Source organism: Pseudomonas sp. S2_F03 (assembly GCF_054668335.1).
This window is the reverse complement of record NZ_CP162759.1, coordinates 1,592,217-2,514,962: the sequence shown is the minus strand read 5'-3', so window position 1 is coordinate 2,514,962 and position 922,746 is coordinate 1,592,217. Positions and strand designations below refer to the sequence as shown.

At 58.9% G+C, this 922,746-nt stretch carries 755 protein-coding genes, 16 tRNA genes, 6 rRNA genes, 1 other RNA gene, 69 pseudogenes and 1 riboswitch (2 of these 848 running past the window's edge); of the genes and pseudogenes, 462 read left to right on the top strand and 385 right to left on the bottom strand.

Annotation, left to right across the window (positions count from 1 at the left end; genetic code table 11):
* The 4 genes from AB4N76_RS11880 to fba form a co-directional block, all read left to right on the top strand.
* Positions 1-758: the 3' portion of a phosphoglycerate kinase gene (locus AB4N76_RS11880; RefSeq protein ID WP_046029806.1), read on the top strand. Its footprint begins 406 nt before the window's first position; 758 of the gene's 1,164 nt are visible here — the last part of the coding sequence; the start codon falls outside the window, past its left edge; it ends in the stop codon at positions 756-758.
* A 34-nt stretch (positions 759-792) separates the two neighbouring features.
* The gene (locus tag AB4N76_RS11875; RefSeq protein WP_046029807.1) at positions 793-1,014 is read left to right on the top strand and encodes a hypothetical protein; all 222 of its coding nucleotides are present in this window, start codon (positions 793-795) and stop codon (positions 1,012-1,014) included.
* A gap of 56 nt (positions 1,015-1,070) precedes the next feature.
* A complete protein-coding gene (locus AB4N76_RS11870) occupies positions 1,071-1,403 on the top strand; it encodes an MliC family protein (RefSeq protein WP_077431129.1) in 333 nt (110 codons plus the stop codon).
* Between the two features lie 264 nt (positions 1,404-1,667).
* Positions 1,668-2,732, top strand: coding sequence for a class II fructose-bisphosphate aldolase (gene fba, locus AB4N76_RS11865; RefSeq protein ID WP_007945427.1), 1,065 nt, complete (start codon positions 1,668-1,670; stop codon positions 2,730-2,732).
* 102 nt (positions 2,733-2,834) lie between these two features.
* On the opposite strand, the gene AB4N76_RS11860 is transcribed toward fba, so the two are convergent.
* Together AB4N76_RS11860 and AB4N76_RS11855 are read right to left on the bottom strand one after the other, a co-directional pair.
* Positions 2,835-3,194 carry a hypothetical protein gene (locus AB4N76_RS11860; RefSeq protein ID WP_460164482.1) on the bottom strand — a complete coding sequence of 120 codons (360 nt, stop codon included), beginning with the start codon at positions 3,192-3,194 and terminating at the stop codon, positions 2,835-2,837.
* Between the two features lie 295 nt (positions 3,195-3,489).
* Positions 3,490-4,178 (bottom strand): annotated as a pseudogene (locus AB4N76_RS11855) (transposase).
* Positions 4,179-4,425: 247 nt separating this feature from the next.
* Between AB4N76_RS11855 and AB4N76_RS11850 the strand changes: the two are divergent.
* Positions 4,426-4,617 carry a hypothetical protein gene (locus AB4N76_RS11850; protein WP_460164481.1) on the top strand — a complete coding sequence of 64 codons (192 nt, stop codon included), beginning with the start codon at positions 4,426-4,428 and terminating at the stop codon, positions 4,615-4,617.
* Positions 4,618-4,861: 244 nt separating this feature from the next.
* Positions 4,862-5,278: a carbohydrate-binding module family 20 domain-containing protein gene (locus AB4N76_RS11845; protein WP_460164480.1), complete on the top strand. Its 417-nt coding sequence runs from the start codon at positions 4,862-4,864 to the stop codon at positions 5,276-5,278.
* Between the two features lie 101 nt (positions 5,279-5,379).
* Here AB4N76_RS11845 and AB4N76_RS11840 read toward each other — a convergent pair whose 3' ends face one another.
* Together AB4N76_RS11840 and AB4N76_RS11835 are read right to left on the bottom strand one after the other, a co-directional pair.
* The gene (locus AB4N76_RS11840; protein ID WP_460164609.1) at positions 5,380-5,637 is read right to left on the bottom strand and encodes a fructose-bisphosphate aldolase; all 258 of its coding nucleotides are present in this window, start codon (positions 5,635-5,637) and stop codon (positions 5,380-5,382) included.
* 219 nt (positions 5,638-5,856) lie between these two features.
* Positions 5,857-6,525, bottom strand: a complete 669-nt coding sequence (locus tag AB4N76_RS11835) for a polysaccharide lyase family 7 protein (protein WP_046029815.1) — start codon at positions 6,523-6,525, stop codon at positions 5,857-5,859.
* 319 nt (positions 6,526-6,844) lie between these two features.
* On the opposite strand from AB4N76_RS11835, the pseudogene AB4N76_RS11830 reads away from it, so the two are divergent.
* The 3 genes and pseudogenes from AB4N76_RS11830 (at position 6,845) to AB4N76_RS11820 (ending at position 9,813) form a co-directional block, all read left to right on the top strand.
* Positions 6,845-8,954 (top strand): annotated as a pseudogene (locus AB4N76_RS11830) (putative bifunctional diguanylate cyclase/phosphodiesterase).
* A gap of 45 nt (positions 8,955-8,999) precedes the next feature.
* Positions 9,000-9,491: a M48 metallopeptidase family protein gene (locus AB4N76_RS11825; protein ID WP_046029818.1), complete on the top strand. Its 492-nt coding sequence runs from the start codon at positions 9,000-9,002 to the stop codon at positions 9,489-9,491.
* A 25-nt stretch (positions 9,492-9,516) separates the two neighbouring features.
* Positions 9,517-9,813 carry a winged helix-turn-helix domain-containing protein gene (locus tag AB4N76_RS11820; RefSeq protein WP_046029819.1) on the top strand — a complete coding sequence of 99 codons (297 nt, stop codon included), beginning with the start codon at positions 9,517-9,519 and terminating at the stop codon, positions 9,811-9,813.
* Between the two features lie 173 nt (positions 9,814-9,986).
* Here AB4N76_RS11820 and AB4N76_RS11815 read toward each other — a convergent pair.
* A pseudogene (locus tag AB4N76_RS11815) lies at positions 9,987-10,440 on the bottom strand (GNAT family N-acetyltransferase).
* Between the two features lie 256 nt (positions 10,441-10,696).
* Here AB4N76_RS11815 and AB4N76_RS11810 point away from each other — a divergent pair.
* Positions 10,697-11,434, top strand: coding sequence for a substrate-binding periplasmic protein (locus tag AB4N76_RS11810; RefSeq protein WP_046029822.1), 738 nt, complete (start codon positions 10,697-10,699; stop codon positions 11,432-11,434).
* A gap of 152 nt (positions 11,435-11,586) precedes the next feature.
* Here the strand turns inward: AB4N76_RS11810 and yccS are convergent, their stop codons facing one another.
* The 9 genes and pseudogenes from yccS to betI all read right to left on the bottom strand — a co-directional run bounded on the left by yccS (position 11,587) and on the right by betI (position 25,595).
* Positions 11,587-13,770, bottom strand: a complete 2,184-nt coding sequence (gene yccS, locus AB4N76_RS11805; RefSeq protein WP_046029823.1) for a YccS family putative transporter — start codon at positions 13,768-13,770, stop codon at positions 11,587-11,589.
* Between the two features lie 222 nt (positions 13,771-13,992).
* The gene (locus AB4N76_RS11800; protein ID WP_046030057.1) at positions 13,993-15,171 is read right to left on the bottom strand and encodes a BaiN/RdsA family NAD(P)/FAD-dependent oxidoreductase; all 1,179 of its coding nucleotides are present in this window, start codon (positions 15,169-15,171) and stop codon (positions 13,993-13,995) included.
* A gap of 159 nt (positions 15,172-15,330) precedes the next feature.
* Positions 15,331-16,667, bottom strand: a pseudogene (dbpA, locus tag AB4N76_RS11795) (ATP-dependent RNA helicase DbpA).
* 231 nt (positions 16,668-16,898) lie between these two features.
* Positions 16,899-18,328: pseudogene (gene mdtD / locus AB4N76_RS11790) on the bottom strand (multidrug transporter subunit MdtD).
* Between the two features lie 187 nt (positions 18,329-18,515).
* Positions 18,516-19,854 (bottom strand): annotated as a pseudogene (locus tag AB4N76_RS11785) (TldD/PmbA family protein).
* Positions 19,854-21,296: a TldD/PmbA family protein gene (locus tag AB4N76_RS11780; protein ID WP_460164479.1), complete on the bottom strand. Its 1,443-nt coding sequence runs from the start codon at positions 21,294-21,296 to the stop codon at positions 19,854-19,856. The pseudogene AB4N76_RS11785 and the gene AB4N76_RS11780 overlap by 1 nt, the downstream one beginning before the upstream one ends.
* Before the next feature lie 283 nt (positions 21,297-21,579).
* Positions 21,580-23,265 (bottom strand): choline dehydrogenase, encoded by a 1,686-nt coding sequence (betA, locus tag AB4N76_RS11775; protein WP_460164478.1) that lies wholly within the window; start codon positions 23,263-23,265, stop codon positions 21,580-21,582.
* A 155-nt stretch (positions 23,266-23,420) separates the two neighbouring features.
* Positions 23,421-24,893, bottom strand: coding sequence for a betaine-aldehyde dehydrogenase (gene betB, locus AB4N76_RS11770; protein WP_046029834.1), 1,473 nt, complete (start codon positions 24,891-24,893; stop codon positions 23,421-23,423).
* 108 nt (positions 24,894-25,001) lie between these two features.
* The gene (gene betI / locus AB4N76_RS11765; protein WP_046029836.1) at positions 25,002-25,595 is read right to left on the bottom strand and encodes a transcriptional regulator BetI; all 594 of its coding nucleotides are present in this window, start codon (positions 25,593-25,595) and stop codon (positions 25,002-25,004) included.
* A gap of 379 nt (positions 25,596-25,974) precedes the next feature.
* Between betI and AB4N76_RS11760 the strand changes: the two genes are divergently transcribed.
* Positions 25,975-27,915: a BCCT family transporter gene (locus AB4N76_RS11760; RefSeq protein ID WP_223523092.1), complete on the top strand. Its 1,941-nt coding sequence runs from the start codon at positions 25,975-25,977 to the stop codon at positions 27,913-27,915.
* A 199-nt stretch (positions 27,916-28,114) separates the two neighbouring features.
* Here AB4N76_RS11760 and choV read toward each other — a convergent pair whose 3' ends face one another.
* The 3 genes from choV to AB4N76_RS11745 form a co-directional block, all read right to left on the bottom strand.
* Entirely contained in the window at positions 28,115-29,293 is a 1,179-nt protein-coding gene (gene choV, locus AB4N76_RS11755; protein WP_046029840.1) for a choline ABC transporter ATP-binding protein, read from the bottom strand.
* Complete coding sequence (choW, locus tag AB4N76_RS11750; protein WP_046030058.1) at positions 29,290-30,135, bottom strand: choline ABC transporter permease subunit; 846 nt, start codon at positions 30,133-30,135, stop codon at positions 29,290-29,292. The genes choV and choW overlap by 4 nt, the downstream gene beginning before the upstream one ends.
* Positions 30,136-30,212: 77 nt before the next feature.
* Positions 30,213-31,160, bottom strand: coding sequence for a choline ABC transporter substrate-binding protein (locus AB4N76_RS11745; protein ID WP_046029842.1), 948 nt, complete (start codon positions 31,158-31,160; stop codon positions 30,213-30,215).
* Positions 31,161-31,595: 435 nt separating this feature from the next.
* Between AB4N76_RS11745 and AB4N76_RS11740 the strand changes: the two genes are divergently transcribed.
* Positions 31,596-32,972: an L-serine ammonia-lyase gene (locus tag AB4N76_RS11740; RefSeq protein ID WP_460164477.1), complete on the top strand. Its 1,377-nt coding sequence runs from the start codon at positions 31,596-31,598 to the stop codon at positions 32,970-32,972.
* Between the two features lie 512 nt (positions 32,973-33,484).
* Positions 33,485-34,588 carry a choline metabolism transcriptional regulator GbdR gene (gene gbdR, locus AB4N76_RS11735; RefSeq protein WP_046029844.1) on the top strand — a complete coding sequence of 368 codons (1,104 nt, stop codon included), beginning with the start codon at positions 33,485-33,487 and terminating at the stop codon, positions 34,586-34,588.
* Between the two features lie 129 nt (positions 34,589-34,717).
* On the opposite strand, the gene AB4N76_RS11730 is transcribed toward gbdR, so the two are convergent.
* The 6 genes and pseudogenes from AB4N76_RS11730 to choX all read right to left on the bottom strand — a co-directional run bounded on the left by AB4N76_RS11730 (position 34,718) and on the right by choX (position 40,197).
* Entirely contained in the window at positions 34,718-34,981 is a 264-nt protein-coding gene (locus AB4N76_RS11730) for a hypothetical protein (RefSeq protein WP_046029845.1), read from the bottom strand.
* A 378-nt stretch (positions 34,982-35,359) separates the two neighbouring features.
* Positions 35,360-36,521 (bottom strand): annotated as a pseudogene (locus tag AB4N76_RS11725) (gamma-butyrobetaine dioxygenase).
* Between the two features lie 18 nt (positions 36,522-36,539).
* Positions 36,540-37,010 (bottom strand): annotated as a pseudogene (locus tag AB4N76_RS11720) (thioesterase family protein); the annotation flags it as partial.
* Between the two features lie 161 nt (positions 37,011-37,171).
* Positions 37,172-38,135, bottom strand: a pseudogene (locus tag AB4N76_RS11715) (L-carnitine dehydrogenase).
* A gap of 141 nt (positions 38,136-38,276) precedes the next feature.
* A complete protein-coding gene (locus tag AB4N76_RS11710) occupies positions 38,277-39,164 on the bottom strand; it encodes a beta-keto acid cleavage family enzyme (RefSeq protein ID WP_046029853.1) in 888 nt (295 codons plus the stop codon).
* An 88-nt stretch (positions 39,165-39,252) separates the two neighbouring features.
* Positions 39,253-40,197, bottom strand: coding sequence for a choline ABC transporter substrate-binding protein (gene choX / locus AB4N76_RS11705; protein WP_046029855.1), 945 nt, complete (start codon positions 40,195-40,197; stop codon positions 39,253-39,255).
* Positions 40,198-40,405: 208 nt separating this feature from the next.
* Between choX and AB4N76_RS11700 the strand changes: the two are divergent.
* Positions 40,406-41,349: pseudogene (locus AB4N76_RS11700) on the top strand (GlxA family transcriptional regulator).
* A 120-nt stretch (positions 41,350-41,469) separates the two neighbouring features.
* Here the strand turns inward: AB4N76_RS11700 and AB4N76_RS11695 are convergent.
* The 4 genes and pseudogenes from AB4N76_RS11695 to AB4N76_RS11680 form a co-directional block, all read right to left on the bottom strand.
* Positions 41,470-41,886, bottom strand: a complete 417-nt coding sequence (locus tag AB4N76_RS11695; RefSeq protein ID WP_046029859.1) for a DUF3010 family protein — start codon at positions 41,884-41,886, stop codon at positions 41,470-41,472.
* Between the two features lie 32 nt (positions 41,887-41,918).
* Complete coding sequence (locus AB4N76_RS11690; protein ID WP_109785589.1) at positions 41,919-42,242, bottom strand: helix-turn-helix domain-containing protein; 324 nt, start codon at positions 42,240-42,242, stop codon at positions 41,919-41,921.
* Positions 42,226-42,479: pseudogene (locus AB4N76_RS11685) on the bottom strand (type II toxin-antitoxin system RelE family toxin). The gene AB4N76_RS11690 and the pseudogene AB4N76_RS11685 overlap by 17 nt, the downstream one beginning before the upstream one ends.
* Before the next feature lie 212 nt (positions 42,480-42,691).
* On the bottom strand, positions 42,692-43,093 hold the full coding sequence (locus tag AB4N76_RS11680; protein WP_046029862.1) for a lysozyme inhibitor LprI family protein: 402 nt from the start codon (positions 43,091-43,093) through the stop codon (positions 42,692-42,694).
* 234 nt (positions 43,094-43,327) lie between these two features.
* Here AB4N76_RS11680 and AB4N76_RS11675 point away from each other — a divergent pair, with 234 nt between their 5' ends.
* From AB4N76_RS11675 to AB4N76_RS11640, 8 genes and pseudogenes are all read left to right on the top strand, one after another.
* On the top strand, positions 43,328-44,305 hold the full coding sequence (locus AB4N76_RS11675; RefSeq protein WP_460164476.1) for a dipeptidase: 978 nt from the start codon (positions 43,328-43,330) through the stop codon (positions 44,303-44,305).
* A 169-nt stretch (positions 44,306-44,474) separates the two neighbouring features.
* Complete coding sequence (locus AB4N76_RS11670) at positions 44,475-45,005, top strand: DUF5943 domain-containing protein (RefSeq protein WP_007947752.1); 531 nt, start codon at positions 44,475-44,477, stop codon at positions 45,003-45,005.
* A 15-nt stretch (positions 45,006-45,020) separates the two neighbouring features.
* Entirely contained in the window at positions 45,021-47,081 is a 2,061-nt protein-coding gene (dgcA, locus tag AB4N76_RS11665) for a dimethylglycine demethylation protein DgcA (protein ID WP_046052432.1), read from the top strand.
* A 176-nt stretch (positions 47,082-47,257) separates the two neighbouring features.
* Positions 47,258-49,207 carry a dimethylglycine demethylation protein DgcB gene (gene dgcB / locus AB4N76_RS11660; RefSeq protein WP_460164475.1) on the top strand — a complete coding sequence of 650 codons (1,950 nt, stop codon included), beginning with the start codon at positions 47,258-47,260 and terminating at the stop codon, positions 49,205-49,207.
* Positions 49,207-50,427 carry an electron transfer flavoprotein subunit alpha gene (etfA, locus tag AB4N76_RS11655; protein WP_460164474.1) on the top strand — a complete coding sequence of 407 codons (1,221 nt, stop codon included), beginning with the start codon at positions 49,207-49,209 and terminating at the stop codon, positions 50,425-50,427. The genes dgcB and etfA overlap by 1 nt, the downstream gene beginning before the upstream one ends.
* 15 nt (positions 50,428-50,442) lie before the next feature.
* Positions 50,443-51,213, top strand: coding sequence for an electron transfer flavoprotein subunit beta (gene etfB / locus AB4N76_RS11650; protein WP_077431143.1), 771 nt, complete (start codon positions 50,443-50,445; stop codon positions 51,211-51,213).
* A 20-nt stretch (positions 51,214-51,233) separates the two neighbouring features.
* Positions 51,234-51,800: a GNAT family N-acetyltransferase gene (locus tag AB4N76_RS11645; RefSeq protein WP_046029871.1), complete on the top strand. Its 567-nt coding sequence runs from the start codon at positions 51,234-51,236 to the stop codon at positions 51,798-51,800.
* A 130-nt stretch (positions 51,801-51,930) separates the two neighbouring features.
* Positions 51,931-53,119: pseudogene (locus AB4N76_RS11640) on the top strand (retropepsin-like aspartic protease).
* 762 nt (positions 53,120-53,881) lie between these two features.
* On the opposite strand, the gene gbcA reads toward AB4N76_RS11640, so the two are convergent.
* Positions 53,882-55,177 (bottom strand): glycine-betaine demethylase subunit GbcA, encoded by a 1,296-nt coding sequence (gene gbcA / locus AB4N76_RS11635; RefSeq protein ID WP_046029875.1) that lies wholly within the window; start codon positions 55,175-55,177, stop codon positions 53,882-53,884.
* Between the two features lie 282 nt (positions 55,178-55,459).
* On the opposite strand from gbcA, the gene gbcB reads away from it, so the two are divergent.
* A complete protein-coding gene (gene gbcB, locus AB4N76_RS11630; protein ID WP_046029877.1) occupies positions 55,460-56,560 on the top strand; it encodes a glycine-betaine demethylase subunit GbcB in 1,101 nt (366 codons plus the stop codon).
* A gap of 112 nt (positions 56,561-56,672) precedes the next feature.
* Here gbcB and AB4N76_RS11625 read toward each other — a convergent pair whose 3' ends face one another.
* From AB4N76_RS11625 to AB4N76_RS11615, 3 genes are all read right to left on the bottom strand, one after another.
* The gene (locus tag AB4N76_RS11625) at positions 56,673-57,497 is read right to left on the bottom strand and encodes an SDR family oxidoreductase (protein WP_046029879.1); all 825 of its coding nucleotides are present in this window, start codon (positions 57,495-57,497) and stop codon (positions 56,673-56,675) included.
* Positions 57,498-57,777: 280 nt separating this feature from the next.
* Positions 57,778-58,311, bottom strand: coding sequence for an REP-associated tyrosine transposase (locus AB4N76_RS11620; protein ID WP_046029880.1), 534 nt, complete (start codon positions 58,309-58,311; stop codon positions 57,778-57,780).
* Between the two features lie 243 nt (positions 58,312-58,554).
* Positions 58,555-59,595: a threonine aldolase family protein gene (locus tag AB4N76_RS11615; RefSeq protein ID WP_046029882.1), complete on the bottom strand. Its 1,041-nt coding sequence runs from the start codon at positions 59,593-59,595 to the stop codon at positions 58,555-58,557.
* Between the two features lie 133 nt (positions 59,596-59,728).
* Between AB4N76_RS11615 and AB4N76_RS11610 the strand changes: the two genes are divergently transcribed.
* The 8 genes and pseudogenes from AB4N76_RS11610 (at position 59,729) to fdhA (ending at position 69,967) form a co-directional block, all read left to right on the top strand.
* Positions 59,729-60,445, top strand: a complete 717-nt coding sequence (locus tag AB4N76_RS11610; protein WP_077431145.1) for a TraX family protein — start codon at positions 59,729-59,731, stop codon at positions 60,443-60,445.
* A 285-nt stretch (positions 60,446-60,730) separates the two neighbouring features.
* Positions 60,731-61,984: a serine hydroxymethyltransferase gene (gene glyA, locus AB4N76_RS11605; protein WP_046029886.1), complete on the top strand. Its 1,254-nt coding sequence runs from the start codon at positions 60,731-60,733 to the stop codon at positions 61,982-61,984.
* A 23-nt stretch (positions 61,985-62,007) separates the two neighbouring features.
* Positions 62,008-63,258: a sarcosine oxidase subunit beta gene (locus AB4N76_RS11600; protein ID WP_007947735.1), complete on the top strand. Its 1,251-nt coding sequence runs from the start codon at positions 62,008-62,010 to the stop codon at positions 63,256-63,258.
* A gap of 156 nt (positions 63,259-63,414) precedes the next feature.
* On the top strand, positions 63,415-63,744 hold the full coding sequence (locus AB4N76_RS11595; protein ID WP_007947734.1) for a sarcosine oxidase subunit delta: 330 nt from the start codon (positions 63,415-63,417) through the stop codon (positions 63,742-63,744).
* Positions 63,741-66,757, top strand: a pseudogene (locus tag AB4N76_RS11590) (sarcosine oxidase subunit alpha). Before AB4N76_RS11595 ends, AB4N76_RS11590 begins: the two are co-directional and overlap by 4 nt.
* 130 nt (positions 66,758-66,887) lie before the next feature.
* A complete protein-coding gene (locus tag AB4N76_RS11585; RefSeq protein ID WP_046029889.1) occupies positions 66,888-67,520 on the top strand; it encodes a sarcosine oxidase subunit gamma in 633 nt (210 codons plus the stop codon).
* Between the two features lie 185 nt (positions 67,521-67,705).
* Positions 67,706-68,563, top strand: a complete 858-nt coding sequence (gene purU, locus AB4N76_RS11580; RefSeq protein ID WP_046029891.1) for a formyltetrahydrofolate deformylase — start codon at positions 67,706-67,708, stop codon at positions 68,561-68,563.
* A 204-nt stretch (positions 68,564-68,767) separates the two neighbouring features.
* A complete protein-coding gene (gene fdhA / locus AB4N76_RS11575; protein ID WP_007947729.1) occupies positions 68,768-69,967 on the top strand; it encodes a formaldehyde dehydrogenase, glutathione-independent in 1,200 nt (399 codons plus the stop codon).
* 165 nt (positions 69,968-70,132) lie between these two features.
* Here the strand turns inward: fdhA and AB4N76_RS11570 are convergent, their stop codons facing one another.
* From AB4N76_RS11570 to AB4N76_RS11560, 3 genes are read right to left on the bottom strand one after another with little or no spacing between them, the layout of a single operon-like run.
* Positions 70,133-70,807: an anti-sigma factor gene (locus tag AB4N76_RS11570; RefSeq protein WP_046029892.1), complete on the bottom strand. Its 675-nt coding sequence runs from the start codon at positions 70,805-70,807 to the stop codon at positions 70,133-70,135.
* The gene (locus AB4N76_RS11565; protein ID WP_077431148.1) at positions 70,804-71,448 is read right to left on the bottom strand and encodes an RNA polymerase sigma factor; all 645 of its coding nucleotides are present in this window, start codon (positions 71,446-71,448) and stop codon (positions 70,804-70,806) included. Before AB4N76_RS11565 ends, AB4N76_RS11570 begins: the two co-directional genes overlap by 4 nt.
* Before the next feature lie 55 nt (positions 71,449-71,503).
* Positions 71,504-72,094 carry a fasciclin domain-containing protein gene (locus AB4N76_RS11560; RefSeq protein WP_460164473.1) on the bottom strand — a complete coding sequence of 197 codons (591 nt, stop codon included), beginning with the start codon at positions 72,092-72,094 and terminating at the stop codon, positions 71,504-71,506.
* 215 nt (positions 72,095-72,309) lie between these two features.
* Here AB4N76_RS11560 and AB4N76_RS11555 point away from each other — a divergent pair, with 215 nt between their 5' ends.
* Positions 72,310-72,870, top strand: coding sequence for a DUF2780 domain-containing protein (locus AB4N76_RS11555; protein WP_046029896.1), 561 nt, complete (start codon positions 72,310-72,312; stop codon positions 72,868-72,870).
* A 1-nt stretch (position 72,871) separates the two neighbouring features.
* Here the strand turns inward: AB4N76_RS11555 and AB4N76_RS11550 are convergent, their stop codons facing one another.
* Positions 72,872-73,759 carry an acetyltransferase gene (locus AB4N76_RS11550; protein ID WP_046030060.1) on the bottom strand — a complete coding sequence of 296 codons (888 nt, stop codon included), beginning with the start codon at positions 73,757-73,759 and terminating at the stop codon, positions 72,872-72,874.
* A 299-nt stretch (positions 73,760-74,058) separates the two neighbouring features.
* Between AB4N76_RS11550 and rloA2 the strand changes: the two genes are divergently transcribed.
* The 4 genes from rloA2 (at position 74,059) to creD (ending at position 78,199) form a co-directional block, all read left to right on the top strand.
* Entirely contained in the window at positions 74,059-74,562 is a 504-nt protein-coding gene (gene rloA2, locus AB4N76_RS11545; protein ID WP_046029899.1) for a retropepsin-like aspartic peptidase RloA2, read from the top strand.
* A 74-nt stretch (positions 74,563-74,636) separates the two neighbouring features.
* Positions 74,637-75,317, top strand: a complete 681-nt coding sequence (gene creB, locus AB4N76_RS11540) for a two-component system response regulator CreB (RefSeq protein WP_046029900.1) — start codon at positions 74,637-74,639, stop codon at positions 75,315-75,317.
* The gene (creC, locus tag AB4N76_RS11535) at positions 75,317-76,735 is read left to right on the top strand and encodes a two-component system sensor histidine kinase CreC (RefSeq protein ID WP_460164472.1); all 1,419 of its coding nucleotides are present in this window, start codon (positions 75,317-75,319) and stop codon (positions 76,733-76,735) included. The genes creB and creC overlap by 1 nt, the downstream gene beginning before the upstream one ends.
* Positions 76,736-76,828: 93 nt before the next feature.
* Positions 76,829-78,199, top strand: coding sequence for a cell envelope integrity protein CreD (gene creD / locus AB4N76_RS11530; protein ID WP_077431153.1), 1,371 nt, complete (start codon positions 76,829-76,831; stop codon positions 78,197-78,199).
* Between the two features lie 240 nt (positions 78,200-78,439).
* Here creD and AB4N76_RS11525 read toward each other — a convergent pair whose 3' ends face one another.
* The 8 genes from AB4N76_RS11525 to AB4N76_RS11490 form a co-directional block, all read right to left on the bottom strand.
* Positions 78,440-79,069 carry a glutathione S-transferase family protein gene (locus AB4N76_RS11525; protein WP_460164471.1) on the bottom strand — a complete coding sequence of 210 codons (630 nt, stop codon included), beginning with the start codon at positions 79,067-79,069 and terminating at the stop codon, positions 78,440-78,442.
* 88 nt (positions 79,070-79,157) lie between these two features.
* Positions 79,158-79,337 carry a hypothetical protein gene (locus tag AB4N76_RS11520; RefSeq protein WP_046029906.1) on the bottom strand — a complete coding sequence of 60 codons (180 nt, stop codon included), beginning with the start codon at positions 79,335-79,337 and terminating at the stop codon, positions 79,158-79,160.
* Positions 79,334-80,464, bottom strand: coding sequence for a PepSY-associated TM helix domain-containing protein (locus AB4N76_RS11515; RefSeq protein WP_460164470.1), 1,131 nt, complete (start codon positions 80,462-80,464; stop codon positions 79,334-79,336). The genes AB4N76_RS11520 and AB4N76_RS11515 overlap by 4 nt, the downstream gene beginning before the upstream one ends.
* A 73-nt stretch (positions 80,465-80,537) precedes the next feature.
* On the bottom strand, positions 80,538-82,964 hold the full coding sequence (locus AB4N76_RS11510) for a TonB-dependent siderophore receptor (RefSeq protein WP_046029909.1): 2,427 nt from the start codon (positions 82,962-82,964) through the stop codon (positions 80,538-80,540).
* 218 nt (positions 82,965-83,182) lie between these two features.
* The gene (locus AB4N76_RS11505; RefSeq protein WP_077431154.1) at positions 83,183-84,154 is read right to left on the bottom strand and encodes a FecR domain-containing protein; all 972 of its coding nucleotides are present in this window, start codon (positions 84,152-84,154) and stop codon (positions 83,183-83,185) included.
* Positions 84,151-84,669 (bottom strand): RNA polymerase sigma factor, encoded by a 519-nt coding sequence (locus AB4N76_RS11500; RefSeq protein WP_046029913.1) that lies wholly within the window; start codon positions 84,667-84,669, stop codon positions 84,151-84,153. The genes AB4N76_RS11505 and AB4N76_RS11500 overlap by 4 nt, the downstream gene beginning before the upstream one ends.
* Positions 84,670-84,940: 271 nt before the next feature.
* On the bottom strand, positions 84,941-85,648 hold the full coding sequence (locus AB4N76_RS11495) for a 3'-5' exonuclease (protein WP_046029915.1): 708 nt from the start codon (positions 85,646-85,648) through the stop codon (positions 84,941-84,943).
* The gene (locus AB4N76_RS11490) at positions 85,645-87,585 is read right to left on the bottom strand and encodes a putative nucleotidyltransferase substrate binding domain-containing protein (RefSeq protein WP_046029916.1); all 1,941 of its coding nucleotides are present in this window, start codon (positions 87,583-87,585) and stop codon (positions 85,645-85,647) included. Before AB4N76_RS11490 ends, AB4N76_RS11495 begins: the two co-directional genes overlap by 4 nt.
* A 253-nt stretch (positions 87,586-87,838) precedes the next feature.
* On the opposite strand from AB4N76_RS11490, the gene AB4N76_RS11485 reads away from it, so the two are divergent.
* Entirely contained in the window at positions 87,839-88,285 is a 447-nt protein-coding gene (locus AB4N76_RS11485; RefSeq protein ID WP_046029917.1) for a response regulator, read from the top strand.
* A 67-nt stretch (positions 88,286-88,352) separates the two neighbouring features.
* On the opposite strand, the gene AB4N76_RS11480 is transcribed toward AB4N76_RS11485, so the two are convergent.
* The gene (locus AB4N76_RS11480) at positions 88,353-90,530 is read right to left on the bottom strand and encodes a malate synthase G (protein WP_460164469.1); all 2,178 of its coding nucleotides are present in this window, start codon (positions 90,528-90,530) and stop codon (positions 88,353-88,355) included.
* Between the two features lie 558 nt (positions 90,531-91,088).
* Here AB4N76_RS11480 and AB4N76_RS11475 point away from each other — a divergent pair.
* Positions 91,089-91,607: a glycine cleavage system transcriptional repressor gene (locus AB4N76_RS11475; RefSeq protein ID WP_046029919.1), complete on the top strand. Its 519-nt coding sequence runs from the start codon at positions 91,089-91,091 to the stop codon at positions 91,605-91,607.
* A 228-nt stretch (positions 91,608-91,835) separates the two neighbouring features.
* Here AB4N76_RS11475 and rarD read toward each other — a convergent pair whose 3' ends face one another.
* The 5 genes from rarD to AB4N76_RS11450 form a co-directional block, all read right to left on the bottom strand.
* Positions 91,836-92,723 carry an EamA family transporter RarD gene (gene rarD, locus AB4N76_RS11470; protein WP_046029920.1) on the bottom strand — a complete coding sequence of 296 codons (888 nt, stop codon included), beginning with the start codon at positions 92,721-92,723 and terminating at the stop codon, positions 91,836-91,838.
* 200 nt (positions 92,724-92,923) lie between these two features.
* Positions 92,924-93,898 carry a serine/threonine protein kinase gene (locus AB4N76_RS11465; protein ID WP_109785573.1) on the bottom strand — a complete coding sequence of 325 codons (975 nt, stop codon included), beginning with the start codon at positions 93,896-93,898 and terminating at the stop codon, positions 92,924-92,926.
* Between the two features lie 208 nt (positions 93,899-94,106).
* Entirely contained in the window at positions 94,107-96,008 is a 1,902-nt protein-coding gene (locus AB4N76_RS11460; protein ID WP_077431156.1) for a PhoX family protein, read from the bottom strand.
* A gap of 58 nt (positions 96,009-96,066) precedes the next feature.
* Positions 96,067-96,831 (bottom strand): TOBE domain-containing protein, encoded by a 765-nt coding sequence (locus AB4N76_RS11455; protein ID WP_460164468.1) that lies wholly within the window; start codon positions 96,829-96,831, stop codon positions 96,067-96,069.
* 63 nt (positions 96,832-96,894) lie between these two features.
* On the bottom strand, positions 96,895-97,635 hold the full coding sequence (locus AB4N76_RS11450) for a ComF family protein (RefSeq protein ID WP_077431157.1): 741 nt from the start codon (positions 97,633-97,635) through the stop codon (positions 96,895-96,897).
* Positions 97,636-97,726: 91 nt separating this feature from the next.
* Between AB4N76_RS11450 and bioB the strand changes: the two genes are divergently transcribed.
* The 7 genes and pseudogenes from bioB (at position 97,727) to AB4N76_RS11415 (ending at position 104,788) form a co-directional block, all read left to right on the top strand.
* Positions 97,727-98,782, top strand: coding sequence for a biotin synthase BioB (bioB, locus tag AB4N76_RS11445; RefSeq protein WP_046029927.1), 1,056 nt, complete (start codon positions 97,727-97,729; stop codon positions 98,780-98,782).
* A gap of 134 nt (positions 98,783-98,916) precedes the next feature.
* Positions 98,917-100,096: pseudogene (bioF, locus tag AB4N76_RS11440) on the top strand (8-amino-7-oxononanoate synthase).
* Positions 100,089-100,820 carry an alpha/beta fold hydrolase gene (locus AB4N76_RS11435; protein ID WP_046029930.1) on the top strand — a complete coding sequence of 244 codons (732 nt, stop codon included), beginning with the start codon at positions 100,089-100,091 and terminating at the stop codon, positions 100,818-100,820. Before bioF ends, AB4N76_RS11435 begins: the two are co-directional and overlap by 8 nt.
* On the top strand, positions 100,813-101,625 hold the full coding sequence (bioC, locus tag AB4N76_RS11430; protein ID WP_046029931.1) for a malonyl-ACP O-methyltransferase BioC: 813 nt from the start codon (positions 100,813-100,815) through the stop codon (positions 101,623-101,625). Before AB4N76_RS11435 ends, bioC begins: the two co-directional genes overlap by 8 nt.
* On the top strand, positions 101,622-102,302 hold the full coding sequence (bioD, locus tag AB4N76_RS11425; RefSeq protein ID WP_046029933.1) for a dethiobiotin synthase: 681 nt from the start codon (positions 101,622-101,624) through the stop codon (positions 102,300-102,302). The genes bioC and bioD overlap by 4 nt, the downstream gene beginning before the upstream one ends.
* A 106-nt stretch (positions 102,303-102,408) precedes the next feature.
* A complete protein-coding gene (locus AB4N76_RS11420) occupies positions 102,409-102,705 on the top strand; it encodes a pyrroloquinoline quinone biosynthesis protein PqqE (protein ID WP_460164467.1) in 297 nt (98 codons plus the stop codon).
* A gap of 277 nt (positions 102,706-102,982) precedes the next feature.
* Positions 102,983-104,788 carry a phenylacyl-CoA dehydrogenase gene (locus AB4N76_RS11415; RefSeq protein ID WP_046029935.1) on the top strand — a complete coding sequence of 602 codons (1,806 nt, stop codon included), beginning with the start codon at positions 102,983-102,985 and terminating at the stop codon, positions 104,786-104,788.
* Positions 104,789-104,865: 77 nt separating this feature from the next.
* Here the strand turns inward: AB4N76_RS11415 and AB4N76_RS11410 are convergent, their stop codons facing one another.
* On the bottom strand, positions 104,866-106,653 hold the full coding sequence (locus AB4N76_RS11410; RefSeq protein ID WP_046029936.1) for a hypothetical protein: 1,788 nt from the start codon (positions 106,651-106,653) through the stop codon (positions 104,866-104,868).
* A gap of 1,190 nt (positions 106,654-107,843) precedes the next feature.
* Between AB4N76_RS11410 and AB4N76_RS11405 the strand changes: the two genes are divergently transcribed.
* The 4 genes from AB4N76_RS11405 (at position 107,844) to AB4N76_RS11390 (ending at position 115,232) form a co-directional block, all read left to right on the top strand.
* Entirely contained in the window at positions 107,844-109,937 is a 2,094-nt protein-coding gene (locus AB4N76_RS11405) for a cytochrome-c peroxidase (RefSeq protein ID WP_460164608.1), read from the top strand.
* A 152-nt stretch (positions 109,938-110,089) separates the two neighbouring features.
* Complete coding sequence (locus tag AB4N76_RS11400; RefSeq protein ID WP_046029938.1) at positions 110,090-111,379, top strand: GGDEF domain-containing protein; 1,290 nt, start codon at positions 110,090-110,092, stop codon at positions 111,377-111,379.
* A gap of 90 nt (positions 111,380-111,469) precedes the next feature.
* On the top strand, positions 111,470-113,266 hold the full coding sequence (locus AB4N76_RS11395) for an acyl-CoA dehydrogenase C-terminal domain-containing protein (protein WP_046029939.1): 1,797 nt from the start codon (positions 111,470-111,472) through the stop codon (positions 113,264-113,266).
* A 187-nt stretch (positions 113,267-113,453) separates the two neighbouring features.
* Positions 113,454-115,232: an acyl-CoA dehydrogenase C-terminal domain-containing protein gene (locus AB4N76_RS11390; protein ID WP_460164466.1), complete on the top strand. Its 1,779-nt coding sequence runs from the start codon at positions 113,454-113,456 to the stop codon at positions 115,230-115,232.
* Between the two features lie 227 nt (positions 115,233-115,459).
* Here the strand turns inward: AB4N76_RS11390 and AB4N76_RS11385 are convergent, their stop codons facing one another.
* Positions 115,460-116,389 (bottom strand): LysR family transcriptional regulator, encoded by a 930-nt coding sequence (locus AB4N76_RS11385; RefSeq protein WP_109785564.1) that lies wholly within the window; start codon positions 116,387-116,389, stop codon positions 115,460-115,462.
* A 169-nt stretch (positions 116,390-116,558) separates the two neighbouring features.
* On the opposite strand from AB4N76_RS11385, the gene AB4N76_RS11380 reads away from it, so the two are divergent.
* Complete coding sequence (locus tag AB4N76_RS11380) at positions 116,559-117,800, top strand: aspartate aminotransferase family protein (protein ID WP_460164465.1); 1,242 nt, start codon at positions 116,559-116,561, stop codon at positions 117,798-117,800.
* 206 nt (positions 117,801-118,006) lie between these two features.
* A complete protein-coding gene (locus AB4N76_RS11375; protein WP_003228885.1) occupies positions 118,007-118,165 on the top strand; it encodes a YqaE/Pmp3 family membrane protein in 159 nt (52 codons plus the stop codon).
* An 8-nt stretch (positions 118,166-118,173) separates the two neighbouring features.
* Here the strand turns inward: AB4N76_RS11375 and AB4N76_RS11370 are convergent.
* From AB4N76_RS11370 to rpsU, 17 genes and pseudogenes are all read right to left on the bottom strand, one after another.
* Positions 118,174-119,998, bottom strand: a pseudogene (locus tag AB4N76_RS11370) (S9 family peptidase).
* Positions 119,964-121,100, bottom strand: coding sequence for a pyrroloquinoline quinone biosynthesis protein PqqE (gene pqqE, locus AB4N76_RS11365; RefSeq protein WP_408981008.1), 1,137 nt, complete (start codon positions 121,098-121,100; stop codon positions 119,964-119,966). Before pqqE ends, AB4N76_RS11370 begins: the two are co-directional and overlap by 35 nt.
* Positions 121,101-121,107: 7 nt before the next feature.
* Positions 121,108-121,383, bottom strand: a complete 276-nt coding sequence (gene pqqD / locus AB4N76_RS11360) for a pyrroloquinoline quinone biosynthesis peptide chaperone PqqD (protein ID WP_077431161.1) — start codon at positions 121,381-121,383, stop codon at positions 121,108-121,110.
* Positions 121,380-122,132, bottom strand: a complete 753-nt coding sequence (gene pqqC, locus AB4N76_RS11355; protein ID WP_109785560.1) for a pyrroloquinoline-quinone synthase PqqC — start codon at positions 122,130-122,132, stop codon at positions 121,380-121,382. The genes pqqD and pqqC overlap by 4 nt, the downstream gene beginning before the upstream one ends.
* Positions 122,133-122,267: 135 nt before the next feature.
* Positions 122,268-123,179, bottom strand: coding sequence for a pyrroloquinoline quinone biosynthesis protein PqqB (gene pqqB, locus AB4N76_RS11350; RefSeq protein ID WP_046029950.1), 912 nt, complete (start codon positions 123,177-123,179; stop codon positions 122,268-122,270).
* Between the two features lie 75 nt (positions 123,180-123,254).
* A complete protein-coding gene (gene pqqA, locus AB4N76_RS11345; RefSeq protein WP_009045898.1) occupies positions 123,255-123,329 on the bottom strand; it encodes a pyrroloquinoline quinone precursor peptide PqqA in 75 nt (24 codons plus the stop codon).
* Between the two features lie 155 nt (positions 123,330-123,484).
* On the bottom strand, positions 123,485-125,911 hold the full coding sequence (pqqF, locus tag AB4N76_RS11340; protein WP_460164464.1) for a pyrroloquinoline quinone biosynthesis protein PqqF: 2,427 nt from the start codon (positions 125,909-125,911) through the stop codon (positions 123,485-123,487).
* Positions 125,912-125,959: 48 nt separating this feature from the next.
* Positions 125,960-126,755, bottom strand: a pseudogene (locus tag AB4N76_RS11335) (carbon-nitrogen hydrolase family protein).
* A gap of 12 nt (positions 126,756-126,767) precedes the next feature.
* Positions 126,768-128,450: a flavin monoamine oxidase family protein gene (locus AB4N76_RS11330; RefSeq protein WP_046029954.1), complete on the bottom strand. Its 1,683-nt coding sequence runs from the start codon at positions 128,448-128,450 to the stop codon at positions 126,768-126,770.
* A gap of 231 nt (positions 128,451-128,681) precedes the next feature.
* Entirely contained in the window at positions 128,682-129,143 is a 462-nt protein-coding gene (locus AB4N76_RS11325; protein ID WP_046029956.1) for an Lrp/AsnC family transcriptional regulator, read from the bottom strand.
* Positions 129,144-129,317: 174 nt separating this feature from the next.
* Complete coding sequence (locus AB4N76_RS11320) at positions 129,318-129,986, bottom strand: hypothetical protein (RefSeq protein ID WP_046029957.1); 669 nt, start codon at positions 129,984-129,986, stop codon at positions 129,318-129,320.
* Between the two features lie 185 nt (positions 129,987-130,171).
* Positions 130,172-130,462: a DUF3077 domain-containing protein gene (locus tag AB4N76_RS11315; protein WP_109785558.1), complete on the bottom strand. Its 291-nt coding sequence runs from the start codon at positions 130,460-130,462 to the stop codon at positions 130,172-130,174.
* A 403-nt stretch (positions 130,463-130,865) separates the two neighbouring features.
* Positions 130,866-130,942: transfer RNA gene (locus AB4N76_RS11310), tRNA-Ile, on the bottom strand.
* Between the two features lie 15 nt (positions 130,943-130,957).
* Positions 130,958-134,704, bottom strand: coding sequence for a bifunctional diguanylate cyclase/phosphodiesterase (locus AB4N76_RS11305; RefSeq protein WP_046029961.1), 3,747 nt, complete (start codon positions 134,702-134,704; stop codon positions 130,958-130,960).
* A gap of 122 nt (positions 134,705-134,826) precedes the next feature.
* Entirely contained in the window at positions 134,827-136,674 is a 1,848-nt protein-coding gene (gene rpoD, locus AB4N76_RS11300; RefSeq protein ID WP_046029963.1) for an RNA polymerase sigma factor RpoD, read from the bottom strand.
* A 67-nt stretch (positions 136,675-136,741) separates the two neighbouring features.
* On the bottom strand, positions 136,742-138,721 hold the full coding sequence (dnaG, locus tag AB4N76_RS11295; RefSeq protein ID WP_046029966.1) for a DNA primase: 1,980 nt from the start codon (positions 138,719-138,721) through the stop codon (positions 136,742-136,744).
* 482 nt (positions 138,722-139,203) lie between these two features.
* Positions 139,204-139,419, bottom strand: a complete 216-nt coding sequence (gene rpsU / locus AB4N76_RS11290) for a 30S ribosomal protein S21 (protein WP_002551877.1) — start codon at positions 139,417-139,419, stop codon at positions 139,204-139,206.
* Between the two features lie 199 nt (positions 139,420-139,618).
* Here rpsU and tsaD point away from each other — a divergent pair, with 199 nt between their 5' ends.
* Positions 139,619-140,644 (top strand): tRNA (adenosine(37)-N6)-threonylcarbamoyltransferase complex transferase subunit TsaD, encoded by a 1,026-nt coding sequence (gene tsaD / locus AB4N76_RS11285; protein WP_027926719.1) that lies wholly within the window; start codon positions 139,619-139,621, stop codon positions 140,642-140,644.
* A 23-nt stretch (positions 140,645-140,667) separates the two neighbouring features.
* On the opposite strand, the gene plsY is transcribed toward tsaD, so the two are convergent.
* Positions 140,668-141,237 carry a glycerol-3-phosphate 1-O-acyltransferase PlsY gene (gene plsY / locus AB4N76_RS11280; RefSeq protein ID WP_046029970.1) on the bottom strand — a complete coding sequence of 190 codons (570 nt, stop codon included), beginning with the start codon at positions 141,235-141,237 and terminating at the stop codon, positions 140,668-140,670.
* A gap of 74 nt (positions 141,238-141,311) precedes the next feature.
* On the opposite strand from plsY, the gene folB reads away from it, so the two are divergent.
* Together folB and folK (AB4N76_RS11270) are read left to right on the top strand one after the other, a co-directional pair.
* Positions 141,312-141,668: a dihydroneopterin aldolase gene (folB, locus tag AB4N76_RS11275; protein ID WP_077431164.1), complete on the top strand. Its 357-nt coding sequence runs from the start codon at positions 141,312-141,314 to the stop codon at positions 141,666-141,668.
* The gene (folK, locus tag AB4N76_RS11270) at positions 141,659-142,177 is read left to right on the top strand and encodes a 2-amino-4-hydroxy-6-hydroxymethyldihydropteridine diphosphokinase (protein ID WP_077431165.1); all 519 of its coding nucleotides are present in this window, start codon (positions 141,659-141,661) and stop codon (positions 142,175-142,177) included. Before folB ends, folK (AB4N76_RS11270) begins: the two co-directional genes overlap by 10 nt.
* A gap of 81 nt (positions 142,178-142,258) precedes the next feature.
* Here folK (AB4N76_RS11270) and AB4N76_RS11265 read toward each other — a convergent pair whose 3' ends face one another.
* From AB4N76_RS11265 to AB4N76_RS11215, 11 genes and pseudogenes are all read right to left on the bottom strand, one after another.
* Positions 142,259-143,488 carry a multifunctional CCA addition/repair protein gene (locus tag AB4N76_RS11265; protein WP_046029978.1) on the bottom strand — a complete coding sequence of 410 codons (1,230 nt, stop codon included), beginning with the start codon at positions 143,486-143,488 and terminating at the stop codon, positions 142,259-142,261.
* Between the two features lie 63 nt (positions 143,489-143,551).
* Positions 143,552-145,114, bottom strand: coding sequence for a SpoVR family protein (locus tag AB4N76_RS11260; RefSeq protein WP_046029980.1), 1,563 nt, complete (start codon positions 145,112-145,114; stop codon positions 143,552-143,554).
* The gene (locus AB4N76_RS11255) at positions 145,111-146,382 is read right to left on the bottom strand and encodes a YeaH/YhbH family protein (protein ID WP_046029982.1); all 1,272 of its coding nucleotides are present in this window, start codon (positions 146,380-146,382) and stop codon (positions 145,111-145,113) included. The genes AB4N76_RS11260 and AB4N76_RS11255 overlap by 4 nt, the downstream gene beginning before the upstream one ends.
* Before the next feature lie 204 nt (positions 146,383-146,586).
* Entirely contained in the window at positions 146,587-148,509 is a 1,923-nt protein-coding gene (locus AB4N76_RS11250; protein ID WP_046029985.1) for a PrkA family serine protein kinase, read from the bottom strand.
* Positions 148,510-148,805: 296 nt separating this feature from the next.
* The gene (gene glpE / locus AB4N76_RS11245; RefSeq protein WP_008061556.1) at positions 148,806-149,135 is read right to left on the bottom strand and encodes a thiosulfate sulfurtransferase GlpE; all 330 of its coding nucleotides are present in this window, start codon (positions 149,133-149,135) and stop codon (positions 148,806-148,808) included.
* Positions 149,132-150,049, bottom strand: a complete 918-nt coding sequence (locus AB4N76_RS11240) for a symmetrical bis(5'-nucleosyl)-tetraphosphatase (RefSeq protein ID WP_046029989.1) — start codon at positions 150,047-150,049, stop codon at positions 149,132-149,134. Before AB4N76_RS11240 ends, glpE begins: the two co-directional genes overlap by 4 nt.
* Positions 150,049-150,429: a Co2+/Mg2+ efflux protein ApaG gene (gene apaG / locus AB4N76_RS11235; protein WP_046029991.1), complete on the bottom strand. Its 381-nt coding sequence runs from the start codon at positions 150,427-150,429 to the stop codon at positions 150,049-150,051. Before apaG ends, AB4N76_RS11240 begins: the two co-directional genes overlap by 1 nt.
* 123 nt (positions 150,430-150,552) lie before the next feature.
* A complete protein-coding gene (rsmA, locus tag AB4N76_RS11230) occupies positions 150,553-151,371 on the bottom strand; it encodes a 16S rRNA (adenine(1518)-N(6)/adenine(1519)-N(6))-dimethyltransferase RsmA (protein WP_046029992.1) in 819 nt (272 codons plus the stop codon).
* Positions 151,368-152,357: a 4-hydroxythreonine-4-phosphate dehydrogenase PdxA gene (gene pdxA / locus AB4N76_RS11225; protein ID WP_046029996.1), complete on the bottom strand. Its 990-nt coding sequence runs from the start codon at positions 152,355-152,357 to the stop codon at positions 151,368-151,370. The genes rsmA and pdxA overlap by 4 nt, the downstream gene beginning before the upstream one ends.
* Positions 152,354-153,670 carry a peptidylprolyl isomerase SurA gene (gene surA, locus AB4N76_RS11220; RefSeq protein ID WP_046030065.1) on the bottom strand — a complete coding sequence of 439 codons (1,317 nt, stop codon included), beginning with the start codon at positions 153,668-153,670 and terminating at the stop codon, positions 152,354-152,356. The genes pdxA and surA overlap by 4 nt, the downstream gene beginning before the upstream one ends.
* Positions 153,651-156,451: pseudogene (locus AB4N76_RS11215) on the bottom strand (LPS-assembly protein LptD). Before AB4N76_RS11215 ends, surA begins: the two are co-directional and overlap by 20 nt.
* A gap of 129 nt (positions 156,452-156,580) precedes the next feature.
* Here AB4N76_RS11215 and AB4N76_RS11210 point away from each other — a divergent pair.
* The 3 genes from AB4N76_RS11210 to AB4N76_RS11200 are packed head-to-tail and all read left to right on the top strand — an operon-like array spanning position 156,581 to position 159,037.
* The gene (locus tag AB4N76_RS11210) at positions 156,581-157,600 is read left to right on the top strand and encodes an aminoglycoside phosphotransferase family protein (RefSeq protein WP_077431167.1); all 1,020 of its coding nucleotides are present in this window, start codon (positions 156,581-156,583) and stop codon (positions 157,598-157,600) included.
* The gene (murU, locus tag AB4N76_RS11205; protein WP_046030004.1) at positions 157,597-158,268 is read left to right on the top strand and encodes an N-acetylmuramate alpha-1-phosphate uridylyltransferase MurU; all 672 of its coding nucleotides are present in this window, start codon (positions 157,597-157,599) and stop codon (positions 158,266-158,268) included. The genes AB4N76_RS11210 and murU overlap by 4 nt, the downstream gene beginning before the upstream one ends.
* A 1-nt stretch (position 158,269) precedes the next feature.
* Positions 158,270-159,037 (top strand): TerB family tellurite resistance protein, encoded by a 768-nt coding sequence (locus AB4N76_RS11200; protein WP_046030007.1) that lies wholly within the window; start codon positions 158,270-158,272, stop codon positions 159,035-159,037.
* 123 nt (positions 159,038-159,160) lie between these two features.
* On the opposite strand, the gene AB4N76_RS11195 is transcribed toward AB4N76_RS11200, so the two are convergent.
* Positions 159,161-160,153, bottom strand: coding sequence for an alpha/beta hydrolase family protein (locus tag AB4N76_RS11195; protein WP_046030010.1), 993 nt, complete (start codon positions 160,151-160,153; stop codon positions 159,161-159,163).
* A gap of 73 nt (positions 160,154-160,226) precedes the next feature.
* On the opposite strand from AB4N76_RS11195, the gene AB4N76_RS11190 reads away from it, so the two are divergent.
* From AB4N76_RS11190 to trpE, 10 genes are all read left to right on the top strand, one after another.
* A complete protein-coding gene (locus tag AB4N76_RS11190; protein ID WP_046030012.1) occupies positions 160,227-162,623 on the top strand; it encodes a PAS domain-containing sensor histidine kinase in 2,397 nt (798 codons plus the stop codon).
* A 70-nt stretch (positions 162,624-162,693) separates the two neighbouring features.
* Positions 162,694-163,323 (top strand): response regulator, encoded by a 630-nt coding sequence (locus AB4N76_RS11185; protein WP_046030067.1) that lies wholly within the window; start codon positions 162,694-162,696, stop codon positions 163,321-163,323.
* A 323-nt stretch (positions 163,324-163,646) separates the two neighbouring features.
* A complete protein-coding gene (locus AB4N76_RS11180; protein WP_046030013.1) occupies positions 163,647-164,771 on the top strand; it encodes an ABC transporter ATP-binding protein in 1,125 nt (374 codons plus the stop codon).
* A gap of 48 nt (positions 164,772-164,819) precedes the next feature.
* The gene (locus AB4N76_RS11175) at positions 164,820-165,863 is read left to right on the top strand and encodes an ABC transporter substrate-binding protein (RefSeq protein WP_046030014.1); all 1,044 of its coding nucleotides are present in this window, start codon (positions 164,820-164,822) and stop codon (positions 165,861-165,863) included.
* A 171-nt stretch (positions 165,864-166,034) separates the two neighbouring features.
* On the top strand, positions 166,035-167,282 hold the full coding sequence (locus tag AB4N76_RS11170; RefSeq protein WP_046030015.1) for an ABC transporter permease: 1,248 nt from the start codon (positions 166,035-166,037) through the stop codon (positions 167,280-167,282).
* A gap of 12 nt (positions 167,283-167,294) precedes the next feature.
* Positions 167,295-168,119, top strand: coding sequence for an ABC transporter permease (locus AB4N76_RS11165; RefSeq protein WP_027926741.1), 825 nt, complete (start codon positions 167,295-167,297; stop codon positions 168,117-168,119).
* Between the two features lie 221 nt (positions 168,120-168,340).
* The gene (locus tag AB4N76_RS11160; RefSeq protein WP_046030018.1) at positions 168,341-169,489 is read left to right on the top strand and encodes an iron-containing alcohol dehydrogenase; all 1,149 of its coding nucleotides are present in this window, start codon (positions 168,341-168,343) and stop codon (positions 169,487-169,489) included.
* Between the two features lie 116 nt (positions 169,490-169,605).
* Positions 169,606-170,280 (top strand): ribulose-phosphate 3-epimerase, encoded by a 675-nt coding sequence (gene rpe / locus AB4N76_RS11155; RefSeq protein ID WP_046030019.1) that lies wholly within the window; start codon positions 169,606-169,608, stop codon positions 170,278-170,280.
* Positions 170,277-171,095, top strand: a complete 819-nt coding sequence (locus AB4N76_RS11150; protein WP_046030020.1) for a phosphoglycolate phosphatase — start codon at positions 170,277-170,279, stop codon at positions 171,093-171,095. Before rpe ends, AB4N76_RS11150 begins: the two co-directional genes overlap by 4 nt.
* 71 nt (positions 171,096-171,166) lie before the next feature.
* On the top strand, positions 171,167-172,648 hold the full coding sequence (gene trpE / locus AB4N76_RS11145) for an anthranilate synthase component I (protein ID WP_460164463.1): 1,482 nt from the start codon (positions 171,167-171,169) through the stop codon (positions 172,646-172,648).
* A gap of 172 nt (positions 172,649-172,820) precedes the next feature.
* Here the strand turns inward: trpE and estP are convergent, their stop codons facing one another.
* Positions 172,821-174,731: an esterase EstP gene (estP, locus tag AB4N76_RS11140; RefSeq protein ID WP_046030022.1), complete on the bottom strand. Its 1,911-nt coding sequence runs from the start codon at positions 174,729-174,731 to the stop codon at positions 172,821-172,823.
* 408 nt (positions 174,732-175,139) lie between these two features.
* Between estP and AB4N76_RS11135 the strand changes: the two genes are divergently transcribed.
* The 4 genes from AB4N76_RS11135 (at position 175,140) to AB4N76_RS11120 (ending at position 178,473) form a co-directional block, all read left to right on the top strand.
* Positions 175,140-175,733 carry an aminodeoxychorismate/anthranilate synthase component II gene (locus AB4N76_RS11135; RefSeq protein WP_007980194.1) on the top strand — a complete coding sequence of 198 codons (594 nt, stop codon included), beginning with the start codon at positions 175,140-175,142 and terminating at the stop codon, positions 175,731-175,733.
* 9 nt (positions 175,734-175,742) lie between these two features.
* Positions 175,743-176,792 carry an anthranilate phosphoribosyltransferase gene (gene trpD, locus AB4N76_RS11130; protein WP_046030023.1) on the top strand — a complete coding sequence of 350 codons (1,050 nt, stop codon included), beginning with the start codon at positions 175,743-175,745 and terminating at the stop codon, positions 176,790-176,792.
* Positions 176,789-177,625, top strand: coding sequence for an indole-3-glycerol phosphate synthase TrpC (gene trpC, locus AB4N76_RS11125; protein ID WP_077431171.1), 837 nt, complete (start codon positions 176,789-176,791; stop codon positions 177,623-177,625). The genes trpD and trpC overlap by 4 nt, the downstream gene beginning before the upstream one ends.
* Before the next feature lie 146 nt (positions 177,626-177,771).
* Entirely contained in the window at positions 177,772-178,473 is a 702-nt protein-coding gene (locus AB4N76_RS11120) for a lipoate--protein ligase family protein (RefSeq protein WP_460164462.1), read from the top strand.
* Here the strand turns inward: AB4N76_RS11120 and crp are convergent.
* A complete protein-coding gene (crp, locus tag AB4N76_RS11115; RefSeq protein WP_046030029.1) occupies positions 178,470-179,114 on the bottom strand; it encodes a cAMP-activated global transcriptional regulator CRP in 645 nt (214 codons plus the stop codon). The genes AB4N76_RS11120 and crp overlap by 4 nt on opposite strands.
* Before the next feature lie 237 nt (positions 179,115-179,351).
* Here crp and AB4N76_RS11110 point away from each other — a divergent pair, with 237 nt between their 5' ends.
* On the top strand, positions 179,352-179,774 hold the full coding sequence (locus AB4N76_RS11110) for an OsmC family protein (protein ID WP_007941657.1): 423 nt from the start codon (positions 179,352-179,354) through the stop codon (positions 179,772-179,774).
* Positions 179,775-180,011: 237 nt separating this feature from the next.
* Positions 180,012-180,803 carry an adenosylmethionine decarboxylase gene (gene speD / locus AB4N76_RS11105; protein ID WP_046030033.1) on the top strand — a complete coding sequence of 264 codons (792 nt, stop codon included), beginning with the start codon at positions 180,012-180,014 and terminating at the stop codon, positions 180,801-180,803.
* A 136-nt stretch (positions 180,804-180,939) separates the two neighbouring features.
* Here the strand turns inward: speD and coq7 are convergent, their stop codons facing one another.
* The 6 genes from coq7 to hemJ all read right to left on the bottom strand — a co-directional run bounded on the left by coq7 (position 180,940) and on the right by hemJ (position 185,496).
* On the bottom strand, positions 180,940-181,587 hold the full coding sequence (gene coq7 / locus AB4N76_RS11100; protein ID WP_046030035.1) for a 2-polyprenyl-3-methyl-6-methoxy-1,4-benzoquinone monooxygenase: 648 nt from the start codon (positions 181,585-181,587) through the stop codon (positions 180,940-180,942).
* Positions 181,588-181,735: 148 nt separating this feature from the next.
* Complete coding sequence (locus AB4N76_RS11095) at positions 181,736-182,074, bottom strand: histidine triad nucleotide-binding protein (protein ID WP_046030041.1); 339 nt, start codon at positions 182,072-182,074, stop codon at positions 181,736-181,738.
* Between the two features lie 80 nt (positions 182,075-182,154).
* Positions 182,155-182,943, bottom strand: a complete 789-nt coding sequence (locus AB4N76_RS11090) for an SDR family NAD(P)-dependent oxidoreductase (RefSeq protein ID WP_046030042.1) — start codon at positions 182,941-182,943, stop codon at positions 182,155-182,157.
* 61 nt (positions 182,944-183,004) lie between these two features.
* Positions 183,005-183,982, bottom strand: coding sequence for a DUF805 domain-containing protein (locus tag AB4N76_RS11085; protein WP_460164461.1), 978 nt, complete (start codon positions 183,980-183,982; stop codon positions 183,005-183,007).
* Positions 183,983-184,062: 80 nt separating this feature from the next.
* A complete protein-coding gene (locus AB4N76_RS11080) occupies positions 184,063-185,031 on the bottom strand; it encodes an NAD(P)H-dependent flavin oxidoreductase (RefSeq protein WP_077431174.1) in 969 nt (322 codons plus the stop codon).
* 33 nt (positions 185,032-185,064) lie between these two features.
* Positions 185,065-185,496: a protoporphyrinogen oxidase HemJ gene (hemJ, locus tag AB4N76_RS11075; RefSeq protein ID WP_460164460.1), complete on the bottom strand. Its 432-nt coding sequence runs from the start codon at positions 185,494-185,496 to the stop codon at positions 185,065-185,067.
* A 135-nt stretch (positions 185,497-185,631) separates the two neighbouring features.
* Between hemJ and argC the strand changes: the two genes are divergently transcribed.
* Positions 185,632-186,666 carry an N-acetyl-gamma-glutamyl-phosphate reductase gene (argC, locus tag AB4N76_RS11070; RefSeq protein WP_460164459.1) on the top strand — a complete coding sequence of 345 codons (1,035 nt, stop codon included), beginning with the start codon at positions 185,632-185,634 and terminating at the stop codon, positions 186,664-186,666.
* A gap of 168 nt (positions 186,667-186,834) precedes the next feature.
* Entirely contained in the window at positions 186,835-187,185 is a 351-nt protein-coding gene (gene erpA / locus AB4N76_RS11065) for an iron-sulfur cluster insertion protein ErpA (protein ID WP_007947969.1), read from the top strand.
* A gap of 68 nt (positions 187,186-187,253) precedes the next feature.
* Here erpA and AB4N76_RS11060 read toward each other — a convergent pair whose 3' ends face one another.
* Together AB4N76_RS11060 and AB4N76_RS11055 are read right to left on the bottom strand one after the other, a co-directional pair.
* Positions 187,254-188,345: an anhydro-N-acetylmuramic acid kinase gene (locus AB4N76_RS11060; RefSeq protein ID WP_046030051.1), complete on the bottom strand. Its 1,092-nt coding sequence runs from the start codon at positions 188,343-188,345 to the stop codon at positions 187,254-187,256.
* Positions 188,346-188,348: 3 nt separating this feature from the next.
* Positions 188,349-189,760: pseudogene (locus AB4N76_RS11055) on the bottom strand (peptidoglycan DD-metalloendopeptidase family protein).
* Between the two features lie 211 nt (positions 189,761-189,971).
* On the opposite strand from AB4N76_RS11055, the gene tyrS reads away from it, so the two are divergent.
* The 56 genes from tyrS (at position 189,972) to bfr (AB4N76_RS10775) (ending at position 233,534) form a co-directional block, all read left to right on the top strand.
* The gene (gene tyrS / locus AB4N76_RS11050; protein ID WP_046030055.1) at positions 189,972-191,171 is read left to right on the top strand and encodes a tyrosine--tRNA ligase; all 1,200 of its coding nucleotides are present in this window, start codon (positions 189,972-189,974) and stop codon (positions 191,169-191,171) included.
* A gap of 495 nt (positions 191,172-191,666) precedes the next feature.
* Positions 191,667-193,203 (top strand): 16S ribosomal RNA (locus AB4N76_RS11045).
* Between the two features lie 81 nt (positions 193,204-193,284).
* A tRNA-Ile gene (locus tag AB4N76_RS11040) sits at positions 193,285-193,361 on the top strand.
* A gap of 30 nt (positions 193,362-193,391) precedes the next feature.
* Positions 193,392-193,467 (top strand) — tRNA-Ala (locus tag AB4N76_RS11035).
* Between the two features lie 249 nt (positions 193,468-193,716).
* Positions 193,717-196,608 (top strand): 23S ribosomal RNA (locus tag AB4N76_RS11030).
* A 151-nt stretch (positions 196,609-196,759) separates the two neighbouring features.
* A 5S ribosomal RNA gene (rrf, locus tag AB4N76_RS11025) occupies positions 196,760-196,875 on the top strand.
* Together the 16S, 23S and 5S rRNA genes with 2 tRNA genes alongside form the textbook arrangement of a ribosomal RNA operon.
* A gap of 133 nt (positions 196,876-197,008) precedes the next feature.
* Positions 197,009-197,968, top strand: coding sequence for a bifunctional biotin--[acetyl-CoA-carboxylase] ligase/biotin operon repressor BirA (gene birA, locus AB4N76_RS11020; protein ID WP_046033394.1), 960 nt, complete (start codon positions 197,009-197,011; stop codon positions 197,966-197,968).
* Positions 197,958-198,668, top strand: a complete 711-nt coding sequence (locus AB4N76_RS11015) for a type III pantothenate kinase (protein WP_460164458.1) — start codon at positions 197,958-197,960, stop codon at positions 198,666-198,668. The genes birA and AB4N76_RS11015 overlap by 11 nt, the downstream gene beginning before the upstream one ends.
* A gap of 45 nt (positions 198,669-198,713) precedes the next feature.
* Positions 198,714-199,154 carry a hypothetical protein gene (locus AB4N76_RS11010; RefSeq protein WP_046033392.1) on the top strand — a complete coding sequence of 147 codons (441 nt, stop codon included), beginning with the start codon at positions 198,714-198,716 and terminating at the stop codon, positions 199,152-199,154.
* A 144-nt stretch (positions 199,155-199,298) separates the two neighbouring features.
* Positions 199,299-199,384: transfer RNA gene (locus AB4N76_RS11005), tRNA-Tyr, on the top strand.
* Positions 199,385-199,408: 24 nt separating this feature from the next.
* Positions 199,409-199,482 (top strand) — tRNA-Gly (locus tag AB4N76_RS11000).
* Positions 199,483-199,508: 26 nt separating this feature from the next.
* Positions 199,509-199,584: transfer RNA gene (locus AB4N76_RS10995), tRNA-Thr, on the top strand.
* Positions 199,585-199,668: 84 nt separating this feature from the next.
* Positions 199,669-200,862 carry an elongation factor Tu gene (gene tuf, locus AB4N76_RS10990; RefSeq protein WP_027924378.1) on the top strand — a complete coding sequence of 398 codons (1,194 nt, stop codon included), beginning with the start codon at positions 199,669-199,671 and terminating at the stop codon, positions 200,860-200,862.
* A gap of 53 nt (positions 200,863-200,915) precedes the next feature.
* A tRNA-Trp gene (locus AB4N76_RS10985) sits at positions 200,916-200,991 on the top strand.
* A gap of 45 nt (positions 200,992-201,036) precedes the next feature.
* Positions 201,037-201,405, top strand: a complete 369-nt coding sequence (gene secE / locus AB4N76_RS10980; RefSeq protein ID WP_007896620.1) for a preprotein translocase subunit SecE — start codon at positions 201,037-201,039, stop codon at positions 201,403-201,405.
* 9 nt (positions 201,406-201,414) lie between these two features.
* Complete coding sequence (gene nusG, locus AB4N76_RS10975) at positions 201,415-201,948, top strand: transcription termination/antitermination protein NusG (RefSeq protein ID WP_007896622.1); 534 nt, start codon at positions 201,415-201,417, stop codon at positions 201,946-201,948.
* Between the two features lie 117 nt (positions 201,949-202,065).
* The gene (gene rplK / locus AB4N76_RS10970) at positions 202,066-202,497 is read left to right on the top strand and encodes a 50S ribosomal protein L11 (RefSeq protein WP_007933726.1); all 432 of its coding nucleotides are present in this window, start codon (positions 202,066-202,068) and stop codon (positions 202,495-202,497) included.
* Complete coding sequence (rplA, locus tag AB4N76_RS10965; RefSeq protein WP_008041297.1) at positions 202,497-203,192, top strand: 50S ribosomal protein L1; 696 nt, start codon at positions 202,497-202,499, stop codon at positions 203,190-203,192. Before rplK ends, rplA begins: the two co-directional genes overlap by 1 nt.
* A 198-nt stretch (positions 203,193-203,390) precedes the next feature.
* Positions 203,391-203,891, top strand: a complete 501-nt coding sequence (gene rplJ / locus AB4N76_RS10960) for a 50S ribosomal protein L10 (RefSeq protein ID WP_046033385.1) — start codon at positions 203,391-203,393, stop codon at positions 203,889-203,891.
* 75 nt (positions 203,892-203,966) lie between these two features.
* Positions 203,967-204,332 carry a 50S ribosomal protein L7/L12 gene (gene rplL, locus AB4N76_RS10955; RefSeq protein ID WP_046033384.1) on the top strand — a complete coding sequence of 122 codons (366 nt, stop codon included), beginning with the start codon at positions 203,967-203,969 and terminating at the stop codon, positions 204,330-204,332.
* A 220-nt stretch (positions 204,333-204,552) separates the two neighbouring features.
* On the top strand, positions 204,553-208,626 hold the full coding sequence (gene rpoB, locus AB4N76_RS10950; RefSeq protein ID WP_046033383.1) for a DNA-directed RNA polymerase subunit beta: 4,074 nt from the start codon (positions 204,553-204,555) through the stop codon (positions 208,624-208,626).
* A gap of 64 nt (positions 208,627-208,690) precedes the next feature.
* Complete coding sequence (rpoC, locus tag AB4N76_RS10945; RefSeq protein ID WP_046033382.1) at positions 208,691-212,890, top strand: DNA-directed RNA polymerase subunit beta'; 4,200 nt, start codon at positions 208,691-208,693, stop codon at positions 212,888-212,890.
* 216 nt (positions 212,891-213,106) lie between these two features.
* On the top strand, positions 213,107-213,478 hold the full coding sequence (gene rpsL, locus AB4N76_RS10940) for a 30S ribosomal protein S12 (protein ID WP_002555494.1): 372 nt from the start codon (positions 213,107-213,109) through the stop codon (positions 213,476-213,478).
* 117 nt (positions 213,479-213,595) lie between these two features.
* Positions 213,596-214,066, top strand: coding sequence for a 30S ribosomal protein S7 (rpsG, locus tag AB4N76_RS10935; RefSeq protein WP_002555493.1), 471 nt, complete (start codon positions 213,596-213,598; stop codon positions 214,064-214,066).
* 30 nt (positions 214,067-214,096) lie between these two features.
* Positions 214,097-216,202 carry an elongation factor G gene (gene fusA, locus AB4N76_RS10930; RefSeq protein ID WP_046033381.1) on the top strand — a complete coding sequence of 702 codons (2,106 nt, stop codon included), beginning with the start codon at positions 214,097-214,099 and terminating at the stop codon, positions 216,200-216,202.
* Between the two features lie 30 nt (positions 216,203-216,232).
* Positions 216,233-217,426, top strand: a complete 1,194-nt coding sequence (tuf, locus tag AB4N76_RS10925) for an elongation factor Tu (RefSeq protein ID WP_027924378.1) — start codon at positions 216,233-216,235, stop codon at positions 217,424-217,426.
* Positions 217,427-217,582: 156 nt separating this feature from the next.
* Positions 217,583-217,894, top strand: coding sequence for a 30S ribosomal protein S10 (gene rpsJ / locus AB4N76_RS10920; RefSeq protein ID WP_003186070.1), 312 nt, complete (start codon positions 217,583-217,585; stop codon positions 217,892-217,894).
* Positions 217,895-217,974: 80 nt separating this feature from the next.
* Positions 217,975-218,610: a 50S ribosomal protein L3 gene (gene rplC / locus AB4N76_RS10915; protein WP_003186059.1), complete on the top strand. Its 636-nt coding sequence runs from the start codon at positions 217,975-217,977 to the stop codon at positions 218,608-218,610.
* 12 nt (positions 218,611-218,622) lie between these two features.
* Positions 218,623-219,225 carry a 50S ribosomal protein L4 gene (gene rplD, locus AB4N76_RS10910; protein WP_007896707.1) on the top strand — a complete coding sequence of 201 codons (603 nt, stop codon included), beginning with the start codon at positions 218,623-218,625 and terminating at the stop codon, positions 219,223-219,225.
* Positions 219,222-219,521 (top strand): 50S ribosomal protein L23, encoded by a 300-nt coding sequence (gene rplW / locus AB4N76_RS10905; protein ID WP_002555488.1) that lies wholly within the window; start codon positions 219,222-219,224, stop codon positions 219,519-219,521. Before rplD ends, rplW begins: the two co-directional genes overlap by 4 nt.
* Positions 219,522-219,535: 14 nt before the next feature.
* A complete protein-coding gene (rplB, locus tag AB4N76_RS10900; protein ID WP_003176423.1) occupies positions 219,536-220,360 on the top strand; it encodes a 50S ribosomal protein L2 in 825 nt (274 codons plus the stop codon).
* 16 nt (positions 220,361-220,376) lie between these two features.
* Entirely contained in the window at positions 220,377-220,652 is a 276-nt protein-coding gene (rpsS, locus tag AB4N76_RS10895) for a 30S ribosomal protein S19 (RefSeq protein WP_002555486.1), read from the top strand.
* A gap of 11 nt (positions 220,653-220,663) precedes the next feature.
* Positions 220,664-220,996 carry a 50S ribosomal protein L22 gene (rplV, locus tag AB4N76_RS10890; protein ID WP_003103908.1) on the top strand — a complete coding sequence of 111 codons (333 nt, stop codon included), beginning with the start codon at positions 220,664-220,666 and terminating at the stop codon, positions 220,994-220,996.
* 13 nt (positions 220,997-221,009) lie between these two features.
* On the top strand, positions 221,010-221,696 hold the full coding sequence (rpsC, locus tag AB4N76_RS10885; RefSeq protein WP_003176422.1) for a 30S ribosomal protein S3: 687 nt from the start codon (positions 221,010-221,012) through the stop codon (positions 221,694-221,696).
* A gap of 12 nt (positions 221,697-221,708) precedes the next feature.
* Entirely contained in the window at positions 221,709-222,122 is a 414-nt protein-coding gene (gene rplP / locus AB4N76_RS10880) for a 50S ribosomal protein L16 (protein WP_007943783.1), read from the top strand.
* Positions 222,122-222,313: a 50S ribosomal protein L29 gene (gene rpmC / locus AB4N76_RS10875; RefSeq protein ID WP_002555481.1), complete on the top strand. Its 192-nt coding sequence runs from the start codon at positions 222,122-222,124 to the stop codon at positions 222,311-222,313. The genes rplP and rpmC overlap by 1 nt, the downstream gene beginning before the upstream one ends.
* A gap of 2 nt (positions 222,314-222,315) precedes the next feature.
* Positions 222,316-222,582 carry a 30S ribosomal protein S17 gene (gene rpsQ / locus AB4N76_RS10870; RefSeq protein ID WP_003176419.1) on the top strand — a complete coding sequence of 89 codons (267 nt, stop codon included), beginning with the start codon at positions 222,316-222,318 and terminating at the stop codon, positions 222,580-222,582.
* A gap of 23 nt (positions 222,583-222,605) precedes the next feature.
* Positions 222,606-222,974 (top strand): 50S ribosomal protein L14, encoded by a 369-nt coding sequence (gene rplN / locus AB4N76_RS10865; protein ID WP_002555479.1) that lies wholly within the window; start codon positions 222,606-222,608, stop codon positions 222,972-222,974.
* An 11-nt stretch (positions 222,975-222,985) separates the two neighbouring features.
* Entirely contained in the window at positions 222,986-223,300 is a 315-nt protein-coding gene (gene rplX, locus AB4N76_RS10860; RefSeq protein ID WP_003176416.1) for a 50S ribosomal protein L24, read from the top strand.
* 20 nt (positions 223,301-223,320) lie between these two features.
* On the top strand, positions 223,321-223,860 hold the full coding sequence (gene rplE / locus AB4N76_RS10855; protein ID WP_003176415.1) for a 50S ribosomal protein L5: 540 nt from the start codon (positions 223,321-223,323) through the stop codon (positions 223,858-223,860).
* A gap of 13 nt (positions 223,861-223,873) precedes the next feature.
* On the top strand, positions 223,874-224,179 hold the full coding sequence (gene rpsN, locus AB4N76_RS10850) for a 30S ribosomal protein S14 (protein ID WP_003176414.1): 306 nt from the start codon (positions 223,874-223,876) through the stop codon (positions 224,177-224,179).
* A 209-nt stretch (positions 224,180-224,388) separates the two neighbouring features.
* Entirely contained in the window at positions 224,389-224,781 is a 393-nt protein-coding gene (gene rpsH, locus AB4N76_RS10845) for a 30S ribosomal protein S8 (RefSeq protein ID WP_003186040.1), read from the top strand.
* Between the two features lie 12 nt (positions 224,782-224,793).
* On the top strand, positions 224,794-225,327 hold the full coding sequence (gene rplF, locus AB4N76_RS10840) for a 50S ribosomal protein L6 (RefSeq protein WP_003176412.1): 534 nt from the start codon (positions 224,794-224,796) through the stop codon (positions 225,325-225,327).
* A 10-nt stretch (positions 225,328-225,337) separates the two neighbouring features.
* On the top strand, positions 225,338-225,688 hold the full coding sequence (gene rplR, locus AB4N76_RS10835) for a 50S ribosomal protein L18 (protein WP_003186037.1): 351 nt from the start codon (positions 225,338-225,340) through the stop codon (positions 225,686-225,688).
* 3 nt (positions 225,689-225,691) lie between these two features.
* Positions 225,692-226,192, top strand: coding sequence for a 30S ribosomal protein S5 (gene rpsE / locus AB4N76_RS10830; RefSeq protein WP_007943782.1), 501 nt, complete (start codon positions 225,692-225,694; stop codon positions 226,190-226,192).
* 2 nt (positions 226,193-226,194) lie between these two features.
* A complete protein-coding gene (rpmD, locus tag AB4N76_RS10825; protein WP_003176408.1) occupies positions 226,195-226,371 on the top strand; it encodes a 50S ribosomal protein L30 in 177 nt (58 codons plus the stop codon).
* Between the two features lie 3 nt (positions 226,372-226,374).
* Positions 226,375-226,812 (top strand): 50S ribosomal protein L15, encoded by a 438-nt coding sequence (gene rplO / locus AB4N76_RS10820; RefSeq protein WP_007896782.1) that lies wholly within the window; start codon positions 226,375-226,377, stop codon positions 226,810-226,812.
* Positions 226,813-228,141, top strand: a complete 1,329-nt coding sequence (secY, locus tag AB4N76_RS10815; protein ID WP_003228718.1) for a preprotein translocase subunit SecY — start codon at positions 226,813-226,815, stop codon at positions 228,139-228,141.
* Between the two features lie 27 nt (positions 228,142-228,168).
* Positions 228,169-228,285, top strand: coding sequence for a 50S ribosomal protein L36 (gene rpmJ, locus AB4N76_RS10810; protein ID WP_002555468.1), 117 nt, complete (start codon positions 228,169-228,171; stop codon positions 228,283-228,285).
* A 130-nt stretch (positions 228,286-228,415) separates the two neighbouring features.
* The gene (gene rpsM / locus AB4N76_RS10805) at positions 228,416-228,772 is read left to right on the top strand and encodes a 30S ribosomal protein S13 (RefSeq protein ID WP_003186020.1); all 357 of its coding nucleotides are present in this window, start codon (positions 228,416-228,418) and stop codon (positions 228,770-228,772) included.
* A gap of 30 nt (positions 228,773-228,802) precedes the next feature.
* The gene (gene rpsK, locus AB4N76_RS10800) at positions 228,803-229,192 is read left to right on the top strand and encodes a 30S ribosomal protein S11 (RefSeq protein ID WP_002555466.1); all 390 of its coding nucleotides are present in this window, start codon (positions 228,803-228,805) and stop codon (positions 229,190-229,192) included.
* Positions 229,193-229,210: 18 nt separating this feature from the next.
* A complete protein-coding gene (rpsD, locus tag AB4N76_RS10795; protein ID WP_003210056.1) occupies positions 229,211-229,831 on the top strand; it encodes a 30S ribosomal protein S4 in 621 nt (206 codons plus the stop codon).
* 22 nt (positions 229,832-229,853) lie between these two features.
* Entirely contained in the window at positions 229,854-230,855 is a 1,002-nt protein-coding gene (locus AB4N76_RS10790) for a DNA-directed RNA polymerase subunit alpha (protein WP_003186012.1), read from the top strand.
* 42 nt (positions 230,856-230,897) lie between these two features.
* Positions 230,898-231,284, top strand: a complete 387-nt coding sequence (rplQ, locus tag AB4N76_RS10785) for a 50S ribosomal protein L17 (protein WP_003176402.1) — start codon at positions 230,898-230,900, stop codon at positions 231,282-231,284.
* Between the two features lie 181 nt (positions 231,285-231,465).
* Positions 231,466-232,920: a catalase gene (locus tag AB4N76_RS10780; protein ID WP_460164457.1), complete on the top strand. Its 1,455-nt coding sequence runs from the start codon at positions 231,466-231,468 to the stop codon at positions 232,918-232,920.
* 149 nt (positions 232,921-233,069) lie between these two features.
* Entirely contained in the window at positions 233,070-233,534 is a 465-nt protein-coding gene (gene bfr, locus AB4N76_RS10775) for a bacterioferritin (protein WP_046028854.1), read from the top strand.
* 64 nt (positions 233,535-233,598) lie between these two features.
* Here bfr (AB4N76_RS10775) and uvrA read toward each other — a convergent pair whose 3' ends face one another.
* Positions 233,599-236,433: an excinuclease ABC subunit UvrA gene (gene uvrA, locus AB4N76_RS10770; RefSeq protein WP_046028852.1), complete on the bottom strand. Its 2,835-nt coding sequence runs from the start codon at positions 236,431-236,433 to the stop codon at positions 233,599-233,601.
* 191 nt (positions 236,434-236,624) lie between these two features.
* Between uvrA and AB4N76_RS10765 the strand changes: the two genes are divergently transcribed.
* Together AB4N76_RS10765 and AB4N76_RS10760 are read left to right on the top strand one after the other, a co-directional pair.
* Positions 236,625-238,022: an MFS transporter gene (locus tag AB4N76_RS10765; RefSeq protein ID WP_046028849.1), complete on the top strand. Its 1,398-nt coding sequence runs from the start codon at positions 236,625-236,627 to the stop codon at positions 238,020-238,022.
* A gap of 9 nt (positions 238,023-238,031) precedes the next feature.
* Positions 238,032-238,553 carry a single-stranded DNA-binding protein gene (locus tag AB4N76_RS10760; RefSeq protein WP_046028847.1) on the top strand — a complete coding sequence of 174 codons (522 nt, stop codon included), beginning with the start codon at positions 238,032-238,034 and terminating at the stop codon, positions 238,551-238,553.
* 75 nt (positions 238,554-238,628) lie between these two features.
* On the opposite strand, the gene AB4N76_RS10755 is transcribed toward AB4N76_RS10760, so the two are convergent.
* The 11 genes and pseudogenes from AB4N76_RS10755 to AB4N76_RS10705 form a co-directional block, all read right to left on the bottom strand.
* Positions 238,629-240,833, bottom strand: a complete 2,205-nt coding sequence (locus AB4N76_RS10755; protein WP_460164456.1) for an OsmC domain/YcaO domain-containing protein — start codon at positions 240,831-240,833, stop codon at positions 238,629-238,631.
* Between the two features lie 158 nt (positions 240,834-240,991).
* A complete protein-coding gene (locus AB4N76_RS10750) occupies positions 240,992-242,149 on the bottom strand; it encodes a glutathionylspermidine synthase family protein (RefSeq protein ID WP_109787310.1) in 1,158 nt (385 codons plus the stop codon).
* Positions 242,150-242,161: 12 nt separating this feature from the next.
* Positions 242,162-242,881 (bottom strand): DUF1190 domain-containing protein, encoded by a 720-nt coding sequence (locus AB4N76_RS10745; protein ID WP_460164455.1) that lies wholly within the window; start codon positions 242,879-242,881, stop codon positions 242,162-242,164.
* A gap of 19 nt (positions 242,882-242,900) precedes the next feature.
* Positions 242,901-243,329 carry a DUF350 domain-containing protein gene (locus AB4N76_RS10740; protein WP_027924370.1) on the bottom strand — a complete coding sequence of 143 codons (429 nt, stop codon included), beginning with the start codon at positions 243,327-243,329 and terminating at the stop codon, positions 242,901-242,903.
* A 16-nt stretch (positions 243,330-243,345) separates the two neighbouring features.
* Positions 243,346-244,017, bottom strand: a pseudogene (locus AB4N76_RS10735) (DUF2491 family protein); the annotation flags it as partial.
* The gene (locus AB4N76_RS10730; RefSeq protein WP_046028838.1) at positions 244,004-245,038 is read right to left on the bottom strand and encodes an ion channel; all 1,035 of its coding nucleotides are present in this window, start codon (positions 245,036-245,038) and stop codon (positions 244,004-244,006) included. The pseudogene AB4N76_RS10735 and the gene AB4N76_RS10730, both read right to left, overlap by 14 nt.
* Positions 245,039-245,109: 71 nt before the next feature.
* Positions 245,110-245,673 (bottom strand): rhomboid family intramembrane serine protease, encoded by a 564-nt coding sequence (locus AB4N76_RS10725; protein ID WP_046028835.1) that lies wholly within the window; start codon positions 245,671-245,673, stop codon positions 245,110-245,112.
* Positions 245,674-245,829: 156 nt separating this feature from the next.
* On the bottom strand, positions 245,830-246,528 hold the full coding sequence (locus AB4N76_RS10720; RefSeq protein WP_046028833.1) for a PspA/IM30 family protein: 699 nt from the start codon (positions 246,526-246,528) through the stop codon (positions 245,830-245,832).
* A gap of 21 nt (positions 246,529-246,549) precedes the next feature.
* Positions 246,550-247,131, bottom strand: coding sequence for a YjfI family protein (locus tag AB4N76_RS10715; RefSeq protein WP_175648965.1), 582 nt, complete (start codon positions 247,129-247,131; stop codon positions 246,550-246,552).
* A gap of 250 nt (positions 247,132-247,381) precedes the next feature.
* Positions 247,382-248,206, bottom strand: a complete 825-nt coding sequence (locus AB4N76_RS10710; protein WP_046028829.1) for an alpha/beta fold hydrolase — start codon at positions 248,204-248,206, stop codon at positions 247,382-247,384.
* Between the two features lie 42 nt (positions 248,207-248,248).
* Positions 248,249-248,803 (bottom strand): cysteine hydrolase family protein, encoded by a 555-nt coding sequence (locus AB4N76_RS10705; protein WP_046028827.1) that lies wholly within the window; start codon positions 248,801-248,803, stop codon positions 248,249-248,251.
* 102 nt (positions 248,804-248,905) lie between these two features.
* Here AB4N76_RS10705 and AB4N76_RS10700 point away from each other — a divergent pair.
* The 3 genes and pseudogenes from AB4N76_RS10700 (at position 248,906) to AB4N76_RS10690 (ending at position 251,954) form a co-directional block, all read left to right on the top strand.
* Positions 248,906-249,902, top strand: a pseudogene (locus AB4N76_RS10700) (GlxA family transcriptional regulator).
* A 194-nt stretch (positions 249,903-250,096) separates the two neighbouring features.
* Complete coding sequence (locus AB4N76_RS10695; protein WP_046028824.1) at positions 250,097-251,206, top strand: DUF3182 family protein; 1,110 nt, start codon at positions 250,097-250,099, stop codon at positions 251,204-251,206.
* Positions 251,196-251,954: an alpha/beta hydrolase family protein gene (locus tag AB4N76_RS10690; RefSeq protein WP_460164454.1), complete on the top strand. Its 759-nt coding sequence runs from the start codon at positions 251,196-251,198 to the stop codon at positions 251,952-251,954. The genes AB4N76_RS10695 and AB4N76_RS10690 overlap by 11 nt, the downstream gene beginning before the upstream one ends.
* Positions 251,955-252,067: 113 nt before the next feature.
* Here the strand turns inward: AB4N76_RS10690 and AB4N76_RS10685 are convergent, their stop codons facing one another.
* The 3 genes from AB4N76_RS10685 to AB4N76_RS10675 are packed head-to-tail and all read right to left on the bottom strand — an operon-like array spanning position 252,068 to position 255,130.
* A complete protein-coding gene (locus AB4N76_RS10685) occupies positions 252,068-253,054 on the bottom strand; it encodes a lysylphosphatidylglycerol synthase domain-containing protein (protein WP_460164453.1) in 987 nt (328 codons plus the stop codon).
* Positions 253,041-254,336: a cardiolipin synthase ClsB gene (clsB, locus tag AB4N76_RS10680; RefSeq protein WP_046028818.1), complete on the bottom strand. Its 1,296-nt coding sequence runs from the start codon at positions 254,334-254,336 to the stop codon at positions 253,041-253,043. The genes AB4N76_RS10685 and clsB overlap by 14 nt, the downstream gene beginning before the upstream one ends.
* Positions 254,333-255,130, bottom strand: a complete 798-nt coding sequence (locus AB4N76_RS10675) for an endonuclease/exonuclease/phosphatase family protein (protein WP_077431182.1) — start codon at positions 255,128-255,130, stop codon at positions 254,333-254,335. The genes clsB and AB4N76_RS10675 overlap by 4 nt, the downstream gene beginning before the upstream one ends.
* A gap of 330 nt (positions 255,131-255,460) precedes the next feature.
* Here AB4N76_RS10675 and AB4N76_RS10670 point away from each other — a divergent pair, with 330 nt between their 5' ends.
* A complete protein-coding gene (locus AB4N76_RS10670; RefSeq protein WP_109787322.1) occupies positions 255,461-257,584 on the top strand; it encodes a mechanosensitive ion channel family protein in 2,124 nt (707 codons plus the stop codon).
* 115 nt (positions 257,585-257,699) lie between these two features.
* On the opposite strand, the gene AB4N76_RS10665 is transcribed toward AB4N76_RS10670, so the two are convergent.
* Entirely contained in the window at positions 257,700-262,016 is a 4,317-nt protein-coding gene (locus tag AB4N76_RS10665) for an Lhr family helicase (RefSeq protein ID WP_460164452.1), read from the bottom strand.
* A gap of 325 nt (positions 262,017-262,341) precedes the next feature.
* Here AB4N76_RS10665 and AB4N76_RS10660 point away from each other — a divergent pair, with 325 nt between their 5' ends.
* Positions 262,342-263,226: a sugar nucleotide-binding protein gene (locus AB4N76_RS10660; RefSeq protein WP_046028809.1), complete on the top strand. Its 885-nt coding sequence runs from the start codon at positions 262,342-262,344 to the stop codon at positions 263,224-263,226.
* A complete protein-coding gene (locus tag AB4N76_RS10655; RefSeq protein ID WP_046028808.1) occupies positions 263,219-264,148 on the top strand; it encodes an NAD-dependent epimerase/dehydratase family protein in 930 nt (309 codons plus the stop codon). Before AB4N76_RS10660 ends, AB4N76_RS10655 begins: the two co-directional genes overlap by 8 nt.
* A 97-nt stretch (positions 264,149-264,245) precedes the next feature.
* On the opposite strand, the gene AB4N76_RS10650 is transcribed toward AB4N76_RS10655, so the two are convergent.
* The 5 genes from AB4N76_RS10650 to AB4N76_RS10630 form a co-directional block, all read right to left on the bottom strand.
* On the bottom strand, positions 264,246-264,947 hold the full coding sequence (locus AB4N76_RS10650) for an OmpW/AlkL family protein (protein ID WP_046028807.1): 702 nt from the start codon (positions 264,945-264,947) through the stop codon (positions 264,246-264,248).
* Between the two features lie 177 nt (positions 264,948-265,124).
* Positions 265,125-265,643: a DUF3299 domain-containing protein gene (locus tag AB4N76_RS10645; RefSeq protein ID WP_046028806.1), complete on the bottom strand. Its 519-nt coding sequence runs from the start codon at positions 265,641-265,643 to the stop codon at positions 265,125-265,127.
* An 11-nt stretch (positions 265,644-265,654) separates the two neighbouring features.
* Positions 265,655-266,920: an ABC transporter permease gene (locus tag AB4N76_RS10640; RefSeq protein WP_077431186.1), complete on the bottom strand. Its 1,266-nt coding sequence runs from the start codon at positions 266,918-266,920 to the stop codon at positions 265,655-265,657.
* 1 nt (position 266,921) lies between these two features.
* Complete coding sequence (locus AB4N76_RS10635; RefSeq protein WP_027924348.1) at positions 266,922-267,632, bottom strand: ABC transporter ATP-binding protein; 711 nt, start codon at positions 267,630-267,632, stop codon at positions 266,922-266,924.
* A 131-nt stretch (positions 267,633-267,763) separates the two neighbouring features.
* Positions 267,764-268,354 (bottom strand): DUF2796 domain-containing protein, encoded by a 591-nt coding sequence (locus AB4N76_RS10630; RefSeq protein ID WP_460164451.1) that lies wholly within the window; start codon positions 268,352-268,354, stop codon positions 267,764-267,766.
* 134 nt (positions 268,355-268,488) lie between these two features.
* On the opposite strand from AB4N76_RS10630, the gene AB4N76_RS10625 reads away from it, so the two are divergent.
* The gene (locus tag AB4N76_RS10625; protein ID WP_046028799.1) at positions 268,489-268,842 is read left to right on the top strand and encodes a hypothetical protein; all 354 of its coding nucleotides are present in this window, start codon (positions 268,489-268,491) and stop codon (positions 268,840-268,842) included.
* Positions 268,843-268,905: 63 nt separating this feature from the next.
* On the opposite strand, the gene trxA is transcribed toward AB4N76_RS10625, so the two are convergent.
* From trxA to AB4N76_RS10610, 3 genes are read right to left on the bottom strand one after another with little or no spacing between them, the layout of a single operon-like run.
* On the bottom strand, positions 268,906-269,778 hold the full coding sequence (trxA, locus tag AB4N76_RS10620) for a thioredoxin (protein WP_460164450.1): 873 nt from the start codon (positions 269,776-269,778) through the stop codon (positions 268,906-268,908).
* A 39-nt stretch (positions 269,779-269,817) separates the two neighbouring features.
* Positions 269,818-270,474, bottom strand: a complete 657-nt coding sequence (locus tag AB4N76_RS10615; RefSeq protein WP_046028796.1) for a class I SAM-dependent methyltransferase — start codon at positions 270,472-270,474, stop codon at positions 269,818-269,820.
* Positions 270,471-270,935, bottom strand: coding sequence for a YbaY family lipoprotein (locus AB4N76_RS10610; protein WP_046028791.1), 465 nt, complete (start codon positions 270,933-270,935; stop codon positions 270,471-270,473). The genes AB4N76_RS10615 and AB4N76_RS10610 overlap by 4 nt, the downstream gene beginning before the upstream one ends.
* A 127-nt stretch (positions 270,936-271,062) precedes the next feature.
* Between AB4N76_RS10610 and nrdR the strand changes: the two genes are divergently transcribed.
* The 12 genes from nrdR to AB4N76_RS10550 all read left to right on the top strand — a co-directional run bounded on the left by nrdR (position 271,063) and on the right by AB4N76_RS10550 (position 279,911).
* The gene (nrdR, locus tag AB4N76_RS10605; RefSeq protein ID WP_003228656.1) at positions 271,063-271,527 is read left to right on the top strand and encodes a transcriptional regulator NrdR; all 465 of its coding nucleotides are present in this window, start codon (positions 271,063-271,065) and stop codon (positions 271,525-271,527) included.
* Positions 271,524-272,657, top strand: a complete 1,134-nt coding sequence (gene ribD, locus AB4N76_RS10600; protein ID WP_046028789.1) for a bifunctional diaminohydroxyphosphoribosylaminopyrimidine deaminase/5-amino-6-(5-phosphoribosylamino)uracil reductase RibD — start codon at positions 271,524-271,526, stop codon at positions 272,655-272,657. The genes nrdR and ribD overlap by 4 nt, the downstream gene beginning before the upstream one ends.
* 46 nt (positions 272,658-272,703) lie before the next feature.
* Positions 272,704-273,366 carry a riboflavin synthase gene (locus AB4N76_RS10595; protein WP_017341038.1) on the top strand — a complete coding sequence of 221 codons (663 nt, stop codon included), beginning with the start codon at positions 272,704-272,706 and terminating at the stop codon, positions 273,364-273,366.
* A 16-nt stretch (positions 273,367-273,382) separates the two neighbouring features.
* Complete coding sequence (gene ribBA / locus AB4N76_RS10590) at positions 273,383-274,474, top strand: bifunctional 3,4-dihydroxy-2-butanone-4-phosphate synthase/GTP cyclohydrolase II (RefSeq protein WP_007944233.1); 1,092 nt, start codon at positions 273,383-273,385, stop codon at positions 274,472-274,474.
* Between the two features lie 91 nt (positions 274,475-274,565).
* A complete protein-coding gene (gene ribH, locus AB4N76_RS10585; RefSeq protein WP_003185938.1) occupies positions 274,566-275,042 on the top strand; it encodes a 6,7-dimethyl-8-ribityllumazine synthase in 477 nt (158 codons plus the stop codon).
* Positions 275,039-275,539, top strand: a complete 501-nt coding sequence (nusB, locus tag AB4N76_RS10580; RefSeq protein WP_008033741.1) for a transcription antitermination factor NusB — start codon at positions 275,039-275,041, stop codon at positions 275,537-275,539. Before ribH ends, nusB begins: the two co-directional genes overlap by 4 nt.
* A gap of 18 nt (positions 275,540-275,557) precedes the next feature.
* A complete protein-coding gene (gene thiL / locus AB4N76_RS10575) occupies positions 275,558-276,523 on the top strand; it encodes a thiamine-phosphate kinase (protein ID WP_046028783.1) in 966 nt (321 codons plus the stop codon).
* Complete coding sequence (locus tag AB4N76_RS10570) at positions 276,520-277,023, top strand: phosphatidylglycerophosphatase A family protein (RefSeq protein ID WP_077431187.1); 504 nt, start codon at positions 276,520-276,522, stop codon at positions 277,021-277,023. Before thiL ends, AB4N76_RS10570 begins: the two co-directional genes overlap by 4 nt.
* A 21-nt stretch (positions 277,024-277,044) precedes the next feature.
* Positions 277,045-277,776 (top strand): substrate-binding periplasmic protein, encoded by a 732-nt coding sequence (locus AB4N76_RS10565; RefSeq protein WP_460164449.1) that lies wholly within the window; start codon positions 277,045-277,047, stop codon positions 277,774-277,776.
* Between the two features lie 301 nt (positions 277,777-278,077).
* Positions 278,078-278,695, top strand: a complete 618-nt coding sequence (gene ribA, locus AB4N76_RS10560) for a GTP cyclohydrolase II (RefSeq protein WP_046028778.1) — start codon at positions 278,078-278,080, stop codon at positions 278,693-278,695.
* Complete coding sequence (locus AB4N76_RS10555) at positions 278,692-279,111, top strand: hypothetical protein (RefSeq protein WP_046028775.1); 420 nt, start codon at positions 278,692-278,694, stop codon at positions 279,109-279,111. The genes ribA and AB4N76_RS10555 overlap by 4 nt, the downstream gene beginning before the upstream one ends.
* Positions 279,111-279,911 carry a cobalamin-binding protein gene (locus AB4N76_RS10550; RefSeq protein WP_460164448.1) on the top strand — a complete coding sequence of 267 codons (801 nt, stop codon included), beginning with the start codon at positions 279,111-279,113 and terminating at the stop codon, positions 279,909-279,911. Before AB4N76_RS10555 ends, AB4N76_RS10550 begins: the two co-directional genes overlap by 1 nt.
* A gap of 62 nt (positions 279,912-279,973) precedes the next feature.
* Here the strand turns inward: AB4N76_RS10550 and AB4N76_RS10545 are convergent, their stop codons facing one another.
* From AB4N76_RS10545 to AB4N76_RS10530, 4 genes are all read right to left on the bottom strand, one after another.
* Positions 279,974-281,857, bottom strand: a complete 1,884-nt coding sequence (locus AB4N76_RS10545) for a TonB-dependent receptor domain-containing protein (RefSeq protein ID WP_077431190.1) — start codon at positions 281,855-281,857, stop codon at positions 279,974-279,976.
* 187 nt (positions 281,858-282,044) lie between these two features.
* Positions 282,045-283,943, bottom strand: coding sequence for a 1-deoxy-D-xylulose-5-phosphate synthase (gene dxs, locus AB4N76_RS10540; protein ID WP_109787337.1), 1,899 nt, complete (start codon positions 283,941-283,943; stop codon positions 282,045-282,047).
* A gap of 92 nt (positions 283,944-284,035) precedes the next feature.
* Entirely contained in the window at positions 284,036-284,923 is an 888-nt protein-coding gene (gene ispA / locus AB4N76_RS10535) for a (2E,6E)-farnesyl diphosphate synthase (RefSeq protein ID WP_046028769.1), read from the bottom strand.
* Positions 284,920-285,162 carry an exodeoxyribonuclease VII small subunit gene (locus AB4N76_RS10530; protein ID WP_007894317.1) on the bottom strand — a complete coding sequence of 81 codons (243 nt, stop codon included), beginning with the start codon at positions 285,160-285,162 and terminating at the stop codon, positions 284,920-284,922. Before AB4N76_RS10530 ends, ispA begins: the two co-directional genes overlap by 4 nt.
* A gap of 521 nt (positions 285,163-285,683) precedes the next feature.
* Here AB4N76_RS10530 and AB4N76_RS10525 point away from each other — a divergent pair.
* The 6 genes and pseudogenes from AB4N76_RS10525 (at position 285,684) to AB4N76_RS10500 (ending at position 295,872) form a co-directional block, all read left to right on the top strand.
* A complete protein-coding gene (locus AB4N76_RS10525) occupies positions 285,684-286,475 on the top strand; it encodes a YfaP family protein (protein WP_046028768.1) in 792 nt (263 codons plus the stop codon).
* 51 nt (positions 286,476-286,526) lie between these two features.
* Positions 286,527-288,239, top strand: coding sequence for a DUF2138 domain-containing protein (locus AB4N76_RS10520; RefSeq protein WP_046028766.1), 1,713 nt, complete (start codon positions 286,527-286,529; stop codon positions 288,237-288,239).
* Complete coding sequence (locus AB4N76_RS10515; RefSeq protein WP_460164447.1) at positions 288,209-288,874, top strand: DUF1175 domain-containing protein; 666 nt, start codon at positions 288,209-288,211, stop codon at positions 288,872-288,874. Before AB4N76_RS10520 ends, AB4N76_RS10515 begins: the two co-directional genes overlap by 31 nt.
* Positions 288,871-293,436 (top strand): annotated as a pseudogene (locus tag AB4N76_RS10510) (alpha-2-macroglobulin family protein). Before AB4N76_RS10515 ends, AB4N76_RS10510 begins: the two are co-directional and overlap by 4 nt.
* A 1-nt stretch (position 293,437) precedes the next feature.
* A pseudogene (locus tag AB4N76_RS10505) lies at positions 293,438-295,059 on the top strand (DUF2300 domain-containing protein).
* Positions 295,060-295,062: 3 nt separating this feature from the next.
* The gene (locus AB4N76_RS10500) at positions 295,063-295,872 is read left to right on the top strand and encodes a YfaP family protein (protein ID WP_077431195.1); all 810 of its coding nucleotides are present in this window, start codon (positions 295,063-295,065) and stop codon (positions 295,870-295,872) included.
* 322 nt (positions 295,873-296,194) lie between these two features.
* Here the strand turns inward: AB4N76_RS10500 and AB4N76_RS10495 are convergent, their stop codons facing one another.
* Complete coding sequence (locus tag AB4N76_RS10495) at positions 296,195-297,049, bottom strand: HNH endonuclease (protein WP_460164446.1); 855 nt, start codon at positions 297,047-297,049, stop codon at positions 296,195-296,197.
* Positions 297,050-297,213: 164 nt separating this feature from the next.
* Between AB4N76_RS10495 and AB4N76_RS10490 the strand changes: the two genes are divergently transcribed.
* From AB4N76_RS10490 to AB4N76_RS10480, 3 genes are all read left to right on the top strand, one after another.
* Positions 297,214-298,224, top strand: a complete 1,011-nt coding sequence (locus AB4N76_RS10490) for a hypothetical protein (RefSeq protein WP_460164445.1) — start codon at positions 297,214-297,216, stop codon at positions 298,222-298,224.
* Positions 298,225-298,311: 87 nt separating this feature from the next.
* Entirely contained in the window at positions 298,312-299,970 is a 1,659-nt protein-coding gene (locus AB4N76_RS10485) for an AI-2E family transporter (RefSeq protein ID WP_460164444.1), read from the top strand.
* 3 nt (positions 299,971-299,973) lie between these two features.
* Entirely contained in the window at positions 299,974-301,023 is a 1,050-nt protein-coding gene (locus AB4N76_RS10480; protein WP_460164443.1) for a hypothetical protein, read from the top strand.
* Between the two features lie 272 nt (positions 301,024-301,295).
* On the opposite strand, the pseudogene AB4N76_RS10475 reads toward AB4N76_RS10480, so the two are convergent.
* The 16 genes and pseudogenes from AB4N76_RS10475 to exaC all read right to left on the bottom strand — a co-directional run bounded on the left by AB4N76_RS10475 (position 301,296) and on the right by exaC (position 320,312).
* Positions 301,296-303,164 (bottom strand): annotated as a pseudogene (locus AB4N76_RS10475) (DNA/RNA helicase domain-containing protein).
* Positions 303,165-303,188: 24 nt separating this feature from the next.
* Complete coding sequence (locus tag AB4N76_RS10470) at positions 303,189-303,572, bottom strand: nucleotide pyrophosphohydrolase (protein WP_138725938.1); 384 nt, start codon at positions 303,570-303,572, stop codon at positions 303,189-303,191.
* 224 nt (positions 303,573-303,796) lie between these two features.
* A complete protein-coding gene (locus AB4N76_RS10465; protein WP_460164607.1) occupies positions 303,797-303,874 on the bottom strand; it encodes a hypothetical protein in 78 nt (25 codons plus the stop codon).
* A 338-nt stretch (positions 303,875-304,212) separates the two neighbouring features.
* Positions 304,213-305,679, bottom strand: a complete 1,467-nt coding sequence (locus AB4N76_RS10460) for a hypothetical protein (protein ID WP_460164442.1) — start codon at positions 305,677-305,679, stop codon at positions 304,213-304,215.
* A 105-nt stretch (positions 305,680-305,784) separates the two neighbouring features.
* Positions 305,785-307,269, bottom strand: coding sequence for an antiviral reverse transcriptase Drt5 (gene drt5, locus AB4N76_RS10455; RefSeq protein WP_154845992.1), 1,485 nt, complete (start codon positions 307,267-307,269; stop codon positions 305,785-305,787).
* 593 nt (positions 307,270-307,862) lie between these two features.
* Positions 307,863-308,023, bottom strand: a pseudogene (locus tag AB4N76_RS10450) (integrase domain-containing protein); the annotation flags it as partial.
* A 1,046-nt stretch (positions 308,024-309,069) separates the two neighbouring features.
* Complete coding sequence (locus AB4N76_RS10445) at positions 309,070-310,311, bottom strand: tyrosine-type recombinase/integrase (RefSeq protein WP_460164441.1); 1,242 nt, start codon at positions 310,309-310,311, stop codon at positions 309,070-309,072.
* A 544-nt stretch (positions 310,312-310,855) separates the two neighbouring features.
* Positions 310,856-311,602 carry a S24 family peptidase gene (locus AB4N76_RS10440; protein ID WP_460164606.1) on the bottom strand — a complete coding sequence of 249 codons (747 nt, stop codon included), beginning with the start codon at positions 311,600-311,602 and terminating at the stop codon, positions 310,856-310,858.
* 230 nt (positions 311,603-311,832) lie between these two features.
* Positions 311,833-312,360: an inorganic diphosphatase gene (ppa, locus tag AB4N76_RS10435; protein WP_008052339.1), complete on the bottom strand. Its 528-nt coding sequence runs from the start codon at positions 312,358-312,360 to the stop codon at positions 311,833-311,835.
* Between the two features lie 113 nt (positions 312,361-312,473).
* Entirely contained in the window at positions 312,474-313,286 is an 813-nt protein-coding gene (locus AB4N76_RS10430) for a M90 family metallopeptidase (protein WP_046028754.1), read from the bottom strand.
* Positions 313,287-313,292: 6 nt separating this feature from the next.
* Positions 313,293-313,949, bottom strand: coding sequence for a DedA family protein (locus AB4N76_RS10425; RefSeq protein ID WP_046028753.1), 657 nt, complete (start codon positions 313,947-313,949; stop codon positions 313,293-313,295).
* Positions 313,950-314,175: 226 nt separating this feature from the next.
* The gene (locus AB4N76_RS10420) at positions 314,176-314,637 is read right to left on the bottom strand and encodes a GNAT family N-acetyltransferase (RefSeq protein WP_046028751.1); all 462 of its coding nucleotides are present in this window, start codon (positions 314,635-314,637) and stop codon (positions 314,176-314,178) included.
* Between the two features lie 114 nt (positions 314,638-314,751).
* The gene (gene eutC, locus AB4N76_RS10415) at positions 314,752-315,576 is read right to left on the bottom strand and encodes an ethanolamine ammonia-lyase subunit EutC (protein WP_460164440.1); all 825 of its coding nucleotides are present in this window, start codon (positions 315,574-315,576) and stop codon (positions 314,752-314,754) included.
* A gap of 8 nt (positions 315,577-315,584) precedes the next feature.
* A complete protein-coding gene (locus AB4N76_RS10410; protein ID WP_046028748.1) occupies positions 315,585-316,979 on the bottom strand; it encodes an ethanolamine ammonia-lyase subunit EutB in 1,395 nt (464 codons plus the stop codon).
* A 185-nt stretch (positions 316,980-317,164) separates the two neighbouring features.
* Complete coding sequence (eat, locus tag AB4N76_RS10405; RefSeq protein WP_109786355.1) at positions 317,165-318,535, bottom strand: ethanolamine permease; 1,371 nt, start codon at positions 318,533-318,535, stop codon at positions 317,165-317,167.
* Between the two features lie 256 nt (positions 318,536-318,791).
* Positions 318,792-320,312 carry an acetaldehyde dehydrogenase ExaC gene (gene exaC, locus AB4N76_RS10400; RefSeq protein ID WP_046028746.1) on the bottom strand — a complete coding sequence of 507 codons (1,521 nt, stop codon included), beginning with the start codon at positions 320,310-320,312 and terminating at the stop codon, positions 318,792-318,794.
* 423 nt (positions 320,313-320,735) lie between these two features.
* Between exaC and AB4N76_RS10395 the strand changes: the two genes are divergently transcribed.
* From AB4N76_RS10395 to AB4N76_RS10380, 4 genes are all read left to right on the top strand, one after another.
* Positions 320,736-322,649 (top strand): sigma-54-dependent Fis family transcriptional regulator, encoded by a 1,914-nt coding sequence (locus AB4N76_RS10395; RefSeq protein ID WP_460164439.1) that lies wholly within the window; start codon positions 320,736-320,738, stop codon positions 322,647-322,649.
* Between the two features lie 156 nt (positions 322,650-322,805).
* Positions 322,806-324,155: a UDP-N-acetylmuramate:L-alanyl-gamma-D-glutamyl-meso-diaminopimelate ligase gene (mpl, locus tag AB4N76_RS10390; RefSeq protein WP_046028742.1), complete on the top strand. Its 1,350-nt coding sequence runs from the start codon at positions 322,806-322,808 to the stop codon at positions 324,153-324,155.
* The gene (gene ubiX, locus AB4N76_RS10385; protein WP_046028741.1) at positions 324,152-324,784 is read left to right on the top strand and encodes a flavin prenyltransferase UbiX; all 633 of its coding nucleotides are present in this window, start codon (positions 324,152-324,154) and stop codon (positions 324,782-324,784) included. Before mpl ends, ubiX begins: the two co-directional genes overlap by 4 nt.
* Entirely contained in the window at positions 324,777-325,061 is a 285-nt protein-coding gene (locus AB4N76_RS10380; RefSeq protein WP_046028738.1) for a YceK/YidQ family lipoprotein, read from the top strand. Before ubiX ends, AB4N76_RS10380 begins: the two co-directional genes overlap by 8 nt.
* A gap of 51 nt (positions 325,062-325,112) precedes the next feature.
* On the opposite strand, the gene AB4N76_RS10375 is transcribed toward AB4N76_RS10380, so the two are convergent.
* From AB4N76_RS10375 to AB4N76_RS10365, 3 genes and pseudogenes are all read right to left on the bottom strand, one after another.
* The gene (locus AB4N76_RS10375; protein WP_046028737.1) at positions 325,113-325,754 is read right to left on the bottom strand and encodes an oxidoreductase; all 642 of its coding nucleotides are present in this window, start codon (positions 325,752-325,754) and stop codon (positions 325,113-325,115) included.
* Positions 325,755-325,781: 27 nt separating this feature from the next.
* Positions 325,782-327,499: pseudogene (locus tag AB4N76_RS10370) on the bottom strand (C13 family peptidase).
* 101 nt (positions 327,500-327,600) lie between these two features.
* The gene (locus AB4N76_RS10365; protein ID WP_046028734.1) at positions 327,601-328,056 is read right to left on the bottom strand and encodes a MaoC family dehydratase; all 456 of its coding nucleotides are present in this window, start codon (positions 328,054-328,056) and stop codon (positions 327,601-327,603) included.
* A 196-nt stretch (positions 328,057-328,252) separates the two neighbouring features.
* On the opposite strand from AB4N76_RS10365, the gene AB4N76_RS10360 reads away from it, so the two are divergent.
* The 3 genes from AB4N76_RS10360 to AB4N76_RS10350 are packed head-to-tail and all read left to right on the top strand — an operon-like array spanning position 328,253 to position 329,929.
* On the top strand, positions 328,253-328,615 hold the full coding sequence (locus AB4N76_RS10360) for a CidA/LrgA family protein (RefSeq protein ID WP_046028732.1): 363 nt from the start codon (positions 328,253-328,255) through the stop codon (positions 328,613-328,615).
* Entirely contained in the window at positions 328,612-329,328 is a 717-nt protein-coding gene (locus tag AB4N76_RS10355) for an LrgB family protein (RefSeq protein ID WP_046028731.1), read from the top strand. Before AB4N76_RS10360 ends, AB4N76_RS10355 begins: the two co-directional genes overlap by 4 nt.
* A 10-nt stretch (positions 329,329-329,338) precedes the next feature.
* Entirely contained in the window at positions 329,339-329,929 is a 591-nt protein-coding gene (locus AB4N76_RS10350; protein ID WP_046028730.1) for an LON peptidase substrate-binding domain-containing protein, read from the top strand.
* Here AB4N76_RS10350 and AB4N76_RS10345 read toward each other — a convergent pair whose 3' ends face one another.
* Positions 329,930-331,246 carry a bifunctional DedA family/phosphatase PAP2 family protein gene (locus tag AB4N76_RS10345; RefSeq protein ID WP_460164438.1) on the bottom strand — a complete coding sequence of 439 codons (1,317 nt, stop codon included), beginning with the start codon at positions 331,244-331,246 and terminating at the stop codon, positions 329,930-329,932.
* A 108-nt stretch (positions 331,247-331,354) separates the two neighbouring features.
* Positions 331,355-332,053, bottom strand: coding sequence for a DNA-3-methyladenine glycosylase (locus AB4N76_RS10340; protein ID WP_046028729.1), 699 nt, complete (start codon positions 332,051-332,053; stop codon positions 331,355-331,357).
* 189 nt (positions 332,054-332,242) lie between these two features.
* Here AB4N76_RS10340 and AB4N76_RS10335 point away from each other — a divergent pair, with 189 nt between their 5' ends.
* The 13 genes and pseudogenes from AB4N76_RS10335 (at position 332,243) to AB4N76_RS10275 (ending at position 344,822) form a co-directional block, all read left to right on the top strand.
* Positions 332,243-333,514, top strand: coding sequence for a glutamate-5-semialdehyde dehydrogenase (locus AB4N76_RS10335; RefSeq protein ID WP_077431203.1), 1,272 nt, complete (start codon positions 332,243-332,245; stop codon positions 333,512-333,514).
* 64 nt (positions 333,515-333,578) lie between these two features.
* Positions 333,579-334,205: a nicotinate-nucleotide adenylyltransferase gene (nadD, locus tag AB4N76_RS10330; protein ID WP_185752259.1), complete on the top strand. Its 627-nt coding sequence runs from the start codon at positions 333,579-333,581 to the stop codon at positions 334,203-334,205.
* Between the two features lie 72 nt (positions 334,206-334,277).
* Positions 334,278-334,772: a ribosome silencing factor gene (gene rsfS, locus AB4N76_RS10325; protein ID WP_046028725.1), complete on the top strand. Its 495-nt coding sequence runs from the start codon at positions 334,278-334,280 to the stop codon at positions 334,770-334,772.
* Positions 334,773-334,781: 9 nt separating this feature from the next.
* Entirely contained in the window at positions 334,782-335,249 is a 468-nt protein-coding gene (gene rlmH / locus AB4N76_RS10320) for a 23S rRNA (pseudouridine(1915)-N(3))-methyltransferase RlmH (RefSeq protein WP_003185785.1), read from the top strand.
* Positions 335,250-335,259: 10 nt separating this feature from the next.
* Positions 335,260-337,155: a penicillin-binding protein 2 gene (gene mrdA / locus AB4N76_RS10315; protein WP_046028724.1), complete on the top strand. Its 1,896-nt coding sequence runs from the start codon at positions 335,260-335,262 to the stop codon at positions 337,153-337,155.
* Positions 337,156-337,186: 31 nt separating this feature from the next.
* On the top strand, positions 337,187-338,290 hold the full coding sequence (rodA, locus tag AB4N76_RS10310) for a rod shape-determining protein RodA (protein ID WP_046028876.1): 1,104 nt from the start codon (positions 337,187-337,189) through the stop codon (positions 338,288-338,290).
* A gap of 17 nt (positions 338,291-338,307) precedes the next feature.
* The gene (gene mltB / locus AB4N76_RS10305) at positions 338,308-339,318 is read left to right on the top strand and encodes a lytic murein transglycosylase B (RefSeq protein ID WP_046028723.1); all 1,011 of its coding nucleotides are present in this window, start codon (positions 338,308-338,310) and stop codon (positions 339,316-339,318) included.
* Positions 339,318-340,326 (top strand): annotated as a pseudogene (locus AB4N76_RS10300) (septal ring lytic transglycosylase RlpA family protein). Before mltB ends, AB4N76_RS10300 begins: the two are co-directional and overlap by 1 nt.
* A gap of 183 nt (positions 340,327-340,509) precedes the next feature.
* Positions 340,510-341,667 carry a D-alanyl-D-alanine carboxypeptidase family protein gene (locus AB4N76_RS10295; protein WP_046028721.1) on the top strand — a complete coding sequence of 386 codons (1,158 nt, stop codon included), beginning with the start codon at positions 340,510-340,512 and terminating at the stop codon, positions 341,665-341,667.
* Positions 341,668-341,750: 83 nt separating this feature from the next.
* Positions 341,751-342,026, top strand: coding sequence for a DUF493 domain-containing protein (locus AB4N76_RS10290; protein ID WP_046028720.1), 276 nt, complete (start codon positions 341,751-341,753; stop codon positions 342,024-342,026).
* Positions 342,026-342,673 (top strand): lipoyl(octanoyl) transferase LipB, encoded by a 648-nt coding sequence (gene lipB / locus AB4N76_RS10285; RefSeq protein ID WP_046028719.1) that lies wholly within the window; start codon positions 342,026-342,028, stop codon positions 342,671-342,673. Before AB4N76_RS10290 ends, lipB begins: the two co-directional genes overlap by 1 nt.
* 1 nt (position 342,674) lies before the next feature.
* Positions 342,675-343,697 (top strand): lipoyl synthase, encoded by a 1,023-nt coding sequence (gene lipA / locus AB4N76_RS10280; protein WP_460164437.1) that lies wholly within the window; start codon positions 342,675-342,677, stop codon positions 343,695-343,697.
* 174 nt (positions 343,698-343,871) lie between these two features.
* Positions 343,872-344,822, top strand: coding sequence for a S66 peptidase family protein (locus tag AB4N76_RS10275; RefSeq protein WP_460164436.1), 951 nt, complete (start codon positions 343,872-343,874; stop codon positions 344,820-344,822).
* Positions 344,823-344,906: 84 nt separating this feature from the next.
* Here the strand turns inward: AB4N76_RS10275 and AB4N76_RS10270 are convergent, their stop codons facing one another.
* The 6 genes from AB4N76_RS10270 to leuS form a co-directional block, all read right to left on the bottom strand.
* Positions 344,907-345,869 carry an IS110 family transposase gene (locus AB4N76_RS10270; protein WP_046031124.1) on the bottom strand — a complete coding sequence of 321 codons (963 nt, stop codon included), beginning with the start codon at positions 345,867-345,869 and terminating at the stop codon, positions 344,907-344,909.
* Positions 345,870-346,111: 242 nt separating this feature from the next.
* Complete coding sequence (locus AB4N76_RS10265; RefSeq protein WP_046028717.1) at positions 346,112-347,434, bottom strand: lytic murein transglycosylase; 1,323 nt, start codon at positions 347,432-347,434, stop codon at positions 346,112-346,114.
* 61 nt (positions 347,435-347,495) lie between these two features.
* A complete protein-coding gene (gene arfA, locus AB4N76_RS10260) occupies positions 347,496-347,660 on the bottom strand; it encodes an alternative ribosome rescue factor ArfA (protein ID WP_003176285.1) in 165 nt (54 codons plus the stop codon).
* Positions 347,661-347,905: 245 nt separating this feature from the next.
* Positions 347,906-348,943: a DNA polymerase III subunit delta gene (holA, locus tag AB4N76_RS10255; RefSeq protein ID WP_046028716.1), complete on the bottom strand. Its 1,038-nt coding sequence runs from the start codon at positions 348,941-348,943 to the stop codon at positions 347,906-347,908.
* Positions 348,944-348,982: 39 nt separating this feature from the next.
* Complete coding sequence (locus tag AB4N76_RS10250; protein WP_046028715.1) at positions 348,983-349,588, bottom strand: LPS-assembly lipoprotein LptE; 606 nt, start codon at positions 349,586-349,588, stop codon at positions 348,983-348,985.
* An 88-nt stretch (positions 349,589-349,676) separates the two neighbouring features.
* The gene (gene leuS / locus AB4N76_RS10245) at positions 349,677-352,283 is read right to left on the bottom strand and encodes a leucine--tRNA ligase (protein WP_460164435.1); all 2,607 of its coding nucleotides are present in this window, start codon (positions 352,281-352,283) and stop codon (positions 349,677-349,679) included.
* Between the two features lie 280 nt (positions 352,284-352,563).
* On the opposite strand from leuS, the gene AB4N76_RS10240 reads away from it, so the two are divergent.
* Positions 352,564-352,884: a hypothetical protein gene (locus tag AB4N76_RS10240; protein ID WP_046028713.1), complete on the top strand. Its 321-nt coding sequence runs from the start codon at positions 352,564-352,566 to the stop codon at positions 352,882-352,884.
* A gap of 103 nt (positions 352,885-352,987) precedes the next feature.
* Positions 352,988-353,749: a YdcF family protein gene (locus AB4N76_RS10235; RefSeq protein ID WP_046028712.1), complete on the top strand. Its 762-nt coding sequence runs from the start codon at positions 352,988-352,990 to the stop codon at positions 353,747-353,749.
* A 110-nt stretch (positions 353,750-353,859) separates the two neighbouring features.
* Here AB4N76_RS10235 and lnt read toward each other — a convergent pair whose 3' ends face one another.
* The 5 genes from lnt to miaB all read right to left on the bottom strand — a co-directional run bounded on the left by lnt (position 353,860) and on the right by miaB (position 359,263).
* Positions 353,860-355,383 (bottom strand): apolipoprotein N-acyltransferase, encoded by a 1,524-nt coding sequence (gene lnt / locus AB4N76_RS10230; RefSeq protein WP_046028711.1) that lies wholly within the window; start codon positions 355,381-355,383, stop codon positions 353,860-353,862.
* An 8-nt stretch (positions 355,384-355,391) separates the two neighbouring features.
* Positions 355,392-356,231, bottom strand: a complete 840-nt coding sequence (locus AB4N76_RS10225) for an HlyC/CorC family transporter (RefSeq protein ID WP_046028710.1) — start codon at positions 356,229-356,231, stop codon at positions 355,392-355,394.
* Between the two features lie 5 nt (positions 356,232-356,236).
* A complete protein-coding gene (ybeY, locus tag AB4N76_RS10220; protein WP_046028709.1) occupies positions 356,237-356,731 on the bottom strand; it encodes an rRNA maturation RNase YbeY in 495 nt (164 codons plus the stop codon).
* On the bottom strand, positions 356,724-357,728 hold the full coding sequence (locus AB4N76_RS10215; RefSeq protein WP_046028708.1) for a PhoH family protein: 1,005 nt from the start codon (positions 357,726-357,728) through the stop codon (positions 356,724-356,726). Before AB4N76_RS10215 ends, ybeY begins: the two co-directional genes overlap by 8 nt.
* A gap of 206 nt (positions 357,729-357,934) precedes the next feature.
* Positions 357,935-359,263 (bottom strand): tRNA (N6-isopentenyl adenosine(37)-C2)-methylthiotransferase MiaB, encoded by a 1,329-nt coding sequence (miaB, locus tag AB4N76_RS10210; protein WP_460164434.1) that lies wholly within the window; start codon positions 359,261-359,263, stop codon positions 357,935-357,937.
* Positions 359,264-359,397: 134 nt separating this feature from the next.
* Between miaB and AB4N76_RS10205 the strand changes: the two genes are divergently transcribed.
* Positions 359,398-359,727: a DUF1820 family protein gene (locus tag AB4N76_RS10205; protein ID WP_007894425.1), complete on the top strand. Its 330-nt coding sequence runs from the start codon at positions 359,398-359,400 to the stop codon at positions 359,725-359,727.
* Between the two features lie 110 nt (positions 359,728-359,837).
* Here AB4N76_RS10205 and AB4N76_RS10200 read toward each other — a convergent pair whose 3' ends face one another.
* The 4 genes from AB4N76_RS10200 to AB4N76_RS10185 form a co-directional block, all read right to left on the bottom strand.
* Entirely contained in the window at positions 359,838-360,392 is a 555-nt protein-coding gene (locus AB4N76_RS10200) for a tetratricopeptide repeat protein (protein WP_077431210.1), read from the bottom strand.
* Between the two features lie 225 nt (positions 360,393-360,617).
* Positions 360,618-361,901 (bottom strand): glutamate-1-semialdehyde 2,1-aminomutase, encoded by a 1,284-nt coding sequence (hemL, locus tag AB4N76_RS10195; RefSeq protein ID WP_046028706.1) that lies wholly within the window; start codon positions 361,899-361,901, stop codon positions 360,618-360,620.
* 15 nt (positions 361,902-361,916) lie between these two features.
* Positions 361,917-362,540 carry a thiamine phosphate synthase gene (gene thiE / locus AB4N76_RS10190; RefSeq protein ID WP_046028705.1) on the bottom strand — a complete coding sequence of 208 codons (624 nt, stop codon included), beginning with the start codon at positions 362,538-362,540 and terminating at the stop codon, positions 361,917-361,919.
* Positions 362,541-362,572: 32 nt separating this feature from the next.
* A complete protein-coding gene (locus AB4N76_RS10185; RefSeq protein ID WP_046028703.1) occupies positions 362,573-363,370 on the bottom strand; it encodes a hydroxymethylpyrimidine/phosphomethylpyrimidine kinase in 798 nt (265 codons plus the stop codon).
* A 421-nt stretch (positions 363,371-363,791) separates the two neighbouring features.
* On the opposite strand from AB4N76_RS10185, the gene AB4N76_RS10180 reads away from it, so the two are divergent.
* The 4 genes and pseudogenes from AB4N76_RS10180 to AB4N76_RS10165 all read left to right on the top strand — a co-directional run bounded on the left by AB4N76_RS10180 (position 363,792) and on the right by AB4N76_RS10165 (position 370,548).
* Positions 363,792-366,176: a hybrid sensor histidine kinase/response regulator gene (locus AB4N76_RS10180; RefSeq protein ID WP_046028702.1), complete on the top strand. Its 2,385-nt coding sequence runs from the start codon at positions 363,792-363,794 to the stop codon at positions 366,174-366,176.
* 75 nt (positions 366,177-366,251) lie between these two features.
* Positions 366,252-367,902 (top strand): annotated as a pseudogene (locus AB4N76_RS10175) (acyl-CoA dehydrogenase family protein).
* A gap of 177 nt (positions 367,903-368,079) precedes the next feature.
* Positions 368,080-369,579, top strand: a complete 1,500-nt coding sequence (amn, locus tag AB4N76_RS10170; RefSeq protein ID WP_460164433.1) for an AMP nucleosidase — start codon at positions 368,080-368,082, stop codon at positions 369,577-369,579.
* A gap of 333 nt (positions 369,580-369,912) precedes the next feature.
* Entirely contained in the window at positions 369,913-370,548 is a 636-nt protein-coding gene (locus AB4N76_RS10165) for a pseudouridine synthase (protein WP_046028698.1), read from the top strand.
* Here AB4N76_RS10165 and AB4N76_RS10160 read toward each other — a convergent pair.
* Positions 370,543-370,752: a DUF2788 domain-containing protein gene (locus AB4N76_RS10160; protein ID WP_007937369.1), complete on the bottom strand. Its 210-nt coding sequence runs from the start codon at positions 370,750-370,752 to the stop codon at positions 370,543-370,545. The two genes, AB4N76_RS10165 and AB4N76_RS10160, sit on opposite strands and share 6 nt — an antisense overlap.
* Before the next feature lie 206 nt (positions 370,753-370,958).
* Complete coding sequence (locus AB4N76_RS10155; protein WP_030129517.1) at positions 370,959-371,438, bottom strand: Lrp/AsnC family transcriptional regulator; 480 nt, start codon at positions 371,436-371,438, stop codon at positions 370,959-370,961.
* Between the two features lie 435 nt (positions 371,439-371,873).
* Between AB4N76_RS10155 and AB4N76_RS10150 the strand changes: the two genes are divergently transcribed.
* On the top strand, positions 371,874-372,920 hold the full coding sequence (locus AB4N76_RS10150) for a DUF6515 family protein (RefSeq protein WP_046028694.1): 1,047 nt from the start codon (positions 371,874-371,876) through the stop codon (positions 372,918-372,920).
* On the opposite strand, the gene AB4N76_RS10145 is transcribed toward AB4N76_RS10150, so the two are convergent.
* Positions 372,905-373,810: a cation diffusion facilitator family transporter gene (locus AB4N76_RS10145; RefSeq protein ID WP_077431215.1), complete on the bottom strand. Its 906-nt coding sequence runs from the start codon at positions 373,808-373,810 to the stop codon at positions 372,905-372,907. The genes AB4N76_RS10150 and AB4N76_RS10145 overlap by 16 nt on opposite strands.
* A gap of 30 nt (positions 373,811-373,840) precedes the next feature.
* Positions 373,841-374,260, bottom strand: a complete 420-nt coding sequence (locus tag AB4N76_RS10140) for a hypothetical protein (protein WP_046028688.1) — start codon at positions 374,258-374,260, stop codon at positions 373,841-373,843.
* Between the two features lie 110 nt (positions 374,261-374,370).
* Here AB4N76_RS10140 and hrpB point away from each other — a divergent pair, with 110 nt between their 5' ends.
* Entirely contained in the window at positions 374,371-376,887 is a 2,517-nt protein-coding gene (gene hrpB / locus AB4N76_RS10135) for an ATP-dependent helicase HrpB (RefSeq protein WP_460164432.1), read from the top strand.
* Positions 376,888-377,013: 126 nt separating this feature from the next.
* On the opposite strand, the gene AB4N76_RS10130 is transcribed toward hrpB, so the two are convergent.
* Positions 377,014-377,934 (bottom strand): LysR substrate-binding domain-containing protein, encoded by a 921-nt coding sequence (locus tag AB4N76_RS10130; protein ID WP_046028870.1) that lies wholly within the window; start codon positions 377,932-377,934, stop codon positions 377,014-377,016.
* A gap of 225 nt (positions 377,935-378,159) precedes the next feature.
* Between AB4N76_RS10130 and AB4N76_RS10125 the strand changes: the two genes are divergently transcribed.
* From AB4N76_RS10125 to AB4N76_RS10105, 5 genes are all read left to right on the top strand, one after another.
* The gene (locus tag AB4N76_RS10125; RefSeq protein WP_046028686.1) at positions 378,160-379,653 is read left to right on the top strand and encodes an aldehyde dehydrogenase; all 1,494 of its coding nucleotides are present in this window, start codon (positions 378,160-378,162) and stop codon (positions 379,651-379,653) included.
* 31 nt (positions 379,654-379,684) lie between these two features.
* On the top strand, positions 379,685-381,055 hold the full coding sequence (locus tag AB4N76_RS10120) for an aspartate aminotransferase family protein (protein ID WP_109786332.1): 1,371 nt from the start codon (positions 379,685-379,687) through the stop codon (positions 381,053-381,055).
* A 395-nt stretch (positions 381,056-381,450) separates the two neighbouring features.
* Complete coding sequence (locus tag AB4N76_RS10115) at positions 381,451-382,437, top strand: ABC transporter substrate-binding protein (protein ID WP_046028681.1); 987 nt, start codon at positions 381,451-381,453, stop codon at positions 382,435-382,437.
* Positions 382,438-382,446: 9 nt separating this feature from the next.
* Positions 382,447-383,250, top strand: coding sequence for an ABC transporter permease (locus AB4N76_RS10110; RefSeq protein WP_046028679.1), 804 nt, complete (start codon positions 382,447-382,449; stop codon positions 383,248-383,250).
* Entirely contained in the window at positions 383,238-384,074 is an 837-nt protein-coding gene (locus tag AB4N76_RS10105) for an ABC transporter ATP-binding protein (protein WP_077431220.1), read from the top strand. Before AB4N76_RS10110 ends, AB4N76_RS10105 begins: the two co-directional genes overlap by 13 nt.
* 117 nt (positions 384,075-384,191) lie before the next feature.
* Here the strand turns inward: AB4N76_RS10105 and AB4N76_RS10100 are convergent, their stop codons facing one another.
* Positions 384,192-385,268 (bottom strand): endonuclease/exonuclease/phosphatase family protein, encoded by a 1,077-nt coding sequence (locus AB4N76_RS10100; RefSeq protein ID WP_460164431.1) that lies wholly within the window; start codon positions 385,266-385,268, stop codon positions 384,192-384,194.
* A 235-nt stretch (positions 385,269-385,503) separates the two neighbouring features.
* A complete protein-coding gene (locus AB4N76_RS10095) occupies positions 385,504-386,178 on the bottom strand; it encodes a YciC family protein (RefSeq protein ID WP_077431222.1) in 675 nt (224 codons plus the stop codon).
* A gap of 178 nt (positions 386,179-386,356) precedes the next feature.
* Here AB4N76_RS10095 and AB4N76_RS10090 point away from each other — a divergent pair, with 178 nt between their 5' ends.
* The 3 genes from AB4N76_RS10090 (at position 386,357) to AB4N76_RS10080 (ending at position 388,382) form a co-directional block, all read left to right on the top strand.
* Positions 386,357-387,130: a DUF2076 domain-containing protein gene (locus tag AB4N76_RS10090; protein WP_046028675.1), complete on the top strand. Its 774-nt coding sequence runs from the start codon at positions 386,357-386,359 to the stop codon at positions 387,128-387,130.
* Between the two features lie 138 nt (positions 387,131-387,268).
* Entirely contained in the window at positions 387,269-387,748 is a 480-nt protein-coding gene (locus tag AB4N76_RS10085) for a LabA-like NYN domain-containing protein (RefSeq protein ID WP_007946629.1), read from the top strand.
* Positions 387,749-387,770: 22 nt separating this feature from the next.
* Positions 387,771-388,382 (top strand): 3'-5' exonuclease, encoded by a 612-nt coding sequence (locus tag AB4N76_RS10080; protein ID WP_046028672.1) that lies wholly within the window; start codon positions 387,771-387,773, stop codon positions 388,380-388,382.
* A 177-nt stretch (positions 388,383-388,559) separates the two neighbouring features.
* Here AB4N76_RS10080 and AB4N76_RS10075 read toward each other — a convergent pair whose 3' ends face one another.
* Positions 388,560-389,018, bottom strand: a complete 459-nt coding sequence (locus AB4N76_RS10075) for an Lrp/AsnC family transcriptional regulator (RefSeq protein ID WP_046028670.1) — start codon at positions 389,016-389,018, stop codon at positions 388,560-388,562.
* 163 nt (positions 389,019-389,181) lie between these two features.
* On the opposite strand from AB4N76_RS10075, the gene yedA reads away from it, so the two are divergent.
* Both yedA and AB4N76_RS10065 read left to right on the top strand, forming a co-directional pair.
* Complete coding sequence (yedA, locus tag AB4N76_RS10070; protein ID WP_046028668.1) at positions 389,182-390,108, top strand: drug/metabolite exporter YedA; 927 nt, start codon at positions 389,182-389,184, stop codon at positions 390,106-390,108.
* A 78-nt stretch (positions 390,109-390,186) separates the two neighbouring features.
* Positions 390,187-391,521, top strand: a complete 1,335-nt coding sequence (locus tag AB4N76_RS10065; protein WP_460164430.1) for a DEAD/DEAH box helicase — start codon at positions 390,187-390,189, stop codon at positions 391,519-391,521.
* A gap of 123 nt (positions 391,522-391,644) precedes the next feature.
* On the opposite strand, the gene AB4N76_RS10060 is transcribed toward AB4N76_RS10065, so the two are convergent.
* Together AB4N76_RS10060 and AB4N76_RS10055 are read right to left on the bottom strand one after the other, a co-directional pair.
* Positions 391,645-392,886 (bottom strand): TIGR03862 family flavoprotein, encoded by a 1,242-nt coding sequence (locus AB4N76_RS10060; RefSeq protein WP_460164429.1) that lies wholly within the window; start codon positions 392,884-392,886, stop codon positions 391,645-391,647.
* A 298-nt stretch (positions 392,887-393,184) separates the two neighbouring features.
* A complete protein-coding gene (locus AB4N76_RS10055; protein WP_460164428.1) occupies positions 393,185-394,105 on the bottom strand; it encodes a histone deacetylase family protein in 921 nt (306 codons plus the stop codon).
* Between the two features lie 74 nt (positions 394,106-394,179).
* Between AB4N76_RS10055 and AB4N76_RS10050 the strand changes: the two genes are divergently transcribed.
* The 3 genes from AB4N76_RS10050 to AB4N76_RS10040 all read left to right on the top strand — a co-directional run bounded on the left by AB4N76_RS10050 (position 394,180) and on the right by AB4N76_RS10040 (position 396,313).
* On the top strand, positions 394,180-394,749 hold the full coding sequence (locus AB4N76_RS10050; protein WP_046028662.1) for a GNAT family N-acetyltransferase: 570 nt from the start codon (positions 394,180-394,182) through the stop codon (positions 394,747-394,749).
* A 104-nt stretch (positions 394,750-394,853) separates the two neighbouring features.
* A complete protein-coding gene (gene tesB, locus AB4N76_RS10045) occupies positions 394,854-395,723 on the top strand; it encodes an acyl-CoA thioesterase II (protein ID WP_460164427.1) in 870 nt (289 codons plus the stop codon).
* Positions 395,720-396,313 (top strand): HAD family hydrolase, encoded by a 594-nt coding sequence (locus AB4N76_RS10040; RefSeq protein ID WP_223522712.1) that lies wholly within the window; start codon positions 395,720-395,722, stop codon positions 396,311-396,313. Before tesB ends, AB4N76_RS10040 begins: the two co-directional genes overlap by 4 nt.
* 87 nt (positions 396,314-396,400) lie before the next feature.
* On the opposite strand, the gene AB4N76_RS10035 is transcribed toward AB4N76_RS10040, so the two are convergent.
* Positions 396,401-397,360, bottom strand: a complete 960-nt coding sequence (locus tag AB4N76_RS10035; RefSeq protein WP_460164426.1) for an alpha/beta hydrolase — start codon at positions 397,358-397,360, stop codon at positions 396,401-396,403.
* Entirely contained in the window at positions 397,361-398,257 is an 897-nt protein-coding gene (ypfJ, locus tag AB4N76_RS10030; protein WP_077431227.1) for a KPN_02809 family neutral zinc metallopeptidase, read from the bottom strand. It lies immediately after the preceding gene.
* Positions 398,258-398,508: 251 nt separating this feature from the next.
* On the opposite strand from ypfJ, the gene AB4N76_RS10025 reads away from it, so the two are divergent.
* On the top strand, positions 398,509-399,285 hold the full coding sequence (locus tag AB4N76_RS10025; RefSeq protein WP_046028647.1) for an IclR family transcriptional regulator: 777 nt from the start codon (positions 398,509-398,511) through the stop codon (positions 399,283-399,285).
* A gap of 208 nt (positions 399,286-399,493) precedes the next feature.
* The gene (locus AB4N76_RS10020; protein WP_046028645.1) at positions 399,494-400,372 is read left to right on the top strand and encodes a DMT family transporter; all 879 of its coding nucleotides are present in this window, start codon (positions 399,494-399,496) and stop codon (positions 400,370-400,372) included.
* Between the two features lie 129 nt (positions 400,373-400,501).
* Here the strand turns inward: AB4N76_RS10020 and AB4N76_RS10015 are convergent, their stop codons facing one another.
* On the bottom strand, positions 400,502-401,839 hold the full coding sequence (locus tag AB4N76_RS10015; RefSeq protein WP_046028643.1) for an MFS transporter: 1,338 nt from the start codon (positions 401,837-401,839) through the stop codon (positions 400,502-400,504).
* Between the two features lie 385 nt (positions 401,840-402,224).
* On the opposite strand from AB4N76_RS10015, the gene quiC reads away from it, so the two are divergent.
* Both quiC and AB4N76_RS10005 read left to right on the top strand, forming a co-directional pair.
* Positions 402,225-404,126, top strand: a complete 1,902-nt coding sequence (gene quiC / locus AB4N76_RS10010; protein WP_460164425.1) for a 3-dehydroshikimate dehydratase QuiC — start codon at positions 402,225-402,227, stop codon at positions 404,124-404,126.
* Positions 404,127-404,228: 102 nt separating this feature from the next.
* Positions 404,229-404,906, top strand: coding sequence for a TetR/AcrR family transcriptional regulator (locus AB4N76_RS10005; protein WP_046028640.1), 678 nt, complete (start codon positions 404,229-404,231; stop codon positions 404,904-404,906).
* A 25-nt stretch (positions 404,907-404,931) separates the two neighbouring features.
* On the opposite strand, the gene AB4N76_RS10000 is transcribed toward AB4N76_RS10005, so the two are convergent.
* The 3 genes from AB4N76_RS10000 to AB4N76_RS09990 all read right to left on the bottom strand — a co-directional run bounded on the left by AB4N76_RS10000 (position 404,932) and on the right by AB4N76_RS09990 (position 407,283).
* Positions 404,932-405,786 (bottom strand): shikimate dehydrogenase, encoded by an 855-nt coding sequence (locus tag AB4N76_RS10000; protein ID WP_046028866.1) that lies wholly within the window; start codon positions 405,784-405,786, stop codon positions 404,932-404,934.
* 5 nt (positions 405,787-405,791) lie between these two features.
* On the bottom strand, positions 405,792-406,232 hold the full coding sequence (gene aroQ, locus AB4N76_RS09995) for a type II 3-dehydroquinate dehydratase (protein WP_046028638.1): 441 nt from the start codon (positions 406,230-406,232) through the stop codon (positions 405,792-405,794).
* A gap of 139 nt (positions 406,233-406,371) precedes the next feature.
* Positions 406,372-407,283 carry a LysR family transcriptional regulator gene (locus tag AB4N76_RS09990; RefSeq protein ID WP_046028632.1) on the bottom strand — a complete coding sequence of 304 codons (912 nt, stop codon included), beginning with the start codon at positions 407,281-407,283 and terminating at the stop codon, positions 406,372-406,374.
* A 116-nt stretch (positions 407,284-407,399) separates the two neighbouring features.
* On the opposite strand from AB4N76_RS09990, the gene AB4N76_RS09985 reads away from it, so the two are divergent.
* The 3 genes from AB4N76_RS09985 (at position 407,400) to AB4N76_RS09975 (ending at position 408,687) form a co-directional block, all read left to right on the top strand.
* Complete coding sequence (locus tag AB4N76_RS09985; RefSeq protein ID WP_046028630.1) at positions 407,400-407,600, top strand: tautomerase family protein; 201 nt, start codon at positions 407,400-407,402, stop codon at positions 407,598-407,600.
* 215 nt (positions 407,601-407,815) lie between these two features.
* Positions 407,816-408,244, top strand: a complete 429-nt coding sequence (locus AB4N76_RS09980) for a DUF4160 domain-containing protein (protein ID WP_460164424.1) — start codon at positions 407,816-407,818, stop codon at positions 408,242-408,244.
* Entirely contained in the window at positions 408,241-408,687 is a 447-nt protein-coding gene (locus tag AB4N76_RS09975; protein ID WP_046028627.1) for a DUF2442 domain-containing protein, read from the top strand. Before AB4N76_RS09980 ends, AB4N76_RS09975 begins: the two co-directional genes overlap by 4 nt.
* A gap of 51 nt (positions 408,688-408,738) precedes the next feature.
* On the opposite strand, the pseudogene trmA reads toward AB4N76_RS09975, so the two are convergent.
* A pseudogene (gene trmA, locus AB4N76_RS09970) lies at positions 408,739-409,817 on the bottom strand (tRNA (uridine(54)-C5)-methyltransferase TrmA).
* On the bottom strand, positions 409,814-411,109 hold the full coding sequence (locus AB4N76_RS09965) for an NCS2 family permease (RefSeq protein WP_046028625.1): 1,296 nt from the start codon (positions 411,107-411,109) through the stop codon (positions 409,814-409,816). Before AB4N76_RS09965 ends, trmA begins: the two are co-directional and overlap by 4 nt.
* 214 nt (positions 411,110-411,323) lie before the next feature.
* On the opposite strand from AB4N76_RS09965, the gene AB4N76_RS09960 reads away from it, so the two are divergent.
* Entirely contained in the window at positions 411,324-411,779 is a 456-nt protein-coding gene (locus AB4N76_RS09960) for a DUF4879 domain-containing protein (protein WP_460164605.1), read from the top strand.
* A gap of 67 nt (positions 411,780-411,846) precedes the next feature.
* Positions 411,847-412,398: a DJ-1 family glyoxalase III gene (locus tag AB4N76_RS09955; protein ID WP_046028620.1), complete on the top strand. Its 552-nt coding sequence runs from the start codon at positions 411,847-411,849 to the stop codon at positions 412,396-412,398.
* 4 nt (positions 412,399-412,402) lie between these two features.
* Here AB4N76_RS09955 and AB4N76_RS09950 read toward each other — a convergent pair whose 3' ends face one another.
* Complete coding sequence (locus AB4N76_RS09950; protein ID WP_046028617.1) at positions 412,403-413,641, bottom strand: MFS transporter; 1,239 nt, start codon at positions 413,639-413,641, stop codon at positions 412,403-412,405.
* Positions 413,642-414,036: 395 nt separating this feature from the next.
* On the opposite strand from AB4N76_RS09950, the gene AB4N76_RS09945 reads away from it, so the two are divergent.
* The 3 genes from AB4N76_RS09945 to AB4N76_RS09935 all read left to right on the top strand — a co-directional run bounded on the left by AB4N76_RS09945 (position 414,037) and on the right by AB4N76_RS09935 (position 416,739).
* Entirely contained in the window at positions 414,037-415,476 is a 1,440-nt protein-coding gene (locus tag AB4N76_RS09945; protein WP_046028615.1) for a cytochrome ubiquinol oxidase subunit I, read from the top strand.
* Positions 415,477-415,479: 3 nt separating this feature from the next.
* Entirely contained in the window at positions 415,480-416,487 is a 1,008-nt protein-coding gene (cydB, locus tag AB4N76_RS09940) for a cytochrome d ubiquinol oxidase subunit II (protein ID WP_046028614.1), read from the top strand.
* An 84-nt stretch (positions 416,488-416,571) separates the two neighbouring features.
* Positions 416,572-416,739, top strand: a complete 168-nt coding sequence (locus AB4N76_RS09935; RefSeq protein WP_080943018.1) for a DUF2474 domain-containing protein — start codon at positions 416,572-416,574, stop codon at positions 416,737-416,739.
* Between the two features lie 71 nt (positions 416,740-416,810).
* On the opposite strand, the gene AB4N76_RS09930 is transcribed toward AB4N76_RS09935, so the two are convergent.
* Together AB4N76_RS09930 and AB4N76_RS09925 are read right to left on the bottom strand one after the other, a co-directional pair.
* Positions 416,811-417,935, bottom strand: coding sequence for a methyltransferase (locus tag AB4N76_RS09930; RefSeq protein ID WP_046028612.1), 1,125 nt, complete (start codon positions 417,933-417,935; stop codon positions 416,811-416,813).
* A 179-nt stretch (positions 417,936-418,114) separates the two neighbouring features.
* A complete protein-coding gene (locus tag AB4N76_RS09925) occupies positions 418,115-418,825 on the bottom strand; it encodes an autoinducer binding domain-containing protein (protein ID WP_460164423.1) in 711 nt (236 codons plus the stop codon).
* 355 nt (positions 418,826-419,180) lie between these two features.
* Here AB4N76_RS09925 and AB4N76_RS09920 point away from each other — a divergent pair, with 355 nt between their 5' ends.
* A complete protein-coding gene (locus AB4N76_RS09920) occupies positions 419,181-419,957 on the top strand; it encodes a ferredoxin--NADP reductase (protein ID WP_460164422.1) in 777 nt (258 codons plus the stop codon).
* Between the two features lie 46 nt (positions 419,958-420,003).
* On the opposite strand, the gene mscL is transcribed toward AB4N76_RS09920, so the two are convergent.
* Positions 420,004-420,417, bottom strand: coding sequence for a large-conductance mechanosensitive channel protein MscL (mscL, locus tag AB4N76_RS09915; RefSeq protein ID WP_046028605.1), 414 nt, complete (start codon positions 420,415-420,417; stop codon positions 420,004-420,006).
* Positions 420,418-420,702: 285 nt separating this feature from the next.
* On the opposite strand from mscL, the gene katB reads away from it, so the two are divergent.
* From katB to radA, 3 genes are read left to right on the top strand one after another with little or no spacing between them, the layout of a single operon-like run.
* Positions 420,703-422,244: a catalase KatB gene (gene katB, locus AB4N76_RS09910; protein ID WP_077431234.1), complete on the top strand. Its 1,542-nt coding sequence runs from the start codon at positions 420,703-420,705 to the stop codon at positions 422,242-422,244.
* A 59-nt stretch (positions 422,245-422,303) separates the two neighbouring features.
* The gene (locus AB4N76_RS09905; protein ID WP_046028602.1) at positions 422,304-422,846 is read left to right on the top strand and encodes an ankyrin repeat domain-containing protein; all 543 of its coding nucleotides are present in this window, start codon (positions 422,304-422,306) and stop codon (positions 422,844-422,846) included.
* Between the two features lie 45 nt (positions 422,847-422,891).
* The gene (gene radA, locus AB4N76_RS09900) at positions 422,892-424,259 is read left to right on the top strand and encodes a DNA repair protein RadA (RefSeq protein ID WP_046028601.1); all 1,368 of its coding nucleotides are present in this window, start codon (positions 422,892-422,894) and stop codon (positions 424,257-424,259) included.
* Positions 424,260-424,290: 31 nt separating this feature from the next.
* On the opposite strand, the gene AB4N76_RS09895 is transcribed toward radA, so the two are convergent.
* On the bottom strand, positions 424,291-424,659 hold the full coding sequence (locus AB4N76_RS09895) for a PilZ domain-containing protein (RefSeq protein ID WP_046028598.1): 369 nt from the start codon (positions 424,657-424,659) through the stop codon (positions 424,291-424,293).
* A gap of 160 nt (positions 424,660-424,819) precedes the next feature.
* Between AB4N76_RS09895 and AB4N76_RS09890 the strand changes: the two genes are divergently transcribed.
* The 3 genes from AB4N76_RS09890 (at position 424,820) to yjiA (ending at position 428,233) form a co-directional block, all read left to right on the top strand.
* Entirely contained in the window at positions 424,820-426,886 is a 2,067-nt protein-coding gene (locus tag AB4N76_RS09890; RefSeq protein ID WP_046028595.1) for a carbon starvation CstA family protein, read from the top strand.
* Positions 426,887-426,901: 15 nt separating this feature from the next.
* Positions 426,902-427,099, top strand: coding sequence for a YbdD/YjiX family protein (locus AB4N76_RS09885; protein ID WP_003228401.1), 198 nt, complete (start codon positions 426,902-426,904; stop codon positions 427,097-427,099).
* A 162-nt stretch (positions 427,100-427,261) separates the two neighbouring features.
* Complete coding sequence (gene yjiA, locus AB4N76_RS09880; protein ID WP_077431236.1) at positions 427,262-428,233, top strand: GTPase; 972 nt, start codon at positions 427,262-427,264, stop codon at positions 428,231-428,233.
* A gap of 103 nt (positions 428,234-428,336) precedes the next feature.
* On the opposite strand, the gene AB4N76_RS09875 is transcribed toward yjiA, so the two are convergent.
* The 4 genes from AB4N76_RS09875 to AB4N76_RS09860 form a co-directional block, all read right to left on the bottom strand.
* Positions 428,337-428,927, bottom strand: a complete 591-nt coding sequence (locus AB4N76_RS09875; protein WP_460164421.1) for a hypothetical protein — start codon at positions 428,925-428,927, stop codon at positions 428,337-428,339.
* A gap of 79 nt (positions 428,928-429,006) precedes the next feature.
* On the bottom strand, positions 429,007-429,537 hold the full coding sequence (locus AB4N76_RS09870) for a hypothetical protein (protein ID WP_046028590.1): 531 nt from the start codon (positions 429,535-429,537) through the stop codon (positions 429,007-429,009).
* A 217-nt stretch (positions 429,538-429,754) separates the two neighbouring features.
* A complete protein-coding gene (gene glyA / locus AB4N76_RS09865) occupies positions 429,755-431,008 on the bottom strand; it encodes a serine hydroxymethyltransferase (protein WP_046028588.1) in 1,254 nt (417 codons plus the stop codon).
* 249 nt (positions 431,009-431,257) lie between these two features.
* A complete protein-coding gene (locus AB4N76_RS09860; RefSeq protein ID WP_460164420.1) occupies positions 431,258-435,106 on the bottom strand; it encodes a sensor domain-containing protein in 3,849 nt (1,282 codons plus the stop codon).
* Between the two features lie 285 nt (positions 435,107-435,391).
* Here AB4N76_RS09860 and ettA point away from each other — a divergent pair, with 285 nt between their 5' ends.
* Positions 435,392-437,056 (top strand): energy-dependent translational throttle protein EttA, encoded by a 1,665-nt coding sequence (gene ettA, locus AB4N76_RS09855; RefSeq protein ID WP_046028585.1) that lies wholly within the window; start codon positions 435,392-435,394, stop codon positions 437,054-437,056.
* Between the two features lie 368 nt (positions 437,057-437,424).
* Positions 437,425-438,762 carry an NADP-specific glutamate dehydrogenase gene (gene gdhA / locus AB4N76_RS09850; RefSeq protein ID WP_046028584.1) on the top strand — a complete coding sequence of 446 codons (1,338 nt, stop codon included), beginning with the start codon at positions 437,425-437,427 and terminating at the stop codon, positions 438,760-438,762.
* On the opposite strand, the gene AB4N76_RS09845 is transcribed toward gdhA, so the two are convergent.
* The 3 genes from AB4N76_RS09845 to AB4N76_RS09835 all read right to left on the bottom strand — a co-directional run bounded on the left by AB4N76_RS09845 (position 438,759) and on the right by AB4N76_RS09835 (position 441,868).
* Positions 438,759-439,253, bottom strand: a complete 495-nt coding sequence (locus tag AB4N76_RS09845; RefSeq protein WP_460164419.1) for a GreA/GreB family elongation factor — start codon at positions 439,251-439,253, stop codon at positions 438,759-438,761. The two genes, gdhA and AB4N76_RS09845, sit on opposite strands and share 4 nt — an antisense overlap.
* Before the next feature lie 180 nt (positions 439,254-439,433).
* Complete coding sequence (locus AB4N76_RS09840; protein ID WP_109786304.1) at positions 439,434-441,287, bottom strand: Lnb N-terminal periplasmic domain-containing protein; 1,854 nt, start codon at positions 441,285-441,287, stop codon at positions 439,434-439,436.
* A 92-nt stretch (positions 441,288-441,379) separates the two neighbouring features.
* Complete coding sequence (locus tag AB4N76_RS09835; protein ID WP_046028578.1) at positions 441,380-441,868, bottom strand: DUF3015 domain-containing protein; 489 nt, start codon at positions 441,866-441,868, stop codon at positions 441,380-441,382.
* Between the two features lie 280 nt (positions 441,869-442,148).
* Here AB4N76_RS09835 and AB4N76_RS09830 point away from each other — a divergent pair, with 280 nt between their 5' ends.
* Both AB4N76_RS09830 and AB4N76_RS09825 read left to right on the top strand, forming a co-directional pair.
* Positions 442,149-444,587, top strand: coding sequence for a Lon protease family protein (locus AB4N76_RS09830; protein ID WP_046028577.1), 2,439 nt, complete (start codon positions 442,149-442,151; stop codon positions 444,585-444,587).
* 322 nt (positions 444,588-444,909) lie between these two features.
* On the top strand, positions 444,910-445,251 hold the full coding sequence (locus AB4N76_RS09825) for a PA4575 family protein (protein WP_046028575.1): 342 nt from the start codon (positions 444,910-444,912) through the stop codon (positions 445,249-445,251).
* 5 nt (positions 445,252-445,256) lie between these two features.
* On the opposite strand, the pseudogene AB4N76_RS09820 reads toward AB4N76_RS09825, so the two are convergent.
* A pseudogene (locus tag AB4N76_RS09820) lies at positions 445,257-447,085 on the bottom strand (hypothetical protein).
* Positions 447,086-447,255: 170 nt separating this feature from the next.
* On the opposite strand from AB4N76_RS09820, the gene AB4N76_RS09815 reads away from it, so the two are divergent.
* The 3 genes from AB4N76_RS09815 (at position 447,256) to AB4N76_RS09805 (ending at position 449,003) form a co-directional block, all read left to right on the top strand.
* Positions 447,256-447,744 carry a TIGR00645 family protein gene (locus AB4N76_RS09815; protein WP_046028571.1) on the top strand — a complete coding sequence of 163 codons (489 nt, stop codon included), beginning with the start codon at positions 447,256-447,258 and terminating at the stop codon, positions 447,742-447,744.
* A 209-nt stretch (positions 447,745-447,953) separates the two neighbouring features.
* Entirely contained in the window at positions 447,954-448,265 is a 312-nt protein-coding gene (locus AB4N76_RS09810) for a DUF6482 family protein (protein WP_046028569.1), read from the top strand.
* Between the two features lie 120 nt (positions 448,266-448,385).
* On the top strand, positions 448,386-449,003 hold the full coding sequence (locus AB4N76_RS09805; protein ID WP_008028844.1) for an FKBP-type peptidyl-prolyl cis-trans isomerase: 618 nt from the start codon (positions 448,386-448,388) through the stop codon (positions 449,001-449,003).
* Positions 449,004-449,116: 113 nt separating this feature from the next.
* Here the strand turns inward: AB4N76_RS09805 and AB4N76_RS09800 are convergent, their stop codons facing one another.
* The 3 genes from AB4N76_RS09800 to AB4N76_RS09790 all read right to left on the bottom strand — a co-directional run bounded on the left by AB4N76_RS09800 (position 449,117) and on the right by AB4N76_RS09790 (position 451,080).
* Positions 449,117-449,374: a PA4570 family protein gene (locus AB4N76_RS09800; protein WP_046028565.1), complete on the bottom strand. Its 258-nt coding sequence runs from the start codon at positions 449,372-449,374 to the stop codon at positions 449,117-449,119.
* A gap of 204 nt (positions 449,375-449,578) precedes the next feature.
* Entirely contained in the window at positions 449,579-449,920 is a 342-nt protein-coding gene (locus AB4N76_RS09795; RefSeq protein ID WP_046028563.1) for a zinc ribbon domain-containing protein YjdM, read from the bottom strand.
* A gap of 191 nt (positions 449,921-450,111) precedes the next feature.
* The gene (locus AB4N76_RS09790) at positions 450,112-451,080 is read right to left on the bottom strand and encodes a polyprenyl synthetase family protein (protein WP_046028560.1); all 969 of its coding nucleotides are present in this window, start codon (positions 451,078-451,080) and stop codon (positions 450,112-450,114) included.
* 240 nt (positions 451,081-451,320) lie between these two features.
* Between AB4N76_RS09790 and rplU the strand changes: the two genes are divergently transcribed.
* The 5 genes from rplU (at position 451,321) to AB4N76_RS09765 (ending at position 455,159) form a co-directional block, all read left to right on the top strand.
* Positions 451,321-451,635: a 50S ribosomal protein L21 gene (gene rplU, locus AB4N76_RS09785; protein WP_003176051.1), complete on the top strand. Its 315-nt coding sequence runs from the start codon at positions 451,321-451,323 to the stop codon at positions 451,633-451,635.
* A 34-nt stretch (positions 451,636-451,669) separates the two neighbouring features.
* Positions 451,670-451,945, top strand: a complete 276-nt coding sequence (gene rpmA, locus AB4N76_RS09780) for a 50S ribosomal protein L27 (protein WP_007943982.1) — start codon at positions 451,670-451,672, stop codon at positions 451,943-451,945.
* Positions 451,946-452,138: 193 nt separating this feature from the next.
* Positions 452,139-453,362: an Obg family GTPase CgtA gene (cgtA, locus tag AB4N76_RS09775; protein WP_027924200.1), complete on the top strand. Its 1,224-nt coding sequence runs from the start codon at positions 452,139-452,141 to the stop codon at positions 453,360-453,362.
* Between the two features lie 201 nt (positions 453,363-453,563).
* The gene (gene proB, locus AB4N76_RS09770) at positions 453,564-454,682 is read left to right on the top strand and encodes a glutamate 5-kinase (RefSeq protein WP_046028559.1); all 1,119 of its coding nucleotides are present in this window, start codon (positions 453,564-453,566) and stop codon (positions 454,680-454,682) included.
* A 12-nt stretch (positions 454,683-454,694) separates the two neighbouring features.
* A complete protein-coding gene (locus AB4N76_RS09765) occupies positions 454,695-455,159 on the top strand; it encodes a CreA family protein (protein WP_046028557.1) in 465 nt (154 codons plus the stop codon).
* A gap of 178 nt (positions 455,160-455,337) precedes the next feature.
* Here the strand turns inward: AB4N76_RS09765 and rpsT are convergent, their stop codons facing one another.
* Complete coding sequence (rpsT, locus tag AB4N76_RS09760; protein ID WP_007942340.1) at positions 455,338-455,616, bottom strand: 30S ribosomal protein S20; 279 nt, start codon at positions 455,614-455,616, stop codon at positions 455,338-455,340.
* Positions 455,617-455,868: 252 nt separating this feature from the next.
* Here rpsT and murJ point away from each other — a divergent pair.
* The 6 genes and pseudogenes from murJ to ispH all read left to right on the top strand — a co-directional run bounded on the left by murJ (position 455,869) and on the right by ispH (position 463,364).
* Positions 455,869-457,406 (top strand): annotated as a pseudogene (gene murJ, locus AB4N76_RS09755) (murein biosynthesis integral membrane protein MurJ).
* Between the two features lie 128 nt (positions 457,407-457,534).
* Positions 457,535-458,485, top strand: coding sequence for a bifunctional riboflavin kinase/FAD synthetase (gene ribF, locus AB4N76_RS09750; protein ID WP_046028554.1), 951 nt, complete (start codon positions 457,535-457,537; stop codon positions 458,483-458,485).
* Positions 458,486-461,317 (top strand): isoleucine--tRNA ligase, encoded by a 2,832-nt coding sequence (gene ileS / locus AB4N76_RS09745; RefSeq protein WP_460164418.1) that lies wholly within the window; start codon positions 458,486-458,488, stop codon positions 461,315-461,317.
* The gene (lspA, locus tag AB4N76_RS09740) at positions 461,310-461,822 is read left to right on the top strand and encodes a signal peptidase II (RefSeq protein ID WP_046028552.1); all 513 of its coding nucleotides are present in this window, start codon (positions 461,310-461,312) and stop codon (positions 461,820-461,822) included. Before ileS ends, lspA begins: the two co-directional genes overlap by 8 nt.
* Before the next feature lie 7 nt (positions 461,823-461,829).
* Positions 461,830-462,267: an FKBP-type peptidyl-prolyl cis-trans isomerase gene (fkpB, locus tag AB4N76_RS09735; protein WP_175649033.1), complete on the top strand. Its 438-nt coding sequence runs from the start codon at positions 461,830-461,832 to the stop codon at positions 462,265-462,267.
* A gap of 149 nt (positions 462,268-462,416) precedes the next feature.
* The gene (gene ispH, locus AB4N76_RS09730; RefSeq protein WP_046028548.1) at positions 462,417-463,364 is read left to right on the top strand and encodes a 4-hydroxy-3-methylbut-2-enyl diphosphate reductase; all 948 of its coding nucleotides are present in this window, start codon (positions 462,417-462,419) and stop codon (positions 463,362-463,364) included.
* Here ispH and AB4N76_RS09725 read toward each other — a convergent pair.
* Complete coding sequence (locus AB4N76_RS09725; protein WP_077431238.1) at positions 463,333-463,890, bottom strand: GspH/FimT family pseudopilin; 558 nt, start codon at positions 463,888-463,890, stop codon at positions 463,333-463,335. The genes ispH and AB4N76_RS09725 overlap by 32 nt on opposite strands.
* Positions 463,891-464,020: 130 nt before the next feature.
* Between AB4N76_RS09725 and AB4N76_RS09720 the strand changes: the two genes are divergently transcribed.
* From AB4N76_RS09720 to thiO, 7 genes and pseudogenes are all read left to right on the top strand, one after another.
* The gene (locus tag AB4N76_RS09720; protein ID WP_046028544.1) at positions 464,021-464,494 is read left to right on the top strand and encodes a GspH/FimT family pseudopilin; all 474 of its coding nucleotides are present in this window, start codon (positions 464,021-464,023) and stop codon (positions 464,492-464,494) included.
* Positions 464,491-464,940 (top strand): type IV pilus modification protein PilV, encoded by a 450-nt coding sequence (gene pilV / locus AB4N76_RS09715; RefSeq protein WP_046028543.1) that lies wholly within the window; start codon positions 464,491-464,493, stop codon positions 464,938-464,940. Before AB4N76_RS09720 ends, pilV begins: the two co-directional genes overlap by 4 nt.
* Positions 464,937-465,650 (top strand): prepilin-type N-terminal cleavage/methylation domain-containing protein, encoded by a 714-nt coding sequence (locus AB4N76_RS09710; protein ID WP_460164417.1) that lies wholly within the window; start codon positions 464,937-464,939, stop codon positions 465,648-465,650. Before pilV ends, AB4N76_RS09710 begins: the two co-directional genes overlap by 4 nt.
* Positions 465,647-466,117 carry a pilus assembly PilX family protein gene (locus tag AB4N76_RS09705; RefSeq protein WP_460164416.1) on the top strand — a complete coding sequence of 157 codons (471 nt, stop codon included), beginning with the start codon at positions 465,647-465,649 and terminating at the stop codon, positions 466,115-466,117. Before AB4N76_RS09710 ends, AB4N76_RS09705 begins: the two co-directional genes overlap by 4 nt.
* On the top strand, positions 466,104-469,196 hold the full coding sequence (locus tag AB4N76_RS09700; RefSeq protein ID WP_460164415.1) for a pilus assembly protein: 3,093 nt from the start codon (positions 466,104-466,106) through the stop codon (positions 469,194-469,196). The genes AB4N76_RS09705 and AB4N76_RS09700 overlap by 14 nt, the downstream gene beginning before the upstream one ends.
* 14 nt (positions 469,197-469,210) lie before the next feature.
* Positions 469,211-469,612 carry a type IV pilin protein gene (locus AB4N76_RS09695; protein ID WP_046028535.1) on the top strand — a complete coding sequence of 134 codons (402 nt, stop codon included), beginning with the start codon at positions 469,211-469,213 and terminating at the stop codon, positions 469,610-469,612.
* Positions 469,613-469,668: 56 nt separating this feature from the next.
* Positions 469,669-470,768 (top strand): annotated as a pseudogene (thiO, locus tag AB4N76_RS09690) (glycine oxidase ThiO).
* A 21-nt stretch (positions 470,769-470,789) separates the two neighbouring features.
* Here thiO and AB4N76_RS09685 read toward each other — a convergent pair.
* The 4 genes from AB4N76_RS09685 to AB4N76_RS09670 all read right to left on the bottom strand — a co-directional run bounded on the left by AB4N76_RS09685 (position 470,790) and on the right by AB4N76_RS09670 (position 475,089).
* A complete protein-coding gene (locus AB4N76_RS09685) occupies positions 470,790-472,130 on the bottom strand; it encodes a sigma-54-dependent transcriptional regulator (RefSeq protein ID WP_460164414.1) in 1,341 nt (446 codons plus the stop codon).
* Positions 472,131-472,132: 2 nt separating this feature from the next.
* On the bottom strand, positions 472,133-473,722 hold the full coding sequence (locus tag AB4N76_RS09680) for a sensor histidine kinase (protein WP_046028531.1): 1,590 nt from the start codon (positions 473,720-473,722) through the stop codon (positions 472,133-472,135).
* Positions 473,712-473,945 (bottom strand): PP0621 family protein, encoded by a 234-nt coding sequence (locus tag AB4N76_RS09675; protein WP_046028530.1) that lies wholly within the window; start codon positions 473,943-473,945, stop codon positions 473,712-473,714. Before AB4N76_RS09675 ends, AB4N76_RS09680 begins: the two co-directional genes overlap by 11 nt.
* A gap of 121 nt (positions 473,946-474,066) precedes the next feature.
* Positions 474,067-475,089, bottom strand: coding sequence for an outer membrane protein assembly factor BamD (locus tag AB4N76_RS09670; RefSeq protein ID WP_046028529.1), 1,023 nt, complete (start codon positions 475,087-475,089; stop codon positions 474,067-474,069).
* A 151-nt stretch (positions 475,090-475,240) separates the two neighbouring features.
* Between AB4N76_RS09670 and rluD the strand changes: the two genes are divergently transcribed.
* The 8 genes and pseudogenes from rluD (at position 475,241) to AB4N76_RS09630 (ending at position 482,292) form a co-directional block, all read left to right on the top strand.
* Positions 475,241-476,203 carry a 23S rRNA pseudouridine(1911/1915/1917) synthase RluD gene (gene rluD, locus AB4N76_RS09665; RefSeq protein WP_460164413.1) on the top strand — a complete coding sequence of 321 codons (963 nt, stop codon included), beginning with the start codon at positions 475,241-475,243 and terminating at the stop codon, positions 476,201-476,203.
* Positions 476,200-476,920, top strand: a pseudogene (gene pgeF / locus AB4N76_RS09660) (peptidoglycan editing factor PgeF). The gene rluD and the pseudogene pgeF overlap by 4 nt, the downstream one beginning before the upstream one ends.
* Positions 476,921-477,216: 296 nt before the next feature.
* Positions 477,217-479,780: pseudogene (clpB, locus tag AB4N76_RS09655) on the top strand (ATP-dependent chaperone ClpB).
* Positions 479,781-480,078: 298 nt separating this feature from the next.
* Positions 480,079-480,154: transfer RNA gene (locus AB4N76_RS09650), tRNA-Asn, on the top strand.
* Between the two features lie 9 nt (positions 480,155-480,163).
* Positions 480,164-480,240: transfer RNA gene (locus tag AB4N76_RS09645), tRNA-Pro, on the top strand.
* A 5-nt stretch (positions 480,241-480,245) separates the two neighbouring features.
* Positions 480,246-480,321 (top strand) — tRNA-Lys (locus AB4N76_RS09640).
* A gap of 96 nt (positions 480,322-480,417) precedes the next feature.
* Positions 480,418-480,494, top strand: a tRNA-Pro gene (locus AB4N76_RS09635).
* Between the two features lie 172 nt (positions 480,495-480,666).
* Positions 480,667-482,292, top strand: coding sequence for a methyl-accepting chemotaxis protein (locus AB4N76_RS09630; RefSeq protein WP_046028523.1), 1,626 nt, complete (start codon positions 480,667-480,669; stop codon positions 482,290-482,292).
* A 59-nt stretch (positions 482,293-482,351) separates the two neighbouring features.
* Here the strand turns inward: AB4N76_RS09630 and AB4N76_RS09625 are convergent, their stop codons facing one another.
* From AB4N76_RS09625 to AB4N76_RS09605, 5 genes and pseudogenes are all read right to left on the bottom strand, one after another.
* Positions 482,352-482,750, bottom strand: a complete 399-nt coding sequence (locus tag AB4N76_RS09625; RefSeq protein ID WP_460164412.1) for an HvfA family oxazolone/thioamide-modified RiPP metallophore — start codon at positions 482,748-482,750, stop codon at positions 482,352-482,354.
* Positions 482,751-483,077: 327 nt separating this feature from the next.
* Positions 483,078-484,376, bottom strand: a complete 1,299-nt coding sequence (locus AB4N76_RS09620) for an NAD(P)/FAD-dependent oxidoreductase (RefSeq protein WP_046028521.1) — start codon at positions 484,374-484,376, stop codon at positions 483,078-483,080.
* Between the two features lie 60 nt (positions 484,377-484,436).
* Entirely contained in the window at positions 484,437-484,610 is a 174-nt protein-coding gene (locus tag AB4N76_RS09615) for a DUF3094 domain-containing protein (RefSeq protein WP_032830895.1), read from the bottom strand.
* 50 nt (positions 484,611-484,660) lie between these two features.
* A pseudogene (locus AB4N76_RS09610) lies at positions 484,661-485,187 on the bottom strand (MOSC domain-containing protein).
* Positions 485,188-485,811, bottom strand: a pseudogene (locus AB4N76_RS09605) (DUF1780 domain-containing protein); the annotation flags it as partial.
* 129 nt (positions 485,812-485,940) lie between these two features.
* Here AB4N76_RS09605 and AB4N76_RS09600 point away from each other — a divergent pair.
* From AB4N76_RS09600 to AB4N76_RS09590, 3 genes are all read left to right on the top strand, one after another.
* Positions 485,941-486,414, top strand: a complete 474-nt coding sequence (locus tag AB4N76_RS09600; RefSeq protein ID WP_046028864.1) for a hypothetical protein — start codon at positions 485,941-485,943, stop codon at positions 486,412-486,414.
* Entirely contained in the window at positions 486,411-487,100 is a 690-nt protein-coding gene (locus AB4N76_RS09595; protein ID WP_046028517.1) for an energy-coupling factor ABC transporter permease, read from the top strand. Before AB4N76_RS09600 ends, AB4N76_RS09595 begins: the two co-directional genes overlap by 4 nt.
* Before the next feature lie 63 nt (positions 487,101-487,163).
* The gene (locus AB4N76_RS09590; RefSeq protein ID WP_046028516.1) at positions 487,164-487,379 is read left to right on the top strand and encodes a hypothetical protein; all 216 of its coding nucleotides are present in this window, start codon (positions 487,164-487,166) and stop codon (positions 487,377-487,379) included.
* Between the two features lie 3 nt (positions 487,380-487,382).
* On the opposite strand, the gene yacG is transcribed toward AB4N76_RS09590, so the two are convergent.
* The 5 genes and pseudogenes from yacG to pilB form a co-directional block, all read right to left on the bottom strand.
* The gene (yacG, locus tag AB4N76_RS09585) at positions 487,383-487,583 is read right to left on the bottom strand and encodes a DNA gyrase inhibitor YacG (RefSeq protein WP_046028515.1); all 201 of its coding nucleotides are present in this window, start codon (positions 487,581-487,583) and stop codon (positions 487,383-487,385) included.
* Complete coding sequence (gene coaE, locus AB4N76_RS09580) at positions 487,580-488,203, bottom strand: dephospho-CoA kinase (RefSeq protein WP_046028514.1); 624 nt, start codon at positions 488,201-488,203, stop codon at positions 487,580-487,582. The genes yacG and coaE overlap by 4 nt, the downstream gene beginning before the upstream one ends.
* Positions 488,200-489,073: pseudogene (locus AB4N76_RS09575) on the bottom strand (prepilin peptidase). The gene coaE and the pseudogene AB4N76_RS09575 overlap by 4 nt, the downstream one beginning before the upstream one ends.
* Before the next feature lies 1 nt (position 489,074).
* Entirely contained in the window at positions 489,075-490,292 is a 1,218-nt protein-coding gene (locus tag AB4N76_RS09570) for a type II secretion system F family protein (RefSeq protein WP_046028512.1), read from the bottom strand.
* 2 nt (positions 490,293-490,294) lie between these two features.
* Positions 490,295-491,994: pseudogene (pilB, locus tag AB4N76_RS09565) on the bottom strand (type IV-A pilus assembly ATPase PilB).
* A gap of 225 nt (positions 491,995-492,219) precedes the next feature.
* Between pilB and AB4N76_RS09560 the strand changes: the two are divergent.
* Both AB4N76_RS09560 and AB4N76_RS09555 read left to right on the top strand, forming a co-directional pair.
* A complete protein-coding gene (locus tag AB4N76_RS09560) occupies positions 492,220-492,642 on the top strand; it encodes a pilin (protein WP_077431249.1) in 423 nt (140 codons plus the stop codon).
* 309 nt (positions 492,643-492,951) lie between these two features.
* Positions 492,952-493,305, top strand: a complete 354-nt coding sequence (locus AB4N76_RS09555) for a BON domain-containing protein (protein ID WP_077431250.1) — start codon at positions 492,952-492,954, stop codon at positions 493,303-493,305.
* Between the two features lie 277 nt (positions 493,306-493,582).
* Here the strand turns inward: AB4N76_RS09555 and AB4N76_RS09550 are convergent, their stop codons facing one another.
* The 16 genes from AB4N76_RS09550 to dksA form a co-directional block, all read right to left on the bottom strand.
* Positions 493,583-493,843, bottom strand: a complete 261-nt coding sequence (locus AB4N76_RS09550) for a DUF2845 domain-containing protein (RefSeq protein ID WP_460164604.1) — start codon at positions 493,841-493,843, stop codon at positions 493,583-493,585.
* Between the two features lie 35 nt (positions 493,844-493,878).
* Positions 493,879-496,863: a DUF748 domain-containing protein gene (locus AB4N76_RS09545; protein WP_109786280.1), complete on the bottom strand. Its 2,985-nt coding sequence runs from the start codon at positions 496,861-496,863 to the stop codon at positions 493,879-493,881.
* A 60-nt stretch (positions 496,864-496,923) separates the two neighbouring features.
* Complete coding sequence (locus AB4N76_RS09540; RefSeq protein ID WP_046028507.1) at positions 496,924-497,940, bottom strand: class I SAM-dependent rRNA methyltransferase; 1,017 nt, start codon at positions 497,938-497,940, stop codon at positions 496,924-496,926.
* 104 nt (positions 497,941-498,044) lie between these two features.
* Positions 498,045-498,917, bottom strand: coding sequence for an oxygenase MpaB family protein (locus AB4N76_RS09535; RefSeq protein ID WP_046028506.1), 873 nt, complete (start codon positions 498,915-498,917; stop codon positions 498,045-498,047).
* A gap of 63 nt (positions 498,918-498,980) precedes the next feature.
* Positions 498,981-500,918: an acetate--CoA ligase gene (gene acs / locus AB4N76_RS09530; RefSeq protein ID WP_046028505.1), complete on the bottom strand. Its 1,938-nt coding sequence runs from the start codon at positions 500,916-500,918 to the stop codon at positions 498,981-498,983.
* Positions 500,919-501,097: 179 nt separating this feature from the next.
* Positions 501,098-502,762, bottom strand: coding sequence for a glucose-6-phosphate isomerase (gene pgi / locus AB4N76_RS09525; RefSeq protein WP_046028504.1), 1,665 nt, complete (start codon positions 502,760-502,762; stop codon positions 501,098-501,100).
* Between the two features lie 231 nt (positions 502,763-502,993).
* On the bottom strand, positions 502,994-503,374 hold the full coding sequence (gene panD, locus AB4N76_RS09520) for an aspartate 1-decarboxylase (protein WP_003228271.1): 381 nt from the start codon (positions 503,372-503,374) through the stop codon (positions 502,994-502,996).
* A gap of 207 nt (positions 503,375-503,581) precedes the next feature.
* The gene (gene panC / locus AB4N76_RS09515) at positions 503,582-504,442 is read right to left on the bottom strand and encodes a pantoate--beta-alanine ligase (RefSeq protein ID WP_460164411.1); all 861 of its coding nucleotides are present in this window, start codon (positions 504,440-504,442) and stop codon (positions 503,582-503,584) included.
* Entirely contained in the window at positions 504,439-505,239 is an 801-nt protein-coding gene (gene panB, locus AB4N76_RS09510; RefSeq protein WP_046028502.1) for a 3-methyl-2-oxobutanoate hydroxymethyltransferase, read from the bottom strand. The genes panC and panB overlap by 4 nt, the downstream gene beginning before the upstream one ends.
* 365 nt (positions 505,240-505,604) lie before the next feature.
* Entirely contained in the window at positions 505,605-506,090 is a 486-nt protein-coding gene (folK, locus tag AB4N76_RS09505; protein WP_077431256.1) for a 2-amino-4-hydroxy-6-hydroxymethyldihydropteridine diphosphokinase, read from the bottom strand.
* A gap of 4 nt (positions 506,091-506,094) precedes the next feature.
* Positions 506,095-507,495, bottom strand: a complete 1,401-nt coding sequence (locus AB4N76_RS09500; RefSeq protein ID WP_046028499.1) for a polynucleotide adenylyltransferase PcnB — start codon at positions 507,493-507,495, stop codon at positions 506,095-506,097.
* A 924-nt stretch (positions 507,496-508,419) separates the two neighbouring features.
* Positions 508,420-509,856, bottom strand: a complete 1,437-nt coding sequence (locus AB4N76_RS09495; protein ID WP_046028497.1) for a sigma-54-dependent transcriptional regulator — start codon at positions 509,854-509,856, stop codon at positions 508,420-508,422.
* A 22-nt stretch (positions 509,857-509,878) separates the two neighbouring features.
* A complete protein-coding gene (locus AB4N76_RS09490) occupies positions 509,879-512,833 on the bottom strand; it encodes a sensor histidine kinase (RefSeq protein ID WP_175648970.1) in 2,955 nt (984 codons plus the stop codon).
* On the bottom strand, positions 512,817-512,993 hold the full coding sequence (locus AB4N76_RS09485; protein ID WP_003176118.1) for a hypothetical protein: 177 nt from the start codon (positions 512,991-512,993) through the stop codon (positions 512,817-512,819). Before AB4N76_RS09485 ends, AB4N76_RS09490 begins: the two co-directional genes overlap by 17 nt.
* A gap of 77 nt (positions 512,994-513,070) precedes the next feature.
* On the bottom strand, positions 513,071-513,967 hold the full coding sequence (gene gluQRS, locus AB4N76_RS09480; RefSeq protein WP_460164410.1) for a tRNA glutamyl-Q(34) synthetase GluQRS: 897 nt from the start codon (positions 513,965-513,967) through the stop codon (positions 513,071-513,073).
* A gap of 203 nt (positions 513,968-514,170) precedes the next feature.
* Positions 514,171-514,614 (bottom strand): RNA polymerase-binding protein DksA, encoded by a 444-nt coding sequence (gene dksA, locus AB4N76_RS09475; RefSeq protein ID WP_046028491.1) that lies wholly within the window; start codon positions 514,612-514,614, stop codon positions 514,171-514,173.
* Between the two features lie 335 nt (positions 514,615-514,949).
* Here dksA and AB4N76_RS09470 point away from each other — a divergent pair, with 335 nt between their 5' ends.
* Positions 514,950-516,122 carry a pyridoxal phosphate-dependent aminotransferase gene (locus tag AB4N76_RS09470; protein WP_046028490.1) on the top strand — a complete coding sequence of 391 codons (1,173 nt, stop codon included), beginning with the start codon at positions 514,950-514,952 and terminating at the stop codon, positions 516,120-516,122.
* A complete protein-coding gene (gene sfsA / locus AB4N76_RS09465; protein ID WP_046028488.1) occupies positions 516,122-516,835 on the top strand; it encodes a DNA/RNA nuclease SfsA in 714 nt (237 codons plus the stop codon). Before AB4N76_RS09470 ends, sfsA begins: the two co-directional genes overlap by 1 nt.
* Here the strand turns inward: sfsA and AB4N76_RS09460 are convergent.
* Positions 516,832-517,149, bottom strand: a complete 318-nt coding sequence (locus AB4N76_RS09460) for a Rieske (2Fe-2S) protein (protein ID WP_109786269.1) — start codon at positions 517,147-517,149, stop codon at positions 516,832-516,834. The genes sfsA and AB4N76_RS09460 overlap by 4 nt on opposite strands.
* A 165-nt stretch (positions 517,150-517,314) precedes the next feature.
* Between AB4N76_RS09460 and AB4N76_RS09455 the strand changes: the two genes are divergently transcribed.
* From AB4N76_RS09455 to AB4N76_RS09445, 3 genes are read left to right on the top strand one after another with little or no spacing between them, the layout of a single operon-like run.
* Positions 517,315-518,187 (top strand): heme/hemin ABC transporter substrate-binding protein, encoded by an 873-nt coding sequence (locus AB4N76_RS09455; RefSeq protein ID WP_460164409.1) that lies wholly within the window; start codon positions 517,315-517,317, stop codon positions 518,185-518,187.
* Between the two features lie 50 nt (positions 518,188-518,237).
* Entirely contained in the window at positions 518,238-519,221 is a 984-nt protein-coding gene (locus AB4N76_RS09450; protein ID WP_460164603.1) for a FecCD family ABC transporter permease, read from the top strand.
* A complete protein-coding gene (locus AB4N76_RS09445; protein WP_046028470.1) occupies positions 519,221-519,988 on the top strand; it encodes a heme ABC transporter ATP-binding protein in 768 nt (255 codons plus the stop codon). The genes AB4N76_RS09450 and AB4N76_RS09445 overlap by 1 nt, the downstream gene beginning before the upstream one ends.
* A gap of 251 nt (positions 519,989-520,239) precedes the next feature.
* On the opposite strand, the gene AB4N76_RS09440 is transcribed toward AB4N76_RS09445, so the two are convergent.
* The 3 genes from AB4N76_RS09440 to AB4N76_RS09430 all read right to left on the bottom strand — a co-directional run bounded on the left by AB4N76_RS09440 (position 520,240) and on the right by AB4N76_RS09430 (position 522,747).
* Positions 520,240-520,512, bottom strand: coding sequence for a TfoX/Sxy family protein (locus tag AB4N76_RS09440; protein WP_007948654.1), 273 nt, complete (start codon positions 520,510-520,512; stop codon positions 520,240-520,242).
* Positions 520,513-520,755: 243 nt separating this feature from the next.
* Positions 520,756-521,100 carry a pentapeptide repeat-containing protein gene (locus AB4N76_RS09435; RefSeq protein ID WP_046028469.1) on the bottom strand — a complete coding sequence of 115 codons (345 nt, stop codon included), beginning with the start codon at positions 521,098-521,100 and terminating at the stop codon, positions 520,756-520,758.
* A 90-nt stretch (positions 521,101-521,190) separates the two neighbouring features.
* Positions 521,191-522,747 (bottom strand): bifunctional aminoglycoside phosphotransferase/ATP-binding protein, encoded by a 1,557-nt coding sequence (locus tag AB4N76_RS09430; RefSeq protein ID WP_046028468.1) that lies wholly within the window; start codon positions 522,745-522,747, stop codon positions 521,191-521,193.
* A 118-nt stretch (positions 522,748-522,865) separates the two neighbouring features.
* Between AB4N76_RS09430 and mrcB the strand changes: the two genes are divergently transcribed.
* Genes mrcB through AB4N76_RS09415 form a run of 3 tightly spaced genes read left to right on the top strand, consistent with a single transcriptional unit; the run spans position 522,866 to position 526,282 of the window.
* Positions 522,866-525,190 carry a penicillin-binding protein 1B gene (gene mrcB, locus AB4N76_RS09425; RefSeq protein ID WP_460164408.1) on the top strand — a complete coding sequence of 775 codons (2,325 nt, stop codon included), beginning with the start codon at positions 522,866-522,868 and terminating at the stop codon, positions 525,188-525,190.
* 16 nt (positions 525,191-525,206) lie between these two features.
* Positions 525,207-525,947, top strand: coding sequence for a tetratricopeptide repeat protein (locus AB4N76_RS09420; RefSeq protein ID WP_460164407.1), 741 nt, complete (start codon positions 525,207-525,209; stop codon positions 525,945-525,947).
* A complete protein-coding gene (locus AB4N76_RS09415) occupies positions 525,947-526,282 on the top strand; it encodes a YqcC family protein (protein WP_046028462.1) in 336 nt (111 codons plus the stop codon). The genes AB4N76_RS09420 and AB4N76_RS09415 overlap by 1 nt, the downstream gene beginning before the upstream one ends.
* A gap of 122 nt (positions 526,283-526,404) precedes the next feature.
* Here AB4N76_RS09415 and AB4N76_RS09410 read toward each other — a convergent pair whose 3' ends face one another.
* The gene (locus AB4N76_RS09410) at positions 526,405-526,821 is read right to left on the bottom strand and encodes a DUF4124 domain-containing protein (RefSeq protein ID WP_460164406.1); all 417 of its coding nucleotides are present in this window, start codon (positions 526,819-526,821) and stop codon (positions 526,405-526,407) included.
* A gap of 400 nt (positions 526,822-527,221) precedes the next feature.
* On the opposite strand from AB4N76_RS09410, the gene AB4N76_RS09405 reads away from it, so the two are divergent.
* The 14 genes from AB4N76_RS09405 (at position 527,222) to AB4N76_RS09340 (ending at position 542,626) form a co-directional block, all read left to right on the top strand.
* On the top strand, positions 527,222-528,946 hold the full coding sequence (locus tag AB4N76_RS09405) for an acetolactate synthase 3 large subunit (RefSeq protein WP_046028860.1): 1,725 nt from the start codon (positions 527,222-527,224) through the stop codon (positions 528,944-528,946).
* 2 nt (positions 528,947-528,948) lie between these two features.
* A complete protein-coding gene (gene ilvN / locus AB4N76_RS09400) occupies positions 528,949-529,440 on the top strand; it encodes an acetolactate synthase small subunit (protein ID WP_003176102.1) in 492 nt (163 codons plus the stop codon).
* Between the two features lie 48 nt (positions 529,441-529,488).
* Entirely contained in the window at positions 529,489-530,505 is a 1,017-nt protein-coding gene (gene ilvC / locus AB4N76_RS09395) for a ketol-acid reductoisomerase (protein WP_007948647.1), read from the top strand.
* Between the two features lie 146 nt (positions 530,506-530,651).
* Positions 530,652-531,509, top strand: a complete 858-nt coding sequence (pssA, locus tag AB4N76_RS09390; RefSeq protein WP_007948646.1) for a CDP-diacylglycerol--serine O-phosphatidyltransferase — start codon at positions 530,652-530,654, stop codon at positions 531,507-531,509.
* Between the two features lie 63 nt (positions 531,510-531,572).
* On the top strand, positions 531,573-532,586 hold the full coding sequence (gene msrP / locus AB4N76_RS09385; RefSeq protein ID WP_046028456.1) for a protein-methionine-sulfoxide reductase catalytic subunit MsrP: 1,014 nt from the start codon (positions 531,573-531,575) through the stop codon (positions 532,584-532,586).
* The gene (gene msrQ / locus AB4N76_RS09380) at positions 532,586-533,206 is read left to right on the top strand and encodes a protein-methionine-sulfoxide reductase heme-binding subunit MsrQ (RefSeq protein WP_046028455.1); all 621 of its coding nucleotides are present in this window, start codon (positions 532,586-532,588) and stop codon (positions 533,204-533,206) included. The genes msrP and msrQ overlap by 1 nt, the downstream gene beginning before the upstream one ends.
* Before the next feature lie 498 nt (positions 533,207-533,704).
* Positions 533,705-535,241, top strand: a 16S ribosomal RNA gene (locus AB4N76_RS09375).
* An 81-nt stretch (positions 535,242-535,322) separates the two neighbouring features.
* Positions 535,323-535,399 (top strand) — tRNA-Ile (locus AB4N76_RS09370).
* Positions 535,400-535,429: 30 nt separating this feature from the next.
* Positions 535,430-535,505: transfer RNA gene (locus AB4N76_RS09365), tRNA-Ala, on the top strand.
* Positions 535,506-535,754: 249 nt separating this feature from the next.
* Positions 535,755-538,646 (top strand): 23S ribosomal RNA (locus tag AB4N76_RS09360).
* A 151-nt stretch (positions 538,647-538,797) separates the two neighbouring features.
* Positions 538,798-538,913 (top strand): 5S ribosomal RNA (gene rrf, locus AB4N76_RS09355).
* A gap of 147 nt (positions 538,914-539,060) precedes the next feature.
* Entirely contained in the window at positions 539,061-539,720 is a 660-nt protein-coding gene (locus tag AB4N76_RS09350) for a paraquat-inducible protein A (RefSeq protein WP_046030087.1), read from the top strand.
* Positions 539,707-540,330, top strand: coding sequence for a paraquat-inducible protein A (locus tag AB4N76_RS09345; RefSeq protein WP_046030089.1), 624 nt, complete (start codon positions 539,707-539,709; stop codon positions 540,328-540,330). The genes AB4N76_RS09350 and AB4N76_RS09345 overlap by 14 nt, the downstream gene beginning before the upstream one ends.
* Positions 540,323-542,626 carry a PqiB family protein gene (locus tag AB4N76_RS09340; protein WP_077431259.1) on the top strand — a complete coding sequence of 768 codons (2,304 nt, stop codon included), beginning with the start codon at positions 540,323-540,325 and terminating at the stop codon, positions 542,624-542,626. The genes AB4N76_RS09345 and AB4N76_RS09340 overlap by 8 nt, the downstream gene beginning before the upstream one ends.
* Before the next feature lie 71 nt (positions 542,627-542,697).
* Here AB4N76_RS09340 and mksF read toward each other — a convergent pair whose 3' ends face one another.
* Genes mksF through mksB form a run of 3 tightly spaced genes read right to left on the bottom strand, consistent with a single transcriptional unit; the run spans position 542,698 to position 547,515 of the window.
* The gene (gene mksF / locus AB4N76_RS09335) at positions 542,698-545,538 is read right to left on the bottom strand and encodes an Mks condensin complex protein MksF (RefSeq protein ID WP_046030093.1); all 2,841 of its coding nucleotides are present in this window, start codon (positions 545,536-545,538) and stop codon (positions 542,698-542,700) included.
* The gene (gene mksE / locus AB4N76_RS09330; RefSeq protein WP_460164405.1) at positions 545,535-546,248 is read right to left on the bottom strand and encodes an Mks condensin complex protein MksE; all 714 of its coding nucleotides are present in this window, start codon (positions 546,246-546,248) and stop codon (positions 545,535-545,537) included. The genes mksF and mksE overlap by 4 nt, the downstream gene beginning before the upstream one ends.
* The gene (mksB, locus tag AB4N76_RS09325) at positions 546,238-547,515 is read right to left on the bottom strand and encodes an Mks condensin complex protein MksB (protein ID WP_460164404.1); all 1,278 of its coding nucleotides are present in this window, start codon (positions 547,513-547,515) and stop codon (positions 546,238-546,240) included. Before mksB ends, mksE begins: the two co-directional genes overlap by 11 nt.
* Positions 547,516-547,722: 207 nt before the next feature.
* Between mksB and AB4N76_RS09320 the strand changes: the two genes are divergently transcribed.
* Together AB4N76_RS09320 and rimI are read left to right on the top strand one after the other, a co-directional pair.
* Complete coding sequence (locus tag AB4N76_RS09320) at positions 547,723-548,463, top strand: hypothetical protein (protein WP_046030104.1); 741 nt, start codon at positions 547,723-547,725, stop codon at positions 548,461-548,463.
* Positions 548,456-548,908, top strand: a complete 453-nt coding sequence (gene rimI, locus AB4N76_RS09315) for a ribosomal protein S18-alanine N-acetyltransferase (protein WP_046030107.1) — start codon at positions 548,456-548,458, stop codon at positions 548,906-548,908. Before AB4N76_RS09320 ends, rimI begins: the two co-directional genes overlap by 8 nt.
* Before the next feature lie 43 nt (positions 548,909-548,951).
* On the opposite strand, the gene AB4N76_RS09310 is transcribed toward rimI, so the two are convergent.
* The gene (locus tag AB4N76_RS09310; RefSeq protein WP_046030108.1) at positions 548,952-549,356 is read right to left on the bottom strand and encodes a hypothetical protein; all 405 of its coding nucleotides are present in this window, start codon (positions 549,354-549,356) and stop codon (positions 548,952-548,954) included.
* Positions 549,357-549,523: 167 nt separating this feature from the next.
* On the opposite strand from AB4N76_RS09310, the pseudogene can reads away from it, so the two are divergent.
* Positions 549,524-550,167 (top strand): annotated as a pseudogene (gene can, locus AB4N76_RS09305) (carbonate dehydratase).
* A gap of 18 nt (positions 550,168-550,185) precedes the next feature.
* Here the strand turns inward: can and AB4N76_RS09300 are convergent.
* The 4 genes and pseudogenes from AB4N76_RS09300 to AB4N76_RS09285 form a co-directional block, all read right to left on the bottom strand.
* Positions 550,186-550,706: pseudogene (locus tag AB4N76_RS09300) on the bottom strand (SET domain-containing protein-lysine N-methyltransferase).
* Between the two features lie 179 nt (positions 550,707-550,885).
* Positions 550,886-552,058, bottom strand: a complete 1,173-nt coding sequence (locus tag AB4N76_RS09295; protein ID WP_460164403.1) for a hypothetical protein — start codon at positions 552,056-552,058, stop codon at positions 550,886-550,888.
* 185 nt (positions 552,059-552,243) lie between these two features.
* Complete coding sequence (locus tag AB4N76_RS09290; RefSeq protein WP_046030112.1) at positions 552,244-552,564, bottom strand: hypothetical protein; 321 nt, start codon at positions 552,562-552,564, stop codon at positions 552,244-552,246.
* Between the two features lie 215 nt (positions 552,565-552,779).
* A complete protein-coding gene (locus AB4N76_RS09285) occupies positions 552,780-554,243 on the bottom strand; it encodes a short-chain fatty acid transporter (RefSeq protein WP_175648971.1) in 1,464 nt (487 codons plus the stop codon).
* Positions 554,244-554,400: 157 nt separating this feature from the next.
* Between AB4N76_RS09285 and AB4N76_RS09280 the strand changes: the two genes are divergently transcribed.
* The 4 genes and pseudogenes from AB4N76_RS09280 to AB4N76_RS09265 all read left to right on the top strand — a co-directional run bounded on the left by AB4N76_RS09280 (position 554,401) and on the right by AB4N76_RS09265 (position 557,807).
* Entirely contained in the window at positions 554,401-555,714 is a 1,314-nt protein-coding gene (locus AB4N76_RS09280; RefSeq protein WP_077431262.1) for an MFS transporter, read from the top strand.
* Between the two features lie 80 nt (positions 555,715-555,794).
* Positions 555,795-556,571: pseudogene (locus AB4N76_RS09275) on the top strand (PAS domain-containing protein); the annotation flags it as partial.
* Positions 556,551-557,159, top strand: a complete 609-nt coding sequence (locus tag AB4N76_RS09270) for a methyl-accepting chemotaxis protein (RefSeq protein ID WP_460164602.1) — start codon at positions 556,551-556,553, stop codon at positions 557,157-557,159. The pseudogene AB4N76_RS09275 and the gene AB4N76_RS09270, both read left to right, overlap by 21 nt.
* A gap of 51 nt (positions 557,160-557,210) precedes the next feature.
* Positions 557,211-557,807 (top strand): flavin reductase family protein, encoded by a 597-nt coding sequence (locus tag AB4N76_RS09265; protein ID WP_223523496.1) that lies wholly within the window; start codon positions 557,211-557,213, stop codon positions 557,805-557,807.
* An 11-nt stretch (positions 557,808-557,818) separates the two neighbouring features.
* On the opposite strand, the gene AB4N76_RS09260 is transcribed toward AB4N76_RS09265, so the two are convergent.
* Both AB4N76_RS09260 and AB4N76_RS09255 read right to left on the bottom strand, forming a co-directional pair.
* Positions 557,819-558,187: a cupin domain-containing protein gene (locus AB4N76_RS09260; protein ID WP_046030120.1), complete on the bottom strand. Its 369-nt coding sequence runs from the start codon at positions 558,185-558,187 to the stop codon at positions 557,819-557,821.
* Between the two features lie 76 nt (positions 558,188-558,263).
* A complete protein-coding gene (locus AB4N76_RS09255) occupies positions 558,264-559,076 on the bottom strand; it encodes an AraC family transcriptional regulator (protein WP_460164402.1) in 813 nt (270 codons plus the stop codon).
* Positions 559,077-559,241: 165 nt separating this feature from the next.
* Between AB4N76_RS09255 and ddlA the strand changes: the two genes are divergently transcribed.
* Both ddlA and AB4N76_RS09245 read left to right on the top strand, forming a co-directional pair.
* The gene (ddlA, locus tag AB4N76_RS09250; RefSeq protein ID WP_460164401.1) at positions 559,242-560,336 is read left to right on the top strand and encodes a D-alanine--D-alanine ligase; all 1,095 of its coding nucleotides are present in this window, start codon (positions 559,242-559,244) and stop codon (positions 560,334-560,336) included.
* Between the two features lie 135 nt (positions 560,337-560,471).
* Positions 560,472-560,900, top strand: a complete 429-nt coding sequence (locus tag AB4N76_RS09245; RefSeq protein WP_046030123.1) for a TOBE domain-containing protein — start codon at positions 560,472-560,474, stop codon at positions 560,898-560,900.
* A gap of 105 nt (positions 560,901-561,005) precedes the next feature.
* Here the strand turns inward: AB4N76_RS09245 and ggt are convergent.
* Positions 561,006-562,822 (bottom strand): annotated as a pseudogene (ggt, locus tag AB4N76_RS09240) (gamma-glutamyltransferase).
* Positions 562,823-562,986: 164 nt separating this feature from the next.
* On the opposite strand from ggt, the gene AB4N76_RS09235 reads away from it, so the two are divergent.
* Positions 562,987-564,096, top strand: coding sequence for a DUF2817 domain-containing protein (locus tag AB4N76_RS09235; protein WP_077431263.1), 1,110 nt, complete (start codon positions 562,987-562,989; stop codon positions 564,094-564,096).
* An 89-nt stretch (positions 564,097-564,185) separates the two neighbouring features.
* Here AB4N76_RS09235 and AB4N76_RS09230 read toward each other — a convergent pair.
* Both AB4N76_RS09230 and AB4N76_RS09225 read right to left on the bottom strand, forming a co-directional pair.
* Positions 564,186-564,262, bottom strand: a tRNA-Met gene (locus tag AB4N76_RS09230).
* A gap of 116 nt (positions 564,263-564,378) precedes the next feature.
* Positions 564,379-566,433 (bottom strand): methyl-accepting chemotaxis protein, encoded by a 2,055-nt coding sequence (locus tag AB4N76_RS09225; RefSeq protein WP_046030127.1) that lies wholly within the window; start codon positions 566,431-566,433, stop codon positions 564,379-564,381.
* A gap of 332 nt (positions 566,434-566,765) precedes the next feature.
* On the opposite strand from AB4N76_RS09225, the gene AB4N76_RS09220 reads away from it, so the two are divergent.
* Complete coding sequence (locus tag AB4N76_RS09220; RefSeq protein ID WP_046030128.1) at positions 566,766-567,983, top strand: MFS transporter; 1,218 nt, start codon at positions 566,766-566,768, stop codon at positions 567,981-567,983.
* Positions 567,984-568,143: 160 nt separating this feature from the next.
* Here the strand turns inward: AB4N76_RS09220 and AB4N76_RS09215 are convergent, their stop codons facing one another.
* Positions 568,144-568,989, bottom strand: a complete 846-nt coding sequence (locus tag AB4N76_RS09215) for a helix-turn-helix domain-containing protein (RefSeq protein ID WP_460164400.1) — start codon at positions 568,987-568,989, stop codon at positions 568,144-568,146.
* 83 nt (positions 568,990-569,072) lie between these two features.
* Between AB4N76_RS09215 and AB4N76_RS09210 the strand changes: the two genes are divergently transcribed.
* Positions 569,073-569,696: a glutathione S-transferase family protein gene (locus AB4N76_RS09210; protein WP_046030130.1), complete on the top strand. Its 624-nt coding sequence runs from the start codon at positions 569,073-569,075 to the stop codon at positions 569,694-569,696.
* A gap of 169 nt (positions 569,697-569,865) precedes the next feature.
* Complete coding sequence (locus AB4N76_RS09205; protein WP_046030133.1) at positions 569,866-570,771, top strand: DMT family transporter; 906 nt, start codon at positions 569,866-569,868, stop codon at positions 570,769-570,771.
* 172 nt (positions 570,772-570,943) lie between these two features.
* Here the strand turns inward: AB4N76_RS09205 and ychF are convergent, their stop codons facing one another.
* The 8 genes from ychF to AB4N76_RS09165 form a co-directional block, all read right to left on the bottom strand.
* Positions 570,944-572,044: a redox-regulated ATPase YchF gene (gene ychF, locus AB4N76_RS09200; protein WP_007942650.1), complete on the bottom strand. Its 1,101-nt coding sequence runs from the start codon at positions 572,042-572,044 to the stop codon at positions 570,944-570,946.
* Between the two features lie 22 nt (positions 572,045-572,066).
* A complete protein-coding gene (gene pth / locus AB4N76_RS09195; protein WP_046030136.1) occupies positions 572,067-572,651 on the bottom strand; it encodes an aminoacyl-tRNA hydrolase in 585 nt (194 codons plus the stop codon).
* A 168-nt stretch (positions 572,652-572,819) separates the two neighbouring features.
* Positions 572,820-573,419: a 50S ribosomal protein L25/general stress protein Ctc gene (locus AB4N76_RS09190; protein WP_018929567.1), complete on the bottom strand. Its 600-nt coding sequence runs from the start codon at positions 573,417-573,419 to the stop codon at positions 572,820-572,822.
* Between the two features lie 141 nt (positions 573,420-573,560).
* Complete coding sequence (locus AB4N76_RS09185; RefSeq protein WP_003208392.1) at positions 573,561-574,502, bottom strand: ribose-phosphate pyrophosphokinase; 942 nt, start codon at positions 574,500-574,502, stop codon at positions 573,561-573,563.
* Positions 574,503-574,548: 46 nt separating this feature from the next.
* A tRNA-Gln gene (locus AB4N76_RS09180) sits at positions 574,549-574,623 on the bottom strand.
* A 36-nt stretch (positions 574,624-574,659) separates the two neighbouring features.
* On the bottom strand, positions 574,660-575,511 hold the full coding sequence (gene ispE, locus AB4N76_RS09175; protein WP_077432189.1) for a 4-(cytidine 5'-diphospho)-2-C-methyl-D-erythritol kinase: 852 nt from the start codon (positions 575,509-575,511) through the stop codon (positions 574,660-574,662).
* Between the two features lie 2 nt (positions 575,512-575,513).
* Positions 575,514-576,131 carry a lipoprotein insertase outer membrane protein LolB gene (gene lolB / locus AB4N76_RS09170; RefSeq protein ID WP_460164399.1) on the bottom strand — a complete coding sequence of 206 codons (618 nt, stop codon included), beginning with the start codon at positions 576,129-576,131 and terminating at the stop codon, positions 575,514-575,516.
* A 4-nt stretch (positions 576,132-576,135) separates the two neighbouring features.
* Positions 576,136-577,860: a tetratricopeptide repeat protein gene (locus AB4N76_RS09165; protein WP_460164398.1), complete on the bottom strand. Its 1,725-nt coding sequence runs from the start codon at positions 577,858-577,860 to the stop codon at positions 576,136-576,138.
* A gap of 182 nt (positions 577,861-578,042) precedes the next feature.
* Between AB4N76_RS09165 and hemA the strand changes: the two genes are divergently transcribed.
* From hemA to AB4N76_RS09135, 6 genes are all read left to right on the top strand, one after another.
* Entirely contained in the window at positions 578,043-579,332 is a 1,290-nt protein-coding gene (gene hemA, locus AB4N76_RS09160) for a glutamyl-tRNA reductase (RefSeq protein WP_046030145.1), read from the top strand.
* Positions 579,329-580,411, top strand: a complete 1,083-nt coding sequence (gene prfA, locus AB4N76_RS09155) for a peptide chain release factor 1 (protein ID WP_046030148.1) — start codon at positions 579,329-579,331, stop codon at positions 580,409-580,411. Before hemA ends, prfA begins: the two co-directional genes overlap by 4 nt.
* Positions 580,412-581,242 (top strand): peptide chain release factor N(5)-glutamine methyltransferase, encoded by an 831-nt coding sequence (prmC, locus tag AB4N76_RS09150; RefSeq protein ID WP_460164397.1) that lies wholly within the window; start codon positions 580,412-580,414, stop codon positions 581,240-581,242.
* Entirely contained in the window at positions 581,236-581,991 is a 756-nt protein-coding gene (locus AB4N76_RS09145) for a molybdopterin-synthase adenylyltransferase MoeB (RefSeq protein WP_046030153.1), read from the top strand. The genes prmC and AB4N76_RS09145 overlap by 7 nt, the downstream gene beginning before the upstream one ends.
* Positions 581,984-582,775 (top strand): glutamate racemase, encoded by a 792-nt coding sequence (gene murI, locus AB4N76_RS09140; RefSeq protein ID WP_046030156.1) that lies wholly within the window; start codon positions 581,984-581,986, stop codon positions 582,773-582,775. The genes AB4N76_RS09145 and murI overlap by 8 nt, the downstream gene beginning before the upstream one ends.
* A gap of 112 nt (positions 582,776-582,887) precedes the next feature.
* The gene (locus tag AB4N76_RS09135) at positions 582,888-583,406 is read left to right on the top strand and encodes an acyloxyacyl hydrolase (protein ID WP_046030158.1); all 519 of its coding nucleotides are present in this window, start codon (positions 582,888-582,890) and stop codon (positions 583,404-583,406) included.
* A 70-nt stretch (positions 583,407-583,476) separates the two neighbouring features.
* Here the strand turns inward: AB4N76_RS09135 and AB4N76_RS09130 are convergent, their stop codons facing one another.
* The 6 genes and pseudogenes from AB4N76_RS09130 to AB4N76_RS09105 form a co-directional block, all read right to left on the bottom strand.
* Positions 583,477-583,782 (bottom strand): YkgJ family cysteine cluster protein, encoded by a 306-nt coding sequence (locus AB4N76_RS09130; RefSeq protein ID WP_046030160.1) that lies wholly within the window; start codon positions 583,780-583,782, stop codon positions 583,477-583,479.
* Between the two features lie 118 nt (positions 583,783-583,900).
* Positions 583,901-584,683, bottom strand: coding sequence for an SDR family NAD(P)-dependent oxidoreductase (locus AB4N76_RS09125; RefSeq protein ID WP_046030163.1), 783 nt, complete (start codon positions 584,681-584,683; stop codon positions 583,901-583,903).
* A gap of 105 nt (positions 584,684-584,788) precedes the next feature.
* Positions 584,789-586,233, bottom strand: a pseudogene (phrB, locus tag AB4N76_RS09120) (deoxyribodipyrimidine photo-lyase).
* A gap of 20 nt (positions 586,234-586,253) precedes the next feature.
* Entirely contained in the window at positions 586,254-587,195 is a 942-nt protein-coding gene (locus AB4N76_RS09115) for a MerR family transcriptional regulator (protein WP_460164396.1), read from the bottom strand.
* Positions 587,195-588,157, bottom strand: a complete 963-nt coding sequence (locus AB4N76_RS09110; RefSeq protein WP_077431269.1) for a YbgA family protein — start codon at positions 588,155-588,157, stop codon at positions 587,195-587,197. The genes AB4N76_RS09115 and AB4N76_RS09110 overlap by 1 nt, the downstream gene beginning before the upstream one ends.
* Positions 588,158-588,326: 169 nt before the next feature.
* On the bottom strand, positions 588,327-589,313 hold the full coding sequence (locus AB4N76_RS09105; RefSeq protein ID WP_046030179.1) for an NAD(P)/FAD-dependent oxidoreductase: 987 nt from the start codon (positions 589,311-589,313) through the stop codon (positions 588,327-588,329).
* Positions 589,314-589,509: 196 nt separating this feature from the next.
* Here AB4N76_RS09105 and AB4N76_RS09100 point away from each other — a divergent pair, with 196 nt between their 5' ends.
* Positions 589,510-590,412 carry a TIGR01777 family oxidoreductase gene (locus tag AB4N76_RS09100; RefSeq protein WP_460164395.1) on the top strand — a complete coding sequence of 301 codons (903 nt, stop codon included), beginning with the start codon at positions 589,510-589,512 and terminating at the stop codon, positions 590,410-590,412.
* A 13-nt stretch (positions 590,413-590,425) separates the two neighbouring features.
* Positions 590,426-591,448 carry a ferrochelatase gene (gene hemH, locus AB4N76_RS09095; RefSeq protein ID WP_460164394.1) on the top strand — a complete coding sequence of 341 codons (1,023 nt, stop codon included), beginning with the start codon at positions 590,426-590,428 and terminating at the stop codon, positions 591,446-591,448.
* Positions 591,449-591,537: 89 nt separating this feature from the next.
* Here hemH and AB4N76_RS09090 read toward each other — a convergent pair whose 3' ends face one another.
* Together AB4N76_RS09090 and upp are read right to left on the bottom strand one after the other, a co-directional pair.
* Complete coding sequence (locus tag AB4N76_RS09090) at positions 591,538-592,812, bottom strand: uracil-xanthine permease family protein (protein ID WP_109787829.1); 1,275 nt, start codon at positions 592,810-592,812, stop codon at positions 591,538-591,540.
* 2 nt (positions 592,813-592,814) lie between these two features.
* The gene (upp, locus tag AB4N76_RS09085) at positions 592,815-593,453 is read right to left on the bottom strand and encodes a uracil phosphoribosyltransferase (RefSeq protein WP_077431271.1); all 639 of its coding nucleotides are present in this window, start codon (positions 593,451-593,453) and stop codon (positions 592,815-592,817) included.
* 164 nt (positions 593,454-593,617) lie between these two features.
* Between upp and AB4N76_RS09080 the strand changes: the two genes are divergently transcribed.
* The 4 genes from AB4N76_RS09080 (at position 593,618) to AB4N76_RS09065 (ending at position 595,568) form a co-directional block, all read left to right on the top strand.
* On the top strand, positions 593,618-594,175 hold the full coding sequence (locus AB4N76_RS09080) for a hypoxanthine-guanine phosphoribosyltransferase (protein WP_046030190.1): 558 nt from the start codon (positions 593,618-593,620) through the stop codon (positions 594,173-594,175).
* A gap of 3 nt (positions 594,176-594,178) precedes the next feature.
* Positions 594,179-594,652, top strand: coding sequence for a WbuC family cupin fold metalloprotein (locus AB4N76_RS09075; protein WP_046030192.1), 474 nt, complete (start codon positions 594,179-594,181; stop codon positions 594,650-594,652).
* A 79-nt stretch (positions 594,653-594,731) separates the two neighbouring features.
* On the top strand, positions 594,732-595,217 hold the full coding sequence (locus tag AB4N76_RS09070; protein WP_077431273.1) for a hypothetical protein: 486 nt from the start codon (positions 594,732-594,734) through the stop codon (positions 595,215-595,217).
* A 63-nt stretch (positions 595,218-595,280) separates the two neighbouring features.
* On the top strand, positions 595,281-595,568 hold the full coding sequence (locus AB4N76_RS09065; protein ID WP_046030198.1) for a PA4642 family protein: 288 nt from the start codon (positions 595,281-595,283) through the stop codon (positions 595,566-595,568).
* Positions 595,569-595,665: 97 nt separating this feature from the next.
* Here the strand turns inward: AB4N76_RS09065 and mqo are convergent, their stop codons facing one another.
* On the bottom strand, positions 595,666-597,174 hold the full coding sequence (gene mqo, locus AB4N76_RS09060) for a malate dehydrogenase (quinone) (protein ID WP_077431274.1): 1,509 nt from the start codon (positions 597,172-597,174) through the stop codon (positions 595,666-595,668).
* A 737-nt stretch (positions 597,175-597,911) separates the two neighbouring features.
* The gene (locus AB4N76_RS09055) at positions 597,912-598,145 is read right to left on the bottom strand and encodes a hypothetical protein (protein ID WP_460164393.1); all 234 of its coding nucleotides are present in this window, start codon (positions 598,143-598,145) and stop codon (positions 597,912-597,914) included.
* Between the two features lie 205 nt (positions 598,146-598,350).
* Between AB4N76_RS09055 and AB4N76_RS09050 the strand changes: the two genes are divergently transcribed.
* On the top strand, positions 598,351-598,935 hold the full coding sequence (locus AB4N76_RS09050; protein ID WP_046030238.1) for a YajG family lipoprotein: 585 nt from the start codon (positions 598,351-598,353) through the stop codon (positions 598,933-598,935).
* Between the two features lie 182 nt (positions 598,936-599,117).
* Here the strand turns inward: AB4N76_RS09050 and AB4N76_RS09045 are convergent, their stop codons facing one another.
* A complete protein-coding gene (locus AB4N76_RS09045; protein ID WP_046030206.1) occupies positions 599,118-599,324 on the bottom strand; it encodes a hypothetical protein in 207 nt (68 codons plus the stop codon).
* 194 nt (positions 599,325-599,518) lie between these two features.
* Between AB4N76_RS09045 and AB4N76_RS09040 the strand changes: the two genes are divergently transcribed.
* A complete protein-coding gene (locus tag AB4N76_RS09040; protein WP_046030208.1) occupies positions 599,519-599,797 on the top strand; it encodes a hypothetical protein in 279 nt (92 codons plus the stop codon).
* Positions 599,798-599,861: 64 nt separating this feature from the next.
* Here the strand turns inward: AB4N76_RS09040 and AB4N76_RS09035 are convergent, their stop codons facing one another.
* Complete coding sequence (locus tag AB4N76_RS09035) at positions 599,862-601,028, bottom strand: 1-acyl-sn-glycerol-3-phosphate acyltransferase (protein WP_077431275.1); 1,167 nt, start codon at positions 601,026-601,028, stop codon at positions 599,862-599,864.
* Positions 601,029-601,167: 139 nt separating this feature from the next.
* Here AB4N76_RS09035 and AB4N76_RS09030 point away from each other — a divergent pair, with 139 nt between their 5' ends.
* The 3 genes from AB4N76_RS09030 to AB4N76_RS09020 are packed head-to-tail and all read left to right on the top strand — an operon-like array spanning position 601,168 to position 602,279.
* Complete coding sequence (locus AB4N76_RS09030) at positions 601,168-601,350, top strand: CPXCG motif-containing cysteine-rich protein (protein ID WP_077431276.1); 183 nt, start codon at positions 601,168-601,170, stop codon at positions 601,348-601,350.
* A 9-nt stretch (positions 601,351-601,359) separates the two neighbouring features.
* Complete coding sequence (locus AB4N76_RS09025) at positions 601,360-601,620, top strand: putative signal transducing protein (RefSeq protein ID WP_046030221.1); 261 nt, start codon at positions 601,360-601,362, stop codon at positions 601,618-601,620.
* A 35-nt stretch (positions 601,621-601,655) separates the two neighbouring features.
* The gene (locus AB4N76_RS09020) at positions 601,656-602,279 is read left to right on the top strand and encodes an SOS response-associated peptidase (protein ID WP_046030223.1); all 624 of its coding nucleotides are present in this window, start codon (positions 601,656-601,658) and stop codon (positions 602,277-602,279) included.
* Positions 602,280-602,393: 114 nt separating this feature from the next.
* Here the strand turns inward: AB4N76_RS09020 and AB4N76_RS09015 are convergent, their stop codons facing one another.
* Positions 602,394-603,098: a methyl-accepting chemotaxis protein gene (locus AB4N76_RS09015; protein ID WP_407682191.1), complete on the bottom strand. Its 705-nt coding sequence runs from the start codon at positions 603,096-603,098 to the stop codon at positions 602,394-602,396.
* A 198-nt stretch (positions 603,099-603,296) separates the two neighbouring features.
* Positions 603,297-603,356: pseudogene (locus AB4N76_RS09010) on the bottom strand (hypothetical protein); the annotation flags it as partial.
* A 1,393-nt stretch (positions 603,357-604,749) separates the two neighbouring features.
* Here AB4N76_RS09010 and AB4N76_RS09005 point away from each other — a divergent pair.
* Positions 604,750-605,565: a M48 family metallopeptidase gene (locus AB4N76_RS09005; protein ID WP_046030226.1), complete on the top strand. Its 816-nt coding sequence runs from the start codon at positions 604,750-604,752 to the stop codon at positions 605,563-605,565.
* 122 nt (positions 605,566-605,687) lie between these two features.
* Here AB4N76_RS09005 and AB4N76_RS09000 read toward each other — a convergent pair whose 3' ends face one another.
* The 3 genes from AB4N76_RS09000 to AB4N76_RS08990 all read right to left on the bottom strand — a co-directional run bounded on the left by AB4N76_RS09000 (position 605,688) and on the right by AB4N76_RS08990 (position 608,524).
* Positions 605,688-606,269 (bottom strand): TMEM165/GDT1 family protein, encoded by a 582-nt coding sequence (locus AB4N76_RS09000; protein WP_046030240.1) that lies wholly within the window; start codon positions 606,267-606,269, stop codon positions 605,688-605,690.
* A 92-nt stretch (positions 606,270-606,361) separates the two neighbouring features.
* A riboswitch (yybP-ykoY riboswitch) is annotated at positions 606,362-606,486 on the bottom strand.
* A gap of 40 nt (positions 606,487-606,526) precedes the next feature.
* Positions 606,527-607,525, bottom strand: coding sequence for a class I SAM-dependent methyltransferase (locus AB4N76_RS08995; protein WP_109787837.1), 999 nt, complete (start codon positions 607,523-607,525; stop codon positions 606,527-606,529).
* 33 nt (positions 607,526-607,558) lie between these two features.
* Positions 607,559-608,524, bottom strand: coding sequence for a 2-hydroxyacid dehydrogenase (locus AB4N76_RS08990; RefSeq protein ID WP_460164392.1), 966 nt, complete (start codon positions 608,522-608,524; stop codon positions 607,559-607,561).
* Between the two features lie 315 nt (positions 608,525-608,839).
* Between AB4N76_RS08990 and AB4N76_RS08985 the strand changes: the two genes are divergently transcribed.
* The 5 genes and pseudogenes from AB4N76_RS08985 (at position 608,840) to AB4N76_RS08965 (ending at position 618,042) form a co-directional block, all read left to right on the top strand.
* Positions 608,840-609,469 carry a LysE family translocator gene (locus AB4N76_RS08985; RefSeq protein ID WP_046033378.1) on the top strand — a complete coding sequence of 210 codons (630 nt, stop codon included), beginning with the start codon at positions 608,840-608,842 and terminating at the stop codon, positions 609,467-609,469.
* A 162-nt stretch (positions 609,470-609,631) separates the two neighbouring features.
* Positions 609,632-611,314, top strand: a complete 1,683-nt coding sequence (locus tag AB4N76_RS08980) for a fatty acid--CoA ligase (RefSeq protein ID WP_460164391.1) — start codon at positions 609,632-609,634, stop codon at positions 611,312-611,314.
* A gap of 336 nt (positions 611,315-611,650) precedes the next feature.
* Positions 611,651-613,537: a DUF1302 domain-containing protein gene (locus AB4N76_RS08975; protein WP_046033376.1), complete on the top strand. Its 1,887-nt coding sequence runs from the start codon at positions 611,651-611,653 to the stop codon at positions 613,535-613,537.
* Positions 613,538-613,565: 28 nt separating this feature from the next.
* A complete protein-coding gene (locus AB4N76_RS08970; protein ID WP_046033375.1) occupies positions 613,566-614,930 on the top strand; it encodes a DUF1329 domain-containing protein in 1,365 nt (454 codons plus the stop codon).
* Between the two features lie 374 nt (positions 614,931-615,304).
* Positions 615,305-618,042: pseudogene (locus tag AB4N76_RS08965) on the top strand (LuxR C-terminal-related transcriptional regulator).
* Between the two features lie 101 nt (positions 618,043-618,143).
* Here the strand turns inward: AB4N76_RS08965 and AB4N76_RS08960 are convergent.
* On the bottom strand, positions 618,144-625,781 hold the full coding sequence (locus tag AB4N76_RS08960) for a beta strand repeat-containing protein (protein WP_460164390.1): 7,638 nt from the start codon (positions 625,779-625,781) through the stop codon (positions 618,144-618,146).
* A 110-nt stretch (positions 625,782-625,891) separates the two neighbouring features.
* Positions 625,892-626,350, bottom strand: coding sequence for a zinc metalloprotease (locus AB4N76_RS08955; RefSeq protein WP_460164389.1), 459 nt, complete (start codon positions 626,348-626,350; stop codon positions 625,892-625,894).
* Between the two features lie 209 nt (positions 626,351-626,559).
* Here AB4N76_RS08955 and AB4N76_RS08950 point away from each other — a divergent pair, with 209 nt between their 5' ends.
* Entirely contained in the window at positions 626,560-627,204 is a 645-nt protein-coding gene (locus tag AB4N76_RS08950; protein WP_046026720.1) for an MBL fold metallo-hydrolase, read from the top strand.
* Positions 627,205-627,308: 104 nt separating this feature from the next.
* Positions 627,309-628,019, top strand: a complete 711-nt coding sequence (locus AB4N76_RS08945; protein ID WP_046026719.1) for an OmpA family protein — start codon at positions 627,309-627,311, stop codon at positions 628,017-628,019.
* Positions 628,020-628,118: 99 nt separating this feature from the next.
* Here AB4N76_RS08945 and AB4N76_RS08940 read toward each other — a convergent pair whose 3' ends face one another.
* The gene (locus tag AB4N76_RS08940; protein WP_046026718.1) at positions 628,119-628,553 is read right to left on the bottom strand and encodes a Z-ring associated ZapG family protein; all 435 of its coding nucleotides are present in this window, start codon (positions 628,551-628,553) and stop codon (positions 628,119-628,121) included.
* 144 nt (positions 628,554-628,697) lie between these two features.
* On the opposite strand from AB4N76_RS08940, the gene AB4N76_RS08935 reads away from it, so the two are divergent.
* From AB4N76_RS08935 to zapE, 3 genes are all read left to right on the top strand, one after another.
* Positions 628,698-629,327, top strand: a complete 630-nt coding sequence (locus AB4N76_RS08935) for an alpha/beta hydrolase (protein WP_046026717.1) — start codon at positions 628,698-628,700, stop codon at positions 629,325-629,327.
* A 24-nt stretch (positions 629,328-629,351) separates the two neighbouring features.
* On the top strand, positions 629,352-630,707 hold the full coding sequence (locus tag AB4N76_RS08930; RefSeq protein ID WP_046026716.1) for a tryptophan--tRNA ligase: 1,356 nt from the start codon (positions 629,352-629,354) through the stop codon (positions 630,705-630,707).
* 91 nt (positions 630,708-630,798) lie between these two features.
* Positions 630,799-631,893 (top strand): cell division protein ZapE, encoded by a 1,095-nt coding sequence (gene zapE / locus AB4N76_RS08925; RefSeq protein WP_046026715.1) that lies wholly within the window; start codon positions 630,799-630,801, stop codon positions 631,891-631,893.
* A 58-nt stretch (positions 631,894-631,951) separates the two neighbouring features.
* Here the strand turns inward: zapE and AB4N76_RS08920 are convergent, their stop codons facing one another.
* Positions 631,952-632,848: a GlxA family transcriptional regulator gene (locus AB4N76_RS08920; RefSeq protein WP_175649035.1), complete on the bottom strand. Its 897-nt coding sequence runs from the start codon at positions 632,846-632,848 to the stop codon at positions 631,952-631,954.
* A 243-nt stretch (positions 632,849-633,091) separates the two neighbouring features.
* On the opposite strand from AB4N76_RS08920, the gene AB4N76_RS08915 reads away from it, so the two are divergent.
* Positions 633,092-634,228: an acyl-CoA dehydrogenase family protein gene (locus AB4N76_RS08915; RefSeq protein ID WP_109787522.1), complete on the top strand. Its 1,137-nt coding sequence runs from the start codon at positions 633,092-633,094 to the stop codon at positions 634,226-634,228.
* A gap of 122 nt (positions 634,229-634,350) precedes the next feature.
* Here the strand turns inward: AB4N76_RS08915 and AB4N76_RS08910 are convergent, their stop codons facing one another.
* Positions 634,351-635,391 carry an NADP(H)-dependent aldo-keto reductase gene (locus tag AB4N76_RS08910; RefSeq protein ID WP_046026712.1) on the bottom strand — a complete coding sequence of 347 codons (1,041 nt, stop codon included), beginning with the start codon at positions 635,389-635,391 and terminating at the stop codon, positions 634,351-634,353.
* A gap of 245 nt (positions 635,392-635,636) precedes the next feature.
* Between AB4N76_RS08910 and rplM the strand changes: the two genes are divergently transcribed.
* The 7 genes from rplM to AB4N76_RS08875 all read left to right on the top strand — a co-directional run bounded on the left by rplM (position 635,637) and on the right by AB4N76_RS08875 (position 640,525).
* Entirely contained in the window at positions 635,637-636,065 is a 429-nt protein-coding gene (gene rplM / locus AB4N76_RS08905; RefSeq protein WP_007905295.1) for a 50S ribosomal protein L13, read from the top strand.
* Positions 636,066-636,079: 14 nt separating this feature from the next.
* Positions 636,080-636,472 carry a 30S ribosomal protein S9 gene (gene rpsI, locus AB4N76_RS08900; RefSeq protein WP_002555064.1) on the top strand — a complete coding sequence of 131 codons (393 nt, stop codon included), beginning with the start codon at positions 636,080-636,082 and terminating at the stop codon, positions 636,470-636,472.
* A gap of 268 nt (positions 636,473-636,740) precedes the next feature.
* Complete coding sequence (gene petA, locus AB4N76_RS08895) at positions 636,741-637,334, top strand: ubiquinol-cytochrome c reductase iron-sulfur subunit (protein WP_046026711.1); 594 nt, start codon at positions 636,741-636,743, stop codon at positions 637,332-637,334.
* Positions 637,334-638,545, top strand: coding sequence for a cytochrome b (locus AB4N76_RS08890; RefSeq protein ID WP_046026710.1), 1,212 nt, complete (start codon positions 637,334-637,336; stop codon positions 638,543-638,545). The genes petA and AB4N76_RS08890 overlap by 1 nt, the downstream gene beginning before the upstream one ends.
* Positions 638,545-639,327: a cytochrome c1 gene (locus tag AB4N76_RS08885; protein ID WP_046026709.1), complete on the top strand. Its 783-nt coding sequence runs from the start codon at positions 638,545-638,547 to the stop codon at positions 639,325-639,327. Before AB4N76_RS08890 ends, AB4N76_RS08885 begins: the two co-directional genes overlap by 1 nt.
* 150 nt (positions 639,328-639,477) lie before the next feature.
* Positions 639,478-640,095 carry a glutathione S-transferase N-terminal domain-containing protein gene (locus AB4N76_RS08880; RefSeq protein WP_007905304.1) on the top strand — a complete coding sequence of 206 codons (618 nt, stop codon included), beginning with the start codon at positions 639,478-639,480 and terminating at the stop codon, positions 640,093-640,095.
* Positions 640,096-640,111: 16 nt separating this feature from the next.
* Positions 640,112-640,525, top strand: a complete 414-nt coding sequence (locus AB4N76_RS08875) for a ClpXP protease specificity-enhancing factor (protein WP_046026708.1) — start codon at positions 640,112-640,114, stop codon at positions 640,523-640,525.
* Positions 640,526-640,692: 167 nt separating this feature from the next.
* On the opposite strand, the gene AB4N76_RS08870 is transcribed toward AB4N76_RS08875, so the two are convergent.
* The 4 genes from AB4N76_RS08870 to AB4N76_RS08855 form a co-directional block, all read right to left on the bottom strand.
* Positions 640,693-641,271: a BON domain-containing protein gene (locus tag AB4N76_RS08870; RefSeq protein WP_460164388.1), complete on the bottom strand. Its 579-nt coding sequence runs from the start codon at positions 641,269-641,271 to the stop codon at positions 640,693-640,695.
* A complete protein-coding gene (locus AB4N76_RS08865) occupies positions 641,268-641,861 on the bottom strand; it encodes a phosphoheptose isomerase (RefSeq protein ID WP_046026706.1) in 594 nt (197 codons plus the stop codon). Before AB4N76_RS08865 ends, AB4N76_RS08870 begins: the two co-directional genes overlap by 4 nt.
* Positions 641,862-641,965: 104 nt before the next feature.
* Positions 641,966-642,328, bottom strand: a complete 363-nt coding sequence (locus AB4N76_RS08860; RefSeq protein ID WP_046026705.1) for a YraN family protein — start codon at positions 642,326-642,328, stop codon at positions 641,966-641,968.
* Positions 642,328-644,139 carry a penicillin-binding protein activator gene (locus tag AB4N76_RS08855; RefSeq protein WP_046026704.1) on the bottom strand — a complete coding sequence of 604 codons (1,812 nt, stop codon included), beginning with the start codon at positions 644,137-644,139 and terminating at the stop codon, positions 642,328-642,330. Before AB4N76_RS08855 ends, AB4N76_RS08860 begins: the two co-directional genes overlap by 1 nt.
* 176 nt (positions 644,140-644,315) lie before the next feature.
* Here AB4N76_RS08855 and rsmI point away from each other — a divergent pair, with 176 nt between their 5' ends.
* The 18 genes and pseudogenes from rsmI to lpxC all read left to right on the top strand — a co-directional run bounded on the left by rsmI (position 644,316) and on the right by lpxC (position 663,809).
* Entirely contained in the window at positions 644,316-645,221 is a 906-nt protein-coding gene (gene rsmI / locus AB4N76_RS08850; RefSeq protein WP_175648973.1) for a 16S rRNA (cytidine(1402)-2'-O)-methyltransferase, read from the top strand.
* Between the two features lie 75 nt (positions 645,222-645,296).
* Positions 645,297-645,648: RNase P RNA component class A (rnpB, locus tag AB4N76_RS08845), an RNA gene on the top strand.
* Between the two features lie 356 nt (positions 645,649-646,004).
* Complete coding sequence (gene mraZ, locus AB4N76_RS08840; RefSeq protein ID WP_008025967.1) at positions 646,005-646,460, top strand: division/cell wall cluster transcriptional repressor MraZ; 456 nt, start codon at positions 646,005-646,007, stop codon at positions 646,458-646,460.
* Complete coding sequence (gene rsmH / locus AB4N76_RS08835; protein WP_046026703.1) at positions 646,457-647,404, top strand: 16S rRNA (cytosine(1402)-N(4))-methyltransferase RsmH; 948 nt, start codon at positions 646,457-646,459, stop codon at positions 647,402-647,404. The genes mraZ and rsmH overlap by 4 nt, the downstream gene beginning before the upstream one ends.
* The gene (gene ftsL, locus AB4N76_RS08830; protein WP_046026702.1) at positions 647,401-647,694 is read left to right on the top strand and encodes a cell division protein FtsL; all 294 of its coding nucleotides are present in this window, start codon (positions 647,401-647,403) and stop codon (positions 647,692-647,694) included. The genes rsmH and ftsL overlap by 4 nt, the downstream gene beginning before the upstream one ends.
* A complete protein-coding gene (locus AB4N76_RS08825) occupies positions 647,694-649,433 on the top strand; it encodes a peptidoglycan D,D-transpeptidase FtsI family protein (protein ID WP_175649036.1) in 1,740 nt (579 codons plus the stop codon). The genes ftsL and AB4N76_RS08825 overlap by 1 nt, the downstream gene beginning before the upstream one ends.
* Entirely contained in the window at positions 649,433-650,896 is a 1,464-nt protein-coding gene (locus AB4N76_RS08820; protein ID WP_460164387.1) for a UDP-N-acetylmuramoyl-L-alanyl-D-glutamate--2,6-diaminopimelate ligase, read from the top strand. The genes AB4N76_RS08825 and AB4N76_RS08820 overlap by 1 nt, the downstream gene beginning before the upstream one ends.
* Positions 650,889-652,256: a UDP-N-acetylmuramoyl-tripeptide--D-alanyl-D-alanine ligase gene (locus AB4N76_RS08815; protein ID WP_046026699.1), complete on the top strand. Its 1,368-nt coding sequence runs from the start codon at positions 650,889-650,891 to the stop codon at positions 652,254-652,256. The genes AB4N76_RS08820 and AB4N76_RS08815 overlap by 8 nt, the downstream gene beginning before the upstream one ends.
* Entirely contained in the window at positions 652,256-653,338 is a 1,083-nt protein-coding gene (mraY, locus tag AB4N76_RS08810) for a phospho-N-acetylmuramoyl-pentapeptide-transferase (RefSeq protein ID WP_046026697.1), read from the top strand. Before AB4N76_RS08815 ends, mraY begins: the two co-directional genes overlap by 1 nt.
* A gap of 6 nt (positions 653,339-653,344) precedes the next feature.
* Positions 653,345-654,691, top strand: a complete 1,347-nt coding sequence (murD, locus tag AB4N76_RS08805) for a UDP-N-acetylmuramoyl-L-alanine--D-glutamate ligase (protein WP_077431281.1) — start codon at positions 653,345-653,347, stop codon at positions 654,689-654,691.
* Complete coding sequence (ftsW, locus tag AB4N76_RS08800) at positions 654,688-655,905, top strand: putative lipid II flippase FtsW (protein WP_046026695.1); 1,218 nt, start codon at positions 654,688-654,690, stop codon at positions 655,903-655,905. The genes murD and ftsW overlap by 4 nt, the downstream gene beginning before the upstream one ends.
* A complete protein-coding gene (gene murG, locus AB4N76_RS08795; protein ID WP_460164386.1) occupies positions 655,895-656,965 on the top strand; it encodes an undecaprenyldiphospho-muramoylpentapeptide beta-N-acetylglucosaminyltransferase in 1,071 nt (356 codons plus the stop codon). The genes ftsW and murG overlap by 11 nt, the downstream gene beginning before the upstream one ends.
* A pseudogene (gene murC, locus AB4N76_RS08790) lies at positions 656,958-658,382 on the top strand (UDP-N-acetylmuramate--L-alanine ligase); the annotation flags it as partial. The gene murG and the pseudogene murC, both read left to right, overlap by 8 nt.
* A 33-nt stretch (positions 658,383-658,415) precedes the next feature.
* Entirely contained in the window at positions 658,416-659,372 is a 957-nt protein-coding gene (locus AB4N76_RS08785) for a D-alanine--D-alanine ligase (protein ID WP_046026692.1), read from the top strand.
* A gap of 4 nt (positions 659,373-659,376) precedes the next feature.
* Entirely contained in the window at positions 659,377-660,246 is an 870-nt protein-coding gene (locus AB4N76_RS08780; RefSeq protein WP_046026691.1) for a cell division protein FtsQ/DivIB, read from the top strand.
* Between the two features lie 15 nt (positions 660,247-660,261).
* A complete protein-coding gene (ftsA, locus tag AB4N76_RS08775) occupies positions 660,262-661,521 on the top strand; it encodes a cell division protein FtsA (protein ID WP_046026690.1) in 1,260 nt (419 codons plus the stop codon).
* Between the two features lie 71 nt (positions 661,522-661,592).
* Complete coding sequence (ftsZ, locus tag AB4N76_RS08770; protein ID WP_046026689.1) at positions 661,593-662,786, top strand: cell division protein FtsZ; 1,194 nt, start codon at positions 661,593-661,595, stop codon at positions 662,784-662,786.
* A 112-nt stretch (positions 662,787-662,898) separates the two neighbouring features.
* Positions 662,899-663,809 (top strand): annotated as a pseudogene (lpxC, locus tag AB4N76_RS08765) (UDP-3-O-acyl-N-acetylglucosamine deacetylase).
* 205 nt (positions 663,810-664,014) lie between these two features.
* Here lpxC and AB4N76_RS08760 read toward each other — a convergent pair.
* The 6 genes from AB4N76_RS08760 to AB4N76_RS08735 all read right to left on the bottom strand — a co-directional run bounded on the left by AB4N76_RS08760 (position 664,015) and on the right by AB4N76_RS08735 (position 672,527).
* The gene (locus tag AB4N76_RS08760; RefSeq protein WP_460164601.1) at positions 664,015-665,463 is read right to left on the bottom strand and encodes a sensor domain-containing diguanylate cyclase; all 1,449 of its coding nucleotides are present in this window, start codon (positions 665,461-665,463) and stop codon (positions 664,015-664,017) included.
* A gap of 259 nt (positions 665,464-665,722) precedes the next feature.
* Positions 665,723-665,947, bottom strand: a complete 225-nt coding sequence (locus tag AB4N76_RS08755; RefSeq protein WP_046026687.1) for a hypothetical protein — start codon at positions 665,945-665,947, stop codon at positions 665,723-665,725.
* A gap of 280 nt (positions 665,948-666,227) precedes the next feature.
* On the bottom strand, positions 666,228-667,592 hold the full coding sequence (locus tag AB4N76_RS08750) for a heavy metal sensor histidine kinase (protein WP_460164385.1): 1,365 nt from the start codon (positions 667,590-667,592) through the stop codon (positions 666,228-666,230).
* Positions 667,582-668,259, bottom strand: a complete 678-nt coding sequence (locus AB4N76_RS08745) for a heavy metal response regulator transcription factor (protein WP_007916978.1) — start codon at positions 668,257-668,259, stop codon at positions 667,582-667,584. Before AB4N76_RS08745 ends, AB4N76_RS08750 begins: the two co-directional genes overlap by 11 nt.
* A 9-nt stretch (positions 668,260-668,268) precedes the next feature.
* The gene (locus AB4N76_RS08740) at positions 668,269-671,370 is read right to left on the bottom strand and encodes a multidrug efflux RND transporter permease subunit (protein WP_077431283.1); all 3,102 of its coding nucleotides are present in this window, start codon (positions 671,368-671,370) and stop codon (positions 668,269-668,271) included.
* Positions 671,367-672,527 carry an efflux RND transporter periplasmic adaptor subunit gene (locus tag AB4N76_RS08735; protein WP_077431284.1) on the bottom strand — a complete coding sequence of 387 codons (1,161 nt, stop codon included), beginning with the start codon at positions 672,525-672,527 and terminating at the stop codon, positions 671,367-671,369. The genes AB4N76_RS08740 and AB4N76_RS08735 overlap by 4 nt, the downstream gene beginning before the upstream one ends.
* A 370-nt stretch (positions 672,528-672,897) precedes the next feature.
* On the opposite strand from AB4N76_RS08735, the gene AB4N76_RS08730 reads away from it, so the two are divergent.
* Both AB4N76_RS08730 and AB4N76_RS08725 read left to right on the top strand, forming a co-directional pair.
* Positions 672,898-673,155, top strand: coding sequence for a hypothetical protein (locus AB4N76_RS08730; protein WP_007905458.1), 258 nt, complete (start codon positions 672,898-672,900; stop codon positions 673,153-673,155).
* Positions 673,156-673,296: 141 nt separating this feature from the next.
* Positions 673,297-674,435, top strand: a pseudogene (locus AB4N76_RS08725) (transporter substrate-binding domain-containing protein).
* A 67-nt stretch (positions 674,436-674,502) separates the two neighbouring features.
* Here the strand turns inward: AB4N76_RS08725 and AB4N76_RS08720 are convergent.
* The 5 genes from AB4N76_RS08720 to norR all read right to left on the bottom strand — a co-directional run bounded on the left by AB4N76_RS08720 (position 674,503) and on the right by norR (position 678,925).
* Positions 674,503-675,252 (bottom strand): YkgJ family cysteine cluster protein, encoded by a 750-nt coding sequence (locus tag AB4N76_RS08720; RefSeq protein WP_460164384.1) that lies wholly within the window; start codon positions 675,250-675,252, stop codon positions 674,503-674,505.
* Between the two features lie 83 nt (positions 675,253-675,335).
* A complete protein-coding gene (locus AB4N76_RS08715; RefSeq protein WP_046026680.1) occupies positions 675,336-675,662 on the bottom strand; it encodes a hypothetical protein in 327 nt (108 codons plus the stop codon).
* A gap of 42 nt (positions 675,663-675,704) precedes the next feature.
* Positions 675,705-676,163 (bottom strand): GNAT family N-acetyltransferase, encoded by a 459-nt coding sequence (locus AB4N76_RS08710; RefSeq protein ID WP_460164383.1) that lies wholly within the window; start codon positions 676,161-676,163, stop codon positions 675,705-675,707.
* 27 nt (positions 676,164-676,190) lie between these two features.
* Entirely contained in the window at positions 676,191-677,093 is a 903-nt protein-coding gene (locus AB4N76_RS08705) for a chemotaxis protein CheV (protein WP_046026679.1), read from the bottom strand.
* 281 nt (positions 677,094-677,374) lie between these two features.
* Entirely contained in the window at positions 677,375-678,925 is a 1,551-nt protein-coding gene (norR, locus tag AB4N76_RS08700) for a nitric oxide reductase transcriptional regulator NorR (protein WP_460164382.1), read from the bottom strand.
* 148 nt (positions 678,926-679,073) lie between these two features.
* On the opposite strand from norR, the gene hmpA reads away from it, so the two are divergent.
* The 7 genes from hmpA to cyoE all read left to right on the top strand — a co-directional run bounded on the left by hmpA (position 679,074) and on the right by cyoE (position 686,736).
* The gene (hmpA, locus tag AB4N76_RS08695) at positions 679,074-680,255 is read left to right on the top strand and encodes an NO-inducible flavohemoprotein (protein WP_460164381.1); all 1,182 of its coding nucleotides are present in this window, start codon (positions 679,074-679,076) and stop codon (positions 680,253-680,255) included.
* 285 nt (positions 680,256-680,540) lie between these two features.
* The gene (locus AB4N76_RS08690; protein WP_046026676.1) at positions 680,541-681,050 is read left to right on the top strand and encodes a disulfide bond formation protein B; all 510 of its coding nucleotides are present in this window, start codon (positions 680,541-680,543) and stop codon (positions 681,048-681,050) included.
* A gap of 831 nt (positions 681,051-681,881) precedes the next feature.
* Positions 681,882-682,826: a ubiquinol oxidase subunit II gene (cyoA, locus tag AB4N76_RS08685; RefSeq protein ID WP_046026675.1), complete on the top strand. Its 945-nt coding sequence runs from the start codon at positions 681,882-681,884 to the stop codon at positions 682,824-682,826.
* 3 nt (positions 682,827-682,829) lie between these two features.
* Positions 682,830-684,860, top strand: a complete 2,031-nt coding sequence (gene cyoB, locus AB4N76_RS08680; protein WP_046026674.1) for a cytochrome o ubiquinol oxidase subunit I — start codon at positions 682,830-682,832, stop codon at positions 684,858-684,860.
* Between the two features lie 3 nt (positions 684,861-684,863).
* The gene (locus AB4N76_RS08675) at positions 684,864-685,490 is read left to right on the top strand and encodes a cytochrome o ubiquinol oxidase subunit III (RefSeq protein ID WP_046026672.1); all 627 of its coding nucleotides are present in this window, start codon (positions 684,864-684,866) and stop codon (positions 685,488-685,490) included.
* The gene (gene cyoD, locus AB4N76_RS08670) at positions 685,490-685,837 is read left to right on the top strand and encodes a cytochrome o ubiquinol oxidase subunit IV (RefSeq protein WP_046026671.1); all 348 of its coding nucleotides are present in this window, start codon (positions 685,490-685,492) and stop codon (positions 685,835-685,837) included. Before AB4N76_RS08675 ends, cyoD begins: the two co-directional genes overlap by 1 nt.
* 11 nt (positions 685,838-685,848) lie before the next feature.
* Complete coding sequence (gene cyoE, locus AB4N76_RS08665; protein ID WP_460164380.1) at positions 685,849-686,736, top strand: heme o synthase; 888 nt, start codon at positions 685,849-685,851, stop codon at positions 686,734-686,736.
* A 77-nt stretch (positions 686,737-686,813) separates the two neighbouring features.
* On the opposite strand, the pseudogene AB4N76_RS08660 reads toward cyoE, so the two are convergent.
* Positions 686,814-688,222 (bottom strand): annotated as a pseudogene (locus tag AB4N76_RS08660) (aminotransferase-like domain-containing protein).
* 123 nt (positions 688,223-688,345) lie between these two features.
* On the opposite strand from AB4N76_RS08660, the gene AB4N76_RS08655 reads away from it, so the two are divergent.
* A complete protein-coding gene (locus AB4N76_RS08655; protein WP_046026667.1) occupies positions 688,346-688,846 on the top strand; it encodes a RidA family protein in 501 nt (166 codons plus the stop codon).
* A 63-nt stretch (positions 688,847-688,909) separates the two neighbouring features.
* Here the strand turns inward: AB4N76_RS08655 and AB4N76_RS08650 are convergent, their stop codons facing one another.
* The 3 genes from AB4N76_RS08650 to AB4N76_RS08640 form a co-directional block, all read right to left on the bottom strand.
* Complete coding sequence (locus AB4N76_RS08650; RefSeq protein WP_460164379.1) at positions 688,910-689,614, bottom strand: hypothetical protein; 705 nt, start codon at positions 689,612-689,614, stop codon at positions 688,910-688,912.
* Positions 689,615-689,768: 154 nt separating this feature from the next.
* Positions 689,769-691,286, bottom strand: a complete 1,518-nt coding sequence (locus AB4N76_RS08645; protein WP_109787540.1) for a sensor histidine kinase — start codon at positions 691,284-691,286, stop codon at positions 689,769-689,771.
* Positions 691,283-691,999: a response regulator transcription factor gene (locus AB4N76_RS08640; RefSeq protein WP_046026664.1), complete on the bottom strand. Its 717-nt coding sequence runs from the start codon at positions 691,997-691,999 to the stop codon at positions 691,283-691,285. Before AB4N76_RS08640 ends, AB4N76_RS08645 begins: the two co-directional genes overlap by 4 nt.
* Positions 692,000-692,150: 151 nt before the next feature.
* Between AB4N76_RS08640 and msrB the strand changes: the two genes are divergently transcribed.
* The 3 genes and pseudogenes from msrB (at position 692,151) to msrA (ending at position 695,211) form a co-directional block, all read left to right on the top strand.
* A complete protein-coding gene (msrB, locus tag AB4N76_RS08635) occupies positions 692,151-692,669 on the top strand; it encodes a peptide-methionine (R)-S-oxide reductase MsrB (protein ID WP_109787541.1) in 519 nt (172 codons plus the stop codon).
* A 43-nt stretch (positions 692,670-692,712) separates the two neighbouring features.
* A pseudogene (locus tag AB4N76_RS08630) lies at positions 692,713-694,475 on the top strand (cytochrome c biogenesis protein DipZ).
* A 31-nt stretch (positions 694,476-694,506) separates the two neighbouring features.
* The gene (gene msrA / locus AB4N76_RS08625) at positions 694,507-695,211 is read left to right on the top strand and encodes a peptide-methionine (S)-S-oxide reductase MsrA (RefSeq protein ID WP_077431291.1); all 705 of its coding nucleotides are present in this window, start codon (positions 694,507-694,509) and stop codon (positions 695,209-695,211) included.
* Positions 695,212-695,230: 19 nt separating this feature from the next.
* Here the strand turns inward: msrA and AB4N76_RS08620 are convergent, their stop codons facing one another.
* Positions 695,231-696,244 (bottom strand): sensor domain-containing diguanylate cyclase, encoded by a 1,014-nt coding sequence (locus AB4N76_RS08620; protein ID WP_046026660.1) that lies wholly within the window; start codon positions 696,242-696,244, stop codon positions 695,231-695,233.
* A gap of 74 nt (positions 696,245-696,318) precedes the next feature.
* The gene (locus AB4N76_RS08615; RefSeq protein WP_077431292.1) at positions 696,319-697,224 is read right to left on the bottom strand and encodes a LysR family transcriptional regulator; all 906 of its coding nucleotides are present in this window, start codon (positions 697,222-697,224) and stop codon (positions 696,319-696,321) included.
* Between the two features lie 102 nt (positions 697,225-697,326).
* Here AB4N76_RS08615 and AB4N76_RS08610 point away from each other — a divergent pair, with 102 nt between their 5' ends.
* Positions 697,327-698,502, top strand: a complete 1,176-nt coding sequence (locus AB4N76_RS08610) for an aspartate aminotransferase family protein (RefSeq protein ID WP_046026658.1) — start codon at positions 697,327-697,329, stop codon at positions 698,500-698,502.
* Between the two features lie 250 nt (positions 698,503-698,752).
* On the opposite strand, the gene AB4N76_RS08605 is transcribed toward AB4N76_RS08610, so the two are convergent.
* The 7 genes and pseudogenes from AB4N76_RS08605 to AB4N76_RS08575 form a co-directional block, all read right to left on the bottom strand.
* Positions 698,753-699,247 (bottom strand): P-loop NTPase family protein, encoded by a 495-nt coding sequence (locus AB4N76_RS08605; RefSeq protein WP_077431293.1) that lies wholly within the window; start codon positions 699,245-699,247, stop codon positions 698,753-698,755.
* A 14-nt stretch (positions 699,248-699,261) separates the two neighbouring features.
* Positions 699,262-701,184, bottom strand: a complete 1,923-nt coding sequence (locus AB4N76_RS08600; protein ID WP_460164378.1) for an alkaline phosphatase D family protein — start codon at positions 701,182-701,184, stop codon at positions 699,262-699,264.
* Positions 701,185-701,312: 128 nt separating this feature from the next.
* Positions 701,313-701,678: a hypothetical protein gene (locus AB4N76_RS08595; RefSeq protein WP_077431295.1), complete on the bottom strand. Its 366-nt coding sequence runs from the start codon at positions 701,676-701,678 to the stop codon at positions 701,313-701,315.
* 229 nt (positions 701,679-701,907) lie between these two features.
* Positions 701,908-702,129: a formate dehydrogenase subunit delta gene (locus tag AB4N76_RS08590; RefSeq protein ID WP_077431296.1), complete on the bottom strand. Its 222-nt coding sequence runs from the start codon at positions 702,127-702,129 to the stop codon at positions 701,908-701,910.
* Positions 702,126-705,014: pseudogene (fdhF, locus tag AB4N76_RS08585) on the bottom strand (formate dehydrogenase subunit alpha). The gene AB4N76_RS08590 and the pseudogene fdhF overlap by 4 nt, the downstream one beginning before the upstream one ends.
* Positions 705,011-706,543 (bottom strand): formate dehydrogenase beta subunit, encoded by a 1,533-nt coding sequence (locus AB4N76_RS08580; RefSeq protein WP_460164377.1) that lies wholly within the window; start codon positions 706,541-706,543, stop codon positions 705,011-705,013. Before AB4N76_RS08580 ends, fdhF begins: the two are co-directional and overlap by 4 nt.
* Positions 706,540-707,016 (bottom strand): formate dehydrogenase subunit gamma, encoded by a 477-nt coding sequence (locus AB4N76_RS08575; protein ID WP_140668453.1) that lies wholly within the window; start codon positions 707,014-707,016, stop codon positions 706,540-706,542. The genes AB4N76_RS08580 and AB4N76_RS08575 overlap by 4 nt, the downstream gene beginning before the upstream one ends.
* Positions 707,017-707,350: 334 nt before the next feature.
* Here AB4N76_RS08575 and AB4N76_RS08570 point away from each other — a divergent pair, with 334 nt between their 5' ends.
* Positions 707,351-707,719: a PH domain-containing protein gene (locus AB4N76_RS08570; protein WP_460164376.1), complete on the top strand. Its 369-nt coding sequence runs from the start codon at positions 707,351-707,353 to the stop codon at positions 707,717-707,719.
* 162 nt (positions 707,720-707,881) lie between these two features.
* On the opposite strand, the gene AB4N76_RS08565 is transcribed toward AB4N76_RS08570, so the two are convergent.
* The 6 genes and pseudogenes from AB4N76_RS08565 to AB4N76_RS08540 form a co-directional block, all read right to left on the bottom strand.
* Positions 707,882-708,190, bottom strand: coding sequence for a DUF3077 domain-containing protein (locus AB4N76_RS08565; RefSeq protein WP_460164375.1), 309 nt, complete (start codon positions 708,188-708,190; stop codon positions 707,882-707,884).
* 789 nt (positions 708,191-708,979) lie between these two features.
* Complete coding sequence (locus tag AB4N76_RS08560) at positions 708,980-709,729, bottom strand: hypothetical protein (protein WP_460164374.1); 750 nt, start codon at positions 709,727-709,729, stop codon at positions 708,980-708,982.
* A gap of 154 nt (positions 709,730-709,883) precedes the next feature.
* Entirely contained in the window at positions 709,884-710,906 is a 1,023-nt protein-coding gene (locus tag AB4N76_RS08555) for a DUF262 domain-containing protein (RefSeq protein ID WP_460164373.1), read from the bottom strand.
* A 157-nt stretch (positions 710,907-711,063) separates the two neighbouring features.
* Positions 711,064-711,474 (bottom strand): hypothetical protein, encoded by a 411-nt coding sequence (locus AB4N76_RS08550; RefSeq protein WP_460164372.1) that lies wholly within the window; start codon positions 711,472-711,474, stop codon positions 711,064-711,066.
* A 170-nt stretch (positions 711,475-711,644) separates the two neighbouring features.
* Positions 711,645-711,973 (bottom strand): annotated as a pseudogene (locus tag AB4N76_RS08545) (hypothetical protein).
* 149 nt (positions 711,974-712,122) lie between these two features.
* Positions 712,123-712,206, bottom strand: a tRNA-Leu gene (locus tag AB4N76_RS08540).
* A gap of 107 nt (positions 712,207-712,313) precedes the next feature.
* On the opposite strand from AB4N76_RS08540, the gene queA reads away from it, so the two are divergent.
* The 6 genes and pseudogenes from queA to AB4N76_RS08510 all read left to right on the top strand — a co-directional run bounded on the left by queA (position 712,314) and on the right by AB4N76_RS08510 (position 718,398).
* Positions 712,314-713,363: a tRNA preQ1(34) S-adenosylmethionine ribosyltransferase-isomerase QueA gene (gene queA / locus AB4N76_RS08535; protein ID WP_077431307.1), complete on the top strand. Its 1,050-nt coding sequence runs from the start codon at positions 712,314-712,316 to the stop codon at positions 713,361-713,363.
* Positions 713,364-713,377: 14 nt separating this feature from the next.
* The gene (tgt, locus tag AB4N76_RS08530) at positions 713,378-714,493 is read left to right on the top strand and encodes a tRNA guanosine(34) transglycosylase Tgt (RefSeq protein WP_128870527.1); all 1,116 of its coding nucleotides are present in this window, start codon (positions 713,378-713,380) and stop codon (positions 714,491-714,493) included.
* A gap of 43 nt (positions 714,494-714,536) precedes the next feature.
* Positions 714,537-714,872 (top strand): preprotein translocase subunit YajC, encoded by a 336-nt coding sequence (yajC, locus tag AB4N76_RS08525; protein ID WP_007982729.1) that lies wholly within the window; start codon positions 714,537-714,539, stop codon positions 714,870-714,872.
* Positions 714,873-714,936: 64 nt separating this feature from the next.
* Positions 714,937-716,804: pseudogene (secD, locus tag AB4N76_RS08520) on the top strand (protein translocase subunit SecD).
* A 9-nt stretch (positions 716,805-716,813) separates the two neighbouring features.
* Complete coding sequence (secF, locus tag AB4N76_RS08515; protein WP_046026635.1) at positions 716,814-717,728, top strand: protein translocase subunit SecF; 915 nt, start codon at positions 716,814-716,816, stop codon at positions 717,726-717,728.
* Positions 717,729-717,849: 121 nt separating this feature from the next.
* The gene (locus tag AB4N76_RS08510; protein WP_046026633.1) at positions 717,850-718,398 is read left to right on the top strand and encodes a glycine zipper 2TM domain-containing protein; all 549 of its coding nucleotides are present in this window, start codon (positions 717,850-717,852) and stop codon (positions 718,396-718,398) included.
* A gap of 251 nt (positions 718,399-718,649) precedes the next feature.
* On the opposite strand, the gene suhB is transcribed toward AB4N76_RS08510, so the two are convergent.
* A complete protein-coding gene (gene suhB / locus AB4N76_RS08505) occupies positions 718,650-719,468 on the bottom strand; it encodes a type III secretion system regulator SuhB (RefSeq protein WP_109784974.1) in 819 nt (272 codons plus the stop codon).
* 146 nt (positions 719,469-719,614) lie between these two features.
* Here suhB and trmJ point away from each other — a divergent pair, with 146 nt between their 5' ends.
* The 21 genes and pseudogenes from trmJ (at position 719,615) to AB4N76_RS08400 (ending at position 738,580) form a co-directional block, all read left to right on the top strand.
* Positions 719,615-720,385: a tRNA (cytosine(32)/uridine(32)-2'-O)-methyltransferase TrmJ gene (trmJ, locus tag AB4N76_RS08500; RefSeq protein WP_046026630.1), complete on the top strand. Its 771-nt coding sequence runs from the start codon at positions 719,615-719,617 to the stop codon at positions 720,383-720,385.
* Positions 720,386-720,387: 2 nt separating this feature from the next.
* A complete protein-coding gene (gene cysE, locus AB4N76_RS08495; protein WP_460164371.1) occupies positions 720,388-721,164 on the top strand; it encodes a serine O-acetyltransferase in 777 nt (258 codons plus the stop codon).
* 262 nt (positions 721,165-721,426) lie between these two features.
* Positions 721,427-721,918 carry a Fe-S cluster assembly transcriptional regulator IscR gene (gene iscR / locus AB4N76_RS08490; RefSeq protein ID WP_007948177.1) on the top strand — a complete coding sequence of 164 codons (492 nt, stop codon included), beginning with the start codon at positions 721,427-721,429 and terminating at the stop codon, positions 721,916-721,918.
* A 50-nt stretch (positions 721,919-721,968) separates the two neighbouring features.
* On the top strand, positions 721,969-723,183 hold the full coding sequence (locus tag AB4N76_RS08485; RefSeq protein ID WP_046026628.1) for an IscS subfamily cysteine desulfurase: 1,215 nt from the start codon (positions 721,969-721,971) through the stop codon (positions 723,181-723,183).
* A gap of 85 nt (positions 723,184-723,268) precedes the next feature.
* The gene (gene iscU / locus AB4N76_RS08480; RefSeq protein WP_003443374.1) at positions 723,269-723,655 is read left to right on the top strand and encodes a Fe-S cluster assembly scaffold IscU; all 387 of its coding nucleotides are present in this window, start codon (positions 723,269-723,271) and stop codon (positions 723,653-723,655) included.
* A 34-nt stretch (positions 723,656-723,689) separates the two neighbouring features.
* Positions 723,690-724,013 (top strand): iron-sulfur cluster assembly protein IscA, encoded by a 324-nt coding sequence (gene iscA / locus AB4N76_RS08475; protein WP_003227904.1) that lies wholly within the window; start codon positions 723,690-723,692, stop codon positions 724,011-724,013.
* 8 nt (positions 724,014-724,021) lie between these two features.
* Positions 724,022-724,544: pseudogene (gene hscB / locus AB4N76_RS08470) on the top strand (co-chaperone HscB).
* A 51-nt stretch (positions 724,545-724,595) separates the two neighbouring features.
* Entirely contained in the window at positions 724,596-726,458 is a 1,863-nt protein-coding gene (gene hscA / locus AB4N76_RS08465; RefSeq protein WP_077431310.1) for a Fe-S protein assembly chaperone HscA, read from the top strand.
* Between the two features lie 2 nt (positions 726,459-726,460).
* Positions 726,461-726,802 carry an ISC system 2Fe-2S type ferredoxin gene (gene fdx, locus AB4N76_RS08460; protein WP_046026625.1) on the top strand — a complete coding sequence of 114 codons (342 nt, stop codon included), beginning with the start codon at positions 726,461-726,463 and terminating at the stop codon, positions 726,800-726,802.
* 14 nt (positions 726,803-726,816) lie between these two features.
* Positions 726,817-727,017, top strand: coding sequence for a Fe-S cluster assembly protein IscX (gene iscX / locus AB4N76_RS08455; RefSeq protein WP_007903597.1), 201 nt, complete (start codon positions 726,817-726,819; stop codon positions 727,015-727,017).
* Positions 727,018-727,109: 92 nt separating this feature from the next.
* A complete protein-coding gene (gene ndk / locus AB4N76_RS08450) occupies positions 727,110-727,535 on the top strand; it encodes a nucleoside-diphosphate kinase (protein WP_007916882.1) in 426 nt (141 codons plus the stop codon).
* A 28-nt stretch (positions 727,536-727,563) separates the two neighbouring features.
* Positions 727,564-728,706, top strand: a complete 1,143-nt coding sequence (rlmN, locus tag AB4N76_RS08445; protein ID WP_007948172.1) for a dual-specificity RNA methyltransferase RlmN — start codon at positions 727,564-727,566, stop codon at positions 728,704-728,706.
* A 16-nt stretch (positions 728,707-728,722) separates the two neighbouring features.
* Positions 728,723-729,482, top strand: a pseudogene (gene pilW / locus AB4N76_RS08440) (type IV pilus biogenesis/stability protein PilW).
* On the top strand, positions 729,482-730,546 hold the full coding sequence (locus AB4N76_RS08435) for a RodZ domain-containing protein (protein ID WP_460164370.1): 1,065 nt from the start codon (positions 729,482-729,484) through the stop codon (positions 730,544-730,546). The pseudogene pilW and the gene AB4N76_RS08435 overlap by 1 nt, the downstream one beginning before the upstream one ends.
* Positions 730,547-730,549: 3 nt before the next feature.
* Positions 730,550-731,659, top strand: a complete 1,110-nt coding sequence (ispG, locus tag AB4N76_RS08430) for a flavodoxin-dependent (E)-4-hydroxy-3-methylbut-2-enyl-diphosphate synthase (protein ID WP_007944259.1) — start codon at positions 730,550-730,552, stop codon at positions 731,657-731,659.
* Between the two features lie 37 nt (positions 731,660-731,696).
* The gene (gene hisS / locus AB4N76_RS08425; RefSeq protein ID WP_046026621.1) at positions 731,697-732,986 is read left to right on the top strand and encodes a histidine--tRNA ligase; all 1,290 of its coding nucleotides are present in this window, start codon (positions 731,697-731,699) and stop codon (positions 732,984-732,986) included.
* A gap of 41 nt (positions 732,987-733,027) precedes the next feature.
* Complete coding sequence (locus AB4N76_RS08420; protein WP_046026620.1) at positions 733,028-733,669, top strand: tetratricopeptide repeat protein; 642 nt, start codon at positions 733,028-733,030, stop codon at positions 733,667-733,669.
* On the top strand, positions 733,662-734,813 hold the full coding sequence (bamB, locus tag AB4N76_RS08415) for an outer membrane protein assembly factor BamB (protein WP_046026619.1): 1,152 nt from the start codon (positions 733,662-733,664) through the stop codon (positions 734,811-734,813). Before AB4N76_RS08420 ends, bamB begins: the two co-directional genes overlap by 8 nt.
* A 141-nt stretch (positions 734,814-734,954) precedes the next feature.
* A pseudogene (gene der / locus AB4N76_RS08410) lies at positions 734,955-736,425 on the top strand (ribosome biogenesis GTPase Der).
* Positions 736,426-736,651: 226 nt separating this feature from the next.
* A pseudogene (locus AB4N76_RS08405) lies at positions 736,652-737,801 on the top strand (pyridoxal phosphate-dependent aminotransferase).
* Complete coding sequence (locus tag AB4N76_RS08400; RefSeq protein WP_460164369.1) at positions 737,789-738,580, top strand: amidohydrolase; 792 nt, start codon at positions 737,789-737,791, stop codon at positions 738,578-738,580. Before AB4N76_RS08405 ends, AB4N76_RS08400 begins: the two are co-directional and overlap by 13 nt.
* 201 nt (positions 738,581-738,781) lie before the next feature.
* On the opposite strand, the gene leuA is transcribed toward AB4N76_RS08400, so the two are convergent.
* Entirely contained in the window at positions 738,782-740,461 is a 1,680-nt protein-coding gene (gene leuA, locus AB4N76_RS08395; protein WP_046026615.1) for a 2-isopropylmalate synthase, read from the bottom strand.
* Between the two features lie 387 nt (positions 740,462-740,848).
* On the opposite strand from leuA, the gene AB4N76_RS08390 reads away from it, so the two are divergent.
* Complete coding sequence (locus AB4N76_RS08390; RefSeq protein WP_460164368.1) at positions 740,849-741,205, top strand: hypothetical protein; 357 nt, start codon at positions 740,849-740,851, stop codon at positions 741,203-741,205.
* A 125-nt stretch (positions 741,206-741,330) separates the two neighbouring features.
* Here the strand turns inward: AB4N76_RS08390 and AB4N76_RS08385 are convergent, their stop codons facing one another.
* Positions 741,331-742,152: a peptidoglycan DD-metalloendopeptidase family protein gene (locus tag AB4N76_RS08385; protein WP_046026611.1), complete on the bottom strand. Its 822-nt coding sequence runs from the start codon at positions 742,150-742,152 to the stop codon at positions 741,331-741,333.
* Positions 742,153-742,155: 3 nt separating this feature from the next.
* On the bottom strand, positions 742,156-743,535 hold the full coding sequence (gene xseA, locus AB4N76_RS08380) for an exodeoxyribonuclease VII large subunit (protein WP_046026610.1): 1,380 nt from the start codon (positions 743,533-743,535) through the stop codon (positions 742,156-742,158).
* 258 nt (positions 743,536-743,793) lie between these two features.
* Between xseA and AB4N76_RS08375 the strand changes: the two genes are divergently transcribed.
* The 6 genes and pseudogenes from AB4N76_RS08375 (at position 743,794) to tadA (ending at position 750,713) form a co-directional block, all read left to right on the top strand.
* Positions 743,794-744,561, top strand: coding sequence for a sulfite exporter TauE/SafE family protein (locus AB4N76_RS08375; RefSeq protein WP_046026609.1), 768 nt, complete (start codon positions 743,794-743,796; stop codon positions 744,559-744,561).
* Positions 744,562-744,743: 182 nt separating this feature from the next.
* The gene (locus tag AB4N76_RS08370) at positions 744,744-745,322 is read left to right on the top strand and encodes a sugar ABC transporter ATPase (RefSeq protein ID WP_460164367.1); all 579 of its coding nucleotides are present in this window, start codon (positions 744,744-744,746) and stop codon (positions 745,320-745,322) included.
* A gap of 154 nt (positions 745,323-745,476) precedes the next feature.
* Positions 745,477-746,949, top strand: a pseudogene (gene guaB, locus AB4N76_RS08365) (IMP dehydrogenase).
* 99 nt (positions 746,950-747,048) lie between these two features.
* Positions 747,049-748,627: pseudogene (guaA, locus tag AB4N76_RS08360) on the top strand (glutamine-hydrolyzing GMP synthase).
* 211 nt (positions 748,628-748,838) lie between these two features.
* Positions 748,839-750,216 (top strand): annotated as a pseudogene (locus AB4N76_RS08355) (multicopper oxidase family protein).
* Positions 750,216-750,713: a tRNA adenosine(34) deaminase TadA gene (gene tadA / locus AB4N76_RS08350; protein ID WP_460164366.1), complete on the top strand. Its 498-nt coding sequence runs from the start codon at positions 750,216-750,218 to the stop codon at positions 750,711-750,713. The pseudogene AB4N76_RS08355 and the gene tadA overlap by 1 nt, the downstream one beginning before the upstream one ends.
* Positions 750,714-750,828: 115 nt before the next feature.
* Here the strand turns inward: tadA and cmoB are convergent, their stop codons facing one another.
* The 11 genes from cmoB to AB4N76_RS08295 all read right to left on the bottom strand — a co-directional run bounded on the left by cmoB (position 750,829) and on the right by AB4N76_RS08295 (position 764,915).
* A complete protein-coding gene (gene cmoB / locus AB4N76_RS08345; RefSeq protein ID WP_046026602.1) occupies positions 750,829-751,785 on the bottom strand; it encodes a tRNA 5-methoxyuridine(34)/uridine 5-oxyacetic acid(34) synthase CmoB in 957 nt (318 codons plus the stop codon).
* The gene (cmoA, locus tag AB4N76_RS08340; RefSeq protein ID WP_460164365.1) at positions 751,782-752,561 is read right to left on the bottom strand and encodes a carboxy-S-adenosyl-L-methionine synthase CmoA; all 780 of its coding nucleotides are present in this window, start codon (positions 752,559-752,561) and stop codon (positions 751,782-751,784) included. Before cmoA ends, cmoB begins: the two co-directional genes overlap by 4 nt.
* 152 nt (positions 752,562-752,713) lie before the next feature.
* A complete protein-coding gene (locus AB4N76_RS08335) occupies positions 752,714-753,349 on the bottom strand; it encodes a lysoplasmalogenase (protein ID WP_460164364.1) in 636 nt (211 codons plus the stop codon).
* A gap of 2 nt (positions 753,350-753,351) precedes the next feature.
* Positions 753,352-753,744 (bottom strand): protease inhibitor I42 family protein, encoded by a 393-nt coding sequence (locus tag AB4N76_RS08330; RefSeq protein ID WP_046026598.1) that lies wholly within the window; start codon positions 753,742-753,744, stop codon positions 753,352-753,354.
* A 218-nt stretch (positions 753,745-753,962) separates the two neighbouring features.
* The gene (gene lon, locus AB4N76_RS08325; RefSeq protein WP_460164363.1) at positions 753,963-756,380 is read right to left on the bottom strand and encodes an endopeptidase La; all 2,418 of its coding nucleotides are present in this window, start codon (positions 756,378-756,380) and stop codon (positions 753,963-753,965) included.
* A 136-nt stretch (positions 756,381-756,516) separates the two neighbouring features.
* Positions 756,517-757,515 carry a diphosphomevalonate decarboxylase gene (mvaD, locus tag AB4N76_RS08320; RefSeq protein WP_052961847.1) on the bottom strand — a complete coding sequence of 333 codons (999 nt, stop codon included), beginning with the start codon at positions 757,513-757,515 and terminating at the stop codon, positions 756,517-756,519.
* Positions 757,512-758,579 carry a mevalonate kinase family protein gene (locus AB4N76_RS08315; protein ID WP_109784993.1) on the bottom strand — a complete coding sequence of 356 codons (1,068 nt, stop codon included), beginning with the start codon at positions 758,577-758,579 and terminating at the stop codon, positions 757,512-757,514. Before AB4N76_RS08315 ends, mvaD begins: the two co-directional genes overlap by 4 nt.
* 3 nt (positions 758,580-758,582) lie before the next feature.
* A complete protein-coding gene (locus AB4N76_RS08310) occupies positions 758,583-759,809 on the bottom strand; it encodes a hydroxymethylglutaryl-CoA reductase (protein ID WP_077431323.1) in 1,227 nt (408 codons plus the stop codon).
* A 203-nt stretch (positions 759,810-760,012) separates the two neighbouring features.
* A complete protein-coding gene (locus AB4N76_RS08305) occupies positions 760,013-760,390 on the bottom strand; it encodes a DUF6124 family protein (RefSeq protein WP_046026594.1) in 378 nt (125 codons plus the stop codon).
* A 498-nt stretch (positions 760,391-760,888) separates the two neighbouring features.
* Positions 760,889-763,297 (bottom strand): glucose/quinate/shikimate family membrane-bound PQQ-dependent dehydrogenase, encoded by a 2,409-nt coding sequence (locus tag AB4N76_RS08300; protein ID WP_460164362.1) that lies wholly within the window; start codon positions 763,295-763,297, stop codon positions 760,889-760,891.
* Positions 763,298-763,532: 235 nt separating this feature from the next.
* Positions 763,533-764,915 carry a carbohydrate porin gene (locus tag AB4N76_RS08295; protein WP_046026591.1) on the bottom strand — a complete coding sequence of 461 codons (1,383 nt, stop codon included), beginning with the start codon at positions 764,913-764,915 and terminating at the stop codon, positions 763,533-763,535.
* 39 nt (positions 764,916-764,954) lie between these two features.
* Between AB4N76_RS08295 and AB4N76_RS08290 the strand changes: the two genes are divergently transcribed.
* The 3 genes from AB4N76_RS08290 (at position 764,955) to AB4N76_RS08280 (ending at position 766,096) form a co-directional block, all read left to right on the top strand.
* Positions 764,955-765,113 carry a hypothetical protein gene (locus AB4N76_RS08290; RefSeq protein ID WP_158283918.1) on the top strand — a complete coding sequence of 53 codons (159 nt, stop codon included), beginning with the start codon at positions 764,955-764,957 and terminating at the stop codon, positions 765,111-765,113.
* A gap of 93 nt (positions 765,114-765,206) precedes the next feature.
* The gene (locus AB4N76_RS08285) at positions 765,207-765,437 is read left to right on the top strand and encodes a VF530 family protein (RefSeq protein WP_046026590.1); all 231 of its coding nucleotides are present in this window, start codon (positions 765,207-765,209) and stop codon (positions 765,435-765,437) included.
* A gap of 2 nt (positions 765,438-765,439) precedes the next feature.
* Positions 765,440-766,096, top strand: coding sequence for a Pr6Pr family membrane protein (locus tag AB4N76_RS08280; protein WP_046026589.1), 657 nt, complete (start codon positions 765,440-765,442; stop codon positions 766,094-766,096).
* 15 nt (positions 766,097-766,111) lie between these two features.
* Here the strand turns inward: AB4N76_RS08280 and AB4N76_RS08275 are convergent, their stop codons facing one another.
* Both AB4N76_RS08275 and AB4N76_RS08270 read right to left on the bottom strand, forming a co-directional pair.
* Positions 766,112-766,897 (bottom strand): siderophore-interacting protein, encoded by a 786-nt coding sequence (locus AB4N76_RS08275; RefSeq protein ID WP_077431325.1) that lies wholly within the window; start codon positions 766,895-766,897, stop codon positions 766,112-766,114.
* The gene (locus tag AB4N76_RS08270) at positions 766,894-767,472 is read right to left on the bottom strand and encodes a PadR family transcriptional regulator (RefSeq protein WP_046026587.1); all 579 of its coding nucleotides are present in this window, start codon (positions 767,470-767,472) and stop codon (positions 766,894-766,896) included. Before AB4N76_RS08270 ends, AB4N76_RS08275 begins: the two co-directional genes overlap by 4 nt.
* 490 nt (positions 767,473-767,962) lie before the next feature.
* On the opposite strand from AB4N76_RS08270, the gene AB4N76_RS08265 reads away from it, so the two are divergent.
* From AB4N76_RS08265 to AB4N76_RS08235, 7 genes and pseudogenes are all read left to right on the top strand, one after another.
* The gene (locus tag AB4N76_RS08265) at positions 767,963-768,448 is read left to right on the top strand and encodes a CS1 type fimbrial major subunit (protein ID WP_046026586.1); all 486 of its coding nucleotides are present in this window, start codon (positions 767,963-767,965) and stop codon (positions 768,446-768,448) included.
* A 112-nt stretch (positions 768,449-768,560) separates the two neighbouring features.
* Positions 768,561-771,088 (top strand): annotated as a pseudogene (locus AB4N76_RS08260) (TcfC E-set like domain-containing protein).
* 40 nt (positions 771,089-771,128) lie between these two features.
* Positions 771,129-771,869 (top strand): pilus assembly protein, encoded by a 741-nt coding sequence (locus AB4N76_RS08255; protein WP_046026583.1) that lies wholly within the window; start codon positions 771,129-771,131, stop codon positions 771,867-771,869.
* A 9-nt stretch (positions 771,870-771,878) separates the two neighbouring features.
* On the top strand, positions 771,879-772,376 hold the full coding sequence (locus tag AB4N76_RS08250; RefSeq protein ID WP_371916699.1) for a CS1 type fimbrial major subunit: 498 nt from the start codon (positions 771,879-771,881) through the stop codon (positions 772,374-772,376).
* A 352-nt stretch (positions 772,377-772,728) separates the two neighbouring features.
* Complete coding sequence (locus AB4N76_RS08245) at positions 772,729-773,655, top strand: hypothetical protein (RefSeq protein WP_460164361.1); 927 nt, start codon at positions 772,729-772,731, stop codon at positions 773,653-773,655.
* 48 nt (positions 773,656-773,703) lie between these two features.
* The gene (locus tag AB4N76_RS08240) at positions 773,704-774,963 is read left to right on the top strand and encodes a hypothetical protein (protein WP_046026582.1); all 1,260 of its coding nucleotides are present in this window, start codon (positions 773,704-773,706) and stop codon (positions 774,961-774,963) included.
* Positions 774,964-775,002: 39 nt separating this feature from the next.
* On the top strand, positions 775,003-776,220 hold the full coding sequence (locus tag AB4N76_RS08235) for a hypothetical protein (protein ID WP_077431327.1): 1,218 nt from the start codon (positions 775,003-775,005) through the stop codon (positions 776,218-776,220).
* A 48-nt stretch (positions 776,221-776,268) separates the two neighbouring features.
* Here AB4N76_RS08235 and AB4N76_RS08230 read toward each other — a convergent pair whose 3' ends face one another.
* Both AB4N76_RS08230 and AB4N76_RS08225 read right to left on the bottom strand, forming a co-directional pair.
* Complete coding sequence (locus AB4N76_RS08230) at positions 776,269-781,299, bottom strand: NEL-type E3 ubiquitin ligase domain-containing protein (RefSeq protein ID WP_460164360.1); 5,031 nt, start codon at positions 781,297-781,299, stop codon at positions 776,269-776,271.
* 153 nt (positions 781,300-781,452) lie between these two features.
* Positions 781,453-784,568: pseudogene (locus AB4N76_RS08225) on the bottom strand (transglycosylase domain-containing protein).
* A 631-nt stretch (positions 784,569-785,199) separates the two neighbouring features.
* Here AB4N76_RS08225 and AB4N76_RS08220 point away from each other — a divergent pair.
* On the top strand, positions 785,200-786,621 hold the full coding sequence (locus AB4N76_RS08220; RefSeq protein WP_046026578.1) for an amino acid permease: 1,422 nt from the start codon (positions 785,200-785,202) through the stop codon (positions 786,619-786,621).
* Between the two features lie 54 nt (positions 786,622-786,675).
* Here the strand turns inward: AB4N76_RS08220 and AB4N76_RS08215 are convergent, their stop codons facing one another.
* Positions 786,676-787,800, bottom strand: coding sequence for an OpgC family protein (locus AB4N76_RS08215; protein WP_077431330.1), 1,125 nt, complete (start codon positions 787,798-787,800; stop codon positions 786,676-786,678).
* A 226-nt stretch (positions 787,801-788,026) separates the two neighbouring features.
* Between AB4N76_RS08215 and AB4N76_RS08210 the strand changes: the two genes are divergently transcribed.
* Both AB4N76_RS08210 and AB4N76_RS08205 read left to right on the top strand, forming a co-directional pair.
* Positions 788,027-789,532, top strand: a complete 1,506-nt coding sequence (locus AB4N76_RS08210; protein ID WP_046026576.1) for a glucosyltransferase domain-containing protein — start codon at positions 788,027-788,029, stop codon at positions 789,530-789,532.
* Positions 789,533-789,660: 128 nt separating this feature from the next.
* Positions 789,661-790,035 carry a GtrA family protein gene (locus tag AB4N76_RS08205; RefSeq protein WP_460164359.1) on the top strand — a complete coding sequence of 125 codons (375 nt, stop codon included), beginning with the start codon at positions 789,661-789,663 and terminating at the stop codon, positions 790,033-790,035.
* Positions 790,036-790,180: 145 nt separating this feature from the next.
* Here the strand turns inward: AB4N76_RS08205 and AB4N76_RS08200 are convergent, their stop codons facing one another.
* Together AB4N76_RS08200 and AB4N76_RS08195 are read right to left on the bottom strand one after the other, a co-directional pair.
* Positions 790,181-791,800: an FMN-binding glutamate synthase family protein gene (locus AB4N76_RS08200; protein ID WP_460164358.1), complete on the bottom strand. Its 1,620-nt coding sequence runs from the start codon at positions 791,798-791,800 to the stop codon at positions 790,181-790,183.
* Between the two features lie 149 nt (positions 791,801-791,949).
* Positions 791,950-792,750 (bottom strand): helix-turn-helix transcriptional regulator, encoded by an 801-nt coding sequence (locus tag AB4N76_RS08195; protein ID WP_027922800.1) that lies wholly within the window; start codon positions 792,748-792,750, stop codon positions 791,950-791,952.
* Positions 792,751-792,879: 129 nt separating this feature from the next.
* Between AB4N76_RS08195 and AB4N76_RS08190 the strand changes: the two genes are divergently transcribed.
* The 5 genes and pseudogenes from AB4N76_RS08190 to AB4N76_RS08170 all read left to right on the top strand — a co-directional run bounded on the left by AB4N76_RS08190 (position 792,880) and on the right by AB4N76_RS08170 (position 797,009).
* Positions 792,880-793,701 carry a carbon-nitrogen hydrolase family protein gene (locus tag AB4N76_RS08190; RefSeq protein WP_046026572.1) on the top strand — a complete coding sequence of 274 codons (822 nt, stop codon included), beginning with the start codon at positions 792,880-792,882 and terminating at the stop codon, positions 793,699-793,701.
* A 238-nt stretch (positions 793,702-793,939) separates the two neighbouring features.
* Positions 793,940-795,265 (top strand): annotated as a pseudogene (locus AB4N76_RS08185) (APC family permease).
* A 145-nt stretch (positions 795,266-795,410) separates the two neighbouring features.
* Positions 795,411-795,846: pseudogene (locus tag AB4N76_RS08180) on the top strand (NUDIX hydrolase).
* Positions 795,847-795,870: 24 nt separating this feature from the next.
* Positions 795,871-796,509, top strand: coding sequence for a LysE family translocator (locus AB4N76_RS08175; RefSeq protein WP_046026567.1), 639 nt, complete (start codon positions 795,871-795,873; stop codon positions 796,507-796,509).
* A gap of 2 nt (positions 796,510-796,511) precedes the next feature.
* Positions 796,512-797,009 carry a GNAT family N-acetyltransferase gene (locus AB4N76_RS08170; RefSeq protein WP_046026566.1) on the top strand — a complete coding sequence of 166 codons (498 nt, stop codon included), beginning with the start codon at positions 796,512-796,514 and terminating at the stop codon, positions 797,007-797,009.
* Positions 797,010-797,109: 100 nt separating this feature from the next.
* On the opposite strand, the pseudogene metR reads toward AB4N76_RS08170, so the two are convergent.
* Positions 797,110-798,046 (bottom strand): annotated as a pseudogene (metR, locus tag AB4N76_RS08165) (transcriptional regulator MetR).
* 108 nt (positions 798,047-798,154) lie between these two features.
* On the opposite strand from metR, the pseudogene metE reads away from it, so the two are divergent.
* A pseudogene (gene metE / locus AB4N76_RS08160) lies at positions 798,155-800,464 on the top strand (5-methyltetrahydropteroyltriglutamate--homocysteine S-methyltransferase).
* Between the two features lie 2,234 nt (positions 800,465-802,698).
* Here metE and AB4N76_RS08155 read toward each other — a convergent pair.
* Entirely contained in the window at positions 802,699-805,725 is a 3,027-nt protein-coding gene (locus tag AB4N76_RS08155; RefSeq protein ID WP_460164357.1) for a dermonecrotic toxin domain-containing protein, read from the bottom strand.
* Positions 805,726-805,919: 194 nt separating this feature from the next.
* Between AB4N76_RS08155 and AB4N76_RS08150 the strand changes: the two genes are divergently transcribed.
* Positions 805,920-806,963: an alpha/beta fold hydrolase gene (locus AB4N76_RS08150; RefSeq protein ID WP_460164600.1), complete on the top strand. Its 1,044-nt coding sequence runs from the start codon at positions 805,920-805,922 to the stop codon at positions 806,961-806,963.
* A 114-nt stretch (positions 806,964-807,077) separates the two neighbouring features.
* Here the strand turns inward: AB4N76_RS08150 and AB4N76_RS08145 are convergent, their stop codons facing one another.
* Positions 807,078-807,434 carry a DUF6124 family protein gene (locus tag AB4N76_RS08145; protein ID WP_077431339.1) on the bottom strand — a complete coding sequence of 119 codons (357 nt, stop codon included), beginning with the start codon at positions 807,432-807,434 and terminating at the stop codon, positions 807,078-807,080.
* Between the two features lie 544 nt (positions 807,435-807,978).
* Here AB4N76_RS08145 and AB4N76_RS08140 point away from each other — a divergent pair.
* Complete coding sequence (locus AB4N76_RS08140; RefSeq protein ID WP_077431340.1) at positions 807,979-808,644, top strand: DsbA family oxidoreductase; 666 nt, start codon at positions 807,979-807,981, stop codon at positions 808,642-808,644.
* Positions 808,645-808,683: 39 nt separating this feature from the next.
* On the opposite strand, the gene AB4N76_RS08135 is transcribed toward AB4N76_RS08140, so the two are convergent.
* The 11 genes from AB4N76_RS08135 to AB4N76_RS08085 form a co-directional block, all read right to left on the bottom strand.
* Positions 808,684-809,013, bottom strand: a complete 330-nt coding sequence (locus AB4N76_RS08135) for a GlpM family protein (protein ID WP_175649040.1) — start codon at positions 809,011-809,013, stop codon at positions 808,684-808,686.
* 8 nt (positions 809,014-809,021) lie between these two features.
* On the bottom strand, positions 809,022-810,302 hold the full coding sequence (gene aauR, locus AB4N76_RS08130) for a two-component response regulator AauR (RefSeq protein ID WP_460164599.1): 1,281 nt from the start codon (positions 810,300-810,302) through the stop codon (positions 809,022-809,024).
* A gap of 44 nt (positions 810,303-810,346) precedes the next feature.
* Positions 810,347-812,248 carry a two-component sensor histidine kinase AauS gene (gene aauS, locus AB4N76_RS08125; protein WP_077431342.1) on the bottom strand — a complete coding sequence of 634 codons (1,902 nt, stop codon included), beginning with the start codon at positions 812,246-812,248 and terminating at the stop codon, positions 810,347-810,349.
* A gap of 138 nt (positions 812,249-812,386) precedes the next feature.
* On the bottom strand, positions 812,387-813,121 hold the full coding sequence (locus AB4N76_RS08120; RefSeq protein ID WP_046026553.1) for an amino acid ABC transporter ATP-binding protein: 735 nt from the start codon (positions 813,119-813,121) through the stop codon (positions 812,387-812,389).
* Entirely contained in the window at positions 813,118-813,789 is a 672-nt protein-coding gene (locus AB4N76_RS08115) for an amino acid ABC transporter permease (protein WP_046026552.1), read from the bottom strand. The genes AB4N76_RS08120 and AB4N76_RS08115 overlap by 4 nt, the downstream gene beginning before the upstream one ends.
* Positions 813,789-814,535 carry an amino acid ABC transporter permease gene (locus AB4N76_RS08110; RefSeq protein ID WP_046026551.1) on the bottom strand — a complete coding sequence of 249 codons (747 nt, stop codon included), beginning with the start codon at positions 814,533-814,535 and terminating at the stop codon, positions 813,789-813,791. The genes AB4N76_RS08115 and AB4N76_RS08110 overlap by 1 nt, the downstream gene beginning before the upstream one ends.
* Positions 814,536-814,729: 194 nt before the next feature.
* Entirely contained in the window at positions 814,730-815,644 is a 915-nt protein-coding gene (locus tag AB4N76_RS08105) for a glutamate/aspartate ABC transporter substrate-binding protein (protein ID WP_046026732.1), read from the bottom strand.
* A 442-nt stretch (positions 815,645-816,086) separates the two neighbouring features.
* Complete coding sequence (gene glpD, locus AB4N76_RS08100; RefSeq protein WP_046026550.1) at positions 816,087-817,625, bottom strand: glycerol-3-phosphate dehydrogenase; 1,539 nt, start codon at positions 817,623-817,625, stop codon at positions 816,087-816,089.
* A gap of 270 nt (positions 817,626-817,895) precedes the next feature.
* On the bottom strand, positions 817,896-818,651 hold the full coding sequence (locus AB4N76_RS08095; protein WP_007943555.1) for a DeoR family transcriptional regulator: 756 nt from the start codon (positions 818,649-818,651) through the stop codon (positions 817,896-817,898).
* 95 nt (positions 818,652-818,746) lie between these two features.
* Positions 818,747-820,249 (bottom strand): glycerol kinase GlpK, encoded by a 1,503-nt coding sequence (glpK, locus tag AB4N76_RS08090; protein ID WP_046026549.1) that lies wholly within the window; start codon positions 820,247-820,249, stop codon positions 818,747-818,749.
* Positions 820,250-820,324: 75 nt separating this feature from the next.
* Positions 820,325-821,176, bottom strand: coding sequence for an MIP/aquaporin family protein (locus AB4N76_RS08085; RefSeq protein WP_046026548.1), 852 nt, complete (start codon positions 821,174-821,176; stop codon positions 820,325-820,327).
* Positions 821,177-821,547: 371 nt separating this feature from the next.
* On the opposite strand from AB4N76_RS08085, the gene ybaK reads away from it, so the two are divergent.
* On the top strand, positions 821,548-822,018 hold the full coding sequence (gene ybaK, locus AB4N76_RS08080; RefSeq protein WP_046026546.1) for a Cys-tRNA(Pro) deacylase: 471 nt from the start codon (positions 821,548-821,550) through the stop codon (positions 822,016-822,018).
* 106 nt (positions 822,019-822,124) lie between these two features.
* Positions 822,125-822,907, top strand: a complete 783-nt coding sequence (locus tag AB4N76_RS08075; protein WP_460164356.1) for a PhzF family phenazine biosynthesis protein — start codon at positions 822,125-822,127, stop codon at positions 822,905-822,907.
* Between the two features lie 112 nt (positions 822,908-823,019).
* Here AB4N76_RS08075 and AB4N76_RS08070 read toward each other — a convergent pair whose 3' ends face one another.
* A complete protein-coding gene (locus AB4N76_RS08070) occupies positions 823,020-824,129 on the bottom strand; it encodes an ABC transporter ATP-binding protein (protein WP_046026542.1) in 1,110 nt (369 codons plus the stop codon).
* On the bottom strand, positions 824,126-825,046 hold the full coding sequence (argF, locus tag AB4N76_RS08065; protein ID WP_046026541.1) for an ornithine carbamoyltransferase: 921 nt from the start codon (positions 825,044-825,046) through the stop codon (positions 824,126-824,128). Before argF ends, AB4N76_RS08070 begins: the two co-directional genes overlap by 4 nt.
* Positions 825,047-825,453: 407 nt before the next feature.
* Between argF and AB4N76_RS08060 the strand changes: the two genes are divergently transcribed.
* From AB4N76_RS08060 to grxD, 3 genes are all read left to right on the top strand, one after another.
* Positions 825,454-825,744 carry a hypothetical protein gene (locus tag AB4N76_RS08060; protein WP_046026488.1) on the top strand — a complete coding sequence of 97 codons (291 nt, stop codon included), beginning with the start codon at positions 825,454-825,456 and terminating at the stop codon, positions 825,742-825,744.
* A gap of 134 nt (positions 825,745-825,878) precedes the next feature.
* A complete protein-coding gene (locus AB4N76_RS08055; RefSeq protein WP_046026487.1) occupies positions 825,879-827,987 on the top strand; it encodes a molybdopterin oxidoreductase family protein in 2,109 nt (702 codons plus the stop codon).
* Between the two features lie 97 nt (positions 827,988-828,084).
* Positions 828,085-828,426 carry a Grx4 family monothiol glutaredoxin gene (gene grxD, locus AB4N76_RS08050; RefSeq protein WP_007943565.1) on the top strand — a complete coding sequence of 114 codons (342 nt, stop codon included), beginning with the start codon at positions 828,085-828,087 and terminating at the stop codon, positions 828,424-828,426.
* Positions 828,427-828,597: 171 nt separating this feature from the next.
* On the opposite strand, the gene bfr (AB4N76_RS08045) is transcribed toward grxD, so the two are convergent.
* Both bfr (AB4N76_RS08045) and AB4N76_RS08040 read right to left on the bottom strand, forming a co-directional pair.
* Entirely contained in the window at positions 828,598-829,074 is a 477-nt protein-coding gene (gene bfr, locus AB4N76_RS08045) for a bacterioferritin (protein WP_046026484.1), read from the bottom strand.
* Between the two features lie 199 nt (positions 829,075-829,273).
* Positions 829,274-829,492: a bacterioferritin-associated ferredoxin gene (locus AB4N76_RS08040; protein WP_007943567.1), complete on the bottom strand. Its 219-nt coding sequence runs from the start codon at positions 829,490-829,492 to the stop codon at positions 829,274-829,276.
* A gap of 312 nt (positions 829,493-829,804) precedes the next feature.
* Here AB4N76_RS08040 and AB4N76_RS08035 point away from each other — a divergent pair, with 312 nt between their 5' ends.
* Positions 829,805-830,407: a peroxiredoxin gene (locus AB4N76_RS08035; RefSeq protein WP_046026483.1), complete on the top strand. Its 603-nt coding sequence runs from the start codon at positions 829,805-829,807 to the stop codon at positions 830,405-830,407.
* A gap of 73 nt (positions 830,408-830,480) precedes the next feature.
* Here AB4N76_RS08035 and rnt read toward each other — a convergent pair whose 3' ends face one another.
* Both rnt and pyrC read right to left on the bottom strand, forming a co-directional pair.
* Entirely contained in the window at positions 830,481-831,158 is a 678-nt protein-coding gene (gene rnt, locus AB4N76_RS08030) for a ribonuclease T (protein ID WP_046026482.1), read from the bottom strand.
* Positions 831,155-832,201, bottom strand: coding sequence for a dihydroorotase (gene pyrC, locus AB4N76_RS08025; RefSeq protein WP_046026481.1), 1,047 nt, complete (start codon positions 832,199-832,201; stop codon positions 831,155-831,157). The genes rnt and pyrC overlap by 4 nt, the downstream gene beginning before the upstream one ends.
* A 158-nt stretch (positions 832,202-832,359) precedes the next feature.
* Between pyrC and AB4N76_RS08020 the strand changes: the two genes are divergently transcribed.
* Together AB4N76_RS08020 and AB4N76_RS08015 are read left to right on the top strand one after the other, a co-directional pair.
* A complete protein-coding gene (locus AB4N76_RS08020; RefSeq protein WP_046026723.1) occupies positions 832,360-833,265 on the top strand; it encodes a flagellar protein MotY in 906 nt (301 codons plus the stop codon).
* A 129-nt stretch (positions 833,266-833,394) separates the two neighbouring features.
* Positions 833,395-834,612 carry an argininosuccinate synthase gene (locus AB4N76_RS08015; RefSeq protein ID WP_027922848.1) on the top strand — a complete coding sequence of 406 codons (1,218 nt, stop codon included), beginning with the start codon at positions 833,395-833,397 and terminating at the stop codon, positions 834,610-834,612.
* 176 nt (positions 834,613-834,788) lie between these two features.
* Here AB4N76_RS08015 and AB4N76_RS08010 read toward each other — a convergent pair whose 3' ends face one another.
* Positions 834,789-835,337 carry a hypothetical protein gene (locus AB4N76_RS08010; protein ID WP_460164355.1) on the bottom strand — a complete coding sequence of 183 codons (549 nt, stop codon included), beginning with the start codon at positions 835,335-835,337 and terminating at the stop codon, positions 834,789-834,791.
* A 627-nt stretch (positions 835,338-835,964) separates the two neighbouring features.
* Here AB4N76_RS08010 and AB4N76_RS08005 point away from each other — a divergent pair.
* Positions 835,965-836,591 (top strand): response regulator transcription factor, encoded by a 627-nt coding sequence (locus AB4N76_RS08005; protein WP_007943575.1) that lies wholly within the window; start codon positions 835,965-835,967, stop codon positions 836,589-836,591.
* 93 nt (positions 836,592-836,684) lie between these two features.
* Here AB4N76_RS08005 and AB4N76_RS08000 read toward each other — a convergent pair whose 3' ends face one another.
* From AB4N76_RS08000 to metG, 8 genes are all read right to left on the bottom strand, one after another.
* Positions 836,685-836,864: a PA3496 family putative envelope integrity protein gene (locus AB4N76_RS08000; protein WP_007898493.1), complete on the bottom strand. Its 180-nt coding sequence runs from the start codon at positions 836,862-836,864 to the stop codon at positions 836,685-836,687.
* Positions 836,865-836,971: 107 nt separating this feature from the next.
* Entirely contained in the window at positions 836,972-837,610 is a 639-nt protein-coding gene (gene nth, locus AB4N76_RS07995; RefSeq protein WP_046026478.1) for an endonuclease III, read from the bottom strand.
* Positions 837,611-837,639: 29 nt separating this feature from the next.
* Complete coding sequence (locus AB4N76_RS07990; protein ID WP_077431345.1) at positions 837,640-838,149, bottom strand: Rnf-Nqr domain containing protein; 510 nt, start codon at positions 838,147-838,149, stop codon at positions 837,640-837,642.
* The gene (locus tag AB4N76_RS07985; RefSeq protein WP_046026476.1) at positions 838,142-838,753 is read right to left on the bottom strand and encodes an RnfABCDGE type electron transport complex subunit G; all 612 of its coding nucleotides are present in this window, start codon (positions 838,751-838,753) and stop codon (positions 838,142-838,144) included. The genes AB4N76_RS07990 and AB4N76_RS07985 overlap by 8 nt, the downstream gene beginning before the upstream one ends.
* A complete protein-coding gene (locus AB4N76_RS07980; RefSeq protein ID WP_046026475.1) occupies positions 838,750-839,739 on the bottom strand; it encodes an RnfABCDGE type electron transport complex subunit D in 990 nt (329 codons plus the stop codon). Before AB4N76_RS07980 ends, AB4N76_RS07985 begins: the two co-directional genes overlap by 4 nt.
* The gene (gene rsxB / locus AB4N76_RS07975) at positions 839,726-840,943 is read right to left on the bottom strand and encodes an electron transport complex subunit RsxB (protein WP_077431346.1); all 1,218 of its coding nucleotides are present in this window, start codon (positions 840,941-840,943) and stop codon (positions 839,726-839,728) included. Before rsxB ends, AB4N76_RS07980 begins: the two co-directional genes overlap by 14 nt.
* Entirely contained in the window at positions 840,940-841,509 is a 570-nt protein-coding gene (locus AB4N76_RS07970; RefSeq protein ID WP_046026472.1) for an electron transport complex protein RnfA, read from the bottom strand. Before AB4N76_RS07970 ends, rsxB begins: the two co-directional genes overlap by 4 nt.
* Before the next feature lie 144 nt (positions 841,510-841,653).
* The gene (gene metG / locus AB4N76_RS07965; protein WP_077431347.1) at positions 841,654-843,705 is read right to left on the bottom strand and encodes a methionine--tRNA ligase; all 2,052 of its coding nucleotides are present in this window, start codon (positions 843,703-843,705) and stop codon (positions 841,654-841,656) included.
* Between the two features lie 330 nt (positions 843,706-844,035).
* Between metG and apbC the strand changes: the two genes are divergently transcribed.
* Positions 844,036-845,130, top strand: coding sequence for an iron-sulfur cluster carrier protein ApbC (apbC, locus tag AB4N76_RS07960; RefSeq protein WP_460164354.1), 1,095 nt, complete (start codon positions 844,036-844,038; stop codon positions 845,128-845,130).
* 133 nt (positions 845,131-845,263) lie between these two features.
* Here the strand turns inward: apbC and AB4N76_RS07955 are convergent, their stop codons facing one another.
* Entirely contained in the window at positions 845,264-846,022 is a 759-nt protein-coding gene (locus AB4N76_RS07955) for an SDR family oxidoreductase (protein WP_046026469.1), read from the bottom strand.
* Positions 846,023-846,187: 165 nt separating this feature from the next.
* Here AB4N76_RS07955 and AB4N76_RS07950 point away from each other — a divergent pair, with 165 nt between their 5' ends.
* The 4 genes from AB4N76_RS07950 (at position 846,188) to groL (ending at position 849,700) form a co-directional block, all read left to right on the top strand.
* A complete protein-coding gene (locus AB4N76_RS07950) occupies positions 846,188-846,919 on the top strand; it encodes a HugZ family pyridoxamine 5'-phosphate oxidase (protein WP_077431348.1) in 732 nt (243 codons plus the stop codon).
* A 66-nt stretch (positions 846,920-846,985) separates the two neighbouring features.
* Positions 846,986-847,465 carry an FxsA family protein gene (locus tag AB4N76_RS07945; RefSeq protein ID WP_077431349.1) on the top strand — a complete coding sequence of 160 codons (480 nt, stop codon included), beginning with the start codon at positions 846,986-846,988 and terminating at the stop codon, positions 847,463-847,465.
* A gap of 248 nt (positions 847,466-847,713) precedes the next feature.
* Complete coding sequence (locus AB4N76_RS07940; RefSeq protein ID WP_019827816.1) at positions 847,714-848,007, top strand: co-chaperone GroES; 294 nt, start codon at positions 847,714-847,716, stop codon at positions 848,005-848,007.
* Positions 848,008-848,056: 49 nt separating this feature from the next.
* Positions 848,057-849,700, top strand: a complete 1,644-nt coding sequence (gene groL, locus AB4N76_RS07935) for a chaperonin GroEL (RefSeq protein ID WP_046026465.1) — start codon at positions 848,057-848,059, stop codon at positions 849,698-849,700.
* 185 nt (positions 849,701-849,885) lie between these two features.
* Here the strand turns inward: groL and AB4N76_RS07930 are convergent, their stop codons facing one another.
* Entirely contained in the window at positions 849,886-850,629 is a 744-nt protein-coding gene (locus AB4N76_RS07930) for a phosphatase PAP2 family protein (RefSeq protein WP_046026463.1), read from the bottom strand.
* A gap of 54 nt (positions 850,630-850,683) precedes the next feature.
* Positions 850,684-852,633 carry an LTA synthase family protein gene (locus AB4N76_RS07925; RefSeq protein ID WP_046026459.1) on the bottom strand — a complete coding sequence of 650 codons (1,950 nt, stop codon included), beginning with the start codon at positions 852,631-852,633 and terminating at the stop codon, positions 850,684-850,686.
* 204 nt (positions 852,634-852,837) lie between these two features.
* Here AB4N76_RS07925 and colR point away from each other — a divergent pair, with 204 nt between their 5' ends.
* From colR to AB4N76_RS07900, 5 genes are all read left to right on the top strand, one after another.
* Positions 852,838-853,521, top strand: coding sequence for a two-component system response regulator ColR (gene colR / locus AB4N76_RS07920; protein WP_046026458.1), 684 nt, complete (start codon positions 852,838-852,840; stop codon positions 853,519-853,521).
* Complete coding sequence (locus tag AB4N76_RS07915) at positions 853,511-854,794, top strand: sensor histidine kinase (protein WP_046026457.1); 1,284 nt, start codon at positions 853,511-853,513, stop codon at positions 854,792-854,794. The genes colR and AB4N76_RS07915 overlap by 11 nt, the downstream gene beginning before the upstream one ends.
* 161 nt (positions 854,795-854,955) lie before the next feature.
* The gene (locus tag AB4N76_RS07910; protein ID WP_046026456.1) at positions 854,956-855,624 is read left to right on the top strand and encodes a class I SAM-dependent methyltransferase; all 669 of its coding nucleotides are present in this window, start codon (positions 854,956-854,958) and stop codon (positions 855,622-855,624) included.
* A gap of 4 nt (positions 855,625-855,628) precedes the next feature.
* Positions 855,629-856,342 carry a lipopolysaccharide kinase InaA family protein gene (locus tag AB4N76_RS07905; RefSeq protein ID WP_046026455.1) on the top strand — a complete coding sequence of 238 codons (714 nt, stop codon included), beginning with the start codon at positions 855,629-855,631 and terminating at the stop codon, positions 856,340-856,342.
* Between the two features lie 2 nt (positions 856,343-856,344).
* Positions 856,345-856,572, top strand: a complete 228-nt coding sequence (locus AB4N76_RS07900; RefSeq protein WP_077431350.1) for a hypothetical protein — start codon at positions 856,345-856,347, stop codon at positions 856,570-856,572.
* A 197-nt stretch (positions 856,573-856,769) separates the two neighbouring features.
* Here AB4N76_RS07900 and AB4N76_RS07895 read toward each other — a convergent pair whose 3' ends face one another.
* From AB4N76_RS07895 to AB4N76_RS07865, 7 genes are all read right to left on the bottom strand, one after another.
* Entirely contained in the window at positions 856,770-859,805 is a 3,036-nt protein-coding gene (locus tag AB4N76_RS07895; protein WP_258667020.1) for a multidrug efflux RND transporter permease subunit, read from the bottom strand.
* A gap of 13 nt (positions 859,806-859,818) precedes the next feature.
* Positions 859,819-860,967, bottom strand: a complete 1,149-nt coding sequence (locus tag AB4N76_RS07890) for an efflux RND transporter periplasmic adaptor subunit (RefSeq protein WP_046026453.1) — start codon at positions 860,965-860,967, stop codon at positions 859,819-859,821.
* 206 nt (positions 860,968-861,173) lie between these two features.
* Complete coding sequence (locus AB4N76_RS07885) at positions 861,174-862,271, bottom strand: DUF1513 domain-containing protein (protein WP_046026452.1); 1,098 nt, start codon at positions 862,269-862,271, stop codon at positions 861,174-861,176.
* A 14-nt stretch (positions 862,272-862,285) separates the two neighbouring features.
* Positions 862,286-863,350: an imelysin family protein gene (locus AB4N76_RS07880; RefSeq protein ID WP_046026451.1), complete on the bottom strand. Its 1,065-nt coding sequence runs from the start codon at positions 863,348-863,350 to the stop codon at positions 862,286-862,288.
* 27 nt (positions 863,351-863,377) lie between these two features.
* Positions 863,378-864,805 carry a di-heme oxidoreductase family protein gene (locus AB4N76_RS07875; protein ID WP_460164353.1) on the bottom strand — a complete coding sequence of 476 codons (1,428 nt, stop codon included), beginning with the start codon at positions 864,803-864,805 and terminating at the stop codon, positions 863,378-863,380.
* A 276-nt stretch (positions 864,806-865,081) separates the two neighbouring features.
* The gene (locus tag AB4N76_RS07870) at positions 865,082-866,431 is read right to left on the bottom strand and encodes an imelysin family protein (protein WP_046026722.1); all 1,350 of its coding nucleotides are present in this window, start codon (positions 866,429-866,431) and stop codon (positions 865,082-865,084) included.
* A gap of 267 nt (positions 866,432-866,698) precedes the next feature.
* Positions 866,699-868,750, bottom strand: a complete 2,052-nt coding sequence (locus AB4N76_RS07865) for a putative bifunctional diguanylate cyclase/phosphodiesterase (protein ID WP_046026449.1) — start codon at positions 868,748-868,750, stop codon at positions 866,699-866,701.
* Positions 868,751-869,777: 1,027 nt separating this feature from the next.
* Here AB4N76_RS07865 and AB4N76_RS07860 point away from each other — a divergent pair.
* The 3 genes from AB4N76_RS07860 (at position 869,778) to AB4N76_RS07850 (ending at position 871,842) form a co-directional block, all read left to right on the top strand.
* Positions 869,778-870,083 (top strand): IS3 family transposase, encoded by a 306-nt coding sequence (locus tag AB4N76_RS07860; protein ID WP_046033372.1) that lies wholly within the window; start codon positions 869,778-869,780, stop codon positions 870,081-870,083.
* Positions 870,080-870,916, top strand: a complete 837-nt coding sequence (locus tag AB4N76_RS07855) for an IS3 family transposase (protein WP_223525384.1) — start codon at positions 870,080-870,082, stop codon at positions 870,914-870,916. Before AB4N76_RS07860 ends, AB4N76_RS07855 begins: the two co-directional genes overlap by 4 nt.
* Positions 870,917-871,467: 551 nt before the next feature.
* The gene (locus tag AB4N76_RS07850; protein WP_460164352.1) at positions 871,468-871,842 is read left to right on the top strand and encodes a DUF6124 family protein; all 375 of its coding nucleotides are present in this window, start codon (positions 871,468-871,470) and stop codon (positions 871,840-871,842) included.
* A gap of 57 nt (positions 871,843-871,899) precedes the next feature.
* Here AB4N76_RS07850 and AB4N76_RS07845 read toward each other — a convergent pair.
* From AB4N76_RS07845 to AB4N76_RS07835, 3 genes and pseudogenes are all read right to left on the bottom strand, one after another.
* Positions 871,900-872,495 (bottom strand): annotated as a pseudogene (locus AB4N76_RS07845) (superoxide dismutase).
* Positions 872,496-872,671: 176 nt separating this feature from the next.
* On the bottom strand, positions 872,672-873,274 hold the full coding sequence (locus tag AB4N76_RS07840) for a LysE/ArgO family amino acid transporter (RefSeq protein WP_046033234.1): 603 nt from the start codon (positions 873,272-873,274) through the stop codon (positions 872,672-872,674).
* Positions 873,275-873,280: 6 nt separating this feature from the next.
* Positions 873,281-873,682 (bottom strand): ACT domain-containing protein, encoded by a 402-nt coding sequence (locus tag AB4N76_RS07835; RefSeq protein WP_046033235.1) that lies wholly within the window; start codon positions 873,680-873,682, stop codon positions 873,281-873,283.
* A 96-nt stretch (positions 873,683-873,778) separates the two neighbouring features.
* On the opposite strand from AB4N76_RS07835, the gene AB4N76_RS07830 reads away from it, so the two are divergent.
* The 4 genes and pseudogenes from AB4N76_RS07830 (at position 873,779) to AB4N76_RS07815 (ending at position 877,797) form a co-directional block, all read left to right on the top strand.
* Positions 873,779-874,672, top strand: coding sequence for a LysR family transcriptional regulator ArgP (locus AB4N76_RS07830; protein WP_077431356.1), 894 nt, complete (start codon positions 873,779-873,781; stop codon positions 874,670-874,672).
* Positions 874,673-874,726: 54 nt separating this feature from the next.
* A complete protein-coding gene (locus AB4N76_RS07825; RefSeq protein ID WP_077431357.1) occupies positions 874,727-875,719 on the top strand; it encodes an NAD-dependent epimerase/dehydratase family protein in 993 nt (330 codons plus the stop codon).
* Between the two features lie 119 nt (positions 875,720-875,838).
* Positions 875,839-876,718 (top strand): annotated as a pseudogene (locus AB4N76_RS07820) (ATPase).
* Positions 876,719-876,948: 230 nt separating this feature from the next.
* A complete protein-coding gene (locus AB4N76_RS07815) occupies positions 876,949-877,797 on the top strand; it encodes a cache domain-containing protein (protein WP_460164351.1) in 849 nt (282 codons plus the stop codon).
* A 121-nt stretch (positions 877,798-877,918) separates the two neighbouring features.
* Here the strand turns inward: AB4N76_RS07815 and AB4N76_RS07810 are convergent, their stop codons facing one another.
* Positions 877,919-879,436, bottom strand: coding sequence for an MDR family MFS transporter (locus AB4N76_RS07810; protein WP_046033240.1), 1,518 nt, complete (start codon positions 879,434-879,436; stop codon positions 877,919-877,921).
* A 345-nt stretch (positions 879,437-879,781) separates the two neighbouring features.
* Positions 879,782-880,975 (bottom strand): 4-hydroxybenzoate 3-monooxygenase, encoded by a 1,194-nt coding sequence (pobA, locus tag AB4N76_RS07805; RefSeq protein ID WP_460164350.1) that lies wholly within the window; start codon positions 880,973-880,975, stop codon positions 879,782-879,784.
* A 176-nt stretch (positions 880,976-881,151) separates the two neighbouring features.
* On the opposite strand from pobA, the gene AB4N76_RS07800 reads away from it, so the two are divergent.
* Positions 881,152-882,048, top strand: a complete 897-nt coding sequence (locus AB4N76_RS07800) for a helix-turn-helix domain-containing protein (RefSeq protein ID WP_460164349.1) — start codon at positions 881,152-881,154, stop codon at positions 882,046-882,048.
* Between the two features lie 9 nt (positions 882,049-882,057).
* Here AB4N76_RS07800 and AB4N76_RS07795 read toward each other — a convergent pair whose 3' ends face one another.
* A complete protein-coding gene (locus AB4N76_RS07795) occupies positions 882,058-882,234 on the bottom strand; it encodes a hypothetical protein (RefSeq protein WP_175648977.1) in 177 nt (58 codons plus the stop codon).
* A 216-nt stretch (positions 882,235-882,450) separates the two neighbouring features.
* Positions 882,451-883,356: a LysR family transcriptional regulator gene (locus AB4N76_RS07790; RefSeq protein ID WP_218191590.1), complete on the bottom strand. Its 906-nt coding sequence runs from the start codon at positions 883,354-883,356 to the stop codon at positions 882,451-882,453.
* Between the two features lie 210 nt (positions 883,357-883,566).
* Here AB4N76_RS07790 and AB4N76_RS07785 point away from each other — a divergent pair, with 210 nt between their 5' ends.
* A complete protein-coding gene (locus AB4N76_RS07785; RefSeq protein ID WP_077431360.1) occupies positions 883,567-884,454 on the top strand; it encodes an MBL fold metallo-hydrolase in 888 nt (295 codons plus the stop codon).
* Between the two features lie 124 nt (positions 884,455-884,578).
* Positions 884,579-885,193 (top strand): NAD(P)-dependent oxidoreductase, encoded by a 615-nt coding sequence (locus AB4N76_RS07780; RefSeq protein ID WP_077431361.1) that lies wholly within the window; start codon positions 884,579-884,581, stop codon positions 885,191-885,193.
* A gap of 155 nt (positions 885,194-885,348) precedes the next feature.
* On the opposite strand, the gene AB4N76_RS07775 is transcribed toward AB4N76_RS07780, so the two are convergent.
* Positions 885,349-886,230, bottom strand: coding sequence for a LysR substrate-binding domain-containing protein (locus AB4N76_RS07775; protein ID WP_077431362.1), 882 nt, complete (start codon positions 886,228-886,230; stop codon positions 885,349-885,351).
* A gap of 160 nt (positions 886,231-886,390) precedes the next feature.
* On the opposite strand from AB4N76_RS07775, the gene AB4N76_RS07770 reads away from it, so the two are divergent.
* The 6 genes from AB4N76_RS07770 to AB4N76_RS07745 all read left to right on the top strand — a co-directional run bounded on the left by AB4N76_RS07770 (position 886,391) and on the right by AB4N76_RS07745 (position 893,767).
* The gene (locus AB4N76_RS07770) at positions 886,391-888,028 is read left to right on the top strand and encodes a 5-guanidino-2-oxopentanoate decarboxylase (protein ID WP_460164348.1); all 1,638 of its coding nucleotides are present in this window, start codon (positions 886,391-886,393) and stop codon (positions 888,026-888,028) included.
* Complete coding sequence (locus AB4N76_RS07765; protein ID WP_460164347.1) at positions 888,025-889,473, top strand: aldehyde dehydrogenase family protein; 1,449 nt, start codon at positions 888,025-888,027, stop codon at positions 889,471-889,473. The genes AB4N76_RS07770 and AB4N76_RS07765 overlap by 4 nt, the downstream gene beginning before the upstream one ends.
* A gap of 219 nt (positions 889,474-889,692) precedes the next feature.
* Positions 889,693-890,796 (top strand): extracellular solute-binding protein, encoded by a 1,104-nt coding sequence (locus AB4N76_RS07760; protein WP_046033249.1) that lies wholly within the window; start codon positions 889,693-889,695, stop codon positions 890,794-890,796.
* A 143-nt stretch (positions 890,797-890,939) separates the two neighbouring features.
* Complete coding sequence (locus AB4N76_RS07755; protein WP_460164346.1) at positions 890,940-891,848, top strand: ABC transporter permease; 909 nt, start codon at positions 890,940-890,942, stop codon at positions 891,846-891,848.
* Entirely contained in the window at positions 891,845-892,693 is an 849-nt protein-coding gene (locus AB4N76_RS07750; RefSeq protein ID WP_460164345.1) for an ABC transporter permease, read from the top strand. The genes AB4N76_RS07755 and AB4N76_RS07750 overlap by 4 nt, the downstream gene beginning before the upstream one ends.
* Before the next feature lie 18 nt (positions 892,694-892,711).
* On the top strand, positions 892,712-893,767 hold the full coding sequence (locus AB4N76_RS07745) for an ABC transporter ATP-binding protein (RefSeq protein WP_109785050.1): 1,056 nt from the start codon (positions 892,712-892,714) through the stop codon (positions 893,765-893,767).
* Between the two features lie 131 nt (positions 893,768-893,898).
* Here AB4N76_RS07745 and AB4N76_RS07740 read toward each other — a convergent pair.
* Positions 893,899-894,827: pseudogene (locus AB4N76_RS07740) on the bottom strand (AraC family transcriptional regulator).
* Positions 894,828-895,165: 338 nt separating this feature from the next.
* Here AB4N76_RS07740 and AB4N76_RS07735 point away from each other — a divergent pair.
* Both AB4N76_RS07735 and AB4N76_RS07730 read left to right on the top strand, forming a co-directional pair.
* Positions 895,166-895,519, top strand: coding sequence for an antibiotic biosynthesis monooxygenase family protein (locus AB4N76_RS07735; RefSeq protein WP_046033254.1), 354 nt, complete (start codon positions 895,166-895,168; stop codon positions 895,517-895,519).
* Positions 895,520-895,560: 41 nt separating this feature from the next.
* Complete coding sequence (locus tag AB4N76_RS07730) at positions 895,561-895,791, top strand: hypothetical protein (protein ID WP_046033255.1); 231 nt, start codon at positions 895,561-895,563, stop codon at positions 895,789-895,791.
* 1 nt (position 895,792) lies between these two features.
* Here the strand turns inward: AB4N76_RS07730 and AB4N76_RS07725 are convergent, their stop codons facing one another.
* From AB4N76_RS07725 to AB4N76_RS07690, 8 genes are all read right to left on the bottom strand, one after another.
* Positions 895,793-896,428, bottom strand: coding sequence for a flavin reductase family protein (locus tag AB4N76_RS07725; RefSeq protein WP_460164344.1), 636 nt, complete (start codon positions 896,426-896,428; stop codon positions 895,793-895,795).
* A gap of 239 nt (positions 896,429-896,667) precedes the next feature.
* Positions 896,668-897,987: an MFS transporter gene (locus AB4N76_RS07720; protein WP_046033257.1), complete on the bottom strand. Its 1,320-nt coding sequence runs from the start codon at positions 897,985-897,987 to the stop codon at positions 896,668-896,670.
* Positions 897,988-898,298: 311 nt separating this feature from the next.
* The gene (locus AB4N76_RS07715; protein ID WP_046033258.1) at positions 898,299-899,624 is read right to left on the bottom strand and encodes a sigma-54-dependent transcriptional regulator; all 1,326 of its coding nucleotides are present in this window, start codon (positions 899,622-899,624) and stop codon (positions 898,299-898,301) included.
* Positions 899,618-901,384 carry a sensor histidine kinase gene (locus AB4N76_RS07710; RefSeq protein WP_460164343.1) on the bottom strand — a complete coding sequence of 589 codons (1,767 nt, stop codon included), beginning with the start codon at positions 901,382-901,384 and terminating at the stop codon, positions 899,618-899,620. Before AB4N76_RS07710 ends, AB4N76_RS07715 begins: the two co-directional genes overlap by 7 nt.
* 79 nt (positions 901,385-901,463) lie before the next feature.
* A complete protein-coding gene (locus tag AB4N76_RS07705) occupies positions 901,464-904,154 on the bottom strand; it encodes an RHS repeat domain-containing protein (RefSeq protein ID WP_460164342.1) in 2,691 nt (896 codons plus the stop codon).
* Positions 904,155-904,267: 113 nt separating this feature from the next.
* Positions 904,268-907,054, bottom strand: coding sequence for an RHS repeat-associated core domain-containing protein (locus tag AB4N76_RS07700; protein ID WP_460164341.1), 2,787 nt, complete (start codon positions 907,052-907,054; stop codon positions 904,268-904,270).
* Positions 907,054-911,544: a SpvB/TcaC N-terminal domain-containing protein gene (locus tag AB4N76_RS07695; protein WP_460164340.1), complete on the bottom strand. Its 4,491-nt coding sequence runs from the start codon at positions 911,542-911,544 to the stop codon at positions 907,054-907,056. The genes AB4N76_RS07700 and AB4N76_RS07695 overlap by 1 nt, the downstream gene beginning before the upstream one ends.
* A gap of 239 nt (positions 911,545-911,783) precedes the next feature.
* On the bottom strand, positions 911,784-913,307 hold the full coding sequence (locus AB4N76_RS07690; RefSeq protein WP_077431369.1) for a fumarate hydratase: 1,524 nt from the start codon (positions 913,305-913,307) through the stop codon (positions 911,784-911,786).
* 480 nt (positions 913,308-913,787) lie between these two features.
* On the opposite strand from AB4N76_RS07690, the gene AB4N76_RS07685 reads away from it, so the two are divergent.
* The 3 genes from AB4N76_RS07685 to AB4N76_RS07675 are packed head-to-tail and all read left to right on the top strand — an operon-like array spanning position 913,788 to position 916,601.
* Positions 913,788-914,894 (top strand): GGDEF domain-containing protein, encoded by a 1,107-nt coding sequence (locus AB4N76_RS07685; protein ID WP_077432196.1) that lies wholly within the window; start codon positions 913,788-913,790, stop codon positions 914,892-914,894.
* Complete coding sequence (locus AB4N76_RS07680; protein WP_460164339.1) at positions 914,887-915,822, top strand: iron-sulfur-binding ferredoxin reductase; 936 nt, start codon at positions 914,887-914,889, stop codon at positions 915,820-915,822. Before AB4N76_RS07685 ends, AB4N76_RS07680 begins: the two co-directional genes overlap by 8 nt.
* A gap of 29 nt (positions 915,823-915,851) precedes the next feature.
* The gene (locus AB4N76_RS07675) at positions 915,852-916,601 is read left to right on the top strand and encodes an enoyl-CoA hydratase-related protein (RefSeq protein ID WP_460164338.1); all 750 of its coding nucleotides are present in this window, start codon (positions 915,852-915,854) and stop codon (positions 916,599-916,601) included.
* A 171-nt stretch (positions 916,602-916,772) separates the two neighbouring features.
* Here AB4N76_RS07675 and pyk read toward each other — a convergent pair whose 3' ends face one another.
* Entirely contained in the window at positions 916,773-918,263 is a 1,491-nt protein-coding gene (pyk, locus tag AB4N76_RS07670) for a pyruvate kinase (protein WP_460164337.1), read from the bottom strand.
* A gap of 188 nt (positions 918,264-918,451) precedes the next feature.
* Here pyk and AB4N76_RS07665 point away from each other — a divergent pair, with 188 nt between their 5' ends.
* Positions 918,452-918,823 (top strand): tetratricopeptide repeat protein, encoded by a 372-nt coding sequence (locus AB4N76_RS07665; protein ID WP_046033261.1) that lies wholly within the window; start codon positions 918,452-918,454, stop codon positions 918,821-918,823.
* A gap of 241 nt (positions 918,824-919,064) precedes the next feature.
* Complete coding sequence (locus AB4N76_RS07660; protein ID WP_460164336.1) at positions 919,065-919,424, top strand: PilZ domain-containing protein; 360 nt, start codon at positions 919,065-919,067, stop codon at positions 919,422-919,424.
* Between the two features lie 155 nt (positions 919,425-919,579).
* Here AB4N76_RS07660 and AB4N76_RS07655 read toward each other — a convergent pair.
* Positions 919,580-919,711: pseudogene (locus tag AB4N76_RS07655) on the bottom strand (DUF6124 family protein); the annotation flags it as partial.
* 492 nt (positions 919,712-920,203) lie between these two features.
* Between AB4N76_RS07655 and AB4N76_RS07650 the strand changes: the two are divergent.
* Positions 920,204-922,746 carry the 5' portion of a hypothetical protein gene (locus tag AB4N76_RS07650; protein WP_460164335.1) on the top strand. 1,579 nt of this gene lie beyond the right edge of the window, so only the first 2,543 of its 4,122 coding nucleotides appear in the window; it begins with the start codon at positions 920,204-920,206; its stop codon lies off the right edge, out of view.

The following is a 922,746-nucleotide window of genomic DNA, read 5'->3' as shown; positions in this document are numbered from 1 at the left end:
TCGTGATGGACGCCTTCGGCACCGCTCACCGTGCCGAGGGTTCGACCCACGGCGTGGCCAAGTTCGCCAAAGTCGCCGCCGCAGGCCCGTTGCTGGCTGCCGAGCTGGACGCACTGGGCAAAGCCCTCGGCGCCCCGGCCCAGCCAATGGCTGCCATCGTTGCCGGCTCCAAGGTGTCGACCAAGCTCGACGTGCTGAACAGCCTGAGCCAGATCTGCAACCAGTTGATCGTCGGCGGCGGCATTGCCAACACCTTCCTGGCCGCTGCCGGTCACCCGGTCGGCAAGTCCCTGTACGAACCTGACCTGCTGGACACCGCTCGCGAAATCGCCGCCAAAGTCAGCGTGCCGTTGCCGGTGGATGTTGTGGTTGCCAAGGAATTCGCCGAAAGCGCCACCGCGACTGTCAAACTGATCGCCGACGTGGCCGCCGACGACATGATCCTGGACATCGGCCCACAGACTGCGGCGAATTTCGCCGAGCTGCTGAAGTCGTCGAAAACCATCCTGTGGAACGGCCCGGTCGGCGTGTTCGAATTCGACCAGTTCGGTAACGGCACCAAAGTCCTGGCCCAGGCCATCGCCGAAAGCACGGCGTTCTCCATCGCGGGCGGTGGCGACACCCTGGCGGCCATCGATAAATATGGCGTTGCCGAGCAGATCTCCTACATTTCTACCGGCGGTGGCGCATTCCTCGAGTTCGTTGAAGGCAAAGTGCTGCCAGCCGTTGAAGTCCTGGAAAGCCGGGCCAAGGCCTGAGGCCATCCCGTTGACCAGGCAAAGGAGTGGTTACATGGTCAGGTTGTTAACGCTGTTGATCGTCGCGGGTTCATTGGCGGCTTGCGGGAGTAACCCGAAAGCCACGCCGGAGCCCGCGCCGTCCGCGCCGCAAAACGGTTGCTACCAGGCCGATTGGCAAGCGGAAACCAACCCGGTGCTCAACAAGCGTTCCGGGCCGGATGGCCTGGATAAATACGAGACACAGACCCCGGCCAAGGAACATGGTTGCCCTTGACGGGTCTGACACTTTACTCAGGGCTGGCGGCGTGCGCCGTCAGTCGAGGAACATGGATGAAAGGTTTTATCGCCGTTACGGCGCTGGCGTTGCTGGCCGGTTGCGCACAGTTGAACCTGTTCCAGTCGTCCGCCCCTGTGGATAACTGGACCACCTGGACGTGCGACAGCCAGGCCAAAGTGCTGTGGCGCTACACCGACGACAGCCGCAAGGAAGTCGACGTGCGCCTGGGCGGGGCCGATCAGGTCTATCGCCTCAAGCTTGAGCCAGGCGCCGAAGGTTCGCTGTACAGCAACGATATGCTGGCGTTTCACGTAAAAGGTGAGGAAGGCCTGGTGTACTGGGTCGCCACCAATGATTTGATCGGCCGTGGCTGTAAAGCGCAGTAACACGATTGATTTGAAGTGCAGAGATCCAAATGTGGGAGCGGGCTTGCTCGCGAAAGCGGTGGTTCAGCTTGCATAGATGTTGAATGTTGAGCCGCATTCGCGAGCAAGCCCGCTCCCACAAGGGTTCTGTGCAGTTGTTGAGATTTAGGCAACACCCGAATTCGCAGCCCGGGCCTAACCCCCGATCTGCAATAACTTGAATAGCCGCCGCCGCTACGGCAGGCTGGCACGATTAACGACCCTCAACCGGGAGAGACACACACAATGGCACTTATCAGCATGCGCCAGATGCTGGACCACGCAGCCGAGTTCGGCTACGGCGTTCCAGCCTTCAACGTCAACAACCTTGAGCAGATGCGCGCCATCATGGAAGCCGCTGACAAGACTGACTCTCCGGTGATCGTCCAGGCTTCGGCCGGTGCTCGCAAATACGCTGGCGCCCCGTTCCTGCGCCACCTGATCCTGGCGGCGATCGAAGAATTCCCGCACATCCCGGTGTGCATGCACCAGGACCACGGCACCAGCCCTGACGTCTGCCAGCGCTCCATCCAACTGGGCTTCAGCTCGGTGATGATGGACGGTTCCCTGGGCGAAGACGGCAAGACCCCGACCGACTACGACTACAACGTCCGTGTTACCCAACAAACCGTGGCCATGGCTCACGCCTGCGGCGTTTCGGTAGAAGGCGAGCTGGGCTGCCTGGGTTCGCTGGAAACCGGCATGGCCGGTGAAGAAGACGGCATCGGCGCCGAAGGCGTTCTGGATCACAGCCAAATGCTGACCGACCCGGAAGAAGCCGCTGACTTCGTCAAACGCACTCAAGTGGATGCCCTGGCCATCGCCATCGGCACCAGCCACGGCGCGTACAAGTTCACCAAGCCGCCTACCGGCGACGTACTGGCCATCGACCGCATCAAAGAAATCCACAAACGCATCCCGAACACCCACCTGGTGATGCACGGTTCGTCTTCGGTTCCGCAAGAGTGGCTGGCGATCATCAACCAGTACGGCGGCGACATCAAAGAAACCTACGGCGTACCGGTTGAGGAAATCGTCGAAGGCATCAAGCACGGCGTGCGCAAGGTCAACATCGACACCGACCTGCGTTTGGCGTCCACCGGCGCAATGCGTCGCCTGATGGCCACCAACCCGAGCGAATTCGACCCGCGTAAATTCTTCGGCGCGACCGTGACTGCGATGCGTGATGTGTGTATCGACCGTTATAACCAGTTTGGTACTGCTGGTAATGCTTCGAAGATCAAGCCGATCTCGTTGGAAGGGATGTATCAGCGTTATTTGAAGGGGGAGTTGAACGCTAAGGTTAACTAAGACCTTCTGCGTTTGAGTTGCATAAAAAACCCGTCTTTAGACGGGTTTTTATTGAGTTTAATAAATGGCTAAATAGGATAATTAAGTCGGGCTCTTCTGTCGTTATGTTCTGTTGAAGGTGATGTCGTAAGTTTTGCCTACATTCGGCCCCCCACGTGAGACATAAACTTTACCGGTCAAGGTAGTATAGTTTCTGTCGGGCGATGCCAAAGTAATGTTGAGCAGATTGTTTTCTCCGCTTTTTACCTCTGCTCGAAGATTAAAAGATACCGGGGATTCACCCGTTAAGTTTTGATAAGCGAAGGTTCCATCAACGACGAAGTTAAGTCCGTAATACGTCATGCTGGCTCCAGTTACGTTACCCGTCCCTGAGTCTGACGAGGTAATTGTCAGGGTGGCGTCATTGCTCTCGCCGGAATCATATACGCGCCCTTTATAAGTTCCGTTCGGATTGCTGCTCATGATTTTAATCCTCTTGTGTAAGATGTTTAAGGTGGATATATTTATCCGTCCTGTCTTGATTTTTTATATTACGTCGATGAGGTTAGTTTATAAGTTGTTTTTGGTGACCTGTTAGAAATAACAGTTTTTAATACCGTTTTGCTATAGCTGGGTAGAAAAGGCGATCTGAAACAAAAAAAGGCTGGCAAACAAAAAAAGGGGACAGATCTATTTAATGCTAATGCTAGTGCTTGTGAGGAAAGTTGAGTAAGGGGGCGAGTTTGTTTAAAGCGCCCCCGGCTTTAATCTCTTCGAATTACTTGGCGGGCCTCCCTTGTGCCCGTTGTGATATCCGCTGCCCAGTGATGTATTCAATCTCATCCGTGAAGCGAGAACTTTCCGCCAACTGGCCTCTCTGAAGTGCATCTCTTATCAGTCGTAGTTCTGATGGTGGGGAGACATGATTGACAAAAGTGTTATAGCGAACGAGTCGTTCGGCATGTGTCGCGCCTAACGCGTGAAAGAAAGGATCTTCATCCAGCCAGAGACTCTCTGCCTTTTCGTTATTGCGTAAATGCAAGCTCGACCAGGGATAGTCCTGGGCACGCTGAACCATTTGCGCTCTCGCCGGGTTGAGTTCGATGTACCGACTACAGGCCAATAAGTAAGTGTCTGTTTGCACGATGCTGGATTTGTAGCGGCTCTCCCATAGGGTTCCCGAGCGTCCTTCAAGTTTGTTTCGATATCGCGTCATGCGGCCTGCCAGACCTTTCATGAGTTGACCGAGACCCGTTGCGTTTTCCCGGGTGCCAGCAATAGGTGGACATGATTGGTCATCAGGCAAAAAGCGTAAACTTTTACATCCAGTGCTTTTTTGAGTTCTCGCAGGTCAGCGAGATAGCGCTCGAAGTCCTCCGGATGGGCGAACACAACCTGCTTGTTGTGACCTCTTTGTACGACATGATGAGGATAGTGGGGTAATAAGACACGTGCCATTCTGGGCATATAGCCACCTACGTCCTTGTAGTGATGGAGGAAGCTTAGCCGCGAATCGTAAATTATAATTAAATAAAACTGTCCCCATTTCGCAGTCCCCATTTCGAATATGTTACTGCTCTGTTATCGCAAAATTGTATTAGGAACTGTTATTTCTTACAGGTGATTTTCTGGGCTGGGATGGTTATCGTTAGGTGTGAAAGTAGTGAATAAATAAATCCGTCCCCTTTTAAATAAAAAGAGTGGGTATGCCATCATGAAAAAAGTATTGCTTTTAGTGATTGCGCTGGCGACGTCAATGATGTTGCCAGTTTCAAGCTATGCTGCGGAAGATACGTATATCTGTCGCGTTACAAACACTCAGCCTCCTGGGTCAAATACAGTTACAGCTTCTTCGTCAAATGAGGCGGTAGAAAAGGCCAAGAAGCAGCTTGATTCTGTTAAGTAGGCTCAACATATTTCAGTTTTAGATGTGTCCTGCGCTAAAAAACTTGAGTGTTGGTAAGAAAAATCTGTTCTCAATAAAAACCCGCACAAACGTGGGTTTTTTATTACTTGAGCATTGATTTCTGAGCTAAAGGCGTATCAAACCAAGCTGCTATATCCTGGACGAACGGAAAGGGGTCTGATTTATTTTTTTTGTATTTATTTAGTTTGTTAAATGTTCATTGTAGTGATCTAAGGGGTTCATGATGGGCCGAATTCGTTACCTATTTCCGCTGGGCGCTTTCTTATTGGTGATGTCGCCAGTATCCAGTGATGCCCAATCCGTTGTGATGGAGTATTTACTCAGCGTGAAATTTCAGTGTATTAACAGCTACACGGATAAGGGTGAAAGTGTATATGTGGTTGGCGACATCGAGGCATTAGGGCGATGGAAGGTGGGAGAGGCTGTTAAACTCGACCCGCCTCCCGGCCTGACAACGCGCGGCCCAGCTATATGGACCGGCACAGTGCAGTTGAAAGGTACGAAGCCCGATGATGTCGTGAAATGGAAGTGCATCGTTCGCAGCGAAGCAGACCCGACAGCCGTAATAAGGTGGCAGCCCGATCCCGACAATCAGATGAAATTGATTTTCGGGGATATGAAAACCACCGGCTCGTTTTGAGCCTCCCAGCAAAACGGTATGGGCCGTTTAAATAGTAACTTCCAATTCTATTTGGATAAAAACCCGCAGCGTTGCGGGCTTTTTGTTTCCTGAGAATGTGGCTACGGAGCTTTAGGCTTATCAAACCCACGCTGCTCGATCACCCCAAACACGTCAGCGATATCCTGGACCAGAATCCGCGCAATGTTAGTGACGGTGTTGATATCGTTTTCGGCGTAGTCGGGGAGGCTGGTGCAGGCCATCAGGTTCAGGTATTTGAGGACGGCGTTGAGGCGTTCGCTGACGCAGTTATGAAGTTCGCGTAGCACGGTAGGGTGTGTCTGAGGAAATAGGGTATAGGTTCTGGGGCTGCTTCGCAGCCCAGCGGGAGCAAGCTCCTCGCCACGGTCGGAGGCGTCCTGTGAGTTTTTCAGACCCTGTAGCAGCTGCCGAGCCCGCGAGGCTGCGTCCGGCTGCGCAGCAGTCGTAAAACCTGCGAATGCGTTTCTTCAGATGCACCGCGTCAGGCATCTCACGACTGCTATGCAGCCGAACGCAGCCTCGCGGGCTCGGCAGCTGCTACAGGGATAGGCGAGTGGTCATTTATCGTGATCAATATCCAGCTTGCTGAACGTCACTTTGCCGCCCTCGCTGGTGTACCCGGTGTTGTCCTGCACATACACCCCGGCCTTGAAATACAGCGGCTTCACCCGCCACGTCGCGCTGATGTTGGTGTCCCATTGATACCCCGCCGCGCTGATACCCAATGCGCCGCCAGGGCTCAGGTGGATGAGGTAGGAAAACTCCTGATCCAGCTTCACGCCGGTCGCAATGGTAATCACCCGACCTACGTCATCATCCGGGTGCATGCGCACTTTGGCGACGATGTTGCCGGTCGCGGTTTTGGTTTTGTATTGATACTCGACCTTCACCAAGGGCTTCTGGCTTTCATAGGCGTGGATCTGGCCGATGACGATTTTCCCTGAGCTGGGGACCTGATTCACCGCCAGGGTCGCGCGCAACATATTGTCGGCATCCGGGTAATACCAATTGCGCAGGGTGCCGTTGCTGTAGGTTTCGCGAAGTTCGGTTCGTGGATAGATGGCGTTTTCAGTCTTTGAGCCGGTCACCGGGGACCAGAAGAACAACGTGCCGGTGTCGGAGTGGAAGTATTGATCCTTGAAGCCGTCCACCAGTTTTGAGGTTTCAACGGTGTAGGGCGGGCTGCCGACGGGAACGCTGAGGTTCCAGGTTGCGAGATCGATCATAGAAAGCTTCCACAAATTTTTGCTGCACGCACGTGCCAGAAGCTCTAGCACGCGCATCGGGGGGCGGTCTTTATAAGCGTACGAGGCCACTTTGTTAATGCCTGCCCGGCAGAGATTTGGCGTCAACGTCCTGTCGAAAGGCCATCTATCCCGGTTTTCGGGGCTCTCAGGACCGACCGTTAGTCGGCAAATTAACGTGATGGTTAAATGATGGCGCTCTGATGGCTTCTGCTTTTGCGGTTCCCGGTCTAGAGTGCAGGCTAAGTATTTGTCCGGTTTTCACGAGAAACCGGTCTGACGTCCCGACAAGAGAAGCAGCATGGAATGCGCGCAACCCACGCCAACCGACGGCAGCTCAATCCTTTTAATCGTCGATGATTACCCTGAAAACCTGATCAGCATGCGCGCGTTGCTCCAGCGCCAGGACTGGCAGGTCATGACCGCCGCCTCCGGCTTCGAAGCGCTCAGCCTGTTGCTCGAACACGAAGTCGACCTGGTGCTGCTCGATGTGCAGATGCCCGGCATGGACGGTTTTGAAGTGGCGCGCCTGATGCGTGGCAGTCAACGAACCCGCCTCACGCCGATTATCTTCCTGACGGCCAATGAACAATCCCAGGACGCGGTGATCAAGGGCTACGCCAGCGGCGCGGTGGATTACCTGTTCAAACCGTTCGACCCGCAGATTCTCAAACCCAAAGTGCAGGCCTTGCTGGAACACCAGCGCAATCGCCGTGCGTTGCAGCGCTTGAGCCACGACCTGGAAGTCGCTCGCGCCTTTAATGCCTCGGTGCTGGAGAACGCGGCCGAAGGCATTCTGGTGGTGAGTGAGGACGGGGTAATCCGTTTCGCCAACCCGGCCATGTCGCGGCTGCTGAATGCCACGGTGCAGGATCTGCAAGGCAAAGAGTTTCTGGATTTCCTGCAAAAACCGCACATCCCGGTCTGGCTGGATTCCGAGATTTACAGCGGTTACAAGCGTGGCGAAACCTTGCGCCTGCATGACGCGATGCTGCGTACCACGCCCGGTCAACAGGTGCCGGTGGCGCTGTCATGCGCGCCGTTGCCCGCGGAACAACACGCGATGGTGGTGACGGTGCTGGACATGTCGGTGGTGCGTCATCTGCATCAGCAACTGGAGTTCCAGGCCGTTACCGACCCGTTGACCGGCCTGCTCAATCGCCGGGGGTTCTACCAGACCGTGGAAAACCTGTTGCTACGCGGTGAGCGCGCCGACAGCGCTTGGGTGTTGCTGTACCTGGACCTTGACGGGTTCAAACGGGTCAATGATTCCCTCGGCCATGATGCCGGCGACCGCGTGCTGCGCTGGGTGTCCGAGCAGTTGAAGGCGTGCTTGCGCCCCTTCGACATTCTGGCGCGCATGGGCGGCGATGAATTTACCGCGCTGCTGGACCTGGAGTTTCCCGAACAGGCGGCGAAGATTGCCGAGAAGCTCATCGAGCGGGTATCGATCTGTCAGCAGATTGATGGGCTGGACATCGCGTTGGGCGCCAGTATCGGGATTGCGACGTACCCGGATTGCGGGGCCAACCTCGACGGCTTGTTGCGGGCCTCGGACATTGCCATGTACGAAGCCAAGCGAGCGGGCCGTCAGCAGTACCGCTTTTACGATCACGAAATGAACGGCCGCGCGCGTTCGCGGCTGATGCTCGAAGAAAGTGTGCGCACGGCCATCGAAAACCGTGATTTCAACTTGGTCTACCAACCCCAGGTGTCCATCGCCAGCGGGCAACTGCGCGGGTTCGAGGCATTGCTGCGCTGGCATCACCCGAGCGTGGGCGATGTCCCGCCGGGGCTGTTTCTGCCGTTGCTGGAAGAGGCACGGCTGATCAGTCGGTTGGGCAGCTGGATTTATCATCGCGGGGCCGGGCAGCGAAAGGCCTGGGAAACCCTGTTTGCCGACGACCTGGTGCTCGGCGTCAGTTTGAGCAGCACCCAGTTCGGCATGCCCAACCTGGTCACCGAGTTACGCCAGGTGCTGGAACGCCATGGCCTGCAACCGCGTCATCTGGAAGTCGAGGTGACGGAAGAAGCGCTGATGCAAAACCCTGAAGAAACCCGCAAGACCCTGCGTTTGCTGCGCAACCTTGGGGTGCGGGTGGCACTGGATGACTTTGGTTCGGGGGCTTGCTCCTTGACCCATCTGCGCGACCTGGAGCTGGACACACTCAAGTTCGACCGGCACTTGATTGCCCGGTTACCCGAGTCCTCGCGGGATGCAGCGCTGGTGCGCAATGTGATCGACCTGTGCAAGCAATATGGAATGCTGGTGATCGCCGAAGGCGTGGAAACGCTTGCTCAATATCAATGGCTGTGAGTACGTGCAAGGTTTTCTGGTGGCGCGGCCGATGATGTCCGAAGATGTCGGCGACTTTGTGCAGCCGTTCGACTGGAGCGCACTGAACAGTTGAATTCGCTACACTGGCGACCTTTTCGTGATTCGTGTTGCCGCCCCAATGACCGCGTTGAAATACCTCCAGGCCTATCCTGCTGCATTGCAGGATCAAGTGCGCCAGCTGATCGCCGAAGATCGGCTGGGCGACTACCTGAGCAAGCGCTACCCGGAAAAGCACGGTGTGCAGAGTGACAAGGCGCTGTACACCTACGCGCTGGACCTCAAGCAGGAATACCTGCGCAATGCTCCGTCCATCGACAAAGTGCTGTTCGACAACCGTCTGGACCTCACGCATCGTGCCCTGGGCTTGCACACCACCATCTCGCGGGTGCAGGGCGGCAAGCTCAAGGCCAAGAAAGAAATCCGTGTGGCCTCGCTGTTCAAGGAAGCGCCTTCAGAGTTTCTGAAAATGATCGTGGTGCATGAACTGGCGCACTTTAAAGAGTCAGATCACAACAAGGCGTTCTACAAACTGTGTGAACACATGTTGCCGGGGTATCACCAGGTGGAGTTCGACCTGCGTGTGTACCTGACCTGGCGGGACATGCAGTAACCGATCAACTGCCGGGAGTGTTTGAATGGAAGTCAGCAAGACCAAGAGCAGCTTCTACCGCCGGTTATACGTGGCGTACCTGATCGACAGCGGGCTGGCCAGCAGTGTCCCGGCCCTGACCGACGTGACCGGCATGCCCCGGCGCACGGCGCAGGACACGATTGCGGCATTGGCGGACCTGGACATCATTTGCGAGTTCGAGCAGGAAGAGGGCGCGCGCAATCATGCGGGGCGCTATCGGATTCGTGAGTGGGGGGCGATTGATCGGGGATGGATCGAGCGGAATTTGCGGCAGATAAAAGTGGTGCTTGAGTACCCTTGATTTCTGCGGTGCCGCAGGTGACGCCACCGCGGGCAAGCCCGGCTCCCACAGGGATCTACTGAGTGGCATAGAAAGTAGTCACACTTCAGACCCCACAAGGTTCAATTGTGTGGCATAGACAGTGGGCACACTACTGATCCCTGTGGGAGCCGGGCTTGCCCGCGATGAGGCCTTTAAGGTCGACGCATCCCGATGTGTGGAATGTCATCCTCCAGATATTCCTCGCCCGCCACGACAAACCCGTACTTGCCGTAATAGCCCTGCAAATGCGCCTGAGCCGACAGATAAACCGGCGTGCCCGGCCAGTGCTTTTCAGCCTGCTTCAACGCCTGTGCCATCAGTTCGTGCCCGAGCCCGGCGCCACGTGCCGCCGGGGGCAACAATCACCCGGCCGATCACCACATCGCCACCCTGCGTCTGTGGGTCAAGCAATCGCAGGTAACCCACCAGCCGATTCTCGTCCCACGCCATTAAATGGCAGGTGTCACCTTCCAGATCCTGGCCATCGATGTCCTGATAAACGCATTTCTGCTCGACGACAAACACCTCCGTACGCAGTTGCAGAATGGCGTACAACTGCTCTTTGCCCAGATCACTGTGGTGTTTGCAGATCCAATCAATAGTCATCTTCACTTTCCTTGAACATCGTCACGCCGATACTAAGCGTCCTGAAGATGGATGTCTTTATGGTCGGTAAATCTGTGACAAAGGCCAAAATGCCATCATTCATTTCGCTCGGCGTGGTCTTCTTTGTGTAATCTGCGATGACGCGCTGTGCAGTGGCTTCAATGAGCTAATGTTGAGTACCGGGTGCCGGTATAGGGATCTTGGAGTCTGGGCTGAAAAACACGTCGGGCAACCCGCCCGCTAAGGATTTTCTAGCATGCCGCGATTGCATCGAGCTTGTGCTTTGATTGTATTGCTGTTGCTGACACAGGGCGCGGCAGCGGAAAAGCTGCGACTGGTCGCTGATGCCTGGCCACCCTTTACCGATGCCACGCTGGTCAACGGCGGGTTGGCGACGGACATTGTCAGCACCGCGCTGGCCCGGGCCGGCTATGCCAGTGATTTCGAACAGGTGCCTTGGGCGCGAGCCCTGATGGGCGTGGGCGAGGGGCGGTATGACGTATTGGTCAATGCCTGGTACACCAATGAACGCACCAAGCTTGGCCAGTTCTCCGGCGAGTATCTGCTTAATCGCGTGCGCTTTCTGAAGCGCAAAGACGCCCCCATCGAATACAACAACTTGCAGCAACTGCACACTTATCCGATTGCAATCGTGCGCGGGTATGCCTATTCCCCTGAGTTCGATGACGACGCATCGTTGCAGAAAGTCCCGGTGCATAACTTTTCCATGGCGGTGCGCATGGTTGCAGCGGACCGGGTCAAGTTGACGCTTGAAGATGAATTCGTCGCCCGTTATTACCTGGCGCGCGAAACCTCCAAAGTGCGCAATGCCGTGGAGTTTTTGCCCAAACCGTTGAGCGAGAACAGCCTGCACATATTGGTCAGTCTGAAAAACCCGCAACACGAACAGATTGTCGCCAGTTTCGACCGCGAGATTGCCGAGATGAAGGCGGATGGCAGTTATGAGCGCCTGATGAAGCAACATGGGATGTAAGGCTGATCCCAGGTGTCTGGTGTGGCCGATGCCTTCATCGCGGGCAAGTCGAATCGTCGCACCGCCGCTCCCACACTGATCCAGGGTGTTGCAAAGATCTCCTGTGGGAGCCGGGCTTGCCCGCGATGAGGCCGGCCCAGACAACACACAACTTAGTCTTCGCTGGTGTCTTTAATCAAATGCGCCGCCAACGTCCGCAACGGTCCAAGCTGCCGACAAATCAACGCCAATTGCGTCTGCACCAGCCGCTGCCCTTCATCGATTTCATCCGGCATCTGCTCAAGGGTGTTGGCCAGCGCCTCTTCCTCATCACTCTGAATGGCAATCGGCTGTTTGCTTGCCAGGCCTTGGGCGATTTCGTCGATGCTCGCGGCCAGGCTCACTCCGGCGCCGTCGATCAACTGTTCACGCACCTCCGCTGGCAGTGGGGTTTCGCGATGCGCCCCCAGCCCGGACAAATAGCTGAGCAACGTGTGTGACAGCACCAGAAAACGAAAGCCGACATCCGCTTCTTTCCGGAAGTGCCCAGGCTCCATGAGCATGTTGGCCAGCGTCGTCGACAGCGCCGCGTCGGCGTTGTGCGCGTTGCGTCGCGCCAGGCGATACGCCAGGTCGTCACTTTTGCCAGACGCGTATTGCTGCATGATCTGGCGCAGGTAAATGCTGTTGCAGGTGAGGGTGTTGGCCAGCACCTTGTTCAGGCGTCGACCCTGCCAGTCCGGCAGGAACAGGAACACCGCCAGCCCGGCGATCAGGCTGCCGAGCAAGGTATCGAGCAGCCGCGGCAGGAACAGCCCGTAACCGTCGCCGACCTGGTTGAAGCAGAACAGCACCATCAAGGTGATCGCCGCCGTGGCCAAGGTGTAGCGCGTCGTACGGTTGATAAAGAACACCACCCCGGCGGCGATTGCGAAGCACGACTGGATCAACGGATTGGGAAACAGATCGAACAACGCCCAGGCCACCGTCAGGCCGATCGCGGTGCCGATGATCCGTTGGCCGAGTTTGCGGCGGGTGGCGCCGTAGTTCGGCTGACACACGAACAGCGTGGTGAGGATGATCCAGTAGCCCTGGGACGGGTGAATCAGGTGCACCATGCCGTAGCCGATGCTCAACGCGAGGGGCAAACGCAGTGCATGGCGGAACAGCAACGACGTCGGCGTCAGTTGTGTGCGCAAGCGCATCCACACATCTTTGAGGTTGCGCGGCGAACGGTCGAGCAGGCTGCTGTCGGTAGCATCGGCCAGCGCATCGGGGTTGCTCGCGTCGCTGAGCAAACGGTCGAGTGTCGCCAGGTTGGCCGCCAGTGCCCGCAGCGATCGCAACAGGCCTCGCCAGGCCGGGTTGCTCTGGATGCGCAGGTGTTCGATGGAGGCGTTCAGATCGCCCAGGGCTTCGGCGAAACTCGCGTCATAGATGAACGGCTGGCGCATCTGGATCGATTCGGCGAGGGCGCGGCACGCCTTGCCTTGCTGACGTAGCAGGCGCTGGCAGCGGAACAGCACGTCGCTGTGGAAAAAGGCCTCGGCGAGTGCGTTGTAGGGGTAGTGCGAAGAACTGGCGCGCTCGTGGATGTCCTGGGCGAGGAAATACAATTTCAGGTAGCGACTGACTTTCGAGCCCGGCCGCCCATTGCCGACCCGGTGCAGAATGATTTCCTTGGCCGCGTTCAATGCCGCCACCACACGCCCATTCTGCTGGGCCAGTTCCAGGCGCCGCGCTTCCACGTCCATCTGCCGGATCGGCTCGAACAGCGACGACTTGAGCTTCAGGTAAAAACCCAGTTCGCGGAACAACCGCGCCAGGCTCTGCTGCACAGGCTGGTTGGAAAACATCGCCTGCCACAGCACCGACAGCAAACCGTACCAGGCCGCACCGGCTACCAGCAGCACCGGTTCATGCCAGAAATCGGTGACCGCACCACCGCGCTGGTCCACGCCGATCATCGTGTAGACCGAGAGAATCAGCGTCGCCGAGGCAATGGCGCCATAACGTTCGCCGAGGGCGCCGAGCATTGTCAGGCCGAAGCTGGCCAGGGCCAGGGCAATGATGAATATGTAGGGGTAGGGAAACAGCAGTTCGACGGAGAAGGCCGCAACGCTGAAACACACCAGCGTTACGGCCAGCGCGTTGAGGCGGCCCTGCCAACTGTCGTCGGTCTCGGCCAGGGCGCTGGCGATAATCCCCAGGAACAATGGGATCAGCAGGCCCATTTCATCCTGATACCAACAGACCGCCATGCTGCCGGTCAGGGCGATGAACACCCGCACGCTGTAGCTGAATTTATCCAGTGCCCAGAGGCGACGCAGAGACTGACGAAGAGGAGTCGATGACATGAAGTGCGAAGGCCTTCCGAGGCAATGACGCTAAATTGAGCCAGTAATGACGCCGACGCAATGGCGCCGATCACATCTGACAGCAAAATCTGTTCCTTGATACCACACGTGGTCAATGTAGGAGCCGAGCTTGCTCGCGATAGCGGTCTAACGTTCAGCATCATTGTTGAACGTTAATCCGTCATCGCGAGCAAGCTCGGCTCCTACAGGTATTGCGCTGAATCAGGTGTATTGTGCGGCGGCGTAGCCGGAGGCCCACGCCCACTGGAAGTTGAAACCGCCCAGATGCCCGGTGACATCCAGCACTTCACCGATGAAGTACAACCCCGGGCTTTTCAGCGACTCCATGGTTTTGGATGACACTTCGTTCGTGTCGACGCCGCCCAGCGTTACCTCGGCCGTACGATAACCTTCGGTACCGGCCGGCACCACTTTCCAGCTCGCCAGTTTCTCGGCGATGTCGGCAATTTCCGCGTGGGTGTACTGCTTCATCGGTTTGGACACGAACCAGTTGTCCGCCAGCAGGTTGGCCATCTTCTTGGTGAAGATTTCCCCCAGCAGGGTTTTCAGTTCGCTGTTCGCGCGTTCAGCCTGCTGCTGTTGCAGCCAGGCGTGTACGTCGTGGTCCGGCATCAGGTTGATCTCAACCGTGTCGCCGGATTCCCAGAACGAAGAAATCTGCAAAATCGCCGGGCCACTGAGGCCGCGGTGAGTGAACAGGATGTTTTCGCGAAAGCTTTGATCGTTGCAACTGACCAGGCAATCCACCGAGGTACCGGACAATTCGGTGCAAAGCTCTTTGAGCTGATCGGTGATGGTGAACGGCACCAGGCCGGCGCGGGTTGGCAGCAAGTCGTGGCCAAACTGTTTGGCGACTTGATAGCCGAAACCGGTCGCGCCCAGCGTCGGGATCGACAGGCCGCCCGTGGCGATCACCAGGGATTCGCAGGTGATTTGGTCCAGCGTCGTGTCCAGCAGATAACCGCTTTCGAGCTTCTCGATGGTCTGGATCGAGGTGTCCAGGTGCAGGCTCACGCCGACCTGATCGCATTCGTTGAGCAGCATCTCCAGGATGTCGCTGGATTTGTTATCGCAGAACAGTTGGCCGAGCTTCTTCTCGTGGTACGGCACGCCGTGTTTGGCGACCATGCCGATGAAGTCCCACTGGGTGTAGCGCGCCAGTGCAGATTTGCAGAAGTGTTCGTTTTGCGAGAGGAAATTGCCCGGTTCGGTGTACATGTTGGTGAAATTGCAGCGGCCACCGCCCGACATCAGGATTTTTTTGCCGGCCTTGTTTGCATGGTCGAGCAACATCACCTTGCGCCCGCGCCCGGCGGCGGTCAGCGCACACATCAACCCTGCGGCGCCAGCGCCAATGATCACGACTTCGGTAGAGCGCAAAACGGTGTCCTCTTCATGTAACACCACAAAACAAACTGTGGGACCGGCGGTGCGACGATTCGATTTGCCCGCGATGAGGCCTGCACATTCAACATCATTGTTGACTGTTAGTCCGTCATCGCGGGCAAGCCCGGCTCCCACAGGGGTTATTCGTTGTTCTTACAAAATCCGTACGCGCAGCGAGCGGCCCTTGATCTTGCCGTCGTTCAGGCGCTGCAAGGCTTGTTTGGCGATTCCGCGTTCAACGGCCACAAAAGCCTGGAAGTCGAAAATCGCGATCTTGCCGACCTGAGCGCCCGGAATGCCGGCATCACCGGTCAGTGCGCCCAGAATGTCACCCGGACGAACCTTGTCTTTACGGCCGGCGCCGATGCACAGGGTGCTCATCTGCGGCAGCAACGGACCACCGCCCTGGCTGGTGAGGTTGTCCACCAGGTCCCAGGTCAATGGCGTCTGCTGCAAATGTTCGATGGCTTGGGCGCGCTGCGCTTCGGGCGGTGCGACCAGGCTGATCGCGAGGCCTTTTCACCGGCGCGACCGGTACGGCCGACGCGGTGGATGTGGATTTCCGAATCGCGGGCCAGTTCGACGTTGATCACCATGTCCAGCGAGTCGATGTCCAGGCCGCGAGCGGCGACGTCGGTGGCTACCAGTACCGAAGTACTGCGGTTGGCGAACATCGCCAGCACCTGGTCGCGGTCACGCTGTTCCAGATCGCCGTGCAGGCCGACGGCGGAGATGCCTTTGGCGGTCAGGTGATCGACGGTTTCCTGAACCTGTTGCTTGGTGTAGCAGAAGGCTACGCAGGACGCCGGGCGGAAGTGGCCGAGGACCTTGGTCACGACGCTCATGCGCTCTTCCGGGGATATCTCGTAGAAGCGCTGTTCGATCTGTGAGTCGTCGTGGAACGCCTCGGCCTTCACTTGCTGCGGGTTGCGCATGAACTTCGAGGCCAACTGCTTGATGCCCACCGGGTAGGTGGCGGAAAACAGCAGGGTCTGGCGACGCTCCGGCGCCTGCATGATGATCTCTTCGATGGAGTCGTAGAAACCCATGTCGAGCATGCGGTCAGCTTCGTCGAGAATCAGCGTGTTGAGGCCGTGCAATACCAGCGAACCTTTGCGCAGGTGCTGCTGAATGCGCCCCGGCGTGCCGACGATGATGTGCGCGCCATGTTCCAGCGAAGCGATCTGCGGGCCGAGGGACACGCCGCCGCACAGGGTCAGGACCTTGATGTTGTCTTCGGCACGGGCCAGGCGACGGATTTCCTTGGCGACCTGGTCGGCCAGCTCGCGGGTCGGGCACAGGATCAGCGCCTGGCAACCGAAGTAGCGCGGATTGATCGGGTTCAGCAGGCCGATACCGAAGGCGGCGGTCTTGCCGCTGCCGGTCTTGGCCTGGGCGATCAGGTCCATCCCCTTGAGGATCACCGGCAAGCTTTGCGCCTGGATCGGCGTCATCTGGGCATAACCGAGGGAGTCGAGGTTAGCCAGCATGGCGGCGGACAGCGGCAAAGTATTAAAAGCGGTGGCGATGGTGGTCACGGGACTGGCCTGCAAAACAAAATGTCGCGCAGTGTACCAGTCTCGCCCTCTCTACCTGCAAATTCTGGACGAATAGCCTGTAGCAGCTGCCGAGGCACGAGGCTGCGTTGCGTGTCCGCAGGACCGCTATCGGGGGCCGCTTCGCAGCCCAGCGCAGCCTCGTGCCTCGGCAGCTGCTACAAGTCAGTGCTCTATATCGTGCTCGCGGCTGACCATCCGTCGGCCATCTGTTGGTGAGAGCTGGGAAAATATCGTGGCGGCGAGCATTGCCATGATGCCGACGGTCACAAACGTCAGTTGGAACGCGCCCAGAACCGTCTCCACGCCATCGTTGCCGATCTCTGCGGTAAAGCCGCCGAGCAACGCACCGGCGCACGCAACCCCCAGGCTCAGGGACAATTGCGCCACCACCGACAACAGGCTGTTGCCGCTGCTGGCGCTGGCGTCGTCGAGGTCGATCAGGGTCACGGTGTTCATCGCGGTAAATTGCAGCGAGTTGATCGCCCCGAGAATCGCCAGCAGACACAGCAGCAGCCAGTACGGCGTCTGTTCGCTGACCAGGCCCATGCTCGCCAACATGATCCCCAGCGCCAAGGTGTTGCCGGTGAGCACGATGCGATAGCCCCAACGCTCGATCAGCGGTCGCGCGACCCACTTGGCGATCATCGCCGCCGCGGCCAGCGGCAGCATGCTCATCCCGGCCTGTGACGGCGAGTAACCCAGCGCCACTTGCAGCAACAACGGCACGAGGAAGGGCAGGGCGCCGCTGCCGAGCCGGGCGAACAGATTGCCGAGAATGCCGACGGCGAAGGTCCGGGTCTTGAACAGCGACGGCGCGAACAGCGGATTGTCGATATGCCCGGCCCGCAACCAGTACGCCGCCAGGCAGGCCATGCCGCCGAACAACAGCAGCATCACCCGCAAGTGAGGCAGGTGCAGTTCGCCCAGGCCTTCCATGGCGATGGTGATCAAAATCATCGCCGCGCCAAACAGCACAAAGCCCAGGCTATCGAAACGGGTGCGCTCGGAGCCACGCAGGTCCGGGATGAATTTCCACACGGCGTAGCAACCGACCAGCCCGACCGGCAGGTTGATCAGAAAGATCCAGTGCCATGTCAGGTATTGCACCATCCAGCCGCCCATAGTCGGGCCGATCAACGGGCCGAGCAGGCCGGGAATGGTGATGAACCCCATGATCCGCACCAGTTCCGAACGCGGGTAGGCACGCAGTACCACCAGTCGACCGACCGGCAGCATCAGCGCCCCGCCCAGACCCTGAATCACTCGGGCGCCGTTCAGCATGGTCAGGCTGCTGGATAGGGCGCAGAGCAATGAGCCGAGACTGAACAACAGGATCGCGCTGAAGAAGATCTTCTTGGTGCCGAAGCGGTCGGCGATCCAGCCAGAGGCGGGGATCAGCAAGGCGACGGTAAGCATGTAGGCGATGATCACGCCCTGCATGCGCAACGGGTCTTCCGCCAGGTCCCGAGCCATGGCCGGCAGGGCGGTGTTGAGGATGGTCCCGTCGAGGGACTGCATGAAAAAAGCAATGGCGACGACCCACGGGATCCAGCGGGCGGTGACAGCGTCGAGGAAGGTGGGCGGTTGGGCATGGGACCTCTTGCGGGTTTTAGGCGAAACAATCTGCAGAACGGTGAACCCTGTAGCAGCTGGCGGAGCCTGCGTTCGAGGACGAAGTCCTCGCAAATCGGCCACGGTGTTCCGTCTGTAATACCGTGATTGCTGAACCGGCGAGGACTGCGTCCTCGAACGCAGGCTTCGCCAGCTGCTACAGGGTAATTACAGGGTCAGTGTAAGTTTTTTGATTAGGGCCCCCGGCAGCAACGCCGACGCCGTGGCCCGCTGGCTGTAGGTACTCGCCGACAGCAACAACTCGCGTTCCTCGGTCAATGCTTCCAGCTGCGAACCGAGCAAACTGTAGGCGCTGTCATCAAAACGCATGGTGCTCACCGGTGCCTGAATCTCGCCGTTCTCGACCCAGAACGTCGCAAACCGCGTCATCCCGGTCAGGCGCGCCGCCGGTTGATCCGAGTAGTTCAAGTACCAGAGGTTGCTGATGTACAGGCCGGTGCCCAGTTGTTTGAGGATCTCTGCCTCAGGCAGCGTACCCGCCGCCATGTTCAATGCGCTCGGCATCTCACCGCCGCCGGCCCCGTTGGCGGTCAAGCCGTACTCGGCTGCGCTGCAGGGAACTGACCATTTGCGCGCCGGCCTTGCCTTCGACGATCAACCCCAGATCACTGCGTGGGTAACCTTCGCCGGAGAACGCCGGGCTTAACGAACCACTGACTTTTTCATCAATGGACACCTGCGGGCTGAATGCACTGTCCCCCGCATAAAGCTTTTGCAGCGGGCTGGTTTTGCTGGCAATCGACTGCGCCGAAAATCCCCCCCAGCAGAGCATGCCCATGATTTCTTCAAGCGCCGCCGGGGCGAGGTAGGCGCGGTACTGCCCCGGTGCCAACGTACGCAACGGTCGACCGAGAAACGCCAACTGCTCACGCGCCTGCTGGAAGCGCTTGGCGAACCCTTCACTGTTCCAGTCGTGCCCGGCGTAACTGGCTTTCACCGCCTGGCCATTGTCGTGAAACAGGCTGAAATCGAAGTTGAAACTGTTGGCTTGATGCCAGCCAAACGCGCCCGACGAACTGGCGAAGCCACGGCTGATCGGGCCTGCCGCGTAGAAACCCACCAGGTCCAGCCCTTCGGCGGCCTGAGTGATTTCGGCAACTACCTGCTCGGTATCCGGCAGCGGATGATCCTGCACATTCTTGCTCTGCCAGCCGTTGTGGTTGAGCAGCAGGTACGGATCCTGCGGCAGCAATGGCAAGGTTTCGCGCAGCTGTTGCAGGCCTTCGGCCAAACGCTGCACGTCAACGTCCGGGTCGCCGGCCAGTGTGATTTCAAGGTCGGCGTGGCGGCCATCGTTGATCAGTTTGAAACCGAGACTCGCCTGCTGCACCTGCCCGGCCTGCCGCACCTTGGCGTGGTTGAAACGCACAAAGGCCGAGGATTCGGCGGCGTAGCTGAGGGTGAACTGTTCCGGCTCGCGAATCGCCTCGCGCAGCCACTTGACCAATGCCTTGAACGACTCGGCCTGATTGTTTGACGTACTCATCAGGCGTCTCCTCCAAACACATCTACGTTGCTGAACACACAAGCCGGCGAGGCGTGGCCGACGCGGATCACCTGGTTCGGTTCACCTTTGCCGCAGTTGGGTGTGCCCAGGACCTTGAAGGTGCTGGCGTCACCGACGGCGCTGAGGCTTTTCCAGAACTGCGCGGAAATCGCCCGGTAGTTCGGGTTTTTCACCACGCCTTTGAGCTCACCGTTTTCAATCAACTGCGCCCATTCGCAACCGAACTGGAACTTGTTGCGCGCATCGTCGATGGACCACGATCGATTGGTCGACATCATGATGCCGTGTTCGATATTGCCGATCAGTTGCGCCAGCGGTTGATCGCCGGGCTCGATGTTGAGGTTGGCCATGCGGTCGATCGGCGGGCGGTTCCAGCCGCAGGCGCGGCTGTTGGCGACGCCGTCCATGCCCGCGCGAAATTGCGACAGCGCACCGCCCAATGGACGTAGCAGCAAACCTTCCTTGATCAGGAACTGCTTGCTCGCGGCGGTGCCGTCGTCGTCATGGCCGTAGCTGGCGAGCTGCTCGGGGATGTCCGGGTCGAAGGTCACGTTGAGTAGCTTTGAGCCGTATTGCAGATGGCCGAAATCCTCTGTCTTGACGAAGCTGGTGCCGGCGTAATTGCGCTCGTCACCGAGGATGCGGTCCAGTTCCAGCGGGTGACCGATGGATTCGTGGATCTGCAGCATCATCTGGTCGGGCATCAGCAACAGATCACGCGGACCTTGCGGAGTGTTCGGCGCCAGCAGCAATTGCAGCGCCTGATCGGCGACGGTCGGGCCGGCGCCGATCAGGCCGCAACGGCTGATGACATCGGCGCCGCCCTGCTGGCCAAAATTCTCGCGGCCCAGGCTGCGGGTCTGGCTGTCGCTGCCGTCATAGGCGGTGACGTCCAGGCCAGGGTAGACAAAACGCTGGGCCTGACGCAGTTCGGCGCCGGCGCTGTTGAGGTAAATCTGTTCGACGTGGGTGATGCCAATGCTCACCTGCCAGTTCACCAATCGCTCGTCCTTGGGCACGGACGCGGATTCGGCACCGAGCAATTGGTAGCAGTCGCTCAGGGACGGGAAGGGCTGGTCGAGGTTGGGCGAAAAGTAGTCGGCGCGATCACTGGAGACGGGTTGGTCACGCAGGTCGAGCAACGCGTGGGGCTTGAGCCGGCGGGCTTGTTGCTCGGCGCGGTCCAGGGCTGATTGCAGGCCGTGTTGCGACAGATCGTTGGTGGCGGCGTAGGCTTCAACGCCGTTGACCCGCACGGTCAACATTGCCCCTTCGTCACGGCTCAGGCTTGGAGGTTCGGCGACGTTCTTGCGCACCGACAGGTATTGGCCGGACTCGCGCACATAACGCAGCGAAAAAAATTCAGCGCCCGTGCGCAAGGCAGCAAAGCGCTGCTTGAGCTGGGGGTGGAAATCGAACATTCGGGGACCTCCTTGGTATGGAGTGGCGGTGCTGCGGTCGTGCGAGGGGGGAGGTGAAACGTTTGCGTGGCGCTAGATTAGGCCTGCGCGGGGGGTAGGATCAAGCTTGGATCGGTGTAGGAAAATGTTACCGGGAGAGGTGTGGTGTTATGGCGGCCCCCTTCGCGAGCAAGCCCGCTCCCACATTTGACCGCGTCGTTATCTGGCGACTCGGTCAAATGTGGGAGCAGGCTTGCTCGCGAAGGCAGCGCCTCGGTGTAACGGTCTTACTGAGCAGTAGCGCTCACATCACGCAAGGCTTGCCCTTCACCGGCGCTTCGCCCGCCACATAGTAGTTGGCGGTGCTGCGCGGCAACGGCTTGCGGCCACGGATCTTGTCGGCGATTTTCTCGGCCATCATGATCGTCGGCGCGTTCAGGTTGCCGGTGGTGATGATCGGCATGATCGAGGCATCGACCACGCGCAGACCTTGCATGCCATGCACGCGGCCTTCGCCATCGACCACTGCCATCTCGTCGGTGCCCATCTTGCACGAGCAGGACGGGTGGAACGCGGTTTCGGCGTGCTCGCGGATGAACGTGTCCAGTTGCTCGTCGGTCTGCACGTCGATGCCGGGGCTGATTTCGCGGCCACGGAAAGCGTCGAGAGCCGGCTGTTGCATGATTTCACGGGTCAGGCGGATGCCGTCGCGGAATTCTTGCCAGTCTTGCTCGGTGGCCATGTAGTTGAACAGGATGCTCGGGTACTCGCGCGGATCCTTGGACTTGGCCTGGATGCGGCCACGGCTTGGCGAACGCATGGAACCCATGTGCGCCTGGAAACCGTGCTCTTGCACACCGTTGCTGCCGTTGTAGTTAATCGCGACCGGCAGGAAGTGGTACTGGATGTTCGGCCATTCGAATTCCGGACGGGTGCGGATGAAACCGCCGGCTTCGAACTGGTTGCTGGCGCCGATGCCGGTGCCGTTGAACAGCCATTCGGCACCGATGGCTGGCTGGTTGTACCAGAGCAGCGACGGGTACAGCGAAACCGGTTGGGTGCAGGCGTATTGCAGGTACAGCTCAAGGTGATCCTGCAGGTTTTCGCCGACGCCTGGCAGGTCGTGGACCACCGGGATGTCGAGCTTGTTGAGCAGTTCGGCCGGGCCGACGCCGGAGCGTTGCAGAATCTGCGGCGAAGCGATGGCGCCGGAGCACAGCAGCACTTCTTTGCGGGCACGGACTTCAACGCGCTCTTCGGCGGCACCGATCAGGTAACGCACGCCAACGGCACGCTTGCCTTCGAACAGGATCTTGTCAGTCAGGGCGTGGGTGACGATGGACAGGGTCGAACGCTTCTTGGCGACGTCCAGGTAACCGCGAGCGGTGGAGGCACGACGACCTTTCGGCGTCACGGTACGGTCCATCGGGCCGAAGCCTTCTTGCTGGTAGCCGTTCAAGTCTTCAGTGCGCGGGTAGCCGGCTTGCACGCCCGCTTCAACCATGGCGTGGAACAGCGGGTTGTTGCCGGCTTTTGGCGTGGTCACGCTGACCGGGCCATCGCCACCGTGGTAATCGTTCGGGCCGATGTCGCGGGTTTCCGCCTTGCGGAAATACGGCAGGCAGTCGAGGTAGGTCCAGTCTTCCAGCCCTGGCAGTTTCGACCAGCCGTCGTAATCCATTGCGTTGCCGCGGATGTAGCACATGCCGTTGATCAGCGAAGAACCACCCAGGCCCTTGCCGCGACCGCATTCCATCCGGCGACCGTCCATGTAGGGTTCTGGATCGGTTTCGTAGGCCCAGTTGTAGCGACGACCTTGCAGCGGGAACGCCAGGGCGGCCGGCATCTGTGTGCGGAAGTCGAAACGGTAATCCGGGCCGCCGGCTTCGAGCAGCAGGACAGTGACGCCTTCGTCTTCAGTCAGGCGGGTCGCCAGGGTGTTACCGGCCGAACCGGCACCGATGATGATGTAATCGAATTCTTGGGACATTGAATGCACCCTCTTTGAAGTTGGTCAGGTCACCTGTAGCAGCTGCCGAGGAACGAGGCTGCGTTGGGTTGCGCAGCGACCCCTTTGAGGGCGGTCCTGCGGACGCGCAACGCAGCCTCGTTCCTCGGCAGCTGCTACAGGGTTTCAGGTGCGCCTTAGAACACCGAGGCGTAATCGCCCAGTTCGACCTGTACCGATTTGATGCGGGTGAAGTTGTTCAGTGAGCTGATGCCGTTCTCACGGCCAACGCCCGACTGCTTGTAACCGCCGACCGGCATCTTGGCGTCGGATTCGCCCCAGGCGTTGATCCAGCAGATACCGGCTTCCAGTTGATGAATCACGCGGTGAGCGCGGTTCAGGTCCTTGGTGACAACGCCAGCGGCCAGGCCGAAGTCGGTGTCGTTGGCACGACGGATCACTTCTTCTTCGGTTTCGTAAGTCAGGATCGCCATCACCGGGCCGAAGATTTCTTCGCGCACGATGGTCATGTCGTCGGTGCAGTCGGTGAACACGGTCGGGGCCACGAATGCGCCTTTGGCGAATTCGCCTTCGGTCAGACGGCTGCCGCCGCACAGAACGCGAGCGCCTTCTTCTTTACCCTTGGCGATGTAACCCAGCACGCTCTCCATGTGAGCGAAGCTGACCAGCGGGCCGAAGTTGGTGTTTTCGTCTTCCGGGTTGCCAACGCGGATGCGCGCAACGCGTTCAGCGATCTTGGCTTCGAAAGCGGCTTTCAAGTGGCTCGGTACGAACACGCGAGTGCCGTTGGTGCAGACCTGGCCGGAGCTGTAGAAGTTGGCCATCATTGCAGTGTCGGCAGCGCGATCGAGGTCGGCGTCGTCGAAAATGATCAGCGGGGACTTGCCGCCCAGTTCCATGGTCACGTCTTTGAGCGACGAGGCCGAAGCGCTGGCCATGACCTTCTTGCCGGTGTCGGTGCCGCCGGTGAAGGAGATTTTTTCGATACGTGGGTGTTCGGTCAACCAGGTGCCGACTTCACGGCCGCTGCCGGTCAGCACGTTGAATACGCCCGCTGGCAGGCCGGCTTCGGTGTAGATCTCGGCCAGTTTCAGGGTGGTCAGCGAGGTGACTTCGCTTGGTTTGAAGATCATCGCGTTACCGGCCGCCAGGGCAGGTGCGGATTTCCACAGGGCGATCTGGATCGGGTAGTTCCACGCGCCGATCCCGGCCACGACGCCCAGCGGCTCGCGACGGGTGTAGACGAATGAAGTGGTGCGCAGCGGGATCTGCTCGCCTTCGATGGCTGGCACCAGGCCTGCGTAGTATTCCAGCACGTCAGCGCCGGTGACGATGTCGACGTAGCGGGTTTCGGAGTACGACTTGCCGGTGTCCAGGGTTTCCAGGGCGGCCAGCTCATCGTTGCGCTCGCGCAGGATGTCGACGGCACGACGCAGGATGCGCGAACGCTCCATGGCGGTCATCGCGGCCCAGATTTTCTGGCCCTTTTCGGCGCTGACCACAGCGCGCTCGACGTCTGACTGGGTCGCGCGTTGTACTTTTGCGAGGACTTCACCGTTAGCCGGGTTGATGGCTTCGAAAGTGGCGTCGCTGCTGGCGTCACTGTAGCCGCCATCGATGTAGAGTTTTTGCAGTTCGAAACGGGCCATAAAGTCCTCGCAAGTGCATAAGTGGTTGGCGTTGACCACCGGGGCGTGCCGTGAAGCGTTGGCGACGCTGACCAGTGGCGGTTCGGGGGTTGAGCGTTTATGTGTGCTCTAACTCACCCGCTTGGCCAGTTGGGTATCCATGTATTCGTAAGCGATCTGAAGCGCCTGCCCGGTGTCGAAAGCGTCTCCCGACAACGCGCCGCGCAACCACAACCCGTCAATCAGGGCTGCGAGGCCGCGGGCTGCAGTGCGCGCATCATCGAGCGGCAATACGCGGCGGAACTCGCAGCACAGGTTGGAATACAGACGGTGATCGTTGATCCGCTGCAACCTGTGCAAAGACGGCTGGTGCATGCTGGTAGCCCAGAAGGCCAACCAGGTTTTCATTGCCGGGCCATTGACCTGGCTGGCGTCGAAGTTGCCTTCGATGATCACCTGCAGATGCGCCCGTGGGCTGTCATCTGCCAGCGCCTGACGGCGCAAGGTGACGCTCTCGCTGAGGGCGGTCATCAGATACCGCATCGTGGCGGCAATCAGGCCATTCTTGTCCTGAAAATAGTGACTGATGATGCCATTCGAGACACCGGCCAAACGGGCGATCAGCGCAATGCTGGCGTCCCCCATGCCGACTTGATCGACGGCCTGCAACGTGGCTTCGATCAATTGCTGGCGGCGGATGGGTTGCATACCGACCTTGGGCATCTTGCACATCTCCTTAGGCCTTCCGGTGGACGTCAAACGGCTACCGGATTGAGGGCCAGTCTATTTTGTTTTGATTGAACGTTCAATCAACAAAGAATAAGATCTGCGACAAATCGTCGCTGCCTGCGTTTTTTCCTACGTGTAGCTGGCGAAAAAACGACATTCGAAAATGCTCGAAACCTACGCGCTCTGGCGCTCTTGGGGTTTCGGGCTTTTTTCGGGGTGTCTTTATATCACCCACTGGTCGGCTGCCAACTAACCGATTGGTCGGGTATCGCGTTGCCTTGTGTTCTTCTCTCGCACTTGCTGGAGCATCTGTGCCATGAGTTCTGCCTCTCTTATAAAGACCCCACCCGATAAGGTGACGGTCAACGGTTGGGTGTTCTACACCTCTACCGCGTTGATCCTGTTGTTGACCGCCATTCTGATCATCGCCCCGCAAGAGGCCGGCAGATTGCTCGGTATTGCTCAGGCCTGGTTGTCCCGCAGCTTCGGCTGGTACTACATGGTGGTGATCGCCGCTTACCTCGTGTTCGTGGTGGGCCTGGCGTTTTCGTCGTACGGCAAGCTCAAACTGGGCAGCAAGGACGACACCCCGGACTTCAGCTACGGTGCCTGGGCGGGGATGCTGTTCTCGTCGGGTATCGGCATCTCGCTGTTGTACTTCGGTGCGTCCGAGCCGCTGGACCACTACTTCAACCCGCCCGAAGGCGTGGCCGCCAGCAACATGGCCGCGCGTCAGGCTGTTCAACTGACGTTCCTGCACTGGGGCCTGCATGGCTGGGCGATCTACGCACTGGTCGGTCTGGCCGTTGCTTACTTTGCTTACCGTCACAACCAGCCGCTGGCGTTGCGTTCGGCGTTGTATCCGCTGGTGGGCGAGCGTTGGGTCAAAGGCGCGGCCGGTCATGCGGTGGACGGCTTTGGCATGTTCGTGACCCTGCTGGGGCTGGTGACGAACCTGGGGATTGGTTCGTTGCAAGTGTCGTCGGGCCTGGAAAACCTGTTCGGCATGGAGCACAGCAACACCAACCTGCTGATCGTGATCATCGTGATGAGCACCGTGGCGACCATCGCTGCCGTGTCGGGCGTGGAAAACGGCATCCGCCGTCTGTCTAACCTGAACATCGTGCTGTTCAGCGGCCTGCTGATTTTCGTGCTGCTGTTCGGCCCGACATTGCACCTGCTCAACGGTTTTGTGCAGAACGTCGGTGACTACCTGAACGGCGTAGTGCTGAAGACCTTCGACCTCTACGTGTACGAAGGCGACAGTGAAAAGTCCGACCGCTGGCTGGGTCTGTGGACCCTGTTCTACTGGGCGTGGTGGATTTCCTGGGCCCCATTCGTCGGCATGTTCATCGCACGTATTTCCCGTGGTCGCACCGTGCGCGAGCTGGTGGCCGGCGTGCTGCTGATTCCACTGGGTTTCACTCTGGCATGGCTGTCGATCTTCGGTAACTCGGCCCTGGACCTGGTGATGAACCATGGGGCGGTGGAGCTCGGGAAGACGGCGCTCGAACAGCCGTCCATGGCAATCTACCAGTTGCTTGAGCATTACCCGGCGTCGAAAGTGGTGATCGGCGTGTCGATCTTTGTCGGTTTCGTGCTGTTCCTGACCCCGGCGGATTCCGGCGCGGTGATGATGGCCAACCTTTCCTGCAAGGGCGGCAATGTCGACGAAGATGCGCCGCACTGGTTGCGGATCTTCTGGTCGGCGGTGATCACGCTGGTGACCATCGGCTTGCTGTTTGCCGGTAACTTCGAAGCCATGCAAACCATGGTGGTGCTGGCCGGTCTGCCATTCTCGGTGGTGCTGGTGTTCTTCATGTTCGGCTTGCACAAGGCCATGCGCCAGGACGTGCAGATCGAACAGGAGCAAGCGGAGCTGGCTGCACGCGGTCGTCGTGGTTTCACCGAGCGTTTGACTCAGTTGGACCTGCAACCTAGCCAGTCGATCGTTCAGCGCTTCATGGACAAGCACGTCAGCCCGGCATTGGAAGATGCGACGGCGCAACTGCGTACGCAAGGTCTGCAAGTGCAAACCATGCTCGGTAAATCCAAGCGTTGCATGGGCGTTCGGGTCGAGATGGAGGAGGGCAATCCGTTTGTCTACGAAGTCAGCCTGGATGGCTATCTGGCTACGCCAACCGAGTCGGCCCAGTCCGATGAGACACGCCAGCGCTACTACCGCGCCGAGGTGTACCTGCACAACGGCAGCCAGGACTATGACTTGATGGGTTTCACTCAGGATCAGATCACCCGCGACGTGCTCGATCAGTTTGAAAGCCATCGGCAACTCCTTGGCCGGGTTTATAGCTAAGGTGTGAGTGATGCGGTGTTTCAGTCTGAAGCACCGCATGTCCTTCATCGCGGGCAAGCCCGCTCCCACAAGGTATGCACCGCCCATGTGGGAGCGGGCTTGCCCGCGATGGGGCCATCAGACCTGATACGGCATCACCCGATATCCCATAAACAAAAACGCCGCGATCCTCTCGCGGCGTTTTTTTGTGTCTGCTGACTTATCCCAGGTTCTTGCCGAGCAACGCGTGATACAGCTCGCTGTCACCCAGAATCCCGACCACTTTGTTGTTGTCATGCAGCACCAGCTTGTTGCCGGTCTGGTAGCGAATCTGCAGCGCATCGCGCATGCCGATGTTCGAGTCCACCAGCGTCGGCCGACGCCCCAAGCCTTCTACCGCTTGCCCTGGAATCCAGTTTTGCAGGTCAAGGTTCGCGCCGTTCTGGCGAGCGCCCTTGATGGTGTTGCCTTCAGCCAGGTCCAGCCACGAATCGCCACCCGGATCCAGGCACACCGAACCGTTGATGCGCTTGCAGTTGTCCAGCGTGCGCATCAGGCTGCGACCGCACAACACGTTGAGCGGATTGGTGTGAGCCACGAACGTGCGCACGTAATCGTCCGCCGGGTTCAACACGATCTCTTCGGGCTTGCTGTACTGGATGATCCGGCCGTCTTTCATGATTGCAATACGGCTGCCGAGCTTGAGCGCTTCATCGAGGTCGTGACTCACGAACACGATGGTCTTGTGCAACTTGCGTTGCAGTTCCAGCAGTTCGTCTTGCAGTCCCTGGCGGATCAGCGGGTCGAGTGCCGAGAACGGTTCGTCCATCAACAGAATGTCAGCGTCCATCGCCAAGGCGCGGGCCAGGCCAACACGTTGCTGCATACCGCCGGAGAGCTCGTCGGGTTTCTTGTTGCGCCACTGGGTCAGGCCCACCAGCTCCAGCTTGTCGTCTACCAGTTTGCGGCGTTCTTTCTCCGGGCGACCCTGCATTTCCAGACCGAAACTGATGTTCTCGCGCACTGTCAGCCAAGGCATCAGGGCGAATTTCTGGAACACCATCGCAATGCGCTTGGTGCGCATCATTTTCAGTTCTGCCGGGGTGCAGGAAGCAATGTCGATCTGCTTGCCTTCGTGCTCGACGAACAACTTGCCACGGCTGACGGTGTTGAGGCCGTTGATGCAACGCAGCAGGCTGGATTTGCCGGACCCGGACAGGCCCATCAGCACGCAGATTTCGCCTTTCTCGATGTCCAGGCTGGCTTTTTCAACGCCGACGATCTGCCCGGTTTTTTTCAGGATCTGGTCGCGGGTCATGCCTTGGTCGAGAAGCTTGAGCGCCTCGCGCGGGTCTTTGGAGAAGATTACGTCGACGTCTTCAAAGCGAATAATGCTCATGCGTCACCCCCTACTTTAGCGTCGGGTTGTTTGCAGATACGGTCGAGCATGATCGCCAGCAATACGATCGCCAGGCCCGCTTCAAAGCCCAGGGCGATATCGGCAGTGTTCAGTGCGTTGACCACGGGTTTGCCCAGGCCATCGGCGCCCACCAGTGCCGCAATCACCACCATCGACAGCGACAGCATGATGCACTGGGTGATACCGGCCGCGATGCTTGGCATGGCGTGGGGCAGTTCGATCCGTGAGAGCAATTGACGGCGCGAGCAGCCGAAGGCTTTGCCGGCGTCCATCAGTTCTTGCGGGACATCGCGGATGCCCAGGTAGGTCAGGCGGATCGGCGCGGCAATCGCAAACACCACCGTGGAGATCAGGCCTGGCACCACACCCAGCCCGAAGAGGGTCAGGGTAGGAATGAGGTAAACGAAGGTCGGTACGGTCTGCATCAGATCGAGTACCGGACGCATTAAAGTGTAGAACATTGGTTTGTGCGCGGCGACGATGCCCAGCGGCACGCCGATGACCACGCAGACCAGGGTGGCAAACAACACCTGGGCGAGGGTTTCCATGGTTTCCTGCCAGTACCCCAGGTTGAGGATCAGCAGGAAGGAGGCGATGACGAAAACCGTCAGCCCCCACTTGCGTTGAATGAAGTGGGCCAGTAGCGCGATGAGGCCGATCAATGCCAGCGGGTTGAACCAGGTCAGCGCAAACGTCACGCCGTGGATCATTGTTTCCAGTGTCAGGGCGATTGCGTCGAAGGTGCTGGCGCCGTGTTGCGTCAACCATTCGACGAAGCCTGCGATGTACTGGCCTAAAGGTATTTTCTGATCAATCAGCATGGTAGTGAACGTCCGCATGCAAGGAAATAAACAGCCCGGACGGCGTACGCCGCCCGGCATAAACGGTGCTCCCTAATTCAAGGCGTCAGTTTGGCTTTCACGGCCTCCAGGCCAGGTTTACCGTCAATGGTGGTCACGCCAGCGAGCCAGGTATCGAGCACCTGTGGATTCTTTTTAAGCCAGGCCTTTGCGGCCGCGTCAGGCTTCATCTTGTCGTCCAGGATGTTGCCCATCAGTTCACTTTCCATGTCGACGGTGAACTCCAGGTTTTTCAACAGCGTCCCCACGTTGCCGCATTCCTGGGCATAGCCCTTGCGGGTGTTGGTTGCCACGGTGGCGGCACCGAAGTCGGGGCCGAAGAAGTCGTCACCACCGGTCAGGTATTGAATCTTGAAGCGCTTGTTCATCGGGTGCGGTGCCCAGCCGAGGAAGACCACGGCGGTGTCGCGTTTCTGTGCGCGGTCGACCTGGGACAGCATGCCGGCTTCGCTGGACTCGACGACTTTGAAGCCGGCGGTCTTGAGGCCGAAGGCGTCCTTGTCGATCATGCTCTGGATCAGACGGTTACCGTCGTTGCCAGGCTCGATGCCGTAGATCTTGCCGTCGAGCTCTTTCTTGAATTTGGCGATGTCGGCGAAGTCATGCAGACCCTTGTCATACAGGGCTTGAGGTACGGCGAGGGTGTACTTGGCACCCTTGAGGTTGGTGCGCACAGTTTCCACGGTGCCGGCATCGCGGTAGGCCTTGATGTCGTTTTCCATGGTCGGCATCCAGTTACCGAGGAACACGTCCATGTTCTTGCCGTCGGCCAGGGACTTGTAGGTCACGGGCACGGAAATCATGGTGGTCTTGGTCTTGTAGCCGAGAGCGTTGAGCACGACGCTGGTGGTGGCGGTTGTCGCGGTAATGTCGGTCCAGCCGACATCGGAGAAGTTTACGGTGCTGCACTGAGCGGGTTCAGCAGCTTGAGCCAGTAACGGCAGACTCAGCATGGCGGCCAACAACAACGACGGGGAACCTTTCATGGATGGACTCCTTGGTGTTTTTTTTGGCAGTGTTCCGACTGGACCACCGCACTTATAGGTTGCGGTTGGATGGCGTTTTGGAGACAGCTCTACCCCGGCGCCTTGCAATCGAGTCGATACGATCATGTACCACTGAAAATCTGACGCCTACAGGGTGCGTCGTATCCAGTACAGGGATGGTCGCATCCAGTGTCGGTGACGTCGTTTACAGCTTTTTTCAGCCCTCTTTCCCCCTCTGATCCGCAAAAAAACGGCGAAAACGCGACGTAAAAGACACGCGGCGTTAGTGAGCATGAGTGCGTCGGTGTGAGACGTCGAACAACCTGGCAAAAGCTTGATGATGCGGCCATCTCGGCGGATTGCAGCTTGAGCGTAGCAGCTCCGCCACTGGGCGCTTTTGCGTCTGGAGTCGGCACATCCAGGAGTTCGGCAGTCATGGCTATCAGTGTTTTCGACCTGTTCAAAATCGGCATCGGCCCTTCCAGTTCGCACACCGTGGGGCCGATGCGGGCCGCCGCGCTGTTTGTTGAATCGCTGCGTGACAAGCATTTGCTGGAGCAAGTACGGCGTGTCGAAGTCCAGTTGTACGGTTCGCTGTCAGCTACCGGCATTGGTCACGGCAGCGACAACGCGGTGATCATGGGCCTGATGGGCGAGTGGCCGGACGCAATCGACCCGTCGCAAATCGGCATCCGTATCGAAACCCTGCGCGAAACCCACATGTTGCTACTCGATGGTCGCTTGTCGGTGCCCTTCATCTGGGCCCGGGACATGCGCCTGATCGACGAAAACCTGCCGTTCCACCCCAATGCCATGACCCTGATTGTCGAAGGCGATCACGGCGAGTTGCATCGCGACACCTACTATTCCGTCGGCGGTGGTTTTGTCGTGGATGAAACCCAGGCATCCAGTGGCGTGGTCGATCTTGACCGCACCGTGTTGCCGTACGATTTCTCCAGCGCCGCCGAGCTGTTGGAACTGTGCAAAAAGCACGATCTGCGGGTGGCTGAACTGATGATGGCCAACGAGAAAGTGTGGCGCAGTGAAGAAGAAATCCGCGCCGGCCTGATGAAGCTGTGGCGCGCCATGCAAGATTGTGTCGACCAGGGCCTCAAGCACGAAGGTATCCTGCCCGGCGGCCTCAATGTGCGTCGTCGCGCTGCCAAGTTGCACCGCAGCTTGCAGGAGTTGGGTAAACCCAACGTGATCGGCTCGACCTTGAGCGCCATGGAGTGGGTCAACCTGTTCGCCCTGGCGGTCAACGAAGAAAACGCCGCCGGCGGCCGCATGGTCACGGCACCGACCAACGGTGCGGCGGGGATCATTCCGGCGGTATTGCATTACTTCATGAAATTCAGCGAGGCGGTGACCGACGCCAATGTCGTCGACTACTTCCTTGGTGCCGCAGCGGTCGGGATCTTGTGCAAAAAGAACGCTTCGATCTCCGGCGCCGAAGTCGGTTGCCAGGGCGAAGTCGGCTCGGCCTGCGCCATGGCGGCGGCCGGGTTGGCGGAGATTCTCGGCGCTACGCCGGAACAGCTGTGCAACGCTGCCGAGATCGGCCTGGAGCATAACCTCGGCCTGACCTGCGATCCGGTGGGCGGGTTGGTGCAAGTGCCGTGCATCGAGCGCAACGCGATTGCCGCGGTGAAAGCGATCAACGCGGCGCAGATGGCCCTGCGTGGTGATGGTCAGCACTTCATTTCGCTGGACCGGGTGATTCGCACCATGCGTGATACCGGCGCCGATATGCATGACAAATATAAAGAGACTTCGCGCGGTGGGTTGGCGGTGAGCGCGGTTGAGTGCTGAGACCGAGTCGCCTTCATCGCGGGCAAGCCCGGCTCCCACAGGTGAATGCGATCAACTGTGGGAGCGGGCTTGCCCGCGATGGCGTCAGACCAGTCAAAACTGCGCGCTAAGTGAACACCCGCACCCAAACACGCGTTGTTTTGGAGCGTCGCTTATAGATAAGCGGCGTTGCCAAACCCAGGGATCCAAACCGGCCCTGACCGCCCGTCACCCGTGCTTGCGGTGACACTCTCTCGCAGCACATCGCAGCCCTGTTCCCACAAGTGCTACCGATTTGCTCACGCCCAACAGGGCCGAGCGTTTGCCGTCGATAATGGCACTTGTATCCGCCCTTCGCTGCGCAGCTTATATGACATGCCGCGACGTCGTTTTCAGGAGTTATTGAACGCACATTCAAAAATAGGCATGGCAATTGCTCTGTCATTACAAAGCCCGTCTCCCACGCGAGAACGATGGCAATAAAAGAGCCTCCGCCTGAGGCCATCACCCGCTTTGTGTGAGGAGATACCGCGATGACGACGTTCAACTCCGGGGCCCAACCCCAGAACCGTGCGCCTCAATCCATCGGCTTTTTGCTGCTGGACAATTTCACGCTGATTTCTCTGGCCTCTGCCGTAGAACCCCTGCGCATGGCCAACCAATTGTCCGGTCGCGAGCTGTATCGCTGGACCACAATCACCGTCGACGGCGGCCAGGTCTGGGCCAGTGACGGCTTGCAGATCACCCCCGACTGCTCCATGCACAAAGCGCCCGCCCTGGACACCATCATCGTTTGCGGCGGTATCGGTATCCAACGCACTGTCACCCGAGAGCACGTGTCATGGCTGCAAAGCCAGGCGCGTCAGTCGCGTCGTCTTGGCGCCGTCTGCACCGGCAGTTGGGCCCTGGCGTGCGCCGGCCTGCTGGACGGTTTTGATTGCAGCGTGCACTGGGAATGCCTGGCTTCGATGCAGGAAGCGTTCCCGCGTGTGGCCATGAGCACGCGCTTGTTCACCCTGGACCGTAACCGTTTCACCAGCTCCGGCGGCACCGCGCCACTGGACATGATGCTGCACCTGATCAGCCGCGATCACGGGCGTGAACTGTCCGCCGCGATCTCGGAAATGTTTGTCTATGAACGCATCCGCAACGAGCAGGATCACCAGCGCGTGCCGCTCAAGCACATGCTCGGGACCAACCAGCCGAAGTTGCAGGAAATCGTTGCACTGATGGAAGCCAACCTCGAAGAGCCGATCGACCTCGACGAACTGGCGGTGTATGTCGCCGTTTCGCGTCGTCAGCTGGAGCGGTTGTTCCAGAAATACCTGCACTGCTCGCCATCGCGCTACTACCTGAAACTGCGCCTGATCCGTGCCCGGCAGTTGCTCAAGCAAACGCCGATGTCGATCATCGAAGTGGCGTCGGTGTGTGGCTTTGTTTCCACGCCGCACTTCTCCAAGTGCTACCGCGAATACTTCGGCATTCCACCACGTGACGAGCGCGTCGGTTCCAACACCACGCAACAGGTGGCGATGATGCCGCTGCCGCAAGCTCTGGTGTTGTCGCCGTTGTCCGGCCCGTTGTCGGCGCTGAGTCAGGCGCGTAACGAGTCGACGTTTGCCAGTGTGAGGCTCTAAACCGAGGCGCCTTCATCGCGGGCAAGTCGAATCGTCGCACCGCCGGCTCCCACAGGTCATGTGTTGGATCGCCATTTCGCGAACGACACAAACTTTGTGGGAGCTGGGCTTGCCCGCGATGGCGTCCTGTCAGGTTCGATGGTTCTGCTGATACTCCGCCAAGGCTGGCAGCAGTTGCTTGTCGATCGCCTGGCGCACGGCCGGCAGGATGGTCGCGCTGCTGGTGTACATCTGCTTGACCATGGTGCGTAGCGTATTCGCCCGCTCATTGTTCAAACCTCGTACCGCACACTCGCAAGCCTGTTCGGCTGTAGAGCCGCTCGGGACTTGAAAACCCAATGACTTCAGCTGGCCCAACAGATCTTCCTGGTCAATCAAATCGGCGTGCATCATGACGCAATCCTTCTTCAGGGAACGGTGTCTTGGCTCGATTCTCGTAGGGGGATGAAGTGGCGGCAAGGGCGATTTGTCGCAATGGCCGCAATACCTATGAACAGGTCGTTTTCGGCTAACTTGCCCGACTCGGGAGTGGGCACACTGGACCCAGCTCGCTTCACGAAGGTTTGGTCACCCTCGCGCAACGGCTCCTCAACAGTACCCTCCTCAGCTCCGATCTTGTCACGGCTTGATCGGGGTTTTTTTGCCTGTGAATCAGGGATTTGCGCGGTGTTTGTACTGGCACCATCGCGGGCAAGCCTTGCTCCTGCAAGGGCGGGCTTGAACCCATATCCTGTAGGAGCAAGGCTTGCCCGCGATGAACGATGACGCGGTCTAACGTTGCAACACCAGAATGCGCGACAGCAATTCATCCCGGTCGACATAACAACCCTGGAAATGCCGCGCCCCGGTGGCAGGGTCGAACGCGTTGCGGGCGTGGAGGGTGCGGCGATTGTCAAAACACCACAGCTCACCGGGATTGAGCCTTTGCATCAGCCTGAACCGGGGTTCGCGGGTCATCGCAATAAAGCGGCGATAAGCGCGATACAGCTTGGGCATTTGCTCCACCGACGCATCGAACGGCCCGCGCAAAAGTTCGCCATGCGGATTTCCGATACGTGCCCGAGCGCATTCAGCGCGATGATCGGCGCCAGGCAGCGATAGTCGCTGTGACGGTCCTTGTTGCGAAATTCCACGGGGATTTCACACAGGCTCTGGAACGCTTCAGGATCCTCCTGGCGCAAGGCCTCGGCGATGGCGAAACCGTCGACGAAAATACTCTCGCCACCGTCGGCGTCATTGACCAGGCAATGCAGAAATTGCAGCCCCGGTTGCAGCTCCCGTGTCGGCAGATCGCTGTGCAATGGCAGGTTGAAAGCGGTGTAGGCGTTGCTGTCGGCATCGGCCTTGGATTGCACATTGAACAACACGCCGAAATTGCTTTCGCGGATGAACGATATGCGCTGGGCAATTGGCTTCAATGAGCCCGGCTCGGTGGGTACGCCACGAACTTGAGTCAAACCGATGTCGCGCACCGCCAGCAGCCATTGCAGCAGGGCGTCGTTGTCGTTCATCAACGCCTGATACTCGAACACCGGTAACTGCAAATCGTGGTGCCAAAGCCTGGCTTTGGGTTTGCCGGCCTGACGCTCGGCGCGGGACTCATCGTCATAGGCGTGGGCGCGCAACCAGCCAGGGTCGAAGCGGCTGACGTGGCCGTCCTGCCAATCGACGCACAGGCAACCTTGGGCGTCGATGTTCGCCCCGCTGGGCATCAGGTTTTCGGCGACATCAACGATCTCTAGCACTTGCTCGCGGGTCACGGTGTAGACGCATTGCGGGCACGGGCAGTTGTCCCGCAACCATTGGTGATGAAAGGGGCTGACGCGTTCATCGGCCCACTTCACCAGTACACGATCCGCCACGGCCTGCACGCCAGCCAGCGCGCTGATCAACGGATAAGTACGGAAGTCGGCAAAGCAGTGGCGGTGTTCAATGGCGATCTCCTTGTTATTTTTGGGGGTAATGCGATCACTCGGCCAATGTATTCGGGGGTGGGCAATTCTTCCTGGTCGGCGACGATGGCTTGCAGCTTGCTCAGCGACAGTTCGCTGAACGGTGCGGATCGCGGCCCGGCAAGGTCGACGTGAAGCAGCATCTGCTCGTTACCGGCCAGTTCCTTGTCATCGCCCACGAGATGAAGGCTGTGATAGAGGTGCAGGCGTTTGCTGTCGTGGCCAATGATTTGCGTATGCACCTCGACATCGGCGTCGAGCTTCACTTCGTGCAGGTAGTTAAGGTGCAGTTCCAGGGTGAACAGCGAGTGACCGCTGGCGTCGCGGCTGTTGCTGTCGAGCCCCAGGCGGTCCATCAGTGCATCGGTGGCGTAGCTGAAAATCAGCAGGTAGAAGGCATCGCGCAGATGGCCGTTGTAATCGACCCAGTCGGGGATGATGCGGGTTTGGTAGGTGGTCAAGGCAGGCATTGTTTTGGTTCCAACATAAGTGGTGACTGGACTGCCGCCTTCGCGGGCAAGCCCGCTCCCACAGTGATTATTGGTGTGAAGCAGATCTGATTCACCCCGAGATTCCTGTGGGAGCGGGCTTGCCCGCGATGAGGCCGCAACTGCTGGCCTCTTCAGCGGGGTTACTCGCTGAAGGCCATCCCATGCTTCTCTTTGGTGGTCTTCACCGCCTCAAGCACCGCCAGCAGGCAATCATCACGATAGCGCTCCAGCGCCGAAATGCTGTGTTTGCCCAACTGATCGCTAGTGCCATCGACCACGTCATCGATCAATTTGTCGGTCAGTTCCGGCGCAGGCAGGTACGTCCAAGGCAACTGCAACGCCGGGCCGAATTGCGCCATGAAGTGGCGCATCCCGGCATCGCCGCCGGCCAGGGTGTACGTCAGGAAAGTGCCCATGAACGACCAGCGCAGGCCCGCGCCAAAACGAATCGCGTCGTCGATTTCACCGGTGGTCGCCACACCGTCGTTGACCAGGTGCAGCGCCTCTCGCCACAGCGCTTCGAGCAAACGGTCGGCGATGAACCCCGGCACTTCCTTGCGTACATGCAGTGGGCGCATGCCGAGGGATTCATAGACTTTCATCGCCGCTTGCACGGCTTCAGGCGCGGTGTTTTTGCCGCCGACCACTTCCACCAATGGCAGCAGGTAAACCGGGTTGAACGGGTGGCCGACCACGCAGCGTTCCGGGTGTGTTGCACTCTCGTAGAATTCGCTCGGCAACAGGCCCGAAGTGCTGGAGCCGATCAAGGCATGGGCTTGGCCGCCGCGCTGATTTTGCTGTGCAGTTCCAGTTTCAATTCCAGGCGTTCCGGGGCGCTTTCCTGGATGAAATCCGCATCGCGCACGCACTCTTCAATCGTTGCGACAAAGCGCAGGCGATCCTGAGAAGCGCCGGGCGCCAACCCTTGTTTTTCCAGTGCGCCCCAGGCATTGGCGACGCGTTTGCGCAAGGCCGCTTCGGCGCCCGGTGCCGGGTCCCAGGCCACGACGTCAAGGCCGTGGGCGAGGGCGCGCGATACCCAGCCGCTGCCGATGACACCGCTGCCCAGGGCTGCAAAGTTTTGATTTCGGTGATGAAGGTCATGGTGACTTCCTGAAAATATTGAGGACTCTGTGGGAGCGGGCTTGCCCGCGATGTCGGTGTTCCATTTTCAGAACATGAGGCGGATGTACCGGCCTCATCGCGGGCAAGCCCGCTCCCACAGGTGATGTATCTAGAGGTGGGTCAGCCGCGCTTGGTCAGGCCCATCTTCTTGCGGCCTTCCGCCGGGGTCAGCACGCGGGCGCCGAGGCGGCTGAGGATTTCGCCAGCGCGTTCGACCAGTTGGCCGTTGGTCGCCAGCACGCCTTTGTCCAGCCAGATGTTGTCTTCCAGGCCGACCCGCACGTTGCCACCCAGCAGCACCGCTTGCGCCGCCATCGGCATCTGCATGCGACCGATACCGAAGCCGGCCCACACCGCGTTGGCTGGCAGGTTGTCGACCATGGCTTTCATGGTGGTGGTGTCAGCCGGTGCGCCCCACGGGATGCCCAGGCACAGCTGGAACAGCGGGTCGTCGAGCAGGCCTTCCTTGATCAGTTGCTTGGCGAACCACAGGTGACCGGTGTCGAAAATTTCCAGCTCGGCTTTAACGCCCAGCTCTTGAATGCGTTTGGCGCCAGCGCGCAGTTGCGCCGGAGTAGAGACGTAAATGGTGTCGCCGTCGCCGAAATTCAGGGTGCCGCAATCGAGGGTACAAATTTCCGGCAGCAGCTCTTCAACATGCGCCAGGCGGGTCAGCGGGCCGACCAGGTCGGTGTTCGGGCCGAACTCCATCGGGTTCTCGCCAGCGCCGATTTCCAGGTCGCCGCCCATGCCGGCGGTGAGGTTGACGATGATGTCGACATCGGCCTCGCGGATGCGCTCCATCACCTCGCGGTACAGCGCCACGTCGCGGCTGAACTTGCCGGTCTCGGGGTTGCGCACATGGCAGTGAACCACGGTGGCGCCGGCCTTGGCGGCTTCCACGGCGGCTGCGGCGATTTGTTTCGGAGTGACCGGCACGTGTGGGCTTTTGCTGGTCGTGTCGCCAGCACCGGTGAGTGCGCAGGTGATGATGACGTCGTGGTTCATGAGACGGTTCCTTACAGGCAAGATTTCAGACGTGGTGGTCCCGCTCGCAGCCCGGTAGGGCTGCGAATCGGTGGTTTGGATCCAGGGTTTACTTGCTGGTCAGTTGCAGGTTTTCAGCCGCCGGTTTGCCATCGAAGGTAGTTACGCCTTCGAGCCAGCGCTGTTTGTCTTGCGGGTGATCTTTCAGCCATTGCTTGGCCGATTCGAAGGCGTCTTTGTGATCGAGCAGCGGCTGCATCATCCGGCTCTCGTCTTCGGCGGAGTAGGTGAGGTTGCTCAGCAGGCGCCCGATGTTCGGGCATTGTTCGGCGTACTTGGGCGCGGTGACGGTCCAGACCGTGGCCATGCCTTCGTTCGGGCCCAGGGCGTCGTCACTGCCAGTGAGGTAGGTCATCTTCACGTTGACGTTCATCGGGTGCGGCGCCCAGCCGAAGAACACCACGGCCTCGTTGCGGCGCACGGCGCGATCCACCGCCGCGAGCATGCCGGCTTCGCTGGACTCGACCAGCTGGAACTTGCCGAGGCCAAACTGGTTCTTGGCGATCATCGCCTTGATCTGGGTGTTGGCGCCCGAGCCAGGCTCGATGCCGTAGATCTTGCCGCCCAGTTCTTTTTCGAACTTGGCGATGTCGGCGAAGGTTTTCAGGCCCTTGTCGGCGAGGTAGGTCGGTACGGCGAGGGTTGCGCGGGCGTCTTTCAGGCTTGGAGCTTGCAGCACTTTGACCTGGTTGCCATCGACGAACGGGGTGATGGTCTGGGTCATCAGCGGGTTCCAGTAACCGAGGAACAGGTCCAGGCGCTGATCGCGGATCCCGGCGAAGATAATCTGCTGGGACGCGCTGGTTTGTTTGGTGTTGTAGCCGAGGCCATCGAGTAGCACCTGGGTCATGGCGCTGGTGGCAATGACATCAGTCCAGTTCACTACGCCCATGCGCACGTTCTGGCACGAGGCGGGTTCGGCGGCCATGACGCTGGCGCTCAGGAGTGCGGTACCGCTGAGTGCAAGAACACAGCTGCTGATCAGTCGTTTCATCTCAGGTTCCTCGGCAGTTCGTTATTGTGAGTTCCGGTGTCTGATGCGCCGGTGATGCCAAGTTACGCAGCAACACGCCCGTGAAAGCGCACTACGGCGACCAGCTCTTGCACTGCAGCGACCTGTCCTCTTGAATGCCGCCGGCAAGTGGCGTATCAACGTCAACACGCTGCCCGCCCTCTCGCTACATGCCAATCGAGTGCGCTCCATGTCCCAGGATTTCTACTTCTTGTTGATGCCGGGTTTCTCGGCGATTGGATTTATCTCGGCCGTCGAGCCGCTGCGGGTTGCCAATCGCTTCCGTGGCGAGCTGTACCGCTGGCACGTGCTGAGCGCTGACGGCGGTGCGGTTTTGGCCAGCAACGGCATGTCGGTCAACGCCGATGCGGCGTTGGAGCCGCTGAAGAAGGTGCGACGCTCTTGGTGGTCGCCGGCTTCGAGCCGCTGAAATTCGCCACCCCGGCGCTGGAGCACTGGCTGCGACGCCTGGACATTGAAGGCGTGACCCTTGGCGCCATCGACACCGGCAGCTTCATTCTCGCCGAGGCCGGCCTGCTCGAAGGCCATCGCCTGACCCTGCACTGGGAAGCCATCGACGCGTTCAAGGAATCTTATCCACAGCTCAGCGTGACTCAGGAACTGTTCGAGATCGACCGCCGGCGCATCACCTCGGCGGGCGGCACCGCCTCCATCGACCTGATGCTCGACCTCATCGCCCAGGCCCACGGCCCGGAACTGGCGATCCAGGTCAGCGAACAATTCGTGCTCGGCCGCATCCGCCCACGCAAAGACCACCAGCGCATGGAAGTCGCCACGCGCTATGGCATCCGAAACAAGAAGCTTGTTCACGTTATCGGCGAGATGGAACAGCACAGCGAACCGCCACTGAGCACACTGGAACTGGCGGACTCGATCAAAGTCACCCGGCGTCAGCTGGAGCGATTGTTTCGCCTGCATTTGAACGACACGCCAAGCAATTTCTACCTGCGCTTGCGGCTGGAGAAAGCCCGACAGTTATTGCGGCAGACAGACATGAGCGTGTTGGAAGTGAGTATCGCGTGCGGGTTTGAATCGCCGTCGTATTTCACCCGCAGCTATCGGGCGAAGTTTGCGCGGTGCCCACGGGAAGACCGGCGTACCGCCAAGGCATGATCGTTCCCACGCTCTGCGTGGGAACGCCGCCATGGACGCTCTGCGTCCGCTTCGAGATGTGACGCAGAGCGTCACGGGATGCAATACCACGCAGAGCGTGGGAACGATCGGTGGAGGGCGTTACTTCTTCATCAATGCCGAGCAGGCCGCTTTAAACGCTTCATGCTGATACTTGTTCAGCGTGGCCGGCAGTTCGAAGTCGAATTTCTTGTTCTGCGCATTAATCGTCTGTGGCGACAACAACGTCACCTCGCAATTCTCCAGCAGCTGGAAAACGCCCTCGATCTTGAACGTAGTCGGCCCACCGGCGAACTCACCTTTCTTGCTGCGCTTCTTGATCGCGATCCGGTCAATCGAATTCTCGCGCACGAACGAGGCGACCTGTGCCGCAAACACTTTGACGTTGGCGGCTTCGTCGTCATCCTCAAGGGCGATTTTCTTGGTGTTGAGGGCAACATGGCTCAGGGTCGAACCGTCGAGGGAGGCCACGGCGATGATCGCTTCGCTGCCTTTGATTTCGATGCCGCAGATGTTCATTTGAATTCCTTGAGTGGCTGATGGCGTGCAGCTTACAGCTCAAGCTGATCGGCGTTGATACCGAAAGCTGCGGCGATTTTTTCGCGGGTAGCCTTGCGGGGGTTGGCGACAGTTTCCTGCTGCGCAAAGGCCGGTTGGGAGATACCCATGCGTTTGGCCACTTCATCCTGAGTAAGGTTCAGATGTTCACGCCATGCGCGAATCGGCGTCGCGCCATCGACGATACGGCTGACCACTTCATGGGGAATCAGATCGGGCTCAATCTTTTGCGCCACATATTGCGCGTAGGGAATGACCACGAAAGCAGGGTTTCCCTCTGCATCATTGATGATTTGAACGTCAGTAGGTGCGTTCATCACGTTTTTTGACCTCTTGAATACTGACCACTTTGATTGCGCCATCCCAGTCGAACATGACTCGATAGTTACCCACTCGAAGTCGATAGGCATAGTCATGACCAACCAGTGCTTTGACATTGCCTGTATCAGGCATGCCGGTTAGCACCGTGACGGCACACGAACCTGGATCTGGTGAGCGGAATGCAATTTCAGAAGCTGCTTAACGGCCTTTCGAGTCCAGTGAATGCTGTTCATGGGAAAATATAAGTCTTTTATAAGATTTTCGAATCTTTACTTATATTTTTCAGGGCGCCAATAAACGAACCATGTCGGCATGTTGCCTGCCTGATGCGTTCGTTTATCAAGCTAAAGGGTGTTGTAGGTGTGGTGAGCACAGCCTGTAGGAAAGGGCGGTTTGTCAGAACAGTAAGCTGGCGTGAGTGCCAGCTTCCGATAGTCGATCGGCTTTACTCCTGCCCAATCGACTCCAAAAACTCCGACCGCTCGTCACTCATCCGCGCCACGCAATCATTTTGCGCAATGGTGAACGCCTTGCTACCGCTGGTCGCCGGAAACGCCTCAACCGCGCAATCCGCATCTCGGGTCTTCAGCCATTGTTGTTGAGCGGCCTTGAGCTTGGCGTTGATGTCGGACAGTTGTGCCGGGTTCTTGCCGTAGGCCGTTTGCATACGCTCGGTCAGGCCTTGGTAGTTTTCTTTGAGCAGGTCTTCGGCAGTGGTTCGGCTGAAGGCCGAGCATTCGAGGGTCTGGATGTCGTTTTCGACTTTGTCGCAGGGATTGTCGTCGGACTCTTCAGCGGCGTGTACGCCGGTTGCTATCAGTGCCAAAGCCAGGATGATCGATTTCATTGCGCCGCCGCCCCAATCCAGTAGTGCATTCAGTAATGCCGCGAATTCTGGCCCATGCGAAGGCCCTTGAACAGGTGGGCAATCGTGCCGTGCGGCGACCCTTTGTCGCGGATTGACGCTTTCGGCAAACCCCCTGTCGTTTTTGCACCCGGCTACCGAGGCACCGAGGCATATGCTGGCCCCAAAGCGCCGGCACACGATTCGGCGCGTGAATCGCTAATAGGGGACAGCCTGATGAGCCCAGCCGAATTGCACGCCGACAGCATCGTTATCGACGGGCTGATTATTGCCAAGTGGAACCGTGAACTGTTCGAAGACATGCGCAAGGGCGGTCTGACCGCGGCCAACTGCACCGTGTCGGTGTGGGAGGGCTTTCAGGCGACCGTCAACAACATCGCCGCCAGCCAGAAGCTGATTCGCGAGAACAGCGACCTGGTGATCCCGGTCCGCACCACTGCCGACATCCGTAAAGCCAAGGAGCAAGGCAAGACCGGCATCCTGTTCGGCTTCCAGAATGCTCACGCGTTTGAAGACCAGATCGGCTATGTCGAAGTGTTCAAGCAGCTCGGCGTCGGTATTGTGCAGATGTGCTACAACACCCAGAACCTGGTGGGCACCGGCTGCTACGAGCGCGATGGCGGCCTGTCGGGTTTCGGTCGTGAAATCGTCGCCGAGATGAACCGCGTCGGCGTCATGTGCGACCTGTCCCACGTCGGCTCCAAGACGTCGGAAGAAGTCATCCTCGAATCGAAAAAGCCAGTGTGCTACTCGCACTGCCTGCCGTCGGGCCTGAAAATCCACCCGCGCAACAAGTCCGATGAAGAACTGAAGTTCATCGCCGATCACGGCGGTTTCGTTGGCGTGACCATGTTCGCGCCGTTCCTGGCCAAGGGCATCGATTCGACCATCGACGATTACGCCGAAGCCATCGAATACACCATGAACATCGTTGGCGAAGACGCCATCGGCATCGGCACCGATTTCACCCAGGGCCATGGCCAGGAGTTCTTCGAATACCTGACCCATGACAAGGGCTACGCCCGCCGCCTGACCAGCTTCGGCAAGATCATCAACCCGCTGGGCATCCGCACCGTCGGCGAGTTCCCGAACCTGACCGAAACCCTGCTCAAGCGCGGCCACTCCGAGCGCGTGGTGCGCAAGATCATGGGCGAGAACTGGGTGAGCGTCCTCAAGGACGTCTGGGGCGAATAACGCCACTTTTTAAACAACGATCTTTGTAGCAGCTGCCGAGGCACGAGGCTGCGTTGCGGTCCGAAGGACCGCCCTCGAGGGCCGCTTCGCAGCCCAACGCAGCCTCGCAGGCTCGACAGCTGCTACGGCTAGCTATCGCCTCAACACATTGAATTCTGGAGCTTTACCCATGGCTAAAATCGCCCCGCAATTGCCAATCGAAGTCGACAGCGAAACCGGTGTCTGGACCTCCGACGCCCTGCCAATGCTGTACGTACCGCGCCATTTCTTCGTCAACAACCACATGGGCATCGAGGAAGTGCTGGGCGCCGAAGCCTACGCCGAAATCCTCTACAAGGCCGGCTACAAGTCCGCCTGGCACTGGTGTGAAAAAGAAGCTGAATGCCACGGCCTGGAAGGCGTCGCGGTGTTCGAACACTACATGAAACGCCTGTCGCAACGCGGCTGGGGCCTGTTCAAGATCCAGGACATCGACCTCGACAAAGGCACCGCCAGCGTCAAGCTCGAACACTCGGCGTTCGTCTACGTCTACGGCAAGGTCGGGCGCAAGGTCGACTACATGTTCACCGGTTGGTTTGCCGGTGCCATGGATCAGATTCTGCAGGCCCGTGGCAGCAAGATTCGCACGGTTGCCGAGCAAGTCTACGGTGGCTCCGAAGAAGGCCACGACGACGGCCTGTTCACCGTCAAGCCGTTGTAAGTCGAGGAACCCGCCATGGCTTTCGAAGCAATGTTCCAGCCGATCCAGATCGGCAAACTGACCATCCGCAACCGCGTGCTCAGCACCGCGCACGCCGAGGTCTATGCCACCGACGGCGGCATGACCACCGACCGGTACGTCAAGTATTACGAAGAGAAAGCCAAGGGCGGGATCGGCCTGGCGATTTGCGGCGGTTCTTCCAGTGTGGCCATCGACAGCCCGCAAGGCTGGTGGAAGTCGGTCAACCTGGCCGACGACCGGATCATTCCGCATTTCCAGAATCTGGCCGATGCCATGCACAAGCATGGCGCCAAGATCATGATCCAGATTACTCACATGGGTCGTCGTTCCCGTTGGGACGGCGAGCATTGGCCAACCCTGCTGTCGCCGTCGGGCATCCGCGAGCCAGTGCACCGTGCGACCTGCAAAACCATCGAGCCGGAAGAAATCTGGCGGGTGATCGGCAACTACGCCAGCGCCGCCGCGCGTGCCAAGGCCGGTGGCCTGGACGGCGTCGAGCTGTCCGCCGTGCACCAGCATATGATCGACCAGTTCTGGAGCCCGCGGGTCAACAAACGTACCGACGAATGGGGCGGCAGCTTCGAGAACCGCATGCGTTTCGGTCTGGAAGTGATCAAGGCTGTGCGGGCTGAAGTCGGCCCGGATTTCTGCGTCGGCATCCGTCTGTGCGGTGATGAATTCCACCCGGATGGCTTGTCCCACGAGGACATGAAGCAGATCGCCAAGTACTACGACGACACCGGCATGATCGACTTCATCGGCGTGGTGGGTTCGGGTTGCGACACCCACAACACCCTGGCCAACGTTATCCCGAACATGAGTTATCCACCGGAGCCATTCCTGCACTTGGCGGCCGGTATCAAGGAAGTGGTCAAGGCCCCGGTGCTGCACGCGCAGAACATCAAGGACCCGAACCAGGCGACCCGTATTCTGGAGGGCGGCTACGTGGACATGGTCGGCATGACCCGCGCCCACATCGCCGACCCGCACCTGATCGCCAAGATCAAAATGGGTCAGGTCGACCAGATCAAACAGTGCGTCGGTGCCAACTACTGCATCGACCGTCAGTATCAAGGCCTGGATGTGTTGTGCATCCAGAACGCCGCGACCTCCCGTGAATACATGGGCGTACCGCACATCATCGAGAAATCGACCGGTGTGAAGCGCAAGGTTGTGGTGGTCGGTGCCGGCCCTGCCGGGATGGAAGCCGCGCGTGTGTCGGCCGAACGTGGCCACGACGTGACCCTGTTCGAGAAGAAAGAATTCATCGGCGGGCAGATCACCACCGCTTCGAAAGCCCCGCAACGGGACCAGATCGCCGGTATCACCCGTTGGTTCCAGCTTGAGTTAGCGAGGTTGAAAGTTGACCTGCGCCTGGGCGTGGCGGCCGATGCGGCAACCATTCTCGACCTGCGTCCGGATGTGGTGGTACTCGCCGTCGGCGGCCATCCATTCCTGGAGCAAAACGAGCACTGGGGCGCGGCTGAAGGTCTGGTGGTCAGCAGTTGGGACATCCTTGACGGCAAGGTTGCACCGGGCAAGAACGTGCTGGTCTACGACACCATTTGCGAGTTCACCGGGATGTCGACGGCCGACTTCCTCGCCGACAAGGGCAGCCAGGTCGAGATCGTCACCGACGATATCAAGCCGGGTGTGGCCATTGGCGGTACGTCGTTCCCGACTTACTACCGCAGCATGTACCCGAAAGAAGTGATCATGACCGGCGACATGATGCTGGAGAAGGTCTACCGCGAAGGCGACAAGCTGGTGGCGGTACTGGAAAACGAATACACCGGCGCCAAAGAGGAGCGGGTGGTGGACCAGGTTGTTGTCGAAAACGGCGTGCGTCCGGACGAAGAAATCTACTACGCCCTGAAGGAAGGCTCGCGTAACAAAGGCCAGATGGACATCGAAGCCCTGTTCGCGATCAAGCCGCAACCTTCGTTGAGCCAGGCGGGCGACGGCTATTTGCTGTTCCGCATCGGCGACTGCGTGGCCCAGCGCAACACCCACGCGGCGATCTATGACGCGCTGCGGTTGTGCAAGGATTTCTAAGAGCTTGTGGATAGCCCTGTAGGAGCAAGGCTTGCCCGCGATAGCGTCGGAGTTTCCGATGCATCTTTGGCGGTAGAAATACCGCCATCGCGAGCAAGCTCTGCTCCTACAGGGAATCGGGCAAGGCATCCAGGTAGTTTGGCCTGCAAGACCCTGCGGTCTTTGGGAGCTCCACCATGTTGAACACCCTTCTTCCAATCCTGTTGTTCGCAGCCCTGGGCCTTGCTGTCCTCGGCGCGTTGCGGCGGGTGGCTATGTGGCGTCGGGGCCGGGCTTCGAAAGTTGACCTGATCGGCGGCCTGTTCGCCATGCCCAAGCGCTACATGGTCGATTTGCACCATGTCGTCGCGCGGGACAAATACATCGCCAACACCCACGTCGCCACGGCCGGTGGTGCAGTGGCGTCCATTGTGCTGGCGATTCTGGTTCATGGTTTTGGCCTGCATAACCGCATCCTTGGTTATGCGCTGTTACTGATGACGGCTGTGATGTTCGTCGGTGCGATCTTCGTCTACCTGCGTCGGCGCAACCCTCCGGCCCGTTTGTCCAAAGGCCCGTGGATGCGCCTGCCGAAAAGCCTGTTGGCGTTCTCGGCATCGTTCTTCCTGTTGACCCTGCCGGTCGCCGGCATCCTTCCGGAAAACTTCGGTGGTTGGCTGGTCGCTGCGATCCTTGGCGTCGGCGTGTTGTGGGGCGTTTCGGAACTGTTCTTCGGCATGACCTGGGGCGGGCCGATGAAGCACGCCTTCGCTGGTGCGCTGCACCTGGCCTGGCACCGTCGCGCCGAGCGTTTTAATGGCGGCCGTTCCACCGGTTTGAAACCGCTGGACCTGAACGACCCGACCGCGCCGCTGGGCGTGGAAAAACCCAAGGATTTCACCTGGAACCAACTGCTCGGCTTCGACGCCTGCGTGCAGTGCGGTAAATGCGAAGCCGCGTGCCCGGCCTACGCCGCCGGCCAGCCGCTGAACCCGAAAAAACTGATTCAGGACATGGTGGTCGGTCTGGCCGGTGGCACCGATGCCAAGTTCGCCGGTAGCCCGTATCCAGGCAAAGCCATCGGTGAACACGCAGGCAACCCGCATCAACCGATCGTCAACGGTCTGGTGGACGCTGAAACCCTTTGGTCATGCACCACGTGCCGTGCCTGCGTCGAGGAATGCCCGATGATGATCGAGCACGTCGATGCCATCGTCGACATGCGCCGCCATCTGACCCTGGAAAAAGGCGCCACGCCAAACAAGGGCGCCGAAGTCCTGGAAAACCTGATCGCCACCGACAACCCGGGCGGCTTCGCGCCGGGCGGGCGGATGAACTGGGCGGCGGACCTGAACCTCACGCTGATGAGCGAGAAGAAATCCGTCGACGTGCTGTTCTGGGTCGGCGACGGTGCCTTCGACATGCGCAACCAGCGCACCTTGCGCGCCTTCGTCAAAGTGCTGAAAGCGGCGAAAGTCGACTTCGCGGTGCTGGGTCTCGAAGAGCGCGACAGTGGTGACGTAGCCCGACGCCTGGGCGACGAAGCGACCTTCCAGCTATTGGCCAAACGCAATATCCAGACCCTGGCCAAATACAGCTTCAACCGCATCGTCACCTGCGACCCGCACAGCTTCCACGTGCTGAAAAACGAGTACGGCGCGTTCGACGGCAACTACCTGGTGCAGCACCACAGCACCTACATGGCAGAAATCATCGGCGCTGGCGCGTTGAATCTGGGTCAGCACAAAGGCAACAGCGTGACCTATCACGACCCGTGCTACCTCGGTCGCTACAACGGTGAATACGAGGCACCACGTGAAGTACTGCGCGCCCTCGGGATCGAAGTGAAAGAGATGCAACGTTCCGGTTTCCGCTCGCGCTGCTGCGGCGGTGGTGGCGGTGCACCGATCACTGACATTCCTGGCAAGCAACGTATTCCCGACATGCGCATGGAAGACATCCGCGAAACCGGCGCCGAACTGGTGGCCGTGGGTTGTCCACAATGCACTGCGATGCTCGAAGGCGTGGTCGAACCCCGGCCGCTGATCAAGGACATCGCCGAACTGGTGGCGGACGCGTTGCTCGAAGACGCGGCCCCGAGCAAGCCGACCAAACCGGCCCAACGTGAACCTGCGGAGGCCCACTGATGAGCGACATTATCCGCCGCGACCCACGCGCCGAATGGATCGCCCGTAACCGTTTGCACCCGCTGCACGCGGCCATGCAACCGGCGCAACACAGCTGGATGGGGCCGAACGGTGTCATCCGTAAGAATCCTCATGGCATCGGTTTTATCGGTCCCAACGGCATCAAACGCATTGACCGCAGCGGCGCTCAACAGGGCGGGGCGAGCAAACGCTCTGCCGCCGTTGAAGTGCAACTGCCGCTACATCAGGTACCAGCACCTGCGTTCTACATCAGCGTGGTGCCGGACATGGTCGGCGGCCGCTTGAGCAGCCACGACCGCGACTTGCTGGGGCTGGCGCATCAGTTGGCCGGCAAGGACGGCGCGGTACTGGCCGTGGTCTTCGGCGAACACAAAGAGACGACGTTTGCCACCGCGGGCGTCGATCGCTTGCTGGTGCTGGAAGGTGACGAATTCAGCGGTTATGCACCGGAACAACGGGTCCAGGGCTTGCGGGCTGTGGATAACCAGTTCAGCCCGCGTCATTGGCTGTTGCCGGACAGCCGCAGCGGCGGTGGTGAACTGGGTCGACGCTTTGCCGCCGCACTGGGCGAACGCCCGGCCACGCGGGTCTGGCAGGTCAAGGATCAGGAATGCATCGGCCGCGCCGGTGCTGGTTTGCAAGACCTTGCACGCCCGGTTGCGCGGTTGATTCTGGCGGCGGCCGAATGTGCCGAACCGGTCAGTGAAACCCGTCACGAAGCCTTGGCGGTGGAGTTATCCACAGCCGTGGCGCGCAGCCTCTCGCGCATCGAAGATCTGGGCGCGGTGGCGGTGGACCCTGCGGCGATTCCGATGGCCGAAGCCGAGTTCATCTTCTCTGGCGGCAATGGGGTCAAGGACTGGGGACTTTTCCACAGGACGGCCGAGGCGTTGGGCGCTACCGAAGGCGCGTCCCGTGTGGCGGTGGACGATGGCTTCATGGCCCGTGACCGTCAGGTTGGCGCATCCGGCACCTGGGTGACCGCGCGGGTTTACGTGGCCGTGGGGATTTCCGGGGCGATTCAGCACCTGCAAGGCATCGGTGCCTGCGACAAGGTGGTGGCAATCAACCTCGATCCTGGCTGCGACATGATCAAACGGGCCGACCTGTCGGTGATCGGCGAGAGCGCCGAGATTCTTCAAGCCTTGATTGACGCGGTAGAGGCTTACCGCAACGACGCCAAGCGCGATGCGGCTTAAGGGAAGGAAAGGGTTATGAGCACGAAAATCATCAGCCTGGTGTCCATCGGCGCCCACCCGACCTCCGGCCGGCCACGTCGCGCGGAGCAGGATGCGCGGGCGGTGGAGCTGGGCTTGCAACTGGCTGGGGATAACCTGCAAGTGCTGCATGCCGGCGATGTCGCTGAACCTGCACTGCGCGCCTACCTGGGCATGGGGCTGGAACAATTGCATGTGCTTGAGCAGCCTTCAGGTGCCGATGCACTGCCAGCGTTGACCGCCTATTTGCGCGATGCGGGGGCACAAGTCGTGCTGACCGGCAGTCAGGCCGAAACCGGTGAAGGCTCGGGCATGTTGCCGTTTTTGTTGGCGGAAAGCCTCGGCTGGCCATTGGTGGTCGGTTTGGCTCAAGTGGAGTCCATCGATGGCAGTTCTGCGTTGGTGCTTCAGGCTTTGCCCCGTGGCCAGCGCCGTCGATTGAAAGTGCGCCTGCCGTTTCTCGCCACGGTGGATAACGCTGCACCGAAACCTCGGCAGAGTGCCTACGGCCCTGCGCGGCGGGGCGTGTTGCACGCCGATGACGTGGAAGTCGTCGACGATGATTTGCTGGCGGTCGCCACCCTGCAACCGGCCAAGCCACGGCCCAAGCGCTTGAAGGTGATCAAGGCCAAGAGCGGTGCCGATCGCATGAAGGCGGCGACGGCCAAGGCCAGCGGTGGCGGTGGGCAAGTGCTCAAGGGTGTTACGGCGCAAGCGGGGGCTGAAGCCATTCTCAAATTGCTGATTGAAGAAGGTGTGGTCCGCTAGCGGTCCGTTGGGGGAAGTTAATGGCTGTTGAGTTTCGTTTGGCCCGGCGCGGCGATGCGCGGGAGATTGCGCGGTTGTTCCAGATTTCGTCGGAAGGGGCTTCGGATTACATCTGGAGCCAGATAGCAGAGCCCGGCCAGGACCTGCTGGACGTTGGTGCCATCCGCTATGCCCGCGACGATGTGGACTTTTCCTATCAGAATTGCCTGATCGCCGAAGCGAACGGGGAAGTCGTCGGCATGATGCACTGCTATGTGATGCGCCATGATCCGCTGGCGGCTCCGGTGACTGACCCGGTGTTGGCGCCCTACGCCACGATGGAAATCCCTGACACCCTGTACATCTCCAGCCTGGCGCTGCACGAGGGGTGGCGCAACCAGGGCCTGGGCAAGCAGTTCCTCGCTTACGCCTACGACCGGGCCAATCAGTTGGGGCTCAATGGCCTGAGCCTGATCGACTACGCTGCGAACACCGGCGCCCGCCGGTTTTACGAGCGACACGGCTTTCGTATCGTCGACACCTGTCAAATCACGCCCCACCCGATGATTCGGGTCACGGGTGAGGCTTACCTGATGTATCGGCCGTAAGGGCGACCACTCGCCGTACCGCTCGGTGAGCTACAGTTTTGCTGTGCGCTGTCTAAGGGTGCGGCACGGTCTACGGAGCTTTTAGACGTTCAGCGCTTAATCATGAAACCCGTTTTTGAGTGGGTTGACTATGAAGGCGTTGCAGCGTCGTGCGACCTGGTTGCTCTGTGCGGTGATGTGCGTGCCTGCGGGTTTGATGGCGGCGGCCAAGCCCGCGGCTGTCGAGCCACGTCATGCAGCCGATCTGGATTTTTATCAGTGGATGGCGTCGCCGCAAGGGCAAAAAAGCGTCCCTGGCACAGATGCGGCAGCAGTGTGCCAAGGTTGTGGATGCCGAGAGCAATCTCAGTTGTTCAGTGTCCGTTTACGCCCGAATGTTCGAGGCCAAAGTCGCCAATCAACTGCCTGATTACTACCTGGCGATCAAGCACCGCCATGCCCGGGCCATCGCGAATGATCCCGAGCTCAACGTTCTTTTTTCCATGTTTGGCCCTCGATCCATCGCGGCCCTGCGCGCGGTCGGCGACTTTTCCGTGACCAGGAGCCGGCGACACGAGGTCGTGACGCTTTATCCACGCCCCAGCGAGGGTTACGTCACGGACGAAGTGCTGCCCTACATCAGCGTCAAAGCGGCCAACGGTGTCTCGTCGCGTTTCATAGTGGACACCGGTGCGCCACAAACCCGGGTCAACAGCGAAACCGCGAAGCTCATGGGCATCACCTTGCTGACCGACTCCCAATACGGCTACAGCACCTTTTATGGCGAACATGACCTGTCAGCCAAGCTGGGTATTTTCGAGTCCTTGACGATCGGCGGGAGCGAATTCAGGAATGTCCTGGTGTTTGTCAGCGACCGGGATAACTTGCTGGGGCTGGATCTGATCGGCAAGTTGGGGCGCTTGAAGCTCAGCAGAAAGAACCTGGAGCTTAACGCTGCACCTCCCGCGCGATGCGATGCGCCGGTGACCTATGGGCGCATGGACATCAATCAACGACTGACCATTGCCGCACACCTGGATCGCCGGGCGACACTGGCGATTGTCGATACCGGCAATGTTGATTACCTGACGTCGGCCTGGCCCGGGGAGTCTCCTGTCAACGTCGCCGAAAACTCGCGCCATCAGACCTTCAGGGGCGAATTGGATTTGTCCGGCCACACCAGGGTCATCCAGTACAAATACTACCCAGGCTTCACCATTCCGCCGTCGTTGTTGGACGGGCAGTACGTGCCTTCGATTTTGCTCGGCTGGCGGGCATTCAAGGACTACGAGATGGACCTTGACCCCGAATCCGGTCACTCGTGTCTGAATAAAATCTGATTTACCCACAATCCCTGTTGGCGATTCTGTGGATAACGTGTTCGTCCCTCGCTACACCCCACACAAATCAAGCCCTGCAAGCCTCCGTACAAAAAACAACCAGGCTAAGTGCCGGTTTTTTATGGGCTTTTTACGGTGGATAAAGTTATGCGTGCTCCAATACTTGCCCCCAATCTCTGTTGGCGCTTCTGTGGATAAGATGTTCGCTAACCTCTACAGGCCTTATAAACCGGTGCCTGCATACGATTGTTCAAAAAACGAACAATTCATCGATTCTGATCGGTAAACAGCCCGCAAACCGCGATTTATCAAGGTTTTCAGCGGTTTTCCACAGAACGACAGAAGTTGCCCCCAAAGTCTGTTGGCGCTTCTGTGGATAAGGTGTTTGCCATCCTCTGTAAGCCACGTAAAACGTGACCTACAAGCTTTAGATCAAAAAACAACCAGTTGCCGTTCAAAACCCTGCTTCTGGATAAGTCACGGATTTTCTTCAGTTTCTGTGGAGAAAGTTTTCTGTAAAACCACACTTGTCCCCAATAGCTGTGGGTGGAGGTGTGGATAACTTGTTTGCTGAAGGCTGGAAGGCACGCGGGGCATAGTGCTGAACGGAATAGATCATATTTCGTACAGTTCTGAATCGGGGGGATATCGGGGGAGGATGTGTTGTTGGGGGAGGGTGCCATCGCGAGCCGGCTCACTCCTACATTCCCCTGTAGGAGTGAGCCGGCTCCGGGCGGCGTTCCGACGATGCTTTTAGCGCTGTCAGCCTTGTACAGGAACGCCTTTGAGGTACGGCGCAGGCTCGGCCCCCAGGTTGTTCAGCAGGCGTTCGCTGTACCAGTCCACAAAGTTCACCACGCCAAACTCATACGTCTTGGAGTAAGGCCCTGGCTGGTAAGCGGTGGAGTTGATGCCGCGCTGGTTCTCTTCGGCCAGGCGACGGTCCTGGTCGTTGGTGGCGTCCCAGACCTGGCGCATGCGCTCCACGTCATAGTCCACGCCTTCAACGGCATCCTTGTGCACGATCCACTTGGTGGTGACCATGGTTTCCTGAGCGCTGATCGGCCACACCGTGAAGACGATGATGTGGTCGCCCATGCAGTGGTTCCACGAGTGCGGCAGGTGCAAGATGCGCATCGAGCCCAGGTCCGGGTTCTTGATACGGCCCATGAGTTTGGCGCAGCCCTGTTTACCGTCCATGGTCATCGACACGGTGCCCTTGAGCAGTGGCATGCGCACGATGCGGTTACGCAGGCCGAAGCTGGCGTGGGCGTAAGGGATCTTCTCGGCTTCCCAGGCAGCGGCGGAGGCCGCGACGTGGTCCTTGAATGCCTGATCGGCACGTGGGTCGGTGACGTCGTCCCATTCCAACAGGGTTTTCAGCAATTCCGGGTGCGACGCGTTGCAGTGGTAGCACTCACGGTTGTTTTCCAGCACCAGTTTCCAGTTGGCCTTTTCCATCAAGGTGGTGGTAATCGCCACCTTGGTGTTCTCCATGTCGTACGGTTCCATGTAATGGTTCAGCGTCGACAGGAAGTCATCGATGGCTGGCGGGTTCTCCGACAGGCTGATGAAGATGTAGCCACCCGCAGTCTTCACGTTCACCGGCTTGAGGCCGTACTGCTTCATGTCGAAGTCGGCGCCCATCTCGGTGCCGGCGAACAGCAGGCGACCGTCGAGCTCGTAGGTCCACTGGTGGTAGTGGCAAACCAGTTTGGCGACCTTGCCTTTTTCGCTGGTGCACAGGCGTGAACCACGGTGGCGGCAGACGTTGTGAAACGCGTGCACAACGCCTTCGGCGCCGCGAATCACGATGATCGGGTTTTTGCCGATTTGCAGGGTCAGGTAGTTGCCCTTGGTCGGGATCTCGCAGGTCATGCCGGCGATCAACCACTCTTTCTGGAAGATTTCCTGCATGTCGATATCAAACAGCCGCTCGTCAGAGTAAAACGGCTGCGGCAGCGAGAAAGTGCGCTCGCGTTCTTGCAGCATCTGCGCGGTGGCCTTGCGTGCGGGTTCCAGTGGATCGCCCAGGCTCAGGGTAGTGGTGACGTCCATCGTTTAATCCTCAAGGCCATTCTGTGTGGCCGGCGAAAGTGGCTAATCAGGTTTGCTACGCAAGGTGTAATGGTTGTGTCTTGGTATGGGGCGAGTGTGGGGCCGGCGCTGGGCAGAACCTTATCCATGGGCGACATGGCCCAATCTGTTCCCGACGCGCAACCCCCGGTAGATGCAGGCTGGTCGCGATAAGTATGTGAATGTCGCAGATAGGTAAATGGGTGATCGGCGCGTTACGCAGAATCGCCAACATAAGGCCGAGCATCGGCGGTGGAGAACAGCATGTCCAACAGCTTCCTGAATCCGGTAACGACCCAGACCTGGGCCAATGGTCGACACATCGTCCGTTGCGTCAAAGTCATCCAGGAAACCTGGGATGTGCGCACTTTCTGCTTCATGGCCGATCAGCCGATCATGTTCTTCTTTAAACCGGGGCAGTTCGTCACCCTGGAGCTGGAAATCGAAGGCGTGCCGATCATGCGCTCCTACACCATTTCCAGCTCGCCATCGGTGCCTTACAGCTTTTCGGTGACGATCAAGCGTGTGCCGGGCGGCAAGGTCTCGAACTGGCTGCACGATACCCTGCATGAAGGTCAGGAGCTGGCAGTGCACGGGCCGGTCGGGCTGTTCAACGCCATGGACTTCACCGCGCCGAAGGTGCTCTACCTCAGCGGTGGCGTCGGCATCACGCCGGTCATGTCCATGGCGCGCTGGTTCTATGACACCAACGGCAACGTCGACATGGTGTTTATCCACAGCGCCCGCTCGCCCAAGGACATCATTTACCACCGTGAGCTGGAACACATGGCATCGCGGATCGACAACTTCAGCCTGCACCTGATCTGCGAGAAGCACGGCATGGGTGAGCCCTGGGCCGGTTATCGCGGTTACCTCAACCACCGAATGCTTGAGTTGATGGCGCCGGACTTCCTTGAGCGCGAAGTGTTCTGCTGCGGCCCGACGCCGTACATGAGTGCGGTCAAGCGCTTGCTGGAAGCCGCTGGCTTCGATATGTCGCGTTATCACGAAGAGTCCTTCGGCGCGACCCCGCCAGAGGCGCGCGCCGATGCAGTGGAACACGCCGAGCAGGCGGCCGACGCACCGGAACTCGACGTGGCGGATCTGTATCAGGTGGAATTCACCGCGTCCGGCAAAAGCATTCGCGTTGCGCCGGGGGAAACCGTTCACGCGGCGGCTGCCAAGTTGGGGCTGTTGATTCCGAAGGCCTGCGGCATGGGCATTTGCGGGACGTGCAAGGTGATGAAACTGGGTGGCGAGGTCGAAATGGACCACAACGGCGGGATCACCGAAGAAGACGAGGCCGAAGGGTTTATTTTGTCGTGCTGCAGCGTGCCGAAGGGCGACGTGCGTATCGAGTTCTGATTCGCACCCTAAATCCCTGTAGGAGCGAGCCTGCTCGCGATAGCGGTGGATTGGCCAACATTGAAGTTGCGCCAGGTTCCGTCATCGCGAGCAGGCTCGCTCCTACAGGTTTTCAGTCGACGAATAGGTCAGTCATCAACTTGTCGCTGCTGTCAGGCTCGAAGCGGTAGTGTTCAAATTCCGTCACGCCGCTTTCCCGCAATATCTCCTCATCAATCAACAACCGCCCGGTCAGGCTGCGATTTGCGCTGCTCAGGATTACATGGGCGGCATCGGCCATGATCGCCGGCGTGCGCGCATGCTTGAATGATTCCCGTGAGCCAAGTTGGAACTCGATGGCGGCGGTGGCGATCATCGTCTGTGGCCACAGCGAATTGACGCTGATGCCGTAGTTCTTGAACTCCTCGCTCATGCCCAGCGTCAGCATGCTCATGCCGTATTTGGTCACGGTGTAGGGGCTGTATTGGGCGAACCATTTGGTCGCCAAATTCAAGGGCGGTGACAGGTTGAGAATGTGCCCGCCGGTTTTTTTCAGATAGGGCAGGGCGGCCTGGCTGCACAGCAACACGGCGCGGGTGTTGATCTGGTGCATCAGGTCGAAGCGCTTGAGTTCGATGTGCTGGACCCCGGTCAACTTGATGGCGCCCGCATTGTTGATCAGCGCATCGATGCTGCCGAAATGTTCGTTGGCCTGGGCCAGTGCTGCGCGTACCGCGTCTTCCTCGCGCACGTCCACCTGCAAGGCCAGCGCCTTGCCCCCGGCCGCTTCGACTTCCTGCGCCACACTGAAAATCGTACCCGGCAATTTGGAGTGCGGCTCGGCGCTTTTGGCCGCAATTACAATATTGGCCCCGTCACGCGCCGCCCGCAGCGCGATCTCACGACCAATCCCGCGGCTGGCGCCGGTGATGAACAGGGTTTTGCCTTGTAGGGACATGCATACGCTCCTGATTATTGTTATGTGAGCGGATCAAAACGGCTCGCAGACAATGTAGACCAAGAGTTGCGCCACGATCACGGGCACTTTTGTATCGGGAGGGGGCGACAGCGCTTTTTATGTAGCAGCTTGATCGTTCCCACGCTCCGCGTGGGAATGCAGCCCGTGACGCTCCGCGTCGCATTGATGTCCGGTTATGCACCGTGGTGTTGCAGGAACGCGGAGCGTCCCGAGAGTCGTTCCCACGCGGAGCGTGGGAACGATCACTGCGGTCATCGTCTCAGTACCACCGTTGAATCTCAATCAAGCCCTCTTTGCCTGTGTAATCTCGGGCGCTTGAATACCTCCAGTGCTCCGGCAAGTCTACGTACCCGCGCTTCACCGGGTTGTTGTGGATGTAGTCCAGCTTTTGGTGCATCACCGTTTCGCTGTACACCATTTCTGCGTGTGAACCCTCCTGCCAAAGTTGATATACCCGATCCTTCTTATGAGCGCGTTTACAAAAACGCAGGCGTTGCAGCGCACGTTCAGCGCCTTTGCTCTGCAGGTCGTCGATTATTTGCCGGGCGGTAAAGGATTTGAATTGACTGAGACATTTGTTCAAGTCTGGAGCTTCGGCAACAAAGTGCAGATGGTTCTCCAGAACGACATAGCCATACAGTTTTAGATCGTGATGAGTTTGCTGATAGCGCCAGCAATCAAGCAGGTGATCGACGATGTAAGGGCGGATGAACAGCGGCAGCCATTCCATGATCGTGCAGGTCAGGAAGTGCGGTTTGTCGGGTTCGGTGATGGTGTAACGGCTTCGGCCCATGGGTGCATCCTTTGCGCTGGAATGGCTAGGGTGGGCGCGATTTTGTGACGGTACTAGAGGACAGAGCTGCGCAATCAGTGGGAAATTGCGTCACTGCGACACTGATCGTTCCCACGCTCCGCGTGGGAATGCAGCCCGTGACGCTCTGCGTCACAACGCAGGTGAAGCAGGAACGCGGAGCGTCCCAAGAGGCATTCCCACGCGGAGCGTGGGAACGATCATTGCGGCAGACTGGCGTGGTGATCAGCGGGACATGACTTCGCGAATGTCGGCGGCCAGTTCACGGACGCGTTCTTCTTCGGTGTCCCACGAGCACATGAAGCGTGCGCCGCCGTTGCCGATGAAGGTGTAGAAGCGCCAGCCCTTGGCGGTCAAGGCAGCAATTGCAGGTTCAGACAGTTGCAGGAACACGCCGTTGGCCTGTACCGGGAACATCAGTTCCACGCCAGGTATGTCGCTCACCAGTTCGGCCAGCAACTGCGCGCAGTGGTTGGCGTGGCGGGCGTATTTGAGCCAGGCGTCGTTTTCCAGGATCCCGACCCACGGTGCCGACAAAAAGCGCATTTTCGACGCCAGTTGCCCGGCCTGTTTGCAGCGGTAGTCGAAGTCTTCAGCCAGTTTTTCGTTGAAGAACAGAATCGCCTCACCGACCGCCATGCCGTTTTTGGTGCCGCCAAAGCACAGCACGTCAACGCCGGCCTTCCAGGTCAGGTCTGCCGGAGAGCAGCCAAGGAACGCGCAGGCGTTGGAGAAACGCGCACCGTCCATGTGCAGGTTCAGGCCCAGTTCCTTGCAGGTGGCGCTGATGGCGCGGATTTCGTCCGGGGTGTAGACGCTGCCCACTTCCGTCGCCTGGGTCAGGGTCACGACGCGCGGTTTCGGGTAGTGGATGTCCTGGCGCTTGAGGGCCACTTCGCGGATCGATTCCGGGGTCAGCTTGCCGTTTTCGGTGCGGGCGATGAGCAGCTTGGAACCGTTGGAGAAGAATTCCGGTGCGCCGCATTCGTCGGTTTCAACGTGGGCGGTTTCCGAGCAGATCACGCTGTGGTAACTCTGGCACAGCGACGACAGGGCCAACGAGTTGGCGGCGGTGCCGTTGAAGGCGAAGAATACTTCGCAGTCGGTTTCGAACAGTTTGCGGAAATCGTCGGACGCGCGAGCGGTCCATTCATCGTCGCCGTAAGCACGCTGGTGGCCGTGGTTGGCCTGTTCCATGGCCGCCCAGGCTTCAGGGCAGATACCGGAATAGTTGTCGCTGGCGAATTGTTGGCTCTTATCGGTCATGGCCCTGCTTTCCGTGGTCGAGGCGCTTATGGTGAAGCGTCTCGTGGTCAATGATGGTGCGCACTTTACCGAAGATCATCCGGGGAGCACACGCGATGTGTCTGACAGAAAAATACAAAGACGACGGGCAATTATGCACATGAGTCAACGGGATGGGGCACTGGATCTGCTCAAGTGGCTGGCGCTGCTGAGCATGGTGATCGATCACCTGCGATATGTCGGTTACTCCGTCGATTTGCTGTATGTCCCGGGACGGCTGGCGTTTCCGTGGTTTTGTCTGGCGATGGCCGTGAACCTGTCGCGAACCGACGTGGCGACGACGCAAGGTCAATGGCGATATTTCGGCTGGTTGCTGCTGTTCAGTGCGATCAGCGAAATTCCTTACCGAATGTTCATTCCTGATCCCGACACCTTGAACGTGTTGCCCACGCTGGCCCTGGGCCTGTTGGTGGCGCGTGGCTGGCAGCACCAGACGCTGCAATCGCGACTGTTGGCCGCTGCTGCATTGCTGGTGGCGATGCTGTTCTGGCAACGGTTGATGTTCGGCTTCTTCGGTGTGCTATTGCCGTTGGCGATGCTGCTGGTGATCCGGCGGCCCTGGTATTTTGCGCTGTTGCCGGGACTGGTCTGCCTGGCGGCCAACGAATGGCACACGCTGTATTACGCCGCCCGGCTGGGCAACAGCGCGGCCATCCCCGGTATTGTTGCTTGTCTGATTGCGCCATGGTTGGGGCTGGTCCTGTTGCGACACGCAAAAGGCGTAAAACCACCGCCCATGCGCCGCTGGGCGTATGCGCTATATCCCGTGCATTTTTTCCTGCTGCTACTTGTCCGTCAGATCGCTGCCTGACTCCTGTGGGAGCGGGCTTGCCCGCGATGGCGAAGTCAGGTCCAGCAATGATGCCGACTGACACACTGCTATCGCGGGCAAGCCCGCTCCCACAGGGGATTCTTTCAAGTTTGAAGATTGTGTCCGGTCAGGCATTTCGGCTTATGTCGTAAACGCACCTTTGCGTGGCGTCCGTAGGCATTTGACCTGTCTGCGCCGGTCATACCATCGGCATCAAAGGGCACTGCCGTCATGCCAGTGCCTTACCGAGACGAATGGCGCACAGATGCCGCTGGGAGAGACGCGATGTTCAGCAAGCAAGACCAGATCCAGGGTTACGACGATGCACTGCTGGCGGCGATGAATGCCGAGGAGCAACGTCAGGAAGATCACATCGAGCTGATCGCGTCGGAGAACTACACCAGCAAGCGCGTCATGGAAGCGCAAGGCAGCGGCCTGACCAACAAATACGCCGAAGGTTATCCGGGCAAGCGCTACTACGGTGGCTGCGAGCACGTGGACAAGGTTGAAGCCCTGGCCATCGAGCGCGCCAAGCAGTTGTTCGGCGCTGATTACGCCAACGTGCAGCCGCACTCCGGTTCCTCGGCCAACAGCGCCGTGTACCTGGCCTTGATTCAGGCTGGCGACACCATTCTGGGCATGAGCCTGGCCCATGGCGGTCACCTGACCCACGGCGCCAAAGTGTCGTCCTCGGGCAAGCTGTACAACGCCGTGCAGTACGGCATCGACACCAAAACCGGTCTGATTGACTACGACGAAGTCGAGCGTCTGGCCGTCGAGTGCAAGCCGAAGATGATCGTTGCCGGCTTCTCGGCCTACTCCAAGACCCTCGACTTCCCACGCTTCCGTCAGATCGCCGACAAGGTCGGTGCACTGCTGTTCGTCGACATGGCCCACGTCGCTGGTCTGGTCGCCGCCGGTCTGTACCCGAACCCGCTGCCGTACGCCGACGTGGTCACCACCACTACCCACAAGACCCTGCGCGGTCCACGTGGCGGCCTGATCCTGGCCAAGGCCAACGAAGAAATCGAGAAAAAGCTCAACGCCGCAGTATTCCCGGGTGCCCAGGGCGGCCCGCTGATGCACGTCATCGCCGGTAAAGCGGTGTGCTTCAAGGAAGCGCTGGAACCAGGCTTCAAGGTTTACCAGCAACAAGTGATCGACAACGCCCAGGCCATGGCCGGCGTGTTTATCAAACGCGGCTACGATGTAGTGTCCGGCGGCACCGATAACCACCTGTTCCTGGTCAGCCTGATCCGTCAGGGCCTCACCGGCAAAGAGGCGGACGCAGCACTCGGTCGCGCCCACATCACGGTCAACAAGAACGCTGTCCCGAACGATCCACAGTCGCCGTTCGTCACCTCCGGCCTGCGCATTGGCACCCCGGCGGTGACCACGCGCGGCTTCAAGGTGACCCAGTGCGTCACGCTGGCCGGCTGGATTTGCGACATCCTCGACAACCTCGGCGATGCCGATGTCGAGGCCAATGTTGCCCAGCAAGTGTCGGCACTGTGCGCGGACTTCCCGGTTTATCGCTGAGCGCGGTTTTGGAGTAAATGACTATGCAACGCTACTCGGGCTTCGGCCTCTTCAAACACTCCCTCAGCCATCACGAAAACTGGCAGAAAATGTGGCGCACGCCGACCCCTAAAAAGGTCTATGACGTGGTCATCGTCGGCGGTGGCGGGCATGGTCTGGCGACCGCCTACTACCTGGCCAAGGAACACGGCATCACCAACGTGGCCGTGGTCGAAAAGGGCTGGCTGGGTGGCGGTAACACCGCGCGCAACACCACCATCGTTCGCTCCAACTACCTGTGGGACGAGTCGGCGCACCTGTACGAACACGCAATGAAGCTGTGGGAAGGCCTGTCCCAGGACCTGAACTACAACGTGATGTTCTCCCAGCGTGGCGTTTACAACCTGTGCCACACCCTGCAAGACATCCGTGATTCCGAGCGTCGCGTCAGCGCCAACCGCCTCAACGGCGTGGACGGTGAACTGCTCGATGCCAAACAAGTGGCCGACGAGATTCCGTACCTCGACTGCTCGAAAAACACCCGCTACCCGGTGATGGGCGCCACCGTCCAGCGTCGCGGTGGCGTGGCCCGTCACGATGCCGTGGCGTGGGGCTTTGCCCGTGCCGCCGACGCCTTGGGCGTGGACCTGATCCAGCAGACCGAAGTGATCGGTTTCCGCAAGGAAAACGGCGTGTGCATCGGTGTTGAAACCAACAAGGGCTTCATCGGCGCCAAGCGCGTCGGCGTGGTCACCGCCGGTAACTCCGGGCACATGGCCAAACTCGCCGGTTTCCGTCTGCCGATCGAATCCCACCCGCTGCAAGCGCTGGTGTCCGAGCCGATCAAGCCGATTATCGACAGCGTGATCATGTCCAACGCCGTGCACGGTTACATCAGCCAGTCCGACAAGGGCGACCTGGTGATCGGCGCCGGTATCGACGGCTACAACGGCTACGGCCAGCGCGGTTCGTACCCGGTGATCGAACACACCATCCAGGCCATCGTCGAGATGTTCCCGGTCTTGTCCCGCGTACGCATGAACCGTCAGTGGGGCGGCATCGTCGACACCACGCCGGATGCCTGCCCGATCATTTCGAAAACCCCGGTACCGAACATGTTCTTCAACTGCGGTTGGGGCACCGGCGGCTTCAAAGCGACACCTGGCTCGGGCAACGTGTTTGCCGCAAGCCTGGCCAAGGGTGAAATGCACCCATTGGCCGCACCTTTCTCCATCGACCGTTTCCACAACGGTGCGTTGATCGATGAACACGGCGCTGCTGCGGTTGCCCACTAACAAAGGCCCCATGAAAACTACTGCGCTCGGCAATACGGCGTTAAAAACAGGCTCGAAATGCTCACTTAGTAAACTAAGCTCCGCTTTCTCGCCTGTTTTTGCCTTGTCTTGCCTTCGCTCGCTACGTTTTCACGGCGCTTGATAGGAGAAATCCCCATGTTGCATATCTTCTGTCCTCACTGCGGCGAGTTGCGCTCCGAAGAGGAATTTCATGCATCCGGCCAGGCGCACATCCCGCGTCCACTGGACCCGACCACCTGCACCGACGAGGAGTGGGGCGACTACATGTTCTTCCGCGATAACCCTCGCGGTCTGCACCACGAACTGTGGGATCACGTTGCCGGTTGCCGTCAGTACTTCAACGTCACCCGCGACACCGTGACCTACGAGATTCTGGAAACCTACAAGATCGGCACGAAGCCGCAGTTCACCGACAAGACTGAAAGTCCGAAAGCGGCCGCGCAGGCTCTGGGAGCGAAGGTATGAGCCAGATCAATCGCCTGTCCAACGGTGGACGGATCGACCGCAACAAAGTCCTGAGCTTCACCTTCAACGGCCAGAGCTACAAAGGCTTTGAAGGCGACTCGCTGGCCGCAGCCCTGCTGGCCAACGGTGTGGATATCATCGGTCGCAGCTTCAAGTATTCCCGTCCGCGCGGCATCTTCGCTGCCGGCGCCGAAGAGCCGAACGCCGTGCTGCAAATCGGCGCGACCGAAGCTACGCAGATTCCGAACGTGCGCGCCACGCAACAGGCGCTGTACCAGGGCCTGGTCGCCACCAGCACCAACGGTTGGCCGAGCGTGAACAACGACATGATGGGGATTCTCGGCAAGGTCGGCGGCAAGCTGATGCCGCCGGGCTTCTACTACAAAACCTTCATGTACCCGCAATCGTTCTGGATGACTTACGAGAAGTACATTCGTAAGGCCGCCGGTCTTGGCCGCTCGCCGACCGAGAACGATCCGGACACCTACGACTACATGAACCAGCACTGCGACGTGCTGATCGTCGGCGGCGGCCCCGCTGGCCTGGCCGCTGCACTCGCTGCCGCGCGCAGCGGTGCCCGTGTGATCCTCGCTGATGAGCAGGAAGAGTTCGGCGGCAGCCTGCTCGATTCCCGTGAAAGCCTCGACGGCAAGCCTGCTGCCGAATGGATCGCCAGCGTCATCGCCGAGCTCAAGGACACCCCGGACGTGCTGCTGTTGCCGCGCGCCACGGTCAACGGTTACCACGACCATAACTTCCTGACCATTCACGAGCGCCTGACCGATCACCTCGGCGATCGCGCACCGATTGGCCAGGTCCGCCAGCGCATCCACCGTGTTCGCGCCAAGCGTGTCGTTCTCGCGACCGGCGCTCACGAACGTCCACTGGTTTACGGCAACAACGACGTGCCGGGCAACATGCTCGCCGGCGCTGTGTCGACCTACGTACGTCGCTACGGCGTGGCACCGGGCAAAAAACTGGTGCTGTCGACCAACAACGATCACGCCTACCGCGTTGCTCTGGATTGGCTCGACGCCAGCCTGCAAGTGGTGGCCATCGCCGACGCCCGCAGCAACCCGCGTGGCGCACTGGTGGAAGAAGCCCGCGCCAAAGGCATTCGCATCCTCACCGGCAGCGCCGTGATCGAAGCCCGTGGCAGCAAGCACGTGACCGCTGCTCGCGTGGCGGCGATTGATGTGAAAGCTCACGCCGTGACCAGCCCTGGCGAGTGGCTCGATTGCGACATCGTAGCCAGCTCCGGCGGTTACAGCCCGGTGGTTCACCTGGCTTCGCACCTGGGTGGCAAACCGATCTGGCGTGAAGACATTCTCGGTTTCGTACCGGGCGAAGCACCGCAAAAACGCGTGTGCGTCGGTGGCATCAACGGCGTCTACGGCCTTGGCGATTCCCTGGCCGACGGTTTTGAAGGGGGCGCTCGCGCCGCTGCCGAAGCCGGGTTCCAAATGGTCGAAGGCGTACTGCCCAAAGCCCTGAGCCGTCTGGAAGAGCCAACACTGGCGCTGTTCCAGGTGCCGCACGAAAAAAACACCGCACGGGCGCCGAAGCAATTCGTCGACCTGCAAAACGACGTCACCGCTGCCGCCATCGAACTGGCGACCCGCGAAGGTTTCGAGTCGGTTGAACACGTCAAGCGCTACACCGCACTGGGCTTCGGTACGGACCAGGGCAAGCTCGGCAACGTCAACGGCCTGGCCATCGCCGCCCGTTCGCTGAACGTGACCATCCCGCAGATGGGCACCACCATGTTCCGCCCGAACTACACGCCGGTGACTTTTGGCGCCGTGGCCGGTCGTCACTGTGGGCACATCTTCGAACCGGTCCGTCACACCGCGCTGCATCACTGGCACGTGAAAAACGGCGCTGAATTTGAAGATGTCGGTCAGTGGAAACGCCCTGGTACTTCCCGAAAAACGGTGAAGACATTCACGCCGCCGTGAAACGCGAATGCAAAGCCGTGCGCGACAGCGTCGGCCTGCTGGACGCCTCGACCCTGGGCAAAATCGACATTCAGGGCCCGGATTGCCGTGAGTTCCTCAACCGCATCTACACCAACGCCTGGACCAAGCTCGATGTGGGCAAGGCGCGTTACGGCCTGATGTGCAAAGAGGACGGCATGGTCTTCGACGACGGCGTAACCGCTTGTCTCGCCGACAACCATTTCGTGATGACCACCACCACCGGCGGCGCTGCACGCGTGCTGCAATGGCTGGAAATCTACCACCAGACCGAATGGCCGGAGCTGAAGGTGTACTTCACTTCCGTGACGGATCACTGGGCAACCATGACCCTGTCCGGGCCGAACAGCCGCAAGCTGCTCAGCGACGTCACCGACATCGACCTGAGCAACGAAGCGTTCCCGTTCATGACCTGGAAAGAAGGTCTGGTCGGCGGTGTTCCTGCGCGGGTGTTCCGGATTTCGTTTACCGGTGAGCTGTCCTACGAAGTCAACGTACAAGCCGACTACGCCATGGGCGTGCTCGAGAAAATCGTCGAGGCCGGCAAGCAATACAACCTGACGCCGTACGGCACCGAGACCATGCACATCCTGCGGGCCGAGAAGGGCTTCATCATCGTCGGTCAGGACACTGACGGCTCGATGACCCCGGACGACTTGAACATGGGCTGGTGTGTCGGTCGCACCAAACCGTTCTCGTGGATTGGCCAGCGTGGCATGAACCGCGAAGACTGCGTGCGTGATCAACGCAAGCAACTGGTGGGCCTGAAGCCGATCGATCCAACCAAATGGCTGCCGGAAGGTGCGCAACTGGTGTTCAACACCAAGCAGGCGATCCCGATGACCATGGTCGGTCACGTCACCTCCAGCTACTTGCACAACTCCCTCGGCTATTCGTTTGCCATGGGCGTGGTGAAGGGCGGCTTGAAGCGCATCGGTGAGCGAGTGTTCGCACCGCTGGCCGATGGCAGCGTGATCGAGGCGGAAATCGTTTCTTCGGTGTTCTTCGATCCGAAAGGCGATCGCCAGAACGTGTAACACCACAGTCCCCTGTGGGAGCGGGCTTGCCCGCGATGAACGATAACGCGGTGCCACAGGCAGACCGAGTTGCTCCCATCGCGGGCAAGCCACGCTCCCACAGGAAATTGAATTCAGGAACAGGTGCTTTATGACCGCAGCCAATGTTTACCAACAACGCCCGACCACTGGGGCCAAGGCCGAGTCGTCGCTGCATCACGCAGGCCTGCAAAGCCTGGTGGGCAAGGGCCGTAAAAATGCCGGCGTGACCGTGCGTGAGAAAAAACTCCTCGGCCATCTGACTATTCGTGGTGATGGCCATGACGCCGCGTTTGCCGCTGGCGTACACAAGGCGCTGGGCATCGAACTGCCGGGCGCACTGAGCGTCATCATCAAAGGCGAAACCAGCCTGCAATGGATGGGGCCGGATGAGTGGCTGCTGATCGTCCCGACCGGTGAAGAATTCGCCGCCGAGAAAAAATTGCGTGAAGCGCTGGGTGACCTGCACATCGCAATCACCAACGTCAGCGGCGGCCAGCAGATTCTTGAACTGAGCGGCCCGAACGTACGTCAGGTGCTGATGAAATCCACCAGCTACGACGTGCACCCCAACAGCTTCCCGGTGGGCAAGGCTGTCGGCACCGTGTTCGCCAAGTCGCAACTGGTAATCCGTCATACCGCCGAAGACACCTGGGAACTGCTGATCCGTCGCAGTTTCTCGGATTACTGGTGGTTGTGGTTGCAGGATGCGGCGGCCGAATACGGGCTTAGTGTTCAGGCCTGAAGAACGCTGAACTCCCTGTAGCAGCTGCCGCAGGCTGCGTTCGGCGACGAAGTCGTCGTGAAACTTGCGGCAGTATTTTTTCAGACGGATCCGGGATTCAGGGTTTACGACGACTTCGTCGCCGAACGCAGCCTTCGGCAGCTGCTACACGGGCCAGGTTGCCCACAAAAAGGAGTCACCGCACTATGAGCCGCGCCCCAGACACATGGATTCTGACCGCCGACTGCCCAAGCATGCTCGGCACCGTGGACGCGGTGACCCGCTTTCTGTTCGAGCAGGGCTGCTACGTCACCGAACACCATTCCTTTGATGACCGGCTCTCGGGCCGTTTTTTCATTCGTGTGGAGTTTCGCCAGCCCGACGGCTTCGATGAACAGTCGTTTCGCGCAGGTCTTGTCGAGCGCGGTGACGCCTTCGGCATGCTCTTCGAGCTGATACCGCCGCACCATCGACCGAAAGTGGTGATCATGGTCTCCAAGGCCGATCACTGCCTCAACGATTTGCTCTATCGCCAACGCATTGGCCAGTTGTCGATGGACGTGGTCGCCGTGGTCTCCAATCACCCGGACCTCAAGCCGCTGGCCGACTGGCACCAGATTCCGTACTACCACTTCCCGCTGGACCCGAACGACAAGCCGTCACAGGAGCGTCAGGTCTGGCAGGTGATCGAAGAGTCCGGCGCCGAACTGGTGATTCTCGCCCGCTACATGCAGGTGTTGTCCCCGGAGCTGTGCCGCAAGCTCGATGGCAAGGCGATCAACATTCATCACTCCCTGCTGCCCGGTTTCAAAGGCGCCAAGCCTTATCACCAGGCCTACAACAAGGGCGTGAAACTGGTCGGCGCGACGGCGCATTACATCAACAACGACCTGGACGAAGGGCCGATCATTGCCCAGGGCGTGGAGGCTGTTGATCACAGTCATTACCCGGAAGATCTGATCGCCAAGGGGCGGGATATCGAAGGGCTGACCCTGGCCCGGGCCGTGGGTTATCACATTGAGCGGCGGGTGTTTTTGAACGCCAATCGCACCGTCGTTCTTTAGATCGCCATCGCGGGCAAGCCCGCTCCCACAGGGTTTGGGTCGTTCACAAACCTTGGGCCCACCCAGATCCACTGTGGGAGCGGGCTTGCCCGCGATGAGGCCAAAACAGACAACGTAAGACAAACAGCAATAACCCGAGCAATCAACGCGCCGCCGACCCATGGCGACGCGACCGCTACATAAAAACAACAGCGAGGTGAAAGCATGTCTGGCAATCGTGGTGTGGTGTATCTCGGCAATGGCAAAGTCGAAATACAGAAAATCGACTATCCAAAAATGCAGGACCCGCGCGGCAGGAAGATTAATCACGCTGTCATCCTGCGTGTGGTGTCCACCAACATCTGTGGTTCCGACCAGCACATGGTGCGCGGCCGTACCACCGCTCAGACCGGTTTGGTGCTGGGCCACGAAATCACTGGCGAAGTCATCGAGAAGGGCAGCGACGTCGAGAACCTGCAGATCGGCGACCTGGTTTCCGTACCGTTCAACGTGGCTTGCGGGCGCTGCCGTTCCTGCAAGGAAATGCACACCGGTGTCTGCCTCAGCGTTAACCCGGCCCGTCCAGGCGGTGCTTATGGTTATGTCGACATGGGCGACTGGACCGGCGGCCAGGCCGAATACGCGATGGTGCCGTACGCCGACTTCAACTTGTTGAAACTGCCGGATCGCGATCGCGCGATGGAAAAAATCCGCGACCTGACTTGCCTCTCAGACATCCTGCCGACCGGTTACCACGGCGCCGTGACGGCCGGTGTCGGCCCAGGCAGCACCGTGTACATCGCCGGTGCCGGCCCGGTCGGCCTGGCCGCGGCGGCTTCTGCTCGCCTGCTGGGTGCTGCGGTGGTAATCATCGGTGACGTCAACACCGTTCGCCTGGCGCATGCCAAGGCTCAAGGTTTTGAAATCGCCGACCTGTCCCTGGACACCCCGCTGCACGAACAAATCGCTGCATTGCTGGGCGAACCGGAAGTGGATTGCGCCGTCGACGCCGTCGGCTTCGAAGCCCGCGGTCATGGCCATGACGGCGTGAAACACGAGGCTCCGGCCACCGTGCTCAACTCGTTGATGGGCGTCGTGCGTGTTGCTGGCAAGATCGGTATTCCGGGCCTGTACGTGACGGAAGATCCGGGCGCTGTCGATGCCGCCGCAAAAATGGGCAGCCTGAGCATCCGCTTCGGTCTGGGCTGGGCCAAATCCCACAGCTTCCACACTGGCCAGACGCCGGTGATGAAGTACAACCGCCAACTGATGCAGGCGATCATGTGGGACCGTATCCACATTGCCGATATCGTCGGTGTTGAAGTCATCAGCCTGGACGACGCGCCACGTGGTTATGGCGAGTTCGATGCGGGCGTGCCGAAGAAATTTGTGATCGATCCGCACAAACTGTTCAGCGCGGCGTAAGCCTCCACGCAAAACAAAACGGCGACCTTCGGGTCGCCGTTTTTTATGGCTGAGATGATCGTTCCCACGCTCTGCGTGGTAACGCCTCCTGTGACGCTCTGCGTCACGCTTTGGGACGCGGAGCGTCCCGGGCTGCATTCCCCACGCGGAGCGTGGGAACGATCATTAAAGGGCCGCCAACGCTCCTTGATATAGAACGGGTCCCGTTGGTTGCCCCGTCGGCGAACCACCCTTCGGCTCAAGACTGACCGCCAACGCAATCGGTTTGCCAATCAGCGCCTTCTGCACGTCGCTCAGTTCAACCTTGCCTTTACCGCCCGCCGGAATTACCCCAAGGGAAATCGGCTTGCCATCCGCTGGAATCGCCCACAGCTCCAGACTTCGCCCCGGATCAACCGCTGCCAGCGTCAGCGGCTCAACGTTCAAATAATCCTCATGCGCTTCAACCTTCAGCGCAGGCTGCGCGTCGGCAGTCAGCAGCGTGGCGCTGTAGCGCGCACTGTCGCGGTTATAAATCACACCCAACGTCACGGCGATCACCAGCGAGCAAACCGCCGCCGTCACTCGTAACCAGCTCCAGAACTGACGTTTTTCCGGCATGTGCAGCACTTGCGGCTCAATCCGCGCCGTAATTCCCTGCCATACCCGATCTGGCACCGGCTGCTCGGGCAGCGCTTCGGTCAAACTGGCCAGGCTTTCCTGCCACTGCGCTAATTCCGCACGAAGCGCCGCGTCTTCCAGCAACAGCTGTTCGAAACGCCGACGAGCGGCAGAGGGCATCAAGCCAATGGCGTAATCGGCGGCGAGGGCGCGGCGCAGGGTCGGGGTTTGATAGTTCATGATTCAAGGCACCTGCGCAGTCGCTCCATACCGCGGCGGATCCAGGATTTCACCGAGCCCAACGGCGCGGCCAGGTGTTCGGCGAGCTCAGAGCAGGACAACCCCTGAAAGTAAGCCACGGTGATCGATTGACGCTGCATGCCGTCGAGGCTTTCCAGGCAGCGGTTCAAGGCGTTGGCCTCACGGGCACTGCTGAGTTGTTCGTGGGCCGATGGGCTTTCATCCACCAGCGCCTGTTCTTCAAGGTCACTCAACGGCCGGTCGCGGTGTTTGCGCAACTGATCGATCGCCTGATGACGGGTGATGTTGATCATCCAGGTCAGCGGTGCCGACAGATGCGCCTCGTAGCGCGAGGCGTTGTTCCAGATGCGCACGAAGCTTTCCTGCAGCACTTCTTCAGCTAGATCCGGCCGCCCCATGAAACGCAGCGCTACGCCATGCAGCCGTGGGCCGACGCTGCGGTAAAGCGTCTCGAAAGCGCGGCGGTCACCCAGTGAACACTGGGCCAACAACTGCCTGAGCTGATCGGCGTCGGCGGTGGAAATAGCAGTTCTCCAGACAGTCGAGGGTGCGGTGGTGGGCTGCGTGCGGGGCCGGTTGCAGGCAGAGGTTAGTTCACTGCGTGCGGTTGTTCCATTCACGGCCGGACACCTCGAAAGACCCGCCGACCCCGATGGACGGGGTCGGCGGTATGGCTCAGCTTTTCGGCATCAGCACTTTGTCGATGACCTGAATCACGCCGTTGGACTGGTATACGTCGTAGGTGGTGATGTCGGCGACGTCACCTTTTTCATCCTTGATGGTGATGTTGTGCGGGCCGTTCATCGTCGCCCAGAGCTTGCCGCCGGCAACGGTGGTGAGCTCGGTCTTGCCGCCGCCGGCCCTGATCTTCTCGGCGAGGGTCTTCATGTCGAGCGTGCCGGCGACCACGTGGTAGGTCAGGAGTTTGCTCAACGCGGCTTTGTTTTCAGGTTTGAGCAACGTGTCGACCGTCCCGGCGGGCAGCGCGGTGAAGGCCGAGTTGACCGGGGCGAACACGGTAAACGGACCTTTGCCTTTGAGGGTCTCCACTAAGCCTGCGGCTTTCACGGCGGCGACCAGGGTGGTGTGGTCGGCGGAGTTCACCGCGTTATCGATAATGTCCTTGCTCTGCATCATGCTTTGGCCGCCGACGATAACAGAGTGGCTCGTGTCTGCCGCTTGCACGGTGTTCAGGACGAGTCCGCCACCAAGGGCCAGGGTCAGCAGGCTGGCAATCAACGGCGTTTTGATCGATGTGTGTTTCATGGTGATGATCCTCGTGAAGGGAATCGGCCAGGATTGTCTGTCCGTGCTTGATATACGCGGGCGGGGCCAGACTGGATGCAGCGCCGGTGCATTCTTTTTCGACTGTTCGTCAGGGGATCGCCAAGGCTTGGAACAATCCCCCGGGATGCCAGTCCAAACCACAGTTTTTCGCCGCCCATTGCCGGGTGGTTTTCATGGCACATGAGGATGTCTGGATGAAGATTTCACGCGGTTTTGCACTGGCTTCGCTGATGTGTCTGGCGGCCAGTCCGGTCTTTGCTCAGTTCAGCCTGTTCGATGCGGCCAATGCCCTTTCCGGCACGCAGGCCGATGACGCCGCCGCGTCCGCGCCGACTGCGACGACCGCGCAGACGGCCGGTCTGCTGAGTGCCCTCAGCCAGTTAAACGTGACGCCAGAACAAGCCATTGGCGGTGCCGGGGCGATGCTCGGTCTGGCGAAGAATCAATTGAGTTCGACCGACTACTCGGAGTTGTCCAAAAGCGTGCCCGGAATCGACTTACTGTCCGGTGGCGGTGAACTGGGTGTCCTCAGCGGCTTGCTTGGCTCGTCCGGTCAAGCGGCAGGTCTGGGCAACGTCTTGGGCAACGTGAATAACACCAACGACCTGAACAGTGCCTTCAGCGCGTTGGGCATGGACACTGGCATGATCGGCCTGTTTGCCCCCGTGCTTCTGCAATTTTTTGGTCAGCAGGGCGTCGGCGGGTCGTTGCTGACAAACCTGGGCGGGATCTGGGGCGCAGGCACCGGTACCTGATTCAGCGGCGTTCGGCGCGCAAGGCATCGATGCGCTGGTCCTTTTCGATCCAGAGCTGGTTGACCCAGTTCTGGATGGTTTCGCGAAACAGCGGATCGTTTTCGTAATCACCCTGCCACAACGCCGGGTCGAGTTCGCGGGTCTTGATGTCGATGATGACCCTCGGCACGCCACCGCTGATCAAATCCCAGAACCCCGGAATCGTCGGTTGCGGGTACACCACCGTCACATCCAGGATGGCGTCCAGCTGTTCACCCATCGCTGCCAGCACAAACGCCACCCCGCCGGCCTTGGGGCGCAGCAGGTGAGTGAAGGGTGATGGCTGCTGGGCACTTTTTGCTGCGGTATAGCGAGTGCCTTCCAGGTAATTGACCACTGTAACCGGCTGACGCTTGTACAACTCGCATGCCGCTTTGGTGATCTCCAGATCCTTGCCGGCCAGTTCCGGATGCTTGGCCAGGAAGGCCTTGGTGTAGCGCTTCATGAACGGATAATCCAGCGCCCACCACGCCAACCCCAGGAACGGCACCCAGATCAGCTCTTTCTTGAGGAAGAATTTGAAGAACGGCGTGCGGCGATTCAGTGTCTGGATCAATGCCGGGATATCGACCCAGGATTGATGATTGCTGATCACCAGGTAAGAGGTGTCGATGCGCAGGTCATTGCCGCCCCGAATGTCCCATTGCGTGGGGATGCACAGGCGAAAGATCAGCTTGTCGATTTCGGCCCAGGTTTCGGCAATCCACATCACCACCCAGGAGGCGTAATCGCGAAAGCGTCCGGACAGGACCAGTTTGAGCAGGGCAAACACCATCATCGGTCCGATCAGGACCAAGGTGTTGAGCAACAGCAGCAGGGTAACGAAACAGCCGGTGAGCAGGCGGCGCATAAGTAACTCTTGGAATCCTTTGGGCGCGCCATGATAAGCAGCTTCGGGCGACAGGCCAAATCGGCGGTGACGAATGTTTCACGATTGGCCCGATATGCTTGAGCGAAATTGGATCTGCCAAGCTGTTGTGCTGATTGATCCGGCCCCATCGCGAGCAAGCTCGGCTCCCACAAGGTTTCGTTGCGTACCCCCAATCCACTGTAGGAGCCGAGCTTGCTCGCGATGCGATCTCAGGAACGAACGAATTGCTCGCTGACGGTCTAAAATGCCGCTGCCCACTCCTCAAGGAAGCCCATTACGTGAAATCCCTCCTCGCACTGCTTTCCCTTGTGGCCCTGCCAGTCCTGGCCGCCGAGCCGACCCTGTACGGGCGTTACGAATACATCGCGCTGCCGGAAATCGGTGGCGAGGTGCTCAAGGCCAAGATGGACACCGGTGCCCTGACCGCGTCGCTGTCGGCCCGGGACATCGAAACCTTTACCCGTGATGGGGAAGAATGGGTGCGTTTCCGCCTCGCCACCAAGGATGCGAGCAACAAGGTCTACGAACACAAGGTCGCGCGGATCAGCAAAATCAAGACGCGCTCCGAGGAAGAGGACGACACTGACGTGGTCGAGCCCTCCAAGCGCCCGGTGGTCGATCTGGAACTGTGCCTGGGCAACGTCAAGCGCACCGTGGAGGTCAACCTGACTGACCGCAGCAGCTTCAACTACCCTTTGTTGATCGGCGCCAAAGCCTTGCGTGAGTTCGGCGCGGCGGTGAACCCGGCACGCCGTTTTACCGCCGACAAACCCGACTGCTGATTTCAGTTGGTCCGATTGACGTGTCGTGAGCCTTGGGGCACCGTTCGCCCACATCTTTGCCGGGCCAGGACGCCATGCCTCATATCTTGATTGTCGAAGACGAAGCGGCGATTGCCGACACCCTGATTTTCGCGTTGCAGGGTGAGGGCTTCACCACGACCTGGCTGAGCCTTGGCGCGGCAGCGCTGGACCATCAGCGCGCCACGCCGGCCGATTTGATCATTCTCGACATCGGTTTGCCGGACATCAGCGGCTTTGAGACCTGCAAGCAATTGCGCCGTTTCAGCGATGTGCCGGTGATTTTTCTCAGTGCCCGCGATGCCGAAATCGATCGTGTGGTGGGTCTGGAAATCGGTGCCGACGATTACGTGGTTAAACCGTTCAGCCCACGAGAAGTGGCCGCTCGGGTCCGGGCGATTCTAAAACGCATGGCCCCAAGAGCGGTGGCCGAGGTCCCATCGGCGCTGTTCCGCATCGACAGCGAACGGGTGCAAATCAATTACCGTGGCCAAGCGCTGAGCCTGACCCGCCACGAATTCCGCTTGCTGCAATGCCTGCTGGAACAACCCGAGCGGGTGTTCAGCCGCGAGCAATTGCTGGATGCACTGGGCATCGCCGCCGATGCCGGTTACGAGCGCAGTATCGACAGCCACATCAAGAGCGTGCGCGCCAAATTGCGTCTGGTGCGGGCGGACGCCGAGCCGATCCAGACCCATCGCGGCCTCGGCTACAGCTACAGCCCGGGGCACAGCTGATGCCGCTGGGAATCCGGATTTTCCTGGTCTACGTACTGTTCATCGGCCTGACCGGTTATTTCGTGCTCAACACCGTGATGGAGGAAATCCGCCCCGGTGTGCGCCAGTCCACCGAAGAAACCCTGGTCGACACCGCCAACCTGATGGCCGAAATCCTGCGCGATGACTTCAAGGCCGGCACCCTCAACCAGAATCGCTGGCCGCAGCTGCTCAAGGCGTACGGCGAGCGGCAACCGAAGGCGAGCATCTGGGGCTTGCCGAAAAATCAGGTCAACCATCGCATCTACGTCACCGATGCCAAGGGCATTGTGGTGCTGGACTCCAGCGGCATGGCGGTGGGGCAGGATTACTCACGCTGGAACGATGTCTACCTGACCCTGCGCGGCGAATACGGTGCACGCTCCACGCGCAGTGATCCGAACGATGCAACCTCCTCGGTGATGCACGTCGGCGCGCCGATCCGCGACAACGGCCAGATCATCGGCGTAGTCACCGTGGCCAAGCCCAACAGTTCGTTGCAGCCTTATGTCGATCGTACCGAGCGACGATTGCTGGCCTATGGCGCCGGGCTGATCGGTCTCGGCCTGGTGTTTGGTGCGTTGTTGTCGTGGTGGTTGAGCGCAGCGTTGCGACGGTTGACGGCTTATGCACAAGCGGTGAGTGAAGGCCGACGGGTCGAGGTTCCACACTATCGCGGCGGTGAACTGGAGCAACTGGCGACAGCGGTGGAACAGATGCGCACGCAGCTCGAAGGCAAAGCCTATGTCGAGCGTTATGTGCACACCCTGACTCATGAGTTGAAGAGCCCGTTGGCGGCGATTCGCGGTGCGGCGGAATTGCTGCAAGGTGAAATGCCATTGGCCCAGCAGCAGCGGTTCGTCAGCAATATCGACAGTGAAAGTGTGCGGATGCAGCAGTTGATTGAACGGCTGTTGAACCTGGCTCAGGTCGAGCAGCGTCAGGGGCTGGAAGAGCGTGTAGAGGTGTCGCTGGCCGGGTTGGTGGATGAATTGTTGAAGGCCCAGGCGGCGCGGATCGAAGGCAAGCAGTTGCGGGTGGAGCAACGGATTCCGGCTGGTCTTGCTTTGACTGGCGAGCCGTTTTTGTTGCGCCAGGCATTGGCCAATTTGCTGGAGAACGCACTGGATTTCACCCCGGCCAAGGGGCTGCTGCGATTCAGTGCCGAGCCGGTTGGAGAGCAGATCGAGTTCAAACTGTTCAACCAGGCCGAGGCGATTCCCGACTATGCGTTGCCGAGGTTGAGTGAGCGGTTCTACTCATTGCCGCGCCCGGACAGCGGGCGCAAGAGCACCGGGCTCGGTCTCAATTTTGTCGAAGAAGTGGTCAAGTTGCATGGCGGGTCGTTGAGCATCGGCAATGTCGACGGTGGGGTTGAAGTGACGTTGCGCATGGCTTAGGGCCGACCCAGTCTCCACATAATCTCCACATTCCCCCCATAAATCCCCCACACAGCCATCCCAGACTCTCCCCATCCAAACAGGGAGAGTCCCATGAACCGAAGCCTGACCCTAAAACTGGGGGCGATTGCCCTTCTGATTCTGTTGTTACTGATCCCGCTCTTGATGATCAACGGCGTGATCCAGGACCGCCAGCAACTGCGCGACGGTGTGCTCGAAGACATCGCCCGCAGTTCCAGCACCAGCCAACAACTGAGCGGGCCGTTGATGGTGGTGCCCTATCGCAAAGTGGTGCGCACCTGGAAGCTCAACCAGAAAACCAACCAACGCTATCAGGAGGTCGGCCTGGAGCGCGGCCGCCTGTATTTCCTCCCGGAGCGTTTCGAGCTTGATGGCCAGATTCAGACTGAACTGCGCTTGCGGGGTATTTACGAGGCGCGCCTGTTCCATGCGGACAACCACATCAGCGGGCATTTTTCGATTCCGGCGCAATTGGGCATCAAGGAAGACTTTGCTGATTATCAGTTCGACCAGCCGTTTTTGGCGGTGGGCATCAGCGACATTCGCGGCATCGAAAACGCCTTGAAACTGGACCTGAACGGCCAGCCTCTGGACTTCGTACCGGGCAGCCAGGTGGGCTGGCTGGGGGAAGGTGTGCACGTGACGCTGCCGGCGCTGGACACAAAACAAGCCTCTGAACTGGCCTTCGGATTCGACCTGCGTTTGCAGGGCACCGGCCAGTTACAGGTGCTTCCGGTCGGGAAAACCAGCCAGGTGTCTTTGACTGCCAACTGGCCCCATCCAAGTTTTATCGGCAATTTTCTGCCGGCCCAGCGTGAGGTGAACGATCAAGGTTTCACCGCCAACTGGCAGACCTCGTTCTTCTCCACCAACTTGCAGGAAGCGCTGAACAGTTGCGTGTCGGGCGGTGGTTGCGAGGCGTACAACGGGCGCAGCTTCGGCGTGAGTTTCATCGACCCGGTGGATCAGTACCTCAAGAGTGATCGTGCGATCAAATATGCCTTGCTGTTCATCGTGCTGACGTTCGCCGGTTTCTTCCTGTTCGAAGTGTTGAAAAGCCTGGCGGTGCACCCGGTGCAATATGCATTGGTCGGCGTGGCATTGGCCTTCTTCTACCTGTTGCTGCTGTCGCTGTCCGAGCACATCGGTTTTGCGCTGGCGTATCTGTTGTCGTCCGCCTGTTGTGTGTTGTTGATCGGGTTCTATGTTTGCCATGTGCTGCGCAGCGTGCGCCATGGCTTGAGTTTTTCGGCGGGGTTGGCGGCGTTATACGGCGTGCTCTATGTATTGTTGAGTGCCGAGGACTATGCGCTGCTGATGGGCTCGCTGTTGCTGTTCGGGTTGCTGGGCGTGTTCATGGTGCTGACCCGCAAGCTGGACTGGTACGGGATCGGTCAGAAGACGGCCAAGCCACTGGAGTTTGACTTGGGGGCGGTGCAATGAGCCGGTCGATCGGGTTACGGGAGGATCAGCGGGAAGGGGAGGTGTTGGCGACGCTGATTTTTGAGCTGTTTCCATTAGATCAGGTGTGGTGCCATCGTCGGAACGCCGCCCGGAGCCGGCTCACTCCTACAGGGGATCTCCAGTGGACTCAAATTCTGTGTACACCAACGATCAAACTGTAGGAGCGACGGTGCGACGATTCGACCTGCTCGCGATGAGGCCGGAACAGTCAGCGAAGATCTAAACCTTGGGCATCGTCGCGATCATCGAAGGCCGCTGGCTCACTTCGAAATACCACGCCGCCAATTGCGGGTTCGCCTCGCGCCATTCCAGGTCCGGATGGCGCAAGTCGATGTAGCCCAGCGCACAGGCAACGCTGATCGCCGCGACGTCGAAATGGCAGGTCAGCTCGGCAATCGCGTCTTTTTCCAGCAGCGCCAATGCGCGACGAATCTTGTCGCGCTGGGCATCCAGCCACTCGTCCCAGTGTTTCTCCGGGGCGCGCAGGACCCGCTCATAACGCACCATCACCGAGGCGTCCATGATCCCGTCGGCCAGGGAGGCCAGGGTCAGGCGCCGCCAGCGGGCCGAACCTTCGCGCGGGATCAGCGGGTTGCCGACGTGTTGGTGATCGAGGTAATCGAGGATCACCCGGCTGTCATGGATGATGTTGCCGTCGGCCAGGCGCAGGGCCGGGATTTTGCCCAGCGGGTTGTCTTCGTTGAGCGTCAGGTCCGGGTTGACGGGCGTGAGCACGCAATCTTGCAGTGCCACGCGACCGGTCTGACCGGTTTCGTGCAGCAGCACCATGACTTTACGAACGAAGGGCGATAAAGCGTTGTGGTACAGGGTCATGCTGGGGGCGGACATGGCAACGTCTCGGTCTGGGTCAGTGTCGGCCAGCATAGCGCGTTGTTGCGTGAGCTCAAGATGGGAGCGGATTCGCTCCCATAAAAGCTCAGCGGCGTTGCAACAGGCCGCGCAGCGCGAGAAAAGCGGGAACGCCCAGGCCAAGCCAGCTCAACGCGTCCCACACGCCATCGCCCAGCAACGCGGCGAACAGCCCGGCCGCGCTGAGCAGGGCGATGACCGTCGGCGTGCCGAAAACTTTCCAGAAGTTTGATTGCCTGGGCTTCATGCGTTCACCTGCTCGCGTTCGAGAGCGGGTTTTACCGCTTTGCGCCGCACCACCCACAGGTAAACCCCGCTGCCGAGCACGATGATGGTCAGCACATCGAGGGTCGCCCAGAGGATCTTCATCGGCATGCCGCCGTAATCGCCGAAATGCAGGGGTTGTGACATGCCCATGGCGTCCATGTACCACGGCCGTTCCGCCACGGCGGTGACTTGCAGGGTGGTCGCGTCGATCAGCACCGGTGTCAGCAGGTGCGACGTCAGGTGCGTGCTGCCTTTCATGAACACCGCGTAATGGTGTTCGCTGGAAAACCGCGTGCCGGGGAAGGCGATGAAGTCTGGCGCCATGCCCGGTGCAACTTCCTCGGCAATGTCGAGCAGGCGAGTCGCCGGCGCGAGGTGCGTCAGCGGTGGAGCGTCGCGGTACGGGGCGACCATCGCGTTGAGGCTGTCGTTGCGCCAGGCGGCAATCAGCAGGTCGGCACAGGCGCTGATAACGCCCGTCACACCGACGACCAACGCCCAGGTCAGCGTGACCACACCGATCAAATTGTGCAGATCAAGCCAGCGCAGACGAGTGGATTTGTCCTGGCGCACGGTGGCGAACGTCAAGCGACGCATGAACGGCAAATAGAGCACCGTTCCGGAGATGATGGCGACCACAAACATCAGGGCCATGAACGCCAGCAGCAACTTGCCCGGCAGGCCGGCAAACATGTCCACGTGCAGGCGCAGCATCACCATCATGAAGCCGCCGTTGGCCGATGGCGTCTCCAGGGCTTCACCCGTGCGGGCGTCGAGCATGAAGGTGTGCGACGAGTTCGGCTCGGTGCCCGCGGTGGCTGCCATGATGGTCAGCACGGCGTTGGGTTCATCGTCCTCGAAACCGAAATACTGCAACACCTCGCCGGGGCGATGTTTTTCGGCGGCATGAACCAACTGCTGCAGATTCAGGTGCGGGGTGTCCGCCGGCATTTCTTTCAGCTCAGGGGCATCGCCCAGCAAGTGGTCGATCTCGTGGTGGAAGATCAACGGCAAGCCGGTCAGCGCGAGCATCAGCAGGAAGACTGTGCAGATCAGGCTGGTCCAGGTGTGGACAGCCGACCAGCGACGAATTGTTTTACTTTTCATTTCCAGACCTCCAGAAATACCAAAGCCGTCCTGAAGAGGACGGCCTGGCCGTGGGGCATGTCAGGTCAGACGATTACCACTTGTAAGTTGCACTGGCGACGACGCTGCGCTGGTCGCCGTAGTAGCAGTAGAAACTGTCGCACGTGGAGATGTAGTCCTTGTTGAACAGGTTGGTGGCGTTCAGTTGCAGGGACGCGCCTTTGAGGGTGTTGTCCAGGCGGCCGAGGTCGTAATGAACCGCGGCATCGAACACGGTGTAGGCGTCAGCCTTGCCCAGTTCGGTGTTGGCCTGGTCGCCGTAGGTGTTGCCGGTGTAGCGAACACCGCCACCCACGCCGAAACCGTCCAGCACGCCGTTGTGCCAGGTGTAATCAGTCCACAGCGACGCCTGTTGGTTAGGCATCAGTTGCAGGCGATTGCCCTTGAAGTCGCCATCTTGAACTTCGGATTTGGCCAAGGTGTACGCGGCGATCAGCTTGAGGTTTTCGGTCACGTCGGAAACCGCTTCCAGCTCCAGGCCTTTGACTTTGACTTCACCGGTCTGGCTGGTGATCGGCGTACCGGCAACCGTGGTGGTAACCGAGACGTTTTTCTGGGTCAGGTCGTAGATCGCAGCGGTCAACAAGGTGTTGCTGCCCGGTGGTTGGTACTTGATGCCCAGTTCCCACTGTTTGCCTTCGGTGGGTTTGAACGATTCGGTGGACGAGGCCGCAGCACCAGTCGTTGGCTGGAAGGATTCGGCGTACGACAGGTAGGGCACGAAGCCCGAGTCGAACACATAGCTGATCGCCGCGTTGCCGCTGAAATTCTTGTCGCGCTCGGTGTTGGTGGCGTCGCCCTTGTTGAAGAACTTGGTGCCGGTGTGGACCCAGTCCTCACGTCCGCCGAGGGTCAGGCGCCATTGGTCGAGCGCCATTTGATCCTGCACGTAGGCGCCGGTCTGGTAGGTCTTCTGATCGTAATCGTAGAACGCGGTGGAGCGGTCCGGACGCTGGATCGGCAGGCCATGGATCGGGTTGTTGACGTTGATCGGCGGCGCGCTGCCGAAGATCGAGAGGTAGTTGGTGTTGCTGCGCTGGTGATCGAGGCCCAGCAGTACGGTGTGACGCACGTCGCCGGTGGCGAAGTCGGCCTGGAAGTTGTTATCCACGGCGAACTGGCTGATGTCTTCGTCGACACTGGTGGTGGTGCGACCCACATTGCCAGCGTCATCAACCTGGGTGAACGGATACGAGCCAACGGTGACGGCCTGGAACGACAGATCCGTCTTGGTGTAACGCAGGTTCTGCCTGAATTGCCAGACGTCGTTCAAGCGATGCTCGAACGCATAACCTAGCGCGTAGTAGGTGCGGTCGTAATATTCCCAATCCGGATCGCCCAGGTTCTTGTGATGGGAAATGTCGCCGAACGGCATGTCGATTTTAGTGCCTTGCACCGGCAGGAACTGGCTGGTGATGCCGGTATCGTCGCGGGTGAACTGGGTCAGCAAGGTGAACCGGGTGTCGTCGTTGATGTTCCAGGTCAGGCTCGGCGCAATGTTGTAGCGCTTGTTCTCGACGTCGTCGATCTGCGTGTCGCTGTCGCGCACCACACCGCTCAGGCTGTAGAGAAACTCGCCTTCGTCATCGATTTTGCCAGTGCTGGCGAAGTTGATCTGGCGCTGGTTGTAGTTGCCGTATTGCAACTGGATTTCGTGGCTGTCTTCAGCGGTTGGACGGCGGCTGACCATGTCCAGCAGGCCACCCGGAGGGGTCTGGCCGTAAACCGAGGACGCCGGGCCGCGCAGCAGGGCCAGGCGATCGAGGTTCCAGGTTTCCTGTTTCGGGGTGGCGTACGTGCCTTTAGGCAGTGGCAGGCCATCGAGGAACTGGGTCGGTTCAAAACCACGAACGCGCAGCCAGTCGGCACGGGTGTCGCTGCCGTAGCTGCTGGCGGTGATGCCGGGCAGGTAGCGCACGGCGTCATCGAGATTCTGCACATTGCGATCGTCCATCTGCTCGCGGGTGACGACCGAAATCGAGCGCGGTGCTTCGAGCAGCGAGGTGTCGGTTTTGGTGCCGGCGGCGGTGCGAGTCGCCAGGTAGCCGTCTACCGGGCCCCAGGCGCTTTCGGTGTTTTGCGTGCCGATGACGGCAGTTTCCGGCAAAGCCAATGTGCCCTCGGGCGTGGCGACCAGGCTGTAGGTGCCGGCGCTGCTTTGTTCCAGTTGCAGGCCGGTGCCGCGCAAGGCTTCACGCAAGGCAGCGGGAGCGTCGAACTGGCCCTTCACCGGTGCCGAGGTCTTGCCTGCCGCCAGCGATGGGTTCAACGACAGCGCCAGACCGGCCTGACTGGCGATCTGATTCAGGGTGCTGGCCAATGGCGCGGCCGGCAGGTTGTAGGCGCGAACGCTGGAGGCCTGTTCAGCGGCGATCAGCTGGGAGCTGGCCAAAGGGCTGCAAAGGGCTATGGCGACGGCCAGCAAGCTGGGGCGCAACAGGGTGTCTAGCAAACGGGACATACAGCGGCTCCTGAATGGAAATATTTCTCAATTGCTTAGGTGCCGCACGAGAATCGAAAAGTGATAGGGCTGGATGAAAATAATTTTGATTCAGCAATTGATCGTTCCCATGCTCTGCTTGGGAATGCCTCAATGGACGCTCCGGATGTGACGCAGAGCATCACGGGCTGCGTTCCCACGCGGGAGCGTGGGAACGATCACGCAGGGGGACCTGAGCGTCAGGGTTTGGCGTCAACCTTCGCCACCGTCACCCACCAGGACGTGTGCTGTTCGATTTGCACCGGCAAGGTCGGGAGCAGGGCGCTCAGGGCTTTGTCGGTATCGTGCAGCGGGAAGCTGCCGGTGATCCGCAGGTCGGCAATTTCGGGTGCAACGCCTAAATGCCCGCGTCGATAACGACCGAGTTCGCGCACCAGATCTTCCAGGCGGGCGTTGTCGACCACCAGCATGCCGCGAGTCCAGGCATCGGCGCCGGGGTTGACGGCGACAATTGGCCCCAGGCCATCGCTGCGCATCAGCACTTGCTGACCTTCGCGCAGAATCTGTTCCTCGGGATTCGATTGCGGATGCGCCGCCACCGCGGACTTCAACACGCTCAGACGCGTGCCTTGTTCCTCGCGCTTGACCAGGAACAGCGTCCCGAGTGCCCGCATGCTGCCTTCGCGGGTTTCGACGATAAACGGCCGGGCATCGCCATGACCGGTCTCGACGAGGATTTCGCCTTCCTGAAGGATGATCCGCCGCTGCTTTTCATCGAAACGGATGTCCACGGCGCTGTGGGTGTTGAGGTTGATCAGTGTGCCGTCGGCCAGGCGCAGGGTGCGTTGCTCGCCGGTGGCGGTGCGCTGGTCGGCCAGCCAGTAGTCGAGGGGCAGATAGCGATCACCGGCAAACAGCGCCAACCCGATCACTGCGACAACGCTGGCCAAGCCGCTACCCAGTTTTCGAACGCGACGACGAATGCTTTCACGCGATTGCAGCAACGCCGCGCGGGCCGGGCCGTTGGCGACGCTGAAGCGCTGGTCGAGCATGCCCAGTTGGCGCCAGGCGCGGGCATGTTCTTCGTGGGCGGCGTGCCACTGGCTGAACGCTTCGCGCTCCACCGGGTTACCGGAGTCCAGCGATAATTGCCAGGCAATCGCTGCATCCAGCACCTGGGCCGAAACGGGTTTGGAACTGACCAGGCTCATACTGGCTCACCGTACAACGCGATGTAGCACTGACGAATCCCCTGGGCCAGGTATTGCCGGACACGCGGCACCGAGACGCCCAATCGCTCGGCGATTTCGGCATGACCGAGGCCGTCGAGGCGGTTATAGAGAAACGCTGCCCGGGCCTTGCTCGACAGCTGACCCAACAGGCGGTCGATGGCTTTAAGGTCTTCGAGAATCATCTGCTGCTCTTCGACCGACGGTTGTTCGCCTTCGGGGATCAGCATCAGTTCGGCCAGGTAGGCCTGCTCCAGGGCAGCGCGGCGGAAATAGTCGAACAACAGGCCTTTGGCAATCGCTACCAGAAACGCCCGCGGCTCGCGGGGCTCTTTGAGCTCATCGCGGCCCAGCAACCGCACAAAGGTGTCCTGGCTCAGGTCTTCGGCACGTTGCGGGCACGCCACGTTGCGTCGCAGCCACGCCAATAGCCAACCGCGATGGTCGCGATACAACGCACCAACGAGCTCACTTTGGGGGCTTTGAATTGAAGACACGCAGCATCACCGATTGGGAAGTGTTAACTAACGAGAATAGTTCGCGATTGTGGCAGAGGCGGGGAAGGTAAGCAATTGGCGCTGGTCGGGTGGGTGATGACCGTATCTATTCGGCACAGCCTTCTGTAGCAGCTGCCGAAGGCTGCGTCCGGTTGCGCAGCCGCCGCCATTCTGCCGGCAAGCTTGATCGGATGTACTGGGCATTGATGTGACGACCGCTGCGCAGTCGGACGCAGCCTTCGGCAGCTGCTACAGAGGCGTGTGATGGCCGTTAGAAGGAAGGCGCCTGCTGCCGCCGTTTCCACTGACTCAACCGCTGTTGCAGGTTCAACGGGCTATGGATTTGCTGCTGCCGTGCCCGACTGAACAGGATCAGCGCCAACTCAGCGGTAGCCAGCGCATCGGCACTGGCGTTATGCCGCTCGAAGACCTCCAGCTTGAACCAGTCGATCCACTCATCCAGCCCGGCGTCTCGAATGTGAGCTTGGGGGCAAAGCAGCGGGGCGATGTCGGCCACATCCAGAAACGGATGGGTCAGCTTGTAGCCCAAGTGGTCTTTGAGCGCGCGGCCTAGCATGTGCTGATCGAAGGGCGCATGAAACGCCAGCACCGGGCTGTCACCGACGAACTCCATGAATTCGAGCAAGGCCTGCGCCGGGTCACTGCCGGCGGCAATGGCGCTAGGCCCCAGCCCATGAATCAGCACGCTGGGCGCAAGCTTCAGGTTGGCGCATTGCAGCGTGCGTTCGAATTGCTGGCTGAAGTCGATGGCGCCGTCCTCGATCACCACGGCACCGATGGACAACACCCGGTCCTTGTTCAGGTTCAGCCCGGTGGTTTCCAGGTCGAGGACCACCCAGCGTTGCTCGCGCAAGCTGCATTCGCCCAACTCGGGCGCTGCCGGCAACTGTTTGAGACGTTGTTGCCATTCGCCCGTCAGGAGCGGAGTGGCCGGGCGCAACCATGAAAACAGGCTCATAGCTGATACCGCAGGATCAGGCTGCTTTGCAGGCGTTGCGCCTGGCGCAGGGACTCACGCAGGATTCGGCGGTCCAGATGATTGAGGCTGTCCGGGTCAACCCGGTTGGAGTAGGGCAAGTTCTCCCGCGTTTGCAGCTGATGTTGCTGCATGCGGGTTTGCTGAATGAAGTGATACGCCTCTTCATAGGCCGCACCGTCCAGTGGCTGGATGACTTCTTTGGCCACCAGCTGGCGAAAGCGCTCCAGGGTATTGTTGGTCTCGATCCCGTGAGCCAATGCCAACAACCGTGCGCCGTCGACGAAAGGCGTCAGGCCCTGCACCTTCAGGTCCAGCGTGGCTTTTTCACCGTTCTTGCGCGCCAGGACGAACTCACGGAAACGCCCCACCGGCGGACGATTGCGCAAGGCATTCTCGGCCATCATCCTCTGAAACAGTCGGTTATCGCCGACTTGATCGAGAATTGCGCGGCGTAATTGCTCGCACCCTTGCTCGTCGCCCCAGACCACGCGCAAGTCGAAATAGATGCTCGAACCCAGCAGGTTTTCCGGCGTCGCCTCGCGAATAAAAGCTGCAAAGCGCCGCGCCCATTCGGCTCGCGACAAACACAGCTCCGGGTTGCCCGCCATGATGTTGCCCTTGCACAGCGTGAAACCGCAGAGCGCCAGGCTCTGGTTGATCTGGTGGGCAATGGGCAACAGCTTGCCGCGAATCTCTGCCGCGTGCGCCGCGTCCCGAGCCTCGAATAAAATGCCGTTGTCCTGATCGGTGTGCAGCGTCTGCTCGCGACGGCCTTCGCTGCCGAAGCACAACCAGCTGAACGGCACACCGGGGTCGCCTTTTTCGGCCAGGGTCAGTTCGATCACCCGGCACACGGTGTGATCGTTGAGCAAGGTGATGATGTGGGTGATTTGCGTCGAAGAGGCGCCATGAGCCAGCATGCGTTCGACCAATTGACCGATCTCACCGCGCAGCAGCACCAGGTTTTCCACACGCTGGGCACTGCGGATGGTCCGTGCCAGGTGCACCAGGTCCACCCGTTGCAGGGAAAACAGATCGCGTTCCGAAACCACGCCGCACAGGCGATGATCTTTCACCAGGCAGACGTGGGCAATGTGCCGCTCGGTCATGGCGATGGCCGCATCGAAAGCGCTGTGGTCCGGCGTCAGGAAAAACGGCGCTTGGGTCATATGCTGCTCGATGGCTTCATTGAAGTCGTTGGTGCCTTGGGCCACGACATGGCGCAGGTCGCGCAGGGTGAAAATCCCCAGGGGGGCTTTATGCTCGTCGACCACCACGATGCTGCCGACTTGTTGCTCGTGCATCAGCGTCACCGCTTCACGCAGCGGCGTCGCCGGGCCGCAGGTCACCGGGTGGCGCATGGCCAATTCGCCCAGGCGCGTATTCAGCGAGTACTGAGTGCCGAGCGTTTCCACGGCTTTTTGCTGGACCTGCTGGTTGACCTGATCCAGCAAACTGCTGACGCCACGCAGGGCGAAGTCGCGAAAAGTGCTGGAAAGCGCGAACAGTTTGATGAACGCCAGCTTGTTCAGCTGCAGGCAGAAGGTGTCTTCGGCGGCAAGGTGTTCGGTGCGGGTCGCACGCTCACCCAGCAGCGCGGCGAGGGGAAAGCACTCGCCGGTGGTGATTTCGAAGGTGGTTTCGGTGCCACCCTTGGCGGTATGCGGGCGCTCACCGACGACGCGGCCTTGTTTGACAATGTAGAAATGTTCAACCGGGCCATCGGCAGGCTTGATGATGCTGTCGCCGGGGGCATAAAAGCGCAGTTGGCATTGCTCAACCAGGTACGCCAGGTGAGCGTGTTCCATCTGATTGAAGGGCGGGAAACGCTGAAGGAATTGCAACGTGCCCTGGATGTTCTGCAACACCGCGGTTTTCCCTGCCTGTGTGAAGGCGTCCGCTTTACTCATAACCATTACCGCAGTCTTTTTTGAATTGTTGTTGTCGGATGACCCTGCCATGGTCGGCCCCTGCGCGCAGAGTGCCCATTGGACGTAAGTCTAGGTAAACCCCGGCGGCGAAGATTTTTCGGAAGTCCCCTACACAATTCGAGGAAGGACCTATCCTTTCCCCTATTGGAAAAATACCCGACGAAGTGCACATTGAAGGCCTGCTTAGCGATGTCTCACCACTGTGCTAGGGAATTGAAATGAACATCTAGAGAAAACCATGTCCGACCACGATATTTTGAGTGACGCTGAGCGCGAGGCGCTGAGTGCCGTCATGCTGGAACCTGATTTGCCGCCGCAGCGGGTGCTGATCGTCGATGACGACAAGGACGCGCGCGAGTTGCTCTCGGAAATTCTGGCGCTGGATGGCATTCGCTGCCTGACCGCGGCCAGTGGTGAAACGGCACTCAAGATGCTGGAGCAGAAACCATTGATCGGCCTGGTGATTACTGACCTGCGCATGGGCCAGGTTGATGGTTTGGAACTGATTCGCCAGGTGCGCGAGTCTGTACGGGCAGCGATGCCGTTCATCATTGTTTCTGGCGATGCCGATGTGAAGGATGCCATTGCGGCAATGCATTTGAGCGTGGTCGACTTCCTGCTCAAACCCATTGACTCCGCCAAGCTGCTGGAGTTGGTCAAGCATGAGTTGGGGATGGATGTGTAACCTTCGATCTCAAACAAAAAGGCCCTGATCTCTCGATCAGGGCCTTTTTTTGTCAGGTGCCGCTTACTTACAGGCCATTGGCTGCCTTGAACTCGCGACGCCGACGGTGCAGAACCGGCTCGGTGTAGCCGTTCGGCTGCTGGGTGCCTTCGACCACGAGTTCGACCGCCGCCTGGAAGGCGATGTTGCTGTCGAAGTTCGGTGCCAGTGGACGGTACAGCGCGTCATTGGCGTTCTGACGGTCAACCACTGGCGCCATGCGCTTGAGGCTTTCCATCACTTGCTCTTGGGTCACGATACCGTGGCGCAGCCAGTTGGCGATGTGCTGGCTGGAAATACGCAGCGTCGCACGGTCTTCCATCAGGCCGACGTCGTTGATATCCGGCACTTTCGAGCAACCGACACCCTGGTCGATCCAGCGCACTACATAACCGAGAATACCCTGGGAATTGTTGTCCAGTTCGTTCTTGATCTGTTCTGCAGTCCACTGTGGATTGACGGCCAGCGGGATGGTCAGGATGTCGTCCACCGAAGCGCGCGCACGTTTGGCCAGTTCGGCCTGACGGGCGAACACGTCGACCTTGTGGTAGTGCAACGCGTGCAGTGCCGCAGCGGTCGGCGATGGAACCCAGGCGGTGTTGGCGCCGGCCAGCGGGTGAGCGATTTTCTGTTCGAGCATCGCCGCCATCAGGTCGGGCATCGCCCACATGCCTTTGCCGATCTGCGCGCGACCTTGCAGGCCAGTACTCAAACCGATATCGACGTTCCAGTTTTCGTAGGCGCCGATCCACTTCTCGGCCTTCATGTCAGCCTTGCGAACCATCGGCCCGGCTTCCATGGAGGTGTGGATTTCATCGCCCGTGCGGTCGAGGAAACCGGTGTTGATGAACACTACACGCTCGCTCGCCGCCTTGATGCAGGCCTTGAGGTTGACCGTGGTGCGGCGTTCCTCGTCCATGATCCCGACTTTCAACGTGTTGCGCGCCAGACCGAGGACTTCTTCGATACGACCGAACAGCTCGTTGGTGAACGCGGCTTCTTCCGGGCCGTGCATTTTTGGCTTCACGATATAGACCGAGCCAGTCCGGCTGTTCTTGCGCGAGCTGTTGCCGTTGAGGCTGTGAATCGCCGCGAGGCTGGTCACCAGACCGTCGAGAATGCCTTCCGGCACTTCGTTGCCGTCTTTATCGACGATGGCGTCGATGGTCATCAAGTGACCCACGTTACGCACGAACAACAGCGAACGACCGTGCAGGCTCAGTTCCTTGCCATCGACACCGGTGTAGGTGCGGTCGGCGTTCATGGTGCGGGTAAAAGTCTGACCGCCCTTGGCGACTTCTTCCGACAGGTCGCCCTTCATCAGGCCGAGCCAGTTGCGGTAGATCACCACTTTGTCATCGGCATCGACGGCGGCGACGGAGTCTTCGCAGTCCATGATCGTGGTCAGCGCGGCTTCCATCAGGATGTCTTTGACGCCGGCTGCGTCGGTCTGGCCGACCGGGGTGCTGGCATCGACCTGGATTTCGAAGTGCAGACCGTTGTTTTTCAGCAGAATCGCGGTGGGCGCGGCAGCATCGCCGTGGAAACCGATCAGCTGGGCATCGTTACGCAGGCCGGTGTTGCTGCCACCTTTGAGGGCGATCAACAGTTTGCCCTCAACGATCTTGTAACCGGTGGAATCGACATGGGAACCGGCAGCCAATGGCGCGGCGTCGTCGAGGAAGGCGCGGGCGAAGGCAATGACCTTGTCGCCACGAACCTTGTTGTAGCCTTTGCCTTTTTCCGCGCCGTCAGCTTCGCTGATGGCGTCGGTGCCGTAGAGCGCATCGTACAGCGAACCCCAGCGGGCGTTCGAGGCGTTGAGCGCGAAACGGGCATTCATGACCGGGACCACGAGCTGCGGGCCGGCCATGCGGGCGATTTCGTCATCGACGTTTTGCGTCGTTGCCTGGAAATCGGCCGCTTCTGGCAGCAGATAACCGATGTCTTGCAGGAAGGCTTTATAAGCCACGGCATCGTGCGCCTGACCGGCACGGGATTGGTGCCAGCCATCGATACGAGCCTGGAAATCATCGCGTTTGGCGAGTAGGGCTTTGTTCTTCGGCGCCAGGTCATGAATGACCTTGTCGGCACCGGCCCAGAACTTATCGGCGGTGAGGCCGGTACCGGGAATGGCTTCGTTGTTCACGAAGTCGAACAGGACTTTGGCGACCTGCAGGCCACCGACTTGAACGTGTTCAGTCATTGCTTGCCTCACTCTGCTCAGCTATTTCGCTTTTCAGCTCTTCAATTTAACAATGAAGCCTCTGGCCATTTAAACCACAAACCCTTGCGCCAGTACATGCCCTTGCGGACGGCTGGGTTCGGTCCAATCAACGGCTTTGAGGCCTTGCTGACGGGGCTTTCAGGGTTGCGAGTGTGCCTGTGGCAGACATCGATCCAACGTTATGTAGTGCGCGCTGCGGCATACTACATGATGAATTGCGCTTGTGAAAATTAGACTAATTACGTCGTTCTGCGACCCCATGACGCATTGCAGTCACGGTGTGGTGCTGGATGTTCTCAAAAAACCATAAGATTGTTCCAGTTAAATATAAAAAGTTGTACACGATTTGTGGTTTTCAGTTCATTCAGCGGTGCCTTCAATCGCGGGCAAGCCCGCTCCCACAGGGACTGCGCATGACGCTGTGGGAGCGGGCTTGCCCGCGATAAGGTCAGTCGATACACCATTGATTCTGGATCTGGCCAACCCTTGCCTATACTTGGTTTTCCATAACAAAAGTCATGACAAGAGGGCTGCGCCATGGACCACCTCGTACTCACAGTATTCGCTCCGGACAAGCCTGGGCAGGTCGAGCGCATCGCCCAGTGCATTGCCGAACACGGGGGCAACTGGCTGGAAAGCCGCATGTCGCGCATGGCAGGACAGTTCGCCGGGATTCTTCGAGTGGGCGTGCCGGCCGAGGCCTACGATGAACTGGTGGATGCCTTGCAAGCGTTGTCTGCCCAAGGCATTCGTGTACTGATTGCCGAAAGTGGCATCGAGCAGTCCTGCACCTGGAAACCCATTGCGATGGAATTGGTGGGCAATGATCGTCCGGGCATCGTTCGCGACATCACGCGTCTGTTGAGCGAGCAGGGGGTGAACCTGGAACGGCTAGTGACCGAAGTGAGGCCGGCACCGATGAGCAGCGAGCCGTTGTTTCACGCTGAAGCGATTCTCGCGGTGCCGCTGACATTGTCGCTGGACGTGTTGCAGTCGCGCCTGGAAACCCTGGCGGACGATTTGATGGTTGAACTGGTGCTGCGCAGTGAGCCCTGAGCGGGTTATCCGGGAAGGTTATCCAAGTTAAACGTGCACCCACCTGTGGATAACCTGTAGAGACAGCCCGCTAGCCCACGCCGGCCGGGCTTCTTCAGTATCTGATCAAAAAACCATCAGTTTCAACGAGTTGCACACAAACGGCGGGGATCACGCTGTGGATAACCTTGGGAAGGATCGATGCAGGCCACAAGGGCCGTGGCCTGCAGAGGTTTGTGTGTTTTTTGATCAGCTGCGGCGGCGCAAACTTATCCACGCATCGACGCTATAAACCGCAAGACCTGCCCAGATAAAGATGAACGCGACCAGCGTGCTGGATGACAAGTGTTCGCCAAACAGCAGAACGGCTTGCAACAGCACCAGTGTCGGCGCCAGGTATTGGAGAAATCCTAACGTCGTGTAAGGCAAATGCCGTGCGGCGGCGTTGAAACACACCAGCGGCACGAGCGTGACCGGGCCGGCGGCGACCAGCCACCAGGCTTCAGAGGTGGTCCAGAACTCGGGTTGGGCGCTGGCTGCCGTCGGGTTGAACAGCAACCACGCAACAGCAATCGGCACCAGCATCCAGGTTTCCACCACCAGACCGGGCAATGCCTTGACCGGCGCCTGCTTACGGATCAATCCGTAGAACCCGAACGTCAGCGCCAACACCAGCGACACCCAGGGCAGGCTGCCGACTTGCCACACCTGCTGCGCCACGCCAACCGCCGCCAAACCCACGGCCAGCCACTGCATGCGCCGTAGCCGTTCGCCGAGGATCAACATCCCCAGCAACACGTTCACCAGCGGGTTGATGTAGTAACCAAGGCTGGCCTCGAGCATCCGCCCGTTGTTCACCGACCACACGTAGGTCAGCCAGTTGGCCGCAATCAGCGTGCCACTGAGGGCGAGGATCGCCAGGCGTTTGGGGTTGTCTCGCAGTTCGCGCCACCAGCCGGGATGTTTCCAGACCATCAGCAACAAGGCACCGAACAGCGCGGACCACAGCACGCGATGGATGATGATTTCCACGGCGGGTACGTTGGCAATGGCTTTGAAGTAGAGCGGGAAAAGTCCCCAAATGATGTAGGCACTCAGGCCCAGAATGTACCCGCGACGCGGGTTGGCAGCTTGCATGCAGAATCCTTGCTTAGGCAGCTAACGAAGAGGGATTGTAAGGAGATTTGTCTACGAATGTCCTGCCTGAATAGGTTGGGCAATTGTGAACACTCAACCCTGTGGGAGCGAGCTTGCTCGCGATGGCGGCGATTCAATCAGCACATCAGTGACTGATGGATTGCTATCGCGAGCAAGCTCGCACAGGGTTTCTAGGTGGGTCAGAAAAGTTTAAGGGGTTCTTCGTTCAGGGCTGCGAGTTGCTCGCGCAATGCCAGCACCTGGTCGCCCCAATACCGCTCGCTGCCAAACCACGGAAAGCTGTGCGGGAACGCCGGGTCGTCCCAGCGACGGGCGAGCCAGGCGCTGTAGTGCATCAGGCGCAAGGCGCGCAGTGGCTCGATCAACGCCAGTTCCCGAGGATCAAAGTCGTGAAACTCGTTGTAGCCGTCCATCAGTTCCGACAGCTGCCCGAGGCATTCCTGGCGGTCACCGGCCAGCATCATCCAGATGTCTTGCACCGCCGGGCCCATGCGGCAGTCATCGAGGTCGACGATGTGGAACATTTCGTCGCGGCACATCATGTTGCCGGGGTGGCAATCACCGTGCATGCGAATGTTCTGGTGCGGCGTGTTGCTGTAGGCATCTTCCACACGCTTGAGCAGGTCGCGGGCCACCGATTCGTAGGCCGGCAGCAAACTCTTGGGGATGAAATTGCCTTCGAGCAAGGTGGTCAGCGAGTCGTGGCCGAAGTTCTTCACACCCAGCGCTTCACGGTGGTCGAACGGTTTGGTTTTGCCGACGGCGTGCAGGCGACCGAGCAATTGACCCAGGCGATAGAGTTGATCGAGATTTCCCGGCTCCGGCGCGCGGCCACCACGGCGGGGGAACAGGGTGAAACGAAAGCCGTTGTGCTCGTGCAGGCTGGCGCCGTTGTGAATCATCGGTGCGACCACCGGTACGTCGCATTCGGCGAGTTCGAAGGTGAACTGGTGCTCTTCGAGAATCGCTTCGTTGGTCCAGCGCTGCGGACGGTAGAACTTGGCGATCAGCGGTTCGCCATCTTCGATGCCGACCTGATAGACACGGTTCTCGTAACTGTTGAGCGCCAGAATGCGCGCGTCACTGAGAAAGCCAATACTTTCGACGGCATCGAGCACGAGGTCTGGGGTGAGGGTTGCAAACGGGTGGGCCATGCTGACTCCTGCGCGCAGCAGGCTGCCGCGTCCGGCCAAGCATGGTAGCGCAGACGGCGGGGCTTTAGTGGTTGGGGTTGAGATGTGTAGCGTCTGGACCGGCGCCTTCGCGGGCAAGCCCGCTCCCACATTGGCCTGTGGTGCTCACACTATTTGTGACACACCCTCGATCAAGTGTGGGAGCGGGCTTGCTCGCGAAGAGGGCGGATCAGGCGCCGACGATCCCGCCATCTTCCCGGGAAATGGCCATCACTGAAGACCGCGGTTTGCCATTGGACAAATGCTCCGGGAATGTCGAACCGCCGTTTTCCCCCGGATGCTGAATGCCGACAAACAAGGTCTTTTGATCCGGTGAGAAGCTGATCCCGGTGACTTCGCAGCCAATCGGCCCGACCATGAAGCGGCGAATCTCCCCGGTCACCGGGTCGGCACACAGCATCTGGTTGTTGCCCATGCCGGCAAAGTCACCGGCATTGCTCGAATCGCCGTCGGTGAGAATCCACAAGCGTCCAGCTTTGTCGAACCCCAGGCCATCCGGGCTATTGAACATGTTCTGCGGCGTGATGTTCGACGATCCGCCCTTCGGCGTGCCGGCATGAACACCCGGATTGCCGGCGACCACAAACAGGTCCCAGGCAAAGCTATTGGCGGCATGATCGTCGCGGTCGGTGCGCCAGCGCAGGATCTGCCCGTACACGTTCTTCTCACGCGGGTTCGGTCCGCCCACCGGCTGACCGTCCTCTCCGCGTTTGGCGTTGTTGGTCAGGGTGCAATAGACCTGGCCATCCTTGGGGCTTACGACGATCCATTCCGGGCGGTCCATGCGCGTGGCTTTCACCACACTGGCGGCGAGGCGTGCGTGGATCAGCACCTCGGCCTGGCCGGCGAAGCCGCTGCTGGCGTCGATACCGTTTTTGCCGTGGGTCAGCTCGACCCATTCGCCCTGGCCCTTCGGGTGATCGGCATTGCCGTCGCCGGCGTCGAAGCGCGCGACGTACAGCGTGCCGTGATCCAGCAGGTCGCGGTTGGCCTTGGGGTTTTTGTGGTTGATCTTGTCGCGGCTGACGAACTTGTAGATGAACTCGCCGCGTTCGTCGTCGCCCATGTACACCACGGCGCGGCCGTCATGGGTTTCAGCCAGCGCGGCGTTCTCATGCTTGAAGCGGCCCAAGGCCGTGCGCTTGACCGGCGTCGATTGCGGATCGAACGGGTCAATCTCCACCACCCAGCCGTGACGATTGAGTTCGTTCGGGTTTTTCGCCAGGTCGAAACGCGCGTCGTGCGGGTGCCAGTTGATCTCTTTGCTGGTCGCCACCGCGCCGTAGCGTTTCTGCGCGGCGTCGAATTTTTGCTCGGCATTGCTGCTGCCGAAGCAGTCGGTGAAGTTTTCTTCACAGGTCAGGTACGTGCCCCACGGCGTCTTGCCGTTGGCGCAGTTCTGAAAGGTGCCAAGGACATTTTTGCCCTGTGGGTCGGCGCTGGTTTTCAGCAGTTCATGGCCAGCGGCCGGGCCACTCAGTGTGATCGGTGCGTTACCGTGAATGCGTCGGTTGTAGCGCGAGCCCTGGACGAATTGCCATTGGCCGTTCTTGCGCTGCACTTCGATCACCGACACGCCTTCGCAGGCCAGCGCCTTGCGCACTTCTTCGGCCGATTGTGGCATGCCGCCGTGCGCGTAGAGGTAGCGATAGTTGGTGTATTCGTTGTTGATTGCCATCAGCGCCCGGTCTTTCTCACCGGGAAACTCGAACAGGCTCATGCCGTCATTGTTGTCGCCGAACTGGAGTTCCTGCTGTTCGGCCGTGCCATTGCCACTGGGGTCGAAGGCCGGGCCGTTTTTGTGCAGGGGCTGGCCCCAACTGATCAGCACCGAGGATTTGTAACCCGCGGGAAGGGTGATGGCGTCGCTGGTGGCGGCGGGGATGCTGTCAAAGCCCAACAGTTTGCTGGTGCCTGCGCTGACGCTCGCGGCCAGCACGCTACGGCTCAGCAGGTTGCCACCGAGGAACATCGCCGCACCGCAGAGGGCTCCGGCGCTGATGAAACCACGACGGCTGAGGCCGACCATTTTTTCGAGGTCGGTGGATTGGCTTTCTTCTAATAGGCTCACATCAGGCTCCCTGCGGGTTTTTGCAGTCACCTTAATGAGCCTCCGTGACGTTTTTGTTTCAGAGCGGAGTGCCCAACAGGATATTGGACGGCGAACATTGCACCCGTACCGGTTTGTCGATGGCAAGCCCCAGGGTTCTCAAGTGCAGCGGTTCGGCCAGCGCGCACAGCGTATGGCCATTAGGCAGACCGATGCGCACTTCGGTGGGGCCGTCTTCGGCGTCGAGAATTTCTTCGATAATGCCGTTCAAGCAGTTGTTGCCGGGTGTTTCCTGCTGGTCGATGCCCAGCAGGTCCAGCCAACCGGCCTTGATCAATGCGACCACCTCGGTGCCGATTTCCAACTCCAGGCGCAGGGTGCTGTCGTGGGTAATCTGCGCATCAATGTTCAAGCCTTCGGCCAATTCAAGACGGATCAGGTCATTGCGCCCCTGAGCTTCGATCTCCACAACCTTGCCATGCAGTTGATTACGCGCGCTGGTCCTGAGCATCAGGCGGCCGAGCAAGTCCAGATCGCTGGCGTCTTCGGCCGCCTCCAGCACTTGGGCCTGCAGGGCTTGCAGCTTTTGGTAAAGGCGCAACACACGCAGGCCTTCGCTGGAGAGTTTGGCGCCCCCGCCGCCTTTGCCACCGACACTGCGCTCCACCAGCGGCTTCTGCGCCAGGTTGTTCAGTTCGTCGATCGCATCCCATGCGGCCTTGTAGCTCAGGCCCGCACTTTTCGCGGCACGGGTGATCGAGCCTTGTTCGGCGATGTGTTGCAGCAACGCAATGCGCTGCGGACGACGGACAATGTGCTGGGACAACAAGGTTGGCAAGGACATGGCAAGGCGCTTTGGGCTGTGACGATTGGAAAGACGTTGGCCGCTTGGGGCGCGGGAGTCAAGTCAGGCCACGTCGCCAGGTTTGGGTGTTCGGGCCAGGCAGTAGACATCAACCCGTGCGGCGCCAGCCTCCATTAACAACCGGGCGAGGGCTTGCGCCGTCGCACCGGTGGTCAGCACGTCGTCCACCAAGGCCAGATGACGGCCCTTGATGTGCGCGCCGGGTGTCAGGGCGAAGGCATGGCGAAGGTTCTTTTTGCGGGCATCGGCATTCAAATCCTGCTGCGCGCTGGTGTCTTGAATCCGCAACAGCAGCGTTTCGTCGCAAGGGATGTCGAGGTTGGCGCCGAGCCAGCGGGCGAGCATCGCGGCTTGATTGAAGCCCCGTTGACGCAAGCGTTTAGTGGCCAGCGGCACGGGGACGAGCGCGTCAGGTCGATTCAGGTCTTCATCGAAGCGATGTTGCAGGAACTGCGCGAGAAGTTCGCCGAGCAGGCGGCCGAATGGCCACTTTGCCGAGTGCTTGAAGCGTGTGATCAACGTGTCCAGCGGAAAGCTGTAAGTCCAGGGTGTGGCCACTCGCTCGAAGGCGGGCGGGTGTTCCTGGCACTGGCGGCAAGTCAGCCCGGCGCCGGTCAAGGGCAGGGCACAGGTTTGGCAGTGATCGCCAAGCCAGGGCAGTTCCGTTTCGCAGGCCATACAGATCGGGATGTGTTCATCGGCCGGTTCAGCGCAGAGCAAACAGCGCTGGTTGTTTTTTAACCAGATGTAAACCGGCCCTTCGTAACGTGGTTGACAGCGCATGAGTCTTCCTTAAATATGCCGAACATCCGTGTCGCGTCTGTGGGTATTCCGTCCCCAGTCGCTTGCCAAGCATAAAACAAAGGAAACGCCCATGAGCGCCAGCACCACTGCAACCCTGCGTCATGACTGGTCTTTGGCCGAAGTCAAAGCACTCTTCGTTCAGCCATTCAATGACCTGTTGTTCCAGGCGCAGACGGTGCACCGCGCGCATTTCGACGCCAACCGCGTCCAGGTTTCCACGCTGCTGTCGATCAAGACCGGCGCCTGCCCTGAAGATTGCAAATATTGCCCGCAATCCGGTCACTACAACACCGGCCTGGAAAAAGAAAAGTTGATGGAAGTGCAGAAGGTCCTCGAAGAGGCCGCTCGCGCCAAGGCCATCGGGTCGACCCGTTTCTGCATGGGCGCGGCGTGGAAGCATCCGTCGGCCAAAGACATGCCTTACGTGCTGAAGATGGTCGAAGGTGTGAAAGCCCTGGGCCTGGAAACCTGCATGACCCTGGGTCGCCTGGATCAGGACCAGACCGAAGCGCTGGCCAAGGCCGGCCTCGACTACTACAACCACAACCTCGACACCTCGCCGGAGTTCTACGGCAGCATCATCACCACCCGCACCTACGGCGAGCGCCTGCAAACCCTGGCCTACGTGCGTGATTCGGGGATGAAGATTTGCTCGGGCGGCATCCTCGGCATGGGTGAGTCCCTTGATGACCGCGCCAACCTGCTGATCCAGCTGGCCAACCTGCCAGAGCATCCGGAATCGGTGCCGATCAACATGCTGGTGAAAGTCGCCGGGACGCCGCTGGAAAATGCGGAAGACGTCGACCCGTTCGATTTCATCCGCATGCTCGCCGTCGCCCGCATCCTGATGCCGCAATCCCACGTGCGTTTGTCCGCTGGCCGCGAAGCGATGAACGAGCAGATGCAGGCCCTGGCGTTCTTCGCTGGCGCCAACTCGATTTTCTACGGCGAAAAACTGCTGACCACTGCCAACCCGCAAGCCGACAAGGACATGCAACTGTTCTCGCGCCTGGGGATTCTGCCGGAAGCGCGCGAAGAACACGCCGACGAGGTGCATCAAGCCGCCATCGAGCAAGCGCTGGTTGAGCAGAAGAGCAGCGAGCAGTTTTACAACGCAGCTGTTTAAGTCCTTTGCCTTGTAGGAGCAAGGCTTGCCCGCGATGAAAACGCCTCGGTCGGCCTGAATGACTGCGGCGCTCTTATCGCGAGCAAGCTTTGCTCCTACGAGGGCTGTACCCCATTCCTACTCGCGAGGCCTGCATGTCTTTCGATCTCGCCGCACGCCTTGCTGCCCGTCGTGCCGAAAACCTCTACCGCCAGCGCCCGCTACTCGAAAGCCCTCAAGGCCCGGAAGTGGTGGTCGATGGTCAACCGTTGCTCGCGTTCTGTAACAACGACTACTTGGGCCTGGCCAATCACCCGCAAGTGATCGAAGCCTGGCGCGCCGGTGCGGCTCGTTGGGGCGTCGGTGGCGGGGGCGTCGCACTTGGTGATCGGCCACAGCACGCCGCATCACGCGCTGGAGGAGGCCTTGGCTGACCTGACCGGCCGTCCGCGTGCGTTGTTGTTCACCACCGGTTACATGGCCAATCTCGGTGCAGTCACGGCCTTGGTCGGGGCGGGTGATACGGTGCTGGAGGATCGACTCAATCACGCCTCGTTGCTGGATGCCGGTTTGCTGTCCGGCGCGCGCTTCAACCGCTATCTGCACAACGACGCGGTCAGTCTGGCCAAGCGGCTGGAGAAGGCCACCGGTAATACGCTGGTGGTCACCGACGGTGTATTCAGCATGGACGGCGACATCGCCAATCTGCCGGCGCTGGCGCTCGAAGCCAAGGCCAAAGGCGCCTGGCTGATGGTCGATGACGCGCACGGGTTCGGGCCGCTAGGCGCCAATGGCGGTGGGATCGTCGAGCATTTTGGCCTGAGTCAGGAAGAGGTACCGGTTCTGGTCGGCACGTTGGGCAAGGCATTTGGTACGGCCGGGGCCTTTGTTGCTGGCAGTGACGAGTTGATCGAAAGCCTGATCCAGTTCGCCCGACCCTACATTTACACCACCAGCCAGCCACCGGCGCTGGCCTGCGCGACGCTGAAAAGCCTCGAACTGCTGCGCACTGAACACTGGCGGCGTGAGCATCTGAAGGTGCTGATTCGTCAGTTCCGCCAGGGTGCCGAGCAGATTGGCCTGGAACTGATGGACAGTTTCACGCCGATCCAGCCGATCATGATCGGCGATGCCGGGCGTGCGGTACGGCTGTCGCAGATGTTGCGCGAGCGCGGTCTGATGGTGACCGCGATCCGTCCGCCGACCGTGCCGGCTGGCAGCGCCCGCTTGCGGGTGACCCTGACCGCCGCTCATAGCGAGGCACAGGTGCAGCGCTTGTTGAATGGACTGGCCGATTGTTTTGCACTGTTGAAATCGGAGCCAAGCCATGCGTGACCGACTGATTCTGCTGCCCGGATGGGGCCTCGGGATTTCGCCGCTGGAACCCTTGGCGGCAGCCTTGCGTGGGCTGGATGAGCATCTGCGGGTCGAGATCGAGCCGTTGCCGGAACTGGAATCGAGTGATCTTGACGAGTGGCTCGATGAGCTGGATTCGACCGTGCCGCAAGACGCCTGGCTCGCAGGCTGGTCCTTGGGTGGCATGCTCGCGGCGGAGCTGGCGGCGCGTCGAGGCGATCGCTGCTGCGGTTTACTGACGCTGGCGAGCAATCCTTCGTTTGTTGCCCATGAGCAATGGCCGAGCGCGATGCCCGCCGAGACGTTCGAGGCGTTTCTGGCCGGCTGCCAGGCAGATCCACGCCTGACGTTGAAACGGTTTACGTTGCTGTGTGCGCAAGGCGCGCAAGACCCTCGCGGTCTTTCCCGGTTACTGCTCGGTGGTGCGCCGCATTCCACTGCTTCGGTTTTGGCGGCCGGTCTGGAAGTCCTTGCACAACTGGATACTCGCCAGGCTTTGCAGGCATATCGCGGTCCACAATTTCATTTGTTCGCCGGCCTCGACGGCCTGGTTCCGGCCGAAGCCGCAGGGGATTTGCTGACGCTGCTGCCGGATGTCGAAATTGGTCTGATTGAACAGGCCAGTCATGCGTTTCTTCTGGAAGACCCCCACGGTGTGGCGGGGGCGATTCAGGCCTTTTTGCACGAGTCCGGTGATGACTGATTTATCCCTTCCCAATCTGCCCGGCGGTTTGCCTGACAAGCGCCAGGTGGCAGCGTCCTTTTCTCGCGCGGCAGCGAGCTATGACAGCGTGGCCGAATTGCAACGCGATGTTGGTAGCCAGTTGTTGAGTCGCTTGCCGGGTGATTTTGTCCCGGGTCGCTGGCTGGACCTGGGCTGCGGCACCGGTTATTTCAGTCGTGCGTTGAGCGAGCGTTTTCCGGCCGGTCAGGGTGTCGCCCTCGACATTGCCGAAGGCATGCTCAATCACGCGCGGCCATTGGGTGGGGCGACCCATTTCATCGCGGGCGATGCCGAGCGCTTGCCGCTCCAGGATTCGACCTGCGATTTGATCTTCTCCAGTCTTGCCGTGCAGTGGTGCGCTGATTTTGAGTCGGTGCTTCGCGAGGCGCACCGGGTGCTGAAACCAGGGGGTATTTTCGCGTTTGCTAGTCTTTGTGTAGGGACGTTGTTTGAACTGCGTGACAGCTGGCGTCAGGTCGATGGCATGGTCCACGTCAATCGCTTCCGCGAGTTGGGTGTTTATCAGCAGTTGTGTGCTACCAGTGGCTTGAAGACTGTCAGCCTGCAAACGCGTCCTCATGTATTGCATTACCCGGATGTGCGCAGCCTGACCCATGAACTGAAGGCATTGGGTGCGCACAACTTGAACCCAGGGCGGCCGGGTGGTTTGACTGGCCGTGCGCGGATCCTCGGTTTGATCGAGGCGTATGAGCAATTTCGCCAGGCCGAAGGATTGCCGGCGACATACCAAGTGGTCTACGCCGTGTTGGAGAAACCTTTATGAGCGCAGCCTATTTCATCACCGGCACTGACACTGACGTTGGCAAGACCACCGTTGCTGCGGGTTTGTTGCATGCCGCGCGATCCGCGGGCCTGAGCACGGCAGCGGGCAAGCCGGTTGCCTCTGGCTGCGACGTGACGCCCAAGGGGTTGCGTAATGCCGATGCGTTGGCGTTGTTGGCTGAGTGTTCGTTGCCGTTGACGTATGCCCAGGTCAATCCGCTCGCGTTCGAGCCGGCCATCGCCCCACACCTGGCCGCACGGGAGGCCGGCGTGGCATTGACCGTACAGTCGCTGTTGACGCCCATGCGCGAGATTCTCGATATGCAGGCGGATTTCACCCTGATCGAAGGGGCGGGCGGCTGGCGCGTGCCGTTGGCGGATCAGGACAATCTGTCTGACCTGGCGATGGCGCTGGGTTTGCCGGTCATTCTGGTGGTCGGTGTGCGGCTGGGTTGCATCAACCATGCGCTGTTGACGGCCGAGGCGATTGCTCAGGATGGGTTGCAGCTGGCGGGTTGGGTGGCCAATATCATCGATCCGAAAACCTCACGGTTGGAGGAAAACCTCGCCACGCTCGCCGAGCGGATTCCCGCGCCCTGCCTGGGGCGAGTACCGAGGCTCAAGTCGATCACGGCTGAATCCGTGGCGGAACATTTGCAACTGGATCTGCTGGACTAGGTTTTACCTATGACAAGGCACTGTGCCATTAGTGTTTTTGTCGGGCCTTTTGCCATCAGGTCTGGTTCAATGGCCACCATTGATCCCTTGCAGGACGAGTTCTCCCATGGAAATCTCAGGTAACACCGCTTTTTATGCTGGTCTGAGCACTATTCAGACAGGGCAGAACCGCGTCGATCAAGCTTCCGGGCAGATCGTCAGCAACACCATCGAGCGTTCGGTTACCAGCCAGTCCTCCGAGGCTCAGGTTGATCGTCTGCGTTCGGTTGATCGCAGCCAGCAATCTGACCTGGCCAGCAACGTAATCGATCTGGCCCAAGGCAAATTTCAGGTTGAAGCGGGCGCCAAAGTCGCCAAGGCTTCGGACGAAATGCTCGGCACGTTGATCGATACATTCGCTTGATTCCCCGCTGAATCCGCTTCATCGACGCCGCGATTTTTCGCGGCGTTTTTCTGCGTAAGTCCTTCTCGCTCAACTAATCTTTTCTACACGCCGCGGTGTTTATTCAGCGCTCGTACGCTGCTGCGTGTCCGGCAGATCGGTGAGGTGATGACGAACGGCCAAAGATCGACGCTTGACAAGAATTAGGCGTAAACGTATGTTTCAAACAACTGTTTGACCGTCACAACAAATCAACACGGTCGTTCATTCCCGGTTACATCAGCAGAGGTTTATCGCTATGCCTGACTACAAGGCCCCCTTGCGTGATATTCGCTTCGTTCGTGACGAATTGCTCGGCTACGAAGCGCACTATCAGAGCCTTCCGGCTTGCGCAGACGCAACTCCGGACATGGTTGACGCCATTCTCGAAGAAGGCGCCAAGTTTTGTGAGCAGGTACTGGCGCCGCTGAACCGCGTGGGCGACACCGAAGGCTGCACCTGGAGCGAGTCCGGCGTTAAAACGCCGACTGGCTTCAAAGAAGCCTACAAACAATTCGTCGAAGGCGGCTGGCCTAGCCTGGCCCACGACGTAGAGCACGGTGGCCAAGGCCTGCCAGAGTCTCTGGGTCTGGCTGTGAGCGAAATGGTTGGCGAAGCCAACTGGTCGTGGGGCATGTACCCAGGCCTGTCGCACGGCGCGATGAACACCATTTCCGAACACGGCACGCCTGAGCAACAAGACGCGTACCTGACCAAACTGGTTTCCGGTGAGTGGACCGGCACTATGTGCCTGACCGAACCGCATTGCGGCACCGACCTGGGCATGTTGCGCACCAAGGCCGAACCTCAGGCCGACGGTTCCTACAAAGTCTCCGGCACCAAGATCTTCATCTCGGCCGGTGAACACGACATGGCCGACAACATCGTCCACATCGTACTGGCCCGCCTGCCGGATGCACCGGCTGGCACCAAAGGTATCTCGCTGTTCATCGTTCCAAAGTTCATGCCGAACGCAGACGGTTCGATCGGCGCACGCAACGCAGTGAGCTGTGGTTCCCTGGAACACAAGATGGGCATCCACGGTAACGCCACTTGCGTGATGAACTTCGACGCGGCCACCGGTTTCCTGATCGGCCCGGCGAACAAAGGCCTGAACTGCATGTTCACCTTCATGAACACCGCACGCCTGGGCACCGCGCTGCAAGGTCTGGCCCACGCCGAAATCGGCTTCCAGGGCGGCTTGAAATACGCTCGCGATCGTCTGCAAATGCGTTCGCTGACTGGCCCGAAAGCGCCGGACAAGGCTGCCGACCCGATCATCGTTCACCCAGATGTACGTCGCATGCTGTTGACCATGAAGGCATTCGCCGAAGGCAACCGCGCGATGGTTTACTTCACCGCCAAGCAAGTCGACATCGTCAAGTACGGCGTGGATGAAGAAGAGAAGAAGAAAGCCGACGCACTGCTGGCCTTCATGACCCCAATCGCCAAAGCGTTCATGACCGAAGTCGGTTTTGAATCCGCTAACCATGGCGTGCAAATCTACGGCGGCCACGGCTTCATCGCCGAGTGGGGCATGGAGCAGAACGTTCGCGACAGCCGCATTTCGATGCTGTACGAAGGCACCACCGGTATCCAGGCACTCGACCTGCTGGGCCGCAAAGTGTTGATGACGCAAGGCGAGGCCCTGAAAGGCTTCACCAAAATCGTCCACAAGTTCTGCCAGACCAACGAAGGCAACGAAGCGGTTCAAGAGTTCGTCGCACCACTGGCTGCACTGAACAAAGAATGGGGCGAGCTGACCATGAAGGTCGGTATGGCGGCCATGAAGGATCGCGAAGAAGTCGGCGCGGCCTCCGTGGACTACCTGATGTACTCCGGTTACGCCTGCCTGGCCTACTTCTGGGCTGACATGGCGCGTCTGGCTGCCGAGAAACTGGCTGCCGGTACTTCCGAAGAGGCGTTCTACACCGCCAAGCTGCAGACTGCGCGCTTCTACTTCCAGCGCATCCTGCCGCGTACCCGCACTCACGTTGTCACCATGCTGTCGGGCGCTAACAACCTGATGGACATGAAAGAAGAGAACTTCGATCTGGGCTACTAAGGCCTAAACGCAGTCCTTAAAAAAACCGCCGCTCCGAAAGGGGCGGCGGTTTTTTTTGCGTTGAGGTCAGGCCTTGATCACCATGGTGTCGGATCCAGGGGGCCGACGCCAGTCGGGGTGCTCACGCCTTCGCCGTTACGTATGAACGGCAGATGCCAGAAGTCGTTAGGCACCACAGGATCGCCAGGCTTGACGCCTTCCGGAAAGATGAACTCAAACACCGGCGCCACATACTGTCCGGCAATCAGTCCATTGGCGACGGTCAGCCTGCCCGCATTCTGGATGCAACTGTCCACGGCGGTCTGGGATAAGCTCTGCTGTGGAACGCAAAGTGACCGCGCAACGACGCGCAAGGTACGTGTTGGCTGGCTAAGTAGCCCTGCGGGCGATTTGGTCGCACGTAATCTGGCGCGTTGTGGCTGAGGACCCGTGTTCTGTGTGGTAATACCACCCGAGGCTCCCAGGCAACTGGCCGCAAGGCCCAGCGCAGGGTTGCATTCACCCGTCATCTCATAGGGTGTAACCCAGCGATTGGTTTGCACACCTGTCGATGGATTGACATCTATCAGATAGATGTCGACCGGGGTCTTGATATCGGTGGTCGAGGCTTCAAGGAAAATCCGGTCCTGCGTCTCCTGGGCTACTCCGCTGATGGCTGTTGCAGCCGGGTCGGCCGTACCGATGCCAAACTCCCCGATAGCCATGTAGCTGGGCTGCGAACCAGGCTGAGTGTAGATCCCGACATTCGCCTCGATCGTGTGTGCAGAGACGAAGTCCGGGGCTCCCGTTGTGGCTGACTTGAACAAAGTACCGGACCAGCTGATGAAGTCGCCGACTTCGAAGGGGGCCTGTTGAGTCGGATCGGGGTCCGTCGCCGTGCGTGTAGCATCGCTGAATCTCTTCATGACGTACTGGCTGCAATAGACCTGCCCCACCGCTGGCCCTGAGAGTTCCCCACTGGCCGGAGGCGCAACACCGGCCTGGCTGAAATTGCGGCAGTTGTTGGTCGTGGTCGGGGTGACCACTTTTGGCCGGTTTTTCTGTGGGCAGAGCGCATCGTCCCCGGAAATCGTGCGCGGCACGCACATCGGGTAGCCGGTGGCGGCATGGATGGTCGGGTTGGCATCATCGACGGAGAAGCGTGGGTCGGGGCTTTGGGCACGGCCAAAACGTCCGTTCGGGTCGTTGATCTGAATAATCGTGGGTTGCGTCGGGTTCCCGCTGTCAACTTCGAGGTTGCCGTTGGTGTAGTCGATCCGGCTGATGAAACCGTTACCCGCGTTGACTGATTGCTGGGAGACAAAGATCAGCCCGGCAATCTGCTTGTTGGAGACGTTATTGCCTACCACATGGATCTCGAACGAGGGATAGGCCGCCGCTGACTTTCCGAGCGCCAGGGTTCCACCCCTGACGAAGTCGGCCCAGGTCAAGGTGTTGGCCGGCATCTGCATAACGGTGTTGCAAGGGACAACAATCGTGACGCCGTTCAACTGGACAGTCCCTCCGAAGCGGCCCGGGTCGCTGGTACTGGGGCAATTCGAATTGGTGGTGTCCAGGGTCATGTTTTGGATAAAACCGGTAACGTCAAACCCATTAATCGCAGTCGGGTTTGTAAAAATAGGATCGGGCAGTGTGGGTGTCGTGAACGGCGAGGGCAAACCCGGGGGCTTGGCAGTCCCGCCACCACCGCCACCACCACCGCCACCGCCAGCCCCGTTTTTGGCAAATGCATCTCCGCCACCACCAATGGCCAGTGCGACAGCGACGGCACTGGCGAGCAGAACTTGGCGACTGAAGATGCCGTTGAATCGTTTGTGAGGCAGCGGCGGTATGGCGAGCGTTTTTTCGTACAAAGATAAGCTCATGGCTCACTCCAGTATCTTGCAAGACCCATTGCCGGCCAATCGAGATCGTAGATCTGCTAATGCGCTGAATCCTGCGCAAGAAAAACGCAAAGCCGTGAGTGTCGAATTTGGGCTCGATCCAGCGTGATAAGTGCCTGTGTACGGTCGACACTTGCCGTTCGGATGTTTTCACCTGCGTTGCGACGGCCGGTTACGGACGCAAACGCGAGAGACATTTCCTTGAGCCTGAGGCGTACAAAGCAGTTGTCGTGCCTGTTTTGAAACAATTAGACACAAACAATCGCCGGCGCACTCGGAATGCGGGCTGCGCGGCCAAGGATGGTACTGCGCACAACACTACCGAATTAATACCCACCAACATAGGGGGGGATATATACCCAAGTTCGGGAGTGTGTGAGGTGAAGTTTAAGTGTTCGCTGCGTGAGTTAGGTCCTAAGTACTGAATGAGAAATGTTGTCTATATCTACTCCGGACGGAATGATATTGCAAGAAAAAACTATTGAAGTATTAGTCGTGAAGTTTTTGTTTTGATATTAAATAAAAGCCATAGCTCACGCAGTGTAACTTGTACACGCGCGGAGTTTATATTTTATGAATGTTTATCCCCCCTGATGACCTAGGTTGTAAGCGGGTCGTAAATGAATTTAGTTCCCGAGAAGTGTGGTGAGCAATTGCTATGCCAGGCTGGTAAGTAATAATCATGGAAAATATTTTCCTTTATATTCATTGGCTTGTGATTGTTTGTGTAAGCCGGTGTTGGCATGTATTGGGGGATTGCACCCAGTAATGGGGGAAGTTCACCATGTTTGAGGTATGTCTGTAGTCGTTGTTGGTATGTGGTGCCGGGTGTGTTTGCAAGGCATTTCTATTTGTATTGATTTAAATAAAAATATTGATTTTTTTGTTACTGAAATTTTTTGTTACAGCTAGAGTTGGGTTAAGCGCACCCGTCGGTGCGACAGAGCAATGTCTTAATCAAACCTGAGCCAAGAGAGCACTTTGCCAGTTAAGCGTCGCCTTGCCCGAGCCATTTCTAGTGGTGTAACTACTCGTGCAAGCAGCAAAATTTATGGCGATGAGTTCATCTCGCAACAGGATAATCCCGGAGCTTGGCTACTCCGCACTGAATCGAGAATGTCATGATGTTTAAGTACTTGGACCTCTTTCGAATCACCCGTTTAGCCTGTGCGATGGCGGGGGCTCTTTTGACCATCGGTCTACCGGTCGCGAGTGCCTGGGCCGCTGACCCGGTAGCGGTCGATCCGCCCGTACTGGACGTGCCCACTCTGCAATCGCTGCGTGGACTGCTCCCGCCCGACCCGTCGGGAACCGAAGGCGGGCGCAAAGTCGACCTCATGACTGACTACGTGCTCAATCGCTCTGCGGCGGTTCTCTTGGGCAAAGCGCTGTTCTGGGACATGGAGATCGGCAGTGACGGTTCGACGGCTTGTGCCTCCTGCCACTTCCACGCGGGTGTTGATCACCGCACCACCAACCAGATCAACCCCGGTCAGGCGAATACCAACGCGAACGTTTCGTCGATCTTCAACAAGCCGTTCACCGCCTCGGACATTCCAGGCGACGTGCCGAGCTACACCACCAAATCAGGAGGCAAGGGCGGCCCGAATTACCTGCTGAAGAAAGACGACTTTCCGACCCATGTATTGGCTGATCCGATGGATCGCAATTCGGCGATTGTCTATTCGACTGACGATGTGATCGGGTCCCAGGGCGTATTCGACGCCAACTTCGTCAAACCCCATCAGGCACGTTTCGACAAGTGCATTCAGCAACCGGACGGCATCTTCCAGGTAGGTGGCATCAATGTCCGCCGCAGCACCGGGCGCAACGCACCCACGGTGATCAATGCCGCGTTCAACGTGCGTAACTTTTGGGATGGTCGCGCCAATAACGTCTTCAACGGCTTCTCTCCATTTGGCAATCGCGATCCTGACGCCGGGATTTTCGTGACCGGCGATCGCAGTGGCGTGGCGACCAAAGTCAGACTGGCGCTCAAGGATGCTTCCGCCGCTTCGCAAGCGGTAGGGCCTCCCGGCAGTCCGGTGGAAATGTCCTGCGGCGGTCGTACGTTCGCCGACATTGGCCGACGCATGCTCGACACCTTGATGCTCAAGCAGCAGCGGATTTCCTCTACCGATTCGGTACTGGGGCCAGTGTCCGGCGCCCGCCGGCCGACCTACCGTGAGCTGATCAAGAACGCGTTCCAGCCGCGCCTGTGGAATGCCACGCAGCAGGTCTCGCTGGGTGGTGCGCCATACACCCAGATGGAGGCGAACTTCCCGCTGTTCTTCGGGCTGGCGATTCAGATGTATGAGTCCACGCTGATCTCGGACCAGGCGCCGTTGGATGCCTATTTGCAGGGCGATCATACGGCCATGAACGACCAGCAGGTCCAGGGCATGAATCTGTTCCTGGGCAAGGGCAAGTGCATCAGTTGCCATGGTGGCGCGGAGTTGACCAACGCCGGTAGCCGGTTGCTGTTCCATCCTCGGGAACGGATCGAGCGCATGGTGATGGCCGACAACCTGACCACGCTGTATGACAACGGCTTCTACAACACCGGGGTGCGTCCAACGTCGGAAGACCTGGCGCTCGGTGGCTCGGATGCCTGGGGCAATCCATTGTCCTTCACTCGCGAGTACAACACCGTACTCCAGGGCGGCCAGATCCCTGACCCGCTGGAGGTCGATGTGTGCACCTTCGAAGCGCTTTTGAGCCCGGCGATCCCTTGTGATGCGACGCTCAAGCCGAATGTCGGTTTTCGCGACGCGGTCGATGGCGCCTTCAAGACGCCGACCCTGCGTAACATCGCGTTGACCGGACCGTATTTCCACAACGGCAGTCGCGCGACGCTGCGTCAGGTCATGGAGTTCTACAACCGTGGCGGCGACCGGCGTGGTGAGGATGCCAGCAACACCAGTGGCTTCGACCACCCAGCGGTCAATCAGCACAACGGCTCAAACCTCGACCCGGACATGACTCGGCTGAACCTCACCCCGGATGAAGTGGATGCGCTGGTCAAATTCATGGAAGTCGGACTGACCGATCCTCGGGTCGCATGGGAACGGGCGCCGTTTGATCATCCGTCGCTGGTGCTGGCACAGGGCGAAAAGGGTGATGAAAACTCCGTCGGGCAAAAGCCGGCGAGTCCGAAGATCACTACCCGACAAGCGCAGGATGCCGAAATCCAGCTCAAACCGGTCGGTGCTGAAGGTCGCCCAAGTCTGGAGGGGCCGCTGCAACCGTTCAACAACGACCTGTAATCATATTTCCCTTTACGTCACTGGCGGCTGATGCTCGCCAGTGACGCTTTTTTGTAAATACCGCAGTATTTCACTCAGCAAATCGGGGTTTCTGCCGTTACAGTTGGTGGGCACAATGCCATCTATTTGTCGTGACGGTCGGAGCTTTACCCTTGCCGCGTTCTTCCGCTGTGCGTTTCAGCCATTTCCTACCGTCGATACTGCTCTTGCTTGCGGGGCTTGCGGCTGCCTATATCAAGGAATTGAACGTTTTTTTCACCTCGCTGTTCAACGTGCTACCGACTCTTGTGCTGTTGCTCGGCGGTGCGTACTGCGCGGTTTATCGACGTCAGCGTGAGCTGTTTCTGATGGTCACGGTGTACATCGCCTACTTTCTGCTCGACACCCAAACCGACTATTACCGCGACAACGGCAAAGTCCGTGATGACGCAGCAGTGGTTTTCCACCTGTGTTGCCTGTTGCTGCCGCTGATGTTTGGCGTATTCGCTGCCTGGCAGGAACGCACACACTTGTTTCAGGACATGGTGGCGCGCTTTGCTGTGTTGCTGGCCGTCGGCAGTGTGGCGTTGGGGCTGGAGCAAAGTTACCCACAAGCCTTGCTGACATGGCTGTCCGAAATCCGCTGGCCGGCGCTGCATGGCGCCTGGATGAGCCTGATCCAGCTGTCCTATCCGGTGTTCATCGCCTCGTTCTTGCTCCTGAGCTGGCAATACTGGCGTAACCCAAGACCTTTGCATGCGGCTCAACTGGTCGGTTTGCTCGGTTTGTTCTGGGCACTGCCGAAAACCTTCATTCTGCCGTTTACCCTCAACATCATGTGCAGCCAGGTGATGTTGATGATTGCGGCGGCGGTCGCCCACGAAGCCTATCAAATGGCCTTCCGTGATGAACTCACCGGCCTGCCGGGTCGTCGTGCCTTGAACGAGCGGATGCAGCGGCTGGGGCGTAATTACGTGCTGGCGATGAGCGACGTCGATCACTTCAAGAAATTCAACGATACCCATGGTCATGATGTGGGTGACCAGGTGCTGCGCCTGGTGGCCAGCAAACTGTCGAAAATTGGCGGAGGCGGTAGGGCGTATCGCTACGGCGGTGAGGAATTTGCGCTGGTGTTTGCAGGCAAGACGCTCGAAGAGTGCATGCCGCACCTGGAAGTCATTCGTGAATCCATCGCCACCTACAGTATTCAGCTGCGCAATCAGGACAACCGCCCTCAGGACGACCAACAGGGACGTCAGCGCCGCTCGGGCCCCGGCGCGTCCAGTGTGTCGGTCACTGTCAGCATCGGCGTCGCCGAACGCGTGGATCAGCGCACCCCCGAAAAGGTCCTCAAGTCCGCGGACGAAGCGCTCTACAGCGCCAAGGGCGCCGGGCGAAACTGTGTGGTGGCATTCGGTCAGACGCGTCGTGGCGCCGTGCGAATGGACGCCGCTGCGGGTTGAGTGATGATGGCGCATTCAGCGTCTGGACTGTGATTGTTCGGCGTGGTGGGCGGCAGTAGGTTTGAAGCATCTGCTGACGGAGAAACGACCATGCCTGAGTACAAAGCTCCCCTGCGCGACATGCGCTTTCTGATCGACCACGTCTTCGACTTTCACGCCAATTACGCCGCGCTGGGTGCCACTGAGGCCAGTCCGGACATGGTCAACGCGATCCTCGAAGAAGGTGCGAGATTCTGCGAGAACGTGCTTGCGCCATTGAATCGCAGCGGCGACGAAGAGGGCTGCCATTTCGACAATGGCGTGGTGACGACGCCTACAGGCTTCAAGCAAGCTTTCGCACAATACGTTGAAGGGGGCTGGCATGGTCTGGCGGCTGATCCGGCTTACGGCGGGCAAGGCTTGCCAAGTTCCCTGGGCCTGGTCATCAGCGAAATGGTCGGTTCCAGCAACACCTCGTGGGGCATGTACCCGGGCCTGACCCATGGTGCGATGTCAGCGATCCACGCCCACGGCACCGAAGAACAGAAGCAGACCTACCTGAGCAAACTTACCGCTGGCCAGTGGACAGGCACCATGTGCCTGACCGAAGCCCATTGCGGCACCGACCTGGGCATCATCAAGACGCGGGCCGTGCCGTCAACCGATGGCAGCTATGCAATCTCCGGAAGCAAGATTTTCATCTCTGCCGGCGAGCACGACATGAGTGACAACATCATTCATCTGGTGCTGGCGAAACTGCCGGATGCGCCGGCAGGCACCCGAGGCATTTCGCTGTTTATCGTGCCTAAATTCCTGCCCGGTGGCGACGGAGAAGCGGGCGAACGCAACGCTGTTTCCTGCGGCTCTATCGAACACAAAATGGGCATCAAGGCATCGGCCACTTGTGTGCTGAACTTCGATGGCGCCAAAGGCTTCTTGATCGGGGAGCCGAACAAGGGCCTGAACTGCATGTTCACCATGATGAACCACGCACGCCTCGGCACCGGGATGCAGGGGTTGTGTCTGGGGGAGGCGAGCTTTCAGGGCGCCATCAAATACGCCAACGATCGCTTGCAAATGCGCTCGCTGACCGGCCCGAAAGCGCCAGAAAAAGCCGCCGATCCGATCATCGTGCATCCTGACGTGCGCCGGATGTTGCTGACCATGAAAGCCTTCAACGAAGGCAACCGCGCGTTGACTTACTTCACCGCGCAATTGCTGGACGTGGCGCACTTGAGCCCGGATGAAACCGCACGCCAGGACGCCGAAGACCTGTTGGCCTTTTTGACGCCAATCTGCAAAGCCTTCATGACGGACACCGGGCTGGAGGTGACCAACCACGGCATGCAAGTGTTTGGCGGGCACGGCTTCATTCGTGAATGGGGCATGGAGCAATTGGTTCGCGATTGCCGGATTGCGCCGATCTACGAGGGGACCAATGGCATTCAGGCGTTGGACTTGCTCGGGCGAAAAGTGCTCGGCAGTCAGGGCAAGCTGCTGCGTGGCTTCACCAAAATCGTGCACACATTCTGCGCGGCGAACGCTGGGCATCCGCAGCTCGCCAGCTATGTGGCGCAGCTCAACGAGCTGAATCAGCAGTGGGGCGAACTGACCACCAAGGTCGGCATGGCAGCGATGAAGAATGCGGACGAAGTGGGCGCGGCATCAGTGGATTATTTGATGTACAGCGGTTACATCATCCTTGGCTATCTCTGGCTGCGCATGGCACTGGTGGCTCAGGCGCAACTCGATGCGGGTAGCGGTGATGCCGATTATTGTCAGGGCAAGCTGGCGACCAGCGAGTTTTACTTCAAGCGCTTGTTGCCGCGTACGGCGGCTCATCGCGCGGCGATAGAGGCTGGGAGTGATTGCCTGATGAAGCTGCCGGCAGCGCTGTTCGCACTTTAGTCTTTTAAATCCGCCACATTGGAGCCCGCATCATTGCGGGCTTTTTAATGACCCGATAGTCAGTGACTAAACATTACAAAAGGGTCATGGGCTGACCCTATGTGTCGCAAAAGTTGTTGGGTTACACTCGGACCCAACGAAAGCACCACTCCTACGAATCACCTGTTTAGATCTTGCGAGGTTTGCCATGGCTGACTACAAAGCGCCCCTGCGCGATATGCGCTTCGTTCTCAATGAAGTTTTCGAGGTCGCCAAACTCTGGGCCGAGCTGCCTGCGCTGGCCGAGACCGTCGATGCGGAAACCGTCGAAGCCATTCTCGAAGAAGCCGGCAAGGTCACCAGCAAAAGCATCGCGCCGCTGAGCCGTGCGGCTGACGAAGAAGGTTGCCATTGGGCGGACGGTGCGGTCACCACGCCGGCAGGTTTCCCGCAGGCTTATAAGACTTATGCTGAAGGCGGCTGGGTCGGTGTCGGTGGCGATCCTGCCTACGGCGGCATGGGCATGCCCAAAGCCGTGTCGGCTCAGGTCGAAGAAATGGTCAACTCCGCCAGCCTGTCGTTCGGTCTGTACCCGATGCTGACGGCCGGTGCCTGCCTGTCGATCAACGCCCACGCCAGCGACGAGCTGAAAGCTGCGTACCTGCCAAACATGTACTCCGGTGTCTGGGCCGGTTCCATGTGCCTGACCGAGCCGCATGCCGGTACTGACCTGGGAATCATCCGCACCAAGGCCGAGCCTCAGGCCGACGGTTCCTACAAAGTCAGCGGCACCAAGATCTTCATCACCGGCGGTGAGCACGACCTGACCGAGAACATCATCCACCTGGTGCTGGCCAAGCTGCCGGACGCGCCGGCGGGGCCGAAAGGTATTTCGCTGTTCCTGGTGCCGAAGTTCATGGTCAATGCCGATGGCAGCCTGGGTGCGCGCAACCCGGCAAACTGCGGTTCGATCGAACACAAAATGGGCATCCAGGCGTCCGCGACCTGCGTGATGAACTTCGACGAAGCCGTGGGTTACCTGGTCGGTGAGCCGAACAAAGGCCTGGCGGCGATGTTCACCATGATGAACTACGAGCGTCTGGGCGTGGGTATCCAGGGCCTGGCCACCGGCGAGCGCTCTTATCAGAACGCCGTTGAATACGCTCGCGACCGCCTGCAAAGCCGTTCGCCGACCGGCGCGCAAAACAAAGACAAAGTCGCGGACCCGATCATCGTCCACCCGGACGTACGCCGCATGCTGCTGACCATGAAAGCCTCGAACGAAGGTGGCCGTGCGTTCTCGACTTACGTCGCCATGCAACTCGACACCGCCAAGTTCAGCGAAGACGCGACTACCCGCAAACGCGCTGAAGACCTGGTGGCGTTGCTGACGCCAGTGGCCAAGGCATTCCTGACCGACCTGGGTCTGGAAACCACCGTTCACGGCCAACAGGTTTTTGGCGGCCACGGTTACATCCGCGAGTGGGGCCAGGAGCAACTGGTGCGTGACGTTCGTATCACGCAGATCTACGAAGGCACCAACGGCATTCAGGCGCTGGACCTGGTCGGGCGCAAGATCGTCGGCACCGGCGGCGCGTTCTACAACTTGTTTGCTGACGAGATCCGCCACTTCACCGCAACAGCCAGCGCCGATCTGGCAGAGTTCACCAAGCCGCTGAACGATGCGGTAACGACCCTCGACGAGCTGACCGCGTGGTTGCTGGATCGCGCCAAAAACAACCCGAATGAAATCGGTGCGGCGTCGGTCGAGTACCTGCAAACCTTCGGTTATGTGGCATATGCCTACATGTGGGCACTGATGGCCAAGGCTGCGTTGGGCAAAGAAGCGCAGGACGACTTCTACGCGAGCAAGCTGGGTACGGCGCGGTTCTATTTCGCACGCCTGTTGCCACGTATTCACTCGTTGAGCGCGTCGGTGAAAGCCGGTAGCGAGTCCCTGTTCCTGCTGGATGCTGCGCAGTTCTGACAAGGTAACGTCATGTAAGCAATCTCTTACATGACGTGCTGCTGTTTTCCCATAGGCGTAGATTGGATCCACAGTTAATCTACTTCACATGGACGTCGCGCAGGAAGCGCAAAGCAACAACACGGACACGTAGGATTCTGCCAGGACGGCGGAGTGAAATGGATGTCAGGGAAACAGTCTGCAAAGCCCCGCTTCGGCGGGGTTTTCTTTTGCCTGCAGAAAAGTGCTCAGCTCAGTCCGTCCAAGGTCGTCGAGCTATTCAAGCGCTGATCCGGACCGTTCATCACTTCTTCCAGCAGCGTGCGTAACAAGGCCAGTGAGGTCTGTTGCCGCTGTACATCGCGACACACCAATCCGACTTTCAGCGGCACACGTGGCTCGGTCAGTGGTTTCCACAGCAGCTCGTTATTACCGAGTGCCTTTTGCGAACGCCCCGGCAGCACCGTCGCCAGTCGGGTGTGTGGCAGGCTGTCGAGAATCCCCGCCATGTTGTTCAGTTCGGCCTGCACTTGCGGGCGCCTGCCGAGGGCGGCCAGTTGCGTCTGCCAGATCTGTCGCACCTGAAACTCTTCTCCCAGTAGCAGCATCGGCAACTCGGCGGCCTGGCTCATGGAGACTTTCTTGAATTCGCGCAACGGGTGGTCAGCGGGAATGACAAGAGTCAGTTCATCTTCGTACAGCATCACCCCATGCAACCCTGGCTGCCTGGGTGGCAGGTAGCTGATGCCAATGTCCAGTGAACCATTAAGCAGGCGTCGCTCGATTTCCAGCCCGGTCAGTTCGTAGATCTGCACCACCAGATGCGGTTGGGCTTTGCGCACCCGTTCGAGCATTTGCGGCACCAGGCTGGTGTGGACCGTCTGCAACACGCCAATCGCCAGTGTGCGCAGCGCCTGTCCCTTGAAATTGCCCAACGCTTCACGCGCGCGTTGCATGCCGTCAAGTAAAGGCAATGCATGGTTGTACAACGTGTGGGCGGCCAGGGTTGGCAGCAGGCGTTTGCTGCTGCGTTCAAACAGGCTCACATCGAGGTTCTGCTCGAGGTGGCGGATCTGCTGGGATAACGCCGGCTGGGAGATTGAAAGCCGCTCGGCGGCCCGGCCGACATGGCCTTCTTCGTAGACCGCGACGAAATACCGCAGTTGCTTGAAATCCATAAGTAACGCTTATTGAAAATGCTGGAAAATCGAAATAGCTCAAGGCCGTGCCTGCGCCTAGTCTAACCGCATTCACAAGGCTTACAGGGCCGCAAAGCACCATGAATTCTGTTTGCAGCGAGACTGTTTACATAGGTAAGGCAAAAAACCTCAAGCGAGGTTTTTTCGGATGAATTTGTTCAGTTTGCGGCGTAGTCCGCCCAGTCTTGATGATTTGGCGGTCGACACCTTCCAGCCCACCCACCACCACAACCCTTCCAGCGAGTACATGATGCCCAGCGTCGAGCGGCCGAAACAGATTTTCGTCCGTGGTCAGGGTTCCTGGTTATGGGACAGCGAGGATCGTGCTTACCTGGATTTCACTCAAGGTGGTGGGACCAATAGCCTGGGGCACAGTCCTTCGGTATTGGTTCAGGCGATTTCGCAACAGGCTCAATCACTGATCAACCCCGGTTTTGCGCTGCACAACCGCGGCCGGCTCAACCTTGCGGGGCGTTTGTGCACCGCGACTGGCAGCGATCAGGCGTACCTGCTCAACAGTGGCAGCGAAGCCTGTGACGCGGCAATCTCCTTGGCGTGTAAATGGGGCGAGCGTTATCGCGGTGGTGCCTCGCGCATTATCGTTGCCAGCAACAGTTGCCATGGCCGTCATCTGGCAACGATGTCGGCGTCGGACGTGCACCACGTTCCCTTCAATGATCTGGCGGCCATGCACGCGGCGGTCGACGCCCGGACCGTGGCAATCATGCTTGAACCGATCCAGAACGATGCGGGCGTGATCCCGGCCACTGAGCATTACCTCAAGGGTGTGGAACGGCTGTGTCGCGAACTGGGCATTCTGTTGATCTTCGATGAAGTACAAACGGGCATCGGCCGTTGTGGCACTCTGCTCGCCGAACAGTCCTACGGCGTTCGGGCCGATGTCATCGTTCTCGGCAAAGGACTCGGTGGTGGTGTGCCACTGGCGGCGCTGCTGGCACGGGGCAAGGCGTGCTGTGTTGACGTCGGCGACCTGAGCGGCAGCCATCATGGCAATGCCCTGATGACCGCTGCCGGCCTGGCGGTGCTCGACAGTGTGCAGGAAAAAGGTTTTCTCGAGCATGTCGCGCAGACCGGCCAGCATCTGCGCGAAGGACTGCGGCTTTTGTCCCATCGCTATGGCCACGGCGAATTGCGCGGGCAAGGGCTGTTCTGGGGGCTGACGTTGTCCGACGATTCGGCTGACGCTGTCGTCAAAGCCGCGTTGTACGAAGGTTTGCTGCTTGACGCCCCACAACCCGATTGTTTGCGCTTCACCCCGGCCCTCACCGTCAGCAACGCCAACATCGACGAAATGCTCCTGCGCCTGACCCGCGCCTTCTCCCGGGTGCGCACTGCACAGTTGCAGTGCCGAAAAGGGATTGCGGTCTGATCAGACTCGTCCCACACAAACACCAGAACCGTCTCGCGGTAATAACGCATCGCCCCGCGTTTGATCCTTTCGCGTGGGGCGTTTTTTTGTCTGCAAAACCTGGCGAAGTGTCGGCGCTCGGTAATCAGTGCACTGAACCCTGACGCACGACACAGGTCGATTAGGTGTATGGCTCGCGTGAGCCCATTCAAATCAGGAGCTACCCCATGGACTTTATTCGAATCATCATCGCCATTCTGTTGCCGCCATTGGGTGTGTTTCTGCAGGTCGGATTTGGCGGGGCGTTCTGGTTGAACATTCTGCTGACCTTGTGCGGTTATATTCCCGGGATCGTGCACGCGGTGTACATCATCGCCAAGCGCTGAGCCAGGCCTCAAACGCCCTGATCGATTACCCTGCGATAAAACAACCACTCCTGTTCCAGGGCATGGGCCTGATTGCCAGCCTTGCGGAAGCCGTGGCGCTCGTCGGCGTAGTAATGCGCTTCCACCAGGATGCCGTTGTCCTGTAGTGCCTCGACCATGTCCCGGGTCTGTTGCGGCACAACCACGGCGTCCAGTTCACCCTGAAAGAAAATCATCGGTACACGGATGTTGCTCGCATGCAGCAACGGCGTTCGTGCGGCGTAGCGTTTGGCATCCTGCACCGGATCACCGATCAGCCAGTCCAGATAATCGCCTTCGAATTTATGAGTCGCCCGTCCCAATGCCACGGGATCGCTGACGCCGTACAGACTGGCGCCAGCGCGGAAAACGTTCTTGAACGCCAGGGCACACAGGGTGGTGTAACCGCCAGCGCTGCCACCGCGAATGAACGCGTTGTCGCCGTCGATCAACCCGCGTTCGGCGAGGTGGGCGACGACTGCGCAGGCGTCCTCGACGTCCACCTCGCCCCAACTCAAATGCAGCGCTTGGCGATATGCCCGGCCGTAACCGCTGCTGCCCCGATAGTTGAGGTCGGCCACGGCAAAGCCGCGTTGCGCCCAATACTGGATGCGCGGATCGAGCATCGGGTAGCACGCCGAGGTCGGGCCGCCGTGGATGAACACCACCAGCGGTGGTTTCGCCTCCCCGGTCGTGGCCGGGTAGAAGAACCCGTGCGCTTCGCCCGAACCGCTCGGGTAGCGCAGGGTTTGTGGCACGCTGATCTGCTCGACCGGCATGGGTGTGACACCACCGGCCAGTACCTTGACCCGCCGGGTGCTGCGGTCGATGGCGATCACCGCTGCCGAACTGATCGGTGAGGCGGCGATGCAGTAGATGAATTGCTCATCCAGTGCGAGATGGCGGAAGCGGCTGTAGTCACCGGTGAAATCTTCACGGGTGTCACCGCAAAGGCCCAGTCGGCCAAAACCGCCTTCGGTCCAGCTCGCCAAAAAAGTGTTGTCGCGCAGCGGGAGCCAGGTGCACCCCCAATTGCCAGGGTGCTGGCCCATGATCGGCCGCGGCGCTCGGCAGCGGATTCAACCCGTCTGAAGACTCGACCCATGGCTGCCAGTATCCGCCACGGTCGGTCAGACAAAACAGCCGGCCGCTGGTATCGAATCGCGGCTGTTGCAACGACTCCTGAGCGGCGTCGCCGGCCACGCAATGCGGCAGCGCAAAGCCACCATCGCTCTGACGTTCGGCCACCATCAGACGCGTTGCAGTCCAAGGCTGGTCCGGCCGACTCCACTCGATCCACGCCAACCGCTGAGCGTCGGGACTCAACGTCGGCGCAGCGTAGAAGTCCGCGCCTTCGGCCAGTAAGTGACGGGCGCCATCGGCCACATCGATCGCGACCAGACGATGTTGATCGTGGTGCTCTTCGACGGCCAGAACCTGTCCGTTGGCGAATTGCAGGTCGCCATAGCGGCATTTACTCGCGGTCAACGCTTCAGGTGTTTCGCCCTGCAGCGATTGCCGATACAGCTGTTGGTCCGCCTCGTTGACGAAAACGATGCCGTCATCGGTCAGACAAAACCCGCCGCCGCCATATTCGTACACTCGACTGCGCACACTAAAACCCGGCGGGGTCAGGCAATGCGCCTGGCCGTCACGCCAATGCCAGATCCGGCAAGCGGCTTCTTCGGGCCGGTATTCGTTCCAGAACAGACCGTGCTGGCCGACCTGCAGTTCGGCAAAGTCGATCGCGGCCGCGACGGCCCTGGAGGCGCTGAAAGGCTCAGCTTTTTGCGATGAGGCGGGAGTTTCGTTCATTGCGAAAGGCCAATTGTTCGATGGTCTGAGTCGCGTGCTCGGCTTCTTCGCGGGCCTTGAGAATCACGCCATGATGTTGAGACTTGCTGCACACTGGGTCGGCGTTGCTCGCGTCACCGGTGAGCATGAACGCCTGGCAACGGCAGCCGCCGAAGTCCTTTTCTTTTTCATCGCAGGAACGGCACGGCTCGGGCATCCAGTTGTAACCGCGAAAGCGGTTGAAGCCGAAGGAGTCGTACCAGATGTGTTGCATGCTGTGGTCGCGCACGTTTGGAAATTGCACCGGCAGCTGTCGGGCGCCGTGACAGGGCAGGGCGGTGCCGTCCGGGGTGACGGTCAGAAAGATGCTGCCCCAGCCATTCATGCAGGCTTTCGGGCGTTCTTCGTAATAGTCCGGCGTGACGAAAATCAGCTTGCACGGATGCCCTTCGGCTTCCAGCTTGGCGCGGTATTCGTTGGTGATGCGCTCGGCGCGGACCAGCTGTTCCCGGGTCGGCAACAACCCGACGCGATTGAGCTGCGCCCAGCCGTAAAACTGGCAGGTGGCGAGTTCGACGAAGTCCGCCTCCAGGGCGATGCACAGCTCGATGATCCGGTCGATCTTGTCGATGTTGTGCCGATGGGTCACGAAATTCAGCACCATCGGGTAGCCGTGGGCTTTCACCGCGCGGGCCATTTCCAGCTTCTGCGCAAAGGCTTTTTTCGAGCCGGCCAGCAAGTTGTTCACTTGCTCATCGCTGGCCTGGAAACTGATCTGGATATGGTCCAGGCCGGCCTTCTTGAAATCGCTGATTTTCTGCTCGGTCAGGCCGATGCCGGAGGTGATCAGGTTGGTGTAGAAGCCCAACTTGCGTGCCTCGGCGATCAGCTCGGCGAGGTCCTGGCGCACCAGCGGTTCGCCACCGGAAAAGCCCAACTGCGCCGCACCCATCTCCCGCGCTTCGCGAAAGACCTTGATCCACTGCTCGGTGCTCAGCTCCTTGCCTTGTTCGGCGAAGTCCAGCGGGTTGGAGCAGTAGGGGCATTGCAACGGGCAGCGGTAGGTCAGTTCGGCCAGCAGCCACAGCGGCAGGCCGATTTCGGGTGTGGGCGGTACTTGCACCGACGACTCAGGCAAGTTCGATCCAGTGCTGCGCACGGGCAACCTCCATGAATTGCTCGATGTCGTCACCGAGCTCCGGCACGCCGGGGAACTGCAGGTCGAGCTCGGCAATGATTGCCGCAACATCACGCTCGCCATCGATCAAACCGCCAATCAGCGCGGCGCTTTCATTGAGCTTGATCATGCCTTCCGGGTACAGCAGCACATGGCCTTTTTGCGCCGGTTCGTACTGGAAACGGTAGCCGGGACGCCAGGTCGGGGTCTTGCTGCGATCGAAACTCATAAGGTGATTCCTTTATGCCAGACCCGTTGTTCGGTCACGCTGTGATACGGCGGGCGGTTCAGTTCGTAGGCCATGCTCATGGCATCGAGCATGCTCCAAAGGATGTCCAGTTTGAACTGGAGAATTTCCAGCATGCGCTCCTGGCCGGCCCGGGTGGTGTAGTGCTGCAAGGTGATCGCCAGACCGTGTTCCACATCGCGGCGGGCCTGGCCCAGGCGAGTGCGGAAATACTCGTACCCGGCCGGGTCGATCCATGGGTAATGCTGTGGCCAGCTGTCCAGGCGCGATTGATGGATCTGCGGCGCGAACAGTTCAGTCAGCGAGCTGCTGGCGGCTTCCTGCCAACTGGCCCGGCGGGCAAAGTTGACGTAGGCGTCGACGGCAAAACGTACGCCGGGCAGCACCAGTTCATGAGAGCGCAGTTGATCCGGGTCGAGGCCCACAGCCTGGCCCAGACGCAGCCAGGCTTCGATGCCACCGTCTTCGCCGGGGGCGCCATCGTGGTCGAGCAGGCGCTGAATCCACTCGCGACGGATCTCGCGATCCGGGCAGTTGGCGAGGATCGCGGCGTCTTTCAGGGGAATGTTCACCTGATAGTAAAAGCGGTTGGCGACCCAGCCCTGGATCTGCTCGCGAGTCGCCCGGCCTTCATACATCGCCACGTGATAGGGGTGATGGATATGGTAATAGGCGCCTTTGGCGCGCAGGGCGGCCTCGAATTCGGCGGGGGTCATTGCGGTGTCAGTCATTGCGGTTCTCCGGGGAGCAGCCGTGAAATCTTTGGTGTCAGGTCGGACGTCTTCGCGGGCAAGCCCGCTCCCACAGGGGGGGTTGTACGCCACAGAACCCGTGTGGGAGCGGCTTGCCCGCGATGGGGCCATTCGCTACAACACAATACTCATGCCGTCATAAGCCACTTCAACATCCCGCCGAACCAGCTCGGCACGCTCCGGCGAGTCTTCATCAAGAATCGGGTTGGTGTTGTTGATGTGAATAAGCACCTTGCGCTGCTTGGGCAGTTGCTTCAGCACCTCCAGCATGCCGCCGGGGCCGCTCTGCGCCAGGTGGCCCATTTCCCGTCCGGTGCGCGTACCGACGCCGCGACGCTGCATTTCGTCGTCGTCCCACATCGTGCCGTCCACCAACAAGCAATCACTGCTGGCCATGATCTTCAGCAGCGGCGCGTCGACCTTGCCCAGCCCCGGCGCATAGAACAGCTTGCCGCCGGTGTTCAGGTCTTCGACGATCAGACCGATGTTGTCGCCGGGGTGCGGGTCGAAGCGGTGCGGCGAATACGGCGGCGCGGCGCTGCGTAGCGGCAACGGGGTGAATCGCAGGTTTGGGCAGGCCGCGATGGTGAAGCTGCGGTCCAGTTCGATCGGGTTCCAGTCCAGTCCGCCATTCCAGTGGGTCAGCATGGTGAACAGCGGGAATCCGCTGCTCAAATCTTCATGGACCATGTCAGTACACCAGACCTGATGCGGGCAACCTTCGCGCAGGCTGAGCAGGCCGGTGGTGTGGTCGATCTGGCTGTCCATCAGGATGATGGCGCTGATGCCGGTATCACGCAGGGCGCGGCCCGGTTGCAACGGGGCGAAGCTTTGAAGCTGGGCGCGGATGTCCGGTGACGCGTTGCACAACACCCAGTTCACGCCATCATCGGAAATTGCGATAGACGACTGGGTTCGCGCCTTGGCGTTCAGGCTGCCATTGCGAAAACCGGCGCAGTTCACGCAATTGCAATTCCACTGGGGAAAACCACCCCCCGCGGCGGAACCTAGAATCTGGACAAACATGGCCGCTCCATCATTCGAAAACTGAAAATAAAAACGCCTCGGCGAGCCGAGGCGTTGCACTGCGCTACAAAAAGATTAGCGGCTTGCGAAGTACATGGTGACTTCAAAGCCGATACGCAGGTCGGTGTAAGCAGGTTTGGACCAGGACATGGGAGCATTCCTTCAGGTGATGGGACAGTTCAGATCTATACATATAGTCCACCTCCAGTCGGAGATGTTCAGATAGTTAGGTAGCTATGTTACTTAAAATTTCAAAGTAATTGGCTGCCAATGTGTGAGAAAGCTAATTGCAGCCTTGGTAATGATCATTTTGTCGCTTGCCAAAGCGGGTTCGGGCAAGGCGCGCTGGCCAGGGCGCGCCAGCCACCCTGCGCCTGATTCAGCCGCTGTGCCGCAGCCAGCAATGAACGGTGGTCAATCGTCAAAATGGCCTGGGCCAGTTGCTTCAGATAATCCGACGAATGGCCGGCTAATTTACTCTGCCAGAGTAGTTCCGCTGCCTGGACGGTGGGCAGTGCGGCGCTATCAAACTGATCGGCCAAGGCCTGGCGCTGAGCGATGAAAGTGGCGTCGTCGAGGCTTTGAATCATCGAAGTGAAGCCGTTCAGAAACGCCTGGATATGTTCCAGCACGTCCACTGGCGCAACGCTGGGCGATTGCACGCCGAACAGGATCCCGGTTTGCCCATGAATCTGTCGCAGGGCGCTGAACACCGCATAGCCGAGTTGCAACTCCACCCGCAGGCGCTGGTAGAACGGTGTCTGAGCCAGATGCGCGAGCAAGCGCCAGGCGGCTTCGTCGGCGATGTCCTGAGTCGGTGTCGGACAGAAGAGCAGCAACGCGTGTTCGCTGGCGCCGGTATCGACGGTCGTCCAAAGATGCCGGGCGCTGATCGAGGGCGGCGGTGTCAGTTGATTGTCCGCGGTGCCGGGAATACGGCTCAAGGCCAGGCCCATCGCGGCTTGTGTCTGGGTGGACAGGCCAACCGCCAGGCCGTCCCAGCGCGCGCTCGACCAGAGTTGCTGGAGGTCGTCTGAGTCGGCGGTGCGCTCAAGACACTCGTCGGGCAGCGCCTTCAGCAACTGCCGAATCGGTATCAGCGCAGCGCTTGCCGGTTGTTCTTGTGGGACAACGACCTCAGGTTCGGTCAGCACTTTCAGCGCGTGTTCGAGGACAGTCGGCATCGGCTCCTGGAGTCCGGTCATTTTCAGCAGCCATTCATTGCCCGATGCAGTGAAGGAAAAGTCGACGCCGGCCTGACGCGCATCCTCACGTAATGACTGCAGGCGATTTTCCAGGCTCGATTGAAGGCTGGGCAGCGGTTTGAAATCGAGGCGCCAGCGCAGAAATATCGCCCCTTCATCGCTGTTGTCCGCCAAGGCCTGACTGAATTGCTTCGGCGAGTTTTCACGACGACTGCGCGAACGGTCCTGGGCAAACGTGCGCAGGCCTCGGTGTTTGCTGGTCTGACCGCGAATCAACCCGGCATTGGAGGTGGGTGCTTCGTCGCGCAAAAACGGATTTGGCGTCGGCAATTGCCAAGCGCCGCTGAAGTTATCCACAGCGCCGATTTTTTTCAGGAGGTCTTTAAGCGCTGCAACCCCCTGCTCGGACAGCCCGGTTTCGAGCTGCTCGCTGTCCCGTTGGGCCAATGGCAAGGCAGCGCCGACTTGCTGCTGGCGTTGCAGCAAGGCGGCGTATTCTTCGCGCAAGTCGGTCCAGTCTTGATGGGCGGCAAAAAAGCCCAGCCAGTCGAGAAGCTTCTGGCGAATCACACTCGCCGATTGCGCCGTAGCGAGTTCAATGTGCAGCAACGCTTGCCCCGCGAACTGATACAGCGGCGCGGCTTTCAGGCTGTCCGCCAGCCCCTGCTCTTGCAGCGTCGACATCAGACCGCCAGGTTTCGCGGCATTCAGCCAGTGACACAGAAAGGCCAGCGCTTCACGCGATGAGTCGGGCAATGCTTCGAACGCGAACAGAAGATCCAGGCGACGCTCGCCAGCCTGTTGATAAGTGTTCTGCGATGCGTTCATCAGCGCGCCGGGCGTTTGTTGTGCGACCTTGTCCCCGACGGGAATCTCGGCGCCAAAACGCTGAGCTATCTCGCGTAATTCATCGAGACTCTGCGGCCCGGCGAGGCTCAGTGTCAGTTGCCCGGTCTGATAAAACCGTTGATGAAAATCCTTCAAGGCCTGCTGAAACTCAGGGAGCTCCACCGGCAGGCTATCGCGATTTCCGGCATGGAAACCGCGCAAGGGATGGGTCGACGTCAACCCATCGAGCAGCGTCAATTGCCGTTGCGCCGCCGCGTTCTGTGACCAGGCCACAAACTCGGCTTGCAACACTTCGCGCTCGCGCAACTGATCGTCCGGATTCATACGTGGATGGGCGAGCATGTCTGACAGACGCTCCAGCCCGCCGAGAAATGCCTGAGGCGGCAGTTCGAAAAAGAAGTCGGTCGTGCGTTCGCTGGTTCGTGCGTTGACCTGCCCGCCGTGACGTTGCACATAGGCCATCAGCCCTTGGCCCGCAGGAAAGCGCTCAGTCCCCAGAAACAGCAAATGCTCCAGAAAATGCGCCAGGCCGGGCCAGGCCAGCGGCACATCGTGACTGCCCGCCGCAACCCGGAGTGCCGCCGCGCAGCGCTTCAAATTCGGGGCATGACGCAGCGTCACCCGCAAGCCGTTGGCCAGGGTTTCAGTGTGGGGGCGAGGGTGATTCAGCGCAGGCATGAGCACTTCCAGAACAGAGAAGCGCTAATGCTAGCGGATTACAGGGGCTCAGCGCTTGTTAAGGTCGCCGTAAAGCTCGGGACGGCGGTCCAGCAAGTAGCGATTGGCGGCGCGAGAGTCGGTCATCAACTGCCGATCCAGCTCGCCGACGATCAGCGCTTCATCGAGGCCAGCCTGGGCGATGCGGCTGCCATCCGGCGCGGCGATGCTGCTCTGGCCGCAGTAGTGGATGTCGCCTTCATGGCCGCAGTAATTGGCGTAGGCCACATAGCACTGGTTTTCGAAAGCACGGGCGCGGACGGTGACGTCGGCGACGAAGTCGAAGGGAATCATGTTTGCCGTCGGCACCAGGATCAGCTCGGCACCGGCCAGCGCCAGGCGTCGAGCGTTTTCCGGAAACTCCATGTCGTAGCAAATCAGGAAGCCCAGCTTCCAGCCATTGAGCTCAATCACTGGAAAGTCATCTTCGCCAGCACTGAACATCGAGTGATCGAGGTCGCCGAACAAGTGAGTCTTGCGGTAGTTGCACAACCGCTCGCCCTGGGCGTCGATCAACTGCACGGCGTTGTAGATCTGCCCGTCTTCGGTGCGCTCCGGGTAGCCATATAAAATGGCGATCCCGGCAGAACTTGGCAATGCGCGCAATGTGTTGCGCCGATTCACCGTTGTGCACCTCCGCGAGGACGCTGACGGCGTCGACGCCGATGTTGTAGCCGGTCAGGAACATCTCCGGCACTACCAACAAATCGGCGCCTTTCGCTTCCTGGGCCAATTGCTGTAGACGTTGCAGATTGCCGGCGACGTCCAGGGGCAGCGGTGGACATTGGTAAAGGGCTACGCGCATTTCGGATTCCTCTTACTCGGGCAGGGCGATCGGTCCGATCTCGTTGAACACATCACCTGGACCCGGGTTCTCGGCGTGAGTTTCACCGCCGAAATGTTTCATGATGCCCCACACCGCGTTGAGCGAGGTCTGCACCGCGCCTTCAACCCAGGCCGGCGTCCACGAAACGTCGTCGCCAGCGATGAAAATCCCGCGTTGCTCGGCTGGCATCTCGTCTTGCATGAAATGCGCGTACATGCGCTGGTTATAGCGATAGTGGCCGGGCAGGGCGCCTTTGAAGGCCCCGAGGAAATGCGGGTCGGCTTCCCAGGATACGGTGATCGGATCGCCGATGATGCGCGCGGCGATGTCGACTTTCGGGTAGATCTTTTTCAACGCGTCCAGCGCCAGCTTCACGCGTTTTTCCACCGGCTGCGGCAACATTTTCAGTGCGTCGCTCATCCACGAGTACGACAGGCAAATCACCCCCGGCTTATCGTCGCCGTTATCGAACAGGTAGGTGCCACGGGTCAGGCGATCGGTGAGCGTCATGCTCATCAAGTCGCGGCCGGTTTCCGGGTCCTTGTCCTTCCAGAACGGGCGGTCGACCATCACGAACGTCTTCGACGATTGCATGTAGCGCGTGCGATCCAGCGCCATCCACATTTTTTGCGAGAACAGGCTTTCGTCGCATTCGATCTGGGTGGTCAGCAGCCAGCTCTGGCAAGTGGTCAGCACCGCGGCGTATTCGCGGGTATCACCCCAGTTGTCGGTGACGGCGAAACGGCCACCCGGTGCATGGGCAATCTTCTTCACGCCGGTACGCGGTGCTCCGTTGTGCAGGGAGCTGAGGCTGGTGCCTTCAGGCCAGTGCACGCAACGTTCCGGCACATGGCGCCAGATACCCTGTGGCACCTGTTCCACCCCACCGACCACCAAGTGCTGATGATCGTCGCAGTTGGTCATCACCACGCGGAAGATTTCCAGCATCGAGTTGGGGAAATCCGAGTCCCAGCCGCCGGTGCCGAAACCGACCTGGCCGAACACTTCGCGGTGATGGAACGACAGCTTGGCGAACGCTTTGGAGGTGGCGACGAAGTCGTAGAAGGTGCGGTCGTCCCACAGCGGGACGAGGGTGTTCCACAGTTCCTTGAGGCGTGGCACGTCGCGGTCGCGGATCGCTTGCTGGATATCGGAGAACTGCGAGCCGGCTTCCAGGGCGTCGGCCCAGGCGTCAGCTACTTCCTGGAACAGTGCAGGAAGATCTGCCAGTTTTTGTGCGTAATGGGTTTTGCCTTCCAGATCGATCACGGTGCTGCCCGACGCGGGTGTCAGCGGGTTCGGGAAGGGTTTGGTCTCAAGACCGAGCTTGTCGACGTAGTGATAGAACGCGGTGGACGAGACCGGAAAACGCATGCCACCGAGCTCGGCAATAATGCCTTCAGCACCATTGAACGCTTGGGAACGCAGGCGCCCGCCCATTTTCGAGGCTTCGTAGACGACGGGTTTGAGGCCCAGTTTCATCAATTCGTAAGCCGCCACCAAGCCGGCGATACCAGCACCGACAATCGCTACTTCGGCACCGTGGTTGTGCGCAGGAATGCTGCCCAGACCCGCCGGGTGTTCGATCCAGTCGTCGAAGGCGAAAGGAAAGTCCGGGCCGAAAATGGTGACTGGTTTTTTACCGTCTGCAGGATGGCGATTGTTCTTGTTCATGGCTGACCTTGCTGGCGACCCGACGCGGGATGCGCGTCTGAGTATAGGAAAAGATGGCAGCCATTCTAGTGAGCGTAGAACACGTTAATAAGACGCAATATGTCGTCGATTTGCCATTTTAATGGTCAATATGACGTGGCGTTTAATCAGAGTGACAATTCGATCCCCTGTAGGCGCGAGCGTGCTCGCGATGGCGTCAGCTCAGGCGCCCATGAAACCTGAGTTGGAATGTCAAACCGGCTGCCCCCGATCAATCTTGCTGCTCAGAATGATCGAAGTCGTCGTCTTCTCCACCCCATCCACACTGCCGATCTGATCCAGCAACTGATCCAGCTGCTCTGGCGAGTCGGTACGCAACCACGCCACATAATCAAATTCGCCACTTACCGCACACAACTGCTGAACCTGAGCCATCGCACTGAGCCGGCGCAGCACTTCCTTGCCAGAGCGCGGTTGCACGGTAATCCCGACATACGCCTGCAATCCGCCATCGACCACGCGCTGACCGAGGCGCACGCCATAACCGGTGATGACTTTGGCCTTTTCCAGGCGCGCCAGTCGCGACGTGACGGTCGTGCGCGCGATGCCCAATTGCCGGGCCAGCATGGCCACGCTCTCGCGGGCGTTGATCTGCAAGGCTGCGATCAATTGGCGGTCGATTTCATCAAGCACGGGCGGGCGGATGTCAGGCAAGGGGTGGCTCCAGTGGCACGGTTCAATGGCTGAGCATGTTACAGACTCGTTCGGCGGGGCGCTTGTGGTCGATATTCGAACTGGGGCTATGTGATTGCTAGACATTGCCCAAGTGACGGCTGAATCACGGGCGTGAAAAAGCCGCGCATTAGCGCGGCTTTTCTGTTTGGCCGCTCAGCAGCCAGGAGTCGGCAGTTCGGAGCCGATGGTAATCGCGGTAACCTGCACAGCCTGGAAGCTTTGCTGCGCCTGCGCGTCGAAATCTCTCTCACAGTTAAAACGAGTATCGGTGACAAAATCTTCGCCCTTGACCTTGGTCATGCTGGCCTGCCACTGGTTAGAGGCTTTCAGCGCTTGATCGCTGACCAGCACAACTTCCAGCAACACCTGACGGAAGTCCACAGCTCGCGGGCCGTCCCATAGCGCAAAAACCGACGGATCGGCAGCGTTGCCGCACATGGTCAGGCAGTCCGCGTAGAAATTCAGGTCCCCAGCCGCTTGTTGAAAGTTTCCGAAGGTCAGGGGCTTGTTGGCGGCCGGTGCGAACGATTCACCGATGAAGGATTTCAAGTCGGCTTGGCAGGTCGGCGAAAGCTCCATGCGCAGTTCACTTATTGTGCCGCCACCGGCAGTCGCCGTAATTTGGCAACCTTGAACCTCATAAGAGTGATGATCGCCCGAACTCTCACGTGCGACGCCGGCAACCGATTCGAAGTGACGCAGATTAGTGCCCAACATTTTTCCATTAAAAACATCGGCAACGCTGGCTTTCGCTTGGGCAATCGCAGGGCTGCCTGCAACAATCAGTGCTGTGAACAGGCTGGTAAAAATGGCTTTCTTCATCCGCAAATTCCTTTTGTCTCGATTGAGTCGAACGTGCCCTTCGACGATGAGGCGCGAACATACACAACGTTGATAGTGATTGGCCAGTAGTGAGTGCCAGGTCGCGTATCGGCGAATGCGTCACGACACTCGTGACGATGAGCTGAAGGTCTCGAATACTCGGGGCATAATCCTGTTGAGTGCTGTTACTCGGATTCCGTCGCGGTCCGCGCAGGTCGCGGTGTCAGCACTTTCACCACATCATCAATTACCGCCTTGCTCATCGCCGTCAGATAATGCGCGGCCCAAGCGTGGTGGTCGGTGTCCTTTGTGTAGGCGGCATCCTCGGCAAATGCCTTGGCGAGGAATAGCAGATTGGAGGCCTGTGCCAATGCTTCGACGATGGGGACACCGGGCCTGACGTTGAATAACGCCTGATCCGAGCAGTATATGAACGGAGTGAAGCCAATGGTTTTTAGTTCTGATTGGTTGTTCATGGTCAACTTCCTTGATTTGAGGAGATGCCAATTTCGTTTCCAAGCGAATGGGTGGCAGCTGTGCGCAGGTTGGAAAACCGGGAATCAAGGAACCGGCACGCCCTAAGACGTCCCGCGCACAGCCGCCATAACTCAGGTTGCAGATAAGCTGCTGCAATCGTAATCAGGGGCGCTGTTACGTTTTGATTCGACGGGTTTCCAAGCCCGATCACTGCATTGGCAGTGACGTCCGGAGAGTATCCCGTCGAACAAAAGCGCAACAAGGCAGCAAAGTGCCCATCACAAGATAATCAGATGTTGCCTACAACCTTGGCGGGCGTCATCTGATAGCTGCGACATACAACTTAAAGAAAACCAGCTCGTCGCATACGAAAAAGCCGCGCATTAGCGCGGCTTTTTTGTTTGGTGGGCCCACACGGACTTGAACCGTGGACCAAAGGATTATGAGTCCTCTGCTCTAACCAACTGAGCTATAGGCCCTCAGTAGGTCGCGGATTATAGCGACGGTTTCTCGGCTGTGCTATCCGAAAAATCGGATACGGCTATACGAAGAAACGTCGCGGCAAATTCGTCGGGGGGCAGAGGCAGGCTGACGATGTAGCCCTGGATCTGTTCACAGCCTTCGGCAGTGAGGAATTCCTGTTGGGCCACGGTCTCGACGCCTTCGGCAATGACGGTAAATTGCATGCTGCGGCCCAGCGCGATGATCGCGCGAACGATCGCCGCATCGTGCGGATCGTCAGGCAGGCCGCGGACGAACGACTGATCGATCTTGAGAATATCCAGCGGCAAGCGCTTGAGGTAGCTCAGCGACGAATAGCCCGTACCGAAGTCATCGATGGCCAACTGAACACCCAGTTGTTTGAGTTGGTGCAGCACCGCCAGCGCTTCTTCGGCCTGGCTCATGATGAAGTTTTCGGTAATCTCCAGTTGCAGAAAACCCGGCGCGAGATGGCTGTCCTTGAGCAGTTGTTCGATCCGCCCCAACAGGTTCGGTTGGCGCAGTTGGGCGCCTGCGAGGTTGACCGAGAGCGGGCCGAGGCATTCATACACCTGATTCCACTCTTGCATCTGCCGGCAAGCCGTCTCGAGTACCCAGTCGCCGATTTGCAGAATCATGCCGTTTTCTTCGGCCAGGGGAATGAAGTGTTCCGGCGGCACGGTACCGAAGGTCGGGTGATGCCAGCGAATCAGCGCTTCGGCGCCGACCAGTCGATGGTCGGCGAGGCTGATTTTCGGTTGGTAATGCAGGAACAGTTCGTTGCGCTCGATGGCGCGCCGCAGCTCATGTTCCAGCGCCACGCGTTCGCTGGCCTGTGCGGTGAGGTCGCGGGTGTAGCTTTCAACCCGGTTACGCCCCTTGGCCTTGGAGCGGTACATCGCCGCGTCGGCGTTTTTGACCAGCGTGGCGACGTCCCAGCCGTCGTTGGGGTACAGGCTGGTGCCAATACTGGCGCTGATGAAAAACTCATGCTCCCCGGCCTGGAAGGGCGCGGAGAAACAGTTGAGCAGCTTGGTCGCAATATTGTCGGCATCGCTGGATTGCTGAAGGCCCGGTAGCAGAATGATGAATTCGTCACCGCCAAGGCGCGCAACGGTATCGATATCGCGCAACTGCTCTTTGAGGCGCACGGCGATGCCTTTGAGCAGCAGGTCACCGACCGGGTGGCCGAGGCTGTCGTTGATGTGCTTGAAGCGGTCCAGGTCGAGGAACAGCACTGCGCCCTGGCCGCCGTTTTCCTTCTGCGAGTTGAGTGCGGTTTGTAGTCGGCTTTCGAACAGCGTGCGGTTTGGCAGGCCGGTCAATGGGTCGTGATGCGCCTGGTAGTCGAGTTTGGCCTGGGCGTGTTTGAGGCTGGAAATATCGGCAAATACCGCCACAAAGTGGGTGATGAATTTTTCCCGGTTGCGCACAGCGCTGATGGTCAGCCAGCTCGGATAGAGTTCGCCGTTCTTGCGGCGGTTGGAAATCTCGCCTTGCCAATGACCTTCGGCTGTCAACTGATGCCACATCGCGGCATAGAATGCGCTGTCGTGGAGGCCCGAAGCGAGCAGGCGAGGGGTGTGGCCCAGTGCTTCGCTCTCGCTGTAGCCGGTAATCTCGGTAAAGGCACGGTTGACCGCGCTGATGTGCTGTTGGGTGTCGGTGATCAACACACCTTCGGCTGTGCTTTCGAATACGGTGGCGGCCTGTTGCAGCTTTTCCTGCATGAGGTGCCGCTCGGTAATATCCCGGGCAATGGTCAGCATGCAATCTTCATCGCCGATCGGCAGCGGACGGCTCGATACCTCGCAGAGGCGGATCTGCCCGTCGCTGCGGCGGATGTGGCAGCTGAAGTCGCGGACGAAGCCATCGCGGTGCAGCAGGTCGAGCATTTGCTTGCGTTCGTTGAGGTTGACCCATATCCCCAGGTCCAGGGCCGACCGGTCCACGGACATTGCGCTGTTGAAACCGGTAATGCGGCTGAATCCTTCATTGACCTCCAGCAGTAACCCGTCGCTCTGGCGCGACAGCAACAAACCGTCTGGGGAAGCATGAAAGGCCTTGGCGAATTTCTCTTCGGAGGTTTGCAGTTGTTGCTGGGTTTCTTTTAGCTGGCTGATGTCACGCACCACCACTACGAGGGCGGGAGTGGTATCGAGATCAAAGGGTTCGGCGGAAATCAGGCCGGTAAACACGTGGCCATTACTGCGACGAAAGGGCATTTCCAGGTTGCGGATACTGCCGGCCTGCAGACGTTGCAGCAGGCCGGGACCCACACCGGGTATGCCCCAGATGTTCAGGTCGGTGGCGGTCTGGCCTATGACCTCTTCGGCCTTGAGACCAATCTGTTCTTCGAACGCTTTGTTGACCTCTAGCAGACAACCGTCACTAAGCCGCGCGATCACCAGGATGTCCGGGCACTGCTGGAATACCGAGGCGAATTTTTGCTCGGAAAGGCTTAGCGCCTCTTCAGTGCGCTTGGCATCACTGATGTCGATCATCAACCCGCGCAACACCGGCTCATGGCCGTGCTCGATCAGGCTGACGATGTCGCGCACCCACAGGCAGCGGCCATCGGCGGTGATGACCCGGTAATCAACGCTGTGATCGCGCCCGGCCAGCACTTCGTGATCGCAGTAGGTTTGAGCCCGTGTCAGGTCCGCAGGGTGGATGATATTGCGCCAGAACCCCGGAATCAGCCAATGGGACAGGGGATATCCCAGCAGGTCTTCAGCGTGTGGCGACACGTAGCTGTAGGTGTAATCGCTGATCCGTGCTTCCCAGGCGATGGCCGACAGACTCTCGACCAGCCCGCGATAGTGGTACTCGCTGCTGCGCAGTTCCTGTTCGAGGTCGACCCGGCGTGCAATTTCAGAGCTCAGTCGACGGTTGATCCGAATGACCACGGCCAGCATGACCATCAGAAACAGCAGCCCCGGCAGGCCGTAAGCCAACAGATCCGACCAAAAGCTTCGGTGATCCAGGACATTGCCCACCCAGCGTTCCTGAATGGCGCTGATTTCACTCGGGCTCATGTCCGCCAGCACTTTATCCAGAATGCCGACCAGCACCTTGTTGTTGGGGGGCACGGCCATTGCCAGTTGATAGCGATACGGGGTTTCGCCGCTGACATATAACCCTTCGAGCTTGAGCTGACGAAGGCTCCAGACACTGGAAGCGAGGTCGCCCACCACGGCGTCTACTTCATCGGTGGCCAGCGCCTGCAAGGCCGAACTCACATTGGACATCGGCACCAGATTCAGGTCTGGGTGGTGGGTGCGCAGCAGTTCATGCGGCGCATAGTTTTCTACTACGGCAATCTTTAGCCCGTACAGGTCTTCGAGCTTGTGCGGTTGGGCACCGCCGACATGGGCCAGGATGACAATCGGAAAATCGAGGTAGGGGCGCGTAAACGACAGGTATGACTGGCGTTCCGGGGTCGACATGATGCCCGGTAACACATCTAGCTTGCCTTGCTTGGCCTGTTCCAGCACGACCGTCCAACTGACCGGCTCGATGGGCGTGAGCTTGATGGCCAGCCGTTGGCGGATCACGTTGATGTAGTCCGCCGCCAGGCCTTGATAGCGGCCCTGTTCGTCGCGGAACTCAAACGGTGGCCATGAAGCGTCCACACCCAGGCGTAAATCCGGGTGTGCGGCCAGCCAGCTACGTTCGTCGTCGGTCAGAGTCAGCGCGCCAGCCGTTGCGGTCCAGGTCATCAGCGACAGCAAAAAAAGCACGGTCGGCAGTCTGGGCATAACGGTCTCGTTATGGCTCGGGGGAATGTTTCGAGTGTAGACGGGCTAAGCGGTGGGGGGGATGTGCGGGGGATTTAATCTGCATAAAGCAAAACCCCCGGCCTGGGCCGGGGGTTCTGTTGTTACTCGTCGAGGAAGGAGCGCAAATGCTCGCTTCTCGTCGGGTGGCGCAGCTTGCGCAGTGCCTTGGCTTCGATCTGACGAATCCGTTCACGGGTCACGTCGAACTGCTTACCAACTTCCTCAAGGGTGTGGTCGGTATTCATGTCGATACCGAAGCGCATGCGTAGAACCTTGGCTTCACGTGCAGTGAGGCCGGACAGCACTTCGCGAGTCGCTTCTTTAAGGCTCTCAACAGTGGCGACATCGATTGGCGACTGCATGGTCGAGTCTTCGATGAAGTCACCCAGATGGGAGTCTTCGTCATCACCGATCGGGGTTTCCATGGAGATCGGCTCTTTAGCGATCTTCAATACCTTGCGGATCTTGTCCTCAGGCATTTCCATGCGTTCGCCCAGCTCTTCCGGAGTCGGTTCGCGACCCATTTCCTGCAACATCTGACGGGAAATACGGTTGAGCTTGTTGATCGTCTCGATCATGTGCACCGGAATACGGATGGTGCGGGCCTGGTCGGCGATCGAGCGAGTGATCGCCTGACGGATCCACCAGGTGGCATAAGTCGAGAATTTGTAGCCGCGGCGGTATTCGAACTTGTCTACCGCTTTCATCAAGCCGATGTTGCCTTCCTGGATCAGATCGAGGAATTGCAGGCCACGGTTGGTGTACTTCTTGGCGATGGAGATCACCAGACGCAAGTTCGCTTCGACCATCTCTTTCTTCGCGCGGCGGGCCTTGGCCTCACCGATCGACATGCGACGGTTGATGTCCTTGATCTCGGCGATCGTCAAACCGGTTTCGGTTTCCAGCGCGGTCAGCTTCTGCTGGCAACGAATGATGTCCGGTTGCAGGCGACCAATGGCTTCAGCGTATTTGCTCTTGCCTTTGGCCAGTGCATCGGTCCAGCTTTCGTCAACTTCATTGCCCGGGAACTGGCGCAGGAAGTCGGCACGCGGCATGCGGGCATCACGAACGCAAAGTTGCATGATCGCGCGCTCTTGCTGACGCAGACGATCCAGGGCACTGCGAACACGCTCGACCAGGCCTTCGAATTGCTTCGGAACCAGTTTGATCGGCATGAACAGCTCAGCCAGGGCCAACAGCTCGGCGATTGCCAGCTTATTGCCACGACCGTGCTTTTTCAGCGCCTTGCGGGTGATTTCCATCTGATCGGAGACAGCGCCAAAACGCTGTGCAGCGATGATCGGATCCGGGCCGCTTTCGGCTTCTTCTTCGTCATCCGTTGCTTCGGCGTCATCGTCGTCGGTGTCGTCGGCAGCGGGAGCGGCTTTCGGATCGATCGGCGGTGGCACTTCTGCAGCAGGCGGTGCGATGCCGTCGTCCGGGTCGATATAACCGCTCAGGACGTCGGACAGGCGGCCACCTTCGGTGGTGACGCGAGTGTATTCGGAGAGAATATGGTCAACCGTGCCAGGGAAGTGCGCAATTGCGCCCATCACTTCGCGGATGCCCTCTTCAATACGTTTGGCGATTTCGATTTCGCCTTCACGTGTGAGGAGCTCTACCGTACCCATTTCACGCATGTACATGCGCACTGGGTCGGTGGTGCGACCAATGTCGGTCTCGACCGCTGCCAACGCTGCTGCTGCCTCTTCGGCCGCGGCTTCGTCGGTATCGGCGTCGGCCAGCATAAGGGAATCCTTATCTGGCGCAACCTCGAATACGTTGATCCCCATGTCATTGATCATGCGGATGATGTCTTCCACCTGTTCCGGATCTGAAATATCCTCCGGCAGGTGGTCGTTGACCTCCGCGTAAGTCAGGTAACCCTGCTCACGACCAAGTGTGATCAACTCTTTGATACGAGACTGCTGTTGCGCTTTTCCGGACATAACACCCTATCCACTGAAGGTCTTGGCGGGCAAAAAACAAGCCGAGGATTATACCTGAGCTATGACCTCACGCGCCAGTTGAGGTCGGGTTTGATACAGCCATATTGCGTTTTAATAGGTCGCGCATCTGATTTGCTATCTGATTTGCTTCCTCCGCGGTCAATCCTGGCTGCCTTGCTTTCCTGATTAGTACTTCCAGGCTATCCGTGTGTTGAGCGGCTGATAGCCTAGTAATGGTGTCTAAAAACTGTTGTTCAAGGTTGTCACCTGCAATCAGCCATTCCTTTTCCGCCAATGCCTTGAGCAAACGCCCCTGCTCAGTCCCGTGCCAGCGGGCCATAAGCTGAATTGAGTTTAGCTTAGGATTTTTTTGCACCGCTTCGATCAGTGCGACCAGCAGCTGTGCGTAGGTATTGCTCTCATTGGCGAAATGGTCGGCGGTTTCTACCCGGCCGGCCAAGTCTGGATGATGAATGAGGGTTCGAAGTGCGATCAGCGTTGGGGCTTCCACGGCAATTGGAGTGCGCGGGGCGCTCGGTTGATCACGATCGCCACCGCGTTTGCCATTTTTGTCCCAGGGTTTCTTGTCCCACTTCTTGCCGCCAGCGCCGGGTTTTTTCGGCGTCCACTCCTGCTGCGGCACGTACATCTCTTGTGACTGCGGCTGATGGTAGTCGCTGTAATCGGGCATGGCGTCGTAATCGATGCCTGGATCGTATGCCGGTGGCGCTTCCTGCGGGGCGCTTTGCGCCAGTTGGCTGACGGCTTCACCGCTAAGCCCGGTGATTTCGCTCAGACGCTGGCGCATCAGGATGCGCAGGTTGGCACCCGGTACCTTGTCGATCAGCGGCGCGGCGAGGGTGGCCATGTGGGCCTTTCCTTCCAGCGAGCGCGGGTCCGACTCCTCGGTCAACTGCTGGAAGAAATAATCCGCCAGTGGCTGGGCGTGCTGGTTGATTCGCGCACGGAAGGCATCCGTACCTTCGGAGCGAACCAATGTATCCGGGTCTTCGCCTTCCGGCAGGAACAGAAAGCGTGCGCGCCGCCCGTCTTGCAGGCAGGGCAGTGTCGCTTCCAGTGCTCGCCAGGCGGCATTACGGCCAGCCTGATCGCCGTCGAAACAGAACAGCACGTTGGGCACGACGCGAAACAGACGCTTCAAGTGCTCTTCGCTGGTGGCAGTGCCCAGGGTCGCGACGGCATTGCGCAGGCCTTGCTGGGCGAGGGCGATGACGTCCATATAGCCTTCGACGACGATGATTTCGTCGAGGTTGCGGTTGTTTTTGCGTGCTTCATAAAGACCGTAGAGTTCCTGGCCTTTATGGAAGACCGGTGTTTCCGGTGAGTTCAGGTATTTCGGTTTGTCGTCGCCCAGTACCCTGCCGCCGAAAGCGATGATGCGCCCACGGCTGTCGCGAATCGGGAACATCACGCGATCGCGGAAGCGGTCATAGCGTTTGCCGGTTTCGGCGTTCTCGATCAGCAGTCCGGCGTCGACCATGGCTTTTTGTTGCAGGGTATCGCTGCTCAAGTGCTTGAACAGGTTGTCCCAGCCCGGCGGGGCAAAGCCGAGGCCGAAGTCGCGGGCAATCTCGCCGGTCAGTCCGCGGCCCTTCAAGTAATCCACCGCGGCTTTGCGTGACGGATGGCTTTTCAGCGCCTGACGGTAAAAGTCGGCGGCAGCGGTGAGCAGCGGATACAGCGGCGAATCGGTTGGTTGCCGCGGTTTGTGCGCCCGACCGCTTTCTTCACGGGGGATTTCCATGCCGGCGGCTTTGGCCAGTTCTTCGACGGCCTGGACGAAATCCAGGTTGTCGTGGTCCATGATGAAGCCGAGGGCGTTACCGCCAGCACCGCAGCCGAAGCAGTAATAGAACTGTTTGTCGGGGCTGACGCTGAAAGACGGGGTTTTCTCTTTGTGGAACGGGCAGCAAGCAGTGTGGTTCTTGCCGGCCTTTTTCAATTGCAGGCGCGAGCTGACCACATCGACGATGTCGGTGCGGTTCAGAAGGTCGTCAATGAAGCTCTGGGGAATTAGCCCGGCCATGGCGTTCTCGTCATCTGCGCTGAAATGGACCCATAACGAAGGGCGGCCGAACGCGGGTCGTTGTTTGAGGCGCGCAAAAAGTGCGGCTCGACCGGTGTCGTCTGCGTAATCGCTATCGGGGAGTGTATCTGCCGAAAATCCACTGACGTTAATACCAATCAGTAATCGACTGTTTGAAAGTGTTGCGCTGAATCCGCTGCGGCCTGTCGATGGCCTCGGATAGCTCAATAAGCGGGCACGCAAGCAGGTGCCTTGGGCTGATCGTCGTGAGAGGAATCAGTGGGTGTGCTCGTCAGTAGCCTTGGAAGGCTCGTCAGAAAAGACGTGCACCGCTGGCAAAAGAGCCAGGTCTGACGCTGTAAAGCAGGTTTGTCTTGGTCGCGTCTGCGGCTTCGACATTGAAGCATCAAGCGTTTTACGCAAATGCCATTAGCCCGGCTGAGAGCCGGGCTTGGCAGAAGCTTGCTACGATCGTCTGTGTATTAGTACAGACGAACGGCGCGGCGCTGTTCGCGCTGAACTTTCTTCGCGTGACGCTTAACAGCGGCTGCTGCTTTGCGCTTACGCTCGGAAGTTGGCTTCTCGTAAAATTCGCGGCTACGAACTTCAGCCAGTACACCGGCTTTTTCGCAGGAGCGCTTGAAACGACGCAGAGCTACGTCGAAGGGTTCGTTCTCTTTTACTTTGACGGCTGGCATCCAGAGCTACCTTCATTCATTACCGGGGTCAACATCCTCGCGGCAAAAGAGCACTTGAAGACGTCGGTTTTTAAGGGTTGCGGATGTTAACTCCTCATCGCTCGGAATGCAAAGCCTCTGATCGAAAACCGCTGGTCGGGGCATCACGCGGCGACTATTATGCGCGCCTTCGAATTCAGCCTAAACAAGGCGCAAACCCATGCTAGTACTGGGATTAGAAACCTCCTGCGACGAAACCGGCGTCGCATTATATGACAGTGAACGCGGGCTGTTGGCCGACGCACTGTTCAGTCAGATCGACTTGCACCGCGCCTATGGTGGTGTGGTGCCGGAGCTGGCCTCGCGCGATCACGTGAAACGGATGCTGCCCTTGATTCGTCAGGTGTTGGCCGAAGCTGACTGTGTGCCGACCGAGATCGACGCGATCGCTTACACCGCGGGTCCTGGCCTGGTTGGGGCCTTGTTGGTGGGGGCTTCCTGCGCTCAGGCGCTGGCTTTTGCCTGGGGTATTCCGGCCTTGGGTGTGCACCACATGGAAGGCCACTTGCTGGCGCCTATGCTGGAGACGCAACCGCCCGAATTCCCGTTCGTCGCTTTGTTGGTGTCCGGTGGTCATACGCAGTTGGTTCAGGTCGACGGGATCGGTCAGTACACGCTTTTGGGCGAGACGCTGGATGATGCCGCCGGTGAGGCTTTTGACAAGACCGCGAAGATGATGGGGCTCAATTATCCGGGCGGCCCGGAAATCGCGCGCCTGGCCGAGCAAGGCGTTGCGGGGCGATTCACGTTTCCGCGTCCGATGTGCGACCGCCCGGGCCTGGCATTCAGTTTCAGTGGCTTGAAAACCTTCGCCCTGAACACCTGGCAGCAAAGCGTCAGCGCCGGGGACGACAGCGAGCAAGCCCGTTGCGACATCTCTCTGGCGTTCCAGCAGGCCGTGGTGGAGACTTTGACCATCAAGTGCAAGCGAGCCCTGAAGCAAGCGGGCATGAAGCGCCTGGTGATTGCCGGGGGCGTCAGCGCCAACAAGGCCCTGCGCACCTCGCTGGAGAAAATGCTCGGCGACATGAAGGGTGATGTGTTTTATGCCCGCCCGGAGTTCTGCACCGACAATGGCGCGATGATCGCGTTTGCCGGTTGCCAGCGCTTGCAGGCCGGCCAGCATGAATCTTTGGCGATCAGCGTGCAGGCGCGTTGGCCGATGGAGCAATTGTCGGCGCTTTGATGAGCCGCGCTCACGTCCGGTATTTAAAAATGCCGTTCGCGCCCGGCAAACAGGTCGCGTAGATTGCCGCGATGACGCCAGACAATCAGCCCGGTGAGCACGCTCATGGGCAGCAACGCCGCCGGTTCTTGCCAGGCAAGCAGCGGTAGCGTCAGGGGTGTGGCGATCAGGGCGGCGAGTGAGCTGGTGCGGGTCAGGTAGAATGTCAGCAGCCAGGCGCAGACCGCCAGCAACGCGGCGGGCGGGTATAGCCCCAGTAACATGCCGGCCGCGGTGGCGACACCTTTGCCACCGCGAAAGCGAAAGTACACTGGAAACAGATGGCCGATGACGGCGCAGATGCCGATCCAGGCTTGTTCTTGCAGCGAAAGACCGGCAAGAGCGGCGATCAGCACGGGCAGCAAGCCTTTGCAGAGGTCGCCGAGCAGGGTCAGGACGGCGAGTTTCTTGCCGGCCAGGCGCAACATGTTGGTGGCGCCGGCATTGCCTGAGCCACTCATTCGCGGATCGGGACTCCCGGTCAGGCGGCTGAGCAAAATGGCGAAGGACAGCGAGCCGAGCAGGTAGGCGAGGATCGCCAATAACCAAAACATGCTAACTATTCCGGGCGAGGACGCCCTGATTCTAACGGCGCATTGCGCCCTTGTCGTGCAGCGGAGAAAAGTGCTTGGACAGAGTGTTTATCGAGGGCCTGGAAGTCGACACCGTGATCGGTGCCTACGACTGGGAGCGAGGCATCCGACAGTGCCTGCGTCTTGATCTGAGCTTCGCCTGGGACAATCGCCCGGCCGCCGCCGGTGACGACCTGACCCTGGCGCTCGATTACGCCAGTGTGTCGTCGCGCATCCAGGCGTTTGCCGAGCAGGCGCAATACCAACTGGTCGAGACTTTTGCCGAGCGTCTGGTTGAAGTGCTGATGAACGAATTCAAGATCACCTGGATGCGCCTCAAGCTGACCAAGCCTGGCGCTGTCCCGGCGGCCACCGGTGGTGTGGGCGTGGAGATCGAGCGCGGATGTCGCTGACTCAGGTGTACCTCGGGCTCGGTAGCAATATCGAGCGTGAAACCCATTTGCAGGCAGGTCTGGATGCCCTTGCGGAGTTTCTGGTGGATATCCGCTGTTCGGCGGTGTTCGAAAGTCAGCCAGTGGGCATCAAGAGCGGGCCGTTCTTCAATTTCGTGGTGTCGGCTTACACCGATCTGCCGCTGATGGAGCTCGACCGTCGATTGAAATTCATCGAGGCGGACAACGGTCGCTACGCACCGGACCGCAAGGGATTGCCGCTGGATATCGACGTCCTGCTGTTCGGTGATCTGGTGGGTAATTTTGATGGTTTGATCCTGCCGCGAGCCGAAATTTTGAAGAACGCTTTCGTGCTGTGGCCGTTATCGCTGATTGCGCCTGATCGCGTGCATCCGGGTGTAGGAAAGAGCTTTGCGACCTTGTGGGGCGAGGCGCAGATTGATCAAGTGTTGGCGCCGGTTGCGTTTGAGTGGCGTGGCGAGCAGCTAACACCTTCGAATTTGCTGTGATTTGACTGACATCATCGCGGGCAAGCCCGCTCCCACAAGGGTTGCATCGTACCTGTGGGAGCGGGCTTGCCCGCGATAGCTTCAGACAGACGCCGCTTCTTTGTAGGCCTTCAGCGCCTTCAGTCGTTCACGCTTGATCGCTTCACCCAACTCAGGCCCTTTGAAGCCCTTCTCCAGCAGCGGCTGGACCGCCACGCTTCTGGCTGCCGTCGCCGCACCGCGCAAATAATCCGCCTGTGGATAAGTTCTCTGTTCCAGACCTTTGCGTCCGCGTGCATCCATCTCGCACGCGTGGATAAATTCTTCGAACCGCTGAGGTCGTCGGTAGACGTCAAAACTCTGTAGCAAATCCAGCAGCGTCGAAGGCTTCAGCTCCAGGGCGCGATGACCATGGGTATGATATTCGCCCACCAGCAGTGCCAGTTCCTGGCAATCTCTCGGTGCCTTGAACCGTTCGTTGACCGCTTTGATCAGCTTCAAACCCCTGTGTTCATGGGCAATGTGCCGGGGCCAGTCTTCTTCGGGTGTCAGTCCTTTGCCCAGGTCATGCAGCAGGCAGGCCCAGCGCACGGTCAGCGGTTGTTTGTGATGCGCCGCTTGCTCGAGCACGCTCAGCGTATGCACCCCGGTGTCGATTTCCGGGTGATGAGCCTCGGGCTGGGGGACGCCAAACAACGCGTCAACTTCAGGCATCAGCACCTTGAGAGCGCCGCACCCGCGCAGCACTTCGATGAACACTTGCGGCTGATCTTCCATCAATGCGCGGGAAATTTCTTTCCAGCTGCGTTCGGCGGTCAGCGCTTCCAGTTCGCCCGATTCGCTGAGCTGGCGCATCAACTCCATGGTCTCGGGCGCGACGTTGAAACCTAGCGGCGCATAGCGTGCTGCAAAGCGGGCGACGCGCAGGACACGGAGCGGATCTTCGGCGAACGCGGGGGAAACGTGACGAAGAAGGCGGGCTTCCAGATCGCGCTGGCCATGGTAGGGGTCGGTCAGGTTTTGCTGATCGTCCTCGGCCATGGCGTTAATCGTCAGGTCGCGACGGATCAGGTCTTCTTCGAGGGTGACTTCGGGACTGGCGTGAAAGGTGAAACCGCCATATCCGCGTCCACTCTTGCGTTCGGTACGGGCAAGGGCATATTCCTCACCGCTTTTAGGGTGAAGAAATACCGGGAAATCCGCCCCGACCGGGCGAAATCCCTTGGCGAGCATCTCTTCAGTGGTGGCGCCCACCACGACCCAGTCGATATCGGTGACAGGTTTGCCGAGCAGGCGATCACGTACGGCACCGCCGACTTTATAAATCTGCATAAAAAACCTCCGTTAGCTCGACAGAATAACCGTTGCGTCGAACTTTCGGAGGCTCAAACCCGCTCAAAGATGAATGACGGCCAAGTCCAGCCGGCCGTAATCCCCTTCGCTATGCTCGTTTCTGGGTGGAACGTGATGGGTTTTCATCACCTGATCGCCTTGCAAGGTTTCCAGGTGGATATCAAAACCCCACAGGCGGTGCAGGTGCTTGAGCACTTCCTCGGTGGACTCGCCCAGCGGTTTGCGGTCGTGTTGCTGGTGACGCAGGGTCAGGGAGCGGTCGCCGCGCCGGTCAATGCTGTAAATCTGCACGTTGGGTTCGCGATTGCCCAGGTTGTACTGCGCCGCCAGGGTTTCACGGATGATGCGGTAGCCTTCTTCATCGTGAATCGCTGGTACGAGCAGGTCGTCCTTTTGATCGTCATCGAGAATGCTGAACAGTTTCAGGTCGCGGATCACTTTCGGTGACAGGTACTGAAGGATAAAACTCTCATCCTTGAAGCTGCTCATGGCGAACTTGATGGTTGACAGCCAGTCGGTGCCGGCAATTTCCGGGAACCAGTGGCGATCTTCATCGGTGGGTTCCTCGCACATCCGCCGGATGTCCCGGTACATGGCAAACCCGAGGGTGTAAGGGTTGATTCCGCTGTAGTAAGGGCTGTCAAAGCCGGGTTGAAACACAACGCTGGTGTGGGATGTCAGGAACTCCATCATGAAGCCGTCGGTGACCAGGCCTTCGTCGTACAGGTCGTTCATCAACGTGTAGTGCCAGAACGTGGCCCAGCCTTCGTTCATCACCTGGGTCTGGCGCTGAGGGTAAAAATACTGAGCGATCTTGCGCACGATCCGCACGATTTCCCGCTGCCAAGGCTCCAGTAGCGGTGCGTGTTTTTCGATGAAGTACAGGATATTTTCCTGAGGTTCGGCGGGGAAGCGTGCATTGTCCTTGTCGCTGTACTTGTCTGCGCCTTTTGGAATCGTGCGCCACAAATCATTGATCTGTTTCTGCAAATGCTCTTCCCGATCCTTTTGCCGGCGCCGTTCTTCTTCAGCGGAAATCGGGTAGGGGCGTTTGTAGCGGTCGACACCGTAGTTCATCAGTGCGTGGCAGGAGTCCAGCAAGTCCTCCACCGCGTCGATGCCGTGGCGCTCCTCGCACTGCATGATGTACTGCTTGGCAAACACCAGGTAATCAATGATCGAGCTGGCGTCGGTCCAGGTGCGGAACAGGTAATTGCCTTTGAAAAAGCTGTTATGCCCATAGCAGGCATGTGCCACGACGAGCGCCTGCATGCAGATGGTGTTTTCTTCCATCAGGTAAGCGATGCAAGGGTCTGAGTTGATCACGATCTCGTAGGCCAGTCCCATCTGCCCGCGACTGTAGGACTTTTCCGTGCTGAGGAAGTGTTTGCCGTAGGACCAATGGTGATACCCCAGTGGCATACCGACAGAGGCGTAGGCGTCCATCATCTGCTCGGCGGTGATGACTTCGATCTGGTTGGGGTACGTATCGAGTGCATAGCGAGCTGCCAGGCGACTGATTTCGCGGTCGTAGGCCTGGATCAGCTCGAACGTCCATTCGGAGCCGGTGGAAATGGGTTGGCGCTTCTGCTCTTTGGCGGTCATGTCACTAACCTGCGCTGGAAGAGTTCACGGAAGACCGGGTAGATATCCCCGGCCGAGACCAGTTGCTGCTGGGCGAAAGTGTCAGAAAAGGCTTCGGCTATGCGCTCGTACTCGAACCACAGGGCCTGATGTTCGCGCGGGGTGATCTCAACGTAAGTGTAGTACTGCACGAATGGCATTATCTGGTTGATCAGAATGTCACGGCAGATCGGCGAATCGTCATTCCAGTTGTCGCCGTCCGAAGCCTGGGCGGCATAAATGTTCCACTCGTTGCTCGGATAACGCTCGGCCATGATCTCCTGCATCAGTTTCAAGGCACTGGACACGATGGTGCCGCCGGTTTCGCGCGAGTAGAAGAACTCTTCTTCATCCACTTCGCGGGCACTGGTGTGGTGGCGGATGAACACGACGTCGATCTTGTCGTAGTTACGCTTGAGAAACAGGTACAGCAGGATAAAGAAGCGCTTGGCGATGTCCTTGGTCGCCTGCGTCATGGAGCCGGAGACGTCCATCAGGCAGAACATCACCGCTTTGGAGCTGGGATTGGGCTGCTTGATGAGCAGGTTGTACTTGAGGTCGAACGTATCGAGGAACGGGATGCGATGAATGCGCGCACTGAGTTTTTCGATTTCTTCTTCGATTTTCTGGATATCGCCGAAGTTGTCCGGTTCCTCCAGCTTCAGGCGCAGAAGTTCTTCTTTGGCTTCACGCAGTTTCGCCCGGCTGCTGCCGGACAGTGCAATGCGCCGTGCGTGGGCCGAACGCAGGGTGCGGATGATGTTGATGCGCGACGGGTTGCCTTCGTTGCTGATGCCTGCACGCACCGTTTTGAACGTGTCGGTGCCGGTCAGGTTGCGTTTGACCAGATTCGGCAATTCGAGGTCTTCGAACATGAACTCGAGGAATTCTTCCTGGGTGATCTGGAAGACGAATTCGTCCATCCCTTCACCCGAGTTGCCAGCCTTGCCGGGGCCTCTGCCACCGCCACCTCCGGGTGGGCGGGCGATGTGCTCGCCGCTGGTGAACTCCTTGTTGCCTGGATGTACGACGGTTTGTTTGCCGCCGCGACCGTGATGAAGCACCGGTTCGTCGATGTCCCGACCGGGAATGCTGATCTGTTCGCCGTGTTCCATGTCGGTAATGGACCGCCGGCTGACCGCCTCTTCGACAGCCTTTTTGATGTGGTCACGGTAACGCCGCAGAAACCGCTGACGGTTCACCGTGCTCTTGTTCTTGCCATTGAGACGTCGGTCGATCACATAGCTCATGACTGCTCCTTAGAAGCTGTCCTGAAAGGGGCGAGCGGTGGTGCAGCATCGAACCGAGAGCCAAGGGATATGCGACGCTCCCCCAAGCGCTGTGGATGCTGCTTGAACTCGCTACCGACTTTCGAACACCTTCCAGAGGCTTGTGTAACAGAAAATGCATGCACAGGCCTCTGGCTGACGACAACCGGTCTGACCGGCAGCGGGTTATTGTGATTTTCTGACCCGCAGGTACCACTCGGACAGCAGTCGGACCTGTTTGTCGGTGTAACCGCGCTCGACCATCCGTGTGACGAAGTCGTTGTGCTTCTGCTGGTCCTCTTTGCTGGCCTTGGCGTTGAAGCTGATGACCGGCAGGAGGTCCTCGGTGTTGGAGAACATTTTCTTCTCGATGACCACCCGCAGTTTTTCGTAGCTGAGCCAGGTCGGGTTCTTGCCGTTGTTGTTGGCCCGGGCGCGCAGCACGAAGTTGACGATTTCGTTGCGGAAATCCTTCGGATTGCTGATGCCGGCCGGTTTCTCGATTTTCTCCAACTCTTCGTTCAGGGCGACACGATTGAGGATTTCGCCGGTTTCCGGGTCGCGGTATTCCTGGTCCTGGATCCAGAAGTCGGCGTACAGCACGTAGCGATCGAAGATGTTCTGGCCGTACTCGCTATACGATTCGAGGTAAGCGGTCTGGATTTCCTTGCCGATGAACTCGATGTAACGCGGTGCCAGGTACTCCTTGAGGAAGCGCAGGTAGCGCTCGCGGGTTTCAGCCTGGAACTGTTCCTGTTCGATCTGTTGTTCCAGCACGTACAGCAAATGCACCGGGTTGGCGGCGATTTCGTGCGGATCGAAGTTGAAGACCTTCGACAGGATCTTGAACGCGAAGCGGGTCGAAAGGCCGTTCATGCCTTCGTCGACACCGGCGTTGTCGCGGTATTCCTGGATCGACTTGGCCTTCGGATCGGTGTCCTTGAGGTTTTCACCGTCGTACACGCGCATCTTGGAGTAGATGTTCGAGTTTTCCGGCTCCTTGAGGCGCGAGAGCACGGTGAACTGGGCAAGCATCTTCAAGGTGTCGGGCGCGCAATGGGCCTTGGCCAGCGAACTATTGAACAGCAGCTTGTCGTAGATCTTCACTTCGTCGCTGACCCGCAGGCAGTACGGCACTTTGACGATGTAGATCCGGTCGATAAACGCTTCGTTGTTCTTGTTGTTGCGGAAGGTGTGCCATTCCGATTCGTTGGAGTGGGCCAGCAGGATCCCGGTAAACGGGATCGCGCCGAGGCCTTCGGTACTGTTGTAGTTACCTTCCTGGGTGGCGGTCAGCAATGGGTGCAGCACCTTGATCGGCGCCTTGAACATTTCGACGAATTCCATCAGCCCCTGGTTGGCGCGGCACAGGGCGCCCGAGTAGCTGTAAGCATCGGCGTCGTTCTGTGGATATTCTTCCAGTTTGCGGATATCGACCTTGCCCACCAGGGCCGAGATGTCCTGGTTGTTCTCGTCACCCGGCTCGGTCTTGGCCACGGCGATCTGATTGAGGATCGACGGATAGAGTTTCACCACCCGGAACTGGCTGATGTCGCCGCCGAATTCGGCCAGGCGCTTGGTGGCCCATGGTGACATGATGGTGTTGAGGTAGCGCCGCGGGATGCCGAAGTCTTCTTCGAGGATCGCGCCATCTTCGGTGGCGTTGAACAGACCCAGTGGCGACTCGAATACCGGTGAGCCCTTGATTGCGTAGAAGGGCACTTTTTCGATCAGTTGTTTCAGCTTCTCGGCCAGGGATGACTTACCGCCACCGACGGGGCCAAGCAAGTAGAGGATCTGTTTCTTTTCTTCCAGGCCCTGAGCGGCATGACGGAAATACGACACGATCTGGTCGATGCATTCTTCCATCCCGTGGAAGTCTTCAAAGGCCGGATAGCGACGGATCACTTTGTTGGAAAAGATTCGCGACAGTCTCGAGTTGGTCGAGGTGTCGAGCAGCTCCGGTTCTCCGATGGCCAGCAGCAGACGCTCGGCGGCGGAAACGTAGGCGCTGCGGTCCTTTTTGCACAGCTCAAGATACTCTTGCAGTGAGAGTTCTTCCTGGCGTGTGGACTCGAAGCGTTGTTGGAAGTGGCTAAAGATACTCATGACGTCACCTCGCTCGATACGTGGAGCCGACGCCGGATCACTCAGTCGATGCTGGCAGCAACCGAACAGGCGGTTGCTGTTTACTCCCCAGAACTCTTTCGGTGCTGACTACGCCGAAAGCTACTCCCGATGACCCGCGCGCCGGTGTACCGGCTCTCCCCTGTTTTGGATGGCCTGCGCTTAAGGATAGTTGGGAATTCGGGAGGTAAAGGCGAGATACGTAATAAGTTATGCCAGACCGTTCGTCTGCCATCGCGCGAGCCCGCGGGGGACGGGGGCTCGCACGTTACAAAAAATTATTCCGAGGTGCCTTGCGCTGTTTCTGCAGGATAGGTTGTGCGCCACAGCTCAAAACCGCCATCCATGCTGTAGACGTCCGAGAATCCCTGGCTAATCAGGTAGGCCGCGGCGCCCTGGCTGGAATTGCCGTGGTAGCAGACCACGACGGTGGGGGCGTCCAGGTCTGCGCCCTGGATAAAGGCATGCAGGGAATGGTTGTCCAGATGCTTCGAACCGCTGATATGCAGCGCGGCGAAGGTAGCAGGGTCGCGAACATCGACCACCACCGCGCCTTGTTCACGCAGGGCCTGAGCCTGCTCTGGGGGGATACGTTTGAATTCGCTCATGGCGGGCTCCTGTGGCTCGTCGGTAACGCAGTCTGGCGCGGGGCGCTGGCTGGCGATTGTTCGGTAGTGATTGGGGCGATTGGTGGAGTGCTATGGCCCTGGTCGTCGCATTTGCATTGCAGGCGCTCGCCGGTGTCGACATTCATCAGCGTCATGGCGCCACCCCACACACAACCGGTATCGAGGGCAAAGATCCCCGGCTCGTCACACTGGCCTTCGAGTGCAGCCCAATGACCGAAAATGATCTTCAGGTCTTTGGTCTTGCGCTCTTTGTAAGTGAACCAGGGCTTATAGCCCGGTAGTGCAGTGTCGGCGCCTTCCTTGCTCTTGAGGTCGAGTTTGCCCTCGCGAGTGCAGAAACGCATGCGGGTGAAATAGTTGGTGATGACACGCAGGCGGGCTACACCCTTGAGGTCGTTGTCCCATTTCACCGGTTCGTTGCCGTACATGCCGTCGAGGTACGGCGCGATACGGTTGTCGTCGTGCAGCGCCTCTTCAACTTCGGCGGCGTATTTCAGGGCTTTGCGCAACGACCACTGGGGCGGGATGCCGGCATGAACCAGTGCGATGTCGCGCAGTTCGTCGTAGTGCATGAGCTTTTGCTGGCGCAGCCATTCCAGCAGTTCCGCGCGATCAGGCGCTTCGAGTATCTCGCGCAGGGTATCGTTTTTCTTCAGGCGTTCGATGTTGCGCCCGGCGGCCAGCAGGTGCAGGTCATGGTTGCCCAGTACGCACACCAGCGATTCACGAATGCCATAGAGAAAGCGCAAGGTTGCCAACGACTGCGGACCGCGGTTGACCAGGTCGCCCACCAGCCAGAGGCGATCCTTGGCCGGATCGAAAGCCACTCGCTCAAGCAGGCATTGCAGGGGCTCGAGGCAGCCTTGCAAGTCACCCACGGCGTACGTTGCCATTAGTGCAAGGCTCCGGGCACCGCCAGGCGGAATGGAGCGATGATGGCGTCGAAATGCTTACCGTCGTCGGCAATCATCTGATAGGTGCCTTGCATGGTGCCGACTTTGGTCGTCATGACCGTGCCGCTGCTGTAGGTGTGGTTTTCGCCGACCTGGATCAGCGGTTGCAAGCCTACGACACCCGCACCCTTGACCTCTTCGACATGCCCGTCACCATCGGTGATCACCCAATGCCGCGACAGCAGTTTGGCCGGTAACTCGCCGTTGTTGTGCACGGTAATGGTGTACGCAAAGGCAAAGCGGCTTTGCTCGGGTTGCGATTGTTCTGCCAGATAGCGGGTGACGACGCTGACGTCGACCTGATAACGAGGATCGGACATGCAAGAGGCCTTAAAAACGAAGCGGGACGCGGGGCTTAGCTGATGGAGTTCAGTCTAGGCCAAGTATCGGGTAGTAAACCAGACATCGCGTCTGGCGTCCTACCCGATAACGCTCGTCACCTGTCAGTCGGCGGCGGGTTTGTTCAGGACTTGTTCGCTGAGCTTGTCGGCCAGGCGCACGAAAGCGGCCAGGTCGAGCTGCTCGGGACGCAGGCTGCCATCGACGCCAGCCGCTTCGATCTCGGCATTGCTCAGGAGCAACTTGAGGGTGTTGCGCAGGGTCTTGCGGCGCTGGTTGAACGCTTCGCGAACGACACGTTCCAGCAGTTTGTGGTCTTTGGCCGGATGCGGCAGTACCGCGTGTGGCACCAGGCGCACAATGGCCGAATCAACTTTTGGCGGCGGATTGAATGCGCCCGGTCCGACGTTGAACAGATGCTCAACCCGGCAGTGGTACTGAACCATGATCGACAGGCGGCCCCAGTCACCGCCACCAGGACCCGCCGCCATGCGCTCGACCACTTCTTTTTGTAGCATGAAGTGCATGTCGCGGATCAGGCTGGCGTTGTGCAACAGGTGAAAAATCAGCGGTGTAGAGATGTTGTACGGCAGGTTGCCGACCACGCGCAGACTGCCCGGCGCGGCATTCAGGCTGTTGAAGTCGAACTTCAGGGCGTCGCCCTGGTGCAGGCTGAAGTTGCTCCTGCCGGCGAACTGCTGATTGAGGATCGGGACCAGGTCCTTGTCCAGTTCCACTACGTCCAGCTGGGCGCCGCTGTTGAGCAGGCCCTGAGTCAGCGCACCCTGGCCCGGGCCGATTTCCAATACGCGGTCTTCGGTTTTGGCATGGATGGAGCGCAGGATGCGGTCGATAACACCGGCATCGTGCAGGAAGTTCTGGCCAAAGCGTTTGCGCGCCTTGTGTTGGTAATGCTCGGTCATAAACGGGTCTCGGCCATCTGGTAGGCGGTTTCCAGGGCGACTTGCAGGCTGCCGGTGTCGATTCTGCCACTGCCGGCCAGATCCAGGGCGGTGCCGTGGTCGACTGACGTGCGGATGATCGGCAAGCCGAGGGTCACGTTGACTGCCGCGCCGAAGCCTTTGTATTTCAGCACAGGCAGCCCCTGGTCGTGGTACATCGCCAGCACCGCGTCGCAGTGCTCCAGATATTTGGGGGTAAACAGAGTGTCGGCGGGCAGGGGGCCGCGAAGGTCCATGCCTTCACCGCGCAGGCGCTCTAATGTAGGTTCGATGATGTCGATTTCTTCATGGCCCAGGTGTCCGCCTTCGCCGGCATGCGGGTTAAGCCCGCAGACCAGGATGCGTGGCTGGGCGATGCCGAATTTGTCTTGCAGGTCGGCATGCAGGATTCGTGTGACCCGCTCCAGACGCTCCGGTGTGATTGCATCGGCAATCTCGCGAAGGGGCAGGTGAGTGGTGACCAGTGCCACACGCAATCCGCGGGTGGCAAGCATCATCACCACTTGGGCGGTGTGGGTCAGGTCAGCGAGAAACTCCGTGTGCCCGGAAAAGGCAATGCCGGATTCGTTGATCACGCCCTTGTGCACGGGGGCGGTGATCATGCCGGCGAAATGCCCGTCCAGGCAGCCTTGGCCCGCACGGGTCAGGGTTTCCAGGACGAAAGCGGCATTGGCTTTGTCCAGTTGGCCGGCGGTGACCGGTGCATTGAGCGGTGTATCCCAGACATACAGGCTGTTGGCGGGTGCGGGTACATCCGGCCAACTGTCCGGGGTGACCGGCAATACATCGACAACCACACCCAGCTGCGCGGCCCGCTCAAGGAGCAGGTCGCGGCTGGTAATGGCAATCAGGGGGTGTGGCTGGGCTTGCGAGGCGAGCAGCAGGCACAGGTCAGGGCCTATGCCGGCCGGTTCGCCGGGTGTCAGCGCGAAACGCTTGGGTTTCACTGCGCTGCCTGGTCTGCACCAGGAAGTTTGATCTCTACGTACGCTTCGTCACGGATCTGACGCAGCCAGGTTTGCAGCTCTTCGTCGTATTTGCGGTTACGCAGTACGGTCATCGCCTGTTGCTCACGAGCCTGGGCAGTGCTGTCAGTGGCGCGACGGCCAAGGACTTCCAGAACGTGCCAGCCGTATTGGGTCTGGAATGGCTTGGACAACTGACCTTGCGGGGTCTTGGCCATCACTTCGCGGAATTCCGGTACCAGTGCGTTCGGGTCAACCCAGTTCAGGTCACCGCCGTTGAGGGCGGAACCCGGGTCTTCCGAATAGCTCTTGGCCAGTTCGCTGAAGTCTTCACCTGATTCAATACGAGCGTAGAGCGATTCAACCAAGGCCTTGGTTTTAGCTTCATCGCGGATCGGACTTGGTTTGACCAGGATGTGGCGCACGTGCACTTCGTCGCGTACCTGGGTCTGGCCGCCACGCTTTTCGAGGATCTTCAGGATGATGAAGCCGCCCGGTGTGCGCATCGGTTGTGTGACTTCGCCAACGGACATCGAGCTCAGCATGCGATCGAACGGAGGGGGCAATTGAGCGGCTTTACGCCAGCCCATGTCGCCGCCTTCCAGTGCGGTTTCGCTGGCGGATTTGGCGATTGCCAACTGACTGAAGTCAGCGCCTTGCTTGAGCTGCTGGTAAATCGAATCGGCCTGCTTGGCGGCATTCTGAATCGCATCGGAGTTGGCGCTTTCCGGTGTCGGGATCAGGATGTTGGCCAGGCGGAACTCTTCGGACAGTTGCATCTTGCCGAGGTCGGACGCGAGGAAGTTCTTCACTTCCTGTTCCGACACCTGGATGCGTTCGGCCACACGACGCTGACGCACACGGCTGATGACCATTTCACGGCGAATCTGTTCACGGGCGTCGTCGTAAGACAGGCCGTCATGAGTCAGGGCCGCGCGGAATTGATCCACCGACATGTTATTGCGCTGGGCAATGGTGCCAACCGCCTGGTTCAGTTCTTCATCGGTAATGCGGATACCCGAGCGTTCGCCGATCTGCAGTTGCAGGTTTTCGACGATCAGACGCTCAAGCACCTGCTGCTCCAGCACGCTGGCTGGTGGCACGGCAGTGCCGCGCTTGGCAATGGTTTGCTGAACTTCACGGACGCGTTGGTCCAGTTGGCTCTGCATGACCACGTCGTTGTCGACGATGGCCACCACTTTGTCGATGGACTGTACGGCAGCGTTGGCCGCAGTACCCAGGAACAGCGCGCCCAGCAAGAGCGGGCGCAGACAATCAGAAAGCTTGGTCTTCACGTTCACGATAACCTTGGATGCCTTTGTCGAGGAAACTCTCTACTTTGGAGCCAGTGAGGCCGCCGAGTCCCTTCAGAACAATTTGGAGGAAGACGCCGTGGTCGCCTTTTTCGTTTTGTGGAGCCTGCTGACTGAACTCGTCATAGGAAACCCAGTAACGGTTGATCAGGCGCAGTTTCCAGCAGCAGTTGTCGTACTCGAAACCACCGAAGGCTTCCAGGGTACGGTCACGGTTGTAGTCATACTGCCAGCGGCTGATGGCGTTCCATTGAGGAACGATCGGCCAGATAACCGAAAAGTCGTGCTGCTCGATCTTGTAGTAGTCCTTCACGTAGCCAGGCTGGCCAGGGGTGCCGTAGTCACCACCACCCACGGACCACTTACCGGTGTTCTGGTCATAACGGACCTGGTCATTGCGATAGCGATAGCCGGCGTTGATGACTTTGTTCGGGTTGTCCTCAGGCTGGTAGTGGAACATCGCGCTGCCCGAGCGAGGGCTGCGGCTGTCCGGGTCCCAGTTGTAGTCGGCCGTGGTGCGCCAATCGCGGTTCCAGCGGTATTCGTATTCCAGCGCGTAAGGCGAAACATTGGAATGCGCATCGTCGCGGGTTTTTGCATCGATACCCGGCAACTGGACTTCGCGGTCCTTGAAGTACAAGGCCTGGCCTACACTGACGCGTTGACGTTCGAAACCGTCATCTTCGATCCAGCGGTTGGTGACGCCCAGCGACAGTTTGTTCTCGTCGCCGACACGGTCGGAACCGGAGAAGCGGTTGTCACGGAACAGCGATGCATAGTTGAAGGTGTATTCGCCGGTGTCGAAAACAGGAATGTCTTCCTGGTCCACTTCTGGCACATAGAGGTAGTACAGACGCGGTTCAAGGGTCTGGCGATAGTTCTTGCCGAACCATTGGGTGTTGCGATCGAAGTACAGGCCGCTGTCGATGCTGGCAATCGGCACGCCACGGTTTTGATTGCTGTCGAAGGTACCGTTGAGTTGGTCCTGTTCCGGGGTCTGTGCAGCAATCTGCGATTTGCCGATGCTGTCGAGGTCCAGTTGGTACTGCGTGTACTGGTATTTGAGCTTGGGCGTCAGGAAACCATACGTCGAGCTCATTGGCAGGCTGATGGCGGGTGCCAGGTTCAGGCGGTCGCCAGTGGCACGTGCCAGGCCTTGAACGTTGGTGTCCAGGCGCGGCGACTCGTTCCCGTCTTCGTCGGTGAACGTGCCGTTTTTCAGGTCGCGATCAAATCGCACGACTTCTGTTTCGTAGTCGAAATCAAGCCCGCCTGGATGAGTAGGCAATGAACCATTAAAGGTGATCTGCGGCAAACGATCATACGGCGTGATGTTGGAAACGGTCGCCAGCTCATAGGCCTGGGCGTTGATGCGAGCGATGTAGCTGTCGCCACGGTAGGTGACCGAACCTTGTTGATTCACGTAGTCGGCGCTTTTTACACCGATCTGGTCAGTCTGCAGATCCTGGAAGTAATACGGATCGCTGATCTTGGTGTAATCGACCTGCGTGAGCACTCGCGAGTCGAGACCACCCTTGTGCTGCCAGTTATACATGTAGCGGTCTTTCTGGTAGTCGGTCTGCTTGCTGCGCTCGGTATCTTCGTCGTTGAGGTACGCAGCACCGAACTGACCTTCGCTGGACTTGGTGAGGTAACGGAATTCGCCCTCCATCAACAAGCCATGCTTTTCCATGTAGCGCGGGTACAACGTGGCATCGTAGTTGGGTGCCAGGTTGAAGTAATACGGTGTGACCAGCATGAAGCCGGTATCGCTGCCGGTACCGATGGTCGGCGGCAGGAAGCCCGACTGGCGACGGTCGTCGATCGGGAAGTAGATGTACGGCGTGTACAGGACTGGAATGTCCTTGACCCGCAATGTCACGTTGGTCGCGGTGCCGAAGCCGGTCGCCGGGTTCAGGGTGATGTTGTTACCCTTCAACTGCCAGGCGTTGCTGTTCGGTTCGCAGGTGGTGTACGTACCATCCTTGAGGCGGATGATCGCGTTTTCCGCACGTTTGGCGTACAGCGCGTTACCGCGGATGCGGGATTTGTGCATCACGTATTCGGCGTTGTCGACCTTGGCTTCACCGGTGTCGAGTTGCACATCGGCGTGGTCGCCGACGATCAGCGCGCCGTTGTCGCGAATACGCACGTCGCCATTGAGTTCGGCGCGGCTCTCGGCCTGATACAGGCTGGCCTCGTCGGACTCGACCTGCATGCTGCCCTGACGCAACACGACGTCTCCGGCCAGCGTGCCGACTTGATCTTCGGTGTTGTAGCGTGAGGCTTTGGCACCGATAAAGGTCGGCGCGTCACTTTTATTCGTCTTGTCATTCATGCCAGGACGAATCGGTTCGATATAGGAACCAGAGCAGTAAGGACCGGTTTCGGCCAATTGCGCGGCAGTGAGATTTTCGCGTGGCACCCAGTCGAGGTGGCTGTAATCTTCACTGCGCGACTTCATGCCGCGGCCTTTGGCCTCGGTAACGAGTGCGGGCTTGGCGCCGGTATCTTCGCTGGAGCCGTTCTCGGCTGCGGCTTCGCCAGTGGCGGAAACTGCGCTGCCCTCATGGATGGGACGCGGTGGCAATGCCGCCGCCGGCGATTTTGGCGCACAGTCCCAGGAGCCCGAAGCAGAGACTGAGCAGTCATACTGTTCCGCGGCGACCACGAATGAAGTGGCTAGGGGTTGCAGGGCCAGCAGACTGCCGGTAACCAACAACGGAAATTTTTTACGAAACGCGGGGGGGATTTCAATGCCATCTTATTAGTCCGGGCTTCCTGCGTGCCATCTGCCCGCGGTGTGGGCCGCACGCCTCTCGATGGTCTGAAAAAGATGCTGGATAATAAAGCATGACCCGCTTGACGGCTAGCGCCGTCGGAGACCCTGCAATGCCTGACCAAGATGTACGTTTGCAACACCTGAAAGTTTGGCTCGATGAGCAGTTGGCGATTCTCTTTGCAGAACAAGGTTGGGGCGTCGTACCCCCGGCCACACTGACTGCGGCCAGTAGTGACGCGAGTTTTCGGCGCTATTTTCGCTGGGAAGGCGAGGGCAAAAGCTTCATCGTGATGGACGCTCCGCCGCCCCAGGAAAACTGCAAACCCTTCGTGGATATCGCTTTTTTGCTGGCGAAATCCGGAATAAATGTGCCGAAAATTTATGCCGAAGACCTTGAGCGCGGTTTTCTTTTACTCAATGACCTGGGCAACAAGACTTACCTGGACGTGATCGACAGCGAAAACGCCGACGATATGTTCAACGACGCCCTGCAAGCGTTGTTGGCTTTTCAGCAGTTGCCGATGGTGGCGCCGTTGCCGAGTTACGACGTCGCGCTGCTGCGTCGCGAGCTGGAGTTGTTCCCTGACTGGTACGTCAAACACGAACTGGGCATCGAGTTCGATGCTGCGCAGAAAGTGCTGTGGCAGCAGGTCAGCGATCTGCTGATCGACAGCGCTCTGGCACAGCCCAAAGTCCTGGTGCACCGCGACTACATGCCACGCAACCTGATGCTCAGCGAACCGAACCCGGGTGTGCTGGATTTCCAGGACGCGGTGTATGGTCCCGTGACCTACGACGTGACCTGCCTGTTCAAGGACGCCTTCCTCAGCTGGCCTGAAGAGCGTGTGCGCGGCTGGCTTGAAAATTACTGGCAGCAAGCCGCTGCGCTCGACATTCCGGTTCAACCGGACTTCGAGGATTTCCTGCGTGCCAGCGACCTGATGGGCGTGCAACGTCACTTGAAAGTCATCGGCATCTTCGCCCGCATTTGCCATCGTGACGGCAAGCCGCGCTACCTGGCCGACGTGCCGCGCTTCTTTGCTTATATAGAGGCGGTGATCGCCCGCCGTCCTGAACTGGCGGAGCTGGATGTACTGCTCGCCAGTCTGCGCGCCGGAGTCCATGCATGAAGGCAATGATTCTGGCCGCAGGCAAAGGCGAGCGCATGCGCCCGCTGACCCTGACCACTCCCAAGCCGCTGGTTCGCGCTGGCGGCGTGCCGCTGATCGAGTATCACCTGCGCGCCCTGGCGGCAGCCGGTTTTACCGAGATCGTGATCAACCATGCCTGGCTCGGTCAGCAGATCGAAGATTATCTGGGCGACGGTTCGCGCTACGGCGTCAGCATTGCGTACTCGCCCGAAGGTGAGCCGCTGGAAACCGGTGGCGGGATTTTCCGGGCACTGCCGTTGCTGGGTGACGATGCTTTTGTGGTGGTCAACGGTGACATCTGGACCGACTACGATTTCAGCGTGCTGCACCAGCCCATTGCCGGGCTGGCTCACCTGGTATTGGCAAACAACCCGGCCCATCACCCGGTCGGCGATTTCACGTTGGCCGACGGGCACGTGAGCGATGGCCAACCGGGCGCAGCAACCCTGACTTACAGCGGCATCGCAGTGCTGCATCCGCAGTTGTTCGAGGGGTGTTCGGACGGGGCTTTCAAGCTCGCACCACTGTTGCGCAAAGCCATGGCCGAGGGGCAAGTCAGCGGTGACCGGCTCAAAGGCCTGTGGGTGGATGTCGGCACGCACGAACGCCTGGCCGAAGTTGAAACACTGATAGAAGCGAGCCGCTGAGATGTTGTGGCCAGGGACTCTGATCGGAGCCGGAGCTGGTTTTGCCATAGCCAGCATTCCGGGGGCCATGCTCGGTGCCTTGTTGGGGCAGGCGCTGGATCGGCGCTTGCACCTGCAAAGCGTTGGGCATTTGCTGGAAAAGCTCGGCGGTCGTCCGATGCTGCGCAACGATGAACTGCTGTTCGTGTTGTTGGGTCGGTTGGCCAAGAGCGATGGTCGGGTGGTGGAGGGTCACATCCAGCAGGCTCGCCAAGAGATGCGCTCTTTGGACATGTCTGATTCGGCGCAGCGGCGTGCCATTGCCGCGTTCAATCGGGGCAAGTCGGGGAATGACCGGTTACGCGGCTATCTGCGGCGCCTGAGTGCTCAGCCTCATGCGGCAGAAGGTGTCTTGCGCGCCTGTTGGCGGATGGTCTGGGCCGATGGCCGGGCCGGTCACCGCGAGCGCGAGCTGATTGCCCAGTGGGGGAAGTGGCTGGGCTGGACGCCGCACCAGGTTCAGGCGCTGGCGACCGATTATGAGCCGCACAAACGGCCACAGGTCAGCAACGCCATTACCTACCAGGATGCGTTGCGGCTTTTGGGCGTGTCGACCACCAGTGAGCCAGCGCAGATCAAGCGCGCGTATCGGCGCCTGCTCAGTCGTCATCACCCGGACAAGATTGCGGGCAGCGGGGCGACGGCATTGCAGGTTCGCGAGGCAACGGACAAGACGCGTGATCTGCACACGGCTTACACGTTGATTCGTGAGCGGCGGGATTTTCGTTAGCAGGAAAGAGGTCTGTCACCGGTGATGCCGCGATCGCGGGCAAGCCACGCTACCACAATGAACCTGTGTTCGCAGGTTGAAATGTGGGAGTGAGCCTGCCCGCGAATCGGGCGATGCGGTCTGTCAGTCCGCCGCGTTCTGCGGATTCAACCAGCCGCGCACCCGGCGCACCAATTGCTCTTGCTCCGCCTTGGCATCGCCGGGCAATGCCTTGAGCGAAACCTGGCTGAACGCCGATGCCTTCAAACGCTTGCTGGCCTGCAAACGCTCCAGCGCTGCGTTGCGATCCGCTGCTTTGTCCTTATAGAACAGATCAGCCGTCGGCAGCTTCAACGTCGGCGTCAATTCGGCCAGCTCAGGCTTCGCCGCAACCGGCGTCTGGGCGGCGACCATCACAAATTTTTCCACTTGCGAGGGCTGCTTCTCACTCAAGTAGCGCGCGGCCCAGTAAGCGCCCGTACCATGGCCCAGCACGACAATGCTGCGGGCGCTTTGTTGTTCGGCATAGGCAATGGCGGCGTCGATACGCGCGAAGATTCGTTCGGCGTCGGCCTTGGCTTGCTCCTCGCTGGTTTCGGCGATGGCCTTGTCCGCCACGTCTGCTTCACCGCCAGCAGCCTGCTCGATCGGGGCTGCGGTGGTGGAGTCTTTGCTGACGGCTTCCGGCGCTTTAGGTGCCGGCGCGACTTCGACGATGCGAGGTGCAATGGCGTCGCTTTGCAAGTCGGGCAAGGTGATACTCAGGCTGCTCCATTGGGCGTTGGGCAATTGACGGCGCAATGGGCCGATTGCTTGAGGCCAGTCAACTGTTTCGCCGGCGCCAGGGATGATAATCACTGCGCCCTTGGGCTCGGCGGTATTGGCCGGCTTCCACAAGGCGAGAAAATTGTCGGTGCCGGCTTGCAGTTGTTGCTGTTCCTGAGCAGGGATTTTTCGCTCAAGTGCTGTCGCTTCTTCCTGACTACGCTCAAGTAATGGCTGGCGTTCGACCGGTTTTTCTTCTGCGGGTTTTTCTTCAACGACAGGCGCCGGGTCGGCGGCCTCGACAGAAAAGGCACAAGGCAGGATCAGCGACAGGCACAATGCTGGCAGTGCCAGGCGGTAGACAGGGGGCATCGGATATTCCAGGCCAGAAGTGATTCCGGCAGCCTAATGGGTTAGTCAGTGTTTGTCAGTGTGTGAGACTTCGATGATGCGTTTTCGCTGCCTGTGGGTTATCGGCTGTTTATGGTTTCCCTTGATGGGGTGGGCGGGGTCTGCACCACCGACCCATGTCGCACGGCTATCACCTGTGCAACAGCAATGGCTGGCCACCCATGATGAATTGCGGGTCGGCGTGGTGTTGCAGGCGCCGTATGCTCAATATGATCGGCGCTTGCAACGGCTGTCCGGGGTTAACGTCGAGTTGATGAAGTGGCTGGCCCAGGCCCTCAATGTTGAGCTGCGCTGGCGCAATTTTCCTGATGTCGCACAACTGGAAGACGCCGCGCGCGAGGGGGAAGTCGACATCGCGGTAGGGTTGACTCAAACCCCGGCCGGTTTGCGGCTTTGGCAATTTACCGACCCGTACATGCGGGTGCCGCAACTGGTGGTCAGCGATCAGAAAGGCACCGGTGTCGTGGAGTTGGAGAAGCTCGACAGCCAGACCCGCGTAGCGGTGCGCATGCCCAGCGCGACCGCCGATTATCTGCGCAGCAATTACCCGCATCTGAATCTGCAAGGCGTACCGATCGAGCGCCAGGCGCTGCAATTGTTGCTGAGTCAGCAGGCCGGCTACGCGGTGGTCGATGAAGCACAGCTGGGGCGTTTGATTGCTGAACCCGAATTCGCCGGGCTGGTCGTGGTGGGCGATATCGGCTTGCCGCAATTGCTGCGAGTGGCCACTCGCCGGGATTGGCCTGAGCTGGCCGGCATCGTCGAAAGTGCGCTGCGGGCAATCCCGGCAAAAGACCTGGAGCAACTGCACAACCAATGGCTGCAGCCCAAGTATCCAAGGTTCTCCGAGTCCCCGGGTTTCTGGCAAAACCTCTGTCTGCTGCTCGCCGTGGTGATGCTGAGCAGCATGGCCGCGGTGATCTGGCAGCGGCGCCAACAACACAGCCTGGAGCAGCGCCTGTTGGCCGCGCGCGAAGACATTGCCCTGCGTGAGGCCAGCGAAGAAGCGCTGCGCCTGACGCAGTTTTCCATCGATCAGAGCACCGTCGGTATTCTCTGGGTCAATTGGGACAGCCATGTGCGTTACACCAACCGCGCCGCAGAAACCATGCTCGGCTACCCACCGGGCGGGATCATTGATCGGCCGCTGATCGACTTCGAGCCTGGTTTGCACATGGATCGCTGGCTGAACTTATGGAAGCGCGCACGGGCCAGCGAGGATGGACCGCAAAGTTTCGAAACCCAGTGCGTGCGGGCCGATGGCAGCATTTTACCGACGGATGTTTCGTTGAGCTTTATGCGCTTCCGTGATGGCGAATACCTGGTGGTCTACCTCAATGACGTCACCGAGCGTCGTCGGGCATTGGCCGCGTTGCAGGAAAGCGAGGCACGGTTGCAGGGGATCGCTGCCAACGTTCCCGGGCTGGTCTTTCGCCTGGAGCGCGCGCTGGTGACGGGGCAAATCGACTTTGCCTACATCAGTGAAGGCAGTGAAAGCCTGGTAGGGTACTCGCCGGCTACCCTGGCCCATCGCGACAAAGGCTTGCGCAGCCTGGTGCACCCGGACGACAAGGCGAGCTATCACCAGACTCAGGACCTTGCGCTCGATACTGACAGCGACTGGTCGTGGCAAGGACGGATCCTGACCCGTTCGGGTGAACAGCGTTGGGCCGAAATCAAAGCCATCACCCGTCGGCTCGAAGACGGCACCTATGTCTGGGACGGTATCGTCTGGGACATTAGCGAGAGCAAGCGTATTGAGCTGGAACTCGCCAGCTCCCGCGAGCAGTTGCGCGAGTTGTCCGCCCATCTGGAGAGCGTGCGCGAAGAGGAAAAGGCCCGTATCGCCAGGGAAGTCCACGACGAACTGGGTCAGATGCTGACCGTGCTCAAACTGGAAACGTCCATGTGCGAATTGGCATACGCCCAACTCGACCCGGGTCTGAACGAACGCTTGAACAGCATGAAGCGCTTGATCGCCCAGCTGTTCCAATTGGTGCGCGACGTGGCCACGGCGCTGCGACCACCGATCCTGGATGCCGGGATCGCGTCTGCCATCGAATGGCAGGCCCGGCGTTTCGAGGCGCGCACACAGATCCCTTGTTTGGTGCAGGTGCCGGACAATCTGCCACTGCTCAGCGATGCGAGGGCAATTGGTTTGTTCCGGATCCTTCAGGAGGCCCTGACCAATGTCATGCGTCATGCCCAGGCGCATACTGTCGAACTGTCATTGTCGCTGGACGGCAACGAGTTGTGTCTGACGGTCAGCGATGATGGCGTAGGATTTGTCGCCGCGACCGGCAGGCCGACCTCCTTCGGGATTGTCGGCATGCGTGAGCGGGTGTTGATCATGGGCGGGCAGTTGTCGCTTGAAAGTGAACCGGGTGAAGGCACCACCCTGAGTGTGCGCGTGCCGGTGGATGAAGTTTGAAGAATAGGTGTTGGTTGTATTGACGCCTTCGCGAGCCTGCTCGCGAATGATCTTGAATCTGGAGAAGACTGTGATCCGTGTACTGGTAGCTGAAGACCACACCATCGTTCGCGAAGGCATCAAGCAATTGATTGGCCTGGCCAAGGACTTGCTGGTGGTGGGGGAGGCGAGCAATGGCGAACAGTTGCTCGAGACCTTGCGGCATGTGCCCTGCGAGGTGGTATTGCTGGATATCTCCATGCCGGGCGTCAATGGCCTGGAAGCGATTCCGCGCATTCGTGCACTGAACAATCCGCCCGCCATCCTGGTGCTGTCGATGCACGACGAAGCACAAATGGCCGCCCGGGCGTTGAAGGTCGGCGCTGCGGGGTATGCGACCAAGGACAGCGATCCGGCCCTGCTGCTGACGGCGATCCGCAAAGTGGCGGCGGGCGGGCGCTATATCGATCCGGACCTCGCCGACCGCATGGTGTTCGAAGTCGGCCTGACCGATTCACGGCCATTGCATTCATTGCTTTCAGAGCGCGAGTTTTCGGTGTTCGAACGTCTTGCCCAAGGCGTTAACGTCAATGACATCGCCCAGCAATTGGCACTGAGCAACAAAACCATCAGCACCCACAAGGCGCGGCTGATGCAGAAGCTCAACATCACGTCCCTGGCGGAACTGGTGAAGTACGCGATGGAACACAAACTCCTCTAAACCCCGCCGCGAACCCTTTAGGAGCAAGGCTTGCCCGCGATGGCGTCCTTGAAATCGTCATCGCGAGCAAGCTTTGCTCCTGCAAGACAAACGCGGTGGCATATCCATTTACGACACCCCGCCAACCTGCTTTTGCCAGTCCTTGCGGCTTGTAGCCGACCGCTTGCCGCTGCGTTTGCCAAAACGCGCCATCCTTGTAGGGCAATCCCTACCCCGAGCCTTCCGTCCGGCTGAGGCGATTCTCTCCTGCACCCCGATTTGCGTGGTCGGCAGGGTCCACTAGGCTTAGTCCCACAGCAGTCATCAATAACAAAGGTGTGGGTATGAGCCAGGTCGATTCAAGCGCAGGGGCCAGCGATATTCTGGTCAGCTTTCGTGGAGTGCAAAAAAGCTACGACGGCGAGAACCTGATCGTCAAAGACCTCAACCTGGACATTCGCAAAGGCGAATTCCTCACCTTGCTCGGGCCGTCCGGCTCCGGCAAGACCACCAGCCTGATGATGCTCGCCGGTTTCGAAACCCCGACCGCGGGCGAAATCCTGTTGGCCGGGCGCGCCATCAATAACGTGCCGCCGCACAAGCGCGACATTGGCATGGTGTTCCAGAACTACGCATTGTTCCCGCACATGACGGTCGCCGAGAACCTCGCGTTCCCGTTGACCGTGCGCGGTCTGAACAAGAGCGATGTCAGCGACAAGGTCAAGCGCGTCCTGAGCATGGTGCAACTCGACGCCTTTGCTCAACGTTATCCGGCCCAACTGTCCGGCGGTCAGCAACAGCGTGTGGCGTTGGCCCGTGCGTTGGTGTTCGAGCCGCAACTGGTGCTGATGGACGAACCGCTCGGCGCACTCGATAAGCAACTGCGCGAACACATGCAGATGGAGATCAAGCACCTGCATCAACGCCTCGGTGTGACCGTGGTCTACGTGACTCACGACCAGGGCGAAGCCCTGACGATGTCTGACCGGGTTGCGGTGTTCCATCAAGGTGAAATTCAACAGATCGCACCGCCGCGTACGCTTTACGAAGAACCGAAAAACACCTTCGTCGCCAACTTCATCGGCGAGAACAACCGCCTCAACGGCCGCTTGCATAGCCAGACCGGCGACCGCTGCATCGTTGAACTGGGTCGCGGCGAGAAGGTTGAAGCGCTGGCGGTCAACGTCGGCAAGACCGGCGAACCCGTCACCCTGTCGATTCGCCCCGAGCGTATCAGCCTCAATGGTTCCAGCGAGTCATGCGTCAACCGCTTCTCAGGGAGGGTGGCGGAATTCATCTATCTGGGCGACCACGTCCGGGTTCGCCTGGAAGTCTGCGGCAAGACTGACTTCTTCGTGAAACAACCGATTGCCGAGCTCGATCCCGCGCTGGCTGTCGGCGACGTGGTACCGCTTGGCTGGCAGGTCGAACACGTTCGCGCGCTCGACCCACTTTTAGAGGCGAACTGATCGCCCCGGCTTCAACAACACCAACCCTGCACGTGGAGAGAACAATAAATGTTGAGATCCCTGAAATTCACCGCTCTGGCACTGGGCATGATGGGGGCGGCAAGCGCAATGGCTGCCGGCCCGGACCTGACCGTGGTGTCCTTTGGCGGGGCGAACAAGGCTGCGCAGGTCAAAGCCTTCTACGCACCGTGGGAAGCGGCAGGCAACGGCAAGATCGTGGCGGGCGAGTACAACGGTGAAATGGCCAAGGTCAAAGCCATGGTCGACACCAAGAGCGTGTCCTGGGACCTGGTCGAAGTTGAATCGCCAGAACTGTCCCGTGGTTGCGACGAAGACATGTTCGAGCAGCTGGATCCGAAGTTGTTCGGCAAAACCGAAGACTACGTCAAAGGCGCCATCCAGCCATGCGGCGTAGGCTTCTTCGTGTGGTCGACCGTGCTGGCCTACAACGCCGACAAACTGGCTTCCGCGCCAACCAGCTGGGTGGATTTCTGGGACACCAAGAAATTCCCGGGCAAACGTGGCCTGCGTAAAGGCGCCAAGTACACCCTGGAATTCGCTCTGATGGCCGACGGCGTTGCGCCGAAAGACGTCTACAAAGTGCTGGCCGGCAAAGATGGTCAGGACCGCGCGTTCAAGAAGCTCGATGAACTCAAGCCAAGCATCCAGTGGTGGGAAGCTGGCGCACAACCGCCGCAGTACCTCGCCTCCGGTGACGTGGTCATGAGTTCGGCCTACAACGGCCGGATCGCTGCCGTACAGAAAGAAAGCAATCTGAAAGTCGTGTGGAATGGCGGCATCTACGACTTCGACGCGTGGGCGATTCCAAAAGGCCTGGACAAGGCACGCGCTGAAGCGGCGAAGAAGTTCATCGCTTTCTCGGTGATGCCACAGCAGCAGAAGACCTACTCGGAAAACATCGCTTACGGCCCGGCCAATACCCAAGCCGTTCCGTTGCTGTCCAAGGATGTCCTGAAAGACATGCCGACCACCCCGGAAAACATCGCCAACCAGGTGCAGATCGACGTCAGCTTCTGGGCTGACAACGGCGAGCAACTGGAGCAGCGCTTCAACTCCTGGGCTGCGAAGTAAGCACAACCCTGTGGTTTGAACACCGCAATCCTTGTGGGAGCGAGCTTGCTCGCGATAGCAGTGGGGCAGTCAACATCGATGTCGGATGGAATGCCCCCATCGCGAGCAAGCTCGCTCCCACAGGTTGTTTGTATGCCTCTGCAACGATAAAAAAGATTTCCGGAGTACGCCATGGCCACCGCCATTCCCCTGAACGCGGGCACTGACCCCACCTTGAAGCAGCGACTCAAGCACGCCGAGCGGGTCAACCGCTGGAAAGCCCAGGCCTTGATCGCGCCCCTGGTGCTGTTTCTGTTGCTGGTGTTCCTGGTGCCAATCGTGGCGCTGCTCTACAAAAGCGTGGGCAACCCGGAAGTGGTCGGCGGCATGCCGCGCACCGTGTCGGCCATCGCCAGCTGGGACGGCCGAGGCTTGCCCGCTGAACCAGTTTACAAAGCGGCCAGCGAAGACCTCGCCGAAGCCCGCAAGAATCAAACCCTGGGCGATTTGTCCAAGCGCCTGAACATGGAATTGGCCGGCTATCGCAGCCTGCTGACCAAAACGGCTCGCGCCTTGCCGTTCGCCACCGAACCGACCTCCTATAAAGAAGCGCTGGAAGGTCTCGACGAGCGTTGGGGTGATCCAGCCTACTGGCAGGCGGTACGCCGCAACGTCAGCAGCATTACGCCTTACTACTTGCTGGCGGCTGTCGATCATCGCATTGACGACCTCGGCGAAATTGCCCCGGCCACCCCTGACCAGGCGATCTACCTCGACATTTTCGCCCGGACCTTCTGGATGGGGCTGATCATCACGGCCATTTGCCTGGTATTGGCGTACCCACTGGCCTACCTGCTGGCGAACCTGCCTTCGCGTCAAAGCAACCTGTTGATGATTCTGGTGCTGCTGCCGTTCTGGACCTCGATCCTGGTGCGTGTTGCGGCATGGATCGTGTTGTTGCAATCGGGCGGCCTGATTAACAGCGGCCTAATGGCTATGGGCATCATCGATAAACCGCTGGAGCTGGTGTTCAACCGTGTCGGCGTCTACATCTCGATGGTGCACATTCTGCTGCCGTTCATGATCCTGCCGATCTACAGCGTGATGAAAGGCATCTCGCCCACCTACATGCGTGCCGCGATTTCCCTCGGCTGCCATCCGTTTGCAAGCTTCTGGCGGGTGTACTTCCCGCAGACCTATGCCGGTGTCGGCGCCGGTTGCCTGTTGGTGTTCATCCTCGCCATCGGCTACTACATCACCCCGGCATTGCTGGGCAGCCCGAACGATCAGATGGTCAGCTACTTCGTCGCCTTCTACACCAACACCAGCATCAACTGGGGCATGGCGACCGCACTCGGCGGCCTGCTGCTCCTGGCGACGGTGGTGCTTTATCTGATTTACAGCTGGCTGGTGGGCGCCAGCCGCCTGCGCCTGAGCTAAGGGGAGAACGAAATGCTGAGTCCTTATATGTCGCCCGTCGAGCGGGTGTGGTTCTACAGTTTGCGGATTCTCTGCGGCTTGATTCTGTTGTTCCTGATTCTGCCGGTGCTGGTGATCATTCCGCTGTCGTTCAACTCAGGCAGTTTCCTGGTGTACCCGCTGCAAGGCTTTTCGCTGCACTGGTATCAGGACTTCTTCGCCTCGGCCGAATGGATGCGCGCACTGAAGAACAGCATCATTGTTGCCCCGGCGGCGACGGTGCTGGCGATGGTCTTCGGCACACTCGCGGCGATTGGCCTGACACGCGGCGATTTTCCTGGCAAGGCGCTGGTCATGGCACTGGTGATTTCGCCGATGGTGGTGCCGGTGGTGATCATTGGCGTGGCGAGTTACCTGTTCTTTGCCCCGCTCGGATTGGGCAATAGCTTCTTCTCGCTGATCGTGGTGCACGCGGTGTTGGGTGTGCCGTTTGTGATTATCACCGTGTCGGCGACGTTGCAGGGCTTCAACCATAACCTGGTGCGTGCCGCTGCAAGCCTTGGTGCATCGCCGCTGACTGCGTTTCGCCGGGTGACGTTGCCGCTAATTGCGCCGGGCGTGATCTCCGGTGCGCTGTTTGCCTTCGCAACCTCGTTCGATGAAGTGGTGGTGACGTTGTTCCTCGCCGGTCCCGAGCAAGCCACCCTGCCACGGCAGATGTTCAGCGGGATCCGCGAAAACCTCAGCCCGACCATCGCCGCCGCCGCGACGCTGTTGATCGCCTTCTCGGTGATCCTGCTGCTGACCCTGGAATGGCTGCGTGGGCGTAGCGAGAAACTGCGCACCGCCCAGGTCTAAAGCCCTGCACCATCCCCTGTGGGAGCGAGCTTGCTCGCGATAGCGCCCTGACATTCAACACTAAGGTTGACTGACACGCCGCCATCGCGAGCAAGCTCGCTCCCACAGTTGTTTTGGGGTGTTTTCGGGATCGTTGGTCATTCACGAGCTGAATAGCAGACAAACCCCAATCCCCAGCTACTATTGTGCCCAGCTCCCCTACCTATAAGAGGCTGCGCACGATGAGTCTTTCCTCTTTCAAAATCGCTCACAAACTGATCACCGGCGCAGGTGCCATCGAGCAGCTCGCCGCTGAACTGACGCGTCTTGATGTCGATAACCCGCTGATTGTCACTGATGCGGCGCTGGTCAAGTCCGGCACGGTCGAACTGGCGCTGGCACAGCTGGGGGACCGGACCTACGAGATATTTGATCGGGTGCTGCCAGACCCGGAAATCGCCATCGTCGAAGACTGCATGCGGGTGTATCGCGACGGCGGGCATGACGGCTTGATCGGTCTGGGCGGCGGCAGTGCCATCGACATTGCCAAGAGCGTGGCGGCGTATGCCGGTTACCACGGCGCGCTGGAAGATTTGTTCGGCATCGACCAGGTGCCGCGCAAAGGGCCGCCGCTGATCGCGATCCCGACCACCGCCGGCACCGGCTCTGAAGTCACCAACGTGGCGATCCTTTCCGACAAGGTCGCGCAGCTGAAAAAAGGTATCGTCAGCGACTATCTGTTACCGGACGTGGCGCTGGTCAGCCCGCAAATGACCCTGACTTGCCCGCGCGGTGTCACCGCTGCCAGCGGCGTCGATGCGCTGGTGCATGCCATTGAATCCTACCTGTCCGTCAACGCTTCGCCGATCACCGACGCCCTCGCCATCGGCGCCATCAAGCTGATCGCCAAGGCGCTGCCCAAGGCCTATGCCAATCCGTCCAACCTGCAAGCCCGCGAAGACATGGCCACCGCCAGCCTGATGGCGGGCATGGCGTTCGGCAATGCCGGGGTCGGCGCGGTGCATGCGTTGGCGTATCCGCTGGGCGGACGTTTCAACATCGCCCACGGCGTCAGCAACGCCTTGCTGCTGCCCTATGTCATGACCTGGAACAAGATGGCCTGCGTCGAACGCATGCAGGATATTGCCGAGGCCATGGGGGTGAAGACCGCTCATCTGAGTGCCAACGAAGCGGCAGATAAAGCCGTGGAGGCGATGACCGGGTTGTGCGCTGCGGTGGAAATTCCGCAAGGGCTGCGCAGCTTCGGCGTTCCCGAAGACGCCATCCCGGCGATGGCCGCAGAAGCGGCGGGGATCGAGCGCCTGATGCGCAACAATCCGCGCAAATTGAGCGCCGTCGATATCGAGAAAATCTATCGGGCGGCGTACTAGAGCTCCTCGTGACTTATTGATCGAAGGCAGCCCCAATCATCGCGGTCACAGTGCGCGCGCCAAAGTATGAGGTATACAATGCGCGCCATCGTGATTCTGCTCAAAAAAGGTGCGTCATGCAGCCCTTCGTCATTGCTCCGTCGATTCTCTCCGCCGACTTCGCCCGCCTGGGTGAAGAAGTGGACAACGTCCTGGCCGCCGGCGCCGACTTCGTGCACTTCGATGTCATGGACAACCACTACGTACCGAACCTGACCATTGGCCCGATGGTGTGCGCTGCGTTGCGCAAATACGGCGTGACCGCGCCGATCGACGCGCACCTGATGGTCAGCCCGGTGGACCGTATCGTCGGTGACTTCATCGAAGCCGGCGCGACTTACATCACCTTCCACCCGGAAGCCTCGCAGCACGTCGACCGCTCGCTGCAATTGATCCGCGAGGGCGGCTGCAAGTCGGGCCTGGTGTTCAACCCGGCGACCCCGCTCGACGTGCTCAAGTACGTGATGGACAAGGTCGACATGATCTTGCTGATGAGCGTCAACCCGGGCTTCGGCGGGCAGAAGTTCATTCCCGGCACCCTCGACAAACTGCGTGAAGCACGGGCGTTGATCGATGCCTCCGGGCGTGACATTCGCCTGGAAATCGACGGCGGCGTGAACGTGAACAACATTCGTGAAATCGCGGCGGCGGGGGCTGACACCTTCGTCGCCGGTTCGGCAATTTTCAACGCGCCGAACTATCAGGAAGTGATCGAGAAGATGCGCGCCGAGCTGGCGTTGGCTCGCCCATGAGTGGTTTTGAGCAGCTGTTCCCGGGGCGTCTGCCGCGGCTGGTGATGTTCGATCTGGATGGCACGCTGATCGATTCGGTCCCGGACCTCGCAGCGGCTGTGGATCACATGCTGCTCAAGCTGGGCCGCAAGCCTGCCGGCATCGAGTCGGTCCGTGAATGGGTCGGTAACGGCGCGCCGGTATTGGTGCGTCGTGCATTGGCGGGTGGCATCGAGCATGCGGCCGTCGATGACGTCGAGGCCGAACACGCGCTGGAAATTTTTATGCAGGCTTATGGCGCAAGCCATGAACTGACCGTGGTCTATCCCGGTGTGCGCGACACCTTGAAGTGGCTGCACAAGCAGGGTGTCGAGATGGCGCTGATCACCAACAAGCCGGAGCGTTTCGTCGCGCCGCTGCTGGATCAGATGAAAATCGGCCGCTACTTCAAATGGATCATCGGCGGCGATACCCTGCCGCAGAAGAAACCCGATCCGGCCGCGCTGTTTTTCGTAATGAAAATGGCCAACATTCCGGCTTCGCAATCCTTGTTCGTCGGCGATTCGCGCAGCGATGTGCAGGCGGCAAAAGCGGCGGGGGTCAAGTGTGTGGCGCTCAGTTATGGCTACAACCATGGCCGGCCGATTGCCGAGGAATCGCCAGCGCTGGTCATCGACGATCTGCGCAAGCTAATTCCCGGTTGCCTGGATCCGGCCGCTGAGATAACGTTGCTCGACGCTGTTCAACCCCCTGCTGGAAACGCCATCGTGGTGGTCACTCGCAAACTCTGGATGAAAGTCATCAAGGCCCTGGCCCGCTGGCGTTGGCGCGCCTGACTTGTTCCTGGCCGGCATACCGGCGCGTTTGCATACCTGACTGTTAGACCCTCAAGCCACGAGGCTACCCCATGATCCGCGAAGAATTCCTGCGTTTGGCCGCTGCCGGCTACAACCGCATCCCGCTTGCCTGCGAAACCCTGGCTGACTTCGACACGCCGCTGTCGATCTACCTGAAACTGGCCGACGAGCCGAACTCCTACCTGCTGGAATCGGTTCAGGGCGGGGAGAAGTGGGGCCGTTATTCGATTATCGGCCTGCCATGCCGCACCGTGCTGCGGGTGCATGACCATCATGTCAGTGTGACCGTCGACGGTGTCGAGACCGAAAGCCACGACGTTGAAGACCCGCTGGCGTTCGTCGAAACCTTCAAGGCCCGTTACAACGTGCCGACCATCGCTGGTCTGCCACGTTTCAACGGCGGTCTGGTGGGCTATTTCGGTTATGACTGCGTGCGGTATGTGGAGAAGCGTCTGGGCAAATGCCCGAACCCGGATCCACTGGGCGTGCCGGACATTCTGCTGATGGTCTCCGATGCGGTGGTGGTGTTCGACAACCTCGCCGGCAAGATGCACGCGATTGTGCTCGCCGATCCGTCGCAGGCCGGTGCGTTCGGGCAAGGCCAGGAGCGTCTGGAAGAGCTGCTGGAAAAACTCCGTCAGCCGATCACGCCGCGCCGTGGCCTGGATTTCAGCAAGCAACAGTCGGCTGATCCGGTGTTCCGTTCGAGCTTCACCCAGGACGATTACGAAAAAGCTGTCGACACCATCAAGGAATACATCCTGGCCGGTGACTGCATGCAGGTCGTACCGTCCCAGCGCATGTCGATTGACTTCAAGGCAGCACCTATCGATCTGTACCGGGCGTTGCGCTGCTTCAACCCGACGCCTTACATGTACTTCTTCAACTTCGGCGACTTCCATGTCGTTGGCAGTTCCCCGGAAGTGCTGGTGCGGGTCGAAGACAACCTGATCACCGTGCGCCCGATTGCCGGTACCCGTCCACGCGGGGCCAACGAAGAGGCCGATCTGGCGCTGGAAAAAGACCTGCTGTCGGACGACAAGGAGATCGCCGAGCACCTGATGCTGATCGACTTGGGTCGTAACGACACCGGTCGGGTTTCGGAAGTCGGTTCGGTGAAACTCACCGAGAAGATGGTCATTGAGCGTTATTCCAACGTGATGCACATCGTGTCCAACGTTACCGGGCAGTTGAAGGCCGGGCTGACGGCGATGGACGCGCTGCGGGCGATTCTGCCGGCCGGTACGTTGTCGGGTGCACCGAAGATTCGCGCGATGGAGATCATCGATGAGCTGGAACCGGTGAAGCGCGGTGTCTACGGCGGCGCGGTCGGTTACTTTGCCTGGAACGGCAACATGGACACGGCGATTGCGATCCGTACCGCCGTGATCAAGAACGGCGAACTGCACGTGCAGGCCGGTGGCGGCATCGTCGCCGACTCGGTCCCGGCGCTGGAATGGGAAGAAACCCTGAACAAACGCCGCGCAATGTTCCGTGCCGTAGCTTTGGCAGAACAGACCCCGGACGCCTGAGTTCACGCAATACCCCCTGTAGGAGCGAGCCTGCTCGCGATGACGGACTGACATTCACTATTGATGTCGACTGACACTCCGCTATCGCGAGCCGGCTCGCTCCCACATTGGATTTGCGGGCATAAAAAAACGCGGCGCCTGTGAGGGCGCCGCGTTTTTTATGACCTGCGATTTAGAAGTCCAGCGCAACACCCACGTTGATGCCTTGTTGAGTGAAGTCGTCATCCTTGCGAATGACGTAGCTGGCGCGCAGTGCCAGGTCCTTGGTGAGGTTGTGGCTCACACCCAGGTTCACACGGTTCAGGTTGGTTTGCGGGGTGTAGCCTTCCAGCGTGAACTGATTGTTCGGCAGGCTGTTGAGGTGAATGGACACGTCCTGGGCGTCGTCGTTGTACTCACGCTCGTGAGCCACTTCGCCAAACACCTGGGTTTGTGGCGTGATCTGGTATTTGCCCTGCAAACCGATACCCAGGCGCCGGGAGATGCTTTCTTGATCGGCAAAGGTCAGCGCTGTGGCATCAGCGCCGTCTTCCGAGTAACCGTCGACCTTCACCTTGGCGAAATCAGCGCTGACAAAGGGCGACAGGTGCCAAGGACTGCTGGCTTGCTGCGCAATGTCATAACCGATGCGAGCGCTGAAGGCTTCGACGTAGCCACTGGTATCGCCTTTTTCACCGCGTTTATTGGCACCCAACTGGAATTTACGCTTGAGGCTGTCGTAATCCAGATGCCCGGCGGTCAACGCTGCGTCAGCCCATACGCGGTTTTCCTGGTACTGGGCGAATGCCGTGCCCATATACGTGTTGAGCTTGTAGTCGGAGTCGCTCGCACCGGCTTCGAGTTTCTGGTCATAGAAACCGGCGGCCACGCCGACGCGCCAGGCATCGTTGAGGCGGTAGCTGCCACCGATGTTCAGGTTGTAACCGTTACCGTCGGCGCTGACGACACTGTCCTGCCCGTCAAAGTCCTGATGCTGGCCACCGCCGGCAACAATGGCGCGCCATTGGCCGACGCCTTGCCAGTTTTCCCAATCGGCCAGCCATTGGTTGCGCAGTTCATCCTGATGCGCACGCAAGGTGCCTTGGGCCATTTGCGGCAATAGCGTCAGTTCCCACGGCGCCGCCAACAGCGAGTACGCGTAATCGGCAATCAGGCGCTGCCCGGTTTCGGTGGGGTGCACCGCGTCGTTGTAGATCAGCTTGGTCGGATCGGGTGTGGCGCTGTTGATGCCGTAACGGGCGTTTTCAGTGCAGCTGTTGCCGCTGAAGCAGGTGGCGCTCAGGTTCTGGTCGGTGGCCAGGCCAAATTGCGCCGGGTTGGCGAACGTCTCTTTGAGCAGTACCGGAATGTTGAGCGGGATGATTTCAGCATTGATGTTCTGCAGTCGGCTGACCAGTTCGGTGTTGAACTGGGCGCTGAGCTGAGACGTGAATGCTTGCAGCGGGGAACCGTTGAATGCAGGGGTGAAGCCGATGTCGGGCAGCAGCCAGACCATGACGTAGCGGGCGCCGGCGCCTTGCAGCGTCTGCACGCTGTCGGCCAGTCGGTCGGCGGCGGCACTGGCTTGGGGCAGGCTGGTAACGCGACCTTGCAGGAAGTCGTTACCGCCACCCGACAGGTAATACAGTGCGTTCGGGTCGGCACGGAAGTTGTTCGACGGCAAGTATCCGGCACGGACACGAGCCCCCGTGTCGGACGTGGTGGTGATCGAATCGAGAATCTGATCGGTGCGATAACCGCCGACGGCCCAGTTATTACCATCGGGCTGGCCGTTGCTGGCGCGGACCGCCGAGTTCGATGAAGCGGTCTGGTCCGCCGAGAACCCGAGTTTTCCACCCAGTATCTGCGTGGAGTTGAGTGAGCGGACTTCGCCGCTGCCATCCAGATAAACCGGCCCCGTCCGGTTGGTAAAGCGTTGTGTCGCCCCGGCAGGTCCGCCGGTGTCGGCAAAGGTCCCGGCGTCGTTGAGGCTGTCGCCGAAGACGACGAAACTGGTGTATGGATTCGGCGCGGCGTACGCCTGGGCGCAGGCCATTGCGAGCAAGCATCCTGCGAGCGGTACAAACAACGTCTGTTTGATCATGAGCAAGTCCGTTTATTTATTGTTTTAGGTGAACGAAACGACAGTACCAAAAACTTCCGGCCTTTTGCCATCCGTCGCGAAGCCTTTGATAGTTTCGCAAGCAGCAGCCCCGGCCATATTGCACGCTCTGCCCAGCTAAGTTACTGTGCCGAGACGTATGAATGAGACCTTCCCCGTGTTGATCATCAGTAAACTCCTGGATCAAGTCATCAAGGCACACGCCCGCTGGCGTTGGCGCGCCTGAATTCTTTTGCCGGCCCCGCCGGACCTGTACCGCTTTGCCTTCTACCCGTTTGAAATGCCGCTTTGCTGGCGCTACTCCAGCACCTGATAAAGCGCAACGCCCTGCGGGTCGATCATTCGAAGGCCATCTTTAAAGTCAGTGAATTCAAGAGGTTCAAAAACGCCATGTTGCTGATGATCGATAACTACGACTCCTTTACTTACAACGTTGTGCAGTACCTCGGTGAGCTTGGCTCCCAGGTCAAGGTTGTGCGCAACGATGAGCTGACCATCGCTGAAATCGAAGCCCTCAACCCCGAGCGCATCGTGGTGTCCCCCGGTCCTTGCACCCCGACTGAAGCCGGTATCTCGATCGAAGCGATCAAGCATTTCGCCGGCAAACTGCCTATCCTGGGCGTCTGCCTCGGCCACCAGTCCATCGGCCAGGCCTTTGGTGGTGATGTGGTCCGCGCCCGTCAAGTCATGCACGGTAAGACTAGCCCGGTATTCCACGAGGACAAGGGCGTATTCGCAGGGCTGAATCGCCCATTGACCGTGACCCGTTATCACTCGCTGATCGTCAAGCGCGAAACCCTGCCCGATTGCCTGGAGTTGACGGCATGGACGCAGCTTGAAGACGGTTCGGTCGACGAGATCATGGGGTTGCGCCACAAGACACTGAACATCGAAGGCGTGCAGTTCCACCCTGAGTCGATCCTCACCGAACAGGGCCACGAATTGTTCGCTAACTTCCTCAAACAAACCGGCGGCACGCGCTAAGGACTTTTCATGAATATCAAGACAGCCCTGGGCCGTATCGTCGATCACCTCGACCTCAGCACCGATGAGATGCGCGATGTGATGCGCGAAATCATGACCGGCCAATGCACCGACGCACAGATTGGCGCGTTCATGATGGCCATGCGCATGAAGAGCGAAAGCATCGACGAAATCGTCGGCGCCGTGTCGGTCATGCGCGAGCTGGCGGACAAGGTCGAACTCAAGACCCTCGACGGTGTGGTTGATGTGGTCGGTACCGGCGGTGACGGTGCGAATATCTTCAACGTGTCGACCGCTTCCTCCTTCGTTGTTGCAGCGGCGGGTTGCACCGTGGCCAAGCACGGTAACCGTGCGGTGTCGGGCAAAAGCGGCAGCGCCGATTTGCTGGAAGCGGCGGGCATCTACCTGAACCTGACGCCGGTGCAGGTGGCACGTTGCATCGACAACGTCGGCATCGGTTTCATGTTCGCCCAGACTCACCACCGTGCCATGAAGTACGCCGCCGGTCCGCGCAAGGATCTTGGCCTGCGTACCTTGTTCAACATGCTCGGCCCGCTTACGAATCCGGCCGGTGTGAAGCATCAGGTGGTGGGCGTGTTCAACCAGGCGTTGTGCCGGCCATTGGCTGAAGTCCTGCAGCGACTGGGCAGCAAGCATGTGCTGGTGGTGCACTCGAAGGATGGCCTGGACGAATTCAGTCTGGCAGCGCCGACCTTTGTGGCCGAATTGAAGAATGACCAGATCACCGAGTATTGGGTCGAGCCGGAAGACCTCGGCATGAAGAGCCAGAGCCTGCATGGGCTGGCCGTCGATAGCCCGGATGCTTCGCTGGAGCTGATTCGCGATGCCTTGGGCAAACGCAAAACCGAAAGCGGTCAGAAAGCTGCCGAAATGATCATGCTCAATGCCGGTGCCGCGTTGTATGCCGCTGACCATGCAACCAGTTTGAAAGAAGGCGTTGCCCTGGCGCACGATGCGCTGCACACAGGCCTCGCTCGCGAGAAGCTGGAGGAGTTGGGTGCATTTACCGCGGTATTCAAAGTGGAGAATGAAGGATGAGTGTACCGACGGTTCTGGAAAACATTCTGGCGCGCAAGGTCCAGGAAGTCGCCGAGCGCAGCGCTCGTGTGAGCCTGGCCGAGCTGGAAAGTCTGGCCAAGGCGGCCGATGCACCCCGTGGTTTTGCCAAGGCGATGTTGGCGCAAGCCAAGCTCAAGCAGCCAGCGGTGATTGCCGAAATCAAGAAAGCCTCGCCGAGCAAGGGCGTGATCCGCGAGAACTTCGTTCCTGCCGACATCGCCAAAAGCTACGAGAAGGGCGGCGCGACGTGTTTGTCGGTGCTGACCGATATCGATTTTTTCCAAGGCGCCGATGCCTACCTGCAACAGGCCCGGGCCGCGTGCAAACTGCCGGTGATCCGCAAGGACTTCATGATCGATCCTTACCAGATCGTCGAAGCCCGGGCGCTGGGTGCCGACTGCGTGCTGTTGATCGTCTCCGCGCTGGATAACGTGAAGATGGCCGAGTTGGCGGCCGTGGCCAAAAGCGTCAATCTCGATGTGCTGGTGGAAGTCCACGATGGCGACGAGCTGGAGCGGGCCTTGAAAACCCTCGACACCCCACTGGTCGGCATCAACAACCGCAACCTGCACACCTTCGATGTCAGCCTGGAAACCACCCTCGACTTGTTGCCGCGTATCCCGCGTGATCGCCTGGTCATCACCGAGAGCGGCATTCTCAACCGTGCCGATGTCGAACTGATGGAAATCAGCGACGTCTACGCCTTCCTGGTCGGCGAAGCGTTCATGCGCGCCGAAAGCCCGGGGACCGAGCTGCAACGTCTGTTCTTCCCGGAGCGTGGTATCGCGGTGAGTGGTTCTACACTCGACTGATTACACGCAGACCGAGTCGACCCCATCGCCGAGCAGGCTCGGCTCCTACAGGAGAACCCATGTAGAAGCCGAGCTTGTCTCCGGGCGGCGTTCCGACGATGGCGGCATAAGTACCACCACAGACTTCATGTCCAACGGAATACCTTATGACCTCAATCCTCTCTCTGACCGTCGAAACCGGCCTGCAAGCCGAACAGGATCTGTTGGCCTCGGTCTGCGCCGGCGACGCCGAGTTCGGCCTGCTGTTCTGGCAGCCGAGTGATCGGGCGCTGGTCATGCCGCGCCGTTTGAATCGCTTGCCCGGTTTCGAGACTGCGTGTGAAGTGTCCGCAGCAGCCGGTTGGCCGGTTCTTCTGCGTGAAACCGGCGGTGAGCCGGTGCCGCAATCGGCGTCCACTATCAACATTGCCCTGGTCTACGCGCCACCCCGCAGTGAAGGTGACCAGAACCGGATTGAAACCGCTTATCGCCGACTCTGCGATCCGATCTGTCAGTTACTGGAAGAGTTGGGCGGCAAGTCGTCCCTTGGCGAAATCGACGGCGCGTTCTGCGATGGCCGTTTCAACGTCAACCTCGACGGTCGCAAAATGGTCGGCACCGCTCAACGCTGGCGCCAGAGCAAGGGCGGTACGCGTCCGGTCGGTCTGGTTCACGGTGCTTTGTTGCTGGAAAACGAGCGCGAATCGATGGTCGCGGCGGTCAACCGCTTCAATGAAGCCTGCGGTCTGGAGCAACGGGTTCGCGCCGAAAGCCATATCGCCTTGCATGAGAAGTTCGCCGCGCCCGATGCACTCGGGCGGCTCGACACGCTGTATCGCCAGTTGCTGGCAGAGATGTTCGAAGGTTAACGCGTGCCGAAGACCACCATGGTCTTGCCTTTGACGTCCACCAGGTTGCGCTCTTCCAGATCCTTGAGCACGCGGCCGACCATTTCTCGCGAACAGCCGACAATCCGCCCGATTTCCTGGCGGGTCACTTTGATCTGCATGCCATCCGGGTGAGTCATCGCGTCCGGCTGTTTGCACAGCTCCAGCAGGCAACGGGCGACGCGCCCAGTGACGTCGAAGAACGCCAGGTCACCGACCTTTTTCGTGGTGTTGCGCAGACGCTGTGCGATTTGTCCGCTAAGCACGTAAAGAATGTCGGGATCTTGCTGGGACAGCTCGCGGAATTTCGCGTAGCTGATTTCCGCGACTTCGCATTCAATCTTGGCGCGTACCCAGGCGCTGCGCTGCTGTTCCAGGCCAGCCTGTTCAAACAGGCCCAGCTCACCAAAAAAGTCCCCGGCGTTCAGGTAGGCGATGATCATTTCACGACCATCGTCATCCTCAATCAGGATCGTGACAGAGCCTTTGATGATGAAGAACAACGTTTCCGAGCGATCACCCGCACAAATGATGTTGCTCTTGGCCGCATAGCGCCGACGCTGACAATGCATCAACAGCTTGTCGAGGTTCTTGATTTTGGGTGTTGGGGCAATAGCAACCATGGTTGTATCCCGAAAAGACTTCACGGTGTGTTTTGGTTTTTTTATGAGTCGCTGACAATGGTCAATGCAAAGCTGGCCATGCGCCAGTGAATTGGCGTCAGCTTAACAGACACTTCCTGCAACATTCGAACATTTACCTACGGCGTCGACACTTGCGTCCCAGGAAGGCGAAACGCTGTCAAACCAGGGCCCTGTGCTAAGCTGGCGACCCTTTTTTTAGACAGTGGAGTCTTGGCGATGAAGGCACGCATCCAATGGGCTGGCGAAGCCATGTTCCTCGGTGAATCCGGCAGCGGTCATGTCGTGGTCATGGACGGTCCGCCCGATGCCGGCGGTCGTAACCTGGGTGTCCGGCCGATGGAAATGCTCCTGCTGGGTGTCGGCGGTTGCAGTAACTTCGACGTGGTGAGCATCCTCAAGAAGTCCCGCCAGGCCGTCGAAAGCTGTGAAGCCTTCCTCGAAGCCGAGCGTGCCACCGAAGACCCGAAGGTCTTCACCAAGATTCACATGCACTTCGTGGTCAAGGGCCGTGGGCTGAAAGAAGCCCAGGTCAAACGCGCTATTGAGCTGTCGGCTGAGAAGTATTGCTCGGCTTCGATCATGCTCGGCGCGGCAGGCGTGGCGATTACCCACGACTACGAGATCATCGAACTCGGTTGAGTCGACATTCAACTATCATAAAAGCGGTGCAGACTCTGGCGAACCCAAGCTGACGTCTGCATAATGCGCCACTTTTTCAGGGTCGTGGCCTGTCAACCGACAGGCCGCAGTCCCGAACAGACAACCAAAATCGCCATCGCGAAGAGGTGTTAACCGTCCTACGCAGGTGCGTCGTTCGCATCTGACGGGCATGCTTGATCACGCGGCCGGGCCGCAATACATAGAGAGTTTTTAACGGTGAAAAGCAAACTCAAGCTCCACGGGTTCAATAACCTGACAAAGACCTTGAGCTTCAACATCTATGACATCTGCTACGCGGAAACCCCGCAAGACCAACAGGCCTACGTTGAGTACATCAATAAAGAGTACAACGCGAAACGCCTGACGCAGATCCTCACGGAAGTTGTCGATATCATTGGTGCCAACATCCTGAACATCGCCAGTCAGGACTACGAACCACAGGGTGCCAGCGTCACAATTCTGATCTCTGAAGAGCCGGTGACCCCGACCGACAGCCAGATCGAAGAGTCCCCGGGCCCACTGCCTGAAATTATCCTGGCCCACCTCGACAAGAGCCACATCACGGTGCACACCTACCCGGAAATCCATCCGGTCAGCGGTATTGCAACTTTCCGTGTGGACATCGATGTGTCGACTTGCGGGGTCATTTCACCGCTTAAAGCGCTCAACTTCCTGATTCACCAGTTCGATTCGGACATCGTGACCGTGGACTATCGTGTGCGCGGCTTTACCCGCGATGTTGAAGGCAAGAAGCACTTCATCGATCACGAGATCAACTCGATCCAGAACTACCTGTCCGACGACACTTACGACGCGTACCAGATGACCGACGTAAACGTGTACCAGGAAAACCTGTTCCACACCAAAATGCTGCTGAAGAATTTCGAACTGGATAACTACCTGTTCGGTGACGCCACCAACAACCTGTCTTCCGAGCAACGTGCTCAGGTGACTGACCGTGTGAAACACGAAATGCTAGAGATCTTCTACGCACGCAACATGGCGTAAGATTTACGGGCAAAAAAAGGCGACTCCCTCACGGCAGTCGCCTTTTTTATGTCTGTCGCAAAACCTTTGCAGGAGCATGGCTTGCCCGCGATAGCGTCCTCGAGATCGCCATCGCGGGCAAGCCATGCTCCTACGGTCAGATCCGATAAGTACTCTTGGTCATCACTTTGGCCAACAGGCTCATCCCGAACTTCACCGGTGCCGGGAAGCGGAAGCCGCCAGCATCCAGTGCGCTTTCCGCATGATGTTCTTCATCAATGCGCATCTGCTCGAGAATCGCCCGGGATTTTTCATCTCCTGCCGGCAATTGCTCAAGGTGTTCGTTCAAGTGTTTGCACACTTGATGTTCGGTGGCGGCAACGAACCCGAGGCTGACTTTGTCGCTGATCAACCCGGCAACTGCGCCAATCCCGAACGACATGCCGTAAAACAGCGGATTAAGAATGCTGGTATGGCTGCCCAATTGATGGATGCGTTGCTCGCACCAGACCAGATGGTCGATTTCTTCTTCGGCTGCATGTTCCATGGCCTCGCGCACATGCGGCAGCTTGGCGGTCAGGGCTTGACCTTGGTACAACGCCTGGGCACAGACTTCACCGGTATGGTTGATGCGCATCAGGCCGGCCACGTGCCGGGTGTCTTCATCGCTCATCTGCGCATCGGGCTGGACGATGGCTGGCGACGGACGGTAAGGCTGGCCACTGAAGGGCAGCAGGGTGCGCATGGCGGCATCGGCTTGCAGCAGAAGACGGTCAATCGGCGAATAGTGACGTTGGGTAGTCATGCTGACCTCCGGGAAAATCTCGGCGGCCAGTTTAACCCAATCGGCCGGGGGAAGGTTTGCGCTGGGTCATTGTGCTGCAGTTGTTGTGACAGTGCTGTGATGCCGTTGTGGGAGCGGCGGTGCGCCACGCCCACAGGATCAATTGCAATCAGCCCGGCGGCCAATGCATCTGGCGCTGACCCAGCACGTGCATATGAATGTGATAGACGGTTTGCCCACCTTCTTCATTGCAGTTCATGACAACGCGGAAGCCTTTTTCACAGCCCAATTCCAGGGCCAGGCGTTGGGCGGTGAACAGAATATGTCCAGCCAGTGCCTTGTCGTCCTCGGTGAGGTCGTTAAGGGTGCGCACCGGTTTTTTCGGGATCACCAGAAAATGCACCGGTGCCTGTGGGGCGATGTCGTGGAAGGCCAGTACCTGGTCGTCCTCGTAGATGATCCTGGCCGGGATTTCCCGGTTGATGATCTTGGTGAACAGAGTATCCACAGCTGTTTTCTCCGTTGTTTTGGCTGGCCCGAGTGTACTCATGGGGAATGCCCTCGCCCAGTGTTTTACCGTAGGACCCTTCAGCGGGGGCAGTAAGCCTTGTTGATCATGCCGACGATTGTCCTGTTCAACCAGCGAGAACCGAGCCGTGGCAGAAAGGCGCGCCAACGGTTTCCTCGGCCCGGGATAATGATCGCGCGATCTTTTTCCAGGGCCCGTACGGTGTACAGCGCCACTTCTTCAGGGCTCATCAGCATTTTGTTATCGATCAGTTTGCCGGTGTCCAGTTGCGCGGTACGGAAAAAACCGGTGCGCGTCGGGCCGGGGCAGAGCACCGAGACCTTGACCGCGCATTTTTTCAGCTCGACGCGCAGACCTTCGGAAAAATGCAGCACATACGCCTTGCTGGCGTAGTAAGTGCTCATCCAGGGGCCGGGGATAAATGCGGCGACCGAGGCCACATTGAGGATCTGCCCGCCACCCTGCAAGGCCATGCTGTTTCCGATGGCATGGCACAGGCGGGTGAGCGCCAGGATGTTCACTTCGATCAGGTCCTGCTCGGTCATCCAGTCTTGAGCCAGAAAGGGACCGCAGGTACCCATGCCCGCACAATTGACCAGCAAATCGATTTGTCGGTCACCTTCCTCCAGTTCCAGCAGAAACCCTGACAGCCGGAGCGGCTCGCCGAGGTCGCAGGCACGGAAAAGCACTTCCACGCCAAAACGTTGAGTCAGTTCAATCGCAATACTTTCCAGCTGATCACGCTGTCGGGCCACCAGAATCAGGCTGCGGCCACGCCGGGCCAGCGCTTCGGCCATCGCCAGGCCGATGCCGCTGGAAGCGCCGGTGATCAGAGCGTAACGGGTCATGCAGTTCTCCATCGCAACAGCTCCGCGCCGCGACGCAGGTGTCACGGGCGGGGAGCGCTGTTTATTCTTTCGCAGAGTCTACAGGGGCCGGGGCTTCTTCGGCTTCATCGTCTGCAGAATCTGGTGCAGGTTCAGCAGCTTCGGCTGGCTCGACGTCGATTTCTTCGGTGGTCACCGCGCCGCTGTCATAGCTGCTTTGAGTGGAGCTTTCATATTCTTCCTGAATCGCGCTGAAACCGCCGGCCAGTGCCCCAACGAAGACGATGGCGATAAACACGATCCACAACGAAGCCAGTGCTTTGACCGCTGTGCTGTTGGGCGGCGGCGGTGGGCCATAGCGATTGGCGATGTTGGTGCCGGGTGCGACCATGATCACGATCGGGAAGAAGCTACCCACGAACGGGACGAGGTTGAGTAACCAGAGCCAGCCCGACCAGCCAATGTCGTGCAGGCGCTGCACGCTGATCTGAATGCTGACCACGGCCACTGCGATAAACAGGATCAGCGCCACCAGGCCACCGACAATCAGGCCCGCCGTCGAGTCTGCACTAATAAGGGCGATGGCGAAAACGGCCAGCACCGAGCCTACCGCAAGCATGACCAGGGTCAGGACCATCGTCCACGCAAGATAACGCAAGCGGCCGATGCGGCCTTCGACGCTGAATGGCTTGAGCGTGGCGAACACGGGTTCGGTTTCGCCGACAGTCGCGCGGGGCGGCGCGTACGGGGATTCCGGGTCCGTCGGGGCAGGTTGAATGCTGGCTGGAGCGTGATGCTGGACGTCGGCCAGGTTCAACTCGACCGCGGGCTCGGCTTCGACTCGGGCGTCGATACCGGTTTTCGTCAGCGCTTGAAGGTAGGTTTTTGCGTCGGCTTGCGACAAGCCTTGTTTAAGCGTCACCGTCTGGCCATTGAACAGTCTTTCGACGGCAGCGACCTCGCTTTTGTACAGCGCGGCGAGGTTGAGTTTTGCGGTGGTGAGGTCAACACCTGGCAGCAGAGCGCCGTTGAATGTGATCTTGAAACGGTTTTCGCTCATTGCGAGGCATCCTTGTCGCGAGTGTTTGAATTAGGAATCGAGTGTAAGGCCAGCCGGTAGGGGCTGGCCAAACTTTCATTTTAGCGTGGCCAGCGCTTGGGCAACGACGCGGCCAGTGCCAATGCCTTGCGGTATTCGTCGTCCAGCCGTGCGACCAGTTGGTCGACGCTCGGCAGGTCATCGATTTCCCCGACCCCCTGACCTGCAGACCACACGGTTTTCCAGGCCTTGGCTTCATCGCTGATGGGTTTCAGTTTGGAACCGAAGTTCACCTCCCCCTTGTTTTGCAGGGCGGCCATGTCGAAGCCCGCCGCTTCAAGGCTTTGACGCATGAAGCTCGCCGGTACACCCGAGACGGCTGGAGTATGGACGATGTCCGCCGCCCGGGACGTCAGTAGCATCTCTTTGTAGGCGTCAGGTGCATGACTTTCAGTGGTACCGATAAATCGCGTACCGAAGTAGGCCAAATCCGCCCCCAGCAATTGCGCGGCGAGAATCTCGTGGCCATGGTTCAGGCAGCCGGCCAGCAGCAGGGTCTTGTCGAAGAACTGGCGGATCTCGGCGATCAGCGAAAACGGGCTCCAGGTCCCGGCGTGTCCACCGGCACCCGCGGCCACGGCAATCAAGCCGTCCACGCCGGCTTCGGCGGCTTTTTCCGCATGACGGCGAGTCGTCACGTCGTGAAACACCAGGCCGCCGTAGCTGTGTACAGCGTCGACCACTTCTTTCACGGCGCCCAGGCTTGTGATCACGATCGGCACTTTGTGCTCGATGCAGATCTGCAGATCCGCTTGCAGGCGCGGGTTGCTGTTGTGGACGATCAGGTTGACCGCATAGGGTGCCGGGTTTTCCATTGCCGCCAACCCGGCTTCGATCTCTTCCAGCCAGGCCTTGAAGCCGCTGCTTTCGCGCTGGTTCAACGCGGGAAAGCTCCCCACCACGCCATTTCGGCAACAAGCGAGCACCAGTTGCGGGTTGGAAATCAGGAACATCGGCGCAGCCACCACAGGCAGACGCAGACGTTGATCGAGCAGAGCGGGCAGCGACATTGGAAGTACCCCGGTGAATGATGTTTGTTGAGATTAGAACGGCCGAACCACGACCAGAATTACGATTGTCAGCAATATCAGAACCGGGACTTCATTGAGCCAGCGATAAAAGACATGGCTTCGGGTGTTTTCGCCACGGGCAAAACGTTTCACCTGCGCGCCGCACATGTGGTGGTAACCGATCAGAAAAACCACCAACGCCAACTTGGCGTGCATCCAGCCACCCTGGCTGAAATAGGCGCTGGGGTTGAGGCTGATCAACCAGCCGCCGAAAATCAGCGTAGCGATCATCGACGGGCCCATGATGCCCCGGTACAGCTTGCGCTCCATGACGCTGAAGCGTTCCTTGCTGACGGTGTCTTCGCTCTGCGCGTGATAGACGAACAGGCGTGGCAGGTAAAACAGCCCTGCAAACCAGCAAACGATGCTGACGATGTGAAGCGCTTTGAGCCACAGATAAAGCATTTTTAGTTATTCCAGGATTCACGGTAGCCGGAATAGTAGAGGCTTGAGCGTCCGCACGTCACCTTGACGGTTGTCGCAGACGCGCGCGGCCCCTATTATCGACGGCTTTCCAGTGGGTTCGTTGAGGGCAGGTTTATGGTCAAGGTCGGTATCGTCGGCGGCACGGGTTACACCGGTGTCGAACTGCTGCGTCTGTTGGCACAGCATCCGCAAGCTGAAGTGGTTGTCATCACTTCCCGATCCGAGGCTGGCCTGGCCGTCGCCGACATGTACCCGAACCTGCGAGGTCACTACGACGGCCTGGCGTTCAGTGTTCCGGACATCAAGACCCTGGGTGCCTGTGATGTGGTGTTCTTTGCAACGCCTCACGGTGTAGCCCATGCCCTGGCGGGTGAGTTGCTGGCGGCCGGGACCAAGGTCATCGACCTGTCGGCGGATTTCCGCCTGCAAGATGCCGCAGAATGGGCCAAGTGGTACGGCCAGCCGCACGGTGCGCCAGATTTGCTGGACGAAGCGGTCTACGGCCTGCCGGAAGTCAATCGCGAACAAATCAAGAAGGCTCGCCTGATTGCAGTGCCGGGTTGCTACCCGACCGCTACGCAATTGGGTTTCCTGCCGTTGCTCGAAGCCGGTCTGGCGGATACCGCTCACCTGATTGCTGACTGCAAATCCGGCGTCAGCGGTGCCGGGCGTGGCGCCTCTGTAGGATCGCTGTACTCCGAGACGTCGGAAAGCATGAAAGCCTACTCAGTCAAAGGTCACCGTCACTTGCCGGAAATCCGCCAAGGGCTGCGTCGCGCGGCGGGCAAGGACGTCGGTCTGACGTTCGTTCCGCACCTGACGCCAATGATTCGCGGCATTCACTCGACGCTTTACGCGACCGTCGTGGATCGCTCGGTGGATCTGCAAGCGTTGTTTGAAAAGCGCTATGCCAACGAACCGTTCGTCGACGTAATGCCGGCCGGCAGCCATCCGGAAACCCGCAGCGTGCGCGGCGCCAACGTGTGCCGAATTGCGGTGCATCGTCCACAGGATGGTGATCTGGTGGTGGTATTGTCGGTGATCGACAACCTGGTCAAAGGTGCGTCGGGTCAGGCGGTGCAGAACATGAACATCCTGTTCGGTCTGGATGAGCGTCTGGGCCTGTCCCACGCCGGCATGTTGCCGTAACGCTTTATCTTGCGCAGCAAAAAGGCCCGTCTGACGGGCCTTTTTGCATTCCGGGCGAGCAATGGGTTCGATTGATATACCGTAACAATAGTTGACCGCTTTTCTAGGAGAAGCGGATAATGCGCGTCATCACGCAATATGACGGCGTAACGCCGGGAGATAGTCAGCATGAGCGTCGAATCCTTCACCCCCACGGCTTTGCAATTCACCCACGGTGCCGCGCACAAAGTGAAGAGCCTGGTCGATGAAGAGGGGAATGATCGCTTGAAACTGCGCGTATTCGTTACGGGCGGCGGTTGTTCAGGTTTTCAGTACGGCTTTACCTTCGATGAAGAAGTGGCCGATGACGACACCATCGTCGAGCGCGAAGGCGTGAGTCTGGTCGTAGACCCGATGAGCTTCCAGTACCTGGCCGGTGCCGAGGTGGATTATCAGGAAGGTCTGGAAGGCTCGCGCTTCGTGATCAAGAACCCGAACGCCAGCACGACTTGTGGCTGTGGGTCTTCGTTCTCGATCTGATTGCACCTGCACACAATGCAAAACGCCGCAGAACCTGATGGGTTGTGCGGCGTTTTGCTTTCTGGCGTTTACGCCGGGTAAATGGCTCCCAGAACGCGCAGGCCTCGAGCGCCAGTGACGCTAGGGCGATTGGCGGCGATGCCTTCGAGGCAGCAATGGGCCAGCCAGGCGAAGGCCATGGCTTCGACCCAGTCCGGGTCCACGCCGTAAGCGGCGGTGCTGCTGACTTTGGCGTTGGGCAACAGGTTGGCCAAGCGCTTCATCAGCGTGGTGTTGTGCGCGCCGCCGCCGCAGACCAGCAGTTCTTGAGTGTCCGCCTGGGCGTGTTGCAGTGACTCGATGATCGTCAGCGCGGTCAGTTCGAGCAGGGTTGCTTGCACGTCTTCGGCGGCAAAAGTCGGTAGCTTCGAGAGGTGTTGTGTCAGCCATGGCAGGTTGAACACTTCGCGGCCGGTGCTTTTCGGGCCTTTGGTCACGAAGAAGGGATCACTGAGCAGCTCATTCAGCAGTGACGGTTCGACTTTGCCGTTGGCGGCCCATTGGCCATCCCTATCAAAGTTGTCGCCGCGCTGCTGGTGAATCCATGCATCCAGCAATACGTTACCCGGACCGCAGTCGAAACCCGCAACGGGTTTGCCGGGTTCGATCAGGCTGAGGTTGCTGAATCCACCAATATTCAATACGGCGCGATTGCCGGCGCGTTCTTCAAACAAGGCTTCGTGGAATGCCGGGACTAGCGGCGCGCCTTGTCCACCTGCGGCCACGTCGCGACTGCGGAAGTCGCTGACTACGGTAATGCCTGTCAACTCGGTCAGCAGGGCAGGGTTGCCGATTTGCACGGTGAAGCCGCGTGCCGGTTCGTGGCGAATGGTCTGGCCATGGCTGCCAATCGCACGAATGTCTTCGGGCTTAAGGTGTTGTTGATCAAGGAGGGTTTGTACACCCTGGGCAGCCAGTTTTACCCAGTTTTGTTGGGTGATGGCTGAACGGGCTATCTCGTCCGGGCCGCTGGCGCACAAGCCGAGCAGCTCGGTGCGCAGGGTTTCGGGCATCGGAATGTAGTGCGTGGCGATCAATCTGATCGCCGGGGCTTGCTCGATCAGCGCGATGTCCAGGCCATCAAGGCTGGTCCCGGACATCACACCTATATAGAGAGCCATGGCTTAACGCTTGCTCGAAGCCAGCAGAGTGGCTTTTTCCTGTTCCATGCGCGCCATCAGTGGCTGGCTTTGGGCGAGGAAGCGTGCGCGTTCCGCCTTGGCAATCGGATCGGCCATTGGCAGTTTCTGGCCCAGTGGATCGACGTGCACGCCATTGACCTGGAATTCGTAGTGCAAATGCGGGCCAGTGGAGAGGCCGGTGGTGCCGATATAGCCAATCACCTGGCCCTGTTTCACCGTGCCGCCAGTCTTCACACCTTTGGCGAAGCCTTGCATGTGGCCGTAGAGCGTGGTGTAGGTATTGCCATGTTGGAGGACCACGGTATTGCCGTAGCCGCCGCGGCGACCCGCCAGCAATACTTTGCCGTCGCCAGCCGCCTTGATTGGCGTGCCGCGTGGTGCTGCGTAATCGACGCCTTTGTGGGCGCGAATCTTGTTCAGGATCGGGTGCTTGCGCCCCATGGAGAATTTCGAGCTGATGCGGGCAAAGTCGACCGGGGTGCGGATGAACGCTTTGCGCATGCTGTTGCCGTCAGCGGTGTAGTAGCTGCTGTTGCCTTGTTTGTTGATGTAACGCACGGCGGTGTAAGTCTTGCCGCGGTTGGTGAAACGTGCGGAAAGGATCGGGCCATTGCCGACAGCCTTGCCGTTGACGACTTTCTGTTCGTAGATCACATCGAACTCGTCACCCTGGCGAATATCCTGGGCGAAGTCGACGTCGTATCCAAATACACTGGCCATATCCATCGTCAGGCTGTGGGACAAACCGGCGCGAGCGGCGGATTGCGACAGCGAACTGTTGATCACGCCATGAACATAGGCGGAACGCGTGGTGGGTTTTGCAGTGATGCGGTTGAACGCATAACCCTTGTCATGCCTGGTCAGGGTGATGCTTTCGAGGTCGCTGAGTTTGCTGTGCAGGCTGGTCAGTTGGCCTTCGGGGGTCAGTTCGAACTCGAGCTTCTGGCCGTGTTTGAGTTGGCTGAATTGCTTGGCTTGTTTGTCGCTGGCCAGGACATCGTGCACCGAGGTGGCTGGGAGGCCGACTTTCTCAAACAGGGTGGAGAGCGTATCGCCTTTGGAGACAATCACTTCCCTGTGGTTCGCAGACTTCTTTTCTTCGACTGCGGGCGCGGCCTGCGCGGTTTCCTGTGGTTCTTCAGCGCTGTTATCGATCTGCGCAAAGGGGAGGTTACTGGCTCATTTGTGGCTTGAGCGGCGTCAGCAGCGTCTTGATCTTGTGACAGTTGTTCAGCAGGGCTTTCCAGTTCGAGACTCAGGGTGGTCTTTTTTGCTTCAACATCACTGGAAGGAAATACCAGAAGCGCCAGGCTCAGGAGAGCGGCGATGCCGCTTGCTGCGAGCAGGTGGGTCTTCGGGTAAAGCGGCGGCGCTTTAGACGATTCTTGGGTCATAAGTAATTTTGACTTTGAAAAAGATGAATTGGAAAAGATGAATGACATGATGAAGATGAAATAACTGTATAAAATATAACCAAATCATCTCTGAAGCAAGTCCGCGGACACTCTGCCAGCGGATTGGCGTCATTGCGCCGGCCAAACTTTGTATTTGACGCGTGATCTTGTATGGTTGGTCCCCTTTGAATTCGAGCCTTGCGGGTCTGTTATGAAGTCGGTTGAAGAGCAGCTAGCGCTGATTAAACGTGGTGCAGAAGAACTGTTGGTCGAGTCCGAGCTGATCGAAAAGCTCAAGCGTGGCCAGCCGCTACGTATTAAGGCAGGCTTCGATCCGACTGCACCGGATTTGCACCTGGGTCATACCGTGCTTATTAATAAGCTGCGCCAGTTCCAGGAGCTGGGGCATCAGGTGATCTTCCTTATAGGTGACTTCACCGGGATGATCGGTGATCCGAGCGGCAAGAGCGCGACGCGTCCGCCGCTCACCCGTGAGCAGGTTCTCGAGAATGCCGAGACCTACAAGACTCAGGTCTTCAAGATTCTTGATCCGGCGAAGACCGAAGTTGCGTTCAACTCCACCTGGATGGACCAGATGGGGCCGGCGGACTTCATTCGCCTGACGTCGCAGTACACCGTTGCCCGCATGCTCGAGCGCGACGATTTCGATAAGCGCTACACAACTAATCAGCCAATCGCCATTCACGAGTTCCTTTATCCGCTGGTTCAGGGTTATGACTCGGTCGCTTTGCGCGCGGATATTGAGCTGGGCGGCACTGATCAGAAGTTCAACCTGTTGATGGGGCGTGAGCTGCAGCGTGGTTATGGTCAGGATCCTCAGTGCATTCTGACGATGCCGTTGCTCGAAGGGCTGGATGGCGTGAAGAAGATGTCCAAGTCCTTGGGCAACTACGTCGGTATTCAGGAAGCGCCGGGTGTCATGTATAGCAAGCTGGTTTCGATTCCGGATGCGTTGATGTGGCGCTATTTCGAATTGCTCAGCTTCCGCTCCATGGATGAGATCAATGCATTCCGTGCTGATGTCGAGGCTGGCGCGAACCCGCGCGACATCAAGATCAAGCTGGCCGAAGAAATCGTTGCGCGGTTCCATGGTGAAGAGGCTGCGGCCAATGCTCACCGCGGGGCGGGCAATCGTATGAAAGAGGGCGAGCTTCCGGATGATCTGCCAGAGATCGAGCTGACTGCTGCCGAAGATATGCCGATTGCGGCTGTCCTTAATAAGGCCGGGCTGGTGAAGAACTCGGCAGTGGCGCGTGACCTGTTGGGTTCCGGCGGTGTGCGTATTGATGGTGAGGTGGTCGATCGCACCTTTATATACGTACTGGGCGCGACGCACGTTTGTCAGGCCGGCAAGAAGGCATTTGCGCGTATTACGCTCAAATCCGAATAAAGCCGAAATCAGTGCTTGACGGCAGATTCAGGATGTCTATAATTCGCCCCACTTCCGGCGCAGTCGAAACGGAAAACTCCTTGGTAAACAAAGAGTTACGCAGTTTTCGGCAGTGAGTGGCTTCAGTTCATCGAAGTCCGAAAGGAGTTGAAAAAGAGGTGTTGACAGCAGCGTGTAACGCTGTAGAATTCGCCTCCCGCTACCGAGTGATCGGAAGCGCAAGTGGTTGAAGTTACAAAGGAAACTTTGAAAACTTCTGAAAATAACCGCTTGACAGCAACAGAGGCTGCTGTAGAATGCGCGCCTCGGTTGAGACGAAAGATCTTAACCAACCGCTCTTTAACAACTGAATCAAGCAATTCGTGTGGGTGCTTGTGGAGTCAGACTGATAGTCAACAAGATTATCAGCATCACAAGTTACTCCGCGAGAAATCAAAGATGTAACCAACGATTGCTGAGCCAAGTTTAGGGTTTCTTAAAAACCCAAAGATGTTTGAACTGAAGAGTTTGATCATGGCTCAGATTGAACGCTGGCGGCAGGCCTAACACATGCAAGTCGAGCGGTAGAGAGAAGCTTGCTTCTCTTGAGAGCGGCGGACGGGTGAGTAATGCCTAGGAATCTGCCTGGTAGTGGGGGATAACGTTCGGAAACGGACGCTAATACCGCATACGTCCTACGGGAGAAAGCAGGGGACCTTCGGGCCTTGCGCTATCAGATGAGCCTAGGTCGGATTAGCTAGTTGGTGAGGTAATGGCTCACCAAGGCGACGATCCGTAACTGGTCTGAGAGGATGATCAGTCACACTGGAACTGAGACACGGTCCAGACTCCTACGGGAGGCAGCAGTGGGGAATATTGGACAATGGGCGAAAGCCTGATCCAGCCATGCCGCGTGTGTGAAGAAGGTCTTCGGATTGTAAAGCACTTTAAGTTGGGAGGAAGGGTTGTAACCTAATACGTTGCAATTTTGACGTTACCGACAGAATAAGCACCGGCTAACTCTGTGCCAGCAGCCGCGGTAATACAGAGGGTGCAAGCGTTAATCGGAATTACTGGGCGTAAAGCGCGCGTAGGTGGTTCGTTAAGTTGGATGTGAAATCCCCGGGCTCAACCTGGGAACTGCATTCAAAACTGTCGAGCTAGAGTATGGTAGAGGGTGGTGGAATTTCCTGTGTAGCGGTGAAATGCGTAGATATAGGAAGGAACACCAGTGGCGAAGGCGACCACCTGGACTGATACTGACACTGAGGTGCGAAAGCGTGGGGAGCAAACAGGATTAGATACCCTGGTAGTCCACGCCGTAAACGATGTCAACTAGCCGTTGGGAGCCTTGAGCTCTTAGTGGCGCAGCTAACGCATTAAGTTGACCGCCTGGGGAGTACGGCCGCAAGGTTAAAACTCAAATGAATTGACGGGGGCCCGCACAAGCGGTGGAGCATGTGGTTTAATTCGAAGCAACGCGAAGAACCTTACCAGGCCTTGACATCCAATGAACTTTCCAGAGATGGATCGGTGCCTTCGGGAACATTGAGACAGGTGCTGCATGGCTGTCGTCAGCTCGTGTCGTGAGATGTTGGGTTAAGTCCCGTAACGAGCGCAACCCTTGTCCTTAGTTACCAGCACGTTATGGTGGGCACTCTAAGGAGACTGCCGGTGACAAACCGGAGGAAGGTGGGGATGACGTCAAGTCATCATGGCCCTTACGGCCTGGGCTACACACGTGCTACAATGGTCGGTACAGAGGGTTGCCAAGCCGCGAGGTGGAGCTAATCCCAGAAAACCGATCGTAGTCCGGATCGCAGTCTGCAACTCGACTGCGTGAAGTCGGAATCGCTAGTAATCGCGAATCAGAATGTCGCGGTGAATACGTTCCCGGGCCTTGTACACACCGCCCGTCACACCATGGGAGTGGGTTGCACCAGAAGTAGCTAGTCTAACCTTCGGGAGGACGGTTACCACGGTGTGATTCATGACTGGGGTGAAGTCGTAACAAGGTAGCCGTAGGGGAACCTGCGGCTGGATCACCTCCTTAATCGACGACATCAGCTGCTCCATAAGTTCCCACACGAATTGCTTGATTCATTGAAGAAGACGAAAGAAGCAGCCCGAAATTGGGTCTGTAGCTCAGTTGGTTAGAGCGCACCCCTGATAAGGGTGAGGTCGGCAGTTCGAATCTGCCCAGACCCACCAATTTTGTGTGGGAAACGCCTGTAGAAATACGGGGCCATAGCTCAGCTGGGAGAGCGCCTGCCTTGCACGCAGGAGGTCAACGGTTCGATCCCGTTTGGCTCCACCACTACTGCTTCTGAAGTTTGAAAGCTTAGAAATGAGCATTCCATCGTTGAGATGGTGAATGTTGATTTCTAGTCTTTGACTAGTTCGTTCTTTAAAAATTTGGGTATGTGATAGAAAGATAGACTGAACGTTACTTTCACTGGTAACGGATCAGGCTAAGGTAAAATTTGTGAGTTGCTCTTAATTGAGTATTATCGAATTTTCGGCGAATGTCGTCTTCACAGTATAACCAGATTGCTTGGGGTTATATGGTCAAGTGAAGAAGCGCATACGGTGGATGCCTTGGCAGTCAGAGGCGATGAAAGACGTGGTAGCCTGCGAAAAGCTTCGGGGAGTCGGCAAACAGACTTTGATCCGGAGATGTCTGAATGGGGGAACCCAGCCATCATAAGATGGTTATCTTGTACTGAATACATAGGTGCAAGAGGCGAACCAGGGGAACTGAAACATCTAAGTACCCTGAGGAAAAGAAATCAACCGAGATTCCCTTAGTAGTGGCGAGCGAACGGGGACTAGCCCTTAAGTGGCTTTGAGATTAGCGGAACGCTCTGGAAAGTGCGGCCATAGTGGGTGATAGCCCTGTACGCGAAAATCTCTTGGTCATGAAATCGAGTAGGACGGAGCACGAGAAACTTTGTCTGAATATGGGGGGACCATCCTCCAAGGCTAAATACTACTGACTGACCGATAGTGAACTAGTACCGTGAGGGAAAGGCGAAAAGAACCCCGGAGAGGGGGAGTGAAATAGATCCTGAAACCGTATGCGTACAAGCAGTGGGAGCCCACTTTGTTGGGTGACTGCGTACCTTTTGTATAATGGGTCAGCGACTTATTTTCAGTGGCGAGCTTAACCGAATAGGGGAGGCGTAGCGAAAGCGAGTCTTAATAGGGCGTCTAGTCGCTGGGAATAGACCCGAAACCGGGCGATCTATCCATGGGCAGGTTGAAGGTTGGGTAACACTAACTGGAGGACCGAACCGACTACCGTTGAAAAGTTAGCGGATGACCTGTGGATCGGAGTGAAAGGCTAATCAAGCTCGGAGATAGCTGGTTCTCCTCGAAAGCTATTTAGGTAGCGCCTCATGTATCACTGTAGGGGGTAGAGCACTGTTTCGGCTAGGGGGTCATCCCGACTTACCAAACCGATGCAAACTCCGAATACCTACAAGTGCCGAGCATGGGAGACACACGGCGGGTGCTAACGTCCGTCGTGAAAAGGGAAACAACCCAGACCGTCAGCTAAGGTCCCAAAGTTATGGTTAAGTGGGAAACGATGTGGGAAGGCTTAGACAGCTAGGAGGTTGGCTTAGAAGCAGCCACCCTTTAAAGAAAGCGTAATAGCTCACTAGTCGAGTCGGCCTGCGCGGAAGATGTAACGGGGCTCAAACCATACACCGAAGCTACGGGTATCACTTAGGTGATGCGGTAGAGGAGCGTTCTGTAAGCCTGTGAAGGTGAGTTGAGAAGCTTGCTGGAGGTATCAGAAGTGCGAATGCTGACATGAGTAACGACAATGGGTGTGAAAACACCCACGCCGAAAGACCAAGGTTTCCTGCGCAACGTTAATCGACGCAGGGTTAGTCGGTCCCTAAGGCGAGGCTGAAAAGCGTAGTCGATGGAAAACAGGTTAATATTCCTGTACTTCTGGTTATTGCGATGGAGGGACGGAGAAGGCTAGGCCAGCTTGGCGTTGGTTGTCCAAGTTTAAGGTGGTAGGCTGGAATCTTAGGTAAATCCGGGATTCTAAGGCCGAGAGCTGATGACGAGTGTACTTTTAGTACACGAAGTGGTTGATGCCATGCTTCCAAGAAAAGCTTCTAAGCTTCAGGTAACCAGGAACCGTACCCCAAACCGACACAGGTGGTTGGGTAGAGAATACCAAGGCGCTTGAGAGAACTCGGGTGAAGGAACTAGGCAAAATGGCACCGTAACTTCGGGAGAAGGTGCGCCGGTGAGGGTGAAGCATTTACTGCGTAAGCCCATGCCGGTCGAAGATACCAGGCCGCTGCGACTGTTTATTAAAAACACAGCACTCTGCAAACACGAAAGTGGACGTATAGGGTGTGACGCCTGCCCGGTGCCGGAAGGTTAATTGATGGGGTTAGCTAACGCGAAGCTCTTGATCGAAGCCCCGGTAAACGGCGGCCGTAACTATAACGGTCCTAAGGTAGCGAAATTCCTTGTCGGGTAAGTTCCGACCTGCACGAATGGCGTAACGATGGCGGCGCTGTCTCCACCCGAGACTCAGTGAAATTGAAATCGCTGTGAAGATGCAGTGTATCCGCGGCTAGACGGAAAGACCCCGTGAACCTTTACTATAGCTTTGCACTGGACTTTGAATTTGCTTGTGTAGGATAGGTGGGAGGCTTTGAAGCGTGGACGCCAGTTCGCGTGGAGCCAACCTTGAAATACCACCCTGGCAACTTTGAGGTTCTAACTCAGGTCCGTTATCCGGATCGAGGACAGTGTATGGTGGGTAGTTTGACTGGGGCGGTCTCCTCCTAAAGAGTAACGGAGGAGTACGAAGGTGCGCTCAGACCGGTCGGAAATCGGTCGTAGAGTATAAAGGCAAAAGCGCGCTTGACTGCGAGACAGACACGTCGAGCAGGTACGAAAGTAGGTCTTAGTGATCCGGTGGTTCTGTATGGAAGGGCCATCGCTCAACGGATAAAAGGTACTCCGGGGATAACAGGCTGATACCGCCCAAGAGTTCATATCGACGGCGGTGTTTGGCACCTCGATGTCGGCTCATCACATCCTGGGGCTGAAGCCGGTCCCAAGGGTATGGCTGTTCGCCATTTAAAGTGGTACGCGAGCTGGGTTTAGAACGTCGTGAGACAGTTCGGTCCCTATCTGCCGTGGACGTTTGAGATTTGAGAGGGGCTGCTCCTAGTACGAGAGGACCGGAGTGGACGAACCTCTGGTGTTCCGGTTGTCACGCCAGTGGCATTGCCGGGTAGCTATGTTCGGAATAGATAACCGCTGAAAGCATCTAAGCGGGAAACTAGCCTCAAGATGAGATCTCACTGGGACCTTGAGTCCCCTGAAGGGCCGTCGAAGACTACGACGTTGATAGGTTGGGTGTGTAAGCGCTGTGAGGCGTTGAGCTAACCAATACTAATTGCCCGTGAGGCTTGACCATATAACACCCAAGCAATTTGCGTCGAAAGGCCAGATTGCGGTGTGTGAAGACGAAACGAACCGAAAGTTCGAGATACTCACAAAACACCCAACTATCGCATACCCAATTTGCTGAAGCGCGGCCAGCTGGCCACGACTCGGTACCCGAATTTCTTGACGACCATAGAGCATTGGAACCACCTGATCCCATCCCGAACTCAGCAGTGAAACGATGCATCGCCGATGGTAGTGTGGGGTTTCCCCATGTGAGAGTAGGTCATCGTCAAGATTAAATTCCGAAACCCCAATTGCGAAAGCAGTTGGGGTTTTGTTTTGTCTGCAGAAAACCAGGCCTGTCGGGTTTCTATGCAACGGCTCGGGGCATGGCTATCATGCGGGCCTCATTGTGAGGCGAAACTTACATGCTGACGTTGTTAAAGCTTCTTAAAGATGGCCGGTTCCATTCGGGTGAGGCTCTGGGTGTCGCGCTGGGCATTAGTCGTAGTGCTGTGTGGAAGCAGCTTCAGCATCTAGAAGCTGAGCTCGGCTTGTCTATTCATAAAGTGCGCGGCCGCGGATATCAGCTGGCCGCGCCGTTGACGCTGCTCGATCCTGTCGCCATAAAAGAGCGTGCACCTGATTGTGGCTGGCCCATTTTTGTCTTCGATTCAATAGACTCCACCAATGCTGAGGCTTTACGAGCTATTGAGTGTGGTCGGGCCGCGCCATTGTTATTGCTTGCCGAGCGCCAGACCGCTGGGCGTGGGCGGCGAGGGCGCAAATGGGTCAGTCCTTTCGCAGAAAACATCTATTGCAGTTTGGTGTTGCGCATAGAGGGTGGAATGCGACAACTGGAGGGATTGAGCCTCGTTGTCGGTCTCGCGGTCATGCACACCTTGCGTGCGCTCGGTGTTTCTGGCGTTGGATTAAAATGGCCCAACGATTTATTGGTTGATCAGAAAAAAATCGCCGGGATATTGCTTGAGTTGGTCGGTGATCCCGCGGATGTGTGTCACGTGGTGATCGGTGTTGGCATCAACGTCAACATGCAGATCACTGATGAGGTTGACCAGTTGTGGACATCGATGCGCCTGGAGTCGGGCAGGGTGATTGATCGTAATCACCTGGTTTCGGAGTTGTGTTCGCAGCTCCAGGCGTATTTGGCTCGGCACCAGCGCGATGGGTTCTCCTCTATTCAGTCTGAGTGGGAGCAAAATCACCTATGGCAAGGGCGGCCAGTCTCATTGATAGCCGGCACGAGCCAGATAGAGGGGGAAGTGTTGGGTATCGACAGTCAAGGGGCTTTGCGCTTGAAAGTGAATGGCGTTGAAAAAGTCTTTAGTGGTGGTGAGCTCAGTTTGAGGTTGCGTGATGATTCTTGAGCTCGACTGTGGAAATAGTTTTATAAAGTGGCGTGTGCTTCGCGCAGGTGTCAGTCGAGTGTTCAGTGAGGGCGTAGTCGATTCAGATGACGCTTTGCTGGAAGGGCTGCGCAATCTTGATGGGCTAGCCCTTACGCACTGCCGGTTGGTGAGTGTTAGAACGGCGGAAGAAACCAGTGCGTTGAACTATCTATTGACGCAAGCTTTTGGTGTGTCTGTGGTATGTGCTTCGCCTGCTCGCCAAGTGGCTGGGGTGCGCAATGGCTATGACGAGTATGAGCGGTTGGGGCTGGATCGCTGGCTGGCAATGCTTGGAGGGTTTCATCTGGCTTCTGGTGCGTGTCTGGTGCTTGATTTCGGTACGGCTGTGACTGCTGACTTCGTTGCTGGGGATGGAGAGCATCTTGGTGGTTTTATTTGCCCAGGGATGCCTTTGATGCGCCATCAGCTACGAACACATACTCGCAAGATTAGGTATGGGGATCTGGCTGCCGAGCGGGCCCTTGAGAGTCTCGCTCCTGGTCGCACGACAGTGGAGGCGGTTGAGCGAGGCTGTTCTCTTATGCTGAGGGGGGTTTGTCCTGACTCAACTGGAGATGGCGCGCAGTTATTGGGGGAGGACTTTGTGGTGTTCCTCACCGGGGGGATGCGGCTCTTGTCGCCGGAATCGTGCCCGAGGCCAGGCTGGTTCCAGACCTGATTTTTGTAGGTTTAGCGATGGCATGTCCATTGTCTTGAGGTTTTTATGCGTTGGTTGTTCCTGTTGCTGCTTGTTCTCAACGTCGTCTATTACATTTGGCATCAGCAAGAAGCCCCTCTGCGGGCAAAAGATGTAACGCCTTTGAGTTTGTACCGAGGGTCTCAGCAGGATATTCGCTTGTTGAGCGAAGCAGCTGATGCGACTCATGACAAAGAAAAATCCACAGTGGCTAGCGGAAGCTGTCTCTATTTGGGTGGCTTTTCTCGTCAGGAGTCACTGTTGTTGGTTGGGCGGCGACTTGGTGAGATGGGTGTGAGGTTTCAGTCCTTGCAGAAAGATCCCGTTGAGTCGTCCGGTTACTGGGTGCTTGTATTACCCGAAAGCCAGCGTTTGCTGGATGGTTTGCAGCTGCAAAACCTTTCTAAAGAATTCAATGAGTTAAAACATAAAATAATGCCGTGCGAGGGGGTTGCGCCTGCTGAATAGTTTGAATAGAATGGCGCCCGCTTCGCAGTGAAGACCTTTAACGGTCGGTGGTGTGATAGCAGTGTCAACGCAGCTAAGCTCAGGTTTTTAATGAGAAAAATGCTTGACAGAAGGCTGGCATGATGTAGAATGCCGGCTCGCTTAGGAGGGGGTTCCCGAGCGGCCAAAGGGATCAGACTGTAAATCTGACGTCTACGACTTCGAAGGTTCGAATCCTTCCCCCTCCACCATTTTTAGCGAGAGCTGCAAGCTCCGCGGGTATAGTTTAGTGGTAGAACCTCAGCCTTCCAAGCTGATGATGCGGGTTCGATTCCCGCTACCCGCTCCAAGTTTGCAGGTCCTGCAAAGTGTTACGCTCTTGTAGCTCAGTTGGTAGAGCACACCCTTGGTAAGGGTGAGGTCAGCGGTTCAAATCCGCTCAAGAGCTCCATATAACAAGGCAGATATGAAAATATCTGCCTTTGTTTTAATGGCTGATATTGTTCGCTTAATTCTTCTGCTGAGGGTTGTTTCGATGGCTAAGGAAAAGTTCGATCGTTCTCTGCCGCACGTCAACGTTGGTACCATTGGTCACGTTGACCACGGTAAAACCACTCTGACTGCTGCTCTGACTCGTGTTTGCTCCGAGGTTTTCGGTTCGGCTATCGTTGATTTCGATAAGATCGACAGCGCGCCAGAAGAAAAAGCTCGCGGTATCACCATCAACACCGCGCACGTTGAGTACAACTCGAAGATCCGTCACTACGCTCACGTTGACTGCCCAGGTCACGCTGACTATGTGAAGAACATGATCACCGGTGCTGCTCAAATGGACGGCGCTATCCTGGTTTGCTCGGCCGCTGATGGTCCGATGCCACAAACCCGTGAGCACATCCTGCTGTCCCGTCAGGTAGGTGTTCCGTACATCGTGGTTTTCCTGAACAAGGCTGACCTGGTAGACGACGCTGAGCTGCTGGAACTGGTTGAGATGGAAGTTCGCGACCTGCTGTCCACCTACGACTTCCCGGGCGATGACACTCCAATCATCATCGGTTCGGCTCGTATGGCGCTGGAAGGCAAAGACGACAACGAAATGGGCACTACTGCCGTTCGTAAACTGGTTGAAACTCTGGATAGCTACATCCCAGAACCGGTTCGTCTGACCGACAAGCCGTTCCTGATGCCAATCGAAGACGTATTCTCGATCTCCGGTCGCGGTACTGTTGTGACTGGTCGTATCGAGCGCGGTATCGTTCGCGTTCAGGATCCACTGGAAATTGTTGGTCTGCGTGACACCACCGTCACCACTTGCACTGGCGTTGAAATGTTCCGCAAACTGCTCGACGAAGGTCGTGCTGGCGAGAACTGCGGCGTTCTGCTGCGTGGCACCAAGCGTGACGACGTTGAGCGTGGTCAGGTTCTGGTTAAGCCGGGTTCGGTTAAGCCGCACACCAAGTTCACCGCAGAAGTTTATGTTCTGAGCAAGGAGGAAGGCGGTCGTCATACTCCGTTCTTCAAAGGCTACCGTCCACAGTTCTACTTCCGTACTACTGACGTGACTGGTAACTGCGAGCTGCCAGAAGGCGTTGAAATGGTAATGCCAGGTGACAACATTCAGATGACTGTTACCCTGATCAAAACCATCGCGATGGAAGATGGTCTGCGTTTCGCTATCCGTGAAGGCGGTCGTACCGTCGGCGCTGGCGTCGTAGCCAAAATCATCGAGTAAATTGTTGTAATGTCTTTTTCGGGCCGGCATAATGGTCGGCCTGATTTTGTTTTAGGTCAGTAGCTCAATTGGCAGAGCGACGGTCTCCAAAACCGTAGGTTGGGGGTTCGATTCCCTCCTGACCTGCCAGATTCACTTGGTGTGTCTGGCTTTCTTTTCACAGGATCTTCATAGATGACTCCTAAAGCTGAAGCTCAAGGCTCTCGCTTCGATCTACTTAAGTGGCTTGTAGTAGTCGCCTTGGTGGTTGTTGGCGTTGTTGGCAATCAGTATTACTCTGCTTCGCCGATCCTGTACCGCGTACTCGCATTGCTTGTCATTGCTGCTGTAGCTGCCTTTGTAGGCCTGCAGACCGTGAAGGGCAAGTCTTTCTTTGTACTGGTTAAGGAAGCTCGCACCGAGATTCGTAAAGTCGTATGGCCAACTCGCCAAGAAACCACGCAGACCACGCTTATAGTTGTGGCTGTTGTGCTGGTTATGGCGTTGCTGTTGTGGGGGCTTGATTCCCTGCTCGGCTGGCTTGTTTCCTTGATTGTCGGCTAAGGGTGTCCCGTGGCTAAGCGTTGGTACGTTGTGCATGCTTACTCCGGTTACGAGAAGCATGTCATGCGCTCGTTGGTCGAGCGCGTAAAGCTGGCTGGCATGGAAGATGGCTTTGGCGAAATTCTGGTTCCCACTGAAGAAGTGGTTGAAATGCGTAATGGCCAGAAGCGCAAAAGTGAACGCAAGTTCTTCCCTGGTTATGTGCTGGTACAGATGGATATGAACGAGGGTACTTGGCACTTGGTCAAGGATACTCCTCGTGTGATGGGCTTCATCGGCGGTACTGCTGACAAGCCTGCACCGATTACAGATAAAGAGGCGGAAGCAATTCTGCGTCGTGTTGCTGATGGTAGCGACAAGCCGAAGCCGAAGACGTTGTTCGAGCCGGGTGAGTCGGTGCGTGTCAACGACGGGCCGTTTGCCGATTTTACCGGTACGGTTGAAGAGGTTAACTACGAAAAGAGCCGGATCCAAGTGGCAGTGCTCATTTTCGGTCGCTCTACTCCGGTAGAGCTAGAGTTCAGCCAGGTCGAAAAGGTCTAGCTGATCAAGCATCCCAACCCCGCAGCCCCAGGCTGTGGGGTTTTGTCGTCACTGGGATAAACGCGCAAGTAACCGGGGAGCCTTTCGAGGCGTTTGAACCCGTAATTGGAGTGCCTCATGGCCAAGAAGATTACCGCTTACATCAAGCTGCAAGTGAAGGCCGCTCAGGCTAACCCAAGCCCACCTGTTGGTCCTGCTTTGGGTCAGCACGGCGTGAACATCATGGAATTCTGCAAGGCTTTCAACGCCCGTACCCAGGGTCTTGAACCAGGTCTGCCGACTCCAGTGATCATCACTGTCTACAGCGACCGTAGCTTCACTTTCGAAACCAAGTCCACCCCTGCTTCGGTTCTGCTGAAGAAGGCTGCTGGTCTGACTAGCGGTTCCGCTCGTCCGAACACCGTTAAGGTTGGCACCGTGACCCGTGCTCAGCTGGAAGAAATCGCGAAAACCAAAAACGCGGATCTGACTGCAGCTGATATGGAAGCAGCCGTGCGTACTATCGCCGGTTCTGCTCGTAGCATGGGCCTTAACGTGGAGGGTGTGTAATGGCTAAGCTGACCAAGCGTCAAAAGGCTATCGCCGGCAAAATCGAAGCAGGCAAGTCCTACAACTTTGTAGACGCTGCTGCCCTGCTGGCTGAGCTGTCGACTGTCAAGTTCAGCGAGTCGTTCGACGTTGCTGTGAACCTGGGCGTTGACCCGCGTAAATCTGACCAGGTTGTTCGTAGCGCTACTGTGCTGCCACACGGCACTGGCAAGACCGTTCGCGTTGCTGTGTTCACCCAGGGGCCTGCTGCTGAGGCCGCTTTGGCTGCCGGCGCTGACCGTGTAGGTATGGACGACCTGGCTGCCGAAATGAAAGGCGGCGACCTGAACTATGACGTAGTTATCGCATCCCCGGATGCAATGCGCGTTGTTGGTCAGTTGGGTCAGATCCTCGGCCCGCGCGGCCTGATGCCTAACCCTAAAGTTGGCACCGTAACTCCAGACGTAGCTACCGCGGTTAAAAACGCCAAGGCTGGTCAGGTTCGTTATCGCACCGACAAAAACGGCATCATCCACACTTCCGTTGGCAAGATTGGCTTCGACGCCGTCAAGCTGAAGGAAAACGTTGAAGCCCTGATCGCTGATCTGAAGCGTATCAAGCCAGCTTCTTCGAAAGGTATTTACGTCAAGCGCGTTACCCTGAGCACTACCATGGGCCCAGGTCTGGTTATCGACCAAAGCTCGCTCGACGCGTAAGACACAGGTTGGCGCAAGCGATTGCGCCAATTGAAAGATTGGGGTCCCTGCCTGGCGGGGGCTATCCAAGACCGTAGGCGACGCAAGTCTTAAACCTCAAGCCTACGCAGATGGTGCTCCCGGTTCCTTACCGAATCAGACACCAAAACGACATCCGGCTCCGGTTGGATGAAACGGTAACAAGCAGGAGTTAAACCCGTGGCAATTAAACTCGAAGACAAGAAGGCCATCGTCGCTGAAGTCAACGAGGCTGCCAAAGTCGCTCTGTCCGCTGTCGTGGCTGATGCCCGTGGCGTAACAGTAGGCGCAATGACCGGACTCCGTAAAGAGGCTCGTGAAGCTGGCGTTTACGTACGTGTCGTACGTAACACCCTGCTCAAGCGCGCTGTTGCTGACACTGAATACAGTGTTCTCAACGACGTGTTCACCGGCCCGACCTTGATTGCGTTCTCCAAAGAACATCCGGGCGCTGCTGCTCGTATCTTCAAAGAGTTCGCCAAAGGTCAGGACAAGTTCGAGATCAAGGCAGCTGCGTTCGAGGGCAAGTTCCTCGCAGCTAATCAGATCGACGTACTGGCAACCCTGCCGACCCGTGACGAAGCAATTTCTCAGCTGATGAGCGTGATTCAAGGCGCTACCAGCAAATTGGCTCGTACTCTGGCGGCAGTTCGCGACCAAAAAGAAGCAGCTGCAGCCTAAGGCTCGTCTCCTTCTCGCGTTTTTTGTTTATTTCGATGGTCGCGTAGGCCGTCCCCAATATCAGGAATTAGATTCATGTCTATCTCTCAGAACGATATCCTTGAAGCAGTTAGCAACATGTCCGTAATGGAAGTTGTTGAGCTGATCAAAGCTTTCGAAGAAAAATTCGGTGTTACCGCTGCTGCTGCATCGGCTGGTCCAGCTGCTGCTGCCGCTGTTGTTGAAGAGCAAACTGAATTCAACGTCATGCTGACCGAAGCTGGCGAGAAGAAAGTAAACGTGATCAAGGCAGTACGTGAACTGACCGGTCTGGGCCTGAAAGAAGCCAAGGCTGTAGTTGACGGCGCTCCTGCCATGGTTCTGGAAGCTGTTTCGAAAGACGCAGCTGACAAAGCCAAAGCTACTTTGGAAGAAGCAGGCGCTAAAGTCGAGCTGAAGTAAGCATCGACTTTGCTCCTCCAGCCCGAGCGTTAAGCGAAAGGCTGATGGCTGGTGGCTCTTGCCACCGGCCTTTTTCCGTTATTTGCAGCCGACTGGGTCGGTGCTGATAACGAGCTGTAACCACCCGATGTGGTGGCGCAAACCATGGGGTTTGCACGATTTTCTGGCTGCTCCCGTCGGGAGGGGCCAAACAAGCAGGTGACCAAGCTGGGGAACGCTGATGGCTTACTCATATACTGAGAAAAAACGTATCCGCAAGGACTTTAGCAAGTTGCCGGACGTCATGGATGTGCCGTACCTCCTGGCCATCCAGCTGGATTCGTATCGTGAATTCTTGCAAGCGGGAGCGACTAAAGATCAGTTCCGCGACGTGGGCCTGCATGCGGCCTTCAAATCCGTTTTCCCGATCATCAGCTACTCCGGCAATGCTGCGCTGGAGTACGTCGGTTATCGCCTGGGCGAACCGGCATTTGATGTCAAAGAATGCGTATTGCGCGGTGTAACTTACGCCGTACCTTTGCGGGTAAAAGTGCGCCTGATCATTTTCGACAAAGAATCGTCGAATAAAGCGATCAAGGACATTAAAGAGCAAGAAGTCTACATGGGTGAAATCCCCCTGATGACTGAGAACGGTACCTTTGTAATCAACGGTACCGAGCGTGTAATCGTTTCCCAGCTGCACCGTTCCCCGGGCGTGTTTTTCGACCACGACCGTGGCAAGACGCACAGCTCCGGCAAACTGCTGTACTCCGCGCGCATCATTCCTTACCGCGGTTCGTGGTTGGACTTCGAGTTCGATCCGAAAGACTGCGTGTTCGTGCGTATCGACCGTCGTCGCAAGCTGCCTGCATCGGTATTGCTGCGCGCGCTCGGCTATACCACTGAAGAAGTGCTCGACGCGTTCTACACCACCAACGTTTTTCACCTGAGCGGCGAAACCCTCAGTCTGGAACTGATTGCTTCGCGTCTGCGTGGTGAAATCGCTGTTCTTGATATTCAGGACGAGAAGGGCAAGGTCATCGTTGAGGCTGGTCGCCGTATTACTGCGCGCCACATCAACCAGATCGAAAAAGCCGGTCTCAAGACCCTGGAAGTGCCTCTGGACTACGTCCTGGGTCGCACTACCGCCAAGGCCATCGTGCATCCGGCAACCGGCGAAATCCTGGCAGAGTGCAACACCGAGCTGAACACCGAGATCCTGGCCAAAATCGCCAAGGCTCAGGTTGTTCGCATCGAAACTCTGTACACCAACGATATCGACTGCGGTCCGTTCGTCTCCGACACACTGAAGATCGACTCCACCAGCAACCAATTGGAAGCGCTGGTCGAGATCTATCGCATGATGCGTCCAGGCGAGCCGCCAACCAAGGATGCTGCCGAGACTCTGTTCAACAACCTGTTCTTCAGCCCTGAGCGTTATGACCTGTCTGCGGTCGGCCGGATGAAGTTCAACCGTCGTATCGGTCGTACCGAGATCGAAGGTTCGGGCGTGTTGTGCAAAGAAGACATCGTCGCGGTCCTGAAGACTCTGGTCGACATCCGTAACGGTAAAGGCATCGTCGATGACATCGACCACCTGGGTAACCGTCGTGTTCGCTGCGTAGGCGAAATGGCCGAGAACCAGTTCCGCGTTGGCCTGGTACGTGTTGAGCGTGCGGTCAAAGAGCGTCTGTCGATGGCTGAAAGCGAAGGCCTGATGCCGCAAGACCTGATCAACGCCAAGCCAGTGGCTGCCGCGGTGAAAGAGTTCTTCGGTTCCAGCCAGCTGTCCCAGTTCATGGACCAGAACAACCCGCTGTCCGAGATCACCCACAAGCGTCGTGTGTCTGCACTCGGCCCTGGCGGTTTGACTCGTGAGCGCGCAGGCTTTGAAGTTCGTGACGTACACCCGACTCACTACGGTCGTGTATGCCCGATTGAAACGCCGGAAGGTCCGAACATCGGTCTGATCAACTCCCTGGCCGCTTATGCGCGCACCAACCAGTACGGCTTCCTCGAGAGCCCGTACCGTGTGGTGAAAGATGCTCTGGTCACCGACGAGATCGTGTTCCTGTCCGCCATCGAAGAAGCTGATCACGTGATCGCTCAGGCTTCGGCCACGATGAACGACAAGAAAGTCCTGATCGACGAACTGGTAGCTGTTCGTCACTTGAACGAGTTCACCGTCAAGGCGCCGGAAGACGTCACCTTGATGGACGTATCGCCGAAGCAGGTAGTTTCGGTTGCAGCGTCGCTGATCCCGTTCCTCGAGCACGACGACGCCAACCGTGCGTTGATGGGTTCGAACATGCAGCGTCAAGCTGTACCAACCCTGCGCGCTGACAAGCCGCTGGTCGGTACCGGCATGGAGCGTAACGTAGCCCGTGACTCCGGCGTTTGCGTCGTGGCTCGTCGTGGCGGCGTTATCGATTCCGTCGACGCCAGCCGTATCGTGGTTCGTGTTGCTGATGACGAAGTTGAAACCGGTGAAGCTGGTGTCGACATCTACAACCTGACCAAGTACACCCGCTCCAACCAGAACACCTGCATCAACCAGCGTCCGCTGGTGCGTAAAGGTGATCGGGTTCAGCGCAGCGACATCATGGCCGACGGTCCGTCCACCGATATGGGTGAGCTGGCTCTGGGTCAGAACATGCGCATCGCGTTCATGGCATGGAACGGCTTCAACTTCGAAGACTCCATCTGCCTGTCCGAGCGTGTGGTTCAGGAAGATCGCTTCACCACGATCCACATTCAGGAACTGACCTGTGTGGCACGTGACACCAAGCTTGGGCCAGAGGAAATCACTGCAGACATCCCGAACGTGGGTGAAGCTGCACTGAACAAGCTGGACGAAGCCGGTATCGTTTACGTAGGTGCTGAAGTTGGCGCAGGCGACATTCTGGTCGGTAAGGTCACTCCGAAAGGCGAGACCCAACTGACGCCGGAAGAGAAGCTGTTGCGTGCCATCTTCGGTGAAAAAGCCAGCGACGTTAAAGACACCTCCCTGCGCGTGCCTACCGGCACCAAGGGTACTGTCATCGACGTACAGGTCTTCACCCGCGACGGCGTTGAGCGTGACGCTCGTGCACTGTCGATCGAGAAGACGCAACTCGACGAGATCCGCAAGGACCTGAACGAAGAGTTCCGTATCGTTGAAGGCGCCACTTTCGAACGTCTGCGTTCCGCTCTGGTTGGCCACAAAGCCGAAGGCGGTGCCGGTCTGAAGAAAGGTCAGGAAATCACCGACGAAGTCCTCGACGGTCTTGAGCATGGTCAGTGGTTCAAACTGCGCATGGCTGAAGATGCTCTGAACGAGCAGCTCGAGAAGGCTCAGGCCTATATCGTTGATCGCCGCCGTCTGCTGGACGACAAGTTCGAAGACAAGAAGCGCAAACTGCAGCAGGGCGATGACCTGGCTCCAGGCGTGCTGAAAATCGTCAAGGTTTACCTGGCAATCCGTCGTCGCATCCAGCCGGGCGACAAGATGGCCGGTCGTCACGGTAACAAAGGTGTGGTCTCCGTGATCATGCCGGTTGAAGACATGCCGCACGATGCCAATGGCACCCCGGTCGACGTCGTCCTCAACCCGTTGGGCGTACCTTCGCGTATGAACGTTGGTCAGATCCTTGAAACCCACCTGGGCCTCGCAGCCAAAGGTCTGGGCGAGAAGATCAACCGGATGATCGAAGAGCAGCGCAAGGTTGCTGAGCTTCGCACCTTCCTGGACGAGATCTACAACCAGATCGGCGGTCGTAACGAAGATCTGGATAGCTTCTCCGATCAGGAAATCCTGGATCTGGCGAAGAACCTGCGTGGCGGCGTTCCAATGGCCACTCCAGTGTTCGACGGCGCCAAGGAAAGCGAAATCAAGGCCATGCTGAAACTGGCAGACCTGCCAGAAAGCGGCCAGATGCAGCTGACCGACGGCCGTACCGGCAACAAGTTCGAGCGCCCGGTTACTGTTGGCTACATGTACATGCTGAAGCTGAACCACTTGGTAGACGACAAGATGCACGCTCGTTCTACCGGTTCGTACAGCCTGGTTACCCAGCAGCCGCTGGGTGGTAAGGCGCAGTTCGGTGGTCAGCGTTTCGGGGAGATGGAGGTCTGGGCACTGGAAGCATACGGTGCCGCTTACACTCTGCAAGAAATGCTCACAGTGAAGTCGGACGATGTGAACGGCCGTACCAAGATGTACAAAAACATCGTGGATGGCGATCACCGTATGGAGCCGGGCATGCCCGAGTCCTTCAACGTGTTGATCAAGGAAATTCGTTCCCTCGGCATCGATATCGATCTGGAAACCGAATAACACGTGACGCGAATCGAGAGCGGGGCAGGATTGCCCGCTCTCTGCTCCGCCAGGAGGAAAGGCCTTGAAAGACCTACTGAATTTGCTGAAAAACCAGGGTCAAGTCGAAGAGTTCGACGCCATCCGTATTGGATTGGCATCGCCTGAGATGATCCGTTCGTGGTCGTTCGGTGAAGTTAAAAAGCCGGAAACCATCAACTACCGTACGTTCAAACCTGAGCGTGACGGCCTGTTCTGTGCCAAGATCTTTGGCCCGGTAAAGGATTACGAGTGCCTGTGCGGTAAGTACAAGCGCTTGAAGCACCGTGGTGTTATCTGTGAGAAGTGCGGCGTTGAAGTCGCGCTGGCTAAAGTTCGTCGTGAGCGCATGGCGCACATCGAACTGGCCTCGCCAGTTGCCCACATCTGGTTCCTGAAATCGCTGCCGTCGCGTATCGGTTTGCTGATGGACATGACCCTGCGTGATATCGAACGCGTTCTCTACTTCGAGAGCTATGTCGTTATCGATCCAGGCATGACCACCCTTGAAAAGGGTCAGCTGCTGAACGATGAGCAGTACTTCGAAGCGCTGGAAGAGTTCGGCGACGATTTCGATGCCCGCATGGGTGCCGAAGCTGTCCGTGAACTGCTGCACGCTATCGACCTGGAACACGAGATTGGCCGTCTGCGTGAAGAAATTCCGCAAACCAACTCCGAAACCAAAATCAAGAAGCTGTCCAAGCGTCTGAAGTTGATGGAAGCCTTCCAGGGTTCCGGCAACCTTCCAGAATGGATGGTGCTGACCGTTCTGCCGGTTCTGCCGCCAGATCTGCGTCCACTGGTCCCGCTGGATGGCGGTCGCTTCGCGACTTCCGACCTCAACGATCTGTATCGTCGAGTGATCAACCGTAACAACCGCTTGAAGCGCCTGCTCGATCTGTCCGCTCCGGACATCATCGTGCGCAACGAAAAGCGTATGTTGCAGGAAGCCGTCGACGCACTGCTCGACAACGGTCGTCGTGGCCGCGCTATCACCGGTTCCAACAAGCGTCCTCTGAAATCCCTGGCTGACATGATCAAGGGTAAGCAAGGTCGTTTCCGTCAGAACTTGCTCGGTAAGCGTGTTGACTACTCCGGTCGTTCGGTAATTACCGTAGGTCCGACCCTGCGTCTGCACCAGTGCGGTCTGCCGAAGAAAATGGCTCTCGAGCTGTTCAAGCCGTTCATTTTCGGCAAGCTGGAAATGCGTGGTCTCGCGACCACCATCAAGGCTGCCAAGAAGATGGTCGAGCGCGAGCTGCCGGAAGTTTGGGACGTTCTCGCCGAAGTGATTCGCGAACACCCGGTACTCCTCAACCGTGCACCGACCCTTCACCGTCTGGGTATCCAGGCGTTTGAACCGGTACTGATCGAAGGTAAGGCTATCCAGCTGCACCCGCTGGTCTGCGCCGCGTACAACGCCGACTTCGACGGCGACCAAATGGCCGTGCACGTACCGCTGACACTGGAAGCCCAGTTGGAAGCGCGCGCGTTGATGATGTCGACCAACAACATTCTGTCGCCAGCCAACGGTGAGCCAATCATCGTTCCGTCGCAGGACGTTGTATTGGGTCTGTACTACATGACTCGTGAAGCGATCAACGCCAAGGGCGAAGGTCGTGTGTTCGCGGATCTGCAAGAAGTTGACCGTGTGTTCCGTGCCGGCGAAGCCGCACTGCACGCCAAGGTCAAAGTGCGGATCAACGAAACCGTCAACGACCGTGATGGTGGCAGCGTGAGCAACACCCGTATCGTCGACACTACTGTCGGTCGTGCGCTGTTGTTCCAGGTTGTGCCAAAAGGTCTGTCGTACGACGTCGTCAACCTGCCGATGAAGAAAAAGGCGATCTCCAAGCTGATCAACCAGTGCTACCGCGTGGTTGGTTTGAAAGAGACCGTGATCTTCGCCGACCAGTTGATGTACACCGGTTTTGCTTACTCGACCATTTCCGGCGTTTCCATCGGTGTAAACGACTTCGTTATCCCGGATGAGAAAGCCCGCATCATCAGTGCAGCTACCGATGAAGTGAAAGAGATCGAAAGTCAGTACGCCTCCGGCCTGGTAACCCAGGGCGAGAAGTACAACAAAGTGATCGACCTTTGGTCCAAGGCGAACGACGAAGTTTCCAAGGCGATGATGGCCAACCTCTCGAAAGAGAAAGTCATCGACCGTCATGGTGTCGAAGTCGACCAGGAATCGTTCAACTCGATGTACATGATGGCCGACTCGGGCGCACGGGGTTCTGCTGCGCAGATCCGTCAGCTCGCCGGTATGCGTGGCCTGATGGCCAAGCCGGATGGCTCCATCATTGAAACGCCGATTACTGCGAACTTCCGTGAAGGTTTGAGCGTACTCCAGTACTTCATCTCCACTCACGGTGCTCGTAAAGGTTTGGCGGATACCGCGTTGAAAACTGCGAACTCCGGTTACCTGACTCGTCGTCTGGTAGACGTAGCGCAGGATCTGGTTGTGACCGAGATCGACTGCGGCACCGAGCATGGCCTGGTAATGACTCCGCACATTGAAGGCGGTGACGTTGTTGAGCCGCTGGGTGAGCGCGTATTGGGTCGTGTCATTGCCCGTGACGTGTTCAAGCCGGGTACTGAAGAAGTTATCGTTCCTGCCGGTACGCTGGTAGACGAGAAGTGGGTCGAGTTCATCGAGCTGAACAGCATCGACGAAGTGATCGTGCGTTCGCCGATCAGCTGCGAAACCCGCTATGGCATTTGCGCCAAGTGCTACGGCCGTGACTTGGCTCGTGGTCACCAGGTGAACATCGGTGAAGCGGTCGGCGTTATCGCTGCCCAGTCCATTGGTGAGCCAGGTACCCAGCTGACCATGCGTACGTTCCACATCGGTGGTGCGGCAAGCCGGACCTCCGCTGCTGACAGCGTTCAGGTGAAGAATGGCGGTACCGTCCGTCTGCATAACCTGAAGCACGTTGAGCGAGTGGATGGTTGCCTGGTTGCTGTGTCCCGTTCCGGTGAGCTGGCGATCGCTGACGACTTCGGTCGTGAGCGTGAGCGTTACAAGCTGCCGTACGGTGCTGTGATTTCGGTTAAAGAAGGTGACAAGGTCGACGCTGGCGCAATCGTGGCCAAGTGGGATCCGCACACTCACCCAATCGTTACCGAAATGAAAGGTACCGTGACCTACGTGGGCATGGAAGAAGGCATCACGATCAAGCGTCAGACTGACGAATTGACCGGTATGACCAACATTGAAGTACTCGACGCCAAAGACCGTCCAGCTGCCGGTAAAGATATCCGTCCTGCTGTGAAGATGGTTGATGACAACGGCAAGGATCTCTTGCTGCCGGGTACCGACGTAATTGCTCAGTACTTCCTGCCTGCTAACGCCTTGGTCGGTGTAGCGGACGGTGCGAAAATCGCGATCGGTGACGTTATCGCTCGTATTCCGCAAGAGACTTCGAAGACCCGTGACATCACCGGTGGTCTGCCGCGTGTTGCCGACTTGTTCGAAGCTCGTCGTCCGAAAGAAGCCTCGATTCTGGCTGAAGTCAGCGGCACCATCGCGTTCGGTAAAGAGACCAAAGGCAAGCGCCGTCTGGTCATTACCCCGAACGACGGTAGCGATCCGTACGAAGAGCTGATTCCGAAGTGGCGTCACCTGAACGTCTTCGAAGGCGAACAGGTAAACCGCGGCGAAGTTATCTCCGACGGCCCGAGCGATCCACACGACATCCTGCGTCTGCTGGGTGTGAGTGCGCTGGCCAAGTACATCGTGAACGAGATCCAGGACGTTTACCGTCTGCAAGGCGTGAAGATCAACGACAAGCACATCGAGACCATCCTGCGTCAGATGCTGCGTAAAGTTGAAATCGCTGAATCCGGCGATTCCAGTTTCATCAAGGGCGACCAGATGGAATTGACTCATGTTCTGGTAGAGAACGAGCGTCTGGCTGGCGACGAGAAATTCGTTTCCAAGTTCACTCGCGTACTGTTGGGTATCACCAAGGCGTCGTTGTCCACCGAATCGTTCATCTCGGCGGCTTCCTTCCAGGAAACCACTCGAGTACTGACCGAAGCGGCAGTCACCGGCAAGCGCGATTACCTGCGCGGCCTGAAAGAAAACGTAGTCGTGGGTCGCCTGATCCCGGCGGGTACCGGTCTGGCTTATCACAGCGAGCGTAAGCGCCGTCGTGATGCTGACAAACCGTTGCGCGTAAGCGCCAGTGAAGTGGAAGCTGCACTGACCGAAGCGCTGAACTCGAGCGGTAACTGAGTTCTGCGATAAATGAGCGTAAGGCCCTGGTCGCTCCGTTCATCGAATCGAGACAATTTGTCGAGGTTCGATGGGCGGGGAGGTCGGGGCCTTGCCTTGACTGGGGGCAAGATCCTCTTTAGACTCTTGTACCCCTAAATTTGGCGGGAATTCGTTCCTGCCATTTTGCTTTTCTTGCAAGACAATAGCGTCGCAAGACAACAGTGGAGCTAGTAGATGGCAACTATCAACCAGCTGGTACGTCAGCCGCGTAAGCGTATCGTCGAGAAATCCGACGTGCCTGCGCTGCAGAACTGCCCGCAACGTCGTGGCGTATGCACCCGTGTGTATACCACCACGCCGAAAAAACCTAACTCGGCACTGCGTAAAGTATGCCGTGTGCGCCTGACCAACGGTTTCGAGGTTTCCTCGTACATCGGCGGTGAAGGCCACAACCTGCAAGAGCACAGCGTGGTACTGATCCGCGGCGGTCGTGTAAAAGACTTGCCAGGTGTTCGTTACCACACCGTACGCGGTTCTTTGGATACTTCCGGCGTTAAAGGTCGTAACCAGGGTCGTTCGAAGTACGGTACCAAGAAGCCTAAGTAGTAGCGGCTTTTGTAAGAACTGATTTTCTATTTTTCTGAGTCGATAAGAGTAAGGTCGGAGGCGTCCCGTAAGGGCACCGATTCCGAGCGAACCTGAAGACCGTTTGAGGGCTTATCCATGCCAAGAAGACGCGTAGCAGCCAAGCGCGAAGTGCTTGACGATCCAAAATACGGCAGCCAGATCCTGGCCAAGTTCATGAACCACGTGATGGAAAGCGGCAAGAAAGCCGTTGCCGAGCGTATCGTTTATGGCGCGCTGGAAAAAGTTAAAGAACGCAAGAACAGCGATCCCCTGGAAATCTTCGAGAAAGCTCTCGACGCCATCGCTCCGCTGGTCGAAGTAAAGTCGCGCCGTGTAGGCGGTGCTACTTACCAGGTTCCGGTCGAAGTTCGTCCGTCCCGTCGTAACGCTCTGGCAATGCGCTGGTTGGTAGACTTCGCACGCAAGCGCGGCGAGAAGTCTATGGCTCTGCGTTTGGCTGGCGAACTGCTGGACGCCGCTGAAGGCAAAGGTGCTGCAGTTAAGAAGCGTGAAGACGTGCACCGTATGGCTGAAGCCAACAAGGCTTTCTCGCACTACCGCTTCTAATTTTAGCGTCACTAATTTTGCGAGGGCTTTATGGCTCGTACTACACCGATTAACCGCTACCGTAACATTGGTATCGTTGCTCACGTGGATGCTGGTAAGACCACCACCACCGAGCGCGTCCTTTTTTACACTGGCAAAAGCCACAAGATGGGCGAGGTGCATGACGGCGCCGCGACCACCGACTGGATGGTTCAGGAGCAGGAGCGTGGTATTACCATTACTTCTGCTGCTATTACCGCGTTCTGGCAGGGTTCCGAGAAGCAGCACAAGGACCAATACCGCTTTAACGTCATCGACACCCCGGGCCACGTTGACTTCACTATTGAAGTTGAGCGTTCCCTGCGTGTTCTCGACGGCGCGGTAGTTGTGTTCTGCGGCACCTCGGGTGTTGAGCCTCAGTCGGAAACCGTATGGCGTCAAGCCAACAAGTACGGCGTTCCACGTCTTGTTTACGTAAACAAGATGGACCGTGCTGGTGCGAACTTCCTGCGCGTGATCGGTCAGATCAAGCAGCGTCTGGGTCACACTCCGGTGCCAATCCAGTTGGCCATCGGTTCCGAAGACAACTTCCAGGGTCAGATCGATCTGATGTCCATGGAAGCTGTTTACTGGAATGACGCTGACAAAGGCATGACTCCACGTCGCGAGCCAATCCCTGCTGAACTGCAGGAACTGGCTAACGAGTGGCGCGGCAACATGATTGAAGCTGCAGCCGAAGCCAGCGAAGAGCTGATGAACAAGTACCTCGAAGGTGAAGAACTCACCAACGCGGAAATCAAGGCCGCTCTGCGTCAGCGTACTATCGCTGGTGAGATCGTTCTGGCTGTTTGCGGTTCTTCCTTCAAGAACAAGGGTGTTCCCCTGGTTCTCGACGCCGTTATCGACTACCTGCCGGCTCCTACCGACATTCCTGCCATCAAGGGTACTGACCCGGATGACGAGACTCGGGAAATGGAGCGTCACGCAGACGACAGCGAGCCGTTCTCGGCTCTGGCGTTCAAGATCGCTACCGACCCATTCGTGGGTACCTTGACCTTTGTTCGAGTTTACTCGGGCGTGTTGGCCTCCGGCGACGGCGTGATCAACTCGGTTAAAGGCAAGAAAGAGCGCGTGGGTCGTATGGTGCAAATGCACGCAAACGCCCGTGAAGAAATCAAGGAAGTGCGCGCTGGTGACATCGCGGCCTTGATCGGCATGAAGGACGTCACCACTGGTGAGACTTTGTGCAACGCTGACAAGCCAATCATCCTGGTTCGCATGGACTTCCCGGAGCCGGTTATTTCGGTTGCCGTAGAGCCTAAGACCAAGGATGACCAGGAAAAAATGGGTATCGCTCTGGGCAAGCTTGCTCAGGAAGATCCATCTTTCCGCGTCAAAACCGATGAAGAGACTGGTCAAACGATCATCTCTGGCATGGGCGAACTGCACCTGGACATCCTGGTTGACCGGATGCGCCGTGAGTTCAACGTCGAAGCCAACATTGGTAAGCCTCAGGTTTCCTATCGTGAGCGCATCACGAAGAACTGTGAAATCGAAGGCAAATTCGTTCGTCAATCCGGCGGTCGTGGCCAGTTCGGCCATTGCTGGATTCGTTTTGCTCCTGCTGACGAAGGTCAGGAAGGTCTGCAATTCGTGAACGAAGTCGTGGGTGGTGTGGTTCCTAAGGAATACATCCCGGCGATCCAGAAGGGTATCGAAGAGCAGATGAAGAACGGCGTTGTTGCCGGCTATCCGCTGATCGGCCTGAAGGCTACCGTGTTTGATGGTTCTTACCACGACGTCGACTCCAACGAGATGGCGTTTAAAGTGGCTGCTTCCATGGCGACCAAGCAACTGGCCCAGAAGGGTGGTGGTGAGTTGCTTGAGCCGATCATGGCGGTAGAGGTTGTTACGCCTGAAGACTATATGGGTGACGTGATGGGCGACCTTAACCGTCGTCGCGGCATGATTTTGGGTATGGAAGACACGGTCTCCGGCAAGGTAATTCGCGCCGAAGTTCCGTTGGGCGAGATGTTCGGTTATGCGACCGATGTTCGTTCCATGTCCCAGGGTCGCGCAAGCTACTCTATGGAATTCAAAAAATACAATACGGCTCCGTCGCACATCGTCGAAACCGTTACCAAAAAACAAGGCTGATTCAGTCCTTTAGGCAAGGAGTTAATTGTCGTGGCTAAAGAAAAATTTGATCGTTCCCTACCGCACGTCAACGTTGGCACCATCGGTCACGTTGACCATGGTAAAACCACTCTGACCGCTGCTCTGACTCGCGTTTGCTCCGAAGTTTTCGGTTCGGCAATCGTTGATTTCGACAAGATCGACAGCGCACCAGAAGAAAAAGCTCGCGGTATCACCATCAACACCGCGCACGTTGAGTACAACTCGAAGATCCGTCACTACGCTCACGTTGACTGCCCAGGTCACGCTGACTATGTGAAGAACATGATCACCGGTGCTGCTCAAATGGACGGCGCTATCCTGGTTTGCTCGGCCGCTGATGGTCCGATGCCACAAACCCGTGAGCACATCCTGCTGTCCCGTCAGGTAGGCGTTCCGTACATCGTGGTTTTCCTGAACAAGGCTGACCTGGTAGACGACGCTGAGCTGCTGGAACTGGTTGAGATGGAAGTTCGCGACCTGCTGTCCACCTACGACTTCCCGGGCGATGACACTCCAATCATCATCGGTTCGGCTCGTATGGCGCTGGAAGGCAAAGACGACAACGAAATGGGCACCACTGCCGTTCGTAAACTGGTTGAAACTCTGGACAGCTACATCCCAGAACCAGTTCGTCTGACCGACAAGCCGTTCCTGATGCCAATCGAAGACGTATTCTCGATCTCCGGTCGCGGTACTGTTGTGACTGGTCGTATCGAGCGCGGTATCGTTCGCGTTCAGGATCCACTGGAAATTGTTGGTCTGCGTGACACCACCGTCACCACTTGCACCGGCGTTGAAATGTTCCGCAAACTGCTCGACGAAGGTCGTGCTGGCGAGAACTGCGGCGTTCTGCTGCGTGGCACCAAGCGTGACGACGTTGAGCGTGGTCAGGTTCTGGTTAAGCCGGGTTCGGTTAAGCCGCACACCAAGTTCACCGCAGAAGTTTATGTTCTGAGCAAGGAAGAAGGCGGTCGTCATACTCCGTTCTTCAAAGGCTACCGTCCACAGTTCTACTTCCGTACTACTGACGTGACTGGTAACTGCGAGCTGCCAGAAGGCGTTGAAATGGTAATGCCAGGTGACAACATTCAGATGACTGTTACCCTGATCAAAACCATCGCGATGGAAGATGGTCTGCGTTTTGCTATCCGTGAAGGCGGTCGTACCGTCGGCGCTGGCGTCGTAGCCAAAATCATCGAGTAAGTCTCTTTTAGAGTCGGCTCGATGAGTTGAAAAAGCCTCCGCTTAGCGGGGGCTTTTTTATTGGGTTGACACCTATCTGGGGCGTCTATAGAATTGCGCCTCCTTTTAACGGGCGTATTGCGCTCGGTGGGAATAGCAGCCGGAGTCTGAAATCCAATGCAAAATCAGCAAATCCGTATCAGGTTGAAGGCTTTTGACCATCGCCTGATCGACCAATCCACCCAGGAAATCGTGGAAACCGCGAAACGTACTGGTGCTCAAGTGCGTGGTCCAATTCCACTGCCTACCCGTAAAGAGCGGTTCACCGTTCTGGTCTCCCCGCACGTCAACAAAGACGCGCGTGACCAGTACGAGATCCGTACTCATAAGCGCGTACTGGACATCGTCCAGCCAACGGATAAAACCGTTGATGCTCTTATGAAGCTTGATCTTGCGGCCGGTGTGGAAGTGCAGATCAGCCTCGGCTAAGACTCGGTCTTAGTCGTGTAACGCTCTGAAATGGGCGGCCATAGCGGGTGAAAGCCCCGTACACTCATGAGGTTTACAACATGACTATTGGTGTAGTCGGTCGTAAATGCGGTATGACCCGTATTTTCACCGAAGAAGGTGTCTCCATTCCGGTCACGGTCATTGAGATCGAACCGAATCGCGTCACCCAGTTCAAAACTGAAGAAACCGATGGCTATCGTGCAGTGCAAGTCACTGTCGGCGAGCGTCGTGCTTCGCGTGTTACAGCTGCTCAAGCTGGCCACTTCGCTAAGGCGAACGTTGCCGCTGGTCGTACCGTAATGGAATTCCGCCTTGAAGAAGGCGAGTACCAGGCCGGCGATCTGATCAACGCTGAAATCTTCGCTGCTGGTCAACTGGTTGATGTAACCGGTCAGTCCAAAGGTAAAGGCTTCCAGGGTACGATCAAGCGTTGGAACTTCCGCGGGCAAGATAATACCCACGGTAACTCCGTGTCCCACCGCGTTCCAGGCTCTATCGGCCAGTGCCAGACTCCTGGTCGTGTATTCAAGGGCAAAAAAATGTCCGGTCATATGGGCGCTGAGCGCGTGACCGTGCAGTCCCTCGAAGTAGTGCGCGTGGACGCTGAACGCAATCTGTTGTTGGTCAAGGGCGCTGTTCCTGGCGCTACTGGCGGCAACTTGGTTGTACGTCCAGCAGCCAAGGCTCGCGGTTAAGGGGAAGCTGACATGCAATTAAATGTAAATGACGCTCAAGCGATCGAAGTTTCCGAACTGACATTTGGCGGCGAATTCAACGAGACGCTGGTTCACCAGGCAGTCGTGGCCTACATGGCTGGCGGTCGTCAGGGTTCCAAGCAGCAAAAGACCCGTTCCGACGTTCGTGGTGGCGGTAAGCGCCCATGGCGTCAGAAAGGTACTGGCCGTGCTCGTGCCGGTACTATCCGTAGCCCAATCTGGCGTGGCGGCGGTACCACTTTCGCAGCTCGTCCTCAGGATCACACCCAGAAGCTGAACAAGAAGATGTATCGCGCAGCAATGCGTTCCATCCTTGCTGAGCTGGTGCGTACTGATCGACTGGTAGTGGTTCAGGACTTCGCTGTTGATGCACCGAAGACCAAAGATCTGCTGAACAAACTGACCGGCATGGGCTTGACTGACGTCTTGATCGTGTCTGAAGTCGTTGATCAGAACCTGTACCTGGCTGCTCGTAACCTGCCACACGTTGATGTCCGTGACGTGCAAGGTTCCGATCCAGTTAGTCTGATCGCATACGACAAGGTGTTGATCACCGTGTCGGCCGTGAAGAAATTCGAGGAGCTGCTGGGATGAACCAGGAACGCGTATTTAAAGTTCTGCTTGGCCCGCACGTTTCCGAGAAGGCTACGGTTCTGGCTGACAAGAAAGGCCAGTTCGTTTTCAAGGTTGCAACTGACGCAACCAAGCTGGAAATCAAGAAGGCCGTCGAAAGCCTGTTCAGCGTGAAAGTAGAGCGTGTTACTACCCTGAATGTTCTGGGTAAGAGCAAGCGCACTGCTCGCGGTCTGGGCAAGCGTAATGACTGGAAGAAGGCAGTTATCTCCCTTCAGCCAGGCCAAGATCTCGATTTCAGCAGCAGTGCTGAGTAAGGAAGGGGTGCATCATGGCAATCGTTAAATGCAAACCGACTTCCCCTGGCCGCCGTTTTGTGGTCAAGGTGGTCAACCAGGAGCTGCATAAAGGCGCTCCTCACGCACCGCTGCTCGAGAAAAAATCGAAGACTGGTGGTCGTAACAACAATGGTCGTATTACCACTCGTCACATCGGTGGTGGCCATAAGCAGCATTATCGTCTGGTCGATTTCCGTCGCAACGACAAAGATGGCATCTCTGCCACTGTCGAGCGTATTGAATACGATCCAAACCGTACTGCTCACATCGCTCTGCTGCTGTACGCAGATGGCGAGCGTCGCTACATCATCGCCCCTAAAGGCGTGAGTGCTGGTGACCAGCTGATCGCAGGTGCTCTGGCACCGATCAAGCCGGGCAACGCTTTGCAACTGCGTAACATTCCAGTTGGTAGCACCGTACACGGCATCGAATTGAAGCCAGGTAAAGGCGCCCAAATCGCTCGTTCCGCTGGTGCTTCGGCTCAGCTGATCGCTCGTGAAGGTGTCTACGTGACCCTGCGTCTGCGTTCTGGTGAGATGCGTAAAGTGCTGGCTGAATGCCGCGCGACCCTGGGTGAAGTCTCGAACTCCGAGCACAGCCTGCGTTCGCTGGGTAAAGCTGGTGCCAAACGCTGGCGTGGCGTTCGCCCAACCGTTCGTGGTGTTGCCATGAACCCGGTTGACCACCCACATGGTGGTGGTGAAGGTCGTACCTCTGGTGGTCGTCATCCGGTATCGCCATGGGGCTTCCCGACTAAGGGCGCGAAGACTCGTGGTAATAAGCGTACCGACAAAATGATCGTCCGTCGTCGCAAGTAAATAGAGGGATACGACAGTGCCACGTTCTCTGAAAAAAGGTCCTTTTATCGATCTTCACCTACTGAAGAAGATCGAAGTGGCGGCGGAAAAGAATGATCGCAAACCGGTGAAAACCTGGTCGCGTCGTTCGATGATCCTGCCACAAATGGTCGGTTTGACCATCGCAGTACACAACGGTCGTCAACACGTCCCAGTTCTCGTTAACGAAGACATGGTCGGCCACAAACTGGGCGAGTTCGCCGGTACCCGCACTTATCGTGGGCACGTGGCAGACAAGAAAGCCAAGCGTTAAGGGGTTAGGAAATGGAAGTAGCCGCTAAGTTGTCGGGCGCTCGAATCTCCGCCCAGAAAGCCCGCTTGGTCGCCGACCAGATCCGCGGGAAGAAGGTGGGCGAAGCGCTCAACTTGTTGGCTTTCAGCAGTAAGAAAGCCGCCGAGATCATGAAGAAAGTGCTGGAGTCGGCCGTAGCCAACGCCGAGCATAACGAAGGCGCAGACGTTGATGACCTTAAAGTCAGCACCGTTTTCGTCAACGAAGGGCGTTCGCTGAAGCGCATCATGCCGCGTGCCAAAGGCCGTGCTGATCGCATCGTCAAGCGGTCTTGCCATATCACTGTCAAGGTTGCTGACAAGTAACGGAGTCGAAGAGATGGGTCAGAAAGTACATCCCATTGGCATTCGCCTGGGAATCGTCAAGGAGCACACCTCCGTCTGGTACGCAGACGGTCGGACTTATGCGGACTATTTGTTCGCTGATCTGAAGGTGCGTGAGTATCTCCAAGACAAACTAAAAAGCGCGTCCGTAAGCCGTATCGATATCCATCGTCCGGCTCAGACTGCACGTATCACCATCCACACCGCTCGTCCAGGTATTGTTATCGGGAAGAAAGGTGAAGATGTTGAGAAACTGCGTCAGGACCTGACCAAGCAAATGGGTGTGCCTGTGCACATCAATATCGAAGAGATCCGCAAGCCGGAGCTCGACGGTATGCTGGTTGCGCAGAGCGTAGCTCAGCAGCTGGAGCGTCGCGTAATGTTCCGTCGCGCTATGAAGCGCGCTGTTCAGAACGCCATGCGCATTGGTGCCAAAGGCATCAAAATCCAAGTGAGCGGTCGTCTCGGCGGTGCTGAAATCGCACGTACTGAATGGTATCGCGAAGGTCGTGTGCCACTGCACACCCTGCGTGCCGACATCGACTATGCCAACTACGAAGCTCACACCACTTACGGTGTGATCGGTGTAAAGGTTTGGATCTTCAAAGGCGAAGTAATTGGTGGTCGCCAAGAAGAACTGAAACCACAAGCACCAGCGCCTCGTAAAAAAGCTGCTAAGTAAGGGGTACGCCAAATGTTGCAACCAAAGCGTACGAAGTTCCGCAAGCAGATGACAGGCCACAACCGTGGTCTGGCTCAGCGCGGTAGCAAAGTCAGCTTCGGCGAATATGCGCTGAAGTCTGTAGCTCGTGGTCGTCTCACCGCTCGTCAGATCGAGTCAGCGCGTCGTGCTCTGACCCGTCACGTTAAACGTGGCGGCAAGATCTGGATCCGTGTATTCCCGGACAAGCCTATTTCCAAAAAGCCCCTCGAAGTTCGGATGGGTAAAGGTAAGGGTAGTGTGGAGTACTGGGTTGCCCAGATTCAGCCAGGCAAAGTCCTGTATGAAATCGAGGGTGTTTCTGAAGAGCTGGCGCGTGAGGCTTTTGCCCTGGCTGCTGCAAAGCTGCCGCTCGCCACCGCCTTTGTTAAACGGACGGTGATGTGATGAAAGCGAATGAACTTCGTGAAAAATCCGCACAGCAGCTGAACGAGCAACTGCTCGGCTTGCTGCGCGACCAGTTCAATCTGCGTATGCAGAAAGCAACTGGCCAGTTGGGGCAGTCTCATCTGCTCTCGCAAGTTAAGCGTGACATCGCTCGCGTGAAGACTGTGCTCAACCAGCAGGCAGGTAAGTAATCATGGCTGAAGCCGAAAAAACTGTCCGTACGCTGACTGGCCGTGTTGTCAGCGACAAGATGGACAAAACCATCACCGTACTGATCGAGCGTCGCGTTAAGCACCCGATCTACGGTAAATACGTTAAGCGTTCGACTAAGCTGCACGCGCACGACGAAACCAATCAGTGCCACATCGGCGACAAAGTCACTATTCGTGAAACTCGTCCTTTGGCCAAGACCAAGTCTTGGGCGCTGGTTGATGTTCTCGAACGCGCTGTGGAAGTCTAAGGACTAGGGGTCGGAGAAATTATATGATTCAGACTCAATCCATGCTCGATGTGGCCGATAACAGCGGCGCTCGCCGTGTTATGTGCATCAAGGTGCTGGGTGGCTCCCATCGTCGTTACGCTGGTATCGGTGACATCATCAAAGTTACCGTGAAGGAAGCAATTCCTCGCGGTAAAGTGAAAAAAGGCCAAGTGATGACTGCTGTTGTAGTCCGCACTCGTCACGGCGTACGTCGTGCTGATGGCTCCATTATCCGCTTTGATGGCAACGCTGCTGTTCTTCTGAACAACAAGCAAGAGCCGATCGGCACCCGTATCTTTGGGCCAGTGACCCGTGAACTTCGTACTGAGAAGTTCATGAAGATCGTCTCGCTCGCCCCAGAAGTGCTGTAAGGAGATCCGACATGCAAAAGATTCGTCGTGACGACGAGATCATCGTGATCGCCGGCAAAGACAAAGGTAAGCGCGGTAAGGTGCTTAAGGTTCTCGCTAATAACCGTCTGGTTATTGGCGGTCTGAACCTGGTTAAGCGTCATACCAAGCCTAACCCGATGTCGGGCGTACAAGGCGGTATCGTCGAAAAAGAAGCTCCACTGGACGCTTCTAACGTCGCCATTTTCAACGGCGAAACCAACAAGGCTGACCGCGTTGGTTTCAAAGTAGAAGACGGCAAGAAAATTCGTGTCTTCAAGTCGACCCAAAAAGCGGTTGATGCTTGAACACTGCTAGGTAGAAGACCATGGCACGACTAAAAGAGATTTACTGGAAGGAAATCGCACCGAAACTTAAGGAAGAACTTAAGCTTTCGAACGTGATGGAAGTTCCACGCGTTACAAAAATCACCCTGAACATGGGTCTGGGCGAAGCGGTCGGTGACAAAAAAGTCATCGAGCACGCTGTTGCCGACCTGGAAAAGATCACCGGCCAGAAAGTCGTTGTGACCTACGCTCGGAAATCCATCGCTGGCTTTAAAGTCCGTGAAGGTTGGCCGATCGGCGTCAAAGTGACCCTGCGCCGTGAGCGTATGTACGAGTTCCTGGATCGTCTGCTGTCGATCTCCCTGCCTCGGGTTCGCGACTTCCGCGGCCTGAATGCCAAGTCCTTCGATGGTCGTGGTAACTACAGCATGGGCGTTAAAGAGCAGATCATCTTCCCGGAAATCGACTACGACAAGATCGATGCTCTCCGCGGTCTGGACATTACCCTGACCACCACTGCCAAGAACGATGATGAAGGTCGCGCCCTGTTGCGTGCTTTCAAATTCCCGTTCCGCAACTGATTGGAGTAGGAAAATGGCCAAGATGAGCATGAAAAACCGCGAGCTGAAGCGTCAGCTCACGGTTGCCAAGTACGCCAAAAAGCGTGCAGCACTGAAAGCTATCATCGTTGATCTGAACGCAAGTCCAGAAGCACGCTGGGAAGCTACAGTAGCTCTGCAGAAGCAGCCACGTGACGCAAGCGCCTCGCGCATGCGTAACCGCTGCCGCCTGACCGGTCGTCCACACGGCGTTTACCGCAAGTTCGGCCTCGGCCGTAACAAGCTGCGTGAAGCTGCAATGCGTGGTGACGTACCTGGTCTGGTTAAAGCCAGCTGGTAAGCACTATCAAAGTCTCGGTGTTCGGGTTCGCAAGATCCTGACCGCCGGTGACCTTGAACTTGAATCAAGCCCCTTTTGGGGCTTGATTCATTTGTGGGGTGTGTCTAGAATACCCGGCTCGCCTGAGCCCGTGCTTTTTCCGCATGGATGAGCTCGGCGACACGTAGTAGCCGCAAGGCTAATTTTTTTGTATTAGGAGCGTCTAGCCCATGAGTATGCAGGACCCGTTAGCGGACATGCTAACTCGAATCCGTAATGCCCAGATGGCTGAAAAGTCCGTCGTAAGCATGCCATCTTCTACTTTGAAGGTAGCTGTTGCCAAAGTCCTGAAGGACGAAGGTTACATTGCGGGTTATCAGATCAGCAGCGAAATCAAACCACTGCTGTCCATCGAGCTGAAGTACTTCGAAGGCCGTCCGGTCATCGAGGAAGTGAAGCGCGTTAGCCGTCCAGGCCTGCGTCAGTACAAGTCCGTCGATGATCTGCCAAAAGTTCGTGGCGGTCTCGGTGTGTCTATCGTCTCCACCAACAAAGGTGTGATGACGGATCGTGCTGCGCGCGCTGCCGGTGTCGGCGGCGAAGTTCTTTGCACTGTGTTCTAAGGGGGGATAAGCATGTCACGCGTCGCTAAGAACCCCGTTAAGCTGCCAGCCGGTGTCGAAGTCAAATTCGCAGGCCAACAGCTTTCGGTGAAGGGTGCCAAGGGCACTCTCGAACTGAACATCCATTCGTCCGTTGAGATCGTTGAAGAAGCTGGTGAGCTGCGTTTCGCTGCTCGCAATGGCGATCAACAAACTCGCGCAATGGCTGGTACCACTCGTGCGTTGGTAAACAACATGGTCCAAGGCGTAAGCCAAGGCTTCGAGCGCAAGCTCCAGCTGGTCGGTGTTGGTTACAAAGCGCAAGCAAAAGGCACAGTGCTGAACCTGGCTCTTGGCTTCTCGCACCCAGTGGATTATGAACTGCCGGAAGGCATCACCGCTGAGACTCCTAGCCAGACCGATATCCTGATCAAGGGCATCGATAAGCAGCTGGTAGGTCAAGTGGCCGCCGAGATCCGCGACTTCCGTCCACCAGAGCCGTACAAAGGCAAAGGTGTGCGCTACGCGGACGAAGTCGTCCGTCGTAAAGAAGCCAAGAAGAAGTAGGGCATAGCAAATGACCGACAAAAAAGTTACTCGACTGCGTCGCGCTCGCAAAGCACGCCTGAAAATGCACGAACTCGAAGTCGTGCGTCTCTGCGTGTTCCGCTCGTCGCAGCACATCTACGCCCAGGTCATTTCGGCCGACGGCAACAAAGTCCTGGCATCTGCCTCGACTTTGGATAAAGAACTGCGTGATGGCGCCACTGGCAACATCGACGCGGCCACTAAGGTTGGCCAGCTGGTCGCTACGCGTGCTAAAGCCGCTGGCGTCTCGCAGGTGGCTTTCGACCGCTCTGGCTTCAAGTACCACGGTCGCGTCAAGGCGCTGGCTGATGCTGCTCGTGAAGCTGGGCTGGAGTTCTAAGTTATGTCAAATAACGACCAAAAGCGCGACGAAGGCTACATCGAGAAGCTGGTTCAAGTTAACCGCGTAGCCAAAACCGTTAAAGGCGGCCGTATCTTCACTTTCACCGCGTTGACCGTGGTTGGTGATGGTAAAGGGCGTGTTGGCTTCGGCCGTGGCAAGTCGCGTGAAGTGCCTGCTGCGATCCAGAAGGCAATGGAAGCTGCTCGCCGCAACATGATCCAAGTTGATCTGAACGGCACCACTCTGCAGTACGCAATGAAGTCCGGTCACGGCGCTTCGAAGGTGTACATGCAGCCTGCTTCTGAAGGTACCGGTATCATCGCTGGCGGCGCTATGCGTGCTGTCCTCGAAGTTGCTGGCGTTCAGAACGTTCTGGCCAAGTGCTACGGCTCGACTAACCCGGTAAACGTGGTTCACGCCACTTTCAAAGGTTTGAAAGCTATGCAGTCTCCTGAATCCATTGCCGCCAAGCGTGGCAAAAGCGTCAAGGAGATCTTCTGATCATGGCTACCGTTAAAGTTACGCTGATCAAAAGCATGACCGGCCGTATCCCTAACCACAAACTGTGCGTTAAGGGTCTTGGTCTGCGTCGCATCGGTCACACTGTAGAAGTCCAGGATACTCCCGAGAATCGCGGGATGATCAACAAGGCTTACTACATGCTGCGTGTCGAGGGTTAATCGATGAAACTCAATGATCTGAGTCCAGCGCCGGGTTCCCGTCGCGAAAAGCATCGTCCGGGCCGTGGTATCGGTAGTGGTTTGGGCAAGACCGGTGGCCGTGGCCACAAAGGTCAGTCCTCCCGCTCCGGTGGCACCATTGCTCCAGGCTTTGAAGGCGGTCAACAGCCGCTGCATCGTCGCCTGCCGAAGTTCGGTTTCGTTTCCCTGAAAGCCATGGATCGCGCAGAAGTGCGTTTGTCCGAGCTGGCTAAAGTGGAAGGCGACATCGTCACCGTGCAGTCCCTGAAAGATGCCAACGTGATCAACGTCAACGTACAGCGTGTGAAAATCATGCTGTCCGGCGAAGTTACTCGCGCTGTCACCATCGGAAAGGGAATCGGCGCCACCAAAGGTGCGCGTGCGGCTATCGAAGCAGCTGGCGGCAAGTTCGAGGAATAAATGGCTAAGCAAGGTGCTCTCTCTGCGCTCGGCAAAGGCGGTATGTCTGAACTCTGGGCTCGTCTGCGTTTTCTGTTCCTGGCGATTATCGTCTACCGAATAGGCGCACACATCCCGGTTCCAGGTATCAACCCGGACCGACTCGCGGACCTGTTTCGACAGAATGAGGGGACCATTCTTAGCTTGTTCAACATGTTTTCCGGTGGCGCGCTGGAACGGATGAGCATCTTTGCACTGGGGATCATGCCGTACATTTCGGCATCGATCATCATGCAACTGATGACCGCCGTCAGCCCGCAGCTGGAGCAGTTGAAGAAGGAAGGTGAAGCTGGCCGTCGCAAGATCAGCCAGTACACCCGCTACGGCACTGTCGTCCTCGCTCTCGTTCAGGCAATTGGCATGTCCATTGGTCTGGCGGGGCAGGGCGTTGCGTTCACTGGTGACTTTGGCTTCCATTTCGTCGCGGTATCCACTTTTGTGGCTGGTGCGATGTTCATGATGTGGCTGGGTGAGCAGATTACTGAGCGTGGTGTTGGCAACGGTATCTCGATGTTGATTTTTTCGGGTATCGTCGCCGGTCTTCCGAGAGCGATCGGGCAGTCTTTCGAGTCTGCACGTCAGGGCGATATCAACATCTTCGCCTTGGTTGCCATCGGTTTGCTGGCAGTAGCGATTATCGGTTTCGTGGTGTTCATTGAGCGTGGTCAGCGTCGTATTGCTGTTCACTACGCCAAGCGTCAGCAGGGCCGTAAGGTCTTTGCTGCGCAGACTAGCCACTTGCCGCTGAAGGTGAACATGGCCGGTGTTATTCCGGCCATTTTCGCGAGCAGCATTTTGCTGTTCCCGGCTTCGTTGGGTGCCTGGTTCGGTCAGTCTGAAGGTATGGGCTGGTTGCAGGACATCTCGCAGTCGATCGCTCCTGGTCAGCCGTTGAATATTCTGCTGTTTAGTGCAGGGATTATTTTCTTCTGCTTCTTCTATACGGCGTTGATGTTCAATCCGAAAGACGTAGCGGAAAACCTGAAGAAGTCCGGTGCCTTTATTCCGGGCATCCGTCCAGGTGAGCAGTCTGCGCGCTACATTGATGGCGTTCTGACTCGCTTGACCATGTTCGGTGCTCTTTACATGACGGCCGTGTGCCTGTTGCCCCAGTTCCTGGTGGTTGCAGCAAACGTACCGTTCTACCTTGGCGGGACCTCGTTGCTGATCGTCGTCGTGGTTGTGATGGACTTCATGTCCCAAGTACAATCGCACCTCGTTTCGCACCAGTACGAATCCCTGATGAAGAAAGCCAACCTGAAGGGTTACGGCAGCGGCATGTTGCGCTGAGTACCCATAAGGTTCGAGGAGTTGGTGATGAAAGTTCGTGCATCGGTGAAAAAGCTGTGCCGTAACTGCAAGATTATTCGCCGCGAAGGTGTTGTTCGAGTAATTTGCAGCGCGGAACCGCGTCACAAACAGCGCCAAGGCTGAGTGTGATTGTGCTTCAAGCCCGGTAGCTAGTGCGCTACCGGGTTGATTATTTGTTATTACAGCGATATTATCTCGCGCCCTATTTCTTGGCTTCCGGGGCGTAGGTAGCTGTCAATTGGAGTCCCACTGAATGGCCCGTATTGCAGGCGTTAACATTCCAGATAACAAGCATACTGTTATCTCGCTGACCTACATCTATGGTGTTGGTCGCACTACTGCACAGAAGATCTGTGCAGTGACTGGGGTAAACCCAGCCGCAAAGATCAAAGATCTGAGCGACGAGCAGATTGAACAGCTGCGTGGCGAAGTGGCGAAGTTCACCACTGAAGGTGACCTGCGTCGCGAAATCAACATGAAAATCAAGCGTTTGATGGACCTCGGTTGCTATCGCGGTCTGCGTCATCGTCGTGGTCTTCCAGTACGCGGTCAGCGTACCAAGACTAACGCGCGTACCCGTAAAGGTCCGCGTAAGCCGATCCGCAAGTAATCGCCCCAGCGAATCGACAGGAAATTAATCATGGCTAAACCTGCTGCTCGTCCTCGTAAAAAAGTTAAAAAGACAGTGGTTGATGGCATCGCCCACATCCATGCATCTTTTAACAACACAATCGTGACCATCACCGACCGTCAAGGCAACGCTCTTTCCTGGGCTACCTCCGGTGGTTCGGGTTTCCGCGGTTCCCGCAAGTCCACCCCGTTTGCTGCTCAAGTAGCTGCTGAACGTGCTGGCCAAGCTGCGCTGGAATACGGTCTGAAAAACCTCGACGTTAACGTCAAAGGTCCAGGCCCAGGTCGTGAATCCGCAGTCCGCGCTTTGAACGGCTGTGGCTACAAGATCGCCAGCATCACCGACGTGACGCCAATCCCGCACAACGGGTGCCGTCCGCCGAAGAAGCGCCGCGTGTAATCCAGGAGATTGTAAAGAATGGCTCGTTACATTGGTCCAAAATGCAAACTCGCTCGTCGCGAAGGCACCGATCTCTTTCTGAAGAGCGGCGTGCGCGCGATCGAATCGAAGTGCAACATTGAAGCAGCACCTGGTATCCACGGCCAACGCCGCGGTCGCCAGTCCGATTACGGCACCCAACTGCGTGAAAAGCAGAAGGTCCGTCGTATCTACGGCGTTCTCGAGCGTCAATTCAGCGGCTACTATAAAGAAGCTGCTGGCAAGAAAGGTGCAACCGGTGAAAACCTGCTGCAACTGCTCGAATGCCGTTTGGACAACGTTGTATACCGTATGGGTTTTGGCTCTACTCGTGCCGAATCCCGTCAGCTGGTATCGCACAAATCCGTCAGCGTTAACGGTCAGACCGTAAACGTACCGTCTTACCAGGTTCGTGCTGGTGATGTGGTCGCGATTCGCGAGAAAGCAAAGAACCAACTTCGCATTGTCCAAGCTCTCGATCTGTGTGCCCAACGTGGCCGCGTAGAATGGGTAGAAGTAGACACTGAGAAGAAGTCGGGCGTTTTCAAGAACGTTCCAGCTCGCAGTGATCTGTCCGCCGACATCAACGAAAGCCTGATTGTCGAGCTCTACTCCAAGTAAGGGCTAGAAAATAGGTGCATCCATGCAGATTTCGGTAAATGAGTTCCTGACACCCCGCCACATTGATGTGCAGGTTGTCAGTCCAACCCGCGCCAAGATCACTCTCGAGCCTCTCGAGCGTGGTTTCGGCCACACCCTGGGCAACGCGCTGCGCCGCATCCTGTTGTCCTCAATGCCCGGCTGTGCAGTAGTCGAGGCCGAGATTGACGGTGTACTCCATGAGTACAGCGCCATCGAAGGCGTACAGGAAGACGTAATTGAAATCCTGTTGAACCTTAAAGGTCTGGCTATCAAGCTGCACGGTCGTGACGAAGTTACGCTGACCTTGTCGAAGAAGGGTTCGGGGGTGGTTACCGCTGCCGATATTCAGCTGGATCATGATGTCGAGATCGTTAACCCCGATCACGTAATCGCTAACCTGGCGTCTAACGGCGCCCTGAACATGAAGCTCACCGTAGCTCGTGGTCGTGGTTATGAACCGGCAGACTCGCGTCAGAGCGATGAAGACGAAAGCCGCAGCATCGGTCGCTTGCAGCTTGACTCTTCGTTCAGCCCGGTTCGCCGTATCGCATACGTGGTGGAAAACGCCCGTGTCGAGCAGCGTACTAACCTGGACAAGCTGGTTATTGATCTGGAAACCAACGGTACTCTGGATCCTGAAGAGGCTATCCGCCGCGCTGCAACCATTCTGCAACAGCAGTTGGCTGCGTTCGTCGACCTCAAAGGTGACAGTGAGCCAGTGGTTGTTGAGCAGGAAGACGAGATCGATCCGATCCTGCTTCGCCCGGTTGACGATCTGGAACTGACTGTACGTTCGGCTAACTGCCTTAAGGCGGAAAACATCTACTACATCGGTGACCTGATTCAGCGTACCGAAGTAGAGCTGTTGAAGACTCCGAACCTTGGCAAGAAATCCTTGACTGAAATCAAGGACGTTCTGGCCTCCCGCGGTCTGTCCCTCGGCATGCGCCTCGACAACTGGCCGCCTGCAAGTCTTAAGAAGGACGACAAGGCGACTGCCTGATCGTCGTAATCACCGAACGTCGTGTTTGGTAAGGAATGAACCATGCGTCATCGTAAAAGTGGTCGTCACCTGAGCCGCACTAGCTCGCACCGCAAGGCCATGTTTCAAAACATGGCAGTGTCGCTGTTCGAGCACGAGCTGATCAAAACTACACTGCCGAAAGCTAAAGAACTGCGTCGCGTTGCTGAGCCGCTGATCACTTTGGCCAAGACAGACAGCCTGGCTAACCGCCGTCTGGCTTTCGACCGTACTCGTTCGAAAGCTATCGTTGGTAAGCTCTTCAACGACCTGGGCAAGCGTTACGCTACCCGTGAGGGTGGCTACCTGCGCATCCTCAAGTGCGGCTTCCGCGCTGGCGACAACGCGCCTATGGCGTACGTCGAGTTGGTTGATCGTGCTACTGCTGGCGAAGCTGTATCCGCCGAGTAAGACGTCAGTCTGAAACAAAGAACCGGGCCTAGTGCCCGGTTTTTTGTGTGCGGTCGAAAGTATGTTAGAAATTTTCTATCGATTACAAAATGTTAATGAATTTGTAGGTGTAACGTGGGTGAGCAATACTCCTTTTCAGCCGATTAGCCGGCAGTGAAAGACTGACAAAGGAAGAGATCGCATGAGCCAAAGTAAAACGCTTACCACCGCCAGTGGCGCTCCTGTCGCCGATAACCAGAATTCTCGCACCGCCGGCCCTCGTGGCCCGCTGCTGCTCGACGATTTTCACCTGATCGAGAAGCTCGCCCATTTCAACCGTGAAAACATCCCTGAGCGTCGCGTGCACGCTAAAGGTTCGGGCGCCTACGGAACGTTCACCGTAACGCGTGATATCACCCAATACACCAGCGCTAAACTGTTCGAGTCCGTGGGCAAGCAAACCCCGACGTTCCTGCGGTTTTCCACTGTTGGTGGTGAGCGTGGTTCGGCCGACACTGAGCGCGATCCACGTGGCTTCGCCCTGAAGTTCTATACCGAGGAAGGCAACTGGGACATCGTCGGCAACAACACGCCCGTTTTCTTCATTCGCGATCCTTTGAAATTCCCCGACTTTATTCACACTCAAAAACGCTTGCCGCAAAGCAATCTGAAAAGTGCGCAGATGATGTGGGATTTCTGGTCGCACTCACCCGAGGCGTTGCACCAGGTCACGATCCTGTTCTCGGATCGCGGCATTCCTGACGGTTACCGTCACATGCATGGCTTCGGCAGTCACACCTACAGCCTGATCAACGCCAGCGGCGAGCGGCATTGGGTGAAGTGGCACTACAAGACTCAGCAAGGGATCAAGAACCTCGCTCCGGCAGATGCTGCACGCCTGGCGGGCACTGATCCGGATTACGCCCAGCGTGACCTGTTTGGTGCAATCGAGCGCGGAGACTTCCCCAAATGGCGTGTTTGCATCCAGATTATGTCTGAGGCTCAGGCAGCAGAGCATTACGAGAACCCGTTCGATGTGACCAAGACCTGGTCGCAGAAAGAGTTTCCACTGATTGAAGTAGGCGAATTGGAGCTCAATCGCAATCCGCAGAACTACTTTGCTGAGGTCGAGCAAGCGGCGTTTGGTCCGAGCAACATGGTGCCGGGTGTCGGTCTGTCGCCTGATCGCATGCTGCAAGGTCGCGTATTCGCCTACGCGGATGCTCACCGCTACCGTGTTGGCACCAATCACCAGCAACTGCCGGTGAATGCGCCTCGCAGTCCGGTGAACAGCTACCAGCGTGATGGTTCGATGGCGTTTGGCAGCAACGGCGGTGCAACGCCTAACTATGAGCCGAACAGCTATGTCGCTTCGCCGAAGCAAGCGCCTCATTATGCAGAGCCGCCGTTGGTGCTGAGCGGGGCGGCTGATCGCTACGATCACCGCGAAGATACCGACTACTACAGCCATGCCGGTGCGTTGTTCCGTTTAATGAGCGATGAGCAGAAAAGGCTGCTGGTCAGCAATATTGCCGGCGCAATGGCTGGGGTTTCCAGCGATGTGGTTGACCGTCAATTGCAGCATTTCTACAAAGCCGATCCTGCGTATGGAGAAGCAATCGCAAAGCTGCTCAACGTACAGCTTAACGAAGTCTAAATGAGAAGCAGAACCGCCCTCGATTGGGCGGTTTTTGCGTTATTTAAACCACTTTTCTCAGAATATCTTCGCTTTTATCGCGCAAACGGAGTGACCAATCAGTCGTCGTGGTTCAAACTACAGACTTTCAAGCAGGGAGATGTAGGGCGATGCAAGGCCACCCAGACGTAATCGATTACCTCAACACGTTGCTGACTGGCGAACTGGCGGCACGTGATCAATATTTCGTCCATTCGCGGATGTATGAGGACTGGGGTTTCACCAAGCTCTACGAACGTATCAATCACGAGATGGAAGAAGAGGCGGGGCATGCGGATGCCCTGATGCGCCGTATCCTGATGCTCGAAGGCACGCCGCGCATGCGTCCCGACGACCTTGATGTCGGCACCACCGTGTCGGAGATGCTCGCCGCTGACCTGCGCCTGGAATACAAAGTCCGCGCCGCACTCTGCAAGGGCATCAAGCTCTGCGAGCAGCACAAGGACTATGTCAGCCGCGAGATGCTGCGGATCCAGTTACATGACACCGAAGAAGATCACACCTACTGGCTTGAAAAGCAGATGGGTCTGATCAAGTTGATCGGTCTCGAGAACTACCTGCAATCCCACGCCTGATTGCACCGATATAAAAAAGCCCCTATCACTGAGTCAGTGACAGGGGCTTTTTTTCGAGCCGGATTCAGGCTCGATCACGCTCCAGCAGCGGTTTGAGGTAGAAGCCGGTATGCGACTGCTTCATCTCGGCGACTTCTTCCGGTGTCCCGACGGCAATGATCTGCCCGCCCTTGGAACCGCCCTCCGGCCCCAGGTCCACCAGCCAGTCAGCGGTCTTGATCACGTCGAGGTTATGCTCGATTACCACCACGGTGTTGCCGTGGTCGCGAAGGCGGTGCAGCACATCCAGCAATTGCTGAATGTCCGCGAAGTGCAGACCGGTCGTAGGCTCATCGAGGATATACAGCGTCTTGCCGGTATCGCGCTTGGACAGTTCACGGGACAGTTTCACCCGTTGCGCTTCACCGCCGGACAGTGTGGTCGCCGATTGCCCCAGTTTGATGTACGACAAACCCACATCCATCAGCGTCTGAAGTTTGCGTGCCAGGGCTGGAACCGCATCGAAGAACACCCGGGCTTCCTCGATGGTCATCTCGAGGGTTTCGTGGATGCTCTTGCCCTTGTACTTGATCTCCAGTGTTTCACGGTTGTAGCGCTTGCTTTTGCAGACGTCGCACGGGACATAGATGTCTGGCAGGAAGTGCATTTCCACCTTGATCAAACCGTCGCCCTGGCAGGCCTCGCAACGTCCGCCTTTCACGTTGAAGGAGAAGCGTCCCGGGCCGTAACCCCGTGAACGAGACTCCGGCACACCGGCAAACAGCTCACGAATCGGCGTGAACAGACCGGTGTAAGTCGCCGGGTTGGAGCGTGGTGTACGACCGATTGGGCTTTGGTCGATGTCGACGACCTTATCCAGATGCTCCAGGCCCTTGATGCTGTCGTGAGCGGCAGCTTCAAGCGTTGTTGCGCCGTTGAGCGCCGTTGCGCTCAACGGGAAGAGCGTGTTGTTGATCAGTGTCGATTTGCCAGAGCCCGATACACCGGTCACGCAGGTCAACAGGCCAATCGGAATTTCCAGGTCAACGTCGCGCAAGTTGTTACCGCGAGCGCCCTTGAGCGACAACGACAGTTTCTTGTTACGCGGTGTGCGTTTGGCCGGAACAGCAATCTTCACCCGACCCGACAAGTACTTGCCAGTCAATGAATCCGGGTGAGCCATGACCTCGGCCGGTGTACCTTCGGCGACAATATGGCCACCGTGTACGCCAGCGCCCGGACCGATGTCCACCACGTAGTCGGCCAGGCGAATCGCATCTTCATCGTGCTCGACCACGATCACCGTGTTGCCGATGTCGCGCAGGTGCTTGAGCGTCCCGAGCAACCGATCGTTATCGCGTTGGTGCAGGCCAATCGACGGTTCATCGAGGATGTACAGAACCCCCACCAGGCCGGCACCAATCTGGCTGGCCAGGCGAATCCGCTGGGCCTCGCCGCCGGACAATGTGTCCGCACTGCGATCCAGCGAAAGATAGTCGAGGCCCACGTTCACCAGAAACTGCAGGCGTTCGCGGATTTCCTTGAGGATCTTGTCGGCAATTTCGCCGCGACGGCCTGTCAGCTTCAGAACCTCGAAATACTCGCAGGCATCCCCGATCGGCAGATTGGTCACTGCGGGCAGCGTCTTCTCGCCTACCCACACGTGCCGGGCTTCACGCCGCAGGCGCGTGCCCCGGCAGTCCGGGCACGACTGGGTGCTGAGGAATTTGGCCAGCTCTTCACGCACCGAAGCAGACTCGGTTTCGCGATAGCGGCGCTCAAGGTTCGGCACGATGCCTTCAAACGGATGAGAGCGTTTGACGATGTCGCCACGGTCGTTCAGGTATTTGAAGTCGACGTTTTGCGAGCCGCTACCATGCAGGATGAATTTCTGTTGGTCGGCCGGCAGTTCGTTGAATGGCACTTCCAGGCTGAATTTGTAGTGGGACGCCAACGACCCGAGCATCTGGAAGTAATAGACGTTGCGCCTGTCCCAGCCGCGAATCGCGCCCTCGGCCAGTGTCAGCTCGCCATTCACCAATCGCTTGATGTCGAAAAACTGCTTCACACCCAGGCCGTCGCAGGTCGGGCAAGCGCCGGCCGGGTTGTTGAAGGAGAACAGCTTGGGTTCGAGCTCACTGATGGCGTGGCCGCAAATCGGGCAGGCGAAGCGCGCGGAGAAGATCATTTCTTCACCCGGTTCGTCGTCCATCGGCGCAACCAGCGCAATGCCGTCAGCCAGTTTCAGTGCGGTTTCGAACGATTCGGCCAGGCGCTGTTGCAGATCGGCGCGAACCTTGAAACGGTCGACCACGACATCGATCGAATGCTTCTTCTGTTTATCCAGCTTGGGCAATTCGTCCAGCTCGCAGAGCCGGCCATTGACCCGGGCCCGGACAAAACCCTGGGCGCGCAGTTCTTCGAAGACCGACAGATGCTCGCCTTTGCGCTCGCGGATGACCGGGGCCAGCAACATCAGTTTGCTGCCCTCCGGTTGGGCGAGGACCAGGTCGACCATCTGGCTGACAGTTTGCGCTTCCAGTGGGATGTCGTGATCCGGGCAGCGCGGAATACCCACGCGCGCATACAGCAGACGCAGGTAGTCGTAGATTTCGGTGATGGTGCCGACCGTCGAGCGCGGGTTGTGCGAGGTCGACTTCTGTTCGATGGAAATGGCCGGCGACAAACCTTCGATGGTGTCGACGTCAGGCTTTTCCATCATCGACAAAAACTGCCGGGCATAGGCCGACAGCGATTCGACATAGCGACGCTGGCCTTCGGCGTACAGCGTGTCGAATGCCAGGGACGATTTGCCCGACCCGGACAGGCCGGTGATGACGATCAGCTTGTCCCGTGGCAGGGTCAGGTCGATGTTCTTCAGGTTGTGGGTCCGGGCCCCACGAATCAGGATCTTGTCCAAAGTGGCCTCGCTTGGCGGGCGTCGAAAACGTAGGAGTATACGGCCAAATACTGGATGGATGCACACTATCAAACGAGTGGATGATTGTCTTAGATGAAGAGTCTGTCAGCAGAACGCGTCAAAGCGTCGCGATATACCCTGTCAATCGATGGGACTGGTAGAATCGCGGCCGGTTCACATGAGGTTTTTCCATGCACGATCCCCACAGCGAACGCATGAGTGGCAGTGAGACCCGCGCAGCAAGCGGTCTGGCCCTGGTGTTCGCATTCCGTATGCTTGGCATGTTCATGGTGTTGCCGGTACTGGCGACCTATGGGATGGATCTGGCAGGTGCAACACCGGCCCTCATCGGGTTGGCGATTGGCGCTTACGGCCTGACCCAGGCGATCTTCCAGATTCCTTTCGGCATCATTTCCGACCGCATTGGTCGCCGCCCGGTGATTTACCTGGGGCTGATCGTCTTCGCGCTCGGCAGTGTGCTGGCGGCCAATGCCGATTCGATCTGGGGCGTTATCGCCGGGCGAATCCTGCAGGGCGCGGGGGCGATTTCTGCCGCCGTCATGGCCTTGCTGTCAGACCTGACCCGCGAGCAGCATCGGACCAAAGCCATGGCCATGATCGGCATGACGATCGGTTTGTCGTTCGCGGTCGCCATGGTCGTAGGACCGTTGCTGACCCGTGCCTTCGGCCTGTCCGGATTGTTCCTCGCCACGGGTGGCATGGCGCTGTTCGGTATCGTGATCGTGATGTTCATGGTGCCAAAGTCCACCGGCCCGTTGCAGCACCGAGAGTCGGGTGTCGCGCGTCAGGCGCTGTTACCGACGCTCAAACATCCGGACCTGTTGCGCCTGGACCTGGGCATTTTTGTGTTGCACGCGATGTTGATGTCGAGCTTCGTCGCGTTGCCTTTGGCGCTGGTTGAAAAAGCCGGTTTGCCTAAAGAGCAGCACTGGTGGGTCTACCTGACAGCTCTGCTGATTTCTTTCTTCGCCATGATTCCGTTCATTATCTACGGCGAGAAGAAACGCAAAATGAAACGAGTTTTATTGGGCGCAGTGCTGACGCTGATGCTCACTGAGCTATTCTTCTGGCAGTTTGGCGATAGCCTGCGGGCTCTGGTGATCGGGACGGTGGTGTTTTTCACCGCGTTCAATCTGCTGGAAGCTTCGTTGCCATCGCTGATCAGCAAGGTTTCACCAGCAGGCGGCAAGGGCACGGCGATGGGGGTTTATTCCACCAGTCAGTTCCTCGGTTCGGCACTGGGCGGTATCCTCGGCGGCTGGATGTTTCAGCATGGCGGTTTGTCGGTTGTATTCCTGGGATGTGCCGGGCTGGCTGCACTTTGGTTGGCCTTTGCTGTTACCATGCGTGAACCTCCCTATGTGACGAGCCTGCGCTTGCCGTTGTCGCCCGAAGCGATTCGTGAAGCTGGCCTGATCGAGCGCCTGAAGGCCGTTACTGGGGTTACCGATGCAATTGTCGTTGCCGATGAAGCCGCCATTTACATCAAATTGGACACAGAATTATTGGATCGCAACACGCTTGAGCGTCTGGTGAACAACCCGGCCGCGACAGCGTGCGAAGCCTAGGAGAACGCAATGGCCCGTGGGGTTAACAAAGTCATATTGGTCGGTACTTGCGGCCAGGATCCTGAAGTTCGTTACCTGCCAAATGGCAACGCCGTGACCAACCTGAGTCTGGCGACCAGCGAACAATGGACCGACAAGCAAACCGGTCAGAAGGTCGAGAAGACCGAATGGCACCGTGTGTCGATGTTCGGCAAGGTTGCCGAAATCGCCGGCGAATACCTGCGTAAAGGTTCGCAGGTATACATCGAAGGCAAGCTGCAGACCCGCGAGTGGGAAAAAGACGGTATCAAGCGTTACACCACTGAAATCGTGGTCGACATGCAAGGCACCATGCAACTGCTGGGCGGCCGTCCACAACAGGGCGACCAACAAGGCGGTGGCAACAACTACCAGCAATCCGCTCCGGCCCCACGCCAACAGGCGCCGCGTCCACAGCAGTCGGCGCCACAACAGTCGCGTCCGGCTCCACAGCAAGCCGCACCGCAACCGGCTCCGGATTTCGACAGCTTTGATGACGATATCCCGTTCTGATCCGTAGCTTTTTCAGAACCGTAAACAAAAAAAAGCGAAGCCATTGATCTGGCTTCGCTTTTTTTGTGGGCGCTGTTAACGGGATAACGTGGTCACATTGGCCCGCGCCGAGTGCAGTTTCTTGTAGCTATCGATCAACCGCAGGTGCCTGTCGAGCCCCTCCAGTTTGATGCTGGTCGGCGTCAAGCCATGGAAGCGCACGCTGCCATCCACCGAGCCGATCGCTGCATCCGTGCGCTCGTTGCCAAACATCCGGCGGAAATTGGCCTCGTAGTCTTCCAGTTCCAGGTCTTCGTCCAGCTTCATTTCCAGCACCACATTGATGGCCTGGTAGAACAAGCCGCGCTCAACCGTGTTGTCGTTGTACTGCAGGAACATTTCCACCGCCTCTTTCGCCTCTTCATATTGCTGCAAGGCGAGATAAATCAGCAGCTTCAACTCAAGAATCGTCAGTTGGCCCCACGCCGTGTTGTCGTCAAATTCGATGCCGATCAAGCTGGTGATGTCGGTGTAGTCGTCCAGCTCACTTTCCACCAGACGCTCAACCAGCGATTGCAGTTCTTCTTCGTCCAGACGATGCAGGTTGAGGATATCGGCGCGGAAGAACAGCGCTTTGTTGGTGTTATCCCAGATCAGATCGTCCGCGGGATAGATTTCCGAGTAGTCCGGCACCAGGATGCGGCACGCCTTGGCGCCGATGTGCTCGTAGACCGCCATGTACACTTGCTTGCCCATGCCTTCGAGAATGCCGAACAGGGTCGCGGCTTCCTCGGCATTCGAGTTTTCACCCTGGCCGGAGAAGTCCCACTCCACGAATTCGTAGTCTGATTTGGCACTGAAGAAGCGCCACGACACCACGCCGCTGGAGTCGATGAAGTGCTCGACGAAATTATTCGGCTCCGTTACCGCATGACCTTCAAATGTCGGCTGAGGCAGATCGTTGAGGCCTTCGAAGCTACGGCCCTGCAACAATTCGGTCAGGCTGCGCTCCAGTGCCACTTCCAGGCTTGGGTGCGCGCCGAACGAGGCGAACACACCACCGGTACGCGGGTTCATCAGGGTGACGCACATCACCGGGAATTCGCCGCCCAGGGACGCATCCTTCACCAGCACCGGGAACCCTTGCTCTTCCAGCGCCTGAATCCCGGCGAGAATCCCCGGGTACTTCGCCAACACATCGGCTGGCACATCCGGCAGGGCAAACTCACCTTCGATGATTTCGCGTTTGACCGCGCGTTCGAAGATCTCCGACAGGCACTGCACCTGGGCTTCGGCCAGCGTGTTGCCAGCGCTCATGCCGTTGCTGAGGAACAGGTTTTCAATCAGGTTGGACGGGAAATACACCACCTCGCCGTCCGACTGACGCACGAATGGCAGCGAGCAAATGCCACGCTCTTCATTGCCCGAGTTGGTGTCGATCAGATGGGAACCACGCAGCTCGCCGTCCCGGTTGTAAATCTTCAGGCAGTGTTCGTCGAGAATTTCAGTCGGCAGCGCATCTTTGCGACCAGGCTTGAACCAGCGTTCGTCCGGGTAATGCACAAACGGCGCGTTGGCGATGTCTTCGCCCCAGAACTGGTCGTTGTAAAAGAAGTTGCAGTTGAGTCGCTCGATAAACTCGCCCAGTGCCGACGCCAACGCGCCTTCTTTGGTCGTGCCCTTGCCATTGGTGAAACACATTGGCGAGTGCGCATCGCGGATGTGCAGCGACCACACGTTGGGAACGATATTGCGCCACGAAGCGATTTCAATCTTCATGCCCAGGTCAGCGAGGATGGCCGACATGTTGGCGATGGTCTGCTCCAGCGGCAGGTCCTTGCCGGCAATATAAGTGCTCGCCTCTGAGTTAGAAGCAGGCATCAGCAACGCCTGGGCATCGGCGTCGAGGTTTTCCACTTCTTCGATCACAAACTCAGGCCCGGCTTGCACCACTTTTTTCACGGTGCAACGGTCGATGGAGCGCAGGATGCCCTGGCGGTCCTTGTCGGAGATGTCTGCCGGCAACTCGACCTGAATCTTGAAAATCTGGTTGTAGCGGTTTTCCGGATCAACAATGTTGTTCTGCGACAGGCGGATGTTATCGGTGGGAATACTGCGAGTGTCGCAGTACAACTTCACGAAATAAGCCGCACACAACGCCGACGAAGCCAGAAAGTAATCGAACGGACCCGGTGCCGAGCCATCGCCCTTGTAGCGAATAGGCTGGTCGGCCACCACCGTGAAGTCATCGAACTTTGCTTCAAGCCGAAGGTTGTCGAGAAAGTTGACCTTGATTTCCATGGGGGATTACCAGAATAACGGGCTAGACGAATTGGCCGCCATTATCCGGCTTTTCGGGCGTAAGTCTTGTCGTTGTCTCGTCTTGACCTTGGTTTAGCCCTGTTTTCACACGAACGCCCGATGCACGGCACCGGGGTTTCTTATGCACGACGTATTGCTCAGTCGAGTATCAGGTGCGGCAAAAACCGGCTCGAATCCTTGGTGATCAAACTGTTGTCTTCCCGCACGCCAATACCGGCGGCCTGATCGCCAATCACCCAAGAGCCAATCAGCGTATAGCTGTCGCCAAACTTCGGCAGCGGGGCGAACTCCTGGAGGATAAACGGCGCATCCGTGTAGGGCCCATCTTCTTTGACGATCAGGCCATCGGCCGTTTGCAGCTCGATGTTGGCGCCTTCACGGGAGAAGAACGGTTTGCGCACCCAGCCCTTGGGCACCGCTTTATTCGGATCCGTGTCCAGGTGAGCGGCGAGCAGGTTCGGGTGACCTTTGTTGAACTCCCACAGCAACGGCAGGATGCCCTTGTTGGAGATGATGGATTTCCACGCCGGCTCGAAAAACTGGGTGTCACTCTGGGCAATCGCGGCGCCGAAGGGCTCGTGGAAAATGAATTCCCAGGCATGCAGCTTGAACAAGTGCGGGATCCAGCGATCTTCGAGATCGACGAATCGTCCGTCGCTGGTGAGGCCGATGTCTTCGATATCGATGTGCCGGGATTCTATGCCGACTTTTTCCGCGACCAGTCGCAAATAGTCGGTGGTGCCCTTGTCTTCGACCGAGTGTTTCATCGAGGCGAAATAGAAGGGCTGTTTGAGCTGCAGTTGAGCAAAGGCCTGATGGAGTTTGGTGTCGATGCTATTGAACTGGTCGGCATGCTTGGGCAGCAAGCCGCGTTCGATGCATTGCTCCAGCCAGCCCCATTGAAACGCCGCGGCCTCATACAGGCTGGTCGGCGTGTCGTAGTTGAGCTCCAGCAACTTGGCCGGCCCGGTGCCGTTGTAGGAGAAATCCATGCGCCCATACAGGTGCGGGTGACCTTCAAGCCATGATGTGCGAATCATGTCGTAGAACGCCGACGGAATACTCAGGCGTTCCAGCAACTCCTCGCTCTGAACCACGCGGGCCACCAGGTCCATGCACATCTCATGGATCTCGGTGGTCGGGTCCTCCAGATCGTTTTCGATTTGCTTGAGCGTGAACTGGTAATACGCGCTCTCGTCCCAATAGGGTTCGCCGTCGATGGTGTGGAACAGAAAGCCGAGACCTTCGGCGGTCTGTTTCCAGTCATGACGCTCTGCGCAATGGATCTTCTTCATGGCCCGGTTTCCTTAACTGCTCGACCCGCCGCCCCAGCCACTGCGTGCGCTGGCCTTGCTGCCGAAACCGCCACGCGACGTCGACGAGGCAACGGAAGAAACCGGCTTGCTCGCCGATTTGCTGATGGAGTTGCTGTAGCTGCCGCTGCCGCCGTACTTCGCCTGGTTGGACCGGTTGAACGTCGAACCGTTGGCAATGCGCTGGTTGAGGGTTGAGGAGCCATAGTTGCCGCGATCATCGCGGTAGCGGTAGACCGGTTGGGAGTAATAGCTGTTGCGGTTGTTGCTCAGCATGTTGCCGATCAACAGCCCGGTCAGCAGGCTGCTGGTAGAAAACCCCGAGCCGCCGGTGTTGGCTTCCGAGGCCGGCAGTTGTGCCTTGGCGGCGTCCACCTGGGATTGCGTCACCTGGCCATCAGCGGTCAGCTCGAAGCCGCCCAGCCTGGGGATGAACTTGCCGGCCGAGTCCTGCTGGCACCAGTCGGCGACAAAATCGGCATCGCAATCGGCCTGGTTGTCGTACACCGGGGCAATGCGACGATGCTCGGCCATGGCACTCATGTAGGCATCGGAGCAGACGTCCACCGGGAGTTTTTCATCGGCGCATTGCTGGACGGACTGGAAGTTGTACTTCTTCTGCACCGCGTAGGTTTTTTCCGTTGGCCCGCAACCGGATATCGCCATGGCGACCGATGCGGCCAGCGAGAGCTGAACGTACTTGCTTCGTTTCATCGAAATCTCCGCTGCGCGATCAGTTCTGGGAAGGGGTCATGCACGCGGCGTTGAGCATGCCGACGCTGATGGCCACTGCCGCCACATAAATGCCCGCGGCGATTTCACCTTTTTTGATGCGCTCCGAGGTGCCTTTGAGTACCAGGCTGGTCATCAAGAACGCCAGCAGTTGCACGAAGGCGGCGATGACGGCCCAGACAACGAAGTCGAGCAGACTGATCGAATAGGCAATCACATTGCTGGCCGGGATGGCGAAACCAATGATGGCACCACCGAGGGCGATGGCGGCCGCCACGTTGCCCGAGCGGATCAGTTCGAACTCTTTGTGCGGCGTGATGCGGGTGTAGATGAACTGGAACAGCGCGAACAACACCGCGGCGCCGAGGATGTACGAAACAAACCCGAGCACAGCCGCCGGGTTCAGAGAGATGGAGAGAGCTTCTAGCATGGACGTCTTCCTTGTTAAAAGTGTTCAGGTCGGTGGTGTACAGCGAGACACCCAACGACGTGCTCAAACTGATGGTGCCTTCAGCGTCTTCTTCGACGGAGAACAGCAGAAATTCCCGGCGATCGGTCAGGCCGGTTTCGCGGGCGTACAGCATTGAACGGTGCTCGATGCTGTAGGCGTCCTCCGGATTTTTCAGCTGTTCGCTCAGCGCCACCAATTCGGTCTGGCCATTCTCGGTGCCCCATTCGCGGGTGTATTCGACGCCGTTGTGGGTGTAGGTCGGCAAGCCGATCAGGCTTTGCGGGCCGGCCAGTCGGCGCAATTCCGCCTCGCTGCTGATGGTGATGTAGCTGAGGTAGTTGAACAGGATCACCGACTCGACCTGCCCGGCGATATCGCCGGTGGTGTGCACCTGCAGCCAGTATTCTTCGTCGTTCATGTAGTAGCGCGAGAGCCAGGTAGACTGCCCGAGATCGATGGTGCCGTTGCTCCAGATCTGCTGGGAACCCGGAATCGTCACGGTGGTGTTGCCGTCGAGCAACAATTTCAGGCTGGTGTCGAACATCACGCCTTTGCCCAACCCCAGGCCCAGTGGGCCCGCTGCCGGCAGGGTTTCACTGGCGGTCCATTTCGAATCGGTATTCGCGTTCGGGGCCTCAAGCCCCATCAACTGTTTAAACCATCCCATGGGAGATCTCCTTGAGGCGAGTGGAGGCGATGTAGAAGAGTTCGCCGCCCTCAACGCGTGTCGCGTTGGGCGGGTTGATCGAAGGGTGTTGGGCGCCTTTGGCGCGATAGCCGATGAGAGTGGCGTTATGGCGTTCTTTCATCTGCGCGTACAGGTCACCAAAGGTGGCCTCATACGTTTCGGGCAGTTTCATCAGGTATTGGGTCGCGCCTTCACCCACGCACAGCAACTCATTGATGACCATGGACGAGCCCGGGTCCTGAGAGGCGCGCACCAACATCTCGATGGCCATGCTTGAGGTGCATTCGAGAGTGGGGGCGTAGGCGCTGGCGAGTGCGGCGATTTCGCTTTCATTGAAATGCGCGACCACGTGCCCGATCGGGTTCAGTTGATTGACCGCCAGCACGGTGGCCAGGGTCAAATCGTCTGACGGGGTTCGCACCAGCACGCGCTCGGCACCCGGAACACCGGCGCGCAGTAATAACGCCGCCGAGGACAGGCTGTCACCTTTGATGAAGCTGGCCTTGCCCGGCATGGGGTTTTCTTCAAGGGTGCAATCGCAAATCACGATCAGGTTGTCGTTGGAGGTTTCGTCCTGCAACAACAATTCAATGACCCGTTCGCTGCACGCGCCTTCCCAGCCGATGAGAACCGTATGGCCGACCTTGCCGGTGAAATCGCCTTTGCCCTTCATGCCTTTTCTCCATGCATCGATAACACTGCTGGTGGTTTTGCCAATCGCCGCTGTCAGCAGCGCAATGCCACCGAGCATGACCCAGGTCGCCACGAAAATCCGCCCGGCCGAGGTCTGCGGCGCGAGGTCGCCATAGCCGACGGTCAGCGTGGTGGTGAGATAGAAGTAGGTAAACGTGGCGGGGGTGGTGAGCTGATGTTCGCCCAGCAACACCAGCCCCAGCCAGGCGGTGGTCAGGTGGATGCCCAACGCAATCACCAGGCCCGCCCAGCCGAAACGGTGGAACAGGGACGAGGCATACAGGCGTAATAAAAGGAATATCGACATTTCGTCCCTGACTCTGTGGGGCACGCGTTCCTGGCGAAGTCATCGCCTCGGTGTCGGTGTGCCCGAATGCGTTAACGGGCGGCATTAAACCTGCTGCGTGGCGCAGATAGAAGTACCTTGGCTGCAATAAAACCGGCGAATGCCCCGAACAGATGCCCTTCGAATGAAATGCCCCGACGAGGCAGGAAGCCAAAGACCAATCCGCCATACAACAAGGCAACGAGGCCTGCCGTCATAACGTTGCCCCAGCTCTTCTGGAACCAGGCGCGCGACAGAATGTACGCCCACAGCCCGAAAACCCAACCGCTGGCGCCAATGTGTACGCCGGTAAAACCGAACAGCCAGACCAGCGAGCCGCCCAGCAGAATAATGATGGCGCTGACGGTCATGAACCGATTGAGCCCATCGACGATCACCAGCGTACCCAGTACCAAAAAGGCAATCAGGTTGGCGCTCAGGTGCGAGAAGGACGCGTGCAAAAAAGGTGAAGTGACGATGCCCATCAGTCCATGCACGGTTCTGGGAACCAGGCCGAACGCCATAAGGCTGTAGCCGGTCGCCGCGTTGATCACTTGTAGCGCGACCATGAAGATGGCCAGGCCGGCGATTAGCTTGAAACCCTTCAGGGCATCCATCCTTGACCTCTGCTCGACAAAACTGAAACGCAATTCCCATTGTGGGAGCGAGCTTGCTCGCGATGACGGTATGTCATTCAACATCAATGTTGGCTGACGCTCCGCAATCGCGAGCAAGCTCGCTCCCACAAGGTTTTTGGTGTTGCCCCGACCGCGTTACTCGGCCGATTTCTGCTTCAGGCGTTCCAGGATCGCGTTGGCGCTGCCTTCGTTCGGCGTGATGCCGGCTTCGCGCAGTTTGCGTTCCAGGTCGGTGCCAGTCGAGGCGTCGGCCAGTTGGTCCTGTGCTTCCAGTTCTGCAGCGCGTTGCTGCTGCTTGGCCTGCAAACGGTTCAGGGTGCCGACGGCGGTTTCCAGCTTGCCATTGGCGCCGCCGCTGGCGATGGAGGCGCTGACCTGGGCTTTCTGCACGCTTTCGCGGGCCTTGGCCATGTCCACTTGCTGGCGCAGGCTCTTGATGCGGTTTTCGGCTTTGGTGATGTCTTTACGCATGTTGTCCGCGTAACCGCCGAATTCGGTGGCCTGCTTTTGCTCGACATCGAGTTCGTTGGTCAGGGTCGAAATCGCTTCGGCCACTTCCATCGCCAGGTCTTCGCGGTTGGCCTGGATCGCGGCCATGGCCTTGGATTCCAGGTCCTTGATTTTGGCGTGGTACTCGCTGACGCGGTCGGCCGACAGTTTGTGCTTGGCCATGATGGTGACCAGCTCGCGCTTGGCATTGGCCAGCGCGCTGTCAGCATCGCGAATTTCCTGGTCGAGGATGCGCAGGGCCTGTTGGTCGACGATTGCTTCGCCAACTTCGCTGGCACCGCCACGCAGCGCGGTGAACAGTTTGCTCCAGATGGACTGAGTCATTGGATCTTCCTTTCCTGATAATTACTTGAAGAAGCGTTCGAAGGCTTCGCTGGCACGCTGGACGTTGTCGACCAGGGTTTTCACCTCGGTCACCACGTTGGTCAGGCTGGAGTCGGAACTCAGCGCGCCGAACATGTTGTAAACGACCTGGCCGTTGGGCATGGACTCGATACCGATGGAGGACAGCGGGAACATTTCCCGGCTGCGCAACACGGCGTCGTTGAAGGCCGGCACGTCGTGGATGGATTCAACGTCGACCAGCACGGTATCCACGATGATCTGATCGCCCACCACCGCGATGTAAATCGGCAAGCCACCGAAATCGTTCATTTCCAGCTTGATGCTGGACTCGGAGCCTTGAACAAGGGAAAGGGTGATGTCGTTCGAAACCACTTCGTCGAGGGCCTTCAGGGCGTTGAAGAGGCTATCGATGTTCCAGTTGTTGCCTGCGCTCATGTAATTCTCCGACATGAATGAGCCAGCCAGAATCGGTTGGCGTAGCTGTTGCTCCATCTGCTTGAGCAAGCTTCGGTTTTCGGGAAGCACCCAAGTCTCGTGTTTCACATAACCGGCGGCTGCCAGGCCCGCGCGCATCTGCTTCATGTAGAAGCTCGATGGTTTTTTCGCGGACGGTTTCGAGCGCTCACCCTTGGGGCTCTTTGATGCAGCAGGCTCGACAGGCGAACCTGACGGGGAGCGGCTTTGCATGGCAGTGACTCCGTTGTGAACATCTCACGCGTGAGAAACCCTACGCCCAAAATACAGCGTCATCAATGGCTCACGCGTGAGTTTTTTCGGCCATACGCCAAAAGGCCCGCAGCATGGCGGGCCCTGTGGTATTTCAAAGTATTTCTCAGCCTTTGGCGAAGGCCAGCATGTCCGCGTTCACTTGCTCTTTATGGGTATCCGTCAGCCCATGCGGCGCTCCCGGATACACAATCAGCTCGGCATGCTCGATCAATCGCTTGCTCTCAAGCCCCGCCGCCTGAATCGGCACAATCTGGTCGTCATCGCCGTGGATGATCAAGGTCGGCACATCAAACTTTTTCAGGTCGTCACGGAAATCCGTTTCCGAGAAGGCCTTGATGCTGTCCAGGGTGTTCTTGTGACCGCCCATCATGCCTTGCATCCAGAACGAGTCGATCAACCCTTGCGATGACGTGGCGCCGGGGCGGTTGAAGCCAAAGAATGGCCCGCTGGCAACATCCTTGTAGAGCTGCGACCGGTCGGCGATAGACGCCGCACGGATGCCGTCAAACACTTCAATCGGCAGGCCTTTGGGATTGCTCTCGGTTTTCAGCATCAGCGGCGGTACGGCGGAAATCAGCCCGGCCTTGGCCAGACGGCGTGTGCCGTGGCGACCGATGTAGCGTGCAACTTCACCGCCGCCGGTAGAAAAGCCGAAAAGAATCACGTCCTTCAAATCCAGGTGTTCGATCAACTCGGCCAGGTCATCGGCATAGTGATCCATGTCGTTGCCGTCCCACGGCTGGCTCGATCGGCCATGGCCCCGACGATCATGCGCGATGGCACGGAAACCGTTGTTGGCGAAGTGCAGCATCTGCGATTCCCAACTGTCGGCGCTCAAAGGCCAGCCGTGGCTGAACACCACCGGTTGTCCGCTGCCCCAGTCCTTGTAGTAAAGGGTGTTGCCTTCGCGAGTCGTCAGAGTAGCCATGTCGATGATCTCCAATGAAGTACGTGAATCGGGCGTTTACATTTAGAAGCTGGCGGCGAGGAACTCGTCGGTGGACACTACCTTGGCGTAGGCAAAACCCAGCGCCGACATGAAGGCGGCGTGTACGTGGGCAGCCGGTACGGTCACACCGTTGAACTCCAGGTCCCGGGAGGCGCAGGCGTCGTGGATGACCGTGACAGCGTAGCCGAAGTCATTGGCGGCGCGAGTGATGCCGTCGACGCACATGTGGCTCATGCTGCCGACCACCACCAGCTCCTTGACCCCTTGCTCATCTAGGATCGATTTCAGGTCGGTTTCGCGGAACGAGTTGACGAAGTGCTTGAGGACCACCGGCTCATTGGCCTGGTTGAGGACCTTGGGGTGCAGCTTTGCGCCTTCGGAGCCCGGGGTGAAGAACGGTGCTTCTTCGGAGGTGAATTCGTGGCGGATGTGCACCACCGAATCACCGGCCTCACGAAACGCCTTGAGCAGGCGAACGGCGTTATCGGCAGCGGCGTCGGCGCCGACCAGCGGCCATTTGCCTTGTGGGAAGTAGTCGTTTTGGATATCAACTACGATGAGTGCTTGCTTGGCCATGACTGTTTCCTCGAAGTGCTTGTTGGGTGTGGGATGAAGTATTGGGTTTAGCAGGCCGTCCGAGGATTGGCCGCACCGACAATAGAAGGGGGAAAACTGACAATGGATGCAAAAAGGGCAATCGCCGAGCTGGGCGTGCTGATTTATCCCGGTGCGCAGATGGCGGCGGTGCATGGGCTGACGGATTTGTTCGACGTGGCCAACCGGATCGCCACCGAGCATCAGTCTGCGCAGTTGCCGCTGCTGCGAGTCAGCCATTGGCGGATAGAGGGCGATCAGGCGCCCGTTCGGGTCTACGACAGTCATCCCGCGCCGGACTCGGCCTTGGTGGCTGTGTTGATCCCGCCGTCGATTGCCAGTTTTTACGCAGGCCAGGTGCCACCGGCATTGCTCGACTGGGTTCGCCAGCAACACGCGGGCGGCGCGACGCTCGGTGGCGTCTGCGTAGGCTCCATTCTATTGGCCGAAAGCGGCCTGCTCGACGGCCGCAGCGCCACCACGCACTGGACCTCGGCCAAAGCGCTTCGCGGAGCGTTACCCAGCGATCAAACTCAAGGCTGACACGCCCATCGTCGATGACGGCGACCTGATTACCACGGCCGGACTGATGGCCTGGTCCGAGTTGGGGTTGCGCCTGGTCGACCGTTTGCTGGGGCCGAGTATTGCGACCGGCACGGCGCGGTTTCTGGTGGTGGAACACAGCGACAGTGCCAGCGAATGCGGGAGCAACTTTTCACCGATTCTCAGTCATGGCGATGCGTCGATTCTCAAGGTCCAGCATTGGCTGCAAAGCACCGGCGCGACCGATGTGTCACTGACGGCCATGGCTGAGCGGGCGGGACTGGAAGAGCGCACGTTCCTGCGCCGATTCCGCGCAGCCACCGGGCTCAAGCCAACCGAGTACTGCCAGCACCTGCGGGTCGGCAAGGCCCGGGAGATGCTCGAATTCACCAACGGCACCATCGATCACATCGCCTGGACCGTGGGTTATCAGGACCCCGGTGCGTTTCGCTCGACCTTCAAGAAGATCACCGGGCTGGCGCCGAGCGATTACCGGACACGGTTTGGTGTCTCACCGACGGCAGCAACCCCACGGTAGCCAGATCATTACATAGCCCATGCGCCAGGTTTGAATCGTGCAAAATGCAGGCTGTCGTGCAGAATAAAACAGGCCTGGTGCCATTACCCTTTGCGCAACTATCTGATTTAAAAGTTGTTGGCGGCGCCCGCCGCTTGGCCTGATCTCTGCACCTCTCCCTCTACACTCATCAAGCGCCGATTGAAGGGGGACGCATGACCCCAACAAACCGCAGGAAACTGGTGGTCGCCCATTCCGTGCACCCGGATGCACCCTTGCACGAAGTTGAAACCAATCGTGCACTGGCCCGTTGGCTGGCGCAGATTCTGGGCCTCAAGTACGGGGGCAGTTTCGATCGGGAACTGCACAACGGTCGTGACCTGTATCTGCTACCGACGCAAACCCTGGTCGGCACCGATGCCGCCCGGCAAGTCGGCGTCAAAGGGCCGCAAGATTTGTGGGGCGGTTACGTCGATCACGATTTCATCTGCACCAAAGCCATCAGCCACGGCTTGCTCAATAAAAATGCCTACGCCCCGCCAGGTTGGTCACCGCTGTTTTCCGAGCGCGTGCGCAGCGTGGTGCTGGACGGCCTCAGCGTGTTCTCGTTCGACGATGCGCGACCCGCCGCCGAACACTTGCTCTACAACGGCCCGATCCGCCTCAAGCCTGTACATGCCTGCGCCGGACGTGGCCAGGAGGTGATCGAAAGCCTCGACCAGTTCGACGAAGTCCTCGCCAGGCCCGATGCCAGCAAGTTGTTCACCGAAGGTGTGGTGCTGGAACAGGATCTGGACAACGTGATCACCCACAGCGTCGGCCAGAGTTTCATCGGCGACACCGTGCTGAGTTACTGCGGTGATCAATACTTGACTGAGGATGCTCAGGGCGAGCAGGTGTATGGCGGTTCCAACCTGTTGGTGGTGCCGGGTGACTACGAGGACTTGCTCAAGCTGCCGTTGCCTGACGATGTGCGGTTGGCGATCCGGCAGGCGCAGGTGTTCGACCGCGCTGCGGACGAGGCCTATCCCGGTTTCTATGCCTCACGGCGCAACTACGACATCGCCCAGGGCCTGGACTGTAACGGCCAACAACGCAGCGGCGTGCTGGAACAATCCTGGCGCATGGGCGGCGCCAGCAGCGCGGAAGTGGCGGCGTTGCAGAGCTTCGTCAACGATCCGGGGATGCGCGCGATTCGCGTGTCGTCTGTCGAAACCTACATCGATCAGCCGCTGCCTGCGGACGCCATCGAGGTGTATCGCGGGCCAGCGCAAACCAGTGACTTTCTACTCAAGTACGTAACGGTCAAATCCTATGACGGCTAGAAGCGAAACCATTCAGATCGACATCGACGATGAACAGATGAGCGGGACTTTTCTGAGCCCCAAATCGAAGGTTCCCGGCGTGCTGTTTGTGCACGGGTGGGGTGGCAGCCAGGAACGGGACCTGGAACGGGCCAAAGGCATCGCCGGTCTTGGGTGCGTGTGCCTGACGTTCGACTTGCGCGGCCACACCGGGGGCACCGGTATTCCGCTGACGCGCGTCACCCGCGAAGACAACTTGCGCGACCTGTTGGCGGCGTATGACCGCCTGCTCGCGCACCCGGCGCTCGACACATCGGCCATCGCCGTGGTCGGCACCAGTTATGGCGGTTACCTGGCCTCGATCCTGACGTCATTGCGTCCGGTGCGCTGGCTGGCGCTGCGGGTGCCGGCGCTGTATCGCGACGATCAATGGCACACACCCAAGCGTGACCTGGACAAGACCGATCTGCGCGATTACCGCGCTACGCTGATCCGTCCCGACAGTAACCGCGCGCTGCATGCCTGTTCGCAATTCACCGGTGATGTGCTGCTGGTGGAGTCCGAGACGGACGACTATGTGCCGCACGCAACCATCATGAGTTACCGCGCGGCCTGTCAGCAGACTCACTCGCTGACCCACCGGATTATCGACGGTGCCGATCACGCGTTGAGCGACCCTGTTTCGCAGCAGGCGTACACCTCGATCCTGGTGGACTGGATTACCGAAATGGTGGTGGGCGAACGGTTGAGCATTATTCAGTCCCGCTGAAAAATCTTCGGTGTTTTGGAGACCATCGCGGGCAAGCTCGCTCCCACATTTGGAACGCATTCCCCTGTGGGAGCGAGCTTGCTCGCGATGGCGGCCTTCGACTCACCACATACTCAAGAAGGTTTCTTCGATATCCGCAACGACTTGGCCTTGGCCTCCACCACCAGATACATCACCAGCGTAATCAACAGCGGCAGGATGAAATAGATCGCCCGGTACGCCAGCAACCCGGCCACCAGGCTTCCCCGCGAAACCTCGTGTTGCAGCAGCGCCACGAACACGGCCTCCAGCACGCCAAGCCCCGCCGGAATATGGGTGATGACCCCGGCGATGGCGCTGATCAGCAACACACCCAGCACCAGTGGGTAGTCGAGCTTGCTCGGCAACAAGGTAAAAATCACCGCCGCCATCAACGACCAGTTCAGCGCGCCGAGGGCCAGTTGCAGCACGGCCATGCGCAATGACGGCAGATCAATTTCCAACCCGCGAATGGCCCATTCACGCCGCTTGGAAAACCGGCAGGCCGCCAGATAACCCGCGCTCACAATCAGCAACAACACGCCCACGCCTTGTAATGCGCCACTGCTCAGTTTCCAGCCGGGCGGCATGCGCACCAGTCCGCTGCTGAACACCGCGCCGGCAATCACCATGTAGCCGAACCAGTTGGTCGCCAGGCTCAAACCGAGGATTTTCGCGATGTTGCCCTTGCTCACCCCCAACCGTGAATACAGGCGATAGCGCATGGCGATGCCCCCCACCCATGCACTCAGGTTGAGGTTGAAGGCATAGCTGATGATCCCCACCGGCAGGATCTGTTTCCACGTCAGGTTTTGGCGAATGTAGGTGCGGCCGATCAGGTCGAAACTGGCGTACACCAGAAAACTCAGCAGCGTCAGTCCTGAAGCGATGACCAGCGTTCGCACCTTGAAATCGGCCAGGGTGTTGAACACTTCGTCCCATTCGAGGCGCTCGGCCAGCATCGTCAGCAAGACAATCAGGGCCAGGAAAAACAGCATCGTCAACGGCCGTTTCCAGCGGCTCCAGCGAGACTTGCCGGGGTGCTCGGTGTGACTGCCCGAATGCGCTTCAGCGTGGCTCATGATGATCGCTCCCGGTCGGCTGGGTGAAGGGCTTGAGGCGCGGCTTGTGTGCCGGCAGCCAACCCGCCCAGGCCGGGAAGTGCCGCAGGAAGTGGAACACCAGAAAGCCGACCGTCATGTGCCAGATGCGGCCGCGCGGCGCAGTGTCGACGGACATGGCTTTGCAGTGGTTGTCGCTCAGGTGTTCAAGGCGTTCAAACAACGTGCGATTGAACGCGCGGTCGCGGATCAATACGTTGGCTTCCAGGTTCATCGACAGGCTCAGCGGGTCGAGGTTGCTTGAGCCGACGGTGCTCCAATCCTCATCGACCAACGCGACTTTGCCGTGCAGCGGCCGTTGGCAATACTCATGAATCTGTACACCGGACTTGAGCAAATAGTCGTAGGTCATGCGTGCGGCGAGTTTGGCCACCAGCATGTCTGGTTGACCTTGCAGAATCAGCCGCACGTCGACGCCCCGGCGCGCCGCGTTACGGATCTCGCGCAGCAACCGGTAACCGGGAAAGAAGTAGGCGTTGGCGATCACCACGCGGCGTTTGGCACTGCGCAGCACCCGCCGATACACCTCTTCGATGTCGGTGCTGTGGTCGCCATTGTCGCGGTACACCAGGCGAACCTGGCCGTCATGATCGTCCAGGGCCAGTTCCGATCGCCGTTGCCGACGGCGCTGCCACCAGTATTTGGCCCGGGCCGGGCGACCGCATTGCAACAGCGCGAAGTGATGAATGTCGGCCACCACCGGGCCTTGCACTTCAACGGAATAATCCTGTTTGGCCTCGGGGCCGAAGTCGCCCAAATGGTCGGCGGAAAAGTTGATCCCGCCGATAAAGGCCACCGCGCCGTCGACCACGACAATCTTGCGGTGCAGGCGACGGAACCAGTTGGTGCGAATGCCCAGACGCTTGGGCGCCGGGTCGAATATCTGGATGTGTACGCCGGCCTCGCTCAATGCGGCCAGAAACCCGGTGCTCAATTCGCCACAGCCAAAACCGTCGAGGCTGGCCGTGACCCGCACACCGCGCCGAGCCGCGTCGATCAGCACTTGCTGCATTTCATTGCCGACCTTGTCCTCGAACACGATGAAAGTTTCCAAGAGGATTTCCGTCTTGGCCTGGCGCATGGCCTCGAACACCCTGGGGAAATACTCCTCACCGTTTTCCAGCAACTCGACGCGGTTGTTGCCTTGCCAGCCATAGTCGACATCGACCACGGCGGGCTCTCGGGTTTTCGGGGGAGTGGACACGTGTTCCACGCGGGCTTCTTCCATCGATGGGCTGCTCATAGCTCGATCTCCACCGACAGCGGTGCATGGTCGGAAAGGTGTGACCAGGGACGCGCCGCCAGCACTTGCGGACGGTGGGCCTTGAGGTTGCGCACGTAGATGCGGTCTAGTCGAAGTGCCGGCATTCGCGCAGGAAAACTGCGCGCCGGTTTGCCGTGATGTTCGGCGAACACTTCGCGCAAGCCACAGGGTTTGAGCAACGCATCGGCGCGTTGGCGCCAGTCATTGAAGTCGCCGGCCACGATCACCGCAGCATCGTCCGGCAACTGCGCCAGGCGTCGGCTCAATAGCTTGAGCTGTTCGGTGCGATGGGTCTCGCGCAGCCCCAGGTGCACGCAAATGGCGTGAACCTCCTGACCGTCACCGGGCAGGCGCAACACGCAATGCAGGATGCCGCGGTTTTCATGGCCGCTGATCGAGACGTCGAGGTTGTCATGGCGAATGATCTGGAATTTCGACAGCAGCGCATTGCCGTGATCGCCCGCCGGGTAAACCGCATTGCGGCCATAGGCAAACTGCGGCCACAGGGTGTCGGCGAGGAATTCGTATTGCGGCATCGTCGGCCAATCGCTGTAGCGCCGCGGATGCTGTTCATGGGTGCCGTGGACTTCCTGCAAAAACACCACGTCGGCGGACACGCTGCGCACCGCTTCACGCAACTCCGGGAGGATGAAACGCCGGTTGAGCGCGGTAAACCCTTTGTGCGTGTTGACCGTCAGCACGGTGAAGCTGCGCACGGCGGTGAGGATAGGCGATGGCTCGTCGGCGGCGCCAAGCGGCTCGGAAACGTTCATGGCAGCACGCCTTCGGCCACCGGTTTGCCGGGGACGCTGTAGCGCCAGCCTGAACTACCCACATGAATCGCCGCCATGCCGCCTCCCGCCTGATGGTCTTCGAACAACCCTGTCTTTTGATGACTGCGGGGCGAGCGAGAAAGTTTCGACGGAACTACGGACGGTACAGGCCCACAAAATAACCAACGTGGGGGCGATGTACGGCAGCAATCGGGCTGGCCCCGCATACACCGCCAGGTCTGAAACTTCCTGCCGGTCTACGCTTGTAGGCGCGGCCGAAGGCTGCGATCTTTCGTGTTCATATCGACTCACTAAAAGGAGCACTGCGTTTTGCATCCGTTCAAGACTGCGATATGGCTGGCGCTACTTCTGTTCACCACCAGCGTCGGGCTGCAAGCGGCAGCGCTGCCGGGCATGCCGGCCAGCAGCGCCGCGACGCCACCGGCTCACCCGGAACCGCTGGTCCAGGGCGGTTTGCTGGGGGCCATCAGTTCGAGCATTGATGAGGTCCAGGGCAAACTCGATCTCAACGAAGGCCTGGTCGACGCCTGGCGTCTGCGCGCAGACCGCGCGGCGGATGAAGTGGATCAACTGGTCAATCATCCATCGGCGCGTTCCAGCTGGAGCGTGGCGGGGGATTTCCTGCTGTTGTCCGGCGTGTGGGTGGGCGTCTTTGCGTTGCTCTGGCTGCTCGGCGGGTTGTTGGCCAAGCGACTGAGCGAGCACCGCTTGCTGCTCACACGAGAACGCGGCCAAGCCGTGCTCGGTTATGCATTGCCTTACAGCATTCCGGCGCTGGTCAGCCTGCCGCTGACGATTTTTGTCAGCCACTTCCTGCCCGTGTCAGCCGGGCGGGCGCTGGCGCTGTGTTTCGCCTATGCCACCAGCAGCGGGATCTTTGCCGCCTCGCTGGTCATGACGCTGGTGGTCCTGTTCAACACCGGGCACAAGCGCCGGGCGGTGCAGATCCTTCGTCAATTCAGCCCGCGACCACTGTTTGGCATCGGCTTTCTGGTCGCGATCAGCGATGCCCTGACCAGCCCGCAAATCGCCCACCAACTGGGTGGCAATCTCACCAGCAGCATCGCGGTATTGACCGGGCTGGGGGCGTCGATTTCCTTCGGTTTGCTGGTGATCAAAATGCGTCGTCCAGTCGCGCATCTGATCCGCGTTCTGCCGTTGGCCCAGCGTCAGAGTCAGCCTGCACTGCGCGAGACGCTGCGGATATTTTCCGGCCTGTGGTACTGGCCGATCCTGTTGATGGTGATGGTGTCGATCATGAACCTGGTCAGCATCAGCGATGACAATCAGCAGGTGTTGCGCAGTGCACTGCTCACCACGGTTCTGTTGATCGCGACGGTGTTCCTCAGCACCACGTTGCATCACCTGTTCAAGTCCCGCAGCGAGCAAGCGGTACGGCGCAGCAATGCCTATAAAGAGCGCTTCCTGAGCCTTTCTCACGCCTTGCTGCGGATCGGCATGGCAATTGTGTTCATCGACATCCTGGGACGTATCTGGGGGGTGTCACTCTTCGAGTTCGCGGTGAGCAATTCGGTCGGCCGGGCGATCAGTGATTCGCTGAGCCGCATCGGCTTGATTTTCCTGATGACCTGGATGGTCTGGGTGGTGCTCGACACGGCGATTCAGGAGGCCCTGAAACCACCGGTCAGCAAACGCTCGGCACGCCAACCGAGCACGCGGGTGAAAACCATCCTGCCGCTGCTGCGCAATGCGATCAAAATCCTGCTGGTGGTGATCTGTGCGATCACCACCATGGCCAATCTCGGGATCAATGTCGCGCCGTTTCTGGCCGGCGCCGGGGTGGTGGGGCTGGCCATCGGTTTCGGCTCCCAGCAACTGGTGCAGGATGTGATTACCGGGCTGTTCATCATCATCGAAGACACCCTGTCGATTGGCGATTGGGTGGTGCTCGATTCCGGGCATGCCGGCACGGTCGAAGGCCTGACCATCCGCACCCTGCGTCTGCGTGACGGCAAGGGCTTTGTGCACTCGGTGCCGTTCGGCCAGATCAAGGCGGTGACTAACCAGTCCCGACAGTTTGCTTATGCGTTCTTCTCGGTGCAGTTCACCTACGACACGGATGTCGACAAGGCGATTGAGTTGATTCGCGAGGCCGGGCATTCGATCAGCGACGACCCGTTTCTCAAGTACAACCTGCAAGGACCGCTCGACGTATTCGGGGTCGACAAAATGGACCTCAACGGCGTGGTGCTGACGGCGCAGTTCCGTACGGTGTCGGGCGGGCAGTATGCGGTGAGCCGAGCCTTCAACCAGCGATTGAAAAAGCTTGTGGATAACAGCCCTTGGGTGCATTTCGCGCAGACTTATCCACAGCAGGTTTTTATTCCCCAGCGGCAGGTGGATGAGGGAGAGGGCGGGCTGGCGCCGGAGCATTCGTCGGTGTTGCTGCCGGATCAGCCGCGTACCCAGTAGTACCAGGACAGATCGTTCCCACGCTCTGCGTGGGAATGCCTCACCGGACGCTCCGCGTCCACTCTTGAGACGCAGAGCGTCTCTGGCTGCATTCCCACGCAGAGCGTGGGAACGATCAATGCCGGATCAGTTTGTTGTGCAATTCAGCAGTCGCCTGCTGATCCAGCTCCATCCAGAAATGCTGCTTGCCGGCAATCTCCGCCGCCGCCGGCAATCCATCGCGGTACACCAACCGATTACTCGCCAACGCCGGCACTTTCACGCCCGGTAAAAGCGTGCCTGCCAGGTTCAGCGGGTCAACCCCGCACACCGCGATCAAACTGCCGTCATGCGGCCGTCGGCGTACTTCGCGCAGTAACGGGATCGCCTCGGGCAGCGCAAACTGCTCCCCCGCCAGACCACTGACAAACCGCCCGCCACGTATTTCGCCCCGTGCCTCCAGTCGGTGAAATGTGCGCAGCAATTCGCGCCAACTTGGCAGCCAATCCGCCTCACGCTCCAGCAAGCGCCAGAACACCACGCCATAGCGCCGCAGCAAGGTCATGGCGATGTGTTCCAGGGTTTCGTTGGGTGTGGGCGCCGGGCGTTTGTTATCCACAACCGGCGCGGCAGGCCCGCGTCGCAACAGGGCCCAGCGACCGGCATCGTCCATGCCGCCCACAAACGCTCCGCGCCCGCGTCGGCTGCTGCGATTCTGGCGTTTGCTGGCCGGGGTAATCAGCGCCCGCAACCCGGCGAAGCTGTCAGCGTTCACAAGCCCCGCACCGACCAATTCCTGCAAGGCGATTTCCAGTTCCGAGCGCAACAGGTGCGCTTCATGAATCAACTCATCGAAAAACAGCGCGCCATGTTGGCTGAGCGCTTCATAGACCTTTTGCGTCTTGGGCGACAACTCGCTGACCGGTGTCTGCTCGGTCAAGCTGACCCATAACCCGATCTGGCCGCGCGGCAACAACACAATGGGTGTGCTGCGCAGTGCCGTGCTGGCGCCTTTGTTGCGAGCGGTCAGGCGTGTCCAGACGAGTTTTCCGCTTCGGCACAGGTCATCCAGCCAGCCCGGCGAATAGTCTTTGATACGTCCGGGCAACATATCGCTGTCCCAGGCTGACGCAGCGGCCGGGTAGCCTTCGAACTGACTGATGATCGCCGGCAATACGGCACTGCCCTGGCCTTGAGTCGCCGCCGACAGGTGCTGCCAGTCGAACAGAAAACGCATGAAGTCCTGCAACGCCACCGGCTCGATTTCCCGACGCAGACGCTTGACCGTGTAGCGGTGAATTCGTGCCAGCAGATGCCGTTCGCACCATTGCTCCACACTGGCGCCGGGTGTGAAGCGACCGCGCAATACATAGCCTTCGCGTTCCAGTTGGGCCAAGGCCTGGGTGACTTGATTCACTGTCAATCCAAGCGGTTCGGCAATGGCGTCGAGCGGTAACGGCCCGAAGGCGCTGAGCCGCGCGCGAATCACTTCATGCATCGCTTCGTCGGGCTCCCAGACTTCATCGAAGCCGGGTAGCGCTTGCAGTGCCGGCAACAACGTGGCCTGTGGATAAATCGATTTGAAACAGGTGAGTCGCTCCAGTGCCAGCCACAACGATTGCCCGGCGTTGATCCGCAAAAGGCTGGCGCGACCGCTGTCGGCCAAGGCGTTCAGCCAATCGAGCCAGTGCGGATTGGCCTGCGCTTCCGCGTCGGTGATGCACGCCAGGCTCATCAATGCCTCGTGCATCTCATCGATGCCGGAAGGTGTCGGCCAAGCCTCATCGCGCACCGCTTGAATCGCCTCGGCATCCAGCGCGCCGAGGTCGTCAGTGGATTGCGGGTCGGTCCAGCGACGGTTGAGCACCGCTTGCGTGCGGCGTTCTTCCAGCGGCGCATCGTCGAGAAAAGTGTAGGGCCGGGCGCTGAGGATTTCGGCCGCCAAAGGGGAGGGCGCCGGCAAGTCACGGCTGATCAGCCGCACATCACCGCGTTCCATGCGCCGCAGCAGCGCCAGCCAGCCGTCACTGTCCATCGCCTCGTGCAGGCAATCGTCGAGGGTTTGCTCCACCAGCGGATGGTCGGGAATTTCGCGCTCGCCGGCGAGGTTTTCCACGCAGGCAATCTGGTCGGGGAAGACGCTGGCAATCAAGTCTTCGCTTTTCATCCGCTGGATCTGCGGCGCGACTTTGCGTCCGCCACTGTAGCGCGGCAATGCCAGGGCGACGCCGGCATTCCAGCGCCAGCGCACACCGAACAACGGCGCATCGAGCACTGCTTGAATCAGGATGTGCTCGGCGCTGTTGCTATGCAGGTAGCGCCAGACATCGTCGAGTTCGAAACTGTGGCTGGTGGACAGCGACAGGACAATGGCGTCTTCGCTGGCGGCGGCCTGCAATTCGAAGTTGAAGGTGCGGCAGAAGCGTTTGCGCAGGGCCAGGCCCCAGGCCCGGTTGATGCGGCTGCCGAACGGCGTGTGGATGATCAGTTGTGTACCGCCGGACTCGTCGAAAAACCGCTCCATCAGCAGCGTGTCTTGTGACGGCAGGGCGCCGAGCGTCAGGCGCGCTCGGGCGAGGTAATCCACCAGTTGCCCGGCGCTGTCGAGGTTGAGGCCGAGGGTGTCGGTCAGCCAGTCGAGGGCCGGTTGCAGATGGCCCGGTGTAGCGCCGAGCAGGTCGTCGAGGTGCGCCTGCAAGCGAGCGACGGCAAAGGACAGTTCGGCGCTGCGACCGGGCGCTTCACCGAGCCAGAACGGAATGGTCGGCGGTTGCCCCTGAGCGTCTTCGACCCGGACCTTGCCAGTGTCGACCCGCAGGATCCGGTAGGAGGTATTGCCCAGCTGGAACACATCCCCGGCAATGCTTTCCACCGCAAAGTCTTCGTTGACGCTGCCGATGTTCAGCCCTTGGGGCTCCAGCAAGACGCTGTAGTCGGCGTTGTCCGGAATAGTCCCGCCACTGGTCACAGCGGTCAGTTTGGCACCCCGACGACCGCGTAAAGTACGGGTCACGGCGTCGCGATGCAGGTAAGCGCTGCGGATACCCTGACGACCGTTGTAACCCTCGGCAAGCATGTGCAGCAGCGCCTGATAGTGCTTTTCGTCGAGCCCGGCGTAGGGCGAGGCGTTGCGCAACATCTCCAGCAGCGCCTGTTCCGGCCATTCCTGGCAACTGACCTCGGCAATGATTTGCTGGGCGAGCACGTCCAGCGGTGCCTCGGGGATCTGCAACGTATCGAGTTCACCGCGTCGTACACAATCGAGCAGGGCGGCGCATTCGATCAGGTCGTCGCGAGTGGTGGCAAACAAACGGCCCTTGGGCGTACCGCCGACCTGGTGCCCGGAGCGGCCGACCCGTTGCAGAAGCCCTGAAATCGAGCGCGGCGAGGCGATTTGGCACACCAGGTCTACGTCGCCAATGTCGATGCCCAATTCCAGCGAAGCGGTGGCGATCAGCACTTGCAGGTCGCCGCGCTTGAGCCGTTGTTCGGCGTCCAGGCGAAACTCTTTGGCCAGGCTGCCGTGGTGGGCGGCGACGGCGTCCTTGCCCAGGCGTTCGCTCAGGTGCCGGCTCAAGCGTTCGGCGAGTCGCCGGGTGTTGACGAAAATCAGTGTGGTCCGGTGTTCGCGGGCGAGGGCGGCGAGGCGGTCATAGACCAGCTCCCACACATCATTGGCCATGACCGCCGATAGCGGCACCGGTGGCACTTCGATGTCCAGGTCCCGTGGACGGGCGTGGCCGATGTCGACGATCTCGCAAGGGCGGTCACGGCCCACCAGAAAACGCGACACCGCTTCGATGGGTTTTTGCGTGGCTGACAGACCAATGCGCACCAGCGGATCTGCGCACAGCGCCTGCAATCGCTCAAGGCTCAAGGCCAGGTGGCTGCCGCGTTTACTGGCGGCGATGGCGTGAATTTCATCGACAATGACCGTGCGCGTGGTGCCGAGCATTTGTCGGCCGGAATCGGAGCCGAGCAGCACGTAAAGGGATTCTGGCGTGGTCACCAGAATGTGCGGTGCGGTCTTGCGCATGGCCGAGCGATCTTTTTGCGGTGTATCGCCGGTGCGCACGGCGGTGTTGATCTGCAAGGGGGGCAGGCCCATCACGCGCAGTTGCTCGGTGATCCCGGCGAGCGGGTCTTGCAGGTTGATCTGGATGTCGTTGGACAACGCCTTGAGCGGCGAGACATAGACCACCAGGGTTTCGTCTGGCAGCCCGTCGTCGGTTTCCAGGCCCCGGTGAACCAGGTCGTCGATGACCGCGAGGAAAGCGGTGAGGGTTTTGCCAGATCCGGTGGGCGCGGCGATCAGGGTCGAGCGGCGCTGACGGATCAACGGCCACGCCCGGGCCTGGGCGGCGGTGACCGTCGGGAAGGTGCTGCTGAACCAGGCGCTGACGGCGGGGTGGAAGCCTGCCAGTGCAGCGTCCGTGGGAATGGGCAGATTCATGGGGTAATTTATGCGGGTGGGGTGGTTCAGATGCAAGTACCATTCAAGCCCTTCGCCGAGCCTGAGGGCCTCATCGCGGGCAAGCCCGCTCCCACAGTGGTTTCTGTTGTTCATAAATTTTGTATTCATAGGAGATCCCTGTGGGAGCGGGCTTGCCCGCGAAGGGGCCATCACCGGCGGCACAAATCCCGGGCATCTACACTTTACGGATGACGGTTGCGCACTAAACCCGCAAAATGCAACGATTCCGGCAACTATCAACGGCATTGCCTGCGGGCATTGTCGATAAAGCCATCGTTCCAATCAGACTGGGCCTGCTGACTCTATGCGAATGCGCCTTATGTTACTGGGCGGCGGAAATGCCCTTGGGCAGGCGCTGATTCGCCTCGGTGCGGAGGAAGACATCGGTTTCCTCGCCCCCCGCCCCCCGCAAGACGGCTGGGATGCCGCGAGCCTGACGCAACTGCTCGACGACACCCGCCCGGACGCGTTGATCAATCTCGCCTACTACTTCGACTGGTTTCAGGCAGAGACGGTCAGCGAAGTGCGTCTGGCCGGGCAGGAGCGGTCGATCGAGCGTCTGGCCGAACTGTGCCAGCATCACAACATCGTTCTGCTGCAACCCTCGAGCTATCGTGTGTTTGATGGCTCGCGTGCCACCGCCTACAGCGAAAAAGATGAGCCGGTTCCTCTGGGGCTACGCGGTCAGTCACTGTGGCGCATCGAACAAAGCGTTCGCGCAACCTGTCCACAGCACGTACTGCTGCGTTTTGGCTGGTTGCTCGATGACAGCCCTGACGGCACGCTCGGGCGCTTCCTTGCACGAGCGGAAACGCCTGACGAACTGTTGTTGGCCGACGACCGCCGGGGCAACCCGACTCCGGTCGACGATGCAGCCCGCGTGATCATTTCGGTGCTCAAACAACTCGATTGTGCAGCGCCGCTGTGGGGCACCTATCATTACGCCGGGCATGAGGCGACCACGCCGCTGGCGCTGGGGCAGGCCATCCTGACTGAAGCACGCAGCCTGCATCCGTTGGCCATCGAAGCGCCGACGGCCCAGGCTCACGCCGCACGACCGGACGCCGCCGAAGAGCCACAACACGCGGTGCTGGCCTGCAAGAAAATTTTGCACACGTTCGGGATCAAGCCACGCGCCTGGCGCGCGGCACTTCCGGGCTTACTGGACAGGTTTTATCGCCATGGCTGACGGCCCTGTTTTTATCACCGGCGGCGCCGGTTTTATCGGTTCGCACCTGACCGATGCCTTGCTCGCCAAAGGGCATTCGGTGCGCATTCTCGATGACTTGTCCACCGGCAAACGCAGCAACCTGCCGATGGATAACCCCAACCTGGAATTGATTGTCGGTGATGTCGCCGATGCGTCGCTCGTGGCTCAGGCGATGGTCGGTTGCAGCGCGGTGGCGCACTTGGCGGCAGTGGCCTCGGTGCAAGCGTCGGTGGATGATCCGGTGAAGACTCATCAGAGCAACTTCGTCGGCTCGCTGAATGTCTGCGAAGCCATGCGCCAGGCAGGCGTCAAACGCGTGCTGTTCGCTTCCAGCGCAGCGGTCTACGGCAACAATGGCGAAGGTGAATCGATCGATGAGGACACCCCCAAGGCGCCCTTGACGCCCTACGCGTCGGACAAGTTGGCGAGTGAGCACTACTTCGATTTCTACCGCCGCCAGCATGCGCTGGAACCGGTGATTTTCCGCTTCTTCAACATTTTCGGCCCGCGTCAGGACCCGTCCTCGCCGTATTCCGGGGTGATCAGTATTTTCAGCGAGCGGGCGCAAAATGGCCTGCCGATCACTGTTTTCGGTGACGGCGAGCAGACGCGTGATTTCGTTTACGTCGAGGATCTGGTGGACCTGCTGGTGCAAGCCATCGAAATGCCGCAGGTTGAAGTCGGCGCGGTGAATGTCGGCTGGAACCAGGCGACCAGTCTCAAGCAAATGCTCGAAGCCCTTGAGACGGTGGTGGGCCAGCTGCCCCCCGTGAGCTTTGGCCCGGCACGTTCCGGTGACATCCGTCATTCGCGAGCGAGTAACCGGCGTTTGCTGGAGCGTTTTGTCGTACCCGGGCAAACACCGATGAGTGTTGGATTGGCCCGGTTGCTGGGACGATAGCCAATAGAAAAGGCGCCTGTTAAGGCGCCTTTTTTGTTGCTGATCGTTCCCACGCAGAGCATGGGAGCGATCGATTCACCACCACGTGAATGTACCTTTAGAACTTGTAGCCCAGGCCTACCATGTAGACGAACGGGTCTACATCCACGTCGACCTTGGCCCGAGTGCCCGGCGCAATCCCGTTGTTTTCCACGGTCGCAGTGGTGTCGATGTCGATGTAGCGCACCTGGGCGTTGAGCAAGATGTTGTCGGTGATCATGTAATCGGCGCCGACCTGGAACGCCATGCCCCAGGAGTTATCCGCTTCGAAGTTGCTGAAGCCCTTGGCCTGCGCTTCGCTGCCGACGTGTTCGTCGTAGATCACGGTGTAGTTGATACCGGCGCCGAGGTACGGCTGGAAAGCGGACTTCGGGTCCAGCGGGTAGTACACGACGCTCAAGGTCGGTGGCAGGTGTTTCAGAGTGCCGAGTTTACCGTTGGCCGCTGAGCCCAGGGCAGTGCCTTTGAGTTTCACGTCATGCTCGAACGGAGTGGCCGCCAACAGCTCGATCCCCCAGTGGCTGTCCAGCATGTAGGCAAAGTTCAGGCCCAGTTGCGTGTCGCTGTCCATGGTGGCCTTGCCACCCAGGTTGGTACCGGCCAACGGGCCCTGGTCGACCTTGACGCTGGAGCTGTCGGCTTTAGGGTTGACGGTGATTGCACCGGCACGAATCAGGATATCGCCTGCCTCGAAGGCGTGGGCGAGCGGGGTGGCGAGCGCGAGGGTAATCAGCGAGGCACTGAGCAAAGACTTGTGCATGGGAGGCTCCAAAGGACGTTAAAAATTTTTGATGTCCAATGGTACAAAGCTGCCTGATACGGTCTTTTGATTCAGCTCAATGAAACTGTGATGACCGGGTTTTGTGGTGAATTTGATAGCCCCATCGCGGTCAAGTCGAATCGTCGCACCCTTGTGAGTGACTCAGAATTACCGGATTCATTCGGGCAATTCATACACATAAATCTTGTCCGCTTCCATCTGATACCCGGCATCCGCCAGCTCACTGGTCGACGCCTTGACCTGCATCGCGCCCTCGATCCAGTACGGCTGATACAGCTCATCAAGCTTCACGCCGACTTCGCTTTTTACATGCACGATCTGGTTTGACGGTGGTGGCGGCACATGGATGCAGGCGCCGAAATACGGCACCAGCAAAAACTCGGTGGTACGCCCGTCTTCACCGACTTCCAGCGGCACGATGTAGCCCGGCAGGCGAATGTTCTGGCCATCAAGGCTGTTCACCACCGGCGCATTGGGCATGTCCTGCTTGGCGGCGGGCGCTGACTCGGCAGACAGCGTGCTGCTCATCTGCGACAAGTCGTGCAGCGGCGTCATGTTCGGCACTTCCGGCGCGGCGTCCGGCGGGATCATTTCCGACCAGGTCAGGTCTTTCGGCTCGGCCGCCCACAGGGGCAGGGCGACCAGCATCAGCAGCGCAAGCAAGGCGCGGGGCATGTTCAACGTCCTCATAGTCGGATCGACAGGCCATCGGCCAACGATTGGCGATACGCGCGCCAGGCCGGCACGCTGCCCATCAACAAAGCGGCGATCAGGATGCCACCGAGCAGCGTCCATTCATACTCGCTCGGCCACGCCAGCGGCAGGTACAAACCGTAATTGGCTTGCACGTAACCCTGGGCGGCGGCGATGCACACATACAGCAGCGCCACGCCGGCAATCACCCCGGACAGCGCCAAGGCAAAGGCCTCGAGCACCAGCAAGGTCGCGATGTGCCAAGGCCGGGCGCCGACCGAGCGCAGAATCGCCATCTCGCGGCGACGTTCATTCAGGCTGGTGAGAATCGCCGTGAGCATGCCGATCAACCCGGTCAGCACCACGAACAGTGAAACCACGAACAAGGCTTTTTCCGCCGTGCTCATCAAACTCCACAGCTCTTGAAGCGCCACGCCGGGCAGGATCGCCAGCATCGGTTCACCACGGAATTCGTTGATTTCACGTTGCAACGCAAAGGTCGAAATCTTGCTGTTGAGGCCGAGCATGAACGCGGTGATCGCTTGCGGCGTGAGGTCCATGTTGCGTGCCTGATCGGCACTGATTCGGCCTTTTCCTTGCGCCGGCACGCCGTTGTGCCAGTCGACATGGATCGCCTCCATGCCGCCAAGGCTGATGTGCAACGTGCGGTCCACGGGCGTGCCAGTGCGTTTGAGGATGCCGACCACGGTGAACGGTTTGTCGTCGTGCTTGACCAGGCTGATCACCGCCACGCCGTGGGCCAACACCAGTTTGTCGCCGAGTTTGTAGTGCAGCGCATCCGCGACTTCGGCGCCGAGTACTACTTCAAACGGGTCGGTGGCGAAAGCGCGGCCGTCGGCCAGTTCCAGGTGTTGCTGATGGCCGTACTGGTAATGCTCGAAGTACGCCTCGGTGGTGCCCATCACCCGGTAGCCGCGATGGGAGTCGCCGAGGGACATTGGAATCGCCCACTTCACTTTCGGGTTGTTGGCGAAGTGTTCGAAACTGTCCCAGCGAATATTGTTGGTGGCATTGCCGATGCGAAACACCGAGTAGAGCAACAGGTTCACCGAACCGGAGCGCGCGCCGACGATCAGGTCGGTGCCGCTGATGGTGCTGGCAAAACTGGCTTTGGCTTCGGTGCGCACGCGCTCGACCGCCAACAGCAGGCACACCGACAGGGCGATGGCGAACGCGGTGAGAATCGCGGTGAAGCGCCGGTTAGCCAGACTGGCCATGGCTAGACGAAACAAATACATCTCAGACCTCGGACGGGGTGGCGGCGCGATTGAGCTCGGCCAGCGACAGGTTGCGATCGAACAGCGGCGCGAGGCTCTGGTCGTGGCTGACAAACAACAGGCTCGACCCGGCTTCTCGGCATTCGGCGAACAACAGGCGAATGAAGTTTTCCCGGGCGTCGTAGTCCAGCGCCGACGTCGGCTCATCGGCGATGACCAGTTCCGGCTGGCCGATCAGCGCTCGTGCCGCGGCCACGCGTTGTTGCTGACCGATGGACAGCGAGTCGGCGCGGCGGCTGAGGATGCTTTCATCCTTCAAACCCAAATGGGCGAGGAGGGTGGCCGCGGCCTGATCGACGCTGCCGTGGCGCTGTTTCGCCCGTTCGGCGCGCAATTTGGAGAAGTGGCAGGGCAGTTCGACGTTCTCGCGCACCGACAGGAATGGCAGCAAATTGAATTGCTGGAAGATGTAACCGGTGTGGTCGACGCGGAAGCGGTCGCGGGCGCCGGCACCGAGTTCGGTCAATTCCTGGCCGAGCAGGCGAATGCTGCCGCGATCAGGTTTCTGCACGCCACCGAGCAGGCCCAGCAGAGTGGTTTTGCCACTGCCGCTCGGGCCTTTGAGGAACAGGGTTTCGCCAGGCTCCAGGCGAAACGCCGGGATGTCCAGCAACGGCGGGTGACCGGGCCAGCTGAAGCCCAGGTCGGACAGTTCGATGAGTGCTTGGGTCATAGCGCCGATTTCATGGGTGTTGATGATCTGTAGGTGCATGGCTTGTCCGCGATGAACGATGACGCGGTCTAATCGAAACCTGCGGCGTCTTTATCGCGGGCAAGCCTTGCTCCTACAGGATCGGGGTGGATTCAGAATTTCAGGGGCGCCGTCTTCGCAGTTACTTCGACGCCTTGCTGGCCGCTCGGGCTGATCAGTTGTACCTGAATTTTCTGGGTCGCCGGGAACGTGTTGAAAATAGTTGCCAGGTCGAGGTGCTTCAGTGCGCCCGGAGCTGCGCAGGTGAATTGGTAATGAGCGTGGATCTCGCTGTGGTCGTGATGATGTTCATGACCGTCCTTGTCCGTTTCATCTTCGTCGTGATCATCATCGGCGTCGGGTTTGTCGCCGAACAACGGGCTTTCCAGTTCCTGCATGGCGACTACGCAACCGGCGGCTTTCGGCAGATTGAACAGCGCCAGCGGTTTCTCCAACTGTGCCCGGGCCGCAGCGACCTTGGCTTTATCGGCGTCGGTGATGGCCGCGTGTTCGAAGCCCACCAGGTTCATCGCCGGGCTCTCCAGTTCAAGCTCCAGGGTCTGGCCGTCCAGCGCCGTGTTCAAGCGCGCGACACCATGTTCGTGAGCGCCAAGGCTGCCGTGCTCGTGATCATGCTCCTCGGCGGCGTGGGCGGCGGCCAATGGCAACAAGGCAAACGGCAAAGCGAGCAGCAGACGGTGCATGGTGGGTCTCCGGCAGTAAGATGAATAATTTGTTATGTAATCTTATAACGTAAGCGTGGAGAGTTTGACCGCCTGCTTGGCGTTGCACAAGTCCCATGGGAGCATGCAAGTCAGAAATGTGCAGGAGCAGACTCATGTTGCGAATACGCGGAAGCATCGGCGACTGGCCGGTGGATTTGACGCTGGAGATGGATGACGGTGATTGGGCACGGCTCGGTGCGCAGTTGCAGGTGAGCAAGCCCGAGGCTAGCGCGGCTGCGGCCAAACCACTGAATCAGGATGATGCGCTGTGGCAGATCGCCAAGGACTTGTTGCGCAAGGCCGGACAAATGAGCGGGCCGGAACTGCTCGAACAACTGGAAGGGCTGACCGGTAGTGCGGCGTCGGGCAAACGCCTGTTGGTGCGCTTGCGCCATAGTGCCGATGTGAAGGTGTCGAGCGGCGGGGATACGCCGCTCTACAGCTGGCAAGCGCCAGGTAGGAGCTGAGCTTGCTCGCGAGGGCGAACTTTAGGACGCCATCGCCGGCAAGCCGTGCTCCTACAAGGTGACTTAATACAGCGCGGCAAACAGTTTGCGACGGTACGTAGTCACCAGCGGGTGGTCATTGCCCAGCAGTTCGAACACTTGCAGCAAGGTCTTGTGCGGCAAGCCTTCGCTGTAGCTGCGATTGCGGATGAACAGCTTGAGCAACGCATCCAGGGCCGCTTCGTACTGCTGGCGAGCCAATTGCTGAACCGCCAGCTGATACACGGCTTCATCATCCAGCGGGTTTTTCGCCAGCCGTGCTTTCAGGTCCGCCGCATCCGGCAGGTCCTTGGCCTGGCCGAGAAACTGGATCTGCGCCTTGGCGCCGGCCAGGGCCGCTTTGTGTTCATCGCTCTTGACCGCGTCGAGCACGGTTTGCGCTTCACCCAACTCGCCACGCTCGGTGAGGCAGCGGGCGTAGAGGATCAGTGCTTTGGCATTGGTGTTGTCTTCGCCCAGCAGCACTTTGAGCACGGCTTCGGCGTCGGCGAAACGACTGTCATCGAACAACGCCTGAGCCTGCTCGAACGGGTCGGTGGCGGCCGGAGGCGGCATTTGTACGTGAGGCTCAAGCATCGTGCGCACGGCGGATTCCGGTTGCGCACCGGCAAAACCGTCAACCGGTTGGCCATCCTTGAACAGCACCACGGTCGGCAGGCTGCGAATACCGAAACGGGCAACGATGTCTTGTTCCAGGTCGCAGTTGACCTTGGCCAGCAGCAACTCGCCCCGATAGCTTTCGGCGATGGTCTGCAGCATCGGCATCAGCACTTTGCAGGGCGCACACCATTCGGCCCAGAAATCCACCAGCACCGGTTTGTGGAAGGAGTTCTCGATCACCGACTGGTCGAAATCGGCAGTCGTGGCGTCGAAGATGTACGGCGTTTCCTGACTCATGGGGGATCTCGTAAAAGCGTGAATGGGGCAACTATAAGGCTAGGCACGCCGCGCGTGGTAGAGGCTCACATGCCGAAACTCTTCGGGTTCGGCCAGATCCGGCAGGGTCATCGCTTCCAGCATTTCGATGCGTTGATACAACGGGTGGCGAAAATCCCTGACACGCGAGTCGGCCACCAGCGCCTCATTGCCGCGCGTTAAAAACTCATCGAGCAAGGGCAAATTCGCCCGGTCGTACAGCACGTCCGCTACCAGAATCAGATCGAACCGGTCGGCCTCGGCGAAAAAATCTGCCGAATAGTTGAGCTGTACGTCATTGAGTTCGGCATTCGCCCGGCACGCGGCAATGGCCAGCGGATCGAGATCACAGGCCACAACTTCGAGGGCGCCGGCTTTCACCGCGGCAATTCCCGCGATACCCGAACCCGCGCCGAAGTCCAGTACCCGCTTGCCTTTGACCCACTCGGGGAATTCGACGAGATAGCGCGCCACCGCCAGGCCGCTGGCCCAGCAGAAACTCCAGTACGGCGGCTCATGCAGAATCCGTCGGGTTTCTTCAGGGCTGAACGCACGGTCCATGTTGTCGCCGTCGATCAGCCAGAGCTTCAGGTCGGTATCGGGCAATGCAACAGGGACAAGCTGCGCATCACCCAGCAGTTCACCCAAGGCCTGTTGCAGGTCGAGCGGTGCAATCATGGTGCTTTGACAAATTGCAGCTGACCCAGTGCCTGTGTCGTTGGCTGCGAAATGACCTGCGACGGCAGATGCAAAATCAGCTGGCCGGACTGGCTGGCGCGGCCGCGCAGTTCAACGCGGGCACCGCTCGGGAAGGAGTCCGGGTTGAAGCGTAAATGAAACGGCAACACTTGATTGGTGCCGATCAGGCTGGAACTGGCGAGCAATTGCTGCGGGCGATCTTTCTCGTCGATCACCAGCAACGCCAGTTCGACTTCGGCGCCGGCCGGCACGCCTTGCAGGGTGCCGCTCAACTCGCGTTGATACGCCGGCAGCGGTCCGAGGTTGGCCGACTCCTGCGCTTTTTTCTGCGCAGCTTGCGGTGCCGGGCCGGGTGTCGGTGGCTGGGGCTTGGGCGCATCGCTGCCGCAGGCCACCAGCAGGCTGAAAAGACTGAGCAAAACGAGCGGTCTTAAGGACATTTATGGCTCCAGCAAGATGAAATCCATGGATCAAGCGCTATAGCCGACTGTATACCGCAAACCCTATGGCTTGTCTTGCCACCGGGATGCGCTACCATGGCCCTCCCTTTTTTTGTTGCCTGCCACCATGCACTGTCCCTTCTGCGGTGCCAACGACACCAAGGTCATCGACTCGCGTCTGGTCGCCGAGGGCGAACAGGTGCGCCGCCGGCGTGAATGCCTGGCCTGCGGCGAGCGTTTCACGACGTTTGAGACCGCCGAACTGGTGTTGCCGCGCCTGATCAAAACCGACGGCAGTCGCCAGCCGTTCGACGAAGAAAAACTGCGTGCCGGTATGCAGCGCGCGCTGGAGAAGCGCCCGGTGAGTGTCGAGCGCCTCGAATCGTCGCTGGTGCACATCAAACACAAACTGCGCGCCACTGGCGAACGCGAGGTCAAATCCCTCGTGGTCGGTGAACTGGTGATGGCCGAGCTGCAAAAGCTCGACGAAGTCGCCTATATCCGCTTCGCTTCGGTGTATCGCCGCTTCCAGGACCTCAACGAGTTCCGCGAAGAGATCGATCGCCTGGCCCGTGAGCCGGTGAAAGAATGAGCACACCCGCCGAACTCGCCATCCTCGACGCCCATTACATGGCCCGCGCGCTGGAACTGGCGCGCAAAGGTCATTACACGACGCATCCCAACCCGCGGGTCGGCTGTGTGATTGTGCGTGACGGGCAGATTGTCGGTGAAGGCTGGCATGAGCGCGCCGGTGAGCCTCACGCCGAAGTCCACGCCTTGCGCGCCGCCGGTGAATTGGCCCGGGGCGCCACGGCCTACGTGACACTTGAGCCTTGCAGCCATCACGGCCGCACGCCGCCCTGCGCCGATGCGCTGGTGACTGCCGGGGTTGCCCGTGTGGTCGCGGCGATGCAGGACCCGAACCCGGACGTCGCCGGTCGCGGTCTGCAACGTCTGGCCCAAGCCGGTATCGCCGCCGAAAGCGGCGTGCTGGAAGGCGAAGCGCGCAAGCTCAACGAAGGCTTCCTTAAGCGCATGGAACACGGCTTGCCGTTCGTGCGGGTCAAGTTGGCCATGAGCCTGGACGGTCGCACCGCGATGGAAAGCGGCGAGAGCCAGTGGATCACCGGTCCCGCCGCGCGTTCCGCGGTGCAGCGGCTGCGTGCCCAGGCCAGCGTGGTGCTGACCGGCGCCGACACGGTACTGGCGGACAACGCCCGTCTGACCGTGCGCGCTGACGAGTTGGGCCTGGATGCGCAGCAAACCGCGTTGGCCATGAGCCGTCCGCCGCTGCGCGTATTGATCGATGGTCGCCTGCGGGTGCCGCTGGATGCGCCGTTCTTCAAGGCCGGCCCGGCGCTGGTCGCCACCTGCGTGGCAGTGGAAGAACAGTACGCCAACGGCCCGGAATGCCTGATCGTGCCCGGCTACGATGGTCAGGTCGATCTGCGGCAATTGCTGGTCGAGCTCGCCGCCCGTGGCGTCAATGAGGTGTTGGTCGAAGCCGGCCCGCGCCTGGCGGGCGCATTCGCTCAGCAAGGCCTGGTGGATGAGTTCCAGATTTTCATCGCCGGCAAGTTTCTGGGTTCTTCGGCGCGACCGCTGCTCGACTGGCCGCTCGCGCAAATGAAGGATGCGCCCGAGCTTAAAATCACCGAAATTCGCGCGGTTGGCGATGACTGGCGGGTCACAGCCATTCCTTCGCCAGCCGCGAGCGTATAATTCCTGGCCGCAGCCTAGCGACGGCTTTGTTCTCGAGGAGGACTCCATGTTTACCGGCATTATCGAATCCATCGGCAGTATTCGTGCATTGACCCCAAAAGGCGGAGATGTGCGGGTCCACGTAGAAACCGGCAAGCTCGACCTGAGCGACGTCAAGCTGGGTGACAGCATCGCGGTCAACGGCGTGTGCCTGACGGCGGTTGAACTGCCGGGCAACGGCTTTGCCGCCGACGTCAGCCGCGAAACCCTCGACTGCACCGCCATGAACGACCTTAAAAGCGGCAGCCCGGTGAACCTGGAAAAAGCCCTGACCCCGACCACTCGCCTCGGCGGGCATCTGGTCAGCGGTCACGTCGATGGCGTGGGTGAAGTGGTTGCCCGCACCGAAAACGCGCGTGCCGTGGAATTCCGCATCCGTGCGCCGAAAGAACTGGCCAAGTACATCGCCCATAAAGGCTCGATCACCGTCGACGGCACCAGCCTGACCGTGAACGCGGTCGATGGCGCCGAATTTATGCTGACGATCATCCCGCATACCCTGAGCGAAACCATCATGGCGTCGTACCAGCCAGGTCGCCGGGTGAATCTGGAAGTCGACTTGCTGGCACGTTACCTGGAGCGTCTGTTGCTGGGTGACAAGGCCGCAGAACCGACTTCCAGTAACATTACCGAAAGCTTTCTGGCCGCCAACGGCTACCTCAAATCCTGACTCAAGGGGGTGCCTTGTGGCGCTCAATAGCATCGAAGAACTGGTTGAAGACATCCGCCAAGGCAAGATGGTCATCCTCATGGATGACGAAGACCGCGAGAACGAAGGCGACCTGATCATGGCCGCCGAGTGCTGCAAGCCCGAGCACATCAACTTCATGGCCAAGCACGCCCGTGGCTTGATCTGCATGCCGATGAGCCGCGAGCGTTGCGAGCTGCTCAAGCTGCCGCTGATGGCGCCACGCAATGGTTCCGGTTTCGGCACCAAGTTCACCGTCTCCATCGAAGCCGCCGAAGGCGTGACCACCGGCATCTCCGCTGCCGATCGTGCGCGCACCGTGCAAGCCGCTGCCGCCAAAGACGCCAAGGCTGAAGACATCGTCAGCCCGGGTCACATCTTCCCGCTGATGGCCCAGGCCGGCGGCACCCTCGCTCGCGCAGGCCACACTGAAGCGGCCTGTGACCTGGCGCGCATGGCCGGTTTCGAGCCGAGCGGCGTGATCTGCGAAGTGATGAACGACGACGGCACCATGTCCCGTCGTGCTGAACTGGAAGCGTTCGCCGCTGAACACGACATCAAGATCGGCACCATCGCTGACCTGATCCACTACCGGATGATCCACGAACGTACCGTTCAGCGGATTGCCGAGCAGCCACTGGACAGCGAACTGGGCCAATTCAACCTGGTGACCTATCGTGATTCCGTGGAAGGCGACGTGCACATGGCACTGACCCTGGGCACTGTCTGCGCCGAAGAGCCAACGCTGGTTCGGGTGCACAACATGGACCCGCTGCGCGACCTGTTGATGGTCAAGCAACCGGGCCGCTGGAGCCTGCGCGCCGCCATGGCCGCGGTTGCCGAGGCTGGCAGCGGCGTGGTGCTGTTGCTCGGTCACCCGCTGGATGGCGACGTGTTGCTGGCGCACATCCGCGAAACCGCTGACCAGGCGGCGGTGAAAAAACCGACCACCTACAGCATCGTCGGTGCCGGTTCGCAGATCCTTCGGGACTTGGGCGTGCGCAAAATGCGTCTGATGAGTGCGCCAATGAAATTTAATGCGATATCCGGTTTCGATCTGGAAGTTGTAGAATACGTGCCCTCCGAATAATGACCGGTTATTTCCAGTCCTTGATTCGCGGTTAACACATCACTGAGGGACGCGTAGAAAACGCGTCCCGGCTCTTTAAGAGATCTAACGAATGACCCTGAAGACCATCGAAGGTACCTTCATCGCCCCTAAAGGCCGCTACGCTTTGGTAGTGGGCCGTTTCAACAGCTTCGTCGTTGAAAGTCTGGTCAGCGGTGCAGTGGATGCCCTGGTTCGCCACGGCGTAAGCGAAAGCGACATCACCATCATCCGCGCTCCTGGCGCCTTCGAAATTCCGCTGGTTGCGCAGAAAGTCGCTCAGAAGGGCGAATACGCGGCAATCATCGCCCTGGGCGCGGTCATTCGTGGCGGTACTCCGCACTTCGAATACGTGGCGGGCGAATGCACCAAGGGCCTGGCCCAGGTGTCCATGGAATTTGGCGTTCCAGTCGCGTTCGGCGTGCTGACCGTTGATTCCATCGAACAAGCCATCGAACGTTCCGGCACCAAAGCCGGTAACAAAGGTGCCGAAGCTGCCCTGTCCGCTCTGGAAATGGTCAGCCTGCTGGCGCAGTTGGAGGCCAAGTGATTAGCGACGAAAGCGATCGTTTCAACCCGCGCGATCCAAAGCCTGCGGATGCCGGCAAGCCATCGAAAAGCGTCAAGCGTCGCGAAGCCCGTCAGCTCGCAACTCAGGCGCTGTACCAATGGCACATGGCCAAGCAGTCGTTGAACGAGATCGAAGCGCAGTTTCGGGTCGATAACGATTTCAGTGATGTCGACGGTGCCTACTTCCGTGAAATCCTCCACGGGGTTCCGGCACAGAAGGACAAGATCGATGCGGCGCTCAAGCCTTGCCTCGACCTGACCATCGAAGAACTGGACCCGGTTGAACTGGCGGTATTGCGCCTGTCCACCTGGGAACTGCTTGAGCGCGTCGACGTGCCGTACCGCGTTGTGATCAACGAAGGTATCGAACTGGCAAAAGTCTTCGGTTCCACCGACGGCCACAAGTTCGTCAACGGTGTACTCGACAAGCTGGCCCCACGTCTGCGTGAAGCTGAAGTCAAGGCGTTCAAGCGCTAATTAGCGCTTGGGTCTGCGATGGGCGAGTTTGAGCTGATCCGCAATTTTTTCGCCGCCGCGCCTTGTGCGCAGGGCGGCGAAGGCGTTGCCCTTGGAATCGGCGATGACTGCGCCTTGCTGGCTGTTCCCCCCGGGGAGCAGTTGGCGATTTCTACCGATACGCTGGTGGCCGGTGTACATTTCGCCGACGCTTGCGATCCGTTTCTGCTCGGTCAGCGCTCGCTGGCCGTAGCGGTCAGCGATCTGGCCGCCATGGGCGCCACCCCCGTTGCCTTTACCCTTGCCCTGACCTTGCCGACGGTGACCGCCGATTGGCTGCAAGCCTATGCCCGTGGTTTGAACCTGATGGCGCAAGGCTGCGGCGTGGCGCTGGTGGGCGGCGATACCACCCGTGGGCCGCTGAGCCTGACCATGACCGTGTTTGGCCGTGTGCCGGTCGGTCAGGCGCTGACCCGCAGTGGCGCGAAGCCAGGCGATTTGTTGTGCGTCGGTGGCGAGTTGGGCAATGCGGCCGGGGCACTTCCTCTGGTGCTTGGCCAGCGGATGACCGAGACGGCCATTGCCGAGCCATTGCTGGCGCATTACTGGGCGCCACAACCGCAACTCGCGTTGGGCCAGGCGTTGCGTGGCAAGGCGACATCGGCGCTCGATATCTCCGACGGCTTGCTCGCCGATTGCGGGCATATTGCGCTCGCCTCGCAGGTCGGCATTCAGGTCGAGCGTAGTAAGTTGCCTTTGTCGAAGGCATTGGTCGCCTTCCTCGGCCAGTCCGATGCTGAAATGGCTGCCCTGAGTGGCGGCGACGATTACGTGCTGGCCTTTACCCTGCCGTCCGTCGAATTGCCTGCCTTGCTGACCGATGGCTGGCCAATCCATGTGATCGGGCGCGTTGTGTCGGGGCAGGGCGTGCAACTGCTGGACGCCGCAGGACAAGACATCACCCCGCAAACCCGGGGCTATCAACATTTTCGGGAGACACCGTGACAGATCATCCCAAACAGGTCCCGGCGGAGTTCGTACCGCCATCGGTCTGGCGCAATCCCTGGCACTTCCTGGCGTTCGGCTTCGGCTCGGGCACCCTGCCAAAAGCACCGGGCACCTGGGGTTCGTTGGTTGCGCTACCTTTTATTCCGTTGTGGCAAATGATGCCCGATTGGGGTTACTGGCTGATGCTCGGCATCACCATGCTGTTCGGCTTCTGGCTGTGCGGCAAAGTGGCCGACGATTTGCGAGTGCACGACCACGAGGGCATCGTCTGGGACGAAATGGTCGGGATGTGGATCACCCTGTGGCTGGTACCGGAAGGGTGGTACTGGTTGCTGGCGGGTTTCCTGATGTTTCGTTTCTTCGACATTCTCAAGCCCTGGCCGATTCGCTGGATCGACCGGCATGTGCATGGCGGCGTCGGGATCATGCTCGACGACGTGTTGGCAGGTGTATTTGCGTGGTTGGCGATGCAAGGGCTGGTATGGGTGTTCGCCTGACGGGCGGAGCGAGGGATCAGGATGGCTCGACGCGGGTTGGCAGTGATGGTTTTTGCCCTGTTTTGCTCGCTTGCGCAGGCGGGGGACGAGCCGCCGACCGTGATTCACCTGGCCAGCGAAGAATGGGAAGACTACACCGCTGCTGACGGGCATGGCCTTGGCTGGGACGTGTTGCGGGCTATCTTCGAGCCGGCCGGGGTCACGCTGGACATCCGCATTGAACCTTATACCCGCGCCGTGGGCCTGGCCCAGCGCGGTGACGTGGATGCCTGTGTCGGCGCGTATCACAATGACGTCAGCGACCTGCTATATCCGCGCTGGAATTACGATACCGATCACATCTATGCCCTGGGCCTGGCCAGTCATCCGGTACCGACCCCGCAGACCCTCGGCAACTATCGACTGGCCTGGGTCCGCGGTTACGAGTACCAGAATTACCTGCCCAACGTGCGTCGCTATAACGAGGTCATTCGGCGCACCGGCATTTTGTCGATGCTGATTCACGACCGCGCCGACTTTTACATCGATGCGCTGACCGAGATCGATTACGTCCTCAAGCGGGCCAAAGATCCCTCCCTGTTCCGTCGCACGCCTATCGCAGAATTGCCGCTTTACCTGTGCTTCGCCAATACGCCCAGGGCTCGTACGTTGATGGAATTGTTTGACCAGCGCATGGATTCGCTGGTGAAAAGCGGTAAGTTGAAGCCGATCTTCGAGCGCTGGAAACAGCCTTATCCGTTTGACGGGAACTGAACACATGTAGCAGCTGGCGAAGCCTGCGTTCGGCGGCGCAGCCGTCGTAAATTCAGGTGGCGCGGTGTATCAGACTGATCGAGTGTGCAGGTTTCACGACGGCTGCGCCGCCGAACGCAGGCTGCGCCGCCGAACGCAGGCTTCGCCAGCTGCTACAGGGGATCTGCATGCCGGGCGTCAGGTGTCTGAGATCTAACATTTTGATCGTTATGTCCCATAATTCAGCCTAAGCGTCTGTAGGAACCTGCTGTTACAATGCCGCGTCTGCGAATCTCCAGTAATTATGATCAGGAGCACACCGGTGCCTGTCGTTTTTGTCGCCGCTTCCAAGCTGCCAACGCCTTTTGCGCAATTCACCATGCATGGCTTTCTCGATGAAGCCACTGGCCGCGAGCATGTCGTGCTGAGCCTGGGTGATTTCGCCGACGGTGCCCCGGTACTCGGCCGGCTGCACTCCGAATGCCTGACGGGCGATGCCTTGTTCAGCCAGCGTTGCGACTGCGGTTCGCAACTTGAAGCCGCCTTGCAGGCCATCGCCCGTGAAGGCCGTGGCGTATTGCTGTATTTGCGCCAGGAAGGCCGTGGCATTGGCCTGCTGAACAAGATCCGCGCCTATGAGTTGCAGGACGGCGGTGCCGACACCGTTGAAGCCAACGAGCGTCTGGGCTTTGCTGCCGACCAGCGCGACTACGCCATGTGCCTGCCGATGCTTGAGCACCTGGGGGTGAAGTCCGTGCGCCTGATGACCAACAACCCACGCAAGGTCAAAGCCTTGACCGACATGGGCATCGTGGTTGCCGAGCGCGTGCCGCTGCACACCGGCCATAACCCGCACAACAAACTTTACCTGGCCACCAAGGCCAGCAAGCTCGACCACATGATGGGCAACGAGCATCAGGGCGAGGCGGATCGGGCGTGACCCGCGGTCAGGTTCGGCGTCGACTGTCGTTCAATTGGTGGCAATACCTGGCGCTGGCCTTGTTGCCGCTGTTCGTGATCAACGGTGTGTTTGGCCAGGGCGAGGCCATCCTGCCGGTGCTGGCGATGCCATTGTTCATCGCCGGTGTCGCCTCGATGTTTGTCAGCCTGAAGTTTTTCGGTGGCTACAAGCACGCGCTGATCGCCACTCAAAAAGCCCTCGACACCCCTGAAGAGCCCGCTGCCTGGATCGCCCTGGCCGCCAAGCGGCGTACCGCGTTCCTGGCGGCTGCATTGCCCGCCTGGATTGGCGCGCTGGCGGTATTCGTCGGCCTCGAAGCCGTGCCATTGGTGTTGCTGGCACTGTCGACCACGGTGTTGTTCTACCTCTACCGTATTCCGCGTCAACTCGGCTGATGTTGCGCTATTGGCTGGCGGTTTTGCTGCTGGCCGTCAGCGGTTCGGCGGCTGCCGTCGAACGAGTCGTCAGTCTGGCGCCGTCCCTCTCTGAAATCGTTGTCGAACTGGGATCAGCCGACCTGCTGGTCGGTGTCCTGGATGCCGGTGAGCGTCCCGCTGAACTCAAAGACCTGCCTTCGGTGGGCCGCTACGGTCAGTTGGACATGGAGCGCTTGCTCAGTCTCAAACCCGATTTGCTGTTGCTCTGGCCGGGCAGCGTTGGCCCGGCCCAGCGCGAGCAGCTCAAGCGATTGAACATCCCCACCTACGTCGCCGAACCGCATTCGCTGGAACTACTGACGGCGCAGATTGAAGCCATTGCCATGCAACTGGGCCGCCCGGAACGTGGACGTTCATTGGCTACCGATTTGCACCAGCGGCTGGAAGCATTGCGTCTGCGCTATCGGCGAGACACGCCACTGCGGGTGTTCTATCAGGTGTGGGACCGGCCGTTGTACACCGTTGGTGGCGGTCAGATCATCAGCGATGCGCTGGCGGTCTGCGGCGCCCGCAACGTGTTTGCCGACCTGACATTGCCGGCACCGCAGGTCAGTGTCGAAGCGGTGTTGCAGCGTGATCCCGAGGTGATTCTGGCCAGTGATCAGGCGCAGTTGGACGCGTGGAAGGCGTGGTCGCAGGTCGCGGCGGTGAAGCAGGGGCAATTGTTGCTGGTAACGGACAAAGGCCTGGAGCGGCCGAGCGGACAAATGATCGAAGCGACGGCCAAGCTGTGCCAGTTGATCGCACCATCACGCTGATCGTTCCCGCGTTCTGCGTTGATCGTTCCCACGCGGAGCGTGGGAACGATCAGGTGATCAGGTTAAATTGCCGGTGTCCAGGTCACCCCGAACATCAATGCCCGACCTTCTTCGCGGTACCCATACTGATTGCTGTCGTGGCTGTACAAGGCCCGGCTGTAGCCTTTGTCCAGCAGGTTATCGACCTTCAGCTCAAGCTTGATCTCACGATCGAGTTCCCAACTGCTGCGCAATCCGAGCAACGCATACCCACCCAACGGCTGCTCATTGTTCAAGTCGTCGTAGCTGCTGCTGACGGCTTGCCAACTGGCACCGAGACCGAGGCGATCAAACTGTCGATCCAGGTCCAGACTCAACGTCCGTCGTGCCCGGCGAGCCAAGGTGTGGCCGGTGTCGCGGTCGCGAGGGTCGATGATTGCGACGCCAAGGTTGCTCTGCCAGCCGAACAACTCCTGTTTCAACGCAGCTTCAAACCCGTTGATCCGTGCTGAAGCGACGTTCTCTGGCCGAGAGTTGCTGCCGAAAATAATCGCGTCTTCGAGATCCGTGCGGTATAGCGACGCTTCCAGGCGACTCGTTTCAGTCAACTGGCTGCGCCATTGCAGTTCATAGCTTTTCGACGTTTCAGGTTTCAGGTCCGGGTTGCTGAAATCCGGGTAGTACAAGTCATTGAACGTCGGCGCACGAAAGCCTTCGCTGTAGCTCAGCAGTACGTCGTTATCCGGGTTCAGCGGCAAAGTGAAGGTGCCGCTCCAGCTGTTCTGACTCCCAAACTGCTGGTTCTCGTCGTGGCGCAGGCCCAGCTCAGTGGAAAAACTGTCCGCACGGTAGTGATGCTGGAAAAATGCCGCGCGGTTCCAGCGACTGTCTTCATCGAAGGCCGTGCTGCTGTTGACCCGGTCTTCGTACCAGTCGCCGCCCAGGAGCAGGTTATTACGGTCGTTGAGCGTCAGGTCGTTCTGCCAGTTCACCGAGTCGCGGTAGGTGTTGAATACGCTGCGTTCATCGCTGAGCTTGTCTGAGGTTTTCTCGCGGTTTTCGCTATGGCCGAATTCGAGGCGGGTTTTCCAGGCGTCGTTGACCCGTGCATCGACGTAACTGCTGACGCTGCTCACATCGAAATCGCTGGAAGGCTGCTGCTGGACCGACTCGAAAGTGGTGGTGTCGAAACGGCCAAACGGGTTGTCGAACTCGCTTTTGCCCCGGTTATCCAAGACGTTGGCGCCGATTTCGAGATCGTCGGTGAGCGCGTGGCTCACGCTGAAACTGACCGATTGATTGCGGTACTCATCGTGATCGCCATCACTGGGAAACGACTGCTGCGTGCGATTGATCCCGGCGGTTTCATTGAGGCTGGCACCGAGATTGAAGCGGGTTTTCTCATCGCCGCCGGACAGCCCGAGGCTGCGTTCCCAGGTCTGGTAACTGCCAAATCCCACGTGCATCCGCGGTTGCAGGCCTTGCTCGTCACCACGGCGGGTGAAGATCTGAATCACCCCGCCGATAGCGTCGCTGCCATAAATCACCGAACGGGAGCCGCGCAGCACTTCCACGCGCTCGACCTGTTCGATGTTGATGTGCTGCAGGTTGCTGTCGCCCGACGTCGAATTGCCGATGCGCTGACCGTCCACCAGCACCAGACTTTGCGCCGACTGAGTGCCGCGAATGTAAACCCCCGGCAGACTGCCGCGCCCGCCGGTTTGCGCAACTTGCACACCCGGCACCCGGCTGAGCAGGTCGGTGATGCTGTTCGGCTGCAGGCGGTCGATGTCTTCGCGGGTGAATACCGTGTTGGCGGCGCTGCTGTCGTTGCGCGCTTCAACCTGACGGTTGGCAGTGATCAGAACGTCCGGCAGCTTCAGGGCTTGATCGCGTTCGAAGGTATCGGCCAGCAACTGGCCGGCCGGCAGCAGGGTCAGCGTCAGGGCGAGGGGGGAGAGTTTCATTGGCAATCCGTTGGCTCGTTCTAGCGAACACAATTTTGATAGGTCCACAAAACACTGTGGGAGCGGCGGTGCGGCGATCCGACTTGCCCGCGAAGGCGTCGGCACAATCAACATTGAAGTTGGATGTGCCGGCCATTTCGCGGGCAAGTCGGATCGCCGCACAGCTGCTCCCACAGGGAGAGTGTATTTAGCGGTTCAGCAGTTGCAGGCGTTCGCGGATCGAAGCTTCGATCCCAGCCTCGTCCAGCCCGCACTCGGCCAGCATCTGCGCAGGCTTGGCGTGTTCGACGTAGAGGTCCGGCAAGCCCAGGTGCAGCACCGACTTGAGGATGTTCTCGCGCGCCAGGAATTCACTGACCGCGGCACCGGCACCGCCCATGATCGCGTTTTCTTCGATGGTCACCAGCAGCTCATGGCTGGCGGCGATGTCACGAACCAGCGCTTCATCCAGCGGTTTGACGAAACGCATGTCGACCACGGTCGCATCCAGCGTCTCGGCGACTTTCAGCGCCTCGGCCAGTTGCACGCCGAACACCAGCAGGGCGGCTTTGTTGCCCTGACGACGAACGATGCCTTTGCCGATTTCGATCGGTTGCAGGTCCTTCTCGATGGGCGCGTTCGGCCCCGAACCGCGCGGATAGCGCACTGCCGCCGGGCCGTTGTAGAGGTGGCCGGTGGTGAGCATTTTACGCAATTCGTTTTCGTCGCTCGGGGTCATCACCAGCATGCCGGGGATGCAGCGCAGGAACGACAGGTCGAAGCTGCCGGCGTGCGTCGGGCCGTCTTCGCCCACCAGACCGGCGCGGTCGATGGCGAACAGCACGTCGAGGTTTTGCACCGCGACGTCATGGATCAATTGGTCGTAGCCGCGTTGCAGGAAGGTCGAGTAAATCGCCACCACCGGTTTCGCGCCTTCGCAGGCCATGCCGGCGGCGAGGGTTACTGCGTGTTGTTCGGCAATCGCCACGTCGAAGTAGCGCAGGGGGAATCGTTCGCTGAACGCCACCAGGTCCGAGCCTTCTTTCATCGCCGGGGTGATGCCGACCAGGCGTGGATCGGATGCGGCCATGTCGCACAGCCATTCGCCAAAGACCGCCGAATACTTCGGCCCGCCGGCTTTCTTCGGCGCGGCGGCCGGTGCGTCCAGCGGTTCGAGTTTGGTGATGGCGTGGTAGCCGATCGGGTCGACTTCAGCGGGGGCGAAGCCTTTGCCTTTCTTGGTGACGACGTGCAGGAACTGCGGGCCCTTGAGGTCGCGCATGTTGCGCAACGTGGCGATCAGGGTCGGCAGGTCGTGACCATCGATCGGGCCGATGTAGTTCCAGCCCAGCTCTTCAAACAGCGTGCCGGGTACCAGCATGCCTTTTGCGTATTCTTCGGTGCGACGGGCGATTTCCCAGGCGCCCGGCAAGCGCGACAGGACTTTTTTGCTGCCTTCACGCATGCTCGCGTAAGTGCGGCTGGAAAGGATTTTCGCCAGGTAGTTCGACAGCCCGCCGACGTTGCGCGAGATCGACATGTCGTTGTCGTTGAGGATCACCAGCATGTTGGCGTCCACTTCCGGCGCATGGTTCAGCGCCTCGAACGCCATGCCGGCGGTCAACGCGCCGTCGCCAATCACTGCAATCGCCTTGCGATCGCTGTTTTGCAGACGGGCGGCAATCGCCATGCCCAGCGCTGCACTGATCGAGGTGCTGGAGTGGCCGACGCCAAAGGTGTCGTACTCGCTCTCGGAACGACGCGGGAAGGCGGCGACGCCATCCTTCTGGCGCAGGGTGCCCATGCGCTCGCGACGGCCGGTGAGGATTTTGTGCGGATAAGCCTGATGACCCACGTCCCACACCAACCGGTCGTCCGGGGTGTCAAAGACGTAATGCAGCGCGATGGTCAGCTCGATGACGCCCAGGCCGGCGCCGAAATGCCCGCCGGTCTGACCGACCGTGTAGAGCAATTCCAGGCGCAACTCATCGGCCAGGGTTTCCAGCTCGGCTTCGCCTAACCGGCGCAGGCCGTCCGGCGTGTTGGCGCGGTCGAGCAGGGGCGTGGTCGGGCGTTTGCGGGGAATCTCATGAAACGTCGTGGGCATCAGGCGAATCGTTATAGGTATAAAAGATGCGGCAGTTTACCTGATGCTTCGCCCCCTGCCCACGCGTTGGTCTTAACTTGGCCGATACGCTGTCAGCTACGCCGTTCGACGATGTAGCGGGCCAGATCGCGCAAGGGCTCGGCGGCCGCGTCAAACGGTCGCAGCGCGTGCAGGGCCTGGTCGCGCAGTTCCAGCGCGTAGGCCTTGGCCGCGTCAAGGCCGAGCAGCGCCGGGTAGGTCGGCTTGTCGCGAGCGATGTCAGCGCCCTGGCGCTTGCCGAGGGTTTCGGTATCGCTTTCGACGTCGAGAATGTCGTCCTGGACCTGAAACGCCAGGCCGATGGCTTGTGCATACGTTTGCAGCGCTTTGAGTTCGTCCTTCTCGGCGCGGCCGCTGGCCAGGGCGCCGAGTTTGACGCTGACTTCGATCAGCGCGCCGGTCTTGTGCCGGTGCATGTACTCAAGGGCTTTTTGATCGAGCTTGAGGCCAACCGAACCGAGGTCGATGGCTTGACCGCCGACCATGCCCGCCGGGCCTGCCGCGACGGCCAGTGCGCTGACCATCTGCAGGCGGATCTCGGCGTCAGCTTCGTTCAGGTGCGGGGCAAGCAGGGCGCTGAAGGCCAGGCTCTGCAAGCCGTCGCCAGCGAGGATGGCGCAGGCTTCATCGAATTTCTTGTGCGTGGTCGGCTGGCCGCGACGCAGATCGTCATCGTCCATGGCCGGCAAATCGTCGTGCACCAGAGAATACGCGTGGATCAGCTCCACCGCGCAGGCCGCACCGTTGGCTTGCTCGGCCTTGCCACCCAATGCTTCGCAGGCGGCATAGGCCAGCAGCGGGCGCACGCGCTTGCCGCCATTCATCACGCTATAGCGCATGGCTTCATAGAGGCGGGCGAGTTCGGGGCTCGGTGCGTTGAACAGGGTTTCCAGTGCCGCGTTGACACGGGCCTGGCTGGTCGCCGAATACGCTGCAATCATTCTGGCTGATCCGCGTCGAAGGGTTCCTCGGCCAGCTCGCCATCACGCTCGAGCAGCACTTGAACCTTTTGCTCGGCCTGGGCCAGCGCCGCCTGGCAATCGCGAGTCAGACCGATGCCTTGCTCGAAAGCCGTCAGCGAGTCTTCCAGCGACAATTCGCCGTTCTCCAGACGCTCCACCAGCGTTTGCAGGTCAGCGAGAGATTGTTCGAAATCCAGTGCAGCTTTTTTGCGGGCCATGGCGGCTATTTCCGGTTGACGTTAAACCGGCGCGACACTAGCAGACATGGGGGTTATGGGCAAATGAGCAGGGCAGTTCTGCCACAGTGCCGGCGGCAACCGTTTCAACTGCGACGCATCCTTTGTAGCAGCTGGCGAAGCCTGCGTTCGGCTGCGCAGCAGTCGTAAAATAAGCGCTCGCGGAGTATCAGACATACGGTGCAAACAGGATTGACGACTGCTACGCAGCCGAGCCCAGGCTTCGCCAGCTGCTACGTGATTGTGGGACGGCTCAACTTAGCGACTTATTCGGCTCATTTTGTGAGCCGAATAACACCGCTATTCGGCTCACGTCCCTGAAAGTTCGTGATTCGCGCAGCAAACCCATATGTATCCGATTGTTAAAAATCCGCCAAATGGCTACTCTTCGCGCCTTCTACGACCCAATAGTCACGGGTCTTTTTGACGAAACGCAGTATTTGGATCTGTAACGCGCCGAGGATCGGGCGCAAGGTTTCGTTATGCATGGCAGGAGGCGTCACATGCGTTCACTTCTTTTGCTGCTGATAGGGCTGGTCTGCGCGAGCGCGGCCTTGGCCGAGCCTGCGGCCGTGCTGTCGGAGCCGGTCGGTGGCTGGCGCTTCAACGGCCTGCTCGACCGCAGCGAAAATCCTCAAGTCGCCTACCCCACGCCACCCATCGACCGAGGGGTGCAGCGCAATCGCACGATGATTGAAGGCCAACTCAAGGCCTTGGGCACTCAGCGCGGGCCGCACACGTTGGCGGTCAATGGCAATCCTTTGAATCTGTACACCGACGAGCAGGGGCGGTTTGCCCGGCCGTATGCGTTCGGCGCCGGTTCCAACAGCGTCGAAGTGCGCAGTGCCGAAGGTCAGTCGCTCAAGCGCGTTCAATTCTATGAAGCCAACAACCTGCGCACCCCGGCACGGATTCGTGTGGTGTTGGGTTGGGATGATCCGAAAGCCGAACTCGACCTGCACATTGTCACCCCCGACGGTCAGCATGCGTTCTGGGCTCATCCGGCATTGACCAATGGCGGCGGCCTGGACCCGGACGGTGTCGACGGCCCCGGTCCGGAAATGTTCACCATGACCGCGCCGCTGCGTGGCACCTATCTGGTTTACGTGAACTATTGGGGCAACTTCGGCAACGGCGGCTATAACTTCGATGAGACCAGCAACCAGAACGAGGTGATTACCTCGCAGATCAACCTGGTGCTCAACGAAAACACCGTCGACGAAAAACGCGAGACCTTCATCGTGCCCCTGCGGGCCATCGGTGACCTGCTGCTGGTCAAGACTTTCAACTATTAAGCATCCCGCTCCACGGATGAATTGCTGAACTTTGGGAACATGAGCGTAAACATGAGCGAAAAGACTGTTTCCCCGGCCGCTGAAACGCCTGCTGCCAAAACTCCTCGCCGTTGGCCGGCGCTGCTGGTCGGGCTGTGCCTGGTGGCGGGCGTGGCGGGCGGTCTGGGCTGGTTCATGCACAAACCCAAGTTGCCGGTGGCGGCGCTGGCCAGTGACAAACTGGGTATGAGCCGGCCGGACGGCCTGCTCGAAACCCGCTCCTTGAGCCAATTGCCCAAGGACTTGCTGGCGGTGCCGTTCCTCAAGGAAACCCTGACCGAAGATTTCGTCTTCTATTACGAAGCGCATGCCGATCGCCTTGGTTTGATCGGCAGCCTGCGGCGGATCATCTACGAGCATGACCTCAAATTGCAGGACAGCCTGATCGAGCAACTGTTCGATCAACCGGCCGACGTGGCGCTGTGGCGCGGGGCGGATGGCCGGCTCAAGGATTTCCTGTTGGTGATGGATCGCGGCGGTCTGGCCAAGGTGCTGGAACCGCTGGCCAAAGTGGCGCTGGACGATGCGCAACTGACAACACTTGGCGAGGTGAAAGTCGGCACCGACGAGGTGGCGCTGTACCAGCTCACCTACAACAACAGCAAAGCGCTGGTGTTCGCCTCCCATGGCGACAAACTGGTGGTGCTGTCCAATCCCGCCAAACTCTATGACCCGGCCAATGGTCCGAGTGAAGAGCCGGGCAGTGTCTCGACCCTGGCGCTGGCGGCATTGCTCAATGGCGACAAACTGTTCCCGGAGGCGTTCGGCCTGCCACCGCGCGCACCGGAAGTGAAGCAACGCCTGTCGGTCAATTCCAGCGTCCTGGCCATGGGGTATCAGCGCTTCATCCCGAACTTCGCCGGCGTCCGTTTCGACATGGACGACAAGGGCTGGCACAGCTTCCTCGCCCTGGATGAACTGGAGGATCAGCCGGACTTCGACTTCAAGCCGATCTGGCAAGCCATGCCGATGGGCGCCAGTGCCTGCGTGGCTTTGCCGCTCGCCGCCGAACAACAGAAACCGTTGCTGGTGAAACTCGGCGCCGAAGAACCGGTGGCCGAGGCCCTGACCGAACATATGGCCGGCGCGGCGGGCCTGTGCTGGTACGCCGATTCTCGTCTGTATACGCCGTTGCTGGTGGCCAGCCTGAACGACAAGGGCAGCGCTAAACTCGATGCGGACCTGGGCACTTTGTTCGGCTCGATGGTCGGTGCCTTTGAACCCAACGTTGAAGAACACGCCTTCCCGGTGGTCGAGAAACAGACCGACCAAACTCATCAATGGCTGCGTCAGGTCAGCTCCAACTTCGGTCCTTATAAAGCCAAGGAGGCGCAGGACCCGGAAGCGATCTCCGGCAAGGCTTTCATGAAAGTCAGCCTCGCGCGTCACGGCTCGACGCTGCTGTTCTCCCTCGACGACAAACTCGTCGACAAGGCCCTCGGCACCCTCGACAAACGCTTCCCGCCGATGGCTGATGTGGTGCCCAAAGACCTGCTGATGCCGATGTACTTCGGCCCGGATTCCATGGCGCAACTGATGCAACAGGAAACCCTCGACAGCCTGCCGCAAGACATGGAGCCGGTGTTTTACAACGCCGCGCAAACCTACCTGATCCCGAAACTGCGCAAGCTCGGTGGTTATGGCAAGTACGCCCTGACCTTGCCTGAAGGCAGCGAGCCCGACGGCCACTGGCAATGGCTGCCGCTGGAGTGGAAAGCCCTGTGACCGCACTCATCCGAGGCCTCGGCTTGCTGGCGATGTTGCTGGGCAGCCGAGTGTTTGCCAGCGAAGCCGCGCCGCTTGATGTGCAGCAATCCCAGGTGTTCCGCGCCTGGTTCGTGCGCATCGCCCAGGAACAACTGACTCAAGGCCCGAGCCCGCGCTGGTATCAGCAGGACTGTGCCGGGCTGGTGCGCTTCGCGGCCAACGAAGCGCTGAAAGTCCATGACGATAAATGGCTGCGCAGCAACGGCTTGTCCAATCGCTACCTGCCGCCAGAGCTGCAATTGAGCGAGGCCCAGCGCGGCCTCGCCCAGCAATGGCAGCAGGGCGGTGGCAAGGTCGGGCCGTACGTCAACGCGATCAAACTGATTCAGTTCAACAGCCATCTGGTGGGCCGCGACGTAGCGCAAGCCCGGCCCGGCGACCTGATGTTTTTCGATCAGGGCGACGACCAGCACCTGATGATCTGGATGGGCCGCTACATCGCCTATCACACCGGCACCACCACCCCCACTGACAACGGCATGCGTTCGGCAAGCCTGCAGCAACTCATGACATGGAAGGACACCCGATGGATACCCGACGCAGCCAACCCCAACTTCATCGGCGTCTATCGACTGAACTTTCTCTCCCAATGACCGGTGCCCGCATGCTGCGTTTTCTGCCTCTACTGTTGGTCTTAGTGCTGCCTTTTTCGGCGGTCAATGCCGAAGACACCGTCGAGCCGAGCGGCTATACGCCGGTGGCCGGCGAAAGCTTTTTCCTGCTGGCCGACAGCAGTTTCGCCAGTGACGAACAGGCCATGGTGCGTCTCGAAGCGCCGGGCCGCGATTACCGTCGGTTCCGCATGGAGCCTTATGGCGGCGCCGACATTCGCGTGTACCGCATCGACAAACCGCTGGATTTTCTCAAGCGCCAGAAGAACCTGCACCGCGTGGTCAGCGACGGCCAGTTCAAGGGTGAAGGCCTGTCGAATACCCTCGCGTACCTGTGGGACAACTGGTACCGAAAATCCCGTCGCGTGATGCAGCGGGCGTTCTCCTACGAGTCGCGTCAACAGGTCACCGAGGAAGTGCCGGAACTGAAGATGGGCAATGCGATGTCGGCGCCAACGCCCTACGACGCTCAGCCACAATTCGCCCTGATCCCGGGCCTGCCGGTGGTCAGTCAATTCCGCTATCCGCTGTGGCAAGCCAAACCGATCCAGCCACCGACCGGGGTGAACCTGGCCGGCTCTTCCAGTGAGTTCGTCAGCGTTGCACCGGGCAATGTGTACATCCCGTTGGGCAACCTGAAACCGGGTCTGTATCTGGTGGAAGCGTTGATCGGCAAATACCGTGCGACGACCATGGTGTTTGTCTCGAACACCGTGGCCGTGAGCAAGATTGCCGGTGATGAACTGCTGGTCTGGGCCGCGCGCAAACACGAAGGCAGTTCGGTGCCCAAGGTCAATGTACTGTGGACCGATGGCCTCGGCGTAATGAGCAGCGGCGCCACCGATGCCGATGGTTTGCTGCGTCTGAAACACGTCAGTCCCGAGCGTTCGTTCGTGATTGGCGAGGACGAAGAGGGCGGGGTGTTTGTCTCCGAGAACTTCTACTACGACAGCGAAATCTACGACACCAAACTCTATGCATTCACCGACCGGCCGCTGTATCGGCCGGGGATTGAGTGTCGCTGAAAATCGTCGGGCGCGAGTTCAAGAATGCCCGGGATTCAGTGGCGCCGAGCGCTGCCGACGTCAACGTGACCGTTCTCGATGCCACTGGCACGGCGCTGCAATCGCTGGCGCTGAAACTCGATTCCAAGTCCGGCACGCAAGGTCGCTTCCAGTTGCCGGACAACGCGGTGGCGGGCGGTTATGAGCTGCGTTTCAGCTACAAGGATCAGGCTTACAGCAGCGCGTTCCGGGTCGCCGAATACATCAAGCCGCACTTCGAAATCTCGTTGAACCTGGCCAAACAGGATTACCGCACCGGCGAACCGGTCAAGGGCAGCCTGGTGTTGTTGTACCCGGACGGCAAACCGGTGGCCAATGCCAAATTGAGCCTCAGCCTGCGTGCCCAGCAATTGTCGATGGTCGACAACGAGCTGCAATACCTCGGGCAATTCCCGGTTGAGTTGACCAGCACCGAACTGACCACCGACGCCAAGGGCAACGCGACCCTCGACCTGCCGGCCGCCGAGAAGCCGAGCCGCTACATGCTCACCGTTTTCGCCAGCGATGGCGCTGCGTATCGCGTCAAGACCACCAAGGAAATCCTCATCGACCGTGGTGCGGCAAGTTTCAGCCTGAGTGCGCCGCGTCGCTTCAGCGCGGTAGGCGACAAGGTTGCTTTCAGCTACGTCAATGAAGGCGCCAACGAGCAGAGCAACGCGGTGACGCCGAGCAGCTACAGCTGGGTGCGTCTGGAGGACCAGACCACTGGCGAGGGCAAACTCGCGGCCACCGATAAAAGCTTCACTCTGGCCTTCGACCGTCCGGGCACTTACAACCTGACGTTGAAGGATGAGCATGGCCGCGTGATTGGCGCGACCGGTCATTCGGTCACCGGCGACGGCGTCAAAGCCGTGCCGGGCACCGTGGAAATCGTCCTCGATAAACCCGAGTACAAGGCCGGCGACGAAGCCCTGGCATTGATCACGTTCCCGGAGCCGATCAGCGATGCGCTGCTGTCACTGGAGCGCGACAAGGTCGAGGCCACGGCGTTGCTGTCCAAGGGCGGTGACTGGCTGAAGATGGAAAAACTCAGCGACACCCAGTACCGCGCGCGCATCCCGGTGAAGGATAGTTTTGCGCCGAACCTGACCTTCTCCGTGCTGTACACCAAGGGCGGCCAGTACAGCTTCCAGAACGCCGGCATCAAAGTGATTGCACCGCAAATCGACGTGGCCATCGCCACCGATAAAGAGACGTATCAGCCCGGCGATACCGTGTCGGTCGACCTGACCACGCAGTTCGCCGGCAAGCCGATTCCGGCGCACCTGACCGTCAGCGTGGTCGACGAAATGGTCTACGCGCTGCAACCGGAAGTCGCGCCGACCATCGACCAGTTCTTCTATCACCCGCGTCGTAACAACGTGCGCACCAGCGCCAGCCTGTCGTTCATCAGCTACGACGTTGCACTGCCGGGCAGCCCGGGCGCACCGGGCAAAGCCAACCGCAGTGAGCGCGGGGTGAAAGTGCTGGAGCGGCCGCGTCGTGAAGACGTCGATACCGCCGCGTGGCAGCCGGAACTGCTGACCGATGCCAACGGCAAAACCCGCTTCACCTTCAAGATGCCGGACTCGCTGACTCGCTGGCGCATTACCGCCCGGGCCATCGCCGATGACGGTCAGGTCGGGCAGAAGAAACAGTTCGTGCGCTCGGAAAAACCGCTGTACCTGAAGTGGAGCGGCCCGACCAAATTCCGTAGCGGCGACCAGCCTTCGCTCGGTGTTTTCGCCTTCAGCCAGGCAGAAAAGCCGGTCAAGGCTGAGCTGGTGATTCACTTCGCAGGCACCGAACAACGCGTGCCGGTGACGCTGAACAACGGCATCAACTACATCGCACTGCCCGCGTTCGCCTTGGCTAACGGTGAGTGGACCGCTGAGCTGGTACAGGACGGCAAAACCGCCGACGCTTTGGCTGTGCGTCTGACCGCGACCGGCGAAGGTTGGCAGGTCACACAAAGCCAAAGCCTGGACGTGGCCAGTGGCGATACGCCGCTGACATTGCCGGCAGACGCCAGCGACATTCGCCTGCGTCTGGATGACAGCCCGCAAGCGCTGTTCCGTTCGGCGCTGGATGATCTGTTGAGCTACCCGTACGGTGGCGTCGAACAGACGGCCAGCCAGTTGTTGCCGCTGAGCATCGCTTACCCGACCTTGTCGTCGAATCCGCAAATCCGTGATCGCTTGCGTTTGATCATGCAGAACAGCCGTCTGCGTCTGGTGCAAATGGCCGGGCCATCCGCGAGCTTCACCTGGTGGGGCATGGACGGTGAGCCGGATGCGTTCCTGACGGCGTACGCTTACTACGCCGACTGGCACGCCAGCAAGGTGCTGGAATTGAGCCTGCTGCCGGAGCATTGGCAGCGGGTGCTGGAGGTCTATGCCAAGCAGGCCAAGAACACGCCGCTGTTGCAGCGCGCGCTGATCCTGTCGTTCGCCAAACAAATGCAATTGCCGGTGAACACCTTGCTCAGCGGCTTGATGGACGATCTGGCGAAAGCCGGCGAGGGCAATGCCGCCAACCTGATGGAGGGCGGCGAAGACAGCCTCGTCATGAGTGATCCGGATTCGGCGCTGGGCCTGGCCGCAGCACGTACCTTGACCGCCTCGTTGGCCAAGCAGTCGAAGGTCGCTCTGCCGGACGCGTTCAATCGGCAGCTGGCGGCTGCGCAGCAACGGTTGGCGGTCAGTTCCCAGCCATTTGCCGAAGCGCTGAGCCTGTCGCTGCAAGCCTTCGATCAGGCTCACGCGGCAGCACTGTTGCAACGTTTGCTGCCACAGCAATCGACGCTGGAGCGCGCCCTGGCGCTGACCTGGTTGCAACGCAGCATCGAGCAGGCTTCGCCGACCATCGCCCTGGCACCGGGCGAAGGCTGGAAGAAAAACTACGGTGATACCGGTGAGATGTACTGGACGTGGCAGGGGCGCTACGCCTGTGCCGGCGGTGTTGTCGTTGAGTGGGGAGCAAGAGCGTCCCTTGCGTGCCGCGCTGAGCTTCCAGACCAGGCAACCTGCGGTTGATCCGATGGCCGTGACCATCACCCGTCGCCTGTCGCGTCTGGTGCCGGGTGACGAAGCCTTCACCTTCAAACTCGAAGCGGTCGGCTCCCAGCCGTTGTCCAGCGACAGTCTGTACCTGGACGAAGTCATCGTTACCAGCAAAGCCGCCAAACCGCTGCGGTACGGCATGGTCGAAGTGCCGTTGCCGCCGGGCGCCGATGTCGAGCGCACGACGTGGGGCATCAAGCTGATGGGCAAGGCGGGTACCGAACCGACTTCGCTGGAAAAAGCACGTTTTGAACCGGGGCAAATGGCCTATGCCATTCCGGTGGATGCCTTGAGCGGTGAGTTGCGCCTGCGGCATCTGGTGCGTTTCTCGCAGAAAGGCCAGTTCAACCTTCCGCCGGTACGTTTCACTCAGGTCTATGCGCCGCAACACCAAGCGCAGGAACAGAAGCCGGCCCTGGGTCAGGTCACGGTCAACTGACATGATCCGGCCTCTGGTCTGGGTGCTGCTGTGTTTGACTCTGCGCTGGCGACAGCGCAGGACGGAACCATTACGGCTGGGCTTTAACGGTGAATTGCTGTCGCTGAGCCGGACTCAGGTGATCGCCCGCGAGCCCATGCCCGCTGATTTTCCAGGCGCCGCTGGGCAGTCTGTGGAAGTTGTTCGTTTATGGTTGGCTGGTGGATACCGACGCCCATGAATCGCCTTATGAGTGTCGCGGCCAGTCGAAGGACGAAGTTTATTGCTGCACGGCCGGCGGAAAAATTGAGCGCGATCAGGCGTTGGTCAAATCCTGCGGCTTGTACTTTGAGCCGGCGCGTCTGGGCATTGTTTCTGCTGATTGGCGCCAGTATTGGCAAAACCGACAAGCACCGGAGTGGCTGCTGGACTTGCCATCGTTAAAGCCTTCCACGCGAGTTTCCGTCGCTGAATTGCTCAAGGTGCTGGCGGTGATGCCGGCGCAGGATCAGGCGCGGCGAGTGTTGCTGGACGTGGTGGTCAATGCCGCTGATGGCAATGTCGTGGGCGAACTCGGGGGCCGCTTGCGGGCGAAAACCTGGAGCTGGTTGGGCGATCAGGACCCGTCGTCGCGTCAGGGCGGGTTTGCCGGCTGGACCGCTGCTGGCGCACCGATCTGGGCCGGTGGGCGCGGGACCAGTCAAATGGTGCTGCGCCATTACGGTCAGGCGTTGTCGTCGGTGTTGCCGGTTGATTGGCCCCTGGAGGCGGGGCGCTGCGTTGAAGTCGGGCTATTTTCTCGCTACCCGATCGGGCGTGTTCTGGCGGGAGATCGTGTTGTTGATTCGGGGCCATTGCAGGGCGACTATCGCGTTGAATTCAGCAACGGCAACCAACTCGATATTCACAGCGACGGCGAACTGTTTCTGCTCAAGGACAAGCTCGTCGCCCGTCTGGATCGTGAAGAGTACGTCGCTCGTGTCCTTCAGCGTGAAGCCAAACCGGAACCCGTCGAAGCCGCCAAAGCCCTGGCCATCGCCATCCGCACTTACCTGCTGCAAAACGCCAGCCGCAGCGGCGACTGCCTGAGCATCGACGACAGCAGCAGTCGTCAACGCGTCGCCCCGCGCCCGGCCACCGCCGAGTCGCGGCACATCGCCGCCTGGACCAGCGATCTGGTGCTGGCCGGCAGCACCGTCACCTACCACTCCGACCAACCCGGTCCGGACAAACTCTCCTGGACACACGCCGTCGAACAAGCCAACGCCGGCCAACGCTTCGACGCCATTTTGCTGCACGCCTACCCACGCGCCAGTCTCAGCCGCTGGGACAACCCCGTCGCCTCCTGCGAAGCGCTGCCCGCCGCGCAAGACTGGCTGCAAAAGCAGCGTCGCGGCTGGCGCCTGCGCCTCGAAAGCGAAGTCGGCTACAACGAAGTCAGCACCTTCGCCGTTCTGTCGCCTGGCCTTCGGCCGGCCCTATGTCGACCGCGAACGCCAGCGCATTTACGTGCGCGGCGTGCTGTCGCTGCAAGACCGCCTCGACCTGACTCACGAATACCTGCACCTGGCCTTCGAAGCACACCCCAACGGCCAGGATGAAACCTACATCGAAGGGCTCGCCCGCCACCTCTTGCTGGAATAGGCCATGAAACTCCGTTATCCACAGGTCCTCCTGTTCCTTTGTTCTTTTGGCGTACTGCCGACGATTTTCGCGGCCGCCGTCAACCTTGACACTCCCGTCGGAGGTTGGCGCACAGGCGCGGTTGAAGGCGAAGGCGAAAACTTCCGCCAGGCCGTTAACTATCCCGCTTCATCGGTGAACACCCCTGTAGGCCAGGCCAACACCGCGCGCATCAGCGGCCAGATCAAAGCCACGCCCAAGTCTGCGGAGCCTGGCCGATTGATCGTCAATGGCGTGAGCATGCCGCTGAAAATCGACCCGACGGGCCGCTTCGATCGCCCGTTCTCGTTTCCGAACGGCAGCAACAGCGTTGAAGTGCGCAGCCCTGATGGGCAGCAGCGGCATCGCACGCAGTTTCTCAATGCCAGTGGTGGTGCCACGCCGGCCAAGTTGCGGGTGTTGTTGTCGTGGGACAGTGACGGCACAGACCTCGACTTGCACCTCATCACCCCGGATGGCGCCCACATCTGGTACGGCGACCGAGTCGCACCCAACGGCGCGGCACTCGATATCGACGTAACCACCGGCTACGGCCCGGAGATCTTTGCCATGCCGGCACCGATCAAGGGGCAGTATTTGGTGTATGTGAATTATTTTGGCGGTGGGTATAGCAGCGATGAGGAAGGACAGGAGGATGCGGTTCAGCCGCTGACGACGGCGCAGGTGACGGTGATTACCGAGGAGGGCACGCCGAGCGAGAAGATGGAGACGTTTGTGGTGCCGATGCGGGCGGTGGGGGAGTTGACGTTGGTGAAGTCGTTTAGTTATCCGTGATTCTGAATTGGGCAGCAGCGTGCTGCCTAATTGCGCGAAGGTGGTCTTCTTAAAATGCAGGCATTAAAAAGCCGGCTTGTGGTTAGCTTTTTATTGATCTATGTTTTTGAAAAACAATGATTTAGGTGTTTTGGAAAGCGCTCTGATCCCCCATTTGTTCCCCCACTTTTTTGTGGTTTTTGCACGGCACTTGACCGGCTTATTTTGCGCTCTGAAGCTTCATTAAAAAGCTCATTCGTCTGAAAGGCAGCAAGCGATTGATGACGCTGATAGGAATGTGAAATGTTTGAGTTGTGGCATTTACCATTCTGGTTTGCCGTTGCTAGCTTACGCTTTGTTTTAGACTGGCTTGGTAGCGCTCCTTGACCTCGGCCACACTCAGCCACTTACGGCGTGAGTGCACCACGCGATGACAATTGGCACATAGCAACGCCAGGTCAGTGAGCTTGGTTTTATCGCCAGGCTGGAGCGTGTGCAGTGGCTTAGTGTGGTGAACGTCGATAATGCCTTCGACGTCCGGGCCATAGGTTTTGCTGAAGTTGAAGCCACAGGCTTCGCACTGGAGAACACCGTGTTTCTTGAGGACTTCGTCCTTTTTGCGTTTGACGAGTTTTTTATCCCTTTCCCGTACACGGTGTACTCGGGTTAGCACTTTGCCTTCCTCTGCTTCGAAGAAGCCCGGATCTTCCTCTGCGCTTAAATCTATTGGTGTAGTCGTGATGGTCTCGACGTTGGCGTTGATGGCTGCCACGACTTCGGCGAGACGCTTGGGGTTGTTAGCGAATTCCAGCCATACCAACTTTTCGTCCTTGTTGCCTTTTGCAAGACCTGTACGACCGGTGTTGGTGTAGCTGGGATCCCAACGACGGAAATTGTTGAGCTTCATGCAAACACCATTGGTGTTGCGAAAACTCTGGTTCTTGCTCACGCCGGTGGCGTTGCCGATGAGATTGAGGTTCTGTGATAAGGCTCGGACTTCCGGATGGTTTACGCCGGGTAAACCATTGCGGTGGAGGAGGTACAGGTCCAGGGCAAGGACGAGTTCATCGCGGCTCCAAGCGGGGTTGGATTGATTATTAGCAGGTGAAGGGGGCATGGCGGGGGCTATCCGTAAGGTTCCCGTTTCGCTGTAGGAAGCAGCGCAATATACCGTCAGAATATTCTCTTCTGGTGGCATTTGGGAATCATACGGCGTTCGAATGACCTTCGCTGGTGGGGGCAGTGCGGCGCTCGCCGGATGTGTCAGTAAGAATTGAGATGTCATTGTCTTGGAAACCCCACCCAGATTTCAGATTCATCCGGAAGCTTTATTGTAAGGCCTTTGCGAATGATGGCTTAATAATGTCTTTTGCCCTCGGGGACGAGTCAATCATGCATTTCGTGTCGCGGATCTGCTTCAACCGGAACGGCTGGACTCGCTCCGATGGCAGCGCCAATGGCCTGGAGAGCGGGACGTTTTATGCCGAACACGGGTATGGCCACGAGGAGTGGTTGTTTCGCTTCGAATGGCAGATTGATGGCTGGCAGTACGGCTTCCTGCAGGGTGTCAACAACAGCCGGGCGCGGTTCCAGGTCGGGGAGTTGTGCGATGTCACTCTGTTCAGTCTTGAGCCCGAGGGGCGTCGCTTCGTGGCCACCATTCAAGATCTGGAATGCCTGACCCCGACTCAGTCGCAGGATGCCTTCGAGGTTTTCCAGACCAGGGGCTGGTTCGCTCGGATGCAGGCGGATGTCGAAGCAGTCGAGGGCATTGCGTCGGTTGGGTTGGTGCCTCAGGAGTGGCTCAACGTGCGCTTTCGTTCGGCTAACGTGCAGTGGTTCCCGCAAGGCAGCTATGCCTCTGCGGATGACTATGTCCACAACCTCAAACGCTACCAGATGAACACTTATCCCAAGAATGTCCTGGTGCCGGTACCGATGCCTGACCGGGTGTGGCGCAAGGGCAGGGAAGACGCCTTGAACCAGGCCCGTTACTGGCGCAGCGGAACCGCGGGGCGCGAGTGCACACCTGAGCATGCGCGCATGCAAAAGGTACTACTCGACGCGTTGAAACATGAGTTTCCCTTGGCCCGGGTGGTGTGTGAAGAGAACTTCGTCGACGTTCTGGTGGAGACGTCGGAGGAACGCATTCTTTATGAGATTAAATCAGACCTCCGCGCCCGCACGGTGATCCGCCTGGCTATCGGCCAGTTGCTGGAGTACGGGTTCCACCGGACTTTCACAGATGGGCGCTCATTGCGACTGGTCATCGTCGGGCGCAGCGAACCTGACCCGGAGGATGCGGCGTATTTGGATGGGCTGTGCAACCGCTTTGGTTTGCCTCTGGCGTATCGAGTGCTGAGCCTGTCCTGAGCAAGTGCGGTCACGCGCCTTTGTGCCGTCGTCCGTAAATAGCCCACCCCCACCCTGCATTCACCTGTATTCGACAAGGACAGCAGTATGACAAGCCGACCGACTATCGAAGTCGATTCACTGCTCAAGGCAAATCTGGACGCGCTGCTGGGATCGGTGGTTGATGAGGACCAGCGCAGTCTGCAGCCGCTCGAGCGGCCCTGTTCCGAGCGTCAGGTCCAGAAGGACCAGCGCTTGCAGGAGCTGTTGAGCCGCTGCCGTGAGGAGGCATTGCAACAGATCGTGGGCCCGTTTGGCCTAACGCCGGCGATGTTCTCGGATATCAAGGGTGGCAATGTCACCACCCAGCACAATGCCAGTCAGGACCTCTACGCAAAGGAGTCGGAGCGCTACAACCGCAAGGAGGACTATGACTACGCCACGGCGAAGAGGCAGAAGCTCAAAGAGGCGTTTGAAAGTGGTCAGATGAATTCTCAGACGTTCACCAACACGTACACAGGTGAAACGGCACCGACCAAGCGGGTCGCTGAAAACGGCAAGTTGAAGATGAATGCCGAGCTTGATCACACCATCCCGCTCAAGCAAGCGCACAAGGAAGGTGCATGGATGGTGTCCCAGAATCGGCGCAAGAAACTGGCCTCTGAGAAGGACAATCTCAACTTCACAACCTTTGAAAACAACCGTGCAAAAAGCGACACCGCGGCCGAAGAGGCGCTGTCGGCGCACAATGGCTACGACGAATCCGTTACCCAGCCGATTATCGACAAGGCCCGCGAGTCGATCGATGCCCACCTGCCGGGTACCGGTGAGCGCGTGCTGTATCACGGCAAGGAATTGGGCGTCACCGGGGCCAAGGAGTTTGGCAAGACCGGAGTGCGGCGCGCCATGGGCGTACTGTTGTTCGAGTTGGTCAATGGTGCGTTTGTCGAAGTGCACAAGGTGGTGAGCCAGCGGGACAGCGAGGAGACGCTGCTCAACCGGGTGGTCGCAGCCATCGAGCGGGTGCTCAAGCGCGTGCAAGGCAAGTTCAAAGATGCCTTCACGGCGTTCTTCGAGGGTGGTCTGCAGGGGTTTGTGAGCAACCTGCTGACCTTCTTGATCAACAACCTGATCACCACGTCTGCCAAGGTGGTGACTATTATCCGCGAAGGTGTGCAGAAGTTGCTGGAGGCGCTGAAGGTGTTGCTCTGGCCGCCCGAGGGGCTGCCCACTTCGGAGGTGATGCGCGCGGTCACCAAGAGCTTTGCAGGGCTGTTCACTATGGGGGCGGGCATGCTCTGGGAGCAATCGATCAATGCCTTCATCCTGAGTATTCCTATACTGGCGCCGATTGCCGGGATGATTTCGCCGGTGATCACCGGCCTGATGACCGGGTTGGCCACTGCGCTGCTGATGTACGGCATTGATTCGCTAATCGACTGGATGCTTGACAAGGGCACCGACTTCTTCAACGCGCAGATCAATGCACTCGAGGGCAGTGCCGAACTGGTGCAGCGTATGATCGATCAGGTCGAAGCACAGTTCCAGATTTCGCAGCGCTACCGGGAGATGGCGCGCGTCAATGAGCAGATTGCCGGGCAGTTCCATCAGGCCGAACGGGCTGCCCGGGCGTCCGTTGCCCATGCGCAGGCGACCGTACAGGACCAGGATGCCACCCTGGCAGCCTTGTCCCAGTCCATCGAGGCCAAGAAAAAACTCAACGAGCGACTCGGTTCGTTGCTCAAGCAGTACACAAAGGAAACGTGAAGGATGTCCACCGTTATTGCCCAACTTGCCCACATGGTGCCCAGCGATGACCTGCTTGAGCAGATTGATGTGGGTGAAGTGTTTGAAAAGTTTCACAGCACCTTCAAGCGACTGGGCGACTTCAAGAAGATCCGCGACGAACATGAGCAGCGCAGTTTCCTGGGGCGGCTGTTCAATCGCAGTGAACTGAAGAACGCGCAACTGGATGCTCAGGAAGTGCAGGCGGAGTTTTCCAAGACCCTGGCCCAACTGATGGTCATCAGTTCCTTGCAGTCCCAGCAGTTGACCAAACAGCAACAGCTGCTGAGCCAGCAACAAGCCGACCTAAAGGCCAAGGCCGACGAGTTGGCCCAGCACAATCATCGTCTGGAACAACACCAGGCAGTGATTCGGCATCAGGCCTCGGGCCTTCGTAATTACGTGACAGAGTTGCTCAAGGTGCAAGGGCTGACCGATGAGCAAGGCCATATGCTGATTGAGATCGCAGAGGAGGTGACTTCGACCCGGGACAAGCTGTTCGCTGACTTCGATGGCCGTATGCTTGAAATACACAGCGCTCTGGACAACCAGTGCGAGCAGTCGCGGATACAGCTGGAACAGCATTGGGCTCGGGCCGAGCAACAGCAGGTCGAATTGCGCAGCGAGGTCAACTCACAGCTTGAGCAACATCAGCAGACATTGCAGCAACAAGTGCTTGCCAGCGTTGAAGCGCAGCGGTTCGATGCCGAATGCCAGTTGGCGGTGCTTCGCTCGGCGATTACTCAACAGAACCAGGAGTTGGAAGCACAGCGCGCAGAGCGGGCCAAGGATGCCGGCCGTTTCCATGCGATGCTGGAAAACCTGCGCAATGAACAGTTGAAGATTGAAGGGACCCTGCGCCGCAAGCTGCTGGCAGGCCTATATGGGGTCGGGTTGGTTAGTGTGGTTGGCATCCTATGTGCGTATCAGCTGTCCAGGCCAGTGATAGCACCGGTGTCGACCGTGGTTGAAAAGCAGAGTGCGGTTTCAACAGGGGCGACGGCAGTGGCTGGGGATCAGAAGGCCATCCAGTAGGGCCAAGCCTCAGCGATCGAGGCATGGACCCACAAGGCAGCCGTATGATGGCGGCTAGTGGTTGGGCTCGGATGCGTCAGTTAGCTTCATTCACACCAGCGGGTGCTGATCGGCTGGTGCGTTGCCCTTGATGGTCCACTCAGACAGTGGCTACGGCCTTTTCATATCCGCTAACTGGTGCTTTAGTCACGGCCCCCAGATAGGTGGCTCCCGAGCAGCAACTAGCTTTGATGGTGTGCTCGGTTGTAGTGCGGCCCAATGCTACTGATCGATCAGTCGTTGCTGTACTCGGCTAGTCGGCTTGCAAAGTATTGCGCGGTCTCTAGATCGGTACAGTGCAGGTAGCAGCCTTTCATCCCACGGGTCATCAGTGTTCGATACGTGTTTTTGATGATCAGGTCTGTCTCCTGATGCGCTAGAGCAGGTTGCTCCTTCATCAATTTTTTCCAGCCACGAATCGATTTGTCGTGCTTGTCTCGCTCATGCGGCGACGTCACCACCTGCCCATCACGCACGACCAAATCCGGTCCGATAATCACTCCAATATAATCCACTTCCAGCCCTTGGCAGGTGTGGATGCAACCGACCTGTTCAATGGAGTTTTCAGCGATGATCCACAAGCTGCCATCCTGATCCAGATTCCATTGGCGTGCGTAGTCATCGCCGATAACGATGTCAGCGGCCTTGGAGTCTTTCTTGCTGAGCCAAGGCCAGCAGTAACCCGCGACAACGCGAGCCTTGTTTCCGTGGTTTTTTTGCTCGATAGCCGCGTGCATCGCCTGAGGGGAGTCGAACACCTTGAACTCATATTCGCTGGTATCGAGCAGCGGGTTGGCTGTCGCGTGAATCCCCAGTACGTCATCCAACCACGCCAGGTAACCATCAGAACCACTGCAACGGAACTGGGAAGATAGTATGTATTCCTCCACGGTTGCGCCTTTGGCTTTGGCAAAGGCGCGGATAGCCTGCTTGCTACCAATGTCGTTCAAGGTCACGCGCTGGTCTTCGTCGATGAAAAAATCGAGCATTTTGCTGATTCGATCAGCTCCTTTATCTGGTTTTCACCCAGGTTTCCATAAAGCCCGCTTTTCTCATTGAGCCTGTGGGCTTCGTCAACGATGAGCGCGCCATACGTATTGGGCTCGGTATCGATGAAGGCTCCCGAACCGGAAAAAAGTTGGAGAAGTGGCTACGTTTGACGGTGCCAACCAACTTGCTCTCGTACACCTTGCGTGGCGCAGCATTTTTTGAGACGTACTTGCTCAACAGCTTCAAGGCGGTGAGCCTCACCAGCAAGTTGATCGCCAATACTGTTTTCCGGTACCCGGACCACCTTCGATGATCAGCACCTTCGGCGCTTCAATAGAGGCCTCACTTGCCGCAGCAAGTGCCGACTCGAAGATTGCCTTTTGATCATCAATCAGTACGAACTCAGGCTTGCCTTTCATTAGCCCGCTCAGCGCCTCAGCCAGAGCTTTGGACGGGCGAATCTTCCCGTTGGCGAGTTCGTAAAGCACCTCCTTGTTGTCGCCATGAATGATGTGCTTCTTGAGGAAACTTCGCAGCTTTGCAAGCTCTTCGGGGCCTTTGAGGAACAGGGGGGCTTTGCTGGTATAGGCTTCGTAGTGAGCAGAGTCGATGACGCCATCACTGACATAGTTATGGAGGTAGGCACAGGGGCGTACTTCGATGCTTTTGTCGTAGACGGCTTCGTTGAAGCCCTGCAGCAGCGCGGCGTACGACCAGACCTGGTAGGACGGATGAATGGTTTCGACAAGACCTCCACCCAGCGCCGTTTTGACAATCGCATCCTTGGTGGTTGCGCTGGCCTTGCTCCATTGCTTAAGTTCGATCAATACCGCGTTTTTAGCCTGATTCTCATCGCGGCCTGTTAGCAAAAAGTCGATTCGTTTCGATGACTGAGGAATATGCAGTTCAATCGCCAGGCCGGCGCTGTTGGGCAGGCCGTCGTCTCGAAGCACCTTGGCCATATAAGTCAGTGAACCCTGCCAGGATCTAATCTCCGAAGCGCCAACCTTCTTGCCGGTGGCTTCTTTGAAGTGCCTGAGGATCACCTCTTCAATATCGTCGTTATCGCTGTCTTTGAGGAATTGCTGTTTGGTCGCAGCGTAAACGATCACGAATGGTCCTTAGAGCCCAATGGGTCAGAGTTGGTCGTACTTTTTGCTGGTGCTTTTAGCTTTGTCGACAGGGTATTTCTGCCCGTTCAGGGCGAGCTTGCTTGTCACCGCTTCGTTGAGATCGACGCCGAGCACACTGGCCAAGCGGACCAAGTACATGAGCACGTCAGCCAGTTCGTCCTTCACGGCTTGAGCGGTTTCGGGACGCTTTGCTGCACCCGTTGAGTCGGCCTCGCTCATCCATTGGAAAATTTCGCAGAGTTCACCTACCTCGCCTGTAAGAGCCAAGAGGAGGTTCTTGGGTGAGTGAAACTGCTGCCAATCGCGATCATCTGCAAAGCGGTGAAGCGATGCGGCAAGACTTTCCACGTCAATCAGCTGTTCGGGTGTGCCATCTGCCTTGCTCACAGACTCGCCTCTCGTTTGCCAACAGAAACGTGACCGAACAGCCACGCCAGAAATCTAGAGATGGATTGTAAGAGTTTTCCTTTTTCGCGGCAGTTTTTTCGTAAGAACACCACAAACCACAGCCCTGAAGATGGGTGGTACGTTCAGCTAAACGATACAAGCAAGCAGTTCCGCAGCAATAATGCTTCGTAATGAGTCAACGACAGAGCCGGTGCGCTCCCAATTCACTCGATTCCGGTTTTTTTTAGGAAGACGAAAAGCACGGAGTCGAATACCGCAACCTTGATGTTCAGTTCGACCAAAGCGGTAAGGCCATCGATAGATTTTCGATAGTCGACAGGCTTGGATACAGATAAAATTTTTCAACTTTTGCATCGGTTCGCGTCAAGACGAGCTGGCTCCGGAGGGGGCGGGAGCAGCGCATCCTTGTTTTGGTTCCTTTGGCGTTCTTAGTCATCGCCTATCACGATATCGCTTTGAAGTTTTTCTCACTTAGCCATAACGGCAACCCGCGACAGTCAAGTGCATCGCCTAATGGGACTCAAGCACCTTGAGCTAACAGGCGCTGATATCCTTTTGTGGGTTGGTCATATCACCGTCTTTTAGCACCTTCGCCATGTATGTCAGCTTGTCTGGGCTCTCAAGCCTTTGATGCCGAGTCTTTAGTAGATGCATCAATTAGAACTATATGTTTAGAACCGGATAGACCGTTTTTTGTCAGTATGCGTCTAACTTTATCTGCTTCAGCTAAATTAAAATACAGGATTGCCATGATCGGCGGATGCTTTGCTCGAGAGGCATCACTATAGATTTTTGCTTGGTTTTTTAAGTTTTTTTCCATGTGCGAGTTTTTAGCTAGTTTAAATTCTATTATGGATTTGTCACCGCTTCCATAAGAGACTAGAAAGTCTGCTGGTCCTCGACCATTATTAACTTCGGCGTCCGAGCTAAATTTAGAAGCGAACCAGGTTAGTTTGAACATAATCTGCAAATCGCTTTCTCTTGATATCGGGATCCCCTTTACATAAAAAAGGCGATATCCGTCTTGCTTTTCAATCACGTGTTTCAAAAATTGAACCCGTTGCATTCCTGCTTCATAGCTGTTCGGTTCTGAGTCATAAAACGAAGTTTTATCTAGCAGGTCTATAAGTTGGCGCAGTTGCTCTTGGAATAGTTTTTGAGCAGTGAGTACCTTTTCTAGACTTGAAGTGCTGGCGGCTTCTTTATTTGACTCTCTAATTCCGACATACACGTCCATTAAATTGGGGTACTGATGTATGGTCTTTTCAAAAGCGATTGCTTGCTCTTCTTTTGTCGGGTCGGCAGGCATAACCTTTGTTAGGTATAAGTTTATCTGGTCCCTAATTTGATCGTTAGGGACGCAAGAAACTACGTGACTAAAATCTTCTAGAAAACCCTTGTGGGAAATCCATGCTTCATCTTTTGTGAGTATGTCAATTGGTGTTAGTAGTACGTACTCTCTTCCGTATTTTGGTAGTATATATTGCTTTGATTTCCATGTTTCTGTTTGGTAGTTGAACTCGGCCTTTGGGATAGTGAATTTTTGTGTTTTCTCTGGCGGTATATTTTCTATAGCGAACTTTTGTGTGTATTCTGCTAGGAAGCCGTGAATTAAGTTGCACGTGAAGTCGCTAATTTGATCTTTGCCTACTCCGTGTTTTACTAGCGTCAGCTTTCCGAGGTGGGTAGATCCAGAGGTTTCACTTCCAAAGTCAGAAAAAACATCTCTAAAGTTGTTTTGAAGTGATTTTGCAAATGATGGGCCGAGTCCGCGGCCACTATTTCCAGTCTTGCTGAACCCAAACCAGTTCTCTTTAACCTCAGGGAATAGGTACCATGCCTTTATTAAACCTGAAGGCAGTTGCAAGACGGATTTTTTCTTTAGAAAAAGCATGTACTTTATTATTTCGGAGTGAAGCTTTTTTAATGTTTCGTCTTCGCTATTGAATAGTAGGAATGGGTCGACAAATAAAGGCAAGTCGTTTATTAGTGAGATGTTAAACGCACCATGGGTTTCTATTTGCTTTGGTAATACGTCAAAGAAATCTGAAAAGTAAATTCGAAGCTGGCGCTTGGCATTTTCCATGTGTGGATTCCTTAGTTAGCTCGCGATGGTTTGCTTGCTTTTTGTCCGGGAGTAGCCATTAGCAACGAAGAGATTTTCCAGTGGGTTTGGATGATGGTGGTTTCCTCAGAATTTTTTTGCACAGCCGGCAATTAAAAAATTCATTGGTGAGCCTTTGGAGAAGTAATCAAGCGCATAATTTCTTTCTCCAGGTTTCAGTGATCTGCTACCTATGGCAGATGCCCAGGAAAGCCAGTCGGACTGACCCGTTTTCAGAAATTCGCCGCGAATTTGTTTGAAACCGAACCCCTGCTCTGGGATTTCAAGTACTTTGGCTCGCGCGATTTTAAAGTCTTGTGAAAGTTCATATAGTTTAATCAAAAGTTCGCCGTAGCAACCATGCCCCATTAGATGGTCTTCGACAATGCACGTCAGCCAAAATAGCTGATACTCTAAGAAAAAGGCTTCTTGATTTAAGTAGTCCAATAGTATTGCGGATAGGTCGGGCTTTTCTGAAATTGTTCCGCAAACAGCATATATATGCTTTGCGAGGTTGGGGAAGCGGCGTAACAGAGCTGGGATATGCTCAAGGATACTATTGCTATGCGATCTTAAGAAGCTGAGGATAAGGTCTGCGTCAGACTCTTCTAGCGCTTCGTCTTTTAAGAGACCGAGCAAGGCGTTAACTTGGTCGTTGGTAAGGGTTGATTCGATTTCTGTTTCTACTTCCACGAGCTCAACAGATGATGCTGTATGCACCTCTTTGATTTCTTCAACAATCTCTATAAGGGACTCTCGAAGTTTAGTGAGTGTTTCCTCCACCCCACTAAGGTTTTTTTCAAAGTACGTCTTGCTGGGGTTGATGTTTAAGCCATACTGCCCGAGGAGCTGTTGAATTCGAGTGAAATCTTGCCACAGAACCTCAGGATTATCATGAAAAAGTGTGAAGTCATCCATGAACCGAACTAGGCAGCTTGATTTGATTTGGCCTGTTAAATCTACCAGCTTGAGGAACTCGTTACCCATCATTTTACTAGGGTAAATTCCTTGTGGAAGGAAGTCTACGCTTCTGCCTGCATTTATTTCACGAAAAAATTGCCCGAGTGCGCTGGCATCAACATCAGATACATTCGGTGCGGCAGCAAACCAATGACAGATATCGTGGTGATATAAACTATTGAAATATGACGCTATGTCAAATTGTAGATTGTGTTTGTATTTTTTACCGTTTTCGGACAGGCTTTGCGTATATTCCGTGTAGGCTGTATGGACCGAAATTTGCGTGCCACTTTTGAAACGGTATCCAAAGCTTCTTCTTTGGGGGCTAACCTCGGGTCGAAAAATAGCACGGTTACGATATGCAATATCGTACAAAAAATATTCGGCTACGGGATCAAGCTTGGATGTGCGACGAAGATGCCCATGGGGTTTCGTGGCATATACACGTTGCTGTGATAAGAAGTTGTCTGATTTATTTTTCTCATCCAGAATTTTCTGATAGATATATTCGTTGATTTCGTTTTCGTGCTGCGTCACCATCAATATATTGGTTTTTAGAGGGAACAGTGTCGCCCCAAAATCTGTTGTTATAAAGTCAGAAGTGGCGCTCATCGAGTTCTCTAATCTCATTGGTTAGGATTGGTGAAATAACAGGTTATATTCTGTTTCCCCCACACTCAGCTACGATTTGAGGCATTTTTCCATTTTATGAATTCCTCCAAAAAGAGGAGGACGGCTCAAGAGCGTTGTTGTTTTCATCGGTACTGCGCTCGGAATGACCTTAAGGTCCGGCTGAGACGGAGTGCTCGACTTTTTTGCTATCGGATCCAACAATAGCTTAAAGCCATCAGTAGGTCTAGCGCCTGCCGCTGGGCGTTATGGAGCTCATCTAGACACACGATGAACGTCCTAATGTGACACGAGGTCAGCGCCACAGTGGCGGATCTGGTCATTGGATAGATATTTCAGGCATGTTGCTCTCGTCTAAGAGATTGAGTTCCCGATTTTTTCTTAGGCAGGTAGTGATCAACGTTCGGTCGAACGTGCCCTCGCTCATAGCTGATTCGTAAGCGCGCTGATCGAACAAATCCGGGACCAAGGTTGCTATACCTGTCCTGGTATTGGAGCCAACTAGCGAGTGATCCGCTCATAGCGTTGGTGCGCATAAGCCGCGCGTAGTTCGTGGCAGCTGTTGAGGTTACGCATATGGATTGCCGGTTTATCTGTTGCGCATTGTTGAAGCCTGGCTCATCGCCCAACCTATACCGGCACACAAAAGCTTGCCTGCGATCACTGTGTGCTTTGACCGTGCCGTAATGCCGCCGTCAAACAGATCGCGCAACGCCTGCGGCCTGCCATAGCTCAATTACCGGCCATAGCCAAAATTCCGCCCATCCCGTCTGCCTACCAATGCCATGATCAATCTCCTCTCGAAGCCAAAACCTTTGAAACCTTCCCCACGTCATCCCGCCACGAATGTTGAGTGTTATCAGGGATCAAGGCCCCTGCGACCTGTGAGGGTTGTCCACTAACGCGGGACTGGCGGCTCTTTACGACCGGGAGCTTGGGCATCTCATGATCTGGCCTCCTGAGCACTTCCGCGGAAGTGGGCGGGTGGAGGCTGCGCTGGCTGACGAGACCAAAGCCGCGAGATCCTGAGTCAGGTGAAGGCAGTGAAGCGATGACCGGGCGTGCCTGACTGTCAGTCAGGTGCAGTCCATTCCGTGGGCTGCGGCACCATCATCTGCATCGCTGTTGCTGGTGACTTCGGTGTTTGTCACGCCGATTGTCACGAGGGGGAATGCCGCAAAGCCTTGTACGAGTTGGGCTGCAGCAGTGGTAGGAGCGCCCGTCTCTTTCCGGGAGAAAGAGACGGGCGCAGGCTGGCGCAATGAAATGGCCAAGCGGATAGGTTGCTGCAGGGCAGCTATGAAAGGGGAGGAGTTGCCGCAGTGGGCACACTGGTAAAAGTAGGCATCCATCACATCGCTGTGACCGTGCAAGCCGCCGGACGCTAATCGCACTTTGGGAGAACCACCACGGTGTGGCGTAGCCTTAAAGGTTCTGGCTACCTGGGTTGCTGTCAACGACAGCCCTTGCCCGATCTTTTCTACGCCTGTGGATAATTCGGGTCAAGGCTCGAATTTATGGAGATTCTGCGGCTGTGGATGAAATTATCCACCGGTGGAAATCAGTGGTTTTCCACAGACAGTTTGCGTGAGCTTTAGATTTTTTAAGTGAGGTCCCGTCAAGTAGGGAGGCTACGCATCCCTGCTTGACGGGACCCGGGCTTTAAAGTCGGTAACCAGAGAACTCGTGGCCCTACACCAATGTTGGTTGCGCCGAAGTTGCGGAAATGTCGCCTTGATACGTGGGCCTCAAGGTTCGACGCATTCAGAGGTCGCCGCCTCATCATTCCCCCGAGGATTCGCGTTGAGCCTCATCCGCGACTTCAGGTGTGGATGTAGCGTATATGGCCCATGCGTTCATCAGCTCCCGTCGCTTATCAAAAAAGTCTGATCGAGAGTACGCGCTTTCCGTTTCCCCGCGCTCGTCATGGGCCAGCGCGAGCTCGCAGATCTCTCTTGGGAAAGGCGTCTTTTCACCTGCCCAGTCCCGGAAGGTGGAGCGGAAACCGTGACGAGTGATGTGCTCATAACCCAGTGTATGTAGCAGATTTCGAATGCCATTAGCGTGCATCACGCCGCTTTGGCCGTGGCCGGGGAAAACGTAGGGACTTCTGGTGTTGATTTTCGGAAGGCCCTTCAAAAGTGAAACCACTTCTGGAGCCAGGGGGATCGCGAACGCTTGCCGGGTTTTCATGCGCTCATCAGGCAGAGACCATCGACCCGACTCCAAGTCAAACTCATCCCAGCGTGCGAATCGGACCATATGCGAGCGAGCGCCGGTTAGGATCAGTAACCGAGCCGCGACAGACGCGTGGCTGGGGTCTTTGCGCAAGGCTTCCATGAGCTTCGGCAGGTCCTGCCATTTCAGCGCAGGATGATGCTGGCGTTTGCGAGCTTTCTTCTTCTCATGCCGGCTGAGCAGGTTTTCCAGATGGCCGCGCCAGCGTGCCGGATTCTCTCCAGTCCTGAGACCTTGGGCACTGGCGGCATCCAGGATTTGTTCGATTTGCCCACGTACTTCGTCAGCTGTCCGCGTTTTGGTTGCCCATAGTGGTTGCAGTGCTTTGATCAGGTGTTTGGTCTCGACCTGGTCGGCTGACAACTTCCCTATCGTAGGGAAAGCATAGAGTTCGAGTTTCCTCAGCCAGCCTTTGCGCCATTTCTCCGACCAGCTCGAACCGTGGGCATCTCGATAGTCGGTGGCCAATTTCTCAAAGATAATTAGCTGCGCCAGTTCTCGACGTTCAGCTTCCCGTTGAGCGGCTTGTTCAGCCTGTCGTTTTGCGAGGGGGTCAGTGCCCTTGAGGATCTGGACTTTGTTTTCATAGGCGGCCGCGCGGGCCTTTTTTAGATCGAGCTGGGGGTAGCCACCCAATCCCATTTCTCGTCGTTTGCCGTGTAACTGAAACCGCAGCACCCAGTTTTTTCGCCCCGTAGTTTTGACGATAAGGCGCAGTCCCTCGCCGTCTTCGTAGGTGCCTGGTTCGGTCACATTTTCGACATACTTTGCGGTCAGCTTACCCATCTTTTCTGTCCTCTGGTCCCCCACTTGATCCCCCACTTGGCTGTGGAAGACGATGGATGAAAAAGGAAGTCACAGGAACAAAAATAGGCTGAAACCCTTGATCTAGCAAGGCTATCGCGGTTTTCTGTAGATGAGGATGGCTTTCAAAAAGACATTAAAAAAGCCGGCTTGTGGCCGGCTTCTCGGGGACTGGCTTGGATCATTTTTGGTAAACCGCGCCAGCCTTCAAAACGTACACCCGGATCTTGCGTCCGGCTGTGGGACTCTGGCGAGAAAATCATCTGCCGTGTCGGTGCGATCAGAGCCGCGGGGCGGGTTGATGCGCAAATGTGGGGCGCAGCATACTGATTTTTTGAGGGAATTCCCAGTGTGGTGTGCGGGGTAGAGCGATTGCGGTGATGTGTAGCAGCTGGCGAAGCCTGCGTTCGGCTGCGAAGCAGTCGTCAATCCGATACCCGCGGTGTACTGAAACATCGGGGTGAATGGTTGTACGACTGCTGCGCAGTCGAACGCAGGCTTCGCCAGCTGCTACAGGGGTGAGTGCTCAAAGGAACGGCACCGACGGCCTACGTTTGTTAAGTGTCGACCACCAAAACACCCACCCCAGCACCCTGATGTTCTGCTTATCAATCTGCTCCGCGCTGAAAATCTCATCCGGGTGCTCGGTTTTGTTGTAGCTGCGCAATCGCAGCGCATTCCCGGGCATGCGGTGCAGGTATTTGATGCGCAGCATCCCGTCATGGTCGAGGGCGTAAATTTCCCCATCAATCACCTTGGTCAACCCACGGTCGATGGCGAGGGTGGAGCCGTCCTCAATCCTCGCGCCCATGCTATTACCGAGCATGTGAATGCCGATCGCGTCAGCATGGTTGATTTCCAGGGAGTCGAGGTGGCTTTTGGGCAGGCGGATAAATTGGCCGGTGTCTTCCACGATGTGGGTTTTGTGAGACCCCGGGGCGATGGGTGATTCTTTGTAGAGGGGCAGTTCGACGTCGCTCGGCTCGATGACCGTGTAGATACCACGAATCGCCTGGGCGTCGAAGGTGTTGCCTGACTCGTCGAGCAGGCGCAGGTGTTTGGAGTCTTGTGGACCCTCACCGGTCTTGAGCCAGTCGCTGTTGACCGACAGCAGTCTGGACACCTCTTCCATGCGGTAGGCGGGCACGCCGCGGGTGTACCAGTTGTGGATGTTTTGCGCTTCCGTGTCGAAGAAAGCGGCAAATCCTGTCGTCGTTATGTTCGCTTTTTCGAGGAGCGCTTTAAACCGTGGGCCGCTAGTGTTCTTTTTCATAAACACGAGTCTACGGGCGCAGGGTGGGCGTTTGAATAAACGAACCGTTCAAATTTCGAGGGAAATTTACGACCGGATGTAAGACGTATTTTGAACAAATTAAACAAGAAAAAACCGTGACGAGCGCGAGATAAACGTCCTGTTTAAAAACCACTTTGTGAGCGCGCACAAAAAACCCCGGATCAACCGGGGTTTTTTCTAGTCGTCAGTGGCGCAAGGCCAAAGGCGTCTTAGCCTTTGTAGGCTGCAACCGACTTGGTGATCGCGTCACGAGCGGCGTCTGCGCCAGCCCAGCCTTCGATCTTCACCCACTTGCCTTTTTCGAGATCTTTGTAGTTCGCGAAGAAGTGCTCGATCTGCTGGATCAGCAGCGGCGGCAGATCGGTGTATTCCTTCACATCGACGTACAGCTGGGACAGCTTGTCGTGCGGAACTGCGATGACTTTGGCATCGCCGCCGCCGTCGTCGGTCATGTTCAGGATGCCAACCGGACGGGCGCGGATTACCGAACCTGGAGCAACCGGGTAAGGGGTCACGACCAGCACGTCGAGGGGATCGCCGTCGTCAGCCAGGGTGTTCGGGATGTAACCGTAGTTGGCCGGGTAGAACATTGGGGTGGCCATGAAACGGTCAACGAACAGGCAATCGCTGTCTTTGTCGATTTCGTATTTGATCGGCGCGTGGTTGGCCGGAATCTCGATCGCGACATAGATGTCGTTCGGCAGGTCTTTGCCAGCCGGAATCTTGCTGTAGCTCATTGGGCGTTGCCCCCGTTAGTTGACCAGAAATACTTGGCCGGATTGACCAAAAAGTGGCGGCGATTATAGGCATATTCCGCCGATGACGCTATGTACCAGAGGTCGTGTAGACCTTAGTCGTGGTCCCGGTAGACCGGATCTTCAGCCAGAAGTTGCCGTAACCGGCTCAGCGGATCCTGCCGGTAGAAAAGCTTCAGTTGTTCATACACCTGTGGATAAGTCTCGTGCAGCAAATCCGGGGCGCTGAAGAAGTATTCACTGGTGACGGCAAAAAACTCGGCGGGGTTTTCTGCCGCGTACGGGTCGATGGCGGTTTCGGCATCCGGGTTGCGCTCCAGTTGCCGGTCGAGGTCATTGTAGGCCTCTTGCATCACCTTGGCCCATTCGCTGACCCGCATGTCGGGGTGCAGCGGCGGCAGGCCGTTGGCGACGCCGTTGAGCATGTCGAGTTTGTGCGCCAGTTCGTGGATCACCAGGTTGTAGCCTTCCCAGCCACCACTGGCCATTACGCCAGGCCAGGCGAGAATGATCGGCCCTTGCTGCCACGCCTCGCCACTGTGTTCGCCGTCCCACTCATGCTCCACGCCGCTGGCATCGCGATGGCGCTGGGGGCTGAGGAAGTCATCGGGGTAGAGGATGATTTCGTGAAAACCCTGATACCAGTTCAAGTCGCCCAGATTCAGCAGCGGCAATTGCGCCTGCGCTGCCAGCAACAGGCGTTGCTCCTGGTGCAGTTCGACGCCGGGCAGGGCGGTCAGGTGTTTGTCTTCGAGGAACAGCACGCAGGCTTCGCGCAGCCATTGGTCTTCAACGGGGCTGATGCCATCGAGAAAGCTCAGGTGCTGGCGCACCCGCTGCCACATGTCGTCGGCAATCGGGTGCTTGGCCAAGGTGCGCTGGCGGCGCCAGGCGCTAAGCGACCACATCGCAGTTCAGCGCGATTGGGCTTTGGACGCGGCGTTGGCGAGGCGGCTGCGGACCATGCCGATGATCATTGGAACCAGCGACAGCAGGATGATGCCCACCACCAGCAGCGACAGGTTTTTCTTGATGAACGGTACGTTGCCGAAGAAGTAACCGAGGGTCACCAGGCCGCCGACCCACAGGATCGTGCCGAAGACGCTGAAGAAAAAGAAACGCGGGTAAGGCATTTTCCCGACACCGGCGACGAACGGTGCAAACGTGCGGATGATCGGCAGGAAGCGCGCCATCGTTACGGTTTTGCCGCCGTGCTTGTCATAGAAATCGTGGGTTTGTTGCAGGTAATCGCGGCGGAAAATTTTCGAGTTCGGGTTACTGAACAGTTTTTCGCCTGCCGTTCGACCGATGAGGTAGTTGGTGCTGTCACCGAGAATCGCCGCCAGCATCAACAGGCCTCCCAGCAATACAGGGTCCATGCCGCCACCGGCTGCAACAGCACCCGCGATAAATAGCAGAGAGTCGCCTGGCAAGAACGGCATCACCACCAGACCGGTTTCACAGAAAATCACCAAAAAGAGAATGGCGTAGATCCAGGCCCCGTAGTTGGTCACCAGCATGTCGAGGTAAACGTCGAGATGCAGCACGATGTCGATCGGGTTGAAATCCATATAAAGCACCTGTGGTGATGGCCCGGCTCTGCAGGCCTGTGCGGATGACTTGGTATTTAGACTACTGGTAGATGTAGTTTTTCTTACAAGCCGGAAAGGTCGCGATTATACGGACTGAAAAGTGAAAAGAGCGTTCAGTTTGTAGCGAGGGATGTCGCGGGGGGATGGATGGTTGATGCGGATTTTTGTGGGAGCCAGGGAGGGCTCCCACAGTCGATCGGTGCGGTCAGAGTTCGTCGCTGATCGGCAGCACGTAGTTCTTGAACTCGGTGTCTTCCTTGAATCCGATGGATTCATAGGTTTTGCGCGCGACTTCGTTGTGGCTGCTGGTGGAAACACGCATGCGTACGGCATTGGTTTCCTTGGCCATCTTCTTCGCGGTGCGGATCAGGTTATCGGCCACCAACTGGCGGCGGGCATCTTCGGCGACATAGATGTCGTTGAGGATCCACACGCGTTTAAGCGAAAGGGACGAGAAACTCGGATACAGCTGGCAGAAACCCATCAGTTTGTTGCTGTCGTCATCAGACAGCGCGAGATAAATCACCGATTCCTTGCGACGCAGGCGCTTTTCGAGAAAGGCACGCGACGAGTCCGGGTAAGGCAGGGATCCATAAAACTCACGATACTTCACGAACAGTGGGGCCAGAAGGTCCAGGTGCTCGAGGGTCGCTTGAATAATCCGCATGGTAGGTCTCGTCTTCAAATGGCTGTCTTACGTTGATGACGGCGATGGGAAACCCGTGGCGGCCGTTCGTCGATCCTGCCTGAAACCGGCGCGCAAACGCAATGCGGAAACGGTTCAGGCTTCAGGCTGGCCCAACAGGAAGTTTCGTTTCAGGTCCGCGCTGGTGTCCGAATCCAAGGTCTGGAGTTGCGCTTCATCCTTTAGATTGACCCCCGACAACTGTCTGCAACAGGCCTCGCGCATCAAATACACCAAGCGGTGAGCGGCCATGCCATAACTCAGCCCTTCGAGCCGGACGTTGGAGATGCAATTGCGAAAAGCATCCGTCAGCCCGACCTTTGGATTGTAGGTGAAATATAACCCCAGGCTGTCTGGCGAGCTGAGTCCAGGGCGTTCGCCGATCAGGATCACCGTCATTTTCGCCCCCATCAGCTCACCGATTTCGTCGGCCACCGCGACGCGGCCCTGTTCCACCAGCATCACCGGCGATACGGACCAGCCTTCGGCCAGCACCTGTTCCTCCAGGCGCTTCAGAAACGGCAGGGTATGGCGATGAACGGCCAGTGCCGACAGCCCATCGGCCACCACAATCACCAGATCGACGCCGCCGGGATTGGCCGCCGCATAATTGCGTAGTGTCTGCGCCGACGGATCACTCAGTTTTCGGCCCAAATCAGGGCGTTGCAAATAGCTGTTTCGGTCTGCGGCGGCGCTGTGCAGCAACACACTGGCGCGTCCGATCTCAGCCAATTGCTTGCTGAGCTCTGCGTGGTCGAATGGCAAATGCACCGCGTCCCGCGCCTGCGCATGGGCGTACTGGAAATCCAGTTGAGCGCTGGTCGGCATGCTCGTGCCAGTGCGGCCCAAGGCAATGCGCGCCGGTGTCAGGCGGCGCAACCCCAGCAGCGGGTTTTGTGGATCAACAGTTGGCTTATCCATAAAAGCACTCATCCCAGTTGCGCCATCGCTTGGCGGAAGGCCGGTGGCAGGCTGTCGCCGAAGTGAATCTTGCCGTCGGCCTGGGTAAAAATGCCCATTTTTGCCAGCCACAGTTCGAATTCCGGTGCTGGTTTCAGTCCCAGCGTCTGGCGGGCGTAGAGGGCATCGTGGAACGAGGTGGTCTGGTAGTTGAGCATGATGTCGTCGGAGCCGGGGATGCCCATGATGAAGTTGATCCCGGCCACACCCAGCAGGGTCAGCAGGGTGTCCATGTCGTCCTGGTCGGCCTCGGCGTGGTTGGTGTAACAGATATCGCAACCCATCGGCACGCCCAACAGCTTGCCGCAGAAGTGGTCTTCGAGGCCGGCACGAATGATCTGTTTGCCGTTGTAGAGGTATTCCGGGCCAATAAATCCTACAACCGTGTTCACCAGGAATGGCTTGAAGTGTCGTGCCACCGCGTAGGCGCGGGTTTCACAGGTTTGCTGGTCGATACCGTGGTGGGCGTTGGCTGACAGCGCGCTGCCCTGGCCAGTTTCGAAATACATCAGGTTTTGGCCCAGTGTTCCGCGATTGAGGCTCAAGCCGGCGTCATAGCCTTCGCGCAAGACGTTCAGGTTGATGCCAAAACTGGCGTTGGCCGCTTCGGTGCCGGCGATCGACTGGAACACCAGGTCCAGCGGAACACCGCGATTGATCGCCTCGATCGATGTGGTGACATGGGTCAGCACGCAGGCCTGAGTCGGGATTTCGTAGCGCTGGATGATCGCGTCGAGCATTTCCAGCATGGCGCAGATAGAGGCGATGCTGTCGGTGGCCGGGTTGATGCCGATCATCGCGTCGCCGTTACCATACAGCAGGCCGTCGAGAATGCTCGCGGCAATACCGGCGGGCTCGTCGGTGGGGTGGTTGGGTTGCAAGCGGGTGGATAACCGGCCACGCAAACCCAGGGTGCCGCGAAACTTCGTGACCACGCGGATCTTCTGTGCCACCAGGACCAGGTCCTGGACGCGCATGATTTTCGACACGGCGGCCACCATTTCCGGCGTCAGGCCGGGGGCGAGTGCACGCAGGCTCAGTTCATCGGCAGCGTCGCTGAGCAGCCAGTCGCGAAAACCGCCGACAGTGAGGTGGCTGACCACGGCGAAGGCGTGTGTGTCGTGAGTGTCGATGATCAGTCGGGTGACTTCATCGGCCTCGTAGGGAATCAGTACTTCCTGCAGGAAATGCGTCAGCGGGATGTCAGCCAGGGCCATCTGCGCAGCGACCCGCTCGCCATCATTGAGCGCAGCGACGCCCGCCAGGAAGTCACCGGAGCGCGCCGGACTGGCCTTGGCCATGACGTCCTTGAGGCTCTCGAAGCGATAGGTCAGAGCGCCGATGGAGTGGGCAAATGCGGCCATGGGACAGTGTCCTCCTGATTCTGAAATGATGACCTGTAGGAGCAAGGCTTGCCCGCGATGGCATCACCGCGGTGTAGCTGTCCGATCGCAGTGATGCCATCGCGGGCAAGCCTTGCTCCTGCAGGGCAGGGTTGTCGACCCCAAATAGGGCAGGCGCCGGGGGATTGGCCCGGCGCCGGTGCATCTCAAATACCTTCGAGCATCGCGTCGGCTGGCGCATCGGCGCGTTGCCTGGCGGTCAATTGGAAATACAGGTAGCCGGCCGCCATGAAGCCGAGAAACACACACCCGATCAGCGTGTTGAACCAGGCCATCGCTACCAGGCACACCACCGCCAGAAACAGCGCAATCCCCGGCACGATCGGATAGCCCGGCGCGCGGAAGGTGCGTTCCAGGTTCGGTTCGGTTTTACGCAGTTTGAACAGGCTCAGCATACTGATGATGTACATCACAATGGCACCGAATACCGACATGGTGATCATCGCCGCCGTCAGGGTCATGCCTTGCAGGTTGACCAGGCCATCGCTGTAAATCGCCGCAATACCGATCACGCCGCCGGCCAAAATGGCCCGGTGCGGGGTCTGGAAACGCGAGAGTTTGGCCAGGCTGCTTGGCAGATAACCGGCACGCGCCAGGGCGAAGAACTGACGGGAGTAACCGAGGATGATCCCGTGGAAGCTCGCCACCAGGCCGAACAGGCCAATCCAGACCAGCATGTGCATCCACGTGGAGTTGTTGCCGACCACGGCTTTCATCGCCTGCGGCAGCGGGTCGTTGATGTTCGACAGTTGGCGCCAGTCGCCGACGCCGCCGGCCATGACCATCACGCCGATGGCCAGGAACACCAGGGTCAGAATGCCGCTGACGTAAGCCTTGGGAATCGTGCGTTTCGGGTCCTTGGCCTCTTCGGCTGCCATTGCCGCACCTTCAATTGCGAGGAAAAACCAGATCGCGAAGGGAATGGCGGCGAAGATGCCGGGAATGGACGCGATCGTGAACTCGTTGGACCCTGACCAGCCATTGAGCACAAAGTTGCTGAAGCTGAAACCCGGCGCCACCACGCCCATGAACACCAGCAGTTCGGCGACCGCCAGCACGGTGACCACCAGTTCGAAGGTCGCAGCGATGCTGACCCCGAGGATGTTCAGGCCCATGAACACGAAATACGCACCAACTGCCGCGATTTTCGGATCAAGTTCCGGGTATTGCACGTTGAGGTAGGCGCCGATGGCCATGGCAATGGCCGGTGGCGCAAAGACGAATTCAATCAGGGTGGCGATGCCGGCGATCAATCCGCCTTTCTCACCAAACGCCCGCCGGCTGTAGGCAAAGGGCCCGCCAGCGTGGGGAATTGCGGTCGTCAGTTCGGTGAAACTGAAGATAAAGCAGGTGTACATCGTCGCCACCATCAGGGCGGTGACGAGAAATCCCAGTGTGCCTGCGGTGCCCCAGCCGTAACTCCAGCCGAAGTATTCGCCGGAAATCACCAGGCCGACGGCAATGCCCCATAGATGCAGGGTGCCGAGTGTGGGTTTGAGCTGTGTAGAAGAAGTCATAAGTCCTCGCTGTCTTTTTTATTGTTTGATCTTTTGGACTTGCGGTACGACGTTTGGGGGGTGGAAGCCTGAATAGCGGGTACGCAAAGCCCGTGCCAGAGCGGCCAGCCTTTTGTTTTGTGTCATTTAAGACGCCATCGCGAGCAAGCTCGCTCCCACAGGATCTCTGGTGGGTTGCAAATCCACTGTGGGAGCGAGCTTGCTCGCGATGGCTGCTTGAAGGGCGACACAGAGATACCTGTGTCGCCCTCGATTTTTAGAAGAAGCCCAGCGGATTGATGTCGTAGCTCACCAGCAGGTTTTTGGTCTGCTGATAGTGATCAAGCATCATCTTGTGGGTTTCACGGCCGACGCCGGACTTTTTGTAGCCACCGAACGCGGCATGCGCCGGGTACAGGTGGTAGCAGTTGGTCCACACACGACCGGCCTTGATGGCGCGGCCCATGCGGTAGGCGCGGTTGATGTCGCGGGTCCAGAGGCCGGCACCCAGGCCGAACTCGGTGTCGTTGGCGATGGCCAGGGCTTCGGCTTCGTCCTTGAAGGTGGTGATGCTCACCACCGGGCCAAAGATTTCTTCCTGGAACACGCGCATTTTGTTGGTGCCCTTGAGCAGGGTCGGCTGGATGTAATACCCGGTCGCCAGGCTGCCCTCGAGTTTTTCTATCTTGCCGCCGGTCAGCAGCTCGGCGCCTTCGCCCTTGGCGATTTCCAGATACGAAAGGATTTTGTCGAATTGCTGCTCGGACGCCTGAGCGCCGACCATGGTGTCGGTGTCCAGCGGGTCGCCACGTTTGATCGACAGCACTTTCTTCATCACGACTTTCATGAAGTCGTCGTAGATCGACTCTTGCACCAGGGCGCGGGACGGGCAGGTGCAGACTTCGCCCTGGTTGAAGAAGGCGAGCACCAGGCCCTCAGCGGCTTTTTCGATGAAGGACGGTTCGGCCTGCATGATGTCTTCGAAGAAGATGTTCGGCGATTTGCCACCCAGCTCCACAGTGGACGGAATGATGTTTTCGGCGGCGCATTTCATGATGTGCGAGCCGACCGGGGTTGAGCCGGTGAAGGCAATCTTGGCAATGCGCTTGCTGGTGGCCAGCGCTTCGCCGGCCTCTTTGCCGAAGCCTTGCACGATGTTCAATACGCCGGGTGGCAGCAGGTCGCCGATCAGCTCGACCAGCACGGTAATGCCCAGCGGAGTCTGCTCGGCAGGCTTGAGCACTACGCAGTTACCGGCGGCCAGGGCCGGGGCGAGTTTCCAGGCGGCCATCAGGATCGGGAAGTTCCACGGGATGATCTGCCCGACCACGCCCAGCGGTTCATGGATGTGATAGGCCACGGTGTTGCCGTCGATCTCGGCGGCGCTGCCTTCCTGAGCGCGGATGCAACCGGCGAAGTAGCGGAAGTGGTCGGCGGCCAGCGGGATGTCGGCGTTCAGGGTTTCCCGTACGGCTTTGCCGTTGTCCCAGGATTCGGTGATTGCCAGCAGTTCCAGGTTTTGCTCGATGCGGTCGGCGATTTTCAGCAGCACCAGCGAGCGCGCCTGGGCGGACGTGGCGCCCCAGGCATCGGCGGCGGCATGAGCAGCGTCCAGGGCCTTGTCGATGTCTTCGGCGGTGGAACGTGGGAATTCGGCAATCGGTTGGCCATTCACTGGCGAGGTGTTGGTGAAGTACTGACCTTTGACAGGCGCGACGAACTCGCCGCCGATGTAGTTACCGTATTTGGCCTTGAACGAAACGATAGCGCCTTCAGTACCGGGGTGAGCGTAACGCATGATGTTGTCTCCTTGGCTTTTGTATTTATAAGAAGAGGCGCATGTGCGCTTGCTTTAAGCGTAGAGCAAGGGTCGGGCCAGCGCCTTGCATGTCAGGCAAATCAAGGCCTTGCGCGGTTTTTGTCGGACAGGCGGGCGGCGCCTGTGACGGTTTCGGTACAGCGTGCGTGACACTTTGTACCGCTAGTGGCACAGCCTGTGACTGACGGGTCTTGCCAGCATTGCAATGCAGGCTAGGCTGGAGGATGCTCGGACTCGCGCACTCTGTAGCAGCTGCCGAAGGCTGCGTCAGAGTGCGAAGCGCTCTCTTGGATTTGGCACTGAAATACGGGATACCGGTTTACGACCGCTTCGCGGCCGGACGCAGCCTTCGGCGGCTGCTACACGGGGGCGAGCCAGACCCTGCGGGGAGAATAATAAGAAATGCACGACAATCATTTGAGTCGCCATGCCCAGCAAGTCTTGACCGTTACCCAGGGCAAATCGCACCTGCGCGGTCCCGGCAGCGATCCGTCCATTGCCCGTTCCTGGCTGCGTTGTCTTGAGGACTATCACCTCGACCCGGCCTTGACCATGGCGCCGACGGTGCTGGAACACGGTCGAGTGCTGGAAAGCCGTGAACGCTTGCAGCAAGTGCTGCACATCGCCGGCAATGAAATGACCAGCCTCCACCAACAGCTTTCCGGCGCTGGCCATGCCGTGTTGCTGACCGACGCCCGTGGCGTGATCCTCAATTGCGTCACCGCGCCCGCCGAGCGCAAGATTTTCGAGCGCGCCGGCCTGTGGCTCGGCGCCGACTGGAGTGAAGCCTGCGAAGGCACCAACGGCATCGGCACCTGCCTGGTGGAACGGCAGTCGCTGACCATCCATCAGGACGAACATTTTCGCGGACGCCATACCGGCCTGACCTGTTCGGCGAGCCCGGTGTTCGATCCCCATGGTGAACTGCTGGCGGTGCTCGACGTATCGTCGGCGCGCCACGATGTCTCCCGGCAAAGCCAGTTTCACACCATGGCCCTGGTCAATCTGTCGGCGAAGATGATCGAAAGCTGCTATTTCCTGCGCTACTTCGACAATCAATGGTTGTTGCGCTTTCATTTGCAGGCCGAATCCGTCGGGCTGTTCAGCGAAGGGCTGCTGGCGTTCGACGGAGAAGGGCGGATCAGTGCAGTCAACCAGAGCGCGCTGAACTTGCTGGGGCATATTCGCGGCGGCTTGCTGGGTAAGCCGGTCGAGGCGTTTTTCGACTGTTCGCTGGATGAGCTGCTCGGCCGCGCGAGTGTCAACGCCAGTGCCAGTTGGCCGTTGCGCACCCGAGACGGGCGAAGTCTGTTTGCCGTTTTGCGCGGGCAGCCACGCAGCATTCCGGTGCCTGTTGTGCAAAACCCGGTACTTGCCGAACGTGCGCCGCTGTCAGGCATCTGTCTCGGTGATACGGCGTTGCAAGAGGATTTTCGCAAGTCACTGAGGGTGTTCGAGCGCGACGTGCCGCTGCTGATCAACGGCGAAACCGGTTCCGGCAAAGAGGCATTCGCCAAAGCCGTGCACCAGGCCAGTCAGCGCTCAGAAAAAGCCTTCGTCGCCCTTAACTGCGCGGCCATTCCTGAAAGCCTGATCGAGAGTGAGTTGTTTGGCTATCGCGGCGGCAGTTTCACCGGCGCGCGCAAGGAAGGCATGCGTGGCAAGTTGCAGCAGGCCGATGGCGGAACACTGTTCCTCGACGAAATCGGCGACATGCCCCTGGCCCTGCAGACCCGGCTATTGAGGGTGTTGGAGGATCGACAGGTGGTGCCGATTGGCGGGGAGCCGGAGGCGGTCAACGTACGAATCATCAGTGCTACGCACCGTAATCTGTTGGAGCGGGTGCAGGACGGCGGCTTCCGTGAGGATTTGTATTACCGGCTCAATGGGCTGGAAGTTGCGTTACCGGCGCTAAGGGATCGCAGTGATAAATCCCAATTGCTCGACTTCTTGCTGGAACAAGAGACGGGCGGTGAAGCGGTGCAGATCGATGCGGCAGCGCGTCAGGCGTTGCTGGGCTTCAACTGGCCGGGGAATGTGCGGCAATTGCGTAACGTGCTGCGCACACTGGCGGCGCTGTGTGAGAACGGGAAGATCGGGTGGGAGGATTTGCCGGCGATGATTCGACAGGCGCGGCCGGCGCCGGTGATGACTGTTGAAGCATCGTCGGATCATCCGCTGGACGATGCCGAACGGGTGGCGTTGTTGAATGCGCTGGAACACACGCGTTGGCACATGACGCATACCGCCGAGCAGTTGGGGGTCAGCCGAAATACGCTTTATAGAAAGCTGCGTAAACACGGCATCGCCCGCTAAATCGCGTCGCCCCCATCGCGGGCAAGCCCACTCCCACAGGATTTTCAGTGACCTGTGGGAGTGGGCTTGCCCGCGATGGCGTCTGTGAGACCGAAACACAAGGTGCGATTTTTCCCTCCCTACGCTAACCTGCGGCCATGTTTTACGAGGTCGACTATGCACATTCATATTCTGGGTATCTGCGGCACCTTCATGGGTTCGATGGCGGTTCTGGCCAAGGAACTGGGCCATCACGTCACCGGCTCCGATGCCAACGTCTATCCGCCGATGAGCACACAGCTTGAAGCTCAAGGCATTGAGTTGACCCAAGGCTACGATCCTTCCCAGCTCGATCCGGCTCCGGATCTGGTGGTGATCGGCAATGCCATGTCACGCGGCAACCCGGCCGTCGAGTACGTACTGAACAAAGGCCTTCCTTACGTTTCCGGCCCGCAGTGGCTGGCCGATCACGTGCTGCAAGGTCGTTGGGTGCTGGCCGTTGCCGGTACTCACGGCAAAACCACCACCAGCAGCATGCTCGCCTGGGTGCTGGAGCACGCGGGCATGAGCCCCGGCTTCCTGATCGGCGGCGTGCCGCAGAATTTCTCGGTGTCGGCGCGTTTGGGCGGTACGCCGTTCTTTGTGATCGAAGCCGACGAATATGACAGCGCATTCTTCGACAAGCGTTCCAAGTTTGTTCACTACCGCCCGCGCACGGCGATCCTGAACAACCTTGAGTTCGATCATGCAGACATCTTCCCCGACCTGCCAGCTATCGAGCGGCAGTTCCACCATCTGGTGCGGACCATTCCAAGCGAAGGCCTGGTGATCCATCCGACCACCGAACCGGCGTTGCAACGTGTCATCGACATGGGCTGCTGGACCCCGGTGCAAACCACCGGCGCGGGCGGCCAATGGCAGGTCAAGTTGCTCAGCGAAGACGGTTCGAAGTTTGAAGTGATGTTCGAAGGCGTCGCCCAAGGTGTGGTCGAGTGGGACATGACCGGCCAGCACAACGTCGCTAACGCATTGGCTACGTTGGCGGCGGCGCGTCACGTCGGCGTGGTGCCATCGATGGGCATTGCTGCATTGAGCGCGTTCAAAAGCGTCAAGCGCCGCATGGAAAAAGTCGCCGAAGTGCGCGGGATCACCATCTACGACGATTTCGCCCACCATCCGACCGCTATCGCCACCACCCTTGATGGCCTGCGCAAACGCATCGGCGACGCGCCGTTGATCGCGATCATCGAGCCGCGCTCCAACTCGATGAAGCTGGGCGCGCACCGAGACGGTTTGCCGGAAAGCGTGGTCGATGCCGATCAAGTGATCTGGTACGCACCCGCCAACCTCGGTTGGGACCTGGCCGGCACCGCCGCGCTGTGCACCGTGCCATCGATTGTCAGCGACTCGCTGGAAGGCATCATTGAGCGCGTGAAAAGCCAGGCGCAGCCCGGTACTCACGTCGTGATCATGAGCAACGGCGGCTTCGGCGGCCTGCACGGCAAACTCGCCGAGGCCCTGCGATGAGCAGTGGTCCGGATCGCGTCACACTGGCCATGACCGGCGCTTCCGGCGCTCAGTACGGTTTGCGTTTGCTCGATTGTCTGATTCGTGAAGACCGCGAAGTGCACTTCCTGATTTCCAAGGCAGCGCAACTGGTGATGGCCACGGAAACCGACGTTACGCTGCCGGCCAAACCGCAGATGATGCAAGCCTTCCTCACGGAGTACACCGGTGCTGCGGCCGGGCAAATCAAGGTCTATGGCAAGGAAGACTGGATGTCGCCGGTGGCTTCGGGCTCCGGCGCGCCTGCGGCAATGGTGGTGGTGCCGTGCTCCACGGGGACGCTGTCGGCCATTGCGACCGGTGCCTGCAACAACCTGATCGAGCGTGCCGCCGATGTGACCCTGAAAGAGCGTCGCCAGTTGATTCTGGTTCCGCGTGAGGCGCCGTATTCAAGCATCCATCTGGAGCACATGCTCAAGCTGTCGAACATGGGCGTGACGATATTGCCGGCCTCGCCAGGCTTCTATCACCAGCCGCAGACGATTGATGACCTGATCGATTTTGTCGTGGCGCGGATTCTCAATCTGTTGAACATCCCGCAAGACATGCTGCCACGCTGGGGCGAACACCATTTGAGCAGCGATGAATAAGCTGCTGATTACTCTGCTGGCATTGCAACTGACGGGCTGCGCCACCGCGCGCACCCTTGATGCGGCCAAACCCGGAGCGCCCCTGGTGTATGCGGGGACGCGTCTGGATTTGTACGCCATGAACGGCGGATGCTGCGCCAAGGACCGCTTTGGTGCAGACGCGCCGAGCTATCCCGGCGTTGACCTGCCGGCCAGCGCGTTGCTCGACACGCTGCTGTTGCCGTTGTCGGTGCTGACGGTGATCGGAGTGAGTTTTCAGGCAACGGGCGGGTTGTAGTTAGAGGCTATTGTGGCGAGGGAGCAAGCTCCCTCGCCACAGATTTGCGGATTATTTACCGAGCTTGCGCAACTCATCCGACTCCACAATCCGCACTCCATCTTGCTCTTCCAGCGCCAACCGCCACATCGCGCGCGCCAGTTGGCAGGCTTCGATGCCGTGGTATTTGCCGGGGATCAGGCGTGACAGCGGGCCGGCGATTTTCTCGCCCAGGCGTGGGGCGACGCGATCGCCCAATAGCAGAGAGGGGCGGCAAATGGTCAGTTGCGGCCAGTCCTGTGCGCGCAATGCGTGTTCCATCTCACCTTTGACCCGGTTGTAGAAAATCGAGGATCTACGATCGGCGCCCAAGGCGCTGATCACGATCAGGTGGCGTGCGCCCATTTCCCGTGCACGCTTGGCAAACGCCACGACCATGTCCAGGTCCACTGCACGAAACGCAGGTTCCGAGCCGGCCTGCTTGATCGTAGTGCCGAGGCAGCAGTAGGCAATATCGACGCGACCGTTCAGCTGTGGAAGAAACACTTCCGGATCGCCGACAGGGTTTTCCAGGTGCGGGTGTTTGGCGAGTGGACGGCGTGAAGGGGCCAAAACCCTTGAGATCGTTGGCTCATTGAGCAAGCGATCCAGCAGATGTTCACCGGTTAACCCGGTAGCTCCGGCAATCAAGACATGCTGAGGCGTCAAGTACATAGTGTTTCTCCCTTGATACTGTTCAGCTTAGTTGCTCTTTGTATCCTTGCTGTCGATAGAGACACTTTGTAGTGCTTTTCGTGCCTGCTGCTTGCGTAACAACTGCCAGTGAGAGAGGACGGTTTTCGGCGCCCAGATCTGCGGCTCGGAGGCTTCGAAGCTGTCGGCCAGTTCGCGCTCGGCGACGGTGGCCTTGGCCAGTTTGAAGGCTTGCTCCAGGTCATCGGTCTGGTTCAATGCCTGGGCGAACAGTGCGTCGCCGAAGTAGGTGAAATTGGCTTCTTCGGCGCAGCCGAAGGACACACGGTCTGCCCGGGACGCGGTCATGATCAGGGTGCGCTCGTCCTTGAGGGCGGGAATGAAACCGCCGGAATAGCAGGACGAAATCACAATGATCTTGTCGCGATTTTTCAGGGTGCAAGCACCGCGGCGAGTTCGTCGGCCGGCAGGTCGGCCAGCTCCATGCGCGGTTGATCGAGCACCAGTTGATGTTCGCTGGTGCCGTGGCTGGTCAGGTAAATGAAAATCAAGTCTTCCGGGCCGCTGCGCTCGGCCAGGGTAGCGGCAGCGCGGCGCAGGTTTTCCCGGGTAGCCATCGGGCGGTCGACGAGGTGGTCGCGGTGATTTACCAGGCGGATTTGCCCGAACGCGCCGAAGCGGCTGCTGAGCATGTTGCTGACGTAATCGGATTCGCGCAGGAACACGCTTTGCTTGCCGTCGCCGCCCAAGGTCAGGGTGTACAACTCGACGGCTGGAGTCGAGGCCGGCACGTTGAGCAGGGCGTCCTCGAGCAAGCGGCCTTGAGCCAGCAAACCGAGCTCCAGGCTGTCAGGCAGCAGCTTGCCGTCGGCGTCACGTACGCGCTGGCCATTGAGCCATGTGCCGCTTTGCACGGTGCCGTCGGTGAGCACCAGCGTGCCGCGTCCCGAGTAACTGTCACTGTCAAATTGACCGGTGTAGAAGCTGCCGTCCGGCAGGTTCAATCGACCTTGGCCGGTGAAGCGCCAATCACTGAACTGGCCGGTGTAATGGCTGCTGTCGGAGCCGATCAACTCGCCCTTGCCGTTCAGGGATCCTTCCTTGAATTGACCGAGCCAGACATCGCCGTCGGCATTTTCGTAGCGGCCCTTGCCGTGCAGTTGATTGTTCTTGAAACCGCCGACATAGATGTCGCCGTCGGCGCTGTTGAAAGTCCCGTTGCCTTCCAGCTGACCGTTGACAAAGTGCCCGGTGAATTGATTGCCGCTGGCGTCGCCGCGCTGGCCTTCCCCGTTGGGTTTGCCGTGGGCGAACTGACCCTGGTACGAGCTGCCGTCATCGAGTTCGAGACGACCGAGCCCTGAATATTGATCGGCCTTGAATTCGCCGCGATAGCTCATGCCGTTTTCTTTGAGCGTGCCTTCACCCTCGCGCCGGCCGAGTTTGAAACCGCCGGTGTAGCTGCTGGCCGGTGTGGTCAGCGAGCCCTGGCCGTCGAACAGGCCCTGATTGAACAGCCCGCGATAGACCTCGCCATTGCTGCCATGCCATTCGCCCTGGCCGTGCCATTGCCCCTTGTCGAACTCGCCGGCGTACCAGCTGCCATTCGGATAGTCGATGCGGCCCTGGCCTTGCAGCAAACCATTGACCAGATCACCGCGATAGCGCCCGCCATCCGGCAGGCGGGCATCCGGGGGCAACAGCGATTCGCCATCGCCGCAAGCAGTGAGCAAAAGGGTCAGGGCAAGGAGTGCAAGTGAGCGCATAGCGGGATCCGGGCAATTAGGCGAGCGAGTATGCCGCAGCTATGTGTCGTATATATAGAGAGGGGTGCGAAACAGCGTGAGCTGCTTCGCATCCGCGAGGGTTACACGAAACAGAGGGACAGGGGTTCTGCGATATAGGCCGGTTTGTCCGAGCCTTCTATCTCAAGGGTGGTGGTGGCCTTGAGCAGCCATTGACCGGGTTTTTTCTCGATGACGTCGGTCAGATCAACTTTGAGGCGCACTTTCGAATTGACCTTGACCGGTTGAATAAAACGCACGCTGTCGAGGCCGTAGTTGACCACCATCTTCACGCCTTCGGGCATGACGAGGATGTCTTCCATCAACTTCGGGATCAGTGACAGCGACAGGAATCCATGTGCGATGGTGCTGCCAAATGGCGTTTGCGCGGCTTTGACCGGGTCGACATGAATAAACTGATAGTCACCTGTGGCTTCTGCGAACAGGTTGATTCGCTCCTGATCGATGGTGAGCCATTCGGAACGTCCGAGTTCCTTGCCGACATAATCTTTGAGCTCTGCAACGGGAACCTGGGGCATTGAGACTCTCCTTGTGTTTCATCGGATTTATAGTTTTTCGGGTGGGGGGATTTGACCTCCCTGCGAACCACTGTAGATCAACATGGCCGATTGCTCCGGTCAACTGACCATGCTTTTGGCGAATGCCGATCCATAGCGTTGACGTGCTTATAATGCGCGGCCCCTTTTTGGGTGGGGCGAGCGCGGGAGATGCCGGATGTTGTTACGTGGCCTGACCTGGCTGGTGCTGTTCCAATTGCTGGGCACAGCCATCAACCACTTGTTTTTACCGGTGCTGCCGGGGCCGATTGTCGGCTTGCTGCTGTTGCTGGTGTATCTGATTTCACGCGGGCAAGTCGGCGAACCGCTGAGCCTGGCGGCCAGCAGCCTGCTGCGGTACTTGCCGTTGCTGCTGGTGCCGCCGGCCGTGGGCGTGATGGTGTACGCCAAGGATATTGCCGCCGATTTCTGGGCCATCGTCGGTGCGTTGGTGTTGTCGCTGCTGCTGTCCATGGCGTTTGCCGGGGTGCTGATGCAACGCATGGTCAAGCGCCATGCCCATCGCGGAGATGACCAATGACCCTTGATTGGCACGGCGCACTCGACTCGGTGATCCATCATCCGCTGTTCGGCATCGGTATTACATTGGGTGCTTATCAACTGGTGCTGGCGGCTTTTGAGAAAACCCGCTGGATCTTTTTGCAGCCGGTGCTGGTCTCCATGCTGGTGGTGATCGGTGTCCTGCTGACCTGCGGCCTGACCTACGCGGAGTACCGCAAGAGCACCGAGATCCTCAGCATCCTGCTCGGACCCGCAACGGTTGCACTGGCCGTGCCGCTGTACCTCAATCTGCGAAGGATTCGGCAGTTGTTCTGGCCGATATTTACTACGCTGGTGATAGGTGGCGTGGTGGCCACGGGCATGGGCGTGTTGCTGGGGTGGTGGTTCGGTGCCGAGCACATGATCCTGATGACCATGGCGCCGAAGTCGGTAACGTCGCCGATTGCCATGCTGGTGGCCGAGCAGATCGGTGGTGTCGCGGCGCTGGCGGCGGTGTTCGTGTTGATCACTGGCGTGATCGGTGCGATCTTCGGCCCTGGTCTGTTGACGCGGCTCGGTGTGCGCAGCCCGGAAGCGCGCGGCATGGCCTTGGGAATGACGGCCCATGCGGTCGGCACTTCGGTAGCCCTGCAGGAAAGTGAAGAGTGCGGCGCCTTTGCGGCGCTGGCGATGAGTCTGATGGGTGTGGCCACGGCGGTGTTCCTGCCGTTGGCGGTGTCGATGGTGGTGTAAGGAAATGTCTATGAACTTACCGCTTTTCCCGCTGAACACGGTGCTGTTTCCTGGCTGCATCCTCGACTTGCAGATCTTCGAAGCGCGCTATCTGGACATGATCGGCCGCTGCATGAAACAGGGCGGCGGCTTCGGTGTGGTGTGCATCCTCGACGGCGAAGAAGTCGGCATCGCGCCGGCAGGGTATGCCTTGGTGGGGTGCGAAGCGCGGATCACCGATTTCAAACAGCAGGACAACGGCTTGCTGGGTATTCGGGTGCAGGGCGGGCGCCGTTTCCAGGTTTTGCGCACCGAGGTTCAGCGTGATCAGTTGACCGTCGCTGAAGTCGAATGGCTGGAAGACGAACCCGAGCAACCCTTGCAGGACGAGGACGCCGACCTGGTTGCGTTGCTCAAGGCCTTGGCCGAACACCCGATGGTCGAGGCCCTGAACATGGGGACCGAGGCAACCGGGCAGCAGTCGCTGGCCAATCAACTGGCGTACCTGCTGCCATTTGCCGAGGTCGACAAGATAGACCTGCTGCAACTCGACGATCCGCAGCAACGGCTGGATGCGATTCAGGCGTTGCTGGATGAGTTGCAGGGTGAGTTGTTCGCCTGATCAGTAGGCATACCGCAACAACGTATGTGGCAAATGCCGCAACACAAAGAACCCGAACAACGCCACCAGTACTGGCAGCACCAGCCACCAGACCTTGGGTGGCATGGCATTGAGTGGCGCCTTGCGCTGAGTCAGCCACAAGCTCGCCGCACACACGGCCGCCGCCAGCATCGCACCCGCCAGTACATCGGTCGGCCAATGCGCGCCCAGATACACCCGTGACAGGGAAATTGCCAGCGCGGGCAAGCAGCCCAGCAGCAACCAGGTCAGGCGCATCCGTGGCGGTTGCCCTCGGCCCGCCAGTACGGCGAGGGTCAGGAACAGCGCGAATGAGCCGGAGGCGTGACCGCTGGGCATGCTGTAACTGGTCAATGGATCACTCAACACTTCCGGGCGCAGGCGGGCGAAAAAGTGTTTGGTTGCGGTGTTGGCCAGCGCGGTGCAGAGCAGGGTGCTGCCGGCGAAAATCGCCTGGCGCCATTGCCGCGCAATCAGCAAAAGGCCGGTCAGCAGCGCGCTGAATACCAGCATGTTGCGAAATTCGCCAATCAGTGTGAAGACGACGGCGACTTCGTCGAGCATCGAGCCGCGGTGTTCCTGCACCAGGGTCATTACGCCTTGATCGAGTGCGGTCAGGTGCGGGTAGCCGATGAACAGTCCCACCAGAATCAGAAAACTCATGCCGGCAATCAGCGTCGTCGCCTGGCGATGGCGGCGCAGACTGCTGGTGACGCTCAAGCCCACCAAGACGGCAATACTGCCTGCGACGATCCCGGCTTCAGGCCAGAAACCTTCCGGCAGTGGCAGGCGAATCGCCGCCCCTGTGGCCCAACCGGGTAGCAAATAGGCAACACTCCAGCCAGCGGCGGCCAACACGCTGACTGCGGCAAAGCGCGGAAACGGCATGTCGAACATCCCGGCGACCATCGGCAGCATCGGTCGCAACGGCCCGATGAAGCGTCCGACCAGCAGGCTGGCGATGCCATAGCGTTGGAAATAGGACTCGGCGCCGGCGATCCACTCGGGGTGATGACGCAACCCCGGCAAACGACGGATATTCTGGTGGAAGTGCCGGCCGACGAAGTACGAAACAATGTCACCCAGCACACCGGCAACGAACCCCAGCAACAGCGTTTCACTCAGTGACAACGCACCGCTCCCGGCCAATACCGCCACAGCAAACAGCAACACTGTGCCGGGTACGATCAGTCCGGCAATTGCCAGACATTCCACAAAAGCCACGATGAACACTGCTGCAGCCAGCCATTGCGGATTAGCCGCCAACCAGCCGGTCACGCTATCGAGCCATGGGCCCATAAAAAACAACTCCATCGAACGTTCAATTGGCCACAGGTGGGCAAATACAATTTAAGCAACACCACAGAATCCCTGTGGGATCTGCTTTGCATCAAGATTTCGCTACTGTCATGGCAGCAAAAAATAATCGCGACCTTCGACCTGTCCCCGGCGCAGGGGGTTGCGAGTGCAATACGGCGCGTAAGCCGCGTCGACAAAGCGGTACATCAAATGCTCATCACGCCCATGAGGGATGCCCAGGCGCGTAGTCTGGATGATGTGGGTGGGCGCCGGGCCGATGTCTTCGACCAGCAGCACGTCGTGGTCGAAGCGCTTGGCGTCCCAGACCGGCACCTTCAAACCCAGTGACTTGCAGAGCAATGTTTGCCCGGCACACAGCTTTTGCGAGGGGCGAGGGCGGCCCTGAGTATCGGGGTTGTTCAGCAGCATTTGCGCCAGACTCGCCGGCCCGCTCAATTCATCGACCCATGGATAGGCCGATTTGATCAGCACCGCGTTGCCGGGGCCTTGGGCGCTGAAGTTCAGGGAATCGCCGCCACGGGCGTAATACATATAGATGTGGCCGCCATCCAGAAACAAAGCCTTACGCTTTTCTGTGTAGCCGAGGGAGGCGTGACTGCCTTTTTCTTCAAAGTAATAGGCTTCGGTTTCGATAATTCGGGCGCTGAGCCACAGGTCGCCGACTCGATGACGGATGACTTTACCGAGTAGATCCTGGGCCAGCGTTTGCGCGTCGCGGTCGAAAAACGCATCCGGGAGCCCGATGGGCCGGCTCGCAGCGGACGCTCGAACAGTCAGGTTGGACATGATGAACGGCGTTTATCAGGGCTGATAGAGCGGTGATGATAACAATTTGCAGCTTAATCACGGCTGAACGTCGGCAAATTGCTCTTGATTTCGACCATCCGCCCGTCACCGCTGTTAGTCGGGGGACGCGACAGCTATAATCTGCCGCTTTACTCTTTACCAAGACCTTAGCAAAGACCACTCCAGACCATGACTGAGTCCGTTCTTGACTACATGACCCGCCTGGGCCGCGCTGCTCGCGAAGCCGCTCGCGTCATCGGCTGTGCCAGCACCGCGCAGAAAAACCGCGCCTTGCAAGCCGCCGCTGATGCGCTGGACGCTGCGCGCGCCGAGTTGACGGCGGCCAATGAACTGGATTTGGCCGCTGGTCGGGCCAATGGTCTTGAGCCGGCCCTGCTGGAGCGTCTGGCGCTGACCCCGGAACGCATCGACGGCATGATCGTCGGTTTGCGCCAGGTAGCTGCATTGCCGGACCCGGTAGGCGCGATCCGCGACATGAGTTTCCGTCCGTCGGGCATCCAGGTTGGAAAAATGCGCGTGCCGCTGGGCGTGATCGGGATCATCTACGAATCCCGTCCCAACGTGACCATCGATGCCGCCAGCCTGTGCCTCAAATCCGGCAATGCAACCATCCTGCGTGGCGGTTCCGAGGCGATCCACTCCAATCGCGCCATCGCCGCCTGCATCCAGCGCGGCTTGGCTGAAGCCGAACTGCCTGGCGCTGTGGTGCAAGTGGTCGAAACCACCGATCGTGCCGCCGTTGGCGCGCTGATTACCATGCCGGAATACGTCGATGTCATCGTGCCCCGTGGTGGCCGTGGCCTGATCGAGCGCGTCAGTCGTGACGCCCGCGTGCCTGTCATCAAGCACCTGGATGGTATTTGCCACGTCTACGTCAGCCCTCACGCTGATCTGGCGAAAGCCCAGCGCATTGCGTTCAACGCCAAGACCTACCGTTATGGCATTTGCGGCGCGATGGAAACGCTATTGGTCGATCAAAGCGTTGCCAAAGATTTCCTGCCATCGATGGCTGCCCAGTTCCGCGAAAAAGGCGTCGAGCTGCGCGGTTGCGAGCGCACGCGGGCGATTATCGATGCTGCGGCGGCGACCGAAGACGACTGGACCACCGAATACCTGGCACCGATTCTGTCGATCCGCGTGGTCGACGGCCTCGATCAGGCCATCGACCACATCAATCGGTACGGCTCCCATCACACCGACTCGATCGTCAGCGAAAACCTCGCTGATACCCGGCGTTTTGTGGCACAAGTCGATTCATCGTCGGTCATGATCAACACGCCGACATGCTTCGCCGATGGCTTTGAATACGGATTGGGTGCCGAGATTGGCATTTCTACTGATAAGCTGCACGCCCGCGGCCCGGTGGGCCTCGAAGGTTTGACGTGCGAGAAGTACATCGTGGTCGGTGATGGCCAGTTGCGCGGCCAGGCGTCGGTCTGACTTGAGCGACCTCGCCCCGACAACCCCAGCCACCGCCGACACGCCTCAACCTCGGCGCATTGGCATGCTGGGCGGCACGTTCGACCCGGTGCACATCGGCCATTTGCGCAGTGCGCTGGAAGTCGCCGAGTCGCTGGCGCTCGATGAGTTGCGTCTGACACCCAGTGCCAGGCCTCCGCATCGTGATACGCCGCAAGTGTCGGCAAAAGACCGTCTGGCGATGGTCGAGTGCGCGGTGGCCGGTGTGGCGCCGTTGGTGGTGGACGCCCGCGAATTGCAGCGGGACAAACCGTCCTACACTATCGATACCCTGGAATTGATGCGTGCCGAACTGGCCGCGCGGGACCAGGTATTTCTACTTCTGGGCTGGGACGCATTTTGCGGCCTGCCCACTTGGCACCGCTGGGAAGAGTTGCTCCAGCATTGCCACATCCTGGTGCTGCAACGCCCGGATGCCGACAGCGAACCGCCGGATGCCTTGCGCAACCTGCTGGCAGCGCGCTCGGTGAGCGACCCGCTGGCCCTCAATGGGCCGAGCGGACAGATTGCATTCGTCTGGCAGACACCGCTCGCGGTATCCGCCACCCAGATCCGTCAACTGCTGGCCAGCGGTAAGTCGGTACGTTTCCTGGTGCCCGACGCGGTCCTGGCCTACATCGATGCGCACGGACTTTACCGTGCGTCGAACTGAAAAGAGGCGCGCTTCAAGGCACGTGACCACGTGTATCGAAGCCCCCGAACATACGAGCAAAACGAGTTTTATATGACTGACAAAGACGTAGCTAAAGTAAAGCGCAAAGGCACATTCAAGAGCGCCCCGCTGCCAGAAGTAGTTCCAACCGGCGCACCACTCGCTGGCGAAGAGCTGGTCAAGGTTGCCGTAGCGGCCCTGGAAGACGTCAAGGCCCAGGACATTCAGGTGATCGACGTTCGTGAAAAGCAGAGCATCACTGACTTCATGATCATCGCTACCGGTACCTCCAACCGCCAGATCGGCGCGATGCTGGACAAGGTCCGCGAAGCGGTCAAGGCTCAGGGCGTCAAGCCGCTGGGTGAAGAAGGCAAGGGTGACAGCGACTGGGTCCTGCTGGACATGGACGATGTCATCGTTCACATGATGACCGCCTCGGCTCGCCAGTTCTACGACCTGGAGCGTCTGTGGTCCGGCGCAGAACAGAGCCGTGCTCTGAACGCGGCTCACCACAGCCCGGAAAACACCCACGAGCATTTCATCAAGCTCAACAAAGACCAGCAATAAGGGCCCGCTGTGCGACTGCGACTGATCGCCGTCGGTTCACGGATGCCCAAGTGGGTGGAAGAAGGCTGGCATGAATATGCCAAGCGTCTTCCGTCCGAGCTGGCGCTGGAACTGGTGGAAATACCGCTCAATACCCGTGGCAAGAACGCCGACGTGGCGCGCTTCATCCGTCAGGAAGGCGAAGCCATGCTGGCCAAAGTCGGGCCGAACGAGCGTATTGTCACTCTCGAAGTCCACGGCAAACCCTGGAGCACTGAGCAGCTGGCGGTCGAACTCGATCGCTGGCGCCTGGACTCGCGCACGGTCAACTTCATGGTCGGCGGCCCCGAAGGGCTGGCGCCGGAAGTCTGTGCCCGAGCCGATCAGCGCTGGTCATTGTCGCCGTTGACGTTGCCGCACCCATTGGTGCGAATTCTGATCGGCGAACAGCTGTACCGTGCCTGGACAGTCCTGTCCGGCCACCCATACCACAAGTAGTTCTGCCCTCATGTCTCAGCCGATTCGCATCAAGGACCACGAAAAAGACGCCCGTCTGGTGCGTGGTCGCGTCGTGTTCGGGGCAATTGCGGTCGTAACGCTGATCTGCGTACTGATTGCGCGGCTGTATTTCCTTCAGGTGATCCAGTACGAGTACCACTCGACCCTCTCGGAAAACAACCGCGTCCATGTGCAGCCGATTCCGCCCACGCGCGGGTTGATCTTCGACCGCAATGGCGTGGTAATCGCCGACAACCGGCCCAGCTTCAGCCTGAGCATGACCCGCGAACGCTCTGGTGAATGGCAACAAGTGCTCGACGTGATCGTCCAGGTGCTGGAGTTGACTCCAGAGGATCGGGTGATCTTCGAGAAGCGCATGCGGCAAGGGCGCCGGCCGTTCGAGCCAGTACCGATCCTGTTCGAGCTGACCGAAGAACAGATCGCCCGTATCGCGGTGAATCAGTTCCGTCTGCCGGGCGTGGAAGTGGTCGCGCAGCTGGTTCGTCACTATCCGCAGGGTGCGCATTTTGCGCACTCGGTAGGTTATATGGGGCGGATCAACGAGAAAGAGCTCAAGTCTCTGGATCCGGTGAGTTACAGCGGCACCCATCAAATTGGCAAAACCGGCATCGAACGCTTCTACGAACCCGAACTGCACGGTCAGGTCGGTTACGAGGAAGTCGAAACCAACGCTCGGGGCCGCGTATTGCGCGTGCTCAAGCGTACCGATCCGATTCCTGGCAAGGACATCGTCCTGAGCCTGGACATCAAATTGCAGGAAGCCGCCGAGACCGCACTTGGCGGACGTCGTGGTGCCGTCGTGGCACTGGACCCGAAAACCGGTGAAGTGCTGGCGATGGTCAGTCAGCCGAGTTTCGATCCGAACCTGTTCGTCACCGGCATCAGCTCCAAGGCCTATTCCGAGCTGCGCGACTCCATCGACCGGCCGCTGTTCAACCGCGTGTTGCGCGGCCTGTACCCGCCGGGTTCGACCATCAAGCCGGCAGTGGCGATTGCCGGTCTGGATTCGGGGGTGGTCACCGCTTCGACCCGAGTCTTCGACCCCGGTTATTACATGCTGCCCAACTACGATCACAAATACCGTAACTGGAACCGTACGGGTGATGGTTACGTGGATCTGGACACGGCAATCATGCGGTCCAACGACACCTACTTCTATGATCTGGCCCACAAGCTGGGGATCGACCGGTTGTCGTCGTACCTGGGCAAATTCGGCATTGGCCAAAAGGTCTCGCTGGACATGTTCGAAGAGTCGCCGGGCCTGATGCCGTCCCGTGAATGGAAACGTGCGACCCGGCGCCAGGCGTGGTTCCCGGGTGAAACCCTGATTCTGGGGATCGGGCAGGGCTACATGCAATCCACGCCATTGCAGCTGGCCCAGGCCACTGCGCTGGTGGCCAACAAAGGCGTGTGGAACCGGCCGCACCTGGCCAAGACGGTTGAGGGCGTGAAGCCCAAGGATGAAAACCCGATGCCGGACATCGTCCTGCGCGATCCGTCCGACTGGACCAAGGTCAACCACGGTATGCAGCAAGTGATGCACGGCGCTCGCGGTACGGCGCGCAAGGCCTCGATCGGCGCGCAATACCGGATCGCCGGCAAAAGTGGTACGGCCCAGGTGGTCGCGATCAAGCAGGGCGAGAAGTACGACCGCTCCAAAGTGCAAGAACGCCACCGTGACCACGCCTTGTTTGTCGGCTTTGCGCCGGCCGACAACCCGCAAATCGTGGTGTCGGTCATGGTCGAGAACGGCGAGTCCGGTTCCGGGGTCGCCGCGCCTGTAGTGCGTCAAGTCATGGATGCCTGGCTCCTGGACCAGGACGGCCATCTGAAAGCCGAGTACGCCAGCCCTATCAGTGCGGAGGCTACGGCCCGTGAAGAATAATTTCGACCGCATGCTCTCCAGCGAGGATGTGATGCGTCGCCGTGCGACGCTGTTGCAGCGCCTGCACATCGATGGCCCGTTGTTGATTCTGCTGCTGACCCTCGCCGCCGGCAGCCTGTTCGTCCTGTATTCGGCCAGCGGAAAAAGCTGGGACCTGCTGGCCAAGCAAGCCACTTCATTCGGCATCGGCCTGGTGTCGATGATCGTCATCGCGCAGTTCGAACCGCGTTTCATGGCGCGTTGGGTGCCGGTCGGTTATGTGCTGGGCGTGCTCTTGCTGGTGGTGGTGGACGTCATGGGCCATAACGCCATGGGGGCTACGCGCTGGATCAACATCCCCGGCGTGATTCGTTTCCAGCCGTCGGAATTCATGAAAATCCTGATGCCGGCCACCATCGCCTGGTATTTGTCCAAGCGCACCTTGCCGCCGCAGCTCAAGCACGTAGCGGTCAGTCTGTTTCTGATTGGCTTGCCGTTCATCCTGATCGTGCGTCAGCCGGACCTTGGTACCTCGCTGCTGATCCTGGCAGGCGGTGCGTTCGTTCTGTTTATGGGTGGTTTGAAATGGCGCTGGATCATCAGCGTGCTGGCGGCGGCCGTGCCGGTGGCCGTGGCGATGTGGTTTTTCATCATGCACGACTACCAGAAGCAGCGAATCCTGACCTTCCTTGACCCGGAGAGCGATCCGCTGGGCACTGGCTGGAACATCATTCAGTCCAAAGCTGCCATCGGTTCCGGTGGCGTGTTTGGCAAGGGCTGGCTGCTGGGCACCCAGTCGCACCTGGACTTCCTGCCGGAAAGCCACACCGACTTCATCATTGCGGTCATGGGTGAAGAGTTCGGGCTGGTCGGCATTTGTGCGCTGCTGCTGATTTACCTGCTGCTGATCGGTCGCGGGTTGGTGATCACCGCCCAGGCCCAGACATTGTTCGGCAAATTGCTTGCGGGCAGTTTGACCATGACGTTTTTTGTTTATGTTTTCGTCAACATCGGTATGGTCAGTGGCCTGTTGCCGGTGGTGGGGGTGCCGTTGCCGTTCATTAGCTACGGAGGAACTTCGCTGGTGACGCTGCTGTCAGCGTTTGGGGTTTTGATGTCGATCCATACCCATCGTAAGTGGATCGCACAGGTTTGAATAAGGTGAAGATTTCAATGCAAGTAATGCGTGGCTGGGCGACTCGATACGCGCCATGGGTCGGCCTGGTAAGCATCCTTGGCATAACGCAGGACGCGTTGGCCGGCGATTACGAAGGTTCACCCCAGGTGGCCGAATTCGTCGGTGAAATGACCCGCGACTACGGTTTCGCTGGCGAACAGCTGATGGGCGTGTTCCGCGAAGCCGAACGCAAGCAGTCGATCCTGGATGCGATCTCCAAGCCCGCCGAACGGGTCAAGCAATGGAACGAATACCGTCCAATGTTCATCACCGACGCGCGCATTGCCCGTGGTGTGGACTTCTGGCGTCAGCACGAAGCAGTGCTGGCGCGTGCCGAGCAGGAATATGGTGTGCCGGCCCAGGTGATTGTCTCGATCATCGGAGTTGAAACCTTTTTCGGCCGTAATACCGGTAATTACCGGGTGATCGACGCGTTATCGACATTGGGTTTCGACTATCCTCCCCGTGCCGAATTCTTCCGCAAGGAATTGCGTGAGTTCTTGCTGCTGGCCCGGGAAGAACAGGTCGATCCGTTGACCCTCAAAGGTTCCTACGCAGGCGCCATGGGCTTGCCGCAGTTCATGCCGAGCAGTTTTCGCGCGTATGCGGTGGATTTCGACGGTGATGGTCACATTAATATCTGGACCAATCCGGACGATGCCATTGGTAGCGTCGCCAGTTACTTCAAGCTTCACGGCTGGGTTGCCGGCGAACCGGTGGTCAGCCGCGCCGATGTACGAGGCGAGCAGGTGGACGAAGGTTTGACCACGGGCATCGAGCCGACTAAAACCGCAGGGGAGTTGCGGGCTCTAGGGTGGTCAAGTCATGATGCGCTGCGCGATGATATGCCGGTCACGGCTTTCCGCCTTGAAGGTGACAATGGCCCCGAGTACTGGATGGGCCTGAAGAATTTTTACGCAATCACGCGTTATAACCGCAGCGTGATGTACGCCATGGCCGTACATCAACTGTCTGAGCAACTGGTCCAAGCACGGGGCGTCAAGTAATGCGGGCATCGCCTATGGATAAACCCCTCAAGCTCATGGCTTTCGCCGCATTGGCGGTGTTGCTCGCCAGTTGCTCGACCAGTCGCGCACCGGCTCAAAAAACGTCGTCCACTGCCGTGCGCTCGACGCCGGGGCTGGACATCAATCGCGCCCACAAAGATGGCGCGCCGTGGTGGGATGTCGACGTATCGCGCATTCCGGATGCCACGCCGACCCTGCACACCGGCCCTTATAAGGCCAACCCCTATACGGTGCTGGGCAAGACCTATTTCCCGTTGCAAGAATCCAAGACATACGTCGCCTCGGGCACGGCGTCCTGGTATGGCACCAAGTTTCACGGCCAGAACACCGCCAATGGCGAGGTCTACGACCTGTACGGCATGAGTGCCGCACACAAGACATTGCCACTGCCGAGTTACGTTCGGGTGACCAACCTGGACAACAACAAGAGCGTGATCCTGCGGGTCAACGACCGTGGGCCGTTCTACTCGGACCGCATCATCGACTTGTCCTATGCCGCGGCCAAAAAGCTCGGTTATGCCGAGATCGGCACTGCGCGGGTCAAGGTCGAGGGCATCGACCCGCAACAGTGGTGGGCACAAAAGGGCCGTCCGGCGCCTTTGATGCTCAACGAACCTAAAGTCGCGCAAAATAGCGCCCCGGTGATTACGGCCTCGGCCGGCACCGTGGAGCAATGGACGCCACCGCCTCAGCAGCACGCCGCGGCCGTCGTGCCCGTTCAGCTTGATGCAAAAAAACGCTTCTGTACCAGCCTCTGGCCAGTATCTGCAGGTGGGCGCGTTCGCCAACCCGGACGCTGCAGAACTCCTGAGATCGAAGCTCAGCGGGATGGTGAGCGCCCCGGTGTTCATCAGCTCGATCGTGCGCAACCAACAGACACTGCATCGGGTGCGCCTGGGGCCGATCGGTTCTCCGGGTGAAATCCAGCAAGTGCAGAACAGTGTGCGCATGGCCAACCTCGGTTCGCCAAGTGTGGTAACAGAGTAAACGTAGGACTTGATTGACGGTTCATCTGCGGTTTTGGGGGGTGAACCAGGTTGTTGGCTCGATACAGAACAAAAGCCCGGCAAGGGTTACAGAGTGAGCAACTGAACACGCGATAACCCGTTAGAAGGTTATTTGATTAGTTTTGCCCCTGGGCAAGTTTCCATTAGCGATTTCGAGAGACGGATGAACATCACCACCTTTGCCAAACGCCTGTTCCTGCTAGTCCCGCTGCTTCTCTCACCTGCCGCTTTCGCGGTCGAGGTGATGCCGTCGCCACCACAACTGGCCGCCAAGGCCTATGTGCTCATGGATGCCAGCAGCGGCAACGTGCTGGTCGAGAACAACGGTGACCAGCGTCTGCCACCGGCCAGCCTGACCAAGCTGATGACCGCGTACATCGCGACCCTGGAAATCCGTCGTGGCCAGATCGGCGAAAACGACCCGGTGACCGTCAGCGAAAACGCCTGGCGTACCGGCGGTTCGCGGATGTTCATCAAGGTGGGTTCGCAGGTCACCGTCAGCGACCTGCTGCACGGCATCATCATTCAGTCGGGTAACGACGCCAGTGTTGCGCTCTCCGAGCACATCGCCGGCAGCGAAGACGCATTCGCTGACGTGATGAACAAAACCGTGGCCGACCTGGGCATGACCAACACCCACTTCATGAACCCGACCGGTCTGCCGAACCCTGAGCACTACTCGTCCGCTCACGACATGGCGGTGCTGGCTCGCGCAATCATTCACGAAGACCCGGCTCACTACGCGATCTACTCGCAGAAGGAGTTCTTCTGGAACGGCATCAAGCAACCTAACCGCAACCTGCTGCTGTGGCGCGACAAGACCGTCGACGGTCTGAAAACCGGCCACACCGATGAAGCCGGCTACTGCATGGTGTCTTCGGCCGTACGTGATGGCATGCGCCTGATCGCGGTGGTGTTCGGCACCAACAGCGAAGTGGCTCGTGCCGCCGAAACCCAGAAGCTGCTGACTTACGGTTTCCGCTTCTTCGAAACCCAGACCTTCTATCAGAAAGGCGCCGAGCTGGCTCAGGCCCCTGTCTGGAAAGGCGCGACCAATCAAGTCAAGGCCGGTCTGGCTGAAGACCTGACCATGACCCTGCCAAAAGGCCAGCTGAAAAAGCTTGCTGCCAGCATGACCATGAACCCGCAACTGGTTGCGCCAATCGCCAAGGGCGACGTGATCGGTAAAGTCGAAGTGAAACTGGACGACAAGGTGGTGCACAGCGCCGATCTGATCGCTCTGGACGCGGTCGAGGAGGGTGGTATCTTCCGCCGCATGTGGGATAGCATCCGTCTATTCTTCTACAGCATGTTCAACTGATAGTGTGCTCCTGCAAGGCCCCGTGCTGATCCGGCGCGGGGTTTTGCTGTCGCCACGGCTTACGCTTACGAGGCCGTTACGCCATGACCGATACCGAAGTAAAGGCACCAAAGATCGAATTTCCCCAAGTTGATTATCCGGTTAAGGTGATCTGCGATACGGGCGTCGGCAACAAAGACAAGATCATCGAAATCGTCAAGAAATACGCGACCATCAACGATGAGCGTGTCGATGAGCGTCAAAGCAGCAACGGCAAATACACCACCATTCAGTTGCACATCGTCGCGACCGACCAGGACCAGCTGTACAACATCAACAGCTATCTGCGGGCGACCGGCTTCGTGCACATGGTGCTGTGATGTCTGGCACGCTGGGCTTTCGTGAGCTCGGCCAGATGGCTTACGAGCCGGTCTGGCATGCCATGCAACGCTTCACCAACGAACGCGGTACCGATGCCGCCGACGAGATCTGGCTGGTCGAGCACCCGCCGGTGTTCACCCAGGGGCAGGCTGGCAAGGCCGAGCATCTGCTGCTTCCCGGGGATATTCCGGTGGTGCAGGTCGATAGGGGCGGTCAGGTGACCTATCACGGCCCTGGCCAACTGGTGGCCTATCTGCTACTGGACGTACGCAAGCTGGGGTTTGGCGTGCGTGACTTGGTCAGCCGCATGGAGCAATGCCTGATCGAGTTACTGGCCAGCTACGGCGTTACTGCCGCCGCCAAGCCGGACGCACCGGGTGTCTACGTCAACGGGGCGAAAATCGCATCTCTGGGTCTACGGATCCGCCACGGTTGTTCCTTTCATGGCCTGGCCCTGAACGTGGACATGAACCTGGAACCGTTTCGACGGATTAATCCCTGCGGCTACGCCGGGCTGGCGATGACCCAGCTGAGCGATCACGCAGGATCGATTGAATTTGCCGAGGTAAGTGCCCGGCTGCGCGCGCAGCTCGTCAAACACCTCGACTATGCTGAGCAGACGACCCTAACGGGCGGAATCGACTGATATGACTACTGATGCAGTGCAAACCATGATCCCGACGCTTGATGTCACTGAGCGTCCGGCCCCGCGTGCCAAGGTTGAAGCCGGCGTCAAGCTGCGCGGCGCCGAGAAGGTTGCACGTATCCCGGTGAAGATCATTCCGACCACCGAACTGCCAAAGAAACCCGACTGGATTCGCGTACGCATCCCGGTTTCCCCGGAAGTCGACCGCATCAAGGCCCTGTTGCGTAAACACAAACTGCACAGCGTGTGCGAAGAAGCGTCCTGCCCGAACCTGGGCGAGTGCTTCTCCGGCGGTACCGCGACGTTCATGATCATGGGCGACATCTGCACCCGTCGCTGCCCGTTCTGCGACGTCGGCCACGGCCGTCCGAAACCACTGGACGTGAACGAGCCGGAAAGCCTGGCCATCGCCATCGCCGACCTGAAACTCAAGTACGTGGTGATCACCTCGGTTGACCGCGACGACCTGCGTGACGGCGGTGCCCAGCACTTCGCCGACTGCATCCGCGAGATCCGCAAGCTGTCGCCGAACGTGCAGCTCGAAACCCTGGTCCCGGATTACCGTGGCCGTATGGACGTGGCGCTGGAAATCACTGCGGCCGAGCCACCGGATGTGTTCAACCACAACCTGGAAACCGTGCCGCGTCTGTACAAGGCTGCGCGTCCGGGTTCGGATTACCAGTGGTCGCTGACCCTGCTGCAGCGTTTCAAGCAAATGATGCCGCACATTCCAACCAAGTCCGGTTTGATGCTGGGCCTGGGCGAAACCGACGAAGAAGTCATCGAAGTCATGGAGCGCATGCGCGAGCACGACATCGACATGCTGACACTGGGTCAATACCTGCAACCGTCTCGCAGCCACTTGCCGGTGCAGCGTTTCGTGCACCCGGACACTTTCGCCTGGTTCGCCGAGGAAGGTTACAAGATGGGCTTCAAGAACGTCGCTTCCGGCCCGCTGGTACGTTCGTCGTACCACGCCGACGAGCAGGCGAAGCTGGTTAAAGCCGAGCTGATGTCGTCCTGATCGGCCGTTAAACATAAAGCGCCCGCAAGGTTTCAACGCCTTGCGGGCGTTTTTTTGCCTTGCCTGCGCCGGCCAGCGCTTTTTTCTTTGCACTCTGCGGGTGACGACCCCTCTTCTGTTTGTCCCCGTACCTGACTACTGTGTGCTGAAGTTTTCACGCAGGGAGATTCATGGATGACCATTCGACCGACCCATACGCTGTATCCGCATAAACCTGTTCCGGCGTTGCCGTCGCAAGGGCTGATCGGCGTCATTGCACCAGCAGGTCCCGCCGGGCTGGACACTGACAAAGCCATTGCCTGGATGCACGCTCGCGGTTATGCGTTGCGGGTGTATCCCGGGGTGTATGAAAAGGACGGTTACCTGGCCGGCAGTGACGAAGTGCGGCTCAATGATTTGCACGCGGCATTCGCCGACACCGAGGTCGACGCGATCATCTGCCTGCGGGGTGGTTACGGCACACCGCGTTTGCTCGACCGCATAGATTTCGAACTGCTGCAAAACAACGCCAAGCCGTTCATCGGCTACAGCGACATCACGGCGCTGCACGTGGCGATCAGCCGTTATGCCGGTTTCGTGACCTTTCATGGCCCGCTGCTCAATGCCGACCTGTTGGGCGACAAGCAAAAACCGACCGAGTCTTCGTTTTTCAACATGCTCCGTGGGCAGGTGAAGGCCGGCAGCGTGTTGGCTCATCCGGCGGCTTACCCGTTGACCACTATCGAGCCCGGCATCGCGCATGGGCGCTTGCTGGGAGGCAACCTGTCGATGATCGCCGCGACCATGGGCACGCCTTACGAGCTGGAGGCCGAGGGCGTCATCCTGTTGATCGAGGACATCAACGAGCCGCTGTATCGCATCGACCGGTTACTGACCCATCTGCGTCTGGCCGGAACGCTGGGCAAGCTGCGCGGGGTGCTGGTGGGAGATATCGCGGGGGTCGAGCCGGCGGCGCTGGAGCGGTTGCTCAAGCAGACGTTCGAGCCGTTGCGGATACCCGTGCTGGCCGGATGGCGCAGTGGGCATTGCGACCCGAACCTGACGCTGCCGATGGGGGCGTTGGTCAAGCTGGATGCGGGGAACAGGGTGTTGGTGTTGGAGCAGGATGTGGTGGTCAGGCGCTAGAGTTTCGTCGCCTGATGGTCAGTCATCGCGAGCAAGCTCGCTCCCACAGGTTTTGTGTCGTTCACAAATCCAATGTGGGAGATTCTATGTTGCAGGGGAACCCTGCAGCCTTAAATTTGGCTGGTATTCGCTCTGGTTTTTCATGAGAGCGAATGCCACCCGGCATAGCTTGCGGGCGAGGATCACCAGGGCTTGGGTTTTTGCCAAGCCTCTGACGAGATAGGACTCATAGTACGGTTTCCAGGTGGCAGACCGACAAGCCGCCATCGCCGCGTTGTGAGCCAGGCGCCGCAGCTCCGTATCGCCTTTTTTGGACAGGTGGCGAGGGCTGTTCTTCTTGCCTGAATCCTTTGCTCGCAAGTCCATCCCCAAAAAAGCAATGAATGCATCGCCGTTGGCGAAGTGACCGCGCATGAATGCGGTCGCCAAGCCCATAGCCGTAAGCTCACCGATCCCCTCAATGGCTTTGCAGCGCTTGATGTTTTCGGTGATGCCTGCCTTTTTGCTGACTTTGTGCAGTAATTTCTGGATGGCTTGCTCCGCTTGTTTGAAGGACTTCAATTGCCGGGCCAATTCATCCTTCAGAAGCGGCTCACCTGACCAACTCAGCGTCATGCCCACACGCACATTGATAAGCTCTGCGCGTCTATGAAGCAGACTTTTCAACACCTTGTAGGCCTGCGGAGGTGGACTCCAGAGGCGCAGTCGATCCTGCTCGCTAGACAGGTAACGCGCGAGCAGGCGCGCATCACAAGGGTCGGTTTTCGCCCGTTGGCCAATGCTTTCGCGGTAGTGGCTCAGACGATAAGCATCCACAACGTAAACCCGGTGTCCCATTTCATGGGCCAGTTCGACCGTGTCCAAGTGGTAAATGCTGGTGGCTTCCAAAGCAATTGAGCTTTGCGCAGGCAGAGCTTTGAGCCAACGCCCAAGAGTCTCTCGGTCGTTGTTGATGTGTTGAGTGGTTTGCATGTCTTCGCGGTAAGCGACGATTTCGGCCTTGGCTACATCGATACCGATTACCGTTGGCGAGGTAAGGATTGTCATGACGAATCCTCGGAGCTAGGGTTTAAGGGCTTGTCGGGGTTTACCCTTGCGCTGGCTTGCCTCTATCGTCGGTTTTACCGATGAATTCCTTATCGGCGCTTCGGGTAGAAGGGGCGGGACGAGAAGTCTCCCACGGTCCGTACTGGCTAGAGTCGGAATCGAGCTTTTAGTCCCGCCCACCCCTTCAAGTCTAAACATACAAGCGAGCTTGCTCGCGAAGGCGGCAGTCGCCATACGGCTGACTAGCGGTTACGCAGTCCTTCCAGCAACTTGTGCGTCGGATACCCATCCGCCGGCCAGCCAAACGACTGCTGTGCACTGCGGATCGCTTTGCGGGTGTTTGCGCCGATAATGCCATCCGGGGTGCCCGCATCGTAGTTCTGGGCACTCAACAGGCTTTGCAGCTCCATGCGCTCGGTACGGCTCAACGGCAAATCATCTTTCGGCCAAGTGCCGCTGATCAGCCCCGCACCATTGAAGCGTTCGGACAACAGACTCACCGCCAACGCATAGGACGACGAGTTGTTGTACTTGAGAATCGCGCGGAAGTTGTCGAGCACCAGAAATGCCGGGCCACGATAACCGGCCGGCAGCAGCAGGGCCGCAGAAAGGTGTTCAGATCCTGGCGGGACCCGAGCGCCAGCGGGCAGCGAAACCCCCAGTTGCATCCACTCGGCGACACTTTTGCGAATCGTGCCATCGGCCAGAACGTAGTTGAAACTGCCTGGCAGTTGCACTTCGAAGCCCCATGGCTGGCCTTTCTGCCAGCCGGAGCTTTGCAGGTAATGCGCGGTCGAGGCGAGGGCGTCGGCGGGGCTGTTCCAGATGTCACGGCGCCCGTCACCATCGAAGTCGACCGCGTGGGTGTTGTAAGTCGTCGGGATGAACTGGGTCTGACCCATGGCGCCGGCCCAGGAACCGAGCATTTTCTCGGGGGTTATATCGCCCTGTTGCAGGATTTGCAGGGCGGCGATCAGTTGATCGTGGGCAAAGCCTGGGCGTCGGCCTTCATACGCCAGCGTCGCCAGGGAGTTGATGACCGACTTGCTGCCCTGGAACTGACCGAAGTTACTCTCCATGCCCCACACCGACACCAGTGCCTGGCGGTCGACGCCATAGCGCTGTTCGATGCTTTGCAGGATGGCCGCGTTTTCGCTGATCAGCGCTTGGCCTTTACGTACTCGCAGCGGAGAAAGGGCGCCGTCGAGGTATTCCCATACCGGGCGGGAAAACTCCGGTTGGCTGCGGTCGGCCCGGATCACGCTCGGGTCGAAGCTGACATTGGCAAAGGCGCGGTCGAACAGATCGGCGCGGATACCGGCGGCCAGTGCATCCTTGCGGAAACCCGCTTGCCATTCGGCGAACGTCTGGGTGGGCTGGATATCGAGGTTTTCACCGGTCGGCAGCACGGGCGGAATGACCGCAGGGGCTGTTGCGACGGGCTGGTTTTGCAGCGGCTGGGCGTCGGCGGCGGTTGGTTTTTCCGCGCAGGCGACAAGCAAAATGAGGCTGGAGGCAGCGATCAATTGGCGAACGGGCCAACGACGGGAAAGACAAAGGGGCATGCACAGGTCCAGGGCAATCGATTCAGGTGCAGACCTTAACATGTAGAAGGGGTGTTCTGCTTTAAGCAGCCAGAAAGTAAGAAGCCTCCCAGCTATTAGACTGGAAGGCTTCGCGGCGGTAGCTGCCTTTGCCCTTGCCGGCTCGTTCCTGACGGCTGCGGAACAGTGGCTGGGCGATGATGGATTTGGCCTTGTTGGGGCCATGCTTTGATGGCTTTTTGCTCATGATGATTTCTCGCAAGTGAGTGGGTTTTGCGGGGCAAATCATCGGCCGAAGTTGGGGTTCTGTCTAGTCCACAAATTCTGTAGGACCTTTCGCCGACCGTATTTGTAGCAGCTGGCGAAGCCTGCGTCCGGCTGCGCAGCAGTCGCCAAATCAAGCAATGAGTTTCTTCAGGATGATAGTGGATTCAGAGTTTACGACTGCTGCGCAGCCGGACGCAGGCTTCGCCAGCTGCTACAAGGGCGTGTTTATTCGGCGGGTAAGGTCAGGCGTTGGCCGGCCATCAGCAGTGACAATCGACTGAGGCTCATCCATGGCGAACCCGCTGCTTGGCCTTTGATTTGCGCATCGATGCGCTGGGCCTCCAGCAGCAGCTGCGCCCAGCGTTGCGCCGAATAGCGTTGCAGGGCCTTGCTCATCAGCGGTCTGCGTTTGTCCCAGACGGGCGGTCGAGCCTGGCTGAAGGCTTTGTCCAGTGGCACACCCTGGCTGTATTGCAGTGACAGGTTAGCCAGCAGGCGCAGTTCCCGGGCCAGCGCCCAGAGGATCACCGGAGGTTCGACACCCTCACCGCGCAGCCCTTCGAGCATGCGCAGGGCGTGGGCCGCTTCGCCGTTGAGGATCGCGTCGGTCAGGCCGAATACGTCGAACCGCGCACTGTCGGCCACGGCAGCCTGTACGGTTTCGACGGTAATTTGCCCACCTTCGGCCATCAATTTCAGCTTTTCGATTTCCTGCGCGGCGGCAAGCAGGTTGCCCTCGACGCGCGCGGCAATCAATTCGACTGCGTCCTGGCTGGCCGACAACCCGGCCTGAGACAGGCGCTGGCGGATCCAGCTCGGCAACTGATTGGCATCCACCGGCCAGATTTGCACGAACTGCGTGTGCTGGCCTTCGATCAGCGCCTTGCCCCACTTGGTCTTCTGAGCACTGCCATCGAGCTTGGGCAGGCTGATCAGCAAAATGGTGTCTTCGGCCGGGCGAGAGCAGTACTCGATGAACGCGGCGGCGCCCTTGTCGCCGGGTTTTCCGGAGGGCAGGCGCAGTTCCAGCAAACGTTTTTCGGCAAACAGCGACATGCTTGCACCGGCTTGCAACAACGTACCCCAATCGAAACTGGCGTCGGCGGCAAAGACCTGACGTTCGTCAAAGCCTTGCTGGCGGGCGGCTGCACGAATGGCGTCGGCAGCCTCCTGACACAGGAGCGGGTCATCGCCGCTGATGATGTAGACCGGCGCGAGGGCACCTTGCAGGTGTTTACCGAGTTGGGCGGGGGCAAGTTTCATAAGAGAGTGCGAACGGGGCGCCGGAGCGCCCCGTAAGTCTTACTGTTTCGGGATGTCGATTGGCGACTGACGCGGAGTTTCCGCTTCAGCCTTCTGTGCGGCTTCCAGTGCCTGTGCTTCGGCCTTGGCCCTGGCTTCGGCAGTCTGTTGCAACTGATCCAGCTGGGTTGGCGAGATCTGTTGCAGGCGCAGCATCATGCGTTGAATCAGTTCTCGGCGGGTATCTACACGGGCTGAGGCGGCTTCCTGATCGGAACCCACCAGGTTGTTGCCGTCGTGCAAAAAGATCTTTTGCACCTGGATTTTGTCGCTCAGCAGTGACAGGTCATGTGCGCCACGAATGTCGTAGTTCAGGACGGTGGTTATTTCATACTCGCCAGTACGGCCGGCACCTGCGTAGCTGAGAATGCGCTGGCTTTCCTGCTCGTCGGTCAGCACCAGTTTGTAAGGCGCGCCGGTGAAGACTTTGACCCCGCTGCTTTCCAGCATCTGACGCAGTTGCACCACGGTTGGGCCGTAGGCATTGCGGGCGCTCACGTCGAGCTCCTTGATCGCCAGTTCGGTGGTGCCGGTGCCGCGCAGCTGAAAACCGCAGGCGCTCAACAGGACCGCAAGGCCCATCACCAGCAGATTGCGTTTGATCATTTTGTTGCTCCCCTTGAAACCATGTGGGCCGGTCAAACGGCCCGAAAGGTTTTACTCGGCGTCGGGCTTGGCCCGGCGCCTGTTCCAATTAGCTGGCGACGATATTGACCAGTTTCCCGGGCACGACGATCACTTTGCGAATAGTCAGGCCGTCGACAAAACGCAGCACGTTTTCATTGGCCCGTGCAGCGGCTTCGACGTCTTCGCGGCTGGCGCTGGCCGGCATTTCGATGTGGCCGCGCAGCTTGCCGTTGACCTGAATCACCAGTTGCAAGCTGTCTTGTACCAACGCGCTGTCATCCACCACCGGCCAACCGGCGTCGATCACAGGGGCAGCGTGGCCCAGTTGACTCCACAGCTCGTGGCTGATGTGCGGCGTGATTGGAGCCAGCAGCAGCGTCACGGTTTCCAGACCTTCGTGAATCAGTGCGCGATCCTGTTCGGTGGTTTGTGCAGCCTTTTCCAGCACGTTCATCAGCGTCATCACTTGGGCGATGGCGGTGTTGAATTTGTGATTCTGGCCGACGTCCTGGCTCGCTTGCTTGATAGCCAGGTGGATCGAGCGGCGAACGGCTTTCTGCTCGTCGTTCAGGCCGGCGATGTCCAGCTTGCCCGGCTGGCCCTGAGTGACGTGCGCTTGAGCCAGGCGCCAGACGCGCTTGAGGAATCGGTGCGAGCCTTCGACGCCGGAGTCAGACCATTCCGCACTCATGTCGGGTGGCGAGGCGAACATCATGAACAGGCGGCAGGTATCTGCGCCGAACTGGTCGATCATCGACTGTGGGTCGACGCCGTTGTTCTTCGACTTGGCCATCTTCTCGGTGCCGCCGATTTCCACCGGGAAGCCGTCAGCTTTCAACTTGGCGCTGATAACCTTGGCCTTGCTGTCACGCTCAAGTTCGACGTCCGCCGGGTTGAACCAGGTGTAAGCGCCGTTGGCTTCGCGACGATAGTAAGTCTCGGCGATCACCATGCCCTGGGTCAGCAGGTTCTTGAACGGCTCGTTGGAGCTCACCAGGCCTTCGTCGCGCATCAGCTTGTGGAAGAAGCGTGCGTAGAGCAGGTGAAGAATCGCGTGTTCTATACCGCCGATGTACTGATCCACCGGCAGCCAGTGGTCAGCCGCGGTTTTTTCTACCAGGCCACCTTCATAGTGTGGCGAGGCGTAGCGGGCGTAGTACCACGAAGACTCGACGAAGGTGTCCATGGTGTCGGTCTCACGCTTGGCAGGCTGGCCGCATTTCGGGCAGCTGCACTCGTAGAACTCGGGCATGCGCGCCAGTGGCGAACCTGCGCCGTCCGGCACGACGTCTTCCGGCAGTACTACAGGCAACTGGTCTTCCGGAACCGGCACATCACCACAGCTGTTGCAGTGGATGATCGGGATCGGGCAGCCCCAGTAGCGCTGGCGGCTGATGCCCCAGTCGCGCAGGCGGAACTGAGTGCGCGAGGCGCCGAGGCTTTTCTTGATCAGCGCCACTTCGATGGCATCGAAGGCGCCTGCGAAGTCCAGACCGTCGAACTCACCGGAGTTGATCAGCGTGCCGTGCTCGCCATAGGCGTCTTGCCATGGGGCAGGGTGGGTGTCGCCAGAGCTTGTGCGCACCACGGACTTGATCGGCAGGTTGTACTTGGTAGCGAACTCGAAATCACGTTCGTCGTGGGCCGGCACAGCCATGACCGCGCCATCGCCGTAATGCATCAACACATAGTTGGCGACCCACACCGGCAGTTTTTCACCGGTCAGCGGGTGCTCGACGAAAAGCGAGGTCGGCAGGCCTTTTTTCTCTTGAGTGGCGACGTCGGCTTCAGCCACGCTGCCGCCCTTGCATTCAGCGATGAACGCTTGCAGCTCAGGGTTGTTCTGTGCGGCCAGGGTCGCCAGGTGGTGTTCGGCAGCCACGGCAACGTAAGTCGCGCCCATCAGGGTGTCCGGACGGGTGGTGAAGACTTTCAGCGCGCCGGTTTCACCGATGGAATCGACGTTGTACGGGAACTGCACTTCCATGCCGCGCGATTTGCCGATCCAGTTGCGCTGCATGGTCTTGACCTGTTCAGGCCAGCCCGGAAGGTCGTCGAGGCTTTCCAGCAGCTCATCCGCGTAAGCGGTGATCTTGAAGTAGTACATCGGGATTTCGCGCTTTTCGATCAGCGCGCCGGAACGCCAGCCGCGACCGTCGATCACCTGCTCGTTGGCCAGAACGGTCTGGTCGACCGGGTCCCAGTTCACGGTGCCGCTTTTCTTGTAAATCACGCCTTTTTCGAACAGACGAGTGAACAGCCATTGTTCCCAGCGGTAGTAATCAGGCTTGCAGGTGGTCACTTCGCGCGACCAGTCCACTGCCAGGCCCAGGCTGCGCAGCTGGTTTTTCATGTAGGCGATGTTTTCGTAGGTCCACTTGGCGGGCGCTACGTTGTTCTTCATCGCGGCGTTTTCCGCCGGCATGCCGAAGGCGTCCCAACCCATGGGTTGCAGAACGTTTTTGCCTTGCATGCGCTGGTAGCGGGAGATCACGTCGCCGATGGTGTAGTTGCGCACGTGCCCCATGTGTAGTTTGCCGCTGGGGTAAGGGAACATCGACAGGCAGTAGAAAGTCTCCTTGCCTGGCTGTTCACTGACTTCAAAGGACTTTTGCTCGTCCCAGAATGACTGGGCGGCGGCTTCGATTTCACGGGGCTGATATTGTTCGTGCATGGCTACTTTTGAACTGAATAGGGGTGGCCTAATCCTCTTCAATGCAACGCTGGACGGTGAACACGCCAAATCGGCGTTTCGGTGCCCAGACGAGCTGGAAGTGGAGTTACAGGAAGCGCCGTAGCATACATGACCGCGCTCTACCGAGGGAAACCCTGATTACTGCCGTGCGTCCTTCAAAAACAGCTGCGAGGGCCGTTGGTCGCGGCGTTCAGCCGGTTTGTCCATGGAAGCTAAGCTCTAAATGGGGAGTAGGTCTTATCTTCCAATGAGGTGAGGGATGGTTGAGTCACAGCAAAAAGTCACAAAACCGGAGTTGTACGAACGACTGATCGATCGTCTGGGAATGGCCCTGGACGCTGCAAAAACTGCTGGCCGGCTGCGCGATGAGCGTCCCTTGGAGCTGGAATTGCGCGGCCTTAGCCCCGCAGAGTTTGAATTGGTCAAAGCCTATCTGGATCGCAGTGAACGTGAAACACACGGATGCTTGTCAGCAGCAGTGAAGCAACTCGATGCACCACGTTCGGCCAAAATCATCTGGCTCAAGGATAAAGTCCCGGGCAAGGACGCGGTAAAGGCCCGGTCCCTGCAATTCAAGTAACGGCTCCACGCCATGAAACGTGGTTTTTAAAGCATAGTCTTCGCGCATTTCTTGTCGCATTGCGTCAACCCACTTAGGCTTCGGGCATCTCAGGAGATGCTCGATGCCTTTTCGTTATTTTGTGAAACAACTTTTGTTGCCTCCCGGCATTCTTTTGCTGTTGCTGGTTCTTGCGTGGTGGTTGCGCCGCTCAAGGCCAAGGCTTGCGGCTGCCTGCTTCGTATTGGGGGCCGGCGGCTTCTGGTTGATGAGCTTGCCGGTGATGGTGGAGTGGAGTGCCAGGGCGCTGGAGCGAAACCCACCGTTGGCGTTCGACGAATGGGCGACCCTGGCGCAGCGCGCGGACGCGATTGTGGTGTTGGGCTCTGGACGTGAACGTGGCGATATTGCCTGGGGGACCGACCAGCCAACCGGCATTGGCCTCGAGCGTGAGCGTTATGCCGCGCGGCTGGCCAAGGCGTCCGGCTTGCCGATTCTGACCAGTGGTGGCCTGCACTACGGTACGCCGCCGACTGAAGCGAAGTTGATGGCGGACTCGCTGCTGGATGATTTCGGCGTGACGGTACGCTGGCAGGAAGGACGCAGCCGCACGACGTGGGAGAACGCGCAGTTCAGTGCCGAGGTGTTATTGCCCCAAGGGATCAAGCGGGTGGTGGTCGTGACTCATGCCTGGCACATGCCGCGATCTGTCTGGAGTTTCCAGAAGGCAGGATTTGAAGTGGTGCCCGCGCCGGTGGGCTTTTTAGGCGTGGACAATGCGCGACCGCTGGGTGGCTGGATGCCGGAATTCAAGTCGATCTGGCAATCCGGTCAATTGCTGAACGAGGCGGTGGGGCAGGTCGGGTATTCGATGTTCTACCGCTGAAGATCAAAGATCGCAGCCTCGTTTCACTCGACAGCTCCTACAGGGGATTGCGTACTCTGTAGGAGCTGTCGAGTGAAACGAGGCTGCGAATTTTTCAGGCGCCGCAATACTTAAACGGTTTTCGCCATCCGGCTGGCAACCAGCGCCCAGCCAAACAACAGCACGCAAACAATGATCAGCGGCCACGAGCGCCATTGCAGGTAAGGCGTCAGGTTGTGCATCGGCACGACTTCGCCGTACAGGATGCCGCGTTCGAACTGCGGGATCTGCGCAGTAATCTGGCCAAACGGGTTGATCAGGCCGGACACGCCATTGTTGGTGGCGCGGATCATCCAGCGGCCCGCCTCAAGCGCGCGCATCTGCGCCATCTGCAAATGTTGCAGCGGGCCGATGGAGGTGCCGAACCAGGTGTCATTGCTGATGGTCAGCAACAAATCGCTGCGAGCCGCGAGGCTGGCGGCGAATTCCGGGTAGACCACTTCGTAGCAGATGAACGGCGCAATCTGATAACCCTTGGCCTGCAGCATCGGCTGATCGGAGGGGCCTCGGGCGAAATCGGACATAGGCAGGTCGAAGAACGCGATCAGCCCGCGCAGCACATCCTGCAACGGCACGTATTCGCCGAACGGCACCAGTTTTTGCTTGAGGTAGGTGCCATCACCTTCGCCAACCACGGTGATGCCGTTGAAGAAGCGCTTCTCATGGCGTACTTCCATGCGCACCGGTACTCCGGTAATCAGCGCGGATTTACGATCGGCGGCGAAACTGCCCATCATGTTCAGGTAGCCTTCGGCGGATGACTTGAGCACCGGAACGGCGGTTTCCGGCCAGATCAGCAGGTCGACGCGTTTGGAGGTAAAGCTCATGTCACGGTACAGCTCCAGTTGCGCGTTAAGCTGCGCCGGGTCCCACTTCATGCTTTGTTCGATATTGCCTTGAATCGCCGCAACGCTCAGCGCCGGACCGGATGGGCTGGTCCAGGCGTGACCTTTGAGCGCAATGCCGACAGCCCAAGGGCCGATCAACAGCAACACACCGGCTGCGATGAAGCCTTTGCGACCCGTCTTGATCAGGCGCGAGGCGTTGTAAATCAGTGCCGCCGTCAACGCAAGGGTGAACGACACCAGCCACATCCCGCCCAGTGGCGCGAGCCCGGCCAACGGGCCATTGAGCTGGCTGTAACCGGAGTAAAGCCACGGGAAACCGGTGAGGAACCAGCCGCGAAACGCTTCCTGACCGACCCACAACGCCGCAAAGGCCAAGGCATCGGCCAGCGGCGCTTCGTTGCGACGCAGCCAGCGCGCCCAGATCCAGGCAGGCAGGGCAAAGAACCAGGCAATCGCCGCGGTGAACGCCAGCATCAGCAAGCCGGCCAGCAATACCGAAGCGCCGCCGAAGTTGTGAATGCTGTAGTAGATCCAGCTGGTACCGGCGCCAAACAGGCCGAAACCGAAACACCAGCCACGGCCCAGCGCCTGACGAGGGTTCAGTTCCCGTAAACCGGCATAGAAGAAACCGACTGCCAGCAACGCCAATGGCCAGATGTCGAACGGCGCCAGCGCCAGGGTGGTGAGTGCACCGGCCGCCACGGCCAGCAGGTTACCGGGCCAGCCGGGGCGGGTTACGCGGAGCATGTCAGTCCTTAACGGGCAATTGGAGTCAGGCGCAGCAAGTGAATTCGACGGCTGTCGGCGTTCAGGATGCGGAAACGATAAGGGCCGATTTCAGTGATTTCGTTGCGCTTTGGCAAGTGCCCGAACGCGCTCATCACCAAACCACCGACGGTATCAAACTCATCGTCGGAGAATTCACTGTCGAAGAACTCGTTGAAGTTCTCGATCGGTGTCAGGGCCTTGATCAGGAAGTCACCGCTGGGCAGCGGCTTGATGTAGCTGTCTTCTTCGACGTCGTGCTCGTCCTCGATGTCGCCGACAATTTGCTCCAGCACGTCTTCGATGGTCACCAGGCCAGCCACACCGCCGTATTCGTCGATGACGATGGCCATGTGGTTGTGGTTGGCACGAAACTCACGCAGCAGCACGTTAAGGCGCTTGGACTCGGGCACGAAGGTGGCCGGGCGCAGCAGGTCCTTGATGTTGAAGCTGTCGCCGTTCTCCCTGAGGATCAATGGCAGCAAGTCCTTGGCCAGCAACACGCCCATCACGTCATCGTGGCTTTCGCCGATCACCGGGTAGCGGGAGTGGGCCGAGTCAACCACGGCAGGCAGGAACTCGCGAGGTGTCTGGGTCGCCTTGATGCTGACCATTTGCGAGCGCGGGACCATGATGTCCCGTACTTGCAGGTCCGCAACCTGGATGGCGCCTTCGACGATGGCCAGCGCTTCGCTGTCCAGCAACTTGTTCTGGTGTGCATCGCGCAGGAGCTCCAGCAGCTCCTGACGGTTTTTCGGCTCGTGGGCAAAAGCCTGGGTGAGCTTACCCAGCCAAGACTTCTGCCCGTTGCTCGATCGATCTTCGCTCATAGCGATTACTCTGAATCCTTTGTTGTAACGATAGGGGATGTTTCGGTTTCGTCGTCCGCATACGGGTCGGGATAGCCCAACTCTGCAAGCAACGTTCGTTCCAGTGCTTCCATTTCTTCGGCTTCGTCGTCATCTATATGGTCGTAACCCAGCAGATGCAAGCAGCCGTGAATGACCAGATGTGCCCAATGGGCCTTGAGTGCCTTGCCTTGCTCGGCGGCTTCGCGCTCGACCACGGCCACGCAGATCACCAGATCGCCCAGCAACGGGATGTCCAGAAACTCGTCGGGCACATCGGCGGGGAACGACAGCACGTTGGTGGCGTAATCCTTTTGCCGCCAGGTGTGATTCAGTTCGCGGCCTTCTTCTTCATCGACCAGGCGAATGGTCATTTCCGAATCGGCAGTGCGCTGGCGCAGGGCCAGTTCGCACCATTGGCGGAACTCGGCTTCGCTGGGGGTGGAGGCTTGTGTCGCTAGTTGCAGATCAAGCTCAAGCATCGCGGCGGTTGTCCTTCGGGGCTTCTTCGGTCACGCGATTTTCGAAGCGCTCGTAGGCTTCGACGATGCGCTGCACCAGTGGATGGCGCACAACGTCCTTGGGCATGAAATGGGTGAAGCTGATGCCCGGCACGTCTTTGAGCACCTCGATCACATGGTGCAGCCCGGACTTGGTGCCTTTCGGCAAGTCGACCTGGGTGATGTCACCGGTGATGACCGCGGTGGACCCAAAGCCGATACGGGTCAGGAACATCTTCATCTGCTCGACGGTGGTGTTCTGGCTTTCGTCGAGGATGATGAAACTGTTGTTCAGCGTGCGACCGCGCATGTAAGCCAGCGGCGCAACTTCGATGACCTGGCGTTCGATCAGCTTGGCGACGTGTTCGAAGCCGAGCATTTCGTAGAGCGCGTCATAGAGCGGGCGCAGGTACGGGTCGATCTTCTGCGACAAGTCGCCGGGCAGGAAGCCAAGCTTTTCGCCCGCTTCAACCGCCGGGCGCACCAGCAGGATGCGGCGAATCTGTTCACGCTCCAGCGCGTCTACCGCGCAGGCAACGGCCAGGTAGGTCTTGCCGGTACCGGCAGGGCCAATGCCGAAATTGATGTCGTTACCGAGAATTTCTTTCACATAGCGCACTTGATTCAAGCCACGAGGGCGAATCATGCCTTTTTTGGTGCGCAGTGCGACGGAGGGTTCGGCAGGGGAGTGGTTATCCAGCTCTTCGACGGCCGATTCCTGCAGGAACAGGTGAACCATGTCCGGCGACAGCTCGGTACCTTTGGTTTCCCGGTACAGGCGGCGCAGGAGGTTTTCCGCGGAGGTGGTGTGTTTGGGCTCGCCGATCAATTCGAACTGGTTTCCGCGATTGCGGATCTCGATGGTCAGGCGCTGTTCGATCAAGCGCAAATGCTCGTCGAATTGCCCGCACAGATTGGCGAAGCGGCGAGCCTCAAAGGGCTCGAGGATGAAACGATGCGGTTCTATGGGTGCGTTCAAGGTCGTATTTAGCCGCCCTGGGGCAATTAAGATGAAATCAAGGATAACGCCAGTGGCCTGGGTGCGAAAGCTCTTAAATATCCCATTTTCAAACACCGCCCCGTAGGAGCAAAGCTTGCTCGCGATGGCTGTCTGGCATTCAACCTTTAAGTTGTCTGACTTGGCGCCATCGCGAGCAAGCTCGGCTCCTACAGGGATGTGTGGTGTTATTGAATGAGAGAGCCCCGCAGCGAGTGCGGTTGTGCGGCGTCAATGTGCACGTCGGCGAACTGTCCGATCAGCGTTGGATTGTCGCAGCGGAAGTTGACGATACGGTTATTCTCGGTCCGGCCTTGCAGCTCGCCGGGGTCTTTTTTCGAATAGTCGGTGACCAGAATCCGCTGGACCGAACCGACCATTTGTCGGCTGATCTCGAAACCTTGCTGGTTCAGGCGATGTTGCAGGGCATTCAGTCGCTCTTTTTCCAGCTCTTCCGGCGTCTCGTCGGCCAGGTCGGCCGCAGGGGTGCCCGGGCGCTGGCTGTAGACGAACGAGTAGGAAAAGTCGAAGCCGACGTCTTCGATCAGCTTCATCGTTTGTTCGAAGTCTTTCTCGGTTTCGCCCGGGAAGCCGACGATGAAGTCCGAACTGATGCAAATGCCCGGCACGGCGGCCCGTAGCTTGCGCAGTTTGGATTTGTATTCCAGCGCGGTGTGGTTGCGCTTCATCGCCGAGAGAATCCGGTCCGAACCCGACTGCACCGGCAGGTGCAGGTGTTTGACCAGTTCCGGCACATCGGCGTGGGCCTGGATCAGGCTGTCGGAGAACTCCAGCGGGTGCGACGTGGTGTAGCGAATCCGGTCGATGCCATCGACTGCGGCCACGACACGAATCAGCTCGGCCAGATCGGCGAGGCGACCGTCATGCGTGGTGCCGCGATAACCGTTGACGTTCTGACCCAGCAGCGTCACTTCGCGTACGCCGTTTTCGGCCAGGTGGATGATCTCGGCAATCACGTCGTCGAACGGGCGGCTGACTTCTTCACCGCGGGTGTACGGCACCACGCAGAACGTGCAGTACTTGCTGCAGCCTTCCATCACCGAGACATAGGCACTCGGGCCGTCGATGCGCGGCTCGGGCAAATGGTCGAATTTTTCGATTTCCGGGAACGAGACGTCGACTTGCGGCAGTTTGGTGGCGCGAGCAGCGTCGATCATTTCCGGCAGGCGGTGCAGGGTTTGCGGGCCGAACACCACGTCGACGTACGGGGCACGATCGCGGATGGCAGCGCCTTCCTGACTGGCCACGCAACCGCCGACGGCGATCACCATTTCAGGGTTGGCGAGTTTCAGTTCACGCCAGCGGCCGAGCTGGGAGTACACCCGGTCCTGGGCGCGTTCGCGAATGGAGCAGGTGTTGAGCAGGATCACGTCGGCATCTTCAGCGCGAGCAGTGACTTCCAGGGCCTGGTGTTCACCCAGCAAGTCGACCATGCGCGAGCTGTCGTACTCGTTCATCTGGCAACCGTGGGTTTCGATGTAAAGCTTCTTGGCCATGGATACAGTCATCACGTGATTCAAAGAACCGCGCATTATAGGGAACATGTCCCAAGGTTCCTACCGTTGTGCGTCCGGTGGCTATGCTATAGTTCGCGCCCTCATTTTTATCCCCGATGTGTTGCCCGCCCGCCATGACCAAACGTGAAGCCCCAATCTACAAGGTGATTTTCCTCAACCAGGGCCAGGTGTACGAAATGTATGCCAAGCAGATCTACCAAAGTGATCTGTGGGGGTTTCTGGAAGTGGAAGAGTTCGTCTTTGGCGAGCGCACGCAAGTGGTCGTCGATCCGAGCGAAGAGAAGCTCAAGGCTCAGTTTGAAGGCGTTGTGCGCAGCTTTGTGCCGATGCATTCGATTGTGCGCATCGATGAGGTAGAGCGTCTGGGTACGCCGAAAATCAGCGAAGCCCGTGGCGCGGTCGGCAATGTCATGCCGTTTCCGATGCCGATGCCTGAGAAGTAGACTTCAAGACCGAGTTGCTCCCATCGCGGGCAAGCCCGCTCCCACAGGATTTTCGGTGACCTGTGGGAGCGGGCTTGCCCGCGATGGGGGTAGAAAGGTTGGTGCAGAAATCAGGGAAGTGGCGAAAACGGCGTACGCCCATCGGCGCTCTGCAATTCCATCAGGTATTTACGGAAAATTTGCCCCAGTACCTGGGTGGCGACTTCCAGCTCTTCGCGCGGCATTTTCTCAGTGACTTCGTCGGCGGTGTCCAGCGCCTCTTCAGCGCCGTTGACCGCCGCCATTTTCAGCAGAATGTAAGCCTGGACGTTATTGGCCGGCACACCTTCGCCATGGAAGAACATGGTGCCGAGTTTGAATTGCGCCTGGGCATGGCCTTGCAGCGAGGCTTTTTCGAAATAGCTGAGGGCTTTATTGAGGTCGCGTGGCGCGTTTTTGCCTTCGTAGTAGAACTCACCCAACTCGTATTGCGCTTGCGCATCCCCTTCATCCGACGCTTTTTGGCAGGCGGCGAGCGCTTGCGTCAGGTCTTGCGGCTGAGTATTGAGGGTGCAGCGACCCATCGCTGGGATTAACAACGAGTTGCCGCCTGCTTGTGCGAGCGCGAGCAGGGGCTGAAGGAGCAACAGGCAGCCCATTGCAAGGGCGCGGCCGGTGCGGTTCATGAGAATCGACTTACCTCTGAAGGGCGCGCGGACCCATCGAGGGGATCCAATAAGCGCGCATTATGAAATAAGCAGGGCCAACCTTACAAAGTCTTTACTCGTTTTTCTGCTGCGTGGGGAATATATCGCCCAATTTGCGGGGGATTATTAGCGCAAGCGTAGGAATAACAGTGCGGATGTAGGTGAAAGCTGACGTCGGCAGTCGCCAACGTCAGCAGCAAAACGTTATTTCAATGCGGCGAATGCACGCTCGGCAGCGTCCAGTGTCAGTTTCAACTCGGTTTCGCCATGAGCGATCGAGGTGAAGCCGGCTTCGAACGCGCTCGGCGCCAGGTAAACCCCGCCTTCGAGCATCAAGTGGAAGAAGCGGCCGAACAGGGCGGCATCGCTCGCCATCACGTCATCGAACGTCACGATATCGTCGGCGCCACTGAAATACAGGCCGAACATGCCACCGGCTTGCGTGGTCACGAACGGAATGCCCGCGGCATCGGCGCGTTGTTGCAGGCCGTCGAGCAGACGCGTGGTGTAGTCGGTCAGTTCGGCATGGAAACCCGGACGGCTGATCAAGCGCAAAGTGGTCAGGCCGGCGGCCATGGCCAGCGGGTTACCCGACAACGTGCCGGCCTGGTACACCGGGCCCAGCGGCGCAATGTGCTGCATGATTTCGCGTTTGCCGCCGAAGCAGCCAACGGGCATGCCGCCACCGATGATTTTGCCGAAGGTGCTCAGGTCCGGCGTTACGCCGTAGTAAGCCTGGGCTCCGCCGAGGGCAACGCGGAAACCAGTCATCACTTCGTCGAAAATCAGCACTACGCCGTGCTTGTCGCACAGTGTCCGCAGGCCTTCGAGGAAGCCTGGCGCTGGCGGTACGCAGTTCATGTTGCCGGCCACTGGCTCAACGATGATGCACGCCACGTCCTGGCCGACTTCGGCGAGCATGGTTTCTACCGCGTTGATGTCGTTGAACGGCAGGGTCAAGGTGTGTTTGGCAAAGGCTGCCGGCACGCCGGCCGAGCTCGGTACGCCTTGGGTCAGCGCGCCAGAGCCGGCCTTGACCAGCAGGCTGTCGGAGTGACCGTGGTAGCAGCCTTCAAACTTGATGATGCTGTCGCGGCCGGTGAAGCCACGGGCCAGACGGATCGCGCTCATGGTCGCTTCGGTGCCGGAGCTGACCATACGCACCATTTCCATCGACGGCACGATCGAGCAGACCAGGTCTGCCATCTCGGTTTCCATCGCGGTCGGGGCGCCATAGGACAAACCGTGTGCCAGTTGTTTGCGCACCGCGTCCAGCACGTCCGGATGGCTATGGCCGAGAATCATCGGCCCCCAGGAGCCGACGTAATCCACATAGCGCTTGTCGTCTTCGTCGGTAACGTAGGCGCCTTCAGCGTGTTTGAAGAACAACGGCGTGCCGCCAACGCTTTTGAAGGCGCGCACCGGCGAGTTCACGCCACCGGGAATGTGTTTCTGGGCATTGGCAAACAGGGTTTCGGAACGAGACATGGTCGGGCTCTCAAATCAGATATTAAATAATTCATTAAAGGCGCGGGCACGGCGTGTCACTTCAGCCGCACTCTCGGCGCCGAACAGGCCGTGGACTACCGCCAGCAGATCAACCCCGTGGGCCACCAACGGGGCGGCGTTTTCCAGGGTGATGCCGCCAATCGCGCAGATTGGCAGGTGCAATGTGCGGCGAGCCTGGTCGAGCAAGTCAAGGCTGCAAGTGGGTGCGCCGGGTTTGGTGTTCGAATTGAAGAAGCGGCCGAAGGCGACGTAGCTCGCACCTTCTTTGGCGGCTTGTTCGGCCAGTTCGAGTTGCGCATGGCAGGTCGAACCGATGATTGCCTTGGAGCCGAGCAAGGCGCGGGTCGGAGACAGCGGACCATCGGTCTGTCCCAGATGCACACCCACGTTCAGGCGGGCAGCGAGTTCGGCGTCGTCGTTGATGATCAACTGGGTCTTGTAGCGATCGCACAGATCGCGCAGTGCTTCGGCTTCACGCAATCGGCGGGCCTCGTCACTGCTTTTGTCGCGGTACTGCAGCAAGGTGACGCCGCCTTCCAGCGCCGCCTCCACGTACGAAAGAAATTTACCGGCCAGCAACTGGCTATCGGTAATGGCGTACAGGCCACGTAGTTTCATCGGACAAGCCTCGGCGCTTTACGCATCAAAAGTTACGAACAGAAATCCAGAGGCAGGCGGCGCGGCACGAACTGGCCTTTGCCCAGTTGCTCCGCATCACGCAGGGTTCGCCATGTGTAGTTAAGCGCGGTCTGCACGGCGCTGGCGAGGTTTTCACCCAGGGCCAGACGACCGGCCAACGCGCTGGCCAGCGTGCAACCGGAACCGTGATAGCTGCCGGGCAAGCGCTGGCAGGTAAAGGTTTCGCGGTGGCCGTCGCGGCTGTAGAGGCGATTGTGGATTTCGTGTTCGTCGCCATGACCGCCCGTGATCAGCAGGTGTTTGACAAATGGCAGCAGTTTTTCTGCGCATTCGTCGGCGCTGCCTTCGGGCAGTTCGGCGAGGATGCGCGCTTCGGGAAGGTTCGGGGTGGCGATGATCGACAAGGGCAGCAGGCGTTCGCGCATGGCGTAGCCAACTTCGTCCTTGCCCAGTCGCCCGCCGCCGCCGGCGCGCAGCACCGGGTCGCAGACGACCGGCAGGTGCGGGTGCGCCTGAAGCAGTTCGACCACAGTGTCGACCATCTCCAGGGAACCGAGCATGCCCAGTTTGACGGCGGCGACTTCGGAGTCGTTGAGCACGGCATTGGCCTGGGCCAACACCCACTCACGGTCGAGGACGCGGAAGTCAGTGACGTTGACCGTGTCTTGCACGGTCAGGGCGGTGACGGCCGGGGCCGCATGGCAACCCTGCGCGAGCAAGGCTTCGATATCTGCCTGCAAGCCGGCGCCACCACTTGGATCGTGGCCGGAGAGACAGAGGACAACGGGGCGAGAGCTGTAGATATTCATGGTGCGCGAGCTTACCACCAGTCGACCAGCGAGTCATGAGACGGACTTGTAGCAGCTGGCGCAGCCTGCGTCCGGCTGCGCAGCAGTCGTAAACCCAGACAACGCGGTCAATCAGACAGACCGCGAATTCAGGTTTAACGACTGCTGCGCAGCCGGACGCAGGCTTCGCCAGCTGCTACAGGAATGTGTAAAACGGCCGATGCATTGATACAACCTGACCAATCAAGCTGGTTTTGCGCAAAATTTGTCGCTGGAACGCCCGTGCTAGAGCCTCTGCGAAAAAAATTCAATGGTGTTCAATGGCCATCAACGGCTATGCTAGAGTGGATCCAAACCAATAACAGGTAATGCCGGTTTTACGTCTACTCAAAGGGAATGAGGGGCTTCCTGAGATAACCGGACAGGCCACGCTGGGGCTTAAATGCGCTATTTGCTGATGTTGCTGCTTTGCTTGCCCCTCATGGCGAGCGCCATCGAGTTCGATGAATCTACCCAGAGCCTTCCTCTGGGCCGAGTCATGCAGGTGTACGAAGACGCGGACGGTCAGGCGACCATCGCCGATGTTCGTGCGCAAGCTGCAGCTGGAAACTTCAAACCCCACGATAAAGCCACCCTTAACGCCGGGTACTCGCGCTCGGTGTTCTGGCTGAAAATCGACCTGCATTACCGTCCGACCAACCCGTCAGTACAACGCACCTGGCTTCTTGAACTGGCCTATCCGCCGCTCGATCACCTTGATCTGTACTTGCCCGATGCCGGCGGTGACTATCGCCTGGCCCGGCAGACGGGCGATGCCTTGCCGTTTGCCACGCGTGAGATCCGCCAGAACAACTACCTGTTCGATTTGAACTTCACACCTGACCAGGCACAAACGGTGTACCTGCGCCTGCAAAGCGAAGGCTCCATCCAGGCACCCGTAACCTTGTGGTCGAGCACCGCTTTTCTCGAACAACAGCCCGTGCGGCTTTACGTGCTGGGGCTGATCTACGGCGTGTTGTTGGGGATGCTGGTTTACAACCTGTTCATCTACCTGAGCGTACGTGACACCAGCTATCTCTATTACATCTTCTACATCGCCTCGTTCGGTCTGTACCAACTGTCGGTCAATGGCGCGGCCGTGGAGTATTTCTGGCCGGACAATCCTTGGTGGGCCAACGCGGCAACACCGTTCTTCATCGGCTGCGCCGGACTGTTCGGCAGTCAGTTTGCTCGAAGCTTCTTGCAGACCGGGTCCTATGGTCGCTGGCTCGATCGCTTGTTGCTGGCCTTGATTGCATTCAGCGCGACGGTGATCGGGTTGTCGTTGATGGCCAGTTATGCCCTGGCCTTGCGCCTGGCCACCGCCCTGGCCTTGTCCTTCACCGTGGTGATTTTTGCCGCCGGGCTGTGTGCCTGGTTGCGCGGCCTGCGTGTGGCGCGGTATTTCATCATTGCCTGGTCGGCGTTTTTGCTCGGTGGCATCGTCAACACGATGATGGTGCTGGGTTATCTCCCCAACGTGTTCCTGACCATGTATTCAAGCCAGATCGGCTCGGCGATTGAAGTTGCACTGCTGTCGCTGGCCCTGGCCGATCGCATCAACGCCATGCGCGAGCAGCAAGCACAAACGCTGTTTGATGCGGGGCAAAAGCTCGAAGTGTTGAACCAGCAATTGGCTCACAGTAACAAGCTCAAGGATGAATTCCTCGCCACCCTGACCCACGAATTGCGCACCCCCATGAACGGCGTGATCGGTTCGCTGGAGCTGATGCAGACCGTCGAGATGGACCCTGAGCTGGAGCAATACCAGCAAACCGCTGCCGGTTCGGCGCGGGACATGATGCGCATGGTCAACGGCATCCTGACGCTGACCGAATTGCAGGCCGGCAAACTCAAGGCCACTCCGGCGGCGTTCAGCCTGCGGGGTGTGGTCGATGGCTTGCGGGCGCAGTTCGAGGGCAACGCATCGAGCAAGTCGCTGGATTTCAAAGTCGACGTCACGCCGGGACTGCCGGATCGCCTGCACGGCGACAGCGCAAAGCTGGCGCAATGCCTGGAATGCCTGCTGGACAACGCCATCAAGTTCACCCGGGTCGGCGGGCTGGCGCTACGGGTGACGGGTAAGCCGGTGGAAAACGGACGCCTGTCGTTGTCGTTTGCGGTGATCGACACGGGCATCGGTTTTACCGACCTGGGGGAGGCGACCATGTACCAGCGTTTCTTCCAGCTCGACGGTTCGATGACCCGCGAATATGGGGGGTTGGGCGTGGGGTTGGCGATTTGTCGGCAACTGGTCGAGTTGCTCGGAGGGCGCCTGACTCACCGCTCCGAACCCGGCAGTGGCAGTCGTTTCCAGTTGGATGTCGACGTAGAAGTGCCTGTCGTGGAACGCCCGGCCGTACCGTCGATGAATCGCGAGGTCCCGGGGTTGCGCTTGCCAAAGGATTGCAACGTGTTGCTGGTGGATGACAACAGCGTCAATCAGCTGGTGATGCGCGGCATGTTGCTCAAGCTCGGGTTCCGGGTGCGTTCGGCCGACAACGGTCTGGCCGCCCTCGACCAGTTGCAGCTTGAAACCTTTGATGCGGTGCTGGTCGATTGTCAGTTGCCACCGCTGGACGGTATCTCCCTGTGCTGCCAGATCCGTGCCTTGCCGGGCTGTGCTCATTTGCCGGTGTTCGTGGTGGCGCTGAGTGTTGATCGTGAGCGCTGCCCGACCGGTGACATGATCGATTACCTGAACAAACCGGTGAAATTCGAGGACTTGCAGGCCGCGCTCTATCGTCGGGTGCTGTGTCCAAGGCAGGGCGAAAGCGCCGACAGTTAGGCGGATATGCCACTTTGTTCAGCCTCGGGGCAGTGCTTAACTGAACCCCTTGGCTGACCCAAAGGAGCCCCCGTCATGAACCTGCATCAGTTCGCCGAAACCCACGAAGTCACCAACCAGCCACCGTCGCTGGACGGCACCAACCTCTACCGCATCGACCTGCCGCTGCAGGAATGGTCGCGGCGGTTCGGGGCCGGTTGGGCCGAGTCGCGGATCGACGCCTATGGCGCACTGGCGGGCGGGCCACTGATGGACGCCGGGTTCCTGGCCAATCAGAACAAACCGGTGTTCGTCAGTCATGACCGTTATGGTCATCGCATCGACCTGGTGGAGTTCCACCCGGCCTACCACCAATTGATGCGCACCGCCGTCGAACACGGGCTGACCTCGTTGCCCTGGGCGCATCCGCAGGCAGGGGGCGCATGTGGCCCGTGCGTCCATGAGTTATCTGCACAGCCAGGCCGAAGCCGGCAGTGGCTGCCCTTTGACCATGACCTTCGCCAGCGTTCCGGCGATGCGCCTGCAACCGGATCTGGCCGATCAATGGCTGCCGAAAATCCTCGCCACCGAATATGACCCGCGCAACGTTGGCATGGCGCACAAGGCCGGTGTGACCATCGGCATGGCCATGACCGAGAAGCAGGGTGGCACTGATGTGCGCGCCAACACCACCAAGGCCTATCCGGTGGGCGCCAGTGGTCCGGGGCAGGCTTACGAGTTGGTGGGGCACAAGTGGTTTTGCTCGGCACCGATGTGCGATGCCTTCCTGACCCTGGCGCAAACGGACAAGGGCCTGACCTGTTTCCTGCTGCCGCGCCACCGGCCGGACGATACGCGCAATCAGTTCTACATCCAGCGCTTGAAGAACAAATTGGGCAACTGCTCCAACGCCTCCAGCGAAGTGGAATTTCGCGGGGCGCTGGCCTGGATGGTCGGCGAAGAAGGGCGGGGTGTTCCGACCATCATTGAAATGGTGGCCATGACCCGCTTCGATTGCATGGTCGGTTCCAGCGCACTGATGCGCCAGGCCCTGACCCAGGCCAGTCACCACTGCGCCCACCGTACAGTCGGTGGCAAGGTGCTCAGTGAACAACCCTTGATGCAAAACGTGCTGGCCGATCTGGCGCTGGAAAGTGAAGCCGCCCTGGCCTTGAGCCTGCGCATGGGCAAGGCACTGGACCATCTGGACGATAGCCAAGAAGCCAAATTCGCCCGGCTGGTTACCGCGGTGGGCAAGTACTGGATCTGCAAACGCGCGCCCGCCATGATCAACGAAGCGGCCGAATGCATGGGCGGCGCCGGCTATGTCGAAGAAAGCATCCTGCCGCGTCTGTACCGAGAGGCGCCGGTCAATTCGACGTGGGAAGGTTCCGGCAACGTGCAGTGCCTGGATGTGCTGCGAGCCTTGTCCAAAGAACCGGGTGTGCTTGATGTGCTGTTCAGTGAACTGGGCGACGGTCATGGCGATAAACGCCTGGCCGCGCACATCCAGCAATTGCAGGCGCAGTTCAAAGACACCAGCGACATTCAATACCGCGCCCGCCAGCTCACCGAAGACATTGCCTTGGGGCTTCAGGCCAAGCTGTTGCTGGAGGCGGGCAATGCGGCGGTCAGTGATGCGTTTATCGTCAGCCGGCTCGGTTCGGCCGGTCGGGTGTATGGCGCGTTGCCACGTGGGCTGGATGTGGAAGCAATCGTCGCCCGGTCGACCCCGCAGGGTTTTTGACCGTTGCAAAACCCTGTGGGAGCGGGCTTGCCCGCGAATGCGGTCTGACATTCAACATTAATGGTGTCTGACACACCGCTATCGCGGGCAAGCCCGCTCCCACAGGTTCTGCCTGTGTCTGACTATTGATGTATTGCCCAAACACGACTGTTCCCGTGAAGCGACGATGCAGGCAAGATGAAGGTCTGCAAGTCAGAACACAGGATGCTGATCGTGACCGAAGCTTTTATTATCGTTCAAACCGCCGAGCAAGCCGTGGACCGGCTTGCGCTCTTGCACAATCGTGCAACCACCGCGTTGAATCAGGCGCTCAAGCGATACCTCAAGGATCGTGTCGAGCCGGACGCCGAGCAGCGGGCGATGTTCCGTTATCCCGAACTGCGTCTGACTTATCACTGCCAGGGCGAAGTCCCGCAGACCACGCGCGCTTACGCCAAGGTTCAACTGCCCGGGACATACAGCGTCACCGTCACCCATCCGGCCGCCTTCCGCAAATACCTGCTGGAACAGCTGGTGCCGTTGATGCACGACTTCACCGTGACCGTGGAAGTCGGTATCAGCCAGCAAAACATTCCATACCCGTACGTGGTCGAGCAAGGCGATGAACTGGCCGGTTCCGGCGTGACCGCTGCCGTGCTGGCGCGGGTGTTCCCGAGTACCGACCTGTCCGCTGCCACCGACGGCATTGCCGATGGCTTGTATGATTGGGAAAACACCGACCCGCTGCCGCTGGCGCTGTTCGACGCCGCGCGGGTGGACTTCTCCCTGCGCCGCCTGGTGCATTACACCGGCAGTGACTGGCGTCATGTGCAGCCCTGGATCCTGCTGACCAACTACCACCGCTACGTTGATCAGTTCATCGTCCATGGCCTGGAGCAATTGCGCAGCGACCCGCGTTTTGTGCGCATGATCTTGCCGGGCAACGTGATCATCGAAAAGAGCATGGACCACGGCGAAGCATCGGCGATTGCCGCCGGTGTGGTGTGGCACCGTTACCAGATGCCGGCCTATCACCTGATCGCCAGCGATGGCCATGGCGTGACGCTGGTGAATATTGGCGTCGGCCCCTCCAACGCCAAGAACATCACCGACCACTTGGCGGTGCTGCGTCCGCATTGCTGGCTGATGATCGGTCACTGCGGCGGCTTGCGTCAGTCGCAGACCATTGGTGACTACGTGCTGGCTCACGCGTACATGCGCCGCGACGGGATTCTGGACCGGGTCGTGCCACCGAACATTCCGATTCCGGCGCTGGCTGAAGTGCAGATGGCATTGCAACAAGCGGCGGCCAACATCACTGGCGAGAAAGGCGATGAACTGAAAAAACGCCTGCGCACCGGCACCGTACTGACTTATGACGACCGTAACTGGGAACTGCGCTGGGCTCAGGAGCGCCTGTTGATCAACCTGTCCCGCGCCGTGGCGGTGGACATGGAAAGTGGCACTATCGCTGCCCAGGGTTATCGCTTGCGGGTGCCGTATGGCACGTTGCTCTGCGTCTCGGACAAGCCGCTGCACAGCGAAATCAAGCTGCCGGGCTCGGCCAACGCCTTCTATGAACGTGCGGTCAGCCAGCACTTGAAGATCGGTATCGAAGCGGTCGATCTGTTGCGCACGGAACTCAATTCGCTGCACTCGCGCAAGCTGCGCAGCTTCGACGAGCCGCCGTTCCGCTAACAGTCATGGTTATTTAGCGGTCAGGGCAGGGCGTGCCATCGATTATTTCCACTGCCGCGCCGGGTCTGCTGTTGCGCAGGGCAAGGCGCGAGGAGCGTGGTTTGGTCATTCCAAATAAGCTCCGAGCAACGCGGCCCTGCGCAACAGCAGGCCCGGCCCTTCGGGTTGTGCCTGAAAGCGGGCCAGGCTGCGTTGCAGGCCTTGGAAAGGGAACAACCATTCCCAGCGGCCTGCGCCTTGCCTGGCCCGCTTTCAGGCGACAACGCGGCGGTGGAAATAATCGATGGCACGCCCTAGCATTAGCAGCCCTGACCGTTAGATGTTTCCTTCCTCATGTCCCGTCCACAACGTCCAGTCGCTCGCCGTCCCGGCGCGAACTCTCAGTCCTCAGCCCCGCGTCGTGTCGCCAAGGCGCCGCCGGCCGAGCCGAAGCTGATCCTGTTCAACAAACCGTTTGATGTGCTGACGCAATTCAGCGACGGCGAAGGGCGGGCGACGCTCAAGGATTACATCGAGATCCCGGGGATTTACCCGGCAGGACGCCTGGACCGCGACAGCGAAGGCTTGTTGCTGCTGACCAACGACGGTCAGTTGCAAGCCCGTATTGCCGATCCGAAACACAAACTGGCCAAGACGTATTGGGTGCAGGTAGAAGGCGAGCCGAGTGCCGAGCAGTTGCAGCGTTTGCGTGACGGCGTCGAACTTAACGACGGGATGACTTTGCCGGCCGAGGCGCGGCAACTGGAAGAACCGGAGCTGTGGCCACGCAACCCGCCGGTGCGCTTTCGCAAGAGTGTGCCGACAAGCTGGCTGGAGCTGGTGATTCGTGAAGGGCGCAATCGTCAGGTGCGGCGCATGACGGCAGCGGTCGGCTTGCCGACATTGCGTCTGGTGCGGGTCAGGATAGGTGACTGGACGATCGAAGGGCTCGATCAGGGCCAGTGGAAGGAAGTGCCGGCGCGTTTATAACGTGCCGGATTCAATCAGGCCGATCACCACGCTTTTGATCACGAACGCGGCCACGCCCAGACCCAGAACAAAGAACAGAATGAACGAGCCAAAGCGCCCGGCCTTGGACTTCTTCGCCAGATCCCAGACGATGAAACCCATGAAAATGATCAGAATGCTGACAAGGCCAGTCATCATCCACTCTTCAAATACTGCAGGATCCATCGAACATCTCCAGCGCGGGCGGGGCTAAAAGGGCGCGGGGAGTATACGCCTCGCTGGCTGCGTACAGTATTGACCTGCGGCGGTGTGTCGCAGCTATTCGTCGCCTGTGCCGGCCCCATCGCGGGCAAGCCATGCTCCTACGGGTTTGCATCTGCCACGAATCCGCACCAGATCTGTAGGAGCAAAGCTTGCTCGCGATAGCGTCTTCAGTTACGCAGATGAGTCAGGGGCAATTCAGTGCTGTTGAGTACCTGGTTCAGCACAAAGCTCGAACGAACGCTGGTGACCCCTTCAATCCGGGTCAGGTGCCCCAGCAGTAACTTCTGATAGTGATCCATATCCGGCACCACCACCTTGAGCTGATAGTCGGCGTCCATCCCAGTCACCAGGCTGCATTCCAGCACTTGCGGCAATGTACGAATCGCCGCTTCGAAGTTCTCGAAGCGTTCCGGGGTGTGCCGGTCCATGCCGATCAGCACGTAAGCCGTCAGGCTCAAACCGAGCATTTTACGGTCCAGCAGGGCGACCTGGCGGGTGATGTAGCCGTCGTCCTCCAGTTGCTTGACCCGGCGCGAGCAAGGCGAGGGGGACAAGCCGATGCGTTCGGCCAGCTCCTGGTTGGAGATGCGCGCATCACGCTGCAATTCCGCCAAAATGCTCAAGTCGTATCGGTCGAGTTTGCTCATCAATGAGGCCTTTGTCGTAACTATTGCGGCAGATTATCTATCCAAGGTTAAAAATTGCGCAAGTGATGTTTATTTGAGCAATCTTCGCAATCCTCTGCCGGCGCCCCAGGCCTATTCTTATCACCAGAATCACTGCTCGGACAAACAGTCCACAGCGGCTCGCCCAATCAGGCCAGCCGCGGCCGCCACCCCCACCGGGGATGTGCCGGCCCCCGAGCTGCACACTGTCCAGAAGACGGGGTGAGGTGAGCCGACGTCATAAGCGTCGAGCACGGACGAAGTTCTCAAAGGGAGGCCGACGGGTCTCCCTTTTCTTTTGCCTGCGATTTCTGCACGGCCCTCAATAAATAAGTTTCGCGACTGATAACCTGTTTCAGAACCGGCCTGAACTTTCCCAGTCTTACGTACAGGCCCTAACCCGTAGTGAGGAAAAGCATGAAGTCGCGCATCTGGCGTTTGGCCGGTGTTGGTTTGTTGTGTGTCGGTGTCACTGCGCAATCGCTGGCCGATGATCAACAAAACCGTGGTCCCGATGGCGGGCAGCATGAGGGCGGCGGTCATCAGGGCAACGGTCAGGGGCATGGCGGTAACAATCAGCCGCACCCGCAGAACAACGACATCATTCGTGGCGACAACAGCCGCCAGTTCGAGCACAACGGTCAGGGTCAAAACAACGGCCAGCGGGAAAATCAGAACCATCCTGCGCCGGACTTCAACAGCCGGGTTCGCTCGCCGCCACCGCCGCCGCAATTGCCAGCGAATGACCTGCCGATTGACCCGCCGATCCACAGCCGCCCCGACTCCGTGCGCCAGACCCAGCCACCGCAGCGTGGTTACTATCAGGATGTGCCTCGGCGTAACGATTACAACCAGCACTGGAATGGCTACACCGGTGCGCCGACCAATGACAATCACTGGCAGGGCGGTCGTCCGCCGGGGCATGGCAATGGCTGGGGACCAGGGCCGCGATACCGTCCGGGTCAGGAAATTGATCGCTTTCCGGACCGCGAATACCGCGTGCCTTACCGTGGCATGGATTACTTCTATTCCGGCGGTTACTGGTATCGCCCGCTGGGGCCGCACTATGTCGTGGTGCAACCGCCGCGCGGGATTCGTGTCAGCTATTTGCCTGACTATGCCGAGCAAGTCTTGATTGGCGGGTCGATGCTGTTTCTGGCGGCCGGCTCGTATTACGCCTATCAGGAGAGCACTCAGGATTACATGGTGGTCGAGCCTCCGGTTGGAGGCCCGCAAGCGCAACAACCGGCCAGCAATAGTTATGACGTGGAGGCGTATCCGGCCAACGGGCAGTCGCCGGAGCAGATCAGTCGAGACGGTTACGAGTGCTACCAATACGCGGTGCAGCAGAGTGGCTTCGACCCGCGAACCGCTACCTACCAACCGGACTCCGCGGTGGTCCAGGCCTACCGACAAGCCGAGGGCAATTGCCTCGGCAGTCGCGGTTATCAGGTCACGTTCTGAGCCTTGGCGGCCAGCACCACTTCCTGCGGGTCGGCGTGCACCAGCACTTCGGCTTTCGGGTAGGCGGCATGAATCGCATCGGCCGCCTGGTCGCTGATGCCGTGGGCGACAGACAGCGTCAAACTTCCCGGCAACTCCAGGTGCAATTGCACGAACCACTGGTTGCCGGAAATCCGCGTGCGCAGGTCATGCGCCCCTAAAACCCCCGGCACACTGCAGGCCAGTTCGAGCATGTGCTGGCTGACTTCGGGCGGCAGTTCTTCATCCATCAACACCGTAAAACTTTCCCGTGCGATCTGAATCGCGCTCCACAGAATGTAGATGGCAATGCCCAGGCCAAACCACGCATCCAGCTGATGCCAGCCAAACCCGGCCAGCACCAGTGCCACCAGAATGCTGCCGTTGAGCAGCAGATCCGAACGATAATGCAGCGAGTCCGCACGCACCGCGTTGGAGCCCGTCGCCTTGACCACCCGGTGTTGAAGCATCAGCAATGCCAGCGTCAGCACCAGGGAAAATACGATCACCCCGATGCTGATCCACGGTGCTTCCACCGGTACGGGATGCTGGAGCCGATCAAAGGCCTGCAGGGCAATCAGCACCGCACTGCCGCCAATGAACAGCGCCTGAGCCATGCCCGCCAGCGACTCTGCCTTGCCATGCCCGTAACGGTGATCGTCATCGGCCGGGCGCAAGGCGTAATGCACCGCCAGCAAGTTGAGCAGCGAGGTGACGCCGTCGAGCGTCGAGTCGGTCAATCCGGCGAGCATGCTCACCGAACCGCTCAACCACCAGGCGATGCCTTTGGCGACGATCAGCGTACAGGCCACCGCCACCGAGGCACGGGTCGCCAGCCGCAGCAGGCGGGCATGTTCGGAGCTGGAATTCATAGGGGCGGCATTTTCCTTTGGGTGAACCGATTACGCGGCGGGTTGCAGGCCGAACATGGCCAGTTGCTGGGCGCTGCCCTTGTGTTGAATCAGGCGTGGGTCGTCCAGCGGAAAGCTGCGGCCCAATTCTGTTTCGAGAATAGTCTGCAACTTGTGATTATCGACCTTGCCGTCGGCGCCGATCGCTTCCTTGAGTTTTTCCGGAGCAACCTGTGCGGTCTTGCCTGGTTCGAAATAGATCGCCCCGGTGGCGAAGTCCACGGCAAAGGCGATCAGGCCGGGGATGATGTAGAACAGCAGGCCCACAGCATCCAGCGCCGCGACAGCCGGGTCGATCTTGCCGTCAATTTGCCCACGGCGATCGGGATAGAAAATCGAGCCGCACGCCGTAACCTGGGTCAGCAGGGTCGCGACCAATACACCGCCAATCAAGCGAAAGGGAACACGCATGGAAAAACTCCTGAGTCATCTGGAAAACGAAGCGTCGTTGTTATGAATTAGGACCGCGACAAACGTCGAGCAGTTCGTCGTTATACTCGCCGCTCTGTTTGGGAGCCAGCATGAATTCTTTGCCGATTGATGAAGTTTTACCCGCCCTGCGTGAAGCCTTGGCGACACGCCACGAAGCCGTGCTCGAAGCACCGCCCGGTGCCGGTAAAACCACGCGCGTGCCCTTGGCCTTGCTCAATGAGCCCTGGCTGGCCGGGCAGACCATCCTGATGCTTGAACCGCGTCGTTTGGCGGCGCGGGCGGCGGCAGAGCGCTTGGCCAGTGAGTTGGGCGAGAAGGTCGGTGAAACCGTCGGCTATCGGATTCGGCTGGACAGCAAAGTCGGGCCCAACACCCGCATCGAAGTGGTCACCGAAGGCATCCTCACGCGACGCCTGCAAGATGACCCGGCGCTGGAAGGCGTGGGTTTGCTGATCTTCGACGAATTCCACGAACGCAGCCTCGACGCTGACCTGGCGTTGGCCCTGAGCCTGAATGGCCGGGAGCTGTTTCGCGACGATCAACCGCTGAAAATCCTCTTGATGTCCGCAACCCTGGAAGGTGAACGCCTGGCCGGGTTGCTGGACGACGCGCCGATCCTGCGCAGTGAAGGGCGCATGTACCCGGTGACGATGTGTTGGGGCCGGCCGTTTCAGCCCGGTGAGTTCATCGAGCCGCGCCTGGTGCAAACCGTCCTCGAGGCCTTGAACGATGAAACCGGCAGCCTTCTGGTGTTCCTGCCGGGGCAAGCGGAAATCCGTCGAGTCCATCAACAATTGGCCGATGCGCTGGGCGACAACACGCCGGTGCTGCTTTGCCCGTTGCACGGCGAACTGGACCTGGCCGCGCAGCGAGCCGCGATCGACCCGGCACCCGCAGGCAAACGCAAAGTGGTGCTGGCGACCAACATCGCCGAGACCAGCCTGACGATCGATGGCGTGCGCGTGGTCATTGATGCCGGGTTGGCGCGAGTGCCGCGTTTCGACCCCGGCAGCGGCATGACTCGCCTCGACACCCAGCGCATTTCCAAAGCCAGTGCCACTCAACGCGCGGGCCGGGCCGGGCGGTTGGAGCCGGGCGTGTGTTATCGCCTGTGGTCGCAGGATCAACACGAACAACTGGCGGCGTATGCCAGTGCGGAAATTCTCTCGGCCGATCTCGCGGGCCTGGCGTTGCAACTGGGACGCTGGGGCGTGACACCGGGTCAGTTGGTTTGGCTGGATGTACCGCCGGCCGCTGCTTATGCACAGGCGCAGGATTTGCTGGATCGTCTGGGCGCGCTGGATGGCGACACATTGACCCGTCACGGTCAGGCCATGGCTGAACTGCCGGCGCATCCGCGCATCGCGCATTTGCTGTTGCGCGGGCAGGCGCTCGGTTTGGCCGACATGGCCTGCGATGTCGCGGCATTGCTCGGCGAGCGCGATATCTTGCGCGGCGCCGGGGCGGATCTGCACAGCCGCTTGGTGCTGTTGTCCGGCGAAGAACGCGCCGCGCGCGGTGCTCAGGGTGGCGTTCAACGGGCCCGGCAACTGGCGCGGCAATATCGTGGTTATTTGCGCGGCAAAGCGTCGGAACCGGTCAGCGATCCCGATCATTCACGCTGGCTCGGCGCGTTGCTGGCGCTGGCCTATCCCGACCGCGTGGCCCAGCAACGACGGGCCGGTGGCGCGGAATATCGCCTGGCCAACGGCCGTGCGGCGCTGTTCGCCGAAGCGGACAGTTTGATGAAGCAACCGTGGCTGGTGGTCGCCGATCTCGGCAGTCGTCAGGGCCAGCGTGAAGAACGAATTTATCTGGCGGCGGATTTCGATCCGGCACTGTTCGACACGGTGCTCGCCGAGCAAGTGCGCAACGTCGATCAACTGGATTGGGACGAGCGCGAAGGCGTGCTGCGCGCCGAGCGTCAGCGCAGGGTGGGCGAGTTGATCCTCAGCCGCGAACCGTTGACCGGCCTTGATGAAACCGCTCGCAGCCAGGCTTTGGTGAACCTGGTGCGGCGCAAAGGCCTGGAGCTGTTGCCATGGACGCCGGAGCTGCGTCAGTGGCAGGCGCGGGTCGCGTTGTTGCGCCAGTTGGACCTTACCGGCAAGGGCGACAGTGAGTGGCCGGATGTCAGCGACGTCGCCCTGCTGAAAAATCTGGAACAGTGGCTGATGCCGTATCTGGGCAAAGTCTCGCGGCTCAGTCACTTCGCCAATCTGGACTTGTCGAGCATCGTCCACAACCTGCTGCCGTGGCCGCTGCCGCAACGGCTGGACGAGCAGGCGCCGCATCATCTGAGCGTACCGTCGGGTTCTTCGATTCGTCTGGATTACAGCGAACAGCCGCCGATTCTGGCGGTGCGTTTGCAGGAACTGTTTGGCCTGGCCGAGACACCGCGCATTGCCGGTGGCCGGCAAGTGGTCAAGCTGCACCTGCTGTCGCCTGCGCGGCGCCCGGTGCAGGTGACGCAGGATTTGGCGAACTTCTGGCGCAGCACCTATGCCGAGGTGAAAAAGGATTTGAAGGGGCGGTATCCGAAGCACTATTGGCCGGACGATCCGCTGGTGGCCGAAGCGACGGCGCGGATCAAACCCCGTAAGTAACGTTTACTCTGATCGTTCCCACGCTCTGCGTGGGAACGCCGCCATGGACGCTCTGCGTCCGCCTTTGTGACGCGGAGCGTCACGGGATCCATTCCCACGCGGAGCGTAGGAACGATCAAATAACGATCAAGGTTTGGTCTGGGCCTTGGCGGTCAATTGCTCCCGGCAATAATCGGCAAACAACTGCGCCGGTTTGGTCAGTTGCCCGCGCTTGAGCCACGCTGCCACCAGCCCTGAGCCGGTGACGTCTTCGACGATGTCCACGCACACCACTTTCTGGCCGTCGTAGGTGCACTCCGAATGCGGCCGCGTGACCAGGATCGAAAAGCCGAACCCTTGGCCGACCATGCCCCGGACCATCTCGATTGACGGTGAGCTGAAGGCAATGTTCGGCGACAGGTTCAATTCTTCGAAGAGGCTGACGAAGTAGGTCCGGCTCGGTTGCACATCCAGCAGAATCATCGGCTCCAGGCACAGATCGCGCAGCGACACTTGCTTGAGCTGGGCAAAGCGATGATCCGCCGGCAGCAGCGCATAAGGTCGCTGCGCCGGCATCAGCGGTTCGGTCTGGATGGTGGCGTCGAGGTCGTGCTCGTACAGGATCGCCAGGTCGAACGTGCCCGACGTCAGGCCTTGTACCAGCTCTTGCTGCTCACCGTCGCGGATGCGGATTTTCACCCCCGGATACAGCGCCGAGAACCCGGCGATCAGTTGCGGCAAGTACAGCGGCGCGACCGTTTCGAAGCAGCCGATATCGATTTGCCCGGCCACCACGTCGTTGTCGGCCAGGGCGTTCTGTTCGAACTCCTTGGCCATGCGCAGCAGCTCCTGAGCCTTGCGGTAGAAGCGCGCACCGCTCGGGGTCAAGGACACGCCCTGGGCGTGATGACGGATCAGCAATTGCACGCCGAAGCTGTCTTCCAGGCCTTTGATGGCCGTGGAGATCGCCGGCTGGGCGATGTACAGCTTGCGCGAGGCCTCGGCGACGCTGCCGCATTCGACGGTGGTGATGAAGTATTTCAGTTGACGCAAGTTGTAGGCAGCCACGGCAAACCTCGGGGTGGATGATCCAGGCATCCAGGCAAATTTCGCGCCGACTGCGTCCGTTCTGACGACGGTGTTGTTGTGCCTGAACAATAACCACATACCGCGCCACGGGGGAGGTTGGCTGCCCAGTTTTTTCATGGTCTGCGAAAACATTTTTACTATTTTTCGTGGACACGGGGCTGGGCCACCATCCAATCACAAGAAAAGCCCCTGGAGCATCTGAACGTGTTCGAGCTTGCATACTGGCAACACAAAGCCGCTGCGCTGCAGTTTCCCGACCGGGCCTTGATCGACGGCAAACTTCGTGCGGCACAGTCCGGCCAGACGTTCGCCGCGATCAACCCCGCCACTGGCCAATGCCTGGCCAACGTCACCGCGTGCGGCGACGAAGAGGTCAACGCTGCGGTCAGCAATGCACGACAGGTGTTCGACGCCGGCACGTGGTCGGCGCGTTCGCCCATTGAGCGCAAGCAAGTGCTGCTGCGCCTGGCTGACCTGATCATGACCCATCGCGAAGAACTGGCACTGCTGGACTCGCTGAACATGGGCAAACCGGTGATGGACGCCTACAACATCGACGTGCCGGGCGCCGCCGGGGTGTTTCGTTGGTACGCGGAAAGCCTCGACAAACTTTACGACCAGATCGCACCCAGTGCGCAGAACGTCCTGGCAACCATTACCCGTGAAGCACTGGGCGTGGTCGCTGCCGTGGTGCCGTGGAATTTCCCGCTGGACATGGCCGCGTGGAAACTCGCGCCGGCCTTGGCCGCTGGCAATTCGGTGATTCTCAAACCCGCCGAGCAATCACCGTTCTCTGCGTTGCGCCTGGCCGAACTGGCGCTCGAAGCAGGCTTGCCGGCAGGCGTGTTGAACGTGCTGCCCGGCCTCGGCGAGCAGACCGGCAAAGCCCTTGGTTTGCACCCGGACGTGGATTGCCTGGTGTTCACCGGTTCCACCGAAGTCGGCAAATACTTCATGCAGTATTCCGCGCAATCGAACCTGAAACAGGTGTGGCTGGAGTGCGGCGGCAAGAGCGCGAACCTGGTGTTCGCCGATTGTCAGGACCTGGACCTGGCCGCCGAGAAAGCCGCGTTCGGGATCTTCTTCAATCAGGGCGAAGTCTGCTCGGCCAACTCGCGATTGCTGGTGGAGCGTTCGATTCATGACGAATTTGTCGAGCGCCTCATGGCGCAGGCCGAACGCTGGCTGCCGGGTGATCCGCTGGACCCGGCGAGCGGCGCCGGGGCGATTGTCGACAGCCGCCAGACCGCGCGCATCATGAAGTTCATCCAGCAAGCCGAACGTCAGGGCGCGACCAAGGTGTGCGGTGGCCGGCAGTCGATCTTCAACGGCTCTGACAACTTCATCCAACCGACGATTTTTACGGGTGTGAGCCCGGACATGCCGCTGTTTCGCGACGAGGTGTTCGGCCCGGTGCTGGCCGTCACGGCGTTCGATGACGAGGCCCACGCCTTGCAACTGGCCAACGACAGCGTCTACGGTCTGGCGGCTTCGCTGTGGACCGATGACCTCAATCGCGCCCACCGTGTGGCGCGGCAATTGCGAGCAGGGACGGTCTCGGTCAACAGCGTCGATGCACTCGACGTGACCGTGCCGTTCGGCGGCGGCAAACAGTCCGGTTTCGGTCGTGACTTGTCGCTGCATTCATTCGATAAATACACCCAGTTGAAAACCACCTGGTTTCAGCTGCGCTCATAACAGCCGCTAATAACAAAACGGAGAACTGGCGATGACATCACCACGTGAAACCCGCGACTACCAGGCCGCCGACGCTGCGCACCACATCCACGCATTCGTCGATCAAAAGGCACTCAATGACGAAGGACCCCGGGTGATGGTGCGTGGCGAGCGCCTGCACCTGTGGGACAACGACGGTCGGCGTTATCTGGACGGCATGTCCGGGTTGTGGTGCACCAACCTCGGTTACGGGCGCAAGGATCTGGCGGCGGCGGCGACTCAGCAGCTTGAGCAGCTGCCGTACTACAACATGTTTTTCCACACCACCCACCCACAGGTCATCGAGCTGTCGGAGCTGCTGTTCAGTCTGCTGCCGGGGCACTACAGCCACGCGATCTACACCAACTCCGGCTCCGAGGCCAACGAGGTGTTGATTCGCACCGTGCGCCGTTACTGGACGATCCTCGGCAAGCCCGAGAAGAAAGTCATGATCGGGCGCTGGAACGGTTACCACGGTTCGACCCTGGCCGCGACGGCGCTCGGTGGCATGAAGTTCATGCACGAAATGGGCGGCATGCTTCCCGACATCGAACACATCGATGAACCGTACTTTTTCGCCCACGAAGGTAACCTGACGCCGGCTGAATTTGGCCTGCGGGCCGCGCAGCAACTGGAAGCGAAGATTCTCGAACTGGGCGCCGACAAGGTCGCAGGTTTCATCGCCGAACCGTTCCAGGGCGCGGGCGGGATGATCTTTCCGCCAGAGAGCTACTGGCCGGAAATCCAGCGCATCTGCCGCAAGTACGACGTGCTGTTGTGCGCCGACGAAGTGATCGGCGGCTTTGGTCGCACCGGCGAATGGTTCGCCCATGAACACTTCGGTTTCGAGCCGGACACCTTGTCCATCGCCAAGGGCCTGACTTCGGGTTACATCCCCATGGGCGGGTTGATTCTGTCGAAGAAAATGGCCCAGGTGCTGGTGGAGCAGGGCGGGGTATTCGCCCACGGCCTGACCTATTCCGGGCACCCGGTGGCGGCGGCGGTGGCGATAGCCAACCTCAAGGCGTTGCGTGATGAGGGCGTGGTGACGCGGGTCAAGGATGACATCGGCCCGTACCTGCAACAGTGCTTGCGCGAGGTGTTCGGCAATCACCCGTTGGTGGGTGATATCCAGGGTGTCGGCATGGTGGCGGCGCTGCAATTGGCCGAGGACAAAACCAGTCGCAAGCGCTTTGCCAACGAGAATGACATCGCCTGGCGTTGCCGCACGATCGGCTTTGAAGAGGGCGTGATTATTCGCTCGACGCTGGGGCGGATGATCATGGCGCCGGCGTTGATTGCCACTCGGGAAGAGGTTGATGAGTTGGTGGGTAAAACCCTGAAAGCGGTGGATCGCACGGCTCAGGAATACGGCCGCCTCTGATATTGCTGGAAGGTCCTGCGGACCTTATCGCGGGCAAGCCCGCTCCCACAGAAATGTGTGTCGGTTGCAAAAATTTGGTACGGCACAGGACCTGTGGGAGCGGGCTTGCCCGCGATAGCTATTGTCCAATCGCTACACTTTTTCAGTCTTGCACCCTCCTTGGGCATCCCCGCCCGCAATGCCCTTTGACCGTGCGCACTACCCAGTTTTTTCATCACTCCCAACGACATATTTCCTGATTTTCCTATTCCCGGCCTTGGGCCAACATCGACTTCGCCAGTCAGCCGAACGCTGCTCACCGAAAGGTCCATCAGAGACCTCAGGTGACAGCTGATGTCCAAGGCCACTGGCCGTACTGCCCATCAAAACTAAATCAACAGCTTTGGGAGTGCTCCATGATCAAGTCCTTGCTTACCCGTTTCGCTCATCCCCTGGCGGTCACCGCCATTGCCGCCACGGTCGCGACCAGTGCCCAGGCCGGCACCCTGTCCATCGGCCATACCACGTGGGTCGGTTACGGCACCCTCTACCTCGCCCAGGACCTGGGCTACTTCAAGGAAAACGGTCTGACCGTTGAATTGCCCGTCGTCGAAGAAGCGTCGATGTACATGGCCGCCCAAGCCTCGGGCGAATTGTCGGGCTCGGCGTCGACCATCGACGAAGTGCTGAAATACCGTCCGCAATTCTGCTTCAAAGCGGTCGCCGCACTGGATGACAGCCATGGTGGCGACGGCGTGCTGGTAGGCAAGGACGTCAAGAGTTTGCAGGAGCTCAAAGGCAAGGCGGTGGCGGTGAACGAAGGGTCGACCTCGCAGTTCTGGTTGTCGTATCTGCTGAAAAAACACGGCATGACCATGAGCGACATCACCGTGCAGAACATGACAGCTGACGACGCCGCGACCGCGTTCATCGCCGGTCGCGTGCCGGCCGCCGTGACCTGGGAGCCGCATCTGTCGATGGTCCGTGACAAGCAGCAAGGCAAGGTGTTGATCGACAGCAGCAGCACGCCGGGCGTGATTGTCGACGTGGTTGCGCTGAACTGCTCGGTCATCGAGAAGCAGCCAGAAGACGTAAAAGCCTTGGTCGCCGGGTTGTACAAAGCGGTGAAATACACCCAGGAACACCCCGAAGAAGCCTACAAAATCATGGCCAAAGGCGTCGGCGGTTACCTCGCCGATCCGAAGGAACTGGCCGCCGCCGCGCAAGGCGTGCGCTTCTACGATCAGGCCATGAGCGAAAAACTGCTCGGCTCGCCAGGCAAGCCGGGCGACAGCGCACCGTTGATCAAACTGGCCAACGAAACCGCCAGTGAATTGCAGGGCAAGCCCTACAACGTCAGCAATGACGACCTGATCGACAACCGTTTCGTCAGCCCGCTGTAGGAGGTTTGCATGTTCAAGCGCAATTCATGGCTGAGCCGCTGCATCACGCCCAAGACTGGCCTGCCGGTGCAGGTCATCTGGAGCGCGAGCGGTCTGGCCTGGGTTCTATTGATCGGTCTGTGGGCCGGGTTGTCTTACGGTGGCGTGGTGCCGGGGATGTTCCTGCCGACGCCGGGCGCGGTGGTTGAGGCCGCCGTGCGCCTGAGTCGCGACGGCACACTCGGTCTGCACGTGTGGGCCAGCCTCGAAGTGGTAGTGGTCGGTTTTGTTGTCTCGTCGCTGGTGGCGGTGCCGCTGGGGTTGTTGATGGGCAGCTTCCGCATCGTTCAGGCCTTCCTTGAACCGATGGTCAATTTCATCCGCTACCTGCCGGTGACCTCGTTCGTGCCGCTGTTCATTTTGTGGATTGGTATCGGCCTGGAGCAACGAGTCTCGGTGATCATCTTTGGTGTGTTCTTCCAGCAACTGGTGATGATCGCGGACGTGTCCAAGGGCATCTCCAAGGACCTGATCAATGCGTCCTATACCCTCGGTTCCAATCGTCGCGATGCGGTGCTGCATGTGATCGCCCCGGCGTCGTTGCCGGGTGTGCTCGACACCTTGCGCGTGACCATGGGCTGGGCCTGGACCTACCTGGTGGTCGCTGAGCTGGTCGCCGCTTCCAGTGGCCTGGGTTACTTGAGCCTCAAAGCCATGCGTGGCTTTCAAGTGGATGTGATTTTCCTGGCAATCGCGATCATCGGCCTGTTGGGCCTGGTCACCGATCAACTGTTTCGTTTCCTACGTCTGAGGATCGCCGCATGGGCTCAGTAAGCGCCGTCAACCCTCGCTTCGTCACACCCTCGGCCGCGCCGGTACAGGCCGCCCCAAGGCTGCAAGTGGACAAGGTCAGCCTGCGCTATCAGAAACCTGACGGTGGCATGTTCACCGCACTGGAGCAGGTGTCGTTCGAGGTGCCGGATCAACAATTCGCCGTGCTGGTCGGGCCTTCGGGCTGCGGCAAGTCGAGTCTGCTGTACCTCACCGCCGGCCTCAACGAGCCCACGGAGGGCGAGATCTACGTCGGTGGCCAGCAAGTTCAGGGGCCGGGCGCGGATCGCGGCATGGTGTTCCAGAGCTACACGTTGTTCCCGTGGCTGACGGTTCGCCAGAACGTCGAGTTCGGTCTCAAACGTCGCGGCATGGCGGCGGCACAGCGCAAGGAAATCGTCGACTACTACGTCAATGAAGTCGGCCTCACCGGGTTTGCCGACAACTACGCCAAGCAGTTGTCCGGCGGCATGATGCAGCGTGTGGCGATTGCCCGGGCGCTGGCCAATGATCCGCAGATCCTGCTGATGGATGAACCGTTCGGCGCGCTCGACAGCCAGACCCGCCTGCAAATGCAGCAGCTGTTGCTGCGGGTTTGGGGTAACAGCAAGAAGACCGTGTTGTTCGTGACCCACGATATCGACGAGGCGGTTCTGCTCGGCGACCGGGTCTACGTGATGGGCGCCAGGCCTGGGCGGATCAAGCAGATTCTCGACGTGCCGATCGAACGCCCACGGACTCTGGACATGGTCATGGAGCGCTCGTTCATCGACATGAAGCGCAAGATCTTCGGGCTGCTGCATGACGATCTGGAAGAGGTTCATTGAACCTGCGCGATCCCTGTGGGAGCGGGCTTGCCCGCGATTGCATTCTGTCAGTTGGCATGTATTTAACCTGACACACCGCTATCGCGGGCAAGCCCGGCTCCTACAGGTTTTGCATTGTCAGTTGGCGGGCAAAAGGAACCTTGCGATCACCGGCAAGTGATCGGAGATGCGCAACGTATCGTCCTGCCTCACCGTTGCTTCGACCCGTTTGATGCGCGGGCTGTAGAACAGGTAGTCGACCGTCCGGTCCGGGCCGCTCAAGCCTGGATCATTCGGGTAATGCGTCAGCCACTGTGCCCGATCGACGCCGCTGGCTTCGTTGTTGGTCGGAATCATCGGGTACTTGTCCCACAGCACATGTAGCGCGCTGTCGGCGGAGTAGGGGGTGCGTTGCTCGTCGGGCAGTCGGCGAAATTGCCCCAGCGGCAGCAGGTTGAAGTCGCCACCAATCAGCCACGGCGTGCCACGGCTTTCGAACTTGTCGAGGACTTTGGTGACGGCTGTCACTTGGGCTTGCAGTGTTTCGTCGGGCTGGGTGGCGCGGTCCAGATGGGTATTGAGCAGTGCCATCTGCCCGCCGTCGTTCAGCGGCAGATAAGTGACCAACACGGCGTTTTTCGGTTTGAATTGTCGGCTGATGAAATTGGCCGGTTCGACCGGCAATTGCAGGCGTTCGGCGTGTTCGATCTGGTAACGGCTGAGCGTTGCCAGTTGCCGACCGACACTGCCGGAGATGTGTGGGTCAGGCACGAAGTCGGCCTTCCAGTCGAAGGCACGGACGCTGCACGGATACAGGTCGGCGACCCGTTCTTGCAGGAGCTTGAACTGGTTCTGGTAATCGCTGGCCTTGGCGCCGTCATCGAGTTCCTGCAACAACACAACGTCGGGGTTTTCGTCGCGAATCACCCGCGCCACTTCATCGAGGCTGAAGGCCATGTCTTCAGGGGTGGGGCTTTCGTCATCGCCCTGGGCCAGATCGTTCCAGAACACATAGCGCTTGCCCGCCAGGTACTGAACGTTCCAGGTCATCACTTTCAAGGCCTGGCCGGGCACCAGCGTCGGTGCATGGGCATTGCAACTGACCGGCAATACTTCCTTGGCGTCGGGGCGCCACGTCAGGTTGTAGATCAGCAGTGCGAAAAAGCCGATGACTGTCAAAAGGCTTAGCAGGGTGTAGCGCAGTAGACGGGGCATGGCTCGGCTTATAGCGTTACAAAAGATGGCCCGAGCATAACCGAGCGTCGGACGTAAGCCCAAGGGCCAAACGCAATAGCCGTAACACGCACCTGTAGCAGCTGGCGAAGCCTGCGTCCGGCTGCGCAGCAGTCGTAAAATCGGTGCCCACGATGCATCAGGTAAACCGCACGCGCTGGATGACGACTGCTACGCAGCCGGACGCAGGCTTCGCCAGCTGCTACAGGGGAGGCAGTCAAAGTGGCCGGTCAATCTGCTCGGGTGCATCGCCGATCAGCATGAACAAACGGAACAGCACCACGCTGGTGAACAGTTGCAGGAAGCTGTGAGCACTGTCGATCAGCAGGGAAATCACCGGGTTCTGTGGCTCCGGGTACACCGCGAGGGTGGCACCCTTGAGCAGCCACAACGGGGCCATCACGCACAGGATGCACACCAGAATGCGCATGAAATGGCCGCGGGTCAGGCGCAGGCTTTCTTTCATGGCCGCCAGTGGGGTCATGCCGCGCAGCACCAGCAAATACTCGCCGAACGCCAACGTCACCATCAGCCAGATGCCCGGCAGGAAATACAGCGAAAGGCCGAGCAGAATCAGCAGGGTATTGAGCGCCGTCAGCAGGGCGAAGCGCGGCCACAAGTAGGCGGACCTCGCCAGCAGGTCGCGATTGCGCGGTGATTCACCCCGGCTGCGGGCGTCGAGAAACAGGATCAGGGCGGCGGTGTACAGCGGATAAACCAGCAAGCCGACGATCACGCTGACGCCGGGGAAACTGTCCGGTTCGGTGGAGTGGTCGACCACTTGTTGCAGCAGCGCCTCGAAGATCACCAGCGGCAAGCACAGTTGCACGATCTGGCCCAGATTGCGCTTGAAGAAATACAAGGAGTCACGCAGCACGTCGAACGGATTCATCAGTCGGTATCGCAGGTTGGAAGCAGTGGTCCACTTTAACCGATGAAACACTTGGAAACGCAAACGTAAACGTTAGGTAAAGCTCATTGAAACAACTTGTTTCAGTCTCCATTAAGGTCGAGCACCTTATCCTCTTTGGAAAAGGACAACGATTTCCCCGGCAATCTACGAGGTCGCCATGAACAGCGAAGAACAAACCCTGATCGATGGACTGTTTTCCCGGCTGCAACAGGCCGAAACGGATTCAGCCCCGCGCGACGCCCAGGCCGAGGCGCGGATCAAGGAGCACCTGACTCGCCAGCCTGCGGCCGGCTATTTCATGACCCAGGCCATTCTGGTTCAAGAAGCCGCCATCAAGAGCCTCGACGAACAGAACAAACAACTCACCCAGCAAGTGCAGCAATTGCAGGCCGAACTGCAATCGGCCAAGGCACAGACAGCGGCCCCGGCCCCGAGCAGTGGTGGCTTTTTGTCGGGCATCTTCGGCAGCAGCGCCCGTGATCCGCAGCCGGCCCCGACCCAGAGCGCACCGCCGTCCACCGGTGGCTGGCGTGAACCGGCACGGCCATCGTTCAACTCACAAGCGCCACAGCAGAGCTTTGGTACCGCACCACCCCAACAAAATTACGCACCTCAGCAGCAAGCGCCGGCGGCGGGCAGCGGTTTTCTCGGCGGTGCGCTGAAAACGGCGGCGGGCGTGGCGGGTGGCGTGATGCTGGCACAAGGCATCAGCAGCCTGTTCCATCACAATCAGCAACCGGAAGTGGTTGAAGTCATCAAGGAAGAACCGGCTCCGGTCAATGACCAGGGCAACAATGACCAGGGCAACAATGGCTGGGGCGATGACCAGCGCATGGCCGACAACTCCAACGATCAGGGCGGTTTTGCCAACACTGACTACAGCGATGACGACTCATCGTTCTTCGGCAGCGACGACGACTCCTTCGTCTGATATGCCATTCGTCCGGGGCGCGACCGTGCCCCGGGCCGATTATTCGCGGAACAATCCTTCGGGCTGGCATACTGGGCAACTTTTCGGGCCAGGTGCCTGATCTCGCCTGCGCGCCTGTGCGCCAAGAGGAAGCCCGCGGTGAAAAAAATCGCAGTGTTCGCCGATGTTCAAAACCTCTATTACACCGTGCGTCAGGCCTACGGTTGCCACTTCAACTACGCCGCGTTGTGGGCTGACATCAGCAAACAGGGCGAGATCGTCGAGGCCTATGCCTACGCGATCGATCGCGGTGACAGCAAGCAGCAACAGTTTCAGCAGATCCTGCGCAATCTCGGTTTCACCGTGAAGCTCAAGCCCTATATCCAGCGCAGCGACGGCTCGGCCAAGGGCGACTGGGACGTGGGCATCACCCTCGACATCATGGACGCCGCCGATCATGTCGACGAAGTGGTGCTGGCCTCCGGTGACGGTGATTTCGACATGCTGCTGGAACGCATCATCAGCAAACACGGGGTGCAAGCGGTGGCCTATGGCGTACCGGGCCTGACCGCCAACTCGCTGATCCGCGCCGCCAGTCGTTATGTGCCAATCGAAGGCGCCTTGCTGCTCAAGAATTGATTTTTACGGAGTTGAAACAGGTTTGGAACGCATCGCAGTCATCGACTTTGAAACCACCGGGATCTCCCCGAGCAGCAGCTGCCGGGCCACGGAAATTGCCGTGGTCATCCTTGAAGAGGGGCGCATCGTCGAGCGTTACCAAAGCTTGATGAATGCGGGCGTGCGCGTCCCGGCGTTCATCGAGCAACTGACCGGCATCAGCAACGCCATGCTGCGCACCGCGCCGTCGGCGGAGCAGGTGATGAACGAGGTGAACGAGTTCGTCGGCTGCACTCCGTTGCTCGCGCACAATGCGGCGTTCGACCAGAAGTTCTGGGACTTCGAACTGGGGCGGATCAAACGTACGCGTTTGCAGAACTTTGCCTGCTCGCTGCTGCTGGCCCGGCGCCTGATGCCCGCCGCGCCGAACCATAAGCTCGGCACGCTCACCACATTTGCCAACCTGCCCGATACGGGCAAGGCTCACCGGGCCATGGCTGATGCCGAGATGGCCGCGAACCTGACGACGCACTTGATGGAAGAATTGCAGCGCAGGCATGGGCTGCGTGAGTTGTCCCATGATTTGCTGTGCGGCTTGCAGAAAGTGCCGGCGGCGAAGATCAACGAACACCTCAAGCGCCATCGCGGGTTCTAATACCACCGCAAACTCCCCTGTCCCTGATCGTTCCCACGCTCCGCGTGGGAACGCCTCATCGGACGCTCTGCGTCCGCTCTTGGGACGCGGAGCGTCCCGAGCTGCATTCCCACGCAGAGCGTGGGAACGATCCAGTCACCCTCAATGTTGACTGTTAAACCGCCATCGCGAGCAAGCTCAGCTCCTACAGCCATTGCCTTCGATGTGCCCCAGCGGCACGCGCTTCTCTATCGCACTCGACAACACAATCGACGTCTTGCTGAAGCCAAACGTGGCAATCCGGTTGATCAACTCCTCCAGCTCCGGCATCGAGCCCACCGCCGCTTGCATGATCACGCACGGATCGCCGGTCACCCGGTGGCATTCGGTCAGTTGCGGGATTTTGATCAGGTCGTCGTAGGCCTTTTGATTGCCATGCTGGTTCAAGCGCAGCTCGATGATGCACTGGATCGGCAAGCCGAGCTTGGCCATGTCGACTTTTGCCTGATAACCGGTGATCACACCGCTGGCTTCCAGCTTGGCCACACGCTCGGCCACGGCCGGGGCGGACAGGTTGACTTTGCGTGCGAGGTCGGCGTAGGACGCACGACCGTTTTCCAGCAGGGCACTGAGCAGCATGCGGTCGTATTTGTCCATGGTCGTCTTCCTGAAAAGTGACTGACTTTCGAAAGCACGGTTTATATCGATAATCACCGTTCTTTGAAAAGTGTACCGGCGCTATAAACAGGTTTTGTAACTTATTTTTAGCCGTTGGCCTTTCTAGAATAGCGGTTCTCTTGTCTTTGCCTGCGAGCGCACCATGCCTGGCCTTCGTCGCTTTCCCTTACCGTTGATCGCTGCCTTTTTCGCCTTGTACGTGATTTGGGGCTCGACGTACCTGGTGATTCGCATCGGCGTGGAATACTGGCCGCCGCTGTTGCTCGCCGGGGTCCGCTTCGTGATCGCCGGGTCGTTGATGTACGCCTTCCTGCGCTGGCGCGGGGCGCCGGCACCCACCTGGGCGCAGTGGAAAGCGGCGGGGATCATCGGGATTTTGCTGCTCAGCTGCGGCAACGGCGCGGTCAGCGTGGCGGAGCACACGGGCGTGGCCTCTGGTGTCGCGGCGTTGGCGGTAGCGACGGTGCCGCTGTTTACCTTGCTGTGCGGCTATTTCTGGGGCGCGCGTAATACTCGCCTGGAATGGGCCGGGATTGTGCTCGGACTGATCGGCATCGCCATGCTCAACCTCGGCTCCAATCTGCAATCGAGTCCGTTGGGCGCGGCATTGCTGGTGTTTGCCGCCGCCTCCTGGGCGTTCGGTTCAGTGTGGAGTAAACATTTGCCGTTGCCCCAGGGTGCCATGGCCAGTGCCGTGGAAATGCTGGTGGGCGGCGTGGTGTTGCTGATCGGCAGCGCGGTCAGCGGTGAGCATCTGCAAGGCATGCCACCGATCGAAGGCTGGGCGGCGCTGGCGTACCTGACCGTCTTCGGTTCGATCATCGCGTTCAACGCCTACATGTACCTGCTGAAACATGTGCGTCCGGCGGCTGCCACCAGTTATGCCTACGTCAATCCGGCGGTGGCGGTGTTGTTGGGGATCGTGTTTGTCGGCGAGACCATAGGGATCGAAGAAGGGCTGGCGATGCTGGTGATCATCAGCGCCGTGGTGTTGATCGGTTTGCCGCAGTGGCGTCGTACGCCTGTGCAGCCGACTGTAGCCGCGCCGACAGAATCGCGAGTGAATTAGGGTAAACTGCGCGCCATTGCATCTTGTTTTGCACACTTGTTTTGAAAAACCCGCGCTGAATTTTCCTACGGTACTCCCATGACTTTCGCCACCCTTGGCCTGATCGAACCCTTGCTGCGCTCTCTCGAGACGCTCGGCTACCAGACCCCGACGCCGGTTCAGGCGCAAGCCATTCCGGCGGTGCTGGCCGGTCGCGACCTGATGGCCGCCGCTCAGACCGGCACCGGCAAGACCGCCGGTTTTGCGCTGCCGCTTCTGCAATTGCTGGCCATGGAAGGGCCGAAAGTCACCGCGAACTCGGTGCGCGCACTGATTCTGGTGCCGACCCGTGAGCTGGCGGAACAGGTTCACGAAGCCGTGAGCCAGTACGCCGAGAATCTGCCGTTGCGCACTTACGCGGTGTACGGCGGTGTCAGCATCAACCCGCAAATGATGAAACTGCGCAGCGGCGTCGATCTGCTGGTGGCGACGCCGGGCCGTTTGCTCGACCTGTTCCGTCAGAACGCGCTGAAGTTCAATCAGCTGCAAACCCTGGTGCTGGACGAAGCGGATCGCATGCTCGATCTGGGCTTTTCCGAGGAGCTGGGGAACATTTACAAGGCGCTGCCGAAGAAGCGTCAGACGCTGTTGTTCTCGGCGACGTTCTCCGATGCGATCCGCACGCTGGCCGGGCAAATGCTCAACGACCCGCTGAGCATCGAAGTCAGCCCGCGTAACGTGGCCGCCAACACGGTGAAACAGTGGGTCGTGACGGTCGACAAGAAGCGCAAGCCGGAGTTGTTCATTCACTTGCTGCGCAAGGGCAAGTGGAAGCAAGTGCTGGTGTTCGCCAAGACCCGTAACGGTGTGGACGCACTGGTGGAAAAACTTCAGGGCCTGGGCGTCAATGCCGACGGCATTCACGGCGACAAACCACAGGCAACGCGCCAGCGCGCACTGGACCGTTTCAAGGCCAGCGAAGTGCAGATCCTGGTGGCGACGGACGTCGCGGCCCGTGGTCTGGACATCGAAGACTTGCCGCTGGTGGTCAACTTCGACCTGCCGATCGTGGCCGAAGACTACATCCACCGCATCGGTCGTACCGGCCGTGCGGGCGCCACTGGGCAGGCCATTTCGTTGGTGTGTGCCGATGAAGTGAATTTGCTGTCGGCCATCGAGACGTTGACCCGTCAGACATTGCCTCGGCAAGTGGAGCCCGACTTCGAACCAGAACACCGCGTGCCGGACACCGATGCCAGCGGTCAGGTCGTCAAGAAGCCGAAAAAACCGAAGAAGCCAAAGACCTCCGGTGGCGGCAAGCGCAACCTGGGCAAGTGGGTTGAGAGCGGGGATGCTTCGGCGCCGGAGCCTTCGATCAAACCTGTGCGTAAAGTGCCGGTGTTCAACACCGGGCCGCGTAAGCGTAAGCCTTAACAGCTGCGGCGAGGTGATCGTTCCCACGCTACGCGTGGGAATGCCTCAATGGACGCTCTGCGTCCGCTGTTGGGACGCAGAGCGTCCCGGGCTGCGTTACCACGCAGAGCGTGGGAACGATCATCAGTGGCGGTGTTTCAACCACTCCACCATCCCCATCCCCGCCGCACGCCCGCTGGCGAAACACGCGGTCAGCAGGTAGCCGCCCGTCGGCGCTTCCCAGTCCAGCATCTCCCCCGCGCAGAACACGCCAGGCAGTTGCTTGAGCATCAATCGCTCATCCATTGACTCGAACAGCACACCGCCAGCACTGCTGATGGCTTCGTCCAGTGGACGGGTTTTTACCAGCGTCAGTGGCAACGCCTTGATCGCTTTGGCCAGCAGCGCCGTGTCGCTGAAGCAGTCGGCCGGGGTCTGTTCACGCAGTAACGCTGCTTTGACCCCATCAATGCCCAGCTGACTGTGCAGGTGTTTGGCCATCGAGCGTGAACCGCGAGGTTTGCTCAGTGCCGCCTGCACTTTATCCACAGGCCTGCCGGGCAGCAGGTCGAGATGAATAGTTGCGCAGCCGTGCTGGTTGATGGCATCGCGAATCGGTGCCGAGAGGGCGTAGATCAAACTGCCTTCAATCCCGGTGGCGGTGATCACGCATTCGCCGAGCCGTGGAACGTCGTCATTGAGGCCGATGGCGATGTTTTTCAGCGGGGCGCCGGCGAATTTACTGACCATCAGTTCGCTCCAGGCCTGCACCTCGAAGCCGCAATTACTCGGTTGCAATGGCGCCAATCCTACTCCGCGCTGATCCAGTGGCAGCATCCAGGCACCGTCCGAACCCAGGCGCGACCAACTGCCGCCACCGAGGGCCAGCAGCGTGGCGTCCGGCGCCAGGTTTTTTTCACCCTCGGGGCTTGAGACTCTCAGGCTGCCATCGGTATTCCAGCCGAGCCAGCGGTGGCGGGTGTGGATAACTACGCCGGCGTCTCGCAGGCGTTTGAGCCAGGCCCGCAACAGCGGCGCGGCTTTCATGTCGGTCGGAAACACCCGGCCGGAACTGCCGACAAAGGTTTCGATACCCAGGTCATGAATCCATTGGCACAGCGCGTCGGCGCCAAAGGAGCGCAGCAGCGGTGCAATCTGCGGGGCGCGCTCGGCGTAGCGCGAAAGAAACGCCGGATAGGCTTCGGAGTGGGTGATGTTCATGCCGCCGACACCGGCCAGCAGGAATTTTCGTCCCACTGAAGGCATGCCGTCGTAGAGGTCGACCTTGATCCCGGCCTGGCTCAGGACTTCCGCCGCCATCAGGCCGGCAGGGCCACCGCCGATGATGGCGACTTGAGGGGAGGGTGGATTCGACGGCTGGGTCATGATGAGCGCTGCAGTGTGGCGGAATAGCCGCGCATTCTAGCAGTACCCAATTACTGTGGGAGTGGCGGTGCGGCGATCCGACTTGCCCGCGATAGCGGAGTGTCAGTCAACAAAGACTTTGAATTTGCCGGCCTCATCGCGGGCAAGCCCGCTCCCACAGTTGATCTTCGATGGTTTCAGAAGAGCTGTTCAAAAAACAATCATCAAGTTGTAGCCCATGCCTGGTATGGGCTGCAGGCCCTTTCACTCAGGTTATCCACAGGCAGTTCCACAGGCATTGTGGGTAAAGGCTCACGACTCAGTGACAACCTGATGACTGCCAGACCCGTTGAGCGCTGTGATGCAGGATGCCGTGCCGGCGTGCCAGGGCTTTGCGGTCCTTGCTGTAGCCGCCGCCAATCACTCCGACCACCGGAATATCCCGGCCCAGGCAATGGCGCATCACGCTTTCATCACGCGCGGCCACGCCTTCGTCCGTCAGCTTCAAGTAACCCAGTGCGTCGTCCTTGTGCACATCGACCCCGGCGTCATACAGCACCAGGTCCGGTTGATAGAGCGGCAGCAAATAGTTGAGCGCATCGTCGACCACGTTCAGGTAGTCGGCATCGCCCATGCCTTTGGGCAGCGGGATGTCCCAGTCACTTTCGGCTTTGCGTGCAGGAAAATTCTTTTCGCAATGCAGGGAAACCGTCACTGCGTCCGGGGTGTTGTGCAGGATCCGCGCAGTCCCGTCGCCCTGATGCACGTCGCAGTCAAAGATCAGCACCCGATTCACTCGGCCACTTTCCAGCAGGTAACGGCTGATCACCGCCAGGTCGTTGAAAATGCAGAACCCGGCCGGGTAGTCGTAATGGGCGTGATGCGTGCCGCCCGCCAGGTGACAGGCCATACCGTGCTCCAGCGCCTGTTCCGCCGCCAGCAATGAACCGCCTACCGCGCGCACCGTGCGTCGCGCCAGGGCTTCGCTCCAGGGCAGGCCGAGGCGACGTTGGTCTTCACGGGACAACTCGCCACTCATGTAGCGTTCGATATAGGCAGTGTCATGGGCGAGGGCGAGTATGTCCGAGGGGCAGAGCTGCGGGCGCAACAGATCGGCGTCCTTGGTCAGGCCGCTGTCCACCAGGTGATCGCGCAGCAGGCGAAACTTGTCCATGGGGAAGCGGTGATCCGCCGGGAACTCGGGGCTGTAGTCTTCGTGATAAATCAGCGGCAGCGGCATGATGATTTCATACAGGAATGAGAGAAGGATCCTACCAGCGATGTAGACTTGCGGCATGGAAACAGGGGGGCACCATGGAGCCAATACTGCAACTCGAAAGTGCGCGACTGCTGTTGCGGCAGTGGCGCGATGAGGATTTGCCGGAATTTGCGGCGATGTGCGCCGACCCGCAGGTGATGCGATATTTTCCGGCACCGTTGAGCCGTCTGGAAAGTGCCTCGCTGATCGGGCGTATTCGCGGGCATTTTGCCGAGCATGGTTTCGGCCTGTGGGCACTGCAACGCAAAGACACTGGCCAATTCATCGGATTTACCGGGCTGGGTGTAGTGGGCTTCGACGCACCATTTACCCCCGCGACCGAAATCGGCTGGCGCCTGGCCCGCGAACATTGGGGCCTGGGGTATGCCAGTGAAGCGGCATGGACCGCTCTGCGTTGCGGGTTTGACCGGTTGGCGCTGACCGAGGTCGTGTCCTTCACCGCCAAAAACAACACGCCCTCCGAGAAAGTCATGCAGGCCATCGGCATGCACCATGATTCAGCCGATGACTTTGAGCATCCCAGGCTCGCGGCCGATCATCCCTTGCGTCACCATGTGCTTTACCGCATCACCCGTGAACAATGGCTGCAAACCTTGCATGGATAAGCCGGCGCGCACGTTTACAATGGCGCCCATGGGGCCTGTCCCGAAAGTGTATCGACCGTGCCAGCCAAGACTGCGCGGCAATGTTTTGTGTGAGGAGAGTCTGAATGAGCCAAGTGTTGGATGATCTGGTCGACCTGCTGACCCTGGAACCGATCGAAGAAAACCTGTTCCGCGGCCGCAGCCAGGACCTGGGTTTTCGCCAGTTGTTCGGCGGTCAGGTGATCGGTCAGTCGCTGTCGGCAGCCAGTCAGACGGTTGAAGCAGCCCGGCATGTGCATTCCATGCACGGGTATTTCCTGCGACCGGGCGATTCCGCGTTGCCCGTGGTTTATCAAGTGGACCGGGTGCGCGATGGCGGCAGTTTCAGCACGCGCCGGGTGACGGCGATCCAGAAGGGCAATCCGATTTTCACCTGCAGCGCCTCGTTCCAGTACGACGAAGAAGGCTTCCAGCACCAGACCGAAATGCCACAAGTGGTCGGCCCGGAAAATCTGCCGACGGAGCTGGAAATCACCAAGAGGCACGCGCACCTGATCCCCGAGCACATGCGCGAAAAGCTGCTGTGCCCGAAACCGATCGAATTCCGTCCGGTGACCGAAAAAGATCCCTACAACCCACTGCCATCCGATCCGATCAAGTACGTCTGGTTTCGCGCCGACGGTGCGCTGGCTGACTCGCCGGCGCTGCACAAATACCTGCTGGCCTATGCCTCGGACTTCGGTCTGTTGGTGACCTCGATGCAACCTCATGGCAAATCGGTCTGGCACAAAGACATGCAGGTCGCCAGCCTCGATCACGCGCTGTGGTTCCATCAGGACCTGCGCGCAGATGACTGGTTGCTCTACACGATGGACAGCCCTTGGGCCGGTAATTCCCGTGGTTTTAACCGTGGCAGCGTGTTCAACCGTGCAGGACAACTGGTGGCCTCGGTCACGCAGGAAGGCCTGATTCGTCATCGCAAGGATTGGGCATGAGCCTGGCCGAGGTGCGTCACTGGGTGTTCGACATGGACGGCACCCTGACGGTGGCCGTGCATGACTTCGCGGCGATTCGCGTGGCGTTGGCGATCCCGGCTGAAGACGACATCCTGACCCACCTCGCCGCACTGCCGGCCGATGAAGCGGCGGCTAAACATGCGTGGCTGCTGGAGCATGAACGTGATCTGGCGCTGGGTTCGAAGCCGGCGCCGGGTGCCGTGGAGCTGGTGCGAGAATTGGCCGGGCGCGGCTATCGCCTGGGGATTCTCACGCGCAATGCCCGGGAGTTGGCGCATGTGACGCTGGAGGCGATTGGCCTGGCCGACTGCTTCGCGGTGGAGGATGTGCTGGGGCGTGACGAAGCGCCGCCCAAGCCGCATCCCGGTGGTTTGCTGAAACTGGCCGAGGCCTGGAAGGTGCCCGCGAGCGAAATGGTGATGGTCGGTGATTACCGCTTTGATCTCGATTGCGGGCGAGCGGCAGGGGCACGGACGGTGTTGGTGAATCTGCCGGATAACCCGTGGCCGGAACTGACGGACTGGCATGCGGCGGATTGTGTGGTGTTGCGGCAGATGCTGTTGGCTTGAGGGCCTCTTCGCGAGCAGGCGCCTGCTAAAAATCTACGGTGGGAGCCGGGCTTGACCGCGATGGCGTCAGCTCAGGCACCCCTACACTCACTGCCCAAACAACGCCTTGATCCCCTCCGGCGAAGTCAACATTTCATCCCCGTTATGCCCGACGCCTGGCACTTCAACCAGTCGCTGGTTCACTCCTCGCGGATTGCGACGCAGCAGATAATCAAAGTAAAAGTGCCCACGAGCCAGGCGATTCGCGCCTTGGGCCTCTACTTCACACCCCTTGTCCAGTGCAGGCTGTTGCGGGTCGATGTCTTGCTGCCCGAGCAGATAAGTCACGTCACGTTTGACGTAATTGCCTTCAATCTGCGGTGACGTTTGCCCACTGCCATAGAGGGGTAAATCTGTCAGACCATACTTCCAGCGATTGAACCCCGGACAGTTCGCGTGGTTGAACACCACGGGCCGACGCTCATCGAAATACGCGTACGAGGAAGGGTTGGCGACAACATAGCGAACCTTAATGCCTGCGGCCGTCAGCTCCGGTTGCTCGTGAGCGAGCAATGCATAACGCTGGACGACCTGGGCGCCACCGGAATGTCCGGCGATGACGATCTCTTTCAAGTCCGGAAACTGCTGGCGATCACTGACCCTCGCGATGATTTGATCCAGCGCCGCATAGGAACTCACCGCAAAGGGCGCGGTGGACATCCCGCCCGCCATCCAGTCATTGCCCTGCCAGCGCAACACAGTGTCTGCCACGGGATGCAGTGCTACGTCGGTTTCATTGAGAAATTGCGGGGCGATCACCAGCGTGGATGCACTTTGGCCCGCCCACTCTGCCGCTTGCTCTGCGCTTTGCCGATAGGTTTCTGCGTTGCGCAAGCGACCATGGAGGATGATCAGCACACGTTCGATTTTCGCCGGAGCCGGGCCGATGCCCACCGCCATCTCGCCTTCTTTGAGCAACAGCCGACCGGGGCTTACTGCCTTGACCGCATGCTCGGCGGCCTGGGTTGTTGCACAGGTAAACAGTAGAGCTAACAGCCACTTATTCATTTACAAATTTTTCGCCGCAAAGGTATCGCACTGGCCCACCTGGCCTTGCGCAAATCCGGTTTTGAACCAGCGCACCCTTTGCGCTGATGTGCCATGGGTAAACGAGTCCGGCACCACGCGACCCTGACCTTGCTGCTGCAAGCGGTCGTCGCCGATGGCGTTGGCGGCGTTCAAGGCTTCTTCGATGTCGCCCGGTTCCAGCCAGTTCAGACGTTTCTGCGCATTGTTGGCCCACACCCCGGCCAGGCAATCCGCTTGCAGTTCCTGGCGCACGAGCAAGCCGCCATCGCCTTCCATTTGCCGGCCTTGGGCACGGGCTGCCTGAATTTTCGCTGAAACGCCGAGCAAGGTCTGAACGTGATGTCCGACTTCGTGAGCAATCACGTAGGCCTGCGCGAAGTCACCGGCGGCGGAAAAGCGTTGCGACATTTCCTGGAAGAACGCCATGTCCAGGTAGACCTTCTGGTCCGCCGGGCAATAGAACGGGCCGGTTGCCGACGTCGCCAGACCGCAGGCGGAGTTGACGCGATTGCTGAACAGCACCAGCGTCGGGTCCTTATATTGCCGACCTGCCTGCTGGAAAATCTGACCCCACGTGTCTTCGGTGTCACCGAGGATCGAGCGGACGAATTCGGCGCCCTCATCGTTTGCCGGTGGCGCCTTGCGGGTCTGGTTAGTGGCTGGCGCCGATTGCTCGCTCATTTGACCCGTGAGTTGTCCGAGGATCTGTAGCGGATCCTGGCCCGTGATCCAGCCGATGCCGACAATCAGAATGATCGCGGTCAGGCTCAAGCCCTTGCCGCCACCGAAACGCATTCCGCCCCCACCGCCACCGCCGGCATCATCGCCACGGGCATCGACCACGTTGTCGCTGCGTCGGCCTTTTTTCCATAGCATGTGGGAATCCTCTGATTGTCCGTGGGGGTGAGTGTTGCTGGTGTGAGGGAGCGGCGCCAGTCCGATCGTCCGGGTTTCGGCTATTCCCGGCGTTCGCCTGCAGTATTCCAGACTTGTATGAACGTGGACTCCCCATCGAATTCCGTCAGGTGCCGGGTTTTTATCGAATGAACCTGGCGATCGACGAGTTCCAGATTTCGCATTACCGGGTTCATCTTCTAGAATCAGGCAAATTGTGTGTGGAACCTCCCATGGCCGGCAGTCAGATCGAACGTGTTTTCAGCGTGCTGGAAAGCCTTACCAGTGACCCGCGCGGACTGCCGATGCAGACCCTGGCGAAACAACTGGACATCCCGAAAAGCGCGACCCATCGCTTGCTCGCCGAGCTGATTCGGTTGGGCTATGTGCGACAGAATCCAGAGAACCTGCGCTATCACCTGACCACTAAATTGATCGCGATGGGGTTTCGTTATCTCTCGGGCAGCGGCGCCGATATCGTGCAGCCAGTGCTGGATCGCCTCGCGCAGGAGACCGGTGAACTGGTGCGCCTGGGCGTCATTGAAGGCGAGCGGCAGATCTGGATCGCCAAGTCGCAAGGTGCCCGGTCCGGCCTGCGTTACGACCCGGACATGGGCCGCGATGCGCCGTTGTTCTACACCGCATCGGGCCACGCCTGGCTGGCGTGCATGAGCGATGCCGAGGCGTTGTCGCTGGTAGAACGCCAGGGCGGGGAGCGGCCCAAAGACCTGGGGCCGAATGCGCCGCGTTCCAACATTGAACTGCTGGAGCGCTTGCGTCTGGCGCGTGAGCAGGGTTATGCCTGGGTTGAAGAGAGTTCGGCGGTGGGCACCTCGGCGATTGCTGCCGTGGTGCGCCATCCGAGCGAGGGGCGGGTGATGGGGGTGCTGAGCATCGCCGGGCCGAGCGCACGTATGCCGGGTGCTCGGTTGCATGAGTTGGCGCCGCTGTTGTTGAGGTATACCGAGGAGTTGTCGGCGGCGAGCCTTGCTTCAGAGTTGTTCAGCTGATTCGAACACACCACCCATCCATTGTGGGAGCTTGCTCGCGATGGCGGAGTGTCAGTCGACATCAATGTTGAATGATGAATGGCTATCGCGAGCAAGCCCGCTCCCACAGTGAAACCGTGCGATGTTCGAACACTTTCGGCCTATGCTTGTATTGGAATCTGGAACCAGGTTCTAAATTATTGGAATTCGCCAGGCACAAGGGAACCCCATGACCGTCAGCACTCCGCTCTCCGGCGTAAACCAGCCCTTCAAAGGGATTTTGCTGATTGTCGTCGCCACCTTCCTCTTCTCCAGTCACGACGCCCTGTCCAAATACCTCTCCGGTTTCTATCCGATCGTCATGGTGGTCTGGGCGCGCTATGTGGTTCACACCTTGTTGATGGCGGGGATTTTCCTGCCGCAATCCGGATTGCGCGTACTGCGAACCAAGCGGCCATGGCTGCAAGTGATGCGGGCGTTGTGCCTGTTGGGCACCAGTCTGTTTTTCACCACCGGTTTGCAATACATCCCGTTGGCCGAAGCCACGGCGGTCAACTTTCTTGCGCCGGTATTGGTCACCGCGCTGTCGGTGCCGTTGCTGAAGGAACACGTCACCCGCGGCCAATGGATCGCGGTAATTTGTGGATTTAGCGGCGTGTTGATCATCGTCCACCCCGGCGGTGATCTGTTCACGCCAGCGGTGCTGCTGCCGCTCTGCTCGGCGCTGTTCTTCTGCTTCTATCAATTGCTCACCCGCAAGCTCAGCAACATCGACAGCCCGACCACCAGCAACTTCTTCGCCGGCCTGTGCAACACCCTGGTGATGAGCGCGCTGGTGCCGTTCTTCTGGCAAGTGCCGAGCCTAGGGCATGGCTTGATGATGGTCGCGTTGGGCGCGTGCGGGATGACGGCTCACTTGTTCCTGACCCAGGCGTTTCGCTACGCTGCGCCGGCGTTGCTGGCGCCGTTCGGTTATTGCCAGATTGTGTTTGCCGGTCTGCTGGGCTGGCTGCTGTTTGCCCACACACCGACCCTGACTACGGTGATCGGGATCGCGGTGATTTGCTGCAGCGGATTGGCGGCGGCGTGGCAACAGAGTCGCCGATAAACAGCTATCGATGAACGACCTGTGGGGGCGAGCCTGCTCGCGAAGGCGTCAAGTCAGTCAACGTTAATGTTGAATGACAGAACGCTTTCGCGAGCAGGCTCGCTCCCACAGGGATTGTGATTAGCTTTTTTATTTGGTGACGGCAGGAATCTTGCGCGGTGCCATGAAGTACATCCAGGTCAGCGCGATGAAGTACATCGCCGGGATCAGGGTGAACAACACGGTGTAGTTATTGTTGGTGACGGTCAGGATATGGCCGACCAACTGCGTCATGAACATCCCGCCGATGGCTGCGCACATGCCGCCAAAACCAAACACCGTGCTCATCATGTGCTTGGGCGTGTAGTCCATCACCAGGCTCCAGATGTTTGCGGTCCAGGCCTGGTGAGCACCGATGGCCAGGGAGATGGCGGCCACTGCGACCCACAGATTGCTGGCGCCGGCCGCCATGACCACGCCGACGATGCAGCAGGCGAACAGGAACATGGACATCAACCGCGCCTTGATCGGGTTGATACCGCGACCGATCAGGAACGAGGAGAGGATCCCGCCGCCGACGCTGCCGAAGTCAGCCGTCAGGTAAATGATGATCAGCGGAATGCCCATCTGGGTCACGTTGATCCCCAGGTTGTATTGCTGATTGAGGAACGGCGGCAGCCAGTACAGGTAGAACCAGAACACCGGCGCGGTCATCGAGTAGGCGAGGGCGAACGCCCAGGTGCCACGCATGCGCAGGATTTTGGAGAAGGGGACGCGGGCTTGTTCCGGCTCGACTTCTTTCTGGATGTAGTCCAGTTCCGACTGTTTGACGCTCGGGTGATCTTCCGGGTTGAAGTACTTCAAGCCCCAGAACAGCAACCAGATCCCGCCCAGTGCCGACATGCACAGGAACGCGGCTTGCCAGCCCCAGACATGCAGGATCAGCGGCAGCAACATCGGAGTGAACATCGCACCGACGTTGGTCCCGGCGTTGAAGATGCCGGTGGCCACGGCGCGTTCACCGGCCGGGAACCACAGGCGGGTGGTTTTCACGCAGGCGGGGTAGTTGGCGGCTTCGGTCAAACCAAGGATGAAACGGCAGACCATGAAGCCGACGGCTGAAGTGGCCAGGCCGTGGGCACCGGTGGCGATGCTCCAGAGCAGCACCGCGCAGAAGAACACGCGCTTGACACCGACCCGGTCGATCAAGCGGCCCTGCAGCACGAAACCGATGGCGTAGCCGACCTGGAACCAGAAGTTGATGTTGGCGTAGTCCATCGCCGTCCAGCTCATTTCCTTGGCGAGGATGGGCTGCATGACGCCCAGGGCGGCGCGGTCGATGTAGTTCAGGGTTGTCGCGAAGAACACCAGCGCCAGCATGCCCCAACGGGTTTTGCCGACCGCCATGGCGCCGCGGATTTTGTCGCCGATGCCGCCGGCAGTGACGCTCATGGCCGGAGCCATGCGTGAGCTTTGGGAAGGAATCATGTAGGCCACCGATTGTTTTTATGTGGTGTTCTGGGTCTTTTGTAACCGAGTCCGATGTTTCATGACCGGGCTCAATGTGGAGTTGATGTTGCGCAGTGGACAAAAAATCGTCAATTCGCCAAAGGCCATTGTGTTCGATAATCGCACGCAAAACTAACCGGATAGTACACTTTGAATTGCTGTTCGATTCTGCCAGGCCAATAATTCCCCTCAAGTTAAACGCGGACCCTGTAGCAGCTGGCGAAGCCTGCGTTCGGCTGCGAAGCAGTCGCATGCGGTTTATCTGTAAGACCGCATCGCCCGATTTCACGACTGCTGCGCTGCTACATAAAGCGAAGCGTGCGATATCGATAACAAGAGTGTCTCCACCACCGGGAGTCGAAATATGCAGCGTTCCATTGCCACCGTTTCCTTGAGCGGTACCCTGCCGGAAAAGCTCGAGGCCATTGCCGCCGCCGGTTTTGACGGAGTGGAGATTTTCGAGAACGACCTTCTTTACTACGACGGTAGCCCACGGGAAATCAAACAGATGTGCGCCGATCTCGGGATCGCGATCACACTGTTTCAACCCTTCCGGGATTTCGAAGGCTGCCGCCGTGACCGCCTGTCACGCAACCTCGAGCGGGCCGAGCGCAAATTCGACTTGATGCAGGAGCTGGGCACTGACCTGGTGCTGGTGTGCAGTAACGCCTCGGCTGATTCGGTCGGTGATGAACAGATCCTGGTCGACGATTTGCGCCTGCTGGCCGAACGTGCTGGCGCGCGTGGTCTGCGGATCGGCTACGAAGCCCTGGCCTGGGGCCGGCATGTGAACACTTATCAACAGGTGTGGAACATCGTTCGCCAGGCGGATCACCCTAGCCTCGGCGTCTTGCTGGACAGCTTTCACACGCTGTCGCTCAAGGGCGATCCGAGCGCCATCGCCGAAATTCCGGGCGACAAGATTTTCTTCGTGCAAATGGCCGATGCACCCATCCTGGCCATGGACGTGTTGGAGTGGAGCCGGCATTTCCGCTGCTTCCCGGGCCAGGGTGAATTCGACCTGCCGGGCTTTCTTGCGCCGATCATCCAGAGCGGTTACACCGGGCCGCTGTCGCTGGAAATATTCAACGACGGTTTCCGTGCCGCGCCGCCTCGGGCCAACGCCGCCGACGGATTGCGCTCGCTGCTGTACCTGGAGGAGAAAACCCGTCAGCGTCTGGAGCAGCAAACCAAGCCCTCGGCCAACCTCGACATTTTGTTCGAGACGCCAAAGGCCAGCGAATACAACGGCATCGAGTTTCTCGAGTTTGCAGTGGACGAAAGCCTCGGTGCCAAGCTTTCGCATTGGCTGGAACGGTTGGGTTTCGTCAAGGCCGGGCAGCATCGCTCCAAGAGCGTTAGCCTGCTGCGTCAGGGCGATATCAACCTGGTCCTCAACTCCGAACCGTATTCGTTTGCCCATAGTTTTTTCGAAGCCCATGGCCCGTCGTTGTGCGCGACGGCCGTGCGGGTCAAGGACAGCGCCAGGGCGCTGGCCCGGGCCGTGGCCTACAAAGGTCAGCCGTATCGCGGGCTGGTAGGCCCCAACGAATTGGAACTGGCGGCGGTTCGAGCCCCGGATGGCAGCCTGATCTATCTGGTGGATCAAGACGCCGATGTCTATGGCACCGATTTCCATCTGTTCCCCGACGCCGTGGCCAGCGGCGGCCTCAAGCGTATCGACCATATGGCCATGGCATTGCCGGCCGACAGCCTCGACAGTTGGGTGCTGTTTTATAAGAGCCTGCTGGACTTTGAAGCTGACGATGAAGTGGTGCTGCCCGACCCTTACGGCCTGGTAAAAAGCCGTGCGCTGCGCAGCCGCGACAGTTCGATCCGTTTGCCGCTGAACATTTCCGAGAACCGCAACACCGCCATCTCACACGCGCTGTCGAGTTATCGCGGCTCCGGTGTGCATCACATCGCGTTCGATTGCGACGATATCTTTGCGCAAGTCAGCCGGGCCAAGGAGGCGGGTGTGCCGTTGCTGGACATCCCGCTCAATTACTACGATGACCTCGCCGCACGGTTTGATTTCGATGACGAGTTCCTCAGCGAACTGGCGTATTACAACGTCTTGTACGACCGCGATGCTCAGGGCGGCGAACTGTTTCATGTGTACACCGAGCCGTTTGAAGGGCGGTTCTTCTTTGAAATCATTCAACGCAAGAACGGCTACGCGGGGTACGGCGCAGCGAACGTGGCGGTGCGACTTGCGGCGATGGCCAAATCCCGCAGCGGTGCGATCCGTCAGGCCAAGTTGTAGGAAAATCGTAAGCGCCGATACAAACCGCTGCCACGCGGCTTCCTTCACTGTGCGCAGCGGCCCATAATCGCCAGCCTGTGCAGTGATGGCCGTGAGCCCGTAATGACAATGACTTCAGAACGCTCCGCAGTGCCCGACGATGTGATCGTCGAGCCGCGCAAGGGCCGCAAAAACAACCCGGAAAAAACCCGCGAAAACATCCTTCAAGAGGCGATTGTCGAGTTCGTCCAGCAGGGGCTTTCCGGTGCTCGCGTCGATGCAATCGCCGAGCGCATTCACACCTCCAAGCGCATGATCTACTACTACTTCGGCAGCAAGGAGCAGCTGTACGTTGAGGTGCTGGAAAAACTCTACGGAGACATTCGCAGCACCGAAAACCGCTTGCACCTGACCGAACTGGCGCCGGTCGAGGCGATCCGGCGCCTGGTGGAGTTCACCTTCGATCACCATGATCGCAATGTCGATTTCGTGCGCATTGTGAGCATCGAGAACATTCACAATGCCGAGTATGTGAAGCGCTCCGATGCGATCAAGGCGATGAACAACACGATCCTCGATTCACTGGGCGAAATTTTGCGTCGTGGCGCCGAAGAAGGTCTATTCCGCGCGGGGCTCGTGCCGCTGGATGTGCATTTGCTGATCAGTTCGTTCTGCTTCTATCGCGTGTCGAACCGCCATACCTTTGGTGAGATTTTTCAGATCGACCTGCCGGACGACGCCATCAAGCAGCGTCATCGCGAGATGATTTGCGAGTCGGTGTTGCGCTATCTGCAGGCCTGACCTTGTGTGAGGGGGTTATCCCCCTTCAACCCTTCATGCTCTGAAAGTGCGCCAGCATTCGCTGCGCATCCGGCACTACGTTGCTGAACAATTCAAATGCCTTCACGGCCTGAAACACTGCCATGTTGCCGCCATCCAGGGTCCGGCAACCGAGGGCTCGGGCGTTGCGCAGCAGTTCGGTTTCCAGCGGAAAGTACACGATCTCGGCCACCCACAATTCGGCGCGAAGCAACTCCGCCGGCACGGGCATGCCCGGGAGTTTTTTCATGCCCATGGGTGTGGTGTTCACCAAGCCGTCAGCCAGGCCCAAAGTGCTCGGCAAATCATGCCCGGCCACCGCTCGACCGGCCCCGAAATGTTGATTGAGGTTGTCCGCCAAGGCCTGCGCGCGGCTGATCTCCACATCGAAAATGCTCAGCAGCTGTACACCTTCGCTCAATAGCGCGTGGGCCACCGCCGCGCCTGCACCGCCGGCACCCATTTGTACGACACGCTCACGGGCAACGTCCTTCAAGCCACGGCGAAAACCCTCGGCGAAACCCAGGCAATCAGTGTTGTGGCCGATGCGTTTGCCATCTTTCAAGACCACGGTATTCACCGCGCCAATGCCGCGGGCTTCTGGCGACAGTTCGTCGAGCAGCGGGATGATCGTCTGTTTGCACGGGAAGGTGATGTTGAGCCCGGTGAAATTCATCCGTTCGGCCGCCAACAGCAAATCGGGCAGGGCGCTGCTGTCGAGCTTCAACTGATCCAGATCGATCAAACGGTAGAGATAACGCATGCCCTGCGCGTCGCCTTCATGCTCGTGCAGTGCCGGTGTGCGGGAGGCTTGAATCCCGGCGCCGATCAGCCCGGCCAGTACGCTGTTGTGCTGAGTCATCGCGTTCACCCCTTCAATTTCAGACTGAAATGTTCCAGTGCCAGGCGATAGCCGTGGCTGCCGAAACCGGCCATGACCGCGGTGGCGATGGCCGAGACGAACGAGTGATGCCGGAACGACTCGCGGGCGTGGACGTTCGACAGGTGAACTTCGATCACCGGCAGTTCGCTGGCAACGAGAGCGTCGCGGATCGCCACCGAGGTGTGAGTCCAGGCGGCCGGGTTGATCACAATCCCGGCGCAACGCCCACGAGCGGCGTGAATCCAGTCGAGCAATTCGCCTTCGTGGTTGGTCTGGCGAAATTCCACGACCAAGCCGAACTCTTCGGCGGCGCGGCCGCACAGCGCCGAGATATCCGCCAGGGTTTCGTGGCCATAAGTTGCCGGTTCACGGGTGCCGAGCAGGTTCAGGTTCGGGCCGTTGAGCACCAGAACGATAGGGGGCATGGGAAGTCTCCACTTATTATTTTTGGAATCGGCTGGTGTCATCAGCCTGTGGAGATAAATTGTACTAGCTGGTTAATTTGGTCAATTAAAGAGGCGGGTTGGTCGTGTTTTGTGTGCGGTGATCGGACAGTGGCGACGATCAGCGCGGCAGATGTTCGACCAGAAAGTCGATAAACGCCCTCAACCGAAGCGGCATGTGCCGGCTTTGCGGATACAGCAACGTGAACGGCCGCGAACGCCTGCCGAAAGGCTTGAGCACCTCCACCAGAGAGCCATCGGCCAATTCGTTTTCGACGATAAACCGGTACGTCTGAAACAGTCCCGCCCCATGTCTGGCCAGGGTAACGCCACCCAGCACATCGTCCGAGCAACTGAAACTGCCCTCGGCCAAAATCTCTCGCGGCACGCCATTGTCATTGAACAGCCAGGCAATTCGCCGGCCGCTGCTGGGCAATTCGTATTGAATGCATTCGTGTTGCGCCAACTCATCCAGCGTTTGTGGAACGCCAGCGCGCTTGAGGTACTCGGGACTGGCAATCATCACCAGTTCGGCGTCTTCCAGGTGACGGGCGATCAAGCCGGAATCGGGGATGGCCCGCACGCGAATCGCCATGTCATAGCCTTCGCCGACGAAGTCGATGTTGCGATTGCTGATGTGCGACTCGACCTTTACATCGGGAAAGCGCGCTCGAAATTCCGGCAGCAACGGCAGAATTCTGTGGTGCGCATAGGTCGTTGGAATGCTGATACGCAACGTGCCGGACGGTTGCTGCTGTTGGCCCATGACCTCGCGCTGAGCCTCGATCAATTGCGCCAGCGCCTGACGACATTCTTCGTAATAACGGCGGCCGCTGTCAGTCAACTTCACGCTGCGGGTGGTGCGCGCGAATAAGCGCACGCCCAGGCGTTCTTCCATGCGCGACACCGAACGGCTGACGGCGGCCGGCGTCACCCCTGCCACCAGCGCGGCGGCGGTAAAGCTCCCGGCTTCCGCTGCGAGGCAAAACAGTTCGATGCTGCCCAACTGAAGATCATCGAAGACTCGCTGCATGATTGATTACACCGGGGATCAAATGAGGACTGAATGCCGACACTGTAGATGAAATCACCGCCGCAGTGCTTTACTGGCGTTTCATCCAGATTTGATTACCGGACAGGAGCAGCATCATGCCTTTCGTTAGCGTGCGTATTACCCGTGAAGGCGTTACCCGTGAGCAGAAAGCCCAGGTCATCGCTGAAATTACCGAAACCCTGCAGCGTGTCCTCGGCAAGCCTCCGGAAGTGACCCATATCGTGATCGAAGAGGTGGATACCGATAACTGGGGGCATGCGGGGCTGACCGTTACCGAGCATAGGAAGCAGTCGTAATGATGGGGTGCAACTCAAGACAGCCGTCCTCGTGACGGCTTTTTTGTGGGTGTGGTGAAAGGATTGCTTACTATTTGGGGCGGCAATCGACAAGTCGAAAAGCTCTCGGAAGCTAGTCTCAATCCTGAATTGTTCATCAAGCAATCAGCGCCAGTTATCGGGTTCTTCAAGGAGTGGAGAATCTTTGCAATCTATAACCTAACGGATGGGTTAGCATGGACGTATGCCGCTACAAAGGCTTGTCATTGGTCATCATGCTGCGCGACGAACATTGTCCGCCTCATGTCCATGTAGATGCAGGAACATGGGGCGCACGCTTCAAATTCAGTTTCTGGCACAACGGCGTCGAACTCTGGGATGTCGTTCCTCTTTCACAGCGGCCACCTTCAGCGGTACTGGAAGGATTACGACAGGCGCTTCGGCAGCCTGCGCATTTACGGAGAGCTCGTGGCATCTGGTGGAGCAAATTGCATACAGCGTGCCTGGACAATCAGATGTGGGATTGGGAGGGCAATGAAGTGGTCGTGATGAAACGAATCGCCAGCACGACATACATGATTGGCTCGGCCTGTTACGAGCCTGAGGCGAACAAGACTCTGTTGGCCCTGGTGGGGGCTGCGGAGGGAGTGGAAATTGAATTATGAAAACGATAAAGGCGAAAAACCAGGCGGATAGCCCCGTCACTGAAGCTGCACTGGAGCAGGCGCTTCAGCGAGGCGAGTTGAGTCGTCGTAGCGGATTGAATGCGACTGCAGTGGCTTGGTCAGGACATTGCCTGGTCATCAGCTTTGAGGACGGCAGCGGCGTGCTCCTTCCGGTTAAGAGTTACCCGGAATTTGATGGCTTTGACGCTGGAGAATTCGCTGATTTGAAGGTTGGCTTTTCGGGAACCGCTCTGTGCCATGAAGGCAGGGATTTACAGGTCTCCATTGCCGGGTTGATTTCGGCGAGCAAGTCGCTGATGGACATGGCCTCTTCAGTCGTCGCCTCGCGCAATGGTCGTCAGAGTAGCGCTGCCAAAAGCGAGGCTGCACGGGCCAATGGCAAAAAGGGCGGTCGTCCGCGCAAGGTCGACGCGGCTCTTTGATCCGCCCACAAAAAAGCCGTCGTGATGACGGCTTGTTTGTATCGGCTGCAATCAACGACGGGTCAACAACACCCCGGATTCCATGTGATGGGTCCACGGGAACTGATCGAACATTGCGCACTGAGTGATGCGGTGCGTGTCGTGCAACTGGGCGATGTTCGCCGCCAGGGTTTCCGGGTTGCAGGAAATGTAGAGGATATTGTCGAAGCGTCGAGTCAACTCGCAGGTGTCCGGGTCCATGCCGGCGCGGGGCGGGTCGACGAATACGCTGCCGAACTCATAGCTCTTGAGGTCGATGCCATGCAAGCGACGGAAAGGGCGGACTTCGTTCAGCGCTTCGGTCAGCTCTTCGGCAGACAAACGTACCAGGGTGACGTTATCCACCGCGTTTTCGCTGAGGTTGCTCAGTGCAGCATTGACCGAGGTCTTGCTGATTTCGGTGGCCAGCACTTTGCGTACGCGGGTCGCGAGCGGCAGGGTGAAGTTGCCGTTGCCGCAATAGAGCTCCAGCAAATCGTCCGCGCGGTCGCCCAGTGCGTCGTAAGCCCAGTTGAGCATCTTCTGATTGACGGTGCCGTTGGGCTGGGTGAACGCACCTTCCGGTTGGCGGTAGCTGAAGGTACGACCGCCGACTTCCAGTTTCTCGACCACATAATCGTGACCGATCACTTCGCGCTTGCCCTTGGAGCGGCCGATGATGCTGACGTTCAGGTCGGCGGCCAGTTTCGTTGCCGCCGCATGCCAGTGTTCGTCCAGCGGACGGTGATAGCACAGGGTGATCATCGCATCGCCGGCCAGGGTGGTCAGGAACTCCACCTGGAACAGCTTGTGGCTCAGGGGCGCACTGGCTTTCCAGGCGGCCTTCAACTGGGGCATCAACTGGTTGATGCGCAAGCTTGCGATCGGGAACTCTTCGATCAGGATCGGCGTGCGCTTGTCTTCCTGGGAAAACATCGCGTAGTGCCGCTCACCGCCTTCACGCCACAGGCGGAATTCGGCGCGCAGGCGGAAGTTTTGCAGCGGCGAGTCGAAGACGGCCGGTTCAGGTGCATCGAACGGGCCAGCAGGTCACGCAGGCGCGTGACCTTTTCTTCGAGCTGAACGGCGTAGGCCTGGGAATCAAAAGTCATGCGTTGAACCAACCCAGCTTGATCACGAACAGAATCGACAGGATCACCAGCGCCGGGTTCAGTTCACGGCCGCGACCGGACATCAACTTGATGGCGGTCCACGAGATGAAACCGAAGGCGATGCCGTTGGCGATGGAATAAGTGAACGGCATGGCCAGCGCAGTGATCACCACCGGTGCGGCAACGGTAATGTCGTCCCAGTCTATTTCGGCCAGGCCGGAGGTCATCAATACGGCGACGAACAGCAGTGCCGGTGCCGTGGCAAACGCCGGAACGCTGGCCGCCAGTGGCGAGAAGAACAGCGCCAGCAGAAACAGAATCGCGACCACGACGGCCGTCAGGCCGGTGCGGCCACCGGCACTCACGCCGGCTGCGGATTCGATGTAGCTGGTCGTGGTCGAGGTGCCCAGCAGCGAACCGGCCATGGCCGCGGTGCTGTCGGCGATCAGGGCGCGACCCATTTTCGGCATGTGGCCGTCCTTGCCCATCAGGCCGGCACGCTTGGCAACGCCGATCAGGGTGCCGGAGTTGTCGAACAGGTCGACGAACAGGAAGGCAAAAATCACGCTGACCAGACCGATGTCCAGTGCGCCTTTGATGTCCAGTTGCATGAAGGTCGGGGCCAGCGACGGTGGCATCGACATTACGCCGCCGAACGGGGTGAAGCCCATTACGATCGAAACGATGGTGACCACCAGAATGCCGATCAGTACTGCGCCGCGCACGGCCAAGGCTTCAAGGGCAACGATCAGGGCAAAACCCAGGGTCGCAAGGATCGGGGCGGGTTGTTTCAGGTCACCGAGGCCGACCATGGTCGCCGGATTGCTGACCACGATACCTGCGTTATGCAGGGCGATCAGTGCCAGGAACAGGCCGATGCCAGCGGCAATCGCCGAGCGCAGCGGCAGCGGGATGCTATTGATGATCCATTCACGGATGCGGAAGATCGACAGCAGGAAGAAGCACACCGCCGAAATAAACACCGCACCCAGCGCCACTTGCCAGGTGTGGCCCATGTGCAGGACCACGGTGTAGGTGAAGAAGGCGTTCAAGCCCATGCCCGGCGCGAGCGCAATCGGGTAGTTGGCGATCAGGCCCATGATCGTGGAGCCAATGGCGGCGGCCAGACAGGTAGCGACGAACACCGCGCCCTTGTCCATGCCGGTCTCGCCGAGGATGCTCGGGTTGACGAATAGAATGTAGGCCATGGCCAAGAAAGTCGTGACGCCCGCCAGAATCTCGGTCCGCACGTTGGTGTTATGTGCCTTGAGTTGAAACAGCCTTTCCAGCATGTCTGCTCCCCGTGGCGCGCCGGGCGCCGTGAATGTATCGACCTCAACAGCAAAGCACAGACCGCTGAACGCGCCTGGGAAAATACTGTGGGCCGGAAAAAGCCGCGCATCATACCAGCAGCGTGGGGTTATGGCTGCTTATGGCTGTGATCGTCGTCGATGTTTTGCCGTCAAGCGAAGTGAGCCATACTGCGCGCCGGTTTTGGGGGTCACTATGTATTGCATGAAAACGCGTGTAATCGCTGTCATTGGTGTCATGGCTGCCTTGCTTTTGGGAGCACAAAGCGCCTTGGCCGCAATGGCGCCACCGTTGAGCCAGATGAAGGTGCTGAAGGTCGAATCACCCGGTTGTGGCTTTGAAGACATCGCCGGGGGGCAGGATCAGACGCGCTGCGACCACAGCGGGCCGAACATCAAAGTCTACGTGCTGGAAATCGGCTACGGACGAGAGGCCCATGTCGCATTGGACGGGTTTGAAGTGAACGGCACTCGCACGCCGGTCTGCGCTTTTGATACCGGTAATCTGACCGAGTGCACCGTGGGGCGAAAAACCGTCGGTTATCTGTACATTCTGGATCTGGCCGGCAAGCAGGACGGCGTCTTCACCTTTAGCAATACCTCGATCAACGCGCCGGGCAATACGATGTCGACACAGCTCTACATCAAATAACGGCCGCAAGTAACGGCTGCGCCCGAAAGCTGACTACGCTTTAAAGATCACCCTGTGGACTGTCCCCATGACCTTTAGAGCTTTGATTACCCTCGCCGAGGGCATCGATGACCTGCAAACAGTGACCCTCGTCGATGTGCTGCGCCGCGCCAAGGTTGAAGTGGTAGTGGCCAGCATCGAGGGGCGGCGCATGCTCACCTGCGCCCGTGGCACCCGGCTGACGGCCGATGCCATGCTCGTGGACTTGCTGGCCCAGCCGTTCGACCTCATCGCATTGCCCGGCGGCGCCGTGGGCGCGCAACACCTGGCGGCGCACCAACCCCTGCAACAATTGATCAAGGATCAAGCCGCCGCCGGACGTCTGTTCGCGGGCATCGCCGAATCCCCGGCGGTCGCGTTGCAACAATTTGGCGTATTGCGCCAGCGACGCATGACCTGCCTGCCGTCGGCCAGCCATCAATTGTCAGGTTGCAACTTCGTCGATCAACCAGTGGTGGTCGACGGCAACTGCATAACCGCCCAGGGTTCCGGGGCCGCGCTGGCATTTGCCTTGACGCTGGTGGAACAACTCTGCGGCAAAGCCACGCGAACGGCGGTGGCGGGGGAGTTGTTGGTTTAGAGGTTCAGACCTTCACTTCTTCCACCGGCACATGCATGCGGTCACGGTTGGCCAAGGTCGGGAACAGTTTCACCCAGGTCCCGGTCACCACCAATGTGCCGATCCCGCCCATGACCACTGCCGGCACGGTGCCGAACCAGTGGGCGGTCAGGCCGGATTCGAACTCGCCCAACTGGTTCGAAGCGCCGATGAACAAACCGTTGACGGCGCTGACCCGGCCGCGCATTTCGTCCGGTGTTTCCAATTGCACGAACGAGGCGCGGATCACCATGCTGATCATGTCTGCCGCGCCCAGCACCACCAGCACCGCGAGTGAGAACCAGAACGAAGTCGAGAGACCGAACGCGATGGTGGCCACGCCGAACACCCCGACAGCCGTGAACATCACGCGTCCGACGTTGCGTTCAACCGCAAATCGCGCCAGGAACAGCGACATCAACAGCGCTCCGACTGCCGGCGCGGAACGCAGCAGGCCTAGCCCCCACGGGCCGGTCAGCAGGATGTCTTTGGCAAAAACCGGCAGCAGCGCCGTCGCGCCACCGAGCAGCACGGCAAACAGATCCAGAGAAATCGCCCCGAGAATGTCCGGGCGACTGCGGATGAAGCGGATGCCCGCCAGCAGCGAGTCGAGGGTTGCCTTGCCCTTGTTCAACGGCGTTTGCCGGGCCGGCAGGTTGAGCATCAGCACGCACGCAATGATGTAGAGGATCACCGTCGGGCCATACACCCAGACGCTGCCGAAGGCATAGAGCAACCCCCCGAGCGCCGGGGCGACGATGGTGGCTGACTGTTGCGCCGATTGTGCGGCGGCCACCGCGCGAGGAAACAGCGCACTGGGCACGATGCTCGGCAACAGGGCTTGAGTGGTGGGCATTTCGAAAGATCGCGCGGCACCCAGCAGAAACGCGAGGATGAAGATCATTTCCCGGGTGACATGATCGGTCGCGCTGCCAATGGCCAGGGACAAGGCGATCAGCGCTTGCAAGGACTGACAGATCGCAGCGACTTTGCGCCGGTCATAGCGGTCGGCGACATGCCCGGTGTGCAGCATGAACAGCACGCGCGGTGCGAACTCCACCAAGCCGACCAAGCCCAGGTCGAGCACGTTGCCGGTCAGTTGGTAGAGGTTCCAGCCAATGGCCACGGTGAGCATCTGAAAACCACTGGCGGTAAACACCCGGGCCAGCCAGAACGCAAGGAAAGGGCGATGATGACGTAACAGCAAGGGCGCTTGGCTGGGCATCTGGAGGTAAATCTGGAGAGTGGAGCGGCGAGATTATCACCAAGCTGTAACAGGAAGTTGCCATGAGCGAAAAAATCGTTAGCCAGACATCGATTTCATTCACCTTTGGCTATCTATGACCATGGAATGTATTTCAGCCCGTGACCAATACCATGAGGCAACTTGTCACGCGGCAAAAGACCACGCGGTTCATCAACAGAATTGGGACTACTCTTTCAACGTTGATTGACCCAGATCAAAACTCCCCAGGGAATTGATCCGGCGGCCAGCCAGAATCCCTGCGTTGCGATGCTTGTAAAAAAAGAACGAATTTGAATTCGCCGCACTCCATACCCGTGGGAACCGTGGATGCAGGCTTCCAGCCAGCAGCCGTATTACCTGACAGAGGATGACTTATGTTCGGTTTAGAGGCACTTGATCTCGCCCGAATTCAGTTCGCGTTTACCATCTCGTTTCACATTCTGTTCCCGGCCATCACCATTGGCCTGGCGAGTTACCTGGCGGTGCTCGAAGGTCTGTGGCTGAAAACCCATAACGACACCTACCGTGACCTGTATCACTTCTGGTCGAAAATATTTGCCGTCAACTTCGGCATGGGCGTGGTCTCCGGGTTGGTCATGGCGTATCAGTTCGGCACAAACTGGAGTCGCTTCTCCGACTTCGCCGGTTCGGTGACCGGGCCATTGCTGACGTACGAAGTCCTGACGGCTTTCTTCCTCGAAGCGGGTTTCCTTGGGGTCATGTTGTTTGGCTGGAACAAGGTCGGACGCAAACTGCACTTCTTCGCCACGGTCATGGTGGCCATCGGCACGCTGATCTCGACGTTCTGGATTTTGGCATCCAACAGCTGGATGCAAACGCCTCAGGGTTTCGAAATCGTTAATGGCCAGGTGATTCCAACCGACTGGCTGGCGGTGATTTTCAACCCCTCGTTCCCCTATCGCCTGATGCACATGGCGACCGCAGCGTTCGTGGCCACGGCGTTTTTCGTTGGCTCTTCGGCGGCCTGGCATTTGCTGCGCGGCAAGGACAACCCGGCGATCCGCACCATGCTCTCGATGGCCATGTGGATGGCCTTGATCGTGGCGCCGATTCAAGCCGTCATCGGTGATTTCCACGGCCTCAATACGCTCAAGCATCAACCGGCGAAAATCGCTGCGATTGAAGGCCACTGGGAAAACAAGGGTGATGAGCCGACCCCACTGATCCTGTTCGGCTGGCCGGACATGAAAGAAGAAAGAACCAGATTTGCCGTCGAGATTCCGTACCTGGGCAGCCTGATTCTTACTCACTCGCTGGACAAGCAGGTGCCGGCGCTCAAGGAGTTCCCGCCTGAAGACCGGCCGAACTCGACGATTGTGTTCTGGTCGTTCCGGATCATGGTCGGCTTGGGCATGCTGATGATCTTCACCGGTTTGTGGAGCCTGTGGCTGCGCAAACGCGACAAGCTTTACACCTCGCGACCGTTCCTTTACCTGGCGTTGTGGATGGGCCCGTCCGGTCTGATCGCCATCCTCGCGGGTTGGTTTACCACGGAAATCGGCCGCCAGCCTTGGGTGGTTTACGGTCTGATGCGCACGGCGGATGCCTCCTCCAACCATAGCTTCGTGCAGATGAGCATCACGTTGATTCTGTTCGTCGTGGTCTATTTCGCGCTGTTCGGTGCCGGCCTGGGCTACATGATGCGTCTTGTGCGCAAAGGGCCGAAGATCGACGAAGGCAAGGAAACCAACGACGGTGGGCCAGGCCAGAAACGCACGCCAGCGCGTCCGCTGTCTGCCGCTGATGACAGCGGTGAAAGCGACCACAGCCACAGCCTGACCAAGGAGATTTGAGTCATGGGTATTGATCTTCCGCTGATCTGGGCCGTGATCATCATCTTCGGCATCATGATGTACGTGGTGATGGACGGCTTCGACCTGGGCATCGGGATTCTCTTCCCGTTCATCCCGGGCAAGACCGACCGCGACGTCATGATGAACACCGTTGCACCGGTGTGGGACGGAAACGAAACCTGGCTGGTATTGGGCGGCGCGGCATTGTTTGGCGCCTTCCCGCTGGCGTATTCGGTGGTGCTTTCGGCGTTGTACCTGCCACTGATCCTGATGCTGATCGGGTTGATTTTCCGTGGTGTGGCCTTTGAATTTCGCTTCAAGGCCCGGGACGACAAACGCCATCTCTGGGACAAGGCATTTATCGGTGGGTCCGTCACCGCGACCTTCTTCCAGGGCGTGGCGTTGGGGGCTTTCATTGATGGGTTGCCGGTGGTCAATCGCCAGTTTGCCGGTGGTTCGCTGGACTGGCTGACACCGTTCACCCTGTTTTGCGGTGTGGCGCTCGTGGTGGCTTATGCGCTACTCGGCTGCACCTGGCTGATCATGAAAACCGAAGGCAAGTTGCAAGCGCAAATGCACGACCTGGCACGGCCGCTGGCCTTCGTGGTGTTGGCGGTGATCGGTATCGTCAGCATCTGGACGCCATTGGCCCACGCCGAAATCGCCGCTCGCTGGTTCACGTTGCCCAACCTGTTCTGGTTCATGCCTGTGCCGATTCTGGTGCTGGTGACCATGTACGGTTTGATCCGCGCCGTCGCCCGCAATGCGCACTACACGCCATTCCTGCTGACGCTGGTGCTGATCTTCCTCGGCTACAGCGGTTTGGGCATCAGCCTGTGGCCGAACATCGTGCCACCGTCGATCTCGATCTGGGACGCCGCTGCACCGCCGCAAAGTCAGGGCTTCATGCTGGTGGGCACGTTATTCATCATACCGTTCATCCTGGGATACACCTTCTGGAGCTACTACGTGTTCCGCGGCAAGGTGACCCACGAAGACGGTTATCACTAACACCCTGGGAGCGAGCTTGCTCCGGGCGGCGTTCCGACGATGGCGCCCTCACCGGCGCCATCGATCTGACTGAGGATCGATGCAATGAACGGCAAACATTCCCTGCACGACATTGAAGAAGCCGAAAAAAAGCCGCTGTGGCAACGGCTTGGATGGCTGGCCCTGATCTGGGTCGGTAGCGTCGCAACCCTGTTTATTGTGGCGAGCCTGATGCGCATGTTCATGAATGCTGCGGGGCTGACCACACACTGAAGATCCCATCCCGTTGCCTTGGAGGCACGGACTTGCAACCCTCCCGCGTGGAGGGTTTTTTTTGCCCGCGCTTATTTGCGGGCTTTGAGAATCACGAATTTTGGGGTGGCGGCCACTTGCTCGACGCCACGGAACAGTCGGGCGAGCTTGCTGTGGTAACCCAGGTGGCGGTTGCCGACGATGTACAGCGCGCCACCTACCACCAGCGCTTCACGGGCTTGCTGGAACATGCGCCAGGCGAGGAAGTCGCCGACGACTTGTTGCTGGTGGAAGGGCGGATTGCACAGCACTACGTCCAGGGATTGCGGTTCTTGCCCCGTCAGGCCATCGCCTGCCCGCACTACGACCGCTCTGTCACCCAGCGCCGCGTGCCAGTTTTCGGCGGCCGATTGCACCGCCATGAACGACTCGTCCACCAACGTGTACTGCGCCTCGGGGTTTTGCAGCGCACTGGCAATGGCCAACACGCCATTACCACACCCGAGGTCGGCCACTCGCGCGGTGCCAAGGTTTTTCGGCAAGTGCGGCAGAAAGGCCCGCGTGCCGATGTCCAGGCCTTCGCGGCAGAACACATTGGCATGGTTGAGCAGCTCAATGGCCGGGTCATCGAGTTGGTAGCGCGAAGGGTAGGGGGACACGGCAGGCGCTTTTGCTTCAGGTGTGGCGATCAATAGCCGGGCCTTTTTCACCGCCAGGGAGGCTTGCACCGGGCCGATGTAGCGTTCCAGCAGATCACCGGCAGCACGTGGCAGATGCTTGACCATCGCCGCCGCAATCACCTGGGCGCCCGGCGCCAGTTGGCTTTGCAGGCGAATCAATTGTTCCTCCAGCAACGCCAGGGTTTTCGGTACGCGGATCAATACCCGGTCAAACGGGCCACTGAGCACTTCGCTGGCAGGCACATGGGGCACCGCGTCAAACGCCTGGCCGTTACGGATCAGGTTTTTCTCCAGTCCCTGAAAGGCCAGGAACGAGTCGCCGTTGCTGATGACCCGGACCTTGCCCGCGAGGCTGGCAGCCAGCGCGCCAAAACTGTCGTTGAGCACCAATACCCGAGTCTCAGCCGTGGGGTGTTGTTCAGCCAGATGGTTGAGCAGGTATTCGTCAGCCGCATCGAAAGCTTGCAGCGGTTCGTTCTGCTGCTCTGGCTGACGGATCAGATCGAGTTGGGCGAAGGGCGTTTCGAGCAGGGGCATGAGGCGGGGCTCTGGGTAGTCAACGGGTGTGGTGTCCCGCTGCCGAAGGCGTTGTAGCGGGCGGGACCGTCCGAGTGCACATCGACGAGATGTTAAACACGTCATCACTCAGGGGGGACCGCAAATGGTACTTTTTTTTCGGTTGGATTACTCGCGGGTTTTCCATGAACCGGGTGGATTCAGATGGCGCCCGTCCTCACCGCCTTTATCACCGCTGCAATCTTGTTGTTCACGCCAAACTTCTGGATAGCGCTGCGCACATGGAAATTGATGGTGCGTTCGCTGATGCTGAGAATTCTGGAGCATTCATAGGCGGTCTTGCCGTCGGCCGACAATTTCAGGATTTCGACTTCACGCGTCGACAAATGAGGTGTGCAGGCTGTCGGCAGGCGATGCCGCAGTTTTTGAGCCGCGAGATCATGCATATGGTGGTTGATGAAAATGACGTAACCCAGATGTCCATACAGTTCCTCGGCAGTGATCGGGGTGCTGCTTCTGGCCAGGCTAAACATACTGCGCAGACCGCTACCGTCGTGTAACGATTGTGACCAGCCATACTGCAAGCCTTGTTTTTTTTGCGCCTGTCTCAACTGAGGAGCCTTTGAAAAGACCTCATCCTCCCAAAGAATTGGCAGCTCTGATTGATTGCAATGAGCTAGTATTGGATCTATGTCACCAAAATGTTCATGTTCATACTTCGTGTTCCAATCGGGCGGGTAATTGTTAAAATTTACCGTGTCGCAATTAAGCCCGTCCGCGGAGGATGTAATTGAAAAAGCACAGAAATTGAAACCAAGACACTGGATCAGATCGAGTGAGATTTCATAGGCGGATTTAATTTCCTTGGCATCGTATATCTGTCGTAACTGTGACTCCTTCCACATTTTCATTGCGGTAACTCCATGCGAACATCTTGGGGGTGCATGTTTGGATCCGAGATCCAGCACGTGCCGAGTGTAGGAGTAATCCTACATAAGCGCTGCAATTTTTTGCTCTTGAAAACTATCGGAAGTGCATATCTGGTTCTTAGCTTTGGGGCGCGCAGATAAAACTATCTAGCATGGTAGATGTAATTCTATTTATTGTTTTTTGTACAAGTTTTCATATGTCATTGACGATGTATAAGCAGTTGTACAACTCAGTGCGACTAACAGCGGATCTCATTTCTAAAGACACTACAAATTATCAGTGTTTACATCATCTGCTTTGCGCGACACTGGCGGTATCAGTTCAATGGAGCGACCCATGACCGCCAGTGCCGAAAAGTTCACTCGCCAAACCTTGCTCGACGTCCAGCCGTTGACCCCGAATCTCTTTACCCTGCGGGTTACCCGGGATCCGGGCTTTCGATTCAGGGCGGGGCAGTTTGCCCGGCTAGGCGTTACCAAGGCGAATGGCGGTACGGTCTGGCGCGCCTATTCGATGGTGTCCTCACCCTATGACGAGTTTCTCGAGTTCTTCTCCATTGTGGTGCCAGGCGGGGAGTTCACCAGCGAGCTGAGTCGCCTGGACGTCGGCGATACTTTACTGGTCGACCGCCAGGCCTTTGGTTATTTGACCCCTGACCGCTTTGTCGATGGGCGTGACCTCTGGTTGTTATCCACAGGCACCGGCATTGCTCCGTTTCTGTCGATCCTGCAGGACTTCGAAGTGTGGGAGAAATTCGAGCGCATCCTCCTCGTCTATAGCGTACGCGAAGCCCGGGAACTGGCTTATCAGGCGCTGATCGCCGAGTTGGGGCAACGCGATTATCTGGCCGAATACGCCCACAAGTTGCAGTTCATCGCCACCGTCACTCGCGAGCAACACCCTGGCGCCCTGAATGGACGGATCACTACGCTGATCGAAAATGGCGAGCTGGAACGGGCAGCAGGCGTGGCGCTGACGGCCGAGCATTCGCGGGTCATGTTGTGTGGCAATCCGCAGATGATCGATGACACGCGTAAATTGCTCAAACAGCGTGACATGCACTTGAGCCTCAGTCGACGACCCGGCCAAGTGGCTGTGGAAAACTTCTGGTAAAAAAAACGGCGCCCCAAAGGCGCCGTTTCTTGTTGCAGCCAGCCTGTCAGGGCCGATTGTTCTGGGCTTTGAGAAGGTCGCGGATTTCGCTCAACAACTCTTCTTCCTTGCTCGGAACCGGCGGCAGTGTCGGGGCGGCGGCCTCTTCGCGCTTCAGTTGGTTGATCGCTTTGATCCCCATGAAAATCGCGAGCGCGACAATGACGAAGTCAATCATGCTCTGGATAAATTTGCCGTAGGCCAGCACCACGGCCGGGGCGTTGCCTTCGGCGGCCTTAAGCGTAATGGCCAGATCACTGAAGTCGACCCCGCCGATCAACAGGCCAATGGGCGGCATGACCACGTCACCGACAAACGACGTAACGATCTTGCCGAAGGCCGCGCCGACGATGATACCGACCGCCATGTCGATCACATTACCTTTGACCGCGAAGGCCTTGAACTCACTTATCACGCCCATAGGTTATTTCCTTGTTACAGATGAGGTTGGTGAACGCAGTGTAAATCAGCAAAACGACTCGTGCTCGAAACACCTAATTACAATGCTCGATGTAATTGACCTGTTTGCCGGTAATTAAAAGGCAAAGTGCCAGCAATCGCGCGCAAAATACGCGTTAAGTAACTGATTGGCGACATAAAATTCTGAATCGTCACGTTGCGATATTTCTATTTAAGTTTTACTGCTTCGGTCCCTAGCCTCTGGTCCACGCACTGGGAGTGCGTCTTGAAAACAGAGGAACCTGATATGACTTCGACCATCGGCCCGGGGACTTTTCCCCATCGGCGTACCTTTGGCGTTTTAACCGCCACTCTACTGTCCTTCTCCGTCCATGCTGCAACACTGACCCGCGATAACGGTGCTGCCGTGGGGGATAACCAGAACTCACAAACCGCGGGTGCCACTGGCCCGGTGCTGTTGCAGGACGTGCAACTGATCCAGAAGCTGCAGCGCTTTGACCGTGAGCGCATTCCTGAGCGTGTGGTGCATGCTCGTGGCACCGGGGCCCATGGCACGTTCACCGTGACCAATGACCTGAGCGACCTGACCAAGGCGAAAGTGTTTGCTGGTGGCCAGAGCACACCGGTGTTCGTGCGTTTCTCCGCCGTTGTTCATGGCAACCATTCGCCGGAAACCCTGCGCGACCCTCGCGGTTTCGCCACCAAGTTCTACACCGCCGACGGCAACTGGGACTTGGTGGGCAACAATTTCCCGACCTTCTTCATCCGTGACGCGATCAAGTTTCCAGACATGGTCCATGCGTTTAAACCAGACCCTCGCACCAACCTCGACGATGATTCGCGGCGTTTCGACTTTTTTTCCCATGTCCCGGAAGCCACTCGCACCCTGACCGAACTGTATTCCAACTCTGGTACTCCCGCCAGTTATCGGGAAATGGATGGCAACGGTGTGCACGCCTACAAGTTAGTTAACGCCAAAGGCGATGTGCACTACGTGAAGTTTCACTGGAAGAGTTTGCAGGGGATTAATAATCTCGATCCAAAGTCCGTGACAGAAGTTCAAGGTAAAGATTACAGTCATATGACAAATGACTTGGTTGCGCATATTAACAAGGGCGATTTTCCGAAGTGGGACTTGTACGTTCAGGTTGTAAAATCACAAGATCTGTACAAGTTTGATTTCGATCCATTGGACGCGACCAAGATCTGGCCCGGAGTTCCTGAACGAAAAGTTGGACAAATGGTCTTGAATCGTAATCCTTCGAATGTCTTCCAGGAAACCGAACAAGTCGCCATGGCCCCCGCCAATCTTGTTCCCGGTATCGAGCCTTCGGAAGATCGCTTATTGCAAGGGCGAGTGTTCTCCTACGCCGATACGCAACTCTATCGTCTGGGCGCCAATGCGCTGCAGTTGCCGATCAATGCGCCAAAAGTTGCCGTGAATAACGGTAATCAGGACGGCGCGATGAACATCGGTCAAAGCAGTACAGGCGTGAATTATCAGCCGAGTCGTCTAATGCCCCGCGAAGAACCGCAAGCCGCGCGCTACAGCCAATCGGCGCTGACGGGCAGCACCCAGCAGGCGAAGATCCAGCGCGAGCAAAACTTCAAGCAGGCTGGTGATCTGTATCGCTCCTTCAGCAAAAAAGAGCGAAATGACCTGATCGAGAGTTTTGGCGGTTCGCTCGCGACAACCGATGACGAGAGCAAGCACATCATCCTGTCGTTCCTCTACAAGGCCGACCCGGAATACGGGACGGGCGTGACCAAGGTGGCCAAGGGTGACCTGAGCCGGGTCAAGGCGCTGGCGGCCAACCTGGTCGACTGACCGCGTTTGCCTGAAAAGCGGGACCTCGGGTGAGGTCCCGTCGAGCCAAGGAGATTGCGATGCGTGATTATCTGTTTCTGGTGCTGGCGTTGCTTTCGACCAGTGCCTTTTCCTCCACAAGTGACGATGCGGCCGCGCTGTCTGCTCAATTGCAGGATTACTACTTCGACGCCGCCCGCCGTGGTGATGTGCCAATGCTCGACACGTTCATCGAGGCTGGATACTCGCTCGATACCCGCGATGGCAAGGGTTATACCGCGCTGATACTGGCGGCTTATCACGGCCAGACCGGCGCAGTCGATCGCTTGCTCGCCGCCGGCGCGGATGCCTGTGCTCAGGATCAGCGAGGCAACACGGCATTGATGGGGGCGATTTTCAAAGGCGAAGTGCAAATCGCCCGGACCTTGTTGTCGGCCGGTTGCAGTCCGGACCAGCGCAACGGCGCGGGGCAGACTGCGGCGATGTACGCCGGATTGTTCAAACGTGCCGAGTTGCTCGATGCACTCAAGGCCAAAGGCGCGGACCTGAACGCCGAAGATCCGTTAGGCAACAGCGCCACGCGTCTGGCCAGCGGCGAAATCCGTACCGCCGCGCCGCGCTGATCGGTGTCAGCTGAGCTATCATCGCGGTTTTTGCCGGGAGTTCAGATGGCCAAGGCCAAGCGCATGTACGGCTGCACCGAGTGTGGCTCAACCTTCCCCAAGTGGGCCGGCCAATGCGGCGAGTGCGGGGCCTGGAACACGCTGACCGAAACCATGGTGGAAAGCGGTGGCGCCGCCGCCCCGAGCGGTCGCACTGGCTGGACCGGTCAGCAGGCCCAGATCAAGACACTGGCCGAAGTCAGTGTCGAAGAAGTACCGCGGTTTTCCACAGCCTCCAGTGAACTCGATCGGGTGCTGGGCGGTGGCCTGGTCGACGGTTCGGTGGTGCTGATCGGCGGTGACCCGGGCATCGGCAAATCGACCATCCTGTTGCAAACCTTGTGCAACCTCGCCAAAAGCATGCCGGCGCTGTACGTCACCGGCGAAGAATCGCAGCAACAAGTGGCCATGCGCGCCCGCCGGCTGGGTTTGCCGCAGGACCAACTGCGGGTGATGACCGAAACCTGCATCGAAACCATCATCGCCACGGCCCGGGTGGAAAAACCCAAGGTCATGGTGATCGACTCGATCCAGACGATCTTCACCGAACAACTGCAATCGGCACCGGGCGGTGTCTCGCAGGTTCGCGAGAGCGCAGCGCTGCTGGTGCGTTATGCCAAGCAAAGCGGCACGGCGATTTTCCTGGTCGGCCACGTGACCAAAGAAGGTGCTCTGGCCGGTCCGCGCGTGCTGGAGCACATGGTCGACACCGTTCTGTATTTCGAAGGCGAATCCGATGGGCGTCTGCGTTTGCTGCGGGCGGTGAAAAACCGTTTTGGCGCAGTTAACGAATTGGGTGTGTTCGGCATGACCGACAAGGGCTTGAAAGAAGTCTCCAATCCCTCGGCGATTTTTCTCACTCGCGCTCAGGAAGAAGTACCGGGCAGTGTGGTCATGGCTACGTGGGAAGGCACACGACCGATGCTGGTGGAAGTCCAGGCCTTGGTGGACGACAGTCATTTGGCCAACCCGCGCCGGGTAACACTGGGGCTGGATCAGAATCGCCTGGCGATGCTGCTCGCGGTTTTACACCGTCATGGCGGCATTCCGACCCACGATCAGGACGTATTCCTCAATGTGGTGGGCGGGGTGAAGGTGCTGGAAACAGCATCAGACCTGGCGTTGATGGCGGCCGTCATGTCCAGTTTGCGTAACCGGCCACTGCCGCATGATCTGTTGGTGTTTGGCGAAGTCGGCCTGTCGGGCGAAGTGCGCCCGGTGCCAAGCGGTCAGGAACGCCTGAAAGAAGCCGCCAAGCACGGCTTCAAGCGCGCCATCGTGCCCAAGGGCAATGCGCCGAAAGAATCACCGCCGGGGTTGCAGATAATTGCAGTGACCCGTCTGGAACAGGCACTGGACGCGTTGTTCGAGTAACCCGCAATTCCTGTAGGAGCCGGGGGTGAATTCAGATCTCGATCAACGCCCCCAGCTCACGTTCCAGCTCTTGCGAGTCTCCCACGTTGAGTTCAATCAACCGCCGCAGGCGTTCAATCGATTCCAGGCTGATGTGTTTGCAGACGAAGCCAAGCTGGCCATGATCATCGTGGGTCAGTTGCACATCCATCTTGATGGCAACGTCATCGGTGAGGTGAATATCGACCAGGAAATGCCACTCTCGATTTCCCAGCCACGGCTCGGGCTTCTCGATCAGCAGTCCCTTGAGCGACAGGTCGATCAGCTTCACCGGCCAGATGTATTCCCCTTGGCTCAACTCGGTTTTGGCATCGAACGCGATACGTTTGAAGCGGCGGCGATCGGCGGCGTGCTCGCTCATGGCGTAATCCTCGAAAAGGTACGCTGACTATAGACCCGCAATATCAAAGCCTGCCAGCGCAGACAGGCGTTTAGACCAATGTTGGGGTATGGCCTTTGCCGTCAGGAGAGCTAAACTCGGGGTGGCTTTCTTTCTTGTCCACTCTGGCTGGAATCATAAAATGAAAAATAATAATAGCCTGCTAAGCCACTTACCCTGGCTGCTGCTGGCAATCGTCGGTGCGTGCGCACTTGGGGTAGTGGCACTGCGCCGCGGAGAGGCAATCAACGCCTTGTGGATTGTGGTCGCGGCGGTGGCCATATATCTGGTTGCGTATCGCTACTACAGTCTGTTCATCGCTAACAATGTGATGCAACTCGACCCGCGACGGGCGACCCCCGCCGTACTCAATAATGATGGTCTGGACTACGTGCCGACCAACAAACACATTCTTTTCGGCCACCACTTCGCGGCCATCGCTGGCGCTGGTCCTCTGGTCGGTCCGGTATTGGCGGCGCAGATGGGTTACCTGCCGGGTACTCTGTGGATAATCGCGGGCGTGGTGCTGGCCGGTTCTGTTCAGGACTTCATGGTGTTGTTCATGTCGACCCGCCGCAACGGTCGGTCCCTGGGCGACATGGTCCGTGAAGAAATGGGCCGCATCCCGGGCACCATCGCACTGTTTGGCTGCTTCCTGATCATGATCATCATCCTCGCGGTGCTGGCACTGATCGTCGTGAAAGCCCTGGCTGAAAGCCCTTGGGGCATTTTCACGGTGATGGCGACCATCCCGATCGCGATGTTCATGGGCATCTATATGCGCTACATCCGCCCGGGCCGCATCGGTGAAATCTCCGTGGTCGGCGTGTTGCTGCTGCTCGGTTCGATCTGGCTGGGCGGGCAGATTGCCGCTGACCCGGTCTGGGCCAAGGCGTTCAGCTTCACCGGCATTCAGATTACCTGGATGTTGATCGGCTACGGTTTTGTGGCCGCCGTGTTACCGGTGTGGCTGATTCTGGCCCCGCGTGACTACCTGTCGACCTTCCTGAAAATCGGCACCATCGTCGCCCTCGCGATCGGCATTCTGGTGACCATGCCCGAGCTGAAAATGCCCGCGCTGACCCAGTTCATCGACGGCACCGGCCCGGTGTGGAAGGGCGGTCTGTTCCCGTTCCTGTTCATCACCATCGCCTGTGGCGCGGTCTCGGGTTTCCACGCGCTGATCTCTTCCGGCACCACGCCGAAACTGCTGGATAACGAAACCAACGCCCGTTACATCGGTTACGGCGGCATGCTGATGGAGTCCTTCGTGGCGATCATGGCCATGGTTGCGGCCTCGGTGATCGAACCAGGCGTGTACTTCGCGATGAACAGTCCGGCGGCCGTGGTCGGCGGTGATGTGGTAGCGGTGGCGCAAGCGGTCAGCGGCTGGGGTTTTGCCATTACCCCGGAAGCCCTGCAAGCCGTGGCCCATGACATCGGCGAAACCACCATCCTGGCCCGTGCCGGTGGTGCGCCGACCCTGGCGGTCGGTATCGCGCAGATCCTGCACAGTGTCCTGCCGGGTGAAAACACCATGGCGTTCTGGTACCACTTTGCGATCCTGTTCGAAGCGCTGTTCATCCTGACGGCTGTCGACGCCGGTACCCGTGCCGGTCGTTTCATGCTTCAGGATTTGCTGGGCTCTTTCGTGCCGGCGCTGAAACGTACGGAATCCTGGACCGCCAACCTGATCGCCACCGCCGGTTGTGTAGCGATGTGGGGTTGGTTGCTGTATCAGGGCGTCATCGATCCGTTGGGTGGCATCAACACCTTGTGGCCGCTGTTCGGCATCTCCAACCAGATGCTGGCCGGTATCGCGCTGATGCTCGGCACCGTTGTGCTGATCAAAATGAAACGCCAGCGCTACATCTGGGTGACGTTGGTGCCAGCGGTCTGGCTGCTGATCTGCACCACCACCGCAGGCTTCATCAAGCTGTTCGACGCCAACCCGGCGATCGGCTTTCTGTCGCTGGCCAAGAAGTACAGCGATGCGCTGGCCAACGGTCAGATCCTCGCCCCGGCCAAGGACATCACGCAGATGCAGCACGTGATCTTCAATGCCTACACCAACGCTACGCTGACGGCGCTGTTCCTGTTCGTGGTATTCAGCATCCTGTTCTATGCACTCAAGGTCGGCATTGCCTCCTGGGGTAAAAAAGAGCGCACGGATAAAGAATCGCCATTCCACGCCCTGCCTGACGCGTAATCGAGGATTGCAAACATGTTCAATGACCTGAGTCGTCTCGGTAAATACCTCGGTCAGGCCGCGCGCCTGATGGTCGGCATGCCCGACTACGACACCTACGTCGAGCATATGCAAACCAAACACCCGGACAAACCGGTGATGAGCTACGAGATGTTCTTCCGCGAACGTCAGGAAGCGCGTTACGGTGGCAAGGGTGGGCCGAAGTGCTGTTGATCCGACAGCCAGATTGATGCAACCCCTGTGGGAGCGGGCTTGCCCGCGATGACGGACTATCAGTCAGCATTGATGTTGAATGGTAAATCGCTATCGCGGGCAAGCCCGCTCCCACATTTGTTTTTGTGTTCACTTTTTATTTTATGAAGCAGGAGATTCAGTTTGTCCTCTCCCATCCCCGTCACGATCCTCAGCGGCTTCCTTGGCGCCGGCAAGACCACGCTGTTGCGTCACCTGTTGAAAGCAGAGCACGGCCTGAAAATAGCCGTGATCGAAAACGAATTCAGTGATGCTGGTATTGATACCCAACTGTTGGGCGACGAGCCGGTACAAGTCATGACGCTGTCCAACGGCTGCGTCTGCTGCACCATCCACACCGACCTGACCAAGGCGCTGTACCTGTTGCTCGAACGCCTGGACAGCGGCGACATCGCCTTCGATCGCCTGGTGATCGAATGCACTGGCCTGGCGGACCCGGCTCCGGTGGCGCAAACGTTCTTCATCGACGAAGAACTGCGTGAACGCTACCTCCTCGACGGCATCATCACCCTGGTCGACGCGGCGCATGCCGACACGCACCTGGCTCAAACCATTGCCCAGGCGCAAATCGGTTTCGCAGACCGCTTGCTGGTGAGCAAGCGCGATCTGGTGGATGAGCCGACCTTCAGCGCATTGAGTGAACGCCTGACCCGTATCAACCGGCGTGCGCCGATCCGCGTGGTCGATCACGGCCAGATCGATCTGGCTGAATTGCTCGACGTGCGCGGTTTTAATCTGAATGCCGACCTTGGCGGTGGCGTGAGTCTGCGTCCGGTAAGCAAGGCGCCATCCATCGACCGCATCTCCAGCCTGGTGCTGCGCACCGACAAACCGCTGGATATCGACAAGCTCAGCGAGTTCATGAATGAATTGCTCGAAGAGCATGGCAAGCAACTGCTGCGCTACAAAGGCGTATTGAACATCCTCGGTGAGTCTCGACGCATGGTGTTTCAGGGTGTGCTGAAACTGTATGGTTTCGATTGGGATACCGAGTGGGCAGACGATGAGGCCCGCGAAAGCGTGATCGTGTTCATTGCCGATGACTTGCCGCAAGAGAAGATTCGCGAAGGATTTGCACGGGTGGCAGCGCAGTAGTGTGCAGAATTTGGGTTGTTTTCAGGTGAGGCGGCGGTGATCACCGCCTCACCCCGACTATGCACCTCCCGGTTTTGAGTCGGGAGGGGACGTCCGCCGCCGCTCAACGGTATTGAATGCCTGGATCGTCAGACCTCATCGGGGCTGCTGACGTAAGGGGCATTTCTTTCCAGGATGTGCAGATTGAAAGCCAAGGGGAATCCCCTTTGTCTGCGACATAAAGATAGGTTGAATCATGCTCTTTGTGTTGATGTAGAAGTCCAGACTCCTTCGGCTGCAGATAAATACTGAGCGATTCACTTTTTATAGTATCAAGGGTCAGCATGTTTCCGCGTTCGTCTCTCAGCGCAAAGACGTTCGAGTCATCAGAAGGGAATGCCCCAAGTAATCCGTTGTCACTCATGCTGAGGCATTTTCCATAATAATCCCCTGCTGTTCGGACATAGAGCCTGTAATGACGCTGCGTATGCCTGAAATAAAGCTGTAGGCGAGGTTTGGCGTCTACCGGGACATCAGGGCGAAAACCAATTAAGTGTGAATCATCCCGGCTTTGACGCTTTCCAGTGAAAAATCCACCGCTGGCAAGTCCTGAGTTGACTATTGCCCGTTTGCCAAGTGCGATGTCCAGGAAATTCAATAACGTTGTTTCTGTGCCAAAGGTTGCGGTGAAAGATAGTTGTCGGTCGGTTTTCATTTCAGGCTGTCCATGCTTGATTTTAGTTCGTCCATGTTGATTTTTTTTTCGTTCAATATTGGCAGGTCGGGAGAATGACTCAGAGAGTGCCTCGGGTCAGTATTTCAAGTTTGAAGTCCAGAGGCTGTGCTTTGACTTTGCCTGTACAAACCAGGCCGCCTACCGCTGTATTGCCCCGTACGCTGAGCGTCCGGCCGCCCCGAGTCTGAATCCGGAGTGTCGGAGTGTCGTTGTCGATCTGGTCGAGGGTTATGACGTTTCCGTTTTTATCTAGCAAGTTAAAGGTTGTCTGGTCATGGTCAGGGCGGAAGGCGCTGATGAAGTCTTTGTCTTCATTACTCAGTGCATACTGGTGATACGGGCCGTCAGTGATCAGATAAATTGAGTAATAGTCGTCGATGCAATGAAACTCGAATTTTAGCTGCTTGGGTGCAGTGTTTGCTTTAACGCAAAGATAACTGGATACGTCCATATTGGCTTCGAAAGACCACGTGTCAAAATCAAGTTTTTTGATGCGTGTTGTTTTGCCGTGGGTGATGCCTGGTAAATGCAAGTTGCCATGGCTGGTTGTCATTGTGGCAATAAAGGATCGCTCTTTGTTTTGGCTCATGTTGTTCATTCCCTGTGTGTAGTTTTAATTTGTAAAGTTGGCCGAAGTTGTCGGCTGGTTATTAAGCTAACAGTCGAGGGGCGGGAATGAGTAGTTGTTTTTGGGCTTTGATGTTTCAGTAGTTTTCAATTAGAGAAGTGTCGAAGTTTGCAGGGGTGCAAAAATAACAGGCAAAAAAAACCCGGCTGTCAGGCCGGGTTTATTCAAGCTGCTGCTATCAAGCGCCGTAAACCGGCAACTTCTTGCAGATGGCCTTGACCTTCTCACGAACGGCGTCGATCACCGCTTCGTTGTTCAGGTCAGCCAGGATGTCGCAGATCCAGCCGGCGAGTTCCTTGCACTCGGCTTCCTTGAAGCCGCGAGTGGTCACAGCCGGAGTGCCGAAGCGCAGACCGGAGGTGACGAACGGGGAGCGTGGATCATTTGGTACGGAGTTCTTGTTCACGGTAATGAATGCTTTGCCCAGAGCGGCGTCGGCGTCTTTACCGGAGATTTCCTGCTTGATCAGCGACAGCAGGAACAGGTGGTTTTCAGTACCGCCGGAAACGACGTCGAAACCGCGTTCGATGAACACGCCGGCCATGGCCTTGGCGTTTTTCACCACTTGTTGCTGGTAGGTCTTGAACTCAGGCTGCAGTGCTTCCTTGAAGCAGATCGCTTTAGCGGCGATCACGTGCTCCAGCGGGCCACCTTGGGCGCCCGGGAATACCGCGGAGTTCAGCTTCTTCTCGATGTCGGCATTGGCGCGAGCCAGGATCAGGCCGCCACGTGGACCGCGCAGGGTCTTGTGCGTGGTGGTGGTCACGACGTCAGCGAATGGCACCGGGTTCGGGTAGACGCCAGCGGCGACCAGACCGGCCACGTGGGCCATGTCGACGAACAAGTAGGCGCCAACCTTGTCGGCGATTGCACGGAAGCGCGGGAAGTCGAGGATCTGCGAGTAAGCAGAGAAACCGGCTACGATCATTTTTGGCTTGTGTTCAACCGCCAGGCGCTCGACTTCGTCGTAGTCGATCAGGCCGTTGGCGTCGATGCCGTACTGGATGGCGTTGTACAGCTTGCCGGAGGACGAAACGCTGGCGCCGTGGGTCAGGTGACCACCGTGGGCCAGGCTCATGCCCAGGATGGTGTCGCCAGCCGACAGAAGGGCCAGGTAAACGGCGCTGTTGGCTTGCGAACCGGCGTGCGGCTGAACGTTGGCGTAATCGGCGCCGAACAGTTCTTTTGCACGGTCGATGGCCAACTGCTCAACGACGTCGACGTACTCGCAACCACCGTAGTAGCGCTTGCCCGGGTAGCCTTCGGCGTACTTGTTGGTCAGAACCGAGCCTTGAGCCTCCATCACCGCTGGGCTGGTGTAGTTTTCCGAAGCGATCAGCTCGATGTGTTCTTCCTGGCGCTGAGCTTCTTGCTCCATGGCGGCAAAAAGATCGGCGTCGTACTTGGCAATAGTCAAATCACGGCTGAACATGGCGGTCCTCAAGGATCGGGGGCAGAAAAGGGGGGCATTCTAACCCAACGGGTTTTGGATGGCATATGAAACGACATCATGTCGCAGACAAGTGGGCTTCATGAAGGGATCAGCGGTGATCATGCAGGCCTCATCGCGGGCAAGCCCGCTCCCACAAGTTCTCGGGTGTACATAAAATGCGCGAACACTGAAGATCCACTGTGGGAGGGAGCTTGCTCGCGATGGGGTCATCAGCCTCTCAGCAGGACTTCAGTCGAGCATGAAGAGGGCATCATTGCTGAACTGTGCTTCAAAGCGGCTGGGTGGCATCGGCCGGCCGAACAGATAGCCCTGAACCTCATCGCAACCATGCTCGCGCAGGAAGTCGAGTTGCTCTTGGGTTTCCACGCCCTCGGCGATCACCGCCAGGTTCAGGCTGTGTGCCATGGCGATGATCGCCCGGGCAATTTGCGCATCCTGTTCACCGGACGGCAGGCCATCGACAAACGTGCGGTCGATTTTCAGAACGTCGATCGGGAACTGCTTGAGATAGTTGAGCGATGAGTAGCCGGTGCCGAAGTCATCGACCGCAATGCTCAGACCTAGGTTTTTCAACCCGGCGAGAATCTGCATCGCCTCGCTGACTTCGCGCATCAGGATACTTTCGGTCAGCTCCAGCTCCAGGCACGCCGGCGGCAGGCCGGTTTCCTTGAGGATGGTGGCGATCCGCGTGCCCAACTGGCCGTCGGAGAACTGCCGCGCCGAGATGTTCACCGATACTTTTGGCACGCGGACTTTCGTCTGGTGCCAGGTCTTGAGCTGGCGGCACGCTTCGCCGATGACCCAGTCGCCGACATCCACCACCAGGCCGAGCTCTTCGAGCACCGGAATGAAATCCCCCGGCGGCACCAGCCCGCGTCGTGGATGACTCCAGCGCAACAGGGCTTCGGCACCGGTCAAGCGTTTGCCGTCGCCGCTGAATTGCGGCTGGTAATACAGCACGAATTCGTTCTGTTCCAGGGCGTGTCGCAGATCACTTTCCAGCTCCAGGCGTTCCAGTGCGCTGGCGTTCATGTCCGCCTGATAAAACTGGAAGTTGTTCTTGCCGCGTTCCTTGGCGTGGTACATCGCCGTGTCGGCATTTTTCATCAATTGGCTGAGTTCATTGCCGTCCTGCGGGCTCAGGGCGATGCCGATACTGGCCGTGACGAAGAACTCGCGGCCCTCCAGTACAAAGGGTTTCACCAGGCTGGCCAGAATCTGTTCCGCCACATGGATCGCCCGGTTCAGCGCGATTTCGCGGTTGACCCGGGGTTGCAGCAGCAAGGTGAATTCGTCGCCACCCATGCGAGCCACGGTGTCGTCATCATCGACGCAGCCGAGCAGGCGCGTGGCCATTTCCTTGAGCATGCGGTCGCCGGCGGCGTGGCCGAGGGAATCGTTGATCGGCTTGAAACGGTCGAGGTCGAGGAACATCAGCACCACCCATGACTTCTGCCGGTCCGCCGATTGCAGCGCCGTGTGCAGGCGATCCTGGAACAGCGTGCGGTTGGGAAGATGAGTCAGGGCGTCGTAGTAGGCGAGGCGGTGAATCCGCTGTTCACTGGCCTTGCGCTCGCTGATGTCGCTGAAGAAGCACACATAACTGGCCAGGTCGCCTTCGTCGTCCAGCACCGCCGTGATTCCGACCCAGGCCGGGTAGTGCTCGCCGTTGCGGCGCTTGAGCCAGACTTCGCCTTCCCACGTACTGTTCTGATGCAGTTGCTTGAGCACGTAGCGCAGATGAGCGTCCTGCTGCTCGTCGACAGTCAGCATGTTCGGTAACTGGTCGAGCACTTGTTCCACGGCATAGCCGCTGACGCGACTGAACGCTTCGTTGGCCTGAACGATGTAACCGGCCGGGTCGGTGATCAGAATCGCCGAGGTCGAGTGTTCAAACACCGTGGCCGCCATGCGCAGGTCTTTCTCGGCGCGGCGTTGCTGGCTGATGTCACGACCGACCCCCAGCACGCCTTCAAACGCGCCGTGTTCGTCCCAGACCAGCACCAGTCGCAACTCGATGGGAATCTTGCGGCCATCGGCGCGCAGGCAATCGAACAGGAACAGTTGGGTCTGCACCTGGCTGCGCAACAGTGCCAGTTGCTCGGGTTTATCCAGCGCTTTGCTGACCCGGTCCATCAAGGTGAAGATGCCGGTCAGTTGTTGCGGGTTGGCGACGATCGATTGCCAGCCGTTCTGGAAGATCCACTCTGCGTCATAACCCAGCACGGCTTGCACCGAAGGGCTGACGTAGTTGAGCGACAGTTTGCTGTCGGTGGAGAAAATCACGTCGCTGATGCTTTCGGCGAGCATCCGGTAACGCTGTTCGCTGTCGCGCAACGATTCACTGGCTTCGATCTGATCGGTGATGTCCTTCGCCACCCCGATGATGCGCGTGACCTGATTGTGCTTGTCCCGTGCCAGGGCCTGTTCACGAATCTCGAACCGCCGCCATTTGCCATCACGATGACGGAAGCGCAGTTGGCACTGCATCAATTGGCTGTAACCCGCCTGACGCTGGATCTGGCGCGAGCGATGGTAGAAATCGGCATCCTCGGGGTGCAGCAGGATTTCCCAGAAATACTCACCCATCTGATGCAGTTCGGTAGGGTCGTATCCGAGGGTCTGGCCCAGGTGGTGGTTGCTGAAAATCATCCGCTGGCTGATTACGTCCTGCACGTACAGGTGATCCGGCACGGTGCGCACCACATCGGACCAGAATCCTTCGCGTTCCAGCAGTGACAGCTCGATCAGCTTGCGGCTGGTGATGTCGGTAATGCTCAGGATCACCGCTTTATAGTCGTTCTGATCGACCGGCAGGCGCAGGACCAGCCACAAGTGCTGATCGCGGTCGTTGGCACCCTGCAGTTTGATTTCCAGCTCAAGCTGTCGCTGCTGGTTAAACACCGCTTCGAGCACTTGATTGCCAATGGCCGTGCCGTTCTGTGCATTGCCGTCGATCAACAGGTTCCAGGCCTGCCCGCAAGCATTGACGTTGAGCAGTTGCAGGGCAACCTGGTTGACCTCGGTGATGCGCAACTCCTGAAGCAGTTGCCGGCGTTGTTCCGGGCGCTCAAGCCAGGCCTGCAATTGTTCGTTGCTCTGCAACTGCGCCTTGTCGAAAGCGCCCTTGAGCCCCGATACGTCGAGTACACAGAGTGCAACGCCGGTGCCTTCGAAAATGTCCTGGTAGCGTCGACGCCCCTCATTCAACTGGCGTTGGCGGCGGCGCATGTTCAGCAGCGCAATGAACGGTAGCAGCGAAAACGCCAGGCCCAGCAGGCATTTGCCAATGAACGCCGGCAGCAGCTCTTCGAGCACCCGTTGCCGATCGAACAACCCGCGCATTTGCCAGTCGCTGCTGCTCAACGGCACGGTCAGCACACTGCTGGCCAATTCATCCGGCGTCAGCACGGCTGGCGTGCTGGAGGGCACGGCATCATCGCGGCTGATGATCTGGCGATTAATGCGGTTTTCCACCAGCCACAGCGGACGGATGCCGGCCTCGCTCTGTTTGGTCAGCGTCGAGAAAAAGGTCGGTGTCAGGCGCAGGGCCCAATAGCCTCGGGAGCTGCCGCTGGCTTGATGCAGCAGTAGGTGCACCACCGAACCGTCATCGGCGTTGCTGAAGTAGTGGGCCTGGGCATGACTGCGCCGGACCAGATCACTCAGGTAGTCGGCGTCCTGACTGTCATCGGCGCTGTCGTTGAGGATTTTCCCGGAGGGGCTGAGCAACGCCAGGCTGCGTAGTTCCGGTAATGACTGTTGCAGCTTGCGCAGTAACGCCCGCTGTTCGTCGGCGCTTTGCGGTTGTTCGACGATCGGTAGCAGGTTGAGGGCGATTTGCGCGTTGAGCGCCATGTTCAGGCTGACTTGCGCGGCCAGGTCGGCGGTGTAATCGATGGTGTATTGGCGCTGGTGTTTCTGGGTTTCGCGAAGTTGATCCAGCAACTGCCAGAACAGCAGGGCGAGCAGCAACAGAACGAGTGTCGCCAGCGCGCCTTTCAGGGTTCCGCGCAGGGGCGAGCCGGTCGCAGGACTGGGAGCGCTCACGGAAGCTTGCGGAGTGGCATTAGACAAACTGGAATCCTGCGGTTTGACTGGACTGGCGCGACGTGCACTATAAGCCTGACGCCCGAAGGGCGGCTAGCATGCCTTGAGTTGTGGCTAAGTGCCAGCCCCTGTCGGCTGGACTGCCTTCCGTCAATCAGGTAGCTTTGCCGGTTACGCGGGAGCGTTCCAGCTCCTAGACTCAGACTTTTTCAGCGTGCACGTATTGATCGCCATCAATCGGACGACGCGCACAGTCTGGCCAGGCTTCGCCTGCGCTCCAATCATTCATCTGTCACTGACCCAAGGTTCTCCATGGCTCAATACGTCTTCACCATGCATCGGCTGGGCAAAGTGGTTCCGCCGAAGCGGGAAATCCTGAAAAACATTTCTCTGTCGTTCTTCCCTGGCGCCAAGATCGGCGTACTCGGCCTCAACGGTTCGGGTAAGTCCACGTTGCTGAAAATCATGGCCGGCGTCGACACCGAGTTCGAAGGCGAAGCCCGTCCGATGCCGGAACTGAACATCGGCTACCTGCCACAGGAACCGATCCTGGACCCGACCAAAACCGTGCGTGAAGTGGTTGAGGAAGCGGTCAGCGTGATCAAGAACGCCCAGGCGCGCCTGGACGAGGTCTACGCGGCTTACGCTGAAGAAGATGCCGACTTTGACAAGCTGGCGGCTGAACAGGCCAAGCTCGAAGCCATTCTGCAGGCCAGCGACGGTCACAACCTTGAGCGTCAACTGGAAGTCGCCGCCGATGCGCTGCGCCTGCCAGCATGGGACGCGAAAGTCGAATTCCTGTCCGGTGGTGAAAAGCGTCGCGTGGCCCTGTGCCGCCTGCTGCTGTCCGCTCCGGACATGCTGCTGCTCGACGAACCAACCAACCACCTGGACGCCGATTCCGTCGCCTGGCTGGAGCACTTCCTGCACGATTTCCCGGGTACCGTGGTTGCGATCACGCACGACCGGTACTTCCTGGACAACGTCGCCGGCTGGATCCTCGAACTCGACCGCGGTGCCGGCATCCCGTACGAAGGCAACTATTCGGGTTGGCTTGAAGCCAAGTCCAATCGTCTGGCTGCCGAATCCAAGCAGCAGTCGGCCCACGAAAAAGCCATGAAGGAAGAACTGGAGTGGGTGCGCCAAGGCGCCAAGGCCCGCCAGTCCAAATCCAAGGCTCGTCTGCAACGCTTCGAAGAAATGCAATCGCAGGAATTCCAGAAGCGCAGCGAAACCAACGAGATCTACATCCCGGCCGGTCCGCGCCTGGGCGACAAGGTCATCGAATTCAAGAACGTTTCCAAGGGCTACGGCGATCGCGTGTTGATCGACAACCTGTCGTTCTCCATGCCTAAAGGCGCCATCGTTGGCGTGATCGGCGGTAACGGTGCCGGTAAATCGACCCTGTTCCGCATGCTGATGGGCAAGGAAACGCCGGACTCGGGCAGCATCGAAGTCGGCGAAACCGTGCAACTGGCGTGCGTCGATCAGAGCCGCGAAGACCTGGACGGCAGCAAGACTGTGTTCCAGCAAATCTCCGACGGTTCGGATCAGATCCGCATCGGCAACTACGAGATCCCGTCGCGCACCTACGTCGGTCGCTTCAACTTCAAGGGCGGCGATCAGCAGAAGTTCGTCAAGGACCTGTCCGGTGGTGAGCGCGGTCGCTTGCACCTGGCCCTGACCCTGAAGGAGGGCGGCAACGTCCTGCTGCTCGACGAACCGTCCAACGACCTCGACGTTGAAACCCTGCGTTCCCTGGAAGAAGCACTGCTGGACTTCCCGGGCGCCGCCATTGTGATCTCTCACGATCGATGGTTCCTTGACCGCGTCGCGACGCACATCCTGGCGTACGAAGACGACTCGCAAGCGGTGTTCTTCGAAGGCAACTACACCGAATACGAAGCCGACCGCAAAAAGCGTCTCGGCGAAGCAGCTGCCCAGCCGCATCGTGTACGGCACAAAAAACTGGCCTGATACCGGATCGGTTGCATGAAAAACGGAGCCTTCGGGGCTCCGTTTTTTTATGCGTTTTTCAGTGGGATCGCGGTGAATTCATCGCAGGAAAGCCCGCTCCCACGGGAATGTGGATTGCCCGGGATACGCAAAGCTTCACGGACACAGTGGGAGCGGGCTTGCCCGCGAAGACGGTGTACCTGATGGTGCAAGACTTGAGTTGTGAATCCCCATTCAGGTGCAAAAAAGCTAAAAAACCAGATTAATTTATATCCTGCGCACCATTTAATTTCATAAATGCGACGTTATGCGCTGTTCTCGTGCATGAATCGTTTGTTACAGTCCGGCTCAATCTCCTCCAACGACAATAAATTTGCCGAGACTTTTCCATGATCGAATCCGTCGAATCCTTCCTTGCTCGCCTGAAAAAACGCGACCCGGATCAACCCGAGTTTCACCAAGCGGTTGAAGAGGTCTTGCGTAGCCTGTGGCCGTTTCTCGAAGCCAATCCACACTATCTGACCTCCGGCATTCTGGAGCGTATTTGTGAGCCGGAGCGGGCGGTTGTTTTTCGGGTTTCCTGGGTCGACGATCAGGGCAAGGTGCAGGTCAATCGCGGGTTCCGCATCCAGATGAACAGCGCGATCGGCCCCTACAAGGGTGGCTTGCGCTTCCATCCCTCGGTGAATCTGGGCGTGCTGAAGTTCCTCGCGTTCGAGCAGACGTTCAAAAACTCCCTGACTTCACTGCCAATGGGCGGTGGCAAGGGCGGTTCGGACTTCGACCCTAAGGGCAAAAGCGACGCCGAAGTCATGCGCTTCTGCCAGGCGTTCATGAGCGAGTTGTACCGCCACATCGGTGCCGATGTGGATGTGCCGGCCGGTGACATTGGTGTCGGCGCCCGGGAGATCGGCTTCCTGTTCGGCCAGTACAAGCGCCTGAGTAACCAGTTCACCAGCGTGCTGACCGGTAAAGGCCCGAGCTATGGCGGCAGTCTGATTCGCCCGGAAGCCACCGGTTTTGGTTGTGTCTACTTCGCCGAAGAGATGCTCAAGCGTCGCGGATTGACGGTCGAGGGCAAACGCGTGGCGATCTCCGGCTCCGGCAATGTCGCGCAATACGCTGCACGCAAGGTGATGGACCTTGGGGGCAAGGTTATTTCGCTGTCTGATTCCGAAGGCACGCTGTACTGCGAAAGCGGTTTGACCGAAGAGCAGTGGCTGGCCGTGCTGGAGCTGAAAAACGTCCAGCGCGGTCGTATCCGCGAACTGGCCAGCCGTTTTGGTCTGGAATTCCGTGGCGGCGAACTCCCGTGGTCCCTGAGCTGCGACATCGCACTGCCGTGCGCGACACAAAACGAGCTCGATGCCGAGGCCGCTCGCACCTTGCTGCGCAACGGCTGCATGTGCGTGGCGGAAGGCGCGAACATGCCGACGACCCTTGAGGCCGTGGACGTGTTCATTGAAGCAGACATTTTGTTCGCGCCAGGCAAGGCGTCGAATGCCGGCGGCGTTGCCGTGAGCGGGCTGGAAATGTCGCAGAACGCCATGCGCCTGTTGTGGACCGGCGGTGAAGTGGACAACAAGCTCCACGCGATCATGCAGTCGATCCATCACGCCTGCGTGCATTACGGCGAAGAGAACGGGCGGGTCAATTACGTAAAAGGTGCGAACATCGCCGGCTTCGTTAAAGTCGCCGACGCCATGCTCGCCCAAGGCGTGGTTTAAGCCGGTTCGATGCGGATAACTTCAATCAATTGATCTCCGGCGGGGCGTTGCCACAGCACTTCAGCTTGCAGTGGTGCACCCAGCAACGCGCGCCCCAGTGGCGAGTCCCAATTGATCAGGCCATGCGCGGCATCGGCCTGATCCTCGCCGACCAATTGCACACGGTGTTCGGTGTCGTGTTCGTCGGCGTAAGTGACCCAGCTGCCGATCTGCACTTTTACCGTCGAGGTGGCGAGCGGCACGACTTGAGCGCTGCTCAGGCGTTGTTTGAAGTAGCGCAGGTCCCGTTCCAGATCTGCCACGCGCTGTTTGTCGGCCTGTTCGCCCTTGGCGGACTGCTCGGCATGCAGGGCTTGCAGTACAGCGACCTTGCCCTGTAACAGGCTCAAGCCTTGGGGCGTGACGTAATTGGGCTGCGCACTGACCTGCCGTTCGACCGGCTGATCGGCTTGCGCGGCAGCGTTATCTTCGTTGACGAATGCGCGGCTCATGGTGATCTCCCGTTATAGGGTTTGGGCCATGGTTGCAGGCTTTTAGTTTCGGTGGATGTCTGTGTACGACTCATGGCGAGCGATGGGCGCGGACGAGGCTGTTCAATGGGCTATCAGTCAGTATTGATGATGAATGGTAAATCGCTATCGCGGGCAAGCCCGCTCTCACAGGGATTTACGTCAATAGTGATACCACTTCACCTCTAGCATCACTTCATTCTCGGGTGTGGCGAGGTGACTGAAGTCGCGCTGGGCACTCAGGCGCAGGCCCAGGTTACGCGACAGTTCCCACTGCTGATTCAGGCTAATGTTTCGGCGCACTTCGCCATTGGTGAAGAAGTCGCCTTTGGTCTCCAGGCTGAAATTGCCCAGCGGGTTGTTCCACAGCACACCGGTGTTGAAGCCCGCCGCCGGGGCGATGAAAGCGGCGAAGTCGTTATTGTGTTCAACGCGCACGGTGCCCAAGGCAAAGCCGAGCAGGTCGTCACCCAGTTGCCAGGTGCCGCCGCCACCGCCATTGACGTGGCTGACCAGGGTTTCGTCGTCATGCTTGCCCGGCACGCGCTCCAGACCGCCGGTCACCTGCCACGACAGCGGTTGCAGCAGCTCGTTGCGCGGGGTCAGTGAGCGAATCGTTGCCAGGTCTAGCTGCTGAAACTGCCATTGATTGCCTTCGTACTGGCGCAGTTTCATTTGCAGGATTTCGATCTGTGCGCCGAGCGGGAAGCTTTCGGCGTTGTCGTTGAGATCGTGATAGGCCATGCGCAGGCCGTACTCGCCAAATGCTTTATCGCCCCGGGTGCCGATGCCGGCCTGCCAGGTGCGCGATTCATGGCCGTCCTCGGGCAGGCCGGGTCGCGGGATGTCCAGTTCCGGTGCGGGGTTCTGGTTGATCGCCCGCAGCAGTTCGAAACTGCGTTGCGCCCGCGCCGGGTCGCGTTCCTGGCCGTTGGCGCGGTAGCGTTCCAAGCGATAAGCGGCGTCGATGATCAGCGCCTGGCGGTCTTTGGGTTGAGCCTTGAAGGCGGGGGCCTGCAACTGTTTCTGATCCGCGCTGACGTTCAGCACCCATTGCTGTTCATCAGCGTTCAGCGGTTCGGCGCGACTCAACAATTCACGCTCGCGGGACGGGCGATACGTTATCGACTCGACTAGCCCGGCTTCCTTGACCGCTTTGACGGTGTCGGTGGGGATGGCGGTCAGCGGGAATTGCTCGGTCAGGCGCAGGCTCGGTCGTGCCACCTGAAGCAATTCGAGCAGGCGGTAGGAGCAGTTTTCGTCGAAAAAGAAGTAGTCGAACTTGATCTGCTTCAGCTCCCAGACGTGCTCGACCATGCGTGCGGTTTCGGGCTGGGTCAGGTTCAGTCGGTATTCCCACAAATCACGGTTCTCGAGACTGCGGTATTCCGAGAGTTTTTCCTGATACGGCACCAGTGCGAACAACCCGGGATAACCGCCCATCAAGCCTTTCCAGGCGTAAAGGATGCTGTTGTCCGAACCTTCGATGTAGGCACCAAAATTGATGGCATAACTGAGCAGGGCGGTATGGTCGCTCTGCACGTCTTTCTGGTCGATGCGCAATAACGTGTGGCCAAACATTGAAGACGGACTGTTCAAGTACGCCGCCGGGAAAATCATCACCGCGCTGTCGGGCGAGACGTCCTTGAACCATTGCTTGAACTCGGCGCAGTCCAGTGTCGGCAGGTCCGTCAGATTGAGCTGGGCTTTCAACCAGCGGGTGCGGGCCGGGTAAACGCATTGGGCGTGTTGTTCGCCGGCACTGGCCGGGGCGTACAGCGCTTGCACGGTCGCGGCCAGTTCATGGTCGGGATGTTCGTTGCCATCAGGCGCAAGAAAGAACTTCTGGTCGCTGACATAGCTGCGCCAGCCGCCGAGCTTGGCGGTTTCGTAGTGGCCCAGGGAAATCCAGAAGGGGTCGTTGGCCAGTTGCTGCAAACGTTGATTGTCGAGGTGTGGCGCGGCGGACAGCGGGGCACAGACACAGAGCGCCAGCCAGGCAAGGCGTTTGAGCATAGTGAGCAACTTAAAGTCGAAAAAAACAAAGACCCAAAGAGGGGCGGGCCAAAAAATAAATCCGCTCCCCGAAAGGAGCGGGCGGTTCGAGCTTAAGCTTGAGTGGCGTACTTGGCCAGACGCGGATCGCTCTTCAGAACGGCCAGGGTGTTGGTATGCACGTCTTCAGCGGTCACGTCAGCCTTGCTGAAAATTTGCTGGAAGTGTTCGTGAGTCACCGCAGCGAAATGTGCACGGTCTTCCGGCGCCACGCCCAGTACCACGGCGTAAGTGGTTAGCGCTTCGCCCTGACCTTTAGCCATGTCTTCGGACAGCTCGTTCATCATGCCATTCATGGCAATCCAGGATTTACCGCCGTAGGTCAGCGATGCATTCGTGGCGCAACCGTTGGTACCGGAGGTCATGCCGAAGGTCGCGTTGCCGGAGGTGCCGTTGGTGGTGGAGGCCATGAAGTGAGCCGGGGTGCCACGCTGACCTTCGAACAGCATGTTGCCCCAACCGCAATCCGGGCCGCCTGGCGCCTGTGCCATGGCATTGATGGATACAGCGGTGAAGAGAGTACCGAGAAGAATCCGTTTCATAGCTATGTTCTCTTTGTGTGCATACCGATGGACTAGGGGGTTCTGGCCCATTCTGGCGCCAGTGGGCCGGTTATTTATCCAGCCGCGCAGTTTGGAGTTTAGGCACGATCCGGGGGTTCCGTGTTTTTTTGCAAAACATTCGCTGAAATCATGGATTTAGCCCCGGTCCACCTGGGGATGGCGGCTTGCCGATGCTTTGGCTTGAGGTGCGCCTTGCAAGTGAGGTATGGGCAGCGCCAGAATGCCGCTATCTGCCCCGCCTGATTGTTAAGGAAGCCCGATGCCTGATCCTGTTGCTGCCAGCTTGCGTCTAGCGCCTGAAGCGCTGACCCGTCCGTTTTCCGCTGAACAGTTCAGCTTCTCTACCACCAATGATCTGGAGCCCTTTCGCGGTGTGCTTGGCCAGGAACGTGCGGTTGAAGCCTTGCAGTTCGGTGTGGCCATGCCACGCCCTGGTTACAACGTTTTTGTCATGGGTGAGCCCGGTACCGGCCGGTTTTCTTTCGTCAAACGCTACCTGAAGGCCGAAGGCAAACGCCTGAAGACCCCGGCGGACTGGGTCTACGTCAACAATTTTGATGAGCCGCGCGAGCCTCGAGCCCTGGAATTGCCGTCGGGCACTGCGGGCGCCTTCATTGGCGATATCAATGGCCTGATCGATAACTTGCTGGCGACGTTTCCTGCGGTGTTCGAACATCCGTCCTACCAGCAGAAGAAAAGCGCCATCGACCGCGCCTTCAACCAGCGCTATGACAAGGCTCTGGATGTCATCGAGCGCCTGGCCCTGGAAAAAGAAGTCGCCCTGTATCGCGACGCCAGCAACATCGCGTTTACCCCGATGAGTGAAGGCAAGGCGCTGGATGAAGCGGAATTCGCCCAGTTGCCGGAAGCCGATCGCGAACGTTTCCACGAAGATATTTCCGGTCTGGAAGAGCGTCTGAACGAGGAACTCGCCAGCCTGCCGCAATGGAAGCGTGAGTCGAGCAATCAACTGCGCCACCTCAACGAAGAAACCATCACCCTGGCCTTGCAGCCGCTGCTGTCACCTCTTTCGGAGAAGTACGCAGAAAACGCGGCGGTGTGCGGTTACCTGCAAGCGATGCAGGTTTATTTGCTGAAAACGGTTGTCGAGCAACTGGTCGACGACAGCAAAACCGACGCCATTGCCCGCAAGTTGCTGGAAGAGCAGTACGCGCCAAGCCTGGTGGTCGGGCATTCGGCCAGCGGCGGTGCGCCGGTGGTGTTCGAGCCGCACCCGACGTACGAAAACCTGTTTGGCCGTATTGAATACAGTACCGACCAAGGCGCGTTGTACACGACCTATCGGCAGCTGCGTCCGGGTGCCTTGCACCGGGCCAACGGCGGCTTCCTGATTCTTGAAGCGGAAAAAATGCTCAGCGAGCCGTTCGTGTGGGATGCGCTCAAGCGCGCCCTGCAATCGCGCAAGCTGAAAATGGAATCGCCGTTGGGTGAGCTGGGTCGACTGGCCACCGTGACCCTGACGCCGCAACACATTCCGTTGGCGGTCAAAGTCGTCATCATCGGTGCCCGCCAGCTGTATTACACGCTGCAAGACCTCGATCCGGACTTCCAGGAGATGTTCCGCGTCCTGGTGGACTTCGACGAAGACATCCCGATGGTCGACGAGAGCCTGGAGCAGTTTGCCCAGTTGCTCAAAACCCGCACTTCCGAAGAAGGCATGGCGCCGTTGACGGCCGATGCGGTGGCGCGTCTGGCCACGTACAGTGCACGCCTGGCCGAGCATCAGGGGCGCTTGTCGGCGCGTATCGGTGATCTGTTCCAACTGGTCAGCGAGGCGGACTTCATTCGTCACCTGGCCGGCGATGAAATGACCGACGCCGGTCACATCGAGCGTGCGCTCAAGGCCAAGGCCACGCGTACCGGGCGCGTTTCAGCTCGGATTCTCGACGACATGCTGGCCGGTATCATCCTGATCGACACCGATGGCGCGGCGGTCGGCAAGTGCAACGGGCTGACGGTGCTGGAAGTCGGCGACTCGGCCTTCGGTGTGCCCGCGCGGATTTCCGCCACGGTGTATCCAGGTGGCAGTGGCATCGTCGACATCGAGCGCGAAGTTAACCTCGGCCAGCCGATTCACTCAAAAGGCGTGATGATCCTCACCGGGTATCTGGGCAGTCGTTACGCCCAGGAGTTCCCGCTGGCCATTTCCGCGAGCATCGCCCTGGAACAGTCCTACGGGTATGTCGATGGTGACAGTGCGTCGCTGGGCGAGGCGTGCACGCTGATTTCGGCCTTGTCGAAAACACCGCTCAAGCAGTGCTTTGCGATCACCGGGTCCATCAACCAGTTCGGCGAAGTGCAGGCCGTGGGCGGGGTCAACGAGAAGATCGAAGGTTTCTTCCGGCTTTGCGAAGCGCGCGGGCTGACCGGCCATCAAGGGGCGATCATTCCGCAGGCGAACGTTGCCACGCTGATGCTCGACGAGAAAGTGCTGACCGCCGTGCGCGCGGGGCAGTTCCATGTCTATGCGGTGCGTCAGGCGGACGAAGCCTTGAGCCTGTTGGTGGGCGAACCGGCAGGTGCGCCGGATGAAAATGGCGAATTCCCTGAAGGCAGCGTCAATGCGCGGGTGGTGGAGCGTCTGCGGGTGATTGCCGAGATGATCAGCGAGGAAGACCTCAAGGAAGCCGAGAAAGAGATGGCGCAGGAGGCGTTGGCCGAAACAAAACCAGCGTGACGCGGTTTTGAGCTGAGTTCATACACCTCCTGTGGGAGCCGAGCTTGCTCGCGATGAGGCACTGACATTCAACATCTTTGTTGGTTGAAAGTCCGCTATCGCGAGCAAGCTCGGCTCCCACAATTTTTTGTGGTGTATGCCGAAAGTGCCATCACTCTGGCGTCAATCTTCACACAATGACCATTCGGCGCCTTCTGGTCTCGCCTGGCGTGCTAGTCAAACTTTTCTTCTATTCTCTGGTTCAGGGATATCGACAGTAATCACAGGATCGAGACAGCCTTCCCGTGGGGGCTGAATACCGGATCTACCGAGGGTCGCCGCCATGTCGCGCAACCTCTGCCTTACCCGTCAATGCCTGGGTCTTGTCACCCGTATCGAATGTGCTATCCGCCCTCTGGCGGGAGATACGGGCATGTGGACCCTGCTCTTCGCCGCCGGAATGGCTGGCGAGCAACCCTCGGCCATCAAGGCGCAAGGCCCGTTTCATGGCCCTTTCGTGGCTGAATCCATCCTCGACACCATTGTTGAAAGCCTGACCCTGCACGGCTACGAACTGGCCGACGATCCACAAATCTGGTGCCTGCACCTGCAAGCCCAACTGCGGGAAATCAATGGTGGCCGTTGCCGCAATCTCGGCGGGTTCGAGTATCGGCCCGATCACTGAGCGGCTTATTGATCAAGCTGGCTCATATCAGCCTTGGCCAGTTTGACTTCGAAACCGTACTGCACGGTGGCGAGGTCGGTTCGCTGATAACTTTCCAGTTGTGTGGGCTGGCCATAGAAGTAGTGCACGTCGAATAACGCCGGGCCATCGGTACTGGCGTCGTGCGTGACCGCAAGAATCTCCTTCAGGTAGTTCCCACTGTCATCCTTGGCGAAAAATCGCCAGTCCTGCGCAGGAAACAACTTCACATCCACCATCAGCGCATTGCCTTTGAGCTCCAGGCCCTTGGGTAATTTGCGGGTGTCGAGCGTCTGTTTGTCGACGGTGGCCAGAAACAACGGCATGGAGCCCACTGCGAAGGCCGGTGTTTGCGCAAACAGGTTCAGGTCATAGGTGATCGTGCCGCGCAGAGGGTCGACCTGGTAAGCCTCTGGCGGCAGTTCAATCGGTTCATCGCGTTTGCCGTTACTGTCCGCGGTAAAAAAACTGACCGGGCTATCGCCGGGGCTGAAAGAGTTGCCAAGCAATTCGTCATTGAAGCTTCTGGGGTGAGTGAACTCGATACGCGCTGCGCTCGGGTCTTCCACCGACTGATTGACGTTGATGCTTTTTTTCAGCTGTTCCTCACTCAGTGTCGCGCCCTTGAGCCAGTTCGGCACCTGATCGTCGTACACCACCACCGGCAAGGTCAGCGGCTGAATGGTTTTTGCCGTGGTATGCGAGTCGAAGCTCAGTACCGTCAGCTTCAGGTCCTTGCGGGTTACGGTGACGCTCGAGAAGTCCAGCAGGCTGACTTCAAGGGTCTCGATCGGCCCGTTGAAATACACCTTGGAATAGTGCCGGCCCTGCTGCTTCTCGAACGTGCGCTGTTCTTCATCGAGCTGATGTTCGAACGCCTCGCTCCAGGCCTTTTGTTGCTGCATTTTCGCCAGTTGTTTTTGATAGAAGGCAATTTGCGTGGCGGTTTCGTTGATCGAGCCGGCCCGCGAGAGAAATTGCCCGGTGGTGTCTTTGGCCTGGACAATCAGGGGGTTCAGCGGCGTTTCACCGACTTCGGGAGCCACTGGCGCGCTGTTGGTGTATTCGATCTCGGCGTAGTTCTTTTCAAGCTTCAACAGGGTCACGCTGAGGTTGTCGTTGGTGCGGGTCTGGCCAACGTCCTTTTTGCTCAGGTCGAAGCTATAGAGCCGGTGCGGTGCGATCACTTCGACTTTGCCTTGCAGGCTCACCGGTTGCGGCTGGTTTTTTTGTCGACATCCAGGCCTTCGATGAAAGGGTAAGTCACCGTCAGGTCATCGGGGTTGGTCAGGTTGGAACTCGACGGGCTGAGTTGAATGCCGGGATCGGTTTCCGACCATTCGGGCTGGAAGGGGATGACTCGTTTGTTGCTCAGTGTCACCGACTGCCATTCCAGGCCATGGGGGAACAGGAACGCTGCCGGAATACTGAAATTGAAGGGGAACACCGGTTGCAGGTCGGTCAGGTAATCGGAGCTGGAATCCTTGTGCAGCACAAACAGGCCATTGATGTAGGTGTCGACCAGAGCCTGGGGCGTGGGGTAGTGCTTGAGCACGGCGAGGGCATCTTCGCCGTATTCGGTTTCCACCGGTTTGCTGTCGAGTTTGAGCTGCGCACGTTCAAGCAGCAGGAGTGAACCGCCGAGTTCGGAGACCGCGTCCTTGAGTTTCGGGTCCTGGATCTGATCCAGTGACTGCTCGAACTGCGCGGTTTTTTCCTCGAGGCTGACCTGATGCTTATCCTCGCCGGGCGAGCAGCCGCTCATCAGCAGAATCAGGCAGATACCGGCACTCGATAAAGGCAATCGCACATCCATTTTCCAGTCTTCCTGTCCGATGTCGCTGAGCGGTCAATAGTCTGGACACTAGCAGAAAAACTTTGTGACACACGCGCAGGTGGCGGATTTCTCGACGGTTTCTGGCTGCTTCTGGGTATAGACAGGTGGCTGATATACTCGCCGCCATTTCCAACCCTGTGTGAGATTCAATGGAACGCTTTATCGAAAACGCAATGTACGCCTCCCGCTGGCTGCTGGCGCCAATCTACTTCGGACTGTCCCTCGGGCTACTGGCGCTGGCGCTGAAGTTCTTTCAGGAAGTTTTCCACGTTATCCCTAACGTATTCTCGATGGCGGAGTCGGATCTGATCCTGGTGCTGCTGTCGCTGATCGACATGGCGCTGGTGGGCGGTTTGCTGGTGATGGTGATGATTTCCGGTTACGAGAACTTCGTCTCTGAACTGGACATCGACGAACACAAGGAAAAGCTCAACTGGCTGGGCACCATGGATTCATCTTCACTGAAGATGAAAGTGGCGGCTTCTATCGTGGCGATTTCCTCTATCCACCTGCTGCGGATCTTCATGGATGCCAAGAACGTCGATCCCGAGCATTTGAAGTGGTACGTGATCATTCACATGACGTTCGTGATATCGGCGTTCGCCATGGGCTACCTGGACAAGCTGACCAAGCACTGATTCGCCCACCCCTGTAGGAGCAAGGCTTGCCTGCGATGGCTACACCTCGGTCTGACGATAAACAGCGGTGATGCCATCGCGGGCAAGCCATGCTCCTACAAGGGTTATTCGGTCGAACCGGACGGGCGGTGTCGTTTCTGGCTTGTACTTTGATGCGCCGAAGCCTATCCCTGTAAGTAGTCTCGGCTCGTCACTGTAGGGGTGCATCCATGAACCTTGTTGAATTACGTGCTTATGCCATCGCAGGGAAAATCGATGAGCTGAACCTGATCTCCATGGAAGGCGGGATCTACTTGCTGGAAGCACGCATGCATGGCGCAGCGTATCCCTTGAGTGATGCCCATGACCAAATGTTCAATCTGCGTTCGGTCGAGCATGCGCGTCAGATACTCCATGACTTCCCCACATTGCCATTCAACCTTGTGCATACCCTGGTTCATGATGAAATGTGCGGGCTTGTTTCCAATGCAGAGGAAAACTTGAAGGTGCAACTCGCCTTCCAGAGCGCATGGCACCACTGAGGTCCTAATCAACGCTACGGCATCTGTGCTAGTCTGCTGGCCCTTTTGGTTCCGGGCGCTCCGGGACGCGCTGTGCACGCACGGCAAGTTCCCGAGCCGTCCGCACAGCGGAGCAGTGTCATGTCCGAAGTAAATCTGTCCACCGACGAAACCCGCGTCAGCTACGGTATTGGCCGTCAGCTGGGCGACCAACTGCGCGACAACCCGCCACCGGGCGTTAGCCTGGACGCAATCCTGGCTGGCCTGACCGATGCCTTCGCCGGCAAGGAAAGCCGTGTTGGCCAGGAAGAAATGTCCGCGAGCTTCAAGGTGATCCGCGAAATCATGCAGGCCGAAGCGGCTGCCAAAGCTGAAGCGGCTGCTGGCGAAGGCCTGGCTTTCCTGGCTGAAAACGCCAAGCGTGATGGCATCACCACCCTGGCTTCCGGCCTGCAATTCGAAGTATTGACTGCCGGTGAAGGCGCCAAGCCAACCCGTGAAGATCAAGTGCGTACTCACTACCACGGCACCCTGATCGACGGCACTGTGTTCGACAGCTCCTACGAGCGCGGCCAGCCTGCAGAGTTCCCGGTTGGCGGCGTGATCGCTGGCTGGACCGAAGCCCTGCAACTGATGAACGCCGGTAGCAAATGGCGTCTGTACGTGCCGAGCGAACTGGCTTACGGCGCTCAAGGCGTTGGCAGCATTCCGCCGCACAGCGTACTGGTATTCGACGTCGAACTGCTCGACGTTCTGTAATCCCCCCTGTAGGAGCATGGCTTGCCCGCGATGGCATCAACTCGTTTTCAAGGCGAAACCAAATCGTCTGTATCGCGAGCAAGCTTTGCTCCTACAAGGATTTTCGGACTTTTTCATATCTCGATCCTGTGGTGCAGTTCACTGCTGGGGCGCAACGCCCGGGCATAGCAGAACAGAAACAGATTACGCACCAGTTCCTTGAGCACCAGTGGCTCGCTGGAACTCAGGCCATTGACGTCCAGGTCACCCTGATCCTGCAGTTCATTCAGCGCTTCTTCTTCAAGTACCGCGCAGACTTCCCCGGTTTCCCGATGCAGGATCCTGAGGTAAGGGTGTGGGCGGTCGAGCCAGGCATCGATTAAGTAAGTCATGAATCTCATCTCCATTGATGGGTTTCAATGAGAATAATTCTTATTCATCAAATAGCAAGGGCCTATTGGCGGATCGGGATTTTTTCTGGGTAAAGACTGCGCAAGGTCAAGCGGCTGGCGTTTGGCTATGTCTCGTGTTTGCGGATTGAAACGGGGAGGGCGAAGCACCATCCCACGCAGGGCGCGGGATGGAATACAGCAGGTTCAGACTTTTCTGACGAACTCGGATTTGAGCTTCATCGGGCCGATGCCGTCGATCTTGCAGTCGATGTCGTGGTCGCCATCACACAGGCGGATGTTCTTGACCTTGGTGCCGACCTTGACCACCAGCGACGTGCCTTTGACCTTGAGGTCCTTGATCACGGTGATGGTGTCGCCGTCCTGCAGGACGTTGCCGACCGAATCCTTTTTCACCGTGTCATCGGACGCCACGTCAGCTTCACCGCTGGCAGACCATTCGTGCGCGCACTCGGGGCAGATCAGCTGTGCGCCGTCTTCATAGGTGTATTCGGAATTGCATTTTGGGCAGGGTGGCAACGTGCTCACTAAAGCTCCTTGGATTCAGGATCGCTAAAAAGCGCACATTATATAGGGTTTTTGGCGGATGGTGGGGCAGCGCGATCTTTGTAGGAGCCGGGCTTGCCCGCGATGGCATCACCACGGTTTATCGTTAGACCGGGTTGATGCCATCGCTGGCAAGCCAGGCTCCTACAGGAGCCGGGTTCTAACAGGTGGGATCAGTGCGTGCGGGCGACCGCAAATTCGCTCAATTCGACCAGTGCATCGCGGTATTCGCTGGCAGGCAGTGCGTCGAGGCACTTGATAGCCCGGGCCACGTAATCACGAGCCAGTTGCGCGGTATATTCCAGCGAACCAGACGCTTCTACCGCTTCGCGGATGCTTTCCAGGTCTTCGATGCCGCCTTTCTGGATCGCCTTGCGCACCAGCGCAGCTTGCTCTGGCGTGCCTTCGCGCATGGTGAAGATCAGCGGCAGGGTTGGCTTGCCTTCGGCCAGATCGTCACCGACGTTCTTGCCCAGGGTTTCGGCATCGCCCTTGTAGTCCAGCAGGTCGTCCACCAGCTGGAAAGCCACGCCCAGGTGGTCGCCAAAGGTGCGCAGTGCTTCAGCCTGTTCCGACGTGGCTTCGCAAAGAGCGGCGGCGCTGTGGGTCGACGCTTCGAAGAGCATCGCGGTCTTGCCGCGGATGACTTCCATGTAGGTTTCTTCAGTGGTGCTGGCGTCACGGACCTTCGACAGCTGCAACACTTCGCCTTCGGCGATGATGCGGGTCGCTTGCGAAAGGATCTTCATGACCGGCATGGAGCCCAGTTCGACCATCATTTCGAAGGAACGCGAGTAGAGGAAGTCGCCAACCAGCACGCTCGGTGCGTTGCCCCACATGGCGTTTGCCGTCGAGCGGCCACGGCGCATGCCTGACATGTCGACCACGTCGTCGTGCAGCAGGGTCGCGGTGTGCAGGAATTCGATGGTTGCCGCCAGCAGGCGCAGGTCATCGCCTTCACGGCCCAGCGCCTTGCCACACAGCAACACTAATAAAGGACGAAGGCGTTTACCGCCAGCCGAGGTAATGTAATCGCCGATTTTCGATACCAGCGGCACTCGGGAAGTCAGCTGCTTCTTGATGATGCCGTCGACGGCGCTAAAATCGTCCGCCACCGCGCGGTAGAAAGCTTGGGGTTGCATCAGCGACAGTTGCTCCAGAAGGGTTGCGCGGCATGCTAGGACCCACGTCGGCGGGTGTCAAGGCACGATAGACGGCCTCTTGCATCGCTCCGGCAGCTTGCGTACAATCGCGCACCCTGAACTTCCTGGGCAGCACCTGCCTTACGCAATTGCAAACAGGCCTTCCAGCCCTATGCAGCCATGCCAGCCAATACCTCTTCTTATAAAGAGCTGGGTGAGCAGGATTATCGGAGAAATACCATGTCGTACGCAGTAATTGTTACTGGTGGCAAGCAATACAAGGTCGCCCCAGGTGAATACCTGAAGATCGAAAAACTGGAAATCGCTACCGGCGAATCCGTTACTTTTGATCGCGTTCTGTTGGTCGCCAATGGCGATGACGTGAACATCGGCGCTCCAGTTGTTGCTGGCGCTACCGTTGTGGCTGAAGTGATCTCCCAAGGTCGTCACGATAAAGTCCGCATCATCAAGTTCCGTCGTCGTAAGCACCACATGAAGCGTATGGGCCACCGCCAGTGGTACACCGAGATCAAAATCACCGGTATTCAGGCTTAATTTCAGCCTAATTCCTCACTAGGAGAATTGACTCATGGCACACAAAAAAGCTGGTGGTAGTACCCGTAACGGTCGCGACTCAGAAGCCAAACGCCTTGGCGTGAAGATGTATGGCGGCCAGGTTATCATTCCGGGCAACATCATCGTGCGTCAGCGCGGCACCCAATTCCACGCCGGTTACGGTGTTGGCATGGGTAAAGATCACACTCTGTTCGCTAAAATCGACGGCGTGATCAAGTTTGAAGTAAAAGGCGCTTTCAACCGCCGTTACGTAAGCATTGTCCCGAAGACTGACGTCGTCGCGGCATAATTACGTGGTTGCTGGAAAAGCCCTGTCTTGCGACGGGGCTTTTTCGTTTGTGGGGTGAGTCTCTTGCAAAGCTGTTTGTGATGGGCTCCAGCGCAGGTTTTGCGGTCGTTGAATGAGGTCGCTGCGCTCATTTTTGCAAGAGTCTTATGTCTAGATTTTTTCGGCTCGTCCGTATGGCGAGAGGCGTTTTGTTATGAAGTTTGTTGATGAAGTATCGATTCGAGTAAAGGCCGGTGACGGCGGTAACGGTTGCATGAGCTTCCGTCGCGAAAAATTCATTGAAAACGGCGGCCCGAACGGCGGTGATGGTGGTGATGGCGGCTCGGTCTACATGATCGCCGACGAAAACCTCAACACCCTGGTCGACTACCGTTACACCCGTCACTTCGATGCCGAGCGCGGTTCCAACGGTGGTAGCACCGACTGCACTGGCAAAAAAGGTGAAGAGTTGGTGCTGCGCGTACCGGTTGGCACCACTGTCATCGATGCGGCCACTCAAGAAGTGATCGGCGACCTGACCAAGGCTGGTCAGAAGCTGCTGGTGGCTCACGGTGGCTGGCACGGTCTGGGTAACACCCGTTTCAAATCCAGTACCAACCGCGCTCCGCGTCAGACCACTCCGGGTAAGCCGGGTGAGGCGCGTGATCTCAAGCTGGAAATGAAAGTACTGGCTGACGTCGGTCTGCTGGGCTTGCCGAATGCCGGTAAAAGTACCTTTATCCGCTCGGTATCGGCCGCCAAGCCGAAAGTCGCCGACTACCCGTTCACCACTTTGGTGCCGAACCTGGGTGTGGTCAGCGTCGATCGCTGGAAGAGCTTCGTGGTTGCGGACATTCCGGGGCTGATCGAAGGTGCTTCCGATGGCGCCGGCCTGGGGATTCGTTTCCTCAAGCACTTGTCGCGTACCCGTTTGCTGCTGCACCTCGTGGACATGGCGCCACTGGATGACACCAGTGCGCCGGATGCTGCTGAAGTAATCGTCAGCGAGTTGACCAAGTTCAGTCCGTCCCTGGCTGAGCGTGATCGCTGGCTGGTGCTGAACAAGTGCGACCAGATCCTTGAAGAAGAGCACGATGCTCGCGTCAAGGAAATCGTTGATCGCCTGGAGTGGACCGGCCCGGTTTACGTGATCTCGGCCATCTCCAAGCTGGGCACTGAGCGTCTGTGTCACGACATCATGCGTTATATGGAAGACCGTGCTGATCGCCTGGCTGCCGACCCGGCCTACAAGGAAGAGTTGGCTGAGCTCGATCAGCGCATCGAAGACGAAGCGCGTGCTCAACTGCAGGCCCTGGATGACCAGCGTGCCCTGCGTCGTAGCGGCGTGAAGTCGGTCCATGACATCGGCGACGATGATTGGGATGAAGAAGATGTGGATGACGAAGACGGTCCGGAAATCATTTACGTGCGTGACTGATTCGGTAGGAGCCGGGCTTGCCCGCGATGGCGGTTTATCTGTCTGATCGCGGTGTTATCATCGCTGGCAGACCGGCTCTCTAAGCGCCGCTCAATTGAGCGGCGTTTTAGTATCTGGAAATCGGTAGTTGGTCACGAATAGCCACGAATAACGTCACGGGCAGTGCCAGGTCGCGCTGTCCTCAAGCTAAGGTTGAAGATGATGCGGAGCAAGGTGACAGGTGCGCAGCGTTGGGTCGTGAAGATCGGCAGCGCTTTGCTGACGGCGGACGGCAAAGGCCTGGATCGCGCGGCAATGGGTGTCTGGGTCGAGCAGATGGTGGCGTTGCATGAGGCTGGCGTCGAACTGGTGTTGGTGTCTTCCGGGGCTGTGGCTGCCGGCATGAGCCGCCTGGGCTGGAGCGTACGACCCAGTGCGATGCATGAATTGCAGGCTGCCGCTGCCATCGGTCAGATGGGGTTGGTGCAGGCTTGGGAGTCGAGCTTTGCCGAGCATGGCCGGCATACCGCGCAGATTCTCCTGACGCACGATGACTTGTCTGATCGCAAGCGCTACCTGAATGCCCGCAGCACCTTGCGTGCGTTGGTGGAGTTGAAGGTGATCCCGGTGATCAACGAAAACGACACCGTGGTGACGGACGAAATCCGTTTTGGCGACAACGACACACTGGCTGCACTGGTTGCCAACCTGGTCGAGGCCGACTTGCTGGTGATCCTTACGGATCGCGATGGCATGTTCGATGCTGACCCGCGCAACAACCCTGATGCCAACCTGATTTACGAGGCGCGCGCCGATGATCCGGCGCTGGACGCGGTGGCTGGCGGTACCGGCGGCGCGTTGGGGCGTGGCGGCATGCAAACCAAGCTGCGTGCTGCGCGTCTGGCGGCTCGCTCCGGGGCGCATACCATCATCGTCGGCGGGCGCATTGAGCGCGTGCTGGATCGCTTGAAGGCGGGTGAGCGCATCGGCACCTTGCTATCGCCTGAGCGCGGCATGCTGGCGGCGCGCAAGCAGTGGCTGGCCGGACATTTGCAGACCCGCGGCACGCTGGTGCTGGATGCGGGGGCCGTGACGGCGCTGTCCCAGGGCAATAAAAGTTTGCTGCCGGTGGGCGTGAAGCTGGTGCAAGGCAGCTTCCGCCGTGGCGAAATGGTGGTGTGCGTGTCGCCGGACGGTCGTGAAATTGCTCGCGGCCTGGCCAATTACAGTGCCTTGGAGGCACAAAAAATTATCGGTCAGTCGTCTGAGGCGATTGTCGGTCTGTTGGGTTATATGGCTGAGCCGGAACTGGTTCACCGCGATAACCTGATTCTGGTCTGAAGGAATATCTGAATGCGCGTGGCAAAAGGATTATTGGGGCTGCTGCTGGCAATCCCGCTGCTGGCTTCGGCTGAGGAAATTGGCCAGGTGTCGACGGTGTTCAAATTCGTCGGCCCGAACGACCGCATCGTCGTCGAGGCGTTTGATGACCCCAAGGTTGAAGGCGTGACCTGCTACCTCTCGCGCGCCAAGACCGGCGGCGTGAAGGGTGGTCTGGGTTTGGCTGAAGACCGTGCGGAGGCATCTATCGCTTGCCGTCAGGTCGGGCCCATCAGCTTCAAGGGTGAGCTGAAAGATGGTGATGAGGTGTTCAAGGAGCGCACATCGCTGGTGTTCAAGACCATGCAGGTGGTGCGTTTCCTCGACAAGAAGCGCAATACGCTGGTGTATCTGGTCTATAGCGATCGTTTGATCGAGGGTAGCCCCCAGAACGCGGTGACGGCGATTCCAATTCTGCCCTGGGCGCACGCTCAATAACCTACGCAAAACCAATGCGAGCTTGCTCGCGATGACTGACTAACATTCAATATCTCTGTTGACTGAAAGTCCGCTATCGCGAGCAAGCTCGCTCCCACATTTTTTTTGCGCGTTGTCTTGTTAAATCGCAGGCAATAAAAAACCGACCCTGAGGTCGGTTTTTCAACAAGCTTATCGCTTATGCGGCAACAGCAAGGTTCAGAGCCTTGACGTGACCGTTCAGGCGGCTCTTATGACGAGCAGCCTTGTTCTTGTGGATGATGCCTTTATCGGCCATACGGTCGATAACTGGCACGGCCAGAACGTAAGCAGCTTGAGCTTTAGCAGCGTCTTTTGCGTCGATGGCCTTAACTACATTCTTGATGTAGGTACGAACCATGGAACGCAGGCTGGCGTTGTGGCTGCGACGCTTCTCAGCCTGTTTTGCACGTTTTTTGGCGGAAGGTGTGTTGGCCACCGTCGAGCTCCTCGAAAGACTTTTTAGGAAATAGCAAACAAAATAGGCCGCGAATCATGCCGATGAGTTGATGTCTTGTCAAGGGCGGTTGAGACGTTCCGCTAAGTGGTAGGTGTAAAGAGGCGGGATATTTATTTCCGGCGCTTGACCTGTAAACTCGCGAGCTTTGGCTCTGTGCTGTTGCGGCGCGGAGTATCGCATAAGTAGGCGCTTTGTTCGCCTGCTGTTTATCGACAGGCACAAACTCTTTCAATGAATCTGCTCAAATCGTTGGCCGCCGTCAGCTCTATCACGATGATTTCCCGGGTTTTGGGGTTCGTTCGTGACACGCTCATCGCACGTATATTTGGTGCCGGGATGGCGACAGACGCCTTCTTTATCGCCTTCAAACTGCCCAACCTGCTGCGGCGGATCTTCGCCGAGGGGGCTTTTCCCAAGCATTCGTGCCGATTCTGGCCGAATACAAAAGCCAGCAAGGTGAGGAGGCGACGCGAACGTTCATTGCCTACGTGTCGGGCCTGCTGACGCTGGTGCTGGCGCTGGTCACGGCGTTGGGCATGCTGGCTGCGCCCTGGGTGATCTGGGCGACCGCGCCGGGTTTTACCGATACACCGGAAAAATTCGAGCTGACGACCAGCCTGTTGCGGGTGACTTTTCCCTACATCCTGTTGATTTCCCTTTCGTCCCTGGCCGGGGCGATCCTCAATACCTACAACCGTTTTTCGGTGCCGGCCTTCGTGCCGACGCTGCTCAACGTCAGCATGATCGTCTTTTCAGTGTTCCTGACCCCGTACTTCGATCCGCCGGTCATGGCGCTGGGGTGGGCAGTTCTGGTGGGTGGTCTGGCGCAATTGCTCTATCAACTGCCGCACCTGAAAAAAATCGGTTTGCTGGTATTGCCACGCCTGAACCTGCGTGACAGTGGCGTCTGGCGGGTCATGAAACAAATGCTGCCCGCGATTCTCGGCGTATCGGTCAGCCAGATTTCGCTGATCATCAACACTATTTTCGCGTCGTTCCTGGTGGCCGGTTCCGTGTCCTGGATGTATTACGCCGACCGCTTGATGGAGTTGCCGTCCGGCGTTTTGGGTGTGGCGTTGGGCACGATTTTGCTGCCGACCCTGGCCAAAACCTACGCCAGCAAGGACCGTCACGAGTATTCGCGCATTCTCGACTGGGGCCTGCGCCTGTGCTTCGTACTGGTGTTGCCGTGTTCCCTGGCGTTGGGAATTCTTGCCGAGCCGCTGACCGTTTCCCTGTTCCAATACGGGCAGTTCAGCGCTTTCGATGCGTCCATGACGCAACGGGCGCTGATCGCCTACTCGGTCGGATTGCTCGGAATTATCGTGATTAAGGTGCTGGCACCGGGGTTTTATGCGCAACAAAACATCCGCACGCCGGTAAAAATCGCAATTTTCACCCTGGTGGTCACACAGCTGTTCAACCTGATGCTGATAGGTCCTCTGGCCCACGCCGGCTTGGCCCTCGCCATCAGCGCGGGTGCTTGTATCAACGCGAGTTTGTTGTTTTATCAACTGCGCAAGCAGCAGATGTACCAACCGCAGCCGGGCTGGGCGAAGTTCGGCTTCAAGCTGGTGATTGCCGTGCTGGTGATGTCTGCCGTGTTGTTGCTCGGCATGCATTTCATGCCAGCGTGGGATCAAGGGCATATGCTTGAGCGGTTCCTGCGCCTGGGCGCTTTGGTCGCGGCCGGCATCGTTAGCTATTTCGGGATGTTGCTTCTGATGGGCTTCCGTTTGCGCGACTTCAATCGCAAGGCGCTGAGCTGAGGTCGCGACCTCGATAAACACGGGCGAGCCGGCAGTTTTGTCGGCTCGATCACTTTGGTTACGGTGTTGCCTGTCGTCGGCCGCCGGGTGTGGTTATAATCGACCACTTTATGAGCAAGAAGCGCGTTATGCAGCTGGTTCGAGGCCTCCACAATCTGCGCCCCCAGCATCGGGGCTGTGTCGCCACTATTGGCAACTTTGACGGTGTTCACCGTGGTCACCAGGCTATCCTGGCAAGGCTGCGTGAGCGCGCGCTCGAGTTGGGCGTGCCCAGCTGCGTGGTGATTTTTGAGCCGCAGCCGCGAGAATTCTTCGCCCCGGACACGGCTCCGGCCCGTCTGGCCCGGCTGCGGGACAAACTGCAGCTGCTGGCCGACGAAGGTGTCGACCGCGTCCTGTGCCTGGCCTTCAATCAGCGGCTGAGCAAGCTCAGCGCCAGTGAATTCGTTGATACCATTCTGGTGGACGGCCTTGGCGTCCAGCACCTGGAAGTCGGCGACGACTTCCGGTTCGGCTGTGACCGGGTAGGGGACTTCGATTTCCTGCAACAAGCCGGCAGTGTTCAGGGCTTTACCGTCGAAGCGGCGCAAACCGTCGAGCTGGACGGCATTCGCGTCAGCAGCACCCAGGTCCGTAATGCCCTGGCCGCAGCTGATTTTGCCTTGGCCGAGCGACTGCTCGGGCGGCCGTTCCAGATTACCGGGCGGGTGCTGCACGGCCAGAAGCTGGCGCGCCAGTTGGGAACGCCCACGGCCAACATACAACTCAAGCGCCGTCGCGTTCCGCTTTCCGGGGTTTACCTGGTCAACGTCGACATCGACGGCAAGACCTGGCCAGGTGTCGCCAATATCGGCGTGCGGCCAACGGTTCAAGGTGATGGCAAGGCCCACCTCGAAGTGCATCTTTTAGATTTTGCCGGCGATCTGTATGACCGGCGTTTGACGGTGGTCTTCCACCACAAGCTGCGTGAAGAGCAGCGTTTCGCCTCTCTGGAGGCGCTTAAGACGGCGATCAATGCGGATGTCGCCGCCGCCCGTGCCCTGTCGCACCTAGCGCCAATCGCTAATGAAGAGCCTTAAATGACCGACTATAAAGCCACGCTAAACCTTCCGGACACCGCCTTCCCAATGAAGGCCGGCCTGCCACAGCGCGAACCGCAGATTCTGCAGCGCTGGGACAGTATTGGCCTGTACGGTAAGTTGCGCGAAATTGGCAAGGATCGTCCGAAGTTCGTCCTGCACGACGGTCCTCCGTACGCCAACGGCACGATTCACATCGGTCATGCGCTGAACAAGATTCTCAAGGACATGATCATTCGCTCGAAGACCCTGTCGGGTTTCGACGCACCTTATGTGCCGGGCTGGGACTGCCACGGTCTGCCGATCGAGCATAAAGTCGAAGTGACCCACGGCAAGAACCTGGGCGCGGACAAAACCCGCGAACTGTGCCGTGCCTACGCCACCGAGCAGATCGAAGGCCAGAAATCCGAATTCATCCGTCTGGGCGTGTTGGGCGACTTCGCCAACCCGTACAAGACCATGGACTTCAAGAACGAAGCCGGTGAAATCCGTGCCCTGGCAGAAATCGTCAAGGGCGGCTTCGTGTTCAAGGGCCTCAAGCCTGTGAACTGGTGCTTTGACTGCGGTTCGGCCCTGGCCGAAGCGGAAGTCGAGTACGAGAACAAGAAATCCTCGACCATCGACGTGGCCTTCCCGATTGCCGACGAAGCCGAGCTGGCTGCCGCGTTCGGCCTGCCGTCGCTGGCCAAACCGGCTTCGATCGTGATCTGGACCACCACCCCATGGACCATCCCGGCCAACCAGGCGCTGAACGTTCATCCAGAGTTCAATTACGCCCTGGTCGACGTCGGCGACAAGCTGCTGGTGCTGGCTGAAGAACTGGTCGAGTCGTGCCTGGCCCGTTACAGCCTGCAAGGCTCGGTCATCGCGACCACCACCGGTAAAGAGCTGGAACTGATCAATTTCCGTCACCCGTTCTACGACCGTTTGTCGCCAGTTTACCTGGCCGAATACGTTGAACTGGGCGCCGGCACCGGTGTGGTTCACTCCGCGCCGGCCTACGGCGTGGACGACTTCGTGACCTGCAAGAAGTACGGCATGGTCAACGACGACATCCTCAATCCGGTGCAAAGCAACGGTGTTTACGCGACCTCGCTGGAGTTTTTCGGCGGCCAGTTCATCTGGAAAGCCAACCCGGCCATCGTCGACAAACTGACTGAAGTCGGTGCGCTGCTGCACACCACCATCATCGAACACAGCTACATGCACTGCTGGCGTCATAAGACCCCGTTGATCTACCGCGCCACCGCGCAGTGGTTCATCGGCATGGACAAAGAGCCTGCGACCGGCGAGACCCTGCGCAAGCGGGCGATCAAAGCCATCGAAGACACCAAGTTTGTTCCGGCCTGGGGCCAGGCGCGTCTGCACTCGATGATCGCCAATCGTCCGGACTGGTGCATTTCCCGTCAGCGCAACTGGGGCGTGCCGATCCCGTTCTTCCTGAACAAGGAAAGCGGCGAGCTGCACCCACGTACCGCCGAGCTGATGGAAGAAGTCGCCAAGCGCGTCGAAGTCGAAGGCATCGAAGCCTGGTTCAAGATGGACGCCGCCGAGTTGCTCGGTGACGAAGCGCCGCAGTACGACAAGATCAGCGACACCCTGGACGTCTGGTTCGATTCGGGCACCACGCATTGGCACGTTCTGCGCGGTTCGCACCCGATGGGCCACGAGAGCGGCCCACGCGCCGACCTGTACCTGGAAGGCTCGGACCAACACCGTGGCTGGTTCCACTCGTCCCTGCTGACCGGTTGCGCCATCGACAACCACGCGCCGTACCGCGAGCTGTTGACCCACGGCTTCACCGTCGATGAGTCCGGCCGCAAGATGTCCAAATCGCTGGGCAACGTGATCGCGCCGCAAAAGGTCAACGACACCCTGGGCGCCGACATCATGCGTCTGTGGGTGGCTTCCACCGACTACTCCGGTGAAATGGCGGTTTCCGAGCAGATCCTGCAACGCAGCGCGGACGCCTACCGGCGTATCCGTAACACCGCGCGCTTCCTGCTCTCCAACCTGACCGGTTTCAACCCGGCCACCGACATCCTGCCCGCTGAAGAAATGCTCGCGCTGGACCGTTGGGCCGTGGACCGCACCTTGCTGCTGCAACGCGAGTTGCAAGAGCACTATGGCGAATATCGCTTCTGGAACGTCTACTCCAAGATCCACAACTTCTGCGTGCAGGAGCTGGGCGGTTTCTACCTCGACATCATCAAGGACCGTCAGTACACCACTGGCGCCAACAGTAAGGCCCGCCGTTCGGCGCAAACCGCGCTGTATCACATCTCCGAAGCGCTGGTGCGCTGGATCGCACCGATCCTCGCCTTTACCGCTGACGAACTGTGGGAATACCTGCCGGGCGAGCGTAACGAATCGGTGATGCTCAACACCTGGTACGAAGGTTTGACCGAGTTGCCGGAAGGCTTCGAGCTGGGTCGCGCCTACTGGGATCGCATCATGGAAGTGAAGGTTGCAGTCAACAAGGAAATGGAAATCCAGCGCGCGGCCAAGGCCGTCGGTGGCAACCTGCAAGCCGAAGTGACGCTGTTCGCCGAAGAAGCGCTGAGCGCCGACCTGGCCAAGTTGAGCAACGAATTGCGCTTCGTATTGATTACTTCGACCGCCACCGTTGCGCCGTTTATCAAGGCACCAGGGGACGCGGTAGTCACCGAAGTCAGCGGCTTGAAGCTGCAAGTGGTCAAGTCGAGCCACGCCAAGTGCGCCCGTTGCTGGCACTGCCGTGAAGACGTCGGCGTGAACCCGGAGCATCCGGAAATCTGCGGTCGTTGTGTCGACAACATCAGCGGCGATGGCGAGGTCCGTCACTATGCCTAATGCCGTTGGCCGCTTTGGGCGGCTGGGCTGGCTCTGGTTGAGTTTGCTGGTCCTGGTCATCGACCAGGCCAGCAAGTTCCACTTCGAAAGCTCGCTCACCATGTACCAGCAAATTGTGGTGATCCCCGATTATTTCAGCTGGACCCTGGCCTACAACACCGGTGCCGCGTTCAGCTTTCTGGCCGACAGCTCGGGTTGGCAGCGCTGGTTGTTTGCCCTGATCGCAGTGGTGGTCAGTGCGGTGTTGGTGGTGTGGCTCAAGCGTCTGGGGCGCAATGAAACCTGGCTGGCGATTGCGCTGGCCCTGGTTTTGGGTGGTGCGCTGGGCAACCTGTACGACCGCATTGCCTTGGGTCATGTGATCGATTTCATCCTGGTGCACTGGCAGAACCGCTGGTATTTCCCGGCGTTCAACTTTGCCGACAGCGCTATTACTGTCGGTGCCGTGATGCTGGCACTGGATATGTTCAAAAGTAAAAAGACCGGAGAAGCCGTTCATGACTGAACAGGTATTGGCTGAGCAACGCATCCGCCAGAACACGGAAGTCACCTTGCACTTTGCACTGCGCCTGGAGAATGGCGACACCGTCGACAGCACCTTCGACAAAGCCCCGGCGACCTTCAAGGTCGGCGACGGCAACCTGTTACCAGGTTTCGAAGCGGCACTGTTCGGCTTCAAGGCTGGCGACAAGCGCACGCTGACGATTGCGCCGGAAAACGCTTTCGGCCAGCCAAACCCGCAGAACGTACAGATCATTCCGCGTTCGCAGTTCAAGGACATGGACCTGTCGCCGGGTTTGCTGGTGATCTTCAACGATGCGGCGAATACTGAGTTACCCGGCGTGGTGCAGGAATTCGATGACGAGCAAGTGACCATCGACTTCAACCACCCGCTGGCCGGTAAGACATTGACGTTTGACGTAGAAATCATCAGCGTCAGATCGTTGTAACTGACCGAACACGGTCACCTGTAGGAGCAGAGCTTGCTCGCGAAGGCGTCACCACATTCAGCATCAATGTTGACTGACACACCGCTTTCGCGAGCAAGCTCAGCTCCTACAATGTTTTAATTTCTTGCGCGCAAGACACGAGGCACAGCATGCAAATCAAACTCGCCAACCCCCGTGGCTTCTGCGCCGGTGTGGACCGCGCAATCGAAATCGTCAACCGCGCCCTGGAAGTGTTCGGGCCGCCGATCTATGTGCGCCACGAAGTGGTTCACAACAAATTTGTCGTCGAAGACCTGCGTGCTCGTGGGGCGATCTTTGTCGAAGAGTTGGATCAGGTGCCGGACGACGTCATTGTGATCTTCAGTGCCCACGGCGTTTCCCAGGCCGTGCGTACCGAGGCTTCGGGCCGTGGATTGAAAGTATTCGATGCGACCTGTCCGCTGGTGACCAAAGTGCACATCGAAGTTGCGCGATACAGCCGTGATGGCCGTGAATGCATCCTCATCGGCCACGCCGGTCATCCGGAAGTCGAAGGGACCATGGGCCAGTACGATGGCAGCAATGGCGGCGCGATTTACCTGGTCGAAGACGAGAAAGACGTCGCCGCGTTGCAAGTGCACAACCCTGAAAAACTCGCCTTCGTGACCCAGACCACCCTGTCCATGGACGACACCAGCCGCGTGATCGACGCGTTGCGTGCGCGCTTCCCGGCGATCGGTGGTCCGCGCAAGGATGACATCTGCTACGCCACGCAAAACCGTCAGGACGCCGTGAAGCAACTGGCTGACGAGTGCGACGTGGTGCTGGTGGTCGGCAGCCCGAACAGTTCCAACTCCAATCGCTTGCGTGAACTGGCCGAGCGCATGGCCACTCCGGCTTACCTGATCGACGGTGCTGAAGACCTGCAAAAGAGCTGGTTTGACGGTGTCGAGCGTATCGGCATTACCGCTGGTGCCTCTGCTCCTGAAGTATTGGTGCGTGGTGTGATCCAGCAATTGCAGGCCTGGGGTGCGACTGGTGCCGATGAGCTGGCAGGTCGTGAAGAGAACATCACGTTCTCCATGCCTAAAGAGCTGCGCGTGCGTTCGGTGCTTTAAAACGCTTCCCTCCCGGACATAGCGCCTGCTCAGCCTTATCGCTGCGCAGGCTGATGCGACCTGTAGCCGCCAGCACCACCTGGAGCTGGCTGACCGGTTCGCGGGCTGCACAAACGTGCAATGTCCCCGCTTGAAAGGCCCGCCCGGGCATCTGTGGTTCGCCTGCCCCATTGAATCGAACGTATTGCCGGACCGGCCAATTGCCGACAATCGGCACCCGAGCGCCACTCTCGCGCTCAACCAGCAGCGGATTGCTGCTGTCCTCCGGCCCTTTGCCACTGATGTCCAGAATGATCCGCCAGCCTTGACCCCAGTCCCCGTTGATCCCATGAACGACAACGGTCTGGTGGCGTGTGATGGCGATTGTCCTTGCGTTGCGTAGACCGCTGGCCAGCGCCTGTGCTGCCTGCTCCCGGTGGTTCGATTCAGTGAGTGATGCGAACGCCGGACTGACCAACAGCAGAACAATTGCGGCAATTGCCAGTCCCATAAACAGTTCGATCAGGCTGAAGCCCTGTTGATGCATGGCATTTCCCTCCCTGGAGCGTTGTGTACCGCGCATTCCTTGCGCGAGTCATAGCCAAACAACCTGCCTGCGCCGGTCGAATGTTCTAGCGTGTAGAGGCAGGTATAGCCGACGGCAACGGAGGGCATCGATGGATCATCGTACAAAAGGTTTCACGCTGATCGAGTTGTTGGTCACGCTCGCGGTGTTTCTGATCCTGGTGACCCTGGCCGTGCCCGCGTTTACCCGTTCGGTACAAACCACGAGGACCGACACTGAGGTCGGCGACCTGCAACGGGGACTCAATTTCGCAAGACTGGAGGCAATCGACCGAGGCATCACCACCCGGGTTCGTCCAACGGCCGGCGGTAGCGTATGGACCGGTGAGTTGACGGTTTATGACGGTACCGGCACGCCGGCCAATGTATTACGGGTTGTTCCAGCGATGAGCAGTGGCGCCACTCTGACGCTAACCTCAGGTGTGACCGCTCTGGACTTCAACAATCTGGGCGGTTTGTCGACGCCGTCCACCGCCGTGGTCATCAACTATGTACTGGGGACGCAAAGCAGGACGCTGAACGTGTGTTTGAACGGACGAATTCTATTGGGTGGAAGTTGCGGATGAGGGTATGGAGCAAGCGTGCACAGGAGGGCATGACGCTGATCGAAGTCTTGGTTGCGTTGTTGATACTGACAGTGGGGCTACTGGGGGCTGCGGCGATTCAGCTCAATGCGCTGAAGTACACCGACAGTTCACGGATGACGAGTCAGGCCAGTTTTATCGCCTACGACATGATGGATCGCATCCGCGCCAACGCCGCTGCCGATTACACGGTCGCGCCACCGACCTCGGGCAACCTGAGTGTCGCGCGGGACCAGGACCTCTACGATTTCACCACCAACATCATCAATTTCGGCGGCCCGACGGCCACCGGCAGCGTGGCACTGAACCAGCGGGTCTACACCATCACCATCAATTGGGATGACTCACGCGCCGCCAATTCCGCCAACTCGCGCCGCAGTTTCGTGCTGACCAGTCGCGCCACCGTCGACCCGGTTTCCACGCCATGAGCCGCAGCAACCGAGGGTTCGGCCTGATCGAGTTGCTGATCGCGCTGGCGTTGAGCCTGATCGTGGTACTGGGTGGGGCGCAGATTTTCATCGCAGCGAAAAATACTTACGTCAGCCAGAACGTCTCCGCCGGCATGCAGGAGGACGCGCGTTTTGTGTTGAGCAAAATGATTCAGGAAATCCGTATGGTCGGTATGTTCGGTTGCCTGGGCGCCATCACTGACGCCAGTTCGGCAGGTGATTTCAACGCCAGTCAAATAACCCCCATCAGTTGGGATAACGCGAGCCTCAAGCTGACCCTGGTGACGGCGGATGTCGGCGGCACGGGCGCAGTGCCGACCTGGACAGTGGTGTCTGACTGCCGAAACTCGGCGACCGCGTACACAGGCGTGCGGACACCAGCGACGGGATTTCTGGCGTTTCCGATACGGCGATGGGTCTACAGCTTCAGCAATAACCAGATCCTGATGGGAACCGGAGCCGGCACGCCAACCCAGTTCGTGCTGGTGAACAACGTGAGTGCTTTTAACGTGAGCTTTGGCCTCGCCAGTTCGGCCGCCGATGTCGCGGCCTCCAGCTACAGCAGTAATCCGTCGGATCCGGCACGCATTCGCAGCGTACGGCTGAGCCTGACCCTCACTGACCCGAACAACCGGGTGCGCAATCAAACCTTCAGCGTGGTTGCCGCCTTGCGCAACCGCTTGCCATGAGGGTCGCCACCATGACGCCTGACGCTCAGCGTGGCATGGCATTGCTGGTCAGCCTGGTGTTTCTGCTATTGCTGACGCTGATCGGCCTTTCTTCGATGCAGAACGCCACCCTGCAGGAGAAAATGGCCGGCAGCGTGAGTTTGCGCAACCAGTCGTTCCAGGGCGCCGAAGCGGCGTTGCGCGTGGGTGAAAGTGCAGTGCAACTCGACACCTATTCTCTGCCGGTTTGCAGTCAGTGCGCACCGCCGCCCGAGGCCACGGTCATCACTGCCGCCGGTCTCAACTCCAGCTCCGGGGTGACGTGGGTCGCTTCCGGCAGTGGTTTTTACGGGGTGCAAAACATCGGCACCACGCTCACCGCCGTCAATGTGCCGAGCAATACCTCCGCGACGCTTTACCGGGTGACCGCCGTCGGCATCGCGGGCAACTCGCGCAGCGTCGTGGAGAGTATTTATGCGAAGTACTGAAAGGCTTGCCAGGGTTTGGCGGCTGCTGTGTGGCGCGGTGTTCGGGTTGTATCTATCAGCCCCGGTCTACGCCTTCACGCCTTCGGATTCACCGCTGTTAAGCGCAGCGGCAGTCGCGCCGAACGTGATGTTGTTGATCGACGATTCGGGCAGCATGAACAGCATCATTTATGCCGCCGGGTTCGATCCCACGGTCACTGGGCGGACCCCCGCCAGGCAGTGCAATTATTTCGCCGGGCTGTGTTCGAACGGGAGCGATATCGTCGGTGATTCAATCTTCCTTTCCAGCCTGCCGCAGTCCGGTTGTTCCGGTGGCGGCTACGCGTTTTACAACAACAGCGTGGCGCCGCTGTGCCTGAAGTTGCCTGACCCGGTCGGTAATGAAAATACTCGGTACTCCGACGATTACCTGTCTTATCTGGTGGGGCTGGCCAACGGCAGCAACCGCGACTTCACCACAGGCTCGATTCCCAACGATTACCGCATGAACGTGGCGCGAAATGTGTCCACAGCCCTGGTGAGCAGTAACCGCGGACTGCGCATGGGCCTGGCGACCTTCAATCCGGCCAATAACAACAACTCTGGCAATGGCGGTTTCATCGCCCGGTCGGTCAGCGACCTGTCGGTAGTGAGCGGCAGCGTCACGCAGTCTCAGGCCGATACCAATTACAACAACCTGATCGCCTCCATCAATGGTTTGAGTGCCGTGGCCAACACGCCATTGGCGGAAACCTATTACGAAGTCACCCGGTATTTCCGGGGGCTGGCGCCTTACTACAACTCGACGCCCACCACTTACACCAGCCCGATCCAGTACCGCTGCCAGAAAAACTACGGGGTAGTCATCACCGATGGCCTGCCGACATTTGATCGGACCTTTCCGGCCAATGACCCCTTGGCAAAAACTTCACTGCCGAACTGGGATGGCGTGAACAACGATGGCAACAACCCCGAAGGTGATCGCGAAGGGGACACCCTTTACCTCGACGACATCGCCAAGTTCGCTTTTGACATCGACATGCGCTCCACCGGCACCGACGCGGCGGGCAAGAGCTGGAACGCAGTGGATTTCCCGAAGCAGAACATGAATACCTACACCGTAGGTTTTACCGCCGCGAATCAGATGTTGTCGGACGCGGCCGGTTATGGGCAGGGCAAGTACTATCAGGCGACCGATAGCGCAGGGCTCAACAGCGCCTTGTCGTCGGCATTGAGCGACATCACCTCCAAGGCCGGTTCCGGTGGCAGCGGCGTCTCCAGTGGCACGACCCTGGCCAGTGGTTCGAGCTACTTCCAGACCAGTTATGACCCGAAAGACTGGCGCGGCACCGTCAAGTCCTTCGGTTTTAATTCGGCGGGCGCGGTGAATACTTCGGCCGTGCTGTGGACAACTGACACGACCATCGTCCCGGGTGCCACGGCTCCCACCTACCAATCCTGGAACACCCTGAACAACGCTGCCGTCACGCTGACCTACAGCAGCTTTTCCCCGGCGCAGCAGACGTCGTTGAATCAAGGCTTGCCCACCGGCATCACCGGCAATGATCTGGTCGAGTGGAGCAAAGGCATCAACAAAACCGGGCTCAAGGTACGCAGCGTATTGCTCGGAGACATCATCAACTCACCTCTGGTGCTGGCGTCCCCGACGGAAAAAACCGCCTCCGATCTGGCCGGGGACACCACTTACAGCACTTACCTGAACACCAAGGCCGCCACCATGAATTCCAGCTTGGTGGTGAACGCCAACGACGGCTTTGTGAATGTCATCAACTCGGCCACCGGTGCCCGGCGTTATGCCTACATGCCTTCCAGCGTTTTGCCATCGCTGCGTTACATCGCCGATCCGACTTATATCAACGGCGTGAGCCACAAGTTTCTGGTCGACGGTCAGGTCGGCGTGTTCGACGCCCAGCTCGGCGGCGCCTGGAAAACCCTGGCCATCGGCGGCACCGGGGCGGGCGGCAAAACCTTTTATGCCCTGCAATTGTTCGATGCAGCGGCGGGGAACGTCTTTAAAGCGCTGTGGGAAATCACTGCGCCTGCCATAGCCAGTACCGCGAACGTTTTCAATGATCTGGGTTATGCCTATGCGCGGCCGGAGGTGGCACGCTTGGCCGATGGTCGATGGGCGGCGTTTATTTCCAACGGCTACGGCAGCAACTCCGGGGTCGCGGCGCTGTACGTGGTGGATGTTCGTGACGGTTCGCTGATCAGGAAAGTCGTGGTCGACAGCAGCGAAACTAACAATGGCCTGTCTTCGGTGAATCTCCGGGTCAACTCGCAGAACGTGGTACAGGCCGCTTATGGCGGAGACTTGAAAGGGCGGCTGTGGAAATTCGATCTGAGTGCCACGGCGCCCGATAGCTGGGGTGTGGCCTTTTCAGGTAAGCCGCTGTTTACCACTGCCGGCGGTGCCACTCAGCCCATCACGGCGCAGCCATTGCTGGCGGACAATTCACTGGGCGGCAAGGAGATTTTTTTTGGTACCGGAAAGTTCAACGAGACCGCCGACAAGACCAACAAGGATCTGCAGGCGTTTTATGCGGTGTGGGATGCGGACGGCGGATCGGGTCAAATCACTGTCTCCAGTTTGCAGGCCCAGGCGGTGACGGGGGTGTTCTCGGGCAGCACCGGTCAATTCATCACCACCACTCAGAACGACGTAACTTACCCGGCGGAGAAAGGCTGGTATTTGCCATTGGTGTACAACAACGCGCTGCTCGGCGAACGGGTGCTCAATCAGGCAAGCCTGGTGCTGGGACGAATCATTTTCACCACGGCAGGTGTCGATACCACGGACCCGTGCGCCAGTTTCGGTACCGGCAAACTGGTCGAGCTGGAGGCATTCAGCGGTAAGATGCTCAACTATGCGGTTCTCGATACCAATGGCGACGGTGTGGTAGACAGCACCGATGCGGTGTCGAGCGGGGTGATTTTTACCGGTGGCATTCCGACCCTGAACGCCATCGTCAACGGAGCAACCCGTAAAATCGTGAACGATTCCAGTGGCGGTATCACCACGCTGGTGGAAAAATCCGGCGGCGGCAGCCGTCGCATCATGTGGCGCCAAATACAGTAAGTGAGAATTGAGGCATGCGTAGATCCAACCGAGGTTTCACCCTGATCGAAATCATGATCGTGATTGCGATCATCGGCATCGTCATGACCATCGCCGCCCCGAGCATTACCGAGTACCTGAAGAAGGGCCGGCGCAGCGAAGTCGCCGGGCTGCTATCCGAACAGGCGCAGATCCTTGAACGGTTCTACTCCAAGAACAATGTCTACACCAATGCGACCGGCCTGAGCGCTGGAAACGACTACTACACCATCACCCCGACCCTTGCCGATCAGACTTTCCTGCTGACAGCGGTGCGCAAGGCCGGTACCAGCATGGCAACCGACAAGTGCGGGGATTTCACCCTCACCAATACCGGTGTCAGGAGCATGGTCAATGCGACGGCCGGCTTGACCACCAAGGATTGCTGGGGTCGTTGAATTCCTCTTTCGGGTGCCTTTTGCGCCCTCTGTCTATTTAACGGTTGGATCTGAACATGACCAGGCAACAGCAAGTGGTGATTGTCGGCGGCGGCGTAATTGGGCTGCTGACGGCGTTCAATCTCGCGTCCGAAGTACACAGTGTCGTGCTGCTGGATCGCTCGAACGTCGGGCAGGAGTCTTCATGGGCGGGGGCGGGATTGTTTCGCCACTGTACCCGTGGCGCTACAGCCCGGCGGTCACGGCGTTGGCGCATTGGTCACAGGATTTTTATCCACAGCTTGGTGAGAGACTGTTCGCCGCGACGGGTGTTGATCCTGAAGTTCATACCACCGGCCTGTACTGGCTCGATCTGGATGACGAGGCCGAGGCGCTGGCGTGGGCCAAGCGCGAGAATCGTCCGCTGCGTGCTGTGGATATCTCGGCCGTGCACGACGCGGTGCCGGTGATGGGGGCAGTTTTTTCGCGGGCAATCCATATGGCCGATGTGGCCAATGTGCGCAATCCGAGGCTGGTGAAGTCGTTGAAGGCTGCATTGCAGGCACTGCCGAATGTGACGATCCATGAACAGTGCGAAGTCAGCGGGTTTATCCGTGACGGCGATAAAGTCGTCGGAGTGCAGAGTTCGTCGGGCGCGATTCGCGGTGATCAGGTGGTCCTGACGGCGGGTGCCTGGAGTGGTGATCTGCTGAAAAGTCTTGGGCTGGTGCTGCCGGTCGAGCCGGTGAAAGGGCAGATGATTCTCTACAAGTGCGCGGCGGATTTCCTGCCGAGCATGGTGCTGGCCAAGGGGCGCTATGCCATTCCCCGGCGCGACGGTCATATCTTGATTGGCAGCACGCTGGAGCATGAAGGCTACGACAAGACACCGACAGAGGCAGCATTGGAAAGCTTGAAAGCGTCAGCAGTCGAGTTGATTCCTGCGCTGGCGGACGCCGAGATCGTAGGGCATTGGGCCGGATTACGGCCAGGTTCGCCTGAAGGCATTCCCTACATCGGGCGGGTGCCAGGGTTCGATGGGCTCTGGCTCAATTGCGGGCATTACCGCAATGGCCTGGTGCTGGCGCCGGCGTCGTGTCAGTTGTTGGCCGATGTGATGCTGGATCGCAAGCCGATCATTGATCCTGAGCCCTATGCTCCCATCGGGCGGATTTAATCGCGGCCGATGAAAAGGGCCTCAATCCAGTCCGAATTTTTTCAGTCGGTAACGCATCGACCGAAATGACAGGCTCAACCGTTGAGCCGCCGCCGTGCGGTTCCAGCGGGTTTCCTCCAGCGCCTGGAGGATGAGTTTGCGTTCGACGTTTTCCAGATAGTGTTCAAGATTGTCGATCTGCGTCAGGTCCGGCACGCCGGTCTCTGCCGTGCAATTGCCTTCGGCCAGGCGCAGGTCGCTGACTTCGATCTGCTTGTTTTCACACAGGGTGTAAGCCCGTTCGAGCACGTTCTCCAGTTCCCGCACGTTACCCGGAAATCGGTAGCTTTTCAGTGCCTCCAGGGCCAGAGGGTGGAGCTTTGCGGCAGGTTGGCCGCTGCTGGCTGCCAAGCGCTTGAGCACGTGGCTGGCCAGTGGTTCGATGTCGTCACGGCGTTCGCGCAAGGGCGGAACCGGCAGCTCGATCACGTTGAGCCGGTAATACAAATCCTGACGAAAACGTTCTGCAAAGACTTCGGCATCAAGGTCTTTGTGGGTGGCGCAAAGGATGCGCACATCGACCACCGTTTCCTGTGATTCGCCGATGCTGCGAACCGCTTTCTCCTGAATCGCGCGCAGCAGTTTGACCTGCATCGCCAAAGGCAGATCCGCGACTTCGTCGAGAAACAACGTTCCGCCATGGGCTGCCTGGAACAACCCTCGCTTGTCTTCGATGGCGCCACTGAAACTGCCTTTGCGATGGCCGAAGAACTCGCTCTCCATCAGCTCTGACGGAATCGCCCCGCAGTTGACCGGGACAAATGGATGATGGGCTCGCGGTCCTTGCTCGTGAATCAGCCGTGCGACCAACTCCTTGCCACTGCCGGATTCGCCGCTGATGTACACCGGTGCCTGGCTGCGGGCGAGTTTGTCGATGTGTTTGCGCAGACTGCGCATAGGCAGTGAGTCACCCAGCAGGCGACGATCACTGGCCGTACTGGCTCCGCCCGGTGCAGGCAGGCGCAGGGCACTGGTGACCAGTTCCCGCAGGCGAGTGAGGTCGACCGGTTTCGTCAGGAAGTCGAAGGCGCCAGCCTTGAGCGCGTTGATCGCAGTTTCGAGACTGCCGTAGGCGGTGATCATCGCCACCGGCACTTGCGGATAACGCTGCTGGATATGCTGCACCAGTTCGAGGCCGGTGCCGTCAGGCAAGCGCATGTCGGTCAGGCACAGGTCGAATGTTTCCCGGGCCAGCAAGGCTTGGGCATCGCCCAGGTTACGGGCACTGAAGGTATCGAGTTTCATCCGTCCGAGGGTGATTTCGAGGAGTTCGCGGATATCCGGTTCGTCGTCGACGATCAGGACTTTTGGCCGTGGGCTCATGTTCAACTTTGTTTCCGTCCGTGAGCAAAAGTGATGCGAAAGCAGCCGCCGCCTTGGCGTGGTTGGAAGTCTAGGCGGGCCTGGTTGCTTTCGCACAGCTCACGGGACAGATAGAGCCCCAGGCCTGTGCCTTGGCTACTGGTGGTAAAGAACGGTTCGAACAAATGCACCTGCTGGTCCGGAGCCACGCCGGGCCCATCGTCCAGCACTTCCAGTATGGGCAACTGGCTGTCGACATCGACAAACAGCTCAAGCCAGACCTGGGCTTCGTCGTGATTGAGGGCGCTATGGCGCCAGGCATTGCGCAACAAATTGTCCAGAATCTGGGTGAGCTGGTTCGGGTCCATCAAGGTGTTGAAGTCGCCTGGCCCGGTACGCAGGTGAATGTGCTGACCCAGAGGGGCGCCCTCGCGGGTTTCGGCGACGAATCGTTCCAGCCACGGCTTCAGATCGAGCCGTTGCGATACGGTTTGCTGGCGGCGGGACAGTTGCAGGACGTTTTCGATAACCCGATTCATTCGCGCTGAGTGATCTTGAATAATCTGGGTCAGACGCCGATCCACGCCATTGAGTTCCTCGGATTCGCGCAGCAATTGCGCGGCATGACTGATGGCACCCAGTGGGTTGCGGATTTCATGGGCAATACCTGCCGTCAGTCGACCGAGGGCGGCGAGTTTCAACTGCTGTGCCTGTTGTGCGACCTGAGCGAGGTCCTCGAGAAACACCAGGGTCTGATGGTTTGGGCTCTGGTCCAGAGCGATGAAACTGGGTTGCAGTTCCAGGCCACTGCTGGCGTTTTTCAGGCTTTGCGGGCGCAACGTCGGATTGTTGAGCCAGAGCTGAAGACGTTCGACCAGTGCGGGTGAAAAGTCGTCGATCCGATGTCCATCGAGTGCTTTATGCCCCAGCAAGGTCAAGGCGCTGTGATTGGCCAGTTGCACACGTCGTTGTTCATCCAGCACCAGAATGCCGGTGCGCATGCGTTGCAGGATCAGCGCATTGAGTGCTTCGAGGCCTACCACTTCGCTGGCTCGCTGTTCGGCGAGGTGTTCGCTGACCTCCAGTCGCCTGGTCAAGCCTTGTACCAGCCATGCTGCGGCAAAGCACAGCGCGCCGAGCGTGCTGACTTGCAGGTAGTCGTTGGGGCTGGTCGGGTGGCTGAAGCTCAGGAGGAAACTCAAGCCGACGATCCCCAGTGCGCCGACAGCGGCTATCAACAGGCCGGTACGTCCACGCAGCAGGGCATTGCTGATGGCCACCGACACGATCAATAGATTGCCGATGGCGCTGGCCACGCCGCCTGCGGCGTAGAACAAACCACAGAGCAGCAAGACGTCGACCAGTGCCAGACTGAAGAGCTGTGCTGGTTTTTGGGTGTTTTCCAGAAACACCACCAGCAGAATATTCAGCACCAGGTACAACCAGCTGCCATTGCGCAGCAGGTCGTCTCTGGCGAACGTCAGTAACTGGTTGTCCAGGTTGCTGGTAGTCAGCAACACCAAGGTGATGCCGACGCTTAAGCGATAGAGGTGATAAAGGCGCAGCAGCCGCTGAGCCTGTTTGCCGCCGGGACTGGACGTCTCAGCGACCACTCGGGCCCGGGCCTTGCTCAAGGTGAGCCTGGCTGCAATACCATTGCTGTTGAAGACTCAGCGCACGGTCGCGAGGCAGGTGCACGCCACAATGGGCGCAGCGGACCATGGGGGCGGCCTCCAGCTCAGGGGAGGACTTGGGGGCGGAAGCCGAGCCCTTGAATTTGCGCCAGAACCATACCGCAGCGGCAATCAGGGCGATCCAGAACAGTAAACGAAGCATGATGAGCTGCTATTTGGCGAGTGATTCAGCAGTTTAGCCAAGGACATGCCGAGCGCACAGCCTAATAATCACGCCCACAAAAAAGGAGCCTCGCAAGGCTCCTTTTGTACAACCTGAGGTGTCAGTCGAACACGCCAAAGGTCATGTAGCTGAACCAGGAACGGTCGCTGTTGTTGCCTTCGGCCTCGTGATTCTCTTCTTCGATCGCGTCGCCATTTCCGTCTTTAGGCTTCAGCTCGCTCGGAATTGCGTCCTTGGCGTCCTGGAATTGTCGCTGCACGTCCTGGTTGGCGCGGGTTTCGCCCGGCGGCAGCGGTGGGCTGGATTCGATCAGGCCCAGCGTGGCCTTGCTCAACCACGAACGGTTGTCGGCTTCGGCGACCGAAGGCTTGAACTGACCGTCTTCCAGGCTTGGGTGGTTCGGGTAGTTGAGCTTCAGGGTTTCAAGGCTGGTGGCCGCCAGCTCGTCCAGGTGCATGCGCATGTAGGCTTCAGTCATGACCGCCAGGCCGTCACCGACCGAAGGCGTCTCCTGGAAGTTTTCTACCACGTAACGGCCACGGTTTGCGGCGGCGACATAGGCCTGACGGGTCAGGTAATAGTCGGCAACGTGAATCTCGTAGGCCGCCAGCAGGTTACGCAGGTAAATCATGCGCTGCTTGGCGTCTGGCGAGTAACGGCTGTTCGGGAAGCGGCTGGTCAGCTGGGCGAACTCGTTGTAGGAGTCGCGGGCAGCGCCCGGGTCACGCTTGGTCATGTCCAGCGGCAGGAAACGCGACAGCAGGCCAACGTCCTGATCAAAGGAAGTCAGACCTTTCAGGTAGTAGGCGTAATCCACGTTCGGGTGCTGCGGGTGCAGACGAATGAAACGCTCGGCAGCAGACTTTGCAGCTTCTGGCTCGGTGTTCTTGTAGTTGGCGTAGATGAGCTCGAGTTGAGCCTGATCAGCGTAGCGACCGAACGGATAACGCGATTCCAGAGCCTTCAGCTTCGCGATGGCGCTGGTATAGCTACTATTGTCGAGATCTTGCTGAGCCTGCTGGTACAGCTCGACTTCGCTAAGGTTTTCGTCTACGACTTCCTTCGATGAGCAAGCAGCGGTCAATGCGAGGATGGCGATCAGCAGCAGGTGTTTCACTTGCATGGCGGCTTGCGTCCCTATGACGGCCGCTGTCTTGGGCGAGGCCGTCCTGTTATGATGAGCGCCCCGTTGAATAGCCTCGGGGCAAAAGACGCCGTATTTAACCACAAGCGCGCAGCCGAAACCAAAGGCTGTGCCGACGCCTAGTCTGAGCATGTCCGATAAAATTGAACTTCGCGCAGAGGTGCCGTCCGAATTGGGCGGCCAACGCCTCGATCAAGTCGCCGCACAATTATTCGCTGAGCACTCGCGCTCGCGCCTTTCCGCCTGGATCAAAGACGGCCGCCTGACTGTGGATGGGGCGGTTATCCGCCCGCGAGACATCGTTCACGGTGGCGCCATTCTTGAACTGACTGCCGAGCAGGAAGCTCAGGGCGAATGGATCGCTCAAGACATCGAGCTGGACATCGTCTATGAAGATGACGACATCCTGGTGATCAACAAGCCTGCGGGCCTGGTGGTGCATCCGGCTGCCGGTCACGCTGATGGCACCTTGCTCAACGCCTTGCTGCATCACGTGCCGGACATTATCAATGTGCCCCGCGCCGGTATCGTGCATCGCCTGGACAAGGACACCACCGGTCTGATGGTGGTGGCCAAGACCATTCAAGCGCAGACACAGCTTGTCACGCAATTGCAGAGCCGCAGCGTAAGCCGGATCTACGAATGCATCGTGATCGGTGTGGTGACGGCGGGTGGCAAGATCAACGCGCCCATCGGTCGTCACGGTCAGCAACGCCAGCGTATGGCCGTGATGGAAGGGGGCAAGCAAGCCGTCAGCCATTACCGCGTGCTCGAGCGTTTCCGCTCCCACACCCACGTTCGGGTGAAGCTGGAAACCGGTCGTACCCACCAGATTCGTGTGCACATGGCTCACATCAACTTCCCGTTGGTCGGAGACCTCGCCTACGGCGGTCGCTTCCGCATCCCGCCGGCAGCTAACCCGACCATGGTCGAATCGTTGAAGGCGTTCCCGCGCCAGGCCCTGCATGCACGGTTCCTGGAGCTGGATCACCCGACTACTGGCGTGCGCATGAGCTGGGAATCGCCACTGCCGGACGATTTCGTCTGGTTGCTGACCCTGCTCAAGCAAGACCGTGAGGCGTTCATCGGATGAGTGACTGGCTGATTCCCGACTGGCCTGCGCCTGCCGGGGTGAAAGCCTGTGTGACCACCCGTGCGGGCGGCGTCAGTCTGGCGCCGTTCGACAGCCTCAATCTCGGCGATCACGTCGATGACAGCCCTGAAGCTGTTGCCGAAAATCGCCGTCGCCTGACCGATCACTTTTCTATTCAACCGGCCTGGTTGCAGCAGGTTCACGGCATCGTCGTGGCTCATGCAGACCCAAGCCAGGTCGCCACGGCTGACGCCAGCTGGACGGCAACACCCGGCATCGCCTGCACGGCGATGACCGCCGACTGTTTACCTGCGCTGTTTTGCGACCGCGCCGGCACTCCGCGTGGCGGCGGCCCATGCCGGTTGGCGTGGATTGGCGGCGGGTGTGCTCGAAGCGACGCTCGACAGCCTGGACGTGCCGCCCGCCGACGTACTGGTCTGGCTTGGCCCGGCCATCGGCCCGCAAGCCTTTGAAGTCGGCCCGGAAGTGCGCGAAACCTTCGTTGAGCAATTGCCGGAAGCCGCCAAAGCCTTTGTGCCGAGTGCCAATGCTGGCAAATTTATGGCTGACATCTATGAGCTGGCGCGTTTGCGTCTGGCTACTCGCGGTGTCACGGCTGTTTATGGTGGCGGTTTCTGCACGGTGACCGATCCACGCTTCTTTTCTTACCGTCGCAGTCCCCGCACCGGCCGATTCGCCTCCCTTATCTGGCTGTAGTGCCCGGTCTCACGAATACTGTTCCTTTTTGACGGCGTCTGTTGCCGTCATGCTGCGTTGCCGCTTCTCGCCATAGCGGGCGATGACTCGTTGCGGCGCCTTGCCTGACGACAACCGCCACTCGTCAAAAGAGGAACGTATTCGTGAGACCGGGCACGAACGCTAGACTTCTCTGATCTGCATCAACGTCACGACGCTTGAAACTCCCAGAATCGACCGCATCTATAACGGTATCTGGCAGGTTTCTTCATTCAGGATGTTTTATAGGTCCGGCCTGCTCAAAAGGAAGGTGACCCATGCGTATAGATCGTTTAACCAGCAAATTGCAGTTAGCACTATCCGACGCCCAATCTCTGGCCGTCGGCCTTGACCATTCCGGCATTGAGCCGGCGCACTTGATGCAAGCCATGCTTGAACAGCAGGGTGGTTCGATCAAACCCCTGCTGATGCAGGTCGGTTTCGACGTCAACAGTTTGCGCAAAGAGCTGACCAAAGAGCTCGATCAACTGCCGAAAATCCAGAACCCGACCGGCGACGTGAACATGTCGCAGGACTTGGCGCGCCTGCTCAATCAGGCTGATCGCCTGGCCCAACAGAAGGGCGATCAGTTCATCTCCAGCGAACTGGTGCTGCTGGCCGCCATGGACGAGAACAGCAAGCTCGGCAAATTGCTGCTGGGTCAGGGCGTGAGCAAGAAAGCCCTGGAAAACGCGATCAACAACCTGCGTGGTGGCGAAGCGGTCAACGATGCCAACCACGAGGAATCGCGCCAGGCGCTGGATAAGTACACCGTCGACCTGACCAAGCGCGCCGAAGAAGGCAAGCTCGACCCGGTGATCGGCCGAGACGACGAAATTCGCCGGACCATTCAGGTCCTGCAACGCCGTACCAAGAACAACCCGGTACTGATCGGTGAACCTGGCGTGGGTAAAACCGCCATTGCCGAAGGTCTGGCCCAGCGCATCATTAATGGTGAAGTGCCGGATGGCCTGAAGGGCAAGCGCCTGCTGTCCCTCGACATGGGGGCGCTGATTGCCGGTGCCAAGTATCGCGGTGAGTTTGAAGAGCGCCTGAAGTCGCTGCTCAACGAGCTGTCGAAGCAGGAAGGGCAGATCATTCTGTTCATCGACGAACTGCACACCATGGTCGGCGCCGGTAAAGGCGAAGGCTCGATGGATGCGGGCAATATGCTCAAGCCTGCGCTGGCTCGCGGTGAACTGCATTGCGTCGGTGCGACCACGCTCAATGAGTACCGCCAATATATAGAGAAGGACGCAGCCCTTGAGCGGCGCTTCCAGAAAGTACTGGTGGACGAACCGAGCGAGGAAGACACCATCGCCATTCTGCGTGGCCTGAAAGAGCGTTACGAGGTTCACCACAAAGTGGCGATTACCGACGGCGCGATCATCGCTGCGGCCAAGCTCAGTCATCGCTACATCACCGACCGCCAGTTGCCGGACAAGGCCATCGACCTGATCGACGAAGCGGCCAGCCGAATTCGTATGGAGATCGACTCCAAGCCGGAAGTACTGGATCGTCTGGAGCGTCGCCTGATTCAGTTGAAGGTGGAATCCCAGGCGCTGAAAAAAGAAAGCGATGAAGCGGCGATGAAACGCCTGGAAAAACTCCAGGAAGAAATCGCGCGTCATGAGCGTGAGTACTCGGACCTCGAAGAAATCTGGAACTCGGAAAAAGCCGAAGTCCAGGGCTCTGCGCAGATCCAGCAGAAAATCGAACAGTCCCGTCAGGAACTGGAAACCGCGCGCCGTAAAGGTGACCTGAACCGCATGGCCGAGCTGCAGTACGGGGTGATCCCGGACCTGGAGCGCAGCCTGCAAATGGTCGATCAGCACGGTAAAAGCGAGAACCAGTTGCTGCGCAGCAAGGTGACCGAAGAAGAGATCGCTGAAGTCGTGTCGAAGTGGACCGGCATTCCGGTGTCGAAAATGCTCGAAGGCGAGCGCGACAAGCTGATGAAGATGGAAAGCCTGTTGCACCAGCGTGTGATCGGTCAGGACGAAGCCGTGGTCGCGGTCTCCAACGCCGTGCGGCGTTCCCGGGCCGGGTTGTCCGACCCGAATCGCCCGAGCGGTTCGTTCATGTTCCTCGGCCCGACCGGTGTCGGTAAAACCGAGCTGTGCAAGGCGTTGGCCGAGTTCCTCTTTGATACGGAAGAGGCCATGGTGCGAATCGACATGTCCGAGTTCATGGAGAAACATTCCGTGGCCCGACTGATCGGTGCGCCACCAGGATACGTAGGCTACGAGGAGGGCGGTTACCTGACCGAGGCGGTGCGTCGCAAGCCTTACTCGGTGATCCTCCTGGATGAGGTCGAGAAGGCCCACCCGGATGTGTTCAACATCTTGCTGCAAGTGCTGGAAGATGGTCGCTTGACCGACAGCCATGGCCGCACGGTGGACTTCAAGAATACCGTGATCGTCATGACCTCCAACCTGGGCTCGGTGCAGATCCAGGAACTGGTCGGTGATCGTGAGGCGCAGCGTGCGGCGGTGATGGATGCGATTTCCAGCCACTTCCGGCCGGAGTTCATTAACCGGGTCGACGAAGTGGTGATCTTCGAGCCGCTGGCGCGGGATCAGATCGCGGGCATTACCGAGATCCAGTTGGGTCGCCTGCGCAGTCGCCTGACCGAGCGCGAGCTCAAGCTGATCTGAGCCCTGAGGCCATGGATAAGCTGATCGCGGTGGGTTACGACCCGGTGTACGGCGCACGTCCGCTCAAACGAGCGATTCAGCGCTGGATCGAGAACCCGCTGGCTCAGCTGATTCTGTCGGGTCGCTTCATGCCCGGCGATACCGCCAAGGGTGTGGTGGAAAACGACGAAATCGTATTCGTCTGATCCATCCTGGCAACAAAACTGACGAGGCCTCGCATTGCGAGGCCTTTTTTTCGCCAGGCTGTTGAACTCTAAGGAAAAGGCTTGTAAAGTGCGCCCCGCAGTAAGTCACCCGGAAGGGTTTCTGCTCCCCAAGCGGAAATCTGAAATAAGTTGCAAATCATTAACTTGAAAGCAATTTAGGGGGTTGACAGAGGTGCTTAAGATTGTAGAATAGCGCGCCTCAGACACACGAACGCAGCGATGCGAACGGGTCGAAGAGAACGCAAAAGCTTCACCGTTGTAAATTGAAATATGTAGTTCCGTGATAGCTCAGTCGGTAGAGCAAATGACTGTTAATCATTGGGTCCCAGGTTCGAGTCCTGGTCACGGAGCCAATTTCAAACCGGGGTATAGCGCAGTCCGGTAGCGCGCCTGCTTTGGGAGCAGGATGTCAGGAGTTCGAATCCCCTTACCCCGACCATTTTTGGGTCGTTAGCTCAGTTGGTAGAGCAGTTGGCTTTTAACCAATTGGTCGTAGGTTCGAATCCCACACGACCCACCATTTTTGAAACCAGTTAACGCTGGAATCGAATCTTAAGATCAGAGGCCAAAAGCGCTGATCGAAGAAGGCGACTTGCAAAGGTCGCCTTTTTTTTACCGGGGTATAGCGCAGTCCGGTAGCGCGCCTGCTTTGGGAGCAGGATGTCAGGAGTTCGAATCCCCTTACCCCGACCATATTAAAAATCCTCGTATCGAAAGATACGGGGATTTTTTTTGTCTGCCGTTTTTTTGTCTGCCGAAAATGCAATTCCCTTCAAGTCATCGTACAACTTGCCGATAGCCAAGCGACGGGGTCCTGCCGTAACTGCCCCTTATCCAAGTCATTACAAGAAAAAGGGCGTTCGTTATGTTGCTTCGTCAGTTGAATATTGCTCCTCGAGCAGCGCTGGGGTTTGCCCTGATCGCTGTGTTGGTCGCTTTGCTCGGCGTATTTGCGCTGGGGCAGATGTCGAGCATTCGCGACAGTGAGGTGGCAGTGGAGAAGCAATGGCTGCCGAGTATTCGCGGTGGGGACGAGATCCGCGAGTTGATGCTGCGCATTCGTACCATTTCATTGCGCATGGCCCTGGACCAAGACCCGAAAAACATTCCGGTCTACCGCGGACAAATGGACACCCGAAACAAAGAACTGAGCGAGAAAATCGCGACTTACGACAAGTTGGTCGACACCCCCGAAGGCCAGGTCTTGTATGACCAGTTCAAAACCACTTTCGCGGCCTATCGCACAGGCATTGCCCAGTCTTTCACCCTTGCCGAGCAAGGTCGCCATGACGAACTGACCAAACTGTTGCTGATCGACATGAAAACCGTGGTCGACGGCTCCGGCAAGCAGCTTAATGACTTGGCCGACCTGTTCGCCAAACAAGTTGCAACTGAGAGTGAGAAGTCCGCAGCGCATTACGACACGTCGCGAACGATCGTCAGCCTGTTCATCGCATTGGCGGCGCTGGCCACCGTCGGCCTGGCAATGTTGCTGACCCGCAGCATCGTCCGTCCATTGAACGAAGCCCTGACCGCAGCGGAAAGTGTGGCGCGAGGCGATTTGACCCGGCCTATCGAAACCCATGGCAATGACGAAGTCAGCCGCTTGCTCAAAGCCCTGGCGACGATGCAGCGCAATTTGCGCGAAACCCTGCAAGCCATCAGCGGTTCGGCCACGCAACTGGCCACCGCGGCGGATGAGTTGAACGCCGTCACGCTTGATAGCACTCAAGGTCTGCAACAACAGAACAACGAGATTGAGCAGGCCGCCACAGCGGTCAATCAAATGACCATCGCCGTGGAAGAAGTTGCGCGCAACGCGGTGTCGACCTCCGATGCCACCCGTCAGTCCAGCGAATCGGCGCATCTGGGGCAGGAGCGGGTCAGCGAAACCGCGAGTGCCATCAGCGCCTTGGCCAATGACGTGCAGCATACCGGTGAGTTGGTGCAGTCCTTGGCCAACCAGTCTCAGGACATCGGCAAAGTGCTGGATGTGATTCGGGCTATCGCCGAGCAAACCAACCTGTTGGCGCTCAACGCGGCGATTGAGGCGGCGCGCGCGGGTGAAAGCGGACGCGGTTTTGCGGTCGTGGCCGATGAAGTGCGTGCGCTGGCGCATCGCACGCAGCAATCGACCCAGGAAATCGAGCAAATGGTCCAAGGCATGCGCAATGGTTCGAGCCTGGCGCTGGACTCGATGAACGCCAGTGCTTCCCGTGCTGCCAGCACGCGGGTCCTGGCGGAGCGGGCAGGTGACGCGCTGCAGACCATCACTGCCTCGGTCCATGAAATTCACGAACGTAATCTGGTGATCGCCAGCGCCGCCGAAGAACAAGCGCAAGTGGCCCGCGAGGTGGACCGCAACCTGGTGAACATTCGTGATCTGTCGGTGCGTTCCTCCACCGGCGCCGATCAGACCAGCGCCTCCAGTCATGAGTTGTCAAAATTGGCCAACGCTCTGCAGGGCTTGGTACAGCGCTTCCAGGTGTAAATCCGCCAGACAAAAAAGCCCCGCTTCTCGTTGGAGAGCGGGGCTGGGTACTCGAAGGCTTAGGCGCCGTCTTGGTCTTTCAGGTGCTCGAACAAGCCTTTTGGCATTTTCTTGCCGTTCGCTTCGAAGTTGGCTTTCACGTTGTCGTAAGCCTCTTTCTCGTCGATGAAGCCATCGTGGTTGGTGTCGATCTTGTCGAAGTTGGACTTCGGCGCAACTTTCTGGAATTCCGCGCGGGATACCTTGCCGTCGCCATCGGTGTCGGTCTTGGCCATCGACGCATCGCCACACTTGCCTTCACCACATTTGCCCTCAGGGGTTTTCACCACCTGTTCGGCCGAAGCCAGCAGATAGCCTTGAGTCAGCGGCTGCGAAGCGAATACGGTGCCGGTCAACATCATGCCACCGGCCAAAACAGCGACAAGCAAACCGATAGTGTTTTTGGTGGTACGGGACATTTCAAATCTCCTGGGTTGCGCGACACAACCGTTCGATAAAGGACGCCACGTGAGTGCGGCGATAACCAGTGCAGGCGGGGTGCCTTGCTCGGGTGTGGCCATTTAGCGGGATGGGTGTATCGCTACTGTGTCGCGCAAGGGGGGAGTTTGTAAGCGAAGGGGCAAATCGCGGGGGCAGATACAGTGAGACACAGAAGTGTTCGCCGGTTAGACCGAGGCGCCTGCATCGCAGGCAAGCCACGCTCCTACATTGGATCTGCGTCGTGCACAGATCAATTGTGGGAGCGTGGCTTGCCCGCGATGAGGCCCTGGCTGACGCCGGAAACTTTAGTGCAGCTTGAGCCGAGGCTCAGTCCCGCGACCAATCTTGCTGCCCAGCATCAGCATCGCCGTGCGGAACGCGCCATACAGCGCCATCTGGTGCATGCGGTACAGCGACACGTAAAACATCCGCGCCAGCCAGCCTTCCAGCATCACGCTGCCGGTCAGGTTACCCATCAAGTTACCCACAGCCGAAAAACGCGACAGCGAGATCAATGAGCCGTAATCGGTGTACTTGTACGTCGGCAATGCCTTGCCTTCGATACGCAGCTTCAGCGATTTGGCCAGCAACGAAGCTTGCTGGTGCGCTGCCTGTGCTCGCGGCGGCACATTACGGTCAGTGCCCGGTTGCGGGCAGGCCGCGCAGTCACCGAAGGCGAAGATGTTCTCGTCGCGCGTGGTTTGCAGGGTCGGCAGTACCTGCAGTTGATTGATGCGGTTGGTTTCCAGGCCGTCGATGTCCTTGAGGAAACCCGGTGCGCGAATGCCCGCCGCCCAGACTTTCAGGCTGGCGTTGATCACTTTGCCATCGGCGGTGATCAGGCTGTCGGCCGTCACTTCACTGACCGCCGCATTGGTCATCACATTGACCCCGAGTTTCTCCAGGGTTTTATGCACAGGCCCACCGATACGTTCCGGCAGGGCGGGCAACACCCGTGGGCCGGCTTCGATCAGGGTGATGTGCATGTTTTCCGGTTTGATCCGGTCCAGGCCATAAGCGGCCAGCTCGTGAGCGGCGTTGTGCAGCTCGGCGGCCAGTTCCACGCCCGTGGCACCGGCGCCGACGATGGCCACGCTGATCTGTTCGACCTTGTCGGTTTGCCCGGCATGGGCACGCAGATAGTGGTTAAGCAGTTGCTGGTGGAAACGTTCGGCCTGTTTTCGGGTATCGAGGAACAGGCAGTGCTGCGCCGCGCCCTGAGTGCCGAAATCGTTGGTGGTGCTGCCGACGGAGATCACCAGCGAGTCGTAGGGCACTTCGCGGGCAGGGACCAATTCCAGGCCGGCCTCGTCATAGGTGGCGGCCAGCTGGATTTTTTTCTGCGTGCGGTCAAGCCCGCTCATGCGCCCCAGCTGGAACTCGAAGTGGTTCCATTTTGCCTGGGCAACATAATTGAGTTCGTCTTCGGAAGAGTTCAGCGACCCGGCCGCCACTTCATGCAGTAACGGCTTCCAGATGTGGGTCAGGTTCGCGTCGACCAGCATCACACTGGCCGTGCCACGCTTGCCCAGAGTCTTACCCAGACGGGTAGCCAACTCCAGACCGCCGGCGCCGCCGCCGACAATAACAATACGATGGGACATGGGGATAACTCGCAAGGCTAAAAGAAATCGGTGCAATTACCCGAGCGAGCGCGATGCGGCTCATAGCGTCAGGTAACTGATAAGTCGGCTCAAAAGGCCCAGACCAATGGTCACTGCCAACACCACCACCAGGAGCATCCACGGCCGGAAAGGCCGGCGCTCGACTCGGTGCTGGGACAGGTGCAGGTACTCTTCGACATGCTTCTGGTCGTCTGGGTTCAAGCGGCTGGTCATATAGGCCTCGTCAGTAGACGTTGCTGAATGTGTAGAAGCTACAGGCTGAGTTAACGAACGTTGAACGGAGCATAGCCGCTGTCCGGGATGGGCTCGACGCTCACCGTGTCGTCCAGTCGAATGATGCCACTTTGTAACACTCGGACGGTGATTCCGCCATGGCCGCGCACGGCCTGAAAGGTCCCGGGGCCGAGGTTGTGTTCAAGGCGCGCGCAGGGCTGGCACCAACCAGTGGTTTCAAAATGGCCTGGCCGATTTTGAAGCGTCGGCCCTTGAGGCTGAACAGATTGATGCCGCTGACCACCAGGTTGCGCCGTAGGTCCTGCGGCAATACCGGTTGATCGTCGGGCCGGCCCATCAGCGAACTGATGGCGGCCAGGTGTTCCCATTGAATCAACGTCACCTGCCGCGCATTGCGCGCTCCGGGCCGGGCGTGATCGCCGGTCAAACCGGCTTCAAACCGCGCCTCCACAGCATCGAGTGCGATCATCGGCGAGCGTGATTGCGGGCGCACGCCGATCCAGCGTACGCGGCCGGTTTGCGGGACCTGCGCGATCAATTCCTGCAGTGGGCTCACCAGGCTGATGCCGACATCGAAGACGATGCTGCGACCCAGGTTGTTGCGCAGGAAATCCGGGGCTTCGGGGTGCGCGAACAGCACCCGGGCGAATGTCGGGCCGACCAGCGATAACGAGCGCCAGCCTTGGCGCAAATATTCGGTCAGGGGTGGAAAGTGGCTATTGAGGTCCAGCACTTCGCGCTTGAGGCTGGCGAAGGCGATGATGTCGAGCTCCCCCAGGTCCATGCCACGTTCTTTGTAGTTGTGCGCTTTTTTGCGCAAGGTCGGCGCCAGTCTCAGCAAAAATTCATTGGCGGGGATGCGTTTGGGTTTGGCTTCACGTCGTACTAACTGACTCAACGAAAACGCGCTGCGGCGACGTTGCAACTCGTCGCGCCATTCGTCGTTCAGGCGCCGGCCCTCATCGAGCACGAAGAACACTTCGAAATTCGCCTCGCGAAACAGCACGTCCGGCGGCTCGCCGGCCGGGGCGAATTCGTCGGCGCGGTAGGGAATGTTCAAGCCTTGCAGCAGGCGCTGGCATACCCAACGCTCCCGCTCCCATTTGCGGGCATTGGACAGGAACGCGTTGGCTTGCTCGGCCGCGATGGTCAGCAGGCGTAAATAATCTGAGTCATCCATAGGCCCAAGCTTAGCGTTCAAATGCGACAAGCAGAAAGCGTTTACCGGCAATGGACGTCACTGGGCAGTCTGAAAGGGCGGTGTAGACTGATGGCCATCATGCAGAAGCGATAGGACAAGGGGATGAATGTGAAATATTGGCCGGTGTTGCTGCTCGGATTTCTGCCCTTGTGGGCCCAGGCGCTGGAAGTGGGCGAGCGGCTGGCGCCCTGGACCTTGCTCGATCAGTACGACCAGGCGTTTACACTGGATAATCAGACCAAGACTCAGACGCTGCTGGTGGCGCGAAGTATGGATGCCGCCAAACTGGTAGAGGCTGCGCTGCAAGGCCAGCCAAAAGGCTATCTGGAGGCGCGGCACGTCGTATTTTTAGCGGACATTCAGCGCATGCCACGGTTGATCGCGAAGATGTTTGCCATTCCGGCGATGCGTGATTACTCCTACCGGGTAATGCTGGACCGTGAGGGGCGTGTGGCGCCGCGCTACCCCGGGGCTGAGGACAAAGTACTGTGGTTGCAACTCAAGGACGGCCAATTGTTGGCACAACACGAATATGCCACGGCCGCGCAACTGCATGAGGCGCTAGAGAAGGCCCGGCCATGATCGGCGCCGAGCTGCTGTCACCCGAAACGCTGACAGTCGGCTGGCTGATCTTTGTGCCCATCGTGCTCTGGGCCATCTGGCGTGCGCCCTGGGTTGAGCTGTTCACCGACAGTCGCCGCCAGCATTTGCTGTTTGGCACGGTGTTCGCGCTGTTTATGCTGTGGCTGGTGCGACGGGATTTCGACACCGGCGTGTCTTATCACTTCATCGGCATGACGGCCGTGACCTTGTTGCTGGATTGGCCGTTGGCAATCGTCGGCGGCTTGATTGCGCAGTTCGGGCTGGTGTTGCTCGGGCGTCAGGACCTGGTCGCTGTCGGCGTAAACGGGGCGTTGCTGATTTTGCTGCCCGTGTGGGTTACCGAGTGCATCGCCATCCTGGTGGAGCGCGCACAACCGCGTAATCCCTTTGTGTATATCTTCTGTTCCGGTTTTTTTGCCGCCGCGCTGTCGGCGTTGTTGTGCCTGCTGCTGGCGCTGTTTGTGTTGTGGTACGACGAACGCTTTGCCATGCCGTATTGGCTGGAAGATTTTGTCGGCTATCTGTGGCTGCTGATTTTTCCGGAAGCGTTCATCAACGGCATGCTGGTCAGCGCACTGGTGGTGTTTTGCCCCGAGTGGCTGGAGACGTTCAACCGCACACGCTATCTTTCGGCACCCTGGAATGACGACGATCCGAAGTCTTGATCCGCATCAAATCTTTCTGGCGCGGGTGAACTCATGCTCGGCAAAACCTTCAGGAGCATGGGCATGAGTGTTTACGAATGGGCACGGCAGGAGTTGCGTCAGAGTCTGGATGGGGCGCAGGAGGTGGGATTTGATCCGGGCTTGAGCTTGCGCGCCCTGCTCAGTGCCGTGGTGCAGCAGAGTAAAGCGGTGCGCAGTGCCGAAGACCTGGCCGACGAGTTGCGTTTTCTCGCGGAAAACCTCGATGACGGCCAGGACTACGGTTTTACGCGGCCTTGAACATCAGTGGCGCGGTTCGAAATCTTCGCTGAACATTTCGTCTTCGGCGTCCGGGCTGACGGGAATCTTGTGTTCTTCCGATGCCCACGCCCCGAGGTCGATCAGTTTGCAGCGATCCGAGCAGAACGGCCGGAAGGTGCTCTCGGCACTCCATTCAACAGGAGCGCCACAGGTTGGGCATTGGACGGTTGGGGTCTGGCTCATGACTGGCCTCCACGCAAAGTAAGGTAAAAGTGATGCAGGCGTTCGACCTCGCTGTGCAGCCAGGCGAGGTCACGGTCGTTGACCACGACGTCGTCGGCATGGCTCACGCGGTCCTGGCGGCTGGACTGGGCCTTGAGGATCGCCTGGACCTGTTGCTCGCTGGTCTGGTCACGCTGCAAGGTGCGTTCGATCTGTAGTTTTTCAGGGGCATCGATCACCAGGACACGTTGGGTCATGGCGTACTGCCCGGATTCGATCAGCAGCGGTGAAACCAGAATCGCGTAAGGCGATTGTGCCTTGGCTAGATTGTGAGCAATTTCTTCACCGATCAACGGATGCAACAAGCCTTCGAGCCACCGGCGTTCCTCCGGCACTTCAAAAATCAAGCTGCGCAGAGCCGCGCGATCCAGTTGCCCGTCGGCTTGCAGCACGCCGGGGCCGAAGTGTTCGGCGATGGCGGCCAGCGCCGGGCGACCCGGTTCCACCACCCAGCGCGCCGCGTGATCGGCGTCCACGACATGGATGCCCAGGTCGATGAAGTGCTGGGCAGCGGCGCTTTTGCCGCTGCCGATGCCGCCGGTCAGGCCAAGAATCCAGGGTTTTTCCACAGGGGTATTCATTTCAAACCGACAAACTGCCAATAGAAGTCGGTTATTTGACCACCCCAGAGCAAGGCAATCCAGCCGGCAATCGCCAGATAGGGGCCGAAGGGGATCGGCGTCGATGTATTCGCATTGCGCAAGCGCAGCAAAATCACGCCGACGAATGCCCCCACGAGCGATGACAGCAGAATTGTCAGAGGCAAAATCTGCCAGCCGCCCCAGGCCCCCAGCATGGCCAGCAACTTGAAATCACCGTGGCCAATCCCGTCTTTGCCGGTGAGCAGCTTGAACAGCCAGTACACCGTCCACAACACCATGTACCCGGCCACTGCTCCCCACAGGGCTTCATGCAATGACACGAAAACCCCGAAGCTGTTGACGATCAACCCGAGCCACAACAGCGGCAGCACCAACACGTCCGGCAGCAATTGGTGCTCGGCGTCGATCAGGCTCATTGCCAGCAATCCCCAACTCAGGACCAGCACCGTGCCGGCCTGCCAACCGAAACCGAAATGCCAGGCGATAAACGCCGAGAGCAGGCCGCAGGCCAGTTCAGTCAGCGGGTAGCGCTTGCTGATCGGTGCGCTGCAGTTTGAACACCGCCCCCTTAAAAAACAGGTAACTGAGCACCGGAACGTTTTCCCATGGGCGAATTCGATGGTCGCAATGCGGGCAATGGGAATGGGGCAGCATCAAATTGTAGGGTGGGCCTGGTGCTTCGGCGGGGACACCGAGCACGTCATGGGCCTGCAACCGCCATTCGCGGTTGAGCATTTTCGGCAGGCGCCAGACCACCACATTGAGGAAACTGCCCACCAGCAGACCTACAACCAGTGCAATGGCCACGAACGCCAGCGGATAAACAGTCAGGATTTCATTCAAGGGCATGTCAGATCGCTGAGCCGAGTTGGAAGATGGGCAGGTACATTGCAACCACCAGGCCTCCGACGATAACACCGAGCACGACCATGATGAACGGCTCCATCAGGCTGGTGAGGTTATCGACCATGTTGTCCACTTCGTCCTCATAGAAACTCGCGACTTTGTCGAGCATGTCATCCAGTGCGCCGGACTCTTCGCCAATCGCTGTCATCTGAATCGCCATGTTGGGGAAGATGCCCGAGGTGCGCATGGAGAAATTCAACTGCATGCCGGTCGACACGTCCTGCCTGATCCGCAGCACCGCACGCTTGAACACAATGTTGCCAGTGGCGCCGGCCACGGACTCCAGCGCTTCGACCAGCGGGACACCTGCGGCAAAGGTGGTCGACAGCGTACGGGCGTAACGGGCCACGGCAGATTTGTACATCAGCGTGCCAATCAGCGGCAGCTTCAACAGCCAGGTGTCCGTCCAGTCGCGAAACCCGGGGGACTTCTTGAAAGCGTGGCGCACACCGAAAATGCCCGCGATCAACCCGCCGAGCAGGGCCCACCACCACTGCTGCATGAACGCCGAAAGGCCGATGACCATCACGGTGAACGCCGGCAGTTCAGCGCCAAACCCTTTGAACACCGACTCGAACTGGGGCACCACCTTGACCAGCAGAATCCCCGTGACAATGATCGCGACAAACACCACCGCGAGCGGGTAGGTCATGGCTTTCTTGATCTTGGCCTTGAGGCTTTCGCTCTTTTCCTTGTAGGTGGCCACCCGTTCCAACAGGGTATCGAGAGCGCCAGCCTGCTCGCCGGCGTCCACCAGGTTGCAGTAGAGCTCATCGAAATACTGCGGCTTCTTGCGCAGGGACGCGGCGAAGCTGTTACCGGCCGCGACTTCCTGTTTCACCTCGTCCACCAGTTTGCGCATGGCCGGGTTATCGAAGCCTTCGCCGATGATGTCGAACGACTGCAGCAGCGGCACGCCCGCTTTCATCATGGTCGCCATCTGCCGGGTGAACAGGGCAATGTCCTGGGGCTTGATGCGTTTGCCGACGCTGAAAATCGAGGCGGATTTCTTGCGTACCTTGCCGGGATTGATGCCTTGCTTGCGCAGTTGGGCCTTGATCAACGCCGGGTTCTGGCCGCTCAACTCGCCTGTCATTCGGGTGCCTTTGCGGTCTGTGCCTTCCCAGGCATAGACGCTGATTTTTGCTGCTTTGACCGCCATGTTCAGTCCTTGGTGACCCGGTTGATTTCTTCAAGGCTGGTGACGCCTTGCATGGCCTTGAGCAGGCCCGAGGTGCGCAAGTCGTTGAAACCGTCCTTGCGCATCTGGCTGTCGATTTGTAGTGAGTTGCCCTCGGCCATGATCAGCCGTTGCAGGTCCTTGGTGTTCTTCACCACTTCATAAATCCCGACGCGCCCTTGTAGCCGTTGTTGCACTGATCGCAACCGACCGGCTCATAGATCGCGAATGAGCCGATGCGTTCCTCGGGGAAACCTTCCTTGAGCAGCGTTTCACGAGGGACGTCGATGGATTGCTTGCAGTGGTTGCACAATTTGCGCGCCAGACGCTGGGCGATGATCAGGGTGACCGAGGTGGCGATGTTGAAGCCCTGAATGCCCATGTTATGCAGACGGGTCAAGGTTTCGGCGGCGCTGTTGGTGTGCAGGGTGGACAGCACCAGATGCCCGGTCTGCGCGGCTTTGATGGCGATTTCGGCGGTTTCCAGATCGCGGATTTCGCCCACCATGATCACGTCCGGGTCCTGGCGCAGGAACGAACGCAGCGCCTGGGCGAAATCCAGCCCCTGCTTGGGATTGACATTGACCTGGTTGATGCCTTCCATGTTGATCTCCACCGGGTCTTCGGCGGTGGAAATATTGATGTCCACGGTGTTGAGGATATTCAAGCCGGTGTAGAGCGACACGGTCTTGCCCGAGCCGGTGGGCCCGGTGACCAGAATCATGCCCTGTGGCTGCTTCAGGGCGGCCATGTACAAGTCTTTCTGGTCGGACTCGTAGCCGAGGGCATCAATGCCCATTTGCGCGCTGGACGGGTCGAGGATCCGGATCACCACTTTCTCGCCCCATAGCGTCGGCAGGGTATTGACCCGGAAATCAATCGACTTGCTCTTGGACAGGCGCATTTTTATCCGCCCGTCCTGAGGTTTGCGGCGCTCGGAAATGTCGAGGCTGGCCATGACTTTGAGCCGCGCCGCAATGCGGTTGGCCAATTGAGTGGGCGGCTTGGCCACTTCGCGCAACATGCCGTCGGTGCGCATCCGCACCCGGTATGTTTTTTCATAGGGCTCGAAGTGCAGGTCGGACGAGCCGCTCTTGATCGCGTCGAGCAGCATTTTGTGGACGAAACGCACGACGGGCGCATCGTCGGCATCCTGTCCGGCAATAGCGTCCTTTTTGTTGTCATCGACCGACTCGATGTCCAGCCCGTCGAGATCGACATCTGCCATGTCTTCCAGGCCACTGGCATGGCTGTCGAAGAATTTCTCGATGGCATCGCTGAGCTTGTCGTCCTCCACCAGGATGGCTTCGGTGTTCAGCCCAGTGCTGAACTGGATGTCATTGATCGCCTGATGATTGGTCGGGTCGGAAACCCCCACGAACAACTTGTTGCCGCGTCGCCAGAGAGGCAGCGCATGGTGCTGGCGGATCAGCTTTTCGCTGACCAGTCCTTTGGGCTGGGTTTCCTTGTCCAGGCAATTGAGGTCCAGCAGCGCCATGCCGAAATGTTCCGAGGCGATCTCGGCGATCTGTCGACTCTTCACCAGATTGTTCTGTACCAGGTAACTGACCAGGGAAATCTTGTTGCGTTGGGCTTGCTGATACGCCTGTTGCGCGCTTTTGTCAGTGAGCAGCTTGGCCAGGACCAATTGCTTGGCCAGACCGCTTAGGGCGATGTCGTTCATGGGGATACCGGACACAGACAGTTCAAGACTTATAGCCTAGTCAAGGCGCTGAACCAAACCAGCGGCGTTGAGGTGACAAAAAGTGTCAGATAGTGCGGTTGCAGGGGGCTCGAAAGCCCTTCGGCTCGACTTCGTGCCCCGCCAGCAGGGGCTCTGGCGCTTGGCATGGGCTGTGCTGATGCTCTTGCAGATCATGAGATTTCAACTCATGCATGGAGCGTGTCTATGAAGACTCAGAAAGGTTTTACCCTGATCGAACTGCTGATCGTGGTGGCGATCATCGGGATTCTGGCGACGTTTGCGTTGCCGATGTATTCCAAATATCAAGCTCGGGCGAAAGTGACGGCAGGCTTGGCCGAGATTTCCGCCATGAAGGTGCCGTATGAAGATGTGATCAACCAGGGGACTGCGCCAACGGTGGCCAACGTGGCGCCGGCGGGCAATGCCACCACCAGCAATTGCACGGTCGCAGTGACAGGTACGGTTGCCACGGGCGCCGGCACCATCACGTGCACGATCTTGAATGCACCGGGGCCTGTGTTGAGCAAGACCATCACATTGACCCGTGATGCCGCCAATGGCTGGTCGTGTACCAGCACTGCTCAACAAGACTACGTGCCTAAAGGCTGCACGGGTTCCGCTACGTAAACGCTGAGATCCGGCACAGCCCCGCTTCTAAGGATACGGGGCTTTTTTTTGCTTGCGAATGTCTCGCAGACACAGAAAAAAAGCCAAAAAATTCAGCGTGTTAGGAACTTTGTGAAAACCCGCATGTTGCATGCAGAGATTTACCAGGTCATGCATTTTGCATGATTTCGAAAATGGATAGAATTTGTAAATTATTGATTTATAAGAATTTGTTAGTTGTTTCAAAGTTGGCACAGCGTTCGCAATATCCCCAGTAACCCTGCTGAGAAGACAACCAGCAGACTTTCTAGAAAAACAGGAGTTACTCATATGAAGAAGTTCGCTATCGCTGCCGCTACTGCTACCGCGCTGACCCTGACCCTGGCCAACGCAGCATTCGCGCAGACCACCACCACTCAAGCCCCTTTGACATTGGCTTCTGGTGAGGCTGCCAAGGTCGAGGAAGCTACTTCCGATACCTGGATCACCACCAAAGTTAAAAGCGACCTGCTGACTGAAAAAGGTATTCCTGGCACCGACATCAAAGTCGAAACCAACAAAGGTGTTGTGTCCCTGTCGTCCACGGTTGCCGTGACTGATTCTCAGAAAGCCACCGCTGTGGCGATCACCAAGAAAATCAAAGGCGTCAAAGCGGTCTCCGCTGACGGCCTGAAAGCCGAGTAAGGCAAGACTTCTCGCCTGGACCGGGAGAAGGTGTGGCAGACGGGCTGAGCAATACGCCTGCCGCTTCTTGGGAGTTCATGCGAACGGCCATAAGGATGTGGCCATTACAGGCCTCCGACATTCGTGTCGGGGGCCTGTTCTATATGGGCAACACAAAACAACTGTGGGAGCGAGCTTGCTCGCGATGAGGGCATAACATTCAACATCCAGGTTGACTGTTAGACCGCCATCGCGAGAGCAAGCTCGCTTGTATATTTAGACTTGAAGGGGTGGGGATTTAATTGCCGCGTTTGCTGGTGATCTGCGTCAGGCGATTCCCTTCAAATCGCAGGAACTGGTACATGCCGCCGTTGGGTCCATAGGTCCATTCCTCCACCTGAAACTCTTCGCGTCGGTTGGCGCTACGTTTGTAGCCCAGCACATCGCGGCTGACCGGTTCTCCGCATTTCTGCAGCACTTCGCTGGGCCTGTCGCCGACGCTGATCAATTGACTGCCACAGCGCAAGGTGTCGGCCGCGGAGGCTTGGCTGGCGCCCATCACCAGCACCAGGCCTGAGAGCAATCGCCTGACCTTCACTCGGCGTCCAGATGCATCGGCGTCACCACCCGGCCATCACTTTCTGCTTCGCCAAGGCTGGCGTCGATGAAGTACACGCGGTCATCGGCCAACTGGCCCTTGTCGACCAGATAATCCTTGATGCTGCTGGCGCGGTCCTGACCCAACTGACGCAACAGCACATCGCTGGTACTCCAGAACTTGATCACGTCCGCACGCATTTTTGCGGTGCGATCTTCCTTGCCCAGGTCCTTCCATTCGGCGGGTGGCTGGGTCTTCAGGCGGGTGCGGTAGATGCCTTCCAGCAGCGGGCCTTTCTCGTTGTCCGGAACATCCAGCAATGAGGCCTGTGCTGGCACCTTGTCGCCACGACGCTGGAGCATTTTGTAGTAGTTGTACTGGTATTCCCGTTCCAGGCGTTGCTCGGCGATCAGCGGGCCATCGCTGCTCGCCGCCGCCGTGCCTTCGATTTCCAGGCGCAGGGCCGGGCGTTCCTTCAGGGCGTTGGACAGTTTGACCAATGCCGCTTCGGCATCCTTGCCCAGGTCGCTTGAACCCGGCGCGAATGACACGCTGCCCAAGTCTTCGGAACCGCCGCCACTGACCAGCCCGCCAATCATTTTGAACGGCGCAGCGGCCGCCTTGACGATCAGGTTGCGCAGGGTTTGCCAGATAATCGGCATGACGCTGAACTGCGGATTATTGAGGTCACCGGTGACGGGCAATTCGATGGAAATCTTGCCGTCGACATCCTTGAGCAAGGCAATCGCCAGCTTCAACGGCAGGCTCACGGCATCCGGGCTGTCGACTTTTTCCCCTAGCTGCAATTGCTCGACCACCACTTTGTTTTCGGCCTTGAGCTGACCTTTGGTAATCAGGTAATGCACGTCGAGATTGAGCCGGCCCTTGCGGATGCGATACCCGGCAAATTTGCCGGAGTAAGGGGTGAGCGTGGTCAGCTCAACGCGTTTGAAACTGGTGGCGATGTCGAGGCTGGCCATCGGGTCGAATGGATTGACTGCGCCCTTGATCGTCACGGGTGCATAACGATCTACCTTGCCTTTCACATCAACGCTGGCCGGTTTTGGCTGACGGCTGTCGATGGTGCCGATCTGCCCGTTGAGCTGTTGCACAGCGGTGGCGAAGTTCGGGGTCAGGCTGAAGTCGGCGAAGTTGGCCGAACCGTCATTGATGGCAATGCCGCCGATGTGGATGCCCAGTGGTTTGCCGTTGCCGGCCGGTTTGGCCGCGGTGGTTTTCGCGCCGGTGTCGGGCGGTTGCGGGATCAACAAGTCATCAATGTTGGTGGTGCGATCTTCATTGATCATGAAGCGCACATAGGGCTGGAACAGGTTGACCTTGTCGATCGACAGGCTGTCACCGTGTTGATAGTTCAGGCCTTCGACCACCACCTGCTGCCACTTGAGAAAGTCCCGGGTTTTCAGGGTGTCGAGGGTGTGCAACTGATCGACCTGAGCGCGACCGGTGACGCTGAACGCCAGAGGCTCGGTGCTTTTCAGATCGACTGCCAGATCACTGCCGAGCATGCCGCTGCGCAGTTCCAGGCGAATGAACGGGGTGATGTATGACTGGGCGACACGCAGGTCGATGTCTTTGGTCTGCACCTTCAGTTTGGCGCTGATCGGGGCGAGATTGACCACGCCGTCTGCCAACACCTTGCCCTGCTTGCCCAGGCCGGTGTCGAGCTTGAGATTGAAAGGCGAGCCATTGAGGCTGTCGAAATTCTGCAGGTCCAGGTTCAACGGGCCCACTTCCAGCGCGACGGCGGGTTGCGCCTTGCGGTCGGCCAGGTGCACCTGGTAATCGCGCAGTTGCACGTCTTTGAGCAGCACTTGCCACGGTTTGCTCGGTGGCGCAGGTTCCGGTTTCGGTGAGTCGGCAGCCGCGGGTGTAGTGGCCGGTTCGGCCTTGGCTTTGGCAGCGGGTTTGGATGGCTGGCTGGCGAACAGTTTTTGCCAGTCAAGTTGCCCGTCGGCTTCGAGGGCGGCCCAGGTTTCCAGTTTGTGGCTGCGGACTTTGCCGACCACCACTTGTTGCTTGGCCAGGTCCACGGTGGTGTCGCTGATGTCCAATCGTTCGAGCTTCACCAGCGGCCGCCCGTCGGGGGCCTTGATCGCGAAAGGCGCGACGCTGACAGCGACATTGCTCAACAGCAGTTCGGTTTCCTTGGACAGATTGAGCTTGTAGTCGGTGCTGAGGCTCATGATGCCGCTTTCGAGGTCCAGGGGGACTGCGTCGCGGACATAGGGCCAGAAGGCTTTCATCTTGCCATCGGTGATTTTCAGCTTACCTTCGGAGGCGAGCGGGATCAGGCTGAAGTTGCCGGTCCAGTCGATCTGTCCGCCGTTGGGGCCGATGGCCACCAAGGTCATGTCGGCGCTGTCTTCGGGCAGGGTGCTGAGGTTTTTCAGCTCGAAGTCGAGTTTGTCGTAGAGAAACTCGATGGGTTCGCTGGGCCGGGCATCTTCAAAGTGCAAGGCGCCGCCCGCCAGCTGGATCCGCTCGATGCGCAGTGGAAACGGCTTGGCATCCGGGTCGGCGGGGGTGGGTTCGCTTGCTGGCAGTTTGAACAGCCCAAGCAGATTGAGCTTGCCGTCCTTGCCGAAGAGGATTTCAGTCTTGAGTTTGTCCAGTTCGATATCGGACAGATGCACGGCCTTGGTCCAGAGGCTGTCGATTTGCAGGTTGGCGTACAGGCGTTCGAAGCCGATCTGTTCCTTGCCCGGCTCGCCGATGACCAGGCCCCAAAGGGTCACTTCAAGGCTGAACGGGTTGAGTTCGATACGCTGGAGGTGGGCGGGCACCGTGGCGTAGTTGGCCAATTGTTGGTTGGCAACCCGCAAGGCGATGCCCGGTAAAATCAGAAACCCCAGCAAGCTGTAGAGAGCCAGAGCAGTCAACAAGGCGCCGATAGCGCGAATCAATCCTTTGGGCATGTGCGGCTTCATCTGTCTGAATCGGAGTGCCTTGGAGTATGGCATGCGATTGCAGTTCCGAAGTAACCACGCTTTGCAGGATTTGTCTGAATTTTTGGGTGAATGTCAGAGCTGCAGAATCAGCGTTTTCAGCGGCGGCTGCTGATCCATCGACGGGAAATCAGCGCCGGGCTTCATGACGGTCCATTCGCGCACCGGTCGCCCGGCTTTCTCGGCGCAACGCAATACCTGTTCACGCCAGTCGTCCATGCTGACCTTTGCCAGGTTGTTGCAGCAGATCAGCACGCCATTGTCGGCCGTGGTCAGCAGCGCGGGTTTGAGCAGGCTCTGGTAGTCGCGTAGCAGGTCGACGGTGCCGAAAGCACTCTTGGCCCAGGCGGGCGGGTCGAGCAGCACCAGGTCATATTGACGCTGTTCCAGGCGCTGATAACTCGGCAATTTCTGCCCACGGCGTTGACTGATGGGCAGCCCCGCCAGTTGGCGGATCGCCGGGAAGTAGTCGGACTGGATGAATTCCATGGTGGGCAATTGCGGATTGAGCAGCCCATTCTCACGGCCGACTGCCAGGTTGCCCTCGGCGAAATCCAGGTTGCACACCTCGCGGGCTTCCCCGGCCGCCGCACTCAGCCCGACGCCACAGGTGTAGGCAAACAGATTGAGCACGCTTTTGTTCTGGCTGTGTGCTTTGACCCAGCCACGGGTGTTGCGCAGGTCGAGGAATAGCAACGGGTCCTGGCCGGCATGGCGCCCGCGAACCCGGTAGTTCAGGCCCCACTCGTGGCCGACCAGATCCTGAAGCGCGGCTTCATCGGCCTGGTAGACGGTGTCTTCGCGGTCGATGCGCGAATTGCCACGGGAGCGGTCGTTGTAGACCAACAGGGTTTCAAGGCCCAGGTGTTGATTTATGGCGTCGTGCAATTGCAGCAGGGCGTCGCGTTCCAGAGACTGGTGAAAGCTTTGCACCAGCAGTTGCGGACCATAGCGGTCGATGGTCAGGCCGCCGGCGCCTTCCTGGCTGCCGTGGAACAGGCGATAGCAATCGGTGCCTTGCTGATGCAGTTCGGCAAGCAGGTCCTGGCGATGTTCGAGGGCGGCGCGCAGCGCCTGATTCAAGGAAGACATGCTGGGCGCCTTGCAGGAGGGAATTTGGCGCGGGAGTTTAACAGCATTGCACCTGATCCCGAGCCACTGATCGTTCCCACGCGGAGCGTTGGAACGATCAATCGTCAGGTCAACAGCCCCATCCGCCGCTTCGCCCGCTGCACCGAGCCATTGCGCACTGCCCAGCGCAGCATCGGTGCACTGCGGTTGACGCTGGCGCGGATCAGTTTGCGTTGCAGTGGATTCTGGCTGACGCCGAGCATGGCACTGGCCCAGTCCGGTAGCAGATCGATACCCGCCTGCATCATCAAACCGCCAAAAGGCTTGGCCAAACGGCTGGGGGAGGGCGCGCTCAGCAGCAACCGCAACACTTCCCGGCTGCGTTCGTCGCACAGCAACTGAGGGCGAATGCGCGCAAGGTAATCGGCAATGGCCTGTCGCGAGCGGGGTACATCGCGGGCACCCAGGCGTTCGGCAACGATGGCGATTTCTGCGTAGTAGCGATCCTGATCGGCCAGCGACAGCGCCGGATTGCGGTAACGCAAATGCGCGGCGAGAAAGTTGCTGACCTCGGCCACATGCACCCAGGTCAGCAAGTCTGGATCACTGGCGGCGTAGGGGCGTCCGTCCGGTGCCGTACCGGTGACTTGCAGGTGGATGGTGCGGACTTTCTCGATCAGCCAGTCGGCATCCTTTCGCGAACCAAACGTGGTGCCAGAGATGAACTGCCCGGTGCGGCGCAGTCGGCCGAGCATGTCCTCGCGAAAATTCGAATGATCCCAGACCCCGGCCAGCGCCAGTGGATGCAGGGCTTGCAGCATCAGGGCGCTGATGCCGCCAATGAGCATGCTGCTGAAATCGCCGTGCACTTGCCAACTCACCGAGTCGGGGCCGAACAGGCCGGGATCACCTTTGGGATTTTCCAGATCGAGCTTGCCCAGTGACAGACCGCTCAGGCTCATGATTTGGGTTTCGATGCGGGTACGGATGAATTCCATGGCGACTCAGTGGCGAAAAAGGCGCGGCCATCGCTGGCCGCGCGGGTGGGATGCAACAACAAATCATTGGTTCAGGCGTTTGTCGATCAAGCCCTGAACGACACTCGGGTCGGCCAGGGTCGAGGTGTCGCCCAGGCTGTCCAGCTCATTGCAGGCGATCTTGCGCAGAATACGCCGCATGATCTTGCCCGACCGGGTTTTAGGCAAGGCCGGAGCCCACTGGATCAAGTCCGGTTTGGCGAAGCTGCCGATGTCCTTGCTGACGTGGTCGAGTAATTCCTTCTTCAGTTCGTCATTGGGGTCGGTGCCGTTCATGGGCGTGACGAAGGCGTAGATGCCCTGGCCTTTGACGTCGTGGGGATAACCGACCACGGCGGCTTCGGCGATGCTGTCGTGCAGCACCAGGGCGCTTTCCACTTCGGCAGTGCCGATGCGGTGGCCGGAGACGTTGATCACGTCGTCGATGCGCCCGGTGATCCAGTAATCGCCGTCCTCATCGCGTCGCGCGCCGTCGCCGGTGAAGTAATAACCGGGGTAGGGCTTGAAGTAGGTGTCGATCATCCGTTGCGGGTCGCCGTAGACACTGCGGATCTGTGCCGGCCAACTGGACTTGATCGCCAGCACGCCGCTGCCGGCGCCTTTGATTTCCTTGCCCGTTTCATCGAGCAACACCGGTTGTACACCAAACATCGGTTGCGTGGCGCAGCCGGGTTTGATTCGTTGCGCGCTGACCAGCGGGCTGAGCATGATGCCGCCGGTTTCGGTCTGCCACCAGGTATCGACGATGGGGCAACGCTGCTCGCCGACCACATTGAAGTACCAATCCCACGCCTCCGGATTGATCGGCTCACCAACAGTGCCGAGTAATCTGAGGCTTGCGCGGGACGTTTCCTGCAACGGTTCGCGGCCTTCACGCATCAAGGCGCGCAGGGCGGTGGGCGCGGTGTAGAAGATGTTGACGTGGTGCTTGTCGATGACTTGCCAGAAACGCGAGGTGCTGGGGTAACTCGGTACGCCTTCGAAGATCAGCGTGGTTGCGCCGTTGGCCAGCGGACCGTAGACGATGTAGCTGTGGCCGGTGACCCAGCCGACATCGGCGGTGCACCAGAACACTTCGTCATCACGGTAGTCGAGCACGTATTTGAAGGTCATCGCTGCTTGCAGCAGGTAGCCGCCAGTGGTGTGCAACACGCCTTTGGGTTTGCCGGTGCTGCCGGAGGTGTAGAGGATGAACAGCGGATCTTCGGCGTCCATCGGTTCCGGCGGGCAGTCGTCGCTGACATCACGCAAGGCCTGGTGATACCAGAGATCGCGGCCTTCAACCCAGTTCACATCGCCCTGGGTGCGCTCGACGACGATGACCGTGCTGACGTTCGGGCAGCTCTGAAGGGCCTTGTCGACGTTGTGTTTGAGTGGCACGAATTTACCGCCACGCACGCCTTCATCGGCGGTGATTACCGTGCGGCAGTCAGCGTCGAGAATCCGGTCGCGCAGGGAGTCCGGCGAGAAACCCCCAAACACCACCGAATGCACCGCTCCGATGCGCGTACAGGCGAGCATGGCGTAAGCGGCTTCGGGGATCATCGGCATGTAAATGCAGACGCGATCGCCTTTCTTCACGCCGCGGCTCTTGAGCACGTTGGCCAGGCGACAGACGTTGTGATGGAGTTTTTTGTAGGTGATTTGCGCGGATTCGGCGGGATCGTCGCCTTCCCAGATGATCGCGATTTGATCGCCGCGTTGTTTCAAATGACGGTCGATGCAGTTGTAACTGACGTTCAACTGACCGCCGGCAAACCAGCTCGCTTCACCGGTTTTCAGGTTATAGCGCTGGACGCTGTCCCACGGCGTACTCCAGTCGAGAAAGCGCGTGGCTTGTTCGGCCCAGAACGTACTGGGGTGTTCGATGGATTCGCGATACAGGCGCTGGTAGTCGTCTTGACTCAAATGCGCAGCCCGGCGGACGGCATCGGCTTTGGGGAACGTGCTGATATCGAACATGACGGTTCCTTATGCTTGTTTTGCGACAAGGATAAAGATGCGCCGAGTAGCGGGTGGGTTCAAGCCTTGCACCGCCGCTGTAAGAGCCGAGCTTGCTGGCGATGCAGACGTCGCGGTGTATCAGGTACACCGCGTCATCGTTCATCGCGAGCAAGCCCGGCTCCTACGGGAGTGGGGTGTTAACCGCGGTGACGACCGCGGAAGTAGTTGATCAGACCTTGGGTCGAAGCATCGTCAGCCGGGGTTTCTTCGCTGCCGACGAGGCGGTTGTAGACGCCTTTGCCCAACTCTTTACCCAGTTCCACGCCCCACTGGTCGAAGGCGTTGATGCCCCAGACCACGCTTTGCACGAAGACTTTGTGTTCGTACATGGCCACCAATGCACCGAGACGACGCGGGCTGATGCGCTCGACCACCAGGGTATTGCTCGGGCGGTTGCCCGGGATCACCTTGTGCGGTGCGAGTTTCTGCACATCGGCTTCGCTCATGCCTTTGTCGCGCAGTTCGACTTCGGCCTCGCTGAGGGTCTTGCCGAGCATCAGCGCCTGGCTTTGCGACAGGCAGTTGGCGTACAGCCACTGGTGGTGGTCGGACACCGGGTTGAAGCTGACGATCGGCACGATGAAGTCGGCCGGGATCAGTTGGGTGCCTTGGTGCAGCAACTGGTGATAGGCGTGTTGGCCGTTGCAGCCGACGCCACCCCAGATCACCGGACCGGTGTCGGTGGACACTGGCGTGCCATCCTGACGCACGCTCTTGCCGTTGGATTCCATGTCCAGCTGTTGCAAGTGCTTGGTGATGTTCCGCAAGTAGTGGTCATACGGCAGGATGGCGTGGCTTTGTGCACCCCAGAAATTGCCGTACCACACGCCGAGCAAGGCCAGCAGTACCGGCATGTTCTGCTCGAACGGCGCGGTCTGGAAATGCTGGTCCATGGTGTAGGCACCGGACAGCAGTTCCTTGAAGTTGGACATGCCGATGGCCAGGGCAATCGGCAAACCGATGGCCGACCACAGCGAGTAACGACCGCCGACCCAGTCCCACATCGGGAAGATGTTTTCTTCACGAATGCCGAAGGCCACGGCCGCTGCATTGTTGCTGGAAACGGCGATGAAGTGGCGATACAGCTCGGCTTCCGAGCCGCCCTGAGCCAGGTACCAGGCGCGTGCGGCCTGGGCGTTTTTCAGGGTTTCGAGGGTGTTGAAAGATTTCGACGAGACGATGAACAGCGTGGTCTCGGCGCGCAGCTTCATGGCCAGTTCGTGGAATTCGCTGCCGTCGATGTTTGCCAAATAGTGGCAACGCACGCCTTTCTGGGCGTAGGACAGCAAGGCTTCGGACACCAGTTCCGGGCCGAGGAACGAGCCACCGATGCCGATGTTCACCACGTCAGTGATCGGCTTCTCGGTGTAACCGCGCCACAAGCCGTCGTGGATGCGGCCCACGAGGTCGGTGATCTGGTTCAGTACTTTGTGCACTTCCGGCATCACGTTGACGCCATTGACCGACAGCTTGTCGCCAACCGGGCGGCGCAGTGCGGTGTGCAGGGCCGGACGCCCTTCGGACGCATTGACGATTTCGCCTTCGAACAGCGATTTGATCGCGCCCTTGAGGTCGACTTCGTTGGCCAGACCCACCAGCAGATTGCGGGTCTCGGTGGTGATCAGGTTCTTCGAGTAATCGAGAAACAGACCGCAGCTGCTAAGGGTGAATTGAGTGAAACGCTGCGGGTCGGCATTGAAGGCCTCGCGCATGCTGAAATCCTGCATGGCTTGGCGGTGATCATTCAACGCTTGCCAGGCGGGCAGAGCGGTAACGTCGTGAGGGGTGCGGTAGTACGCCATCGCTGCGGGTTTCCTTTTTACTTGAACGGCCTTTTGAACACTAAAAATCCCGGAGCGCCTGGGGTGGCGCGTCCGGTCAACTGCGTCGACACGATCTCATGGCGCAGGGCGACTACAGTAAACCCCGCGCCTTGATCTGTCTTGACTTTGTCTGACCTGTTTCCTGTACTTTTTTAACATCGAAGTCAGGAACAACCCGACAAACGGAGGGTCGGCAACGCTTCGGTGCGATCAGGCGACCTGAACCGGAATGGCGTTACTGGTGTGGCTCAGCTCATTGCCCGGCGCCATGTAGAGCATGCGCGGTTTGAAGTTGAGCAATTCGGCTTCGCTGTAATGAGCGTAAGCACAGATGATTACGCGATCACCGACCTTGGCCTTGTGGGCTGCGGCACCATTGACCGAGATCATGCGCGAACCTTCTTCGCCACGAATGGCGTAGGTGGTGAAGCGTTCGCCGTTGTCGACGTTATAGATCTGGATCTGCTCGTATTCACGGATGCCGGACAAGTCCAGCCATTCGCCGTCGATGGCGCAGGAACCTTCGTAATCAAGGACAGCGTGGGTGACTTCGGCGCGATGCAGCTTGGCCTTGAGCATGATGGCGTGCATGAGTGTTTCCCCAGGTCGGAATCGAACGGCGGGCAGTTTGCCCGAAGGGTTTGTGGGCGGCAATACAGCTGAAATGCAATCTTCAGAGCCACCAAAAAACCCGTGGGAGCCGAGCTTGCTCGCGATGAGGCCCGCACATTCAACATCATTGTTGAATACCAGATCGCTATCGCGAGCAAGCTCGGCTCCCATAGGGTTTGGTGGTGTTTAGACGGGGGCGTCGAGGTTCAGGTGCAGGTTGTCGATCAACCGCGTGGTGCCGAGGAACGCGGCCACCAGAATCACCAGGTCGCGATCTTCTGGCATCGCCGGGCGCAAGGTCAGCGCCTGGCGGATTTCCAGATAGTCGGGACGCAAACTGGCGGTTTCAAGTTGTTTGATCTGTGCGTCGATCAGCGCCGGGAAATCCCGCTCACCTTGCTTGATTGCCTCGGCAATCGAACTCAGCGTGCGATAGACCACGGGCGCCACGGCACGCTGTTCTTCGCTGAGAAAACCATTGCGCGATGACAGCGCCAGGCCATCGGCTGCACGGACAGTCGGTTCGCCAATGATCTGGATCGGCATGTTCAGGTCATGCACCAGGGATTTGATCACCGCCAGTTGTTGGAAGTCTTTCTGGCCGAAGATCGCCAAGTCTGGCTGGACCATGTTGAACAACTTGCTGACCACCGTCGCCACACCTTCAAAGTGCCCCGGCCGGCTGGCGCCGCACAGGCCTTCAGACAGCAGTGGAACGCTGACGCGAGTCTGGCCGGCCATGCCATCCGGGTACATTTCTTCAACGGCTGGCGCGAACAGCAAGTGGCAACCGGCCTGGAGCAGCTTCTCCTGGTCGGCGGCGAGGGTGCGCGGGTATTTGTCGAGGTCTTCGCCAGCGCCGAATTGCAGCGGGTTGACGAAAATGCTCGCGACCACGAAATCCACCCGCTGGGAGGCTTTGGTAATCAGTGCAATATGACCGCTGTGCAGGTTGCCCATGGTCGGCACGAAGCCGATGCGCTTGCCTTCGCTGCGGGCACGGGCCACGGCGGCCCGCAGTTCGCGTACGGTTTTTACGGTGTTCATGCAGAGAATCCGTGTTCGATGCCTGGGAAAGTCGCCGCTTTGACTTCGGTCACGTAAGCACTCAGGGCTGCTTGAATGGTGTTCTGTCCAGTCATGAAGTTCTTCACGAACTTTGGCACACGACCGGTAATCGACAAGCCCAGCATGTCGTGCAGGACCAGGACCTGGCCGTCAGTGCCGCTGCCGGCGCCGATCCCGATGACCGGAATCTTCACGGCCTGGGTGATTTCTTCGGCCAGTTCGCTGGGCACGCATTCGAGCAGCAACATGGCGGCGCCAGCCTGTTCCAGTGAGATGGCATCGGCGCGCATCTGCCTGGCCTGGTTTTCGTTACGCCCCTGGACTTTGTAACCGCCCAGGATGTTCACCGATTGCGGCGTCAGCCCCAGGTGTGCGCACACCGGGATACCGCGTTCGGCCAGCAGGCGGATCGAGTCCGACAGCCACAGTGCGCCTTCTACCTTGACCATGTGCGCGCCGGCCTGCATCAACAGGGCACTGTTGGTCATGGCTTGTTCGGTGGTGGCGTAGGCCATGAACGGCAAGTCGGCGAGGATCAACGCATCGGTGTTGCCGCGTTTGACCGCTGCGACGTGGTAAGCCATTTCGGCGGTCGTCACGGGCAGGGTACTGTCGTGACCTTGCAAAACCATGCCGAGGGAGTCGCCCACCAGCAACACTTCGACACCGGCCTCATTGCAGGCGTGGGCGAAGGTCGCGTCATAGCAGGTCAGCATGGTGATTTTTTCACCTTTTTGCTTGAGACCTTGCAGCGTGGTCAGGGTGATGGCTGGCATGAAAAGTTCCTCATTCAGGCGCTGTGGAAACTACTGCGAGTAACGCGCGTGATTCTTCGTTAAATACAGGCGCACGGTCTGTTGTCGTGCTTTTACGGCCTGGATTGCGCCCTTCAACGCCGTGTTGGCGGCAGCGGGACGCCTATAGTCGTGAGGAGAACTCGGGAAGTCAATTGCATGTGTTACCGCATTGTTACGACAGAGGTGTTACCGGGGTAACTGATGCGATTCAGCAGTAGATTTTGGCTTCAACACAAAAATCAATGTGGGAGCGGGCTTGCTCGCGAATGCGGTGTGTCAGTCAATGTTGATGCTGAATGGCACACCGCATTCGCGAGCAAGCCCGCTCCCACAGGGGATTTTTGTCAATTTTTGGAGAGGCGTTCCAGGCCGACGAACGGGCAGGCTGCGAGTAAATCCTTCAGATTGCGGCCATCGGCCAAGCGCAGATCTGCCGGAGCCAGTTCGGCCAGTGGATACAGGACAAAGGCCCGTTCCTGCAGGTGATAGTGGGGGACTTTGAGGCGGGGTTCGTCGATCAGCCGATCACCAAACAACACGATATCGAGATCCAGCGTGCGTGGGCCCCAGCGCTCAAGACGCTCGCGGCCTTGCTCGTTCTCGATGGCTTGCAGCGCATCAAGCAATTCCAGTGGCGCAAGCGTGCTGTCGAGGGCCGCCACCGCGTTGGTGTAACGCGGTTGGCCTGGCAGCAGCGAGTCGCTTTGATAAAACGCGGAAACACCGACCAGTCCGGTCTGCGGTAACTGCGCCAGCGCCTGGACGGCGCTGCGCAATTGTTCGGCGGGGGCAGACAGATTGCTGCCCATGCCGATGTAGATGCGTTCCATGGATTTACTCGCCCGAGACGCTCGGTGCGCCGGCAGCGCGTTTGCGCTTGGCGCCACCGCTGCGGCGACGTTTGCGGGGTGCGCCGGTGCCGTCGTCCTTGCCGCTGAGGTCGCGGATCATGTCGCGACGTTCGCTGTCATTGGCGTCCTGATAGTCCGTCCACCATTCGCCCAGGCCATCGGTCTGCTCGCCGGCGCTTTCGCGCAGCAGCAAGAAGTCGTAACCGGCGCGGAAGCGTGGGTTGTCCAGCAACAGGTCGGCACGCTTGCCGCTGCGGCGTGGCAGGCGCTCTTGCATGTCCCAGATCTCACGGATCGGCATGGTGAAGCGTTTTGGAATCGCAATGCGCTGACACTGTTCGGCAATCAGCTCGTGAGCCGCTTCCTGCATGGCCGGAATCGGCGGCATGCCGCGTTCTTGCAGGCGCAATACGCGAGCCGGCAGGGCAGGCCACAACAGGGCGGCAAACAGGAACGCCGGGGTCACCGGTTTGTTCTGCTTGATCCGCAGGTCCGTGTTGATCAGCGCTTCGCTGATGAGGGTGTGGGTGTACGTCGGGTTGTATTCCAGCGCCTCGGCACTGGCCGGGAACAGCGGATCGAACAGTTGCAAGTCGACCAGCATCTCGAAGGTGTCCGCGGCGTGGCCGGAGAGGAACAGCTTGAGCACTTCTTCGAACAGACGGGCCGACGGGATCTCGCGCAGCATCGGTGCCAGTTCGCGAATCGGCAGGGCACTGTGTTTTTCGATACCGAAATTCAACTTGGCGGCAAAACGCACGGCCCGCAGCATCCGCACCGGGTCTTCCTGGTAGCGCTGCTTCGGATCGCCGATCAAGCGGATCAGGTGATTGCGGATGTCGTGTACGCCGTTGGCGTAGTCGAGGATGCGCTCGCTGACCGGATCGTAGTAGAGGGCGTTGATGGTGAAGTCGCGGCGTTGCGCGTCTTCTTCCAGCGTGCCATAGACGTTGTCGCGCAAGATGCGCCCGCTTTCATTACGGGAAGACTGGTTGCTGTCTTCTTCCTCGTCGTTTTGCGGGTGATTGGCGCGGAAGGTCGCGACTTCGATGATTTCTCGACCGAAGTGGATGTGCACCAGTTTGAATCGACGGCCGATGATCCGCGCGTTGCGGAATTCGGCACGCACCTGTTCAGGTGTGGCGCTGGTGGCAACGTCAAAGTCTTTGGGCGTGATGCCGAGCAGCATGTCACGCACGCAGCCGCCGACCAGGTAAGCCTGATAACCGGCGTTCTGCAGGCGTTCGACGATATTCACCGCGTAACGGCTGAATTGCGCCTTTTGCAGCGAGTGTTGGCCGCTGTTGAGCACTTCAGGCGTACTGCGAATGTGTTGCGTATGACGCTTGGGAGAACGGAATGACTGGAACAGCTTCTTCAGCATGGGATGCACTGTTTGAAGGAATGTTCGGCCATAACAGAAGAATGACCGCATGATGGGCGGGGATTCTAGCATTTAGTCGAGGGATGGTGTAGGAAGCTGCGCAAGCAGCTGAAGGGGATATCTGGCAGACGCTATCCGTGTAGCCGCTGACGAGCAACACGAGGCTGCGTCCGGCGGCGAAGCCGTCGTCATTGCGGTGTTTCAGATGAAACGGGTCGTCTGTATTACGACTGCTGCGCAGCCGAACGCAGCCTCGCAGGCTCGACAGCTGCTACACGAGCCAACGCAGCCTCGCGTTGCTCGACAGCTGCTACAGGTCGGACGGGGGTTGGCAATTGCTGTCGCGTAAACGCCAGAAACTACAAGGGGAGCCGAAGCTCCCCAAGAAGTAGTTGCATGCTCTATTTTTATTATTGGTTTCGGGCTTTTTGTTTTTGTTAAGTGCCCTCGCCATGAAGATTTTCCTTCATGACCCTCCCAATCGGGAGCCAAGAGCAAACGGATTGCTTTGGTCGCTGTGCTGCAGTGATCTTGCGATCCAACCAGTTCAGGCACTGTCTGAGTGACAGTTTTTTATTATTCTCGGCCTGGTCGTGGGGCAAGCCCCAAATACAACGCCTCTCCAAAAGAATCAGTTAGCTGCGCCTCTCGCCGTCTTGTTTTTATTGTGCGTGAGTCGATTCGTCTTATTTTTATTGTCTTTTGCATTGCTTGTTATTGTTCTTGTACTAAACATATAGCAGGGTGCGTGCCAACTTTTGCGAGCCCCAATAAAACAAGGGGTTAGGTCGGTCGGTGGGGTTTTTCAGGGGCAAAAAAACCGGGGCTTCGTTACCGTAAGCCCCGGCTTCTGTTACGTGATAAATCTGAGGTAACAGTTTTTTCAGCGTGTCACGTGTTACCCACGTCTCAGACAGGTGACGTTCAGCTCTCGCTGGCGACCCCGGTCTTGCGCCGTGGGATGCCCAGGCGCTGACGCCGCTCCCACAGGCATTTGCGGCTGACCCCGAGTTTGCGGGCCAGCTCGGTTTCGGTCATGTGGTCCTGGTGCTCGAGAACGAAGTGCTGGAAATAATCTTCCAGTGACAAGTCTTCGGTTGGCTCATGACTGGAATTACCGCCGTTGTTGCCCTGCTGCGGCGCCAGGCCGATGAACTCGTCCTCTTCCAGATCGCTCAGCTCGATGTCGATACCCAGCAGTTCAGCAGAGATTTCCGGGCTCTCGCACAGGATGACCGCGCGCTCGACCGCGTTTTCCAGCTCGCGAACGTTACCGGGCCAGGAATAATGACGAATCGCTTGCTCGGCATCCGGGGCGAATTTCAGGTCGGTGCGGTTGATCCGCGCGCTCTGTCGCGCCAGGAACGCATTGGCGATTTCGTTCACGTCCGCACCGCGCTCGCGCAAGGCTGGCAGCTTCAGGGCGATCACATGGAGGCGGTAATACAAGTCTTCGCGGAACTGGCCGATTTTTGCCAGGCTCTTGAGGTCGCGGTGAGTCGCCGCGATCAGGCGCACGTCAACCTTCTGCGATTGAACCGAACCCACACGGCGAATTTCGCCTTCCTGCAACACGCGCAGCAGGCGAGCCTGGGCTTCGAGTGGCAGTTCGCCGATTTCGTCGAGGAACAGGGTGCCGCCGTCCGCCGCTTCCACCAGACCGGCACGCCCGGCGCTGGCGCCGGTGAATGCGCCTTTTTCGTGACCGAACAGCTCGGACTCGATCAGGCTTTCCGGAATGGCCGCGCAGTTCACCGAAATCATCGGTGCCTTGGCGCGGCGGGACAGGTTGTGCAGGGCGCGCGCCACCAGTTCTTTACCGGTACCGGATTCGCCCTGGATCAGGACGTTGGAATCGGTCGGGGCGACTTTGCGAATTTTGCTGTACAGGTCCTGCATCGGCGGACACGAGCCAATGATGCCGATTTCGCCGTTGCTGTTGTCGGCACCCGCTTTCGCGGCGCCATTGCCGGCTTTACCCGCAGCAGGTTCACCGTTGGCTGGCAGCGATTGTCGGTCACGCAGGATCCGGGCGACGGCCTGGAGCATTTCGTCGTGATCGAAAGGCTTGGCGATGTAATCCACCGCGCCCATCTTCATTGAGTCGACCGCCGAACGCAGGCTGGCGTAGCTGGTCATGATCAGCACCGGGGTGCCTTGGCCGAGTTTGATCAACTCGGTGCCAGGTGCGCCGGGCAGGCGCAGGTCACTGACGATCAGGTCGAACGTGGGAATGGTGAAGCGTTCTTGTGCTTCCTGCACTGAACCGGCTTCGCTGACCTGGTACTGGTTGCGTTCCAGCAGGCGGCGCAAGGCGGAGCGGATAATTGTTTCGTCTTCGACGATCAAAATGTGCGGCATTGATTCGATACTCTCGACGGTCTCAGTTCACAGCGGACGTCGCTTCGACATGACGCGGCAAGGTCACCCTGATACGGGTGCCGCGTTGGCTTTGAACATCAGCCGGGCTGTCGATGGTGATTTGTCCATAATGCTCTTCAACGATGGAATAGACCAGTGCAAGGCCCAGACCGGTGCCTTCGCCAGGATCCTTGGTGGTGAAGAAAGGTTCGAACAATCGGTCCATGATGTTCTTCGGAATACCGCTGCCTTCGTCTTCCACGATCAGGTCGACCGTGTGTTCGCCGGCTTCGCTTTTAACCCGCACGGCGCTACCCGCAGGCGAGGCGTCGCGGGCGTTTGAGAGCAGATTGATGAGTACTTGGGCGAGTCGCTGCGGATCGCCTTCGACCCAGTGATCGGGGTCGCACAGATTATAGAACTGCACTTCGAAATTGCGTCGGTTCAAGGCCAGCAGGCCGATGGCATCTTGAGCCACTTCGGCCAGACAGACGGGTTCGTCGCTGTGCTGGTGACTGCCGGCGTGGGCGAAGCTCATCAGCGATTGAACGATGCGTGAGACGCGTTTGGTCTGTTCGAGGATCTGCCCGCTGATTTCCTTCAGCTCGCCATCGTCTTCGCGCTCTTCGCGCAGGTTCTGCGCCAGGCACGCAATGCCGGTAATCGGGTTGCCGATTTCATGGGCCACACCTGCCGCGAGTCGGCCGATGCTGGCCAGGCGCTCGGAATGCACCAGCTTGTCTTCGAGCATCTGGGTTTCGGTCAAGTCTTCCACCAGCAACACCAAACCGCTGTTACCCGGCGCCAGCGGTTCATCGATCGCCGCTTTGTGCAGGTTCAGCCAGCGAGTCTGGCCATCAAGGGCCAGGTGCTGCTTGTGCAAATGCTCGTCGGGCAGGTTGATGAAGCCTTGCAGCAGTTCTTTCCACGGATCGGCAATGGTGCTCAGGCGCGAACCGACCACACGCTGCGCGGCAATACCCGTCAGTTCCTCCATGGCTTTGTTCCACATGAGGATTTCCTGATCCTTGGCCAGCGAGCAAACGCCCATCGGCAGTTCTTGCAGGGTCTGGCGGTGATAGCGGCGCAGGGCATCGAGTTCGGCGGCCAGGCCGGTCAGCCGTGAGTGGTAATCCTCAAGGCGACTTTCGATGAAGTGAATGTCCTCGGTGACGTAGTTCTCGCCACCCGCCTTATAAGGCAGGAACGTCTCGACCATGTCTTGGGCAACGCTGGGGCCCATCAAGCCGGACAGGTTGGCTTCGATACGGTCACGCAAGCGACGCAAGGCGTAAGGCCGGCGCTCGTCGAACGGCAGATAGAGATCGCGCAGCGCCTGTTCGACTTCTTTCTGAGCAGCCTTGGCGCCCAGGGGTTTTGCCAGCTGCGTGGCGAATTCCTGGGGTGACGCGGCGTGCAGTTCGCGACGTTGCGGGCGACGTACATTGTCCACGGCGCAGGCTTCGGCGGCGCTGGCCTCTTCGGGGCTGGCGTTGGTAAACAGCGAGATCAGGGTGAACATCAGCACGTTGGCTGCCAACGACGCGATGGCCGCCATGTGCCAGCTGGTGTCGTCCAGCACGTAGATCATGTTCAGCAGGGGAATGTAGAAGCCCTGCAGGTTGCCCACCAGTGGCAACAGCATGGTCACCAGCCACACCAGAATCCCTGCCAGCAAACCGGCAATGAAGCCCCGGCGGTTGGCGGTCGGCCAGTACAGAACCGAGAGAACGCCTGGCAAGAACTGCAATGTGGCGACAAACGCGACGATGCCGAGATTGGCCAGATCCTGCTCCACGCCCAGCAGCAAGTAGAAACCGTAGCCGGCCATGATAATTGCGACGATCAGCGCCCGACGAGTCCACTTCAGCCAGCGGTAGATATTGCCTTCGGCCGGTGGTTGATAGAGCGGCAGCACCAGGTGGTTCAGTGCCATCCCGGACAGCGCCAGGGTGGTGACGATGATCAGGCCGCTCGCTGCCGACAAACCGCCGACATACGCCAGCAGCGCCAAGGCTTTGCTGTTGGCGGCGATGCCGATGCCAAGAGTGAAATACTCAGGATTAGTCGTGGCGCCGAGTTTCAGCCCGGCCCAGAGAATCAGCGGCACCGCCAGGCTCATCAGCAGCAGAAACAGCGGCAAACCCCAGCTGGCACTGACCAGCGAGCGCGGGTTGAGGTTTTCGGTAAACGTCATGTGATACATGTGCGGCATCACGATTGCCGAAGCAAAAAACACCAGCAGCAGCGTGCGCCACGGACCTTCTTGCAGCGGGGTGTGCAAGGCGGCGAGGGCGGTCTGGTTTTGCAGCAGCCACAGTTCAAGCTGTTGCGGGCCGTCGAACACGCCGTACAGCGCATACAGGCCGACGCCGCCAATGGCGATCAGTTTGATGACCGATTCGAAGGCAATCGCGAACACCAGGCCTTCATGTTTTTCTCGGGTGGCGATGTGGCGCGAGCCGAAGAAAATCGTAAACAGCGTAATCAGGGCGCAGAAACTCAGGGCCACGCGATGTTGAACCGGTTCGCGAGTAAGGATGCCGATGGAGTCGGCCACGGCCTGAATCTGCAACGCCAATAACGGCAGGACGCCGATCAGCATGAAAATCGTCGTCAGCGCGCCGGCCCAGGTGCTACGGAAACGGAACGCGAACAGGTCGGCCAGGGACGACAACTGATAAGTGCGAGTGATTTTCAGGATTGGGTACAGCAACACCGGCGCCAGCAGAAATGCGCCGGATACCCCCAGGTAGCTGGACAGAAAGCCGTAACCGTACTGGTAGGCCAGGCCGACCGTGCCGTAAAAAGCCCAGGCGCTGGCGTAGACGCCCAGCGACAGGGTGTACGTCAGCGGGTGGCGAATGATCGCCCGGGGGATCATGCCCCGTTCACTGACCCAGGCTACGCCGAACAGCACCGCCAGGTACGCGGCGCTGATCAGGATCATCTGGGTCAGGCTAAAGCTCATCGGCATCTTTTTGGCTCTGCAGGATGAAGGTCACAACGATCAGGATCAGCCAGAGCAAATAAGGGCGATACCAGGCGCCAGTGGCGTCGATCCACCAATCCATGATGGCCGGGGAGAACAGATAAATCCCCACTACCAGGAGCAGGACCAAGCGATAGATGTACATCCCGGCCTCTCTTTTTTATGCGTGTGCCCGAAAACGTGCGGCGATGGTAACGGATGGGCGCGCCACTGCAAGTGCGATCACTGCAGTTGCGCCTCGGGCAGGTTCAGTGTGCGCGGGATCAGCGACGCATCCCAGTGGGCAATGCCCCAGTCCAACACTTCCCGTGGGGTGGCGTAAGCCAGTTCGGTACCGGGTTTTTGCCCGAGTGCGCGTAAGGCACGCAACAACAAAGGTGTCGCCTGATTTTCGGCCAACGGCGGCGATCGGTAGGATTTGCCGAGTTTGTTGCCATCGGGCTGGGTAATCAGCGGGATGTGCAGATAACGCGGTTGGCGCAGGCCGAGCAGTTCTTGCAGATAGAGCTGGCGCGGCGTGGAGTCCAGCAGGTCGGCACCCCGCACGATATCGGTGATGCCTTGCCAGGCGTCATCCAGGACGACGGCCAGTTGATAGGCATACAGCCCGTCGCGGCGGCGAATCACAAAATCGCCCACCTCGCGACCCAGGTGCTGACGGTATTCGCCCTGGACGCGGTCGGTGAAGTGGTATTCCAGTTCGGGGACACGCAGGCGAATCGCGGCGTCTTCGGTGCCATGGCCGGCATTGCGGCACAGGCCCGGATAAATGCCGTGATAAGGCTCCAGCTGTTTTCGCGAGCAGGTACAGGCGTAAGCCAGGCCATGGTTGAACAGGCTATTGAGCACTTCGGCGTAGGCGTCGTGCCGTTCACTCTGGCGGACCATCTCGCCGTCCCATTCAAAGCCATAGCTTTCCAGGGCATTGAGGATCGCCGCTTGAGCGCCGGGTTCTTCCCGTGGCGGGTCAAGGTCTTCCATGCGCATCAGCCAGCGGCCCCCCACCGAGCGGGCGTCGAGGTATGAAGCGAGTGCGGCGACCAGCGAACCGAAATGCAGGTGGCCGCTGGGCGTGGGGGCGAAGCGCCCGATGTAAGCGGAAGAGGTGATGGCAGTCATGAGGGCAATGTTAATTTTCCGGGCTTGCGCTAACCACCCTGTGGGAGCGGGCTTGCTCGCGAAGAGGCCATCAGCCGCAACATTAATGTTGGCTGACCCACCGCTTTCGCGAGCAAGCCCGCTCCCACAGGGTTTTTCGCCGAAGCAAATATCAGAAACAAAAACGGAGCGTTCGCACGCTCCGTTTTTCGTTCAAGTCGATGTTACTTGCCGACTTGCTTTTCCTTGATTTCCGCCAGGGTCTTGCAGTCAACGCACATGTCGGCGGTAGGGCGGGCTTCCAGTCGCTTGACGCCAATTTCGACGCCGCAGGACTCGCACCAGCCATATTCTTCGTCTTCAATCAACTGAAGGGTTTTGTCGATCTTCTTGATCAACTTGCGCTCGCGGTCGCGGGCGCGCAGTTCGAGGGCGAACTCTTCTTCCTGGCTGGCACGGTCTGCCGGATCCGGGAAGTTGGCTGCCTCGTCCTTCATGTGATCAACCGTGCGGTCGACTTCCTGCATCAAATCCTGTTTCCACTTGTTCAGGACCTTGGTGAAGTGCGCGCGCATGGGCTTGCCCATGTACTCCTCGCCCTTCACTTCTTTGTAGGGTTCGAAGCCGCTGATCGTCGGGCTCGGTTGTTGCTTTGCTTGGGTGGACATGAAATAGACCGCCTCTACTCTTGTAATCCATCTGCGCAGGATTGCTCCATCACCGACACCTGCCGGCCCCGCGGCTGCAAGCGGGCGAACTTACCAGATCAAATCGGACCGCGCTACTCCCGGATGTCGAGGTAGTGGTCCGCAGGCCTTGCAAATCATTGCAAAGCCTTGTCTGGTGGTGCTGGAGACCTGATCAAATATTGATTTTAGTCAAACTTGAGGTACTCGTTTGGGTCGTTTGTGGCCGGGCTTATTAACGGTTGTGACCGCTTTAGGTTCTCGCTCGTTCCTGTGCTTGGGTAGAATTGATTTTTTTCTCTGTTGAAGGAGGGCTAATGGCTCAGTCCTACAGTGCCCGCAGTCGCGCGATCGAACCTTTTCACGTCATGGCGTTGCTGGCACGGGCCAATGAGCTGCAAGCCGCCGGTCACGACGTGATCCACCTGGAAATCGGCGAGCCGGACTTCACCACCGCCGAACCGATCATTCAGGCCGGCCAGGCCGCGTTGACGGCGGGGAAGACCCGTTACACCGCCGCACGGGGCATTCCCGAGCTGCGAGACGCCATCTCCGGTTTCTATCAGCAGCGGTATGGGTTGAACATCGACCCTCAACGAATCCTCATCACCCCCGGCGGTTCGGGTGCTTTGTTGCTGGCCAGCGCCTTGCTGGTGGACCCGGGCAAGCACTGGCTGCTGGCGGATCCCGGCTACCCGTGCAATCGCCACTTCCTGAGATTGGTGGAAGGCGCGGCGCAGCTTGTTCCAGTAGGTCCTGAGGTGCGTTATCAACTGACCCCTGATCTAGTGGCGCGTCATTGGGACCACGACAGTGTCGGCGCATTGGTAGCGTCCCCGGCCAACCCGACCGGGACGATCCTGACCCGTGACGAGCTGGCGGGGTTATCGCAGGCGATCAAGGTTCGCCATGGTCATCTGGTGGTGGACGAGATCTATCACGGCCTGACCTATGGCACCGATGCGGCCAGCGTGCTGGAAGTCGATGACAACGCCTTTGTGCTGAACAGTTTTTCCAAGTACTTCGGCATGACCGGTTGGCGGCTCGGCTGGCTGGTGGCGCCGGAAGCGGCAGTCGGCGAGCTGGAAAAACTCGCGCAAAATCTCTATATCAGCGCGCCGAGCATGGCCCAGTATGCCGCTCTGGCTTGCTTTGAACCGGCGACCATCAGCATTCTCGAAGAGCGTCGCGCTGAGTTTGGTCGTCGTCGCGATTTCCTGCTGCCGGCCCTGCGTGAATTGGGATTCGGCATTGCCGTGGAGCCTGAGGGTGCGTTCTATTTGTATGCAGATATCAGCAATTTCGGCGGAGATGCCTTCGCGTTCTGCCGGCACTTCCTCGAAACCGAGCATGTGGCATTTACCCCGGGGTTGGATTTCGGGCGATATCAGGCTGGGCACCATGTGCGTTTTGCCTACACCCAAAGCCTGCCGCGCCTGGAAGAAGCGGTCGAGCGGATCGCTCGCGGATTGAAGAGCTGGCAAGGCTGATGCGTTTTCATCCTCCCCTCGAAAAAGGGCGACTTATCCGCCGTTACAAGCGTTTTCTTGCCGATATCGAAACCGTTAGCGGCGAGTTGCTGACCATTCATTGTCCCAATACGGGCTCGATGCTCAATTGCCAGGTCGAAGGCGGGCAGGTCTGGTTCAGCCGCTCCAATGACCCGAAGCGCAAGTTGCCCGGTACCTGGGAGGTTGGCGAAACCCCGCAAGGGCGCCTGTTTTGCGTTAACACCGGGCGAGCCAATGGTTTGATCGAAGAGGCGCTGCGCGGCGGTGTCATCAGCGAGTTGAACGGTTTTACCGAACTGAAGCGCGAAGTCGCCTACGGTCAGGAAAGAAGCCGAATCGATTTCCGCCTCGATTACCCCGGCGGTCCTGCTTATATAGAAGTCAAAAGCGTCACCCTGGGTTTTGACGGCTCATCGGTAGCTGCGTTTCCCGACGCCGTTACCCAGCGCGGGGCCAAGCATTTGCGTGAATTGGCGCATCTGGCCCGGGACGGGATTCGCGCGGTTCAGTTGTATTGCGTCAACCTGACCGGCATCGACGCGGTACGTCCGGCAGAGGAAATCGATTCGGCCTACGCGGTGGCCTTGCGTGAGGCGGTCGCGTGCGGGGTCGAGGTGCTGGCCTATGGTGTGCGGTTGACCCATGAAGAGATGGTGGTCGATCGGCGTCTGGACGTGCTGCTCAACGGCTAAAGGCTGACCCAGATGCCTTGCGCGTCTTCGCGGCAGGGCACGGTGGTCAATGATTGGCCCGCGCAGGGGCCGGAAACGCACTCGCCGTCTTCAATCAGAAACAGTGCGCCGTGGGTGGCGCACTGGATCAGGCTGTTGCTGGGGTCGAGAAAGCTGTCTGGCGTCCACTCCAGGCCAACGCCACGGTGCGGGCAGCGATTGATGTAGACGTAGACCTGGCCAGCCCGGCGTACGGCGAAGAGCTTCTGGCCGTCGATGTCGAAACCGCGACTGCTGGCGTCAGCCAATTCGGCGCCGGTGCAAAGAAACTTCATGTCTATCCTCAAGTCCTGCGTCTCGTGACCAGATATGTCCGAGCTTGACGTTCAAATGCAAACAATTATCAAATGGCCGCCTTGCCCGTCGGGCGCAGGTGCCAGTGGCCGAGAATACTTGGCCTGCCATCTCGATGCCTGGGAAAACTTTAAAGGAAGCTGTTTATGCGCCTGAGTACCCGCGTTGCTGCGCTCTGTGTCGGACTTCTCGTCAGCCACCACGGCGCAGCGGCCGAGTTGCCACAACGTTGGGTCAGTGCCGGTGGCTCATTGTCCGAGTGGGTGAGCGCGCTGGGGGGCGAATCGAAGCTGGTCGGCGTCGACACTACCAGTCAGCATCCTGAAAGCCTCAAGTCGCTGCCAAGCATTGGCTATCAGCGGCAGTTGTCGGCGGAGGGTATCTTGAGCTTACGCCCGCAGATACTGATCGGCACCGAAGAAATGGGTCCGCCGCCCGTGTTGTCGCAGATTCGTAATGCCGGGGTACAGGTCGAATTGTTCTCGGCGCAGCCGGATTTGCCGACATTGCAGGGTAACTTGCAGCACCTGGGCCAGTTGCTTGGGGCTGAAGACCAGGCTGCGCAGGCGTTCCTGCGTTATCAGGAGCAACTTGAACAACAAAAAGTCCGGGTGACCAAGGTGCAGCTGACGAAAAAATCACCGGGCGTGTTGGTGTTGCTCGGTCATGCAGGCGGCAAGCCGCTCATCGCAGGCAAGGGCACCGCGGCCGATTGGATACTGCGACAGGCCGGCGGCCACAACCTGGCAACGCATACTGGTTACAAACCTTTTTCTGTCGAGTCGCTGGTCAGCCTGGACCCGGAGGTGCTGGTGTTTGCTGACCGGGCACTGACCGGTGATGCGGCGCGGGCCGCGCTGTTCAAGGAAAACCCGATGCTGTCCTCGACCCGTGCGGCGAAGGACGGTCGAGTCATGGAGCTGGATCCTACGTTGTTGGTAGGCGGGTTGGGGCCACGGCTGCCGGAAAGCCTGAAAGAACTCTCTGACGGGTTCTTCCCAGGCACCGTCGGCCAATGACTCTCCTGATTAAACCTCGTGCGTTGTTTATTGGCCTGAGCCTTTTGTGTTTGCTGGCGATCTGGCTGTCATTGGCGCTGGGGCCGGTCAGCTTGCCGTTGCTCGATACCGCGCACGCTGTGCTGCGCCTGGCCGGATTGCCGATTGCACTGCAAGGCCTCGAGCAAGCGGAATTGATCGTGGGGCAGATCCGTCTGCCGCGAACCTTGCTGGGGTTGGCGGTGGGGGGCGTGCTGGCGCTCTCCGGTGTGGCCATGCAGGGCCTGTTTCGTAACCCGTTGGCCGATCCGGGATTGGTGGGGGTGTCCAGCGGCGCCGCATTGGGTGCGGCCATCGCGATTGTGGGTGGGTCGATGTTTGGCGGCCTGCCTGAGTCGTTCGGGCCTTACCTGTTGTCGGTGTGTGCGTTTCTCGGTGGGTTGGGTGTGACAGCACTGGTGTATCGGCTCGGTCGACGCAACGGTCAGACCAACGTCGCAACCATGTTGCTGGCCGGTATCGCCTTGACCGCTCTGGCGGGCTCGGCGGTGGGGTTGTTCACCTACCTGGCGGACGACGCGACCCTGCGTACGCTGACGTTCTGGAATCTGGGCAGCCTTAACGGCGCCAGTTACGCGCGTCTCTGGCCATTGCTGCTGGTGAGCACGGGCGTGGCGCTCTGGCTGCCGCGTCGAGCCAAAGCCTTGAATGCATTGTTGCTGGGGGAGTCGGAGGCCGGCCATTTGGGCATCAACGTTGAAGGGCTCAAGCGCGAATTGGTGTTCTGTACCGCGTTGGGTGTCGGCGCGGCGGTGGCGGCGGCGGGGATGATCGGGTTTGTCGGCCTGGTGGTGCCGCACCTCGTGCGCTTGCTGGCCGGTCCTGATCATCGGGTGTTGCTGCCTGCCTCGGTGCTCGCAGGTGCCAGTCTTCTGCTGTTCGCCGATCTGGTGGCGCGCCTGGCCCTGGCGCCCGCCGAACTGCCGATCGGTATCGTCACGGCCTTTATCGGTGCGCCGTTTTTTCTGTTTTTACTGCTCCGGAGTCGCGCCTGATGTTGCGCACGCAAAACCTGCAAATCCGTCGGGGCAGCAAGACTGTACTGACGGACATCACGCTCGAACTTCGGCCAGGTGAAGTGCTTGGTGTGCTCGGCCCTAATGGCGCCGGCAAAAGTACCTTGCTCGGTGCCTTGTGCGGGGAGTTGCACGCCGACCAAGGCAGTGTCTGGCTCGATGATCGCGAATTGAATCACTGGGCCGCACCGCTGCGAGCACAGCGGCTGGCGGTACTGCCGCAGGTGTCGACGCTGGACTTTGCCTTTCGTGTTGAAGAAGTCGTGGGTATGGGGCGTTTGCCCCATCAAAGCGGTCGAGTGCGCGATGACGAGATCGTCGCCTGCGCCCTGCGCGCCGCTGATGCCGGGCACCTGAGTGGTCGCAGCTATCTGGCCTTGTCCGGCGGCGAGCGTCAGCGCGTGCATCTGGCGCGGGTGCTGGCGCAGCTCTGGCCGGGCGAGGCGGGCCAGACGCTGCTGCTCGATGAGCCGACATCAATGCTCGACCCGCTGCATCAACACACCACCTTACAAGCGGTGCGCGAGTTTGCCGATCACGGCGCGGCGGTGCTGGTCATCCTGCATGATCTGAATCTGGCGGCGCGTTACTGTGATCGTCTGTTGCTGCTTGAAGGCGGGCGCCCGGTTGCGCTGGATACGCCGCAGCACGTCCTGAAGCCTGAGTCGCTCAAAGCAGTGTTCGGGCTGGAAGTGTTGGTGCAGCAGCACCCGGAGCGCGGGCATCCGTTGATCATCGCCCGCTGAAAAACATATCGGGTTGAACATGCCTCTGGTGCCGGTTTTTCACAGGCAAAAAAAGACCCGGCAAGAGCCGGGTCAAATAACCGTGATTAGCCTGATGAGGAGATATCTGAGAGTCCGAACCAAGGGCTGTTCAAATATCGACCAGTCTCGCGACCAGTTGGTGGTAATCATAGCGATTCTCATTACCATGTCAACCGCTGTTTTTCAGTTTCTTTGAGATGCCTCGTCAATTCGGTTCAAAGCCAATGATTTCAAGCCTTGTGGCGCGAGGAAATCGCCTCCAGCTGTTTGTTCAAGGCTTCTTTGCGCTCGGCGGGAATGTCATTCCAATGCACGTCCATCAGTGCGCCTTCGATCGCATACAACAACACCTTGGACGCCCGAAAACCGCGCGTACGCACGGCCCGATAAGCATCCACCGCCCCGAGGCGACGCAAGTCCGACGCACTGTGGATGCCCACGGCATGCAGCCACTGTGCTGACGTCTTGCCAAGATTCTTCAGGTGTTGCAGTTCATCATTCATCAAGCCTCCTTGCGACGGCCGAACGGTGCGTGGGCGAGCCTATCAGGAGTGTAGCCATCAGTAGGAAAAGCGTGATTGTTTGGTCGTTTTCGACGCAAAAGCTTCTAAGAGGAAGACGCCAGTCATTGAGTGAAAAGCATTGCGAATGCAGTGGGGGCGGGTGTCGGAAGTCGAACCTGGGGCAGTCCACACGGCATCCAGCGCAACGCGGGGGCGCTGGATTTGTTGGGTAGAGCGTCGTTTTTAGCGGGTGCGATAACGCAGGCGAGTGCCGAAGTTCATCGACATAAGAATCTCGTCTGCACTCAGCTCTGGCGGGAAGTAGGCACCGGAGATTTGAGCATGTGCCAGGCTGGCACCTTCCAGTGAGGCGTTACGAAAATCGATGCCGCGCAAATCGGCGGAGCGAAAATAGGCATCGGTGAAGTCGACACCATCAGCGTTCAGCTCGCGCAAGTCCAGGCCTCGGAAATCGCCACCGACCATGTCGACAGTTCCGTAGTTGGCGCGTTCGGCGTTGAAGCCTGCGATGTCATCTTTGTGCAGCAAGGCATACAGCGGGGTGTCGAGAAGTTTGGGCTGGCTCATGTCGCATCACCTGATGGTTTTATGACGCCAGTATAGTGCCACTATTTGGCAGCCGTGAAGCCAGCGGAGGCCTCACGGCTGAAATAGTTTTTACAGACCTGGCATGCGTTGACGAATTTGCGCGACGACCGTGTCGAGCGTCCCGCTTTCATTGGTCTGAACGCGTTTGCTGTACAGAATCTCTGCTGGCGTCAGCGGTTCGCGATTGGCTTGCTGGGCTGCGATAACGGTCAGGTTGGCGTCAGACGGATCCTTTTTGTCTGCCTGGCGCAGGGCCAACCAGCTCTCGATCACGGCTTGTGGTGCATGGCAATCAAGGATCAGGAACGGAGCGCCAGTGGCTTCGGCGACTTTTGCCGCGTTTTCGCGCTGGTCGTGCTTGAGGTAAGTGGCATCGATCACCACCGGAAAACCGGCGCGCAGGATGACCGCGGCAATCTCGTGAAGACGGCTGTAGGTGGTGGTGCTGGCGTCGGCGCTATAAATGCCGGCCTGCGGGTCATTCGCGACGGTTTGTTCGCCGAACAGACGCTTGCGCTCTACATCCGAGCGAAGACGAATGGCGCCCAACGCTTCTACCAGGCGCATTGCTACGTGGCTCTTGCCGACAGCGGACACGCCGTGGGTGATGGCCATGAAACGCGAGGGAATGGTGCTGTAGCTTTCCGCGAGGTTGGCGTAGTTGCGGTATTGGCGCAGGGTCGTGGCGCGTTGTACCGGGTCGGCTTCGGCCGGCATGCTGAACAGGCTCACCTTGGCGCGAACCAGTGCGCGATAGGCTTTATAGAAGTTCAGCAGCTCAAGGCCCTGGTAGTCGCCGGTCAGCTCCAGGTACTGGCTGACGAAACGGCGCGCGAGGCATTTCAAGCCACGGTCTTCCAGGTCCATCGCCAGGAAACCGGTGTCGGCATAAACGTCGGTGAAGCGGAACGGTTCGTTGAACTCGATGCAGTCGAAGATCACGACCTTGCCATCGATTACTGTCGCGTTGCCGAGGTGGATATCACCGTGGCATTCGCGAATGAAACCTTCGGCCTTGCGCTGGGCGAACAACGGCTTTAGGCGTTCGAAGCTGCTTTCGGCCCAGGCTTGCAGGGCGTCCAGTTGTACCAGGTCGGCCTTGTCGCTGAGGAATGGACGGATCTGTTCGAAGTTCTGGCGTACGGGTGCCATAACGCTGTCGGGGGTGCCGGCTTCGTGTTCGGCAGGCACTTTCGGTGCGTTGAGGTGGAATTGAGCAATCTGCGCGGCCATCTCGTCGATGTGGGCGGTAGTCAGTTCGCCATTCGCCTGCAGGGTGCTGAGCAATTGGCTTTGTGGGAACTGACGCATTTTCAGCGCGAAATCGACTACAGGGCCGTCGCCACCGAACTGCGGTGCTTCGGCGCTGCCAGTGATCGGCAACACTTGCAGGTACAAGTCGTCGGTCAGGCGCTGGTTGAGGCGCAGTTCTTCACCGCAGAAATGCTCACGTGCATCCAGGCTGGTGAAGTCGAGGAAACCGAAATTCACGGGTTTTTTCACTTTATAAGCAAAGGGGCCTGTGAGGATGACCCAGGAAATATGGGTCTCGATGACCTGGAAACCGTCTACCGGGTGCGGGTAGAGGGCCGGGTTTTGCAGGGCAGCAATCAGGGACTGGCTCACAGGCGATCCTTCAGAGTCTGGGAAAAATTCAAGGTCGCCATTATGGCCGCAAGTCCGCCTGACGCAAACCTCGGAGGGCTCCTGTTGAGTATTAATAAAGTGCGTATAATCCGCCGCCATGACTCGTACTCGATCCCCCCGCACTCCAAAAAAACCACCTTCCCGGGGCCTGCACCCGTGGCTGGGCTGGGCCCTTAAACTCAGTCTGGTCGGCCTTGTGGTGCTCGCCGGATTCGCGGTTTACCTCGACGCTATCGTCCAGGAAAAGTTCTCCGGCAAACGCTGGACCATTCCGGCCAAGGTGTATGCACGGCCGCTGGAGCTGTTCACTGGCCAGAAGCTGAGCAAGGAAGACTTTCTCACCGAACTCGACGCCTTGGGTTACCGGCGCGAAAGCGTGAGCAATGGCCCTGGAGCGGCGTCGGTCAACGGCAATACCGTCGATCTGAACACCCGTGGCTTCCAGTTCTATGAAGGCCTGGAGAAACCTCAGCCCGTGCGCGTGCGTTTCTCCGGCGACTATGTTGCTGAGCTCTCGGCGACCAACGGTTCGAAGCTTTCCGTGGTGCGCCTTGAACCGCTGATGATCGGCGGTATTTACCCGAAAAATCTGGAAGACCGCATCCTGATCAAAATTGATCAGGTCCCGCCGTATCTGCTGGAGACCCTGGTCGCCGTGGAAGACCGGGATTTCTATAGCCACTGGGGCGTGTCACCCAAGTCGATTGCACGCGCTGTCTGGGTCAACACGTCTGGCGGCAAGATGACCCAGGGCGGCAGTACGCTGACACAACAGTTGGTCAAGAACTTCTATCTGACCAGTGAGCGCAGCCTGACCCGTAAACTCACCGAAGCCATGATGGCGATGTTGCTTGAGTTGCATTACGACAAACCGGAGATTCTTGAGGCTTACCTCAATGAAGTGTTCGTCGGTCAGGACGGCCAGCGCGCGGTGCACGGTTTCGGTCTGGCCAGTCAGTTCTTCTTCGGGCAGCCGTTGTCCGAATTGAAACTGCATCAAGTTGCCTTGCTGGTGGGGATGGTCAAGGGGCCGTCCTATTACAACCCGCGTCGCAATCCTGAGCGAGCGCTTGAGCGGCGCAATCTGGTGCTCGATGTCCTCCAGGAACAAGGCGTCGCCACCGCCGAGCAGGTCGAAGCTGCGAAAAAAATGCCGCTGGGTGTAACGACACGCGGCAAGCTGGCCGACAGCTCGTTCCCGGGCTTTATCGACCTGGTCAAGCGCCAGTTGCGCGAAGACTACCGCGACGAAGACTTGACCGAAGAAGGCCTGCGGATCTTCACCAGTTTCGACCCGATTCTGCAGATGAAAGCCGAAGCTTCCGTCAACGACACCTTCAAGCGACTGTCCGGTCGCAAGGGTTCCGATGACGTCGAAGCGGCCATGGTCGTGACCAACCCGGAAACCGGTGAAGTCCAGGCCATGATCGGCAGCCGCCAGGCCAGTTTTGCAGGCTTCAACCGTGCGCTGGATGCGGTGCGCCCCATCGGCTCATTGATCAAACCGGCGGTTTATCTGACGGCGCTTGAGAAGCCTACCCAGTACACGCTGACCAGTTGGTTGTCGGACGAATCCTTCTCGGTCAAGGGCGCGGACGGTCAGGTCTGGAAACCGCAGAACTATGATCGCCGTTCCCACGGTACAGTGTTCCTGTATCAGGGGCTGGCGCATTCCTACAACCTGTCGACTGCGCGTCTCGGATTGGCAGTGGGTGTACCGAATGTCCTCAAGACCCTGGCGCGCCTGGGGGTAACTCGCGAGTTCCCGGCATTCCCGTCGATGTTGCTGGGGGCCGGTGGCATGACGCCAATTGAAGTGGCGACCATGTACCAGACGCTGGCCAATGGTGGTTTCAACACGCCGATGCGCGGGATTCGCAGCGTATTGACCGCCGAAGGCGAACCGCTCAAGCGCTATCCGTTCCAGATCGAACAGCGTTTTGATCCGGCTTCTATCTACCTGATCCAGAGCGCCATGCAGCGGGTCATGCGTGAAGGTACCGGCAGTTCGGTTTATAACGTGTTGCCAAAGACCCTGACCCTGGCCGGCAAGACCGGTACCAGTAACGACTCGCGGGACAGTTGGTTCGCAGGTTTCAGTCAGGACCTGTTGGCGGTGGTCTGGCTGGGTCGTGATGACAACGGCAAGACGCCGTTCACCGGTGCTACCGGTGCCCTGCAGGTCTGGACCAGCTTCATGCGTAAAGCCGATCCATTGCCGCTGGACATGCCGCAGCCGGACAACGTTGTTCAGGCGTGGGTCGATTCGCGTACCGGACAAGGCTCCGATGCCAACTGCCCGGGCGCCGTGCAGATGCCGTATATTCGCGGCAGCGAACCACCTCCCGGTGCAGCTTGCGGTGGCGAAGGCCCTGCTTCCGGCGAAACGGTGATGGATTGGGTCAAGGGCTGGATGAATTAAGCAAAGAGGGATTCACGTGAACAAGTGGTTGATACCAGCGGTTGCCGCCGTGGCATTGCTCAGCGGTTGCTCCACCGTACAACGCGGTTCGATTCCGGTTGAGGATTCCGGTACGGCTGTGTCCAACAACGAGCGGATCTCGGCGAATGGCGGTTTCCGCAAGACGACAGTGAAGCGTCCTGTGCAAGCCCAGACCCAAACCCAGGCGATTCCGCAGGGCGACACCGGTGTGGTGGTGATGGTCCCGGGTGGCGGCGCCGTCACTTCGGCCCCGATCAGTACCTCGCCGATCACCCCAGGCCCGATTACTCCGGGGCCGATCGATACGTCGCCGGTCCAGTCGGCACCGATCAATCAGGGCAGCTACAGCATGCCGTCGACGCCGAGCGGGATTCCTTCGGCGAGTGCCGGTGGCCTGTCGGCCGATGAACAACTGGATGGCCCGGTGCTGGCGCTGTTGACCACGGCTCAGCAGCAACAGGCCAGCGGCGACCTCAACGGTGCTTCGTCCAGTCTCGAGCGCGCCCAGCGTGTCGCGCCGCGTGAGCCACAAGTGCTTTATCGCCTCGCTCAGGTGCGCATGGCTCAAGGTGATGCCGCGCAGGCTGAACAATTCGCTCGTCGTGGGCTGACGTTCGCCAATGGTCGTCCGGATCTTCAGGCCAGCCTGTGGGAATTGATCGCCCAGGCACGCGAGAAACAAGGTGATTCCAGCGGCGCTACGCTGGCCCGCCAGAAGGCCAAGGTTTCGCTGTGATGGATGCCCGCTTTCCGAAGATTGCCGAGCAGTTGCTGCTGATCGAGCGTGAATTGCGGGTGCAGGGGTGGTGGGATGAAGTCCCACCCTCCGCTGAAGCGCTTGCCAGTGTCGAGCCGTTTTCGGTCGATACGCTGGATTTTGAGCAGTGGCTGCAGTGGATTTTCTTGCCTCGCATGAAGATCATCCTCGAACAGGATTTGCCGCTGCCTAACGCTTCGGGCATTCAGGAGATGGCCGAAATGGTCTTCGCCGGGCGCAATGTCCAGGGCAAGGACCGGCAGCTACAAGTGCTGCTCAAAGAGTTCGATCTACTGATCACCGCCTCCCGCTAACACCCGATCTCTGTAGGAGCCGAGCTTGCTCCGGGCGGCGTTCCGACGATAGCGGTGCAACATTCAACAGGCCTGTTGGGTGTTTCGCCCTCATCGCGAGCAAGCTCTGCTCCTACAGGTACTTACTGGCAGTTATCCGTAATCTGTTTCTGTGTTTCGCTGATGCGCTCCTGACGTTGTTGATCGGTCAGGCGGCGCATCTCGCCGTCCACATCTTCCCGAAGTCGCGGATTGTTCTGCAGTTGCGCCAGATTCGTTCGCGCCTGCATGCAAAATGTCTTCAACTGAGCTTGCTGCTCGGCGACCTGCTTTTTTACGTTGTTGTCGATGACCTGTTGATCGCCTATGGCGTTGCTGCGTGGCAGCGTCTGCGGATTGCTGACAGAAGAGGAGGGCGGCAGCACGGTGGTGACCTCCTGTCCTTGGGGCGGTTGTGAATCAAAGTGCGTTACGCCTTGGGCATCGACCCATTTGTAGATCTGACCCGCCATGCATAAAGGGCTGATCAGCAGGCAGACCATGAAGAATGTCGTTCGCATGCCATTTCCTTGTCATTAGTTGCGCAATCCAAGCTAACACAGTGGCTGTTTAGCGATTTTTTCTTGCTTTCTCATGTGCTTACTTCAATAAAGCACATACACGACTTGACTTGCAGGGGACGAAACAGAAGAATCCAAAGTCCGCTGTAGAGGGACTGCCAGAAGCAGACCCACTCGGCAGATCATGAGGCGCACATCCGCGCCGACCTGTTACACCCGCAACGCGTTACCTCGCGCTGGGTGGGAAAAGCCCGCAACACTTGGGACGATCCCAATACTTGCTCAGTCAGTGCTGACGTAGTCGGCGACCACCGTCGCTCATGCTCTGCTGAGAAGTAAACCTATTAAGACCCGTCCCTGTTTATGTGGGCGGTATTCTGGCGTTTTAGAGGTGAACAACGTGGAGCTTTTATCTGGCGGTGAGATGCTCGTCCGCTTCTTGCGTGACGAAGGCGTCAAATATATTTACGGGTACCCGGGTGGTGCTCTTCTTCATGTCTACGATGCCCTGTTCAAAGAACCGGAAGTGACCCACATCCTGGTTCGTCACGAACAAGCGGCTACCCATATGGCTGACGGCTATGCCCGTGCCACCGGTAAAGCCGGCGTGGTACTGGTGACTTCCGGTCCTGGCGCAACCAATGCCATCACCGGTATCGCCACGGCTTATATGGACTCCATTCCGATGGTGGTTATTTCCGGCCAGGTGCCTAGCACCATGGTGGGTACCGATGCGTTCCAGGAAACCGACATGATCGGTATCTCCCGGCCGATCGTGAAGCACAGCTTCATGATCAAGCACGCGTCGGAAATTCCGGAAGTCATGAAGAAAGCCTTCTACCTGGCGCAATCCGGTCGTCCTGGTCCGGTCGTTGTCGATATCCCGAAAGACATGACCAATCCGGCCGAGAAGTTCGAATACGTCTTCCCGAAAAAAGCCAAGCTGCGTTCCTACAGTCCGGCCGTTCGCGGTCACTCCGGGCAAATCCGCAAGGCAGCAGAAATGCTCCTGGCGGCCAAGCGTCCTGTGATGTACGCAGGCGGCGGCGTGATTCTCGGTGGTGGCTCCGCGCCGCTGACCGAATTGGCGAAGATGCTCAACCTGCCAGTGACCAATACCCTGATGGGTCTGGGTGCCTACCCTGGCACTGATCGTCAATTCATTGGCATGCTCGGCATGCACGGCAGCTACACCGCGAACCTGGCCATGCACCATGCTGACGTGATCCTTGCGGTCGGCGCTCGTTTCGATGACCGCGTGATCAATGGCCCGGCCAAGTTCTGCCCGAATGCCAAGATCATTCACATCGACATCGACCCGGCTTCTATTTCCAAGACCATCAAGGCTGACGTGCCTATCGTTGGTCCGGTCGAGAGCGTCCTGACCGAAATGGTCGCGATCCTCAAGGAAATCGGCGAGACCCCGAACAAGGAGTCCGTTGCCAGCTGGTGGAAGCAAGTTGACGAGTGGCGTGGTGATCGCGGCCTGTTCCCTTACGACAAGGGCGACGGCAGCGTGATCAAGCCGCAGACCGTGATCGAAACCCTGTGCGAAGTGACCAATGGCGATGCCTATGTCGCTTCGGACGTAGGGCAGCACCAGATGTTTGCTGCGCAGTACTACAAGTTCAACAAGCCGAACCGCTGGATCAACTCCGGTGGCCTGGGCACCATGGGCTTCGGTTTTCCGGCAGCCATGGGCATCAAGTTGAGCTTCCCGGAAGACGATGTCGTCTGTGTCACCGGCGAAGGCAGCATCCAGATGAACATTCAGGAACTGTCGACCTGTCTGCAATATGGTTTGCCGGTAAAAATCCTGATCCTGAATAACGGTGTGCTGGGTATGGTTCGCCAGTGGCAGGACATGAGCTATGGCAGCCGTCATTCTCATTCCTACATGGAATCGTTGCCTGACTTCGTCAAACTGGCAGAAGCTTACGGCCACATTGGCGTGCGCATCACCGATTCGAAAGATTTGAAGTCGAAGATGGAAGAGGCGTTTGCCATGAAAGATCGCCTGGTGGTGATCGATGTTTCGGTCGACACCAGCGAGCACGTCTACCCGATGCAGATCAAAGACGGCTCCATGCGCGATATGTGGTTGAGCAAGACGGAGCGTACTTAATCATGCGGCACATTATTTCCTTGCTTCTGGAAAACGAACCCGGCGCTTTGTCTCGCGTAGTCGGCCTGTTCTCGCAGCGCAACTACAACATCGAAAGCCTGACCGTGGCGCCAACCGAAGACCCGACCCTGTCGCGTCTGACGCTGACCACTGTCGGTCACGATGAGGTCATCGAGCAGATCACCAAGAACCTGAACAAGCTGATCGAAGTGGTAAAACTGGTCGACCTGTCGGAAAGTGCTCACATCGAGCGCGAACTGATGCTGGTCAAGGTCAAGGCCACCGGCGCCCAGCGCGCCGAGATCAAGCGCACTACCGATATTTACCGTGGGCAGATCGTCGATGTCAGCGCCAGCGTGTATACCGTTCAATTGACCGGTACCAGCGACAAGCTCGACAGCTTCATTCAGTCCATCGGCACTGCGTCGATTCTGGAGACCGTCCGTAGCGGCGTGACCGGTATTGCTCGCGGCGACAAAGTACTCAGCATCTAAACCAAATTAGCGAATGGCCTGAACGGCCTGGATATATAGGGGAATTTCATGAAAGTTTATTACGAAAAAGACTGCGACCTGTCCATCATCCAGGGCAAGAAAGTTGCCATCATCGGTTACGGCTCCCAGGGCCACGCTCAAGCGTGCAACCTGAAAGATTCCGGCGTTGACGTGACTGTTGGTCTGCGTAAAGGCTCGGCCACCGTTGCCAAAGCTGAAGCTCACGGCCTGAAAGTGACTGACGTTGCTTCCGCTGTTGCTGCCGCCGACCTGGTCATGATCCTGACCCCGGACGAGTTCCAGTCTGCCCTGTACAAGAACGAAATCGAGCCGAACATCAAGAAGGGCGCCACCCTGGCCTTCTCCCACGGCTTCGCGATTCACTACAACCAGGTTGTTCCGCGCGCTGACCTCGACGTGATCATGATCGCGCCGAAGGCTCCGGGCCACACCGTACGTTCCGAGTTCGTGAAGGGCGGCGGTATCCCTGACCTGATCGCTATCTACCAGGACGCCTCGGGCAACGCCAAAAACGTTGCACTGTCCTACGCTGCTGGCGTTGGTGGTGGTCGTACCGGCATCATCGAAACCACCTTCAAGGACGAGACTGAAACCGACCTGTTCGGCGAACAAGCCGTTCTGTGCGGCGGTACCGTTGAACTGGTCAAAGCCGGTTTCGAAACCCTGGTTGAAGCTGGCTATGCGCCGGAAATGGCCTACTTCGAATGCCTGCACGAACTGAAGCTGATCGTTGACCTCATGTACGAAGGCGGTATCGCCAACATGAACTACTCGATCTCCAACAACGCCGAATACGGCGAGTACGTGACCGGCCCGGAAGTAATCAACGCCGAATCCCGTCAGGCCATGCGCAACGCCCTGAAACGTATTCAGGATGGCGAATACGCCAAAATGTTCATCAGCGAAGGCGCAACCGGCTACCCTTCGATGACCGCCAAGCGTCGTAACAACGCCGCTCACGGTATCGAGATCATCGGCGAGCAGCTGCGCTCCATGATGCCGTGGATCGGTGCCAACAAGATCGTCGACAAAGCTAAAAACTAAGTCACGCGCTTGTACGGAAAACGCGGCCTAGGCCGCGTTTTTTCGTTTGAGTTCGCCGGTTCTGGTATAAAGCTGCATCGTTTGTGGCCGAACCGTCGCCCCAGACATCTGTCGAAAACTTTCCACCCTGTTGCAAGGTAATGTCCATGAGCGAACGCCCCGAAGAGCCAAACCAGGCTTCTGACGCCGAAAGCCTGCTGCCCATCGATGAGCACATCGAAGAAGGGCATGACGCTGAAGGCCGTAAAGTCCGGCATCGTGGTATCTATCTTCTGCCGAACCTGTTCACCACTGCGAACCTGTTCGCAGGGTTTTATTCCATCATCAACTCGATGAGTGCCCAGGCCGCGTTGAGCGCCGGTGATTCGGTCAATGCGAGCAAGTACTTTGCTTTTGCGGCGATCGCGATTTTTGTCGCGATGGTGCTTGATGGTCTCGATGGTCGTGTGGCCCGGATGACCAATACCCAGAGCGCATTTGGTGCCGAGTACGACTCACTGTCAGATATGGTCGCCTTTGGCGTCGCGCCGGCATTATTGGCGTTTGGCTGGGCCTTGGGTGATATGGGCAAGGTCGGCTGGATGGTTGCCTTCATCTATGTGGCGGGTGCGGCTTTGCGTTTGGCGCGCTTCAACACCCAGGTCGGCACTGCGGATAAACGCTACTTCATCGGTCTGGCCAGCCCGGCGGCGGCGGGTGTGGTTGCCGGGATTGTCTGGGCGTTCAGCGACTACGGCATCCAGGGTTCCAAGATGTCCTTCCTGGTTGCGCTGATGGTGGCTGCTGCCGGTATGCTGATGGTCAGCAATATCAAGTACAACAGCTTCAAGGAACTCGACTTGAAAGGGCGCGTGCCTTTTGTGGCGATCCTGGCGGTGGTGTTGGTGTTTGCTGTGGTCTTCAGCGATCCACCACGCATCCTGCTGCTGGTTTTCCTTGCTTACGCGGCCTCCGGTCCGGTGCAGTACTTGTTGCGTCTTCGTCGGCACAAAAACGCCGAGTGATGTAATTTCCCTCATACTCCGCAGTCTATGGGTGCATCTGTCCTCCAAAGCTGCGGAGTTGTCATGCTGATCAAAGTCCCCAAAGCGTCTGACTGCCATGAGTCGGACGTCACATCTGAAGCCTTCTATCTATCCCGTCGAAAAGTTCTTGGTGCTGCCGTTGCGGGCTTGGCGATAAGCAGCCTGCCTCGTTGGGCGTCGGCCGAAGATGTTGCTCGTTATGCAGACGTCGAGCCTGGCAAGGCACCTACCTGGTTTACCGAAAAGCTTCCCTCTACCAAATGGGGGGCAGTCAACGTCAAGGATGAGTCGATTACGCCCTTCAAGGACGCGACCCATTACAACAACTTCTACGAGTTCGGCACTGATAAAGGTGACCCGGCTGCCAATGCCGGCGCACTGAAGACCGAGCCGTGGAGCGTTGTAGTGGATGGCGAAGTGGGCAAGCCTGGACGCTATGCGCTGGAAGACTTCATGAAGCCTTATCAGTTGGAAGAGCGCATCTACCGTCTTCGCTGCGTAGAGGCTTGGTCGATGGTCATTCCGTGGATTGGTTTTCCCATTTCGGCATTACTCAAGCAAGTGGAGCCAACCTCCAAGGCTAAGTACATTCGCTTCGAAACCCTGGAGGATCCCAAGAGTATGCCGGGGCAGCGTTCCGGCTTTGCCTTGATCGACTGGCCCTATGTAGAAGGGTTGCGTCTGGATGAGGCGATGAACCCGTTGGCGATTCTTGCGGTCGGCATGTATGGGCGTGAGTTGCCCAATCAGAATGGAGCGCCGTTGCGTTTGGTGGTGCCCTGGAAGTATGGATTCAAAAGCATCAAATCCATTGTGCGTATCAGTCTGGTCAGCGAGCAGCCGAAAACAACATGGCAGAGCATTGCAGCGGATGAGTATGGTTTCTACGCGAATGTGAATCCTGCGGTTGATCATCCGCGTTGGACTCAGGCGCGGGAGCGCCGTTTGCCCAGTGGTTTGTTCAAGCCCAATGTGCGCGACACACAGATGTTCAACGGCTACGCGGATGAAGTCGCCTCTCTTTATACAGGGCTCGATTTGCGGAAGAACTACTGATGCGTTTTCCGGTTTGGCGTCTTGGCGTTTTTATAGTGGCAGCGGTGTGGCCGCTGCTTTGGCTGTATCAGGCCTGGACGGATGTGTTGGGCCCGGACCCAGGCAAAATTCTGGTTGATCGGCTTGGGTTGGGCACGCTTGTTTTGCTACTCATTACGCTCAGTATGACGCCCCTGCAAAAACTCACCGGGTGGGCAGGGTGGGTGGCTGTGCGAAGGCAGTTGGGGTTGTGGTGCTTTGCTTATGTGGTTCTGCATTTGAGTGGCTATACGGCGTTCATTCTAGGATTTGACTGGTCGCAGCTGGGTGTTGAGTTGCGCAAGCGGCCATACATTATCGTCGGTACGCTGGCGTTTCTGTGTTTGCTGGCGTTGGCGGTGACATCTAATCGTTACAGTCAGCGGCGTTTGGGCGCACGCTGGAAGAAGCTGCATCGGCTCGTCTATGTGATTCTCGGGCTTGGGTTGCTGCATATGTTGTGGATCGTGCGTGCTGATCTGAAGGAGTGGACGGTATACGCCTCGATAGGGGCGTTGCTGTTAGTGCTGCGTGTGCCAGCAGTTGCCCGGCGAATCCCGCGGTTTGTGGCTAAAAAGGTACCGTCTGCACGAAAGGTGTAATTAAGTGTTGACGGCAGATTCAGGATGTCTATAATTCGCCCCACTTCCGGCGCAGTCGAAACGGGAAACTCCTTGGTAAACAAAGAGTTACGCAGTTTTCGGCAGTGAGTGGCTTCAGTTCATCGAAGTCCGAAAGGAGTTGAAAAAGAGGTGTTGACAGCAGCGTGTAACGCTGTAGAATTCGCCTCCCGCTACCGAGTGATCGGAAGCGCAAGTGGTTGAAGTTGTTAAAGATTTCCAAGCGAAACTTTGAAAACTTCTGAAAATAACCGCTTGACAGCAACAGAGGCTGCTGTAGAATGCGCGCCTCGGTTGAGACGAAAGATCTTAACCAACCGCTCTTTAACAACTGAATCAAGCAATTCGTGTGGGTGCTTGTGGAGTCAGACTGATAGTCAACAAGATTATCAGCATCACAAGTTACTCCGCGAGAAATCAAAGATGTAACCAACGATTGCTGAGCCAAGTTTAGGGTTTCTTAAAAACCCAAAGATGTTTGAATTGAAGAGTTTGATCATGGCTCAGATTGAACGCTGGCGGCAGGCCTAACACATGCAAGTCGAGCGGTAGAGAGAAGCTTGCTTCTCTTGAGAGCGGCGGACGGGTGAGTAATGCCTAGGAATCTGCCTGGTAGTGGGGGATAACGTTCGGAAACGGACGCTAATACCGCATACGTCCTACGGGAGAAAGCAGGGGACCTTCGGGCCTTGCGCTATCAGATGAGCCTAGGTCGGATTAGCTAGTTGGTGAGGTAATGGCTCACCAAGGCGACGATCCGTAACTGGTCTGAGAGGATGATCAGTCACACTGGAACTGAGACACGGTCCAGACTCCTACGGGAGGCAGCAGTGGGGAATATTGGACAATGGGCGAAAGCCTGATCCAGCCATGCCGCGTGTGTGAAGAAGGTCTTCGGATTGTAAAGCACTTTAAGTTGGGAGGAAGGGTTGTAACCTAATACGTTGCAATTTTGACGTTACCGACAGAATAAGCACCGGCTAACTCTGTGCCAGCAGCCGCGGTAATACAGAGGGTGCAAGCGTTAATCGGAATTACTGGGCGTAAAGCGCGCGTAGGTGGTTCGTTAAGTTGGATGTGAAATCCCCGGGCTCAACCTGGGAACTGCATTCAAAACTGTCGAGCTAGAGTATGGTAGAGGGTGGTGGAATTTCCTGTGTAGCGGTGAAATGCGTAGATATAGGAAGGAACACCAGTGGCGAAGGCGACCACCTGGACTGATACTGACACTGAGGTGCGAAAGCGTGGGGAGCAAACAGGATTAGATACCCTGGTAGTCCACGCCGTAAACGATGTCAACTAGCCGTTGGGAGCCTTGAGCTCTTAGTGGCGCAGCTAACGCATTAAGTTGACCGCCTGGGGAGTACGGCCGCAAGGTTAAAACTCAAATGAATTGACGGGGGCCCGCACAAGCGGTGGAGCATGTGGTTTAATTCGAAGCAACGCGAAGAACCTTACCAGGCCTTGACATCCAATGAACTTTCCAGAGATGGATCGGTGCCTTCGGGAACATTGAGACAGGTGCTGCATGGCTGTCGTCAGCTCGTGTCGTGAGATGTTGGGTTAAGTCCCGTAACGAGCGCAACCCTTGTCCTTAGTTACCAGCACGTTATGGTGGGCACTCTAAGGAGACTGCCGGTGACAAACCGGAGGAAGGTGGGGATGACGTCAAGTCATCATGGCCCTTACGGCCTGGGCTACACACGTGCTACAATGGTCGGTACAGAGGGTTGCCAAGCCGCGAGGTGGAGCTAATCCCAGAAAACCGATCGTAGTCCGGATCGCAGTCTGCAACTCGACTGCGTGAAGTCGGAATCGCTAGTAATCGCGAATCAGAATGTCGCGGTGAATACGTTCCCGGGCCTTGTACACACCGCCCGTCACACCATGGGAGTGGGTTGCACCAGAAGTAGCTAGTCTAACCTTCGGGAGGACGGTTACCACGGTGTGATTCATGACTGGGGTGAAGTCGTAACAAGGTAGCCGTAGGGGAACCTGCGGCTGGATCACCTCCTTAATCGACGACATCAGCTGCTCCATAAGTTCCCACACGAATTGCTTGATTCATTGAAGAAGACGAAAGAAGCAGCCCGAAATTGGGTCTGTAGCTCAGTTGGTTAGAGCGCACCCCTGATAAGGGTGAGGTCGGCAGTTCGAATCTGCCCAGACCCACCAATTTTGTGTGGGAAACGCCTGTAGAAATACGGGGCCATAGCTCAGCTGGGAGAGCGCCTGCCTTGCACGCAGGAGGTCAACGGTTCGATCCCGTTTGGCTCCACCACTACTGCTTCTGAAGTTTGAAAGCTTAGAAATGAGCATTCCATCGTTGAGATGGTGAATGTTGATTTCTAGTCTTTGACTAGTTCGTTCTTTAAAAATTTGGGTATGTGATAGAAAGATAGACTGAACGTTACTTTCACTGGTAACGGATCAGGCTAAGGTAAAATTTGTGAGTTGCTCTTAATTGAGTATTATCGAATTTTCGGCGAATGTCGTCTTCACAGTATAACCAGATTGCTTGGGGTTATATGGTCAAGTGAAGAAGCGCATACGGTGGATGCCTTGGCAGTCAGAGGCGATGAAAGACGTGGTAGCCTGCGAAAAGCTTCGGGGAGTCGGCAAACAGACTTTGATCCGGAGATGTCTGAATGGGGGAACCCAGCCATCATAAGATGGTTATCTTGTACTGAATACATAGGTGCAAGAGGCGAACCAGGGGAACTGAAACATCTAAGTACCCTGAGGAAAAGAAATCAACCGAGATTCCCTTAGTAGTGGCGAGCGAACGGGGACTAGCCCTTAAGTGGCTTTGAGATTAGCGGAACGCTCTGGAAAGTGCGGCCATAGTGGGTGATAGCCCTGTACGCGAAAATCTCTTGGTCATGAAATCGAGTAGGACGGAGCACGAGAAACTTTGTCTGAATATGGGGGGACCATCCTCCAAGGCTAAATACTACTGACTGACCGATAGTGAACTAGTACCGTGAGGGAAAGGCGAAAAGAACCCCGGAGAGGGGAGTGAAATAGATCCTGAAACCGTATGCGTACAAGCAGTGGGAGCCCACTTTGTTGGGTGACTGCGTACCTTTTGTATAATGGGTCAGCGACTTATTTTCAGTGGCGAGCTTAACCGAATAGGGGAGGCGTAGCGAAAGCGAGTCTTAATAGGGCGTCTAGTCGCTGGGAATAGACCCGAAACCGGGCGATCTATCCATGGGCAGGTTGAAGGTTGGGTAACACTAACTGGAGGACCGAACCGACTACCGTTGAAAAGTTAGCGGATGACCTGTGGATCGGAGTGAAAGGCTAATCAAGCTCGGAGATAGCTGGTTCTCCTCGAAAGCTATTTAGGTAGCGCCTCATGTATCACTGTAGGGGGTAGAGCACTGTTTCGGCTAGGGGGTCATCCCGACTTACCAAACCGATGCAAACTCCGAATACCTACAAGTGCCGAGCATGGGAGACACACGGCGGGTGCTAACGTCCGTCGTGAAAAGGGAAACAACCCAGACCGTCAGCTAAGGTCCCAAAGTTATGGTTAAGTGGGAAACGATGTGGGAAGGCTTAGACAGCTAGGAGGTTGGCTTAGAAGCAGCCACCCTTTAAAGAAAGCGTAATAGCTCACTAGTCGAGTCGGCCTGCGCGGAAGATGTAACGGGGCTCAAACCATACACCGAAGCTACGGGTATCACTTAGGTGATGCGGTAGAGGAGCGTTCTGTAAGCCTGTGAAGGTGAGTTGAGAAGCTTGCTGGAGGTATCAGAAGTGCGAATGCTGACATGAGTAACGACAATGGGTGTGAAAAACACCCACGCCGAAAGACCAAGGTTTCCTGCGCAACGTTAATCGACGCAGGGTTAGTCGGTCCCTAAGGCGAGGCTGAAAAGCGTAGTCGATGGAAAACAGGTTAATATTCCTGTACTTCTGGTTATTGCGATGGAGGGACGGAGAAGGCTAGGCCAGCTTGGCGTTGGTTGTCCAAGTTTAAGGTGGTAGGCTGGAATCTTAGGTAAATCCGGGATTCTAAGGCCGAGAGCTGATGACGAGTGTACTTTTAGTACACGAAGTGGTTGATGCCATGCTTCCAAGAAAAGCTTCTAAGCTTCAGGTAACCAGGAACCGTACCCCAAACCGACACAGGTGGTTGGGTAGAGAATACCAAGGCGCTTGAGAGAACTCGGGTGAAGGAACTAGGCAAAATGGCACCGTAACTTCGGGAGAAGGTGCGCCGGTGAGGGTGAAGCATTTACTGCGTAAGCCCATGCCGGTCGAAGATACCAGGCCGCTGCGACTGTTTATTAAAAACACAGCACTCTGCAAACACGAAAGTGGACGTATAGGGTGTGACGCCTGCCCGGTGCCGGAAGGTTAATTGATGGGGTTAGCTAACGCGAAGCTCTTGATCGAAGCCCCGGTAAACGGCGGCCGTAACTATAACGGTCCTAAGGTAGCGAAATTCCTTGTCGGGTAAGTTCCGACCTGCACGAATGGCGTAACGATGGCGGCGCTGTCTCCACCCGAGACTCAGTGAAATTGAAATCGCTGTGAAGATGCAGTGTATCCGCGGCTAGACGGAAAGACCCCGTGAACCTTTACTATAGCTTTGCACTGGACTTTGAATTTGCTTGTGTAGGATAGGTGGGAGGCTTTGAAGCGTGGACGCCAGTTCGCGTGGAGCCAACCTTGAAATACCACCCTGGCAACTTTGAGGTTCTAACTCAGGTCCGTTATCCGGATCGAGGACAGTGTATGGTGGGTAGTTTGACTGGGGCGGTCTCCTCCTAAAGAGTAACGGAGGAGTACGAAGGTGCGCTCAGACCGGTCGGAAATCGGTCGTAGAGTATAAAGGCAAAAGCGCGCTTGACTGCGAGACAGACACGTCGAGCAGGTACGAAAGTAGGTCTTAGTGATCCGGTGGTTCTGTATGGAAGGGCCATCGCTCAACGGATAAAAGGTACTCCGGGGATAACAGGCTGATACCGCCCAAGAGTTCATATCGACGGCGGTGTTTGGCACCTCGATGTCGGCTCATCACATCCTGGGGCTGAAGCCGGTCCCAAGGGTATGGCTGTTCGCCATTTAAAGTGGTACGCGAGCTGGGTTTAGAACGTCGTGAGACAGTTCGGTCCCTATCTGCCGTGGACGTTTGAGATTTGAGAGGGGCTGCTCCTAGTACGAGAGGACCGGAGTGGACGAACCTCTGGTGTTCCGGTTGTCACGCCAGTGGCATTGCCGGGTAGCTATGTTCGGAATAGATAACCGCTGAAAGCATCTAAGCGGGAAACTAGCCTCAAGATGAGATCTCACTGGGACCTTGAGTCCCCTGAAGGGCCGTCGAAGACTACGACGTTGATAGGTTGGGTGTGTAAGCGCTGTGAGGCGTTGAGCTAACCAATACTAATTGCCCGTGAGGCTTGACCATATAACACCCAAGCAATTTGCGTCGAAAGGCCAGATTGCGGTGTGTGAAGACGAAACGAACCGAAAGTTCGAGATACTCACAAAACACCCAACTATCGCATACCCAATTTGCTGAAGCGCGGCCAGCTGGCCACGACTCGGTACCCGAATTTCTTGACGACCATAGAGCATTGGAACCACCTGATCCCATCCCGAACTCAGCAGTGAAACGATGCATCGCCGATGGTAGTGTGGGGTTTCCCCATGTGAGAGTAGGTCATCGTCAAGATTAAATTCCGAAACCCCAATTGCGAAAGCAGTTGGGGTTTTGTTTTGCCTTCGAAAAAGTACTCACCTGCTTAACGCACAAAATGGCGCAGTTATTTTCGACTCATGCCTCTAGAATAGGACCAACTTTTTCGGAATCAGAGTCTTTATGTCAGATCCGGTTGACGCCACCAGGCTGTCAGAATTACCGCTGAACGATTTGGTCGCGTGTCATGAGTGCGATTTGCTGATGCGCAAACCCGAACTCGCTCACGATGAGAAAGCGCTGTGCCCGCGTTGTGGTTATGAACTCTACGCACATAGGCATAACGTCGTGCAGCGCAGCCTCGCCTTGGTCATCGCCGCTTTATTGTTGTATGTGCCGGCGAACTTTTTACCCATCATGGAGCTCAATCTACTCGGGCAATCGACGCAGGACACTGTCTGGAGCGGCGTTGTCGGCTTGTTTGATACGGGTATGCAAAGCGTTTCTGTGATTGTGTTCCTGTGCAGCATGGGCATTCCGTTGCTCAAACTGCTCTGTCAATTAATCGTGCTGTTGAGCATTCGCTTTGATATCGGACGCAGCTACGGCTTGCTGCTCTATCGCATTTATCACCATTTACGGGACTGGGGAATGCTCGAGGTTTACCTCATGGGCGTACTGGTCGCGATCGTAAAGCTGGCAGATATGGCGGCCATTACCGTAGGTCTTGGCCTGGTGTGCTTTATCAGTTTGTTGTTGATTCAGGTCTGGTTGGAGGTGGTGATGTCGCCTCATCAGGTCTGGCAGGCGTTATCAGGAGAGGATGCCCATGCGGGCGATTGATGCAGGCATTCTGATTTGTGCGGAATGCCATGAGTTGAACAAGCAGGAAGCTGACACCGACGAGCAAGTTTGCACCCGTTGTGGTGCGCTGGTTCATGCCCGTCGCCCGAACAGCCTGGTGCGCACCTGGGCGCTGCTGATTACCGCGGCGATTCTTTACATTCCGGCCAACCTGCTACCGATCATGACCATCAATTCACTCGGTAAGGGCGCCCCGAGCACCATCATGTCCGGCGTGATTGATCTGGTTCATTACGGCATGTTTCCCATCGCGGCAGTGGTGTTCATTGCCAGTATTCTAGTGCCGACGTTCAAATTGGTGGGCATCGGCTTGCTGCTGTTTTCGATACAGCGCCGCCAGCCACTCTCGGCTCGCCAACGAATCTGGATGTACCGCTTTATCGAGTTCATCGGCCGCTGGTCGATGCTGGATATCTTTGTGATCGCCATCCTGGTGGCGGTCGTTAATTTCGGACGGCTTGCCAGTATCGAAGCCAATCTTGGCGCCATCGCCTTCGCCAGCGTGGTGATTTTGACGATGCTTGCCGCAGTATCTTTCGATCCCCGACTGATTTGGGATAACACGGAGTCGGACGACGACCATGACTGATTTGCCTACAGCAAAAACCCGACCGGCCTCGAACTGGTCGGCTATCTGGATTCTGCCCCTCATTGCGTTGATCATCGGTGGCTGGCTGGGGTGGCGTGCCTACAACGAGACCGGAATCGAAATTCAGGTGCGGTTCGAAAGCGGTGAAGGCATCCAGGCCAACAAGACTGAAGTGGTCTACAAAGGGATGTCGGTCGGCAAGGTCAAAGCCCTCAAGCTCGATGACGAAGGCGCTTCCAAGGGGGTGATCGCAACCGTCGAGATGAATAAGGATGTCGAGCAATACCTCAGGACCAGCACGCGCTTCTGGCTGGTCAAACCGAGCGTGACCCTGGCCGGGATCACCGGTCTGGAAACGCTGGTCTCTGGTAACTATGTAGCGATCAGCCCGGGTGAAGGCGAGCCTGTTCGCAAATTCAAGGCGCTGGCTGAAGAACCTCCCTTGTCAGACGCGAAGCCGGGTTTGCACCTGACCATCAAGGCTGATCGACTTGGTTCGCTCAACCGTGGCAGCCCGGTGTTCTACAAGCAGATCAAGGTCGGCCAGATCAAAAGCTACGTGCTCTCGCAGGATCAGAGCACGGTCGAGCTCAAAGTTTTCATCGAACCCACCTACGCCAATCTGGTGCGCAAACACACGCGTTTCTGGAACGCCAGTGGCGTTAGCATCGACGCGAACCTGTCCGGTGTGAAGATTCGCAGTGAGTCGCTTGCCAGCATTGTCGCCGGTGGTATCGCGTTCGCCACGCCGGAGAACCGTAAGGACAGCCCGCCCACCGATCCGAGCCTGCCGTTCCGTCTTTATGAAGACTTTGACGCCGCTGCCGCCGGTATTCGGGTCAAGGTCAAACTCACCGACTTCGAAGGATTGCAGGCTGGCCGTACGCCGGTGATGTACAAAGGCATCCAGGTCGGCAACCTGAAAGCGCTGAAGATCGATCCGGACCTGTCCGGCGCCACCGCCGAATTGACCCTTGATCCGTTGGCTGAAGATTATCTGGTGACCGGCACTCAGTTCTGGGTGGTCAAGCCATCGATTTCCCTGGCGGGTATCACCGGTCTGGAAGCGCTGGTCAAAGGTAACTACATTGCCGTGCGCCCTGGCGACAAAGGCTCTGCGCCGCAACGTGAATACGTGGCGCGGCCCAAGGCACCGCCGCTGGATTTGCGTTCGCCGGGCCTGCACCTGGTGTTGTTTACCGAGAGCCTGGGCTCACTGGAGGTCGGCAGTCCGATTCTCTACAAGCAGGTCAAGGTCGGTTCCGTTCAGAGTTATCAATTCTCCAAAACCAAGAAGCAATTGGTGATTGGCGTTCACATCGAGAAGGAATACGAAGGGCTGGTCAACGCCTCGACGCGATTCTGGAATGCCAGCGGCATCACACTCTCGGGCGGATTGACGGGCGGAATCCAGGTCAAAAGTGAGTCGCTGCAGAGCCTGATGGCCGGCGGCATTGCCTTCGAAACCCCGCAAGCCAAGGCGCCGCTGCAAAAGAAAATTCCGCGTTTTCGTTTGTTCGCCAACCATGAAGAAGCCAATCAGAAAGGCACACTGGTCACCATTAAGGTCGAGCGCGCCGACGGTTTGCGTGACGGTACGCCTGTGCGATTCAAAGGGCTGGATGTCGGCAAGATTGAAGACGTTGACCTCAGCGATGACCTGCAATCGGTGTTGCTCACCGCGCGGATCACCGAAGTGCCGGAACGCATCGCTCGGGTAGGCACCCAGTTCTGGGTGGTTAAACCTGAGTTAGGGCTGATCAAGACCTCCAATCTCGAAACCCTGGTGACTGGTCAATACATCGAAGTACAGCCCGCACCGAAGAACCTCGGCCCGCAGAAGAATTTCGTCGCATTGGCCAACCCGCCGGAAGCCGCCAAGTCAGAGACTGGCTTGAGTCTGGTCTTGAGCGCCGCTCGGCGTGGTTCGCTGAAAACCGGCGTGCCGGTAACGTACCGCGAAATCACCGTGGGCAAAGTGACGGGCTACGAACTTGGGCAGACCGCAGACCGCGTGTTGGTGCACATCCAGATTGAGCCGAAATACGCGCCGCTGGTGCGCAGTGGTACGCGATTCTGGAACAGCAGCGGATTTGGTTTCGACTTCGGTTTGTTCAAAGGCGCGACGGTGCGTACTGAATCCCTGGAAACGATGATCCAGGGCGGCATCGCCTTTGCCACGCCAGACGGCGACCGGATGGGCAGCGCGGTGCGGCCTGGTCAGACGTTCCCGCTGTTCGACAAGTTCGAAGACGAATGGCTGACCTGGGCACCGAAAATCCCCCTCGGCAAATAAGCTCAGGCAACAGGCATAAAAAAGGCCGCGATCCATTGGATCGCGGCCTTTTCCGTATCTAACGGATTAACTCAGACCGCATCCAGCTCCGGCTCATCCGCTTGCACAACGACGCTGGCCTTCACTTCATCATGACGACGGATGTACTTCCAGTCCGCCTCGTCGATGTAGATCCCGTTCGGCCCGCTGCCACCTTCCAGGTCAATCGCGACACTGGCGCACACTTGTGGCTTCACGCTTGCCAGGATTGGCACGAAGCCCAGTTGCAGGCTGGTTTCCAGCAAGGCTGCCTGGTTTTTCTCGTCGATGTCCGCCGCCTCGTCGAGGTAGTACGGCAGACGCACGCGACCGGCCTGGTCGCGGTCCATCAAGTGCAGCAACAAATACATGTTGGTCAGCGCCTTGATGGTCATCGTGGTGCCGTTGGAGGCGGCGCCGTCGATGTCGGTGTGAATTACCGGCTGGCCGTTGACCTTGGTGATCTCGAACGCGAGTTCGAACAAGTCCTTGAGACCGAGCTGGTTGTGGTTGGCCGCCACCAGCCGTGCCAGGTATTCCTTGGCCTCTTCGTTCTTGTTGTCCTGTTCGGCGCTTTGGCTCAGGTCGAAGACGGAGAGGGTTTCGCCCTCTTCGTACTGGCCGGCGCTGTGGATAATCTGGTCGATGTGCTTGAGCGCTTCCTTGTTCGGCGCGAGCACAATGCGGAAGCTTTGCAGGTTGGACACCTGACGCTTGTTGATCTCGCGGTTGAACAGCGCCAGTTGATGTTCGAGGCTGTCGTAGTCGCTGCGAATGTTGCGCAGGGTCCGGGCGATGTCGGTGACCGCCGCCCGGCGTGCCTTGCCCAGCGTCAGGGCTTCGTCGGTGCGGTGCGCGTAGGCGTTGATCAGCAGTTGCAGGCGACGTTCCATATCGTCTTCGCTGTCGAACTTGGCCACGCCTTTGAGGCGAACCTGGGCGTACAGCGCCTCGATCTGACCGTCACTGCGCAGCAATCCCTGCCAGCTGTCCTGATAGTCGTTGAGCAGCGGCAGCAGGTTGTCCATGGAATCGTCGATCGGGTCCATGAACGGGGTGCCGAACGGCAAGTCTGCCGGCAGCAACTGACGGCGACGCAGGGCGTCGTCGAGGGTGCGTTGCTTGGCTTCCATGTCGCCGATCTGACGACCGACCAGTTGCAGCTTGGCCGACAGTTGCTGGACACGCTCGGTGAAGGCGTCGCTGGAGCGTTTCAATTCATCCTGCGCCGCTTCCATCTGCGCCAATTGCTCAAGTTTGTCGCCTTCTTCGGCGCTCAAGGTTTGCGCGCGACGGAAGTCTTCCAGGGCTTTCTGTGCATCCAGCACTTGCTGGTACAGCGCTTCCGTCTGGGTCTTGCTCGCGGCGCGGTCGGCGGCGACGGCTTGTTGGGTCTTCAGTTGCTTGAGTTCTTTGTCCAGACGCTCTTTTTGATCGCGCAACGCTGCACGGTCAGCCAGGGCTTGCAGCGCCGGCGGCTCGATGTTCGAGATGTCGATGGACAGGCCCGGCACTTCGAAGCGCTCGCCTTTGAAGCCGTCGAGGATCAGCTCCATGGATTTGACCCACTGACCGTCCTCGTCCAGCGTAATCCCATGCTCGCCCAGCGGCAGGCTGAACAGTGCGCTGTTGAACAGGCGCATCAGGCGCTCGACATCCTGTTGCGAGAACTCTTCGCGCAGTCGGGCGTAGCTGTTGTTGTCGGCGTGATCGAGTTGCTGCTTGACCGACTTCAGGCGTTTTTCCAGATCGCGCAGACGCTCTTCGAGGTCTTCGGCGCTGAACTGACGGGACTGCGCCAGCGCACCGGCCAGTTCATCGTGAGCGTCCTTGGCCGCCAGCAGTTGCTGTTCCAGCACCTTGACGTCATCGACCAGGGCGAAGCGATGCTTGAGCACCGACAACTCGCCGAGCCAGCGCTGGATCCCGGTGATTTCCCGCTCCAGACGCATCAGCTCTTGCGTGCCGCCACGCTGATCGTTTTGCAGCGCGTCTTGTTCATTGCGGTAATGCTCGGCCTGAATCGTCAGCTCTTCCTTGCGTGCACTGGCGTAGTCCGACCAAGTGCCGAGCAGGGAATCGAGCAGCGGCGAGATACGGTGCAGCTTGCCACGCAGAATATTGCGCTGGGCAACGCCCGCGGCCAGGGCTTCAACCAGCGGGCCGGCGGTGACCAGCGAGTTGTAATCCTGCTCCATGCGCCGTACATCGCGGAACGCCTCTTCACACGCGGCGATGTAATCGACGCTGCCGGAACGCAGGCTGTGCTCGAACGCATCGAGGAACAGCTGCTTGAGTTTCGCCGCCGTAATTTCGCGCATGTGCAGCAAGTTGATGAACAGCGCACGGAAGGTTTTCAGGCTCTGTTCACTGGTGGAGCGCAGCGGGATCAAGGTCAGGTCGAGTGGAATCGACGTGTGACCGCCGACCAGCAAACGACGTAGCTCATCCGGCTTCAACTCGTAGGCTTTCAGGCCTTCGCGTTCAAGGTTGGTGAACAATTCTTTCTGGCGCAGGCAGGTGTCGTTCTTCTGGTAATGGGCCAGATCAAGTTTGCCAGCGTAGGCAAAGAATTGGTGACCGAAACCACCGCCCGGGCCGCGGCCGACCACGCCGATCACGTGCGGGCCGTGGGGCAGGGAGACTTCAACGAGAATGTAACTGGTGTCCGAGGCGAAGTAGAAACGCCGGGATTGCTCCAGGCTGTACTTGCCGAAACTCATGTCCGACATGCGCGCCAGAATCGGGAACTGCAAGGCGTTGATCGAGGCGGATTTACCGAGGTTGTTTGCGCCGTAAACCGACAGCGGTTCCTCCAGCGGAAACAGGCCGAGGCTGTAACCGGCGGTGTTCAAAAGGGCAAAGCGGCGAATGCCGTAGCGTTCCTTGCTCATGCGTCGAGCTCCTGTTCTTCGGCAATGGCGCGGGCCATGGCGTCTTCTTCGCTTTCTTCTTCGCTCTCTATCTCAAAGGCACTCAAATCCAGCGGGTCATCGGTTTCCAACAGCTTTTCGTCACTGTCGTCATCGATCAATACCGGAACTGGCAATGGCAACACGCTGTGCAGGCTGGCCGCCAGATCACGGTCCTGCTGAACCGACAGGCAGACATCGAGGAAGCGGTGCATCGGCGGCAGGAAACGGTAGATGCCGTTTTCTTCGCCGGCGAAACCGAGCTGGGTCATGCGGCGCATGATTTTTTCTTCGAGCTCTTCGACGGTCTGCACTTCGGCCTGGATGAACAGGTCGCGGTACTTTTCCAGCAAGGAAGGCAATTCATCGCGACCGAGGCTACCGCCGTCGAGCACGGCGACCGGGTCACGGCCCTGATCGGCCAGATGCTCGACGAGGATGAAGGTGAACAGCGCCAGACGTTGCGCGGTTTTGTTCACCGCCGCGGCGGCCAGATCCGGCACGAAGTAGTAGAAACCACGGGTGTCGCACACCAGTTCAAACCCCAGCGCCTTGAACAGCGTGCGGTACTGGTCCTGAAAGTTCGACAGTTGTGCGTACAGCTCCGGGTCGCGGCGGCTGACGTGGTAGCCCTTGAACAGCTCGCGAAAGATCGGCGCCAGCTGGGACAGTTCGTTTAGATCAAGATGCATTTGGGATGCTCGCAGAATCCTCGGCGGCGGTGTCGCCGGCCGAGAGCAGGGCGAAGGAGCGCAGGCTGACCTGGTGCTCATGAGTGTGGTATTCGCGGCGTTCCAGACGCTCGCGTTTGAAGCGTTTTTCCCGCGACAGGCGCGAGAACCAATAAAGCAATTCGTCGGTCGCGCCGTCCGGTTCCTGCTCCAGCAGCCAAGTCATCAAGTCGGGCATCGGCAGGGCGTCTTCGCAGCGTTCGAGCATTTCGCGAACGGTACGTGGTGCGCGCGGTGCTTCGCCTTTCTGGGTCTTGTGGGCCTTGGGGAAACGCGCCGGTTTTGGTTCGAACCGGGCCAGCGCATACACGTAGGCTTCAACCTGACTGGCGCTGCCAAGGAAGGTGCTTTGCGGACGGGTGAACATCGGCATCGCCGCTTGCGGTACGGCGTCGATGCCCTTGCGACGGATCATCGACAGCGCCAGCGCGGCGCCACGGGTCACGGCGTTGTGGCGGCGGGCTTCTTCACGCAGCGGCAGCAGCAACTCGCGGGCATGGCGCAGGGTCAATTGGGCGCTGGTCTGCATTTCGAGGATGCGTGCGTGGGTACGCAGCAGCATGTCGTCATCGACCAGGTGGCCAAGGCGCTGCTGCTCGCTGAGCATCTTGAGCAGGACGGTTTCGACCTTGCGCACACCTTGTTCGAAGGCGCCGTCGGCGTTCACCAGGTCGATCATCGGCTCGACGTATTCGTCCCAGGTCGCCAGGACTTCGGCGTAGCGCTGACGCAACGGAATCTGCCGGTCGCTGGTCTTGGCCCTTTCGGCCACGGCCACCAGCGCCTGTTCGTCGTTGTCGAGCTTCTTCAATACGTCGCGTACGCGCATATCGAGCAAGCGCAACTGGCGCGCCAGATCGTTGCCGTCACGAATGTCGAAAGCGTCCTGAATGTAACCGGCCAGGCGTTCGAGGTGACGCAAGTAGGCTTCGATTTCCAGGCACAGGCCAAGACGGTGCTCACGGCGCAGGTAAGCGAGGAAGTCGTGGATCTGCGCATTGAGCTCGAAGCGGTTCGGGCTTTTCGCCACCGGAACCAGAATATCGAGGCGGATCCACACGTCCAGCAGGCTGGTGATGTCCTGCGGCGTACTGTCGAGTTGCTGGGCGGCCAACTGTGAACGCAATTCGTTGAGGCTCAGAGTGCCTTGGTCGAAGTGCTCGCACAGTGGCTCCAGAAGTGCCCAGTGTTCAGCGAGGGCGCGCAAGACGCGCTTGGGTTCGATCATCGGAATGGCCGGCTGGTTGGCGATTAAAAGCCGCGATTGTACTGCATCGAAGGCGATGCTATTCACTCTCGGGACGGACTGTAGGGTTTCTATCGATCAAGCGCGGGCGATCTTGAGCGAACGGCGGTAGAATCAGCGCACTTTTAGTTATCCACAAGTGGCCGACCTTTGCTTATCGAGTCTCGTCGTCGCGCTTATTTGACCGCCATGCAGGTGGTCAACTGGCTACCGCGCACCGAATTGCCCTTTGCTGCGCCCTCGCGCCCCGAACTGCTCGAGATGCCTGAGCCGTTGGTCGTCGCCCCGGTAGTGCTGGCTCCAGTGCCTGAAACGCCTGTGGAGCCGCTGGTCAAACCGGCCGAACGGGTGAAAATCGAGGTGCCGCGTCCATCGTTGGCCAGTACGCGCACCAACGCCAAGGTCGAAGAAGAGGCTGCTCCGGTCGTCGCCAAGGCGGTACAAGTGCCGCCACCGCGCTTCGCCCTGCAATTGCTGCGCGCCGGTCGTTGCCTGCTGCTGGTGGAGTTACCCACAGGCGAAACGTTCCAGACCCGCGATCCCGCTTATCTGCTACTCAAGGACATGCTGCGCGCTGCCGGTTTGCCGGACAGCCCGCAGATCGTCGGCGAGCCGGTACGCTGGCCGCTGCTGGCTCGCGGCACCATGGATCAGGGCCCGGAAGCGGCTCGCGACTTCGTGCAAGGCTTTCTTTCGGCGCGCATCGAAGACGCGCCATGCGTCTGCGTGTGGCTGATCGGCCTGCCTGCGGTGCGTTTTGCCGGTGAGGCGAACGCCGAATCGTTCAACCGTGAACTCCAGGTCGAAGGCCTGGGCTCGGTCTGGGCCCTGCCGGGTCTGGAATTATTAATGGAAGAGCCACAGCGTAAGGCTGATGTCTGGCAAGCCATGCGTCGGCTGATGGCGCGCTGGAAAGAATCAAATGAGTGACGCTGTATCGTTCCGCCCGATGACCGAGGCGGACCTGGACGCTGTACTGAAAATCGAATACGCGGCGTATAGCCATCCCTGGACACGCGGGATATTCCTCGATGGCCTGGGCAAGTACCAGATCTGGCTGATGTTCGAAGGGCAGCAGCAGGTGGGTCATGGCGTGGTGCAGATCATTCTTGATGAGGCGCACCTGCTCAACATCACCGTCAAGCCGGAAAACCAGGGCCGCGGCCTGGGTTTGACGCTGCTTGAACACTTGATGTCGATTGCCTACAAGGCCGAGGCGCGGGAGTGCTTCCTGGAAGTTCGCGACAGCAATCGGTCGGCGTTTCGCCTGTATGAACGGTACGGGTTCAACGAGATCGGCCGGCGCCGGGATTACTACCCGGCGGTGGGGGGGCGCGAAGATGCGGTGGTCATGGCCTGTACGCTGGTCGACTGAGTCACAGCTATTGCGGCGAGGGAGCAAGCCCCCTCACCGCAGATCAGCGTTTACCGTCCATCGGATCGCGCTGCGCCATCTGCTCCTCGTCCAACCCGTTCCCACCGCCGATGTCATCTTCATCGACAATACTCAAATCCCAATCTGCCTGATCACCGTCGCCCGCCTCATGCGCGTCCCGCGCACCATCCTCATGGATCAGTGTTTCGGGGCTCATGTCGTCATCGGTAGGCTCGTGGTCATCGATCGAGGCACCGGTTATGCCGGCTGTACGCACACGCTCGGCGGACATCAGCCGTTCGCGTTCGGTTTGAGGCAGTTCGTCACCGATTTTGGCGCTGGTCTCTTCGTCGTCAAAATCCAGTTCGTGCATCGAACCCATGCGGTCTTCGTTGTCGTCGATCGGCTCGGGCTGCACCGCATCGAACGGACGTCGTGAATCATTCATGGCAATTGCTCATACTGTGGGCTTACTAGGGTGGACCCACCGGGCTGCCGAGAATTCCGTCGGCATGGAACGCCAGTTTTAAATGTCAGCGGCTATCCGCATTGCGCGCGTGACCCCGACGGGCGGTTGTCTGTCAAAGCTGCGCACCATTCTCGAGGCTTCTTTGTATGAACGACTTACAAGATCTGATTGATAACAACGAGCGTTGGGCTGACGCGATCAAAAAGAAGATCCTGACTTCTTCGCCAAGCTGGCCCGCCAACAGACACCGGAATTCCTCTGGATCGGCTGTTCCGATGCACGGGTGCCGGCCAACGAGATCGTAGGCATGTTGCCGGGTGATCTGTTCGTCCACCGCAATGTGGCCAACGTGGTACTGCACACCGATCTCAACTGCCTGTCAGTGATTCAGTACGCGGTCGACGTCCTCAAGGTCAAACACATCCTGGTCACCGGTCACTACGGCTGCGGTGGCGTGCGCGCCTCGATGCAGGATCGTCAGCTGGGCCTGATCGATGGCTGGCTGCGCTCGATTCGCGATCTTTACTATGAAAAGCGCGAAGAGCTCGCCAAGTTGGCGACTGAGGAGGAGCGGGTCGACCGTCTCTGCGAACTCAACGTGATTCAGCAAGTGGCCAACGTCGGGCATACCAGCATTGTGCAGAACGCCTGGCATCGCGGGCAGAGTCTGTCGATCCACGGTTGCATCTACGGCATCAAGGACGGTCGCTGGAAAAGCCTGAACGCGACCATCAGCGGGTTTGAACAATTGCCGCCGCAATACCGCCTGCGCCCGGTCGAAACGTTGTAAGACTGATCGAGCCTCGGGTCAACTGAGGCTCCGTCGGTGCAAATGCTGATAGAACAACTCACCGTCGGCATTCGGTGGCTCGTCGTAGCCGGTGATCCATTCGCGGCACTCGGCCGACCCGCAGCGGCAGGCAAATTGTCGCAACAGTTTGTCTTCGGTGCTGGCGTAATCCATCGTCAGGATATCGCCGGGGGCAATGTCCTTCAGCGCCCAGATCCACAGTTCACTCATGTCGAGAAAGATGTTCGGCTCGCACGAGTGGCGCAAGAGTCCGCAGAAGCGTGGGTCGTAGAGGTGAATGCCGGACGACAGCTGCCGGGTATGGCGCTGGCGATAAGGCAGCAGATGCCCGGAGACACGGCAAACCCGGCTGATTCGCGGGAATGCGCGCAAGGCCGCAACGGCCGTCGCTGACTCATTGACGTGGATAATCCTGAAGTCTTTGAAGGAGGAAACCCGAAACGAACGGGTAACTCTTCAAAGGGATAAATCCCGTCCGGTGGTTGTGCACGCGTTCCGTTCAGGGAATGAGGTTTCATAACGATCCTTGTCGGTTGGGTGTTGCGACGTCCAACGCCAACGATCCTGCCGGCCCCTGCAACACTTGGGTGTGTCTCAAGACTCTCGCAATTGAAACGTTCGGTCTACTGTCAGAACTGACAGGGGAAAGTGCGCTTTCCCGCATCAGCCATGACGCACGCGGGAAAGCGTTTTTGCATTAAAGGTGGGGCGTCGGTATCGCCATTGCAGGCGCCGGGGCCTGCAGTAGTTTGAGCTGGGATTTGATCGGCGTTGTCGCGCACTGGGCCACGGCTTGTTCGGGTGTCAGATTGCGAATCGAGGTGTAGAACAACTCGCAGGTTTTTTCCGTCTCGGTCACTTGCCAGGTTTGTGTGCAGCTTTTCAGTTGAACATCAGGGTCTCTGCCCGGTTTGCTGCCCATGCCGGCCTGCCAGCACGCAGCACTCAAGTCCTGGCCCATGACCTTCAGGCCCGCAGCATCGGCCTTGGCCTGGGCATCGTCGCCGGTATAGCTGTCCGGGTTGGCGGCGTACCAGATGTAGCTCGGGTGGTTGGACCCCAGCACCGGCACCTTCACGCCGGCTTTCGGGCTGATCGTGGCCAGCCCCAGCACGTTGACGGTCGGACCATATTGCTGCTTGAGCCAGTTACGCACCGGAGCGCCAAAGGCGACCATTGGCAGCGCCTTGCCTTTGGCGTTCAGGCTGACTTCATTGACCATGGTGGTCTGGTAGTCCTTGAAGTAATCGTAAACACCCTCCAGGTCCTTGCCGGCACTGGCCGGCGCGGCGATTGGCGCGATGTCGATGATGGTCTGATAGCCCGGCGTCTGGTCGGCGGGGATGCCGTTGGCGGTCAGCAGCGTGGCCCAGCGATCAGTGGTCGCCGAACGCAGGTAATCCTGGGCTTGTGTCAGGGAGTAATCCGGCGGGAAGTGCAGCAGTTCGACACTTTTACGGTTTTCCAGGGCCATGCCCAGCGGCAGGAACAAGTACCAGTTGTAGGCCCATTTGCCATCCGCATTGAGCTTGCTGGCGCCGGTGTACGCCAGATCGCCTGCGTCGAGCAGCGCTGCCAGTGGTTTTTCGTAGCCTTTTGGTACGCCGCTGATGTCGGCGTAGAGCTGATGGTTATCGGTTTTGACCCGCACTTTGGCCGCGCCATAACCATCGCGTTGCACGCTTTGGGTCAGGTAGTGCTCGACGGTCTGCTCGAGCGTCCAGTTGCGAAAGCAGATCACATTGCAGTTGTTGGGGTAGGCGAACAGCCGGGTGACGCGTTCGGTGCTGCCCAGCTTCAGATCGACATCGGCATGGACGGCGGCACTCAGGGTGAGGGCCGCCAGGGTGAGTCCTGTGAGTTTTAACATGCTCAGATCCTTTTCAGCGTGACCCGTTGATTGGGGGGGGGCACGCCATAGTGGATCAGCGACGTTACACAGAACAATGGGCTTCCCTGATTTTTTGCGCAGGAATTGCGCTGCGTATTTACGGGATTTCCCCGACAGGGTGTCCGGCCCGGGGTAAGTGCCGAGTCGGACGCAAAGCGCAGGCGTTACAACAGTTTCACTGCCAGATGAGTGCCTGCGCGCAAGTACTCGACTTGTGCCAATACGGCATCCTTGACGATGGCCTCTCCGGTATCGGTCAGCTTGGCTTTTTTTGCATCAATGATGGACGTTTGCATCAATTGCATCACGACATCCATCGCTTTTTGAAGGGCGGTCAGATTGTTGTGTTGGCCAAACTCACGGACAACTGCGTCCATACGGCGGTCCGCGTCATCACGAAGTTTTGTGTATTCAACGACTGAAACCCTGCCGTCCTGGTAAATTTCATTAATCATCTCTTCCAGCGTTTTCGATATTAAAGACATGTGCTTGTTCATCCTTGGTCAGTACTGTTTTTACTTTAGAAAATTGTATGAGCTGTCGAAGTTTACTCAGCGATTTTCAGATTGGAGATAGGAACCGACCGGGTTTTATGTCAGGCGCAATCGAGTGTTTACGTAGGAAAAGTCGTGTTGTTTGCGTTATGTCCAAGCGAGTCAACCGATTGCACCTGCCCGAGGCAGGTGCAATCACTGATGTATCAAGGCATCACCGGCGCCGTATACGTCAGCGTCGTGCCCAGTGCCCACAGCAGAAACAGCACCAGCGGCGTGTGCACCAGCAACTGCACAAACGAAAACCCGATCAGGTCCCGTGCCTTCAACCCGAGCACGCCCAGCAGCGGCAGCATGTAGAACGGGTTGATCAGGTTCGGCAGGGCTTCGGCTGCGTTGTAGATCTGCACGGCCCAGCCCAAGTGGTAGTTGAGGTCGGTGGCCACTTGCATGACGTATGGCGCTTCGATGATCCACTTGCCGCCGCCGGACGGGATGAAGAAGCCGAGAATCGCCGAGTACACGCCCATCAGCACCGCATAGGTGTCGTGGGAGGCGATGCTGACGAAGAAGGTCGAGATGTGGTGTGCCAAGGTCTGGGCATCAGCGCCTTTGACCGTGGTCATCAAGGCGGCGATCGAGCCGTACAGCGGGAACTGGATCAGCACGCCGGTGGTGGTCGGCACCGCGCGGGCCACGGCATCGAGGAAGCTGCGCGGGCGCCAGTGCAGCAGCGCGCCGAGCATCAGGAACAGGAAGTTGTAGGTGTTCAGCCCGGAGATGGCACTGAGCAACGGTTTGGTCGAAAACTCGTGAAACAGCCAGCCAGCTGCCAGCAGCACCAGCAAGAGGGTCAGCAGCGGGCTGTATTCCAGCCATTCGCCGGGGCGAGTGCGTGGTTGCAGTGGCGGCAGATTGAAACTCGGGTCGACGCCACAGGCTTTGGCGTCTCGGGCCGTGTTGGGGCCTGGTGCGGTGGCGTAGGCAACGATCAGCGAGACCACGATCAGCGCCAGCAGCATTACACCGGACTGCCACAAAAAGATCGTTTGGGTGAAGGGAATGACTCCGGTGATCGCCAGGATAGACGGCGGCAGGCTGGCCGGGTTGGCTTGAAGTTGTGCAGCGGAGGACGACAGGCCCAAGGCCCACACCGCACCAAGACCCAGATAGACGGCAGCGCCGGCGGCACGGTAATCCATTTTCAGATCGGTACGGCGGGCGAGGGCGCGCACCAGCAAGCCGCCAAACACCAGCGACAGACCCCAGTTCAATAGCGAAGCGACCATGGAAATCAACGCCACCCAAGCCACGGCCGAGCGACCGTTTTTCGGAAGACGGGCCAGACGGTTGATCAGTTTCACCGCCGGCGGCGAACTGGCGACCACATAGCCGCCAATGACCACGAACGCCATCTGCATGGTGAATGGAATCAGGCTCCAGAAGCCGTCGCCGAACGCCATGGCGGCATCAGTCGGTTTGGCGCCCATGAACAGCGTGGCCACGGCGACGATGATCACCGCCAGCGCGGCAAATACCCAAGAGTCGGGGAACCAGCGCTCGGCAAAACTTGAGCAGCGCAGGGCAAAACGGGCGGAGCGGGTATCTTCGATAGCAGCAGCCACGGGAAAACCTCGAATTGTTATGTTTATTGTGGTCTTTCGGGCCATTGAGGCCCGTCTAGACAGATGCCAACAGTAAAACAACCGTTGCTGTTTTGTGACCAGGTTTCACCTAAACAGGACTATGGTCTAACGGCTTGTCCGTGGAAGCGTTTGCGTAGACCATGGGCGCCTTGGTTTTTTACCGGTTGCAGAGTTCTTTTTCATGACCGCCAACACCCCTTCGCGCCCGACGCCTTTTACCCGTTCGGACTACAAGACCCTCGGCCTTGCGGCCCTGGGCGGTGCGCTGGAAATCTACGATTTCATCATCTTCGTGTTTTTCGCCCTGACCCTTAGCCAACTGTTTTTCCCGCCAGAAATGCCCGAATGGCTGCGCCTGCTGCAAAGTTTCGGCATCTTCGTCACCGGCTATCTGGCGCGGCCGTTGGGCGGGATTCTGATGGCGCATTTCGCCGACCGACTGGGTCGCAAGAAGGTCTTCAGCCTAAGCATTCTGATGATGGCGCTGCCGTGCCTGCTGATCGGGATCATGCCGACCTACGCGCAAATCGGATATTTCGCGCCGCTACTGCTGTTGGCCCTGCGCGTTTTGCAAGGCGCGGCGGTGGGCGGGGAAGTGCCGAGTGCCTGGGTGTTTGTCGCCGAGCACGCGCCGGCCGGGCATCGCGGTTATGCGCTCGGTTTCCTGCAGGCGGGATTGACCTTTGGCTACTTGATCGGCGCCCTGACGGCGACCTTTCTGGCGCAAGCGTTCACCCCGGCCGAAATCCTTGATTACGCCTGGCGTTATCCGTTCCTGTTGGGCGGTGTGTTCGGCGTGATTGGCGTCTGGCTGCGCCGCTGGCTGAATGAAACCCCGGTGTTCATGGCGATGCAGGCCCAGCGCGATGCCGCCGTCGAACTGCCGCTGCGCACGGTCTTGCGCGAACATCGCCTGGCGATGTTGCCGGCGATGATCCTCACCTGCGTGCTGACCTCAGCGGTGGTGGTCTTCGTGGTCATCACGCCGACCATGATGCAAAAGACCTTCGGCATGACCGCCAGCCACACCTTCGCCTTGAGTGCATTGGGCATCGTGTTCCTCAATATCGGCTGCGTGCTCGCCGGTTGGCTGGTCGATCGCATCGGCGCCTGGCGCACGGTTATGTTTTATAGCCTGTTGTTGCCGCTGGGTATTGGCGTGCTCTATACCTGCCTGATTACTGGCGGCAACTGGATCGGTCTGGCGTATACGATTGCCGGGCTGAGTTGCGGCGTGGTCGGTGCGGTGCCGTCGGTGATGGTCAGCCTGTTCCCGGCGCGGGTTCGCGTTTCGGGAATTTCCTTCACCTACAACATTGCCTACGCCGCGTGGGCGAGTATCACACCGTTGTTGCTGATCGGCCTGATGCCGTGGAGCCCATGGATTTGCGTGATGTTCTGTTCGGTCATGGGGGCCGTAGGCGTCGGCAGCGCGGCGTATTTTGGTGCGCGGATGCCCAGAGCCGGCCAATGCGCAGCGGCTGGCGCGATGTAATCGCAGGGTAGATCCCTCGCGTTGCAATTATTTTTGTAGGACAACCCTGAGGCACTCTTCAGAAAACACCCACAAGGCCGATGGCTAGGCTGCATCCCGCTCTATTTCCTGCCTATCGGTACCTTCCCATGTTCAACAAACGCTTGAAGCAGGAGCTGTCGGCTCTTCGTGAAGAACTCTCCAGCCTTCAGCAAGTGAAGGACAGCCTGGAAAGCGAGATGCTGGTCCTGACCCTTGATCCTCAAGGGCGGATTCAGTCGGCCAACCAGAACTTCATCGGCGAAATGCTCTACAAGAGCGCCGACCTGGTTGGCCGGCACATCGAAGACATCGTCCCCGTGCATGTGAAGTCCGATGAGTTCCACCGCCGCTTTCAAAGCGCGCTGTCCCGCGGCGAACATTTCGCCGGGGCCGTTCGCTTGCTGCGTGGCAATGGCCGGGAAGCGTGGTTGCGTTCGATTTTTCAGCCGGTGCGCTCGGCGGATGGCCGGATCAAACACTTCTCGCTTTACTCCAGCGACCTGACGCGCACCATCGAAGCGTCTCGCGAGCACGAGAACCTGATCGGCGCGCTGGTGCGTTCAACGGCAGTCATCGAGTTCGATCTGGACGGCAACGTGCTGACAGCCAATGATCGGTTCCTCAGCGGCATGGGTTACAGCCTGGCGCAAATCAAAGGTAAACATCACCGCACGTTCTGTGATCCGCAGGAATTCAACAGCACTGAATACCAGGATTTCTGGCGCCGCCTGAACGCCGGTGAGTTTGTCGCCGGCCGTTTCAAACGCTTCGACAGCCATGGGCGTATGGTCTGGCTGGAGGCCTCTTACAACCCGGTGGTCGACGCCAATAACAAGCTCTACAAAGTGGTGAAGTTCGCCACTGTGATTACCGATCAGGTCAATCAGGAAAACGCCGTGGCGCAAGCGGCGAACATCGCCTACAGCACCTCTCAGCAGACCGACCAGAGCGCCCAGCGCGGCACGGCCGTGGTGACTCAGGCGGTGGATGTGATGCGCGACCTGGCGAAGCACATGCAAACCGCGGGCGATGGCATCGAAGCCTTGAATGAGCAATCGCTGGTGATCGGCACCATCGTCAAAACCATCAGCGGCATCGCTGAACAGACCAACCTGCTGGCGCTCAACGCGGCCATCGAGGCGGCTCGGGCTGGCGAACAGGGCCGAGGGTTTGCCGTGGTCGCGGACGAGGTTCGACAGTTGGCCTCTCGCACCAGCCAGGCCACCGATGAGATTGTCGGTGTCGTGCGTCAGAACCAGGAGATGGCGCGCAATGCCGTGGCCCTGATGACCGACGGCAAGCTCCAGGCCGAACAAGGCCTGGCGCTGGCGGCGGAGGCGGGCACAGTGATCGTCGAGATTCAGGACGGTGCGCAGAAAGTGGTGAACGCGGTCGGGCAGTTTGCCAATCAGCTCACGACTTGATGCCAGCGCGGTGGAAATCGCTACAATCGGCTCTTTTCAGGAGCAGACACCATGAGCGCTTCCCACCGCCGGCCGGTTCCTTTGCCCAAGGCTTACCGTTTGCTCAATCACGGGCCCACCGTACTGGTGAGCGCAGCCCATGACGGTCAGCGCAACATCATGGCCGCCGCCTGGGCCATGCCGCTGGATTTCGAACCGCCGAAAATTGCCGTGGTGCTGGATAAATCCACCTGGACCCGGCAACTGCTCGAGGCCTCGGGGACGTTCGTGCTGAACGTTCCTTGCGCGGCTCAAGCCGATATCACGCAGACCGTTGGTTCGACATCAGGCCTGGAATTGACCCAAGGCCAAGGCCAGGACAAGTTTCAGGCTTATGGCTTGCAAACTTTCAGTGGCGAATTGATTGACGCGCCGATGCTCGAAGGCTGCGTTGCATGGCTGGAATGTCGACTGCTGCCGGAGCCCAACAATCATCAGCAGTACGATCTGTTCCTGGCTGAGGTGATTGCCGCTCAGGCCGATGAGCGGGTATTCAGCGACGGACGCTGGCACTTCGAAGGGCAGGATGCATTGCGCACCCTGCACCATGTGGCAGGCGGGCATTTCTTGACAATCGGCGACCCGGTGGACGGCAAGACCCTGGCGTAAACCCGCCAGGTTCACACCCAGACGTCATTCAATGCGGTCCGTTCGCCACCTTCGCTGCCGGTGTTCAGCACACCCTTGGGCTCGATCAGCAGCAACTTTACTTCCTGATCGGCCGACGGTTTGTGCTCGACGCCCTTGGGCACCACAAACATTTCGCCGGCGTTCACCAGCACGTGGCCATCGCGAAAGTCGAGGCGCAACTGCCCTTCGATGACGATGAAGGTTTCGTCGGTTTCCAGGTGATCGTGCCAGATGAAATCCCCTAGCAGCTTTACTACCTTGAACTGATAGTCGTTCATTTCGGCGATGACCCGAGGCGCCCAGTGTGCGTCGATCCGGGCGATTTTTTCAGCGAAGTTCAGGCTTTTGTAAGCGCTCATGAAGCGGTTCTCCAGGTTGATCGTGAACCCACGATAACCCGCGTATCGGTCAGCTTCTTGTACGATTGTGCGAGGCTCAGCGACGGTGCATTTTCATCCTGCGAGCCGGCGACAGGCCGTAGGTTTTGCTGAATTGCCGGGTCATGTGGCTCTGGTCGGTGAAGCCGGCAATCAGCGCGGCACTGACCAGTGGCTGGCCCTGGATCAGCAGCGAGCGGACCAGATCCAGGCGTCGCATCGTCAGGTATCGATAGGGGCTGGTGCCAAACAGAAGGCGAAAGTCGCGTGACAGGCTCCACCGATCACGACCGCTGTGGTGCGCCAGTTCCTCCAGGGTCACAGTGCGATCGAGTGCGCTGTGGATGAACTCCCGCGCACGTTCGGCGGCCACGTAATCGAAGGATTGGCGCGGGACGCCGGTCGCTCCCGAAACGCTGCTCAGGGCTTGCGCCAGATCGTACAGCGCGTCCTGTTCTTCCAGCGGGTCGAGCGGGCAATCGAGGCTTCGCAGCAGCACATCGGTGGCGGCGAACAGGCGAGGGTCAGTCGATAGTCCGGTCTTGATGAACGGCAGCGGCTGACCGCCGAGCATCTGCTGGATCAGCGCCGGTTCGATGTACATCATTCGGTATTTGAAACCGGCCTCGGTGCCGGCCTCGCCATCGTGGACTTCGTCCGGGTGCAACACCAGGGTCCCGCCCGGCAGGCTATGGCGCCATCCTCCTCGGTACTGAAAGCTCTGCACGCCGGCCAGGGTTCGGCCGATGGCGTAGGTGTCGTGACGATGAAGGTCGTAGCCGTGGCCGGAAAAAAACGCTTCGAAACGCTGCAGCCCGCCGACGTCGGGCGCGCGGTGGAACCAGTCGATGGGGAGCGTCTGCTTGGTCATGGTGTTGTGTCTTGAGCGCGATGAAGAACACGTTAACCCAGTGGTTGACCCTCTGTCTTCCCACCGATAAAACGCGTCCGTCGGGTAGAAAACCGTAGGCAAATGTTGCATGGTTCCCTCTGCTGTCCGGTACACAGTGGGTGGCCAATCGTTGAGGTGTCTTGAATGAGTAAACTGCGGGTAGGCATTATTTTTGGCGGTCGTTCGGCGGAGCACGAAGTGTCGCTGCAATCGGCGAAGAACATTGTCGATGCACTGGACCGCTCGCGCTTCGAGCCGGTGCTGATCGGCATCGACAAGCAAGGCCACTGGCACCTCAACGACCCTTCGAACTTCCTGCTCAATCAGGAAAACCCGGCGCTGATCGCCCTCAATCAGTCCAATCGTGAACTGGCGGTGGTGCCGGGAAAAGCCAGCCAGCAATTGGTGGAAACCTCCAGCCAGGAACTGCTGGGCCACGTCGATGTGATCTTCCCGATTGTCCACGGCACCCTGGGTGAAGACGGTTGCCTGCAGGGCCTGTTGCGCATGGCCGACTTGCCCTTTGTCGGTTCCGACGTGCTGGGCTCGGCGGTGTGCATGGACAAGGACATCAGCAAACGCCTGCTGCGTGACGCCGGGTTGGCGGTCACGCCGTTCCTCACCCTGACCCGCGCCACGGCGGCGCGTACCGGGTTCGCCGAGGTGCAGGGCAAGCTCGGCCTGCCGTTGTTCGTCAAACCGGCGAACCAGGGTTCGTCCGTGGGCGTGAGCAAGGTCAACGACGCAACCGAGTACGAAGCGGCTGTGGAGCTGGCCCTGGGTTTCGATGAAAAAGTCCTGATCGAATCCGCCGTCAAAGGCCGTGAGATCGAGTGTGCAGTGCTTGGCAACGAAGACGCTATCGCCAGCGGGTGTGGTGAAATCGTGGTGAGCAGCGGCTTCTATTCCTACGACAGCAAATACATCGATGACCAGGCGGCGCAGGTCGTGGTGCCGGCAGGCATCAGCGTGGAGGCCAGCGAACGCATCCGGGCGTTGGCCGTGGAAGCGTTCCAGGTGCTGGGTTGCTCCGGGCTGGCGCGGGTCGATGTGTTCCTCACCGACAGCGGCGAAGTACTGATCAACGAGATCAACTCGTTACCTGGCTTCACCCGAATCAGCATGTACCCCAAGCTCTGGCAGGCCACCGGCATGACCTACAGCGAACTGGTCAGCCGTTTGATCGATCTGGCGCTGGAAAAGCACCAGCGGCGGCAGGTTTTGAAGATCACGCGCTAAGCTGTTTATTCCAGCGTCGTACTGAATCCCGGGTTTGAAGCGTGGATGTAGCCGAGTGCGTCGTTGCGTCACACAACGTTATCCGGAATGATAGGTTAATTTGTATACAATAATTTCCATTCAGGGAGACAAAACGTGAAAGTCAGCGCGCGTAACGTATTCAAAGGCACCATCAGTCAACTGCAGCCGGGCGCGGTCAACGCCGAAGTCTCGTTGACACTCCCGGGCGGCAACGAACTGGTCGCCGTGGTGACCATGGCGAGCGTGAAGAGCCTGGGCCTGGCGGTCGGCAAGGAAGCGGTCGCGCTGGTGAAGGCGCCGTGGGTCATGCTGATGACCGAGTCGAGCGACATTCGCCTCTCGGCGCGTAACTGCCTGGAAGGCATCGTCACCAATGTCACCGATGGCGCGGTGAATGCCGAAGTGGTGATCAAGCTCGATGGCGGCAGCGAGGTTTATTCAATCGTCACCCGTGAAGCGGTTGCAGAGCTGGGCCTGGCTCCGGGTGTGAGTGCGACGGCGGTGATCAAGGCGTCGCATATTATTTTGGGTGTGCCGGCCTGAAGCGTTTGCGTGTAGGAAATGTCTATACGCGACAACCGATCAAAATGTGAAACCTGTAAAAAGGGCCTACCTCCCGGTAAGCCCTTGTTCATTCCCGCGTACGAATCAATCCCCCAACGCTTCCCCCTCACGCCGAGGATCGGCCCCTCCGGCCAGCGACGCATTCCCCTGTGGATCCTTCACCCGGACAATCGCCTGGGTGCCGCTGGTCATGTCGATCTCACTCACGCTGTGCCCCTTGTCCTTCAGCGCCTGAATCAACGTCGCGCTGAACTGCCCCCGTTCCAGTTCGGTCGGGCCGTTACGGCTGCCGAAGTTGGGCAGGTTGATGGCGGCTTGTGGGTCGAGGTTCCAGTCGAGCAGGCCGAGGGTGGTTTTGGTGACGTACTCGATAATTTGCGAGCCGCCGGGAGAGCCGAGGGTGGCGAGGAATACACCGCTCTGACGATCGAAGATCAGGGTCGGCGCCATGGAGGAGCGCGGGCGTTTGCCGGGCTCGACTCGGTTGGCAACTTTTTGCCCGTTTTCTTCGGGGATGAACGAGAAGTCGGTCATCTCGTTGTTGAGCAGGAATCCCTGGACCATCACGTGCGAGCCAAAGGCCGATTCAATGGTGGTGGTCATGGATACGGCGCCGCCTTCGTCATCCACTGCCACCACTTGTGAGGTGGAAATGCGTAGCGGTGAACGGTCCGGTGCATAGGCGACTTGAATGCCTGGCGGGGTGCCGGGTTTGGCCGTGCCCATGCTGTGGTCACCGATCAGGGCGGCGCGGCTGGCCAGATAAGTTGGGTCCACCAGCCCTTGACCGGCACGGGCACGAAGTCGGTGTCGGCGACGTACTGTGCGCGGTCGGCGTAGGCCAGGCGCTCGGCTTCCGAGATCAGATGCACGGCTTCGGGGGCGGGTTCGGTGCCTGCCGGTTTGTCAGTCTTGACTGGTTTTAGCGGCGCGAGGGCAAAGCGTGGGTCGCGGTTTTCCAGAGCCTGCAAGGTGCCGAGGATCTGCGCCACGGCGATCCCGCCGGACGATGGCGGCGGCATGCCGCAAATCTGCCAGCGTTTGTAGTCGGTGCACAGAGGCACACGTTCCTTGGCCTTGTAGCCTTGCAGATCGTTCAGCGACAGGCTGCCGGGGTTAGCGTGGCCCTGAACCTTGGCGACGATCTCTTGCGCGACAGCGCCTGTGTACAACGCGTTAGGCCCTTCCTTGGCAATGCGTTTCAGCATCGCGGCCAGTGCCGGATTCTTCAACAGCGTGCCGGCAGCTTTCGGGCTGCCATCCGCGTTCATAAAGTAGGCCACCATGTCTGGCGAACTGCGCATGGACGCATCCGAAGCGATCAGTTGATGAAGGCGCGGCGAGATGGCGAAGCCTTGCTCCGCGAGTTTGATGGCCGGCTCGAACAGCTTCGCCCACGGCAGGCGACCGTGCTTGCGATGGGCCAATTCAAGCGCCCGCAACACGCCCGGCGTCCCCACCGAGCGCCCCCCGATCTGCGCCTGGGTAAACGCCATCGGGGTGCCGTCGGTCTGTAGGAAAAGCTTCTCGGTGGCGTCGTGCGGTGCGGTTTCGCGACCGTCGAAGGTGCGCACCGCCTTGCCATCCCAGAGCACGATCAACGCGCCGCCACCAATGCCGGAGGATTGCGGCTCGACCAGCGTCAACACCGCTTGCATCGCAATCGCAGCATCAATTGCCGAACCACCCTGGCGCAGCATCTCCCGGCCGGCTTCAGCCGCCAGTGGATTAGCCGCTGCTGCCATGTGTCTGGACGCGTGGCGGGTTTGCAGGTCGGTGCGATAGCCAGAGGCGACTTCCGGAGCGACAGGCAAGGTCGAGGAGGGCGGAGAATGACAAGCAGCGAGGGTTAACGCGGCGGCGATCAACGAAAGGGTTGAAAGGCGAAGGGTTGAGAACATGTTGGGGCACTCCGTCCGTGGGAAAGTTACCGGGACTTTATCGGCCGACTCGGCATGGCGCAAACCAAGGCCTACAGTAAAGCTGCATTTGCCCTTCAGGAGTCGAAGGATTTTCTGTAGGGTCGAGCGCAACAGATTGGCCAGAAGATCAACAAGAGGCAGACATGCAGACCGAGTTCCCCACCCAGCCAAGTTACCGCACCCAGCGCGAGCAGTTCCTCGCGGCAGCCACCGCGGCCGGTGCGACGTTGACCGAGTACCCGCATCCGCTCAAGGGGCCTTTCGGTGAGTCGTTGAGCACCGATGTGGCGGTGCTGGGCGATCCGGGCGCCAAGCGGTTGCTCATCGCGTTGAGTGGCACCCATGGCGTCGAAGGCTTCTACGGGTCGGGTTGCCAGATCAAATGGCTGCAGGAGTTGGGCAAGCGCTCACTGCCGACTGACGTCGCCGTGGTGTTCATACACCTGATTAATCCTTGGGGCACCGCGTGGCTGCGCCGGGTCAACGAGGACAACATCGACCTGAACCGCAATCACCTGAACTTCGAGCGTGCGTTGCCGGACAATCAGGCTTATGCAGCGCTGCATGAGATCTATGCCTGCACCGAACTGCAAGGTCCTGAGCGTGAGCGTACCGATGCCTTGCTCGACGAGCAGATTCGCCAGCATGGCTGGCCGGCGGTGATGTCGATTGTCGAGGGCGGCCAGCACAGTCACCCTGATGGCCTGTTTTACGGCGGGCTGGCGCCGAGCTGGTCGAACCGCACATTGCACGCGATCATGCAAAAGCACATGGCCCATGCCGATGTGGCCATGTGTTTCGATTTGCACACAGGGGCCGGTGAGTACGGTCATCCGATGTTGCTGACGATCACCGAAACGGCTTATCCGGCCCTTCCAGACGCGCAGGCCATTTACGGCCCATGGCTCTATACGCTGCTGACCGGCGCCGACACATTGAGCGAAACCGGCGTGGCGGCCACGGCGACCGGCTACACCTCGCAGGCGTTGGTCGATGCCTTGCCCCACGTACGGCTGATGCCGTTTGTCATCGAGTGTGGGACGTATCCGGGCGCGGACGTGCATCGCCATTTGCGCGATGACCACTGGCTGCATCTGCATGGTAATCCGAGTGATGCCGTGGGGCGCGGGATCAAGCTGAATCTGCTGGAGCAGTTCTATCCGGCCGACAGCGACTGGCAGGCGATGGTCTGGCTGCGCACCTGGCAGATTTGGGAGGGGGCGCTGTCTGCACTGCCGGCGATTCGCACCTGACGCGGATGACCTTGAACCCTTGCGGTTCAAGGTACTTTTCTCGAGGCATAAAAAAACGGCCTACCTTTCGGTAAGCCGTTTTTAGTACTTGGTGGCTACACAGGGACTTGAACCCCGGACCCCAGCATTATGAATGCTATGCTCTAACCAACTGAGCTATGTAGCCAAGTGGCGCGCATTATTGGCTTGGAACGATGATGTGTCAAGCGTAAATCTAAAATATTTCTCTACGCTTTCAACTGCTTATCCTCCTGACCCGAAAAATCGGGCCAGGGGAGGGTGTTAACCGAGCTGAAATCTCCCGGTATTTGCGCTCAGGGCCTTGCTGCCCTGGCTCAAGGTATCTGCTGCCAGGTTCACTGCCCGCGCGCCTTCAAGCAACCTCACTGCCGCCTGATCGACTTGCTGGATGTTGCCGCTGACCTCATCGGCGGTACTGGCCTGTTCTTCCACGGCGGTCGCGATCTGCGCCAGAGTGTCAGTCACGCCTTGCACCGCATGGGCAATTTCGCCAAGGCGTTCGCCCAGGCCGGTGACCGACTGGGCATCACTTTGTGCCTGGCTACAGGCTGCTTCCATCAGGCTGACCGCCTCATTCACGGTACTGCGCAGGCTGTCGACCGTGCCGGCGATTTGCGCGGTGGAAGACTGAGTGCGTTGCGACAGGCTGCGCACTTCATCGGCGACCACGGCAAAACCGCGACCTTGTTCGCCTGCGCGAGCCGCCTCGATCGCAGCGTTGAGTGCCAACAGGTTGGTTTGTTCGGCGACCCCGCGAATGGTGTCCACCACCAACTGAATCTGTTGCCCTTGTTCACTGACCCTGCCCAGTGCCGCGGCGGTGTCGTTCAAGCGTTGATTGAGCTGCTGAATGCTGGCGGTCGTGCGCTGACTGTCTCGACTGCTGTCGGCGGCAATGCGCTGGGTGTGCTGAGCGCTGCCTGACGCCTGTTCACAGCTCTGGGCGACCCCTTGAGAAGTAGCCGCCAGTTGCGTGGCCGCAGCGGCGATCTGGCTGATTTGCAATTGCTGCGCTTCGACTTCGCCGAGTGCGCCACTGGAGTGCTGATTGAGCGTGCGTACGGCGTTGCTCACTTGCAGGGTTTCGTGATCGACCCCCAGCAAGCTGTTGCGCAATTGCACCACGGCGACGTTAAGGGCGGTGCTGATGGCCGCCAGTTCGTCACGGCCCTGCACCGGGGCTTGCAGGCTCAGATTGCCGTCACGCAAGGCTTCGGCCAGCAGCGTGATACCGCTGGCGCTACGACGGATCGAGGCTTGCAGGCAGATAAACAGGTACAGCGCGGCCAGGAGCAGACAGCCAAAGATTGTCGCCACCACAATGAATTGGCGAATCGCCGAGCCGTGGTAGTAATCCAGGCGCTGATCCAGCGACGTCAATGACTGCTGGCGCAACGCGGCGAGGTCGGTGAGCAGGGCGTCCAGGTTGCGTTCGAACTCTTCCGGCTTGAGCGTAATGCTGCCGCCGAACACCCCGTCATCCAGGACTTTCAGGCTCGCGTCCAGGTGTTTCAGGTTGTCATGGTATTGCCCGGCCCAGCTTTGCAAAGCACTTGGCAAGCGGGCTTCCAGGAGCGTGGCGGTTTTCACCAGCTGCTCCCGGGCATCACCGATACGGCTGCGCAAATCACGCAGTTGCAGACGACTTTGCAACGTGAACTGTCCCGAGACAACAGACGCCTGACCCACGCTGGCCAGGCGGCCGACCCGTTCGATCAGGTCAGGCGCGTGTTGCGTCGAGATCTGCGTCAGCAGGTAGGTTTCCAGCCAGGGCGCGAGTGTCAGGCGATTGTCCATGGCGATCTGTTCACGCAGGGCTTGCAGTGCGCTCAAGGCGTTGGTGAAACGGTCGTAACCGTCTGGCCACCAGCCGACACTGCTCAGGCTTTTCGAGTCCAGGCCATTGAGGGCAGTTTGCAGGGCTTGATACCGGGTCAGCGTCTCGCCCTCGGCCCCTTCGGTTTTCAGTGCATTGCCCAGGTCCGACGTGGCTTGAGCGACGGCAGGCTGAACCGCATCAAACGCGCCCATCGCGGCGATGGTCGCCGGCGTCGGCTGGCGATTGGTTTCCGTGGCGCGCCAGCGAGCAGCGCGATCCCGCTGGGCGGCGAGCAGGTTGTCGAGCGCATCCAGCGCGAGCAACTGACGCACACCGGCACGTTCGCCGGAGATCAGATTGAGTTTGTCGCGATAATCCTGACCAATCATCCACAGGCTGCCCGTCAGCGGCAGGATGAACAGCAGAAACAACAGCTGAAATTTGCGTGCGAAGCCAAAACGCCCCAGCAACCCGATCCCCGGTGATAAAAAAGACATGCCCCATGACTCCTCTGGACACCACGCACCATCGGCGTGCGTCGAGGTCATTGCGACCGCGACATGTGCCCTTTAAAAGGCCTCGAAAGTTCACCCTCGCCAGCTCCGTAGGCCGACTCTGTAGCGAAACTTCCCATTCTCGGTCCTCTTTGTAAGAGGCCCGCGTTGAAGGTGTTAAACAAGGCAAGATTCAGACCATGGCGTTACGCTATCACCTATCGGCCGATGAAAGATTAGTTCGTTAGCTGGCTAAGGGGATGGCGTTGTCGCACCGAAAAATGGCACATTGATGCACCTGCCCGCATGCACCCATCTGCTATACGGAAATACTCATGGCTATCAGCACTACCCAGACCGGCACGACGTCGGCTCCCGCGACTTCACAAAGCAGCCCTCTAGTCATGCGCATCATCGGCGCGGTGGCGCTGGCGCACCTCATCAATGACCTGATCCAGTCGGTGCTGCCGTCGATTTATCCGATGCTCAAGGCCAGCTATGGCCTGACCTTTACCCAGATCGGATTGATCACGTTGACCTTCCAGCTGACCGCTTCGCTATTGCAGCCGTGGGTCGGTTACTACACGGACAGACATCCCAAGCCCTGGCTGCTGCCCGCTGGCACGGTGTGCACGCTGATCGGCATTTTGATGATGTCGGTGGTTGGCACCTTCCCGTTGATTCTGCTGGCGGCGGGGTTGATCGGTATCGGGTCGTCGACCTTTCACCCCGAAGCATCTCGCGTGGCGCGACTGGCCTCGGGCGGACGATTTGGCCTGGCGCAATCGACCTTTCAGGTGGGCGGTAATGCCGGCTCGGCGTTCGGTCCGTTGTTGGCGGCGGCGATCATTATTCCTTATGGCCAGGGGCATGTGGCCTGGTTCGGATTATTCGCGGTGTTCGCGCTGTTCGTGCTCTACCGGATCAGCCGCTGGTACGCCAACCACTTGAGCCTGTTCAAGCTCAAACAAGGCCAGGCGGCGACTCATGGCCTGTCCAAGGGGCGGGTGACCAGTGCGCTGGTGGTGCTCGGTTTGCTGGTGTTCTCCAAGTATTTCTACATGTCCAGCCTCACCAGCTACTTCACGTTCTACCTGATCGAGAAGTTCGACCTGTCGGTGGCCAGTTCGCAGTTGCACCTGTTCCTGTTTCTGGGCGCGGTCGCGGCGGGGACCTTCTTTGGTGGGCCGATTGGCGACAAGATCGGGCGTAAGGCAGTGATCTGGTTCTCGATCCTGGGTGTGGCGCCGTTCACGCTGTTGCTGCCGCATGTCGATCTGTTCTGGACCAGCATCCTCAGCGTGATCATCGGTTTTATCCTGGCTTCGGCATTCTCGGCCATTGTGGTTTACGCGCAGGAGCTGGTGCCGGGCAATGTCGGAATGATTGCCGGTGTGTTCTTCGGTTTGATGTTCGGCTTTGGCGGGATCGGCGCGGCGTTGCTCGGGCATCTGGCGGACGTGCACGGCATCGAATACGTGTACTTCCTGTGCTCGTTCCTGCCGTTGTTTGGTGTGTTGGCGATCTTTTTGCCGCGAACCAAAAAGGCCTGATAGCTCACCGTCCTGTAGGAGCAAAGCTTGCTCGCGATGGCCGTTACGCGATTTACCATTAGCACCGCGTTATCGTTCATCGCGAGCAAGCTTTGCTCCTACAGGCACAAAAAAGCCGCGTATCAAACGCGGCTTTTTCTTGGGCGGGTGTTTTACAGGCTCAGGCACTGCTATTGCGGAAACTACCGGGTGTGATGCCCACTACTTTTTTGAACGCTCGGGTCATGTGGCTTTGATCGAAGAAGCCGCAAGTGAATGACGCTTCTGCGAGACTGGATCCGGTGCGCAGCAGTTTTTGGACCTGGGCGATTCTTTTCTGAATCTGATAGCTGTGGGGCGAGACGCCAACGCTTTTTTTGAACACCCGGATCAGGTAAAGAGGGTCAAGGTTCACCAGTTGCGCCAGTTCTTCCAGAGACAGATGTTTGTCGAACTCGTCTTCGAGCTTCCTCTTGATCCTTTGCACGGCGTGCTGCTCAACCGCACTGACGGGTTCGATGGGCGCTCCGCTGCGCTCGAAGAGCTGCGTCACCAGATCCAGCAGGATCGTTTCCCGTTCAAGGCTGGAGGGCGATTTTTCAATGATTTGATGTTGATGCAAAAAGGTCCGGGCGAAGTCGGGGGCCTGGCTCAGCGCTGTTTGAAAAAGATGAATATGATCGTCTGAAAAACGCCCTTGAAACACCATCCGATTGACCCATACGGGGTCGATGTAGAGCATTCGATACATCCAGCCCTCATCATGGCCTGGCAAGCCGTCGTGGATCTCCCCGGGGGTAATGGTGACCACACTGTCAGCGACCCCCATGTAGTAATTGCCGCGATAAAAAAGTTTTTCAACGCCGCTACTTATAACGCCGATAGCGTATCGGTCATGTGAATGTCGACCGAAAGATTGAGTGCTGTAACGCGCAGATAGCAACTCACAGTCGCCTTCGGGTATACGCCAGAATTGAACAAAGTCCTTGTCTTTTTGAGGGGCTTTGTTGCGACGACTTTTGTCCATGAATTGTCCAGTTTTGTGCAATACGTATGAAAAAAAGGTCGCTAAATTTAGCACCTGTTTCATAACACAAGCTAGGGGGGACGATGTCTACAAAACTGGTAGTTGGGGATTTTAATAAGTCTTCATGGTCATTTCGTGCGTGGCTGGTTCTTGTGACAGCGGATGTTGAATTTGAAACCCTTCAGATCAAACTGGAACAAAACGACACCCGCCAGCGCATTCTGGAGCACTCGCCTTCCGGCAAGGTGCCGGCGCTGCTGCTTGATGATGTCGTCATCAACGACAGCCTGGCCATCAGCGAATACATTGCCGATTCCTGTCCGGCCGCCAACCTTTGGCCCCGTGATTCAAGGGTCAAGGCTCTGGCACGCGCTGCTGCGGCAGAGATGCACTCCGGTTTCATCCACCTGCGCACGCAGATGTCGTTTGGCCTGAACACAGGCGACATCCCGGAAAGCCTGACCGCCGAGACGGAAGGGGAAATCATGCGGATATTCGCTATCTGGAACCAGCTCCGTGAGGTGAGTGGTTCAACAAAGTTCCTCTGCGGTGACTTCGGCATTGTGGATGCGATGTTTGTTCCGGTGGTGTTCCGCTTCCGTCGTTATGGTATTGCCATCCCTGCGCAACTGCAGGGCTATGTCGAAAATATTCTGGGTTTTGCACCGGTACAACAATGGTTGAAGTTGTCCGCGCAAGAAGTTTAAAGAGAGGTGTTACTGCTAATGCTTAATGCCAATTAATAGTGAGTGGATTTTTGGCACATGGCAGAAAAGACCTTTGGGGTTTTCTGCTTTGTCGAATCTGATAGTTGCTCACCTGGGGAGTTGTGAGTACTCATAAAGTTAATGCCGGTCTTTATCAATGAGGTTTCTCATGGCGACTAATAATAATCGGGCAATCATTGAATTGACCATCGGTGGACTGATGCTCAGTCTGTCTGCTCTAGCCGTCGCTTTCGCCCATATCGGCGCGGGTGGCGCAGGGTTCTATCGGATGGTGTTCGCCTCGATCCTGTTCTTCCTGCTGCTCAAGGTGCGCAAAACACCGGTGCTCCTCAAAAGTGCGAAGGCGCAGCTGTACACCGCGTTGGCTGGGGTGTTTTTGGCCATTGACCTGGTGCTTTGGCATCAGAGCATCTATATCGTCGGCCCGGGCATCGGGTCGATCCTGACCAACTGTCAGGTGTTCTTCATGACCCTGTTGGGGTTGTACCTGTTGAAGGAAAAACCTTCGATCTACTTCCTGGTCTCCATTAGCTTGGCATTTGTCGGGCTCTATCTGTTGTTGCTACCCGAGATGACCAGTGCGGTAGGGATCAAGGGCGTGGTGTATGGCGTGCTGTCGGGGCTGGCGTATGCCATCTGTGTGTATTTTCTGAAGATCAACACCCAATTGCCGGACGGCGGGGGTGACAAGATCGCACAGATGCTCAATTTGAGTCTTTGGGCGGCATTGGTTCTGCTGACATACGCGCTGGCAACTGGGGAAAGCCTGGCCATCGTGGATGGGCAAACCTTGCTGATGCTGATCATCTACGGGGTACTGGTGCAGTTTGTCGGCTGGTTGCTGGTCAACCGTTCGATCGGAGCAATCAGCCTGGGGTTGGCCGGTCTGATCCTGTTACTGGAGCCGGTGATCACCTATTTCATTGATGTCACCTTTCTCGGCAAGGCCAGCTCAACGCTGCAGATTTGTGGCGCGCTGCTGACTGTCTTTGCGGTTTATATCGGTTCAATCAAACCCCCTGAGAAAGCGCAGCCTTTGCCCGAGGCGACCTGACAGAAGGTTTGTCACTGTGAGCCGTGACCCCGGTCAATACGTTACGCACAGGCCCGCAAAGTTTGCTTGTAGTCGAGGAGAATGGCGATCCCAAGACGCAAAAATCCCCGTATCAGCAAGTGATTACGGGGATTTTCAGTCTATCGGGTTCCGTGTTAATCCACGGTCACCGTTACACGTTGAAGCGGAAGTGCATCACGTCGCCGTCTTTGACGATGTAGTCCTTGCCTTCCAGACGCCATTTACCGGCTTCTTTGGTGCCGGCTTCGCCCTTGTACTGGATGAAGTCGTCATACGCGATGACTTCGGCGCGGATGAAGCCTTTTTCGAAGTCGGTGTGGATCACGCCAGCGGCTTGTGGTGCGGTGGCACCGACGCGGACGGTCCAGGCGCGGACTTCTTCGACACCGGCGGTGAAGTAGGTCTGCAGGTGCAGCATCTCGTAGCCAGCGCGGATCACGCGATTCAGGCCAGGCTCTTCGAGGCCCAGGGCTTCGAGGAACATGTCTTTCTCTTCGCCGTCTTCCAGCTCGGCGATTTCCGCCTCGATCTTGTTGCAGACCGGAACCACCATGGCGCCTTCTTCTTCGGCGATGGCCTTGACGATGTCCAGCAGCGGGTTGTTCTCGAAACCGTCTTCCGCGACGTTGGCGATGTACATGACCGGCTTGGTGGTCAGCAGGTGGAAGCCACGAATCACTGCCTTGTCGTCGGCGCCCATGTTCTTCATCAGCGTGCGCGCAGGCTTGCCGAGGGTGAAGTGAGCGATCAGTTGCTCCAGCAGGCCTTTCTGGACCACGGCGTCCTTGTCGCCACCCTTGGCGTTACGGGCGACTTTCTGCAGTTGCTTTTCGCAGCTGTCGAGGTCGGCGAAGATCAGTTCCAGGTCGATGATCTCGATGTCGCGTTTCGGGTCGACGCTGTTGGAGACGTGAATCACGTTCTCGTCTTCGAAGCAGCGGACCACGTGGGCGATGGCATCGGTTTCACGGATGTTGGCGAGGAACTTGTTGCCCAGGCCTTCACCTTTCGAAGCGCCGGCAACCAGGCCCGCGATGTCGACGAATTCCATGGTGGTCGGCAGGATGCGCTTTGGATTGACGATGGCTGCCAGGGCGTCGAGACGTGGATCCGGCATCGGCACGATACCGGTGTTCGGCTCGATGGTGCAGAAGGGGAAGTTCTCGGCCGCGATCCCGGATTTGGTCAGGGCGTTGAACAGGGTGGACTTGCCGACGTTAGGCAGGCCGACGATGCCGCAATTGAATCCCATGGTGTTTCCCCTCGGAGTAGAGTCAGGCCTTCTGGCTGTGCAGGTTTTTCATCGCGCGGTTCCATTCACCGGCGAGGATATCCGGCAGCACGCCGAGGGCAAAGTCGATGCTGGCATCGAGTTTTTCCTGTTCGGCGCGTGGCGCACGACCCAGGACGAAATTTGAAACCATACTGGCAACGCCCGGGTGGCCAATGCCAAGCCGCAAGCGATGAAAGGTGTTCTGATTGCCCAGTTGCGCAATGATGTCGCGCAACCCGTTGTGACCGCCATGGCCGCCGCCCTGCTTGAGCTTGGCAACGCCCGGAGGCAGGTCGAGTTCGTCATGCGCCACGAGGATTTCTTCAGGCTTGATGCGGAAGAAACCTGCCAGGGCTGCTACAGCCTGGCCGCTACGGTTCATGTAGGTGGTGGGAATCAGCAGACGAACATCCTGACCCTGATGCGAATAGCGTCCGGTCAGGCCAAAATATTTGCGATCGGCGACAAGGTTTACACCTTGTGCGTTCGCGATGCGCTCAACAAAAAGGGCCCCTGCGTTATGCCGGGTCTGTTCGTATTCAGCACCTGGATTTCCCAGGCCAACGATCAGTTTAATGGCGGTCACGATAGGGGCCCTTCCTTGGAGTGGTGGATAACATCGCTGCAATCGGTGTGTGCGGCGAAAGTGGACGAAAATTGCTCATTTACCATTATGTAAACTCCGCGTTCCCGCCCGCTTTCTCGCTACGTTCCAGTCCGCGATGTTTCCGGTCACTCCGGCGTACAGAGTGAATTACTCTGCAGCGCCTTCTGCAGCTTCTGGAGCAACACGTGGAGCGTGAACGTTGGCAACAGCCAGGTCGTTACCGTGAGCCAGAGCAACAAATTCAACGCCTTTAGGAGCACTGATGTCGGACAGGTGAATGATCGAGCCGACTTCGGCGTTAGCCAGGTCAACTTCGATGAATTCAGGCAGGTCTTTTGGCAGGCAGGACACTTCGATTTCAGCAACAACGTGCGAAATCTCGCCGCCTTTCTTCACTGGAGCAGCTTCGTTGATGAAGTGCACAGGAACGATAGCGGTCAGCTTTTGGCCGGCAACTACACGTACGAAGTCAGCGTGCATCACGTGGCCTTTGGCCGGGTGACGCTGCAGAGCCTTGATGATTACGTTTTGCTTGGTGCCGCCAACGTTCAGCTCGATGATGTGGCTGTAAGCCGCTTCGTTTTCGAGCAGTTTGGCAACTTCTTTAGCCAGCATGCTGATGGATTCAGGGGCTTTTTCGCCACCGTAAACTACAGCTGGTACCAGGCTTGCGAGACGACGCAGGCGGCGGCTCGCACCTTTCCCCAGGTCGGAACGCACTTCAGCATTCAGAGTAAAATCGTTCATGTTGTATCTCCAAAATAACCACATTCGCCCCAGCGTTTGCGACCAGCGCTAAAGGCGATATGGGCAAAAAAGCCCCGCCCCGACAGGAATGCCGGGGCGGGGCGCTTTTCGTCAACGCGATGATTGAAAAGGGCAGGGCCCTTAACGGAACATCGCGCTGATCGATTCTTCATTGCTGATGCGGCGGACCGCCTCGGCAACTACCGGCGCGATATCCAGTTGACGGATACGCGAGCAGGCTTGTGCAGCAGCGGACAGCGGGATGGTGTTAGTCACCACCAGTTCGTCCAGCATGGAATTTTCAATGTTTTCGATCGCCCGACCGGACAGCACAGGGTGTGTGCAGTAGGCGAAAACCTTGGCAGCGCCATGCTCTTTCAAGGCCTTGGCCGCGTGGCACAAAGTGCCGGCGGTATCGACCATGTCATCGACCAGAATACAGGTACGCCCTTCGACATCACCGATGATATGCATCACTTCAGAGTGATTGGCTTTCTCACGGCGTTTGTCGATGATCCCGAGATCCACGCCCAGGGATTTGGCAACAGCACGTGCACGCACGACGCCACCAATGTCCGGGGACACGATCATCAGGTTTTCGAAGCGCTGATCTTCAATGTCATCCACCAATACAGGGGAGCCGTAGATGTTATCTACCGGAATATCGAAGAAACCCTGGATTTGGTCAGCATGCAGATCAACCGTGAGAACACGGTCGATGCCGACTACGGTAAGCATGTCAGCAACAACTTTCGCGCTGATAGCCACACGTGCGGAACGCGGACGGCGATCCTGACGGGCATAACCAAAGTAAGGAATAACAGCAGTGATACGAGTAGCCGAGGAGCGGCGGAAGGCATCAGCCATCACTACCAGTTCCATCAGGTTATCGTTGGTCGGAGCGCAAGTCGGCTGAATAATGAAGACATCTTTACCGCGGACGTTTTCATTGATCTCGGCTGTAATTTCGCCGTCGGAAAACTTACCGACAGAGATGTCACCGAGAGGGATATGCAGCTGACGTACAACACGCCGAGCCAGATCGGGGTTAGCGTTCCCCGTAAAGACCATCATCTTGGACACGCGCAGTACCTGAAGGCTGAGGGTAACCTGGATGAGTATAGGAAAATGGCAGGGGCGGCTGGATTCGAACCAACGCATGGCAGGATCAAAACCTGCTGCCTTACCGCTTGGCGACGCCCCTGTATCTGTTGCAACGATTACCCAGTAATCGGTTCCTTTAGAGCAGACTTTGCAGCTTGCGATGCAACATCGAAACGTTGCTTCCTTTTGCTACAAACCCTGTAAGGGTCTCTGTAAGAAGGGCCGAGACTTTATCAGCTTCAGCTTTGCTTGGGAAGCCCCCAAACACACAACTTCCAGTGCCAGTGAGTTTTGCTTCGGTAAATTTACCTAACAAATTCAATGCGTTACGTACCTCTGGATAACGCCTTGCTACTACCGGCAAGCAGTCATTACGACTGTTTCCCTTGGGAACGGGGCGCACTTTAATGGGAGGAGAGTTACGTGTCAACAGCGGATCTGAAAAAATTTCTGCTGTACTTACAGATACTTGCGGTATCAGCACGACATACCACGGTTCTTCGGGGTCTACAGGGGTCAGTTTCTCCCCGACGCCCTCGGCAAAAGCCGCATGGCCACGCACGAAAACCGGGACGTCAGCCCCCAGTCTCAGGCCCAGTGCCGCCAGTCGATCCTCGTCCCAACCCAATTGCCAAAGATGGTTGAGGCCCAGCAATGTCGTCGCGGCATTGGAGCTGCCGCCACCAATTCCACCGCCCATGGGCAGGACTTTTTCGATCCAGATATCAATGCCGAGTGCGCAACCGGATTGCTCCTGCAGTTGCTTCGCGGCCTTGACGATCAAATTGCTGTCGTGGGGAACACCCTCGAACTCGGTATGCAACCGGATCACACCGTCGTCGCGAACGGCAAAAGTAATTTCATCGCCGTAGTCGAGGAACTGAAAAATCGTCTGCAACTCGTGATAGCCGTCATCACGGCGACCGAGGATGTGCAGCATCAGATTGAGTTTGGCCGGGGAGGGCAGTGTCAGGCGAGGCACGGTCATGTTCATTGCCCCAGCTTGCGTGGTTGCCATTCCTTGATCACCAGCGTGACATCAAGGTCAGTGCCGTGAAGTTTTATCTTCTCGGGCAGCCAGAAACCGTTTTGTTGTGTGTAAGTGGTGTATTCAACCTGCCAGCCATCCTGTTCGAGACTGGCCAGGCGACTGTCGGCATCCAGCGTCAGTTTGCTTTTGCTGTCGGGGGCCGGGAGTCCGCGGACCCACCAGGCCAGGTTGGACACCGGTAGTTTCCAGCCCAGTTGTTCTTCGAGCAGCACTTCCGGATTCGGTGCGTCATAGCGACCCTGGTTCGCCACTTCCAGCGACACCTTGCCAGGTCGGCCGGTCAGGCGTGCGGCGCCGCGACCCAGCGGGCCGGAAAGGCGGATGTCGTAGTAATCCTGACGCTGCAGCCAGAACAGGGTGCCGCTGCCCGAGTCTTTGGGTGCGCGGATGCCGATCTTGCCGTTGATCTGCCAGCCGTCGAGGGCCGACAGTTGCTGTTTATGTTCACGCCATTGGGCCGGGTTGCCGTGACCTTCGACGGATTCGCGAGCGCCGAAGCCCGCGCAACCGGCGAGCAGGGCAATAAAACTGAAAACAATGAAATGGCGCAAAAGCATAATCTTAAAGAGTCTCTGATCCGGTCAGGCGCTTGATGGTGCCGCGCAGGGTAGGGCTGTCAGGTTGTTCCTTGAGGAATTTGCCCCAGACTTGTTTGGCTTCGCGCTGTTTGCCATTGGCCCACAGCACTTCACCCAGGTGGGCGGCCACTTCCTGATCGGGGAAACGCTCCAGTGCCTGGCGCAGATAGCGCTCGGCTACATCGAGATTACCCAGGCGGAAGTTTACCCAGCCGAGGCTGTCGAGCACCGCCGGGTCTTCCGGATTGATCTGGTGAGCCTGTTCGATCAAGGCCTTGGCCTCGGTATACCGCGTGGTGCGGTCGGACAGGGTGTAGCCGAGCGCATTCAGTGCCATGGCATTGTCCGGGTCGCGCTTGATGATCAGGCGCAGGTCTTTTTCCATCTGCGCCAGGTCATTGCGTTTTTCCGCCTGCATGGCGCGGGTATACAGAAGGTTCAGATCGTCCGGATATTGCTGCAAGGCTTTTTGCAGGACACCGAAGGCTTTGTCGCTCTGATTGTTGGCTGACAAGGTTTCGGCTTCGATCAGGTACAGCTGAATCGCGTAGTCAGGTTGCTCGTCGCGCTCTGCAGCCAGACGGCGTTGGGCTTCAGCGGTCCTGCCGTTATTGATCAGAATGTCGGTCTGGCGCAATTGGGCTGGCAAGTAGTCGTTACCAGGCCCGACTTTGCCGTACTCGATCAACGCGCCTTGGGGATCGTTGCGCTCCTCTGCGATACGGCCCAGGTTCAGGTGGGCGGAGTCGACGTGGCTTTCGCGGGCGATCAAGTCTTCAAGCAGGCTCTTGGCCTCGTCCCAGGATTTTGCCTCCAGGCAGACCAGTGCCAGGGAATAACGCAGCTCGTCATCCTCTGGGTACTGTTGCACCAGGCTCGAAAACTCGGCTTTGGCGTCTTCTATGCGGTCTTGCTCAACCAGCATGCGTGCGTAGGTCAGGCGCAGGCGCTTGTCGTCTGGGTATTTCTTGATGCTTTTTTGCAGCAGTGGCAAGGCTTCGTCGCCGCGGTTGAGCACCTGCAGCAGGCGCGCGCGCAGCAGGATCGGAGCAATTTCACCGTCATCGGGCGGATTGTTTTCCAGCAGGGCCAATGCACCCTTGGCGTCGCCGTCCTGTTGCATCAACAGGGCCTTGCCGAAAATCAACTGACTGTTGTTCGGGTGGCGTTGCAGCAAACGGTCGAAGCTGTTCATCAAACCGTTGCGCGTGTCCTGGTCGGTATCGGCCGCGGACAGGGCCAGAAAGTCAAAATGCGTGTCGCCTTTGCCTTGCAGGACTTTCTCCATATAAACCATGGAGTCGTCGTAACGACCGGCACGGGCCAGTTGCACGGCAGCCGCACGTTGCGCTTCGAGGTCTTGCGGGGCGTTTTTTGCCCAGATCAGCGCGGTGTCCAGGGCAGCCTGATCGGCGCCCAGGTACTCGGCAATGCGGAATGCTCGCTCGGAGATGCCCGGATCCTGTGTGTTGATGGCCTGGGTCACGTAGTTATCCAGCGCAATGTCGAAACGATTGCGCTGGCCAGCCAGTTCGGCGCTCAGCAGGCTGAAGATGGTTTCTTCACTGAATGAGCTGTAAGCCTTGGGCTTTTCAGGGGCCGGAGTGCTGTCTTCGACCGGCGACGTACCGTCCGGCGACACGGGGGCCAAGGCTTGGCAGCCGCTCAGGAAGACAAAAGCGAGGAGCAACGCGGAAGATCTATTCATATAGGAAGAGGACGACTAACCTGCGGTCGGATCATCATGACACAAGCCTTCGGCCAAACATAACCGAGTCTCAATCGATGTCTTTATAGAGACGGGACATGGGGACAATAGTCAGCGGTAGTTGTTCTGGCTGTGACGAAGTAGGACAATTGCCGGCTTCACGTCACCATCAGCGACCTTGAATGGCCTTCCTTGCACTCGGTATCAACCACAAGACTGCTTCTGTAGACGTCCGCGAGCGCGTGGCCTTTACCCCTGAGCAGCTGGTGGAGGCCTTGCAGCAGCTCTGCCGCCTCACCGACAGCCGCGAAGCTGCGATCCTCTCCACCTGCAATCGCAGTGAACTTTATATAGAACAGGATCACCTTTCGGCCGACGTTGTGTTGCGCTGGCTGGCCGACTATCACCATTTGAGCCTCGACGAGCTGCGCGCGAGCGCTTATGTGCATGAAGATGATGCGGCAGTTCGTCACATGATGCGGGTCGCCTCCGGGCTCGATTCGCTGGTGTTGGGCGAACCGCAGATTCTCGGTCAGATGAAATCGGCCTATGCCGTCGCCCGCGAGGCCGGGACCATTGGCCCGTTGCTTGGCCGGTTGTTTCAGGCCACGTTCAACGCGGCCAAACAAGTGCGCACTGACACCGCCATCGGCGAGAACCCGGTGTCCGTGGCGTTTGCCGCGGTCAGCCTGGCGAAACAGATTTTCAGTGACTTGCAACGCAGCCAGGCATTGCTGATCGGCGCTGGCGAGACCATCACCCTGGTGGCCCGTCATCTGCACGAGCTGGGTGTGAAGCGCATCGTGGTCGCCAACCGAACCCTGGAGCGCGCGAGTATTCTGGCCGAGCAGTTCGGCGCCCACGCCGTGCTGCTTTCGGACATTCCGGCAGAACTGGTGCGCAGCGACATCGTGATCAGTTCCACCGCCAGCCAGTTGCCGATCCTCGGCAAAGGCGCGGTGGAAAGCGCGCTGAAGCTGCGCAAGCACAAACCGATCTTCATGGTGGACATCGCCGTCCCGCGCGATATCGAGCCGGAAGTCGGCGAGCTGGACGACGTTTACCTGTACAGCGTCGACGATCTCCACGAAGTGGTCGCCGAGAACCTCAAGAGTCGTCAGGGCGCAGCCCAGGCGGCCGAAGAGATGGTCTCGGTCGGCGCCGAAGATTTCATGGTCCGCCTGCGCGAACTGGCGGCGGTGGATGTTCTCAAGGCCTATCGTCAGCAAAGCGAGCGCATGCGCGACGAGGAATTACTGAAGGCCCAGCGCCTGCTGGCCAATGGCAGCAGCGCCGAAGACGTGCTGGTGCAACTGGCGCGCGGCCTGACCAATAAACTCTTGCACGCGCCCAGCGTGCAATTGAAAAAGCTCTCTGCCGAAGGCCGCCTCGATGCGCTGGCCATGGCCCAGGAACTCTTTGCCCTCGGTGAGGGCTCATCGGATAGCTTTTCGGATAAAAAACCGCAATGAAAGCGTCACTGCTCAATAAGCTGGACATCCTCCAGGACCGTTTCGAGGAATTGACCGCCTTGCTTGGTGATGGCGAAGTCATTTCCGATCAGAACAAATTCCGCACCTATTCCAAGGAATACGCGGAAGTCGAGCCAATTGTCGGCGCCTATCAACAGTTGCTCAAAGTGCAAGGCGACCTCGAAGGCGCCCAGGCACTGCTCAAGGACAGCGACCCGGACATGCGCGAAATGGCCGTGGAGGAAGTCCGCGAAGCCAAGGAGCAATTGATCGAGCTCGAAGCCAGCCTGCAACGCATGCTGCTGCCCAAGGACCCGAACGACGGGCGCAACGTGTTCCTCGAAATCCGTGCCGGCACCGGTGGCGACGAGGCGGCGATTTTCTCCGGCGACCTGTTCCGCATGTATTCGCGGTATGCCGAGCGTCGCGGCTGGCGGGTGGAAATCCTCTCCGAGAACATCGGCGAGCATGGCGGCTATAAAGAAGTCATCGCCCGGGTCGAAGGTGACAACGTCTACGGCAAGCTCAAGTTCGAATCCGGCGCACACCGCGTGCAGCGGGTTCCGGCCACTGAATCCCAAGGACGCATCCACACCTCGGCCTGCACCGTGGCGGTGTTGCCCGAGCCGGACGAACAGGAAGCGATCGAGATCAACCCCGCGGACCTGCGGGTCGATACCTACCGCTCTTCCGGGGCCGGTGGTCAGCACGTCAACAAGACCGACTCGGCGATCCGCATCACGCACTTGCCGTCCGGAATTGTCGTGGAATGCCAGGAAGAACGTTCCCAGCACAAAAACCGCGCCCGGGCGATGTCCTGGCTGTCGGCCAAGCTGAACGATCAGCAGACCAGCGCCGCCGCCAATGCCATCGCCAGTGAACGTAAATTGCTGGTGGGTTCCGGTGATCGTTCGGAGCGGATTCGCACGTACAACTTTGCCCAGGGCCGGGTCACCGACCACCGGGTCAACCTGACGCTGTATTCGCTCGACGAAATCCTCGCTGGCGGGGTCGAGGCGGTCATCGAGCCATTGCTGGCCGAGTACCAGGCCGATCAATTGGCGGCGATAGGTGAGTAAATGACGATCATTGCCAGTTTGTTACGCGCCGCAGATTTGCCCGACTCGCCCACCGCGCGCCTGGATGCCGAATTGCTGCTGGCTGCCGCCCTGGGCAAACCCCGCAGTTTTTTGCACACCTGGCCAGAACGCATCGTTCCCAGTGAAGCGGCGCTGACGTTTGCCAGTTACTTGCAACGTCGCCGTGGCGGTGAGCCGGTGGCTTACATTCTGGGGCAGCAAGGGTTCTGGAAGCTGGATCTGGAAGTGGCGCCGCACACGCTGATCCCGCGTCCGGACACTGAATTGCTGGTGGAGGCCGCGCTTGAGCTGTTGCCGGCCACTCCGGCCAAGGTCCTCGACCTCGGTACCGGCTGCGGCGCCATTGCCCTGGCCCTGGCCAGCGAGCGTCCGGCCTGGAAAGTGACGGCAGTGGATCGCGTGCTTGAAGCGGTGGCCCTGGCCGAGCGCAATCGCCAGCGTCTGCACCTCAACAACGCCACGGTGCTGAGCAGCCATTGGTTCAGCGCCCTGGACGGTCAGCGTTTTCAACTGATCATCAGCAACCCGCCTTACATCCCTAGCTCCGATCCGCATCTGGTCGAAGGTGATGTGCGCTTTGAGCCGGCCAGTGCTCTGGTGGCGGGTGTCGACGGGCTCGACGATCTGCGTTTGATCGTCGCCCAGGCGCCGGATTATCTGGACGCGGGTGGCTGGCTGATGCTCGAACACGGCTACGATCAAGCCAATGCCGTACGCGATTTGCTGCTGAGCCGTGGCTTTGAAGACGTCCACAGCCGTACGGATTTGGGTGGACACGAACGAATCAGCCTGGGGCGCCTGCCGTGCTGAATGATCAGGAATTGTTGCGCTACAGTCGGCAGATTCTGCTGCAACACGTCGACATCGACGGCCAGTTGCGCTTGAAAGAAAGCCGCGTGTTGATCGTCGGCCTCGGCGGTCTGGGCTCGCCGGTTGCGCTTTACCTCGCCGCCGCTGGCGTGGGTGAGCTGCACCTCGCTGACTTCGATACGGTCGACTTGACCAATCTGCAACGCCAGATTGTTCACGACACCGACAGCGTCGGCCTGAGCAAGGTCGATTCGGCGATCAAACGCCTGAGCGCGATCAATCCCGAGATCAAACTGATCGCCCATCGCACCGCCCTGGACGAAGACTCCCTGGCCGCCGCCGTGGCTGCGGTGGATCTGGTGCTCGATTGTTCCGACAATTTCTCCACCCGCGAAGCGGTCAACGCCGCTTGCGTCAACGCCGCTAAACCGCTGGTCAGTGGCGCGGCGATTCGCCTTGAAGGGCAATTGTCGGTGTTCGATCCGCGCCGCCCGGAGAGTCCGTGCTACCACTGTTTATACGGGCATGGCAGTGAAGCCGAGCTGACGTGCAGCGAGGCCGGCGTCGTCGGGCCGCTGGTAGGGTTGGTGGGCAGCCTTCAGGCACTGGAAGCGCTGAAACTGCTGGTCGGTTTCGGCGAGCCGCTGGTGGGACGCCTGCTGTTGATTGATGCGCTAGGCTCACGCTTTCGCGAATTGCGCGTCAAGCGTGATCCGGGGTGCAGTGTCTGCGGTTCCACACATGCGTGAAGCGCCGATCGGCGTGTTCGACTCCGGCGTCGGTGGGCTCTCGGTGCTGGCCGAAATCCAGCGTTTGCTGCCCAACGAGTCACTGCTGTACGTGGCCGACTGCGGGAATGTACCCTACGGTGAGAAAACGCCAGAGTTCATCCGCCAGCGTTGCAGCGTTATGGCCGATTTTTTCCAGCAGCAGGGTGCCAAAGCCCTGGTGCTGGCGTGCAATACCGCGACCGTTGCGGGTGTTGCGGACTTGCGACGCGATTACCCGCAATGGCCAATTGTCGGCATGGAACCGGCCGTCAAACCTGCCGCTGCCGCGACCCGCAGCGGTGTGGTCGGCGTGCTCGCCACCACCGGCACTTTGCAGAGTGCCAAGTTCGCCGCATTGCTCGACCGTTTCGCCACCGATGTGCGCGTCATCACTCAGCCCTGTCCCGGGCTGGTCGAACTGATTGAGAATGGCGATCTGCACAGTTCAGCCCTGCGTCAGCTACTGGCCAGGTATGTCGAACCGCTGCTCGGCGCCGGGTGCGACACCTTGATTCTGGGGTGTACGCATTATCCGTTTCTGAAGCCTTTGCTCAAACAGATGATCCCGGATGACATCAGCCTGATCGACACGGGGGCTGCTGTCGCACGGCAACTTCAGCGGCTGTTGGCCGAGCGTGACTTGCTCGCCGAGGGGCCCGTTCGTGCTGCTGAGTTCTGGACGAGTGCCGATCCGGTTCATTTCAGAAATATCTTGCCGATACTGTGGAATACGCCCGGTGTTGTGAGAAGCTTCGACGGGTAACCACATAGCGGGGCGAGCGAGCCATTGGGATGAACTTCTGATCAAACGTCGACTTCTATAGCGTTGAGCAACAAAAAAACCATACGAAATTGTTCGGAAAAGGATGTTTCTAGTGAAGCGACTATTCTGTTTGGCCGCGATTGCGGCCGCTTTAATGGGGCAAAGTTTTACTGCACAGGCAGCAGGTGTGGAGTTCGGGGTCGGTCAGACCAGCGATTCAACCATGACTTATCGACTGGGCATGCAATTCGATTGGGACCAGAGCTGGTTACAAAGTGACGTCGGTCGTGTGACCGGTTACTGGAGTGGTGCCTATACCTATTGGGAAGGTGACAAGCTCTCCAGCAACAACAGCCTGTCGTTCTCGCCCGTATTTGTTTACGAGTTTGCCGGTCAGTCCGTTAAACCCTACGTCGAGGCGGGGATCGGTGTAGCGGTGTTCTCTCATATAAGAGTTGAAGACAACAATCTTGGCTCGGCCTTCCAGTTTGAAGACCGTCTCGGGTTTGGCCTGCGCTTTACCGGCGGACATGAAGTCGGGGTTCGCGCGACGCACTATTCCAATGCCGGTTTGAGCAGTCACAACGATGGCGTAGAAAGCTACTCGCTGCACTACACCTTGCCGTTGTAACGTCAACAGCATCGCGGGCAAGCCATGCTCCCAAATGTGGGGACGTGGCTTGCCCGCGATGGCGTCAGATCTAGCGATACGCCGTAGTAATCCCTTGGCGTTCGTCGATGCACTCCGGTGCGCCCATCTCGAATTCCCGGCAGATCAGCGGGCGCTTTTCGTAGATGGTGCACATCATGCTGTTGCGATCCAGCGCGGCGCACCAGCCGTCGTCCAGGCGCAGCATGACTTCCCCACCCCAATCATCGGTATCGATAAAGCGTTCGGGTACGCCCGTGTCGGTGATCAACATCACTTCGAGCTGACAGCAGCAAGCCGCACAGGTCGAGCACGTAACGACCGGCTCGGCGATTTGCGTATGGGGAATGGTTTTCATGGCACGCAGTGTAAGGCAGTGGGGCGCTGCTGTGTGAAAGCCCTGACGGACGCTTGGTTGTGTGTCTACCCATCCTCGGGCTATGAAGTGGGGAAACCGTCGTCGATGACGGCGATGTTCATGGTCGATCCTGGATCGGCGCAGGGCTGCGCACCATGCGTTTGCCGATGGCCAGTTTCACCTCGCTCGGCGATGTCGACAGGGGCCAAAGCGCCGCCATGAACAGACCCGGAAAAACGATCTCCGCTGGCCGGTTCTTGAGTTTGGCGAAGATGTGCCGGGCGGCTTTACTTACCGGCCAACTGAACGATTTCGGGGCGTCATTATTTGCGGGCTGCGGGGGAGCGACAAACCCAGGGCTGACCACCGTGACTTCGATACCGTCCGGCGCCAGGTCCATGCGCAGCGATTCGAACTGGTAACGCAGTCCGGCTTTTGATGCACCATAGGCCTCGGCACGTGGCAGCGGCAAGTACGTCGCCGGGCTCGCGATGCCCACCAGGTGCGGCGCGGTGCCTTTGCGCAACAGAGGTATCGCGACCTGGATGCAGTAGGCACAGGCGAGCAAATTGGTGCGCACCACATGTTCGACAATCGAAGAGTCGAATTGCTGAATGTCGACGTACTCGCAGGTGCCTGCGTTGAGAATCACGGTGTCCAGCGAACCCCAGTCCTGGACGATTTGCTCGCCGATTTCGCGCACCCGCTGACTGTTGGTCAGGTCACCGGGCACCACCATCACCTGTCCGGGATAGCGCAGGGACAAGACTTTCAGTGCTGGCACCGAGCGTGAACTGACGGCCAGATGAGCGCCGGTTTTCAGTATTTGTTCGGCCAGCGAGGCGCCAATACCGCTGCTGGCGCCGGTTAACCAGTATCGCCGTGGAGGTGTAAAACTCATCCCATTTTCCTTTTCGGCCAGGCAATCGCCGGTCCCAATACGGGTAAGTACAGCAGACTATCTTTGTTCGCCTTGGCAAACGGTGCGGCAAAACGCCTCAGTCCATCACTCATGGCAACCTCCGGCATCGAGTCGCGCGGGCAGGTTCTTGAACGCGGCCAGCGCTCGTTGGCGGGAGGTACTCAGGTTGACGATGGGCGACGGATAATCCGCCACACCGAACAGGCCACCCAGGTTGGCCGGGTTATGCACATCTTTTTGGTTGAGTCCGGCCAGTTCTGGCAGCCAGTGCTTGATGAACGCACCGTCAGCGTCGAATTTCTGTGACTGGCTCAATGGATTGAAAATCCGGAAGTAGGGCGCCGAATCTGTGCCGGTGGACGAGCTCCACTGCCAGCCACCGTTGTTTGCCGCCAGATCACCGTCGATCAAATGCCGCATGAAAAAGCGCTCGCCTTCACGCCAGTCGATCAGCAAATTCTTGGTCAGGAACATCGCCACGACCATGCGCAGCCGGTTGTGCATCCAGCCGGTCTCCAGCAATTGGCGCATGGCCGCATCGATGATCGGCACACCGGTGCGGGCTTCTTGCCAGGCCAGCAGTTCTTGTGGGGCGTTGCGCCAGGCGAGGGCTTCGGTTTCCGGTCGAAAGGCGCGATGGCGCGAGACCCGTGGGTAACCCACCAAAACATGTTTGTAGAACTCGCGCCATAGCAGCTCGTTGATCCAGGTGACGGCACCGATCTTGCCGCTTTCGAATTCGCCTTGATTGGCTTGCAGGGCGGCGTGCAGGCATTGGCGGGGGAAATAATCCCGGCGGCGAGATAGGCCGAGAGCTGGCTGGTTCCGGGTTTGGCCGGGAAATCCCGCTCGTTTTTGTAGTCGTCGATCCGGGCGTCGGCGAAGGCATCGAGTCGACGCCGGGCTTGGGCTTCACCGGCGGGCCAGTATTGGCGCAGGCCGTCGCTTGGCGTTTCGAACCCCTCGATGGTTGCCGGGATCAAGTCGCTGCTTACCGTCAGCGGCAACTGGGGGGCGGGTGTTGCGACCAGCCCCGGTAATGAAACCCGCAGCCGGTCGTAGCACACCTTGCGGAACTGGCTGAAGACCTGGAAGTAGGTGCCGCTCTTGGTCAACACGGAGCCTGGCTTGAATAGCAGTTGATCGAGGTAACGGTGGAACTGAATGCCCTTGGCGTTCAGCGTTTCGGCCACTGCTGCATCACGACGGCTTTCATTGACGCCGTAGTCCTCGTTGACGTGCAGGGCGTCGACCTTCAACTGCTGGCACAGGTCGAGCAGCACCGTTGGTGCGTCATCCCAGTGCGATGCCTGGCGGATCAGCAAGGGAATGTTCAGCTCGCCCAGCGCGCGACTCAGTTCGCTCAGGTTGCGCAGCCAGAAATCCACTTTGCACGGTGCATCGTCGTGTTCCAGCCACTGCTGCGGGCTCAACAGATACACCGCCACCGTCGGGCCGCTGGCTGCGGCGGCCGAGAGGGCGGTGTTGTCGTGTACGCGCAAATCGTTGCGCAACCAGATCAAATGCATGTTGGTGTCCGCACGCTTCATTAAAGGAGTCCACGCTGAACCAGGTACTGATGCGCCGATAACGGGCCTTCAGCGAGGGACAAATCAGCGATTTCCGTGGTTCTTGCGGACAGCTCGGCGTGGTGAATGCATACCGTAGGTCCGACAATCATTTTTGGGCATCTGATACCGTTCAATAGTTTCGGCAGCTGCGAAAGATTTATGGCTTTGCTGGAATACAGCAGTACGCCGCGGGCTTGCAGGTGGTCGACCGCCATCGCGAGTTCACCGGCGGGCAGGGGCCAGTCGAACACCTCTACCGGACAATCGGCGCTGCTGATCAGCCAGGCGGTGAGCCATAGGTGAGGTTCCAGTGGCAAATCCGATTGATTGATCAACAGCAGCGGCGCGGTGCGTAGCTGACGGTTGTTATGGTAGATGCGTGCGCCGAACTTGCTGCGCAACCAGGAATAAAAAAACACCCGCTCCATCTGCGCGCCAAACTGTCCCTGCCAACGCTGTTCCAGTTCGGCCAGTAACGGGATCAACAAGTGTTCGCACAAGGTTCGCGGTGGATACAGCGCCATGGCTTGATTGACGGTTTCATCGAGGGCGCGTTCGTTCAACTGCAACACGGCTTGCAGCAGTGTGCGGCGCAGTACTTGCCAATCATTTTCGACGGTTTCGGTAAACGCTTGCGGCGTGTCCAGCAGTTGCTTGACCTGGCTGACAGCCACGCCACGGTTGAGCCAGGTGAGGATCATCAGGATGCGCTGGACGTGTTCGGCACTGAACAGCCGATGGCCCTTGGGTGTGCGTTGCGGAACGATCAGGCCATAACGCCGTTCCCAGGCGCGCAGGGTCACGGCGTTGACGCCGGTCTGGCGCGCGACTTCACGGATCGGCAGCCAGCCTTCGTCCAGGGCTTTGTTGAAGTTATCGCCCAGGTCTTCGCTGGCGCTGGTATCGAGTGGGGTTTTCATCAAATTGCGTTTCGCAGGCTGAGGTTTTCCGGATGCGGTTGCAGGTAAATCTGCTGTGCAATGTAGGGAACCGGATGCTGGCGGAAATGGTGCTTGAGCAGGGTCAGGGGCACGACCAGCGGCACGATGCCGTGTCGGTATTGGCCGATGACTTGTTGCATTTCCTGTTTGTCCTCGGGGCTGATGACTCGCTTGAGGTAGCCGCTGATGTGTTGCAGGACGTTGGTGTGGGTGCGGCGTGTGGCGCATTTTTTCAAGGCGCCCATCAGTTCGCTGAAGTAGCGCGGGCCGAGCTCCTCGACGCTGGTCAGGCCCATGTTGCCGAGCAAATTGCCCAAGGTCTTGTATTGCACCGGGTGATGGGCCATCAGCAAGTATTTATAGCGTGAGTGAAATTCGATGAGGCCGTGGCGGGTCAGGCCTTTTTGCAGCAATTGCTGCCAGTTGCTGTAGGCAAACACGCGGGTGAGGAAGTTTTCGCGCAATACCGGGTCGTTGAGGCGCCCGTCTTCCTCTACCGGCAAGTCTGGGTGCCGTGCACAGAAAGCCTGGGCATAGAGGCCGCGACCACTTCCTTGCAGCGACGCACCGTTGGCGTGATAGACCTTTACGCGTTCCAGGCCGCAGGAGGGAGATTTGTGCATGAAGATGTAGCCGCAGATATCGTTCAGTTCGGCGGCCATTTGCTCACCGAATTCAATCAGTGGCCGGGTGACATTGAGTTGTGGGTTAACGGTGCCGACCGCTTGGGGGTCTTCAGGGTCACCCACCAGGCGGATCGGTTCGCGAGGAATACCCAGGCCGATAGCGACTTCCGGGCACACGGCGATGAAATCGAAATAGTCCGTGAGGGTGTGGCTGCACAAGCTCGATTGCTTGTGCCCTCCGTTGTAGCGAACCTCGGCCCCCATCAAGCAGGCGCTAATGGCGATTTTCGGTCGAGTCGCTGGCTGGTCGTGCATCGAAGCACCTCGAATCCGAAACTGTACGGAGGGACGTCTCTGTACAACATTTCTTCATCATAGATCCAAAGATGTACAAGTCAATTTTTCTGTATAAGTTTTTAAGCGTGATAGCGAGGAAGGGCTGCTGTCCATGTCGACAGCAGCAATTGACGCAGGGTGATGCGGTTCACTGCAAGTGTTCCAGCAGGCGGCGAGCCGCTTCCTGGCCGCTGAGCCAGGCACCTTCGACACGACCGGACAGGCACCAGTCGCCACACACGTACAGGCCCAGGTCGGCATCCGCCAACACGCCCCATTCGTGGCTGTTGGCAGGGCGAGCGTAGAGCCAGCGATGGGCGAGGCTGAAGCTCGGGGCGGGCATGGAGTCGTGCAACAGCTCGGCGAATGCCCCGTGCAGTTGCTCGATCACCGCTTCCTTGGACAAGTCGATATGTTGCCGGCTCCAGGCGCTGGTTGCGTGCAGCACCCAGGTGTCCATGGTGTTGTCGCGTCCTGGTTTACTGCGGTTGCGCGCCAGCCAGTCGAGTGGGCTGTCCTGCACAAAACAGCCTTCAATGGGCGTATCCAGTGGCGTTTCGAAGGCCAGGGCGACGGCCCAGGTCGGGTCCATTTTTACCCCGGCGGCGGCCCCGGCGAGCTTCGATGCGGCGGCCAGCAGCGCGGTGGCCTGAGGGGCCGGCGTGGCGATCACCACATGACTGAACGGGCCGTGAGTGAAGCCTTCGGCGTCCTGCAAATGCCAGTGTTCTTCGCCTCGATAGACCTCGGTGATCCGGCAGGCAAACTGCACTTCCAGATCGCCGAGCAGGCCTCGGGTGATGGCGCTCATGCGTGGCGTGCCGACCCAGCGGGTCTGTTCGTCCGGCGACAGGTTGAGTTGGCCGCCTTGGTAGGTGTAGAGCTGCGGCGTCCATTCGGCGACCCAGCCCTGGGTTTGCCAACGCTGGACTTCGGTCACGAAGCGGCGGTCGCGGGCAGTGAAATATTGCGCGCCCATGTCCAGAGCACCCGCATCGCTGCGCTTGCTCGACATGCGTCCGCCACTGCCGCGGCTTTTATCGAAAAGTTGAACGACATGCCCTGCGTCGGTCAGGGCCTGAGCGGCTGAAAGCCCGGCGATGCCGGTGCCGATGATTGCGATGGGTACAGTCATAGGGGCCTCGTTTACCTCTCTGTACAGACTACGCCGTGGTTTAAACCTGTACAATATTGTTTTTTGGTATAACTTTTAGCGTTCTCGATCTGACAGCTTGGCCTATTGTTAAACACAGAACCTGCCCGATACCAAAGATCCCTGCTTATAAAAATAGACTAGTGATCAGGGTTAAACGCCACGCGAGGAAGAAGTCATGCACATATTGCTGACCGGCGGTACTGGTTTGATAGGACGTCAGCTCTGCCGGCACTGGTTGAGTCAGGGACATCGCCTGACAGTCTGGAGTCGCAAGCCTGAAAAGGTCGCGAAAATATGCGGCGCTCAAGTGCGCGGTATTGCCCGGCTGGAGGACCTCGCCCCGGCGCCGCTGGACGCCATTATCAACCTGGCAGGTGCTCCGATCGCCGACCGCCCCTGGACGCACAAACGCAAGGCGTTGCTCTGGAGTAGTCGCATCACCCTGACGGAAACGCTGCTGGCCTGGCTCGAAAAACGCGAGCAAAAACCCTCGCTGTTGATTTCCGGTTCGGCGGTGGGCTGGTATGGCGATGGCGGGGAGCGTGAGCTGACCGAGGTCTCGCCCCCCGTCATCGATGATTTCGCCAGCCAGTTGTGCATCGCTTGGGAGGAGACCGCTCAGCGCGCTGAAGCCTTGGGACTTCGCGTGGTACTGATCCGCACCGGCCTTGTGCTGTCCGCGGAGGGCGGCTTTTTGTCGCGGCTGTTGCTGCCGTTCAAACTGGGCCTGGGCGGGCCTATCGGTAATGGTCGGCAGTGGATGCCGTGGATTCATATCAACGATCAAATCGCCCTGATTGATTTTCTTCTGCATCAGAAAGACGCCAGCGGTCCTTATAATGCGTGCGCGCCCAAACCGGTGCGCAATCGCGAGTTTGCCAAGACGCTGGGCAGCGTGCTGCGCCGCCCCTCGTTCATGCCGATGCCCGCCCTGGCGTTGAAAGTGACGCTTGGCGAGTTGTCGCTGTTATTGCTGGGTGGCCAGAAGGCGCTCCCGGTACGCGTGCTGGACGCGGGCTTCATTTTCCAGTTCACCGATTTGCGCGCGGCCCTGGACGATCTGTCCAGCCGCCTCTGAAATAGGACGTTGCATGACCGATCACGCATTGCTTCTGGTTAACCTGGGTTCACCTGCCTCCACCTCGGTGGCGGATGTGCGCAGCTACCTCAATCAATTTCTGATGGACCCGTATGTGATCGACCTGCCATGGCCAGTGCGACGCTTGCTGGTGTCGCTGATCTTGATCAAACGCCCGGAGCAGTCAGCCCACGCCTACGCGTCGATCTGGTGGGAAGAGGGTTCGCCCCTGGTGGTGCTCAGCCGTCGTTTGCAGCAGGCCATGACATCGCAGTGGACCCACGGTCCGGTCGAATTGGCGATGCGTTACGGCGAGCCGTCGATCGAGTCGACTCTGGTGCGCATGGCAGCGACCGGTCACAGGCGAATCACGCTGGCGCCGCTTTATCCACAGTTCGCCGACAGCACCACCACGACAGTCATCGAAGAGGCCAAGCGTGTTGTGCGCGAGAAAGGGCTCGACCTGCAGTTGTCGATTCTCCAGCCGTTCTACGATCAGCCGGAATACCTCGATGCGCTGGTGGCCACGGCCAAGCCCCATCTGGCGCAGGATTACGATCACTTGCTGTTGAGCTTTCACGGGTTGCCGGAACGGCACCTGAAGAAGCTCAACCCTGGCCACAGTTTTGAAGGGGGTGGTGATTGCTGCGCCGGGGCGCCGCCGGAAGTGGTCGCCACCTGTTATCGCGGGCAATGCCTGCGTACGGCGGCAGAATTTGCCAAGCGCATGGGCTTGCCGGACGGCAAATGGTCGGTGTCGTTTCAGTCGCGTCTGGGCCGGGCCAAGTGGATCGAGCCCTATACCGAAGCGCGCCTTGATGAGTTGGCCAAAAGCGGCGTGAAGAAAATTCTGGTGATGTGCCCGGCGTTCGTGGCTGATTGCATCGAGACGCTGGAAGAAATTGGTGATCGCGGGCTGGAGCAGTTCCGCGAAGCCGGAGGAGAGGAATTGGTGCTGGTACCGTGCCTCAATGATGACCCGCAGTGGGCGCGGGCGCTGAGCGCGTTGTGTGAGCGAGCGCCGCTGGCCCTCTAAAGGCATCGCGGGCAAGCCTTGCTCCTACAGTGTTCGACACAGAACCTGTAGGAGCAAGGCTTGCCCGCGATAGCTATCTTGAGGCCGACTTACAACAGCGGATCATCCGCCTTCTTGTGCTTCCAGCTGTCATTACCCGGCAGGATCAGGTTCAGCGCAATCGCCACCACCGCGCACAGCGCAATGCCTTTGAGGCCGAAGTCGTCCGGGCCGGTCCCGGTGCCGACCAGTACACCACCAATCCCGAACACCAGGGTCACCGACACAATCACCAGGTTGCGCGCTTCGCCCAGATCGATCTTGTGGCGAATCAGCGTGTTCATGCCCACGGCCGCAATCGAGCCGAACAACAGGCACAGAATCCCGCCCATGACCGGCACCGGAATGCTTTGCAGCAGCGCGCCGAACTTGCCGATGAACGCCAGGCTGATGGCAAAGATCGCCGCCCAGGTCATGATTTTCGGGTTGTAGTTCTTGGTCAGCATCACCGCGCCCGTCACTTCGGCGTACGTGGTGTTGGGTGGGCCGCCAAACAAGCCCGCTGCGGTGGTGGCAATGCCATCGCCGAGCAACGTGCGGTGCAGGCCAGGCTTCTTCAGATAATCGCGACCGGTGACGCTACCCACGGCAATCACGCCGCCGATGTGCTCGATGGCCGGGGCCAGGGCGACCGGAACGATGAACAGAATCGCCTGCCAGTTGAACTCGGGTGCCGTGAAGTGCGGAATCGCGAACCACGGTGCGGCGGCAATCTTGGCGGTGTCCACCACGCCGAAATAGAACGCCATGGCAAACCCGACCAGTACACCGGAGATGATTGGCACCAGGCGGAAAATACCTTTACCAAACACCGCGACGATCAGGGTGGTCAGCAGCGCCGGCATCGAAATCAGCATCGCCGTCTGGTAGTGAATCAGCTCAGAGCCGTCGCCGGCCTTGCCCATCGCCATGTTGGCGGCAATCGGCGCCATGGCCAGGCCGATGGAAATGATCACCGGACCAATCACCACCGGTGGCAGCAGGCGGTCGATGAAACCGGTGCCTTTGATCTTCACGGCAAGGCCGAGGAAGGTGTAGACGAAACCCGCCGCCATCACCCCGCCCATGGTCGCCGCGAGGCCGAACTGGCCCTTGGCGAGGATGATCGGGGTGATGAAGGCAAAGCTCGACGCCAGGAACACGGGCACCTGACGCCCGGTGACGATCTGGAACAGAATCGTCCCCAGGCCGGCGGTGAACAGCGCCACGTTCGGGTCGAGGCCGGTAATCAGCGGCATCAACACCAGGGCGCCGAAGGCCACGAACAGCATCTGTGCACCCGACAGCACCGTGCGCCAGAGCGGATCGTTGAACTCTTGCTGCATGCTCAAGCGTCCTTCTGCTTGGTACCGAAGATCTTGTCTCCGGCATCGCCCAGGCCCGGGATGATGTAGCCGTGCTCGTTGAGTTTCTGATCGATGGAAGCAGTGTAGATAATCACGTCCGGGTGAGCTTTCTCGACCGCGGCAATGCCTTCCGGCGCGGCGACCAGCACCATGGCGCGGATGTCCTTGCAACCGGCCTTTTTCAGCAGGTCAATGGTGGCGACCATCGAGCCGCCGGTGGCGAGCATCGGGTCGATGATCATGGCCAGGCGTTCGTCGATTTCCGGGACCAGTTTTTCCAGGTAGGTGTGGGCTTCGAGGGTTTTCTCGTTACGGGCCACGCCCACGGCGCTGACTTTGGCGCCCGGGATCAGGCTCAGCACGCCTTCGAGCATGCCGATACCGGCGCGCAGAATCGGTACTACAGTAATTTTCTTGCCGGCGATTTTCTCGACCGACACAGTGCCGCACCAGCCTTCGATATCGTAGGTTTCCAGCGGCAGGTCTTTGGTGGCTTCATAGGTCAGCAGGGCGCCGACTTCCTGAGCGAGCTCACGGAAATTCTTGGTGCTGATGTCTGCACGGCGCATGAGGCCAAGTTTATGACGGATCAGCGGGTGGCGGATCTCGAGGATGGGCATGGGAAAGGCTCCGGCGGCGGGCAAAAAAACCGGCCTAGATTAATCTATCCGAGGGTGTTGTCCTATAGACATACAGAACGTTAGTCCACAAACGCTTGATCTGACCGTGCGGGATGCGTACCTTTGCCCGCTTTTCCTGAATACGCCACCCCTTGGAGAGCGCCATGTCCGCTGATCTCGAGCATATCCGTCAAATCATGCGAGAGGCTGACTGCCTGTACACCGAAGCTGAAGTCGAGGCGGCTATCGCCCGCGTTGGTGCACACATCAACGAACAACTGGCAGACACTAACCCAGTGGTGTTCTGTGTGATGAACGGCGGCCTGATTTTCGCCGGCAAGCTGCTCACCCATTTACAGTTCCCGCTGGAAGCGTCCTACCTGCACGCCACCCGCTATCGCAATGAAACCAGCGGCGGCGAGCTGTTCTGGAAAGCCAAGCCGGAAGTGTCGTTTATCGACCGTGACGTGCTGATCATCGACGACATCCTCGACGAAGGTCACACCCTGGGCGCGATCATCGATTTCTGCAAACACGCTGGCGCGCGCAAAGTGCACACCGCCGTGTTGATCGACAAAGACCACGACCGCAAGGCTCGCCCGGACCTGAAAGCCGATTTCGTCGGCCTGCCGTGCATCGACCGCTACATCTTCGGTTACGGCATGGATTACAAAGGCTACTGGCGTAACGCTAACGGGATCTTCGCTGTTAAAGGCATGTAAACGATGACTACGCCGTGCTTTCTTGATCAATCCTTGTTCACTGATTTGGCCGGGAAAGCGGCGGCTAATCCTCGTGGGCGTCAACATCATAACTTCCATCAGATGGAAGATGCCTGTCATCGGATGGCCGTAGGCCTGCAGCCGAACACCTACATCCCGCCGCACCGCCATCTGGGTGAAAACAAGGCTGAAACCCTGTTGGTGCTCAAAGGGCGGCTTGGGGTGTTGATCTTCGATGAGTCCGGCACGTTGCTGACAAAGCAGATCCTGCAAGCCGGTGGTGATTGTGTCGGCGTGGATCTGCCCGGTGGTGTGTTCCACGGCATTGTGGTGCTGGAAGCCGACAGCCTGATGTTCGAGTGCAAGGCCGGTCCTTACCGTCCCGTGGGTGAAGGTGAGCTGGCACACTGGGCGCCGCGTGAAGGTGAGCCGGGTGTGGCCGAGTATCAGGCGTGGATGCGCGCTCAATTCGATTGATGTCCGGTACACCACCGCGATTTCCTGTAGCAGCCTTCGGCAGCTGCTACAGTGCTCCGCTTCGTCCCAGGAGCCCGTCATGAGTCTATTGATCCGCAGTTGCGCCGCTGTGTTGCTGACCCTCAGTTTGCCCCTGGCCGCCGCACCTGCGCCGATGCACGCGCAGTACCTGCCACCGGATGACCTGACCCTGCGCGACGCGGAGCCCGAGCAGCAACAGCTCATGCAGGTCACCGAGTATTCCGTGGTCGTGGGTAGCCAACGCCAATCCAGTCAACAGCCGATTCCGGTCACGTCACCGTTGTTGATCCGTCTCAAGGGTAAATCCCTGAACAAAGGCGCGACCATCAGCCAGGTCCTGGTCAACTTCGATGGCGAAAGCAAAAGCCTGAAAAAGCCGGTCTACGACGATAAAAGCAAAACCCTGACGCTGTATTACCCGTTGGCGCAATACCGGGTCGCCATCGACTTGTTGCGCAATGACACGGTGTATTGCCAGTTCTTGAGCTATGCCAATGGCCATGTCTGGGCTGATTTACACACCGCAGCCACTCGTCCGCGTTGAGCCCGGCGGCAAGGGAGGGGTAAACTGCCCGCCCCGTGAAATGTCTGCGAGCTGGAGTCGGCAATGCGTAAAGATAAGAAGCAAGTGATTGGTGACGAGATCGGCGACGAGCAGATCAAGTTGTTCCTCGATTTCGAGCCAGTCGACGCCACTTCGCCGTCGCTGCACAAATTGATCAAGGCCTACCGTGGCCTGCGAATCGATGACTTCGAGCGTTTTCTGACGTTCTTCGTTGCAGCCGGCTTCGACGTTGACGGCCAGGATGAGCACGGCAAAACCTTCGTTGACCTGATCCAGGATCAGCGCAACGCCCCGGATTACATCGAGCTGATCAAAAAGGCTCGCGGCTGATCTCCCAGCCAAACCGATATGTGTGGCGCGGGTTTTACCGGCCATAAAAAAACGCCCCGCTCTCAATGAGAGCGGGGCGTTTTTTTATGCGGCCCAATCAAGCGAAGCTTGGGGTCTCGCTGCTTTCTTCAACCAGTTCCAGCGCGATGTTGTTCTGCGTGTTGATCTTGCGATACAGCGCAGCATCGGTTTCCAGGACTTTCTCACGGGCCGGGAAGATTTCCGCCAGTTTGGCAGCCCATTCGCCCTTGGTCTTGCCCGCGAAGCATTTTTCGATCAGCTCGAGCATGATCGAAACCGTCACCGAAGCGCCTGGGGAGGCGCCGAGCAGGGCAGCAAGGGAACCGTCCTTGGCCGCGACCAGTTCGGTACCGAACTGCAGAACGCCGCCCTTTTTCGGGTCTTTCTTGATGATCTGCACACGTTGGCCGGCCACTTCCAGGCGCCAGTCTTCGGCTTTCGCTTCAGGGTAGAAACGACGCAGGGATTCCAGGCGCTGCTCCATCGACTGCATCACTTCGCTGACCAGGTACTTGGTCAGGTCCATGTTGTTTTTCGCCACGGCCAGCATCGGGCCGATGTTGCCAGCGCGTACCGACATCGGCAGGTCCATGAAGGAACCGTGCTTGAGGAACTTGGTGGTGAAACCGGCGTAAGGTCCGAACAACAGGGACTTGTTGCCGTCAACGACGCGGGTGTCCAGGTGAGGTACGGACATTGGTGGCGAACCCACGGCGGCCTGGCTGTAAACCTTGGCCTGGTGGTGCTTGACCACTTCCGGGTTGTCGCAACGCAGCCACTGGCCACTGATCGGGAAGCCGCCGAAGCCTTTGCTTTCTTCGATGCCCGAGGCCTGCAGCAGCGGCAACGCCGCGCCGCCAGCGCCCAGGAAGACGAACTTCGCGTCGACGTCACGGGTATTGCCGCTGTTGACGTCCTTGATGCTGACGGTCCAACCACCGTTGTTACGCTTGAGGCCAGTCACGCGCTTGCAGTACTTGACCTGTGCATCGGGTGCGCTGGTCAGGTGCTTGAGCAGTTGATTGGTCAGGGCGCCGAAGTTGACGTCGGTGCCATTCAAGACGCGGGTGGCGGCGACGACTTCGTCGGCCGGACGGCCCGGCATCATCAGCGGCATCCAGTCGGCCATTTTGGCTTTGTCTTCGGTGTATTCCATGTCCGCGAAGGCGTGGTGCTTGCTCAGCACCTTGAAGCGTTCCTTGAGGAAGGAAATACCGCTTTCACCTTGCACGAAGCTCAGGTGCGGCACCGGGCTGATGAACGTCTTGCACGAGCCGAACGTGCCTTTTTTGGTCAGGTAGGACCAAAACTGCTTCGACACCTCGAACTGGGTGTTGATGTGCACGGCTTTCTTGATGTCGACGGTGCCATCGGCAGCCTGCGGCGTGTAGTTGAGCTCACACAGCCCGGCGTGACCGGTACCGGCGTTGTTCCATGGGTTGGAACTCTCTGCGGCACCGGAATCCATCAGCTCGACGACTTCCAGCTTGATCGCGGGGTCGAGCTCTTTGAGCAATACCGCAAGGGTGGCACTCATGATGCCGGCCCCAACCAGTACTACGTCGACTGCTTCGTTATGCGCCATTTAACGCGTCTCCAAAATCTGCAGCACCAAATTGTCGGCATGGCTGCCAGGCGTTCCGGGGCGTGTCAGTGATGCCCCTGGTACCCATGTCAGTATCGCCATGTCCGAATCTTCGCAATTTTTCGCAACTTCGACGGACGCTACCGGCCGGGCTAATGAGGTCTATGAACTCATTTCAACACGCGACTGGCAATTCGACTTATGGTCGATACATCCGTTTGTGCAACCAAATCCGTAGCGGACAGGCTTCAGGCTCCGGTGTTCGAGGAGTACTCGGTCCTGTGTCGTTGGGCTGTTTCAGACGCTAATGGTGCATGTTCAGACGCAAAACTATTCATTTGCTCGCCACACTCTTGTGAAGTTGTGAAAACCCGTTTTTTTCACGCTCTTTTGAAGACGTGAACCTCAAAAAAGGGCTGTCCCTGCCTGGCACCGTGCCCGGAAGGATTGCCGTCATGGGGTACATGACTGGCAAAACGGGCAAACAGCTCAGTGACCGAGCGTAATGACAGCTCTGCAGATTCGCGAAAAGTGGGGGTTTTGCTCAAGGAGCAGCAAGCGCGCCAGCTTCACTCGATCTGTGTGGGCGGCTCTCTGTGGGCGGTGCGGGGTGTCAATACCGAGGCATTGACGATGCTGCGAGGCCCGATCAGGAGACGTCCTTATAATCGGGGGGAGATTGTATCTAAGAAACGCAGGGAAATGGACGTGTTTAATGACTTTTATTAGGCGTCTGGTCAGGTGGTCAACAGTTGTTGCGCTCGTGCACGTGGCTGACGGGTGCTAACCCGGGCACTCGGCGGCAGGGGATGGTGCAACCAGTTGAGGCGGATTTCTTCGATTTCGACCCAGCCATCGCCCATCGGCTGGAGGCTGCACTGCTTGAATGCCTGGCAATGACCATTGCTGTCGAGCAGGGCAAAGCAGCGATGCAGTGGGCGTGGCGCGAACAAACAGACGAGATAGCGCATGGCGAAGAACCTTGTGAGGTGACTGCAGTGAAGATTGCCCATTAGCCGTTACGTGCGAGTGTATGGGCGATGACAGGTGTGTGACAGGAACCGCTTTCCCAAGGGTATGTCAGATATTTCTGTATTGATTGACGGCCACTGGTTCGCCGCAGTGGCCCACCGCTATACTGCCAGCCTGTTTGTGCCTGATTCTGGAGAGAAGCGCATGTTGCAACGCCTGTTGTTCGGTTTGATCACTGTGACCAGTTTGACCCTCGTCGGCTGCGCCCACAGCCCGCAACAACTGAACCCTGAACCCAAGCTGACGACTCAGCTGGCACCGGTCGGTCATGGTCAGCCCGTGGTGGTGCGCGTGGTGGACGGTCGTCCGTCGCCAACGCTGGGCACGCGCGGCGGCCTGTACCCGGAAACCAGCGCGATTACCGTGCAGAGCGCGCAGATTCTGCCGAAGTTGCAGGCGCAAGCCGAAGCGGCCGTGCGGTTGCTGGGTTTCACACCGAACGCCAATGCAATGAATGCCCCGCAAATCACCGTGACCCTGACCGAGCTGAAGTATCAGTCGCCTAAAGAAGGCATGTATGTGACTGAAGCGACCATCGGTGCGACGTTCCGCTCCGATGTGCAGAACGCCAACCGTCGTTACAGCGGCCGTTACGGTGCATCGCTGGATCAGCGTTTTGGTATGGCACCCAACCAGGAAACCAACACCAAGCTGGTCAGCGATGTGTTGAGTGATGCGTTGACGCGACTGTTCAAGGACCCGACTGTGGGTCAGGTTCTCGGCGAGTAACTTTTCCGCAGAATCAACAAAGCCCGGAGCCAGCCATGGCCCCGGGCTTTTTTTATGTCTGCAATACACCGTTGGCCTGTAGGAGCCGAGCTTGCTCGCGATGGCGAACTGTCAGTCAACGTCAATATTGAATGTGATGCCGCCATCGCGAGCAAGCTCGGCTCCTACAGGTTGGGGTGGTGTCAGGCCGCTTCGGAATAGAAGTCCAGCACGCTCACACCGGTCAGCAAATCCGCTTCCGGCAAGTCCGCATGTTGATGCCCGCCCAGCGCGCAATAGACAAGCCAGTGACGGTCTTGAACGTTGAAGGCGAGGCTTCCCACAAGGTTTTGTTGCTCGTCGCTTGGGGCAATGAGGTAGAGGCGGTCCTGGTTTTCGGCGTGAAGCATGACGGTTTCCATGTCTGTTTGCGTGGGGCCGCAGACTGACGGATTCAGATGACGAAGCCGTGACGCAGGACAGGAATCTGCCAAATGGTGAGTTATTTGTCGTAAAGCAAGTGCAGGCGCAGAGGCTTTCGGTAGAATCCGCGCCGCCGTCGTCGGTTCGACGTCTGCCACACCTGTTTTGCTTGAGGTCCGTGATGTCGCTGCATTTGATGACGCTGTTTACTGCCCATCCCGCCAAGCTGGTCAATCTGCTGGCCTTGCTGCTTGCCTTCCCGGGCGGTTGGCTGCTGCATGCAACCCGTCGTCGCGAGCAACGTGCCATGGCCAGTATCCTGGCCCAGCGCCAGAGCCAGCCTGGCATCGAGCCGACCCTCGATTGGGCGACCTTGCGCATGAACCGCTTTTTCTATCGCTTCGGTTTTGCCTGCCTGGGGCTTGCGTTGCTGGTGTCGTGGATCAGCACGCGGGTTTGACAGCAAACAACGCAGCAATGAAAACGGCGCCCGAAGGCGCCGTTGTCGTATCCAGCCAAAAACCTTACAGCGGCAAGCCTGCCTTGACGCGGTACTGATTACGCACCGGCGTCGCATATTGCAGCACCATGAATGGGCGATGTTCCATCGGGCAGGCCTCCAGACGGCGCTGCCACTCTTCCTGTGCCTTGGCCAACTCATCGGCCGCAAACACTTGCGACGCTGTCGGCACCTGCAATTGCGGGTCGGCGTCTGTCCACTGGGCGTAAGCCAGGTAATGCACCGGGAACAACCGGTAGCCGCCCAGAATCTGCTTGTCCATCTCGACCGCCAATTGCTTGGTGTCATCAAACAGCTCGGTGATCGGCGCGGCGAAGTTCACATGGACCCGGCCCTTGTAGCCCGTGATGCCCTTGGCGATGCTCACATCGTCTTCGCCCGGTACTTTGGTGTAGCTGCCGGTGGTGGCGCGGATAAACAACTCGCGTGCCTTGGCCTGATCGCACGGGTCGTATTCATAGCTGATCGACACCGGGGTGAGGTTCAGCGACTGAATGACTTCGCCGAACGGCTCGTCCTTGCGGCTCATGTGGAACATTTTGAGGATGGCCGATTCGGTGCGGTCGTCGCCGTCTTTCGCCCGGCCTTCGGCCTGGGCGATCCAGATCGAGGCGCAATCGTTGCGGATCGAGTGGTTGATGTAGGCCGACAGCAGTTGATAGGCCGCCATCTTCTCGCGACGACCGGTGATCGAACGGTGCACGATGAAGCTCTTGTTCAGGCGCATCAGGTCGCTGACGAAGGGCTTTTGCAGCAGGTTGTCGCCGATCGCGATGCGCGGTGTCGGCAGGCCTGCGTGATACACGGCGTAGTTGACGAAGGCCGGATCCATCACGATGTCGCGGTGGTTGGCGATGAACAAGTAAGCGCTGCCGGACTTGAACTGTTCGACACCGGTGTACGTGACACCGTCGGTCGCGCGTTCGATGGTGTGGTCGACGTACATCTCGACCTTGTCCTGCAATGTGGCTACCGATGTCACACCGGCGAACTCTCGACGCAGCCGATGAGCTATAAGAGGTTTAAGCATCCAGCCCAAAGTGCCGGCAAAACGCGGGAAGCGGAAGTGGGTGAGGATATCTAGAAACGCCTTGTCGCCGAGCAGCCTGTCCAGTACCGCTGGGACTTCGCTATCGTCGTAAGGTCGGATGGCATCGAATTCGCCCATCATGCTCTCTTGTTAGAAACGGCTAGGGTAAGTAAAGGTTTTGATCGAAAACCAGCGGGGCACGGTCTGAAAAATTAGCCAGACAAAAATAGCCCTGCAAATAGACCGGCGATTATACGCACAAGTCACTTGGGAGACCGCGATGCTGGAACCTGCGCTGTATGAATGTCCGTATTGCGGTGAAGAGGTCGAGACGACGCTGGACTTGTCCGGTGGCGATCAGACCTATATTGAAGACTGTCAGGTCTGTTGTCGGCCGATTACCTTTGTTTTACAGGTTCATGAAGGCGAATGGCATCTCGAAGTCTTCAGTGAAAACGAATGAGGGGTGTCTATGCAGCGCATCTACGAACCTGAAAACCTGATGGAAGGCGAGTTGCTGCAAGGCATGTTGGCCAGCGAGGGCGTCGAGGCGCATCTGGTGGGGCGTGATTTGCTCGGCGGCACGGGCGAACTGCCGATCTTTGGCCTGTTGGGCCTGTCGGTGGATAACGACCAGGCCGAGTACGCCCGCGAGCTGATCACCGCGTACAATGCCGCGCTGCCGCTGCCTGGCGATGAACCCGAGAGCTTTCCCGGCACGCTGGTCTGTTAGGCTGGCGTTCGTTTGATCAAGAGTCGTGTCAGCCCATGTGTGGACGTTATGCCCTGTTTCGCTGGAACCCCGCCTTCGCGGCCCTGCCCGGTTTTCCCGCCGATCAGCAGGCCCAGTGGAATATCTCCCCCAACGACTCGGTATTGATGCTGCGCGCTGGTGCCGAAGGCCAGCGTGAACTGGCCCGTGCCCGCTGGGGCCTGACGCCGCCATGGCTGACCGACCTGTCCCGCACTCCAGCTCACGCCCGTGCCGAAACCGTGGCGGAGCAACCGATGTTCCGCCAGGCCTTTCGTGAACGTCGTTGCCTGCTGCCAGCCAACGGTTTCTATGAATGGCGCGGGACCACGCGCAAGCGCCCGTACTGGTTGACGCCGGGGGAGGGCTCTTCGCTGTTTTTTGCCGCTATCTGGGAAGCGTACCCGGTGCAGGAGCAGGTATGGCTGAGCACTGCGGTGATTACGCAACCGGCGTCGAGCCAGCGGCGACCGTTGATTCTCGATGCGGCGGGGCAGGAGGCGTGGCTCGATCCCGAGACGCCGTTGCATGTGTTGCAGGCATTGCTCGCCAGTGAACCCGCCGCGTTGCGCGAGCGGGTGCTGGCCAATCTGGTGAATGATCCGAAGCTGAATGCGCCGGAGTGTCTGACCCCCGGCTGATTGATCGTTCCCACGCTCCGCGTGGGAATGCCGCCATGGACGCTCCGCGTCCAAAGTGACGCGGAGCGTCACGGGATTCACTCCCACGCAGAGCGTGGGAACGATCGCAACACACTAAACCTTGAACTGATTGATCAACCGCCGCTGTTGTTCGGCCAGTTTGGTCAAATCCGCACTCGCCGCACTTGATTCATCCGCCCCGCCAGCCACTTCATTGGCCACTTGCCCAATGTTGATCACGTTACGGTTGATGTCATCGGCGACTGCACTCTGTTCCTCGGCCGCACTGGCAATCTGGGTGTTCATGTCATTGATCACCGACACCGCCTGCGTAATGGTTTCCAGCGCCTCGGCCGCTTTCGCCGCATGCTGCACGCTTTCGTCCGTGCGGTTCTGGCTGTCTTCCATAACCCGCACCACGTCGCGGGTGCCTTGTTGCAGTTGCTGAATCATGGTCTGGATTTCTTCGGTGGCCTTCTGGGTCTTTTGCGCCAGGTTGCGCACTTCATCGGCCACCACCGCAAATCCACGGCCCTGTTCACCGGCGCGGGCCGCTTCGATGGCGGCGTTCAAGGCCAGCAGGTTGGTCTGTTCGGCGATTCCGCGAATGGCCGTGAGGATCGCGTTGATGTTCTCGCTGTCCTTGGCCAGTGTTTGCACCACGCCGACAGCCTTGCCAATTTCCACGGCCAGCACGCCAATCGAGTTCGAGGTGTCCCGCACAATTTGCATACCTTGGGCCGCCGCCTGATCAGCATGACTGGCCGCTTGCGCAGCCTGGGTGGCGTTACGTGCCACGTCCTGGGCGGTGGCGGTCATTTCATGCACTGCCGTGGCCACCTGGTCGATCTCGGCCATTTGTTTCTGCACGCCGATGTTGGTACGGATGGCGATGTCGGCGGTGTGTTCCGAGGAGTCACTGACACTCTGCACCGAGGTCACCACCTGCGTGATCATCGCCTGCAATTTGGCCAGGAACGTATTGAAGCCTTTGGCGATCGAGCCCAATTCATCGGCGCGGTCACTGGTCAGACGGCGTGTCAGGTCGCCTTCGCCTTTGGCGATGTCGTCGAGCATGGCGACCATTTGCTTGAGTGGCCGGGCAATGCCGTGGCCCACCAGCCAGATCACCAGCAAGCCGACACCGGCGATCAACAAACCGACCATGGCCATGCCGAACGTGTCGGATTTGCGCTGGGCGTTCAGGTCGGCCTGCAGTTTTTGCAGGTCGGCCATCACCGCATTCAGCGGCAGTTGCAACATCAAGGTCCAGCGGGCGTCGGTCTGGCCAATGCCGAACGGCAGGTACAACTCGATCCGCCCTTGGGCCTGGTCGACGGTGTAGGTCACTTCGCCGCGCTTGAGGTTGGCCATGTTGGCAATCTGTTGGCTGTCGAGGATGTCGCTGACCTTTTCACCGAATTTGCTCGGGTCTTTGGTGTAGGCAACAATTCGGCCGTTGCCGCCGATCAGCGCCATTTCCCCGGCACCGCTGTACAGTTTGTGATTCGCGCCCAGGAGCATTTCCTGAATGAAGTTCACTGACAGGTCGGCGCCGACGATGCCCTGGAAGGCGCCGTTGAGCATGATCGGTTCAATAAACGAGGCGAGCATGACGACTTTGTCGCCGACCTTGTAGGGCGCCGGATCGATCACGCAGGATTTTTTGGTTTCCTTGGAGCACAGGTAGTACTCGCTGGCGCGCACGCCGGTGGACAGGGTTTTCTGGTCGTCGACGTCCACCAGTTTGTCCAGGCCAAGGGTGCCGTCCTCATTGCGGAACCACCACGGCAGGAAGCGCCCGTTGCTGGCGTCGATGCCGTTCACTTGGGTGCCGACGTAGGCCGTATCGTTGTGGTCGAGAGCGTTTTTTTCCCAGCCGATGTAGGAGCCGAGGATCTTCGGGTTCTTGACCACGTTTTCCTTGATCAGGCTGATCAACTGCTCGCGGCTGACGGTCAGTTGTGGCTGGCCATCGGCGCCCGGGGTCCCGATCAGTGCGTTGACCCGCACCAGTCCCCCGGCAATCAGCAGTGGCGCTTCAAGTTCGCGCTGGATCTGGCTGACCTGGGTTTGCGCCAGGGACGTCAGGCGTTGTTCGATGACTTGCTCGAATTGCGCCTGGGTCCGTTCCTGGACCATGTCTTGCGTTCGTGCGCCGGAAAACAGCGCGTACAGCACCAGGGCTGCTACTACGCTAAGTACGATGGCGCCAGCGAGGGCCGCTACGGAGAACTGGATCGACTTGAATTTCATGGGTGCTCCGCACGCAAGAGGACGTCTGCGGTGGTGTATCGGCAGCGGGGCAGTCAGCCATGAGCAAGTGCGGCTTAAATGACTGTTTTGGGTGTGCCCGTGTCGCAATCAGAAAGGTGTCGAACCTTTGTGCTGCAAGGCAGTCAGTGCTGTATGAATTTTTTGCTACTACCGTCATCCCCAGTCGGGGCGGCGGATTTGAAGGAGTGCCGTGATGAACAAGTCTCTGGTTGCGTGCGTGTTGGGTTCAGCGTTGCTGCTTAACGGCTGCGAGACCGTCAACACGACCAGTGCGGGTGAAGTCGGCGTCGTTCGCCAGCAACACATGACCACATTATTGTCGAGCGCACAGGTCAATCAGTCCTACGCGCAGGATTACAAGCAGACCCTGGGGGAAGCGAGCAACAAAAACGTCCTCGACAAGACCAGTACTGAAGCCACGCGTGTTCAGGCGATTGCCGATCGTCTCATCGCCCAGGCGCCAACGTTTCGCCCGGATGCCGCGCAATGGCAGTGGGAGGTCAATCTGATCAAGAGTGAGGATATGAACGCCAACTGCGGTCCTGGCGGGAAGATCATTGTGTACACCGGTCTGATCGACAAACTGCAACTGACCGACGACGAACTGGCTGCGGTGATGGGGCATGAAATCGCCCACGCCTTGCGCGAGCATGGCCGTGAAGCGTTATCCAAAGCCTATGGCGTGAGTCTCGCGCAGCAATTGGCGATAGCGGCGGGTGCACCCGCCTTGATGGTCGAGGCAGGGAATAACGGCGTGAACCTGTTGATGACCTTGCCCAACAGTCGCACCAATGAAAACGAAGCAGACCTGATTGGCCTGGAGCTGGCGGCGCGTGCGGGCTACAACCCGAATGCGGCGATCACCCTGTGGGAAAAGATGAGCAAGGCTGACGAAGGTGCGCCACCCGAGTTCCTCAGCACTCACCCTTCTTCCAGCAGCCGCACCGCAGCGTTGCAGGCGGCGATTCCGAAGGTGATGCCGTTGTACGAGAACGCGCGCAAATCCTGATGTTTTTGTATCGCCGGTGACGGCCTCATCGCGAGCAGGCTCGCTCCTGCATTGGAACTCGGTCAAATGTGGGAGCGGGCTTGCCCGCGATGAACGATAACGCGGTCTACCGTCTTAACGCATCAAACCCAACCGCTGCTCTGCATCGCCTTGTACACCGCCACAATCGCCAAGATAAGGAATGCCGACGCCGCCAGGCGACGGATCAGGGTCAACGGCAGCTTGTCTGCGGCAAAGTTACCCGCCAGTACCACCGGTACGTTGGCAATCAGCATGCCGGCGGTGGTGCCGATGATGACCAGCCACAAATCCGGGTATTGCGCCGCCAGCATCACGGTAGCGACTTGGGTCTTGTCACCCATTTCCGCCAGGAAGAAGGCGATCAATGTGGTCAGGAACGGCCCGAACTTGCGCGCGGTGCTGACGTCGTCGTCCATCTTGTCCGGTACCAGGGTCCACAGGGCGGTGGCGGTGAAGCTGGCGGCCAGGATCCAGTGCAGCGTCGCATTCGAGAAGAAACTGCCGAACCAGGCACCTACCGCACCGGCGGCTGCGTGGTTGGCCAGGGTCGCGGCGACGATGCCGGCGATGATTGGCCAGGGCTTGCGAAAGCGGGCAGCGAGAATGAGCGCGAGCAGTTGCGTCTTGTCGCCGATTTCGGCCAAGGCAACGATTGCGGTAGGAACGAGAAGTGAATCCAGCATCATCAGGGTTTTTCCTAAGGGGCGGGTCGACACGGCTATGACACGTACAGCCTTCCCGCCCCGGGTAAGGTGTTCGTGTCATAGGTCTTGTCAAACCCTGCGATCCGTCTGATGCGGACGCTTGGGTCGCATACGCCATGGTCTGAGGACCAAGTATGTTGACGTATGCCGGACGAGCATGGCGCTCGTGGGAGACTACTCCCCTAGGACGGAGCGGATTCTGCCTAGGCAAAATCCGTTAGGCAAGCACTTATTTATCAGCCGCGTTTGGCCCGATAGATACGAAACCCCTGGCCCTCAGCCTTGATGGCGCACACGCCGAGGTGCTCTTCGATCAGCGGTTGGTACTTCAGGAAGCTGTTGGCGACCAGGCGAAGTTCGCCGCCGTTTTTCAGATGTTTGGCTGCTTTTCGCAGCAAGTTCTCGGTGGCGTAGTAGTCGGTGTGAACGCCGACATGGAACGGCGGATTACTCAGGATCGCACTCAAACCCATGGGGGCGGCGTCGATACCGTCACCGGTAATGACGTCAGCTTCCAGACCGTTGGCCGCCAGGGTCAGGCGACTACTGGCAGCGGCAAAGGCATCGACGTCGAGCAACGTCACCTGATTGTGCGGATAACGACGCTTAACCGCGGCACCCAGTACGCCCGCGCCGCAACCGAAGTCCAGCAAGTGGCCGCTCGGGAGCTTGTCCAGGTGCTCCAGCAGCAACGCGCTGCCACGATCCAGTCGGCCGTGACTGAAAACCCCCGGCAAACTGATGACTTTCAATGGCCCCTCAGCCAGTGGCAATTCGTAGGTCTCGGCCAGGCTTTCCAGCGATTTGGCTTCTGGCGCATTGGCCACCGTGACCAGCCAGAGTTGGCAATGACGGGCGCTGTCGAGCTTGCGCGGCTTGCCGAACGGATTCAGTTGTTTGGCTGCCCCTTCGATGCCGCTGCGTTTTTCGCCCACCAGGTACAATTCGCGACCGGCCAGGCGCGAGGCTAGGGCGTTGAGGATGTAGTCGGTCAGGTCCTTGGACTTGGGCAAGAACACCACAGCGGTTGCGAACTCACGCTCGGGGGCGTCTACACCAAAATGACTGCGCTCGGCGAAACGTGCGTCCAGCGCGGCTTGATCGCCGGCATGCCAGCACCAGCCGTGGGCGTCGGGCAAGCGGCCCAGCAGGTCATCGGCGGGCAAACCGGCGAGTAACACCGAGCCCTGGAATAATTCGGCCTGACGAAGCAGTACTTCACTGCGCGGATCCATACTCTGCTCCTTGAAAAAAAGTGCGGCAGTTTATCAACTGACGACCCGCAGCGCTGTACCGCTGAAGTAGGCCTGCGCGTTTTCGCTCAACTGCCCGACGATTCGCTGCCGCGCCTCGCGACTGCCCCAGGCGTTATGCGGGGTGACGATCAATCGCGGGATGTCATCGGCCAGCAAGGGATTGCCCGCCGTCGGGGGCTCGACACTCAGCACATCGGTGGCGGCGCCGCCCAGATGACCCTTGCGCAGCGCATCGGCCAGCGCCTGTTCATCGATCAAGCCACCGCGAGCGGTATTGACCACGAAGGCACCGGGTTTCATCGAGGCCAGTTCGCGGGCGCCGATGAAATGGCGGGTGTGTTCGTTGAGCGGGCAATGCAGGGTCAGCGCATCGATCTGCGGCAGCAATTCATTTAACGGCAGCCGATCCGGGCGGGCAGGTCGGCCGGGAATCTGACCGAGCAGCACACGCATGCCGAACGCTTCGGCCAGCCGCGCGACTGCGCTACCGAGTTCGCCATGGCCGAGCAAGCCGAGGGTTTTGCCTTCCAGTTCGACGATCGGGTAATCGAGCAGGCAGAACTGTTTCGCTTGCTGCCAGCGGCCTTCACCCACGGCTTTTTGGTAGTCAGCCAGGCGTGTCGCCAGGTTGAGCAGCAGCATGATCGTGTGCTGTGCCACCGATGGCGTGCCGTAACCCTGGCAGTTGCAAACGGTAACGCCATGGGCGCGGGCGGCGGCGAGGTCGACATTGTTGGTGCCGGTGGCCGTGATCAGGATCAGCTTGAGCCCGGGGCTGGCGGCGATGGCGGCAGCATCGATCAGGATCTTGTTGGTGATGGCGACGGTGGCGCCCTTTATACGTTCGATCACTTGATCCGGCGTGGTCTGTGCGAACAGTTGCAACTCGTCGAAACAGGCTTGCAGCGGGCCGAGGTCGAGGTCGCCGAGGTCCAGGGACGGGTGGTCGAGGAAAACGGCGCGGCGAGAGTTCGTCATCAACTGTACCTTTTGTGCATTGAACTGAAGGCGTAATCTGCCGAGCCTACCAGATGAAACAAATGGTTACCCATTGCACAAAAGTAGCTAAGTTGACGCGCTATGCGATGAAGCACCGACATCCCTGTAGCAGCTGGCGAAGCCCGCGTTCGGCTGCGCAGCAGTCGTAAACACAGAGCATGCGGACTTCCTGTAAGAGCGCGGTGCCTGATTTCACGACTGCTGCGCAGCCGAACGCAGGCTTCGCCAGCTGCTACAGGGATGTTGTCAGCCTGGATTTTTCATTTCGACCGATCTGCCCCCAAAGGAGCCCCGATGTACTGGACAGAATTCTTGACCGTTGCCCTGATTCACTTGTTGGCCGTGGCCAGTCCCGGCCCGGACTTTGCCGTGGTGGTGCGTGAGAGCGTGACCCATGGTCGTCGCGCCGGCACCTGGACGGCGCTAGGTGTCGGTACGGCGATTTTCCTCCACGTCGGCTATTCGTTGCTCGGCATCGGTCTGATCGTGTCCCAGTCGATCGTGCTGTTCAACGCGCTGAAATGGGCCGCTGCCGCGTACCTGTTGTACATCGGCTACAAGGCCCTGCGTGCGCAACCGGCCAAAGCGGTCGATGACAATCTGCACAAGGAGGCCGGCGAACGCACCGCACGTGGCGCCTTCACGTCCGGTTTCGTGACCAACGGTCTGAACCCCAAAGCCACGCTGTTCTTCCTGTCGCTGTTCACGGTCGTCATCAACCCGCACACGCCGCTGGCGGTGCAAGCCGGTTACGGGGTTTATCTGGCGGCGGCGACGGCGGTATGGTTTTGCCTGGTGGCGCGCCTGTTCAGCCAGCAGCGTGTGCGCGCCGGCTTCGCCCGCATGGGCCATTGGTTCGACCGGACCATGGGCGTGGTGCTGATTGCCATCGGCGTGAAGCTCGCTTTCACCGAGATGCATTGATCGCGCCGGCGCGTTACTGACATCGAACTCCCACAAATGCTGGCGTAAAGCTAGCATTTGATCGGCTCTGCAAATCATTCCTTTGGCTGATTTGGCTGTCATGGAAGGGCACTAGAGTGCTTAACATTCAGCCAACACCGTGCAGTCAGAAAAGGGATTCTTATGTTGCAGACTCGCGTTATCCCCCCAGCCGAAGGCGCTTACCAGTATCCGCTGCTGATCAAGCGGCTGCTGATGTCCGGCGCTCGTTATGAGAAAACCCGCGAGATCATCTACCGCGACCAGTTGCGCTACAGCTATCCGACCCTGATCGAGCGGGTTGCGCGGCTGGCCAACGTGTTGACGGCAGCCGGCGTCAAGGCCGGGGATACCGTGGCGGTGATGGATTGGGACAGCCATCGATACCTGGAATGCATGTTCGCCATCCCGATGATCGGCGCGGTGATCCACACGATCAACGTGCGCCTGTCGCCGGAACAAATCCTCTACACCATGAACCATGCCGAGGACCGCTTTGTGCTGGTCAACAGCGAGTTCGTGGGGCTGTACCAGGCGATTGCCGGGCACCTGACCACGGTCGAGAAAACCCTGCTGCTCACCGACCTCCCGGAAAAGACCGCCGACCTGCCCAACCTGGTCGGCGAGTACGAGCAATTGCTGGCAGCGGCCAGTACGCAGTACGACTTCCAGGACTTCGACGAAAACTCGGTCGCCACCACGTTCTACACCACCGGTACCACCGGTAATCCCAAAGGTGTGTATTTCACCCATCGGCAACTGGTGCTGCACACCATGGGCGTCTCGACGATCATGGGCGCCATCGACAGCGTGCGCCTGTTGGGCACCAACGACGTGTACATGCCGATCACCCCGATGTTCCATGTGCATGCCTGGGGCTTGCCGTATGTGGCGACCATGCTCGGGCTCAAGCAGGTTTATCCGGGCCGTTACGATCCGGAATACCTGGTGGAGCTGTGGCGAAAGGAGAAGGTCACCTTTTCCCACTGCGTGCCGACCATTCTGCAAATGGTCCTCAATGCCAAAGCGGCGCAAGGCACGGACTTCGGCGGCTGGAAAATTGTCATCGGCGGCAGCGCACTGAATCGCACCCTGTACGACGCGGCCAAGGCCAAGGGCATTCAGTTGACGGCCGCTTACGGCATGTCGGAAACCGGGCCACTGGTGTCGTGTGCTCACCTCAACGATGAGTTGATGGCGGGTAGCGAAGACGAACGCACCACCTATCGCATCAAGGCCGGCGTGCCGGGGCCATTGGTCGAGGCGGCGATCGTCGACACCGACGGCAATTTCCTGCCCGCCGATGGCGAAACCCAGGGCGAACTCGTGCTGCGTGCGCCATGGCTGACCGAGGGTTACTTCAACGAGCCGCAGAAGGGCGCCGAGCTGTGGGCCGGGGGCTGGCTGCATACCGGCGACGTGGCGACGCTGGACAGCATGGGCGTGATCGACATTCGTGATCGCATCAAAGATGTGATCAAGACCGGTGGCGAGTGGATCTCGTCGCTGGACCTTGAAGACTTGATCAGTCGCCACGAGGCGGTACGTGAAGTAGCAGTGGTGGGCATCGCCGATCCGCAGTGGGGCGAGCGGCCGTTTGCGCTGCTGGTGATCCGCGATGGGTATGAGATCGGGGCCCGGGAACTCAAGGAACACCTCAAGCCATTCGTGGAGTTGGGGCACCTGAGCAAGTGGGCGATTCCCAGCCAGATTGCCCTTGTTACTGAAATTCCCAAGACCAGCGTCGGCAAGCTCGACAAGAAGCGCATCCGCCTCGACATCACTGAATGGCAGGCCAATAACAGCGCCTTTCTCTCGACGCTTTAAGCGTCTCCCGGTGTGCCCGAAAGGGCACGCCAGGCCCACCAAGCAAGCGCTTGGCTTGTGAAATCCGAATTTTCAGCCATCCTTGGCGTGCCGACAGGTGTCGGACTGGCAAAGGACTGTTCCAGAGTGGCCGGCAGCTGCAAATCACACTTTAGAGGGATCAAGCTCTACTACCTGCTGGCTATAGTCCGCTCAAGGATTTTTAAGAACGGAGCTCACGTACAAAACGGGGCGATGCATTTTTGGAGTGACTTCGGGACGCCTTGGCTCCCCGTCACCCACAACGTTTTTAGAAGTACTCACTGCCATAACAATAATGCACATGGAGTAGCGTCGATGACATCAGTAAACACGTTCTGGCGCCGGGCGAAATTGCCTCTGGCGGTCAGTCTCGCCTCTACGCTCGCCGGGCCTGCATTCGGCGTCAGTTTCAACGTTGGTGAAATCGAAGGTCAGTTCGATTCGTCGCTCTCCCTGGGTATGAGCGTCTCCACTCAGTCGCCGAACAAGAACCTGATTGGCGTCAACAACGGCGGGCACGGCCTGTCACAGACCTCCGATGACGGTCACTTGAACTTCAAGAGCGGGCAAGCGTTCTCGAAGATCTTCAAGGGTATCCATGACCTTGAACTGAAATACGGCGACACCGGCGTCTTTGTCCGGGGCAAATACTGGTACGACTTCGCGCTGCAAGACGAAGACCTGGAATTCAAGAACGTCGAAAACGACGGTCGCAAAGAGGGCGCAAAATCTTCCGGCGGCCAAATCCTCGACGCCTTTGTCTATCACAACTACTCCATTGCCGATCAGCCGGGCTCCGTGCGTTTGGGCAAGCAGGTGGTGAGCTGGGGTGAAAGTACCTTCATCGGCGGCGGCATCAACTCGATCAACCCGATTGACGTGTCCGCGTTCCGTCGTCCAGGCGCCGAGATCAAGGAAGGCCTGATCCCGGTCAACATGTTCTACGTGTCGCAGAGCCTGACCGAGAACCTGTCGGCTGAAGCCTTCTACCAACTGGAATGGGACCAGACCGTCGTCGATAACTGCGGCACGTTCTTCTCTCAGCCAGACATCGTGGCCGACGGTTGCGACAACAACTTGCGAGTGCTGAACAAACGTTCGCAGATTCCAGCCGTTGCATTGGGCCCATTGGCCACTGCGGGTGTCGACGTCAACGAAGAAGGTGTTCTGGTTCGGCGTGGCGGTGATCGTGATGCCCGCGACAGCGGCCAGTGGGGCGCGTCGTTCAAGTACATGTTCGACCCGCTGGACACCGAGTTCGGTGCCTACTTCATGAACTACCACAGCCGTGCGCCGATCTTCAGCGCCACCGGTGCACCTCAGTCGGTCTATAACACGGCGGCTGCCCTGCCAGGTCCCTTCGCCGCACTCGCACCGTTGCTGGTGGCCGGTAACTCGAAGTACTTCATCGAATACCCTGAAGACATTCGCCTTTATGGCTTGAGCTTCTCCACCACCCTGCCTACCGGTACCGCGTGGCAAGGTGAACTCAGCTACCGTCCAAACGCGCCGGTGCAGTTGAACTCCACTGACATCCTGTTCGCCGGTGTACGTCCTTTGGGCGGCGCACTGGGTAACGCTTCGTTGCTCTCTGCGGCTCCGGGTCAAGATCTGCACGGTTACAACCGTAAAGAAGTCACCCAATTCCAGACCACCCTGACGCACTTCTTTGATCAGGTCATGGGCGCCAGCCGTCTGACCCTGGTCGGTGAAGTGGGCGTGACTCACGTCGGCGGCCTGGAAAGTACCGACGACGTCCGTTATGGCCGCGATCCGGTCTATGGTCCGGGTATGTTGCCAGCCACTGGCGCGGTCAATACGTGCGTGGCGCTCAACACCAGCACCATCAACGGCGCCGGTCCGGGCACCGCCACCAACAACCGCAGCCGCAACTGCAACAGCGATGGCTTCACCACGGCGACTTCGTGGGGCTACCGCGGTCGTGCGATCTGGGAATACAACGACGTGTTCGCCGGTGTGAACCTCAAGCCTAACGTGGCCTGGTCCCACGACGTAGACGGTTACTCGCCAGGTCCTGGCGGCAACTTTGAGGAAGGTCGTAAAGCGGTGAGCCTGGGTGTCGATGCCGAGTACCAGAACACCTACAACGCGAGCCTGGCCTACACCAACTTCTTCGACGGCAAGTACACCACCGTAGATGACCGCGACTTTGTTGCGCTCAGCGTCGGCGTGAACTTCTAAGCACTGTTTTTTCAGGACGAACACACATATGAAAATAACAAAGAGTCTGTTCCACGCTGGTGTTCTGGGGCTTTCGCTGCTGGCGACGAGCGTCATGGCGGCGGTCCCTGCGGCCGAAGCCGACAAGCTGGGCAAGAGCCTGACCCCGATGGGGGCCGAGATGGCGGGTAATGCCGACGGTTCGATCCCGGCCTGGAAACCAATGCCGAAAAACGCCGGCACCGTCGACAGCAAAGGTTTCCTGTCCGACCCGTTCGCCAGTGAAAAACCGCTGTTCACCATCACGGCGCAGAACGTCGACCAGTACAAGGAAAAGCTTGCCCCGGGCCAGTACGCGATGTTCAAGCGCTACCCGGAAACCTACAAGATGCCGGTTTATCCGTCCCATCGCGGTTCCACCGTGCCGGATGACGTGTTCGCCGCCATCAAGAAGAACGCCACCACTACCACCCTGGTGTCCGGTGGCAACGGTCTGGAAAACTTCGAAACCGCTGTGCCGTTCCCGATTCCGAAAAGCGGTGTGGAAGTCATCTGGAACCACATCACCCGCTATCGTGGCGGCAGTGTGACCCGTCTAGTGACCCAGGCCACGCCACAGCCGAACGGCTCGTACAGCCTGGTGTACTTCCAGGATCAGTTCGTGTTCCGCGACAAAATGAAGGACTACGACCCGAAAAACCCGGGCAACATCCTGTTCTACTTCAAGCAGAAAGTGACCGCGCCGGCACGTCTGGCGGGTGGTGTGTTGCTGGTACACGAAACCCTCGATCAGGTGAAGGAACCGCGTTCGGCGTGGGTCTACAACGCCGGTCAGCGTCGTGTGCGTCGTGCACCACAAGTGTCCTATGACGGGCCGGGTACCGCGGCGGATGGCCTGCGTACCTCCGACAACCTGGACATGTTCAACGGTGCGCCGGATCGCTACGACTGGAAGCTCGAAGGCAAAAAAGAGATGTACATCGCCTCCGACAGCTACAAGCTCGACTCGCCGAGCCTGAAGTACGACGACATCATCAAGGCCGGTCACATCAACCAGGACCTGTCGCGTTACGAGTTGCGTCGGGTCTGGCATGTGGTCGCTACTTTGAAGGAAGGCCAGCGTCACATCTACGCCAAACGTGACTTCTACATCGACGAAGATACCTGGCAAGCCGCTGTGATCGATCACTATGACGGTCGCAATCAGCTATGGCGTGTGGCGGAAGCTCACTCCCAGCAGTATTACAACGTGCAAGTGCCGTGGTACACCCTGGAAGCCCTGTACGACCTGCAATCGGGTCGCTACCTGGCGCTGGGCATGAAGAACGAAGAGAAGTCGGCGTATGACTTCGGCTTCACCGCTACCACCAGCGACTTCACACCTGCTGCACTGCGTCAGGACGGGGTTCGCTAACCTGTACTGATCAGAAGCCGCATCCTCAAAAAAACGCCCCGACTGGTTCGGGGCGTTTTTTTTGACGTTCATAAAGCCCTGTGTAGCAGCTGCCGAGCCTGCGAGGCTGCGTCCGGCTGCGCAGCAGTCGTAAACCTGAGTACAAGGTAGTTCTGGAGAGTCGCAACGATTGATTTCACGACTGCTGCGCAGCCGGACGCAGCCTCGCAGGCTCGGCCGCTGCTACGGGGCAGTGTGGTTGCCGGATTGATCGACATATTTGCTTGTAGACTTTTTGTAGCCATTTGTAGCAATTACCTTCATTCCCTATCCGTTTACCGCTAGTCTGCGGACATCTGCAACGCCGCCACCCGTAATTCAAACAAGAGCCGGCCATGACTGATCTGTCCTCATCCCCGGGCCCATCAAGCGTTTCCATCGCGACATTGGACGGACGCTTTTTCGGCCCCCATTGCCCGACGGCCATGTGCTGCGGCCTCGTTTGTGCGAGCGCCTGAGTGCCGGTCTCGGTGGCAGGCTGTTGCTGGTCAGCGCACCTGCCGGCTTCGGCAAGAGTTCATTGGCGGTAGAGTTCTGTCAGGCGCTGCCGGAGCATTGGCGAAGTCTGTGGCTGGGGTTGAGCCCTCGAGACAGTGATCCGGGGCGATTCCTTGAGCGGTTGCTCGAAGGGCTTCAGGACTACTTTCCGACATTGGGCTGTCAGGCGTTGGGTCTACTGAAAATGCGCCAGCGTCATCAGCCGTTCGCCTTTGAAGAATGGCTGGATGGATTGCTTGATGAGCTGGCCTTCCACCTGTCGCCCAGTACGCCTTTGCTGCTGGTGCTCGATGACTATCATCTGGCGCAAGGTCCGGTACTCGATCGTTGCCTGCAGTTTTTCCTCAATCACTTGCCCGATGGCCTGCTGGTCATGGTCACCAGTCGACAGCGTCCGGACTGGCACCTGGCGCGCTTGCGCCTGTCGCGCCAACTGCTCGAGCTGCATGAGCAAGACCTTCGATTGACCCATGAGGAAGCGCTCACGTTGCTTGATCGCCACAGCAGCTCATTGCGTGGCGAGGCCTTGGAAAGTCTGATCCAGCGTAGCGAAGGCTGGGTCGCGGGCCTGCGATTCTGGTTGCTGGCAGCCTCCGAGGCGGGGACTGACAGCGCATTGCCACAGTCGCTGCACGGTGGGGAAGGGCTGATTCGTGATTACCTGCTCGAAGAGGTCATCGATTGTCTGCCGGCTGAAGTGCAGCAGTTTCTTTATGACACCGCGCCTCAGGAACGTTTTTGCAGCGAGCTCTGCGACGCGGTACGCGAAGCCCATGACAGCGCCGAAATTCTGCGATTCCTTCAGGCACACCAAGTGTTTCTGGTGCCGCTGGACGAGCACGGCCACTGGTATCGCTATCACCACCTGTTTTCTGACCTGCTGCGCACTCGGCCTACCGCTCAGACGATAGTGCCGGTCGCCAGTCTGCATTTACGCGCGTGTCGCTGGTTCAATGCCCAGGGTCTGCTCGACGAGGCTGTGGAGCAGGCGTTGCGTGCCGGGCATCTGGATGTTGCCGCGAACCTGGTGCAAAACCTCTCGGAGGAACAACTGCTGGCCGAGCAAAACGTCGGCATGCTGTTGCGCTGGAAAATGGACTTGCCCGATAGCTTGTTGATCAGCACGCCCAGGCTCATCGTGCTCTACAGTTGGGCGTTGGGGATGGCCTGTCAGCTGGACGCGGCGCAGGAACTGGCGGCTCACTTGAGTCGCTTCCTGCCGGCCCCTTCGGCCACTGCGCAGAAGTCGATGCTGGCGCAGTGGCTGGCCCTGAGTGGCATCATCGCCCGGGGGCGTGGCAATCGCGAACTGACGCTGCTCTATTGCACCGAAGCGCTGCAGAGCCTGCCGGCCAAGCGCTACGGACAACGCTTGATGTGCCTCTCGACCCTGTCCAACCTGGCCATTGCCGACGGCGATTTGTGGCGCGCGCGCAGTTTGAATCGAGAGTCGCTGGAATTGGCACAAAGGGTCGGCAACCCGTTGTTTGAAGCACTGGCCCATTACGATCGCGCCCGTGTGTTGCAGGCGCGCGGGGAAATCCTGCGCTCGTTGCAAGAGGTCCGTCAGGGGTTGCAACGCCTGCAAGGGTTATCCCCACAACGACTTTACGCGGTACGTGCACGGCTGACGTTATACGAAGGGCTCTTGCTGGCCTTGCGCATGCAACCGCAAGCCGCTCGGTCGCGCTTGCAAGCGGGTCTGAGTGAAGCGCGTGCCTGTCGCGACATCAGCGTGCTCATCGGCCATTGTGTGATCGCCCGGCTTGAGGGCAGCAGCGGCGAGTTCGCCAACGCCTTCGCCGAACTGGCCGAGGCCGAGCGCCTGATGCACATCTGGGACGTGCCACCGATTTACTATCTGGCAATGATTACCCTAGTCAAATGTGAACTATGGCTGGCCCAGGGGCGCACCGATCTGGCCGAAGCCTGGCTGGCGCGCCTGGGGCAGACCTACACCGGTGAGCACGCCGCAGCGCCACCGGAATTCCATCCACAGTTGCCGCTGCATATCGAGTTACAGCAAGCCTTGCTGGACGTCATTCAAGGGCAATTGATGATCGCCGAAGGGCGGTTGAATGCATTGCTCGAGCATGGGCAGCAATCTGGCCGACAAATGCTCTGCACCTTGGCACTGACTCAAAAAGTCACCTTGTTTTTGGCCAGCGGGCGCGAACCCGAGGCCCGCAAGGCACTGGCCCAGGCGCTGGAAGCGGCGACCGGTGGCGCCTTGCAACCGTTCGACGGGTTGCTGGCTGAACATCCGTGCTGGCTGCGTGGGCAACTGCAATTGAGTGCTGCGACGGATGTTTCGCAGCAACTTGCAGAAAAACTACCGTCGGTGGCCCTTCGTCCGACAGTGGAGTCGTGTTCGGGGGCAGAGCAGCTCAGCGCGCGTGAATTGGCGGTTCTTCAGCTGATTGCCCAAGGGTGCTCGAATCAACAAATCAGCGACCAGCTGTTCATTTCGCTGCACACGGTTAAAACCCATGCGAGTCATATCAACAGCAAGCTTGGGGTGGAACGGCGTACGCAGGCGGTGGCACGGGCGAAGGCATTAGGCGTGTTGGTTTAGCCGAAAACAGTGCACTTGAAACAAAAAACGCCCCGATCAAGTCGGGGCGTTTTTGTTTGTATACCCGACCTGTTCGACAGGTCGGGTCTTTCTATCGAGGTTTACGCCACCAGATCGTTGGCGTTGAGCGTGTTGACGCCCACCAACTGGATTTCGAAGTCTGCCCCCGCGTTGCCACTGACGTTGCCCGACAACACGTGATCGATGAAACGCACTTGTCCTGCGCCGGTGAAGTCATTGGCACCGATAAAGGTGAAACCGTTGAAACCACCCTGCAGCAGGTTGGCATCGAACTTCGTCAGATCGATTTTATCGCCTTGCAGACTGCTGAAGTCAGTGATGACGTCGCGGCTGGCGCCGGTGCCCATTTGGTTGACGGCACCGAACACGAACGTATCGCCACCAGCACCACCGGTCAGGGTATCGACACCCGCGCCACCGTCGAGGATGTTGTTTTGGCCGTTGCCGGTGATCGAGTTATTCAGGCTGTTGCCCAGGGCCGTGAAGGCACCGGTGCCCAGTAACATAACGTTTTCAACGTTGACCAGGTTGCTTGTAGACAAATTGACCACATTGTCCTGGGCCGTTGCATTGAAGGTGAGGTAAAGGGTGTCGGTCCCTTCATTGGCGTTTTCCTGCACCAGTCCCAGTTCCGAACTCTGGTCGAGAGCGTAGGCATCGTTGCCCTTGCCGCCGATCATCGTGTCGGTACCGAGGCCACCGTCCAAAACGTTGTTGCCGTCGTTGCCGGTCAGCACGTTGTTGAGGCTGTTGCCGCTGCCAGTGAGGTCGGCACTGCCGGTGAGGGTCAGGTTTTCCAGGTTGGCGCCCAAGGTCCAACTTACCGAAGAGCGTACGCTGTCGATCTCGCCGACCAGAGTGCTGGTTTCGCTGACCACATCGCCGAGGTTGTCGACGATATACGTGTCATTGCCGGTGTCGCCGGCCATGAAGTCGGCACCCGCGCCGCCATTGAGGGTGTTGTTGCCGACGCTGCCTTTGAGGGTGTTGTTGAGGCTGTTGCCGGTGCCGTTGAGGTTGGCGCCGATCAGGCTCAGGTTCTCGACATTGGCGCCCAGGGTGTAATCGATGTAGGAGTAGACCGTATCGATTTCCGTGGCCGAGGTGCCTTGTTCGACGATCACGTCACCGGCGTTATCCACCACATAGGCGTCGTTGCCGGCGCCCCCGATCAGGGTGTCCGCGCCAGCCTTGCCGTCGAGGATGTTGTCGCTGGCGTTGCCAGTGATCGTGTTGTCCAGGCTGTTGCCGTAAGCCATGAAGGCGCCGGTGCCCAGTAGCAGGACGTTTTCAACGTTTTGCAGGTTGCTCTGGCCCAGATCGACCACGCTGCTCTGGCTCGCATTGAAGGTGAGGTAGAGGGTGTCGGTCCCTTCGTTGGCATTTTCCTGCACCAGTCCCAGTTCCGCACTCTGGTCGAGAGCGTAGGCATCGTTGCCCCGGCCGCCGATCATCGTGTCAATGCCGAGACCACCGTCCAGAATGTTGTTGCCGTCGTTCCCGGTCAGCACGTTGTTCAGGGTGTTGCCGCTGCCATTGAGGTCGGCGCTACCGGTGAGGGTCAGGTTTTCCAGGTTGGCGCCCAGGGTCCAGTTCACCGACGAGCGCACGGTGTCGATCTCGCCGGCCAGGGTGCTGGTTTCGCTGACCACATCGCCGAGGTTGTCGACGACATAGGTGTCATTGCCGGTGTCGCCGGCCATGAAGTCGGCACCCGCGCCGCCATCGAGGGTGTTGTTGCCGACGCTGCCTTTGAGGGTGTTGTTGAGGCTGTTGCCGGTGCCGTTGAGGTTGGCGCCGATCAGGCTCAGGTTCTCGACGTTGTTGCCCAGGGTGTAATCGATGTAGGAGTAGACCGTGTCGATTTCCGTGGCCGAGGTGCCTTGCTCGATGACCACGTCGCCGATGTTGTCGACCACGTAGGCATCGTTGCCAGCACCGCCGTCCAGGGTGTCCGCGCCGGCCATGCCGTCGAGGATGTTGTCGCCGGCGTTGCCGGTCAGCACGTTGCTCAGGCTGTTGCCATAGCCATTGAGGCTGGCATTGCCGGTGAGGGTCAGGTTCTCGACGTTGTCGCCCAGGGTGAAGGTCACCGAGGACCGCACGCTGTCGATCTCGCTGATCAGAGTGTTGGTTTCGCTGACGATATCGCCCACGTTGTCGACAAAATAGGTGTCGTTGCCGGTGCCGCCGGCCAGGAAGTCGACGCCTGCACCACCATCCAGAGTGTTATTACCAGCGTTTCCGATCATCGTATTGTTGAGGCTGTTGCCAATACCGATGAGGTCGGCACTGCCGGTGAGAGCCAGATTTTCCAGGTTGGCGCCCAGGGTCCAGTTTACCGACGACCGAACGGTGTCAATCTCACTGGCCAGGGTGCTCGTTTCACTGACCACATCACCGAGGTTGTCGACGATGTAAGTGTCATTGCCGGTGTCGCCGGCCATGAAGTCGGCACCCGCTCCGCCATCGAGGATGTTGTTGCCGGCGCTGCCTTTAATGACGTTGTTGAGGCTGTTGCCGGTACCGCTGAGGTTGGCACCGATCAGGGTCAGGTTCTCGAGGTTGGCACCCAAGAAGTAATCGATGTAGGAATAGACCGTGTCGATTTCCGAGGCCGAGGTGCCTTGCTCGATGATCACGTCACCGACGTTGTCGACCACGTAGCTGTCGTTGCCGGCACCGCCATCCAGGGTGTCCGCACCCGCCATGCCGTCGAGGATGTTGTCGCCGGCATTGCCTGTCAGCACGTTGTTCAGGTTGTTGCCATAGCCATAGAGATTGGCGCTGCCGGTGAGGGTCAGGTTCTCGACGTTGGCACCCAGGGTGAAGGTCACCGAGGACTGCACGCTGTCGATCTCGCCGACCAGAGTGCTGGTTTCGCTGACCACATCGCCGAGGTTGTCGACGATATACGTGTCATTGCCGGTGTCGCCGGCCATGAAGTCGGCACCCGCGCCGCCATTGAGGGTGTTGTTGCCGACGCTGCCTTTGAGGGTGTTGTTGAGGCTGTTGCCGGTGCCGTTGAGGTTGGCGCCGATCAGGCTCAGGTTCTCGACATTGGCGCCCAGGGTGTAATCGATGTAGGAGTAGACCGTATCGATTTCCGTGGCCGAGGTGCCTTGTTCGACGATCACGTCACCGGCGTTATCCACCACATAGGCGTCGTTGCCGGCGCCCCCGATCAGGGTGTCCGCGCCAGCCTTGCCGTCGAGGATGTTGTCGCTGGCGTTGCCAGTGATCGTGTTGTCCAGGCTGTTGCCGTAAGCCATGAAGGCGCCGGTGCCCAGTAGCAGGACGTTTTCAACGTTTTGCAGGTTGCTCTGGCCCAGATCGACCACGCTGCTCTGGCTCGCATTGAAGGTGAGGTAGAGGGTGTCGGTCCCTTCGTTGGCATTTTCCTGCACCAGTCCCAGTTCCGCACTCTGGTCGAGAGCGTAGGCATCGTTGCCCCGGCCGCCGATCATCGTGTCGATGCCGAGACCACCGTCCAGAATGTTGTTGCCGTCGTTCCCGGTCAGCACGTTGTTCAGGGTGTTGCCGCTGCCATTGAGGTCGGCGCTACCGGTGAGGGTCAGGTTTTCCAGGTTGGCGCCCAGGGTCCAGTTCACCGACGAGCGCACGGTGTCGATCTCGCCGGCCAGGGTGCTGGTTTCGCTGACCACATCGCCGAAGTTGTCGACGACATAGGTGTCATTGCCGGTGTCGCCGGCCATGAAGTCGGCACCCGCGCCGCCATCGAGGGTGTTGTTGCCGACGCTGCCTTTGAGGGTGTTGTTGAGGCTGTTGCCGGTGCCGTTGAGGTTGGCGCCGATCAGGCTCAGGTTCTCGACGTTGTTGCCCAGGGTGTAATCGATGTAGGAGTAGACCGTGTCGATTTCCGTGGCCGAGGTGCCTTGCTCGATGACCACGTCGCCGATGTTGTCGACCACGTAGGCATCGTTGCCAGCACCGCCGTCCAGGGTGTCCGCGCCGGCCATGCCGTCGAGGATGTTGTCGCCGGCGTTGCCGGTCAGCACGTTGCTCAGGCTGTTGCCATAGCCATTGAGGCTGGCATTGCCAGTCAGGGTCAGGTTTTCGATGTTGTCGGAAAGGGTATAGCTGACGGTGGTTTTTACCAGGTCAACACCTTCATTGGCGCCTTCGACCACGGCGTCGGCAATGTTATCGACGATGTAGATATCGTTGCCCGTCCCACCCGACAAGCTGTCGGCGCCTGCGCCACCGTCCAGTATGTCGTTGCCCGCACCACCCGATAGCGTATTGCTGGATGCGTTGCCGGTGAGGGCGTTGTCGAGCGTGTTGCCAATGACGGTAAAGGCCCCTGTCCCTACCAGAACGACATTTTCGACGTTCTGCAAGTTGCTCGCGCTCAGATTGACGACGCTGCCCTGGGCTGTTGCGTTGTAGGCGAGGTAAAGGGTGTCGATGCCTTCGTTGCTGTTTTCCTGTAGCAGTCCCAGTTCCGCACTCTGATCGAGGGCATAGGCATCGTTGCCCCGGCCACCGATCATCGTGTCGATCCCGAGGCCACCGTCCAGAACGTTGTTGCCGTCGTTACCGGTCAGCACGTTGTTGAGGCTGTTGCCGCTGCCAGTGAGGTCGACGCTGCCGGTAAGGGTCAGGTTTTCCAGGTTGGCGCCCAGGCTCCAGCTTACCGACGAGCGCACGGTGTCAATCTCGTCAGCCAGGGTGCTGGTTTCGCTGGCCACATCGCCGAGGTTGTCGACGATGTAGGTGTCATTGCCGGTGTCGCCGGCCATGAAGTCGGCACCCGCACCGCCATCCAGGGTGTTATTGCCAGCGCTGCCTTTGAGTGTGTTGTTGAGGCTGTTGCCAGTGCCACTGATGTTGGCGCCGATCAGGCTCAAGTTCTCGACGTTGGTGCCCAGGGTGTAATCGATGTAGGAATAGACCGTGTCGATTTCCGTGGCCGAGGTGCCTTGCTCGATGATCACGTCACCGACGTTGTCCACCACGTAACTGTCGTTGCCGGCCCCCCCATCCAGGGTGTCCGCACCGGCCATGCCGTCGAGGATGTTGTCGCCGGCGTTGCCGGACAGTGCGTTGCTCTGGTTGTTGCCATAACCGTTGAGGTTGGCATTGCCGCTGAGGATCAGGGTCTCGACGTTGGCGCCCAGGGTGAAGGTCACCGAGGAAAACACAGTGTCGATTTCGCCGGCCAGGGTGCTGGTTTCGCTGACAACATCGCCGACGTTTTCGACGTAGTAAGTGTCTTCGCCGGTACCACCGGCCATGAAGTCGGCGCCTGCACCACCGAAAAGAACGTTGTTGCCGGCGTTGCCGATCAACGTGTTATTGAGGTTATTGCCGGTACCATTGATGTTGGCGTTGCCGGTGAGCGTCAGGTTTTCCAGGTTGGCGCCGAGTGTGAAGCCCACTGAGGACTGCACAGTGTCGATCTCGCCGGCCAGGGTGCTGGTTTCGCTGACCACATCGCCGAGGTTGTCGACGATGTACGTGTCATTGCCGGTGTCGCCGGCCATAAAGTCGGCACCTATGCCGCCATCCAGGATGTTGTTGCCGGCGCTGCCTTTGAGGACGTTGTTAAGGCTGTTGCCAGTGCCGCTGATGTTGGCGCCGATCAGGCTCAGGTTCTCGACATTGGCGCCCAGGGTGTAATCCACATAGCTGTAAACCGTGTCGACTTCCGAGGCCGAGGTGCCTTGCTCGATGACCACGTCGCCGATGTTGTCCACCATATAGGCGTCATTACCAGCACCTCCGTCCATGGTGTCTGCACCCTCTTGACCATTGAGGGTATTGTTCCCGGCGTTGCCGGTCAGGACGTTGTTCTGGGTGTTGCCGATCGCATCAATGTTGGCACTGCCGGCAAGGGTCAGGTTTTCGACGTTGGCGCCCAGGGTGAAGGTTACCGAGGACAGCACGCTGTCGATCTCGCCGACCAGGGTGCTGGTCTCGCTGACGATATCGCCGGCACTGTCGACGATGTAGGTGTCATTACCGGTGCCGCCGATCAACCAGTCGGTGCCCGCACCACCATTGAGGATGTTGTTGCCGTTGTTGCCGGTGATGATGTTATTGAGGTTGTTGCCGGTACCGTTGAGGTTGGCGCTGCCGGTGAGGGTCAGGTTCTCGACGTTATTGCCCAAGGTGTAATCGATAGAGGCAATCACCGTATCGACTTGGTCGGGGAAGACAATGTATTCGGTGACCACGTCGCCGACGTTGTCTACGTAATAGGTGTCGTTACCGGCACCGCCTTCCATGATGTCTGCACCGGCGCCGCCATCGAGGATATTGTTTGCGCTGTTGCCGGTGAGGCTGTTGTTCAGATTGTTGCCGGTCAGGTTGACCTGCGCGCTGCCCAGCAGTTGGCCGTTCTCGACATTGGCGGCCAGGGTGTAGCTGACGTTGGTCTGGACCAGGTCGGTGCCTTCGTTTTCGGCTTCGATCACCGTGTCCGCAGCGTCGGCAAAGATGTAGGTGTCGTTGCCGACCCCACCGACCAGCGTATCGGCACCGGCACCACCATTGAGGGTGTCGTTGCCCAACCCCCCTATCAATGTGTTGGCAGAGGCATTGCCGGTCAGGGTGTTGTCCTGGTCGTTGCCGGTGACGTTAAATGCACCGGAGCCCAACACCTGAACGTTTTCGAAGTTTTGCAGGGTGGCCACGTTCATGTCGACGAGGCTGTTCTGGGCGTTCGCGTCGTAGGTGAGGTAAAGCGTATCGGTGCCTTCGCCGACATTTTCCTGAACCAGGGTCAGTTCAATGCTCTGGTCGAGGATGTATTCATCACTGCCTTTGCCACCGATCATCGTGTCGATACCGGCGGCGCCATTGAGGATGTTGTTGCCAGCATTGCCAGTCAACACGTTGTCCTGCGTGTTACCGATAGCAAAAGCGAGGTCGGTGCCGGTAAGCGTCAGGTTTTCCAGGTTGGCGCTCAAAGTAAAGCTCGCCGAGGCCAGCACGGTGTCGATTTCGCTCACCAGGGTGCTGGTTTCGATGATGACATCGCCGATGTTGTCGACGATGTAAGTGTCATTGCCTGCACCACCGATAAGCGTGTCTGCCCCGGTGCCACCATCGAGGATGTTATTGCCGGCGTTACCTGTGAGTGTGTTGTTCGAGGCGTTGCCGGTGGCATTGAGGTTGCCATTGGTCAGCAGCGTAAGGTTCTCGACATAGGGGCTGAAGGCGAGGTTGTAGCTGACGGTGGACAAAACCGAATCGATTTCCAGGGGAGAAGACCCCGTCTCGACGACCACGTCATCTTTGTTGTCGACGATGTAAGTATCGTTGCCTGCACCGCCATACATGCGGTCTGCACCGGTTCCGCCATCCAGGACATTGTTCAGGGCATTGCCTTTCAAGACATCGTTGAACGTTGAACCTGTGGCGTTTTCGATCTGACTGCCGTAAGCAATCGCAAGTCCACTGTTGAAGGAGTAGGTGGTCCCGTCTGCGTAGTAGTCGAAGGCGATACCGATCGAACTGAACGCGCCCTCATTCAAGTCCAGGCTGACGCCGCTCAGTTGGTTGCTCGCATCGATCGTGTCGGTACCACCCGAATCCCAGATGGTCTCGAATACGCTTTTGTAGTAGTCCCAGCGATAGACAGTATCGCCCGCCTGGTTATGGGTGTTGGCACCATACAGTGCCTGGATGGCAACGATGTCCAGAAGCATCGGTGTCGTCGGCAGATAGGAATAGTTGCTGTTGTAACTCATGACCGTGTAGCGGACATCGTCCAGCGACGGGTCAAGTATTGTGGAGTTCAACGCATTGGGCGAAAACGGATGTTTCAGACCGATTGCATGACCGATTTCGTGGATGACGGTCAGGTAATCGTAGGAACCTTTGATCGGGTATGGATCACTTGGATCACCGATCCATACGTCTCCGCCCTTGGGCGAATTGAGGGAATGTATGCCCAGGCAGCCGCCTGGTCCTTCATCAGCGAGTAACCACCAAATCGCAAATCACCGACATTGGTGATGTCGTCGGTGGTCTGTGTGAAGTTGATGTTGGCAACGGAACTCCAGGCCCCCAGCGCATTGATAACCGCACCGCGCTGATCTGAACTCAGGGTGTAAATCGCCTTGTACTCGTTATCCGGGCTGTAGTTGGTCACGAAGTAAGACGTGTTCGGAGCAACAAAGCTATAGCTCAGGTTTGTCGGACCGCCGATGGTCCAGTTGGAACCCAGCCAGTAGGATCCGGCCAGCAGGCTGTCGACTGCTTTGTTGCCGGTTAGTGACGAATTTAAGCTAAACGAGTAACCAGAAGGAGAAGGCATGCGAAATTCCTGAGTGCGCTGCGGCCCTTCCTGGGTGCGGCCGCTACAAAAGTACAATTCTGCACCAGAATCGGCACGGTTGACATCATCTGGCCACTACTTTTTTTTGCTGACGTCAAGTAATTGGCCTGGCGAACTGTATCGGCGAGTGGCGTAGAATCCTGAGTCACCGTGACTGCCTACTGTCTGATACAGGCCATCGAGTTCCCATGACCGTTACAACCCCTGCACTCATTCGCGAAACCTTCCCCGTCGGCCCTTTGCAGTGCAACTGCACGATCATCGGCGACCCGATCAGCAAAAAAGCGATCGTGGTCGACCCGGGTGGCAACCATGAACTGATCCTGGCGCGCCTCGACGCACTGGGCTTGAAGGTGGTCAGTATCATCCACACCCACGCGCACCTTGATCATTTCCTGGCCTCCGGTCAGTTGAAGGAGAAAACCGGCGCCACCCTGCACCTGCATAAAGAAGATCAATTCCTCTGGGACAACCTGGAGATGCAGTGTCAGATGTTTGGTGTGCCTTACACACCGGTGCCATCGCCGGACCGATGGTTGGCCGATGATGAAGAACTGGCCTGCGGGTGTGGCGTGGCGTTGCACACGCCGGGTCATACGCCAGGCTCCATGAGTTTCTGGTTTTCAGAGGCCAAGCTGCTGATCGCCGGAGACACGTTGTTCCGTCGCGGAGTCGGGCGCACGGATTTGTGGGGAGGCGATCAGGCGACCATCGTGCGGTCGATCAAGCAGCGGCTGTATACCCTTGACGAAGACGCGACGGTGGTGACCGGCCATGGTCCGGACACGCGTTTGGGTGATGAAATGCGCGAAAATCCGTTTGTGCGAGCCTGATTTGTAACACAGGGAATTTTTGACCGGCGAGGCGATCCAACGCCCGCAAAGGTCCAATGCTTAAGTCCGTTGCACCATAGAATGCAAAAAAGTAGGAGCTCTTAATGTTCACCACGCGTCGTTTGATTATTGTCGCTACTGCAGTGGCCTTGCTGTCTGGCTGCGCCTCGCCCAACCCTTACAATGGCCAAAGCCAGGGTCAGGCTGATAGCGGCTCCCAAGGCATGAGCAAAACCGCCAAGTACGGCGGTCTCGGCGCCTTGGCCGGCGCTTTGGCGGGTGCCGCCATCAACCACGATAACCGTGGCAAGGGCGCGTTGATCGGCGCAGCAGTGGTGGGTGCTTCCGCCGCCGGTTATGGCTACTACGCCGACCAGCAAGAGAAAAAGCTGCGTGCCAGCATGGCCAACACCGGGGTTGAAGTGCAGCGCCAGGGTGACCAGATCAAACTGATCATGCCAGGCAACATTACGTTCGCGACGGATTCGGCGAACATTGCCCCAGGTTTCTATCAGCCATTGAACAACCTGGCGGGCTCGCTCAAAGAGTTCAACCAGAACCAGATCGAGATTGTCGGCTACACCGACAGCACCGGTGCACGTCAGCACAACATGGACCTGTCCCAGCGTCGTGCGCAGAGCGTGGCGACCTACCTGACTTCGCAGGGTGTGAGCGGTGCCAACCTCTCGGCTCGCGGTGCCGGCCCGGATAACCCGATTGCCAGCAACGGTGATGCCAACGGTCGGGCACAGAACCGTCGCGTTGAAGTCAACTTGAAGGCGATCCCGGGTCAGCAGTATGGTGCCGTGCAATAAGCGCAATCCCTTTACCAACCTGACTGAACCCCAGGCGTAAAAAAGCCCGCCCGATCCTCAACAGATCGGGCGGGCTTTTTTGTGTCGCGCGAAACCTGATTACTTCTTCAGGCCGTAATGCTCATCGAGCATGCCCGGCGCGTTCGGGGTCTTGGGTGCGTAGTCGCGAGGCGGCTCCTGATTGCGCGGCGGCGTCAGACGCTCCCGTGGGGCTACTGCTGCGTCGGCGTGCAGGGCAGCCAGCAATCGTTGGCGAGTCTGCTCGTCCAGGGCCAGGCGATTGGCACCCTCGGCGAGATGATCCTGAACTTCCTGATAGCTCGCAGTCAGTTTTTTGACCAGGTTTGCAGTGCTGTTGAAGTGGGTGACCACCTCGTTCTGATAACTGTCGAAACGTTCCTGAATGTCATCCAGCTGACGTTGCGTGCTGCTCGGCGCGGCATTCGGCACCAGGCGAGCGATCAGGAATCCAATGGCGACACCCACAACCAGGGCAAGAGTCGGTAACAACCAAACTAAGAGCGAGTGTTCCACGAGTCCTTCCTCTATAAACGGCTTTGCTTTACGTTAACGGCTCGAACCTGCGCTGTATACCGCGATTCACTCGCAATAGATTGGCACAGACAATTTGCTAGACGAGTCGACCCGATTCGAGGTCACGGAGTTCCTTCCTTGCTTATGCGCGAAACCCCTGTAGTGATTGATGGCCCGGTGGGTCAACTGGAAGCCCTTTATCTTGATAATGAGCAGCCGTGCGGCATTGCGCTGATCTGCCATCCGAACCCGGTGCAGGGCGGCACCATGCTCAACAAAGTGGTCTCGACCTTACAGCGTACTGCGCGTGACGCCGGTTTGATTACTTTGCGTTTCAACTACCGTGGCGTCGGTGCCAGCGAAGGCACCCACGACATGGGCACCGGTGAAGTCGACGATGCTCAAGCCGCGGCCGAATGGCTGCGGGCCAAACATCCAGATTTGCCACTGACCCTGTTCGGTTTCTCGTTCGGCGGTTTTGTTGCCGCCAGTCTCGGTGGACGCCTGGAAGCCAACGGTGAACAGCTGAAACATGTGTTCATGGTCGCACCGGCAGTCATGCGGCTGGGCGATCAGGATCAACTGCCGCATCAGGGCCAGTTGACCCTGATCCAACCGGAAACCGACGAAGTGATCGACCCGCAAGCCGTCTACGACTGGTCCGAAAAACTCGAGCGTCCCCATGAGCTGCTGAAAGTGGCAGAATGCGGACACTTTTTTCATGGCAAGCTGACCGATCTCAAGGATCTGATCCTGCCGCGTCTTTCGAATTGATTGCAGTCTGACAAGCGATTACCCATGACGACTCGTACCCGTATCCTCACCGGCATCACCACTACCGGCACGCCACACTTGGGCAACTACGCCGGCGCCATCCGCCCGGCGATTGTCGCCAGCCGTGACAGCAATGCCGATTCGTTCTACTTCCTGGCCGACTACCACGCCCTGATCAAATGCGATGACCCGCTGCGCATCCAGCGCTCGCGTCTGGAAATCGCCGCGACCTGGCTGGCCGGTGGCCTGGATGTGGACCGCGTGACGTTCTATCGCCAGTCCGACATCCCAGAAATCCCCGAGCTGACCTGGCTGCTGACCTGCGTTGCCGCCAAGGGCCTGCTCAACCGCGCCCATGCCTACAAGGCTTCGGTGGACAAGAACGTCGAGACCGGCGAAGACCCGGACGCCGGCATCACCATGGGCTTGTACAGCTACCCGGTGCTGATGGCGGCGGACATTCTGATGTTCAACGCGCACAAGGTGCCGGTCGGTCGTGACCAGATCCAGCACGTGGAAATGGCCCGCGACATCGGCCAACGCTTCAACCACCTGTTCGGTCAGGGCAAAGAATTCTTCACCATGCCTGAAGCGCTGATCGAAGAAAGCGTTGCCACGCTGCCAGGCCTCGACGGTCGCAAGATGTCGAAGAGCTACGACAACACCATCCCGTTGTTCAGCAGCGCCAAAGAGATGAAGGACGCCATTTCGCGGATCGTCACCGATTCGCGCGCGCCGGGCGAAGCCAAGGACCCGGACAATTCGCACTTGTTTACCTTGTTCCAGGCGTTTGCTACGCCGGCTCAGGCCGACGAATTCCGCAGCGAACTGTTGCAGGGTCTGGGTTGGGGTGAGGCGAAGAATCGTCTGTTCCAATTGCTGGACAGCGAACTGGGCGAGTCCCGCGAGCGTTATCACCAGCTGATCGAACGCCCGGCGGACCTGGAAGACATGCTGCAAGTGGGTGCCAAAAAGGCCCGTGCAGTAGCGACGCCGTTCCTCAACGAATTGCGTGAAGCGGTCGGCCTGCGTTCTTTCGTGGCCCAGACTCAAGTCGCCGCCACCACCAAGAAAAAAGCCGCGAAAGCTGCACGTTTTGTCAGCTTCCGCGAAGACGACGGCAGTTTCCGCTTCCGTTTGCTGGCGGCCGATGGCGAGCAACTGCTGTTGTCGCGCAACTTCGCCGACGGCAAAACCGCAGGCCAAGTGACCAAGCAACTGCAAGCGGGCCAGCCTCTGGACGTGCGCAGCGAAGACCTGAGCTTCAGCGTCTGGCTGGAAGGCGAGTGCGTGGCAGATAGCCCGGCATTCGCCGACAGCGCCGCGCGTGACGTCGCCATCGACGCCCTGCGCGTTGCGTTGACGCCGGTTCAGGAATAAATCAGCGGCTCGACCCGACCAAGGGCCGATTGCCATTCCCCCGGGCCGTCGCTACAGTGACGGCCCGTTTTTGTTGCCTTGCTAACGAATTATGACGCCCCTAGAACGATATCAAGCTGATCTGAAGCGCCCGGAATTCTTCCATGACGCCGCGCAGGAAACTGCCGTGCGCCATTTGCAGCGCCTGTACGACGATCTGGTCGCGGCCTCGCAGAGCAAGCCGGGCCTATTCGGCAAACTGTTTGGCAAGAAAGAGCAGGCGCCGGTCAAGGGCCTGTACTTCTGGGGCGGCGTGGGTCGCGGCAAGACTTACCTGGTCGACACCTTCTTCGAAGCGCTGCCGTTCAAGGAAAAGACCCGTACTCACTTCCACCGCTTCATGAAGCGTGTGCACGAAGAGATGAAGACCCTCGGCGGCGAAAAGAACCCGCTGACCATCATCGCCAAGCGTTTCTCCGATGAGTCGCGAGTGATCTGCTTCGATGAATTCTTCGTTTCCGACATCACCGACGCCATGATTCTCGGCACCTTGATGGAAGAACTGTTCAAGAACGGCGTGACCCTGGTCGCGACTTCGAACATCGTGCCGGACGGTCTGTACAAGGACGGTCTGCAACGTGCGCGCTTCCTGCCGGCCATCGCGCTGATCAAGCAGAACACCGACATCGTCAACGTCGACAGCGGCGTTGACTACCGTCTGCGTCACCTTGAACAAGCGGAGCTGTTCCACTTTCCGCTGGATGAAGCCGCTCAGGAAAGCCTGCGCAAGAGCTTCCGTGCGCTGACGCCGGAATGCACGGCAGCGGTCGAAAACGACGTGCTGATGATCGAGAATCGCGCTATCCGTGCCGTGCGCACCTGCGATGACGTGGCCTGGTTCGACTTCCGTGAACTGTGCGATGGCCCGCGTAGCCAGAACGATTACATCGAATTGGGCAAGATTTTCCACGCCGTATTGCTCAGCAATGTCGAGCAGATGAGTGTCACCACTGATGATATCGCCCGTCGCTTTATCAACATGGTCGACGAGTTCTACGACCGTAACGTCAAACTGATCATTTCTGCCGAAGTCGAGCTTAAAGACCTCTACACCGGCGGCCGCTTGAACTTCGAGTTCCAGCGCACGCTCAGCCGTCTGCTGGAGATGCAGTCCCACGAATTCCTGTCTCGGGCGCATAAGCCTTAAACAGATTCGGTAAATAAAAAGGGCCTGCAAATGCAGGCCCTTTTTTATGCGCTGAAGACTAAGCCGCCTGCTGAAACTGCTGCCGATACTGGTTCGGGGAAAGTTCGGTGTGTTGACGGAACAGGCGCGCAAAGAAGCTCGCATCGTCGTAACCGACCTCATAGCTGATGGTCTTGATGCTCTTGCGGCTGCCGGACAGCAAGCCCTTGGCTGTTTCGATGCGCAGGCGTTGCAAGTAATGCAGGGGCTTGTCGCCGGTCGCGGTCTGGAAGCGGCGCATGAAGTTGCGAATGCTCATGCCATGTTCGCGGGCCACGTCTTCAAAACGGAATTTGTCGGCGAAATGGTCTTCGAGCCAGTGCTGGATCTGCAGGATGATCACGTCCTGGTGCAGCTTCTGCCCACCAAAACCGATGCGCCCCGGTGAATAGCTGCGCTGGACTTCATACAGAATGTCCCGCGCCACGGCTTGCGATACGTTGGCGCCGCAGAAGCGCTCGATCAGGTAGATGTAGAGGTCGCAGGCCGAGGTGGTGCCGCCAGCGCAATACAGGTTGTCGGCGTCGGTCAGGTGTTTGTCCTGATTGAGCTGAACCTGTGGGAAGCGCTCGGCGAAAGCGTTGAAAAAACGCCAGTAAGTGGTCGCTTCCTTGCCGTTGAGCAGGCCCGCCTCTGCGAGCCAGAACACCCCGGTCGCTTCGCCGCACAACACCGCGCCGCGAGCGTGTTGCTCGCGTAGCCATGGCAGGACCTGTGGATAACGTTTGCAGAGGGTGTCGAAGTCGTCCCAGAAGGCAGGGAGGATGATGACATCGGCATTTTCCAGGCCGCCGTCCACTGGAATGATCACATCGCTGAAGCTGTTCACCGGTTTGCCATCGGGGCTGACCAGACGGGTTTCGAAGGTCGGCGTCAGGCCCTGGCCCAGCTGTTTTCCATAGCGCAGGCTGGCCAGATGGAAGAAATCCTTGGCTTGCATGAGGGTGGAAGCGAAAACCCGGTCGATCGCCAGGATGCTGACGCGCCGCAGGGGCGTGGAGACTTGCTTAGACATAATTCAACTTTATTTTTATAAGGGAAAGTGGTCATCAAACGGCTGGATCGTCTTATTTTTTGTCGGATGTGTCCAGTGTCCTGTGTCGGACGCGAGGCTTAGTCTCTGGAGGTCAAGTCCTCTAACAATAACGACAGGTGCCGCATGATCCCCAGAACCTTGTTCAGTTCCGAGCACGAACTCTTTCGCGACAGCGTGCGAACGTTCCTCGAAAAAGAAGCCGTGCCGTTCCATGCACAATGGGAAAAACAAGGCTTTATCGACCGCAAGCTCTGGAACAAGGCAGGGGAGGCGGGGATGCTGTGCTCGCACTTGCCGGAGGAATACGGCGGGCTGGGGGCAGACTTTTTGTACAGCGCGGTGGTGATCGAAGAGGTCGGACGCCTGGGGTTGACCGGGATCGGTTTTTCCCTGCATTCGGACATCGTGGCGCCGTATATCCTGCATTACGGCAGTGAAGCGCTGAAGCACAAATACCTGCCAAAACTGGTGTCGGGCGAGATGGTCACGGCGATCGCCATGACCGAGCCGGGTGCCGGTTCCGACCTGCAAGGGGTAAAGACCACGGCGGTGCTGGATGGCGACGAGTACGTCATCAATGGGTCGAAAACCTTCATCACCAACGGCTTTCTGGCGGACCTTGTGATTGTCGTGGCCAAGACTGATCCAAAGGCCGGGGCGAAGGGCACCAGCCTGTTTCTGGTGGAGGCCGACACACCGGGTTTTGACAAGGGCAAGCGTCTGGAAAAGGTCGGGATGAAGGCTCAGGACACGTCGGAGCTGTTCTTTCAGGACGTTCGGGTCCCCAAGGAAAACCTGCTGGGACAGGCCGGTATGGGCTTCGCTTACCTGATGCAGGAACTGCCGCAAGAACGCCTCACCGTGGCCGTCGGCGGGCTTGCGTCCGCTGAAGCTGCGTTGCAATGGACGCTGGACTACACCCGCGAGCGCAAGGCGTTTGGCAAAGCGATTGCCGACTTCCAGAACACTCGCTTCAAGCTGGCGGAAATGGCCACCGAGATCCAGATTGGCCGGGTTTTTGTTGACCGCTGTCTGGAGCTGCACTTGCAAGGCAAGCTGGACGTGCCGACGGCGGCGATGGCCAAGTATTGGGGCACAGACCTGCAATGCAAGGTGCTCGACGAATGCGTGCAGTTGCATGGCGGCTACGGCTTCATGTGGGAATACCCGATTGCCCGGGCGTGGGCGGATGCGCGAGTGCAGCGGATTTATGCCGGCACTAACGAGATCATGAAAGAGATTATTGCGCGGTCGCTGTAATTTGCAGCGAATGGACTGACGCCTTCGCGAGCAAGCCCGCTCCCACATTCGACCGCATTCTTATGGGAGAACTCGGTTAAATGTGGGAGCGGGCTTGCTCGCGAAGGTTTTTTATCAGGCGATCAAGGCGCGGGGTTCGGGTGGTCCTTGTGGATCGCCTCAATCCCCTCCAGCACTTCATCCGACAGCTTCAGCTCGAAGCTGGCGATGTTGCTCTCCAGTTGTTCCATCGTCGTTGCACCAATGATGTTGCTGGTGACGAACGGTTGCTGGGTCACGAATGCCAATGCCATCTGCGCCGGGTCCAGACCATGTTCACGGGCCAGGGCGACGTAACGGCTGCACGCTGCTTCCGATTGTGGATTGAAATAGCGGCTGAAGCGGCTGTAGAGGCTCAGGCGGCCTTTCGGTGGGCGCGCGCCACCTTCGTACTTGCCCGAGAGAAAACCGAACGCCAGCGGCGAATAAGCGAGCAGGCCGCATTGTTCGCGAATGGCGATTTCTGCCAGGCCGACTTCAAAGCTGCGGTTGAGCAGGTTGTACGGGTTCTGGATTGATACGGCGCGAGGCCAGCCGCGGGCTTCGGCCAGGGCGAGGAAGCGCATGGTGCCCCATGGCGTTTCGTTGGACAGGCCGATGTGGCGGATCTTGCCGGCCTTGACCTGCTCGTCCAGCGCTTCGAGGGTGTCTTCCAGCGGCGTGAGGTTGGCTTCGCTCTTGTGTTTGTAGCCCAATTGGCCGAAGAAATTGGTGCTGCGTTCGGGCCAGTGCAGTTGATACAGATCGATGTAGTCGGTTTGCAAGCGCTTGAGGCTGGCATCTACGGCTTCTGTGATGTGCTGGCGGTTGTGGCGCAGGTTCTTGTCGCGGATGTAATCGATGGTGTTGCCGGGGCCGGCGATCTTGCTGGCGAGGATCCAGTCGGCGCGATCACCGCGACTTTTGAAGTAATTGCCGATGTAGCGTTCGGTGGTGGCGTAGGTTTCGGCCTTGGGTGGCACCGGGTACATTTCGGCGGTGTCGATGAAATTGATCCCGGCATTTTTGGCCCGTTCAATCTGGGCGAAGGCTTCAGCTTCACTGTTTTGCTCGCCCCAGGTCATGGTTCCGAGGCAGATGGCACTCACATTCAGATTGGTTCGGCCTAGCTGGCGATAGTCCATCGGGTGCTCCTTGAGCAAAACAATCATAAAAGCAGGTTGAATTATTTTTCGCAATCTGCATAATTGCGCACCTCTTTCTGCAGTGGAAGTGATGCGCCGCCGCCGAAGAATCTTGCCGTTGAACGGACGCGCCGACCCGAGCCCCCGAAAGCGTCTGTATCCGGCTGCCTTTGACTTGTCAAAGTACGCACTATTCAGTAAGATCCGCCGTCTAATTTACAGGGCGGCCCCTGAGGCTATAAAGAATGAAAACTTTTACTGCTAAACCGGAAACAGTACAGCGCGACTGGTTTGTCGTCGACGCTGCAGGTCAGACCCTGGGTCGTCTGGCCACCGAAATCGCGAGCCGTCTGCGTGGCAAGCATAAAGCTGAGTACACTCCTCACGTTGACACCGGCGATTACATCGTCGTTATCAATGCCGAGCAGATTCGTGTAACCGGTGCTAAAACCACCGACAAAATCTACTACTCCCACTCCGGTTTCCCGGGCGGCATCAAGTCGATCAACTTCGAAAAGCTGATCGCTAAAGCCCCTGAGCGCGTGATCGAGACCGCGGTCAAAGGCATGCTGCCTAAGAACCCGCTGGGTCGCGACATGTATCGTAAGCTGAAAGTCTATGCGGGCGCTGTACACCCTCATACTGCTCAGCAGCCCCAAGAACTGAAGTTTTAACGGAATAGTTCATTATGTCGGCGACTCAAAATTACGGCACTGGCCGTCGCAAGACCGCAACCGCACGCGTTTTCCTGCGTCCGGGTACTGGTAACATCTCCATCAACAACCGTTCGCTGGATAATTTCTTCGGCCGCGAAACTGCCCGCATGGTAGTTCGTCAGCCGCTGGAATTGACTGAGACTGTCGAGAAGTTCGACATCTACGTCACCGTGATCGGCGGTGGTGTAAGTGGTCAAGCTGGCGCAATCCGCCACGGTATCACTCGCGCTCTGATGCAGTACGACGAAACCCTGCGTGGCGCTCTGCGCAAAGCTGGCTTCGTTACTCGCGATGCTCGTGAAGTTGAACGTAAGAAAGTCGGTCTGCGTAAAGCGCGTAAGCGTCCGCAGTACTCGAAGCGTTAATACGCTTTCACGTTCAAAAAAGAACGCCCAGTTTCCTCACGGAGCTGGGCGTTTTTTTGTGCGTGCGATTTATCAAAGAATTGCGCTGTGACAACTTGCCACATCCGTAGAGCCCCTATACTACAAGGCTTGGCAGTGGAGCCCCTCGGTAATTACCTTGTCAGAATTGGGGCTTTTCATTACCATTCGGCAAAATTTTTATAAGCACATAGATTTACTTAGTAGATGCCTGATTTAACAGGCCACAAAGCTGATGGGAGAGGACTGAATGAGCAATGACGGCGTGAATGCAGGCCGGCGTCGCTTCTTGGTAGCAGCCACATCCGTGGTGGGTGCTGCAGGAGCGGTGGGGGCTGCGGTCCCGTTCGTGGGGTCATGGTTTCCCAGTGCCAAGGCGAAAGCCGCAGGTGCACCGGTGAAAGTGAATGTCAGCAAAATCGAGCCAGGCCAGCAGATGATTGCTGAGTGGCGCGGCCAGCCGGTTTTCATTGTCCGCCGTACCGAGGAAATCCTGGGGAACCTGAAAAAGATCGAGGGCCAGCTCTCCGATCCGGATTCCAAGAACTCCACGCAACCTACATATGTTGATCCGGAGCTGCGTTCGATCAAGCCAGAGATTCTGCTGCTGATCGGTATTTGCACGCACCTGGGTTGCTCTCCGACCTTCCGTCCCGAAGTGGCACCCGCCGATCTGGGCAAGGACTGGGTAGGTGGCTATTTCTGCCCTTGCCACGGTTCCCATTACGATCTGGCTGGTCGCGTCTACAAGTCGCAACCTGCGCCTTTGAACCTGCCAGTTCCCCCGCATTCCTATGAGACCAATGACATCATTGTCATTGGCGTCGATACGGAGAAAGCGTGATGAGCAAGTTCATGGATTGGGTTGATGCGCGCTTTCCCGCGACCAAAATGTGGGAAGACCATCTCAGCAAGTACTACGCCCCGAAGAACTTCAACTTCTTCTATTTCTTTGGTTCCCTGGCATTGCTCGTTCTGGTCAACCAGATCGTCACCGGTGTCTGGCTGACCATGAGCTACACCCCGTCGGCGGAAGAGGCGTTTGCGTCCGTCGAATACATCATGCGCGACGTCGAGTACGGCTCGATCCTGCGTCTGCTGCACTCCACTGGCGCTTCGGCGTTCTTCATCGTGGTCTATCTGCACATGTTCCGTGGCTTGCTCTACGGTTCGTACCAGAAGCCGCGTGAGCTGGTGTGGGTGTTCGGCATGCTGATCTACCTGGCACTGATGGCCGAAGCCTTCATGGGTTACCTGCTGCCGTGGGGCCAGATGTCCTACTGGGGTGCCCAGGTGATCATCTCGCTGTTCGGTGCGATCCCGGTCATCGGTAACGACCTGACCCAGTGGATCCGTGGTGACTACCTGATTTCCGGGATTACCCTGAACCGCTTCTTCGCCTTGCACGTTGTTGCCCTGCCAATCGTGATTCTCGGTCTGGTGGTGCTGCACGTTCTGGCGTTGCACGAAGTCGGCTCGAACAACCCGGACGGCGTGGACATCAAGAAGTACAAAGACGAAAACGGCGTACCGCTGGACGGCATTGCCTTCCACCCGTACTACACCGTGAAAGATATCGTCGGCGTGGTGGTGTTCCTGTTCATCTTCTGCTCGATCGTGTTCTTCTTCCCGGAAATGGGCGGCTACTTCCTCGAGAAGCCAAACTTCGAAGTGGCGAACGCCTTCAAGACCCCAGAGCACATTGCTCCGGTCTGGTACTTCACGCCGTTCTACGCGATTCTGCGGGCGATTCCGGACAAGCTCCTGGGCGTTATCGCCATGGGCGCCGCCATTGCTGTGCTGTTCGTCCTGCCGTGGCTGGACCGTAGCCCGGTCAAGTCGATGCGCTACAAAGGCTGGCTGAGCAAGATCTGGCTGTGGGTGTTCTGCATTTCGTTCGTGATCCTGGGCGTGCTGGGCGTGTTGGCGCCAACTCCAGAGCGGACGTTGCTGTCGCAGGTGTGCACCTTCCTGTACTTCGCCTACTTCATTCTGATGCCGTTCTACACCAGGCTCGAGAAGACCAAACCGGTTCCGGAAAGGGTGACTGGCTGATGAAAAAGTTATTTTTTGCACTGATTTTTGCTGCTCTGCCTGTCCTGTCCTTCGCGGCCGAACACGGTGGTCCCGAGCTGGAAAAGGTCGATATCGACGTTTCTGACAAGGCTGCCCTGCAGGATGGCGCGCGTACCTTTGCCAACTATTGCATGGGTTGCCACAGCGCCAAGTTCCAGCGTTACGAACGTGTCGCCGATGACTTGGGCATTCCCCATGATCTGATGCTCTCGAACCTGGTGTTCACGGGCGCCAAGATTGGCGACCACATGAGCATCGGCATGCAGCCGGCGGACGCCAAGGCCTGGTTCGGTGCGGCTCCGCCCGACCTGACGCTGGTGGCTCGTGTTCGTGGTACTGACTGGCTCTACGGCTACCTGAAGTCGTTCTACGAAGATCCGTCGCGTCCATGGGGCGTGAACAACAAGGTCTTCCCGAACGTGGGTATGCCTAACGTCCTGGCGGGTCTGCAAGGCCGTCAGGTCGTGGGTTGCAAGCAGGTTCAGATCGTCGAAGACGGCAAGAAGCAATTTGATCCTCTGACCGGTACGGCGCTGACCCATGAAGCGTGCGATCAGTTGACCATCGTGCCGAAAAGCGGTGCTTTGACCCAAGAGCAGTTCGATGAGAAGGTCAAGAATCTGGTAACCTTCCTGGCTTACTCGGCTAACCCGGTTAAGCTGCAACATCAGCGCATAGGTACATACGTTTTGCTGTACCTGGCATTCTTCTTCGTATTCGCTTATTTGCTCAAGCGCGAATACTGGAAAGATGTGCACTGATAAAGCTTCAAGCTATTGCTGTTAATCGCGCGCGCCCAAGGGCGCCTCTGAAGGTGTAACGAGCCTGGTGAACCAGTCGTTACGGGAGGCGCCCTCTGGGCGCGCTCGTTTTTCCGCTTTCGATAATTTCTACAAGCGAGGAGGACCGCCATGGGCGTGACCAATCGGTTGGCCTGTTACTCCGACCCCGCCGACCACTATTCCCACCGAGTGCGTATCGTACTTGCAGAGAAGGGTGTCAGCGCCGAGATCATTTACGTGGAAGCTGGTCGTCAGCCGCCTAAACTGATTGAGGTGAACCCTTACGGAAGCCTGCCCACCCTGGTCGATCGTGACCTGGCGTTGTGGGAGTCGACCGTGGTGATGGAATATCTGGATGAGCGTTACCCGCACCCGCCCTTGCTGCCGGTTTATCCTGTGGCGCGTGCCAACAGCCGTTTGCTGATTCATCGTATACAGCGTGATTGGTGTGGCCTGGTGGATCTGATCCTGGATTCGCGGACCAAGGAAGCCGCCCGCGTTGTCGCTCGTAAAGAGTTGCGCGAAAGCCTGACGGGTGTGTCGCCGTTGTTCGCCGACAAGCCATTTTTCCTCAGCGAGGAACAAAGTCTGGTGGATTGCTGCCTATTGCCAATACTCTGGCGATTGCCAATTTTGGGTATTGAACTGCCGCGGCCTGCCAAGCCGCTGCTTGATTACATGGAGCGCTCGTTTGCGCGTGAGGCTTTCCAGGCAAGTCTGTCTGGTGTCGAACGCGATATGCGCTAAGGCTTAAGGAGCCGCTATGAACTCCAGTCGACCTTATCTGGTCCGCGCGCTCTACGAGTGGATTGTGGACAACGATTGCACCCCGCACATGCTGGTCAATTCCGAATATCCATCGGTGCAGGTGCCTCAGGGTTTTGCCAGTGACGGACAGATTGTCCTGAACGTGTCGCCACAAGCTGTGCGTCACCTGCACATGGATAACGAGGCGGTCAGTTTTGAAGGGCGTTTCGGCGGTGTGCCGCACACCTTGTACGTGCCTATCGCATCGATTCTGGGTATTTACGCCCGGGAGAATGGCCAGGGCATGGTGTTCGATCTGGAATCGCCTATGGAAGACGAGGAAGAGATCGAGCCGGATGATGATCTTCCGCCACCCGACAGCGAGCCGCCGCGTCCCAGTGGTCGACCCAGTTTGAAAGTGGTGAAGTAATAAAAAAGGCGATCCGGATGGATCGCCTTTTTTATTGCGTGTAGGAGCACGGCTTGCCGGCGATGGCGATCTTGAAGGCGCTATCGCCAGCAAGCTGTGCTCCTACAGGTTGATGGCGATTTCAAGGGCGCCATTGCCGGCAAGCCGTGCTCCTTGCAGGGTGGATGTCAGTCGATGTACTCAAACAGCTTCACGATCTTCTGTACACCTGAAACGCCTTGTACCAGGTTGGTCGCCTGAGCGGCTTCCTGTTTGGTCAGCAGGCCCAACAGGTAGACGATGCCGTTTTCGGTCACAACCTTGATCCGCGAGCCGGGGATGTTGGCATCGGTGAGCATCTGGGCCTTGATCTTGGTGGTCAGCCACGCGTCGTTCTGGCGGGCCAGTAAAGAGGAGGGCGGCAGAATCTGCAATTCGTTGTGGACGGTTTTTACCCGTTGAACAGCGGCAGCGGCCTGTTCGGCTTTGACCTTGAGGTCTTCGCGAGGTGTCTGCCCGGCGAGTAGTACCACGCCGTTGAAGCTGGTGACGACAATGTGTGAGTCCTTGTCCAGGGCCGGGTCGGCCTTGGCGACGTTTACACCGACTTTGGTATCGATCAGGGAGTCGTCGATTTTGCTGCCGAAGGTGCGTGTGCCACGGTCATCCTCAATCGGCGCTTCACGGCTGGCATTAACCACCGAGGTGCAGCCGCTGATGCCGAGGCACAGGGTCAAGGTCAGTAGGCCTAGGCGATTAGGGGTCATTCTTCACTCCCGAACAATTGGCTGTCGATCAAATCGCAAAGGCAATGGATCGCCAGCAGGTGAACTTCCTGAATGCGTGCGGTGACATTGGCCGGTACGCGAATCTCGACGTCTTCGTGCAATAGCAGTGACGCCATGCCGCCACCATCGCGACCGGTCAATGCTACGACAATCATTTCGCGATCATGTGCGGCCTGGATTGCCTGAATTATGTTTGCCGAGTTGCCGCTGGTGGAAATCGCGAGTAATACGTCGCCCGGCTGGCCCAGGGCACGGATCTGTTTGGAGAAGATTTCGTTGTAGCTGTAGTCGTTGGCAATCGAGGTGATTGTCGAGCTGTCGGTAGTCAGCGCGATGGCCGGCAGGCTCGGGCGTTCACGCTCGAAGCGGTTGAGCAGCTCCGAGGAAAAGTGCTGTGCATCGCCGGCGGAACCGCCGTTGCCGCAGGAAAGCATTTTGCCCTCATTGAGCAGGGCGTTGACCATCACTTGGCTGGCTTGCTCGATGTGCGGTGCAAGTACGTCCATCGCCATTTGCTTGGTGTCGATACTGGCCTGAAAAAGCTGGCGAATTCGGGATTGCATGTCCATCTGTGTGACCTTAATTAGCGCGGCTACTTGGCACATGAATGTGCAGCCCGCAAAGCAAAGAGCAAAAATGTTGGGTGAAGGTGTCCGGTTCGTGACGCATGCGATCAGCTGTCGAAGGCATTCTGCAGCCAGTTCAACTGATCAACGTTGCTGTCGATGGCAATCACGTCGAAGCGGCAAGGGGAATTGGCCCAACGCGACTCGCGCTGAAGAAAATACTGTGCGGCGAAAATCAGTTTCTGCCGTTTGCGCTCATCGATGCTATCGAGCGCGCCACCCCACTGGGTGTTTTTTCTGTAGCGGACTTCAACGAATACTACTGTATCGCCATCAAGCATGACCAGATCAAGCTCGCCACGTTTACACAGCCAGTTCTGCGCCAACAGGCGCAGACCTTGTTGTTGCAGATGCTCGAGCGCATGGCGCTCGGCATCTTTACCGCTTTGCTGGCGTGACCTGTCGGGCATCAGTTCGGGGTATCCGGCAGGCGTTGAACCTGGCCGTTGACGAACTGGGCCCATGGCAACTGGCGCACGACGCGTTGGTTCGCAGTCATCCCCAGGCTGCCCGACTCACCCGCGATGCGGCTGTCCGGCAAGGCCTTGAGTTGCCCCAGGCGTGGTGCCAGACGGTAAGCATCAACGCCCATGGCGTACAGGCGGCCGAGGCTGCCTGCCGCTTGTGGCCATTGAGCCGTGACCTGTTTGCGCAGGGGATCGTTGGCGTCCAGCAACCACGGGGTTTCGCAGAAGCGGATGCCGTTCATGTCGTTGTACTGATTCACGTCGCCGCTGGCGCTGAACACGTGGGACGTGGCGTACACAGGGACGTCGCCGGCGTACTGGAAGTTCAGGGTCGGTTTGATCTGCTGGGCCTGTTGCGGTGTGGCGGCCAGGAAGATGAATTCGATGTCCTGACGACGCGAGGGCTGGGCTGCTACCTGCCCGCCGACAGTGCTTTGCAGGCTTTTGGCGCGGCCTTCGCTCTGGCGCAGCTGGAACATGTCAGCGATTTGCTGGGCCAGTTGAACCGGTTGGTCTACGCGCTCGGTGGCGACGATGCTGCCGCCGTTGGCTTGCCAGTCCTGGCTGAAGGCGCGCAGCACACGGTCGCCCCATTCACCTTTCGGCACCATGATGGCGGCGCGATGCAAGCCGTCGGCGCGAGCACGGCGAGACACTTCACGGGCTTCGTCTTCAGCAGCCAGGCCAAACTGGAACAGTTGGGCCGGGCCTTGTTCGCCTTCGCTGTAATTGAGTGCCAGGGTGGTAATCGGCAATTGCGGGCGAGCGCTGAGTTGTTTAACCAGTGGTTTTTCCAGCGGGCCGATCACCAGTTGCACGCCATCGGCCTGGGCCTTGCGGTAGAACTCGTCCATCGACGTCAGCTTCGAGCTGTCATAAAACTCGATGGCCGGTGGCTTCTGCCCGGATTGTTGGGCCTGGTAGTGAGCCGCCATGAAGCCTTCACGCAACGCTTTGCCGACCGATGCCAGCGGGCCGTCTTGTGGCAGCAGCAGGCCGATCTTGTTCAGCGGTTGGCTGGCCAGTTGCTTGAGATTGGTCAGTGCCAGCGGCAGATGTACGGCGGCCGGGTGTTTCGGGTTCTGGGCGCGCCAGTTATCGATTGCGGCTTGCTGTTGCTCCAGCGTCCCGGCTGTTTTCACAGCCAATGCCAGGCCCATCCAGCCGCCGAGGTCGTCGGAGGTGTTTGGCTGCAATTGGTCGGTAGGCAGGGAGGCAATCAGGGTCCAGATCGCTTCGTGGTTTTTGCTGGCCGCTTCACCACTCAGCATCGGCGCGATGAAAATACGCTCCCGTGCGGCAGCCAGGGTCTGGCCATCCGCTTCAAGGGCGCGGGCGTGAACAGTGCCAGTGCGAACTTGCTGTTCGGCTGGCAGCTCTCCCAGATATTTCAGGCTCGGATGGCTCAAGGCAGTCAGCGCTGCTTTGGGCTGATTGCGCACCATCGCCAGTTCTGCCGCCAGGGTACTGGCGAAAACTTGTGGGCCTGGCTTGAGTTGCTCGACCGGGACCTGTTGCAGGATTTGCGCGGATTGACCGGCATTCCCCTGACGGTAGGCCTGGTCAGCAGCGCTCAGGCGTAGCAGGGCGGCTTTTTCCGGGTCCTTGCTTTGGTTGGCCTGATCGAGCAGTTGCTCGATGCTGGCATCCGGGGTCCGTGGAAGTTCGCCAAGGCTGGAGGAGGGCGAGCTGGCGCAAGCCGCCAGCAAGGCAGCGAGGCAGAGGGCAGTGAACAGCCGCAGGCAAGCGATCATGTAGTGTTCCTGATACTCGATCAAATTAGCGTGGAATTGTACCCAAGCACTGGCCGGGGCGCGATGTTACTGGCGTGAATCGATCAATTTAGCTCGTGCAAATGTTGCAGCACCGCACAATTGGCAGAAAAAACCGGGAATGGCGAGGCGTATCGCAAGTGTCGCTACGCGCTACAATGTCGCCTTTTACCGATCATGAGGTGTGCGCTTTGACTGCTCCAGGTGCTTTGAATTCCGCTGCTGGCTCGCTTTATGTGGTGGCGACGCCCATCGGCAACCTGGACGACATCAGTGCACGCGCGCTGAAGATCCTGCGCGAGGTCGCGCTGATTGCTGCCGAAGATACGCGCCACTCCCAGCGGTTGATGCAGCATTTCGGCATCTCCACGCCGCTGGCGGCCTGCCACGAACACAATGAGCGAGATGAAGGTAGCCGTTTTATTACGCGTCTGCTGGCCGGCGATGATGTGGCGCTGATTTCGGATGCCGGCACACCGCTGATTTCCGATCCCGGCTATCACTTGGTGCGCCAGGCTCGTGCTGCGGGGATCAATGTGGTGCCGGTCCCGGGAGCGTGCGCCTTGATCGCGGCGTTATCGGCGGCGGGTCTGCCGTCCGACCGTTTTATCTTTGAAGGCTTCCTGCCGGCCAAGGCTGTCGGTCGCCGCGCTCGGCTGGAACTGGTTAAGGAAGAGCCGCGTACGCTGATTTTCTACGAGGCGCCGCACCGCATCCTTGAATGCCTGCAGGACATGGAATTGGTGTTCGGTGGCGAGCGTCCGGCATTGCTTGCTCGTGAAATCACCAAAACCTTTGAAACCCTTAAAGGTTTGCCATTGGCCGAGCTGCGCGAATTCGTTGAGGCGGACAGCAATCAGCAGCGTGGCGAATGTGTGGTGCTGGTCGCCGGCTGGACCGTGCCCGAGACGGAAGGCGCTGTCAGCAGCGAAGCCATGCGCATCCTCAATCTGCTGCTGGAAGAGATGCCACTCAAGCGTGCCGCGGCATTGGCGGCGCAAATCACCGGTGAGCGCAAAAATGTGTTGTATCAGATCGCGCTGGATCAGCAGAAGGGTGAGTAAAACCCGACGTGCAGGAGTGGCCAAAGGCGTTTAGCGCTTGTTCTTCGGCCGCTCTGCCGTTAACCTTCGCGGCGGAGAGTCGATCGGACAGTCGCTGCCCTCTATGAAAATTAGGGGGGAGGAAAGTCCGGGCTCCATAGGGCGAAGTGCCAGGTAATGCCTGGGAGGCGTGAGCCTACGGAAAGTGCCACAGAAAATAACCGCCTAAGCGCTTCGGCGCCGGTAAGGGTGAAAAGGTGCGGTAAGAGCGCACCGCACGTCTGGCAACAGTTCGTGGCTAGGTAAACCCCACTTGGAGCAAGACCAAATAGGGTCCCAAGGCGTGGCCCGCGCTGGGACCGGGTAGGTTGCTAAAGATGTCCAGTGATGGCCATCGTAGACGAATGACTGTTCAAGACAGAACCCGGCTTACAGATCGACTCTCCACCTTTTTTATCCCCCCTGTTTGAATCATTGAACAGGGCGCTGGTAGTAGCATTTTCCCTTCGTACAGAATCATCAGCAGAAGCGCTTTCGTAATACCGAAAAAATCTTACTCTTAACAAACTACTTTAACTTTCGAACGCAGCCTTCTGTGCTGATTCAAGTTATCGAACAAATTCATCTGTCAGATTCTCGTTCCTCCTCCTTTCCCTCTCCTAAATCTCAGTTCTGTAAGGGTTTTCCTTCAATCCGCGCCTTGACGGTGCGGTGGCCGCATTCCTATAGTGTGCGCAAGTGGCGGAAAGTGGCATGAAGTGGGTTTTTTGAACGTAAAACGCTAAAATTTGGAGAAACGCTGACGTGTTTCGCGGAGCTAACGCTATCAGTCTCGATGCAAAGGGCCGTCTCGCCATGCCGAGCCGGTACCGTGACGAGCTCGTTTCGCGTAGTTCCGGTCAGTTAATTGTCACCATTGATGCCGTTGATCCATGTTTGTGTGTTTACCCACTCGATGAGTGGGAAATAATTGAAACCAAACTGCGCGCACTGCCTTCGCTTCGCGAAGAGAACCGCCGCCTGCAACGTTTACTGATTGGTAATGCCGTCGATCTCGAGCTCGATGGCAGTGGTCGTTTTCTGGTTCCACCGCGTCTTCGTGAATATGCCAGGTTGGATAAGCGCGCGATGCTGGTAGGCCAACTGAACAAGTTCCAATTGTGGGACGAGGATGCCTGGGACGCGGTTTCTGCCGCTGACCTGGCTGCTATTCAACAACCGGGCGCCATGCCTGATGAACTGCGTGATTTGATCCTGTGACTATTGATAGCGGCTTTAACCACATCACCGTACTGCTTGACGAAGCCGTCGAGGCTCTCGCCGTACGTCCTGATGGCTGCTATCTGGATGGCACGTTCGGGCGCGGCGGGCACAGTCGGCTGATCTTGAGTCAGCTGGGGCCTGATGGTCGGTTGCTGGGATTTGATAAAGATCCTCAAGCGATTGCCACCGGGCAGACGCTAGCGGCCGAAGACGGCCGCTTTGTCGTTGTGCAGCGTAGCTTTGCCGAGCTCGGTTCGGAAGTGGCTGATCGCGGTCTGGCCGGCAAGGTCAGCGGCGTTTTGCTCGACCTCGGCGTGTCTTCGCCGCAACTCGACGACCCTGAACGCGGTTTCAGCTTCCTCAATGACGGCCCGCTGGACATGCGCATGGACCCCTCCCGCGGGATCAGCGCTGCCGAATTCGTCAACACCGCGCCGGTGGAAGAAATTGCTCGTGTGTTCAAAGAATATGGCGAAGAGCGTTTCTCCGGCCGCATGGCTCGTGCCGTGGCCGAGCGTCGTGACATCAAGCCGTTCGAGCGCACCGCTGACCTGGCCGAAGTCCTGAAAATTGCCAACCCTGCGTGGGAAAAAGGCAAGAACCCGGCGACCCGTGCGTTCCAGGGCCTGCGCATTCACGTCAACAACGAATTGGGCGATCTGGAAGCCGGCCTCGAAGCCGCACTGGAATGCCTGGAAGTCGGCGGCCGCCTGGTCGTTATCAGCTTCCATTCGCTGGAAGACCGCATCGTCAAACTGTTCATGCGCAAACTGGTGAAAGGCGAAGCCGACAACCTGCCGCGCAACCTGCCGGTTCGCCACGTTGCATTCGAACCGAAAATCAAAGTCCATGGCAAAGCGCAGACGGCCTCCGACGCCGAACTCAAAGCCAACCCACGTTCCCGTAGCGCCGTCATGCGCGTCGCGGAGAAGCTGCGGTGAGCAAGCTGTTCGCCAAGCCACTGCCCGGCGGAAGCTTTTTCATGCTGCTGCTGTTTGTTGGCGTGCTCGTTTCAGCGATCGGCGTGTCGTACAGCGCCCACTGGAACCGTCAGCTGTTGAACTCGCTGTACAACGAGTTGAGCGTGCGCGACAAGGCACAGGCAGAGTGGGGCCGCTTGATTCTCGAACAAAGCACCTGGACCGCCCACAGCCGTATCGAAGTGCTGGCGAGCGAACAACTGAAGATGCACATTCCTGGCGCGGCTGACGTGAAGATGGTGGCGCCATGATGAAACTCGAAGGCGCAATGTTCCCATGGCGTTTCCGCGTGGTGCTGGGGTTGCTTGGCATCATGGTCGCGGCGATTTCCTGGCGCATCATCGATTTGCAAGTCGTCGACCGTGCCTTCCTCAAGGGGCAGGGTGATGCACGCAGCGTGCGCCATATTCCGATTCCGGCTCACCGTGGCCTGATCACGGATCGTAACGGCGAGCCTCTGGCCGTGAGTACGCCGGTCACTACCTTGTGGGCCAACGCCAAGGAAATGCAGCTGGCCAAAGAGAAGTGGCCTGCACTGGCGGCCGCGCTGGGTCAGGACCCGAAAGCGCTGGCTGAGCGTCTCGAAGCCCAGGCCAACAAAGAATTCATCTATCTGGTGCGCGGGCTGACCCCCGAGCAGGGCCAGTCGGTGCTCGACCTGAAAGTACCGGGCGTCTACGGCATCGAAGAATTCCGGCGTTTCTACCCGGCCGGTGAAGTCACCGCGCACATGGTTGGATTTACCGACATCGATGACCACGGTCGTGAAGGTGTCGAGCTGGCCTATGACGAATGGCTCGCCGGGGTTGCCGGTAAGCGTCAGGTCATCAAGGACCGGCGTGGACGACTGATCAAGGATGTCCAGGTCACCAAAAACGCCAAGGCCGGCAAGCCCTTGGCGTTGTCCATTGATCTGCGCCTGCAATACCTGGCCAACCGTGAACTGCGCAACGCGATCATCGAGAACGGTGCCAAGGCCGGCAGCCTGGTGATCATGGACGTGAAGACCGGCGAGATCCTCGCCATGGTCAACCAGCCGACCTACAACCCGAACAACCGTCGCAATCTGCAGCCAGCGATGATGCGTAACCGCGCGATGATCGACGTGTTCGAGCCTGGTTCGACCATGAAAGCGATCTCGATGAGCGCCGCGATCGAAACTGGCCGCTGGAAACCAAGTGACACCGTCGAGGTGTATCCGGGCTCCTTGCAGATCGGCAAGTACACCATCAAGGACGTATCCAAGACCGAAGGCCCGGTACTCGACTTGACCGGCATCCTGATCAATTCCAGTAACGTCGGCATGAGTAAGGTCGCGTTCGATATCGGCGGCGAAACCATTTTCCGTCTCGCGCAAAAAGTCGGTCTCGGCCAGGACACCGGCCTCGGCTTCCCGGGCGAGCGCGTCGGCAACCTGCCGAACTACCGCGAGTGGCGCAAGGCTGAAACCGCGACGCTGTCCTACGGCTACGGTATTTCCGTGACGGCGATTCAGCTGGTTCACGCCTTTTCGGCGTTGGCCAACAACGGTCGCCTCGCGCCTTTGACCCTGATCAAAACCGACAAGGCGCCGCAGACCACGCAAGTACTGCCAGAGGCTGTGGCAAAAACGATGCAGGGCATGTTGACCCAAGTGATCGAAGCACCGCGCGGCGTATTCCGTGCGCAGGTGCCGGCCTATCACGTGGCTGGCAAGTCGGGTACTGCGCGTAAGACGTCGGTGGGCACCAAAGGCTATGCCGAGAACTCCTACCGCTCGCTGTTTGCAGGCTTCGGCCCAATGAGCGATCCGCGTTATGCGATTGTCGTGGTGATCGACGAACCGACCAAGGCCGGTTATTTCGGCGGTCTGGTGTCGGCGCCGGTGTTCAGCAAAGTGATGTCCGGGACACTGCGCCTGATGAACATCACACCGGACAACCTGCCGCCGACTCAAACCGCGAACGCCACCCCCGTTGTTCCGCTGAAAGCCAATGGAGGGCGCGGCTGATGTCTCTGAGTCTCAACAAGATTTTCGCCCACGCTGGCCGCGATCTATTGATCCGCGAATTGGCGCTCGACAGCCGCAACGTGCGCGCTGGCGACTTGTTTCTCGCTGTTCCTGGCGGGCGTTTCGACGGTCGTGCGCACATCGCCGACGCTCTGCAACGCGGCGCTGCCGCCGTGGCGTATGAAGTCGAAGGCGCGACCGTATTGCCGATCACCGACGTGCCGCTGATTCCGGTCAAAGGCCTGGCGGCGCAGCTGTCGGACATCGCCGGGCGTTTTTATGGCGACCCGAGCCGTCACTTGAATCTGGTGGGCGTGACCGGTACCAATGGTAAAACCAGCGTGACCCAATTGGTTGCCCAGGCGCTCGATCTGCTCGGTCAACACTGCGGCATCGTCGGCACGTTGGGCTCCGGTTTCTACGGGGCGCTGGAAAGCGGCCTGCACACCACACCGAATCCAATCGCCGTACAAGCAACCCTGGCCGACCTGAAAAAGGCCGGTGCCAAAGCCGTTGCCATGGAGGTCTCCTCTCACGGCCTGGATCAGGGCCGTGTGAGCGCGCTGGCCTTCGATGTGGCGGTGATGACCAACCTGTCCCGCGATCACCTCGATTATCACGGCACCATGCAGGCCTACGGCGAAGCCAAGGCCAAGTTGTTTGCGTGGAGCGATCTGAAGTGCCGGGTGGTTAACCTCGACGACGCATTCGGACGGCAACTGGCCGCCGAAAGGCGTGAGTCGCGTTTGATCACCTACAGCCTGGAAGACAGCAGCGCCTACCTGTATTGCCGCGAAGCGCAATTTGACGACGAAGGCGTGCGCGCCACATTGGTCACGCCGCAGGGCGAGCACCATTTGCGCAGCACGTTGCTCGGTCGCTTCAACCTGAGCAACGTCCTGGCCGCAGTCGGCGCGTTGCTCGGTCTGGACTATGCGCTGGACGAAATTCTCAACATTCTGCCGAAGCTTGAAGGCCCGGCCGGTCGCATGCAGCGCCTCGGTGGCGGTACTCAGCCGCTGGTGGTGGTCGATTACGCCCACACCCCGGACGCGCTGGAAAAAGTCCTGATGGCCCTGCGTCCGCACGCCAAGGGTCGCCTGCTGTGCCTGTTCGGCTGCGGCGGTGATCGTGATCGCGGCAAGCGTCCGCTGATGGCCGAAGTGGTCGAGCGCCTGGCCGACGGCGTACTGGTCACCGATGACAACCCACGTACCGAAGACCCGTCAGTGATATTCGATGACATCCGCGCCGGCTTCAAGGCTGTGGATAAAGTGACGTTCGTGGCTGGCCGTGGCCAGGCGATTGCCCAGTTGATCGCTGGCGCTTCAGTGGATGACGTGATTGTCCTGGCCGGTAAAGGTCACGAGGACTATCAGGAAGTCAACGGTGAGCGTCACGACTTCTCCGATCTGGTCGAGGCCGATCACGCCCTGACCGCATGGGAGGTGGCGCATGCTTAAAGCCTTGAAACTCAGTGAATTGACCGGTGCGCTGAACGCTCGTCTGATCGCAGCCGATGCCACGTTCGACGGCGTCAGCATCGACAGTCGCGCGATCAAGCCTGGCCAATTGTTTATTGCCCTGACTGGCCCGCGTTTTGACGGTCATGACTATTTGAACGATGTCGCCGCCAAGGGCGCTGTCGGTGCATTGGTCGAACGCGAAGTTGCCAACAGTGCGTTGCCGCAATTGCTGGTCAAGGACACCCGTCAGGCACTGGGTCAACTGGGCGCGCTGAACCGTTTGGCGTTCACCAACCCGGTTGCGGCCGTCACCGGCTCAAGTGGCAAGACCACCGTCAAGGAAATGCTCGCCAGCATCCTGCGCACGCGCGGTCCGGTACTGGCCACCCGTGGCAACCTGAACAATGACCTCGGCGTGCCGCTGACCTTGCTTGAATTGGCGCCGGAACACACCGCTGCCGTAATCGAACTCGGTGCTTCGCGTCTTGGCGAAATTGCCTACACCGTAGGCATGACCAAGCCTCACGTGGCCATCCTCAACAATGCCGGGACTGCTCACGTTGGCGAGTTCGGCGGGCCGGAAAAAATCGTTGAAGCCAAAGGCGAAATTATTGAAGGGCTAGAGGCCGATGGCATCGCCGTTCTTAATCTCGACGACAAGGCTTTTGAAATCTGGAAGACCCGCGCTGCCGGTCGCAAAGTGCTGACATTTGCCCTGAGCAACCTCAGTGCCGACTTCTACGCCAGCGACCTGGACCGCGATGCTCGCGGTTGCCCGGCGTTCAACCTGCACACACCTGAAGGGGTGGAGCGCGTTCAACTGAACCTGCTCGGCACCCATAACGTTGCCAACGCCATGGCCGCCGCCGCCGCTGCTCATGCCTTGGGCGTGTCGTTGTCGGGCATCGCCGCCGGCCTGGGCGCCGTGCAACCGGTCAAGGGGCGCACCGTTGCGCAACTGGCCACCAACGGCGTGCGCGTAATTGACGACACGTACAACGCAAACCCGACCTCCATGTGCGCCGCCGTTGATATACTCGCCGGCTTTTCCGGTCGCACCGTCCTGGTGCTCGGGGATATCGGCGAGTTGGGCGATTGGGCGGAGCAGGGGCACCGTGATGTGGGCGAATACGCCCGCGGCAAGGTGTCCGCGCTGTATGCCGTCGGCCCCAACATGGTTCACGCCGTAAACGCTTTCGGTCCACAGGCCTTTCACTTCAGCACTCAGGCTGAGCTGATCAAGGCCCTGGGCGCCGAGCAAGACACCAACACCACCATTTTGATCAAGGGCTCGCGCAGCGCTGCGATGGAAAACATCGTCGCCGCATTGTGCGGGTCCAGTCTGGAGAAACATTAATGCTGCTGCTGCTAGCGGAGTATCTGCAACAGTTCTACAAAGGCTTCGCGGTCTTTCAGTACCTGACCCTGCGCGGGATTCTCGGTGTGCTGACCGCGCTGGTCTTGTCGCTGTGCTATGGCCCATGGATGATCCGCACGTTGCAGAACCGTCAGATCGGTCAATCCGTTCGCAATGATGGCCCGCAGTCGCACCTGTCCAAGTCGGGTACACCGACCATGGGCGGCGCGCTGATTCTGTCGTCCATCGGTGTCAGCACCTTGCTTTGGGCCGACCTGAGCAACCGTTATGTCTGGACGGTGCTGCTGGTGACGTTGCTGTTCGGCGCGATCGGCTGGGTCGACGACTACCGCAAAGTGATCGAGAAGAACTCCCGTGGCTTGCCGAGCCGCTGGAAGTATTTCTGGCAGTCGGTGTTTGGCCTGGGCGCAGCCATCTTCCTTTATATGACCGCTGCTACACCGGTGGAAACCACCCTGATCCTGCCGATGCTCAAGGATTACAGTATTCCGTTGGGTGCAGGCTTCATCGTCCTGACCTACTTCGTGATTGTCGGTTCGAGCAACGCGGTCAACCTGACCGACGGTCTCGACGGCCTGGCAATCATGCCGACCGTGATGGTTGGTGGTGGTCTGGGGATCTTCTGCTACCTCTCGGGTAACGTGAAATTCGCTGAATACCTGCTGATCCCTTATGTACCGGGCGCGGGCGAATTGATTGTGTTCTGCGGCGCCCTGATCGGTGCGGGCCTCGGCTTCCTGTGGTTCAACACCTACCCGGCACAGGTTTTCATGGGTGACGTCGGCGCGCTGGCGCTGGGCGCGGCCTTGGGCACCATCGCGGTGATCGTCCGTCAGGAAATCGTCCTGTTCATCATGGGCGGTGTGTTCGTCATGGAAACCCTGTCCGTCGTCATCCAGGTTGCGTCTTTCAAGTTGACCGGTCGCCGCGTGTTCCGCATGGCACCGATCCATCACCACTTTGAACTCAAGGGCTGGCCTGAGCCGCGCGTGATCGTCCGTTTCTGGATCATCACCGTGATTCTCGTGCTGGTTGGCCTTGCCACCCTGAAGCTGAGGTAGAAACTCGTGTCTCTGATCGCTTCTGACCACTTCCGCATCGTTGTCGGCCTCGGCAAGAGCGGCATGTCCCTGGTTCGCTTCCTGGCGAACCGGGGCACGTCGTTTGCTGTCGCCGATACGCGGGAAAATCCACCGGAACTGGCCACGCTCAAGCGTGACTATCCGCACGTGGAAGTGCGTTGTGGCGAGCTGGACGTCGAGTTCCTCTGCCGTGCCGACGAGCTCTACGTGAGCCCCGGCCTGGCGCTGGCGACCCCGGCCCTGCAAGCCGCCGCCGCCCGAGGTGTGAAATTGTCCGGCGACATCGAGCTGTTCGCGCGTAACGCGAAGGCGCCGATCGTGGCCATCAGCGGTTCCAACGCCAAAAGCACCGTCACCACGCTGGTCGGGGAGATGGCGGCTGCGGCGGGCAAGCGTGTTGCCGTCGGCGGCAATCTTGGTACGCCGGCACTGGACCTGCTCAGCGATGACATCGAGCTGTACGTGATGGAACTGTCGAGCTTCCAGCTCGAAACTACCGATCAGCTCAACGCCGAAGTGGCGACCGTGCTCAACGTCAGCGAAGACCACATGGACCGTTACAGCGGTCTGCCGGCCTATCACCTGGCCAAGCACCGGATCTTCCGTGGCGCCAAACAGTTTGTAGTGAACCGTCAGGATGCCCTGAGCCGTCCGTTGATGGGTGAGGGCCAGCCGTGCTGGACCTTCGGTCTGAGCAAGCCTGATTTCAAGGCCTTCGGTATCCGCGAAGAAGACGGCGAGAAATACCTGTCGTTCGAATTCCAGAACCTGATGCCGGTGCGCGAGTTGAAAATTCGTGGCGCCCATAACCAGTCCAACGCCCTGGCGGCATTGGCGCTGGGCCACGCTGTCGGTCTGCCATTCGACGCCATGCTGACGGCCCTGCGCAGCTTTGCCGGCCTCGAACATCGCTGCCAGTGGGTCCGTGACCTGGATGGCGTCGGCTATTACAACGATTCCAAAGCCACCAACGTTGGCGCCGCCCTGGCTGCCATCGAAGGCCTGGGTGCGGACATCGAAGGCAAGATCGTGCTGATCGCCGGTGGCGACGGCAAGGGCGCCGAGTTCAATGACCTGCGTGATCCGGTGGCGGCCAACTGCCGCGCCGTGATCCTGATGGGCCGTGATTCCGACAAGATCGGCGAGGCCATCGGCGATGCCGTGCCGCTGATCCGCGCTGGCTCGCTGATTGAAGCCGTGGAGCAATGCCGCGCTGCTGCCCATCCCGGTGATGTGGTGCTGCTGTCGCCGGCCTGCGCCAGTTTCGACATGTTCAAGAACTACGAAGACCGTGGTCACCAGTTCGTCCAAGCCGTGGAGGAACTGGCATGAGCCTGTTGAACATCATCAAGCCTTACCCGTCGCCAATCATCACCGGGCGCGGTATCGACCTCGATTTCCCGATGCTTGCCGGTTGCCTGGCGTTGATCGGCCTGGGGCTGGTGATGATTGCATCGGCATCGACCGAAGTGGGGGCGGTGCAGTCGGGCAGTGCGCTGTATTACATGATTCGCCACCTTATCTACGTGGTGCTGGGCCTGGGGGCCTGCGTCATCACCATGATGATTCCGATCGCCACCTGGCAACGCCTGGGATGGCTGATGCTGCTGGGTGCGTTCGGTTTGCTGGTGATGGTGATCGTTCCGGGGATTGGCCGTGAAGTGAACGGTTCGATGCGTTGGATCGGCTTCAGTTTCTTCAACGTTCAGCCTTCCGAGATCGCCAAGGTGTTCGTGGTGATCTACCTCGCCGGCTATCTGGTGCGTCGCCAGAAAGAAGTGCGTGAAAGCTGGATGGGCTTCTTCAAGCCATTCATCGTGCTGCTGCCCATGGCAGGGCTGTTGCTGATGGAGCCGGACTTCGGTGCCACCGTCGTGATGATGGGGGCGGCGGCGGCCATGCTGTTCCTGGGCGGAGTCGGGCTGTTCCGGTTTTCCTTGATGGTAGTGCTGGCGGTCGCGGCGGTGGTGCTGTTGATTCAAGTGCAGCCCTATCGAATGGCGCGCCTGACCAACTTTGCCGACCCGTGGGCCGACCAGTTCGGTGCTGGCTACCAGTTGTCGCAAGCATTGATCGCGTTTGGTCGCGGCGAGTGGTTTGGCGTTGGCCTGGGCAACAGCGTGCAGAAACAGTTCTACCTGCCGGAAGCTCACACCGACTTCGTGTTCTCGGTACTGGCTGAAGAACTGGGCGCCGTCGGTTCGCTGTGCACCGTGGCCCTGTTCGTCTTTGTTTGTATTCGTGGCATGTACATCGGTTATTGGGCCGAAAAGGCCAAGCAATTCTTCGCCGCCTACATCGCGTATGGCTTGTCGTTCCTGTGGATTGGTCAGTTCCTGATCAACATCGGTGTGAACGTCGGCCTGCTGCCGACCAAAGGCCTGACGCTACCCTTCCTCAGCTATGGCGGTAGCTCGCTGGTGATTTGCTGTGCCTGTCTCGGCTTGTTGCTGCGCATCGAGTGGGAGAGTCGAACCCACCTGGGCAGTGAAGAGATGGAGTTCCATGAGAGCGACTTCGCCGAGGAGCCACCCCATGGGCGCTAACGTATTGATCATGGCGGGCGGCACCGGGGGCCACGTGTTCCCTGCGCTGGCGTGCGCTCACGAATTCCAGGCCCGCGGTTACACCGTGCATTGGCTCGGGACACCCCGCGGTATCGAGAACGACCTGGTGCCACTGGCCGGGATCGAACTGCACCGCATCAACGCCAGCGGCTTGCGCGGCAAGGGCAAATTGTCCCTGCTCAAGGCCCCGTTCATGTTGCTCAAATCCGTCTGGCAGGCGCGGGCGATCATTCGCCAGTTGCGGCCAGTGTGCGTGGTCGGCTTCGGTGGTTATGTGACCGGTCCTGGTGGTGTTGCCGCCAAACTGGCTGGCGTGCCGGTGATCGTTCACGAACAGAACGCTGTGGCCGGTACCGCCAATCGGTTGCTGGTGCCGTTGGCCGCCCGGGTCTGTGAAGCGTTCCCCGACACCTTTACCCTGTCGGACAGCCGTCGGACCACCGGTAACCCGGTGCGCACCGAGCTGTTCCTCGAAACGGCACGACCTGCCCTGGCCGGTCGCAAGGCGCGTTTGCTGATCCTGGGTGGAAGCCTGGGCGCAGAACCGTTGAACAAATTGCTGCCTGAAGCCCTGTCGCAAGTCGCCCCCGACCTGCGTCCGGAAGTGTTCCATCAGGCCGGCAAAAACCATGATGAAGTGACTGCAGAGCGCTATCTCGCGGCTGGCGTCGAGGCGCAAGTGCAGCCTTTCATCAAAGACATGGCCCAAGCCTATGGCTGGGCCGACCTGGTGGTGTGTCGCGCAGGTGCGCTGACCATCAGTGAGCTGGCCGCCGCCGGTCTGCCCTCGATGCTGGTGCCATTGCCCCACGCGATCGACGATCACCAGACCCGCAACGCCGATTATTTGGCCCGTGAAGGCGCAGCCTTCCTGATGCCGCAAAGAACGACTGGCGCAGCGGATCTTGCCGCTCGCCTGACAGAGGTCCTGATGCAACCACAACGACTCAACGATATGGCCACGGCCGCACGCCGCCTGGCCAAACCCGATGCCACCCGTAACGTGGTCGATACCTGCCTGGAGGTGGCCCATGGTTGAGAATCAGAAAGCCATGCCGCAACCGGAAATGCGCCGCATCCGTAAAATCCACTTCGTCGGTATCGGCGGTGTGGGCATGTGCGGGATTGCCGAAGTGTTGTTGAACCTGGGTTATGACGTGTCCGGTTCCGACCTGAAGGCGTCGCCGGTCACCGAGCGCCTGGAATCTTTCGGCGCGCAGATCTTCATCGGTCACCGCGCCGAAAACGCTGCCGCTGCCGATGTGCTGGTGGTGTCGAGCGCCGTCAACACCTCCAACCCGGAAGTCGCGACTGCGCTGGAACGCCGTATTCCGGTGGTGCCGCGTGCCGAGATGCTGGCCGAACTGATGCGCTACCGTCACGGCATCGCCGTCGCTGGTACGCACGGCAAAACCACCACCACCAGCCTGATCGCTTCGGTGTTCGCGGCCGGTGGCCTGGACCCGACGTTCGTCATCGGTGGTCGTCTGAATGCCGCGGGCACCAATGCCCAGCTCGGCACCAGCCGCTACCTGATTGCCGAAGCCGACGAAAGCGACGCCAGTTTCCTGCACTTGCAGCCGCTGGTGGCTGTGGTCACCAACATCGACGCCGATCACATGGCGACCTACGACGGTGACTTCAACAAGCTGAAGAAAACCTTCGTCGAGTTCCTCCATAACCTGCCGTTCTACGGTTTGGCCGTGGTGTGCCTGGACGATCCGGTGGTGCGTGAAATTCTCCCGCTGGTCAAACGTCCGACCGTTACCTACGGCTTCGGCGATGACTGCGACGTGCGCGCCATCAATGTGCGTCAGCAAGGCATGCAGACGTTCTTCACCGTTCTGCGCCCTGATCGTGAGCCGCTCGATGTGTCGGTGAACATGCCGGGCAACCACAACGTATTGAACGCGCTGGCCACCATTTGCATCGCCACTGACGAGGGCGTCAGCGATGAAGCCATCGTCCAGGGCCTGTCCGGGTTCCAGGGTGTCGGCCGACGCTTCCAGGTCTACGGCGAACTGCCGGTCGAAGACGGTAGCGTGATGCTGGTCGACGACTACGGTCACCACCCGACCGAAGTCGCCGCTGTGATCAAAGCCGTACGCGGTGGCTGGCCGGAGCGCCGTCTGGTGATGGTTTACCAGCCGCACCGTTACAGCCGCACCCGCGATCTGTACGACGACTTCGTCAATGTGCTGGCCGACGCCAATGTTCTGTTGCTGATGGAAGTTTATCCGGCCGGCGAAGAGCCGATTCCGGGTGCTGACAGCCGCAAGCTGTGCAACAGCATTCGTCAGCGCGGGCAACTGGACCCGATCTACATCGAGCGTGGTGTCGACCTCGCGCCAGTGGTCAAGCCGCTGCTGCGTGCCGGCGACATCCTGCTGTGCCAGGGCGCCGGTGATATCGGTGGTCTCGCACCAAAACTGTTGAACAGTCCGTTGTTCGCTGGCGCTGTTGCTGCGCCAAGCGTGGGGGAAGTTGAAATGACTGCTGCTTACGCCAACCTCGTCTCCACCGTCGCGCCGAAAGATTTCGGCCGTGTCGCCGTGCTGTTCGGTGGCAAGAGTGCCGAGCGGGAAGTCTCGCTGAAGTCGGGTAACGCGGTACTCGCCGCACTGCAAAGTGCCGGTGTGGATGCGTTTGGCCTCGACGTCGGCGATGACCTGCTGCAGCGTTTGCTCAACGAAAAGATCGACCGCGCCTTCGTCATCCTCCACGGTCGTGGCGGTGAAGACGGCAGCATGCAGGGCCTGCTCGAATGCCTGGGCATTCCCTACACCGGTAGCGGCATTCTTGCTTCGGCGCTGGCCATGGACAAGCTGCGCACCAAGCAGGTTTGGCACAGCCTGGGTATTCCAACACCGCGTCATGCCGTCCTGAGCAGCGAAGCCGATTGTATTTCGGCAGCGACGGAACTGGGCTTCCCTTTGATCGTCAAACCGGCCCATGAAGGTTCAAGTATCGGTATGGCCAAAGTGAGTTCCGCGTCCGAATTGATCGACGCCTGGAAAGCGGCCAGTACCTACGATTCGCAAGTGTTGGTCGAGCAATGGATCCACGGTCCGGAGTTCACCATCGCCACCCTGCGTGACCAGGTGTTGCCTCCGATTGCCCTGGGCACGACGCACAGCTTCTACGACTACGACGCCAAGTACATCGCCAACGATACCCAGTACCGCATTCCGTGCGGGCTGGACAGCGCCAAGGAAAAAGAACTCATGGACCTCACGGCGAAAGCCTGCGAGGCGCTGGGTATCGCCGGTTGGGGTAGGGCAGACGTGATGCAGGATGCCGACGGGCAGTTCTGGTTCCTGGAAGTGAACACGGCGCCGGGCATGACCGATCACAGTCTGGTGCCGATGGCGGCCCGTGCCGCCGGTCTGGATTTCCAGCAACTGGTTCTGGCCATCCTGGCAGCCAGTTTCGAGGTAAGAGGTTAAGACCATGCAAGGCGCGCAGCTAAGACATCAGCCCCCTCCAGCACCCGGCCGCAAGCCGGTGCCTCGGGGTGCCAGCCGAATGGTGGCCAAAGAGCCGATGTCTATGCGCCTGCCGAAAGCCAATTTTGGTTTTCTCAAGGCCTTGTTCTGGCCGGTGCTGTTGGTTGCACTGGGGTTTGGCACTTACGAAGGCGCGCAGCGTTTGCTGCCGTACGCCGACCGGCCGATCACCAAGATCAACGTGCAAGGCGATTTGAGCTACATCAGCCAGCAAGCCGTGCAGCAGCGGATCGCCCCGTACGTGGCGTCGAGCTTCTTCACGATCGACCTGGAGAGCATGCGTACCGAGCTTGAAACCATGCCATGGATTGCCCACGCCGAAGTGCGCAGGGTGTGGCCGGATCAAGTGGTGATCCGCCTCGAAGAACAACTGCCGGTGGCCCGCTGGGGTGATGAATCGCTGTTGAACAACCAGGGGCAGGCGTTCACGCCGCGCGAGCTGGCGAACTACGAACATTTGCCACAGCTGTTCGGCCCACAACGGGCTCAACAGCAGGTCATGCAGCAATACCAGGTGCTGAGCCAGTTGCTCAGGCCGCTGGGCTTCTCGATTGCACGCCTGGAATTGCGTGAACGAGGCAGCTGGTTCCTGACCACCGGCGCTGGCAGTGCCGGTCCCGGGATCGAACTGCTGCTGGGGCGCGGCAACCTGGTGGAAAAGATGCGCCGTTTTATCGCCATCTACGACAAGACGCTTAAAGAACAGATTACGAACATTGCGCGCATCGATCTGCGCTACGCCAACGGCCTCGCTGTTGGCTGGCGGGAACCTGTAGCGCCCACGACAGCCCAACCCGCTGTCGCGAAGAATTAAGAAGAGGCAGGACCCATGGCAAACGTGCAAAGCGGCAAAATGATCGTCGGTCTCGATATCGGCACCTCCAAGGTGGTGGCGCTGGTGGGCGAGGTTGCGGACGACGGCTCGCTCGTAATCGTCGGGATCGGTACGCATCCGTCCCGTGGCCTGAAGAAAGGCGTGGTGGTGAACATCGAGTCCACCGTGCAGTCGATCCAGCGGGCTATCGAAGAAGCCCAGCTGATGGCTGGTTGCCGCATTCACTCGGCATTTGTCGGCGTGGCCGGCAATCACATCCGCAGCCTGAACTCCCACGGCATCGTCGCCATTCGCGATCGCGAAGTCAGCTCGGCCGACCTTGAGCGCGTCCTCGACGCAGCCCAGGCCGTGGCGATCCCGGCTGACCAGCGCGTGCTGCACACCCTGCCGCAGGATTACGTGATCGATAACCAGGAAGGCGTTCGTGAGCCACTGGGCATGTCCGGCGTACGTCTGGAAGCCAAGGTCCACGTGGTCACCTGTGCCGTCAACGCTGCACAGAACATTGAAAAATGCGTGCGCCGCTGCGGCCTGGAAATCGACGACATCATTCTCGAACAACTGGCTTCTGCGTATTCGGTCCTGACCGATGACGAGAAAGAGCTGGGCGTGTGCCTGGTCGACATCGGCGGCGGTACCACCGACATCGCCATCTTCACCGAAGGCGCGATCCGCCACACCGCCGTGATCCCGATTGCGGGCGATCAGGTGACCAACGACATCGCCATGGCGTTGCGCACCCCGACCCAGTACGCCGAAGAAATCAAGATTCGCTACGCCTGCGCCCTGGCCAAACTGGCCGGTGCCGGTGAAACCATCAAGGTTCCAAGCGTTGGCGACCGTCCACCGCGCGAGCTGTCCCGCCAGGCCCTGGCCGAAGTGGTCGAGCCGCGTTACGACGAGCTGTTCACGCTGATCCAGGCCGAACTGCGCCGCAGCGGCTACGAAGACCTGATCCCGGCCGGCATCGTGCTGACCGGCGGTACGTCGAAGATGGAAGGCGCTACCGAGCTGGCCGAGGAAATCTTCCACATGCCGGTCCGCCTGGGCGTGCCGCATGGCGTGAAGGGCCTGGACGACGTGGTCCGCAACCCGATTTATTCCACTGGCGTTGGCCTGTTGATGTACGGCCTGCAAAAGCAGTCCGACGGGATTTCGTTCTCGGGCATCAGCAGCCGCGACAGCTACAGCAATGACGAACCGAAAGCCGCCTTGCTCGATCGCATCAAGAGCTGGGTACAAGGCAACTTCTAAAGATTTACCGCAGCACCGTTGTAGATACAGGCAGTAGGCGAAAAAACTAGAGAATGCAAAGGAGAGGGAAAATGTTCGAACTCGTAGACAACATCCCCGCAAGCCCGGTTATTAAAGTTATCGGTGTTGGCGGTGGCGGCGGAAACGCCGTGAATCATATGGTCAAGAGCAACATTGAAGGCGTTGAATTCATCTGCGCCAACACTGATGCCCAGGCGCTGAAATCCATCGGCGCGCGGACCATCCTGCAACTGGGTACCGGCGTGACCAAAGGTCTGGGCGCTGGCGCCAACCCTGAAGTAGGTCGTCAGGCCGCTCTCGAAGACCGTGAGCGCATTGCCGAAGTCCTGCAGGGCACCAACATGGTGTTCATCACCACTGGCATGGGCGGCGGTACCGGTACCGGTGCTGCGCCAATCATTGCTGAAGTGGCCAAGGAAATGGGGATCCTCACCGTTGCGGTGGTGACCCGTCCGTTCCCGTTCGAAGGTCGCAAGCGCATGCAGATCGCCGACGAAGGCATCCGCCTGCTGTCGGAAAGCGTTGACTCGCTGATCACCATTCCGAACGAGAAACTGCTGACCATCCTTGGCAAGGACGCAAGCCTGCTGTCCGCATTCGCCAAGGCTGACGATGTGCTGGCCGGTGCCGTTCGCGGTATCTCTGACATCATCAAGCGCCCGGGCATGATCAACGTCGACTTTGCCGACGTGCGCACCGTGATGAGCGAAATGGGCATGGCGATGATGGGCACTGGCTGCGCCAGCGGTCCGAACCGTGCACGCGAGGCCACCGAAGCGGCCATTCGCAACCCGTTGCTCGAAGACGTGAACCTGCAAGGTGCACGCGGCATCCTGGTGAACATCACCGCCGGTCCTGACCTGTCCCTGGGTGAGTACTCCGACGTGGGTAGCATCATCGAAGCCTTCGCTTCCGAGCACGCGATGGTCAAGGTCGGTACCGTTATCGATCCGGACATGCGCGACGAGCTGCACGTGACTGTGGTTGCCACAGGTCTGGGCGCAAAAATCGAGAAGCCTGTGAAGGTCATCGACAACACCGTTCACACCTCGATGGCCGCGCAGCCGCAACAATCGGCGCCCGCTCGTCAGGATCAACCAGCGGTAAACTACCGTGACCTGGACCGTCCGACCGTCATGCGCAACCAGGCTCAGGCCGGTGCTGCGACTGCCGCGAAGATGAATCCGCAAGATGATCTGGACTACCTGGACATCCCGGCTTTCCTGCGTCGTCAGGCTGATTGATGGAATGTATCAGGGCTATGAAGTTGATTGGTGTTCAGCAAAGGTCTGGTCTGCTATTATCGCCAGCCTTTGTTGATACCAGTTCGCAATTTGCGCTGAAGCGGCCCAAGCCATGATTAAACAACGCACACTGAAAAATATTATCCGTGCCACAGGTGTAGGCCTGCACTCCGGGGAAAAGGTTTACCTGACCCTCAAGCCCGCGCCTATCGACACCGGCATTGTGTTTTGTCGTGCTGACCTCGATCCTGTGGTGCAGATTCCTGCTCGCGCAGAAAACGTTGGCGAAACCACTATGTCGACCACACTGGTTAACGGTGACGTCAAAGTGGACACGGTGGAGCACTTGCTCTCGGCCATGGCTGGCCTGGGCATCGATAACGCCTACGTCGAGCTCTCCGCGTCCGAAGTACCGATCATGGATGGTAGCGCTGGACCTTTCGTATTCCTGATTCAGTCGGCCGGCCTGGAAGAACAGGACGCAGCCAAGAAGTTCATCCGGATCCTGCGTGAAGTGACAGTGGAAGATGGCGACAAGCGCGCCACTTTCGTCCCTTTCGAAGGTTTCAAAGTGAGCTTCGAGATCGATTTCGATCACCCGGTTTTCCGTGACCGCACACAAAGTGCAAGCGTGGATTTTTCCAGCACTTCGTTCGTAAAGAAGTCAGCCGCGCCCGTACCTTTGGTTTCATGAGTGACATCGAGTACCTGCGCAAGCACAACCTCGCACTCGGCGGCAGCGTTGAAAACGCTATTGTGGTCGACGCGGATGGTGTACTGAACGAAGACGGCCTTCGCTATGAAGACGAATTCGTGAAGCACAAGATCCTCGATGCAATTGGTGACCTCTACCTGCTGGGCAATAGCCTGATTGGTGAGTTCAAGGGCTTCAAGTCCGGACATGCATTGAACAACCAGCTGCTGCGCAAGTTGATTGAGCAGACAGATGCTTGGGAAGTCGTGACTTTCGAAGACGCCAGCACTGCACCGATCTCTTACATGCGTCCCGTCGCGGCCGTGTAAGCAAAAAACCTCTCTAGTTTTTAAAGGCTGCCTTCGGGTGGCCTTTTTTTATGCCCTTGGGAAAGTAATGCGATGTTCGTTCCGGCCTCATCGCGGGCAAGCCCGGCTCCCACAGGTTATTTGGAGAGGCACAGATTTAGGTCCGACGCATTACTTGTGGGAGCCGGGCTTGCCCGCGATGAGGCCCTCCGCTGCAACGCAGGATTCACTGCGAAGCCACCACCCGATTTCGCCCACCTTCCTTGGCCTGATACAGCGCCTTGTCTGCCACAAACAACAGTTGTTCCAGGCTGATTTCTTTTTCTGTCGTCCAGGTGCTGATTCCGATGCTGACAGTAATCGGTGTTTCATCGCCCGCCACCAATGGCATCTGCTCCACCGCCGTGCGGATTTTTTCAGCGATCTGCCGGGCCCCTGCAGTGTCCGTTTCCGGCAGGATCACCGAAAACTCCTCACCACCGTACCGCGCCACCAAATCACTTGGCCGTCGCACATTGGCGCAGATCACCTTGGCCACGGCCCGCAACGCATCGTCGCCGCCCTGATGGCCATGTCGATCGTTGAATGCCTTGAAGTGGTCGGCGTCGATCATCATCACCGACAGCGGTTTTGCGGAGCGTTGCGCACGAAACCACTCGTGACGCAGGGTTTGATCCAGGGTTCGACGGTTGGCGACACCGGTCAAGGCATCGGTGGCGGCCAGTAACGCCAGTTCCTGCTCGGCATGATGGCGCAGGCGAAGTTCGCGGCACAGCAGCCAGGTCAGCCAGAGCAAGCCGATACACAGGACGCCGGTGGCACCGCTGATCACCAGCGCAGTGCGCTTCCAAGTGGCGAACACTTCGTTGCCGGAGAGCGCGACGATGACCGTCAATGGCAGGTTGCCGACCCTGGAAAAGGTGTACAGGCGTTGTAGGTGATCGACGCTCGACACACTGTCAAAGCTGCCCGCGCCCTCACGCAGGATGCGCACGACATTGGGCCGACCGGCGAAGTTCTTGCCGATGGGGTCGTTGATCAGATGGGGCTTTTGCGCCAGCAGAATACCGTCGTCATTGATGATGCTCAGGGTGCTGTCGTTGCCGATGTCCAGGCTGTTGAATAACTGTTCGAAGTACGCGAGGCGCATCGACGCCACGGCAACACCCAGAAACTCGCCCGTGGACGAGGAGATACGCCGACTGAAGCTGATCCGCCATTCCTCGCTGTCGTCGCAGTCGCAGCGCGGTTTGAACGGGCGGCTGATGAACATGCCGGTGTCGCGGTTAAACGCATGGGCGAGGAAATAGTCGCGGTCCGCGAAGTTACCGGGCTTGGGCTCGATCAGCGATGAATCGGCAATGACTTCGCCGTGCTGGTTCAGCAACAGAATGTCGCCCTTGAAGCGCGCCGTGGTGGAGCGGTCAAACAGCACCATGTGACGAATCTGCGGCGAAACCTGTTTCAGGTCTTCGCGTTGCGAGGCGGCAATCAGGCCTTGCAGGGTCAAGTCGTAGAGCTCGACGGTGCGCAGCACGTCAGCGTCGATCAACTGCGCAATGGTGGTCGCACTGCGGGTGGCGGATTGTTGGGCGTTGGCGTGTTCGCGGATCAGCAGAAAGGCAACGATGCTGAGAATCGCGATCACCGTCAGCAAGCTGCCAAGCATCACCATGAGCTCAGGCCGACCGGTCTTGCCTGAAAGGTATTGGGGGTGGCTCACTGGCATGGGGCTGATGTCTGTTTGAGGCGCATAAAAAAGGCCAGCAAAACGCGCTGGCCTTTACTTATGCAAGCTTAGAAGACATTGAGCGGGAACGCACTCGCGCTAGCCCCCAATGAAAAAAAGCCGCTGATAGCAGCGGCTTTGAAGACAACTTTTCAAAGGGAAGAGCCGATGAAAAGTGTCGAGGGAAACAGAATCGTTCGATGAGTCAGCTGTCTTTCTCAACCCGCGGCTGGGTCGCAGAAGTGGACGCTTGAGGGGTTTGCGCGGCGTCTTCAGCCTTGGCCGTCATTTCGCTCTGATACTGATCGTAGGCGGCGGCACGTGCGGCATTTTGCGTGACGAACGTCTGCGACTCTTCCGCGATTGCGAACGGAGACAGAAACAATGAGGACAAAACGAAAGCGCTGGCAGTACCCGTAATGTTGGACATCTTTTAAACCTTCTTGCTTGGCAAGTGCTGTTTGGTGCGGGCAAAGATAAGGATCCTGGCCGACGGGAAACAGAGCCAATTCAAGAAAGGACTATTGCGCCAGAAGCAACAGTAAGAACACCAACGCCGCCTCTGTAGCAGCTGGCGAAGCCTGCGTCCGGCTGCGCAGCAGTCGTAAAATCAGACGATGCGGTGTTTCAGAAAGACCGCAAACTCAGACTTTACGACTGCTACGCAGCCGGACGCAGGCTTCGCCAGCGGCTACAGGTCTGTGTGAGGGCTAAACGGGGAGGTGAATGCCGAAGGTGTTCATGCCGTGATCACTGCGCACAAACACATCGCCGCCATGCATCAGCGCGATCGCCTTGACGATAGCCAGTCCCAATCCATGGTTATTTCCGCTGTTGCTGCGTGACGCATCCACCCGATAAAAGCGCTCAAACAACCGTGGTAAATGCTCGCTGGCAATCGGCGATCCAGGGTTGGCCACACCAATGCTCACCTGATGTTCCTCAACCTCGATCCGCACCTGAATCACCTGCCCAGGTTCGGTGTGTTGCACCGCGTTGCTCAGCAAGTTAATCAACGCCCGGCGCAGATGCGCGATCTCGATTCGCACTTGCGCATCACCGCTGACCTGCACCTGAACCTGCGCATCTTCAAGAATGAAATCCAGATACTCCAGCGTCGTCGCCACTTCATTGGCGAGCGAGGTGGACGTCAGTTTGGTGGCCTTGCTGCCCTGATCGGCACTGGCGAGGAACAACATGTCATTGATGATCGAACGCAGGCGTTCCAGCTCTTCGAGGTTCGATTGCAGCACTTCGAAATAGTGTTCGGCAGAGCGTCCGCGTGTGAGTGCCACTTGGGTCTGCCCGATCAGGTTGGTCAGCGGCGAGCGTAGTTCATGGGCCACGTCGGCATTGAACGACTCCAGCCGCGAGTAAGCCTGCTCGACCCGTTCCAGCGTGGAGTTGAATGAATTGACGAACTGATTCAACTCTGGCGGCAGCGACGATAATCGCAGCCGTCCGGAACGCAGCGGCGGTGCCAGGCGCTGGGCTTCCTGAGACAGCTTGATCAGTGGCTTGAGGCCAATGCGTGCGACCCAATAGCCCAATGCAGACGCCAGCAACACCCCGACAATCGCCAGGCTGATCAGGGCGATCAGCAGGTGATGTTGCGTCTGGTAAAAGGTCTCGGTGTCGATGCCGATCATGAAGCGCAGCGGAGGGCGTTGATCCTTGGCCGGGAACTGGCTCACCAGTACTTTCAGCGGGTAGGGATGGTCCGGCAGCTGCAAGTCACGCATGCCCAGCGGCCCTTCGGTAAAGGCGCGGATCTGAGGTGTCGGGCTGCCGTATTCGTAGTGCGGATCACCGCTGGTGATCCAGAAACTGATGCGCTTGTCTTCCTCGCCAAGCAGCTTGAGCTTGTTATTGATCTTCACCCAATGTTCGGGCGTGCCGTAACGGCCAACGGTGGATTCGAGCACGCTGTAGCGCGCGTCCAGTTCGGCTTCGGGCAGCAATCCCAAGCCCTTGTCGACCTGCTGGTACAAGGCCCAGCCGATCAACAAAAACACCAACAGCGCCACCAGCGTGAACATCCCGCTCAGGCGTAGCGCAATCGAGTTACTGGACACCACGGCTCTCCAGCACATAACCCATGCCACGAATCGTGTGCAGCAGTTTCTCGTCGAACGGCCCGTCGAGTTTGGCCCGCAGGCGCTTGATCGCGACTTCGACGACGTTGGCGTCGCTGTCGAAATTGATGTCCCAGACCATCTCGGCAATCGCCGTTTTCGAGAGGATTTCACCTTGCCGGCGGGCCAGCACACTGAGCAGCGAAAACTCCTTGGCCGTCAGATCAAGGCGAGTGCCGGCGCGGGTGGCCTTGCGGCTGATCAAATCGATCCACAGGTCGGCGATACTCACTTGCACCGGTTCGTGGCCGCCGCTGCGGCGGGTCAGCGCTTGCAGCCGTGCCACCAGTTCAAGGAACGAAAACGGTTTGCCGAGGTAATCGTCGGCGCCGTCGCGCAGGCCCTTGATGCGGTCTTCGACGCGCTCGCGGGCGGTGAGCATGATCACCGGGGTTTGCTTGCGTGCACGCAATGCACGCAGCACGCCGAAGCCGTCCAGGCCCGGCAGCATGACGTCGAGGACGATCACCGCGTAGTCGCTTTCCAGCGCCAGGTGCAGGCCTTCGACGCCGTCGCGCGCCAGGTCCACGGTGTAACCCTGTTCCGTCAGGCCGCGGTGCAAATAATCCGCGGTTTTTTCTTCGTCTTCGATAATCAGAACGCGCATGACCCCGCCTCAGTCTGTGGTCGCCAGCGCCGGTACCGGCGAAGGTTTGGGCCTGTGGAAAAGCCGCTCAAGCCACAAGTATATGACCGGAGTGGTGAACAGCGTCAGCGCCTGGCTGACCAGCAAACCGCCCACGACCGCGATCCCCAGCGGCTGGCGCAGTTCGGCGCCGGTGCCGTAGCCGAGCATCAGCGGCAGCGCGCCGAGCAGGGCGGCGAGGGTGGTCATGATGATCGGCCGGAACCGCGTGATACAGGCCTGGAAAATTGCCTCTTCTGGCGCCAGTCCACGGTTGCGCTGGGCATCGAGCGCAAAGTCGATCATCAGGATGCCGTTTTTCTTGACGATACCGATCAGCAACACCAGCCCGATCAGCGCCATGATCGAAAAGTCCTGGCCGCAAATCCACAGCATGATCACCGCCCCGAGCCCCGCCGAAGGCAGCGTCGAAATGATGGTCAGCGGGTGAACGAAGCTCTCGTAGAGCACGCCCAGAATGATGTACACCGCCACCAGCGCCGCCAGAATCAGCCACGGCTGGCTGGCCAGCGAACTCTGGAACGCCTGCGCCGCGCCCTGGAAATTACCGTTCATGGCCGCCGGCATGCCGATGTCGACCTTGGCCTGGTTGAGCATGATCACCGCATCGCCCAACGCCACGCCGGGCGCGAGGTTGAACGACAAGTTAGCGGCCGGGAACATGCCGTCGTGGGCGATGGACAGCGGGCCGACCGTGGGGGCGTCAAATTTGGCCAGTGCCGACAGCGGCACCATTTCTCCGCTCAGGGGCGAGCGCAAGTAGAAATAGTTCAGGCTTTCCGCCTTGCCGCGTTGCTGGGTGTCGAGTTCCAGAATCACGTTGTACTGGTTGATCTGGGTCTGGAATTCATTGACCTGACGCTGACCAAATGCATCGTAAAGCGCTTCGTCGACATCACTGGCGGTCAGGCCGAAGCGCGCCGCCGCGCTGCGGTCGATGCTGATGTGGGTGATGCTGCCGCCCAGTTGCAGGTCGTTGGAAATGTCGCGAAACGCCGGGTTGCCGCGCAGCTTTTCCGTCAGGCGCTGGGTCCAGGTACTGAGGGTCGCGCCGTCATTGCTCTTGAGTACGTATTGGTACTGGGCGCGGCTCGGGCCGGAGCTGAGGTTGATGTCTTGCCCGGCTCGCAGGTACAGCACGATGCCCGGGACCTTCATCAGTTTCGGGCGAATCCGGTCGATGAACTGGCTGGCCGAGACATCGCGGTCGCTGCGTTTTTTCAGGGAGATCCAGAAGCGACCGTTGGCGATGGTCTGGTTACTGCCCGATACGCCGACCGAGTGGGAAAATGCCGCGACAGCGGGATCCGCCGCGACGATTTCGGCCATTGCCAGGTGTTTTTTCACCATGTCACCGTAGGAAATATCGGCGGCGGCTTCGGTCGTACCGAGGACAAAACCGGTGTCCTGCACCGGGAAGAACCCTTTCGGAATGAAGATGTAACCGGCGATGGCCAGGCAGAGGGAAAGGCCAAACACACCGATCATCAACTTTTGATGGGCGAGGGCGCGGCGTAGCAGTTTTTCATAGCCGGCCACCAAGCGTTCGCCGAACGTCGGTTTGCTGTGGGCGTGGTGCACCGGCGCACGCATGAACAGCGCGGCCAGGGTGGGCGCCAGCGTCAGCGACACCACCACCGAAATCATGATGGTCGAGGTGGCCGTCAGGGCGAATTCCTTGAATAACCGCCCGACCACGCCGCCCATGAACAGCAGCGGAATGAATGCCGCCACCAGCGAGAAGCTGATCGAGACCACGGTAAACCCAATCTCGCCGGCGCCCTTGATCGCCGCCTCGCGCATGCCGTCGCCGGCCTCAAGGTGCCGGTGAATGTTCTCCACCACCACAATCGCGTCGTCGACTACAAACCCCACGGCCACCACGATGGCCACCAGTGTCAGGTTGTTCAGGCTGAAGCCCATGACGTACATCAGCGCGAAACTGGCGATCAGCGACACGCCCAGTACCGCGGACACGATCAGCGTCGCCGACCACTGGCGCAGGAACAGCGCCATCACCGCCACCACCAGCATGATGGCGATCAGCAGGGTGATTTCCACTTCATGCAGCGAGGCGCGGATAGTCTGGGTGCGGTCGACCAGTACCTTGACCTGCACCGAGGCGGGGAGCATGGCTTCCAGAGCCGGCAACGCGGCTTGAATGCGATCCACGGTCTCGACAATGTTCGCGCCCGGTTGCCGGGAAATCACCAGGTTCACCCCCGGCCTGTCGCCGGCCCAGGCCTGGACGTAGGCATCTTCCGAACCGTTGACGACTTTGGCGACATCCCGCAGATGAACTGGAGCACCGTCCTTGTAGGAAACGATGAGTTGGCTGTATTCCTCGGGGTGAAATAGTTGGTCGTTGGTCGACAGGGTCGAAATGCTCGATTCGCCGTACAGCGCACCTTTGGCCAGGTTGAGGCTGGTGCTCTGGATCGCCAGGCGAATGTCCGCGAGGGTCAGGCCAATGGCCGCCAGTTTGTCCGCCGACGCTTGAACCCGGATCGCCGGACGTTGCTGACCAGTAATGTTGATTTGGCCTACGCCATCGATCTGACTGATCTGACGGGAAAGCAGGGTTTCCACCAGATCACTGAGCTCGGTGCCGGGCATTTGCGTGGAGTTGACGCTGAGGATCAGCACGGGGCTGTCGGCGGGATTGACCTTGCGCCAGGTTGGCAGCGTGGGCATGTCCTTGGGCAGTTTGCCGGCGGCGGTGTTGATCGCGGCCTGGACTTCCTGGGCGGCGGTGTCGATGCTTTTGTCGAGGGTGAACTGCAGGGTCAGGTTGGTCGACCCCAAGGCGCTGCTCGACGTCATTTGCGTCACGCCGGGGATGGCGCTGAATTGCACTTCAAGCGGCGTGGCCACCGACGAGGCCATGGTTTCCGGGCTGGCGCCGGGCAATTGCGCGGCCACCTGGATGGTCGGGAATTCCGCTTCCGGCAGCGGCGCAATCGGCAGGCGCGGGAAGGCGATGGCGCCGAGCAGCACCAGGGCAAAGGTCAGCAGGATAGTGGCGACCGGATGATCGATGCACCAGGCCGATACTGAGCCGTGGCCCTTCATGGTTTCGACTCCGATTGCACCACTTGCGGCGGGTCGGTCAGCACTTGCACGGTTGAACCAGGCTTGAGCCGCGACTGGCCATCACTGACCAGCACATCGCCCTGCTTCACGCCTTTGATGATGTCCTGGCCGCTGCCTTGGGCGACAACCTGCACGTTGACGGCTTCGACTTTGTCACCGTTGACCCGGTACACGAAATGTTGATCGAGGCCCCGCTGTACGACGGTGGGCGGCACCACCAGCGCATCTTTCTCCAAGGCTGTCTGAATTTTTACCGTCACCAGCAGGCCGGGCCAGAGTTTCTGTCCGGGGTTGTTGAATTCGGCCTTGGCGCGGATGGTCCCGGTATTGGCGTTGATCTGGTTATCGATCAGGGTCAGGTGACCTTCGCCCAGCAGGTTGCCGGTTTCACCGTCGGTGTCGGCGCCGATGTAGGCCTTCACTTGTGCGCGTTGTGGGTCGCCGATCAGCCCTTGCAGGGTCGGCAGCATTTGCTGCGGCAAGGAGAACTCGACGGCGATCGGGTCGATCTGGGTCACGGTGAACAGGCCTTGGGCGTCGGTCATGCGCAGGAAGTTGCCTTCATCCACCGTACGAATACCGACGCGCCCGGTGACCGGGGAGCGAATCTGTGTGTAGGAGAGTTGCACCTGAGCGGCGTCGATTGACGCCTGATTGCCTTGCGCCGTGGCCTTGAGCTGATTGACCAGCGCTTGTTGCTGGTCGTAGGTCTGCTTGGAAACCCCATCGTCGACCGTCAGTAATTTGTACCGCTTGAGGTTGACCTGTGCGACTTCCAATTGAGCCTGGCTTTCACCCAGTTGCGCACGGGTCTGATCGAGGCTGGCGCGGATCGAGCGGTCATCGATGGTCGCGAGCAAGTCCCCTTTGTTCACCAGTTGGCCTTCCTTGACCAGGATTTTGGTGAGGATGCCGTCAATTTGCGGACGCACCACAACGCTGTGCAAGGACAGCACCGAACCGATGCCGCTGACATAACGTGGGACGTCTTTTTCAACAACGTTGATCACGCGCACCGGGATGGCCGTAGGCGCAGCGAGCTTCGCCGTGGCGGGCTTGACGACATACCAGGTGCCCCACGCGGCCAAAGCAATAAGCAGACCGGCGATCAAGGCGGTTTTTTTCTGAATTTGCATGCGAGTGGGGCGCCGGGCTAAGGGATAGGGGGAGTTTTCAGGTTTATACCCTCCTTTATAACCCTGTCAGCCCGTCAGGAGGGTGACTGCTAACTGACGGCGCTGTCAGTTTGGGAGGGATCTTGATTTTGCTTGCATGACGTTCGGTCAGGTTGACCGCGTTATCGTTCATCGCGAGCAAGCTCGGCTCCTAGAGGTACGTTGGGTCCTTGTGGGAGCCGGGCTTGCCCGCGATGGCGGCAGTTCAGTCAACACAAAACCCGACGGACTCGCTCGCGGCGTGAAGCTTGCAGCTCTCGACACAGGTATACTGCCGCCTTTCGCGGCTCGCTGACCGGGCCCGACTCTATGTGCATCACCCGGAGCTTTCATGACTTCCCCGACACAACCGCCGGTTGCCGACGCTTTGAGCGACGACCAGGCAGACCTGCCAGACAGCGTCGACTCCAGCGCAGACAGCGAAACCAAAGCCGCAATCCCGGCGTTCAAGTTCCCGTTCAAACCGGGTGAATTGGCCGCCGCCAAGAACGCCAGCCAGCCTTGGTACAAGAATGGCGCGAAGAATGGCCATACCAAGACGCCAGGTGCAGCGCCTCCGGGCACGCGTCGTTCGATGGGTAAGCGTTGACCCTCGGTTATGTTTTTTGCTGGAAAGAAATCTGTCTGATGCCGAGACAGTTCCCACAAGGATGAGCGACTTGTCCTCTGGGAAGATTGGTGACCCTTCGTCGAAGATTCGTTTCCAAGAATTCTCGACGAAGCCACTGAAATGCCTCTGCTAAAAACGCTCACCGTCCTGTCGCTGGTGCTCCTGACCACCGGTTGTGTGTCTTCTAAACCTGAGCCCCAGATCCGTTTCGGGGTCGAAGCCCTGGTTCCGCCATTTGAAAGCCGTAATGAAAATGGCGAACTGGTCGGGTTGAACATCGATTTGGGCAACGCCTTGTGTGCCGAACTCAATGCCCGCTGTGTCTGGATTGATCAGGATTACGCCACCAATATCGCAGCCCTTGAGGCCAAGCGTTTCGACGTCATCATGCCGATGACCGCTACGGCGGCGCGACGAGAGCGGATCGACTTCACCGAGAACCTTTATCCGTTGAGCAGCCGACTGGTGGCGCGCCAAGGTTCTGGTTTGCAACCGTCGGTGGTCTCGCTCAAAGGCAAGCGCGTCGGCGTTCTGGCGGGCACCAGCCGCGAGGCGTTCGCCAAAACCCGTTGGGCTGAGGCCGGGGTGACGGTGCGCAGTTTCAATCTGAATGATCAACTGATTGCCAGTTTGCAGGCGGGCGAAATCGACGCAACCCTGCAGGACACGATCGAGATTACCCACGCATTTTTGAGCCGGCCTCAAGGACAGGCATTCGACTTTGCCGGCCCTGTGCTCGACGATCCTATGTTGGGCAGCGGTGTGGCAATGGGGGTGCGCAATAACGACACCGTGTTGCGCGATAACCTGAATGCTGCCCTTGAGCGTCTCAAACGAAATGGCCAGTACCAGGCGATAACCCAGCGTTACTTGCCCCCGCGACTACCGATGCACCCCGTTACTTTCCTAATGAAGAAGGCTTGCCATTTTCCGATGCGGTGCAGGTGGGGCACACGGTTTACCTGTCCGGGGTGATCGGCCTCGGAGCTGATGGCAAATTGGTCAAGGGTGGCATCGGACCGCAAACGACCCAGGCCATGGAGAACTTGCGTGCGGCATTGCAAGGCAATGGTTCATCCCTGGCCCAAGTGGCCAAATGCACGGTCATCCTGGCTGACATCAAGGATTTTTCCGCCATGAGTACGGTGTATCGCAGTTACTTCCCGGTGGACCGTTTGCCAGCTCGTACGACGTTTGCCGGCCAGTTGGTTGCGGGTGCGAAAGTAGAAGTGGAATGCCTGGCGGTCACGACCCGCTAGTTCTATCGGTGACGGGCCATTGTGCAATGGAGTTGTGCGGTGGCTCCGACGTCTGGAGTCGGGCCTCTCAGGCCGCCCGCAACGAAATAAACGCGTAGTTCACCGGCGCTTCAGTCACCAGTTGCGCACCTGCCGCCTGCACTTGGCCGGCAATTTCATCTCCCGACACATGAAATACCCAGTCAGCCCCTGACGCTGCCAACGGTTGTGCTGTTACGTGGTCGATGACATTGGCAAATGCCGTCATGTCTGGCAGATAGGCCGTAAATCCATCGCCCTTCAGCGCTGTCGTGCGAATGCCCAATAACGCGCAAATCGCGTCCTTGGCCTGGACATCATCACGATCCGCCTGGCGCGAACGCAGGATCAGCTCTTTCAGTTCCTGATCGACCATTTCGCCGCCGATGATCAACTCCGGGCCTTGTTCCCACGACTCGGGCGGGCAGTCCTTGGTCGCCGTGTCCAGCATGATGTGTGGGTTGATTTCCGCCGGGTAGATGCGGCATACCAGCGGTCGGCGTTGGTAAATGCGGCACAGGTTGTCTTCGTCAAGATTCCGGCAGGGACCGACGTTGTAGGCGGCAAAGGTGATCGCCACATAGGCCTCGGACGCGCCGCTTCGAACCACCACCGAACGGCGTTCGGCATGTTCGCGATGCTGCGCCGGCAGGCCCAGGCCGTTCCCCAGGAAACCCTCGACGAGCACGATCACCTGACCGCCATCGGCCGCCCACATCCGGGCTTCCGCCAGCGTCAGCGGGACGTGGTGGTCATTGCAGCACTTGCCGCAACCTACGCAGGAAAACGTTGTGTTCATGGATTACCGGACCGCCTGTTAACGCATGAAGTGGCGACAGAATGTCGCCGCAGCGCTCGGTCTTGAAGCAAGTTGTACGCCACTCACTGGGCCTTGGCAGTCGGACGGATCGAGTCCCATTCGGTCACGTAGGCGGTTTTGGTCTTTTTGTTGTAGAGGCACAGTTCAGTGCCTTGCTGGCCTTTCATGTGTTTTTGCGGGTATTGGCCTTGCAGCAGGAGGGCGGTGTAGTCGACCCGATCATCGAATTGCGCAGGGTTGCCGACGGGCTTGGCATTTTTCAGGCCGCTGGCCTTGGTGCAACGGGTGAGTACCGCTTTGTCGTAGGCAGCCCAGGCGTCGGGGCTGGAAGCCTGGGCCTGGGAGGCGAGGGCGCTGAGGCAGAGGAAGGTCAGGCTGACGGCTTTCATGTTCGGGCATCCTTGGGGGTGATTGACCAAGGTCTGAGTCTGTCACGTCGGGACAGGTTCCCGGCGAACCACCACCATCCCGGCACTTTCATACAAACGCTGCGCTCGAAGGTTGTCTTCCAATACCTTCAGGTCGACAAAACCCTCGCGGCGTTGCTGAAACACATTGAACGCGTGCAGCAATAAAGTGCGGCCAAGCCCTTGGCCTTGTGCTCGCGGATGCACGACAAGGTTCTTGATGAAGGCGCTGGTCCAGCACTGGCACACGCCAACGACACCGTCGGCATCCAGCGCAATGAAACACAAGGAGGGATCGTATTCGGGATCGGTTTCAAACCGCTGTTGCCACAGTTCCAGCGCTGGCACGCGGCCGCCACCTTCGAGATAACCCTGTTCCATCAAGCGATGAACGGCTTCGGCCCATTCAGGCCGGTAGGGGCTGAGGACTATCCCTTGAGGCCAGGTAATCGGCGGCACACCTTGCGCGAGGTTGCGCCGCATCAAAAAGCAAAAGCCCTCGGCCACCTGTTAATGACCTTGTTCAGCGACAGCCTTGGCTGCCTCGATCAGGCATTTGGTCAGCTCTGGCGAAGAGAATTTGGTCAGCACGGCGTTAGCTCCGGCCAAACGCGCTTTTTCGCTGTTCATCGCACTGTCCAAAGACGTGTGCAACAGCACATACAGGTGCGAGAAGTCCGGCGTTTCGCGCAGGGTGCGGGTGAAGGCGTAGCCGTCCATTTCCGACATTTCGATGTCCGAGACGATCAGGTTGATCTGCGAAGCGGTGCCTTGCAGGTCGAGCAGGCAGTCGATGGCTTCCTTGGCGCTGCGGGCGGTGTGGCATTGCAGGCCGAGGTTGCGCAGGGTGTGCACCGATTGTTGCAGGGCAACCTGGCTGTCATCGACCACCAGAATGCGGGCGTTGCCCAAGACTTCGGCGTCTTCCATGCTCAGCTCGGTCGGGGCCGATTCGATTTGCGCCGGAGCGATGCCGTGGATGACTTTTTCGATGTCCAGCACTTGCACCAGCGTACCGTCGACCGAGGTCACGCCGGTGATGTACGAGCGCACGCCGCCGGAACCAAAGGGCGGTGGGCGGATATCGGTGGTCAGGCAATGGACGATCTTGCTCACGGCCTGAACATGCAGGCCCTGCTTGGAGCGGCTGACGTCGGTGACGATCAGGCAGCCACCGTTCGGATCTTCCAGCGGGCGCTCGCCAATGGCACGGCTCAGGTCGATCACCGACAACGAGGCGCCGCGCAGGGTGGCGATGCCTTTAACGTGGGGATGCGACTCCGGCAGCCGGGTCAGCGGCGGGCAAGGGATGATTTCACTGACTTTCAGCAGGTTGATCGCCATCAGCTTGCCGCTGCGCAACGTGAACAGCAAAAGCGAAAGTGAATCTGCGCGGGCTTTATTGGTGGACATAAAAACCTTCTGTGGAAAAGGTGATGGGCGATTGCGGGATCGCCCACAACTACCGATATCGGGTTATCGACTTGTAGCGGGCAGGCTTTAGGGGCTTTGCGTCGCACATCGGTGAATGCATTCTTTGTAGCAGCTGCCGAGCCTGCGAGGCTGCGTCCGGTTGCGAAGCAGCCGTAAACCCTGAATCCCGGATGTATCAGATACAACGCAGCCGATGGATTGGCGAGGACTGCGTCCTCGAACGCAGCCTCGCAGGCTCGGCAGCTGCTACAGGGACCGAGTTATTTCATCCCCAGCCTTTTGGCCATGCGCCCAAGATTCGCCCGGTCCAGGCCTAGCTCGCGGGCCGCGCTGGCCCAGTTGTCTTGGTGCCGCTCCAGGCAGCTACTGATCAATTGCCGTTGATAGTTCTCGGTGGCTTCACGCAAATCGCCGGACACCAGCACCACAGGGTTGGCCACCGGTTGCTCGGTGATAGCCTCGACACTGCCAGTGGGCAAGTCCAGGTCCGCAGCACTCAAACTGAGAATCTTCGGGCGGTCCTTGCAGTTGCCCAGCGCTTTGAGTGAGCTTCGACCAATCAAATGCTCCAGCTCACGCACGTTCCCTGGCCAGTTGTACGCCAGCAATGCGGTCTGCGCGTCGCTGCTCAAACGCAGGCTGTTGAGGCCCATGCGCGAGCGATTTTGCTCAAGAAAGTAGCCACTGAGCAGCAACACGTCCCGCCCGCGATTGCGCAGTGCCGGTACCAGCAGGGGGTAAACGCTCAAACGGTGGTAAAAGTCGGCACGGTAGCGACCGTTGCGCACTTCTTCGGCCAGGTCGCGGTTGGTGGCCGCGATCAGCCGCACATCCACCTGGTGTTCCTTGTCCGAGCCCAGGCGCTGCAACTGACCGCTTTGGAGCACTCGCAACAGCTTGGCTTGCACTGTCAGTGACAATTCACCGACTTCATCGAGAAACAGCGTGCCGCCATTGGCCAGCTCAAACTTGCCGCGACGATCACTTGTTGCGCCAGTAAAGGCGCCCCGCACGTGACCGAACAATTCGCTCTCGACCAATGTGTCCGGCAGGGCCGCGCAGTTGAGGCTGATGATGGGTTTGTCGGCTCGTGCAGAGGCGGCGTGAATCGCCTGCGCCACCAGTTCCTTGCCGACGCCGGTTTCGCCGGTGATCAACACGGTCAGGTCACTGCCGCCCACCAGATTGATTTCTTCCACCAGACGCTTGTGGGCCTTGCTCTGGCCGATCATCTCGCGGTCCTGCTGACCACTGGCTTGACGGTAAACCTCGGCGCGCTGGTGTTCGTCTTCGGCGCGATTGGCCAGGCGCTCGATGCGCTCGGCAGCGTTGACCGTGGCCGCAGCGAGGCTGGCAAAGGCTTGCAGGGCGTCCAGTTCGATGGGTTCAAACTGTTCTGGATCGAGGGCGTCGAGGGTCAGCAAACCCCATGGGCGCTCGTCGATAAACAGCGGGCATCCCATGCAGTCGTGGACTTCCAGATGATCATCGAGGCCTTCGACCAGCCCGTCGTAAGGGTCCGGCAGGTCGCTGTCGGCGGCAAAACGTGTGGGGCCGTGGCTGCTGAGCAATGCCTCGAAGCGCGGGTGTTCGCTGACTTTGAAGCGTCGCCCCAGGGTGTCGGTACTCAACCCGTCGACGGCCAAGGGCACCAGCCAATCGCCATCGAGGCGCAGCAGGGCTGCGGCATCGCAGGGGAGCAGGGCGCGCATGGCTTCGAGCAGGCGACGATAACGCTCGCCTTCGGGCAATTCGCGAGACAGGTCGGAGACCAGGGGCAGCAGGGCGGTGAGCAAGGATTTTGCAGTCATAGTGACTCCATGTAGTCGGGATGACTATAAGTCAGTGTGTGTCGATATGACTACTGTGTTTTTAAGTTGTTGATTTATAAGATTTATAGTTTTGGCATGGAAACTGAAAGGTCTAAGGAAACTCACACAAAGTTCCGGAGTCGCCTTAATGCTTAGCGTCCAAGACCGTGCCATTGTCAAATCCACCGTGCCGCTGCTGGAAAGCGGGGGCGAAGCGCTGATTACCCACTTCTACCGCATGATGCTCTCGGAATACCCTGAAGTCCGCCCTCTGTTCAACCAGGCCCACCAGGCCAGCGGTGATCAACCGCGCGCGCTGGCCAACGGTGTGTTGATGTACGCGCGGCACATCGACCAGCTCGATCAGTTGGGTGACCTGGTGGCCAAGATCATCAACAAACACGTGGCCCTGCAAATCCTGCCGGAACACTACCCCATTGTCGGATCCTGCCTGTTGCGCGCCATCGCCGAAGTGCTGGGCGAAGAAATCGCCACCCCTGAAGTGATTGCTGCCTGGGGTGCCGCGTATGGCCAACTCGCTGACATTTTGATCGGCGCCGAAACCAGCATCTACGACCAGAAAGAACAGGCCCCCGGCGGCTGGCGCGGGGCGCGGGATTTCATCGTGACGGCCAAGGTCGAGGAAAGCGCTGAAATCACCTCGTTCTACTTCGAACCTGCCGACAAAGGCCCGATTCTTGTGGCGGAGCCTGGCCAGTACATCGGCATGAAACTGATCCTCGACGGCGAAGAGATCCGTCGCAATTACTCGCTGTCGGCACTGGCGAACAACGGTCAGTACCGCATCAGCGTCAAGCGTGAAACCGGTGGACGCGCGTCAATCCACTTGCACGATCAGTTGCATGTCGGTGCGAGCATCGAGCTGTTTCCGCCGTCGGGCGAATTCACCCTGGCCGCCAGTGACAAACCGCTGGTGCTGATCAGTGGCGGCGTCGGCATCACGCCAACGCTGGCAATGCTCGAAGCCGCGCTGGCCACCGAGCGCCCGGTGCATTTCATCCACTGCGCGCGCAACGGCAGCGTGCACGCCTTCCGTGACTGGATCGATGGTCTGGCCGAGCGTCATCCACAACTCAAGCGCTTCTATTGCTACGCCGAAGATGACGGCGTCAGCGCCGCTGCGCACAAGGTCGGGTTGTTGAGTCAGGAGCAACTGGGCGAGTGGTTGCCCGAACAGCGTGACCTGGATGCTTACTTCCTTGGGCCTAAAGGCTTCATGGCCGCGATCAAGCGTCACCTCAAGGCCTTGGGTGTACCGCAGCAGCAAAGCCGCTACGAGTTCTTTGGCCCGGCCTCGGCGCTGGAGTAACTGGTCAGGGCGACTCGGGAGACCGAGTCGCCTTCATCTCGGGTAAGCCCGCTCCCACAGGTTTTGTGTCGTTCGAGAGATTGCGGGCAAGCACAATTCCTGTGGGAGCGGGCTTGCCCGCGATTGGCCGCACTGCGGTTCCGAACCGTGCAAATCCTTTAAAAGTTAATCCCTCCTTAACCGCTTTATCGTTTATTCCCCCGAATCCACCGGCACGCGCCAGGCTCTCAAACGACGGAGCCTGCGTGTAGACTGGCGGCAACTGATATCAAAAAGGGAAACGCGATGAGCGAGGAATCGATGCGGTTGGGACGCGAACGGCGTTATCTGGTGTTACTGGGCATCATCTGCCTGGCGCTGATCGGCGGCGCGCTGTACATGCAAATTGTGTTGGGCGAGGCGCCATGCCCGCTGTGCATCCTCCAGCGTTATGCGTTGTTGTTTATCGCGGTGTTCGCCTTCATCGGTGCGGCGATGCGCACCCGTCGCAGCATTACCGTGTTCGAGACGCTGGTGGTCATCAGTGCCATTGCAGGCGTCGCGGTCGCCGGGCATCACGTCTACACCCAGTTCTATCCTGCGGTCAGTTGCGGCATCGACGTGCTGCAACCGATTGTCGATGGTTTGCCACTGGCGAAGATCTTCCCGCTGGGCTTCCAGGTCGATGGCTTCTGCTCCACGCCGTACCCGCCGATCCTCGGCCTGTCGCTGGCGCAATGGGCGCTGGTGGCGTTCGTGTTGATCGTGGTGCTGGTGCCGTTGCTCACTTCGCGTAACCGCAAAACGCTGCGCTGAGGCAGTTCGCCTCACCGCTGCGTCATCCAAAAAAAACGCCCCGGTCCTCGTTAAGAGGGCCGGGGCGTTTTGCATTTCTGACGGTTGGTAGAAAGACCTTGATGCGCGACAAGAAGGGGTGCGACACGTGTGCGACATGTTGTCACATCGGCAGTGTCGCAAGGCATTTCAAAAGGATTAATTGGCATAAGGTCTGGCAACAAAATTGGACTGCCCGGATGCTGATTCTATTCGCCCGGAAAGTGATGAGGCAGGCAGTTTTAACAAGTGCTGGCGAATTGCCGGAGCCCTTGTCACGTGGGGGCTTTGGCAATCTCGGGAGAGGGTGTAGGGGGGCTCGAAGCTGTCTGAACTGCGGGAGATAGACCTACTAATTTTGGTGTTTTTGTTGAGAATCAATTTCGATAACATGCCCGACTTTTACGAAATACGTTAATGATTGTTGCTGGAATGGATAAAAATTATTTCGGGATGAGACATGGTTTATGAATCGTTACATATCTACAATCGCCCGCACTGAATTCCCGGCACTGCTCACCCTTAATCAGGTGCTTGAGCAGAAAGAAGGGCGTCGAGAGGCCTGAAGGCTTCATGCGACTCCCCGGTGTCGGAGCCTTCCAACTATCCGCACCAAATGGAATTGGTCTGTAACAAGGCCTTTGACCACGAATTCGAATAAGAACTTACCGCTGGCCCAGGATTTGTCGAGCAGCGTCTGACGCGCGACGGGCAGCCCTTATTCAATCCAAGAAAAATGCCAACCCTTGGCAGGGTGAAGTGTTGGCGATCAAAACCCAACTGCATTGCGCAAGCTGCTTTAGAGGTCGTGAGATGAGTAAAAACAGGTACCCCAGACTACTAGGCTTATTGCCGCTGATTGGCACGTTGTTGCTGTCAGGCTGCAACATGACCTTGCTCGATCCCAAGGGCCAGGTGGGCCTGGATGAGCGAAACCTGATCATCACCGCAACGCTGCTGATGCTTCTTGTCGTGGTACCGGTCATCGTCATGACCTTCCTGTTCGCCTGGAAATATCGCGCCTCCAACACCGACGCCGTCTACACGCCGAAGTGGTCGCACTCCACCAAGATTGAAATCGCGGTGTGGGCCATTCCAGTGCTGATCATCATTGCCCTGGGTTATGTCACCTACAAGTCGACCCACGCACTGGACCCGTACAAACCACTGGAATCCGACGTCAAGCCGGTCACCATTCAAGTGGTCTCGATGGACTGGAAGTGGCTGTTCATCTACCCGGAACAAGGCATTGCCACGGTCAACAAGATCGTCTTCCCGGCCAACACGCCAATCAATTTCCAGATCACCTCCGACACCGTGATGAACTCGTTCTTCATTCCGGGCCTGGGCGGCCAGATCTACGCGATGGCGGGCATGCAGACCAAACTGCACCTGATCGCCAACCAGAACGCTGAATTCGACGGTATCTCCGCCAACTACAGCGGCGCGGGTTTCACCGGCATGAAGTTCAAAGCAATCGCCACCTCTCAGGCTGATTTCGATGCCTGGGTCAGTGATGTCAAGAAGGCACCTAAACAGCTTGAAAAAGCTGAATACGAAGCCCTTTCCAAACCAAGCCAGAACAATCCAGTAGAGCTCTACTCCTCGTTCACGCCGAACCTGTTCCAGACCATCGTCGACAAGTACGAAGGCATGAAACCGGGTCCGAAAGTGGACCACGAGAAGAAAGAGAAAGAAGTGGCCCAGATGGAAGGGATGGACATGAGTTCGCATTCAGCTGCCGGGGCAGAGGAGTAAACGATGTTTGGTAAATTAAGTTGGGAAGCGGTCCCGTTCCACGAGCCGATCGTGATGGTGACCATCGCCATGATCGCGCTCGGCGGTCTGGGCGTGTTCGCTGCAATCACCTATTTCAAGAAGTGGACCTACCTGTGGTCTGAGTGGCTGACATCGGTCGACCACAAGAAAATCGGCGTGATGTACATCGTCGTGGCCATGATCATGCTGCTGCGTGGTTTTGCCGACGCCATCATGATGCGTTCCCAGCTGGCCCTGGCCACTGAAGGTTCGCCTGGCTACCTGCCACCTGAACACTATGACCAGATCTTCACCGCTCACGGTGTGATCATGATCATCTTCATGGCGATGCCATTCTTCACCGGCCTGATGAACCTTGCAGTGCCGCTGCAGATCGGCGCCCGTGACGTTGCCTACCCGTTCCTGAACTCCCTGAGCTTCTGGCTGCTGGTCTCCGGCGTTGTGCTGGTTAACGTGTCCCTGGGTGTCGGCGAATTCGCCCGTACCGGTTGGGTTGCGTATCCACCGCTGTCGGAACTGGGCTACAGCCCTGGCGTGGGTGTGGACTACTACATCTGGGCGCTACAGCTATCCGGACTGGGTACGACGCTGACCGGGGTCAACTTCCTGGCCACCGTGCTGAAAATGCGTACCCCGGGCATGAAAATGATGGACATGCCGATCTTCACCTGGACCTGCACCTGGGCCAACGTACTGATCGTCGCTTCCTTCCCGATCCTGACCGCTACCCTGGCACTGCTGACGCTTGACCGTTACATGGATTTCCACATTTTCACCAATGAACTTGGTGGCAATCCGATGATGTACGTCAACCTGTTCTGGGCCTGGGGCCACCCCGAGGTTTACATCCTGATTCTGCCGGCATTCGGGATCTTCTCCGAAGTCATCTCGGCCTTCTCCGGCAAGAAGCTGTTCGGTCACCACTCGATGATCTACGCCTCGGGCGCGATCTCGATCCTGGGCTTTATGGTTTGGCTGCACCACTTCTTCACCATGGGTTCGGGTGCCAGCGTCAACGCCTTCTTCGGTCTGGCGACGATGCTGATTTCCATCCCGACGGGTGTGAAGCTATTCAACTGGCTGTTCACCATCTACCAGGGCCGTCTGCGCATGACCAGCCAGGTGCTGTGGACCCTGGGCTTCATGGTGACCTTCGCCATCGGCGGCATGACCGGCGTACTGCTGGCCATTCCGGGTGCTGACTTCGTTCTGCACAACAGCCTGTTCGTTATTGCTCACTTCCATAACGTGATCATCGGCGGCGCAGTATTCGGCTACATCGCAGGCTTCGGCTTCTACTTCCCTAAAGCGTTCGGCTTCAAGCTGCACGAAGGTTGGGGCAAGGCAGCGTTCTGGTTCTGGATCTCGGGCTTCTTCGTCGCGTTCATGCCGCTCTATGTATTGGGCTTCATGGGCATGACCCGTCGTCTGAACAGCACCACCAACCCTGAGTGGACGCCTTACCTGCACGTTGCAATGTTTGGCGCGATCCTGATCGCTGTCGGTATTGCCTGCCAGTTGATCCAGCTGTACGTCAGTGTCCGTGACCGTAACAAGCCGGAAAACATGTGCGAACACGGCGACCCGTGGAATGCCCACACGCTGGAATGGTCGACTTCGTCGCCACCACCGTTCTACAACTTTGCCGTTCTGCCGAAAGCCGACTGCATCGACCCGTTCACCGAGGCCAAGGAAAACGGTACTGCGTACAAGGCCCCGGCCAAGTACGAGCCGATCCACATGCCAAACAACACCGCGACCGGCCTGGTCATGGGTGCTCTGTTGACCGTGTTCGGTTTCGCGATGATCTGGCACATCTGGTGGATGGCCATCTTCGGCCTCGCCGGTACCGTGATCTACTTCGTTATCCATGCTGCCCGTGATGACCAGGGCTATATGGTGCCGGTCGACGTGATCGAGCGCACCGAAGCCGAGCAGCACAAGCGTCTGGTAGCCGCCGGGAAAATCCCGGCCACTGCCACCCGTGTTGAAACCTCGTTGGAACAGGCTTAAACCATGTCGAACTTAGTGACCAATGCTGGACACACCCATGTCGATGGACATGGGCACGATGACCATCACCACGACTCGGGCGAGATGACCGTATTCGGTTTCTGGCTCTACCTGATGACCGACTGCATTTTGTTTGCGTCGATCTTCGCGGTGTACGCGGTACTGGTTAACAACGTAGCGGGTGGCCCGTCGGGCCACGACATCTTCGAGCTGCCATACGTGCTGGGCGAAACCGCCTGCCTGTTACTCAGCTCGATCACCTACGGCTTCGCCATGCTGGCGTTGTTCAAAGGCAACAAGAAGGCGGTACTGGGCTGGTTGGCCATCACCTTCCTGTTCGGCCTGGGCTTCATCGGCATGGAGATCAACGAGTTCCACATGCTGATCTCCGAAGGCTACGGTCCTAACCGCAGCGGCTTCCTGTCCGGGTTCTTCACCCTGGTCGGCACCCACGGTCTGCACGTGACCAGCGGTCTGATCTGGATGGCGATCATGATGTATCAGGTCCAGAAAAAAGGCCTGACGTCGACCAACAAAACCCGTCTGAGCTGCCTGAGCCTGTTCTGGCACTTCCTGGACGTGGTGTGGATCTGCGTATTCACCGTTGTTTACCTGATGGGGACCCTGTAATGGCTAACGCAGCTCACTCACACAATGGCCACGACAGTCACGACGACAGCCACGGCAGCGTCAAGTCGTACGCCATCGGCTTCATCCTGTCGGTGATCCTGACGATCATTCCTTTCGGCCTGGTGATGTACCCGTCGCTGCCGAAAGCCATGACCCTGTGGATCGTACTGGTCTTCGCAGTTATCCAGGTGCTTGTTCACCTGGTGTACTTCCTCCACCTGGACCGCTCCGCTGCCCAGCGTAACAACGTGATCGCGTTTGTTTTCGCCGCATTGGTAATCGTTCTGTTGGTTGGCTTGTCGCTGTGGATCATGTTCAGCATCCACACCGTCATGATGGCGCACTGAGGAAAGTCCGGATGTCCTTTAAGCACTTTATCCAAATCACCAAACCGGGGATCATTTTCGGTAACGTGCTTTCTGTGGCGGGCGGATTTTTCCTGGCCTCGAAAGGGCATGTCGATCTGGCCATTTTCCTGGCCGCCATGATCGGCACGTCCCTGGTGGTGGCTTCGGGTTGCGTGTTCAACAACTGCATCGACCGCGACATCGACCTGAAGATGGAACGCACCAAGAACCGGGTGCTGGTCCAGGGCTTGATCTCCCTGAAACTGGCCCTGGCCTTTGCGACCGTCCTGGGTGTTGCCGGCGTCGCATTGTTGTACAAGGTGGCGAACCTGTTGGCCGCGCTGTTCGCGGTGATCGGTTTCATCATCTACGTCGGCTTCTACAGCCTGTACCTCAAGCGCAAGTCGGTTCACGGCACGCTGGTGGGCAGTCTGTCGGGCGCCATGCCGCCGGTGATTGGCTACGTCGCTGTGACCAACAGCTTCGACATGGCCGCACTGACCCTGCTGGTGATGTTCAGCCTGTGGCAGATGCCGCATTCCTACGCCATCGCGATCTTCCGCTTCAACGATTACCTGGCCGCATCGATTCCGGTGCTGCCAGTGAAGCGCGGGATCCAGGTGGCCAAGAAGCACATCCTGATCTACATCCTGGCCTTCCTCGTGGCGACCTTGATGCTGACCTTCAGCGGCTACGCCGGCATGAGCTACCTCGCCGTCGCCGCGGCCATGGGCATGTACTGGTTGTACATGGCCTGGACCGGCTACAAGGCAGTGGATGACACGGTCTGGGCACGCAAGCTGTTCGTGTTCTCGATCTTCACCATTACCGCGTTGAGCGTGATGATGTCCCTGGACTTCAAAGTGCCGACCGAGTTGCTGCTGACGTACGCGCCTTAAGCGTCGGATGCTGTAAACAAAAGCCCCGCCTTCGAGAGAAGTGCGGGGCTTTTTGTTGGGGGACAAGCAGAAAAAACTCAGCGATCAAGCAACCGGAAAAACCGCTCGCGCACCTGGGTGTTATCGCTGTGCGCGACATTGAAACGCAGGAAGCTGCTGGCATCGACCGCTTTGCTCAGCAAGGTGCCGGGCGCCAGCACCAGGTCAATGTCGAGGCCTTTGCTGGCCAGGGTTTCAGCGTGGAAACCTTCGGGCAAGCGGGTCCAGATAAACAACCCTTCACCCGGCAGTGACGATACCGAGCACCCGGCCTCCACCAGCCAGCGCGCCACACGGCTGCTGGATTCGTAGAGGCGGTCGACGGTGCGGCGGGTGTGTTTGGCGAAGCTTCCATTGTTGAGCATGGAGCAGGTGATCTGCTCCGCGAGTTCCGAGGTCACGCCGCCGCAGGCCATTTTCAAAGCAATCATCCGGGCCGCCAAGGGCCGCGACAACACGGTGTAGCTGACACGGCTGTTGGCGGTCAGGGTCTTGGAAAACCGGAGACGTAACTGACCGTGTCCAGCCCGCCCGCGGCCAGGCGCGGTGTGCGTTTCTGCTGGATGTCGCCATACAAGTCATCTTCGACGATATGAAAACCATAGCGGTGACTCAGTTCCAGCAGGCGATAAACCTGGGCGGCGGTGAACGAGTGGCCGGTCGGGTTATGCAGCGTGCTGTTGGTCATATACAGCACGGGGCGATGGGCAATCAGCAATTGCTCGAACGCCTCAAGGTCCAGGCCATCGCAATCGCGGGCAATGGTGATGACCTTGGCGCCGTGCAACGCCAGATTGGCGTGCATGTTGAAGTAACACGGGTCGTCGAGTACTACCGTATCGCCAGGCTTTATCAACAGGCGCATCAGCAGGTCGATCGCCTGCACGGTGTTGGAAGTGGTGATGATTTGTTCCACCGGTGCCTCGATACCGACGGTCGACAACTTGACCCGTAATGCCTCGCGCAACGGCAGATAACCGCCCACTTCACCGTACTCGCCCATGCGCAGCGTCGTCGCGCGAAGTGTCGCGCGTACGGCTTTGAGCAGTTCTTCGGCGGGCAACCAGGAGGCGGGGAGGAATCCGCAGCCGGGACGCAGCGCACCGTTTTCCAGCAACAGTGCACGGCGGACCCGGCTGAGCGTGTCCTGAGGTTGCAAGTCCGGACCGGCAGCCGCGGACGGCGGATTGATGGCTCGCTGAACGTAATGCCCGGAGCCCTGGCGCGAGACCACTAGTCCCTTGGCGCGCAACCGGTCAAGGGCATCGACCATTGTCGACTTGCCCACGTTCATCAAGCCCGAGAGCTCGCGAATGGGTGGCAGTTTGGCCCCATGGGGCAGGCCTCCCTGGTTGATCGCCATCGTCAGCTGATCGACGATCTGCTGCACCAGCGGCATCCCTGGCTGAAGTTCGATGGCGGCGATGACTGCACGCTGAACCTGCATTTTACTGGTCTCCCTGGCAGTAAAGTTCGTTGGATTCTATACGAACTTACCCTGAACAAGACAAGTGTCTGATGCCTACCATCAACTGCGCTTTTCGCTCTCTTGATGAAGAAGGTTCGGTAGATGATTAAGCAATTGACTCGCGACGAACGCTTCGTCGCCCTGGCAAAAGAACTGGGTTTTGATATCTACGACGAGAACGCTGCTGGCGGACATTACGCGCCGCTGATTCGACATGAAGATGAACTGTACATCAGCGGGCTGGTGCCGCGAATGAACGGCAAAATTCAATACCCTGGCAGGGTGGGGCTGGAGCTCAACCTGGCAGATGCTCAAGAAGCGGCGAGTATCAGTGCGATACGTGGGCTGGCGCTGATTTACGCCGCCATCGGTTCACTGGAGCACATAAAGGCGCTGCTTCGCATAACGGTCTATGTGAAATCCACCTTTGATTTTGTCGATCTCAGTGACGTGGCCAATGGCGCATCGGATGTCTTTACGCATGTACTGGGCGATGCCGGTAAACACACCCGTACGACCGTCGGTGTTTATCAGCTGCCGAAAAACGCGCCGGTAGAAGTGGACATGATGGTGGCGCTGCATTCGTCAGCTCCGTCATCCTGAGTGCAATAAAAAGCCCTGCTTCAAGGGCAGGGCTTTTCGGTCGCTGGCGTTTGCCCGGCTGAGTTACTGCGCGGCGATGCTGTAGCCGTCGAACGCGGTTTGCTGCTGCAGTGCGGTGATGATGTTCTTGCGGTTGACCGCTTGTTCGACGCCGGTGTTATCGAGGAACGTCTCGCTTTCAATCACTGCGTCTTCACCTTCGCCGACGAAGGTGAAGCCGAGGAACTCCAGCGCTTTGCGGTCAACGTTCAGGCTTGAACGCGGGGTGCGCAGCGGCAGGGTGACGTTTATGCCGTCCTTGCTGATGGTGAACACTTCGAGATCTTTCTTGGCGCGAGCCACTTTGCTTTTGCCACTGCTCGGGTTGCTGATAGCCTGGTGAGTCTGGTTCAGCACTTTCAGCGCCAGACCGTAGACGATCTCCTGAAACGCCGGGTCATCCTTGAAGCTGGAGAGAATCCGGCTGATCGGGAATTTGCTGCTCAGATCTTCGAGAGCGGCGATGTCGGCCGCTTCCGCGTCCTTGAGTTGCTTGAGTTCGCCCATCAGCTCATAGGCTTTATCGTCGTCGAAGCTGTCATGTGCCTGGCGAATCGCGGCGCGCAGCTCGCGGATCTGGTCGCTTTCCCGGGTGGACTGAAAAGCGTCCAGGACCATCTCGCTGATGGTCTTGGCCTGTGGCACATGCTGTGAAAGATTGATGGAGTTTTCGTATTCCGCTTTGGACGACAGGGTGATTACGGATTCAGCGGTGTTGGAATCGGACATTGAAATTTCACTACTTCTTTTAACTTGAATTGAGGCGAGAAAGCACAGGGCCTTTTCAGGTCGCCTAATCTATTGGACCGCGGCAGCGTTGTCACGGGTGAACAGGCAACTGGTCGTCATTTTTGCGAGCCGTTACCTGAATGTGTGCCACCGACTAGGTCCCGGTTGAATTGAGATTCATCGAGCGAACCGCCCATTGCTCTGCCGTTTGCTGATCCACCGGCAAGGAGAAGCGAAAGGTCGCGCCTCGTCCGGGCAGATCGATCAGCTGGATCTCGCGACCATGCAATTGCAGGATCCGATGCACGATACGCAGCCCCAGCCCGCCATCGCGCCGTGCACCGCCAATGTTGAAGGGACGCAGGAACAGCCCTTCGCGCAACTGTGGTGCGATGCCGGGGCCGGTGTCGCTGACGGTGACTTCGATAAACGGCCCTTGTGGGCGCAGGCTCAATTCGACTTCTCCACCTTGAGGGGTATTGCGCAGGGCGTTGTCGAACAGGTTGGTCAGCACCCGCTCGATCAATCCCAGGTCGGCGCAGGCCGCGGAAACGTTAGGGGCGAAAGTGGCCTTCAGTTCGATCTGGCGCGCTTCGGCGGTCAGCTCGAATTTCTGGAAGATGTCCTGCACCAGATCGGTCATGGAGAAGCGTTCCAGCACCGGTTGTACGAAACCGTGCTCCAGTCTGACCAGTTCGAGCAGCGATTGCGCCAGGCCACCCACTTTTCGACTTTGATCCAGGGCGATGCCCAGATAGCGACGGCGGTCGGCGGGGGATAACGTGGCGTCTTTGAGCGTCAGGGTTTCCAGGTATCCGTGCAGCGAGGCCAACGGTGTTCGCAGGTCGTGGGAAATGTTTGCCACCAGTTCGCGACGCTCCTGATCCTGGCGAGTCAGTGAGCGCCACTGTTCACTCAGGCGGGTTTGCATTTGCCGGAAGGCTGCGTCCAGTACGGCAATTTCATCGTGACTGGCCGCTTTCCCTAGCGGTTCCGCGGTCGGTGGTGTGGAGGGAACACCATCGATGTCGAACTGACTGACTCTTTCGGTCAAGCGGCGCAACGGTCGGGTAATCAGGGCAAATGCCGTGAGACCGGCGATCAGGCACAACAACGCGACCAGACCGATGGACCACAGGGCGGTATTGAGCGCGGCACTGGTGGCGCCGCGTTCGGCGAAGCGGTCGTGTTCTTCGCTGAGCAGTACCACATAGAGATAACCGGCGGGCTGACCGTTGACCCGCAATGGCGCGGCGCTGAAGACTTTGCGTCCATCGACGCTGCGCGGGTCATCGCCGAGAATCGGCAGGGCGTCGCCCTTGAGCAAGCGCTGGATCGGTCCAAGGTCGATCCGTTCCCGATGTATCCGGCCTTCGGGGGCGGCGCTGCCGACAATCTTGCCCTCGGAGTCCAGCAGATAGACCTCGACGCTGGGATTGACCTGCATGAGTTTGCTGAACAATTCTCGAACGGCATTGGGCATCAGGCCGCCAGCATCCATCAGTACGGTGTCATGGGCGATGTGTTGCGCCAGATCGCGCGACAGTCCCTGGACCACTTCCAGTTCATGCATTTGATTGGCGCGCACTTGCATCCACGCCGATGTGCCACAGCACACCAGCAACAGAATCGCGAACACCAGGGACAGGCGTTGTGTCAGGGTCAGCCTCATGGCTGTTCCTCCTTGACCGCGAATTTGTAACCGCGCCCCCACACCGTGAGGATGCGCACAGGTTGCGCCGGGTCAGCTTCGATCTTGGCCCGCAGACGGTTGATGTGGGTGTTCACCGTATGTTCGTAGCCCTCATGGCTGTAACCCCATACCGCATTGAGCAAGTCCATGCGCGAGAACACCTTGCCCGGCTGGCGGGCGAAGAAGTAGAGCAGGTCGAACTCCCGTGGTGTGAGGTCCAGGCGCCGCCCGTCGAGCGAAACCTCGCGGGTGATTGGGTCGATGGACAGGCCGTCCGTCATCAGGCTGCCCGAGTCCATTTTCAGGTTGCGGGCCATGGCGTCTACCCGACGCAGCAGCGCCTTGACCCGGGCGACCAGTTCCAGCATCGAAAAGGGCTTGGCAAGGTAATCGTCAGCGCCGAGTTCCAGGCCCAGGATCCGGTGTACTTCGCTGGAGCGCGCACTGGTGATGATGATCGGGGTGTAGCGGGCCATCGCCCGCGCACGACGGCAGATTTCCAGGCCGTCGACACCCGGCAGCATCAGGTCGAGGATCAATGCATCCCAGCTTCCTTGCTGCAACAGGCGCATGCCTTCATCACCGTCGGCGCAGTGCACCACTTCGAATTGTTCATCACGAAGATGCAGGCAAATCAGATCGGCGATGTGCAGGTCGTCCTCGACCACCAGGACGCGTTTGGTCTGTTCCATAAAGCTCAATCCTTTGTCGCGAATGGGCACATTGTGCGGGTTTTCCTCAGCCTGAGTTATCACGAATTGTTTAACTCCTCGTGAGGATTTGGCGATCAACCCAAGCCTAGGCTGTGTTCCCTATCAGGCACCTGGAATTTTGGAGAAGGCCATGTTTTCACGGCGACAGTTTCTTGTAGCGGGCGGCGGGCTGGGGGCTGCAGCGTTGGTGATCGGTGTGTTGCCAAAATTTGCCGCCAGCACTGCACTGGTCAGTGATGCCGGCGCGGCGGAGGTATTCGAGGTGACCCACAGCGACAGCGAATGGCACGCCCTGCTCAGCGACGAGCAGTACGAGATTTTGCGTGAAGAGGGCACGGAGCGGGCCTACAGCAGCCCATTGAACAATGAACATCGCGCAGGTGTTTTCGCCTGTGCAGGGTGTGATTTGCCGCTGTTCTCATCCGACACCAAGTTTGACAGCCGCACCGGCTGGCCCAGTTTCTGGGCACCGCTGGACAAAGCGGTGGCCACTCGTCAGGACCGATCCTTTGGTGTGCTGCGCGAAGAGGTTCACTGCCGGCGATGCGGCGGTCATCTGGGGCATGTCTTCGACGACGGGCCCAAACCCACCGGTCTGCGTTATTGCATGAACGGCCTGGCGTTGACCTTCAAGCCGCAGGCGGCTTGAACCGTGGGCATTTCCCTTCATTCACCTGGTGCAGGTCGACGCTATGTGGCTTTTGGTTCTCGCTTATCTCGGTGGTGTACTGACAATCGTCAGCCCCTGCATCCTGCCGGTGCTGCCCTTTGTCTTCGCTCGAACCGGGCAGCCGTTTATGAAAAGTGGCTTGCCGCTATTGGCGGGGATGGCGCTGACCTTCGCGCTGGTCGCCACGTTGGCGGCGGTGGGTGGCGGTTGGGTGGTGCAACTCAATCAGTACGGTCGCTGGCTCGCGTTGCTGTTCGTAGCACTGTTCGGGTTGACGCTGATGCTGCCCCGACTGGCCGAGCGACTGACACGGCCCCTGGTGGCGGCCGGCAGCCGACTATCGGAGGCCGCCGGCGCCGATGCCCGGCCACGCCCCGGCGCTTCCTTCCTGATCGGCGTTGCCACGGGCCTGCTCTGGGCGCCTTGCGCCGGACCTATTCTGGGGCTGTTGCTGACAGGCGCGGCGCTGCAAGGGGCAAGCATCGAAACCACATTGCTACTGCTGGCTTACGCGGCCGGTGCCGCCACTTCCCTCGCTGTGGCGCTGCTGCTGGGCGGTAAAGTCTTCGCAGCGATGAAACGTTCGATTGGCGCAGGCGAATGGGTTCGGCGCGGTCTGGGGGCCGCGATGCTGGCGGGGGTTGCCGCGATTGCCCTGGGGTTGGATACCGGCATTCTGGCGCGGGTTTCGACCGCGTCCACCGGTGGAATCGAACAGGCATTGGTGGGGCGATTGGCCGGCAAATCCCCGAACAACAGCGGGGCGATGATGGCCGCCGGTGACACGGTGAAAGTGAGTGACAAGGCCTCCGGTGCCTTGCCGATTGAAGGCAACCTTCCTGCACTGGATGGTGCAGTGCAGTGGCTCAATTCCCACCTCTCACGGCGCAGGCCTTGAAGGGCAAAGTCGTGCTGGTGGATTTCTGGACCTACTCCTGCATCAACTGCCTGCGCACGTTGCCGTATGTGAAAGCCTGGGCCGAGAAATATCGCGATCAGGGTTTGGTGGTGATCGGTGTTCACGCACCTGAATTCGCCTTTGAACGGGATGTTGGCAATGTCACCAAAGCCATGAAAGACCTCGGCATCAACTACCCGGTTGCCATCGATAACGACTACAAGATCTGGCGTGCCTTCAACAACGAGTACTGGCCGGCCCATTATTTTGCAGATGCTCAGGGGCGCATTCGCTATCACCACTTTGGTGAAGGCGAGTACGTCGAATCGGAGAGGGTCATCCAGCAGCTGCTGCGTGAAGCGGGAGCGGTGAAGGTCGCGGATGGCCTGATCAACGCTGATGCGACTGGGGTTCAGCTCGCGCCGGACATGAAGGAAGTGCAATCACCGGAAACCTATGTCGGTTTCCAGCGTGCGGAGCATTTCGTTCCCGAGACCAGCCTTGTGCCGGACAAAGTCGCCGCCTACACCCCACCCGCTGAATTGGCCCTCAATGACTGGAGCCTGGACGGAAAATGGAATGTCGGTTCCGAACGGGCGATTTCCAGCGCCCCCGCCAGTCGCATCGTCTATCGCTTCCACGCTCGCGATTTGCACTTGGTGCTGGGCCCTGCTGCCGACGGAAAACCAGTGCGATTCAAAGTGCTGATTGACGGAAAAGCCCCCGGCGATGCCCACGGCACCGATGTGGCGCCCGACGGCAGCGGCACTGTGAAAGAACAACGCTTGTATCAATTGGTGCGCCAGAGCGGCGGCGTGACGGACCGCACGTTCAGCATCGAGTTTCTCGATCCCGGCGTGTCGGCCTACGCGTTTACGTTCGGTTGAAGCCATTTCGTTTGTCTAGGAGTCATGTCCCATGAAAACCCTGATCACCTGGCGCCGCACCCTGTTGGGGATGGCTGCTGCCGGCATCATCAGTCAGTGCTCGGCCTTCTCGTTCGGTGCCGAAGACGCGGTCATCATTCCCCCGCCGGCCCTGGATGAAACAACCCAGGCCCACAGTGAAAAGGTGGTGTTTGCCGGCGGATGTTTTTGGGGCGTCCAAGGTGTGTTTCAACATGTCAAAGGTGTGAAGCAAGCCGTCTCCGGTTACGCCGGCGGCGCGGCCAGCACCGCCCGATATGAACGGGTCAGCGAGGGCGACACCGGCCATGCGGAATCCGTCGAAGTCACGTTCGATCCGGCTCAGGTCAGTTATGGCACGCTGCTACAGATCTATTTTTCGGTGGCCCACAACCCCACCGAACTGAATCGCCAAGGTCCCGACAGCGGCACTCAATACCGGTCGGCGATTTTCACTGAAAACACCGAACAGCAACGCATCGCCCAGGCCTACATTGCCCAGCTCGACGCCACCCATTTGTTCAACAAACCCATTGTGACCAGGCTGGAAACCTACAACGGTTTTTACCCGGCAGAAGAGGAGCATCAAGACTTTTTGACCGAGCACCCGAGCTATCCGTACATCGTGATCAACGATCTACCGAAAGTGGCGCAGTTGAAGCAGCTGTACCCGGACCGGTACCAGGAGAAACCGGTGTTGGTGAAGGCTGGAATGTAAAATCGACGTGGGGTTGGTTTCACCCCGAAATCACATTCTTGCCCGCCACCTTCGACCGATAAAGCGCCTGATCGGCCCTGGCCAGCAACCCGGTCTGTTGCTCTTCGTCAAAGCGCTGGACCACGCCAAAACTCATGGATACTTGAAACTCGCCCACGGGTGGCAGGCTCGACAATCCGTCGCGGATTTTCTCGGCGAGAAGTCTGGCTTCAGCCAACGAGGTATCGGGAAGGATGATGATGAACTCGTCACCTCCCCACCGCGCCAGCAGATCACCTTCGCGTACGCAGAGCTTCACGCCCTCGACCACCTGCACCAATGCCGCATCACCCAGGGCATGGCCGTAGTGATCGTTGATGATCTTGAAGTCGTCGATGTCCATGGCGATCAGGGACAGCGGTCTGCGAAAGCGCTGGGCTCGTTCGCATTCCAGAGGCAGGGCTTTTTCCATCAGGTAGCGATTGGCGATGGATGTCAGCGTGTCGGTTTCCGCCAGTTTGCGGTTTTCTTCGAGTTGGATCTGAAGCTGCTGATTGACCCGAGACAATTCCCGGGTGCGCTCTTCAACTGTCGCTTCAAGGGAGTGAGTGCGTCGTTCCAATGCTTCAAGCAGGCGACGTTTGTCGTCGATGCTGCGGTGCGCGCCGATCATGCGCGCCACGGAACCGTCAGCATTGCGGGACAGCACATAACCGCGGTCTTCGATCCAGGTGTAACTGCCGTCCAGCATGCGGCAACGATATTCGGCCTGGTAGGTGGGCGCGCGCTGTTGCACGTAATCATCAAACACGGCCATGACCGCGGGGTAGTCGTCAGGGTGAATGAGGTTTTCCCAAGTCAACGCCGTGTTGTCCAGGGAATGAGGCTCGTAGCCGAGCATCTTGTACCAACCGGGATTGCGGTAGACAAAGCCGGTGTTGGCGTTCCAGTCCCAAATACCGTCGCTGACCAATTCCAGAATGGTGTGCAGCAGGTCTTCGCTAAAATCTGACGCATTGAACTTCAACGGCTTGATATTCGACGCTTCCCCCATCACCGCTCTCCCTGACGCACAGATATCAATTGATTCGCCTGGCATCGAGATTAGTGCATGGCACGTTGCCCCCGCTAGTGTTTGCCCCATAACTGCATGGCAAAGTCGACGAAGTGGCGTAGTTTCGGTAAACGGTAGCGATCCTGGGCGTATACCAGGTGCATTGGCCGGCTCGGCAGCCGGTAGTTCTGCATCAGTGCTACCAGTTTTCCGTTGAGCAAATCTTGTTCTACCAATGCATCGGGCAGCATCACGATGCCCATCCCGGTTCGAGCCGCCTGATGCAACCCCGCCGAACTATTGATCAGCATCGGGCCGCTGACAGCCACCATCACTTCACCTTCCGGCCCACTCAGGCGCCATTGTTTTTCGACCGATTGCCAGTCGTCCCCGACCGGGTAAGCAAAGGACAAACAGGCGTGATGTTGCAGGTCTTCGGGCATTTGCGGTATCCCGCGGCGCGCCAGGTATTCGGGAGACGCGCACATGGTCAGGGTGTAGTCGATCAGCGGGCGGGCGATCAGGTTGGACGGCTCGATTGCGCCCAAGCGAAACGCCACATCTAGGCTGTTCTCGAGTAGATCGGGGCGCCCGTTGGTGAGCACCACATCCAGTTTGACTTGCGGACATTGCAGCGAGAACTCACTGAGCGCCGGAGCGAGCCTTTCCGTGCCGAACGTCAGTGGCGCCGTAATGCGCAGGGTCCCACTCGGCGCGTCCTGGCTCTGTTCGGCCAGGCGTTCGGAGTCAGCCACCAGCCCGAGTACTTCCAGACAGCGCTGGTAGTAAGCGGAGCCGAATTCTGTCAGGCGCTGGCGCCGTGTTGTACGGTTGAGCAGGCGCACCCCCAGGCGTTGTTCCAATGCGCGAAGGTGATTGCCGACCATGGTTGTGGACATTTCGCACTGCTGCGCGGCGGCGGTCATGCTGCCGGCTTCCACCACTTTTACGTAAACCGTCATTGCCTGGAACAGATCCATTATCAAGCCCGGCTTTAAGATGATTGAAGTGTTACAGCGTTTATCCAGCTCAGGTGGCTAACCATACTGTAAAAACACCGACCATTGATGGAGCTTGATGTCATGACCGCCGCCTGCCTGATGAGCACTTACCAACCGCTGGCCTTGAGTTTCAGCAAAGGGCTGGGAACACGCCTGTGGGATGAGGCCGGTCGTGAATACCTGGACGCAGTGGCGGGAGTGGCGGTGACCAACGTTGGCCACTCCCATCCGCGCATTGTGTCAGCGATCAGCGAGCAGGCCGGTTTGCTGTTGCACACATCGAACCTCTACAGCATCGACTGGCAACAGCGCCTGGCGCAAAGGTTGACGACGCTGGCGGGTATGGATCGGGCGTTCTTCAACAACTCCGGCGCCGAAGCCAATGAAACCGCACTGAAACTCGCGCGGCTTCACGGTTGGCACAAAGGGGTCGAGCAACCCCTGGTGGTGGTCATGGAGAACGCTTTTCATGGCCGCACGCTGGGCACGTTATCTGCCAGCGATGGCCCGGCCGTGCGCCTGGGTTTCAACGAGTTGCCGGGGGATTTTGTCAAAGTGCCCTTCGGTGATCTCGGCGCTTTGGATAAGGTGCATCAAGCCCACGGCCAAAGAATCGTGGCCATCCTGATGGAGCCGATCCAGGGCGAAAGCGGCGTCCAGTTGGCACCACGCGGTTATCTCAAAGCGGTGCGCGAGCTCTGCAACAGGCACTCATGGCTGATGATGCTCGACGAGATCCAGACCGGTATCGGCCGCACCGGTCAATGGTTCGCGTTCCAGCATGAAGGCATTGTCCCGGACGTCATGACCCTGGCCAAAGGCCTCGGCAACGGCGTCCCCATCGGCGCCTGCCTTGCCCGGGGGAAAGCCGCTGACTTGTTCACTCCGGGCAGCCACGGCAGCACCTTCGGCGGTAATCCGTTGGCCTGTCGTGTCGGATGTACAGTGCTGGACATCATCGAAGAACAAGGTCTGCTGGAGAACGCGAGTCTTCAGGGCGAACGTCTGCTCGCCAGATTACGCAGCGAATTGGCAGACAATCCGAACGTCCTGGCCATCCGTGGTCAAGGCTTGATGATCGGCATCGAACTCAAGCAGCCGATCCGCGACCTGACCTTGATCGCCGCGCGGGATCACGGTTTGCTGATCAACGTGACACGGGGCAAGACCATTCGCCTGCTGCCGCCGCTGACGATTGATGAGCGGGAGGTGGAGATGATTGTCAGAGGCGTATGTCGGGCCGTGACCATTGCCTGACATACGTTCCCGATCGTTTCCACGCTCTGCGTGGGAATGCCTCTTGTGACGCTCTGCGTCACGCTTTCGGGAACGCGGAGCGTCCCTGGTTGCATTCCCACGCAGAGCGTGGGAACGATCAAAAAGTGGACTGAATTCACTGTTCGGTAGTGAGATCAGTGAGATCAGTGAGCGGTGTAGTCCCCATCCGAACAACGCGCCATCCCGGCCTGCCATCACCTCAGCTTGGGGACTCCCCGCAGTGCAGTAATTACTCAGGCCGTAACAAGCGATCTATAAACGCCGTAATTTCACCGCGATCCTCGAGTTTGATTTTTGTACCTCCAAACCCTTGAAACAATCGCCGGTGCGCGCCGAGCCCGCTCGAGTCTTCACGGCGATGGTAGTTTGCGGCCCACTCCAATAACGAGATCAGTCGCTCGTCGTTGTGTTCTTCTCGCTGGCGAATATTGGCGACGCAATATTCGTCATCGACACACAACCAGATTAGCGCCGTCGCTCGGTGGACAAGTTCGCTGATGATCCAGCCGTAAACACCCTCGATTACCCAGCGTTCTTCACTGGCCGCGATCCGCGCCATGCCCAATACTGCGGCACCCGGGCGGGCAATGCTGTGTTCGTCCGACACCCAGTGAATCCGATCGAGATCGATCCATGGCACCTTGAGGTGTTTGGCCAATCGTTTAGCCAGCCAGCTTTTGCCTGAGCCAGAGTTGCCGATGATCAGCGTTCGGGTGAGGTTCATGGTGACTCGCCGTTTCAGTCGTCATGTTCAGGCGCAACCATCCGGGTCTTGGGCGAGCCGTTTGAGTTGTGCTGATAAATATCCTGGGGTTGTCCTTTCTCATTGAAGAACACTTGGCCGATGCCTGCCGAGTTCCATAGCCGTTCGCCAGCTTCTGCGTGTTCGGGGGTATACGGGACGATGCGCATGCGCCGACGTTTGGTCAGCCAGTTCAGTGGCGAGCGCGGCGAATAGAGCCAGCGATTGAGGCGGTCGAACCATTCGAGCAGGGTGGGCGGAAATTCGTTTTTGATGCCGCTGCTGGTGATCTGCCAGATTTTCGGCCCCGCCTTGCGGTGTCGGATCAATACTTCGTAGACGAAGGAATAATGCACATCGCCGGACAGCACCACGTAGTTACCCGGTGTGCGCGAGTGTCGGAAAATGTTCAAGATCACTTGGGCTGCGCCGCGATGAGCCATCCAGTTTTCGGCGTCCACCAGCAGTGGAAAACCGCACCAGCTAAAGGCTTTTTGCACGGTTTCGATCAGTTTGACGCCGAAGATCGGCGCCGGTGACACGATGATCGCCGACGGATGATCCAGTAATTCCTGTTGCAGTTCACTGAGCGCTTCCCAGTCCAGCAGGCCCGAGGGTTGCTTGAGATTCATCTCGCTGCGCCAACGACGGGTGCGGGTGTCTATCACGACCAGCGCAGGCGTGGTGGGCAGCACGTAATGCCACTGCTGAAAACGCAACAGCGCATCGATCAAGTCATCCTGCAGCGCACTGTCGAGGTAACGATCGCCTCCGGTGGTGCCGAGCAGACGGGTTTTTTCCAGCACATCGCCAAACGCCTGCGGGTTGTTGCCCCAGCCCTGGCACAGCATGTAGGCGATCAAGGCGTTGCCGATGATGCGCTTGGAGAACGGATGGCCGTAGGCCGTTTCCTCCCATTGCGCGCTAAGGTTCCAGTCGTCGGTAATGTCGTGGTCGTCGAAAATCATCAGGCACGGCAGGTGCGCCATGGCCCGCGCGGCACGGCCCAGGCCGGACTTGAAGTCATCGATGCGGGTTTGTTCAAGGGCATAGCGCTTGCGTCTTTCTGGTGTCAGCGCGGGCGGTTGCGGGGCGATCAGGGTCCAGGGAATCGGCGACCAGACCAGCAGGTACATGGCCATGACTTCTGCGAACGTCACCAGGTGATTGTCGGCGCTGCTGCTGGTGAAAATCGGCTTGCGTGCGCCACCGAAAAAACGCTCGCGCAGGGTCTCATTGCTCTCAAGCGCCGGTAGCAGATCCTCACGGTGGTAGTAACTGGCCGGGTGTTCGTAGAGCCTGGCGCTGTCGCTGACCACGGCGCCTTCGAGGTGTTCATCGAACAGGCCCAGGCGCTCGATCAAGGCGTGAATCGCTCGCAGCATCGGCCCGGCGACATCATCGGCGTAGACCTGATCGCCGGTCATCATCAGCAGTGCCGGCCTCTGCAACGCATCGTGTTCCGTCGCCAACAACTGGTCGACGCAGAGCAGGCCATCAATGGCCGGGTGATGAGGTTTTCGGCAAGAGCCATGCAGCAGTTGATCAACCCGGGAACGCAGCACGAAGTTCGGGCAACGGGCATCGCCGTACAACAGGTGCGGTGCCCAATCGGCGATGCCGGATTCAACGCCATCGATCAGCAGGTCATATTCAATCAACGTGTCGCAGGGCAGGGCGGTGTCCAGCGGCACATCGACCAGGTGCACAAAGGCATGCTTGCCGACCGCGATCACCGTGCATTGCCCGCCATCGAGGCGGATATCGTCGACACCCTGCAAGCGCAAGGTCAGCTCCAGCGCCCGGGAACCCACCAGCCACAACACCAGGCGTGTGGGCTCCAGGCGCCGCAACAGCGGGCCGACAAGGACCGGTGGCAGGGCGTGATGGCTGTCGGGGAGTGGCGAAGACATGGGCATGCAGATTCAGGACTCTTGGCGCGCAGAGCACGTGATGATAGCGCAGCCAGCGGTCGGGGTTGTCTGATGGCTAAAGGCTTAAAACCTCACCGGATGTGTCTTGGAAAGGTGGCGGGGCAGGGGGGTAATCACTTGGCAGGAAAGATCACTGCCCACACCACTAACGTGATGAATGCCGCCAGCAGGCTGCACGATCCGGCGATCAAATGATTCCGGACCTGGGACTCCTCCCGCTTGAGTCGGTTGATAACCAACAGCCATGTCCCGACGAAAGCGCCGATGATCGCCATGAACGAATAGAGAAAGTAGGCCGGTCCTCGTGCTGCCTGTGGTTCGGCGCCGATAAAAATCAGCACGATGATCCCGACGATGAAACTGGCCAAGGCCCCGGCCATGTTGGCAAACCACAGATTGAAGCTGCCACGGTTTCTAACGATCCAAAACCAGATCCCCGCTGACGCAGCGAAGAACACCAAGAGGGCGATGAATATCATTGAGTCTTCCTTGTTTGTTGATCACGTGAGGTGATGGCGTTAAGGCCACAATCCACAGTGTTGGACGGCGGGAAGATATCAAACTGGAAGTTTGTACAGAAAGGAAAGATCGAAAGATCGTGACTTGAGTCTGTCAGTCAGGGTGCGCATGCCCTCGAATGCTCGGCTTGAAAATCACTGGAACGCCCCTTGCCCTGTCTTCACAGGACAAGGGGTCATTCGAGAGAACCTAAGCCTCCCAGCCCGCCCCACTGACGGCTGCCTGCGCCAATGGGTGCATGTCTGCCCCCTGATGCTCCGTCTGCCAGGCCAGTAATTCCTTGCGCATGCCGGGCGTCCAGTACATCTGAATGTGATTGCGCACGCCGAGCACGGCCGCTTGCTGGTCGGGTTCGGTGGCGAAGTACTGGGCGATCTGGTTGGCCATTTTGATCAGGTTTTCAGTGCTCATCGGCGCACCTCGGCGGTTGTTCCAGCGGTGCGTGCCTGGCGGCGTTCGGTGAGCAACCGCTGTTGTTCGTCGCTGAATGCCTGATAGCGTTTTTGCCATTCGGAAGGGTGGTAGACGCGGCTGACCTCCACGGCGGTGACCTTGTACTCCGGACAGTTGGTGGCCCAGTCGGAGTTGTCGGTGGTGATGACGTTGGCCCCCGATTCAGGAAGTGGAACGTGGTGTACACCACGCCCGGCGCAACCCGCTCGGTGACCCGCGCACGCAGTACGGTCTGTCCGGCGCGGCTGCCGATGCCGACCCAGTCACCCTCGTTGATGCCACGACTCTCGGCGTCGGTCGGGTGGATTTCCAGGCGGTCTTCGTCGTGCCAGGCGACGTTTTCGGTACGTCGGGTCTGGGCGCCGACGTTGTACTGGCTGAGGATGCGCCCGGTGGTCAGCAGCAGCGGATAGCGACTGTTGACCTTTTCCTCGGTGGGCACGTAGCCGGTGAGCATGAAGCGCCCCTTGCCGCGCACGAATTCATCGATGTGCATGGTCGGCGTGCCGTCCGGTGCCGCAGCGTTGCACGGCCATTGCAGGCTGCCGTGGCGATCCAGTTCGGCGTAGCTGACGTTGGTGAAGGTCGGCGTCAGGCTGGCGATTTCATCCATGATTTCTGATGGGTGCTGGTAATTCATCGGGTAGCCCAACGCGTTGGCCAAGGCCACGGTGCCTTCCCAGTCAGCCTTGCCGCCCAGCGGATCCATGACCTTGCGTACCCGCGAAATGCGCCGCTCGGCGTTGGTGAAAGTGCCGTCCTTCTCCAGGAACGAAGCGCCCGGCAGGAATACGTGGGCGAATTTGGCAGTTTCATTGAGGAAAATGTCCTGCACCACCACGCATTCCATGGCCGACAACGCCGCGGTGACGTGCTGGGTATTCGGATCGCTCTGAGCGATGTCCTCGCCCTGGCAATACAAGCCCTTGAAACTGCCGGCCAGTGCAGACTCGAACATGTTCGGAATACGCAGGCCCGGATCGGGTTGCAGCGTGACGTTCCACGCCTGTTCGAACTGCGCCCGCACCACCTCGTTGGAAATGTGCCGGTAGCCGGGCAACTCGTGGGGGAAGGAGCCCATGTCGCAGGAGCCCTGAACATTGTTCTGCCCCCGCAGCGGGTTCACGCCCACGCCTTCGCGGCCGATGTTGCCGGTGGCCATGGCCAGGTTGGCGATGCCCATGACAGCGGTGCTGCCCTGGCTGTGTTCGGTGACGCCCAAGCCGTAATAGATCGCCGCGTTGCCGCCGGTGGCATACAGACGAGCGGCGGCGCGAATGTCGGCAGGCTCTACGCCGCAGATGGCGCCAAGCACTTCCGGCGAGTTTTCTGCGCGGCTGACAAACTCGCTCCAACGAGTGAAATCGCTGCCCTCGCAACGGGCGTCGATAAACGCCTGATCGAGCAAGCCTTCGGTGACGATGACGTGGGCCAAGGCGTTGAGCATCGCGACGTTGGTGCCCGGGCGCAGGGCCAAATGATATTCAGCGCGGGCATGCACCGAGTCCACCAGATCAATGCGTCGCGGATCGATGACAATCAACCGCGCGCCTTCACGCAGGCGACGTTTGAGCTGGGAGGCGAACACCGGGTGGGCGTCGCTCGGGTTGGCGCCCATCACCAGGATCACATCGGCCTGCATCACCGAGTCGAAACTCTGGGTGCCGGCGGACTCGCCCAGGGTTTGTTTCAGGCCATAACCGGTCGGCGAGTGGCAGACCCGCGCACAGGTGTCGACGTTATTGTTGCCGAACGCGGCGCGCACCAGTTTTTGCACCAGATAGGTTTCTTCGTTGGTGCAGCGGCTGGAGGTGATGCCACCAATGGAATCGCGACCGTATTTTTGCTGGAGCCGGCGGAATTCGCTGGCGGCGTAAGTCACCGCTTCATCCCAGCTGACTTCCTGCCAAGGGTCGTTGATGTGCTGGCGGATCATCGGTTTGGTGATGCGATCCGGGTGGGTCGCATAGCCCCAGGCAAAGCGCCCTTTGACGCAAGAGTGGCCATGGTTGGCCTGACCGTTTTTGTCCGGAACCATGCGCACCAGTTGGTCGCCTTTCATCTCGGCGCGGAACGAGCAGCCCACCCCGCAATAGGCACACGTGGTGATCACGCTGCGTTCGGGCTGACCCAGTTCGATCACGCTTTTTTCCATCAGGGTCGCGGTAGGGCAGGCCTGCACACAGGCGCCGCAAGACACGCATTCGGAGTCGAGGAAATTATCGCCACCGGCAGCGGACACACGGGATTCAAAACCGCGCCCTGTGATGGTCAGGGCAAACGTACTCTTGGGTTTCTTCGCAGGCGCGCACGCAGCGGTTGCAGACGATGCACTTGCTCGGGTCGTAATCGAAGTAAGGGTTGGAAGTGTCCTTCACATCGGCCAGATGGTTGTCGCCTTCATAGCCGTAACGCACTTCCCGAAGCCCGACTTGGCCAGCCACGGTTTGCAGCTCGCAGTTGCCGTTGGCCGAACAGGTCAGGCAGTCCAGCGGGTGATCGGAGATGTACAGCTCCATGACGTTGCGCCGCAGGGTCGCAAGCTTTGGTGTCTGGGTGTGCACGGTCATGCCTTCGCTGACCGGCGTGGTACAGGACGCCGGGTAACCGCGCATGCCGTCGATTTCCACCAGGCACATGCGGCACGAGCCGAAGGCTTCGAGGCTGTCGGTGGCGCATAGTTTCGGAATCGTGGTGCCCATCAGCGCAGCGGCGCGCATCACCGAAGTGCCTTCCGGCACGCTGATGCTACGGCCGTCGATGTTCAGGGTGACTTGCACCTGACTGTCGCGGGCCGGGGTGCCGAGATCGATATCGGTGTTCGGGTCGAAGAGGGTGATCATTGGTCGGCCTCCGAAGATTGCAGACCGAAGTCGGCGGGGAAGTACTTGAGGGCGCTGGCGACCGGAAAGGAAACCATGCCACCCAGCGCGCACAGCGAACCGTATTGCAGGGTGTCGCACAGGTCCTTGAGGATGATCACCTGCGCATCGCGAACGTTCTGGTCCGGTGCGGCCAGCAGACGGTCGATCACCTCCACGCCCCGGGTCGAACCGATGCGGCAAGGCGTGCATTTGCCACAGGATTCCTCGGCGCAGAACTGCATGGCGAAACGCGCCATGTGGGCCATGTCCAGCGTGTCGTCCGCCACCACCACACCGCCGTGACCGAGCATGGCGCCGATGGCGGCGAACGCTTCGTAATCCAGCGGCGTGTCGAATTGCGAAGGTGGCACCCACGCGCCGAGCGGGCCGCCGACCTGTGCGGCTTTCAGCGGCCGGCCACTGGCGGTGCCACCGCCGTAGTCTTCCACCAATTCACGCAGCGTCAGGCCAAAGGCCCGTTCCACCAGGCCGCCACGACGAATATTGCCCGCCAATTGGAAAGGCATCGTGCCGAGGGAACGGCCCATGCCGTAATCGCGATAGAACTGCGCACCCTTGGCCAGAATCAGCGGCACCGAGGCCAGGGTCAGCACGTTGTGCACCAGCGTCGGCAGACCGAACAGGCCCTTCAATGCAGGAATCGGCGGCTTGGCGCGGACGATCCCGCGCTTGCCTTCGAGCGAGTCCAGCAACGCGGTTTCTTCACCGCAGATGTAAGCGCCGGCACCGACACGCACTTCCATATCGAAGGCCCAGCCACTGCCGCCGACGTTGGCGCCGAGGTAACCGTTAGTCCGGGCAATCGCCAGCGCCTCGTTCAGCGTGGCGATGGCCTGTGGATATTCCGAGCGCACATAGATGTAGCCGTAGCTGGCGCCGACGGTGATGCCGGCAATGGCCATGCCTTCGATCAGCAGGAAGGGGTCGCCTTCCATCAACATGCGGTCGGCGAAGGTGCCGGAGTCGCCTTCGTCGGCGTTGCACACAATGTACTTCTGCGCAGCCTGGGTGGCGCGCACCGTGCGCCATTTGATCCCGGCGGGGAAGGCTGCACCGCCACGGCCACGCAGGCCTGAATCGAACACCGCGGTCGCGGTCTCATCGCCGCCAATAGTGACGGCCCTTGTTAAACCCTCGAAACCTCCGTGGGCCCGGTAATCGTCCAGCGACAACGGCCGGGTGATGCCAGCGCGGGCGAACAGCAAACGTTGTTGAGACTTCAAATACGGCAATTCTTCCACCAGGCCCAAGGCCAGTGGGTGCGAGGACGGGTCGCCTTGCAGCGCATCGAGCACGGACGGCACATCGCTAGCGGTCAGTGGGCCAAAACCGATTCGGCCTTGCGCGGTGTCCACTTCCAGCAAGGGTTCCAGCCAATAGAGGCCACGAGAGCTGGTGCGTTGCAGGTCGTGGCTGGCAAGGGCAGACGCCACCGCATCGGCACCCACGGCACGGGCCAGCGAATCACAGGATAGATAGAGGCTCATACGTCCTCCCGGCAAGCGTCGAGCAATGCATCAAGACGCTCGGCACTCAGCCGCGCATGCACCTGACCATCTAGCTCCAGCGCCGGCGAACAAGCACAAGCACCGAGGCAATACACCGGACGCAAACTGATGCTGCCATCGGCGCTGCTGCCGTGGTCATCCAGTTGCAGACGTTCACGCAACTGCGCGGCCAACTGCTCGGCGCCGCGACTCTTGCACGACTCCGCCCGACACAGACGCAGGATATGCCGGGCCGGCGGCGCGGTGCGGAAGTCATGGTAGAAGCTGATCACCCCACGAATCTCGGCCTGACTCTGATTGAGGGCGTGGGCAATCTCGGGGATGGCGGCATCGGGGATGTAACCGATACCGGCCTGAATCTCATGAAGAATGGGCAACAGTGCACCCGCAGAGCCCTTGTGGCGCTCCAGCACGCTGTTGACCATAGGCAATTGCAACATCTCATCAGGCATACAGCATTCCTCACGGTCACGGACAAACCAGGCGGTCGTCGATTGTCCGAAAGTGTCGGCTGCGGCATTCACACCACGTCACGGTATCGTGGCATTGTCAGGCCGTTGGCCAGGGCACCCTGAGTGGGCATCTTGTTGTGCCCGGCGCAGTCTTTGCCGCACCTTTTATAGGGCATTAAGGGAGCTTGCCACGCTGGTATTGATTCGCCTGCACCAAAGCGACGTGTTTGGTTCTTTCTACGACCACTACCCGTTAAGTCTAGACGAGGCCCAGCCCAAGGCGCCGTATGCAGCCCGCACTCGGGATTTACGTTCAAAAAACAGGGAATGACAGATGATTGATTTCAACAACAAAGGCTTCTTCAAACTCAAGCAAAACGAAGAATACGCCGAACGCGTCAGCGCACTGCTGCTGGAAGGGGAGCAGGTCATCGACGCCTACAAATCCATGCGCGACGGCGTAGTGTTCACCAACAAACGCATCATCGCCGTCAACGTACAAGGCATCACCGGCAGCAAAAAAGACTTCACCTCGCTGCCCTACAAAAACATCGTGGCGTACTCGGTGGAAACGTCCGGGACCTTTGACCTGGATTCAGAGCTGGAGATCTATTTCTCGTCACTGGGCAAAGTGAAATTCGAATTCACCGGCAGGACATCGATGGTAGAAATCTCAAAACTGATCTCCCAACACGTCCTCTGACCCCAACACGAAAAAGCCCCGAAAACCTCGGGGCTAACAACGACCTCCAGCTAACCGCAATCCCTGTGGGAGCGGGCTTGCCCGCGATAGCGCCAGTTCAGCCAACATCAATCCTGAACCAACCGCCGTCATCAAGCAGTCCGCTCCCCCATTTTTCAGCGTTTACCCTTCAGACGCCGCCGCCCGCTCAGGCGCCGCAGCAGAACCCCGACCCCGCCCAAGCACCTTCACCGCATCATCAACCACCGCCTTACTCATCGCCGTCAAATAATGCGCAGCCCAGGCGTGGCGGTCGGTGTCTGTGGCGTACGCGGCATCCTCGTTCAGCTTCTTGGCGAGAAACAGAAAGTCAGAAGCCATGGCCAATGCATCGCCGAGTGGAACGCCGCGAGTGACGTGGAAGAGTGGTTGGTCTGCGCAGTAAATGGCAGGGGTTAGGCCGATGGTTTTCAGCTCTGATTGATCGGTCATTGGGCACCTCCGATGACGGAGAGGCGGTGGGAGAGGGTGGACAGTGGAGCGTTCCGCAACTGGGAGTCGCGTTGAGGGAAAGGCAAAATTTTGTACGGATTGATGCTGCGCATTATCAGACTCCTTGATATATGGAGCTGCCATATCCGTTTCCACACGAATGGGTGACAGCTGTGCGCAGGGTGGAAAACCGGGAATCAAGGAAACCGGCACGCCCGAAGACGTCCCACGCACAGCCGCCATATCTCACGCAGCAGGCATAAAAAAAGCGCCGGCAGACGTGATTGGGGCGCTGTTGCGCCTTGAATTACACGGGTTTCCACACCCGGTCGCTGAATAGGCAGCGACGGGTGAGAGGGTATCGTGCCGGACCTTTTCTCGCAACCTTCGAAGGCTTTGATCCAAACCGCCCGAGACGAAAAAATGTGTTCTGCCCCGTTGTGTTCGTAACAAGTGTCACGCGTATTTCAGCCTAATACACGTTTTTGATAATAAAGGATTCTTACTTAGGAGGCAGAGACTCCGCTAGCGACCCCTCAAGTAAGTACTAGACGAGCCGGTATAAATTTATAATCTCTATGAAGCTTGAGTAGAAATAAAAAGAGCAATGGTTGCATTATATGGCGAATAACTTAATCGAGGAATTTTAGTTGTCTGTGGAAATTATAAATACATAGTTGAATCTTGAAGAATAGTTTGTAGCTCTGATGAAATCATTCTAGAGTCCGGGCAGACCACGATTCAGAAAATCGTATAACGTGGTCTGATCCCATATGAGATAGAGTTTTTCTAGGAGGACTTTTCTTTTAACTTGTATTGGATAAGGGATGAGGACTTTCCGATAAGTGATTTCATAGAGGAGACTGCGAGCGCAAAATATTTATCATCCATCGGTAGTGTTTCACCATCCATGGCGCGTGCGTAGGAGCTTGATTTTTTTATATATACAGAATTTGAAATCCCAGAGTTGTGAACGATGATGTCTCTAGTTGCTTTTATTTCGAGCCACTGGAGAATTAAGTCGTCAGGAAGTGATATGGCTGCTACCGCTTGAAAATACTCCATCTGCAGTGAAGGGGCAGCATAAAATAGTGATGCTAATTCTTTTTCGATTATGCCTGCTACGATTTCCTCACGAGAGGATGCTTTGATTATATCTGAAACATCAATTTTGTTCGTGTGGTCAATTCCTTTTACGCGAGTTTGAAGTCGACGACTATCGAAGCTGAGAATTTCAAATAAAGCATCCCCGAAAAACGCCTCAACCTGAGCGACCGCATAAACAAATACGGAGTAATAGATTTCCCAAGAAACTGCCACTTCAGCAATTTCTTTTAGCTGGGGGACTGTTCGTTCAACTTCTTTTCCTCTCACTTTTGAGGGGACTTTCAATCGTGTTTGACTTAAGAACGCTGCATCATTTTTTGCAACATTAAGGGCGCTGCGCGCAAAGGAAGTCCAAATGTAGATATTGTTTAGTGACTTTTGAGTTTTGGTTCGAAGCCGCCCAATATTTTTGGATAAATCAGTAGGGGTCATTCTGTGCTCTCATTTTTGTACTACCTAGTTTTTAGACTCTGATTTTTTAGGGTGGACAGTCTATGGCTCGCACTAATCTACAGAAAAAAGGGGAGCGGATTCATTTCATTTAAAATCAATCTGTCCCCTTTTGCTCCTTTTTTCCTTTTTTCTGCTAGTTCAGTCCTTCGGCGGTGCTAATGATGTGCCAGAAGATACGTTCTCTCTCAGCCCTTTTTGATTTGTCAGATGTTGATCGCGACGAAACCTCTGCATACGACGCGATATCAACATCTTCAGGGGCGAATTGATTGTTTTTGGCTCTAATTACCAGTTCCGTAAGTCTACCTTTCACTTCCTCTAAGTTTGAGAAGTATGGGCGATCACATTTTTGGTAGTACTCATAGCAGACGCCAAATAGGGAGTGAAACACACCTTTCGATTTAAATAGTGGTAGGTTTTCTTTGTCTAGAATTGTCTTGATAAGGCCGATTGCGGTATTGAAGGCGGTTTCATGTTCCACTTCCATCGGGAATTCGTCGTCGTATTCCATGTACGCCAGTTCGAGCAGGTCTTTCTTGTTCGTTATGCCATAAACTTGTCTCAGTAGTAGCTCGCTCACGTACTCTATATCGAGCATTCGCCGAACATCTCTGGGTGTAAAAAGGCCAATGCTTTGAAAGTATGGGTTGTCCGCAAGGCGTTCTGCTAGCTGTTTGAAGAATCCAATGTATCTTGCGTTACGCAATTCTTGATCGTTAAGAACGACATTGTTTGTATTTAGGCGAGTGAAGATGTTTCGTATTTCGTCGTCATTAGTTTTTCGTAGGAAACGAACTACTATTTTGTAGTCCCAAAATAACTCTTTTTGAGGTGTGTCAAGGTCTCGGAAATACTGACCTTTCCAATTGTCATTTGTAGGGAGAGGATAAATGTTGTCAATGAATTGGAGGATTGACGTTATACGTTGCTGGCCGTCCACGACGATATGTTGCTGTTCACCAGTTTCCGTGTTGGTTTGCACTTGCATGTAGACTTCTGGAAAAGGCAAGTTACTGAGAATGGTGTCCATTAGTAGAGAGCGTTCTTTGTCCATCCAGACCGCTCGACGTTGAAATTTTGGACTAATTTGCAAGCTCTGGTCTGTTCGCAGGCGATTGAACCAGGAGATAGTTTGTAAACTAACTTCGTATTCCATGTTGGCCTCTACTGTTTTACTGCACGTATTCCGCGCACGTAATAATCAATTGTTTCTTCCATGTTTCGAAAGTACATCATGTTTACGGTCTTGAATCCCACCGTTCGATTTGAGTACTTGTTGGTGAGTTTTTCGTATCGCTGCCGAATTTCTGACTTTAGCGAGGGCATCCATTTTGGGAGGCAAATCCGGAGTATACATCTTCGCCATGCCTTCTAAGTGCTTGTTGCCCAACTAAGTCGAGCGAGTAGTAGCTATTTCGGTGGTACGATCTTAACTCGTCCCAAGTTTGTAAATAGCTTTCGGCACAAATGATTGCTATGTCAATGTCGGATTTTTCGTGGAACTCGCTTAAGTTTTTTCTTGGGTTTAAGCTAAACTTCCAGTTGGCAGACCCTACTACGGCAATGCGGTAGGCGTTTTGATGGTCTGCCATTATTAGATCTTTGTACGCTTTGTATGTTTCTTCGGAATTTATGGCGTGGATGGAGGTTTTTAGAATAAGTTTTTCTGCAATAGTCTGTGGGGATTGCGATCTAATAAAACTCTTGAATTCTTTTGCATCCATTTAATGCGCCATCCTGATGCACTTTTGTATGGGGCTTGATGTGTCGAAACAGAGTCATTTGATATCACATATGTGAAAAAAAGTGGACAATTTTAATATTGGATAAGACGTGGCGATCAGGTCTGTCCGGTTGTAGGGCGTTCCCACTTTTTTAGGCCGCCCACCGTCGTTCATTGAATATCTTTCAGGTAACCCTTGAGCGCGATGAGCGGCGGATCAAGCTGCTTTGTCGTCCGCACAACGCTGAAATCTGCTGCCAACCGATGTAACTCACGACCCAGGACCGTATCAACACCGCCGATTGCGTTCAGCGCCAATCTCAAGCATTCATTCACTTTCGCCTGAATCCCCTCAACATCCCCCTCCTTACCAGTAACCCAAAAACCTCCCGCTCATACTCACTCATCACCAAATCATCCCGAAGAATCGGACTCGAATCCTCCGTCTCATAAGCAAGCTTCAGGCAGAACAGAGCAACAGTTTCCAGCAGCAGTTCCATGGGGTGAATCCTTGAGAAGGGTCGTACCGGTCGAGGAGGCGAGAAATTAAAGCATCGCCAGCAAGCCGGCTCCTGCAGGTCGGCGTTGTGTCAGGCACTTTTCGGCAGACGAAAAAAAAGGCCTTGCTAAGCAAGACCTTTCTTAATTTTGGTGCCCCGAGGGAGACTCGAACTCCCACTCCTTTCGAAAACGGATTTTGAATCCGCCGCGTCTACAATTCCGCCATCAGGGCTCAATGGCGGCGAAGTATAGAGATGAGATTACCGTCGGTCAATCAGGTACATAGAGAATTTTCACTATTTCGGCTAGACTTCCGGCCCCTGCTAGACGAACCCCATCATGCGCGTTGCTGACTTTACTTTCGAACTCCCAGATTCGCTGATCGCCCGCCACCCTTTGGCCGAGCGTCGCAACAGTCGCCTGTTGACCCTTGATGGGGTCAGCGGCGCCCTGGCACACCGTCAATTCACTGATTTGCTCGAGCATTTGCGCCCGGGCGATTTGATGGTGTTCAACAATACCCGGGTGATTCCGGCGCGGCTGTTTGGCCAGAAGGCTTCCGGCGGCAAGCTGGAAATCCTGGTCGAGCGCGTGCTCGACAGTCATCGCGTGCTGGCGCATGTGCGTTCCAGCAAGTCGCCGAAGCCGGGGTCGAAGATCCTGATCGATGGCGGTGGCGAGGCCGAGATGCTGGCGCGCCACGATGCGTTGTTCGAGTTGGGGTTCGCCGAAGAGGTGTTGCCGCTGCTCGACCGCGTCGGGCACATGCCGTTGCCGCCTTATATAGACCGCCCGGATGAAGGCTCGGACCGCGAGCGTTATCAGACCGTGTACGCCGAGCGTTTGGGTGCCGTGGCGGCGCCGACGGCGGGGCTGCATTTCGATCAGCCGCTGATGGAGGCGATTGCCGCCAAGGGCATCGAGACCGCGTTCGTGACGCTGCACGTCGGTGCCGGTACGTTCCAGCCAGTACGCGTCGAGAAGATCGAAGACCACCACATGCACAGCGAATGGCTGGAAGTCGGCCAGGACGTGGTGGATGCGGTTGCCGCTTGCCGCGCTCGCGGTGGTCGCGTGGTGGCCGTGGGGACCACCAGCGTGCGTTCGCTGGAAAGTGCTGCGCGCGATGGCGTGCTCAAGCCGTTCAGTGGCGACACCGACATTTTCATCTACCCGGGCCGACCGTTTCATGTGGTCGATGCCCTGGTCACCAACTTCCATTTGCCTGAATCCACGCTGTTGATGCTGGTTTCGGCGTTCGCCGGTTATCCCGAAGCCATGGCTGCCTATAAAGCGGCCGTCGAGCATGGATACCGCTTTTTCAGCTACGGTGATGCGATGTTTATCACCCGTAACCCCGCACCACGTGGCCCTGAGGACAAAGAATGAGTCGCCAAAGTCGTATGTCGTTTGAGTTGCTTGCTACTGACGGCAAGGCTCGTCGCGGTCGTTTGACCTTTCCACGCGGCACCGTAGAAACCCCGGCCTTCATGCCGGTGGGCACCTACGGCACGGTCAAGGGCATGCTGCCGCGGGATATCACCGCCACTGGCGCGGAAATCATTCTGGGTAACACCTTCCACTTGTGGCTGCGTCCTGGCACTGAAGTGATCAAGAAGCACGGCGACCTGCACGATTTCATGCAGTGGAAAGGCCCGATTCTGACCGACTCCGGCGGCTTCCAGGTGTTCAGCCTGGGCGCCATGCGCAAGATCAAAGAGGAGGGCGTGACTTTCGCCTCCCCGGTTGATGGCGCCAAAGTGTTCATGGGCCCGGAAGAATCGATGCAGGTCCAGCGTGACCTGGGCTCGGACATCGTGATGATCTTCGACGAATGCACCCCGTACCCGGCTGACGAAGACGTCGCTCGCGTGTCGATGGAGTTGTCGTTGCGTTGGGCCAAGCGCTCGAAAGAAGCCCATGGCGACAACACGGCGGCGCTGTTCGGCATTGTTCAGGGCGGTATGCACCAGGACTTGCGCATGCGCTCCCTGGAAGGCCTCGACCAGATCGGCTTTGATGGCCTGGCCATCGGCGGTCTGTCGGTGGGCGAGCCCAAACACGAAATGATCAAGGTGCTGGATTACCTGCCGGGTCAGATGCCGGCTGACAAACCTCGTTACCTTATGGGCGTTGGCAAACCGGAAGATCTGGTTGAGGGTGTGCGCCGCGGTGTGGACATGTTCGATTGCGTGATGCCAACCCGTAATGCCCGCAATGGGCATCTGTTCATTGATACCGGCGTGCTGAAGATCCGTAACGCGTTCCATCGCCATGATGATTCGCCGCTCGATCCGACCTGCGATTGCTATACCTGCCAGAACTTCTCCCGTGCTTATCTGCATCACCTGGACAAGTGCGGCGAAATGCTGGGGAGCATGCTCAATACCATCCATAACTTGCGTCATTATCAAGTGCTTATGGCTGGTTTGCGCGAGGCTATTCAACAGGGTACATTGGCCGCCTTTGTCGATGCCTTCTACGCCAAACGCGGGTTACCTGTTCCGCCTTTGGACTGAGTTTTCTGACCCCAAGATTCAACATTTGCAACTGGAGTGCTAAATGAGCTTTTTTATCTCTAATGCCATGGCTGACGCCGCTGCACCTGCTGCGGGCCCTATGGGTGGCGGTTTTGAGTGGATTTTCCTGGTCGGCTTCCTGGTCATCTTCTACCTGATGATCTGGCGTCCACAGGCCAAGCGCGCCAAAGAACAAAAGAACCTGCTGAGCAGCCTGCAAAAAGGCGACGAAGTTGTGACCACTGGCGGTATCGCCGGCAAGATCACTAAAGTTGCAGACGATTTCGTTGTTCTGGAAGTTTCCGACACTGTCGAAATGAAGTTCCAGAAGGGCGCTATTGCCGCGACGCTGCCAAAAGGCACGCTGAAAGCGATCTAAGTTTCAACTTCATATTCAATCGACGGGGCGCGCAAGGCGCCCCGCGTCATAAACGGGCGGCGTGATGCTGAACAAATACCCTCTGTGGAAATACATTCTGATCCTGGCGGTGCTGGCGGTCGGTCTGATTTATTCCGCTCCCAATCTATATCCTGATGACCCGGCCATTCAGGTCAGCGGTGCAAGTACTGCGCTGCTCGTCAATCAGGCTGATCTGGATCGTGTGAGCACTGCGCTCAAGGAATCCGGGATCAACGTCAAGGCTGCAACCCTGGCTGCGAACGGCAAGGGTGGTCTGATTCGCCTGACCAAGGCTGAAGATCAGTTGCCTGCCAAAGACGTCGTGCGCAAGGCGTTGGGTGATGACTACGTCGTTGCACTGAACCTGGCACAAACCACGCCGCAATGGTTGCGCAGCCTGGGCGCGCACCCGATGAAGCTGGGTCTGGACTTGTCCGGTGGTGTGCACTTCCTGCTGGAAGTGGACATGGACAAAGCAATCGACGCACGTTTGAAAGTGTACGAAGGCGACGTTAAGAGCCTGTTGCGTAAAGAAAAACTGCGCTATCGCAGCCTGCCGCAACTCAACGGTGCCATTCAGCTGGGCTTCACTGATGAAGCAACCCGCGAAGAGGCCCGTGCGCTGGTCCGCAAGAACTTCAACGATTTCGACATTGTTCCGGCCGACCTCAATGGTCAACCGGTGCTGCGTCTGGCGATGACCCCGGCCAAGCTGGCGGAAATCCGTGAATACTCCATCAAGCAGAACTTGACCACGGTACGTAACCGCGTCAACGAGCTGGGTGTTGCCGAACCGATCGTTCAGCGTCAGGGCGCCAACCGCATCGTGGTTGAGCTGCCGGGCGTCCAGGACACCGCAGAAGCCAAGCGTATCCTCGGCAAGACGGCCAACCTTGAGTTCCGTCTGGCTGCTGAGCCGGGTGCTTCGAAAGCTACCTCCGAAACCTTCGAGTTCCGTGAAGGCAAGCGTCCGCCGGCACAGATCGAGCGTGGCCTGATCATCACCGGTGACCAGGTGACTGACGCCAAGGCTGGCTTCGGCGAGCACGGCACGCCAGAAGTGAACATCCGTCTGGATGGCCACGGTGGCGAGCTGATGAGTCGTGCGACTCGCAGCAACGTTGGTCGCAGCATGGCGGTGATCTTCATCGAGCAACGCCCTGTTACCACCTACACCAAGCAAATGGTCAACGGCGTCGAGAAAGACGTGCCGGTCCAGACGTTTAAAGAAGAGAAGAAGATCATCAGCCTGGCGACCATCCAGTCGCCGCTGGGTGCTCAGTTCCGCATCACTGGCCTGAACGGCCAGGGCGAGTCTTCGAACTGGCGCTGCTGCTGCGTGCCGGTGGTCTGGCTGCACCGATGTACTTCGCTGAAGAGCGCACCATTGGTCCAAGCCTGGGTGCCGACAACATCGTCAAGGGTATCGATGCATCGCTGTGGGGCATGCTGTTTGTCTCGCTGTTCATCATGGTCATCTACCGCTTCTTTGGCCTCATCGCCACCGTCGCTCTGGCGGTGAACATGGTGCTGCTGCTGGCCTTGATGTCGCTGCTGGGTGCAACGCTGACCCTGCCGGGTATCGCCGGTATCGTATTGACCATGGGTATGGCGGTCGACGCCAACGTACTGATCTTCTCGCGGATCCGTGAAGAGATTGCGGCGGGCATGACCGTACAACGGGCAATCAACGAAGGCTTCGGCCGGGCATTCACCGCGATTCTCGACGCCAACCTGACAACCTTGTTGGTCGGCGGGATTCTCTTTGCGATGGGCACAGGCCCGGTCAAAGGTTTCGCAGTGACCATGTCCCTCGGGATCTTTACCTCGATGTTCACGGCCATCATGGTGACCCGCGCGATGGTCAACCTGATCTTCGGCGGTCGTGACTTCAAGAAGTTGTGGATTTAAGGGGCTGCCATGTTACGTACAATCAACTTCATGGGCGTTCGCAACTTTGCGTTCGGCGTCACATTGTTCCTTACGGCGCTGGCCATTTTCAGTGTCTTCCATAAGGGCATGAACTGGGGCCTGGACTTCACCGGCGGTACGCTCATTGAGCTGACCTACGAGCGTCCAGCTGACGTCACCAAGGTGCGTGAGCAACTGGTGACATCGGGTTATCACGAAGCCATCGTGCAAAGCTTCGGTGCAACTACCGACTTGCTGGTGCGTATGCCGGGTGAAGATCCGCAACTGGGTCACCAGGTGGCAGAAGCGCTGCTGAAAGTCGGTGGCGACAACCCGGCGACGGTCAAACGCGTCGAGTTCGTCGGCCCGCAGGTGGGTGAAGAGCTGCGCGACCAGGGCGGCCTCGGCATGCTGATGGCGCTGGGCGGCATCCTGATCTACCTGGCGTTCCGCTTTCAGTGGAAGTTTGCGGTCGGTGCGATCGTTTCGTTGATCCACGACGTGATCGTGACCATCGGTATCCTGTCGTTCTTCCAGATCACCTTCGATCTGACGGTGCTGGCGGCGGTACTGGCGATCATCGGTTACTCGCTCAACGACACCATCGTGGTATTCGACCGGGTTCGTGAGAACTTCCGGGTACTGCGCAAGGCCAGTCTGATCGAGAACATCAACATCTCGACCACGCAAACCCTGCTGCGGACCATGGCGACTTCGATCTCCACGTTGCTGGCGATTGCGGCCCTGCTGTTCTTCGGCGGTGACAACCTGTTCGGCTTCTCCATTGCGCTGTTCGTCGGTGTTCTGGCGGGTACTTACTCGTCGATCTACATCGCTAACGTGGTGCTGATCTGGCTGAACCTGAGCACTGAAGACCTGATTCCACCGGCCAATACCGAGAAGGAAGTCGACGACCGTCCATAACGGCCATCGCATTTCCCGGTAGTTAGCCCAAAAAGGCGCGAGTTGAACTCGCGCCTTTTTTTGTGCTCCAAGGCTGGGAGAAGCGCGGGTTTGTCCCGCATGTGATGGTCAGGAGGTTCATGTGAACAAGTCGATGCTGGTTGGTGCGGTATTGGGTGCTGTCGGTGTGACTGCCGGGGGTGCTGTTGCCACCTACAGCTTGGTTAAAAGCGGCCCTGAGTTTGCGCAAGTACTCGCCGTTGAGCCGGTCAAGACTCAGATCAAGACGCCACGTGAAGTTTGCAAGGATGTCGCAGTGACTCGGCAAGCGCCGGTCAAAGATCAGCATCAGATCGCCGGTACCGTAGTGGGTGCGTTGGCGGGTGGTCTGTTGGGTAACCAGATCGGCGGCGGCACCGGCAAGAAGATTGCTACGGTCGCAGGCGCTGTCGGCGGTGGTTATGCAGGCAACAAGGTTCAGGAAGGCATGCAGGAGCGTGATACCTACACCACGACTCAAACTCGCTGCAACACCGTGAATGACATCAGCGACAAGGTTGTGGGCTACGATGTTCGGTATTCGCTGGATGGCAAGGAAGGCAAGGTGCGGATGGATCGTGATCCGGGTAACCAGATTCCGGTCGACAAGGAAGGCAAGCTGATCCTGTCGCAGAACGAAGAGAATCGCTGAATACTCAGGTTACAGATTGGAAAAGAAGCACCCTTCGGGGTGCTTTTTTTGTGCCCGGAATACGACGGCGGGAACACCGTAAACCTGTAGAGCCTGGCTTGCCCGCGATAGCGATTTCACCTGCACCATTCATGGTGATTGGCACACCGCCATCGCGGGCAAGCCCGGCTCCTACAGGGGGTGGGGGGAATGCACAAATCGCAGGCATAAAAAAAGCACCCCGAAGGGGTGCTTTTTTTGTCGCTGGAAGCTTAGCGCTTCAGCGAGGCTGGCAGGTGCGGCTGGATGGCCGTCAGTACTGCTTTGAAGCACTTGGTGTTACCGGCAACGACGTGGCCTTTTTCAAGGAATTCGTGACCGCCGGTGAAGTCGCTGATCAAGCCGCCAGCTTCTTGAATCAGCAGGGCGCCTGCAGCCATGTCCCACTCTGACAGGCCCGACTCCCAGAACGCGTCGAAACGACCGGCAGCCACGTAGGCCAGGTCCAGGCTCGCCGAACCAGCGCGGCGGATGCCAGCGGTCTGGCCAACCAGGGCGCGGAACATGCCCAGGTAGTTCTCGAGGTTGTCCATCTGGTCGTCACGGAACGGGAAGCCGGTACCCAGCAGGGCGCCTTCCAGGCTGGTGCGGCCGCTGACGCGCAGGCGACGACCGTTCAGTTGAGCGCCGCGACCACGGCTGGCGGTGAATTCTTCCTGGCGAACCGGGTCCAGAACAACAGCGTGTTCCAGGCGACCGCGGTATTTGCAGGCGATGCTGACAGCGAAGTGAGGAATGCCGCGCAGGAAGTTGGTGGTGCCGTCCAGCGGATCGATGATCCACAGGTATTCTTCGCCTTCGATGCCGTTGCCGGCGTGCATGCCGGTTTCTTCACCCAGGATCGAGTGGTTTGGGTAGGCCTTGCGCAGCGCATCGATGATTTTCTGTTCGGCGGCGCGATCCACCTCGGATACATAATCCTTGGCGTCTTTTTCGTCGACCTTGATGGTATCCAGGCGCTCGATGGAGCGGAAAATCAATTCACTGGCGCTGCGGGCGGCGCGCAGCGCGATATTCAGCATGGGCTGCATGGATGTGTCACCTAAGGTTGTTAAAGAAAGCCGGGCATTCTATCAGAACTTTTCTACAGGTGAAGGTTGGTGTTCGCTTTCATAGCTTAACGGTAGTAGGAACTGTAAGATTCGGCTCCCTATTTCTGTGTTCGAGAACGCCTCCCGTGTTGCATAACATTCGTGTCGTCCTGGTCAATACCAGCCATCCCGGCAACATCGGCGGGGCTGCGCGTGCCATGAAGAACATGGGCTTGTCGCGGCTGGTGCTGGTCGAACCCCGGTTATTCCCGCATCACGAAGCCGACGCTCGTGCGTCCGGTGCCGGGGATATCCTTGAAAACGCGCAAGTCGTCGCCACCTTGGAAGATGCCTTGGTCGGTTGCAATCTGGTGCTCGGTACCAGCGCGCGTGATCGTCGCATCCCCTGGCCGTTGCTCGACCCCCGCGAATGCGGTGTGAAAGTGGTGGAGGAGGCGGGGCAGGGTGCCGAGATCGCTTTGGTGTTCGGTCGTGAAGACTCTGGCCTGACCAATGAAGAGCTGCAGCGATGTCATTATCACGTGCATATCCCCTCAGACCCTGAGTTCAGTTCGCTGAACCTGGGGGCGGCGGTGCAGGTGTTGAGCTATGAAGTGCGCATGTCCTGGCTCGCGGCCCAAGGGCAGCCGAGCAAGGTCGAGAAGGAAGAAGTCGCGTCCACCAAAAGTGGTGAGCTGGCGACCATGGATGAGCTGGAGCGATTCTATGAGCACCTGGAACAAACCCTGGTGGCCATCGAATTCCTCGATCCGGAAAAACCGCGGCACTTGATGGCGCGCCTGCGCCGGTTGTACGGACGTAGCTCGGTCAGCCGGGCGGAAATGAATATATTGCGTGGCATCCTCACGGAAACCCAGAAAGCGGCCCGTGGCGAGCTACTAAAGCGGAAGGATTAATGATGTTTGAGCGTTTGCGTGAAGATATCCAAAGCGTATTCCATCGAGACCCGGCGGCGCGTAACGCTTTTGAAGTTCTGACGTGCTACCCGGGCATGCATGCCATCTGGATTCATCGTCTGTCGTCGGCCTTGTGGCGCGCAGAGCTGAAATGGCTGGCGCGACTGGTCTCGAACTTCGGTCGCTGGCTGACCGGGATCGAGATCCATCCGGGCGCCAAGGTAGGTCGTCGCTTCTTTATTGATCACGGGATGGGCATCGTTATTGGTGAAACCGCCGAGATCGGCGATGACGTCACTATTTATCAGGGCGTGACCCTGGGCGGCACTAGCTGGAACAAGGGCAAGCGTCACCCGACCTTGGGTGATGGCGTCGTAGTCGGGGCGGGCGCGAAGGTGTTAGGTCCGTTCACTGTCGGTGCCGGGGCCAAGGTGGGTTCCAATGCTGTCGTGACCAAGGAAGTGCCGCCGGGTGCCACTGTGGTGGGTATTCCGGGGCGAATCATCGTCAAGTCTGATGTCGAGCAAGATGCCAAGCGCAAGGCGATGGCCGAGAAGATTGGTTTTGATGCCTACGGCCTCAGCGAAGACATGCCTGACCCGGTGGCGCGTGCCATTGGTCAGCTGCTCGATCACCTGCAGGCGGTCGATGGTCGTCTGGAAGGCATGTGCGGGGCGCTGAAGGATCTGGGCAGTAATTATTGTGCGAAAGATCTGCCTGAGTTGCGTGAAGAAGACTTTGCGTGTGTGAAGGACAAGGATCAGAGTCAGGCCAGCTGAACCGAGTCGACTTCATCGCGGGCAAGCCCGCTCCCACAGGTCTCGGGTGAAGCACCGGTGGTGTGAGCGCCGAAAATCCCTGTGGGAGCGGGCTTGCCCGCGATGAAGTCGACTCGGTACCACTGGCTGTTTGTGGCCAGTCTTTGCTATGATGCTGCCGCTCTTTTGCGGGTAAACCTGACTAAAGTACTAGGTCTTATAGTTGACTTAAATACTCGGGAATTGCATACTCGCCCCATTCCGAACTCCGTGGTAATTGTCCATGCGACTGACTACAAAAGGCCGATACGCCGTGACCGCCATGCTCGATCTGGCGTTGCATGCGCAGCACGGGCCGGTGTCCCTGGCCGATATCTCCGAGCGCCAAGGCATCTCCCTGTCCTACCTCGAACAGCTTTTCGCCAAATTGCGCCGCAGCAATCTGGTCTCCAGCGTCCGTGGTCCGGGTGGCGGCTACCAGCTGTCCCGCGACATGCAGGGCATCCAGGTCGCCCAGGTGATCGATGCGGTGAACGAATCGGTCGATGCAACCAAATGCCAGGGCCAAGGCGATTGCCATTCAGGCGATACCTGCCTGACTCACCACTTGTGGTGCGACCTGAGCCTGCAGATTCACGAATTTCTGAGCGGTATCAGCTTGGCTGACCTTGTGACTCGCCGTGAGGTACAAGATATAGCCCAGCGTCAGGACCAGCGCCGTTGCAACAGCAAGGCGCCACGCCTGGACAAGATTGAAGCGTCCGCCGTCGAATGACAGCCAAAGAGCTAACGGCACGCCAGCCAGCCTGATTTAGGAGATTTTCCATGAAATTGCCGATTTACCTTGATTACTCTGCGACCACCCCGGTTGATCCGCGTGTTGCGCAAAAGATGAGTGAATGCCTGCTGGTCGACGGAAACTTCGGTAACCCGGCGTCCCGTTCCCACGTGTTTGGCTGGAAAGCTGAAGAGTCCGTCGAAAACGCCCGTCGTCAGGTCGCAGACCTGGTCAACGCCGATCCGCGTGAAATCGTCTGGACCTCCGGTGCCACCGAATCCGACAACCTGGCAATCAAGGGTGCGGCGCATTTCTATGCCACCAAAGGCAAGCACCTGATCACCACCAAGATTGAGCACAAGGCTGTCCTCGACACCATGCGCCAACTGGAGCGTGAAGGCTTCGAAGTCACCTACATCGAGCCGCGCACCGACGGTCTGGTCACTCCAGAGATGATCGAAGCAGAGCTGCGTGACGACACCATCCTGGTTTCGGTCATGCACGTGAACAACGAAATCGGCACCATCAACGACATCGCAGCCATCGGCGAACTGACCCGTTCCAAGGGCATCCTGTTCCACGTCGACGCCGCTCAGTCCACCGGCAAGGTCGACATCGACCTGTCGAAACTGAAAGTTGACATGATGTCGTTCTCGGCCCACAAAACCTATGGCCCTAAAGGCATCGGCGCACTGTACGTCAGCCGCAAGCCGCGTGTTCGCATCGAAGCGACCATGCACGGCGGCGGTCACGAACGTGGCATGCGTTCCGGTACCCTGGCGACTCACCAGATCGTCGGCATGGGTGAAGCTTTCCGCGTGGCCAAAGAAGACATGGCTGCCGAAAACGTACGCATCAAAGCCCTGAGCGACCGCTTCTTCAAGCAGGTCGAAGGCCTGGAAGAGCTGTACATCAACGGCAGCATGACCGCCCGTGTACCGCACAACCTGAACCTGAGCTTCAACTACGTTGAAGGTGAGTCGCTGATCATGGCGCTCAAGGATCTGGCGGTATCGTCCGGCTCGGCTTGCACCTCCGCTTCGCTGGAGCCTTCGTACGTACTGCGCGCCCTGGGCCGCAACGACGAACTGGCACACAGCTCGATTCGCTTCACCTTCGGCCGTTTCACCACCGAAGAAGAAATCGATTACGCCGCGCAGAAAGTCTGCGAGGCCGTTACCAAGCTGCGCACTTTGTCGCCGCTGTGGGACATGTACAAAGACGGTGTCGACATTTCGAAAATCGAGTGGGCGGCACACTGATTTCAAGTCGCCGCGAACCGGCCCTGTAAAACCAAGGTTTGCAGGGCTTTAAGAGCGACTCTCTGATGAGTGAGGATTAAGCATCATGGCTTACAGCGAAAAGGTCATCGACCACTACGAAAACCCGCGCAACGTCGGCAAGATGGACGCGGAAGACCCGGATGTCGGCACCGGCATGGTCGGCGCTCCGGCGTGCGGCGACGTCATGCGTCTGCAAATCAAGGTTAACGAGCAAGGCATCATCGAAGACGCCAAGTTCAAGACCTACGGCTGCGGTTCGGCTATCGCTTCCAGCTCCCTCGCCACCGAGTGGATGAAGGGCAAGACCCTGGACGAAGCAGAAACCATCAAAAACACCCAGCTGGCTGAAGAACTGGCCCTGCCGCCAGTGAAAATTCACTGCTCCGTACTCGCTGAAGACGCTATCAAAGCGGCCGTTCGCGACTACAAGCAGAAGAAAGGCTTGATCTGACTTTCAGGTTTTGGCGACGAGTAAGGAGTCACCGATGGCTATCAGCATGACAGAAGCGGCTGCTCGACACGTGCGGCGCTCCCTCGACGGGCGCGGCAAAGGTGAAGGGATTCGTCTGGGTGTTCGCACCACGGGCTGTTCCGGCCTTGCCTACGTGCTGGAGTTTGTCGACGAGGTGGTTGCAGAGGATCAGGTGTTCGAAAGTCACGGTGAAAAAGTGATTATCGACCCGAAAAGCCTGGCCTACCTGGACGGCACCGAGCTCGATTTCGTCAAGGAAGGGTTGAACGAAGGCTTCAAGTTCAACAACCCCAACGTGCGCGGTGAATGTGGCTGCGGCGAAAGCTTCAATATCTGAGGCTTGTCGTGGGTACTCCTTGTCATTTCGCTTTATTTGAGCTGCAGCCGGGTTTCAATCTGGATCTCGATCAGCTGGCTACGCGCTACCGTGAGTTGGCGCGCAGTGTTCATCCGGACCGCTTTGCTGATGCTTCCGAGCGTGAGCAGCGGTTGGCGCTGAGAGCAATCCGCGAGCCTCAACGAGGCCTACCAGACGCTCAAAAGTCCTCCCAAGCGCGCGCGTTACTTGCTCGCCTTGAATGGGGGTGAGCTGCCGCTGGAGGTCACGGTGCATGATCCGGAGTTTCTTCTGCAGCAGATGGAGTTGCGTGAAGAGCTCGAAGACCTGCAAGACAGTGCCGATCTGGCCGGTGTTGCAGCGTTCAAGCGTCGCCTGAAAACTGCTCAGGATGTACTGAATCAAAGCTTCGCGGCTTGCTGGAATGATGCGGCGCAACGTGAACAGGCCGAACGCCTGATGCGACGCATGCAGTTCCTCGACAAGCTCACCTACGAAGTGCGCCAGTTAGAAGAGCGCCTCGACGATTAACCCAGTGCCGCTCCGGTCGCACGCCTGATATACAGATAAGTCCTGATACCAATGGCCCTACTGCAGATCGCCGAACCCGGCCAAAGTCCTCAACCGCACCAGCGTCGTCTGGCTGTGGGGATCGACTTGGGCACTACCAATTCGCTGGTCGCTGCATTGCGCAGTGGTCTTTCCGAGCCTCTGGCCGACGCTGACGGGCAGGTCATCCTGCCGTCTGCGGTGCGCTATCACGCCGATCGCGTTGAAGTCGGTGAGTCCGCCAAGCTCGCCGCCGCTACCGATCCTTTGAACACTGTGCTGTCGGTCAAGCGCTTGATGGGTCGTGGTCTGTCCGACGTCAAGCAATTGGGCGATCAATTGCCGTACCGCTTTGTCGGCGGTGAGTCGCACATGCCGTTCATCGACACCATTCAGGGGCCGAAAAGCCCGGTCGAAGTCTCGGCCGACATCCTGAAGGTATTGCGCCAGCGCGCCGAAGCGACGTTGGGCGGTGAACTGGTCGGCGCAGTGATCACTGTTCCGGCTTATTTCGATGATGCCCAGCGTCAAGCCACCAAGGATGCGGCCAAGCTGGCTGGCCTGAACGTGCTGCGTTTACTCAATGAGCCAACCGCCGCCGCAGTGGCTTACGGTCTGGACCAGCATGCTGAAGGCCTGGTCGCTATTTACGACCTGGGTGGCGGTACTTTCGATATTTCGATTCTGCGCCTGACGGGTGGTGTGTTCGAAGTGCTGGCTACCGGCGGCGATAGCGCGCTGGGTGGCGATGACTTCGACCATGCAATCGCGGGCTGGATCATCAAGGGCGCCGGTTTGTCGGCTGACCTCGATCCGGGTGTGCAGCGTCATCTGCTGCAAACGGCCTGTGCCGCCAAAGAAGCGCTAACCACGGCCTCGTCCGTCGAAGTGGCTCATGGCGGCTGGAAAGCCGAACTGACCCGCGAAGCCTTTGATGCGCTGATCGAGCCGATGGTCGCTCGCAGCCTGAAAGCCTGCCGCCGCGCGGTGCGTGATTCCGGTGTCGAGCTGGAAGAAGTGCATGCGGTGGTCATGGTTGGTGGCTCGACGCGCGTGCCTCGCGTTCGCGAAGCGGTCGCTGAAGCGTTTGGTCGCGAACCGCTGACTGAAATCGATCCGGATCAAGTGGTGGCCATTGGTGCCGCGATCCAGGCCGATACGCTGGCCGGCAACAAGCGCGACGGCGATGAGCTGTTGCTGCTTGACGTGATTCCGTTGTCCCTGGGGTTGGAAACCATGGGCGGCCTGATGGAGAAGGTGATTCCACGCAACACCACCATTCCCGTCGCGCGTGCCCAGGATTTCACCACCTACAAAGATGGCCAGTCGGCCATGGCGATCCACGTGTTGCAGGGCGAGCGCGAGCTGATCAGCGACTGCCGCTCCCTGGCGCGCTTTGAGCTGCGCGGCATTCCGGCGATGGTGGCCGGCGCGGCGAAGATTCGCGTGACCTTCCAGGTCGATGCCGACGGCCTGCTTAGCGTCTCGGCCCGTGAGTTGGGTTCGGGCGTGGAGGCCAGCATTCAGGTCAAGCCGTCCTACGGCCTGACCGACGGCGAAATTGCCAAGATGCTCAAGGATTCGTTCCAGCATGCCAACGACGACAAGGTCGCCCGCGTATTGCGTGAGCAGCAGGTCGATGCCCAGCGCCTGATCGAAGCGGTGCAGGGCGCTTTGGACGCTGACGGCGAACGCCTGCTCGATGCCGAAGAGCGCATGGTTATCGAGATGCAGATGCAGGAACTGACCGAACTGATGAAAGGTACCGATGGTTACGCCATCGAGCAGCAGACCAAGCGTCTGTCGCAAGTGACCGACGCCTTTGCTGCCCGCCGCCTGGACTCGACGGTGAAAGCCGCGCTGGCGGGGCGCAACCTGAATGAGATTGAGGAATAACGATGCCGCAGGTCATTTTTCTGCCACACGAGAAGTTCTGCCCGGAAGGCATGGTTGTTGAGGCTGAGCCCGGTACATCGATCCTCGAACTGGCTCATGAACACCATATCGAGATGGAAAGTGCCTGTGGCGGCGTCTGCGCCTGCACCACTTGTCATTGCCTGATTCGTGAAGGCTTTGACTCGTTGGAAGAGGCTGATGAGCTGGAAGAAGACTATCTTGATAAGGCTTGGGGGCTGGAAGCTCAGTCCCGCCTGGCGTGTCAGGCCAAAGTCGGGACGGAAGACCTGACCGTCGAAATTCCGAAATATTCGCTCAACCATGCGGCTGAAGCGCCGCACTGATTCAAGGAAGCGACATGAGTCTGAAATGGGTTGATGTGCTTGAAATCGCGATCCAGCTGGCTGAGTCCAGGCCGGAAGTGGATCCGCGTTATGTGAACTTCGTCGATCTGCACCAATGGGTGCTGGCATTGCCGGAGTTCAGTGATGATCCGACCCGCGGTGGCGAGAAGGTGCTTGAAGCCATTCAGGCCGCCTGGATCGAAGAAGCAGACTGAGTCTGCGCCGTACGCAGTTAGGCAATACCAAAGAACCCGCGTATAATTCGCGGGTTTAATTTTTCGCAAATTACCGTTTCTGGAGTTACACCATGGCTGTTCAACGTACTTTCTCCATCATCAAGCCTGACGCTGTTGCAAAAAACGTCATCGGCGAGATCACCACTCGTTTCGAAAAAGCAGGCCTGCGCGTTGTAGCTTCGAAACTGAAGCAACTGTCCAAAGCTGAAGCTGAAGGCTTCTACGCTGAGCACAGCGCTCGTGGTTTCTTCGGCGACCTGGTTGCTTTCATGATCTCCGGTCCGGTTGTTGTTCAGGTTCTGGAAGGCGAAAACGCTATCGCTCTGAACCGTGAGCTGATGGGCGCTACCAACCCTAAAGAAGCTGCTGCCGGCACCATCCGCGCTGACTTCGCTGATTCCATCGACGCCAACGCTGTGCACGGTTCGGACTCCGAAGCCGCTGCTGCTCGCGAAATCTCGTACTTCTTCGCAGCTACTGAAGTAACCACTCGCTAAGCATTGGCTTAAGAGTGAAGGTGAATCCATGACTACATCGACTGTAAAAACCAACCTGCTGGGTCTGACTCAGCAGGAAATGGAAAAATTCTTCGACTCAATCGGGGAGAAGCGTTTCCGTGCCGGTCAGGTAATGAAATGGATTCACCACCTTGGCGTCGATGATTTCGACGCCATGACGAACGTCAGCAAGGCCTTGCGCGACAAGCTCAAGGCTATTGCCGAAGTTCGCGGCCCTGAAGTGGTCAGCGAGGACATTTCCACCGACGGCACCCGTAAGTGGGTGGTGCGCGTGGCGTCCGGCAGCTGCGTCGAGACCGTCTACATTCCCCAGGGCAAACGCGGCACTTTGTGCGTTTCGTCCCAGGCAGGTTGTGCCCTGGATTGCAGTTTCTGCTCCACCGGCAAGCAAGGTTTCAACAGCAACCTCACCGCCGCCGAAGTCATCGGCCAGGTGTGGATTGCCAATAAATCGTTCGGCAGCATCCCGGCAACCGCCGACCGTGCCATCACCAACGTGGTGATGATGGGCATGGGTGAGCCGCTGCTGAACTTCGATAACGTCGTTGCAGCCATGCATCTGATGATGGACGATCTGGGTTACGGCATTTCCAAGCGCCGTGTGACCCTGTCGACCTCCGGCGTGGTGCCGATGATCGATGAGCTGTCCAAGCACATCGACGTCTCCCTGGCGTTGTCCCTGCACGCACCGAATGACGCATTGCGTAACCAATTGGTGCCGATCAACAAGAAATATCCGCTTAAGATGCTGCTCGAGTCGTGCCAGCGCTACATGTCGTCCCTGGGCGAAAAACGTGTGCTGACCATTGAGTACACCTTGCTCAAGGACATCAACGACAAGGTTGAACATGCCGTTGAGATGATCGAGTTGCTCAAGAACATCCCGTGCAAGATCAACCTGATTCCGTTTAACCCGTTCCCGCATTCCGGTTACGAGCGCCCGAGCAACAACGCGATTCGCCGGTTTCAGGATCAGCTTCACCATGCAGGCTTCAATGTCACCGTACGCACCACCCGCGGTGAAGACATCGATGCCGCGTGTGGCCAATTGGTAGGGCAGGTGCTGGATCGCACCCGTCGCAGCGAGCGTTATATCGCCGTGCGTGAATTGAGCGCAGAAAACGATATGGCGCAGAACGCCGCGAAATAATTCAGAGAGGATCTCTATGTCCCTGCGCTTCGCGCTGCTTTTGCTGTGGGCCAGCCTGTGTGCTGGATGTGTCCTGTCGGGCGATTTCAACCCGATGAAGACCAGCAAGGGGCGCGATGAAGCACGTGTGGCTTACGTGCAGTTGGGGTTGGGGTACTTGCAACAAGGCATGACAGAGCGCGCCAAAGTCCCGCTGAAAAAGGCGTTGGAACTGGATAGCTCGGACCCTGACGCCAACGCAGCGCTGGCTCTGGTGTTCCAGGCCGAAATGGAGCCTGAACTGGCCGACCAGCATTTTCGCAAGGCACTGTCTTCCCGTCCCGACGATGCGCGAATCCTGAACAACTACGGTAGTTTCCTTTTCGAGGAAAAACGTTACAAAGAGGCGTACGAGCGCTTTGAACAGGCCGCCGCCGATACGCTGTATCCTGAGCGTTCGCGAGTATTCGAGAACCTGGGAATGACTGCATCAAAGCTGGGTGAGCGTGATCTCGCGCAGCAGCAACTTGAAAAAAGCCCTGCGTTTGAATCGCCAACAGCCACGTGCATTGCTCGAAATGGCTGAGTTGTCCTTCGAAGACAGGCATTATGTGCCCGCGCGTGACTATTACGATCGTTTTAGCCTGCTGACCGAGCAAAATGCACGTAGTCTATTGCTCGGCGTTCGGCTGGCAAAAGTGTTCGAAGATCGCGACAAGGCTGCAAGTGCAGGCCTGCAACTAAAACGACTCTATCCCGGTACGCCGGAATATCAGCAATACCTGTCGGAGCAATGATGAAAGCGGCGCATCCCGAAGTTGTAGCAGCGAATCGCGTTAACCCCGGTGAGACTTTGCGCCAGGCCCGCGAAAGCAATGGCTGGTCGCTGGCCGAAGTGGCCCTCAAGCTCAACCTCACCGTTACCTCCTTGAGCAATCTGGAAGCCGGCGCATTCGACAAGCTGCCTGGGCATACCTTCGCTCGCGGTTATATCCGTGCGTACGCCAAATTGCTGGGCATGGATCAAGCCGTTCTTGTGCAGCAGTTCGACCAATCCACCGGCACTGATTCCCAAGGCAGCAGCGTTCATAGCCTTGGGCGTATCGAAGAGCCGGTCCGGGTTTCCCATACTATTTTGCGAATTGTCAGCCTGTTGCTGCTGATTGCGGTGATTGGTGGCGGTTTTGTCTGGTGGCAGGATCAAACGTCACTGCGCACCAAGGACTTGATCGGTCTGAGCCCGGAACACGTTGAAGTGGAGGGCGCCGACGGCACCACCCAGATTCATCCGCTGGACGAGCCGGAAGATCAGGCCGTCGCGGAAGGCCAGGCAGAGAACAGTACTACGCTGGCTTTGCCGCAAGCCGAGACGTCCTCTGAAGCGCCGGCTGAAGCTCAAGCCATTGCGCCTGTTGCCGCACCGACAGCACCAACACCTGTTGCTCCTGCGCACAACGCCGCTCCGGTTGCCGTCCCCCCGACGCACAGCACGGCGCCTGTCGTTCCAGCGCCGGCCACCCCGGCTCCGACTGTTCCAGCTGTTCCGGCCCCAGTGGTGACTGCTCCTGTGGCCCCGACCACTCCGGCTCCTGCTCCGGTTACGACAGCGCCAGTGGCTGGCCAGGGTCAGGTTCAGTTGCAGTTCACTGCCGATTGCTGGACGCAAGTGACCGATGGCTCCGGCAAGGTGCTGTTGAGTGGTCTCAAGCGTAAAGGCGATAGCGTTTCCGTCAGCGGCAAGCCGCCGTTTTCCGTGCGTCTGGGCTTCGCCCGTGGCGTGCAGGTCAGCTACAACGGCCAGGCGGTTGATGTTGCTCCGTTCACCAGTGGCGAGACTGCTCGCCTGAAGTTGGGTCAATAAGTCATGCACGGCGAATCTCCAATCAAACGTCGCGAATCCCGCAAGATCTGGGTCGGTAACGTGCCTGTTGGCGGCGATGCGCCTATCGCTGTGCAGAGCATGACCAACAGCGACACCAATGACGTCGCCGCCACGGTCGCACAGATCAATCGTCTGGAAGCGGCAGGCGTCGACATCGTGCGTATTTCCGTACCGGACATGGACGCCGCCGAAGCTTTCGGCAAGATCAAGCAATTGGTCAAAGTGCCGTTGGTGGCCGACATCCATTTCGACTATCGGATCGCATTGCGCGTCGCCGAACTGGGCGTCGACTGCCTGCGAATCAACCCGGGCAACATCGGTCGTGAAGATCGTGTACGCGCCGTGGTCGATGCCGCTCGTGATCGCGGGATTCCGATCCGCATCGGCGTCAATGCCGGTTCCCTGGAAAAAGACCTGCAAAAGAAATACGGCGAGCCGACGCCGGCCGCACTGGTCGAGTCCGCCCTGCGCCACGTTGAACACCTTGAGCGCCTGAATTTTCAGGACTTCAAAGTCAGCGTGAAAGCCTCCGACGTGTTCATGGCCGTCGAAGCCTACCGCTTGCTGGCCAAGGAAATCGTCCAGCCATTGCACCTGGGCATCACCGAAGCCGGTGGTTTGCGTTCAGGCACAGTGAAATCCGCCGTGGGCCTCGGTATGCTGCTCGCCGAAGGGATTGGCGATACTATTCGCATCTCGTTGGCGGCTGACCCGGTCGAGGAAGTAAAAGTCGGCTACGACATCCTCAAGTCCCTGCACCTGCGTTCCCGTGGCATCAACTTCATCGCCTGCCCGAGCTGCTCGCGGCAGAACTTCGATGTGGTCAAGACCATGAACGAACTGGAAGGGCGTCTTGAAGACCTGCTGGTGCCGCTGGATGTCGCGGTCATCGGTTGTGTGGTCAACGGGCCGGGTGAAGCCAAGGAAGCCCATATTGGCTTGACCGGCGGTACGCCCAACCTGATTTACATCGACGGCAAGCCGTCGCAGAAACTGACGAATGACAATCTGGTGGATGAGCTTGAACGCTTGATCCGCCAGAAAGCGGCCGAAAAGGTCGAAGCCGACGCTGCCGTTATCGCGCGTGGCTGAGCCGGACTAAAGAGCCGAACGAATTTAAGGATTTAAAGTGAGCAAGTCTCTGCAAGCCATTCGTGGCATGAACGACATCCTGCCCGAACAGACTCCCCTGTGGCGTCATTTCGAGGGCACCGTTTCGCGTTTGCTGGATAACTACGGTTACAAGCAGATCCGCATGCCGATCGTCGAGTTCACCGAGCTGTTCAAGCGCTCCATCGGTGAAGTGACCGACATCGTCGAAAAAGAGATGTACACCTTCGACGACCGTAACGGTGACTCCCTGACCCTGCGCCCCGAAGGCACGGCTGCCTGCGTGCGTGCAGTGCTTGAGCACGGCATCACCGGCGGTGGTCAGGTGCAGAAACTCTGGTACATCGGCCCGATGTTCCGTCACGAGCGCCCGCAGAAAGGCCGTTATCGCCAGTTCCACCAGATCGGTGTCGAAGTGTTCAACCTCGACGGTCCGGACATCGACGCCGAACTGATCGTGCTGACGTGGCGCCTGTGGGGCGAGCTGGGTATCCGTGATGCGGTCAAGCTCGAGCTCAACAGCCTGGGGACTGCCGAGTCGCGCGGTCGCTACCGTGAAGCGCTGGTCGAGTTCCTTTCCGCGCATCTGGACAAGCTGGACGAAGACAGCCAGCGTCGTCTGAAGACCAACCCGCTGCGGGTTCTCGATACCAAGAATGCCGACACGCAAGCCATCCTGGTGGACGCGCCAAAAATGGCCGACTACCTCGACGACGAGTCCCGCGTGCACTTTGAAGGCCTGAAGGCTCGCCTGGACGCCGCCGGTATTCCTTATGTCATCAACCCGAAGCTGGTTCGCGGGCTGGATTACTACAGCAAGACCGTTTTCGAATGGGTCACCGACAAACTGGGCGCCCAGGGCACCGTGTGTGCCGGTGGTCGTTACGACGGTCTGGTCGAGCAAATGGGCGGCAAGCCTACGGCTGGTGTCGGTTTCGCCATGGGTATCGAGCGCCTGGTGCTGTTGCTTGAAACCCTGGAGCAGATCCCGGAAGAAATCTCCCGTCAGGTCGACGTCTACCTCTGTGCCTTCGGCGAAGCGGCAGAGATTGCCGGCCTGGCCTTGAGCGAGCGCGTCCGTGATCAATTGCCCAACCTGCGCCTGCAAGTGAATGCCGGCGCCGGCAGCTTCAAAAGCCAGTTCAAGAAGGCCGACAAGAGCGGCGCGCTGTATGCGCTGATCCTCGGTGACGACGAAATGGCCCAGCAAGTGGTAGGTTTCAAACCCCTGCGTGGCCAGGGCGAACAACAAAGCATTGCCTGGGATGCGCTTGCTGCACACCTGGCCACCTGCGTCGTGCAGGGTTGAAGCTGTCTAAACAGCCGAATTAGCGATTAAGGAGTATTGGGGTGTCGAGTACCGAAGACGAACATTTGATGGAATTGAAGGAATGGTGGTCACGCAACGGTAAGCCCCTGGTCACTGGCGGCCTGTTGGCGCTGGTTATCGTTTTCGGCTGGCAGGCGTTCCACAAGTATCAGAGCAATCAGTCGCAAGGCGCCTCGATGCTCTACCAGCAATTGCTCGAAACCACGCTGACACCTGACGGCAAGCCTGACGCAGCCCGTGTTGCCGACCTGGCCGGCAAGCTCAACAGCGAGTTCGGCGGCAGCGCCTACGCGCAGTACGGCAGCCTGTTCGTGGCAAAAGTCGCGGTCGACAGCGGCAAGCTGGACGACGCAGCCACTGAGCTGAAAGCCATTGTCGCCAAACCGGCCAACCCGGCACTGGGCGAAATCGCCCGTCAGCGCCTGGCACAGGTACTGGCCGCGCAAAACAAGGCCGATGAAGCCCTGAAGTTGCTCGAAGGCGATGCCGACAAAGCATTCCTGGCCACTCGCGAAGAACTCAAAGGCGACCTGCTGGTGCAATTGGGTCGTACCGACGAAGCGAACAAGGCGTATCAAAAAGCCAAGGCGGCACTGTCGGATGAAGCGGCGGTCGGTGGCCTGCAAATCAAGCTGGACGATCTGGCCAAAGGGGATGCGTGACGTGATTCGTTGGAAACATGCAGCATTGCTGGCTCTGGCCATTTTGGCCGCGGGTTGCAGCAGCAACAGCAAAAAAGAATTGCCGCCTGCCGAGTTGGTTGACTTCAAAGAAGAAGTGGTCCTGCAAAAGCAGTGGAGTCGTTCGATCGGTGACGGTCAGGGCGAAACCTACAACATGCTGGTACCGGCGATCGATGGCTCAACCATCTATGCGGCCGACGTTACTGGCGTGGTGATGGCGATGGATCGCAGCAATGGCGACGTCAAATGGAAGAAAGATCTCGAACTGCCTGTTTCCGGCGCCGTTGGCGTGGGTTATGGGCTGGTCATGATCGGCACGCTCCAAGGCGAAATCGTTGCCCTGGACGCGGTCAACGGTGACGAGAAATGGCGCGCTCGCGTGACCAGTGAAGTCCTCGCACCGCCGGCCAACAACGGTGACGTGGTTGTGGTTCAGACTCAGGACGACCGTCTGATCGGCCTGGATGCCGCGACCGGCAACCAGCGCTGGTTGTATGACAGCACGCCTGCGGTCCTGACCCTGCGCGGCACCAGTGCGCCGATCGTGACCAACCGTATGGCCGTGGCTGGTCTGTCGACCGGTAAAGTGGTCGCTCTCAATATTTCCAACGGCGTGCCGGTGTGGGAACAACGCGTAGCGATTCCACAAGGCCGTTCGGAGCTTGAACGTGTGGTCGATATCGACGGCGGTCTGCTGCTGTCCGGCGGTACGTTGTACGTCGCCAGCTACCAGGGTCGCGTTGCAGCTCTGGACCTGGAAAGCGGTCGTCAGCTCTGGCAGCGCGATGCTTCCAGCTATGCCGGTGTCGCCCAGGGTTTTGGCAACGTTTACGTGAGCCTGGCTTCGGGCACTGTTGAAGGCGTCGACGAGCGTTCCACCACCGCGTTGTGGAGCAACGACTCGCTGGCCCGCCGTCAACTGTCGGCACCGGAAGTGTTCTCCAGCTACGTTGCAGTCGGCGATATGGAAGGCTACCTGCATCTGCTGAGTCAGGTGGACGGTCGTTTCGTCGGCCGCGAGCGCATCGACAGCGACGGCCTGCGTGCCCGTCCGCTGGTGGTGGGTGACACGATTTATGTATATGGCAACAGCGGCAAACTGGAAGCCCTGACCATTAAGTAAAGGTTTGACTATGCTTGGGGTTTAACCCCCAAGCGGCCTTGTTCTGCAAGGCTTGCGGCGCCTTCAAGCGCTGCCCCGAGCACTCAGCCGCTGCCTCGCAGCGGCTTTTGTATTTTCTGAAATAACGAAGTGGAGAGCCGCATGGTTCCCGTAATCGCCCTGGTGGGCCGACCGAACGTCGGCAAGTCCACCTTGTTCAACCGCCTGACCAGGACTCGTGACGCCATCGTCGGCGACTTGTCCGGTCTGACCCGTGATCGCCAATACGGTGAGGCCAAGTGGCAAGGGCGTTCCTACATTCTGGTCGACACCGGCGGTATCTCCGGTGACGAGCACGGTATGGACGAAAAAATGGCCGAGCAGTCGCTGCTGGCCATTGAAGAAGCGGATGTCGTTCTGTTCCTGGTAGATGCCAAGGCCGGTTTCACCGCCGCCGACCAGATGATCGCCGAGCATTTGCGCAAACGTAACAAGCGTTCTTACGTGGTTGCCAACAAGGTCGACAACATCGACCCTGAAATGGCCCGCGCTGAATTCGCCCCGTTGGGCATGGGTCACGCGATCCCTATCGCGGGTGCTCGGCGGTCGTGGCATCACCCAGATGCTGGAAATCGCCCTGAGCGATTTCCCGAAAGACGAAGAAGAGCCGGAAGACGGCGAAGAAGAGATCGTTGCCGAAGGTGAGGAAGCCAAGCGCATTCCTGGCCCAAGCGAAAAAGACGGTATCAAGATCGCTATCATCGGTCGCCCGAACGTCGGCAAGTCGACCCTGGTCAACCGCATGCTCGGTGAAGACCGGGTAATCGTTTATGACCAGCCGGGCACGACCCGCGACAGTATCTACATCCCGTTCGAGCGTAACGACGAGAAGTACACGCTGATCGATACCGCCGGTGTGCGCAAGCGCGGCAAGATCCACGAAGAAGTTGAAAAGTTCTCCGTGGTCAAAACCCTGCAAGCGATCAAAGACGCCAACGTGGTGATCTTCGTGATGGACGCCCGCGAAGGCGTGGTGGATCACGACCTCAACCTGCTGGGCTTTGCCATTGAGTCGGGTCGTGCGCTGGTCATCGCGATCAACAAGTGGGACGGCATGACGCCGAGCGAGCGCGACTTCGTGAAGGTCGAGCTGCAACGTCGACTGTTCTTCGTCGACTACGCTGACATCCACTTCATCTCGGCTTTGCACGGTACTGGCGTGGGCAATCTCTACGCTTCGGTACAGAACTCGTTCAAGTCCGCCGTGACCCGCTGGCCGACTAACCGCCTCACCCAGATCCTGGAAGATGCGGTCGGTGAGCACGCGCCTCCGATGGTCAACAACCGCCGGATCAAGCTGCGTTACGCCCACTTGGGTGGTGCGAACCCGCCGATCATCGTGATCCACGGTAACCAGATCGAGAAGGTGCCGAAGTCTTACGTTCGTTACCTGGAAAACACTTACCGTCGTGTTCTGAAGCTGGTCGGTACGCCGATCCGCATCGAGTTCAAGGGCGGCGAGAACCCGTACGAAGGCAAAAAGACCACGCTGACCGACCGCCAGGTCAACAAGAAGCGCCGCATGATGTCGCACCACAAAAAGGCCGACAAAAAGCGCCGCGACAAGCGTTGATCGAAGGCTTGCCTGGTCCCTGTGGGAGCGAGGCTTGCCCGCGATAAACGATAACGCGGTGTACCTGATACACCCTGCTATGGCCATCGCGGGCAAGCCACGCTCCCACAGGGATCGGGTTCAAGAAAGGGCGCTTTATGCGCCCTTTTTTTATGGGCACCGGATGGGTTATCCTCGGGCTCTCCCGCGCCGCCGTTAGAGCCGGGTGTAGAGCAGGGAATCACCGATGATCACCAGTAAGCTGCCGAATGTCGGCATCACTATCTTCACTCAGATGTCTCCAGCTCGCGGCGCAAACCGGGGCGATCAACCTGTCCCAGGGGTTTCCCGATTTCGATGCGCCGCTGGCCCTGTGCGACGCGGTCGGCCGGCACATCGCCAATGGCCATAACCAGTATTCGCCGATGACCGGGCTGCCGGCGCTACGCCAGCAAGTGGCGGCAAAGATCGCTCGCAGTTATGGCGTTCATGTCGATGCCGACCATGAAGTGACCATCACGCCGGGCGCGACCCAAGCGATTTTCTGTGCGATCCAGGCAGTTATCCACAGCGGTGACGAAGTCATCGTGTTTGATCCGGCCTACGACAGTTACGAACCTTCGGTGGAACTGGCCGGTGGGCGTTGTGTGCATGTGCAACTGGGGCTGGCTGATTTCAGCATCGACTTCCAGAAGCTCGCCGATGCCATTACACCGCGCACGCGAATGATCATTCTCAACTCACCGCACAACCCCAGTGGCGCATTGATCAGCCGTGCCGAGCTGGATCAGTTGGCGGATCTGATTCGTGATCGCGACATCTATCTGGTCAGCGATGAAGTCTACGAACACCTGGTGTTCGACGGCGTGCCTCATGTCAGCGTGCTGAATCACCAAGAGCTGTATCAGCGCGCCTTCGTCGTCAGTTCCTTCGGCAAGACTTATCACGTTACTGGCTGGAAAACCGGTTACGTGGTCGCGCCGCCAGCGCTGACTGCCGAGCTGCGCAAGGTTCACCAATACGTCAGTTTTTGCGGTGTGACGCCGCTGCAATTTGCCTTGGCCGACTTCATGGCCGAGCACCCGGAACACATCGAAGAGCTGCCGGATTTCTACCAGGCGAAGCGTGATCTGTTCTGCGATCTGCTGGCGCCGTCGCGTTTCGACTTCACCCGAGTGACCGGTACGTATTTCCAGCTGGTCGATTACTCGCAGATCCGTCCGGACCTCAATGACGTCGAGATGGCGCTGTGGATGACCCGCGAGCATGGCGTGGCGAGCATCCCGATCTCGGTGTTCTACCAGACCCCACCGGTCGGCCAGCGCCTGGTGCGCTTGTGCTTCGCCAAACGTGAGGAGACCCTGCGTGAAGCAGCGGCAAAACTATGCGTGATCTGAGTGCATTGCCCAACCTGAATGTCGCGCTGGTCCAGACCACGCTGGCCTGGCATGACCGCCAGGCCAACCTGGAGCATTTCGAGCAGTTGCTGGAACAGGCTCGCGGCGCGGACCTGATCATCCTGCCGGAGATGTTCACCACCGGTTTTTCCATGGAGTCGCAGACGCTCGCCGAACCGGAAAACGGCCCGACCAGCAAATGGCTGCGCAGTCAGGCGGCAAAACTCAATGCGGTGATTACCGGCAGCATCATCGTTCAAACCGCAGACGGCAGTCATCGCAATCGCCTGCTGTGGGCGCGGCCGGACGGGGAGGTGTGGCATTACGACAAGCGCCATCTGTTCCGCATGGCCGGCGAGCATAACCACTACACGCCGGGCGAGCGTCAGGTGCAGTTCGAGCTCAAGGGATGGCGAGTGCGGCCGCTGATTTGCTACGACCTGCGCTTTCCAGTCTGGAGCCGCGATGCGCAGGACACCGACCTGCTGCTGTACACCGCCAACTGGCCGGGTGCGCGGCGTCAGCACTGGAACCGATTGCTGCCGGCAAGGGCCATCGAAAACCTCTGCTACGTGGCCGCAGTGAATCGCATCGGCACCGATGGCAAAGGCTTTGCCTACACCGGTGACAGTCAGGTGCTGGATTTCCAGGGCGAAACCTTGCTCAGTGTTGGTGAAGCCGACGGCGTGTTCCAGGTGGTGCTGAACGCTGCGGACCTTCAGGCTTATCGCACCCGTTTCCCGGCGAATCTGGATGCTGATACGTTTGAGTTCACCTGACATCCTTGCAGTTTGAACCGGCCTCATCGCGAGCAAGCTCGCTCCCACATTGATCAATGTGAACGCAAAGTTTGTGTACACCAAAATCGACTGTGGAGCGAGCTTGCTCGCGATGAGGCCAGAACAGGCAGCACAAAAACAACAGGCGACAAAAAGGCCCCAAGGTTCGCACCCCGGGGCCTTTTGCATTGCAGCGAAGGTTTATGCCGCTTTCGCTTCCGGCTGGCTCAGCGAGCGGTTCAGTGCGCTAAACAGCGCCTTGAAGCTGGCGGTGGTGATGTTTTCATCAATACCCACACCGTGCACCGCACGTTCACCGTTCACGCGCAGTTCAATGTAGGCCGCAGCCTTGGCATTGGTGCCCGCGCCGATGGCGTGCTCGTTGTAGTCCATGATTTCCACCGGAATCGGCAGGCCGGCCACCAAGGCTTCCAGCGCGCCATTGCCCTTGCCGCGCCAGTGCAGGTTGGTTTCGCCCTGACCTTTGCTGGAAACTTCCACTTCCACGGCGCTGTGACCGTTTTCTTCCTGCAGGCGATGGCTGACCAGCGCGTACGGGGTGTTGGCTTGCAAGTACTCGCTGTGCAGCAGCGCGTGGATCTGCTGAGCGGTCATTTCAAGGCCCAGACGATCGGTTTCACGTTGCACCACCTGACTGAACTCGATCTGCATGCGGCGTGGCAAGTTGATGCCGTATTCCTGCTCCAACAGGTACGCGATACCGCCCTTGCCTGACTGGCTGTTGACGCGAATCACCGCCTCGTAGCTGCGACCGATATCGGCCGGGTCGATCGGCAAGTACGGTACTTCCCACAGCGCATCCGGTTTCTGCTGGGCGAAGCCCTTGCGGATTGCATCCTGGTGCGAGCCGGAGAATGCGGTGTGCACCAGGTCGCCAACGTACGGGTGGCGTGGGTGTACCTGGATCTGGTTGCACTCTTCGACGACCTTGCGCACGCCGTCGATGTCGGAGAAGTCCAGCTCAGGGTGAACGCCCTGGGTGTAGAGGTTCAGTGCCACGGTCACGAGGTCGACGTTACCGGTACGCTCGCCATTGCCGAACAGGCAGCCTTCGACACGGTCGGCGCCGGCCATCAGGCCCAGTTCGGTGGCGGCCACGCCAGTGCCACGGTCGTTGTGGGTGTGCAGGCTGATGATCACGCTGTCACGACGGTTGATGTGACGGCCGAACCATTCGATCTGGTCGGCATAGATGTTCGGGGTCGCGCATTCGACGGTGGCCGGCAAGTTGAGGATCATCTTGTGCTCAGGCGTCGGGTTCCAGACCTCGATCACCGCGTCGCAGACTTCCTTGGCGAACTCCAGCTCAGTGGCGCTGAAAGTTTCCGGCGAGTATTCGAAGGTCCACTCGGTGTTCGGTTGCATGGCTGCGTATTTGACGAACAGCTTGGCCGCGCTCACGGCGATTTCCTTGATCCCGTCCTTGTCCTGATTAAAGACAATCCGGCGGAAAGAAGGGGACGTCGCGTTGTACAAGTGAACGATGGCTTTTTTCGCCCCGCGCAGGGATTCGAAGGTGCGTTCGATCAAGTCTTCACGGCCCTGGGTCAGCACCTGAATGGTGGTGTCGTCCGGGATGTGGTTGCCTTCGATGAGGGTCCGCACGAAGTCGAAGTCGGTTTGCGACGCTGCCGGGAACGAGGCTTCGATTTCTTTCACGCCAACCGACACCAGGGTTTTCCAGAAACGCAGCTTCTTGACCGCGTCCATTGGCTCGATCAGCGACTGGTTGCCATCGCGAAGGTCAGAGCTGCACCAGATCGGCGCCGCGGTGATGGTCTTTGACGGCCAGGTACGGTCCGGGATGTCGATGGTCGGGAACGCGCGGTATTTCGAAGACGGATCTTTGAGCATGCTCATCGGGGGGAATCCTTATTGTGTGGGCCGAAAAAAGGCGGCCTGCCGGTGGATCAAATGTTCTTGGGGAAAAGCGTGGGGCGAGGCACCGCGATTCAGCCCGGCAGTCGTGCGCTGACGAGGCACAGACTGCGGTGCTGGCGAAGCTGAATGAGGGTGTGAGAGGTTTTCATGCCTTCAACCCTAACCGCGAGGGGAAAGGATGGCAAGCAGTCGAAAAAAATTGAGAGGAATACCCGTAAAGCCGGGTTAATCGAGATTTTATTGCTGCGAATGGTGGTGATTGTTTTGATGATTGCGCGAGGTTTGAGCACTGCGCAATCGGAGAATTGCGACGTCGGCCTCTTGGGCACGGCTATGCTTAAAGCCTGATCATGGCAGGAGTCGGACATGAACGAGTCGGACTGGAAGCGTTACAGCGCGTTGCGGCCGTTGGCTCATGAGCGGATGTGTATCCGGATCATGGAGGAGGTCGAGCGCACGGTGCTGGATAAAAGCCTGGAGCCTTATGATCGGATTGAAGCCACTGAAGAGCTGCTTCAGTCCAGGCAAAAGGAGCTGTACTGGGCGTTTGGTGTGTTCAGGTTTTCACGCCATGAGGCGCGATCGCACTTGTTGGGGTTGTGCGCGCGGGAGTTGATCACGGCTGAAGAGTTGACCGGGTTTTCGCAGGAGACCCAGGAGTGGATCAAGCATTGCCTGGCGGACCGGGAAGCCCATGGGATTGAGGACCTTGAGGCTGAATAGCGGCGGCGCCTGTGAGGCCGCCTTCGCGAGCAAGTCGAATCGTCGTACCGCCGCTCCCACATTTAACCGCGATCTAATGTGGGAGCGGGCTTGCTCGCGAAGAGGCCGGCTGCCTCAACAACTATTTATGGCTGAAACGCCCCGATAAAAATCGCCGGATCCACCCGCGCATCATTCAGGCTGATATTCCAGTGCATGTGCGGCCCGGTCGCGCGGCCCGTCGCCCCGACTTTCCCGACCACTGCGCCACGAGCCAGTTGTTGACCGACCTTCACGTCGATTTTCGACATGTGGCAGAACATGCTGATAAAGCCCTGACCATGATCGACAAACACCGTGTCGCCATTGAAGAAGTAATTGCCGATCAGAATCACCTTGCCCGTCGCCGGGGTCTTGATCGGCGTACCGGCAGGCACTGCGAAATCCAGGCCCGCGTGAGGATTGCGCTCTTCACCATTGAAGAAACGGCGCACGCCGAACTTGCTCGAAAGCGGTCCGTTGACGGGTTTGTCCAGCAGCAGGTTGCTTGGCGTATTCGGGCTGAACGTGCGGTAGGCGGCAATCTGTTCCGCCAGTTCGCCTTCAATACGCTTGAGATTGTCCGGGTTCGGATTGACCTGCTGCGTATTCTTCAGCGTGATGTGTTGTTCCGGGTACTTCTTGTTACCAACAGTGAAATTCAATGTGCGGCCGCCGCTGCTGACTTGCTGCGTGCCCGGCTTGACCGTCAGCGGCACGCCGACAATCGCCAGCCAATTGTTCTGTTCCTTGACCACCAGCACCGGTTTGCCTTGGTAGCTGGCTTTAGGTGCCTGGGCCGCGCTGCCCAGATCCACCACCGCCACGCCGCCCGGTACCGGTTTGTTCAACAGGCGGGTGATGTAACTGTCGGCATTGGCGTTGAAGGTCAGGCACAACAACAGCAGTGGAGCTAGAAAACGCGGCATGGATCAATCCAGTAGAGAAAGGGTGACAGGCGTCAGGTGATTGTCTTCGACCCGCACTTGCAGTTCGCCGTCGCCGAGTCTGGCCTTGAGGCGCTGGCCATTGTGGGTTTGCCCGGCGCTGCGGATCGCATTGCCACGTTCGTCCAGCAAGATGCTGTAACCACGGGCCAGGGTCGCCAACGGGCTGACCACTTGCAGGGTCTGCACCTGACTTTGCAATTGCAGGCGTCGCGACTTGAGGCCTTCGCGTATCGCACGCGGCAGGCGTTCGGCAAGGCTGTCGAGGCGTTGGCGCAGCAGTGCCAGTTGACGCCCCGGATGTTGCCCGGCGAGGCGGGTTTCCAGGCGAATCAAGCGCTCGCGACGGGTGTTGAGGCTGCGTTCGAACGCGCGGCGCATGCGCATGTCCAGGTCGTCCAGACGTTGCGCTTGCTGGCGCAGGCGTTCGCCGGGATGGCGCAAACGGCGGGAGATACCCTCCAGACGCAGGCGGTCGCGCATCAAACGGTCGCGCATACGCATCACCAGTCGGCGATGCAGGCTTTCGACCCGGCGCACCAGATCGTTGGAATCCGGTGCGAGCAGTTCGGCAGCGGCGGAAGGGGTCGGGGCGCGGACGTCGGCCACGAAGTCACTGATCGATACGTCGGTTTCGTGGCCGACGGCACTGACAATAGGCGTGACACAGGCGTCGACGGCACGGGCCACGGCCTCTTCGTTGAAGCACCAGAGGTCTTCCAGCGAACCGCCGCCACGGGCCAGGATCAACGCGTCGAAACCACGGGCATCCGCGAGTTTCAACGCACGGACAATCTGCGCAGTGGCTTCGCGACCTTGCACGGCCGTGGGGATCAGCGTCAGCTGGATCTGCGGTGCGCGGCGACGGAACACGCTGATAATGTCGCGGATCACCGCGCCGGTCGGCGAACTGATAATGCCGATGCGTTGTGGATGCGCCGGCAGCGGCACTTTGCGCTCGGCGCTGAACAGGCCTTCGGCGCTGAGCTTTTCCTTCAGTGCATCGAACGCCAGGCGCAACGCTCCATCACCTGCCGGCTCCACCGTGTCGAGGATCAACTGATAGTCGCCGCGTCCCTCGAACAATGAAACCTTGCCGCGGACTTTGACCGCCAAGCCATCCTTCAGCGCCTGGCGAACCCGGGCCGCGTTCTGGCGAAACAGCGCGCAACGCACCTGGGCGCCGCTGTCCTTGAGGGTGAAATACACGTGGCCGGACGCCGGGCGGGCGAGGTTGGAGATTTCGCCTTCGACCCAGATATTGCTGAAGACGTCTTCAAGCAACACCCGCGCGCGGCCGTTGAGCTGGCTGACAGTCAGGACTTCACGGTCCAGGCCGAGTCTTGCAAAGGGATCTTTAATCATGGGGCGCAGTTTAATGGCATTCGCACGTGAATCTCTACGTTGACGAAATCCTGTAGCAGCTGGCGAAGCCTGCGTCCGGCTGCGCAGCCGCCGTAAGATCAGACTGCTCGTTGTGTCAGGACGGATGCGGCGTATGCATTAGCGGCTGCTGCGCCCGAGCGCGGACCGGTCGACGCAGGCTTCGCCAGCTGCTACATGGATCGTGTAACGGCTCCGCGACAGGTACAGTCATCAGCGGTAATCAGGGAAGGTATTCAGATGAATGTTTTTGAGATGTTGCATCAATGGCCATTCGGTCCAATGGATTGGCTGGTGATCGGGCTGGGCATCGCCCTGGCCTACATCGTGTTTGGCATCGCTGGCTTCGGCACGGCGTTGGTGGCGGGGCCGATTCTGATTCTGTTCATGCCGCTGTCGAAAATCGTGCCGTTGCTGGTGTTGCTCGATTTTGTCGCGGCGTTCGGCAATCTGCTGCCCTCGCGACGCGATGTGGCGAAGCCCGAGTTGTTGCGGTTGCTGCCGTGCATGGCGGTGGGCTGCACGCTGGGGGTGATCTTTCTGTTGAACCTGAAATCCGACGTGCTGCTGCTGTTGATGGGGTTGTTTATCAGCGCGTACGCGATTTACAGCCTGTGGGTCAAAACCCGGCCGACACAGTTGTCTGCCGGCTGGGCGGTGCCGATGGGCACGGTGGGCGGGATGTTCGGGGCGTTGTTTGGCAGTGGCGGCTTTTTATATGCGATCTATTTGAACAGTCGCCTGCCCAAAGAGGCGGCCCGGGCGACCCAGAGTGCGCTGATCAGTTGCAGCACGGTGGTGCGGTTGAGCCTGTTTGCCATCGCAGGCGTGTATGCCGAGCTACCCTTGTTGGTGTTGGCCCTGTGTTTGTTACCGGCCATGGCCCTGGGGTTATGGATCGGGCGGCGGTTGACCATGAGGTTGTCCCGCGAAGCGTTTGTGCGGCTGGTGACGTGGTTGGTATTGGCCAGCGGGATTGCCTTGATCGGGCGGTACTTGAGTGCTTGACCCGATTTCGTCAGGTATTAAGTTGCCGGCCGTCCTGACGCCTTCGCGGCAAGCCCGCTCCCACATGATCTTGGTCCTACGCACATTTGTGCTCACCAGAGATCCCTGTGGGAGCGGGCTTGCCCGCGAAGGCGCCAGTACGAATACCGCAGAACATCCATTTGACGCAGCAGGCTTGCACCATGAATTCACAAAGCATCATCGTCCCGAAAATCTCCACGTTGCCGGTGCACGAGCCCCGGGCTCGCGCGGTCGTGCGGTGGCTGGTGCGCAAGAACATCATCAATGAAGAGCTGACCACCTGTGGCCGCACGGGCAATCGCATGGCCCACGCCATCGCCGAAGGTGCGCGCGATGTGGTCCTGCATCCAGAGGCCCTGCCGTTCGGCGAGCCGATCAATGGCCTGGAGATCGTCACCAAGCGCTGCATCTATACACCGGCCAAAGGTTTCCTGGGCGAGGCGGGCTGCGCCGAGTGCCGCAAGGAAGTAGGCGAAGCCTTGTTCGAAAGCCTGGAAGACTGGATGCCGGGCCGCACCGATAACTTCACCTGCCCTGAATGCGGGCATGAAGATGACATCAACGGATTTCTGTTCCTGCAGGAATGCGGCTTTTCCAACCTGGGTTTTATCTTCAACAACTGGGCTGAAGCCGGGTTCAAGCAGAGCTTTATCGACGAGTTTGCCGATTGGCTCGATCAGCCGGTCATCTGGGTAAAGTCGAACTGCAGGAGCACAGCTTGCTGGCGATGGCGGACTTAAGGACGCCATCGCGGGCAAGCCTTGCTCCTACAGAATTCGGCGTTAAATACCCGTCGATCGACCGTGTCGATAATAGACAGAGTTTTACATTGAACCCGAGGGGGTGTCTGACTATAATGGCGCGCTTCCATTTTCCCGCTCGGGAGCCCCCGCGATGCTGCGTATCAGCCAAGAAGCTCTGACATTCGACGACATTCTCCTAGTGCCCGGTTATTCCGAGGTGCTTCCTAACGAAGTCAGTCTCAAGACCCGCCTAACCCGTGGCATCGAGCTGAACATTCCTCTGGTTTCTGCCGCCATGGACACCGTTACTGAAGCCCGTCTGGCAATCGCCATGGCTCAGGAAGGTGGCATCGGCATCATCCACAAGAACATGACCATCGAGCAGCAAGCTGCCGAAGTGCGCAAGGTCAAGCGTTACGAAGCCGGCGTGGTCAAGGACCCGATCACGATCGAGGCGGATGCCACGGTTCGTGAACTGTTCGAACTGACCCGCATGCACAACATCTCCGGCGTTCCGGTACTGCACGATGGCGACCTGGTCGGCATCGTCACTTCCCGTGACGTGCGTTTCGAAAACCGTCTGGACGCCCGTGTCCGTGAAGTGATGACGCCGAAAGAGCGTCTGGTCACGGTCAAGGAAGGCGCCGACAAGAACGACGTTCGCGAGCTGTTGCACAAGCACCGCATCGAACGCGTGCTGATCGTCGACGACAAATTCGCCCTCAAGGGCATGATGACCGTCAACGACATCGAAAAAGCCAAAGCCTACCCGCTGGCCAGCAAGGACGATCAAGGTCGTCTGCGCGTTGGCGCGGCAGTCGGTACCGGTAAAGACACCGGTGATCGCGTCGCCGCCCTGGTCAATGCCGGCGTTGACGTGGTGGTGGTCGACACCGCTCACGGTCACTCCAAAGGCGTGATCGACCGCGTTCGCTGGGTCAAACAGAATTTCCCTGAAGTGCAGGTCATCGGCGGCAACATCGCCACGGGCGCTGCCGCCAAGGCCCTGGCCGAAGCAGGCGCTGACGCAGTCCAAGGTCGGTATCGGCCCTGGCTCGATCTGCACCACCCGTATCGTCGCCGGTGTCGGCGTCCCGCAAATCAGTGCCATCGCCAACGTCGCCGCTGCCCTCGAAGGCACTGGCGTTCCGTTGATCGCCGACGGCGGCATCCGTTTCTCCGGTGACCTGTCCAAGGCCATCGTTGCCGGTGCCTCCTGCGTGATGATGGGCTCTGATGTTCGCCGGTACTGAAGAAGCACCGGGCGAAATCGAACTGTTCCAGGGTCGTTCCGTACAAGGCTTACCGTGGCATGGGCTCGCTGGGCGCCATGTCCCAGGCTCAAGGCTCCTCCGACCGTTACTTCCAGGATTCTTCGGCAGGCGCCGAGAAGCTGGTTCCGGAAGGTATCGAAGGCCGTGTTCCTTACAAGGGCACCCTGAGCGCCATCATCCATCAACTGATGGGCGGCCTGCGTTCCTCGATGGGTTACACCGGCAGTGCCGACATCGAAGAAATGCGCACCAAGCCTGAGTTCGTGCGGATCACCGGCGCTGGCATGGCCGAGTCCCACGTTCACGACGTACAGATCACCAAAGAAGCGCCAAACTACCGCGTAGGTTGAGCCTTCAAGCAAATCGTTAAGCAACCGGGGCTGTTCTATTCAGCCCCGAGTTGTTTCTGAATCACGACTGTTTCTGACTTACTTAGACGAGACTGAATCATGGCCCTCGACATTCACGCTCACCGCATCCTGATCCTCGACTTCGGTTCCCAGTACACCCAGCTGATTGCCCGCCGCGTGCGTGAAATCGGCGTGTACTGCGAACTGCATCCGTTCGACATGGACGACGAAGCGATCCGCGAATTCGCGCCAAAAGGGATCATCCTCGCCGGCGGCCCCGAGTCTGTACACGTTGCCGACAGCCCCCGTGCACCACAAGCCGTCTGGGACCTGGGCGTACCGGTCTTCGGTATCTGCTACGGCATGCAGACCATGGCTGAACAGCTCGGTGGCAAGGTTGAAGGTTCCGAGCTGCGTGAGTTCGGTTACGCCCGTGTCGACGTGGTCGGCAAGAGCCGCCTGCTCGACGGTATCGAAGACCACATCGACGCTGACGGCCTGTTCGGCCTCGACGTCTGGATGAGCCACGGTGACAAGGTCACCAAGATGCCGGAAGACTTCCACATCCTGGCCAGCACCCCGAGCTGCCCGATCGCCGGTATGTTCAGCGACGCGCGCGGTTACTACGGCGTGCAGTTCCACCCGGAAGTGACCCACACCAAACAGGGCGGTCGCATCCTGTCGCGCTTCATCCTCGACATCTGCGGCTGTGAAGCCCTGTGGACGCCGTCGAAAATCGCTGAAGACGCCATCGCTCAGGTGCGTGCCCAGGTCGGTACCGACAACGTACTGCTCGGCCTGTCCGGCGGTGTGGACTCTTCGGTTGTTGCCGCGTTGCTGCACAAAGCCATTGGCGACCAACTGACCCGCGTCTTCGTCGATAACGGCCTGCTGCGTCTGCACGAAGGCGAGCAAGTGATGGCCATGTTCGCCGAGAACATGGGCGTCAAGGTGATCCGCGCCAACGCCGAAGATCAGTTCCTCGACAACCTGGCTGGCGAAAGCGACCCAGAGAAGAAACGCAAGATCATCGGCCGTACCTTCATCGACGTATTCGATGCCCAGTCCAACAAACTGGACAACATCAAGTACCTCGCCCAAGGCACTATCTACCCGGATGTGATCGAGTCGGCTGGCGCCAAAAGCGGCAAGGCCCACGTCATCAAGTCGCACCACAACGTGGGTGGCTTGCCGGAAGAGATGAACCTCAAGCTGGTTGGAACCGCTGCGTGAGCTGTTCAAGGACGAAGTCCGTCGTCTGGGCCTGGAACTCGGCCTGCCGTACGACATGGTCTACCGTCACCCGTTCCCGGGCCCGGGCCTGGGTGTGCGGATCCTCGGTGAAGTGAAGAAGGAATACGCCGACCTGTTGCGTCGCGCCGACCACATCTTCATCGAAGAACTGCGCAAAGCCGACTGGTACCACAAGGTCAGCCAGGCGTTCGTGGTGTTCCAGCCTGTGAAATCGGTTGGCGTGGTTGGCGATGGCCGTCGTTACGCCTGGGTCGTTGCCCTGCGTGCCGTGGAAACCATCGACTTCATGACCGCACGTTGGGCGCACCTGCCTTACGAGCTGCTGGAAACCGTCAGCGGCCGGATCATCAACGAAATCGAAGGCATCTCCCGCGTCACTTACGACGTGTCGAGCAAGCCGCCGGCGACGATTGAGTGGGAGTGATCCTGCACAAACCTTGAAGGTTTGATCGCTGGATAAAAAGCCGTGTGAGCGTGAGTTCACACGGCTTTTTTCATGGGGCCGCTTTGTCGTATGGCGAGCCTGCGTCCCGTCGTCACGGGCGCTTTGCTGTTTCTTTCACAACTGCGGGTGTATCGTATTCGCCTTTTGCGGGCCTTGGGCCTGCCGCTTTTCATGTGAGGTAGTTGAGTTCATGTCGTTTACCCGTCGCCAAATCCTCGGTGGCCTGGCCGGTCTTGTTGTCGTTGGTGTCGGAGCCGGGGGCGCGTCGCGTTACTGGCTGGGCAAGATGGCCGATGCTGACGCGGGCCACGACTATGAATTGATTGCCGCGCCGCTGGACGTCGAGCTGGTCGCCGGTCACACCACCCAGGCCTGGGCATTTGGCCCGTCGGCACCGGGCACTGAATTGCGCGCGCGTCAGGGCGACTGGTTGCGGGTGCGTTTTATCAACCACCTGCCCGTCGCGACCACTATTCACTGGCACGGTATCCGCCTGCCGCTGGAGATGGACGGCGTACCTTACGTCTCGCAACTGCCGGTGTTGCCGGGTGAGTATTTCGACTACAAGTTCCGTGTGCCGGACGCCGGCAGCTACTGGTATCACCCGCATGTGAACAGCAGCGAAGAACTCGGCCGCGGGCTGGTCGGTCCGCTGATTATCGAAGAGCGCGAACCCACCGGTTTCAAGTATGAAAAAACCCTCAGCCTGAAGAGCTGGCACGTCGATGAAGAGGGTGCGTTCGTCGCCTTCAGCATCCCTCGTGAAGCGGCGCGTGGCGGCACGGCGGGGCGCTTGTCGACCATCAATGGCGTCTCGCAAGCAGTGATCGACTTGCCGGCCGGGCAGATCACCCGAGTGCGCCTGCTCAACCTCGACAACACGCTGACCTATCGCCTGAACATTCCTGGCGTCGAAGCGCAGATTTACGCACTGGACGGCAACCCCATCGAGCCACGCCCGTTGGGCAAGGAGTACTGGCTTGGCCCGGGCATGCGTATTTGCCTGGCAATCAAGGCGCCGGCCGCTGGTGAAGAACTGGCTCTGCGCAACGGCCCGGTACGTTTGGGTACGTTCCGTTCGGTGGCCAACACCGACGCGCCGACCCAATGGCCGCCTGCGTTGCCCGCCAACCCGATTGCCGAACCGGACCTGGCCAATGCCGAGAAACTCAACTTCAATTTCGAATGGGTCGGTTCGGTGTCGGTGAACGTCGACAACGGCAAACCGCCGAGCCTGTGGCAGATCAACGGCAAGGCCTGGGACATCACCGACAAAACCTGTGCCGACCGCCCGATTGCCAAGCTTGAAAAGGGCAAGAGCTACATTTTCGAATTGAAGAACATGACTCAGTATCAGCACCCGATTCACTTGCACGGCATGAGTTTCAAAGTCATCGCCTCGAACCGGCACAAGGTCATTCCCGTACTTCACCGACACGTACTTGTTGGGCAAGAACGAACGCGCGCAGGTGGCGTTGGTGGCGGATAACCCCGGCATCTGGATGTTCCACTGCCACGTGATCGATCACATGGAAACCGGCCTGATGGCCGCCATCGAGGTGGCGTGATGCGTCAGATTCGTCCCACCGCCATTATCGACCGCAGCCGTGATCGAGACTTTATGCGCGAAGCGCTGGCCCTGGCGGCCCAAGGTGCCGCGCTTGGCGAAGTGCCGGTGGGCGCGGTACTGGTGCAGGACGGTGAAGTCATCGGTCGAGGCTTCAATTGCCCGATCAGTGCCAGCGACCCGAGTGCCCATGCTGAAATGGTCGCGATCCGCGCCGCTGCGCAAGCGGTGAGCAACTATCGCCTGCCGGGCAGCACGCTGTACGTGACCCTTGAGCCGTGCAGCATGTGCGCCGGGCTGATCGTGCATTCGCGGATTGCGCGGGTGGTGTATGGCGCACTGGAACCCAAGGCGGGGATTGTGCAGAGTCAGGGGCAGTTTTTTACCCAGGGCTTTTTGAATCACCGGGTGTTGTATGAAGGCGGGGTGTTGGCGGAAGAATGCGGGGCTGTATTGAGCGAGTTCTTCAAGGCCCGCCGAGCCAAACCTTCAGACTGAACACGTAAAACCTGTAGGAGCCGAGCTTGCTCGCGATAGCGGTCTGACATTCAACATCATTGTTGACTGTACAGCCGCCATCGCGAGCAAGCTCGGCTCCTACACAGGTTAGGCGTTATTTACGGGCGACGATGACCGCACGCATCGGCGCCGGCAGCCCTTCGATCGTCTTGCTGTGATCGTCCGGGTCCAGGAAATCACTCAGCGACTGATACTTCATCCACTCCGTCCCGCGCTGTTCCTCGACCGTGGTGACGCTGACATCCACGCACTTCACATCCGTGAACCCGGCGCGCCGCAACCACAACTCCAGCGCCGGCACCGAGGGCAGGAACCACACGTTACGCATCTGCGCGTAGCGGTCTTCCGGTACCAGCACCTGCTGCTGATCGCCTTCGATCACCAGCGTTTCCAGCACCAGTTCACCGCCCTTGACCAGGCAATCTTTCAGCGCCAGCAAATGCTCGATCGGCGAGCGACGATGGTAGAACACACCCATCGAAAACACCGTGTCGAAGCCTTCCAGCTCCGGCGGCAAGTCTTCGAACGGAAACGGCAGGTGCCAGGCATTCGGCTCGGACAGGTAACGCTGCACGGCCTGGAACTGGCAGAAGAACAGCCAGTTGGGGTCGACACCGATCACGCTGTCGGCACCGGCACCGAGCATGCGCCACATGTAATAACCGTTGCCGCACCCGACATCGAGGATGCGCTTGCCCTTCAAATCCAGATGCGGCGCAACCCGCGACCACTTCCAGTCCGAACGCCATTCGGTGTCGACGTGCACACCAAACAAATCAAACGGCCCTTTGCGCCACGGCGACAACCCCATCAGCGCGGTACGCATCTGCGCGCGTGTTGCATCGTCGCAATCGGTGTCGAGCATCAAGCCGTCCAGCAGATCGACTTCGCTCGGCTGGATCTTCGGCAGTGCGTCCAGCGCGCTTTGCCAGCGCTCCAGGTCGCCGTGACCCTTCTCCATTTTCTTGTCGAGTTGTGCTTGCAGGGTGTTGGCCCATTCAGCAAGCGGTGTGCCGGCCAGACGGCGGGCGAGGGGGGACAGATCAATCATGGCAAGGCAATCAACGAGGCAAAGTTAAGACACTGGAACCACGGCATGACTTTCGAGAACCCGGCGGCTAGCAGGCGCTCGCGGTGTTCTTCGAGGCTGTCAGGCTTCATGACGTTTTCGATGGCGCTGCGCTTCTGGGCAATTTCCAATTCGCTGTAACCGTTGGCGCGCTTGAAGGCGACGTGCAGGTCGGTCAGCAGCGCGTGTTCTTGCGGGTCATTGAAGCGCAGCTTCTCCGACAGGATCAGTGCGCCGCCCGGCAGTAACGACTGGCGAATGCGCGAGAGCAGCGCGGTGCGCTGCTCCGGAGCGATGAATTGCAGGGTGAAGTTCAGCGCCACCACCGAGGTGGGCTGGAAGTCGAGGGCGAGGATGTCGCCTTCAATCACTTCCACCGGCAACAACTCCTGGAACATCGAGTCCTGGGCGTTGAGGTATTCGCGGCAACGCTCGACCATGGCGGCGGAGTTATCCACAGCGATGACGCGGCAACCGTCGGTGCGCACATGACGGCGCAAGGCCTGGGTCACGGCGCCCAGCGACGAGCCGAGGTCGTAGAGCACGCTGTTGGGCTGGGCGAATTGCGCGGCGAGCACGCCGAGGTTTTCAACGATGGTCGGATAACCCGGCACCGAGCGCTTGATCATGTCCGGGAACACCCGCACCACGTCCTCGTTAAAGGCGAAGTCGGGTACCTGGGCCAAAGGCTGGGCGAAAAGGCGATCGGATTCTTTGCTCACGGCGGTTCCAGCGGCATGGGTGGAAAAGGCCGGCATTTTAGCCAAATTGACGGGGGGATGCGCGGGTTGTCTGATAAACCGCTGGGCAGATCTGGATCTTGTGTTTATAGGGAGATCGCTTTCGCGGGCAAGCCCGCTCCCACAAGTACAGCGCTATCCCTGTGGGAGCGGGCTTGCCCGCGATGGACTCAACGCGGTTTCTGGGTGAACGCCGACGCCGTAATCCCCCATTGCCCCAGCCAGTAGCTGAGGATGATCACGTAAGGCGCCGCATCGAACGATGCGACAAAGCGGCTGATGCCAATCACGCTGTCGGAGAACATAAACGCCAGCGCGCCTGCCGCCGCCAGCAGCGCCGAGCGTTTCGGCACATCGGAGCCCAGTCGGGCCAGTGCTCGCCAGAGCATTGCGCTGATGGCCAGGCCATAGACAATCACCGGAACCAGCAACGGGCCTAAACCGTGGGAAATCAGAATCCCCAGCAGCACCGCACCCACGGCCAGCGCGATGATCAAGGGCAGCAACGCCAACCGCCGACAATCGCTCAAGTAGGCTTTCAAGTACGCCAGATGCGCGACCAGAAACGCGCCGAGGCCAAACACAAACAAGTCCCCCGGCCACGCCAGCAACACGTCGCCGAGCAGCGAGAAAATCAGGCCAAGGCTGATCCAGCGGCGATAGTCGCTGGGCGGCGCGTCGTGCAGCCAGCCGAGCAGGGCCAGCACCGGCAACGGTTTGACCAGCAGGCAAAGCAACGTCGCGTGTACGCTCACGCCATACAGGAAGGTCACCGCGCCCATCAGAGCCAGAATCAGCCAGCCCACGATCAGTTAACCGAGATTGCGCAGTCGAAAGTTTCCACCGGCAACACTTCCGGGGCCCAGGGTTGTTGCGAGGTCAAGCGCAAACGGCCGGTGCCGGCGGCAAACGCCTGAAAGCGCCAAGTCGAAATACCGGCGCTGCCGACGATGCCGGCATCTTCCGGATTGCTGTACACCTCGGGGCTGAGCGCATGCAACACACCACCGGCCGAATCCTGGATCGCCCAACGGTAACCCGTGGACGGGTTGCTCGGCAGGGTCAGGATCAGGTTTTGCCCGCTGTTGAGTTTCACCGGGCATTGGCTTTGTTTTTCCACGGTCACGTTCTGTTTCGGCTGCGTGGCGCAGGCGGCCAGCAAGGAAAGGGCGAGGGGGACAAACAAGCGAGTGGGGGACATAAGGTCAGCGGCTCCGGCATTCACGACGAACGGCGAGCATAACTGAAGATGAGACAAAGTGTGACAACTGCGGGAATTCGCGGTGTTAGGGCTGACGCCATCGCGGGCAAGCCCGCTCCCACAGTGGATTGTTGTGTGACACAAACGCTGTGTCCACTAAAGAACCCTGTGGGAGCGGGCTTGCCCGCGATGGCGATCGAGCAGGCGCTACATCAATGTCAGAACAGAATCTTCGCCACATCCGCAAAGCGCTTGGCGAAATGCACGGTGATCCCTTCCTTCAGATAATCCGGCAGTTCCTCAAAGCTGCCACGGTTAGGCTCCGGCAGAATCAACTCGAAAATCTTCTGCCGCCGCGCCGCAATCACCTTCTCGCGTACCCCGCCAATCGGCAGTACGTGCCCGGTCAACGTCAATTCGCCGGTCATGGCCACGCCTTTTTTCGGTGGCTGGTTGCGTGCGAGCGAGAGCAGGGCGCTGGCCATGGTCACGCCGGCGCTCGGGCCGTCTTTCGGGGTGGCGCCTTCCGGGACGTGCAAGTGGACAAACGCCTCGTCGAAGAATTTCGGATCTCCGCCAAACGACTTCAGGTTGGAGCTGACGTAGCTGTAGGCGATTTCCGCCGACTCTTTCATCACGTCGCCCAGTTGACCGGTGAGTTTGAAGCCACGATTCAGCGTGTGGATCCGCGTCGCTTCAATCGGCAAGGTCGCGCCGCCCATGCTGGTCCAGGCCAGACCGGTGATAACGCCGGTGCCGGACAGCACTTGCTCGTTGCGGAAGACCGGATGACCGAGTGAGGCTTCAAGGTCCTTCGGCGCGATTTTGATCACCGCTTTCGGTTCGTCGATCAACTTCACCACGGCTTTGCGCACCAGTTTGCCCAGTTGTTTTTCCAACTGACGCACGCCGGCTTCACGGGCGTACCCGTCGATCAACGCTTTGAGGGCGCTGTCGCTGATGCTCAGGCTGCCTTTGGACACGCCGGCCTTTTCCAGCTGTTTGGGCCACAGGTGACGCTTGGCGATGGCGATTTTTTCTTCGGTGATGTAACCCGACAGGCGAATCACTTCCATCCGGTCGAGCAATGGGCCGGGGATCGAGTCCAGGGTGTTGGCGGTGCACACGAACAGCACTTTCGACAGGTCCAGGCGCAGGTCCAGGTAATGGTCGAGGAATTCGACGTTCTGTTCCGGGTCGAGGGTTTCCAGTAGCGCGGAGGCTGGGTCGCCTTGGTAGCTTTGACCCATCTTGTCGATCTCGTCGAGCATGATCACCGGGTTCATCACTTCGACGTCTTTCAACGCCTGCACGAGTTTGCCCGGTTGCGCGCCGATGTAAGTGCGGCGGTGACCCTTGATCTCGGCTTCGTCGCGCATGCCGCCGAGGCTGAAGCGATAGAACGGCCGGCCAAGGGATTCGGCGATGGACTTGCCGACGCTGGTTTTACCCACGCCCGGTGGGCCGACCAGCAACACGATGGAGCCGCTGATCTCGCCTTTGTAGGCACCGACCGCGAGGAATTCGAGGATGCGGTCCTTGATGTCGTCGAGGCCTGCGTGGTGCTTGTCGAGCACTTTGTGCGCGTGCTTGAGGTCGAGTTTGTCCTCGCCGTACACGCCCCACGGGACCGAGGTGGCCCAGTCGAGGTAGTTGCGGGTGACCGCGTACTCGGGCGAGCCGGTCTCGAGGATCGACAGCTTGTTCATTTCCTCTTCGATGCGTTTCTGCGCTTGCGGCGAAAGCACTTTGCCGGTCAGGCGTTGCTCGAACTGCTCGATGTCGGCGCTGCGGTCATCCTTGGTCAGCCCCAGCTCTTGCTGAATGACCTTGAGCTGTTCCTTGAGGAAGAATTCGCGCTGATGCTCGCCGATCTTGCGGTTAACTTCGGCGGAAATCTCTTTTTGCAGGCGCGCGACTTCGACTTCCTTGCGCAGCATCGGCAGGACTTTTTCCATGCGCTTGAGCATCGGCACGCAGTCGAGCACTTCTTGCAGCTCGCTACCAGTGGCCGAGGTCAGGGCGGCGGCGAAGTCGGTCAGCGGCGAGGGGTCGTTGGGGCTGAAGCGGTTGAGGTAGTTTTTGAGCTCTTCGCTGTACAGCGGGTTGAGCGGCAGCAGTTCCTTGATGGCGTTGATCAACGCCATGCCGTAGGCCTTGACCTCATCGGTCGGCTCGGTGGGTTGGTGCGGGTACTCGACTTCCACCAGGTACGGTGGGCGATGGTGTTTGAGCCAGGTTTTGATGCGCACCCGGGTCAGGCCCTGGGCGACGAATTGCAGTTTGCCGTTTTCGCGACTGGCGTGGTGGACCTTGACCAGTGTGCCGTACTCGGGGAGTGCGTCGGTGTTGAAGTGGCGCGGGTCTTCCTGGGGGGCGTCCATGTAGAACAGGGCCAGGGCGTGGTGATCGGCTTTGCTGACCAGATCCAGTGTTTCAGCCCACGGTTCTTCGTTGACGATGACCGGCAGTACTTGGGCCGGGAAGAAGGGGCGATTGTGGATCGGGATGATGTAGACCTTGTCCGGCAGGTTTTGGCCGGGCAGGGCGAGGCCTTTGCCGGTGGTGTGGTGTTCGATTTGTTCGGCTTCGTCGTACTCGCTTGGGTCTTCGGGGAATTCTTGCTGGTCGCTCATGGGGCACCTGCGCAATGGGGTATGGGTGTTAGATGGGGCAGGTGGGGGTGGTTTCAATGGCCCCGGATATTTCCAGATGTGTGTTCAGGGGCGGGACAGATTCAGGGATCTTAACGGCAGGCAGTGTGCCGCTCGCTCAAAACAGGTGACGCGCCAGCCGCCTGGGCCCATCGCCCGCTTGATCAAAAATCCATCGTTCTATCCCTGGCACTGTGCGCAGCGCTGCAAATGCTGCCGACTTATGTTGCTCTGTGCATATCACATGCACGTTGGGCCCGGCGTCCACTGTTGCACACACCTCCAAACCCTCACCGCGCAGTTGCCGCACCCGCTCCAGAATCCGCAAGGTTGCCGGTTTCCAATAGAAAATCGGAGGCTGTGAAGTCATGGCAATCATGTGCAACTCCACGGCTTCGCGCTCCACAACAGCGGCCAATGCGTTGAAATCCCGGCTCACAATCGCTTGGCGGACAGTCGCCAGGCGTTCCGGCAGAAGGTCCAGTCGAGTCGGGTAAAAGGGGCTGCTGTTGGCGAGAAGATGACCTTGACGGGAGCTGACAGTTTTAGGTGTGGCGTCGACGATGGCGATCAAGTCATGCAGCGGCCAATGCTGCCCCGCAGCGAGTTGGACCGGCTCGCAGAGCTGCCGGCTATCGCCAGGCCATTGGACAAACCCGCCCAGCACCGAGCGCGCCGCCGAGCCAGAGCCGGACAGGCGCGCCAGTCTGCCGAGATCGGGGCTGTCGAGTGATTGCCCGCAGCGCAAGGCGAATGCCACTGCCAAGGCACTGAAACCCGACGCTGACGAGGCAATGCCCGCACCCGTCGGGAAGTTGTTGGTCGTGGCGATGCGCAGCGGTGTCCAGTCATCGAAGTATTCGCGCAAGGGTTGCAGATGGCGTTCGATTCCAAGGCGCAGTGAGGTTTGTGCCACAACCAATAGGCCGCTGGCGGTTTTCCACATGATTTCATCGGCAGCGCCCTTCGTCCGGGGCGACAACGTGCAGAAGCTGAGGCACTGACTCAGGGTCATGGAGATTGAGGGATTGTTGGGGAGCGTCTGCCGTGCATCGCTCATGCCCCAGTACTTGATGAACGCGATGTTGCTGGGCGAAGAAACGCTGATCCGATTCATTGCACTTGGACCTCCAGGCCGCCCACCGCTAATGGGGCATCGATTCTGCGATAGTGGGCCAGTTCCGGTAGCGCCGGCGCGTCGACCACCAATAGTGCTCCGGCCTGGTCCCCGGAGAGGGCGCCAGCCCCGCAAATTTTTGCTGCACCACCGGCTGCTTCAATGGCGCGGATCACTTGCACAACGGCTTTGGGCACCACGCCCAGACATTCCAGGGCCGCTTCATAGTCGTGTACCAACGCCTTGAGTGTTTCAGGTGCCGGGCTGCGGGACTGCAACAGCGTGCGAAAGCGTTCGGCACAGTTGTGCATGCTTGCCAATAGTGGGTTATCCCGGCCTTCGAGCTGGTGTCGGGTGGCGGCGATGACATGCCCGGTACTCTCGCGAGCGGCTCCGGTGTGGTAGATCTCAATGCCGTGTAATTGCAGATGTACCGTGCTCTCGGGCCACGAAATCATCTTGAACCGGTTTCCCGCCTCGCGGCGTCGTTCGACCATGCCACCCAGCAAGCAAGTGTTGTGATCGATCCCTGACGGCAGCCCATGCTGGTAACGTTCAACGCGCATGGCTAGCGGTTGCAGCGGATGCCGTTGCGGCGACAACTTGAAGAGGCGCAACAACGCCGCTGACAGGCTGACCGCCAGGGCTGCCGAACTGCCGAAGCCTGCGTCCAGCGGAATGCTCGATTGCACTCGTAGCGTGCAGCCGCGTATGTCTTCTAGCGCCAGTTTGAGCAGAACTTCGCCCACAGCACATTTGACCAAGTGATCGACGTCGTTTCCTCTGACGCCGATAAAGGTGTGTGTCTGGGGATCGTTTCGAAAGCATACCCAGCGTTGGCGCACTTCCCGGACGTAATCGAGCAGGGCGCCCGTGCTGTATTGCCGATGGATTTGCAGCTCGGGTAACTGAATTTCAATCTGATCATCGTCGCGCTCACGCACCTGCACGGTGCAATACAGCCCCAAGGTAGTAGCGAACACCGGGCAACCCTGCAACGCCGCGTGCTCGCCAATCAGAATAATCTTTGCGGGAGCGCGTGCTTGCACAGCAACCGGTGCCATGACTCAACGCCCCCATTGCACATGAGCTTTTACCAAATGATGTGCTGCTTGCGCCGCCATGATGGACAACTCACCCGCCAGCACCAGCGCTCCGATTATTTCTGCCAAACGCAAAGTGTCGACTCCAGGTTTTTTGGCGCCCGGGACAATCCCCATCAACGCCAGTGCTTCGCGTTGAGTGCACAAACCGGTGCCGCCGCCGACAGTCCCCAGTGGTGTGTCGGGCAACAGGATCGAGGCGTAGAGGGCGCCATGCTCGCGCGCTTCGAGGCAGGTAATGCCGCAAGCACTTTCTGCTACTTGAGCGACATCTTGTCCGGTGGCGATAAAGACAGCCGAAAGAATATTGGCGTGATGGGCATTACTGCCCATTGCCCCCGCCATTGCTGAGCCCAACAGGTTTTTGCGGTATTGGACGTCACACAACGAAGCCGAATCGGTTTTCAGGATGTCGTGCAGGATGTCAGCGCTCAGATGGGCTTCGGCAAAAATGCGTTTGCCCCGACCGTTTAGCACGTTAACCATCGCCGGTTTTTTATCGGTGCAGTAATTGCCTGAGATGCTGATGCAGGGTAGGCCCGTAGCGGGGCTGATCAGCTCGGTTATGGCCCGCTCGCAGGCGATGCTTGCCATGTTCATGCCCATGGCATCGGCACTGTGGAAGCGAAAACGCAGGTAGATCGTGGTGCCGACCAATGCGGGCACGATGTCCTGCAATACAAGGTGACGGCTGTTCTCTTCGCAGAGCTGTTTGATTTTGTCGTAGTTGTTTCGGACCCAGGCTACGAAAGCCTGTGATTGTACGATACCGCTGGAGCGAAACACCGGCGCTCGGGTGATGCCCACATCGTCGACGCGCACCACCGCGCCTCCGGCGGCGCGTAACGCGGCGCACCCTCGGGACACGCTGGCGATCAGTGCACCTTCGGTGGTCGCCAGTGGCGCAAAGACCGGTTCCTGGGCGGTAATCGCTTGCCCATTGACCAACAGGGGGCCGGCAACGCCCAGCGGTATCTGAATAGCCCCGATGAAGTTCTCGCATTTTGCCGGGTGCGCATCAAACGTGTAATTGCCGATGGTGGTGAGTGAGGCCCCAGTGATCAATTGCAACGCCTCACGCCGAATGAAGGACGCTTGGTTGCGCGACAAGGTTTCAGGTAGTTGGTGCAGGCGGACCTCACCCTTGGCCAAGGCCTCTATCCATTGAGCGTCGAATTGAGAGTGGGACATGAGTCACCCGGCGGGTCATTGAGTGCGCAAGGTGGTGCGCGTCCTGTTGATGATCTGCAGAACTGACCCAGGCAGGTACTGTCATTGTTGACAGTTTTTTATATCGATCGGCGATTGGACGGCACTCGTCGAGGCGTTCCGGACAGACAATTAGCCCACATTGACCAAATGTGGGAGCGTCGCACCTCCGCTCCCACTGGGGATCAACGGTGTTGCGCGGGTTTGGGGCGTTCGAGGTTGTCCATCATCCGGTTCGCGGCCAGTTCGGCGAGCATGACGATTTGCTGAATGGCCATGGCGGTGTTGCGATGCGGGCCTTCCAGGTAGGCGGCAAAATCGCCGGCCATCACGCTGGCCTGGGCCAGGGATTCACAGGTGTGGGCCAAGAGGTCTTCGTCTTTGAGGTCCGGTGCAAGCATGAACATGGTGCTGGGTTTGCGGGTGGGCGGTGATTTGAGCGCAGCAGGATTGAGGTAGTGATTCAGCGCGCGTTCGGCGGCTTCATTGAGTTTTTTGGAATCGATGGATTCGTAGGGGGAAACATCGTCGGTTTCGGGGGGATTTGGTGTTTCTTTGATCATGGTGAAGCTCCATTCGAAGATAGGGAGTTCGCCACGACTGCGACCAAGCAGTTGGGTGGCAAACCGTACGCAGGTTGGTCGACCAGGGAATGGAACCCGGCAGGGCCGAAGCCCTCCCACGCACAGCTCGCCATGAAGCAAGCACGAAAAGTGCGCCATTCTAAACCTGGGCGACCAAACCCGGTCGCTGAATTTGCAGCGACGCCCAAAGCCTATCGTCCCGGCTTCTGACCCAACAACCGACAGCGCTTGTCGGAAACCGCCGCCAGAGCAGCCACCGCTATAGGACGTTCGCCGAACTTCCAGACCAACCACAACCCAAATGTGGAGCGGGCTTGCTCGCGAAGGCTGTTTAACATTCAACATTTTTGTCGACTGACACACTGCTTTCGCGAGCAAGCCCGCTCCCACATTTGATTTGTGTTGTGGTGTAGACCGCGGCTAAAAAAAAGGCGACCCCCTCACAGGAGTCGCCTTCGTTTTAACCGCCGCTAAAACTTATTCCGACAGTTTGTACGCCATCACATAGTCACCTTGCTTGGTGCCCAGCGAACCGTGACCGCCGGCAACGACCAGCACGTATTGCTTGCCGTCCTTGCCGGTGTAGGTCATCGGGGTGGTTTGCGCGCCGGCCGGCAGGCGGCCTTCCCACAGTTGCTTGCCGTTTTTCACGTCGTAGGCGCGCAGGTACTGGTCGAGGGTGCCGCTGAGGAACGCGACGCCACCGGCGGTGGTGAAGGTGCCGCCCAGGCTGGGTACGCCCATGCTCAAGGGGATTGGAACTGGCGAGCTGTCGCGCACGGTGCCGTTCTTGTGCATCCAGATTTTTTCATGGGTGGTCAAATCGACCGCTGCCACGTAGCCCCACGCCGGTGCCTGGCACGGCAGGCCCATTGGCGACAGCAGGGGTTCAAGGACTACGCCGTAAGGCGCACCTTTGTTTGGTTGTACGCCTTCGGTTTCGCTTTTGCGCGGGCCTTGGGCGGCGATTTCTGAAGCCGGGATCAGCTTCGATTTAAAGGCCATCCAGTCCGGGTTCACGAAAAGGATCTGACGCACCGGATCCACTGAGATACCGCCCCAGTCGAACACACCGAAGTTACCCGGATAAACGATCGAACCTTGCAGCGATGGCGGTGTGAACGGGCCGTCGTAGCGCAGGGATTTGAAGGTGATCCGGCAGACCAGTTGGTCGAACGGTGTCACCCCCCACATGTCGCGTTCTTTCAACGGCGGCGGCATGAAGTTGAGGTCGGACTTGGGTTGGGTCGGCGAGGTGTGATCACCGGCGACAGCGCCTTGCGGCACCGGTACTTCGTTGATCGGCACGATGGCCTTGCCGGTGCTGCGGTCCAGCACGTAGATGCTGCCTTGCTTGGTGGACGCAAGCACCGCTGGCTTCACGCCGTCTGCGGTTTTCAGGTCCATCAAGGTTGGCTGGCCGCCGACGTCCATGTCCCACAGGTCATGGTGGGTGAACTGGAAGTGCCAGCGCGCTTTGCCGGTGGCGATGTCCAGGGCGGTCAGGCCGGCGGCGTGCAGTTCCGATTCTGGGGTGCGATCACCACCGTACTGGTCCGGGGTCTGGTTGCCCATTGGCAGGTAGAGCATGCCGAGTTTTTCATCGACCGCGAACATGGACCACATGTTCGGCGAGTTGCGGGTGTAGGTCTGGCCTTCGGCAATCGGCGTGGTGTCGTCCGGCTTGCCGCTGTCCCAGTTCCACACCAGTTTGCCAGTGTGTACGTCGAACGCACGGATCACGCCGCTTGGCTCGTCGGTGGAGACGTTGTCGGTGACGTGGCCGCCAATCACCACCAGGTCTTTAGTGACCGCTGGAGGCGAGGTGGAGTAGTAACCGCCGGCGGTGAAGCCGCCGATGTTGGCGCGCAGGTCAACCTGGCCCTTGTCGCCGAAGTCTTCGCACATCTTGCCGGTGTCGGCGTTCAGGGCGATCAGGCGGGTGTCGGCGGTGGGCAGGAAGATCCGGCGCGGACAGGCGTTGGCCACGGCGGCGCTGGCGCTGCCGGTCGGGCTCTGCTCGGAGGCGTAGACCGCGTCATCGTGATACGACACGCCACGGCAGGTCATGTGGGCCCAACCCTTGAAGTTCGCCGCGTTTTGCGTGGAGAGCTTCGGATCGAAACGCCAGATTTCCTTGCCGGTGTCCGGGTCCAGCGCGATCACCTGGCTGTGCGGCGTGCACACGTAGAGCATGCCGTTGACTTTCAGCGGGGTGTTTTCGGCGGTGGTCTCGCCCGGATCGTTCGGGCCCGGCAGGTCGCCGGTGCGGTAGGTCCACGCCGGGACCAATTTGTGAGCGTTTGCCGGGGTGATCTGTGCCAGGGGCGAGTAACGATCACCGTGAGCGCTGCGGCCGTAGGAATTCCAGTCACCGTCGGGCATGGCCGGGGCGGTGTTGGTCATGCCGGGCACGCTGTCGCGGTCCAGTTGACCCTTGATTTCACCCGGGTTGGTGAATTGGCTGGCCAATGCGGCCACGCCCGCCACTACCACAGCGACACTCAGGGCGCCGGTGCCCATCGGTGCAGCACCTTCGCGCAGCAACGGACGACGGAACCATGGCAGTAACATGACCAGGCCCAGTGCAAACAACATCGCCAGGCGCGGCACCAGTTGCCACCAGTCGAGGCCGACTTCCCACAGTGCCCAAACGGTGCTGGCGAACAGCACCAGTGCGTACAGGCCCAGCGCAGCGCGGCGGGCGAGGATCAGCAACACGCCGGTCAGCGTCAGGCCGATACCGGCCAGCAGGTAATACAGCGAGCCGCCGAGCATGCTCAGCTTGATCCCGCCTGCCAGCATGGCCAGGCCCATTAGTAGAAGCAGGATGCCGAGAAGGCTCGGCAACAGACGGCTTCGACTCAAAGCACCATCAGTGCTCATAGTGTGGTTCTCCGTGACGTTTCAAGTAGTCCCGCGCAAGTTCACTGTAGATGACGATCTGGCGTGGGCATGGTTCAGTTATATAAGTGAAACCTGGTTAGCGCTTGTTCAGGTGTTGCAACCCTTGTAGGGAGCAGAGCTTGCTCGCGATGGCGGTGTGTCAGACCGCATCAATGTCAACTGACACTCCGTCATCGCGAGCAAGCTCTGCTCCTACAAGGCTTTGGGGTGTTGTTTAGAACGACGACTGGATCTTGATCCCGCCAATCAGCGCGTCATCGACGTTATCCACACCACCGGGATGGCGGATGTATTGCAGGTTCGGGCGCACGGTCAGCCAGTTCGTCACATGCACGCCGTAATAGAGCTCGGCGCTGTATTCGGTGTCCTGCGGCGGCAAGAAGGCCGGGTCGTCATAGTCGAAGACGGCATGCGCCTGATTGGTGGCTTCAGCGTTTTTGCGATAGGCCGGGTTGACGTGGACGCGGGCCAGCGCGAAGCCGATGTCGTCCTTGGCGCGCGCATCGAACAGGCCTTTGTAGACGACGCCCGCCTGCACATAGTTGTCGATGGCATTGGTCTTCTTGTCGTGCATCGTGCCGTTGGCGAACACGTTCAAACCACGGCTGTGATCGCTGGCGACGCTGGTGATTTGCTGCTGAATACCCAGCCATACGCCGTGCTTGCTCGATGCGCTGCGGTAAGCCTCGCCGCTCAGGGCGGCGGGCTGGCCGTTGCTGTCTTTGTAGACGTCGGTGGCGCTGGCGCTGCTGTAGTAATAACCGGCGCGGTATTCGCCCGGCAGGCCGTTGAGCGTTGGCGACCACACCAGTTCCACGGGCACGATTGCGCCCTGGGTGCCGCTGCCACTGAGCTTGAAGCCGTTGTCGCGATCGAGGTTCGACGGGTTTTGCTCATAGGCGCCAATCTGCGCGTACAACTGCGGCGTCAGGTGATATTTGACCCGCATCGCCCATTGGCTGACGGGCCAGTTGTACCAGATGCTGCCGGCCCAGTTACCGACCTGGGAGCCACAGAACGCCAGGTTCTGGAAGTCGCAGGGGAAGCTGTTGAAGTCTTCGCCTTCACCAAAGCGGCCGGCCTTGATGTCGAGTTTTTGGTCGAAGAACTTCTGCTGATACCACATCTGCGTCAGGCGCCAGGTTTGCCCACGGCCCCAGACTTCCTGAGCCGAGGTGAATCCCCCCACGCGAGGGTCGTTGATGCGGTCGTTGCTGATGTTATTGCCGCTGCGTTCGGTGATGGTCAGCTGAAATTCGGCATCGTTCCAGCCCAGGATTTTCTGCAAATCCAGGTGCGTGCCGAGGCCAAACTGGTCGCTGTAGCGCGCGGTGCGGTCATGGTCGTAGCCACCGTGCAGGTTACTGCCCATTTCACCGGTGTAATCGACTTTGAAGTCGTAGCCTTTTTCCGAAAGTTCGGTGCGCGTGCCGTTCCAGTCACCCAGCATCCAGGGGGAGTCGCTATCGAAGGCGGGCGCTGCCTGGGTGCAGGTGGCGAGGCCCAGGGCGGTGAATCCGCCGATCAGGCGTAGGGCTTTTCGGTGGGCAACAGGCAGTGAGACAGCGCTGTCTCGCGAAGTGTGGAAATCAGGCATAGAGAGAGAATTCTTGATCTTTTTCTAGGAAAGTTACGGATGGCAGCAGGCGTAAAGCAGGTAGCGGAAGCGTTTCAGCTTGGCGGCCGCAAGGATAATGTTCTGTTACAAATAGAGAAAGGGCTTTTCCTGACATGCAGCATTTCAGATTCGGTAACAGTGCCGGGCGGCGATCTTTTCAAGGTCACCTACATTTAAGGGACAAGCGATAGCGCACAGAGCGCTTCCACCAGACCACACCCTCGGCTAAGGTGCGCGGCTTCCCATCCTTTCACCGCTTGAAGGCCCGGCATGACCGAACAGAACAACAACCCGCTGCACGGCGTGACGCTGGAGCAAATCCTCAACGTCCTGGTTGAACATTACGAATGGTCGGGGCTGGCCGAGCGCATTGATATCCGCTGTTTCAAGAGCGACCCGAGCATCAAGTCGAGCCTGACGTTCTTGCGCAAAACCCCGTGGGCGCGAGAGAAGGTCGAGCGCTTGTATGTGAAATTGATGCGCACCAAGCGACCAGTCTGACAATGGTTAACCAACCGACGCCGGGTTCTGCCACGAGGCGTCGTTTTGTCGCCGTGGCGGCGGTACTGGGGTGGCTGGGGCTGAGCATTCAGCTGTACCTGATTCTCTACTCACGCTGGAGCCTTGAAGCCAGTTTGATCGGTGGGCTGGTGAGCTTTTTCAGTTACTTCACGGTGCTGACCAACACGCTGGTGGCGACCGTATTGACCTGTGAATGGACATCCCGCGAGTCAGCGGCGCGACGCTGGTTTTTGCAGCCGTGGGTGAGCAGTGCGATTGTGGTGAGTATCGCCGTGGTCGGCCTGGCGTACAGCCTGCTGCTGCGCCATCTGTGGCATCCCGAAGGCTGGCAGTTTCTGGCCGACGAGCTGATGCACGACATCATGCCGCTGCTGTTTCTGGGCTATTGGTGGTTATGCGTGCCCAAGGGCACGTTACGTCTGAGGCACATCGCGTTGTGGTTGATCTATCCGTTGGTGTACTTCGTATCGGTGTTGTGGCGCGGTCACGTGTTGGCGGTTTATCCCTATCCGTTTGTAGACGTCGACAAGTTGGGTTATCCACAGGTGTTTTTGAATGCGGGTGGGTTGTTGGTGGGGTTTGTGGTGATTGCGGTGTCGTTGACCGCGCTCGACCGGCAATTGGGGCGACGCCGCTAGCGCCGCCCTCACAGGTCACTCTTCGTCGCTGTCATCCAGCCGCCAGTAACCCACGGCTTTGACGAATTGCTCGTTCAGCCCATGCTCATCAAGCAGCACCCGCCGAATCTGCCGCGACACCTTGGTCTCGGTCGCCACCCACGCATACAGATTGCCGCCGGGCACTTGCGCTTGCTTCACGGTGGTCAGCAGATTGTCCTTGCCGCCTTCGCGCAGCACCCAGATCACATGGACCTGCGCGGCGCTTTCCAGACGTTGCTGCTCGGTGCCGTTCTCCACTTCCACAATCACCAGCGCCCGACGATTGGCTGCCAGGCCTTCGAGGCGACGGGCGATGGCGGGCAGGGCGGTTTCGTCACCGATCAGCAGGTAGCTGTCGAACATGTCCGGCACGATCATCGAGCCGCGTGGCCCGCCGATGTGCAGGAACTGACCGGGTTTGGCCTGCTCGGCCCAGGTCGAGGCAGGGCCGTCGCCGTGCAGCACGAAATCGATGTCCAGTTCCAGCGTGTCGAGGTCGTAACGACGTGGTGTGTAGTCGCGCATCGCTGGCATCGGCCCGTTGTTTTTGCCCGCGCCGAGCACCAGGGTTTCCAGCGCCGCGTGTTCCGCCGCGTTTTGCGGGAACAACAGTTTGACGTGGTCGTCGGTGCCGAGGCTGACGAAGCCGGCCAGTTCCGGCCCGCCCAGGGTAATCCGGCGCATACGTGGCGTCAGGTCGACCACGCGCAACACCTCCAGACGACGGCGTTTGATCTCATGCATGACGCGGTGGATGGATTGCACGATCACTTCAGTCATTCGGCTTTCTCCCGGACAGGTGGAACGGCAGGGCCGTCGACAATGGCTTTGGCGGTGTTATTGAGCAGGTCGCGTACCCGCAGGATTTCTTCCGGGCTCCAGCGGCCGTGGTGCATCTGCAAGGCATGACGCAAGTTGTGCACGGCTTCGTGGATCTCGGCCGGGCGGTCATGCCCGCGCAGCGAGCGTTTGCTGACTTCGATGCGCATCCGCACGCCATCCAGTGCAATGGCTTGCTCGGTCAACGACAAACGTCCGGCGTCGGTGATGCTGTAGCGTTTTTTGCCGCCCTCGGCGTCGCCCAGAATCATTTCGCTTTCTTCAAGAAAAGTCAGGGTCGGGTAGATCACACCGGGGCTGGGGCTGTAGGCGCCGTCGAACATGCTTTCGATCTGGCGGATCAGGTCATAGCCGTGGCAGGGCTGTTCGGCGATCAGTGCCAACAGCAGCAATTTCAGGTCGCCGGGGGCAAACACACGGGGGCCACGGCCGCCGCGTTCTCGGCCAGGACCTGGGCGTTTTTCGAAGCCGTCGCGGCTGTCGTTGTGCTCTCGATGGGAATGATGGTCTCTCATTTTGTGTCTTCTCTGTCGTGTTTAGATACAACTTAAGATATATCTTATGAGGAATGCAAGGCACCAGGACGAGCGGTCGAAGACTGAGGCAGGGCGCTGCAAGCGCAAGAGGGCTGTGACGGTTGCTTCTTTAGAGTAGTTAGACTAATTAATAACAGTTCATTTTCTTACCAATGGCTGTTAAAAAATAATAAGTAGTGCCGTTCTTACAGATATTTAATCATTCTTGTCTGTGTGCTTTTTTAGTTAAAACTGTGTGTAGTATCAGTCTGAGAGTCGAACAGCGTAATTGCTGTTTTTACGACTTTTTTCCTTCTGTTCGAATGCTCTTGTTACTACATGTTCTTCGGAAGTTACGTACTTACTTTCCCAAGAGATTGGTCGATCATGTTCCGGCGTCGAAAGTTAAGCCTCGTGATGAACTCGTACATGACGCTGGCTTGTTAGGACTGCTCTCGGCCCAATCCTTTGAAAAGACAGGTACTCAATAATGCTCAATAAGTTTGCAATCGCCGTCCCGATGACACTCTTGGCACTTGGTTCTTCGCTGGCGTTCGCTGCGGAAGAAGCGCGCACCTCCATCAACATCAGCGCCACCATTCCAACCCAGGTTTTCCACGCCCAACCGGTCAATCCTGACTTTGGTAAAGATGAGAAAATGACCTACAACCTGGTGACCGGTACTTTGAGCCCATTGCGTGCGACGTACGATATTCGGCACACCAATGGTTCGGTCGGCGCCTATGTGGAAGGAGGTCCGCAACCCCTGTTCAACGGTAGCAACAACATCGCACTGACCTATAAATTCAACGGCGTTACCCTGACCGGCGCTTCCCAGGAAGTCGTTGGCGATACCGAGTCCAACGGTGGCATGCGGGCTGATCTGGTGATTGACGCCGCTAAACCCACCGCCACTCAAACGGGTTTCTACACTGCCACTCCGGTGGTGATCTTCGATGCCATCCCGCGCATCTAGTAATACTGAGATGACTTAAGGGTTGTCCTTATTAAGTAACGCTCACCGGTCGATGGGTAGTCAGTATCCGTCGATCGGGTTTTAACGTAACTATCTCTAGAGTATTTCGCTCATGTTCCCGATGACTCACATCGCGACGGCGCTTGCCCTGTTTTTTTGTGCAACCGCTTTGGCTGCGCCTGCAGATAGCGCGTCTACGCCTCGAAGTCTGCTGGCGCAGGCCAAAGGTTTGCCGTCTGAGTTCGAAGAGCACTTCTTTGATGTGCCACTGGCGGTGCGCGTGGAACTTGACCAACAGTTTCTGGGTGAGGCGATGGTGGTGTTATCCCGCGACGATCGCATCACCTTAGTTGACTTCACCGATGTCAGCGATAGCACTATCAAGCCCAGCGAGCGCGAGACCTGGGCAAATTATCTCAAGCAAGGTGTCGCACTGGGAGGCTGCCAGGGGTCGTGCCCGGAGCAACTGCTGGCGGTGCCCCCCATTACAGCCTGGAAAACTCACTGGTTTCGATCCTGACGCAAAACGCCGAACGCGACGAGACGGCGCAGCGCTACTACACGTTGCCCGAAGGCGGCAGCACCGGCCTGATCGTGCGCAATCAGTTGAACCTCAACGGCGGGCAGAACCAGGACCTGGGCGGGCGCTATGGTCTTGAAGCCAGCAGCAGCCTGGGCAACTGGACTCAGGCTGTGAATGTTCAGCTGTCCCGACTCGGCGGGATGGATGACGAGTTGTTTCACGCGGTGAATGAGCTGTACACCCAGCGAGAACTGGAAGGCAATTTTCTGCGACTGGGCCTTTTCACCCCTTCGTCCGAAGGGCTGAGTCGGCAACCGCGCACCTTTGGTACCAGCCCCGATACGGCGGTGGGGGTCATGTACGGCAGCTCCGACAGCCTGGCTATCAACAATCCGAAACCGGCGGTGTATCCGATCTACGTCACCGCCAACCGCCAGGGGTCGGTGGAAATCTATCGCGACGGTTTGCTGATCAATACCCAGGCGATGCCGGCCGGCTTGCAGACCCTCGATACCCGACCGTTACCGGGCGGGATCTACGAAGTGGAAGTGCGTCTGATCGAAGACGGTCAAATCACCTCCAGCACCCAAGAGCTGGTCTACAAGCCCAACAACTGGCGTAACCATGACGAGCGCTGGCGCTACAACCTGTTCGCGGGGCGCGAGTCCAAGGTGCTCAGTAACTGGGACGAGCAGGACGATGGCGACATGACCGCCGGCGCGGCGGTCAACTACTTGTTGCATCCGCGGGTGATCGTCGGCCTGAACGGGCGCCAGGTGCGTGACAGCTTGCAGTACGGCACGTCGGTCGACTGGGCCATCGTCAACAATGCCAGCCTCTACGCCAACATTTATCAAACCGAAGACTACGGCACCGGCCTCGACGTGCAGGGGCTGTATTCCTACGGCAGTGGCAGCGTCGTCGCCAGCCACAACCGCAGTTGGCTCGACACGACGCGGCTCTACGACACCTTGCCGGACGGAACGCGAGTGCGACAACGCAATGTGTTCGTTGGCCAGACCAGCAACTCTTCGTTGTCGCTCAACCATCGATTGACCAGCAAGACCTCGGTCAACGCGCGGGTGTCCCACAGCGAGGGCAATACCGAAGGCGCGGGGGTGGATCTGGGATGGACCCAGCGCACCCGACTGTTCGGCAGCGATGCCAACTGGCGATTGGCACTGTTCGACCGGCCAGGCAGCGTGAGTTCGGGTGACGACCGCAATCGTGGCGTCGACCTGAGCGTCAACATTGCTTTGGGCGGCCCCGGCGAACAGCTCTCCGGCAGCATCGGCTCACGCACCGCGCGTGAGGGCGGGCGGGATAACAACGCCTCGATCACTTACCGCAAAGACCTGCAGGGGCACCTCTTGCAGAGCGTGTCGGCGACCGCCATCACCGACACCTATGGCATCGGTTTGAATGCGATGGGGACGATGCATTCGGACCTGGTCAACGGCGACGGGTTTGTCCAGCGTTCGTCTTTCAACAACGACTTCACCGGCGGCCTGAACCTGGACAGCACCGTGGCCGTCGGCGGCGAAAAAATGGTCGTGACCAGCCAGTACCACCGCAACGGTGCCGGGATGATCATCGATGTCGAATCGGACATCGCGGGCATCACCCTGCGCGCCGACGATTTGAGCGGCGGCAGTGCGGTACTCAAACCGGGTCGCAACTTTGTCCCCATCACGGCCTACAAAAGCAGTTCGGTCAGTTTCGACTTCGAGGGCAACCATGTGCCCGCCGCGACCATCCAGCCGGCGCGCTCCAGCTATCACCTGAACAAGGGCGGCGTGGAATATCGCCAGGTCCGCGTGATGAGCACCCTCACCGTACTCGGACGCTTGATCGACCCCCAGGGCAACCCGCTCAAGGGGCACCACATCATCAACCACGCCAGTCGCGGCGTGAGTGAAGTCGACGGCTTCTTCTCCATGGAAATGAACGCCGGCTCACCGACCCTGGAAGTGCGCCACGGCAATCAGTTGCTGTGCCAGTTCCGCCTCGACCCGAGCAGCGCACGCACGGAAAACAACGTGCTGATGATCGGGGACCTGCGGTGCACACCGGACACATTGGCGGATGCGACTTTCATGGCCCGGACGGCGGGCTGATGGTCCGGCACAACGCGATTAATCAACGAGGTAAGGGACGATGAAACGTCTGTTGGCACTATTTGGTTTTTGTTTATTCACCCAAACGGCACACGCTACGCCGAGCATCAATATCGGCACCGTCTACGACTATCTGGACGGCGATAAAAGTACCTACCTGAAGCGGGTTTTCAACGGCGGCGACAGCACTGCGTTCGTCAAGGTCAACATTCTTGAAATCCTCTATGACGCCCAGGGCAAATCACAGGAAGTACCGCTCAAGACCCAGGCCGACGGCAGTGCCCGCGACGGCCTGATGGCCAGCCCGGCACGACTGATCGTGCCGGCCAATGGCATGCAGGGTACGCGGTTGCTGTACATGGGCGAACGGGCTACAGAGCGCTATTTCCGCGTGCGTTTCGTACCGGTGGTGCCGGAGAAAGAAGATGAGTTCGCCGTTTCCAGTGAAGAACGCGATGCCTACAAGAAAACCCTCTCGGCCGGGGTCAACGTCCTGGCCGGTTACGGCGCGGTGTTTTTCGTGCGGCCCAAGCACACGCGCTATGAAAGCGTGATTGAAAACGCGGCGGCTCTTTACCGCATTCGCAACAACGGCAACACGGTGGTGGTGATCGACGAGTTCAAGGACTGCTCGGTAAAAAACGAACAGGACTGCCAGCCGACGACCAAGCATCACATCCTCGCCGGCCGGACGTTTCAGTTTGAAAAACAGGCCGGTCGCGAATACCACTTCACCCTCGTTGAAGGTGAAAGCAGCAAAAAACTGGACGTAAAGGGTTGAGCCCGGGTGATGACTATGTTGAAAAAAATACTCCCCGTGCTCATCGGTGCATGGGTTTCGAGCACGGCGTTTGCCGCCAGGGAGTCCCACCATTTCGATGTGTTCGTGAGCATTCCAACGTTGGCGTTCTATGTGATTCCGTCTGACCCTGGCTGGATTCATCGTGAGCAGCAACTGCCATGGAACCTGACGGCATCGACACTGGGTGGTTTGCGCAAGTTTTTCGACGTGAAGAACGAAGCAGGCTCGATCGAGGCCCGGCTCGAAGGCCGACCCTATCTATCCAATGGCACCGAAGCCCATGACATCGGCTTACGCGTGCTGTTCAACGGCACATTGTTGAACGACGCGGAAAACAGCGAGGTGGTGTCCATGGCCGACGCCATTGCGGGCAAACGGGTGGTGCTGGAAATCGTCCCGGTGCCGCCGGCCGACGGGGTTTACAAGCCCGGCAATTATTTTGGCAACGTCAACATGATTTTCAATGCGGTCATGCCCGGTGGCTGAGTGATAGAAAATGAAAACGAAAAACACCGTAAGAGTTCCGAGCCTTATTGTTTGGGCAATTGCGACGCTTGGATGGGGGATCGAGCCGGTGATGAGTGCGTCCATGGATATCAGCGCGGTGTTTCGGCCTGATCCTTCGAGACCCATGGATAACAAGTTCATCAATCAAACGCCTGTTACCGGACATTGCCAGCTTCAACCGGAATTTTGCAAAGAGAAGGGGCTGTTTTCTCTACTGGCGCCCATTGATTTTGTGTCCGTCGCGCCCATCGAAGCGCGGCACTCAGATTCGCGTAAAGGTGCATTTTTTCGAGTGCCAGGTCAGTGGCAAGTGCTGCGTGTCAGGAACGCCGTGACTAATGAGTATTCCGAACTGGAAGTGCGCATAGCGTCGATTGGTGGCCGCTACATCCTTCCGGATACCGCTGAAAACCTTGTGGGTGAAGGCGAGCCCACCAGCGTTCAGGGGTGGCACACACGCTTATGGGGCGACTGGACATGGTACCCACCCGGTCCCTGCCAGGCGACGGGAGGTATGTACACCGCGCCGGACACTCGAACCTTTTTCTGGATGACACCGATTGCGAGTGAATGCGCGGCAACCGCCAATTATCGTATTTCGAACTTGAGTTACGACAAGATGCAGATCGGCTATGAACTGCGTACGCCGAATCCTTTGGGCATGTCGTCCGGCCTGTATACCGGCGACTGGACGTATACCGTCGGTCCCGGAATGGATTTCGATATGGGTGACATCATGATGCCCAGCAGTTCAACCCTGACATTGAACTTCATTCTGGACGTCCAGCACACCCTCAAGGTTGACGTGCCGCCGGGCGGCAATCGCGTTGAACTGGTGCCCCAGGGGGGGTGGCAGTCCTGGTTGACGCAAGGGCGCAAACCGACGCGGCTGTTTCGCGACCAGACCTTCAACATCTCTGCGAGTTCGCGCTTCAAGATGCAGATGGAATGCCAGTACAGCCACGATAGCCGCACGTGTGCAGTGCTGGAACCGGTTTCCGGACATTCCGTGCCGCTGAACGTCAGTGTCAGCCTGCCCCATGGGTTGACGGACGCCGATGGGCAAGCGGTGGATCGTCGCCCTCTGAGGCTCGACGGCAGCGGTACAACGTTGTTCCAGCCAGGATTTTACGTAGACCGCAAACCCGGAACACTGCACTTCGAAATCCCCGCCACGCAAGTGGGCGAAATGATTCATCCGGGTCAGGCACGGCAGTACTCAGGCAGTGTGACCGTGATCTGGGATTCGGACATTTAGACGCGCCATCACCCGATGCTGGTGCAAGTGATTTGTGGAGAAGAGACGATGGATGATTCAGCCCGGCAAGGACACCGGACGATAAAACGTGGCGTATGGACAGGGTTACTGGTTGTCGTTTTTTCTGTCCCGGCAGTGGCGGAAGTACACGATATCCGCGCGACATTCCAGCCGGATTCGGCGAACCCGCAAAAAAATCAATTCACTAATCAAACACCTTCCGAGGGATTTTGCGCTCAAGTTCCACAGGCCTGCGCGCCCTTGAAACTGTTCAGCCTTATCGCCCGCATTCCATTTACGGCCAATGCGCCAATCCTCGCCAATCATACGGACCCTCGCCAGGGCGGCATGGCCCGGGTGCCGTCCGACTGGCGCGATGTGTCCGTGACACACAGTTCGGGGGACGTCACAACGCTGCAGGTGCGGATTGCCGCGATTGGTCATGAATCGTTGCTACCGAGGTCCATTTCCGAATTGACGGGTGGCGGGACCTGGGACGATTTATGGGAAGGCGGGCGCTGGTTGTATGCGCCTGCACCCTGCGTAGGAGTGGGGTGGGGCACCGTCGGCAACTTTGGCTATAACAGCTTCTGGGTCGTCCCCGTCGGGGCGGGTGTTTGTAGCAAAAAGGCGAAGTTCGACATTCCTTTGTCCTTTCGTTATCAGTACATCGTTTTCGGGTACGAATTGCGTACGCCCGATCCGCTGAAAATGGCGTCGGGCGATTACACCGGCGTTATTTCCTACACGGTTGGCCCGGGCCAGGATTTCGACATGGGCGATGTCATGATTCCCAGTGACTCCGTGTTGACCCTTAACTTTTCCCTTGAGGTCAGCCATACCCTGAAAGTCGATGTACCGCCTGGGGGGAACCGCGTCGAACTGGTTCCCGAGGGCGGCTGGCAGTCCTGGTTGACGAAAGGGCGCAAACCGACTCGGCTGTTCCGGGACCAGACGTTCAATATTTCCGCCAGTTCGCGCTTCAAAATGAAGATGGAATGCCAGTACAGCCACGATGGCCGCACGTGTGGAGTGGTGGAACCGGTTTCCGGACACGCCGTGCCGCTGAACGTCAGTGTCAGCCTGCCCCATGGGTTGACGGACGCAGCCGGGCAAGCAGTGGATCGCCGGCCGCTACGGATCGATGGCAGCGGTACGGCGTTATTCCAACCGGGGTTTTATGTGGACCGCAAACCGGGAACGCTGCACTTCGAAATCCCCGCCGCGGAAGTTGGCGAAATGATTCATCCGGGTCAGGCGCGGCAGTACTCAGGCAGTGTGGCGGTGATCTGGGATTCGGATGTTTAGATACTCGCGTTATACGCGGTGACAGGGAGTGTATGAAACATGAATAGGGCAACGACGGCGAGCCGCTTGAGTACGCTGGCTCTGACAGGCGCGTTCGCTGCGTCGGCAAGCGCGGCAACCGTGGATATGACGGCGGTATTCCGGCCAGATCCGGCAAACCCCATGCAAAATTCTTTCGAAAACAAAACACCTCAAGGAGGGTATTGCGGGGATCACCCGGAGTATTGTGACAACGGCGTGTTCAGCATCGCCCTGCCCATTCGCTTCAGGTCGGTCGCACCTATCCAGGCGTTGCATGATGAACGCCAGGGCCCGATGTTTCGTGTGCCTTCATATTGGAAGGACATCACGGTTCTCCATGAAGAGACCGGAGAAGCCGAGACGGTCAGAATGCGGGTCAACGGTATCGGTGCGGCCTACACGAACAACGCCCCGCTTCCCGAAGCTGTTTGGCAAAGTGCGTGGGTTTACGCGCCTGCCCCCTGCCAATATGGTGGCGTTGGCTATGGTAACGCCCTGTATTACGCGTTCTTCTGGAGAGTACCGGCCGATGCAGGTGTGTGCGCCAAGCAGGCACAGAAGACAATTGCCGAGACCCTTTCGTTTGCTTATGAGAACACCGGGTTTTCCTATGAGCTAATCACGCCCAACCCGCTCAAGATGACGGCGGGTATCTACCGGGGCATATCGAGTTACACCGTCGGGCCGTACCGGGATTTCGACATGGGTGATCTCATGTTGCCTGACGATGATCTGATCACCCTCAATTTCACGCTGCTGGTCGAACACACGTTGAAAGTCGAGATTCCACCGGGCGGCAATCGCGTCGAACTGGTTCCGCAGGGGGGCTGGCAGGCCTGGCTGACTCAGGGGCGTAAGCCTGTGCGGCTGTTCCGTGACCAGACGTTTAACCTGTCGGCATCCAGCCGTTTCAAGATGAACCTGGAATGCCAGTACGTCAGCGGCAATACCTGCGCGTTGCGGGAACCGGCATCGGGGCACACGGTGGCGCTCGATGTCGGCGTGACCTTGCCCAACGGCCTGACCGACGGGACGGGACAGCCGGTCAATCGTCGTCCACTGTTGCTCAACGGCAGTGGCACCGATCTTTTCCAGCCTGGCTTTTATCTGGATCGCAAGCCCGGCACCCTTCACTTTGAAGTGGGCTCGGAGGACGTGCAGGAAATGCTCAATCCGAGAACTGCCCGTAACTATTGGGGCCAGGTCACGGTCATTTGGGATTCAGAGGTGGGGTGATGGAATCCTGAGGTCCAAGGACCTCAGGACACTCAGGGTCCTGCTCGTTTACAGCCCGGCCTTGTTCAACGCCTCGCGAGTCAGGCGCCGGCTCAATTCCTTCTCCCGATAACCGATATCGTTGAGCAACCGGTCATAGGTGGCATCGGGCATGACGCCTTCGTTCAACAGCTCGCTTTGTGCCACGGGAATTTGCTGCGCGAGGTCGAGCAATGTTTTTCTGAGCACTCTGCGCTGCGCATCGGGGTGGCCAATGGAGCGTGCCCAGTTCCGTTGAGCCGTGCGCAGTTGTTCCAGCAGGTCGGACTTGGTCGCATAAAAACGAGTGTTTCGGCTGTAAGCGTCCGAATAAGTCGCCCTCAGGTATTTGTCCCAGAACGGTTGCTCGATCATCGCGTTCACCAGCCCGTCTCCTTGCTCCAGTGAAATGACCGTGTCAAAAGCCTGTTCGAGCATGGCCTCGTCGACGCCGGCCGTGGGCCGGTAAAGCATGGTCCGGGATTGCCACGGCAAACCCAGGCGTTGGGCGAGCCCGGTTTCATAGGCCAGGAAGACCTCGACTTCATCCGGGGTGCCGGCACGGCTACGAAAATCGGCGCGGGCCACGTCGTCCACGTGTTCCAGGCGAGCGGCACCTTTGGCCAAGGTCACCAAGCGGTTTTCCAGCATCGTGGTCGATGTCGACAGGGCGTTCGCTTCGCTGGCAAGCACCTTGATCCCCATGTTGTTGAACACCTGAGCCCCTGCATCGGCGCAGGTGGTGGGCGCGGTCGCGATCTCGAACAGTTCCTGGCGAAGTTCGCTGTCCAGATCCATGGCCTCGATCATGCGCCAGACTCGGTTGCTGAGTTGTTGGCGCATCTCCCCACCGGCCCGATAGTCGCCGGACAGCGTCTGGCGCTGGATAATCTCGAAGAAGCCTTCTGCGCCAGGCTCGCCCATTAGCGCGTGCCAGGCTTCTTCTCTGAAGGTGCCCAGCCCGCCGGTCTTGTTCCACCAACGGCTGTCGTCGGACATCGGCCATTGATCGATGGCGCGCTCGGCAGCGGGTGAGTAAGTCTGGTAGGGGTTGCGCCCCACGGACCGTCGATAGTCGTGATAGGCAATACGGTTCGCCTCCGACAGATCCCGTACGTTGAGCCGGGTACGCGCCACCAGCAGTGCGTCGTCGGAGCCGGGTACGACGTCCGGTATCTGTGCCAGCGGGTTGTCCCTCAAGTCGAGGAAAAAACCTCGCGGCCGTTTTTTATTAAACAAGCCCTCGGGCCAGGCCTTCACCCCCGTGTGGCTCAAACTCAGGATGCCCAGTTTCGGCATGCGCCCCACGTCCGGCAGCAGGCCCAGTTGCGGGTTGTCATCAAGGCGCAGGGTTTCCATGCGGGTGAGGTTGCTCAATTGTTCGACTGCGGTGGGTGTCAGCCTGATCTGGTTGTCGGTCAGACGCAGCGAGCGCAACAGGTGCATTTTGCCGACGCCATCCGGCAACCGGGTCAGTCGGCAGCCTCTGGCGCTCAGCTGTGAAACCCGTGGAAAGTCTCGCAGCAGTCCATCGGCGGAGGCAGAAAACCCCGTGTGATCCAGGTTCAGGCTGCTGACCTGATCGAGGTAGTACTTGAGGTCGGGCCGTTTTTTCCACCACACCTCAAGGTTGTATTGACTGAACTCTGTCGACAGATCCAGTGCGTAGCCTGCATCAAGGGTGGTGCTGCGCTCACCGAAGACGGTCGACTTCCTTTCGAAACATTTGATGAGGCGTTCGCTAATGTGCAGACCACCCTTGTCCCTGAAAGAATTTGCGCCGGGTCCCCAGCCTTCCGGTTGCTGATAGCGCCATTGATTAAGCAGCACGCGCAGATTGTCCAGGTCGCGTTCCAGGCGATCAAGCGTCGCCAGTGCCTCGTCGGTCGGTCCCAGTGACCTGACGAAGCTGGTGGTCTCCCGCTCGCTAAAAAGAGGGTACAAATCCTGCACCCGTTCCATCGGGGTCGTGCCGGCCCGGGACAGGGCGGGGCCGCGCAGCAGCAACTGGGTCTGCGGGGCGGCGCTGGGCAAGATCGGCGGTTCGAGCAACGCGGTGCGTCGTTCGCCGGGCGCCTCGGTTTTGGCTTTTACCCATTGTTTGAACATCCGCCCCTGGCCCGTGCGGTAACCCAATCGGGCTCGTGCCTGTGCCGGCAGTGCCCGGAGCACGGCGTCATAGAAGTTCTCGAACGGCACGGGGCTGGAGCCGCCGCTGACAGCGTAGCGTGCGAACTCGTCTCGAATCAGCAGCCGAACCGTCTTCGCCTCGTCACTGCCCACACGGCAGCGCAGTGGTCCGTCAGAGGTGCCGTCACGGATGTCGATGCGCAAATCACCAAAGGTGTCGGCGTGGATCCTGAGCGCGTTCAGCACCAGGCGTTCGGTATCGGCTGTCAGCTGTGCGTCATCGAACAACCCGGCGTAAGCATGGCTGGCGCGTGCTTCGAAGGCCGCCTCGCGGGCCTCGCTTTTCAGCGTCAATGGCAAACTCCGCTCGGTGTCCATTCGTTGCACATCGATGCGGCTGGCGCCGGCCAGCAGTTTGTCGGCAGCGCTGACGGGCAGGTCTGGAAAGTGGCGCGTCAGCAGGCGAAGACGAGGGTTGTCGACGGTTTGGCTGGCCTGGTACTGCAGGTTGAAAATCTCCACCTCCAGTTTGCGGGCTTCATCGGCCAACAGGTTGCGCAGGGTTTGCAGGCGCTCAGCGGCGGGCAGTGGGTGGCCGAACAGGTTGTTGAGTTCCGCTTCGTCAAGAAACGCAAGAAGGCTGTGCGCAAACTTGCCGCTCAGCACGTGAGCCACGCTGGTGGAAAGGGTTTGCCCAGGGCCGGCGTCGGGGTTGCCATACTGGCGAAAGCTGCCGCTCAAGTCGGCGTCCTGGTACACCTTCAATGCCTTGTCCACAGGCCAGCCCTCCAGGTACGTTGGCAGCGGCTCGAACCAATAGGACGTGGCGGAAAGCGGTTGGCCGGTCCGGATCTTTGCAATGGCGTGGGCCACGTCCCGGCCAATTCTGAAGCGTTGCAGGCTATCGCTCAGCAATGGCGGGGGCGGGGCATTGTCGACATGCATCCGGCGCAGGGCGTTGTCCTGGGTACCACTGATGCTGCGGATTTGCTCGAGTTGCGCATCGCTCAGGTCCGCCACGCTGTGCCCCAGACGACGCATCAAGGTCGAGCCTTCCCACTCGCGCGGATTCTCGGCTTCATGGCTCCAGGCGCCGACGCCGTTGTGTTTCAGCGCGGGTTGATAAGCGTCGGTGCGGCTCGGATGCTTGACGCGCCAGGTGCCCGTGCGTGGGTCCTGCTGCACGGCGTAGTGCTTGTTCTCCAGCGCCAGGATGCGTTGACCGTCGAGGGCGTGCAGACCTTGTTCGTCGGGGATTGAGTCGGCAGGCAACTTGAGGTTCGGTTGTTCGTAGGGTGTGAGGTCGGGGTGCCACAGATACTGCCGGCCATCGGGCAATTGCACCGGTTTCATGCCTTCGACCAAGGGCGACAGTTTCAATCGTACAAGCTGGCCAATCTGTGCGCCGGCGGCAAAAGCCGCGAGCTGGATGACGTCCGTAACCACCCCGACGATATGCTCGGCGGCCTCGGTAAACTGCCCTTCGGCAAGGTCCACAATGGACGTGATGACCTCGCTTGTGAGCTGGTACGCCGTATACACCATCATCAGTTCACCCAGGCCCGGCACGAACGGCGTGACGATCATCAGGGCCACGTTGAAAATGTCCGAAACGACTTTCTTGAAGTTGTCCCACCAGGCCCAGCGCGCATTGCTGTCTGCGTCGGCGGTAGAGACAGCAATGTGCCGGGCGTCATTGAGGATCTTGTTCAGTTTTCGCTGGTAGAGACGGGTCCAGAAATCACCGGTGACCGGTGTGACGTCAATACGCAGATTGGGATTGGATATGGGCTCCTCTCGCCACGTCGGACGCTGATCGAACGGCCCTTTTTTATGGCCCTGCGTCTCGAACAGACGGGCCTGGAGGCCGGCAAAAAAATGCCCTCGCTGTGGCTGATCGACAAACTGGCTGAAGTACTGGCGATAGGTCATTTGCGACGACTCGATGAAGGCGTTGTCACGCAACTGGCGAGTCAGTTCATTCATGAAGTCGGTGACCGAGGCGTATTCCTTGAGCGGATGCTCGGGGTCATGGGGAACGTACGCAATGATCCTTGAGACATCGCTCGCCTGTTCCAGATCAGGCGATATCAGCACGATGCCGGTCAATGGCGTGTCCATGAGGGCCATCTCGGCGAATTGCACAATCTTGCCTTTGAGGGTGAGATTGCGCTGGCCATCGAGCATCGCAAGCACTAGATCATGGGTATCGGCGACGATGTCGCCAGTCATCACCGCCAGGTGTGTCGCGGCGATGAACGCGGCTTTCTGGTTGTCGACCACTTTGTGTTTCAGGTACGTCTTGGCGAGCGCATCGTCCGGCAACAAAGTGCTTTCAAGGTGCTTGGTGTACCGCGCGCCAATGTCCAGTTCGCGGCACAGGGTCTGGAATTGGGCAATGGACATTTTGCGTTTGATCGGCTTGATATCGAACAGCCCTCGCTCGTCGGGCTGGGTGATGAAATCGGAGGCCGCTTCGCAGGTTTCGTGTCGGGCGAAGTTATGCAAGGCGGCGTCCAGTAGCGAAACATTGCGAACGACAACGCCCCCCGATAGGTTGATGGCATACCAGGGACGCTCTTTGGGTAAATAAAGATGTAAGTAAGTTGTTCTTGTGTTGTCGTCGATCCCGTACTGCTCTTTTAAGGCGGCGCTTAATAAGGGTTCGGCAAATGTATAAATATCCTGTAACTCATCAAGCATTAAGTCCACTTTGTTTTGTAATGCCCAAAGTTTCAGACTGGCCGCTTTCAATAAAGAATGACTGGACGGTGAAGCGGCGGTTATCCAGTGCTCGCGGCCTGTGCGGGCAGCGCTTAGCGCCTTGATCCTCTGGGGTGAAACTTCTTTGAGCGGGGCAGGGATTCGACTTGTTATAAAGTCATAATGGCGGCCTTTGTTATTGGCAGTACGTCCTTGTGGGTCAGTCATTGTTTTAATAAACCTTAAACGTTGAAAGAAGGCTCCAGCCTACCCTCCAACGTTAAAAGTAAAAGTCTGAATTACTGCTGTTAAGTCAGTGTGCGTACTTGCGCATCATTAATTTTATCGATGTCGAAAATATTTAATTACCACCCTCGTCAATCAACGCCGTGCCACCTCGACAGGCAGACACCCGGTGTTACTTCCCGGTTGCAGGTAGGGCATCAGAATCGGCGCCATGCCCTTGAGCACCTGCACCGGCAGCGCTGACGTGAACGTGAACGTTTCGGCCGAGCGACCCGGCACGAAAGCGGTGAGGGTGCCGAAATGGTTGTCGCCGATGTAGAACACGAAGGTCGCCGTGCGATTGAGGGATTTGGAGCTCAACACCCGCCCGCCGGAACCAATGGCCGCAATGCGGTTGTCACCCGTCCCGGTCTTGCCGCCCATGGCCAGGGGGTTGCCATTGGGTAATGTGAAACTGCCGGACACACGTTTTGCGGTACCGGCATCCACCACTTGCGACAAGGCTTCGCGCATGGCCGTGGCGACTTCGGATGGCATCACCCGTTTGCCCACGACCGGGTCGTTGATCAACTTGGTTTCATACGGGGTGTTGGCCGCGAAATGCAGCGTGTCGATGCGCAGTGTCGGCATGCGCACGCCATCGTTGAGGATGGTCCCGATCAACTCGCCCAGCGCCGCCGGACGGTCGCCAGAGCTACCGATGGCGGTGGCCAGTGACGGCACCAGGTGATCGAAGGGATAGCCGACTTTCTGCCAGCGCTGGTGAATGTCCAGGAAGGCTTCGATCTCGAGCATGGTGCGGATGCGGCTGTCGCGGGCGCCCTTGTGCTTGCTTTTGAACAGCCAGCTATAGACTTCCTGCCGTTCGAACTGACTGGCCTTGACGATCTGGCCCCACTTGGCGTCGGGGTTGTTCAGCAGGTAGCCCATCAACCACATGTCCAGCGGGTGGACCTTGGCGATGAAGCCCTGGTCCGGCAGGTCGTAGGCGCCGGGGCCATAGCTTTCGTAGAGCCGTTGCAGGCGTTCGTCGGTGAGTTTTTCAGTGAGCTTGGCACCTTTGAGATGCGTGCGAACGAAGGTGTTGAAGCTTTCCTGACTGGCTTGCGGCAGCATATAACGATGGACCGCCGCCAGACGGATCGGTGTCGGGCGCATGCTGTCGAGGAAGGTGTCGAGCCGTGCCTGGGTGTCCTTGTTTTTGTATTTCTTCCAGAATTTCAGCAGGAACGAGGTGCCTTCGCGGTCGGCGAAATCGGCCAGGTATTCCTGACGGCGAGGGTCGCGGTCGTCCTTGAGCAGTTCTGCGCTGTTGTTGGGGCCCGAATACGTGGCGTAGCGCACCAGGTCGCGCATTAACCGAATGAACGGCAGGTTGATGGATTCACGCAGCGCATCGCGCAGGGTAGGGATGCGGCCGTTGTCTTCCTTGCGAAAGTTATGGAACACGTGCAACCCGCCACCGGTGAAAAACGCTTCGCCGGGGCTGGCCGAGTATTTGCGATCCAGCGCGGCACCCAGCATGGCCGGCAGATTGCGATCTTGATTCTCGATCAGGTAATCGACGGCCCAACGACTCAGTCGGTCCTGATCGGGGACATCGACTTTTTTCAGCTCTGGAATGGTCATCCCGGCATATTTGTCGTGCAGTTCGGAGATGATTTGCAGGTAGGTGGTGAGCACGCGCATTTTTGCAGTGGAGCCCAGTTCCAGCTTGCTGCCTTCGTTGATGTCGAACGGCTGGTCGGTGCTGTCGGTCTGGATGCGTACGCGCGCGCCGTCCGGCGTCAGTTCAAACAGGGTGAAGCTGTAGCGCACCTGGGTGGTGCTGGTGGGGGTGAGCAGGCGTTCGCCCATCAAGCCGATCTGCGCCGCAAATACCGGGTCGGCCAGGTGCTTGAGGTACTCGGTGGCCTGGGATTGCAGCTGGCCTTGCAAGGTACTGGTGGCGGACAGATCAAGGCGATCGAGGTCGTACAGTGGACGATTGAGCAAGCCGCCCAAGCGACTGCGTGCCACGCTGATGCCTTTGTTGGTTTCAATGGGCTGAATGGTCGGCTGGGTTTGCCAGTCGCGATAAGTGACCTTGCTGGCCAATGCCGCAGCGGCAAACGGCCCATCGATCACGCCATTTTGTGCCAGCAGGCGGATGTGGCTGTCAGTGAGATCGACCAGTTCATCACGGCCCTTGGTCAGGTAGTGGGAAGGCCGGCGCTGGGCAATCATCAACGAGAGCATTTCACGCAGGGCCAGGCCTTTGGCGGCCATCGTTTTTGGATCGGTGGCTGGGCTGGCCAGGGTTTCGTTGGCCTTGTCGAAGTCGGCGCCGTACCAGACGCGCAACCCTTCGGCCATGCCATGCACTTCACCGTGACCGGGCACGGCGGACAGCGGCACGCTGTTGAGGTAGTCGCGGACCACATTTTTCCGGGCATCGAGGGTTTCCGGGCCGGCCTGATAGGCGCGCACGGTGGCGGAAATCATCTGTCGGATCTTTTCCGCGCCCGATACCGTCAGGCCATCGGGCGAATGCCGATACTTTTCAAGCTGTGTCGCCAGGGTACTGCCACCCGCCGACTGGCCCGGCAGGTGAATCAACTTCGCCACCTGCGACCACGCCGCCATGCCGAAGCGCGGCCAGTCCACGGCGGGGTTGGCCAAGGGTTGCTTGGGGTCGAGCAGGAAACGGTTCTCGATGAACAACAGGCTGTTGATCACCACCGGCGGGATCGATTCAAAGCTTGAATAAAGCTGCTGCGGATACTTGAACTGGTACAGCGGCAACGCGCGGCAATCGGTGATCGACAGCCCGGCCTGGATTTTTTCCGAATAGGGCACGAACAGGCCCTTGTCGCTGTAGTCCATCAACTTTTTGGAAAAACGGGTCTGCGCCGAGATCACGTAGTCGCGCTTGAGCAACCGGGGCAGGAACTCATTCAGAGAGCTATAGCCCAGACGCAAATCAAAAGGCCCGGCGCCAGGGTAACGAATCGCATCGCTAGGGCCTGGTTCCAGGGTGTAACTCAGGGACGCAGCGAATTTGCTGACTTCCGCGCCTGAAATTTCGACGTGCGCATTTCCTTGGCAGCGGCCAGGCCCACGACGATCAGAATGATCAGCAACAACAACCAAAACGCCTTCCAGCCGTGTTTGACACGACTGGTACGGGGTTTTTCAGGTAAAGGCGCTTCATCCACTCGTTCAGTCGGGACCACAGTTTTACTCGTATCGGTTTGCCACAAAGCGCCCATAGCCGATTGATCCATTCACGCAGATTGATCTGACTTGTCTGAAGCTTAGACGGTGGTTGGCAAAGGTGAAAAAATTGTGGACAAGGTTATCGCCTATTTTTTTGTATCCACACAAATCCCTGTAGCAGCTGCCGAAGGCTGCGTCCGGCTGCGCAGCAGTCGCCAATCCTGCAACTTCAATTTGTCTGGAAAGCCGCGGTGTCTGATTTACGACTGCTACGCAGTCGAACGCAGCCTTCGGCAGCTGCTACCAGGGGGCGGTGGTGTTATGGCTGAAGAGTCTTGATCTAGAGCTGTTCAGCAGTAAGTAAGGTTTAGGCAAGTGCATGACGATGCACCAATGCTGTGCAATACTCGCCGCCGTTTCAGGGGCGAGTGTAATCGCCTTTAGCCAGTTAATACCTCTCCATAAATCGCTATTTTGCCGAGACTTATGGCTGCATATTGTGATTTATAGAGTGAAAAAACCTGAGCGATGCTTTTTATACTGCACGTCCCGCTGATCCTGGAGGTTTTGTCCTACAGGACGGTCCTGCTCACGAAGTAGACCGGTTTCAGGCAAGCAATGGCTTATCGGTCAGCGCTTCGACACTCGGTGGCTAAATCCAATAACAAGACGAGGATGTCCCCTATGCCTGTCGGCAATCACCTGCCCAACGGCGAGACCGCTCAAGGCGGCCCGCTTAAACGCGAACTCGGCGAACGGCATATTCGCTTGATGGCACTCGGTGCCTGTATCGGCGTCGGCCTGTTCCTGGGGTCGGCCAAGGCCATCGAAATGGCCGGTCCCGCCATCATGCTGTCCTACATCATTGGCGGTCTGGCGATCCTGGTGATCATGCGTGCCCTGGGCGAAATGGCCGTGCACAACCCGGTCGCCGGCTCGTTCAGCCGTTATGCCCAAGACTATCTCGGCCCCTTGGCGGGCTTCCTTACCGGCTGGAACTATTGGTTCTTGTGGCTGGTGACCTGCGTCGCGGAAATCACGGCGGTGGCGGTGTACATGGGGGTCTGGTTCCCCGATGTGCCGCGCTGGATCTGGGCGCTGTCGGCGTTGATCAGCATGGGCACCATCAACCTCATCGCGGTCAAGGCCTTCGGTGAGTTCGAGTTCTGGTTCGCCCTGATCAAGATCGTCACCATCATTGCCATGGTGGTCGGTGGTATCGGCATCATCGCTTTCGGGTTCGGCAACGATGGCGTGGCGCTGGGGATTTCCAATCTCTGGGCCCACGGCGGTTTCATGCCCAATGGCGTGCAAGGCGTATTGATGTCGCTGCAAATGGTCATGTTCGCCTACCTGGGCGTCGAGATGATCGGCCTGACCGCCGGTGAAGCCAAGAACCCGCGCAAGACCATCCCGGATGCCATTGGCTCGGTGTTCTGGCGGATTCTGCTGTTCTACGTCGGCGCGCTGTTCGTGATCCTGTCGATCTACCCATGGAACGAAATCGGCACCCAGGGCAGCCCGTTTGTGATGACGTTCGAGCGCCTGGGCATCAAGACCGCCGCCGGTATCATCAATTTCGTGGTGATCACTGCTGCGCTGTCGTCCTGTAACGGCGGCATTTTCAGCACCGGGCGCATGCTCTACAGCCTGGCGCAGAATGGCCAGGCCCCGGCCGGTTTCGCCAAGACGTCGAGCAACGGCGTACCTCGCCGCGCCTTGCTGCTGTCAATGGGCGCGTTGCTGTTGGGCGTGTTGCTCAACTACCTGGCGCCGGAGAAGGTCTTCGTCTGGGTCACCGCGATTGCCACCTTCGGCGCGATCTGGACCTGGGTGATGATCCTGTTGGCTCAGCTCAAGTTCCGCAAAGGCCTGAGCGCCAGCGAGTGTGCCGGCCTCACGTACAAGATGTGGCTGTACCCGGTCAGTTCGTACCTGGCGCTGGCGTTCCTGGTGTTGGTGGTCGGCCTGATGGCCTACTTCCCGGACACCCGCGTGGCACTGTATGTCGGCCCTGCGTTCCTGGTGCTGCTGACGGTGTTGTTCTATGTGTTCAAGCTGCAACCGACCCAGGCAACGCAAGGTGCGGTGCGTTCGGCGTCGTAAGGCGTAACGCTTGAAATGCAAAAGCCCCGGTCGATTGACCGGGGCTTTTTCGTTTCAGGCTGCCGCGACGTGCAGTGAGCGGTTCAGGTGCTTATTGAATTCCAACCAGACCCCCAACAACCCCATCAACCCCGCCCCGACCAGCGCGGTGAAGATTTGCATGGCAAACGCGTCGTCGGTCATGGCGTTGACCATGTCCGCCAGCGGCGCCAGCAACACGCCGAGGCAGAACACTTCCAGCGAATAGCGCCCCATGCGACAGCATTGCTGTGCCAGCCAGTTTTGTGTCCAGCCCGTGTCTGGCAGCAGTTTCGCCGTGACATAGGCCAGTGCCAGAAAGTGCAGTAATCGCACCGGCGACAGGTCGGTCTTACTGATCGGGTACAGCCAGTTGCTCAACAGGGTTGGCATCACCGCGTCGTGGATATGCGGCCAGCGCCAGGAAACGGTAATCACCCCGGCAAACACTACGTAAATGGCTGCACAGACAAATAACGGCTGGCGCGACAGCGCACGCGTCTCGGGCAGTCGTGGCCTTTGCCCGTGAATCGCCGCCGCACCACCGAGCACAAACAGCAGTTGCCAGGTGACCGGGTTGAAATACCATACGCCGTCCTTGATCGCGGCCAGGTTCCAGCCGAATGACGGCGCCAACAGGTAAACAGTCAACGACACCGCCACCACTGCCCACGCCTTGCGTACCAGCAACGGCAGCACCAGGGGCAACCCGGCCAGTAGCACGATGTACAGCGGCAACGGGTCCATCAGGTTCGGTTTGAAGCGCAACAGCAACTCATCGGTCAACGCTTGTTGAGGGTTGGTGATGAAGTGGTGCAGGCCCATTTCCTCGACCAGATCGCGGGTTTCCACATGGCTGTTGGCGAAGAACACGATGCCCATCAGCATCGCCAGCAGGAAAATATGCACCACATACAACACCCAGGCGCGGCGCAGGATTTTCACACAGGCAATCAGGTAACCGTCACGCGCAAGGATCTTGCCGTAGGCCAGCACCGCTGCGTAGCCTGCCAGAAATACAAAGATTTCCGCGGCATCGCTGAAGCCTACGTTGCGCAAGGTGATTTGACCCAAGGGGTTGTGGGGCACGTGATCCCAGAAAATGAAGATCAGTGCCAGGCCACGGAAAAAGTCGATTCGGTGATCGCGTTCAGTCGTCATGGCTGCGGGCTCTTGAACGGGTGTTGAAGGGGGCGGGCGGCGCCACTAGGTCGTGCGCCGCACATCGGCGGCGCGCAGGGTGCAGGCATTCGTCGGCAATTGCAAAGTGTGGGTATTACGAGATGTCTCAACCGCCTGTCTAAAAGCCCGGCAGCGGTGCGATCTCTGGTTATCGTCGGGTTCAAAGCTTTAGTGGTTGTAGGCGGAATTCCCTTGAGGCGCCGACATGAGCATCTGCGATTGGCTCGACAAAGAACGTGGAGGCCGTCAGGTCTGGTTGCTGTTTGTTCTTGCGACGCTGCTGTATGTCCTGCCGTTTATCCTCGCGGATTTCCCCTACATCGATGACAACTGGCGTGGCCTGGCCGCCGGCATGGGCTGGTCGCAGGAGGGCCGTCTCTTCGCACAATGGTTCTACAACCTGCTGAGCTTCAGCGATGCCGCACCCAATATCTTCCCGTTGCCGCTTTTGATCGCCACCCTGGCCATGAGTGCGGCCCTGACCCGTCTGACGTTCCATTACTTTCCCGTACCGACGGTTGCTCATTGCCTGGTCGTTCTGCCGCTTTGGTACAACCCGTTTCTCCTGCAAAACCTGTCGTACCAATACGACGGTCCGACCATGGCGCTGAGTGTGGTGGCGGTGATCTACGCGATCACGTTTCAAAGCCCCTCGCGCGTCCAGCGATTGACCGTTCCGGCCGTGCTGATAGCATTGGCCATCGGCCTTTATCAGGCCAGCATCAATGTGTTTCTCGGGCTCTGTTGCCTGGAGCTGCTGCGCGGGGCAACCGAGCGATTATCGTGGCCGGCGTGGTGCCGATTGCTCGGCTGGAAAGTCGCGCAGGTGCTGTTGGCCGGATTGATCTACGGCGCCACGGCTTTTGCTTACATGAGTCAAAACCGCACCGCGATATTGAAGGGGGCGGCGGCACCGCTGCTGCAAGTTGAAATCAATGCGGGCCGGGTGCTGGAAAAAATCGTGCTGTTGTTTCATGGCGGCTTTACCTGGGTGTTCGCCGCGCTGTTGCTGTGCGCCATCGCCGGAGGTGTGTGCGTGGGGCAGGGTGTGCTGGCGCGGCAGGACACGGGGCTGCACAAGGCGCTGATAGGGTTGACGTGTCTGATGATGCTGCCGGTCCTGATGTTACTGGTGCCCGGTGCTTCATTGTTTTTTCGAGACTTCAATGAAGGCGCCCGAACGTTGATGGGTTTTGGCGTCGTGCTGGTGGTGCTGTTCTACCTGAGTCATCGGGCGCTGGCGTCGTGGCATGGAAAACTGCCACTGCTGTTGCTCATCCCGCTGCTGGCGATGCTCTCGCTGTCCTTCGCCTACGGGCGCGTGCTGACCCTGCAAAAAACCTTCGCGACCAACGCGTTGTATGCCCTGAGTGCCGACATTGCCTCGCGCCCCGCATTGCGCGATGCCAAGCGCATTTACCTGTCGGTGAGTTATTCGGATCACTGGTTGGTGGCCGCTGCCGGGTCGTTCAAACAGATGCCGGTTTTGCACTATTTGCTTAACACCGACTTTTACATGCTCGCGGAAAACCTGCCGAAAACCGGCATCACCAACGTGGTCAGGGAAAAGGAGCGGCGCAATGCGACACGAGTCGGTTACCAGGGGTATCCGCCGCTGGTGGACAGCCAGTTCTATCGCATTTATCTGCTGGGGGATTACGGCTTTATCGTCATGAAAGAGTCGGTGCCCGTGAAAACGCTTCAGTGGTGAATGAAGCCATTGGGCATGACCGTTAATCAGGAATACCGCGGTACCTGCTATTTCTGACAGTAGACGCACACCTGCCCTGACATTAGGTTGAAGCACTTCTGAAACCGAGAGCGGACCACGGAATGGACATGAAATCTTTATGGAAAGAATTCTCCACCTATGCGGTAGTTGGCGTGGCCAATACGCTGATTCATTGGCAGCTGTTTTACATCCTCACCACCGCCGCCGAATGGAGTCAGGCCGCCAGCAACGTTACGGCGTTCTGTGTCGCGGCAACGTTCTCCTTTTATGTGCACGCGCTGTACACATTTGAAGCCGGAGCGTCGGTACGTCGTTATCTGTCGTATGTCTGCTGCATGGGCGTAGCGAGTTTTGTGGTCGGGCACTATGCCGATGTCTGGAAACTCCACGGCTTGGTAACCGTCTCATCGTTCTCGCTGTTGAGTCTGTTCTGCGGGTTTTTCTTTTCGCGATTTATCTTGTTCCGCGAGCGCGAAGCATGATGGTTTCGCGCTGCTCTGGGGAGGTCGCAGCGCTGTATGTGGTGGTGGCGATCGCGTTATTCGCGAGACTTCACGCCATCACCACGCCGGCCGTCTGGTGTGAAATCTTCGACCGGCGCCTCCTGTGGCTGTTTTCAACCGATGTTTATGCCGCAACTTCCTCATTCGGCTCAAAACTGTCCGCCCGCGCCATCTGCCACATCCGCGAGTAAAACTCGCCATTCACTTCACCGGTGAGTAACTCGCCAGGCTTCAAGAACACATGCAACTGCGAGAACAATTTGATCTCGGTCGCCGACATGCGCCGCACCAAGTGTTTGGCTGACAGTTGTGAAGGGTGATCGAGGCCCGCCGCCGCGAGCATTTCAGCCAGGGCCTTGAGCGTGTTGCGGTGGAAGTTGAACACGCGCTGGGCTTTGTCCGGAACGACGAGGGCGCGTTGACGCAAGGTGTCCTGGGTGGCGACGCCGGTCGGGCATTTGTTGGTGTGGCAGCTTTGCGACTGGATGCAGCCGATGGCGAACATGAAGCCGCGTGCCGAGTTGGCCCAGTCGGCGCCAATGGCCAGTACGCTGGCGATGTCGAAGGCGCTGACGATCTTGCCGCTGGCCCCCAGTTTGATTTTGTCCCGCAGGTTCAGGCCCACCAGCGTGTTGTGCACGAACAGCAGGCCTTCGCGCATCGGCACGCCGATGTGGTCGGTGAACTCCACCGGCGCAGCACCGGTGCCACCTTCCTTGCCGTCGACGACGATAAAGTCCGGGAGGATGCCGGTTTCCAGCATGGCCTTGGCGATGCCCATGAATTCCCACGGGTGGCCGAGGCAGAACTTGAAACCCACCGGTTTGCCGCCGGACAGTTCACGCAGTTGCTGGATGAAATGCATCAGTTCGATCGGATTGGAAAACGCGCTGTGCCGCGATGGCGAGATGCAGTCTTCGCCCATCAGGATGCCGCGGGTTTCGGCGATTTCCTGGGTGACTTTGTGCTTGGGCAGAATCCCGCCGTGGCCGGGCTTGGCGCCCTGGCTCATCTTGATTTCGATCATGCGCACTTGCGGCGTTTGTGCCTGGGCGGCGAAGCGTTCCGGGTCGAAACGACCGTCGGCGGTGCGGCAGCCGAAGTAGCCGCTGCCGAGCTCCCAGGTCAGGTCGCCGCCGTTTTCGCGGTGGTACGCGCTGATGCTGCCTTCGCCCGTGTCATGGGCGAAGTTACCGAGTTTGGCGCCCTGGTTCAGCGCGCGAATCGCGTTGGCGCTGAGTGAGCCAAAGCTCATGGCCGAGATGTTGAACACCGAGGCCGAGTACGGCTGGGTGCACTGCGGGCCGCCGACCATCACCCGAAAACTGCCAGGATCACTCAACGGCGCCGGGCGCATCGAGTGGCCGATGAATTCGAAGCCCGATTGGTACACATCAATCAGCGTGCCGAAGGGTTTGTCGGCGCTTTCATTTTTTGCCCGCGAATAGACCAGCGAACGCTGGGCACGGGAGAAGGGCAGGGCGTCGCTGTCGGATTCGAGCAGGTACTGGCGGATTTCCGGGCGAATGCCTTCCACCAGATAACGAATGTTGCCCAGGATCGGGTAGTTGCGGCGTACCGCGTGAGGGCTTTGCAGCAGATCGAACAGGCCGATCAGGCTGAGCACGCCGGTGACGGCGGTGATCGGCCAGAGCCAGTCGTATTGCAAGAAGGGCAGGCTGGCGAGGGTGGCGATCACGCAAGCGGCAAAGAAGGCGTAGCGGCTCAGGAGTGACAGGCTCATACGGTTTCCTTGGGTTCGGACTCGGTTGTGGCCACAGAGATCCCTGTAGGAGCCGAGCTTGCTCGCGATGACGTCGTGTCAGACAACGGAATTTTTGACCGGAAGACCGCCATCGCGAGCAAGCTTTGCTCCTACAGGGTTGCGGTGTGTCAGGCGTTTTGGGCCTGGAGAAAAATCGAAAACAGCTCGGACTGGGACTTGATTCCCAGCTTGCTGTACATGTGTTTCTTATGGACTTTCACGGTTTCGACGGAGATTTCCAGCTTACGGGCGATTTCTTTGCTGGAGCAACCGCTGAGCATCAAACGCCCGACGTCGAGCTCGCGCGCCGTCAGTTGTGCGCCTTTGAGCTGCTGCACCGACGCTTCCAGTTGCACGCGCCAGTCAGGTTGCGGTGGCGACGGCGCAAGGGCCACGACCTCGTTGATTTCGTAGGGCAGGCGCTGACGCAACAGGCCCAGCACCCACGGCTGGATCAGCGACAGCAAGGCGATCTGCTGGCCGCTGAAGCGCTGCTTGCTGCCCAGTGACAGGCACAACGTGCGGTCGCCTTCGAGCTGGCAATTGAACTGGATTTCATCGGCGACCACATTCAGACGAAAGTAGCGCTGGTAATACTCGGTCAGCTCAAAGTGCTCCGGCGCCACTTCCGACAAGCGATAGAGACCGGTGCGCGATTGCTCGCGGCAAGCGATGTAGAACGGGTCGAGCAGGTACAAACCGCGCAGGTAATCCTGAAACAACTGGTCAGGGCTGCCGTCCTCGCCGGGGCATTCGGCGAACACTTGCGGGTGCTGGTCGGCGCTGAAAAGCAGGGCCACCCAGCTGTCGAAGGTCACGTACTGATCCAGCAACCGCACCAGCTGCGTCCAGAAATTAGGCTTGTCCAGCGCGTCGATCAGTTGCCCGACCGAGCGATGCCACGCGATGTCGTCTAACGAAAGTGTCATGCCTCTACCCCTATCGGGTTACCCCAGCGGCGTGATTCCCCGGCCGGTGGCTTGCTGCGCATACTGGCGCACAGTCACCGACCGGGCAATCTTTCTGCCGCCCGGCGTACTCCAGAACAAGGAATACCCATGAAAGTCGAACTCGCCCAGTTGGCGGGCCGTGACAACGGCACAGCGTACAACCTCGAACGCGCCTTGGCGGCGATTGCAGCCTGCGCCGCCGACACACAACTGATTGTCTTCCCGGAAACCCACCTGATGGGCTTCCCGACCGCCGACACCGTGGCCCGCACCGCTGAACCGCTGAACGGCCCGACCGTCAACGCCGTGCTGACCGCTGCCCGCGAACGCAACATCGCCGTGGTGATCGGCATGGCCGAGAACGACAACGGCCGGTTCTACAACACCACACTGCTGATTACCCCCGAAGGCATCGCGTTGAAATACCGCAAGACGCATTTGTGGGCCTCGGATCGCGGTGTGTTCGAACCGGGCGACCGTTACGCCACGTGCGAGTGGAGCGGTGTGCGAGTTGGCCTGCTGATCTGCTACGACATCGAATTCCCGGAAACCGCCCGCGCCCTCGCGCAACTGGGCGCCGAACTGCTGATCGTCACCAACGGCAACATGGACCCCTACGGCTCGACGCACCGCACCGCGATCATGGCCCGCGCCCAGGAAAACCAGGCGTTTGCGCTGATGGTCAACCGGGTGGAAGCGGGCGATGACGGGTTGATGTTCGCGGGCGGCAGTGCGCTGGTGGATCCGCTGGGCACGCTGTTGTTCGAGGCCGGACGGGATGAAGGCCAGTTTACGGTTGAGCTGGATTTCAACCGGTTGGACGCGGCACGCAAGGACTATCGGTACCTGGACGATCAGCGGTTGAAGCTGCCGGGGGAGATGGTTGAGCACGCTGGCGGGTTGCGCGAGTTGCTGATTCCTCGGAGCTGATCCGGTTTCTGCGTCGTCCGGGCTGACGCCTTCGCGGGCAAGCCCGCTCCCACAGTTAATCGGTGATGGACACCAAACTTATGTACACCCGAAGCCCTGTGGGAGCGGGCTTGCCCGCGATGAGGCCCTGACAGGCAACACAGTTCTGTCGGCGTGAAACCTAGAACAACAACGTAACCCGAAATTTAGCGCCGAACTCGGCTCTGCCATAAATCTAATAAATTCGGAGTAGTCGCTCATGGCTCGTTTGCAAACCACCCTGTCATTGGGGTCGGTGGTGCTGTTTGGCATTGCCTACATGACGCCGATCATTGTGCTCGGCACCTTTGGCATCCTCGCTCAATCCACCGCCGGCATGGTTCCGGCCGCGTACCTGGCGGCCTTGGTGGCGATGTTCTTCACCGCCATGAGCTACGGCCGAATGGCCTCGGCGTTCCCTGTCGCGGGCTCGGCTTATAGCTACGTACGCAAAGCCATCAGCCCCAAGCTCGGTTTCATCGCCGGTTGGGCGGTGTTGCTCGATTACCTGTTCCTGCCAATGGCGATCTGGCTGATCGGCGCCGCCTACCTCAACTCGGCCTTCCCCGCAGTGCCGCAATGGCTGTGGGTGTTGGCGTTCATCGGCATCACCAGCGCGATCAACATCGTCGGCCTGAAACTGGCCAACGGCGTCAACGCCTTGCTGATGCTGGTGCAGGCGCTGGTACTGATCGCCTTTGTTGCGCTGTGCATCCATTACGTGGGGGGCGACGCGAGCACACCGTTGTGGTCGATCAAACCGTTCTTCAACGGCGACATGCAAATGCCGCTGATCATGAGCGGCGCAGCCATCGCCTGTTACTCGTTCCTGGGCTTCGACGCGGTCAGTACCCTGACCGAAGAAACCCGCGACCCGCGCCGCACCATCCTCGGGCAATCATGCTGATTACCCTGGTCGGCGGGCTGATCTTCGTCAGCGTCTCGTACTTCGTGCAGATCGCGCATCCTTCGTTCCAGTTCGACAACGTTGACTCGGCCGCCTACGAGATTGCCCGCAACATCGGCGGCGACCTGTTTGTGTCGATCTTCCTGATCGGCCTGATCGTCGGCCAGTTCGCCTCGGGCCTTTCGGCACAGGCCAGTGGCTCGCGTCTGTTGTTCGCCATGGGCCGTGACGGTGTGCTGCCAAAATCGTTCTTCGGCACCTTGCACGAACGCTTCGGCACCCCGGTCAACAGCATCCTGTTGTGCGCGGTCGTCGCGTTGCTGGCGCTGAAACTGGACGTCACCACCTCGACCTCGTTCATCAACTTCGGCGCGTTCCTCGCCTTCAGCCTGGTCAACCTGTCGGTGATTTTTCACTACTGGATCGGCGGCGAGAAAAAAGGCCCGCGTGAGCTGGTTCTTTTTCCTGGTGTTCCCGTTCATCGGTCTGGTGGCGGACTTGTGGCTGATGGTCAGCCTCGACCACCTGGCGATTTACCTGGGCCTGAGCTGGCTGGCGATTGGCGTGGTGTACCTGGCGGTGCTGACCGGCGGTTTCCGTCGCCAGCCACCGGAGATGGATTTCCAGGAAGCTACATAAGCAATCGGCTGGCAGTACAGAACCCTGTGGGGAGCAAGCTCGCTCCCACAAAGGTTCGGCAGTGAGTTGCAGATGTTTTTCCCCGTGACGATGCACCAAGACTTATGTGAACCTTGCGGTCTTTACCCAAGGCCCTCTCTGATCCATGACCCTTGCATCCGCTGATTCGCCACGCATCATCCGCATCGCCGCCGCCCTGTTGATCGGCCCTGACGGCCGCACATTGCTGGTGCGCAAGCGCGGCACCCAGGCCTTTATGCAACCGGGCGGCAAGATCGAAGCCCCTGAGCAGCCAGGTTCACGCCTTGGCCCGCGAGCTGGAAGAAGAGCTGGGGTTAGTCATCGATCCGTCGCACGCCAGCTACCTCGGGAAATTCTCGGCACCGGCCGCCAACGAGCCGGGTTTTGTCGTAGAGGCCGAACTTTTTCGGCTGGCCATCGAGGAGGACGTCACCCCCGCCGCCGAAATCGAAGAAGTGATCTGGATTGACCCGACCACCGACGGTGATATCACGCTGGCGCCATTGACACGCGACCTGATCCTGCCGTTTTATCGAGCTTCGCTGACCGAACCTGCCTGATCAATTACGGACGAAGGACTGCCCATGATCCCGCTTCAAGATTTGCTGATTTTCGCCGCCGCCGCATTGCTGATGGTGCTGACACCGGGGCCGAACATGATCTACCTGATTTCCCGTTCAATCTGCCAGGGGCGCAAGGCGGGCGTGACGTCATTGTTGGGCGTGGTCGCGGGGTTCTTTGTCCACTTGTTCGCCGCCGCGGCCGGTTTGACCGCGGTGTTCCTGGCCGTGCCGATGGCCTACGAAGTCTTGAAATGGGCCGGGGCGTTGTACCTGGTGTGGCTGGCCTGGCAGGCGGTCAAACCCGGCGCGCGTTCACCGTTCGAGGCGCAGCAGTTGCCGCCGGACTCGTCACGCAAACTGGTCACCATGGGTTTTCTCACCAGCGCGTTGAACCCCAAGATTGCGGTGTTTTACCTGTCGGTGTTTCCACAGTTCATCAACCCTGAACACGGCTCGGTGTTCAGCCAAAGCCTTATCCTTGGCCTGACGCAGATCAGTGTCAGCTTCTGCGTCAATCTACTGATCGCGTTGTTCGCGGCCGGCATCGCCTCGTGGTTCGTCAACAACCCGACCTGGCTGGCGGTGCAGCGTTATTTCATGAGTTTTGTGTTGGCGACGCTGGCGGTGCGGCTGATGCTTGAGCAACGCAGGACGGTTTGAACATGTGGATTGAGCGGCTGGACGCCAGTCATGCCCTGGCCTATCGGGAACTGATGCTCGAAGCCTACGACCGGCATCCGCAGGCGTTCACCTCCAGCGTGCGCGAGCGCGCCGCGATGCCGCTGAGTGGGTGGGAAGGGCGCCTGACCAGCAAACTGGATGTGGTGCTCGGGGCGTTTGTAGAAGGGCGGCTGGCGGGCATCGTCGGGCTGGCGTTCGAGGCGCGGGAAAAGGCCCGGCACAAGGCGACGCTGTTTGGCATGTACGTCTCGGGCACCCTCCGCCAGCGCGGGGTGGGGCAGCAACTGGTGCAGGCAGCGTTGGCCGAGGCGGGCAAGCATCAGGGCTTGAGGCTGATCAAACTGACCGTCACCGCCGGCAACGACACCGCGTTCAACTTGTACAGCCGTTGCGGCTTCATCCAGTTCGGCCTCGAACCCATGGCCGTGCGCGTGGGTGAGGATTACTTCGACAAGATCCATATGTGGCGTGAACTCTAAACCCCACCGATCTTGTAGGAGCCGGGCTTGCCCGCGATGGCGGTGTGTCAGTCGCCGCAGACATTGACTGGAAAATCGCCATCGCGGGCAAGCCCGGCTCCTACCAGGGTATGATGTTCCTGCGAACGGCGCTGACGCCATCCAGCGTCGAGAACGACGTGTCCTTGGCCGTCAGCAAGAAATCACGCATGTACGGCGCATCCAGCATGTCCGCGCGGATCCCTGCGTACAGCGTCGCAAACAAGCCTTTCTCGCCCAGCCGCTTGGCCTTCACGTAACCCCGTGAGCTGTATTCGCGCAGCGCCCAGTGCGGCATGCCGCACACGCCGCGTCCGCTGGCCACCAGTTGCATCATCATCACCGTCAATTCCGAGGTGCGCACTTGCGCCGGTTCGATGTCGGCCGGTTCGAGGAAACGCGTGAAGATGTCCAGTCGATCACGCTCCACCGGGTAGGTGATCAGGGTTTCGGTCAGCAGATCTTCCGGAACGATGTAGGCCTTGCTCGCCAACCGATGCTGGTTGGCCACCGCGAGCATGGCTTCATAGGTGAACAGCGGCACATAGGTAATACCGGCGATGTCCAGTGGGTCGGACGTCACCACCAGGTCCAGATCACCGCGAGCCAGTGCCGGCAGCGGAGCAAAGGAAAACCCCGAGGCCAGGTCCAGCTCGACTTCCGGCCACGCATCGCGGAACTGGTCGATGGTCGGCATCAGCCACTGGAAGCAACTGTGGCACTCGATCGCCATGGTGTAAACGGCCTGCCGTGCCACCGGCCAATCGTGCGATATCGCGTTCGGCACCGCGCAGCAACGGCAGGGTGGCGTCGGCCAGTTGCAGCAGGCGCAAACCGGCGCTGGTGAAGCGCACCGGTTTGGTCTTGCGCACGAACAACTGCATGCCCATGCGCTCTTCCAGTTCCTTGAACTGGTGGGACAGGGCCGACTGCGTCAGGTGCAGGCGGTCGGCGGCATCGACCAGGCTGTCGGCTTCGCGCAAGGCGTGCAGGGTCTTCAGGTGACGGATTTCAAGCACCGGATGGCTCCATGAGGAAAACTTGTGATCAACACGAAAAGGTTGAGTTTGTCTCATGTTGGGTTGGCTGTCGACAATAGCGCCATCTTTTACAGGGAGAAATACATCATGGCTCTGGCCCACACACTTGGTTTCCCACGCATCGGCGCGGACCGTGAACTGAAAAAAGCCCTCGAATCCTACTGGAAGGGCGACATTGATCAGGCTGCCCTGGACCGCGTTGGCCGCCAATTGCGTGCCATGCACTGGCAATTGCAGAAAGGCGCCGGGATCGACCTGCTGCCCGTGGGCGATTTCGCCTGGTACGACCAGGTGCTGACCCATTCGCTGACCTTCGGTGTGATCCCCGAGCGTTTCGACAGCACCAAGGATGCCGCCGGCCTGCCGACCCTCGACACCTTGTTCGCTATGGCCCGTGGCGCCACGGCCAGTTGCTGCGGCGGCGAACACAGCACCGCGCAATACGCCCAGGAACTGACCAAATGGTTCGACACCAACTACCACTACCTAGTCCCGGAATTCAGCGCTGACCAACAATTCCAGTTGAGCTGGGAACAACTGTTCGACGAAGTCGATGAGGCCAAAGCCCTCGGTCACACCGTCAAACCGGTAATCATCGGCCCGCTGACTTACCTGTGGCTGGGCAAGGCCAAAGGCAACGATTTCGACAAGCTCGACCTGCTGGAACGCCTGCTGCCGGTGTACAACAAAATCCTCGGTCGCTTCGCCGCGCAAGGGGTTGAATGGGTGCAGATCGACGAGCCGATCCTGACCCTCGACCTGCCGCAAGCCTGGAAAAATGCGTTCGAACGCGCTACCACATCCTTCAATACTCGCCGCTGAAGAAACTGGTTGCGACCTACTTCAGCGGCCTGGAAGACAACCTCGGCCTGGCCGTCGGCCTGCCGGTGCAAGGTCTGCACATCGACGCCGTGCGTGCCCCGGATCAACTGGGCCAGGTGCTGGATCGCCTGCCGACCTACAAGATTCTGTCGGTCGGTCTGGTCAACGGTCGCAATGTCTGGCGCTGCGAACTGGAGCAGGCGCTGGCTCAGCTGCAACCGGCGCAAGAGCGTTTTGGCGACAACCTGTGGGTCAGCAGTTCGTGCTCGTTGCTGCACAGCCCGGTGGATCTGCGCCGCGAAGACACGCTCGATCCCGAACTGAAAAGCTGGTTGGCGTTTGCCGTGCAGAAGTGTGGCGAAATCGCCGTGCTGCGTGATGCCCTCAACGACCCGCAATCGCCCAGCGTGCAAGCGGCGCTGGCCCAGAGCCGCGCAATTGCGGCCAGTCGTGCCGAGTCGCCGCGTATCCACAAAGCCGCCGTACAGGCGCGTATCGCTGCCATTGGCGTTGCGGACAGCCAGCGCCATTCGCCGTTTGCCCAACGCGTCGAACAGCAACGCGCTCGCCTGAAACTACCGACATTCCCGACCACCACCATCGGCTCGTTCCCGCAGACCGGCGCGATCCGTCTGGCCCGTCAGGCGTTCAAGCAAGGCAGGCTGTCGGCCAACGATTACACCGACGCGATGCACAGCGAAATCCGCCACGCGGTGCAAGTGCAGGAGCGCCTGGGCCTGGATGTATTGGTGCACGGTGAAGCCGAACGCAACGACATGGTCGAGTACTTCGCCGAGCAACTGGACGGCTACCTGTTCACCCGCTTCGGCTGGGTTCAGAGCTACGGCTCGCGCTGCGTCAAACCGGCGATCATCTACGGCGACCTGAGCCGCCTGAACGCGATGACGGTCGACTGGATCTCCTACGCACAGAGCCTGACCGACAAGGTCATGAAAGGCATGCTCACCGGTCCCGTGACCATGTTGATGTGGTCGTTCCCCCGTGAAGACGTGTCGCGCAAAGTCCAGGCGCAGCAGTTAGCGCTGGCCCTGCGGGACGAAGTGGTGGACCTGGAAACCGCCGGCATCAAGATCGTGCAGATCGACGAAGCCGCGTTCCGTGAAGGCTTGCCCCTGCGCCGGGCGCAATGGCAGGACTACCTCGACTGGGCAGTCGAAGCGTTCCGCTTGAGTGCATCGGGTGTGCGCGATGAAACGCAGATCCACACTCACATGTGCTACAGCGAATTCAATGACGTGATCAAGGCCATCGCCGACATGGACGCCGACGTGATCACCATCGAAACCTCGCGTTCGGACATGGAACTGCTGGAGGCCTTCGAAGCCTTCGACTACCCGAACGACATCGGGCCGGGTGTACGATATCCACTCGCCACGGGTGCCGGACACCGCCGAGATGGTCAAGTTGATGAGCAAAGCCGTGAAGCGCATTCCAGCCGAGCGCTTGTGGGTGAACCCCGATTGCGGTCTGAAGACCCGGGCGTGGCCAGAGACTGAAGCGGCGCTGGTGAACATGGTGGCGGCGGCCCGACAGTTGCGCAGCCAGTTGGCTTGAAAACAGTGAAACGGGAGCGGCCCAGCCGCTCCCGTTTTGCTTTTTAGCCCTGATCAAAATGCCCGAGCGCGGCTGACTTTTTTGCCGATGTCCGCGTAAGGCAGCGCGGCGTTGTCGGCGTGGGTCAGCAATCGATGTTCGGGCAGTTTCAGGTGCGCCTTTTCGAACTCGGCGAACGCAGGGGCCGCCTTGGCGTAGTGGAAGTGGGCATACCACAACAGTTTGGGCGGTTGCGCGGTCACGTCCCATGATTTCATATTCCTGCAGGTGATCGCTTCGCCCGTCATGACGTTTGCCCAGGTGTTTGATCGGGCTTGTCTTGCGTATTTCCACGGCGTTGTGACTGATCAGGTCATCCAGCATTCCATCGCTCGGTTGTTGGGTACGCAAGGATTGCCGGGTACGCATCTGGCGTCCGCTGGCAACGAGCTCGGTCGCCTTGTTGCGCAGTTGCTCGATGAGCGGGTGTTGCGGGGCAACCGCCTCGATGGCTATCGCGCGGTGGGTCAACTCGCCGGCTTCACTGGTCATCATGTGCTCCAGGTCCACTGGCAGCATGTCGTGCGCCGCATAAGATTGAATCCTGATCTTGTAAGCCTCCTGGGATTGCAGGCGGCTGCGAGCATCTTCGACAAACGCGCCAAGGTCCCGTTGAGGCGTATGGGTTGCTGGCTCGGGCGGGTTCAGCAGGCGAAACTTGCCGTTTGTACCTTGTTCCCACACTTCATCAAATCCGCCCTGTCCGGTCAGGGTGTATTGGCGCTTTTGCGTTGTCGGCTCCCAGCGCTCCACTCCGATCAGCAATTGATCGTCTTCGGTGGTGAACACTTTTTTGCTGCGCTTGCCGGCAACAGAGGCGGGCGCCTGTTGATCGATGCCCTTGCGTGCGCGCTCGGCCATTTTTTCGAGGCCCTCCAGCAGTGGCACCACGGCGTCCTGATGAAAGTGTTGCGGATAACTGGCGGTCCAGGCGTTCATCCCGCGGCGAAAGGCACCATAAAGATCGAGACATTCCTGCAAGATTTGATTGCGCTGGGCCTTGGTGGCGATGACTTCCGCCAGGCTGAACTGGGTGAACAAGGCCCGGTCGACTTTGACCCGCAGATTTTCTGTCTGGCCTTGCAGGTAGAACCAGGAGACGTCCCGTGAATGATCAAAGCGTTTGACGACTTCCAGCAGGTGACCGGTTCTCAAGTAGAGCAGGTTGGCTTCGTTGAGCCGCCCGCTCAGCATCATGACTTCGCCGGTAATTTGTGCCTTGTGGTTGCTGACTGAAATACGTTCGTACCAGAGGTTGAGATCGCGCATCCCGGCATCGATGTGATCCAGTTCGCGGATGAACTGCACGCGCAGTTTTCGGGTGTCTTCCAGAATCCGCACGCGTTCGCTGATCGCATCGCCCGGCAGTGCATCCAGTTGGGCGACCAGATCGTCGATCCGGTCCATCAACGGATCGGCCCGATGATTGGCCAGGAACACCCGTTGCCTGTACCGATCGGTGATCAGCAGGGCGTCATGGCTCTGCATGTCCTTGAGCACGCGCCGCTTGTTGCCATGGGTCAGGGGGAATAGCTCAGCCAGCGTTTCATAGTGTCGGCTGGCGAGTTCGATGTCGCCGATACACGCGGTTTCGGTGGCCGGTATCAATGCCGGACGCTGCTCAAGCGTGCTGGTGTTGTACGTTTTAATCAGGGCATTGGTGTGCTTGACCCGGGCGTCGAGTTGCGGGGCGAAATCGTCTGCCGCTTCGGTCAACGCGTTCTGACGGCGAAACGCCTGGTCGGCCCACCAACGCGGCAGGCGTTCGCGAATGGCCGCCGGCCAGATCGGGTCGAGCCGGTCCGCCAGGTGCCCGAGCAGATTGCCGCCGCCCAGCCCGCCCCCCTCGAACGTTACCCCATAGACACCGAAGTAAGTGTCCCAACACCCCACCTCATCCAGGCCAACCGGTTGCTTATAGGTTTTCTGGCGGGTGCCGGTCAGTCGCCAGTTTCGTGAGTCGGTGCTGCGTTCAACCTGAAAGATGCGCCCTTGGCGAACGATGAAATCGCCGTCCGCATGCCGGTAAATGTTGCGGTAGATCCCGTGGGTAGCCGGCAGCAGTCCGGCAAGGGAAATCGGCTGTTCATAATCGTAGCCGGCGAAGCGATTGAAGCCATGTCGCGCCTGGTGCTGTGACCTGGCTTGCAATGCACCGGCGTGGCGACCTGATGCCTCCAACTGACGAAGGCGCGTCAGCGTGCGAGCGCTTTTGGCTGATTGGGCCTTGCGGCAACCCCCGGAAGAATATCCAAGGCGGCATCGACCAGTGACAGCAGCACCGACTCAATCTCGGTCACACCATCACCCACGTCGCCGCGCAGCAGCGACGCGACAGCCCGGTTGGCACTGCTCCAGGCGTCGTAAAGGGCAATGGCCGAGCCGACAAAGGGCACCACGCCCAAGGCCATTCTCATGTAATTGAACGCCCTCGGACCGCTGAGAGCGTAGCGCTCCAGGTACAGGTCATCGTTGGAACGGGACGTTGCGCGATGGGTTTCGATCAGGCGCCCCATATGGGCATCGAGCAGATGGGCCGCCAGTGACGTGGTTTTTGGCCACGGCTCGCCGACCCCGATCATGGCGTCGAAATGTTTAAGCACGGCCTGATTGATGCGGCTGACATGGGCTGGCACCCGGCCTTGCAACGCTCGTCCTGCCAGGTAGTCGACCATTTCGCGACGCAGGCAAAGATTGAACAAGGCCCCGCGAGCCGCTTCCAGGTTGTCGTAGCGACGCAGGAACTGCCCATCGGGGCTATCCGGCAGATACAGCAGGGTCATCCGGCTGACTTGCTCTTCAATGAACGTCACCCCGGATAAGGTTGTGGGCCCCTCGTTGGGCGTGTCCTTGCCGCCAGCGCTCAGGTACGCCGGCCGGATCACGATGCGTTGGCCATCTACGTTCCAGGCGTCAGGGGTGTTGGCCTCAATGGCGATCTTCAGCACCTGCCATTCGACTTGATTGATCTGTTTTTGCAGACGCGCGCAGGTCCCCTGCAACGTCAGCATCAGGCGCCACGGATCGATCAGGCATTCGCGACGATGTGCCTGCACAAACACGGCCTCGCTGGCCGAGCCGGTGAAGGCATCGCGGATCAGTGTTTCGTAGGCCTGGGGCAGATCAAGTTCCGGCAAGACGTTGCGTAGCCAGGGCAAGGTGATGCCGCGTAGCAATGCCTGACGTTCGGCGGGGTCCGTTGCCGTAACGTCCACCCGCATAAAGCCCAGTCGCAGTGAAAGAGGCTCCAGTTGCATCGAGGGGGTGTTGTCGAGGTTCAGTTGCGCGAGTTCTTCGAGGGACATGTTGTTGCGGGTTTGACTGGGGACCGCGACGAGTTTTTGCGGGGTTCCCGGGGCGGCTCCTTGCGCCAGTTGTTTTTGCAGCGTCACCGAATCGGGCAGATCAAGTTGCACCTCAAAATGCCCCTTGAGCGCGAAGTCCTGGCGCAGGCGGGCCTGCACCTGCTGACGGGTGAAATCGTCACGCGGCGCCAAGGCGGTTTCCAGCTGTTGGTGACTGCGGCGCATCGCCAGGAGGTAAGCCTCGAACAGGGCCTTGAGTTCAACACGCTCGGACGCCGACAAGGTGGCGAGCCACTCGGGCAGCAGGGAGAAGAGCGCGCCACTGCGGCTTTGCTCCAACTGGTGCGAGAACGCCAGGCTTCGTGCGGCGTGCACCGGCACCTGCAAGGTGGCCAGCGTTTGTTTGCGCAGTTTTTCCAGTTCGTCTGCACGCAGTAGCGCCTGAGCGGCGTCGGGCGTGGACTGGCGGATGTGCGCTGCGCTGTCTTCGGAATGGCGGGTGAGTTGATCGAGGCTGTCATGCAGCGGGTCGGTTTCGATTTTTTTCAGTTGCAAGGCCAGCACCAGATCCCGGTCCTGAATCTTGAACACCTGCCGCTCCAGTTCGGTGCGATTGGCGAACTGTTGCAAGCCGCCACCACTGCCGGGCCAGTACAGTAAAAGGCTGTGGGATGAAGCGGCGTCGAGTGGCGCTCGGGTGATCACGAACGGTCCATTGAGCAACTGCGTCGTGACGTTGCCGGTTGGGTCGGTCATCGACAGTGTCAGGCTGGCGGCGATGATGCCGGTATCGCGATTGGCGGCGAGCGGTGTGTCCAGCACGGCCTGGAGCAGGCTGAATTCATCGCTGTCGAGTTGCTTGAGGGCCCGTTGAATGTCGGCCTCTGCGCGCAAGCCATCCTGGTGTGCCTGATAGAGCGCGCTGAACGCGCGGTTGATGGTCGTAAAGTCGAGGGTACGTGACCGGTAAAGCAGGGCGCGGGCGGCGGTGTCGGCGGTCTGCTCTGCCTGCTCCAACGCCTTCATTGCTGCCTCGAAGGGTCGTTGCCGGTCACTTTCAAACGCATCACCCAGCAGCGCTTCGAGGGCATCACGCTGCCGGTTCAACGCGGCTTGGCGCAGGGACCAGGGGATGTCGGCGAACAGGCTGCCAAACAGCGGCGGATCATCTTCGTCAACCACCGTCACTTCAACGTCCGGCGGCAGGGCGAAAATCACGGTGTTGGTGTGATGCGGGTGGAGCAGCAGTTCAGTAATGCCTGATATCAGCGGCTGAGCGTTGGCGGTGTATTCAAAGCGCACGTCATCCTCCGGCAGGCCTTGGGGGATGAGCGATTGCCCGGATAACCAGGCTTCCATGTCGCTGCGCTGAGGGAAGACTTGAATGGGAACGGGACGCTCGGGCAGGTACAGCCACTGTGCGATGGCAGGCCCATCCCCGACGCTGATGACCCAGGCAGCGGGAGATTTCAGGGTGCCGCTGTCGCTCAGAATCAACGTCAGCCGTTCACTCCGCACGGGTTGATTGTCCAGAAAAAGCCCTTCGGCAGGCGGATCGATGATCAATTGCAACGGCTTCAACTGTTCAGCACTCAGGGTTCTGCGGGCAAAGGCCACTTGAGCACAGGCCTCGAAATGGTTGCGATACAACTGCCCGGCCCACTCGCGTCGCGATAACGGCGTACCGGGGGCTCGGGTGCCCCAATAGGCATTCCAGCGTTCGTTGAGCGAGGGTTCGTTACGGTGTGCTCTGTGCGGCGCGGCGCTGAACAGCGCCTGCAAGGCCCGGCTGCTCTCGCGCCAGCGTGTCGTGGCGCTCAGCAGCAGGCTTTCATCGGGGTTGTTTTTCAGGGGGGGAAGGGCCGCCATCACGACCGGCGGGGAATCGGGCAAGGCGCTGAACACACGTTCTTTCATGACGACATAGCTCTGTGCAGGAGAGCGGCGTGTCCGCTCTGAGCGCGTCATTGAAGGCAATTTACGGCCCTGCGTGGCACTACATAGTTATCGTATCGACCATTGGGCGATATTCACGAAACTGTCACGCAACTGTGGCAGCGCGCTTGAACAAACTTCATCAGACTCGCGCTCTACTGGGGTTCTGCGTGTTGGTGTTTTTTCATGAGTGCGTCTTTTTTTCTAAAGCCATTTTTCTGGCCGCGTTGCTATTTGGCCTGCCGTCGTTGGCGGCCTCTCGTTGTGATGTCAACGTTCCAACCGAACACGTCGATCTGGCGCAGGTGAGCCTGGCGTACCAGAGCATTGGCCGTGCGTCCGACCCGGCGCTGTTGCTGGTGATGGGCCTGGGTGGGCAATTGATTCACTGGCCGGACGAGGTGGTGGTTGCGCTGTGTCAGCAGGGCTTTCGGGTGATTCGTTACGACAACCGCGATGTTGGCCTCTCCACGTGGCGGCAGACCCTGGCCGAGGCCAACCTGACGTTTGAAGCGTTGCGCTACAAACTCGGCTTGCCGGTGTCGGCGCCGTACACCCTGACCGACATGGCCGACGATGCCTTTGGCCTGATGGACGCGCTGCACGTCGAGCAATTTCACGTATTGGGCGCGAGCATGGGCGGGATGATCGCCCAGCACATGGCGGCGATGGCGCCGCAGCGTGTGGAAAGCCTGACCTTGATCATGACCAGCTCCGGTGCCGAAGGCTTGCCGGCGCCGAGTGCGGCGCTGGTGCAATTGTTGTCGCGTCGTGGCGCGCCGAATCGCGAAGTGGCGCTGGAGCAACAAGCTGACTTGCTCGCGGCGTTGGGCAGCCCGTCGGTGACAGATGATCGGCAGGCCTTGTTGCAGCAGGCGGCGCAGTCCTATGACCGGGCGTTCAACCCGGAAGGTGTGAAGCGCCAGATCATGGCGATCCTCGCCGAGCGCAGTCGCGTGGACCTGCTCAATCAGCTACGCGTGCCGACGCTGGTGGTGCATGGCACGGCTGATCCGTTGTTGCCGGTGATGCACGGCGTGCATTTGGCGGCGCATATTCGCGGGAGTCAGTTGAAGTTGATTCCGGGGTTGGCGCATCGCTTCCAGGAAGCCTTTAAAGAGCCGTTGCTGGCGGCGGTGTTGCCGTACTTGCAAGAGCATCGCGAAGACACTTCGCATTGGGCGCAGATTGATCCGGTGCCTGCGCCGAATCTCTTGTAATCCCCCAAATCAAACTGTAGGAGCGGGCTTGCTCGCGAAAGCGTCGTGTCAGTCGACATCTACATTGACTGATACACCGCCTTCGCGGGCAAGCCCGCTCCTACAGTTCCGGATTTATGTGGGGACGACGTTATCCAGCATCCGGTTCACCGCGAGTTCGCCGAGCATGACGGACTGCTGAATGCCGAGCACGGTGTTGCGCTGGGTGCCGTCAACCGTTGCGGCGAAGTTGCTCAACATGACACTCGCTGACGCCAACGTCTCACAGGCGTTGACCAGCAAGGTTTCGTTGTCGGTGTCGGGGGCGACGAGGTAGATCGTGCTGGGTTTGCGGGGCGTGTCTTTGGGGATGACCGGTTTGAGGTAGTAGTCGAGGGCGCGGTCGGCGGCTTTGTTGAGCTTTTTGGACTCAGGGGGTTCGTAGGGGGAAACGTCGTCGGTTTCCGGTGGGTTTGGAGTAATTTTGAACATTGAGGGATTTACCTTTAGTAGGGCTACAACCTCTCTCGCTACTAAACGGTAGGGGTGGTAGCTGTGCGCAAGTTAGTAGACCGGTAACTCCTCAAACCCGGCGCACCCGAGGGTGCCATGCACACAGCCACCATCAAGTGCAGGTGAAAACCTGACTGAATGACGCTTATGCATCCGTCTTGAGGGGGTAATCCGGGCTACTAAACCCGATCACTGGAAATCAGTGACAGGAACCAAGTTACCGACGGGCCTCCAGGCGCACAAGCCGGCGGATTCTGACGTGGTTGTAGGCGACGGCGCAAGGCGCTGTAGCTTTCAGGAAGTAACCCTAAACAGAACTAAACACCCCCTAAAAACACCCCAAAAACCTGTAGGAGCCGGGCTTGCCCGCGATGGCGTCATTTCAGTCACAGCAGGTATCGACTGACACACCGCCATCGCGGGCAAGCCCGGCTCCCACAGGATTGGGGGATGACTGCCAACGCGGGTCAGTCAGGTGTATCGTGCGAACTTTCCAGCGCCATTCAAGCCAGCGAGGTGTGCGATGAGTAACCCCCTGAAAATCGATTTCGTCAGCGACGTGTCCTGCCCCTGGTGCGTCGTCGGCTTGTACGGCCTGACCCAGGCCCTGGACTTGCTGGGCGATGAAGTCCAGGCCGAGATCCGTTTTCAGCCCTTCGAACTGAACCCGAAAATGGCCCCCGAAGGCCAGAACATCACCGAACACATCACCGAGAAATACGGCTCAACGCCTGAGCAATCGCAGAAAAACCGCGAGATGATCCGCGCCCGTGGTGCCGAGGTCGGGTTCGAATTTCGCACCAGTAAAGACAGCCGCATCTACAACACCTTTGATGCCCATCGCCTGTTGTATTGGGCGGGGCTGGAAGGCTTGCAGTTCAATCTCAAAGACGCCTTGTTCCGGGCGTACTTCACCGAGGGCGGCAACCCTTCCGATCACGCTCAACTGGCGCAGATCGCCGAAGGCGTGGGGCTCAATCGCCAGCGGGCAGAAGCGATTCTGGCGTCGGATGAATTTGCCAAAGAGGTGCGCGAGGAAGAGCAATTGTGGCTGTCGCGTGGCGTGAGTTCGGTGCCGACCGTGGTGTTCAACGGGCAGTACGCGGTGACTGGCGGGCAGCCGGTGGAGACGTTTGTCGGGGCGATTCGCCAGATCATGAGCGAGGCCAAGGGCGGCACCGTGAGTTGATCGTACGACGAGCGAGATTAATGTGGGAGCGGGTGGTGGTCAAGACTGGAGGCGAACCCAGACACTGACGAGCACGGTGGCCGCGATCAACCAGCCCACTGCTGCCACCGCCAGCGAAGCCTCCAGGCGCATCCGGTCGACCATCACGTACAACGTCGCCAGGTAAACAAAGTAGGGAATGATCGACCACATGCCAAACACGATGGTGGTCTTCAAGTCCTCGATTGAGCGCCCCTTGCCGACGATGAAATGCGCGATCAGCGCAAAGGTCGGAAACAACGGCACCAGGCCTGCGATGTAATAGTTTTTGGTCTTGGCCAATGCCGCCAGAATCAGCACCACTGCCGCGCCCAAAGCGGCTTTTAGAATCAGATCCATCAGTGGCTCAGCCCGTACTTTTTGACTTTGTCGAACAGGGTGGTCTTGGCCATTCCCAGTTCCAGGCTGGCCTGGGTCAGGTTGCCGCCGCTGCGCTGCAAGGCGTCGCTGAGCAGGTTGCGTTCGAAGGCCTCGACCGCTTCGGCAAAGGCCAACCCTTGATTGTTGCCACTGGCGCCGGACTTCTTGAAGGCGGGCAGGCCGAGGGCGAAGCGTTCGGCGACGTTGCGCAACTCGCGCACGTTGCCGGGCCAGTCGTGGCTCATCAGGTTCGACACGGTCTGGTTATCCAGCTCCGGGGCGATGCGGTCGAAACGCAGGGACGACTGCTGCAAAAAATGTTCGAACAATTGCAGGATGTCTTCGCGACGTTCGCGCAGCGGCGGTAATTCCAGCGTCACGACATTCAAGCGGTAATACAGGTCGCTGCGGAATTCGCCGGCCTTGCTCGACTGGACCAGGTCGGACTTGGTCGCCGCGATCACCCGGCAATCCACCGCCACGCTCTGGTTCGAACCGAGGCGTTCGAGGGTGCGTTCCTGCAATACCCGCAGCAATTTGATTTGCAGCGGCAACGGCATGCTTTCCACTTCATCGAGGAACAGCGTGCCGCCATCGGCGTGTTCGATCTTGCCGATGCGCCGCTTGCCGGCGCCGGTGAAAGCGTTGGCCTCGTGACCGAAGATTTCGCTTTCGAACAGGTTTTCCGGCAAGCCGCCACAGTTCAGCGCGACGAATTGTTTGGTGTGGCGGCGACTGAAGTCATGCAGGCAGCGCGCGACCAGTTCTTTACCGGTGCCGGTCTCGCCTTCGATCAACACGTTGGCCGAGGTGTCGGCGACGTTGGCGATCAGCTCACGCAGGTTCTGCATGGCGGGCGAGCGGCCAATGATCCGGCCTTCGAGGGAGTCGCGCTCCGCCAGTTGTCGACGCAACGAAGTGACTTCACGGGCGAGGCTGCGTTGTTCCAGGGCCCGACGTGCAACGTCCACCAGGCGTTCGGGAGAGAAGGGTTTCTCCATGAAGTCATAGGCGCCTTTTTGCATCGCGCCGACGGCCATGGAAATGTCGCCGTGGCCGGTGATCAACACCACCGGCAGGCTGCGATCACGGGCCTTGAGCCGGTTCAGCAGTTCCAGGCCATCGATGCCGGGCAGGCGAATGTCACTGATGACGATGCCGGCAAAGTTGTCGCCGACGCGTTCCAGTGCTTCCTCGGCGCTGCCCACGCCCACGCAGGGAATGTCTTCCAGGGTCAGCGCCTGTTGGCAGCCGAGCAGCACATGGGGGTCGTCTTCGACGATCAGCACGCTAAGGTCGTTGTTCATATTGGCTCGGCGGAAGTAGGGCTTACCAACGGTAAACTGAGGACAAAAGAGGTACCACCGCTGGCCGGGTGTTCGACACCCAGTTGCCCGCCGGTGGCTGCGGCCAGGCTGGCGGACAGGGTCAGGCCAAGGCCCAGGCCTTGTTCACCGGGTTTGGTGGTGAAGAACGGCTCGAACAGATGCTTGCGCGCTTCGGCATCAATGCCGTGGCCGTTGTCGCGCACACGAAGGCGATACTTGCCGTCGAACACGTCGCCTTCCAGCCACAGTTCCGGCACCGGTTGAGCCTGCATGGCATCAAGGGCGTTACCGATCAGGTTGACCAGAATCTGTTCGAGGCGGGTCTGGTCGATTTGCACCTGCACGTCGCTGAAGTCGCGATGCAATTGCAGGTGCGCGCTTTCCACCCGACCGCCGAGCAGTTGCAAGGCAGCGTCAATGGCTTTGCCAAGGCTTGCCTGACCTTTGTCGTCACCGCGACGCGCGAAGGAGCGCAGGCTGGCGGTGATCCGGCCCATGCGGTCGATCAGTTCATTGATGGTCTTGAGGTTGGTGCTGGCGACATCCAGCTGACCGCGCTCCAGAAAGCGCACGGTGTTGCCGGACAAGGTCCGCAGCGCGGCCAATGGCTGGTTCAATTCGTGGGCGATACTGGTCGACATCTGGCCGATGGCCGCGAGTTTACCGGCCTGCACCAGTTCATCCTGAGCCCGGCGCAGCGTCTCTTCGGCGTGCCGGCGCTCACGAATCTGGCCCTTGAGCCGTTCGTTGCTGGCGCGCAGGTCGGTGGTGCGTTCGGTAATCCGACGCTCCAGTTGATTGTTGGCTTCCTGCAAGGCTTCCCGGGCCGCGAGGCGGGTGGCGATCACTTTGCGTCGCTCGTTCCAGGCGATCAGCAGGAACGCCACGAGGGCGAAGGCCACCGCCACCAGAATCCCCTGATTGATCGCTTCGCGGCGCAAATCCTGAAGCGGCGTGAGCAGGGTGAAGTTCCACGGCGTGTCGCTCAAGGGCCGGGTCTGAGCCAGGTAGCTGATGTTTTCTTCGTCGGACGCCACTTCGCTGTTGGCGGGGAAGGTCAGTTTTTCCACGCCTTCGGCCAGGGTTTCACGGGCCAGCGGTTGCAGTTCGTTCAATGGGAACCAGTAGTACTGGAGACTGCGGGCGAGTTTTTCCTTGGTCTCATCGCTCAACGGCACCACCGACTTCAGTCGTCGTGCCGGATCGCTGGACAGGATGATGATGCCGTTTTCGTCGCTGACGAAGGCTTCGAGGCGCGCCCGTTGCCAGCGTTCTTCCATGGCTTCGAGACGGACCTTGACCACCGCGACGCCGATGATCTTGCCGTGTTCTTCCAGGCCATGGGCCAGGTAATAGCCGGGTTCGCCGTTGGTGCTGCCGATGCCATAGAAGCGCCCCGGCTGACCGCGCACGGCATTCTGGAAATAGGCACGGAAGGACAGGTCTTCGCCCAGGTAACTGTCGACATCGCGCCAGTTACTGGTGGCCATGACGCGGCCAGTGGTGTCCATCACATAGATAGCCCGACTGCGGCTGCGCCGGTTCAGGCCTTCGAGGTATTCATTAACCGTTTGCCGATGTTCTGGCGTCGGGTCGGCCAGCAGCGTGGGTACGCTGGTTTCGAGTTCCAGCAGGCTGGGCAGGTAGGTGTATTTGCTGATTTCACTCTCGACGGCGCGGGCGTGCAGTTCGAGCTGACGCTGGCCGTTCTCGCTGAGGCTGCGAATGCCATAGTGTTCACTGATCCAGAAGCCGGCAAAACCCAATCCGATCATCAGGGCGATGATCAGCGGCGGCAGGAATAAATGGCGAACCAGACGGGGTTTCACGGCAAGTGATGGCGGCGCGGCGCGATAGAGAGTGGGGTCGCATTTCATCACAGATGCCTTGGGTCAACCACAACACAAATCTTCGGATCATCACCTGCCCCTGTAGGAGCACGGCTTGCCGGTGATGACATCGACCATGACGCCATCGCCGGCAAGCCGTGCTCCTACAGGAGAGCGGTGTTTTTCTTAGTGCTGCAGAATCTTGTTGAGGAAGTGCTGTGTCCGTTCGGCGCGGGCGCTGATGTCACCGAAGAACTCTTCTTTCTGGCAGTCTTCGATGATTTTGCCGGCGTCCATGAATATCACCCGGTCCGCCACTTTACGGGCGAAGCCCATTTCGTGGGTCACGCACATCATGGTCATGCCTTCGTGGGCCAGTTGCACCATCACGTCGAGCACTTCGTTGACCATTTCCGGGTCCAGCGCCGAGGTCGGTTCATCGAACAGCATGACGATCGGGTCCATCGCCAGTGCACGGGCAATCGCCACGCGCTGCTGCTGACCACCGGACAGTTGGCCCGGATGTTTGTGGGCGTGAGCCGACAGGCCTACGCGCTCAAGCAGTTGCAGGCCCTTCTTGGTAGCCTCTTCCTTGCTGCGGCCCAACACCTTGATCTGCGCGATGGTCAGGTTTTCGGTGATGGTCAGGTGCGGGAACAGCTCGAAATGCTGGAACACCATGCCCACGCGCGAACGCAGTTTCGGCAGGTTGGTCTTCGGGTCGGCGATGGACGTGCCATCGACCACGATGTCGCCTTTCTGGAACGGCTCCAGGGCGTTGACGCATTTGATCAGGGTCGATTTGCCGGAACCGGATGGCCCGCACACTACAATCACTTCGCCTTTTTTGACCTCGGTGCTGCAATCAGTCAGTACCTGGAAGTCCCCATACCACTTGTTGATGCTTTTGATAGAGATCATACGGCGAACCTTTTTTGCAGACGCTTGACCAGCTGCGAGGCGGCAAAGCTGATGATGAAGTACACGAGACCCGCGAAAATCAGGAACTCATTGGAGCGGCCAATAATGTCGCCACTGGCGCGCGAAGCATTGAGGAAGTCCACCAGGCCGACGGCGTAGACCAGCGAGGTGTCCTGAAACAGGATGATGCTCTGCTGCAGCAACAGCGGGGTCATCTTGCGGAACGCTTGCGGCAGGATGATCAAGCGCATCATCTGGCCGTACGACATGCCCAGGGCCTGGGCGGCGCCCATCTGACCTTTGGGAATCGATTGCACACCGGCCCGGACGATTTCGCAGAAGTACGCGGCTTCAAACATCATGAAGGCCACGATGCACGAGGCGAATGCGCCGATCGGGGTGTCTTCGCCGGTGATCCAGCGCAGTACGAACGGCACCGCCAGGTAGAACCAGGTGATGACCAGCAGCAGCGGGATCGAGCGGAAATAGTTAACGTAGGCGCCGGCAAGGTTCGACAGCAGTTTGCTGTGGGACAGACGGCACAGCGCCAGGATGGTGCCGAGGACAATGCCGCCGACCACGCCCATGACCATCAGCTTGAGGGTCATGACCATGCCGTTCCACAAACCCGGCAGGGACGGGATGATGCCCGAGAAGTCGAATTCCATCATTTACCCCCTACGGAGATCAGGCCCGGTACGGCGACTTTCTTCTCTACCATGCGCATCAGCAACATCAGGCTCATGTTCAGGGTGAAGTAGATCAGCGTTGCCAGGGTGAACGCTTCGAACAGGTTCGCGGAGAACTCGGCGGTCTGTTTGGTTTGCGCGAGCAATTCCATCAGGCCGATCAGCGAGGCCACGGACGTGTTCTTGAACACGTTGAGGAATTCCGAGGTAAGCGGCGGAATGATGATCCGGTAGGCCTGGGGCAGCAGCACGTTCCAGTAGATCTGTGGCAGCTTGAAGCCCATGGCACGAGCCGCGGATTCCTGGCCTTTTGGCAGGGCCTGGATGCCGGTGCGCACTTGTTCGCAAACGCGAGCGGTGGTGAACAGGCCCAGGCAGACGACGACGCTGAGGAACGCCGAAGTGGTCGGGTTGAGGTCCTGCTTGTACCACTCTTGCAGGTCGGCAGGCAGCAGATCGGGCACCAGGAAGTACCAGATGAACAGCTGAACCAGCAGCGGCACGTTACGGAAGAGTTCGACGTAGCAGGTCGCGATGCCCGATACGATGCGATTCGGCACGGTGCGCATGACGCCCAGGATCGAGCCCAGCGTCAGGGCAATGATCCAGGCCACGATGGCGATGGCAATGGTCCAGCCCAAACCGGCGATGTACCAGTCGAGATAAGTCTCGCTGCCAACGCCGGTGGACTTGAAGAACACGCCCCAGTCCCAGTTGTAATTCATTAGGGTCTCCCCTCAGATCGATCGATGTACAAGTGCCCGCCTGGGGAAGCTCCGTTCCCGCCCGAACCTTGAAGTTCAGGCACACACGAGCGGCTCGACAGCCACCGGTTCGAGTGTTTCCAAAAATGCCAGCAGGGAGTGACAAACTCCTGGGAGGGCCGTGACCCTCTCAGGAGATAAGGTTAGTCAGAAAATCAGGACTTCTTGTCGGCAGCCGCTTTATCGGTCGGACTGGCGATCAGGGCCTTGAGCTCGTTGCTCATCGGGAAGTTCAGGTTCAGGCCTTTTGGCGGGATTGGCTGCATGAACCATTTGTCGTAGATCTTGTTGATCTCGCCCGAGGCGTAGGTGGCCTTGATGGCGTCATCCACAGCCTTTTTGAACGGCTCGTCGCCTTTGCGCATCATGCAGCCGTAGATTTCATAGGACTGCGGAGTGCCGGTCACGGCCCAGTCATCAGCCTTCTTGGCTTTGGCGGCTTCACCGGCCAGCAGGGCGTCGTCCATCATGAACGCAACGGCACGACCCGATTCCAGCATCTGGAAGGATTCGCCGTGGTCTTTGGCGGAGATGACGTTCATGCCCATCTGCTTGTCGGCGTTCATCGACTTGAGGATGCGCTCGGACGTGGTGCCGGCGGTGGTCACGACGTTCTTGCCTTTGAGGTCGTCGAAGTCTTTGTAAGCCGAACCTTTCTTGGACAGCAGGCGGGTACCGATTTCGAAGATGCCGACGGAGAAGTCAACTTGCTGCTGACGTTCCACGTTGTTGGTGGTGGAGCCGCACTCGACGTCCACGGTGCCGTTTTGCACCAGCGGGATACGGGTTTGCGAAGTCACGAGGTTGTATTTGACCTCGAGGTTGGGCATGTCCAGGTCTTTCTTGATGGCTTCGACGATTTTCAGCTGGATATCGTGGGAGTAGCCAACCGGTTTGCCGGAAGCGTCGGCAATGTAGGAGAACGGAATGGAGGCATCGCGATGCCCGAGGGTGATCACGCCGGACTCTTTGATCTTCTTCAGGGTGCCGGTGAGTTCGGCGGCGAAAACTGGAGTGCTGATCAGAGCGGCAGCAATGGCTGCGCCCAGGATATGGGGAACGATGCGCATCAAATTTTCCTCGACATTGTTTTTTTTATGGAGCCAGTTCATCGGCCCTTTTGTGCTTCGAATGCTTGCCGGCCCCGGAAAGGGATGTGGCAGGTGTTCGTCCAAGAGTGTAGAGCATGACTCGTGCCAGGCCAGGAGCCTCACATCAAATCATTGATTTATAAGGATATTAAATATTTGTGGCGGGTTTTTTTGCGAGGAATAATCCGGTTATCCGAATCGACCAATAGGTCGCGTTCGGAAAACCGAATGGCCTGCCCCGCACATAACCCTGTGGGAGCCGGGCTTGCCCGCGATGAGGCCAGCACAGCCACTATTAATGTTGGCTGTTCCACCGCCATCGCGGGCAAGCCCGGCTCCCACAGGGATTGGTGGTGTCTGGGGGAATGTAAAAAGCCCCTGAGTCGTGAGACTCAGGGGCTTTAGTTTGTCTGCAATTCGATCAGGCCGCTTCGATCTTGCTGCGATTCTGTTCAACCTTGCTCAGGTAATCCGCCAGCTTCTGCTGTTCGGCCTCAGTGGTGAACAGCCCGAGTTTGCTGCGACGCCACAAAATGTCGTGCGCGGTGGTTGCCCACTCATCTGAGCACAGGTAATCGATTTCGCGGGTGTAGAGCCCGCCGCCGATGTGTTCACCCATGTCACCGAGGTTCTGCACGCCTTCGAGCATGCGCCAGGTGCGGCTGCCATAAGTGGTGGCCCAACGGCGTGAGATTTCGCTCGGCACCCAGTCGAATTTGTCGCGGATCAGCGAGCTCAATGCTTGCGGGGTGGTCATGTCTTCACCGCCCGGCAGCGGGGCACTGGCGGTCCAGCTTGGCTTGATGTGCGTGAAGTAAGGCGCCAGTTGCGCCAGCGCCGATTCGGCCAGCTTGCGGTACGTGGTCAGCTTGCCGCCGAACACCGACAGTAGCGGTGCTTCTTCGCCGGTGCCCGACAACGCCAGGGTGTAGTCGCGGGTGACGGCCGACGGATTATCGGACTCGTCGTTGCACAGCGGCCGAACGCCAGAATAGCTGTGCAGGATGTCGTCGCGGCTGATTTGCTTCTTGAAGTGGGCATTGACCACTTGGAGCAAATAATCGGTTTCGCCTTCGGTGATCGCCACTTTGGCTGGATCGCCGGTGTACTCACGGTCGGTCGTGCCGATCAGGGTGAAGTGGTTCAGGTACGGAATGGTGAAGACGATGCGCTGATCTTCGTTTTGCAGAATGTGCGCGTGTTCGCCTTCGTACAGTTTCGGCACGATCAGGTGGCTGCCCTGAATCAGGCGGATGCCGTAGGGCGATTCCATCTTCAGGTCGTCACGAATGAACTTGGCCACCCATGGGCCGGCCGCGTTCACCAATGCCTTGGCGCGGATCGAAAACAGGCTGCCATCGGCGCGTTCCAGGTGCAGGTGCCACAAGCCCTTGGTGCGACGCGCGCTGACGCAGCGAGTCTGGGTGTGAACGTGGGCGCCTTTTTCGCGAGCGGCCATGGCGTTCAGGACCACGAGGCGGGCGTCGTCAACCCAACAGTCGGAGTATTCGAAGCCTTTGGTGATTTCACTTTTCAGCGCGCTGTCCGGGCCGAACTTCAGGCTTTTGGAGCCTGCCAGTTGTTCCCGTTTGCCGAGGTTGTCATAGAGAAACAGGCCGGCGCGGATCATCCAGGCCGGACGCAGGTGCGGGCGGTGTGGCAGGACGAAACGCATCTGTTTGACGATATGCGGCGCCTTGGCCAACAACACTTCACGCTCGGCCAGGGCCTCACGCACCAGGCGGAATTCGTAATGTTCGAGGTAGCGCAAACCACCGTGGATCAGCTTGCTGCTGGCCGAAGAGGTGTGGCTGGCCAGGTCATCCTTTTCACAAAGGAACACTGAAAGACCGCGGCCGGCGGCATCCGCTGCGATCCCCACGCCATTGATCCCGCCACCGATGACGGCAATGTCGTAGACCTCTGCGAGAGGGGGCGTAGGCAAGGTGGAAGTGGGCATCGGCTGGCCTCGGTGCTTATTTTATGTATTTGAATTCGAACATTAATGTTCATTTGCGAAAATGGTAGCCCATAAAGAGGCGCGCAGCCAGTTAACTTCGATTGAAAAAACTCATCGAAGGGCGGCTAAAGGAAAATTTACGAACACTAGAAGAATAAAGAGAGGGGGCGCAGCGATATTTGTAGGAGCACGGCTTGCCGGCGATGACGTACTTGAGGCCGCCATCGCCGGCAAGCCGTGCTCCTACGGGTTGTCTAACCGCCTTCGCGGTTAAACGACTTCCAGGCGAATCTTGTGCTGACTCAGCAACTGCGCCAGCGCGGGCACCGGCGGCTGATCGGTCACCAGGCAATCGATCAGGCTGATCGGCCCCAGGCGAATCATGGCGTTGCGCCCGAATTTGCTGGAGTCCGCCGCGAGGATCACCTGGCGCGCATTGGCGATGATCGCCTGCGACACCCGCACTTCCTGATAGTCGAAGTCCAGCAGGCTGCCGTCTTCATCAATACCGCTGATGCCCACCAGCGCGAAGTCGACCTTGAACTGGTTGATAAAGTCGACGCTCGCCTGACCGACCACACCGCCGTCGCGCCGCACATTGCCGCCCGTCAGCAGAACGTCGAAGTCGTCCTTGGCGCTGAGCATCGAGGCCACATGCAGGTTGTTGGTAATGATCTTCAGGTGATTGTGGTTGAGCAGCGCCCGGGCAATCGATTCGGTGGTGGTACCGATATTGATGAACAGCGAGGCGTGATCGGGGATCTGGGCGGCAATGGCTTCGCCGATGCGTTGCTTTTCATCGCGCATCTGATCGGCGCGCATGGCGTAGGCGGTGTTTTCGACGCTGGAGTCGTAAGCAGCGCCGCCATGGTAGCGACGCAATAAATTAGCTTCCGCGAGCTGATTGATATCGCGGCGGATGGTCTGCGGTGTAACGACGAACAGCGTAGCCATTTCCTCGATACTGACGTAGCCGCGTTCGCGGACCAGTTCGAGGATTTGCTGCTGACGGGGAGGCAGATTCATGGGGCTTCCTTTGGGCTGCCGTGCAAAATTTGCCCATGATGCCGCAGGAATCCGCTCCCGACCAGTTTCCAGTATTGGTCAGCCCTCAGACTGGCTTATTCAGCGTCCTCACGATCCCAGTCACGGGTCCGGCTAACCGCTTTTTTCCAGCCTTTGTAGAGTTTTTCCTTCGAGGCTTCGTCCAGGCTCGGTTCGAATTCGCGCTCGATCACTGCCTTGCCACGCAGTTCTTCCAGGCTGCCCCAGAAGCCGCACGCCAGGCCGGCCAGGTAAGCGGCGCCGAGTGCGGTGGTTTCGCGCATTTGCGGACGCTCGACCTTTGTACCGAGGATGTCGGCCTGGAACTGCATCAGGAAGTTGTTCGCCACCGCACCGCCGTCCACGCGCAGGGATTTGAGGCGTTCGCCGGAATCCTGTTGCATGGCGTCGAGCACGTCGCGGGTCTGGTAGGCAATCGATTCCAGTGCGGCACGAATGATGTGATCCACGCGTACGCCACGGGTCAGGCCGAACAGTGCGCCACGGGCATACGGGTCCCAGTAGGGCGCGCCCAGGCCGGTGAAGGCCGGCACCAGGTAGACACCGTTGCTGTCCTTCACTTTATTGGCGAAGTATTCGGTGTCGTGGGCGTCGTTGATGATCTTCAGTTCGTCACGCAGCCATTGAACGGTCGAACCACCGTTGAACACCGCGCCTTCCAGCGCATACGCGACTTCGCCGCGCGGGCCGCACGCGATGGTGGTGAGCATGCCGTGCTTGGACTTCACGGCTTTGTCGCCGGTGTTCATCAGCAGGAAGCAACCGGTGCCGTAGGTGTTTTTTGCCTGACCGGGCTCGACGCACATTTGACCGAACAGCGCGGCTTGCTGGTCGCCGGCGATGCCGCCGATGGCGATGCCGCTCTTGGTATGGCCATAGATTTCCGAAGAGGCTTTCACTTGCGGAAGCATTTCCCGCGGGATGTCGAGGATCTCCAGCATCTTCGCGTCCCACTCAAGCGAGTGGATGTTGAAGAGCATGGTGCGCGAGGCGTTGGTGTAGTCGGTGACGTGGACTTTGCCGCCGGTGAATTTCCAGATCAGCCAGCTGTCGACGGTGCCGAACAGCAGTTCGCCGTTGCGCGCACGTTCGCGGCTGCCTTCGACGTTGTCGAGGATCCACTTGAGCTTGGTGCCGGAGAAGTACGGGTCGGTGACCAGGCCCGTGGTGTCGCTGATGTATTGCTCGTGACCGTCGCGCTTGAGCTGTTCGCAAATCTCGGTGCTGCGTCGGCATTGCCAGACGATCGCGTTGTAGATCGGGCGGCCGGTGGTCTTGTCCCAGACGACGGTGGTTTCGCGTTGGTTGGTGATGCCGATGGCGGCCACCTGGTCGTGATGCAGGCCGGCTTGCGCCAGGGCCTCGACCATCACGGCGCTTTGAGTGGCGAAAATTTCCATCGGGTCATGTTCAACCCAGCCGGCTTGCGGGTAATGCTGCGCGAATTCGCGCTGGGCGGTGCAGACCACGTTGGCGTCGCGGTCGAAAATGATCGCGCGCGAGCTGGTCGTACCCTGGTCGAGGGCAATGATGTAGTTCTTATTCTGAGTGTCGGTCATGTCGATTGCCTTGGACGAAGTAAGGGGTGAGATCAGGCGCGCAACCACAATGGGCAGAATCACGCGCCTACGGTATCAAGAAGTTCTTGGTTTGCCGTCAATGGCCGGTGTTGCGTCCTTTGTAGCAGGTGTGGCGCCGGGCAGATGACGGGCAATCAGCCCGCGATAAGCGGCAGCACCGAGGCAGGCACCGACAATCGGTGCAAAAACAGGAATCAGGAAGTACGGGATATCACGCCCGCCAGTGAAGGAAATTTCACCCCAGCCAGCGAAGAAAGTCATCAGTTTAGGACCGAAGTCCCGTGCCGGGTTCATCGCGAAACCGGTCAGCGGGCCCATCGAGCTGCCGATCACCGCAATCAGCAGGCCGATCAGCAGCGGCGCCAGCGGTCCCTTTGGCAGACCGTTGTTGTCATCGGTCAGGGACATGATCACGCCCATCAGGATCGCGGTGATGATCACTTCCACCAGGAACGCCTGGGCCGTGGTCAGGGCCGGGTTGGGGAAGGTCGAGAACACCGACGCCAACTCCAGGCTGGCCTGAGTGCCGCGAACCATATGGTGAGTTTGTTCGAAATCGAAGAACAGATTGCTGTACAGCGTGTAAACCAACAGCGCGCCGCAGAAGGCGCCTGCCACTTGGGCCAGAATGTAAAACGGCAATTTGCGCTTTTCGAAGTCAGTGAAAATGCTCAGGGCAATACTGACAGCAGGGTTGAGGTGCGCACCGGAAACTCCGGCGGTCATGTAAATCGCCATGCTGACGCCGACGCCCCAGATGATGCTGATTTCCCACAAGCCAAAGCTGGCGCCCGCGACCTTGAGCGCGGCAACACAACCGGTACCAAAAAAGATAAGCAGTGCAGTCCCCAGGAACTCGGCCATGCATTGGCTCGAGAGCGACGGTTGTTGTAAAGCAGTTGTCATTGAAAACCTCAATTGTTTTTGTTGTCTGGCGCTTTTCTCATCATGGTCCAAGCGCGATTTTCACCAAGGCAGGATCCCCATCCGGGTCTTGGTTTACTGCGGGGTGCTGCTGTAAGACTTTTCGTGCGTATTCATATTCGAAAAAATATAGACAAGAAACACTGCTGTCAAAGGTCGAAAGTGAACCATCGGTCATTATTCAACTATTAGTCACGTGAATGATCGTGTTGTTCACGCGCCCCGTCTTGCCCTGACGGACGGTAAAAGGCGCCGCCAGCCCCTGAAAACAGGGGCGTAATAGAGCGTTTTGCAGGTCAATGACCTAGAATCGAGCGCAGGATTTTTCTACTGCTGCCCAGTCTGGAGCTGTCATGACCCCCGCATTGGATTTGTTGAAAAAAGTTCGGGCCGAACATCGTGTGCACAGTTACGAACATGATCCAAAAGCTGCGTCCTATGGATTGGAGGCCGCCGAGAAGCTCGGGCTCGACCCGGCGCAAGTGTTCAAGACCTTGCTGGCGGCCAGTGAAAAAGGTGAGTTGCTGGTGGCGGTGGTGCCGGTCGTCGGGAGTCTGGATTTGAAGCATCTGGCCCACGCGGCGGGTGTGAAGAAAGTCGAGATGGCCGACCCTGCGGCTGCGCAACGAGCGACGGGGTATCTGTTGGGCGGAATCAGTCCGTTGGGGCAGAAGAAGCGTTTGCGCACGTTTATCGACAGTTCGGCTCAGCCACTGGCGAGCATTTTTGTCAGTGCCGGGCGTCGCGGTCTGGAAGTTGAATTGGCACCGGCAGTGCTGGCCGAACACACTCAAGCGACGTTTGCCGATATCGGGCGCGTTTGAGGCCGGCAGTGGGTGCTGCGCTGTATGGCAAAAATCAGGCGGCTCTGTCACTGGTGCCGGTTTGCCGGGCGCTGCATGCTCGGCGGCCATACAAGGAGAGACAGTCATGCAGCTTGAGTTTCATCAAGTCGATGCGTTCAGTGATCGACCATTCAGTGGCAACCCGGCGATGGTGTATCGGCTGGATACCTGGCTCGCCGACGAACTGATGCAGAAAATCGCCGCCGAACACAATCTCGCCGAAACCGCCTTCGTGGTGCGTGAAGGACAGCATTGGCATATCCGCTGGTTTACCCCGACGACTGAAGTGCCACTGTGTGGGCATGCGACGCTGGCCAGCGCCTATGTGTTGTTTGAGGTCTATAAAGAGCCGGCCGAGCGTCTGGACTTCATTTGCAAGTCCGGCCCGTTGAGCGTGAGTCGCGATGGCGAGCGCTTGTGGTTGGACTTCCCGGCGATCACGCCCTCAGAAGTGGGTGTCACCCTGGACGTCGAGCGCGCGTTGGGTGTGGCTGCGGTCGATGTGCTGGGTTCCAATGAGCTGTTTGTGGTGCTGGAGTCCGAACAGGCTGTACTGGATTGCCAGCCGGACATGGTCGCCTTGGCGACGCTGCCGTGGCCCGGGGCGATTGTGACCGCCAAAGGCAACAAGCATGATTTTGTCTCCCGCTATTTCGCGCCAGCGATTGGCATCAACGAAGACCCGGTGACTGGCTCGACCCATTGCAGCCTGATTCCGTATTGGTCGAAACGGCTGGGTAAAACGAGCCTGACCGCGTATCAGTGTTCGAAACGAGGTGGGGAGTTGTTCTGTCGGTTGGAAGGCGATCGGGTAAAAATCGGCGGGAATGCAACGCTGGTTGCGAGCGGAACGCTGAGATTGGCCTAACGCTGATCTTTGTAGGAGCAAAGCTTGCTCGCGATGAACGATGACGCGGTGCGTCAGCTAAACCGCAGCGATGCTATCGCGAGCAAGCTTTGCTCCTACAGAAGCGGGGGAGTCAGTTGGTGGTGCTGTAGCGGCGCACGCCTGATTCAACGGCAGGAATCTGCGCGGCTGTACTGCCCGCCGCCTGAAACAACACCAGATGCTCAGCTGCAACACGAATGCCGACATCAGCGCCGACCTGACGATCGACATGGCTGGGGAATATCGATTCCAGCTGCGCCCCGGTCGGCATCTGCAACCGATACAGCGTCGACGCACCCTGGAACGACTTGCCAACAATGCGTGCTTTCAACGAACTGTCCGGCGCGTAGACGATATCGTCCGGACGCAGCAGTACGTCTACCGCGCCGCCCATCGGCCAGGTGTAGGCCCGATTGCCGCGTAGCTCACCCAACTCGGTCTGTACCGATTCCGGGCTGCTGAGTTGGCCACGGATGAAGTAACCCTGGCCAATAAAACTGGCCACGAACGGTGTTTGCGGTTCGTGATAAAGGTTGTAGGGCGTATCCCATTGTTCCAGGCGCCCTTCCTTGAACACGCCGATATGATCGCTCACGGCGAACGCTTCTTCCTGATCGTGGGTCACCAGAATCGCGCTGGTGCCACGCGCCTTGAGAATGTCGCGCACCTCATGGCTGAGCTTGCGGCGCAGCTCGCCATCGAGGTTGGAAAACGGTTCGTCGAGCAGTAGCAGTTGTGGTTCTGGCGCCAGTGCGCGGGCCAGGGCAACTCGTTGTTGCTGACCGCCGGAAAGCTCGTGCGGGAAACGCTTGCCGAGGTTTTTCAGGTTGACCAGTTCGAGCAGTTCTTCGGTGACACGATCCTTTTGCGGGTGCTTGCGGATCCCGAAGGCGATGTTCTCGGCGACGCTCAAATGCGGAAACAGCGCGTAGTCCTGGAACACCATGCCGATCCGGCGTTTCTCTGGGGCGAGGGTGAAACCGGCGCGGGAGATCGTCTCGCCGGCCAGGGTAATTTCACCTTCATGCACCGGTTCAAACCCGGCAATCGCCCGCAGGGTGGTGGTCTTGCCGCACCCCGAGGAGCCGAGCAGGCAGCCGATGTCGCCGGCGTTGAGGTGCAGATTGAGGTTCTGCACCACACGTTGATCTTGGTAGCCGCAAGCGAGGTTGCGCAGGTTCAGCAGTAATTCATGGCTCATGCGTGGTGATATGCCGGTTCGACGAGGAACTCAAGCAGGGCCTTCTGTGCGTGGAGACGGTTTTCTGCTTGATCCCAGGCGACGGAGCGCGGGTCATCCAGCAGGTCGAGACTGATTTCTTCGCCGCGGTGGGCCGGCAGGCAATGCATGAACAGCACATCGTCTGCGGCCAGGTCCAGCAGGGCGCGATTGACCTGGTAGGGCGCGAACAGCTTCAAACGCTTGGCGGTTTCTTCTTCCTGGCCCATGGAGGTCCAGACGTCGGTGCTCACCAGGTGGGCGCCGCGCACGGCGTCCTTTGGATCGCGGACGATCGTCACGCGATCACCGGCCCTGGCCACGAATTCGCGGTTGGGTTCATACCCTTCAGGGCAGGCAATGCGCAGCTGGAAGTCGAACTGGATCGCCGCTTCTATATAGCTGTTGCACATGTTGTTGCCGTCGCCGATCCAGGCCACGGTCTTGCCCTGGATCGAGCCGCGATGTTCGAGGAAGGTTTGCATGTCGGCCAGCAACTGGCACGGGTGCAAGTCATCGGACAGGCCATTGATCACCGGTACGCGGGAGTTGGCGGCGAATTCGGTCAGGGTGCTGTGAGCAAAGGTTCGGATCATCACTGCGTCGAGCATGCTCGACATGACGATCGCGCAGTCACCGATCGGCTCGCCACGGCCCAGTTGGGTGTCGCGCGGCGAAAGGAAGATCGCCTGGCCACCGAGCTGAATCATGCCGGCTTCGAACGAGATCCGGGTGCGGGTCGAGGACTTCTCGAAAATCATCCCCAGGACGCGGTTTTTCAAAGGCTCGAACAGTACGCCGCGGTTACGCAGGTCCTTGAGCTCAACGCCTCGACGGATCACGCTGACCAGCTCTTCGGGCGTGCAATCCATCAGGGAGAGAAAGTGCCTTGCGCTCATCATTGACTACCTTTTTGCTACAAACCGCAGATGCTCAAAGCCTTGTTTAACGGAACAACGGGCGAGACCTGCGGCGTAAGCCGCACGGGGCGACGAAATAGGGGAAGGCGCGATCTTATAATTAAATGTCGCGTCTTACCAATAGGGCTACGGTTTTTATGGGATTTCATAGAGGCTACAGGCTGATCGCCATAGCGCTTTTGAAGCCTTTTTCCTGACAGCAGCCGCTCATTTGTACACCGGGGCTGCGGGGCTTTGCAATCAAGCGGGGCGGGGATGGTGCTGCGGCGGTCGGTTTCTGACCTGACATTCGCAGTAATTGATGGCACTGTGCCTTCACTGAAACACTTGCTAATGCAAAGTGCTGGGTTATAAATAAGTCACGAGCGACGCAGGAAGCATTCGAAATGGAATCGAAAGAACAGCAGTTGATGGAATTACTCGGCCTCACCGCCCGCTCACTGACTCACCTGACCGCGTCCATGACGTCCATGTCTTTCGAACTGTTGCGCAGCGAAGACGAAGTCACGCGGGCCGCCGGACGACGGATGATCGACCGCATGGCAACCATCAGCTCGGGGCTCGATGAACATTGGCGACTGATTGGCGAGCTCACGGGCGTCTATGTCTCCCAGGAACAGATTGAAACCCTTCAGGAAATCCAGCTGCAGCCCCCGCCCAGGCTGCCGTCGAGTTAATCAGCAGCAGTCATCGGCTGGCCTGATAGTCGGCGATTCACAAGACGAACGTCGCTGGCGCAGTCGCGGGTCTGGCGCCATAGTTTTGTTCCCGCGGCCGCTATTGCCCGCCCAGAACAAGACAGAGACTGGCCATGACCAAGACTCTCCATCACCGTGCGTGCCACCTGTGCGAAGCCATCTGCGGCCTGACCATCGAAACCTCTGAGGTTGAAGGTGGCGGCGTGCAAATCACCTCGATCAAGGGTGACCCGCAAGATACGTTCAGCCGTGGGCATATCTGTCCCAAAGCAGTGGCGCTGCAAGACATACAGAATGATCCGGACCGTCTGCGTCAGCCGATGCTGCGTGTGGGCAGCGAATGGCAGCCTATCGCGTGGGAAGACGCCTTCGATCTCGTAGCCGAACGCCTGGCGGTGATTCAGGAGCGGCACGGGCAGAATGCGGTGGCGGTGTATCAAGGCAATCCCAGCGTGCATAACTACGGGTTGATGACTCATAGCAATTATTTCCTTGGCCTGCTGAAGACCCGCAACCGGTTTTCCGCGACCTCGGTCGACCAGTTGCCGCATCACCTGACCAGTCATTTGATGTACGGCCATGGATTGCTGTTGCCCATCCCGGACATCGATCACACCGATTTCATGCTGATCCTGGGTGGCAACCCGCTGGCCTCCAATGGCAGCATCATGACCGTGCCGGATGTGGAAAAACGCCTGAAGGCGATTCAGGCACGGGGCGGCAAAGTGGTGGTGGTCGATCCGCGCCGTAGCGAAACGGCAGCGATGGCCGATCAACATTTGTTTGTGCGTCCCGGTGGCGATGCGGCCTTGTTGTTCGGCGTGCTCAATACCCTGTTTACTGAACAGTTGACCCGCGACAGCCATTTGCCGGTGGACGGTCTGGAAGACGTGCGTCAGGCCATCGCCAGCTTCACCGCCGAAGCCATGAGCCCGCTGTGCGCAGTGCCGGCAGAAATGATTCGCCAGCTGGCGCGGGATTTTGCGGCGGCGAAGACTGCGGTTTGCTATGGCCGCATGGGCGTCTCGACGCAAGCGTTCGGTACGCTGTGCCATTGGCTGGTGCAATTGATCAATCTGGTCACCGGCAACCTTGATCGGGTCGGTGGCGCACTGTGCACCGAACCGGCGGTGGACTTGGTGGCCTCCACCTCGGGCGGGCACTTCAATCAATGGCAGAGCCGCGTGTCCGGTCGTCCAGAGTACGCCGGTGAGTTGCCGGTGTCGGCGCTCGCCGAAGAGATGCTCACCGAAGGGGAAGGGCAGGTGCGTGCGCTCATCACGGTCGCCGGTAATCCGGTGTTGTCCACGCCCAATGGCCGGCAGCTGGAGCAAGCGCTGGACGGTCTGGAGTTCATGGTCAGCGTCGACTTGTACATCAACGAAACCACGCGCTATGCCGACCTGATCCTGCCGTCGACGTCTGCCCTGGAAAACGATCACTACGACACAACGTTCAACATGTTCGCGGTGCGCAACGTGACACGCTTCAATCGCGCGATTCTGGCCAAGCCCGAAGGTGCCTTGCATGACTGGGAGATCTTTGTCGGTCTGGCCAAGGCATTTGCCGCCAGGACCGGCAAGGAACTGAAGCCGACCATCGCGCCTGCGCAAATGATCGACCGTGGATTGCGCATGGGGCTGTATGGCGATGCTTCGGCACAGAAACTGTCACTGGCAACCTTGTTCGATCATCCGCATGGGGTGGATTTGGGTGCGCTGAAGTCCAACCTGGCGCCGCGCCTGAAAACCGCCAATCAGCACGTGCAGGCAGCTCCGGCACCGATCCTTGCCGACCTGGCACGTTTCGCCGCGCTGCAAGCACCGGCAGCCGATGAATTGCTGATGATTGGCCGCCGTCATGTGCGCAGCAACAACTCGTGGATGCACAACTATCACCGACTGGTGAAGGGTAAGCCGCGGCATCAATTGCTGATGCACCCGGACGACCTGGCCAGTCGCGGGCTCAACGATGGGCAGCGTGTGCGGGTCAGCTCGCGGGTCGGCATGATCGAAGTGGAAGTGGTCGCCAGCCTGGACATGATGAAAGGCGTGGTCAGCCTGCCTCACGGCTGGGGCCACGCACGGCCGGGTGTGCAGATGACGATCGCCAGCGGTCAACCGGGTTCCAGCGCCAACGATCTGACTGACGAGTGTCAGCTCGACGAGCTGTCGGGGAATGCGGCGTTGAACGGCGTACCGGTGACAGTGGCAGCGGCGTGATCGTGTCTGTCGGGGAGGCCGAGCATGGCGCTCGGGTTTCCGTTACAATGCGCCACCGTGCCGACCTCTGAGTCGGAAAGTTCAGCCGAGGTGCTCCATGGATATCATCGAAACGATTAAAGAGCAGATTGCTAACAACACCATTCTGCTTTACATGAAAGGTTCGCCGAATGCCCCGCAGTGTGGCTTCTCCGCGAAAGCCGCACAGGCCGTGATGGCATGTGGCGAAAAGTTTGCGTACGTGGATATCCTGCAGAACCCGGAAATCCGCGCGAACCTGCCAAAGTACGCCAACTGGCCAACTTTCCCGCAACTGTGGGTGGGTGGCGAGCTGGTGGGTGGTAGCGACATCATGACTGAAATGGCTGCTGACGGTTCGTTGCAGACCACGATCAAAGCCGCTGTTGAAGCAGCAGCTGCCAACAAGACCGAAGCCTGATTCGGTCTCTGTAGGAGCAAAGCTTGCTCGCGATACAGGCGCCGCGGTTTAGCAAGAACACCGCGTCATCGTTCATCGCTGGCAAACCATGCTCCTACAGGGCATAAAAAAGCCCCGCCTCTATAAAAGAGTGCGGGGCTTTTTATTGTCTCGCGTTTAGCGGGCGCTAACTTACTCGTCTTCGCCCATCTGCGATTGCAGATAGTTCTCAAGACCGACTTTATCGATCAGGCCCAATTGGGTTTCCAGCCAGTCGATATGTTCTTCTTCGGATTCAAGAATGTCTTCGAGCAGTTCGCGGCTACCGAAGTCGCCAACGGTTTCGCAATGAGCGATAGCGACTTTCAGGTCGGCATGGCCGATGCGTTCAATACGCAGGTCACACTCAAGCATTTCCTTGGTGTGCTCGCCGATGTGCAGCTTGCCCAAGTCCTGGACGTTCGGCAGGCCTTCAAGGAACAGGATGCGCTTGATCAGCTTGTCCGCGTGCTTCATCTCGTCGATGGATTCGTGGTACTCGTGCTTGCCCAGCTTGTTCAGGCCCCAATCTTCGTACATGCGCGCATGCAAAAAGTATTGATTGATTGCGACCAGCTCATTGGCAAGAATTTTGTTGAGATGCTGGATGACTGTAACGTCGCCTTTCATGATGGGATCCTGCCCTAAGTAGCTGTCTATAAAGCAAGAGTTTGAGCCGCGCATGTAAGAGTGTCAAACCTAAGTTATTGAAACTTATATGAAAATTAATCGGAATAAGAATGTTTGTGTTCCGCGTCTAGAGCGTAAGCGGTTGATTTTCAGGCATAAAAAAACCGGACTTTAAGTCCGGTTCTTTGAAATGGGGTATTTACGCGGCAGTAAATTCGACAGGGAAGGGAATGGCTGCCTGGGCCGATTGCAATTTGGTCAGGGTTTCACGCACCACTTCCTTTGCAAGGCAGGCGCATTTGCCGCATTGGCTGGCAACGCCGGTGGCCTGACGGACTTCTTTGTAGCTGCAGCAACCCTCATAGATTGCATCGCGGATTTGACCGTCGGTGACGCCAGTGCAGAGGCAGACATACATAAGTGAAAACCGTCGTTGGTTGTGACTCAATTGCGATGGATCTTAATGTTAACGAGAATGATTGTCAAAGTGCTTTCTGAAAGCTTCACGTTATAAGCGCACGTGACCGACGAACGGTTTTTGCCTGGCAATCTGCCAGTCACTGACATGACTGGAAATTGGACGCTCCTGCAAAATCCGTTGAGGACAGCTCAAATACGCCGTGTATGATGTGCGGTCCTTGCGAAGGGGATCGTGTCACAGGGCTGTCGCCTGAGGGTGGCAGGCTGATGCGAATCCAGTTCTTCACGTTAATAGACCAGGAGATATCCAATGAGCGTACTCGTAGGCAAACAAGCCCCGGACTTCACCGTTCCAGCCGTCCTCGGCAATGGCGAAATCGTAGACAGCTTCACCCTGTCGTCGGCCATCAAAGGCAAATACGGCCTGGTGTTCTTCTACCCACTGGACTTCACCTTCGTTTGCCCGTCCGAGCTGATCGCTCTGGACAACCGCATGGCTGACTTCAAGTCCCGCAACGTTGAAGTGATCGCCGTGTCCATCGACTCGCACTTCACCCACAACGCCTGGCGTAACACCCCGGTAAACAACGGTGGTATCGGCGAAGTTCGTTACACCATGGCTGCCGACATCAAGCACGAGATCGCCAAGGCCTACGACGTTGAGTCCGAAGGTGGCGTGGCTTTCCGTGGCGCGTTCCTGATCGACGACAAAGGCGTTGTCCGTTCGCAGATCATCAACGACCTGCCGCTGGGCCGTAACATCGAAGAGCTGGTCCGTCTGGTCGACGCTCTGCAATTCCACGAAGAGCACGGCGAAGTTTGCCCTGCCAACTGGAAAAAAGGCGACAAAGGCATGACCGCTTCGACCGAAGGCGTTGCGGCTTACCTGACCGAGAACGCTGCTGCGCTGTAAGGCAGGTTCGAGGCATAAAAAAACCGGCCCTTGAGGCCGGTTTTTTTATGCGCGGGATAAACCTGACGACAGATCAGTCGTTGAAGTCTTCCCAGCCGCCCATTTCTTTCCAGCGATTGACGATGCCGCAGAACAGCTCGGCCGTCTTCTCGGTGTCGTAGCGAGCTGAATGAGCCTCACGACCGTCGAAGTCGATATCCGCCGCCTGGCAAGCCTTGGCCAGTACGGTTTGACCGTAAGCCAGACCGGCAAGGGTGGCGGTGTCGAAGCTGGAGAATGGATGAAACGGGTTACGTTTCATGTCCAGGCGTGCGACCGCTGCGTTGAGGAAGCCCAGGTCAAAGCTGCTGTTGTGCCCAACCAGAATCGCCCGTTTGCAACTGTTGGCTTTCAGGGCCTTGCGGATGCCACGAAAGATATCGGTGAGTGCAGCTTCTTCGCTCACCGCCATGCGCAGCGGATGATCGAGCTTGATCCCGGTGAACTCCAGCGCGGCGGCTTCGATGTTCGCGCCTTCAAACGGCTCTACACGAAAGAAGTAAGTGTGGTCGGGGTACACAAACCCTTTGTCATCCATCGCGATGGTAGTTGCAGCAATTTCCAGCAGGGCATCGGTGGCCGAGTTGAAACCACCGGTTTCTACGTCGACGACAACTGGCAGGTAGCCACGGAATCTGGCTGCCATCGGATGACGAGGACCGCCTCCGCCGCCTTGACCGTCCTGTTCGTCGTCGAAATGGTCTTCACTCACGCGTGTTCCTCCAGCAGGCGCCAGCGCAGTTTTTCACCGGCGCGCAGCGGGATAACAGTCAGCTCGCCAAATGGCAGGCTGGATGGGGCGGTCCACTCTTCGCGGACCAAAGTAATGCGGTCGGTGTTCGCTGGCAGGCCATAGAAGCGCGGGCCGTTGAGGCTGGCGAACGCTTCGAGCTTGTCCAGCGCATTGCGCTGTTCGAACGCTTCGGCGTACATCTCGATCGCAGCAAAAGCGGTGTAGCAACCGGCGCAACCGCAAGCGGCTTCTTTGGCGTGCTGGGCGTGTGGCGCCGAGTCGGTGCCGAGGAAGAACTTTTCGCTGCCGCTGGTGGCGGCGTCGAGCAGGGCTTCCTGATGCGTATTGCGCTTGAGGATCGGCAGGCAATAGAAGTGCGGCCGGATTCCGCCCACCAGCATGTGGTTGCGGTTGTACAGCAGGTGATGCGCGGTGATGGTTGCGCCGACGTTGGCCGAAGCCTCGTTGACGAACTGCGCGGCGTCGGCTGTGGTGATGTGTTCGAACACCACTTTGAGCGTCGGGAAACGCTCGACCACACGGCGCATGTGCTCATCGATGAAGATTTTTTCGCGGTCGAACACGTCGACATCGCCACGGGTGACTTCGCCGTGAATCAGCAACGGCATCCCGACTTCGGCCATGGCCTCAAGTGCAGGGAAAATCTTGTCGATGCTGGTGACGCCAGAGTCCGAATTTGTGGTCGCGCCGGCCGGGTACAGCTTGGCGGCGTACACGAAACCGCTGGCCTTGGCCTCGCGAATTTCTTCGGGCTGGGTGCGGTCGGTCAGGTAGAGCACCATCAACGGTTCAAAACGACTGCCGGCCGGGCGTGCAGCGAGAATCCGCTGGCGATAGCCGTCGGCTTCAGCGGCGTTGCGCACCGGAGGTACCAGGTTGGGCATGATGATCGCGCGACCAAAGGTGCGCGCGACATCCGCAACGGTATTGGTCAACACGGCACCATCGCGAAGATGAATGTGCCAGTCGTCGGGACGCAGCAGGGTCAGGCGGTCGGACATGAGGGGATTCCAGGCGGGTCAAACTCAGGGGAATGCTACCGGAAAAGACTCTTGCAGGCACTCGCTATCAAGTTTTGCAGGAACGTACCGATATGAACTACGTAGCCGTAAACACGCGTGTGTCGGTCTTTTTGTTGCAGAAGCCAGTGGAGCCTCCCGTGCGCCAGCGTTATTTAGCCTTGCTCAGTGTGTTTGCCAGCCTTCCTGCGATGGCGCTCACTTTCCAGACCCGTCTGGAGAATATTGAGTGGACGGTCGAAGGGGACAAGTTCGAATGTCGCCTGATTCAGCCGATCACCGATTTCGGGTCGGGTGAATTCGTTCGCCGTGCCGGCGAGCAGGCGACGTTTCGTCTGAAAGCCTACAACGCGATGATCGGCGGTGGTTCGGCGACCTTGCTGGCGGCTGCGGCACCCTGGCAACCAGGACGCGGCGACATCAACCTGGGCTCCGTGCGGATCGGCAGCGGCAACGTGCTGTTCAACAGCTCGCAAGCTCAGGCCGGGCGCTTGATCAGTGGGCTCATCGATGGCCGTAGTCCGGTAGTCCGGCACTCCTCCGGCGATGGCCGGGTGTCGGAAGTGCGTCTGTTGCCGGTCAAGTTCAGCAAGGCATTCAACGACTACCAAGGCTGCGTGGCGAACCTGCTGCCAAAGAATTTCGAACAGGTTAAACAGTCCGAAGTCGGCTTCCCGGGTGAGAGCATCGATCTTGATCCACAGGCCAAGGCCAAGTTGCAGGTGATGCTGGAGTTCATGAAGGCTGATCCGTCGGTCAATCACATTGAGCTCGACGGGCACTCCGACAACAGCGGTAATCGCCTGACCAACCGTGAGCTCTCACGCCGCCGCGCGTTGGCGGTGATGGACTTTTTCAAGGCCAACGGTATCCAGGAGTCGCAGATAACCCTGCGCTTCCACGGCGAGCGTTACCCTGTGGCGCCGAACACCAGTGCCACCAATCGGGCGAAGAATCGCCGGGTCGCGGTACGTCTGGAGCGTGTGGCACCGACCGATAAAGTCGCGCCTCAAATCGCATCAGGCACGCCGGCGGCCACTTCCTGACTTGCCGGTCATCGTCGCGCTCTCGACAGATTCTGTCGCTTCGTCGTCATAAGCTGTCGCGCCTCTGTAAATTGTCCCGTTTGAGCGGTAGACTTCCCGGCTTTCCGTAGAACCCCGTGGAGTGATGGCATGGCGGACGTAAACAAGGTCGTTCTGGCGTATTCCGGCGGCCTGGACACTTCGGTGATCCTCAAGTGGCTGCAGGATACTTATAACTGTGAAGTCGTGACCTTCACCGCTGACCTGGGTCAGGGCGAAGAGGTCGAACCTGCACGCGCCAAGGCACAGGCCATGGGCGTCAAAGAGATCTACATCGACGACTTGCGCGAAGAATTCGTACGCGATTTCGTTTTCCCGATGTTCCGCGCCAACACCGTTTACGAAGGCGAGTACCTGCTGGGTACTTCCATCGCTCGCCCGTTGATCGCCAAACGCCTGATCGAAATCGCCAACGAAACCGGCGCTGACGCCATTTCCCATGGCGCCACCGGCAAGGGTAACGACCAGGTTCGTTTCGAACTGGGTGCGTACGCCTTGAAGCCAGGCGTGAAAGTGATCGCTCCGTGGCGCGAATGGGACCTGCTGTCGCGTGAAAAGCTGATGGATTACGCTGAAAAGCACAACATCCCGATCGAGCGCCACGGCAAGAAAAAATCCCCGTACTCGATGGATGCCAACCTGCTGCACATCTCCTATGAAGGCGGCGTGCTGGAAGACACCTGGACCGAGCACGAAGAAGACATGTGGAAATGGACCGTCTCCCCGGAGAACGCTCCAGACAAGCCTCAGTACCTGGAACTGACCTACCGTAACGGCGACATCGTTGCACTGGACGGCGTCGAAATGACCCCGGCCACCGTGCTGGCGACCCTGAACCGCATCGGTGGCGAACACGGTATCGGTCGTCTCGACATCGTCGAGAACCGTTACGTGGGCATGAAGTCCCGTGGCTGCTACGAAACCCCGGGCGGCACCATCATGCTGCGCGCTCACCGTGCGATCGAATCGATCACCCTGGACCGTGAAGTGGCTCACCTCAAAGACGAGCTGATGCCGAAATACGCCAGCCTGATCTACACCGGTTACTGGTGGAGCCCTGAGCGTCTGATGCTGCAACAGATGATCGATGCGTCCCAGGCCCACGTGAATGGTGTTGTTCGCCTGAAACTGTACAAGGGCAACGTGATCGTGACCGGTCGCAAGTCTGACGAATCGTTGTTCGATGCCAACATCGCGACCTTCGAAGAAGACGGCGGCGCTTACAACCAGGCCGACGCGGCGGGCTTCATCAAGCTCAACGCCTTGCGCATGCGCATTGCTGCGAACAAGGGCCGGAAGCTTTTCTGAGCCCGTTGAAGCGGTGATAGAGCTGTGGCCTTGTCGGTGACAAGGCCACAGATCTGAAAAGGGAGCAGTTCCTGCCGTACATTGCTTATCCAGCGTTCTTCTTGTTACGCGTTCGATGACTTCTGCTTTTGCTCTCTCTGAATCCTGGAGCGTTGTCCTCCTCGGCTATCGGGCACTCACGCCATAGTCGTCATATCCTGTGAACTCACGTTGTAAGCCACCCAGAACACCGGGCTGTGGCGCTTCTTGGCTTGCCTTGAATACTTGAGCGCGCTTTCCTGCAGCAATGCCTCTGAGTCGGTACAGGTGAGAAACACTGTCAACCTCGCAGTGGTCCTCTGAGATGGCCGGGCCTCCTCAATCAAGGTGTTGAAGTCCATTTTCTTGCTCATCCTTCTTACATCGATGATGTACAAGCCTCTGAACGATGTCGGTAATCGTACTTGATGCTCGACCAGCAGCTCGGTGGAGTCTGTCGGGGGGAGGCGGTCCGGCTTATCCACGTCGGACATGACCTTTATGAAATGCTTTCCTTTCTCAAAATCGGAGGGGGCATAGAGTGATCGGTAGTTGAAATTGAGTGTGGCAAAGAATAGCAAGAGCAAATAAAAGGGAAAACTAATAAGGAACCAGATGTAAATCTCGCGCTCTTCATCGTCGAGAAAGGGAAGAGAAATAGCTGCTGATGCTTCAGACAGTGTTGCGAACAATGCAATGATTGTCATGGGGTTGGTAATTCTTTTTGGGGTTTCATCATGTTTTATGCTCATAAATAATAGTTTTCTCGGTTAGTTTGTTTTGTCGGTTGGTTTATGTTGCTGATGTTTGTGGGTTTATTTGTTTGTGAAGTTGCTTGTGGGTATGTGCCCTTTGTTTGGTTTGTTGGTGATTGCTATCGTAGCTGGGTTTGTGGTGGTTTCGGCGTGTTTGTTATTCGTATTTAATAAGTATCAGGCGGGCCTTTGTATTTAAGTGTTGCCGATTGTTCGTTTTTAATAATGGTTTGAGTCGGGAGTGGGGTGTTTGGCGTTCAGGGACGAAGTATTTTATCTTGACGCACCGGTTGATTCTTGAGCGTAGTTCAGTTTTTATCGTTTGCCGGGACGTCCGCTCAGTATTTTTTTCATTTCTTCGATGTGAATCGATACAAATAACATTTTGAAAGCGGTGCGTTGGCAGGCAGGTTAAATTTCAGACACACAGTATTTGTGCATTTTTTGTAAGACTTATCCTTCTTGTTTGTAGGGAATGTCTTTCGGTGCGGGTCGCCGAGGGGGGCGGCATGCCACGGATGAAACGACTAGGCTATTGTGCGGGCTCTAAAAATTCGAACAGCGAAATTGGACTTGCCCATGAATAAAGTGCTGATCGTGGATGATCACCCCGTCATTCGTCTTGCGGTACGTATGCTAATGGAGCGACATGGCTACGAAGTCATTGCAGAAACAGATAACGGCGTGGACGCACTGCAACTTGCCCGCGAACTTATGCCGGATATTGTCATTCTGGATATTGGAATACCGAAGCTGGATGGATTGGAAGTCATTGCGCGACTGACATCGACGGCGATGCCGCTGAAAGTGTTGATACTGACCTCGCAGGCGCCTGGGCATTTCTCCATGCGTTGCATGCAATCGGGGGCTGCCGGTTATGTCTGCAAACAGCAGGACCTCACTGAATTGCTCAGTGCGATAAAAGCCGTGTTGTCAGGCTACAGTTACTTTCCGAATCAAGCGTTGCATACCGTTCGGTCCAGCCTTGGAAATGCCAGTGAAGCCGATATGGTTGATCGCCTTTCGGGGCGCGAAATGATGGTCTTGCAACAGTTGGCCAGAGGAAAGACAAACAAGGAGATCGCCGATGGAATGTTCCTCAGCAATAAAACCGTCAGTACTTACAAGACCCGGCTGTTGTTAAAGCTCAATGCTCGCTCCCTGGTCGATCTGATTGAACTGGCTCAACGCAATGGCTTGGTATAAGTGTCGCTATCATTTGACGAGGTCACGATGAGAGGGCGCTCATCAAGAATTGGCACTTAGTAAAAAGCCTCCGTTTCGGGAGGCTTTTAAGTGCTACAAGTCAAAATCGTAATCGGCCAATTGCTTTTGCAGTCGGCGCTCCTCCAGCAAATTGTCGATGGTGCGACGTTTGCTCAGGTTGGTCTTTGCCACTTCAACCACCGGTTCAGCGTCATCGGCTTCAACGGGTGTGAAGTCGTCTTCTACGTCCAATTGCTCTTTGCCAGTGCTCATAAGGTCAACTCCAGGCTAAGACTGCCTTTGGCGCCCCTTATATCGGCAATCGTCCGGCGGGTAAAAAAGATTTTTTCAATCGATACATCAATATTTTTAATAGTGCCTCAATCGTCTGAGGTCTTGTGCTTGTATTCGCACAAATCCTCGATCCGGCAACTGCCGCAGCGAGGCTTGCGAGCCAGGCACACGTAACGCCCATGCAAGATCAACCAGTGGTGGGAATCGAGCAGGTATTGCCTGGGCACAAACTTCATCAGTTTCTGCTCCACCTCGACCACATTTTTGCCGGGAGCAATGCCGGTGCGATTGCTGACCCGGAAGATGTGGGTGTCCACCGCCATGGTCAGTTGGCGAAAGGCGGTATTGAGCACCACGTTCGCCGTCTTGCGACCGACGCCGGGCAGCGCTTCCAGTTCCTCGCGGGTTTGCGGTACTTCGCCGCCATGGCGCTCCACGAGCAGGCGGCAGGTTTCGATCACGTTTTTCGCTTTGCTGTTAAACAAACCGATGGTCTTGATGTATTGCGACAACCCCTCGACGCCTAACGCGTGGATCGCCGCTGGCGTATTGGCCACTGGATAGAGTTTGGCTGTGGCCTTGTTGACGCCGACATCGGTCGACTGGGCGGAAAGAATCACTGCAATCAGCAATTCAAACGGCGATGAATAAGCCAGTTCAGTCTTCGGCTCCGGATTGTCTTCGTGAAACCGGCGGAAAATTTCCAAACGTTTTGCGGCATTCATGGGCGATGCGTTTCCTCGAAAACAGTCAATCAATGGGAGGGCGTCGAACGGGCCCACGCCTGACGTACAGCGATCAGTACCCCCAGCAGGATGAATCCGCCAGGGGCCAGGGTGGCAAGGTGCAGGCCACCATTACCAATGAGTTCGCGCAGCAGACCCAAGCCCACCATCAACACGCCAAACAGAGCGCACAGACGTAGCCGATCAAGGCGTGGGCTCTGGAAAAATCCGTTGTATTCCAGCACAACGCATTGCAAGGCAATCAATCCGGTGTAAAGAGCCAAAGGCTGGTGCCATTGAAGCGACCAGACCTGTGCTGCCATTTGCGCGCAACTGGTCAGCGTGGCGGCCAGCAGGATGCAGGCAAGCAAGCGGGCGGACGGAAGCAGCCGGGATCGCAAGGCCCACATGCCAACGCCATAAGCGCTAATGACTACGATGAACATCAGCCACAGCCCGAGCGCCGCCGTCCAGGAGGTCGTTGCACCGATCAGGGGCGCAAGCATCAGCGAGTTTTGCAGGGTCGATGACTTAGTCATGAGCGCTGTTCCCGATCATGTGTTGCGAGTGTTCATCGAAGTAACGCAAGGCGTCATGAATGGCGCTGATCACCGCTCTTGAGGTGATGGTGGCGCCCGCCACCTGATCGAATTGCCCCTGATCCTTTTTCAACGCCCAGCCCGTGTCGCCGGGGTCGTTCCGAGATTTTCCGGCAAACACCTGGAGCCAGGCATTGGGCCATTCGGCAATCTTTGCGCCCAACCCCGGGGTTTCCGATTGCTTGAGGGTTTTGACCCCCAGTAACTTGCCGCTAGTGTCGATGGCGATCAACAACTCGATCGAGCCTTCGTAGCCCAGGGTCTGGCTGCGCAGCAATACGGCGCTCGGTTGGCCGCCCTTGGTCGCGAGGTAGCCACCCAGCAGTGTGCTGTTGGCCAACGGGATGCCGACGAGGGCAAGTGGCTGTTCCAGCGGTTGATTGTCGTACTGTTGCGGCGGGAGCAGGTCCAGCAGCTTGCGGCTGTCGATCAGCCGTTGTGTCGCGGCAATGCGGGGTGCGCTGGTCTGTTGCACGAGGTAGGTCGCGCCGATTCCCAGTCCGGCCAGTAACACCACAATCACACCACTCGATGCGCGGCTCATGGGGTTACTTGCTCCTGCCTGGACGCGACAAAACGCTCCAGCGCCGGCACACACAGGTTCATCAACAGCACGGCAAATGCCACGCCATCCGGATAGCCGCCCCAGGTGCGTATCAGATAAGTCAGTAAGCCCACGCCGATGCCAAAGAGCAATCGGGCGCCGGGGCTTTTTGCGCCGGACACCGGTTCCGTGACAATGAAAAAGGCCCCCAGCAGGGTGGCGCCGGTGAGCAGATGAAACAGCGGTGAGCCGTGGGAGTCGGAACCCGAACCGTTCCAGCACAGCAGGCTGATGACGAACAGACTCGCGAGCATGCCGACCGGCGCATGCCAGCCGAACACCCGCCGTTGCAGCAGAAATGCACCGCCAGCCAGAAAGGCCAGGTTGACCCATTCCACGCCGCGCCCGCCGAAATGGCCAAACGCCGGGTTGCCGGCGAAGAGTTCATCCATGGTCAGGCTTTTATTGATGCGCAGGCTATCCAGCGCAGTGGCCTGCACCCAGGCGTCCGGTGTCTGGCCGAGGCTGAAGCCGAAAATGTGTTGCAAGCCGCCGAGCAGATCCATGCCGTGGGAGGACGGCCAGTGCGTCATTTGCTGAGGAAAGGTCACCAGCACCAAGGCGAATCCGAGCATCGCCGGGTTAAACGGATTTTTGCCGACGCCGCCATACAACTGTTTGCCCAGAAGTGCGAACGCCGACGCACAGACCGTCAGCCACCACGGGCAGTAAGGGGGCAAGGCCGCCGCCAGCAGGGTCGCACTGACCAGCGCGCTACCGTCGCTCAAGGTTGGCATGAGCGGGCGCTGGCGCAGTCGCATCACGGCGCCCTCAACAGCCAACGCGGTCACCGCCGTCAGTATCAGATTGATCAATACGCCCCAGCCATACAGCCAAAACAGCGTCAGCATCCCCGGCACGGTCGCCAGTAATACCAGCTTCATGGCCTGCTGGAGGCGTTCGTCCACCGGCTCAAGGGGCGACATAGGCATCCACCTGACGCTGTGCTTCCAGCAGCCGCGCGCGAGCCTTGTCGATCAATTCGCTCGGGGTGTCGACGCTTCGTTCAAGCTTGCTGACGTCGGCACGGGCGTAGGCCAGCTCGGTTTTCAGTTGTCGAAGCTGGCTGTCGATGGGACGTTTTTCGACGCGCACCAGGTCCGGTAGAGGTTGGTCGCTCGCTGCTTCAGCGGCGTGCAAAGCATGTTCCGCTTCGCCGAGTGCACGTTGCAGGGCTTCGATCTGCTCGGCCGGTGCTTCGCTGGCCTGGGCTTTCTTGAGTTCGGCGCGACGCATGGCCAACTGGATCTTCGCGCGTTTGAGATCGGCGTCCTTCGCCGGTGCAATGGTTGGCGCAGCGGGTGGCGGTGAAATGCTTTCCAGTTGCGCCAAGGCCTGCTCGGCCACCTCGAATTGTTGTTGCAACACGATCAGTTGCGACTGCTGCTCGAAGGTCGGTGGATGCCCGAAGGCCTTGAGCGACTTGTTCAGTTGCGCCCGACTCATCGCCAGGTCGATCTTGGCCTTTTTCAACGTGGCATCGGCGTTGGCCGCTTTTTGTGCGCGCACGCGTTCAAGGGCTGCCTGTACCGGGTCGGTCGTAGGCGCTTCACTGTGCACAACGGAGCGTTGGGCACGGGCCTGGCGTTCAGCGAGTTTTTGTTCCTCTTCGCGCTGCAGGCGGGCATTGCGCTGTTCAAATCGGCGTCGTGCCCGGTTGCGCTTGGCGGCGCGTGCCTGTTGCTCTTCAAGGCTTGTGGCCAGTCCGCCGACAATCGGCAGCACCGTGTCTAGCGGCAGCGGTCGCATCTCAATGCAGTCCACCGGGCAGGGCGCCACACACAGGTCGCAACCGGTGCATTCATCGACGATCACTGTGTGCATCAACTTGGCCGCGCCGACGATGGCGTCAACCGGGCAAGCCTGGATGCATTTCGTGCAGCCGATGCATTCGGCTTCACGAATGTAGGCTATCTGCGCCGGGGCCGAGCCACGACTGATGTCCAGTTCCAGCACCGGTATTTTCAGCAACTCGGCCAGGGCCTTGATGGTTTCGCTGCCGCCGGGCGGGCATTTGTTGATCGGCTCACCGCTGGCGATGCCTTCGGCGTAGGGCTTGCATCCGGGGTGGCCACACTTGCCGCACTGAGTCTGGGGCAAGAGGGTATCGATGCGTTGAATCAGACTCATGTTTTGATCAGTCCGCTAAATCCGAGAAATGCCACTGCAATCAGTCCGGCGCCGATCAACTCGATCGGCAGGCCTCGAAAGGGCAGGGGAATATCGTTATCGAGTGTGCGCTGGCGCAAATCGCTGAACAGGCTCAGCACCAGCCAAAACCCCAGCCCGGTGCCGAGGCTCAGGGCGGTTGCGTGAAAGAATCCTTTGTCGTCCTGGGCGTTGAGCAGCGTCAGGCCGAGCACGCCCGCGTTGCCTGCCAGCAGTGGCCAGAGGCCGTCGAACGCCAGTGTCGGCAGTAACCGTGACAGTGCTTTCAACAATGGCCCAATCAGCAGAACGCTCAATGGCAAGAACACGAATAGACGCAGTGATGTCAGATCCAGCGGCACCAGCAACCAACGGTTGGCCAAATAGCCCGACAGGCCGACGATCAGCGTCAGGCATGCCGTCGCTATACCCAGCGCATGGACTTGCCGATGCTCATTGCCCACCAGTGGATCGACGCCCAGCGGCCAGTGCAACACGACGTTGTTGATCAGGGCAGCGCTGATAAGCGTAAGCAGTATTTCGGTCATGATCGTGCCGGCAAGAACGGGGGCTTTTTAACTCAGCGGTCTAAAAAGCTTAGGCATTATCCGGCAAGGACGGAGGGGGGGCCAGATATGAAAATCCCACAGTCGCGTCATGCACGACTGTGGGATCGGTTTACTGCAACACGTTTACTTGATGCGCTGACCCGGCTTGGCGCCGCTATCAGGGCTGAGCAGGTAGATTTCTTCACCGCCAGGGCCGGCCGCCATCACCATGCCTTCGGAAATGCCGAACTTCATTTTCCGTGGCTTGAGGTTGGCGATCATCATGGTCAGGCGACCATTGAGCTTGGACGGGTCCGGATAAGCGCTCTTGATCCCGGAGAACACGTTGCGTTGTTCGTCACCGATGTCCAGGGTCAGGCGCAACAGCTTGTCCGCGCCTTCCACGTGTTCGGCCTTGAGGATCAGTGCGACGCGCAGATCGACGGCAGCAAAGGCGTCGAACTCGATCTGCGGCGACAGCGGATCCTTGGCCAGCTCGCCGTTGCCGGCAGGTGCTGCCTCGCCAGTGTCGGTCTGGCTGGCGGTCAGGTCTTCTTTCGAGGCGTCGGACATGGCTTGCACTTTCACCGGGTCGATGCGGGTCATCAACGGCTTGAACTCGTTCAGCTGATGGTTGCTGAGCAAGGTTGCGTGATCGTTCCAGGTCAGTGGCGCGACGTTCAGGAACGCCTCGGCATCGGCGGCCAGCAACGGCAGGACCGGCTTGAGGAAGATCACCAACTGGCGGAACAGGTTGACGCCCAGCGCGCAGATAGCCTGGACTTCGTCCTGCTTGCCTTCCTGTTTGTTCAGCGACCACGGGGCCTTGTCAGCGATCCAGGCGTTGGCACGGTCGGCCAGGCCCATGATTTCACGCATGGCGCGGGCGAAGTCGCGAGCCTCGTAAGCCTCGGCAATGCTCGGCGCCGCCGCCAGGAACGCGTCAGTCAGCTCTGGAGCGGCATTGCCGGCCACCAGTACACCGGCGTTGCCCTTGTGGATGAACCCGGCGCAACGGCTGGCAATGTTGACGACTTTGCCGACCAGGTCCGAGTTGACCTTCTGCACGAAGTCCTCAAGGTTCAGGTCCAGATCGTCGACGCCACGGCTCAACTTGGCCGCGTAGTAATAACGCAGGTATTCCGGCGACAGGTGATCCAGGTAAGTCCGGGCCTTGATGAAGGTGCCGCGCGATTTGGACATTTTCTGACCGTTGACGGTCAGGTAGCCGTGGACGTTGATGCCGGTCGGTTTACGGAAACCGGCGCCTTCGAGCATGGCTGGCCAGAACAGGGCGTGGAAGTTGACGATGTCCTTGCCGATGAAATGGTACAGCTCGGCGGTGGAGTCCTTGCCCCAGAACGCGTCGAAGTCCAGATCCGGCGTGCGGCTGCACAGGTTCTTGAAGCTGGCCATATAGCCGATCGGCGCGTCCAGCCACACGTAGAAGTACTTGCCTGGCTCGCCGGGGATCTCGAAGCCGAAGTACGGCGCATCGCGGGAGATGTCCCACTGTTGCAGGCCGGCATCCAGCCATTCGGCGATCTTGTTGGCGACGGCGTCTTGCAGCGTGCCGCTGCGGGTCCAGGTTTGCAGCATCTCCTGGAAGTCCGGCAGCTTGAAGAAGAAGTGTTGGGAATCCTTGAGCACCGGCGTGGCGCCAGAGATGGCCGACTTCGGATCCTTCAGATCAGTCGGCGCGTAGGTCGCACCGCATTTTTCGCAGTTGTCGCCGTACTGGTCTTCGGTGCCGCATTTCGGGCAAGTGCCCTTGATGAAGCGGTCGGCCAGGAACATTTTCTTTTCAGGGTCGAAGTATTGCGTGATCGAGCGCTGGGCAATGTGCCCGGCGTCGCGCAGCTTCAGGTAGATCTGGCTCGACAGCTCACGGTTTTCTTCTGCGTGAGTGGAGTGGAAGTTGTCGAAGTCCACCAGGAACTCGGCAAAGTCGGCGCTGTGTTCAGCCTGGACGTTGGCGATCAGTTGTTCCGGGGTGATGCCTTCCTTTTCCGCGCGCAACATGATCGCCGAACCGTGGGCGTCGTCGGCGCAGACATAAATGCATTGATTGCCGCGGTGCTTCTGGAAACGCACCCACATATCGGTCTGGATGTATTCCAGCATGTGGCCAAGATGGATCGAACCATTGGCGTAGGGCAGGGCGCTGGTGACGAGGATCTTGCGTGGCTCGGACATGGGGCTCGGCTACTTGATGAAACGGAGGTCGGCCACTATAAAGCGCCGGCACATATTTTTCACCCCCGCGACCGGCACCGCGGACCTTTGTAGCAGCTGCCGAAGGCTGCGTCCGGCGGCGAAGCCGTCGTAAAACCGGACACCGCGGTGTTTCAGGTCATCCGGGTTGCCGGGATACACGACTGCTTCGCAGTCGAACGCAGGCTTCGCCAGCTGCTACAGGTTGCATCTGGCCACAGGATAATTGTCACGTCCTGAAAGCATGCCGTCCGGCCAACAGAACAGGTAGGATACCTGCCTGATTTTCCTGTCTTGCTATCGGAGTTGCCCATGAGCGCCGTCAATCGCGCAGCGGTGGAAGCCGTCCTTCGCCAATACACCGACCCTTACCTGAACCAGGACCCGGTCAGCGCCGGGTGTGTGCGCAACATCGACATCCAGGGCGATCGCGTCAGTGTCCAGTTGGAGTTGGGTTACGCCGCCGGCCTGTTCAAGAGCGGCTGGTCACAGATGCTGCAAATGGCCATCGAAGGCCTGGACGGCGTGACGTCTGCTCGCGTCGACATCACCAGCGTGATTGCCGCACACAAGGCTCAGGCGCAGATCCCGGGGCTGGCGAACGTGAAAAACGTGGTGGCCGTGGCGTCTGGCAAGGGTGGCGTGGGCAAATCCACCACCGCTGCGAACCTGGCGCTGGCGCTGGCCCGTGAAGGCGCCAAAGTGGGGATTCTCGACGCGGACATCTACGGTCCAAGCCAGGGCATCATGTTCGGCATCGCTGAAGGCACCCGACCAAAGGTCAAGGATCAGAAGTGGTTCGTGCCGATCGAGTCCCATGGCGTTGAAGTGATGTCGATGGCGTTCCTGACCGACGACAACACTCCGATGGTCTGGCGTGGGCCGATGGTGTCCGGTGCGCTGCTGCAACTGGTGACCCAGACTGCGTGGGGCGACCTGGATTACCTGGTCATCGACATGCCGCCAGGCACGGGTGACATTCAGTTGACCCTGGCACAGAAAGTCCCGGTGGCCGGTGCAGTAATCGTCACGACCCCGCAAGATCTGGCGTTGCTGGACGCGCGCAAGGGCGTGGAGATGTTCCGCAAGGTCAACATCCCGGTGCTGGGCGTGGTCGAAAACATGGCCGTGCACATCTGCTCCAACTGCGGGCATGCCGAGCATTTGTTCGGTGAAGGCGGTGGTGTGAAGCTGGCCAATCAGTATGGCGTTGAACTGCTGGCCTCGTTGCCGCTGTCGATGGTTATCCGCGAGCAGGCCGATGGCGGCAAACCGACGGTGATCGCCGAGCCGGACAGCCAGATTGCCATGGTGTATCAGGAACTGGCCCGCCATGTCGGTGCGCGGATCGTGTTGCAGGAAGCGGTATCGCCGGCGATGCCGAACATCAGCGTCAGTGACGATTGATTCGCTGAATAGATGTTGTAGCAGCTGCCGAGGCACGAGGCTGCGTTGGGCTGCGCAGCGGCTCCCGAGGGCGGTCCTGCGGACACGCAACGCAGCCTCGTACCTCGGCAGCTGCTACAGGGTTTTGGGGGCGTTAGATACGCAACCCGCCATCCATCTCCAGGATCCGGCCGGTGTAGTAGTCATTCTCGAAAATGTACGCCGCCGAATGGGCGATCTCTTCCGGTTTGCCCATGCGCTTGAGCGGAATACCGGCCGTCATTTTCTCCAGTGCTTCGGGCTTCATGCCCAACGTCATCTCGGTCTCGATAAAACCCGGTGCAATGCCTGCCACGCGGATGCCGTAGCGCGCCAGTTCCTTGGCCCAAGTCACGGTGGCCGCTGCCACGCCAGCCTTGGCGGCGGAGTAGTTGGTCTGGCCGACGTTGCCAGCGCGGGAAATCGACGAGATATTGATGATCGCGCCGCTGTTTTTTAGCTCGACCATTTTGGCCGCGACTTCGCGGGTGCACAGGAACACGCCGGTCAGGTTGACGTCGATGACCGCCTGCCATTGGGCCAGGCTCATCTTGGTCATTTCGCCGTCCTTGACCTTCAGCAGCAGGCCGTCACGCAAGATGCCCGCGTTGTTGATCAGGCCATGGATCGCGCCGAAATCTTCAGCAACCCGGGCGACCATGTCGCTCACTTGCTCTTCGTTGGCGACGTTGCACAGGTAGCTGCGCGCTTCGGCACCCTTGGCCTTGCACGCCGCGACGGTGTCGTCGAGCTTTTCCTGGTTCAGGTCCACCAGCGCCAGCTTCGCGCCTTTGGCGGCGAAATACTCGGCCATGGAACGACCTAAACCCTGGCAACCGCCAGTGATAATGATTACTTTGTCAGTGAGTTGCATTCGCATGCCCCAATAGCAGGTCAGAGTGGTTTCCTTGAAGAGGGCCTCTCGATCTGCACCTGGCGTGGCCTGGCTGCACATGAGAACTGCCCCGATGGCGTGCTGGATACTTATCCCCAGGTGCCTGTCCGTTTTTATGACGGATTCTATATAAGGAGTCATAAATTGAGCGTTGAAGCGGCCAAGAATGCCCGAGAATTGCTTCTCAAGGAATACCGTGGGGTGCTGTCGACCCATTCCAAGTCCATGCCGGGTTACCCGTTTGGCTCAGTGGTTCCCTACTGTCTGGATGACCAGGGCCGGCCGCTGATCCTTATCAGTCGCATCGCTCAGCACACTCATAACCTGCAAAAAGATCCGAAATGCTCATTGTTCGTGGGCGAGCGTGAGGCCGATGACGTGCAAGCCGTTGGTCGGCTGACGTACCTCGCCGAAGCAGAAAAGCTAGAAGACGAGGCGGCCATTGAAGCGGCTGCCGAGCGTTACTACCGCTATTTCCCGGAATCGCAGAGCTATCACAAGGCTCACGATTTCGATTTCTGGGTGCTCAAACCCGTGCGTCACCGCTACATCGGCGGCTTCGGCGCGATTCATTGGGTCGATCACCTGACCCTGGCCAACCCGTTTGCCGGCAAAGCCGAAGTGAGCATGGTCGAGCACATGAATGCCGATCACGCCAAAGCCATCGCGCACTACGTCGAACTGGCCGGCCTGCCGAAAACCGAACCGGCGCAACTGGCTGGCATCGACACCGAAGGCATGCATTTGCGCATCGGTCAGGCGCTGTACTGGTTGCCGTTTCAAGCACCTTGTAATACGCCGACACAAGTCCGGGAAGCCTTGGTTTTCCTGGCTCACGCCGAACATTGGCCCAAAAAAGAAGTCGCCGACGCTTGAATTCACGAAAGGGCGACGTCATCTAAGGCTTACTGGCAAGGCATTCTTGCGTTGAGGAACCATTTGATGCGCCCTTTTTTATTGCTCTTTGTACTGTTCCCGGTGTTGGAGCTGTTCGTATTCGTCAAAGTCAGCGGGGCTATCGGGTTTTTCCCGGCCCTGCTACTGATCATTCTCGGCTCGATGCTCGGCGTTTTTGTGCTGCGTATCGCCGGTCTGGCCACTGCACTGCGTGCCCGTGAAAGCCTGAATCGCGGCGAGTTGCCGGCCCAGACCATGCTCGAAGGCTTGATGCTGGCCCTGGCGGGCGGTCTGTTGATCCTGCCGGGCTTCGTCTCTGATGTGCTGGGCTTGATCTTGCTGATGCCGATCTCTCGTCGCTTGCTGGCCAATAAAATGCGCCAGCGCGCCGAAGAACAGGCGATTCGTCAGCGTGCATTTGCCGACGACCTGCAGCCTCGGGGCGGCCCTGCGCCGCGCGAACCACTGGGGCGAGAGCCCAACGTGATCGAAGGCGAGTTCGAACACCACCGTGACACCAAGTAAACCGCGTCATCTGCACGGCACCTTCGGGTGCCGTGTTCGTTTGCGGGGCAGCGTTGTGAAATTTTTTGCTGGCCCGCCCTTGTAATAAGCTTATGCGCCCTTATGTAACGGTCACCGCAAGGTTTCTGGCGATCACGCCAGACAGACTTCCGCGTCTCGCTTGTCGAGCCGCACCCGGCACCGCCGGATTTGTTAAACCCGCCGGGAATACACCGGCCGATGAAAACCACAATTAGGAGAGATCGACAATGAAGCTTCGTCCTCTGCATGACCGCGTCGTCATCCGTCGCAGCGAAGAAGAAAAGAAAACCGCTGGCGGTATCGTCCTGCCAGGTTCGGCTGCTGAGAAAGCCAACAGCGGCGAAATCCTCGCTGTCGGCACCGGCCGCGTGCTGGACAACGGTGAAGTGCGTGCACTGGCCGTTAAAGTGGGTGACAAGGTTGTGTTCGGCCCGTACTCCGGCAGCAACACCGTGAAAGTTGACGGCGAAGACCTGCTGGTAATGGCTGAGAACGAGATTCTCGCTGTTATCGAAGGCTGATTCCCCGCTCATTTTCCCGCTACTACAAAGTATTTAAGGAATATCGATCATGGCTGCTAAAGAAGTTAAATTCGGCGATTCCGCCCGCAAGAAAATGCTCGCCGGTGTCAACGTCCTGGCTGACGCAGTAAAAGCGACCCTGGGCCCTAAAGGCCGTAACGTGATCATCGAGAAGAGCTTCGGCGCTCCGACCATCACCAAGGACGGCGTGTCCGTTGCCAAAGAAATCGAGCTGAAAGATCGCTTCGAAAACATGGGTGCGCAACTGGTCAAAGACGTTGCCTCCCGTGCCAACGATGACGCAGGCGACGGCACCACCACCGCTACCGTTCTGGCTCAATCGATCGTCAACGAAGGCCTGAAAGCCGTCGCTGCCGGCATGAACCCGATGGACCTGAAACGCGGCATCGACAAAGCGACCATCGCTATTGTCAAAGAGCTCAAAGCCCTGTCCAAGCCATGCGCTGACACCAAGGCCATCGCTCAGGTCGGCACCATCTCGGCCAACTCCGACAGCTCCATCGGCGACATCATTGCCGAAGCCATGGAAAAAGTCGGTAAAGAAGGCGTGATCACCGTTGAAGAAGGCTCGGGCCTGGAAAACGAACTGTCGGTTGTTGAAGGCATGCAGTTCGACCGTGGCTACCTGTCCCCGTACTTCGTCAACAAGCCAGAGACCATGACTGCCGAGCTGGACGGTCCGCTGATCCTGCTGGTCGACAAGAAAATCTCGAACATCCGCGAAATGCTGCCAGTACTGGAAGCCGTTGCCAAAGCCGGCCGTCCACTGCTGATCGTGGCCGAAGACGTTGAAGGCGAAGCCCTGGCGACTCTGGTTGTGAACAACATGCGTGGCATCGTTAAAGTCGCAGCCGTCAAGGCTCCAGGCTTCGGCGACCGTCGCAAGGCCATGCTGCAGGACATCGCTGTTCTGACTGGCGGTACCGTCATCTCCGAAGAGATCGGTCTGAGCCTGGAAAGCACTACCCTGGAACACCTGGGTAATGCCAAGCGCGTGATCCTGTCCAAAGAAAACACCACCGTGATCGACGGTGCCGGCGTTGAGGCTGACATCCAGGCTCGCGTTCTGCAGATCCGTCAGCAAGTGGCCGACACTTCGTCCGACTACGACCGTGAAAAACTGCAAGAGCGTCTGGCCAAGCTGTCCGGCGGCGTTGCAGTGATCAAGGTTGGCGCGGGTTCCGAAGTTGAAATGAAAGAGAAGAAAGCCCGCGTTGAAGATGCCCTGCACGCTACCCGTGCAGCCGTTGAAGAAGGCGTGGTACCTGGCGGCGGCGTGGCACTGGTTCGCGCTCTGCAGGCTATCTCCGAACTCAAAGGCGACAACGATGACCAGAACGTTGGCATCCAGTTGCTGCGTCGCGCTGTAGAAGCGCCACTGCGTCAGATCGTTGCCAACTCCGGCGACGAGCCAAGCGTAGTGGTCGACAAGGTCAAGCAGGGTTCGGGTAACTTCGGTTACAACGCTGCCACCGGCGAATACGGCGACATGATCGAAATGGGTATCCTGGACCCGGCTAAAGTGACTCGTTCGGCTCTGCAAGCGGCTTCGTCGATTGCCAGCCTGATGATCACCACCGAAGCCATGATCGCCGAGATCAAGGAAGACGGCCCAGCTGGCGGCGGCATGCCAGACATGGGCGGTATGGGCGGCATGGGCGGCATGATGTAAGCCAGCCTCACCCTGTACTAAAAAACCCCGCCTGCGAAAGCAGGCGGGGTTTTTTATTGCCCTGATTCGGGTAAGTCAGGCGACCTGGTCGCTGCCATCGCGGGCAAGCCGAATCGTCGCACCACCGGTCCCACGAGTTAATGCAGTCCCCTGTAGGAGCTGGGCTTGCCCGCGATGGCGTCAGTTCAGGCGCTAACTGCTTTTGCTTTGGCCACCGACTCAACCCTCAAAGCCGGCCGGTAAAGAACGTAGTAGTACGATCCCAGGCAAATCAGCCAGCAGAAAATCGCGGTCCACACGTTGTGTGAGAAGAAGTGCGCACCCTGCATCATCCGGCCAATCGAGAACACCGTGCCCAGGGATAAGGCGAAGACAAACGCCGCGCGAGCCATGCGCGGACGGCGATCACGCAGCACGAAGAACAGCGCAAACAGAGTAAAACCGGTGGCGGCATGACCACCAGGCCAGCAGCGGCCGGGCTTATCCGTGTGCGGGCGAGGGCTCAGCAATTCGCTATAGGTTTCGTGGCCGCCAAATTGCTCAAGGCTCCATGGGCATTGCACCGCCGTCACCGCTTTCATGGGCGTGACAAACGAGGTTGCCAGACCCAGAGACAGTACCAGGCAGCCCAGTTCCCGCTTGAACGGTTTGAGCCTGGCCACGAAAAAAGAGGCGATATAGCCGATGATCGCAAACACGGAAAAGGCAATGACCACTTGCTTGGCGCGGTCATGCAGGATGTCTTCCAGGAAGTAACTGTGGCGCCCGATGAAGTCTCCCGCCACTGGATCGAAGAACAACCTGGCAAGGTCCATGTCCAGCGATGTCAGTTCGAGCAACACCAGGATGATCGCCGCAACGGCGGGAACCCCCAGGCACACCCAGAAATTGAGTGGGCGAGGGGCAGGACGGACAACGGTTGATGACATGGTGAATCCTGAACAAGGGAAAAAGCCCCGGGGCATCAGCCCGGGGCTATTCGGTTAACGATCGCTGACTTGACCGGCACCCTCCTTGGGCGCCTTCCAGCCAAGCAGCTGTTGCTTGAAGCCATAACTCGCGGTTTGGTAATAGGTAATCGCACGGGTGATCAACGGATCATCGGCGGTGGCACGGGATTCGCGACTTTCTGTCAGCGCTTCATCATGACGTCGCAACCCTTGGCGGGGGCTAAGGATCGCCAGATCCTTGCCGTCAAACAACCCCAGGTGTTGATAATTGCCAACCACCACTCGTGGCGGCAGCGGGTTGTCCTGCAACAGGTTGCGACCAAAGAACGTCGATTCATAGTCCAGGTTCAGCAAGCCCAGCAAGGTGGGCGCGAGGTCAATCTGGCTGGCCAGTTGTGCCGTCTCTCGGGCTTCAATCAACTTGGGTGCGTAAATGAACAGTGGAATCTGATAGTTGGCGATCGGCAAGTCTTCCTTGCCGGCGCTACCCGCCGTGTGGTCAGCGACGAAGACGAAGATTGTATTGTCAAACCATGGCTTTTTGCGTGCCTGCTCAAGGAACTGACCAATGGCGTAGTCGGTGTACTTCACGGCGCCGTCGCGACCATTACCGGATTTGATATCGATCCGATTGTCCGGGTAGGTATAGGGACGGTGATTGGACGTGGTCATCAGTTGCAGCAGAAACGGCTGTTGTTTCGCATAGTCGGCGTCAGCCAGTTTCAGGGTCTGGTTATAAAGGTCTTCGTCGGCCATGCCCCAGGCGTTCTTGAAGTGAATCTCGGCTTCATCGACGCTGCTCTGGTCGACCACGCGGTAACCGTTGCCGCTGAAGAACGCGTTCATGTTGTCGAAGTAACCGCGTCCACCGTAAACGAATACGCTGTCGTAACCCACGGCATTGAGCTGTTGGCCCAGGCTTGCAAAACCGCTCTCACGGCCCACGCGCTTGACGATCGAGCGCCCCGGCGTTGGCGGGATGGCCAGCGTGATGGCTTCCAGGCCACGGTCAGTACGGGTGCCGGTGGCGTAGAAATTGTTGAAATACAGGCTCTGCTTGCGCAAGGCATCGAGGTTGGGTGTCAGGTTGCGCTGGTCACCGTTGCTGCCCATGTACTTGGCGCTGAAGCTTTCGATGGTCACCAACACGATGTTGGGTTTGCGCGGGGTGCCGGGGTTATCGATTTCCCGGCGGATGTCTTGTGGGTCCTTGCCGATAAAGCGTGCGTTCGGCTCGCTCAGTTCGGCCCGGATCTGCTTGGCGACCACGTCAGCTGGCAGCGTCTTGTAGAACTGTGGGTAGTCCAGTTCGTTGTTACGGAACGCTGCGAAAAACTGATACGGGCCGTTACTGGCCAGTTCGTTTTGATAGGCGTTACCGCCCTGCGCGCGAGGCGCGTCCTGGCTGAGCAATTGCAGGCTCAAACCGGCAACGATCAGCAGCCCCAAGGCATTGAGCAGCCGCCCGCGCAGTGGCGGCAAGGGGGCAGTCATCGCGGCATTGAACGGTTTGCGCAATACGAAACTCAAGACAACGGCCAACACCGCGAGCAGGCTCAGCAGCTTGCCGATCGGATAGGACTCGAGCAGGTTGTTCAGTACTTCGTCGGAATACACCAGGTAGTCGACGGCGATGAAATTGAAGCGCACGCCGAATTCATCCCAGAACAGCCATTCGGCCACCGCAGTGAACAACATGGCGAACAGACTGACCGTCAGCAGGCCCTGAAGAAACCAGCGATGACCGCGCCGGCGCCACAGGGCCGGCGGGCACAACAGCAAGTAGAGGCCCATTGGCAGTGCTGCATAGGCAACGAAGCCCAGGTCATACAGCAAGCCGATGCCGAAAACCGGGAGGAAACCGCTGCCAGCCTCATCCAGGTGAGTGAGTAGCAGCACCGTTCGGGTCAGAAAGAAAATGGCCAGCCAGGCGCCGGTCACCAGCAGGAGAAAGCGCATTGGCGCGGTCTTGAAGAAGTCCATTGTGGGTGTATTCCTTATTATCAATTGCGCGACAGTGTCAGCCTATCACTGTAATCAGGTTGTGAACCGATAGTGAAAAACTCGTAAGTTCAGCCGTTTGGTTGAGCGAATTGATTCTACGACCTGTAACCCTAGCCCTGAGTCACACTTGGCCTTAAGCTGCGCGGGCCAAGACGGCCGTTACTGTGTACGGAGAAGGTGCCCATGCGAATTCTACTGGTTGAAGACAACCGCGACATCCTGGCCAATCTGGCTGATTACCTGGGCCTCAAAGGCTACACCGTGGATTGCGCACAAGACGGTTTGTCCGGCCTGCACCTGGCGGCCACCGAACATTACGACTTGATCGTGCTCGACATCATGCTGCCCGGCATCGACGGCTACACCCTGTGTAAACGCCTGCGTGAAGACGCCCGCCGTGACACGCCGGTGATCATGCTCACCGCTCGCGATCAACTGGATGACCGGCTGCAGGGCTTCAAGTCTGGGGCCGATGATTACCTGATCAAACCGTTTGCCCTGTCTGAACTGGCAGCGCGCATTGAAGCGGTGATGCGCCGCACCCAGGGTGGCGGTCGTCGCACCTTGCAGGTCGCCGATCTGGCCTACGACCTCGATACCCTGGAAGTAACCCGCGAAGGCCGACTGCTGAAGCTCAATCCGGTGGGGCTGAAGTTGCTCGCCGTGCTGATGCAGAAAAGCCCGCACGTGCTGCGCCGCGAAATTCTCGAAGAAGCCCTGTGGGGCGACGACTGCCCGGACAGTGACAGCCTGCGCAGCCACGTTCATCAACTGCGTCAAGTGATCGACAAACCGTTCGCCAAGCCATTGCTGCAAACCGTTCACGGTGTGGGTTATCGCTTGGCCGAGGGCCGTGATGGAGTTTAAACAGAGCCTGGCTCAACGGATCATCATCGCCTTTGCGCTGATGAGCGTGTTGGTGGCCGGCGCCTTCGCCATGGGCATTGTGGCGACCGTGCACGTGGTGGAAGAAAAACTGATTTCATCAGGCCTGGGCGGCGATTTGCAGCGCTTGTTGCTGATGGACAGCATCGCGGACTGGAGCCACCGCCCCGAGCCGGACCAACTGTTCTACTTCAGCGGCGGGGCAGGCGATTTCGAGCTGCCCAAGGATCTGCGCAACCTGGATTCGGGCTTTCACGAGGTTTTTCGCGATCAGCTGTCGTATCACGCCATGGTCGAAATCGTCGACGGCCGGCGTTACGTGCTGTTGCAGGACCAAAGCGATTTCGAAGAGCGTGAGCGGGTGCTGTTTGCCGTGGTGCTGGTGGGCTTCGTGCTGAGCCTGGCGCTGGCGGTCTTTCTCGGCTGGGTCCTGGCGCGCAAAGTCATGGCGCCGGTGGTTCGCCTGGCGCGCCAGGTGCGTCACCGCGATCAATTGTTGGGTCTGGCACCGCCACTGGCACCGGATTATGCCGCTGACGAAGTGGGCGAGCTGGCCGTTGCCTTCGACGCCACCCTTGGGCGCTTGCGTCAGGCATTGACCCGCGAGCGGTTGTTTACCAGTGATGTCAGCCACGAACTGCGCACGCCATTGATGGTGCTGGCCAGCTCCTGTGAGCTGCTGTTGGAAAACCCTGGTATTGATCAGCGCGGGCGAGCCCAGGTCGAGCGCATCGCCCGTGCCTGTGAAGAGATGCGGGAACTGGTCCAGACTTTCCTGATGTTGGCGCGCGCGCAGCGTGAAGATGCCAGCATGTCGCCGCAGCAGAACGTCAAGCAGGTAGCCGACGGGCTGCTCAATCTGTGGCGAGAACCTATCGAGACCAAAGGGCTGACGCTGATTGTCGAGCAAGGCTCCCCTCCAACCGCCAGTTACAACGCAACCCTTTTGCATGCGGTGATGGGCAACCTGTTGCGCAATGCTCTGCATTACACCGAGCGCGGTTTCATCCGGTTGACCCTGACGGCTACGGGTTTTCTGGTTGAGGACAGTGGTGTCGGCATTCCCGAAGAAAAGCGCGAGGCGATGTTCGAGCCTTTCGTGCGCGGCTCTGAAAAACGCGGTGAGGGCCTGGGCCTTGGGTTGTCACTGGTGCAGCGGATCTGCGAGAACCAGGGCTGGACGGTCAGCCTGACAACCATGGAGCCTAATGGCTGTCGTTTTCAGGTCGAATTACAGGCGTCAGATGGTGATTAAATGACCTGTTGCGAAGGGATGGCCCTGCGCTATTGTTACGATCCTGTAAAACCCTGAAATGGTTCGGGGGTTTGCTTAACGAAATTTTCACAAATGCATGACCTGTCACCGACACAAAAATACATAAGGTTGGTGACATCAGCATTTCAGGAGACCTGATGATGGACGGCCCGATCAAACTCGATTTTTCCGAAAAGTACGATGATCAACACGCTCAACGCTACCTGCGCAAGCATCAGGACGGCCTCGGTCGCAAGCTGTCCCACTGGCGTGACATACAGCTGGCACGCAAGGCGCTGACACTGGTCGGCGAGCCTGGCCTGGTGCTCGACTTGCCTTGCGGTGCAGGGCGTTTCTGGCCGATGCTGGCGGAAAAAGCCAACCGGGCCATCATCGGCGCAGACAACTCGGAATCGATGGTGAAGATTGCCATGCAGGCGCAACCCGCCGACGTGGTGAAACGGGTACAACCCTTGCACACTTCTGCCTTCGACATCGCCTTGCCAGATAACGCCGTCGACAGCATTTTCTGCATGCGTCTGCTGCACCACATCGGTGATGCCGAGCATCGACTGGCCATTCTGCGCGAATTTCAGCGTGTCTCCCGTGACAGCGTGATCCTTTCGTTGTGGGTGGACGGTAACTTCAAGGCCTGGAAACGCAAGCGCTCAGAAGCGCGACGTGGGCAGGAAGGTTACCAAAACCGGTTTGTGTTACCGGCCGCAACGGTGGAGAAGGAATTCGAGCAAGCGGGTTTCCGTATCCAGGAAAAACTGGACTTTATTCCGCTCTACGCCATGTGGCGCGTTTACGTATTACGCAAGAGGTAACAGGATGGCAGTGCAATGTGCAGCAGAAACGGAAGTCGCTCCAAAGGACCGCTTCGACTTTTTCTGGAGCCAGCGCGGTGAATGGGTAGAAGAACCCAACGTTCGCCGCGGTGGGGAAAGTGGTGTGCAGCGTGTCATGGGCAGCGATGGACAACTGCTCTACGCCAAGCGTCAGACCGGCCATATCTATCGAAGCTGGTTGCACCCGTTTGGCCGCCCTACCGTATTGCGTGAGCAAGATGCGCTCATCGGTCTGCGCAAGCTTGACGTGCGTGTTCCGGAAATCGTTTTCTGCGGCGCACAGCGCGACCCTGTGCACAAATGGCGCGCATTGCTGGTGACCAAGTCGCTGGATGGCTTCGACGAAATCGAAAAGTGGTACGCCGGTGGTGGTCGAGAGCGTCATGGCGAAGCGGTGAATGATCGTGTGTTGAAAGATCTGGCCGAAAACCTCGCCCGCATGCACAAGGGGCGGTGGCAGCACAGCTGCATCTACATCAAGCATGTGTTCCTGCGGGTCACCGGTGAAGGCGAGTCGGCCAAGGTCGAAATTGCCTTGATCGACCTGGAGAAGTGCCGACAGCGTATGACGGCTTATCAGGCGGCTGCACATGACATGAAGCAACTGCGTCGCCACTCGTCGTTCAGCGCTGCGGACTGGAAAAAACTCGTCTACTTTTATGAGACGGCGTTTGGCAGCGCTATCAAGGGTTTATAGCGATGAAACTAGAAATTGCACGAGGTTTGTTTTTAGTTGGAGCCTTGGCAGTTGCTACTTTGGCGGTGGCTGCCTGGGAGCAGCCTCGCACGCAGGTCCTCAGTTCAGTGAGCAGCGATGCTCACTGTCCAATTCCACGGGCAATCAAAGCCTCCTCGGCAGCGCAACCCGACCACGATCTGTTGTTGCTCATGTTCGGACTTGCTCAGGGAATGAGGCCGCAAAGTTGACCCGATTGAAACCAAAATAAAAGGCCTCGCATCTGCGAGGCCTTTTTATTGCCCGATTTCCAAGCTGCTGCTGGATCATTCCCACGCTCTGCGTGGGAATGCATCAACGGACGCTCCGCGTTCGGCCTTTGGTGGGACGCGGAGCGTCCCTGGCTGCATTCCCACGCAGAGCGTGGGAGCGAGCGTCAGCCGTGCGGTCATGCGCGTTCTTTAGCGTCGGGTTTGGCCAGCAATGTGTAGATGCACGGCAACACGAACAACGTAAACAACGTCCCGATCGACATCCCCGTAGCGATCACCGTGCCGATATCAAACCGGCTGACCGCCCCCGCGCCCGTCGCGATGATCAACGGCACCATGCCGAACACCATCGCTGCCGTGGTCATCAGTACAGGGCGAAGTCGAATCGCCGCCGCTTCCTCGACCGCTTCACGAGCCGTCAGCCCTTTTTCCTTGCGCAACAGGTTGGCGAACTCGACGATCAATATCCCGTGCTTGCTGATTAGCCCGATCAGGGTCACCAACCCGACCTGGGTGTAAATGTTCATGCTCGACCAGCCCAGGAACAGCGGGATCAACGCGCCGCAAATCGACAGCGGTACGGTCACCAGAATCACCAGCGGGTCGCGAAAGCTTTCAAACTGCGCAGCCAGTACCAGGAAAATGATCGCCAGTGCCAGGGCGAAGGTCACCCACAGCGCACTGCCTTCCTGAACGTATTGCCGCGATGCCCCGGCATAGTCGACGGCGAAGCCCGCCGGCGCTTCTTCCCGGGCGATCTGCCGCACGACCTCGATGGCTTCGCCCATGCTGACCAGCGGTACCCCTGAAAGGATGGCCGAGTTGAGTTGCTGGAACTGGTTCAGCTGCCGTGGCCGCGCACGGTCGGTCACGGTGATCAGGGTCGACAGGGCCAGCAATTCGCCCTTGGTGTTCTTCACGTAATAGTTGTTCAGCCAGTCCGGATTGTCCCGGAAGGGGCGTTCGACCTGCGCGATGACCTTGTAGCTGCGCCCCTCAATGGTGAAACGGTTGATTTCCGCCTCCCCCAGCAACGTCGCCAGCGTTCCGCCCAGGTCTTGCATGGACACACCCATCTGCGCGGCCTTGGCGCGGTCGATATCGACCACCACCTCGGGCTTGTCGAAGGCCAGATCGACGTCGACGAAGGCGAACTTGCCGGACTCCATGGCGCGCTTTTTCACCCGGTCCATCACTTGCAGCAGCAACTCGTAATCGTTGGCGGTATTGATGACGAACTGAAACGGCAGGCCCTGGCCGGTGCCGGGCAGGGAGGGCAGGTTGAAACCGAAAATCTGCAAGCCCGGGATGCTTTCCAGTTTGGCCTGGACGTCGGGCAGGATCTGCATTTGAGTGCGGTCGCGCTCGTTCCACGGCTTGAGCAAGAAGCCGCCGATCCCCGATTGCACGCCGTTGAAACCGTTGATCTGGAACGAAGAGTAGTACTCGGGAAACGCCTTGAAGATCGTGACGAACTCGTCGGTGTAGGTGTTCAGGTAATCGAGGTTGGTCGGTTGCGGTGCGCTGGCCATCATGAAAATGATGCCCTGATCCTCGTCCGGCGCCAGTTCCGATTTGGTGAACTTGAGCAGTACCGGAATCAGGCACAGCACAATCACGGCGAACACCAGCACAACTGGCCGGGTGTTGAGCGTGCCGTGCAGCATGCTTTGATAACGACGCTTGAGGCTTTCGAAAATCAGGTCCAGGCGGTGGGCCAGGCCGCTGGGGTTTTCATCGTGACGCAGCAGCAGTGCGCACATCATTGGTGACAAGGTCAGGGCAATGATCCCGGAGATCACCACCGCGCCGGCCAGCGTCAGGGCAAACTCCTTGAACAGCGCCCCCGTCAGCCCCGTCAGAAAGCCGATCGGCGCGTAGACCGCCGCCAGGGTGATGGTCATGGACACCACCGGCATGGCGATTTCCCGGGCGCCTTCGATGGCCGCATCGAACGGTGTCTTGCCTTCCTCGATGTGCCGGTGGATGTTTTCCACCACCACAATGGCGTCGTCCACCACCAGGCCGATGGCCAATACCATCGCCAGCAGGGTCAGCAGGTTGATCGAATACCCCATCATCTGCATGAAGAACATCACGCCGATCATCGACAACGGAATGGTCACCACCGGGATCACGACGGAACGGAATGCGCCGAGGAACAGGAACACCACCACGATCACGATCAGCACTGCCTCGAACAGGGTTTTCACCACTTCGTCGATCGAGGCCTGGATGAACAGCGTGGCGTCGTAGGCAATCTCGGCCTTGAGGTTAGGCGGCAGCTGGGCGTCCAGCTGCGGCATGATCTTGCGCACTTCCTTGATCACGTCCAGCGGGTTGGCGCCGGGCGTGGCCTTGATGCCAATGTACACCGAGGGCGTGCCGCCGAAGGAGCTGATGGTGTCGTAGTTTTCCGCGCCCATTTCAACCCGCGCCACATCACGCAACAGCACTCGACTGTCGCCATCGACCTTCAGCGGAATGGCCGCAAAGGCCTCGGCGGACTTGAGCTCGGTGTTGGCGTTGATGCTGGTCACCACGTACTCGCCTTTCACTTCGCCGGCGGCGGAGAGGAAGTTGTACTGGCGCACCGCGTTGGTCACGTCGCTGGCGCTCAAGCCGAAGCCGGCGAGTTTTACCGGGTCCAGCCACAGGCGCATGGCAAAGACCTGATTGCCGAGAATCTCGGCTTCGGCCATGCCCGGCAAGGTCGCCAGTTTCGGCTGGATGACCCGCGACAGGTAGTCGGTGATCTGCGGGTTGCTCAGCTCCTTACTGAAGTAACTGATGTACATCAGCGCCGAGGCGTCGGCGGCTTCCTTGCTCAGTACCGGGTCTTCGGCGTCCTGGGGCAGTTGGTTCTTCACTTCGTTGGCCTTGGCCAACAGCTCGGTGAACAAACGGTCGGTGTTGGCGCCGATGCGCGCGTAGATCGAGATGACCGAGAAGTTCTGGCGACTGACCGAGGTCATGTAGTCGATCCCCTCGGCGCTGGCCAGGCTTTGCTGCATCGGTTGGGTAATGTAGCCCTGAATGGTTTCGGCGTTGGCCCCGGGGTACGCCGTCGTCACCGTGATCAGGGCGTTTTCCATTTGCGGGTATTGGCGCAGCGGCAGTTTGCTCCAGGCCTGAAAGCCCAGCAGCACAATCAACAGGCTGACCACGGTAGCGAGGACCGGGCGGCGGATGAACGGGTCGGTAAAAGCCATGGGGATTCCTTGATCAGTCCGCGCGCGGCGGACTGTTCTTCTCGGCTAGGGTCTTGTCGTCGCTGATCGCGATGTGCGCACCGTTGTCCAGTTTGATCTGGCCGGCCGTGACCACTTTTTCGCCGTTCTGCACACCTTTGGTAACGATCACCAGCCCCTCGCGGCGTTCACCGGTTTCGACGAAACGCCGTTCGGCGACCAGGATCGGCTCGCCTTTGTCGTCCTTCTCGACGCTGCCATCTTCAGCTTTTTTCTGCGCGGCCACGTACACCGAATTGCCGTAGAGGGTGTAGGTGATCGCGCTTTCCGGTACGACGATGCGTGGCTGCGGGTTGGGCAGCAACACGTCCAGGTTGGCGAACATGCCTGGCATCAATTTGCCGTCGGGATTGGCCAGGGTGGCGCGCACTTGCACGTTACGCGTGCTGTTCTCGACTTTCGGGTTGATCGCACTGATGGTCCCGGGAAACTGCTGCGCCGGATACGCCGCGACAATGATTTGCACCGGCTGGCCGACCGCGATTTTCGGCACGGACTGCTCAGGCACGAAAAAGTCGGCGTAGAGACTGCTGAGGTCTTGCAGGGTGGCAATCATGGTGCCGGTGGCGACATAGTCGCCGACGTCCACCTGGCGAATGCCGATGGTCCCGCTGAACGGCGCATGAATGCTTTTTTTGCCGAGTGCGGCCCTGAGCTGATTGACTGTAGCCTTGCTCTTTTTCAGCACGGCCGAGAGGCGATCGAACTCGCCTTTGGAAATGGCCTGGCTGCCGACCAGTTGACTGCCACGGGAGTAATCGACCATGGCCAACCCGAGATCGGCCTGAGCCGTTTCCAGCAGGGCGGTTTCCACGGCGCTGTCGAGCTGGACGATAGGCTGGCCGGCCTTGACCTTCTGTCCGGACTGGAACTGTACGTCCGTGACCGTGCCGTCAGTCTCCAGGCTCAGGTCCACCCCTTGCAGCGCCTTGAGAGTGCCGACGGTCGGCAGGCGCGCTTGCCACGGCCGCTCGATTGCCGTGGCCACGGCGACGTTGACCGGTGGCTTTGGCGCGGAGAAGCCTTGAATCATCGTGTAGATGGAGAAGGCTTTGTAAGCGGCCAGGACCAGTACAATCAGCAGCACAACACCCAACATGATCAGCATGCGGCGACGCAGCATATTTCCAGTTCCTTGGAGAAAATCAGGTGAGACAGGCAGGCACATTACCCCGAGTGCGCGGGTGATTCCAACTGGCAGAACTTACAGGCAACTGCAAAACCTGTAGGAACCGAGCTTGCTCGCGATAGCGGTGTGTCAGTAACCGCGATGCTGGATGTGCAGCCGTCATCGCGAGCAAGCTCGGCGCCTACAAGGGGCCGGGTGTGTCAGATGAGGTGCAGGTGGTTGTCCCAGAGCCCCGCAGGCAACTCAAGGGGTTTTGCAACAAGGTTTGTCTGGCGGCAATCATAGAACCGGCAGCGTCCCTGCCCGGACGTCACGACAAACCCATCGGCCACCGCACCGACCCCGGCGCAATCGGGAAGTGGCGCGTCCAGGCGCACTTCGCCGCTGTCCAGGTCCCAAATGAAAAAGCGGTTGCCCCGTGGCGCGGTCAACGCCACCAGGCGCAGATCGCTGTGCACCGCGACGCTGGCGGTGTAATGCCCCATGGCCTGCAATTGATGCTCGGGCACCGGGAACGCTACGAACGGCTGGCCCGGACGCTTGATCGCCAGCAATTCCGAAGACTCGTGGGATGGCCCCATGAATTGCTGACCGGCGACGATCGTGCCGTCGCTGGCGATGCCCAGGTGGCGCACGCTGTTCATCTGTTGGGCCAGGGTTTCCTTGCTCAACAGAGTGCCGTCGCGTTGCATCAGCACCAGGCTCGGCTCCATGGCGTTGAGGTTCATCTCGACCCGGCTTTCGGCCTCGGTGCGAATGCCGCCGTTGGCCACGACCAGGGTTTCCCCATCAGGCATCCACGACACCTGATGCGGGCCGAGGCCATGCGTCGAGATTTCACCGCTATGCACCAGCCGCTCACCTTCGAACTTGTACACGCCCAGCAAGCCGCGCCCCGGATCGGAGGTGTCGTTCTCGGTGGCGTACAGCCAGTCACCGCTCTTGTGAATCACGGCATGGCCGTAGAAGTGCCGGTTTGGCTGCGAAACGATGGTCTGCAGCAACGTGCCGTCGCGCAGGTCGATCAGGTAGCTTTCGGTGCCCGGACGACGGGCGACGAACAGCGCGATCGGCTGCGTCGGGTGATTGATGATGTCATGGCAACGCTGGCCGACCTGGGTGGCGAACACCCGGGTGCCGTCCAGCCGATAACCGACGGCGTAATGCTTGCCATCGGTATCGTCCCGCGCCGACAGCAGCAACGGGCTTTTGTCCTTTTGCTTGAACAGCGTCCAGCCGCCCAGTGTCACTGCTCCCAGCAGCAAACTACCTAAAGTCAGAGCCTGACGTCGCAGCATGGCACTCGCCCTCATCAGTCACCGTCGTTGGCGTTGAAGCCCAGTTGAATGCCCAGCGCCTTGGCCAGGTCGCCTTCGTGCAGGCGATGGACAACGTTGAGGCTGTCGTAGAGATCGTTGAGCTGCTGGCGGCCGGCGTCGTCTTTGAGCATTTCGGTCAGCGAGCGTTGATTGCTGGCGAACAGTTTCAGTGCGGCGGCGTAGGCGGCATCAATTTTGTCGGCCAATGGCTTTTGCTCAGCCGGCAACAGGCCGCGCAGGCCTTTGTTGTCGACGCCTTCCCACACGGTTTTGGCCGCGGCGAGGCTGGTTTCGATACCGGTCAGGGACGACTGGCTGCGCCATGCATCAGCCTGGAACGGCTGCGGCACGCCCTTGCTCTGACGGCCCATCGGCGTGCCGAGTTTTTTCTTCAAGGTGTCGATGGCAGTGACTTGTACACGCAGCAAATCGGCGATGGCTTCGTGGGAGTCGGCGTAGCGCTGGTTCGGGAATTTGCTCAATTGTGCGAGCATGCCGTCGGTGCTGTTCCAGCTTTGCAGAATTTCTTCGGCCAGCTGTTTCTGACGCTCGCCAATCGCTTTCAGCAGTGGGCAGTACTTGGCTTTTTGCGCGTCGTTGGCCACGTCTGGCTTGCTGTCGAACAGAATGTATTCATAGGCCGAGAGCCCCTGAACCACCACGCTGGACTTGGCCAGGGCCGCTGCATCGATCTGCGGCTGGGCGCTGACCAGTTGTTCAACCTGACGGCCGACCAGGTTCTTCTTGTCCGGCCAGAACTGCACCTGCCACGAACGGTTACCCTCGGCCAACGGACCGATCAGCAGCGGTTGCAGCTCGGCCCAGGCTTTCTGTGCGTGCAGGAAATCAGCGCGGGCGGTGTCGAGGTTTTCCTTGCCTTCGCAGTAGGCGAGGGCGCTGACAGCCAGTTGGCGGTCGGCTTCAACCCAGCGGGTGTAAGTCGGCAGGATCACCGACTTGGCGATGGCGGCCGATGTCACGGCTTGCGGGTCCTGCGGTGAACAGGCGCCCAGTGCGAGTGCTGCAAGGCTGGTGAACAACAGTTTGGGGCGGAACATGTCGGGCTCCCGATTCTTTATAAGTGTTTAAAGTGAGTTCAAAAATGCCAGCAACGCAGCGCGTTGTTCGGCATTGAAAGACAAAACCTGTTGCTGCGCGGCCGTCGCTTCACCGCCATGCCAGAGCACGGCTTCGAGCAGATTGCGTGCGCGGCCATCATGCAAAAACTGGGTATGGCCACTGACCGCCTGTGTCAGGCCGATGCCCCACAACGGCGGCGTGCGCCAGTCGCGGCCACTGGCCTGGAATTCACTGCGGTTGTCAGCGAGACCGTCGCCCATGTCATGCAGCAGCAGATCGCTGTATGGGCGAATCACTTGATTGGCCAGTTCAGGTTCGGCGGCGTTGGCGGCGGTGGTGTACGTCGGTGTGTGACAGGACTGGCATCCAGCCTGATAGAACAGGTTTTTGCCGGCCAGGACGTCGGGCGCACCGACATCGCGGCGGGCCGGTACGGCAAGGTTGCGGGTGTAGAACAGCACCAGACGCAAAATGTTATCGCTGACTTCTGGCTCGCCATCGGGGCCGGTGCCATTGGGCGCCTGTTTGCAGGCGGTTTGCGCATCGGTGCAGTCATCGAAGGGTCTGAGGCTCGTCGTGAGGCCCATATCGCCGGAAAACGCGTGAACATTTTGTTGATTGAGGTTCGGTTGCCCGGCTTTCCAGCCAAATCGCCCGAGAACGGTCTTTTGTTGCACGTCATCCCAGACCTGGTTCGGACGTCCGGCGATGCCGTTTTTGGCCTGCGCCTGCGCCTCGGCATTGGCCAGGATCGTCTCCTCGGGGATCGCTTCAAGCAAGCCCAGGCCAATCATTGGCGGTGCGACACGTGCCGAGAAACGGGTGTCAGGGTGCATCGGGCCGTAGCCCAATTGAGTGATGTTCAGACGCGGTTTACGCAGTTCAATTTCAGTGCCGTCCTTGAAACGCACCGCAACGGGCGTGTAATCAACGCGCACTTTGCCTTCCGGCGCGACACCGGGCACGGCCATGTCCTGGAGCTGCCCGCCATAGACCGGCTCCGGCACCACGCCAAGCTGCTCGATGACGTGAGCATAGGCCGGCGCATTGGGGATCGACAGGCGCACCAGCATCGACACGGCGTTCGTCGCATCCGGCGTCGGCGGATGGCCGCGACCGTCCTTGATGTGGCAGCCCTGACAGGCATTGGTGTTGAACAACGGGCCGAGGCCGTCACGGGCGGTGGTGGTCGACGGCGCGATCACCCAGGGGCTGCGGAAGAAACTGTTGCCGACGCTGAAGTCCACGCGCCGTGACGGCGGCAGATTGGCGGACGGCAGGGAAAACGAGTTCTGATCGGTCTTGCGTACGGTCGCGCTGCCACCGGAACGGGCTTCACCGGGTTCGGCCTTGGTAAAACGCGGGGCGTCATCGCAGGCACTCAGGCCCAGGGCCAGCAACAGTGCGGACAAGCGAAGAGGCAGCGGGGGCATCAGACATCCTGCAAGGCGAGCAAAACAAGGGCGCAAAGTCTAACAGGGGATGGGAATTTGAATAAGAGGAATTATCGTTTGCTTGATCTGGCGCAGGGTGATCGTTCCCACGCTCTGCGTGGGAATGCCTCAACGGACGCTCCGCGTTCGGCTTTTGGTGTGACGCGGAGCGTCACGGGCTGCATTCCCACGCAGAGCGTGGGAACGATCGAATCGGTGGTTGGCAGGTATGAAAAAGGCGACCCGAAGGTCGCCTTTTTATTCAGCCAGCGTTGATCAGAATTCGTGATCAGCGTTGTCCGGGTTCAGGTCGCTGATACCCAGCGAGCCAGCGGCGGCTTCGATCGCGCCAGTCTGCTTGACCAGGGAAGCGATCGCGTCACGCACGATCTGATTGCCCGCGGTGTTGCCAGCGGCGATCAGTTGGTCGTAGTGCTCGCCTTTGTTGGCGTGATCAACCATGACCTGAAGCTTGGCTTCGGTCGCGGCCAGATCGGCTTTCAGAGTGGTGTCGGCAGCCGGGTCGGCTTTGGCCACCAGGGACGACAGGCTGGCGCCGGTCATTTTGGTGCCGTCGACGCGGGTGTATTCGCCCAGGTACACGTTACGAACGCCTTTGGCATCGTAGAAGTGCGAGTTGTGGGTGTTGTCGCTGAAGCAATCCTGTTCGTCTTCCGGGGAGTTGGCTTCCAGCGAAACCTTCATGCGCTCGCCCGCCAGTTCGCCCAGGGACAGGCTGCCCATGCCGAACAGCATTTTGCGCAGGCCGGAATCAACCGGTTCGGCTTCCAGCGTGGCGCGGTAGTTGTCAGCCACGTTCGGCTTCCAGTTACCGACCATTTCCTCCAGGTCGCTGACCAGCAGTTGGGTCACGGACTTCAGGTAAGCGCGACGACGGTCGTTGTGACCACCGGTAGCGCCTTTGCCTTCCAGGTAGTCGGAAGCAGGACGGTTGCCGGCGCCTGGGCCGGTGCCGTTCAGGTCCTGGCCCCACAGCAGGAATTCGATGGCGTGGTAGCCCGTCGCAACGTTGGCCTCGGAACCACCCAGCTCGTTCAGGCTGGCGAGTTTTGCCGGGGTGATGTCTTTCACGTCGACCTTGTCTTCGCCGACCTGAACTTCAGTGTTGGCGATGATGTTGGCCGTGGCGCCCGGGTTACCCAGTGCGTGTTCGTAGGATTTGTCGACGTAGTCGATCAGGCCTTCGTCCAGTGGCCAGGCGTTAACCTGACCTTCCCAATCGTCGATGATGGTGTTGCCGAAGCGGAACACTTCACTCTGCAGGTAAGGAACGCGGGCAGCGACCCAGGCAGCCTTGGCGGCTTTCAAGGTGTCGGCGTTCGGCTTGGCGAGGAAGGCGTCGACGGCGGTTTGCAGGGTTTTCGCGGTGGATTCGGCATCGCTGTATACGGCGAAGACGATGTCGGCGTAGTGCGCGACAACGGCTTTGGCGGCGGCTTCATCGACTTTGCTGACAGCGGCAGGCGCAGCCGCTGGAGCAGCGGCAGCGCTGGCGACTGGTGTAGGCGCTGGCGCTGCCGTGGTCTTGTCTTTGCCTTCGCCACAACCGGCGAGGGAAATAGCGATGGCCAACAGACTGGCGGTAGCCAGAGGCATACGAATCATGGCGAACATCCTGCTTCAAGAGGGGGTGGAAGGGCGCTTCACGCGCGCAAAACTGCGACATAATGCAAATCTTTCGCATTATGTGTAAAGGGTTGCAGGTGGAAATATTTCTTATTCACACGGGGTTGTGTCGTGGATCAAAAGAAACGCAGCCTCGTTTCACTCGACAGCTGCTACACAGCTGCAACACAGCTGCTACAGAAGCACGGGGGCCCATGTAGGAGCTGTCGAGTGAAACGAGGCTGCGATTTTCGAATCTCTACAAATCTACAAAATGGCCGCGTTACTGCGCTGGGCCTGTTTCAGGTAGGCGCTCAACTCACGTGCCGGCAAGGGTTTGCTGTAGTGATAGCCCTGACCTTCGTGGCAGCCTTCGGAGATGATATAGGCCTCTTGCTCGGCGGTTTCCACGCCTTCGGCAATGACCTGCATGCCCAGACTCTTGCCCAACTGGATAATCGCTCGAACGATGGTTGCATCGTCGTCGTCATCGAGCAGGTCTTGTACGAAGCTCTTGTCGATCTTGATCTTGTCCAGCGGCAGGCTTTTCAGATAGCTCAGTGACGAATAGCCGGTGCCGAAGTCATCGATGGCGATCAATGCGCCGGAGCGGCGCAGGCTCAGCAGGTGTTGGGCGGCGGTGCTGATGTCTTCCATCAGGCCGGTTTCGGTCACTTCCAGTTCCAGGCTGCGCGGTGGCAGGCGGTACATTTGCAGCAGGTTATTGACCACTCGCGGCAACTCGGCGTGGTGCAATTGCACGGTGGACAGGTTGACCGCCATGCGCAGGTCGGGGAAGCCCTGGTCGTGCCATTCACGCAGCTGTTTGCAGGCCTGATCCAGCACCCATTCGCCAATGGCAATGATGGTGCCGTTTTGCTCGGCCAGCGGAATGAACAGATCGGGCGGCACCAGGCCATGTTCGGGATGTTGCCAGCGAATCAACGCTTCGACGCCCACCACCCGGTGGTCGCGGTAACTGATTTGGGGTTGGTAGACCAGGTAGAACTGATTGCGCAGCAGTGCGTCGCGCAGGTCTTTTTCCAGTTCGCGACGGCGGCGCATCTCGGTGTCGACGCTGGCAATGTAGAACTGATAGCGATTGCGTGAGCGCGTCTTGGCCAGGGTCATGGTCTGTTCGGCTTTTTGCAGCAGCTTCTCGGTGCTGTCGCCATCCTCGGGAAACAAGGTGATGCCAATGGTCGCGCGCAGGCGTATTTCCTGATGATCGAGGGCAAACGCCGCTTCCAGGTCATCGAGAATGCTTTGCGCCAGTTCGGCGGCTTCGTAGGGTTGTTCGATATCGGCCTGGACCAGGGCGAACTGGTCGCCGCCCAGACGGGCGAGGGCGCCGAGGCGGCCACTGTGAGCCCGCAACCTGTCAGCCAGGGCCAATAGCAATTGGTCGCCGGTCTGATAGCTGAATTGTTCGTTAATGCCTTTGAAGTCATCCAGGCCCACCACCAACACGGCGACCCGACGCTGCAATTTGCCGGCGTCGACCAGGATCTTGTCCAGTTGATGCTGCAATTGCTGGCGATTTGGCAGGCCGGTGAGGAAGTCGTACTGGGCCATGCGCAACAGGCTGTTTTCCGCTTCGTGGCGCAGGTGAGTGTTGCGTTCGATGGATTCGAGCAACTGGTTGGCGGTGTTGATCCAGATCCCCAGTTCGTTTTTTTCGTGGCCCTTGAGCTGCGGGATTTTGTGTTCGCTGGGGCGATCCGGGTTGATTTCGGTCAGGTGTTCGATAATCCGCGACAGCGGTTTGGTCAGCAGCCAGTGATAGACCAGGTACAGCACCAGGCCCATGGCCAAGGCGCGCAGCACGCCGGAAATGAAGATGATCACCGAGTTGACGATGAAGCCCTGCCCGTAGGTGGCGGTATCGAGGGTGATGCTCAGGTCGCCGTAATATTCACTGTAAGGGCCGCGACCTACTAGTTGGGTTGTGAAGGTGCGTTCCTTGCCGAGGATCAGGTCGGTCAGCCAGCGACTGTTTGAATGCTGCAATTCGCGGGTTTTTTGCGCGAGCATGGCTTCGTTGGGGTGGCCGATGGAGGCCTGGCGCACGGCGTCGTCCTGGAACAGGCCTTCGATCACTTGCATGCCCATTTCCCGGTCCAGGCTGTAGACCGCCTGGGTCGAGGGGTCGCGGAACATGTCGAGGATGCGTTCGGCGTCATTGGCCACGGCCTGGCGCGTCTTGTAGGCATCGAAGACGATTTGCGCACAGCTCAAGACCACGCCGACGATCAATGCCGACAGGAGCACGACCCGGAGCAACTTCACCGACAAGCTGTTCTTGAGTTCCAGCTTCAAAGGGTTATTCCTTGTTCCGTGCGGGTAGCATCAAGTTGCCATGAGTATTGGCAATCCTGTGTTTGCAGTCAAAGGGACAATCAATCACAGGGGGTTTTTGCCTGTGGGCTTGGCCGATATGCAGTTGCCTGGGGTATTTGTCCGATTAGTACTGTGTCGGTAGTTGGGTCCTTCAACTTGAGGGGGATGGGGACTATTTTTCCTTTTGGTTGATGTTAGACGGGTGTGGCGTTGGGGCAAGGGGGTTGATCGCTGGTTTCATCGTCCGATTTTGGCCTGGTTTTTTTGAGGGCGCGTTGAGGCTGTGGGGGGTGTACATATCCGTTGCTGCGGTAACGGCTGCTTAGGGTTTCGCCCTGACGGTCGACTCCCTTTGGCAAACGCCCCAAAGGAAGCAGAGGTCTCGCCCCGGCGTCCGGCCCCTCGCTGGGGCTCGGCGTTCCTTCGCTCCGGTATCCCTCCGGGGACACTGCCCTCCGGTCGGCTTCGCTTCGACCTACATGCAGCGTGTTCGACTGCGTCGAACGGCGCTACGCGCCACTCCCCGGATGAACACCTCCACTCAGCCTCCCGAAGGGGCGGGTGGATCAAGATCAAAGCGGTAGGCGAGCTAACGCTCGGCCTGATGAGTGGTGAGGGGCAAGAGCAGATGTGGGTTGTTTTGCTTTTTGTGGGAGCGGGCTTGCCCGCGATGGCGGCCTGCCAGCCGACCAATCTCTTGCCGGCGTACTCATTCCCTGTGGGAGCCGGGCTTGCCCGCGAAGGCGGCCTGACAGCCGACCGATCTCTTGCCGGTGTACACATTCCCTGTAGGAGCCGGGCTTGCCCGCGATGGCGGCCTGACAGCCGACCGATCTCTTGCCGGCGTACTCATTCCCTGTGGGAGCCGGGCTTGCCCGCGATGGCGGCCTGACAGCCGACCGATCTCTAGCAGGTGTACCTATTCCCTGTGGGAGCCGGGCTGAACTGGCCTAATAATTTCGGACACCTCTTAAGGGCGATATGATTTCGCCAACTTGGAGGCTCCATGAACGAAAGAAAGGTCTATACGCGCGAGTTCAAGCTTCATGCTGCCAGCATGGTGCTTGATGATAACTGCCCGGTTTCAGATGTTTGTGCATCGCTGGATATCGGGCCCACCGCTTTACGGCGCTGGGTCGATCAGGTTCGTAAGGAACGTGAAGGGCAGCCAGTCAAAGGCACCAAGGCAATCACCGAAGATCAGCGCCAGATCCAGGAACTAAAAGCCAAGATCAAGCGCATGGAGATGGAAGCCGATATCCTAAAAAAGGCTACCGCTCTCTTGATGTCGGATCCCGATCGTTTTCGATGATCGCAGAGCTAAGAGAGTCATTCCCGACGGCTGTGGTGTGTCGTGTTTTCGGTGTGAAGCGCAGCAGCTTTTATGAGTGGATTCAGCGACGCGCCAAACCGAGGCGCAAACGCGAAGAGCTCAAGCTGAAAGTAGTTGAGCTGCACAGCGAAAGCCGCGAAGCCATGGGCTCCAGAATGATCAGTAAAGGCCTGAAATCCCAAAGCATTACAGCTGGAAGGAGTCTTGTCAGAGCGCTGATGAGAGAGGCCAATATCGTCAGTAAACAACGCCAGCCTCACCCTTTCAGATCCAAAGGAGTGGAAGCATTTGTCGCGCCCAATCGGCTCAAGCGCAACTTCAAACCGACTGCAATCGATCAGGTTTGGTGTGGCGACGTCACCAGTTTGATGGTGGGCAAACGTTGGGTTCATCTGGCCATCGTGATCGATCTGTATGCCCGAAGGGTTATTGGCTGGGCATTTTCTCTGGTCAATGACGCCAACTTGGTCAGCAAAGCGCTGCGTATGGCGACAGAGGTACGAACGTGTCCTCCTGGACTGATGTTTCACTCAGATCAGGGATGTCAGTACACCAGTCGCAAGTTTCAAGAAGAGCTGCTGCAACACGACATTTTGCAAAGCATGAGTCATCGCGGGCAGTGCTGGGATAATGCGCCGACAGAACGCTTTTTCGGCACGCTCAAGTCAGAGTGGGTGCCTCGTGGCGGTTACAGCCTGATCGAGGAAGCCAAAACCGATATCGTGCGCTTCTTCATGTACTACAACCGCACCAGACTCCATAGCTATAACGACTACCTGTCGCCAATAGCCATGGAGCAAAAAGCGGCATAAACACCGTAATCGGTGTCCGAGATTACTTGACCAGTTCAGGCTTGCCCGCGAAGGCGGCCTGACAGCCGACCGATCTCTAGCAGGTGTACCTATTCCCTGTGGGAGCCGGGCTTGCCCGCGATGGCGGCCTGACAGCCGACCGATCTCTAACAGGTGTGCATCAATTGATCGTTCCCACGCTCCGCGCGGGAATGCCGCCGGGGACGTTCAACGTTCCATTTTTGTGTGTTGAAAGATGTGTAAGAAACGCAGTGCTTTCCCACGCATTTTTCAGGTTGCCGGGTAGGAAGCAGTCTCTCTAACCTCTGGCTGTCGCTGAAAATTCAGCGACCGGGTGTGAGAGCCCGGCAACTTATGGTCATCCAGTGTCTGTACACGCATAATCGCCGCCAGCTTATACGCTGCCGGCAAATGCGTTATGGCGGCTGTGTGCGGGCGGACTTCGGTCCGGCCGGGTGTCCATAACCGGTCTTCTCACCTCGCACATAGCTGCCACCTCTTCGCCGTGTGAGAAGCGGCGAGTGGAGGCTCCAACGCTGGAGAAATGCTCAATGGACAAATTAATTCCCGATCCACCCTTCAACGCCACCACCCCAACCGCCGAAGACACCCAATCCGAAGCACTCCTGCGAGACCGCGAAGCCATAAAACGCGCCCTCGACTACTACCTCGATCCCCCGTCCCAATACACCGAAAAACCCCGCCGCCCCAGCACGATGTTTCTGGTCGCCCCCAACATGGGCACCGAAAGCCTCCTGGCCCAGGCCTGCGAGTCGCTGGCCTCCGCCAGCGTCATGACCAGTGATTTCGCCGCGAACCTGATCGGCCCGCAGAGAAACACCGTGCTGGCGATCCAGCAGATCATCATGCTGGCCGAGTTGGCGGTGAACCGGGCCTTGGATAACGTCGACCCACAAGCGACCTGACATTCTCCTGGCGAAAAAAACCCGGCAAAAGCCGGGTTTTTTTGACTGGCGTCGAGATTAAGCGGTGAAGGTTTTGCCTTCGAACTGCTCAGCCACGAATTTCCAGTTGACCAGGTTCCAGAACGCTTCGACGTATTTCGGACGAACGTTGCGGTAGTCGATGTAGTAGGCGTGTTCCCAGACGTCGCAGGTCAGCAGCGGGGTGTCGCCGTTGGTCAGCGGGTTGCCGGCGCCGATGGTGCTGGCCAGGGCCAGGGAACCGTCAGCCTTTTTCACCAGCCAGCCCCAACCGGAACCGAAGGTGCCGATGGACGTCTTGCTGAACTCTTCCTTGAACTTGTCGAACGAACCGAAAGCCGCGTTGATGGCTTCAGCCAGCGCGCCGGTAGGTTGACCGCCGGCGTTTGGCGCCAGGCAGTTCCAGTAGAAGGTGTGGTTCCAGACCTGAGCGGCGTTGTTGAAGATACCGCCCGACGAAGATTTAACGATTTCTTCCAGGGTCTTGCCTTCGAACTCGGTGCCTGGCACCAGGTTGTTCAGGTTCACGACGTAGGTGTTGTGGTGCTTGTCGTGGTGGTATTCCAGAGTTTCCTTGAAATGTGCGGCTGCAGGGCATCGTGTGCGTAAGGCAGCGGCGGCAATTCGAAAGCCATGATGATTCTCCTAATCAGGTCAGTTGCGGTGAGCGCAAGGCCGATCACGGGCGGCCAGACAAGCGCCGGGGAGTTTGTACTCTTTGCGGCGCAGGGAATCGGATCATAGCACCGGGGGTGCGGCATAACCACGCAACAACTGTGTGGAATAGAGGTTCCAGAGCCTTTTGGAATAATCAGCCTGCAACAATTAATTGAAACGCCACCGCAAACATCATTACCGCGACCAGCAGGTCGAGTATCCGCCATGTACTTGGCCGGGCCAGCCACGGCGCCAGCCACGCCGCGCCCAACGCCAGGGTGAAAAACCACAGCAACGACGCACTCGCCGCGCCCACCACATAAGCACCGGGCTCGGTTTGTTGCGCCCCGAGAGAGCCGATCAGCAACACCGTATCCAGATAAACGTGCGGGTTGAGCAGGGTGACGGCCAACGCACTGAGCATGACGGCACGCAGTGAGCGAACAGTCTGGTTTTCACTCTGTTGCAGGCTTTGTTTCGAGCAGGCCCGGCGCAGCGCCTGGCTGCCGTACCAAATCAGAAACACCGCGCCCCCCCAGCGGGCGACCGCCAGCAGTGTCGGATTTTGCGCCAGGACCGTCGCGAGGCCGAAGACTCCGGCCGCCACCAACAATGCATCGCAGACCACGCACAGCGCCGCCACTGGCAGGTGATGTTCGCGTCGAAGACTTTGCGCGAGCACAAACGCATTCTGAGTGCCGATCGCCATGATCAGTCCAGCGGCGACCAGCAGGCCGTTTACATAACTTTGCCACATACGTCATTACTCCCCGTTGGCCGCGAGATCGCGCAGTACTTGCAGGGCGCGTTCAGCATCGGCCTGACCGACGAACAGGTGGTCGTGGTAGTAACCGGCGATCACGTTGCAGCTGATGCCGGCCTTGCCTAAAGCGGTGGCGAACGCGGCAGTCAGGCCAACTGCTTCCAGCGCCGAGTGCACATTCAAGGTGATCCAGGCCGCGACATAGTCGAAGCTGAAACCGGCCTGTTCGGCGTGGGAGCGTTCCAGAATCACGGTCAGACCTTCCTGCTCGCGAAAGCTGCCGACGATCTCAAGGCCAGTCGGCAACGTGCCGTCGCGCAGGGTGCAAAACACGTATTCGCCGGCGTTGAGTTGCGGGCTCATGCTGCGCAGCAAGGTTGCCAATGAAGTTTCACCCGCCATGTCGGTATTCCTTGTTCAAAAGTGCTTGTCGGGCATTCTGGGCTGCTAACCTGTATAAGAAAAACCAATCATGCTGATCGCTCATTAGGAAAACTGATGTTCGACTATAAATTACTCTCTGCCCTGGCTGCCGTTATCGAGCAGGCCGGGTTCGAACGGGCCGCGCAGGTGCTTGGCTTGTCGCAATCGGCGATCTCCCAGCGCATCAAGTTGCTGGAAGCGCGGGTCGGCCAACCGGTGCTGGTGCGGGTTACGCCGCCGGCCCCGACTGAAATCGGTCGGCGCTTGCTCAACCATGTGCAACAAGTGCGTCTGCTGGAGCGTGACTTGCAATCCCAGGTGCCGGCGCTGGACGAAGAAGGCCTGCCGGAGCGTCTGCGAATTGCGTTGAATGCCGACAGCCTGGCCACGTGGTGGGCGCAAGCGGTGGGCGATTTTTGTGCCGAACAACACCTGCTGCTGGATCTGGTGGTCGAGGACCAGACCGTCGGCCTCAAACGCATGCGTGCCGGTGACGTGGCGGCGTGTGTCTGCGCCAGTGAGCGCCCGGTGGCCGGGGCTCGCAGCGTTCTGTTGGGGGCCATGCGTTATCGGGCATTGGCCAGCCCGGCGTTCATCGCCCGGCATTTCCCGCAAGGCGTTCGTGCCGATCAACTGGCGAAAACCCCGGCGCTGGTCTTTGGCCCGGACGATTTCCTGCAACATCGTTACCTTGCTTCGGTGGGGGTTGATGGCGGTTTCGAACACCATTTATGCCCCTCGTCAGAAGGCTTCATTCGTTTGACCGAGGCCGGACTCGGCTGGGGGCTGGTGCCGGAATTACAGGTGCGCGAGCAACTGGAGCGCGGTGTATTGGTCGAGCTTTTGCCAGATAAGCCCATCGATGTGCCGCTGTACTGGCATCATTGGCGTAATGGCGGTCAGCTTCTGGGGTTGCTGACGGACCAATTGGTGCGTTCGTCGAAGCAATGGCTGGTGCCGTTGGACTGACGGGCAGCGTCAAGACTCACGAATCAGGCAAAACGAAAGACATCGGAGCACTACATGAAAATTCTGGTCACCGGCGCAAGCGGCTTCATCGGCGGACGCTTTGCGCGTTTCGCGTTGGAGCAGGGCCTGGACGTGCGGGTCAACGGTCGCCGGGCCGAAAGCGTCGAACATCTGGTGCGCCGTGGCGCCGAGTTTATTCAGGGCGATTTGAGCGACCCGGAACTGGCGCGCGACCTGTGTTCAGATGTCGAGGCCGTAGTCCATTGCGCGGGGGCGGTGGGGCTGTGGGGACGTTATCAGGACTTTCATCAAGGCAACGTCCAGGTCACTGAAAACGTGGTTGAAGCCTGCCTGAAACAGCGCGTTCGACGCCTGGTGCACTTGTCGTCGCCGTCGATCTACTTCGACGGTCGCGACCACTTGGGGTTGACCGAAGAACAGGTGCCCAAGCGTTTCAAGCACCCCTACGCCGCGACCAAATTTTTGGCCGAGCAAAAGGTCTTCGGTGCCCAGGAGTTTGGCCTCGAAACCCTGGCCCTGCGTCCGCGTTTCGTCACCGGCGCAGGTGACATGAGCATCTTCCCACGCCTGCTGAAAATGCAGCGCAAAGGCCGCTTGGCGATCATCGGCAACGGCCTCAACAAGGTCGACTTCACCAGCGTGCACAACCTCAACGAAGCGTTGCTCAGCAGTTTGCTGGCCAGCGGCTCGGCATTGGGCAAGGCCTACAACATCAGTAATGGAACGCCGATTCCGTTGTGGGATGTGGTCAATTACGTCATGCGCAACATGGAAGTCCCACAAGTCACGCGCTACCGTTCCTACGGTTTGGGTTACACCGTCGCGGCACTCAACGAAGGTGTGTGCAAACTGTGGCCGGGGCGTCCCGAGCCGACGTTGTCGCGGCTGGGCATGCAGGTCATGAACAAAAATTTCACCCTGGACATCAGCCGCGCCCGGCATTATCTGGACTACGATCCGAAAGTCAGTGTCTGGGCCGCCCTCGATGAATTCTGCAGTTGGTGGAAGGCTCAAGACCTGCGTTGACGTCGCGCTAGTCGTCTGCCCGCACTGAACCGAGTTGGGAGTAGGGAGTCAATCGGTGCGGCAGTGGGGTTTATACTCGCCGCATAAAGCCATCACCGCGTTTCACAAAGGTTGACTCAATGTCCATGCGTAACGATGCCAACGACGATTTTGATGATGTACCGAGCCTGCGAGCCGACAGCCTCGACGATGATGATGATTTTGCGCCTACCGCTCGCACCAGCGTGCATTCGCGGCCGGCACCGGTGGTCAAGGTCAAGAGCGCCAGCACCGGCGCGCTGTGGGCATTGGTCGGCGCGTTGTTTTTTGCCTTTGCGGGCCTTGCCTGGTGGAGTTTTCAGCAGATTTCGCTGATGGAGCAACAACTGGTCGCCACCCAGGAAAGTTTCGCGCGTATCAGTGAGGAAGCGGCGGGGCGCTTGCAGGACATTTCCGGCAAGGTCGTTGCCAGCCAGACCAACGTCACCAGCGACAGCGAAGCGCTGAAACTGCAAATCAAAGACCTGGAAAACAAGCTGCTGGATCAAGGCAAGCAGCAACAAGGCGTAGTCGGTCAGGCCTCGGATCTGGACAAGCGCCTGGCGCAGATGACCGCGCAAACCAGCGATCTGGATAAGCGTCTGGCGCAACTCACCACCCAGCACACCGAACAACAGGCGGCCAATACGCAATTGCAGGCGCAGCTCAAATCGCTGAGCAGCGAATTGACCGCACTGAAAAGTGCCCCCGGCGGACACCAGCAAAGTTGAGGCCGAACTGAAAAGCCTTGGCGCCGACGTCGCCGCGCTGAAAAAACAAGGCAACCCAAGTGCCGCCATTGATCGTCTGGAACAAGACATGGTTGTTCTCAAAAGCCTGCAGGACAACCGCCCGGCCGTTGCGCAAGGTTCCACCAATACCGCTGAGTTCGACGCGTTCCGCGGCCAGGTCACCCGCAACATCAACACCCTTCAGGCCCAAATCCAGAACCTGCAGCAGCAGCTTCGCGCCCGGCAATAAACCTCAGGCAGCCTTGTAGCAGCTGTCGAGCCCCGGCGAGGCTGCGTTCGGCTGCGAAGCAGTCGTCAATCCGATCAACTCGGTCTACCTGAAGCACCGAGTCGGTAGATTTTGCGACTGCTTCGCAGCCGGTCGCAGCCTCGCCGGGGCTCGACAGCTGCTACGGGTCTGGGGGTATCTCCCATTGCCGTCTACGCTCTTGAAACATCGACAAGAACGAGGGATGCACAATGGGGGGTTTGCACAAATTGACCTTGATGGGCGCAATGCTGCTTCTGTGCCTGGGCCAGGCTTTCGCTGCCGGCACCGAAAAAGAAGACAGCCAGGCTGCCAGGGCCTTGCTGGAGAAAGCCCTGGCCTATTACCACGACAATGGCGACAAGGCCCTCGCGGCGTTCAGCCGTCAGGGCGAGTTTGTCGACAAAGAGCGCTACGTGTTTGTGGTCGATACCAAAGGCGTAATGCTCGCCAGTGGTGGGCCGTCTGCGGCGTTGATCGGACGGAACGTGACCGAGACGCTCGGGCCAGACTTGCAGAAAGCCTTCAAGGACGCCTTGAAAGTACCGGAGGGCAATGGCATCCAGGAGGCTGAATACCGCTGGCAGAACTGGGCCGACGGCAAGGTCGAGCTCAAGCATGTGTTCTATCAGCGCGTGGGGGCGCGAATCCTCGCGGTCGGTTACTACCTGCCACGGGCGTCGGCGGAGCAGGCCATGGCGCTGCTGAACAAAGCCGCGACCGATCTGGCCAAGGACGAGAAGGGTACGCTGACCGCCATCAACTCCCTCAAGGGCGGTTACTTGCAGGATGACCTGTATGTATTCGTCGTCGACCTGGACACCCAGCGTTATGTGGCTCACGGCACCAATCTGCGGCTGATCAATACCGACTTCAGCAAGATCAAGGACCCGGACGGCAAACCGGTGGGCGAGCCGATCCTGGCGTTGATGGCCAAACAGGATTATGGCGAATACGCATACCGCTGGAAAAACCCGGTGACCGGCAAGGTTGAAGACAAGCATGCCTATCTGAAAAAGGTCGGGCACTTCCTGGTGGCGGTCGGGTATTACAGCCCTTGAATCTCAGTGACTGATAAACCGCTATCGCGGGCAAGCCCGCTCCCACGGTTGACCGCGTTCTCTGGAACAACTCGGTCTATTGTGGGAGCGGGCTTGCCCGCGATGGCCGCGACTCGGTCTACTACCGAACCTTATCCTCTCGCCCGCGCAACAACATATTCGGCATGGCAATCGCCGCCGCCAGCCCCAGCAGCGACACCGCCGCACTGACCATCAGCAAATGCCTGAACGTCAGCAACAACTCCGCGCGCAAGGCGTTTTGCGCATCCCCCGGCGCGGCGTTCAGGCCGTCGAGCAAGACATTGCCCGAGCTGCCCTCGGCAATCAGCGATGAACCGGCAATGTGGGCAAAACTGGAATCCTGCAACAGCGCCAGCAACAGTGCCGACATCAACGCCACTCCCACCGCGCCGCCCAGTGAGCGGAAGAGATTGGTGGTGCTGGTGGCAACGCCGATATCACGCTGCTCCACCGAATTCTGCGTGCCGACCAATGACGTCGGGAATTGCATGCCACTGGCGATCCCGCACAGCAACATGAACAGGCTACTGAGCCAAAAGGCCTGGGGCGGGCTGAACGCCATACCCAGGATCGCCATCGGCATGAGTGCAGCGCCCGTCAGGATCATCGGTTTGTAGCGCCCGGTGACGGAGGTCCGGCGTCCGGCAAAGTACGCACCAATCGGCAAACCCATGGCCAGTGGCAACAGGTGCAGCGCGGCGCTGTCGGCCCCGGCGCCGGTGACGCTCTGGAAGCGCAGCGGCATCAGCACGATCAACGAGATCGCCTGGAAGCTGGTGAAGAAAATCGTGCACCAGCAAAAAATGGCATTGCGGTTGGCGAACAAGTGCATCGGCAGCAAGGGCTCACGCGCCCGACGCTCATGCCAGACGAACAGCGCCAGTACCAACACCGCAGACCCGAACAAGGCCAGCACTTCGGCGCTGCGCCACGAATGACCCTGACCCACCTGAGTGATACCCAGCAGCAACGCAGTCAAACCGATGATCATCAGCAGCGTGCCGAGGTAATCGATGATCGGTTTGCGCTGTGGCACCGGCAGCCCGACGAGTGTGCGATTCGCCACCAGCCAGGCACCGAGGCCCAGCGGCAGATTGATCAAAAACACCCAGCGCCAGGACAAGTACTCGGTCATGTAACCGCCAAGCACCGGGCCGGCTACGCTCGCCACCGCGTACATGCTGCTGAAATAGCCTTGATAACGACCACGTTCCCGAGGCGGCACAATGTCGCCGATGATCGCCTGGCTGACCGAAATCATCCCGCCCGCGCCGATGCCTTGAATGATCCGCGCCAGCACCAATTGCTCCATGCTTTGGGCCATGCCGCAAAACAACGAAGCGAGGGTGAACAACCCCATGCCGAACAGCATCAGCTTGCGCCGACCATACAAATCGCCGAGCTTGCCGTAGATCGGCACCGCCACTGTCATCGCCACCATGTACCCGGAAATCACCCAGGCCAGCAGGCTGACGTCCTTGAACTGCGCGGAAATCGCCGGCATCGAGACGGCGACGATGGTCTGGTCCAGCGCGCCGAGAAAGATCGCCAGCATCAGGGCGATCAGCACGCTGCGAATGGCTGGCTTGGGCGTGTCAGGCTGGTTGAGATTGGTCACGGTAAAACCTGCGGGCAGTGATGGACCCGCAAGGGGCAAGGCGAGCGGGGATGCTCGCCAGTGTACAGGGTGTGTTATCCATTTTTCCCGCGTCGCGTTGCCGCCTGAAAGCGGGCCAGGCAAGGCGCAGCCCGAAGGTAAGGGTTGTTTCCTTGCCGAGGGCTGCAACGCAGCATGGCCCGCTTTCAGGCGACAACCCGAAGGGGCCGGGCGTGCTGTTGCGCAGGGCCGCGTTGCTCGGAGCTTATTTGGAATGACCAAACCACGCTCCTCGCGCCTTGCCCTGCGCAACAGCACACCCGGCGCGACGCGGGAAAAATGGATAACACACCCTGCGATAGCAAGCTATTCGATAGCCTCGTATGGAAGCCCGACGTAGTTTTCTGCAATGGTTTTTCGACCGGCTTCGGAACCGACAAAGTAGTCCAGTTCCGAGGCGCTGATCCGTTGGGTGAACTCATCGTGATCGTCAAAACGGTGCAGCATCGAGGTCATCCACCAGGAAAACCGCTCGGCTTTCCACACCCGACGCAGGCAGATCTCGGAGTATTTCTCCAGCAAATCCACGCGTCCTTCCTGGTAAACCTTCAACAGAATATTGAACAGCGTGCTGACGTCACTGGCCGCCAGGTTCAGGCCCTTCGCGCCGGTGGGCGGGACAATGTGCGCCGCGTCGCCGACCAGGAACATCCGCCCGTATTGCATTGGCTCGACCACAAAGCTGCGCAGTGGCGCGATGCTTTTTTCGATGGACGGGCCGGTCACCAACGCGTCGGCGAGGGCGGTCGGCAGCCGCGATTTGAGCTCATCCCAGAAGCGCTGGTCCGACCAGTCCTGCACCTGATCCTCGACCGGCACCTGGAGGTAATAACGGGTACGGGTAGCCGAACGCATGCTGCACAACGCAAAACCACGTTCGTGACGGGCATACACCAACTCTTCGTGCACCGGCGGCGTGTCGGCGAGAATGCCGAGCCAGCCGAACGGATAGACCCGCTCGAATACCTTGAGGCCGTCGTCGGGGATCGATTTGCGAGCCACGCCATGGAAGCCGTCGCACCCGGCGATGTAGTCGCAATCGAGGCGATACGTCTGGCCATCCTTCTCGAAGGTCACGAAAGGTTCGTCGCTTTTCATGCCGTGCGGGACGACATTGCCGGCCTCGTAAATCGTCTGCGCACCGGCCTCCCGACGAGCGGCCATCAGGTCGCGGGTGACTTCGGTCTGGCCATACACCATCACGGTTTTGCCCCCGGTCAGGGCGTGCAGGTCGATGTGTACTTGGCGGCCGTCGAGCGCCAGTTCGAAACCGCTGTGCACCAGTCCTTCGGCGTCCATTCGCTGCCCGACACCGGCCTGACGCAACAGCTCTACCATGCCTTGTTCGAGGACACCGGCACGGATTCGACCGAGCACATAATCCGGGCTTTGGCGTTCAAGAATGAGGGTGTCGATACCGGCGTTGTGCAGCAACTGGCCGAGCAGCAAACCGGACGGACCGGCGCCAATGATGGCGATTTGGGTTTTCAGCGTTTTCATTGTTATCAGGACTCGCAAGCTCCACGCGACCAGAGCCGGTGAATTATTTTTATGGATCGAGTGCTTGCATTTTTCCCTTGCGAGTCTGTCAATTGAAGGTGAAAACTGAGCCGATATCTGTACATTCTGCCAATCGGTGCGATTATCGCCCGTCACCTGAAGCCTGGATTGAAGTGATGAACAAGCCTGACCTGCCTTCGATTCCAGTGTTCAAGCTCTACGGTGAAAGCCTGGACTGGCCGACCCCGGACTTGCTGCACTGCGAAACCATTTCCAAACGCAGCCGCGAACACCAATGGGAAATCAAACCCCACCGCCACGCCGATTTGTGCCAGTTACTCTTCGTCTTCAAAGGTCAGGCAGAGCTTGAAATCGAAGGTAAACGCACGCAACTGACTGAGCCTGCCATCCTGATCCTGCCGCCATTGTCGGTGCACGGTTATCGGTTTTCCGAGGACGTCGAAGGGTTTGTATTGACCCTGGCCGCGCCGTTGGTGACCCATCTGCAGGCGCAACTGGGCAACTCGGTAAATGCGCTGGCCCAGGCCGAAAGCTACCCGGCGGGCAACGACGGCGATTACCTCAACAGCCTTTTTTCAGCGCTGCAGGACGAATACACCGGTCACCAACCGGCGCGTGAAATGCTCATGCATTCGTTGGTCAGCGTGATCATGGTGTGGGTCAGCCGGCAGGTAATCACGCGCCGCACTGCCAGCCAGCGTCCGCAGCGTGCCCGGGAATACCTCAACGGTTTTATTCAACTGGTGGAAGAGACTTACCGCCAGCACGTCAAGGTCGAAGACCTGGCGCATCGGCTGGGGATTTCCGTGTCCCACCTCAACGGCACGTGCCGTGAACTGGCGGGACAACCGGCGTTGCAGATCATGCACGAACGGCAATTGCTGGAGGCCAAGCGTTTGCTGACCTACACCAGCATGACCATTTATGAAATGTCCGACGTGTTGGGATTTTCCGATCCGACCAACTTCACGCGCCTGTTCCGGCGTCGAGTGGGGATTTCTCCCAAGGCGTTTCGCGACCGCTTGAAGGCCGATCAGGACAACGAGGCCTGATCCTCTTCGTTAGCGCAGGGCGTTGAGGGTCGCGTTGTGGGGGATGCAGCGCTCGAAGTTGCAGCTCGCAAATTCGCGGGGCAGTTGGCGCAACTGCTCGACCCGCCAGGCGGCTGTGCCATACAGCGCCAGCGTCGCCGCGCAGGTAATGAAAATGGCGAGGTATCTTCTTGTTTTGGTGTTCATGGCGTTTGACCTCTGAACGAATACCGCTTGGGTATTACTTTCAGCATAGGTCAGCGCCAGTGAGTTGCCACTGAAGCGATATCGGCTCTGACACGGTATTCAGAGCCTTGATGATCCCCTGTGGGAGCGAGCTTGCTCGCGATAGCGATTGATCATTCAACAACGATGTCGACTGAACTACCGCTATCGCGAGCAAGCTCGCTCCCACAGGTTTTTTTATAGGCCGACATCCCACTCCGGTTCCTCGGGGAACCTTAAAACAAGAAAATCCAGCAGGCTGCGCAGCGCCGCCGGCATGTGTTTGCGTGAGGCGTACACCGCGTAAATGTTCATCTGCCGGGGTTGCGCATGAGGTAGCAGACGGATCAGCTCACCGCTGTGGATATGCACGCCGGCCTGATAACTGGGGAGCATTGCCACCCCCGCGCCGGCCATTGTCGCGCGCAGCAACGTGCTGGCTTCGTTGGCGCTGATGTTGCCCTGCACCGGCACCGAGACCGGCTCACCGTCCTCCTCGAAATGCCAAAGGCTTTTGCCGAAGTAGGAATGGGTCAGGCAGTTGTGCTGACTCAAATCTTCCACCCGCTGTGGCCTCGGATGTTCACGCAGATAGGCCGGGGACGCGCAAATCACTGAGCGGCAGACCGTCAGCCGACGGGCAATCAGATTCGGGTCCAGGTCGTTGCTGGTGCGTATCGCCAGATCAATGCGTTCATCCACCAGGTTCACGGTGCGGTCGAGCATCTGCATATCGATGCTGACGCCGGGGTAACGTTTGACGTAGGCGGCCATGGCGTCCGCCAGTTGGGCCTGACCAAACGAGGTGCTGACGCTGATCCGCAACAGCCCGCGCGGCGCATCGTCGGGCTCGCGGATGGCGGCTTGCATGTCGGTGGACAAGTCGAGCATCTGCCGGCAGCGGGGCAGCATCTCGGTGCCGGCAGCCGTCAGGCTCAACTTGCGTGTCGTGCGGTGCATCAACCGGGCGCCGACCCAATCTTCCAGTTCCGCCAGATAACGCGAAACCACCGGGCGTGACAGGTCCAGTTGATCGGCCGCCGCCGACTGGCTGCCGAGGTCGACCACGCTGACGAACACGCGCATTGCTTGTAGACGATCCATGATTTGCCCACTTTTAGAAACAAACTATGTTCAAGCATCGCATTTTTTGTACTGAGTCAGGCAACTAAGCTCTGTCCCCCTGTAGGAGCTGACGAGTGAAACGAGGCTGCGATCTTTTGATCTTGCCTTTTACAAGATCGCAGCCTCGTTTCACTCGTCAGCTCCTACAGAGCCATCGGCCAACCTTGGCCATCAACAACGGAGCAACAGATGATCGGCTTCACCTCGCTTAAACGTATTTTGCTGGCCACCGCCACGCTCGGCTTCGCGGCCCATGCAGCCGCGGCATCGACGCTGACTCTGGACGTTTACAACCCCGGCGACAAGGCGATTTTCCCGGTGACGTCGGTGCTGGTCAGTGGCGAAAAGGACGCGATTCTGGTGGATGCGCAGTTCGGCAAATCCCAGGCTGAACAGGTCGTCGAGAAAATCCGCGCCAGCGGCAAGCAACTGACCACCATCTACATCAGCCACGGCGACCCGGATTACTACTTCGGCCTCGACACCCTGACCGCTGCGTTCCCGAACGCCAAAGTGCTCGCCTCGCAACCGACCGTGGATCACATCAAGCACACCGTCGACGGCAAACTCGCGTTCTGGGGCCCGAAAATGGGCGCCGACGTCCCCTCTAAAACCATCGTGCCGGGTGTACTCAAGGGCGACAGCCTGATGCTCGAAGGGCAGAAGTTGCAGGTGGTGGGGCTGGCGGGCAAGCAACCGGATCGCACCTTCGTCTGGATTCCGTCGATCAAGGCCGTTGTCGGAGGCGTGGTCGTGGCAGAAAACATCCACGTCTGGATGGCTGACACGCAAACACCGCAGTCACACGCCGATTGGCTGACTACGCTGCATTCCATCGAAACCCTGAAACCGAAAACCATCGTGCCGGGTCATTACCTCGGTGACAGTGCCCGCTCGTTGGCGGCCGTGCAGTTCACCGCCGACTACATCAAGGCCTTCGATGATGAAGCCGCCAAGGCAAAAGACTCTGCTGCACTGATCGCCGCGATGAAGAAACGCTACCCGACGCTGGGCGAGGAAAGCTCGCTGGAGTTGAGCGCCAAAGTCGCGAAGGGCGAGATGAAGTGGGGTGAATGAGTATTCCCACGCTCCGCGTCCCATTCAAAGCTGAACGCGGAGCGTCCGTTGAGGCATTCCCACGCAGAGCGTGGGAACGATCATTCCGCATGCACTAATTCACTTGAGCCAACTGGAGAACGTCATGAGCAACATCGCAATCATCGGAGCCACCGGTCGTGCCGGTAGCCAACTGTTGGAAGAGGCCCTGCGTCGCGGTCACAGCGTTACGGCCATCGCCCGCGACACGTCGAAGCTCGGCCCGCGTGCTGGTGTGGTGAGCAAAGCCGTGGATGCACTCGACGCCGAGGCGTTGCAAGCGGCGGTCGCGGGGCATGATGTGGTGATCAGCGCCGCGCACTTCGCGACCTTGCCCGCCAGTGCCGTCATCGGCCCAGTGAAAAAGGCCGGTGTGAAACGCCTGCTGGTGGTGGGCGGTGCCGGCTCATTGCGGTTGCCGGACGGGACTCGCGTGATCGACAGCAAGGGCTTTCCCGAGGAGTACAAAGCGGAGGCGGGTGCCGGTGCTGTGTTCCTGGAGAACCTGCTTCAGGAAAAGGACCTGGACTGGACCTTCCTGTCACCGTCGGCGGAGTTTGTCGAAGGCGAGCGCACGGGCACGTTTCGTGTCGGCAAGGATGACTTGCTGGTGAGCAGTGCCGGGCGCAGCTGGATCACGTTTGCCGATTATGCGATTGCGATGATGGATGAAGTGGAAGCGCCAAAGCACACTCGCCAGCGTTTCACCGTCGGGTACTGATCACCGCAAACCTTGTAGCAGCTGGCGAAGCCTGCGTCCGGCTGCGTAGCAGTCGTAAACCCTGCATCCACGGTTTTTCTGACACACCGTGAACTATGGTTTTACGACTGCTACGCAGCCGGACGCAGGCTTCGCCAGCTGCTACAGGATTTCGCTCATCGTGCCTGCGCTTGCTCCACCAACCACCCCATCAGCTCGCGCAACTTCGGCGACGGTCCGGGTTTTTCCGGGAACACCAGGTAATACGCCAGCCCCGTCTTCACCTTCAGTTCAAACGGCATGACCAGCCGCCCGGCGCTCAAGTCATCGCCAATCAACGACCAGTCCCCAATCGCTACCCCCGTTCCCTGAGACGCCATCGACATCGCCAGGTCCAGCGTTTCAAAGTGCTGACCCTTGCTGACATTGCTCAAGCGAACATTGGCGGTGGCCAGCCAGGCCTTCCAGTCCCGTTCATCCCGAGTCGGGTGCAGCAGCATGTGTTTCTCAAGATCTTCGGGCGTCTGCAACGGCACCGGGCCTTCGAGCAGCGGTTTGGAGCAGACCGGCGTCAGCTGTTCTTCAAACAGGCGCTGGGACACCAATACGCTGTCTGGCGGCGCGCCGTACATCACCGCCGCGTCGAACTGCTCGCGATGAAAATCCACACCGTGCTTGATCGTGGTAGTCAATTCCACCGGCACATCCGGGCGCTCCCGTTGCCACTGCAACAGGCGCGGCAACAGCCAACGCATGACGCACGTCGGGGCCTTGAGTTGCAAGGTCTCGCGCTTCTCGCCGATCTGCTCCACCGCCTCGTCGATCAGGCCGAAAATCTGCTGGACCCGTGGCAGCCACTCGCGTCCCTCGGCCGTCAAATCCAGACCTCGTGCCTGGCGAATGAACAGCTCATAGCCCAGATGATCTTCCAGCCCGGCGATCTGTCGGCTCACTGCGCCTTGGGTGATGTGCAGCTGTTCGGCTGCGCGGGTGAAATTGCAGCACTGCGCGGTGATCAGGAAAGTGTGCAGCGCCGGCAGAGGAGGCAGTCGTTTCATTGGGATCCAAGGTATGACGTGAGGACATGGCTAGTATGATTTTTTATCCATTGTTGCGGCTATGTGTCGCCCGTTCCAATGAGGCCATCCCTGGACCTGCCCACGCATCATAAACAACGCGCAGGCCCGGCGTCTCAATCGAACAAGAAGGGCAAATTACATGGCGACGTGCGGCGAAGTATTGGTCAAGTTACTCGAAGATTACGGGGTCGAGCAGGTGTTCGGCATTCCCGGGGTTCACACCGTGGAGCTGTACCGCGGACTGGCCCGTTCGAGCATCAACCACGTCACTCCGCGTCACGAACAAGGCGCCGGCTTCATGGCCGACGGTTATGCACGCACCAGCGGCAAACCGGGTGTGTGCTTCATCATCACCGGCCCTGGCATGACCAACATCACCACTGCGATGGGTCAGGCTTATGCCGACTCGATCCCGATGCTGGTGATCTCCAGCGTGCAATCGCGCAGCCAGTTGGGCGGCGGTCGCGGCAAGCTGCATGAGCTGCCGAACCAGGGCGCGTTGGTCGCCGGTGTCGCGGCGTTCTCCCACACCTTGATGTCGGCGTCTGAATTGCCCGGCGTACTGGCGCGTACCTTTGCCCTGTTCCAGGCCGGTCGTCCGCGTCCGGTGCACATCGAAATTCCATTGGACGTACTGGTTGAAGAAGCCGATGACCTGCTCAGCAGCGTACCGGTGAACATCGACCGCGCCGGTGCATCGCCGACCGCCGTTTCGCGCATGAGCGAGTTGCTGGCCGGCGCCAAGCGTCCGCTGATCCTCGCCGGTGGCGGTGCCATCGATGCCGCCGCTGAGTTGACCGAACTGGCCGAACTGCTGGACGCGCCAGTCGCCCTGACCATCAATGCCAAGGGCATGCTGGAATCCAGCCACCCGTTGCTGATCGGTTCGACCCAAAGCCTGGTTGCCACCCGCGCCCTGGTGGCCGAGGCCGACGTAGTGTTGGCCATCGGCACCGAGCTGGCCGAGACCGACTACGACGTGACCTTCGCCGGTGGTTTCGAAATCCCTGGCCAATTGCTGCGCGTGGACATCGACCCGGACCAGACCGTGCGCAACTACCCGCCGCACGTGGCGCTGGTGTCCGACTCGCGTAACGCCGCCCAAGCCTTGCTCACTGTCCTGTCGCACACATCGCTGGCGGCGCGCCGCAACGATTGGGGGCAGGTGCGTGCTGCCCGCTTGCGTGAAGAACTGGCCGGCACCTGGGACGCTCCGACACTGGCTCAGACCCGCTTCCTCGAAACCGTTCTGCACGAGTTGCCGGAGGCCGTGTTCGTCGGCGATTCGACCCAGCCTGTCTACACCGGCAACCTGACGTTCAACCCCGAGCGCCCGCGTCGCTGGTTCAACTCGTCCACCGGTTACGGCACCCTCGGTTACGCCTTGCCGGCCGCTATCGGCGCCTGGCTTGGCGGCAGCGTTGTCGGCGATTCGCGTCCTCCGGTGGTGTGTCTGATCGGTGACGGCGGCCTGCAATTCACCCTGCCGGAACTGGCCAGTGCCGTTGAAGCGCGCACTCCGGTGATCGTGCTGCTGTGGAATAACCAGGGCTACGAAGAGATCAAGAAATACATGGTCAACCGCGCCATAGAGCCGGTCGGCGTGGACATCTACACCCCGGACTTCATCGGTGTGGCCAAGGCGCTGGGCTGTGCCGCCGAGGCGGTCAACGGTGTCGAGCAACTGCGCGTTGCATTGCGTACCGCTGCCGACCGTCAGGGCCCGACCCTGATTGAAATCGATCAGACCCAGTGGATGAAGGCGGTGTCGAAATGATTTTTCCAACAACCTTGGATGGCGTGTTCATCAATGGCCAATGGTTGGCCGGCAACGAACACCTGCGCGTGATCAACCCGGCAACCGAAGCGTTGCTGACCACCGTCAATGGTGGCGATGCCCAGGCTGTCGATCAGGCCGTGAGCGCGGCGACCAACGCCTTTGCCAACTGGTCGAAAACCAGCGGTGCCGAACGTGGCGCGATTCTGCGCAATATCGCGGCCGGCGTGCAGGCCGCTCGTGAGCGCTTGATGCACTTGCAGTCGAGCAACAATGGCAAGCCACAGTTTGAAGCGGCCATCGACGTCGACGACGTGATCGCTACCTTCGAGTATTACGCCGGTCTGGCCGAAGGGCTGGACGCGAAACAAGACAGCGCTGTGGAGCTGCCGACGGAAGATTTCAGCGCACGTCTGCGCCGTGAGCCTGCCGGTGTGGTCGGCCTGATCGTGCCGTGGAATTTCCCGATGGTCACCACCGCGTGGAAACTCGCCCCGGCCCTGGCTGCCGGTTGCTGCGTGGTGCTCAAGCCGTCCGAGGTGACGCCGCTGCCGGAGCTGGAACTGGCGGCCATCATTGCCAAGGCTGGCTTGCCGGCCGGCGTCTTCAACCTGGTCTGCGGCACGGGCCTGGCGGTCGGTGCGCCGCTGTCGGCGGATCCGCGCATCGCCAAAATCTCCTTCACCGGCAGCAACGCGGTGGGTGTGCAGGTCATGCAACGGGCGGCGGAAACCGTGAAAGGCGTGAGCCTGGAGCTGGGCGGTAAATCGTCGCTGCTGGTACTGGCCGATGCTGACATCGAGCTGGCGGTGGAAGTGGCGTGCGGCGGTGGTTTCTTCAACGCCGGGCAAATGTGCTCCGCCACCAGCCGCGTGCTGGTTGCCGATGAAGTCGCCGATGAATTCTTGTTGCGCCTGAAGGCTCGCGCCGAAGCCATTCGCGTGGCTGACCCGTTCGACCCGGCGGTGGAAATGGGTGCGCTGGTCAATCACGCGCAATACCAGCGTGTGCTCGGTCACATCGACCGGGGCTTGAGTGCGGGCGCCAAGCTGATGTGCGGCGGTAATCGTCCGGCAGACCTGCCGCGCGGATATTTTTTACAGCCGACGATTTTCACCGAAGTGCCCCTGGACAGTGCGCTGTGGTGTGAAGAGATTTTCGGCCCGGTGATCTGCGTTCGCAGTTTTGCCACTGAAGCCGAGGCGATTGCCTTGGCCAACGACAGTCAGTTTGGCCTGGTCGCCAGCGTCGTCACGCGCAATGCCGAAACGGCTGACCGCGTCGCTAACGCCTTGCAGGCGGGGCTGGTGTGGATCAACGCGCCACAGGTGATCTTCCCGCAGACCGCCTGGGGTGGCTACAAGCAGAGCAGCATCGGCCGCGAATTGGGGCCGTGGGGCTTGCAGGCTTTCCAGGAAATAAAACACGTGATTCGGGCCGTCTGACGGCACGAAAATGGTGAGCGCATGCCTCGAAACGAGGCATGCGCTGGCGTCATGGCTTCAATGAGTTTTTATCGATAGTCAGGTGATTTACACGACCTCAGGATGAACCCGTCGGCTCAGCTCTAACCCTTTGAATACGGGGGTTTGAAGCGGATCTGACCGCGCGGATACAACGGTTGCGACCAACCTCATAATTTACAAAAACAAAGGGAGTCCTTCATGGGCGAGCATGATCTGAACAGACGTCAATTCATCAAAACCGTGGGCGTAGCCTCGGTGGCAGCGGCCGCCATGAGCATGCCGTTCATCAAGGCCAATGCCAGCGACACACGTTTTGCCGGCAAGACCCTGCGTTTGCTGACCTGGTCCGATGACACCGGTCTGGCAGCCCTGCGCAATATCGCTGCAACTTTCGAAGACAAGTACGGCTGCAAGGTCATCGCTGACCGTACCGGCAGTACCTCGGAAATGGTTGCCAAACTGAAGGCCGGCGGTGATCGTCCGCAGTACGACATCATCACCCTGGCTGGCGTCGGTGCCGAAGGTCTGGCCGCCGCCAACCTGCTGGAAAAACCCGACCTCAACCGCATTCCCAACCTGGTCGACGTACCGGAAAAATACCGCACCGGCGCCAATGGCCACGGTATCGGTTACCTCCTGTGGTGCAACAGCCTCGTCTACAGCACCCGCACCCAGAAAGAAGCGCCGACCAGCTACGCCGCCCTGTGGGATGCCGAGCAGTCGCCGAACATCTTCCTGCCGCCGCCAAACTGGACCGAGGCCATGGACCTGATCATCATCGCCGCCAAACTGGCCGGTGGTGACGAACACAACATTGAGCCGGGCTTCAAGAAACTCGCCGAGTTGAAAGATCGCGTGGTGACCCTGGGTGAAAACCCGAACCAGATCGCCGAGCTGTTCCGCACCGGTTCCCTGGACATGGGCGGGCTGTACGCGCCGGCGTTCTTCCCGAAACAGATTCGCGATCCGGCCTACGGCCTGAGTGCAACCTTTGGCATGAAGGAAGGTTTCTACACCGACTTGATGCAATCGGTCATGCCGAAGAACCGTCCGGGCGACACCGACATGGCGTACGCCTTCATCAACCACTCTCTGGACCCGGTAGTGCAGGGCAAGATGGCTGAAGACATCTACAACGGCCCGGTCAACGCCAAGGCGATCATCTCCGCCGAAGCGCGCAAGAGCCCGTACATCCTCACGCCAGAGCAGATTGCCGAGAAGGCGATCATGCACGACAACGCCTTCCTGGCCACCGTGCATGACCAATGGATTCGTCGCTACACGGAAATCTTTTCTTCCTGATCTGAATCGCAGGGAGGTTCTTCGAACCTCATCGCGGGCAAGCCTCGCTCCTACAAGAGCAGCGCCATACCTGTAGGAGCATGGCTTGCCCGCGATCGAGTGCGCAGCACTCGCCAAGATCTTCCATTGACGAGACCTTTGCTATGGAACACCAACCTCTGACTCATCCGGTGAGTGTCGCCCCCGTGCGCGCCAACCGGGGGGGTTCGCCGACGACGCGCGCCTGGCTTTTCCTGTCGCCGTCGATGCTGTTCATGGGTGTGCTGATTGCCGCCAGCCTGCTGGTCCTGCGCATGAGCGTGGGCACCAAAGGCGCGGAATGGACCGGGTTCAGCCTGGCCAGTTACGCCCAATTGCTGGAACCGTATTACCTCAAATCGTTGCTGCTGACCCTGCGCCTGGCGCTGATCAGCGCAGTTATTGCCGTCGTGTTGGCGATCCCGGTGGCCTACACCATGTCGCGCCTGACCTCACCGTTCGTGCGCCGGATCTTCCTCGCCGCGGTGCTGTTGCCGTTGCTGGTCAACCTGCTGCTGCAAAGCTACGGCTGGCTGGTGATTCTCGGCCCTGGCGGCATGCTCAACCAGGCACTGATGGGCCTGGGCTTGATCAAGCGTCCGATCATGCTGCTTTACAACCAGAACGGCGTGCTGATGGGCCTGGTGCAAACCGCGTTCCCGCTGGCCGTGCTGCCGATTGCCAGCGCCATGCGCGGCGTCGCCCGTACTTACGAAGAAGCCGCCGCGACACTGGGCGCGAGTCGCTTGCAGGTGTTCCGCCAGGTGGTGTTGCCGATGAGCATGCCGGGGATCATCACCGGCGCGACGTTGGTGTTTGCCTACAACGCCAGCAGCTTCGTGGTGCCCCTGCTGCTCGGTGGTCGACGCGTGCCGATGCTGGCGGTGATGGTCCATGACCAGATCGCCCCGCTGATGAACTGGCCCGCCGCGTCCGCTGCCGGTGTGGTGCTGATTGTCACTACGCTGGCGATCATGACCTTGTCCGAATACATCACTGGCCGCCGTCGGCGCATGCTGGAGGCTTCGCAATGAGCACCCTGACCAAGAAACGTTATGGGCTGCTGCCGGGCGAAACCGGCAAGTTTGCCGGTATCCTCTCGGGCTTCATCCTGCTGCTGGCGGTGTTGCCGATCCTGACCATGATCGTGATGTCGTTCAGCGGTTCGTCGAACCTCGACTTCCCGCCGAGCAGCTACAGCCTGCAATGGTACAAGGCCGCCTGGCACACCTTCGTCTCGCCGGATGCCAGCGACGTGCTGAGCCTGGGCAAAGCCATGACCACCAGCCTGATGGTGGCGTGCCTGACCATGGTCTTCGCCACGATCATCGCAGTGCCGGCGGCATACGCGCTGACCCGTTGCGAATTTCGCGGCAAAGCCGTGGCGATGCAATTGATGTCGCTGCCACTGGTGTTCCCGATGGTGGTATTGGGCCTGGCATTGCTGCTGGTGTTCGACAGCCTGCCGTTCCAGATGACCACCTCGCGGCTGGTGATTGCCCACGTGATCCTGGCGCTGCCCTTCGTGGTGAAAAACTGCACCGCGGCGATGCTGTCCATCGGCACCGAAGTCGAGGAGGCCGCGCAAATGCTCGGTGCTTCTCCGACCCGGGCGATTGTCGATGTGGTGGTGCCGTTGATGAAATCGGGGATTCTGGCGGGTGCGCTGCTGGCGTTCATCGTCTCGTTCAACGAATTTACCGTGACCTATTTCCTCTACACCATCGACGTCATGACCGTGCCGATCTGGATGTACAGCCGCACCGTGTCTTCGCTCGACCCTACCGTTTTCTCGTTTGCCGTGCTGATCGTGTTGATCGACTTTGTCCTGATCTGGGCGCTCGAAAAACTGGTGGGTGAAGGTGGCGTTTCGTTCTGATTTCTTGAGGTAATTCACATGTCTGGTCTGATTCTGGAAAACGTCGAGAAACACTACGGCTCGGCTTGCGCGGTAAAGGATGTAAACCTGCATTTGCCGGAAGGCAAACTGGTGTGTTTCCTCGGCCCTTCGGGGTGTGGCAAAACCACGTTGCTGCGCATGATTGCCGGCCTTGAAACCCTGACCGGCGGCGAGATTCGCCTGGACGGTGACGACATCGGCAACACGCCTGCGCACCAGCGCAACTTCGGCATGGTGTTTCAATCGCTGGCGCTGTTTCCGCACATGACCGTGGGGGAGAACATCGCCTATCCGCTGAAACTGCGTGGCGTCAGCAAGGCTGATCAGCAGGCGCGGGTGGTGGAATTGCTGGAGCTGATTCAGCTGCAGGAAATGATTGATCGCCCGGTGGCAAAACTCTCCGGTGGTCAGCGTCAGCGCGTGGCGATTGCCCGGGCGATTGCCAACCACCCGAAAATCCTGCTGCTGGATGAGCCGCTGTCGGCGCTGGACGCCAAGCTGCGCGAGTCGATGCAGGTGGAAATCCGTCAGCTGCAACAACGCCTGAACATCACCACGATCATGGTGACCCACGATCAGCGTGAGGCAATGACCATGGCCGATATCGTCGTGGTGTTGGGTGAGCATCGCGTGCAACAAGTGGGTACGCCGATTGAAATCTACCGCCACCCGGCCAACGAATTTGTCGCGGACTTCATCGGTTCGGGCAACATTTTCCCGGCCACGGCGCTGGGCAACGGCAAAGTCAGTTTGCCAGGTGGCGATGCACTGCAAGTGCCGATCTGCAGCAGCATCGTGGTCGGCGAGAAAGTGAAAATGCTCATCCGTCCTGAAGACCTGCAACTGTCGCACCCGCAGGAGACGGCGGGGAACCGGTTGCTGGGCAAGGTGACGTTCGTGCGTGATATCGGTGCGACGATTGAAACGACCGTGGAGTGTTCCGGGGTGACGTTTACCGCGCTGAGCACGCCGTGCCAAGGGTTTGGGCTGAGCATTGGCAACCCGGTGTCGGTGACGTTGCCGGCCGAGGCTTGCCGCGTACTCGGCGCCTGATCCCATATTTTTATTGCCTGAACTGGCCTCATCGCGGGCAAGCCCGCTCCCACAGGTTTTGTGTACACCGTGATCCCTGTGGGAGCGGGCTTGCCCGCGATGAGGCCATCAGCCACGCAACAATTTCTGGATCAGACACTCAACCGCAACCGCGCCAAATCCCGCAACGGCGGCGCCCCAAACAACCGACTGTATTCGCGGCTGAACTGCGAGGGGCTTTCATACCCCACCCGATACCCCGCCGCCGAAGCCTCCAGTCCTTCGGCCAGCATCAACCGCCGCGCTTCCTGTAACCGCAGCTGCTTCTGATACTGCAACGGGCTCATCGCCGTCATCGCCTTGAACCGGTGATGCAACGTCGACACGCTCAAATTCACTTCCTTGGCCAGATCATCAATACGCAGCGGCTGCTCATAGTTGCCGTTGAGCCACTTGATCGCCTGACTGATGCGATGGCTCTGGCTGTTGGCGATGGCGATTTCATACAGCCGATGCCCCTGCGGACTGCGCAACAACCGATAAAGAATCTCCCGACGAATCAGCGGCGCGAGCATGGCGATGTCTTTCGGCGTGTCCAGCAACCGCGCCAGGCGCAGCACCGCGTCGAGCATCGCGGTGTCGATGCGTTCGACATACAGGCCACGACCGGTAGGGCGGGTCGGAACGCCCAGGGGCCAGCGTCGGCGATCAGCGCGGTGATTTCTGCCGGGTCGATGTCCAGGCGCACGGCAAGGATCGGCGTCTCGGGCGAGACGTCCACCACCCGCCCGCTCAGCGGCATCGAGACCGACACCACCAGGTAATTCAGCGGGTCGTAGTTGAAGTGCTCGTCGGCCAGCCGGACCTCTTTGCGCCCCTGCGCCATGATGCACAGCGCCGGTTGCGCGAGCACCGGGGAAAACTCGTGGGACTGGCTGTGGCGTGACATGAACAGCGAACCGACGGCCGTCGCATAGGTGCCATCGTCCGACGTATTGCGGCGAATGATAGCGGCCAGTTCTTCGCGCTGTTTCTCCATGTCGGCATCCAGCGGAACTTGAACGTGATCGAACGACGACATGCCGGGCATCCTCGCTGAGGGGGGTAGGTAATGAGCCGAGCTTAAATTTGTGCAAGACAAAGCGGTAGACACATCCTGCCTCAACCTTGCCTGATTCTGCACGGCGTGGGTTAACGGTGCGTCTATGTCTGCGTATCGCCGGGGAAACTTGCTTGAAACCCGTGTTTCATTGGCGTGGAACGTATAGACAGGCCGCTACGGCCGTTTTGGAACACCGCGCAGGATTGTGCAATAAGCCGGCAGAAATCGACTAACCGCGCTGGATTGTGCGCGATTAACCTTTGATCCTGTCGCAGCCCGTCCCACGGCTGCCACTCGAGTACCTGGGAGGGTTGAACATGTCTACGCAGATCCCCGTCAGTCACATGGCTTTTGTGCGTGCCCGCGCCGGGCGCTCGGCGGAGCTCGGTGTGCGCCTGAGCGCGTTGATCGAGCCATCGCGCAGCGCGCCGGGTTGCCTGAGTTTTTCCCTGCAGCATTCACAATGCGATCCCGAGTTGTGGCTGGTTTCCGGTTTTTGGGCCCATCAGCAAGCCATGACCGCTTATTTCAGCACGCCGGCGATGGAAGTGTTCGCCGAGCTGGTGCAGGAACTGGTGGTCAACAGCCTGGACTTTCATACCTTCAAGGAGGTCTCTGCCGCTCAGGCCCTGGGCCAGTCCGGGTCGTGGGTACACAAAATGGCGGGTTGAGGGTTTAATGAGCGCATTCTCAATCAGCCAGGATCCGCGACATGGCACGTAAAGCCTTTGAACACTTCGAAGCCGTTTCCGCAGTAGTACCGGGTGAAGGGGGTTACCACGCCGCCATCGCCGTCAAAGCCCTGGGTGGCGCGGGCGCACCGCGTTTTCACAAAGTCCTCGAAGGCCAGGTCTTCAAGACCGCCCATGAGGCCGATGAAGCAGCAGCCAAAGAGCTGACCCGCCTCAAAGACGTCAAGGAAAACACCGACCTGCTTTGGTGATTTACCGGTTTGCCCCCGGGCGATACATCTTGAACAACGCCTCCGGTCCCAGCTGAAAATAGTCCGCTGGCCCACCGCCGCGCAGAATCGGTTCTGCCGCGGCGGTGTCGTATACCCCGTCCTTCAACAGCCACTTGGCGATATGCACGGCGACCACTTCGCCGAGAATCAGCCAACTGGGCACCACGTTTCCGTCGGCGCGTTGCAACTGAATGATCTGCGTGACCTTGCACTCGAAGGACACCGGGCTTTCGGCCACCCGTGGCACCTGGATGATTTTCGAGGCGAGGGGCGTGAGCCCCGACAGTTCGAACTCATTGACCTCGGGGCCGACCATGGCGCAGCTCTGATTCATTTGCTCGGCCAGCGGGCGGGTGGCCAGGTTCCAGGCGAATTCGCCGGTCTGCTCGATGTTGTTCAGGCTGTCTTTGCGCCCGACGCTGGAAAATCCAATGATCGGCGGAATGTAGTTAAAGGCATTGAAGAAGCTGTACGGCGCCAGGTTCAGGCGGCCGTTGGCATCCTGCGAGGAAATCCAGCCGATAGGGCGCGGGCCGACGATGGCGTTGAACGGGTCGTGGGGCAGGCCGTGGCCGTTGGCTGGTTCGTAGAAATGGATGTCGATGTCGTCAGCCATGAAAGGGTTCCTGGGGCTTCATTCGGGATCGGGCCATAGTGCAAGGACGAACGCGTTATTTCCAGCAACACGATCCAAATGTGGGAGCGGGCTTGCTCGCGAAAGCGGTGGATCAGTCAGCCAATTTGCTGAATGTGAAGCGGCCTTCGCGAGCAAGCCCGCTCCCACAGGTTGTAGGTCTATTCAGTAAAAGGGGCAGACCCTCGCAGGTCTGCCCCTTTTGTTCAGCGCTGACGGTATCAGTCAGTCTCGATCCGCGAATGCTTGCGGGTGTCTTTCATGGTCACATACACCAGCAACGACACCGCGATGCACGCGGTGACATACCAGTAGTAACCGGTTTCCATGCCGATGCTCTTGAACCACAGTGCGATGTATTCAGCGGTGCCGCCGAAGATCGACACGGTCAGGGCATACGGCAAGCCTACGCCCAGCGCACGAATCTCGGTCGGGAACAGTTCGGCTTTGACCACGGCGTTGATCGAGGTGTAGCCGCTGACGATGATCAGCGCCGCCATGATCAGGAAGAACGCGCCCCACCAGGATTGAACGGTGTGCAGGGTGGTCAGGATCGGCACGGTGAACAGCGTGCCCAGAATGCCGAAGGCAATCAGGATCGGGCGACGACCGACTTTATCCGACAGCCCGCCGATGATCGGTTGCAGGCACATGAACAGGAACAATGTGGCGGCGGAAATCGTGGTGGAGTCGGAGATGCTCATGCCGACGGTGTTCACCAGGTATTTCTGCATGTACGTGGTGTAGGTGTAGAAAGCCAGCGTACCGCCCATGGTCAGGCCGACCACGGTCATCAGTTCTTTCGGGTGACGAAGCAAGGTGCGCATGGCGCTTTCCTTGGACTTCTCTTTTTTGGTGAACGACTCGGTTTCTTCCATGCCGCGACGCAGGTAGAGCGCGACCACGGCACACAGCGCGCCGATGGCGAACGGGATGCGCCAGCCCCAGTCGTACAACTGCTCGGTGGTCAGCACTTGTTGCAACACGATCAGCACGGCCAAGGCTATGAGCTGGCCGGAGATCAGCGTCACGTACTGGAAACTGGAGTAGAAGCCGCGACGCTCCTTGGTGGCCATCTCGCTGAGATAGGTCGCCGAGGTGCCGTACTCGCCACCAACCGACAAACCTTGCAGCAGGCGCGCGAACACCAGCAGGATCGGTGCGCCGATGCCGATGGTTTCATACCCAGGACTCAGGGCGATCAGCAGCGAGCCGAAGCACATCAGGTACACCGAGGCCATCAGCGCTTTTTTGCGCCCGACTTTGTCGGCATAGAGGCCCATCATCCAGCCACCAATCGGGCGCATCAGGAAGCCCACGGCGAAAATCGCGGCGGTGTTCAGCAGTTGGGCGGTGGTGTCGCCTTTGGGGAAAAAGGCTTTGGCGAAGTACAGGGAGAAGGCGGCGTAGACATACCAGTCGTACCACTCGACCATGTTGCCGACCGAGCCGCTGAAAATCGATTTGATGCGACTGGCGGTGGTTCTTTCTTTAGCCGGCACGGCAGCCGACCCAAGGGGCAGGGTATTGGAGTTATCCATTGAAGGATCCTTCGTTTAATTGTTTTTGTGGAGCGCGTTGAAACGCAGCCTGCGAGGGCTATAGCAGGAGGTGTGCCAGATCAAGGAGGGCTGGTTTAGAGGGGTTGCGGGGAACTGGTGAGCGGAAATCCGCTTATGTTGGATTAGGCGTGAGCGGAAAATTGCTTATCCGGCTTGTGGGTTTGCGTTGTCAGCGCTGGCCCCTTCGCGGGCAAGCCCGCTCCCACAGTGACCGAGTTGAACGAAGATTTTCGTGTACGACACTGAACCCTGTGGGAGCGGGCTTGCCCGCGAAGAGGCCCGTTCAGGCGCTACAGGAACATCTCGCGCGTCAGTCCATGCCGCTGCATCTTTTCATTGAAGGTCCGGCGCGGCAGTTGAAGTTCTTCAAGCACCGCTTTCACATCGCCCTTGTGCCGGGTCAACGCCGAGCGCAGGCATTGCGCTTCAAACGCTTCCTGCTGCGCCGCCAGTGACTGGCCAGGGTCGATGCCCACCGGTTCCGGTTCGCCCAGCCCCAGCACTTGCCGTTCAGCGACGTTCGCCAGTTCGCGCACATTGCCCGGCCAGTCGTGGCTCAGCAGATGGCTCAACTGCGGGCCAGTCAACGGTGGGAACGTCCGCCCCAGACGCTCGGCGGCATTCTGCGCAAACGACTCGAACAACAACGGAATGTCTTCGCGGCGCTCGCGCAACGGTGGCAGTCGCAACTCGGCAACGTTCAGTCGATAGGCCAGGTCCTCGCGAAAACGCCCGGCCCGCGCTTCATCGAGCAGGTCTGGCTTGGTCGCGGCGATGATTCGCAAATCCACGCGAATGCTCTGGTTGGACCCCAGGCGCTCAAGCTTCTGCTCCTGCAGCACCCGCAGCAATTTCACTTGCTGGGCCAGCGGCATGCTTTCGATCTCATCGAGAAACAGCGTGCCGCCATCCGCGTATTCAAGCTTGCCGATGCGTTTACCCTGCGCCCCGGTGAACGCGCCGCTTTCGTGGCCGAACAACTCGGCCTCGAACAATTGCTCGGGAATCGCCGCGCAGTTGAGCGCCACAAACGGCTTGTCGGCCCGCGGTCCGAAGTCGTGCAGGCAGCGGGCAACCAGCTCCTTGCCGCTGCCGGTTTCGCCGCGGATCAGCACATTGACCGGCAATGCCGCCAGGTCCAGCACCTGGCGGCGCAAGGTTTGCAAGCCACGGGACACACCGAGTAGCGTCGCGTCGAGTTTGGCGCGGTTGTCGGCCTGTTCGTGCAGGGCGCGGTTCTCCAGCACCAGCCGCCGCTTGTCCAGCGCGCGGCGCAAACTGCTCAGCAGCGTTTCCGGGCTGAAGGGTTTTTCCAGAAAGTCATACGCGCCATCGCGCATCGCCTCGACCGCCATCGGCACATCGCCGTGACCGGTCAGCAGAATCACCGGCAGGTCGGCATCGCGCCGTTGAACCTCGGCCAGCAGTTCCAGCCCGGTCATGCCGGGCATGCGCACATCGCTGAGGATCACGCCGGGAAAGTGAGTGGGCAGTTGCGCCAGGCATTCATCGGCGCGGCTGAACAATTGCACCTCAAAGCCCGACAGGCTCAGCCATTGTTCGACGGCACTGCGAATACTGCTTTCGTCGTCGACCACCATGACTGAATTCAGCATGGGCTGTGGGCCTCCAGGTCAATGGGCAGGGACAGGGTGAACACCGCGCCGTTGGCGTGATTGTCGGCACTCAGGCGTCCGCCCGCTTCGTGAGCGATGGCAAACGATACCGCCAGGCCCAGGCCCAGGCCATCGCCCACCGGTTTGGTGGTGAAGAAAGGATCGAACACGTTGCCCAGATGTTCTTCGGCGATGCCGCCACCGTTGTCGCTGACGGTCAGGCGCCACAGTTGCTCGTCGGCTTCGAGGCGGATTTCCAGGCGCTTGCAGGGTTTGTCGTGCATGGCGTCGAGGGCGTTGCGCAGTAGATTGATCAGCACCTGTTCCAGACGAATCGCATCGCCGCGCACCCACGCCGGACGCGTCAGGTGCAGCACCGTGCTGATTTGTTCATCACGCAGGCGTGCGTCGAGCAATTGCAGGGATTGGTCGACCACCGCGGCCAGGTCCAGGCGTTCGCGCAGGCCACTGGGGCTTTTGCGGGCGAAGGTTTTCAGGTGGCCGGTGAGGGCCGCCATGCGCGTGAGCATGTCGTCCACCGGTTTGAGTGCCTTGTAAGCGTCGTCGACCCGACCGTGATCGAGCAGCAGGCGCAAGGTCGCCAGTTGCATGCGCTGGGCCGTCAGCGGTTGATTGATTTCATGGGCCAGCGCCGCCGACATCTGCCCCAGCGCCGCGAGTTTGGCCGACTGCACCAAACCGTCCTGCGCCGTGCGCAAATCGCGGGTACGTTCCTCGACCAATCGTTCAAGTTCTTCGCGGCTGCGCTGGCGCAGTCTGGCCAGGCGCCAACGCTGATTGAGGAACAGCAACAGAAACACCAGCGCCAGCCACAGTCCGGCGGCGGCGAGCGCGGCGTTGCGGCTGTCTTCGAACGCGACTTGCGGGCGGCGCAGCAAGTGCAGCGTCCAGCCTTCGGCGGTCAACGGCAGCGATTCCCACAGATACTTCGCCGCCCCGTCAGGCCCCGCCACTTGCCTCAGCTCACTGTTGTCGTCGAAACGCTCCACCGATTGGAATTCGAGCGGCGTGAGCGGTTGTTTGTCGTACTGGCGGGTGACCTTGAGTTCGGCGTGATCGCTGTCGCTCAGGGGGTTCAACAAGCGATAGCGCCAGCCCGGCTGGTTGGCGATGAAGATGATCCCGCGTGCATCGCTGACCAGCAGCGTGTCGCTGCCCTGACGCCATTCGCGTTCCAGTTCCGGAAACTCGAGCTTGACCACCATCGCCCCGAGGAACTCGCCGTTGTCGTCGGTCACTGCGCTGGACAGGAAGTACCCCGGAATGCCGCTGGTCACGCCCACGGCGTAGAAGCGCCCGGTGCCTTGGGTGCGAGTCTCGCTGAAGTAGGGGCGAAAGCCGTAGTTGTGGCCGACATAGCTACTGGGTAAACGCCAGTTGCTGGCCGCCACGGCGAGGCCGGTGCGGTCGAGCAGTTCGAGGGTCGAGGATTGCGCGGCGCCGTTGATTTTTTCCAGCTTGCGATTCAGCGCGTCCTGTTGCGCAGCCGATACCGGGCCATTGAGGGCGGCGCGCAGTTCCGGGTCCAGCGCCAGCACAGCGGGCAGGGCGCGGTAGCGATCGATCAGGGTGTGCAGGGAATTGGCGTAGAGCGCCAATTGCTGATTGGCGCGGGCGGCGTCTTCAACCAGGGCCTGGCGTTCGGCGTGGCGCATGGCGAGTGTCGCGGCCAGGATGGCACCGGCAACGATCAGCAGGGTATACAACGACAGACGCAGGTAACGGGAAGTGGGCAGCATGCTGGTGCTAACAGTGAGGAAGACGGGCGGGCACCATATCATGGGCCCGGACATCCTACTCACTTCAAGCGTAATGCGGTCAGACGGGGGTAAACTTGCTTGATCCTGAGCGCAGCATGGTTCGAGCATAAGCCACCTCATTGACCGCCAAGTCTGTTATTTGCTGCAGACTTGCGACGGTATCGCCGGCGCTTTCTCCGAAATAGCTGAAGGTGTGCATGGCATCGACGCCGACAGTCTCGAACTTGTGCCGAAGGTCATCCATGTTGGCCTTCAGAGCGTCGATCACATCCGTCATATAAACCTCTCCCTTGGCGGACTTCGCATCAGAAATATCACCAGAAGCTCCGGCGATTTCGTGAGCGATCTCGATGGCACCCAGCACTATGCTGGCAGTGGCACTGATTTCACTGGCGTGAAGTGGAGCAAGTTGTTTAGCTGCTAAGCCGATGGTGGTTCCAGCGCCTTCTTTCGTGGCTTTCAATACGCCTTTGCGAGTATCGGGCAGCATTTTTTCGTATTTTTGTTGGATGTAATATCCGGGGCTCATGGATTTGTATTCGGCTTTCTTGACTATTTTCTCCGGGGATAGCCGGCTGGCCTTGAACTTTACTGACGCGCTGGCGCCGGTTCGCTCGGCTGCGTAATCCAACGCCAGACTGATCATTTTTTTTGCGGCAAACCCCAGTGCGACGCCTGCCACATTGCCTACCCCCGGTGCAGCGACAGCCAGTGCCTGAGCGCCTACGCCGACTGCAATTCCGCCGCCATAGGCGACGACTTGTCCCGCCACATGCACCGCGGTGCGGCGAGCCGTCGACGCCGCAAAATCGGCCGGTGAGCGATGATTGAGAATTTGCTGTTGAGCATCCTTGCTGCGCAATAACGAAATCCCTACGATCTGAATATGCCGATAAATAGATGAAGACAGATTACGTTTTGCCGCAGACAGCTGGCGCTCGGCTTTGCTTTTAGCTTTCCTCGCGCTGGTTTGCACCGGTGTCTCGACGAAATTGTCTATGAAGTCACCCAACCCCTGACCATTGGCGTCGATGAAGGTGACGGGATTGCCGCCGACCATTGCATACAAATTCAGCCCATCCACATCCCCCGCCGGATCGGCACTGACCCATCGTTGCAGCCACGGCGCGTAATAGCGGGCGCCATAGTAATAAAGCCCGCTGGCATCCATTTCCTTACCTGAATAGCGAATCGTCTTGTAGTCGGCTTCTACGGCCGAACGCGCCGCCCACCACGCCGTGCCGCCAAACGGGTAGTAAAACTCGAGGCTGATCAAGGCGCCGTTGCGGTCCAGTTCTTGTGTGCAGGACCCCAAATGATCGTCGAGGCTGTAGCGCAACTGATCCGGCTCCAGATCATCCGGCTGGCCGTTGACCCAGTGCAGGCATCGAACGCTGCCGAAGGCGAGTGGCAGAGTGACGACGTGCAGCACGCGACCGTTGTCGCGGGTATGAATGTCCAGACCCGGCAGGTAAAGCACTTCACGGCTGTGGGTCGTCGACCGGGTGTGGGTGATGTGGCGTTTGCAGACCCGTTCGCCCTGGCTGTAGAGGTAAGTTTCCTGATCATCGGCCAAGCCGTTGCCGTGAGTGAGTAGAGTCACTGTTTCCAGCTGGTCGCGGGCATTCCAACTCAAGGGTTGGGCGCCTTTCTGCACAAGCAGCTGGTTGCCATGCCAGTCAAAGTACTGCTCGAAATCCGGTTCTGGATCGCCGGATTCCCAGCGCACGCCACGGTTGCTGTGAGGGTCGATTCGCATGTGCTGCGTGAAGTTGTTGCCCTCACGCTGATGACAAAGCCTGATCAGGTTATTCCCCGCATCGTACGAGTAGCTTTGCGTGTAGCCATAGCGCCGGCCGGTGTCAATCGGCTGCATCGGGTCCGGCAAACCGGGTCGCAGATTGGGGATTTCTGCCTCGAAGCCGCTCGCACTGATCAGCCGGTAGAGCGAGTCATAGGTAAAGTCACGATGCCCGTCGACGCGTTGGTTGGCGCAGTACACGGTGCTCAATGTGTGATCTTCGATGCGTACGATATTGCCGATCGGGTCATAAAAGTACTGCAGGTCTTGTTGCAAGGCTTCGTTGGGTTTTCCGGACTTGAGCATGCTCAGGCGACCGTCGGCTGGGTCGAAGCGCCATTGGCTGACGACACCGTTGCCGGCAACTTGCGTATGGATCTGGCCGGCTGCGTTGTACTGCGTATCCTCCAATACACATTGCCGCTCATTGTCCTTGAGTTGCAAAAACACCTGCTTGAGTTGTCCGGCGATATCGTAGTGCAGGTGCTGTTGATGCCCACCGGCATCGGTCTGCGTCAGCACCGCGCCGAGCGGGCTGTAAGTGCTGCGGCTGATGAAGGGGCCCGCGTCGGCAATCGTTCGGACTTCACAAAGCGGCAGCCCTTGAAGGCTAAAGCTGCTGAGTTCGAGCAACCCTGCGGGATCGACTTGTTCGATCAACTGGCCACGCACGTTACGGGCAGGCTCGGCCGATGCGTCGGCAAAGGAGAAGGTCTCGACGTTTTGTTGTTCGTCCTGCGCCACCGCAACCACACGCAATTGCACATCGTAAGTGTTACGCCAATGAGTTCCGCGTTGATCCCAACGATGCAGTTCTTCGCCGGCCAGACCGCTCAGGCTCACGCGCCAACCGGCGTCGACGCTGATGATCTTGACGGGCTCGCCTGACAGGCGATGGACGCTGCACAGGCCTGGGCTGGACAAGCGCGCGTCCCATTGCTCGATCAAGTGGCCGGTCGGGTTATGGACGTGTCGTGCGATGAGTGTTTCCAGATCGCCACCGACTTCCTTGCGTAAATACGCCACTTGGCGAATCGGCAGGCCTCTGGCATCACCGACGGTCAGGTTTGGCGTGCCCTTATGCATGGGCATGGTGTTTCGCTCCAGTGCGCGCTTGCTTGAGCAAAGAATCGGTTGTCTGTCGTTCCTCTCTCCTTGATTTGCGCCAGGCCTGCCTTGTTGCGACGAATCAAGTCCTGCGTTTTCGCATGTTGTTGTTTCAAGTCGCTCAGGCGGATCGGCTGAAGGCGGCTCTTAGGGGTCATGTAATTGACGTTGGGCAGCACGTCGGCGGGGTAAATGACATCAGTGCCGATGCCCTTGAAGGCGGCCAGAACATAGGCATAGCGCTTGTTTTCGACGGATTCCCATTCGTTCAGCATCGCCTCTATTTTGCCAATCTTGACCGGGTCCAGCCCGTTCTTGATGTCTTCGGCTTCCTGTACCCTTGAGCCCATGGCCAGGAACGCGCTCACCCCTGGAACCACTGAGCCGACGATGTTATTGAAGAACCGACTGATCGTGCTTCCAAGCCAGTCGATTGGGTTAGAACCTGTGTCGAGGCCCAATCCCTGGTCAATCGCTTTGATGGACATGGTGGAGGTCTGCGGTATCAGCGGACCGGTCAGCTTGTAGACAGGAATAACCGATGGGCTCGTACGACCTGCCATTTCACCACCGAAGTTACCGACAACAAGGCCACCGGAGTAAGGCATGACTTCTTTGGCGTTGAGACTGCCCGCAGCGGTATGTTGAGGTACTAAACCACCCAGGTTTTCGCCTGCATAGAATCCACCGGAAAAACCGATCACCGCATTGATCGATTCACCCAGGAGGTTCTTCGCCAGTGATGTTGCAATGTTGGACTTATGAATGATGTTGTCGATTTGCCCGAGTGTATGGGAGGCATGACCTTCCAGGACCGAAATGAAGTTTGAATAATTGAGGATGACGTTTTCTGCTTTCGCCTCGCCGGCTTGATCCACATAGCGCAGCGGATTGTTCCCGACAAATTGATACAGGTTCAGCCCGTCCGCAGCCCCCGTCGGATCCGTGCTCACCCAGCGCTGCAACCACGGTGCGTAATAACGGGCACCGTAGTAGTAAAGCCCGCATTCATCCATTTCCTTGCCCGAATAACGGATGGTCTTGTAGCCGACTTCCAGCAAGGAAACGGCCTTGAGCCAGGCGGTGCCTCCGAACGGATAGTAGCCTTCGTGGCTGATCAGTCTGGCGTCCTGATCAAGCTCCATGAGGCAGGAACCCGACTGATCGTCGAGGGTGTAGCGCAGTTGATCCTGATCGATCCCGTCGGGTTTTTTGCTCACCCAATGCAGACAACGGACAGCGCCTCGACCACCGGGCAAGGTGATGACGTGCAGCGTTTCACCGTCGTCCCGGGTGCGGATTTCCAGCCCCGGCAAGTAGATCACTTGACGAAAATGAGTGATGTTCGAGGCTTGCCATTCATGGCGTTTGAGCAGCCGTGCACCCTGACTGTAGCGATACGTTTCCTCATCGTTGGCGCTGTTGTCACGTTCAACCAGCGTCGCTGATGCCAGTTGATCGCGGCTGTTCCAGTGCAAGGACCTGCCCGGGGACGAGACTTGCTGGTTGCCGTGGCGGTCGAACAACGTGTCGAAATCCGGGACAGGGTCCGCTTCTTTCCAGCGCACACCTCGATTGCTGGTCGGGTCAATGAGCATCTCGTGGCTATACCCGCCCACCGCACGTTCATGGATCAATTTGATCAGGCTGCCGCCGGCGTTGTACTCGTATCGCTGTGTGTAGTTGAGGTGGTTATTGGGATCACTGGGCGAAGGGCGGCCCGGCAGGTCAGCGCTTGGGAGCGCGTCATGGCCTGTGGCGCTGCTCAGTTGGTAGAGCGAGTTGTAGGTGAATTCGCGGCGGCCGTCGATCTGCTGATTGGCGAAGTACATCGGTTTGAAGGTGAGGTCGTCGATGCGCAGGGTGTTACCGACCCGGTCGTAAAGGTACGCGAAGTGCTGAAGCGTGGCCTGCCCCGGTACACCAGCGGTAAAGGCCGTGAGACGACCATCGGCCTCGTCGTAGACCCAGGTGCTGAGCACTTTGTTGCCGGCCTGTTGCTCAATGATCTGCCCTTCGGCGTTGTACCTGGCCTCTTCAAGCACAGCCTGCCAGGTGCCTGTGGGTTCTAGCCGTAATTGAACCTGTCGCAGTTGCCCGGCGATGTCGTAGTGCATCCGTTGCTGATGTTCACCGGCATCGGTCTGGGTCAGCAATGCGCCGTGCGGGTTGTAGGTCCGGCTGCTGGTGAAAGTGCCGACAGTGGTGATGGTTCGGCTGTCGCGTAGCGGCTGGCCCTTGAGGCTGAAGCTGTTGAGTTCGAGTACGCCTGAGAGGTCGGTTTGCCGGATCATCTGCCCGCGAAGGTTATGGCTCGGGTCCGCCAGTGCCGTCGCGTAGGCATAAGCGTCAACGATGCCTTGACCGCTTTCTTCAAGCGTGAGCATGCGCAACTGGTTGTCGTAAGTGTTGCGCCAATGATTGCCGCGTCCATCCCAGCGCTGGAGGATTTCACCGGCCAGACCCACCAGGCGGGTGCGTCCTCCGGCATCGACGCTGGCGACGTTTACCGGTTGCCCGCCCAGGTCGTAAATAGTCGCCAGGTTGGGCTTGGCAGCATTGAGCAGTCGCGCGTCCCGTTGCTCCTTCAGCCGCCCGAGGTTGTCGAAACATTGCCGGGTGATGAGGGTTTGCACGGTCCCGCCCGGCACATTGCGCAAGTAGATCATCTGGCGCACGGCCAAGCCCCTTGCATCATTGGCCGTCACCGACGGGGTTTTCCAGTCGACCGTGGTGGTCATCACTTGCCTGCCTTGGAGCCTTTCGAGTCCGGTGCGACATAGGTGTCATTAAAATCCAGCTTGGTGGTGTACCAGGGGTGGATGATTTCCAGCGCGACATCGGCTTTGGCGTTGATGATCTTGATCAGGCGACCGAGGACGTCGTAATAGCTTTTGTCGTGATGGCCGAAATCCCTGAAAGAATGGTCATGAATGTAGCCATAAGCATTGGCGAAATACGGGCGATAGGTGCGTACCGCCAACCCTTTGTTGTTGTATTCCACGCGTTCGCTGATACGCCAGCGACGCTCGGCGTGAGCCACTTTCGGCTGGCCGTTTTCGATCACCAGTTCGCCGTTTTCCACCACATAGGCTTCGCCAGCCTCTACCCGCTGTTGGGATTGCAGGGGCTGTCCGAACCCATCGACGATGTCCAGGCTGATGAGGATTTGCTGCTCTTGCGGGTCGTAGTAATCGCGATCGGCGGTCAGCACCACACTGTGCACCGGAACGCGAACGAGGGTGAGCAGCAGGTCCCACAATGCTTGCTCGGGCAGCGTGCGGGACGTACGACTGGCCAGGCGCAATCGGGCATTGGCGCGTATGTGAAGGTCGGGCAGTACGTAGCCTTGCGTGATCCAGTCGTTGAGCCAGTCGGGTGTCTGCCTCACGGAATCCGGGAGCTTGCCCATCCAGCTGAACAGATCCTTGCGTAACGTGCTGGCGGCATTTTGCAGCGCTTCCTTGGGAAGTTCGATTGCAGTCGCGGGGCTGGAATCTGCGGGACGGGTGTAGTCGGCAATGGGCAGGAAGCCGGCGGGCACCGCGTTTTCCGTTCCGTAATACGTGATGGTGTGCGGACCGGACGGATCGTAAATGGCTTCTTCAACGTTTTCGTTGGCATCAATGATGCGCAGCGGTTGCAGTGAGTGATAGTCGTACTCGACGCGAGTGGTGCAGCCATCCGGCAACTCGACGTTGAGGGTTGCGAAGCCGTAATCGTCGCGGGTCGCTTTGGTCGCCCCATGGCTCGGGGTATCGTTGAATTCAATCACCCTGTAAAAGAGGTCGAGGTCTGCATACTTGGCAAAATTGTATTCGCTGGACCAGAGATTCCTCAGTTTGTTCTCTTCCTCGTCGGCGGCTTTGTCCGTCCCGAGAAACAGTGGCATGCACAAGTAACCAATCTTCGTCAGTTCGGCCCGGATATCAATGGGCGGGCTCACGTCACCGTAGACATCCAGCGCCGTTTTGTTCAGCTGCGCCATTTCCAGCGGGCCTGCCAGGGCCTCGAACTCGGCCGTGCCGTCCGGCATCAGCGTGCGGTCCCGGGTGTTGAGGTAGCGTTGCACCGTTTGCGAGGTCAGCTCCCGCCGGGCCGCCCATTCGGCTGACCTGAACAGGTCAATAAACTGCTCATAGTCAATGACTTCGGGGTTCAGTCCCGCCGGTGCAACGCCTTTGGGCAATATCAGTGCATTGCCGCGTTGCCGATAGGGCAGGCCGAGTCTGAAGCCTTGCAGGTCGACCAGGTGAATAAATGCAGCGCGTGTTTCGCTCAGGTAATAGGACTGTTGAGCCGGATCATGGGCGTCGCTCCACCATTTGCGCTCATCGATATCGGAAAAGGGCGGCTCATCATTTTCGGTCAGGCGCCGGGCATAACTGACCGTGATGCTGTGGGTCGTCAGCCCGAACTCATCCCGCCCCAAGTGCAGGACATGCCGGCACAACGGGTCATCAATGAAGCGCTCATAGTGGTAGCTGATGGTTTCCAGCGACGACACCATCAACACCGCGTCAGGCTGGTGCTTACCGCGCTCACGTACTTCGCGCACGATGTAGCGGGACTGTTCAACCAGGAACGGGGTGTCCGGGTCATTCGCTGCGTAGGTTTCCGTTCGCAGCATATTGCCCGCGAGCGCACGGGCGATTTCGTGGGCGGTGGCTTCATCGGCAGGGCTGATGAGTTCTTCACACTCGTCGTCCGGGTGATAACGACAAAACAGCGTTTCGCCCAGCGGGTGTGCCTCATCATCACGATTGAAGTATCCCTCGCCAGGCATGTCGATCTGTTGGCCAGTATGAAACCAGGTGCAGACCAATGCCGCAGCGGTAAAGCTTTCGTCTTCATCCGGACCGGTTTCGGTATCGGTCTGGTGCAGCAGCCCGAAGCCACGGAATTCCCGATCCTGGCCGTCGTAGTAAGCCTGGAAATAACGAAAAAACTGGTTCAGGCGATTGCCGGTAATTTCATCGAGCTGGCTCTGCTGGCTCACCACCTGGATGGGGAAGGGCAGATGACATGTGAAGTGGGTACTGGTTTTTTCGTCCAGCCATTCTTGCGCCGAACTGCGATAAGCCACCTCTGTGCTGCACCCCATGTTGTTATTACTGGCGATCATCAGGTACGGCTTGGTGCTGACGAAGTCATAGCGCCAGTGCTCAGGTTTCATATGTGTAACGGTCAGGATCAGACTGGCGCAGCCCAGGCCTTGCAAGTCGGCGAGCGTCACCTGGCACAGGTTGTCGTAACGCACGCCTTCGGGCCAGGAAACCCGAATAGGTGTCAGTGCAAAACTATTGCCGCCCAGGTTGAGATAAATATCGAACTCGTCGGAATTCAGATAGATCAGTGCAGGGGCACCCGAACCGTCCAAGTCGGCGATGCGCACACGTGCTGCGTCGAAGGTGGCGTAATCGAACATCGGGCCTTCGATGACAAATCCCGTGCCGAATGTTCCGTTCCCAAGGTTCGGCCAGCATTTGATTTCGTCGTGGCGAATGCGGCACAACGAGGGGGTGTCGCTGCCCAGCAGGTTACCCAGAAACACCAGTTCGCTGCGTGAGCTACTGATCAAAGGCAGGCGGTCATCATCCGGTGTGTGTGCGACGTCCTCGCCCTTGGCAAACCCTTCCTCGCGCCGATTGGCGTACAGGCGCACGGCGTTGGGGCCGATCAGTGTGAGCGAGCTGAGGCCATCGCCCTGCAAGTCGCCCAACTGCGACAGGACCTTGAAAAACTCCACCGGGAACGCCTTGAACGGAATGAATCCTGACCAGCTCCGATCCGCGTTCAAGGTATGGAAACCCTGAGCGCCGGGTTGGGCAATGATCCAGTCCGGACGACCGTCTCCGGTCAGGTCCATCAGCGCTTGATGCGTTTGCTTGCTGCGGTCGGCGACCGGGATTTCGTTGAGCACTGTCCACGGGCCATAGGTGATGCGATCACCGCCAGTGCGGTCACGCATCGGCTCCCGGTAGTACCAGCATTGGTCATGGCGACACAGGAAACCCGGCAAGCCCTCACCGAACAGGTCGACGCATTGATAGTGCTGGCCGTCTTCGATACCCGGCATGTGGTCGAACGGAAAAAACGCGGCCGGTTGTGTATTCAGCTCGCCACCCGAATACACGAACTCCATCGGTGGCATGTTTTCCACGGTGCCACTGGCGTCATACGCCTGATAATGCGCTGCGGTGATTTGGCTGTAGGACCAGGGGGCGGCGGTGTCCGAGTATTCCAGCAGCAAGCGGCGAACCAATGCCGGTTTGTCACCCAGTTCCGCAAAGTTGTGAAACATCAGCACTTGCCGGCAGAGGCGGCGAGTGCCGACTTCAAAGCCCTGGCCATACGAGGAAAAGGGGTCATGGCGGATCAGCCATGGCTTGAGTGTCGGGCCGTCATAAACAGGTTTTTCTGTCAGTTCCAGCGTGCGCTCGCCGTAGTCGAACACCACGTGAAAGAGCCACGACGGTGTCGGTGTCTGGGCCAGCTCCCAGCTGTACAAATCCGCACACGCGGGGAAGTTGCCATAGAACACTTGATGCAAATACCGCTGCGCCCGGTAATCACTCGGGTCAGGAAGCTCGCTTGGTTCCTCTGACCGGTACACGTAGCGGATATGCTCGCCGTGGGCGTTCATGCTTTCCTGCAACAGCCACGCCGACACCCGCAGTGGCGTTTGCACGGCGGCAATGCGTGCACTGTGGTCTTTGCCGAAAAGGTGCAGGCTGCCGTCCGGCGCATGCACCAGCCAGAAGCCTTCGGGTGTGGCATCGGAGCACCAGAACTCGATGAGCTCGAACGTCTGTTCCACCCGTGGCCGATACCGCACCACCGTATGTTCGCCAATGAGCTGGCCACGGTATTCACTTTCGACTCTGGACTGGATGTTGCCCTCGTCATCGCGCTCGGGCATCAGTTGTTCGCCGGCGGTGTTGAGGAATACGTCATCGTCGAGATACCGGGGCACGCCCTTGTTGGTTTGGCGGGTGATAGCCGCAGAGTCCAAATGCCAGCCGACACCGAATGCGCCGTTCCCGGACTGGCTGCTGTAGCTCAGTGCCAGCTTGGGGTCCCAGCCGCGGCCGGGCGAAACGGGCAGGGGCAATGCAAAAGAAGCGGCGCCGGTCGGACCCACCTTGCCCCAGCTTTTGCCAATGGTGGCGATCGAAGCACTCTTTGCTATCGAGGGTTCGGTGATACTCAGGGACGCTTGATCTTGCATTGGGCTGATCCTGTTTTTGGCCTGGCGCTCGTCCGTGGCACGGTGTCGCTGGATGGGTCAGACGCTAACAAGATGGGAGCCCTACGTAACCTGTCAGATCTGACAGGTAGAGGGGTTTTTTCCAGATCGAATTGCTGTAAGAAATACGGTTTTAATTCCATTGGCATTATTTACAGGTAAAAAAAACGGCCGGGTCGCCTTTTCAGGTAACCCGGCCGCTGTATGGCCAGATGAAGCGCTTACTGCACTTCTACCGCCAGACTTTCACTGATCTTCTTCTGCCAGATCGCAGGACCGGTGATGTGAACCGACTCGCCTTTGCTATCAACCGCAACAGTCACTGGCATGTCTTTCACGTCGAACTCGTAGATGGCTTCCATCCCCAGTTCGGCGAATGCCACGACGCGGGATTTCTTGATGGCTTGCGCCACCAGGTAAGCCGCGCCGCCGACTGCCATCAGGTAAACAGCCTTGTGGTCCTTGATCGCTTCGATCGCGGTAGGGCCGCGCTCGGATTTGCCGATCATGCCCAACAGGCCGGTTTGCTCGAGGATCTGACGGGTGAACTTGTCCATCCGCGTTGCGGTGGTCGGACCGGCAGGGCCAACCACTTCTTCGCGCACCGGATCAACCGGGCCGACGTAATAGATGAAGCGACCCTTGAGGTCCACCGGCAAGGTTTCACCCTTGTTCAGCATCTCGACCATGCGCTTGTGCGCCGCATCGCGACCGGTGAGCATCTTGCCGTTGAGCAGAACGGTCTCGCCCGGCTTCCAGCTCTGCACTTCTTCCGGGGTCAGGGTGTCGAGGTTGACGCGACGGGCCGACGGGCCGGCTTCCCAGACGATTTCCGGGTAGGCGTCCAGCGGTGGCGCTTCCAGCGAGGCCGGGCCGGAACCGTCGAGCACGAAGTGGGCGTGACGGGTGGCGGCGCAGTTCGGGATCATGCACACCGGCAACGAAGCGGCGTGAGTCGGGTAATCCATGATCTTCACATCGAGCACGGTGGTCAGGCCACCCAGGCCCTGGGCGCCGATGCCCAGTTGGTTGACCTTCTCGAACAGCTCCAGGCGCATTTCTTCAATGCGGTTCTGCGGGCCGCGAGCCTTGAGCTCGTGGATGTCGATGGACTCCATCAACACTTCCTTGGCCATGACCGCAGCTTTCTCGGCGGTGCCGCCGATGCCGATGCCGAGCATGCCAGGTGGGCACCAGCCGGCGCCCATTTCCGGAACGGTCTTCAGAACCCAGTCGACGATCGAGTCGGACGGGTTGAGCATGGCCATTTTCGACTTGTTCTCGGAACCGCCGCCCTTGGCCGCCACGTCCACTTCCACGGTATTGCCCGGGACGATGGAGTAGTGGATCACGGCCGGGGTGTTGTCCTTGGTGTTTTTACGAGCGCCCGCCGGGTCGGCGAGGATCGAGGCACGCAGGACGTTTTCCGGCAGGTTGTAAGCGCGGCGCACGCCTTCGTTGATCATGTCGTCCAGGCCCATGGTGGCGCCATCCCAACGCACGTCCATGCCCACGCGGACAAACACGGTGACGATGCCGGTGTCCTGGCAGATCGGGCGGTGGCCGGTGGCACACATGCGCGAGTTGATCAGGATTTGCGCGATCGAATCGCGGGCCGCTGGCGATTCTTCGCGCAGGTAGGCCTCGTGCATCGCCTGGATGAAGTCAACGGGGTGGTAGTAAGAAATGAATTGCAGGGCGTCAGCAACGCTCTGAATCAGGTCGTCTTGCTTGATCACGGTCATGAGTCGCGCTCCTCTAAAAGACGGGAACATTCAATAAGGTGCTTGCAGCTTGGGTGCATCGGTCGGTTGCAAGCACCTTTCAAGGCACGCCGGGGCTGCTGGCGCGACGCTAAAAAGGCGCGGCAGTATACCGCGCCTCGGTTCCGGGCACACCCGCCGACAGTCAATCGTTGGTCGCATAACTTCACGACCCCTGTAGCCGCTGGCGAAGCCTGCGTCCGGCGGCGAAGCCGTCGTAAAACCTGAATCGGTGATTTGCCTGACACACCGGGGTGCATGGATTCACGACGGCTTCGCCGCCGGACGCAGGCTTCGCCAGCTGCTACAGGGTATGGGGATGGGTGAATGAGGGACATGCTTTTGACGCCAGTTTTTTGCCCCGAAAATAGTATGGTTATTTGTCTGGCTCGCCACTAAAGTGGCACTCGGCCTGTAGAGTAGGACACTCGATCAGCATTCCTTCGCATGGTGAGTCAACGATTGACCCATAACGCAATTCAACGGCTTTTACTCAAACGCTTTGCCCTCGCAGCCTGCACTTACGCCTTGGCCTTGATGCTGCTGTGGCTGGCGTTTTTCACCGGGCACTACGACGAACCCATGGCCAGCGTGGCCGTCGGCACGGCGCTGGTGGTCATCAGCCAGGTGGCGTTGTTCGCGGTGTTCTACAGCGGCTGCAACCTGCGCTTTTCCGACCCCAGCCTGACCGAAGCGCAAGTGTTGATGGGGCTGGGTTGGCAAACCTGGCTGATCGCCAATCTGGATGAGGCACGCGGCGCGTTTCTGGTGTTCTACGTGCTGATCCTGCTGTTCGGACTGTTCCACCTGTCGCGTCGGGCGCTCGTGCGGTGTGCGCTGCTGGTGTTTTTCAGTTTCTGCGCGATCACGCTGTGGGAGGGCTACCATTTTCAGCTGCCCGACCCGGCGCTGGCCGGGTTGCAAGTGTGCGTATTGCTGATTGTGCTGATCTGGCTGGTGCTCTACGCCCATTACGTTCAGGCGTCGCGCCAACGCATGCGTCAGCGGCGCTTCGCCCTGCAAGCGCATCAGGACACCCTGCGCGGGATGATGCGCCAGCTCGAAGACCTGGTGGCCACCGACGAACTCACCGGGCTGTTCAACCGCCGCCATTTCCTGCGCCTGGCCTCCCGCGAACTGAAGGTGATGGACGCCGGTGTGATGCATGGCCTGGCGCTGATCGACCTCGATCACTTCAAACGTATCAACGATGTGCACGGCCATGCGGCGGGCGACCAGGTCCTGCAAGCCTTCGCTGGCGTGGCGACGGCGTGCCTGCGCGACGGCGATGTGTTGGCGCGTTATGGCGGTGAGGAATTCGTGGTGCTGGTGCCCGATTGCGATGCCGAACGCCTGACCGCCTGCTGTGAGCGGCTGCGCATCGCCTTCACCGATGTCGAACTGATCGGCCTCAACGTGAACAGCCTGAGCCTTTCGGCGGGCATGACCCTGCTGGCCGTTGGCGACGATCTCGACGACGCCTTGCAGCGAGCCGATCAGGCGCTTTACCGCGCCAAGCGTGACGGTCGCAATCGCTGCGCGGCGGCCTGGGAGAACGTCGATGCCTGAGTTGCGGGTCGGCGAGCGGCATTTTTCGGTGGCAGCGGGCAGCAACCTGCTCGATGCCCTGAATCAAAATGGCGTAGCGGTGCCCTACAGTTGCCGCGCCGGCAGTTGCCATGCGTGCCTGGTGCAATGTGTACAAGGCCTGCCGAGCGACAACCGCCCGGATGCCCTGAGCGCAGATCAGCGTCAGCAAGGCTGGCGTCTGGCGTGCCAGTGCCAGGTGGTCGAGGATTTGCAGGTGCATGCCTTCGACCCGCAAGTGGACGGTCGCCCGGCCGAGGTCGCCGCCATCGATTGGCTGAGCGCCAGCGTGTTGCGCCTGCGCCTGACACCGCAACGGCCGCTGCGCTACAACGCCGGGCAACATCTGGTGCTGTGGGCGGGCAACGTGGCGCGTCCTTATTCACTGGCGAGCCTGCCGCAAGACGACCGCTTTCTGGAGTTTCACCTCGATTGCCGTCAGCCGGGGCAATTCAGCGACGCGGCCCGTCAGTTGAGCATCGGTGACACCCTGCGCCTCGGCGAACTGCGCGGCGGGGCGTTGCATTACGACCCTGACTGGCACACCCGACCGCTGTGGCTGCTGGCCGCCGGCACCGGTCTTGGCCCGTTGTTCGGGGTCTTGCGCGAAGCGTTGCGTCAGGATCATCACGGCGCCATTCGCCTCATTCACCTGGCCCATAACGCCGACGAGCATTACCTGGCCAAACCGCTGCAAGCCATGGCTGACGGTCGCGATAACCTGACGGTCGAGTTCTGGACCCCGGCCGAGTTGCCGCAGGCATTGGCGCAACTGCGGCTTGTCTCCCGACAAACCCTGGCCTTAGTCTGCGGAGCCCCCGACAGTGTCGACGCCTTTTCCCGGCGCCTTTACCTCGCGGGATTGCCGCGCAATCAACTGCTGGCCGATGTGTTCCTGCCGCGTGGTTGAGCGCTGATTGATCAGACGCGAGTCCCACCATGACCGATACCATCCAGATTGAACGCGAACGCGGTGTGCTGACACTGCGCCTGAATCGCCCCGAAAAGAAAAACGCCCTGACCCGCGCCATGTATAGCCACTTGGCCGAAGCGCTGAAGCAGGCTGATACCGATCCCGAAATCAACGCCGTGCTGATCACCGGCAGCGCCGAGTGCTTCACCGCCGGCAACGACATCGCCGACTTCATCCAGCAACCACCGGGCAACCTCGACAGCCCGGTGTTTCATTTCATGCTCAACCTGCTCGAATGCCGTAAACCGGTGGTCGCTGCCGTGGCGGGTGCGGCGGTGGGGATTGGCACGACGATGTTGCTGCATTGCGATCTGGTGTATGTCAGCCGTGATGCTCGCCTGCGCATGCCGTTCGTTAATCTCGGCTTATGCCCGGAGTTCGGCTCCAGCCTGATCCTGCCGCGACTGCTCGGGCATGCCAAAGCGGCGCAGTTGCTGTTGCTGGGTGAAGGTTTCAGCGGTGAGCAGGCGGCGGGGTGGGGCATTGCCACCGAGGCGTTGGGCAGTGGCGAAGAAACATTGGCCAAGGCGCGGGAAATGGCGCTGCGGTTCGAATCGCTGCCACCGGAAGCGGTGCGCATCAGCAAGCAATTGATGAAAGCGCCGGACCGGGAATTGATTCGCAAGGTGATCGAGGAAGAGGGCGCGTTGTTTACCCAGCGGTTGCGCTCGCCGGAAGCGTTGGCGGCGTTGACCGGGTTTATCCGCAAACACTAAATCTTGCAGTGATTGGGCGGGCCTCATCGCGGGCAAGCCCGGCTCCCACAGTGACCGGTGTCGTTCTCGAGTCTGAGTTCTACACAAAACCCTGTGGGAGCCGGGCTTGCCCGCGATGAGGCCCGATCAGACAACACAGCTGTTGGACCAGAAAGCAAAAAGCCCCGCCATTCACATGGTGGGGCTTTTGTTTTTCAGCGGTCCGGTACTCGAGACCATCGGGTCGCCAACGTGCAGGATCTTCATGCCGTTGGTGCCGCCGATGGTGTGGTAGCTGTCGCCCTTGGTCAGGATGACCCAGTCGCCTTTCTCCACAACGCCGCGCTTGAGCAACTCGTCGATCGCGGCCTGGCTGATTTGCTCAGGCGGCAGCGATGCCGGGTCGAACGGTACGGTGTAGACGCCACGGAACATGGCCGCGCGGGCCTGGGTTTCGCGGTGCGGAGAGAACGCGTAGATCGGCACCGAAGAACGGATGCGCGACATGATCAACGGCGTGTAGCCACTTTCGGTCAGGGCGATGATCGCCTTCACGCCCGGGAAGTGGTTGGCGGTGTACATGGCCGCCAACGCGATGCTCTGGTCGCAGCTTTCGAAAACCTTGCCGATACGGTGGCTGGAGGTCTTGCTGGTCGGGTGCTTTTCAGCGCCGACGCAGATGCGCGCCATGGCCTGCACAGCTTCCAGCGGATACAGACCGGCAGCACTTTCAGCCGAGAGCATCACGGCGTCGGTGTAGTCGAGCACGGCGTTGGCCACGTCGGACACTTCGGCGCGAGTCGGCATCGGGTTCTGGATCATCGACTCCATCATCTGGGTCGCCACGATCACAGCCTTGTTGTGGCGGCGTGCGTGCAGAATGATTTTCTTCTGAATGCCCACCAACTCGGCGTCGCCGATTTCCACACCCAGGTCACCACGGGCAACCATCACGGCGTCGGACGCCTGGATCAGCGCGTCGAGGGTTTCGTCGTCGGCCACGGCTTCGGCGCGTTCGATCTTCGCCACCAGCCAGGCAGTACCGCCGGCCTCGTCACGCAGTTGACGGGCGTATTCCATGTCGGCAGCGTCACGCGGGAAGGACACGGCGAGGTAATCGACTTCCATCTCGGCGGCGAGCTTGATGTCGGCCTTGTCTTTCTCGGTCAGGGCCGGAGCCGTCAGGCCACCACCGCGACGGTTGATGCCTTTATGGTCGGACAGCGGGCCGCCGATCAGCACGGTGCAGTTCAGTTCGGTGGCGGTGGCGGTATCGACGCGCATTACCACGCGGCCGTCGTCGAGCAGCAGCTCGTCGCCCACGCCGCAGTCTTTGACCAGGTCCGGGTAGTCGATGCCGACCACTTGCTGGTTGCCTTCGGTCAGAGGATGGCTGGTGGAGAAGGTGAACTGATCACCGATCTTCAGCTCGATCTTCTTGTTGGCGAATTTGGCGATACGGATTTTCGGGCCTTGCAGATCACCCAGCAGGGCCACGAAGCGGCCGTGCTTGGCGGCGAGGTCACGCACCAGCTTCGCGCGAGCCTTGTGCTCGTCGGGGGTGCCGTGGGAGAAGTTCAGGCGGGCGACGTCCAGGCCAGCCAGAATCAGCTGTTCGAGAACTTCCGGCGAGTTACTGGCCGGGCCAAGGGTAGCGACGATTTTGGTACGACGGACGGACATGCAAAGACTCCTGAGTTCAAGCGCTGAGTGAGGCTACTATGCTCTAGGGGTGTAGTCATTGTTCGTTTGCACTACTTTTTATAAAGATCTTGTTCGTCGCTTTTATCTCCAGGCGAATGCTTTTGGTGCAGGCAGCCTGAAGTTTTTACTCAACGGGTCGATACAGGGCTCAAGACAGGAGAACCCCCATGCGATTTGCGCTCATTGCCGTCCTTGCCCTCAGTGTGACGGGCTGCGCCCGTTGGTCCATGAACCATCATTTGAATCTCGCCTACAGCGCCTATGACCGTGGCAATTGCGAGCAGGTGATGCTCGAGTTGTCGAAAGTCGAGCGCTCCAGTCGCGTGCGGCCTTATGTGTGGCCGGAAGTCTCGATGATGCGTGGCCAGTGCCTGGAACGGCAGATGCTGTTCGTCGATGCGGCTCAGACTTACGAGTTCATCATCGCGACCTACCCGCAAAGCGAATACGCCTACCGCGCCCGCGCCCGTCTGGAAACCCTGCAGAGCACGGGCCATTACCCGATCCGCAGCGCAGCGGCCCCGCGCCCGACTTACTGATTGCAGTTGTCATGCAACGGCTGGCTCACCGGTGGCGGTGAGCTATAGTCCAATAGATCGGTTTCAGAGCCCTTGCCTCTGAACCGAGGTCATGCCTGTGACCGGCAGCAGTGAGCGTCAGCATTGTGTGGACTGTCGCACCGGAAGCGGGGAGAGCGCGCCTACCTCTAAACAAGTCACGCAGGCCCGTTCCGAAGCAGTAGTGCGGCTCTGCTTAAGGGCCTTGCTGGGCGAATTGCGCATGTTTACCAACCGCCGTATCGAGCGGCATCAACTGCCGTATTTCCTGAAAGTGTTCAACAGCGTCACTGACAAACCCATCGGGTTTCTGGGCAATGTCTCTGCCGACGGGCTGATGCTGATCAGCCAGTTGCCGATGATGATTGGCGCCGATTTCGATTTACGCCTGAAAGTCCCCGGTTGCAACGGTTGCCTGCAAATCATCGATTTTCGGGCGTGTTGCCTGTGGTGCCACGAAGACGCGACCCCTCACCACTATGACGCCGGTTTCAGCCTGCAACGGGCACCGCCGGAGTATGGGCAACTGGTGAGTGCGTTACAGCAATACTTCAGTTTTCAGCCGTTGCCGGCTTCGGCCTGAAGGTTGTAGTGACTTCACTACCGCTATCGCGAGCAGGCTCGCTCCTACAGGGGATTTTTGGTGATCACAGCAGGTGTGAGCGCCGATACCCTTGTAGGAGTGAGCCTGCTCGCGATGGCGTCATTAAAGACAACAGAAAAATGAACGGCTAAACGCTACGCCGTCTTGATCGCCTTCTCGTTATCCAGCGACCGCTCCACCAGCATCAACCCCCACTCACTCATCCGATAAATCGCCATCGCCAGATGCCGCGGCGTGCTGTCCAGGCTTTCAGCCAGGTCGAGCAAGTCCAAAATGTCCATGAGAGGTCTCCGCAAGTCAGTGAGAACCCCGGTAAGTTTAGATTTACCGGGGTTCCCGTATTGGGCTGACCCTCTCATTAGGGGGCGGCTGGACGCAGGTTAGTCGACCGGGGAATCACGAAAACCGGCGCGCCCGAGGGCGCCCTGCGAACAGCCACCATCGAGTGCGGGGATAGGGAATACCCGACTGGATGACGCTAATGCGCATTCGTGAAACCCCGGGCGACTAAACCCGATCGCTGATGGGCAGCGACGCGGATCAAGGTACGGGGCAGGGCCAAGGTGTACAGGCCGGCGGAATCTGAGGGATCTGTACGCAACGGCGCAAGGTGCTGTAGTTAGAGGACGAGGGGATAAAACGCGCGATCACCGTTCGTCGAAACTGTCATTTCTGTCAGGTGGCTGGCGATGTGGAACGGTATTCAATGGCAGGAACCGGGCGGCATTGCCTTAATGGTGGGTATAACGGAGTCAGTCATGGACATCAATGATTACGTCATAAACGATTCGCTCGGCGAGTCGCGGGACGAACTGCCTGCTGTGGACGATATTGAAAAAGAATCTGATATCGTTAAACAGCCTGCTGATGCATCTCGTGTTGTCGACTCGCAACACACAGAAAATGATTTGTTTGCACTGCAGGTTCTTCGTGTTTCCAAGAGTGACTATTGGGCAGAACTTGAGGTGGAATGGTCATTTAATGCATCCGGTAATTCGTTTACTTGTTACGCAAAGCGATACAGGGCTTATGACAATGGCAGGAGTAGCGGGAACGTATACCTTTCTTTTAGGTCAGCAGGCCAATGGGGGTATTTCGAACTGAGTAACGACGATGCCACCCAAGATGGTAAATGGCACACCGTCAGTTCAGGCGGCTACGTAACAGGTAATTCCGATTTTGCGTGGCTTTCCTTTAAATACATCTATGACAGATCTGGTACGTCGGATGTTGAGATGGAAGTTCATAACCAAATACTATATGCACCCCCTGCTCCAATTATCCCCCCGACAGGTATTTTAACCCCGCCGGCTACCGTTTCCGGGAGCGGCGGTGTTCCGGGGGCGACAGTCACCCTGTATAAGCAAAATATTGGGAGCATCAAATGTACTGGTCTGGTGGGAGCGGGTGGTAGTTGGAGTGTAAATGTCACAGGTTTAGGTTTAGGTCTAGGTCGAAATGTAATAGTGGGCACACAAACTGCATTCGGTCGGACTTCAGGTTGGTCTATCCTTGCTGATTTCGCATATTTGCCACCGCCCGTTATCAGTGAGCCAACAGAGAACGCAGTTAAAAAGATCGGTGACCCTTTTGATGTGGTGGTGAACGGCGCTCCCAATGAACAGATCGAGGTTATGAATACTGAAGGCACCCTCCTGCATGCAGGAGGAGTGTCAGCTAGTACTGGAGTTTTCAGGAAACCATTCAACCTGGCCAATTACCCCAAAGGTGGCCTCATTGTTATGACGGCACGACACTCTCGAGCGGGAAATGTGGCCTGGTCATCGGTACGATCCTTTTTTCTGCTCGCCACCCCGAGCATCACCGCCCCAACCAGCGGTAGTACCGTCGAACTGCGGCCCGCCATTTCCGGTTCGGGAGCTTCGCCGGGTGCAGATAGAATCAAAGTTTATCAAGGTTCAACAACTACCGTTATTGGCGAGAGCTCTGTACGTAATGATGGTTCTTGGGCGATTACCAATTTATTAACTGACCTTACGCCAGGCCCTTTCACTTTAGAAGCACAACAGTTCAAGGGTACTGTAGGGTCGGTGCGCAGCGTACCGTTGCTCATTCTGGTTCGACCGCCCATGCCAACCATTACATCCAGGCTCATTGGGGAGCGTGTTGAGTTACATGGCACCGGCTATAACGGCACCGATGTTCGAATGGAAATTCGTCTCGGCGATACTGGCAACCCTGTTTACCTTGAAACAACAGTGTCTTCCGGTACCTGGTCAAAGGAAATCCCGGAAACTTTAGTGCCGGGGACACACGCATTCACCGGTTTACAAAGCGTCTCCGATGGTGGCTCCGGGCGCATATTCAACTCCAGTTGGGTGCCTTACCACTATGTAAATGTCCCTGCCCCCAAGCCCACTGGCGTGAGTGTCACCGTCAACGGCCAGCGGGCAACGTTCTCTGGCAGAGGACGTCAGTGGGGAACGAATGAGGTGGTGGTCGTCATTTTCAACAATGGCGTCGACCTACGCCCGACAGTACCAGCAGCTTCGGTACAGTCCAACCTCAATTGGACCACCACTGCAACCGCCGACCTTGCCCCAGGCAACTACACCAACCTGACCGCACGGCAGTGGGTGAACTATCTATGGTCCGGTGACAGTGTCAAGTTTTCGATGATCATTGGTTCGCCTGCCCCCACATTTACCGAACCTCCCCTGACCCCCCCCAGTGGACAACGCCCGCGGATTTCCGGCAGTGCCTGGCCGGGCTCCTCGATCATCTTGAGCATTCCGGGTAAACCTAACGTGCCACTGACGGCAACGGGAGGCTCGTTCGCTCTGAATGCCGTCGAAGACTGGGCACCCGCCACGTACATCATCACGGCAACGGCGGCGTTCGGCGGGCAGACCTCAGCTGCTGCCAGTCGAACGTTCACGGTCAAAACCCCGAAACCGGTCATCACCACTGCCGCCAACGCCGAGGTCGACCTCGTCCCGGTCATCAAGGGCACAGGCTTCAAGGGCTGCTGGGTGGTCGTTTACTCGAACGTCACCCATCAGTCGTTGGGGGCCGGGCCGGTGGGCTCTAACGGTCAATGGGAAGTGACGCTGACTGAGCAGGCCCCAAGCGATCTGACCGTTTATGCCATTCAGCAAGAGGCTCAAACCAGCGCCAACGTCTCCGAGCGAAGCGACTTGCGAACGGTGAAGGTTCGCGTGGCGAAGCCTGTGATCACGGTGCCTGCAGCCAATGGCAGGCCGGCGCGGACGTCACGGTTCTCGGGTACAGCGCCGTACGGCGCTACCGTCGAATTGTCGATCAAGGGGCAGAGCCAGCC

Excerpts from the sequence above, each read along its gene's own strand:
- AB4N76_RS10615 (WP_046028796.1), bottom strand. The coding sequence starts at position 270,474 with ATGATTGCACCGCTCGACCTGCAACAGGCCTTGGGTGAACTGCTGGGT.
- AB4N76_RS09705 (WP_460164416.1), top strand. The coding sequence starts at position 465,647 with ATGAGGGTCGCCACCATGACGCCTGACGCTCAGCGTGGCATGGCATTG.
- AB4N76_RS08060 (WP_046026488.1), top strand. The coding sequence starts at position 825,454 with ATGGAATCGAAAGAACAGCAGTTGATGGAATTACTCGGCCTCACCGCC.
- trpC (WP_077431171.1), top strand. The coding sequence starts at position 176,789 with ATGAGTGTACCGACGGTTCTGGAAAACATTCTGGCGCGCAAGGTCCAG.
- AB4N76_RS08995 (WP_109787837.1), bottom strand. The coding sequence starts at position 607,525 with ATGGATCCGCGCAGTGAAGTACTGCTTCGTCAGGCCGAATTATTCCAG.
- AB4N76_RS09255 (WP_460164402.1), bottom strand. The coding sequence starts at position 559,076 with ATGACCAAGCAGACGCTCCCCATCGACTGGTTCCACCGCGCGCCCGAC.
- AB4N76_RS08205 (WP_460164359.1), top strand. The coding sequence starts at position 789,661 with ATGAAATCTTTATGGAAAGAATTCTCCACCTATGCGGTAGTTGGCGTG.
- bfr (WP_046028854.1), top strand. The coding sequence starts at position 233,070 with ATGCAAGGCCACCCAGACGTAATCGATTACCTCAACACGTTGCTGACT.
- mraY (WP_046026697.1), top strand. The coding sequence starts at position 652,256 with ATGCTGCTGCTGCTAGCGGAGTATCTGCAACAGTTCTACAAAGGCTTC.
- AB4N76_RS09460 (WP_109786269.1), bottom strand. The coding sequence starts at position 517,149 with ATGAAGTTTCTTTGCACCGGCGCCGAATTGGCTGACGCCAGCAGTCGC.
- AB4N76_RS10150 (WP_046028694.1), top strand. The coding sequence starts at position 371,874 with ATGAAGTCGCGCATCTGGCGTTTGGCCGGTGTTGGTTTGTTGTGTGTC.
- rpmC (WP_002555481.1), top strand. The coding sequence starts at position 222,122 with ATGAAAGCGAATGAACTTCGTGAAAAATCCGCACAGCAGCTGAACGAG.
- AB4N76_RS09260 (WP_046030120.1), bottom strand. The coding sequence starts at position 558,187 with ATGAGCGCTTACAAAAGCCTGAACTTCGCTGAAAAAATCGCCCGGATC.
- cyoD (WP_046026671.1), top strand. The coding sequence starts at position 685,490 with ATGGCTAACGCAGCTCACTCACACAATGGCCACGACAGTCACGACGAC.
- AB4N76_RS10725 (WP_046028835.1), bottom strand. The coding sequence starts at position 245,673 with ATGGATGCCCTGAAGGGTTTCAAGCTAATCGCCGGCCTGGCCATCTTC.
- AB4N76_RS08890 (WP_046026710.1), top strand. The coding sequence starts at position 637,334 with ATGAGCAAGTTCATGGATTGGGTTGATGCGCGCTTTCCCGCGACCAAA.
- AB4N76_RS07930 (WP_046026463.1), bottom strand. The coding sequence starts at position 850,629 with ATGTCATCAACCGTTGTCCGTCCTGCCCCTCGCCCACTCAATTTCTGG.
- AB4N76_RS09345 (WP_046030089.1), top strand. The coding sequence starts at position 539,707 with ATGCGGGCGATTGATGCAGGCATTCTGATTTGTGCGGAATGCCATGAG.
- AB4N76_RS08400 (WP_460164369.1), top strand. The coding sequence starts at position 737,789 with ATGCGTGATCTGAGTGCATTGCCCAACCTGAATGTCGCGCTGGTCCAG.
- AB4N76_RS11120 (WP_460164462.1), top strand. The coding sequence starts at position 177,772 with ATGACCTCAATCCTCTCTCTGACCGTCGAAACCGGCCTGCAAGCCGAA.
- AB4N76_RS08070 (WP_046026542.1), bottom strand. The coding sequence starts at position 824,129 with ATGAGCCATGAATTACTGCTGAACCTGCGCAACCTCGCTTGCGGCTAC.
- apbC (WP_460164354.1), top strand. The coding sequence starts at position 844,036 with ATGAGCGCCGTCAATCGCGCAGCGGTGGAAGCCGTCCTTCGCCAATAC.
- exaC (WP_046028746.1), bottom strand. The coding sequence starts at position 320,312 with ATGCGTTACGCTCACCCCGGTACTGAAGGCGCTATCGTTTCGTTCAAG.
- AB4N76_RS11450 (WP_077431157.1), bottom strand. The coding sequence starts at position 97,635 with ATGCGCTGTCAACCACGTTACGAAGGGCCGGTTTACATCTGGTTAAAA.
- AB4N76_RS07665 (WP_046033261.1), top strand. The coding sequence starts at position 918,452 with ATGCGATTTGCGCTCATTGCCGTCCTTGCCCTCAGTGTGACGGGCTGC.
- AB4N76_RS07955 (WP_046026469.1), bottom strand. The coding sequence starts at position 846,022 with ATGCAACTCACTGACAAAGTAATCATTATCACTGGCGGTTGCCAGGGT.
- folK (WP_077431165.1), top strand. The coding sequence starts at position 141,659 with ATGTCGCTGACTCAGGTGTACCTCGGGCTCGGTAGCAATATCGAGCGT.
- AB4N76_RS10185 (WP_046028703.1), bottom strand. The coding sequence starts at position 363,370 with ATGAATATCTACAGCTCTCGCCCCGTTGTCCTCTGTCTCTCCGGCCAC.
- ychF (WP_007942650.1), bottom strand. The coding sequence starts at position 572,044 with ATGGGATTCAATTGCGGCATCGTCGGCCTGCCTAACGTCGGCAAGTCC.
- AB4N76_RS07855 (WP_223525384.1), top strand. The coding sequence starts at position 870,080 with ATGATCGCAGAGCTAAGAGAGTCATTCCCGACGGCTGTGGTGTGTCGT.
- AB4N76_RS08565 (WP_460164375.1), bottom strand. The coding sequence starts at position 708,190 with ATGACCGATCAATCAGAGCTGAAAACCATCGGCCTAACCCCTGCCATT.
- AB4N76_RS08200 (WP_460164358.1), bottom strand. The coding sequence starts at position 791,800 with ATGAGCCTGTCACTCCTGAGCCGCTACGCCTTCTTTGCCGCTTGCGTG.
- zapE (WP_046026715.1), top strand. The coding sequence starts at position 630,799 with ATGACGCCCCTAGAACGATATCAAGCTGATCTGAAGCGCCCGGAATTC.
- AB4N76_RS07880 (WP_046026451.1), bottom strand. The coding sequence starts at position 863,350 with ATGTTCCGCCCCAAACTGTTGTTCACCAGCCTTGCAGCACTCGCACTG.
- yccS (WP_046029823.1), bottom strand. The coding sequence starts at position 13,770 with ATGTCATCGACTCCTCTTCGTCAGTCTCTGCGTCGCCTCTGGGCACTG.
- AB4N76_RS09905 (WP_046028602.1), top strand. The coding sequence starts at position 422,304 with ATGCGTGATTATCTGTTTCTGGTGCTGGCGTTGCTTTCGACCAGTGCC.
- AB4N76_RS11845 (WP_460164480.1), top strand. The coding sequence starts at position 4,862 with ATGGGCCGAATTCGTTACCTATTTCCGCTGGGCGCTTTCTTATTGGTG.
- cydB (WP_046028614.1), top strand. The coding sequence starts at position 415,480 with ATGGGTATTGATCTTCCGCTGATCTGGGCCGTGATCATCATCTTCGGC.
- AB4N76_RS11550 (WP_046030060.1), bottom strand. The coding sequence starts at position 73,759 with ATGCGCCGCCTGCTCACCGGCTGTTTCGTTACCCTGCTGCTGTTGCTC.
- iscX (WP_007903597.1), top strand. The coding sequence starts at position 726,817 with ATGAGTCTGAAATGGGTTGATGTGCTTGAAATCGCGATCCAGCTGGCT.
- AB4N76_RS11405 (WP_460164608.1), top strand. The coding sequence starts at position 107,844 with ATGGCGGGGGCTCTTTTGACCATCGGTCTACCGGTCGCGAGTGCCTGG.
- AB4N76_RS07760 (WP_046033249.1), top strand. The coding sequence starts at position 889,693 with ATGGGCGAGCATGATCTGAACAGACGTCAATTCATCAAAACCGTGGGC.
- AB4N76_RS08605 (WP_077431293.1), bottom strand. The coding sequence starts at position 699,247 with ATGAACCTCACCCGAACGCTGATCATCGGCAACTCTGGCTCAGGCAAA.
- AB4N76_RS11085 (WP_460164461.1), bottom strand. The coding sequence starts at position 183,982 with ATGAGCGAAAACCGTTTCAAGATCACATTCAACGGCGCTCTGCTGCCA.
- grxD (WP_007943565.1), top strand. The coding sequence starts at position 828,085 with ATGGATATCATCGAAACGATTAAAGAGCAGATTGCTAACAACACCATT.
- AB4N76_RS07715 (WP_046033258.1), bottom strand. The coding sequence starts at position 899,624 with ATGCTGAATTCAGTCATGGTGGTCGACGACGAAAGCAGTATTCGCAGT.
- AB4N76_RS09595 (WP_046028517.1), top strand. The coding sequence starts at position 486,411 with ATGATCGGCGCCGAGCTGCTGTCACCCGAAACGCTGACAGTCGGCTGG.
- AB4N76_RS08715 (WP_046026680.1), bottom strand. The coding sequence starts at position 675,662 with ATGAAAGCCGTCAGCCTGACCTTCCTCTGCCTCAGCGCCCTCGCCTCC.
- AB4N76_RS11850 (WP_460164481.1), top strand. The coding sequence starts at position 4,426 with ATGAAAAAAGTATTGCTTTTAGTGATTGCGCTGGCGACGTCAATGATG.
- AB4N76_RS07690 (WP_077431369.1), bottom strand. The coding sequence starts at position 913,307 with ATGACCGTGATCAAGCAAGACGACCTGATTCAGAGCGTTGCTGACGCC.
- AB4N76_RS10750 (WP_109787310.1), bottom strand. The coding sequence starts at position 242,149 with ATGAAGAAGATCCATTGCGCAGAGCGTCATGACTGGAAACAGACCGCC.
- mksF (WP_046030093.1), bottom strand. The coding sequence starts at position 545,538 with ATGAGCAAGGAACGCTACGGCATTCGCCGCTTTGCCCTTTTGAACACC.
- AB4N76_RS07980 (WP_046026475.1), bottom strand. The coding sequence starts at position 839,739 with ATGTCGCCCCTTGAGCCGGTGGACGAACGCCTCCAGCAGGCCATGAAG.
- mpl (WP_046028742.1), top strand. The coding sequence starts at position 322,806 with ATGCACATTCATATTCTGGGTATCTGCGGCACCTTCATGGGTTCGATG.
- AB4N76_RS10420 (WP_046028751.1), bottom strand. The coding sequence starts at position 314,637 with ATGCGGATTATTCAAGCGACCCTCGAGCACCTGGACCTTCTGGCCCCA.
- AB4N76_RS10115 (WP_046028681.1), top strand. The coding sequence starts at position 381,451 with ATGATCAAGTCCTTGCTTACCCGTTTCGCTCATCCCCTGGCGGTCACC.
- AB4N76_RS07860 (WP_046033372.1), top strand. The coding sequence starts at position 869,778 with ATGAACGAAAGAAAGGTCTATACGCGCGAGTTCAAGCTTCATGCTGCC.
- yacG (WP_046028515.1), bottom strand. The coding sequence starts at position 487,583 with ATGAGCCAGACCCCAACCGTCCAATGCCCAACCTGTGGCGCTCCTGTT.
- secF (WP_046026635.1), top strand. The coding sequence starts at position 716,814 with ATGTTACGTACAATCAACTTCATGGGCGTTCGCAACTTTGCGTTCGGC.
- glpD (WP_046026550.1), bottom strand. The coding sequence starts at position 817,625 with ATGCCCACTTCCACCTTGCCTACGCCCCCTCTCGCAGAGGTCTACGAC.
- AB4N76_RS08300 (WP_460164362.1), bottom strand. The coding sequence starts at position 763,297 with ATGAGCACTGATGGTGCTTTGAGTCGAAGCCGTCTGTTGCCGAGCCTT.
- rplD (WP_007896707.1), top strand. The coding sequence starts at position 218,623 with ATGCAATTAAATGTAAATGACGCTCAAGCGATCGAAGTTTCCGAACTG.
- AB4N76_RS08880 (WP_007905304.1), top strand. The coding sequence starts at position 639,478 with ATGGGCGTGACCAATCGGTTGGCCTGTTACTCCGACCCCGCCGACCAC.
- AB4N76_RS10375 (WP_046028737.1), bottom strand. The coding sequence starts at position 325,754 with ATGTACTTGACGCCTCAGCATGTCTTGATTGCCGGAGCTACCGGGTTA.
- AB4N76_RS08000 (WP_007898493.1), bottom strand. The coding sequence starts at position 836,864 with ATGAGCACTGGCAAAGAGCAATTGGACGTAGAAGACGACTTCACACCC.
- nrdR (WP_003228656.1), top strand. The coding sequence starts at position 271,063 with ATGCACTGTCCCTTCTGCGGTGCCAACGACACCAAGGTCATCGACTCG.
- panC (WP_460164411.1), bottom strand. The coding sequence starts at position 504,442 with ATGAACACCGTAAAAACCGTACGCGAACTGCGGGCCGCCGTGGCCCGT.
- amn (WP_460164433.1), top strand. The coding sequence starts at position 368,080 with ATGAAGGTCTGCAAGTCAGAACACAGGATGCTGATCGTGACCGAAGCT.
- yajC (WP_007982729.1), top strand. The coding sequence starts at position 714,537 with ATGAGCTTTTTTATCTCTAATGCCATGGCTGACGCCGCTGCACCTGCT.
- AB4N76_RS09870 (WP_046028590.1), bottom strand. The coding sequence starts at position 429,537 with ATGAGCCAAAACAAAGAGCGATCCTTTATTGCCACAATGACAACCAGC.
- AB4N76_RS11385 (WP_109785564.1), bottom strand. The coding sequence starts at position 116,389 with ATGGATTTCAAGCAACTGCGGTATTTCGTCGCGGTCTACGAAGAAGGC.
- rpsI (WP_002555064.1), top strand. The coding sequence starts at position 636,080 with ATGTCGGCGACTCAAAATTACGGCACTGGCCGTCGCAAGACCGCAACC.
- AB4N76_RS10690 (WP_460164454.1), top strand. The coding sequence starts at position 251,196 with ATGACGGCTAGAAGCGAAACCATTCAGATCGACATCGACGATGAACAG.
- AB4N76_RS09990 (WP_046028632.1), bottom strand. The coding sequence starts at position 407,283 with ATGCAGCGAGTCTTCGATGATCTTCAGTTGGGCAGCATCGAACTGTTT.
- ilvC (WP_007948647.1), top strand. The coding sequence starts at position 529,489 with ATGAAAGTTTATTACGAAAAAGACTGCGACCTGTCCATCATCCAGGGC.
- AB4N76_RS08265 (WP_046026586.1), top strand. The coding sequence starts at position 767,963 with ATGCTCAATAAGTTTGCAATCGCCGTCCCGATGACACTCTTGGCACTT.
- katB (WP_077431234.1), top strand. The coding sequence starts at position 420,703 with ATGACTTCGACCATCGGCCCGGGGACTTTTCCCCATCGGCGTACCTTT.
- AB4N76_RS09015 (WP_407682191.1), bottom strand. The coding sequence starts at position 603,098 with ATGACCGCCACCGCCCAGGACGTGGCACGTAACGCCACCCAGGCTGCG.
- AB4N76_RS08175 (WP_046026567.1), top strand. The coding sequence starts at position 795,871 with ATGATCCCGCTTCAAGATTTGCTGATTTTCGCCGCCGCCGCATTGCTG.
- AB4N76_RS09810 (WP_046028569.1), top strand. The coding sequence starts at position 447,954 with ATGAACCTTGTTGAATTACGTGCTTATGCCATCGCAGGGAAAATCGAT.
- AB4N76_RS08960 (WP_460164390.1), bottom strand. The coding sequence starts at position 625,781 with ATGAGTTACAACAGCAACTATTCCTATCTGCCGACGACACCGATGCTT.
- AB4N76_RS10520 (WP_046028766.1), top strand. The coding sequence starts at position 286,527 with ATGAGCGAAAAGACTGTTTCCCCGGCCGCTGAAACGCCTGCTGCCAAA.
- ispE (WP_077432189.1), bottom strand. The coding sequence starts at position 575,511 with ATGACCGTGCCTCGCCTGACACTGCCCTCCCCGGCCAAACTCAATCTG.
- AB4N76_RS10270 (WP_046031124.1), bottom strand. The coding sequence starts at position 345,869 with ATGACAATCCTTACCTCGCCAACGGTAATCGGTATCGATGTAGCCAAG.
- AB4N76_RS09225 (WP_046030127.1), bottom strand. The coding sequence starts at position 566,433 with ATGTCTTTTTTATCACCGGGGATCGGGTTGCTGGGGCGTTTTGGCTTC.
- rplU (WP_003176051.1), top strand. The coding sequence starts at position 451,321 with ATGTCGTACGCAGTAATTGTTACTGGTGGCAAGCAATACAAGGTCGCC.
- fdhA (WP_007947729.1), top strand. The coding sequence starts at position 68,768 with ATGTCTGGCAATCGTGGTGTGGTGTATCTCGGCAATGGCAAAGTCGAA.
- AB4N76_RS09115 (WP_460164396.1), bottom strand. The coding sequence starts at position 587,195 with ATGAAAACCCCACTCGATACCAGCGCCAGCGAAGACCTGGGCGATAAC.
- AB4N76_RS09695 (WP_046028535.1), top strand. The coding sequence starts at position 469,211 with ATGCGTAGATCCAACCGAGGTTTCACCCTGATCGAAATCATGATCGTG.
- rlmN (WP_007948172.1), top strand. The coding sequence starts at position 727,564 with ATGACTACATCGACTGTAAAAACCAACCTGCTGGGTCTGACTCAGCAG.
- AB4N76_RS09560 (WP_077431249.1), top strand. The coding sequence starts at position 492,220 with ATGAAGACTCAGAAAGGTTTTACCCTGATCGAACTGCTGATCGTGGTG.
- rplA (WP_008041297.1), top strand. The coding sequence starts at position 202,497 with ATGGCTAAGCTGACCAAGCGTCAAAAGGCTATCGCCGGCAAAATCGAA.
- AB4N76_RS10355 (WP_046028731.1), top strand. The coding sequence starts at position 328,612 with ATGACCCTTGATTGGCACGGCGCACTCGACTCGGTGATCCATCATCCG.
- rplW (WP_002555488.1), top strand. The coding sequence starts at position 219,222 with ATGAACCAGGAACGCGTATTTAAAGTTCTGCTTGGCCCGCACGTTTCC.
- AB4N76_RS08730 (WP_007905458.1), top strand. The coding sequence starts at position 672,898 with ATGACTTCCCCGACACAACCGCCGGTTGCCGACGCTTTGAGCGACGAC.
- ettA (WP_046028585.1), top strand. The coding sequence starts at position 435,392 with ATGGCTCAATACGTCTTCACCATGCATCGGCTGGGCAAAGTGGTTCCG.
- rpmA (WP_007943982.1), top strand. The coding sequence starts at position 451,670 with ATGGCACACAAAAAAGCTGGTGGTAGTACCCGTAACGGTCGCGACTCA.
- rsfS (WP_046028725.1), top strand. The coding sequence starts at position 334,278 with ATGACTGACAAAGACGTAGCTAAAGTAAAGCGCAAAGGCACATTCAAG.
- AB4N76_RS09800 (WP_046028565.1), bottom strand. The coding sequence starts at position 449,374 with ATGACTTACTTAATCGATGCCTGGCTCGACCGCCCACACCCTTACCTC.
- sfsA (WP_046028488.1), top strand. The coding sequence starts at position 516,122 with ATGCGTTTTCATCCTCCCCTCGAAAAAGGGCGACTTATCCGCCGTTAC.
- AB4N76_RS07890 (WP_046026453.1), bottom strand. The coding sequence starts at position 860,967 with ATGCTGCGTCGCCGCATGCTGATCATGTTGGGTGTTGTGCTGCTGATT.
- AB4N76_RS11780 (WP_460164479.1), bottom strand. The coding sequence starts at position 21,296 with ATGTTCGATTTCCACCCCCAGCTCAAGCAGCGCTTTGCTGCCTTGCGC.
- AB4N76_RS08595 (WP_077431295.1), bottom strand. The coding sequence starts at position 701,678 with ATGATATTCATCGCCCTCTTGGTGTTCTTCGCTGCGTCAGCGGGGATC.
- AB4N76_RS10660 (WP_046028809.1), top strand. The coding sequence starts at position 262,342 with ATGCGAATGCGCCTTATGTTACTGGGCGGCGGAAATGCCCTTGGGCAG.
- prmC (WP_460164397.1), top strand. The coding sequence starts at position 580,412 with ATGACGATCATTGCCAGTTTGTTACGCGCCGCAGATTTGCCCGACTCG.
- msrP (WP_046028456.1), top strand. The coding sequence starts at position 531,573 with ATGCTGATCAAAGTCCCCAAAGCGTCTGACTGCCATGAGTCGGACGTC.
- AB4N76_RS10665 (WP_460164452.1), bottom strand. The coding sequence starts at position 262,016 with ATGAATCTGCCCATTCCCACGGACGCTGCACTGGCAGGCTTCCACCCC.
- rpmJ (WP_002555468.1), top strand. The coding sequence starts at position 228,169 with ATGAAAGTTCGTGCATCGGTGAAAAAGCTGTGCCGTAACTGCAAGATT.
- ribD (WP_046028789.1), top strand. The coding sequence starts at position 271,524 with ATGAGCACACCCGCCGAACTCGCCATCCTCGACGCCCATTACATGGCC.
- rpoD (WP_046029963.1), bottom strand. The coding sequence starts at position 136,674 with ATGTCCGGAAAAGCGCAACAGCAGTCTCGTATCAAAGAGTTGATCACA.
- fba (WP_007945427.1), top strand. The coding sequence starts at position 1,668 with ATGGCACTTATCAGCATGCGCCAGATGCTGGACCACGCAGCCGAGTTC.
- AB4N76_RS08865 (WP_046026706.1), bottom strand. The coding sequence starts at position 641,861 with ATGGACATGCAATCCCGAATTCGCCAGCTTTTTCAGGCCAGTATCGAC.
- AB4N76_RS10100 (WP_460164431.1), bottom strand. The coding sequence starts at position 385,268 with ATGCCCCGTCTACTGCGCTACACCCTGCTAAGCCTTTTGACAGTCATC.
- petA (WP_046026711.1), top strand. The coding sequence starts at position 636,741 with ATGAGCAATGACGGCGTGAATGCAGGCCGGCGTCGCTTCTTGGTAGCA.
- AB4N76_RS11330 (WP_046029954.1), bottom strand. The coding sequence starts at position 128,450 with ATGAACAAGAACAATCGCCATCCTGCAGACGGTAAAAAACCAGTCACC.
- AB4N76_RS11585 (WP_046029889.1), top strand. The coding sequence starts at position 66,888 with ATGACCGCAGCCAATGTTTACCAACAACGCCCGACCACTGGGGCCAAG.
- mqo (WP_077431274.1), bottom strand. The coding sequence starts at position 597,174 with ATGGCGCATAACGAAGCAGTCGACGTAGTACTGGTTGGGGCCGGCATC.
- AB4N76_RS11600 (WP_007947735.1), top strand. The coding sequence starts at position 62,008 with ATGCAACGCTACTCGGGCTTCGGCCTCTTCAAACACTCCCTCAGCCAT.
- AB4N76_RS09020 (WP_046030223.1), top strand. The coding sequence starts at position 601,656 with ATGTGTGGACGTTATGCCCTGTTTCGCTGGAACCCCGCCTTCGCGGCC.
- AB4N76_RS10145 (WP_077431215.1), bottom strand. The coding sequence starts at position 373,810 with ATGAATTCCAGCTCCGAACATGCCCGCCTGCTGCGGCTGGCGACCCGT.
- AB4N76_RS09125 (WP_046030163.1), bottom strand. The coding sequence starts at position 584,683 with ATGAGTTTTACACCTCCACGGCGATACTGGTTAACCGGCGCCAGCAGC.
- AB4N76_RS08275 (WP_077431325.1), bottom strand. The coding sequence starts at position 766,897 with ATGACTGAAGTGATCGTGCAATCCATCCACCGCGTCATGCATGAGATC.
- AB4N76_RS07910 (WP_046026456.1), top strand. The coding sequence starts at position 854,956 with ATGGACGGCCCGATCAAACTCGATTTTTCCGAAAAGTACGATGATCAA.
- AB4N76_RS07835 (WP_046033235.1), bottom strand. The coding sequence starts at position 873,682 with ATGGCGGGTGAAACTTCATTGGCAACCTTGCTGCGCAGCATGAGCCCG.
- bfr (WP_046026484.1), bottom strand. The coding sequence starts at position 829,074 with ATGAAAGGCGACGTTACAGTCATCCAGCATCTCAACAAAATTCTTGCC.
- lipA (WP_460164437.1), top strand. The coding sequence starts at position 342,675 with ATGACTACTGATGCAGTGCAAACCATGATCCCGACGCTTGATGTCACT.
- AB4N76_RS10160 (WP_007937369.1), bottom strand. The coding sequence starts at position 370,752 with ATGGATCCTGCAGTATTTGAAGAGTGGATGATGACTGGCCTTGTCAGC.
- AB4N76_RS09765 (WP_046028557.1), top strand. The coding sequence starts at position 454,695 with ATGCGCGTGGCAAAAGGATTATTGGGGCTGCTGCTGGCAATCCCGCTG.
- AB4N76_RS11495 (WP_046029915.1), bottom strand. The coding sequence starts at position 85,648 with ATGAGCCTGTTTTCATGGTTGCGCCCGGCCACTCCGCTCCTGACGGGC.
- AB4N76_RS08005 (WP_007943575.1), top strand. The coding sequence starts at position 835,965 with ATGAATAAAGTGCTGATCGTGGATGATCACCCCGTCATTCGTCTTGCG.
- betA (WP_460164478.1), bottom strand. The coding sequence starts at position 23,265 with ATGTCCCAAGAATTCGATTACATCATCATCGGTGCCGGTTCGGCCGGT.
- AB4N76_RS08385 (WP_046026611.1), bottom strand. The coding sequence starts at position 742,152 with ATGCCGCGTTTTCTAGCTCCACTGCTGTTGTTGTGCCTGACCTTCAAC.
- AB4N76_RS09040 (WP_046030208.1), top strand. The coding sequence starts at position 599,519 with ATGTCGCTGCATTTGATGACGCTGTTTACTGCCCATCCCGCCAAGCTG.
- AB4N76_RS11415 (WP_046029935.1), top strand. The coding sequence starts at position 102,983 with ATGCCTGACTACAAGGCCCCCTTGCGTGATATTCGCTTCGTTCGTGAC.
- AB4N76_RS09625 (WP_460164412.1), bottom strand. The coding sequence starts at position 482,750 with ATGTCCCGTACCACCAAAAACACTATCGGTTTGCTTGTCGCTGTTTTG.
- pilV (WP_046028543.1), top strand. The coding sequence starts at position 464,491 with ATGAGGGTATGGAGCAAGCGTGCACAGGAGGGCATGACGCTGATCGAA.
- creD (WP_077431153.1), top strand. The coding sequence starts at position 76,829 with ATGAACCGAAGCCTGACCCTAAAACTGGGGGCGATTGCCCTTCTGATT.
- AB4N76_RS10430 (WP_046028754.1), bottom strand. The coding sequence starts at position 313,286 with ATGTGGTCGCTTAGCGCCTGGCGCCGCCAGCGCACCTTGGCCAAGCAC.
- AB4N76_RS07870 (WP_046026722.1), bottom strand. The coding sequence starts at position 866,431 with ATGATTCGTATGCCTCTGGCTACCGCCAGTCTGTTGGCCATCGCTATT.
- AB4N76_RS08620 (WP_046026660.1), bottom strand. The coding sequence starts at position 696,244 with ATGGGGGAAGCGTCGAATATCAAGCCGTTGAAGTTCAATGCGTCAGAT.
- upp (WP_077431271.1), bottom strand. The coding sequence starts at position 593,453 with ATGCCCATCCTCGAGATCCGCCACCCGCTGATCCGTCATAAACTTGGC.
- AB4N76_RS09975 (WP_046028627.1), top strand. The coding sequence starts at position 408,241 with ATGAAAACGATAAAGGCGAAAAACCAGGCGGATAGCCCCGTCACTGAA.
- AB4N76_RS08040 (WP_007943567.1), bottom strand. The coding sequence starts at position 829,492 with ATGTATGTCTGCCTCTGCACTGGCGTCACCGACGGTCAAATCCGCGAT.
- AB4N76_RS08755 (WP_046026687.1), bottom strand. The coding sequence starts at position 665,947 with ATGTCCAACATTACGGGTACTGCCAGCGCTTTCGTTTTGTCCTCATTG.
- AB4N76_RS10205 (WP_007894425.1), top strand. The coding sequence starts at position 359,398 with ATGACCAAACGTGAAGCCCCAATCTACAAGGTGATTTTCCTCAACCAG.
- AB4N76_RS08190 (WP_046026572.1), top strand. The coding sequence starts at position 792,880 with ATGAAAGTCGAACTCGCCCAGTTGGCGGGCCGTGACAACGGCACAGCG.
- AB4N76_RS08035 (WP_046026483.1), top strand. The coding sequence starts at position 829,805 with ATGAGCGTACTCGTAGGCAAACAAGCCCCGGACTTCACCGTTCCAGCC.
- quiC (WP_460164425.1), top strand. The coding sequence starts at position 402,225 with ATGCAGCGTTCCATTGCCACCGTTTCCTTGAGCGGTACCCTGCCGGAA.
- ribH (WP_003185938.1), top strand. The coding sequence starts at position 274,566 with ATGACCCTGAAGACCATCGAAGGTACCTTCATCGCCCCTAAAGGCCGC.
- acs (WP_046028505.1), bottom strand. The coding sequence starts at position 500,918 with ATGTTCGATATCAGCACGTTCCCCAAAGCCGATGCCGTCCGCCGGGCT.
- miaB (WP_460164434.1), bottom strand. The coding sequence starts at position 359,263 with ATGGCCAAGAAGCTTTACATCGAAACCCACGGTTGCCAGATGAACGAG.
- AB4N76_RS09790 (WP_046028560.1), bottom strand. The coding sequence starts at position 451,080 with ATGCAACCCCAAGCTTTCTACCGCGCGGTGGCGGACGATTTTAGCGCC.
- AB4N76_RS11520 (WP_046029906.1), bottom strand. The coding sequence starts at position 79,337 with ATGAAGCCCAGGCAATCAAACTTCTGGAAAGTTTTCGGCACGCCGACG.
- AB4N76_RS09720 (WP_046028544.1), top strand. The coding sequence starts at position 464,021 with ATGGATCATCGTACAAAAGGTTTCACGCTGATCGAGTTGTTGGTCACG.
- dnaG (WP_046029966.1), bottom strand. The coding sequence starts at position 138,721 with ATGGCCGGGCTAATTCCCCAGAGCTTCATTGACGACCTTCTGAACCGC.
- AB4N76_RS10565 (WP_460164449.1), top strand. The coding sequence starts at position 277,045 with ATGGCTCGACGCGGGTTGGCAGTGATGGTTTTTGCCCTGTTTTGCTCG.
- AB4N76_RS08640 (WP_046026664.1), bottom strand. The coding sequence starts at position 691,999 with ATGGAACAGACCAAACGCGTCCTGGTGGTCGAGGACGACCTGCACATC.
- proB (WP_046028559.1), top strand. The coding sequence starts at position 453,564 with ATGCGGAGCAAGGTGACAGGTGCGCAGCGTTGGGTCGTGAAGATCGGC.
- bioD (WP_046029933.1), top strand. The coding sequence starts at position 101,622 with ATGAGCGCAGCCTATTTCATCACCGGCACTGACACTGACGTTGGCAAG.
- AB4N76_RS09415 (WP_046028462.1), top strand. The coding sequence starts at position 525,947 with ATGGATGCCCGCTTTCCGAAGATTGCCGAGCAGTTGCTGCTGATCGAG.
- rodA (WP_046028876.1), top strand. The coding sequence starts at position 337,187 with ATGCGTCGCCGTGCGACGCTGTTGCAGCGCCTGCACATCGATGGCCCG.
- AB4N76_RS11625 (WP_046029879.1), bottom strand. The coding sequence starts at position 57,497 with ATGTCCCTACAAGGCAAAACCCTGTTCATCACCGGCGCCAGCCGCGGG.
- yedA (WP_046028668.1), top strand. The coding sequence starts at position 389,182 with ATGCCTGGCCTTCGTCGCTTTCCCTTACCGTTGATCGCTGCCTTTTTC.
- AB4N76_RS09190 (WP_018929567.1), bottom strand. The coding sequence starts at position 573,419 with ATGAACGATTTTACTCTGAATGCTGAAGTGCGTTCCGACCTGGGGAAA.
- AB4N76_RS09675 (WP_046028530.1), bottom strand. The coding sequence starts at position 473,945 with ATGCTTCGTTTACTGTTCTGGATCGCCCTGATTGCCGCTGCGGTATGG.
- AB4N76_RS10730 (WP_046028838.1), bottom strand. The coding sequence starts at position 245,038 with ATGTCGATATTCCTTTTATTACGCCTGTATGCCTCGTCCCTGTTCCAC.
- AB4N76_RS08170 (WP_046026566.1), top strand. The coding sequence starts at position 796,512 with ATGTGGATTGAGCGGCTGGACGCCAGTCATGCCCTGGCCTATCGGGAA.
- AB4N76_RS07945 (WP_077431349.1), top strand. The coding sequence starts at position 846,986 with ATGCGCCCTTTTTTATTGCTCTTTGTACTGTTCCCGGTGTTGGAGCTG.
- erpA (WP_007947969.1), top strand. The coding sequence starts at position 186,835 with ATGAGCGTCGAATCCTTCACCCCCACGGCTTTGCAATTCACCCACGGT.
- AB4N76_RS09000 (WP_046030240.1), bottom strand. The coding sequence starts at position 606,269 with ATGCTGGATTCACTTCTCGTTCCTACCGCAATCGTTGCCTTGGCCGAA.
- rplF (WP_003176412.1), top strand. The coding sequence starts at position 224,794 with ATGTCACGCGTCGCTAAGAACCCCGTTAAGCTGCCAGCCGGTGTCGAA.
- AB4N76_RS11255 (WP_046029982.1), bottom strand. The coding sequence starts at position 146,382 with ATGAGCTATGTGATCGACCGACGTCTCAATGGCAAGAACAAGAGCACG.
- gluQRS (WP_460164410.1), bottom strand. The coding sequence starts at position 513,967 with ATGACTGCCATCACCTCTTCCGCTTACATCGGGCGCTTCGCCCCCACG.
- murG (WP_460164386.1), top strand. The coding sequence starts at position 655,895 with ATGGGCGCTAACGTATTGATCATGGCGGGCGGCACCGGGGGCCACGTG.
- pssA (WP_007948646.1), top strand. The coding sequence starts at position 530,652 with ATGAGCGAACGCCCCGAAGAGCCAAACCAGGCTTCTGACGCCGAAAGC.
- estP (WP_046030022.1), bottom strand. The coding sequence starts at position 174,731 with ATGATCAAACAGACGTTGTTTGTACCGCTCGCAGGATGCTTGCTCGCA.
- AB4N76_RS11375 (WP_003228885.1), top strand. The coding sequence starts at position 118,007 with ATGGACTTTATTCGAATCATCATCGCCATTCTGTTGCCGCCATTGGGT.
- AB4N76_RS09410 (WP_460164406.1), bottom strand. The coding sequence starts at position 526,821 with ATGCGAACGACATTCTTCATGGTCTGCCTGCTGATCAGCCCTTTATGC.
- aroQ (WP_046028638.1), bottom strand. The coding sequence starts at position 406,232 with ATGCCCCCTATCGTTCTGGTGCTCAACGGCCCGAACCTGAACCTGCTC.
- AB4N76_RS07710 (WP_460164343.1), bottom strand. The coding sequence starts at position 901,384 with ATGCTGCCCACTTCCCGTTACCTGCGTCTGTCGTTGTATACCCTGCTG.
- AB4N76_RS08235 (WP_077431327.1), top strand. The coding sequence starts at position 775,003 with ATGAATAGGGCAACGACGGCGAGCCGCTTGAGTACGCTGGCTCTGACA.
- creC (WP_460164472.1), top strand. The coding sequence starts at position 75,317 with ATGCCGCTGGGAATCCGGATTTTCCTGGTCTACGTACTGTTCATCGGC.
- AB4N76_RS10410 (WP_046028748.1), bottom strand. The coding sequence starts at position 316,979 with ATGGCCGCATTTGCCCACTCCATCGGCGCTCTGACCTATCGCTTCGAG.
- rpsJ (WP_003186070.1), top strand. The coding sequence starts at position 217,583 with ATGCAAAATCAGCAAATCCGTATCAGGTTGAAGGCTTTTGACCATCGC.
- AB4N76_RS11595 (WP_007947734.1), top strand. The coding sequence starts at position 63,415 with ATGTTGCATATCTTCTGTCCTCACTGCGGCGAGTTGCGCTCCGAAGAG.
- rpsH (WP_003186040.1), top strand. The coding sequence starts at position 224,389 with ATGAGTATGCAGGACCCGTTAGCGGACATGCTAACTCGAATCCGTAAT.
- AB4N76_RS07905 (WP_046026455.1), top strand. The coding sequence starts at position 855,629 with ATGGCAGTGCAATGTGCAGCAGAAACGGAAGTCGCTCCAAAGGACCGC.
- AB4N76_RS10350 (WP_046028730.1), top strand. The coding sequence starts at position 329,339 with ATGAACTTACCGCTTTTCCCGCTGAACACGGTGCTGTTTCCTGGCTGC.
- AB4N76_RS09875 (WP_460164421.1), bottom strand. The coding sequence starts at position 428,927 with ATGAAAACCGACCGACAACTATCTTTCACCGCAACCTTTGGCACAGAA.
- AB4N76_RS11305 (WP_046029961.1), bottom strand. The coding sequence starts at position 134,704 with ATGCCCAGACTGCCGACCGTGCTTTTTTTGCTGTCGCTGATGACCTGG.
- AB4N76_RS11170 (WP_046030015.1), top strand. The coding sequence starts at position 166,035 with ATGGCCACCGCCATTCCCCTGAACGCGGGCACTGACCCCACCTTGAAG.
- AB4N76_RS10790 (WP_003186012.1), top strand. The coding sequence starts at position 229,854 with ATGCAGATTTCGGTAAATGAGTTCCTGACACCCCGCCACATTGATGTG.
- cmoA (WP_460164365.1), bottom strand. The coding sequence starts at position 752,561 with ATGCCGGCCTTTTCCACCCATGCCGCTGGAACCGCCGTGAGCAAAGAA.
- AB4N76_RS08110 (WP_046026551.1), bottom strand. The coding sequence starts at position 814,535 with ATGAATTACAACTGGGACTGGGGCGTGTTCTTCAAGTCCACCGGCGTT.
- AB4N76_RS08550 (WP_460164372.1), bottom strand. The coding sequence starts at position 711,474 with ATGGATGCAAAAGAATTCAAGAGTTTTATTAGATCGCAATCCCCACAG.
- AB4N76_RS11875 (WP_046029807.1), top strand. The coding sequence starts at position 793 with ATGGTCAGGTTGTTAACGCTGTTGATCGTCGCGGGTTCATTGGCGGCT.
- AB4N76_RS10090 (WP_046028675.1), top strand. The coding sequence starts at position 386,357 with ATGAACAGCGAAGAACAAACCCTGATCGATGGACTGTTTTCCCGGCTG.
- leuA (WP_046026615.1), bottom strand. The coding sequence starts at position 740,461 with ATGAGCATGCTCAAAGATCCGTCTTCGAAATACCGCGCGTTCCCGACC.
- AB4N76_RS10630 (WP_460164451.1), bottom strand. The coding sequence starts at position 268,354 with ATGCACCGTCTGCTGCTCGCTTTGCCGTTTGCCTTGTTGCCATTGGCC.
- AB4N76_RS10110 (WP_046028679.1), top strand. The coding sequence starts at position 382,447 with ATGTTCAAGCGCAATTCATGGCTGAGCCGCTGCATCACGCCCAAGACT.
- cyoA (WP_046026675.1), top strand. The coding sequence starts at position 681,882 with ATGAGTAAAAACAGGTACCCCAGACTACTAGGCTTATTGCCGCTGATT.
- AB4N76_RS08855 (WP_046026704.1), bottom strand. The coding sequence starts at position 644,139 with ATGATCGCTTGCCTGCGGCTGTTCACTGCCCTCTGCCTCGCTGCCTTG.
- AB4N76_RS11510 (WP_046029909.1), bottom strand. The coding sequence starts at position 82,964 with ATGTCCCGTTTGCTAGACACCCTGTTGCGCCCCAGCTTGCTGGCCGTC.
- AB4N76_RS08945 (WP_046026719.1), top strand. The coding sequence starts at position 627,309 with ATGTTCACCACGCGTCGTTTGATTATTGTCGCTACTGCAGTGGCCTTG.
- etfB (WP_077431143.1), top strand. The coding sequence starts at position 50,443 with ATGAGCACGAAAATCATCAGCCTGGTGTCCATCGGCGCCCACCCGACC.
- AB4N76_RS10015 (WP_046028643.1), bottom strand. The coding sequence starts at position 401,839 with ATGATTCCTTCCCAAAGCTCACGCATGGCTCCGGCCATGAGCGTCACT.
- AB4N76_RS09295 (WP_460164403.1), bottom strand. The coding sequence starts at position 552,058 with ATGTTAAAACTCACAGGACTCACCCTGGCGGCCCTCACCCTGAGTGCC.
- cysE (WP_460164371.1), top strand. The coding sequence starts at position 720,388 with ATGTTTGAGCGTTTGCGTGAAGATATCCAAAGCGTATTCCATCGAGAC.
- AB4N76_RS09805 (WP_008028844.1), top strand. The coding sequence starts at position 448,386 with ATGTCCGAAGTAAATCTGTCCACCGACGAAACCCGCGTCAGCTACGGT.
- AB4N76_RS11515 (WP_460164470.1), bottom strand. The coding sequence starts at position 80,464 with ATGAAAAGTAAAACAATTCGTCGCTGGTCGGCTGTCCACACCTGGACC.
- AB4N76_RS09945 (WP_046028615.1), top strand. The coding sequence starts at position 414,037 with ATGTTCGGTTTAGAGGCACTTGATCTCGCCCGAATTCAGTTCGCGTTT.
- AB4N76_RS08195 (WP_027922800.1), bottom strand. The coding sequence starts at position 792,750 with ATGACACTTTCGTTAGACGACATCGCGTGGCATCGCTCGGTCGGGCAA.
- AB4N76_RS08555 (WP_460164373.1), bottom strand. The coding sequence starts at position 710,906 with ATGGAATACGAAGTTAGTTTACAAACTATCTCCTGGTTCAATCGCCTG.
- AB4N76_RS09210 (WP_046030130.1), top strand. The coding sequence starts at position 569,073 with ATGTCTACAAAACTGGTAGTTGGGGATTTTAATAAGTCTTCATGGTCA.
- ftsZ (WP_046026689.1), top strand. The coding sequence starts at position 661,593 with ATGTTCGAACTCGTAGACAACATCCCCGCAAGCCCGGTTATTAAAGTT.
- AB4N76_RS11825 (WP_046029818.1), top strand. The coding sequence starts at position 9,000 with ATGACCGCGTTGAAATACCTCCAGGCCTATCCTGCTGCATTGCAGGAT.
- AB4N76_RS09590 (WP_046028516.1), top strand. The coding sequence starts at position 487,164 with ATGAGTGTTTACGAATGGGCACGGCAGGAGTTGCGTCAGAGTCTGGAT.
- AB4N76_RS07990 (WP_077431345.1), bottom strand. The coding sequence starts at position 838,149 with ATGACTAAGTCATCGACCCTGCAAAACTCGCTGATGCTTGCGCCCCTG.
- AB4N76_RS11690 (WP_109785589.1), bottom strand. The coding sequence starts at position 42,242 with ATGAACGCACCTACTGACGTTCAAATCATCAATGATGCAGAGGGAAAC.
- AB4N76_RS08305 (WP_046026594.1), bottom strand. The coding sequence starts at position 760,390 with ATGATCAAAGAAACACCAAATCCCCCCGAAACCGACGATGTTTCCCCC.
- rplQ (WP_003176402.1), top strand. The coding sequence starts at position 230,898 with ATGCGTCATCGTAAAAGTGGTCGTCACCTGAGCCGCACTAGCTCGCAC.
- rpsK (WP_002555466.1), top strand. The coding sequence starts at position 228,803 with ATGGCTAAACCTGCTGCTCGTCCTCGTAAAAAAGTTAAAAAGACAGTG.
- AB4N76_RS09710 (WP_460164417.1), top strand. The coding sequence starts at position 464,937 with ATGAGCCGCAGCAACCGAGGGTTCGGCCTGATCGAGTTGCTGATCGCG.
- AB4N76_RS10650 (WP_046028807.1), bottom strand. The coding sequence starts at position 264,947 with ATGCACAAGTCTTTGCTCAGTGCCTCGCTGATTACCCTCGCGCTCGCC.
- AB4N76_RS10500 (WP_077431195.1), top strand. The coding sequence starts at position 295,063 with ATGAAACTCCGTTATCCACAGGTCCTCCTGTTCCTTTGTTCTTTTGGC.
- ubiX (WP_046028741.1), top strand. The coding sequence starts at position 324,152 with ATGAGCAGTGGTCCGGATCGCGTCACACTGGCCATGACCGGCGCTTCC.
- AB4N76_RS09935 (WP_080943018.1), top strand. The coding sequence starts at position 416,572 with ATGAACGGCAAACATTCCCTGCACGACATTGAAGAAGCCGAAAAAAAG.
- AB4N76_RS09285 (WP_175648971.1), bottom strand. The coding sequence starts at position 554,243 with ATGGCCCGAAAGACCACAATAAACATAACAATTCGAGGTTTTCCCGTG.
- AB4N76_RS07660 (WP_460164336.1), top strand. The coding sequence starts at position 919,065 with ATGTTTACCAACCGCCGTATCGAGCGGCATCAACTGCCGTATTTCCTG.
- mvaD (WP_052961847.1), bottom strand. The coding sequence starts at position 757,515 with ATGAATCGGATCAGCGTTTCTTCGCCCAGCAACATCGCGTTCATCAAG.
- murI (WP_046030156.1), top strand. The coding sequence starts at position 581,984 with ATGCGTGAAGCGCCGATCGGCGTGTTCGACTCCGGCGTCGGTGGGCTC.
- AB4N76_RS09340 (WP_077431259.1), top strand. The coding sequence starts at position 540,323 with ATGACTGATTTGCCTACAGCAAAAACCCGACCGGCCTCGAACTGGTCG.
- AB4N76_RS07695 (WP_460164340.1), bottom strand. The coding sequence starts at position 911,544 with ATGCAAGATCAAGCGTCCCTGAGTATCACCGAACCCTCGATAGCAAAG.
- ileS (WP_460164418.1), top strand. The coding sequence starts at position 458,486 with ATGACCGACTATAAAGCCACGCTAAACCTTCCGGACACCGCCTTCCCA.
- AB4N76_RS09950 (WP_046028617.1), bottom strand. The coding sequence starts at position 413,641 with ATGCCCAGCCAAGCGCCCTTGCTGTTACGTCATCATCGCCCTTTCCTT.
- AB4N76_RS08155 (WP_460164357.1), bottom strand. The coding sequence starts at position 805,725 with ATGAAAGAACGTGTGTTCAGCGCCTTGCCCGATTCCCCGCCGGTCGTG.
- ftsA (WP_046026690.1), top strand. The coding sequence starts at position 660,262 with ATGGCAAACGTGCAAAGCGGCAAAATGATCGTCGGTCTCGATATCGGC.
- AB4N76_RS09045 (WP_046030206.1), bottom strand. The coding sequence starts at position 599,324 with ATGCTTCACGCCGAAAACCAGGACCGCCTCTACCTCATTGCCCCAAGC.
- AB4N76_RS10200 (WP_077431210.1), bottom strand. The coding sequence starts at position 360,392 with ATGAACCGCACCGGCCGCGCCCTTGCAATGGGCTGCCTGTTGCTCCTT.
- AB4N76_RS11150 (WP_046030020.1), top strand. The coding sequence starts at position 170,277 with ATGAGTGGTTTTGAGCAGCTGTTCCCGGGGCGTCTGCCGCGGCTGGTG.
- AB4N76_RS08095 (WP_007943555.1), bottom strand. The coding sequence starts at position 818,651 with ATGAATCTGCCTCCCCGTCAGCAGCAAATCCTCGAACTGGTCCGCGAA.
- AB4N76_RS09445 (WP_046028470.1), top strand. The coding sequence starts at position 519,221 with ATGTTGCGCACGCAAAACCTGCAAATCCGTCGGGGCAGCAAGACTGTA.
- AB4N76_RS09535 (WP_046028506.1), bottom strand. The coding sequence starts at position 498,917 with ATGGAATTCATCCGTACCCGCATCGAAACCCAAATCATGAGCCTGAGC.
- AB4N76_RS11265 (WP_046029978.1), bottom strand. The coding sequence starts at position 143,488 with ATGCAGATTTATAAAGTCGGCGGTGCCGTACGTGATCGCCTGCTCGGC.
- AB4N76_RS08600 (WP_460164378.1), bottom strand. The coding sequence starts at position 701,184 with ATGCCCATGTCTTCGCCACTCCCCGACAGCCATCACGCCCTGCCACCG.
- clsB (WP_046028818.1), bottom strand. The coding sequence starts at position 254,336 with ATGAGCAGCCCATCGATGGAAGAAGCCCGCGTGGAACACGTGTCCACT.
- AB4N76_RS08210 (WP_046026576.1), top strand. The coding sequence starts at position 788,027 with ATGAGCATCTGCGATTGGCTCGACAAAGAACGTGGAGGCCGTCAGGTC.
- rarD (WP_046029920.1), bottom strand. The coding sequence starts at position 92,723 with ATGCAAGCTGCCAACCCGCGTCGCGGGTACATTCTGGGCCTGAGTGCC.
- arfA (WP_003176285.1), bottom strand. The coding sequence starts at position 347,660 with ATGAGCAAAAAGCCATCAAAGCATGGCCCCAACAAGGCCAAATCCATC.
- AB4N76_RS10050 (WP_046028662.1), top strand. The coding sequence starts at position 394,180 with ATGGAGCCAATACTGCAACTCGAAAGTGCGCGACTGCTGTTGCGGCAG.
- AB4N76_RS09320 (WP_046030104.1), top strand. The coding sequence starts at position 547,723 with ATGCAGGTGGTCAACTGGCTACCGCGCACCGAATTGCCCTTTGCTGCG.
- AB4N76_RS11395 (WP_046029939.1), top strand. The coding sequence starts at position 111,470 with ATGCCTGAGTACAAAGCTCCCCTGCGCGACATGCGCTTTCTGATCGAC.
- AB4N76_RS09550 (WP_460164604.1), bottom strand. The coding sequence starts at position 493,843 with ATGGGCGCCAGCCAAGCCTCCGCGGCCGACACCTTGCGCTGTGGCAGT.
- AB4N76_RS11465 (WP_109785573.1), bottom strand. The coding sequence starts at position 93,898 with ATGGCCCACCCGTTTGCAACCCTCACCCCAGACCTCGTGCTCGATGCC.
- lipB (WP_046028719.1), top strand. The coding sequence starts at position 342,026 with ATGTCTGGCACGCTGGGCTTTCGTGAGCTCGGCCAGATGGCTTACGAG.
- AB4N76_RS10635 (WP_027924348.1), bottom strand. The coding sequence starts at position 267,632 with ATGACCCAAGCACTCATCGAACTGTCCGACCTGGGCTTCAGCTGGCCC.
- AB4N76_RS09960 (WP_460164605.1), top strand. The coding sequence starts at position 411,324 with ATGTATTGCATGAAAACGCGTGTAATCGCTGTCATTGGTGTCATGGCT.
- AB4N76_RS11560 (WP_460164473.1), bottom strand. The coding sequence starts at position 72,094 with ATGAAACACACATCGATCAAAACGCCGTTGATTGCCAGCCTGCTGACC.
- AB4N76_RS09490 (WP_175648970.1), bottom strand. The coding sequence starts at position 512,833 with ATGCCGATGAGCTTTAGCCTGACCCAGATGATCCTGATCAGCGCCGCG.
- AB4N76_RS07840 (WP_046033234.1), bottom strand. The coding sequence starts at position 873,274 with ATGTGGCAAAGTTATGTAAACGGCCTGCTGGTCGCCGCTGGACTGATC.
- ftsW (WP_046026695.1), top strand. The coding sequence starts at position 654,688 with ATGAGCCTGTTGAACATCATCAAGCCTTACCCGTCGCCAATCATCACC.
- AB4N76_RS10610 (WP_046028791.1), bottom strand. The coding sequence starts at position 270,935 with ATGTCCTTAAGACCGCTCGTTTTGCTCAGTCTTTTCAGCCTGCTGGTG.
- lolB (WP_460164399.1), bottom strand. The coding sequence starts at position 576,131 with ATGCTTTTGCGCCATTTCATTGTTTTCAGTTTTATTGCCCTGCTCGCC.
- AB4N76_RS10715 (WP_175648965.1), bottom strand. The coding sequence starts at position 247,131 with ATGAAGCAGATGCGCGCGGGCCTGGCAGCCGCCGGTTATGTGAAACAC.
- AB4N76_RS07750 (WP_460164345.1), top strand. The coding sequence starts at position 891,845 with ATGAGCACCCTGACCAAGAAACGTTATGGGCTGCTGCCGGGCGAAACC.
- tadA (WP_460164366.1), top strand. The coding sequence starts at position 750,216 with ATGCGTCAGATTCGTCCCACCGCCATTATCGACCGCAGCCGTGATCGA.
- AB4N76_RS08485 (WP_046026628.1), top strand. The coding sequence starts at position 721,969 with ATGAAATTGCCGATTTACCTTGATTACTCTGCGACCACCCCGGTTGAT.
- AB4N76_RS11615 (WP_046029882.1), bottom strand. The coding sequence starts at position 59,595 with ATGACCGATAAGAGCCAACAATTCGCCAGCGACAACTATTCCGGTATC.
- AB4N76_RS07680 (WP_460164339.1), top strand. The coding sequence starts at position 914,887 with ATGCCTGAGTTGCGGGTCGGCGAGCGGCATTTTTCGGTGGCAGCGGGC.
- AB4N76_RS08295 (WP_046026591.1), bottom strand. The coding sequence starts at position 764,915 with ATGCCTGATTTCCACACTTCGCGAGACAGCGCTGTCTCACTGCCTGTT.
- AB4N76_RS07815 (WP_460164351.1), top strand. The coding sequence starts at position 876,949 with ATGGGGGGTTTGCACAAATTGACCTTGATGGGCGCAATGCTGCTTCTG.
- AB4N76_RS09065 (WP_046030198.1), top strand. The coding sequence starts at position 595,281 with ATGCGTAAAGATAAGAAGCAAGTGATTGGTGACGAGATCGGCGACGAG.
- trxA (WP_460164450.1), bottom strand. The coding sequence starts at position 269,778 with ATGAGTCAGGAAACGCCGTACATCTTCGACGCCACGACTGCCGATTTC.
- AB4N76_RS07850 (WP_460164352.1), top strand. The coding sequence starts at position 871,468 with ATGGACAAATTAATTCCCGATCCACCCTTCAACGCCACCACCCCAACC.
- AB4N76_RS08315 (WP_109784993.1), bottom strand. The coding sequence starts at position 758,579 with ATGGCACCGGTTGCTGTGCAAGCACGCGCTCCCGCAAAGATTATTCTG.
- AB4N76_RS09100 (WP_460164395.1), top strand. The coding sequence starts at position 589,510 with ATGCACATATTGCTGACCGGCGGTACTGGTTTGATAGGACGTCAGCTC.
- mksE (WP_460164405.1), bottom strand. The coding sequence starts at position 546,248 with ATGCATCTTGATCTAAACGAACTGTCCCAGCTGGCGCCGATCTTTCGC.
- AB4N76_RS08935 (WP_046026717.1), top strand. The coding sequence starts at position 628,698 with ATGCGCGAAACCCCTGTAGTGATTGATGGCCCGGTGGGTCAACTGGAA.
- pqqD (WP_077431161.1), bottom strand. The coding sequence starts at position 121,383 with ATGAGTTTCGATCGCAGCAAGACCCCGACCTGGCGTCCCGGCTACCGT.
- AB4N76_RS10460 (WP_460164442.1), bottom strand. The coding sequence starts at position 305,679 with ATGGAAAATGCCAAGCGCCAGCTTCGAATTTACTTTTCAGATTTCTTT.
- AB4N76_RS08375 (WP_046026609.1), top strand. The coding sequence starts at position 743,794 with ATGAATGTTTTTGAGATGTTGCATCAATGGCCATTCGGTCCAATGGAT.
- AB4N76_RS09895 (WP_046028598.1), bottom strand. The coding sequence starts at position 424,659 with ATGAGCGAGCACGCCGCCGATCGCCGCCGCTTCAAACGTATCGCGTTC.
- AB4N76_RS09980 (WP_460164424.1), top strand. The coding sequence starts at position 407,816 with ATGGACGTATGCCGCTACAAAGGCTTGTCATTGGTCATCATGCTGCGC.
- AB4N76_RS11475 (WP_046029919.1), top strand. The coding sequence starts at position 91,089 with ATGGACCACCTCGTACTCACAGTATTCGCTCCGGACAAGCCTGGGCAG.
- AB4N76_RS11110 (WP_007941657.1), top strand. The coding sequence starts at position 179,352 with ATGAAGGCACGCATCCAATGGGCTGGCGAAGCCATGTTCCTCGGTGAA.
- AB4N76_RS10445 (WP_460164441.1), bottom strand. The coding sequence starts at position 310,311 with ATGGGTAAGCTGACCGCAAAGTATGTCGAAAATGTGACCGAACCAGGC.
- AB4N76_RS09470 (WP_046028490.1), top strand. The coding sequence starts at position 514,950 with ATGGCTCAGTCCTACAGTGCCCGCAGTCGCGCGATCGAACCTTTTCAC.
- suhB (WP_109784974.1), bottom strand. The coding sequence starts at position 719,468 with ATGCAGCCCATGCTGAATATCGCGCTGCGCGCCGCCCGCAGCGCCAGT.
- glyA (WP_046029886.1), top strand. The coding sequence starts at position 60,731 with ATGTTCAGCAAGCAAGACCAGATCCAGGGTTACGACGATGCACTGCTG.
- AB4N76_RS11490 (WP_046029916.1), bottom strand. The coding sequence starts at position 87,585 with ATGGTTATGAGTAAAGCGGACGCCTTCACACAGGCAGGGAAAACCGCG.
- AB4N76_RS08915 (WP_109787522.1), top strand. The coding sequence starts at position 633,092 with ATGATCCCCAGAACCTTGTTCAGTTCCGAGCACGAACTCTTTCGCGAC.
- AB4N76_RS07970 (WP_046026472.1), bottom strand. The coding sequence starts at position 841,509 with ATGACCGAAATACTGCTTACGCTTATCAGCGCTGCCCTGATCAACAAC.
- AB4N76_RS10755 (WP_460164456.1), bottom strand. The coding sequence starts at position 240,833 with ATGGAAATCAAGGTCAACTTTCTCGACAACCTTCGGCTTGAAGCAAAG.
- rpe (WP_046030019.1), top strand. The coding sequence starts at position 169,606 with ATGCAGCCCTTCGTCATTGCTCCGTCGATTCTCTCCGCCGACTTCGCC.
- AB4N76_RS10290 (WP_046028720.1), top strand. The coding sequence starts at position 341,751 with ATGACCGATACCGAAGTAAAGGCACCAAAGATCGAATTTCCCCAAGTT.
- prfA (WP_046030148.1), top strand. The coding sequence starts at position 579,329 with ATGAAAGCGTCACTGCTCAATAAGCTGGACATCCTCCAGGACCGTTTC.
- AB4N76_RS10035 (WP_460164426.1), bottom strand. The coding sequence starts at position 397,360 with ATGAATAAGTGGCTGTTAGCTCTACTGTTTACCTGTGCAACAACCCAG.
- AB4N76_RS07900 (WP_077431350.1), top strand. The coding sequence starts at position 856,345 with ATGAAACTAGAAATTGCACGAGGTTTGTTTTTAGTTGGAGCCTTGGCA.
- AB4N76_RS08985 (WP_046033378.1), top strand. The coding sequence starts at position 608,840 with ATGTACTGGACAGAATTCTTGACCGTTGCCCTGATTCACTTGTTGGCC.
- hemJ (WP_460164460.1), bottom strand. The coding sequence starts at position 185,496 with ATGCTTTATCTGTGGCTCAAAGCGCTTCACATCGTCAGCATCGTTTGC.
- AB4N76_RS10655 (WP_046028808.1), top strand. The coding sequence starts at position 263,219 with ATGGCTGACGGCCCTGTTTTTATCACCGGCGGCGCCGGTTTTATCGGT.
- AB4N76_RS08820 (WP_460164387.1), top strand. The coding sequence starts at position 649,433 with ATGTCTCTGAGTCTCAACAAGATTTTCGCCCACGCTGGCCGCGATCTA.
- holA (WP_046028716.1), bottom strand. The coding sequence starts at position 348,943 with ATGAAACTTGCCCCCGCCCAACTCGGTAAACACCTGCAAGGTGCCCTC.
- xseA (WP_046026610.1), bottom strand. The coding sequence starts at position 743,535 with ATGATTAAAGATCCCTTTGCAAGACTCGGCCTGGACCGTGAAGTCCTG.
- AB4N76_RS10695 (WP_046028824.1), top strand. The coding sequence starts at position 250,097 with ATGACCCCAACAAACCGCAGGAAACTGGTGGTCGCCCATTCCGTGCAC.
- rplK (WP_007933726.1), top strand. The coding sequence starts at position 202,066 with ATGGCCAAGAAGATTACCGCTTACATCAAGCTGCAAGTGAAGGCCGCT.
- lnt (WP_046028711.1), bottom strand. The coding sequence starts at position 355,383 with ATGCTCCGCGTAACCCGCCCCGGCTGGCCCGGTAACCTGCTGGCCGTG.
- AB4N76_RS09235 (WP_077431263.1), top strand. The coding sequence starts at position 562,987 with ATGCAGACCGAGTTCCCCACCCAGCCAAGTTACCGCACCCAGCGCGAG.
- norR (WP_460164382.1), bottom strand. The coding sequence starts at position 678,925 with ATGACTGCAAAATCCTTGCTCACCGCCCTGCTGCCCCTGGTCTCCGAC.
- dksA (WP_046028491.1), bottom strand. The coding sequence starts at position 514,614 with ATGTCCACCCAAGCAAAGCAACAACCGAGCCCGACGATCAGCGGCTTC.
- AB4N76_RS09215 (WP_460164400.1), bottom strand. The coding sequence starts at position 568,989 with ATGGACAAAAGTCGTCGCAACAAAGCCCCTCAAAAAGACAAGGACTTT.
- AB4N76_RS10140 (WP_046028688.1), bottom strand. The coding sequence starts at position 374,260 with ATGCGTGTTCCCTTTCGCTTGATTGGCGGTGTATTGGTCGCGACCCTG.
- rpsE (WP_007943782.1), top strand. The coding sequence starts at position 225,692 with ATGTCAAATAACGACCAAAAGCGCGACGAAGGCTACATCGAGAAGCTG.
- AB4N76_RS11680 (WP_046029862.1), bottom strand. The coding sequence starts at position 43,093 with ATGAAATCGATCATCCTGGCTTTGGCACTGATAGCAACCGGCGTACAC.
- eutC (WP_460164440.1), bottom strand. The coding sequence starts at position 315,576 with ATGGATAAGCCAACTGTTGATCCACAAAACCCGCTGCTGGGGTTGCGC.
- AB4N76_RS11240 (WP_046029989.1), bottom strand. The coding sequence starts at position 150,049 with ATGGCAACGTACGCCGTGGGTGACTTGCAAGGCTGCCTCGAGCCCCTG.
- AB4N76_RS08075 (WP_460164356.1), top strand. The coding sequence starts at position 822,125 with ATGCAGCTTGAGTTTCATCAAGTCGATGCGTTCAGTGATCGACCATTC.
- AB4N76_RS10640 (WP_077431186.1), bottom strand. The coding sequence starts at position 266,920 with ATGTATTTGTTTCGTCTAGCCATGGCCAGTCTGGCTAACCGGCGCTTC.
- AB4N76_RS09030 (WP_077431276.1), top strand. The coding sequence starts at position 601,168 with ATGCTGGAACCTGCGCTGTATGAATGTCCGTATTGCGGTGAAGAGGTC.
- AB4N76_RS10005 (WP_046028640.1), top strand. The coding sequence starts at position 404,229 with ATGACAATGACTTCAGAACGCTCCGCAGTGCCCGACGATGTGATCGTC.
- AB4N76_RS10105 (WP_077431220.1), top strand. The coding sequence starts at position 383,238 with ATGGGCTCAGTAAGCGCCGTCAACCCTCGCTTCGTCACACCCTCGGCC.
- AB4N76_RS09500 (WP_046028499.1), bottom strand. The coding sequence starts at position 507,495 with ATGCTGAAGAAGCTGTTCCAGTCATTCCGTTCTCCCAAGCGTCATACG.
- mrcB (WP_460164408.1), top strand. The coding sequence starts at position 522,866 with ATGACTCGTACTCGATCCCCCCGCACTCCAAAAAAACCACCTTCCCGG.
- folK (WP_077431256.1), bottom strand. The coding sequence starts at position 506,090 with ATGGAACGCATCTACATCGGCATGGGCAGCAATCTGTCTGCCCCCGCC.
- AB4N76_RS11390 (WP_460164466.1), top strand. The coding sequence starts at position 113,454 with ATGGCTGACTACAAAGCGCCCCTGCGCGATATGCGCTTCGTTCTCAAT.
- AB4N76_RS10675 (WP_077431182.1), bottom strand. The coding sequence starts at position 255,130 with ATGAACGTTTCCGAGCCGCTTGGCGCCGCCGACGAGCCATCGCCTATC.
- rpsQ (WP_003176419.1), top strand. The coding sequence starts at position 222,316 with ATGGCTGAAGCCGAAAAAACTGTCCGTACGCTGACTGGCCGTGTTGTC.
- AB4N76_RS11485 (WP_046029917.1), top strand. The coding sequence starts at position 87,839 with ATGTCCGACCACGATATTTTGAGTGACGCTGAGCGCGAGGCGCTGAGT.
- AB4N76_RS09925 (WP_460164423.1), bottom strand. The coding sequence starts at position 418,825 with ATGAAAATGTGGAAGGAGTCACAGTTACGACAGATATACGATGCCAAG.
- AB4N76_RS08010 (WP_460164355.1), bottom strand. The coding sequence starts at position 835,337 with ATGACAATCATTGCATTGTTCGCAACACTGTCTGAAGCATCAGCAGCT.
- AB4N76_RS09105 (WP_046030179.1), bottom strand. The coding sequence starts at position 589,313 with ATGACTGTACCCATCGCAATCATCGGCACCGGCATCGCCGGGCTTTCA.
- rplO (WP_007896782.1), top strand. The coding sequence starts at position 226,375 with ATGAAACTCAATGATCTGAGTCCAGCGCCGGGTTCCCGTCGCGAAAAG.
- nth (WP_046026478.1), bottom strand. The coding sequence starts at position 837,610 with ATGAATGCCGCAAAACGTTTGGAAATTTTCCGCCGGTTTCACGAAGAC.
- mltB (WP_046028723.1), top strand. The coding sequence starts at position 338,308 with ATGCAAGTAATGCGTGGCTGGGCGACTCGATACGCGCCATGGGTCGGC.
- AB4N76_RS11710 (WP_046029853.1), bottom strand. The coding sequence starts at position 39,164 with ATGAACCACGACGTCATCATCACCTGCGCACTCACCGGTGCTGGCGAC.
- dgcB (WP_460164475.1), top strand. The coding sequence starts at position 47,258 with ATGTTGAACACCCTTCTTCCAATCCTGTTGTTCGCAGCCCTGGGCCTT.
- AB4N76_RS08255 (WP_046026583.1), top strand. The coding sequence starts at position 771,129 with ATGAAACGTCTGTTGGCACTATTTGGTTTTTGTTTATTCACCCAAACG.
- rluD (WP_460164413.1), top strand. The coding sequence starts at position 475,241 with ATGTCCGATAAAATTGAACTTCGCGCAGAGGTGCCGTCCGAATTGGGC.
- AB4N76_RS07985 (WP_046026476.1), bottom strand. The coding sequence starts at position 838,753 with ATGAGCCGCGCATCGAGTGGTGTGATTGTGGTGTTACTGGCCGGACTG.
- AB4N76_RS09025 (WP_046030221.1), top strand. The coding sequence starts at position 601,360 with ATGCAGCGCATCTACGAACCTGAAAACCTGATGGAAGGCGAGTTGCTG.
- AB4N76_RS10000 (WP_046028866.1), bottom strand. The coding sequence starts at position 405,786 with ATGACTCAGCACAACAGCGTACTGGCCGGGCTGATCGGCGCCGGGATT.
- AB4N76_RS08870 (WP_460164388.1), bottom strand. The coding sequence starts at position 641,271 with ATGACCCCTAATCGCCTAGGCCTACTGACCTTGACCCTGTGCCTCGGC.
- AB4N76_RS08705 (WP_046026679.1), bottom strand. The coding sequence starts at position 677,093 with ATGTCCACCAATAAAGCCCGCGCAGATTCACTTTCGCTTTTGCTGTTC.
- AB4N76_RS09220 (WP_046030128.1), top strand. The coding sequence starts at position 566,766 with ATGGCTATCAGCACTACCCAGACCGGCACGACGTCGGCTCCCGCGACT.
- AB4N76_RS08330 (WP_046026598.1), bottom strand. The coding sequence starts at position 753,744 with ATGTCCCCCACTCGCTTGTTTGTCCCCCTCGCCCTTTCCTTGCTGGCC.
- hscA (WP_077431310.1), top strand. The coding sequence starts at position 724,596 with ATGGCCCTACTGCAGATCGCCGAACCCGGCCAAAGTCCTCAACCGCAC.
- AB4N76_RS07675 (WP_460164338.1), top strand. The coding sequence starts at position 915,852 with ATGACCGATACCATCCAGATTGAACGCGAACGCGGTGTGCTGACACTG.
- AB4N76_RS09165 (WP_460164398.1), bottom strand. The coding sequence starts at position 577,860 with ATGAATAGATCTTCCGCGTTGCTCCTCGCTTTTGTCTTCCTGAGCGGC.
- AB4N76_RS08970 (WP_046033375.1), top strand. The coding sequence starts at position 613,566 with ATGAAAATAACAAAGAGTCTGTTCCACGCTGGTGTTCTGGGGCTTTCG.
- AB4N76_RS11730 (WP_046029845.1), bottom strand. The coding sequence starts at position 34,981 with ATGATGCACGCCGATTTGATTGACCAGGAAGATCTGTTGGGCCAGCTG.
- rpsD (WP_003210056.1), top strand. The coding sequence starts at position 229,211 with ATGGCTCGTTACATTGGTCCAAAATGCAAACTCGCTCGTCGCGAAGGC.
- AB4N76_RS09035 (WP_077431275.1), bottom strand. The coding sequence starts at position 601,028 with ATGATGGGCGAATTCGATGCCATCCGACCTTACGACGATAGCGAAGTC.
- AB4N76_RS10740 (WP_027924370.1), bottom strand. The coding sequence starts at position 243,329 with ATGCTAGAAGCTCTCTCCATCTCTCTGAACCCGGCGGCTGTGCTCGGG.
- iscR (WP_007948177.1), top strand. The coding sequence starts at position 721,427 with ATGCGACTGACTACAAAAGGCCGATACGCCGTGACCGCCATGCTCGAT.
- argF (WP_046026541.1), bottom strand. The coding sequence starts at position 825,046 with ATGAGCGCAAGGCACTTTCTCTCCCTGATGGATTGCACGCCCGAAGAG.
- ispA (WP_046028769.1), bottom strand. The coding sequence starts at position 284,923 with ATGATTGCAGCGTATTCGGCGACCAGCCAGGCCCGTGTCAACGCGGCA.
- AB4N76_RS09890 (WP_046028595.1), top strand. The coding sequence starts at position 424,820 with ATGAAAAATAATAATAGCCTGCTAAGCCACTTACCCTGGCTGCTGCTG.
- hrpB (WP_460164432.1), top strand. The coding sequence starts at position 374,371 with ATGAATTCTTTGCCGATTGATGAAGTTTTACCCGCCCTGCGTGAAGCC.
- hemL (WP_046028706.1), bottom strand. The coding sequence starts at position 361,901 with ATGTCTCGTTCCGAAACCCTGTTTGCCAATGCCCAGAAACACATTCCC.
- fusA (WP_046033381.1), top strand. The coding sequence starts at position 214,097 with ATGGCTCGTACTACACCGATTAACCGCTACCGTAACATTGGTATCGTT.
- AB4N76_RS10020 (WP_046028645.1), top strand. The coding sequence starts at position 399,494 with ATGACCGTCAGCACTCCGCTCTCCGGCGTAAACCAGCCCTTCAAAGGG.
- msrQ (WP_046028455.1), top strand. The coding sequence starts at position 532,586 with ATGCGTTTTCCGGTTTGGCGTCTTGGCGTTTTTATAGTGGCAGCGGTG.
- AB4N76_RS09930 (WP_046028612.1), bottom strand. The coding sequence starts at position 417,935 with ATGCCCCTGCTCGAAACGCCCTTCGCCCAACTCGATCTGATCCGTCAG.
- groL (WP_046026465.1), top strand. The coding sequence starts at position 848,057 with ATGGCTGCTAAAGAAGTTAAATTCGGCGATTCCGCCCGCAAGAAAATG.
- mksB (WP_460164404.1), bottom strand. The coding sequence starts at position 547,515 with ATGATCGAACCCAAGCGCGTCTTGCGCGCCCTCGCTGAACACTGGGCA.
- iscA (WP_003227904.1), top strand. The coding sequence starts at position 723,690 with ATGGCTATCAGCATGACAGAAGCGGCTGCTCGACACGTGCGGCGCTCC.
- AB4N76_RS09090 (WP_109787829.1), bottom strand. The coding sequence starts at position 592,812 with ATGCAGCAAGAGTTCAACGATCCGCTCTGGCGCACGGTGCTGTCGGGT.
- AB4N76_RS11175 (WP_046030014.1), top strand. The coding sequence starts at position 164,820 with ATGTTGAGATCCCTGAAATTCACCGCTCTGGCACTGGGCATGATGGGG.
- pgi (WP_046028504.1), bottom strand. The coding sequence starts at position 502,762 with ATGGCGTACTACCGCACCCCTCACGACGTTACCGCTCTGCCCGCCTGG.
- rsmA (WP_046029992.1), bottom strand. The coding sequence starts at position 151,371 with ATGACCGAGCATTACCAACACAAGGCGCGCAAACGCTTTGGCCAGAAC.
- AB4N76_RS08055 (WP_046026487.1), top strand. The coding sequence starts at position 825,879 with ATGACCAAGACTCTCCATCACCGTGCGTGCCACCTGTGCGAAGCCATC.
- nadD (WP_185752259.1), top strand. The coding sequence starts at position 333,579 with ATGCTGGGCGGCACGTTCGACCCGGTGCACATCGGCCATTTGCGCAGT.
- AB4N76_RS08610 (WP_046026658.1), top strand. The coding sequence starts at position 697,327 with ATGACCGCCGCCTGCCTGATGAGCACTTACCAACCGCTGGCCTTGAGT.
- AB4N76_RS11455 (WP_460164468.1), bottom strand. The coding sequence starts at position 96,831 with ATGTCCTTGCCAACCTTGTTGTCCCAGCACATTGTCCGTCGTCCGCAG.
- AB4N76_RS09555 (WP_077431250.1), top strand. The coding sequence starts at position 492,952 with ATGAAGAAGTTCGCTATCGCTGCCGCTACTGCTACCGCGCTGACCCTG.
- AB4N76_RS10025 (WP_046028647.1), top strand. The coding sequence starts at position 398,509 with ATGGCCGGCAGTCAGATCGAACGTGTTTTCAGCGTGCTGGAAAGCCTT.
- AB4N76_RS09485 (WP_003176118.1), bottom strand. The coding sequence starts at position 512,993 with ATGTACATCTATCGCTTGGTCCTGCTCCTGGTAGTGGGGATTTATCTG.
- AB4N76_RS10545 (WP_077431190.1), bottom strand. The coding sequence starts at position 281,857 with ATGAAACTCTCCCCCCTCGCCCTGACGCTGACCCTGCTGCCGGCCGGC.
- AB4N76_RS10075 (WP_046028670.1), bottom strand. The coding sequence starts at position 389,018 with ATGGACAAATACGACCGCATGCTGCTCAGTGCCCTGCTGGAAAACGGT.
- AB4N76_RS10380 (WP_046028738.1), top strand. The coding sequence starts at position 324,777 with ATGAATAAGCTGCTGATTACTCTGCTGGCATTGCAACTGACGGGCTGC.
- AB4N76_RS10065 (WP_460164430.1), top strand. The coding sequence starts at position 390,187 with ATGACTTTCGCCACCCTTGGCCTGATCGAACCCTTGCTGCGCTCTCTC.
- msrA (WP_077431291.1), top strand. The coding sequence starts at position 694,507 with ATGAAAACCCTGATCACCTGGCGCCGCACCCTGTTGGGGATGGCTGCT.
- cyoE (WP_460164380.1), top strand. The coding sequence starts at position 685,849 with ATGTCCTTTAAGCACTTTATCCAAATCACCAAACCGGGGATCATTTTC.
- AB4N76_RS09830 (WP_046028577.1), top strand. The coding sequence starts at position 442,149 with ATGCCTGATCCTGTTGCTGCCAGCTTGCGTCTAGCGCCTGAAGCGCTG.
- tyrS (WP_046030055.1), top strand. The coding sequence starts at position 189,972 with ATGAAGTCGGTTGAAGAGCAGCTAGCGCTGATTAAACGTGGTGCAGAA.
- bioC (WP_046029931.1), top strand. The coding sequence starts at position 100,813 with ATGACTGATTTATCCCTTCCCAATCTGCCCGGCGGTTTGCCTGACAAG.
- AB4N76_RS11135 (WP_007980194.1), top strand. The coding sequence starts at position 175,140 with ATGTTGCTGATGATCGATAACTACGACTCCTTTACTTACAACGTTGTG.
- AB4N76_RS07780 (WP_077431361.1), top strand. The coding sequence starts at position 884,579 with ATGAGCAACATCGCAATCATCGGAGCCACCGGTCGTGCCGGTAGCCAA.
- AB4N76_RS11820 (WP_046029819.1), top strand. The coding sequence starts at position 9,517 with ATGGAAGTCAGCAAGACCAAGAGCAGCTTCTACCGCCGGTTATACGTG.
- AB4N76_RS11745 (WP_046029842.1), bottom strand. The coding sequence starts at position 31,160 with ATGAAAGGTTCCCCGTCGTTGTTGTTGGCCGCCATGCTGAGTCTGCCG.
- rsxB (WP_077431346.1), bottom strand. The coding sequence starts at position 840,943 with ATGAGTCTGATTCAACGCATCGATACCCTCTTGCCCCAGACTCAGTGC.
- hemH (WP_460164394.1), top strand. The coding sequence starts at position 590,426 with ATGACCGATCACGCATTGCTTCTGGTTAACCTGGGTTCACCTGCCTCC.
- eat (WP_109786355.1), bottom strand. The coding sequence starts at position 318,535 with ATGACTTCTTCTACACAGCTCAAACCCACACTCGGCACCCTGCATCTA.
- AB4N76_RS08735 (WP_077431284.1), bottom strand. The coding sequence starts at position 672,527 with ATGCAAATTCAGAAAAAAACCGCCTTGATCGCCGGTCTGCTTATTGCT.
- AB4N76_RS11210 (WP_077431167.1), top strand. The coding sequence starts at position 156,581 with ATGCCTGACCAAGATGTACGTTTGCAACACCTGAAAGTTTGGCTCGAT.
- AB4N76_RS11435 (WP_046029930.1), top strand. The coding sequence starts at position 100,089 with ATGCGTGACCGACTGATTCTGCTGCCCGGATGGGGCCTCGGGATTTCG.
- AB4N76_RS08875 (WP_046026708.1), top strand. The coding sequence starts at position 640,112 with ATGAACTCCAGTCGACCTTATCTGGTCCGCGCGCTCTACGAGTGGATT.
- AB4N76_RS10780 (WP_460164457.1), top strand. The coding sequence starts at position 231,466 with ATGAGCCAAAGTAAAACGCTTACCACCGCCAGTGGCGCTCCTGTCGCC.
- AB4N76_RS11675 (WP_460164476.1), top strand. The coding sequence starts at position 43,328 with ATGAGCCCAGCCGAATTGCACGCCGACAGCATCGTTATCGACGGGCTG.
- secE (WP_007896620.1), top strand. The coding sequence starts at position 201,037 with ATGACTCCTAAAGCTGAAGCTCAAGGCTCTCGCTTCGATCTACTTAAG.
- hemA (WP_046030145.1), top strand. The coding sequence starts at position 578,043 with ATGGCCTTCCTTGCACTCGGTATCAACCACAAGACTGCTTCTGTAGAC.
- panB (WP_046028502.1), bottom strand. The coding sequence starts at position 505,239 with ATGCCAGCCATCACCCTGACCACGCTGCAAGGTCTCAAGCAAAAAGGT.
- glpK (WP_046026549.1), bottom strand. The coding sequence starts at position 820,249 with ATGACCGACACTCAGAATAAGAACTACATCATTGCCCTCGACCAGGGT.
- AB4N76_RS10760 (WP_046028847.1), top strand. The coding sequence starts at position 238,032 with ATGGCCCGTGGGGTTAACAAAGTCATATTGGTCGGTACTTGCGGCCAG.
- AB4N76_RS10055 (WP_460164428.1), bottom strand. The coding sequence starts at position 394,105 with ATGCCGCTGCCGCTGATTTATCACGAAGACTACAGCCCCGAGTTCCCG.
- msrB (WP_109787541.1), top strand. The coding sequence starts at position 692,151 with ATGTTTTCACGGCGACAGTTTCTTGTAGCGGGCGGCGGGCTGGGGGCT.
- AB4N76_RS10295 (WP_046028721.1), top strand. The coding sequence starts at position 340,510 with ATGAACATCACCACCTTTGCCAAACGCCTGTTCCTGCTAGTCCCGCTG.
- AB4N76_RS10040 (WP_223522712.1), top strand. The coding sequence starts at position 395,720 with ATGAGCCTGGCCGAGGTGCGTCACTGGGTGTTCGACATGGACGGCACC.
- secY (WP_003228718.1), top strand. The coding sequence starts at position 226,813 with ATGGCTAAGCAAGGTGCTCTCTCTGCGCTCGGCAAAGGCGGTATGTCT.
- AB4N76_RS07735 (WP_046033254.1), top strand. The coding sequence starts at position 895,166 with ATGTCTACGCAGATCCCCGTCAGTCACATGGCTTTTGTGCGTGCCCGC.
- AB4N76_RS11250 (WP_046029985.1), bottom strand. The coding sequence starts at position 148,509 with ATGAGTATCTTTAGCCACTTCCAACAACGCTTCGAGTCCACACGCCAG.
- gbcA (WP_046029875.1), bottom strand. The coding sequence starts at position 55,177 with ATGGACGTCACCACTACCCTGAGCCTGGGCGATCCACTGGAACCCGCA.
- AB4N76_RS08760 (WP_460164601.1), bottom strand. The coding sequence starts at position 665,463 with ATGGTGATGCTTGGCAGCTTGCTGACGGTGATCGCGATTCTCAGCATC.
- queA (WP_077431307.1), top strand. The coding sequence starts at position 712,314 with ATGCGCGTTGCTGACTTTACTTTCGAACTCCCAGATTCGCTGATCGCC.
- AB4N76_RS11480 (WP_460164469.1), bottom strand. The coding sequence starts at position 90,530 with ATGACTGAACACGTTCAAGTCGGTGGCCTGCAGGTCGCCAAAGTCCTG.
- rimI (WP_046030107.1), top strand. The coding sequence starts at position 548,456 with ATGAGTGACGCTGTATCGTTCCGCCCGATGACCGAGGCGGACCTGGAC.
- AB4N76_RS10095 (WP_077431222.1), bottom strand. The coding sequence starts at position 386,178 with ATGAATCCGTTCGACGTGCTGCGTGACTCCTTGTATTTCTTCAAGCGC.
- AB4N76_RS07785 (WP_077431360.1), top strand. The coding sequence starts at position 883,567 with ATGATCGGCTTCACCTCGCTTAAACGTATTTTGCTGGCCACCGCCACG.
- AB4N76_RS08885 (WP_046026709.1), top strand. The coding sequence starts at position 638,545 with ATGAAAAAGTTATTTTTTGCACTGATTTTTGCTGCTCTGCCTGTCCTG.
- ilvN (WP_003176102.1), top strand. The coding sequence starts at position 528,949 with ATGCGGCACATTATTTCCTTGCTTCTGGAAAACGAACCCGGCGCTTTG.
- AB4N76_RS08780 (WP_046026691.1), top strand. The coding sequence starts at position 659,377 with ATGCAAGGCGCGCAGCTAAGACATCAGCCCCCTCCAGCACCCGGCCGC.
- AB4N76_RS07885 (WP_046026452.1), bottom strand. The coding sequence starts at position 862,271 with ATGCTGCGACGTCAGGCTCTGACTTTAGGTAGTTTGCTGCTGGGAGCA.
- AB4N76_RS11260 (WP_046029980.1), bottom strand. The coding sequence starts at position 145,114 with ATGACCGCCAAAGAGCAGAAGCGCCAACCCATTTCCACCGGCTCCGAA.
- pobA (WP_460164350.1), bottom strand. The coding sequence starts at position 880,975 with ATGAAAACGCTGAAAACCCAAATCGCCATCATTGGCGCCGGTCCGTCC.
- AB4N76_RS10235 (WP_046028712.1), top strand. The coding sequence starts at position 352,988 with ATGCCTTTTCGTTATTTTGTGAAACAACTTTTGTTGCCTCCCGGCATT.
- AB4N76_RS08720 (WP_460164384.1), bottom strand. The coding sequence starts at position 675,252 with ATGAACACAACGTTTTCCTGCGTAGGTTGCGGCAAGTGCTGCAATGAC.
- AB4N76_RS08575 (WP_140668453.1), bottom strand. The coding sequence starts at position 707,016 with ATGCCTGATGAGATGTTGCAATTGCCTATGGTCAACAGCGTGCTGGAG.
- AB4N76_RS07725 (WP_460164344.1), bottom strand. The coding sequence starts at position 896,428 with ATGGCTGACGACATCGACATCCATTTCTACGAACCAGCCAACGGCCAC.
- trpD (WP_046030023.1), top strand. The coding sequence starts at position 175,743 with ATGAATATCAAGACAGCCCTGGGCCGTATCGTCGATCACCTCGACCTC.
- AB4N76_RS09955 (WP_046028620.1), top strand. The coding sequence starts at position 411,847 with ATGACCTTTAGAGCTTTGATTACCCTCGCCGAGGGCATCGATGACCTG.
- AB4N76_RS08290 (WP_158283918.1), top strand. The coding sequence starts at position 764,955 with ATGGCAGCAGGCGTAAAGCAGGTAGCGGAAGCGTTTCAGCTTGGCGGC.
- AB4N76_RS08085 (WP_046026548.1), bottom strand. The coding sequence starts at position 821,176 with ATGACAACTGCTTTACAACAACCGTCGCTCTCGAGCCAATGCATGGCC.
- AB4N76_RS08115 (WP_046026552.1), bottom strand. The coding sequence starts at position 813,789 with ATGGAATTCGACTTCTCGGGCATCATCCCGTCCCTGCCGGGTTTGTGG.
- AB4N76_RS08370 (WP_460164367.1), top strand. The coding sequence starts at position 744,744 with ATGAATTCACAAAGCATCATCGTCCCGAAAATCTCCACGTTGCCGGTG.
- AB4N76_RS09050 (WP_046030238.1), top strand. The coding sequence starts at position 598,351 with ATGTTGCAACGCCTGTTGTTCGGTTTGATCACTGTGACCAGTTTGACC.
- tesB (WP_460164427.1), top strand. The coding sequence starts at position 394,854 with ATGAGCCAAGTGTTGGATGATCTGGTCGACCTGCTGACCCTGGAACCG.
- AB4N76_RS11080 (WP_077431174.1), bottom strand. The coding sequence starts at position 185,031 with ATGTCGCTGCCCGCTCTGCTCGATCAACGTCTGCGTCTGCCTGTGGTG.
- rplP (WP_007943783.1), top strand. The coding sequence starts at position 221,709 with ATGTTGCAACCAAAGCGTACGAAGTTCCGCAAGCAGATGACAGGCCAC.
- AB4N76_RS10180 (WP_046028702.1), top strand. The coding sequence starts at position 363,792 with ATGCGCTATTTGCTGATGTTGCTGCTTTGCTTGCCCCTCATGGCGAGC.
- AB4N76_RS10250 (WP_046028715.1), bottom strand. The coding sequence starts at position 349,588 with ATGATCAAACGCAATCTGCTGGTGATGGGCCTTGCGGTCCTGTTGAGC.
- AB4N76_RS09290 (WP_046030112.1), bottom strand. The coding sequence starts at position 552,564 with ATGTCTTTAATATCGAAAACGCTGGAAGAGATGATTAATGAAATTTAC.
- AB4N76_RS08975 (WP_046033376.1), top strand. The coding sequence starts at position 611,651 with ATGACATCAGTAAACACGTTCTGGCGCCGGGCGAAATTGCCTCTGGCG.
- AB4N76_RS09700 (WP_460164415.1), top strand. The coding sequence starts at position 466,104 with ATGCGAAGTACTGAAAGGCTTGCCAGGGTTTGGCGGCTGCTGTGTGGC.
- AB4N76_RS10240 (WP_046028713.1), top strand. The coding sequence starts at position 352,564 with ATGGTTGAGTCACAGCAAAAAGTCACAAAACCGGAGTTGTACGAACGA.
- AB4N76_RS09615 (WP_032830895.1), bottom strand. The coding sequence starts at position 484,610 with ATGACCAGCCGCTTGAACCCAGACGACCAGAAGCATGTCGAAGAGTAC.
- AB4N76_RS10550 (WP_460164448.1), top strand. The coding sequence starts at position 279,111 with ATGTTGCGCTATTGGCTGGCGGTTTTGCTGCTGGCCGTCAGCGGTTCG.
- metG (WP_077431347.1), bottom strand. The coding sequence starts at position 843,705 with ATGTCCGAGCCACGCAAGATCCTCGTCACCAGCGCCCTGCCCTACGCC.
- AB4N76_RS09075 (WP_046030192.1), top strand. The coding sequence starts at position 594,179 with ATGACTACGCCGTGCTTTCTTGATCAATCCTTGTTCACTGATTTGGCC.
- bamB (WP_046026619.1), top strand. The coding sequence starts at position 733,662 with ATGCGTGACGTGATTCGTTGGAAACATGCAGCATTGCTGGCTCTGGCC.
- ndk (WP_007916882.1), top strand. The coding sequence starts at position 727,110 with ATGGCTGTTCAACGTACTTTCTCCATCATCAAGCCTGACGCTGTTGCA.
- AB4N76_RS09110 (WP_077431269.1), bottom strand. The coding sequence starts at position 588,157 with ATGCACGACCAGCCAGCGACTCGACCGAAAATCGCCATTAGCGCCTGC.
- gdhA (WP_046028584.1), top strand. The coding sequence starts at position 437,425 with ATGATCGAATCCGTCGAATCCTTCCTTGCTCGCCTGAAAAAACGCGAC.
- AB4N76_RS07745 (WP_109785050.1), top strand. The coding sequence starts at position 892,712 with ATGTCTGGTCTGATTCTGGAAAACGTCGAGAAACACTACGGCTCGGCT.
- AB4N76_RS10480 (WP_460164443.1), top strand. The coding sequence starts at position 299,974 with ATGTCCACCGTTATTGCCCAACTTGCCCACATGGTGCCCAGCGATGAC.
- AB4N76_RS09435 (WP_046028469.1), bottom strand. The coding sequence starts at position 521,100 with ATGAGCCAGCCCAAACTTCTCGACACCCCGCTGTATGCCTTGCTGCAC.
- AB4N76_RS11090 (WP_046030042.1), bottom strand. The coding sequence starts at position 182,943 with ATGACCCGTTACGCTCTGATCACCGGCGCTTCCAGCGGCATCGGCCTG.
- pqqB (WP_046029950.1), bottom strand. The coding sequence starts at position 123,179 with ATGTTTGTCCAGATTCTAGGTTCCGCCGCGGGGGGTGGTTTTCCCCAG.
- rpsM (WP_003186020.1), top strand. The coding sequence starts at position 228,416 with ATGGCCCGTATTGCAGGCGTTAACATTCCAGATAACAAGCATACTGTT.
- AB4N76_RS10525 (WP_046028768.1), top strand. The coding sequence starts at position 285,684 with ATGCGTTCACTTCTTTTGCTGCTGATAGGGCTGGTCTGCGCGAGCGCG.
- AB4N76_RS11015 (WP_460164458.1), top strand. The coding sequence starts at position 197,958 with ATGATTCTTGAGCTCGACTGTGGAAATAGTTTTATAAAGTGGCGTGTG.
- AB4N76_RS10060 (WP_460164429.1), bottom strand. The coding sequence starts at position 392,886 with ATGACCCAGCCGTCGAATCCACCCTCCCCTCAAGTCGCCATCATCGGC.
- AB4N76_RS08860 (WP_046026705.1), bottom strand. The coding sequence starts at position 642,328 with ATGCCCGACAGGTCACGCCAGCAAAGCGGTAAAGATGCCGAGCGCCAT.
- AB4N76_RS11740 (WP_460164477.1), top strand. The coding sequence starts at position 31,596 with ATGGCTATCAGTGTTTTCGACCTGTTCAAAATCGGCATCGGCCCTTCC.
- AB4N76_RS08285 (WP_046026590.1), top strand. The coding sequence starts at position 765,207 with ATGACCGAACAGAACAACAACCCGCTGCACGGCGTGACGCTGGAGCAA.
- murU (WP_046030004.1), top strand. The coding sequence starts at position 157,597 with ATGAAGGCAATGATTCTGGCCGCAGGCAAAGGCGAGCGCATGCGCCCG.
- AB4N76_RS07925 (WP_046026459.1), bottom strand. The coding sequence starts at position 852,633 with ATGGACTTCTTCAAGACCGCGCCAATGCGCTTTCTCCTGCTGGTGACC.
- AB4N76_RS11835 (WP_046029815.1), bottom strand. The coding sequence starts at position 6,525 with ATGATCGATCTCGCAACCTGGAACCTCAGCGTTCCCGTCGGCAGCCCG.
- AB4N76_RS08220 (WP_046026578.1), top strand. The coding sequence starts at position 785,200 with ATGCCTGTCGGCAATCACCTGCCCAACGGCGAGACCGCTCAAGGCGGC.
- AB4N76_RS08280 (WP_046026589.1), top strand. The coding sequence starts at position 765,440 with ATGGTTAACCAACCGACGCCGGGTTCTGCCACGAGGCGTCGTTTTGTC.
- coaE (WP_046028514.1), bottom strand. The coding sequence starts at position 488,203 with ATGAATACCCCTGTGGAAAAACCCTGGATTCTTGGCCTGACCGGCGGC.
- AB4N76_RS09055 (WP_460164393.1), bottom strand. The coding sequence starts at position 598,145 with ATGCGCTATCTCGTCTGTTTGTTCGCGCCACGCCCACTGCATCGCTGC.
- choX (WP_046029855.1), bottom strand. The coding sequence starts at position 40,197 with ATGAAACGACTGATCAGCAGCTGTGTTCTTGCACTCAGCGGTACCGCA.
- AB4N76_RS09630 (WP_046028523.1), top strand. The coding sequence starts at position 480,667 with ATGTTGCTTCGTCAGTTGAATATTGCTCCTCGAGCAGCGCTGGGGTTT.
- AB4N76_RS08990 (WP_460164392.1), bottom strand. The coding sequence starts at position 608,524 with ATGACGAACTCTCGCCGCGCCGTTTTCCTCGACCACCCGTCCCTGGAC.
- AB4N76_RS08930 (WP_046026716.1), top strand. The coding sequence starts at position 629,352 with ATGACGACTCGTACCCGTATCCTCACCGGCATCACCACTACCGGCACG.
- ybaK (WP_046026546.1), top strand. The coding sequence starts at position 821,548 with ATGACCCCCGCATTGGATTTGTTGAAAAAAGTTCGGGCCGAACATCGT.
- betB (WP_046029834.1), bottom strand. The coding sequence starts at position 24,893 with ATGGCCCGTTTCGAACTGCAAAAACTCTACATCGATGGCGGCTACAGT.
- AB4N76_RS11525 (WP_460164471.1), bottom strand. The coding sequence starts at position 79,069 with ATGTCCGCCCCCAGCATGACCCTGTACCACAACGCTTTATCGCCCTTC.
- AB4N76_RS11860 (WP_460164482.1), bottom strand. The coding sequence starts at position 3,194 with ATGAGCAGCAATCCGAACGGAACTTATAAAGGGCGCGTATATGATTCC.
- AB4N76_RS08140 (WP_077431340.1), top strand. The coding sequence starts at position 807,979 with ATGAGTAACCCCCTGAAAATCGATTTCGTCAGCGACGTGTCCTGCCCC.
- trpE (WP_460164463.1), top strand. The coding sequence starts at position 171,167 with ATGATCCGCGAAGAATTCCTGCGTTTGGCCGCTGCCGGCTACAACCGC.
- AB4N76_RS08105 (WP_046026732.1), bottom strand. The coding sequence starts at position 815,644 with ATGCGCATCGTTCCCCATATCCTGGGCGCAGCCATTGCTGCCGCTCTG.
- AB4N76_RS07775 (WP_077431362.1), bottom strand. The coding sequence starts at position 886,230 with ATGAAACGACTGCCTCCTCTGCCGGCGCTGCACACTTTCCTGATCACC.
- AB4N76_RS07795 (WP_175648977.1), bottom strand. The coding sequence starts at position 882,234 with ATGAACACCAAAACAAGAAGATACCTCGCCATTTTCATTACCTGCGCG.
- AB4N76_RS09885 (WP_003228401.1), top strand. The coding sequence starts at position 426,902 with ATGTTCAATGACCTGAGTCGTCTCGGTAAATACCTCGGTCAGGCCGCG.
- drt5 (WP_154845992.1), bottom strand. The coding sequence starts at position 307,269 with ATGAGCGCCACTTCTGACTTTATAACAACAGATTTTGGGGCGACACTG.
- AB4N76_RS09835 (WP_046028578.1), bottom strand. The coding sequence starts at position 441,868 with ATGAAACGGATTCTTCTCGGTACTCTCTTCACCGCTGTATCCATCAAT.
- AB4N76_RS09130 (WP_046030160.1), bottom strand. The coding sequence starts at position 583,782 with ATGAAAACCATTCCCCATACGCAAATCGCCGAGCCGGTCGTTACGTGC.
- AB4N76_RS08615 (WP_077431292.1), bottom strand. The coding sequence starts at position 697,224 with ATGGATCTGTTCCAGGCAATGACGGTTTACGTAAAAGTGGTGGAAGCC.
- AB4N76_RS08980 (WP_460164391.1), top strand. The coding sequence starts at position 609,632 with ATGTTGCAGACTCGCGTTATCCCCCCAGCCGAAGGCGCTTACCAGTAT.
- AB4N76_RS11010 (WP_046033392.1), top strand. The coding sequence starts at position 198,714 with ATGCGTTGGTTGTTCCTGTTGCTGCTTGTTCTCAACGTCGTCTATTAC.
- AB4N76_RS10490 (WP_460164445.1), top strand. The coding sequence starts at position 297,214 with ATGTCTTTTGCCCTCGGGGACGAGTCAATCATGCATTTCGTGTCGCGG.
- dxs (WP_109787337.1), bottom strand. The coding sequence starts at position 283,943 with ATGCCCACGACGTTTCATGAGATTCCCCGCAAACGCCCGACCACGCCC.
- AB4N76_RS11420 (WP_460164467.1), top strand. The coding sequence starts at position 102,409 with ATGGAAATCTCAGGTAACACCGCTTTTTATGCTGGTCTGAGCACTATT.
- AB4N76_RS11645 (WP_046029871.1), top strand. The coding sequence starts at position 51,234 with ATGGCTGTTGAGTTTCGTTTGGCCCGGCGCGGCGATGCGCGGGAGATT.
- AB4N76_RS10705 (WP_046028827.1), bottom strand. The coding sequence starts at position 248,803 with ATGGCCAAGCAAGCACTCATCGTAGTTGATATCCAAAACGACTACTTC.
- mrdA (WP_046028724.1), top strand. The coding sequence starts at position 335,260 with ATGTCTCAGCCGATTCGCATCAAGGACCACGAAAAAGACGCCCGTCTG.
- AB4N76_RS10625 (WP_046028799.1), top strand. The coding sequence starts at position 268,489 with ATGTTGCGAATACGCGGAAGCATCGGCGACTGGCCGGTGGATTTGACG.
- AB4N76_RS09440 (WP_007948654.1), bottom strand. The coding sequence starts at position 520,512 with ATGAATGATGAACTGCAACACCTGAAGAATCTTGGCAAGACGTCAGCA.
- rplM (WP_007905295.1), top strand. The coding sequence starts at position 635,637 with ATGAAAACTTTTACTGCTAAACCGGAAACAGTACAGCGCGACTGGTTT.
- AB4N76_RS11695 (WP_046029859.1), bottom strand. The coding sequence starts at position 41,886 with ATGAACATCTGCGGCATCGAAATCAAAGGCAGCGAAGCGATCATCGCC.
- gbcB (WP_046029877.1), top strand. The coding sequence starts at position 55,460 with ATGTCCAACAGCTTCCTGAATCCGGTAACGACCCAGACCTGGGCCAAT.
- thiL (WP_046028783.1), top strand. The coding sequence starts at position 275,558 with ATGGGCGAGTTTGAGCTGATCCGCAATTTTTTCGCCGCCGCGCCTTGT.
- AB4N76_RS08310 (WP_077431323.1), bottom strand. The coding sequence starts at position 759,809 with ATGTCCCACTCTCAATTCGACGCTCAATGGATAGAGGCCTTGGCCAAG.
- AB4N76_RS11200 (WP_046030007.1), top strand. The coding sequence starts at position 158,270 with ATGTTGTGGCCAGGGACTCTGATCGGAGCCGGAGCTGGTTTTGCCATA.
- AB4N76_RS08645 (WP_109787540.1), bottom strand. The coding sequence starts at position 691,286 with ATGAGGCTGACCCTGACACAACGCCTGTCCCTGGTGTTCGCGATTCTG.
- ddlA (WP_460164401.1), top strand. The coding sequence starts at position 559,242 with ATGAGTAAACTGCGGGTAGGCATTATTTTTGGCGGTCGTTCGGCGGAG.
- argC (WP_460164459.1), top strand. The coding sequence starts at position 185,632 with ATGGTCAAGGTCGGTATCGTCGGCGGCACGGGTTACACCGGTGTCGAA.
- cmoB (WP_046026602.1), bottom strand. The coding sequence starts at position 751,785 with ATGATTGATCTGTCCCCCCTCGCCCGCCGTCTGGCCGGCACACCGCTT.
- AB4N76_RS07875 (WP_460164353.1), bottom strand. The coding sequence starts at position 864,805 with ATGCCCCCGCTGCCTCTTCGCTTGTCCGCACTGTTGCTGGCCCTGGGC.
- AB4N76_RS08955 (WP_460164389.1), bottom strand. The coding sequence starts at position 626,350 with ATGCCTTCTCCTTCTGGTTACTCGTTTAGCTTAAATTCGTCACTAACC.
- tgt (WP_128870527.1), top strand. The coding sequence starts at position 713,378 with ATGTCGTTTGAGTTGCTTGCTACTGACGGCAAGGCTCGTCGCGGTCGT.
- AB4N76_RS11555 (WP_046029896.1), top strand. The coding sequence starts at position 72,310 with ATGAAGATTTCACGCGGTTTTGCACTGGCTTCGCTGATGTGTCTGGCG.
- AB4N76_RS07730 (WP_046033255.1), top strand. The coding sequence starts at position 895,561 with ATGGCACGTAAAGCCTTTGAACACTTCGAAGCCGTTTCCGCAGTAGTA.
- rplN (WP_002555479.1), top strand. The coding sequence starts at position 222,606 with ATGATTCAGACTCAATCCATGCTCGATGTGGCCGATAACAGCGGCGCT.
- AB4N76_RS11380 (WP_460164465.1), top strand. The coding sequence starts at position 116,559 with ATGAATTTGTTCAGTTTGCGGCGTAGTCCGCCCAGTCTTGATGATTTG.
- AB4N76_RS08785 (WP_046026692.1), top strand. The coding sequence starts at position 658,416 with ATGACTGCTGCTTACGCCAACCTCGTCTCCACCGTCGCGCCGAAAGAT.
- AB4N76_RS08690 (WP_046026676.1), top strand. The coding sequence starts at position 680,541 with ATGAGCGAGGAATCGATGCGGTTGGGACGCGAACGGCGTTATCTGGTG.
- AB4N76_RS08270 (WP_046026587.1), bottom strand. The coding sequence starts at position 767,472 with ATGAGAGACCATCATTCCCATCGAGAGCACAACGACAGCCGCGACGGC.
- AB4N76_RS09570 (WP_046028512.1), bottom strand. The coding sequence starts at position 490,292 with ATGGCGGTCAAAGCAGCAAAAATCAGCGTCTATGCCTGGGAAGGCACA.
- AB4N76_RS08825 (WP_175649036.1), top strand. The coding sequence starts at position 647,694 with ATGAAACTCGAAGGCGCAATGTTCCCATGGCGTTTCCGCGTGGTGCTG.
- iscU (WP_003443374.1), top strand. The coding sequence starts at position 723,269 with ATGGCTTACAGCGAAAAGGTCATCGACCACTACGAAAACCCGCGCAAC.
- fdx (WP_046026625.1), top strand. The coding sequence starts at position 726,461 with ATGCCGCAGGTCATTTTTCTGCCACACGAGAAGTTCTGCCCGGAAGGC.
- AB4N76_RS10495 (WP_460164446.1), bottom strand. The coding sequence starts at position 297,049 with ATGCCACCAGAAGAGAATATTCTGACGGTATATTGCGCTGCTTCCTAC.
- mscL (WP_046028605.1), bottom strand. The coding sequence starts at position 420,417 with ATGGGCGTGATAAGTGAGTTCAAGGCCTTCGCGGTCAAAGGTAATGTG.
- AB4N76_RS08240 (WP_046026582.1), top strand. The coding sequence starts at position 773,704 with ATGGATGATTCAGCCCGGCAAGGACACCGGACGATAAAACGTGGCGTA.
- rplV (WP_003103908.1), top strand. The coding sequence starts at position 220,664 with ATGGAAGTAGCCGCTAAGTTGTCGGGCGCTCGAATCTCCGCCCAGAAA.
- AB4N76_RS10485 (WP_460164444.1), top strand. The coding sequence starts at position 298,312 with ATGACAAGCCGACCGACTATCGAAGTCGATTCACTGCTCAAGGCAAAT.
- AB4N76_RS10365 (WP_046028734.1), bottom strand. The coding sequence starts at position 328,056 with ATGCCCCAGGTTCCCGTTGCAGAGCTCAAAGATTATGTCGGCAAGGAA.
- AB4N76_RS08950 (WP_046026720.1), top strand. The coding sequence starts at position 626,560 with ATGACCGTTACAACCCCTGCACTCATTCGCGAAACCTTCCCCGTCGGC.
- AB4N76_RS08815 (WP_046026699.1), top strand. The coding sequence starts at position 650,889 with ATGCTTAAAGCCTTGAAACTCAGTGAATTGACCGGTGCGCTGAACGCT.
- rplL (WP_046033384.1), top strand. The coding sequence starts at position 203,967 with ATGTCTATCTCTCAGAACGATATCCTTGAAGCAGTTAGCAACATGTCC.
- AB4N76_RS08120 (WP_046026553.1), bottom strand. The coding sequence starts at position 813,121 with ATGATCTCTATCAAAAGCATCAACAAGTGGTATGGGGACTTCCAGGTA.
- AB4N76_RS11195 (WP_046030010.1), bottom strand. The coding sequence starts at position 160,153 with ATGCCCCCTGTCTACCGCCTGGCACTGCCAGCATTGTGCCTGTCGCTG.
- ribF (WP_046028554.1), top strand. The coding sequence starts at position 457,535 with ATGCAGCTGGTTCGAGGCCTCCACAATCTGCGCCCCCAGCATCGGGGC.
- cgtA (WP_027924200.1), top strand. The coding sequence starts at position 452,139 with ATGAAGTTTGTTGATGAAGTATCGATTCGAGTAAAGGCCGGTGACGGC.
- AB4N76_RS09455 (WP_460164409.1), top strand. The coding sequence starts at position 517,315 with ATGCGCCTGAGTACCCGCGTTGCTGCGCTCTGTGTCGGACTTCTCGTC.
- AB4N76_RS08580 (WP_460164377.1), bottom strand. The coding sequence starts at position 706,543 with ATGAGCCTCTATCTATCCTGTGATTCGCTGGCCCGTGCCGTGGGTGCC.
- AB4N76_RS10530 (WP_007894317.1), bottom strand. The coding sequence starts at position 285,162 with ATGGCCCGCAAAAAAGCTGCACTGGATTTCGAACAATCTCTCGCTGAC.
- choW (WP_046030058.1), bottom strand. The coding sequence starts at position 30,135 with ATGCTGATTGATCAGAAAATACCTTTAGGCCAGTACATCGCAGGCTTC.
- AB4N76_RS10645 (WP_046028806.1), bottom strand. The coding sequence starts at position 265,643 with ATGCCCCGCGCCTTGCTTGCGCTGCTGATGCTGGTCGCCCTGCCCCTG.
- AB4N76_RS10515 (WP_460164447.1), top strand. The coding sequence starts at position 288,209 with ATGGCTGCCGCTGGAGTGGAAAGCCCTGTGACCGCACTCATCCGAGGC.
- AB4N76_RS08740 (WP_077431283.1), bottom strand. The coding sequence starts at position 671,370 with ATGAAGGGCCACGGCTCAGTATCGGCCTGGTGCATCGATCATCCGGTC.
- AB4N76_RS07825 (WP_077431357.1), top strand. The coding sequence starts at position 874,727 with ATGAAAATTCTGGTCACCGGCGCAAGCGGCTTCATCGGCGGACGCTTT.
- AB4N76_RS09985 (WP_046028630.1), top strand. The coding sequence starts at position 407,400 with ATGCCTTTCGTTAGCGTGCGTATTACCCGTGAAGGCGTTACCCGTGAG.
- AB4N76_RS10720 (WP_046028833.1), bottom strand. The coding sequence starts at position 246,528 with ATGACTCAGTCCATCTGGAGCAAACTGTTCACCGCGCTGCGTGGCGGT.
- rpoB (WP_046033383.1), top strand. The coding sequence starts at position 204,553 with ATGGCTTACTCATATACTGAGAAAAAACGTATCCGCAAGGACTTTAGC.
- AB4N76_RS09070 (WP_077431273.1), top strand. The coding sequence starts at position 594,732 with ATGAGTCTATTGATCCGCAGTTGCGCCGCTGTGTTGCTGACCCTCAGT.
- AB4N76_RS09280 (WP_077431262.1), top strand. The coding sequence starts at position 554,401 with ATGACCGCCAACACCCCTTCGCGCCCGACGCCTTTTACCCGTTCGGAC.
- AB4N76_RS08745 (WP_007916978.1), bottom strand. The coding sequence starts at position 668,259 with ATGCGCGTTCTGATTATCGAAGACGAAGAAAAAACCGCGGATTATTTG.
- AB4N76_RS10360 (WP_046028732.1), top strand. The coding sequence starts at position 328,253 with ATGTTGTTACGTGGCCTGACCTGGCTGGTGCTGTTCCAATTGCTGGGC.
- AB4N76_RS09080 (WP_046030190.1), top strand. The coding sequence starts at position 593,618 with ATGTCCGCTGATCTCGAGCATATCCGTCAAATCATGCGAGAGGCTGAC.
- AB4N76_RS10440 (WP_460164606.1), bottom strand. The coding sequence starts at position 311,602 with ATGAAAAAGAACACTAGCGGCCCACGGTTTAAAGCGCTCCTCGAAAAA.
- AB4N76_RS11620 (WP_046029880.1), bottom strand. The coding sequence starts at position 58,311 with ATGGGCCGAAGCCGTTACACCATCACCGAACCCGACAAACCGCACTTC.
- rplX (WP_003176416.1), top strand. The coding sequence starts at position 222,986 with ATGCAAAAGATTCGTCGTGACGACGAGATCATCGTGATCGCCGGCAAA.
- AB4N76_RS08215 (WP_077431330.1), bottom strand. The coding sequence starts at position 787,800 with ATGACGACTGAACGCGATCACCGAATCGACTTTTTCCGTGGCCTGGCA.
- colR (WP_046026458.1), top strand. The coding sequence starts at position 852,838 with ATGCGAATTCTACTGGTTGAAGACAACCGCGACATCCTGGCCAATCTG.
- rsmI (WP_175648973.1), top strand. The coding sequence starts at position 644,316 with ATGTCGCCTTTTACCGATCATGAGGTGTGCGCTTTGACTGCTCCAGGT.
- AB4N76_RS09825 (WP_046028575.1), top strand. The coding sequence starts at position 444,910 with ATGTCGCGCAACCTCTGCCTTACCCGTCAATGCCTGGGTCTTGTCACC.
- gbdR (WP_046029844.1), top strand. The coding sequence starts at position 33,485 with ATGACGACGTTCAACTCCGGGGCCCAACCCCAGAACCGTGCGCCTCAA.
- pyrC (WP_046026481.1), bottom strand. The coding sequence starts at position 832,201 with ATGTCCGACCGCCTGACCCTGCTGCGTCCCGACGACTGGCACATTCAT.
- AB4N76_RS10155 (WP_030129517.1), bottom strand. The coding sequence starts at position 371,438 with ATGAGCAAACTCGACCGATACGACTTGAGCATTTTGGCGGAATTGCAG.
- AB4N76_RS11160 (WP_046030018.1), top strand. The coding sequence starts at position 168,341 with ATGAGTCTTTCCTCTTTCAAAATCGCTCACAAACTGATCACCGGCGCA.
- AB4N76_RS07770 (WP_460164348.1), top strand. The coding sequence starts at position 886,391 with ATGGCGACGTGCGGCGAAGTATTGGTCAAGTTACTCGAAGATTACGGG.
- rplR (WP_003186037.1), top strand. The coding sequence starts at position 225,338 with ATGACCGACAAAAAAGTTACTCGACTGCGTCGCGCTCGCAAAGCACGC.
- rpsC (WP_003176422.1), top strand. The coding sequence starts at position 221,010 with ATGGGTCAGAAAGTACATCCCATTGGCATTCGCCTGGGAATCGTCAAG.
- AB4N76_RS09815 (WP_046028571.1), top strand. The coding sequence starts at position 447,256 with ATGGAACGCTTTATCGAAAACGCAATGTACGCCTCCCGCTGGCTGCTG.
- AB4N76_RS08710 (WP_460164383.1), bottom strand. The coding sequence starts at position 676,163 with ATGCGGCGCAACCTCGCGCAAGGTGTGCCGCCGATTACCTGGCCTCAA.
- glpE (WP_008061556.1), bottom strand. The coding sequence starts at position 149,135 with ATGAGCGAATTCAAACGTATCCCCCCAGAGCAGGCTCAGGCCCTGCGT.
- rplE (WP_003176415.1), top strand. The coding sequence starts at position 223,321 with ATGGCACGACTAAAAGAGATTTACTGGAAGGAAATCGCACCGAAACTT.
- AB4N76_RS11505 (WP_077431154.1), bottom strand. The coding sequence starts at position 84,154 with ATGAGCCTGGTCAGTTCCAAACCCGTTTCGGCCCAGGTGCTGGATGCA.
- AB4N76_RS07830 (WP_077431356.1), top strand. The coding sequence starts at position 873,779 with ATGTTCGACTATAAATTACTCTCTGCCCTGGCTGCCGTTATCGAGCAG.
- birA (WP_046033394.1), top strand. The coding sequence starts at position 197,009 with ATGCTGACGTTGTTAAAGCTTCTTAAAGATGGCCGGTTCCATTCGGGT.
- AB4N76_RS09845 (WP_460164419.1), bottom strand. The coding sequence starts at position 439,253 with ATGAGCCGCGCATTCGTCAACGAAGATAACGCTGCCGCGCAAGCCGAT.
- AB4N76_RS07755 (WP_460164346.1), top strand. The coding sequence starts at position 890,940 with ATGGAACACCAACCTCTGACTCATCCGGTGAGTGTCGCCCCCGTGCGC.
- crp (WP_046030029.1), bottom strand. The coding sequence starts at position 179,114 with ATGGTTGCTATTGCCCCAACACCCAAAATCAAGAACCTCGACAAGCTG.
- AB4N76_RS07790 (WP_218191590.1), bottom strand. The coding sequence starts at position 883,356 with ATGGATCGTCTACAAGCAATGCGCGTGTTCGTCAGCGTGGTCGACCTC.
- AB4N76_RS08015 (WP_027922848.1), top strand. The coding sequence starts at position 833,395 with ATGGCGGACGTAAACAAGGTCGTTCTGGCGTATTCCGGCGGCCTGGAC.
- AB4N76_RS10225 (WP_046028710.1), bottom strand. The coding sequence starts at position 356,231 with ATGAGCGAAGATCGATCGAGCAACGGGCAGAAGTCTTGGCTGGGTAAG.
- AB4N76_RS09545 (WP_109786280.1), bottom strand. The coding sequence starts at position 496,863 with ATGCCATACTCCAAGGCACTCCGATTCAGACAGATGAAGCCGCACATG.
- thiE (WP_046028705.1), bottom strand. The coding sequence starts at position 362,540 with ATGAAACTACGTGGCCTGTACGCCATTACCGATAGCCAGTTGCTGGCC.
- betI (WP_046029836.1), bottom strand. The coding sequence starts at position 25,595 with ATGCCCAAGGTCGGTATGCAACCCATCCGCCGCCAGCAATTGATCGAA.
- AB4N76_RS08910 (WP_046026712.1), bottom strand. The coding sequence starts at position 635,391 with ATGGACTATCGCCAGCTAGGCCGAACCAATCTGAATGTGAGTGCCATC.
- ybeY (WP_046028709.1), bottom strand. The coding sequence starts at position 356,731 with ATGCTTGAGCTTGATCTGCAACTAGCGACACAAGCCTCCACCCCCAGC.
- apaG (WP_046029991.1), bottom strand. The coding sequence starts at position 150,429 with ATGTCCGATCCTCGTTATCAGGTCGACGTCAGCGTCGTCACCCGCTAT.
- AB4N76_RS08655 (WP_046026667.1), top strand. The coding sequence starts at position 688,346 with ATGATTAAGCAATTGACTCGCGACGAACGCTTCGTCGCCCTGGCAAAA.
- AB4N76_RS10165 (WP_046028698.1), top strand. The coding sequence starts at position 369,913 with ATGTCCCGTCCACAACGTCCAGTCGCTCGCCGTCCCGGCGCGAACTCT.
- AB4N76_RS11315 (WP_109785558.1), bottom strand. The coding sequence starts at position 130,462 with ATGAACAACCAATCAGAACTAAAAACCATTGGCTTCACTCCGTTCATA.
- glyA (WP_046028588.1), bottom strand. The coding sequence starts at position 431,008 with ATGTTCAGCCGTGATTTGACTATTGCCAAGTACGACGCCGATCTTTTT.
- pyk (WP_460164337.1), bottom strand. The coding sequence starts at position 918,263 with ATGTCCGTCCGTCGTACCAAAATCGTCGCTACCCTTGGCCCGGCCAGT.
- cyoB (WP_046026674.1), top strand. The coding sequence starts at position 682,830 with ATGTTTGGTAAATTAAGTTGGGAAGCGGTCCCGTTCCACGAGCCGATC.
- AB4N76_RS10395 (WP_460164439.1), top strand. The coding sequence starts at position 320,736 with ATGCACGACAATCATTTGAGTCGCCATGCCCAGCAAGTCTTGACCGTT.
- AB4N76_RS10275 (WP_460164436.1), top strand. The coding sequence starts at position 343,872 with ATGACCATTCGACCGACCCATACGCTGTATCCGCATAAACCTGTTCCG.
- AB4N76_RS08675 (WP_046026672.1), top strand. The coding sequence starts at position 684,864 with ATGTCGAACTTAGTGACCAATGCTGGACACACCCATGTCGATGGACAT.
- AB4N76_RS09670 (WP_046028529.1), bottom strand. The coding sequence starts at position 475,089 with ATGCAAGTGAAACACCTGCTGCTGATCGCCATCCTCGCATTGACCGCT.
- AB4N76_RS07765 (WP_460164347.1), top strand. The coding sequence starts at position 888,025 with ATGATTTTTCCAACAACCTTGGATGGCGTGTTCATCAATGGCCAATGG.
- AB4N76_RS09965 (WP_046028625.1), bottom strand. The coding sequence starts at position 411,109 with ATGCTGGAAAGGCTGTTTCAACTCAAGGCACATAACACCAACGTGCGG.
- AB4N76_RS10710 (WP_046028829.1), bottom strand. The coding sequence starts at position 248,206 with ATGGCTACTCTGACGACTCGCGAAGGCAACACCCTTTACTACAAGGAC.
- AB4N76_RS10425 (WP_046028753.1), bottom strand. The coding sequence starts at position 313,949 with ATGGATTTCAACCCGATCGACATCGTGCTGCATCTCGACGTTTACCTC.
- dgcA (WP_046052432.1), top strand. The coding sequence starts at position 45,021 with ATGGCTTTCGAAGCAATGTTCCAGCCGATCCAGATCGGCAAACTGACC.
- AB4N76_RS11190 (WP_046030012.1), top strand. The coding sequence starts at position 160,227 with ATGATGCGTTTTCGCTGCCTGTGGGTTATCGGCTGTTTATGGTTTCCC.
- AB4N76_RS07700 (WP_460164341.1), bottom strand. The coding sequence starts at position 907,054 with ATGACCACCACGGTCGACTGGAAAACCCCGTCGGTGACGGCCAATGAT.
- AB4N76_RS08390 (WP_460164368.1), top strand. The coding sequence starts at position 740,849 with ATGAACGAGTCGGACTGGAAGCGTTACAGCGCGTTGCGGCCGTTGGCT.
- AB4N76_RS09540 (WP_046028507.1), bottom strand. The coding sequence starts at position 497,940 with ATGTCTTCCTTGAATCAGGCGCTGCGCGCCGCCCTCGAACATCGCCAG.
- bioB (WP_046029927.1), top strand. The coding sequence starts at position 97,727 with ATGAGCGCCAGCACCACTGCAACCCTGCGTCATGACTGGTCTTTGGCC.
- AB4N76_RS11670 (WP_007947752.1), top strand. The coding sequence starts at position 44,475 with ATGGCTAAAATCGCCCCGCAATTGCCAATCGAAGTCGACAGCGAAACC.
- AB4N76_RS11180 (WP_046030013.1), top strand. The coding sequence starts at position 163,647 with ATGAGCCAGGTCGATTCAAGCGCAGGGGCCAGCGATATTCTGGTCAGC.
- AB4N76_RS10765 (WP_046028849.1), top strand. The coding sequence starts at position 236,625 with ATGCACGATCCCCACAGCGAACGCATGAGTGGCAGTGAGACCCGCGCA.
- AB4N76_RS10745 (WP_460164455.1), bottom strand. The coding sequence starts at position 242,881 with ATGAAACGAAGCAAGTACGTTCAGCTCTCGCTGGCCGCATCGGTCGCC.
- AB4N76_RS10335 (WP_077431203.1), top strand. The coding sequence starts at position 332,243 with ATGACTGAGTCCGTTCTTGACTACATGACCCGCCTGGGCCGCGCTGCT.
- panD (WP_003228271.1), bottom strand. The coding sequence starts at position 503,374 with ATGCACGCCATCATGCTCAAGGCCAAGCTGCATCGCGCCGAAGTCACC.
- ppa (WP_008052339.1), bottom strand. The coding sequence starts at position 312,360 with ATGAGCTACAGCAAGATTCCGGCTGGCAAAGACCTGCCGAACGACATC.
- rpsN (WP_003176414.1), top strand. The coding sequence starts at position 223,874 with ATGGCCAAGATGAGCATGAAAAACCGCGAGCTGAAGCGTCAGCTCACG.
- AB4N76_RS11870 (WP_077431129.1), top strand. The coding sequence starts at position 1,071 with ATGAAAGGTTTTATCGCCGTTACGGCGCTGGCGTTGCTGGCCGGTTGC.
- coq7 (WP_046030035.1), bottom strand. The coding sequence starts at position 181,587 with ATGACTACCCAACGTCACTATTCGCCGATTGACCGTCTTCTGCTGCAA.
- plsY (WP_046029970.1), bottom strand. The coding sequence starts at position 141,237 with ATGTTTTGGTTATTGGCGATCCTCGCCTACCTGCTCGGCTCGCTGTCC.
- tuf (WP_027924378.1), top strand. The coding sequence starts at position 199,669 with ATGGCTAAGGAAAAGTTCGATCGTTCTCTGCCGCACGTCAACGTTGGT.
- rpsL (WP_002555494.1), top strand. The coding sequence starts at position 213,107 with ATGGCAACTATCAACCAGCTGGTACGTCAGCCGCGTAAGCGTATCGTC.
- tsaD (WP_027926719.1), top strand. The coding sequence starts at position 139,619 with ATGCTAGTACTGGGATTAGAAACCTCCTGCGACGAAACCGGCGTCGCA.
- AB4N76_RS08250 (WP_371916699.1), top strand. The coding sequence starts at position 771,879 with ATGACTATGTTGAAAAAAATACTCCCCGTGCTCATCGGTGCATGGGTT.
- AB4N76_RS08230 (WP_460164360.1), bottom strand. The coding sequence starts at position 781,299 with ATGACTGACCCACAAGGACGTACTGCCAATAACAAAGGCCGCCATTAT.
- AB4N76_RS11165 (WP_027926741.1), top strand. The coding sequence starts at position 167,295 with ATGCTGAGTCCTTATATGTCGCCCGTCGAGCGGGTGTGGTTCTACAGT.
- pqqC (WP_109785560.1), bottom strand. The coding sequence starts at position 122,132 with ATGACTGACACCGCAATGACCCCCGCCGAATTCGAGGCCGCCCTGCGC.
- AB4N76_RS08560 (WP_460164374.1), bottom strand. The coding sequence starts at position 709,729 with ATGACCCCTACTGATTTATCCAAAAATATTGGGCGGCTTCGAACCAAA.
- AB4N76_RS11610 (WP_077431145.1), top strand. The coding sequence starts at position 59,729 with ATGCACATGAGTCAACGGGATGGGGCACTGGATCTGCTCAAGTGGCTG.
- AB4N76_RS09840 (WP_109786304.1), bottom strand. The coding sequence starts at position 441,287 with ATGCTCAAACGCCTTGCCTGGCTGGCGCTCTGTGTCTGTGCCCCGCTG.
- AB4N76_RS07895 (WP_258667020.1), bottom strand. The coding sequence starts at position 859,805 with ATGGCTTTTACCGACCCGTTCATCCGCCGCCCGGTCCTCGCTACCGTG.
- AB4N76_RS08590 (WP_077431296.1), bottom strand. The coding sequence starts at position 702,129 with ATGAGCACTGAAAACCTGATCAAAATGGCCAACCAGATCGCCCAGTAC.
- rpsG (WP_002555493.1), top strand. The coding sequence starts at position 213,596 with ATGCCAAGAAGACGCGTAGCAGCCAAGCGCGAAGTGCTTGACGATCCA.
- AB4N76_RS10120 (WP_109786332.1), top strand. The coding sequence starts at position 379,685 with ATGACATCACCACGTGAAACCCGCGACTACCAGGCCGCCGACGCTGCG.
- AB4N76_RS11060 (WP_046030051.1), bottom strand. The coding sequence starts at position 188,345 with ATGGCTCTCTATATAGGTGTGATGTCCGGGACCAGCCTTGATGGCCTG.
- AB4N76_RS07915 (WP_046026457.1), top strand. The coding sequence starts at position 853,511 with ATGGAGTTTAAACAGAGCCTGGCTCAACGGATCATCATCGCCTTTGCG.
- rplC (WP_003186059.1), top strand. The coding sequence starts at position 217,975 with ATGACTATTGGTGTAGTCGGTCGTAAATGCGGTATGACCCGTATTTTC.
- AB4N76_RS08570 (WP_460164376.1), top strand. The coding sequence starts at position 707,351 with ATGATTGATTTCAACAACAAAGGCTTCTTCAAACTCAAGCAAAACGAA.
- AB4N76_RS09310 (WP_046030108.1), bottom strand. The coding sequence starts at position 549,356 with ATGAATGATTCACGACGTCCGTTCGATGCGGTGCAGCCCGAGCCGATC.
- AB4N76_RS08435 (WP_460164370.1), top strand. The coding sequence starts at position 729,482 with ATGAAAGCGGCGCATCCCGAAGTTGTAGCAGCGAATCGCGTTAACCCC.
- AB4N76_RS09725 (WP_077431238.1), bottom strand. The coding sequence starts at position 463,890 with ATGCATCAACAGGGCTTCAGCCTGATCGAACTGTTTATGGGACTGGCA.
- etfA (WP_460164474.1), top strand. The coding sequence starts at position 49,207 with ATGAGCGACATTATCCGCCGCGACCCACGCGCCGAATGGATCGCCCGT.
- AB4N76_RS10265 (WP_046028717.1), bottom strand. The coding sequence starts at position 347,434 with ATGCCCCTTTGTCTTTCCCGTCGTTGGCCCGTTCGCCAATTGATCGCT.
- pqqF (WP_460164464.1), bottom strand. The coding sequence starts at position 125,911 with ATGCCTGCGCTGAATCACCCTCGCCCCCACACTGAAACCCTGGCCAAC.
- AB4N76_RS11320 (WP_046029957.1), bottom strand. The coding sequence starts at position 129,986 with ATGAAGAAAGCCATTTTTACCAGCCTGTTCACAGCACTGATTGTTGCA.
- AB4N76_RS11410 (WP_046029936.1), bottom strand. The coding sequence starts at position 106,653 with ATGAGCTTATCTTTGTACGAAAAAACGCTCGCCATACCGCCGCTGCCT.
- AB4N76_RS08145 (WP_077431339.1), bottom strand. The coding sequence starts at position 807,434 with ATGTTCAAAATTACTCCAAACCCACCGGAAACCGACGACGTTTCCCCC.
- AB4N76_RS09495 (WP_046028497.1), bottom strand. The coding sequence starts at position 509,856 with ATGCCGCACATTTTGATCGTCGAAGACGAAACAATTATCCGCTCCGCC.
- AB4N76_RS09205 (WP_046030133.1), top strand. The coding sequence starts at position 569,866 with ATGGCGACTAATAATAATCGGGCAATCATTGAATTGACCATCGGTGGA.
- rplB (WP_003176423.1), top strand. The coding sequence starts at position 219,536 with ATGGCAATCGTTAAATGCAAACCGACTTCCCCTGGCCGCCGTTTTGTG.
- AB4N76_RS10340 (WP_046028729.1), bottom strand. The coding sequence starts at position 332,053 with ATGTCCAACCTGACTGTTCGAGCGTCCGCTGCGAGCCGGCCCATCGGG.
- hmpA (WP_460164381.1), top strand. The coding sequence starts at position 679,074 with ATGCTTAGCGTCCAAGACCGTGCCATTGTCAAATCCACCGTGCCGCTG.
- lon (WP_460164363.1), bottom strand. The coding sequence starts at position 756,380 with ATGAGCGACCAGCAAGAATTCCCCGAAGACCCAAGCGAGTACGACGAA.
- rpsU (WP_002551877.1), bottom strand. The coding sequence starts at position 139,419 with ATGCCAGCCGTCAAAGTAAAAGAGAACGAACCCTTCGACGTAGCTCTG.
- aauS (WP_077431342.1), bottom strand. The coding sequence starts at position 812,248 with ATGAAATGCGACCCCACTCTCTATCGCGCCGCGCCGCCATCACTTGCC.
- AB4N76_RS09005 (WP_046030226.1), top strand. The coding sequence starts at position 604,750 with ATGAACAAGTCTCTGGTTGCGTGCGTGTTGGGTTCAGCGTTGCTGCTT.
- lspA (WP_046028552.1), top strand. The coding sequence starts at position 461,310 with ATGCCTAATGCCGTTGGCCGCTTTGGGCGGCTGGGCTGGCTCTGGTTG.
- AB4N76_RS07940 (WP_019827816.1), top strand. The coding sequence starts at position 847,714 with ATGAAGCTTCGTCCTCTGCATGACCGCGTCGTCATCCGTCGCAGCGAA.
- AB4N76_RS09620 (WP_046028521.1), bottom strand. The coding sequence starts at position 484,376 with ATGTCCCATCGTATTGTTATTGTCGGCGGCGGCGCCGGCGGTCTGGAG.
- AB4N76_RS11810 (WP_046029822.1), top strand. The coding sequence starts at position 10,697 with ATGCCGCGATTGCATCGAGCTTGTGCTTTGATTGTATTGCTGTTGCTG.
- radA (WP_046028601.1), top strand. The coding sequence starts at position 422,892 with ATGGCCAAGGCCAAGCGCATGTACGGCTGCACCGAGTGTGGCTCAACC.
- AB4N76_RS11570 (WP_046029892.1), bottom strand. The coding sequence starts at position 70,807 with ATGAACTATCAAACCCCGACCCTGCGCCGCGCCCTCGCCGCCGATTAC.
- AB4N76_RS10685 (WP_460164453.1), bottom strand. The coding sequence starts at position 253,054 with ATGAGCCACGCTGAAGCGCATTCGGGCAGTCACACCGAGCACCCCGGC.
- AB4N76_RS10345 (WP_460164438.1), bottom strand. The coding sequence starts at position 331,246 with ATGGGCCCATGGCTCGATAGCGTGACCGGCTGGTTGGCGGCTAATCCG.
- AB4N76_RS10595 (WP_017341038.1), top strand. The coding sequence starts at position 272,704 with ATGTTTACCGGCATTATCGAATCCATCGGCAGTATTCGTGCATTGACC.
- AB4N76_RS07720 (WP_046033257.1), bottom strand. The coding sequence starts at position 897,987 with ATGGATAACTCCAATACCCTGCCCCTTGGGTCGGCTGCCGTGCCGGCT.
- creB (WP_046029900.1), top strand. The coding sequence starts at position 74,637 with ATGCCTCATATCTTGATTGTCGAAGACGAAGCGGCGATTGCCGACACC.
- leuS (WP_460164435.1), bottom strand. The coding sequence starts at position 352,283 with ATGCACGAACAATATCAGCCCCGTGAAATCGAAGCCGCCGCCCAGTCA.
- ispH (WP_046028548.1), top strand. The coding sequence starts at position 462,417 with ATGCAAATCAAACTCGCCAACCCCCGTGGCTTCTGCGCCGGTGTGGAC.
- rpmD (WP_003176408.1), top strand. The coding sequence starts at position 226,195 with ATGGCTACCGTTAAAGTTACGCTGATCAAAAGCATGACCGGCCGTATC.
- choV (WP_046029840.1), bottom strand. The coding sequence starts at position 29,293 with ATGAGCATTATTCGCTTTGAAGACGTCGACGTAATCTTCTCCAAAGAC.
- purU (WP_046029891.1), top strand. The coding sequence starts at position 67,706 with ATGAGCCGCGCCCCAGACACATGGATTCTGACCGCCGACTGCCCAAGC.
- AB4N76_RS09350 (WP_046030087.1), top strand. The coding sequence starts at position 539,061 with ATGTCAGATCCGGTTGACGCCACCAGGCTGTCAGAATTACCGCTGAAC.
- AB4N76_RS08650 (WP_460164379.1), bottom strand. The coding sequence starts at position 689,614 with ATGTCCGATTCCAACACCGCTGAATCCGTAATCACCCTGTCGTCCAAA.
- ypfJ (WP_077431227.1), bottom strand. The coding sequence starts at position 398,257 with ATGCTATGGAAAAAAGGCCGACGCAGCGACAACGTGGTCGATGCCCGT.
- AB4N76_RS09265 (WP_223523496.1), top strand. The coding sequence starts at position 557,211 with ATGAGCGCTTCCCACCGCCGGCCGGTTCCTTTGCCCAAGGCTTACCGT.
- ispG (WP_007944259.1), top strand. The coding sequence starts at position 730,550 with ATGCACGGCGAATCTCCAATCAAACGTCGCGAATCCCGCAAGATCTGG.
- AB4N76_RS09685 (WP_460164414.1), bottom strand. The coding sequence starts at position 472,130 with ATGAGCCCACGGCCAAAAGTCCTGATCGTCGACGACGAACCGGATATC.
- AB4N76_RS09920 (WP_460164422.1), top strand. The coding sequence starts at position 419,181 with ATGACCGCCAGTGCCGAAAAGTTCACTCGCCAAACCTTGCTCGACGTC.
- AB4N76_RS07800 (WP_460164349.1), top strand. The coding sequence starts at position 881,152 with ATGAACAAGCCTGACCTGCCTTCGATTCCAGTGTTCAAGCTCTACGGT.